The sequence below is a fragment of the Sutcliffiella horikoshii genome (assembly GCF_002157855.1).
Taxonomy (GTDB): Bacteria; Bacillota; Bacilli; order Bacillales; family Bacillaceae_I; genus Sutcliffiella_A; species Sutcliffiella_A horikoshii_C.
The window spans coordinates 802,618-1,725,363 of the sequence record NZ_CP020880.1; the positions used below are offsets into that span (position 1 = coordinate 802,618).

Here is a 922,746-nt window from a genome sequence, read left to right on the forward strand (position 1 = left end):
ATGGCAGATAGACCAGGATGGAAATGGCCAGGTTCACAATGGCAAGGACTGCACCGGAAATATGACCGCCAGTCGCAAGATATCCTCCGATTCCCGCTGGAGTAACCCATGGAATGCTTGCTGTAACGACCGGATGTACCAACCCCAGACTGATTGCACTATAAGCGACAATGGTCATAATGACAGGTGCCAGGATGAACGGAATCAACCAAATGGGATTCAATACAATTGGAAGCCCAAATAGAATAGGTTCATTGATTTGAAAAACTCCGGGCGGTGTCCCTAACGCAAGCAGTTGCTTATGGCGTCTTCTTGCTGTCAGGAACATTGCGATAATTAAGCCTAACGTCGCACCAGCTCCTCCTAAATACACGAAGGCGTCTAGGAATGGACCTGCCAGTACAGCATATTGATCTAATTCTGTTACCCCAGCTGCGTATAAATCGGTGTTTTTTGTTCCGGTGGAGGTGAACAGAGGGGTTGTAATTCCACCAAGAATATTCGTTCCATGTAAGCCGACCGCCCAGAAAACATGAACTAAAAAGACGATGAGTACCGCGAAAAATGGGGTGTCCACTGCATTAGTGAGGGGAGAAACCAGGACGGTGTTTAGCCAATCATTTAAAGGATCGCCATCCGAAAACATACGGAACAGTAGTCCGATGATGCCGAACGTTAAAATAGTAAATATTCCAGGAATCAGTTTTGCAAATGCACCGGATACAGCAGGCGGAACACCATCTGGCAACTTGATTCGGAAGGCTTTTACCCGGGTGAATCTAATGAAGACTTCTGTGGCGAGTAATGCAACGATGATTCCTGTAAATAGGGAAGTAGAATTAAAATAGCCGAAATGGATAAAGCCCCAGGCACCTTCTGTTTCAGGAACCTTTCCAATTTGAGGAACAAAAATAAAGAAACATGCTGCAGCGATAAGCATCGCTTCAAAACCGTCATCTCCGTATGACTTTGCTAGTTTGTGAGAAATTCCAAACACAGCAAAAATGGTCATGAATGCAAATGTTGCCCACCAAATGTCTCCTCCGAGAGTGGTCCAAGATGGTCCGAAAATGGCCTCCATCATTCTTCCGTACGGCTTAATAATGGAACCAAGATTATTTAGTAGGACAGCGAACGACCCTATCATAGTAATGGCAATCATTCCGATTAACGCGTCCCTCACCGCAAGAAGATGACGATTGTTCCCTAGTTTAACTGCAGAAGGCATGATATATTTTTCTAAGAAGTTTCTCACCTATTTATCCCCCTTTATAAGTGCAATCGCTTGATTCAATACTTCCTCCCCATTACATAATCCGTAATGCATTGGGTTGATCGCTTCAACAGGAATTCTTCCCTGCACATCTTTTTGGAGTTGCGCAATCAAATACCTGACTTGCGGGCCAACAAGAAGTACATCTGCCTGCTCTAAATGATTTTTGACCTCTGAACTGCCTACTGCCCAAATCTTGCAATCTATTCCTTTTTCAGCAACACTTTTTTCCATCTTTGTCACAAGTAGACTTGTTGACATTCCAGCAGAACAGCATAATAAGATATTCATTTTTCCCCCTCCTTATAGTTCGTTATTAATGGTGCAAGAAATTAAAGCGGTTTCATTTTTTCTGCTATCAGCTCCTTTCAGGGTATATTTGAGAATGGATTTGGTGCTAAAACTTTGTAGTAATAAATATATGTACTAGTAAGACAAATATTATTTGTCATGACAAATTATTTTGGAGGGTAATAATAATGACGGAAAAAGAAGAGAGCCCCTTACATATAAAAGTAAAGCAGATGATTTTAAAAAAGATTAAATCAGGGGTATATAAATCTGATACAAAACTACCGACCGAGGCAGAATTCTGTCATACATTTAAAGTAAGCAGGACTACGGTCAGAACGGCGCTTCAGCAACTGGCGGTAGAGGGTTATGTGTATAAACAACAAGGAAGTGGCACCTTTGTATCAGGAAAAAAGGTAAAACAAAAGCTTACTTCCACTGTGGAAAGTTTCTCTGAACAGATTACATTGCAAGGTAAAAACCCATCTATAAAAGTGTTAAGTTTAGAAGTTATCCCTGTGGATCATTTTTTGGGAGAAGTATTTGCCTTAAAGACCGGTGATCCTGTCAATAAGTTGGAGAGAATACGGAGTGTCAATGGAGAGCCCCTTCAATACGAGGTAGCTTTCCTACCTTGGAAAAAGACCCCAGGATTGAATATAAAAGCATGTGAAAAATCTCTATATAATGTGCTGCAAAAAGAGCATGGGCATTTTATCAAAAAAACGATAGAATATCTTGAAATCGTGACTGTTACTAAAGAAGTGCAAAAAATACTAGAGATACCATTAGGTTCTCCGTGCTTTTCCTTAGAAACCTACGCTTATCTTGAAGATGAAACGGTTATAGAATACTCTAAAACCATTTTTAGAGGGGATATGGCCAACTTCGTAATAGAAAGGAATTATTGAGACCTGTGTTAATTTCCTACAGGCATATTGCTACTTTACAAGGGGGTTACAACAACATTACACTTTCAATTCTCATCAAATTCTCATCCCACCAACACCAATATTTAGGTAGTATAAAAGAGAGACTCAAAATCAGGCATTTCGTCTAAAATAAATCTAGATCCCACACGTAAGGTGGAGGTGCAACCATGTGCAGAGTATTAATAATAGAAGACGAAAAGAATCTTGCTCGCTTTATTGAGCTAGAATTACAATATGAAGGTTTTAACGTTGCCACATCCTATGATGGGCGAGAGGGGCTTGATCTTGCCTTAAAAGAAGATTGGGATATTATCTTGCTAGATCTGATGCTACCTGGACTTAGCGGGATGGAGGTTTGCCGAAGAATACGTGCAGCCAAAGAAACTCCTATCATTATGTTGACTGCAAGGGACAGTGTAATGGATAAAGTATCAGGACTTGATAGCGGCGCAGATGATTATATGTCCAAACCCTTTGCCATTGAGGAACTTTTGGCAAGGATCCGTGCACTTTTTCGCCGCATGGAAGGGAAAAAGGAAGAGGCACACAATATCTTGTCTTTTAGGGAACTGAAAGTAGACTTAGATGCAAGAACTGTCACGAGGACGGAAGAACAGATTGAACTGACAAAGAGGGAATTTGACCTTCTTGTCGTGTTTATGACCAATATTAACAGAGTGCTGACAAGAGAGCTTTTACTAGATAAAGTATGGGAGCTTGGGTCCTATGCCGAAACCAATGTTGTGGATGTATATGTCCGTTATTTGCGCAATAAGATTGATAAACCAAGTGAAGAAAGCTACATCCAAACAGTGCGAGGGACAGGTTACGTGATGAGAAAATGAATCAGTTTCAGAGGTATATAAAACAACTGCCGATTAGGTGGAAAATAACTATATGGTCCTCCTTGGTACTATTCGTTCTTTTCGTAGCATACAACTCTGTTCAATATTATGTGATGAGAACATGGATGATTGAACAAGAAGAACGCAATATACAGGAAAAAATGAATGAAATTCAAGCATATTTCTCGGAGCAACCTTTTTTTGTAGGTAGGACGGAAATAGTAAATAGCAGCGGTTTTATCGAGAAAGTAAATGAAGCGAATGAACTTATCCGTGTCATTGATAAAGATGGAACTCTTCTGGTTGCAGTTGCAACAAATCTCCCTCGAGAATTACTTATTACTCCAGTAGAAAGCAAAAACCTGGAGCATGTGAAGGTAAATGGAAAACATTATCTCATTCATCGAAAACCTGTGATTACCAATGGGTTTATTGGGTACATAGAAATTATTAGAGACTTAAAGAATTATGAACGACTTCGAGGGTTGATTTTCCTTGTCACCTGGTCTGCCGGTGCCGGAGCGATTCTTTTGAGTGGAGTCGGTGGTATGCTTATTGCCAAACAGCTCCTCGCTCCAATTCAAGCGCTCACAGATACGATGAAGCGGATTAAGATGCGCGGCTTTAAAGAACGGGTGCGGCAAGATAAAAATCAAAAGGATGAAATAGCAGACCTTTCCAATGTTTTTAATGAAATGATGGATGATGTGGAGATTTCTTTCCAAAAACAAAAACAATTTGTGGAGGATGCCTCTCATGAACTGAGAACCCCAATCTCTATTTTAGAGGGACATCTTAAACTGCTCAACCGATGGGGGAAAAATGACCCTGAGGTGCTGGAAGAATCATTGAAGGCATCCCAACAGGAAGTAGAAAGGCTCAAAATGCTCGTCTATGAACTGTTGGAACTTACCCGTCTGGAATCCGACCGATTGGAATTAGCTGAGGACTTCATTGAGCCGGTCCATGTTGTGGAAGATGTTGTGAAGAAATTCACTTTGCTATATCCATCTCTGACATTCAAATATGAAAATTCCTTAAAAAGTGAAATGAAAGTAGCGATTGCAGAAAGGCACTTGGAACAGGTGCTTATCATCTTACTGGACAATGCGGTGAAATACTCTAACGGATCTACAACTGTGGAAATTGTTACAGAACAAATACAAGATCACTTTGCTTTATCCATAAAAGATTACGGCATCGGTATCCCAAAAGAGGATCTGGAAAAAGTCTTTGATCGTTTTTATAGAGTGGATAAAGCACGGAGCAGAGAAAAAGGTGGTCAAGGTCTTGGTCTGTCCATCGCAAAGAGGATGGTGAATAATTATAAAGGAACCATTTCAGCGGACAGTGAGGAAGGCGAATGGACAATTATTACGGTTAAGTTAAACGGTGTTATAGAAGAAATAACACAACAAGAGTAGCACAACGAAAATTTCTCATCATATTCTCATTTTTCTTTAAGATTACTTTCATTCTTATAGGGTTTAATAGAAGTAGATAAAAAATAATGAGGTGAACCAAGTATGGGTTATTATGACGATCATGTAACTCAAAAGAGAACAAGAAAAGAAAAGAGCTTCGGGAAAGTAGTGTTTGCAGCTGTGACTGGAGGAGTTGTTGGAGCGCTTGGAATAGTGGCGATGTTACCTGTCCTTTTAGATTGGGGATTTTATATGGATAACAATGAGGCGGGTACTTCGGAAACAGCTCCAATGAGTGTGGAAACCAACTCGGTTGTTCAAACAGACCAGGTGGAATACGAAAAAATACAAACAAATATAACAAATGCGGTAGAAAACGTTTCTGAAGCTGTTGTTGGGGTAGTTAATATACAAAGAGGCGGAAATTCCCTATTCGACCCACGCGGTGGACAGGGAGATCAAGAGGCAGGAACCGGCTCGGGTGTTGTTTACAAAAAGGAGAACGGCAAAGCCTATATTGTAACTAACGCACATGTTATTGACGGAGCGTCAAAAGTGGAAGTAAGTCTTGTGGATGGAACAAGAGTAGAAGCGGAAGTTGTAGGCAGTGATGCTCTAACGGATTTAGCCGTATTAACGGTGGATGATGCAAACATCAAACAAGTTGCAAAATTCGGTGACTCTGATGCAATCACGCTTGGAGAACCGGTCATTGCTATTGGAAATCCATTAGGACTTGAATTTTTTGGATCTGTGACTCAAGGGATCATAAGTGGAAAAGAGCGGATTATTCCCGTTGATATAGATCAAAATGGCCAACCAGACTGGGAGGCAGATGTTATTCAAACAGATGCAGCCATTAATCCAGGTAACAGTGGTGGAGCACTTGTAAATCTTCGTGGTGAAGTCATAGGTATCAACTCCATGAAAATAGCTCAATCAAGAGTTGAGGGTATAGGATTTGCCATTCCAATCCGTGCTGTTCAACCAATCATTGAGGATCTTGAAAAACATAAAGAAGTACAAAGACCGTTTATGGGAGTGGGCTTGGCTTCACTTTCAGATGTTCCTCTTGAAGCACAAAGGTCTACTTTGAAGCTTTCGGAAGATGTGAAAAGTGGAATTGTCGTGACAGGAGTAGAACCGACTTCCCCTGCGGATAAAGCAGGTCTTAAACAATACGATGTTATCGTAAAACTAGATGACCAAGAAATAAAGGACGCACTTGGTTTAAGAAAATTCCTTTATAGCCAAAAGAATATCGGCGATACAATGAAAGTTACCTATTATCGTGATGGTAAATTAGAAGAAACAGAAATGAAACTAGTGAAGCAAATGTTCTAGAAGGATATGAAGATTAAATATGTATGTGTGAAAGTCCAATAATCTAATGAATAGAGGGATGAAAACATGCAAAAGACTGTTGAAAAAGCAAAAAAAGGAATCGATGTTAGGAAAATTGTTGATAAGTACAAAGCTAAAGGAATTAAGGTAGAAGTTGTAAAACCAAGGTTAGATCTAATTAAAGGCTTAAGCCCACAATAACTATATATACTCCCCCCCTTAAATATATATAGGCGACCTGTTATCAAGTTTGGTAACTGGTCGCCTTTTGTGTTTGTATTATAGTATTTTTAGCCAAATTAAAAAACCGGACACTTGTCACGGTTTTAAAAGGGGGAATTCTTTTATTTTGTAATTAATTCTTGAACCATGTATTTTTGATAGATGTGAATGATTTCTTCATCATCCATTCCTAGAACATCTTCACGCAGGTGGCCTTTGTTAGTCAATGTTTGTTCTACACTTTCACGTTCCATGTCCGTTAAAAAGTATCTCTTTGAAACTATCATCTTCAAGCACCTCGTTTGTTTTTTAGTATTTAATAATAGTATTCCCAGTTTAGTAGAATAATATACATTAAATCTAAAAAAACCGAAAAAAATTCTGAAATTACTCAAACTCCGCTGTTGATTTCCGCAAATGGCTTCGCTTTCCTAGGGGCGCTGCTGGAGTCTCCTAGGAAAGCCTGTGGGGTCTCCACCTAGCACTATCTCCCTCAGGAGTCTTCGCCTTTTGCTCCAATCAACAGCTGTAAATCATTATAAACCGCAGAAGTCTCGCGTCTTTCACTCCAACCAGCAAGGTGGATTTGTTCATACTTAGTGTTACTGCTTTTCTATATATTCAAATAGAAAGGATTGGCCGTTTCGGTAGAATCTTGGGTCGTAGATGCCGAGTCTTTCTTGGTCATCGACAATGACGACGAAGGGAGACCATTCGTATAAGGTTTTTGCTTCTGGCACTTCGGCAAATAGTGTGTCCAAGTCGGCTTCTTCTGCTGACTTTAAGGTGTATTGCAATTTAGGGCTAGTGAATAGTGCGTCGTCAAAGATTTCCACTGTATGTTCATTTCTACCTATCACAGAAAAATGCCATGGGAGGAAGCTTGCAGACAGTGCCACTTGCTCGTATTTATCTTCATATTGCTTGTACAACAGATATCCCTGGCCTGTTTGGATGGCAACATGGGCAATAATCAATATCCATACTAATCGATAAAGTTGATGTCTTTCTTTATTCCATAGTTTTCTCGAGAAAAAGGCAATGGCAATAATTGTCCAGATGACAAAATCCACAATAGGGATTGTCCCAAAGGTTACTCTTATGGAGGAAAAGGGTTCTAGATAGCCGGTTCCCCATGCATTGAATAAGTCTGCTGTGTTATGTATGAATACAGCAATGAGTGGTACAAAGAGAAAGCGCCAATCTTTTCTTTTTAAAAACCAGATACTGAGTAAAAAGAAGAGCAATGCCCAAATCGGAACCATAAACAGGGAGTGAGTAATCCCTCTGTGCCACATTTGATACATGCCTTCTGTGTCCCAGAGGCTTGAGATAACATCACTGTCAGGAATTTGGCTTGCCCCAACAGCTGTGACAAACATTGCTATTTTAGTCTTTTTGTCATCCTGACGCTTATCCACTGCGCCGAATATGGTCATCCCAAAAAGTGTGTGGGTAATGGTATCCACGGTATGCCACCTCATTGTATGTCTATTTCTTTTTTTATTTTACCTTATTAAGGGGAAATAAAAAAAGAAACAACCTTCTTGAGGCTGCTTCATTTTGCGTTTATGGATTCATTTTCTTCTATCGGCTCTGGAGGCAGAGGATCGATTTCTATGGCGTCTTTTTTGTTAAGTCCTAGTGAGACATTGTAGAGAAAGATGCCCATCAGTAAGAATAATAATAAGACAAATCCTATGGTTGCTGCGTATAGAAAAAACATGCTTATCCCCCCTCTGTACACTTATATGCATAAGAGGGAAAGGCTAGTACTATGATTGTTTCGTTTTAACAAGTTGATTTCAGTTTCAGGCGCTTCGCTTATCCGAAGGGCGGTCCGGGACCCTCCTCGACTTCGTCTGCGGGGTCTCCCCTGTCCCTTCCTCCCGCGGGCGTCTGCACGCCTTCCACTACAATCAACTGGGTTATTGCATTATATTTTCAACAAAAAACACCTACCGAAGTAAGTGCTTTGTAAATCGTATTATTGTTTGCGCAGGTTGCCGAGTTCTTCTGCGATTGCTTGCATTTCGTTGGGACTGAATGATGGTTTTCTCATGACAAGTTCATAAATATCTTTTAGTTCTTCATACATTTCTTCATCAAAGTGTGAAGGCTTGATGGCTCCAAGGTTTAATACTTTTAGTTTTCCTTTAATGGCTTCGATCATATATTCTACATTTTCAGTTGATTTTTCTGTTAAGTTCATCTGAACCGTCCTTTCGTACAGAAGCTTTTCTTTATTTTATCATGAATGAGGAAAAAACAGTATCTTCTTCTGGAAACTAGGGTATTAAACCATTACAAGATTCGTGAAAGTTTCAAAATATGTTTATAATAAGAATAAGTATAATGGAAGAAGTAATTAAAAGAAAAAACGATATGGATAGGAGAGAGGACAATATGGGGAACAGAAATAAATTAGTGGATGGAATGTTGATAGGGGCGCTTATTGGAGGGGCCATTTCTTTATTAGATAAAAATACAAGAACCACTTTCATACATAATGGCAAGTGTGTTGGTGGAAAATTAAAGTATGCGATACAGCATCCACAGGAAATTGCTGATTCAGTTCGTCATCAAATTGAATCTGTTAAAACAACGGTGGAAGATGTAACTAATGATATTGATTATCTTCGTTCTAAAGTGAATGAGTTAAAAGAAACAACACCGCAGATGCTTGAAATAATTTCTGAAACAAAAGAGGTCATTACCAAGCATTTGGATTCAGCAGAGCGCAAAAATAAATACTTGTCGTAAGGTGGACTTGCTCACAATAGAATAGAGTAAATGAGTCGTGCTGGAGGAGAGTGAATGGGAATATTACGTTTTGGAAAACAGCTGTTTCATCGCCTGGATCGGAATGAAGCATTGGGAATGTCAGCAGAGTTAGCGTACTTTTTCTTATTATCTCTTTTTCCGTTTTTAATTTTTTTGCTTACGTTGATTGCCTATGTGCCGATTACACAGGAAGATGTGTTAGGAGTGATTCACCAATATGCTCCTGGAGATACGATGCTTCTAATTGAATCAAATGTATCGCGGATACTGAATGAACAACGTGGGGATCTATTGTCATTTGGTATTATTGCAACGATTTGGTTCGCTTCCAATGGAATTAATGCGATTGTTCGGGCATTTAATCGAGCTTTTGATGTAAATGAGAACAGACATTTTTTTATTGTAAGGGGCACGGCAATCTTGTTGACCCTTGCGATGGTTTTTGTCATTATTGTGGCGCTATTATTGCCTGTTTTCGGTAGGGAAATCGGGTTGTTCATTTTTTCTTCCTACGGTCTTTCTGAAGAATTCCTCACCATTTGGAATACCATCAGGTGGGGAGTGAGCTTTGTCATTTTGTTTTTTGTTTTTACCTGTTTGTATTTAGCTGCACCAAACATCAGGTTGCATTTGAAAGATGTTCTTGCAGGTTCTTTTTTTGCAACGATTGGCTGGATGTCCGTGTCGGTGTTGTTTTCCTATTATGTGAGCAACTTTGGGAACTATACAGCGATGTATGGGAGTCTTGGAGGGATCATTGTTTTGTTGGTGTGGTTTTACCTTTCCGGCCTAATGATAATCATTGGTGGAGAAATCAATGCAATCTTGCTGCAATGGAAGAAAAGCTTTGTACGATAAAAATTTCCAGAAAACTTTTTTAAGCAAAAGGGAAATCTATTGTTGAAAGACACTCTAACCAAATCGGAGGGAACTTTCATGACAAAGCATACGAAAAAAGACGGCGGTACAAAACAAAACTCCAAGCACAAACCGAAGAACAAAACTTCAGGTAGTGCAAACGGGCAAAATGGCTACCACTAGATAGCAAAAAGCAGCGAGGTTATGTACCCGCTGCTTTTTACATTGTAGTATTTATCTCAATAACCTTAACCCATTTAAGATTACGAGTATGGTGCTTCCTTCATGGCCGATGACTCCGAATGGGAGATCAATGAACTGAAGGAAATTGGAGCTGATCAGAAGCATGATAACGGTAATGGAAAAAATGACATTTTGTTTGATGATTTTATTCATCCGTTTTGAAAGTTTAATGGCCTCGGCAATTTTAACTAGGTCATTTTTCATCAGAACCACATCAGCGGTTTCTAATGCTACATCTGTTCCTTCTCCCATGGCTATGCCTACGTTTGCTGTTGCAAGTGCGGGAGCATCATTGATCCCGTCACCAACCATACCGACAATGTTATATTCCTCTTTTAAATTTTTCACCGTTTCTACTTTTGTCTCCGGCAAGCATTCTGCAACATACTTTCCAATAGCGGCCTGTTTTGCAATTGCCGCGGCTGTGCGTTCGCTATCACCCGTAATCATAATGGTTTGAACGTGAAGAGCTTGCAGTTGCTTAATGGCTTCCACGGTTTCTTTGCGGATAACATCTTTTAAAGAAAGGATGCCGACAATTCCAGCGTCATCACTTACGTAAACCACCGTTTTGCCTTCATTGGTAAAGGTTTCTGCAACTCCATTTCCAAATAATTTGGCAGCATCTGTACCAACAAAATCGGCCTTTCCAACAAGATATTCTTTTTCGTGAAGATTACCCTTTACTCCCCAGCCGGCCTTGTCGTCCAATTGATCAGGACGCTGTAGCGGTTTAGGGCTGTTCTTTTTGGCGTAAGCAGTGATAGCTTGTGCCAAGGGGTGGTTAGAATAACTTTCAATAGAGCCAACGATATAGATAAATTCTTCTTGTGTGATATCTTCACGTACGATCACATCTGTCACTTCTGGCTTTCCTTTAGTTAGCGTGCCTGTTTTATCAAATGCGATGGCTTGCAGGTGGCTTAAGTTTTCAAGGTGCACGCCTCCTTTAAACAAGATTCCTTTGCGTGCCCCGTTGGAGATGGCCGATAATGTTGCGGGCATAATGGAAGCAACAAGTGCACAAGGAGAAGCAACTACAAGTAAAATCATCGCTCTGTAAAATGTTTCGTTCCAACTCCATCCCAACAGGAAATGAGGAAGGACCATCATGACTGCGACAACGCCAAGGACTATTTTTACATAGGGCCCTTCAAAACGTTCTAAAAATTGTTGAGAAGGGGACTTTTCACTTTGTGCATTTTGGACAAGATTAATAATTTTTTGGAACAAGGTTTCTGTAGATAGTTTTGTGACCTCAACCACTATGGAGCCATTAACGTTCATGGTCCCCGCATAGACACCATCGCCTTGTTTTTTCTCAAGAGGGATGGATTCACCAGTGATGGCAGCTTCATCTATTGCGGATTCCCCTCGGACAATGTTCCCATCGGTGGGTATACGCTCACCAGGCTTTACAAGTACGTGATCACCGATGGCAAGTTCGGAAATATGTACCCTTTCTTCCTTGTCAGCGGTAATTCTTAAAGCTTCCTCAGGCTGAATATCCATGAGGGCTGAAATTTCTTTTTGACTTCGGTTCATCGTGTAAGTTTCCAAAGCGCCACTTAATGCAAAAATAAAAATAAGAATTGCACCTTCCATCCAGTACCCAATGATGGCCGCACCAATGGCCGCAATGATCATCAGCATTTCCACATTCAGCTCTTTTTCTTCTATAGTATCCTGAATGCCTTCTTTCGCTTTATAATATCCGCCGATCAAAAAAGCGAGAATAAAGATAGGAACCGCAGCTGTCTGAACATCAAACTTTAAAAGGAGCCATCCTGTAAAAATAAGAATTCCTGAGATAATAGCAAAAATAAGTTCAATATGAGTGGTGAACCTATTAAAAAGTGAATCTTTCTGTGGATTTTCTGTCATTTCTTTCATACAATAGACCTCCTAATTGAGAAAAATAATCAACATCATTAGCCTTATTAAATGACGAAAGCTGCCATCTATGGTGATAGCAGCAATACTTTATAAGGTGTATTACTTAATGAGAGTAGTTATCAATAAATTATATTAATTATTATCTAGTTATTATTATAGATTATTAACATGAAGATATCCAGTATTTTTTCTTTTCCAAGACTATACAGTATGTAACCTGTGATTCTTCTGTGTATAATGTAGCTTGGAGAGAAGGTGAATGGCCGTGAAGGCTGAAAAATTTTTCACAAGCAAGCTTGGGATCATTGCAGCGGCTATGTTTGCAACATTTTTATGGGGCAGTGCATTTCCTGCAATTAAACTAAGTTATACAGCTTTAAATATAGGAGCGAATGAATATGACAAGCAGCTTTTATTTGCTGGTTATCGATTCTTCCTCGCTGGTGTCATGATCTTTTTATTTTTTACCCTATTCAAGCAATCGCTAAAACTGAGAAGAGCGACAATCGTTCCATTGGCACAGTTAGGACTTGTTCAGACTTTCTTGCAATATTTATTGTTTTACTTTGGATTAAGTTATTCAACTGGCATGCAAGGAGCGGTTATTGCAGGTACAGCTTCGTTTTTTCAAATCCTGTTTGCTCATTTTTTATATGCCGACGATTCATTGTCTGTACGAAAATGGCTTGGAATTGCCCTCGGCTTCGGGGGAGTGTTGATTGTTAATTTGCCAAAAGCAGGAGCGGACTTTCAGTTTGGTATTGGAGAGTTATTGTTGTTGCTTGCTATGATGGCCTCAGCTTATGGAAACATCATGGCAAAGGAACGTGCGGCATCCATGGATGTATCCTATTTGACGGCTTATCAAATGTTGTTCGGGTCAATAGGATTAATTATCGTTGGTGGAGCGAGTGCAGGGTTTCTTCCATTTGACTTTAATAGTTATACGCTGTTACTTGTGGTGTATCTTGCATTTTTATCGGCAGCAGGCTTTATATTGTGGAACAATGTCATGAAATATAACAAGGTTGGGAAAGTATCGATGTACCTGTTCCTAGTACCGGTATTTGGTGTGTTACTATCTGGTTTGTTTTTAAATGAGGTTATGCACTATACGATTTTGATTGGGTTAATGCTTGTGGTTGTAGGCATTATTGTTGTGAATGGACAAAAGTCAGCCGATAAAGCACCAAAAGAAAAACTGCAATCTTCCGCTTGATATGGGAGGATTGCAGTTTTTTCATTTGTTTAAAGGCTCTGATGAATCATCATTTGCTCGTAAACATTATTGTATAAATGCTCGATGTCGGCGTCCGTCATAAAAGCTAACGACTCACGATCCGCCTTCTTCATCACTTCAATAAAATTAATCATGTTTTTACGTTCCTGTCTGCTCATGTTTCATTCTCCTCCTTTGTATTAGTACAGTGTATATTCGATTGATATTATTATATAACAGAATATTTAGAAATGGAACAACTTTTTGAGAATTTTTTTAAAAAAGGGTCAGACCCCTTTATGTCGCGGTAATGAGGTGGTGTGACAAAGGGAAAGGTTGGTGTAATGTATGTATTCCAGATGTTAGCGGTATGGTAGGATTAGATATTATATTGAGTTATTTTGAGTCAGGAGGATAATTTATGGTGAATGTTATAACAGAGATTATAATTAACTGTCCGAAAATGCAGGTAGCGGACTATGCAGCAAATCCAGATCATGCGCCGATTTGGTATGATAATATCGATTCGTCCGATTGGAGAACCCCCAAGCCTTTGCAGTTAGGTTCGCAAATTGCGTTTAAAGCAAAATTTCTTGGCAAGGAGCTCGCATACATATATGAAATTGTTGAATTCGTACCAGGTGAAAAATTAACGATGAAAACTGCCCAAGGCCCATTCCCAATGGAAACAACTTATACATGGACAGCTATTAATACCAACACAACTAAGATGACACTACAAAATAAGGGAGAACCAAAAGGTTTTTCCAAACTATTCTCACCTGTCATGGCAACCATGATGAAAAAGGCAAACGAGAAAGATTTGAAGAAAATAAAGGGTATATTGGAGAAGGAATAGATTCCGGAAGGATAAAGGAGACTAATAATGTTTTTCAAAAAGACATGTTATTTTTGTAAGAAAAAAATAAGAACCTATTTCATTTATAAGGAAAAGAATCAAAAGATTTATTGCTGTTCCCTTTGCAAAACTTATGCAGATATAAGAGCTTTTGTACCATATTGATCAGTGTAAAAAATAGTTCACTTACATGTTGGTTTCTCCATTACCAACCAAAGTTTCTAGCTTATGTTTTGGGATTAATGATCGGCTAAAAACATCGGTTATCCTAATTAATAGGAAAATCGATGTTTTTTATTGAGACCATTTATTGATACTATTTTTACAAAATAAGAAACTACCCTTACTCGAGCGTCGTCTATAATGGGAAGGGAGGAGGAATATGGAAATTATGGCGGAAAATAAAGTATTTTATTCAAAAGAAAGTTTACTTGAAGGACTAATAGATGATTATGGAACAGAATTGAAACGCATAGCATTTCTCTATGTAAAGGACGAGTCGCTTGCTGAGGATATTATTCAGGAAGTTTTTATCAGCTGTTATCATCATCTTGATTCTTTTAGAAAAGAGAGCTCTTATAAAACTTGGTTAATCAGAATTACAGTTAATAAGTCGAAGGATGCATTGAAATTGTGGAGCTTTCGAAATTTTGTTTCTAAAGCGGAGGTAGAGCCCCGGTTTTTTGAGGTAAATACACCTGAATCTGATACGCTATGCATGGAACGAATTCCAAAAGTGTACTGAATGAAAGTTAGTTTAATAAGAATAACAGGGTCAATACTTGGACGACCTACTTCCGAATAGACATCCTTCACCACATCATAAATAAAAGAAAAGTCAATGGTAGCTTCCCTCTTGCGGACTAAGTGATTTAGTGGAACAAGCTGGTCTAAGGCAACCATTTCTAACTGATCTCGTTGGATTGGGTTGTTTTTCGAAAGCATCGTCATCACCTCATGTATAATATGTATTTATTTTAAAACAGGATAAGCTTTCATTCTACGATAAAATGTAGAACCCCAGTTGATTGTAGTGGAAGGCGCGTAGACTCCTGCGGGAGGAAGGGACAGGGAAGACCCCGCAGGCATAGCCGAGGAGGCTTCCGGACCGCCCGCGGAAAGCGAAGCGCCTGGAACGGAAATCAACCGCTTTACGAAAACAAAAAAACTGTAGACAGACTCGATTTCCATCGAGTTTGTCTACAGTCTGAAACGTATTTCGTATAGATATGCTTTTTTCTTATCCTGGTCTACCCTTTCACTGCAACCAATCCGCGCTCTCCAAAAGAATAGGTTAACAAAAATATCACAAACAGCAAAAAGCTGATGATGTGGAAAAAGCTGATGTCTGAAAAGTATTGAATGAAAAGTCCTCCAAAGAATGGCCCGCCCAGACTTCCAATACTAAAGGCGATTCCGCACATTAGGTTTCCAGTCGGGAGCAGGTTTTTTGGCATCAGGTCTGTCATGTAGCTGATACCGAGCGAGAAGGTAGATCCCACAAGCATTCCTGCAATGAAGATGCATACAGCCAATGCAATAAATGTACCTTCTAGGAAACTTGCTGTTACAAAACTTAAGCAACCCAGGGAAAGAATGACTAATAAGATATTCCGACGACCAAATTTGTCACTCAATATCCCAAGTGGCAGCTGAAAAACGATTCCACCAATAGCAAAGGATGCCAGTAATACCGAAACACTTCCGACCTCAATACCGGTTCGCAAAGCATAGATGGGAAAACTACCGTTCAGTGAAGCTTCCAGAAACCCATAACCTAAAGGTGGAAGGAATGCAATCCAGCCGTACTTCCAAGCTTTACGAAAACGTTTGATGGTCTCGAAGAACGAATTCACTCCAAGTTCTTGTTCTGGATGTTCATTTTTCAGGAAAAATAAGAACAACCAACCTATCAAACAAAGAATGGAAGATACGATAAAAGGTAGGGCCTGATTAATTTCGACTAGTGGCGTCATTAATGGTCCAGTTGCAAAGCCTATTCCAAAAAACACGCCATATAGTGATATATTTCGTCCGCGCACATTTTCAGCAGAGAAGGATGTAATCCAAGTTTGTGTTGCAAAGTGCAAGGCGTGGTCCCCGATTCCGATCAGCAACCTCAGTACAAACCAGAACCAAAAGCTTTGCCATAATGGAAAAAGGGCAAGTGATACAACCACCAGAAAACCACCAACCAATATAACAGGACGGTAGCCGTATTTACGTAATGGCTGTTCCATAAAAGGTGATGCAAGTAAGATTCCTATATATAAGGCAGTAGCGTTCAATCCATTTAAAGTGGAGGAGACACCACTATTTTCAAAAATGACAGCAATTAATGGTAGCAGCATTCCTTGGCTGAAGCCGGAAACTGCGACAATGGATACAAGGATCCAAAAACGGAAACGATTCATAAGATGCAACCTCGAAAGTTAAGTATTTTTACCATCCCTAATTCTACATAACTTATGACCATTTTGGAATGGATAATACGTAGCAAACAAAAAACTGGCAGGATTATTTGCCGATTTGCTATTCTATAGAAAGAAGGAGATGACAGCCAAATGGAATTCAAGATGAAAGAAGTCGGATTTACAACGAATCTCGAATATGGAGAATTACATGTTGCAGGGGATGAGCAGTATGGTTTCCGTCCATATCAATTGATGGTATCGTCCATCGCAGTCTGCAGCGGAGGCGTGCTAAAGAGCATTCTAAAGAAAAAGCGTCTAGAAATTGAAGACATAGCCATAAAAGCGGATGTGACACGTAATGAAAAAGAAGCGAACCGAATCGAGAAGATACATATTCATTACACGATAAAAGGAAAAGACCTGGTAGAAAGCAAAATCGAGTCTGCCATCGAACTTGCCAGCAAGAACTGCCCGATGGTCCAATCAGTCAAAGGCAGCATTGAAATTGAAGAGACATTTGAATTGGTTTGATATATGATGAAGCACTGTCCACTGAGTTGGATAGTGCTTTTTAGTTTGTTCAATTGGGAATTGCCCTTACTAGAATTGGTTTTAGGTAATTGGTCTTTTTCATTAGGGATAGAGCACAGATCATGGAGCTAATTTTGGAGAAAATCAGCAAAAACACTTACTTTAATTCACTTCTAAAAGTGTTCGGTCATTTTGTGCGGTGGTTCGGACATTTTCCTCGCATATTAGGTGTGTTCGGACAATTGAGGGGGTGGGTTCGGTCAACTTTCCCCCACCTTTGGACTACCCCAAAATTTCGTTCGGTCATTTAACATCAATCTTCGGTCAACTTCGCCAAATCTTAGGTCAAATTCACGGAAACTTCGGCCAAAAATCCAAAATCTTCGGACATTTAGACTTCCGAAACAAATCGAGGGAACCCCAAATCCCCAAAACACTTTCCACAAGTATTTTCATAAACTAACTATCATCATAAAAAAGGAAAATTTTATACTATATAGAATACAAACAGATAAAGGGTGCAAAAACAATGATAATTCTAAAATCAGAAAGAGAAATAGAAGCAATGGCAAAGGCTGGAGAACTTTTGGCAGCCTGTCACAGGCGGTTGGCGAAAATGATCAAACCCGGCATCACCACGATGCAAATAGACAAATATGTGGATGCATTTTTAAAAAAGAATGGTGCTAAATCGGAGCAATACGGTTACAAAGGGTACCAGTATGCTACCTGCGCCTCCATTAATGATGAGATTTGCCACGGCTTCCCGAGAGAGACTCCCCTAAAAAGAGGGGATCTTGTCACGATTGACATGGTAGTGAATCTCAATGGTGCGCTCGCTGATTCGGCTTGGACCTATGCCGTTAGTGAGGTGAGTGATACAGCGAGAAAACTAATGAATGTGACAAAGAACTCTTTATATATTGGAATTGAACAGGCTGTTATCGGAAACAGGGTGGGTGATATCGGTCATGCCATTCAGACATATGTAGAGGGAGAAGGGTATTCGGTTGTCCGTGATTTTACCGGGCACGGCATTGGCAAAAACATTCATGAAGAGCCGCAAGTGTTACACTATGGTTCGCCTGGACGTGGTGTCCGTCTAAAAGAAGGAATGGTCATCACCATTGAACCGATGGTAAACGAAGGAACTTGGCACAGTAAAATGGATGATAATCGATGGACAGCGAGGACAGTGGATGGAAAGCTTTCTGCCCAATATGAACATACCATAGCGATCACAAAGAATGGGCCGGTGATATTGACAGAGCAATAGAAAGAGGAGATGTAATTGATAAATAGTTTGAATGATTTAACGGCCTATGAGTGGATAGAAGAAAGTACAGTAAGTGTTGATTTTGAAAATTGGAATGGTGGCAGGGTTTGCAATCTAATCCCTAATGGCTATACCCACTATTGCAAAATCATGAATTCGACCTTTTATCGAGACCGAGGCATCACAGATGAGACGCTTCTCTGGAGTCAGTTTCATCCACTTGAACATGACATAAAGATCGATTTAGGAGAAGGAATTACCTTAAAAGAACTTGCATTAAAATACAGCATCCCTTACGACAAAAAAGTTAGTAGTACGGCGATTGAAAGAAAGCTAGGCGGTTGCCCAAGATACTTGATTTATCCTGATGAGGGTCATATCAATCTTGAAATACTGAAGGAAATGACCAAGGTATTGGCACCCTTCACAAAAGATCAATCATGTTATTTTTATTATAATATCCTAAAACTAATTGACAGGCTCCCGATTGATACAATACAAAACCCTCACCTGTACACAGGCAAACTCAACGATATTTTCACTGTTTACAACAAGGGGGAAATGGACGGATTAGCCTCCCCTACCTATTGGTGGCCCGAAGACCACAGCTGGTGCATGTCCACTGACTATGACCTTGATTTCACGATTTTCGGAGGAAGCAAACAACTATTCGATGCATTAATGTCCAATGATAAACTAGAATGTATAGAAGTGGATTTAGAAACTAGGGTTGATGAATAAAAACATATAGACTTAATTCTACTTAATATGCGATAACCTTGTTGATCGTAGTGGATAGCGCGCAGACTCCTCGAAAATGCTAACGCATTTTCTTCGTGCGATGAATCGCTGCCGTAGCCTTCCTTGTCCTGCGGGAGGAAGGGACATGGGAGACCCCGCAGGGCATAAGCCCGAGGAGGCTCCCGGACCGCCCGCGGAAAGCGAAGCGCCTGGAACGAAGATCAACAGTTACATGTGAATTTCTACGTCAAAAAACCACTCACCCCGAGTGGTTTTTTAGAACCATTTTTGAAATTAAGTTTCAAAATAAAAAATAATTGTTGACACTAAATATCAGAAAATTTATACTTATCTTAATAAAAGTGTTAGGGGATAAACAATGATTATAGGCATTGATGGGGGAGGCACCAAGACTACCGGAATGGCTGTAGATGAGGATGGCAAGGTCCTGGCATTTAAAACAGTAGGTCCCTCTAACCCGAATAGTTCGACAGAAGAAACAGTTCGTTCAGAAATAAATGAGTTGATCTCTATTTTAACAAAAGGGAAAGCGCTTACAGAAGAAGATGTTGTTTTTGCCGGTATTTCTGGTGTTGAAAGTGGCGGGAAAAAAGAATGGTTCATCAAGTTGTTGAGAGAGTTCACGGGACCGCTTGCAAAAATTTTTGTTGATAATGATGCTGTAACAGCACTATATTCTGAAACACAAGGCCAGCCGGGGATCGTATGTATCAGCGGAACAGGTTCTATCGTTTTTGGAATTAATGACAAGCTAAAACGTGACCGTGTAGGTGGCTGGGGGTTCCTGATTGGCGATGGGTATAGTGGATTTGCAATAGGAAAAAAAGCGTTAGAGTGTATTTTTTCCGAATTCGATCGTGGCGAGTTACCTGGAGAAATGGCAACTCTGATTCTCAAAAAATTCGATGTAAATACAATTCCAGAACTGATACCCAATATGTATGAGTTGGGGAAAAGCCGGGACCGTGTTGCCTCCATTGCTAAAATCGTGCTAGAGCTTGCTGATAAAGGTGATGAAAGAGCCATCGAATTCCTGTATGAAGCAGCAGAGTGCATGTTGAAAGATATTACTCTACTCTTTCATAAATTATATGAGGTTGAAGGCGACCACAAGCAAATACCTATTGTGTTAACAGGTGGAATCAATCAGCATGCCAAAGTAATAATAAACTATCTACAAGAAAAAGGGTTGAAAGAGCGTTCGCCGTTTTCTTTCAAGCTGGCAGCCCAACAACCTGTGGCAGGTGCTATCTATGCTAGTCATAGGGAAACGGGAAAAAACATCACGCCTTCTTTTGTAAAAAGGTTGGAAGAAGAGTTAACAACATGGATGAAAACGGATGTTAAAGGATGATAGAAAATGAATGGTGGTCTATTACGCTTACGTGAAGCGTTATCAACAATTAATCCGGCGGAGAGGAATGCCGCTACTTTTATACTTGAAAACCCTGAGCAGGTTTGCACATTATCAGTAAAGGAATTAGCTGATAAAAGCAATTCCAGCCAAGCTGCTATCATAAGACTTTGTAAGAAAATCGGCCTGGACGGATACAAAGAATTAAAGCTGCGCATAGCGGGGGATGTTACAAGCATCTCGTCTAACAGCCAAGAAGCATATCATGAGTTTAAATATAACGCAGATATTCCGACATTTATGAAAACCATTACCGAAAACAATATTAAATCTTTACGAGACACATTGGAATTACTTGATAAAGAGGAAGTATCCAAAGCAGTCGAGTTGTTACATAAAGCACATAGAATAGACTTCTACGGAGTGGCGGCATCACAGCTCATCGCGCAGGATGCACAACAGAAATTCATGCGGATAAACAAACTTTGCACCGCATACAGCGATTCCCATCTACAACTGACTTCTGCTACAACGATGACTAAGGGTGATGTAGCTGTTGGGATATCGTATTCGGGAGAAACAACACAGACGATTGAAGCATTAAGGGAAGCGCAAAAGGCAGGAGCTGCAACAATCGCCATTACGAAGTACGGAAATAATACTCTGAAGGAACTATCCGATATTTCTTTATCCATTTCTTCCATGGAATCTTCCATTCGAAGTGCAGCAACTTCTTCTAGAATCTCGCAATTGAATGTAATAGATATATTATTCACAGCAGTTGCTGCGATTGACTTTGAGCAATCAGTCGAATATTTGAAAAAATCCAGAGAGACAATCAATAAGACATACAGATAATAAGAGTGTCATAAAAAAGGTGATGGTGATGATGGGATTAGAAAATTTACAAGACTTAGTGACAGAGCAGCAAAATTTAAAAACATTAAAAATCGATCGTAAATCTACTGAAGAGATTCTTGAAGTCATCAATGAGGAAGACCAAACAGTTCCAACACATATAAAAAGGGAAATCCCGAGCATTGCTGCGGTAGTGGATCAAGTGGTGAAATCCTTTGAAGTGGGAGGTCGGCTCTTCTATGTTGGTGCAGGAACGTCCGGTAGAATCGGAATCCTGGATGCATCGGAATGTCCTCCGACTTTTGGAACTCCATCAGAAATGGTGAAGGCGATTATTGCAGGCGGAGAGTCGGCCATTTTTAAAGCGGTGGAGGGTGCAGAAGACAGTGAAGAACTGGGAGCCTCTGACATACACAGCAATGGGGTAAGGCTTCATGATGTGGTTATAGGCATCACGGCGAGCGGAAGAGCACCTTATGTAATAGGTGCGCTAAAAGAAGCGAAGAAGCTTGGAGCAAGTACAGTCTCCTTCACCTGCACAAAGGATTCTGCCCTTAATAAAGTAGCAGATTATAAGATTAATATAGAGGTTGGTCCTGAAGTGATCACGGGATCCACAAGAATGAAAGCTGGTACCACACAAAAGCTGGTTCTTAATATGATTACAACCACTTCCATGGTGAAACTAGGAAAAGTTTATAACAACTTGATGGTGGATGTTCAACCGCTGAATAAAAAATTGGTGGACCGAGCAAAAAGGATTATCCAAAATGTGACTGGCTGCACATTTGATGAAGCTAGTGAGCTTTTTGATCAATCAGAAGGTAATCCGAAAATTGCCATTCTCATTTTCACCTGCCAAGTCGACAAAGACAAGGCGGCAGAATTATTGAAAAACGCAAAGGGATTCGTTTATAAGGCTATTAAGGCTTATAATAAATAAAAAATTTCAAGGGGGAATTGGTTTGAAAAGGGGTTTAAGTTTAATAATGGTCATGTTGCTTGTAGCTGCCGTGATTCTTGGTTGCTCCAACAATTCATCGACATCATCCGATGGAAAAGACGTTGTAACAGTTTGGACATATCCTGTTCATGGTGAATATGAAGCAGAACTAGAAGAGTTGATTGCTTCATTCGAAAAAGAAAACGAAGATATTAAAGTAGAATATGAAGTATTAAGTTGGGCTGAGGGTCCACAGAAGTTTGATATTGCTTTGAACTCTGGTAATCCACCGGATGTTTATTTTGGGAAACCACAAGGTAAATATGTGGATTCCGGTTTAATTGTAAATCTTAATGACAAATTAAATGTATCTCAAGATGATTATAATGAAGTTGCTTTAGACTATATGAAAATTGAGGACAATCTATACGGATTGCCAATCTACATGTTCTTACATGTATGGGGTGGAAACAAACAAATGCTAGAAGCCGCTGGCGTTGATTATGAAAAGATCCAACAAGAGGGCTGGACATGGGATGAGTTTGAAGAACTAGCATCTAAAGGTGTTGGCAAGAAAGACTCTGGTGAAGATACTTACGGATTTGTATTCCAAGGTAACAACGAAGAACTTCTTGTTCATTTAGCGATGAACAATGGTCTGCCAAACCGTTATAATGCGGATGGAACAACTTGGAATGACGATAAAATTTTAGACACAATGAAATATATCTCGAACTTAGTTGATTCTGGTATCATGCCAAAAGAAACTGCTGCAGTGGATCCTGCAAAACGTATGGAATTGTTCTATAACCACCAAGCAATGTTCTTTGGGCGCGCTATCCCTTATTTCGACCCGGTAGTAGCTGCTCACAATGAAGAAATCAAAGCAGGTAAAGTCGAAGGGGAAGAAGTAGATTTCGTTCTATTGCCAATCCCTCATAACGAAGGGGAAGAACAAGTATCATTCGGTGGATCTGAAGGATACATGTTATTCACTCAAAAGAATGCGAAAGAAGAACACTTGAATAACAGCGTTAAAGTATTAGAACACCTAACAAGTGCAGAGGCTGGTAAAGCTGCAGCTGCATTAGCATTGCCACAAGTTCATAAAGATGCTGAAGGCAAGTTTGAAATGCCATTGGCTCCTTATAATGAAACAGCAGCGGAAGTTCTGGCTTCTAAAGTGTTACCTCCAGCAAACACAAGTGCTGAAATGGCGGCAAAAGATGATCGCTTCCGTACAGAAGTTGTCATCCCGACATTCCAAGGTCTACTAAGCGGTGAATTGACACCTGAAGAAGCGTTAGAAACGTTTAAGACCAAGGGTGATGAAATCTTTAAGTAAGGTAACAGGAAAAGAGGAGGGGGTAACGCTCTTCCTCTTTTATTTTCAAGGAGGTGTAGACATGTCAGCGAAACCGGCAGCAGCCGCAACTACCAACAAATTTAATTTCTCCCAGTTTATAAAAGATTATGGATGGTGTTATGCCTTCATAGCCGTTCCTATCATTCTCTTTTTAATGTTTACACTTTTTCCAGTAGGTTACGCCTTTATTATGAGTTTTCAAAACTATCATGTATTAGGTTCCACTTGGGTAGGGTTGGAAAACTATCAAACGATGGTGAACGATGATATCTTTTGGAAAGCAATGTGGAATACATTCATTTTCACAGTGGGGACTGTGCCTGTGAATGTTGCCATTACTCTATTTTTGGCAGTCTTAATCTTTCCTCGTGCCAAAAAGGCTCAAACTTTTTTCAAAGCGTCCTTATACCTTCCAACGGTAGCTTCTGGGGTAACGATCGCATTAGTATGGTTCTGGATTTATGATCCTACCACTGCAGGACTTTTTAATATGTTCTTAGGTCTTTTTGGTATCGATAACATCATGTGGCTCGGGCAGAGTAGTACAGCATTATTTTCTATCATGCTAATGTCTTATCTGACAGGACATGGCGCCGGTATTATTCTTTACCTCGCAGCACTTGGTGGAATTCCGAAATCACTTTATGAAGCTGCAGATATCGATCACGCTTCTGAGTGGTCGAAGTTTAGAAATATCACATGGCCGCTATTGAAGCCTACTACTTTATATCTTTTAGTAACAGGTATCATCATGAGTTTCCAAGTGTTCATGAGTATCTATCTTATGACTCAAGGTGGTCCAAACTTTGCGACTACCACCATTGCCTATTTAATTTACACACATGCTTTCGAATATTATAAATTCGGTTTGGCAGCGGCAGAATCATTTGTTCTTGGAGCCGTAATTATTGTGGCTTCCATCATCCAATTTAAAGTCATGTCATCTGATGTTGAATTTTAGGAAAGGAGGAAACATCTATTGGAAACGACAACGGTAAGCAATCAAAATTATGCAGAAATTGCTTTGAAAAAAGAAAAAGCAAGAAATCGCAAAAAGAAGATTTATAGTGTGATCAGTTACAGCATCCTGATCTTATGGGTTATTATCACCATCATCCCTCTATATTGGATGTTAATTTCCTCCTTCCGGGATACCACTGTCAGTGTCTCCTTTAAACCTGAGTGGTTCCCATCCGAAGTGACACTTGCCACATATGTTCGATTTTTGACAGAAACCGATGCACTGCGTTGGTTATTCAATAGTATTTTCGTATCATCTGTTTTAACGTTATCAAATGTTGTTTTCTCTTCTCTAGCAGGATATGCATTTGCCAAACTGCGATTCCCGGGAAGAAATACTATTTTCTGGTTACTGCTTGGTACGATGATGATACCGGCACAGGTAACATTGATTCCGGTTTACATTATGATTGTAAATGTATTCGGGCTAGTAGATACATATTTAGCCATTATGCTCCCCATGTTTACTGTAGTGGGCAATATCTTTTTGATGAAGCAGTATATGTCTACACTTCCTACCACTCTTATTCAAGCTGCGCGTATCGACGGATGCAGTGAGATTGGTATTTTCAGAAAGATTATATTGCCAATATCTAAGCCTGGTGTGGCTGTATTAGCAATCTTCACGTTTGTGTCTACTTGGAATGAATTCTTTTGGCCGTTCCTTGTTACGCAATCCAGTTCCATGAGAACGATACAAGTTGGATTGGCTAGTTTTAAATTCCAAGATGCAACAGATTATGGGGCAATGATGGCAGGCTCCATGCTTGCTGCACTGCCAATGTTCATATTGTTCTTTGCATTACAGCGTTACTTCTTACAAGGAATTACAATAGGTGCAGTGAAAGGATAGGTGGAAGAAATGGCAAGTATCATTATGGAAAACATCACAAAAACCTTCGTGGACGAAAAGCGTGGCGGAACTTTCACTGCTGTAAATGATGCCAGCTTTGAGATAAAAGATAAAGAGTTCCTTGTTTTTGTAGGACCATCCGGATGTGGAAAAACGACTTCCCTCCGCATGATTGCAGGACTTGAAAGACAAACTTCAGGAAACATCTACATTGGAGATAAAGTAGTAAACAATATGCACCCAAAAGATAGAGATATCGCGATGGTGTTCCAGGACTATGCGCTTTATCCGCATATGACCATTGAACAGAACTTGGAATTTGGATTAAAGAATATGAAAACATCTAAAGAAGAAATAAAAAAGAAGGTTCAATATGCTTCCAGAATACTTGGGCTTGATGAGATGTTGGATAGAAAACCAAAAGAATTGAGCGGAGGGCAACGACAACGTGTGGCTGTAGGTAGAGCGATTGTCCGTGACCCGAAAGTGTTCCTTTTTGATGAACCTTTATCCAACTTGGATGCCAAATTGCGTGTGCAAATGCGAATTGAGTTGGCAGAGTTGCATCAGAGATTAGGGGCGACCATCGTTTACGTTACCCATGATCAGGTGGAAGCAATGACACTTGGGGAACGAATTGTTGTGATGAATAAAGGGGAAGTCCAACAGATCGCTTCACCGAGAGAACTGTACCGCAACCCAGCAAACATGTTTGTGGCAGGATTCATCGGCTCACCGCCAATGAACTTTTTCGATGCAGTACTTGAAACGGCATCTACCTTACGAATTGGCGACATTATCTTCACTATTCCAGAAGCACTCGTAAAACAATATTCAGATTATGTTGGCAAAAAGGTTATCTTAGGTTTACGACCGGAAGATATTTACGATGAAGAGTTTGCGTTCACGGTTCCAACCAACAATAAAGCGGCCATAAAAGTAAAGGCGATGGAACATCTAGGTGGGGAAAACCTTGTCTACTTCTCGATTGGTGATCGCTTGATTACCGCGAAAGTACATGGTGAGAGTTTTGTCCGTCCTGGGGAAGCGAAAAATTATGTATTCAACCTAGATAAAATGCATCTGTTTGATATTGAAACAGAGAAAAGAATATTTTAATAGACTTTAACAATAGCAATAAAGAACAGATATTAAAGGAGAGAGTGTAATGGATGGATTAACACAAATTATAAGAGTCACAGGGAGAGAATATTACAAACATATAGTTTCTATGGTCATGATCAGCCTTATAATGGTGACGGTACTTAGTCCATCCTTCTTTCTCATTAAACTGCCTTTTTCTCTTGTATACGTCATGATCGTAATGGGACCTTTACTTGTTGGGGCTGCCTGGGCGGTTCAACAATTACTGCTTGATAGAAGCACATCTGTCATTAAGAGTTTCTTTCAGGGAGTAAAGAAATACTTCCTTCCAAGTATCGGGTACAGCTTGTTTTTGTCCTTTTTCGTCCTTATCATTGCTGCTTCCTGGTGGCATTATCATCAAGTGGGTGGAACGTTTGCCTTTGCATTAGCGTGCTTTCAGACTTATTTTTGCGGCATGGTTTTCTTAAGTCAGATTTATACGGTTCCTTTATTGGTGAAATTTGAGTATTCATTGAAGGATAGTATCTTCACCAGTGTGAAACTTTTGGTGAAAAATCCTTTATATACCATTCTATCGTTCTTCCAAATCTTATCGGTTTTTGCTTTATTGATATTAACTGTTGTGGGCCTTTTCATTATTTTCCCTGCGCTTGCAACACTTTTCAATAATATCGTGACAAGTACCGTTATTGCTACAGAAGAAAACATCGATAGTTGGGAGACGGCAAATATTTAGGAGGAAAACATGGCCAAAGTCTTGTATGGAATTGATTGTTTTGTAGAAGTAGATTCAGGTGCGTGGAGCGGAAAAAGAATTGCGCTTGTAACAAATCAAACAGGAATTACTTCCGATTTCCGCTCTACCATCGATGTGTTGAAGGAGATGGAGGGAGTCTCCCTTCATAAACTTTTTGCATGTGAACATGGTGTAAGAGGAGATGTTCAGGCAGGTGTGCATGTAGAAGATTTTATTGATGAAAAGACAGGGTTACCTGTTTTTAGCTTATATGGTCTATCCAAAAAGGTATCTACAGAGTTGTTAGAAGATGTAGATGCCATTTTTTTTGATATTCAAGATGTTGGAGTAAGATTTTATACATATTTAGCCACAGTAAAGTACATCATGGAGGCTTGTCAGCAGACTGGGACGGCATTTGTAGTAATGGATCGTCCGAATCCCATTGCACCGCTTATGTCAGGGAATACCTCGGAGGCTGAATTTGTTTCTTTTGTCGGTCCTCATTCCTTGCCGGTTTGTCTTGGGTTGACGATAGGGGAATATGCAAGGCTGATACAAAAGGAATTATATCCGGAAGTGGATTTGCATGTGTATGAGGTAAAGAATTGGGGTCGTGACATGTGGGGCGATCAATGGCAGCAACAATGGATTCCGCCATCTCCTAACATTCCACACTTCACCACTACTTTATGTTATCCCATTACATGTTTTATAGAAGGAACGAACCTATCAGAGGGAAGAGGCACTACTAAACCGTTTGAGTGGATTGGTTCTCCTTGGTTTAAGCCAGAAGAGATGATTCAGCATTTCGCTGATAAAAACATAGAAGGTGTGGAGCTTATTCCTGCTTACTTTACACCAAACATGAGTAAGCATGCTGGTGAACTTTGTAAGGGAGTTCAACTTTTGGTTACAGGTCGCGACTCTTTAGAAGTTTCCAAAGCAGCTTATGAGCTATTGCATTCTATCTTTTCTGTGCATGAAGAGGCAGCGTGGCTAGAACCCTTTAAAGAAGGCATGCACCCTTTTATCGACCTACTGTGGGGAACGGAAAAAGTCCGGTGTGGAATCGACGCCCTTTTGCCGTATGAGGTGGTAGCAGAAAGCTGGGACAGAAAATTAGAAGATTGGAACAAACGAATAAATTCCATATTACTTTATAAATGATAGAGGAGGACTTGGAATGAAGACAATTCACGAAATGTCATTGCAAGAAAAAGTTGGTCAATTGTTTGTTGCGGGATTTCACGGTACTGCCCCTTCTGAAGAGATAGTGAAATTAATAAAAGACTATCATATAAGCGGAGTCATTTATTTTGCACGAAATGTGGAAAATCCCAAACAGGTTCATGCGCTTTCAAAAGAATTGCAAAAAGCTGCCAAGGATGCGGGAGCAGCTCCACTGTTCATTTCCATTGATCAGGAGGGAGGAATGGTTGCCCGTATAACAGAGGGGGTGACGTTAAGCCCCGGGAACATGCCACTTGGAGCAGGACGTGATGTAGAGACAGTTTACCAGCTAGGAAAAGTAGTGGGGACGGAACTTCGCTTGCTTGGGATAAACATGAATTACGCGCCATGCATTGATGTGAACAACAACCCTTTGAACCCTGTCATCGGTGTTCGTTCGTATGGCGAGAGCGCAGAGTTTGTTGCGAAGATGGGGGTACAAGCGGTGAAGGGATTTCAGGATGCCAATGTCTCTGCAGTTGTCAAACATTTTCCGGGTCATGGAGATACTAGCGTGGACTCACATTTAGACCTTCCTGTGGTTCATCATGATTTAAAGAGATTAAAAGAGTTGGAACTGATTCCTTTTTATGAAGCATTTAAGCATGGAGTGGATGCTGTCATGGTCGCCCATGTCGCCTTTCCTTCTATTGATCCAGAGAAAGTACCTTCCACTTTATCCCGTAAGGTTGTAACGGAATTACTACGTGGAGAAATGGGCTATGACGGTGTGGTTGTGACCGATTGCATGGAAATGAATGCAATTATTGATTATTTTGGAATAGAAGAAGCTGCGATCCTGGCCATCGAAGCAGGAATCGATCAAGTCCTGATCAGCCATACGTTTGAGCGACAGACAAGTGCGATTGAAGCGGTTATAAAAGCAGTGGAATTGGGCCGGATCTCATTAGAGCACATTGACGCAGCGGTGGAGAGGGTTCTTACATTGAAGAAAGCACGTAATCTTCAAGAAGGTCTTCATGAATGGCATGATTGTGAAAGTGAAATTGGCACTTCAAGCAATGTTGAACTTGCGCAAACAGCTAGTGAAGCGAGCATCACACTTGTAAGGGAAAGTGTTGGACTACTTCCACTTACATCTAAAGACAAAATTCTGCTGATATCTGTAGATCCTTATGTCACCTCAGGAGCAGATGAAACTTTATATTCACAGGTCACTATTGGTAGCTTCTTAGAGGGGAAATTACCAAATCTAACAGAAGTCATCATTTCTGTCACTCCAGAGGAAGAAGAGATAGAAAAGCTACTTCTTTTAGCTTCAGGTGTGGATAAAGTAATGGTTGCGACATATCAAGCCGTTCAGCACGATTCACAGGCGGATCTTGTTCGAAGACTTGTTATGAAATATGGTGATAAGGTAGGCGTTATCGCGTTAAGAAGTCCATATGATGTGGATAAGTTCCCAGAGGTATCCACCTATATCCTTACTTATGAAAGCAGGAAACTTGCCCTTCAGTCGGTCAGCAAATTCCTCTTAGGCGAAATGGAAGCAAAAGGGAAGCTACCTATTACACTTGGTACAGCTCAGGTAAATTAACCATGCTTCAGAAACTATTAAACGTTACAAGTAAACCGGAGCGGATCGGACTTGGCATTATGTCTGGAACGTCTGTAGATGGCGTGGATGTGGCAATTATTTCTGTGAAAGGCAGCGGGGAAGAGCTGAGTTATCAACAACTTGCCTTTGATACGGTGGATATTCCTCAAGCGTTGAGACGGGAGATTTTTAAACAGTTCAGCCCTGCCGAGAGCTCTGTGGATAAACTGTGCAGTCTTAATTTTAAACTCGGGGAGTTATTTTCCACAGCTGCTCGTTCGGTTGTGGAAAAAGCAGGTTTAAGTTTAAAGGATATTGACTTCATCGGGTCCCATGGACAAACGATTTATCATATCCCAGTGGATCAGAAAGAGGAAGGTTTAGTAAAATCGACCTTGCAGATCGGAGAAGCATCAGTTCTTGCAGAGAAGTTTCAATGCCCTGTCATCTCTGATTTCCGGGTCCGCGATATGGCGGCTGGTGGGGAAGGTGCACCATTAGTTCCTTATGTGGATTATTTACTTTTCCGTTCTGAAACGGAGAATATCGCCTTGCAGAACATTGGAGGCATTGGGAATGTTACCTATCTATCTAAAGGTGGCTCTGCTTCTGATGTGATCGCGTTTGATACGGGACCGGGGAATATGATTATGGATGAGGCGGTTCGTATTCTGACGCATGGTAAATTCTTGTTTGATAAAAATGGGGAGCTGGCTGCTAGAGGTAAGGTCAACGAGGAATTTTTAAATGAGTTAATGGCGCATCCTTACTTTACGTTGCCTGTACCTAAAAGTACGGGCAGGGAGATGTTCGGGGCTACTTTTACGAGAAAGCTAGTTGATAGAATGCTTGAGAAGGGGCTATCTTCTGCTGATATCTTGGCAACAGTAACAATGTTTACAGCTATGACTATTGTAAATCAATTAGATCGATTTCTTCCTAGTGGAGGTGGAGTTGACACGCTTGTTGTGAGTGGCGGAGGGGCTTATAATGCTACCCTTCTTGGTTACTTGAAGGTGTTAGGTAGTTTTGCGGTGAAAACACAGGAGGATTTGGGGTTTTCAAGCGATTCTAAAGAGGCGGTGGCTTTTGCATTATTGGCAAATGAGACGTTGTTCGGTGTGCCAAATAATGTACCAAGTGCAACTGGTGCGGCTAAGCAGGTGGTGCTTGGGAAGTTGACGATTTGAAAAGTTGAGGGAGGTCTCTTTTCTTTATGAAGACATCTCTTTCAAGAAAATCGGAAGGGAGGGGTCTTCATCGGGGCTATGAAGACATCTCTTTCAAGGAAATCGGAAGGGAGGGGTCTTCATCGGGGCTATGAAGACATCTCTTTCAAGGAAATCGGAAGGGAGGGGTCTTCATCGGGGCTATGAAGACATCTCTTTCAAGGAAATCGGAAGGGAGGGGGCTTCATCAGGGCTATGAAGACATCTCTAGCAAGAAAATCGAAGGGGAGAGGTCTTCATCCGTGATATCCACAGATCCCTAACCTATTTGCTGCCTTCTAATTGACCCTCCAACCCCTCTAACAAAAAGTCTGCAATATGAATGGCCCTCAGCACCCCGCTTAATCCTTCTCGCTCAATCCCAAGCTTCATTTGCAACAAGCATCCCGGGTTCGCAGTCACAATGGTCGTTGCCATACTTTCGGCAACTTTCTCCATTTTGTGATCCAGGATCTGCATGGACATTCCCGATTCGACGATGTTGTAAATTCCGGCAGAGCCGCAGCATCGGTCAGCATCTTTCATCTCATAGAAGTCTGCACCAGCCACTGCCTGCAATAAAACCCTTGGCTGAAGAAAGGTGCCCTGTACATTGCGGAGGTGGCAGGAGTCCTGGTAGGTAACTCGTTGTGGTTGCACCGACAAATCTTTCTCATGAAACTTCAATTCCACCAAAACGGCGGACATATCTTTGATTTTCTCTTTAAAAGCAACCGCCCTCATAAACCACTCGGGATCATCTTTCAGCAGATGGTCGTAGTCCACAAGAAAGGCTCCGCATCCACCTGCATTGGTGATGATATAGTCAACTTCCAAGTCTTCAAACGCAGCGATATTACGCTTTGCAAGCTCCTTCCCCATATTCTTCTCGCCACTATGGCCGTGAAGCGCTCCACAGCAATTTTGCTCCTTTGGTATGACAATTTCACAGCCTGCATGCTGTAAAAGCTTGATTGTGGCATCATTTGTCTTAAGGAACATCGTATCCATCAGACACCCGGAAAAGAAAGCTACCCGTTTTTTCTGTGCTTGAAGGGCTGGCAGATGTGTAGGCCGATTTTTCATTTCCTTCATGGTAGGCACTTTTGGCAGAACACGCTCCATACTTGTCATACTATCCGGTAACAATCTTAGTAATCCAGAGTGATGAACGGCGCTTTGAAGTCCAGAGCGTTGATAGATTCCCAGTAAGTTTGTCAAAACACGCATCCGATTTTGGTACGGAAACAGTCCTTCAAAAACAGTCTGCCTCAGCACCCTTACCGGAAGCGAGTGCTTTTTGTTTTGATTGATGATGTCGCGTGCTTCTTCAAGCAAGTGGCCATATTTTACACCTGAAGGACAAACAGGTTCACAAGCTCGGCAGCCTAAGCACAGATCAAGGGTGCGTTCGACATCTTCGTCTGGTTCGATGACGCCATCTACCACTGCTTTCATCAAGGCGATTCGGCCTCGTGGGGAATGGGATTCTTTGAAACCAGACTCTATATAGGTTGGACAAGAGGGAAGGCAGAAGCCACAGCGCATACAGTTCAGCAGTTCATCCTCATCCATGCGTTTTTTAAATTCGTCTTGAATGACTTGCTTTTCTTTTACAGAGGTCATCTTGACACCACCACCCGTTTTCTGGATTCCTTCGCAAAAACCTTGCCGGGATTCATGATGTTGTTCGGGTCGAATGCCAGTTTAATAGCCTTCATGGCTGCGATACCTTCTGCCCCTAGCTTCCACTCCAGGTAAGGTGCCTTCATCATTCCGACACCGTGCTCGCCGGTGATGGTTCCGCCAAGTTCAATTGCCTTTGCAAAAATGTCTTCAAATGCCGCTTCGACCCGTTCCATTTCTTCGTGGTCACGAGCGTCCGTCGCAACTGTAGGGTGAAGATTGCCGTCCCCTGCATGTCCGAATGTACAGATTTTCACCTGGTGCTTGATCGCAATCTCATTGATCGCTTTTACCATTGCGGCGACTTCCGAGCGTGGGACCGTTGCATCCTCGAGTATCGTCGTCGGCTTCAGTCTTGCGAGTGCGGATAAAGCAGAGCGTCGGGCGGTACGTAATGCTTCTGCTTCTAGTTCAGATTGAGCCACCTGAACGGAAACAGCCCTTTCTGCCAGACAAATCTCCTGTATTTTTTGCATATCCCTTGCCACCACTTCAAGCGGGCCGTCCTGCTCAATCAGAAGAACAGCCTGCACGTCTGTAGGGAGGCCGATTTTAGCAAAATCCTCCACAACCTCAAGGGTCGGCTGATCTAGAAACTCAAGTGTAGCAGGGATGATCTTATTGGAAATGATGGTGGAAACGGTTTTGGCTGCGGCCTCGATATCTTGATAGAGGGCAAGCATCGTCTGCTTCGTTTCCGGCATGGGCACAAGTTTCAACGTTGCTTCTGTGATGATGCAAAGCGTTCCTTCTGAACCGACAAATAGTCTTGTAAGGTCATAACCTGCAACATCCTTCGCCAGCTTGCCGCCCGTCCGGATGACATCCCCATTCGGCATAACGGCCTCCAATGCAAGCACATAGTCTCGCGTTACACCGTATTTTAATCCGCGCAATCCACCTGAATTTTCATTAATGTTTCCGCCAATCGTGGATATTTTCATGGAGCTTGGATCTGGTGGATAAAATAGCCCTTTCGCTTCAACCGCTTGAATCATATCAAGGGTGACAAGGCCAGGCTGAACGGTCGCTGTTAAGTTCTCTTCATCCAACTCAAGGAGCTTGTTCATGCGGGTGAAAAGGAGCACGATACCGCCTTCTGTTGGACAGGTTCCTGCGCAAAGGTTGGTGCCGGATCCTCTAGGGACGAGTGGAATCTTGTGTTCGTTGCATAGTCTTACGATTTGAGAGACTTCTTCTGTGTTGCGGGGAACGATGATAGCATCCGGCATTGCTTGATAATTTGGTGTGGCATCATAGGAATAGACAAGCTTTTCGGCCTTGCTGTCCAAATAATTTTCGGATCCTACAATATGGATGAATTGCTTTTTTAACCGTTCACTTATCATAAAAAAACCCTCCCAGTCTATAAAACATCTTATCTTTATTTTAAAAGAAGGAAGGGGGGAACTCTATGTATATTTATCTAAAGTAATAGCTGGTCAACTAGTGCTTTTTTGTAGAATCATCCAAAAGCATGCAGCTAGGTAAAGAGTAGTCAAATCATGCGGTTTTTTCAGTTCTAAACCAGTTAACATCTCCACTTTACGTAAGCGGTAATGCAAAGTATTAACATGGATATGCATGGCTTTGGCCGTCTCTTTCAAGGATAAGTGGAAGGTAAAATAGACCTGAATTGTTTCAAGTAAATCCTTCTCCGATATGATAGGTGATAGGAGACGTTGAGCAAATTCTTTCTTCACCTCAAAAGGGATTGCTTGCAATATCATTTCAAGGCGAAGGTCTTCTTCAAATATAATCGGCACATCCATCGAACAGGCGTTCAGAGCTCTTTCAGCCTCCAGATAGGAATCTTTTAACGAAGAATAGTTGCATGCTTTCCCAATTCCCATAAAAATAGGTGCAGCGATATAGCTTTGAAGTTGAGATTGGATATTTTTCAGCATCTTAAGGAGTGGTTCTCTGTTCAAAGTATTATGGCTTGCCAGAAGTAATATCAGTCTGTTCTGTCCCCATTGCACAAAAATGTCTTCCTTCTTCAGGTCCACATCCATTTCGGAAAAATGCCATCTCTTTGTTTTCATGAACGCTTCACTTGTCTGAAACTCTATTAAAATAACTTGTCGATTCACTTCCATGTTTATTCCTAGCACTTCCGCACGTTTTTTAATGGAAGTGGATGGCCCGTCTTCCAATAACCAATCAAACACAAATGTTTCCATTGATCTTGCTTCCCATTCAAATTGGTCCTGATAATGACTTTCTTGAATCAATAGCTCTGTCATTTTTTTGATCAATTCCCCGTATGGAAGCACTTTTTCTGGCGTTCCTGTAATACCGATTACGCCAACAACTTTTTGCTGATGGAAGAGGGGAAGGGTGATGCCGGCTTTTACACCGGATAGAGTTGTTTCATCCTGTTTTGATATCACACGCATTTGCTTTTCTGCTGCTGCAAGATATGCCCCTTCATGGAAATTACTAAGTCTATCAGGGTCTGTGCTTGCAACGATGATACCGGATGTATCGACGATAATTAAGTCTTCTTCTATAAAATTTTTCACTTCTCTTATGATCTTTTTGGCAAGGGATGTTCGTAGCAAAGGGAGACCTCCTATAAAAAAAGCGGCCTATGAAGAAGGGCCGCTTTCTAGTCGTTATAGTTAACTTACCATAAGTATAGGTAGGCTTCTACTGCTATTTCAACACTTCTGCTTCACTGCCTGCCTTCTCATGATACCGAATAACAGAAGGCGTCAGTTTTAGAAGCAAATACTCTGGGTCGTCTGGACTTTTAATCCATTCAGATAATTTCTCATCCCAGAATTTCTTTTTCAGATCTGCACTGTCTTCAAAGCTTGCTTGTGCCTCAATTTCAGCGTAAGGCTCCTTCCAACTTGTGCCCTCCATGCCTAGAAGGATATGTACATGTGGGTTCGCTTTTATGTCTTCAATTTTATGAGTGTGCTCGTTTGTTGCACAGTACAATACCAAATCTTCATTGAAGAAAAGCATGAAACGGGAGTATGGGCGGTCCCCTCTTATTGTTGCGAGCGTCCCGATCTTATGGTTACTGAACATCGACGTGATCTTGCTTTTTAAGTCGGTAGTCATTTTTATTCTCTACACCCTTCCTGTAAAAAGTTCTCTCCGTTAATGTGGCATGTTAGGCGAAATTTTAAACACGGATGTCGGCGGTTCTTTACGATAAAAAGAAGGGGGTGGGGATATCATAAAGGTAATAGGGTGAATGAGGGTTTTGGCACGAACTCGGGGTGTTTTGGCACGAACTCGGGATGTTTTGGCACGAACTTTTAAAATGTGACAAAAAAGACTCTGTGCGGTAGGCTGCACAGAGTCCCAAAGCATGTAGGGCTAACTCATCACTTCTAAGTACCAAGGGGTTAAAGCTTTGAACTAAGGAATAAAAAGCTTTATATGTGCACTGTGTAGGTGTAAATCACTCCTTCACTCTAAGGTGTTTATCCGCTTTTTCCCTCCTTCGTTTTTAGGTATTTATAGTATATAAACATAATCTTATAAATATTCTGATTTATTTAATCTTTTTTTTCTTTTTCATATTTTGATGATTCACGCTTACAATGGTAAAGTAGGACAAGTGACAGTAAAATGTAGAGGAGTTATCATATTGTTTATTAGGTCTTTATTTTATTTAATTGGACTTTTTGTCTTATCCTTCGGGATCAGTTTAACGATAAAATCAGATATGGGGGCAGGAGCGTGGGATGCACTTAATGTAGGACTTTCCACTACATTTGGACTGACCGTAGGGAGCTGGGTGTTTATTGTCGGGATTATCCTGATTGCTATCAATGCATGGCTGCATAAAAGTAAACCTGATTATCTGGCGGTCATTACGATTTTCCTTGTCGGGGTGTTTATCGACTTCTGGTTGATACAAGTGTTCGGCGCATGGATTCCAGTGGGGATGTTTTTCCGTTTTGTTGTCCTTTTAGCCGGAATGGTTATTATGGCGATAGGAATTTCCGCATACCTGCAAGCTAAATTCCCTGTCATTCCAATCGACAACTTGATGCTCGGGATTCAAAATCGTTTCAAGGTGAAGATGATGACGGCTAAAACCATCGGAGAAGTATTTGCGCTTATTTTCGCTCTAATTTTCAAAGGGCCGATTGGCGTAGGAACATTTATCATCACGTTTGGGATCGGTCCATTAATTCAGATTTTCTACCCGCGTTTAGAAAACTTATATAAGAAACTGCGACACGAGAGCTGAGATTAGCTTTCGTGTTTTTCTTTTGGTAAAAAGTTTCACCTTTCATGGATAATCTGAAATCGCTTCGAAAAAGATAACAGTACATAGATTTCAAGACGATTGAAAGGAGTAATACACATCATGCGCATACTTCAAATTTTGTTGGCAGTCTTTATTGCATTTGGTTTTACCATGAGTAGTGTCCAAGCTGAAGAAACAAAAGTAAAAGCTGATAATAAAAAACTGGAGGTACCGAATTCCGTTCTAGACATCTCCAAGGATAACACGTATCCAAACCCATCACAGGATGTGCCATACCTGCAGCCAAGTGAGCTGTCTCAAGAACTGATTGACTCTTCCAATGTAAAAATTGAAAACCCGAAACTGATCAAGATTTTAAATGAGTCTAACATTTCGCCTTCCCCTGTGGCAATTGGTTATCGGGCTACCATCTACCTTGGACAGTGGCCGCTTTCCTATGAATCCACGGAAACGAGCGTGAACTGGGAATACCAAAAAATTAACACCAATTACACAGATAACCGCGGTGGAAAAGTCCCGCAACAGCTTCACTATCGTCAAGAAGCTCAGAAAAGTGTCAAAGGCGGTTTGACTTCCAAAGTGGAGGCGGCTGATGATGTAAAAGAAATGATGATGTTAAAAGCGATGGATAAAACAAAGCTGCCTCTATCCTTCCAGACAATCGTTGGAGCGGGCACGAAAAAGGATCAGGTTTATAACATTCCTGTAAAAAAACTGGGTTACCTATATGCATACTCCCCGGCTGTTAGTGAGAAAGGGAAAATTACGTACGGTGAAGTCTACCTTGTGTTAAAAGGAAAAGAAATGAAAATAGTTGTGAAAAACGTGACATCACAAGGAATTGGGGCCTGGATTCCGGTTCAAGACCATGTGAGTTTCATTTTTGCAGCGTCCGATCGTCCAAGATAGTACTTATGTTTTGCACTAGCCTAACTCAAATGGCTGGTGTTTTTTTGTTGAAAGTTGTGATTATTTTACTAGTTTCAATTCTTTTCAAAGCTGGGTAAAAGAAGGTTACAGAACTCCACTACCTTGTCGAACGAAAAGCAGCCGCAGACCGAAACTTTTTCCGCCTTCAAGCGTCTTAAAAAGTGAGAATAAAAAGGAGGTCATCAACACGATGATGCACCTGGTATTATTGGTCTTAGGTTTATTTGTTTTATTAGTTATCGTTCGCACAATGGTCACAGTTGAATTGAGGCAAAAGCCATCTTATATAGAAAACGAAGATAAACACCATGCTATCTTACTGCTCTGGGGTGTAGGAATCATTTTTTTACTTTTGTTCATTCCATATCAAGCATGGCAATTGGAAGGAAGCTCGCGTGATTGGGACGGAGCATTGATCCTGGGTTCAAGCTTGATGGGAAGTGTGCTTATTTGTTTAGGATTCTATTGCGCACTGAAGGGAAAAAGACTTAAAGCGAGAGTGCCAACCACTTGAATTTCAACCTAAAAGAAAGCCTGGGAGTAGGTGTCCCAGGCTTTTGCTTATTTGGTCAATTTTGTTTCGCGCACGGTGAAATCCGTGGTTGGATAGTACGCATTTTTCACTAATATGTTAGGTCCAAGACAGGCAACCGCTGGACAGTGACAGTCTAATTCTTTTGCAATGGAGGTATCTTTCCATTTTTCATAGGCAGTTGGCAAGTCTGTTGTTTGAATGTTGCCAAGTGGAGGCGTGTCACCAAAGTCTGTAACAATGATGTCGCCGTTGAAAATATTCACATTCAAACGAGAGCGGCCGTCCGGGTCATTTCGAACCGTCACATTTTTTGCTTCATACACGCGTTTTAGTAATTCTCGATCTTCGGGATTATCACTGCAAGGGTAGAACGGCAGGGTCCCAAACAGCATCCATGTATTTTCATCACGCATATCAAGGAGACGATGGATTGCATCGCGCATCTCATCAAGCGTCAGAACTTCCATGCCGCTAGCAAAATCACTTGGGTACATAGGGTGCACTTCATGCCTTTGGCAGTTCATCTCGTCGACAATTTGCTTATGAATATGCTCAATATGAGGGAGGGTACGTTTATTTAACATCGTTTCAGCAGATACAATAACACCTGCGGCAGTCAGCGCCTTCGAATTCTCAATCATACGCTCGAAATACTTCGCTCGTTGTTCATACGTCGGTTTACGGTCCATCATCGCAAATCCGCCTTCCACAAAGTCATCCATCGTACCCCAGTTATGAGAAATATGCAATACATCCAGGTAAGGAATGATTTTCTCGTATCTGGCTAAATCTAACGTTAAGTTCGAATTAATCTGCGTACGCACACCGCGTTCATGCGCATATTTTAGTAACGGTACGACATATTCGTTCACTGACTTCATGCTCATCATCGGCTCACCACCAGTGATGCTGATGGAACGAAGACGTGGGATTTCTTCCAGGCGTTGAATAAGCAATTCTATTGGCAAGGCCTGCGGGTCTTTTGACTGCAAAGTGTAACCGACTGCACAGTGTTCACACCGCATGTTACAAAGCGTCGTAGTTGTAAACTCTACGTTTGTCAGTTCCATTTGGCCGTATTCTTTTACATCTAAATAAGCTTCCCATGGATCATAGGAAGGGGTAATTGATGGTAGTATGGTTGTCTTCATCGTAAACTCCTTTATCTAAAAACCTTACCCTTCATTGTATCATGATTCATGGGATTGCAGACCGGAAAATTTCATGTGAAGGTTGCCTGGAGTGCTGTAGTGCGGTAGTATAAAGAAAAACTTACAGGAATAACAGAAAGGTGCGATTATCATGGGCAAAGCAACAGAAAACAAAGATTCCCAAGTCGATTACTTGAAAAATAGATTGAATATGTTTTTGGAGGTTGTGGATTCCTTAGATCCAGAATCAACGGATGTTGAAGACATCGACCGCCTGATTCAGATGCTGGATGATTTAGAAGGGAAGTATAATCAGTTTAAGAAGGATTGGTAAGTAAAAAAGGGATCGAGCACTTCGCTCATCCCTTTTTCTTAACCATCCTATAAACCTCTAACAACTCCTCTACAGACACCCCATCAATCTTCATCCCGGAAATGTCGCAGTCGTTAATCTCCACGTCACCCAGCTTACAATTGTTAAACCGCGTCCCCATCAATTCACATCTCTCAAAACTTACCGGTGCACCTTCTATAGTTGTATCACTAAACGCTACACCGCTCATTTCAACATGCTTCACCCTGCTTCCGGAAAGATTCAAGTCAGCAATCAACGTATCTCGAAAATTGATGTTCTGAAATTTTGAGCTGCTTAAATTTATGTTACTGAAATGTGCTCCAGCTAATGTGCTATTGCTGAAAGCGCTGTTTGCTAAATTCGCCTGATAATAGGTCGCACCTTCCAAGTTACAGGATTCAAATTCATTTTCCGCAGTAGTTGTTTCAGTCTTAATCCGCTTGATGTAGCACACCTCATCCTCTGTTTCAAATGTGCGCTCAAAGCCCATCTTTTCATAAAAATAGAGATTGCCTTTTTGTCTAGGGGAAGTCTCCAAATCCCAAGTTGTCACAGAGGGATGTTCTCTCTCTACTAACCGAATCACTTCTGAACCGAACCCTTGCCCTTGATATGAAGGGTCTATGAAAATTCGGTCAATCCGGCCGAAACGGCTGCCTGTCAGCGTCAAAATAATTCCACCTACAAGTTGCCTGTCCGCCATTATTTTATAGTAAGTAAGTTCTTCTATCATATAGCGGGTTGTATGAATGGAATCGTAGCCTGGCGGTTGTATATTATAGTCCACAATATGTGAGTCCAACGAGCCAAGCCAATGAAGAGCTTCCACATCAAAAGTTCCTTTCATCATTGCAGTCAGTTGATCTGCATCTTCTAGTCTTGCTCGTAAAAGTGTAATCTGTGCCATATTAGTTTCTCCCATCTCTAGTCTCTATTTTCCACCTTACCACAAAAATCCAACTGGTATTAGGGTTTTGGTGGAATCGGTTACAAAGTGCTTTATCCTTCTAATTAGAACAAGTATAATGAAGGATGTATAAAAGAAACGTAGATAACTTTTCAACTGGGGATAGGAGAGGGAATTAAAGATGAATAAATTATATGAGAGCATGTATGACTTGATCGTAGAAACCTCTACAAAGCTGCCTAAAGATGTGCGTCGTGCGATTGCGAAAGCAAAGCTTGGCGAAAGTGCCGGTACACGTGCAGCGATGTCACTTGCGACAATCACGAATAACATTACTATGGCAGATGAAAATGTGTCTCCAATTTGCCAAGACACAGGACTGCCTACATTTAAAATAAAAACACCTGTTGGCGTAAACCAACTCGAAATAAAAAAGGTAATTAAAGAAGCGATTGTTCAGGCAACAAAGGATGGGAAACTGCGCCCGAATTCTGTGGACTCTTTAACTGGTGCAAACAGCGGGGACAACCTAGGCGATGGAGTTCCTGTCATCAAATTTGAACAATGGGAAAAAGATTATATTGATGCTCGTCTTATTTTAAAAGGCGGAGGCTGTGAGAACAAGAATATCCAGTACAGCTTGCCGTGTGAGCTTGAAGGACTTGGTCGTGCGGGCCGTGACCTTGATGGTATCCGTAAATGTGTGATGCACTCTGTGTACCAGGCACAAGGACAAGGCTGTAGCGCCGGCGTTATCGGGGTTGGAATTGGTGGCGACCGTACTTCCGGTTATGAACTTGCGAAAGAACAACTTTTCCGTAGCCTTGATGATGAAAACACAGTACCTGAATTAAAAGAACTAGAAGAGTATGTGATGGAAAACGCCAATAAACTCGGTATCGGAACAATGGGCTTTGGCGGCGAAACAACTTTGCTTGGCTGTAAAGTTGGAGTTGCGCACCGTATCCCAGCAAGTTTCTTCGTATCAGTTGCTTATAATTGCTGGGCGTATCGCCGCTTAGGAGTGAAAATCACTCCGGAAACTGGTGAGATTAACGAATGGTTGTATCAAGAAGGGGAAATGATTGACTTCTCCAAAGAGTTGGCAGAGCAAGAAGAAGTGGCAGCAACTTCTGAAGCTGGTGAAATCGTTCTGGAAGCGCCGATTACGGAAGAGAAAATTCGTTCTTTAAAAGTGGGAGACGTGGTACGAATCAATGGAAGAATGTACACCGGCCGTGACGCGATCCACAAACACTTGAGCGACAATGATGCACCAGTTGATCTAGACGGTCAAATCATTTACCACTGTGGTCCCGTCATGTTGAAAGATGACGAAGGAAAATGGCATGTAAAAGCAGCTGGCCCAACGACAAGTATTCGGGAGGAGCCTTACCAAGGAGATATCATGAAGCGCTTTGGTATCCGCGCTGTTATGGGTAAAGGCGGAATGGGTGCGAAAACGTTAAAGGCGTTAGAGGAGCACGGTGGTGTGTATTTAAATGCAATCGGCGGAGCGGCACAATATTATGCGGACTGTATCAAAGGTGTGGAGGGTGTTGACCTGATGCAGTTTGGTATTCCCGAAGCAATGTGGCATTTGAATGTAGAAGGCTTTACAGCGGTAGTAACGATGGATTCGCATGGAAACAGCTTGCATGCGGATGTCGAGAAATCTTCTTTACAGAAGCTTGCGCAGTTTAAGGATAGAGTGTTTAACTGATTTTTAAGAAAAGAGCAACCTGACGTGAATGTTGGGTTGTTCTTTTTTGTGAGAAGAATTTTTAATAACATATCTGATTTTGATGCCCTAAAGCGGTGGAAAAGAGGGTGCAGGGGTAATCAAAGAGGTCATCTGATGCCTTGAAGTGGTGGAAAAGAGGGTGCAGGGGTAATCAAAGAGGTCATCTGATGCCTTGAAGTGGTGGAAAAGAGGGTGCAGGGGTAACCAAAGAGGTCATCTGATGCCTTGAAGTGGTGGAAAAGAGGGTGCAGGGGTAACCAAAGAGGTCATCTGATACCTTGACTAAATGGAAAAAAGGTTCAGGGGTAACCAAAATAATCCTTTCATTCGTGCAGCCCCCAATTGGAAAACAATACACGGTATCAATCCCTTATTCCAAACGAAACATAATAGTAGCTAGAAATCATGGAAGGGAGGAACACCACATCATGCGAAAATTACTTACTATCCTAACCATTACTGTTGTTGCGCTTTTTGTTATTCCGCATTTATGCCAAGCGAACAACTATTCCACAACAACCCTGCACTGGGGGTTCAAAAAGAGCCAAAATCATGAGCCACCTGATGCAGGACATAAATACAATGAACTTTTAAGAAAACATAATGCCTTTTACCTTGGAGATACAACCAAAAAAGAAATATACCTTACCTTTGATAATGGCTATGAAAATGGATACACCGAAAAAGTATTGGATGTGCTTAAAGAGAAAAAAGTACCCGCAGCTTTTTTTGTAACAGGGTATTACTTAAAGGATCAGCCTGACTTGGTTAAACGAATGGTTAATGAAGGACATATTGTAGGCAATCACAGCTGGCATCATCCTGATATGACGCAAGTAAATGATGTACGCTTTAAAAAAGAACTCGACATGATCAAAGAAGAGTACAAAAACATAACCGGGCTCGATAATATGACATACCTAAGACCGCCTAGAGGTACATTCAGCGACCGAACCTTGGCACTTGCGAACCAAATGGGCTATCAGCATGTGTTTTGGTCCTTGGCATATGTTGATTGGTACACGGATCAGCAAAAAGGCTGGAGATATTCTTATGACAACATCATGGCGCAAATACATCCTGGAGCGATACTTTTATTGCATACGGTCTCTAAGGACAATGCCGAAGCAATGGAAAAGGTGATTGATGACCTTCAGGAACAGGGATATGAATTTAAAAGTTTGGATCATATTGCTGCACAACATACTATCCCCAATCCAATATTGCTTATTCAAGAAAACTGACTCCTTTGCACTTTTGCAATGGAGTTTTTTCGTGTACTCTACCTCGCATATCGAATTTTCCACTTCCCTTGTTTGGCAACACACCAGAAAGCCGTTATAATTGGGAAAGTAAATTAAAGGACGGTGGGGAAATTGGTTAAGATAAAGATAAATGGACCATATGATTTTGACAGAGTGTTGCAACGGCTTTCCATTGATCCGCTAATGGCCATCCATTCAACAGAGCGTTTTGTAAAAGTTCCGATGTACCAAGAAAAAACACCGATAGTTGTAAAGGTACAGGCGACTGGTACGAAACAGAACCCGAGCTTTGAATTATCCAGTAGTGCAACGCTGACCGAAAAGGAAATCCAGCACATCAAGGCTATTTTCCAATGGGATAAGCCGCTTCAAGACATCAGTAACCATTTTGCCAAAACAGATCTCGCCACTATATTCCAAGAGCACGAAGGAACGCCGCTCGTACTCGATTTTGACCTGTACCATTGTTTAATGAAATGTATCATTCATCAACAGGTCAATATGAAATTTGCACATACATTGACAGAACGTTTTGTTCATACATTCGGTTTTGAAAAAGAAGGAGTTTGGTTCTATCCAAAGCCCGAAGATGTTGCTAAGCTTGATTACGAGCAAATCACAGCACTAAAAATGAGCCGCAGAAAAGCGGAATATATTATAGACACCTCCAAACTGATTGCAACTGGCGACTTGCCACTATACAGCTTGGACAACATATCAGATGAAGAAATTCTTAAAATGCTTATAAAAGTAAGAGGAATTGGCCCTTGGACTGTTCAAAACCTGCTTCTATTTGGACTCGGCAGGCCGAATCTATTTCCTATCGCAGATATTGGCATCCAAAATGCCTTGAAAAAATTAAAAGGACTCGACCAAAAGCCTACTGTTTTGCAGATGCAGGAGTGGGCGAAGGACTGGGAACCATATTTAAGCTATGCATCCCTTTATCTTTGGAGAAGCATCGAACCGCAAGTTGAGGAGTTAGTGAAATGAAAACGAAGAAACCATATAATAAGCAACAACAATCCAATGTCGATATGAAAGTCGGACAGACTTTTCCGCTAACGATTAAGCGTCTTGGAATTAACGGAGAAGGTGTGGGTTATTTTAAAAAGCAAGTTGTGTTTGTCCCGGGTGCACTGCCTGAAGAAGTGGTCGTAGCGGAAGTGACAGATGTGAAAAACAAGTTTGCGGAAGCGAAAATCAAAAAGATCCGCAGTAAATCCCCACATCGAACTACACCGCCATGCCCGATTTATGAGCAATGCGGAGGCTGTCAACTGCAGCATCTAAAATACGATCAACAGCTGACCTTAAAGCGAGACATTGTCATTCAGTCTTTGGAACGTCATACAAAGCTGAATGTGAGTAAATTAGACATTAAACCGACCATCGGCATGGAAGATCCGTGGTATTACCGTAATAAGAGTCAATTCCAGGTTGGCAAGCAAAAGGAAAAAGTGATCGCAGGCCTTTATGGTGCCAATTCGCACAAGCTAATTGATATCGACAATTGTATCGTCCAGCACAGTGCTACAACAGAAGTGACCAACACGGTCAAAAAGATTCTGCATGACTTCAATATTCCTGTTCATAATGAGAAAAAGGGGCAACCTTCTGTTCGGACCATCATGACAAGAGTCGGTTTTTCCACAGGAGAAATTCAAGTGGTATTGATTACGACCGATGAAAAATTGCCTCGCAAACAATTAGTAGTAGAGGAAATTCAAAAACGTTTGCCAAAAGTGAAGAGCATCATGCAAAACATAAATGGCAGAAAAACCTCTCTTATTTTCGGAGAAGAAACGATTCATTTGAGCGGAGAAAAAGTCATCCAGGAAACACTTGGAGATGTATCGTTTGAGCTGAGCGCACGCGCATTCTTCCAACTCAACCCTGTCCAGACTATAAAATTGTATGATTTGGTGAAAGAAGCGGCACAATTGACAGGAAAAGAAAAAGTCGTTGATGCATATTGCGGAGTGGGAACCATCGGACTTTGGCTCGCAGAAGGCGCCGGAGAGGTTCGCGGTATGGACACCATTGCAGAATCTATTGATGATGCGAAGGAAAACGCCAAACGCCATGGTTATACCAACATGAAATATGTTGCAGGTAAAGCGGAGAAATGGCTGCCAAGATGGGTAAAAGAAGGCTGGAGACCAGATACAATAGTTGTGGATCCACCACGTACAGGCCTGGACGAAACATTCATGAAGACCGTTCTTGACGTAGAGCCGAAGAATTTCGTCTACGTATCCTGTAATCCATCCACACTTGCCAAAGATATTCAGTTCCTTAGCAAGAAGTATAAAGTGGACTGGATCCAACCTGTGGATATGTTCCCTCAAACCGCTCACGTAGAGAGTGTTGTGCGGTTTGTGTTGAAAAAACAGTAAAGTTATCCACAGATAGATAGTTGGTTATCAACAAACAATCAACATTTTATACACAGGTTGTTAACAGCCAGTAGTGAATTACAAAGGAGTTTAATATGACTAACAACGATATTCTAATCAGATTAAGATACGCACTAGATATTAAAGACAACGAAATGGTTGAGATATTTCAGCTTGGTGACATTGACGTGACAAAAGAAGAGGTTCAAATGATTCTCACCAAAGAGGTGGATAGCTATGACTATGACACTGAGGAAGAGTACGAGCAGGCTCTTGAAGAGGAAGAAATCCTTCCTATCAACAACAACAAGCTTGAGTCTTTCCTAAACGGTTTAATTATTTTCAAAAGAGGCAGACAGGAACCAAAGCCCGGCCAACCAGTCAAATCCCCATTTTCCAATGAGCCGGCAAACAATATTCTTCTGAAAAAAGTAAAGATTGCCCTTTCGTTAACAACCGAAGATATTATCGACATTATTGGAGAAGCCGGTGTGACAATAACAAAGGGCGAATTGGGTGCTTTTCTACGTAAGAAAGGGCACAAGAACTATAAAACATGCATGGATAAATACGCGAGAAACTTCTTAAAAGGTTTGGCGCTTAAATACCGCGATTAATACACCTAATAAAACAGCACTTTCCTGAAGAAAAGAGGAGAGTGCTGTTTTTTGTCGAAATGAGAGAGAAGGACCAATTACATAAAAGGGGATTTTAACATGAAGAAAATGAGAGTAGGTATTATTGGTACGGGATTCGGAGCAAAAGTTCATGCACCTGTGATGCAAAGTCATCCAGGGTTTGAGGTAGTGTCGATTGCAAGTGTATCCCGTGGCAGGCTGGATGAAATTAAAGAGGAAACAGGCATCGGAAAAGTTTATGGAAACTGGGAAGAAATGCTGGAGTCAGAAGAACTTGATTTGGTGTCGGTTGCTTCGGCCCCATTGTTACACCATGATATGGTGGTAAAAGCATTTGCGAGCGGTAAGCACGTTCTATGTGAGAAACCTATGGCTTTTGATTCAATTGAGGCAGAGAAGATGATACAGGCAAGAGATGCGGCTGGGAAATTGAGCTGGATCAATTTCGAGTATCGTTTCTTACCTGCAAGGCAAAAGGTTAAAGAACTCATTTCAAGTGGGAAAATTGGCAAGGTCTTGCATGTGAATTTCTCTCTGAACATTGCAGGGTATGAGAGGTATGCTACAAGTAAACGCGGCTGGCTTAGTCAAAAGGATCAAGCTGGCGGAATGCTCGGAGCAGTGGGCTCTCATTTGATTGATTCTCTATTGTGGTGGACAGATGGGAAAGTGGAGTCTGTTTCAGGTCAGCTGACCACACATGTACCGGAATTCGTAGATGAAAATGGTGAGAAGGAAATCCGAACTGCGGATGACGCTTTTCAGGCGATGGGAACATTCGTAGGCGGGGGCACTTTTAACATCGGTTCGAACATTGCTGTTCGCCATGCAGAAGGATGGGAGCTAGAAGTTTACGGAACAGAGGGCACGATTAAAATGTTGCAGGACAACAAGGTGCTTGTTGGAATTGGAAATGGTCCTTTAGAAGAAGTGGATATAGAGGTAGCTTTGTCGATACCAGAGGGGATGAATCCGGTTGCTGCTGGGTATTACAATGCTTTTTATCGCTCGTTGGATGAGGTGTACAATGCACTTTCAGGAGACGGGGGTAACCCTCATTTGCCTGTTTTAGAGGATGGGTATGGGGTGCAGGTCGTGATGGATGCAATTCGCCGTTCTGATGAGGAAGGAAGAACGGTTAAAGTTGAATATTAATATTGTTGTGTTGGTGCAGTTGCTGTTTGGTGGCTGCACTTTTACATTTTATGGGTTATATAAGACGTTTCGAGCTGAATTGGAATGCTTCGGTCGTATAGAAGCGTTCTATAAGACATTTCGAGCTGAATTGGGATTGCTTCGGTCATATAGACAAATTAAAACATGAAACCCCACCAAGGGATTCCATGTTTCTCTTAATCATTCCTAATCAAATTTCTCAGCACATCAACAAAGAAAATACCTTCATCCATCTCCGTTGCAATCCTCACGCAACCTGCACCTGTGCATTCTGGTACTCCCGGCCTGAAGTCTGCAATCGAAAGTCCCTCTGCATAACCTTCCTTATATTCGACCTTCACCTGTTTACTCGTGTAAGAGAATAATTCAGGAATCCCTAGGCTTGCCATCACTGCAGCCATATCGTGCTGTGGGGTCCCGGCAATCCCGGGTTCCAGCTCTTGATAGGCCTCATAGTAGAAATCAAGAATCGGTTTGATGATCTGCTGGAGCGGAGTAGTGGCAACACTGTCGATAAAGTCCACGACTCTCGGTGTAATGAGTGCTTTGCGGGTTACATTTAAAGGGATGATTGTCAGGTTAGGGGCATTTTGTCCAATGAAATTGGCTGCAATAGGGTCTCCGAAAAAGTTGGCTTCTGCTACCTCTGTAACGTTGCCCGGCTCTAAAAATGAGCCTCCCATGATATACGTTTCTTTTACCAATTCCATCACAGAAGGACTCAAGAACCAAGCCATAGCAAGCGATGTACAGCGGCCTACATTCACAATGGTTAGTTCATTTTGGTTTTCTTTAATGATACGGAACAACTGACTGAAATTTGTTCGATTCATAAAACGTTCTGCAGGGATGGGCGGAGTGATTGGCCCCAGTCCTTCTTCACCATGAATTTCCGGGAAGTACTCCGGTTGCTCCCCACTTAATGGCCTTGTACTTCCAGCGATAACGGGAATGCTTTCCTGACCCGCCAATTCCAATAGATACTCTGCATTTCTTGCGCTTCGATCACGGTCCGTATTTCCATAACCTGCAACAACGGCTTTCAACTCTACCTCGGGATTTTTCAAAGCGTAGATTACTGCAATGGCATCATCTATCCCCGTATCAGCAAACAAAATAATTTTTTTCAATCTATTATCACCTCCTACTATTATTAATGAAAGATTAATAGAAGGTGCTTGTATGAAAGTACTAGAGATGGTAGAGAAATTATCCACCTTTAAATATTCCCAATAATTAAAAAAGTACAGGCAATACCAAAAGAGTGCTAGTGATAGCGCTTACAACTTAATCGTCCCCCACCATATAATTAAGAAGTAATCAAATCCATGAAACAAGCCATTACAAAGGGGGAGCTACAAATGAAGAAGACTTGGAAAGCTATGTCATTATTACTGGTTTTAATGCTTTTTACAGCTATGCTTGCAGCGTGTAACAGCAGTACAGGGGGAAGCGGCAGTGTAAGTGTGGGAATTGTTTTGCCAACAAAGGATGAACCAAGATGGGTGCAGGACGAGCAACGATTCAAGGATGCATTGAAGGATTCTGACTATACAACTGAGATTCTCTTTAGCCAAGGATCTTCCGCTAAGGAAAAAGAGAATGTTGAAACATTGATCAACAAAGGAATTGAAGTGTTGATCATCACTCCTCAAGATGGAGATGCAGCAGCTGCAGCGGTAGAAGCAGCAAAAAAAGAAGGCATTACAGTTATCTCATATGACCGTTTAATTACAAATACAGATGCAGTAGATTACTACGTGACATTTGACAGTGTGGCAGTTGGTGCAGCACAAGGTCAATATCTGATTGATAACGTACAAGGTTCAGGCGTACCACTTTACCTATATGCAGGTGCAGCTTCTGACAACAATGCATTCTTGTTCTTTGAGGGAGCTTGGAAAACATTACAACCCAAAATTGCAGATGGAACATTCAAGATTGCAAACTCCAGTGAAGCGGAAGCGTTAAAAGATACAGCGGAACTTACTCGTGACCAAATGAGTAAAATCCTAGGTCAGGTTACGACAAACTGGGATCCAAACGAAGCGAAAAACAAAGCGCAAACGCATCTGACAGCTGTTGGTGCAGATATGAAAGGTGACGTGGCAGTACTTGCTCCAAATGACGGGACAGCCCGTTCTATCGCAGATGTATTCGGAACAGACGGTGAAGTTTCAAGCTTCTTGGTAACAGGTCAGGATGCGGAAAAAGCGTCCATCCAATACATCATTGATGGCAAACAATCGATGACGGTATTCAAAGACGTGCGTACATTAGTGACAGATGCTATGGGAATCGCGGTAGAAATCCTAGACGGCAAGACTCCAGAAACAACAGGTTCTTACGATAATGGAGAAGTAGAAGTAAAAGCGAAACAAACAGATGTCATCGTAGTGGACGAGGAGAATGTAAAACAAGAACTAATCGACTCTGAATACTACGAAGCAAGCGAATTCACAGGATTATAATTTTTTCTAAAGAAACTTTGCGAAATAGTGATGGCAACTTTATCACTATTTCGCCATTGTCATTGCTTTTGTTAAGGGGGGAAAAGGATGGGCAACTATATACTCGAGATGAATGATATCTCTAAAGAATTTACAGGAGTCAAAGCGCTGAGTAATGTGAATTTCAAAGTTGAAGAAGGAGAAATTCACTGCTTAATCGGGGAAAATGGAGCAGGAAAATCCACGCTGATGAAGGTGCTGAGCGGAGTGTATCCTTTTGGAACATACGATGGAGATATCGTATTTGAAGGGAATGTTCAGCAATTTAACAAAATCAGTGACAGTGTAAATGCCGGCATAGCCATCATCTATCAAGAACTTGCATTGTTTCCGGATCTTACGGTCTATGAAAATATTTTTGCTGGAAATGAAATGAAGCTTGGTGGAGTGATTGATTGGAACAGAACGATAGTGGAAGCAAAAAGATTACTTCGGAAAGTAAAACTAGACGTTAATCCTGACACACTTGTCAAAGATTTAAGTGTGGGGAAACGCCAACTAGTAGAAATAGCCAAAGCGTTAAGTAAAGAAGTTAAGCTTCTTATTTTGGATGAGCCTACTGCAGCACTAAATGAAGACGATAGTGAAAACTTGCTGAAACTACTAAAAGAACTAAAAATGCAAGGAATTACTTGTATCATGATTTCCCATAAGCTGAAAGAGGTAATTAGCATCGCAGACAAAGCAACAGTCATCCGTGATGGTAAGACGATCTGTACGCTTGATGCTTCCAAAGCTGAAATCACTGAAAGTGTCATCATCAAGAACATGGTAGGAAGAGAAATTGAAGACATCTATCCAAAAAGGGAAAAGAAAGTTGCCGGAGAGAATGTACTTGAACTTAACAACTGGTCAGCCTATGATCCGCAACTTGGAAGACAGGTAGTAAAGAACGTCAACCTTCATGTGAAAAAAGGAGAAATCGTCGGCATCGCAGGCCTGATGGGATCGGGAAGAACGGAGCTTGCCCTCAGTATATTTGGAAACGCCAAATCCTACAAAATTCAAGGCGATATGATGTGGAATAACACTCCTACTACACTTAAGCATACTAGTGAAGCAATTAAGGCAGGAATTGCCTATGTTACTGAGGACCGAAAAGATGATGGGCTTTTCCTTTTGCAGGATATTAAGAGCAATATTTCTGCAGCAAATTTAAAGGGAATAGCTTCACAAGGGGTCATAAATGACAATGAAGAAATCAAGGTCGCAGAACAATATAAACAATCACTTCATATTAAAGCTTCTTCTTTGGAACAACTTGTAGGAAATCTAAGTGGCGGTAACCAGCAGAAGGTGTCTATTGGGAAGTGGCTGTTTGTCGGTCCAAAACTGCTAATTTTAGACGAACCGACACGCGGCATCGACGTTGGGGCAAAATTTGAAATCTATACTGTAATGAACAAGCTTATAGATGAAGGTCTTAGTATCGTGATGATCTCATCTGAGCTTGGAGAGGTACTTGGCATGAGCGATAGAGTCTATGTCATGGCACAAGGCGAAATTAAAGGGGAATTGGAAATAGAAGAAGCGGATCAAGAAAAAATTATGGAGCTTGCGACGCAATAGGGGGTCTTACAATGAATGTTATTCAAGAAGCAAGAACGCTAATTCATGAAAACATCCGTGACTACGGAATGTATATCGCATTATTTGTTATTATATTAACTTTTACGTTCATGACTGACGGTTTATTTATGTCGTCAAGAAACATTAGTAATCTGCTGGACTCTGCAGGATATATAGCAGTACTGGCAGTTGGGATGACGCTCGTTATTGTAATCCGCCATATCGATCTTTCCGTTGGATATGCTGCTGGATTCCTTGGGGCAATTGCAGCTATCTTGCTTACACAAGCAGGAGTATCTGTATGGGTAACCATTCCAGTGATTTTACTATTAGGAGTTGCAGTTGGATTATTTAACGGGGTGCTTATTGCTTCGATTGGGATTCCATCCTTTGTAGCCACTCTTGCTGGAATGCTTATTTTCCGTGGGGCTTTGCTGCAGGTGACAGAGAAAACAGGTACCATCATCATTCAGGATGATACTTTTAATGCTATTGGTAACGGCTATATCCCTTCCCTCGTGGAAGTAAACGGTTTACATTTGCTTTCTCTGTTAGTCGGGTTAGTCGGTATTTTGCTTTACATTTACAGTGAAATCTCAACACGCAGAAATAAAATCAAATATGATTTTGAAGTCGTCTCCAAGCCGATTTTTGCCCTGAAACTATTCTTTGTCTCTGCAATAATAGGTTATATAACTTGGATTCTCGCAGGATATAACGGATTCTCCTGGACAGTCATCATCATTTTATTAGTAGTGGTAGTTTATCATTTTCTAACAACGAAAACAGTGCTTGGCCGCCATATTTATGCAGTCGGAAGTAACCCGGAAGCGGCACATTTAAGTGGGATCAATGTGAAGAAGATTACTTATATTGTCTTTGGATCCATGGGAATGCTTGCAGCTCTTTCTGGAATCTTATTTACTGCCCGCTTGCAATCTGCTACAACCACTGCAGGTACCCTTTTTGAACTAGATGCCATCGCTGCTGCTTATGTAGGCGGAGTATCTTCTGCTGGTGGTGTGGGAAAAGTAACAGGTGCCATAATCGGTGCGGTTGTAATGGCATCTCTATCCAACGGGATGAATTTGCTTGGCGTAGGCATTTCCTATCAATATATGATTCGTGGAGGAGTTCTTGCCGGAGCGGTAATCTTTGATGTGATGACTCGTAAAAAAAGATAATGAACAAATATAAAAACTTGCTATCCCTGTTGATTCCCTTACTCAACAGGGATTGTACTATTTCCATTAGGTGCTATGATGAAAATAGTACACCTCAGTTGGAGAAGGGGGATAACACTCTTGCGGAGAACAGGAATTCTAGCAATTTGCGTTATTATTATTCTACTATGTCACCTTACTTTTTTATCCGCACAAAAAGTCTTCCAATCCGATTGGCAATTGCCTCAGGCGCTAAGTTCGAATAGAGAAGAACATCGTTTAGTTCTTATTACACTGGATATGGAAACACCGTTTTGGGACAAGGTGAGTGAAGGTGCCAGAATACAAGCAAAACAAAGTGATGTTAGCCTTGAAGTATGGGGAAGTTACGGTAAGAATCAAGAGGACTTCCTGAAAAATATAGAAATTGCCATTCAGTCCAAAATGGATGGGATTATCATACAGGGGCTGGATACAGAGGAATTCAAGGAATTGACGAAGGTGAAAGCAGCCTTTCATGGTATTCCCATAATAACGGTGGCAAATGATGTGCCGATGGAGGAGAGTATTCGGCGTACGTATGTTGGTTCTGACCAGTATGAAGCGGGTAAAATGATTGCAAGACAAATATTGATGGATATGGGAAGAGTGGGGAATGTCGTACTCATGTATGATAAGAACCAGGAATATTATCAAAAGCGAAGGATGGAAGGAATTCAGGATATCTTGAAATTTTACAATAATATCCATATGATCCATGCCACTACAGATGACACAAGAGAGCAGGTCATAACAACCACTCAAGCTGTGATGAACCAAGAGCCAAACATTGATGCGTTCATAGCCATCAATGCCAATGTGGCAGGAGCAATGATTGGGGAGATAAGTAAGCGCTCCCAGGTCGAACCCTACCATATCTATTCTTTTGACGATGGACCTGAGACCTTGACCTTGTTAGGGCAAGGAAAACTAGATGGTGTCATTGAACAGTCTCCGGAAGAAATGGGGAGAAAAAGTGTCCAGCTCATGAAGGAATGGCTGAACGGAGAAAGCGTCCCACTTGATAAGGACGGCTATTTGACAGATATCAGAATTAGGAAAGCAGCGGATGTCCAATGACAAGTATCCAAAAAAAGATTCTTACCCTTACAACGGTAGTATTGGTGATTATGTCAGTAATTTGGATAGCGCTTACATACTACAATCATAAAACTCATAAGCAATATAATGATATCCTGCAACGTTACCTGAGCATGAATGAAGTGACTAAGGCGAGTCAACAGTTGGTTACAGATCTGAATAACTATACCATTGATCCGACTCCAGACAGCCTTGACCAACTGACGGCAAGCAAGGAAAAGGTCCAGCAGGCAAAATACGGTGTGCATCATTTAAGAAACACAGAAAACGATTTTACTTTAACCAATTATATGAATTTAATCGATAGTTTGGTAGAAGCTACCGACAGGTCCATTATGTTTCAATCAGAAAATGATACAGAAGCCTCCGCTCAGGAATTTGCAGAAGCCACACGGATTACCACCTATATTTCCGAAACGACCTTAACTCTAATAGATACAGAGTTAAATACATTTGACCGATTTTACAGGGGAATCATGGAACAATCCAGTGAAGTTATAAAGCTCGGAATATGGAGCTTGTTGTTAATAACTTGTTTGTTGCTACTTGTCACCTACTGGTTCTCCCTTACGATCACACGACCTGTTTTTCAGCTGACAAAAGCGGCCAATGAACTGTCCAAAGGGAATTTTGATCAGCAGGTAAAAATAGAAACCAAAGATGAAATTGCCTTTCTGGCAAGGACATTTGATCGAATGAGAATCAATATAAACAACTTGATATCTGAAATTAAACAGAAGGCAGCGCTTGAACGGGAGCTTCAAGAAAGTAAGCTTCTTTTGCAAGAAAGTCAGTTTAGAAGCCTGCAGAGTCAGATCAACCCGCATTTTCTATTCAACACCCTTAATACCCTTTCCAAAAAAGCCTATCTCGAAGGGTCTGAAGAGACGAGTGATCTCCTGGTGAGCGTTGCTGGAATTCTGCGTTACAACTTAAAGCAGCAAGACCGTTCTGTAACACTTCACGATGAAATACAAGTATTAAAGCAATATATGGACATACAGAAGGCGCGTTTTACCGACCGGCTACAATTACACTGGGATATTGATGAATCTTGTTTAGACTTGAAAATTCCAGCCTTGACCCTCCAACCAATCATTGAGAATGCCGTCATTCATGCCGTGGAACCGAAGGAGGATGGAGGAAACATCTGGTTTCGGGTCAAAGTGGAAGGCAGCCGGATAGTGATAGAAATTGAAGATGACGGCATGGGGATGCCTGAACAGAAAATCCAACAGATTCTAAACGAAGAATCCCCTCCACCTACAGAAGGCCACTCAACAGGTATCGGCTTTAGCAATGTCGTCAAACGTCTGCGGCTCTTCTACGGATATGACGATGTTATTGATATAAAAGGAATACAAGGCCAAGGAACAAAAGTTACATTGAAAATAAAGTGCTGAATACAGAATTTACCTGTAGATTGTAGTGCAAGGTGTGAGACTCCAGCGGGGGAGTAACGGTAGCTTGAGACCCCACAGGCGAAGCCGAGGAGGCTCAAGCACCGTCCCGCGGAAAGCGAACACCTGGAACGGAAATCTACAGGAGTTATATAGGTAACTATAATAATGAAAGGAGTCGAACTGGATGATTAAACTCCTCATTGTAGATGATGAACAAATCGAGCGCGAAGGCATGCAAACCATTCTAGAAAGAAACTTTCCAGACCTCTTAATCAAGCAGGCAAAGAATGGGAAAATGGCAGTAGAAATGGCAGATGACTACACGCCTGACCTTATTCTGATGGACATCAAGATGCCTGGATTAAATGGGTTAGAAGCTGTTGAACAAATCAGTGCAAAGCATCCTTATACAAAATTCATCATGGTCACCGCTTACGATACATTCGGATATGTTAAAGCGGCCATCAAACTTGGTGTCAAAGATTACATTCTAAAGCCTAGCAAAGTCAGCGAAATTAAAACAACAGTAGGAAAAGTACTTGAGCAAATAGAGCAGGAGAAGGCTCAGCAAGTTAAAAACAAACTCCAGGAAGCGGCACTTGAAAAAACACTGACTCTTGTTGAGACAGATGTTGTCACACAACTCCTCTTCGATCACGTGCATGAAGTTCATATAGACATGCTAATGGAGCTGCTTGATATCCCTTCCACGAATGAAATGTTTGCCATGATCGTACTTTTACCCCGAGGATCTGAATCCAATTATTCTATGATCAAGGATAAAGTAAGGCAGACCAAAAGCGGATGGGTAGGAGCATTGTATGGAAACCAACTGCCAATTATCGTGTTCCGGCAGCCAGATAAGACTTTTAGATCCCAAGCTAGTACACTTGCACGAGATATTCTGACAATCTCAAAAAAAGGACAAGCTACCGATTGGTTTATTGGAATAGGAGAGGTTTGCAGCTCTCTTGACCAAGTTCGCCAATCCTATCAGGATGCCCTCATGGCTACAATGGATACCAAAGCGTTAACCAACTATCGTTTTTACACAGACATCCACATAAGTGTAGATGCTCACAATAGTAGCTTGGATAAAAATCAGCAAAAAGAAATGGCAGATCTAATCCGACTTGGCCAGTGGGGTGATGTTTATATCTATGTGATGAACATTCTTCAATGCTATGAAAAAGAAGGAGCCGATTTACTGCGTACACAACAACGGATGCTGGAGATTCTTTGGATTACTTCTCGTGTATTGAATGAAATAGGAGTGGAAGCTACAACGCCGCTCTATTCTGTGCAAACGACAAATTATCGTCAGCTTCGTTCAGAAACAAAGCAGCTCCTTGAGGGGATGAAACAATCCTATGACTCGCACTGTAATCACTTGGAGGCAGACACCATTCAACAAATAAAACAATACATCATGGATCATTCACATCAAGATATATCGCTCGATACACTTGCCAGAAAAGTAGGCTTGAGCCCAATTTATATTAGTAAAATGTTCAAGGAAAAGCAGGGCATCAACTATATTGATTTCCTTACAGAATGCAGGATGGAAAAAGCGAAAAGACTGATGAATAATTCGGAAAAGAGTATAAAGGAAATTACCTTTGAAGTCGGGTATCATGACCCCAATTATTTCAGCAAGGTATTTAAAAAAATGACTAACGTTTCACCAAAAGAGTATCGTAAAACACTGCTTCGGAATAAAGCTAACTAGCCAGAAAGGGCGGAGGAAATGGAGCTTAGAATACGTAGATTATTAACCATGTTTGTTATGCTGGCTCTGTTTTTTGTAGCCTTGGGCTGTGAAAAGATGGATCGTTCCCTTCAGCCAGAAGGAAAACCGGTTCAGAATACTTCCTTCCTGCAGGATGAAGAAGCAACTTCTAAGGAGGAAAAAATAAAAATTGGTTTTTCTATGGATACCTTAGAAGAGGAAAGGTGGCTGAGAGACCGAGCTTTATTTAAGGCAGCAGTAGAAAGCCTTGGAGCGGAAGTGGAAATACTGGCAGCAAACGGAGATGACGCCTTGCAGGTTCTACAGGCGGAAACTCTAATTAGCCAAGGTGTCGATCTCCTCGTAGTAGTCCCTCATAATGCAGAAGCAGCAGCCACAATCGTGAAGAAAGCACACCTTGCGGGAATCAAGGTGCTTTCTTATGACAGACTAATTAAAAATGCAGAGATTGACCTTTATGTTTCTTTTGACAATGAACGGGTAGGAGAGCTGCAGGCAGAGGCAATAACAAAAATTGTCCCGAAAGGAAAATATGTTTATATTGGCGGCGCGGATACAGACAATAATGCCCACCTGTTTAAAAAAGGTGTCTTCCATGTCCTTCAGCCACTCATAGATAAAGGAGATATCACGGTAGTTTATGATCAGTGGACGAAAAACTGGCTCCCAAGCAATGCTTATGCAAACATGCAGGAGGCGCTAATTGCCAATGAAGGGAAAATAGACGCTGTTATAGCAGCAAACGATGCGACAGCAGGGATGGCAATTGAAGCTCTCATGGAAACGGGACTTGCTGGAAAAATCCCTGTAGCAGGACAGGATGCAGAGCTTGCAGCCGCACAGCGGATAGTTGAAGGTACTCAGACGATGACGGTGTACAAACCGATACCCACTCTTGCTGAAGAAGCGGCAAGACTAGCAGTAGCAATGGCCAGGGGAGAATTTATAGACACAGACCGAAAAGTGAATAATGGGAAAGTGGAAGTGCCTTCTGTCTTGCTGCCGCCGATTGCTGTGAACAGGTCCAATATGGATGAAACGGTCATTGCAGATGGATTTCATTCGAAGGTGGATGTGTATAAAGGGGAGACACGATAACGGGCGTTTGATGAAATCTCAGAGGTACTCTGTTTAGAGCAACTCTGAGATTTTCTTGTCATTCTACATAATAGACTCTCTTTTCTAAAGCCTCCAAACAATACAATCGTCCTCCGTAAGCACAACCGCCATCAATTCCGATGATATTGTTCTCACCGAAGTAAACCTCAGGCTTTTTATGAAGGTGTTTCGTTGGGGTATGTCCAAAAACTACGGTCTTTTCTCCTTGGTATCCATTATGAAATTCATCTCTAATCCACACTAAGAGGTGAGGTTCCGTAAGTTCCAATGGTGTCTCAGGGTGTACCCCTGCATGAACGAAAATATGGGTATCTGTTTCATAATAGTAAGGAAGGGTTTTTAGAAAGTTTAAATGTGGGCGAATTGCCTCATTTATGACAAGTGCTTCCGGCATCTCCTCTGTCGTATACCAATATTTCGCGTCGTCTTTTTCAATTTCATACCCATAATTCTGCAGGGTTTTAATTCCTCCGTTATAGTACCACCTTTTCAGCTGAAGGGGATCTTCAGGCTGATCAAATGCGTCAACCATCATTTTATCGTGATTTCCCATCAGAGCAATCGCGCCTTTATCGGTCAATTCGATTACCTTGTCCAAAACCTGACGTGACTGTGGGCCGCGATCCACATAATCACCAAGTAGCAAGAGTTGGTCCTGCTTGCAGTCAAAGTTAATTATTGCAAGAAGCCTTTCAAATTTCTCTAAATCGCCATGAATATCACTTATTGCAAAGATACGCCTCAATGTCATCCATTCCTTTACTTATAATTATTTAAATTTTATCACAATTTTCGAAAAGCGAAATATTCTGTGCGATTTTCCATTATAATGATGAAAACGATAAATCGGTGGGAGGATGTTTTCCGTGAAAGCAATTCTAATAGGTGTAATAGCTTCTATGTTTTTTGCTGTTACCTTTATACTAAACCGTTCCATGGAACTCTCAGGTGGTAGCTGGCTATGGAGTTCGTCCTTGCGCTTCTTTTTTATGGTACCTTTTTTGTTTTTAATCGTGTGGTTGAGGGGGAATCTTGGACCACTATTTCGTGAAATGCGAACGGCCCCATTCGCTTGGTTTCTTTGGAGTTTTACAGGTTTTGTCCTTTTCTACGGTCCCATTACATTTGCTGCCGCATATGGGCCGGGTTGGCTTGTTGCCGGAACGTGGCAACTGACCATTATCGCAGGTGTTCTTTTAGGGCCTTTCTTCTATAAAGTAGTGCAAGGAGTAAAAATACGTGAACGTATTCCAATGCGAGGGCTATTCATCTCCATCGTCATTTTTGCAGGGGTACTATTAATTCAGACACAACAAGGAAGCGGTCTAACTGGATCGATGATTGTCTTTGGAATTCTTCCCGTTGCAATCGCATCTTTTGCATATCCACTTGGAAACCGAAAGATGATGGAGGTGTGCGGAGGTAGGCTAGATACGTTCCAAAGGGTGCTTGGTATGACGTTGTCCACTATTCCAATCTGGCTGCTTGTTGCTGCAAAGGGATATATGACAGTGGGTGCTCCAGCGCAGGAACAGATTCTCCAAACCTTTATAGTGGCAATCAGTTCAGGCGTCATTGCAACCACCTTGTTCTTTATTGCAACAGACATGGTGAGAGGCAGTCAGGAAAAACTCGCTGCAGTGGAAGCGACTCAATCGACCCAAGTTTTGTTTGTATTGATTGGAGAGGTACTTCTTTTATCAACACCATTGCCGAATGGAATTGGAATGCTTGGGTTATTCATCATTATCATCGGAATGCTTTTGCATAGCTTCTTTACTCAAAAAAGAATAAAGCCAAAGCAACTGGCTGCATGAAGAGTGAAATTCCACCTGGAATCACTCTTTTTTACTGTTTTTGAAATAATAAAATAATCCAATTGTGGAATAGCTAAGTCTTCATTGTCGTGATGAAGACCTGAGTGACAAGGGAAAAGGAGAAGAGAAGTCCTCATAGCTGTTATGAAGACCTGAGTGAGGAGGAAAAAAGAGAAGAGAAGTCCTCATAGCTGTTATGAAGACCTGAGTGAGGAGGAAGAAGGAGAAGAGAAGTCCTCATAGCCGTTATGAAGACCTGAGTGAGGAGGAAGAAGGAGAAGAGAAGTCCTCATAGCCGTTATGAAGACCTGAGTGAGGAAGAAAAATGAGGAGAGAAGTCCTCATAGCCTTTATGAAGACCTGAGTGAGGAGCAAGAAGGAGAAGAGGAGTCCTCATAGCTGTTATGAAGACCTAAGTGACAAGGAAATAACAAAACAGGTGACTTCATCGCCGGTTTAAAGTGATTTTTTATTTTAAAGAATATTTTTTTTGCGATTTTCCAAAATAAAAACATCACGTCCCCCAACGGTTTTCAAGAGGTCTGACAATCCTTTACAAAAACTATATGACATTTGTCATACTCTACATATGACACCTGCTACTAACTTATTTTTTAAAATTGGTTATAATAAATTTTATCAAGTCAACAACGAAGGGATTTAATAAAATGTCAATTCAAAATGAAATGAAAAGCCTTAAAAAACAAGTTGCTCCTTTCGAAAAATCGCAAACTAAAAAGAGTATCTGGCAGTTGATCAATACGCTAACGCCATTTTTCCTGTTATGGTATCTCACTTATATAAGCCTGTCCGTATCCTACTGGTTGGCGTTGGTACCAGCAATCTTTGCAGCAGGATTTATGACACGTATTTTCATTATTTTCCATGATTGTACGCATCACTCCTTTTTCAAAAACCGAAAATGGAACCGTGCAGTAGGTACTCTGACGGGAGTTATAACAATGTTCCCGTTCGACCAATGGGGACATGACCACTCTGTTCACCATGCAACAAGCGGTAACTTAGACAAGCGCGGTGTTGGTGATATCTGGACACTGACTGTGGAAGAATACAAAGAAGCATCATTAAAGACGCGTCTTTCCTATCGCCTATATCGCAATCCATTGGTAATGTTCGGTTTAGGACCAATTTACACGTTCCTGATCAGAAACCGTTTCAACCGTAAAGAAGCAAGACAAAAAGAACGCAACAATTTATATCTGACAAACGTATTGATCGTTGCAGTAGCTGTCCTGTTAAGCTTAGCAATCGGCTGGCAGGCATTCCTCATTGTACACGGCACCATCTTTATGATCGCTGGAAGTGTTGGGATTTGGTTGTTCTATGTACAACACACGTTTGAAGATTCTTATTTTGAAATGGATAAAGATTGGGAATATGTATTAGCAGCAGTTGAAGGAAGTTCCTTTTACAAGTTACCAAAAGTACTTCAATTTCTGACTGGAAACATCGGTTACCATCATATCCATCATTTAAGCCCAAGGGTGCCGAACTATGAACTGGAAAAATGCCATCACAGCACTCCACCGCTTCAACACGTACCAACCATTACATTGGCGACAAGCTTAAAGTCATTGAAGTTCCGTCTATGGGACGAAAAGAGTAAAAACTTTGTGACGTTTAGAGAAGCAAAGAAAATGATACACAACACAGTTTCTTCTGCAGATATGAAGCCAGAAGTATAACAAATTCGAAACCAGCCCTGTTAAATTGAGGGGCTGGTTTTTTTGATGTTGCACTTAAAAAAATGATTTTTAAACCGATATAAAGGTTGAGGTAACTAGGAAAAAACAAAATATTACAAATAAATATAGATTTAACCATCTGTTACTTGTATAATTATGGTGATATATAGGAGAAAAGCACGAAAATACATAATGTAACTTCAAGAGAGAAATTCGCACAATTACACCGAGATTAGTAAAAAAATAATCTATAGGGGGATTTAACAATGAGAAAATTTGGTATGCTTGCTTTCTTTACAATTTTATTTTTAGGGGTTTCATTAGGGTTATCTTCTAATGCACAAGCTGCAAGTGATGCAGACATTGAAAAAGCATTAGAAATCATTGATGCAGCAAACATGGAAATGGATCTAATTATTGAAACGGGTGTACAAGATGCGGACGCATTATGGGCTGTGTACCTTGAAGAGTTAGATGTCATGAAAAATGAGTTGGAAACTTTGGATCAAGAGATTGCTAGAGTAGAAACAGACTTAGCAAACGCAACAGAAGCTTCTCAGCAAGAGGGGTTAAACGTAGCACTATCTGCGCTTCTACAAGAGAAAGCCTTGTTAGAAGAGCGTATGGAACAAAGAACTGCTCAATTTGATCAAGAAGTTGACGCAATCATCACGTACGTTTTTGATATTACTTTACTAATGACACAAGAGACAATTGACGAAGTAGCAGAATACGGCGTTGTAGCTGAGTGCTTCTGGAAATACGTAAGATTTGCTGATCGTTGGGCTTGGATTGATCCGGTGCGAGTGGTAGCAACTTGATAGATTCTTAATTACAGAGCGACTCAAAAGAAAAGGCGCTCAAAATGGTAGAGGTGAGTGATTAGGGTGGCTTTTACGATTGGAAAGAAAGGAACTAGCTTAGAACAAGTTACTTTAAATAATTTTGATATGAGTCTAATTGCTAAAGGGAACGGAACGGAAGTAATACTCCAAAACATCACAAAAGGTAATATATTTTATGTTTATCCGAGTGAAAACGAGGGAGTAATGGAGTTTTTTTATATTCTCAGTGGTGAAGTACTTTGTGAAGTAAATGGAGAAAAGATTTATTTAGGGCCACAAGATTATTTTACAGCTACCGATATAGAAGTTCCTGTTCACTTTTCAGCTATTACGAATGTAACATATATTTGGGTGATTACAGAGCCAACATTCCATCAGCTTAGTGATAGTATAAGATCACTAAGGGAAGTTGTTCAGAGAGTAGAAAAAAGAGATATATATACATTTAATCATAGTGAGAGAGTGGCGGAGTATTCTATTAAGATTGCTAAAAAGTTTTCACTCTCTACGGACAGGCTGGAAAATCTCTTTCTTGCTTCAATTCTACATGACATTGGTAAAATAAACATACCGTCTGAAGTACTTAACAAACCATCTAAGCTGACAGATGAAGAATTTGCCCTTATCAAAAAGCATCCCGAAGATGGTGCAAATATGGTTAAGGACTTATACTACGGAAATACAATAGCTGAAATCATAGAACAACATCATGAACGATTAAACGGTCGAGGTTATCCTGGAGGATTAAAAGGCGATGAGATCCTCCTAGAAGCCCGTATCATCGCAGTGAGTGACACTTTTGATGCTATGACAGAAGATCGCGCGTATCGAAATGCATTTACTCCTGAGTATGCTATTGATGAACTACAAAGGCTCTCTCCTTCTCAATATGATCCTGATGTTGTCGCCGCACTTATTGAAGTTCTTCATGAAGAAGGTAAATTAAAAGTAACAAGCTCTGAAGCGTAATTCCATGCTTTAGGGCTTTTTTATTTGTCCATTTTCTACTCACCAAAGTCTTCATTAAACTACATAACACATACAAACTTTTAAAAACGAACAAAATGGGTAATGTATTTAAAGGAAGGGGAGAAATCAATAAATATATTTATACATAATACAAAATTAACTAATTTGTATTATAGATAATTCACTACTACAATGAAAACCGTAAGAAATACAAACACATTTTTGGGAGGAAATAATAATGACTAAACATATATTAATGGTAGTAACTACTGCAGATAAAATGAAAGATGGCCACGAAACAGGACTTTGGCTTTCTGAATTTGGTGAGGCGTATGTTGAATTTGCTAATAAAGGTTATGAGGTAACAGTAGCAAGTCCACTAGGTGGAAAAGCTCCTGTTGATGCTAGAAGTTTAGAGGGTGGAGAAACTCCTCAAGAAATATTGGACACAGCTAGATACCTAGAAGACACCATTAAGTTAGATGAAATTACAGACCTGTCAAAATTTGACGCGATCTTCTTGCCAGGTGGTCATGGTACGATGTTTGACCTGCCTGATAACGGAAAATTACACCAAGTGATTCGCGAATTGTATGAAGCGGACAAGTTAGTTGCAGCGGTGTGCCATGGTCCAGCAGGTCTTGTAGGGGTGAAGCTATCCGATGGTACTCCACTTGTAGCTGGCAAAACATTGACAGCATTTACTGATGAGGAAGAAAGAGAAACAACATTAGATAAATATATGCCATTCCTTTTAGAAACTCGCTTACGCGAATTAGGAGCGGAAGTTATTGTAGCAGATAACTGGACAGACCATATGCAAGCAGATGGCAAATTAATCACAGGTCAAAACCCGCAATCTACCATCAGTGTGGCAAAAGAAGTAGTAAAACAACTAGGCTAAACACTTTCATCCTGTAAGCAAGAAAAATCTTGTTTGCAGGAATTTTTTTGAAAATTATCGGAGAAAAAGGGGGATATTGATGAAACCTATCACAATTAATGCGATCATGACTGCCAAACCCGGTATGGAAGATGACCTGTTTCAGGAAATGCAGAAAATGGTGGCACCGTCACGTGCGGAAAAAGGCTGTGAAGAATATACGCTTCATCAGTCCGTTGAGCAGGATGGTGTTTTTGTTTTCTATGAAACCTGGCAGGATGAACAGGCTTTTAAGGAACATATTGAAACGGAACATTATCAAAACTACCGACGGAAAATTGAAAGTTTAGTGGAAAAACGGGAAGTATATAGACTTACAAAGGTCTAATTTTATGTATGGAAATGCACCGTCCTTCTTAGTGAAGAGCGGAGGTTTCTTATAGAAAGGAATTTAATAAGAGACCGGAAATACAGCCGTCACATGTGATTCCTGATTTAAGAGCCGTGTTGGAAGCAATTGAGAACAACATGGGGATTAGTGCGCTGCCTACCTATCTTATAAGGGATTCAATTGAGGCTGGAAAAACAAAGATGTTGTTCCCACAACTTGCGGTAGAAAACACTATTTACCTGGCTTATAAAATGGAAAACCAAGATCATCCGCATGTTCTGGAGATTTTGAGGTGGTTGAATCGGTAGGGGTTGAGGAGGACGTAAAATAAGAATGGCGTCTCAAGGCATGAAGAGGGTGGGAGAGTGGAAGACGGTAACAGAGGAGGGCGTCTCAAGGCCTGAAGAGTGGTGGGAGAGTGGCAAACGGTAACAGAGAAGGCGTCTCAAGGCCTGAAGCGTGGTGGGAAAGTGGCAAACGGTAACAGAGAAGGCGCCTCAAGGCCTGAAGCGAGGTTGGAGAGTGGAAAACGGTAACAGAGAAGGCGTCTCAAGGCCCGAAGCGTGGTGGGGAAGTGACAAACGGTAACAGAGAAGATGTCTCAATGCGTAAAGCTCAGTGAAATCCAGGGAATTTGTCTAATAGAATCCATATTTCACTAAATGCATATCTCATCTCCCTCAGTTCAGTCCCGAAATCCATACAAAAAGTGGCCACATAGATACCGTCTATGTGACCACCAAAATTACAACTCATCAATACCTAACCCCAGTCCGAGTATGTGTCTTTTTAAAATCATCCGGGTTTGGATCAAAATAATCCTCATTATAAGCAGTAACAAACTTATCATCACGATCGATATATCCTGATCCCCATGTAGGGTCCATCTCGATCCACTCGCCGTCCAAATTCGCCTCGACCCATGCATGATTCCCCGGCCATGGAGAGCCAGCTCGCCCCTCCACATATCTAGCCTCGACCCCACTTGCACGCATTAGAGCAATTGCCAGGTAGGCATAATCTTGACAGACACCTGTCATAGAATCCAACGTCTTCAGTGCACTGTCGTCCCACTCAAACTCATTGTTTCTATATTTTTGCACATCATAGCTGACATTCTTAGCAACATATTCGTATATTGTTTTTGCCTTCTCGCGGTCAGAATCCATACGAGCAGTCAGCTCTTCAGCAAGTTTAATAATCTCAGGCGCATCAGACTGAACGCCTCGAGAAGGCAATAGATCCCGTCTATCTTCCGCTGAAGCGGTCACATCAAATTTAGCAAATCCATAATAGCGGAAAAAATCACTATTTTCTTCTTTGATTTCAGGAACGCTCAATGTTACCTCATACTCACCAGGTCCGAAACGCAGATAAAAGGAACCGTTAAACTCATAGTTTTCCACAGGGATTACATCAAGTGCCTCGTCGTCGCCTTTTTTCGTCGTTACATAAATGTGGGTAGTCTGTGGCCCAAACTCAGCTTCAGGGTCAATTCTACCTTTTACTGAATAGGTTCCTTCCGCCTCGTCCCCTCCGTATTGTGGGGATTCAAGTGTCACGCCACGCTCTTTATATGCAGAATAATATTCTAATGGCTGCATTACTCGTTCAGAGGCGTTGTCTATATATAGAGTCGATGCAAGTTGATAGTAGTCTTCCCGCTCACCATCCGGGACCAATACTTCCAGTTGGTGAAGTCCTTTTCCATAGAACAGTGGAATGTCTGTTGAAAATTGTCCATTTTCAACAGTGACCATATGCTTCCAAATATCGGAGTCCTTTTTTAACTGAAGCATGATGGTATCCCCGTCTAAGAGATTACTTGCTTTCCCTTCGAAAGAGAATAGCTCATTTTCCTTTAAAAATGACGATTCTACATCGAACTGAAGTCCGGCATCATGTCCAAAAGGAGTTAGTGAAACATCATATGTTGATTCCGGGTTTACATTATGGACGGTAAAACTAGCAGTATCGTAGTAATAGTTTTCACGATTGGTGTCCGGAAGTTGAACAGTGACCCGATATTCCCCTTCACCATTAAAGAAAGAGATGTTCTCTTTAAACTCGCCATCTTGTATTGGTGCATAATATTCCATCACATTACCTGTAGGCCCATCCTCATCGGAACGAACCTTAATCCAAACGTACTCCCCTTTTAAATCAGCATGCTTCTCAACGGTTCCTGCGATCTCTACTTGGCCGTTTGTACTGAATTCCTTGTACTCAGGTGTAAGGAACGTCGCATTAACTTCTTCTGCATAAGAGGTTAGCTCAAGTGCTTCGAGCTTCAATTCTGCATTCTTTTTATCCACAAGTTGTTCATATTTGTCTTTTACTACTTCTTGCTCAGCAGGCTGATTTTCCTCGACGCTCGTATTTTTATCTGAACAGGCAGAGAGAATTAAACTGCTGCTCAAAACTAACACTGTTATATACCGGTAATTTATTACCATTATATCCTCCTTGGGACGGGTCTTTTTCGTCCAATTAAGTTGTATCTTTTACATACGTATGTACGAACTAGAAAGTTTCTGATGCTATCTTACTATTAAATTGGAAAACTTTGAATAGAAAGGGTGAAACAATGTGGTGGTAGAATTAGGAATTTGGAGGTGTTATAGTTAGGCTATAGGTAAAATATTCCTTGGAGGTCAAACTATGCTAGAGAAGATAAAGGAAACGATTGAACAACTATCCGAAAAGGATGCTAAAACATGGCTGCGCTTAACCTTGCTCCGTTTAGATCAATTAACGAAAATAGACGTGCCAAAAGAAGAAATTATAGAAGAGATACAGCATATAGTTCAAATAATTGACCACCAGCCACCACCTCGAACAAATTATGACATGATACATATTGCAGGGAGCGAATCTACTGCCGGATCACTAAAGGTCGGTTTGGAGAGAAACCATAAGGTAATAGGTTTTTGGGAAATGTTCGATATCGGTCCCTTAGGTGATTCATCTACTAGGCAAGAGTGGCTCCAAGATCATATTAATATTTTTGAAGATTTCTTTGAAGAAGAGTTTACTAGCAAATTTAAAAAAGCGATCGAAGAATTAAACCATATTCCTCCACATTTCCCTGTAATTCTATGGACAGCTGATAATGCCCATGAACAAATTTTCCATAGATACATTCTTCACCACTTGCGTAACAGTGATAATGAAGTGGTTCTTATTAATGCAACCAAAGGTTATGGAAACCTTCCACTTTCCAAGCATTTTGTCCCTGCTCATTCGGGTGAAATCATGCCGGAAACGTTGAAAGTTATTTTTGAAAATGAATCGGAAAATATTCTGCCCATAAATGCTAGAAACCAATTATCAGACGAGTGGCTTCAACTAAAAGGAACGAAGGACCTGCTTCGTATTTGGAAGAACGAGGAGATACAAGGGGTCCCTGAAGAGTATATAGACCAAGAATTACTTCATTGTGCTCAAAAAGTCCAAAGGGATTTTGCCGAAAATGATTTTGTAAAGGCAACGCGTATTATCGGTGAAATGCATGGTCAGTTAGAAGGGGAATTCAATACTGCGTTTTTAGAATATCGCCTTCGAACTCTTGCTTTTGAAGGTTATTTCAAGATAAAGGGGATACCAAAATCCATGCGACACTATAGCGTTAGATTAAAAGATAGGGAGGGGGAACATGCGTGAAAAAAGTATTATCGTTTTTGTTTGTTCTCATTTTATTGGTGATTGGAGCGACAGTGGTTTTTGGTCAATTAAAAGAAACGTTTAGTTTTAATTTCAGTACGTCTCCGATTGAACAAGAAGAAACAGTGAGCGGCAGTGAAGCGGAAAACATAGAAATCCGCGCCACATCCGCGGATATCAAAGTGGTTTCTGTGGAAAGAGAGGACATCTATGCGAAATTATCAGGAGATGTTAGTGAGAAAAACAAGGGCAAGTATAAACTTATAGTTAAGGAAGTCGACGGAACAATACAAATTGAAGTCGAACAACCAAACATGGAATTCCAAATTGGTACCAACATAACAAGCTTGAAAGTCGAAATAGAAGTACCGGAAAAAACTTATACAGAGTTATCCACCATTTCCACATCAAGCGATATTCAAATGTCAGGGTTGCAAGTGAATTCCTTGAGAACAGAGGTGACTTCTGGGGATATTATGGTCGAAAATATTACCATAAAAGATAGTTATTTCATTGAACTGACAAGTGGTGATGTTCGCATTGAGAACACGGAAGCCAAGAACATAACTATAGAAGGAACAAGCGGCGATATCACCTTCAAGGAAGTTCTAGCGGATCTTCAAGTGGATACCACATCAGGAGATATCAATGTCTGGGGTGTTGAAGGGAATGTAGACGTTGAGACTACTTCTGGGGATATCGAGATAGATAATAAACGTGTAACAGGCAATCTGGAGGTGGAGGTAACAAGCGGAGATGTGAGTGTTAAGTTCGACGAAAATCCTTCCTCTCTAGCAGTTGACTTCAAAGGGCGATCAGGAAAGGGAACAGTAAACTTAGATGGAATGCAATATAAAGAGAAAAGTGAGAGGAATATAGAAGGACAAATTGGAGACGGGGAATTCTTGCTAAAAGTAAGAACGACTTCAGGGGATTTTAGACTAAATTAATTTAATGAAATTAACAATGTATATTCCTTCCACCATCCCTATGCTATATTTATAAAGTAATTCTACATAGATAAACATGGGGGCATTATGAAAAGATCGTTCAGTTTACAGGCACTATTATCAGCAAGTTTTGCAACATTGATTATTGTTTTGACGATTGTGTTGAGCGTTGCGATTGGACACCGTTCCAATGATGAGGTTCGAAGTGAGATAGGAAATTCGCTTAAAGAGACATCTTATATTATGGCAGGGAAATTAGATCATTATATGTGGTCGCGTTACGGAGAGGTCTCCATGCTGAGCACTCTATCAGAAATGAGACAGACAGAAGATTTGGTTGGACAACAGCAAATTCTTGATCGGCTGAAGGAGAAATTCCCTTCTTTTTCTTGGATAGGAATGACAGATAAGGACGGTGCTGTCCTGTCCTCAACCGATGGAATTTTACAAGGGGCAGACATATCAGAAAGGCCGGTATTCACAGAAGCACAAAATAAAACTTTTATCGGCGATGTCCATGAAGCGGTACTACTTGCAGAATTGCTACCGAACCCTACCGGTGAAGTAATGAAGTTCGTGGATATCAGTACGCCAGTATATAATGAAAAAAATCAATTTATTGGTGTATTGGCGGCTCATTTAAGCTGGGAATGGGCCAAGGAAATTGAGGATTCCATGTTAAAACCACTTCAGAAAAGAAACAGTTTGGATATGTTTATTGTAAGTGGAGTGGATGATAGTGTGTTGCTTGGACCAGAAGAAGAGCTCGGAAGTATGCTGCAACTGACAAGCGTGAAAGAAGCCCGAAAAGGGGGTAACGGCTGGGTTCTTGAAAAGTGGCCGAATGGGAAAGAGTATCTGACCGGATATGTCCTGGCAAGTGGCTACAAAGATTATCCTGGGCTCGACTGGGTGATTCTTGTTCGTCAACCAATAGATGCTGCTTATGCTCCAATTAAAGAAACACAGCAATACATCTACACGTTTGGATTTATTTTGGCTGGGCTGCTTGCAATCCTTGGTTGGATTGTTGCCGGTAAAATAACCTTACCGTTAAAAAATATAACAACTGCTGCGGATCAGTTGAGGCGTGGGGAACGGGTAACTATACCTGCCCACAAAGGCATTAAGGAAATAGAAGTTCTCTCGTATTCTTTAAAAAAACTGATCTCTAAGCTCACGAAAACAGAGACTGCGCTAGAGAAAATGGAAAACGTCGCCCATCGCGATCATTTAACTGGACTGTTAAACCGAATCCCGTTGTATGCTTTTATAGAGGAAACAATGAAAAAGGATCTTCCATTCGCTGTTCTCTATATGGACTTGGATGGTTTCAAAAAAGTTAATGACAATCTAGGTCATGAAGTAGGGGATATTCTTCTAAAAGATGTTAGTGAGAGGCTTAGTGAAGTGACACCTGCAGGGGGGATGGTTGCCAGAATGGGTGGAGATGAATTTGTCATGGTCCTGCCTGTTGCTGCTCACCCTGAAAAAGAAGGATTGAAAGTGGGGGAAAGCGTCATCGCCTCCATCAACAAGCCATTCAAAGTGAACGTACAAGAAGTTTCTGTCGGTTGTAGTATAGGGGGAGCTGTGTGGGACCCGGCTACTTTTGATACGAGTAAAGTGAACGAGATAATAAGGAGAGCTGATGAGGCCCTTTATAAGGTAAAACGAACGGGCAAAAATAGAATGGCATTTTAAAAAGATTAGTGGAGTTCCAAGAAATGAAAAGTCTTGGGACTCCCTTTTTTATTGTTTTGGATATTATTTATTCGATATCATGTATACTAAGCTGATAGATGCCATAACCGAAAGGGGGCTAACACCTGATGAAATTTTTTAAATCACAAATGAAACAGCTTATTAAAGACAATGATGAATTGCAGCAACGTTTAAGAGAATTGATGGACGAGCACGGCTTAGAAAAGAACTTCGCCTTAAAAGCTCTCTATCACTCTGAAGTGGCAGAAGGCGGAAAGTATCAAACAGATTATCAAGCGCTTGATGCATCGAAAAACTAATAGCATGAAAAATGAACAGAGCAGACCCTAAATCGGGTTTGCTCTATTGTTTATCAAGTGATAAGTTTAAAATAGAAGGAACTTATAAATTGGAAAGGTGTCTGGTACCAATGAACACGGAATCTTTTTTTCCTAAAAACATCAAAGCGGCCCTACAAAATAACCCTCCCGGCGATTGGATCCCATCCGTTCCAGCTAAAGCAATACGTTTGCATTCCGGCTACCCTGCACCTCATTTAGTACCTTCAAAGGATTTAAAAGAAGCAGTCGCTCAATTGCTCGAAGAAGAAAATGACCTTCCACTACACTACATAGGAAGTCCGAGAATTGATAAGTTGAAAGAATGGGTACGGCTGAGGCAGGAAGTAAGAGGGATGGTTGCAAAAGATGACGAGCTTTTAATCACAGCAGGCGCGTGCCAGGCTATTGATCTTATTGCTCGAATCTTTCTTGATAAGGATGCTGTTGTTATCGTCGAGTCACCAACCTACATGGAGGCACTTGAGATATTTCAAAATTACACAGAGCAGATTATTACCGTTCCGGTAGATAAGGATGGTCTTCAAACGGGACAGTTAGCGGAGTTGCTTGCGGAGAGAAAGCAAAAAGGGTTGACGATGCCAAGTTTTTTATATACCATCCCAACCTTCCACAATCCAACTGGTACGACGATGACAGAAGAGCGGAGGGGACAGGTTCTAAAACTGGCAGAGGAATACGATTTCTTGGTGCTAGAAGACGATGCATATGGCGAGCTTGGTTTTAAGGAAAATCCGAAGACACTTAAGTCCATGGATACGAAGGATAGAGTTCTCTATGTCGGTTCCTTGTCAAAAGTCGTTGCCCCAGGCATGCGAATTGGCTGGGTACATGCTACAGAAAGATTCATTCAAGCCTTATTCTGGTTCAAAAAAGATTTGGAGCATCCTTTCGCACAAGCGACCATGGCCACACTCTTGGAAAATACAGATTTTACATCGCGGTTGCAAACTTTAAGTGAGTCATATCAAAGAAAATGCCAAGTTATGCTGGCAGCCCTCGAAAAGTCCCTTCCTGAAAATGCGTCCTGGTTTGTACCAAAAGGCGGTTATTTTGTATGGGTGAAGATCACGGGTGTAGACACGGAGAAACTTCTTTCAAAGGCAACCGAGGGAGGAGTGTCATTCCTTCCTGGCAAATATTTTTTCCTCGATCAGGCAGAAGGAGCAGAATACCTCCGTTTGTCATTCAGCTATGAGAGTGAGGAGAATATTGAGGAAGGTATTCAAGTATTAGGAGATGTCGTTCAATCTTTTTTGAGATAAATCAAAGGGGCGGCTCGATTGCTTATAAAGCATCGGAGCTGTCCTTTACTAATTAATGCTCGATTTTTCGGCTCATGGGCTGAGCTTGAACACGATGAAGACAATCCCAGAGTGGAAATCGATGTAAAAATGTCTTCATAACAGGTATGAAGACATTTGGTCTTTAGACATTTTATTTTTAAATAATGGAACCTTATTTAGCTCACAAACGTAGAGAATAGTAGATATTTTTATATAAATTTAAGAAGGTGATCATTTGGAAAAAGTAAGGTGGTTTTTGTACACAGTTGCAGGATTGTTGATTGTGATTCCAACAATGTATGTTTTTATAGCAGATACTTATTTTAGCTCTGTGACTAGTAACATTCTAATATCTATAGCAATATTGTTGGTGATACTCGGTAAGTTAATAAGTGTATTTGAAAAGAAGAAAGAGAATGGTAGATACGCGGTTGATATTGGGGCAATCATTGGACTTGCGATTGTATTAATTATAGGTATCGTATAATAATTGGGAAACATTTCTATTAGAGAGGAGATGCGTACATGATACAGCTTTTCTTAATAATTGGTATTGTTGCTATCGTCGTTTCTGGTATGTTTCTAGGAGTCTGGACGAGCGGACAGCAACAAAGGTCGAATTATCATTCAGAGACTAAGGAACACCGAGCTTTTAGATTAAAAGTTGGTATTTTTTCTGGATTGATAGGCTTGGTTTCGTTAGGATTAGCAGGATTATTATTTTACATTTAACGACGTTCCTATTTATTGGGGAAGTTTTAACCTCCCCGAATCTCCCTCAATAACTGGAAAATCTGCCCCCGGTGATGTGCCTCATGTTCAACTAGATGATAAATCACCCACTCAGGTGTTACTTCATATTCATCAAGCACCCTAACTCTGCGCCAATCTTCCAAATTCATAGAACGAAAGTGGGAAAGCAAGGTCTCTCTCACTTTATTTAATCGATGAAGGTGGGTTTCGAGAGTATCCCCTTCAATATGTACCAATTTCCCGTCAGGCCATCCATCCAATGGGAAAAAATTTTCTATTTCTAAGTCCCACGTTTCTTTTTCCATTACTTCCCCATAAAGCCAACCAGCTTCTACATAAGCAATGTGGTACAACAGAGATCCAATGGATTGTCTGGACCCCATTTTTTTATCAAGTTCACGTTGGCTGAGTCCTTTTAACTTTTCTGTTAGGTTGTGGCGTACATCTTCTAAACACCATAGAGAACGGCCAATTTCCAGTTCATAGCCTGATAAGGATGTGATTTGCAAAATGGTTTTTGTAGTCATTTTTTCTCTCCTCCTCATTTATCCAGTCACAAAATAAGTAACACTCAACAATAATGAAAACAAACCAAAGCCAAATGCAATCCGATATAAGTGAAATCCTCTATTATTCCGGTGTTGGAGCATAAGGTTTCCCATGGATAGTGTGACAACCAAAGTAAGAAGAAGTGGAAAAATATCATTGTTGCCTGAGAGTCCTGCCCATATCAGGAAAATGGTTGCCAGCACCGTCATGGCTAATAAGAGTACCTGTACTTTATTTTTAACCTTCATCACCTTCTCAAAAGTTTTACCTTTGCCAAAACAGGATAATGATCTGACGGGTACCCTCCATCAAAACTGTCTCTAATAATGCAGGCAGTAAGAAACTCTACCCCGTTCAAGCCGAATATGTAATCGATGGGACTACCTTTTATTCCGCCTTCGTATGCATGAAAAGTAAGACGGTTATGCTTCTCTTCTGCAGTAAAACAAGAATAACAGCTTTCCATGGACGAAACTTCCGCTAATGCCTCACTTTCAGGCACATCATTAAAATCGCCGGTTAAAATAACTGGCAAGCTTTGCTCGTTATCTTTCCTACGAATCACATCACAAATTAGTTTCAATCCATTCTTCCTTGCAAGCTTCCCCATATGATCAAGGTGTGTATTAAAAAAGCGCAAAACTGGTTCGGTTTGTCTCTTTGGAATAAGCTCCACCCAGGAACAAATTCTTTCGCAGTGTGCATCCCAGCCCATAGTCCCGATTATTTCTGGAGTTTCTGATAGCATAAAGGATCCTTTTGAACCTATGATGAAACGGGACTTTTTAACAAATACAGCACTGAATTCTCCAACCTCCGTGGATTCGGTTCGATTGGCTGCGTATACTTCATAGGACTCTTTGAAAGTCTCTTTTAGCCATTCAAGCATTGGAATGGTTGCTTCCTGTGTGCCGATAACGTCAGGCGTATAAGTATTTATGGTGTCTGCAATCCAGTGTTTTCGATCATCCCAGCTAAATGGGTCAGACGCAACAATAACACGCAGATTAAAGGACATGACGGTATATGTATGTTCCAAGGCCACTCCTCCTTAAAAGTTTTCGGTAACAACTATTTCGATAAAACAATTAAGAGTTCCTGCAAATTGGGAGACAAAACAAAAAAGTGCCAAATTCTATTGGCACCTTTCAGGGTATCTATTAACGTGAAGCCTTTGGTGGCTGGCACACGTCACATTTGCGTTGGTTGTTATTCTTAAATTTTGTAAAAGTCTTTTCAAAGTTGCTTCCACAATCACATTTAAAAAGTAACTTCTGAGAAAAGCCGTGGTATTCAGTGGATAGCAATTTACTATCTGAATTCTTCTCCACAAACTCATATATTTTACTAATAGTCCATCGTTTATTCATTATCTAACACCTCCATCAGATTATAACACGGTTGTGGGTAGAAGGGACAGGCAATTCGACCCAATAGTGGTCAAGGTGCCTGTCCCTGAAATAAGCTAAAACTTCTGTGCATATAGTTAAGATGGAACAGATTGAACTGTAAAGGTGGGACAACGATGGCTAAAGAATCACAGACAATCAAGAAACCCAATTTTCTCATCCTGATGGTAGATCAGCAACGTTACCCGAGCGTATATGAAAACGAAGAACTTAGAAGATGGCAACGGGAAAACTTGCAAACTCAGGAGCTACTAAAGAAGAATGGCTTTGAATTTACACAACACTATGTTGGAAGCACCGCTTGCTCTCCAAGCAGAACCACTCTATATACTGGACAATATCCATCCCTTCATGGTGTGACACAAACGAGTGGTGCGGCAAAAACCTCTTTTGATCCGGACATGTTTTGGCTTGATCCTAATACCGTGCCAACTATGGGGGAATATTTTCGGACAGCAGGTTACAAAACTTTTTGGAAAGGCAAATGGCATGCGTCTGAAGAAGACATTCTAATACCAGGAACGAAAAACTCTTTGCCAAGCTATACCTCTACAGGAAGACCGGACAAGAGAAATGTAGAGAAATACCTTGCCTCCAACCGTTTGGGCAATTACGGATTTGAAGGTTGGGTCGGACCAGAGCCACATGGTTCCTCTCCTCGGAACTCGGCAAGCTCCGCTGCAATTGGGGTAAGCGGAAGAGATGTCATCTATGCTCAAGAAACTGTCGAGCTCCTTCAGTCATTGGAAAATGATTGTCATAGAAATTCCTCCCCGTGGCTTGTCATGTGCTCGCTCGTCAACCCTCATGACATTGCAATCTATGGCATTTACACAGAACTAAGCCCATTGTTTAACTTTGAAATTGATCCATCCGTGCCTTTCATCCCGCCACCGCCGACTGCCAATGAATCACTAAGTACCAAGCCTTCCGCCCAAGAGAGCTATCGTGAGATTTACCCAAAGGCACTCCAGCCGATAAGAGACAACGTTTCTTACAGACAGCTCTATTATTCTTTGCAAAAGAAGGCAGACCAAGAAATGTGGAAGGTTTTCCGAACCTTGCAGGATTCTACCTTTTATGAAAATACTATTGTCATCTTTCTTTCTGACCACGGAGAGTTGCTTGGTGCGCATGGCGGCCTTTATCAGAAATGGTATAACACTTACGAAGAATCGATTCATGTGCCATTGATTATCCATAGCCCAAAACTTTTCTCCGGAAAAGAAACCAACGACATGCTTACAAGTCATGTTGATGTTCTGCCAACCATGTTAGGACTCGCAGACATTGACGTAGATGAGATTCAAAAACAACTTAAGCGTGATCACACAGAAGTTCACCCATTAGTAGGTCGTGATTTAACACCACTACTCATGGCGAAAAATAAATTCTACCGTGCGAACGAACCGCTTTATTTTATGAGTGACGACGATGTTACCCAAGGCCCTAACCAAGTTTCGGCAACGGGGGAACCTTATCATGCTGTCATTCAACCAAACCACACGGAAGCCATTATCACTAAGCTCGCCACAGGAGAAAATGGCACAAAGGAAATCTGGAAACTTACACGTTATTACGATAACCCACAGTTTTGGAGTAATCCGGGAGTTGAGAACGTCACAACCACTCAAGTTTCAAAAACATCTACAGGTGAGCATATAGACTGTGCATTGTGCATCACGACCACTAAAACGAGACCAGTACCAGATCAGTATGAACTTTACAATTTGACTAAAGATCCGTTGGAAGAAAGCAACCTTGCCTACTCAGACAATCGAACACCAGAAACAATGGCTATTCAGAAACTCCTGATGGTGGGCCTTGAAGAACAGTGTAAGCAAAAAAGGTTGGAGCCATCAAGCGGTGAGGTTCCTGGAATGCCCTCCTGTAAAAACTAAAAAAAAGCCAAACGACCTGTTCCCAATAGGTTGTTTGGCTTTTGATTATTATACTCTTTTTACTGCGATCCCTTTTCCAACGCTAACTTCACCCCAAACCCAATCAACACAATACCAGTAATGGATTCAATAACAGTAGTGGTTCGAGGTTTTTTCATAAATGCACTAATTTGGTCCACTAGATAGATGTAAAGGACAAACCAAATGGCTGTTAGTACAGCGTAGGTAACTCCCATAAGTAGGAAAGGTCCGATTGTGCTAGTTCCCGGGTCAACGAATTGTGGCAGGAAGGTCAGAAAAAAGACCGCCACTTTTGGATTCAGCATATTTGTCAGGAAACCTTGCTTAAAGTGGGATTGATTTTTGTATCTATTAGCCACGTTGCTGTCCATTGGAATCTCTGCTTTCTTGTTTCGGAGTGCCCAAATCGTTTTAACCCCCAGATAAACAAGGTAAACGGCACCAACATATTTGAAGACAGAGAACAGAAATGCAGATTTAACAATAATGGCGGATAGGCCAACGACAGCTGCAATTGTATGGATAAGGATGGCACAAAAGGTACCTAAAACGGTTTTGAAACCGCCGATTCTCCCGGCAGATAAGGTGTTTTTGGTGGCTATAGCCGTGTCAGGTCCAGGTAAAATGATCAGTAAGACACTCATAACGACAAACAGAAAAAAGTTTTCCATGGTGAAAACCCCAATCTCAGTGAAATTTATTAAGATTCATTCTAACAGAAATCAGAATATTTTTAAAAATACTTTTTGGGTTTTGGGAACAGGCACCGCGAACCTTAGTGGATCGCCGTGCCTGTCCCTGTTCTGTTACCCACTAACTTGCTTCAATACTTCTCTACTGAAATCCTTCATTTTCGAATCTAGGAAGGGCTCTAGGTTTTCCACGGCTTTTTGTGCGGCAGTCACGGCTTCTTCTGTCCTACCAAGCTCCATCAGGATGAGAGCCTGATAGGATTCTTTTAGATAGAAGTTGGAAAGGTCAATCGGGTGGTGGATGTCGGGAATAACAACCTTTTCAATAGATTGAAGTGCCTCCTCAAACATGCCGAGATAATAGAGTGCTTTTGCTTTTTCGAGAATGAACCACGGGGTATAAAAATCCATCAGATCCCCGGAAGAGAGGCATACTTCAACTTTTTCAAGTGCTTTTGTATATTCTTGATTTTCCGAAATTAATTCAATTATTTCGAACAGTTCACAAAAGTAGATTGAGGAGATATGGTCCGCAAATTCCCCATACTGCTTTAGCTTCAATAGGTAGTAATCCTTTTCTTTCTTATTTCCCTCCATCAACGCATGTGCGGCTGCAAGTCGATAAAGGTCATCAATCAGATAAAAAATCCTTTTATCTTTGGAGTAGGCAAGCGCCTTTTCCATGGTTTCGATGGCAGCCTCTGAATTCCCTACTGCATATAACAAAATCGCTTCACTGTAATCAAGGTCCAGTCTGGCCATTGGTTCAATGTATGCATGTTTTGCTTCAATTTCATTCCGTTCGGCCATTAAGATTTTGAGCGCTTCTTGATAGTTGTGTTCGAAAAAAGCGATATTGGAACGAAATATTCCAATAGCAGTCCGATTAGAAGAGATATTCATTTGATCGAACATGTCAGCGGCTATATCTAGAAGGCTTTCCCAACCTGGCTTTTTCTCAATTTGAAGCGCGTAGCTGTATATCTCCATTAACCTTGCACTTTCATACCCATTTGAAAGTTTCCCGATGTGTGGCTCAATTAGTTCAATCAGTTGCCTATATTTATCTGGAAAGCCTTGCCTGAATGGAATGTTAAATATCTTTTCGGCGCGTTCCAAAGTTTCGCGCAATTCCTCGGAACTAACCTCTCCTAATAAATCTAACATTTCCACTCCAAGCTGACGGGCTATATAGGTTAGGCTTTCCATTGAAGGGTTGGCTTTATTGTTTTCTATAAGGCTGAGCATTCCTTTTGTCAGCTCTGTCCCAGCAACAGCTTCTAACGTCAATTTCTTTTGTTTTCTTAATTTTCTTATCCGGTCTCCGAGCATTTAGGTGTGCACTCCTTGAAAAGAACTATTTTGTTTAATTATATTAAACTTTTTATTGAATTGGAACACCTTATTATGGTACGATTTGTTTAATTAAATTAAACTTTTATATAAACGGGGTGCTTTTAATGGAGGAAAGTTTAAAATTGAAAAGAGCGACATACCATCTGTACACCTTTATGATTAGTAAATTAATCTCCACTTTCGGATCACAGGTATATGCATTTGCTATCAGCTTCTATATTTTGCAGCTTACTGGTTCTGCAACAAGCTTTGCGACAAACCTTCTATGTAATATTCTACCACGAACACTTGCTGGGCCATTTGTTGGAGCTATCACTGACCGATATTCTAGAAAAAAGATTGTTATAATCTCACAAGTAGCCACAACCCTTGCTATCACAGGACTTCTCATATACACCCTTACATCAGGACTCTCTCTCATAGCGATTTACACAACAACTTGTATCCTTTCGTTGACTTCCATGTTTTCAGGCATTGCATTTACTTCATCTATTACAGGTTTAATTGATCAAGCTCGAATTCAAAAAGCAATGGCGATGAATCAGATGGCGATTTCCTTTGCTGCAATAGGAAGCCCTGCCGTTGGTGGTCTTTTATATGGAACTGTTCCTATACCTGTTTTCCTTGTTATGTTTATTGTTGCCTCTGTCATTGCGGTAATTTTGGAATCAACGATGAACTTCCGCTTGTTTTCTGGTGAAAAGAGTAGTGTAGAGAAGGGGGAGCAGAAGGAATCTATGTGGCAAAGCATGAAAGCAGGCTTAAGCTATATACGATTCCAAAAAACCATTATGGTCATGCTCTGGATTAGTTTGCTCATTAATTTCCTTTTCGGAGCTTATGAAGTGGGCTATTCGTATATCTTGATTGAGAAATTGCAAATAGAGTCGCAGCATTTCGGTTTGACCCAAGGAGCATTTTCTCTTGGCATGTTGCTAATGTCGGTTTATTTTTCTGCTAGAAAAGAAGTGCGATTTCCGTTGCTACTTTCAAAACGAGGGATTATAGGTCTTGGGGCAGTTATGGGATCAATCTCTCTGCCGCTTTTATTATCAATGAATTATTGGATGATGTTCTCCTATTTTATGATACTCATGTTCAGTTTCGGATCGCTTATCATTATCGTCAATACGCCATTGCAAGTGATGCTTCAAAAGACCATTGCTGACGAATTCAAAGGGCGTGTATTTTCTATTATTGAAACGATGGCGATGGCACTTATTCCACTTGGGATGGTCATTTACGGTGTGTTGTATGATATCTTTCCTGGGGAGTGGATCTTGCTCTTATCAGCGGGGATGCTCATCGTTATTACACTCATCATGGCGAGGCCGTCGGTTATTCGAAAAGTGCACCCAGAGATTGGTGAGAAGCAGAGTGGCCGTGTTGTGGAGACGGGGAGTGTGGCACGTTAAGAGGGTATGAAGACCTATGTCGAAGAGTATTGAGGTCAGAGAGGTCTTGATAGGCAGTATGAGGACATCAGAAAGGGAAAATCGAGGTCAGAGAGGTCTTGATAGGCAGTATGAAGACATCAGAAAGGGAAAATCGAGGTCAGAGAGGTCTTGATAGGCAGTATGAAGACATCAGAAAGGGAAAATCGAGGTCAGAAAGGTCTTGATAAGTAGTATGAAGACATCAGAAGGGGAGAATCTTAGTCAGAGAGGTCTTAACGAAGACCTCTCTCCTTAAAACATCTACCCTCACTTCTTCAAACTACTATACACAACCAACCGATCGGAGTAATTCCTACTTTCCCGGTTAAACGTTCCTGTACAGGTAATCAGGTTTAAATTGCTCTGGAAAGAATAATCAAAGAGGGCTTCTACAGGAGACTCATCCTCGGGATAGGTTTCTATTCTGTCCACCACATAGGTCAGGGATTCGCCATCTGCATTAGAAACAATAATTTCGTCACCAGCTTCTAGATTTTTTAACTCGAAAAACACTGCAGGGCCGTTGCGGCTGTCGACATGTCCAGAGATGACGGAGTTTCCGCGCTCTCCTGGCATGGGGCCTTCATTATACCAGCCGACTGTCTCGAAAGATTCGGGGACGCCCATTTGACCGTTTTCGATAACCCCTACTTGTTCAACTAGTGCATCGACACCGATAGAGGCGATTTCGATTCGGTGGGGTTCAATACTGATCGATTCATCTTTTATGACTTTCCCGTTTTCATTTGTTGTTTGTGTACGGGTAGGGAGGGGAGTTTTTTGATTGGTAGGGGCCGCAGTTGCTTCGTTTGGAGATTCTTTTTCCGTAGTTTGATCACCAGCTGTCCCCGAACTGCATCCGACCAGTAAAAGAAGCATAAATGATAAAGCGGTTAGTAGTTTCATAGTTCTTCTCCTTCTAGAAAATGATAGTAGGAAAGAGAGGGAGCGCTCCCTCTCTTCTTATTTCAAACTATTATTCTTGTGTCGCTTTTCTTCTAAATGCAATGACTTGCGTTAAGACAATTGCGGAAATCAATCCTGCAACCGTCCAAGCGATAGCAGCGTTCATTCCATTATCAGCTGCACCACCCATACCTGCAGCAGGCATGTCAGTTGGCATGTCTTTTTCAAAGTTCTCTGGGAATTGGTCCACAATCGCACCAGACATCATTTCGCCGACACCGAACATGTGGGCATATGATTCACGGATTGTGTTGTAAGTAGTTTCATAGTTTGCTTCGTTATAACTGTTGAAAGCAAGAAGTAACTCATCAATGTGCATTTGCAATCCTTCTTCAAGGTCAGCTGCTTTTAGGCGGCCTTCTGTTGCTGTATCAAGGAATGCAGCCTGTTCTACTTTATACTCTTCCAATTCAGCAATTGCTACTTCACGGCCTTCTTCATTTTCTTCACCAGTTGCAACCACATAATCTACGAAATATCCGATATGGCTGCTCCATATCTCTTCGAATGCTGCTCCGCCTTCTTCACCATAAACAGATCCTACAGCTACAGATAGATCAGCAGTGTTTTCATTTAAAGCTCCTGCAGCATTTTCAAAGTCACCAGCTCCATCAATTCCTTTTTGCATAGCTAGAACTGCTAGCGCAGCGTGCTCAGCGAAAAGGTGGTTCAAGTCAGCGCGTAAGTCTGCTGCTGGTGTGTCAACACTAGTATTCTCGAATTTTTCCGGGAATTGGTCTGTGATCGCCCAAGATAATCCTTTCCCTGGCTCATACATATGCTCGATTGCATGACGGACATTGTCATATGCTTTGTCAAAGTCACCAGCGACATAGTTGTCAAATGCCCAAACTAGTTGCTCCACGTGCATTTTTAGTCCAGCTTCTAGTTCGCTTGCTTTTAGGCGACTTTCTGTTGCAGTGTCCAGAAACGCTGCTTGTTCTGCTGTATATTCATCCAACTCGGCTAATGCCTGTTGTCTGCCTTCTTCATTTTCTTCCGCAGTAGCTGTTACATAATCTACGAAATATCCAATATGGCTGCTCCAAATTTCTTTGAATGCTGCTCCGCCTTCTTCACCATAAACGGAAGCTACTGCTGCGGACAAATCATTTGTATTTGCATTTAATGCGCCAGCTGCTTGCTCGAAGTCTTCTGCTCCGTCAATTCCTTTTTGCATCGCTACGACTGCCAAGAAAGCATGCTCTGATAACAATGCATCTAAAGAAGCTCTCAAGTCAGATGCCGGTGTGGATACAGAGGCGTGTGGATGATGATGTTCTCCATCGTGTGCACTTGCTACTTGAAAAGTCGGTACTAATAATCCTACGCTAAGTGGTACGGCTACCATTGCTTTTTTCCAGTTCATGATCTAAGCACTCCTTTTTAGTTGGTTTCACTTACCTAACGGAGCAGATCAGAAACTGGATCACTTTTTTTGAAAAAAATAAAAAAGTCTTCCACTTTGTCTGTATAATGGAAATTAGAAGTGGTTGAAAAATACATATCGTGGGAGTAATACCATGAAGCTACCTATTTCAAAATTAGATATCCACAAACTTACCGATGAACAAATGACTGACCTATTATTTAAAAATATTAAAGATGACAATAGAAATGGCGACTGTATTTTCGTTCCTGGGAGTAGCAAGGCGGTCCAATATCGGTTGCCTCCAGCTATTCAGCTCTATAAGGAAGGAAGAGCAGGGAAAATATTATTTTCAGGTGGAGTAATTTGGGACGGTAACAAACTTAGCGAGGCACAGCTCTTGGCAGAGAAGGCGATGGAATTAGGGGTGCCTTCTGAGGATATCCTCATTGAAAACCAGTCCCTGCACACAAAGGAAAATGTCCTGGCATCTTTGCTCGTATTAGATAGAGCGCTCCATCTTCATAAAATAAACCGGTTGCTTGTGGTGACAAGTCATTATCATATGAGACGGATGAACTTGAAACTCCAAACTTATATGCCAAATTGGATTGATTATTCTCTTTGTCCTGTCAATGACAGAACTACACGAGAAGACAACTGGTTTCTTAATCCCTATGGTAGACAACGGGTGGAGGCAGAGTCTGCTAAGCTGATCAGTTATGTGAAACAGGGAATTATCATAGATCAGGAGTTGGAATTTACCAATCTCCCATAAGTACGAAAATTTTATTTAACACCAGGAGGTACACATTGAAAAAAAACATATCATTTCAATTTCCAATTGAAAAGCAAGATTACACCGAACTATTCCGATACATGCCATATTTTAAATCTATCTTCAAAATGGCGACTGTAGGGAACTTGGTTGCACTCTTTTTATTTTGTGGTTACAACATTATTGCCAACCTTCAGATCGCACAAGATGGCACGCAATTCCTTATTTTGAATATTGTTACCGTCGTTATTGGATTTGTCATGTACTATGTCATTCTGTTCTTGATCCGCTTGTTCTTCAGGAAGATTATTGAGAATAGAAGCAACAAACTCCATTCGCTATATTTTAAATCCAATAATACCTATCAAGTTGGGTTCGATCCCCGTTTTAATGCCTTTGTACTTGGGAAGGAAAAGATGAAAATTCCTGCTGACCAATCCTTCACCGTGATTGAAACAGAACGTAATTTATTGTTTTATGTGGGCAAAGGAAAAGGAAAGGAGGACAAGTTCTTCATCTCAAAATCGGGTTCGGCACCCGACCATGCGCTAAAGCTCGAGCGCTTCACCACTATGTTACAAGAGAAGGGAATTGCCGTACAAACGACAAAACCAATCTAATATTACCGGTTTTTGAAAATATCAGAAACCAATCTAGGCGTTTTTTCATACTATGGTGTTGAGGTGAAATTATGGCTAGAGTTAAGTTTACAGATTCAGATGTAGCGTTAGTGGCAAGGATGATGAGAGCGGAAGCAGAGGGTGAAGGCAAGCAAGGTATGCTTTATGTCGGCAATGTTATAACCAATCGTGCAGTAGCCGATTGTTTAGATTTCAAAGAAGTAAGAACCATTCGGCAAGTTATCTATCAAGTGCAAGGCGGAAATTATTCATTTGAAGCGGTTCAAAAGGGTAATTTATTTTATAACAGAGCAAGATCGGTTGAAAAAAACTTAGCTAGAAAGACGTTGACTTCTTGGAGAGAGCATCCAGCAAAATATGCCTTATGGTATTTCAATCCTTACGCACCATGTCCTCCAACATGGTATGATCAACCTTTTTCCGGTCAATTCAAACAGCATTGTTATTACGAACCGATTGCGGGTACTTGTGCAAGTGTTTATTCGTGAACCAACTATCATTACTTATTAGAGGACTCTTTGGCAGCTATGCGGAGTTCTCTTTTTTATAGGAAAAGATTAAATTCATTTCCTGTTATTGGGTTTTTAATGGGAGAATGGTAGAATTATAGGGATGGTTTTACTTGGAATGGGGTGTGTAATCTGACTATTAATTTCGGGTATGCGGAGAACATTATGGAGTTGCTTTGTATCTTACTTGCATGGGGATTGATTGCTGTGCTTGTTATTCGTATTTATCTTGGGCAAGATGCAGAAGAACGTCCAAAATTATGGAAGATAATTATTGCTGTTTTATTGGGGCTGTTTTCATTTACCTTCTCGTTCCCACTTTTTAATGAACCATTTTCCATTGCAATTCTTCCACTTGGAGTATGGATATTATATGGGCTATTGAATAGAAAAGGACGTTGGCAAGCTTACCGGAAATATGCTTGGACGGGATTTGGAGGCAACTTTATATTTTTGAGTACAGCAATTCTTGCGATCGGATTAGCTACTGTGTTCTATCCAAGCGATGAAGTGCGGACGTATCTTACAGATGTTTCAGAAGTGGAATTGTTGGTGACTCACCCATCTGGCGGCGAAGTGAAAATAAATGAGGAAAAGTTTAAGGACTCTCTATCTACTTTTAATTACGAGCGCTCGAACGTCATTCAATGGTTTGAAGAAATACGAGAGCAGATTTGGCCAGAAGAAGAGAGTGAAGAGCCAGTCGAAATTCAAGAGAAATTTCCATATCTGTTAACAGGCGTAAAAACGAAAACTGGTGACAAGATTCGTGTTTATGTGGAACAAGACGGTAAGGGACTGCTTGTTACCACGAAGGAAAAACAGCATTACTATCGATCAAAGACGGCTTCCTTTTTAGAAGAAAGGGGGAATGCTGAATGACGAAAAAAGCAATTTTTCTAATATTCTTTGTAGTAGCTTTAATCGCTGGCACTATTATAACGTACATAATGATGACACCAAAAGCGTTCTATTCAGAGGACGAAATCATCGAAAATATGGATTATTTAACTCAAGAAATTGAAGTGTTAGATAGTATGCAATTAGATGAAAAAACTTATTTTGTCCCACACTTATCAAATGATGGTAAATCCTATGGTTCTAGCATTTGGGTGTGGAGTGGTTGGAAATGGGAATGTGTTGGTGCAACGACCGCTTCTGATCCACAAATAGTAGTTAATGAGGGGAACTCTTATATTTTCTGGAATGTTCACCCTAAGGATGAGGTACGTGAATGGGAGTTTTATTTAACATCTGAGCGGAATTATTCTGTAACGTCGGTAGGGGATAATAATCAGTTGGAGGTTTATTATCCAAAGATACAGATGAAACATTCTGTAGAATTAGAAAAGGGAAGTTATGGGTATGTAAAAGTGCCAAGTAAATGGAAAGAAGTGATTGGTTCCTTTGATTCGTATCCAGCTGAAACGGGAATTATTCCTTCCAGCCATTCGTATATGTATCAATGGCAGGCTTTTAATGACGACGGAGAATCAATTCGTCTTGAGCATACGTTCCGACGCGGTGGAGGAGGTTCTTATGGTGGGAATTATTTCTACCATATGACACAGTTAAATCCTGAAAATTTGGAATAGACCTGAAAGAATTAGTAAAGAAGATTTGAGGTAATAGAAATGTTTCAACAATCAAGCAAGCAATATTATATTTTGGTGTTTCTTTTATTTATTTCTGTATTATATGGATTTCAGAAGCATGTGGAAGTGAATAAGCAACAAGATTTTTTGGAACCGCATCTTAAAGAAATGGTAGGGAACTTGCAATCGGAGACCAATACTATTTCAAGTATCATGCAAAGGCTGATGAGTGAAAAAGAGATTCCTTATGCCCAATGGGTTCAATTGAAGAATGGATTCAACTACATAGAGGATACTAGCTATGAAATTGAAAAGCTGGCCAAGGCGATTTATCCACGGCATTCTGATGGATTACAGTTTGCAACTAAAACTAGTGCTAGTTTAATTGCAGAGGAATTAAGATATATCGAGGAAACACTGTTGGAAGAGGATATGGATAGATTGGATACAGTCGCTTTTCCTACGGAAGTTGAAGCGACATTAGTCCGCATACATGACACTGCAGCTGGGTGGAGTGAAGCAACAAATCCTTTTATAGGCTTACCGAGCAATTTATTAAGCCGAACAGGTTGGGTAGATATGCTAAAAGAGATGGAAGATGATTCAATTGCGTATCAGGGTGATTATGGGAGCTAACTAAAATTAGGTGTGGCGGAGGTTCTGTTGATGTTGATGGGCCTCTCTTTTTATTACATGGATAGGTTCTATACGCCCGAAGCATGATGGAAAACAGTTGAACGGTTATATAAAACGGCTCTATACGCCTGAAGCAACATGAAAATAGTGTTAAAGGTCATATAGAACGGCTCTATACGCCTGAAGCAACATGAAAACAGTGTTAAAGGTCACATAGAACGGCTCTATACGCCCGAAGGAACATGAAAATAGTGTTAAAGGGCATATAGAACGGCTCTATATGCCCGAAGTATCCCTAACACAGGTTCAACTGTCTTCAACATATTAAAAAATGACAGAATATTAAATAAATGAAACTTTTCATAAAAGTAATCGTATAAATATATATAAGATCAAAAGGAGGAGTCTCACATGATCTGGTTATTTATCATCGTACCAATAGTGCTACTTGTCGGAATAACTATCTATATGGATAAAAGAAATAAAGGAATGGGCCAGGCTCCGGATGTAAACAGAGGCAATCAAAATATTGAATCCGAAACAACTAGAAATCAATTCAACCAGTGGAACAATCATGGTGGGGGAAGCGATGGCGGAGGATCAAACTAAGATGGATTACGCTATCCAAGCAAACCATCAAAACATGAAAATCTTGAAGGCTTCCATCGATTGTTTTGGAAGTCATCTTAAGCTTAAAATCACTTTACCTGATGGAAATATAGTAATCAGGTGGGGGCTTGCTGACGAGGATTACTTAAGAATTAGAAATATCATCAAAGAAAATTATTTTGATAGCCTAGAAGTAGGCTATCATTATGAGTTACTCCCCTATGTTGGTGTAAGTCTTGACAAACCAAATGGTAAACAAAAATTCCTTGCAAACCTCCGTTGTGTACAAGGACAAAAAGCTGCAAGAATTGAATTCGAATGCTCAGAAAGGTTTGCTGGGAATATGGAGTGGTTTAAAAATGATGTTAGGTGTATACAAGATTTGAAGCATCTGAAATGGGAGAAGTTTAACGTATGAAAAAACGAAGAGCCCAACTAATAGGACTATTAATTTTAGTAGGAATAGTTTTCCTATTCATGGGAAAAAAAGATGTTCAAGTGATAACAAATAGCCATACATTTGGTGTCTTCTATGTAGAGGAAAAAGACCATCATATAGAACCAGGAGAGTATATGGAGATGTGGGTTATTGGCTATAACGGGGCTGAGAAAGAAGAGAATAGGGAGTACTTCAAGGTGTACATTAGGGATGCTAATGTTTATAACCTTATTGAAGCAGAAGAAACCTATTTGTTTTCGTTTTCTTCAACGGGAGACGATCGATACTATTTAGATCAAGTTTTCCCCGAAAATGGTACTCAGTTGACTGGAGAGGGAAGATGAAAAGATAAGTAAAAGAAGGTACCATTCTTAGGCTTTAAATGGAATCAGTTATGTAGAAACAATATCCTCAAATAACCACTGAAAAATGCACGCTTATATGTGCATTTTTTTTCTTTATTTCATGAACCTCTAACAAAGACTCCTTCTAAATAAACACTTTTCTCGAATAAAAAAAAGAATAAGTAAAATAATACTTCGTAGTACAGTGAAAAGTATTTAATCAGCCAGAGACTTATACAAAAAATGAGGTAATTGTGTGTTTAATAAGAGACCTTCTCGTGGCAGCAAACAGCTTCAATCAGTAATGAAGCCAAACTATGAAGAATATTTGAAAAAGAAAATTCAAGTAGATGATACAACCATTCCTAATGATCAAACATCTTTTCAGGAAATTATTAAACATGTTTTTGAAGATGTAGGTGATTTTCAAGTTAGGTATATACCTAAAAACGATGAACTAGGCTTGTATGTCTATTACATCTCCGGAATAACTGATGTAACTAAATTAGAAGAGCAGCTACTACTTTCAGATGAATTGGAGATAGCGGCATTAAAAGAAAATATTAGAAACTATGACTACTATGAGGCTGATTCTTGGAAGTCTTGTATCCAAGGATGTTTGGAAGGTCATGTAATCATTCACTTACCAGGGGAAGTACCTTTCTTAGTGAACTATGTTAAGAAAGAACAACGAACAGTAACAGAACCTACGACACAGTATCAAGTGTATGGGCCGAAAATCGGCTTTATTGAAGATAGCAGAACAAATATTTCTCTTATTCGTAAGCTAATCAAGGACCCGAGACTGAAGTTGAAAGAGTTTACCGTCGGAACATTAAGTCACACCCATGTTGGTTTATTATATTTGGAGGAATATGTGGATACTGATCTATTGGAGTTGGTTACAAGTAGATTAGAAAGTCTGACAATGGAACAATTGAACGATGGTGGGGAGATTGCAAAAAAAATAGTGGATTATCCTATGTCCATTTTCCCGCAAGTGTATGAAACAGAAAGACCGGACTATACCTCTATTGCACTAGGGCAGGGGAAAATTGTGTTGGTAGTTGATAATTCCACCTTTTGTGTCGTTTTGCCTGCAACCTTGTTTAATCTTATCGAAATCAGTCCCGACAATTTTCGGATGGCATTGGATAATACCTTTATCCGTTTGTTGCGAATTGTATCCATACTGGTAGCAACTATTCTTCCTGCCCTATATGTTGCCTTGGTTGGGTATCATCCAGAACTGCTTCCGACAACACTTGCCTTAACGATAGCTGATTCCAGAAATAATATCCCATTCCCCATTTACTTGGAAGCGATTATGATGATTTTTGCTTTGGATGTATTAGTGGAAGCAAGTCTAAGGCTTCCAAGTTTTGTAGGGCAGACCATTGGTATTGTAGGAGGACTTGTTGTCGGTCAGGCTGCTGTTGAAGCAGGTTTAGTTAGTAATACAATGATTATTGTTAGTGCATCCACCGCTATTACATCCTTCACATTACCAACATGGCATTTAATTTCTTCATGGAGAATCGCGAGATATCTATTAATAATGATGTCTTCATTATTAGGGATATTTGGGTTAACAATTGGTATAGCGTATCTGACATTTTGCTTATGTAACCTTAGTTCTTTTGGGAAACCTTATTTATCACCTGCAACCCCTCTTAATCCGAAAGAATTATGGAATCTTTTTTTTAGATTAAAAAACAACCAATTTACTAAACCAAAGTAAAAGGAGGATGAAGTCTTGCGTAATACAATTCAACAATTCCGAGGCTTTGATTTGTTTGCCTTTACGTTTTCCTCCACTATTACTTTGGGAGTAGCTTTTTTACCGTACGTGGCAGATGGGGAAATCAGAAGTGCCTGGTTAAAGCTAATTCTTACTTCCATCCCCTACTTCTTTTTGATTTGGCTGATATCTAAATACTTCCGTTTATATGATAATAACGATTTTTTTAAGATATTGAGAAAAAATGCAGGTTATTTAGTGTATTTCATCATAATGGCTTATTTGATACTCAGTTCCATTTTTAGCACGATGAAAGTAACACAAGACCTAACTTTTCTAGTAAGAACATTTATGTTAAAAACCACTCCTACTTTTTTGATTATATTACCATTCATTCTGCTTATTTCACTTGCTGTTCATTATGGGCTACTCACAATTGTTAGGTTTGTTTCGTTTTTTGTTGTCGCAGAGATACTACTACTTGCGACATTTTTGTCTTGGGGGTTGTTTAGTGAATATTTTAATTGGATTTTCATTCCACCTGTTATGAATGTAGAATTACCTGTTTTTCTGAAGAGTTCTATGTCAGATGCTGCACGGTATGGAGGAATAGTTACTCTCCTTGGTTTTATTCAATATGTAAAACGGGACGAAAAGACTTTTCGTGCAATGAGTGCAGGATTACTATGTGTCATGCTAATTTATGTAACTTTGAGTTTGGTTGTATTAGGGATTTTCGGATATGAAGAGGCAATCCATCTCATATCACCAATTATTACGTTGGTTCAATCAATTACACCTAGTACTGGACTGTTAGAAAGGATGGATCTCTTGTTTTTGGGGTTTTGGGTCATCTCTTTTATAAAAGTTTCCTGTATCCTATTTTGGTTTTCGATTTATTTATTAGAGCAACTATTCCCCAAAATAAAAAGAAGTATATTAATCGCTTGCATTACTCCCTTATTTTTTATATATGCGAATTGGGTTCCTTTTCAATTTATTGAAGGTTGGCAGGTTTATAATATCAATGTATTAGTAGCTTCATTGCTACTCCCTTGTCTGTTGTTACTCTTTGTCATTGCAAAACACCGTCACTCTCGGGAGGTGGTTTCATGATGGGGCAAAAACCAATATATTTTGCATTACTGCTTATCTTGTTTTTAAGCGGTTGCAATGATATGCGTGAAATTGACCAAAGAGGAATGGTATTAGGAATCTCTATTGATCAAGGAGAGGAAAAAAAGTATAAAATAAGCATCCAGTTACCGATTCTGGGGAAAAGTCAAAACGGAGGAGGAGGTCCTGCTAAGTCCGGAGAGTTTGAGGTGTTGTGGAGTGAAGGGGATACAGTTTGGGAAGCAATTACTAACTTGGAATCAAAAACACCGAATGTATTATTTTTTGGTCACCTGAAGGTTATCGTAATTTCAGAGAAGATTGCGGCAACTAGTATTAATGGTTCGTTAGATTTGGTGGACAGAATTCCCGATATAGGGAACAAGGTCTTTCTCATAATAAGCAAGGATGAAGAAGCTAGTAAGTTTTTAAAAACAGAGTCCTCTCTGATAAAGTTACCGGCATTGTATGTTAACCGGTTCTTCCGGGCTGACAAAAAGCTTTCTCGTACACAGCCAATTAAAGTTTTCCAATATAGACGTGATAGAAATACCGTATCTTCAGCGGCAGTTATTCCCTTTGCAAAAACAATTGACAGTGAAATTATTATTGAAGATATGGGAGTATTAAAAGACGATTCATTAGTAGAAATATTGAAAGGGAACGAAGTGGCAGCAAGTCAGCTGATAAAAGGCGAGAAAGTGGAAGAAATGAATTATATCACGCATATAGAATCAAAAGGAAAAAAAGTATCTGTTTCATTATCTAGAATAATGCTAGAAAGTAAAGTGGATTTAAAAAAGATAACTCCGGTAACATTTGAGATTTATGTGAAGGGTGAAGGGAACCTTGTTGAACTTTCTGCAGGTGAAACATCCAAAGGTTTTATTGAAAAGCTCGAATCCCAATTAAATAAAGAGATTAAAACGGATATAGAACAAACGATAGAAAAAATGAAGAAAGCAAATGTGGAGCCATGGCTATTGGGACATAGAATATGGATAAAGGATCAAACTTATTTTGAATCCTTAAAGTGGAAGGAAGAAGGGTTTAAAGAAGCTTTATTTACTGTGAATGTTGATATTAGAATTGATACAACAGGTCAGAAAGGGTTGTTCAACAAATCGCCTATTTATCAGAAGTCAACTAGAGATGATGGGGAGTAAGAATGGAAACGTGTATAAATATTTTTCCACGCTCAACGGGTTAAACTAGAAAATAATTATAAAAATTAGTGTTTATAAAAAAATCTTATATACAAAGGACAAATCATGATTGGATTAATTTTAGCTATCCTCATATTTAATGGAATTGCATGGAAAGTAAATAAAAAACTATCTCGAAATCAAATGGTCCATATTTGGTTTTTTACGATTGCCTTCCAGCAAACACATGATTTCATTGTGGAATTTAAATTGGGGGGATACTGGTATTTTAATCCCGGGGTTGATTGGGCAGGGCTCTTGGCTCATACGATATTAATCGCTCCAGTAAATATATTGTTCCTGAATTTTTTCCCTTTTAGGAACAACTTCAATAAAAATTTTCTTTATTTAAGTGCATGGCTTGCCTTTATTATTATTTATGAGATCATTGCTGCTCTACCTGAACCATATGGTTATTTTCACTATGGTTGGTGGAAGTTGCAATATTCCATGGTAGAAGATGTAATACTGTTATTGATTCTATTAGGCTTTTATAAATACATTGTAAGTCTGGAGAAACCCATTGGAGGAATTCAATGAACATACTTGTCACAGGATTTAACGGAAAAGTCGGGAAGGAAGTAGCCAAAAATTTAAAAGCAAAAGGATTATCTATCAAATGCGCAGTGAGGAATGCAGATAGCTTAAAGAGAGAGCAGAATACATATGAATTTGTGTCACTTGATTTTACAAATCCATCCACATTTGATCATGCTTTAAACGAGATAGATAAAATATTTTTGATTTATCCTCCAGGAGCAGATATCAAATTTGAAGAATTCTTAAATGTTGCAAAGCAAAAAAAAGTAAAGCATATTATTTATTTATCTGTTAAAGATGTACAATTCTTGCCCTTTATCCATCATTATAAGAATGAAAAATTAATTAAAAAATCAGGTACTCCATTTACATTCATACGTGCCGGGTATTTTATGCAAAATCTAAATGACTTTCTAGGTGCAGAACTGAGAGAAAATCGGCGAATATTTGTACCTGCTGGGAAAGGTAAGACGAGCTTTGTAGATACTAGGGATCTTGCCGAAGTTGCTTCCATAGCATTTCAAAATACGGAAGAGCATCAAAATAAAAAGTATGTTATCACCGGTGATGAAGCATTGGACTTTTATGAAGTGGCTCAAATGATGACAGATGTGATGCATGTAGATATTCACTATACTAATCCTTCTGTGAAAGAATTTAGAAAATGTATGCTGAAAAAAGGTGCAAAGGAACAATTTATTAATGTGGTCGTCGGTATTCATTTCCCAACTAAACTTGGATTGGCGAAAGGGATTACCAATGAGTATGAAAAACTAACGAAAATAAAGCCCAGGAAAATGAAGAACTACATAATGGACTACCAAGAGGAATGGTTATAAGAAGCTGAGACTGTTTTCCATTTATGTGGATAGTACATGGAACCTATTAGAGCAAAGAGTAAGACACCGTTGTCTTACTCTTTGAATTATCTAAACCACCTAATATACCTTTCCATCACTTTAGGTAGGAAACCTTCAAATAGCTTCTTCCTCCAATAGGCATCTGCTGTACGTTGAACGGCTGCGCTATGATTTGGATATGGATGAATGACATTTGATATGCTACCGAGCTTCTTTTTAAACTGTTTGGAAAACACCGCCTCCTGCATCCAGTCCCCGGCATGTTTTCCAATGGCATGAGCTCCCAAGATATGACCTTTTTTATCCGTGATAATTTTTACAAAACCAGTTGTCTGGTGATCTGTTACGAATCGATCGACTTCGGAAAGGTCCACCTTATAGGCATCATAGTCTAATCCTTGTTCTTTTGCTTCTGCTTCTGTTAAACCCAAATGAAATATTTCCGGTGAAGTGTAGGTGACCCATGGAACGTTTGAATAATCTATTTTTCTTCTTAAACCAATCAGTGCGTTTTGGACGACTAGCTTGCCCTCCATCCCTGCTACATGCGTAAAAGGTAATGTTCCGTTTATATCACCTACAGCATAGATATGAGGGATGTTTGTTTGCAGACGCACATTCACTTTTATATGTCCTCGATCATCTGTTTGTACATTTGCTTTATTTAACTGGAGTTTGTCAGTATTAGGTGTTCTTCCTGTGGCAACCAGTATTTCATCCACTTCAATAGAAATTTCCTGTTCTGCTGTTTCCACTGTTAAATGAACAACTTTCCCGTTGGGTCCAGATTCAATAGATTTGACGTTAGCATTATAGAGAAGCATCATCTCTTTAGAAAGAACATCATTCATAAGTTGCTGTACATCCTCGTCCTCTTTTCCTAGTACACCATCAGATCTCTCAACAACTGTCACGTCACTTCCTAGTCTCGCCATCGCCTGGGCCATCTCGATTCCTATTGGCCCACCGCCTAACACTAATAGCCTTTTGGGCAATTTGGATATGGAAAAAATGGTTTCATTGGTGATAAATCCATTTTCTTTCAAGCCAGGAATTGATGGAACAAATGGCCTTGAACCTGTAGAAATCACAATTCTCTTCCCAACAATAATTTCTCCACTATTAATAATCACTTCATTCTTAGATTGAAAAGCCCCCATTCCAATATAAACATCAACCCCTAGTTTACGAAACCGATCCGCATCATCATGTACTTGAATATGGTCAATGGCTTCCTTCACTTTCTTCATGACAGCTTCCATTCTAATATTCTCAGAAACGTGAACACCAAATTCCTCAAGGGAACGTGCGCTTTTGATGCGGTTTGCAATCTCAATTAAAGCTTTGGATGGCACGCAACCAAAATGTAGACAATCGCCGCCAGGCTGTTCTTCCTTTTCTATTAACGCAACTTTTCCTCCTAAAGAAGCAGCGCCGGCGGCTACCGTTAATCCCCCGGCTCCTCCTCCAATGACAATGAGGTCATACTTTTTCATAAAAACCTTCACCTCTTTTCTTCGGTTTTCGCAAATCCTAATTTAGAACGGACTTTTTTACTTAAAATTAAAGGAAGGACACTTATCAAAATAAAAACAACAACTGCAAAAATAATGATCAATTTATTATCGCCGACAAAACTGGATCCTAGAAAATTGTAAGCAAAAGTACCAGGAATGATCCCAATTACTGTAGCCAAAACAAAATGCGACAGCTTCACCTTGGAAAGCCCCGCCAGGTAACTTATTAGGTCAAAATTGAACAATGGTATTAAGCGAAGAAGTAGCACATAGAAAAATCCATTGACCTCCATTTGTGATTGAACCTTTTTAACTCTCACGTTTGAAGCTTTATTCTTCGTTATATTTTTACCGAATTTCTTCGCAACTAGGAATGCTACAACAGCTCCTAATGTCGCTCCAATAATGGTATATACCGTTCCCCATAAAGCCCCAAAAGCAAGTCCTGCTGCTAAAGAGAGAATAGATGCGGGAAATAAGATAAGTGGGCGAATCGTATACAAAACAATATAGATAACTGGGGCCAATATGCCAAAGGATAGAATCCATTCTCGAATTCCTTCGGGTCTGATATTTAGATAGTTGTGATTGATGAATATCAAGGAACCTACTAAGATAGCCAGTAGTACACCTTTTATCCAATTCTTTTTCGTCATGAAACCCTTCCTTCCGGTATACCTTATCTTCTATTATTAACCCAACGGCACATCAATGAGCAACAAATAAGGTGCAAGAATGAGTTTTATCAGGATTTTAAAGGCTTCCTATTTCCAACCACAATCCCACCTAAAATAAGTGCAACCCCGGCCCATTGGTACATACTAATATGCTCCGATAATACAATTGCTGACATGATAACTGCGACAGGGAGCTCGGAGGCTGTAAGGATTGTTCCAAGACCAGGTCCCACATGCGGCATCCCGATAGAAAAGAGTAATGGGGGAAGCACCACACCAAATACACCTAGAATTAACCCATAAGGAGCTATTCCTACTATGGTTGGAAGATTGACTAAAAACAGAGGAGGAAACAAGATAAAAGTAATAAGCAAGCCCCCGGTGGAAAGAAGTACACTTTTTTGAATCGCAGGGATTTCTTTGCCGATAACCCCACTCAGAAATATAAAAATAGAAAAAGTAAAAGCAGAAAATATTCCCCAAGTCGCACCTTGCCATGAAATGGACTTTATACTTTCTCCCAAAAATCCGGCTGCCAAAACGGATCCCGAAAGTAAGGTCACAATTGATATAATCTTACTTGATGAAGGACGCTTCTTATAGAAAATCCATTCAATTAATGTGCCTATCCAGATAAATTGAAACAAACAAATGATAGCGAGGGATGCTTCGAGTGTTTGCAAGGATTGATAGTAAAGCAATCCTGTTAGTCCCATCGGTATCCCTGCTAACACAATCTTCAAAGTTTGAAGGACATGTAATTTTTTCTTTTCGATAAAAAAAGATACAATCCAAATAATGATAGTACCAACTAACACCTGACTACCTGTAACCTCACTCATGGAATAACCGGCAGCATATGCAAGCTTCACGAATGTAGATAAGATCCCAAGAGAGCAGCCGCCTAAAAATACCATCAACGCATAATGCCAAGTCTTCATTTAATTTACCTTCTTTCAATGATTTGTTTGAAGAAAAATACAAAAAAGCCACACAACTGTCTGAAGACAATCGTGTGGCGAAAATAGAGTTATCTCTAGAAAAATCCACAAGAAACATTTTATTATTAAATTTCTCCACCAAATTATACTGAAATGATCCCTCCTTTTCAATAAAAAATTTCACTTTCAGCACAACACATTAAAAGTTGTTTTTCCATTAATTAAGGAGCAAAGTTAGGAGTAACAGGAAAGGGGACGGAAAATGAATTTTAAAAACTCAATATCAGATACAAAGTTGAAAATGGTCCAATTGGAAAGAGAACTGACGAGGCTAGAAAATTTGAAAAGAGCGGAAGATGTAAATAGTTTACATGACAGACTAAAGTATATAAATAAAGATATCGATGCATTGATTCTTGAAGCGAATAAAAAAACAGGAAGAGTTAGTGATGGAATGATGGTTTGAAGTAGGTTTTCAGACGGCCTTCTAAATTGTGTAAACGTACATAAGTTTTAGTATGACGTGAACATAATGGAGGGACATATGAATACGGAAAATAAAATAAACGAGAAGCTTAAGGAAATGATAAGCACCCTTCTCAGCAAACAATCGGATAATGGTGCTTGGAATTTTTGCTTTGAAGGAAGCATCATGACAGATGCTTATATGATTATTCTAATAAGAACACTTGAAATAACTGATGAGGAAGTATTGGTAAAAGATTTGGTAGAGCGGATAAAATCTAGGCAATCCCCGAACGGAGCCTGGAAAGTGTACCCTGATGAGAACAAAGGAAATTTGAGTGCCACAATAGAGGGGTACTTTTCTTTATTATATTCAGGGTACGTTGGCGAAGAAGCGAGCTATATGCGTAAGGCGGAGCGCTTCATACGCGATAATGGAGGACTTGCAAAAAGTGATTGGTTGACCAAAATGATGCTTGCTTTAACAGGGCAAATTAAATGGCCAAGTATCATTAAAATCATTCCGATTGAAATCATGTTACTACCAAGGTGGTCCCCCATCACCATTTATCAGCTGGTAGGGTATGCACGAGCACACTGGATTCCGATTCTTATCTGCAGTAATCTGAACAAATCGTTCGTTGCACCTCAAACCCCTAACATATCCCATCTTCAAGAAAGATTAATGGATTCTGAAAATGACCGGATTTTGGAAGAAATGCAGAATCTACAACTTTATTTTAAACATGCTCTCAAGAAACTTTCAAAATCACCTGAAATCCTCAAGAAAGAAGCTTTTATCAAAGCGGAAAACTATATTATCGAGAGAATCGAAGAAAATGGAACCATGTATAGTTATTTCAGTGCAAGCTTCTTTATGGTTTTTGCGTTTCTTGCATTAGGCTATGATGCTAATCATCCTCTTATCCGTAACGCCTTTCAAGGGATGAAGTCCTATCTTTGCAGAAATGCTGAACAACCCTTTATTCAAAATTCTCCCTCTACCGTATGGGACACGGCGCTTCTCACTGCTGCTTTACAACAGGCTGGAGTCTCTTATCGACATTCTTCCATCATGAAAGCAAACAACTATCTTTTATCTAGACAGCATCAGAAATACGGTGATTGGGCCGTCAATAACCCTGACGTTATTCCAGGTGGATGGGGCTTTTCGGATATAAACACCTTTGTCCCTGACATTGATGACACGACTGCGGCATTAAGAGCCATCACACCGTTAACGCAAACGAATATTCTATATAAAGAAGCGTGGAACAAGGGGGTAGAGTGGATCCTGTCCATGCAAAATGGTGATGGTGGCTGGTCGGCCTTTGAAAAGAATATGGATAACTATTTATTATCCCTTATCCCTTTTAAATATGAAGACAGGGTACTTTTTGACCCTTCGACAGCTGATTTAACAGGGAGGACTTTATATTTTTTAGGGGAGTATACAACCATTCCTCTGGAGTCTGAAATTTTTCAAACAGCAAAAGAGTGGTTCGAACGCAATCAGGAGGCGAACGGGTCGTGGTATGGAAGATGGGGGAATTGTTATATTTATGGGACATGGGCTGCCATAACAGGCTTGAAGGCTATCGGAGTTTCCAATGATGATCCCATAATCAGTCGTGCAGTGAGATGGCTACTTTCCGTACAAAATGAGGATGGGGGCTGGGGAGAATCCTGTGCAAGTGATATCAAGAAACGCTATATTCCTCTGCCCCACAGCACTCCTTCTCAAACTGCATGGGCGTTAGACGCGCTCATTTCTGCATCTGATAATCCTACGTCCAGAATAGAAGTGGGGATTCACGCACTATTAAATATACTAGAAGCAAATGATGGCAGAAGTAACTATCCTACAGGTGCAGGAATACCAGGCGGGTACTATATACACTACCATAGCTACAAGTATATTTGGCCATTGCAAGCCTTTAGCCACTATAAGAATAAATATGATTTATGAGCAGAATGAGATAAATATGAAAGGTGATTCTAATAAACGGAATCACCTTTTTTCTTTGCTCACACTTTATTCACATTTTTGGAGTAAAATAAGGATTAATAGTTCTATTTAGGAGTGTTACGGATGAAGAATCCTTTTATAATAATCGCCTTAATAATGGCGGTGATGTTAACCGGATGTACAAGCTCTGATATTGTATTGCCAAAAATAGAGAACGATGATTCGGTCATGTATATAAGCCACTTGAAAGAAAATGCTATAACAGCCTTGGACCTTACCACAGGTAGGGAGGAAAAAGTAAGTCTGCCATTCCGATTTTCATCAATTGTTGAAATAAAATCAGGTGTTTATATGGCATCTGTCAAAGAGGAAGAAAGCCTTTATGAAGTTAATATAAAAGAGAATAAAATTTCTCCATACATGGAAATAGAGACTGGAATTCTTGAGCTAAAGTATGATCGCGAAAATGGTCTTCTTTACACGGCAAATGGAAAAACCAACAACATTCAAGTGATAGATATTGAGAAGAAAGAGGTTCTCAAAGAAGTTAGAGTGGGAGAGTATCCGTCCAAAATGGTACACCATGGAGAACGTTTGTATGTGCTTGCTTCTAAGAGCGGGGAAATAAATGTGATGGACACTTCTACCAACAACATTATGAACTCGTTTTCGGTGAATGAGAGACCGGAAGGGTTGCACTTTGATGGGAAGAATATATGGACAGGCGGGCATGGTGCTACCGGTGAATTGAATGAAAAAGTATTTGCTTATGACCCGGAAACCGGCGAAGAGGTAAAAATCGTGACAACCGGTCTAATGCCAATCCAGATTTCGCAAGTGAACGGAGATTCTTTTATTTATGTGCTAAGCCATGGGGACCACAGCCTAACGAAATTCAACGCAGACACTTATGAAGTGGAAAAGAAAATAAATGTCGGGGATAACCCGAGCTTTATGATTGCGGATGGGAAAAATTTATACGTGTCAAGCCTTGATGGCGACGAGGTCTTCGTACTAGATAAAGATAGCTTGGATGTTTTAGACAAGTATGCCATAGCGAACGGTCCTTACCTTTTATTTAAAGGAGGCGTTGGAGAATGAAAAATTCCTTTCAAATATTAGTGGTGGATGATGAAGCGGATATGCGAGAAATGCTCGGGATGTATCTTCATAACGAGAACTACCAAGTACTCCATGCGGAAAACGGAGAAGAAGCGATGGATATGCTTTATGACCATGAGGTGGACCTGATTATCCTTGATGTGATGATGCCAGAGATGGATGGCTTTACTGCCTGTAAAAAAATACGCGAAAGGTACATGATGCCAATCCTGATGTTGACAGCTAAAAGTGACGAGTTGGACAAAGTCAGAGGCTTGAAGCTTGGAGCAGATGATTATGTGATGAAGCCTTTTAGCCCTAAGGAGCTTTTAGCCAGGGTGGAGGCATTGCTCCGCCGTTCTAATCAAGCATTCTTTGATGTGGTCTCGCATAGGGAGATAACGGTTCAGAAAAGTGCTAGGCAAGTGCATGTCGGAGGGGAACGGGTGAACCTTGCTCGAAGGGAATATGATCTTTTACTTTTTTTGATGGAACATGAAGGGAAAGTATTTTCAAGAGAACAGCTTCATGATGTCATCTGGGGTTTGGATACGGAAAAGGGCTCATTTCGTACAGTGGATACACATGTGAAGACGTTGCGATTTAAGCTTAAGGATGCAGGAGCGAAAATAAAAACGGTATGGGGCATCGGTTATAAATTTGAGGCTGAGGAAACATGAAGTCATTATCCATACGCAACAAAATTTGGCTGACCATCATTTCCGTATCCGTCTTGACCATCATTCTCGTGGTGGTCGTTTCCTATTACTTGTATCAAACATTGTATATAGAAAAACAGACAGAAACTCTGTTAAAACAAGGGCAATTCCTGGAACAATCCTACTATGAGAATAACCCGGGTGATTTTTCAGAAAGGTTAGACTGGTTAGAAGGTAGCACGGAAACCTCGGTTATATTTACGGATGACCAGATGCAATTGGCAAGTGGTGCACCTTTCGACTCTTTCGCGGACGAAAATCTAATCACCTTTTCCGAAAGACAGGACTTATTAAAAGGGAAAACGCTGACCTTCACGAAATTCCACACCGGACTGAACCAAGAAATCAGTGCAGTTGTCATTCCATTAAGTATGGAGGATAGGTTGGAAGCCGTTATTTTTCTATATATTCCTTTAACCGCCATCACTGAGGCCTTTGAGCCAATCAGGAATTTCCTAATTGTGGGAGTGTTCCTGGTGATTATTCTTCTGATCTTAGTTGGAACGAAAATGACAAATAGGATTGTACAACCAATTAAGCAGATGGAAAAAGTGGCAAAAGATATTGCACAAGGGGATTTCTCTAAAAGGTTATCCTTAACAGGCGAGGATGAAATGGCAAGCCTTGGAAGATCCATTAATACCATGACATCCAATCTTGATGAAGTCGACAGAAACAGACGTGAATTCTTAGGTAATGTATCCCACGAATTAAGGACGCCAATTAGCTATCTTAAAGGGTACAGTGAGGCGTTGGATGAAGGAATTATTTCAATAGAAAAGTTTGCAAAAACTGTCAAGAAAGAAACGGATAGAATGGATCGCCTTGTTCATGATCTTTTGGATCTTGCTCAGTTAGAGGGAGACTCGTATCCAATGAACAAGGAACCGGTCATACTGGCTGAACTGGTAAAAGAAGTGCTGGACCGTTTTCGCTTAAAGCTGGATGACAAGAATCTTATTGCGGAGGTCCAACTTGATGAAGGGGTTGTCGTGAATGGCGATTACGGGAGACTCGATCAAGTAATTGATAACCTATTGAGCAATGCTATCAAATTTTCTGCTAATAATAGGACGATTAGAATTTCTGTCGTGGAAGTAAAAACGATGGGTATCCTTAAATTGGAGGATGAAGGAATAGGAATTCCAGAAGAGGATGTTCCCTATATTTTTGAAAGGTTTTACCGAGTCGAAAAAGCCCGGACTAGAAAAAGTGGCGGAACCGGCCTTGGCCTCTCCATTGTTCAGCAGATCATTAATAAGCATGAGGGCAGGATTCATATTGATTCAAAGCGTGAAAAAGGCACCGTAGTGACAGTGGAAATTCCGTTGTTCCATTTTTATTAATTCCTTCATTCTTTTTTCACAATTGCCCGTCAGAATATAAGCATACGAAGAAAAATTGAAGGAGTATGCTTATGGAAAATACAACGAATCAAGATAAGAGCAAAAATCAGACCAGGAATGGCCTCTACCAAACCATGTGGAGATGGCACTTTTATGCTGGGATCATTTTTGCTCCTTTTTTAATCATCTTGGCTTTCAGTGGTGCTGTTTACTTATTTAAGCCTCAGATTGAGTCCTATATGTATAAAGGTCTTTACTATGTAGAAGAGACAAAGGAAACACGGTTGTCCGTCAACACTCAAGCTGAAAAGATACGAGAGGAGTATCCTAATGCATCCATTAGCGGAGTGTCCGTTTTTGATGAGGAAGACCGTACAACTAAGTTTATTACCATGCAAGATGGTCAACCTGTGAGTGTTTTCGTTGATGGATACACTGGAAATGTCATGGGCGCTCTACCAGTTGAAAAGGAGTTTATGACCATTTTTAAGAAGTTGCATAGCGAACTGATTGTCGGTGGGACAGTTGCCAACCGTTTAGTCGAGCTTGCTGCTTGTTGGGCCATCATTCTTATTTTAACAGGACTGTATATTTGGTGGCCGCGAAACCGGGCTTCCATTTGGGGAACCGTCCTTCCGAGATTAAGAAGTAAAGGCCGCGTGTTTTGGCGTGATATGCATGCAGTCCCAGCATTCTGGCTGTCCATTGGCCTTTTGGTGTTAATTTTGACAGGGCTCCCATGGTCCGGAGTCATGGGAGAGCAAATCAACCGATTGGCAACAGCGACAAATACTGGTTATCCAGCATTCTCTTTCAGTTTTGGACCAAAACCTGAATCGGTTACAGTGACAAAGGATGTTGCTGAAGATGTCCCATGGGCTGCAGAAAATGTTCCAGTACCTTCATCGTCAACTAATCAATATGTGCCATTAACCTTAAATGACGCGGCAGGCATTGCGGAGATGAAAAATATCCAAAAACCATACACTATTTCCTTGCCACAAGGGGAAAGCGGTGTATTTACCATTGCTACATCTCATTCCAGACCGTTTGATAATGCTACTTTGCATGTTGATCAATATAGTGGTGCGGTGCTGACAGATGTCAGATATGAGGATTATGGATTAATGGGGAAAGCAATAACGCTTGGAATCGCCCTTCATGAAGGGAAACTATTCGGATTGGCTAATCAACTATTGGGGCTGCTCCTTTGTGTGGGTCTGATAGGAATGATGGTAAGCTCTCTTGTTATGTGGAGAAAAAGAAAACCCAAAAACGGGTTGGGAGCTCCAGGTCAAAATGTAGATATCAAAATAAAAAGAGCAGTAACCATTATCATGCTACTTTTGGGACTTGTCATGCCGTTGGTGGGAATCTCCATTATTGTGGTGCTTTTATTAGATAAGCTTGTATTTGTAAGAATTAAACGTTTAAAATCCTGGTTAGGGTAAGAAAGAAAGGTGTGTTAGAAATGAAGAAATTACTGCTAGTGGTTGTTCCGTTCTTATTATTGTTGGTAGGGTGTACTAGTGCATCTGAGGAGAAAACTTCGTTGGAAGTCGTGGAGGTTGAAATAAAACTTCCTGAAAACGTGAAGGAAGAAGAGGAAGTAGTGGTTAAGACCTTAGTAACGCAGGGCGAGGAAAAAGTGGAAGATGCTAAAGAAGTGCAGATTGAGATTTGGAATGTGGAGAATGGAAAAGAAAACAGTGTCCTTCTTGATGCAGAGCATGTTGGTGATGGAGTTTATGAAGTGAAACATTCTTTTGATGAGAGGGGAGTCTATCGAGTTCAGTCCCATGTGACCGCTCGTGACATGCATGTGATGCCTACTAAGCAATTGGTTGTGGGGGATCTAAGTCAGGAAGAGGTTGATGCTATCATTGAAAGTGAAGCGGAAGAAGAGAATCATGATAGCGGGGATCATGGGGAGCACGGGAGTCATCACTAAAAGGTAGAGAAAATTAGTTCAGTTGAGAGAAAGAGTGGATTGACTCTTTCTTCTTGACCGGGCTTTTTTTTGTTGACTGAGGTAGGATTGGCTGTTAAAAAGAGAAATGGATGGTACTGTCATTGGTCACGGCGGAAGAGGCGTCTGCTTATAACTGGACTAGGACGTTAAGTGAGGGTTCTAATGGTACGGATGTAAGAGAAGTGCAGATCCGGGTAGCAGGCTGGGCAGCTGATTCACCGCAACAAACAGTAGTCAGTGTGGATGGTCAGTTTGGACCGGGTACGAAAGCTGCGGTCATCCGATTTCAACGTGCTTACGGATTGACGGCAGATGGGGTAGTTGGACCGCAAACACAAGCAAAGTTAAATGAATTAGAATCACCAAACGGAACGAAACACTTCAGTTATAGCGAATTTTATTCTAAAGACGGAAGCGGGTTCAACGGCGGTAATGTTTCGGCAACAACCGTACGCGAAAATGTACGTCGTATGATGTACAAGCTTGAGGCGATCCGAGTGAAAATTGGAAACCGCCCAATGAATGTCAACTCCGGTTTTAGAAGCATCTCTCACAACCGCAATGTTGGCGGAGCTTCCAACAGCCAGCACACCTATGGGATTGCTGCAGACATCAGCGTATCCGGTGTGAGCACTACCACTGTACGCAATGCTGCGAAAAGTTCAGGATTTAGCGGCATCTACAGCGAAGGCAGCTTTACGCATATGGATAGCCGAGTGGAATATCCGTATGGTACACAGTCTTGGTGGTGGGAATAAATCTATAAAGATTCAAAAAGAGGACATATCCAGATATCGGATATGTCCTCATTTTATTCTACATCTACAAGTGGTATGTAAAGTTCTGATGAAATAAAATTCTCTTCTAATAGTATATATGGGTGTGTTTCGAATAAAATTGTTTGAAGTTGTATCGGCATTTGCTCTGCTTCATATGCACAGATTAATGGGAAGGATAGGCTTATCACTTTTTCATCTGCAGTTCGCTCAATATCTTCTATTAAATGTAGTGGATCCCCTACTGAAGCCCATTCTACGTGTGCCCATGTTCGAAATGAGAGGTTTTTGTCTAGATAAGGTTGAACCGTTTTATTAAAGTATTCTAATATTGCAGGGGGTTGATAACTGCCATTTGTAAAATAGAAATCGAAGTTGTTGACCCGGTGTAAAAATTTAAACTGCTCAAATGTTAACCTGCTACTCAACTCTCTATGAATCAATCGATAATTACGCTCATTTTCAATTAGAATCACATAATCTCCAGCCATTATGCCATTCAACACAAAATCTACAACTGTACTTATGTAATTCTTTAACCCAACATAAGGATACAGAACATGAACACTTCTCTGCTCCTCAAACAGTTGATACATCTTGCTATGCAATCGGACCACCCCTTAGATTGGCATCATTTAGTAATATATATTTTACTTGATATAAGGATCGAAAGCGAAATAATTATTTCTATTAAATATAAATATTAGAGAAGGATTTTGGAACCACTTTATGGAAATTTATAGAGTGAAATTCTGAGGAATAAAAGAGGGGAAAAACATTTATGCCATTTGCAATTATCGTATTGGTTTTATTCATAGGTGTAGGTATCATACTGAGCCGTAAATATGAAAATAGAGCATTAATCATTTGGGGACTTATAACCATGCTTTCCATTGCTCCATTTTTCAGCTGGATTGTTGCCATGCTTGTTGCGGTAAGTGTAGGAGATGGATTTGCGGGAGTAGCGGTTATGTGGTTGATGTTCCCGTTATTGTTTTTAATAGGAGTGGGGATGGTTGGTGCTGGGGTGTATAAGAAGGTGACGGGGGAGAATCTTTAAGGGGATTGAATGCAAGGGAGGACGATAAAATGAAAAATATTGATAAAAGAAACCGTTTGGATGAATCACCTTTCAGCTACCGCATCTCAAAGGACAATACCATCTTCCTGGATTATGAAAACCGACAAGTAAAAATCCTTAAAGGAAAAGAAGCGAATAAATTCCTTGAGCGGATGGAAGCTGCGGATGATGATAAAGCTAAGCAATTGATAATGGCAAAAATAACCAGAAATTTTAAAAGAGGCAATGAGAAAAGTGCAAACTCTGATAAACAAAATAATTTCATGGGGTCGTGAGGAGATAACTCGTAAACGCATAAATCCCGGCCTTTTTTTCTGAATAGTGTGATATAGTAATATTTGTAAAGGTATAAACAGCATCGGGAGCAGTTCCGGTGCTTTTCTTTTATGTGTAGAAAGAGAAAAGGGTGGTCATATGTCTACTTGGAAGTACCCCCTCTTATTGATTGCCGGAATCGGCATTTCTTATTTGGGGAGCTGGATTTACTTAATTGCACTAAATATCTCAATCTTGAACATGACAGGTTCAGCAGCCGCCGTTGCGGGGTTATACATAATCAGGCCAATAGCCATTTTACTAACCAATACGTGGGCCGGAAGTGTCATTGACAGGGTTAATAAAAGAAAGTTGATGATCTGGGTGGATATTGCCCGTGGGGGATTGGTATTTCTCATACCTTTCATTGATTCTCTTTGGACTATCTACTTTATATTGCTAGTTATCAATATGGTCGGGGCATTTTTTGGACCGAGTTCCTCTGTATACATAACGAAACTTATTCCGGTCAACGAACGTAAAAGATTCAACTCACTCATGAGCATGACAAGCTCTGGCGCGTTCCTTTTGGGCCCGGCCATAGCCGGGTTCCTCATCATGTATGTGAGTACCGACATATGTATTTTAATCAACGCAGTGACGTTCTTAGTTTGTGCATTCTTCATTTTCTTGCTGCCGGATGTGGATGAGAAGGTTAAAAACAAACGAGAACCCATTCGCCTACAAACTCTATTGGGGGATTGGAACATTGTCAAAGACTTTTCAATGAAAGCAAAATTTTTCATCACTGTTTATCTCCTGTTCCAATCAGCTATGTTACTTGGATTTGCTTTGGATTCGCAAGAGGTGACTTTTATCAAACAAGTCCTGGAATTGTCCGACCGTGATTATGGATTAATCGTAAGTTTAACGGGACTTGGGGCCTTGGGCGGTGCGTTTGTGTCGGCACTAGTCGCCAAAAAAGTAGCATTAAAAGTTTATTTAGGAGTTGGAATGCTTCTGACCTCTGCAGGATATGTGGCCTTTTATGCCTCTTACGACTTTTTTACTGCAACGGCTGCCTTTGTTTTCCTCGGCTTCTTTATGGCATTTGCCAATGCAGGGTACGCGACATTTTTCCAAAACACTGTTCCTGTTGACATCATGGGGAGATTCGCGAGTATAACAGAAATGTTCCAAGGTATGGTACAAATAGCACTTACCTTACTCCTTGGATTTGCAGCTGAGGTGTTCTCCTTGCAATTTGTTTGCCTGATATTTTCAGGTGTTTCCACCGCTTTTGCATTGATTTTGTTAATTTCCATTTTTAGACCGTCGAAAGCAAGCTATTTTAAGGAAGAAGTTTCTGTTTAAAGGGGGATTATATTGACTAATTTGTATTTCATTAGGCATGCACACTCAATTTACACTCCTGATGAATTGGAGCGGCCCTTATCTGAAAAAGGTAAAAAGGATGCTGTAAGAATACTAGCTATGATTCAACCGGACAATATTGATGTGGTAGTTTCCAGTCCTTATAAAAGAGCTGTCCAAACAGTAGAAGGTGTGGCTCAGCACTACAATCTGGAGATTGAGATTTTTGAAGACTTGAAAGAACGCACATTGACAGTTAAGCCTGCCGAAGACTTCAAAGCTGCCATCACGAAAGCTTGGGAGGAACCAAACTTCGCATGGGAGGGTGGGGAATCCAATATGGCGGCGCAGGCTAGAGGTGTGAGGGTCATCCAACACCTATTGAAAAAGTACGAAGATGAAAACGTGGCAATCGGAACGCACGGAAACATAATGGTGTTAATTATGAACTATTTTGACAAGCAGTATGATTTCTCGTTTTGGAATGGGTTGGATATGCCGGATATCTATAAGATAACTTTTGATGGAGATCTGTTGGTTGGGGTAAGGCGGTTGTGGGAACAGTAGATGGAGGAAGGTGTGGGGGATATATGTTATTACATACAGAGGTTTTTGGAGATGGAGAACCAATCGTTTTTTTACATACAGGCTTGCAGACAGGGATGACTGATTTTGAGGAGCAGCGGGAGTATTTCCAGTCGGAATTTAAAGTGATATTGCCGGACTTAAGAGGTCATGGGAAATCCACTTCACAAGAGCTATCTAACTATTATGAGGATAGTGCTGCTGATTTAAAGGACACGCTTGATCACTTAGGAGTGGAATCTGCTCATATAGTTGGCTGTTCCATTGGTGCTTTGGTTGGGCTATTCTTTGCGAAAAGATTTCCTGAAAAGGTGAAGACCTTGACACTTTCTGGGATGATGGCGGAGAAACCTGCTAATTGGTCTGAAATACATCTGAATATGGTGGAACAGCAAAATAGTCTTTTAGAGAATGAACAAGTAGGAGCCTACTTTGACCAGCTTCATGGTGATGGATGGAGAGAGTTTATCAATTTGGCTAGGCAAGAAGATTCCTGTCCATTTGAGGAAACAGCCGATTTGGGTGGGCTTGAGACGCCAACATTGTTAATGGTAGGAGAAGGGAACGCGAATGAAACGAAAGCTGCCGTCATTGTTCCAAAGTTAAATAAGCAAATCCACGTATCAGTCTTACCATTTGCCGGACATCTTGTACATTCCGAGCAGCCGGAGGTCTATAACCAGATTTTAAACGGGTTTTTGAAGAAATATAGTGTGGTTGGTGTAGAAAGTTAGTTGAAATGAGGCTATAAGTACAAACGGAATACCTCTTCCTGGTAAGGCAGCAGGGTGCTAGGATGATATATCAAGAAATCTGGGAATATATCAAGAATTCAACCAAGAGGGTGTGAAAGAGTGGTGAAATCTACCAGAACTGAGTGCTTGCCTATTCAATTAAGAGCCCTTCAAATTGAAGATTTCCCTGTGGTGGAAAAGTGGAGCAAAGATCATGCGTTCTGCCTCGCAAACGGCTGGGAAACCGGTAGAAGCAAGGATGAATTTTTTTCATGGTGGCATAATTGTGTGCATAACCACTCCCATAACTTTCTTAGATTAGGAATCGAATTTGAGTCAAAGTTGATTGGCTATGCAGATTTGGCAAACATCAATACTATTAGCGCAGAGATTGGCATAGCCATAGGAGAAAGCAAGGCGTGGGGACGCGGGTTCGGTACGGCAGCTTTGAAGCAATTAATGATTTATGCAACCGAGAAGTATGGTACTCAAGTTTTTGATGCAGAAACGCATAAAACCAACATACGCTCTAAAAATATGTTAGAGAAACTAGGATTCACTGAGATAAGTAGAATCGGGTCCGAGGAATACATGGGAAAAGATAATCAATTAATTCAATACCAATATAACAAGGAGGAATATACAATGGTACAAAAAGAAAGAGTGACACCAAAACACATCATTTCGGCAGCGACAGTTGTTTTGAATGACAAGAATGAAGTTCTTTTAATAAAAGGACCACGCCGTGGATGGGAGATGCCTGGCGGACAAGTGGAAGAGGGAGAATCCCTGAAGGATGCTGCCATCAGGGAAACGAAGGAGGAGTCGGGGATCGACGTGGAAATCGTGAAATTCTGTGGCGTTTTCCAAAATGTCAGTGGCTCCATTTGTAACACGCTTTTCCTAGCTAGAGCGATTGGTGGCACTCCGACTACTTCACCGGAGAGTCTGGAAGTTGGTTTTTACCCAGTAGAGCAGGCATTGGAAATGGTGACTTATAAGAATTTTAGAGAGCGAATTGAATATTGTTTAAAGGAAGAAATGAACCCTTTTTACATAGAGTTTAATTAACTGGAGTGATCACGATGAAACCAATTCAACATGAAGAAATACCGGCTGAAATAAAAGAGTATGTAAGCAACATTCATTCCATCACCTTCCCCCGTCAAGGATGTACATCTGATGTTGGCATCATTCAAAGTGACAACGGTGGATATGCACTAAAACGTACTAAGACACCACAATTCAATGCGTGGCTTAAGAAAGAGATAATGGTATTAAGATACTTAAATCAGGAAACCTCTTTGCCCGTTCCAAAGGTTGAAAAATTTGTAGAGATAGACGGCCAATCTTGGGCTTTATTAGAGTTTCTAGAAGGGGAAACAGTAAGGGCTGCTCTAACCAAAACCCATCATAAAGGGGAGAGAGAAGAGTTGTTAATTAACTTCGGCAAAGTCGTTTATGATGTCCATGCTACCCCGTGTCCGGAAGGTTTAAAGAACCAGAAAATTTGGTTGGATGATATGCTGGATCAAGCCGCATACAATCTTCTAAACTACGAGGTGGATGGTTCGGAAGACTTGTTGGAACAAATCAAAGAAAACCGACCTAATAATATGAAGCATTGCCTTATCCATGGCGACTTGACTGTTGATAATGTATTAGTACATAACGGAGTGGTTACAGGAATTATTGATTGGAGCGGTGGAGCATATGGTGATCCTAGGTACGATATTTCTTTAGCTATTAGACCGAAACCAGATGTGTTTGAATGGGAGAGGGACAAGAAAAGTTTTTTTGAAGGGTATGGAGGTAGCATCCTTACTGAAGGGGATTACGACTATTTTCTTAATCTATATGAGTACTTTTAAAAGTGAGGAGTGTACAATGAACCTAGGCGAGCCAATTGCATCTGGCAACACGGCCAACATCTATTTTTATGAAAATACAATCATCAAAATCTTTAAGGATCATCTACCAGATACCGAACCTGAATATGAAGCTCGTAAACAAAGGGTTGCCTATGGAAGTGGCCTCCGGGTTCCCAACATAATCGATGTCAAAAAAGTAAATGGAAAACAGGCAATTATCATGGAATATGTCGACGGAAAAACGCTAGGTGAACTCGTGACAGAGAACATGGCGCAAGTAGAGTCCTTCCTGCAAAAGTCCGTGGATATTCAAATTGATATTCATACGGTGCTTGCGGAGTCGTTAGAACCCATGCGTAACAAACTCCACCGGCAAATAGAAGCAGTTGAAGGATTGGATGAGCAAGTAAAAACGTCATTGCTAATGAAATTGGAATCTATGGACGTGGAAAACAGACTCTGCCACGGGGACTTTCACCTTTATAACTTAATAAAATCTGGTGAAGAGGTTTTCATCATTGATTGGGTCGATGCAAGTGCCGGGGATCCGCGGACAGATGTATGCCGTACATATATTCTTTATACCCAAGTTTCTGTTGAAATGGCCGAATTGTATTTGAAACTATATTGCGAGAAAAGTGGTCGGGGTAGAAAAGAAATACTGGAATGGGCACCGATTATCGCGGCAGCAAGGCTTTCTGAAAATGTCGCCACAGAAGATTCAAATAGGCTGATGAAATACATAAGTAATGGAGGAGAATAATCATGAATCAAGCATCTTTAGAGTACTGGAATAATTATTGGAAAGGTCAAGAAAAGCCGGAAAGAGTGACGGCTTGGCAGTTCGGTGGGAGTCCGGACTACCTCGCGCAATTAGTGATAGATGGGGTAAAGAAAGCAACCTGTTCTGGTCATGTTTTTTATGAAGTGGAGAATGAACCTCTACCAACAACAGAAGATTACAGTGTTGTTTTAAACAGTAAAGACGAACCTGTTGCCATTATTAAAACGGTGGACGTGCAGATTATGCCGATGAACGAAGTACCGGAAGAATTTGCAATTTCAGAGGGAGAAGGAGACCGTACATACAAGTATTGGTGGGACGCGCATGAGCGCTTTTTTACAAAAGAGCTGCGTGAAATAGGTAGGGAGTTTTCTGAGGATATGCTTTTAGTTTGTGAGCGTTTTGAAGTGGTGGATGTTAAAAGATAAAAAATGGGGTGGTCACGTGGATGTCAAATATTATTGTGATGGTGAGTTAATCTATGAAACTCACACATCTGACTTGAGCGGACTTATGATGGCGATTGAAAAATCAAACAGTATTCATTTCGAGAATGATGCCTATACTTTTGACGCTTTTTTCTTAAATCATTATGAACAAGATGGAATCTGGTTTGAGGAGCTGGTGGTTTATTTGGTGAAGTGAAAAAAACACACGAGATAGCAAACTCGTGTGTTTTTTGGTTAGTAACTTTTAGCACCAATATATTTGTCCTTCCAGTAGGAACTTCCGATTTCACTTATTTTAACGCCTTCTGTAGATGATGCGTGGATAAACTCGCCACTACCGATATAAAGTCCTGCATGACTCGGCCCGTTTCCTTCAATATCAAAGAAAACAATATCACCAACAGCTGGCGACTCGGCTTTCGTTCCTTCTGCATAGATGTCTTTTACCGTTCGTGGTAGGTCTTTATTTTCTGCTTCATCAAAGATATAATTTAAGTATCCACTGCAGTCAAAGCCTTCTTCAGGTGTTTCCCCACCCCACTGATAAGGTGTACCCTCATACTTCTTCGCAACTTCAACGATATTTGACTCGTTACTTTCAATGCCCAGGGCTTCAAATGTTTCCTCTCCGGCAATACCATTCACCGTGATTCCATTATCAGCTTGAAACTTTTTCACGGCATCTGTTGTATATTCACCATAATAGGTAGTGGTTTCTGAATAACCGAAATATCCTTTATCGTCCAGGACTTGTTGTAGTTCTTTTACATCTTCATGATACATTCCAGGTTTGAGCGTTTGATCTCCAAGCTCCGCATGACCTATCACCGGATTAAATGCCAATACACCTGCTAATGCTAACCCTGCTGTTAATCGCTTCAAACAATCATCCCCTCATCTATGTAATCTGACCTGTCCCATATTAACAGGCGGAGATGACAACGGGATTTTATAGGGGTTACACTGGGATAACAATTTGTGGGGTGGAATGTAATATTTACTACTATTACAAATGTAGGTTGGAATATTCCCAACAAATAATGATAGTAATAAACCTTTCCACAGTGTAAAATTATTTTACTAACCAAGTAAAAGTACGTATTAAATATTCAGAATATTAATAACACTATAAAAGAGGTTGATGTTAGTTGACGATGGATACAAGAGATTTAACTGTTAAGGAACAGACTATTTTCCCTCATGTTGGCAATAAAATAAAAACAGAAGATAGAGAGATTGCGATCATTGCCCGATTCGAAGAGCCGCTTGTCGTTGTGCTTGCAAATGTACTTAGCGATGAGGAATGTGATGCGCTGATTCAACTTTCTAAGGATAAGATGAAGCGTTCGAAAGTTTCTAATGGCCTTGAAGTGGATGCGATTAGGACAAGCAGCAGTACTTTTTTCCAAGAAGGCGAAAATGAGCTTGTTGCTAGGATTGAAAAAAGAGTTTCGCAGATTATGAATGTGCCTGTGGAACACGGAGAAGGCTTGCAAATATTGAACTATCAAGTTGGCCAGGAATATAAGGCGCATTTTGACTTTTTTAAGTCTTCAAACAAGCCGGTAAGCAATCCTCGAATCAGCACGCTTGTCATGTACCTGAATGATGTGGAAGAAGGCGGGGAAACGTATTTTCCTAAGCTGAAATTATCTGTATCTCCACAAAAGGGAATGGCTGTATATTTCGAGTATTTTTACGATGACCAGGAACTGAATGAATTGACCTTACATGGTGGCTCGCCGGTTGTGGTTGGGGATAAATGGGCGGCAACTCAGTGGATGAGAAGAAAGAAATACTAGATTTGGGGACGCTAATCTCTTGGGAGGTTGGCGTTATTTGCATTTATAAGTAAAAATGGGGCGTCCTTGAGATTTTATTTTCCGTTACACGAGTTTTATTTTCCGAAACTCACACTTTATTTTCCGTTACGAAAATATACGAGCCGCACCATGTGATTTATTTTCCGATTCAAAGATTTACGAGCAGTTCGACAAACTCTCTGAAATTCTGACACAACCTCCCCGAAACATATCCCCCAACCAATACGTCATATACATAAATAGAAAAGGACTGATTCCTAATGGATTACATAAAACACCTAAGATCAATGGTAGGAAACGAAAAAGTAATTATGGTGGTTGCTGGAGCATTTGTTTTTGACGCAGATGAAAGGCTGCTCCTTCAACAACGTACAGATAATGGACAGTGGGGGCTGCCAGGCGGCTTCATGGAGCTTGGTGAAAATATAAGTGATACTGCCAGAAGAGAAGTCTATGAAGAAACTGGTCTTCAACTAGAACAACTAGAGCTTTTCGGGATTTACTCAGGGCCTGAGCACGATAAGACATTTGAAAACGGAGACCAAGTCTCACTAGTGCTAATAATATTTACCTGTAAGCAATACAAAGGGGACTTCATCAAAGTAATGATGAGTCACTAAAAAATGAATTTTTCCATCTACATAGCTTACCAGAAAATATCTTCACTGAGCATCGTGTATTGATTGATGATCTTCTGACAAAACAGAACCGCCCTATCGTTAAATAAAGGAGAGGTGGACACTAAATGCCTATATCAGATTATTACCGTAAGTTACGTGAGAAGGTGGGGACCGACCTTCTACTTCTCCCCAGTGTTGCAGCAGTCATCAGAAATGAAAACTCGGAAATATTGTTTCAGTATCCTAGAAACAGTGATGTCTGGAGTTTGCCAGCAGGTGCCATCGAGCCTGGAGAGTCCCCAGCTGAAGCAGTAGTGAGAGAAGTATGGGAAGAGACAGGGCTAACCATTAAGCCACTCAGTATCATTGGTGTTTTTGGAGGGAAGGAATTCCGCCACACCTATGCAAATGGAGATCAGGTGGAATATCAAGTAACAGTATATGAGTGCAAAATAGTCAATGGTACTTTGGAAGCGGTGGATGGGGAGTCAGAGATATTAAAGTATTTTATAGAAGACAACATTCCAAAGCTTGTGTTGCCATACCCAGAATGGATCTTTAGAAAGAAGGAGTAAAAGGTATGCAAAAATTCTACATAGCATCAAGCTTCACAAATATAAACAAGGTACGAGAAGTAAGTAGCATACTCAAAAACAATGGCTTCATCCAAACCTATGATTGGACCCAAAACGAGCGCGCTGCCACCTTGGAAAATCTAAAGGACATCGGGTCCAAGGAACTTTCAGCGGTGTCAGAAGCAGACTTTCTCATCGTCTTACTACCTGCGGGAAAAGGGAGTCATATAGAATTTGGGATTGCCCTTGGTCAAGGAAAGAAAATATATTTGTTTTCAGAGAATGATGATATAGATAACTTTCAAATTACAAGCACTTTTTATCACCTAGACAGCGTGGAGAAGATTATGGGGACTATTGAAGACCTTGTGAAGAGAGTGAGTCAAGAAAAGGAGTGAACCAACATGCAAGATTTCATCATCATTCTCGTTATTCTCAGCATTATTACTAGCCCAATCCTATACTTTCAAATAGGGAAAAAGAAGGTTTCATTCTGGTCGTGCTAGCTATAAGTTACCATCTAAACGGATATTTAATAGCTCTTGATGTTTCACTATTTTTTGATATTATCCTTGTATACATAACTCCTATGTTTCTATTCACCATTTTACTGATCGGTGCTTTCCCATACGACCGAGGAGTGGGCAGGCAACAAACTTAACCTATCCCACTATAAATTTCCATAAATATTACACATCTTCCAGCAAGTCCAACACCTCTATTACGGTAAAATTAGGATATAAAGATAAATCCTAACATTTGAAAAGAGGAGATGTGGTTGGAGACTAAGCTGAATTCTAAAAAGTTCTTATTCTATTTTTTCGGTGGATATCTATTCTTGATTGTGGCGCTTATCTTTTTTTCTTCATCAGCAGATATTTCCGGTGGAGGTAGCACGGAAAATCTTAGGCAGTCGTTTGAAGAGGGTATAGCACATACGGAGAAAAAGAACGAGGAGAAAGCGAAAAAAGAGCCGTTATGGGATGTCCCGAACCACATTGCTGCACCAATCCTCATCATGGCATCCATACTCGATATTGTCATAATCCTTCTATGGGCGCGTAACGAGAACAGAAAGCGAGAGGCTCAAGAAGCTGGTACCATCCCGGTTAAGAAGAGGTGGACTGATAGCAAGTGGTTCTGGCATATTATAGCTTTAGGAATTGTGCAGCCGAAAAATGGTAGAATAGTAGTTAATTGGCGCAATCTAGTGGCAGCTTTTGTACTGCTAACTGTATTGAAGTTTGCTATTTTAGAACAACTGTAAAAACGAGGTATCTACTAAAGCAATACCCTGACTTAAAGTTCGGTGCTCAATCTATCAATGATTATAAAAGCAACTTTACAAGAATGAATGTGCTTGCTCTATATTTTCTGCAAACCTTTTGGGTACACTATTTATATAGAACTCCAAGGAGGTTAAATTACATGAAAAAAAGGAAGCTATTAGGAGCCCTGACCATGGCTGCGGCCATCATATTATCCGGTTGTGCAGCAGTTGAAAATGAAGTGGAAGCGCCAAATACTAATCAAGCAAATAATGCAGAAGAAGAATCCCACGATGGTGGACACGGAGATCACTCCGGCATGGATATGTCCGGTTCAGGTGAGGTTCCTGAAGGATTGAAAGAAAAAGAAAATCCAACTTTTGAAGTAGGAAGCACGGCTACGATTACTGACGCGCACATGCCAGGTATGGAAGGTGCGGAAGCGACGATTGTCGGAGCCTATGAAACAACTGTCTATTCTATTTCTTATGACCCGACCGATGGCGGAGACAGAGTGGAAGACCATAAGTGGATCATCCATGAAGAAGTGAAAGATGCCCATGAAGAGCCCTATCAAGTTGGCGACGAAGTAGAAGTGGATGCCGACCATATGGAAGGCATGCAAGGTGCTACGGCAACCATTGACTCTGCTGAAGAAACAACGGTTTATATGGTGGACTTTACCCTCACTGACAGTGGCAAAGAAGTGACCAACCATAAATGGGTGACAGAGAGTGAGTTGTCAAAAGAAGAATAGGAATTGAAAAAAGCTTGGAAGCAGAGAGAAGTGGTTGTCTCTATTTCCAAGCTTTTTTTTATTAGTGGCTAATCATTTCCCTGCAAGCCGCCGCACAACGTCTACATGCTTCCGCACATTTCTGGCAGTGATCATGAGTATGCTTCCTGCACTCCTCTGCACATGCCTCGCATATTTCTGCACACAGGCTGCAAATCTGTTCCATAAAAGGACTGTTGGATTGGATTGCTCTTGCTGCAAGTGCACAAATATCCGAGCATTCTCTATCCAGTCGAATGCAGGCTGCCATCATGTTCACATCTTCCTCATTCAAACATGCATCAAAGCAGGTGTTACACGCCTCCATACAAGCAAGGCACTCCTCTAAACATTTTTGGTGCTGTTCATTACTTAACATAATTAAAAGCTCCTTTCAAAAGTAGTGTCCGTATTTGTTTACCCGTCAAATCAGGATAATAACTTAATAGGGGAAACTCCTAAGAATCTGTATATTTTTGTAACAAAACTAGAAAATGGATTGTATTTACAGTTAATATTTGAAATAATCAGAAATATAAAGCGGAAAAGGAGTGGACTGTATTGAAGGTGAAAAGGATTAAAGAACCAGTGGTTAAAAATCTGGAGGAACTCAAATTAACAGGGTTCCGGGTATTATGCGCGGGTGAAGAATATGCACTGGAAATACCGAAAGCTTCCAAACTATTAGAATCACGGCTGTCTGAAATTAAAAACGTAAAGAATAAAGATATTCAGTTTGGTGCCTTCATTGTGGATACCAACTCAGAAGAGGAAGATGGATACTTGGTGGCGGTCGAAGTGGAGGAGTTTGAAAATACACCCGAAGGAATGTTCACGCTAACTGTTCCTGCACAAAGGTATGCGTCAGCAAATTATGAAGGTCCAAACATAGGCATTTTTAACGCATATGAAGAATTACATAGCTGGGCTGCAGAGCAAGGTCACAAAAGACTTAAAGACAAATGGCATGTCGAGAAATTCAAGTCTTGGGAGGATCCCAATAACTTAGTAGTGGAATTATTAGATACGATTGAATAAAGGGGGAAGTCAAATGACTGAGAAATTATGGAGAGTGGGAACGACGTATATTCCAGTTATAGATGTTAAAGCTTCTGCTGACTGGTATGTAAGCAAATTGGGAGCAGAATTGAATTACCACGATCAAGACAAAGCAATTATTAACCTTGCAGATCAAAGTCTGTTTCTTGTAAAAGCGAAAGAAGGTCAAACTTCGAATTTTATAGATGTAAAGGGACAGGTGCGCTTCTCTTTAACTTTTGAAGTAGATGGTCAAAGCGCTCTAGAGAGTATGCACCATGATTTTATTAACAAAGGAATCAAGGTAGGCGAAATAGAAAATAGAGGCCATGTCGGAAGAAATTTTGTATTTGAAGATCTAGATGGGAATAAATTTGATGTGTGGAGCGAGTTGAGTCCTACATTTCGAAAGAAACAAGTAAAATAAATGGTTTTAGTATTATGCTTTCTATTAAGCTAGAACAATTAAACAAACAAATTTTCTCTTGCAATGGTTAACGATATTGATTATCATTATCAACGACACAACTATTTTACTACATATCATTGGAGGAGAAAATTTTGAAGCGAAAAACATTACCTTTTATTTCTGCAATGTTTGCTATCATTCTGTTATTAACAGCGTGCGGAAATGAAAATAATAGTACAAATAATGGATCGGCGTCAAATGACGCAGATAAACAAGATAAACGAGTAGTTGAGCATCTTTATGGTGAAACTGAAATTCCAGAAAAGCTTGATCGTGTTCTATCCTTACGTCCTTCTTTTACTGACCACATTCTTGCATTAGAGGAAAAACCCTTTGCAGTAACAGGAGAAGAACAATATGGGGGAGGATATATCCCGTATCTTGCAGATCAATTAGATGGTGTTGAGATTGTTGGAAATCAAGCATCCATTGATTTAGAAAAAATATTATCTCTAAATCCTGATTTAATCTTAATTGACGACTATGTAGCTTCACAGGTGTATGAAGATTTAAATAAAATTGCTCCAACCATTGTCATTGGGACAGAGGATCCGGATGCGCAAAATGATCCGGACTATTGGCAAGAAGATTTCCTTAAAATTGCAGAAATCTATGGAAAAACAGAACTTGCTGAGAAAAAGATTAAGGAGTTAGATCAGAAGGTTGCAGCAGCTAAGGAAGAAATAAGTAAACTCGAAAGCAAAAATCTTGCATTTCTTCGTATTCGCAAAGATGCAATACAGCTTTATGCTGAATCAGGACATCCCATGAACTCTCTTCTTTATAAGGATTTAGGGTTTATGCCATCTGACCTTACAGATCCAGAAGAACGTAAAGACCTATCTTTAGAAGTTGTACCAGATATGAATGCAGATTATATTTTTCTTCAAGTGGATTCCTCAGGAGGGCCAGACAATTTGTCCACAATTAAAGAAAGTCCTCTATGGCAAGGTCTATCTGCCGTCAAAAATAATAATGTAGAGGAAACTGACTTTTGGATCTACAAAGGCTGGGGTGTCATCGGACGTACACAAATCATCGATGAAGTTCTTTCCTATATAAAGTAATCATTAAAAAGGTTGAATTCATAATTCAACCTTTTTATCGTTGATTGTCAGAGATCAGCGGACATGTTCCACAACATCTACTTTTGTCCCCCTCATGCAAAAGATAGGCCAAACAGCAATGGTTCCGAACATAAAACGATTCTTTCCCATCTTCTGAAGTGTATAAACGATACTGGTGCTGGTACGTGTCCCCATTTTTTAATTTTACTTCATATATTTCTAACAGGAAATGAAGTGTTTCTTCAATTAAGTGATTTTTCTCAGGTAAGACATCTTTAAGTGTGGCTGATTTTTGCACAAGATTGTGGCTGACCAAAGAGTGCATATGACTTTCCTTACTTTTGGTTTCTTTCGCAATAACAGCGAAGAGTGGCAAAAGGTGCTCGGTGAAAAATGTTCTCTTTAATTCTTCTTTTTGTTCACGATCTAGGTGATCTGAATGTAGAATTGCATTTGGGGATAGTGTATAACGCATGCCACCATTGTTGCGCAGCACGATACCTACATTAGAAGGACGGAGATCTAGTAAAATACCATATTGTATGTACATATCTAAAAAGGCCATGGCAAGCACTGAATATCTTTTACCAAAAATTGTTCCCGTAATAGTAGGTGCACATTGATTCATTTGGCTAGTTTGAACTTTAGTCATATGTCTTACTACATCAGTATCTTCAATGAGGTTATGGACCATGATCGATTCAGGTTCATGGCCTATGGAAATAAAGTACTTGTTTTTAATGTAATCATTTATTTCTGAAAGTTGCATGGGTACTCACTCCTAATTGCATTTCTAAGTCGAATAACTTAATGATAATGGTTTTCAATTTCATTGTAAATGAAAATCATTATTGACGTACTAAGCTTGTTATCCTATCATTAATAGATGATAATGATTCTCAATTTAGTAAAAAAGTATTAAAAGGCGGAATAGATAATGAGTTTACGAGAAAGAAACACAGAAGAAACAGCTACTTCTGTAAAAGTAAATAAGGATTCAGAGAAAATTAATTCTAGACCGATAGTTGCAACCGTAATTCTTTTTGCTGGACTATTATTATTAGTCCTATCACTAGGGACGTCTATTTCTTTCGGAGCTGCGGAAATTGATTTGAAAACGGTGTGGGAAGGCGTTTTTCAATATGATTCTTCTTTAACCACGCACCAAATTATTCAAGAGTTACGTATGCCGCGCGCGTTGGCAGCGGCAATTGTGGGGGCTTTCCTAGCTGTATCAGGAGCAATTATGCAGGGTATGACTAGGAATCCTCTTGCATCACCTTCCATTATGGGGATAAGTGCAGGATCTGCGTTTATGATAGCGATAGCCTTTGCCTTTTTTCCTGGCACTACCTATTTAGGATTAATGGGTATGTCCTTTATCGGAGCAGGACTAGCTGCAGCCATTGTTTTCGGAATAGGGGCCTTTTCAAAGGGGGGATTGACTCCAGTTAAGTTAGCCCTTGCAGGTACTGCAGTTGGAGCGCTTTTAAGTTCAATTTCTTCCGCTATTGCTATCCACTACAATGTTGCTCAAGATATGAGCTTTTGGTATGCAGGTGGAGTAGCAGGGACGAAATGGATTAGTATTCAACTTTTAATACCAATTGCATTAATTGGAATAGGGTTAGCGATGGTCTTGTCGCGATCGATTACTGTACTTAGTCTTGGAGACGATGTTGCCAAAGGGCTCGGGCAAAAAACAGGATTAGTTAAGGTCTTTGGGACGGTCGTCGTTCTTCTTTTAACTGGGGCGGCAGTTAGTGTGGCAGGTACAATTGGCTTTATTGGCCTTGTGATACCGCATATTACAAGATTTTTGGTTGGGATGGATTATCGTTGGATTATTCCATGTTCTGCTATCTTAGGGGCACTATTATTAGTACTTGCCGACTTAGGAGCTAGGATGGTCAATCCACCTTTTGAAACACCGGTCGGTGCAATAACAGCACTTATCGGTGTACCATTTTTCCTTTACCTTGCAAGAAATGAAGGGAGGGGACTTTGATGCAATCTAATAGAAAGATTACTTTGGCTATAGCCATCATTGTTGCCATGATATTTTTCACTTTTTTCGCAAGCTTGAATATGGGATATATTCGAATTGCTCCAATTGATGTAATTCAAACGCTATTTGGTTTTGGTACAGAGAAAGACGAACTTGTATTATTCGATTTTCGATTGCCTCGCATGGTTATTGCTTTGTTAATTGGAGCAGGACTTGCTGTATCAGGTGCCATTTTACAAGCCGTATCGCAGAACGGTTTAGCTGACCCAGGTATACTTGGAATTAATGCAGGGGCTGGTTTGGCTGTCGTACTTTTTATTTATTTCTATCAAGGCTCTTCCACTAGTCTTGGATTGGACTCTATCTTTTTAATGCCGTTAGCTGCCCTACTTGGAGGGATATTTGCAGCATTTCTTATCTATACCATTGCCTGGAAAAAAGGAGTTACTCCAATAAGGCTGATTTTAGTAGGAATTGGTGTTAACGCGGCATTTGGTGCAGCATTAATCATATTTCAGCTACGGATGGATCCAAGAGATTTTATGCAAGCAACCATATGGCTTTCTGGAAGTATTTGGGGAACGAACTGGAAATTTGTATTAGCTGTATTGCCCTGGATATTCATTTTAATTCCCTATACCATTTACAAGGCACGCTATTTAAACATTCTCAATCTAGGCGATCAGATTGCAACCGGATTGGGTGCGGCTGTTGAAAGAGAAAGAAGATTACTACTGGTTTTATCAGTAGCACTAGCAGGTAGTTGTGTAGCAGTTGGTGGTGGTATAGCGTTTCTTGGATTGGTTGCACCTCATCTAGCACGACGCATTGTAGGACCTAAACACCAAGCAATGTTACCGACCTCTGCATTGATGGGAGCTTTGCTTCTATTAATAGCAGACACCATTGGACGTAATCTCCTTGCACCGTCTGAAATCCCTGTAGGTATTGTTGTATCTGCTATTGGTGCACCTTATTTTATCTATCTATTAATGAAAACCAATTAGAAAGGATGGGTAATATGACGAGATTATCCACGCAAAAGCTTGGAATAGCATATGGGGACTTGGATATTGTAACAGGACTTGATTTAGAGATACCAGAAGGGAAAATCACAACAATTATCGGACCAAATGGTTGTGGAAAATCTACAATTTTAAAGACCATGTCACGTATATTGGAGGCTAAAACAGGGGCTGTGTATTTGGATGGAAAAGCGATTCATAAAACACCAACAAAAGAAATTGCGAAGAAAATGGCAATTCTCCCCCAAACTCCAGAGGCGCCTAATGGATTAGACGTCACAGAACTTGTTTCATATGGCCGCTTTCCTCATCAAAGAGGATTTGGACGTCTGGGCAAGGAAGATAAGGAAATTGTACATTGGGCTCTGGAGGTAACAGGGATGATGCCATATGCGAAGCGTCCTATAGAGGCTCTGTCTGGTGGACAACGACAAAGGGTGTGGATTGCAATGGCCCTGGCCCAAGAAACAGATTTATTGCTATTGGATGAGCCAACAACTTATCTGGACATGGCCCATCAACTTGAAGTGTTGCAGTTACTAAAACAATTAAACGAAGGAGAAAAGCGAACAATTGTCATGGTCATCCACGATTTGAATCACGCAGCACGTTTTGCTCATCATATGATTGCCTTGAACAATGGAATGATTATTAAAGAAGGTAAACCAGATGAAGTGATGACATCAAAGGTACTTCGAGAAGCCTTCAATATTGATGCGGAAATCGTGCATGATCCTCGTAGTGGAAAGCCTGTTTGTTTAACCTATGACCTGGTTGGCGAGAGAGAGTCTAGTAGAACTGTTGATTTAGTCGGGGCGTTATAAAATTTATTAATGTCTGGTAAAGCAGGTTCCTTTTTAATAAGAGGGAACCTTTTTACTATAAATAAATATGTCCTGTCTGTTTCACAAATAAAAAGCACCAATCGTACATGGAGGGAGAGTAATAATGACTCATTCATTCAATCCAATAAAGGATGCTTGCACATATATGGAAAAATATTTTTCAGATGAAATTACCCTTGATATGTTGGCTGAATCTGCTGGAATGACTCCTAGTTATTTTTCAAAAAAATTCAAAGAGCAACTTGGAGTTAGTCCCATTCAGTATTTACTTGAAATCAGGATGAAGGTAGCTCGTGATCTTTTGAAGGAGCAAGAACAAAACGTAAAGCGAATATCACAAAAAATAGGATTTCAAGATGAGTTTTATTTTAGTAGGAAATTTAAATCATATTATGGAGTTTCCCCTCGTTTATATAGAAAAAAGATGGTTAGAGAAACTAAGCCAATGAAAAACTCTATATTATCCATAAGCAGTGACAAAAGAATTGTTGTAACTCTCCAAAGACTAGCAGACCCACTTATTGCATTGGGTATTAATCCTACAGCAATTGGCTGCTTTGGAACAACCATTGAAAATACGTATCTACACTCTCATATTTCTCCCCTGACCAAGGACCTTGGTGAATATCCTCCACAAAGAGAAGCTATTGAAAGTACTACTGATGTTATAATTGCCGACCAATGGAGAACCGGAGAGGAGTACCGAGAATATGCAGAAATCTCACCTACTGTAATCATCAGTGGAAAAGATTGGAGGGATTATCTCCAAAGAATTGCACAACTTTTTGGTATGGAACATCAAGGTGCAGAATTATTGAGAGAGTATGAACAAAAAGTCCAATATGCTAAACAAAAACTGCGTCAGAGCATCAATGAAAAACAAGTTATCATGTTAAGGGTCTTAAAACACGAGCTTCAAATATATAATCCTTCTCCATATGGAGTTGGTGGAGTTCTCTATAATGATTTAGGGTTAAAACCTCCCGAACCAATAAATAGTGCAGGAACTATGAGGACAATTAGTTTATCAGAATTAGCTATCTTAAACCCTGATTATATTTTTGTAGAAATCGTTCCCTGGCTGAATGGCTCTTCTGAATACTTTCAAGAATTTATTAAGGACTCGACAGAATGGAGTAAAATAAACGCTGTACGAAATGAGAAAGTAGCCTTTGTAGAAAACAATCTTTGGGTTGAAGGGGACGGAATTATTGGTAGGACTATGATGGTGGAAGAAATCCTACGAATATTAAGTCCATTATGAAAGATAAAAAAATCCATCTTTTGTTGCGGATTATCTATTTTTATTTCACCTAATATTAAGTAAAATTATCAGTGGGAATGAAAATCATTATCACCTAGAAAGAGTGGGATAAAATGAAGACGAAAAATAGATACACCATTATTCATGTTTTTATTGCTGTAATGTTGTTACTAGTTGCTGGTTGCAGCCAAACGGAGAAAAACACTGTTGAGACTCAAGCAACTAATTCAACAGAAGGGAATTCCAGTAAAACAAGGGTAATAGAACACAGCTTGGGTGAAACAGAAATACCAGAAAATCCGGAACGTATTTTTGTAACATTACAACGAATTGCAGATCCAATGCTGGCTCTTGGAATAAAACCACATGCTATTAGTGCTTATGGAGATCTTAGCTATTTGGATGGACAATTAAATGAAGTCAAGGTTTTTGACGAATACCCTCTAAATGTAGAAGCAATCTTAGCAGAAGCACCTGATTTAATTGTGGCAGATCCTTGGACAGATCAAGAAAGATACGAGCAATTAAGCAAAATTGCACCAACAGTCGTTATTGATGGTAATGATTGGAGAGAATTTTTCCCTAATGTTGCTGAAGTGTTTGGGAAAGAGAAGGAATATAAGCAATGGATGGAAGCCTATAAGAAAAAGGCGGACGAAGCAAAGGCACAGTTGGAGAAAGAACTAAAAGATGAAACGGTAATGATCCTTCGTGTTCAGCAAGACTTTATCGGTGTCTGGAGTGGATCTGGTGGCGCAAGCGCCGTCCTGTTTGAAGACTTAGGATTAACTCCGCATGAAAAGGTAACAAACGATTGGAATGAGCTTTCTCTTGAAGCGCTTCCTGACTTTGATGCAGATCATATTTTTCTCGAAGTTAGAAGTACAGCTGAGGGCTCACAAAAATACTTTGATGATAATATGAAAGACAGTTCAATATGGAATAACATGAAAGCTGTGAAAAATGGAAACGTTTATCCCGTATCTTCAGATGTTTGGGTTGAAGGGGATGGACCTATAGGTCGCGACCAAATTATTGATCAAGTGCTGGAAGACTTAACAGGAAATTAATTGTATGCAAAAGGAGGAAAGTCGTTGATTCAACGGCTTTTCGTTTTAGAAATTCATAAAAAGGAGTGTGTAAAATGAGAACATATAGTGACACATTTTTAGAAGAAAATTTCTATCTTAGAAAGACTGATCATCCTAATATGCTTTTTACGGTTAATTTATATAAGTTAATTCATGAAAATAAAATGAAGGAATTCATTGATAATTTCGGGCCGAAGATTAAAGCATGCAATTCCGATGTTGTAGCTACATACTTTGCAAAATATTTAGGATGGGCATTGTCTGGGTATCATTATATACTATCACTTGGCGATACGTTTGAATTCTCATTAAAAAATACCGAACTACAAATATTCTATGATAAAAAATACGATTATTATGGGTTGTCCTTTAAAATTATTGATTTTACTTTAATGCCTACCCTAACGAAAAAGCCAATAATTGAAGATTTTTATTTAAATTTCGTTACTCCCCTTTTACAAACCTTCGTAACAAGTTCCAACGTGAAAATTAGAGATCTATGGGGGCAAGTAGCTATTGGTGTCTACCATGGCCATGATAACAATTTAGAATTAGCTCAAACAGATGAAGAAAAGGAATCCATATTAAATTTTTTTCAATTCATCACGAAAGAGTTAAAGCCAGGATTTTTTTCAGCAAAGAGAAATCCTCTTGATATCACCTTCAGAATGACAGAAAGTCCAACCAAACCAGGAGAACTGCAACGATTAAACCCCACCTGTTGCTTGTATTATCAAACCGAAGGAGCTACTACTATGTGCTTTGGCTGTCCAAGGATGAATGAAGAGGAACGGGATAAGAGAAGGGAAGAAATAAGAGCCAAAAATGCCGGGTAAAGTAATCAAAGTACCTTAACCAAGCAAGGTGTAGAATTTGCAAGGATTCCTTGTAGAAGTTCACTAATCGACTAAAGCTCTATTCTTTTACTTAATAGATTACTAATTCTATAAGATCAGGTATACTCTTTTTGTAATCGAAATTTTAAATTTAAAAATGGAAATATGTTAAAGTTAGTGTATCTATATGATTGAGAGGCTAGAATGAATAAAAAATAACGCTTTACTCGCATAGTTAGGAGGAAAAATATGACAAATAATACTGCTAGTGATAAGAGTCTATCACCAGAACAAACTGTAGAATTAATATCTGCTTTAAAGAAACGGTTTGAGAAAAACATGCAACGCCATGAAGAGATTGAATGGGATAAAGTTCAGGCGAAGTTGGAAAATAGTCCAGAAAAAATTTGGTCTCTCTCCGAAATGGAACGTACCGAAGGGGAGCCAGATGTAATTGGTTATGATAAGGAAAAGGATGAGTTTCTATTTTGCGATTGCTCTAAAGAGAGTCCTAAGGGCCGCAGAAGTGTGTGTTACGACCGCGCGGCACTAGAGGCAAGAAAAAAGTTTAAGCCGGAAAATAGTGCAATGGATATGGCCGCTGAAATGGGAATTGAACTGTTGACAGAAGAGCAATATCGAGAGTTACAAAAGATTGGAGAGTTCGATTTAAAAACATCCAGCTGGGTGCAAACACCTGAAGAAATTAGAAAGCTTGGCGGTGCATTATTCTGTGATCGTCGCTTTAATCACGTTTTCGTGTACCACAATGGAGCTGACTCTTACTATGGTGCACGGGGATTCCGTGGGATGCTAAGGATATAAATATATTTTATATAGACGTAGAAGGGATACATTCTTCTGCGTCTTTTATTTTTTATATAAAAATTGGAAACTTTTCTAGCTTTTAATCGTATTTAAACAAGAGCGAATAAACAATTATATGGTAAGGAGGCATTACATATTAATTGAAAACAGTAGTCAGCAAAATATTAATAGTAGTAATTATCCCAATACTTTTCGTCCTCTGGTTTCATAACCATAAAGTTATTAATGAGGACTATACTAAACTAACCATTAAAATGCCAAATGAGGGCGTGACAGTCATTGATGAGAAGAAACGGATTGAAGAAATCATTGATACTATTAATGAAAGTCCACGAAGTTTTGGAACAGAAAAACCTTGGTACAACTATGAACTTGCTAGCCTTATTTTCGAAAATGAAAGTGGAGATAGCAAGGCGCTTCATTATATGACGGAGAACCAAAATATCAAAATAAGATTTGGTGAGATTGATACGGATCTAGTGTTTGAGGAAGAGGACTTTCAAGAGAGTGAGAACGCATCAGCACCTGTGATGGGGGAAGTTCAGGAAGTGATACTAGAACATGGAACCGTGGAAACATATAGCATCAATGAGCAAACGTTCGAAATTATTCCTTATCATCAACCATATTTAGATTTCATGGAAGAGCTGGAAGCAACGCAAGGTGATCGGGAGGAACTGTTTTCAGCTCATGTCGTTAAGCCTTTCAGTAAAGAAATTTATGGCCATGAATATTCCTCCAGGGATGATCCCTTCTACGTTGCGCCAGTTAATACGGATAAAATGAAAGAAATGATTATACAACTGGATGATCAGTATGAGGAGATTAGTAGATTTATTAAAGAGGGGTTAGAAGACTCTACCGCTTTACTGACTGGAAGCGAAAAGGTCAGAATCTATCTTCAGCCTCATAGTCCGGATTTCAATTACTTAGAAATGGGTGGGGTTGTGGCATTTGCTGCAGATAAAGATGTGATGGTTCTGCAAATCGATCCGCGAAAGTACACGGAAAAGAGTATCAAACAAACTATCGCACACGAATTCCACCATGTAGTCACAATGGAAGTCTCAGACTGGGCCTATCGTAAACATCATCTTTTGGAGCGGGTAATCATGGAAGGGAAGGCAGACACATTTGGAAAATTGGTGTATGAAGACTATGATGTTGCATGGATTGAACCTCTGAATCCTGAAGCGACGGAAAGAGTTTGGAGTTTCATTGAAGAAAATAAGGGTTCGTATGAAATGGAAGATTTGACGATGCTACATATGGGACAGCCATCATCTGGTTTTCCTAAATGGTCTAACTACAGAATCGGGTATCGGATTATGGAAGATTTTTTGAAGCGGAATCCAGAACTCACTTTAGAGCAATGGACTGAGATGAGAGCGGATGAGATTTTGGAGTTAAGTGGATTTGGAGTGGGAGACTAAAGGAAACTTACTTTGTGGCAGTGAATCAAGACACGAATTGTTCCATTGAAAGGAAAAACGGTAAGAGAGAGAGCCTCTCTACGCCCGAAAAGTTGAAATGAAAGAGAAAACGGTAACAGAGAGGCCATCTCAAGACCCGAAGCATTGCTATGAAAGGGAAAACGGTAACAGAGAGGCCTTCTCAAGCCTCGAAGCATCGCTATGTAAGCAAGAACGGTAACAGAGAGGCCATCTCAAGACCCGAAAAGCTCAAATGTAAGTCAAAACGGTAACAGAAGGAGGGGATTCTGAATGGGCGATGCTATTTTTCAATTTGTTGTATTTGGACTTATTATACTTGGTAGTCTATCTTTCACTCTATTTATCCGAAGGCTGCTTATTAATGCATCTTACAAAAATCAAAGATTAAAGAACATCGAGCAAAAGTTAGACATTATAATAGAGAATATGGAGAAAGTAGATTCATCTAATTAAATTACATATTGATGTTGTTCAAAGGAGAGAACTCACAATGGAAATAAGAAAGCTAACCCCAACTGATGCAGAAAACTATAGAACCATTAGGTTGGAGGCATTGAAAAATAAACCGGAAGCATTCAGCTCTAGTTATGAAGATGAAATAGATTATTCAGTTGAAAAATATAGAGGAAGATTTAACAATGACCACACCTACACCTTTGGAGCTTTTAAAGGAGATAATCTGGTCGGTACGGTGACCTTAATATGTGAGACAAAGAAGAAAATCAAGCATAGAGCTACTATAGTAGCCATGTATGTGAAGCCTGATCAAAGAAAATTAGGCGTTGGAAAAGCTCTTATGAATGAAGCAATAAACAAGGCCAAAGATTTAAAGGAGATTGAACAAATCTATCTCGCAGTGACAGCGGGAAATGAATTTGCAAAGCGGTTATATACATCACTGGGTTTTGTTACATACGGAGTAGATAGAAATGGTTTGAAGATCGAAGACACCTATTTTGACGAAGAATTGATGGTTTTGGAGCTGTAACTCTTTTTTAGGGGAAATTTAAGGGGGGAGCTAATGAGAGTTTTTCTTTTACTATGTCTGATTGTTCTTTCAGGTTGTGAGATGGGTACAGAAGAAGTGACAGATATGAAGGAAGAAGAATTAATTCTGAAAAATGATGTGATTGATACTTTTTTAATCAATGGACAAGAATTTGAAATTTATCCGTGGTATGGATATTATGTTGAGTATTTGAAGGAGGACTATAGCTCAGCTGAAGCTAGGATTGACAATTTTCATAACGTCGTAGGAAACCCTTTGAGTAATGAAGTGCTGGGGTATGATTATGGTTATCAGAATAACATATACTTGAAGCCACCTTATAATAGAAACAAATTAAAAGATTATATTGTAAAATTAGATGAACGTCATAAAAAAATAGTAGAAGTAATTAAAGAAGCTTTGACTGATTCAACTATCCTTCTTTCAGGTGGAAATTATAAAATATATCTGGCTCCGTTTAATTCTGACGTGAATTCTGAAGAGTTCTTAGGAGTTACAGGATTTGCGCAACAAAACGCAATGGTTCTTATGCTAGATCCAGACAAAATATCAGACAAAAGCATTAGAGAAATTGTTGCCCATGAATACCATCACTTAGTGTATATGGAAATCTCTGATTATAACACACGGACGGCTCACCTTTTAGAAAAAGTTATTATGGAAGGAAAAGCAGAAACTTTCACCAAAATTCTTTATCCCGATTACGAAGTTCATTGGATTGAGCCATTAAGTAATGATGAAAAAGACAGAGTCTGGAGCTTCATGGATGAGAATAAATACTCCGTTAGTGAGGAAGATTACAGTGTGCTTAACAATGGCAGCATTTCAAAGGAGCTTCCTAGTTGGTCCAACTATAGAATGGGCTATCAAATTATGCAGGAGTATTTAGAGAAAAATCCTGGTTTACCAGTAGAAGAATGGACTGTTTTAAAAGCGGTAGAGATTATAGAAGAATTAGAATTTGAGAGTATAGAATAATTAAATTAATAGAACTTGTCTCACCAAGAGATAAGTTCTTTTTTTATTTTAATTCATAATACATTTATTGAATATCAATAAATAATCTGATATTATACTGTTAATTAATGTAAAAGTTTTGGAGAGAGGGATGAGGAATTGAAACAAACTTTATTGATATCATTTATCCTACTGTTATTTTTATCAGGATGTAATCGATACGTAGTGGCTGATATTCCAGCGGAAGGAACTTTTCATATGACCTTAATTAATAATACTGATATCGATGTGTACGGATATGAGGTCAGTTATTCCCAAGATGGGACACGTAGAGGCGGAAGTGGTGGAGGGCAGTATGCTGACAATTCAAAGATAAAAAAGGGGGACACGTTTACGCTGGATTTTAATCAGGTCAATTTCCTTCCTGACAAAGAGGTGACTTTCGTAATTACTGTATTTACAGGTAAGCATCAAACGGAAAAAGTAACGTTAAGTTCACCTGTTACCACTATGGTTTCAAATTTGGAAAGTACCTACTATGTGAAGATAGTTGGAGAAAATAAGGAAGAGTTAAGTATAAATTAGATGATGAAAGGAATTGTGAAATTGGAAAAAATTGTGGAACTAATTAAGTGTTCATTTCGTATAGGTAATGAATGTAATTTTCATAAAAGAAAGTAGAGGGAAAGATGAACACCAAGAAGAGATTCAGTTTCCGCAAAGCAATAAAATATATATCAGTATCATTGGTAAGTTTGGTAGTTCTGTGGATTGCGTTTCATCAAATAATGGTTTTTTTCGAAAAGAACAAGTATCAAGCTACTGGACAACTGGTAGAAGTGGATGGTAACAATATGCATGTTCATGTAGAAGGGGAGGGACCTAAAACTATCCTTCTACTTACTGGATTAGGGACGTCAGCGCGAGTGCTGGATTTTGAGCCGCTTAGAAGAAGTGGAGTCCATTGTCGGGATTGATCCAACACTTCCTGCTGCGGTTGATTATTTTGATGTACCTGTTCCTACCATGCCAGGCTTCCTTAGGGCTGTAGGTCCGAGTGGTATTGCAAGGATAGTGGTAGCGGGAAATGAGGAGGATTTTTTACCACTGTCAGCAAAAGGGACATACTCCACGGAAAATCTTGAGTTAACAAAAACTTTAACTGTCTGGAATGGCTACAATAAAAATATCATCATGGAAGCAAATGAGATTAGTAATAATATCGCTAAAACGATTAACATGTCTTTTCCGGCCGATATACCTGTAATGATTTTTACACCGAAGGAAGAAAAGACAAACCCTGCCGGGAAATCTACCATCACCTTTTATAAAGAACAATTAGAGAATGTAGAGAAAAATAAAATTGTTCCACTCGAAGGTCATCATTATTTACATTGGACAAATGCAGAAGAGATGAGTAAGCAAGTTGGGGAATTTATTAGCGAAAGTTAAAAAATGGGGGTATTAAAATGGCCAAACAGATAAAGTGGCTGGTAATTGGATTAATAGCAATTGTCTTAGTATTTTCCCTTTTTACTTTTACCTTGTTTAAAGAATCCCGAGGTTATGCACAGTATCATTCCGAGTCATTAATGAATGATACTTCCAGCCTGATAGGAAGCTTTCAAAGAAAACAAGAAGTCCTTCAGCAAATTATCCAAACAAGGACTTTGACACAAACTCAAGTAGATCTAATTCGAGAAGACACTTATATTCTAATAAACTATTATGAAGACTATAATCGTTTGGCGATGAATTTGGATCGATACGAAAATAAAGGATACTCCATCGTAGATGCGGCCTTTGTAACGGAAGCAGTCTTTAACCGTAAGATAGCCGAAATTCAAGGAACAGATCAAGTGAAGGTCAAACTGGACAATGAGTTTCTTGAAAAAATAGAGTTTCTAGTCGCATTCAATGAACGTTGTCTAAATACCTTAGGAAAACATGTGCGGGGATTCGTGATTACAGATACTTCTATGGAGACGACGGAGGAAAGGGTAGTATTAAGCGTAAATGGGATAAATGAAGATTTTTGGGTTGGAAATCTTGAAGCGTTTGGATAGAGAGGCATTTGAAAAGCAAAGTGATACAGAGAGTTTAATAAATTCGTGAAGGTAAATCGATTGATTCCAATGTGAGAGCAATTGCTGATGGATCAATTAATACTGTTGATACAAGCTTTTGGGATACGTTAACTTTCCAGACCACAAGACAAGGTGAGGAAAGCGATGAATAAACAAAGGAAAAGCTCGGGGCGGTATCCGAGCTTTTTTTTTTTTGATTTTGACCAATGAAGACTTGAGTTTCAAAACTTTTGGGTGACAGGAGTCTTCATAATGGTAATGAAGACCGGAGTTCCAAAATTTTAGGGTGACACGCGTCTTCATAATGGTAATGAAGACCGGAGTTCCAAAATTTTAGGGTGACAGGCGTCTTCATAATGGTGATGAAGACCGGAGTTCCAAAATTTTAGGGTGACAGGCGTCTTCATAATGGTGATGAAGACCGGAGTTCCAAAATTTTAGGGTGACAGGCGTCTTCATAATGGTAATGAAGACCTGAGCACCAATGTTTTTGAGTAACAGAAGTCTTCATAGGGCTTATGAAGACCGGAGTTCCAAAATTTTTAGGCTGTAGAGGTCTTCATCAAGGTCATGAAGACGTTAGTGCTAAGATTACCTGGTGACAGAAGTCTTCACCAATCACAACCCCGCAGATAAATGAATCTCCCCTTCAGGCAATTCATTCCCACTCTGAGGTTCCAACGTTATCGCAATGGTATCCCAATCTTCCAAAGCAGTCTGTTCGATGTTATGGAACACATATCCTTTACCTTGATTATCAATAGTAAAGTCGCCAGCCGGTATTGGTGAACCATCCTTCAACAGCCAAACCTGATACACTTCGTTTCCACTAAGCTCAGGTAAGTCCTGCGTTTGGATCATGACAGATAGTGCCTGCTCTTGTTGGAAAAGTGCTGCAAACCCGCTGCCGGCAGCATCTGATGGCTGCAATGTTACTACGTTATCAGGTTGTTTCAGTTCCTCAGCAGCTGACTCAGCTCCTTCCTCGTTTTGCAACATTAAGTAGCCGTTTCCAATCAATGAAAGCAATAGCGATGCGGCAAGTAATGTGGTTAGCCAAGGTTTCCTAGAAGCTGTAGTTTTATTAAAGGGTTCATCAACGACTTCCTTTTTAGATGCTATAGGTGTAACTAAAACATTCTCTGAATTAACATCTTCAGCAAATACATTATTCAAAATTCGCTTCTTCATTTCTGGTGGGGGTGAGGCCTGCTCTGACACAAGGGCAACATCTCCTAACAGATCTTGAAGTTCCATTAATTCTTCCTGACATTCGGGACAGGTGGCTAAGTGCTGTTCGAATTCTTCTCTCTCTGTTTGTGTTAGGTGACCATTGAAATAGTCCAACACTAACTCACATTTCTGACTCATATACTCCCCCTCCTATCTGCAAGCAACGGTTTCAGTTTTTTCAGCGCCAGCCGTATCCTTCCCTTTACAGTCCCAAGCGGTATGCCTGTCAAATCCGCTATTTTCTGCTGGGTATAGCCTTTAAAATACATGTAATGAACCATCTTCTTTTGGTCATCAGATAAGGTGGAGACCGCCTCTCTGATGACATTTTGCTCTTCTTTCCACTCTGTCTCTTTTTCGGTGGAGTCGTTAGATTGCAGAAATGGTTCAACATCTTCTATCGGGGCACTTTGTGTTCGTTGCTGCTTACGAATAATATCCAAGGCTTTATTACGGGCGATGGTAAACAGCCATGATCGAAACTTCCCTTTTGACGCGTCATAGATTCCTGTTCCCTGCCAAATTTTAATAAAGACATCCTGCATCGCTTCTTCGGCAATGTCGTGGTCATTTGTTATTTTCAATAAAAAAGAATACAAGATCTTTTCGTACCTGTCGTACAGTTCTTCCAGAGCGGTTTTATCTTTTTTCCTAATCCGCTCATACAGAAGAGAGTCCTTATTCTGCATAGGTTTTCTCCTTTTTTATGTGATTATCTTTATTATATCTTTGTTTATCTGTTTAAAAGAAGAAATAAGGCTTTCCTACATTCCTAACGGTGGAAAATGGGATTTAGATCAGTATTTTAGCATTCTAAGGTTCCTAAATAAGAAGGAGGATCCATATTTTTTACAAATGCTCTTGATTATTGAGTATTACCTGTTATATAGTGTATATATAGATATAAACAGTATAATACTTAATAAGAGGGGGATTTATGATGAACGAGCGTAGTAATGCTTGGTGGTTGGCGAAGTTTGAGATGAAGGCACAGTTAAAGGGTATTTTCTGGATGCTGTTTTTGCTTGTATTCTTAACCATGTTTTTTGTTACAGCACTTCCGATGTATTTGGCAGAAGGGGTAGGTGCAACTTTTTTTGATTTAGCATTTATTGTTGTGTTTGGTATGGCTGTGGCTTGGATAAAGCCTAAAGAATTTCAATATCAAAAAGTTGGAGATGAAATATGGGCTTCCCCATTCTTTATCGCTTTGAACCAGTTGCCAATTACAAAAAATGAATTAGTGAATAGCAGATATATTATTTTCTTTAGTTATACCCTGCCATACTACATATCCACGTTGGCAATTATTTATATCTTTACTCCAGAATTAAGAGAGGCTGCTGCCATCCCTGAATATCTAGCTTTTTCAGCACTGTGGATTTCTATAGGATCTTCACTTGGGTTATCCTTTGCAGTCAGTGACTCCGGAGATAGAGTGACGAACAAGCAAATGTGGCTTTATGGAATAGGCTTAACTGTTGGTGCAGTCGTGTTCTTTACATTAGCGCACTTCTTATTAGAAACGGGAATTGTTGCTTGGACCTTAGCCTTGTCTGTGAAATGGCCACTAATTGTATTGTTATTTGCAATAATATCATTCCTTCTATCGATTAATCTGTGGAAGGTTTACATGATAAGACAGATAGATAAGATGGATTATTTGAAATAAAGGGGAGGTGTGGAGATGGAACTACCAATTCGCCTTTCAAAGGAATCGAGAGAGCCAATCTATCATCAAATTGAAGAGCAAATCAAAGCATTGATTGCAGGGGGACATTTGCAGAAGGGATCTCCTTTGCCATCCATTAGACTTTTATCTAAAGATTTAGAGATAAGTGTGATTACCACAAGGAGAGCTTATCAGAACTTGGAGCATCAAGGCTTCATTATAACGACTCAAGGCAAAGGGACTTTTGTAGCGGAAGTAGAAGAGACAATGAAGGAGTCCGTAAAAATCGCCTCTGTCTACCAAGCAATTGAAAAAGCAGTAGAAACTGCAAGAAGGCATGATTATTCCTTAACGGAAATAGAGGATATTTTTCAAAAAGTGATACGTTCATTTAGGGAAAAAGGAGAGTGAGAAAATGCAACATGCTTTAGTAGTTGAGAAAGTTGAAAAGCTTATTGGAGATTTTGAAATAGGGCCAATAACACTCAAATTAGAGCCTGGAACCATTACGGCTTTAGTGGGGGACAATGGTGCTGGGAAAAGCACTTTGTTAAAAATGATTATGAGGCTCGTAAAAAAGGATAGTGGGAGGATTTCTGTAACGGGGGTTGCTGATATTGACACGGAAGAGCAGTGGAAAAAGAACGTTTCTTATATGCCTCAAGCATTAACTGGAGTAGACCCTTTTACGTGCCAAAAAATCAAGGAACTTGTTTCTAGATGGTATCCTACATGGGATGAAAGCTTTTTTCAACATCTTGTTCAGGAGTTTGATATACCGTTAGGAAAAAAATACGGGAAACTTTCTCAAGGAGTACAACAGAAGTTGAGTGTGGCAATGGCTTTAGCGAAGGATACGGAAATCTTACTCTTGGATGAACCGACATCAAATATGGATATCCTCTCAAAAGGTAAGTTGATGAATGAACTGATGAAATGGATGGAAAGAGGAGAGAAAACTGTCATCGTGGCTAGCCATCAAGTGGATGACATCAAGAAACTGGCGGACTATATCGCGTTTATGAAAAAAGGGGACTATCTTGGTATATATGAAAAAGAAGAACTAATCGAAAACTATAAAAAGTACTGGTTCAAAGAGCCCCTCCCAACATTTCTCATCGAAGGGGAAATTGCAAGAAACGGTGATAAGGTATTGGTTTCGGAAAATGCGACCAAAACAGATCAACACCTTTTTGATGAAGGAATTCAATGGATAGATCAACAATCCTTGGATCTTGACGAAGTGATAACGTTCAAGCTAACTTAAGTATTTTTTCTTCAATGACTTATTTGGAAAATTTGCTCGCTTGACTCTGCCTCCTTCGTAGCGTACTTTAGTATATATTGCAGTTTTAGATACACCGGAGGAATGGCCATGCGTGTAAAGAAAGTCTTGAATAACAATGTATTGATTGCTGCCCATCCCGAGTACAATGAAGTGATCCTGACAGGAAAAGGAATTGGCTTTGGGAAACGTACGGGTGAGGATATTTCCGTCGAGAGTGCGGAAAAGTTCTTTGTGCTGCGTGACCAGAAAGAGCAGCAACAATATAAACAGTTACTTAGTTATGTCGATGAGTCATTCATCGGGTTGATGAATGAATGTATAGAGAGAATAGAAAAACGTTTTGAGGTTCGGTTGAATGAACATATCCATGTCGGCTTGACGGACCATCTTTATTTTGCCGTAAAAAGAATTCAACAGGGGCTGGATATAAAAAATCCCTTCCTGACTGAAACGGAACTCGCCTACCCAAAAGAATATACGGTGGCACTTGAAATTGTCCAGTGGTTAAATGAGAAGCTTGGGGTCTCGGTTCCAGTGGGAGAAGTAGGGTTCATTACATTACACATCCATAGCGCGTTAACCAACCGTGAATTGTCTGAGGTTAACAAACATACACAGTTGATCAGCAGAATGGTGGATGTCATAGAGGAATCCCTGAAAATCTCTGTAGACCGGGCAGATGTAAACTACTTGAGACTCATTCGTCATTTTCACGCGTCGATTGAAAGGGTGCAAAAAGACGAGAACCGTCCTGAAAATCAGGAAGCGCTCGCAAAAGTGTTGCAAGCCGAATACCCTGTGTGCTACAATCTAGCATGGAAATTAATTAAAATTATGCAGCAGAACTTACACAAGCCAGTTCCAGATGCTGAGGCAGTTTACCTGACCCTACATTTGCAAAGGCTTGCAAAACAATAAAATATCCAAAACACTTTTTTCACGTGTTACTGGTCATGCAGGCATGAGCGGAAGAAAGCGTAAACGAAGAAACATGGTAGAAGTCTATCTACCTTTCCTTCGTGTACCTTTTCTTTTCACTCATGCCTTTTTGTATTGCACAGGTTCTACAATTGCATATAAAAATACTTAGGAGGAACACATATGTTTAAGAAATCATTCGGTTTACTGCAACGTATCGGTAAAGCCCTTATGCTTCCTGTCGCATTGCTTCCGGCAGCAGGGATACTGCTTGCATTCGGTAATGCCATGCAAAACCCGAACTTAACAAGTCGCCTCGGCTTTTTAGAGGCAGATTCAATCGTGCTTCTGGCACAAATCATGGAACAGGCAGGAAACATCGTATTTGCAAACCTGCCATTGCTATTTGCCGTCGGTGTAGCTATAGGGCTTGCTGGAGGAGACGGGGTTGCCGGTCTTGCAGCAATGATCGGTTACTTAATTATGAACGTTACCATGAGTGTTATCAGTGGAGTTACCGCTGATCAGGTCGGAAGTGACCCTGCGCTTGCGAATGTTTTAGGAATTCCGACCCTTCAAACCGGTGTGTTCGGCGGTATCATAGCCGGGGTTCTCGGTGCTTATATGTACAATAAATTTTACAATATTGAAATGCCATCTTATTTAGGATTCTTTGCCGGGAAGCGTTTCGTTCCGATTGTAACAGCAGCTTCCGCACTTGTTCTTGGAATTGTCATGAACTTCATTTGGCCATTCGCGCAAGAGGGATTAAATACATTCTCTTATTTTATGACAGAATCAAACCGTACATTGGCAGCATTTATTTTCGGTGTCATTGAACGTGGACTGATTCCATTTGGCTTGCATCATATTTTCTATTCTCCATTCTGGTTTGAATTTGGTTCTTACACAAACGCGGCGGGAGAATTGGTTCGCGGTGACCAACGTATTTTCATGGAGCAGGTGAAAGACGGTGCCGAACTTACGGCAGGAACGTTCATGACTGGTAAATTCCCATTCATGATGTTCGGTCTTCCAGCTGCAGCGCTAGCAATCTATCACTGCGCACGTCCAGAAAACAAGAAGTTTGTAGCAGGTATCATGGGTTCTGCTGCATTAACATCTTTCTTAACAGGTATCACAGAACCACTTGAGTTCAGTTTCTTATTCGTAGCACCGGTATTATTCGGAATTCACGCAGTGTTTGCAGGACTTTCCTTCATGGTCATGCATATTTTAGATGTAAAAATCGGAATGACATTCTCCGGTGGTGTCATTGACTACATTCTATTTGGTATCCTTCCAAATGCAACAGCATGGTGGTTGGTAATCCCTGTTGGTCTAGTATTCTCGGTTATTTACTACTTCGGGTTCCGCTTTGCAATCAAGAAGTTTAACTTGATGACTCCAGGTCGTGAGGAAAAAACAGAGGAAGCGGAAGCTGGTACTGGTTCCGTTGATGAACTGCCATTCGGAGTACTAGAAGCACTTGGCGGAAGAGAAAACCTTACAAACCTTGACGCTTGTATCACTCGTCTTCGAGTAAGTGTTAAAGACGTTGAACAGGTAGATAAAGAGCGCTTGAAAAAATTAGGTGCAGCAGGCGTTATGCAAATTGACCGCAACATCCAAGCAATTTTCGGACCACGTTCTGAAACGATCAAAGGACAGATTCAAGATATCTTGAGTGGAAAAACGCCAGTGAAGCAAGAAGTGGCGGCAACATCTGAAACTATGTCGGCGGATGCTGGTGCAGTTACTACTTCATCTTCATCAGAGTTTGACGTAGTTATGCCGATGACTGGTAAACTACTACCTATTTCTGAAGTTCCAGATAAGATTTTCTCACAAAAAATGATGGGTGACGGTTTTGCCATTGAACCAACGGATGGAAAAGTGGTTTCACCTGTTGCAGGTAAGATCGTGAACCTGTTCCCGACAAAACATGCAATCGGTATTGAAACGGCTGACGGCCGCGAAGTTCTTGTCCATGTGGGAATCGATACAGTTAACTTAAAAGGAAAAGGTTTTGAAAGTTTAGTAGAACAAGGAGACACAGTGGAGCAAGGACAAGCGTTACTGAACGTAGACCTGCGCATTGTGTCAGAAGAAGCGACATCCATTATCACACCAATCATCTTTACAAACTTGGCTGCTGGAGAAGCAGTTGAGATCAAGGATGGGAGTGTAAGAGTTGGGGAAAAGGGTCGCATAACAATTTCTTAAAGTGGCAAAAACAAGTAGAACCGTTGCATATTATGCTGCAACGGTTCTTTTTTGTGGAAAAAGATTATCCCTGTTTCATCAAAAGGGAGTGAGCTTTTACTACTTTTTTTTCTAAATAATCTATTGAATAGTTACCAGTGGGATCTGTTACATCAACCACAGCTCTTGATAAGTTATCTATAACTAGGTGCAGCAATTCCAGATCTTTTTCCTCAAGCTTATGTTTGTTGACTTCATCCATAATTTCTTGTGCAAGTCCCTGTATCTTCCTGAGTCGATAATCGTTCACGTTTTTCAAGTAAACCCTCCTCTTTTAAATGACATTCACAAAAAGAGTATATGTACTAAAATGAGATTCTTTCTCAAAAATTATATAAAACAATTGACACTGATAATCATTATCAACTATGATTAAAGTGTGTTAATTGAAAACAATTATCAACTAGAGGTGATCTAGAATGCGGATATTTATTGGATATGTAAGTATGTCGGGAAACACAGAAGACATTGCAAATATTTTGCAGGATGAGTTGCTTGCAAAAGGCTGCGAGGTTGTCTTGGAGTGTCTAGATACAGTAGATGTAGAGGAAATCACAACCTATAACGGTATTTTTATTGGTTCCTACACTTGGGGAGATGGCGATCTTCCATATGAGGCGGAGGACTTTTATGAAGAGTTGAATGGATTAAAGTTAAACAGTATTCCTGCAGCATGCTTTGGTTCAGGAGACCACGCATATCCTAAATTTTGTGCGGCAGTGGATACATTTTCTCAGAAACTTAAAAGCTGTGGAGCCAACGTATATAATAAAACATTAAAGGTGGAGTCATCTCCTGAAACAGAGGAACAAGAAATGGAATGTAGACAATTTGCACATACATTCTATTCGTGGATTAAGAAAATGGAAGGAAACATTCATTATGTTTAACAGAGGATCCACTGCTGTTTTATCTACACCTGATATTCCATTCCTTGTTGCAGTAAAAAAATCTGGCATCTATTCATTCGAGGATGGGAAATGGTTGTTGCAGTATGGCCTTACCCAAAACATCTATAAGCTTGTAAAATTGGGTAGATTTATTTTTGGCATTGGAGATTATGGGACCATCCTACGATATGATCCATATCAGAAAAAGTGGACCCATACCACATTTTCTGTACCTCAGCGATTATGGGATATAACTGGAAACGAACAAGGACTAATCGTAACACATGGTGGGAGTAAATTATATGTTTCCAGAAATTATGGTTCAAGCTGGACTGTCGTTAAGCCATTTGCATCTCTCAATGCACCCCCATTGATTAGGTCGCTCTTTTTTTCTGATGATTATATATACATTGGTACACAAGTAAATAAGAAGCAAGGGGGCGTATGGAAGTACTCTCTCTTAACAAGGGAATTGAAACTTGTAAAAAGAGAAGATAATTCCATGGTTTCATCGATTTATATTTCAGACAGGGACTCTATGCTCATTACAAAAGCAAACGTAAAGACTGGAGAAGGTTCTGTGGAAATGAGAAAAGCAGATAATTCGTGGATTTGTTTTAAACAGCCTCTTTCAGAGAAAGCGTTTTTGGATATATTCATGGCTAATAATAGATTGCATGCGACTACCAGCCGAGATGAATTCGGGTATTCGAGAATTTATGAGATACATAGAGAGAGTATGACATTGATTCCAATCGAGACTGTGGAAGGGCATGGATTTAGAGGAGCTGGCTTTGAAGACCAACTGTTTATTTCATCCCCAGTGGAAAGTAAATGGATCAACAACAGATATGAAGTTCCAAGCCTACTACATTGATAGGAGTGACAATATGAGAATAGGAATTTTTTATGCAAGCATGTCCGGTAACACGGAGGCAATTGCGGACAGTATCACAGAAAAACTAAAGAGTCATCAGCACGAGGTTGTATTAGAGGACGTTCATAATGTCGATAATGCAATGGAGCTGTTACACTATGATGTTACCATTTTAGGAATGTATACATGGGGGGATGGTGATTACCCAGATGAATGCTTGGACCTCGTGGAAGAATTGGAAGAAATGAATCTTGAGGGTCATTCCTTTGCAATTTTTGGCTCTGGTGATACATCGTATCCTGAATTCTGTGGTGCTCTTGACCATCTTAAAGAATTGCTTGAAAGCCGTGGGGGAAGTGTATTGGTTGATCCGCTGAAAATAGAGTTCAATCCCGAACCGGAGGATGAAGAAGAGATTATTAAATTTGTCTTAGAAGTGGTTGGGAAACTAAAGAAGTCCGCGTAACAAGTACTTATCTATAGAAAGGACACGGATAATGAGAAAGAAACTGATGCAACAACTAATAGAGCAAAACAAACAAGATATTCTAAAAGATAAAGTGAAAATGGAAAAAATACTGGATAAGATAGATCAGGCAAGAATGATAAAAGCTAATAATGAATAAATGGTGTAGCTAACATTTGTAAGGATGTTGGATTCCAATGTAATCCGGAGCTTATGGGCTGTGAAAGATGGGGAATAGAAAATCAAAAATTATTCTAATACCCCACCCCATTACTCTTATTTTTTATTCCTTTAATCCAAGTAATAATTAGGATCAGTAAAGGAAGGATAAATTGAAATGGTACATGAAGGTAAAGAGGTACCAATTCGAGCCCTATAAAGAGATGTTCTGGGAGATCTCTGGATATGACGTAGTTGCCGATAAACATCAAAGCCCCCAGAATAATGATAATGAATTTCTCTTGAAGGATGGGAAATATGTATGATACTCCTTTTGATCCTGCGATAAAAAATATAGATACTTTTACGAATCCTACGATGATAAAGGCGAAAGCAGTCAATAACTCAAGGTGTTGGATGATTCCCAGAAACTCTATCATTTCAATTGCTTTGACCAACGGATATGTATAAAGTGAAGCTACCTTTGCTCCAAGGATGGCAATGATGATTTCTGTGATGGAAATTAGAATGAATCCGCTGAAAAGGACAGCCATCCATCCTTGCTTCATTAGTTTTTGATGGTCGTTTAGAAATGGAAATAGAACAAGAAATACAACCATCTCGCCATAAGGGAAAGTTATGTATTGGATCCACTTGCTCAAATCAAGGATTTCCAAGTCAATGATGGGTCTTATATTTTCTCCAAACATTACCCCTGACAAAAAGGAAAAAAAGACAATCAGTGCGATTAGAAGAAAGGTAAAAATAAACAAAAGCTCGGAAGTCCTTGCCACTGCCTCCAGTCCTAAAGTCGCAGCATAGCAGATTAGGCAGACGGAGACAAAAGCAATAATCCAATGATCGATATTGTAATAAAAAGTTTGAGTGATAAAGTACACGAAGTCCTTCAGTACCCTTGTACCAATATAAAGAAAATAGAGGCTGTAAAGCATTAAAATGGCTTTTCCTAAAAACTTCCCGAATGCCTGCTCCAAGAGTTTATGAAACTCCGGCCATCCATTTCTTTTTAATAGGTAGGCATAAAAGAAGAAAAGAAGAACCCCTGTTATAGCAGCTCCTGAGTTGATGAGCCAGGCGTTCTCCTCCGCTTCTAAATTGAGTCCAAGCACAATAGAAGAACCAAGAAGGAATAGGGTTAACAATGTAATTAGCTGATAGATGGAAATCTTGGTAACGTTCATACGATACTTCATCCTAACTTAGTCTAATGAAATGGCATCTCCTGACCGTCGAATAGATACATTCGTATTAAGTTCAAATGGAATAGTAGGAAAGATGCTTGCCCATTCTCCTTCAATATCGCGCCATTTACTTGGTTTTGAAAGATAGAGTTCCTTGGCAAATCCAATATAATCCAGGTTCTCTGCTTGGCTTTTGCGAATTAGGCTAGTAATGGAACCTTCTAGTTGGTTTCTAATCTGTTTTCTGAAAAGATCCATATTTGGATGCTCGAAACTTGTTTTACAGGTAGATTCGGTAATTCTTCCATTGGTCTTCACCTTTATGGAAATTTTGGGAGAATCTCCAGTCCAATCCACCTTGTAGCTGGTTTTAGACTTTTTGTACTGGTAGGAAAAGTATCCAGGCCCTTCTGGACAGCTGGCTTCCAATGCTCCTTCTCTCACATTATCCATCAGAAATAAGAGATCCTTGCTTTCCTCTAAACTAAGGTAATTAATCAATTTATCTTTTTTGAAATAGGACATCCCGCTTATCTCCATTTTGGATTTGGGTTGATAAGCTTCAATATTCTCCTTTTTTAAACCTACCTCCACATCACCCGCAATACTGATATAGGGAATCACATTATTCACAACCGGATAGTTTAGAAGAAAGTTTTTTACTCTATTAGGATAGACCGGGAAGGCAAAGGAAGAGTACTCCTTGATGTTCTCTATTGTGTCCACAATCCTCTTTGATGATACTTTCTGGAATGGGGTGAACATAGCGAGAATGTCATGAGCACTCGTCTCCTTACTGACAAAAAGCATGGTATTAGAAGAAATGGTCTGCTCTAGAAACAAGTAATTCACAACATCTGCAATTCCGCGCTTCTTAGCAATCTCTTCACTTATTAAAATGACTTCGAGATCATCCATGAAAAGAAATCGCGAGAAGGATTTCTGGATATTTTGCAGCGCCTCAGTAATAGTTCTTCCACTTTCCTGGTACAAAATAAATCCTAATTTCTCTGATGCGCTGTCCTTTACTGAGGGAGCGTTAATGGCTTGTACTGTTATGAGAAAATCCTCATCTTTCATATCTACCGCAATAGCTGAGATAATGATTAAATCTCTGATAAGAGAATCTTCTGCATTTTTTCCAATAATTAGACTTGCTACAAATAAAAATAAAGAAGTAATGATTGGTAGTAAATTTTTTCTCCACATAGTATCCATCAGCCTTTACTTTTTTCTCATAGGGTCTTCTTTGAATAGGGTTTTATCATTATTGATGATATGCTGAATCGGTAAGCGGAATATGGCATCCTTCTGGTCCTGTGGCTGGAATGGAGCCAAAGGTGATAAATATGGTACTCCGAACGAGCGTAAGGAACTGAGGTGCAATAAAAGTACAATGAGGCCAATCAAAATTCCATACAAGCCGAGCAGGGCGGCTAGAAATATGAAGCGAAAAGTCAGTCGTTTATATGCAAGTGATAGGCTGTAAATAGGTACTACACTTGACATTACATACGATGCTGCCAGTACAACAAGTGTTGCTGGTTGAACAAGTTGTGCCTCTACTGCTAGTTGACCTAAAATGATGGAAGAGAAAATGGCCACGGTCAATACTACTCCAGAGGGAAGACGCTGTGAACCTTCTGTAATAATGATGATGAGCCATAGGAAAACAAACACTTCAACAATTGTAGGGAAAGGCACGATTTCCCTTTGAGCGACGAGTCCAATCAACAAACTGGTCGGAATAAGGCCTGGATGATAGAGGGTGAAGGAAATATATAAAGCAGGCAAAAGTATGGATAGCAAAAAGAAGAAAAGTCTGCCAACCCTCCTGGTATGGATGCTTCTGTTCAAGGTATAGTAATCATCAGGTGACTGAAAAAATTGAATAAATACGGATGGCACGGTTAATACAAACTGTGTTCCATCTATGACAATGGCAATTTTGCCACTCAGTACTTCGGCGCACACCACATCCGGGCGATCAGATGAAATAGTTAAGGGAAAAAGAGATGTCGTATTATCAATCAAGGTTTCTTCTAAATAATTTACATCTAGGACAACTGGTATATTTATGGTATCAATCTTTTTTCTTACTTCGGATAAAATTTCTTTATCCACTTCTCCTTCAATAAAAACTAATGAAATGGAGGTCTGGATGTTTGGATTTTGTATCTTTTCTACTCGAAGCAAGGGGTTCTTGATTGTTTTCCTAATGAGAGATAAATTGTACGTTCCATTTTCATTGAAGGCGATGTTTGGCCCTGTAGAAGTACGCTGAGCTTTTGGTTCAGGGGCACTTCTTTCTGGCCATTTTGCCGTATCAGCTAGTAGACAAGTCGTTTCTCCCTCTACAAAAATGGCTGTTTTTCCGTCCAAAAGCATTTGCACGACTGTATTTATATCAGTGGCAGTCTTGATTATAGTGCTCTGAATGACTTGAAGGCGTAAGAACTCTAATATGGAATCAATAGCCTGTTGATCACTGATGGATAGAGCTGCTAGTGGGGATAAGATGAAATCTTCAATTTTCGTAGAGTCGTTAATTCCATCTACGTAAATCAAATGGACTTTCGTATCTAGGGATGGCAGTACTAGCTCCCTTTCTTGTAAGTCAGAACTGTTTCCTAATTGATTTTTTACAGAATCAATATTCTCTGATATAGATTCCATTATTAATGCTTTCATTGAAGTCACCATCTAAACAACCTCTTTACCTCATGTATTTCCTCTTTATACCTTTCCAAAAGTCAGGATAAAATATGCGGGATATTATCTAAAACAAAAGGCCTGTCTCCACAAAAGGAGTCAGGCCTTGATTGTTTCTCGTCCTAGAACAACTATTTCATCATGATCAATGCTCTTCACATCATCCTGAAAGATCAGTCGTGTATTCAAACGATAGCTTATATGTTCAGTAGATGGTTCTAAAGGAGCGGGAAGCTGATAGCAAAATGGATATTCTGCCTTATCATTTGCGTCCATGCTTTTGGACATGAGTATGGTCGTTACAGCATCCACCGTTTCAACCAAATCTCCTTGAAATTCCTTTACAAGGTCACATTCCAATCTTTTGATGTGTTGTTTTGCCCAGCCGCCTTCCACATGAAAGGCTCCTGTCACTTTTTCACCGGGATTTAGTTTATTTTTATCAAGAACTAAATCAACATGGGGAGAACCTATATTTAAGTAGCTCATTACTTTTTTTAACATGTAGCTTGAACCTCCGAAAGGAATAATATCTTAAAGTGTTTTTGAGTTTTCGTATAGTAAAGATACGAACTAATAGAAAAAAAGTTTCACCTATATTTTTCTTATGTAAAATATACATACCCAATCTACACATCTAGACAATCAAAAGCCCTCATCTATAAATAGATGAAGGCTTTACATTGATTAAAACAGCCATAACCCTACTAACGTTGCCACAATCAACCCAATGATGACTGGTACAAAACTCCGCCGCACAAGCTCCATGACAGGAACCTTAGCAAATCCTGCAACTGCCACTAGGGAAGACCAGGCGATCAAGGTTCCGCCGCCAACCCAGACAGATCCCATCTGTCCAATCGCAGCAAGAGTGGCAGCCTCCACACCAACACTCTCCCCAAGTGCACCAGCAAGTGCCCCCACAAGAGGAAGGCCTGAGAATCCAGAACCATCTAAGCCTGTTATCATTCCAATAAGCAGAATTCCAAATCCTGCAACAAAAGAACTTTCAGGAATATAGGATTGACCGGCAAGTATGAGGTCAAACAGGAAGGAGGGAGTCTCCTCAGCAGGTGTGCCCAAGATTCTAGAAGCCAGTTCTCCGCTACCAATAAAGAAGAATCCTGCAATCGGAATAACCGGACCCATCGCCTTAAAGGCAAATAAGAAACCTTTGACGATATTGTCACTGACCGTTTGAAGGGAGGTGCGGGCGTTTAGGAAGAATGATGCTCCAATTAATAGTATCAGCGAAGCCCCACCGATTAGAGCGGCGCCGGCTCCACCTTCTAGAGAAGGAAGAACATCGGAAAACTTCGCCAGTACCATATAAATGATGATGGCAAGAAACGTGCCTGGAACCAAGATTGCAAACAGCGAGCTGTATTTGCTTTTTGTCACAGGGCCGCCTCTTGTCATGCCATCCGTGTCACTATTCTGGTCATCTGCATTATTCCATTTTATTAGAAGCTCATTTGACGGTCGTACAATAAGCTTTCGTATGGAAATATAAGCAAGAGTGATGGCAACTACACCTGTAACAAGTGACAAGATGAACCCGCGATCAGCAACCGTTCCAATATCAACTGCAGCAGCAGTAGCGGTTAAGGATGGGGCTATTTGAATAATGTAGTCCGATGATAAGGCCATTCCTTGACCGGCTAGTGAAATGGCAATTGCTGCCCCAATCGGTGGAAGTCCCGCTCTAATGGCAACTGGAATTAAAAGTGCTCCAACAAGTGGAACGGCTGGGGTCGGCCAGAAGAAAAGGGAAATTGCATAGGTGACAAACACTATGACCCAAAACGAGATATGCCCATTTTTCATCACCCGTTGAAAAGGTGTAATCATTTGTTCATCAGTACCCAAGGATTTAAGTGAATGTAATAGTGCCGTCATGATAGCAATAATCAGGAAGATATTGAACAGTTCTCCCGCTGCAACCAAGCTGGCGTTAAATATGGTTTGAAGCCCAAAAATGAACGAACCGCTGAAGATCCACCCAACTAAAAACGTTACTAGGATGGCAGGAACCACCACATTCTGCCTGAACAGCATTGTAAAGATAATAACGAGTGTCCCAATCAAATACATCCAATGTGCTGCAGTCAACTCCATCTATACCAAGCTCCTCTCTAAGGCGAACAAGCCCAAGATCTAAAAAATATATCTGTGTCATATAGCCTATGTTGGAGAGTGGGCTTTGGTGTTGATAGGGAGGACTTCATCTGGCAAATGGAATAATGTTTGATTTTGAGACAGAGGTTTATTCACCTTCATTGAGGAATAGAGTATAAAGAGGTGATAAACGTTGAAGAGGGAAGAATACAAAAAATATGACGGACTTGGACTGGCAGAATTGGTCAAAAAGAAGGAAGTCAAACCCATTGAACTGTTAGAAATGGCGGTCAGTGAAATTGAGACGCAAAATCCCCAACTGAATGCGGTTATCCATAGGATGTACGAGCAGGCAAGAGCTGCTGCAGAAATTGTTCCAATAGGGCAATTTGCAGGAGTTCCAATTCTATTAAAAGATATAGGTCAGGAAATAAAAAGTGAACCGAAAACGCTGGGATCTAGAGCTCTAAGCAAATATAGATCAAAAATAGACTCTGAATATGTTAGTCGGTTAAGGAAAAGTGGCTTTCAATTTTTAGGGCAAACAAATGTACCGGAGTTTGGTTTAATGGCCATAACAGAACCTGTTGCATACGGAGCTGCAAGAAATCCCTGGAAACTTACTCACACCCCTGGTGGTTCAAGTGGCGGATCGGCTGCGGCGGTAGCGTCAGGGATGGTTCCAATTGCCGGGGCAAACGATGGAGGAGGCTCCATTCGTATTCCAGCAGCTTACTGTGGGCTGTTTGGGTTAAAGCCTACGAGAGGAAGGACCCCTGTAGGGCCGCAACTTGGCCGTTTTTGGCAGGGGGCAGCAGTTGAACATGTGCTTACACGCACCGTAAGAGATAGCGCGGCTATCTTGGATGAGTTAAAGGGAGAAGAAAAAGGAGCGGCATTTTCCATCCCCGATTATGATGGCAGCTACTTGGATATCCTGCAACAACCAGTAGAGAAAAAGCTCCGAATTGCTTACTCTACTAAATCACCAATTGTTACAGAAGTAGATCCTGACTGTGTAGAAGCGGTCAAGAAAACGTTGGAGTATTTAGAATCAGAAGGTCATAGTATAGAAGAAATCGATGCACCAGTAGATGGGAAAAAAGTTGCCACAAGCTATCTCTCCCTCTACTTTGGAGAAGTCAGCGCCATGATTGCTGCTCTTGAGGAGATACTAGGGAGAAAAGCGACGGTGAATGATGTGGAGCCTGCGACTTGGCTGCTTGGTCTAATCGGAAAGTCCATGTCTGCCCAAGAATTCGTCCTCAATATGAGGGAGTGGGATGTGGCTGCATATGCTATGGAAGAATTCCATGATACCTATGATTTTTATATAACTCCTGCGACAGCCTTCCCACCTGCGAAAATTGGTGATCATAAGCTAAAGCCGCTTGAAAGCATTGCCCTTCAAGTGACGGGGAAATTGGGATCTGCCACGCTCCTAAAGAAAATGGGCATCGTGGAACAACTCGTGCAAGAAAGTTTAAAGAGAGTCCCTTTTACGCAGCTTGCGAATTTGACAGGGCAGCCAGCAATGTCGTTGCCGGTGCATGTAACAGAGGAAGGTCTCCCTATAGGTGTCCAGTTCATGGCAGGGCGCGGGAAAGAAGACCTGCTCTTGCAGATGGCAGGGCAGATAGAAAAAGCTGAGCTTTGGGTAGGTATGGAAGAGTTACTTTTCATTGCTGCAAAATAGTAGAAAAGAAGAGGGGAACCCGAGTAGATGTAGAAGGTGGGCTTCCCTTTTTACTTTTTCTTACATAATATCAATCTTCTATTACTTGTATCCTTTTCTCAGATATGATCTCACAGACATTTTCATACATCATCTCCACGCCTTCGTTGGTAGCTTCAAAGTTAAATGCTTGATCCTCGTGTATCCCCAAGTTCTCTGCTTCCTTTGCAACATCAATGTTCGCTCCCATGAAGATGAACTGCCAACTGTACTTTTCTTCTTGGTGACGAATTAACTCCTTTACTCTCGGATAGGTGAACTCTACGCTTGAATTCTCCATACCGTCAGTAGTAATGACGAAGATTACATTTCCTGGTCTTAAAGCTTTTTCAGTACGTGATAAACGGTTTCCTACGTCCAATATTGTTCTTCCGATTGCGTCCAAAAGGGAGGTGGTGCCTCTAACGTAATAGTCTTCTCTTGTTAACGTAACATTCCTCGCATCCACACCGTTCCACAGAGTTTCCACTTCATCGTCGAAAAGAACGGCGGTGACAAGTGTCTCTCCTTCATGTCTGCATTGCCTCTCTAGAAATGAGTTGAATCCTCCAATCGTGTCCTTTTCCAGGCCGCTCATTGACCCGCTTCTGTCCATTAGAAAAATAATCTCAGTTAAGTTTTTATTCATTTTCATCATCCTCCTTCATGCTATAATAATAACGAATAATATCCATAAAATGGTCGCCTTCAAAGCGACATTTGGAGGTAGTGGTATGGTAGATAAAAAGTTTTTGGAGGAATTAGAAGAATTTATATTGCAACATCAAATAGATGATGAGCTGGAGGCAAAAGAGTACATTTGCTACAACGAATCACCTGTTTTACATGAAAAAAGTGATATCTTTGAAATTGAAGAGTTCATTAAAAACAATAAAAAGCCGACTCTGCAACAGGTCCTGTTTCAGTATATGGACCGCAATGGCGGAACAGATGCGGAAATATATAAAAAGGCCGGTTTGGACCGCAAACACTTTTCAAAAATACGAACAAACCCAGAATATCGCCCAAGAAAAACAACGATGGTGGCATTGGCTTTTGCCTTGGGACTTGATGAGGAAGAAACAGAAGACCTGCTTGGTGCCGCTGGGTATTCCTTATCCGGAAATGATATCCCAGACCTTGTAGCCAAATTCTTTCTGATGAAGGGGATCTATGACCTTGCAAGAATGAACGAAGCGGTTGATGATATGAAATCAAAAAGTATAAGAACTATATAGAAAAGCGGAGACACAGCTTGCCAGACTAGGGGGCTGTGCTTCTTATTGTGTGTTACAATCTACTTTAGAAAGTCGAAATCCACCCCGAAAGGAGAACACCACATGAACATAAAAGTAGATAAAAAACTCATCCAAGAAAGATGTGGTTCTGTTTCCTTAAAAAGCGGGGAGGCATTTCGCAGAGCGGATAAAGTGAAAATAGAAGAATGGACGAACGATAGGTGTATTGCTGTCGTTTCAACGTCTGAGGATTTCCATGTTGTCGTGACGGCGGAAGGTACGGGAGACATTCATACAAGCTGTACTTGCCCAAAGCTTGCTTCTGTAAAATTAGAATGTCAGCATATTGCAGCTGTGCTTTTGACGATCTATGAAAACCATTATTCACAACATGACCTGTCAGAAGAAGTGTTCCGACTATTCCAAGCAGATAAGAAACCATCAAGCGGCAGTCAGCTCCATTTTGAAAAAAGAGAAGTGGTAGACGTAGCATTTGCCATGAAACCGGTAGTAAAAGATAAGGAGAATTTCCTTGGTATAGGGCTATCGTTGAAACAGAGCGTTGTACAAGATCCACGTAAACTACTACAGGCCATAAAGAATGGAAAACGTAGTGACTTGTTTGATCCAGAGGTTCATTGCTTTAAAAAAGAAGTGGATGCTGTAATTCAGCATTTGATAGACATGCTTGATGATGAAAAAACATTTTTGGAGGAAATAGAGCTACTACCGCAAGAACTAATTCTCCCACCATCCTCCTTTAGAAAAGTTGCATCGCTTTTACAGCAGGTAGATGTGGAAATGCATGTTAATAAACAGGCATACGATGGCTTTGCGTTAGTAAAAGAGCCCCTTTCCCTTCATTTTTCTTTTACAGAAGAAAATGCAAATGGGGTTGTGCTGAAGATTGATGGGCTAAACGATTTATTCGTTTTTAGAGCCTATAATACTGTTTTCAAGAACGGTTTCTTTATTTCCTTGGACACAGATGACTGTCGTAGACTTGCTGAATTGAAACGAATGTTGGATGCTTCTAAGACAAATTCCATCCCTATTGCTCTCAATCAAGTGCAGACGTTTGTCGAAAAGGTAGTCCCAGGCTTACGGAAACTTGGAAAAGTGGAACTTGATGAAACGGTTGCCAAACGTTTTGCCAAAACTCCGTTAGTAGCGAAGCTGTATCTGGACAGAGTAAAAAACCGGCTTTTAGCAAGTATTGAGTTTCAATATGAACAGGTGATGATCAATCCGTTAGATCCAAAAGAGCATCGCATGAACACCATGATTATCCGCGATTATGATAAGGAGCAAATAATTCTTGATTTCATGGAGGACAGTAAATTCGGAAGTACAGAAGAAGGATACTTTCTGCACAACGAAGAGTTGGAATATCAATTTCTCTATCATGTGCTACCTAAGTTGCAACGCTTTGTACAAGTGTATGCAACGACGGCTATTAGAAATAGAATTTTCAGGGAGCCGACTAAACCCCAAATTCGTATCAGGGTAAAAAAAGAGCGGACCAATTGGCTTGAATTTAAATTTGAAATGGATGGTATACCGGAATCCCAAATCAGGGAACTTTTAAGTGCACTGGAGGAAAAAAGAAAATATTATCGCTTGAACAATGGCTCCTTGCTTTCCTTGGAAACTAGGGAATTTGAAGAGATTCAACGCTTCTTGCAAGCCAATCCAGTACAAGATGAGGATCTAGAACAAGGTTTGAATGTGCCTATTATTAAAGGATTCAAAATGATGGACTCTGTAACAGATGATGCCGTGTTCACCTTAGAAGAAAGTTTCCGGCAATTCCTGGAGGAAATCCGTAATCCGGCTAGTGAAAATATTCCAGTTCCAAATCAAGTGGATAAGATATTAAGGGATTATCAAATACATGGATACAGATGGATGAAAACGTTGGCTCACTATGGTTTTGGCGGGATTTTGGCAGATGATATGGGACTCGGGAAAACCTTGCAGAGTATCACATTCATCCTCTCGGAGCTACCTGATATTCGCCATAAAAAATGTCCGATTTTAATTGTAACACCATCTTCTCTTACTTATAACTGGCTTGGGGAACTAAGAAAATTTGCACCAGAGATCAACGCCTTTATTATGGATGGAACTCGTAAGGACCGAGAGCAGGCCTTTTCGCAAATAAAGGAAGTGGATGTCGTTATCACCTCGTATCCTTTGCTGCGACGCGATGTTAATCTTTATACGACTAACCATTTCCATACGGTGTTTTTTGACGAAGCACAGGCCTTTAAAAATCCAGTAACACAGACGTTTCGAGCAGTGAAAAGAGTGAAATCCGATTATAAATTTGCTCTAACAGGAACACCTGTAGAAAATTCGTTGGAAGAGCTGTGGTCTATTTTTCATGTTGTCTTTCCTGAGTTGTTTATGGGATTGAAGGAGTACAGCAATTTGACGAGAAAAACCATTGCACGTAGGATCCGGCCATTTATGCTTCGACGGGTGAAGGAGGATGTATTGGCAGAGTTGCCGGAGAAAATCGAAAGCTTGGAATCGGTAGAGCTTTTACCTGAGCAAAAGAAGCTTTATGCGGCCTATCTTGCAAAACTTCGACATGATACATTAAAGCATTTGAACAAAGACACATTGAGGAAAAATAAAATTCGTATACTAGCGGGGTTAACAAGGCTCCGTCAGATTTGCTGCCATCCCTCACTTTTTGTACACGGGTATAGGGGTAGCTCTGCCAAGTTCGAAATGCTCATACAATTGATCGAAGAGTCTCAGCGTTCAGGCAGAAGGGTGCTTATATTCTCCCAATTCACAAAGATGCTGGAGCTGATAGGGAGGGAGCTTGCCTATCAGGGACTGCCCTATTTTTATCTTGACGGACAAACTCCTTCAGAAGAAAGGGTGGAGCGTTGTGAACGGTTCAACTCTGGGGAAAGAGACTTTTTCTTAATTTCACTTAAGGCAGGTGGGACTGGTCTTAACCTGACTGGTGCCGATACTGTTATCTTATATGACCTTTGGTGGAATCCGGCAGTGGAAGAGCAGGCTGCGGATCGTGCACATCGAATGGGGCAAACCCAAACGGTCCAAGTGATTAAGCTTGTGGCACGGGGAACAATTGAAGAAAAGATGAACGAACTGCAAGATAAAAAGAGACATTTAATAGAAGAAATCATAGACCCTGACGAGAGAGTATCAAACTCATTGACGGACGACGACATCCGAGAGATTCTTTCCATATAAGGGAGGTTGGTGTGTGAGCTATGACAGAGAAGAAAAAATTATATGAAGTGGACTTGTATAAGCCTATTCAAAAGTATTTTGTGAAAGAAGGCTATGAGGTTTACGGGGAAGTGAACGACTGCGATATTGCAATGGTAAAAGGAGATGCAGTAGTGGTTGTGGAGTTGAAACTGACTTTAAATGTACAGCTTCTCATCCAAGCAACAAAAAGGCAAAAGTTAACGGATCTTGTGTATATAGCAATCCCAAAACCGTCATTTAGCAGACGTTCAAAGCGTTGGACAGATTTGTGTCATTTAATTAAGCGGCTTGATCTGGGCTTGATTGTCGTATCATTCAGCGGGCGGGGTAAGCGTGTGGAGGTCATGTTCGATCCGGTTCCATTTGATCGGGCAAAAAGCATGCGCCAAAATAAACGCAAGCGTGATGCGTTGTTGAAGGAAATGGACGGACGTTCTTCGGATGTGAACCTTGGGGGAAGCAATCGTGTGAAGATAAGAACTGCTTATAAAGAGAATTGCGTTAAGATTGCCTGTTATTTGGAGAAATTCGGTCCTTTGTCTCCAAAGGCACTGCGCGATTTAGGTACTGGTGAGAAAACCTCTTCTATTTTGACAAAGAACTATTACCGTTGGTTTGAACGGGTGAAACGCGGGACCTATGTGATAAGTGAAAAAGGGAAAACGGACCTTCGCGAACATATAGAGCTTGTGGAACATTTTTTGAAGGAAAAAGAGTGAGTCCGGGACCCTGTTGCGCTACTAAGTGGCGGGAGGGTCCTTTATATAGGGATGGATAGTTAGGTTTATTCCCCCTATAGGAGGACGCTGAAGTCGACGTTGATATACCTACAGCGGGTATTGCGAACGTAAATCGGCCGATAATTCAAGGTTATCGGGCGGAAATTTTGGGGAATCGGGCGAAAATTTAAATTTACGGTCGATTATTGCGATTATCGGGCGATTTACAGGTGCAATCGGGCGATTCGTAATTTCTACTCCTGAAAAAGATGAAAATAAACCGCAATTTACCGAACATACCCCCACCCTAAGTCCCCAGTCCCCAACATTCAGGACTTTTGCCTCTGAACAGAACAAATGTTTTCATGTAAAATAGCTGAAATATGGTGCGACTTAACCCGTGGTTTCCCAAACCCGAAACATCACTACACTACTACTGAAGGTCAGACAGAGGTGAAACAACACATGAATGGTACCGCACATGCAGCCATTGGGGCAGCAACAGGTTTTGCTGTGGCTAACACGCTGCAGACAACACCAACTACAACTCTTATTTTAGTCAGCTTAGGAACTATATCAGGCCTTGTGCCAGATCTTGATATTGACGGAAAACTTCGCGGACGTATAACGTTATCCCACACGGTGACAAGAACTATTGCACAAATAATAGGAACCATGATGATTTTATATAGTTTATATGAAGGAACATTGGAGGAAAAGTTCAGGGGGATCGGCATCGGAGCTCTTATGATTGTCATTTCCTCTCTCATCAAACAAAGACATATGCTGACCATCACTGGTGCAGGCGTTTTACTTGGCGGGATGAGCTTACAGGAAATGTGGATGATCCTTTTTGGTGTCTACATTATAATTGCCTCCATAGTATCCCACAGAAGCTACACGCATTCCATTATTGGTACTGCTTTCTTCACTTACATAGCTTTAAAACTAGAACACTCTCTTTCTATCGACGGAGTATTTTTAACATGCACCATTTCCTATATAAGCCATTTAGTCGCTGATATGAAAGTACTACCTTTCAATAAAAGAGGGATTAAATTGTTCCTGCCGGTTTCATCAAAGGAAATATGAAGAGAGGGCTAAGTCCAGAAATGGGCATGGCCCTTTTTCTATAAATAAATATCCCAAAATCCAAGCATCCATACTCGACCACTGTTTCCTCTTACTGGTATAATAAATCTAGATAGTTATGCACGTTTTCAGCATCAAAAACCAATGAAAGTGGGAGTTGCGGTGAGCTTTAAGAAAAAACAATTTGTCGGTCTGGGAATTACGGTAATTTCGCTTGTTGTGCTATTGTCTGTAATTTTAATTATGACCAATTCGATGAAGACAAATATGCTGGAAATAGTAGAGGACAGGTATTACAAAGTTAACAAAGCAACTGATATTAGGCAGCTGTTCTACGAAACAGATAGACAGTTGTTGTTTGTAATAAATAGGGATGATTCGGAGGACATTACTGACAATCTAGCCAATATTGCAGAAAACAGGGAAACTGTCAGAAACAATATAGTTGAATTGGAAGCTGTACTGAATAAAAACCAGACGAAAGTTTTATTGAGGAATATTGAAGAGCGTTATAACTCTTTTTGGAGTATGGAGCAAGAAATCGTCTCTCAAATTAGTAATGGTGCTTCCAATGAAGACCTGCAAGCAATTTATGTCTCTCAACTAGATACAAGATCAGCGCTTCTGCAAGACATATCAGATTTCAAAGATTTACAGGAATCGTATATGGAAGATACTTTGGCAAGCGCCAATGAAACCTATCAAACTCTTATAATCACCATGATTGCGGCTGTGATTCTTTCATTGCTAATAATAATCATGACCACACTCTGGGTGATACGAAGCACTAACAGAAGACTAGATGAAGTGAAGAATGGAATTAAGGACATTAACTATGATGACCTATCCACTTTGCCAAGACTTACTACAAACATAAAGGATGAAATTGGAGAGATATCGGAAGCTTTTAACACGATGGCGTCTTCCATTGAATCCTATCATGTGAAAGAAAAACAGTTTACAGAAGAGATTGGCAGACAAAACTGGGTGCAAACGAACTCTGCCGATATTATCAACCTTTACCATCGCAATGTATCCACCGATTCGCTTGCCGAAAAGTTCATCGCCACCTTGACACCTTTGATGGATGCAAAACTTGGCGCGTTCTACCTGTTGGACGGAGAAGGAAAAGAAGGTACCTATAAGAAGGTTGCCACTTATGCTGACGGTGCGGAAGATGTTGGTGGAGAAGCATATAAGCTTCGTGAAGGATTAGTAGGGCAGTGTGCTTGGGACAAGAAGGTGATTATTCTTGAAGATGTACCTGAGGGGTATTCCGTCGTAACGACAGGAATTGGCCATATTAAACCGAAGAGCATTATCATTGCTCCTGTCATTATAAAAGATGAAGTCATTGCCGTCATTGAAATGGCAACGCTGACAGAATTCACAAAGACACATCGCCAGCTTTTAAATAAAGTGCTTGAAACGCTAGGGATTGCTATTACGAATATTTTAGGAAGAATGGAAGTCGAGCGTTTGTTACTTGAATCACAAGCGCAGACAGAAGAGCTCCAATCTCAATCGGAAGAGTTACAGGCTCAGTCAGAAGAGTTACAAACTCAATCAGAAGAACTGCGCATGATCAACGAGCAACTTGAAGAGCGTTCACGTGATGCGGAACAGAAATCCGCTGATCTTCAAAAAGCGAAAACGGAGCTTGAAGAAAAAGCGAAACAACTTCAACTTAGTTCCAAATATAAATCAGAGTTCTTGGCAAATATGTCCCATGAGCTGAGAACACCGCTTAATAGTATTCTACTTCTATCCGAAATGCTGGCAGAAGATCCGGAAGGCCAATTGACAGATGAACAAAGAGAGTTCTCCCGTGTTATCAATTCTTCTGGTCAGGATCTGCTGAATCTGATTAATGATATTTTGGATCTTTCCAAGGTGGAAGTGAAAAAGCTGGAAGTAATGTTTGGGGAAGTGAATGTGGAAGAGTTCATAAACCGTCTTGAGCTTCAGTTCACCCATATTGCCAAGCATAAAAAGCTGGATTACGAGATTGTTCGCGGCAATCAGTTACCGGACGTATTTTTCACGGATGAACAGCGTCTTCAACAGATTGTGAAAAATCTTTTATCCAATGCCTTTAAGTTCACAGAACAAGGAAAAGTGTCCGTAACAATTGAAAAAGCTCCAAAAAGGGTTCTTCTAAGAGCAAATGTAAATGTAGAGGCGGATACTTGGTTGAAAATCTCTGTGGAAGATACCGGTATTGGTATTTCTAAAGACAAGCAATCCCTCATCTTTGAAGCGTTCCATCAAGGCGATGGAGCGACTATGAGAAAGTACGGTGGAACTGGACTTGGCCTTTCCATCTCCAAGGAATTCTCCAACCTATTGGGAGGCAGTGTGTTTGTGGAAAGCGAAGAAGGCGAAGGGAGTATCTTCACTCTATTGATTCCTAGTCTGCCAAAAGGAATGCCTCAACTGCAAGAAGTAGAGGCAGCATGGCAAGAAGTAGCCTCCACTTCCGAGACAGAGTTGTTGGAAGAGGAAAACATGGTTCTAGATATGGCGAGGAAAGAGGAAGTCATCAGAGCGCCGCAAACAGTAGAAGAGGAAGATTTTTCTAATATCCTGAAAGGAAAGACGGTTGTAGTCGTAGATGATGACCATCGAAACGTCTATGCCCTGAACAATGCCTTGAATAAAGAGGATATGAATATCTTAACAGCCGAGAACGGGTTGCAATGTCTGGATATTCTGCATGAAAATGAGCATGTAGATATCATTTTAATGGATATCATGATGCCGGTCATGGATGGATATAAGGCAATTAAAACGATACGTAATCTAGAAAAACATAAAGACGTTCCAATCATTGCCCTAACGGCTAAAGCGATGAAAGGTGATCGAGAAAAATGTTTGGAAGTGGGTGCTTCGGATTATATTAGTAAACCACTTAAACTAGATCAGCTATTGTCTGCCATGCGAGTTTGGGTCGCGAAAAATTAGGATATTGACAAAAGGGACGGTTACGATTCGTTGGACGCGAGTAGCCGTTCCTTTTTGTAAGATTTGAGATTTTGGAGGCAAGATTAAAAGTGGACAAGCAAGACTTGGAGTTAGATTTATTTTTAACCGCAGTTTATCGGCTTTCGGGATTTGATTTTCGAAAATATATGAAGTCTTCCATTATGAGAAGAGTGGAAAATAGATTAAGGCTGGAAGGATTGAAAAACCTCTCTCAGCTGACAGAAAAAGTGATACACCACGATGTGTTTTTGCAAAAAGTATTAGATGACTTTTCAATCAATGTTACAGAGATGTTCCGAGATCCTACCTTTTTCTTGTCATTCAGAGAAAAGGTAATCCCTCTTTTAAGAGAATTGCCGGAAATCCGGGTATGGCATGCAGGGTGTTCTTCTGGAGAGGAAGCCTATTCCATGGCTATTCTTTTGGAAGAAGAGGGAGTTGGGCATAAGTCAAAAATCTATGCAACCGACATGAATGAGAAGATCCTGGAGAAAGCACAAAAAGGCATCATTCCTCTTTCTAAAATGAAAACTTATACGAAAAACTATATGCAAGCTGGCGGGAAAACAGCCTTTTCGGAATATTATCATTCTGATCATCAGTTCGCGTATATTAATGAAGACTTGTTGAATAGAATTGTATTTGCACAGCATAATCTTGTGACAGACCGTTCGTTCAACGAGTTTCATATAATCGTTTGCCGGAATGTGTTGATTTATTTTAACTTGGAGCTGCAGCATAATGTCATTCAATTGTTCCAGGAGAGTCTGGGAGCAGAGGGGTTCCTTGGGCTTGGAAGCAAAGAGGCGTTGCGCCTTGATGCTCACCCTGGTTTTGAAGAGTTTGATTTGTATGATAAGATATATCGCAAAAAAAACGGAGAGCATGGATATTAATCCTGCTCTCCGTTTTTATATTTAGGTTATCTAAATACATTGATTTCCGTTCCAAGCGCTTCGCTTGCCTGCGAACGGTCCGTGAGCCTTCCCACTCCGTTGCGGGGTCTCATCTGTCCCTTCCTCCCGCGGGCGTCTGCGCGCTTTCCACTTCAATCATTGGGATTATATTAACTGTATAATTCTACTCTAAGTTTATTATTTTGCCTGTATCATTACGACGCACATATCGTCTGAGGCTTCTGTTTGCATGTCATCAGGTAAGACTAGATTAATAGGTTCTGGGATGTTTGGAAGGTCCCAGAGTTTAGAGGCAGATTTAATGAACTGAGGGTATTGATTCATGCCCACTTTTTCCATTGTTTCCACCACACCATCTGTATAAAGCATGATTTGAACGGAATCTTTGTATGTGATTTTTGTCTTTTTAACATCCACGGTCTCAAAAAATCCAAGGGCGCATGTTCGATTAGATAGCTCCACTACTTCATCTTCATCAACGAGTGCAAAACCTGCGGGGTGACCAGCATTCACATATTCCATTGATTTGTCATTTGTATCGATGACAAGGTAAATAGCTGTAAAATAATATGGAATTTGCTGATTGCGTAAATTCAGTGCATGCATCCATCTATTCAATTCACTGATAACAAATTCGGGGTCAGCGCATCCTCTGATGGAGTCTCGCAGTACAGAAGAGATGAACATGCATACTAAAGAAGCGGAGATACCATGTCCCATCATGTCGAGAAGGATGACTGCGTATCTTGACTTGTCAATCTTATACCAGTAGTACATGTCGCCAGCCAACTTATAAGCAGGAATATAAGAAGCTTTTACAACAAATCTGTCTTCAATGATTGGTTCACTCAACAGACTGTTTTGCACTTGCTGTGAGAGATCCAATTGGCTTTTGATCTTTTCGGCCTGTTTTTTATTTTTGTCCTTTTCCTGCTTAAGGCGAAGGACCACCCGGATACGTGCTAATAGTTCTGTCTTATTGATTGGCTTCATTACATAGTCCAGCCCACCTGCATCCAATGCTTCTGCTACTTTATTAGAATCTTCTAACGCCGTTACAAAAATGACAGGGATGTCTTTCAGGTGTGGAATGGTCTGGAGTGTTCTACATGCTTCAATACCATCGATTTCAGGCATCATGATATCCATTAAGATAATATCAACGGGCATTTTAGGCGAAGCAGAATGGTCATTATGTAAATATGCAAACATCTCATTTGCGGATGTGAAGGATAAGTAATCTTTATATCCCGCTCTTTTTAAGATATTTTCTATAACGAATAAATTTACTTGGTTATCATCGACAATCAGTATGCCCATATCCTTTTTTCTCCTCTATCTTTCTTAAATTGTAAACACCCCACATCTAAATACCCTTTTCTAAAATGAATTAAACCTTTTCGCAAAATATATTTTTTGTATTTATGGTGGGGGGTGTCCATGTTTTGGCTATCAGGTTTAAGGGTAGTTTGCTTGTTAGGAAGGTTCTTTAACTACTAACTTTAGAGGTGATGTAATGGAAACCGCAGTTCGTTCCACAAAAGGTAAGTTGCTGACAAAGGAACAAATGACAAATGAGAAGATTGTACCCAAATGGGTGGTGCAAGAATATAAAAATTTCCGGGAAGTTGTAACAAATAAAACATTTCCTTGTTATTTTGGAATGAGTGCAGAGAAGAAAGGGGAACTTCGGTATTCCTATATTAGTCATGATAATTGGAGTCATCTACCGGATACGTTAAAAGAATTTAACGCCCTGTTTGATCCAGAGAAGCCACTCGTTCGACATGGACTGTTTCTTTTTGTGGAGCCAGAGAAAGAAGAAAAAACTATACCATACTATAGGGAATATTTCTGGGATATATTACAGTTTTTACATATAAAAGATGATCAACCATGGCCTAAAGATTATCCAACAGATCCAGATCATCACCTGTGGGCCTTTTCCTTTGCAGAAGAGCCGTATTTCGTCTTCGGAAATGCTCCGGCCTACAAGCAGAGAAAGACAAGAGATTTAGGGAACAGCCTCATCCTAGGTTTCCAGCCAAGAAGGATATTTGAAGGATTGGAAGGGACATCAAAGGGTGGTATTATGTCCCGTGAGAAGGTAAGGGAGCGTGTAGAGAAATGGGATCAGCTTCCAACACACCCTAATATCAGTCACTACGGAGACCCAGATCATCGTGAATGGAAACAATATTTTATTGGAGACGATGTAAAACCTATGGAAGGTAAATGTCCTTTTTCTATGATGAAGAAATAGGAAGTGTCCTGCTATCGATATTTATGTTCAGAATATTTTATCTTCTATTTAAATTTTCTGGTATGATAGATATAGATTGTCCGAAAATAACGTAGAAGGTGGCTGGCAAGTATGGACGCTGCTCAGAAACTCATTTTGTTTTTAGAAGAAAATCATGATCAATTTATCCGGAATTGGCGAAATAAAAGTGTCATTTCCGAAGATGATATATACAAGGAAGAAGTAGTTCGAAACGGCTGGCAGATGTATCAGCTAATTAAAAAAGCCATTAAAAATCCACTGACTGAAGACGAAATCATTAAGCTCGCAAATAAGACGGCACATGAACGAGTGCAAGCTAATGTCAATATCAGCGAGTTTGTTTTCAATGTGAATACAGGTAGAAGTGAAGTGGTAAAGTGGGTATGGGATTCCGGCATTCCTAGTGAGGAACTGCAACCTTTCATTGATCAAATAAATGCTCTTTTTGACAAGTTTTCTTATCTTGCAGTTAGAAAGTACACGCAAATTAAAGAAAAACAGTTGGAAGAAAAAGAACTATATATTAACCAAACCCATAAAGAGCGACTTACTATTCTTGGACAGATGAGCTCAAGTTTTGTCCATGAATTCAGAAATCCGTTAACTTCTGTTATCGGATTCACGAGGCTCTTGCAGAACGAACTTCCTGATCATCCATATTTAGAAATAATGCGTCATGAATTGGATCAACTTAATTATCGTATCTCTCAATTTTTACATGTTTCGAGAAAAGAGTTGATTGAGAGTAAGCGGGAAGAAGTGAATATGTCCTTCCTGTTGCAGGAGTTGGTAGAATTCTTGTATCCGAGCTTACTAGATGGAGACGTAGTCATACAATTGGACATTGATCCTTCCATAAACATGGTTGCCAATAAAGATGAATTAAGGCAGGTTTTTCTGAATCTGATTATTAATTCAATCGATGCGCTGCAACAGATGACGGACGGATCTCGCACGATTCAAGTGGTATGTGTGGAAAACGGGGCATTTACCGAGCTGTCCATTACTAATAATGGACCGAAAATTGAAGAGGAAGCGATCCACGCAATTTTTGAACCGTTCTTTACAACTAAAGACTTAGGTACAGGGATAGGTTTGTATATTTGCAAAAAATTAATTGAAAAGCATGATGGTGAAATATATTGTCGATCAAATGATGACAAGACCAGTTTTGTTATTCGTTTACCTAACACTTTAAAAAGTGAAAAATCCTCCTAAGCATCATTCAGGAGGATTTTTTTTGTTGACAAGCGTTAAAATATGTATTATCTTAATAACAATACTTTAACACCTAAAAGCGTTTAAGCGTTTAAGTGTGTTAGCGAAATTTAGCCGAGTAGAGCTTAGTAAATAAATAGAATGGTAGTCATGTATAAAAGTAGTTCTCCTTATTGCAGCAGATAGAGACTGGATGGTTGGTGGAAATCCAGGCGTAGTGGAAAATGAAGTACAGTACATATTTTTAAACGGCTATCCATGCAGATGAGTGGGCAATCATTATTTTTGCCAATTAGGGTGGTACCGCGGAGCTTCTTCGTCCCTTGCTTTAGGGATGAAGAAGCTTTTTTGGTGCAAATTAACAGGTAGGCAATTTTATTTTTGGAGGGAACATCATGGAGCAGCAAATACAAAAAGAAAAGATACACATTAGCGGCCTTGCAGCTCTTTTCTTGATTTTTAGCATTATCGCAATTATTTCTATATCATTGTTTATTTTTAAAGCAGAGCCTCATATACCTATTTTTGCGAGTATCATGGTCTTGATAGCATTTTCCTTAGTTAAAGGGCATTCATGGGACTATATTGAAACGGGCTTGAAAAATGGTTTAAAGGAAGGTCTAACCCCCATTTTATTATTTATTCTAATTGGAATATTAATCGGGGTATGGATGCTGTCTGGTACCATACCGACGTTCATCTACTATGGAGGACAGCTCATTTCCGCTCCATTCTTTCTTCCTAGCGTATTTATTATCACCGCTATTATCGGAATCAGCATCGGCAGTTCCTTCACTACAGCCGCAACGGTTGGGGTGGCCTTTATCGCACTTGGGACTGGCATGGGATTTAATCCTGCGATTGTGGCAGGAGCGATTATTTCGGGGGCTCTTTTAGGAGATAAAATGTCACCTCTATCAGATACTACGAATATCGCCTCTGCGGTATGCAAGGTAGATTTGTTTGAGCATATCCGTCACATGTTATGGACAACCATTCCGGCAACCGTCATTTGTTTAGTGGCATTCGGATTTTTCTCTTTTGGTAATGGCGGTGGACAGGTAGGAGATTTTGCAGAATTGCCTAAGGTATTAAAAGAAGAGGGCATGGTCAGTGTTTGGGCATTATTACCAGCTGTTGTCATGTTTGGAGTGGCACTAAAGCGCGTGCCTGCAATTTTTGTCATGATGGTCGGTATTATCGTTGGTTCTGTGATGGCATTCGTCCTTCAACCGGGAGTTCAAATGGCCCAACTTATGGATGTGATGCAAAATGGATATACCGGGTCAACTGGAGACGAAGTGATAGACAGTATCTTGACCAAGGGTGGCATCCAAAGCATGATGTGGTCAGTATCCCTTGTGTTGCTTACCTTAAGTATGGGTGGATTAATTCAGCAGTTACGTGTAATGGAACGTTTACTAATTATGATCCAATCATTTGTAACGTCCACAGGAAAGCTGATTTTCGCTACCGTTGCAACAGCAATCGGAGTAAATGTAACAGTTGGTGAGCAGTATATGTCCATTATATTAACCGGTCAGGCCTTTGAAAAGGAATATGAAAAACAAGGAATTGCACCAAAAAATTTAGCACGAGTACTAGAAGATGCCGGCACAGTCATCAACCCATTAATTCCGTATGGAGTAAGTGGTGTGTTCATGGCAGGGGTGCTTGAAGTACCTGTGTTGGATTACTTGCCGTATGCCCTCTTTTGCTTGGTTAGTCCTTTATTAAGCCTGTTTTATGGTTTTACGGGGATCAGTATTAGGAAAAGAGAACAAGTAAAAGGGTAAGGTTGATTGAAATCATAAAAGAGCTAACAGTCATCAATATGGCTGCTAGCTCTTTTTTTAGAGGATAATAAAATATAATAATAAAGTTGATTTCCGTTCCAGGCGCTTCGCTTGCCTGCGGGCGGTCCGTGAGCCTCCTCGGCTTGCGCCTGTGGGGTCTCACCTGTCCCTTCCTCCCGCGGGGTCTGCGCGCCTTCCACTCCAATCAACAAGGAAGTTCCATTCAATGTAGGATTAATAAAAAGCTCTCACACTAAGTTAACTGTAAAACATAAACATTAAGTATTTGTAATTTCCAGCTGTGGATTGGAGCAAATGGCGAAGACTCCTACGGGGAAGTAGCGGCAATGTTGAGACCCCCCAAGCGTTGCGAGGAGGCTCAAGGTCGCCCCGTGGAAAGCGAAGCCATTTGCGGAAAGTAACAGCGGCGAGTAACCAATCATCTAAAGTTTTAGATTTAAAAGGACCAGACATATTTTGCACGATTATTCTTTATGATGGTCAGTATTGCAAACGATCTATTTCTGCAAATAATGGTTTATTTTTATTATATAGCTCACGGTAAAGGTGGTAATATTCCTCGTACATGACCACATTTCGGACTGTAGGCAATACCTCATGCTTTATCGGGATATATGCTTTAATGGCTTCAAGGGACTCAACTTCTCCAAGTGCAAACATCCCAAGCCAGGCAGCGCCCCACGCCGTAGCATGTGTACTATCCGTTAAAATGACAGTCTTGCGAAAAATATCTGCTGTCATCTGTACCCATAGTGGCGAGAGAGCATAGCTACCGCTGACTATCAACTTTTTAGTAGGGTTTTCTTTTTCGTGAAGGGTTTCGTGAATCTCATACATATTGAAAATAACACTTTCCATTACGCTGCGAATCATGTCAGCACTCGTATGAGATAGAGTGAGCCCCATCCAACCACCCTTTGCTTTAGCATTCCATTTTGGAGCACGTTCTCCATTCATATGTGGCAGAAAAAATAGCCCGTTAGCCCCTGCGCTTGATGTTGCAGCAAGTGCTTCAAGATCTGCCACTTCCATCGTTTCTTTTTTGGTTAAGGAAGAAAATTGTCTTGCCAGCCATTGCATTAAAATTGTACCATTGTTAGTTGCACCCCCAACGATGCGACTTTCTTTCGTAAACGCATATTGAAAGGTACGTTGTTCCGCGTCGATTGTTTTTTGGGTGGTGAATCTTCTGATAGCCCCACTGCTACCAATCGATAAGGCAGTTTCTCCTTCCTCTGTGGCGCCTACACCGATATTGGCAAGCACACCGCCACTAGCCCCGATGATAATGGGGGTGGAAGTATGTAAAAGCAATTCTTTTGCAACGCGAGTGGTAAGGGGGCCAACTTGTGTGGTACAGGGAACCACTTTGGATAGCTGAGACTCATTTATACCTGCTATGGCAAGTGCCTCCACATCCCAATGTAGTGTATAGATATTGAAAAGCCCTGTTGCAGAGGCAATAGAATAATCCACTTCCCACGTCCCGCACCATTTGTATAAGATATATTCTTTTATAGAAACAAACCGTGTTGCTTCATAGTATGGCGGATATTGATTCTCTTTCATCCATATAAGTTTTACAAAAGGGGACATGGGATGAATGGGTGTTCCTGTTTGCTCATATAAGTCCTGTCCGTAAGACTCCTTCATAATGGCAGCCTGTGGATAGCTTCTACCGTCAGCCCAAGTAATCAGTGGCGAAATCGGTTCGTTTTGATCATTTATACAAATTAAACTGTGCATAGGAGCAGAAATAGTTAGACCAATAATATCATTTGGTGTGATTTTTAATTTACTGATGGAAGTAGAGATGGCAAGACGTGCAGCACTCTCGATCTCCAATGGATTTTGTTCAGAGTAATTAGGCTTCGGACGGTAGGTAGAATAGGCATGCTCTGATTCAGAGATCACTACTCCATTTCTATTGAAAATGACAGATCTGGTTGTGGAGGTGCCAATATCCAATCCGATGACATAGTTGCTCATTATGTACCACACCTCGCTTTATCGTAGTATCTTTATTTTAATCGTTGTGAGCAGTTAATATCAATCTGTTTGAAAAAGATAAGAATTATTTCAGTATAGGTATTGGGTAACGTGAAAATTAATGTTTCATGGTGCTAAAGTCATGTTTATTTGCAGTTGTGCACAGCCAGTTTTCTTGATAGACGGGATATACACACGTTTATCCACATTATCAACAACATTCTGAAAATTTATCCACAAAATACTATTCGGAATTGAATGATTTGTTTATATTTATAAATAAGAATGTACTGTGGTTTGTAATGGCTGTTAACAAAATAAATATTGCGAACAATTTGTGAACTCCATTGTAAATGATGGGAAATGGATGTATAGTAAAGATAGAAAGTAAGTGAAGAACTTCACAAACTTTCTAAAGCAAAAGTAAGAGAGCTAGCCGGCTAAATTTTTTTTACGGGTCATTGTGAAAAACTTCACAAACTAAAAATCTAGGAGGAGTAAATCATGAAATGGTTACGTGGACCGAAAATGGCAATCCTTTGGACAGTTTTAAGAGTTTGGTTAGGGGTACAATGGCTAAAGGCCGGTTTGCCGAAAATAGGAACATTTAATGCAGAAGGATTTCTACATGGCGCCATCGCAAAAGCGGAAGGAGCACACCCGGCGGTACAAGGCTGGTACGCAGGATTTCTTGAGAATGTAGCGTTGCCTAACGTTGGTTTGATCAACATATTAATCCCTTGGGGCGAGGTACTTGTGGGGATTGCACTTATACTTGGCTTAGCAACGATGCCCGCACTGTTGGCGGGGGCCTTTATGAACCTGAACTTCTTACTTGCCGGAACAGTCAGCACGAACCCGGTATTATATACAGCAGCGATACTACTGATTGCAGCAGGTACGGCAGCTACCTTCTACGGGCTAGATCGCTTTGCGGTTAGATATATTAAAGAGAAAATGGATGAACGCAAGATGAAACGTACCGGTGGGAACGGTCGGAAGACTATGGATGGAGGGCATGCAGCAGCTCATTAAATTAAAGAGGGTTGAATGGAAAGAGCGACGTAAGATGTTTTACGTTGCTTTTTTTGTTGCGGAAAAATAAAAGGGGATTATTGGATAAGTGTAGAATAGAGTAGTAATTAAGGGGGCGAGATTGATGATTTTTTGGATAGTAGTCTCTATTGTAGTTGTGGCTTTTTTAGTATTCGGATATTTGTTAGATAGAAAAACTGATCGTTATAAATCCATGTCTGACAAGAAAGTGAAGGAAGGCATTGAAACGATTAAGGATGAAGCACAAAGGCAGGGGCCGGCTGATATTTCAAAGCATTTGGGACCATGATCTAATAGTGCAAATTGCAGTTACCTGAGGGTAAGTGCTTTTTTAAGTTCATAAAAAATGCCGGGCATGATTTTGTTCACTCAAGCCCGACTTAAATGTGGAACTATCTAAAGGTATCTTTCTTGCTGTTCCGTTTAATTCCAGCTGCTGATGCGCGAGCTTGTGCTTCAAGGATTTCATTATCTGCATGCTGCTCGTTCGCGAATTCTGCATCTTGTGCAGCTTTTTTCATGTTCTTAGGTACTTGTGGAAGTGATGATTTGTTCTTGCCACCAGATTGATGTCCGCGTGAACGTCCCATTCGAAACCCTCCTAAGAATATGCGATAGACATTAGGTACATACGTTTGTTGACCCTTTATGTCTTCTTGAATAGGTTAACCGGAGAAGAGGAGGGTGATGTGAGGGAGATGTTGGAGAGGAAGCGTTGGTCAGAATATTGGTAGCTGTCCAGGATGTTGTTTTTTTTGCAAATCGCCCGTTTATTTCTATTATCGCCCGTAATTTTAAATTTTCGCCCGATTCCTTCAAAAAGTCGCCCGTAAATCTCAATTATCGCCCGTAAAATCGAAAAATCGCCCGATTATGCTCAGATATCGCCCGATTCGAAAATCCGAGCGAGTCAAGTCCTTAGAGCGAGCCCCGGCAAATGAAAAACCCTTCCCGTTAGAGCTTAACAGCCTTTAGGGAAGGGTCAACCAAGTCAACCAAGTAACCAAGCTAAAAAAACTATCTGCGTCTTTCCGTAAAACCTCCAACTCGGTCTGCCATTTTAAACTCACGAGAGTAGGTAACTTCCTGCGTTTTGCTCAATGTAGTTTTTGTTTTTTCACGACGCTTTTTATCATTCATCAAGAATCCCTCCTTACTATCTGCATACTAATAGTTTTAGCTAAAAGGTGGGAAAATATACTAAAAAACGCCTGCCCCACAACATAGGGCAGACGCGATATTATTAAGCTTCTTTTAACTGATGCTCTTCATGCAGCACTTCGTGACCTGTGCGCAGTTTGTATAGTGTATATTGGTCGCGTGAGATTTCGTAAAGATTGTAGATATCTTCTCCGCAGTTTATTTCATCTAACAGGCTTTTACGGGTTTCATTTGCAAGAACCACATAAGGTAGCTTTTCCGCCGCTTTAGTGGAACGAACATTTACCTTGCGGATGCGCATGAAAATGGATTGAATATCGAGTTCGTAAAAGAGTTCCTCGAAGAATTGATCCTTGGCAGGCTGGTTGTAGCCTTTGCCATGGTATGGTTTGCCTAGCCAAGTGCCTAGGAAGCCAGCTCCGTCTTGCACGTCGAAAAGATTGATTGTTCCAATTGGAGTGCCCCACTCATCAAGAATGGTACGTGAAATCAATTCTCCGCGTTCTTCTGCTTCGATGGTTTGTTTTGTTAGGAAAAGAAACTCATCGTAGGAATACGCTTTATGACGCACAAAAGGGAAGACTTCAGGGTGCACCATTAACTCATAAAGAGTTTGAGATTCTTGGAAATCACGTTTTTTGAGCATGTCTAACCCTCCAATTGAGGGCAGAACTGTCACGTTCACGTGAAGACTGGCCCACCCTCGAAATTTTTTAAATTACAAAAAATTTCGGGGTGGGAATCGAACCCACTAGAACCAGTTAAACTGGTGGCGCACCATTTGCCTTCCCTAACATTTTAAACACAAATTGTTAGTTGATTTAATTTTGTTTACCTACGTATCATACTCGATTTTATTTAAAAAAGAAACTACTTTTTTGTTAATTTTTTTGGTAAATTATTTCACCTTCAACCATTGTCATGACAGGCTTTGCGAGGAATTGAAAAGGGTGATGAGACCATAGTACCAAGTCGGCATCTTTCCCTGTTTCGATACTCCCGACCCGGTCGGAAACATTCAGGTTTTTAGCAGCTGTAATGGTTATTCCCTCTAGTGCTTTTTGTTCATCTAAACCTTCCCTAACTGCCAATGCGGCACACACGTTTAAATACTGTACTGGGGTATATGGATGGTCCGTTGTAATGGAAACTTCGACACCAGCTTCTGCTAATGCTTGATAGGTTCTCCAGTTTTTGTTTTTTAGTTCAATCTTAGATCTCCTTGTCATCGTCGGACCGACGCAGACTTTCATGTTTCGTCCTCGCAATTCGTTTGCGATCAAATGCCCTTCTGTGCAATGTTCAATCGTAAAACGTAGATTGAATTCATCTGCAAAACGGACGGCAGACATAATATCATCAGCCCTGTGAGCATGGATGCGAACAGGAATCTTCTGTTCAAGTGCCATCACAATTGGCTTTACACGCAGGTTTTCAGGGTTGTCGTAATATTTTGCCTGATAAAAGGCTTCACGAAGCATACCCATTATTCCCATGCGGGTAATGGAATCCTTATTGCCCTGACTGTGAATGCGCTTTGGATTTTCTCCAAAAGCGACCTTGAGGCCAGCAGTTTCCTGAATGATCATTTTAGAAATGTTCACGCCATGAGTTTTGATAACCGAGGTGGTTCCACCAATCACATTCGCACTTCCCGGCATAATGTGAACGGTTATGATTCCATACTGGATGGCATCATGAAAACCAGGGTCAAAAGGATGTACTCCATCTAGTGCTCGGATATGTGGAGTCAAGGGCTCGACTGTCTCATTGGCGTCATTTCCTGCCCATCCGGTACCTTCATCATATAGGCCAAGATGTGTGTGTACATCAATAAAACCAGGCATTAAATATTTTTCATTACATTCTATCACTTTCCCGTTTTCCGGGACGGTTAATCCTTTGCCAATCATCTTTATTTTACCGTTTTCGGTAATCACATCTCCGTTATAAATTGGAGGTGAAGTGACGGGGTAGACGGTCGCGTTTCGAAACATAACGATTCCCATAGAAGACTCCTAATTTTCTGTCATTACTTTGATTGTAATATGTCGGACAGAGCGTCATCAAGATGGGAAAATAAAAAAATATATCCTTTATCATCTAATTTTGCCGGTAGCACCTTTTGACCCTCAAGTACAAGCACACTCATTTCTCCAAAGGCAACCTTCAAAGCGAAACCAGGCGTTGGAAACCAGTGTGGGCGGCCCATCACTTTTCCAAGCGTTTTACCAAAGTCTTTCATTTGTTTTGGCTCTGGGGCCACTACATTCACAGGCCCTTCTAACTCTTTATTTTCCAAACAAAAAGCAATCGCTCCAACTACATCTTTAATATGCACCCAGGACATCCATTGTTCACCAGAACCGATTTTCCCGCCAACAAACATTTTGTAAGGAAGCATCATCCTTGGCAGTGCACCTTCGTCTTTGTCCAAAATAATGCCAAAACGGGTAAAAACAGTGCGGACTCCATCAGCTTTCGCATGTTCCGCCTCTTTTTCCCAGGCGTACACGGTCGAAGCAAGAAAATCGGATCCTGGAGTGATGTCTTCTTCTGTAAAAGTTTGCGTTTCAGAAGTGCCGTAATAGCCAATGGCACTTGCATTCACCAAAACTTCCGGTTTATTTTGCAGCGAGCCGATAATTTTATTGATTTCTTTTGTGGATGAAATGCGGCTCTCAATTATTTTCTTTTTCTGTTCTTCCGTCCAGCGACCACTGTTGATGGATTCACCCGCTAGGTTAACAAAAGCATCCATTCCATCCAAACTTGTTTCCGGGGAGGAAGATTCTTTAAGCCACTCTACATAGGTGACATTTGCTTTTTCCTTTTTATTCGAGCTGTTTCGCGTTAAAATAAAGATAGAATGTCCTTTATCAATTAAATGGTCTGTCAGAGCTTGACCAACAAGCCCCGTACCGCCTGCAATGGCAATCTTCATCTATATCACCCTCCATAGAGAATATCTTACATACTATATTAGTTCTTTTCCCTAATTATCCTTTATTTAATACGGGCCAATGTGCTATGAAACGGAGTGAAAGCTTATATGGGTAAAATAACAAAAATATCAGTACAGCAAAAAAATAAAGAACGCTTCAATATTTTCTTGGACGAGGAATATGCGTTTGCTGTGTACGAAGGGACGCTATTGAAGTTTCAGTTAATAAAAGGCAAGGAACTAGACGAGCTGGATATAGAAGAAATCCTCTTTAGTGACCAAATAAATAAGGCATATCATACGGCTGTCCACTATCTCTCTTTTCGGATGAGAACAGAGAAAGAGATCCTAGATTATTTAAAAGAAAAAGAATATGAACCGTTTGTCGGTAAAGAAATTGTCGTAAGACTGAAGGAGCAGGGCTATTTGAATGACAGGGAATTCACAAACGCGTATGTAAGGACTCAGGTGAACACGACGTTGAAAGGACGAGGGGTCATTGTACAAGAATTACTCGAAAAAGGCGTAAACAAAGAAATTATCGAAGAAGTGCTTGAAACGGAATATAGTAAGGAAGCAGAGATTGAGCACGCGGTAAAGCTTGTCTTAAAGTATGCACCAAAATATAAAAAAGACTCTTTTAAGATCATGATTCAAAAAGTGGAGCAAGCATTAATGAGAAAAGGATATGCTTTTTCTGTTATTAAAATTGCGGTGGAAGAGGCGGAACTTGAAGAAGATACATCTGAAGAGTGGGAAGCAATTGCAAAACAGGCAGAAAAATACGACCGAAAATACGCAAAGCTTGAGGGGTACGAATATAAGATGAAAATGAAGGGTGCCTTGTATAGAAAGGGATTTGGGATGGACTTAATTGATCGGTGGCTGGAGGAGAATGAGGGGAATTAGAGAAAAACAGCCGTTTGGAACAGACCTCGTTCCAAACGGCTGCATATAAACTATATCTGTATCTCCAACTTATCATCCTGAGCAATTATCATCTCCGCCACTTCTCTGGGAGATTTTAACCTGGACTTGTCTTTAATATGATCGGTTTCATCCCAAAATGGGGTGTCCATTCCGCCCATATAAGTTGCGATAACATGGACTTTTCCTTCTAATTCTTTTTGGAGGCTTTCGGTAAAACCGCGGACTGCAAACTTGCTTGCAACATAGACACTTTCATTGACCTTTCCTTTTTGGCCGGCAGTGGAGATGATGTTCATAATTTTGGCATCTTCTCTTTTCAACAAATGAGGAAGTAGTTCCTTTGTCAAAAAAATCGTCCCTAGTACGTTCGTTTGAATTGCTGTTTCGATCTCATCGGAATCTAATTCTGTTAACGGACCAAAGCAGCCTACACCCGCATTGTTCAGTAAATAGTCAACCTCATGTTCTGAAGTGATTCTACCTACAATCTTCTTTACATCTTCTGCATTGCTTATATCCATTTGGTAGGCGAATGCTTTTGCCCCAACAGATTGAACTTCTTCTTTTACAGCCTCTAAAGGTTCTAACCTTCTGCCTGTCACTATAATTGAGTAACCTTTTTTCGCGTATGATAGTGCCAATTCTTTGCCGAGGCCTGTGCCTGCACCTGTAATCAGAATGGTATGCATGTACATCACTCTTTTCTTAATAGCTTTTTGTAATGTTAGAATCGTGCTATTCTTATTTTATATAGATTTTTTAGGGGGAAAGCAAGTGGAACAGGATAAGCGCTACAGTCAAATGACACCACATGAACTGCATCAGGAAATCGCGACACTAAAAGAAAAGGCGCGAAAGGCGGAACAGCTCGGTATAGTAAATGAATTTGCGGTATTGGAACGAAAGATTACCATGGCAAAAGCTTATATGTTAGATCCAGATGACTTTAAACCAGGAGACGTGTATGAAATAGAAGGCGATCCAGGCGTCCATTTTAAGATTACATACATGAACGGGGTTTTTGCATGGGGGCATAGAATGCAGGGCGGTACCACCAGCAAGGAAGAAGAAGGTCTGCCAATCTCCATGCTTATGAACGAAAAAAGCAAAGAAGCGTAAGGCCTCTTTGCTTTTTTGTGAGCTTTAAGATCTTTTTCTTGTTTGTACTTCTAAGATCTGGATATTCTGAGCTTGTTGCGTCTCACCGTTTACTTGACGGAACGAGTGCTTGGAATGTGCATTAGGCTGCGGAAACGGATGGTCATTTAACGTAAAAGGATTACTGCGTGATGGCTTGTGATTTTGTTTTGCCATGATAACAACCTCCTATTAGTTGGGTAGATCCGAAATTCATAGCGGCAGATAAGCTATAAACACGAAAAAACCTTATCCACAAAGTTTAGAATGTATCTTCTTCTCTGGCACCAGAAGCACGCATGCGCTCCTGTGGATGCGTATTAATCGTTCCATTAGCACGCTTTGAAGCATATTCAGACTTTGCACGACCTTCCCCTTCAAACTTGTTGTCATTGGGGTTTGGAAAGTTTCTCGCTTTGTTCCTCATGCGACTCGCCTCCTCGGTAAGTGGATGAGGGTACCTTCAGGGAAAACTCAACCGTAAGATAACCCAACATCTATCTTTAATATTGGATTTTAGATGTGATTATATGTAATGATAAGCATAGTGAAATTAAACCAAACGAAAGCGGAGTGTTACGATGGAGCAATATTTTGAACGATTGGCAGATCATCTGATGGAAAAGAACTCTGCATTAACATATGATAAGGCGAGAACCTGGGTGGAACTTTTATGGGAAGATTTTGAGAGCTCCTATGCAAAGGCAGGATATGAATATAAGGGAAAAGAAATGACAGAGAGAATGGTCATGCAAATCATTGACCGTCATGGAGACAGCCTTCACGAATTCTTTTCGAATAATCCCAAATATAAGCATCTCTTGAATGCAGATGATCATCTGACACATTAAAAAACCGCTCGCCCATCGATTGGGCGGGCGGTTTAGTCTATATTAGGGATAATTTCTAATTTTGTTCGCAACTTTTCCTCGCTGAAAATCCATCCAGTATAGGAACTAATAATATTCAAATCGTGGTCAAGCTGTACGATGGCCACAAAAGGATAATAATCCTTGCTCCGGTACCTGAGATCGATGAACCGAACCTCATAATGGTCGTCGTATTCTTCCATCTCCCATCGGTACACAGGTGAGAAGGAAAGAAATGCGGAAACATTGTCGTCGAATTTTGCCGCCTCGATGATGGCGTTTTCGGGTAGAGGTACTTTTTCAAAAGTATCATGAATGAAAATCTGATACTTGACCGCTCTTGCTACATAAAAATTATCTTTCGTAGTTATTGCCAAATGCCATTGGTTCCAATAAAGTGTCGGTGAAATCAAGGTCTGCTTTACACTTGGGATGATTTCCCTCACTTGTTGCAACACTTTTTGCTGCATCCGATATCGCAACACATAATAGGCAATTAATATGCCGTAAATCGCCAAGAATGTGTAGCCAGGGTGAAATCCAGCTCCCCAAAGGACTAGCCCGGCGATATGAAATCCAAATATGACAGGATCAAAGGTATTAATAATCCCCAGTGCCACCCATCTTTTTGTAAAAGGTCGGAGCGCCTGTGTCCCATAAGCGTTGAAAATGTCGACAAAAACATGAAGGATTACTGCTATAAATGTCCAAATCCATAAGTAAAGAAAATTAGCTTGTGGAATGAACAAATAAATGGCCGGTGCTATTAATAGCGGCCAGAGGCATACTGCCGGAATGGAATGTGTGATTCCACGGTGATTTCTTATATATGTCGCATTATTCCTGAATTTTAAGATGGTATCCGTGTCAGGCGCCTGTGAACCAATTATTGTTCCAATCATGATAGCTGTTGCTGTTTCAGGGCTGCTTGCCACAAATGGATCTATGGTAGCCATGGAACCGATAGCAATACCCATTACAACATGTGTTCCAGTATCCAATGGTCGGCCTCCTTCCGGTTTTTTCGGTAAAACGGATGCTTTTCTCTTTTCTATTTAGTCTGATGCAAAAGGAGTGTTTTCAAACATGATAACAAAACAGTTGCATATTTTCATTCAATATCCTATAAAGGAAACAGTGACTCTTCAATACGAAGAAACGATGCAGCGGGTTCTGCACGCTATGAATCAAATGGGAGCAAATGATTATCGCTGGACAAAAGCCGGTTCTGAAAAAGGAGCTGCTTATTATCGTGAATCTTTTTTACTTCCAACCGAATCACATTATTTTGCCATGAAAGCATTGCGAGGTTCACAACAGAGCAACGTTTTTCATGAATTGTCCCAATTTATTGATACAGAAGCAGGTGCGGTTGAATATATAGGCTTGAAAATTTCTAGCTAACGACATGGAGGTTTATTTTGAAAAAAGAAAGTACCCATCACGAACGACTAGATGACTTTGATATATATGGTTTTCAACATGATTTAATTACTTGGTTTGAAAGGGAGCAACGAGATCTTCCATGGCGTAAAGATCAGGACCCTTATAAAGTATGGGTTTCAGAAATCATGCTCCAGCAGACGAAAGTGGACACAGTTATCCCTTATTTTAATTCCTTTATTGAACAATTCCCAAACATCCAAAGCTTAGCGGAAGCGGAGGAAGACAGGGTATTGAAGGCTTGGGAAGGACTTGGCTACTATTCTCGTGCCCGAAATCTGCAAAGTGCAGTTAGGGAGGTGCATGAAAGCTATGCAGGGATTGTCCCGAATACACCAAAGGAAATCTCTACGTTAAAGGGAGTAGGCCCATACACGACTGGAGCCATTCTTAGTATCGCATATGGTGTCCCAGAACCTGCCGTGGATGGAAATGTCATGCGGGTGTTATCACGGATCCTTTTGATTAGAGATGATATTGCCAAGCCTAAAACACGGAAAGTTTTTGAAGAGGTCATTCGGGATCTTATTTCAAAAGAGAACCCATCCTTTTTTAATCAAGGATTGATGGAACTCGGTGCAATGGTCTGTACACCAACCTCACCATCCTGTTTGTTATGTCCTGTTCGCGAGCATTGCCGTGCTTTTGCAGAAGGAGTTCAGCGAGAACTTCCTGTTAAAACAAAAAAGAAGTCAACAAAGCAGGTTGCGCTAGTTGCAGGGATCTTTAAAGATAAAGATGGTCGCTTTCTGATTCACCGGAGACCAAGTGAAGGCTTATTGGCAAATCTGTGGGAGTTCCCGAATTTTGTAAAAGTAGATGAGCTTGGAACGGCGAAGCAGCAGTTACTGCAATTGATGAAAACGGAATATGGTTTGAACGTGGCACTAGGCGAATATGTATGTGATATTAAGCATGTTTTTTCTCACTTAGTATGGGATGTGAATGTGTATGTTGGAAGCTGGGACGGTGAACTTCTAGAGGGAAGTGATCTTGTCCCGGTTACGGAAGAGGAAATGAAGGAGTTTGCTTTTCCTGTTTCGCATCAGAATATGTGGAAGGAATACCTTAAAACAGTAGAGTGAAAAAATGAGGATCAACCTTTGTCGGTTGATCCTCCTACATGTTTAGTCGTAACTAATTCTGGTACCGTGTGTCCAATCGGCTTCATGACGTTGAAATCCGCCACGCGCTTCGATTTCCTTCACAATCTCCCTGTGAATACTTTGACCTTCTGCATTTAAATAAGGGACCATTTGTTGCAAGGAATGGTGAAAGTAAGCCAGTTCGCTGTCTTTCCATTCTTTTTTGGAATGCATGGATAGTTCGGTCATGTCACGTCCAACGTACATAGCTTTCTGCCTCCTTTATGGCAATGTTTATGCTGTTATTGTTTGATGATTCAATAAGCCTTATACTGAAAGATATTATTTAAAGTTTCCATACATAAAGGAGTAGAGAAAATGACAAACAAAGTGGCATTAGTAACGGGAAGCAGCCGTGGAATCGGTAAAAAAATTGCGTTGGAGTTGGCTAAGGATGGTTATAACATTGTCATCAACTATAATCGCAGTAAATCTGCGGCGCAAGAAACAGCTGCTGAAATTGAAGCGCTGGGTGTGAAGGCATTAACCGTGAAGGCGAATGTAGGCCAGCCGGAAAAGATTAAAGAAATGTTTGTGAAAATTGACGAAGAGTTCGGTCGACTTGATCTATTGGTGAGTAATGCAGCTTCAGGTGTGTTGCGCCACGTAATGGAACTAGAGGAGTCTCATTGGGATTGGACAATGAATATCAACTCCAAGGCGTTACTGTTTTTAGCGCAGGAGGCTGCAAAAAGAATGGAGAAGGTTGGCGGCGGTAAGATTGTCAGCATCAGTTCGCTAGGCTCCATCCGCTATTTGAAAAATTACACCACTGTCGGAGTTTCCAAAGCTGCAATCGAAGCATTGACTCGTTATCTGGCAGTCGAGCTTGCAGATAAGAATATTGTTGTGAATGCAGTTTCCGGTGGAGCGGTAGATACAGACGCATTGAAGCACTTTCCAAATAGAGATGAGTTGCTTGAGGATGCAAAGAATAATACCCCTGCTGGACGTATGGTAGAACCTGATGACCTTGTCAATGCGGTTCTATTCTTATTATCAGACCAAGCTAGCATGATTCGAGGACAGACGATTATCGTGGATGGCGGCCGTTCTTTATTGGTCTAAAATATACAGAAAATATTTTTTTGTTTTTTTGTCATAGTTTCCTTCCGAAATGGTTATCTTAAATTTCGTGGAGGTGATAAACAATGGCAAACAACAACCAACAAAACCAAGCAGGTAAAACAGCTTCTGGTACAAGCGTACAACACGTGAAACAACAAAATGCTCAACAAAACCAACAACAACAATACGGTGCTGAGTATGCGAGCGAAACTAGCGCGCAACACGTGAAACAACAAAACGCTCAATCTGCAGCGAAAAAGAACCAACAAAACCAACAACAACAATAATCAAGCAATAACACGAAGCACTCCTTATCAAACCGATAGGGAGTGCTTCTTCGTTGTGGAGGACGAAATTCCTGCTGGGGTCTGACCCCTTTTGCAAATTTTTTTTACTCGACAAAACTTCCCTCTGCTCAACATATGTAGTCAAAGGGTTTGGGGGGAGGGGGAGAATGTTATGGGTAGAGGGTATGGTATTTGGTAAGGAGGAGGATGTTGTGGTGGATAGGTTTGATGTTGCGGTGGTAGAGCAGTTGAAGACGATGGATAGACTTTTGTTACTTCAAGGGGAGATTGAACGGAACGAAAAGGTGATAGAGCAGTTGGAACAGTTGAAGGAAGAAGCAGAAAAGCTGAGAAAACTAAAAGAAGATATTGCAAAAATGAAAGAAGAACTAGCGGAAATTCAATCAATTTTTGAAACTCAAACAGAAGAGGCAATTAAATCTTTTCACTTGCAGGAGTCAATCTAAACGGATATTTTCTTATTTAATCAGAGTTTAATTAGGACGGTGGAGCTATCTTCTTTTCATAAAGATGGCTCTTTTGTTTTAAAATCTCACGGGAACCGTTATAATAGTAGAAAATGGTTTGCTTTTAGCTGAGAAGTGCGGGCATAAAATAGAAAGAAGGGGAAGAGGAATGGGTTGTCCCAAAGAAGGTGAAACAATACAAATACATAGCTATAAGCACAACGGTCACATTCATAGAGTGTGGGATGAAACGACTGTGCTTAAGGGGACGCAAAACCTTGTTATTGGTGGAAACGACAAAACCATTGTGACAGAGTCGGACGGTAGAACCTGGGTCACAAGAGAACCAGCAATTTGTTATTTTCATGGAAAGCATTGGTTCAATATCATCGGCATGATCAGAGAAGATGGAGTGTACTATTATTGCAACATCAGTTCACCATTTATAGCGGATGATGAAGCGTTGAAATACATAGATTATGACTTGGATATAAAAGTGTTCCCGGACATGACGTTTATTTTGCTAGATGAAGATGAGTACGAGAAACATCGTAAAGAGATGAACTATCCAGAAGTAATTGATAAAATCTTAAAGAGTAATGTTCAAACGTTAATCTCCTGGATCAGGCAGCGAAAAGGTCCGTTTGCTCCCGATTTCATAGATTTATGGTACGAGCGCTACCTCACATACCGAGGGTAGTTTTATGCAAAAGGCAACTGGTAACTTGATATGCCAGGCCTTTTTTGTTTTATGGCGAGTTAAAGCACCATATAATTAATTTGTGTTCTCTAGCTGTTGATTGGAGCACAGGGCGATGACTCCTCGAAAATGCTATGCATTTTCTTCGTGCGATGTATCGCTGTCGAAGCCTTCCTTGTCCTGAGGGAGATAGCGGTAGGTTGAGACAATGCAACGAAGTGAGGAGGCTCTAGCACCGCCCCTAGGAAAGCGAAGCCCAGTGTGGAAATCAACAACGGCGTTTATAAGAAATAATACATACATGTTTCAAATTGAAAAGCGGAAGCTAAATAGAAAGTTAGCAGTCATCATTTGGGAGGAAGTCAATTGGATAGTATAAAACGGTACATGCAATTTGTAAAACCATATCGGTGGCAAATTGTCGGTACCATCCTTATTGGAATGCTGAAATTCGGTTTGCCATTATTAATTCCATTATTACTGAAATACGTGGTCGATGATATACTGCTGGTTGACGGTCGGTCAGCAGAGGAGAAAACGAACGAGCTGCTCATGATCATGGGGGCAATCTTCGTGACCTTTTTGGTGTTAAGACCGCCGATAGAGTACTACAGACAATATTTTGCACAATGGACAGGAAGTAAGGTCCTATATGATTTAAGGGACAAGTTGTTCGATCATATTCAAAGGCTAAGCTTGCGTTTTTATGCCAACAACCGGGCAGGTGAAGTGATTTCAAGGGTCATCCATGATGTGGAACAGACTAAGAATTTTGTCATCACCGGTTTGATGAACTTTTGGCTCGACCTTGCGACCATTTTAATTGTCATCATTATCATGTTCCAAGTCGATATCACGTTGACACTTGTGTCTATCATGCTGTTCCCGTTTTATGGATTTTCGATTAAATATTTTTACAGTCGTCTCCGTCACCTAACAAGGGTGCGTTCACAGGCGCTGGCAGAGGTACAAGGTCATTTGCATGAGCGAGTCCAAGGAATGCCTGTCATCCAAAGTATGGCGATTGAAGACTATGAACAGGAGCAGTTTAAAAAACAGAACACCAATTTTCTGCAAAAAGCATTGGACCATACAAGCTGGAATGCAAAAACTTTTGCAGTAGTGAATACGATTACGGATATTGCGCCGCTTCTAGTAATCGGCTACGCAAGTTATCAGGTTATCAATCAGGGGCTGACGGTCGGGGAAATGGTCATGTTTGTCGCCTATATTGACCGCCTTTACAATCCTTTGCGCCGGTTGATCAACTCTTCGACAACCTTGACGCAATCCATTGCATCCATGGACCGGGTGTTTGAATTTGTGGATGAGAAATATGATATCACGGATAAGCCGAATGCCGTGGAATGTAAGACCGCACGCGGTGAAGTGAGCTTTGAAAATGTTTCTTTTAAATATGAAAAAAATGAAGAATATGTTTTGAAGAATTTGTCGTTGCAAGTAAGAGAGGGAGAAACCATTGCCCTTGTCGGGATGAGTGGTGGCGGAAAATCGACCTTGGTAAGCTTGCTGCCACGATTCTATGATGTTACAGAAGGTAAAATTAAGCTTGATGGAGTCGACATTCGCGATGTTACCGTTCAGTCGTTACGAAAACAAATCGGAATCGTACTCCAGGACAGCATTTTGTTCAGTGATACCGTTCGTGAAAATATTGCCCTTGGAAAACCGGATGCAACGATGGATGAGATTATCGAAGCGGCCAAAGCGGCCAATGCTCATGAGTTTATATCAAACTTGCCGGAAGGCTACGAAACGAAGGTAGGAGAGCGCGGTGTGAAGCTTTCAGGTGGCCAGAAACAGCGTGTGGCCATCGCACGCGTGTTCTTGAAAAATCCGCCAATTCTTGTAATGGATGAAGCAACATCTGCACTTGATCTTGAAAGTGAACATCTGATTCAAGAGTCACTGGAACGTTTGGCGGCCAACCGGACAACCTTTGTCGTTGCGCACCGTCTATCAACCATCACTCATGCGAGCCGCATTGTGCTGATAGAGCACGGTGAGATTGCGGAAGTCGGCTCTCACGAAGAGTTGATGAGGAAAAAAGGTCACTATTATAATTTGTTTACGATACAAGAAATAAGTTAATTTTTATGAGCCAACCTTTAGCGGAGAGAAGTTTTCGTTTCTTCTGCTAAGGGTTGTTTTTTTATGATACGAGGAAGTTTTGGGATACTTGCGGGATTTCCAGCGGGTGTGTCTGCGTCAGTTAGGGGTTCTACCATTTTGAGGCGACCTTCTAACACTTTGGTAGTAATGTTCGACCGTTTATAGCTGACCTTCTACATTTCCCGGATTACCTTCTACATTTCCCAAGCCACCTTCGACAATTAAGCAATTTCCCCCCCAAAAAAAACACCTTCCCGCTTTAAAAAAGCAGGAAAGTGTCTTATTCTTCTTCATTCGCTCCAATTTCAAATTCATTATCATCCACATGATACTTCTGGAAGCTGTCAATCAACTTATCTAAATGCTCTAATTGGTCGCTATAATCAATGATTTTGGATACGAGCGGGAACAGGTGGTACCAGACTTCAACGTCGCCTTCGTATTCACACCAGTTGTCTTTATGGATCATAAACTCATCAATAAATTGCTGTTTGTTAAAGCGTTCTTCTTCATACATTTCTGAAGTATTATGCTGCTTTATTTTTCCCACGAATTTTAACAAGATCTGTTCGTGCAGGTTAACCAAGTGGTCCAATTCAGCTTTAATGTAATGCTGATACTCTACTGGCATATGATGCAATTCGTTTTCTAACCGGTGTAGCATTTTTAAAGTAAACAATGCCCGGTTACTTGTAACGATCAACTGTCTGAAAATAACAAGCTTACGTGCTTTCGAACTTGAATTTTTTAATGTAGGAAAATAAGTTCTCTCTTCTTTATATAGCATGAAAAGTTGTTCCAGTTTCAGCACTCGTTGATGCAGCATCTCGATGTCCGTTTTCAAAAGGTGATGTTCTGTGCCGTGACGCATGTTGATGCGAATCCACTTTAAAATGTCTTCTGTTGTTAATTTCACCTTGTAGTAAAGTCTTGTTTCATATTTTGGTGGCAAGAAAATCAGGTTGACTAGAAATGCACAAAGGATACCGATCATGACGGTGGAGAAACGTACCAGCGCAAACTCTAAAAAATTCTCCCCGGGACTTTCCATAATCGCGATTACGGTAACTAGTGCTAGTGGGATTGTATTTTCAATTTTAAGTTTTAAGTTTATTCCAATGACAAAGATGGCGGTCAACCCGATGATAAAGGGGTCATGTCCGAATAGTAAGGAAAAAATGATGGCTAAAATTGCCCCAATCAAGTTTGCCTGTACGTGCTCGATAATGGATTGATATGATTTATAGATGGATGGTTGGATAGCAAAGATCGCTGCGATTCCTGCAAAGAAGGGCGTGGGGACGCTGAGCCACTGTGCCACAAACAAAGCAAGGGTAATCGCGATACCGGTCTTGACTATACGGGCACCAAGTTTCATTTTAAAATAAGTCCTTTCTTGTCTTTCCGAATTTTATAGCCTATTCTTTCAAATGTTAAACACTTAATAGTATATGTCGGAAGTGTGGTATTCATGTTATTCGATATTGTACTATACACGGTTTCCTTATGTAGCGCAAGCGGAAATTTGACAGTAAAAAGCCCGCAAATTGAAGTTTGCGGGACTATCTAATTTTATAATTCGCTCTTACTTTGTTGCTTTCCGTTCCAGGCGCTTCGCTTGCCTGCGGGCGGTCCGTGAGCCTCCTCGGCTTCGCCTGTGGGGTCTCACCTGTCCCTTCCTCCCGCGGGCGTCTACGCGCCTTCCACTGCAATCAACAAGGTTACTACAACTCACTAAGCTTTTTTCTAGAAAAAAGCCCGCAAATTGAAGTTTGCGGGCTGGGTTAGCTCAAAATATCATTCTGTGGATACTGCTGGGTCTGCCTGTTCTTTGACAGGGTTGACTTGCAGGAAGAAGTTTGCCGGGTTGTCGAGCATTTGCTTGATTTCAGCGGCTTCTTCTAGTTGGTGCTGGTCTAGCAGAGATTGATGATAGATGGATAGTAACTCCACTACATCTTTCAGGCCAGCTGCATTAAGTGGTTCGATGTTCACTTTTGCACCTTTTGCGATACGGCGTTGAAGTGCTTCTTTTGTTAAGCCCATTTCCGGCTGATGACGAAGGTAGACGGCTCCACCTGTCATCCCTGCGCAGATCCAAGGGCCAGGATCACCAAGAACAAGGCCGCGGCCATTTGTCATATACTCAAACGCAAAGCCTTTAATATTGGCGTTTACTCCAAGGTTTCCATGTTCAATAGCTGGAATTGGAGTGGTGATTTTTCCACCTATGATCATGTCAGCTCCGGAAAGGCGGATACCTGCACGTGCATCAGCGTTTCCTTGAACAACAAGCGCTCCTTTTTGTGCACCGTAGCCAAAGCCTTTTCCAACAGAACCGTTATAGAACTTGCCGTCTTTACCTTTATATTTAAAGACGAAGATGCTTCCGCCGAATGCTGTTTTACCTATGCCGTCCTGTGCGCCACCCTCAACCTTGATGTTGATACCGGTTGAGTTGTATGCACCAAGTCCGTTACCAGGTATAGAGCCTTTGTTGTAGCGAAGTTCCACTTCAGGTAACTCCAGGTAAGAGCCGTCCAAGCGTCCGCGTACACGGTGGCAGGATACACGGCTGCCAAGGACACGCTGTTCTGCTGTTACCGCATCATATTGACGGGATTCATGCAGGTCGCTTTCTTGGTAATCCAGATATTCTGCACCAGCTGCAACTAGAAGCTTTTCCTTTTCCATGCTTGCCGCCACTTCTTTTTGTGCAAGCTGTGGTACGTCTAACGTGTGAAGCAAGTTGGAAAGATCCAGCGATTCCAAGCCGCGCGTTTGCTCGAGAAGATCAGAGCGTCCGACGATCTCCTGCAGGTTATCAAAGCCAAGAGACGCTGTTAATGATTTCAGCTCATCACCAAAAGCAGTGAACAGGTTCATCAAGCCTTGTACGGCAAGATCTGATTGTCTAGGTACAAAGCGACGAAGACCGTGATCCTTTGCTTGTGCTTCGGATTCAATTTGCGTTGCAATTCCAACGTGACATGTATCCAAGTGACAGCCGCGGCATGTTGTACAACCGATGGCGATCATAGAAAGAGTTCCGAATCCAATACGGTTCGCACCTAATAGCATAACTTTCATGCAGTCAAGCGCGCTCTTGATTCCGCCGTCCGCCCAGATTTCCACTTTGTTGCGGAGACCGGATTCAATCAACGCGTTATGCGCAGCTTTTACACCAATTTCAACTGGTAAACCTACATATTGAAGGGCATGAATTCTTGCTGCCCCTGTTCCGCCGTCAAAACCACTGATCGTAATGATGTCCGCACCGGCTTTTGCGATTCCGACTGCAATTGTTCCGATATTAGGTACAACCGGTACTTTAACCGCAACCTTCGCCTGATCGTTGGCTGTTTTCAGCTCGGCAATCATTTGCGCCAAGTCTTCAATAGAGTAGATGTCATGGTTATTGGATGGAGAGATTAAATCCGATCCAATCGTTGCATTACGTGCTTCGGCGATCTTAGCTGTAACTTTCGATCCAGGTAAATGTCCGCCTTCACCAGGCTTTGCTCCTTGCCCAATCTTGATTTCCAATAGGTTGGAAGAGTTAAGCAGCTCGGCATTTACTCCAAAACGTCCGGATGCCACTTGTTGACCGCGCGTTTTTGGGTATTTTCCAAGCATATCTTTGATTTCTCCGCCCTCACCGTTCAAGCTGACCATGTTCAGTTTATCTGCTGCTTCCGCATATGCTCTGAACGCAATCTCGTTTTGAGAACCAAAGGACATGGATGCAATGACGAATGGCAAGTCATGAGCTCCTACCCCGATATTCACTTTTTCTTTTGAAGGTTGTTTGCCTGAAACCTTTAAGTCAGTTAAATGACGAATGGTAATAGGATTTTTCGTTTCTTGTTCATCCAGTTTTTCACGATAGTCATCGTATGTTCCGTTCTTTGCCACGTCTCCAATTGCTTTCCAGATACGAGGGAAGAGGTGGAACGACTTGCCTGGACGAGCCTTTTCATCTTCAAAGTCCACTGCGCGTTCTGCAGCATCCTCTTTTAATTTTGTAAAATTAAAGCCGAGTTTATCAGAGCCAAGGAAATTGACGATTCCAAGTGCTTCCTCGACTTCTTTATGAAGGCCAATTGCCGAGAACAAGCGACCGTATCCTCGTAACTCATGAATTCCAATCGTAGAAATGACTTTTTCCATTCCTTTAGTCAGTGCTCCGAAAAGGTTCACAACAGGCTTAGTTGTCTCATCACTAACAGTTCCAAATAGTAGGTATGGACTGATGGCATTTGCCCCAAGTCCGATTGCGACCATCACATCATGAAGGGAACGGATGGCACCGGAACGAAGCAATAGTGCACATTTACGACGATATTGATGTTGAACCAACTCTTCATTAATGGCTGCCGTCACAAGATGAGGGTCTAACCAAAGCTGGCCATCTTTGTGTGCTTGGGCATCATCAATGATCAATAAGGTTTTGCCGTCTTTTACGGCGTCCACCGCTTCTGCTTTTAGACGGTCTAAAGCTGAAGGAATATCTTCATCTGAACCACAGGTAGCATTAACGTAATAGGTCAGTCCTTGTGATTGGAACTGGTTTACTAGCTGATCGTAGGAAGGTTGCCCCAGTTCTGCGGCGCAATCCATGCCAACCTGGCCTTCTACTAATAATGGAGAAAGGAGTTCCATTGTGTAGCCGTTTGGTACTAGGTCTTCTTTTTGGAGGGCTGGACGGGCACCAAGAACCGTTCTTGTGGAAAAGTGTTCTGTCTCACGGTCACGGTCGATTGCTGGATTCGTTACAACCGCTACGCTTTCTTTTATAAAATCAGCGATATTGTTGCGGCCAGGATTCATGGCAGCAAGCGGTACGTCATGACCAAGGGAACGGATCGGTTCTGCACCTTTTTCCGCCATCTGTTCGATTAACTGGATATGCTCCCGGTCCCAACCGAAAGCTGCGTAATGTCCGTTATGCACTTTTGCAAGTGGAGCGGTAGACACATAGGTATCAAGTTTTGGTGCATTCAGACGTTCAGCGAATCCTTCCACAGCAAACTTCTCGTTCATACGCTGATAGACTTCTTCTTGATACGCATGATAGTCATACACTTTAATCGTATCGCCATCCCATTTCATCCCAACTTTTTCACCAGGAGAGAAAGGCTTCGGCTCTGCCGTGTATTCCGTTGTCGGAATGATACCCGGTTCTGACGAAAAATAATACGAAGTCTCTGTCTGAAGCATCCAAACTGGACGAAGCCCGAGCGCATCTAGACTGAATACTGCTTCGTCTTTGTTACGGGAAATGATGCCTGCAGGACCTTGTGCAAAGTGGCCCCAAGTTTCACGTACATATGTGTAAAGGTCCTGTAAATGAGCAGGATAGCTTTTAATTTCATTGACAATCGGCGGGAAGACGATATCTAGTGCTTCAAAAAGCGTAAAACCGTCGCGAGAAATCAACGTATCAATCGTTCTATTTAAGTCCTGAGAATCACTTCCGCCATTAGTTAGTGGCACACCAATCATTGTTGCTTCATCACGTAGCTTAGCAATCGTATTGATCTCACCGTTATGACCTAGGACGCTAAATGGTTGCACACGAAAAAAGTTAGATAGTGTATTGGTAGAATAGCGGTTATGCCCAAGCGTCATAGCAGATGCAACAAGCGGGTTTGCCAAGTCATGATAGAATTTTGGCAAAATATCGCCGGCACCCATTACTTTGTAAACCGCATGGTAGTTCGATAGGGATGCAACATGTACGTCATCATTTTTTTCGATCTCAATGGCAGCATGGAACAGGTGCGCTTGTGTGCACTCTTGTTTTTCTGAAACTAAAGCAATCTGCCAGAACACCGGATCTTGGATGATAGCAATCGGTCCTAATGCTTCAGAAGATGTCACGGTATCAGAAGCAAAAACTAGTTTAAGAGATGCTTTTTCTAAAATGCTTGTAATCTCGCTTTTCACTTGGTCCACATCAACATGGTGATTGATGAAGAAGTGACCGACTACAAAATCTTCGCGATCTACAAGGGAAGCGTCCTCGCCGACTTTCTCGAGTTTTTCTTTCCAAAGTGCACGGGGGATATCTATGTGAATGCCGACACCGTCGCCTTCACCGTTAATGAAACCGGCACGATGGTTCATTTTGACTAACGCATCTATACAGTCGTCGATATTTTTCTTTGTTGGGATTTTTTTCTTTTCAATAGCGGATACAATACCACATGCATCGTGTTCTGCGTTGTGAAAATCTTTAAATGTACTTGGACTCCAATTTTTCATATGGATTGGCTGTTAACTAGGGATATAAGTGGGGACCCTAACTAGCCATTCACCTCCTGTGGTTTGATAGTTTGATAAGAAAAACCTGTGCAGATAAATAGTAGTAGCTATACCTTCTGCGTGAGGTAAGCTCGGCGGTTTTCTTATAAATAGGTAAAAAGTGAGGAAAAATAAATAAGGGAATTTTCAGACTTTAAATTATATACTAACATTTCAAACAATAAAAATCAATTTTTTATGCAAAAAAGTGAAGAGGTCATACAAGTGGAGAGGAAGAAAAAGTGTTTAGTTGAAAGCGTTTTCAAGGATTGGTTCAAAAAAAGACAGCGCATATGTGTACACGCTGTCTTGTATATTTATGCATTCGCTAATTCTTTGAATGCGTGCTCAACTGCATCTAGTGTCACTCTTACATTTTCTTCGGTATGTTCCGTTGTCACAAACCATGCTTCGTATTTAGAAGGTGCAAGGTTGATTCCTTGGTTTAGCATCAGTTTGAAGAATTTAGCAAACTGTTCGCCATCTGTATTTTCCGCCTGTTCATAGTTGACTACCGTTTCATCTGTAAAGTAGATGGTAAGTGCACCTTTGAGACGGTTGATGGTAATGGTGATTCCATACTTTTCTGCTCTTTCCAGAATGCCTTCTTCTAGTAAGCGGCCGATATGGTCAAGGTGTTCGTAAACTCCTTCTTGTTGTAGTACTTCCAAGCAGGCGATTCCTGATAAAATGGATGCCGGGTTACCAGCCATGGTACCTGCTTGATATGCTGGGCCGAGTGGCGCTACCTTTTCCATGATCTCTGCGCGGCCGCCGTATGCACCAATCGGAAGTCCGCCGCCGATGATTTTTCCTAGCGCCGTCAGGTCAGGTGTGATTCCAAGCATGTCCTGCGCACCGCCATACATAAAGCGAAATGCCGTTATCACTTCATCATAGATAACAAGCGCCCCAGCTTCATGGCTGATGTCGTTTATTGCTTGAAGGAAGCCAGGTTTTGGTTCTACGATTCCAAAGTTACCGACGATTGGCTCCACAAGGACGCCCGCAATCTGGTCGCCCCATTTTCCCATCGCTTCACGGAACGGTTCGATATCATTAAAAGGAACCGTGATGACTTCGTTGGCAATACTCTTTGGTACTCCAGCGGAATCTGGTGTTCCAAGTGTTGCAGGGCCAGATCCTGCTGCAACAAGAACCAGGTCCGAATGTCCATGATAGCAACCGGCAAACTTGATGATTTTGTCTCGACCTGTGTAGGCACGCGCCACGCGGATGGTTGTCATTACTGCCTCGGTACCGGAGTTAACGAAACGTACTTTGTCCATTCCAGGCATCGCTTCTTTAAGCATTTTGGCAAACTTCACTTCATGGGGAGTAGGTGTTCCGTACAAGACCCCAGTTTGTGCTGCTTTCGTAATGGCTTCTGTTATATGCGGGTGGGCATGCCCGGTGATGATTGGTCCGTATGCTGCCAGGTAGTCGATGTATTTATTGCCGTCGACATCCCAGAAGTAAGCTCCTTCCGCGCGTTCCATTACGACCGGTGCACCGCCGCCGACTGCTTTATAGGAACGGGAAGGGCTGTTCACGCCACCGACGATATGGTGCAAGGCTTCTTCGTGTATTTGTTGTGATTTTGAAAAGTTCATATCTAATTGAATCCTCCTGGTTCATTTGTTTGATAAAAGAAATGATACGTTATTTTATCATGAATGTGGTGGTGTTGTAATGGAATACGGAATTCCCAAAGCTTCCCGTTTGAGTGTTTCCCCTCACTTGTAATACACTAGTCTCTATGAGCTTTTTTCAAAAGACTATCATCAAATGTTCATATAATAGAAAGGAAGTAACCTAGATGCATAACGTCATAGAAGTAGATTCGCTTCGCAAAGAGTTTAAAGCATATTCTAGTCGTTCTGGTTTAAAGGGAGCATTCCGCGATCTTTTTACAAGAAACTATAAAATAGTGCCAGCCGTCAACGATGTTTCTTTTACCATTAAACAAGGGGAAATGGTCGGATACATCGGGGAGAATGGTGCAGGAAAGTCGACCACCATCAAAATGCTGACAGGAATTCTCACCCCGACATCTGGAACAGTACGAGTTAATGGGATGAATCCGCATAAAGAAAGGGAAGAGTTTGTCCGTTCCATTGGCGTTGTGTTCGGCCAGCGTTCCCAGCTTTGGTGGGATATTGCGGTTCAAGAATCTTTCCGCCTCCTGAAAAAAGTATATAAGGTCTCAGACGAGGATTATAACGAGCATATGGACCATGTGATTGAAACGCTTGATATCGGCCATCTTCTCGATAAGCCGGTAAGAAAGCTGTCGCTTGGACAGCGGATGCGTTGTGAACTGGCTGCGGCGCTCATTCACAATCCCCCGTTGCTTTTCCTCGACGAACCAACAATCGGCTTGGATGTATTGGTAAAACTTAAAATCCGACAGTTCCTAAAAGAAATAAACGAAAAATATAAAACAACGATTCTATTGACCACGCATGATATGGCAGATATTGAAGCACTTTGTGAGCGAGTGGTCATGTTAGATGAAGGAAAGGTCATTTATGATGGTTCACTCCAAAAGCTCCGTAACAACTGGGGAGAAGGGAAGCAAATTCGATTCCAGTTTGCTCAAAACGTAACAGAAGAACAACTTACCCCGTTGACTCCAGATCTTGAAGTGCTATGGAAAAATGAAGGGAAAGAGACGATCTGGAGCGCGGTGGTTTCGAAAGAGGAAGAGGAAATTTCTGAACTTATCGGTAGGGTAGTAGGGCAGTTTTCCATCACAGACCTTACCATTCAAGAGATTTCTACAGAGGAAATAATCCGCAATATCTATGATAAGGGGATGGTTGCCGGCACAGAGCCAACCTCCCAAAAGCAGCCGGTGTTGACTCATGGATAAGTATATTGAAATGATCCGCATCCGTTTTTTGATGATGCTGGCATATCGCACGAACTATTACTCTGGAATCTTGATTTATAGCATTAACATAGGAGCCTACTATTTTCTTTGGCAAGCGATCTATAGCGGAAAAGAAGATATCCAAGGCATCTCCACCATCCAAATGACAACATATGTCGCTGTCGCTTGGATGGCTCGTGCTTTTTATTTTAATAATATTGACCGAGAAATTGCCCAAGAGATAAAAGAAGGAAAGGTTGCCGTTGAATTGATCAGGCCGTATAACTACCTTGGCATGAAGACCATGCAAGGGCTAGGTGAGGGAATCTTTCGCCTGGCATTTTTCTCGGTTCCAGGGATGGTCATTGTGGCACTCGTCTTTCCGTTAGAGTTCTCGGCAAACTTTGCCACATGGGGGCTTTTCGGAATCTCGATTATCTTCAGCTTTATTGTCAATACACAGATCAACCTGCTGACAGGAATTATGACGTTTTTTCTATTTAATAATGACGGACTTATCCGTGCCAAGCGTGTCGTGATTGATCTGTTTTCCGGGCTGTTGTTGCCAATCAGCTTTTACCCATTATGGGCACAAGATATTATGAGTTTCCTGCCGTTTCAGGCCATCAGCTATATCCCTAGTATGATTTTTACAGAGGGTATTACAGGAAATGCGGTATTTCAGGCATTATTCATGCAAATGATCTGGGTATTTATCCTGATTATCCCAATACAATTGCTATGGAATTTGGCAAAAAAACAACTAGTCGTGCAAGGAGGGTGAGGAATGTTTTATGTTTCAATGTTCTTTCAATACATTGGCCAGTATATAAAAACTCGGTTCCAATACAGAGCTGACCTGGTTGTAGAAATCCTCTCCGACTTGTTGTTTCAGGCGGTCAACCTGGTCTTTATCTTGGTTGTCTTTGGGCACACACAGTTCTTGAGCGGATGGAGCAGGGAGGAAATCATCTTTATTTATGGTTTCTTTTTGATACCTTATGCGCTGTTTTCCTCGTTTTTTAACATTTGGGATTTTAATGAACGATATATTGTAAAAGGGGAGATGGATCGCATCCTGACGCGTCCAATCCATAGTCTGTTTCAAGTAGTTCTGGAGCGGATGGAACTGGAATCATTATTTGGGGTGTTTACTGGTGTGGCAATCATGATCTATGCTGGCAACCTGCTCAATCTGACTTTTGCCTGGTACGATTATCTTCTATTAATCATTTTTGTACTTGGCGGAGCACTTGTCTATGCGGGAATATTCGTCCTGCTTGCAAGCATCGGTTTCTGGTCAGATGCAAGAACATCCATTATGCCGATGATGTACAATATCGGAAACTATGGAAGGTATCCGGTTGATATTTATAACAGTGTTATCAGATTTGTCCTGACATGGATCCTCCCATTTGCCTTTGTCGGTGTATACCCGTCTGCATACTTCCTTGGGAGGTCCGAATGGTATGGTTACGCGTTTATGACTCCATTTATCGGAATAGCATTTTTTGTTCTAGCCGTATTTGTCTGGAATGTCGGAGTAACGAAATATAGAGGTGCAGGGAATTAACCTCGAAATAGTGGATTGAAGCGGAAGGCACTCGACTCCGAGGGGAGCTAGCGGTAGGTTGAGACCCCGCAACGAAGAAGGAGGCTCAAGCAGCGCCCCGCGGAAAGCGAGTGCCTGCAGCGAAAAGGAACGATCAAACTTTATACCAACAAAAAAGCATACCTGTTCTTCCTTAGCGTATATTGTACTAATGGCATGTCCCGCATTGGAGGAATAGGATGCTTTATTTATTTATCGTCATCTTCATATTCATCGCTATTTTTATAAGTTTTTCCCATGTTTTTTCATCAGAAAGCAGAAGTATACCCTATGTCTCAAAAGAAACACTCCTTCTGTTACTGCTGATATACTCGACACTGTTGCTTTCGTTTGGTCTTTTATATACTGTTCTCCATATTGAAGGGCACCCTGTTCTATTGGAAAGAGGCGAACTGATCAGCGGAAGTTACTTTTCCATTTTCTTTCGCTCCGTCTATTTCAGTGCGATCACCATATTGACGGTTGGATACGGAGATATCACTCCAATAGGTATCGGCAGGGCCATTGCGATGACAGAAGCATTGATTGGCTTTGTCATGCCGGCAGCATTTGTGGTCCGGGTGGTTCTGCATATGGACGGGCGTGAGAGATAAACGTTACTAATTCCCCTCATTTAGAAATCGGTTGGATAACTCAGATATCGGTTCCGGACAGTTGGCGTCAACATTCAAGGGAGTCTCCATGGACTTCTGGTTGACGCTGATTTTTTTATGGTTTTCTGTTACGGCACCTTCATGAAGTGCCTCTTCTTTTTTCATTTCAATTCCTCCATTCTTTTTGAATTTTTAATTAGTGTAGGTCATTTTAGAAAGTATATGTATGCTATCTCATTTCTTGATAATTCTCCATGCTTTCGGTAGGCTTAAAGAAACAGTATTAGTTAAGGAGGAGTTTTAAGATGACAATAGAAGTTGGCAAAAAGGCACCTGATTTTTCATTGCTATCTAATACAGGCGAGACAGTAACCCTTTCAAGTTTACAAGGCGAAAATGTCGTTTTATATTTCTACCCAAAAGATATGACCCCTGGATGCACTACACAGGCGTGTGATTTCCGGGATATGCATGAAGACTTCTCAAACCTTGATACAGTAATACTTGGGGTAAGTCCAGATCCTCAATCAAGGCATGAAAAGTTTATTGAAAAGCACGGTTTGCCATTTATGCTTTTAGTGGACGAGGATCATGAAGTGGCTGAACTTTATGATGTATGGAAGCTAAAGAAAAATTTCGGCAAAGAGTATATGGGAATTGAACGTTCTACCTTCATCATTAATAAAGAAGGCGAATTAGTAAAAGAGTTTAGAAAAGTAAAAGTTAAGGGCCATGTAGAAGAGGCTTTGAGTTTTATAAAAGAGAATTTATAAGAGGAAAAGCCTTTTTTTCAATAATTAAGGCAAACGTCTAACTACAAAAGGGTCCTAAATGAGTATTTTATAGTGTAGGGCATACCTCCTCAAAAGTTGACGTGATTAGAGTGCGAGCATAGAGCTTGCACTCCTTTTTATTGATATGAATTTATATATTATGGGTAAAGTAAAGAAAGGTCCAAAATAGGACCAGTACGTTAATTTAGTAAAGGATACATAGTATTAATATTATTTCAAAAATTGGTTATTTTGCGCGTATTCGCTGAACCCTTCCATCCGTCAAGTTTTTTTATTATACTGATAAAGGATTTTTTCCTGTTATTTTTTGAAAATTTAATAGATTGAGAAAGGGGATTTTATCATGGAAGCAACACAAAAGAAACGCGGCTTTGTTATGCGTGCTCTTGACAGTATTGAGCGCGTTGGTAATAAGCTGCCTCACCCGGTAACGTTATTCGCGATTTTCGCGTTATTGGTAATTGTCGCTTCTGGAATTTTTTCCAGCATGGGTGTACAAGTAGACGATCCTTTAAATGAGGGAGAAGTTCTTACTGTCAAAAACCTAATGAGTTCAGAAGGAATTGCTTACATCTTTGAAAGCGCCGTTACAAACTTCACGGGCTTTGCTCCGCTTGGAACAGTGCTTGTAACGATGATTGGTATCGGTATTGCGGAGAGATCTGGCCTTATCAGTGCAGGTCTTCGAGGCTTGGTAACATCCGTTCCTAAACAATTGATGACAGCTGCTCTAGTATTCGGAGGAATTATGTCATCTATGGCTGCAGATGCTGGTTATGTTGTATTGACACCGCTTGGTGCAGTACTTTTCGCAGGACTGGGAAGGCACCCCCTGGCTGGACTTGCAGCAGCGTTCGCCGGGGTATCTGCAGGATTCAGTGCAAACTTACTGTTAACATCTCTTGATCCGTTATTAGGGTCTTTAACACAAGAAGCAGCAGCAACAGTTGACCCGGAATATGCTGCAGGCATGAACTACATGATGAACTTCTACTTCATGTTTGCTTCAGTATTCGTTCTTACTATTGTTGGTACGTTCGTTACGGATAAAATTGTTGAACCGCGTCTTGGTGAGTACAAAGGTGCTTACAAAGGAGACGTTGACTTCTTAAAACCTGAAGAGAAAAAAGGTTTATGGGCTGCACTGTTTGCATTCATTGCAACTATTGCAGTAATGGCTTTACTGGTTGTTCCTTCTTGGGGACCACTACGTGGAGACGGCTCATTCTTAGAAGCGCCATTCTTCCATACACTTGTACCAGTAATTCTAATTATGTTCTTCATTCCGGGACTTGTTTATGGAATGATCACGAAATCCATTAAAAATGATAAAGATGTAGCAAATCAAATGTCCGATACAATGGCAACAATGGGTGCCTACATTGTACTGGCATTTGTGGCTGGTCAGTTTGTCGCTTACTTTAATGAAACAAACCTTGGTCTTGTTCTGGCAGTAAATGGCGCAGAACTCATCCAAGGAATCGGCTTTGACAGCGAAAATCGTTTCATGAGCATTTTGTTAATTCTTGTGTTTATGATTGTTGCAGGTTTTATCAACCTGTTTATCGGAAGTGCATCTGCTAAGTGGGCAATCATGGCGCCGGTATTTGTTCCAATGATGATGGGTCTAGGGTATTCCCCAGAGCTTACTCAATTGGCATATCGTTTAGCTGATTCGACTACAAACGTCATTTCACCATTAATGCCATACTTCGCAATCGTTATCGCGTTTGCGCAAAAGTATGATAAAAAGGTTGGGATTGGTACACTAATCTCTACAATGATTCCATACTCTGTGTTCTTCTCCATCGTATGGGTTATCATGCTTATCGTTTGGATCCTTACAGGCTTGCCAATCGGACCGAACGCACCGATCGATTATGTAGGCTAATGAAATGAAAACACCTGCTTGTCCATAATGGACTTGCGGGTGTTTTTTTGCTATAAGGAAAGTAGAAGCTTAAAAAATGAAGAGTAGGGGATGGGGAGTTAATGAAAATCTACACAAAAACAGGCGATAAAGGACAAACTTCTTTAGTCTATGGACAAAGAGTGGATAAAAATCATGTGCGCGTAGAAGCATATGGAACATGTGATGAAGCAAACTCGATGATTGGTCTTGCAATGGCTTATCTAAACGATGAAGATTTCAATCGAAAGGAAACGCTGCTCAAATCCTTCTATAACATCCAGACGATTCTTTTTCACGTGGGAGCAGAACTCGCCACACCGGCAGGGAAAGAAGTGAAATGGAAGCTGACAGAAAAGCATGTAATAAGCCTGGAGGACGAAATGGACGAACTCGACGCAACACTTCCTCCTTTGAAAAATTTCGTATTACCTGGAGGGTCAAAAGCTGGAGCGGCTTTGCACAGCGCAAGAACTATCGTAAGAAGGGCAGAAAGATCTGCTGTTGGATTAAGCGATGAACTTTCTCCTAATGTACTTGCCTATTTGAACCGTCTTTCCGACTACCTGTTTGTCGTAGCACGCTATGTAAACAGCCAATTAAACAAGGAAGAACCAGTTTTAAAACCAGAGGTTTAAAATCGCTTTAACTTCATATAGATATAAGTAATAACATTGACAAAAATATCAATATCACGGTACACTAATTATAAATATTATAAAGTAATAATCTTTATGAAAAGTGAGGTGCATGACTGTGGCAAACGAACAATTAAAAGAGGCGCTAGAAACGCTAAAACAAACTGGAGTTCGCATAACTCCACAGCGTCATGCGATTTTAGAGTATCTTATTCAATCTATGTCCCATCCGACAGCTGACGATATATACAAAGCACTTGAAGGAAAGTTTCCCAATATGAGTGTCGCGACTGTTTACAACAACCTGAGAGTTTTCCGTGAAGTTGGTCTTGTAAAAGAATTGACCTACGGAGACAACTCCAGTCGTTTTGACTACGTGACAACCGACCATTATCACTTGATCTGTGACGAATGTGGCAAAATTGTCGACTTTCATTATCCAGGTCTTGATGAAGTGGAAGCGTTGGCTGCTCATGTTACTGGATTCAAAATTGCTCGCCATCGCATGGAAATTTACGGTGTCTGCCCAGAGTGCGATAAAGGGGCACATTGACCTTTTGTCTCTGGAAAAACAACCAATAAAAAAGCTGATAGGACTTAGATCCTATCAGCTTTCTTTTTTGAATTATAATCCTCATTGAACTCTTTTCCTTCAAGAGAAGGATCCATCGTTAACGGTTCATTACAATACATGCACATGTCTACACGGCCAAGAACTTTAGTATGCTTCCCGCAGTTGGGGCAAACTACCTGTACGGCCTTTGTGGACAGCATGCCGATCCAAAAATAAACAACAGTGGACCCAACGATGCATAAAAGTCCCAATAACATAAACAAAGTCATGACCAACATGTTTCCTTGAAAGAATATTCCTATATACATAACGAAGAAACCGATAAAGACAAGACTGAGTGCAAAGGTTCTTATTTTATTAATTTTACTAGAATATTTACGAGCCATGAACACTACCTCCTAAAACAATATAATAGCACATTTTATCCCAAAATGGAGTTTCAGTCACAGACATGTTGAATTTAGAAGTTGACCGAATGTTCTGGATTAAAAATGATAAAAAGGACTTTAAAAGAAAGTGTCGAATAATAGGGAGAACCCTTTAAATATGGAGGTCTTAAGATGGAAGATTTACTTCGTCCGATCTATCAAGAACGCGCAAGTCAATCCAACACGCAAGGAATATTAATGATAGAAAAGAAAAACCCCGTTAGTCCAAACACAGATAAATTTGACGTGATTCTCTTTATGGTAGTAAAAGAGCTTGATGAATCCTTGTACGTCAAACACTATGAATTGCTTCAAAAGAAAGCCGCACTTTACATCGCGAGCGAACAACAATTGGAAGAATGGATAACACTTGGAACCAACCGAAGAGTCATCGACTGGATTATCAACGGGAAAGTGCTCTTTGACAGAAATGAGTTTATCTATGCGCTAAGAGGTAAACTGCTCGATTTCCCACTCGAAGACCGTAAACTAAAAATAGGTTTAGAATTTGCGAAACTAATAAGAAGATATCTTGAAGGTAAAGATTTCTTTGATTCTAAACATTATATCGATGCCTATAACCATATCGTCCACTCTCTTCACCATTTGGCAAGGCTGGCAGTGATCGATCACGGTTTCCATCCAGAAATAACTGTTTGGAATCAAGTGAAGAAAATCGAACCGGAAATCTACAAACTATATGAAGAGCTAATTCAAGGCGATGAACCTATTGATAAAAGACTGGAACTACTCTTCCTTGCAAATGAGTTCATGATCTATTCGAGAACAAGAACCGGAGCCAAACATTTAATAGAAGTATTAATGGAAAAAGAAGAAGCGTGGTCGTACAATGAAATGCTGCACCACCCTAAACTTCAAAAGTATTCTGTAGACCTAAGTGTACTGGTAGAATACTTAGTGGAAAAAGGTTTCCTGGAAGTGGAGAAGAAACAAACCAAAGGTAATGGTGTCTTTCACCGACTTTATCAGGTTGTGCCAGAGAAATAATAACGAAAGAAGTTACGCTTAAGGCTCCTAAGGACAGATGGTTTCCTTAGGAGCTTAAGCTTTTCTTAACCCTTTAAAAATTATTTCAAAAAAGTTTAAAAGATGTATTGACGATGTTTGTCGTTACATGGTATATTATTATTCGTCGCCGCAAGAGAAAAGCTTAAACGCGACAACGAGAAAAAAAGAAATTAAAAAAGATGTTGACTTAAAACATCAAAACATGTTATATTAATAAAGTCGCTTCTGAGCGATAAACTGATTGAAATGATCTTTGAAAACTAAACAAAACAACAGCGTCATAACGTCGGTTCTACGGAACACGACAAAATGATTTTAAGTAACACAAGCTAGCAAATTTTGAGCAAAAGCTCAGACTCTTTATTGGAGAGTTTGATCCTGGCTCAGGACGAACGCTGGCGGCGTGCCTAATACATGCAAGTCGAGCGGACCTTTCAAAAGCTTGCTTTTGAAAGGTCAGCGGCGGACGGGTGAGTAACACGTGGGCAACCTGCCTGTAAGACTGGGATAACTTCGGGAAACCGGAGCTAATACCGGATAATATAAAGAACCTCCTGGTTCTTTATTGAAAGATGGTTTCGGCTATCACTTACAGATGGGCCCGCGGCGCATTAGCTAGTTGGTGAGGTAACGGCTCACCAAGGCGACGATGCGTAGCCGACCTGAGAGGGTGATCGGCCACACTGGGACTGAGACACGGCCCAGACTCCTACGGGAGGCAGCAGTAGGGAATCTTCCACAATGGACGAAAGTCTGATGGAGCAACGCCGCGTGAGCGATGAAGGCCTTCGGGTCGTAAAGCTCTGTTGTTAGGGAAGAACAAGTGCGAGAGTAACTGCTCGCACCTTGACGGTACCTAACCAGAAAGCCACGGCTAACTACGTGCCAGCAGCCGCGGTAATACGTAGGTGGCAAGCGTTGTCCGGAATTATTGGGCGTAAAGCGCGCGCAGGTGGTCCTTTAAGTCTGATGTGAAAGCCCACGGCTCAACCGTGGAGGGTCATTGGAAACTGGGGGACTTGAGTGCAGAAGAGGAAAGTGGAATTCCAAGTGTAGCGGTGAAATGCGTAGAGATTTGGAGGAACACCAGTGGCGAAGGCGACTTTCTGGTCTGTAACTGACACTGAGGCGCGAAAGCGTGGGGAGCAAACAGGATTAGATACCCTGGTAGTCCACGCCGTAAACGATGAGTGCTAAGTGTTAGAGGGTTTCCGCCCTTTAGTGCTGCAGCTAACGCATTAAGCACTCCGCCTGGGGAGTACGGTCGCAAGACTGAAACTCAAAGGAATTGACGGGGGCCCGCACAAGCGGTGGAGCATGTGGTTTAATTCGAAGCAACGCGAAGAACCTTACCAGGTCTTGACATCCTCTGACACTCCTAGAGATAGGACGTTCCCCTTCGGGGGACAGAGTGACAGGTGGTGCATGGTTGTCGTCAGCTCGTGTCGTGAGATGTTGGGTTAAGTCCCGCAACGAGCGCAACCCTTGATCTTAGTTGCCAGCATTCAGTTGGGCACTCTAAGGTGACTGCCGGTGACAAACCGGAGGAAGGTGGGGATGACGTCAAATCATCATGCCCCTTATGACCTGGGCTACACACGTGCTACAATGGACGGTACAAAGGGCAGCAAAACCGCGAGGTTGAGCCAATCCCATAAAACCGTTCTCAGTTCGGATTGCAGGCTGCAACTCGCCTGCATGAAGCCGGAATCGCTAGTAATCGCGGATCAGCATGCCGCGGTGAATACGTTCCCGGGCCTTGTACACACCGCCCGTCACACCACGAGAGTTTGTAACACCCGAAGTCGGTGGGGTAACCTTTTGGAGCCAGCCGCCTAAGGTGGGACAGATGATTGGGGTGAAGTCGTAACAAGGTAGCCGTATCGGAAGGTGCGGCTGGATCACCTCCTTTCTAAGGAATGCACGCTTGTTGTTTTGTTTAGTTTTGAGAGAGCATTCTCTCAATAACGACAGTTCTTATGAATTGTTGAAATAGATAAATCATCCGATTTATCTCTAGACAATTTTTGCGAATTGTCATAGTTGTTCCTTGAAAACTAGATAATGTAACTAATATCAAGATATTCACAGAATATCGTTCATCTTAGTAATTTTCTTTATAGATATCATCGCTGATATCGACACATGACCATATTGGTCAACGGTTAAGTTATTAAGGGCGCACGGTGGATGCCTTGGCACTAGGAGCCGATGAAGGACGGGACTAACACCGATATGCTTCGGGGAGCTGTAAGTAAGCTTTGATCCGGAGATTTCCGAATGGGGAAACCCACTGCTCGTAATGGAGCAGTATCCTTATCTGAATACATAGGGTATGGAAGGCAGACCCGGGGAACTGAAACATCTTAGTACCCGGAGGAAGAGAAAGCAAACGCGATTTCCTGAGTAGCGGCGAGCGAAACGGAATTAGCCCAAACCAAGAGGCTTGCCTCTTGGGGTTGTAGGACACTCAACATGGAGTTACAAAGGAACGGGGTAAATGAAGCGATCTGGAAAGGTCCGTCATAGAAGGTAAAAACCCTGTAGTTGAAACTTCGTTCCCTCCTGAGTGGATCCTGAGTACGGCGGGACACGAGAAATCCCGTCGGAAGCAGGGAGGACCATCTCCCAAGGCTAAATACTCCCTAGTGACCGATAGTGAACCAGTACCGTGAGGGAAAGGTGAAAAGCACCCCGGAAGGGGAGTGAAATAGATCCTGAAACCGTGTGCCTACAAGTAGTTAGAGCCCGTTAATGGGTGATAGCGTGCCTTTTGTAGAATGAACCGGCGAGTTACGATTACGTGCAAGGTTAAGTCGATGAGACGGAGCCGTAGCGAAAGCGAGTCTGAATAGGGCGCATGAGTACGTGGTCGTAGACCCGAAACCAGGTGATCTACCCATGTCCAGGGTGAAGTTCAGGTAACACTGAATGGAGGCCCGAACCGACTCACGTTGAAAAGTGAGCGGATGAGGTGTGGGTAGGGGTGAAATGCCAATCGAACCTGGAGATAGCTGGTTCTCTCCGAAATAGCTTTAGGGCTAGCCTCATGTGTTAGAGTCTTGGAGGTAGAGCACTGATTGGACTAGGGGTCCTCATCGGATTACCGAATTCAGTCAAACTCCGAATGCCAAAGACTTATCCATGGGAGTCAGACTGCGAGTGATAAGATCCGTAGTCAAGAGGGAAACAGCCCAGACCGCCAGCTAAGGTCCCCAAGTATACGTTAAGTGGAAAAGGATGTGGAGTTGCTTAGACAACCAGGATGTTGGCTTAGAAGCAGCCACCATTTAAAGAGTGCGTAATAGCTCACTGGTCGAGTGACTCTGCGCCGAAAATGTACCGGGGCTAAACGTATCACCGAAGCTGCGGACTGTTCTTACGAACAGTGGTAGGAGAGCGTTCTAAGGGCGTTGAAGCTAGACCGTAAGGACTGGTGGAGCGCTTAGAAGTGAGAATGCCGGTATGAGTAGCGAAAGAAGGGTGAGAATCCCTTCCACCGAATGCCTAAGGTTTCCTGAGGAAGGCTCGTCCGCTCAGGGTTAGTCGGGACCTAAGCCGAGGCCGAAAGGCGTAGGCGATGGATAACAGGTTGATATTCCTGTACCACCTCCACTCCGTTTGAGCAATGGGGGGACGCAGAAGGATAGGGTAAGCGCGCTGTTGGATATGCGCGTCTAAGCAGCAAGGCTGAGAAGTAGGCAAATCCGCTTCTCATGAAGGCTGAGCTGTGATAGCGAGGGAAATATAGTACCGAAGTTCCTGATTTCACACTGCCAAGAAAAGCCTCTAGCGAGGAGTATGGTGCCCGTACCGCAAACCGACACAGGTAGGCGAGGAGAGAATCCTAAGGTGAGCGAGAGAACTCTGGTTAAGGAACTCGGCAAAATGACCCCGTAACTTCGGGAGAAGGGGTGCTCTGTTAGGGTGTTAAAGCCCGAGAGAGCCGCAGTGAATAGGCCCAGGCGACTGTTTAGCAAAAACACAGGTCTCTGCGAAGCCGTAAGGCGAAGTATAGGGGCTGACGCCTGCCCGGTGCTGGAAGGTTAAGGGGAGAGGTTAGCGCAAGCGAAGCTTTGAACTGAAGCCCCAGTAAACGGCGGCCGTAACTATAACGGTCCTAAGGTAGCGAAATTCCTTGTCGGGTAAGTTCCGACCCGCACGAAAGGCGTAACGATCTGGGCACTGTCTCAACCAGAGACTCGGTGAAATTATAGTACCTGTGAAGATGCAGGTTACCCGCGACAGGACGGAAAGACCCCGTGGAGCTTTACTGTAGCCTGATATTGAATTTTGGTACAGCTTGTACAGGATAGGTAGGAGCCTGAGAAGCCGGAGCGCTAGCTTCGGTGGAGGCGTCGGTGGGATACTACCCTGGCTGTATTGAAATTCTAACCCGCAGCCCTTATCGGGCTGGGAGACAGTGTCAGGTGGGCAGTTTGACTGGGGCGGTCGCCTCCTAAAGAGTAACGGAGGCGCCCAAAGGTTCCCTCAGAATGGTTGGAAATCATTCGCAGAGTGTAAAGGCACAAGGGAGCTTGACTGCGAGACCTACAAGTCGAGCAGGGACGAAAGTCGGGCTTAGTGATCCGGTGGTTCCGCATGGAAGGGCCATCGCTCAACGGATAAAAGCTACCCCGGGGATAACAGGCTTATCTCCCCCAAGAGTCCACATCGACGGGGAGGTTTGGCACCTCGATGTCGGCTCATCGCATCCTGGGGCTGTAGTCGGTCCCAAGGGTTGGGCTGTTCGCCCATTAAAGCGGTACGCGAGCTGGGTTCAGAACGTCGTGAGACAGTTCGGTCCCTATCCGTCGTGGGCGCAGGAAATTTGAGAGGAGCTGTCCTTAGTACGAGAGGACCGGGATGGACGCACCGCTGGTGTACCAGTTGTCTTGCCAAAGGCATAGCTGGGTAGCTACGTGCGGACGGGATAAGTGCTGAAAGCATCTAAGCATGAAGCCCCCCTCAAGATGAGATTTCCTTTTGCTTCGGCAAGTAAGATCCCTGAAAGATGATCAGGTAGATAGGTTCGAGGTGGAAGCGTGGCGACACGTGCAGCTGACGAATACTAATCGATCGAGGACTTAACCCAATAAGTATCGAAATAAGTGAACGATATGAATATCTTGATATGAACACATTATCTAGTTTTGAAGGAATAAAAAAGATGAAAAAACATCTTGATTTTCTTCAAAGATATATTATAATAATATTTGTCTGGTAATGATGGCGAAGAGGTCACACCCGTTCCCATACCGAACACGGAAGTTAAGCTCTTCAGCGCCGATGGTAGTTGGGGGATCTCCCCCTGTGAGAGTAGGACGTTGCCAGGCTGGTATTAATCCACCATAGCTCAGCGGTAGAGCATTCGGCTGTTAACCGAAGGGTCGTAGGTTCGAATCCTACTGGTGGAGCCATAATATGGAGAGCTGTCCGAGTGGCCGAAGGAGCACGATTGGAAATCGTGTAGACGGTCAACGCCGTCTCAAGGGTTCAAATCCCTTGCTCTCCGCCATTATCTTTGGCCCGTTGGTCAAGCGGTTAAGACACCGCCCTTTCACGGCGGTAACACGGGTTCGAATCCCGTACGGGTCACCAAAGTTTCTTTCGAGACATTTACAATGAATGTCCATACATAGGAGGATTAGCTCAGCTGGGAGAGCATCTGCCTTACAAGCAGAGGGTCGGCGGTTCGATCCCGTCATCCTCCACCATTATTTTAACAATAACATTATCGCGGGGTGGAGCAGTTCGGTAGCTCGTCGGGCTCATAACCCGAAGGTCGCAGGTTCAAATCCTGTCCCCGCAACCAAATGGTCCCGTGGTGTAGCGGTTAACATGCCTGCCTGTCACGCAGGAGATCGCCGGTTCGATCCCGGTCGGGACCGCCATTTTCTTTGAAAATAGAATTAGGCTCGGTAGCTCAGTTGGTAGAGCAATGGACTGAAAATCCATGTGTCGGCGGTTCGATTCCGTCCCGAGCCACCATGATTTTTTCACCAATGTGAAAGAATCACCATATAATGCCGGTGTAGCTCAGTTGGTAGAGCAACTGACTTGTAATCAGTAGGTCGTGGGTTCGACTCCTATCGCCGGCACCAGGAATATGGAGGGGTAGCGAAGTGGCTAAACGCGGCGGACTGTAAATCCGCTCCTTCGGGTTCGGCAGTTCGAATCTGCCCCCCTCCACCATTTCTTTTGAAATAAACAGTAACAAAATGTATCATAGGGGCATAGTTTAACGGTAGAACAGAGGTCTCCAAAACCTCCGGTGTGGGTTCGATTCCTACTGCCCCTGCCAATTTTATAAAAATTATGGCGGCTGTGGCGAAGTGGTTAACGCACCTGATTGTGGTTCAGGCATTCGTGGGTTCGATTCCCATCAGTCGCCCCATATTTTATTTCATCGACTTATTTAAAAGATTGAGTCGTTTTTATTTCCGGTTTTAATGGGCTATAGCCAAGCGGTAAGGCATCGCACTTTGACTGCGACATGCGTTGGTTCGAATCCAGCTAGCCCAGCCATTTTTGCGGAAGTAGTTCAGTGGTAGAACACCACCTTGCCAAGGTGGGGGTCGCGGGTTCGAATCCCGTCTTCCGCTCCAAATATTTCAGGTGGCATAGCCAAGTGGTAAGGCCAAGGTCTGCAAAACCTTTATCACCGGTTCAAATCCGGTTGCCACCTCCAATTTTATTATAATAGTTATTCTTATATACGAGACAAGCCGGGGTGGCGGAACTGGCAGACGCACAGGACTTAAAATCCTGCGGTAGGTGACTACCGTACCGGTTCGATTCCGGTCCTCGGCACCATTTGAATAATTATGATTGAGTATGCCGGTGTGGCGGAATTGGCAGACGCGCACGACTCAAAATCGTGTTCCTCTGGAGTGCCGGTTCGACCCCGGCCACCGGTACCAATCGCGGGTGTAGTTTAGTGGTAAAACCTCAGCCTTCCAAGCTGATGATGAGAGTTCGATTCTCTTCACCCGCTCCATACATAACTTATCAAGACTCTAACCTTTGGTTGGGGTCTTTTTTGTGCTGTTGAAAGTATTTTGATTTTGCATCCATTAATAAAAGCCACAGAGCTCGGATATGCTCTGTGGCTTTAAACGTGTTGTTGATCTTATTCTGTTAGCATGTTAATTCCGTTTTCCAGTTCTTTTAACACTTCAGGATCTTTTTCTGTTGCCTTATAATTTTGCAGGGATACTAAAGCTTGCTTATCTCCTATTCTTCCTACTGCCCAGGCTGCTGTTCCTCTAATTACTGGGCGAGGATCATTTTCTAACAGGCTTAGGAGATCAGGAATGGCGGAAGTATCTTTATAATGAGCCAAAGCGATAATGGCATTTCGTTGTATCGGCTTTTTCCCACGCCAGGAGCCGGAGATCTTACCAAAGTTCTCTTTGAATTCTCTGTTGGAGATGGTCAGGAGAGGTTTTAGCTTCGGTTTTACGATTTCTGGATCAGGCTCCATTTCAGGATGTAGATGAAAGTCTTTACCTTTATTTTCAGGACACACTGTCTGGCAGGTATCACAACCATAGAGCCTGTTTCCTAATTTTGTTCGGTATTCTTCTGCAAGGAAACCTTTTGTTTGTGTTAGGAAGGCAATGCATTTATTGGAATCGAGTTGTCCACCTTGAACGAGTGCCCCTGTCGGACAGACTTCCACACATTTATTACAGGTCCCACAGTTATCTTCTAGAGGCGTATCTGGTTCAAAGGGTAATGTAGTAATCATTTCACCCAAATACACATAGGAACCAAATTCAGGCGTTATAATGGCACAGTTCTTTCCGCTCCAACCGATACCAGCACGTTCAGCAACTGCTCTGTCACTTAGTTCCCCGGTATCTACCATGGATTTCATTAGAGCGTCTGGACGTTTTTCTTTTATGAACGCTTCTAACAATCTGAGTTTCTCTCGTAAAATATCATGATAGTCCACTCCCCATGAAGCGCGGCAAAATATCCCTCGTCGCTCTTCACGAGTGCTTCTTGGGGCGTCTTTCATTTTGGAGGGATATGCAAGAGCAATGGCAATAATGCTTTTCGCTTTTGGCACTATGAGCTCAGGGTTAGTACGTTTTTTAATATCAGGTTCCTCAAACCCTGATTGATAGTTAAGCTCCTGTTGAGTGATTAGCCTTTCTTTAAGACCAGTAAACACTCCAGCGCTTGCAAATCCAATCTTATCAATTCCTATTTGTTTACTATAGGCGATTAATTCTTCTTTTAGTTTGATGTTTTCCTCATTCAATGTGAACACCTCCTTTATTGTTTTTCAGCCAACCTATATTTTAACATATTTTTAGGAAGTATTATTTTGTTTGATATATCTAATTATATCCAAAATGCAAGCTGGAGCTAAAAGGTATATGATACAATTACCATATTAATGAAATGAAAGGGTGTTTGTTGTGAAAGTGACAGTTAGGGATGACGTTAAAAGTAAGCTACCGTCTTCAAAATACGGCATTATTCATTATAAAGATATTATAGTGGGAGCATCACCTCAAATGTTAAAAGGAAGAATACGTCTTTTCCAAGAATCGCTTCACTTAGATTTAGAAGATAAGGATATGAAAGATATTCCTGGGGTCGCTGAGTGGCGTTCTGTATTCAAGGAAACAGGGACAGATCCATCTAGATATCGCCCAGCCATTGAGGCGTTGTACCGTAGGGTGAAAAAAGGACAATTCCTAGAACCATTTAATTCCGCAGTGGATTTGAATAACTTCTTTTCGATGAAATATGAAATACCATTTGGAATTTATGATGCTGACAAGATTAGTGGCGATGTAACGATTGCAGTGGGAGATGAGACGGCAAGCTATGAGGGTTTGAATGGACGGGAAATTAAGCTATCTCAGATGCTTCACACTCGTGATGGTGAAGGTTCATTTGGAAGTCCATTTGTTGATAGTCGTAGGACAGCAATTTCAGAGGAAAGCATTTCTGCGTTGCATGTTGTCTATTTTAAGCCTTCTATGCGTAAGGAGGAATGTGAAGAAATGCTTGCGGCGATTAGCGAAATGTTTCTACAGGTTCATGGTGGAACGAGCGAGTATTGGGTTTTGGATTAAAAGTAGGTAATTAGGTTTGCCTGCTTTTAAATATTTTTGTGATGGGAGTGTTGTGGATGAGTTTTATGTTGAAGGAGCGTATGGAGTCAGAGGAGCTTATGTTATTAAGGTTGCTGAAGGCCCGCGGCGGATTAGTGGATGATAGTCGATTTTGGAATCTGGAAAAAGGTTACCAAGGAGAGATGCTGTTCGATAAATGGTTTTCTGGTGTAGATGGGGAGTGGATTGTTGTAAATGATTTGCTGTTGGAACACGGAGGAAGTTTGTTTCAAATTGACTCCCTTGTAATAGGCGGAGATCGGGTGTACTTGTTTGAAGTGAAGAATTTTGAAGGGGATTTCTTACTTGAAAAAGACAGGTGGTATTCCGGCAGTAAAGAAATTAAAGATCCCTTATCACAAATGCAACGATGCGAAACCGCGTTAAGACAACTCCTCAGCAGCCTCGGATATCAACTCCCCATAGAATCTAGCCTCATATTTATTAACCCCGAGTTTACCCTTTTTAATTGCTCACCTAAATTACCAATTATATTTTGGTCCCAGTTAAATCGATTTTGCCATAAATTATTGAAGCAATCTGCCAGTTCAGGAAAGTTACATGCACGTCACTCTCGCTTGGCTGAGAAGTTATGCGAATTGCATATGGAGAAGTCGCCCTATGAACGGCTGCCCGAGTATAGGTATGAGGAGTTGCGGAAGGGGATTGTTTGTGTTGGGTGTGGGGGGATGGGGGTTCGCCATCATTATAGAATGATTGAGTGTGAAAGTTGTGGAAGTAAGGAAGCTTTGGATACGGCTTTGTTAAGGTCTATAAATGAGTGTCGTAGTTTGTTTCCACAAATAAAAATCTCTACAAAGATCATTCATGATTGGATTGGGGAAACTGTTTCTAAGAAAGTAATTCAAAGGGTTTTGCAAATTAACTTTTCATTAATTGGATATGGAAAATCGGCTAATTATGTAAAGGAGACGCAAAGATTAATAAGAACTGATATAAAAGCTTGATAATTTAAAATTTGGTGACTCCAGGGGTTAGCCAAAAGGTGGAAACATTGTCTTCGTATGAGCCGAATGACTCCCTCTGTAAGAGGAAAGTATAGAACATTGTCCTCGTATGAAATGAATGACTCCCTCAGCCAGTGAAAAGTGGGAAACATTGTCCTCGTACGAGCTGAATAACTCCCTCAGCCAGTGAAAATTGGGAAGCATTGTCCTCGTACGAGCTGAATGACTCCCTCACCCATTGAAAGTAGGGAAACATTGTCCTCGTACGAGACAAATGCTTCGGAGCCAACCCCTAGTTACCCAAAAACCTTCTAACAAAGATCCAACCCCAACCCCTAGTTACCCAAAAACCTTCTAACAAAGATCCAACCCCAACCCCTAGTTACCCAAAACCTTCTAACAAAGATCCAACCCCAACCCCTAGTTACCCAAAACCTTCTAACAAGATCCAACCCCAACCCCCAGTTACCCAAAACCTTCTAACAAAAACCCAACCCAAAATCCCAAAACCACTTCCCAAAAAACAAAACAAAAATCCCTCACACAATTCCCAAGCCCCCCACATAAACATATCTACAAGGAACATTACCCAGAGGAAGGGGCAAGCCTATGAGAGATAAGCTGAAAGAACATATTCAGAATCGCCTTGATACTTATGTTTACAAAAGCAAGCAAACGAGTAGAACAATTATGAACGATGTCACCATAAAACGAAAACAAGATGCACATATACGCAGGGGAGCGGAGATAGTTAAGTGCAGTGCGACGGCGAGGATTCATTCAATTCATGAGGATGAACAGCAGCGGGAGGCCACTGTTTTTTACGAGATTCACGTTCGGTATCTAATAAAGCAAAGAGAGAAGTTGTATCTAGAGGAAGAAGCAGATCAGCGTTACTCTGAATGGATGGATGGTGAACTTATACAAGACTTCTCCATTCAGGATGAGGGGGATCGGACTTCACCTCGGTTTATTCCGCCACAAGAGGAGGATGAAGAACAGGAGCCATTGCGTTTTAAATATAGTCGGGTGGAAGCAGTTAGGTATGCGGAGCAATATTGGAACAGCCATAATCCTCAGTTTAAAAAGTTTGAGGTAAATTGTACAAATTATATTTCGCAGTGTTTGTATGCTGGTGGGGCGCCGATGGTTGGGTATCCGAAGAAATCTGGTGGTTGGTGGATGCGTAATAATGATTGGAGTTATACGTGGGCAGTGGCGCATGCCCTCAGGTGGTATTTGCCAAGCGCAAAGCAAGGTCTGAAAGCGAAAGAAGTAAGCAATGTGTCGCAGCTGATGCCTGGTGATGTAATCTGTTATGATTTTGAGGGGGATGGTCGTTTTGATCATAATACGATTGTGGTTGCAAAGGATGAGAATGGGGAGCCATTAGTGAATGCCAACACGTATAACTCGCGGATGAGGTATTGGAAATATGAAGATTCCACTGCGTATACCCCGAATATTAAATATAAATTTTTCCACGTCTTAGACCGTTAGTAGATACTTGATTCCAATGCGATAAAAAGGTATTGTTGTATAGGATGAAAGTGAAAGAAATATGAGGTGACGATTGTGGGATTACATGTGGTATTATATCAGCCAGAGATTCCAGCTAATACAGGAAATATTGCTAGAACTTGTGCAGCTACGAACACAACATTGCATTTGATCAGACCGCTTGGCTTTTCGACGGACGATAAGATGTTGAAGCGTGCGGGACTTGATTATTGGGAATTTGTGAATGTGGTTTATTATGATTCTTTGGATGAGTTGTTTGAAAAAAATAAAGAAGCGGAATTCTTCTATATTACGAAGTTTGGGATGAAGCCGCATACTTCATTTGATTACAGCAACTTGGATAAGGACTACTTCTTTGTGTTTGGAAGAGAGACGACAGGTTTACCAAAAGATTTGATTCAGAGTAACTTGGATCAGTGTTTGCGTTTGCCGATGACGAAGAATGTAAGGTCGTTGAATTTGTCCAATACGGCAGCGATATTAATATATGAAGCATTGCGCCAACAGGATTATCCGAATCTTTCTATAGAGTTTCCGGAAGAATAAAGAGAAGCCCTCTACCTTTCAAGCAAAAGTTGAAAGATGGAGGGCTTCTTTATTTATGCGATTTACTTTTTGCGTGTGCCTGGGCGCTCGTTATAGCCAGCAGTGAAGATAGCTGTAAGGAATGCAATACATACGCCTAAGATTAAGAATCCAGATGTACCCATGTTTGGTTCCTCCTTATGTAGGTTTAGTTCATGTAAGCATACTATCTATATTATAGCCCAATGGACGAGTTATGTGAATGAAATCTGTGGATAATTTTTGACAGTGTTATTTTTTAACTCCCTGTTGCCTTCCGTTCCGGGTGTTCGCTTTTCGAGGGGTGGTGTTTTACCTTCCCCGGCTACGCCTGTGGGGTCTCAACCTACCGCTACATCCCTCCAGAGTCTCACATCTTGCACTTCAGGTAACAGGGGGAAATCTTACATTCATTTATATACGTACAAACTTTTAAAAAAAGCATGTTTCACTCCCACAGCGCATAGAGTATATTAATCACGCAATCACGACTCTTGAAGCTGTAATAAAAGGGGAGGTCCTTATGGATATTTTACGTAAAATTGAAAAGTATCGGGAAGAAGAACAGAGGCTGAAGTGGGAAGGAACCTTCGGGCAGTACTTGGAGATTTTGAAAGAAGAACCATGGGTAGCTCAATCCGCACATTCACGGGTTTACAATATGATTAAAGATGCTGGGGTAGAAGAGGTCAATGGGCAGCGGAAGTATAATTTCTTTAGCAATGCCCTTTTTGGTTTAGAAGAAGCGTTGGAGCGGTTGGTGGAGGAGTATTTCCATCCGGCTGCGAAAAGATTGGATGTTAGAAAGAGGATCTTATTATTAATGGGGCCTGTAAGTGGAGGGAAATCCACGCTCGTCACCATCCTTAAACGCGGACTTGAGCAGTACACACATACGGATAGAGGAGCGGTCTATGCCATTAAGGGCTGCCCGATGCATGAGGATCCGCTGCATTTAATTCCGCACCATTTACGAGAGGATTTTCACAATGAGTATGGTGTTAGGATTGAAGGGAATCTGTCGCCTTTAAATATGATGAGGCTTGAAAAGGAATATGGGGGCAGAATTGAAGATGTGCTGGTGGAGCGCATTTTTCTATCAGAAAATCAGCGTGTCGGGATTGGTACATTCAGTCCGTCTGATCCGAAATCACAGGATATTGCTGACTTGACTGGAAGCATCGACTTCTCGACGATTGCAGAGTTCGGTTCTGAGTCTGATCCACGTGCATATCGTTTTGACGGGGAGCTGAACAAGGCGAACCGCGGGATGATGGAGTTCCAGGAGATGTTGAAATGTGATGAGAAGTTCTTGTGGCATCTATTATCCTTGACGCAAGAAGGAAATTTCAAAGCAGGACGATTCGCTTTAATTAGTGCGGATGAGCTCATTGTCGCGCATACGAATGAAACGGAGTATCGCTCTTTCATCTCCAATAAAAAGAATGAAGCCTTGCATTCGCGTATTATCGTGATGCCGGTTCCATATAACTTAAGGCTTTCTGAGGAAGAGAGAATTTATGAAAAGATGATCAATGAGAGTGATGTGGCAAATGTCCATATTGCGCCGCATACGCTTAGGGTTGCTGCGATGTTTACGATTCTGACCAGATTGAAAGAAGCCAAACGTGGCGATATTGACCTTGTGAAGAAAATGCGCCTGTATGATGGGGAATCTGTGGAAGGCTTCAACTCTGTGGATGTTCAAGAGCTCAAGAAAGAGTATGCTGATGAAGGGATGAGCGGAATTGATCCACGTTATGTGATCAACCGGATTTCGTCCACCATCATTCGCAAAGAAATTCCGTCCATTAATGCGCTTGATGTTCTGCGTTCTTTAAAAGAAGGGCTGGATCAGCATGCTTCTATATCTAATGAAGATAGAGAGAGATTCTTAAACTTCATTTCAGTAGCGAGAAAAGAATATGATAATATTGCGAAGAAAGAAGTTCAGAAAGCATTTGTGTATTCGTATGAAGAGTCTGCGAAGACATTGATGGATAACTATCTGGATAATGTCGAGGCATATTGTAATAAAGCGAAACTCAGAGATCCTCTTACTGGGGAAGAGATGAGTGCGGATGAGAAATTGATGCGTTCTATTGAGGAGCAGATTGGTATTTCTGAAAACGCGAAGAAGGCATTCCGCGAAGAGATCCTTATTAGAATTTCTGCTTATGCGCGAAAAGGGAAGCGATTTGACTACAACTCCCATGAGCGCTTAAGGGAAGCAATCCAGAAGAAGCTGTTTGCAGATCTGAAGGATGTAGTGAAGATCACGACTTCTTCCAAGACTCCGGATGAAACTCAGCTGAAGAAAATAAATGAAGTGGTAGCGCGCTTGATTGATGAACATGGCTATAACTCCACTTCAGCCAATGATCTACTAAGGTATGTAGGTAGTTTATTAAACAGGTAACAGGTTGGCAGCGGTAATGATTCCCGCTGCTTTTTTCCATGTATAGGTTTGTAAATTCAAAATAAGGGGAAATTATTAGTAAGAGGTGATTACAATGAGTAAAGAAAAAACCTATGAAAATACAATGGCACCAAATGAAAAAGAAATGGAAAAGCTGGCAAAGGAAATGGAGCAGCTGAAGGAAAATAAAACCGACAGAGAGCGTAGTCCTAAGCAGCATAATAACAACTCGGAAAATGAAAAAGAATAATCATACCTTCCAGTAATTTTGGGAGGTTTTTTTGTTGTATATAAAGATATTCATCGTATAGTACGACCATCTATCAGCATAAGATTATTATTACTAACAATCGATTACACGCTTGTCTCATTTATAGAAATGCGAGCCTAATTATCCAAATAATCTGTCAATTATTTGAGATATGTGCATAGGATAGAGTAACCAACCCTAATTGTCGCAAAGGTTGGATTCATTAAATTTCACCAAGATATTTTATGAAAATAGTGATGAAAAGGTTCCTAGAAACGTAAAATGAATTAAATAGGGAGGGATATCGATGACAATGTCAGATGATACGAATTTTGTAGTGTCCAAAGAGGATTGGTCCCTCCATCGAAAAGGCCACGACGACCAAAAACGCCATCAGGAAAAGGTCCAGGAGGCTATCAAAAATAACTTACCAGATCTTATTACTGAAGAAAACATTGTAATGTCCAATGGCAGAGAGGTCGTTAAGATCCCAATCAGGTCTCTAGATGAGTACAGAATTCGTTATAATTATGACAAAAACAAACATGTTGGCCAAGGAGATGGAGACAGTCAGGTAGGGGATGTTGTTGCCAGGGACGGGTCGGGTCAGCAGAAGGGTCCAGGTAAGGGGCAAGGAGCGGGTGATCAGGCTGGAGAGGACTATTATGAGGCTGAAGTGTCCTTAATGGATCTTGAAGCGGCACTTTTCAACCAGCTTGAGCTGCCGAACTTGCAGCAAAAAGAGCGAGATGAGAATATCATTGAGCACTATGAATTTAATGATATCAGACGCACAGGTCTTATGGGGAATATAGATAAAAAACGTACGATGATGTCCGCCTATAAGCGGAACGCGATGACAGGTACGGCAAGCTTCCATCCAATCTATCAGGAAGATCTTAAATTTAAAACCTGGAATGAAGTGGTGAAGCCGGATTCCAAAGCAGTAGTACTGATGATGATGGATACGAGCGGATCAATGGGGATGTGGGAGAAATATATGGCGCGTAGCTTTTTCTTTTGGATGACGCGATTCCTTAGAACAAAGTACGAGACAGTGGATATTGAATTTATTGCTCACCATACCGAGGCGAAAGTTGTAAGTGAAGAGGATTTCTTTTCAAAGGGAGAAAGTGGAGGGACGATTTGTTCATCCGCCTACCGGAAAGCTCTGGAGCTAATCGATTCAAAGTACAATCCTACTCGGTTCAATATTTATCCTTTCCACTTTTCGGACGGTGATAATCTGACTTCTGACAATCAGCGTTGTGTAAAATTGGTAGCGGAACTGATGAAAGTTTCCAATATGTTCGGGTACGGGGAAGTCAATCAGTATAACAGGCATTCCACACTAATGTCGGCTTATAAGAATGTTAGTGACGAGAAGTTCAGGCATTACATTTTGAAGCAAAAACCAGATGTCTTCCATGCGATGAGGGAGTTTTTCAAAAAGGAGCAAAATAAAAAGTTTGCTTAACTAAAACCAGCCGAGGGGCTGGTTTTTCTTATGGTATAGCTAGAATGTTGGAGAGAGCTTTAGCTCGATTTAGTTATAATAGTCTTTTTCGCTTTTCCACCCGAAAGATTGATAGAAAGCGGAACAGCATGAAACAAGCACATAGGAATGTGGAAGTGATAAAACTTACCCAGATTGCACCTAAATGTCCTGTGCTTGAAGAAGACAAAATGCTTAAAAAGATTGCAATGGCTGAGGTTGATGGAACAAAACTTGAAAGGCGATCACGGCTAAATATCATCCACAATATTGGTGATATCAAGGCTGCATAGATACTACCAAAAAAGAATAATAACTCAATAAAAGTAGGAGATATAATAATCACAACTAAATAGAGAAACAAACACTGCATCCCTGTTATCCAAAAAGATAAATGCCATTTATGTTGGTCACTTAAGGGAATCAATTCACTTATTGCGTTTTTCACCGTAAATACTGTCGTTGCATGAAGTTCTGCATTTAGAGTGGAAGAAATGGCACTAAAACAAAATAATAGAAATATTGCAATTAGAAAAGAAGAGTTTATGTTATAAACAAGTTGAAAAAGTAAAATTTTTACATCTTGGAAACTTCCACTGTAGACAACCACTAACAACAAAGAAGATAAAGACAAAGGAATGGTTGCCCATATCAAGCCAGTTAAGGTGAAAATGGTACGAATTCTGGACTGTTTTAACATATAGACTCTTTGCCAGGTTGCTCTATCGATTAAGACCTGTCCAAAACCAATAAAGATCCCAGTAATTACAAAGAAAAATGTATCTATATTTTTCCAAAAAAGTAAGTAGGGATGGTAGAGTTGAACACCCTCATATACTGGGTACACGCCATTTTGTATATAAAAATAAACAGGTATTAAGATGATGGCTGCAAATATGAAGGTAATGCTTATACCGGCAAATTGATGGATTCGTTGCACGCCTCCAAGTCCTGCGATAATAAAACAGAATGAGAAGAAAAAGAATAAGCTTATATATATGGGAACAGGGAATATTAGAGAGAAAAGAATAGCTGCGCCTGTTGCTTGTACGAACATGGAATCCATCCCTGTTATAAGCAAAAGCAGTATGGTATACCAGTATCCAAACGGATTTGTCTTTTCCTTTAGCAGATCACCTATGGTTTGATGCTTGGGGTAGCGCTTTCTTATATAAGTAGCGATAAATCCAAAAAGGATAAATGCGAAGGCGCCCATTAAAGAGTAACCGAGTCCACCTAAAATTCCATATTTAATAAGAGCTTCGGGGGATGATAGGATGGTGTTGCCAGTAACCCATCTAGAAAGCAAAGTAACAATACCAAATCCGATGCCAAGTTGTATTGTTCCCAGTATGTAAACAGAATAGTTCTTTTTGATCATTAATTAGTAACCTCAACTTTATATTCGCGTGGTGTCTTTCCATAATATTTTTTAAACTGTTGACTGAAGTAGTGCTGGCTGTTAAATCCACATTCTTCCGCGATCGTGGAGATGTGAAAATTCGGGTTTTTAGCCATTAAACCTGCAGCAGTTTCTATTCTGTATTTGTTCAGGTATTCAGAGAACCCAATCCCTACCTCCTCCATGAACTTACGACTGAAATAGATAGGGCTCATATGTATCTTTGAAGAAAGATATGGCAGTGTGACCTTATCTTTAAATTCCTGATGAATGATGGATAAAGCCTGTTGTATTGATGGGCTGTAATTTCCCCGATGCTTGAATTTATTTAACACTTCAACCAATTCTTCTTCTATTACAGGCTTTGTCAAGTAATCTGCCACACCAAGTTTAATAGAGGTTTGTGCATATTCGAAGGTTTGAAAAGCTGTTACAATGATGAATTCCATATGTGTATGCTTAGTTTTTAATAGTTTGCCTAGTTCAAGACCATCTTTTCCCGGAAGGTGAATGTCTAGGAAGGATAGATCAATGTGCTGCTTTTCACAAATGTTTAATGCCTGTGCAGCATCAAACGCATGGTAGACATTCCATTTAGGATAATGTTTCTGGATAAGAAATGTTAGTTGTTCAATTTCTAGAGGTTCATCATCTACTAATATAATGTTCATTCTGCTTGGCCTCCTTTTTTAGATTGGTGAGATATGATACAGGCCATAAAACAACAGCGCGAGTCCCGTCGTGTTCATGGATCAGCTGAAAAGAAGCTTCTTCTTCTGGATACATATGGTGTAATCTACTTTTGATGTTAGTAAGGCCGTGTCCAGGGGCATCTTGATGATTGTTTAGATGTACACCTTCCGAACTGTTCCAAACCGTCAATAGTACATGGGAATTAGAGAGGGTTAATGTGATATTTAATTGTGCTTCACCTGGATATTTCTCAAAAGAATGCTTAAAAGCATTTTCTACAAGGGTTTGTATAAGAAAAGGTAGAATGGCCACTTGCTTTACTTGTTCTTCCATTTCAATTGTGTAGGTGAGACGTGATTGGAATCGTATTTTTTGAATCTCAAGATAATAACAGGAATATTCCAATTCTTCAGCCACAGTACAAATAGATTGATTGGACTTATACTTAACTTTTAAAAACTTGGAAAACACTTCGATTGCCCTTATCAATTCTCCCATTCTATTAAGCCTAGCAAGGCTTAGAATTGAATTGAGTGTATTAAAAAAGAAATGAGGTTGGATTTGTTGGTTTAATTGAAAATATTTAGCTTGCTGGAGTTCCTTTTCCAAAACTAATCTGTTTGCTTGATTTTCTAATAGGTCAATTCTTTTTTCAAAAATAAATAAAAACAATAAAGTAAAAGCTCCCACTAAAGGAGCAAGTACACACAACATTACATAAAGAGAAAAATCCTCTATCTGGAGCATGTAAGAGACCCCCTCGCGAAACAGAAAAGGGAGGTGAGAAAAAACCTCCGCTATTTCATTCTTTCTATTATTGTAATTCAAATCAACCAATTGTAAATGGTTATTATTTTACAAGATGACAGCTTACAAAATGTTGGTTGTTCCATTCTTTTAATGGAGGTTCTACCTTTTTACATATATCATTAGCCAAAGGGCATCGGGAATGAAATCTGCAACCCGTTGGTGGATCGATTGGGGAAGGAACATCTCCTTTAAGTACAATTTTTTCTTTTGTTGCATCTAAATCGGTTGTAGGAATAGCTGACAGCAGTGCTTGTGTATAGGGGTGCTGTGGCCTTTCAAAAATACTTTTCTTATCGGCTATCTCCACAATTTTTCCCAGGTACATGACCATGACCCTATCAGAAATATGCCGAACGACACTAAGGTCATGTGAAATGAACAAGTAAGTCAAGCCAAAGTCTTTTTGTAAATCCTTTAGTAGGTTCAGGATTTGCGCTTGAATGGAAACATCAAGTGCAGAAACGGCTTCATCACAAATGATCAATTTCGGATTTACTGCTAAAGCACGGGCAATACCAATACGCTGCCGCTGTCCACCACTGAATTCATGTGGATATCGATTCAATGCCTCTGCTGGCAAGCCTACACACTCGAGTAACTCAAGCATCCGCTCCATTCTCTTCTGCTTTGGAACCACATCCTGGATGGCCATGGCTTCATTCAATGTTTGTTTGATGGTTCTTCTTGGATTAAGTGAAGCAAATGGATCTTGGAAGATTACTTGTAAATCTGCTCGCACCTTTCTCATTTCTGTATTGGATATTCGAACAAGGTCTTTATCATTAAATACGATCTCTCCATCAGTCGGCTGTTCAAGGCGAAGGATAGACCGTCCCGTTGTCGATTTTCCACAACCTGATTCACCAACGATGCTTAATGTTTCCCCTTCCATCAGTTCAAAGGAAATATCGTCCACCGCTTTGACAAATGACTTTGGTTTGAAAAGCGATTCTTTTTTTATGGGAAAATATTGCTTGAGGTTTTTAACAGATAAAAGAACACGTTTTGTTTCTTTTTTTGTGACTAGCTCCATCATGCTGTCCCCTTTCTTATATAATGAATTTTTTCCACTCTTCTGTATAAATCCAACAGCGAACCTGTCCCTCTCCTGCTTCCGGAGCGCTCAATTCTGGTGCTTTTGTGTTGCATAGTGAAGTTGCGTGTGGACAGCGATTGGCAAACCGACATCCTTGTAGATGTGAAAAGGGACTTGGAACGTTACCGCTAATTGTTGGCAAATATTCTAGATCTTCATTTATCCTTGGCAAAGAGGATAATAGCCCTTGAGTATAGGGATGTTTAGGATTTCTAAAAATCTCTTCTTTAGAAGCATATTCTACAACGTTCCCAGCATACATAACGACTACAGTATCACAGGTTTCTGCCACCACTCCAAGGTCATGAGTAATCATCATGACCCCCATTCCAAGTTTTACTTGCAGTTCCTTAATTAGTTTGAGAATTTGTGCTTGAATGGTTACGTCCAATGCAGTGGTTGGTTCATCGGCGATGAGGACTTCAGGAGAGCAGGCAAGTGCCATGGCAATCATCACTCGCTGCCTCATACCGCCACTCAATTGAAATGGCTCTTGCTTTGCTCGTTTCTCAGGAGAAGGAATACCTACAAGACGAAGCATCTCCACCGCTTTTTTCCAGGCATCTTTTTTACTTAGTTTTTCATGGAGCCTAATGCCTTCTGCTATTTGTTCACCAACACTGATAACTGGATTAAGAGATGTCATCGGTTCCTGAAAAATCATGGAGATATCATTGCCGCGTATTTTCCTCAGTTGATTTTCAGTCATCTTCACTAGGTCCTGACCTTTATATAATATAGAGCCCTCCACTATTTTTCCGGGAGGGGAGGGGATCAGCCTCAAAATAGAAAGGGAAGTAATACTTTTCCCACAACCTGATTCCCCAACAATTCCTAAGGTCTCCCCTTTGTGTAAAACGAGATCCACCCCATCTACCGCTTTACTAGTTCCTTTATTTGAGAAAAAATGAGTTTTTAGTCCTTTTACTTCTAGTAGTTTTTCATTCATCTCATTTCACTCCTTTTAGTTTAATTCAATTCTTTTATTGAAAATGCGATAAAGTAAATCTACCAATAGATTAACAAGGACGAAAATAATAGAAGCAACAAGTACGCCACCTTGTACCATCGGCAAATCTCGCATTCTGATAGATTCTACAATCAATCTTCCCAGTCCGTTGATGGCAAATATCGATTCTGTTAGAACCGTACCCCCAAGCAATGCTCCAAATTGGAGTCCTACTACGGTGATGACAGGAATTAAAGCATTTCTCAAAGCATGTTTAGAAATGATAATTTGTTCACGAAGTCCTTTTGCACGCGCAGTTCTAATGTAATCCTGCCGTATGACTTCGAGCATACTTGATCTGGTCATCCTCGCAACTATTGCAGCACCTCCAGCACCAAGTGTAATGGCGGGAAGGATGATGTGTTGCCAACTATCCCAGCCTGCTACCGGAAGGATTTGAAGTTTGACGGAGAATATATACATAAGCATAAGGCCAAACCAAAAACTTGGTATGGAGATCCCGATGAGGGCAATCAACATGACTGACAAATCAGAGACGGAATAAGGTCTGATCGCGGAAATGATTCCTGCTGCCATTCCTAATACGATAGTTATGAGGATACTGAAAAGAGCCAATTCCATCGTAATAGGGAGTCTTACCAAGATTTCATCTAATACTGGTTTATTATTTTTAATGGATACTCCAAGATCTCCCTTGAAAATGTTCGTTAAGTAATCAAAGTACTGGATATATAGCGGTTGATTTAACCCCAATTGAGTCCTTATCTCTTCTATTGTTTCTTTTGAAGCTCCTTCACCTGCCAAGAGAACAGCTGGATCTCCAGGGACCATCTGCATAATTAAAAAGACAACCAAAGTTACGCCTATTAGTACGGGAATCATTTGAACTAATCGTTTTATTAAAAAAGAAATCATCCTTTTACCTCCTCTTTTATTTCATTCTTGGGTCTAAAGCATCGCGAAGGCCATCTCCGAAAATGTTAAAGCCTAAAACTAGTATAGAAATTGCAAGTCCCGGAAATAGGGCCATATATGGTGCGCTAAATAAGAAATCCCTTCCACTGCTAAGCATGGTTCCCCATTCAGGCGAAGGTGGCTGAGCTCCAAGACCTAAAAAGGACAACCCTGCTGCTGATAAAATGGCAGTGGCCAATCTTAACGACCCCTGTACGATGATTGGGGAGAGAATATTAGGGAGTATATGAATAAAAATAATAGTTATATCCCTTGCTCCCAACGAACGGATCGCATCAATATATTCTAGCTTCTTGACTTCCAATGTAGAGCCCCTAACTATGCGGGCAAATAATGGAACAGAGAATACTCCCACGGCAATGGTCACGTTTATTAAACTGGGACCTAATGCGCTGATAATAGCCAAAGCCAATAGAATACCTGGAAAAGCAAGCATCACATCAATTATTCTCATAACAATGGAGTCAACCCACCTGCCGTAGTAACCTGCAACCAATCCAAGCACAATTCCAAATACCGCCCCGAATAGTACAGAAGCAAAACCGACACCCATTGATAAGCGGGAACCATAAATAATTCTGCTGAGTATATCCCTTCCTTTATCGTCCGTTCCCATCCAATGGTCTATGGAGGGGGACTGCATGCGATTATCTAAATTAATTTCATATGGATCATAAGGTGCCAACCAAGGTGCGAATGCAGCGACTGCCAAATAAAATAAAATGATGATTCCACCTGCCACTGCTGCTTTGTTCCTTGATAGTTTATAGATGATGTCCTTCCATTTTTCTAACCGAGGATTACTCGTTTCCTCTGCAAGAATTGTTTCTCCCGTCTTTACTTGAACTTCCATTTAATGTCCTCCCTTACAAGTGTTGTGTTTAAAATTATCAAAATTTCAAACAAAGTAAATAATTTTAAAGTAAGATGTCAAAATATTTTAAAAACAAGTAAATATTCTGAAAATAAATTACAAATCTTTTTTTTATAATGCAACTATGCACGAAATTCAAGAGTTTCAATGGAGGGGAAGATTGAAATGGGAAAGAACAGAATGTTAAGAAGTTTAATCATGTTTTTTGTATTTGCCTTTATGGTTTCAGTTATGGGTGCTTGTTCAACGTCTTCGAACAGTTCCAATGGTTCTGAGAACGGTGCCCGGTCGGAAGAAAAGGGTGGAAGCTTAATTATCGCGCGTCTTTCGGATGCCACCAGGTTAGACCCACACTTTATAACAGACATACCTTCTGCCAATATCATCTATCAAAAAGTATATGAAACGCTGGTAGTGCCGAATCAGGATATGGAGATAGAACCATTGCTTGCTACAGAATGGAAACAACTTGATGAGATAACATGGGAGTTTTCATTAAAAGAAGGAGTGAAATTTCATGATGGGACTCCTTTTAATGCAGAAGCGGTGAAAGTAACATTCGAGCGTGTTTTAGATCCAGAAACAGGTTCACCTCAGCGTGAAAAATTATCGATGATTAAGGAGATTGAAGTATTGGACGAGTATACCGTGCGTATGCACCTTGATTACCCATATGCACCGTTGCTATCCATCCTTGCAAGTAATGAGGGCAGCATCATCTCCCCTAAAGCGATTAAAGAGAATGAGGAATCATTATCCCAACATCCAGTAGGAACAGGGCCATTTATTTTTGAATCTTGGAATACCGGTCAGGATATAACGTTAATTAAGAATCCGTCATATTGGGGGCAAGAGCCAAATCTAGAGGAAGTGATTTTTAAAGTGGTACCTGAAGATGCAACGAGGCTTGCATTGATTGAAACAGGAGAAGCTCATGTTTCTGATCAGGTTCCAGTAACAGAACTAGATCGTATTGAGAATTCGAATTCTATGAGCTTATATCGTACAGAGGGACTTGGAGTTGAATATATAGGCTTCAATGTAGAGAGTAAGGTAGTGAATGATGTGCGTGTCCGAAAAGCGATCAGTCACGCTATTGAAAGAGAAGCTATTCTAAAAGGTGTTTATAACAAAGTTGGCACGTTAGCAAATTCAGCTATGAGTCCAAAAGTATTTGGTTACAGCGAAAATATCAAGGCATATGAATACGACATAAATAAAGCAAAAAAATTCCTGAAAGAAGCAGGCTATAAGGATGGTTTATCACTGAACTTGCTTACTAGCGATAGGAAAGAACGCATTAATATGGCAGAAGTGATACAGTCCCAATTAAAAGGGATAGGAGTGGATGTTTCTATTCAAGTATTGGAATATGGGGCATATTTAGAAATGATTGATAAAGGTGACCATGACTTGTTTATTGGTGGATGGGGTAATGCAACAGGTGATGGAGATTATAACCAATACAATCTTTTCCATACAGCATCACAAGGACCACCAGGCAACCATTTTTATTACAGCAATGAAGAAGTAGATAATATTATTGAAAAAGCCAGGGAAGAAATGGATCAGGAAAAACGTAAAGTACTATATGAGAAAGCGATGCAGATTCAAATGGATGATGCCGTGTATGTGCCGATAAGAAACTATGAACATTTGGCTGTCTATACAAAAGGGGTAGAAGGAATTTGGTTAAATGCTTCTAATTACATTATGCTAAACGACGTCACCATTAAGTAGAGGGGGAAAGATATGAGATCGACCATCATATTAATGTTAGCATTGCTTTTAATTATCAGTGGGTGTTCCACTTCTAGCAGTCAAATGGAGACTTCCGAAAAGGATAAACTGACGGTCGTCCGTTTATCAGATGCCACCAAGCTTGACCCACACTTCATTACAGATATTTCAAGTGCTAATATCCTTTATCAAAAAGTTTATGAAACGCTTGTTGTGCCAGACTTGGACATGAAGCCCCAGCCAGGTTTGGCCAAAGAATGGGAACAAATTGATGATGTCACTTGGGAATTTACTTTAAGGGAAGGCGTTTATTTCCATGATGGGACGGTATTCAATGCCGACGCTGTAAAGGCAACATTTGATAGATTGCTTGATCCTAAAACAGCATCCCCGCAAGCTGAAAAACTAGGGATGATTGATGACATAGAGATTGTCGATGAATATACAGTTCGTTTTCATCTATCAGCAGCATATGCCCCACTGCTGTCCATACTAAGTGCGAATGAGGGAAGTATCATCAGTCCAAAAGCGCTCTCAGAGAATCCAAAGAAACTTTGGGAACACCCAGTAGGCACAGGGCCATTCGCCTTTGATTATTGGAAGCCAGGACAGGAAATATCCATAAAGAAAAATGAGAAATACTGGGGAGATAAGCCAAAGATTAATCAGGTTGTGTTTAAAGTGGTTCCGGAAGATACCACTAGGCTCGCCATGATAGAAACAGGAGAAGCGCATGTTAATGATCAGGTTCCCATTACAGAGATTGAAAGAATAGCAGCTTCGGAAACACTGAATCTGTACCGGGCAGATGGATTAGGAATAGAATTTCTTGGCTTTAACGTTCAAAAAGCACCATTTGATCAATTGGAGGTTCGAAAAGCGATAACGCAGGCTATTGACAGAAAGGCAGTTCTAAAAGGTGTCTTCCAGAACTCTGGAATGCTTGCCAATTCTCCAATGAGTCCGAAGGTATTTGGATACAGTGATGACGTTAAACCTTATGACTATGATTTAGAGAATGCCAAAGCTTTATTGCAAGAGGCTGGATTAGAAGGACTGAAGGTCACCATTACCACCAATGATCGCAAAGAGCGAATAAATGTAGCAGAAGTCGTACAATCTCAACTGAAGAAAATAGGGATCAATGCGGAAGTGGAAGTATTAGAATGGGGAGCGTATATAGAAGCATTAAATAATGGCGAACACGAAATGTTCGTTGGTGGATGGGGAAATGCTACGGGAGACGGAGATTACAATCAATTTAATGTATTCCACTCCTCTTCGCATGGGGGGGCAGGTAACCATACCTATTACAATAACCCTGAAGTTGATAGAATCATAGAGGATGCTAGAAAGGAAATAGATGATGAATCACGAAAAAACCTATATGAACAAGCTATGAAACTGGAGATGGAAGATGCAGCTATGATTCCGCTCAGATATTACGAGCATCTTGCTGTCTATCATAAAGATGTAGAGGGACTTGTAATCAGCCCTGTTAACTACATCCTTCTCAATGAAATCACTATAAAATAATGACATGGTTAGGGCCTAGTAACTAGGCCCTCCAACTAGGAGGAAAAGAGATGAATAGAAACAGTTATTGGCTGAAGAATGTGCGAATAGAAGTGGGGTTTGAACAAGAGGATAATCGCTTGAAAACATTGACTGAAATGGTTCACTTAAAAGTAGTAGAAGGGAAAATTGCTGCAATATCCAAGGAGCAGCCCAAAGATAACCTCCCTGAAAAGGACGCGAAAGGATTACTTCTGCTTCCTTCTTTAAAAGAAATGCATATTCATATCGATAAAACATACTATGGAGGTCCATGGAAAGCTTGCACACCAATAACTAACGGTATTTTTACAAGAATTGAAGAAGAAAAAAAACTACTTCCACAGCAATTGGCGACAGCACAGGAAAGAGCTGAGAAAGTAATTGAATTATACCTAAAGCACGGCCATTCCCATATACGAACACATTGTAATATTGATCCTTCCATCGGATTGAAGAACTTAGAGGCCACATTGAATGCTGTAAATAAATACAAAGATGAGATGACATTTGAAATTGTCGCCTTTCCTCAGCACGGATTATTGCGAAGTGAAGTGGCACCTTTAGTAAAGGAAGCAATGGAAATGGGGGCTACACATGTCGGTGGGGTGGACCCGGCGACGATAGACAGGAATATCGAAAAATCACTCGATACCATCTTTGATATTGCAGTCCAGTCCGGTTCATCAGTAGATGTTCATATTCATGATCCGAACAGCCTTGGCGCTTTCACTTTTGAGCGGATGGCTCATTATACAAAACAAGCCGGCCTTCAGGGCAGAACGACCATCAGTCATGCCATCGCTTTAGGGGACTTGGAGACCATCCAGCTTGAGGAAACTGTAAAGATGTTAGTAGATAACAAAATTGATGTGACCACCACTGTTCCCATTAACCGCCCGACCATTCCAATCCCCTTATTAACCCAAATGGGGCTGATCGTTTCTCTAGGGCATGACAGTATTACAGACCATTGGTCACCTTTTGGTACTGCCAACACCATTGAAAAAATGTGCGTACTCGCAGAACGGTTCAGACTTGTTGATGAAAAATCTCTATCCTCTTTAGTTCAATATGGAACAGGGGGAATCAACTCACTAAGTGCTGCAGGTGAGAGACTATGGCCAAAGATTGGAGACGATGCTTCCATGATATTAGTTGATGCAAGTTGTTCAGCAGAAGCGGTTGCAAGGCGTACAGATGTCAAGGCCCTTTTCTATAAAGGCAAAGAAGTGAACCGGTTGGGAATGGAAAAACAATCTATAGCAAAATAAAAGTGGAGGGATAGTAAATGAAAGAGACATTTTGGCTAGTCAATATAAAATTAGAAACAGGCTTCAGTATCTTAGAAAATGGAGCACATAAAACGGAGACATCCTTATTTTCCATAAAAATCGAAGAAGGTATCTTCAAGGAAATCCAAGAACAGCCTTTTGATATACCATCTGGAGAGGTCAAAAAAGATGCAACGGGTCTACTAGCCCTTCCTTCTTTCAAGGAGATGCACAATCATCTGGATAAGACATATCTTTCATTTGATTGGAAGGCACCCATCCCTGTAAAGAACCTGAAAGAAAGACTTCATTATGAAGCCCTTGAATTAGGGGAACTTGCCCCAACCACAAAGCAGCGTGCAAGTAAAATGATAGAGATGATTCTTAGCAAAGGATCGACACATATACGCACACATGTAAATATCGATCCTTACATCGGGCTTAAAAACCTGGAAGGGGTAAAAGAAGCCCTAGAAGAATATAAGGATTACCTCAGTTATGAGATTGTTGCCTTTCCCCAACATGGGATGTTGGAGCAAAAAGAGGTCATTCCACTAATGAAGGAGGCAATGCGAACGGGAGCAACGATTGTAGGTGGATTAGACCCTGCGGGAATTGATAAGAATATTGAAAAATCACTATATGAAACAATGAACTTGGCTGAGGAGTTTAATGCAGAAATCGATATTCACTTGCATGACCATGGACACGTCGGGTTTTATACAATTGATAAATTAGTAGAGATGGTAGAAGAGGCAAAATGGAAAAATCGCGCAGCAGTCAGCCATGCTTTCAGTCTAGGTGATGTCCCTGAAACACAAGCACGTGAAATGGCAGAGTATCTTGGGGAAAATGGTGTGGCCATCATGTCAACCATTCCTATTAATCGTGTCATTCCACCAATAGATTTACTTGATCAGTTTAACGTTCCTGTTTTTTTAGGATGTGATGGCTTCTTCGATTCATGGGGCCCATTTGGGAACGGGGATGTTTTAGAAAAGGTAAAACGTTACTGTGAAAGAACAAAGCGAATAGATGAGAAAGCGCTAGCTTATTCCCTAAAGTGGGCTACCGGCGGCCGGACCACTCTTTCGGCAAGTGGGGAAATGCAATGGCCAAAAGTGGGAGATGAGGCGTCCCTAGTTCTGATGGATGCATCGTGTTCGGCTGAAGCGATAGCCAGGCTTCCAAAAAGAAAGTCCGTTTATTTTAAAGGCAAGGAAGTTTACCATAATGCGTTCCATTTACAATATAGGTAATTTGTCAATTCCCACAGAAATGTGGGAATTTTTCTTAGGGGGCATGGAAGATGGCAAAAGCATATAGTTTATTATTGTTTTGTGTTCTGGTCTGGGGAAGTAACTTTGTAATCGGCAAGCTATTATTAGAAAGTTTTTCCCCTGGATTTACTACATTTGCTCGGTTCTTAGCCATTGTTCTTGCTTTGTATATATACGGGAAATGGAAAGGTATCTCTTTTTATTTTCCTAAATTAACCAAGAAGGATTTGCTTGTCTTTGTTTTGTTAAGTACTGTGGGGGTTTTTATTAATCAATGGAGCTTCTTTATAGGATTACAACATGCGGACTCCACATCTGCAGCAGTGATATTAGCCATGACACCCTTGATAACTTGTATTCTTGCTGCCATTTTCCTTCATGAAGTGTTTACAAAAAATATGGCTATCGGTTTGATAGTTGCTGCAATAGGAGGATTTATCGTGGTCGGAAGCGGGTATGATGGAACCTTTTTAAAGGTTGAAAAAGGATTATGGTGGATTGCAATAACTATGGTGACATTCTCTTTGTTGATTATACTAACAAGATTATTGTCTAAAAGAATGGAGACATTCCCCCTTACTTTTCACTCTAATGTACTGGCTTTCATCATTTCCATTCCATTTGCTGTATTAGAGCAGGAAAAGACGATAACTGCAGCTCCTGGAGCATGGGTTCTTTTAATAGTTACGGCAATTATTGTACATGGTTTCTGTAACCTTATCTGGAACAAGCAAATAAAGTATATAAATGCATCGAAAGCGTCAACCTTGACAAACTTAGAACCATTTGTAGCGATGATATTAGGTTTCTTTCTTCTTAGTAAACCCATACTGATCACTCAAGTAATAGGAGCCATCTTCATTGTTTGTGGTGTTATATTGTCTAACAAGAAGAGGAGCAGAAGATATGCAATTACTTAAAGGAAGGATCTTTTTCAAGCCAATCTACCAGCCGAGGGGCTGGTTTTTCTTATGAGACAAAAGGAGGAATAGATGGGGTAAAAAGCGAAGTATTAACTATGAGAAAATAGTGATTTCTTGTTGGTAGGGGCGTTGGTATGTTTGAAAATGTTGGGCATGTTTTATATCATGTTTTAATTATTTTGTTTCCAATTTTATTTTATTATCAGTTTTTAAATAAAGGCGCATTGGTCTTAACAAAAAAAATTAATTATAGATTTTTGTTTATTATGTTGGTCATGGTCATTTGTACGATGTCTTTTCCAATCGAAGTAACAGAGGGTTCTAATTATGATCAAAAGCTGATACCTGTCATTTTGTCATTTTTGTATGGTGGATTAGTAACAGGGGCTATCGTCGTGGTGTCCATGCTTTATTATTTATACATAATCGGTGACAGCAATATAATGGTTATGGTGATAAATTACTTTATTCTATCAGCAATCCTGTTGATATTCCGGAATAGATACTCAAGTTTAAGCTTAAACAAGAAAGTTTCTATCGTTTCCTTCTTATTTTTGTTGATAACTTCAACCAGGGCTATCCGATTATTTTACCTGAATGAGGAGAAGGAGATTTTCTTAAATGTGCTTGTTTCCATCATAACCTGGATTTCTTTAGTAACGGCTATTATGATTATTGAAAATTTGAATATGCAGATGCAATTGCAGCATGAATTGCAACGTTCAGAGAAGCTTAAAGTGGTAAGTGAGCTTGCAGCATCGGTGGCACATGAAGTCAGGAATCCAATGACATCTACACGTGGCTTTCTTCAGTTGATGAGTCAAGATGATAATTTAAATGGTTCCCAAAAAAGATATATTGATATCTCGATTGAGGAGTTAGACCGGGCACAATCCATTATTCAGGACTATCTTTCACTGGCCAAGCCCAATAAATTGGGGATGGACAGAATCAATGTATCCAAGGAGTTGGAGCAGGTCGTCCAGCTCATGTCCACCTATACGACTCTTAATAACACGAGCATTCGTCATGAGATAGAAGATGAATTGTATATTAAGGCAAATAAAGATGAAATGAAGCAGGTACTGATTAACTTGATCAAAAACGGTATTGAAGCTATTGATAAGGATGGAACGGTGACGGTTAAGGCTTCTAGCAGGAGAGGTATGGTTTTAATAGAGGTCATGGATGATGGTGTGGGGATGACGCCGCAACAGGTGGAAAGATTGGGAACACCTTTTTATTCTACTAAGGATAAGGGGACCGGCATTGGTTTGACGATCTCTTTTCAAATTATTGAATTGTTGCAAGGGAAAATTGAAGTCACAAGTGAGGTAGGAAAAGGAAGCATTTTTACTATTAAGTTACCAATGGAAACTAGTGAAAACAGCTAGTTTCTTTTTTTATGCTGAGCATAAACCGCTGTTGATTTCCGCAAATGGCTTCGCTTTCCTAGGGGCTGACGAGAGCCTCCTTCGGCTACGCCTGCGGGGTCTCCACCTAGCGCTATCTCCCTCAGGAGTCTTCGCCTTTTGCTCCAATCAACAGCTATAAAACTTACAAATTTCAAGATACCACTTTAACATGAAAAAACCCCCGACTATCGCTAGTCGGGGGTCATTTTAATTAGTTAAGCTTCACACCGTGGAAGTAAGGAGTACCACTGAAGTCTACGAATAGACCATTAGCACCGTTTGTTCCATAGATGAAGTCAGGATGTTGCAAGTAAACCATTGGAGCTTCGTCTACAAGGATCTCAGAGATCTCTTTGTAAGCTTCGTCACGCTTCGCTTGATCAGTCTCAGAACGAGCTAGGTCAAGTAACTCATCCACGCGGTCGTTTGCGTAGAATGAACGGTTACCAGGAGCACCGAAAGCAGAAGAGTGGAATAAAGCGTATAAACCGTAGTCAGCGTCAGCTGTTACAGTAGTCCAACCTAAGATGAATAGTTCGTGCTCACCAGCGCCAGTTTTCTCTAGGAAAGCACCCCATTCGATTGTTTCGATGTTAACTTTGATTCCAATTTGGCTTAACTGATCTTGAGCAAGTAATGCGATGTCCGCACGCTCTTTAGATCCTTCGTTTACGAATAAAGTTGTTTCAAAACCATCTTCAAATCCAGCTTCAGCAAGTAGTGCTTTAGCAGCTTCTACATCATAACCAAGTGGCTCAAGATCTTGGTAGTTACCAACAACTGTAGGAGCAAGAGGTCCTACGGCAGGTACACCTTGACCGTCAAGGATACCGTCAACGATATCGTTTTTGTTGATAGCCATGGAGATAGCTTGACGTACTTCTTTAATATTGAAAGGTTCTTTTTCCATGTTGAATCCTAAGTAGTCCATACGAGTACCGCGAACACGTGTTAACTCGATTCCAGCACTTTCCATACCTTCTACACGAGCAACATCAGAAGCACCAACTTGGATAACGTGAGCTTCACCAGCTTCAAGTTGTGCTACACGAGTAGACTGCTCAGCATTTACTACGAATTTAACGGAATCAAGAGCAGGAGCTCCGTTCCAGTAGTTTTCGTTTTTGTTTAAAACGATTTCAGCACCGCGGTTCCAAGATCCAAATACGAATGGACCAGTACCTACTGGGTTTTCGTCTACTTTTTTACCACCGTTGTTTTCTTCTTCAATAGCAGAAGGAGCAATGATAGAACCAGCGTTATGTGCTAAGTGAGCTGGTAGTGGAGCGAAAGGCTTTTCTGTTTTGAATTGAACAGTGTAGTCGTCTACTACAACTACTTCTGTGATCATGTTAAGTACTACTGCACGTGGAGATGCAAATTCAGGATCGATGATACGCTCGATCGTCATTTTTACAGCATCTGCAGTGAAATCAGTTCCGTCATGGAATTTAACGTCGTCGCGAAGTTTGAATTCCCAAGTAGTCTCATCTACAGCTTCCCAAGATTCAGCTAAAGAAGGAATGACAGTTCCGTCTGCTTCATATGCAGTTAAACGGTCGAATAATTGAGTTGTTACGTTAGTTGTTGCAGTATCGTTCATTCCGTGTGGATCAAGTGTAGGAGCATCAGATGGAACAACGTATACTAATTCTCCGCCTTCTTGTCCTGCAACATCTTCACCATCGCCGGATCCGGCATTAGTGTTTCCGTTTGTTGGTGTGCTGCTGTTACCGCCACTACATGCTGAAAGAACTAGCATAAGTGAAAGCAGAAGCAAGAAAAACACATTCTTTTTTGCTTTCATGTAAAATTACCCCCCTGAAGATTTGTTTTTTGTTACAAGATTGTAATCAATGGATAAGCCACGATTGTTTATTATCATAATTCAAAAACTGAAAATTCACAAGAGTTGTTTTACAAGAAATTTTAACAAATTTATTATTTTTGTAATAATTCCCGTAAAAAAATGAATTAATATTACGTTTTTGTTAATTTTTTCATGCATATAATGAAAGGTAATTCTAGCTAAAAAATCTATTAATCAAAAAATTAAGTATGCTAAGACTCTTTAAAACTATTGTAATATTACGAATTAATAGCTATTATAGAATCTAGTTATGTTGAATATTTAGAAATATTAAGTTTGTTACAAAGAGATGAAGGGATGAGAAGAGCGTATGGATCAACCACAACCACAAACGACAGCAGGAGTTCCAGTTAGTATAGAAAATACGAAGTCGGTTCGTTGGAAAACATTCTATAAGAAACTGGCAAAAAATAAAGCTGCCATGGCAGGCGCCTTTATTATTATATTTGTTATTTTGATGGGTATATTTGCCCCATTACTTGCAACCCATGATCCGAATACAACCAATGTTATGAATAAGTTGGAAGGACCTTCTGCCGAAAATTACTTAGGAACAGATGATGTAGGGCGTGACATTTTCAGTCGTCTACTATACGGGGCAAGAGTTTCATTGGGAATCGGGTTTGTTTCTACTCTGTTAGGTGCGATTGTCGGGGTAACCCTTGGAATTGTATCTGGTTACTACGGTAGATGGATCGATTCTCTGATTATGAGAATTTGTGATGTATTATTGGCTTTCCCGGGAATCCTTCTTGCTTTGGCTATCGTAAGTGTTCTTGGCGCAAGCACACAGAACGTTATTATTGCTGTTGCTTTTTATGCAGTCCCGTCTTTTGCAAGGATTGTCCGCGGTTCAACTCTAGGTGTTCGGAAATTGGAATACATTGATGCAATTAAGGCAATGGGAGCAAAAGATTTCAGAATTATTTTCAAACACATTTTACCGAATATTATGTCACCAATTATTGTACAAGCAACGCTATATATTGCTTCTGCCATTATTACAGCGAGTGCCCTGTCCTTCTTAGGCATGGGAACAAGACCACCTACAGCAGAATGGGGTGCGATGTTGAGTCAAGGGCGTTCATATATTGCGCAGGCTCCTCATATTACACTATTCCCTGGACTTGTTATCTTGTTGGTGGTTATCGGATTCAACTTGATGGGTGACGGACTTCGAGATGCGTTAGATCCGAAAGCGAAAAAATAATGGAGAAGAAGGTGAACTAACATGTTTATATATATCATTCGAAGACTTTTCCAAACGATACCGGTTATGTTTGGTGTAACGTTGGCAGTATTTATGATGATGCACTTGATTCCTGGGGATGCAGCTCAGATTATGGCCGGTGAACAGGCTAACCCGGAACAGATTGAAGCAATGCGTGAGAAATTGGGATTAAATGATCCGTTGTATGTTCAGTATTTCAGTTATATAGGAAACGCAATTCAAGGGGATTTAGGTACTTCCATCCGTACGAATCGTGATGTTACTTCAGAGATTTTCACAAGCAGGTTCTGGATTACAGTGGAACTAGCAATTTGGGGAACCATTCTTTCCGTTATTCTTGGATTGATTGCTGGTATAGTGTCAGCAACTAGAAAGTATACGTTTGCAGATACTTCCTTGATGATTGTTGCGTTGTTTGGTATTTCCATGCCTAACTTCTGGCTTGGAATCATGCTCATTTACTTCTTCTCTGTTAACTTAGGGGTCCTTCCTGTTGCAGGTTGGGGTAACGATTGGAAACAGGTGATTTTGCCGGTAATTACACTTGGAACTGGTGGAGCTGCAATTATTGCTCGTATGACTCGTTCAAGTATGTTGGATGTTATAGATCAGGATTATATCCGTACGGCTTATGCTAAAGGTGTCAGTGATAGATTGGTAATTTACAAGCATGCACTTCGCAATGCGTTAATACCGGTTGTAACGGTTGTAGGTTTGCAATTCGGTGGATTGCTTGGTGGAGCGGTTATTACAGAGACAGTTTTTGCGATAAATGGACTTGGACGTTTGATTATCAGTTCCATTACAATGCGTGACTTCCCGATGGTTCAAGGAACAATTCTTGTTTGTACGATTTTGTTCGTATTTGTAAACTTCCTGGTGGATATCACATACCGTTTAATTAACAAACGTATAGACCTTAACTAAAAGGACGGTGAAGAAAATGAAAACTTCAAAGAACGATAAAATATTAGAAGTAAAAGGGTTACGCACTTCCTTCTTTACAGATGAAGGAGAAGTAAAAGCCGTTGACGGGGTTGACTTTTCCATTGAAAAAGGGAAGACCCTTGGTATTGTAGGGGAGTCAGGATCCGGTAAAAGTATCACATCTCTATCTATTTTACGTCTGCTTCAGGAACCTGTTGGTAGAGTGGTAGGGGGAGAAGTTATTTTCAAAGGGGAAAACCTTTTAGATAAAACGAAAAAACAGATGATGCAAATTCGTGGAAACAACGTATCTATGATATTCCAAGAACCGATGACATCATTGAATCCTACATTGACCTGTGGAGAGCAGATTGCAGAATCTGTTCGTATTCACCAAAAGCTTGGTCGCAAAGCTGCTTGGGTGAAAGCGGTGGATATGCTTCGTTTAGTTGGTATACCATCTCCTGAAAAGCGTGCGAAACAATATCCATTCGAACTTTCAGGCGGTATGCGTCAACGTGTGATGATCGCGATTGCGCTTGCCTGTAACCCGGAATTGTTGATTGCCGATGAGCCGACAACAGCATTGGATGTAACCATTCAAGCGCAGATTCTGGATCTAATGAAAAAATTACAAGAGGAACTTGGGACGTCGTTAATGCTGATTACCCATGACCTTGGTGTAGTCGCGGAGATGTGTGACAAGGTTGCCGTAATGTACTGCGGAAAAGTGGTAGAATATGCAGATGTTCAAACCATTTTCTCCAGCCCGAAACATCCGTACACTGTTGGTCTATTAAACTCTGTACCAAAGCATGATCAGGATGTGGAAGGGGACCTGTCTGTTATTGATGGGTCTGTGCCAAGTCCTTTCAACCTGCCACAGGGCTGCCGTTTTGCACCTCGTTGTCCACATGCAAAGGACATTTGCCGCAGTAGTTTGCCAGACTTGAAGGAAACAGAAGACGGCGATCAAGTTCGCTGCTGGATCTATACAGATAAGTGGGAAGATGAGGAGGTTGCTGCTAGCCATGAGTAATCAAACATTATTAGAAGTAAAAAACCTTAAACAATACTTTCCTATTAAAGGCGGAATCTTTGGAAGGACGGTTAACCATGTCAAAGCAGTAGACGACATCAGTTTTTCCGTTAAAGAAGGGGAAACAGTCAGTATCGTTGGAGAATCCGGGTGCGGAAAATCCACGACCGGCCGTGCGATCCTTCGTCTGGACAATCCTTATTCCGGAGAAGTGAGTTTCCAAGGAGAAGATTTACTTGCTCTAAGTAAATCCCAGATGAGAAAGAAGCGTAAGGATCTACAAATCATTTTCCAAGATCCATATGCATCCTTGAACCCTCGTCAAACAGTCAGTGATATTCTAGAGGAAGCACTAGAAATCCAAAACGTTGTGCCACGTAAAGACCGCCGTAAAAAAATTGTGGAATTGCTTGAAACGGTTGGAATCGGTGCCCATCAGGTTGATCGCCATCCGCATGAGTTCAGTGGAGGCCAACGTCAACGTATTGGTATTGCCCGCGCGTTATCTGTTGATCCAAAGCTGATTGTATGTGATGAAGCGGTATCTGCATTGGACGTTTCGATACAAGCACAGGTATTGAATTTGCTTAAAAGATTACAGCGTGAATTTAATCTGACGTATCTATTTATCTCTCATGACCTTGGGGTTGTACGTCATATATCTGATAGAATCATTGTTATGTATTTAGGTAAAATTGTGGAGATTGCTGATAAAGACGCGCTTTTTGCAAATCCACAGCATCCATACACAAAAGCATTATTATCTGCGATTCCAAGTACGGACCTTGGCAAGAAGAAAGAACGTATCATTTTAAAAGGTGATGTTCCTTCTCCAATTGACCCGCCTGCAGGATGTCGCTTTCATACGCGTTGTCCTTATGCATTCGATCGTTGCCGCACGGAAGAACCAAAGCTACATGGTATTCCAGGCGTTAACCAACAGTCTGCTTGCCACTTGGTGGAAGACGGGGCTGTTGATTTCTCTCAGTTGAAGACGAATTATTAATCTAGTTTTTTGGAAAGGCCACTCTCAGCGGTTGTTGGGGGTGGCTTTTTTGTGTTGTATTTTATTGTATGACGCCTGGTGATGGTGAAAACGTAGGGTAGGGGTCGTCATAGGGAGTGTATGACGCCCGGTGATGGTGAAAAAGTAGGGGAGGGGTCGTCATAGGGAGTGTATGACGACCGGTGATGGCGAAAAAACAGGGTAGGGGTCGTCATAGGGAGTGTATGACGCCTGGTGATGGTGAAAAATCGGGTGAGGGGTCGTCATAGGGAGTGTATGACGACCGGTTATGGCGAAAAAACAGGGTAGGGGTCGTCATAGGGAGTGTATGGCGCCTGGTGATGGTGAAAAAGTAGGGTAGGGGTCGTCATAGAAGCTATTTATTCCCTTTTATGTTTTCCATATCTCCATTTCAGTTTCAAAATCACCATTAACCACCAAAAACAACCTAAAATCATAACAACAACCCAAAAAACACCCAATAAAAGCAACCATAAAAAATTCCCTCATTCCAAAACTCTCCAACCTTACACCTTTAAGTATAAATATTTAGAATATTTCATTTTTGGCACGCTTCTTGCATCTACCTCTATTGAGAGTAAAAACAAAATTCAAAAAGGGGAGAATCAACCGTATGCAAAGGCAATTACGAAAAAAGAGTAAAGCAAAATGGATGATGCAGTTTTTATTAATTATCTGTCTGCTATTTCTTGCAGCGTGTAGTTCGAACACAACTAGTAATAACAGCACAAATACTCAACCAGACCAAAACACAAATGAAAATAATACAGAAGAAGCAGCAGAAACCAGTGGCGAGTTAACAGTCGGGATAGAAGCGGAACCTACGTCATTGGATCCATTTAACTCCACAGACGGTAACTCCGCAACCGTTCAAAGCACCATGTTTGAAGGGTTCTTGCGATTCGACGAAAAGATGAATCTTGTACCCGTCCTAGCGACCGAATACAACTTTAATGAAGATGCAACGGAAATTACTTTCACCCTGCAGCAGGGTGTAAAATTCCATGATGGAACAGATTTCAATGCCGAAGTGGCAAAAGAAAATCTAGACTTTGTGCGTGATGCTGAAAACGGCTTGGCACGTGCATCTTTCTTCTCTTTTATCAGTGAAGTGACAGTAAATGATGAGTACAGCATCACTATTAAATCGGAAGAGCCTAACTCTGCCATGGCATCCTATATGGCGCATTCTTCCGCATCTTTCAAATCACCGGAAGAGCTGAAAAAGAAGAAAGAAGATCCGGATCACAACCTAGACCGTAATCCTGTCGGAACTGGACCATTTAAGTTTCAAGAGTGGAAAGATAGCGAACAAATTGTTGTGACAAAGAATGAAAACTACTGGAATGACCAAGAACAACCGAAAGTCGACAGCATCACCTTCTTGCCAATTGTTGAAGCAAGTACTCGTGTAAATAAGTTGAAAACTGGTGAAGTAGATGTGATTTTCCCGATTCCTACGCTTAATGCAAAAGAACTTGAGCAGGAAGAGAATGTTGATTTATATGTGGGCTCATCGACAAACGTTTTCTATATCGGAATGAATTTTAAAGAAGAGAAATACAACGATCTAAAGGTTCGACAAGCAATGAACCATGCCGTCGATAAAGATGGGCTTATTGCGCAAATTGCGGATGGATATGCACAAGTGGCCGATTCCGCGATTGCACCTGCCGTTTATGGATATGCAGGGCAAAGTGTATATGAGCATGACAAGGAACTCGCAAAAGAATTACTAAAAGAAGCAGGAATGGAAGAAGGATTCAAAGCAACTTTGTGGACAAGAAACACAACGGAATTCGTTTCTGTTGCAGAGTATGTCGCGATTCAATTGAAAGAGGTTGGCATTGACGTGGAAGTACAGGCATTTGAAAGCGGTACGTTGTTTGAAATGTTGGATGCTGGAGAGGAAACGGATCTTTGGATCGGACGCTGGTCACCAGGAACAGGTGAGGCAGATTATGGACTACGACCAAACTTTGCTTCTGATCGAGTGCCTCCTAACTTCAATAACTCCGGCTTTTATATCAATGAGGAGTTAGACGGTCTGTTTGACGATGCGCTTCGTACTCCAGATCAGGATCAAGCTTTATCTATCTACGCTGATATCCAAATGAAAATCTATGAGGATGCTCCTTGGGTGTTCTTGCATATTCCAGATACCATCATTGCAAAAGGAAAAGATGTCAATGGAATCTATGTTCTGCCTTCAGGGGGAGTACATCTTAATTTAGTAGAAAAACAATAATAGAAAATGGACTCATAGGAAGCGAGAAACCTATGAGTCTACTTTTTATATGAGAGGTGAACCGTATGATTCAGTTTGCAGTCAGAAGAATTATTGGCATGATTCCAATTCTACTTATCATTACAATTATTGCTTTCCTATTTGTTCACTTAACTCCTGGGGACCCGATACGCATCATGTACGGAGCGGAATTGGATCAGGAAACATATCAAACTTTGAGAGCGAAGGAAGGGTTTGATCAACCGCTTATAGTCCAGTATGGAACTTATATGTACAACATGTTGATACAAGGGGACTTCGGTTCCTCTTACAGGACAAAAACGGAAGTGTCATCTGAAATCATGAGGCGTTTTGGCTTTACATTTACTTTGACGATGCTTGCGATGTTCTGGGCAATCCTTATTGGAATTTTTGTGGGGATTATTTCTGCTACAAAAAGAAATACGGTGTGGGACCGAGTTGGGATGGTTTCTGCGATTACAGCGCTAAGTGTTCCTGAATTTTGGTTCGGTCTGATGGTCATGCAAATATTCGCCGTACAACTGGGATGGTTTCCGACAAGTGGAAGCGGGACATTTGCTCACATTTTCCTCCCATCCATCACGCTAGGATTTGGAGTTGCAGCTACTATTGTAAGGTTTACAAGGTCAAGTGTACTTGAGGTAATGCGGGAGGATTATGTCAGGACTGCCAGAGCAAAAGGTCAGAAAGAGTCGGTTGTCGTGTGGAGTCATGTGTTAAGAAACGCACTCATCCCGGTTGTGACCATGACTGGTCTTCAGTTTGGATTCCTCATTGGGGGAGCGGTAGTAGTGGAACAAGTATTTGCTTGGCCTGGACTGGGATCATACCTTGTTGACTCCATTCTAGCGAGGGATTATCCGGTCATTCAAGCACTGATTTTACTGTTCTCTTTTCAGTTTCTGGTAGTCAATCTATTAGTAGATATTAGTTACGGATTTTTGAACCCCCAGATTAGATACGATTAATAGTAAAGGAGACACAAATCTATGAGCAAAAAAATGCACACTTCGTATTCTCCTTTCAAGGTGTTTCTTCATAAATTCATTAAACAGCGATTTGCTTTTGTCGCATTTATCATTGTAGCTTTCATCGTGCTTGTTGGCGTTTTCGGTTCTTGGATTGCCCCTTTTGATCCGTATCGCCCCGTTACGTTGCAATACGAAGAAAAAGGCATTGATTCCGAAAATCTAACAAGCAAACGTATCCAATTAACCGGAATGCTGAGTGATGGAAGCACAATTACCGGCGCAGAATTAATGAATGTGAAGGTGGAAAGTGAAGATAGAAGAATTGCTTCCATCAGAAGAATGAAAGACGGCGTGACAATTACAGCAAATACTTCTGGGGCTACCAAGGCATTTATTGAGAGTGAGGGAGTCCGGTCGCTCGTTGGGGTGAATGTATCAAACGATACAGAAGCAAAAGAGCCGAGCATTGTTCGAATAGAAGCAGATCAGCCAAATGATATCATGCAAAGTGGTGATAGGTATACTGTTGAACTTAAGGCGATTATGACCGACGGGACCTCTTTCAATGGTCTAGATGAATTAGATGCCTTCCTGCTCGATGGACAAGAAGATAAGGAAGGAGAAAATAAAGGCACCGGTTTTGTGTCAGCAGGGAGTTCCGAGGAAAGTGATGGGGGAGTGGAATTTCTTTCACTGGATGAGGAGCTGGCAACAGTTTCCCAAGAAGGACTTGTCACGTTAAAAGGGCAAGGGGACGCGCTGATTCAAGTTGTAGCGGGTTCAGTTTCTACAGTTGTCCATCTACCGGTAGCTGTCCAAGAGATTACACCGAAGCTAGTTTCTATCGTACCTGAAACAACAGAAGTGAGTTTGGTAGACATTTATAAGCATCAACCGCCTTCTTTCACTCATTTCTTTGGGACAGATCACCAGAACAGGGATATCTTCAGCAGAGTGGTCATGGGGACAAGAGAAACGCTGATCATCGGTTTCGTTTCGGTTGCTATTGGGGCTGTCATTGGAACAGCGTTTGGATTGATAGCTGGTTATTATGGTGGAAGAATTGATAGTTTGATCACGCGTTTTACTGATATTTTGCTAGCATTCCCCGGGATATTACTTGCAATAGCGGTTATCGCTTTCCTTGGTGCAGGACTGACAAATATCATTTTTGCGGTGGCGGTGTTTACCATTCCTATCTTTATCCGAATTGTTCGTGGAAGTACGCTTGCGTTAAAAGAGATGACCTATGTAGAAGCGGCGCAATCAATCGGGGTTAAGGATAGCGTGATTATTATGAGACACATTTTCCCTGGAACATTGTCAGTGGTTATCGTTTATTTGACGATGCGGATCGGGGTGGCAATCTTGATTGGAGCAGCCCTAAGTTTCCTTGGATTAGGCGGGGACATAACCGCTCCTGAGTGGGGATCTATGTTAAGTGCAGCGAAGGACAACAGTGGTAATGTATTTCATCCGACGTTCTTCCCTGGACTGGCGATTGTTATTACCGTTTTGAGTTTTAATATTTTAGGAGATGGATTGCGAGATGCGCTTGATCCGAAGTTAAAGGAATAGGAGGTGGCAACATAGATGGAAAAAGTGCTTGAAATTAAAGATCTAGAGGTTAGCTTCAAGAGTGATGGAAAGCAGTTGAAGGTGGTAAACGGGATATCTTTTGACGTACACAAGGGAGAAACGCTTGGTATAGTAGGGGAGTCTGGCTGTGGGAAAAGTGTCACGTCCCTATCTATCATGAGGCTCTTGCCATCACCTCCAGGTAAAATAACAGGTGGTTCCATCCATTATCAAGGAGAAAACCTGTTGGAAAAGAAGGAAAGGGATATGCGGAAAATTAGAGGAAATGAGATTTCCATGATCTTTCAAGAGCCGATGACCTCCCTTAACCCTGTTTTTACAATTGGAAAGCAATTGGACGAAGTGTTGCTTTTACATAATGAAATAACAAAAAAAGCGGCACGAGAACGTTCGATAGACATGTTGAAACTTGTTGGGATTCCACGTGCAGAGCAAATTTACGAAGCGTATCCTTTTGAGCTCTCAGGTGGGATGCGTCAGCGTGTGATGATCGCCATGGGTCTTGCTTGTCAACCTAAGCTATTAATTGCAGACGAGCCGACAACGGCGTTGGACGTAACTATTCAGGCGCAAATTTTACATCTAATGAAGGATTTGAAAAAGAAAACCGACACGGCGATCATGCTGATCACCCATGACCTTGGAGTGATTGCAGAAATGTGTGACAGAGTCATAGTCATGTATGCAGGAGAAATTGTGGAGGAGACGGATGTAGATACATTGTTCAATAACCCTAAGCATCCTTATACGATTGGGCTGTTAGAGTCGATTCCAAAGCTTGGGGAAAAACGGGACCGACTGCGTTCCATCCCGGGACAGGTTCCGTTGGCTGGTACAATTACACAAGGTTGCCGTTTTGCTGATCGCTGCAGTAAGGCAATTCCGTTGTGCAGGGAAGAGGACCCGGAATTACTTGAAGTAAAAAAAGGTCATTCCTGCAGGTGCTGGCTTCATGCAGATAGGAGTGTGACTGTATGAGTAAACCGCTGTTAGAAGTGAAAGACCTTAAGATATATTTTCCAATTAAAAAAGGCATAAGACAAAAAGTTGCTTCTCATGTCAAAGCAGTAGACGGTGTTTCTTTTACAATTAATGAAGGAGAGACACTTGGGTTGGTGGGAGAGTCCGGTTGTGGGAAATCGACGACAGGCAGAGGAGTTGCCCAGCTGTTAAAGACCACCGAGGGCAAGGTTCTGTTTCAAGGCGAGAGCTTACAGGAGCTGTCGGTTAAAGAGATGCGCAGCAGGCGAAAAGATATGCAACTGGTCTTCCAGGATCCATATGCATCGCTCAATCCTCGACTGACAGTAGAACAGATTTTGGCTGAGCCTCTAAAGGCCCACGGAGTAGAAAGAAACAAACGGCGAAAATTAATGGAAGATATCATGGAGGTATGTGGTTTAAATAAAAACTACCTGCATCGATATGCGCATGAATTTTCAGGAGGGCAAAGGCAACGTATAGGAATTGCCCGGGCCCTTATTTTAAAACCAAAATTAATAATCGCCGATGAACCTGTGGCAGCTCTTGATGTATCCATCCAAGCGCAAATTTTAAATCTATTAAAAGATTTGCAGGAGGGATTTGGGCTGACCTATCTATTTATCTCTCACGATTTAAGTGTTGTTCAACATTTATGCAACCGTGTGGCAGTGATGTATTTAGGAAGGATTGTAGAGATTGGAGAAGCGGACAAAATTTTCGAAAAAAGGCTTCATCCTTATACAGAATCATTGATTGATGCCATTCCGATTTCGAACCCGAGGAAGCGGAAGGAAAGAATCATTCTTCAAGGCGACGTGCCTTCTCCGGTAGATCCGCCCAAAGGCTGTGCTTTTGTAGGAAGATGTCCGAAAGTGATGGCCCATTGTCATACCGAACGCCCGGAGTTAATGGAACACTCGGATGGTCACCATGTCGCCTGTCACTTATATTCTTTGGAAAATAAAAGTGTGGAGGTATCCTCATGTTCAGAAAGCAGTGGAAACGTTTAACGAAAATGCTTGCTGTTTTGCTGTGTGTTGCTTTAATATTTCCTGCAAAAAGCGGATATGCAAAACCTTCCCATGTCCATCATACAGACTTAAAGGAATTGCTCGTCCTTAATGGGCAGCTCGAAGGTGAGTTCAGTGCAGAGGTAAAAGATTATATTGTGAAAACAGACGAAGACAAACTGATGTTGTTGATTACTCCTTTAGCTGTTAATGCCAAGGTGGCAGTAAACGGTGAAAAAGTGAACCATCGCAAAGTAGTGGAGGTTGAGTTGCCGTCAAGTAAGGTGAGGATACAAATCGATGTTTCCACTCCAAAGGGCTTAAAGGATACGTACACTCTATTTATTGAAAAAGGTCCAGATTATGATTTGAAAGATGTTACGCTGTTTCAAAACGGGGATGGATCCGTCATTGAAGATTATCAACTGGGGTTTCAAAAGGCGGAAGCGATGGATGGTGTAAAGGCGTATTTGATGTTCTATTCCAAAAAGGATTTTTATGAAGTTTGGGACTATATGAACGGATTGACAGTGGAACAAATTGATCAACATCTGACCTCTCAGGAAGAGGGAGAGAATAAGGACAAACTTTATAAAATTTCCAATCTGAGCTACGCGGATGGAGTGGGAAATACCTTTAGATCTGGGCAGGTAGATGTGATCACTGGTAAGCCCTTGAATGTAGGCGATTATCATGCATATGCAGCAACACTTGGAGAGGATGGAGTCTTGGGAATGACAGAGGCAGACAGAACCATCAGCATTAATCCTTATCCTACTAATCTAGAGCTGTTAGGTAGCGGGAAAAATATTGAGAATTACTCAGTGAGTTTTGAACAAGCAGATGACGAAAAAGTCACTCACTATTTCTTATCCTACTCTTCAAAAGGACTGACGAAACTCGTTGAGCCTCTTATAAGTGGAGGGGATTTAGAATTCCTTGAAGAATTGCAACTCGAAAATAGAGGAAAGTTACTATCAATAAATGAAATTGGGAATAAACCGGTGTCCTTTGCACCTGATCAAAAAACGATTGAGGGCGATACACTAGGTAATGAGCTATATTATGCCTATGTGACAGCAGTGAGTGAAGAAAAAGTTCTTGGATCTAGTAAATCTATTAAAATGATTAATACGAACACGATGCCAGTACCTTTGGAAACTATCGGGGACGGTGATGGAACCTTGCTTCCTGCTGGAGGTGCGACAAGGGATACGGATGCATATTTCAATGCAATTCGAGAAGCGGCAGGTGTCGAGCGCCCGAGAATCGCTATTTTTAATAGTTCCAGAGATTCGGTAGACGTTGCATATGACCATTTTCATCTTGATGATGGACCATATTTAGCCCTTGAAACGGAATTTAGGAACAGAGGCTTTGAACCGGTGTATATACCGCTTGCAATAGACACTTTCGACTTTGTCGCCTATGACGAGTATTTCGTTAATCTTGTGAAAAGCAGTCATGCAGTCATGCTTCAAGGAGGAGACCAGATGAAGCATGCAAGGTCGTTGCTTGAAGATGATGGAACACCGACTCCTCTCCTGGAAGCGATCCAATACGTCCACGATAATGGTGGGGTGGTAGCCGGGACAAGTGCAGGTGCACATGTGATGAGTAACCCGATGTTTGGTGTTGGGAGAAGTTTTGAAGCCTTAGTCATCAATGATACTGAAGTGAAAACCGTCGCTGATGTACCGCTGACAGGCTTTCTTGATCCAACCCTTAAAGACAACAATTTTCAGATACCAGGGCTTGGCCTTGTTGAAAACATCCTGACCGATACGCACTTTGATATGCGTGGTAGACTTGGCCGGTTACTTGTCGCTATGCGAGATACAGGCCATGAAATTGGAGTAGGCTTGGATGAAGGGACAGCTCTTAAATTAAATGGAGATATAGGGGAAGTTGTTGGGGAGAACGGTGTATGGATCCTTGATGCAAGTGGTGCAACCTTCAATGGAAAAGCTGCAACACTAGGATTTGAAGTAGATGATGTCACCGTGCATTACTTGACTGAAGGAGATACTTTCAACATGGTCACGAAAGAAGTCGTCCCTGCTGAAACTAAACAAAAAGTGAATCGAAGTGAAATTCCACTATACCAAAGCCCTAATCTATTCGGCGGAGAGTATGAATCTACCAAATCCCTGCTATTTTTTGCTAAGAGCTCGGAAACAGAACAGGTGACCAAAATAAAAGGTGATGCATCTGACCCAGTATTTGCGTTACAATGGGCAAAGGATGATATTTCAAAATACTACCAAAGTGATGAAGATTATACTCCTGATTCCTTAGCAACTTATAAAAAAGGAACGGTCACCAATATTCGATTATCTCTTTGGGTGGACTAGGATGAAAAACTGAAGGAGACTTCTTACATGATTAAGTTATTAAAAAACGGGACCGTTTACAGTCCTGATTATCTAGGAAAAAAAGATATACTAATTGTCGATAAAAGGATTGCGGCAATAGAGGATAACATTCAATTTGAAGAATCAGCACATATTGAAGTGCTTGATGTAACAGGTCAACTTATCGTACCGGGCTTCATTGATAATCATGTCCACATCATGGGCGGCGGAGGAGAAGGCAGCTACCGGACCCGCACCCCTGAACTTGTATTGTCGGATGCGATTAAAGGCGGGATCACAACCCTTGTTGGAGTCATTGGCACAGATGGTACCACCCGGACAATGACAAGCCTTATAGCAAAAGCTAAAGCGTTAAAAGAGGAAGGTATCAGTTGTTATGTTCACACAGGTTCCTATCAGGTTCCTGTTAAAACGCTAACTGGAATGATTGAAGATGACTTAATATTAATAGAAGAGATAATCGGAGTCGGGGAGATAGCGATTGCCGATCACCGCTCCTCTCAGCCGGGATATGAGGATATCGCCAAAATTGCTGCGGCAGCCCGTGTTGGTGGGATGCTTTCTGGTAAAGCGGGAATTGTAAATATGCATCTAGGAGATAGCGAGAGTAAGCTCTCGATTCTCGAAGAAGTCATCGAAAAAACAGATATTCCTATCCGCCAGTTCTTGCCTACACATATCAATCGCAATCGGGAGTTGTTTGAAGCGGGAATAGAACATGCAAAAAGAGGCGGCTATGTGGACTTTACCACTTCAAGTATTGCCAAGTTTCTTGAACAGGGTGAAACGAAATGCAGTGTGGGCTTGAAAGTAATGCTCGATAAAGGTGTGCCAATCGGACAGATTACATTCTCTTCAGACGGCCAGGCAAGTTTGCCGGAATTCGATGAGAACGGGGAATTCATCGGTTTGCAATTGGGTAGGGTCACTTCCTTATTTAAAGAAGTGAAAGATGCCATCTTGGAAGAAGGGGTACAGCCCGCTGATGCATTGAAGGTTATTACAGAGAACCCTGCTAAAGTATTGCGCTTAGCTTCCAAAGGGACGCTTGAAGTAGGGAAGGACGCCGATCTGGTTATTTTGAATGAAGCGTCCTATGAAATGGAAGCTGTCATAGCACTTGGTCAAAAAATGATGTGGAATAAAAAACTGCTTGTAAAAGGAACCTTCGAGTAAGCTATAATAGTAGAAAAACACTGTTGCCCAAAAGGACAGTGTTTTTCTATAGATGGAGGTATGTGGGTTTGGGGATGAAAACAAAGGAACTGACGCTATTGGCCGGGTCTGAGGAAACGAGAAGAACATTGGATAACCAGTTGAACGAAATCATTGGCGATTTTATCCGGATTCGCAGTTATTCCGTTGATGCCCACAAAGTAACAAAGGTACACAATCAACTGATTATTTTATCCTCCCATCTAATTGAGGAGGAAGCCAAAGATTACATCGGTGACAATTGTACCGTATTAGTAGCGAGGCGCATCGTTAACTTTCTTAATATTGACAAAATATACAGTGTGGCAAGAGGCGAGAAAGTCCTTTATGTGAATGATTTTCCGGAAACGGTTCAGGAAGCGATCTCATCCTTTGAGATTCTGGGAATCAATCATCTTCAATTAATTCCATATTTTCCTGGCAAAAAGCAAAAAGAACAAATTAAGATAGCTATTACGCCAGGCGAACTCGATCTTGTCCCCCCTTATGTAGAAGAAGTTATCAATATAGGTCCAAGGCTCATCGATATCACTACCATCATTACGATACTAAATAGATTAGGTCTTCTAGAGGAAAAGCAAGATCAGGTATCTAGTAAATACATAAGTACGATTACAAGATTAAGCAAAAGACTAGGTGACGCTAACCAGGAAGCAAATAAAATCAGTGATCACCTGAAAAAAGTGGTAAACGGGGTGAATGACGGGATTCTGGCCATTAATCAGTTGGGCAGAATTACAGTCTTTAATGAAATATTGGAGCGGTTCCTGCGAATTCCAATGAAAAAAGCGATCGACCGACATGTCCGCGATGTGATATCTGACCGCACTCTTTATGATTTCATCATGAACAAAAGAGAGGAAGAAGCGGACGGTTATTTTACCATCAATTCTATGAACTTTATGGTTCATCGTTTCATGATAGATCCTCAAGGGACCGTCGTCGTCACTTTTAAAGATGCAAGTGAAACAATTGAAATGGAAAAACAATTGAAAAGAGAATTAGTGAAAAAAGGGTTTTACGGAAAGTATCATTTTGAAGATATAGTAGGCAACCATCCAGAATTATTGAGTACTAAGGAAATAGCCCGCAAGCTTGCTAAAACAGAATTAACCATCCTCATACAAGGGGAGAGTGGAACAGGGAAAGAGTTGTTTGCCAGCTCCATTCACTATGCCTCTCCTCGTAGCAATGGACCATTTCTAGCTGTCAATTTCAGTGCTCTTCCAGAAGATCTTGTGGAAAGTGAACTTTTCGGATATGAAGAAGGTGCATTCTCTGGAGCGAAAAAAGGCGGAAGAAAGGGTCTTTTTGAACAGGCGAATGGCGGTACCATTTTTTTAGATGAAATTGGAGATATCAGCTTGAAGGTCCAAGCAAGATTGCTTCGGGTCCTCCAGGAAAAAGAACTGCTCCGCATTGGTGGCAATAAAATAATTCCTGTAGATGTTCGCGTGGTAGCGGCCACAAACAAGGACTTGCTTTCGTTAATGGAAGAAGGGAAATTCAGGGAGGACTTGTACCATCGGTTAAAAGTCTTATTCTTGCAACTTCCTGCTCTTCGCAAACGAAAGGAAGACATTGCACACCTCATTCATCACTTCATTCAACAAAGCGATCAACCATCAATTAAGCTGGAAGTTGAAGTGTTAGAGAGACTCAAACATTACAACTGGTACGGAAATATCCGTGAACTAAAAAACACCCTCGATTATATGCTCGCAGTATGCGAAGAAAATACGATCAAGGTAGAAGATATTCCGAATGAAGGGTTTTTCCAGCAGGCAAGAAAGAGCATGAAAGAAGTGGCCGTTACGCTAGAGTCCGCCGAACTTCCGTACATTCAACAAGATTTGAATGAAGAATTGAGCAACCTAGTAGAAATCATCTATCAGTTACAGCGGACGGGAGAAACGGTCAGCCGAGTGAAAATTTCAGAAGTAACAAGAAGTGGTGGGAGGTTCTTAACTGAGCAGCAAGTACGGTCAAGGCTTGAAACGTTAGAAAAGATGGGGTTGGTTGAGAAAAAGCGGGGGAGGCAAGGGACGAAGTTGACTGTTTTCGGTGAAAAAACCTTCCATATGAAAAAGAGGCAGTAAGTGGAATCATTCATCCACTTACTGCCTTTCCTGTTGATTTCCGTTTCAGGCGCTTCGCTTGCCTGCGGGCGGTCCGTGAGCCTCCTCACAACGCTTCAGGGGTCTCACCTGTCCCTTCCTCCCGCGGGCGTCTGCGCGCCTTCGACTTCAATCAACTTAAGATATGCTTTTCCTATAAACTACGTTAAACGCCCATCTTTCTTCTGGTGTTGCTTGGTTTTTTTGTTTGCTGGCTTTTCATTTTTTGTGTTCCTTGTGCTCCGTTGAAGTTTCCTTTGCCGCCTGCTGCCTGCTTCTTTTTGTTTTCTAATTGCTTTTTCATCGCTTCTTGCAGACTGATTTTCTTTGGTTCATTGCTTTCTGACATATAGCTTCCTCCTAATGGTCCATATTAGTAAATTTAGTATAAACCATTTCTGCAAAGAAAGGTAATAAGAATTTACTGGGTATCTATAGAAAGATTAATTTTTTGAAAATAGAGAAAGTATGTAATTCAATAATTATTGTTGAAACTATCTTAGTATAGTGATAAAGTTATAAAAGTATTATATAACACTTGTGGATTTTACAAACTGGTCTGTAATAATAACAGATTTAGTGATAAAAGTATTTAATAGGAAAACTTTAAAGCTTTTCTATTAAATATTTTTATAGGAAACAAATATTGGAAGCGTTACCAAAAATACAAATGTGTAAGAATCTTAAAGAAAAGGTGTGAACAGCATGATAGACACAATTATTGAATGGAGTAATGAAATTCTTTGGTCATATGTTCTTATTGCACTATTGGTTGGCCTTGGAATTTATTTTTCTTTGAAATCAAAATTTGTTCAATTTACACAGTTGGGCGAGATGTTTCGGTTATTAAAAGAAAGCCCAACATCAAATGAAGCTAAAAAGAGAGTGTCCTCTTTTGGTGCATTCTGTATCAGTGCGGCAACTAGAATTGGTACAGGTAACCTTGCCGGTGTGGCGATCGCCATCTCGCTTGGAGGACCTGGTGCCGTATTTTGGATGTGGGTGGTTGCTCTATTTGGCGCTTCCTTAAGTTTTATTGAAAGTACACTTGCACAGGTGTATAAAGTAAGGGATAAGAGTGGCTTTAAAGGTGGTCCTGCTTACTATATGCAAAAGGCAATGGGAGCCCGTTGGATGGGTATTCTATTCGCTGTCTTGATCACTTTTTGCTTTGGATTGGCATTTACATCTGTCCAAGCAAACACCATTACCGTTGCATTTAATGAAGCATTTGGAGTGAATCGTTTAGTGCTCGGGTTAGTTCTCACAGCAATCGTAGCAATGGTTATCTTTGGAGGAGTAAAAAGAATTGCCAAGGTATCGCAAGTTGTTGTACCAGTTATGGCTGTTTCTTATTTATTGCTTGCGCTATATGTTATTGCAATTAACATTGGAGAAGTACCAGGATTGATCGGCGTCATCGTTTCAAGTGCCTTCGGTCTGAACGAAGCCGTAGCCGGCGGTATTGGTGCTGCCATTATGAATGGTGTGAAACGCGGCCTGTTCTCCAATGAAGCTGGTATGGGTAGTGCTCCGGTTGCAGCGGCAACTGCGGATGTAAGTCACCCAGCCAAACAAGGGTTCATTCAGACGCTTGGAGTATTTGTGGATACTATCTTAATTTGTAGTGCAACAGCCTTCATCATCTTGCTTGCAGGTATTCCTGGCGGAGAAGAGATGGAAGGTATTCAATTGACTCAAGTGGCGCTGGCGGAACATGTTGGGCCTTGGGCAAGTATCTTTATCGCTATCGCAATTTTGTTATTCTGCTTTAGTTCGATCATTGGAAATTATTATTATGGAGAATCCAATATTGAGTTTATTAAAGAAAGCAAAACAGCCATCATGATTTTCCGCTTAGCGGTACTTGGAATGACCGTTTTTGGTTCTGTTGCCAGCCTGAGCATGGTGTGGAATATTGCGGATTTATTCATGGCATTGATGGCGATCACCAACCTTGTAGCATTGGCCTTTATCGGAAAAATTGCTCTTGCTGTTTTGAAAGATTACATGAAGCAGCGTAAGGAAGGAAAAGAACCAGTATTCTATGCAAGTAACATTAAGGGATTAGAGAATACGGAATGCTGGGAAGATGAGCCGAAAAGTGTGGAGGAAAAAGGGGCTTAAAATTTGATAAAAGATAGAGCTACGGGATCCTGGTGGTCCTGTAGCTTTTTTGTTATATAGTAAAATAAACATTAACAAGTAATAATTAATGTGGTAAAATATCTTTAATTCAAGATATTGAATTTCAAAGTAAAATCAAACGCAAGGAGGTACTTATATATGAAACACTTCCATCAAAGTCCTACCACATATGTGAAGGATGTCATGATAAATGTAGAAAATCTTCAACGTTCCATTGAGTTTTATACAACAATAATTGGTTTTAAACTATTAGAACAAACAGAATCGCAAGCGGTATTCTCCGCAAATGGGCATACGCCGTTGTTGACTATCGTACAACCTAATGATATAAAACCAAAACAGCAACGTACCACCGGCCTATATCATTTTGCGCTTCTTTTGCCAACACGGTCAGATCTTGGTAGCATTATACACCATTTCATTGCCAAAGGAGTCCGCCTCCAAGGGGCTTCAGATCACCTTGTAAGTGAGGCATTGTATTTGGCGGATCCAGATGGAAACGGGATTGAAATTTATAGGGACCGTCCAGCAGAGGAATGGAATTGGAACGGATCAGAAGTGGAGATGGCATCGATAGCACTTGATGTGGAAGACTTGTTAAAAGAGGGGCAAGATACCTTATGGGATGGTCTTCCTAAAGAAACAGTCATGGGACATATACACCTTCATGTTTCGGAATTAAAAGATACCGAGCAATTTTACACAAAAGGGCTCGGATTTGAAGTCGTCACTCGTTATGGGGCCCAGGCTTTGTTTATTTCAACGGAACGTTATCATCATCATATCGGTCTGAATACTTGGAATGGAGTCGGAGCACCTGCACCTGCCGCCAATTCAGTAGGTCTTGTATGGTTCTCATTGGTGTTTTCAAGTGAAGAAAAGAAGCTCGCTGCTGTTGAAAGGCTAACATCTTTAGGTTATAAAGTAGAGGTATTAGATGGCCAATATTTTGCAAAGGATCCATCAGGAAATAGAATTAAATTGAATTAATTAACACAACAGACTTCTATTCTAAAAAGGGGTCTGTTTTTTTACGTCGTATAAATATTGGAAGCACAACACATCTTAAAGACAACTACGCGTACAATGGGAGCTTTCTATGAAGAAACATAACATACAACTGACAACGCCGGAGATTGCGGCATTATGGACAACATACATACAGAACAGCGCAACGATTTGCTTTTATAAGCATTTTCTTCAGCAGGTGGAAGACACGGAGATTGAGCGAATTGTAAAGGAGTCATTGTTCTTAGAAGAAAGATATAATGAGGAAATTCAGAAAATCTTTATTAAAGAAGACTTTCCAGTGCCAGATGGATTTTCCGATAAAGATGTCAATCTTGCGGCTCCTCCCTTATATACAGATCTCTTTGCACTGAGTTTTGCCTATAGGGTGGGGCAGATGACAGTACCCTATTATGCCTCGGTTTTGACGAAGGTAGCAAGAGGCGATGTGGTTGCTTTTTTTAGTGAATGTTTAAAAACTTCAACCAAACATTACAGAAATGCACTTGACTTGATGCTTGCGAAGGGGATTTATGACAGACCACCCAAAGTCCCTTATCCGAAAAATGTACAATACATTAAAGAGCAGCAAACAATCCTTGGTGCTTGGTTTGGTGACAAAAGGCCCCTGAATGTGATGGAACTCGGGGAAATATTTTATGTGATTGAACGTAACTATATTGGGATGGTCATGCTATTGGGATTAATTCAAGTCATGAGGGACCAGGAGATAAAGGAATATTTAAAAAAAGGGAAGATACTTGCGCAAAAACAGGTGGAAGTCTTTAATAATGTCTTAAAAGATGAGGACCACTTAGGAAATGTTCCTGTCAGTCTTGAGGTAACAGATTCAATCGTTTCCCCCTTTTCTGACAAGCTAATCTTATTTTTGATTACAACCACAAGTTCTGCCGGATTATACTTGCTTGCATATGCCATGTCCACTGCGATGCGGAAAGACCTTGCGATGCACTATTCCACGATTATGTTGGATATAGCCAAATATGGGGAGGATGGATTGGAGATGCTGATTAGAAGAGGATGGATGGAACAGCCTCCGCAATCAGTGGACCGAGAGAAGCTGCAAGAATAAAGTGGCTGAAGGTCATACTGGAACCTTCAGCTCCTTCTGGAAAAAATAAAGCTCATCAGAAAGCTTGAAACCTGCCTTTTGGTAAAGACGTATTGCATGATTATTGGTTGAATTCACACACAGTTGAAGTTCATCAATTTCTTTAAATGAAAAAATCCAAGAAACCGCACCTTTCAAAAGTTCCGTACCGATGCTTTGTCCGCGAAAACGATCATCCACTGCAAAAAACTCTATGCTTGCTTCCGAAAACTCAGGTTCTACTTCCACGTAAATGTACCCTGCTAATTTGTCTTCTCTCAGATAATAAAATACTTTCCGGTGTTCATTAATCCGTTTAATGATTTCTTCTCCAGTATAATATGTATCTGGAAAGGCCAGGTTGTGCAGGCGGATCATCTCTCCGTTGCGTTGCTCTGTAAGAAAGGGTAGCTTAGAAACTTGAGAGGCAGAATAGTCGTTTCTTCTCATAATTAAAATAGCCTGTTCACTTTGTTTTGAGAAGTTGAAATTTGTTGCGGTTATGACTGCTGTTTCATTTACCTTGTTTGGAAACATGCTAAGTCTTTCAACCTCTGATGGCAGAAGTGGCAACATTTCCTTGAATAGGTATATTGCTTGATCTTGGTGATTAGCCTCTACAAACGGCCCCCATACTTCTGCAGACTTTTGCTCGAAGTCAGCATCAAACCCAACTACTCCTATCAATGTTTCATTCTTATAGGCTAGAACGAAGGCTTTTTCAAACGGTACATCTGTCAGTTCATTTTGCAAGTAACTAGAGATCTCCTGTTGTTTTTTGCCACAATATCCGATATGACTGCGGGACTGACCATTGAGTCTTGCAATAAAAGATGCAACTTCTTCAAGTAAATCACTTGAAGAAAAAAAGATTACAGGTTCTTTCATTTCACCACTCCCCATTAAAAAATCCCAGAGTGTGCACGCCTCTGGGATTTATTAGATTATTAAAAATTATAACACAAAAAATTAACGATTTATGAGGTTTCGTACCCCTCTATAGATTAAGGCAAGTGAGAATACTAGAACAGTCACGACGCCAAGAATACTAGTGATCGGCTCAAGAGCAGCAAACGTTCCAGTCATTGGTACTCTAAGAAGCGCAAAACCTGCTAGCATGGCAGCGAAAAACAGAATAATTCTTTCCATATAACACCCTCCTTTCCCTTTGATAACACTATATGTGTATAGGCTTAGACTTGTCAGCGCTTTCAGCAATTTTTCTATTCTTTGAACATTGTTCAGTTATGTAATAGGAATAATAGGGTAAAAAGATAAAAAGAGATATAGATGAGTGGGAGTGAGGAAATGGAGGATATTAAAGATTCAGTCAAAGAATCTTTTCTGGCAATTTTACCAGTATCAGCGGTAATCATTTTACTTCAGATTTTTTTAATAGGACTTCCTCTTGAGAAGTTCCTTTTATTCTTAATAGGACTATTAATGGTGACATTTGGATTGATGTTCTTCCTTATGGGTGTCAACATAGGACTTTTACCTGTTGGGGACATGATTGGAAGGGCGCTCCCAAAACCAAAAAAGAAGTGGTTAATCATTATTGTCGGGCTGTTGTTGGGTATCGCGGTCACTGTGGCAGAACCAGATGTAAGGGTGTTGGCAACGCAAGTGGATGAAGTATCGGATGGGAAAATCACGTCGACTGTATTGATCCTTTCCGTTGCGCTTGGAGTTGGGATATTTGTGGCGCTGGCGATGGTAAGAACCATTTATAAGATTAAATTGCCTTACCTTATAATGCCTGCATATTTACTTGTTTTTCTCCTAGGATTTTTTACTCCTGAGACATTCGTTCCAATTTCATTTGATGCTGGAGGTGTGACCACAGGTCCGCTGACCGTCCCGTTTATTCTGGCTTTGGGAGTCGGTGTCGCGTCTGTATTGAGAAAGGATGAATCATCGAGTGAAGGATTTGGATTGGTTGCACTGGCTTCCATTGGACCTATACTTGCAGTTCTGCTATTGGGGGTGATTTATCAATGATTCACGACATCTTTAAGGGATTTGGAGGACTGCTTCTTGAGGTAACCTTCGCGTTAGTGCCGTTATTAGTTTTTTTCCTCGTTTTTCAATTTATATTTTTGAAGCTAGATTGGGATAAACTAAAGAAAATATTGCTTGGTTTCGGGTTTTCCTACATAGGACTGGTGTTATTCCTCCAAGGGGTGCATATCGGATTTATGCCAGTAGGAGAAAAAATGGGAGAGAGTCTTGGCGAGATTACACATTCGTGGATACTGATTCCTATTGGCTTTGTTCTTGGTTTTGTCGCTACGATAGCAGAGCCTGCTGTAAGAGTACTGAATAAAGAGGTATCCGATGTGACGGAAGGATATATCTCCAAGAAAGCAATGCTTTTGACGCTGTCTGTAGGAGTAGGAGTAGCTATCGCTTTGTCCATGCTTCGTATTCAGTTCAATTTTTCCATCTGGTATTACCTCATTCCAGGCTACCTTATCGCATTTATCCTTCTGTTTTTTACCAAAAAAATCTTCGTCAGTATTGCCTTTGATTCTGGCGGAGTTGCAACTGGACCCATGACGGTTACTTTTATTCTTTCCATGGCGGTAGGAGTTGCATCTGTTACAGAGGGAAGTGATCCCCTGACGGATGGCTTTGGAATGATTGCCCTTGTAGCACTTGCCCCCATTATTTCCGTTCTTGTGTTAGGAATTATTTACAAAAAAGAAGTGGAAGAGAAGGGATAGAAATTGCGTGGCATAAATAAAACGGAGCTGAAATCAACTAGTCGATTTCAGCTCCGTTTTTTACTTAGTTTATTTCGAGAGGTCGTAAACTTGCTTCGATTTCTGCTCTTTTTGGCTCTAAAAACGGAGGAAGAGCAAGTTTTTCTCCCATCGTTTCTAACGGCTCGTCTGCACTGAATCCAGGAGTGTCTGTGGATAGTTCAAAAAGAATACCATTAGGCTCTCGGAAGTAAAGTGCCTTAAAATAATATCTTTCTACTTCTCCTGAGTTCGGGAGGCGGGTTTCCCTCACGCGTTGTACCCACTTTTGAAACTCTTCTTGAATTGGAACCCGGAACGCTACATGATGTACGCCGCCGCGACCTATTTTTTCAGCTGGAAGATCAGGCCTTGTTTCAATATGCACTTCAGCACCTGTTCCTCCTTCCCCAGTTGTGTATATTTCGATGTCAGGGAAATCCCCTTTAAGGGAAGGATATGACCCTTTAAATTGAAACCCAAGCACATTGGTTAAGATGCTCGTGGTCGGCAGGGAAGATTTAACCGTCAACGTTACAGGCCCAAGTCCAATAATGCTATGCTCTTTTGGGATATCACTCTTTTCCCAGGGAACCCCGGCTGAAACACCTTTTTCTCCGTTATCAGCCACTAATAACAGCTTGGTGCCTTCGTAATCTTCAAATGCCAAAGTGTCTCTGTCTGCGCGCTTTTTTATTTCTTCCTGTTTTATGTTAAATGTCTGGAATCGCTGTTGCCAAAAACGTAATGATTCGGTGGTTGCCACACGTAAAGAAGTAGATGAAATGCTTGAAACTCCTTCATGGGTTCTGCCTAAGCCAGGAATATCGAAAAAGGTGATCTCGGTTCCTGGATTTCCCTCTGCGTCACCATAAAATAGATGATAGGAGGAGGTGTTATCTTGATTTACGGTCTTTTTTACAAGTCGCATGCCAAGAACCTCTGTGAAAAATTGAAAATTTCTTTCTGCTTTAGCTGTTAATAAAGAAACGTGGTGTAAACCCAATAATTCCATAGGTATCACTCCTACTAATTATTTAACTCAAATTAAGATATCTCGAATTCAAGATAATTATAACATGACTTTTTCACTTCCACAATAGCAAAGAATTATTTGAAAAGTACAAAATTTTTCTGTGTTTTTCTGCTTTTTTATTGCTAAATTCTCCATTTCAAAATATATTTATAATATATATATGTAGGAGAGTGATGAGAACTTGGATAGTATACCCTATGACTCGATAATTTTATTAGGGGCATTGTTAATATTATCAGGATATTTTTCGGCATCTGAAACGGCTATTACGAGCGTGAACAAAGTTCGGCTTCGTAATCAGGCAGACAACAATGCAAGAGCAAAACGCTCATTAAACATGGCAGAAAACTTTGATCAAAGTGTTTCTACAATCCTAATAGGTAATAATATTGTCAACATAGCAATGGCAGCGATAGCAACTAATATTGCTACGCAACTATACGGCCCTGATGGCAGTACGCTAGCAATCACGACAGCGATTATTACGATAGTAGTCCTTGTTTTTGGGGAGATTTTGCCGAAATCTTTAGCTAAACAATATGCAGAAAAATATTTACTTTTAATATCTGCTTCTTTAATGACAGTCATGAAACTCTTTTATCCGATTACATGGTTGTTCGTCCAACTGAAAGTAGGAATCAAAAAACTCCTTGGAGCAGATAAGGAGGAACCTACTGTTACAGAAGAAGATGTAATTGCGATGGTCGAAATCGGAGAGGAAGAAGGGACTTTTCTCACACAAGAACGAGAACTGCTGCATAATGCCATAGCGTTTGATGATATCGTCGTGAAAGATATCCTTACTCCAAGGCCTGACGTAGTAGCAATCTCAGAGGATACGTCTATTGAAGAAATTAAAGACATTTTTATAAAAGAACAATATTCCCGCTTACCTTTATATGAAGGATCCATCGACAACATTACTGGAGTTATTTCACATAGAGATTTCTTTGCGCAATATGTTCAGAATCCTAACTTTTCATTAAAAGAAATTGAACGCAGTCCATTTTTTGTCATCGGATCTGCCAAAATATCTAATCTCCTTAAAGAGCTGCAGACTTCACAAAACCATTTGGCCATTGTGCTTGATGAGTATGGAGGAACGGCAGGTATTATCTCGATTGAAGATATTATTGAAGAGATTGTCGGGGAAATCTGGGATGAGCATGATGAAAACGAAAACTTGGTGGAAGTACTAGATGAATTGAAGTTTCGTATGGATGGGCGTCTCCCTGTAGAAGAATTTACGGAGCTGCTACAACTTGAAGTATCTGAATCCACCGCTAACACGTTAGGTGGTTGGATTTCAGATATGCTCGGCTATCTTCCTAAAAAGGGAGAAAGAGTGGAGTGTGAAAGTTTCGTCATTCACATAGAAGAAGTGAAAAAGCATCGAATCCAAAAAGTAGTTGTGGAAAAAAACGTTGATTTCGTCTTTTCTGCTTAAACCTTTTCAGAGTCTTGGCATATTGCCAGGGCTTTTTTGTTACTTGGGAACGAGTTTAATCATGTTCGAGAGTTTTGGGTTCACCGGTAGTTATAGGGTCTCAATGAGGACAATGTTCGAGAGTTTTTGGGTTCACCGGTAGTTGTAAGGTGGCAATGGGGGCAATGTTCAGAGAATACAGGGGTAGCTTTCTTTAAATGGTTTTTATATAATTCAAAGCAGAACGTTTAGGAAGTGATACATAATGTTAAACAAGAAAATTGGTTTTATTGGTAGCGGAAAGATGGCTGAGGCCATAATTGGTGGACTTATAAAGTCAGAACTAGTACCTGCAAACCAGATATTCGCCAGTGCAAAAACAAGAGAAACGGTAGAGAAAATTGCAGATAAGTACGCGATTCAAACAACAATTCAAAACAGGGAAGTAGCAGCAAAAGCAGACATGCTTATCTTAGCTGTAAAACCTGATCTTCACAAAGCAGTAATAGAAGAAATTAAGGATATAGTCAAGAGTGAGGCTGTCATTATTACCATTGCTGCGGGCATAACGCTTGATTTCCTTGAAACAACTTTCGGACATAGTATAAAAGCAGTCCGTGTAATGCCCAATACTCCATCCCTGGTAGGGGAAGGCATGAGTGCAATTTGTTCTAACGATGAAACAAATGCACAGGAACTGCAAGAGGTCATCCGTCTTTTTGAAAGCTTCGGTAAAGCGGAGGTACTGCCTGAAAAGTTGATGGATGCTGTGCCTGCCGTTAGCGGTTCTTCTCCGGCATATGTGTATATGTTCATTGAAGCGTTGGCTGATGGGGCAGTGCAGCAGGGAATAGCCCGTAATCAGGCATATACTATGGCAGCCCAGGCTGTTCTGGGAGCAGCGAAGATGGTGTTGGAGACGGGGAAGCACCCGGGTGAATTGAAGGATAATGTGTGTACGCCAGGTGGGGCTACCATTGAAGCTGTTACGACTCTGGAAAAGCACGGCTTCCGGTCTGCTGTGGTCTCTGCAATGGAAGCATGTACGGAAAAGTCTAAAAGACTGAAAAATAGCAAATGAGAAAAACTGTTTATAACAAAAACAATAGTTAGTTGTTAAACGCCGCTGTTCCTTTCCGCAAATGGCTTCGCTTTCCTAGGGTGCTTGAGCCTCCTCGCTACGCTGCGGGGTCTCAAGCTACCGCTATCTCCCTCAGGAGTCTTCGCCTTTTGCTCCAATCCACAGCTAGAAATTAGGTGAACGAAGTGTTAGTGCATTTACAGTTAACTCAGTTAAATACCTTTTCGCAAACCCTAATGTGAACAAAGTAACCTTGTTGATTGGAGTGGAAGGCGCGCAGACGCCCGCAGGCAAGCGAAGCGCCTGGAAAGGGAAATCAACAGGATTCTATACTTTTTCTCTTAAAACTAACCCACTCACCTAAAGGTAGAGTGGGCTTATTGCTTATTCAAACAACTCCAGAAATTCTCCATATCCCTCTGCTTCGAGTTGTTCTTTTGGGACAAATCGGAGGGCGGCGGAGTTCATGCAATATCTTAGGCCGGTTGGATTAGGGCCGTCATCGAAAACATGCCCCAAGTGTGCGTTGCCTAATTTGCTGCGGATTTCAGTTCGTACAGAGAAAAAACTTCGGTCTTCCAGCTCCACTATATTTTCTGGAACCAACGGCTTTGTGAAGCTCGGCCATCCAGTACCAGAATCATATTTATCGGTAGAGCTGAACAATGCTTCTCCAGAAATTAAATCCACATAAATGCCTTCTCCTTCAAAGTCCCAATACTCATTATTAAACGGTTCCTCTGTGCCATCTTCCTGCGTGACATAATATTGTTCAGCAGTTAAAACGGAACGCAATTCATCTTTGGATAAATGGAGAAGGGTTGTGCCATCATCTTCTACTTGTGGAGTTATATTGCGATCATCACCCCAAGCCTCATCGAGAAAATCGTCACGTCCTGAGTTATCTCGGTAAAAATCATAGCGAACCGGATTTTTAATGTAATAGTCCTGATGATAGTCTTCTGCAATATAGAAGGTTTCTGCTGGCGTAATCTCCGTCACAATTGGTTGATCAAAACGCCCAGAAGCATCAAGATCTTCTTTTGATTGTTCGGCGAGTTGCTTCTGTTCTTCACTATGATAGAAAATTCCAGATTGATAAGGCGTGCCTCTATCAACAAATTGTCCCTCGTCATCAGTAGGATCGACTTGTCTCCAGAATACATCTAATAACGTTTCATAATTTATGACATCCGGATTATAAGAAACGATGACGGCTTCCACATGACCTGTCTCTCCAGTTGTGACTTCGTTGTAGGCTGGGTTTTCCACATTTCCACCGGTATAGCCTGAAACAACCTCGTATACACCTGGCAGCTTTTCAAATGGCGGTTCCATGCACCAGAAGCAGCCGCCTGCGAAAGTGGCATAGGCAATATTTTCACTTTCCTCAAGCTCATAAGGCATACTGCCGACTGATTTCTGTGTTACAGTTGCATACATTTTGGGTATAAAGAAGTAGGCGGCAAGGCAAGCGATTACAAGAAGTAAACCCCAGAATTTTTTACTCATCACAGACTCCTTTAGTATGTCGTTATTCCAATTATAACGTAAGCCATTTACAGACCTCTACAAATGATATGCTTCTTCAAATTTTTCCATGTTTTGATTTCGTGTACAATATATATTACTATTGTAATAGATATGATTGAAAAATCATCTTCAACAATGGAGGACTTCAATGAATATATTCTTAACTGGTGCTACTGGATTTTTAGGGGGAAGGCTGATTCGCAACCTCTTGGAAGGAGAGCACACAGTCTATATATTAGCTAGAAACATCAAAAAAGCGAATGCATTAAAAGAAGACTTGCCACTTTCCCTGCAAGATAGGGTTACCATTCTAAATGGGGATATTGTTAAACCGAAATTCGGTTTTTCTACTGAGCAATTAGCTGCGCTTACTAATAAAATTGATATTTTCTATCATCTTGCAGCTTTAGTAAAATTTGATCATCACTTAAGGGATACACTCATGGAAATGAATTACCAAGGAACGAAACACGCCTTAGAAGTCGCTGCCTCAATTGGAGCGGGAAAATTTATCCATGTGAGCACCGCTTATACGGTGGGAATATCCAATTCAGGTAAGGAAGAACTTTATAATCTTGAACAGGACTTCAACAATCCATATGAGGAAAGCAAGGCCCTTGCAGAACATGAAGTAATGAAATATAAGGATGAAATGGACGTTTCCATTTTTAGACCTGCCATCATTGTTGGAGATTCTAAGACAGGTGAAGCGGACTCCAACTTTACGCTTTATGGATTTATGAGGGGCCTCGAGCTTTTTAAACGTAAACTGGAACGCAAGAGTTATGAAGAAAAAGTTCACCTGGTCGGTTCCAAAGACGGTACATCCAATCTGGTACCTGTTGATTATGTAGCCGATATTTTAACGATTGCAGCTCAACAAGCGGAAAAGAACACAATCTACAATGTTACAAATCCTGCACCGCCAACCAACAGGGAAATACTTGAGACGATAAAAGCGCATTTGGACTTCCGTTCACTTGGCATTTATGAGAAAGGTACAAGCTTTTCCTTAACACCAGTGGAGCTGCAGTTAAATAGTTTAATAGATGTCTTTGGTCCATATCTTGATCGGAGTATCTCATTTGCGGATCGCAATACACAAAAACTTTTAAAAGATAGTCCTATCTCTCATTTGAATATGACGAAGGAGATATTGGAAATTATAATCCGCGCCTATTTTGAACCAGAAAAGGAAAAGGTGGAAATATAATTAAGTTGCAAAGAAGGAGTGGTGGCCGTTATATAGGCTTTCACTCTTTTTTTGTTTATAATAAATGCAACAACTCAATCAAGCAGGTGACAGTATAGTGGTGAAAAATATTTTAGCGGTTTTTATTGGTGGAGCAATCGGTACGTTGCTGAGGTATGCAATTACTGTAAGTACTGTTGAAATTGCTTTTCCGGTAGGAACACTTTTTGTTAATCTTGTGGGAAGCTTTGTCTTGGGGACTTTTACAGGATGGATGATGCGTAGAGAAGGTAAGGAATATATAAAGGTTGGATTTGGGACTGGCTTGTGTGGTGGTTTTACGACGATGTCTACGTTGGCTGCTGATGCATTTATGTTAGAGGCACAATCTACCATTTTTATTACTACTATCTATTTATTCTCGTCCGTTGTTGGTGGACTTTTATTCGCTTTCCTCGGGCTTTTATTAGGACATTCATTTTCTAAAAAACATTTAGCTTCTGGCTTAAAAAGATAGGGAGGTTAGTATGAGTCAAGCTGCCTTGATCTTAATACTCACAGTTGGGGGCGGGAGCGGAGCCTTGTGCAGATATTTACTTGGATTGGCTGTTATGAAAAAGTTTCCAACCCCGCGCATCCCAATAGCAATGATTATAGTTAATATCATAGGTTCATTTGGGTTAGGAATACTATATGGAAACGTTTATACAGAAACTCTTTATAACGACGCACTTTTTGTTTTTCTGGGATTAGGTTTCTTCGGTGCATTTACGACGTTTTCCACTTTTAGTGTGGAAGCTGTACAGTTAATAATGGATAACAAATATCAACACGCCTTAATCTATCTAAGTTTAAGCATTTTTGGTTCCATTATAGGATTTCTCCTAGGTTATTTTATAAGTTAAAAAGGAAAACTCGTTCAGGTATCACGAGTTTTCCTTTTTTAGTTTGTACGGATAACATTTCTGGTGACGAGGTTATTTTTTTTTACTTGTGCAGGTAATGTGAGAACAAGAGACTTTTTAAACCACTGATTTTTATAATGAAGATCCCCACCATGAGCCAATAAAATCGTATAAGCAGAATAAAGAGGGGTATGTTCCTCGTTTTTACGTATTTCTTGCAGGTGAAGTAATGTTTTTATAGGATCTTTCTCTGCTTTCCCATCTTTCATCACTAGCTCGAATATTACTTCTGTTCGCTGCAGGTAATGATTAAGCTGGAGACTTTTCATTGATCCGTCATTTGATTGGATACAAAATTTAATTATCGTTGAGATAGCTTCTGCAAGAAGATTCAAGTTTCCATTTATCCTTAAGTTACGCTCGCTGTTAATCTGAAAATCCAGGTGATGGTTGTTCGCATACATTTGGATATCTGCTGTGACCAAGTCAAGTAATTCCTTCGAGGATAGTGTCTTTGAAGAAAATGCTTCTGTCTTAGCGAGTTTAATATAGGAATCAATGATCTTTTCAGCGCGGTTTAGCTCCTTCAAAATGATGGGAACATATTCCTTATTTGCCCTGTTGTGTTCTGCTCCGAGCAATTGTGTAAATCCTTTTACCATAGTTAACGGTTGTTGAAACTCTCTTGCAACTTCATCAGCAATGGTATTGATATGGTAGAGTTTTTTCATTTTTTTGTATTGATTTTGTAATTCTTCTAATCCACAAAAATACTCAACTAAGCAGAATAAAAGCAGAGTAGTGCCGACAAACACGATACTTGTGCTAATTGTACTCGCTATCTCCAAGCCTAAAATTACAAAAGTAATGGAATGTAATACTGCTCCAATTGCAGCAATTGTTGATATCAATAAGTATTTAATAGTGTTTGGATACACCCTCCACTTCGTCTGCACCAATAAAGGCAAGACAGAAAGAAAAGGGATAAGAAAATAAGCATGCAAATAGTTAATGGAAGACGGGGAAATCAAGGGATAGATAAATAAAGCAATGACCGTCAAACCTCCAGCCAAATATCCACCATACAATATGGACATGATAACCGGGATGCCACTTAAGTTAAAAGGGGTGTCATCAGCTATTAGTATAGGAAATGTCGAACACATAAGTGCTGAAATGGTACAATAAAAAAAGGCTGCAAGTTGACGGACAAACTCCGAAGGCTTACTAGTTCGTTTATGTACCAAAGTGTAGTATAGAAGAAGAGGGACGACCAAAAAGAACAGTTGTAATAAGATATCTTTCAATAAGTTCATTACGAGACCCCTTACCTAGATGCATTATGTACTATTATTCATTTACAAAGTACCATAAATTGAAAGAAAATTCTATAAAATTCAAGAAAAATGTAGAAACAAGGAGGAAAGGCAATGCAAGAAGAAAGCAGATTAGTAGAGCTGTATAAGCTTCTGTGGAACAACCGCTCAATGGAGTTTATAGATGGTGGTGATCAAAAGGAAGTATTAGAACAGGCAATAAGAAGAGAATTAAAGGACGAACTGACACACCCAAGGACGAGAAAGCAACCGATGGATAAATATTATTTAGCTGTTAAACGAATAGTAGAGTCTAAATTAAACGCAACGGAGCAAATATTACTCATAAAGGAGTTTACTCTTGTTTTGGAAGAAATAAAAAAAGAAAGCTGACCATCCAAGTATCATGGCAGCTTCATCTATAATCCAAATATGGAACGAAAAACATTGCGGCGCTTTTGTTGTGGAGGTTGGTCAAAGATAAGTGGGGGCTCTATTTTTTTAATTGGGGTTTGCATTTGATCTAACATCTTTTCTAGTCTGTCTACTTTCTTTGTAAGCTCTTCTATTTCTTTTCTTTGTTGCAGTAATTGGTAGGATACCACCTCATCCGCTTTTTGTTGGACCATTCGTTCTGTTCTGCTCACTCTCTCAGTCAAGATCTGCAGCCGATGCTCCAATGCTTTACCATCTTCATTCCGTGCACTCATGTTTTCAACTTGTACTTCTTTGATGTCTGTGCCAAAGGCAACGTCCATGGCTCCTGCTACCTCCCCGCTTGCTTTAAGTGTTTCTAGACGGGCCAGGGCCTCTTCATCGTAAACATAATGGCCATAATCATTTTTGCGACAAGGGATTTCGTATTTTTGGACCCACTTACGTACGGTTCTAGGTGCCATACCTAGTTCTTTTGCCACTTCATGTGTTTTTAACTCCATTCAAACTCACTCCCTTTATTAATGTATTTCCACATCGATAAGCATCTTCCTCCAAGGTAGACAAAAGTAGTGGTTGTTCGGCAAAAATAGTTAAAATATCGCACCAACTTATCTTTTGTCTGCAAATAAAGGAAAAATTTCCTATTGAAATATGCCTAGATAACTATAAAAAGAGGTTACGAAAACCATAATTTCCTTTTATAATAGGAAGATAGGGTTCAGACGCTTTGAGCAAGTCATTTATTTATAGTAATCTGAATATTTAAAATAGAAAACAAAGCGAAGGAATGATCCATATGATAAATCTCGAACAACCAATTGTTAAGACAACAAAAATGGATATCGGAAGTAAGATTAAATTTTTTCGCATACAAAAAGGATTAAAACAGGATGATCTTGCAAGAGGAATTATTTCAGTATCCTACCTCTCAAAAATTGAAAATAACCTAACTTCGCCAAGTGAGGAAGTCTTAAGGCTTTTATGTGAGCGTCTTGAAGTCAGCCTGATTGAACAGCAGGATGATACGATTTTTCAAGAACTTATGTCTTGGTACAAGTTAATGACTACAAGTGAAAGTCAAGAAATTAAGCGCAGATATGAGAGCCTCTCTAAAAAAATTCAATCCACTAATACGAAGACTTATATGTATTTTGTACTGTTTGAATTACGTTACCACCTTTACCTTAAAAACATAGATCAATCAAGAGACCTCCTTGAAAAGTTACAACAATTCATGGATATTTTTGATATACACATGCATTATTATTTTCAAAAATTCTATTCTATTTACGAGTATAGACGAAACAACTTTGTTCAGGCACTTGAACACTTGAAGGTAGCAGAACAGCTATTGCAAAGGAATTCCAATCTTGAAAAATCGGAAGAGGCCGACCTCTACTATCTCTTTGGTCTTACATATAGTCAGACAATGAAGGAACCACTGAGCATCACATATACCACCAAAGCACTCCAAGAATTCCAAGCCATCTATGATTTCAAAAGAAGCGCAGAGTGCCAAGTATTATTAGGCATCTGTTATCGTAGAATTGGAGAATATGACCGCTCGGAAAAAAGTTATTTACTCGCCCAGAAACTTTCAGAGTCTCTTAATAATATGTATCTTCAGTCCCTGATCTATCATAATCTTGGGAAACTTTATTCTATCAAGGGCCATCATGAAGAAGCCATTAAGGAATATGAAAAAAGTTACTTTCTAAAACAACAAGATAGACCATTAAGCAAGCTAACTTCTATATATTGTATATTGCTAGAGTATGATAAACTCCAAGATTTCACTGAATGCAGAAAATGGCTGAAACTTGGTCAGGAACTATTAACCAACCCAGAGGATGTCATGGAATACCATTATTATTTTTCGATTCACGAAAGCATTCTTGAAGGTAATTATGAGAAATTCGACCAGATATTTCAGGAGCAAGCGTTACCATATTTTCAGGAGAAGGATTTAAAAGAACCGCTTATAATTTATGCTGAACGCCTGGCTCAATATTTTGAAGCCAGTTATAAATATAAAAAAGCAAGTTATTACTATTCTCTTGGATACAAGGAACTAAAGAAACAAACTTTTCTTTAAGGAGGAGATGGGCCATATGAAAAAACAATTGGTTCTATTGGTGATGGCGGTTTTCTTAGTATGTTGTGGCGCTGTGGAGTTTCAGGAGGCAGGGGTGGATTCAAAGCAGGAAATTTTATTAGCTTCAAAGGATCAACATCCGGACCCTATTCCGGAAGGATGATTTTACTTGATGGACCTTACTCAATAGAGTGGGGTCTTTTTTATAGAAACATATTGAAAAGTTTTAATTCGAGATATATGGGTACAAGATAAGTTAGAAGGTAATAGTATCATCGAACTGCAAACATGAAGAAACCTTTAAAACTTGTAAAAGGAGTGTTTGACAATGGCTACAAATGTAAAATTGGCGATTATCTATTACAGTTCAACAGGTACAAACTATAAGTTGGCAAAAACAGCAGAAGAGGAAGCAAAGGCAAGTGGAGCTGAAGTGAAGTTGGTAAAGGTTCCAGAGCTTGCCCCACAAGAAGCAATTAATTCTAATCCAGCTTGGAAGCAACATCTAGAGGAAACAAAAGACGTCCCAGAAGCAAGTTTAGATGACCTGACATGGGCGGATGCTTATATATTCAGTGTTCCGACAAGATATGGAACTGCTCCTGCACAGATGAAGCAATTCCTCGATACAACAGGTGGACTCTGGGCAGAAGGGAAACTTGCAAACAAGGTTGCAAGTGCCATGACATCTGCAAGCAATCCTCACGGAGGCCAAGAACAAACTATCTTGAATCTTTACACTACCTTATACCATTGGGGAGTGATTATCGCGGCACCTGGCTATACGGACAACTCCGTTTTTGAAGCAGGCGGAAATCCTTATGGAACAAGTGTGACAGCTGATCAAGACGGTAATTGGAAAGAGGACGTAGCTGCAGCGGTCAAACATCAGACAAAACGAACCCTTCAAATCGCGAGTGCCATCAAAAACGGCATGCAATAGAACAAAACAACAAATACCCGTCACTTTTGTGGTGGGTATTTTCTTTAAGAATAAGAAAGTATATAATTCGGTTGATTTCCGCTCCAGGCGCTTCGCTTGCCTGCTGGCGGTCCGTGAGCCTCCTAGGCTTACAGTCTTTGGGGTCTCACCTGTCCCTTCCTCCGGCGGACGTCTGCGCGCCTTCCACTCCAATCAACAAGGTGACAGCATCCAGCGAAAGGTTGGGAAAAGGTATCTAACTGTGTTAACTGAATAAGCATCAACGTATTGTTTATCTATTTTTAAGCTGTGGATTGGAGCAAATGGCGTAGACTCCGGCGGGGGCGTAGCGGCAATGTTGAGACCCCGCAGCTGCGAGGAGGCTCAATGCCGCCCCGCGGAAAGCGAAGCCATTTGCGGAAAGGAACAGCGACAGTTAACCCAAAAAACAAAGTTTTTAAACGCTAATCCTTTTGAATGGTCGGTTTATTTCTTTTATATTTTCTGATGAAATAGGCCCGTTGAACGAACAAGTAAGCAAGAAATACGGTGGAACAAAAGATCGCTACCATCATATTAAAAAGCATTCCCCCGATATAAAGGAGTCCATCGACCTTAATGGTAAAAAAGTACCAAATTGTCGTAGTGACAAACCATATGAGGATGATAAAAGAAAGACTGATTGCGGTATGGAAAAAAAATGCCCCTTTACGCATCACCATTTGAGAGACATATACATAACTCACAAGTGTCGTGGAAACAATGGCCAATAAATTCAAGAGCATAATATAGTCATACATCTCCATCACCAAACTCCTTTTTACTATATATATAACGGGACAGATTCATCGGTGAGTACCTAGGCAAAATATTTGCATAATCAAGGTAATGGGACATAATAAAAGTATGCTTAAAAAATAGGAAGGTGGAAAAAAATGAAAAGTTTAGCGTCTACAACAACCCTACATAATGGCTTAGAAATGCCTTGGTTTGGTCTTGGTGTATTTAAAGTGGAAGAAGGACAGGAAGTAGAATCCTCTGTAAAGATGGCCATCCATGCAGGTTATAAAAGCATTGATACAGCAGCCATTTACAAAAATGAAGAAGGTGTAGGAAAAGGGATTAGAGAGTCAGATGTACCTCGTGAAGAGCTTTTCATCACAACTAAAGTTTGGAATGCAGATCAAGGATATGAATCTACATTAAAAGCTTTTGATGAGAGCATGGAAAAGCTAGGTTTAGAATATCTGGACTTATATCTTGTACACTGGCCTGTTAAAGGAAAATATGTAGATACGTGGAAAGCATTAGAAAAGTTGTATAAGGACGGAAGAGTCCGTGCCATTGGGGTGAGCAACTTCCAAATTCATCATCTTCAGGATATTCTGGATGTGGCGGAGGTAAAACCAATGGTTAATCAAGTAGAGTACCATCCAAAGCTTTCCCAGGTGGAGCTATTGAATTTCTGTAAAGAAAATGGCATCCAAATGGAAGCGTGGTCTCCATTGATGCAAGGACAGCTGTTGGATAATGATGTCTTAAAGGAGATTGCAGATGCTCATAATAAGTCTGTTGCACAGGTCATTCTTCGATGGGATCTTCAGAATGGTGTCGTGACCATTCCCAAATCAGTGAAAGAGCACCGTATTAAAGAAAATGCGGATATTTTCGACTTTGAGTTGTCAGCAGAGGAAATGCAGAAGATTCATGCATTGAATGAAGACAAACGTGTAGGTCCGGATCCGGACAATTTTGATTTTTAAATTCTACCGATAAAACAATACAAAGGTGCAGGGCATAGTCGCCCTGCACCTTTTTTAAGAGAAAGTTTAAGGTTCAGTTGATTTCCGTTCCAGGCGCTTCGCTTGCCTGCGGGCGGTCCGTGAGTCTCCTCACTTCGTTGCGGGGTCTCACCTGTCCCTTCCTCCCGCGGGCGTCTGCGCGCCTTCCACTCCAATCAACAAGGTGACTACATTCACGTTAGTCAATAAAGCTATCTAACCGAGTTACTGATGTATCAATAACATTATTTTAACGTAATTTCTAGCTGTGTATTGGAGCAAATGGCGGAGACTCCTACGGGGGAGTAGCGGCAATGTTGAGACCCCGCAGGCTTGCCGAGGAGGCTCAAGGTCGCCCCGTGGAAAGCGCAGCCATTTGCGGAAAGGAACAGCGGCGACTAACCACTAACTCAGGTTTTATATTATTCAACTTCTATTTCTTCTTGCTGGTGTTCGTGTAATTCATCTTTTTCTACGTGTATTTGAACATAATACAGACCAGTTTCTTTCATGGTCGTTTTTGCTTCATAGACTCCATCACTGACTTCTTTTGCATCTACGAATTCGTGTTTCTCTGAATCTTCATGCCAAATTTCAAAACGAACAGTCGCATCTGTTAAAGCAGCATCTTCTTGCTTGATTTCTGTGGATAACGTAGTTTCTAGATTCGCTTTTACAGCGTCTGTCGGTTTTAATGTTATATTCAAGCTGCTCTCATGGCTGTGGTGGTCATCATGATCTGTTTTTTCATGTGTCTCATGATCGTGATTGTGACCTTCTTCTTCATGATCGTGCTCTTCTTCTTTCTCTGAAGGTTCTGGGTTTCCAACAGTTAATTCAACACGTGGCATTACGTGCATATCTCTGGCAGTAGTGTGAGCGACTACATAGTAAAAGCCTTCTTCTTCAAAGGTTTTTGTGATGGAATAGATTCCGGAACCGTCATTCATTGCTTCGAGCATTTCATGATCTGCTTCCTGACCTTGCTTCCATACTTCAAATTTTACTTCTTGGGCATCATCCACATTCTCTTCACCTTGAGTGACAAGTGCTTCTATTTTTACCTCTTCATTCGGTTCTACTTTTTCAGGGACCTTGATTTCTACTTCCACCATGCTAGGGACTTCATCATTGTTTCCGTTTGTATTTTCATTGTTATTGGTTGATCCGCAAGCTGCCAACATCATAATTGAAAGCAAGCTGATAAATAAGGTTAATTTTTTCAAAAAGAACACTCCTCTCGTTCAATGATTTAATTATAACTAATATCCTAACGGAAAATATCATCAAAAAGATCAATCTTGTGAACATGAATAGTATTCTACAGTTCTTCTAATTTTAAAAAGGAAGGGCCAAAATTTCTTGGTACAGGAGCATGGACTGTTACGATTTCTCCATTAAACGGGTGTGGAACAGTTAATTTCCATGCATGTAGGCTGTGGCGATGATGTTTGTTTTTCGAACCATAAAGCTTATCGCCATAAATGGGATGACCAATGCTGCTCATATGTACTCTGATCTGATGCGTTCTTCCTGTATCTAAAGTTAACTCTACAAGTGTTAGTTGTTCTTTTGGATAAGTCTTAACAACTTTATAGTGTGTTATTGCCTTTTGTCCATTAGGGGAGACTCGTCTTCTTGAAGCGTGGTGGCGGTCTTTTCCAATTGGTTTATCTATTGTTCCTTCGGGTGTTTTCACTATGCCTTCAACAAGTGCCAAATAAGTCCGTTTAACTTTTCTTTCCTCCAGCATCCTGTCCAAGATTGCACCGCTAATAGCATGTTTTGCAAACAGGATGGCTCCGCTGGTGTCTTGATCTAAACGATGTATATGACGGACTTTAGATGAGATTCCGTTATTATTGAAATAATGCGCCACTCCGTTGGAAAGAGAGCGGAAGTCTTGATCTGAAGAGGGATGTGTGTCCATTCCTGCTTCTTTATTGATTACCAAAAGATGTTCAGTCTCATAAATGATTTTAATATCCATTTCGGTAGCAATAGGAGTTATATCTTCTGGTAGAATAGGGACAGAAACTCGATCGCCTTCCTTAAGTAGGTGTGTCCAGTTGGGGTTCTCCCCATTCACCATCACTTTTTTAGACATTCTCAGTTCATGAAGATGACCTTTAGGAATACCAATTACATCTTTTAAATAACTTTGTAGTGGGAGGGACCTGTTGTTTGTTACGCAAAATGTTAGCGTTTGGTTATTCATTATAAGCTCCTTTTATTAATCTTTCTCTCTTGTCGATGTTTTTGTGATGATCAAATTATATTGTCGTAATGAGTCTATGGATTCCATTAACTACCTACCCAAATAAAGATGCATTTATGTTACTCTTTTGTTATAGAGAAGTTACAAGGGTGGTTTTAATTCGTGAAAGTAGTATACGCTTCAACTCCAGAGCAAGAGAACCATATCGGGGAATTGGTTCAACACCTCTTAACGAACATTCTTCCTTATTATTTCACAGATAAAGAGATAGAAAACCTTGCAAAGCAATTATCCCTTCACACTGGAGAAGTCCATGATACTTTTTCCGATTATAATGGAACATTGAAAGAAGCATTTCATATCATATCATGCCTTCAAGCAATTATTGCAGTTATTGAAACAATCCAAGAAGAGGACGTACTTACTAAGCATCGTGAAATATTTAAAAGGAATGTCAATATGTTAGGAGAGTTCGGGTTTTCCTTCCCGTTTTCGATTGATCAGTTTGTGCAAAAACCTAGCAAGTCAAATGTTTTCAGTAAGTTCATTCGACCTTCCAATCATTTTTTAATTTGAAGTAACGAAAAGAAAACTCCTGGCGATTATTCGCTAGGAGTTTCTTTTACTTTTTCAAACCATTCGGTGTAGACGCTGCTGTCTTGGTGATAGTTCTCTAAACGTTCTACTTCTTGTCCATCTACAAAATGGATGAAGGTAGGAGTGGAATTGATTCGGTAATCATCCCAGCCTTGTTCGAATTCCTGTAGATTGTAAAGCTCCATATCTATTCCCATCTCTTCGGCCATTGGAACAACAACAGGGCTTGTTTGCTTACATGCAGGGCAAGTGGAGCTGTAGAAGTAAATGGTTTTCGTTTCCCCGGAATCCAGATCTTCTTTCAATTGATCAGGTGTAATGATGTTTTGATACAGCGGATCATCTAATTGCTTTTGTGTTTCTGTATGAAGTTTGTCCTTACCGAAAGGATTGCCCTCCACGTTTTGTTTTTGCTGAATATTAGTTACAACTACTAGTGCAATAAAGATGGCCATAATAACTGCCATTATAATGATAAGTTTTTTCAAGGTTAGTTACCTGCTTTCTTTGAAAGTTTTTTTACATAAAACAATATAACAGTAATAGATGTAAAACCGATGAGTGCTAAAAATGGAATGGTGATAAAGCCTAACCAATTAATATATTGACCAGTACACGGTACAACTCCACAAGAAACAGAGTTCTCGCTGAAAAATGCTACTTTTTGAACCAAGTAGTGATAGATAGATATGCTTCCTCCGATAATAGATAGAGGAAGAACGTAGGTTACAATACCAGCATCTTTTTTAACGGCTGCAATCCCGAGCAAAATAACTAAAGGGTACATTAATATCCGCTGATACCAGCATAGCTCACAAGGTACATACAACAATACTTCTGAAAAATATAAGCTACCTAATGAAGCTACAAGGGCAATGATTGCAGAGGCAAGCAATAGGTTCTCTATTTTTTTGGAATGGTCCACGGTAACGCTCCTCTTTTGAATTCAAGATACTTTTCCTAAAATTATAGTCGTTACTTTTCATTATTGCAAAACTAATCCCACCCTATGAATGTGAACTTTTTTTGACTTTAAGAAAGAAAGCGGTTTCCAATAGTGGGTTCTATCTTGTACAATGATTATGGAATCGATTTCATTAACAAGAACAGGGAATATATGATAAATAAACAAGAGATAGGGAGAGGAACAGTTATGACAACAAAAAAATGGTGGAAAGAAGCAGTAGTTTATCAGATTTACCCTCGAAGCTTCAATGATTCAAATGGCGATGGGGTAGGCGATATTCAAGGAATCATTGAAAAACTTGATTACTTAAAAGAGCTAGGTGTGGATGTTGTCTGGCTTTCCCCTGTCTATAAATCTCCAAATGATGATAATGGCTATGACATAAGTGACTATCGCAACATCATGGATGAGTTCGGTACAATGGCAGATTGGGAAGAAATGCTTGCGGAGATGCATAAGAGGGGCATCAAATTGATTATGGACCTTGTGGTAAACCATAGTTCAGATGAACATGAGTGGTTTCAGGAGTCCCGAAAATCAAAGGATAACCCATATCGTGATTATTACATCTGGAGACCAGGGAAGAATGGGACTGAGCCAAACAACTGGGAGGCTACTTTTGGCGGATCTGTTTGGGAGTATGATGAGCAGACGGATGAGTACTTCCTGCATCTTTTTTCTAAAAAGCAACCAGACTTGAATTGGGAAAACCCTAAGTTGCGTCAAGAAGTATACGATATGATGAAGTTCTGGTTGGATAAGGGTATTGACGGATTCAGAATGGATGTCATTAACTTCATATCCAAAGTGGAAGGGTTGCCAGATGGAGAAAAGGTGGAAGGCAAGAAGTATGTTTCCGGTCATCAGTATTTCATGAATGGGCCTCGTATTCATGAATTCCTTCAAGAAATGCATAAAGAAGTGTTGGAAGATTATAATGTCATGACTGTTGGAGAGATGCCAGGCGTATCACCGGAAGAAGGAAAACTTTATACAGGAGAAGAGCGTAAGGAATTAAACATGGTCTTCCAATTTGAACATATGGACCTTGATACGCAGCCTGGAAAGAATAAGTGGCACTTAAAACCTTTAGACTTGCGTGATTTAAAGAAATCTCTTGGCAAATGGCAGTCAGAGCTTGAGGATGGCGGATGGAATAGCTTATATTGGAACAACCATGATCAGCCTCGTATCGTGTCCAGATGGGGAGATGACAAGGAATACCGTGTCACTTCTGCTAAAATGTTGGCAACATGTCTGCATATGATGAAAGGAACGCCATATATTTACCAAGGGGAAGAGCTTGGGATGACTAATATCAAGTTCGACTCGATCGAGGATTACAAGGATATTGAAACGTTGAATATGTACAATGAACGGGTAGTTGGAAATGGAGAAGGTCCACAAGAAATCATGCAATCCATTTATACAAAAGGCCGTGACAATGCTAGAACTCCAGTTCAATGGGATGACTCTGAACATGCAGGCTTTACAACAGGGAACCCTTGGATCAAGGTGAATGAAAATTATCAGGAGATCAATGCAGAAAAAGCGCTTGATGATAAGGACTCTATTTTTCATTACTACCGTAAATTAATACAACTTCGTAAGCAACATGAGGTAATTGTGTATGGTTCATTTGAAATGATGTATGAGGAACATGCAGAAATTTTTGCATATACTCGTACTCTAGGGGAAGAAACTCTCCTTGTTGTGACAAATTTCTCGGGAAATACTCACAAGTTCGACAGTTCTATTGACCTAAAATATGCAGAACTACTTATTAGTAACTATGAAGTAGCCGAAAAGGAAGCAAACTCTTTTGAGTTGCGTCCTTGGGAAGCAAGAGTTTATAAAATTTGATAGTGTAGGGGCAGGTGCCTTGACCTACTTTTGGTGGGCAGGGTGGCTGTCCTTTATTGTTTTGTGTTTTGTTATGATAAAATTGGGGAATAAGTAATATTGGGCAATTCTCCGTTTTCGTTTTACATTAGAAAGGGCCCGTTTTTAGTTGTTTGTACATAAGGATAGGAGATGATGGCATTGTCAAAAATCGATTTATCTAAATTTGAGAAAAAAATGATTATCAGAAACATAGAAATGAAAGACATAGATGATATTATTGCACTTCAGCACTTGTGCTTTCCAGGCATGCAGCCATGGAAGCCGGAACATCTTGAAAGTCATTTAAATATGTTCCCAGAAGGACAGCTTTGCGCAGAATATGATGGGGAAATAATCGGTTCGTGCTCAAGTTTATTGATTAACTTTGATGAATATGATGATCGTCATACTTGGGACGATATAACAGATGAAGGGTACATTACCAACCACAATCCAGATGGTTATAATTTATATGGCATTGAAGTAATGGTGCATCCAGGTTTCCGACGTATGAAGGTTGGGCACAGGATGTACGAAGCTCGGAAAGATCTTGCACGCAGGCTTAATTTGAAAAGTATCATCATTGGTGGCCGTATCCCAAACTACCATAAATATGCAGAAGAGATGACTCCACGGGAGTACGTTAGACAAGTAATGCGTCATAAAATTTATGATCCTGTGCTTTCCTTCCAATTGTTGAATGAGTTTACTTTAATGCGTATTAACCCGGGTTATCTTCCAGATGATGTAGCTTCCAACAAATATGCTACTCTGATGGAATGGAACAATGTGGAGTACATCCCGCAGACTAAGCGTCATTTCAAAACTTCTTTCCCTGTAAGGATCTGTGTGGTTCAATATATGATGAAATCGATAAGTTCCTTTGAAGAATTTGCCACTCAGGTGGAGTACTACACCGATGTCGCTTCAGATGCCGGTGCTGATTTTGCTGTGTTCCCGGAAATTTTTACAACTCAATTGATGAGCTTCCTTCATGAAAAGGTACCTAGCAAAGCGGTTCAGCGTCTAACTGAGTATACAGAACAGTATATCCAACTGTTTACAGATCTTGCGGTAAAATATAACGTGAATATCATCGGAGGTTCTCACTTCGTTGAGGAGGATGAGAAGGTATTTAACATTGCTTACCTCTTCCGACGCGATGGAACGATTGAAAAGCAGTACAAATTGCATATTACACCGAATGAGCGAAAATGGTGGGGAATAAGCCGAGGAGACAGTGTTCGTGTCTTTGATACAGATTGCGGAAAAATTGCGATACAAATCTGCTATGATATCGAATTCCCTGAGCTTGCCCGCATTGCAACAGAAAAGGGAGCAAATATCATTTTCTGTCCATTCAATACGGAAGACCGCCAAGGCTACTTGCGTGTCCGCTATTGTGCGCAGGCACGTGCGGTGGAAAACCAAATTTACACGGTTATTGCAGGAACATGCGGAAATCTTCCTCAGGTGGAGAACATGGATATCCAGTACTCCCAGTCAGCTATCTTTGCTCCTTCCGACTTTGAGTTTGCAAGGGACGGAATTGTAGGGGAGTGTAACCCGAATATTGAAATGGTAATCATCGGAGATGTAGATTTAGAGATTCTCCGACGCCAGCGCCAATCAGGAACGGTGCGTCAGTTGAAAGACCGACGCAGAGATGTTTATGAGATTAAGTATAAAAAATGATGTTAGTGTGAAAGCGATCCTTTTTGGGATCGCTTTTTTGAGTGTGCATTACAAGTTTTGAAGGTGAGTAGCGGGCTGTTAGTTTATGAAAGGGATGAATGACGGGGGAGAGGTCGTCGTACGAGGTGAATGGGGACAATGTTTGAGGGTTTTCAGGGTAAGAGGGCGTCATACGAGGTGAACGAGGACAACGTTTGAGGGTTTTCAGGGTAAGAGGGCGTCATACGAGGTGAACGAGGACAATGTTTGAGCGTTTTCAGGGTAGGAGGTCGTCATACGAGGTAAATGAGGACAATCTTTAAGGGTTTTCGAAGTAGGAGGTCTTCATACGTTCTAGAATTAATTTCCGACAAAAAAATGAACCCCTATAAGGAGTTCACCTCAATAATATTCATATATTTTACTAGCTTGCCCGACGATATCTATACTGCTGCCACTGAAACCTGATAAAACATCCTACGCAAAAGCCCATCAAAGCCACTCCTGACGCAACACCTACCATAATGGCGAACACATAACCAATAACAACAAATCCTGAATAAAAGCCAAAAAGCGCCAGTGCCAAGCAGGCTACGGCAATACTTTGGTTGAATTGCAGCTGGGCAACGTCTTCTTGAAGATAAGATCCTACAGGTTTAGATAGAAATTTCTTTGCAACAATAAGAACTGGATTCCATTTAAACAACAATCCCATCAGCCCTGCAAGCAATGGAAATGCCATTAGAAAGTATAAACCTGTAGCAAGAGAAAGAAGGACAGTCGTCAATATGAACCATTGATTAAAAGTGACCAAAGGTTTAGGTAATGTACTATTTTTCATATGCAATTAATCCCACCTGTATTATCGGGTATTTGTTATTAACATCATACTCTATACCAGGAAAGAAGTGCAATGAATAAAAACTGGATATTGTTGTTATTAGAAAATTATTAAAAAATATCAAAAAACACTTGCAAATTTGTATACGTTTTCTTATTATGTAGTTAAAGGTAATAACCTTTTACAAAAGGTAACAATATTATTATCATTTTAGAAACATCCAGACATTTTAGGAGGGAATTAGAATGAAATATTTTTTAGATAGTGCAAAAATTGAAGAGATTCGTTATGCGTATAAGAACTGGGGAATTGATGGAGTTACAACAAACCCAAGACATATCATGAACAGTGGCAAGCCTTTCTTGACAGTATTGAAAGAATTAGGGGAAGAATTTAAAAACGTGGAGAATTTCCCTATCTCTGTTGAAATCAATCCACACTTAGAAGATCCTGAAGAAATGGTACGTGAAGGAAAAGAGATTGCTAGTTTATCAAGCAACTTCATCATCAAGATCCCTTGCACGGAGCCAGGCCTTATTGCTGCGAAGAGACTTGAAGAAGAAGGAATCCGTACCAACGTTACATTGGTATTCTCTCCTTCTCAAGCGTTACAACCTGCTAGAATCGGAGCGAAATTTGTTTCTCCTTTCGTTGGTTGGAAAGAAAACAGTGGAGAAGATACAGCTCCTTACATTCAAGACATTGTAGATATCTACAAAATGTACAATGCGAAAACGGAAATTATTGTTGCAGCTCTTCGCAACGGAAAACAAATTGCAGATGCAGCCAAAGCTGGTGCAGATATTGTGACATGCGGATTTGATGTATATAAAGCAAGCTTTGCACATCCATTTACAGATTACGGACTAGGTGTTTTCCGTGATGCATGGGATAACACTGCCAAGGAATTGGAAGAAGTGAAGTAATACTATTAGCCGGGCTCTCCATCAACGGAGAGCCTGCCTAATATAACACTGCTACTATATAGGAGAGTTGTAAATGTCTAAGCTTGAATTGTTAAGATCACTTAATACAAATCTATCCATTTTCGATATAGATGATGAAGAATTCTTACCTTTTGGTAGAATAGTAGAAGAATACGATTTCACAAGTTATCTTAACTATATGAATGAAACGGATATTCCAATGGAAGGCAATGTCTATATGGCATCGATTCCGGAAATGGAACAAAGAGAGCCTTCCGAATTAATCAAAGATAACTTCTATGGCGGAATGGACATTCAAGTTGGTTATTGTAATGGTGGAAACTCCACTTTAAATGGATTGGAGTATCATAAATCCAGTGAAATCAACATGGCATGTACCGATATGGTTCTCTTGCTCGGACAGGTCCAAGATATCGTAGAGAATACTTTTAAAAGTAATAATGTAACCGGTTTCTTCGTACCGAAGGGAAAAGCGGTTGAACTTTATGCGACAACCCTTCATTTTGCTCCTTGCAAAGTGCAGGATAAAGGTTTTAAAACGATTGTTATTCTACCAAAAGGTACGAATGAACCATTAAAAGAAGGACTTGAAAGAAAGTCAAAAGAAGACCAACTGTTATTTATGAAAAACAAGTGGCTTCTAGCACACCCGGACAGAGAGGTGCTCATGGAAAAGGGAGCACATCCAGGGATTAGTGGAGAAAATATCGAACTTTTCTATAAATTGTAAACGCTTAAATAGTTTCTGGAATTGAAGGGGTGACAGATATGGGGATGTCTAATGTCCTTTTTACATTATTATCATGTATGTTTTTTATGGGTCTAGTAGCTTGGTTTTCTTATCTGAAAACAAGAGGAGGGGTGAACGATTCAACTGGTTACTTCTTGGCAGGTCGTGGATTAACGGGGATGTTTATCGCAGGTTCCCTGTTGCTGACAAATCTCTCTGCTGAACAATTGGTTGGTCTTAATGGGGCATCTTACGGGAAGAATATGACCAATATGGCGTGGGAAGTGACAGCCGCGTTTGCTATCACAATCATGGCTTTGTACTTGCTTCCTAAATATTTGGGAGGGGCTTTTACAACGTTACCAGAGTTTTTAAGCACCCGTTATGATGAAGGGGTACGTCGTTACACCGTAATATTATTCATGTTAGGATATATCCTTGTAACTATACCTTCTACGCTATATTCTGGGGCTTTGGCAATATTAAAGCTTTTTGATGTGCCGGAACTTTTAGGAATTTCATACGGTCAATCTGTTTGGTTGATTATCTGGGTAGTTGGGATTATTGGAGCGATCTATGCGATTTTTGGAGGATTAAGAGCTGTCGCTGTATCGGATACGATCAATGGAGTAGGATTGCTTTTCATTGGTATGTTGATACCCATTCTTGGCTTTGTCGCTTTAGGAAACGGCAGTATGGTAGAAGGAATGAAGACCATCGCGCTTACACATCCTGAAAAATTAAATGCCATTGGCGGAAGTGATGATTCTGTACCGTTTGGAACCATCTTTACAGGTATGATTTTTGCGAACCTCTTTTATTGGGGAACGAACCAATACGTCATTCAGCGGACGTTAGGAGCAAAAAGTTTATCAGAAGGACAAAAAGGGGTTCTATACTCTGGATTTTTCAAATTAGCCATTCCGTTATTCATGATGATACCGGGAGTCATTGCGTTTCATTTATATGGAGGAAATTTTGAATCAGTAGATTTGGCATACCCGGCACTTGTTGCTGACTTGTTGCCAACTTATATGTCCGGCTTTTTCTTAGCGGTTTTACTTGGTGCGGTTTTCAGTTCTTTTAATTCTTTATTAAACTCAGCTGCGACGATGTTTGCACTTGATATTTATAAACCGACGATGAATCCAAATGCAACAGATGCGCAACTTATTAAGATTAGTAAAATCTTTGGTGTATTAATTGCCCTTGTATCGTTCTGTGTATCGCCGCTATTAATGGAAGCGTCTACAGGACTATGGGATTTGATTCGTCGATTTACAGGATTCTTTAACATTCCGATTATTACCATCGTAATGGTAGGGCTGCTTTCCAAACGAGTTCCAGCACTAGCTGCTAAAGTGGTAGTAATCTTCCACGTAATTACGTATTACATGCTTGTATGGGGAACTAATCAAATGTTTGGATTCACGATCGATCTGAACTTTATTCATATTTATGCGATTCTATTCTTTGTGGAAGTTGGAATCATGTTATTAATTGGTAACGTTAAACCTCTGAAAACACCTTATGTTTACAAAAAGAATGCACAAGTGGAGCTTGCTCCTTGGAAGTACTCTTTATTAACTACAGTTATTTTATTAACACTAGTGGTTATGACATATGTTGTCTTTTCACCTATCGGTTTAGCATATGAGACAGCGATTGTTTCACCGTATTTCTGGCCTATAATGGGTAGTGTGCTCTTGGTGTCGATCATAATGAGTTATTTATCCATGAAAGTTTGGAATAAGAAGTATGAAAACTATCTAGATAAGAAACAAGAAGAACTTATCAATAATAAAAAATCAGCGTAAGGGGGATATCCCATGGCAGTTTTCACAGAAAATGAAATGATGCAAGTAGTGACCGAGAATAATAGTTTTACTGTGACGTGGAAAGGGGAGGAGATTCTTCATCACTCTCCTGACGCTCCCTTCCTCTTTGTAGGTAAAGGACAAGAGAACGTTAAGATGTTTCGTGGCAATTTTGACATTAAAGACTATGTGACGGAGCGTCTAGCTCTTCCATTTATCCAAGTAAGGAACGAAAGCGATTCTATTAAAATAGATTTTGCAAGTTACCCGAATGGACCTTCTGTTGTAACCGTTCAGTTGGTGCAAAAAGAAAATGAAGTAAAACTCGTTTTTGTCAAAGCAACGGAGAATATCAATCGCTTCTGGCTCCGTCTGAAGGCAAATAAAGAGGAGAATGTGTACGGCTGTGGAGAACAGCTGACTCACTTTAATATGAGAGGAAAGAACTTCCCTCTTTGGACTTCAGAACCAGGTGTTGGCAGAAATAAAAGTACCTATGTAACGTGGCAATCAGATGTTACCGGGATGGCCGGCGGAGATTATTATCATACAAATTATCCTCAACCTACTTTTGTATCAAGCAGAAAATATTATTGCCATGTGGAAACGACAGCATATGCTGATTTTGATTTCAGAAATGATTCTTTTCATGAGCTTCAAATTTGGGAAATGCCAAAAGAGGTCGTGCTTGAAGGCGCAAATGACTTTTTGGGGTTGCTCGAAAAAATCACCGATCGATTCGGTCGTCAGCCAGAATTACCAGAGTGGACTTATAACGGAATCTGGTTGGGGATACAGGGTGGTACGGAGGTAGTCGAAGAAAAACTTGAGAAGGCTCTTGCAAAAGGCGTTAAAGTTGGCGGAGTTTGGTGTCAGGATTGGCAAGGTATCCGTATGACTTCCTTTGGAAAGCGTCTTATGTGGAATTGGCAATGGAATCCCGAAGTGTATCCAAATCTGGACACTAAGATTCACGAATGGAAAGAAAAAGGAATACGTTTCTTAGGATACATCAATCCTTATGTGGCAGTGGAAGGGAATTTATTTGCAACAGCCAAAGAAAGAGGATATTTGGCACTGAATGAGGAGAATGAAGTTTATCTAGTAGACTTTGGCGAGTTCTATTGCGGAGTGGTTGACTTTACTAATCCTGAAGCAACGGAATGGTATAAAACGGTCATTCAAGATAATCTGATTGGCTTTGGCTTAGACGGATGGATGGCTGACTTTGGCGAGTATCTTCCTACAGATGTGAAGCTGCACAGTGGAGAAGATCCAATGGAAATGCATAATGCATGGCCGACCATGTGGGCAAAAGTCAATTATGAAGCAGTTGAAGAATCAGGAAAATTAGGGGAAGTTGTCTACTTCATGAGAGCAGGCTATACAGGTATACAAAAATACAATACATTACTATGGGGCGGTGACCAGAGTGTGGACTTCACTCTGGATGATGGTTTAGCATCCGTCATTCCTGCAGCACTTTCCGCAGGGATGCTTGGAAACGGATTGCATCATAGTGATATCGGCGGATACACCAGCTTGTTTGGCAACAAGCGAAACGAAGAGCTGTTGTTGCGTTGGACTGAACTTGGCGCTTTCACACCTGTTATGCGTTCCCATGAAGGAAATAGACCTTACGACTGCTTCCAGTTTGACGACACAGAACGTTCTCTAGACCAGTTAGCAAAGATGACGACCGTTTATACAACATTGGCATCGTATACAAAGAGTTTGGTGAAACAAAATGCAGAAAAAGGTACACCTGTACAACGACCGCTTTTCATGCATTATGAAAATGATGAAGCAACTTATGACATACAATATCAATATTTATATGGGAAAGACCTCCTTGTAGCCCCTGTCTATGATGAAGGAGTTACAACTTGGGACGTATACCTACCTGAAGATGAATGGATACATGTTTGGAGTGGAAAAGAATATGCAGGCGGGAATATTACTGTGGAAGCACCAATCGGTGAACCACCTGTTTTCTACCGCAAAGACTCTGAGTGGGCAGATCTATTTGGAAAATTAAAAGAAATAAAGTAATAGAATTAGGGACTGATTTTACAAGAGACAGTCCCTTTCTATTAAAAACAAAGGTTATGATATTTACAAAAAGGTAGTAACCTATGTTATACTCAATGTAAGCCTATTCATAAAGGGGAACTAATGATGCTAACTAACAATATTTTATATGTACCTATCGGAAGAAAAACATTTGATTTAGAAGCAGGGGAAGCATATCGTCTTCAAAGTTCTGAATGGTTGAATGCTACCTGTGCAAAGGTAATCGAGCCCAATGGTATTTTAACCTCTGTAGAAGAATTGGAAGCTTTCTTGCAAGAAGCTAAACATGAAAAAATTGATACCATTCTATATCAAAGTGTCACATTTGCTGATGGAGAGTTCATGGTTGAGATCTTAAAGCATAGAAAAGAGCCTGTTATTGTATGGTCTGTTAGAGAACCAAGTGTAGGTGGACGCTTACGTCTAAATTCCTTAACAGGCGGAAACAGCACAAGTAATGTATTACGAAATCATAACCACACCTTTGCGTTTGTATTTGGAAATCCAGATGAACAAAAGCTTCAAGATAAATTAACTAAACAATTGAAAGTAAGTAGAGTCCTTGCGCAATTAAATGAATTAACAATCGGTGTAGTGGGAGAACATCCCCCGGGATTTTTCTTCTCAGACACAAACGAACAAGAACTTAAAGAAGCACTTGGCGTGAACTTATATAAAATGGATTTACAAACTGCATTTAAAGAATGTGTAGAGCTACCAAAAGAGGAATGGTTACCTGCCATTGAAAGAGCAGAGCAGCAAGTAATCGGCTTAAATCGATCAGATGAAACGGTGACGAAATTCGCCCAATTCTCTACTTATGTCAAAAAGCATATCGAAGCACATGACATACAGGCAATTGCGGTTAGATGCTGGCCAGACTTTTTCAACGATTTAGGAGCTGCGGCTTGTTCCACTCTATCTCAATTTACAGAAGACGGCGTCGTTTCATCCTGTGAGTCAGACATTCATGGCTCTGTATCCATGTTTGTTTTACAACAATTGAGCGGTGGAAAAGCACCGTATCTTGGGGACCTTGTCCATGTAAATGAAGAAAACAATTCTGTTGTATTCTGGCATTGTGGTGCAGGGGCGTATTCCTTAGCAAGAGAAGAGACGGGTGCAACAGCAGGTGTTCATCCAAACAGAAAACTTGGATTCACCATGGACTTTGGATTAAAAGCAGGTGGAGTCACCATCTTCCGAGTGAGTCATACACCAGAAGGGTATCGTTTACTGATTATGAAAGGAGAAGCGCTTGACTCTCCGCAGCACTTCCAAGGTACTTCTGTAGAAGTTGCCCTGCAAAAAGATGTGACAGAGACATTATACGAGGTTATGAATGAAGGATTTGAGCCGCATTTTGCCTTAGTATACGATGACGTGGTGGAAGAACTAGTTGAACTTGGTAGAATGCTAGGAATTAAAACAGAAATCTATGGCTCTTAAAAAGAGTTTGCTTGTCTAAGGGGACAACAAAGGGGTTTTTTATATGCACCATCAAAGCAACAAACAAATAGCGCTCTATCTTCAAATAAAGGAAACTCTTATACAACGAATCCAAGAGAAGACATGGCTGCCAAACAAATTAATACCAACAGAACAAGAGTTGATGAAAGAGTTCGAGGTTAGTAGAACGACCATCAGACAGGCAATAAGCATGATGGTGCAAGATGGATTATTGGAACGGCAGCAAGGACGGGGTACCATTGTTAAATCCCAACAGCTTGTCGGAAGTTTGGGGAGATTAAAAGGATTTGCTGAAGAAGTGTTAGAGCGGGGATTAACACCATATTCTCAGCTAATAAGAGCAGAATTCTCCACCGACTTATATCACGAAAAAGCAATGCTTCAAACGCATGATAACTCCATTTTGGTCATTGAGCGAATTCGATTTGCAGATAATTTGCCCATTGCCTTTGAAAGAAGTTGCTGGCCTAAATCAATTGGCGAGAAGCTCATGAAAGAAGAACTCAATCAAGCAAACTTTTACCAAATCCTTGAGCAAAACGGTATTGCCTTAAGAAAAGCCAATGAAAAAATATCTGCGATGAATGCTACGATGCATGAAGCGGATTTGCTCGGAATTAGGGCCGGGGAAGCGTTAATTGAGATGACAAGATTAAGTTATGGGATTGACGATAAACCAATCGAGTATACCAGAACGAAATTCCGAAGTGATCAATACCACTACAATGTGGAATTAACAAGATGATAAAGGGGCTGTAATGATGACAACAACAACTATCACAACACACGGACTATATATCAATGGACAAACAGTAGAAACGAAAGAAACCATGGCAGTAACAAACAAATACACACAAGAAGCGGCATACCATGTTGCTGTTGCGGAACAAGCTCATGTGAAAGAAGCAGTACAAGTAGCAAAAAATTCTTTAAAAGAAGATTTTACTCCTTATCAACGCTATCAAGTTTTACTAAAAGCTGCACAGTTATTAGTAGCCAAAAAAGAAGAATTTGCTAAAGTATTGGCAACAGAGGTAGGAAAGCCAATCAGAGAGTCCAGAGGAGAAGTGGAACGTGCCGCACAGACACTAGAGATTTCTGCAGAAGAAGCTAAAAGAATTCATGGGGAAGGTGTCCCGGTAGAAGCTGCACCAGGTTCTGAAAATCGCATGGCATTCACATTGAAAGTGCCAGTTGGAGTTATTGCGGCCATCACACCTTTCAACGTACCTCTAAATCTTGTTTGCCATAAAATCGGTCCGGCATTAGCGGCAGGAAACAGTGTCGTACTAAAGCCTGCTGAAGTAACACCTGTATGCGCGTATATGCTAGCTGAAGTACTTACAGAGGCTGGTTTGCCAAAAGGGCGTTTACACGTAGTTACTGGAGACGGCCCAAGCATTGGCGACTGGTTGTTAGAAAATGGAGATGTTAATATGTTTACCTTTACAGGAAGTCCACGTGTTGGGGAACTAATCCGTCAAAAAGCAGGGCTTAGAAAGGTAGCATTGGAGCTTGGAAACAATTCCGCTACAGTGGTTCATTCAGATGCTGACTTAGAACTTGCCTCCTCCATGGTGGCTCAGAAGAGTTTCAATAATGCAGGTCAAGTATGTATTTCGGTACAACGTGTGTATGTGCAGGAGGATGTTTATGAGACATTTGTCCAAAAACTTAAAGAGAAAACAGAGAAGTTTGTAGTTGGTAATCCTTTAGAAGAAACAACCGATATCGGCCCGATGATCCGCTTAAGCGAAGCAGAGCGTGTGGAGGCTTGGGTTAATGAAGCAGTGGAACAAGGCGCAACGGTTGTAACTGGCGCTAAACGGGATGGCGCGTTCTATTATCCTACGATTCTTACAGATGTGCATGATGATATGAAGGTTTGCCGTCAGGAGTTGTTTGGACCAGTCGTTTCAGTTGCACCTTATACGGAAAAAGAGGAAGTCATTGCGAAAGTGAATGATTCTGATTATGGACTGCAGGCTGGGTTGTTTACAAAGGATTTAGGGTTTGCGATGAAGGCTGCCAAGGAAATTGAAGTGGGTGGCTTGATTGTGAATGATGCGTCTGCTTATAGAGTGGATAGTATGCCTTATGGTGGCGTGAAGAGAAGCGGTACTGGAAAAGAAGGCCCTAGATATGCGATTGAGGAAATGACAGAAGAAAGAATCGTTGTATTTAACTTATAAACCGGTTAACTCCGCTGTTGATTTCCGCACTGATCTTCAATCAACAGCTTATGTTTTCCAATCAACACTAGTATGGTAAAGTAATAGGATGGCCTGGCTCGGGTTGGTGGAGCCGGGGCTTTTCCATTTTTTTAGAGGATTGAGGCGAAAAGGTTTGGCTTTTTTACAAGTGCTGCTACCTGTATTTATGATATTTGCCATAGGGTTCATCGGTCAGAAGACTTTGGGGTTTGATACCAAAACATTATCAAAGATGGCCTTGTACTTGCTTTCTCCCGTACTGGTATTTCGAACTTTTTATACAAATGCATTTAGTAGTAATCATTTATATATCATTTTATATACGTTTCTACTTTGTTTTGCACTTATCGCTTTTGTGTATGTACTATCTTGGATTAAAAAATTCACGAGGGCGGAAACTTGCGGGATGATTCTCGCGGCAAGTTTCATGAACAATGGTAATTACGGTACTCCGGTTGCATTATTGCTCTTTGGAGCGGCAGGATTTGAGTATGCTGTTGTATTGATGGTCGTTCAATCATTGTTGATGGGCACAGTTGGGGTGTATTATGCTGCGAAAGGCAGTCCGGAAAATGCTGGCGTAAAAACGGCTTTAAGAGCAGTTATAAAAATGCCAATTCTTTACGGAGCTATCTTCGGTTTATCCTTTCAATTTCTATCTATCCCTGTTTCGTCTTCTATAATGGAAGCTGTCGACCTTGTAGCTAATGCGACTGTTCCTGTGATTATGGTCATTTTAGGGATGCAGTTAGCTAAGATATCTATTAGAAATGCACCAAAGGAAAAATTGGCTTATGCTATTGGCATTAAATTATTTCTTTCTCCTTTAATTGCTTTTGGTTTAACAATGATACTTCCTGTTGATCCAATGGTGAAGCAGTTGATGATTATTATGGCTGCGATGCCTACTGCTGCGAATACGACGATGTATGCGTTGGAGTTTAATACGGAGCCGGATTTTGTTTCAAGTAGTACGTTGATTAGTACGTTGTTGACTATTGTTAGTTTACCGATTATGTTTTGGATTGTTTTATAGAGTCAGTTCCTTTTTCGGGAGCTGGCTTTTTTTGTTTTTTAAACGCCGCTGTTGATTTTCGTTCCAGGCGCTTCGCTTGCCTGCGGGCGGTCCGTGAGCCTCCTCGGCTTGCGCCTCCGGGGTCTCACCTGTCCCTTCCTCCCGCGGGCGTCTGCGCGCCTTTCACTCCATTCAACAGCTAGGCACTCAATGAATCAATAAGTCTCTTAAAATATGAAAAATAAATTATGGCAATTTTGAAAAATATTTATTGAATTTACTGAAAAAAGAAAGTATTATTTTAATTAGGAGTTGTGAAAACGCTGCCATTTGACTTTTTCTTGTGTTAGAGGGGTTACTTTATTTTTAAAGGTAGTAACGTAAGTAGGTTAAGGTAGTAACGTTATAATAAAAGGGGGAAATGTAGTGAAAAAGTTTAAATTGCTTTCGATCATTTTGGCATTAATGGCGTCACTTGCTTTAGCAGGATGTTCTTCTGAAGGATCATCTGGTGATAAGGATGGAAAAACTACCATCAGTTTTATTCACTGGCGTGGGGAAGATGTTGAAGTATTTAATGAACTGATAGCTAAGTTTGAAGAGGAAAATCCAGAAATTAAAGTCGATATGACGGCATACCCGTCGGAACAATACCAATCTACTGCACAAACTTTACTTCGAGATGGTACTACTGGTGATGTTTTTGTTTCCATGCCTGGTTCACAATTTGAAATCATTCAAAAAGCTGGGTTCTTTGAGGACCTGTCTGGCGAAGAGTTCGTCTCTAATTTTAATGAAAGTCTCTTAGAAGTCGGGCAAAGTGAAGGAAAACAATATGCATTACCATATCAACTTGTGTTTAACCAACCTATCTATAATGCAGGAATTTTTGAAGAGTTAGGATTAGAACCACCAACAGATTGGGAAGGGTTCTTGGCTCTATGTGAAACGCTTAAAGAAAATGGATACACACCTATTGCTTTCCCGGGTGCTGATATCGGTCCTGGTCAGTTTATGAACGCTATGATGATGAACAATGCGACAGATGAAGAAGTATTTACAAAACTCGTTAACGGAGAAGTTAAATTGACGGACGAGTGGTGGGTAAAAACGTTATCTCAATTTAAGGAATTAAACGATAAAGAATATTTCCAAGACAATGCTTTAGGAACAAAGCATGATGGAGCGATTGCTTTAGTGGGCCAAGAGAAAGCTGCTATGCTTGCTACAGGTTCGTATGCGATGGCAAATATTAAGAGCCATAAAGAAGACGTTAAATTGAATTTGTTGGCACCAATTACAGTTTCAGAGTCTGAAGCAAAATATGAAGGTATTCACACTACCACTTTCATGTTGGCAGTTAACAGTAAGTCCGAAAAACAGGAGCAAGCGAAAGCATTTATTGAGTTCTTGAGTAAACCGGAGAATGCCTCTGTGTATGCGAATAAGACTGGACAGCATTTGACAGTTAACGATGTAAACTATGAATCTGAAGTTCTAAAAGATACGGTACATTGGATGGATAAAAATACAAGATTCCAACCACGTTATTTAATTCCAAACGCTGATGTGGAAAAAGCCGTTGTTGGTTCGATCCAAGATGTACTAAGCGGTACCGATCCGGCAGAAGCGGCGAAAAAGGCACAACAAATTGTCGATCAAAATTTAAATTAATAGGATTAAAGGAGAGGAGGATGATGTTCTCCTCTTCCTTTCATATGAAAGGGGGATACGATGAAACAGAGTAAGTGGCTTTATTTATTTTTTGTACCCGGTCTTATCTTCTATAGTATTTTCTTTATCCTCCCAACGATTAGTGCCGTATTTTACTCGTTCACAGATTGGGATGGACTTACTACTAATTTTAATTTTGTAGGATTCGAGAATTATACGAATTTAGTTACCAATGATTCTATTTTTATTAAATCAATGACAAACAACTTGAAATTCATGTTGTTTGTAGTCGTTTTTCAAACTTTGTTTTCATTGGTGTTTGCGGTTTTACTTGTTAAAAATACTAAAACAAATATTTTCCTTAGAGCTTTGTATTTCTTTCCGACCATTCTTTCCTCCATTTCAGTAGCTTTTATCTGGTCCTATATGTATGATCCTAACTTAGGAATCATCAATAACCTCTTTACTAGTGTAGGACTTGAAATGCTTGCGAACAATTGGCTCGGTGATCAAAACATTGCCATATACTCCATCGCTTTTGTACAAGTGTGGTTCCATACAGGGCAGATGTTAATTATTTTTGTTGCTGGTTTGCAAGCAATACCTGAGGATCTATACGAAGTGGCCAAAATTGAAGGAGCCAGCCGCTGGCAAACTTTCAGCAAGGTAACATGGCCGCTGATTGCTCCGGCTGCGACTATTGTGGTTGCTTATACAACCATCCAGTCTTTTAAAGCATTTGATCTGATATATGCCATGACAAGGGGTGGTCCGAACTATGCCACGGAGATTCTCGCAACCCATATATACACAACAGCATTCAGAAGCTTTAAATTTGGATATGCATCAGCGGAGTCCGTTATCTTTATGCTGGTCATAGCCCTTATTACATTCCTGCAATTCCGTGTACTACGGGCAAACAGAGTAGAAAATTAGAAGGGGGGAAAGACGATGAAATGGACAAAAAAACTACTACTGTTCATCTATGCAACTCTTATTCTAGTGCCAGTGATATCTATCATACTAGCAACTTTTAAAACAACATCTGAAATTTATGAAAATATATTAAGTCTGCCATCTAGCTTCAACTTTAGTAACTACTTTGGAATCTTCCAAGAGCAGGCGATGGGCACCTATTTTTTAAACAGTGTACTGGTGACATTGGTATCGGTAGTTTTTACTTTGTTTTTTGCAAGTCTTGTGGCTTTTGGCATTACAAGGCTCGGAGGCTGGATCGGTGGCGGTATATTCGTGTTCTTTACCATTGGAATGATGGTGCCGGCTCAAGTTAACATGATACCTTTGTATCAATTAGTCTACAGTTTAGGTTTGACCAATTCATTAGTAGGTTTAATGATAGTCAATCTTTCCGTTACCCTGCCTGTAGCAGTTTTCATTCTTTCCGGATTCATGAGGTCCCTGCCTAAATCCTTGTTTGAAGCATGTACAATTGACGGAGGGAACAACTGGCAGATGTACTATCGAATTGCATTGCCGCTATCCCTGCCATCCTTGTCGGCTACCGCTATTTTTCTATTTGTGATGCATTGGAATGACCTTCTCTATCCACTTTTATTTATCACAAAAGCGGAATACAAAACCCTTCCTCTAGCACTATTAGAATTCCAGGGTGAATATATGACGAACTATCCCATGTTATTTACAGGAGTTATTATCGCTTCTGCTCCAATGATTCTCGCGTATCTTTTCCTTCAACGTTACTTTGTTGCCGGAATGACTGCGGGTTCGGTTAAGGGATAAGATGTTTTGCAATAAATGGTAGTGATGATACTATCTTTTACAGGTGAAACATATTAGAATAGAGGTAGATAGGTAAAAGGAGTGTCGGCAACAGTGAAAATAAATCATAGCAGTCCTGTGCCACTATATCACCAAATCAAAGATATATTGGTAAAAAGGATTGTGGATAAAGTGTGGGGACCTGGAGACTTGATTCCCACAGAACAGGAACTGATGAAAGAATTCGATGTGAGTAGAACAACTATTAGACAGGCGATTACATCGATGGTCCATGATGGACTTTTGGAGAAAAAGCAAGGAAAAGGAACGACAGTCAAGTATCAGAAGTTAGTTGGATCCCTTGGTCGTCTCACAGGCTTTGCTGAAGAAGTGATGGAAAAAGGCTTGATGCCTCATTCCAAGTTATTAAGAACCGAATTCAGGGATGACCTTTTTATTGAAAAAGCTAAACTCAACTTAAATGATGAGGATAAAATATTGGTAATTGACCGAATTCGCTTTGTGAACGATTTACCGATTGCGCTTGAACGTACGTGTTGGCCGGAGGAAATCGGTGAAATTTTATTAAAACATGATCTCAATAACGCTAAGTTTTATCAGATCCTAGAAGAAAACGGCGTTATGTTGAAAAAAGCAAACGAAAAAATATCAGCAGTCAATGCAACGCTTCATGACGCGGATCTTCTCGGTATAAGCGGTGGCCAAGCTTTACTGGAAATGACTCGTTTGAGCTATGGCATAAACGACAAGCCAATCGAATATGCCAAAACGAAATACCGCTCCGACCAATATCAATACCAAGTAGAACTAACAAGATAACCAAAAAACTGCCACAGCGCCCAAACCTAGCCTGTGGCAGTTTTTTAATATGTAAAGTGTATAAGGACAGTTGATTTCCGTTCCAGGCGCTTCGCTTGCCTGCGGGCGGTCCGGAAGCCTCCTCGGGCATTCGCCCTGTGGGGTCTTCCCTGTCCCTTCCTCCCGCGGGCGTCTGCGCGCCTTCCACTCCAATCAACAAGAAATCCCATTCAATCAAAGATTTATAAAAAACGCTTGCATGGAGTCAACTGTAAAACATAATTCTAGCTGGTGATTGGAGCACGGGGCGAAGACTCCTGAGGGAGATAGCGGTAGGTTGAGACCCCGCAACGAAGTGAGGAGGCTCAAGCACCGCCCCTAGGAAAGCGAAGCCCAGTGCGGAAATCACCAGCGGTGTTCATACAACTTTCTATCATTTTCATACAAAAAGGTTGTAACCTTAATACAAAACGTATTAAAATGTAGGTAAGAAAAATGTAAGCGTTACAACTAAACTCGATTACCAGATGAATTGAGGTAAACTATATGACATTCCAAAACCAAACCATACTACCAGCAGTGAAAAACGGAAAAACACTCGAAAGGTTTTTACAAAGCAACTACGAATATGGTGTGATATTAGACAGTCAACTTTCACAAATACCCAATTATATAAAAGCAGCAAATAAAGAGAAGAAAAAACTGTTCGTCCACGTGGACCTTATTCAAGGTATAAAAAATGACGAGCACGCAGCAGAATTCTTATGTCAAACCATAAAGCCGGCTGGGCTCGTCTCTACGAGGGCTGCAGTGATCGCAAAAGCCAAACAAAGAGGTATTTACGCTATACAGCGCCTCTTTTTACTTGATTCCAATGCAGTGGAGAAAAGTTATCAGGTAATTGAAAAGGTTCAGCCCGACTTTATTGAAGTATTACCCGGGGTTGTCCCACATATGATTAGGGAAGTAAAAGAAAAAACAGGCATTCCTGTATTTGCAGGAGGCTTGATCCGGTCCGTGGAAGATGTCGATCGTGCGATTGAAGCAGGAGCGACAGCTGTTACCACATCTAAACAGGATCTTTGGGAACATTATTCGAAATAAGTGATAAGGAGAGTGCTAGAATTGGAGAAATATATTTTATCATTAGATCAGGGAACAACAAGTTCACGAGCAATTTTATTTAATAAAAATGGAGAACCGGTGTACACCGCACAAAAAGAATTTCAACAATATTTTCCTAAATCAGGATGGGTGGAACATAATGCAAATGAAATTTGGAGCTCCATCCTGTCAGTTATTGCGTCTTGCTTATCAGAGTCAGGGGTTAAACCTAACCAGATTGCTGGTATTGGTATCACCAATCAACGTGAAACGACTGTTGTGTGGGATAAAGAGACGGGGCAACCAATACATAATGCAATTGTCTGGCAGTCAAGACAGACTTCCGCTATTTGTGACAAACTTAAAGAAGATGGCCACGAACAGACCTTCCGGGACAAAACGGGGCTATTAATTGATGCTTATTTCTCTGGGACAAAAGTGAAGTGGCTGCTAGATCATGTTGATGGGGCCCGAGAGCGTGCGGAAGGTGGCGAGTTGCTTTTTGGTACCATTGATACGTGGTTGATCTGGAAGCTTTCAGGTGGGAAGGCACATGTGACAGACTATTCAAATGCCTCAAGAACGCTTCTATACAATATCCATGAATTGAAATGGGATCAAGAATTACTTGATATACTGGATGTTCCGGCAAGTATGCTTCCAGAAGTGAAGCCGTCATCAGAAGTTTACGCACATACAGTGGACTATCATTTCTTTGGACAGGAAATTCCGATTGCAGGTGCGGCAGGAGATCAGCAAGCAGCGCTATTCGGACAGGCTTGCTATGAAGAAGGGATGGCAAAGAACACTTATGGGACAGGTTGCTTTATGCTGATGAATACAGGCGAAAAGCCGATCAAATCAGAGAGCGGACTTCTCACTACCATAGCGTGGGGAATCGATGGGAAAGTAACTTACGCATTGGAAGGCAGTATTTTTGTAGCAGGTTCAGCTATTCAGTGGCTTCGTGATGGACTCCGCATGTTCAAGGATGCAAGTCAAAGTGAAGAGTATGCTACAAAAGTAGACTCTACTGAAGGAGTGTATGTCGTGCCAGCTTTTGTTGGTTTAGGTACTCCATATTGGGACAGTGATGTTAGGGGTGCGGCATTTGGCATGACGCGTGGCACATCTAAAGAACATTTCATTCGTGCCACGTTAGAATCATTGGCCTATCAAACGAAAGATGTGTTAACGGCGATGGAGCATGATTCAGGTATTTCTTTAAAAACATTGCGTGTAGATGGTGGAGCAGTAAAGAATAATTTCTTAATGCAATTCCAAAGTGACATGCTCCGGGTCGGGGTGGAGCGACCATCTGTCAATGAAACGACGGCACTTGGCGCAGCCTATTTAGCTGGCCTGACTGTTGGTTATTGGAAAAATAAAGAGGAGATCGCCTCACAGTGGCAGGTTGAGTCAACCTTTGAAGTGGAGATGGACAATCAAAGGCAGGAAGAATTATATAGTGGCTGGAAAAAAGCAGTAAATGCAACTATGGCTTTCAAGTAAGCGTTGCATATGATATACTAAAAACAAGTTAATATTTCGGTTGGAGATTAGGAGAGACCACAGAACATGTTCAGAGCAAATGCTTTGTCTATGTTTTCTGTGGTCTCTTTTTGTATATATACCTACTAAGAGGATGGAGGCAATTAAGATGAATAAATTAAACTTTGCGAGCTTTAACAGAAGCCTTATTTTAGAAAAAATGACAGAAGAGACTTATGACGTATTAGTAATCGGTGGTGGTATTACAGGTAGTGGTATAGCCTTGGATGCTGCAACACGTGGATTAAAAACGGCTGTCGTTGAAATGCAGGACTTTGCTGCCGGTACATCCAGCCGCTCCACTAAGCTTGTACACGGAGGACTACGATACTTAAAACAACTAGAAGTAAAGATGGTGGCAGAAGTAGGGAAGGAACGTGCGGTCGTTTATGAAAATGGTCCACATGTTACGACACCTGAATGGATGTTGTTGCCGATTCAACAAGGAGGAACATTTGGGAAATTCTCGACGTCCTTAGGTTTAAGGGTGTATGACTTCCTGGCAAATGTAAAAAGATCGGAACGCCGCAAAATGTTGAACGCACAAGAAACGCTAGCACGTGAGCCACTATTAAACAGCAAAGGGTTAAAAGGTGGAGGCGTTTATGTAGAATATCGTACAGATGACGCGCGCCTTACCATCGAAGTCATGAAGGAAGCGGTCAAGCGCGGGGCAGAAGCAGTCAACTATGCAAAAGTAGAAGAACTCTTGTATGAAGATGGAAAAGTAGTAGGAGCAAAAGTGGTCGATCAATTAACCAAAAAGACATATACGATCCGTGCTAAAAAAATCGTAAATGCTGCTGGTCCTTGGGTAGATACTCTACGTGAAATGGACGGCTCCAAAAAAGGAAAGCATTTGCAACATACAAAAGGAATTCACTTAGTTTTCGATCAGAAGAAATTCCCGTTGAAACAGGCGATCTATTTTGATACACAAGACAAAAGAATGATTTTTGCCATACCGCGAGATGGCAAAACATATGTTGGGACAACGGATACCGTATATAAGGAAGACATGGTCCATCCACGTATGACTAAAGAGGATAAGACCTATGTACTTGAAGCGATTTCTTACATGTTTCCTTCCTTAAAGCTTAAGGAGTCTGATATTGAATCCAGTTGGACGGGGCTACGTCCGTTAATCCATGAAGAAGGAAAATCAGCCTCTGAGATTTCCAGAAAAGACGAGGTGTGGATCTCAGACTCTGGGTTGATTACCATCGCAGGAGGAAAACTGACAGGTTATCGTAAAATGGCAGAAATGGTTGTTGATTTAATTAATAAGCAGTTTGAAAAAGAAACCGGTAAAAATTATGGGAGATCCAAAACAAAGCATATGCCGATTTCAGGTGGAGATGTTGGAGGTTCTACTAACTTTCCTTCCTATATGAAAGAGAAAGTAAACGAAGGAATGAAACTAGGGTTTACAGAAGAAGAAGCTACTAAGCTTTCCGCAATGTACGGGTCAAATGTGGATAAACTGTATGCCATTGCCAAAACAGATGCAGCTCAAGCCAAAAAAGCTGGGTTACCATTAGATGTGTATGTTAGGGTGTTGTATGCAATTAGAGAAGAAATGACGACAACTCCTTCAGATTTCTTCATCCGCAGAACGGGAGCATTATTTTTCGACATCGCCTGGGTAGAGAACTGGAAAACAAAAGTTTTGGAACTAATGGGCAAGGAATTAGTTTGGAGCAGAGAGCAAAAAGAGCAACATCGAATCTTTTTAGAGCGTCATTTGCATGATGCAGTAAGAGCGGTGGACGAAGAGCAGGGTTTTGATCAAAAGGTTTCCAATAAAATTAGTTAAGTTTTTTTAAACAAGGAATTGCATAAGGCAATTCCTTTTCTTTTTTAGTATAATAATGAGTGAAAACGTTCACGAACGCGTAATTTGTCATAATTCGACGTATTATTTTTGCAGGAAGCATTAGTATGGAAGTAGAAGTCTTACTATATCCTGATAAACGCAAGGAGGAAAAGACAGATGAAATGGATGGAGAAATTTGATCTTTGGGAGTCACACACCAAACTTGATGAAGAAATGGTGAAGCTGATACAAGAAATGAAGCACGATGACAAGGTGAAAGAAGAAAGCTTCTATAAGGAATTGGAATTTGGTACAGGTGGAATGCGCGGGGAAATCGGCGCAGGTACAAACCGAATGAATATATATACTGTTCGAAAAGCGTCTGAAGGATTGGCACGATACATAGAATCCTTTGGTGAAGAAGCGAAAAAAGGAGGAGTGGCCATCGCATATGATTGCCGTCATAAATCTCCGGAGTTCGCAATGGAAGCAGCAAAAACGTTGGCAAGCCATGGCATCCAGACGTATGTATTTGAAAGCCTGCGTCCGACACCGGTACTATCTTTTGCTGTTCGTTACTTAGGAGCATTCTCCGGTATCGTTGTAACGGCTAGCCATAACCCACCGGAATATAACGGCTATAAAGTGTATGGTCCAGATGGAGGACAATTGCCGTTGTTTGAAGCGGATCAGGTTATCTCAAAAGTGAATGAAGTCGAAAATGAGCTTGAGATACAGGTTGCTTCAGAAGAAGAGCTGAAGAATAAAGGCCTGATTAAAATCATTGGCGAAGAATTGGACAGGGAGTACTTAAAGCAGCTTACTACTATTAGTGTACACCCTGAGTTAGGGGAAGAAATGGGTGAAGATGTGAAGGTTGTTTTCACTCCGTTACACGGAACAGCTAACCTGCCAGTTCGTGAGGGGCTTGCTGCACTTGGATATAAAAATGTGAAAGTGGTGGCAGAGCAAGAACAGCCAGATCCAAACTTCTCTACTGTATCCTCTCCAAACCCGGAGGAGCATGCAGCATTTGAATTGGCAATTCGTGATGGCAAGCAAATCGATGCCGATATTTTAATCGCAACAGATCCGGATGCAGACCGTCTTGGAGTAGCAGTGAAAAATGCTGACGGTGAGTATGTCGTATTGACTGGTAATCAGACGGGTGCTCTTTTCCTACACTATATATTGTCTGAAAAGAAGGCAACAGGTACGCTTCCTTCCAACGGTGTGATGTTAAAAACGATTGTAACATCAGAGTTTGGCCGTGTGATTGCCGACAGCTACGGTGTTGCAACAGTAGATACGTTAACTGGTTTCAAATTTATCGGAGAGAAAATCAAGCAGTATGAAGAGAGTGGAGAATATACTTTCTTATTCGGTTACGAAGAGAGCTATGGTTCCTTGATTGCTGATTTTGCTCGTGATAAAGATGCGGTTCAAGCATGCATCATGGCAGTGGAAATCTGCGCATTCTACAAGAGACTTGGCAAGACGATGTATGAAGGGTTAATGGAGTTGTATGAGGAATACGGCTACTACCTGGAAGGCATGAAGTCTTTGACGTTAAAAGGAAAAGAAGGAGCAGAACAAATTGCAAACCTTCTGACAGCGTTCCGCAACACGCCGCCAGCGGAAGTGGCAGGATACGCGGTTACAGCAATCGAGGATTACTCCACGCAAGAAAGATTGGTTGTGGAAACAAAGGCTGTAGAAAAAATGGAACTTCCAAAATCAAATGTGCTGAAGTATTTCCTTGAAGACGGCACATGGGTATGTGTAAGACCTTCCGGAACAGAGCCGAAGATTAAGTTCTACTTCGGAACGCAGTCTGAGAAAATGGAAGACAGTAAAGAGAAATTGGAAACTATCTCGACTTCGTTGATGGAGAAAGTGGATCAGTTTTTAAATAGCATGAATTCTGTAGGAAAAGCTTAATTAGACAAACAAGATTGCCGTTTCAAGCAGAGTATTTGTGCTTGAGGCGGTTTTTTGTTGTTCTGCTACGACCAAAGTCGTACAAAAACCCGGACTTTTTCCGAAGGCCAAAAGGGATTCCCGCTGTTACAATAGAAAGATATAGATGACATGTAAGCTAGATGAATCAAGGGGGACATGCATAGTGGTCCAGGAAAATCAAAGAATTCAAGAACTGCGTGCGCTGAAAATTATTGCGGAATCGCTTAATCAAGCGAATGACTTACCGACAATGCTTGAGAGTGTGTTAAAAGAACTACTTCAAGTGACTAGCCTCCAAACAGGCTGGATTTACCTTATAGATGAAAAAGGAAACTATACATTGGCAGCGGAACATGAGCTTCCGGGTGCACTCAAAAACAACAATAAAAAACCGATGTGTGAAGGCGGGTGTTGGTGCCTTGATCGCTATCAGGACGGCAGGCTCAAGCGTGCATCTAACATCATAGCCTGTAAAAGGTTAGAGGATGCAGTCAAATTTGAATGGGGCGAAACAAACAATATTACCCACCATGCAACAGTCCCATTACGTGCAGGAGAAGAAAAGTTTGGTCTTCTGAATGTAGCGGCACCTTCTAAAACACATTTTTCAGATACGGAACTGGCGCTTTTAGAGTCTGTTGCCTATCAAATTGGAACTGCAATTAAGCGTATCAGGCTTTCTGAAAATGAGCAACATCTCTCCATTTTGGCGGAAAGAAACCGCTTGGCAAGGGATTTGCATGATTCGGTCAATCAACTTCTTTTTTCACTCATGCTTACGGCAAGAGGAACAAAAGAACTTACAAAAGACCAGCAAATCCTCGAAATGCTGACTTATATGCAGGAACTTTCACAAGAGGCATTAAGTGAAATGAGAGCGCTTATCTGGCAACTGAGACCTGAAGGGTTGGAAAATGGGGTCGTCAGTGCGTTGTTAAACTACGGAAAAGTTCTTGGACTCACCATCCATTCCGAAGTGAAAGGCGTGATTGACCTCCCAAACCACATGGAAGAATGCTTATGGCGCATCGGTCAGGAAGCATTGAATAATTGCAAAAAGCATGCAGGTGAAAAAAAGGCTTGTCTGCTAATAGAAGTGAAAAATCAAAAAGTCTCTATGGAGATCAAAGATTCAGGATTAGGGTTTTCTTTTACACAAAGTAAAGAGATTCCTTCACTAGGTTTAAGAAGTATGAAGGAGAGAACGGAAGCTCAGGGTGGTACGTTCACGTTGTTAAGTGAACTTGGAAAAGGTACGCTTGTGCGTGTGGAGATGCCAGTGACAAAGGGGGAGAAAAAATGATTAGAATTGTAATTGCAGATGACCACCATGTGGTAAGAAGAGGCCTGCTTTTTTTCTTAAAAACGCAGAAAGATATAGAAATTGTAGGGGAAGCGAAAAACGGGAAGGAAGCAGTGGAGCTTGCCGAAGCATTGAAACCAGATGTTATTCTAATGGATTTGGTTATGCCTGAGATGGATGGAATTGAAGCAACGAAACAGATCGTGGAAAGGAATATCCCGTCCAAGGTATTGATTTTGACCAGTTTCGCTGACCAGGATCATGTCATCCCTGCCATACGTGCCGGTGCAACTGGCTATCAACTGAAGGATGTGGAACCTGACCAATTGATTGAATCAATACGTGCCGTTCACCGGGGAGAAAGTCAACTTCATCCTAAAGTAACGTCACATGTGATGTCCCATTTTACGAAAGGATTCGGAAGCACAAACTTGCATGAAGAGTTGACTAAACGCGAGCTTGAAGTTTTAGCTGAGATAGCAAAAGGAAAGAGCAATAAAGAAATTGCCTCTTCTTTGTTTATCACCGAAAAGACTGTTAAAACCCATGTTTCGAATATTTTGGCTAAGCTTGAAGTAGCAGATCGGACTCAGGCAGCATTATATGCAGTAAAACATGGCATTGCTTGATCTACGACTTTAGTTGTAGAAAAAATGAATCATTTTTCGTAGAGAAAGTTAGCTATTTCTTCCGATTTGCCAAAGAAGAATGTCGAATATACTAAAAGTATAAAGACAACTGAAGGGAGTAAATAGTGATGAATATTTTAGCGATAAGCGGTAGTCCGAGAAAAAATGGCCGCACAGGAATTGCAGCAAGGTTTTTTCAAAATAAATATGGTGTAGAGGTTATTGATTTAAGTGATGGCGACATTCCGCTATACAATGGAGAAGCTTATCAGGCGGAGCTTGAAAACGTGGAGTCCTTGAGAGCAAAAGTTAAAGGTGCCGATGCGGTTCTGCTTATGTCTCCTGAATACCATAGCGGCATGAGTGGTGCATTGAAAAATGCGTTGGATTTCTTGGGCAGCGAGCAGTTCCATAGCAAGCCTGTTGGGTTGCTGGCAGTTGCAGGTGGTGGTAAAGGCGGAATCAATGCATTGAACAATATGCGTGTGGTGGGCCGTGGCGTTTACGCAAATGTGATACCAAGGCAATTGGTGTTAGATCCGCATTGTTTTGAATATGAAAATGATTCATTGAATGATGAAAGTGCTGAATTGGTGGATGCACTTTATAAAGAGTTAGTGATGTATGTGAAAATGCGTGAATATGTGATGCAAAGTGAAGAGGCCTGATAGAGGGCCTTTTTTTATTGTTCTAGCATTTGTTAATAGGTCTTCATGGTCAGTATGGGTCAGTATGAAGACCTGTGTGGCAAGAAAATCGGGCGAGAGAAGTCTTCATGAGCGGTATGAAGACATGAGTGGCAAGAATATCGAGCGAGAGAAGTCTTCATGGTCGGTATGAAGACTTGAGTGGCAAGAATATCGAGCGAGAGAAGTCTTCATGGGCGGTATGAAGACCTGAGTGGCAAGAAAATCGGGCGAGAGAAGTCTTCATGGTCGTCTCTTATCTTCTAGGGATACTTTCTTTCGTTACTTCGTCAGAAATCCGAACGTGCAAAGTCTAATTTGCCAAAATCAATAATAAAAACAGCAACCCAAGGCTCGTAACACCCGGGATTACTGTTTGTTTAAGAAATGATTTACACCATATATCCGTGACTGATTTCATCCAATTGATCTTCTGTGCTCCTTGTTACAGCGTGATCAATATATCGAAGCAATTGATAGAGGTTCTTCTCAATTTCCTTATAATCCTTAGAAAAGTTGTAGGAATGAAGGAAATGCTCGATATTTTTGGAGAGGAAATCATCTTTAGTCCGCACCATCAAAATAAGCAGGTTATCCCATTCAGAACGGTGCGTATAATATAAGGCGCGGTCATAATCAACTGTGTTCATCTGGAATCCTCGCCTCCTCTTGTTAAGGAGTGCTATTATTTTGTGTCAAAAAGTGATGTTTCCTCCGTTGAAAATGTTGGTCGTATCTCCATTCGAATACTTACACAAAATAAATGAAATGCGATTTTGAGGTGTATAAATGAAGCGATGGAAAGCGATTGTTTTACTGTTTATATTTGTGCAAATTAACCCACTCATTTCAGAAGCAGAGCAAATAGTGAATGCTCAGGAATGGTATACGTATGACAGGATGAGGGAAGATTTAAGGCTTTTGAAAAGAAAGTATAAGGAAGACATGCAAATTAAGCTAATTGGAAAATCAGAGTTTGGTCAAAATATCTGGGCTGCGAAAATAGGTGAAGGTAAAGAAAATATCATTATACTTGGTGGTCACCATGGAAGGGAATGGCTTACGACAAGTCTTGTTATGACTAAGCTGGAATATTACTTAGAGGCGTATACGAGCGGTCAAGATATATTTGGTTACAATTCGCAAATATTGGATGATGTTTCAATATGGTTTGTCCCGATGGTCAATCCGGATGGGATACGGATTCAACAAGAAGGTATAGGTTTTTTGCCTAAACATCATCAAACACGATTAATCCACATGAATGAGAATAGTATGGATTTTGATCGATGGAAAGCTAATGGAATGGGAATAGATTTGAACAGGCAATACCCAGCAGGGTGGGGAAATATTAAAGAAAAAACGGCAGCTCCATCCTTTCAATATTATAAGGGGAAGTACCCGCTGCAGGCGAAAGAGGTCCAGGCAGTTGTACATTTTACAAAAGAATTAGAGCCGTTAATGGCGGTCACTTATCACTCCTCGGGGAGAGTTCTATATTGGTACTTCAAAAATAATCAAGCGGTGGTAAAACGAGATAAAAAATTAGCAGATCACTTATCAAGGTTAACAGGTTATGAACTTGACCAACCGGAGGAGCATGCGGTTGGTGGAGGGTTTTCCGACTGGTTTGTTTCAGAATTCAATAGGCCATCTTTCACACCGGAGATTTCTTATTTTGTCGAAGATACAAATCCTCCAATATCGGTTTTCCAGGAAGAATGGAAGCGGAATAAAAAGGTGGGAATCTACCTTGTGGCTAAAGCGAAATATCTGTTTCTTGACAGTAATGAATCTAAAATGAATGAGGCAGAATAACAGTATAGGTTTTTCACCAAGAAAAAAGGGGTATTAAATTTGTTAAGTGTTTTATTTAAGAGTAGCTAAAAAAGGTTGACACCGTCCGTTTTTCCCTTGTAAAGTAGAAATTATGAAAAATGAAATCAACTCAGGTGAGGCTTAATGCACCTTCATTCCTCCAAAAATGACAGGTGCTTTTTTAATGAATAAAAACAGATTCCCCTTGTTGACTGAAGTGCGAGGTGTGAGACTCCTGAGGGAGATAGCGGTAGCTTGAGACCCCGCAGCCGAAGCCGAGGAGGCTCAAACACCACCCAGGAAAGCGAACACCTGGAACGAAAGAGAAACAGGGAGTCACACAGAATCTAGACATAAATTAAGGTGGTGGTAACGAACATGGATAGTAGTCCAAGTCCAAGTCCGAGGACGAATTTTATAAGAAGTACAGGAACATACATATCATTATTAGTTACCACACAACCGGTAAAATAAAGATGTGATTCCTTGTACTCCTTAGCAGGCAGAGGAGGCAAAGCTCATGGTGAAAAACATGACAGAGGATCAAATCATTCTAAACATCATAACCTTTTTAAAAGACGGGAAGCGAAAAGCTTTCCAAGATATTATAGAAGAACTTCAACCTTATGATACAGGAGTCATCTACCAACAGCTTCCAGAAAAACATAAAGTAAGATTTCTCACCTACCTTACAATTGAGCAGTTAACTGCACTAATACAAGAGCTAAACCAAGAATTGCAATTAGAAGTATTACAAAAAATCGGCGTAGAAAAATCAGCTAAAGTTATGGACCGTATGGATAATGACGATTTAGCATCTTTATTCGACGAAATGGATCCAGAGGTTAAAAGCCGATTCCTAGCAAAAATGAACAAAGAAGAATCCACCGCCGTTCAGGACTTAATGAAATATGAAGCGGAAACTGCCGGTCGATTGATGACTAACCGGTACGTGTGGATCCCTCAGGAATACACAGTCCGAGAAGTGGTCGATAAACTCAAATCATTCGCGGAACTAGCTGAGACCATCAACTACTTATATGTGATTGACGAAGAGAAAAGGCTTGTAGGCGTTGTCTCTTATCGTGATCTTATTTTGGCGGATGCGCACGAAAAAATTCAGGAAATAATGTTTTCCAGGGTCATTTCGGTTCATGTAGATACAGACCAAGAAGAAGTGGCAAATATCATCGAGCGTTATGACTTCTTAGCGGTCCCTGTTGTGGACGATGAAAAAACACTGATTGGAATCATTACAGTCGATGATGTCATCGACGTCGTCATTCAAGAAGCAAATGAAGATATTGAAAAACTTTCAGCATCTGGTAAAGATATTGACTTTGATACACCTGCTCTAGTGGCTTCTGCAAGACGTTTGCCGTGGTTGATCTTATTATTATTTATTGGACTCATTTCAGGCAGTATTATAAGCGGGTTTGAAGATACATTAGGTACAGTTGTAGCGCTTGCATTCTTTATGCCGATGATTGCAGGGATGACAGGTAATACAGGTACACAGTCACTTGCAGTAATTGTTCGTGGACTAATATCACGGGATTTGGATAAAAAGCTGGTTACAAAAGTTGTTTTACGTGAACTTGGAGTGGGAATAACCATTGGAATTACATGTGCTGTTTTAATTGCCATCATTGCATTTGTTTGGCGAGGAGATTTGATTTTAGGAATGGTTGTAGGAGTTTCTTTATTTTTCACTCTGATCATCGGTACACTGGCGGGTACCATAATCCCATTAATTCTTTATAAGTTAAACATTGACCCGGCCATTGCATCCGGTCCACTTATTACAACAGTAAATGATATCCTTTCATTATTAATTTATTTTGGAATTGCGACAGCATTTCTATCATATTTAGCACCATAAAAAATATAAAAAAGTCCATCCTTACCAACAGATTTCTGTTAGAAAGGATGGACTTTTTTCTAATGCGACGGCTGTGCTTTCTTCTTTAAAAGCCTCATCAGTAAGAAGATATTAATAAATATGGTGTAACATCCTATAGCAACCAAGCCAACTGTAGAAAGTTCTATCATCTCTAAGATGAGGCTAAGCATGGTAACGATATAAAGGAAACCCAAAAGCTTTTGAATACTTCTGCTTTTAAAGAAAGAGGTCGCTTTTGCACCCAATTGAGAACCAAAGATGGCTCCGGCAATTAAGAATAATCCTACTTTGAAATTAATTGGATTATTGACTGCATAAGTAATGAATCCTGCACTGACAATCAAAATAACTCCTGCAAGGCTTGTTGCTACTGCCTGTTTAGATGAGAAGCCGTAGTAAGCAATCAATAACGGTACAATGATAAATCCGCCACCGACACCGAGTGTAGTAGATAGGAACCCTGCAATGAAACCGATGAAAATGAACTTCCAGAAGCTTTGTTTGTTGGAAGTGGCATCATAATCAACTCGATTATCCCCTTTATCTTTCTTCAACATTTTATAGGCAAAATAAGTGAGTAAGGCAAGGTATAGAATTGGTACAACAGTGGTGTCGTATCCATTAGACTCAAGCCAGCTTACAACGGGGTAGGCAATTTGTGTGGCAACAACACCACTCGCTCCAATAATGACAGCTGCTTTCCATTGGATATTTTTCATTTTAAAATGTGCATACACACCAGCCATGGATGTTCCGATGGTATAAAGAAGACTAGTGGAAATCGCCTCAATTGGTGTGTAACCAATAAGAAGCAATACAGGAGTCAGTACAAGGCCGCCTCCTATTCCAAAAAAACCGGAAAGCATACTGATTGAAAATCCTAATAGTATAAATAATAAAAATTCCATAAATGTATTCTCCTCCAAAAACGCTTATCTACAGTATAACATTGTGCCAAAGTCAGGGGTTTGTATATAGAAAAAAGTCGCAATAGAACAATCCCCTCTCATGTTATTGTCACCTTGTTCATACATTGTGATAAGAGGAAAAGGGAGGTAGTTTTGATGAGAGCAAATGATGAAAAGGCCTTATTCCATGCCATTGATGAAATTACCGAGATTGCCAAAGGGTTTGGACTGGACTTTTATCCAATGCGTTATGAAATTTGTCCTGCTGATATCATCTATACGTTTGGAGCATACGGAATGCCGACACGCTTTTCCCATTGGAGCTTCGGGAAGCAATTTCACAAGATGAAACTTCATTATGATCTGGGACTCAGTAAGATATATGAATTGGTAATCAACTCTAATCCATGTTATGCCTTTTTGTTAGACACTAACTCACTTATCCAGAATAAGCTGATTGTGGCGCATGTACTGGCCCATTGTGACTTTTTTAAAAATAACTGCCGGTTCCAAAACACGAACAGGGATATGGTGGAAAGTATGGCGGCTACAGCGGAGAGAATTAAACAATATGAACAAGATTATGGGAAAGGGGAAGTAGAGGACTTCCTTAATGCCGTACTTGCGATACAGGAGCATATCGATCCTTCCTTAGTCCGTTCCAAGCTTGCTTGGAGCATGGAGGATATGGAAGAAGAGGAAGAGGCACCGAAAAGGGCGAGCCAATATGATGATCTTTGGAACTTGGATGTAAGAAATAAACCTAGAGCAGTCCCAAAAAAGAGGAAAAAGAAGTTTCCTCCACAGCCGGAAAAAGATATTCTGCTATTCATTGAACAATACAGCAGCGAGCTTGAAGACTGGCAACGTGATATCCTGACCATGATGCGCGAGGAAATGCTCTACTTCTGGCCGCAAATGGAAACAAAAATCATGAACGAAGGCTGGGCTTCCTACTGGCATCAACGTATCCTGCGTGAATTGGATCTGACAAGCGATGAGGCATTGGAGTATGCAAAATTGAACGCTGGAGTTGTGCAACCTTCCAAGACTAGCATCAATCCATATTACTTGGGTATCAAAATTTTTGAAGATATCGAGGAACGCTACGACAATCCATCCGAGGCAATGAAACGGGATGGTGTGAAGCCTGGCTCAGGTAGGGAAAAAATGTTCGAAGTAAGGGAAGTGGAATCTGATATTTCCTTCCTGCGCAACTATTTGAATAAGGACCTCGTCATGCGGGAGGATATGTATCTGTTCCAGAAGCAAGGCAAAGACTATAAGATAGTCGATAAAGCCTGGGAAGGGGTCCGCGATCAGCTGGTGAATATGAGGGTAAACGGTGGTTTCCCATATATTACGGTAAATGATGGAGACTATCTAAGAGCAGGCGAGCTATACTTGAAACATTGGTATGAGGGAATTGAACTGGACCTTAAATACCTGGAGAAAGTGATGCCGTATATTTTTCAAATTTGGGGGCGTCCTGTCCACATGGAATCGATGATCGAGACGAAAAATGTGCTGTTTACCTATGACGGAAAGAGCGTTCATCGGAAGTATATATAAAAAACCTTGAGGGGTTCGGTTCCCTCAAGGTTTTTTATATAATTCCGAGGTGTAAAAATCATCATCGGTCATTACATATTTATGAACTTGTTCCAATGCCGAATGCAGGACAGGTGACAAAGAATTGCAGGAGTATGCGCAAACTGAAAGCATGCCTTCTCTAACAACAAAGTCATCTGAAGTAATTTCGTATTCCCTAAGCTGCTCAGCATCCGGCTCGTCTGATGCCCACTCTACATGAGCCCAGGTACGGATGGAGCGATTGTCTTTTTTCAATATAGTAACATCTTTTTCGAAATGCCCCAATATTGTCTTGGTATTAAAATCTCCACCTGAAAAATAATAATCAAAATTATTGACGATTCTTATGGCGGATTGCTGATCTTCGCTGTATCGCTGCTTTATTGTATCTTTTATTTTTGGGAGGTTTTTCATACTTTCAATAATAAGTATATTTTCTTTATTGTTAATGCCTGAGTCTATAAATGATAGTAAATGGTCTAGATAGACGTCTATCTCTTTAAAACGATAGTAGACATGCCCTTCCGTGATACTCTCTAGGTTTTGGGGGGTAAAAGCAGGAATTGGTCTCACCTCTAAATACGTATTTTGATCTCAACCAAAACAAACAGAATACTTATTGCTTATTCTAGAAGATATCCAGTTCATTATAACATGAACAACAATTATAAGTATTTTAATTGACTGCTACACCAATACCCACAGCAAAAGCGATATCGGGGTTAATCAGGATGGAGATATTGTTGATTGATTTTGACTGATAGTGATTATTTTTGATTGATAATGATTGATTTTTGTAAGAGCTTACATTACAATGAAAATACATATTAACGAACCAGGAGAAGGTGATTTGCATGTTAACACCAGAAAGACAGCAGAAAATACTTGAATTAGTTCAAAAACAAGATGTAGTGAAGCTTCAGGACTTTGTGGATGCAACAGGCGCATCGGAATCAACCATACGTAGAGATCTAAGTCAGCTTGAAGAAGCGAACAAATTGAAAAGGGTGCATGGGGGAGCTGCAAAAGTTTATCAAAAGACGGAGGAGCGAAGCATACTTGAAAAGGCTTCCATAAACCTTCATGAAAAAAAACAGATAGCCAAAAAGGCTGCAGAGCTTGTGAAAGATGGAGATTGCATTTTCCTTGACGCCGGAACAACTACTTTTCAAATGATTCCATACCTTGAAAACAAGCAGGTTACCGTTGTCACCAATGGTTTTGCACATATTCAATCATTGATGGAAAGAGGAGTCACCACTTATATCGTGGGTGGATTCATGAAGAATAAGACGGGGGCCATCATCGGGAGTAAAGCTAACCAGTCTTTACTTGACTATAATTTCGATAAAGCATTTATTGGAGCTAACGGTGTCCATTTAAAAAGTGGTTATACGACTCCAGACCCAGAGGAAGCAAGTGTGAAAAGTCTGGCAATCAAGCTTGCCAACGAAGCTTTTATACTTGCCGACTCCTCCAAAATCAAAGAAGTGACTTTTGCAAAAATTGCACCGCTTCATTCGGCTGCACTTTTAATAGATCATTTGGATGAGTCGATTGCAGCTGCATATAGAGAAAGTACAATCGTGATAGAGGTGATGTCATGATTTATACAATTACATTGAATCCTTCCATAGATTATGTGATGGAAGTGGAGTCGTTTCAAGAAGGGACCGTAAACCGGGCAAGCGAAACAAGATATTACCCTGGAGGTAAAGGGATCAATGTTTCGAGGGTATTGAAAAGACTTGGGGCAGATACAATAGCACTCGGCTATGCGGCAGGCTTTACCGGGAATTTTATTAAAGAAAAGCTGATAGAGGAACAAGTGGCGGTCAGGCTTCTGGAAGTTGATGGGCATTCCCGTATAAATGTGAAGCTAAAGGCGGTTAAGGAAACGGAGATCAACGGGACCGGCCCGTTGGTAGATGATGATGCGGTAAAGAGATTGCTTCAGCAGCTAAACCATCTTACCAGTGAGGATATTGTTGTGCTGGCAGGAAGCGTGCCTGGCACAGTGCCCTCCAACATTTATGAAACTCTAATTCTGAAGTGTCAGGAGCACGATGCTAAAGTGGTGCTTGATACTGGAGGATCAACGTTAAAAGCGTTACTGTCTTATAAACCTTTTTTCATTAAACCGAACCACCATGAACTTGGTGATTTGTTTAGTATCAATATCCAATCGATAGATGATGTCATCCATTACGCAGGAAAAATTCATGAACAAGGAGTACAGAATGTTGTCGTATCCATGGCAGGAGAAGGGGCCATTCTGTACACAGAATCTGGAGTTTATTTTGCAAAAGCACCTAAAGGAGAAGTAAGGAACTCTGTTGGTGCAGGGGATTCCTTGGTCGCAGGTTTCCTGGCGGGATTTGTAAATTCAAACAATATTGAAGAGGCTTTGCGATATGGAATCGCATCGGGCAGTGCAACAGCATTTTCTTATGACCTTTGTCAAAAGGTTGATGTAAATCACTTATTGGAGCAAGTACACTTAGAAAAACTTTGAAGGGGAGAGAGTTATGAAGATTACAGATCTCTTGACGAAAGACACGGTTACGTTGCAATTGAGATCAGGCACAAAACCTGAGGTTATTAGGGAATTGATTGAATCACTTGATCGTGCCGGCAAGCTAGCAGACAAAAAGAAGTATGAAGAAGCCATCCTTGCAAGGGAAGCCCAGAGTACGACTGGAATTGGAGAGGGGATAGCAATTCCGCATGCGAAAACGAATGCGGTGAAGACACCTGCCATTGCCTTCGGTGTTGCAAAGGATGGAGTGGATTACGAGTCATTGGACGGTCAGCCGAGTCAGCTGTTTTTCATGATCGCGGCTAGTGAAGGAGCCAACAATGAACACTTAGAAACCTTATCTCGTTTGTCTTCGATGCTGATGGACATGGAATTCCGTACTGCCTTGTTAAATGCATCTACAAAAGAAGAGATTATCAGTCTCATAGATAAGAAGGAAAAGGAATTATATGAAGAGGAAAATAAGGAAGTACCTTCTTCCGATCATGCAGGCTTGATTCTCGCTGTCACTGCCTGCCCTACTGGAATCGCACACACCTATATGGCTGCAGATGCGCTCAAGCAAAAAGCAAAAGATTTAGGTTTCACTTTAAAAGTGGAAACGAATGGTTCGAGTGGTGTGAAAAATGAACTCACTCAAGAAGACATAGAAAAAGCATCCGGGATCATCGTCGCTGCCGATAAGCAAGTGGAGATGGAACGTTTTCATGGCAAAAAGATCATTCAGGTTCCTGTTGCTCAAGCGATCCGTAAACCAGAAGAACTTTTGACTAAAGCAAGCCGAGGAGAAGGTGAAACCTTTACAGGAACTGGCGCTTCAAACTCGGAAGGAAAAAAAGGTCGTTCCGGGTTCTATAAACATCTGATGAGCGGTGTTTCCAATATGCTACCGTTTGTTGTAGGTGGTGGTATCCTGATTGCGATTTCCTTCATGTTTGGAATCAATGCATCAGACCCAAATGATCCTAGCTATCATTGGTTTGCGGAAGCTCTTATGACTATTGGAGGCGGAAATGCCTTTTACTTAATGATTCCTGTGCTTGCTGGATTCATTGCCATGAGTATTGCGGACCGTCCTGGATTTGCTGCAGGAATGGTTGGTGGATTGATTGCATATACGGGTGAAGCTGGTTTCTTGGGTGGTCTCATTGCCGGTTTCCTTGCAGGATATCTCGTTCTAGGTTTAAAGAAAGTTTTCAGTGGGTTGCCAGCATCTCTTGAAGGGATTAAACCTGTCCTGCTGTATCCGCTATTTGGTATCTTTTTAACAGGAATGATCATGATCCAATTGGTAATTCCCCTAAAAGCGTTTAATCAAGGATTGACGTCTTGGCTGGGTGGCTTTGGCGCAGGGAATTTGGTTATATTAGGAGTCATATTAGGTGCTATGATGGCCATAGATATGGGTGGTCCTATCAACAAAGCAGCATTCACATTCGGTATTGCGATGATTGATGCAGGAAACTATGCACCGCATGCAGCGATCATGGCAGCAGGTATGGTGCCTCCACTTGGATTGGCACTTGCTACAACCATCTTTAAGAGTAAATTCAACAAGCAAGAGCGGGAAGCAGGAAAAACATGTTATATCATGGGAGCTTCCTTTATCACAGAGGGTGCCATCCCGTTTGCGGCAGCGGATCCGTTACGCGTCATCCCTTCTGCAGTCGTAGGTTCAGCAGTTGCCGGTGCGCTTGCCATGTTATTTGGAATAGGGCTCCCTGCGCCTCATGGTGGAATCTTTGTTATTCCGATTGTGACCGGAGGTATCTTCATGTATGTGTTGGCAATCATGATCGGAGCTGCTGTGACAGCGGTAATGGTCGGATTGCTGAAAAAAAGAGTTGCGATGTAAAATGGATGAAAAAGTGATGGGGTATCTCATCACTTTTTCTAATTAAAGTTTCAAACACATCCAACGTTAGAGACTTTGTACCCATTGTATATAATAGGAACTACCATGTAAGAAAGAAGGGAACAGCATGCTTAAAGACGCAATCGTTATCGGAACTGGTTTTGGTGGAATTACTGCGGCAGCCCTCCTTGCAAAAGCAGGTTACGATGTTTTGACACTTGAAGCTGCAAGTGAGCTTGGTGGGTGTGCGGGCAAATTTGACCGTGAAGGATACCGGTTCAGTGCAGGCGCGACAGTTGGCATGGGTTTTGAAGAGGGTGGAATGTTAAAAAGACTCTTTGGAGAGCTAGAAATACCGATTCCGCTAATGAGAAAGCTTGATGAAATAATGAATGTGTATCTTCCTGACCGTACGGTTACTTATTTCTCGGAAAAAGAGAAATGGTTTAAAGAAGTCAGGGATAAATTTGAGTGCGATCAAGACCGTATTCATGCATTTTTTGAAGAAGTATTTAAGGTAGCCGACATATTGCGGAAATTTGTAGAGAAACGAGCTATCTTTCCACCAGTTACTATTTCAGAATCCTTTGCGTTATTAAGAAGTTTGGATTTAAAACTTCTAGGATTGGCTCCATATTTAACTCAATCCGTACAAGACCGGCTATCTAAACATGGTTTGACGAAAAATAAACCGTTTATGACGTTTATCAATGGTCAGCTCATGGATAGTGTTCAGACGACGGCAGCATTTAGTCCTTCTTTGTTAGGTTATATGGCATTAAGTATTTTTCATAAGGGCGCTTTTTACGTAGAGGGTGGACTCGCATCCATCATTCATGCATTGGCGGAAAACTATAGAGCCTCAGGAGGGGAACTACGCCTGCGTCATAAAGTTGTCAGTATAGCCAAACAGGGGGAAGTCTGGACAGTTATGACGAAACGTGGGCAAGTATTCAGAACTAGACAGGTTATTTTGAATGCTCCAATTCATAATATATTTTCTTTGCTGGAGCCTGAGTTGCATAAAAGCCTTCCTATTAAAGAACACAAAGAAAGTAGGAGGGAAGCTTGGGGTGCCTTTACTCTCTATATTGGAGCAGAGCCTTCGTTTATGATGCCAGAAACGAGTTCCATCCCATTTCACCAGTTCATCTCCTCCTATGAATCCCCTTTAGCAGAAGGTAATCAATTCTTATTTTCCATGTCACAAGAGGGGGATACGAAGTTCGCACCAAAGGGAAAAACGTCCATTACTATTTCCACTCACATCAATGTCAACAAGTGGTGGGAGAAGGAATCGTATGAAAGTAGAAAAGAAGAATACATGGAGAGAATCATTGATTCTATTGATAAGAGATTTTCGAATTTTTCTTCCAATATTGATGTGAAAATGGCGGGAACTCCAGTGACTTTTAAGCGTTATACCCAACGCGCTCACGGAAAGGTAGGCGGTTATATTCCTTCGGATAAATATAGTTTATTTAGTAATTACTCTCCGAACTCACGCGTGGATGGGCTATGGTTTTGTGGAGATACCGTTTTTCCAGGAGCAGGTTCATTAGGGAGCAGCTTGAGTGGATGGATGGTGGCAGATGCGATAAAAGGGAAATACTCAAGGAGGGGCATATGAGTCTATCAATCGTTAACTGGCAAAGCCGCTACTGGTAATAAAACAACCGACTTCTCGTGTGAGAGGTCGGTTGTTTAGGCTTGGCTTGTATAATGGTGGTGTATGACTCCCTGCGGCTTCAATATTGATCAAACATTGTCCTCATAGGCGAGCAATGACGCCCGGAGGAGGAGAAAATAAGGAAACATTGTCCTCATACGAGAGCAATGACTCCCACTAGAAGTGAAAACCACCAAACATTGTCCTCATAGACAAGAATTTCCCTATTAGTTATAGAAACAATCCCATCAAAGTCCCACCAATGGCACCTGTTAATACAATCACCCAGGGTGGAAGCTTCCAATAGACAAGCATACTGAACAAAATAGCTGCAAAAGCAAAATCAATTGGTGCTAAGATCGAACTTGTCCAAATTGGGAAGTAGAAAGCGGAAATCAAAATTCCAACAACAGCAGCATTAACTCCCATTAATGCTGCTTTCACTTTGGAATTACGTCTCAAAGAATCCCAAAATGGTAGTGTACCAAGAATTAATAGAAACGCTGGAAGGAAGATAGCGAATGTTGCTAACAGTCCGCCCTTCCAGCCGTCAATGACAGCACCGATATAAGCGGCGAATGTAAATAATGGACCTGGGACTGCTTGGGCAGCACCATAACCCGCTAGAAATGCTTCTTCACTAATCCAGCCCGTTGGTACAAATTCGCGCTCTAGTAAAGGAAGTACTACATGCCCTCCACCGAAAACTAAGGATCCTGAACGGTAGAAGCTGTCAAATAGTGCCACCCAGTTCAACGAAGTCGCTTCTCTTAAAATAGGCAACAAAATAATCAGCCCGAAAAATAATGTCAAACAGATTACCGCAAGGCGCTTGGAAATTGGAAACTCCATACGAGAGTCATCTGCTGTGATGGTTTGTTTAAACAAGATAAAGCCAATGATCGCCGCTACGAGAATTACTCCAACTTGGGAGAATGCGGTTTGCCACAATAATGTAATGACTAGTGCAAATAATGCGATTGCTTTTCTTTTTAAATCGGGGGTCAGATTGTTCGCCATCCCTAATATGGCATGAGCGACAACAGCTACCGCGACAATCTTCAATCCATGAATCCATCCGGCATTACCTACGTCAAACCCCTGTAAGATGATAGCAAAAATAATTAATGCTAAAACTGATGGTAACGTGAATCCTAAAAAGGAAACAATGCCCCCAAGAACTCCTGCTCGCATCACGCCTATACCTATTCCGACCTGGCTGCTCGCAGGTCCAGGCAAAAACTGGCATAAGGCTACAAGGTCGGCGTAACTTTTTTCATCCATCCATTTTCTACGTCGTACATATTCGGTATGAAAGTACCCGAGATGGGCTACTGGTCCACCGAAAGAAGTCAGCCCTAGTCTTGTTGATACAATTAAAATTTCAATTAATGACTTTAGTTTGTTAGTTGTCTTCATGTTGATCACCTTCTTTAATTTCTTTAAAGAGCTCATAAGCTTTGTTTCTTGCTTCCTTTAAAATGAGGTTTCCTTTTTCTGTGAGGGTGTAATTCTTACGTATTTTCCCTTCAACTTTAATATCTTCTCTATGCAATAGACCATCCTTTTCCATCGAATGCAAGATAGGATACAACGTTCCAGCGCTTATAGAGTATCCATGTTCCCGTAATTCTTCTAGCATCCAGGCGCCATACACCGGATGTTCTTTTGCATGATGGAGAATATGAATCTGAATAAAGCCGAGGAACAATTTTCTTAGTACTCTTTCTTCCAAATGACGTCCTCCTTAATTAAGATATGTAAGTTGTTTCATTTTAACGAAACTCGATATCGATTTTCGACATTACTATATCACACTTTTTATGATGCCCCAATTAGTAATGAAAAACTTTTCATAACATTTACAAACTCTTTGTCAAGTTGACGTTTTAAGCCTAATGGGCTAGAATGAAAGTAATAAAATTACGTTTATCCCAAAGGGGAGTAGCTTATTCAGCAAAGTCGTCATTACGGGACACGATGTCCTCGGCTTTGTTGGCAACAATACGTTGTTAGCGAGACCTTTGTCAGCTTCATTAGTCTGGCAAAGGTCTGTAGAATATTCAGAGACCTTTCGCCATTATGGTGAAAGGTCTTTTTCTTTTGGATAAAAAAATAAGGAGGTCGTATCGATGATTAAGAAATTTATTAAAGCATTAGTGTTGAAAAAGGGAGTGACCCTAGCAAAGAAAAAGGTCTTGCCGGTTGTAATGAAAGAAGTAAAAAAACGAATGAAGAAATAGGAGGAATTTATATGCGTAAAGTTATCATTACATTTACTTTGTTATCATCTATTCTATTAAGCGGTTGTTCTGTTTTGGAAGAAGTCAATAGTTCATTAGAATATGTCAATGAAGCAACGGAGCATATTAATACTTGGAAGGATTTTGGGGAGGAAGCACCTCAAATGATCCAAGAAGCAGCTGCAGATGCCAATGCTAAAGAAGAATTGGAAACAAAATTAAATGAAATGCTTGTGGAAATAGAAGAGTTTAATAACACGGACGCACCAGCTATAGCAGAAAGCGTTCATCAGCAGATTGTAGATAAAAATCAAGCAATAAAAGATGTTATTGAAAATGCTATGGTGGACGGGGAAGTGGTGCTAGAAAAGCTGCAAGATTCGCAGCTATACACATTAATAAATGAAGTGACGACTATGATGAACCTATTGGAGGAATTAGGTTCTTAATGTTTTAAGGAGAGTAGGGGATGCCAGATGAGGGGAACTGCAGAAACAGACACAACATATCAGCAGCTTGCAGAATCTGTTGTTTTTAAGAGAACTAATAAAAACGTTGTAGTAGAATCTTTCAATGACAAGCAATTAACTATAGCTGGATCTGGACGAAGTGCGTATGTTTTTAAGCTTCATAATACAAAAAGAGTGCTGAAAGTGTTCTATCCTCCCTTTGAACATCTAGCCAAGAGAGAAGCGAAGATATATAAAAAGTTAGAGGGCATTAACTATTTCCCTGTGATGCATGCCTCAGGACAAAACTATATTGTTATTGATTATATTGAAGGGTTCACCCTTTTTGAATGTTTAGTGATGGGAAAACGTATTGATGAAAAAGTGTTGAATGAAGTAGATCATGCGATTTTATTAGCAAAGAGCAGAGGGCTTAATCCTTCAGATATCCATCTTCATAATATACTGATTACCTTGGATGGAAATGTGAAACTCATTGATGTTGTGCGTTTCGAACAGGTTAAACAGTGTAATCAATGGGATGATTTGAAACGGGGTTATTATAAATTTTACAAAAAGAAGATATTCCCAAGAAAAATGCCTTCAAAACTCTTATTGTTAATTGCTTACTTTTATAAAAGAAACCTACTAAATAGATTTGTCACATAAGTAAGGGCCGTTCCTATAAAAAGGAAGGGCTCTATTTTTATTTAAACTGCGATAAAATGAAAAAGGATTCGTCTATACATATAGAGACTGCAAAAAACGGGGGAAAAGGATGTCCAATAAACAAGTCATTTCGGAGTGGTTTTATTTATATAGTGATGATATTTATCATTTTCTATTTTACCGATTAAATTCCAAGCATCATGATGTAGAGGATTTAGTACAGGAAGTGTTTATCCGTGCATTGAAAAGCCTGGATCGCTATAAAGGGGAAGCTTCACCCAAAACATGGCTTTATAGCATTGCAAGGAATATTGCTATTGATGCCCACAGAAAAAAGAAACGCGATAAATGGAAATGGCTGTTGCAGGTTGAAAGTGGAAGAGTTCCTGAGAGCACGGGAAAAGATACACCGGAGCAATTATTCTTTGTCTCAGAAGAACAAAAGAAATTATTAAACGCGATCCGGAGTTTAAAGGAATCTTATCAGGAAGTGCTCATCATGAGAAGTATTAAAGAGTTATCTGTACAAGAAACCGCAGCGGCCTTGGGCTGGAATGAAAATAAGGTTCGTTCCACGCTCCATCGCGCAAAATCAGCCCTGCAAAAAAAGTTGGGAGGGAATGTAGTTGAGTAAAGAATTGGATAAAAAGCTTCAAACATTGCCCAAGCCAAAACTAAGAGAAGAAACGAAGGATGTTTTACATCAAGTCATCATGGAATATAACGAAGGGGCGGTGCGGGTAGGATGGTGGCCAAAAGTAAGATCGGCCACTCTGTTGACGGTCAGTGTTCTTGCTATAGCATTATTCTCCTTTATCCTATTCACAGGTAACGAAGGGGAAGCTCCAAGATCCTCTGCGCCGGAGGAGAATTATTATGAGAATTATGTTTCTTACTTAGAATCTATCGAGGTGTATGACCAAATAGATGCTGACAAGGCATTTATTGGCAACAATAGTGCACTCGGCAAATATCACGGTCAAGTTTTGCCTGGTAAACACTATGCGAATGGAATGGAACTTCAAACAGACGAAGAACAGCCAATGGGAATCCACATGCACTATAAAGTGACAGAAGAGACGTCCGCTAAAGGTTTTGAGAAAGAAGTATTTCATGTTTCCAACCTTCCATGGACCATCACGTTTAATGCTACCGCATATTTTACATTTTTCACAAATGGAGACTATGTTACATTCGATATTGATTATTATGGAGAAAATAGAAAATATACAATAACTAGATCCCAAATGGAAGATTTATATGGACGCGACGTAAATGAGTTTGCAAAAGATCAAACTTTATGGAAACGAGAAGTTATGGAAAAGACACTCCAAGATGAAGAAAAGGTCCAAGATTTTATGGAGAAAATAAGGGTTTCCAATGCACTATCTGCTGATCCTGACAAAGAGGTGACATCATCCAAGGAATATGTAGAAGTGGATGGTAAAAAATATCTTGTCCCATCTGATATGCACACACCCCCTGTTAAGGGAGAAGAGAAAGAAGATATTTATTCTTTTAGCGATATGTTGTATGAGTTTTACGATAAAGGGTGGATGGAACAGGTACAGGTGGCAAGAAACTTTGATATGTGGGAAACCATTAAAGTCAGTGGTGAACTTCAGAGTATAGAATATGACATTACATCCAATCAATCGACCCTTAGCTTTGCTCCACAGCAATCGCATTTTATGGTTTTTGACGGTGATCTCACAACTGAATATCATCCAGGTGATACATTGTTATTTGAATTTCAATTTGTTCCACTAATTGATGAGAGCTATGAGTTTGTTCATTTGGATTATGATGCGGCACTTCTTTCTGGGGAAGAATTGGACATTAACGAATATTTAATAGGTGAATAATGTAAATATAGAAGGACAACTGTAAGGGCAGTTGTTCTTTTTAAAACGTTCCAGAAAAAGATTAGAAATAATGGGTCATTTTTCTTTTTATCCCAAAAACATCTATAAAAACCTAGAATAAAATAGTACAATAGTTGTGTAAACTAACCATACTATTGTAGGGGGTGTTGTAAATGGAAGGAAAGCCAAATCATTATGATGGCAGTGTTCAAGTTGATATAAAAGAAAAAGTAACCGGAGATTTGAATGAGTCATTTGTACTAACTGACGATATGAGAAAGAATATCGGTGGTAATCCCTATATCCTACATAATGAAGAATAAAAGCTTTTCCAAAAGATTTGACAGGGATTAATGTCAGGTCTTTTTTTTTCGTGTGAGCAATTTACTTGCAAAATAGCTTAAGATTCAATATTATTATCTCGAATTGATAATAATTTAATTCAAGATAGTTGGTAAGTTATGCCTTTTGGTAGCACACTAAAAAAAACTAATTCAAACAAGAGAGGAAAGATACAACATGGCTAAAGTTTTATACATCACTGCACATCCACATGATGACACACTATCCTACAGCATGGCAGTAGGAAAGGCTTTTATTGACACATACAAAGAGGCGAACCCATCAGATGAAATAGTTCATGTCGATCTTTACAAAGAACATATTCCGCATATTGATGCAGATGTTTTCAGCGGTTGGGGTAAATTGCAAACAGGCAAAGGATTTGAAGAGCTTTCTGAAGAAGAGAAGGGAAAAGTTAGCCGTCTGTCCGAGTTAACAGAACAGTTTATCGGAGCTGATAAGTATGTGTTTGTAACACCACTTTGGAACTTCTCTTTCCCACCTGTAATGAAAGCATATTTAGATTCAGTAGCTGTTGCAGGTAAAACGTTCAAGTACACAGCTGAAGGTCCAGTTGGATTATTGACTGACAAGAAAGCAATCCATATCCAGGCTCGCGGAGGCATTTATTCAGAAGGTCCAGCGGCCGGCATGGAAATGGGACATCGCTACTTAACTGTGCTTATGCAATTCTTCGGGGTGCCATCTTTTGAAGGGTTGTTTGTAGAAGGTCATGCAGCAATGCCTGATAAAGCAGATGAAATTAAAGCGGACGCGATTGCGCGTGCGAAAGATAAAGCACATACATTTTAATAATATTGTTTAAGCAACTGATTAACCGGGTGGCTGGTAAGCTACCCGGTGTTATTTCAAATTTTCCCATCCACAAAAGTTCTCCAAACCTAAACCAACGTTCCTTTCCTTCAATCAATGCAAATGCTATAATGTATCGAAAAGAATCTATACATAACATGGAGGCAATATGCTAACTTTTGAACAAAAGCTTGAAATTATAGAATCATTCCCGCAACTCACAAGAAAAGACGTATCTCTTAAACGGGTAAACTTCCAATATGAAGAAAGTCAAAGCGATAAGAAAAATGTAGTCTATCACTTGCATCCAAATGGCAATGGGTTTGTTTATGCCAAAGGGGTCAAAGGCTATAAGACTGACGATAAAGGCATGGTAAATATTCGTGAGTTTGGTGAAGAAGAACTGCGTGAACTGATCAATAAGTCCATTGAGTTACTAGGACGAGATTATGAAGTGGAGACAGACCTTGAAACAGAAGCATTTGAGGAAGAACGTTGGGCAAATGATGAAGGACACTCTTTACATGTGGTTCAAGAAGACGATATGTGGAATGTGTATGCTGGCAAAAATTTAGATGGAACATTTCCTTCCTATAATGAAGCAAAGCAGTACTTGATGGAAGAAGGATTCCGTAAGCGATATTATTAAACAATTAAGGCTCCCCATTACAAAGGGGAGCCTTAACATTTATCCTGTAAGCAGGTCCTCGTTTGGATATCGTACCTTTGACAGTTTTGGTTTTGCTAAGGAATAGGCCAATGTCAAAGGTCCCAGTTTTCCAAGCAACATGATGAAAACAATAACGCATTTTCCGATGTCTGTTAAATTTCCGGTAATCCCCATGGATAATCCAACCGTACCAAATGCGGAAATCACTTCAAATAATAATAAAAGAAAGTCTGCTTGTTCGGTTATCGTCAAGATGAACAAAGAGAAGAAAATAAATAAAATACTAATGGTTGAAATCGCAAGAGCTTTTACTACATAGTTTTGGTGTATAGAACGATTGAAAATGACTATTTCACGTTTGCCCTTTATGAAAGTGTTCACAGCTAATATGATGATAATAAATGTTGTTAATTTAATTCCCCCACCTGTTGAAGTACTTCCTGCTCCTATAAACATAAGCAGAAGCGTCCACATAATGGAGGAGGTTTCCATGGCCCCGATATCAATCGTGTTAAAGCCGGCGGTTCGAGTGGTAACCGCTTGGAAATAGGCGGCCCATATTTTTTCGATGAAAGTAAAGTTTCCTAGAGTGCTAGGGTTAAAGTATTCCAAAACAAAAAATACAAACATGGCAAGTATATTGATCCCCAATGTTCCGAATAGCATAATCTTTGTATGAAGGGTAAGTCTGCGAAATTCTTTTGTGTACCACAGATCTGTCAACACTGTAAACCCTATCCCCCCGATGATGAAAAGAAAAGAAATCACAATGTTTACAACAGGATCACCTACATATTGCATCAAGCTATCTGACCAAATGGAAAAACCGGCATTGTTGAAGGCGGAAATGGCGTGAAAGACACTAAAGTAAAAACCGTCCCACCATCCATATTCAGGAATCCATCGATAGGACAGCAGTAATACGGCAATTCCTTCAATTAGGAAAGAGAATATAATAATTCTTCTGACCAGTAAGATGATTCCCCCGACGGATGTTTGGTTGAGTGCCTGTTGTAATATCAACCTTTCCTGAAAGCCAATTTTTTTGCCTAACATAATAAAAATCAATACTGCGAATGTCATGATACCAATTCCGCCTACTTGTATAAGAAACAAGATGACAATTTGGCCAAACAAAGTATATGCTGTTCCAGTATCCACTACAGCAAGCCCTGTCACTGTCATTGCAGAGGTAGCAGTAAATAGGGCATCAACCAGTGTGATGGATTCAGTAGTGGAAACCGGCAATTTCAATAATAACGTCCCTAATAATCCGAAAAAAATGAATACAACAATTAAAAGCTGCGGCGGACTTAGTTTAATAAAAGGACGGCGCCACATGGTTAGATACCCACATCTTCAAATCGATGAATGTCTTCGTTACGACCGAGAATTATCAGTAAATCCCCCTCACGAATAACTTCATCTGCTGCAGGGGAGATAATAATATCACCGTCTCTTTGTATCCCAATAAGTGTACAACCGAATTTTGCGCGTAGATCCAAATCGGTCAAGCTTTTATTACTTACTTTTTTTGATGCAAAAAGCTCGGCAATACTATGGTTGTTGGATAATTCGATATAGTCGAAGATTTTATCTGAAACGACATGGTGGGCAACTCTTTTGGCCATATCTCGCTCTGGCTGGATGATTCTGTCCACGCCGATTTTCTCCAATACTTTTTGGTGGTATTTATTAGTAGCTTTTACCCACACTTGTTTTATTCCCATTTCCTTTAGAAGCAGGCTTGTAAGAATACTTGATTCAATGTCATCCCCCATAGATACAATTGCATGATCGAAATTGCGGATTCCCAAGGAGTTAAGTGTAGCTTCGTCTGTTGCGTTGGCCTGAACAGCATGTGTGGCATATTCACTTATTTTGTTAATGTTGTCTTCGTCTTTGTCGATGGCGAGTACTTCTACACCCAGTGTGGAGAACTCTTCTACGATGCTGCCTCCGAAACGGCCCAATCCAATGACAACAAATTGCTTCTTCATGTTTATTCCTTCTCTCTTGAAAAATAGGTGAGGGTTTTGAAAAAAATCAGAAAGAGACCATCTTTGCAACTCAAAGAATGGTCTCTTTTATAACGATCAGACCCTTCTCTCAATACGCTTACGAGGTTAGCTGTCGGGTTAGAGGATGAGAGTCCTCTTCGTATAAGTACGATTCACCCCAAGATATGCCGAAATTATCAGGATATCAATATGGTTCCCCCGCTCTGTAAAGATTAAGCAATAGGTTAAAATGTATAGAATGATGATACTTAATTTACTCCCCTTTTTTCACTTCGTCAATAGATAATTTGTAAAAAACATGTAAAGCGTTTTCAACTTAATCTATGGAAGAAAAATATCCTTATCAAAAAATAATTAACACGGAGAGTGTAAGATAGTACTTTATTAAGATAAAATTGCTATAATTAGTTAAGAGACTTTAGGATCTGGCAGGGGGGGAGCATTCATACACACTCAAAAAATTTGGAGGATATTAACCTTCATACTGGTAGTATGTTCATTAGTTTGGGTTGTTCAAACAGAGTGGTTTTCCATTTTTAAAAGTGGCGATATTGAACAAATTCAAATGATGTTAGAAGAGGAAATATATTTCTTGTTATTACTGACCTTCTCCTTAATGCTAATCCAAAACTTGTTCACACTCATACCGATTGTAGGGATAATAGTTATTAATATTGCCTTGTTTGGACTGGTATGCGGATATATATGGAGTCTAGCTACAAGCTTGATTGGCGCACTTGTCGCTTTCGTCGTATTTCGGTATTGGTTCCAATCGCTCCTTATCAACAAGGTGAAAAAATCATATCTAGAAAAGTTGGAACAGAATGGTGTTTTTTTCGTTTTATTATTGCGATTGATCCCATTTGTTCCATCTAGCTTAATAAATATAACGGGTGGGGTGAGTTCCATCAGGTTAATGCCCTTTCTGACAGCTACCTTTATCGGAAATGCACTTTATTTATTATTACTAAGTTTTGTAGCTAACGGGTTATTATCAGCAGACATTGAGGGCTATATGCTCGTTGCATTATTGATTGCAATATTGCCGAGTATTTATCTGTACCGATATCTTAAACAGAAAAGCGGTTTAGCAGAAAATGAGAAAAGAAAAGTAAGAGGCGGCTAAAAAAAGACCGGGCAATTTCGCCCGGTCTTTTTGTCTAAGGATAAGAAAGTATAAAATACTGTTGATTTCCGTTCCAGGCGCTTCGCTTGCCTGCGGGCGGTCCGTGAGCCTCCTCACTCCGTTGCGGGGTCTCACCTGTCCCTTCCTCCCGCGGGCGTCTGCGCGCCTTCCACTCCAATCAACAAGGTGACTTCATTCACTAAAGGGTTTGTGTAATGGCATCTACCCGGTTTAACTGATAAAGAATTAACGTTAGTTTTCGTGATTTTCAGCTGTGGATTGGAGCAAATGACGGAGACTCCTGTGGGGGAGTAGCGGCAATGTTGAGACCCCGCAGCGAAGGAGGCCACTGAAAAACCTAGTAACCTATCTTTTGGATAATTTATAGCTGTTGATTGAAGCAATAGGCGAAGACTCCTACGGGGGAGTAGCGACAATGTTGAGACCCCGCAGGGCGTAGCCCGAGGAGGCTCAAGATCGCCCCGTGGAAAGCGAAGCCGTTTGCGGAAATCAACAGCGGTGTCTTAAAAAAATCTAACATCAAAGACTTTTTCAGTGGCCACCAGCGAAGCGAGGAGGCTCAAGGTCGCCCCACGCAAAGCGCAGCCATTTGCGGAAAGGAACGGCGGCGATAAACCAATAACAGAGGTTTTTACTTTTAAAGAACCTGGCGAAAATTCCGCCAGGTTCTTGTTTTGTTTTATCGGTTATTCGTTCCGCCTAACTTTGCGCTGGTAGAAAATAAAGATAGGTAGTGGGATGATAATCCATCCAAAACTCTTAATCAATGTATTCCAGGCCATTTCTCTGTTCCGCTCTTTCTCTTGAGAGACGACTGTGTTATATTCGTTAAGCAATTCGTCGTCATCAATTTCAGGCTGAGAAATCGGTTTGCCTGATTCATCATATTTTGTTTTGTTGGCGATTTTCATCTCCTTATATTCGCTATAAGTTTGATAATAGCTGGAAGGGGAAACAATATCTGCAATTGCCATGAATGCTGCGACACTTCCTCCAATGGTCATCATTAAGGTCATAAACAATATTACATAATAATAGACTACTCGTATCATACTAATGCTCCTTTCTAATCAATAATGGAAGACCTTCCTAAGAACCTCACGAAATCATGATTTAGGGCTACTAATAAGATATTTCGAAAATGAAACTTATAGAATTGAAAAAACGTAAGAATAGAAAAGAATGAAGAGGGGAAGGAGGTATTATAAATGTTGTTATTATTTTTTATACAACTCACGGTGGTGCTGATCTTTTTATTGATTGGATGGGCTATCGTAAAAAAGGAGGCCTATGGGCTGATATCTAGTTTTCGGTCTCGTCCTAAAGAAGAGCAAGAAGAATTGATTCAAAATGGCTATCCGCAAAAAACAGGAAAGCTCCTCATTGGGACAGCCATCGTCTTATTAATCATGCTTCCTTTATTATTTACTTCTTTCCCCTATGCTATGGAAGTTCAAATAGGGGTAATGGTAGTCCTGTTGTTGGGGGGATTCATATATCTTTCCAAATATGAGGTGCCAAAAAAACGTAAAAAAAGCTACATCATTAGTACTTCTATTGCTGTTGTCACATTTGGTTTTTTATTTGTCGTTTCTTACTTAGGTTTTCAAGAGGCTGAATTAACTTTGAGGGAAAATTCATTTGAGATAAGTGGAGTTTATGGTGATGAATGGAGGTTTGAAGACATCACACAAGTCGACCTAGTGGAAGAAATGCCGGAAGTGTATTTACGTACAAATGGATATGGAATGCAATCCATCTCTAAAGGGCACTTTAAGGTCAAGGATTATGGAAGCAGTCTGCTGTTTATTTATAAGGGAAATTCGCCTTATTTATTAATAAAAACAAATGATGATACTATCTTCATTAACTCAAAAGATGCAGAAAAAACAAAAGATTGGTATTATCAATTGGTAGAGCAGTCAGGTGAAGCAGAATAGCATTAAATCTTTAATTTTCCAAGAAGGGAACATTAAATTATGACCTATTTATTATTGGTTGTTGGATTCGCATTGTTGATTAAAGGGGCGGATTGGTTTGTGGATGGTGCTTCTAGCATCGCCAAGATCCTTCGTATTTCCCCATTGTTAATTGGTTTGACCATAGTAGCATTTGGAACAAGTTCGCCGGAAGCGACAGTAAGTATTTTGGCTGCGTTAGATGGGAACGCAGAAGTTTCACTGGGAAATGTTATTGGTAGTAATATCTTTAATATTACCCTAGTAGTTGGACTAACGGCTCTATTGAATCCATTAAAGGTGGAGAGCGAAACAATCAGAAAGGAAATACCTTTCACCTTATTAGGAAGTGCAGTGCTACTTGTGTTAATTAGCGATATTGCGCTACAAGGTTTTTCTGAAAATTTGCTTACTAGAAGTGATGGGTTAATCTTTCTATTGATTTTCGCTGTGTTTATGTATTATATTTTTGAAGTCGCAAGAAATAATCGGGATAAGATTCCTGTAGAAGAAACTTCAGAGAAAGCAACTTGGGGAAAGAACATTTTTTGGACGGTCATCGGGCTAGCTGCCATCATATTCGGTGGAGAATTAGTAGTAAGAAATAGTACAGAGATTGCTGTATCATTGGGTATGAGTGAAACACTTGTCGGATTGACGATTGTAGCAATAGGAACCTCCCTGCCAGAACTTGTTACATCTATTATGGCAGCCGTCAAGAAACAAAGTGAAATTGCCCTGGGTAATATCGTAGGTAGTAATATTTTCAATATTTTATTTGTATTGGGAACGGCCTCACTAATAACTCCACTACCTGTAAATAGCAAAATATTTGTGGATATTGGTTTGTTAGTAGTGTTAACGGTGATTCTCTTAGTGTTTTCAAGAACAAATTTCCGAATTGGGAAAATAGAAGGAACCTTTTTGGCTATAGCTTACGTCTTATATTTAGTATTTATCATTTTAAGAAACTGAGGTTTAATTGGTATGGAAGAAATTTTGATTTTATTGAAGTACATATTCCTTGGAATTTTCCAGGGGATTACTGAACCAATTCCTGTCTCTTCAAGTGGTCATGTAATGATCTTGCAAAGACTCATGGGAATGGATCTCGAAGGGTTAACATTCGAGATAGTTGTAAATGCAGCATCCTTAATTGCCATCCTTATTATTTATCGTGAATCAATAGCGAGACTTTTCTTCGGGGCATTAAGATTTGTGGCGAAAAAAGATAAGGAAGACAAAGCAGATTTCATGTTTGTAATTTATCTTATTATCGGAACGATCCCTGCAGGAGTTATTGGGGTTGTTTATGGTGATGTAATATCAGAGGCGCTTGATAATATTAAAGTTATCGGTGTTACTTTGATTGTTACAGGTATTGCACTCTGGTTGATTCGTAACTTAAGAGGTAGAAAGAATGATGCAGAACTTTCCTTCAAGGACGCAATTATTGTAGGGTTGGCACAGGCTGTGGCCTTGATTCCTGGGATAAGCCGTTCTGGTGCAACAATTGTTGCTGCAATGGCGCGAGGAATGAAACAGGAGACAGCACTGAGATTCTCTTTCCTACTTTTTATTCCTGTAAGTGTTGGGAGCATCCTGTTGGCAATTAAAGATCTTATCGGCATGGATAATGTGAATGAAATCCTTTTACCATATTCCTTGGCATTTATCGCTTCTCTTATTGCTTCTTATTTTTCTTTAAAATGGTTTATGGGAATAATGGCAAGAGGTAATTTGATTTATTTCTCCATATATTGCTTCATTGTCGGAACGCTAGTAGTACTCTTTTTATAATACTTTTTACAAAACACCACTTTTCCAGTGGTGTTTTTTTAAAGGAATAAGAAAGCATAGAATCCGGTTGATTTCCGTTACAGGCGCTTCGCTTGCCTGCGGGCGGTCCGTGAGCCTCCTCAGGCAAGCCTTCCGGGGTCTCACCTGTCCCTTCCTCCCGATGGCGTCTGCGCGCCTTCCACTGCAATCTACAAGAGGCTTCATTCAACGAAGGATTTATGAAAGCCGATTTAACCGAGTTAACTGTTAAAGCACAACCCTATCGTTCAAGTGATTTTTAGCTGTGGATTGGAGCAAATGGCAGAGACTCCAGCGGGGGAGTAACGGTAGGTTGAGACCCCGCAACGAAGTGAGGAGGCTCAAGCACCGTCCCGCGGAAAGCGAAGCCATTTGCGGAAAGGAACAGCGCTGATAAACCAATAACCAATGTATTACCCTAAAGAAGGACCGGAATATTTGCGCGGTTTTACTTATAAGCATATTATTAAAATGTTACATATATATATGTTATAATGGAGTTAAGTAACATTAGGGGGGATCTTATGGAATATGTGGAAGCCTTAAAAGATCGCAAATTCATCTATGAAATTAAAGCATATCTAAAAAATTACTCCTTAAGAGATTACTTGTTTTTTGTAATGGGAATCAACATGGGTCTAAGAATAAGTGAACTTCTGCATGTTAGAGTAGAAAATGTGACACAGGATGGAAAAGTTAATGACTATTATCTATTGGAAAATGGGCATTTTATATATTTGAATAAACATGTCAAACAAGCGATAGCGGACTATCTTGACAAAAGAATCCTTGAGCCAGAGGATTACCTTTTCAAATCCCAAAAGTGCAGTTCACCGATTACAAGGCAACAAGCATACCGCATCATTAATAAAGCAGCGAAAGAAGTAGGTGTGCCTGGTAAAGTGGGTACTCATACTTTGCGCAAAACCTTCGGCTACCATGCCTATAGAAGCGGTGTTGCTGTTGCTCTTCTCCAAAAACATTTTAACCACACTTCACCTTCGGAAACACTCCGTTATCTTGGAATAGACAAGCATGAAAAATTATCTGTAAGAATCGATGTCAATTTATAAGGGGGGATAAGATGATACAAGGTGCATTCAATGTTGATTATTTTATTTTACTTACCGCATTTCTTCTGATTGTTGGAGTCATAACAACAAAATTCTCATCAAAACTAGGTGTTCCAGCCCTTGTATTGTTCATAATTGTTGGTATGATGGCAGGCAGTGATGGACTTGGTTTCATCTACTTTGATAATGTAAAGTATGCTCAATTAATCGGTATTTTTGCTCTCGTGATTATCTTATTTGAAGGCGGTTTGCAAACAAAATGGGGAACAGTTCGCAAGGTTGTCAAACCTTCTTTATCATTGGCTACTCTTGGGGTAATTCTGACTTCTGCACTGGTTGCAGTATCTGCCAAACTTATTCTCGATGTGTCTTGGTTAGAAGCATTCCTGTTTGGAGCCATCGTTGGATCAACAGATGCAGCAGCAGTTTTTGCCGTATTAAAAGGACAGAACATTAAAGCACGGATGGGGGCAACCCTTGAGGCAGAATCTGGTACGAATGATCCGATGGCAGTGTTCTTGACATTATCTTTTATTGAATTGCTTACTGCCTCTAATCCTAGTTACATAGGGTTTATCGGAAGTTTCTTCTGGCAGATGGGAATTGGTTTGCTGTTGGGATTAGGTCTTGGTAAGCTGGCTTCCTATTCCATAAATAAGATAAACCTTGATTCCTCAGGTCTATATCCTGTTTTTGCCATGGCATTCGCGCTTTTAACTTATAGTATCGCAGCACTGATGGGTGCTAGTGGACTATTAGCTGTGTATGTGGCAGCTTTAATTGTTGGTAACAACGAACTTACGTATCGCCAGTCGATTTTTCGATTTAATGAAGGGTTTGCGTGGATGATGCAGATTCTTATGTTCATCATTTTGGGGTTATTGGTTTTCCCAGGACAGTTGTTCCAGTGGGATATTATGCTTAAGGGATTGTTATTATCAGTCATCTTGATAGTTGTAGCTAGACCTATAGCTGTATTTCTTTCCACATTAGGTATGGATTTCAGTATAAAAGAAAAAGTGTTTCTTTCATGGGCTGGTCTACGTGGAGCAGTACCAATTGTTCTCGCGACATTCCCTATGATTGCCGGCATTCCTAATGCACAACTGTTCTTTAACGTTGTATTCTTCGTAGTCTTGACATCGACTCTTGTTCAAGGATCTACCATTACGATGCTTGCAAAAAAATTAGATCTCACTGGGCCAAAGAAGATAGCACCTATACATTCTTTAGAGTTAGTTTCCATTGGGAAAGCAAATGCAGAAATAATTGAGTTCCAAGTAGAAGAGGATCTGGATATGGTCGGAAAAACACTTGCTGAGTTGGAATTTCCTGATAAGACACTTATTAATGCCATCATTAGAGCAGGAATTCTTGTGACACCATCTGGTGATACTGTCATTAAGGATAAGGATTTCTTGTATATACTAACATCAAGAGAAAGTAAACTTGCTTTAGAAGAGTTCCTCAAAAAGAAAAAAGAGGCTGAGCCTATTATGGATGGGGAAGAAACTGAAGTAGAAGAAGATACCAATAATAAAGAAGAGATAAAAGAAACCGTTTAAAAAACTAGGATAACCTTATGGTTATCCTAGTTTTTTGGTAGGATAGAACGACAAATTTTTTCGGTAATACATCTCAGAATGTAAGCAATCATTATATATAAAGGCACAGAGTAAAATTTACTCCAGTGAAATGGGATATAAAGACCGAGTTTTTGAGCAACCGGTTCTGCAATCAATGAGGCGCCAACAGCCAAAACAATATTTGCGTAAAGAAATCCCTTACCTTTTTGAAAATATTGATAGAGAAGCATATAAGTAATGGGGATGAGGCAATAGTCAAATACATATGATTTAGGTAAAAAGGGACTGAGGTTGTACGTGTACCCCCAAAGTCCAAGTTCATACCCCAAGCCGTCCAGGTTGGATGCGACAATAATCCAAAGCAGTCCGTATATGGTGATTCTAGGGAGGTGTTTTGATTTTTTTAGCTTCCAAAATACTGTCCAGCATATTATGAATGTAGCTACCATGATCCACCACTGCCAGGAGAAAACGACATGTTCCACCCAAAAATTCACATGGGATTGAACCGAAGATTGATTTTTATTAAAAACTTCTATGTATTGTTCCTTAATGGACATAAAGAGCCTGCTCTCATTGTATTGGATATAAGTAGTTTTTCTATTTTATTAAAAATGATACCTCGTTTTGTTTCGAGTTCCCCTTTCTATTTCTTTTTTGAAATATATATAAAAGGCTGTTTTCTGATACTTGTTACTAAACCCGTATAACCAACAAGTATGAAGAAAAGAGCCTTATTTAAGCCTTCCCGACTACTAATGAAGTGGGAGGTTTTTTCTACTTACTATTTATTGGCCACTAATTTGTGTGCCTTGCCATCCACCGAAACCAGGACCGCCACCGAAACCAGGACCGCCACCGAAACCAGGACCGCCACCGAAGCCAGGACCGCCACCGAAGCCAGGACCGCCACCGAAGCCAGGACCGCCACCGAAGCCAGGACCGCCACCGAAGCCAGGACCGCCACCGAAGCCAGGACCGCCGCCGAAGCCAGGACCGCCACCGAAGCCAGGACCACCACCGAAACCAAAGCCTGGATAACCGCCAAATCCTCCACCATAGCCGAAATTATTAAAAAGAGCACTGCCAAGTAAACCTCCTGCAATCCCTCCTAATAAGGGGAATCCAAAGCCAAAACCTCCAAATCCAGGTCCAGGTCTACCACCATATCCTGGTCCAATAGAGCGTTGTCCACGATGTCCATGCCATTGTTGTTGTAAAAGCATTTCTTTTCCTCCTATCTATGCCTACTTTGTATTGTATGTTCATTCGTCCAGAACTCGTGGGCGAATGTCTTAAGAGACGGAAAATTAGTAAATCATTAGCGGTTGTTAAGAGCAAATAGAAAAAGAACCAAGAAGTATCTCCTGGTTCCTCAATGTTTAAATATTAAATATATTATTTAGAGTATCAAGTTTAAGAAGCTACTTGCCTCTTAACAGCAACTTTGTGATCAGTCTCTGTAACCGTACTTGAAGCACGTTGGTATGCACAATAAACTAAAAATACTGCAATTAACACATACCCAATCGCAAAATCAGGAGCTGCGTTCACTGCAAGCTTAGGAGCATGCATGAAACCAACGAAAGATAAGAAGGCACCAATTAGAGCAAAATAAGAAGCACGACGATAATCCTGGTCGATAATATAAACAGTAATTGCACCGAGTACAATTGCAGTAAACATAGCTCCTTGGCCAAGAGGGACAATACCTTCTGATATGCCGGCTACGACTTCACCTGCACTGTTATTAAAGCGTGTCATTACATAGTTAGCGAAATAAGGTAGCATGGCAATTGCAACGGCCGGGAAGTATTTTTTATCATTAGATCCAAAGGCTGTTGCCACCATGGAGATTCCCACAAACACTAATATGGGTGCAACTGCAGCAAGCGGAATGATGGCTGCAAGGGCTGCAATAACTCCTGTCATGGCTGCAAGACCGAATACAATTGCATTTAAAATACTATATCCTCTACCGGCACCCATCCATTTTGAGCCTACTGTTGCAATGTATACAGTTGTAGGGAAGAGGCCACCAAAAACCGCCCCAAGCATTGTTCCAACCCCATCCACTGCCTGACATTCACGAACATCATATGAGTCGCCTTCCGCAGACATGGCATCTACATTATTCATCGTTTCAATGGCATTGTACAACGTGATAGGAAGGATGATTGCAAGTAAACCAATTAGTGTTCCAAACAGGTACGTCATCCCTTCAAAAGCGGCAAAAGTTGGCAAAATTGGATAAAATCCAATGTTTTTCAAACCATCTGTTATTTGAGAGGGAGATTGATAACCTAAAGTGAAAGCTAAAACTGTACCGATAATAACCGCAAACAGGGAAGCTGGAATTTTGAAAGGCATGGCCATTTTTCCTACCACCCCAGCAATAATAATCACTAAAGCGACTAACCCCACTACCGGAATGGAGAAAGTATTGAAAAGCATTTCACCTGCAATAAAGGTGAGAGCAACACCAGCTAATGCTCCAAGCATTGCAGCGCGAGGCAGATGATTTCTTACCCAGTTTCCTGTAAAGCTTACAAGAGTTTCAATCAACCCGCTCAAAAACGCAGCAGCTACAGCAATTTTCCAGGCAAGTTCCGGGTTACCTGTTAATGCATTAGCTGGAGCCAATACACCAAACAGGAAGACAAACATAACTGGGGTGCTTATTCCGTATGAGAGGGCAGTGACATCCGTTCTTCCCTCTTTTTGTGCAAGTCGGTTTGCCATAAATGCATAGTATAGATTCCCAACCATAACAGCAACGGCGGCACCAGGTATTACTTTACCGAATACGATGCTTGCAGGAAATCCCATACCTAGCATCGTTACGGCGATGATGACGAAGTTTGCCAAGTTGTTTTGAAAAAGAGCGAAGAATGCATCTGTATCTTCTTTTTTATACCATGGATAATGTACAGTAGTAGCTTTCATAAGATGACCTCCATAAGGTTAATTGGTGACGCTGATCTGTTCTTGTAGAAAGGTTATTTGGCCGTCTTGTAGCGACTGGACTCTGGCTAGTGATTCTACACGATATCCTTTGTCCTCTAGAATCTGTCGACCAGGTTGGAAGGTTTTTTCAATGACAATACCAATACCTGCAACAGAGGCACCAGCTTGTTTCACTACATCTATCAATCCTTGCGCAGCCTGTCCGTTAGCCAAAAAATCATCAATGATCAACACTCTATCGTTTTCAGCTAAGAATTCCTTTGCCACCGTGATTTCACTTGTTTCTTGTTTAGTAAAAGAGAAAACCTGGCTAGTATAAACGTTATCTTTCAAAGTCAGGGATTTCTTTTTTCTTGCAAATATAAGGGGAACATCAAGTGTATGAGCGGCGAAAAAACTTGGTGCAATTCCTGACGACTCAATGGTTATTACTTTATTAATGTTGGAATCAGTAAACCGTTCTGCAAATTCTTTTCCTATCTCAATCATCAGCCCAGTATCAATTTGATGGTTTAAGAAAGTATTAACTTTTAGAACCCCGTTTGGTAATACCGTCCCTTTTTCAAGAATGGTTTGTTGTAGTAATTTCATGTTTGTTCCTCCTCCTGAAAATAAAAAATCCCGAAAGTTGTAAGCGGCACAAGATCTACAAGTGACCACTTTAAACTTTCGGGAATGCAAATAATCGACCCAGGTGGTTGAACCTAAGTACGGGAAAATTAAAGTATCACTCGTAGTCAAGCCATTTACGGTAGCTTGGTAGAGACTTGTAGGCCATATTCCCACTATTATACGAGTTATTTATTATATTGTTTGGATTATGAAGTGATTATAAAGGAAAAAGCACTTTTTGAAAAGGGTTTTTGGAGAAAAACACGAATAAAAAAATAAAAAAGTTAATATGGATTCGGAAAATGTATGAATATGAAGATGTCACTGAATTAAAATTACTTCCTTCTTATGAAAATGGTCAACTAAAATAGCGAATGATTGTACGGAAATCCAAACAACTTTCCCAATAGCCCTCTTAAACTATTTGCCTTAAAATGGAATTAGGGCTATAGAACTATATTTTCTTTATTTTTATGTTTTGCAGTTATGGAACAGGAGGTAAGGATGTTGAAACGAATACTTATGCTCATTTCATTGTCAGGTCTAGTATTTCTCGTTGGTTACTCTACCTATGAATATACCAGTTTTACGATAGTGAATTCAGAAAGCGGGATTACAGGCTTTATTCAAGAACACCTAGCGGATTTGGAGACGAGGCCGTTGTTATTGGAAACGTATCCAATCGAGTATACCAATAAGGTGCTTGCTACATTTGAGCATAATGAAAAGGAATTGGGAGCAGTTATTTTTCAAAAAGGTTTATACGGGAAATTGAAACCTGAAAAAGTACTGCTTGATCGGTCCTTTTATTCTGAAATTATTGATACGAAAAAGGGGACTTTCATCCTATTCATTGGAGAGAATAAACAAACCTCCATACAGACCATCGAAACAGATATCGTTAGCAGGGGGGAGAGAGTAAAGTTAGCCGTCCCACCTCAAAAATATTTTTCAAAGATCAGGAAAATTGATCATGTCTCAAAACTTGAGTCAGAACCTAACTATATATATAGAACATTGAAAGGAGCCATATCTGGGGCCGCTGATAATATGGATGGGATGGAGTTGATGTTCGTGGACGAAGACCATCAATCCTTTCTAATCTATTCTAAAGAGGACTCCATATTAAAAACAGTCCTGGGCGTTTATCAATATAATGATCATGGCTTTGAAGTAACCGGAATGGAGAAACCTAACTTCTATTCGATGAAGGAAGAAAAAGATTTCTGCTTCGAAGAAAAAAATGTGAAAGCAGACGATACGGAGCATACATATATTCATGGATTAGTACCGAAAAAAGAAGAAATTCAAAAAGTGGTTCTAGAAGTGCAAAGGAAAGAGGAAGTAATTTACCAAATTTCAAGTAATGTGGTCGAAAACCAATTCCTTTTACATGTATCTTTACCGGAGCTCCCAGATGGGGATGGAAAGCTTATTAAAAAATTTCATTTGTATGATAAAGAAGGCAAATATGTACGTACAGAGTTGGAAGCTAGCTGATTTGCTGGCTTTTGGCTTTCACAGGAATCGGCCTAACTTTTTATTGGTTCATCCGTTGTGGAAATATGTTTATAAACGGAGATGTTTTGAAGTATACTCACAACCATAAGTATGAACATCATCCAAAAGTACCCGATGTCTTGAATTACAAATGCAATTACGGATGCCACAAGCATAAGAAAGCTTGCCATAATACTGATCACAAAAACAATTTTACTCAGACTCAAAGTTACATCTCCTCCTTAACTATAGAAGTATAACATAGTAAATAGTATTGGGTACCTTTATACCCATGTTTAGGGTAAGGTATGTTTGTAATTATACAATAAAATTGGTAATTTCATCATTACAGTTATGTAAAATATTCGCAAAACGAAATATTCTACATCTTGGACGATAATTTAATGGGAAAAGTTGCCCAATTAATTTAAAAATGAAAGATAAAATTATTATCTTTCATTAATTTTTACTAACTTATGAACGTCTTTTAATACTTCGTCTTCCACTTCATGCCTTATCCATCCTACATTTGGTGCAAAAGCTGAATTGCCTTTGCGTATAGTATTTCCTTCCTTGTCTTTCTCTTCAAAATCTATAATAATACAATCTTTAAAAGTCTTGGCCGGAGTTTTTATCTCAGCATCAACTTCCCTTATGTGATAACTGATCTCAAGATCAAAATCCTCGATTCGTTCTGTCCATGTATTGCTGGCCTCCAATGGATAGGCTATTATTTTTGTCTTTGGGAATTTCTTAATATCTTCAGCAGTCCATTCAGAAGGGAATTCCTCAGACAATACGATATATCCATATATACCATTTTTCGTTTCTTCATAAAAATTACTTGTTTCTGATATATCAGAAGAAGATTGGGCAGCCTCCAAGTCTACGATGGTCCTCACTTCCACAATATCACTATCGTCAACTTGACGATACAATACTCTATAGTCTGTATGCCCTTTTTCTTCTATATAGCGTCGGAAGGAGTAATCTCCTGAAGTTGGTAATAGTGGAACTGGGGCTTCTGCATTTCCTTGGCTTCCTTCGCTTTCTGTTCCACACCCAGTTGAAATTAGGGTGCAAAATGCAATAAAAAGAATAACAAGTACATTTCTCAATCCAACCCCTCCTTGAAAGGTTAAAGTTGAAGATAGTGTACCCATTATTCCATTTTTATAATTAATCTATTCCGAGCATTTCCAGAAATGGTGCGAAATCTTCACTGAAGTAATAAAACATAGGTTGATCTTTCTCGTTGAAGATTAGTATATAAGGCTTTTCTGCATCTGGAAAAATAAAAATGACTTGCTTGACAGGCTGCTTAAATACTTTTGTTTCAACATCTTCAGCTGGATCAAAAATCACCTTAATCATAAACCCTGTTTTTGGAGTAGGGTTAAGTTTTGGAAAGAGGGAGTCTGTACTTTTTACAAGTTTTAGGGCTTCTGCCTTGTTTTTCTCATCCAAAGGAATGGATTTTATTACCTTACCTTGTGTAACATCAAAGACTTCTATTGGAAGCGGCTGTGCAGAAAAGGTTATGGGAAAAGCTACACAGAAGAGCAATAGAAGCAAAATTACCTTCCTCATTTTTATCACCTCTCTTCTAGTATGAAGCAAAAGAAGTGAATTCATGAGGTAGTTTAGTCTTCGTGACCGAGAAAACGATACCCAATGTATAGAATTAGTATACAGCCTAAGGTAATCAAGATTAAATCATAACCGACGCAAGAAGATTGTAGACATAGTTCCCCCATATAAATCCTCCCAATTACAATTTTTTTACTATATGAAAAAGAAGGTAAGTTTATGCTTTATCTATTGAAGTAAGCGGTTACATAAAAGGGTGTTGAAAAGTCGAACGGAGGCTGTTGCTCTTGTTCGACTTTCTTGTTCATTCCACTTTTTCTTTTTCGTCTTGAATCTTTTCTTTCAATAACGTTACAGCCTCTTCCTTGTCATAGGTGAACAGAATCATATCGTTGGTAAGGTATCCTGTATATTCAAACACTATATAAACGGGAGTATTTTCAATATTGTAATCTGGATACTTTTCCGCTGCCTCATCTAATCCGATGACTACGTCACTGTCCTTTAAGATCATTTCGATATCTTCAATTTCTGACAGTGATTCATCTTCTTTTTGTTCGACCACTTCAATATAAGAAAAACGATCCGGAATGTGTGCAGGCATACCGCAGGCTGTTAGAAAAAGGAGGAATAAGGATAGAATAAAGATTTTCTTCATTTATCAGCACCTCCATTCCTTTTATTATTCGACATAATTAGTGAAAACCCTTTTCTGAATTTAGTGCTTTTCGTGGACGTGCTCTCATACATTGTTAGGGACAACTCTCTTACAAATGAGGTGAGGATATGGAGCAATTTTTTTTATCTGTTTTTGAATTTTTCACCACATTGGGGGTTTGGGGGATCGCTCTCGGTTTAATGGTGGAGGTCATTCCTAGCGAAATCGTCCTTGGATATGGTGGTTATTTAATTTCTATTGGTGAGATAGGATTTATGGGAGCAATGCTTGCAGGGGTGGTTGGAGGTACACTCGCTCAGCTTTTTTTATACTGGGCAGGTAGTATTGGCGGTAGGCCGTTTCTTGATAAATATGGAAAGTACATATTGATACAGCCCAAACATTTGGACATCTCGGAAAAGTGGTTTCAAAATTACGGGCCGATTGTCATTTTTACAGCACGTTTTATCCCGGTGGTAAGGCATGCTATTTCCATTCCGGCAGGTATAGCCAAAATGAAGTTTTTTCCTTTTTTGCTATATACAGTGGCGGCGGTCATTCCGTGGACCTTTTTATTTTTATATATAGGGCTTCAACTGGGGGAGAATTGGCGGGAAATCAAACATGCTGCGCAACCGCTAATTATTCCATTAATGATTTTAATTATACTTGGAGCCATCACATATTTTGTATTTGATAGAAAAAGAACGGAATAGGAAGGGGGAGAGGCTATGTCCAAAATTGAAGCCTTCATACTGGGGATTATTCAAGGACTAACGGAATTCCTGCCAATTTCAAGCACAGGTCACCTATATTTAGGCAGGAACCTATTTGGTTTGCAAGAAGCTGGGTTATTGCTTGATACGATGCTTCACTTCGGAACGTTGATAGCAGTCCTTTACTTTTACCGGGAAGAATTTTATAAGATCATCCGTAATCCTTTTCATAAATTATCATTTTTGTTGGTTATCGGTACTATTCCAGCAGTTGTTATTGGACTTGCTTTTAAAGATTATTTTGAGGAAATTTCCAAAACAGGTGTGACGATTGGCTGGGAGTTTCTGATTACAGGTGCCTTTCTTTGGTTTGCGGACTCCATTAAAAAGGGTTCAAAAAAGATGGAGGATATTACGTGGAAGGACGCATTGTTTATTGGTTCTTTCCAAGCTGCTGCTATATTCCCTGCCATTTCGAGATCGGGATTAACGATTGTAGCAGGCTTGTTTCGGAAGTTAGATAGGGAAACAGCGGCATATTTTTCTTTCTTGCTCTCAACACCCGCCATTGCGGGGGCTGTGTTTTTGCAAACGGTTGAGGTTGCACAGGTAGGCAGGGAGGATATTTCTTTATTTTCATTAATTATTGGAATTTTAGCATCTTGTTTCTTTGGATATATTGCGGTGAAATGGATGATTAATTATTTGAAAAGGCATTCTCTTCGGATATTTGCGATTTATGTATGGATTTTGGGAGTTGTGATATTGGCGCTTCAATATTTGGGGTTGTTTTAACTTTACGAATAAGGATAGGCCGTGTATACAAAATATACACGGCCTATCTTTATAAAATAAGAAAGTATATGATACGGTTGATTTCCGTTCCAGGCGCTTCGCTTGCCTGCGGGCGGTCCGTGAGCCTCCTCGGCTTTCAGCCTGTGGGGTCTCACCTGTCCCTTCCTCCCGCGGGCGTCTGCGCGCCTTCCACTCCAATCAACTAGGGTATTTCATACACCACTAGTTTTTCGTATTATTTATAATTCATCAAAGCCGTTATCTACTACGTTTACTTTTGTGTATTGTCTGGACTTTTGTTCGAAGAAGTCGGATTTACCCAGGTCTACGTCTTCGTATGCTTTAATCCATTTAAGTGGGTTTGTGCGGTATCCTTCAAAAGGGCGCTTGAAACCGAGTTGATGGGCACGGACGTTAGCGTAAAATTTGATATATGCTTCCACATCCTCCAATTCGATTCCTGCAAAATGATCTCCAATAATATGTCTTGCCCATTCAATCTCCAGTTGTGCCGCTTGTTGAAAAGTCTCCTCGACGAACTGTTCTAGACTAGCAGTGTTACATTCTGGGTATTCCAGAAGAACCTCTTTAAAGATTTTCACAAACAAATCCACGTGAATTTGTTCGTCCCTGTTAATATAATTAATCATCGTGCTGGAAGAGACCATTTTTTGATTTCTCGCCAAATGATAGAAAAATGCAAAGCCTGAATAGAAGAAGAGACCTTCCAAAATAACATCATATACAATGGATTTTAGGAGATTATCTACAGATGGTGTTTCAGCAAATACTTTGTACCCATCTGTTATAAAGTCATTTCTTTTTCTAAGGATGGGTTCTGTTCTCCAGTATTCAAACACTTCTTCTTGTTTCTTCCTCGGCACAAGACTTGATAAGACATAGGAGTAGGAATGGTTATGGATTACCTCTTGCTGGGCTAGCATAATCATTAGCGCATTAAGGCTGGAATCGGTCAAATAATCTGCCACTTTTCCTGCATAGTCAGTCTGAATGCTGTCTAGGAGTGCAAGAAGGCCAATGATCTTCAAAAATGCATCTTGTTCCTGTTGTGACAGGTGAGGAAATTGCTTGATATCCTGTGACATATTGATTTCAAATGGAGACCAAAAATTGGAGAGCATTTTTTTATATTTTGGATAAGCCCATGAAAATGCCACGTCGTCCCAATTTAGGACATTTGAGCTTTTTCCATTTATGATTTTGGTCGATCTATTCGGTGCGTCCACATCCATTATGATACGTGATTTTAGGTGAGTATTCATCTGTTTTTCTCCTTTTTATTGGTATGCTTCTGAGGGCATTAATGATAGCTTTCTAACTTGAACACGATTCACATTCTTCTAATTCTGAAGATGTAGACCGAACATAGTAGGTTGTTTTCAACTTTTGCTTCCATGCATCTAGATGAAGTTCAAGTAACGCTTTGGCCTTCACGGTGTTCGTAACATACAGGTTAAAGGAAATGGCCTGATCGATATGTTTTTGTCTTGCAGCATTCTGGGCGATGCTCCAATGCTGATTGATATGGTAGGCAGATTTATAAAACCACGTTGTTTCTGCGTTAAGATCAGGTGCCGTTACGGGAATCTTGTAATCTTTTTTCTCTTCTGAATACACCTTTAGGAAAATGGGATCGATGCTAGCAGTGCTTCCAGCAATAATGGATGTAGTAGCATTCGGAGCAACTGCCATTAGATACCCATTTCGGACGCCGTAATTCGCTACTTGTTTTTGAAGCGTAATCCAATCCAGTTTGGAGGATGCCCCATAATTCCGTTTGTAAAAATAGTCACCAGTTTGCCAATCTGACCCTTCGAAAGCTGGGTATGAGCCTTTCTCTTTAGCGAGAAGGCAGCTAGCTTGAATCGTGTGAAACGCAATTATTTCATAAAGTTCGTCTGCATAAAGTACCGCTTCACTTGACTCCCATTTAATTCCTTCTATGGCAAGCAGATGATGCCAACCAAATGTCCCCAACCCAATGGCACGATATTTCTCATTAGTCATCTTTGCCTGCAGTACCGGTATTTCATTTAATTCAATCACATTATCTAGCATCCGAACCTGAATGGGAATAAGGCGTTCCAGTTGACCGGCCATTATAGTGCGAGCAAGGTTAATGGAGGACAAGTTACACACTACAAAATCTCCGGGTGTTTTAACAGTTATGATAGTACCATCCTCTACGTATTGCTTTTTTGTTATGGTAGCACTTTGATTTTGGGTGATTTCTGTGCACAAATTTGTGCAATAAATCATTCCTTTATGAGCGTTAGGATTCATTCTGTTCACTTCATCACGATAAAACATGAACGGACTGCCGGTTTCTAGTTGACCTTTCATGATTGCTTTCATAATCTCTATTGCTGGTACTTTTTCTTTCGGGAGCTCAGGATGATTGATGCATTCTTCATATTTTTGGCGGAAGCTGCCAGCACCGACACTCTCATCATAAAAATCTTCAAGGGAAAAGCCCATTAGTTTTCTAACTTCATGAGGATCAAATAAATACCAGTCTCCTCTGTTTTCCACCTGTTCCATGAACATATCCGGAATGCACACTCCATTGAAAAGGTCATGTGTACGCATGCGTTCATCACCATTGTTGAGCTTGCTGTCAAGAAAAGAAAAAATGTCTTTATGCCAAACATCTAAATAGACAGAAATGGCTCCTTTCCGTTGTCCTAGCTGGTCGACACTTACGGCCGTATTGTTTAGTTGTTTCATCCACGGTATCACTCCGCTCGATACGCTTTTGAATCCACGTATATCACTGCCGCGACTGCGTATTTTGCCGAGATAGACGCCAAGGCCGCCTCCTGATTTGGAGAGGTTTGCAATGTCGGTGTTGCTGTCATATATTCCTTGCAAGCTGTCATCAACTGTATCAATGAAGCAGCTTGAGAGCTGTCCATATGTTTTTCCGGCATTGGCAAATGTCGGTGTGGCAACCGTCATATACAAATTACTTAGTGCCCAATAAGCTTCTTTCACGTAATGAATCCGATTATTTTCTTCCTTTTGCATGAGAGTCATGGCAATGATCATGAATCGTTCTTGAGGCAACTCTAGTAAACGCTTATGATGATCACGTGTTAAATAGCGGTCAGATAACGTTTTGAGGCCAATATAGGTAAATAGATAATCTTTTTGAGGATCAATGATTGCCTCTAATTCATTTACTTCTTTATGTGTGTATGCTTTTAGGATTTGAGGTTGATAGATTCCTTGATCTGTTAAGCCTTTGATTAATGAATAAAAGTCCGTATAGGGTTTGGAGATGTTTCTGTTTCTGCAAACTTCCTGTTGCAGCTTTTGTGATAATAATCTTGATGCAACATAAGTCCAGTCTGGTTCTAGTTCGTCCACGTGATTAAGGGCTTCTAGTATTAGTTGGTTTGTAATTTCATGTTGATTGGTGTGCTGGTGCAATTTATCGATAATCTTGGTAGCTTTTTGTAAAAAACTTTTTGTTTCAAAAGTTGGAAACTCGGACAAAACAGTCTCTAAATGGCTCTGGTATTCTTGAAAGGTAGTTAGACTCTTTTTCTTTTTATGTACAGTTTCGGTATGAACGGTCATTTTTTCACTCTCCACTTCATCAAAAATAAAAAAATCCACTCAATAGTTGAGTGGATCAAACGATCATAGAAAAAGGGAGAAAATGCAGGGGAGGATTCTTAGATAATATACTGAGGTGCATCAGAAATAATCAAAAGAACCTTGTCCTGCTTTTACCGTGTTCTATGTATCGTTTCATCTTCTCAACTCCCGAAGAAAGAGAAACTAAATCGGTAAAGGCAGGTCTCCTGACTCGTGCTTCTTCCTATTTTGACCCTTCCCATACAAGAGCCGTTAAGCCTTCATGTACAGTGGTTTCTCAAAATCGTCAGCACTTACAGTTGCGGGTACAGTTCCGGATTTTCACCGGATTCCCTATTAAGTCTAAAAAAGACACCTTTATCGTAAAAAGTTATAATCACTATATGTAGTTATATGTTTGTTTTATACTATCTATATATAGTGTTTGTGTGGATGATAGTACTATCATAATGGAAACACAAGCAAATGGCAAGACATTTTATGGAGGCTTCGACGTGAAGGTGAAAAATCCTGCCGGGGTCTGACCCCGGCAGGGTTTTTTTATTGTTCTTGTAATATTTGCTCAATAGAGCTGCTGATTTGAATGTCTTTCAAGATGAGTCCGGAGTTGATGAATTGTAAGCTTAGTTCCGGGCGGAGGCCTGTTATGATTGGTGTGATGCCGATTAGCTTGAGTGACCGGATGAGTAGGTCCATGGTGTGCAGAACTGTTTCGTCTAAACGGTAAACACCAGAAAAATCAATGATTAAGTGGGAAATGGAAAGGTTCTTACTTTTCTCCAACGTTTCTTCTATCAGTATTCCTGCGCGAATCTCATCAATTTCTCCGACAAGAGGCAGCACTCCCATTCCTTTTTGTAAAGGAACAATTGGAATAGACAGTCGAATATAAGAAGCTTTTGTTTCTATCATTTTCTGTTCAGTAGCGATGGAAAAGGCGTGACTGAATCCATACACAATAATATTGAAGATTTCATCTATCAGAATGAAAATATCTGTAATCTGATTCATGTGAAGTCCATCTTCCACACCTTCACGTTGAATAAACTTCCACAAGCATTTTTTATATAACGTCATATTAGAGAGGGTCTCTTCAAGTGACCCGCCGGCCTTTACAGACATGAATCCGACAGATTCCCCCCATTCTTTTGCGCGGTCTAAGACATTGTTTTCAGGATCGCGGACATAGTCACCCAAGAATACCACTAACGTTTTAAAGATTTCCTTGATCTGAACCTCTACTTCTTCTTCTCGATATTGCGGTACATTAGGATAAGCATTCTGTATTTCCAAAAGCATGCTAGCAGCTACTTCATTCTGTGAATCTATTAACTTTTGTCCTATTAGGGAGTGTGGCGTCTTCGTCATGTTAGAGTCCTTTCTTTTAGCCAGTTGTATTTTAATTGATATATTAATTTCTATTTTAATTTAAAGTCTAAAACATGTATATCATTTACTAGATAAGAATAGGAAATAAGCAGTATTTTTGGCTAATTGTATTTAAAAGAGGTATAATTTCTTATTATTGAAGAGATAGGAGTGTTAGTATGGAAAGAATTCAGTTAGCAGAAGATGTTTCCCTCTCTAGAATTGTACATGGAATGTGGCGTTTGAGTGATTGGGGTTACAGCCAGGAAGAGGTTGTGGAATTTATAGAAAAGTGTTTGGATTTTGGCGTTACAAGCTTTGATCATGCAGACATTTATGGTAATTACACAGTAGAAGAGCAATTTGGACAAGCATTAGAACTAAAGCCATCACTAAGGGACAAGATAGAAATAGTTACGAAATGTGGAATCAAGCTGATTTCTTCTAATAGACCAGAACATAAAATTAAATATTATGATACAAGCAAAGAACATATCATTCGATCTGTAGAAAAATCATTAAAGAACTTTCGAACGGATTATATTGACATTCTATTGATACATAGACCAGATCCAATGATGGATCCAAGTGAAGTGGCAGAAGCATTCACACAGTTAAAAGAACAAGGAAAAGTAAAGCGGTTTGGCGTTTCCAACTTTGCTCCTTCTCAGTATAAGTTACTCAACTCTTATCTAGATGAACCGTTGGTAACAAATCAGATTGAAATTTCCGCTACCCATTTAGAACACTTCGATAAAGGAACAATCGAGCAATGTCAAATGGATAGAATCTCTCCGATGGCATGGTCACCTCTAGGCGGAGGGAGTATTTTCACTAGTACAGAGGAAAAAGTTAACCGGGTAAGAAATACATTAGAAAAGATACAAGGACAAATTGGGGCAGAATCTATGGATCAAGTTTTATATGCTTGGTTATTAACGCATCCTTCAAAAATCCTTCCGATAGTAGGTTCAGGGAAGATTGAAAGAGTAAAGTCAGCGGTTTCTTCATTGGATATCAAACTGGATTCACAGCAGTGGTTTGAAATTTTAGAAGCATCAAAAGGAAAAGAAGTGGATTAATTTTATTATATTTTCATAATAAAAAACCAGGACCATTGGCCTGGTTTTTTATTTGTGCTTTTTGTATTCCACCTAAAAATTGGAAGAATTACCACTAGAACTTTAATTGGTTGTTTCGTTTATTCATGTGCTTTTTATAAATATCCGAGAAAAACATCAATCCAATTAAACCAAAAATGACATACGATAAGTTAAAGTACAATGCAGGATCGATCCTAATGTGATCTCCACCAGCAGCAACTTTAATTATTTGATAGGAATCCAAAGCGACTTTTGCAGCAATAAGGACAAATATTGCAACGAATACCCTCCAAAGTAATTTCATTTAAAACCCCTCCATCGATTGCATGAAAAATTTTCTATTTGTAAATGCTATAAAAGTTAAAATAATGGGTAAATAAAAGTAGAAATCAGTGCTTAAATATATCAAATTTTCGAAAGGAAAACAACCCGACTTTTGATCTTTTTATTGTGTATTATAACAGGTGTTGAGAAATTGGTCTATCATAAATCACTTTACAGAAATAAAAATACCACGTAGAATGAAAAAAGTCGCCTTTTGTCGAATGAAAGAAAGAAACACCGAAATTCGAAAAGAGAAATTATACTAGTATTACAAAAGGGAGGATTTCAATGTGAAAATGACATTGACGAAAAAAATAATTATCGGTCTTATATTAGGTATTTTAGTTGGCCTTGCCTTGAATGTTTATGCACCGTCCTTATTCGATCCATTAGATACATATTTATTTCAACCACTAGGGAAAATCTTTCTAAACCTCATTACAATGCTTGTTGTTCCAATCGTACTCATCTCCATTACACTGGGAGTAGTCGGACTAGGGGATACAAAAAAGCTTGGAAGTATTGGTCTTAAAACTATTTTGTTTTTCATGATTACTACATGTATTGCCATAACAATAGGTCTAACACTTGCCTCGGTTATTCAACCTGGACTTGCTGGTGATTTTGAGAGTATGTTGGTTGACGAACTAGCTGAAGAAGATACACCGGAAAAAGCTCCTCCGGTTATGGAAACACTATTAAACATTATTCCTACAAACCCGATCAAAGCAATGGCAGAAGGTGAAATGCTGCAAATTATTTCATTCTCCGTATTGCTTGGCTTTGCGATAAATGCATTGGGGGAAAAGGCAGGAAAGGTCAAAACCCTACTTGAACAAGCAAATGATATTGTCATGCTGCTTGTAAATATCGTAATAAAAACAGCTCCATATGGGGCATTTGGTTTAATTGCTTCAGCCGTTGGCGGACTTGGACTAGATGCTATTAAGGCTATGGGGGCATACTTTTTAGTCGTTATTTTAGCTTTATTTTTACATTTCTTTATCACATACGGTAGTGCTTTATTCTTCTTGGGGAGAATCAATCCAATTACGTTCTTCAAGCGTTTTATTCCTGCAATGAGTGTTGCTTTCAGTACATCAAGCAGTAATGCAACCTTACCGATGTCCATGGATGTCGCACAAGAAAATCTTGGAGTTCCAAAGAGGATCAGTAGTTTCGTACAACCGCTAGGCGCCACTATAAATATGGATGGAACAGCAATCATGCAAGGTGTTGCCACGGTATTTATTGCTCAAGTATACGGAATTGACTTAAGTTTGACGCAACTTCTGACTGTCGTAGGTTTGGCTGTTGTTGCTAGTATCGGAACAGCAGGTGTTCCGGGAGTAGGATTCATCCTGCTTGCCATGGTGCTAGGGCAGGTTGGCCTTCCGGTTGAAGGAATTGCCTTAATACTAGGAATTGACCGACTACTTGATATGACTAGAACAGCAGTTAATATCACAGGTGATGCAGCATGTGCTTATATAGTTGCAAAATCTGAAGATGGGGAAGTTAAACTACCAGAGGAACAAAGAATATAAATCGAAAGCCATTCCGGATTGTATATCTGGAATGGCTTTTTCTTATTGAAGATGAGTAAGTATAAAATTTTGTTGATTTCCGTTCCAGGCGCTTCGCTTGCCTGCGGGCGGTCCGTGAGCCTCCTTCAGGCTTCGCCTTCCGGGGGTCTCACCTGTCCCTTCCTCCCGCGGGCGTCTGCGCGCCTTCCTCTCCAATCAACAAGGTAGCTTCATTTATTGAAAGGTTTTTGCAATGCAATCCAACTGTGTGACTGAATAAGCATTAACTTAACATTTACGCAATTTTCAGCTGTGGATTGGAGCAAATGGCGTAGACTCCAGCGGGGGAGTAACGGTAGGTTGAGACCCCTGAAGCGTTGGGAGGCTCAAGCACCGTCCCGCGGAAAGCGAAGCCATTTGCGGAAAGAAACAGCGGCGATTAACTACTAACTAATATATTATGCTGTAAAGGACTGGGCAGCTTTTTTTATTGTGAAATTTTCAGGCCGATTACACCGATTATTATCAGTGATAGCAAAAAGATTCGGATTCTGTCTTTTGATTCTTGAAAGAAAATCATCCCAAGGGCTACACTCCCCGCAGAACCGATGCCTGTCCAGACAGCATAAGCAGTGCCCATAGGTATTTCTTTCAAGGCAAGGGACAGAAAGTAGAAACTAGACAATCCAATTACTACAAAACATATGGAAGGGACAAGCTTTTTGAAGCCTTCTGCTAATTTAAGAGATGCCACTGCTCCGATTTCACAAATTCCAGCTATGAAAAGGAAGATCCAAGCCATTTTATTTCCCCTCCTCTAGGACTTCTGTTTCCTTTGTATCATCAGAAGTTGTCATTTTTAATCCAATGATTCCAATCAGCATAAGACTCAGAAAAAACAGTTTGGAAGGACTTGCTGATTCTTGAAAATATAATATCCCTACAATTGCAGTTCCTGCTGCACCAAGACCTGTGAAAATGGCATATGCCGTTCCTATTGGCAAGAACTTTAAAGACTTAGAAAACAAATAAAAACTGATTGCCAATGTAATTAGAGTTATTATACTAGGCACTAGAACCGTAAAGCCTTCCGAATACCTTAATCCAATAACCCAGATAATTTCTAATAGACCTGCGATAAAAATATACATCCATTGCATTTCTATTTTCCTCCTATCTCCGTTGCTTTCCAGTAATGTTCAAATGCATGTTCTGCTTTCTTGTCAAAGTCAGAACTTGAATAAAAGAACCGTTGTACAAACAATCCATCAATCAAGCAGTAATATGCGTCAATAAGAGGTTCTAACGGTTGTGGTGGGATTTCACCTTTGTCTAGTCCTTTGCTGAAAATTTTAGACAAAATATCAGTCGTATAAGTCTCTGTTTGTAGAAAATGTTCATGTATTGATGACCGAAATTTTTCTTCAGGGAAAAGTAGGGTGCGTTTATACAATAAACCCAGTGTTTCGTCCTTCCAGAAATCTATCATGTTAATTAATAGACGCTTCAACAATGGTTTTGTAGAACTTGATTGAATCTCTAGTGAATCAATAGCGACTCTGTCCATAAACGTCTCCATCAGTTCTTGAAGGATGGTCATATATAAATCATCTTTATTTTTAAAATGAGCATACAAAGAGGGTTTCTTAATACCAACTAATGATGCCACATCATTTAAAGATGTCCCATAATACCCTTTCTGAGCAAAAAGTTGGAGTGCATGCTGCTTGATAAGCTCCGAAGTTGAAAATGACATGTTATACCTCCTGAAAAATAAAACTACCTACCGTTCGTTAGGTTGGCGATAAATCATATTATATGATAAGTATCCTACTAAATCAATTAGTTTTATTTTTGAATGGAGAGGGTATTTAAAAGCTAAGAGATGAGGGAGGAATTGATGTGAATAAGAGGTTGAAAGACAAGTTGGAGAAGAGGCAGGCTCTTTTTAAATCACAAACCGAGCACAGAGCCAAAGGTAAAACCATTCGTTTAGCAGCCTCACGACAAGGAGCTCAGATCAATACACATCAACTCACAACTAGAGATTACAGTAAGGAGGTATTATCTTGAGTACAAAAAGAATTAATAGCCATATGGAGCGCGAGAAAAATAGAAAAGCGCAAAAAGCTGCTCAGCCTGCTTATGAGGTGTCAGTCAACGATAATTCTTTCAAGGTTACAGGTGTGAAATCTGAAAAAGAAGCCATTGATAAGTTATCAAAGTGGAGTGCTTTTCACAACATGGTAAACAAAATGAAGGAAAATGACGAAGAAGTGAACATTGAAGCAAAGAAAATACAAGGGTAATGAAACACACCACAGTTGGTCTGTGGTGTGTTTCCATTTGCTTACTTTTATGTCTGGACTCGCTCTTTAAAATCTTCTACACGCATTGGAAAGAACGAATTCGATTAGAGTCTATTCCGAAGTACATCCAAGTAAAGAAGAACCAACGATAACCAGCGACAGATCTTCTTCCGATAAATGTAGGATAGAACCAGAATTGCTCCCCATTATTTAACCTTACCCATGTAAAACGATATAAACATCCATAAAATGCACCCGGATCCACTGCTAAAGCAGTAGGTCCACCAGGGGCACCGAAGCTGGCAGTTGGAGGTGGTGGAGTAGATGGCGGCGGTCCGGATGGTGGTCCGCTTCCGGGTCCTCCCCCAGGCCCTCCAGGTGGTCCAAAACCAGGTGGTCCTCCAGAAGGTGGTCCAAAACCAGGTGGTCCTCCAGAAGGTGGTCCAAAACCAGGCCCTTGCCCACCACCGGGAGGCGGTCCGAATGGTGGAAAACTAAGTTGACGATAAGGATACATAGGATTGCTCCCTTCTATTCAATTCTCTATACGGTATGCAGGCGCCCAGAGGATGGTGAAACAAAAGATGGTTTTTGGATGAATAATGGCCAAAAAAAATATCAGGCTTCCAATAAGGAAACCTGAGTAGTTTTGTTTTTATTTTGCTATTAACACGGGGCAGTTAGCGGTGTTTGTAACCTTATCGCTTACACTTCCCAGAATTAATTTCTTTAATCCTCCAAGACCCCTGCTACCTATAATGATGAGGTCGTTTCCTTGTGAGTCGGCAAAATTGCAGATTGTTTTGGCTGGGTCTCCTTGCATGACCTCTACTGGAGCTTCAATTCGTTCTTGAGATAAAAGTGCATGAACTTCATTTAATGACTGAGTTATTTCATCATTTTCAGCTGTAGCAACTCGCTGTTTACTCGGCACCGTATCTTTTACATTACTTGTATAAATGTTCAAACCGTCTACATTGCCCATTCCACCAGCAGGAAGAGTGTCAGGTCTTGTAGCCGGTATCGGGACATTTACAGATGTTTCCTCAAGGACATGTATAATGGTAATGCGTGAGTGAAGCCTTTTCTTCATTTCTATCCCCATCTGTACTGCTTTCAAACTGCTCTTGGAACCGTCATAAGCAATTAAAATATTATTGAAAGTTTCCATTTTTATCTGCTCCTTTTTCATCGTTTTAAGTAAGTTTATTGTTATAAATTAAATACCCTAAGCAATAACTTTTAAAACTACAGAGAAGATGTGGAAAACCTCTACTTTGCTTGAATGGTAATATGCTCGAACTTTGTTACATCAAAAAGTCCAGTATCCGTCAACTTCAGTTCTGGGATAACAGGAAGGCTTAAAAAGGATAACGCCACAAAAGGATTAAAGTTATCCTGGCTGCCAATAAGATGAAGAGCATCATGAAGGTCCTTCAAATACGAAAGAGTTTGTTTTGTCGTCCTATTGGCCATCAAGCCCGAAATCTCAAGTGGCAATGAGGCTACTACTTTTTCCTCACAAACAACCACCAGGCCACCCTTCATCTGTTCGATTGCTTGGACAGCAACTAATAGATCTTCATCGTTAGTTCCGACTGTAACAATATTGTGAGAATCATGTGCTACAGTGGATGCTATTGCTCCATTTTTTATTTGAAACCCTTTAACAATTCCAAGTCCAATATGCCCACGACGCTTATGTCTTTCAATCACTGCGAGTTTTAATTGATCTTCATCATGGTTGGGTACAAAGTGCCCATTATAGGTCGTCACGGTTTCTTTTATGTGCTTGGTAACAAGACTGTTAGGGATGATTTCTATAATGTTGCATGGTTTGTCTGCTTCCACACATATTTTCAAATCACTTTTATGGATAGGTTTCATGTTTAGAGAACCCTTTAAAAGTTCCGGAACGACGATGCGAGAGTGTTGATGATCCTGGTTCTTTATTCTTTTTCCATTCTTATAGACATCTTTGATAGTGAACTTTTCAAGGTCTTCTATGAATAGTAAATCTGCGCGGTACCCTGGTGCAACCGCTCCTCTATCCATTAAAGAAAAACACTCTGCGGCATTTAATGTCGCAATTTGTATAGCTAGCAGATGGTCAAGTCCTTCTTGAATGGAGATTCGAATATTATGGTCGATACTACCCTCATTTACCAAATCATCAAGGTGTTTATCGTCTGTACAGAATAGAAAGCGTCTTGCATTTTTTTCATTTACAAGAGGAATTAAGGCTCTAATATCTTTTGCGACAGTTCCTTCCCTCATCATGACGTACATTCCCCGCTTTAGTCTTTCTTTTGCTTCTTGTGCGGTGACGCATTCGTGATCGGTTTTTATGTTGGCAGAGGCATAGATGTTCAAGTCTTCAGGAGCAAGGCCTGCGCCGTGTCCATCAATTTTCTTATTTTGCTGAGATGCTTGTGTCAATTTTGCAATCATTGCTTCGTTGCCATCACGGACAGCGGGGAAATCCATCACTTCTGCCAGTCCGATAACCCTCTCATGTTCGTAAAATGGAGCAAGGTCATGTGCCTGGATAGTGGCTCCATTGTACTCGAAAGATGTAGCAGGTACACAAGATGGTAGCATGAAAAAGACATCAACCGGACATTCTTCTGTAGCATCCAACATGAACTGAATTCCGGCAGTCCCGCTTACATTTGCAATTTCATGAGGATCGGTAATGATGGTAGTGACTCCATGTGCTAGAATTGTCCGGGTAAAATAGTGGGGATGAATCATGGAGGATTCCATATGAACATGCCCATCAATTAGTCCTGGACAAATAAATGCTCCTTTAGCATCTATTACTTCATGCCCATCATAATTACCTATACCGATAACCATGCCGTCTTTTATCGCAAGATCTTCCTCTAGAATCTCTAAATTAAATACATCTATTATTCTTCCATTTTTTATAACGAGGTCGGCTTTTGTCCTTTTTGCTGCTGCTTTTATCATAGGTTTCAAGTTAAGTGTCATGTTTTTCCCTCCAAAATAGATAAAACTCCAAGCAATAACTTGGAGTTCGACCATGGAGAATACCCCTCAATCTTTTTGCACTATTGATGCAGTTAAAATAAGAAGGTGGGGATTCTCGTAGTCAAACTCTTTACGGTAGTTTGGTAGAAACTTATGGACCATATCTCCAAGATTATACGAGTAGTTCAATATGAGTATTTTTCCCATTATAGTGGGGTGGAGGAATTTACGTCAAGCTTCTATTTATAGCCGGAAAATTTCGAATTTGGGAAAAGGGTTGGCTTTTGTTGAAAAAGGGTATGTAATAGTGTTTAAGTTTGAGGAATGGTATTATCAACAAAGAAGAATGGCTTTTACATATTTTAATATGGCCAATCTTTGATTATGCATGTCACCCTAAAAAAGAGGGGACTGCATTCGAATAACTATTATTAGTTTTGTTGCATATAGGGGGTTCATATGGCTGAAAGAGCAAGTAAGTATAAACGAAAAGTCAGTTTTAGAGCGGTACTACTCATTGCAGGTTTGTTAGCTCTAATTATATTGCTGGGAATGCAATTATATATTAATACAAGAGACGTCAGTGCACTGACAGATCCTTTACCGCAATCATCGGTACTTTATGATAGGGATGGGGAAGTCGCTAGCAGGATAACCTCCAATCAGATAGAAGGTGTACCATCTGACGAAATTCCTGAAGTGATGAAGCAGGCGGTTGTAGCAGTAGAAGATCAGCGATTTTATGAGCATGATGGGTTTGACTTTGTAGGAACTCTGCGTGCCTTTACAACAAATGTTAAAGCTGGGGGCTACGTGCAGGGTGGAAGTACAATTACCCAACAATTGGCCAAAAACGTCTTTTTATCACATGATAAAACATTAAAACGTAAAACAGACGAATTCTTTTTAGCAAAAAAGGTCGAAAAATCTTATTCGAAGGACCAAATCATCAGTTTATATCTAAATCAGATTTACTTTGGCGAAGGAGCTTGGGGAATTAAACGCGCAGCTGCGGTTTATTTTGCAAAAGATCCAAAAGACCTTACACTTGCAGAATCTGCAACTTTGGCCGGATTAATCAAAGCTCCATCTGCGCTTTCTCCATTAAATAATGAGGAGCGCTCCATTCAACGCAGAAACTTGGTGCTCTCACTAATGCACCAACAAGGATTCATTACAGCAGAAGAAGTGGAAGCGGCAAAACAAGAAGAATTAAAACTGGAAACCAGACAGGTGGATCCTCATAAAGGGAAATACCCAAGCTTTACGGATTATATTATTGATGAGGCAGAAAAAATGTATGGCATCAGTGAGAGTGAACTCCTTGCTGGTGGCTACCGCATTTATACGACGCTTGAACCTAAGGTGCAGGAAGCTCTTGAAAAAGTGTATGCAGATCCGGAAAATTTTCCTACGGGTAAGTCCGGCGAGGTGGCACAAAGCAGTGGCGTACTGCTTGATCCGAAAACAGGTGGCATTCTAGGGATGATAGGTGGCCGGGACTATCAGTTCCGTGACTTTAACCGTGCATCTAAGCTTAAGAAGCCGCCTGGATCCACAGCAAAACCGTTGCTTGTTTATACTCCTGCCCTTGAAGAGGGCTATGATGTGTATGATATGTTAAATGATTCCCCAACGGAATTTGGTGATTACAAGCCACAAAATCACACTTTGGACTTCCGTGGGGAAGTTTCCATGTATGATGCAGTATTGAATTCTTATAACATTCCTGCGGTTTCCCTGCTATATGATATGGGGATCCAAAAAGGCATGGACGCAGCCAAAAAGCTATACTTGCCGGTTGATGAAAAAGAAGACCGTACGCTCGGAAATATAGCATTGGGCGGATTTCATGGCGTTTCCCCGAAACATATGGCCGAAGCGTACTCCGTCTATGCAAACAACGGGGAAATTATTGAATCGCATGGAATTGTTAAGATAGAAACAGTTACAGGAAAAGAAGTGGCTACTTTTGAGGAAGAAAAAGAACGTGTTTTTTCCGAAGAAGCCGTTCAAAAAATGAACTTTATGCTCAAAGGCGTTGTCGAAGAAGGAAGTGGAAAGAACGCTATTATTGAAGGACGGGAAGTTGCCGGAAAAACAGGTTCCACTCAAACAGCTGATAATAACCATGGCGCCACTTCCAATCAATGGTTTGTTGGTTTCACTCCACAAATTGTCGGGGCATTCTGGATTGGTTTTGATAAAGAATCTGCTGATAACGTCCTTCCCATCATCTCTGGAGCGGGAAGCCCTTCAGCCAAGGTATTTCAGCAGGTCGTAAGTGAAGCTTTAGAAGGAGAGCCAGTAGAATCCTTCAATCTTCCAGCAAATCTGCAGAAGAAGACAGTCTCTGCGAATAAGGAAGAGGAAAAGCAGGAGCAAGAACAGCCAAGAAAGAAAGATGAAAAGAAAAGAGATGAGAAGGAGAAAAAAGAAGAGAAGAAAAGAGAAAAAAAAGAAAAAGAGCGTGGCAAAAAAGACCGAGATGACGATGACTGACAGTAACCACCTTCCCTGGTAAATGGGGAAGGTGGTTTTTATATGTTTAGACCATACAATTTCGTGATAAAGACTATTAAACCAAAAGTTTAATGGAGGGATTTTGTGACCTATCAAAAGACGATGGAGAAACTTTCAAACATGAAATTTATTAAGCCGGACAAAGTACTAAGCTTATATTTGCACACAGACCGTAGTCATCGGGACCAGCAAGGTGGCGAATGGAAGATAGCGTTAAAGAACGGGTTTAATCGACTTGAAGAATATATAGGGGCTAGCAGTAAGGAAGAATTAGAAAGATTGCGTTCCATTCGTGAAGATGTTGAAAAATATGTTGAAAGTAAAGAACGCAAAATGCCGAGAGGGCTGATCATCTTTGCATCTGCAGATAGCGGTCTATGGGAGACGTTTGAATTACAAGTTTCCGTTCCGACGAATTTTTATTGGGAAGAATACCCTGTACTAGATGAGCTTCAAAAAATGTATCAGGCATACCCTTTAACAGGTTTTGTTCTTATGCAAAAGAATGAAATTAAAATTCTTACATCCATCTTCGGCCTGATTGAAGAAAGTCAGTCGATGGCATTTGATTTAGAAATAGATGATTGGAGAATGCATCAAGGTCCATCACATCACAGTTCTAGTATGGGAAGCGGAGCCATTAAAACGGCGAGCCAGGTGGACCATTACGAAGATCGCATCAATGCGAATCAGAAGAGGTGGGTAAAGAGCCTTGGCAGCAAGCTTGATAGAAAAGCAGCGAATAAGCAATGGGAGAAGATAATATTAGTTGGAGACAAGGGAGAAGCCGAATTATTAGAACAATATATGAATAAAAAGGTAGATGCCATTATTCAAAAGAACCTCTTGAACGAAAATGAGAGCACTGTTTTAGAGAAGTTATTAGCTTGATTTTTAGTAAAGCCCCCTACATCAAGGGGGCTTTTATTATGATTCTTAGCGCTAAATAATAGGGTATTCCGCTTCATAAATCGGGTCTGAGTAGTAAGGAGGGTGTGGTCCGATTTTTGGCATCGGCCACTTATTTTGCTGGTAAACCATTAGGATTTTTGCATCAGATTGATTAATCAACAATAGTTTGACTTCAGGGTTAAATTCATAACGCAAAATAATCAACTCCTTAGCTATTGTTCACTTTTTTGAAGGGATCTCTTTGGTCAAGAAGCCGTAAACTCTCCACCATTTACATGTAGCACTTGCCCTGTAACAAATCGGGAGTCATCAGATGCTAGATAAACATACGTTGGGGCTAACTCAAAAGGTTGAGCCGCGCGATTCATTGGGTTATATGCACCGAACACTCCTACTTGATCTGATGAAAAACTTGCAGGGATGAGAGGTGTCCAGGTTCTTCCAGGGGCGACGGCATTAACGCGGATACCTTGGTCAACGATACTATTGGCAAGCGCGCGTGTAAACCCGACGTTCGCTGCTTTTGTAGCGGTATAATCAATCAATTGTTTTTCCCCTGCATAAGCGACTACGGAGGCGGTATTGATGATGGAACTGCCTGACTTTAGGTAGGGCAAAGCAGCCCTAGTTGTATAGAAATGGGAATAAATATTCACCTTGAAGGTGTCGTCAAACTGTTCATCCGTTATATCAAGCAAACTTAGTTGTTGGAATTGTATTCCCACATGATTCACCAGAATATCCAACTTTCCAAAAGCTTGGATTGTTTGCTCTACAATTGCTACACATTGTTTCTTCACTCTTAAATCCCCGGGCATTAGGATACACTGTTGCCCAAGCTCTTCAATTCTTGCTTTTGTTCTGTTGGCATCTTCATGTTCATCAAGATAGGAAATGGCTAGATTTGCACCTTCTTTTGCATAAGAAATCGCTGTCGCTGCACCTATACCGCTATCACCCGCAGTAATGAGTGCAATCTTTCCTTTCAGCTTCCCGCTGCCTTTATAATGCGGATTTTCAATAATAGGCTTTGGTACCATATATTTTTCCAATCCAGGCTGTTGTAACTGCCGCTGTTCCGGGAAGTTGATGGGTATTTCTTGGTATTTTGTTATTTTTCCATAATTAGGATATAAGGGATAAGGGTCTTTTTGTTTATTCGAATCAAACCAATTTTGAAACTCCTTTAGCTCCTCGATGTTCCGCTGCTTGTCATATGGGTCCATCTAAAACCTCCTTTGACCATCCTATACACAACTATATGTTTATTAATAATATAACTTGGTTTATGCATTTTTTATATTTTCCTATTTCATCTCCATCTCTAGACCGAGTGAAAAAGAACCGGCAGTCTGTTATCAGCCATTATTAAAGACGATACACTGATGATAGATAATAAATAGTGGAGGGCAAATAATGAAAAATATGATTACTATTTTCAAGAAACCAAATTACAGTTTGCTGTTTTGGTCATCTTTTACTTCTACAATGGGAAGTATCGTTGGTATCGCCGCGTTGATGCTGTATTTGTTGGACAGATATACAGATCAGCCATTCTATGCAGCATTGACGGAATTAATGTATTCTTTGCCGACACTTGCTGTCTTCTTTTTGGTGGGGGTACTTGCAGATAGAATGGATCGACAGAAGATTGCGGTATACAGCGATGTGATTTGTGCCATTTTGTCTCTGGCGCTGATGGGGGCCATCTATATTGATTGGATGCCGCTTGTGTTTGCAATACTATTCTTAAGAAGTGCGGTATCGAAATTTTTCCATCCTGCCCAGGCTGCGATCATCCAAGGAATCCTTACAAAGGATGAATACACAGTGGCAGCAGGACTAAATCAGATGACAAGCAGTTTGTTCATGTTGTTTGGCAATGCTCTTGGAATTTTTATCTACTGGACGGTTGGCCTTCAGGGTGCTATATTTGTATGCTTTGTCACTTATATGGTCAGTGCGATACTAATCCGTGCGTGTAAGTTAGAGGAGAATGTCGTCTTGCCGAATGGTCGACACAAATGGACGCAACTCAATGTCAGGTTTGTAGCGAATGATTTTAAAGATGGAATGCTTTATATTATAAAAAATCCTTTGTTGGTCTACCTTATCATTGGTTTCTTTGTTTTTGGAATTGTAAACGGAGGGCTTTCCGTCATGCCGGCCTATATACTTAAATATAAACTTGCTCCAAAAGACTATGAGGAGTTCATGATAGTAATGGGAGTAGTATTTGGCATCTCGGTTTTAATTGGAAGCATTGTTGCCTCGATGATGGCGAAGAAGCTGAAACTGTATCAAATGGTCATCATTGGTTTAGGTGTCTCTGGTGCTTTTGTCGTGGCTAGTGGATATAGTCCGGATATGTATTACTATTTAGCATTCACCGCTTTAATTGGTCTTGGCCTGCCTTTTGTCAACATTGGAATTGGGGGATGGCTACCAAGGATTGTAGATCCTAAAATGATGGGCAGGGTACAGGGATGGATTACGCCATTGATGATGTTATCTCAATCTATTACTCTTGGAGTGATTGCGTTAACTTTTCAAAAAATCCTTTCGGTGGAAGGGCTTCATCTTCTTGTAGGGGGCTGCTTATTGTTTGTTGGATTATTTTATATGTTCACCTTGCCTAAACACGCTACTGAAGAGGAAGAGGGAGCCGATGGATTGGAAAACTCCGCTTCTGTGTAAAATTAATCTTTGACAAAATAGAAAAAGCAAATTAACATAGGTATCAGAAATTGCTTTCCGAAAACTTTATACGAATCTACCACTAGGGGTGCCTTTATAAGGCTGAGATTGAAGTGTGACTTCAAGACTCTTAGAACCTGATCTGGTTAACACCAGCGTAGGGAAGTGGGGTCGAAACACTATACTTATAATGTTAGCTGTACTAGTGAATTTACCACCTTCTTTGCGCAAGCGAGGAAGGTGGTTTTTTGCATTTTACTTACAATTTTAGGAGGAATGGAGAATGAAATTTTCACAGTTGGTAAGAAAGAAAGCGGATCATATTTGGGAGGCGAGCTTCCATCATCCATTTGTAAAAGGGATAGCAGATGGAACTTTATCATTGGAGTCGTTTAAATATTATGTACTGCAGGATGCCTATTATTTAAGCCATTTTGCAAAAGTTCAAGCATATGCCGGAGCGAAGGCTTTTGATTTACAAACGACAGCAAGACTAGCAGCACATGCACAAGGTACATATGAAGCGGAATTATCCTTACACGAAAACTTTTCGAAACGTCTTGGGGTGACAGAAGCAGAAAAGGCGTCATTCCAGGCAGCTCCGACCGCACACGCTTATACTTCCCACATGTATCGTGCGGTGTTGACAGGCGGATTGGGAGAAGTGATTGCAGCCCTGTTGCCTTGCTACTGGTTATATTATGAAATTGGTGAGAGATTAAAAGACTGCACGCCAGCAGAACCAATCTATCAGGAGTGGATTGCAGCATATGGTGGGGAATGGTTCAAGGAGCTTGTGGAAGAGCAGATCAATAGATTGGATGAATTGGCGGAAAAAGCAACAGAAGAAGAGAAAACGAGAATGCTTGAGTATTTCACCATCAGCAGTCAGTACGAATATTCCTTCTGGGAAATGGCCTACACTTTGGAGCAGTGGCCGGTATCTGAAGCAGTAGTGAAGGCTTAGGGGGGAATTATTATGAGCAAAGGATTAAAGCTTACGGATATATTGGTGACGGTTATTATTGCATTGGTATTCGGGATTGTTTATAAGATTTGGGCCCCGGTGTATAACGTCCTGGCTCCATTCGGTCTGCAGCTTCAAGAGCTGACGTATGGCATGTGGTTCATTGCCGCTACAGTTGCTTATCTCCTGATCAGAAAAGCCGGTGTCGCTTTCCTGGCAGAGGTGGCAGCCGCCTCAGGTGAGTTCCTGGTCGGGTCGGAATATGGATTGATGGTGTTGATATATGGGGTGATACAAGGTCTTTTTGCTGAAATGGTATTTATGGCTTTCCGCTATAAGAGGTTTGATGTGCTTGTAGCATCTCTTGCAGGGGCCGCAGCAGGTGTCGGCTCGCTTCTTTTGGATCTATTTAGAGGCTACCTGTTTGATTATGTATGGTGGAATGTGGCATTGCTGGTCTCTTTCCGCTTGATCGGCGCGATACTTTTAGCTGGAGTACTTGCTTATGTTTTAGTAAAAGCACTAGAAGCAACGGGAGTCACAAGCCTACTGAGACCGGTGAGCAAGGATGATTATGATTCCTTAAGGCAATAGGGAGGCAGAAATGAAACCCATCATAAAATTAAACAATTTAAGGCTCAAATACCCTGGTGGCAATAAGATTTTTAATGATTTGTCCCTTGAGGTCAAAAAAGGGGAAAAAGTATTGATTCTTGGACCCTCTGGAAGTGGGAAATCCACGCTCCTTCAAGTGTTCCCAGGAATTATTCCAAATGTGGTGGAAGTGCCGATGATTGTGGAAGACCAGCTTTTGCCCAATTCATGGGGGTATGTCTTCCAAGACCCTGATGCCCAGTTTTGTATGCCCTATGTAGATGAAGAACTTGCTTTTGTACTGGAAAACCTTTCAGTTCCAAGAGAGCAGATGAAAAGTAGAATTGCGGATGCCCTGGAAATGGTGGGATTGGAGTTGGCGAATCCCCGCTCAAAAATCCAGCAACTCTCAGGGGGGATGAAGCAGCGGCTTGCCATTGCCTCTGTCCTCCTGATGGAGCCAGACGTGCTCTTTTTGGATGAGCCGACAGCTTTACTAGATCCTGAAGGTACTAAGGATGTATGGGACACCATTAAGAAAGTGGCAGATGATAAAACTGTGATCATCGTGGAACATAAAGTGGAGCAGTTGCTCGACTTCGTGGAGAGGGTCATCGTGTTGGATGACGCTGGAAATATAATTGCTGATGGTAAGACGCAAGATGTCTTTAAAACCTCGCTTTCTCATTTAAACCAATATGGAATATGGTACCCGGGTGCTTGGGAGAATTATTTGAAAAACAGAAAACCCTTCTCCATGCTTAACATGGAGGCTGAAACGGTGTTAAAAGTGAACGGTCTTTCAGGCTATCGTGGTAAAGAGAAAAAGATTTATGTGGAGGAAGCGGAAATTCGTAAGGGGGAATGGATTTCCGTGATAGGGGAAAATGGGGCAGGGAAAAGCACATTGCTTGAATCGGTAATGAAGCTGATAAAGACAGAAGGTACCCTAGAAATCAATGGGGAAAAGGTCAAAAGAATCCCCACTGACCTAATCACCTTCGTTTTCCAGAACCCTGAATTCCAATTTGTGACCAAGTCCGTGGAAGCTGAATTAGCTTATTCACTGCGCTTGAGGAAAGTGGAACAAGAAACGGTAATGGAAAAAGTAGAAGAAATGCTGAAGCTTTTTCAGCTGGACTATGTGCGTCATCACCACCCTTACCAACTATCTGTTGGCCAAAAACGAAGGCTTAGCGTAGCGGCTGCAGTCATTCATCAGCCAAGTATTCTTCTATTAGACGAACCGACATTCGGCCAGGACAGCAGAAACACATTTGCCATGCTGGAATGGTTAGAAGCATTAAAGAATGCAGGTGTCTCAATCTTGATGGTCACACATGATGAGCACATCGTATCTGAGTTTTCGGATACCATTTGGACGATAAAAGATGGACAGCTTATCGATATGAGGAGTAAGGAGAGATTAAGAGGCAGGGGAGAAAAGGATGCAGTTGGAGCTTTATAAAAATAAATCATGGATGCATGATATTAATCCGAGCTTTAAACTATCAGGGATGGTCCTCCTCTTTATAGGTGTTCTGTTCATTCATAATATCAATGTGATGCTGAATTTAACAGGAGTTCTATTGTTGGTCTATCTTCTAATGACAGGCCAATCCTATAAACTGAAACTTTTATTACTGGTTCCATTTTTCTTTTTATTTTTCACTTCGGCGATCTCTATGGTCTTGTTTGGTAGAGGAGATACCATCTGGTTTGAATTTGGATTGATAAATGTCTCTGAGGAAAGTTTTTATCGTGGAGTTCACCTGGGTTTACGGTCACTGGCATTTGCTTTTTGCGGGTTGATTTTTGCCCTTACGACCCAGCCGGTATATTTATTTTATTCCTTGATGCAGCAATGGAAGCTGCCGCCGAAATTTGCTTATAGCTTTATGGCTGGTATCCGTCTATTGCCGTTAATTCTAGAAGAATTTCTCACCTTAAGAAAGGCGCTGATTGTTAGGGGAGTGGAACAGAAAGGCAGTTTGTTGAAAAAGGTGTACTTTTACAGCATTCCATTACTATCCCAGAGTATCAGGAGAGCGCACAGAATAGCAGTGGCCATGGAAGCGAAGCGTTTCAGTAATCATGATAATCGGACCTATTATTACCAGATGGGCTACTCCCGGAAGGATCCGTGGTTCGTGCTTTTAATCCTGTTGATGATTGCTTTGTCCCTTTATCTTGGCATAAGGCTACCCTATGTACCGGTAACAGATGTCAGATACAGCGGATAGTATGCATTTCTTTTGAAAATTAGGAATTGTGTGCTATACTGAAGCCATCAATTGAATAACTTGTAACACTAGGGGAGTCAATAGTGACTGAGATGGAAAGAGTAATTTCCAGACCCTTTGAACCTGATCTAGTTTGTACTAGCGTAGGGAAGTGGAAATGTTCTATCACTGTTGGCTTTACATACCACATATAGATGAAAACCCACTCTTTACGTTAAAGAGTGGGTTTTTTGTATTTTATAATGTTGCATTAGAATCCCCTGGTGATTTTAGTGCAAGGTGTGAGACTCCTGAGGGAGATAGCGGTAGGTTGAGACCCAACAGGCAAAGCGAGGCCACTGAAAAACCTAGTAACCTATCTTTTGGATAATTTATAGCTGTTGATTGGAGCAATAGGTTAAGACTCCTACGGGGGAGTAGCGACAATGTTGAGACCCCACAGGGCGTAGCCCGAGGAGGCTCAAGGTCGCCCCGTGGAAAGCGAAGCCGTTTGCGGAAATTAACAGCGGTGTCTTATAAAATCTAACTTCAAAGACTTTTTCAATGGCCACGGCAAAGCCGAGGAGGCTCAAGCACCGCCCCTAGGAAAGCGAACACCTGGAACGGAAATCAACAGGAGTTTGACGGATTTTTAAGATTTTTTAAAAAAGGGTGAGGATCTTTGCAATTACATCTTATTACAGATGGTAAAAAAACAAAGGAAGAGCTTGTTGCCATCTTGAGTGAAGTTCATGAGTCAGTGGATTTCATCCATGTAAGAGAAAAACATCGAAGTGCACAGGAAGTCTTTGAACTGGTAGATGAACTGATAAGATCTGGGGTCCAGCCAGGGAAAGTCATTATAAACGACCGTGTCGATGTTGCCCATGTGCTTCATGTCGGAGGCGTACAAGTGGCCTATCACAGTCTTGGAGTTTCAGAGATTCGCAGAAATTTTCCCGAATTAAGGATCGGTAAGTCGGTACATAGTTACGAAGAGGCCATACAGGCAGAAATAGATGGGGCTGATTTTATTCTATTTGGCCATATTTATTCGACCTCTTCCAAGGAGGGGTTGGTACCTAAAGGTCTGATGGAATTAAAAAAGTTAACTAAATCCTTGAAGGTACCCGTCATTGCCATAGGCGGAATAAGTCCTGACAAACTTCAGGAGTTAAGAGCTTCTGGAGCGGCAGGGATCGCGGTCATGTCCGGAATCATGGATGCAAAAGATAATGTTCGTGCAGCGAAAGCCTTTCAAGCAGCATTGCTTGCCGAAAAGGAGGAGATTGGATGAATAAAATCTATGACGTAATTATTATCGGTGGTGGTGTCAACGGCTGTTCCATTGCGTACTATCTTGCCGGTGAAGGAAGAAGTGTATTGCTTTTGGAAAGGGAAAAGTTGGCGGGTAAGGCATCGAGTGCAGCTGCCGGCATGCTTGGAGCACAAGTGGAAGTGACGGAAGAAGGAGCACTTTTTGATATCGCCAAGGAAAGTAGGGCGATGTTTCCCTCTCTTCAATACGAATTGAAAGAGCACTCGGGAATCGACATAGAACTTGTGCAGAAAGGAATGCTGAAGCTTGCCATGAATGAGGAAGAGGCACGGCATCTAAAAAGCACGATAGACTTTCAACAGAAGTTAGGGGAACGGGCAGAGTGGCTTGCCCCAGAACAAGTAAAGAAAAGGGAGGGGCAATTATCGGATGCACTGGTAGGGGCTATGGATATTCCAATGGATGGGCATGTGAACCCAGAACGCCTTACTCATGCATTTGCAAAATCGGCAGTCAATCTTGGAGCGGAAGTGAAAGAGTATGTAGAGGTGTACTCGCTACTGATGGATGGGAGTAACGTTAAAGGTGTCGAAACTAGCAACGGAACGTTTCATGGAGAAAATGTAGTCGTTGCTGCAGGAGCCTGGAGTAAAAGGGTGCTTGGGGAGTGCGGCGTGACAGTTCCCGCATATCCGGTAAAAGGGGAGTGCTTCTCTGTCATCACAGACCGCCCATTGCTCGCAAGTACTATTTTTACAGAAAGCTGTTATCTTGTTCCGAAAAGTGGAAACAGGCTGGTTATCGGAGCCACGATGATCCCTGATACTTTTTCCGAGAATGTTACGGTAGGTGGGCTTTTTCAGTTAATGGGGGAAGCTGCCAGAGTGCTTCCGGCTTTGAAGAGTGCTACATTTGAGAGGTCTTGGTCAGGTATACGCCCGCAAACGGGGGATAGTCTTCCTTATCTGGGGCAGCATCCGAAATATAAGAATCTTGTCATCGCTACTGGACATTATCGAAATGGAATCCTACTATCCCCTATCACAGGAAAACATGTAACAAAAATGATTCATGGTGAGCCCATGCCTGTTTATATAGAAGCATTCAAGTTAGATAGATTAAAAGAATATGCAAGGGGTGAGTAGTTTGAAACTAATCATTAATGGTGACCCTATTGAAATTCCAGATTCAGTGAAGACCGTATCTGAACTGTTAGAGCATTTTCAACTGGATCAGAAGGTAGTCATAGTGGAAAAGAACAAAGAGATTCTGCAAAAGGAACATCATGTGGCAGAGAACGTGCAAGATGGAGATCAATTCGAATTAGTACATTTCGTAGGAGGCGGTTAATATGTTAAAAGTTGGTTCATATTCATTTAATTCCAGGTTGTTGTTAGGAACAGGGAAGTACCCAGACTTTGATATTCAAAAGCAGGCGGTGGATGTTTCAGAATCGGAAATCCTGACATTCGCTGTTAGAAGAATGAACATCTTTGAAGCAAGTCAGCCAAACTTTCTGGAAAAATTAGATTTGGAGAAATACACATTGTTACCGAACACAGCAGGTGCTAAAACGGCCGAAGAAGCTGTAAGAATTGCTAAGCTTGCGAAGGCTTCAGGGCTTTGCGATATGATTAAGGTGGAAGTAATTGGTTGTTGGAAAACACTATTGCCAGATCCGGTCGAAACGTTGAAGGCAACGGAAGAACTTTTAAAAGAAGGATTTACGGTGCTCCCTTATACTTCAGATGATGTAGTGCTTGCTAGAAAACTAGAAGAGCTTGGAGCCCACGCCATCATGCCAGGTGCCTCCCCAATCGGTTCCGGACAAGGAATCATTAACGAATTAAATTTAGGCTTTATTATTGAACAGTCCAATGTACCGGTTATCGTGGATGCAGGAATCGGTTCACCAGCAGATGCTGCGAAGGCGATGGAATTGGGAGCAGATGGAGTGCTATTGAATACGGCTGTTTCAGCAGCAAAAGATCCCGTGAAAATGGCAGAGGCTATGAAACTTGCAATTGAAGCTGGGCGTCTCGGTTATGAGGCTGGAAGAATGGAAAAGAAACGTTATGCGACAGCCAGCAGCCCAAGTGAAGGAATGAGTGTGGGATAATGGATCGATATTCACGTCAAACTCTTTTCGCACCGATTGGAGTGGACGGTCAAAAAACCATCGGTGAGAAACACGTGTTGCTCATCGGTGCTGGGGCATTGGGCACGGGAAATGCAGAGGCGCTGGTAAGAGCTGGAGTAGGAAAGATCACGATCATAGACAGGGATTATGTGGAGTGGAGCAACCTTCAACGTCAACAGCTTTATTGCGAAAAGGATGCACGTGAAAAGCTGCCAAAAGCGGTGGCAGCTAAGGATCGGCTACACCTGATCAATTCGGAAGTGGAAATAAATGCACATATTGCCGATGTAACGGCAGATATGTTGGATGCGCTAGTGAAAAAAGAGAAGTTCGACCTATTGCTTGATGCAACCGATAACTTTGATATCCGCATGATTATGAATGATATAAGTCAAAAGCATAGTGTTCCTTGGATATATGGAGCATGTGTGGGGAGCTATGGTATTTCCTTTACGGTTTTTCCAGGCGAAAGCCCCTGCTTGCAGTGTTTGTTAAAAACCGTACCACTGGGAGGAGCAACCTGCGATACGGTCGGAATCATTGCCCCAGCTGTGGGGATGGTGGTCGCCCATCAAGTTACAGATGCGTTGAAAATCCTTTCTGGGAACGGAAGGGAGTGCAATCGCAAGCTCGTTTCCTTTGACATGTGGAAGGGGCAGTATGTCTCCTTAAATGTAGCGGGATTGAAGAACCCCGAGTGTTTAAGTTGTGGAGAAAATAAGACGTATCCATATCTGTCTTTTGAAAACCAGACGAAAACGGCAGTCTTATGCGGAAGGGATTCTGTGCAGATAAGGCCGGTGGAAACAATGTCAGGAGGAAGAGATTTGGGGGTTCTTAAGGAGCTTTTAATAACTCAGGGAATAAACGTGGAATCTAACCCTTACTTGATGTCCTTTCAAGTTGAAGGAAATCGTTTGGTAGCTTTCCAAGACGGTAGAGTGCTAGTTCATGGAACAAAAGATATTGCTAGAGCGAAAACTTTGTATCACCAATATTTAGGATAAGGGACTGAGAAACCTATGGTAGCAAAAGTATTAACAATTGCAGGTTCCGATAGTGGCGGAGGGGCCGGCATCCAGGCAGATATTAAAACGTTCCAGGAGCTGGATGTGTATGGGATGTCTGCCATCACAGCCTTAACCGCCCAAAACACATTAGGGGTTCAAAGCGTCTATCCGATCCCCGTTGACATGGTATTGGAACAATTGCATTCCATTGCAATAGATTTAAGCCCTGATGCGTTAAAGACTGGAATGCTTTTCAGCGGGGTCATCATAGAATCGGTAGCTGACAAGATCAAAGAATATGGCTGGGGAAATGTAGTGGTGGATCCTGTAATGATAGCAAAAGGCGGGGCAAGACTTTTGCAGAAGGATGCCATCAAAGCTATCCGCGAAAAACTCTTACCACTTGCGACTGTAACTACGCCGAATATTCCTGAAGCAGAGGTGCTGACGGAAATGAACTTGGATACAATGAACAGGAGGAAGGAAGCGGCCCGAATGCTTCATAAACTTGGAGCCTCTCATGTAGTCATCAAAGGCGGACATGGGGAAGGGGACGAGTTAGTTGACCTTGTTTATGATGGCAGTAGCTTTTTGGAGTTGAAAAGCAAGCGCGTTGACACAACACATACCCATGGAACAGGCTGTACGTTCGCTGCGGCTATTGCGGCTGGACTTGCTAAGGGGTGTACAGCAGAGGATGCCATCGTGACGGCTAAACGATTTATTCATCTTGCCATTGAGGTAGAGCTTGGTATTGGAAGTGGTCATGGCCCTACCAATCATTGGGCATACCGAAAAGCAGGTGTTGGGGTATGAAGAGGGAGTGGCTGAACCTATATTTTGTGATGGGGAGTACTGATTGTGATGGTCGCGATCCTAGGGTTGTGCTGCAGGAAGCAATCAATGGAGGTGTAAGTTTTTTTCAGTTTCGTGAAAAAGGGCGTGGTGCCAAGGTAGGGATGGAAAAAAAGAAGCTTGCACGGGAGCTTAAGGAAATCTGTAAGAGGCATGATATCCCATTTATTGTGAATGATGACATTGAATTAGCTTTGGAGGTTGAAGCAGATGGTGTGCATATTGGGCAGGAAGATACACCTTTTTCAATGGTAGCGGAACGTCTAACACCTGAGATGATTATCGGTGTATCATGTCACACGGTGGAAGAGGCTGCAGCGGCTGTGGATGATGGGGCAGATTACATTGGAGTAGGTCCCATGTACTTTACTACGACCAAAAAAGACATCAGGGAAGTAAAGGGGCCGGAGGTAATCAGGGAGATTAGGCATGCTGGATTGACGGTTCCGATTGTAGGAATTGGCGGCATCGATGCGGGAAACGCTTTGGATGTGTTAGAGGCTGGAGCAGATGGAGTTGCGGTGATTTCTGCCATCTCAAAAGCGGTATCGGCTTTTGAAGCAGCGGAAGAGTTTTGTCGTATTCACAACATTGTCACAAAATAATCACTAATTCTTCCAATTAATGATATAATAAAATCACCATTTACTTTATAACATGTTTGCATTTATTCCCCTGCTCTTAAATTAGAGTGGGGGTTTTTTTTTGATCAAAATGCAACGCCATCAAAAAAGAGCCTGCCGCACAAAAGCAGCAAGCTCCAAAATTTATTATTTTACAACCGCTGCTTCTTCCTTCTTCATATCAATAGAGGGTCCGAAAAACTCGTATCTGATATTTTCCTCACCGACTCCAAGTTTTCCAAGCATCGAGATAACGTACTTCATGAATGGAACAGGTCCACACACATAATACAGAGCGTCTTTATCGATGTTTAATGCCTTTAACATGTTTTCTGTGATGAAACCTTGTTCATGAAAAGCTCCTAATCTTACATCCTCATCTGATGGATTTTCATAAACAAATAATTTTTTCCCATTCTCCATTATTTCAATGGTTTCTCTGACTTCATCTTTAAATGCATGTACAGAGCCATTTCTCGCAGCATGAATAAAAGTGGTTGGTCTTGCCGGTTGTTCTTTGGCAATGGTCTTTAACATACTTAGCATTGGTGTGATTCCAACTCCACCGCTTATTAGGTAAACAGATGTGCCTAGATTTGTTTCAAGAATGAAGTCCCCAGCTGGTGCCGTCACCTCCACTGTATTTCCTGTTTCCACATTGTCATGAAGATAATTCGAAACAGCCCCGTTAGGATTCCCAATTTCTTTTTTGACAGAAATTCTAAAATATTCCCCATTTGATGCATCTGACAAACTATACTGACGGTTAAATAAATTCGTTTCTCCTGGAATAGAAAGTCTAATAGTAATGTATTGTCCCGGAGTGAAAGAAGGTACAGCAGCACCGTCGGAAGGCTTCAAATAGAAGGAAGTAATAAGATCGCTTTCCTCGACTTTTTCCACCACTTCAAAGTTTTTGAAATCTTCCCAGCCGCCCGTTTGTTGAGCTGATGCCTCGTACATTTCTTTCTCAACAGTAATGAAGACATCTGCAATTACACCGTATGCTTCTCCCCATGCTTCAATAATTTCATCTGTTGCTGCATCTCCGAGAACAGCCTTAATTGCTTCAAGTAAATGTTCCCCGACTATCGGATAATGCTCCGGTTTAACGGCTAAACTTCTATGTTTGTGGGCGATCTGTTTTACAGCAGGCAAAAGGACTTCCAACTGATCGATGTAAGTAGCTGCTGCATATATCGTGTTTGCTAAGGCAGTTTGCTGACGACCTTTCTTTTGATTGGCATGATTAAAAATATTTAATAACTCTGGATGATTGGTAAATAAAGTTTTATAGAAATGAGTAGTAAATTCCTCACCTTTTACGGCTAAGACTGGAGCAGTTGATTTAACAATTTGTATAGTATTTGAGCTAAGCATCGAAATGCTTCCCTATTAAAAAAAGATATATTTTAAATACATCTTTATTATAAAGGAAGGATTAGATTAAAGTAATATATAAAATACATCTTTAACAAATTAGTCACAAGTTAGGCTTAGCTCAGGATTTGACTTCATATCATTTCCTCAATAATAGAATAAAAACCAAAACAAAAAGGCTCCCATTGCTGGGAGCCCTTATATGCTGTGCTATAAATTATGCTTTGTTAACGTTAGCAGCTTGGTCGCCACGGTTACCTTGAACGATTTCAAATGTAACAGATTGACCTTCTTCTAAAGATTTGAAACCTTCGCCTTGGATCGCTGAGAAGTGAACGAATACGTCGTCTCCGTCTTGGCGCTCGATGAATCCGAAACCTTTTTCTGCGTTAAACCATTTTACTGTACCTTGTAACATGTTGTTACCTCCTAGTGTGCTTGCCACACAATGTATTACTATTCTTGCTCTTAAAAATATCAAGGCGAAAGTTAAATCTTAACTTTGAATCCTTACATACCGAACAAAAATAATTCTACTTAAGAATAACAGTTTCACCCAAAAATAGCAAGGGGAGAACACAAATACACTAAACTGTGTGGAGCTTCGTTGTAGAAGGGGAAATTCCTTTGCGGGTCTGTCCCCTCTCTTTTAATTTAATAAATGTAACATGAATGAAATATTTCAATTATTGTAATTTTGGTGATTGACAAGTGCTTGTCCGCGGTGGTAAGTTTAAAAAGTGGAAATTATATGAAACTAATTCAAATTATGAAGGAAAGGGAGGGTTCGATGATGATTAAATTAATGACAACTGAAACTGTAGTTCGTAAATCCATCAATTTAATAAATATCGTGACCTGTCCTGAAAGAAATTCGGTTATTGTTTACTAATCGAATTATCTATTCCTTTCAACGTATAGACGTATAAGGATTTCTTTGTGGGAAACACAGGTCACCATCAGGGCGTGACGTGTGCTTTTTTTATGGAGAAAAAAGGTGGCATACCGAGGATCGTTCGGTATGCCACCTTTTTGTTTTGAAAAGTTTCTATAATTTTCCAAAAACCGAAACAATGGAAGTCTCAACGCTTCCATATAAACAGGAGGAATACAATATGGGAAATGTTTATGTTCGTTTAATGATGTACAAAGTGGCTTCAGATGGAGGGTAGCAAGAAACTTGAATTCAGCATAGAAGGGAGAGTTTTTCATTATGTTTTCAGTACTAGGAAAATTGGGTTGGTTTTTTAAAGAACATTGGAAGAGATATACAGTAGCAATTGCACTACTTATTTTTGCAGGAATCTTAGAGGTTATTCCGCCGAAGATGATCGGAATGGCCATTGATGATATACAAATAGGTGCCTTCACGCCTGAAAAGTTAATGCAATACGTAATTTTTCTAACCATATTGGCGATAGTCATTTATGGGATTACCTACACATGGATGTATCAGCTTTTTGGAAGCTCCTTCTTAGTGGAAAGATCACTAAGGTCAAAATTGATGGGCCATTTGTTAAAGATGACACCTACATTTTATGAGAAAAACCGCACGGGGGATTTAATGGCAAGGGCAACGAATGACTTGAAAGCCATTTCCACCACAGCAGGTTTCGGGGTTTTAACACTCATTGATTCTAGTGTGTTCATGTTGATCATCTTGGGGACGATGGGCTTTATGATCAGTTGGAAGCTGACATTAGCAGCTATCATTCCACTACCATTGATGGCAATTGCTATGAATATATATGGGAAGAAAATTCATCAGCGTTTTACAGAAGCGCAGGATGCTTTTGGAGATATGAACGACAAAGTCCTCGAATCCATTGCAGGGGTCAGAGTTATTCGCGCCTATGTACAGGAAAGAGCGGATCAGGGCAGATTTCATGAGATGACGGATGATGTGTATAAGAAAAATGTAAAAGTTGCCATCATTGATTCTCTCTTTGAGCCGACCATTAAACTGCTTGTCGGGGCAAGTTACCTAATTGGTCTCGGATATGGGGCTTACTTGGTTTTCCATAAATCAATTACTTTAGGCGAGCTCGTGGCGTTCAATGTATATTTGGGAATGTTAATTTGGCCGATGTTTGCAATTGGTGAGCTAATCAACGTCATGCAGAGGGGAAATGCATCGCTCGATCGTGTTAACGAGACCCTAGCTTACAAAGAGGATGTCCGCGATCACCATGAAACGATAGATGTGTCTACTCCTTCCATGATTGAGTTCAATCAAGTTACATTCAAATACCCTTCCTCTAATGCGGAAAATTTAAAGAATGTTTCTTTCCATCTAAAAGCAGGGCAAACACTTGGGATTGTCGGGAAAACAGGAAGCGGGAAAACAACATTGATTAAGCAACTTTTAAGAGAGTACCCACTTGGTACAGGTACCATTAATATAAATGGGGTGGATTTGGAAAAAATCCCGTTGGATACGGTTCAAGGCTGGATTGGCTATGTGCCACAGGATCATATCCTATTCTCGCGGTCTGTTAAAGAAAACATCTTATTTGGAAAAGAAGATGCAACGGATGAAGAAATTGCGCAAGCGATCAGATCATCTGCTTTTGAAAAAGATCTAGAATTGCTTCCGGAAGGGCTGCAGACGTTGGTTGGAGAAAAAGGAGTATCGTTATCAGGAGGACAGAAACAGCGTATTTCCATTGCACGTGCCCTTATTGCAGATCCTCAAATATTGATACTTGATGATTCATTATCAGCAGTCGATGCGAAAACAGAAGCAACAATCATTGAAAATATTAGAAATGAACGCGCTGGAAAAACAACAATAATTACCACACACCGCCTATCTGGGGTACAGCATGCTGATTGGATTATTGTGTTGGAAGACGGAAAAATTGTAGAATCCGGCATGCATGACCAGTTGATGGCCATCGGAGGCTGGTACAAAGAACAGTTTGTTAGGCAGCAAGTTCAATCGCCAAAAGGAGGCGAGGTTTTAACATGAAAGACATCAAAGAAATAAAATCAGGCAAACGCCTATTTCAATATGCACTAACTCAAAAGAGAATCATCATTATTGCATTGTTCATGCTGTCCATTGCGGTTGCAGCAGAATTGACTGGTCCTTTTATCGCTAAAAGAATGATTGACGAGCATATTCTTGGCATTGAAAAAGCTTGGATCGAAACAGAGCAAGATGGTGAAAATCGAGTATATTTTGAAGGAAACTATTATGGCAGGGAAGACAGGGAAGAAGAAAGTGCAACCTCTGAAAACACAGCAAGGATACTTCAGGTCGGCAGAGAGTATTATTTCTTGCCTTCAGATATCCGCTTTGATGGGGAAAGGTCTGCTTCTAATAGTGAGGTCACCATTAGAAGAGGAGAAGAGGAGCAAAGCTATCCTGCGCAAAAATTGACTAACAGTGAATTGATCAACTTTTATCAGCCAGAAGTAAAATATATTATCTATCTTGTAGGGTTATATTTTGCCTTGCTTGTAGTGGCTTCATTTTTTCAATACGGCCAAAGTTATTATCTTCAGACATCTGCCAACCGCATCATTCAGAAAATGAGGGAGGATGTGTTTGGGCAGATACAGAAATTACCGATACAATACTTTGATCATCTCCCTGCAGGGAAAGTAGTATCAAGGATTACCAATGACACGGAAACGATCAAGGAGTTATATGTAACAGTCCTTGCAACATTCTTTTCGGGACTGATTTATATAACTGGAATTTATATCGCATTATTTTTACTTGATGTAAGGTTGGCCTTAATTTGCTTGACCTTAATACCGATTCTAATTGTATGGTTTATTTTTTACCGTAAATATGCCTCTGTTTATAATCATAAAATCAGAGCGCTTCTAAGTGATATAAACGGGAATATTAATGAGTCTATTCAAGGGATGACCATCATCCAAGCCTTTAGACGTCAAAAGAAGGCAACAGAAGAGTTTGAAGGGTGGAATGAGCAGCATTTCACTTACCAAAATAAACTGTTAAGTCTAAATGCGTTAACATCCCATAACCTTGTGGGGGTACTTAGGAATATTTCATTTGTCGTCGTGATTTGGTATTTTGGAGGTGCTTCTTTAGGGATTGGAACCATTGTTTCACTAGGGGTTTTATATGCATTTGTTGACTACTTAGGTAGAATGTTCGGTCCGATTACCGGGATGGTCAATCAATTGGCAAACCTAGAACAGGCACGTGTGTCTGCGGTCCGCGTGTTTGAGTTGATGGATGAAGCGGGAGTTCAGGTTTCTGATATAAAACATCCCCGCTATGAAGGAAATGTTTCCTTTCAGTCTGTTTGGTTTGGTTACAAGGAAAATGAATATGTGTTAAAGGATATTTCCTTTACTGCTTCAAAAGGGGAGACAGTAGCACTGGTCGGGCATACTGGATCAGGAAAGAGCTCGATCATGAATCTTTTATTCCGTTTTTATGATATTGAAAAAGGGAAAATCGTCATTGATGGGCAAAACATTCAGGAATTGCCCAAACAGGCAATCAGACAGCATATGGGAATCGTACTTCAGGATCCGTTCTTGTTTACTGGGACGATTGCATCTAATGTAAGTCTAGATGATTCCTCCATTTCCATGGATCGCGTGAAAAAGGCACTAGAGGATGTAGGGGCAATGGATTTTATCAACGCCTTGCCAAAAGGACTGGAGGAGCCAGTGATTGAAAAAGGAAGTACGTTATCTTCCGGACAACGTCAACTGATCTCCTTCGCACGTGCTCTTGCGTTCGACCCGGCTATCTTGATTCTTGACGAGGCGACAGCAAGTATTGATACAGAAACGGAAGCCGTTATCCAGCAGGCATTAGAAGTATTGAAAAAAGGAAGAACCACTTTCATCATTGCCCACCGACTTTCTACTATTAAAAACGCAGATCAAATACTTGTACTTGACCGCGGAGAAATAGTGGAGCGAGGCAACCATTCCGAACTAATGGAGAGAAAAGGCAAGTATTATCAGATGTACGAATTGCAGCAAGGTAGCAAGGATCTTGCTGTCTAAAATCTTGAGGCTACAGGGAGGAAGATTCCCCGTAGCCTTTTTGTTATTTTTATGGATATTGGGAGAAAATAAATATGTAAAACAAAGTCTTTGACAAGCTTAAAGACTTCTTATACTATACAATATGTTGCGTGAAAATAATTCATATAAGAATACTGGGGGTTTAACAGAATGAAGAAAATTTTATCTATATTCACATTACTTTTACTATCTGCAGTAGTGTTAACTGCATGTGGTACAACGAATAATAACGGTGCTGGAGGAGATGCTCCTAAAGAATCGGATAATCTTCTTAGCAAGGTGGAAGAAGAAGGGGAACTTCTAGTAGGAACAGAAGGTACATACCCTCCATTTACATTCCATGATGAGTCTGGAAAGTTGACAGGTTTTGATGTAGAAATAGCAGAAGCGATTGCTGAAAAAATGGGTGTAGAAGTAAAATTCATGGAAACACAATGGGATGCTATGTTTGCAGGTCTTGATTCTAAGCGCTTTGATATGATTGCAAACCAAGTGGGAATCCGTGAAGACCGTTTAGAAAAATACGATTTCTCAGACCACTATATTACTTCAGCTGCAGTACTAGTAGCAAAAGAAGATAATGATGAAATAAATAGTTTTGAAGATATTGAAGGCAAGAAGTCTGCTCAATCTCTAACAAGTAATTATGCAGATATTGCGCGTGAGTATAAAGCTGAAATTGAAGGCGTTGAAGGATTCAACCAAGCGGTAGAACTAATTAACTCCAATCGTGTTGATGTAACGATCAATGATAAATTATCTGTTCTTGATTTCCAAAAAAACCGTCCAAATGCACAAATTAAAATTGTTGATGAAGCGGGAGATGCAGCGCAGAGTGGCATGATGTTCCGCAAAGGCAGTGATGAGTTAGTAGAAGCGGTAAATAAAGCACTTGCTGAAATTATCGAAGACGGAACGTATGAAGAAATTTCAGAGAAATGGTTTGGTGAAAATGTACTTAACTAATATCCTGACAGATCCTGAACGTTTAGATAGATGGATGACAATCGCACAAAGTTCCCTTCTCCCTTTGGTGAAGGGAGCTTTGTCTTATACAATCCCATTGACGCTGCTTTCCTTCAGTTTTGGGTTGATGATTGCCATTTTAACGGCATTGGCACGAATATCGCCTGTAAAACCATTACAGATAGTAGCTAGAATTTATGTTTCGATTATTCGTGGAACTCCTCTTTTAGTGCAATTATTTATAATTTTTTATGGATTGCCTTCCATTGGGATTACCATCGATTCTTTTCCAGCCGCAGTGATTGCATTTTCCTTAAATGTAGGAGCATATGCATCGGAAATAATCCGTGCGGCGATCCTTTCCACACCAAAAGGACAATGGGAAGCGGCATATTCCATGGGGATGAGTTATCCTCAAGCGCTTAGACGAATCATATTGCCACAGGCAGCAAGAGTTTCGATTCCACCATTGTCTAATTCATTTATTAGCTTGGTAAAGGATACATCGCTTGCTTCCTTAATTCTCGTAACAGAGATGTTCAGGGTGGCGCAACAGATTGCTGCAACCAACTATGAATTCCTGTTACTTTATGCGCAAGCAGGCGCCATCTATTGGGTAATATGCTTCTGCTTGTCACTTGTTCAAGGTAGAGTGGAACGCCGTTTGGACAGATATGTTGCAAAATGATTTTTTTAGAAAACAGCCATTTATAAAGGAGCTCAAGATATGATATCAGTACAGAGCTTATACAAGCAGTTCGGAGAGTTAGAAGTATTAAAAGGCATCGATTTAAACGTGGAGCAAGGAAAGGTGGTAGTGGTAATAGGTCCATCTGGATCTGGTAAAACCACCCTTCTGCGTTGCTTGAATATATTAGAAACTCCTACTTCCGGTAAAGTGGAAATCGATCAGCAAGCCCTTGATTTTTCCGGAAAAGTATCTTCCAACAAGATTGCCAGCTTTAGAAGACTAACTGGTATGGTGTTTCAAAGTTATAATCTATTCCCTCATAAAACGGCCCTTCAGAATGTGATGGAAGGTCCAATCACAGTGAAAAAAGAGGCAAAGGCAAAGGTGGAAGAGAGAGCTAAAAGGTTGCTTGAAAAGGTTGGCCTTGGAGATAAACTGGACTTTTATCCTTTTCAGCTTTCAGGCGGCCAACAGCAACGTGTCGGAATTGCCCGCGCACTTGCAATGGAGCCGAAAGTGATGCTGTTTGATGAACCTACTTCTGCACTAGATCCCGAACTTGTCGGAGAGGTGCTAAGAGTAATGAAGGAATTGGCACAGGAAGGGATGACCATGGTGGTCGTTACCCATGAAATGAAATTTGCCAAGGAAGTGGCAGATGAAGTGATTTTCATGGATGACGGAAAGATTGTCGAGAAGGGGAAACCTGCAGAGATATTTGAAAATCCAAAGACAGATCGAACGAAGCAATTCCTTCGTATGATTGAAAGTGGAGTTTGATTATATAGAAAATCCCCGTTACTGTTAAAAGTGACGGGGATTTCATTTAGCTTTAACTTGGTTGTTTTTTTGAGGTAGCAATGAAAAAAAAGCTGTAGTTTCAAAGGAAAATGCGTCAGTTTTTACTGTGTTTTTTTGGTTCGGACACTTTGCTTCTATCTTTGGACAAAAAAGGGTCTTATTTGTAAAGGTTTCAGACTAATTTCCACAGACTACGGTCAACTTTCACAAAACTTCGGTCAAAAATCAAAAATCTTCGGACATTTGAACAGACCAAGCTAATAAATCAGCATCAAATGTATTTCTGCATATAGTCTGTATCAATCTTATTCTTCAGCTTCCATGCTAGCTTGCTGTGAATTGTAAAGCGTCCGTATTGCAGTAAGGCTTCTTTATTACCTGTGGATAGTAATGATAAAAACTGACGTTGGGGAGTGAATGTAGAACACACTTCACCATTTAAGTAGCTGGTGATGTTTTTCCAAAGCAACTCCGCTTGTCTCACAGCATATACGCCGTTTTTAGGAAGGTCAGGAAACGATTCAAGAGTTATACAATCACCTGCTCCAAAAATGAACGGTAGCCCTTTAGCTTGAAGTGTTTTTTCAGTCAAAAGAAAGCCATTCTGATCACAAGGAAGCGTACTTCTCTTAAAGATGTCAGGTGAGCTTGGGCCAGTCAACCACAGAACTTGAGAATGAGGTAGGCTTCTTCCGTTTTGTGTTATAACATGACTCTCATTCATTTCTTCTACACTATCATCCTCAATTACTGTAAGTCCTTTCCATACAGCTATTTCTTTTATCACTTTGGAGGTTTTGCTGGAGGAAGAGGGCAACAGCTTCGAGGAAGTAATCAGTTTGACATTAGTGGGATAGCCGTTTTTCTTTCTCCAAGCCGTAATTGCTAAGGCAATTTCTACCCCTGAAGCCCCGCCCCCGACAACCACTGGGAAATCAACATCGCGGTATACCTTCAGCATATCTGCAAAAAGGTAATTTGGTTTAATTTGAACCATGTATTCTTCAAAAGAGGAAGGCCCCTCTATGTATGAGCCTGTATCAAATGAGACTACACTGAAAGGAATACTGGCCCCAGCCTTTGTCATAAGGGTTTTATCACAAACAGAAACCTCGGTAACTATATCCTCAGTAAACGTTACCCCTGCTTTTTCAGCCATGTCTTTTAAATCGATTCTTATTTCATCTTCTGAGTACAAGCCTTCGGTATACCCCGAAAACATACCTGAGTAGTATTGATACTGATTTGGTGAGATTAACAAAATGTTTTGATCTGGAAAAGGGAATTTATTTTTCCTTATATCCAACAAACACTTCAAATGGGCGTGGCCTCCACCAACTAATACAATGTTCAATCACTTCGCCGCCTTTATGGTTTTGGCTAAAGTGTAATATATTATAGGGGTAAATACTAATTTAATGAGTCAGGGCTTCTCCTTTAGGAGAGGGATCATATTTTCTGGGGTTGGGTCCGTATTTGTTATCGTGCTCACTTTCAATGCATGCGAATACTAAAAGAATTATCCCTCCTACAATCGGTATTAATATGATTAAATACCACCATCCGCTTTTACCAATATCATGAAGTCTTCTTACATTTATGGAAATAACGGGTATGATTGTCCCGAGGATAAAAATTAGATAAAAGAGACCAAAGATACCAACGATTATTTCGGAATCTTGATAAAAGTAAGCTACAAACATAGGTATTACCCAAAAATGACGGAATGTACAAGCGTGAAAATCCAATACTCCTTCCTCCTAGCCCTCCCACTAAAATTAAAATAGTTTCTAAACCCCTCTAAATACCAGTGCATCTTTTTTCCTCCTATTCACAACCTAATTTAAAAGCTTCAAGTTTCAATACCCAAACCACAAAATCTTTATACCATTTTTTGAAAATATGTTAATATATACAAATTAAATTCTAGTAATAACAAAGCAAGGCACCCCAAAAATGAGGTGCCTCAAGCCATACATATAAAATTATGTTGCTACATAAAAACTAAAACTTATCTTCCGCCTAGGGATTGCTCAGCCATTTGAACTAGACGCTTAGTGATTTCTCCACCAACAGATCCGTTAGCGCGAGCAGTTGTGTCTGCACCAAGATTTACACCAAATTCAGTTGCGATTTCGTACTTCATTTGGTCGATAGCTGCTTGAGCTCCAGGTGCTACTAATTGATTTGACGAATTGTTTCTGCTTGCCATGATGTGATTCATCTCCTCGTACTATAGTTTTGGCTGGACCAACTGGGGTTGCACCAGTAAGTGCAGAGGTCTCTGCTGCCGTCTAGGCTTGGTCCATTGGGTGATAAGTTGTTACTTGTATTATAGGAATTTCCTAAAATCTTTATCCATTTATTTTTAGGTAATTTATGGATATTGTCTATTTTAGTAATACGCATATTTGTAGATAAGATGTAAAAATTAATGAAAAGCAGAAGTAGTAAGGAACTGGAGGGGCTTTTATGGAGATATGTCCGCTATGTAATGGGTTGGAAGAATATCATGGCACATGCGAATCTTGTGGCAGCATGCTTAATGATACTGGGAAGGTGACGGACTATTTGGATGACTACAGTGCATATATGGAGATAAACCTGTTGAAGATGGTGGATGGAGATGTAAACAGTGTGGAAAATCATATTTGCCTACATTTGTTCAATTGTGCAGTTTGCCAAAAAGAGCAGATCATTCCTATTCAAGAATAAAAAAACAGGCCGGTAAGGGCCTGTTTTGTAAAAGTATATTATTTAGAACGAATACGAGATTCTGTTTCAAGGTCGAAGAAGTGGCATTTGTTCATATCCAATGCAAGTTGAAGCTTTTGTTGAGGCTTCACGTCTGTACGGGAATCAACACGTGCTACGAAATCTTGGCCGTTGATTTGAGAGTAAAGCATAGATTCTGCACCTAGAAGTTCAGATACTTCAATTACAGCTGTAATAGTAGTACCAACAGATGATTCAATGAAAACAGGCTCATCGTGGATATCTTCTGGACGAATTCCAAGGATGATTTCTTTTCCTACATATCCTTGTTCGCGAAGTACCTTCATTTTTCCTTCTGGAACAGCAATTTTCTGTTCGCCGATTAGGAATGCTCCATCTTCAAGTTTACCGTTGAAAAAGTTCATAGCAGGAGATCCAATGAATCCGCCTACGAATACGTTTTCTGGGTTTTCGTAAACTTCTTTTGGTGAACCAACTTGCTGGATGATACCGTCTTTCATAACAACAAGGCGTGTTGCCATTGTCATTGCTTCAGTTTGGTCATGCGTTACATAGATAGTTGTCGTTTGCAGGCGTTGGTGAAGCTTAGAAATCTCAGCACGCATCGCTACACGAAGCTTTGCATCAAGGTTGGATAAAGGCTCATCCATTAGGAAGACTTTTGCATCACGAACGATTGCACGACCTAGTGCTACACGTTGACGCTGACCACCGGATAATGCTTTTGGTTTACGATCAAGGTATTGCTCCAAGCCAAGGATTGCTGCAGCTTCTTTTACGCGGCGGTCAATCTCTTCTTTAGGGAACTTACGTAATTTTAATCCGAATGCCATGTTGTCATAGACATTCATGTGCGGATATAGTGCATAGTTTTGGAATACCATTGCGATGTCGCGGTCTTTTGGTGCAACGTCGTTCATTCTTTTGCCGTCAATTACGAAGTCACCTTTTGAGATTTCTTCAAGACCAGCAATCATACGTAGAGTTGTGGATTTACCGCAACCTGATGGACCTACGAATACGATAAATTCTTTGTCTTTGATGTGTAAGTTGAAGTCTTTAACTGCTGTTACGTCGCCTTCGTAGACTTTGTAGATATGATTGAGTTGTAATTCTGCCATGTTTGTTTCCCCCTATGAAATCGTTTTCTTATTCTTTTATTAGTTTACCGAAAACGCATACATTTCGTAAATGTACAAGTTGCACAAAAAAAAGCAACGTCTTTGTGCAACGTTACTTTTCGATGATTATTATTGCTAGGTAGGCGGCCATTGCGCCTTGGAAGTTTTTTATGTCTAGGCCTGTCCGTTCAATGAATTTATCAATTCGGTATTGAAGGCTGTTACGGTGCATGAAGAGTTTTTTGGCTGTTAGGGATACATTCATATTATTTTCTATATACACTTTTACGCTTTGCAGAAGTTCTTTTTCATCTTCCGGCATCGTGCCAAACATTTTCTTAATATATGAGATGTGTTCGGCATCTATGTTTTCGATCAGCATGTAAGGGAGGGCATGTTGGAAGGTATGGATATTTGTCTGCTTCCTTGCTTGTAACGATCGTTCAAAGCATGTTTGCTCCCAGTGAAATAAGTCTGTTAAGTTTTCCTCTAAATGGGTGTATGTTCCGATATACAATTTTACATTTGTATAAAAGTCGGAGGCGGTGATGTCGATGATGTCATGAAGAGGGACAGTTTCTTCCGTTTTCACTTCGGGCAAAAAGTCGACAATCACGCCGGAAGTGAAGTTTTTCCATACAATCTCCAAATTGTTATCAAAAAACGCAATTAGAGCTTCTTTCCATTCCTCTTTGTTCAACAATGGTTCCGAAAATTCAAAGTGGATAAAGCGGAAAGGCCTTGGTTGGGTGTATGGATTCTTTTGAGAAGCTTGGCCAAATAATAATTCATGCCACCACTGTTCCTTTTCACTCATGGATAGTTGATGTTCTTCAACCTTTTGTAAAAAAGTTTCTAATAGCAATATATCTTTTGTAGTCAACGCTTCTTTTTCTATTCCATAATAATCATTGTCTGAAGAAGTGAACCAAAGATAACGTGAAAAACTATGTGGGGCAGATGTCTGGATGAGAGCATCCTTAAATATTTTTTTTAATTGGTTGTACATGCTTAATCCCTTTCCTTTTGAGCTATTCTTTCTATTATATCGAAGAGAACGCAGTATACAAAGGAATTAAAAAACTCCTCCTTAAAGGGAAGAGTTTTATTGGTTTTCTGTTGGAGGTTCTTCTTTGACCAAATCTCGTGCTTCTTCTATGTTCGTGTAGCGCTCTCTTTCAAAGACAGTTCCACCTGCAAGTCCTTCATTGATATATCTGTCTATATCCATGAAATACTCATCTCGACCTTCATTTTGTGGGCCTTTATCCTTCTTTTTCTCGTCAGACATAAAAATTCCCTCCTTTTTAGTTAGTTTATCTAAAGGAGGGAAAATGATTCTTCAATCGTAAACGTGAAATAGCATGAGTTCTTGTATCTGCGCTTCCACCGCTTGTTTTTCTTCTTCGGAAAAGGTCTGTGATTCTGGCCATTCTATGGAACCGTTTTTGTGATAGACAGCTTTAATGGCGTGCCCTTTGTAAAAAAAGGAAAGATGCCAGCCAGGTAGTTGGTTGTTTTGATAGAAAGGTTTTAATTGAAAGTGTGAAATCATGCCTTTTCCTCCTCATGATGTAATGTCGACTTGTAACATTATTCGACATTACGTGGAGGATTCCTGCATAAGAAATCCAGAACGGTCATAGAAAACCTTGGTAATACTCTCAGTGGCCCGTTGTTTGATTATGGACTCATCAAAATCCATCGGCTTGGCATTTAATTCAAAAATGTAATGTTTACCTTCAGGAGTAATTCCAATGTCTGCCGAAAATTCCCCAATATCATCGTAGAAGGAAGTGAGCTGTTTTCCACATTGGTTAATTAGCTCTTCTATTGTTTCATGGTCGGTTGTAACCGGAAGTTCTTCTGTCGCTACTATTACGCCGCCAGAAGGGATATGGGTGGTTACCTGCTGTTTCTTAGCCATTCGAACGCCAACCCCAGTAATAGCAAAGCGGTTGCCACTTGAGTGAGCCAATACTCTATAATCGAATTTCTTGCCTTTCATCGGCAAAGTGGTTATGGCTTCTTGGATGATGTAAGAATTTAAGGATCCCTCTTTTTCAAAATAACTGGCTAGTTTACTTATCGAGGGAAATAGGACGGTGGTAGTGGTTGTTGATTTCATTAAATAAGTGTTTCCGTTTCGTACGATCAGGAAAACGCCTTTTCCTTTCTTGCTTTTTCTTTTCTTTACGTACACTTGAGGGTATGTTGTTAGGTACTCGGCTAAGGCTTCTTCAGATAGAAGGTCCGTTTTTGGTAGATGGTGTTTCAATAACTCATTATCTCTCAGCTGTAAATATAACTCCCATTTATCAAAAAAATGAGGATTGAAAACGGGAATGTGATAAAGAGAGGTCAGTTTTTCTGTTTGCTCTAAGAAAAGTTTTTCGTCCTCATATCGCGACAAGCGGTTATACAAAAGATCTGGAAGTGGAGTTTGTATTCTCACCCAATGGTCGTGCGTTGGCAGATAACAAAACCCATCCATTCCATCCTCTGTAAGTTGCTGTGGAGTAACTATTATTGATAAACCACCAGATTGTTGGAGGTTTCGTTGTATTCTTTTAAAAAGGCCGATATTCCCTACAAATCCGTCCTTTTTTGGACTGGCTAGGATACCGATGAGCGGACCTGCTTTCATGTCCTTTTGCAGAAAAGAAAAGCTAAGAAATTTGCTGGTATGCTCATTTTTATATGGGACAGAAAAGTACTTTCCCATTGTCACTTTCTTCTCATCATCAAAGCGCTGGTACCAAGACTGGGAGGCAATCTCATAAAAAAGTTCAATCATGAAAAAACACCTTCCGGATTTTTTATTGTATGTTCGGTCAAATACACCGCATATTCAATAGACAGCTTGCGTGTTAAAATATCTTCGTTTCTCAATTTTGGATGATAGAAGATGGAGCGGCCAGGTTTGGAATTTGCTTCAAACATCCAAAGCTTGTGCTCTTTATCAAGTCCAAAATCAAATCCAATTTCACCGATAAACCCCGGCATATGTGTATCAATGGCATTGCTTATTAAAAGGGAAGCTAGAGACAATTTATGGATGACTGCCTCTTGTTCGGTTTTATCTGAAAAGATTTCAGAAACCGTCTTGATTACTCCGCCGCTGTTGGCGTGGGTGGTAATGCTTCCTTTGCCACTAAGTTTCGCGGCCATCGCACTTACAACCCAATTTCCTTGCTCGTCTTTATTTGTATGAACGCGAAAATCAACGAGGGAATCATCCACTTTGAGTAATGGAATGCCTTGTTGAATGAGATAACAGGACAAGTCCTTATTTTTCAAAACATGAGTCAATAAGGCTTCAAGGGAAGAGGAGCGCTGCAGTTTATTGACAAAGTCCTCATTTTTATAGCGTGCGTAATATGTTTCTTCTTCACGGTTATAAATGATTTTGTAAACGCCAAGGCCAAGACTGCCATTTGTAGGTTTCAAATAAATGAAAGGATACTTACATAATAGTTTTTCCATTTTCGCAATGGACACGTCATTATGCGTTTCTGGGAGGTAAGGGACGATATTTTCTTCAATCATCAGCTTTTGATGGATATCCCATTTGTTAAAAAAGCCAGGGTTGAACCATGGAATTGCATAATCTGTTTGCATCTTTTCTCTCGTTTGGGCAAGTAGCCTGTGTTTTTCTGTCCGCCTGTTGGGAAGGCGATCGTAAACGACATGTGGAAAAGGGAGAATCTTTTTTTTCCAGCCATGTTCTGTAAACATGAAGCCTTCCATTGTACCCTCTTTCCAATCAATGTGATTGGCACCGAAAAGAAACATATAGGCACCGACTTTTCTTTCGGTTGAAAGCAGTTTGGAGAAAAACAAAGAACGTTCTCCTATAGGCCGAATCATGGAACTGGTAAAGCCAGCTGTGAAAATTCCAATCAGTGGGCCAAGGTGAAGAGTGCCTTCATGGACGAATACATGGATGTTCCCTTCATAAGGAAGGAGCAACTTTTTAAATAATGATTCGGAAAGATAAAGAGAATGCCCGCCATGTAAAATTCCATGGCAGGGATACTGGTGTGTTCCAAAAGCTATCGATTCTATGTGGACGTCGCTGATCTGTTCTGGAACAAGAATTTGGTGTTCTTTTAAGTCATCTCTGCATTTAACAGGTATGAGTGCTTTCATCATCATCAACTCCCGTTTGTTCACCTTTTGATAGACGACAAGTACATGCAGTACTTGCTCGGGGCTTCATAGATTTCTGCCTGTACAGAAGGAGAAGCCATTGTTACTATCTTATGACCGGGCTTTGAATTAATATCTAAAATCCATAAATTATAGTCAGGATCTATCCCAATGTCTATTCCTAATTCAAAAAGAGGGGAGATCGACTGGTCAATCGCAGAAGGAAGATGTTCCACGATGACCTGCAACTTTTTTTCTAATTCCTCTCTTTTTGCACGTTGCAAGCCCTGAGTAATGACAGAGAAAGGAAGCATTTCCCCGCCACCTGCAAGATTGGATGTAATATGGCTCTTTGGGCCTGTCCGGATACACCTTACTCTTTCTGTCCAGTTTCCATCTTCATTTTTTTGTAAAAATATCCTTAAATCAAATGGAACATGCTTTTTATTTTGCAAAGGTAAAAATGGTTGGAAAATATATTCTGAAATCTTCATACGGCTATGTAGCCACTTTTTTAGGTGATGGTCTGTCTTAAATATATAGAGTGATTCTCCTGGCTGAACCACTTCTTTTACGATATATTGACCTTCGATTCGTTCGACCTTTATTAATCCCCTCCCTTGGGAGCCGTTGATGGGCTTGATAAGCCAACTGTCTTTTAGACGGAAGTGAGATAAGAAAAATGTGACGCTGGTTAGTTTCTTTGTTAGTGGAAAGAAAGGTTGAATTTCCTGTATGGATGATAGCTTGTTATAGACATCCCATTTGTTTGGAAGTCCGTATCCAAGGAACTGTACATTTTCCTGCAACTTCAATGAATCTGCTCCTGTCTTAAAGAGTTGCGCTTTCTTCGTTCCGTAATAACAGCGGTCATAAATAAAGGAAGGAATGGGAAAGGTGGCATCCTTCCATTCCTTTTTGTCTGAAGTGTACATAAGGCCTGATACGTGAGATTTACTTTCTGTTAATTGAGTTGGTGAAATGATGCACATCATGACACCATTTTTCGCAGCATGTTCGGCTATTTTTGTAAGATAAGAAGTCGGTTGTGAAAATGAGAGGACACCTAGGGTGATCATATTATCTCTCCTTTAAGTGTTCGTGTATAAGATATAGACAGTAAATGATGACAGCTTTGGCAGAAGGGCGGATGATTCTTGGGTTTGCTGGTTGATCTAAATTCTTAGAAGGTTTGGTATTTACCTCAATGATCCAAGGATGACCATCGGTATCAATAGCAAGGTCAATGCCCAATTCACCGAAAACCCCTTCTGAGGCACCCGCGATTTCGTTTGCCACTTCAAGTGCCAATTCTTTTAAAAGTTTACGGATTTGGGGTAGTTCCTTTGTGTCAAATTTCGTTCGAAGGACATGTGTGACAGAAAGCATTTCTCCCCCTTGGGCAAGATTTGAGACGAATGAACCGCTCTTGGATGCTCTGGCGGTAGAGGAGGTAACCTGCCAGCGATTGTTTTCAGCCCGATGACACAAATAGCGGAAATCAACCGGCCTCCCATCTAGGTGAAGAAGGTCTAACCCTTGCTGAAGAATATATTGTCTTTTTTTAATTTCAGGAGAAAGTCGCTTGTACAAATCGGTAATACTGCTGTATGGTTGTGATACTTGTTGTTGAAAGGAAGAGTAATCTAGTGTGAATCCTTCTTCCGTTTTAGAGACTTTAAATATTTGTTTTCCTTGACTGCCATTGATTGGTTTCAAAAAAAGCGTCGAGTGAGTTTCTAGCCATGACTCCAGACGTTTGGCTGAAAATAGTGCAGTCTCTGGCAAATAAGGGGCCAAGTGGTCAGCGGCGGCAAGTTGCTCATGCACTGTCCATTTATTGAGAAAATGATCATTAAAGTAAGGAATCTCCCATTCTTGCAGTTGTTCGGTTAATTCATGAAACATTTCACTCTTCTCATTCGTACGTTTATGGAGACGGTTATGCACCACTTGAGGATAAGGAAGCAACGCTTTGTTCCAGTTACTGTTCTCTAAGTAGTATCCTTCTATATGTTTTTCTTTCCAATGATTGTGAAGCGAGAAAACATAGAAGATAATGCCGATATCCTCAGAATAGTTTGCTAACTCCATGCAATACTCTTCAATAGACTTAAGGTCGATACAATCTTCATCCTTCATTCCGATTTCAGTGAGGAGTGCGACTACAGGACCAATATGGAGTGTGTTGGATTCCCTGTTATACGTGATGAGGTATGTTCGTTCTTCTTCAAAAAGAAACAAGGACTTTTGGATACTGCGGTCCATCTTCAACACGTTTTCTACTATATTGATAGTTACGATATTACACGTCATTGTATTCCGGCTGCATTGAATGGTAAGTAAAGATATATGTTCTGGAAGCTTTAATTTTTTTGCTAAAGCTTCACTTATTTGTATAATTGGTACAGGTGTATTATTTTCAAAAGGTATTACCCTTGCTGCTAGAAAATTCATGTTTTTCCCTCATTTTTGTCTAAGGTTAGGCTGTTTAGGAGAAACAGGGGAATTTGCCCCACAATCTATAGTATTGAAATGCAGATAAATCGGTGATTAGAAAGAGGTTGACGATAGATGGATATCTTGTTTGTTATTGTGATGATGATGGCGATCGGCGCCTTGATTGGAGGGGTTACCAATTCCCTTGCCATTCGAATGCTTTTCAGACCATATAATCCTGTTTATATCTTTGGAAAACGAGTGCCTTTTACGCCTGGATTGATACCAAAAAGAAGAGCGGAACTTGCAGACCAACTCGGAAAATTGGTGATGGAGCACCTTTTGACCGCAGAAAGTATGAAAAGAAGACTAATGAACAGTTCTTTTAAGGAAAAGTCAGAGCAATGGATTAAAGAAGAGGTGGACCGATACCTTGAAAAAGGAGTCAGTGTCCAAGAAGTACTGATGAAGTTTGGAATAGAGGACGCAGAAACACTTTTTCAAGAAAACTTACATCAAATCGTGGAGAGTAAATATGAAGAGGTTATGACACAATTGCGTTCGAAACCTATTCAACAGGTAGTTCCGGCGAATTTGCTGCATTCTGTTGATAGCAATATTCCTGCAGTATCTGAGTTCATCCTGAATAAAGCAATCCACCATTTTGAAAGTGTGGAAGGGAAAAGGCAGTTGTCTAAAATGATCAACGACTTTATCGCAACCAGAGGCAAACTGGGAAGTGTGGTCCAAATGTTTATGGGCAACTATCCGTTGGTCGATAAAGTGCAGCCGGAAATCATTAAATTCCTCAAACATGATGGTACAAAAGATGTGCTAATAAATGTTCTGTATCGCGAGTGGAATAAATTGAAGGAGATGGAGGTTCAAGATCTCGAGAATAAAATCTCTAGAGAAGCAATACTTACCTCTCTTCATACAGTTATAGATCGTACAGTGAACGTTCCAAAATGGATGAATAAAACGGTGAAGGAAGCAATAGAACCTATCTATCCATGGATGATGGACAAATTAATCCCTTCCGCATTCTCCACAGGCAGCGAGCTCTTGCTGGAGAAATTAGAAGAACTGCTTGTAAGATTAAAGCTCGAGGAAGTGGTGCGAGATCAGGTCGAATCCTTTTCCCTGCGAGAAGTGGAAGAAATGGTCCTCTCCGTCTCCCGTCGCGAACTAAAACTAATCACCTACCTAGGAGCCCTACTAGGCGGCCTTATCGGACTGCTACAAGGACTGCTGGTGCTGATTTTATAATAATATCCCTTGTAGATTGGAGTGCAAGGTGAGAGACTCCGGCGGGAAGTAGCGGTAGCTTGAGACCCCACAGGCGAAGCCGAGGAGGCTCAAGCACCGTCCCGCGGAAAGCGAATACCTGAAACGGAAATCTACAGGAGTTAGAAAAACTCCTCCCCCTTATGGTTTGAATGACTCTGGCATGTTTGTTATACTGGTCACTAGCATGCCTGAAAGATGGGCAAAAAAGGAAGGAATGACGTACAAATGGCAAACAACGTATACGATGTAGCGTACAACCTAGAAACAGCAGTAAAAGAAAGTGACGAGTTCAAAAACTTACAAACTTTATATAAAGAGGTATTCGCTGACGAAACAACAAAAAACATGTTCGAAAACTTCCGCAACATTCAACTTGAACTTCAACAAAAACAAATGAGCGGTCAAGAAATCACACAAGAAGAAGTAGAACAAGCTCAAAAAACGGTTGCAGTCGTTCAACAAAACGAAGCAATCGCAAAACTTATGGAAGCTGAGCAACGCATGAGCATGATGGTAAGCGAACTAAACAAAATCATTATGAAGCCTCTTGAAGAACTATACAGCGACGTAGATTCCGCTAACTAATAGTTGGGTGGATAGAAGCTTGTCAGGGAAAAACGCATCTATAAAGGTGCGTTTTTTTCTTTCTCATTTTTTCTCTACCTGATGCTACCTATGTTCTATTTCCCCAAATTTCCTCATACTCATATCAATAAGTACAAACATCTTAGATAAGGAGGTCTCTCCATGATATACCGCCTGCTCGCCATCAATATAGATGGAACGCTATTGAAATCAAATGGAAGATTGGCAAAGGAAACGAAAGAAGCGATAGAGTATGTGAAAAACAAGGGAGTCTATGTGACATTAGTGACCGGCCGAAACTTCGCTTTTGCTAAGAAAGTGGCTAAATCTCTGAAACTGGATACGTTTTTAGTGACACATGGAGGTTCATTTATTGCCTCTAAACTGGAGCAACCTCTTCATGTGAAACGGCTGTCAGAGGATAAGACATTCAATCTTGTGCAAGTGCTTGAAAATTATGATTGTACCGTAAGGATCTTGCACGAAAGATATTCCATTGGAAACAGACTTCGAGGTGCCAACAACTTGATGGCTAGGGCAGTACTAGGTTCTAGTGATCCATTAATTTACCCAATGCAATTTGTGGAGTCTTTAGGGGATACGTTAATTGACAATCCTATTGCACCACCGAAAATAGAGGTTTATTTTACAGAGCCAGAAGAGAGAGAAAGAGTATTGAAAACCTTGAAATCCGCGTTTGAGGGGATTGAAATTCTTGTTCATGCTGACGGAAAAGTGGATATCTTACCTGACGGTGGAACAAAGATGGATGGTTTGTTGACTCTTGGTGAAGTGTTGAAAATTCCACCGCAGGAAATGGTGGTTATTGGTGATACGATGGAAGACCTGCCTATCATTGAAGTGGCCGGACTCGGCGTAGCAATGGGGAATGCCCCTAAAGAAGTGAAGCTTGCTGCGGACTGGATTACTCGAACCAATGATGAAAACGGAGTAGCCTATATGATTAAGGAACATTTCCGTAAACAACAACGCATTGCCTTTTTAAATAAAATGAAAATATAGTATAGTAGGGAAGAGACAGACTCTGTAAGTGGAGTTTGTCTTTTTTATTTGTCATGGATACTTCTTTTCTAACGGTATTATCTTGATATGCATCGGCTACATCCGTTACACTAGTGGAAGTGAAAAATCTTGCTGAAAAACAAGGCAAGTGTGAAAGGTGATTAAATTGAAGATTGCTATAAAAGGTTTGCATGATGATAGATATCAGCGTCCGTTATCATTGATTGCGGATTTATTTTTTGAAGAAACAGAAGTGGTGCTGGGAGAAGACCCATCCTCTGAATTAAAGGTAACGTTTGAGGCGGAAGAGAAAGGTACTACGTTTATAGTAAAAGGACAACTCGGCGAACTTACTTGTTCCCATGAGAAAGAATTGGGCGATTCAGACGAAAAAGAAAGCTTTCGCCGTAAAAAACAAGCCGTGTCCTATGTTTATTTGACTCTTCTGCAAGAGCATACAGGAATTATTCAAAAGTGGGGAATCTTAACAGGAATCCGTCCAACCAAACTTCTTCACTCCAAGCTTCAAAAGGGAGAACCGAAAGAAAAAGTCCATCAACATCTGCGTGAAGATTACTTGATTACAGATGAGAAGATAGACTTAATGCAGCAAATTGTAGATCGCCAGCTTGATGTTGTGCCAGATTTACATGACTTGGGTGATGAAGTCAGCATTTATATCGGGATCCCATTCTGCCCGACTAAATGTGCGTATTGTACATTTCCTGCCTATGCGATTAATGGAAAACAAGGGAAAGTGGACTCCTTCCTTGGCGGACTACACCATGAAATCGATGCTATCGGTGCCTGGTTGAAGGAAAAAGGAATTAAGATTACCACGGTTTATTATGGTGGGGGCACCCCTACAAGTATCACGGCAGAAGAGATGGACATGCTTTATGAGCAGATGTATGCTTCGTTCCCTGACATGGAAAAAGTTCGCGAAGTAACAGTGGAAGCCGGACGTCCCGATACGATAACACCGGAGAAGCTTGAAGTATTGAAAAAGTGGAATATTGACCGCATCAGTATCAACCCACAGTCTTATACACAGGAAACATTGAAAGCGATCGGTCGCCATCATACCGTGGAGGAAACTATTGATAAGTTCCACCTTGCGCGTGAGATGGGGATGAATAATATCAATATGGACCTGATCATCGGTCTGCCTGGTGAAGGGGTGGGAGAGTTCGCCCATACACTAGAAGAAACGGAAAAGCTGATGCCGGAATCATTGACGGTCCATACGCTATCATTTAAACGAGCTTCTGAAATGACGCAAAATAAGAATCGCTACAAGGTGGCAGATCGTTATGAGATCGGGAAGATGATGGATATGGCGACTGAGTGGACCACTATCCACAATTATGTACCGTATTATTTATATCGTCAGAAAAATATACTTGGTAATTTGGAGAATGTAGGATATGCATTGCCAGGCCAGGACAGTATTTATAACATCATGATTATGGAAGAGAAACAGACGGTCATTGGACTTGGATGTGGGGCATCAAGTAAGTTTGTACACCCAGAAACAGGGAAGATTACGCGGTTTGCCAATCCGAAAGATCCTAAGTCCTATAATGATGGTTTTGAACATTATACGGATGAAAAAATTCGCATTTTGGAAGAACTCTTTTCATCTAGAAACTAACAGGAAAGTGGGGACTTAGGTCCTCGCTTTTTTTATTTGATAGGAGAATCGGTTGATTTCCGTTCCAGGTGCTTCGCTTGCCTGCGGGCGGGTCCGTTAGCCTCCTCAGGCTTCGCCTTCTGGGGTCTCACCTGTCCCTTCCTCCTGCTGGCGTCTGCGCGCCTTCCACTTCAATCAACAAGATGGCTTCATTTGCTTAAGGTTTTTTCGTAGAGCGAGACCACAGTCGCTAGAAAAATATGTTAAAGTATTTGGTAAGACAGATAATAACAACTATTCAACAAAAAAAGCAGGATTGTTTAACAACATATAAAATTTAGATAAAGGAGTTGAGCAAGTGATTGGTTATTTTATAGTCTTATGGTTGATTATTGGCTTTATATTCATTTTTGCTTCTGCCAACAAAAAATCATCTACTAAAAGAACACTGTTCGGCAATTATTTATTTTTTACTTCATTAGTGGGATTTCTAATTTCATTTATACTTAATATCTTAATATATTTTGAATTTATTAAAGAGGGACTTTTCACAGGTAATAATACCGCTAATAGTTGTACAGCTTTTATTGTAGTTGCTTTGATTGCCAAATATCTTATAGTACGGGAAAATAATAATCCACAAGAAATATATTAATAATAAGTCAGCGGCAATTAAGCACTATGATATTGAGTTAATTAGGTGCTAGTACCAAAAGTAAAATATACATTATAAGGTGATTTATAATTATGGAAGTCTTTTTTGTCATACAAATCAACACTAAACACTAATTGAGCCAATTTTATGATATGACAACTGAAAAAACTATTAATGTTTCTTGATAAAACAAAATTTCATTTAAATTAGATGGGGCTTCTTTTATTCGGCAATCTAGGAGTGATAGTTGCAGAGTGTGATTTCCTTTCTTTATAGAAGGAGGATTGTTGATGGATTTTTGTAAAGGTGGGGGTTGAATATGAAGAATAAGCAGGCTATTATCTGGTCTGTAATTGTAATCGTACTTATCTTAATTTGACTGTTTACAAGGTAACAAATATCTTCATCAATCTAGGAGCGATTGTTGAATGATATAAAGTGATTTAAAGAAGGAGGAATTATATTGGTTGCCACCTTAATTGTAATCGGAATAATAATATTGGTCTTAGGGATTCTAACACCTATTGGTTCGGGAACAACAATTTTCATTTCTGTAATTTTATTTGTTATGGCAATTGTATTATCGTTTAGGAAAAGAAAAGTTTCAAATACTTAATTGCTAAGCTATATAGGGCGATTTTTGAATGGAAGTCCTCTCGTTAAGGTTACAGACATTTACAAACTATAAGGGATTTAACTCAAGAGCTTTACATACTAAATTATAAGGAGTGGTTATAGGTGGGAGCATTTAATCCGCAAGGCTTGGTAACGTTTATACTAATAATTTCAATTGTGCTGTTTTTGTTTTGGATGATTTTCAAAAAGATTAAGAAATAATATACATGTTTTAAAAATGGGTCCCTATACAGTTAAATAGGATAGGAGCTTTGATGAAACATTGAAATATTAAAAATAGGGTTACAACCTTCTCAAGTAAACCGGTCATAGTTACCAGGTTTTTCTCATCCCTTTTATATTTTTTACTAAATGAGTGAATAATCATTCATTTTTAAGCGCTTTCATATTATACTAGATATATATATCTTAGAGGGGGGAATGGGATGAAGCTTGAAACAGGTGAAGTACTGACTTATTCGAGAACATTCACTGTGGAAGAAATCCTTCAATTTGGTGAGGTTTCAGGAGATCAAGGCATGCATCATTTGGAAAAAGATGAGCAAGGCAGACTAATGGTTCATGGTCTGTTGACTGCAAGTATTGGCACCAAAATCGGGGGAGACATGAATTATATCGCAAGAGAAATGAACATGGAATTCCTCCGGCCCGTCTTTACAGGCGACACCATCACCTGTGAAGCTACCCTCACCAATGTCCAACAACAAGAAGGCTACAAACAAGTCCAAGTCACATCCATCTACACCAACCAAAAAGGCAAACAAGTCCTCCTAGGCAGCAGTAATGGTATTATTCGAGATTAAAAGAGAAATTCCTGCGGGGGTCTGACCCCCGCACAGAACTTTAATATTTCAGAAAATTCAACTAATAAAAGGTAAGAAAGGGTGTGTTGGGATGAGTACGGTTAATGTGTTAATTCAAGGTTCGGTTGTGGTTTTGGAGCTTAATAGACCTGAGGCGTTAAATGCGATGAATGTGGAAATGTTAGAGGAATTAGATCGTGTTCTGGATGAAATTTCGCAAAATGAGGATGTCAAAGTGGTTATTGTTAGAGGAAGTGGGAATGCGTTCAGTGCTGGTGGAGATATTAAAATGATGCTGCAAGAAAATGTGGGCGGAGACTTTGACCAGGTGATGGATACGATTGGTTCCATCGTTACTAAATTTTACACCATGCCAAAAGTGACAATCAGTGCCCTTCACGGTGCTGCTGCAGGGCTAGGCTTAAGTTTTGCACTTGCCAGCGATTTTGTTGTTGCTCACACTTCTACAAAACTAGCGATGAATTTTATCAAGATCGGTTTAATTCCTGATGGTGGCGGTCACTTCTTCATGGAAAAACGTCTTGGAGAAGCGAAAGCTAAACAGATGATTTGGGAAGGTAAAACGATTTCTGCTGAAGAAGCCCATGGATTGGGGCTTGTTGATAGTTTGGTTGGAGATCAAATGGAAGAGGAAATTTCTCATAGGGTTGGAGCACTTCTGCAAGCTCCATTGCAGGCGATGTTGGAAACAAAATTAATATACACAAAGCAATCCTTGCCACGCCTAGAACAAATTCTAGAGTTGGAAAAGAATGCACAGCGTAGAATGAGGGTGTCTCAAGATCATAGAGAAGGTATTCGTGCCTTTGTTGAAAAGAGAAGGCCGCAATTTAGCGGGAAATGAAATAAAGAGGAAAAAGCTGCTCCTTGAATGGGGCAGCTTTTGTATTTAACAGCTTTTTTCTAAGCCTACAGTCTTATATTCACTTAATCCTCCGGTACATTACCAGGAAGAAGAACTTCACTTATACTTAATATCATCAGAGAAAAACGGAGTGGGTTGTGTGCATATAATGGAAACTGGCAAAAAGCCGATAACGGGGATAGGACTCATAATACTTGTTTTGCTGGTTTATTATATAAGCAAATTTATGGTAATGGCAGAATATAAGGGACTGGAGAATTTACTATTAGAATATGGTTCTATGGCTAAATTTCTCTTTTTCATGCTGTGTTTGGCTCAACCGATTATTTTACCTCTTCCGGAGGCGGTGACCATTCCTGCGGGGAGCGTGGCTTTGGGGGCATCTACTTCGTTCTATCTTGGTTTTTCCGGTACATTGACAGGCATTATCATTATGTTCTTTATTGCAAGATATGGCGGTATGAAAGTGGCTTCTAAACTGGTGAAAGAAAAGCATTTAACACGATATCAAGAATATGTCAGGAAAAAGGAGACGGTCATTCTTGCACTCTTATTTATCATTCCTGTTCTGCCTGATGAAATTATTTGTGTTGGGGCTGGAATCGGAGCTGTTTCGTTTAAAAGGTTTATTGTGATAGCGTCCTTATCAAAACTTATGACTTCTTTTGTCCTCGCCTATTCGGTTTCCCTGGCAAAGTTTCTAGACTTAACGCCTACACAACTGCTATTATCTTGCTCTGTGATCATGGGAATGGTTGTCTTCACCTCTTTTGCTTTCCATAGATATTGGAACAAAAAACGCATGGAGACGTAACCCTTTATCTCCATGCGCTCATTAGTTATCTGTGAAATAAAACTAGCTTTCCGCTTGCGTTTGTGCAACGGTGTGTAGTGTCGAGATAGTTCAATTCTTCTAATTTCTTTTCTCCTAATGCTTTCGCTTCTTTTTCGGTTGCGGCTTCAAAACTTTCATCCAGTAATGTTTCACCGCTTTTACTGAAAACGGTTAACGTATATTTCCCCATGAGTGTCCCCTCCGTGTCTGTAAAATGAATATTCATTCATTACATTTATTTTACTAAAAGTTTCTTGAAATGTAAAAGTACTATGAAACTATTTAGATTTTCAATCGTATAGGTAGTGTAAAACATAGGAGGGATAACGTCATGGCATTACAGATAGATGGTGTAACCAAAAGGTTTGGCAAGCATGTGGCAGTTAATAATTTGACCTTGGAAATACCGGAAAGTGAAATGTTTGGGTTCTTAGGTGCAAATGGAGCAGGGAAAACAACTACTTTCAGAATGGTACTTGGATTATTGGAGCCTACAGAAGGCAAAGTTTCTTGGGCTGGAAAACCAATTACATATAAAGAAAGTCACCTGGTAGGATACTTGCCGGAAGAAAGAGGTCTTTATCCGAAATTGACGGTAAAGGACCAGATGATCTATTTGGGCAGATTGCGAGGAATGGAGAAGGCGGAGATTTTAAAGCAGCTGGACTATTGGTTAAAGCGCTTCAAAGTACCACAGTATCTTAACAAAAAAGTAGAAGAGCTTTCAAAAGGAAATCAACAAAAAATCCAGTTTATTGCGTCCACCATTCATAACCCGAAATTGCTCATATTAGATGAACCTTTCAGCGGCCTGGATCCGTTAAATGTAGAACTTTTGAAAGAGGCGGTAGTGGATCTGAAAAAGCAAGGGACTTCCATCGTCTTTTCCAGTCACCGGATGGAACATGTAGAAGAGCTTTGTGAGCATTTATGCATTATGCATCATGGTCAACCTGTCGTGCACGGTTCTCTTAGGGACATTAAGCGTTCATTTGGGAAAAAGAATGTCATCATTCATGCTGATTTTGATTTAGGGTATTTATCCAATGTAGCGGGAGTGACCAAAACAAAGCAGACAGCGGAAGGCATGATTCTTCAAGTGGAAGATGAGGATGTATCTCAGACCTTGCTGCAACAAATTACAGGTAAAGGCTATATCCGCAAGTTTATCTTGGAAGAGCCGTCCTTGAATGATATTTTCATAGAAAAGGTGGGTGCTTCTTACCATGAATAAATTTTTGATTATCTTAATGCACACCTACATGAGTAAACTGAAATCTAAATCATTCATTATTTCTACTTTGATAACAACGCTACTTATCGTTGGTGTGACAAACATTCAGTCTATCATTGATGTTTTTGATAAACAGGAAGACAAGATAGTAGCAGTAATAGATGAAGAGGGCACTATAGCACCATTGTTAGAGCAGCAACTAGCAACAAACCCCAATAGCAATTTGAATCTTGAAGTAGTATCAGAAGAGTCAGAAGCTGAAAGTAAAGTAACTGAGGGAGAATATGACGGGCTTCTTGTGCTTTCAACAGACCAGAATGGTTTACCATCTGGTGTGTATAAAGCCGCTTCCATCACTGATTCAGAAACGATGACACAAGTGGAAGTGATGCTTCAACAAGTGAAAAATGAGTTGGCAACAAGTCAACTGGGGTTGTCGCAAGAAGAAATCGCTCAACTTTATACGCCTATTAATTTTGATGTCGTAGCATTAGAAGAATCTGCAAAGTCTGCAGAAGAGTTGAACCAGGCACGTGGATTGGTTTATGTATTACTGTTTGTTATCTATTTTTCTGTCATTCTTTATGCAAGTATGATTGCAACGGAAGTCGCAGTAGAGAAATCTTCTCGCGTCATGGAAATACTGATTTCGTCTGCATCTCCCATTATGCATATGTTTGGAAAAATCCTTGGAATTGCCTTATTAAGTTTAACGCAACTGGCATTCTGGATCCTTGTCGGCTATTCATCATTAAGCAGAAATTTAGATGGTATGACGGAAGCCGGCGGAGTATTTGAATTTTTCGGTGTCGGCGATCTACCTGTAGCGACGTTTGTGTACGCCATCGTCTTCTTCTTGCTAGGATATTTCCTATATGCAACGTTTGCCGCTTTCTTGGGCTCGCTTGTTAGCAGGATTGAAGAAATCCAGCAGATGATTATGCCAATGACTTTATTAATAGTGGCAGGATTTATGATTTCCATGTTCGGGCTTGGTAACCCAGATAACTCTTTCATTCAAGTAACGTCATTCATTCCGTTTTTTGCACCAATGATTATGTTCTTGCGGGTAGGAATGTTGAATGTTCCGATTTGGGAAATCAGCCTCTCCATTGGCATATTGGTTGCAACCATTATGTTGTTGGCCATATTTGGAGCAAAAGTGTACCGTGGGGGAGTTTTGATGTACGGTAAATCATCTTCACTGAAAGATATTAAGAAAGCATTACAACTGACAAAAAACAAGTAAACTATCATGTGGGACTTTTTTCAAAAGTTCCGCATGTTTTTTTTTGAGAAAGTATAAAATCCTGTTGATTTCCGTTCCAGGCGCTTCGCTTGCCTGCGGGCGGTCCGTAAGCCTCCTCGGCTTGCGCCTGCGGGGTCTTACCTGTCCCTTCCTCCCGCGGGCGTCTTCGCGCCTTCCACTCCAATCAACAAGATGGCTTCATTTATTTGAGGGGTTTATGAAACAGCACTTAACCGAGTTAACTGAATAAGCATTTACGTATCGTTTACGTAATATCTAGCTGTCGATTGGAGCAAATGGCAAAGACTCCAGCGGGGGAGTAACGGTTGGTTGAGACCCCTGAAGCGTTGTGAGGAGGCTCAAGCACCGTCCCGCGGAAAGCGAAGCCATTTGCGGAAAGGAACAGCGGTGATTATCCACTAACCAATGTTTTCTGCTAAGGGCGGGGTGTTTTTTGCCTACTTTATACCAATACCGAACGTGCATTCGCATTTCATTCGTGATAAAATAAGGTAAACACGATGAGAGAAGAGGTTGAATCCAGATTGAAAAAAATTCGCTTCATACATGCTGCAGATCTACATTTAGACAGCCCATTTAAAGGGCTTAGCCATCTTCCCCAAAAGATATTTAATCAGATTAGAAAAAGTACATTCCAATCTCTAACATCATTGATAAACGCTGCTATCGATTATCAAGTAGATTTTATTTTATTGGCAGGAGATCTCTTCGATCTAGAGCAAAGAAGCTTAATTGCCCAAGCGACACTAAGAAAAGAATTCATGCGACTGAATGAAGCCGGAATTCAAGTGTATATCATCCATGGAAATCATGATTACCTTACAGATAACCACATACTTTTTAAATACCCGGACAATGTACATATTTTTACGGAAGATGTGGAATGCAAGCCATTTTTAAAAGGCCAAGAAGAGTTAGCCTGCATATACGGATTCAGCTACAAGCAAAGGCATATGACCAAAAACATGACCGGATATTATCAGATAGTAAACAAGAAGGTGCCTTTTCACATTGGGATGCTTCACGGCAATCTCTCAGGAAGGGAAGAGCATGATCCTTACGCACCTTTTTCCATATCTGATCTTCTTGACAAAGAGTTTCATTACTGGGCGCTTGGCCATATACATAAACGTGAAATTCTCCGTCATCAACCTCCTATCGTCTATCCGGGGAATATCCAAGGGCGCCATAAAAAGGAACAAGGCGACAAAGGCTGCTATTTGGTGGAACTCTTTGAAGATGGTACCCCTAAGCTGCAATATATAGAAACATCCGCCATACATTGGGAAGAGCTCAAGATTCCCATTAACGGGATACAAACGGTGGACCAACTTATGGACGAAACAAAACAAGCAGTGGAGGCCATAAGGTTGGATGGGAAGGGGAAATTACTTCGACTTACCTATACTGGAAACGGAGACCTGCATGGTTTTCTCCAAGATGAAAGTCATCAAGAAGAACTTCAACTCCTTTTAAATGAGGGGGAAGAGAATAAGTTTTCCTTTGTATATCTATATTCGTTGCGTGTCCAAACAGCGTTAACTTATTCAAAAGAAGACTTGCAGGATAAAACATTTTATAAGGATTTTTATACCATGGTAGATCAAATCGACGTGAGGGAAGCATTGGCTCCTTTATTACGTCATTCTGAAGCAAACCGCTATATGGACTCCTGGGATGAGGAAGAACAGAAAGAGATAGTGGAAGAAGCAGAACGATGGCTTGTCAGTAAATTCTTGGAAAGTGAGAAGAGGTGAATAGGTTGAAAATTACGAGCTTACATATCTATGGATTTGGAAAACTAGAGAACGTGGTAATGGAAAATCTATCACCAAACATCCAAGTCATCTACGGAGAGAATGAAGCAGGGAAATCTACGGTGATGGCCTTCATTCAAGCTATTCTTTTTGGATTCCCTGCGAAAAATCAACAAGATCTGCGCTACGTTCCCAAAAAAGGCTTTAAATACGGCGGTAAGTTGGTTGTCGAAACGGATGATCAAAGAAAAATCACCGTTGAACGAGTCGCAGGTAGATCCTCTGGTGATGTCACTGTTCAAGATGAGCAAGGCAATCCTTGCGATTTGAACGAGGTGCTAGGCGGTCTTGATAAAACGATGTATAAAGGGATCTTCTCCTTTAATATAATGGACATCCAAAATCTGCAGCTCATAGATTCTGAGCAACTAGGCAGTTACTTGTTCTCTTCAGGACTGATGGGGAGTGAGCAGCTCCATAAATTATCACGTGAGTTAACTAAAGAACAGGAAGAACGCTTTAAGCCAAATGGCAGGAAGCCAGTCATTAATAGATTGTTAACTTCCTTAAAAGAAGAAGAACAAAATGTCCTGAAATGGAAAGAAAAGATGGGTCAATATGACCGCCTGCAGAAGGATTTAGATCAATATGATAATGAATGGAAGGAATCACTCATTGCTAAAGAAGATACAGAGAAAAAAATAAAACAAACAGAAGCAATGCTTACCATTCAGCCATTAGTGAATAGATTAGAGATCCTTCAATTACAAATAGCAGAATTTGGTAACTTTGAATCATTTCCGCAAGATGGTCTTTCAAGGTTGGAGAAATGGCAGACAGAGGCAGTATTCTATCAATCAAAACTAGAAAAAACGGCAAAAGATTTACATGAAAAAGAGCGGGAATTCGTACAAATAAAGGTTAATGAAAAGATTCTTGGAAATGAGGAATCCATAAATGCTCTAGTAAACATACTGCCGACCTATCAACAGGCAAAGGAACAATTGTCCCTGCTAGCTACTGAAATAGTGCAGTTGCAAAAGCGAATAGAAGGGTGGAAGCAAGATCTTGCATGGCATGATAAAACAGATCAGGAGTTAGAAGCCATACATACCAGTTTGGCATCAAAAGGATCTTTGCGAGAACTTTTAAAAGCCCATCATGAACTCCACATTCAGAAACAGCGCTTAGATGAACAGTTTCAACAGGCAAAAGAGGAACTTGAAGCCCAGGAAGAACGGGTGAAAGACTTAGAGCAAGAACAGCTACCAAACCATGAAGTGATAAAAATGAAGGAACTAGTAGAAGTAGATAGTATGGACACGTTGCATAAAGAAATCCATCTTAATGAGCAACTACTAAATCAGTTGAAAAAGCAGCTTGATGTTCAGAAAAAGAATAACCAAAATGAGATTAAAAAAAGTAAGCAAATCGCAGTTGCCAGTCTTTTAATGGGAATTGCCGGTGCCGCTTATTTCTATATGCAAGGCCAGCTTATACCTTCTCTGCTATGCTTAATCTTGTTTTTCATTCTATCTTTTATGATTAATAGGAAAACTAAACAAACTAATAGTCGCAATGAGCTATTGATTGAAAAAGAAGAGATGGAAAATAAGCTGGAATTATTAAGAGGGAAGCTTTATTCCAATGAAAATTACGGGAAAATGGAAGAGTATCAAAAAGCGCTGGCGAAGAACGAACAAGTAATGCAGCTTCTGCAGAAAGAACAACTCCTCCTTTCCCAATGCGATCGGACATACAATAGAATTATTAAGCAATTTGAAGAGTGGGAAGGAAAGAATTTTTCCTTTCAAGATCAATGGCATAAATGGACCTCATCACTTTCACTCGAGCAAATCTCACCTCCCTTTATGGAGGAAGCCTACGACAAAGTGGTACAACTGAAAGTTGCTATAGCAGACAAAAAAGAGCTAGTCGAAAGACAAAAACACTTTCAAACAGTAGTGGACACGTTTAAGAATAAGTTAGAAACTCTTATAGAAGGACACATTGAAAACGATACGCGAATATCTATTGAAGAAGTATTTACACAATTACGTGTTAGTGTGGAAGAAAACGTGGAAAAGAAGAAAAGGAAACAACGTATTCAAGAACAAATAGGCGAATTAAAAGAAGAAATGGACGGCTTGTCCCATCATGTACTTGAAGCACAAAAGCAGATTCAAAATCTGTATGAGCAAGCAGAAGTAAACAATGAGGAATCCTTTCGTCAAAAGAATCAACAGAACATTGAAAAAACAGAGCTTGAGAAGGAGATAATCCTCCTAAAAAATCAGTTGGCCCAAATGGAGAATTCCTATCAGCTGAGACTTACGGAAAGAAAGTCGATGGATATGTGGAATTCGAGGAAGATTGAGCTGGAAGAAACGCTTAAGTCCATTAAAGAAAAACTGAGTCAGCTTGTTGAAAATAGAACAGCAACAAAAGAGACCATTCGTCTCTTGGAGGAAGCGGGAACATACTCTGAAGCTGTGCAACAATTCGAACTATCTAAAAGCAAGTTGCAGGAGCATGCAAGAAAGTGGGCAATCCATGCCACAGCATCTCATCTTCTAGGCAAAACAATGGATTACTACCGGACAGTGAAGCTTCCAAAAGTACTTCATTATGCTTCTGATAACTTTCAATTCCTCACAAAAGGAAATTATATCAGATTACTTGATGAGCAAAATGAAAGAACGCTTATGGTACAGCATGCAGACGGGACGAAATTTGAACCTAAGGAATTAAGTCAGGCAACGGTTGAGCAGTTGTATATATCCATTCGTGTTGCCGTTGCCCAAGTATGGAGTGATGAACAAAAACTGCCATTCTTGATGGATGACAGTTTTGTCAATTTCGATCATCATAGAACAAATCTTGCTATTAAGTTGATAAACAGACTTGCACTCCAAGGTTATCAATTCCTTTTCTTTACTTGTCATCACCATATTAAAGAAAAATTGGCAAGTGAACCAAACAACCGAATTTGCTCTATTGACACAATGAAGGTAGGAGAAGCAACCATCAAGCGATGAATTTGGTTCATCCATTGCCGAAAGGAATAGACAAGTGCTATGCTTAGAGAGGTAAAGAGAAGCATGTTGAAAGGATAACGAAAATGAGTGAACGTGTGATAAAAAATAATAGAGCACCATTAATACTATTGAGCTTTAATCTATTTATCGTCATGGTAGGAATTGGGTTGGTTATTCCAATTCTCCCGTTTTATATCGATAAGTTTGGTGCCGACGCAAGGACATTAGGCTTGCTTGTTGCCGTGTTTGCGTTTATGCAATTCCTTCTTGCCCCTGTTTGGGGTAGGCTCTCCGATAAAATTGGAAGAAAGCCTCTGATCACAATCGGGCTTTTCGGTTTTGCTATTGCCGAGTTTATTTTTGCATACGCAAGCGGCCTATGGATGCTTTTTCTATCTCGTATACTAGCGGGTACCTTTGGCTCAGCACTTATGCCTACTGCAATGGCTTATGTTTCTGATGTCACTTCTTCTGAAAAAAGAGGTCAAGGCATGGGGATAATGGGAGCTGCGATGGGCCTTGGTATCGTTGTTGGTCCTGGACTTGGCGGCTGGCTTGCCGAATATGACCTGTCTCTGCCATTTTTAGTGGCAGGTGTGGCTGCGACCATAGCGGGAATACTTTCCGTAATTATTTTGCCAGAATCATATCCTAAGCATAGCAGAGAAACGGATGCTCAAGATTCAGCAGGAGAAAAAAGGGACAATCAGTTTGTAACGATGTATAAGGCTCTCAAAAGCCCTGTAGGTTTTTTGCTGATTCTTGTATTCATCATGAGTTTCGGTTTAGCTAATTTCCAATCCATTTTTGGGTACTACACAATGGAACGATACAACTATAACCCAAGTGAAGTCGGGTTAATCATCTTAATTGTCGGCTTGGTTGGAACGGTTGTCCAAGGCGTTCTAGTTGGCAGGATGACTAAACGGTTCGGAGAGGAAAGAGTGGTTACAAGTGCTCTCTTAATCAGTTCATTCGGTTTTGTGTTAATGACACTCGCAACAAATTTTACAACCGTACTATTAACCACCTGCATATTCTTCTTAGGGAATTCTTTGTTAAGACCATCTTTAAATTCCTTCATATCTAAACTTGCAGGGAACAGACAGGGCCTTGTGATGGGGCTCAATAATTCATTCTTAAGCTTAGGAAATGTAGCAGGTCCAATATTGGCAGGCATCTTCTTTGAGATAAACATACATATTCCATATCTATTCGGAGCATGCATTATGCTATTTGGACTAATCGTCACCAAACTATGGATCTCCAAAAGAGCCCATAAAATAGAAGTATCTTCATAAGAAAAAAATATTCAGAGTTATTGTGGTTCATAGCAGTTGATTGGAGCAAAAGGCGAAGACTCCTGAGGGAGATAGCGCTAGGTGGAGACCCCTCAGGCGTAGCCGAGGAGGCTCTCGTCAGCCCCTAGGAAAGCAAAGCCATTTGCAGAAATCAACTGCGTCGTCAAGAATCAAAACGACAGGGGGAAGGAACAGATGAAAAAAGGTATCCTCCACTTTGAAGTGGGAGAACAAGTAGATGTTCACTTATTAATTAAAACAGCAACAAAAGGAATAGCAAGCAACGGAAAACCTTTTCTAACGTTAATATTTCAAGACAAAAGCGGTGAGATAGAAGCAAAACTGTGGGATGCTTCATCAGATGATGAAGAGCTCTACACACCACAAAGCATTGTAAGAGTGCTTGGTGACATCCACCATTATCGTGGCCGTAATCAATTGAAGATCCGCAAAATCAAGCCAAAAGAAGACCATGAGAACGTCAATGTCTCTGATCTGATTGAAACTGCGCCATTAAGCCAAGAACAGATGATGGATAAAATAACACAGGCTATCTTTGAAATGAAGAATCCCAATATACAAAGAATCACAAGGCACCTGCTGAAAAAGCATCAAAATGAATTTCTGCAATATCCAGCAGCAACAAAGAATCACCACGAATTTGTATCCGGTTTGGCCTATCATGTCGTCTCCATGCTAGACCTTGCTAAAGCCATAGCCAGCTTATATCCTTCACTAGATAAGGACCTTCTCTATGCAGGCGTCATTCTTCATGACTTAGGTAAGGTTACGGAACTGTCCGGACCTGTATCCACAAGTTACACGATTGAAGGGAACTTAATCGGCCATATTTCGATTATGGTTAATGAAATCGGAAAAGCGGCAGAGGAGCTTGGAATTGAAGGAGAAGAAATCATGGTTCTTCAACACTTGGTTCTAAGTCATCATGGTAAACTGGAGTGGGGCAGCCCGAAGCTGCCGCTTATAAAAGAAGCGGAAATCCTCCATTATATCGACAATATTGATGCGAAAATGAATATGCTAGATCGTGCACTAGAACGCGTTAAACCTGGAGAGTACACGGAAAGAATTTTTGCAATGGACAACAGAAACTTCTATAAACCTACTTTTCATAATTAAGTAATAGCCCCCCATACTCTATCATATGTATAAATTAGTAGCACATATGAAAGAGAAGGGGGGGCTTTTTTATGCCATGGTGGATGCTGTTGATCGTTATCGGAATTGTATTCAGTGCATATATGACGTTAAGGTCTGCAAAAGAAGAAAAAGAGGTAGAAGAAGCGATCATTGAAAAAGAAGGACAAGTATATATGGATAGGATTCAAGAGGAAAGAGAGAAAAAACAAGTTGTAAACGTATAGAAAAAGGAAGCGGGGATCCGCTTCCTTTTTAGCTTTCTTCTTCTGTTTCCTGCTCTTTTTCAAATGTATTTTTGAGGTTGGAATCTTTCACTTTTATATTGGCATTGTCCAGTTCTTTTTGAACGGCAGTGTCAACGGAAGCTTCTTCGTTCACCTTCGATAAGAGAACTTCTTCTTTCAATTCCGCTTTCATGTCTTCAAAAGGTTCTTTATCCTTCTTATCTGTTACTTTAATAATATGGAAGCCGTACATGCTTTCTACAGGCTCGCTGATCTCATTTACTTCGAGGCTATAAGCTGCCTCTTCGAATTCTGGAAGCATGGCACCAGCTCCGAACCAGTCAAGATCTCCGCCATTTTGGGCTGAACCTGTGTCTGTTGAATATTCTGTTGCAAGTTCCGCAAAATCAGCACCCTCATCTAGCTTTTTCTTCACTTCATTCGCTGTTTCTTCGTCTGCTACAAGAATATGGCTTGCACGTATTTCAGGCTTCATCTCATCATAATATTTCTGAATTTCCTCGTCTGTAACTTCCACACTTTCCATTGCTGCTTTTTCCTGCAGCATGGATATACGCAAAGTTTGGCTTAGCTGCTCTTCATTTTTGAAACCGCTCTGAGCCATTGCAGAATCAAATTGAGGTCCAAGTTGTTGTTTCAACTCATCTAATCGTTCTTGTACTTCTTCATCTGTAACCTCGTATTTTTCACTTAAGACTTTATCATATACCAATTCCCGAAGAACCTCTTCGCCAAAACGGTCCTTCATGGCTTCATATAGCTCGTCCTGTGTAATATTACCTGCAGAGGTTTCAGCTATCACCTCAGAATTATCGGCTTTGTCATTGTTACAGGCAGTCAGTGCAAGAATTGAAGCGGTTGCACCTAAGGCAATCATCCATTTTTTCATTTAAGTCACTCCCATATGTAGTAAAACGTTCCAATCAATACTATAGCATATTCTACAAATTTAATGAAATTATTTGACAATACTTTAAAGCCGGCATATTTACGCGGAAAGCTTTATACAGTTGATTTCCGTTCCAGGCGCTTCGCTTGCCTGCGGGCGGTCCGTAAGCCTCCTCACTTCGTTGCGGGGTCTTACCTGTCCCTTCCTCCCGCGGGCGTCTGCGCGCCTTCCACTTCAATCAACTAGGTGACTTCACTCACACAATGTTTTATAAAGCAAAGCAATTTTACTTTATTAAATGGATAAGCATTAACGTATCTTTTATGTGTTTTTCAGCTGTGGATTGGAGCAAATGGCGGAGACTCCAGCGGGTGAGTAACGGTAGGTTGAGACCCCACAGCGCAGCGAGGAGGCTCAAGCACCGTCCCGCGGAAAGCGAAGCCATTTGCGGAAAGGAACAGCGGTGCTTAACCAAGCAACTAAAAATGACGAGCTTGGTTTATCTTATGGGAGCTTTTTTAAAAAAATAGGTAATCGTCCATTCCAATTTTAAACCTTTTACATATGATAAATGGAATCATGAAAACATTAACACACTTTGTTGTCCCAGGATTTGATGTAAAAAACCTTAGAGGCAGGATAAACGCCTATGCCTCCTAAGAAATTGTTGCATAAGATATCGTAACAACTCATAAAGGAGGTGTTACTAAGATGAGTAATGCGTATGCAGGTGGCTTCGCGTTAATCGTAGTATTGTTTATCTTGTTGGTAATCGTAGGTGCAGCTTGGTTGTACTAAATACATTTTTAATAAAAAAGGAGGAACTAAAATGTCAGGTGGACATTCCGGCGGATTTGCGTTAATCGTAGTATTATTTATCCTGTTAGTAATCGTAGGTGCAGCTTGGTTATACTAAGCTAGACCTTGGGGTTAGGCAATGCCCTTACTCCACAAAAACACCTTCCATGTTTACATGGAAGGTGTTTTTTGTGCTGATTTATTATTTGGAGCTTAGCAAGATATCTACATAAGAAGAAATTAATAGAATGGTAATAAGTACATTTATGGTTCGGAAAACTTTCGGCTGACGATCCTCCGGTATTTCCTTCTGAACGCATAAAGCATTCGTTAATTTGTTTATGTAGAAGAGTATAAATACAGCCACCCAAACAAATAGAAATGCGATAGCCATAAGATCCCTCCTTTGTGGCTTGCTTTAAACTAACTGCGGAATATATACTTATGCCTTCTACCTTACCAAAGTTTATGAGAAAAAGATACTGTGATAGTCCGAATCTTTTACAAAAAAATGAAAAAGCATCCTGAAATTATGAAAAAATTTCTAGGACGCTATTTCTTTCTCATTGACTATTAAGATATCATAACCGTTTTCCAATTCTTCAATTTGGCATTTGCTTGGAGCATGTTGGATAAGCTTAATATATAGGAAATCTGGAATGCATAGACCAAGATTTACCGCCGCAAGCATAGAAAAGTAATGATAGTAGCTTGGGAAAATATGTGCAAGTAAGATGCATGCTGAAGTAATGATGGCAAAAGGAGCCAATAAAACAGCATAAGATTGAATTTTTGTAAAAGGCTTTTTTGTTTTTATTTTCATATAAGGCATATAGCACTTGAATTTCCATTTAAGTTTTACTTGGTTTTTTGTCGCGATTAGCGGAAGAACATGACATAGTTTGTGCATGGTGAACATTCCCAGAAGGCCAAGGATGAACCATCCAAAATTGTCAGATGAGACAGCTGTGTCATGGAACATTAGGCTAAAAGACAGAAAGAATACAATAAACGAAAGTAAAGTGATGATAAACGAAATAAGTGTTATGCGATGGAGTCCATATTGTCTCGAAATATCAATGGATTTCCAACAGTTCATAGTTGCGTCACCTACCGTAATTGCTAGTCGTAATGAAAATTACTAAATTAATGTAAGCTTTTTTAATGAAAAAATCAATAGGTGAATGTAATTTATTTTTTTATGTATCCATCTAAATATTGGTAAGTGTAAGGAATTGTTGTAAAATAAGTAGAAAAGTGAGGAAAAACTTTGAGACTTGCGATAAGAATTTGCAACAGTGAGGACTGAGTATAGTGGAAGAAAGACTTGCAACCTTGGAGTTCTACATGGAACTTTTATTAAAACAAATGGACCGTTCAACATTTCCTTGGGATTATTTGATCATAAAAGGTAAATTGAGCAGGAGAGAAGTGCAGGCTCTATATCAATTATGTGAAGACTTGAGCAAAGAGATGGAAAAACAAAAGCGGAAGGATTTGTTACATTCTCTCCGCTTCTTATACAATTCAGACAAGCACTACCTCCACAACTGCCTTTGGAGGAGACCATTGCCGCCTTACGGACACAAGGCCATTATGTCCAGTTGATGGAGGCATTCCAAAAGCTTATCAAGAAGAAGTAACGCTTTCATTTTTTTCTTCAAGCACTTCCTCTTTTTTGGAAAGCTTCCCGTCTACTTCTACAAAATCTTCTTCAATATTATTAAAGGAACGCTCAAATATTTGCATAAAATCTTCCCCGTAAACATTACGGATCACGCACATGATGTCCAACAGCTCGGGGAATTTTCCATATAAGTCATGCATCGGCAAAGCCCCGCTGAATACTGAGTTTTTACTAGGATCATAGGTTTCCATCAATTCTAAAAGAATCTGTTCGCCTTTTTCCGTTAGTTCAATATACGTGTTTCGCTTATCGTTTTCCTTTTTAGAAAAACGAAGCAGTTCTCTCTCTTCCAGTTTCTTAGAAAAGTTGAACGCAGTCGATACATGCATTACTCCAAACTTGGCAATCTCGGAAATACTGGCACCTTTTAAATGATAAGCAATCCATAGAATATGGTGCTCGTTAATATTTAAGTCATATGGTTTTATCCATTGTTGCCAATCTTTCTCGATGGTCTTCCAAAGTGCTTTACTCAGCTGGGCAACACGTTGGCTGAAGAGCATAGCTTCTTTTAATGAATACTGTCCATTCTGTGTATTCACAAACTCACCTACTTTTTTCTAATATATTACTATCTATTATGACAATAAAATAAAAATTAATAAAGGTCTAAATTTACAAAAAATTAAAATTTTTTATTCGGCAGTGTTTTTTGCTAGCTTTTTTTCTAGATTTTCTAATTCTTCCTGCAGGTTTGCGATGTCTTGTTGAATGGATTCTTGATGAGGTTTAATCGAATTTTGCCAAAGATCTACTGAAACCTTGATCTCTTCTGCAATATTTCCGACTGTTGCTTTTCCCTCTTCCATGGCTTGTGTTACTTGGTCCTTAATATGAATTGCCTCTTGTTTCAAATCTTCAATCGTCAGCTGAATAGATTGAGCAGTTGACTTTATTTTCGCTCTTCTGGAAGCTCCAGATTCTGCAGTTGTAAGCAGAGCGGAGACACCGGCAATTGTTCCACCTATTAAAACTCCGTAAATGAATGATTTCCCATTCATAGTAATCACTCCTCTATAAAGTTATGTAAATATAGTTCAATACCCTAAGATTATTATATAATTCAACATTTATTAAAAAAATCCTTTTTTTACTGAATCTTTTCTGGACGAGTTCTAAATAAGATACTGTCTTATGCTTTATTGTTTCCAAATAACAAGTTTATATTTAATCGAAACTTTAACTAGGTATACTTGTTTCATAAGAAAAGAGGGAACGGCATATTTATGGTAAAAAGGGGGCGGGCTTTGTGCCAGGTATAACATCTGTGTTATTTATCATAAGTATCGTGATGTTGTTTGGTGGTGGAAATTACTTTTTGGCCGCGCAACGGGCAGGGGTATATCCGCCGAGGAGAGTGTTGCAGCAGAGGGCAATAACTGTTGGAGGTGCTGGTGGGGTCATATTTTTATTAGCGATATTAGTGACATGGGTTGTATAAATTTATTTTAAAAGTAAGAAGAGGGCAAATTCCTGACTTGGAATTTGCCCTCTGGCTTATGTTGCAGGTATTAGATTTGAGCGTTTAGCAATGCTCGTTACAATTGGATAGATAATGATCATGACTGTTGCATTCAATGCGACAGCTGGCAATACGGCTGTAACGAAGAAGAATGCAAAAGATTCTCCGCCTGGCAATCCTACTAGTGTCAGGGCGCTAAAAAGGAAGATCGCTCCTGAAATGAGGGTACCGATAACGGTTAAAATTCCTGCTTTAACTAGTGGTTTGTCCAGTTTCTTCAATGCAAGAAGCAAGAAGAAGAACAAAAATGCTGTAATCGGCTTATCAATGATATTTGGGATCTGACCGGCTGGAAAAGTGGTGGTCATGGCGGAAATTAATCCTGTCACGACACCTAATAACAATACATTTTTCTTTTCTGGAAACAGCATGATACCTAAAAACATCATCGTTAACGCTAAGTCTGGCTTCATACCGAGAATGACCCCCGGTACAACTGTGTGCAGAACGGCACCGATTCCTACTAATAAAGCTAGTGATACTAAAGTCTTTGTATTCATTTCTCATCTCTCCTCAACTAATCTGGTCTTTTTTAACTCCATTAGTACACTCGTTGTCTAATGCGAATTAATAGATACTAGTATATAAAAGTTTCCCCCTTTTGAAAAGAGGAAAGCATGATTTTACCTATTTTTGGCTTGGAAGCTTTTCATGAAATCCGCTAATGCCTGACAGGATTCCAATGGTACGGCATTATAAATAGAAGCTCTGCAGCCTCCGACCATTCTGTGACCTCCAAGGCCTACAAAACCTTCCTCTTTCGCCTGTATTAGAAAATTAGATGTAAGCTCTTCAGAAGGGAGGTTGAACGTAACATTCATGTGCGATCTTGCATCTTTTTCGGCATGACCGATATAAAAACCTTCACTCTGGTCAATAGTTTCATATAGCAGTTCTGCTTTCTCCTTATTAATCCTCTCCATTGCTTCAATGCCACCTTGTTCTGCCACCCAATCCAATACAAGGGAAAGCATATAGATGGAAAAGGTTGGAGGTGTATTGTATAGAGATTTATTTTTCGCGTGTGTTTGGTAGTTCAGCATTGTTGGGATATTGCTAGGACATTGCTCTAACAGTTCTTTTTTTATTATCACAACAGTAACACCAGACGGCCCAAGGTTTTTCTGGGCTCCTGCATAGATAAGGGAGAAATCTTCTACATTTATTGTTCTGCTTAAGATATCACTCGACATATCAGCAATTAATGGTATGTACGAAGGAGTGGATGGGAACTCCCACCATTGTGTTCCGAAAATGGTGTTGTTGCTCGTAATATGCAAATAAGCTGCGTCTGTCGAGAGTGTCAATTGAGAAGGTATAGTAGAATACCCTGTTTCCTTTGCGGTGGAAGAAGTATGGGTTGAGCCTATTTTTTGTGCTTCTTTTAACGCTTTTTCAGACCATGAACCGGACAGGCTATAATTAGCTGTCTTATCCGATGGAAGAAAGTTTAAAGGAATGGCTGAGAATTGCAGACTTGCACCACCTTGCATGAAGAGAATTTCATAGTCGTTGGGAATCTGCAAAAGCTCCTGTAGAAGTGTAGCTGCTTTCTGGTGCACCTTTTCGTATTCTTTGCTCCGGTGACTTAACTCCATAACAGACATACCAGTATCTTGGAAATCCAATAATTCCTCTTGGGCGCGGTGCAGCACTTGTTTTGGAAGTGCTGCCGGCCCTGCATTAAAATTATAAACACGCTTCATCCTATTACCCTCCTAAAGTAATCTGAAAATATTAATATATATCCTATCATGGATTGTGTTAGAATACATGAAAGATTTCGAAAAAAGTTAGGAGTAATGAATATGTACGAAGAACATAAGCCTTTTGATGTTAGTCCATATGATCATCCGGATATTTATCCTGGTCCAAGACTTGGGTCTTCTTTTTTATTTTGGAAAGGAAGGGCTCATCGTATGGATGCGGAGAAAGGGGTGCCGGTTGAGCAACAGGCTATTCACTTTACCAATGTCGATCATGTGCTTGGAAGCTTGGCATTTCAAAGTACGCATGTAAAAAAAGTGGAGGAGTTTTTTAAGGAGGGGCGGTTTGATTCAAAGGTACCCGTCGTCGCTTATGGCTCGAATGTTTGTTTAGCACAGTTGCAATACAAATTCCGTTTGCGCCCAGAAGAAGATGATTTTATGCTTTGCTTAAAAGGTACGGTGACAGATTCTGATATTGTTTATGCACCATTTTTGGCACCGTATGGTTCTCTCCCTGCAGTCATATCTCCTGTAAAGGGGGCAGTTTCTGAAGTGTGGTTGACGTTTATGGATAAAAAACAGCTGGAATTGATCAATTCCACTGAAAAAGGATATGAGCTTAGAGTTCATGAGGGAAAAAAGGTACGTTTGGACACTGGAGAAGTCTTTGGGAATGTCTATGCCTATTATGAGCCGCGCGCCCTATTGTGGAACGGTGAGATGCGCAGATTCAAGGATATTTCCGGTAACAGTCCGCTACAGGCTGTATGGCAAAGTGAAATGCTAAACGAGTTAAAGCTGGCAGTTGACCATAAAGGAACCCGTGAAGAATTTATTCACTTATTAAGATGGGACAGGAGCTATCGTGATTTTATAGAAGATTTTTTACAGGCCGAATGCACTTATACATTTGATCATCCTGACTGGAAAGCAGCGGAAACCATCCTTTCCATTGGAGAGATGAAAAGGTCGTTTTGAATAGAAAAAGACGTGCACCTTTAGGAGGGCACGTCTTTTGATTGTTATTTAATACCTTGATTAATTTTAGTTGCGATTTCTTGCAGATCTTGCGAAGTGTAATCGCTCTGATTTGACTTCCACACTGCTCCAAAACCGTCTCCTTTGCCGTAGCGAGGGAGAATATGAAGATGATAATGGAAGACCGATTGACCGGCAGCTTCTCCATTATTATTTAAAAGGTTCAGCCCAATCGGTTCAAATTGCTCTTTAATCGAATTGGCGATCTTTGGAACCACTTTAAAAAGGTTCTCGGCTATCTCAGGTGTTAGTTCGTAAATGTTCTCTTTATGTACTTTCGGAATGACTAATGTATGTCCTTTTGTTACCTGGCTGATATCAAGAAAAGCCAGAACATGTTCGTCTTCGTAAACCTTGGCAGCAGGGATGTCGCCATCAATAATCTTGCAGAAAATGCAATCACTCATCTGTTTCACCTCTGGACTTTAGTTTTATCTATTTTACCATGTTTTGGACAAGTATCCTAATATGTTGTGCAGGCAAAATAAACAAGCAAGAGCAAAAGCTCCTGCTTGTGAAGAAAGGGACGAGAGGCAACAAGCTTCTCTATCTGAATAAGGAGAAGCTTACAAACATCATTTTAGCGTTCAAATAACTGTGTTTGATAAACACCTCATCTGATTTATAAAATGTGTCTAATTGTCAGCTTTCCTGTTCAAAACAATCATCCCCTTGTTACTGAGTTTTACAACTTTAGTAACGCGGCTATCGACTTAAAGTCTCTTTAACGAACACCTCATTTTCAGAATGAATCAATCACAGGTTACGACTTCAGAGTAAAGTGTCGCCCGTAAGCACCTCATTTCTTTATCAATCGGAGTTACGTTACAGATGATCGTGTGGTTGCAGTCGGTTAAGTCCCACAACGACGAGAGAAAAAGTTTAACCTTATCTAGAACAAAGCAACACTGTCTTTGACAGTCACCTCATCTACAAAGAAGTAAACCAAAGGCTTGTCTAAGTGCCCCTCTGTCCCCTTCCCTACATATGATGCGCACTTTCGTTTAAATTATGTTATGGTAAAATTTAAATATGAATTTTTTTATTTCGCTAATGTTACAGGAGGATTAAATTTTGAAAAGGGGTCAGACCCTTAAAGGATTTTCGCCCTCCATGTAGTAGCTATATTCAATACATAATATGGTTGGCAGAAAGGGTAGGTTGATGTGAGTTTATTGGAGATTAGTGGGTTGACTGGTGGTTATACGAATCAGGCTGTGTTGAGGGATGTTTCGTTTGGTGTGAAGGCTGGCGAGTTGGTGGGGTTGATTGGCCTTAATGGTGCAGGGAAGAGTACGACGATCAAGCACGTAATCGGAACGATGGAGCCGAAGAAAGGGTCTATCAAGATTAATGGAATTTCCATTCAAGAGGATACGACAAAGTATCGCTCTACTTTTACATTCATTCCTGAAACACCGATTCTATATGATGAATTGACACTGTATGAACACCTAGAACTAACTGCGATGGCGTATGGGTTATCAAAAGAAACATTTGAAGAACGATTGCACCCGTTATTAAAAGAGTTCCGTATGGAAAAGCGTCTCAAGTGGTTTCCTGCACATTTTTCAAAAGGGATGAAGCAGAAGGTCATGATTTTAGCTGCTTTTCTGATTGAACCGAAGCTCTATATCGTCGACGAACCTTTTGTCGGTTTAGATCCGCTTGCCATCCATTCCTTGTTAGAAATGATGGATAAAGTGAAAAAGAGTGGAGCAGGCATCCTTATGTCCACGCATATCCTCGCGACAGCAGAAAGATACTGCGATTCATTCGTTATCTTACATGAAGGGGAAGTGCGGGCAAAAGGAACGTTGGAAGAGCTTAGGGTACAGTTCAAGATGCCGATGGCTTCGCTTGATGACCTCTATATTCAACTGACAAAGGAAGAGAGCAATGTTTAATGTCGATCAGCTCTGGCAAGCCAGATTCAGTCAATATATAAAGGATACGAGAAGATATTTACGCTATATGTTCAATGACCATCTTGTGATCGTGATGATTTTTTTGCTAAGCGGCCTTGCCCTTGCTTATCAAAACTGGTTAGAGGTGGTCCCGCCTGATTTTCCGTATGCGTTACTCATGGGAACAGTTTTGGCCCTTCTTATGACTAGGGGGAGCATTCATACATTTCTAAAGGATCCGGACCTTGTGTTTTTGCTTCCATTGGAAGAAAAATTAAAGCCTTACATCAAAAAGTCGTTTTTATATTCCATCCTATTAGAAAGTTATTTTCTATTACTTGTATTTGGTGTTTCTGTTCCGCTTTTCTTTACACTGACAGATGCAACGCTTCAAACGTTGATATCCGTGCTTCTTTTGTTATTGGGAATGAAATCCTGGAACCTGTGGATGACATGGCTCATCAACTTCTATACAGATAAAAAGGTGAGGCTAGTGGATTGGTGGGTCAGGCTTGCTTTAAACTTCGGCCTGCTTTATCTCGTATTTTCTGAAGCGAGTCTGCTGTTTATCGGTATAGTAGTGGTAATGATGCTGCTTTTGCTGATTTATTTTCAAAACGCGACCAAGAAAATGAATTGGAAATGGGACCTTTTGATAGAAAACGAAACCAAACGGATGCAGCTTTTTTATCGAGTAGCCAATCTTTTCGTTGATGTACCAGGGCTAAAGGAAAAAGTGAAAAGAAGAAAATGGTTGGATGTCGTTCTGTCGTGGACTCCTTATGCGAAAGACAAAGCATTTGATTATCTATACTTACGGACATTTTTGCGTTCGGGCGATTATTTTGGACTATATCTGAGGTTATTGATTATCGGAGCTGTTTTGCTTCTGACACTTCCTGTTGGGTACGCGACATATCTAGTGCCTGTACTTGTGCTATATTTGACGGGCTTTCAGCTAATTCCGATGTGGCGCCATCACTACAATAAACTCTGGTTGTCGATCTATCCTGTTCAAGAAAAGCATCGCATCCTTGCTTTTACTAAAATGATTACGGTTATCCTCATTTCACAAACCATTATCCTTGCTGCTTTATTAGTTTTTGTAGCTACATGGGTGGAAGTAGTGGTTGTGTTGGTTGGCGGGATCATTTTTGCCTTCTTATATGTACAAGGTGTGGTAAAACGCAAGATTGCTTCGTTATAACCTGTAGAAAACACTCAAGGCTGCTTGGGTGTTTTTTTTGATAAGAAATTGTATAATCCGTTGATTTCCGTTTCAGGCGCTTCGCTTGCCTGCGGGCGGTCCGGGAGCCTCCTCGTCTTCGCCTGCGGGGTCTCCCCTGTCCCTTCCTCCCGCGGGTGTCTACGCGCCTTCCACTACAATCAACGAGGTTACTCCATTGACCAAGGTTTTTAAAAAAACTCTAAATGAGTTAACGGAACACCATAAATTTTTTCTTCTAGTTATTTCTAGCTGTGGATTGGAGCAAATGGCAAAGACTCCAGCGGGGGAGTAACGGTAGATTGAGACCCCTGAAGCGTTGCGAGGAGGCTCAAGCACCGTCTCGCGGAAAGGAACAGCGGTGGTAACACAAATAATTAAATTCGTTTTGTTGAAACATATTTAACCTAAAACTCGTATATGAAGTAAGATAGTTAAAGGTGAGGAGTGTTTTCTTTGTATGAAGAAAAGGTAATGGATGAAACTAGAAGGTGGAAAATGCAGGTGGCAAAGAAGTCCACGATGTTTCAGCGCTTTTCGAAGGGTGCGCAAAATAAGGTGAATGCCATCATACCAGAAAAAGTCCACACTATCATGACAGAGAGCATTAAAAAGATGGTACAAGGGACACTAGTTGGGAGCAATATGACAACCAAGATGAACGATGGACATGTTGTTATGTCATTAGAAGAAAAGGAAAAGTGGATACAAGAGAAATTAAATGTGTATAAAAAAACAGCGGCAGTGGAGGGGGCAGGCACAGGTGCGGGGGGAATACTCCTTGGTCTGGCTGATTTTCCTTTACTCTTGTCGATTAAAATGAAATTTCTATTTGAAGTGGCTGCCATCTACGGTTTCAATACGAAAAATTATGAAGAGAGAGTATTCATCCTATACATTTTTCAGTTGGCCTTCTCTAGCGATTCCAGGCGAAAAGAAGTGTTAAGGTATATAGAAAATTGGGAAGAACACAAGGAGGAAGCAAAGGAGCTTGATTGGAAGGCATTTCAACAAGAATACAGAGACCACATTGATTTAATCAAAATGCTACAGATGATTCCAGGAGTTGGGGCGGTAGTTGGAGCGTATGCAAACTACAACTTTCTGGATCAATTGGGGACGACGGCGATAAACTGTTATCGGTTAAGAATGTTTAAAGAAAAAGGCATCAATATATAAAAACCGTCAGGCTCAAGTATAGAGCCTGACGGTTTTTAAGGTTTCTTCCCCATTTATTGATGAGTAGGGATGAGTTTCCCTTTTTCATATTGATGATACAGGACAGTTGCAGCTCCGAGTGTTTTAGCGGCAATCAGTAGTGACTTTTCATTAATATCAAACTTAGGATGGTGGTGAGGATAAGCCACTTCCACACCTTCTGGCTTTGCGCCGGTAAAGAAGAAAGTCCCCTTCACATGTCTTAAATAGTATGAATAATCTTCCCCGCCCATATGTGGAGGTGTTTCTTCCAAAGTTTCCACATCTTTTACGTCAGCGGCGACGCTAACAAGATAGTCTGTCTCGTCTTTATGGTTGACGACAGCAGGGTAACCTCTGTGGAAGTTGTATTCGTAGGTAGAGCCGTTAAGTGCGCATGTAGAAGATGCGACAACGTCTATTTCTTCTTCAATCATATCGCGGACATCATCATTGAATGTTCGCACTGTTCCTTCTAAATAAGCGGAATCTGCAATGATATTAAAGGCGTTTTCAGCGACAAACGTACCAACCGAAATTACTGCCGGATCAACAGGATTCACACGTCTGCTTACAATCTGTTGAAGGTTTAGGACCAATTGAGAGGCCGTGACAACAGCATCTTTTGTTTTGTGTGGTTGTGCACCGTGGCCACCGGAACCTTGGACTTTAATGGAGAAGCGATCGGCAGCAGCCATCACAGGTCCTACTCGGTATTGAATTTTACCAACTTCCGTACCGGCCCATAAATGGGTGCCGAAAATGACATCGACTCCTTCTAAGCAACCATCATTGATCATTGCCACTGCTCCACCTGGTGCATATTCTTCTGCATGTTGATGAATCAAAACGACATTTCCTTCAAGGTCCTCTTTGAGTTCGTTTAAACATTTAGCGAGTACAAGTAATGTTGCGGTATGACCGTCATGTCCACAAGCATGCATGACTCCTGGAACTTTTGATTTGTATGCCACTTCTTTTTCATCCTGAATTGGAAGTGCATCGAAATCGGCACGCAGGGCTACTGTTTTCCCTGGTTTCGCTCCGGCAATCTTGGCAACTATACCGTTTCCGCCAACGTTTGTTTGGTGAGCGATTCCTAGATTTTCATAAAACTCTGCTATGTAAGCGGCCGTATGGAATTCTTTAAAAGATAATTCAGGGAATTGGTGCAAATAACGTCTAATCTCAACCATTTCATCGTAACGACTTTCTAGAAGTTCATTCAGCTTATCTAACAAGTGCCTCTCCCCATTTCTAAAATAAATTATCAATCCTTTTATTTAATATAGTATTCTATATGACTATTCGAAAAAATAATAGTCATAACTTTCACAAATTTAGTAAAATAGTAATTGGAAATTGTAAGAAGAGGAGACGTGAAACATGGAAGCAGAATTAGGCAAGAGGCTGGTCAAAGAAAAACAAACTAGTAAATGGAGAAGATTGATCCTATTTATTTTATGTGGTGGCTTTTTTATATGGTCCTTCCAACAAATTATGAATGAACATACAATCGGTTTTGATGAATCCATTCGCAGCATGGTAAATGGATGGGAAGCAGATGTGCTAATTAGTTTTTTTCACTTATTTACGATGCTTGGGGATAAAACCGGAGTCATTATCATTATGTTACTATCCATCATGCTGATTTGGTGGAAACAAAGGGATTACGCAGCGATGGGAATAATCGTTGGAGGCGTCATAATCGTCAATGAACTTAACAAATGGTTGAAAGACTTCACAGGGCGCGAAAGACCGATGACAGGCCCAGGAGCGGAAAGTCTCAGTTTTCCAAGTGGTCATGCGATGGTCGGGTTATTTTTCTATGGCTTATTATTATACTTTGCATTGGCCTATACAAAACAAAATGGAATGCGTATGATGATTGCGATATTTGGGGTAATCTTTATCGCGCTTCTTGGTACAAGCAGAGTGTTTTTAAATTACCATTATCCTTCCGATGTTTTTGCAGGCTATGCAGCAGGATATATATGCTTGATCCTAGGAGTATTGTTGTATGAATGGATTCAATCGTTACGTCCAAAGAAGAAAGCAATGTAGCTCCGGCTCATTGCTTTTTTATCTTCAATTCAGTCTCAAGGCGGAGATAGAAACTGGCTGTAGATAGGGGCCTTTTAGAAAGATAAAACGTAAAATAGAATTATATAAAAAGGTTTTAATCTCATCCGTGTCAAATATACAGGAAGGGGGGCTTTAGGATATCAGATGAAAACATTTAATCAAAAAATCATGGCAATTATCTTTGTTTTTATAGGAATCATGTTGTTGCTTGTCAACATTGGTGTCATTTCCTTGGAAATAAAAGCGTATTTTGTCACCTATTATCCGGTGCTAATTGTACTTTTCGGGCTTAAATTATTAATAGATACATTATTTTTTCATAAACGAGCGCTTTTTTTAAGTTTATTTCTCCTAGCTTTTGGTGGCTTGTTGTTAATTGATCGTGTTGGCTATATCGAATTTCAGTTTCATATGTTCTGGAAACTGTGGCCGCTTTTAATCGTTTATTTTGGGATGAAATTGTTCGTGAATAAGCGTCCAGTAAAAATTCGGTTTACAAAGGAAAGTGAGCAGTTCAATGATGTATTCGATACCTATGACGAGTCCGATGAAGATGTTAATTGGAAAGGAAATAGTACAAAACGTGTTATAACAATCGGCGATATGAAAATGAATAAGCAAAATTGGGCAGTAGAGCCATTGTCTGTTTGGAATGTAGTGGGGGACTATTATTTTGACTTTAGTAAGGCCTATATACCAGACAAAGAAACATGTATTCAAATCAAGGGAGTTGTCGCGGATTTAAAAATGCTTGTACCGGAAGATCTTCCAATTAAAGTGTCGGCTAAAGTTAAAATCGGGCATTTGAATATTTTGGGGAACACTTCAGAAGGGAAAGGAAACAAACTTTACTATGAATCCGAAAATTACAATGAGGCTTCTAGAAAGCTCAATATTATACTGGATATGAAAATAGGGGATGTTCGAATTGATCGGGTCTAATAAGGGGAGGAAAATTGAGAGTTTACGATTTTGGTATATCCGTTCTTTTATGGTTGTATCGGTTGTATCTGCGTTTCTTTTTTTCCTGTTTCTCCAGGTTGTTCTGCTTTTCTATCCGGATGGGTTAGTCATCAATGTTCAATGGAGTATGTTGTTGACGGTTGTGGCCTTTATGATTCTATCCATTACAAGTTTATATTTCGGCTATAAGCAAAGCGGTTATATGAAAAAAAGAGTGGAGGATATTTCCACCTATATTGCAACATTGGGTAGAGGGAAATTTTCTGAAAGAATAGCAGTTTGGCAAAAAGATGAATTGGGTAGATTAGCAGAAGATATCAATCAGCTTGCGATAAAAATTCTGAATCAAGTAAGGTCGTTGCAAAAACTGGCTGAAGAAAAGAATGAATTGGCAATGAAAGCCCATAATGCTGCAACTATTGAAGAGAGGCAACGTCTGGCAAGGGAGCTCCACGACTCAGTAAGTCAGCAGCTGTTCGCATTAAGCATCATGTCTTCGGCTTCCATTCGAATGTTTGACTCCTATCCGCAAGAGGCCAAAAAGCAACTGACAGATATCGCAACTATCGCTGCCCAAGCTCAAGGAGAAATGAGAGCCTTGCTTCTTCATTTAAGACCGGTCTCTTTGACAAATGATACGCTGTGCGTTGGGATTAACAAGTTATTGGAAGAGTTAGAGGACCGAACTCCCATTAAGTTTCAAAAAGATATTCAAGAAATTACGGCTCTTTCAAGTGCAACAGAAGATCACCTTTTCCGAATTATCCAAGAGGCGATATCCAATATTTTAAGACATGCTGATGCCACAATCGTTAAGTTGGACATGCATCAAAAGGGAAATCAGTATGTATACATATTTATTAGTGACAACGGTAAAGGCTTTGAAATAAATCATCAAAAACAAGCTTCCTTTGGTCTTCATACGATGAGAGAACGTTGTGAAGAAATAGGGGGACAGTTCCATATCCGATCTAAAGAAGGGGAAGGAACACATATTGAAATCCATATTCCGATACGAGAGGGGGAAAACTAGATGGATAGAATTAGAGTGGTAGTAGTTGATGATCATGATATGGTTCGAAAGGGATTATTGGCCTACTTAATAACGGAACCCGGGATAGAAATCGTCGGGGAGGGTTCTAGCGGACAGGCAGCAATCGAACTTGCTAGAAAAGAAAAACCTGATGTTATCTTGATGGACTTACTGATGGAAAATGGTACGGGGATTGAAGCTACCAGGGAAATTATAAAATTTCACCCAACTTGTAAAATCATCATTATCACCAGCTATTTTGATGATGAACAGGTCTTTCCAGCCATTGAAGCTGGGGCGTATAGCTACCTGTTGAAGACGGCAAGGGCGGAAGACATTATTAAAGCGATTGAAAAAGCTATACAAAATGAGCCTGTTATTGAACCAAAAGTTGCAAGCAAGATGATGAATAGATTCCGGTCGCCATCCAAATTGCCGCATGATGACTTAACTGACCGGGAATTAGAAGTTCTTATGTGCCTTGGGGACGGTTTGACGAATCAGGAAATCAGTGAGGAACTATTTATTGGAATCAAGACGGTCAAAACCCATGTCAGCAATATATTAAGTAAGCTGCAGGTTGCCGACAGAACGCAAGCAGCGATATATGCTAATAGGCATGGAGTGCTCCGTGAGAAAAAGTAAAGCAAACGAAAACCCGCTCTTTTTGAAGGGCGGGTTTTGCTGTGCAATCGTTTTAGTCTTGTTCAGTTTTCTCTGCATAGTAAGTTGTTACATAAGAAGGACGGGGGAAAATCTGTTGTTTCTGATCGACACCTTCTGAAGTTCCACGTTTTTCATGAGCTTTATCGTAAGCTTTGGATTCTTGCCATTGCTTGAAGTATTTTACATCTTCCCAAAGTGTTAAAATAACATAAGTATCAGAACCTACTGGACGAAGTACGCGGATTGCTGCGAATCCAGGTTCATTCTCAATTAATCCTGCTCTTTGGCTGAAACGATATTCAAAGACAGGACGTCCCTCATCTGTTACTGGAATATTATTCAATACGGCAAACTTCCCTTTTGTCAGTTCACCATTGGAATCAAGCACTTCAAAATTCTTTCCTGATTTGAAGCTGGACTGATCAACCGTTTCATGCATAAGAACCGCATTGTCCTCTCCAAACATCAGCAGGCTTTCTCCACTTTCCAAACTATTTTTCACATCGTTTAAATAATCAGTGGTACCGAATGTCATATAAAAATTCATCTTCTATCTCTCCTTCATGTTTAATATCGACATTATAATTACAAAATAAGGGAAACCCGAGAAAAAATATGTAGAATAAGGTAGAATATAGGGTGGACAACCTTTCAATTTAACCTTACTAGATGATTATTCCCGGTACATAGGAGGAGGTAAACCACTTTGGAAAGATTTAAGAGAAATAAATTATCCCAAATGAAGCTACCAAACATCAAAGCAATCTTGTCAAAAAAGTACTTCCTTTTTCCATTTATTTTAACATGTATTGCTTCTATAGGCCTAATAGGTTATATCTTTATTATTTTTATAGGAGACTATGTCATAGATGAAAAGAAATTGATTATGGATTCTACAACAACCATGGTGGATGAAAACGGAAATGAAATAGCCTCGCTTTTTTTTGAAAATAGGGAAATTGTAGAGATAAACCAGATTCCTACACACGTCAGAGAGGCGTTTGTGGCAGTAGAAGATAACCGCTTTTACGAACATAGAGGGATTGATGTTCGAGCGATTGGAAGAGCCGTTTACCGTGATATTCTGGCAAGAAGCAAGGTGGAGGGGGGAAGCACTCTCACTCAGCAGCTGGCTAAAAACATTTTCTTAACCAATGAAAAATCATGGCTCCGAAAAACAAAAGAAGCTGTTATAGCTATAAATCTTGAACGTAGGTACACGAAGAATGAAATCTTGGAAATGTATTTAAATCAAATATATTTTGGGCATGGTGCATATGGCGTCCAAGCGGCATCACAGCTTTATTTTAATAAGAATGTAGAAGACTTGACGATAGAGCAAGGGGCTTTGTTGGCAGCACTTCCTAAGGCTCCTAACGGATACTCTCCCATTAATCATCCGGAGGAAGCGAAAGAAAGACGAGATCTCATCTTGCACCTTATGGAAGACCAAGGCTATTTAGAGGCGGAAGAAGCTGTCGGATTAATGGGTAAAACATTGGGCCTAGATGTTGTGGAATCACCAGAAAAACAGGCTTATTTAACGTATATCGATATGGTGATGGAAGAAGCTGAAGACAAATATGGCTTAACTCCGGAGGAATTGCATAGAGGCGGCTATAAAATATTGGTCCCGATGAATGTCGCCGCTCAGGATGCTGCATTTCAACGTTTTCAAGACAATCAATATTTCCCCGGCACCAATGATCAGGTCGAGGGTGCGTTTGTTATGATGGATCAGCATAATGGTGGCGTAATGGCTGTTATCGGTGGCAGAAATTATGTGACCAAGGGGATCAACAGGGTCAATATAAAAAGACAACCTGGTTCTACCTTTAAACCTTTGGCTGTCTATGCTCCAGCTTTGGAAGAAGGGAAATATGAGCCTTACAGCCTTCTGAAAGATGAATTGCTTTCTTATAAAGATGGGCAGGAAGTTTACAAGCCAAGAAACTATCATCATCAATATAAAAATGAAGTTACCATGTATGAAGCTATTAAAGATTCTTTGAATGCCCCAGCTGTATGGGCATTAAATGAGTTGGGAATCAAAAAAAGCAAAAGCTATCTTGAAAAATTAGACCTGGATATCCCTGATAACGGTCTCGCTATTGCCCTTGGAGGGTTGCAAGAAGGGGTGACTCCTTTAGAGCTAACAAAAGCTTATCGATCCTTTGGCAATAATGGGAAGGTGGTCGAACCTTATTTTATTAAAGAAATCAGAACCAGAAAAGGCGAAGTGATCGCAAAGGCCAAGAAAGCCGAAAAGAAAGTATTCAGTCCGCAAACAGCGTGGAATATGACACGAATGCTTGAAGGAGTTGTGCAGGATGGTTCCGCACAAGCAGGAGATCTTCAAGGGGAGCTTGCCGGAAAGACTGGTACTACAAACTATCCCGGAGTAGATAATGCCATCAAAGATACTTGGTTTGTAGGATATACGCAAGATGTGATCGGAACAGTGTGGATGGGGTATGATACAACCACTCCAGAGCAGCATTTAACAGCAGGTGGGGCTTATCCTACAAGATTGTTGAAGGATATATTACGAGATGCAGGTCTTGATAATGGAGAATTTTCCGTTCCTGTTGGAGTAACGGACTTGGAGAATCCAATCTCTATGCCAGAAAGTATTCAATTAAAGGGATCGATGACATTTCATCCTTTGAGCTTGTTTACGGTGGACTTGGAGTGGAGTGAAGCGGAGGATGAGCGGATAGTCTATAGGATCTATTCCGTTTCCGGCGACAAAGAGAAGTTAATTGGAAAAGTAACCGGGGAACATCAATACTCCGTTAAGAATATCAACATATTTAATGTGCCGGAATATTACGTTGTTCCATTCAACACCCAAACCAAAAAAGAAGGCGAACCAACAAAGGCATTAAAGCCGACGTTTAGATAAGGTGAAACAACCTGATTAGAAAGATAAAGAGAAAATATGAAATGCACTGTTTGAGGAGAAGCGGGAGATGAATGTACAATTGGGATCATTTTTAGCACGTTTTGCAACGGATATAAAGGAAGCCTGGACAAATGAGAGGAGATTGAACCAAGAGCAGGGACACATCATTCATCAGAAAAATAAGCTGATGTTGGTGGTATTTGTTACCCTGTTAATCTTGGACATTTTAACAAACCTTTTTATTTTTCCGGAGATTATTCCTGCCATTTTACTCACTGCAGGATTTGGGTGTGCTTTAGTTGCCTTCTTTGTTTTGCGTCCTAAGCTTGCAAAGGTCGGGATGTATGTCACTGTATGTACATCCTTTATTCCTTTTTGGGTAGTTGCCTATTTGGATAAAGACATCATTAATTTTTATTTTTTATCCATGCCATTAATAATGTCCTCTTTATATAATCGTATTTTGCCAATATTGATTGCTAGTTTCTTGACCTGCATTACTTTATCTTTCTTTTATATTGACTATAGCAACATTGTATTTTCCAATCATCTAAAAGTGGATGTCATTTATTTTATTCTGTTTTCCATATTTGTTACGATCTTTCTCCTCTTTTCGAGCAGGCTGACAGGAAGCTTGTTAGAGAAGGCAGAGAAAAAAGAAAAACAAACTTCCTTAGAGCTGGTGTCTACAAAAGAATATTTAGAAGCATATTTCAATAATACGACGGACTCCATTGGGGTATATGATTTAAATGGTATTATTTTAAAAGTAAATGCCTCATTTGAAAAAATGTTCCATGTGAACGGAAAAGATATACTTGGTACAGAAACGAGTTTTCTTTCTTTCACATCTGCCAATTCATTACGGGTTTTTCTCAGTAAGTTAAAGAAGCAGAAGCAACTCTCATTTGAACTGCTTACGGCAACAAAGGAAGAAAATCATATAGACCTAAACATCACGCTTACTCCAGTAAAGGATAGCGAAGGAGAAATTATAGCGTTCGTATTTCTGATGAAGGACATTACAGACAAAAAGAGAACGGAAGAAGCGCTCATGCAGTCGGAAAAGCTTTCTGTTATCGGTGAACTTGCCGCAGGAGTGGCCCATGAAATTAGAAACCCTGTTACTGTCTTAAAAGGCTTCGTTCATCTCCTGTCTAAAGAAAGCAGAGAAAAAGAATTCTTCACCATCATGGATAAGGAATTAGAGCGGATCAACCAAATTACCAATGAATTTATGGCGCTTGCAAAACCACAGGCTATCAAAATTAAAAGGCAAAATTTAAAAGAGCTCATACAAGAGGTTTGTACCTTTCTAGAGAGTGAAGCTTTTATCCATCAAGTTATCATGGAAGTTGTTCACTTTGAAGAATACATATGGTTGGAATGTGAACCAAATCAAATCAAGCAAGTACTTATTAACTTAATAAAAAATGGCATGGAAGCAATGCCAGACGGTGGAAAGATAACCATTCATACGCAAGTGGTGGACGGTTATGTGAACCTTGTGATTAAGGACGAAGGAAATGGTATTCCAGAAGAGGTAATCAATAAGGTGGGACAACCATTCTTTACAACAAAAGAACAAGGCACAGGCCTCGGTCTCATGGTTTCCATGAAGATTATTGAAAACCACGGTGGTCAGTTGACGATACAGAGCGAGGAGAAGGTAGGTTCGACAGTGGAGATATTACTACCACATATGAAGGTGGGGGAATAATCGTCTATTTTATGAACAATATGCCCTCATTCTATACTTTCCTTACATTTATAGGTATAGTGTAACATGACAGAAGTGTAACGAAATAAAAGTAGAAAAAAGTCATTCGGAAGGGGTCATCATTTTGAATCAAACAACATTTAACGATACATTTTTACGAGCATGTAGAGGAGAGAAGACAGAACATGTCCCATTATGGTATATGAGACAGGCTGGACGTTCTCAACCGGAATACAGAAAAATAAAAGAAAAGTATTCTCTATTTGAAATTACCCATCAACCTGAGCTCTGTGCATATGTGACAAAGCTTCCTGTTGATCAGTATAACGTGGATGCAGCCATTCTTTATAAGGACATCATGAGTCCCCTTCCTGCAATTGGTGTAGATGTGGAGATAAAATCCGGAATTGGACCTGTCATTGATAACCCAATCCGTTCTATGCAAGATGTTGAAAAGCTTGGGGAAATCCATCCTGAACAGGACGTCCCATATGTATTAGATACAATCAAACTATTAACAACAGAGCAATTGAATGTTCCGTTAATTGGTTTTGCAGGGGCACCTTTCACACTTGCTTCCTACATGATTGAAGGCGGCCCATCCAAAAATTATAATAAAACAAAAGCATTCATGTATGCAGAACCGAAAGCTTGGTTTGCATTAATGGATAAACTTGCTGATATGACTATCACGTATGTACGTTCTCAAATCCATGCTGGTGCAAAAGCGATTCAAATTTTTGATAGCTGGGTTGGAGCATTGAATGTAGAAGACTACCGTTATTTCATTAAACCAGTAATGACTCGCATCTTCTCTTCTTTAAAAGAAGAAAATGTACCATTAATTATGTTCGGTGTTGGTGCAAGCCACTTAGCCAACGAATGGCACGACCTTCCGCTTGATGTTGTAGGTCTTGACTGGCGCTTACCGATCTCAGAAGCAAGAGAGCGTGGAATCACAAAACCTGTTCAAGGTAACTTGGATCCTGCAATCCTTTTAGCACCATGGGAAGTAATCGAAGAGAAAGCAAAAGCAATACTTGACCAAGGAATGCAACAACCTGGCTATATCTTCAACCTTGGCCACGGTGTATTCCCGCAAGTAAACCCAGACACACTAAAACGTTTAGCAACATTCGTACATGACTATTCTTCTAATAAATAAGTTCTGATTCACCTGTAGATTGTAGTGCAGGGTGGTCGACTCCGGCGGGAGGTAGCGGTAGACTTGAGACCCCACAGCGCAGCGAGGAGGCTCAAGCACCGCCCTCTGGATAAGCGACCATCCGGAACGAAAATCTACAGGAGTACATGAAATATTCTAATAGACCAGAAAAGAAAAGAGGTAAACTATATGTCCAAAAAAACAATGGGCTTGTTGGTAATGGCATACGGTACACCATATAAAGAAGAAGACCTAGAAAGATACTACACACACATCCGTCGTGGCAGAAAACCATCAGACGAAATGTTGCAAGACCTGCGCGACAGATATGATGCCATTGGTGGAATCTCTCCACTTGCACGCATCACAGAACAACAAGCAAACGCTCTAGGCGAACACCTTAACAACATCCAAGACGACATCGAATTTAAAGTGTACCTTGGCTTAAAACATATCGAACCATTCGTAGAAGATGCCGTTCAGCAAATGAAAGCAGATGGAATCAAAGAAGCGGTAAGTATCGTACTTGCCCCTCACTTCTCCACTTTCAGCGTTAAATCTTACAACGGACGAGCACTAGAAGAAGCAGAAAAAATCGGTGGCCCATCCATCGTTTCTGTTGAAAGCTGGTATGATGAACCGAAATTTATCCAGTACTGGGTAGATAGAGTGAAAGAAACGTTTGGGTCAATGGATGACAAGGAACGTGAAAAAGCAGTACTGATTGTTTCAGCACACAGCCTTCCTGAAAAAATCATCCAAATGGGAGACCCATATCCAAATCAGCTGCAAGAAACGGCAGACCTTATCGCAAAAGGTGCAGGAATCAAGAACTACGAGATTGCATGGCAAAGTGAAGGAAACACACCAGATCCATGGTTAGGGCCGGATGTTCAAGACATCACCCGTGACCTTCATAAAGACAAAGGATATACGTCCTTTGTATACACACCGGTAGGGTTTGTGTCAGACCACTTGGAAGTCTTATATGACAATGATTACGAGTGTAAAATTGTCACAGATGAAATCGAAGCAAAATACTACCGTCCGGAAATGCCAAATACACAACCTGAATTTATCGATGCAATGGCTACAGTTGTATTGGAACAATTAAAGAAAGTATCTCAGTAAATCTAGAAAAGAAGGCGATGAAACCATGAACGAGGAGAAAAGAAGGGTTGTCATCATCGGTGGAGGCATTACCGGCCTAGCTGCTGCCTATTATCTTCAAAAGGAAAAAAAAGAGAAAAACCTTGATATAGAGATTACCCTGATAGAAGCAAGCAACCGACTTGGAGGAAAGATCCAAACTGTACGACGTGATGGCTATACTATTGAACGCGGACCAGATAGCTTCCTTGCTAGAAAGCTAAGTGCAGGAAGGTTGGTTAAAGAAGTGGGCCTTGAAGACCAATTAGTCCACAATTCAACTGGTCAAGCCTACATCCTGCTAAAAGGACAACTACATCCGATGCCAGAAGGGGCTGTAATGGGTATCCCTACAAAACTGTTGCCATTTGTCACGACGGGATTATTTTCCCCGATTGGAAAAATGCGTGCAGCAGCAGACCTTATCCTGCCTGCTTCAAACAATGGCGGGGAAGACCAGTCACTTGGTTCCTTTTTCCGAAGAAGACTTGGGGATGAAGTAGTGGAAAACTTGATTGAACCGTTACTATCTGGTATTTATGCCGGTGACATCGATAAATTGAGCCTTCAAGCTACCTTCCCACAATTCCAACAGGTGGAAGAAAAGTACCGAAGCTTAATCCTGGGGATGAAACAGACAACGCCAAAACAAAAGCCTGCACCTGCCCAAAAGAAAAAAGGCATGTTCCAGACATTGCGCGGCGGTCTTCAAACATTAGTGGATGCTCTTGAAGAAAAGCTAGATCAAGTGACGATTTTAAAAGCAGTGAAAGTTGATTCCATAAAGAAAACAGAGGACCAATATTCTCTATCTTTAAGTAATGGTAAAACCGTCCAATGTGATAATGTGATCGTCTCAACTCCTCACCATGCTACAGCTGGCCTGATTCCTGGAGCGGATTATCTTGCTCCACTGCAACAGATGTCCTCTACCTCTGTTGCGACCATTGCGATGGCATTTGATGAATCAGCACTAAAACAAGACATTGACGGTACTGGATTTGTCGTGTCGAGAAACAATGATTATACGATTACAGCGTGTACCTGGACCCATAAAAAGTGGCCGCATACCACACCAAAAGGGAAAGTAATCCTTCGCTGTTATGTTGGTAGAGTGGGAGAGGAAGCAATCGTTGATCAAAGTGATGAGGAAATAAAGAAAGTCGTACTTGATGACCTGAACAAAATCATGGAGGTCGGTGCGGAGCCTGAATTTACAATTGTCACCCGTTGGAGAGAAGCAATGCCACAATATGCTGTCGGACATAAAAAGATGCTGCAGAAGATGAATGACCGTCTATCAGAAGAGATGCCGGGAGTATATCTTGCTGGAAGTTCTTTTGAAGGGGTCGGGCTGCCTGACTGCATCGATTCCGGTGAAGCAGCTGTAAAAGCGGTGTTAAATAGTATAAAAAACAAACCTGTTGCTCAGGTATAAATAAACGGTTCAGTTGCAGCATAAAAGCTACTGAACCGTTTTTTTTTGTAAGTATATAATACAGTTGATTTCCGTTCCAGGCGCTTCGCTTGCCTGCGGGCGGTCCGTGAGCCTCCTCAGGCTTCACCTTCCGGGGTCTCACCTGTCCATTTTCCCGCGGGCGTCTGCGCGCCTTCCACTCCAATCAACAAGATGACTTCATTCATTTAAGGGTTAATCGGGAGAGTAACGGTAGGTTGAGACCCCTGAAGCGTTGTGAGGAGGCTCAAGCACCGTCCCGCGGAAATCGAAGCCATTTGCTGAAAGGAACAGCGGCGATAATTCAAATATTAAACCTAGATATTGCTTTTTTGTAAAAAAGCCTCTATAATAAAACTCGTTGACCAATACCGACATTTAGTCATTTTGTTGAAAGGAGCCATCAAATGGATCGTAAACAAAGCATCCTTGAGGCAGCTTTAAAATCATTCTCTTTATTTGGATATAAAGCTACCACCATGGATCAAGTCGCCAAGCTTGCAAACGTTGGAAAAGGGACGATTTATACCTTTTATTCTAATAAAGAAGAGCTCTTCAGTGAAATTGTTGCAGGAATTCTAAGAGAAATGCAGGAAGTTGCTGACCAATCCATCAATACAGAGCAATCTTTTTTTGAAAATGCTCACAGGGCCCTTATCAGCTTGCTTGATTTTAGAAATGAACATCAATTGACTGTCAAACTGATTCAAGAAGAAAAGGAGCTCGGTACTAAAATAGTTAATCATGAACTTAATCGCCTAGAGCATATGATTATTACTTTTATTAAAGAAAGAATTGAAAAGGCAATAGAAAAAGGGGAACTAAGAAAGTGTGATCCAGAAGTAACAGCCTTTTTGATGCTTAAGCTATATGTTGCGTTAGTTGTGGATTGGGAAGAGCATCACACCCCATTATCCAAAGAAGAAATTGCCAATCTATTTGAATTATATTTTATCAAAGGATTATCAACTTGATGATCCTTAAAATTTTGAGAAAAAATGACTAAATGACAAAAACGGTCATAATGTAATGTGGAGGTAATAAAAAATGAAAAGTGTAATAGTTGAGTGGAAGGAATTACTTACAAATAAGAAAGTCCTCATTCCTGTTATTGCAGTACTATTAATTCCGTTATTATATAGCGGAATGTTCCTATGGGCTTTTTGGGATCCGTACGAGAAGCTAGATGAACTCCCGGTGGCAGTGGTCAATTTAGATGAAGGTGCTGAGTATGAAGGAGAGTCATTAACGATAGGAAAAGACCTTCAAGAAAATTTGAAGAAAAATGATGGTTTTAAATGGGAGTTTGTATCAAAGGAAATGGCATACGAAGGGCTGGACAAACAGCAATACTATATGGTAATTGAAATTCCTGATGACTTTTCCAATAGTGCTACTACACTCTTAGATGAAAACCCTTCTTCATTGGAAATGAAATTTGTTCCAAATGAGAGTTACAATTTTCTTTCGGCACAGATTGGATCGACAGCAGTAGAGAAAATAAAAGAAGAAGTGTCCAAAGAGTTGACAAGTACTTATGCTGAAGCGATGTTTGCTAATTTGGAAAAGATGGCCGACGGATATAAAGATGCTGCAGATGGGACTAGTAAACTGAACAATGGCGTTCATGTGTTACAAGATGGTTCTGTTGCTCTGAAAAAAGGATTGGAACAGGCTGCAGAAAAGTCGATTGTATTCCAAAATGGAGTTGGAAAGGTTTATGGTGGTGTAAAAGATGTCCATAAAGGAAATCAGGAGCTTTCAAATGGTTTGGGACAATTGCTTGAAGGTCATGGCAAATTGTTCTCAGCATCTGAGCAACTTCAAGCTGGAGCAGGAAGCCTTAACGATGGTGTAGCAAAGAGCAATGAAGGGTTGTCACAGTTGCAAGTTGCTCAAAAAGAACTCACGAATGGAGCAGGAAGCTTGGCAGAAGGTGCGGAGGAAATAAATGCTGGGACCTCAAAGCTTGAAGAGGGGGCCTTGCAAGCACAAGAAAAAGCGAAGCAATTGAATCAAGGAATGATTCAATTGAAAAAAGCACTTGAACCAATGATAGAGCAGGCAAGTGAAGAACAGCAAGCAGAAATCAATGCTTATTTTGAACAATTGATTAATGGAAGTGGCGAATTTTCTCAAGGGCTGATGGCTCTTGAACAGGGAGCTTTGGAATTGAATGCAGGCACTTCTTCCTTAGCAGAGAATAGCAGAAAGCTTGCAGATGGCCATTTAAACTTTCAAACTGGTTTGACAGAATTGGCAAAAGGATCTAAGCAACTCTCAGAAGGTTCCACAGAACTTCTTAATGGCCAAACTGAATTCAACCAAGGGCTAACAGAGTTTGGTGAGAAATTGGGTGACGCAAATGAAGGCAGTAAAAAACTTGCAGAAGGGTCTAATCAGCTCTTAACTGGTATGGAACAGCTTGACGGGGGATCCAAACAATTTCAACAAGGTACAAAAGAGCTTGCAGAAGGTTCAAGTAAAATCTCCTCCGGTTTGTATGAAGTTGGTGAAGGAACAGATGAACTAGAGGGGAAATTGAAAGATGCTTCTGAGAAGTCCGGGGACGTTAAGGGGACTGACAAAACCTTTAATATGATGTCTGAGCCGGTTAAAGTTAAATCAGAAGTGGAGAACGGGGTTCCTAACTATGGAACAGGCTTTGCGCCTTATTTCTTATCTTTAGGTTTGTTTGTTGGAGCTTTATTGCTATCCATCGTTTATCCAATGCGCAATCCGGCTGGTGAGCCTCGCTCAGGGACTGCATGGTTCGCAGGTAAAGTGGCAGTTCTCGCAGTTGTAGGGATATTGCAAGCACTACTAGCTGATGCTGTGTTGATCTATGGATTAGGTGTAGAAGTGAAGAGCATGTGGTTATTTATTTTGTTTAGCATAGTTACCTCTTTTACTTTTATTGCACTTGTACAGTTTTTAGTAACGACACTAGGAGACCCAGGTAGATTTGTTGCCATTCTTATTTTAATTTTGCAATTAACAACAAGTGCGGGAACATTCCCGTTAGAGCTAATTCCAAACGCCCTTCAACCGTTCAATTTACTGTTGCCGATGACTTATTCAGTGTCCGGCTTCAAAGCAGTCATATCGAGTGGTGATCTTGGGTACATGTGGGAAAATGTATGGATATTAGCTGGATTCATGTTTAGTATGCTTGCAGGTACATGGGGATACTTTGTTTATAAATTTAAAAAGCAATACCATTCCCCAGTTGAAAAATCATAGTTGAGTTAATAGATTATTAAGCTTAGGAGGCCGCATTAATTTGCGGTCTTTCTTGTTCTTTAGGAGATTATAAAAAAATTGAATTGATGATAGTCTTCAGAGTAATTCTTGACGCCGGAATGAACATTTCGGTGGTAACAAGAAATTGGGAAAAGAGAGGTCCTCATCGCCCGTATGAAGACATGATTGACGAGAAATCAGGAGGAGAGAAGTCCTCATCGGCGTTATGAAGACATCAGTGACGGGAAATCAGGAGGAGAGAAGTCCTCATCGGCGTTATGAAGACATCAGTGACGGGAAATCAGGAGGAGAGAAGTCCTCATCGGCGTTATGAAGACATCAGTGACGGGAAATCAGGAGGAGAGAAGTCCTCATCGGCGTTATGAAGACATCAGTGACGGGAAATCAGGAGGAGAGAAGTTCTCATCGGCGTTATGAAGACATCAGTGACGGGAAATCAGGAGGAGAGAAGTTCTCATCGGCGTTATGAAGACATCAGTGACGGGAAATCAGGAGGAGAGAAGTCCTCATCGCCAATATGAAGCTCTTGGTGACAAGGGGTTTTATTGAAATAGTCAAATATGGACGCAAAAGGAAGATCCGGCCAAGGTCAATATTTCAAAACTATGCGAAAACCGAGAAAACGTCCCAAGAGATTATGATTTTGGGACCGATTTTTTGCTCGCGCTAGTGATTTTGTTCTTTAATTTAACTAATTGTAAAATTTTTATTGAAAACACTTACATTTCCTTTTATACTAGTAGTTATGAAAACGATTTCAACCATTCTACTAACCTATTATTTCAGCTAAGGTGGCGAGACTCGTGGCAACAATAGAAGATGTAGCAAAACTGGCAGGGTTATCAAGGACCACTGTTTCCCGTGTCATAAATAACCACCCGTATGTATCGGAAAAGAAGCGTGTACTTGTATCAAATGCAATGAGTGAACTTGGTTATGTTCCAAATTCATCCGCAAGAAGTTTGAGGAGCCAGAAGACAGAGATGGTTGCATTGCTCATACCTCGTGTGATGAATCCGTTTTTCAGTGAACTGATCGAACGGATGGAAATGGCTGCGGCCGAAAACGGCTACCAGCTCATCATCTGTCAGACAAAGTATTCAAAGAAAAAGGAACTTGATTATTTGAACTTGTTAAAAACGAAGCAAGTGGACGGGATTATCCTTTCCTCCATACAAAATGACTGGAATGTAATAGAACCGTTTTTAGAATATGGACCGATCGTTTTGTGCAATGAGTTTGAAGAAGATGCGGATGTACCGTCTGTGAGGCTTGATCAGACATATGGCGGCTACATATCGACTAAGCATTTATTGGAACTTGGTCATCGCAAAATTGCCTATTGTACTGGCGGCTATAAAAGCAATGTTGCCAAAAGCAGGGAGGCAGGCTTTAAAAAAGCACTTGCGGAATTCAATGTGGAATTTTATGAAGAGTTCTCTTTTCGTGATGCCTTTACCATCGAGGATGGGAGAAGGGTATTTCAAGAAATTCTAGAGTTGAAGGAAAAACCAAGTGCCATTTTCACAGGTGGGGATGAAGTGGCAGCCGGTATCATTTCAGAGGCAAAGCGTTCAGGCTGGAAGATTCCTGAGGATCTTGCAGTAGTGGGCTTTGACAATCAGGCTATTACGGAGCTAGTGGAACCGACCATCACAACCGTGTATCAGCCGATTGATGAAATGGCACGTAAAGCCTTCCAGGTCATGATGGAAAAGGTGAGTTCCAAACGCTATCGTCACAAAGAAATATATGAATACGATCTCGAGCTTATCGTTCGGGAATCAACGGTCAAACAAGGGGTTTACGTATAGAATACAGAAAAGAGCACTTATGGGGATGAGTGCTCTTTTTGTTGTTTTATACTACATTGAATTATGTTTTTCGTATCAAATTTGTATTTTGCTTACCATATATTCGCTAAATAGAGGTTAGGGGTCATCAGATTTGTGATTTGGTACCCCCTATACTTAAGTAATAGAGGTTAGGGGTCATCAGATTTGTGGTTTGGTACCCCCTATACTTAAGTAATAGAGGTTAGGGGTCAACAGAGATGCGCTTTGCTTACCCTAATACGAGCCAAATAGAGATTAGGGGTCAACAGAGATGCGCTTTGGTAACCCCAACACGAGCCAAATAGAGTTTAGGGGTCAACAGAGATGCGCTTTGGTAACCCCAACACGAGCCAAATGGAGGTTAGGGGTCAACAGAGAAGTCAAGTCCATATTAATGTGTAAAAATAGTTACAATGAGATCTAATGCTAAATGTGTTATGGGGTTATGTTTTCAGGTCTTGTTCTTCTTAAAGGTTTAGGGTGTATTCTTTACCCCCTAGGGGGTAAAATTTTCCCTTTTTATGGCCCAGTCACTGTAAGCGCTTTTTTATTAACAAACATTAATGTGACAGTTCACATAATTCCGTTTAGGGAATTAAAAAACTATTTTACTTAGATATGGTGTATATACTTTGACTTACTCCATTCTTCCTCCATTTTCATCAGTACAGATCCAATTATACGTATTGCAGATTGATCGTTCGGGAAAATTTGAATTACCCTTTCTCTTCTCCTTATTTCCCTATTTACTCTTTCTAGCATATTGGTTGTACGTAAGTGTTTGTGAAGCTCAGCTTTTTGAGAATGAAACTGCATTGCATCTTCAAAGCCAGCATCCAACGTTTCAATTACCTTAGTAAACCCTTTTACTTCGTAATACTTCTCAATAAAGTCGCGCTTCAGTTCTCGGCTCAATTTAATGTTGGATGTTCTAAAGATTTCCTTGAGTTCTGTTTTTGCTTCTGAAGAGTTTTTCTTAGGAAAGGAGTCCATTATATTCCTAAGAAAATGAACACAACACCTTTGCCAAGAGGTTCCTAAAAAGGATTCTTTTATAGCAGCCACTAACCCTGCATGTGCATCAGAAATCACCATCTTAGGTGATTGTATCCCTCTTGATTTTAGGTGATCAAAGAAATTAGACCAACTTTCTTCTGATTCCCCATGGGTAACCCTTAACCCAATAATCTCTCTATGTCCTTCTTCGTTTACACCGCAAGCTATAAGTACTCCTTTTGAAACAACCCTATCGTTCTCACGAACTTTAATATACATGGCATCAACATATATGTATGGATAATAAAGGGTGTTTAGTGGGCGGTTTCTCCACTCATTAACTATTGGATCCAATGATTTAGTGAGGTTAGATACTAGTGATTTAGATACACCTTTTCCACACAGTTCTTCTACAATCTTGGTAACTTTACGAGTTGAGACTCCATTTACAACCATCTCAATCATAGAAAGAATTAGAGCTTGTTCGCATCGCTCATACTTTTGGAATACAGAAGTTGAAAATTCACCATCACGAGTTCGGGGAACCTTTAATGTGAGTGAGCCAGTGCCGGTAATTAATTCTCGTTCATAGTAGCCATTCCGATATCCTCTGCGGTCATCCGTTCTCTCGTGAGAGAGAGCATTAATATATTCGTCCCTTTCTTTCTCCATAAGCGAATTCAATACAAGGGCTAAAGATGCTTTTACCGGGGATCCTAAAGAGCTTTTTTCTACCTCGGCTTTAAGTTGTTCCAAATTTATAGTAATATTAATGTTGGTCATTATCATTGCCTCCGTGTGTGATTGTTTTTCGTCGAACACATTGTAACACGGACATTGATAATGGCCTTTCTTTTTACACAATTATATAGACTTAATCAACAGAGATGCGCTTTGGTAACCCCAATACGAGCCAAATAGAGGTTAGGGGTCAACAGAGATGCGCTTTGATAACCCCAACACGAGCCTAATGGAGATTAGGGTAATCAGGAAAGTGCTTTGGTTACCCAAACAGACGATTAATGGAGGTTAGGGCAAGCCAGAAGTCCACATTGTTTACTTGGTCAACAAAAAAACCAGGGAACCCGCTATGAATCTAGCAAATTCCCTGGCTTGTATTCTATATTATTTTAATTGACTGGACATACACTCATCACAATGGTTGCCGTAGCACTCGTGTTGCTCATCCATTGTTTTTTTGCACTCAACGCATTTTTTAGGTGGTAAGGTTTTGAAAAATTCTGTACTTTTAATCAACATGTTATCACCCTCCGTTTTCTTATTTGTTGTTATTGTATTATAACAGAACTTGTCCTGTCAACAACTGTTTTAAAACAACTCCTTGAAATAGGAAAATGGGCAGGGATATGGTAGACTTGATTTTGGATACCAATAGAAGGGTGATGTCTAGCCATGAAGCTTACTGTGGTAGGGTTTTGGGGAGGATATCCAGCTGTTAATAGTGCAACATCTGGGTATTTGGTCGAGCATGAAAATTTTAAATTATTGATTGATTGTGGAAGCGGTGTATTAGCACAGCTTCAGAATTACATAGAGGTAACAGAGCTTGATGCAGTGATTCTGTCACATTATCATCACGATCATGTTGCGGACATAGGTCCGTTGCAATTTGCGAGACTTATTTCATTTTATATGGGAAAATCCGTAACGCAGCTTCCTATCTACGGACACCAGGAGGACATGCAAGGCTTTTCCACACTTGATCATAAAGAATACACAAAGGGGATTGCATATGATCCTTCTAAAACATTAGAGGTTGGGCCATTCAAAATAGAATTTCTGAAAACGATTCATCCTGTTCCATGTTATGCCATGAAGGTCTCCACAGATGAAGGTTCGTTTGTGTACACGGCAGATACAAGCTATCAGGAATCATTCATCCCTTTTACAAAAGGGACAGACTTACTTATTTGTGAGTGTAACCTTTATGCTCATCAAGACGGCAAGGCTGCAGGGCATATGAACAGCCATGATGCGGCTAAAGTTGCTCAAGGTGCAGAAGTGCCTCAACTATTGCTCACACATTTACCACACTTTGGAGAGGTAGAGCAGTTGGTAGAAGAGGCTGCAACAATCTACCAAGGAAAAATCGATTTAGCACATAAAGGATTTAGTTGGGAGAGTGGAAAGAAATGATGCTTTTTATTGATAATAAAGGAATCACCGATCCAAGAATCAACTTGGCGATAGAAGAATATGCCCTTAAAAATCTCGATATTGAAGATACCTATTTGCTTTTTTACATCAATGAACCTTCCATCATCATCGGAAAGAATCAGAACAGTGTAGAAGAAATCAATACAAAATATGTCGAGGACAATGGCATACATGTGGTGCGTAGATTATCTGGTGGTGGAGCGGTCTATCATGATCATGGAAACCTGAACTTCAGTTTTATCACAAAAGATGACGGAGAAAGCTTTCATAACTTCAAAAAGTTTACGGCACCTGTTGTGGGAGCATTGAAAAGTCTTGGAGTAGAGGCGGAAATGAGCGGGCGCAATGATATCCTTGCCGAAGGACGCAAAATTTCCGGGAACGCGCAGTTCTCTACAAGAGGCCGTATGTTCAGTCACGGTACTTTGTTGTTTGATTCTGAGATTGAGCATGTCGTTTCCGCGTTGAATGTGAAGAAGGATAAAATAGAATCCAAAGGAATTAAATCAATTCGCAGCCGTGTGGCAAATATTAAAGAATTTCTAAAAGAAGATATTAAGATTGAACAGTTCCGTCAGCTTTTATTGGAGGCAATCTTTAAGTCCAAAGATATTCCTAAGTACGAGCTAACAGAAGAAGATTGGAAAAACATTCACGAGCTTTCCAAAGAACGTTACCAAAACTGGGATTGGAATTACGGAAAGTCACCGAAGTTCAACCTTCAGCACTCGCATCGTTTTCCAGTAGGTCAGATTGATGTGCGTTTGGATGTGACAAAAGGAAAAATAGAAAACTGCAAAATTTATGGAGATTTCTTTGGTGTTGGAGATGTGTCCGAAGTGGAAAACCTTTTGTCAGGTGTGAAGTATGAGAAAGCAAAAATTTCACAGGCCCTAGAGGGAATAGATGTAAAACATTATTTTGGAAATATTACCAGAGATGAATTGATTGATCTAATATATTAATTTCAAGAGTATGGGGCAGGGATTCCTTGCTCTTTTTTTATATTAAAATATTTTATCTGAAAATTTTAATTTTATCGACATAATTTAATGACAGATATCTAGCAATCTACTATAATGGATAATGGGAGATTTATGAATGGTCATTCATTCAATTTACTCGAAGGGGAGATGAAACACTTGAATATTTCATCACAATTGGCACTAACAGCAAAAACAAATCCAATGAAAGAAGCGTATATTTTTGAAGGGGATTCAAAAACATACGCAGAATTGAACGCTGCAATTAACGCATTTGCTACAGGGCTTGAAAACATGGGAATCTCACAGGGAGATCATGTTGGGCTTGTTGTAGGAAACTCGCCATACTTTGTCCTTGGACTTTATGGTGCGGCACGTATCGGGGCCACTGTTATTCCTATCAACCCAATCTATACTCCAGACGAACTTTCTTACATCCTTAGAGATGGCGATGTGAAAGCCATCATCACCTTAGACCTTCTTGTTCCACTTTTCGAAAAGCTTCATGGTCACCTGCCTTTAACGGAGCATTACATTATTTGTGAAACACCTGACGGAAAAGAAAAAGCGAAAGATTTTCCAGTTGAACAACTTTCTGTTTATCCTAAATTGAAATCGTTTACATCCGTAATGGCTTCTGGAAGCTTTACATATGAAGGTCCGGAACTGAAGGATGACGATGTGGCTGTAATCCTTTATACATCTGGGACTACAGGCAAGCCGAAAGGGGCAATGCTGACACATAAGAACTTGTATCGCAATGCCAAGGATTCTGCGGACTTTTTGAAGATGAACGAAACGGACAAGGTTGTGGCAACTCTGCCTATGTTCCATGTATTCTGTTTAACAGTAGCATTGAATGCACCATTGATGAACGGTGCGACAGTCATCATTGTTCCAAGGTTCAGTCCGCAGGTGATTTTTGATGTGGTAAAAGAATATGAGGCAACTGTGTTTGCAGGTGTTCCGACCATGTACAATTTCCTTTTGCAATCACCGGGGGATGTAGAAGATTTGAAATCGTTAAGACTTTGCATTTCTGGTGGAGCTTCGATGCCTGTGGCTCTATTGAAGAATTTCGAAAAGAAATACAATGTCATTATCTCCGAAGGCTACGGGTTATCAGAGGCATCTCCAGTTACATGTTTCAATCCGTTAGATAAGCCTAGAAAAGCTGGTTCTATCGGGACGACGATTGTAAATGTGGAAAATAAAGTCGTGAATGAACTTGGAGAAGAAGTGGCACCAGGAGAAGTTGGGGAGCTTATTGTCAGAGGACCGAATGTCATGTCAGGGTATTATAAAATGCCAGAAGAAACCGCCTCTGCAATACGTGATGGATGGCTATATACAGGGGACCTAGCAAAAATGGACGAAGATGGTTACTTCTATATCGTTGACCGCAAAAAAGACATGATCATTGTTGGAGGCTACAATGTTTATCCTCGTGAAGTAGAAGAGGTTCTTTACAGTCATGAAAATGTAGTGGAAGTGGCAGTTGTCGGGGTGCCTGACCCTCAGTTCGGTGAAGCGATAAAATGTTTTGTCGTAACGAATACTCAGATGAATGAATCAGATCTGCTTGGTTATTGTGCAGAACGTCTAGCAAAATATAAGGTTCCAACATCTATTGAATTTTTAGAAGAGCTTCCTAAGAATACTACAGGGAAAATTCTAAGAAGAGCATTAAAAGAAAAACTAGGTGTATAAAGGATTTTTGCTCTCTGTAGAGAATGTATAAAATAGCGAAATTTGTAACCGCTAACAATCTTGGAGGGAGACGGACAGATTTGAATTATATTGCAGTAGAGGTAAAAGACCATGTAGCAACGGTAACGCTCAATCGCCCAGATGCGATGAACGCGTTTAATTATGATATGTTAGTAGAATTGGGAAATGTAGCGGAGGAGCTTCGCACGAATGCGGACGTCCGTGTGGTAGTGATTACAGCTTCAGGGGAGAAGGCATTCAGTGTTGGAGCGGACCTCAAGGAAAGAAGGGGTCTTACCGAGCAGCAAGTAAGACGTAATGTTTACAAGATCGGGGATGTGTTTAACCGCATTGCCGACCTGCCGCAGCCGACCATCGCAGCTATAAATGGATATGCATTTGGTGGCGGGATGGAGCTTCTTCTTGCTTGTGATTTCCGTGTGACAGGCAAAGATGTGAAAATGGGACTGACAGAAACAAGCTTGGCAATCATTCCAGGAGCCGGTGGAACACAGCGCCTACCGCGAATTATCGGGGAAGCAAAAGCGATGGAGCTTATCTTGACTGCTCGCCGTTTTTCTGGCGAAGAGGCTTATGGTTTTGGCTTGATTACAAGATTAGTAGATGAACCCTCCCATGCCCTTGATGGAGCGATGGAGCTTGCGCAGGAAATGTTAAAGAATGGCCCGGTTGCTGTGCAGCAGGCGAAGTTTGCCATTCGCCAAGGAATGGGAGTGGATATGCAAACAGGCTTGCAAATCGAACGTAAAGCATATGAAGTAATCATACCGACAGAGGATCGCGTGGAAGCCTTAGTTGCGTTTGGCGAAAAGCGTGCGCCAGAGTTTAAGGGCAAATAGATTTTTAAAAGTCTCTCTCTTCTTTAGGAAGGGGGAGTTTTTTTGCGATTAAGATAGAATATAATACTGTTGATTTCCGTTCCATGCGCTTCGCTTGCCTGCGGGCGGTCCGTGAGCCTCCTCAGGCTTCGCCTTCCGGGGTCTCACCTGTCCCTTCCTCCCGCGGGCGTCTGCGCGCCTTCCACTTCAATCAACAAGGTGACTTCTTTGAACCTAAGTTTCAAAAACCTTCTAATTGAGTTACCCGAAAAGGCATTAACATACCTTTACGAAATTTCTAGCTGTGGATTGGAGCAAATGGCGGAGACTCCAGCACCGTCCCGCGGAGAGCGAAGCCATTTGCGGAAAGGAACAGCGGAGCATAACCAAGCAACGAAATAGAACCGGACGGGTTTCACCGATTTTTCAATTAAGAAAATTATCTCGTGTTGCGAAATACTCTTTACATATCCAGTAAACTACTAGTATATTTATAAATAATTCAATTTACTAGTATAGGAGAAATGCACAGTGGCTACTACCATCGCAGCTAGAAAACCTTCTTCTTTTCGAAATGGATTGCAAGCTGGAGTCAGCATCGCAATCGGATACATACCAATTGCCATTACATTCGGCCTTTTGGCAAAATCAGCGGGCTTGACGGTCTCTGAAACCGTGCTAATGAGCTTGCTCGTTTTTGCCGGAGCGGCTCAATATATGTCTCTTAACATGATTGTGCTTGGATCGGGAGTATTTGAAATTGTCATGACCACATTTATTTTAAACATCCGTCACTTTCTGATGAGCGCTTCCCTTAATGAGAAGGTGGAAGAGAAAAGCCTCTGGAAAAAATCGCTTTTCTCATTTGGTATTACAGATGAAACCTTTTCTGTCTCCGCTACAAAAGAGGGCACCATACAGACAGGGTATATGTTCGGAGTAATCTTAATCGCCTATTCCAGCTGGGTGGTAAGCTCAGGGGTCGGTCATGTCATCGGGAGCAGTTTACCTTCATCCCTTCAAGAAAGCATGGCAGTTGCCCTTTATGCCATGTTTGTTGGCTTATTGATGCCTTCTTTAAAAAAACACCGTAAAGTGGTGTTGCTTGCAGGCGCTGCGGCTATTCTTAACTCTGTATTTTCTTTGGTAATTGGTATAGCGGCTGGATGGTCCATCGTCCTTGCGACCATTACGAGTGCTGTTGGGATAGAAATTTTATACTCAAAATGGTCAAAGGAGGAGAATGCAGATGAATAGTACCATCCTCATTATGATTGTCGGCATGGCTGTAGTCACCTATCTTCCAAGACTAATACCGTTTGTCATGTTTCAAGGAAAGGAACTGCCGCCATTTGTACAGGCAGTATTGAAGAATGTTCCCTATGCAACCCTAGGGGCCCTGATTGTTCCTGGAATTTTTCTGATCAATGAAGATATCATGTATGGCGTTATTGGCGCAACAGTGGCATTTATTGTCGCTTATTTCGGTGCAAACGTCATTCTGGTTGTAATCAGCTCCATTGTAGCTTTGAGTGTGTATTCTTGGCTGGTTGGTTAATAAGGAATAAAGTAAGTAGGCTTTTCTTTCTGATAGCCTGCTTATTTTTTATATGGTGGCATAGAATATAATAGGGGTTGTTTAGGACGAGGAGGTGCGAAAATGTGAAAAAGACGGTTTCTTTATTGTTGGTTGGCTATATTCTCTATGCTTTAGCAGTGACGTTTTACATATGGGTGGGAGCAGATACATCTCTTCCAGCTGACCTTGCAGGGACGAAAGCGGACCCGGCAACTTTTTTAAGTAACAAGGAACTGATGATTACAGAAGAGTATTCTAAAATACGAAATACCATATACTTTTTGACTCTTCCAGTGGAATGGATTTTTTATTTCCTTCTTCTTGTTTTAGGTGGGGCAAGGGCCATTCAAGGATGGGCGGAGAAAGTCTCAAAATATAAAACACTTCAGACAGGAATTTATCTTTTTTGGCTAACCTTATTTAGCACGGTTATTCATTATCCACTAAGTTATTTGCGCTATTCTCTTTCAAAAGATTATGGCATTACAGTTCAGCCTTTCTCCGGCTGGATGCGCGATCAGGTTGTTGGATTTTGGGAAGGAATCCTCATCATGTGGATAGTGGTCCTTCTTCTGTATGTGCTTATCCGTAAATTTCCCAAATGGTGGTGGGCAGTTGCTTGGGGTTGTTTCATTCCACTTGTATTTTTTATGATGTATATCCAGCCGGTTGTTATAGATCCTTTATATAATGATTTTATTGACCTACAAGATAAGCAGTTAGAAGCAAAAATCTTGGAATTGGCTGACGAAGCGGATATTCCTGCCGATAGGGTATATGAAGTAAATATGGCGAAAAAAACGAATAGCATCAATGCGTATGTTACGGGAGTTGGTGGTAACTCACGTATTGTGTTATGGGATACATTATTGACTCGACTTCAGGAAGAGGAGATTCTGTTTATCATGGCACATGAGATGGGTCACTATGATATGAATCATATCGTTATGGGTATCACAGGATACATTGTGTTTTCTTTCTTTGCTTTTTACTTGATTTATCTGACTGCAGGCAAGTTGATAGACAGGTTCGGCCAGAGGTGGAAAATCAATAGCTTGAACCAACTTTCCTCCTTACCACTATTGTTGTTGCTGGTGTCTTTGCTGCTATTTCTTGCAAGTCCGGTAACAAATGCTGTATCCCGATATCAAGAACACAAGGCTGACGTGTATGCCATCGAACTGACGGGTGAGACAGAACCAGCTATAGAAGCCTTTCAGGAGATTACAAGATCTAGTTTAAGTGAAGTGAACCCTCCAGCCTTAGTGAAATTTTTTCGATATACCCACCCTCCAATGGTGGACAGAATCGCCCATTTGGAGCGGTATGTTAAAGAAGAGTGAGCAACGTGCAAGTGTGCGTTGCTTCTTTTTTTGAAAGGTAGGAAGCAGATGTTACCGTTGATTTCCGTTCCAGGCGCTTCGCTTGCCTGCGGGCGGTCCGTCCGTGTGCCTCCTCAGGCTTGCGCCTCCGGGGTCTCACCTGTCCCTTCCTCCCGCGAGCGTCTGCGCGCCTTCCACTTCAATCAACAAGGTGACTTCATTCATTAAAGGGTTTATGAAATGCAATCCAACTGTCTTGTGTTACTGAATAAGCAATTACATATCGTTTATGTATTTTTTAGCTGTGGATTGGAGCAAATGGCGTAGACTCCAGCGGGGGAGTAACGGTAGATTGAGACCCCGCAACGAAGTGAGGAGGCTCAAGCACCGTCCCGCGGAAAGCGAAGCCATTTGCGGAAAGGAACAGCGACGTTCATAGACTTCATTTAGACTGGACAGTTTATGCCCGGTTTTCTGCGTTTTTTTACCGTGTCGAAAAATATTTGTGCATAAATTTTCAAAAAAGTCTTTTTATAATGAACACTCTGTTATATAATACAATACAAATATACTAACTGTTTCATAACAAGAGAGGAGCAAGTTTATCGTGAATACTGGTACAACAGGAATCAGCGTTACAGGTGTAATGAGAAATGGCTATAAAACTGTACTAACACAGGAAGCATTAAGTTTCATCGAGAAGCTCCATCATACTTTTAATGAGCGAAGAAGAGAATTGTTAACTGCAAGAAAAGAAAGACAGGCAAGAATTGATCAAGGAGAACCATTAAACTTCCTAGAAAGCACAAAAACTATTCGTACAAGTGACTGGAAAGTGAACACCATTCCACAAGATCTCCAAGACAGACGAGTGGAAATAACAGGTCCGGTTGACCGTAAGATGATTATTCATGCACTTAACTCCGGTGCAAAAGTGTTCATGGCGGACTTTGAGGATGCCTCCTCGCCGACTTGGAGCAACATGATAGAAGGGCAAATCAATCTACGTGATGCAAACTTGCGTAAAATTGATTTCACGGCTTCAAACGGAAAAGAGTACAAACTGAAAAAAGAAATTGCCACCCTTCTTGTAAGGCCAAGAGGCTGGCATCTGGAAGAAAAACATATTCAAATCAACAACGAAACAGTTTCTGGCAGCCTTTTCGATTTTGGATTGTATTTCTTTCATAACGTCAAGGTTTTGCAGGAAAATGGAAGCGCTCCATATTTTTATCTTCCAAAGCTTGAAAGTCATCAAGAGGCAAGGTTATGGAATGATGTGTTTGTATTTGCTCAGAAAGAATTGGGAATCGCACAAGGGACCATTAAAGCGACTGTATTGATTGAAACCATAACAGCAGCCTTTGAGATGGATGAAATACTATACGAGCTGAAAGAGCATGCGGCTGGACTGAATTGTGGAAGATGGGATTACATCTTCAGCTTCATAAAGAAATTTAGAAATGATCCGACTTTCCTTTTACCGGACAGAAGCCAAGTAACAATGGCAGTGCCATTCATGAGAGCCTACACCCAATTGGTCATCCAAACTTGTCATAAGCGCGGAGCATTTGCAATAGGCGGGATGGCAGCTCAGATACCGGTGAAAAATGATGAGGAAGCAAACACGCAAGCAATTGCAAAAGTAAGGGAAGATAAACTTCGTGAAGTAAAAGATGGACATGATGGAACGTGGGTAGCGCATCCAGCATTGGTTCCGGTGGCATTAGAAGTTTTCAATGAGCATATGGAAGGGCAGAATCAATTGCACATAAAAAGGGAAGATGTTATGGCGGACGCGGGTGCACTTGTCCAAGTTCCAGAAGGTACGATCACGGCAGATGGACTACGTAAAAACATTCATGTCGGGATGGAGTACATTGCTGCATGGTTGGATGGAAACGGTGCTGTACCGATCTACCATTTGATGGAAGATGCGGCCACCGCGGAAATCTCAAGGTCCCAAGTATGGCAATGGGTTAGACATCCTAAAGCGGAATTAGATGATGGGACTCAAATTACATTAGAGTTAGTCAAACAGCTGATTCAGGAAGAAAAGCAAGCCATCATAGCCAAAGTAGGTCCTAACCGCTTTTCAGATGGAAAGCTAGATCAGGCTGCTACACTTTTTGAAAACCTAATCAAAGATGATAATTTCGCAGAGTTTTTAACACTTCCAGCTTACAATTTATTGGAAGATTAATAGATACCTAAACTAAGGGAGGAATTAATAATGAGAAGAGAAGAAAGAATTGCACAGTTAGAAGAAAGCTGGGAGTTAGAACAAAGATGGAATGGAGTGGAAAGACCGTATTCTGCAGAAGAAGTGATGCGTCTTAGAGGATCCATTGATATTGAACATACATTAGCAAAAAGAGGTTCACAAAAACTTTGGGATCTTCTTCATACAGAGGACTATGTGCATGCACTTGGAGCTTTAACAGGGAATCAGGCGATCCAGCAAGTGAAAGCGGGATTAAAAGCTATATATTTAAGCGGCTGGCAAGTAGCGGCAGATGCCAATCTATCCGGTCATATGTATCCTGATCAAAGTCTCTATCCTGCAAACAGTGTGCCACATGTGGTTAAACGAATCAATCAGGCATTGCAGCGTGCAGATCAGATTCAATACTTAGAAGGAAGCGAAGAGGTGGATTATTTTGCACCAATCGTTGCGGACGCAGAAGCAGGCTTCGGTGGTCAACTGAATGTATTTGAGTTAATGAAAGGCATGATCGAGTCTGGTGCTTCCGGTGTTCACTTCGAGGACCAATTGTCTTCTGAGAAAAAGTGTGGGCATCTTGGTGGGAAAGTATTATTGCCAACTCAAACGGCTGTGAAAAACCTAATCTCAGCACGTCTCGCAGCTGATGTAATGGGTGTGCCGACAGTCTTGATTGCAAGAACTGATGCGGATGCGGCAGATCTTATTACAAGTGATATTGATGAGAACGATCATGCTTTCTTGACTGGTGAGAGAACTGCGGAAGGGTTCTACCGAACAAAGGCTGGCATTGATCAAGCGATAGCTCGTGGCCTTGCTTATGCACCTTATGCGGATTTGATCTGGTGTGAAACGTCCGAACCGAATCTAGAACAAGCAAGAGCTTTTGCGGAAGCCATTCACGAAAAGTTCCCTGGCAAACTGTTGGCTTATAACTGTTCACCTTCTTTCAACTGGAAAGCAAAATTGGATGATGAAACGATTGAAACATTCCAGCAGCAGATTGCCCAGTTCGGCTATAAATTCCAGTTTGTAACTTTAGCAGGATTCCATGCCTTGAATCATGGCATGTTCGAGCTTGCAAGAGGATATCGTGACCGTGGGATGGGAGCATATTCCGAGTTGCAACAAGCCGAGTTCGAAAGTGAGCAATATGGCTATACAGCAACCCGTCATCAGCGCGAAGTTGGTACAGGATACTTCGATGAAGTAGCAAAGCTTGTTTCCGGTGGCACATCTTCCACAACCGCACTGAGCGGCTCAACAGAAGAAGCGCAATTTTATCAAGGGAAAAAGTAACTTCAACATAAACAAGTAAAAGAGAAGAGCCAACCGAGCTCTTCTCTTTATTTAGGCGTTTTAACTCTCTAAGCTGATACGCCCCAATCGTTCAGGAATTTTTTATATCTGGCGGAAAGTAAGTGGAACAGGGAAGGGTCATTGGCATCCAAGGCACTGTCAATTTTCTCTTGCAGAAGGTTTTTGTGGTAGTGGAATAAAGACTCATCAATGATCATCTGAACATACACATTCATCATATAGGCTTCAACGGACACTTTTTTGTTCATCTTTTTCGCTTTCATCAATTCCGTATAAGACTTCTCATTCTTCATGAGTTCCTCACCTCGAGCCTTTTTAATAGTATATTGAGGAACGCAATAAAAATCAACAAATTTTTAAAATATTTAAAATATTTTAAAAACCTTTACACCGTTTGGGTTTTCTGGGAAAATATACATAAATAGTCAAAATAGTGGTTCGATTGTCACGAGATGACAAAGAACACATATGGAAAGGGTGAAGATAATGAAGAACAATGTCGAATTGTCAAGTGATTATGAGATTAATGGCTTTACTATGGCAATCATTCCTGTTGAAATGGAGGGAAATCTTTATTCAAAAGTGCTTGAAGAAGAAGGAGAAATCTATGTTTCATTGCCGCCATTAAAAATCATTGAAGACAGCTGTAACTTTTACGGATCCAGTTTTGAAGGAAGAAAACAAGGTACAAAGGGCATCTCCGGCTATACTCACAAACCCCCAATCGTCATTGATCCGATGAATGACATTTTCTTTTTCCCCACTGCATCACCTACAAATGATAGCTGCATCTGGATTTCACTACATTATGCGTATGAATATAATAAGACCCCTACCGCTAACACAAAAGTGATGTTCCCGAACAACACCATCGTGGAATTTCCCATCTCGAAATCTTCTTATGAGGCACAAATCCACCGTACGTCTCTTTTTCGGGCTAAGCTTCAGCAACGAGTCAATAGGAAAAGAAGCAATTCCAACCGCAGCCTTGTTGCTACACCTGGGATCATGTACAGATTGAGAAATAGTAAGGATTTGCAGAGTTGAGACAGGGTTTAACAGAATAAATAATAACTTCACTAACAGTCTTTCGTAAAAGAAAGGCTTCTTTTTTTTGGAGTGAAAATGTATAACCTTCTCTTTTTGAATAAGGCTAAGAAAAAGGATGGAGGGACGATTCACTTTATGGAACTTTTAATGGATTTATTGAAGGTAATTTTTCGCATTATTACCATTTTGCCATTGATGCTCGTCGTAACCTTATTCATGGGAAAACGTTCTGTTGGGGAACTTCCAGTTTTTGATTTTCTTGTCATCTTAACACTGGGATCAGTGGTTGGTGCAGACATTGCTGAGCCTAATATCCATCACCTTCCTACTGTAGGAGCTATTATTGCGATAGCACTTTTACAAAAGTTGATTGCTTGGTTGAAAATAAAGAACCATAAAGTGGGAAGGCTTCTATCTTTTGAGCCGACTCTTGTCATATATGAAGGGCAATTCCATATAAAAAATATGCGTAAAATCAGTTACTCTATTGATAATGTCCTACAAATGTTAAGGGAAAAGAATGTTTTCCAAATAAAAGATGTTCATTTTGCTTTAATTGAAGCGAACGGAGAGCTATCAGTGAAATTAAAACCGGAAAAAGAACCTGTGAAAATGAAAGATGTGCAGGTTGCCCTGGCAAAACCCTCCGTTGAATACACCGTTATCATGGATGGTAGAGTACAGCCAAAAGCATTAGAATATCTGGAATTAGATGAAGCATGGTTACAGAATGAGCTTCTGAAAAAAAATATTGTAAATATTAAAGACGTATTTTATGCGGCACTAAATGAAGATAGAAGCCTGCATGTTACATTAAAAACCCCCGGTTACACACAAAGTGTACCCATTTTTCATTAAACACTGCTAGGAGGGCGATAAAAGTGGAACTATTTATAGACTTATTAAAGGTCTTGGGGAGAATTATCACGATTCTTCCGCTTATGTTAATTGTAACTCTATTTATGGGAAAGCGGTCCATTGGAGAGCTTCCTGTATTTGATTTCATTGTTATTATCACACTTGGGGCAGTAGTTGGAGCAGATATTGCAGACCCCAGCATCCATCATTTTCCTACTGTAGGTGCAATTATCGCGATAGGTCTTTTACAGAAGGTAATAGCGTGGGGAAAGATAAAAAATCATAAGCTTGGCAGACTTTTAACGTTTGAACCGACCTTAGTCCTCTATGACGGACAATTTCATATTAAGAATATGAAAAAAATAAGTTATTCCATTGACAATATCCTACAGATGCTACGAGAAAAAGATGTATTTAAACTGGAAGATGTTCACTTTGCCCTCATTGAAGCCAATGGAAATATATCCGTGAAGATGAAGTCCAATAAAGAGGTCGCAAAAGTAGAAGATGTTCGCTCGGAAGGATACGTAAACTCTGTGGAATTTCCAGTCATAATGGATGGACGAATCTATATAGAAGCATTAAGATACAAGGGATTAAACGAAGCCTGGCTTCGAGAAGAACTGTTAAAACGGAAAATAACTGGTGTGGAAGATGTATTTTATGCCTCTGTTGATGAACGAAATGACTTACATGTCTCTTTGCGCAAACCTCTAAAAGAACCATCTATTCCTATTTTTCACTAATCGAAGACTCTTCCATCCTCAATATATATTGCATCAAAAGTTCATTCACCTTATTTCTGATTCTCGGGTTGAAATAGTTATGGTGTTCTTCATATCCATTAAACAAAAAAGCATACATGGTGAAGGATTCATCTTGTTTTAATTTGTGGAGCTTCATTTGTTGCTGTTTCATATCGGCTTTTATTTGCTTAAGTTGTAGCTGGATTTTGCGCATTACCTGATCAATGAGAGTAAGATAGGGTTCTTTTAATTTTATTCCGCTGTCTTTAATAATGCTTGTATCTCTTTCTAAAACAATCAGTAACAAAGGAAGATATATCGCCTGTTCAAACAGGTATATTTGTTCTTTTGATAATCTTGTCATTTCATCTTCCTCCTAAAATATTAGAACGTTTGTTCTTATTTATTTTATACCAAAGTCTTAAAAATATGCAAGCAACTTTTTAAACTGTAAATAAAGTTTTTCAAATTTATTAAAGGGGAATTATTTCATTTGTCGAAATAAGTAGAATAGAGAATTTTACATAAGGGAGAGATTTCAATGACAAAAAGAAAAATAGAGTCAACAGATCTGTTTCGTCTAACATCTATTACCGATCCGCAATGGGATAAACATTCCCGTAAGTTTGCGTTTGTGCAGACTACAGTACATGAGGAAGAAAATGAATATCGCTCTACCATTTACGTGGGGGATTTAGAGGGGAACGCCGTACCATTCACATCTGGAAAAGGGAGAGCAACAAGCCCAAGATGGTCTCCTGATGGGAGCAAGCTTGCTTTTGTCTCCAACCGTAATGAGAAAAGCCAACTATATGTTATGCCTGTAAACGGGGGAGAAGCAGAGCAGGTTACTTTCTGTAAAAATGGGGCAAGAGGGCCGGTGTGGTCACCATGTGGAACGAAACTATTGTTTAGTACTTCTGTAGAGAGTGCGGAGGATTTGCATTCTACGAGCTCTAAAAGCGAGGAAAAGAAAAAGCCTGAACCTCTTGTAGTGGAGAAAATGCGCTACAAGTCCGATGCTAAGGGGTTTTTAGATAACAAAAACGATCATCTTGCGCTATTGGATTTGAAAACAAAGGAAGTAAGTCTCCTCACAGAAGGAGACAGGGATTATGGAAGCGCTGCATGGTCGCCTGATGGAACAAAAATTGCTTTTGTAGCAAATCTTGAAGAAAATCCAGATGTTTCGTTGGTTTCTGATGTTTATGTGATGGATGTTCAGTCAAAAGAAAAGAAAAAAATTACACACAGCAACGGTTTCTTTTCCACGATCTCCTTTTCCCCAGACGGTCAGTACCTGGGCTTTTTAGGTCATGAGAAAGAGTTTCAAAGTGCGACGTTGACCCGTGTATGGGTAACTCAGGTTGCAACAGGGGAAACTCATTGCCTAACAGAAAACCTTGATGTGGAGGTTGGAGACGTTGCAATTGGCGATTTCCATTCCGGTAATGTGAACCCTGGACTTATGTGGACAGACGAGAGTGAAGGTTTTTATTTCTTAATGAGTGACCAAGGTGCTACAGGAATCTACTTTGGTTCTTTGGATGGTTCTATGTACCCGATTCATCTCCCGGATGAGCACGTATATGCAGTAAGCATGCTGACGGATACGCATGAAGCAATTGTAGGCGTAAGCAACTCTACAGATCCAGGCGAACTTTACCACCTTGATTTCCGTTCCCAAACACGGACCCAACTGACCAAAGTCAATGAAGCTTGGAAAAATGAAGTAGAATTAAGTGTGGCAGAACCTATCCGTTATAAAGCACCAGATGGTTGGGATTTGCATGGTTGGATTATGAAACCTGCAGGATTTGAAGAAGGAAAGAAATATCCGACCATCTTAGAGGTACATGGTGGACCTCATGCCATGTATGCCAATACTTACTTCCATGAGTTTCAAACTTTGACCGCACAAGGATTTGTCGTGTTATTCACTAACCCGCGTGGAAGCCATGGATATGGCCAGGAATTTGTCGATGCTGTGCGTGGAGATTATGGTGGCAAGGATTATCTCGATGTCATGGCTGCGATGGATTATGCCCTCGAAACATTTGACTTTATCGATGAAAAGAATTTAGGCATTACCGGAGGAAGCTATGGCGGGTTTATGACAAACTGGGTGGTCAGTCACACTGATCGTTTTAAAGCAGCTGTCACACAACGATCCATTTCAAACTGGCTGAGCTTTTATGGTGTCAGTGACATTGGTTACTACTTCTCCGAATGGGAAGTAAAAGGAGATATGGGAGAAAAAGTCGATAAACTTTGGGATCATTCTCCTATCAAATATGTGAGCGATGTCAATACGCCACTTTTAATCTTGCATGGGGAAAAAGATTATCGATGTCCGGTGGAGCAAGCAGAGCAGCTATTCATAGCCTTGAAACAACAAGGGAAGACCACTAAGCTTGTTCGTTTCCCAGGTGCAAATCATGAGCTTTCGAGAAGTGGAGATCCAGCACTTCGTATTCACAGACTAGATCACATTAAGAGCTGGTTTGTAGAGTACTTGGAAGGCGCTAAGTAAAAGGTAGTAAATAGACGGAGCTCTTCCTTTTGGGAGAGCTTCGTTTTACTGAAGTGATAGGAGAAAATGGTTTTGGCACCAACTCGGGTGCTTTTGGCACCAACTTAGGGGATTTTGGCACCAACTGGACTTCTGTCAAGAAAATGGACACTTATATGCCTTGAATTGGCGTACTTTTTTCCTTCCGCGCTCCGTGTTCCACTACGCTTGCACGCCTCTACATAAACAAACAATAAAGTTCACATTGTTTCTTTATGCAGAGGTTTTACGACCCAAATTGGCATCCTTTTGTTGTGCCATTTCATACGCCATTTCGTACTCATTTGGTGTGGCGTATTCTAGGGTTGAATGGATTCTTTTTCTGTTGTAAAACTCCACATAAAATTGCACAGCTGCCATAGCCTCTGCTTTTGTGGTGAAACGAAATTTATTCAAGTATTCTTTTTTCATGGAGGCAAAGAATGATTCCGCACAAGCATTGTCGTATGGAGTGGCTTTCCTACTCATACTGATCTTTGCTTTGGCATCTTCTAGGACGTCGATGTAATCTTTGGAACAGTACTGCGACCCTCTATCTGAATGGTGGATCCAACCTTTTTTCGGTTCCCTTAATTTTATTGCCTCCTTTAACGCTCGAAGAGGTAAACTACGATCCATTCGGTCGCACATTGAATAACTAATAACTTTTCGTCCAAATAAGTCTAGAATTGGATTGAAATAGATGAAACCTTCCATGGTAGAAATATACGTGATATCAGTGACCCAAACCATATTTGGGGCCTCTGGGTTAAACGCTTGTTTCAAGTTGTTTTTAAACGTTCGGTTAGAGTGATCAGAATCTGTAGTGGCAATGAAACTCTTAGGCGGAGTGGCATACAGTCCTAGTACCTTCATTCGCTTGGCTACTGTACTAGCTGATACATTAAAATCGTCATAGTCTACTAACTTTTGATGTATTCTCACACTTCCATACGTCTCTAGATTGTCATAAAAATGAAAACGGATACGGTCATCAAGTTGCCTTCTCCACTGTTCTCGTTCCGTTTCTTCTCGTTCTAACCGTTTCACATACAAATAGTATCCAGATGTAGTCACACCAAGGGCTCTGCACATCATCACTACAGTGTGTTCATCCCGATGGGAATGAATAAACGCAAACCTTACTTCTTTTCTTGCGTGAAGATGTGCATGGCCTTTTTTAAGATCGTTAACTCTTCTTCTAATTCAAGTTTACTTTTTCTTTCTGCTTCAAACATTTCTCTGTATTCTGTAGCTGTTAGTAGTTGATTTTGAGCATTTTTTTCTTCTGCTTTCTTCTGATCCCGGTACTTCTTTAACCATTTTTGTAGGGTATCATAAGGAATATCTAGGTTTTGGCTCACATCGACTATTTTATGTCCGTCTAATTCAATTTGTTTCACTACAAATTCCTTGAATTCTGGGGAGTAGGATTTGTATTTTGCCATGATTAACACGTCCTTTTTATTGTTGATTATGATTAAATCATGACGCCAATAGGTGTGTCCACTTTTTATACTACATCCACAACTTAGGGAATTTTGGCACGAACTCGAGTGCTTTTGGCACGAACTTAAGGAATTTTGGCACCAACTCGCATCCGTTTTGCACCAACTCTCTAGAAAACTATCTAAATCAATACAAGGGGGAACAATCTATATGATAAAAGGTCTTGATCACATCGTTTTATTCTGTAAAGACACGGAAAAATCCAAGGAATGGTACACAAATGCAGGATTTCAATACTCACATGGTTATGAAGGAATGCATTGGTTCCACTTAGGAAGCGGTCTGGTAATGCTTCATCCAGCAGGCGAAACAAGCCCAGGTATTACAGAGGTGCATGCAGCTGTTGAAAATGTTAATAAGTTATTCCAATTTGTCACAGAAAATGGGCTTACTCCTATAGACCATCAGAATGGCAATAAAACACTAACTGAGCCGGTCACTCGGCCATGGGGAGACATCCAGTTTGAACTGGAGGATCTAGATGGTCATCGCTGGGCATTTACACAGCGTGGAGAATAGAGCATGGTCATTCTCCCTCCAAATTATGTTCAGACAATAAGGAACATCCACCAAGAAAAAGGGAAAGTGTGGTTGCAGAACATTCCCTCCTTAATTAACTTCTGTGAGGAAAAGTGGAGTCTGAAGGTTCTCGCTCCATTTGACCTTTCGTATAATTTTGTTGCCCCTGCCAAGAAAATGGATGGAGCCCAAGTTGTTCTGAAACTTTCCCTTCCGAACAAGGAATTCCGTTCAGAAGTGGAAGCGTTAAGCTTCTTTGCCGGAGAGGGCATGGTCCAAGTCATAGACACTGATGTTGAAAAAGGAATATTGATGTTAGAACGTCTATCTCCAGGTCATACCCTGGCAACGCTAGAGAATGAAGTGGAAGCAACCGAGATTGCTGCCGGTATCATGAAATCGTTATGGGTACCAGATACATCAGGTTCCAGTCTCCCTCAGATTGAAGAAAGAGAGCAAAGCCTCATGAATTTTTTCAAAGCACATCCGATAGGTAAAGCTCCTATTACACAAAATCTTCTTAAGAAAGCCATTCATACATTCCGAAGCTTGTTGGATGACAAAAAGGAAAGGTATATTTTACATGGAGACCTTCATCATTACAATATCTTAAAATCGCATTCATCTTGGGTGGCAATCGACCCTAAAGGATTGGTGGGAGAACGGGAGTACGATACCATTCAATTTCTTCTAAACAATCTTCCGGATGATAAGTTAGAACAAACCATATCGAAAAGAATTGCTGTTTTGGTGGATAATTTGAAACTGGATGAACGACGAATCCTTGCGTGGGGGTTCGCACACTCTGTACTCTCTGTTTGCTGGTCGTTGGAAGACGGGGAAGAATATAGTGAACCATTTTATAAAAGCATATTTGTATTTGAGAAATTACATAATGAAAAGTTTGGCTGTTTAACATAGTAAAATTATTAAATGAGGTTATTTAATGGGACAATAAAGGAATAATTAGTACAATAGAGAAAGATGACTAGCAGAGAAGTGGAGATAGTGGAATGGAATTTATAGAATATATAAAAGAATTACTGACAATGGAAAATCTTCTGGAGGTATTGGAAGAGTATCAATCATTTGGACCACTACCAGGTTTCTTGTTAGTGGTGCTGGAAGCTTTTCTTCCTTTTCTTCCTTTGATTGTAATCGTGATGGCAAATGCCGCTGCTTTTGGTCTTTGGTTGGGTTTTTTAATTTCATGGTCAGGGGCCGTGGTCGGAGCAGTGATTGTTTACTATTTTGTACATAAACTGCAAAGATACCCAAGGATCCAGGCTTTGCTAAGAAAAGAGAAAATAAGGAAAATGATGTCTTGGATTGAGAGGCATGGCTTCGGGCCCATATTCTTTTTACTGTGTTTTCCGTTTACTCCGTCATTTTTGATCAATGTGGTTGCCGGGTTGTCCAAAATAAAGTTTTATCAATTTTTTCTGGCGTTGGTAGCCGGGAAAATGGTTATGATTTTTACCATCAGCTATATTGGCTATGACATCATTTCGTTTATTCGTGCGCCGATTAAAACAGCCATCGCCATTACCATTATGCTGGTATTATGGTTTATCGGTAAAAAAGTAGAACTGCGTCTACAACTCTCAGGCGAAAAATAAACAATTGTTTGTAAAAATTCAGTATATTATGATAATATTAAAGTACAAAAGACCTAGATAAATATTCGGGGGTTATGAATTGAAAGAAAAGATCACAAAACGTAAATCAGCAATGAAATGGTTGATTGTCACATTCCTTTTGGTGCTTATGATTCGTGCGCTTTTCTTTTCTAATTATATTGTAGAAGGGCATTCCATGAATCCAACATTGGAGCAAGGGAATTTCCTAATGGTTAATAAAATGGTTTACTCCTTTACGAAGCCGGAACGATTTGATGTGGTCGTTTTTCAACAAGAAGATGAGGATATCCATTACGTAAAAAGAGTAATAGGGTTGCCAGGTGACCAAATTGAATACAAACAAGATATGCTTTATGTAAATGGAGAACAAGTAACAGAGCCGTTTATCTCTCCTGAGCGCTTGAAAATTTTTGGCGGCAACTTTACAGGTGATTTTTCTTTAGAAGAGTTGACGGGTGAAGATGCAGTACCGAAAGGTCATGTATTTGTTATAGGAGATAATAGGCTAAATAGCTTAGACAGCAGGCACTTTGGGTTTGTGAAAATAGAAGACATAGTCGGAAAAGTCCATGTCCGCTACTGGCCATTCGATGAATTTAATACGACCTTCAAGTAAAGAACAGCTTTTGATATGATTAGCTGTTCTTTTTAGTGTTTTTAGAAGCCTGTAATATTATAATAACAGTAATAGACTTAAAATTCAGAAAAAAAGGGGGGCGGGTAGATGCCATCTCAAGAGACGGTATTGCAGACTAAAATTACGATACCTACAATCAAAGAACATGTTTTAAGAAGGGTTAAAATTGCAAGAAAAATGAAAGCGGTTACTAACTTCGGCGTTACCATTATTCATTCAGGTCCAGGTTATGGAAAGAGCACAATTGTGGCCTCCTTCGCACCTACATTTGATGCCATCTCCTTTTGGTATACCGCAACAGCTTTTGATGATGAATTAATCCCCTTTCTACGATATGTAGTCCACTCAATCAGAAATAAGAAAAAGCAGTTTGGAGAAGGTTTATTAAGTTATGTAAATAAAATGGATCGATATATCCGTGAGGAGGAGATTCAAGATTTATGCTCACTCTTCATCAATGAAATAGCCCAAATCGATGACACGCTCGTTTTAATTATAGATGATTTTCATTTTGTACAGAAAAATCCTGAAATTGTCACATGGTTTCATTGGCTGCTGCAGCATATTCCAAGTAATCTTCATTTGATTTTAATAACAAGGGAAAAGCCAAATTGGGAAGTTATTACCGCAATGAAGGTGAAGAATGAACTATTGGAAATAACGGAGGAGGATCTCAAGTTCTCTAGGGAAGAAGTAGAGGTGCTTCTGGAAGATATTTATATGCTGGAAGTAGAGATTGATGATATTGAACAGATTTATACCTTGTCAGAAGGGTGGGTCATGGCGTTAGGATTATTAAGTCAAAGGTTGGTAGAAGAAACCTCCACCGCTGGATTGATCACTGCGCAGGGGAAATTGGAAGATTTATTTAAGTACTTAGCAACGGAAGTGTTTTTAAAGCAGACACCGATGATTCAACAGTTCTTGGAGCAGACTTCCATTATGGATGTGCTTAACGGGGAGATGTGTGATGAGGTCCTGGGGATTAACGGGTCCAACTACATTCTTCAGTCCTTAACCGAACGTCATATGTTTATAACCTCAACAGGAATGAACCAATATCGTTATCATGCACTTTTTAAAGAATTTCTGGAAAGAAGATTACTCGAGCAGGACGAGCAATTCATGCTTTTACATAAACGCTGTGCAAGGTGGTATATGAAACAGCGAGATTTTCTGCCTGCAATTTCGCATTTTGAAAAGATTGGCGATTATTCCTCTATCGGAGTTCTAATCCATGAAAACGGGATTCAGTTGATGGAACAAGGACAGCTATCCTATGTCTTGGAAAAATTGCTTAAAATAAATGACGAAATAAAAGATAGATATTATATGCTTTGGTATATACAAGGGGAGATTCTCCGTTACCGATGTCATTATGAGGAGTCTGAAAAGGCTTATAGAAATGGGCTGGACGCTGCTAGGAAGTCTGGAGATGTACTTGTAATCATAAGATCCTTAAAAGGAATTGCAAAAATATATCTGGACACTATCCAACCGATAAAAGCTGAAAGAGTCTTATCAGAAGCAATTATGTTAATGGAATTATGTCCTATTGAAAAGAAAGAGGAAAATCAATTATATGCCATTATGGCAGAGAATTTCTTGAATGCAGGGCATGCTCCAAAAGCGCTGGAATGGTTCGAGAAGCTTGATTCGGACTATAAACAAGAGGAGGCAGGAAATCTTGAAGCAAGAATCCTGTTGCGTTCAGGAAACCTGCATCGAGCCAAAAAACTACTCCTATGCAAGAAAAAAGATCACACAGAAGGGGCACTGCCGCAGTCACACCGCGAGACAGATCTATTATTATCACTGGTCGAAGCTTTCATTGGAAATGCAGACCAAGCAAAAAAACTGGCTGATGCGGGAATTAAACAAGGAATTAAACTTCAAGCTCCTTTTGTGGAGGCTTGTGGATGGATTCGTTTAGGACATGCTGTTCAGTTAATGGACATATATGATAGTGCGCTTGCCAAAGAATGCTATCAAACTGCGCTGGAAATTATGGAAGAATTGAATGTTTCAAGAGGAAAAGCAGAAGCGAACATGGGGCTATGTATTTTGTATACTAATCAAGGTGCCTATGAGAAAGCCATTCTATGTGGGGAAGAGGCACTGAAAGAAACGGAAGAAGTAAAAGATAATTGGCTATCCGGTCTCATCTATCTGGCGATGAAAATAGCTTCTATTCACCATGGGATGTGGGATATGGCAGAATATTATGGTCTCCGTGCGAGCAAGCTTTTGCGTAATTGCGGCGATCAGTATGCAGAGATGTTGCTGTCTTTTTGGAAATCCATTTACTACTTTGAACGGCAGGAGTGGAAAGGATTTACACAATCCATGAATGATTTTTTAAACTTCTTACAAACTGGAAACTATGAATTTATACTATCTAACAGAACGACCTTTGGGCCAAACGATCTTCAAAAATTCACTCCGCTTCTGATGGAAGCGCAGAATAGGGAGATTCAGGGGGCATACGTTACGTCTTTACTGAATGAACTTGGATTTTCCCATATCCAGAACCATCCAGGTTACACTTTGAAAATTCAAACACTAGGAAACTTCAAAGTTTGGCTTGGTCAGAAAGAAGTAGGGGCAAAAGATTGGCAGCGTGCAAAAGCGAAAGAATTGCTGGAGTTGTTTGTCACCAAAAGAAACAAACAATTAGTAAAGGATGAAATATTTGCTGCGCTTTGGCCAACTGGATCTGAACAAACAGTGGCGAGAGACTTTAAAGTAGCACTTAACGCACTTAACAATGCATTGGAGCCGGTGAGAAAAGCAAGAACCGAGCCTTTCTTCATACAAAGGGAAGGGAATACCTATGGATTGAATCCCAATTGCGGCTATGTTCTGGATTGTAGTGAGTTTGAATCGTATGCTTCAGCCGGACTGGAAGAACAAGATCCTGCAAGAGCCATAACTTATTTAGAAAAAGCATTGGTTTTATATAAGGGAGATTTCCTTCCAGATCAGAAATATGCAGATTGGTGTCTGAATGAAAGGGAGAGACTACTGGTCTACTATCTTCGATGCAGTGAAAAGTTTGCACAACTTTTGGTGTCACGGAAGGAATTTGATTCCGCTATACAGTTATGCGAGAAAGTTATTGAAAAGGACCCCACTTGGGAAGAAGCCTATCGTTTGCTGATGTTTTGTTATTATCATAAAAACAATCGATCACAAGCGATGAGATGGTTTGCGAAATGCAAACACTATTTGGAAAGTGAGCTTGGCGTAGAGCCAATGTTTTCCACGAAGAAAATGTACGATATGGTGCTTGGAAAAGCCAACTGACCCCGCCTCAATGGTGGGGTTTTTTAATGTAATGTGATTGATTTCCTTTAAGCCTTTTTCTCTTTGTAACCCATTTGTAACCACCTCGTCTTAAACTGAAATTACAACTTAAACAATTTAAAGAGTTAAGGGGGAAGGTAAATGAAAAGGTGGAAGTCAGGATTTCTTCTTATTTGTGTCTTCATGTTGGTGCTGGCGGGCTGTAGCGACAGCAATGCTGGAACCGAAACAGATTCAAGTGGTGATGGAGATAAGAAGGTAATTAAAGTGGGGGTGCTCGCTTCTTTAACAGGTGCGCTTGAAACGTATGGAAAGCAGACGGTACAGGGCTTTGAACTTGGTCTTGAGTATGCTACAGAAGGAACAATGGAAGTGAACGGTCACAAGATAGAGTTTGTAGTGGAAGACACCGAAACCAAACCGGAAGTAGCGATTCAAAAAGCTACAAAACTATTAGAAGAAGATGAGGTGGATTTCCTTGTTGGATCTTCAAGTTCTGGTGACACATTGGCGGTACTGCCTCTTGCAGAAGAATATGAAAAGGTAATGCTCGTCGAACCAGCAGTGGCAGATAGTATTACTGGGGCAGATTGGAACAAATATATTTTCCGTACGGCACGAAACTCCTCTCAAGATGCGGTGGCTGGAGCAGCAGCAATTGCAGGTGATGGAGTGAAGATTGCTACATTGGCACCTGATTATTCATTTGGTCATGATGGAGTAGCAGCTTTCAAAGAAGCAGCATTAGAGCTGGGAGCAGAAATTGTTTTGGAAGAATACGCGGATCCGGCTGCAACTGATTTTACATCTAATATCCAAAAGATTCTGGATGCCGACCCTGACTATCTGTTTGTTGTATGGGCAGGTGCAAATTCTCCTTGGAACCAGATTTCTGATATGAAAGTGCAGGAACGAGGGATCAAGATTTCTACAGGTGCTCCCGATATAGCCGCTCTGCACACGATGGAACAGTTGATCGGTATGGAAGGGTTCTCTGTCTACTACCATACACTGCCTGATAATCCAATTAATGATTGGTTGGTGGAAAAACATAAGGAAAAGTTCAACGGTGAAGTACCAGATCTGTTTACACCTGGAGGGATGACGGCTGCCATCGCTATTGTGGAAGCATTGAAGAAAACTGAAGGAGATACAGATTCTGATTTAATTATAGAAACGATGGAAGGCATGAGCTTTGATACACCAAAGGGTCAAATGACGTTCCGACCTGAGGATCATCAAGCGATGCAAACTTTATATGCTGTGCGTCTTGAGAAAGTGGATGGATTCGATTACCCAGTTCCTGTATTAATGAGGGAGCTGTCCCCAGATGAAACAGCTCCTCCAATTCGTAACAATCAATAAGTAGGTGTGGAACTTTGGAGCGATGCTCTAAAGTTCCTTCGTGTTATTGGAAATCTATAAAAAGGGGGTTACGCACTTTGAATCCAATTTTGCAGACTAAGGATGTAACGATTGCTTTTGGTGGCCATGTGGCAGTGAACTCAGTGAATTTTTCTGTAGAGCCTTACCACTTTAAATCCATCATTGGTCCAAATGGAGCAGGAAAGACTACATTTTTCAATCTATTAAGCGGACAGTTAAAGCCTACAAATGGTGAAGTGATTTGGAAAGGGGAGGACATAACAAAGTTTTCTCCCATGAAAAGGACCCGCAAAGGTATCGGAAGGTCGTTTCAAATTACAAACGTTTTTCCAAATCTGACGGTATTGGAAAATGTTCGGCTGGCAGTGCAGTCCCAACGAGGGGTCAGGTATAACATGCTTTCCCATTTCATGCATTTTAAGGAGTTTGAAGAACGGTCATTAGAACTTTTAGAGACAGTCCTTCTGGATGATAAAGCACAAGCCCTTGCAAAAAACTTGGCACATGGTGAAAAGAGGAAACTTGAAATTGCCATGCTTCTGGCATTGGAAACCGAAATGCTTCTTTTAGATGAGCCAACGGCAGGCATGTCGATTGAGGAAGTTCCGGCAATACTGGAGGTCATTAAACTAATAAAAGCCAAGGGAGACAGGACAATCATACTAATTGAACATAAAATGGACATGATATTAGACTTATCGGATTCTGTAACCGTACTTTTCAATGGGAAGTTGTTAGCAGACGGCACACCTGATGAAATCATGAAAAATGAAACAGTACAGTCGGCGTATTTGGGAGGGTTGTATGATGACGACGCTTCTTAAAGTAGAGGAAATTCAGACGTATATTGAACAATTTCATATTTTGCAAGGTGTTAATTTTGAAGCGAAACAAGGAGAAGTGACCGTAATACTAGGAAGAAACGGGGCAGGAAAAACCACAACTCTTAGAAGTGTGATGGGACTGAATCCTCCACAAGAGGGATCAATTGTATTTGATGGTCAGGATATTACCGGAATGGCGACGTATGATATTGCAAATATAGGCATTGGCTATGTCCCAGAAGATCAAGGAGTATTCGGAGAATTGACAGTGGAAGAGAATATGAAAGTTGCCATGAAAAAAACAGATGAAGAAACTCTCGCAAAATTGGATTGGGTATTAGACTTGTTCCCCGATTTAAAAACATATTGGAAAAAGCGAGGAGGGAACTTAAGTGGCGGACAAAAGCAGATGCTTGCAATTTCTCGTGCTTATGTTAATAACAGCAAGCTTCTGTTAATAGATGAACCAAGTAAGGGGCTAGCTCCGATCATGGTAGAAAAGGTAATGGACTCCATCCAACAGATGAAAAAAGAAACGACCATTATTCTGGTAGAGCAGAATTTTTATATGGCAAGTACTATCGGGGATTGTTTCTATATATTGGATGACGGGAGGACCGTGCACCATGGCCGCATGCATGAGCTGAAGGAAAATGAGGAGCTCAGAAAGCAATATCTAGGTATCGCATAAAGGAGGGGCAGATAGTGGATGTTTTGGTGAATTTGACGGTAAACGGATTAGCTACGGGAATGTTGATTTTTTTGTTGGCTGCTGGTCTGACATTAATATTCGGATTAATGGATGTCCTTAATTTTGCTCACGGGGGGTTGTTTGCCTGGGGTGCCTTTTCAGGAGTGTGGGTATATTCGGCAACAGGCAGCTTTATGGTAGGAATTATTGCTGCAATCGGTACTGGACTCATACTAGGGTTGGCACTTGAGCGATTCATCATCCAGCCGGTATACGGAAATCATGTTCAACAGATTCTTATTACGTTAGGCGTCATGCTTGTATTAAGTGAAATGATTAAAGTGGTGTTCGGCCCAAATCAGATTAGCGCAAGAACTCCGTCATACTTGAGTGGCAGCTGGGAGTTTGGAGATATCATCATTATTAAATATCGGTTATTTATCATCATTATAGGTACTCTTGTCTTCGGGGCTATCTTCTATACATTAAGAAATACGAAAATTGGCCTCATAGTTCGAGCAGGTGTAATCAACAAGGAAATGGTGCAGGCATTAGGCATCAATATTAAAAGGGTGTTTATGCTCGTATTTATGGCAGGTGCGGCAATGGCGGCACTTGGTGGCATGCTGCTTGGACCATATTCAGGCGTCATTTATGCGGAAATGGGGCTGGAATTTGGGATCTTGGCATTCATTGTGGTGGTAATCGGTGGTATGGGAAGTATAACAGGTTCTGTCCTTGCAGCCATCTTGGTCGGATTGAGTGGATCATTTATGGCCTATTTCGTTCCTGATTTGGCATTGGCAGTGAATATGTTGCTTATGACCATCGTTTTGATATTCCGCCCACAAGGATTATTCGGGGTAAAGGGGTGAGAAGATGAACAGATTTATGACAGTACCAAATACCGTATATATCATCATTTTTTTAATGCTTCTTGCTCTTCCGTTTGTCACAGATTCTCGTACTCTATTAATCATGTTTACTCAAATCTTTCTTTTTGCCATATTCGCCATGAGTTATGATATCTTGCTCGGTTATACGGGAATCGTTTCGTTTGGCCATGCCATGTTTTTTGGGATTGGAGCCTATTCTACCGGGATTATTTTGAAGCAATATGACAGTACCATTCCTATGCTACTAATGGCAGTGCTCGTAGGGGCTGTTATAGCGGGTATTGTAAGCTATGTTGTTGGGATGCTTTCCCTTAGGTTAAAAAGCCACTTCTATGCTATGTTAACCCTTGCCTTCTCTGGACTGTTTCTAGTATTGGCGGAAAAGTGGCGAACACTCACATATGGAAATGATGGATTTACATTCAGTATCCCTGATCCTTTGCGTGACAGATTAAATTTATACTTGTTGTCTTTAATCTTAATGGTCATAATTTTTCTTTTACTAAAGAGGTTTACACATTCTCCTCTCGGAAGGGTTCTCCAGGCAATTAGAGAGAATGAAGATCGTACAGAATCGCTTGGCTACAATGTGCTGCATTATAAAGTCATAGCGAGTGTGGTAGCAGGTGTTTTTGCTAGCTTTGCCGGTAGTCTCTATGTATTGACTCTAAGGTTCGTTAATACGTCTGTCTTTGCGGTAGATGTCACTTTGGATGCCTTATTAATGACCATCATAGGTGGTGTTGGGACTTTAATAGGGGCAATCATTGGAGCAGGATTGATAGAGTTTGCGCACCATTGGTTATCAGACCTTGCAAAAGTACACTGGATTTTTGAGCGCTGGATTATTTTCTTTGGAATTCTTTATATTGTCGTGGTGATGTTTTTCCCGCAAGGTATTGTTGGAACCATCAGATTATGGTGGTCGAGAAGAAAAGGAACACAAATTAGAGTGAGGAAAGAAAAGAATATATCAAGTTAATGGGAGTGATTGGATGAGCAGTCAGCCACAAGTTGCATCTTTTGTAGTCAGATGTGCCGGATTTTTGGATGCAGGACAGCCGTCGCCAACTTGGAGAATAACAGTCAGCCATGTGCAAGGGGAAGAAGAAATAACGGTTACTTCCTTTGAAGAAGTCAGTGAATATATGAAAGAAAAACTAAGTGGGTGAATGTATGGCACAGATTGGGATTGTAAGTGTCGGAACATTTATTCCAGAAAATTTCATGACTAGCAAGGAAATTGCCGAAAAATCTGGAATACCTATAGAGGTGGTGGAAGATAAACTGGGGATAAAATCTAAGCCTGTAGCTGCAATTGAGGATCATACGTGTGAAATGGGTATAAAAGCTGCACGTATTGCCTTGGAAAAGGGGGATATTGCTCCAGAAGAAATAGACCTAATCATCTACATTGGGGAAGAACATAAAGAATATCCGCTATGGACAGCAGCCTTATACATGCAGCAACAGCTTGGGGCGGTAAATGCGTTCGGCTTTGATATGGGATTGAGATGTGGAACCACCATCATGGGATTGAAAGTTGCTAAAGACATGATGATAGCGGATGACTCTATTCAGACAGTTTTACTTGCAGGTGGATATCGTAACGAAGATTTCATTGATTACACCAACCCACGCACCAGATTCATGTATAACCTTGCAGCAGGTGGAGGAGCCATTTTATTAAGAAAAGATCATGGTGAAAACTCTTTATTGGCTACCCATCTCATAACGGATGGATCTTTTTCAGAGGACGTGGTAGTCGTTGCGGGAGGAACAAAACATCCCATATCTAAAGAAGCAATGGAAAAAGGTTTAAATAAGCTCGATGTACTTGATCCGGTAGGAATGAAAGCCAGATTAGAAGAGAAATCCATGAAGAATTTCTTGAAAGTGATTCGATTGTCGTTATCGAAAAGCGGTCTTACAGAAAAGGAGCTAGATTACCTCGGAATTCTTCACATGAAAAAATCAGCCCACCATTATGTACTAAAGGAACTAAGGTTGTCTGAGCAACAATCTATCTATCTCGAAGATTACGGCCACATTGGTCAAATCGATCAAATTCTTTCATTGGAGCTTGCTTTACAACAAGGCCGAATCAAATATGGAGACAATGTGGTGCTGGTGAGTGCAGGGATTGGCTATGCTTGGGGTGCAACCACTATTCAATGGGGGAAACCACAAAAGGAGGTTGAAAAATGATTGTTCAAAAACAAGTGAAACTGCCAAATGGGGAGACATTTGGTTATAGAGAACGAGTTGGCTCTGGTGCCACCATTTTGCTCATTCATGGTAATATGACTTCCTCTAAGCATTGGGATTTGCTTATGGAGAACATAGATCCTTCTTTACATCTTGTAGCTGTGGATATGCGGGGGTTTGGTGAATCATCCTATCACGAAAAAATTTACTCCATCAAAGACCTGGCAGATGACATAAAGCTATTTGTGGATGAATTGAAGCTATCCGACTTTACGATAATTGGGTGGTCAACAGGCGGAGCGGTAGCTATGCAATTTGTAGCTGAGTATCCTAACTTTGCTAAAAAGCTCATCTTACTGGCTTCAGCATCTACAAGAGGATATCCGTTGTTTGAAACCGATGAAAACGGGCAACCTGATCTTTCCAAAAGACTATCAAGTTATGAACAGGTATTGCAGGACAAGACCAGGACCATTACCATATCCCATGCATATGCAAGCCGAAATAAAGAGGTATTGAGAATGATATGGAATTATGCCATCTACCATGACAATCAACCGGAAGCAAGTCGGTATGAAGAGTACCTTGAAGATATGCTGACACAGCGTAATTATCCAGAAATTCTCCATGCCCTTAACATGTTCAATATAAGTAATCACCATAATGGGCTGAAAGAAGGGACAGGGGAAGTGGAGAATATCAACATTCCGGTTCTCGTATTGGCTGGTCAAAAGGATCTTGTCATTTCCGAACAAATGTCAAAAGAAGTGGTGGAGGATCTAGGAGAGGTCGCGACGTTTCTTTCACTTAAAGGGTGCGGCCACTCTGCACAAGTGGATGATTTACCACAATTATTGCAAGCGATTACAACTTTTGTAGCCAAACAGGAGGAACAATACAAATGAGATTAGAAGGAAAAGTTGCCATCATAACCGGTGCAGCCAATGGGTTGGGTTTAGAGGCTGCACGTGTATTTTTAAAAGAGGGTGCAAAGGTTGCATTGGTAGATTATGATGCAACATTAGGAGAACAAAGAACTGGAGAGCTCCAAGCAGAAGGGGAAGCGGCATTTTACCAAGTGGACGTTTCAAATCAGGCCATGGTAGTAGAGATGGTATCCATGGTTAAAGAGAGATTCGGAAAGATTGATATTCTCATTAACAATGCAGGTATTACAAAAGATAATATGCTTCTGAAGATGAGTGGAGAAGACTTCCAAAAAGTAATGGATGTTAATGTAAATGGTGTCTTTAACTGTACGCAAGCAGTAGTGCCTTATATGCTGGAAAACGGCAAAGGAAAAATCATCAATACATCATCTGTAAGCGGGGTTTATGGGAATGTCGGACAGACCAATTATGCTGCTTCTAAAGCGGCAGTGGTGGGGATGACAAAATCATGGGCAAAGGAATTCGGCAGGAAAAACATTAATGTGAATGCTGTGGCACCTGGATTTGTGGACACTAATATGGTGGCAACCGTCCCAGAGAAAGTGATCCAAAGCTTGTTGCAAGTCATCCCCCTCCAGCGACTCGGCAAGCCAAGTGATATAGCGAATGCGTACCTGTATCTTGCTTCAGATGAATCAGATTATGTGAATGGTACAGTTCTCCATGTAGATGGCGGGATTATGATGTAAAAGTAAATATACACTAATAAACTAGGTGCTAAAAAGGCACCTAGTTTTTTCGTATACAAATTTGAAGTTTTGACGAAAAAAGTAACAATTCACTCTAAAGCATATTCGTTCTTGCCAAGACTCACACCGACACCGTATGATGAACTCAGGATAAATAGTCAAATTTGAATAATTGAGTATGGGAGGACATCCAGGTGTTTAATGCACTTATTAAAAAGCCAAAAGTAACATTGATATTTTTACTATTATTGGTGGTCATCGGTTCCTTGACCTATTTTCAAATACCAAAGCGTGAGATTCCAGAAATCTCACTCAACGTAGGAACCATCACCACTGTGTATCCAGGTGCTGCGCCAAACGTAGTCGAACGTGATATTACCACCCCGCTTGAAAAAGAATTATTGGATATTGACGGGATGGATAGTGTCACTTCTGTTTCCGGATTGGGTGCATCTAATATCGTGATGGAATTGACCGACGATGCGGACAGGGATAAAGTATTCTCCCAAGTTCAACAAAAGGTTTCTGATGTAAGCCGTGAGTTTCCTGAAGATGCTTTTGAACCGACAATTAACACGGACATTCAAATGGGAGCAATCGCTTCATATAACATTTTACATGAAGACCGTGGACTGTTATTAGATCAAAAGGACATTATTGAAGGATGGATTCCTCAATTGGAGGATATTGATGGTGTTCGAAAAGTAACAGTTAAAGGGCTGGAAGAGTCGAGCTACACACTTAATCTTGATTCAGAAAGCATGCAAGAGGAAAGAGTTCTGTTGCCGGATGTTATTTCAGCCATCCAGAACGAGTTGCAAATCACCCCGCTTGGCAGTCAGCAGGAAGGAAATCAAATTTCCCAACTGACATTTGAACATATCGAAAATATTGAAGAAGTAGAAAATGTTTTTCTGAAAAAGGATGAAGAAGGAAATTCGCTTTTTGTCGGCGATGTTGCAAGTTTAACGCAAATACCGACAGAACAAGAAGATTTAATTACGTATAATGGTTCTCCTGCCATTTCTTTGACCATTATGCAAGAAAAGGGAGTAGACATTCCGACGCTGCATGCCACAGTGGATAAAGAAATGGAACGTCTTGCTAAAGACCTGCCTGAAGAAGTGGAAATGGACCTTTACTATACTCAAAATGATATTGTGTTTAAAATTTTTAAAGACTTAGGAATTTCCTTTCTGATTTCTATTTTAGCAGTGGTATTAATTACGTTCTTTGGATTAAATACCGTGTCTGCAATCTTGGTGGCAATCTCCATTCCTATCTCTATTGCACTAGGATTAATCCCCTTGCCGTATGCAAATGTGGATTTAAATCAAATTTCCATTATAGGAATCATCATTGCATTAGGAATTCTGGTGGATGATGCCATTGTAGTCAATGATAACATCCAGAGGCGTTACCAACTTGGGGATGGCCCGTTAGCAGGTGCGATAACAGGAACGAAAGAAGTTAGGGTATCGATCATTACCTCAACCTTGGCCATTGTCTTTACTTTCTTGCCACTGACATTCCTTGGTGGTCCTAACGGTGCTTTTATTTCCGCACTGCCGACCGTTCTGATTGCCACCATCATCGGTTCCACCATTGTCGCTTTGACCATAGTGCCGATTTTCATGGCATGGCGCCAGAAGAAAAAGAAACGCAGTAAAGCAAAAGATGGACTGCTGGGGTCTCAATTTGACAAAGTAAGTAACTGGTATAGTTCGAAGATTTTAACAAAGGTTGTAAAAAAACCTCTGCTTACAGGGCTTGCGGTTCTTATATTCTGTACTGCGAGTTACGCTCTGGTTCCATTTATTCCAGTCGTATTCTTCCCAAGCGCAGATCGTGAGGAAGTTACTGTGTCCGTTACCTACCCTGCAGGGACACCACTAGAGGAAACAGAATCAAGGCTTCAAGAGATGGAAGAGATTATTAAAACAGATGAAGCGGTTTACGAAACGACCATCTTTGCAGGAAGCGGAGAGCCTGGAATATTTGGCAGCACCTTATCCAATTCAGGAGAAAACACGGGGCAGATTGTCTTAAGGGTCGACCGTGAACAACAATCTGCTGCAGATACGATTGCCGAATGGCAACCAAAGCTGCGCGATGAGAATCCAGATGCAGTGGTGATGCTTTCCACTATTGAAGCTGGACCACCTGTTGGAGCACCTATCGCTCTGACAGTTGTAGGGGAAGACATTGAAGAACTAATGCAATCTGTCAATGGAATGAAAGAAGAGATTGAAGGCTTGGAAGGAAGCGGAGCAGTCATCGATGATGTAGGTTCTCCACAGCCTACCATCAATTATGTTCCCAATAGGGATGCTATGGAGGAACATGGCATCACCTCCCAGGAAATAAGTAATCAAATCAGGCTTGTTACAGAAGGAATCCCAGTCGGAACTTATGAAGCAGGACTGGAGAGAGAGACTCTGACCATCGTCCAAGACCTTGTAGAAGATGGTGAAACAATAGACCTTGAAGCATTAGAGCTCCCAAGTAAAACAGAAACGACCGAATTTGGAGCACCGGTACTTGTCTCCCTATCAGAATTGGTTTCTGTTGAAGAAACAGAAGTATTGCCATTGATTCCTCATAAGGATGGAGACAGGACTATTACGGTTCGTGTGTATCCTGGGGAAGATGATAAGCAAAAATTGGAAGCAGAAGTGAAAGATATCGCAGCATCCTATGAAACAGATAGTATTTCCGTTTCAGTGGGAGGAGAATCATCTGCAAGAAGTGATTTCTTTATTGAAGTAGGAAAACTATTCTTGATTGTTATTTTCCTTATTTATATCTTAATGGTAGTCCAGTTCAATTCATTAAGGCTGCCATTATTGATCATGAGTTCCGTGTACTTGGCCATCTCAGGTGCAATGATTGGCTTGTTCATTACCCAAACTGGCCTAGGCTTCATGGCAATGATGGGTATCGTTTCACTTGCGGGGATAGTGGTCCGTAATGCTACTGTGTTCATTGAATTTATGGAATCCCGTTTGCAAGAAGGTGCAACACTGAGCGAAGCAGTTTTAGATTCAGGTAAAGCAAGGTTGCGACCGGTTGTACTAACGGCTTTCACATCTATTGCCGCTTTACTTCCGATAGCGTTCAGCGGGGATGTATTATTTACCCCCCTTGCCATTTCGATTATTTCAGGAATTTTCTTCTCGACATTCTTTACATTACTATTCGTACCAGCATTTTATATTGTGATTAAAAAGAAGAAAGTGAAAGAAGTTTAAAGTTTTCAACGGGCATCCATCTTTATGTGGTGCCCGTTTTTTTTGTAACCCTTCTGTAACTTCCTTCTCCTATAGTATGTATATCTTGTAATGTGTAGGGGAGAGATGGAAGTGGAAATGAATGGTTCTTGGTTACAGAAGCGTTCACAACATTCTCCATATAAAATCGCAGTGATAGACGGCGACACGGGAGAAAGATGGAATTATAAACAATTATACGACCGATCTAATGAGTTGGCAGGCAGACTTTTATCTGCAGGTATTGGACCAGGAGATCGAGTGGCTTTATTGTCACCCAATCATATAGTGTACTTTGATTTGCTTTTTGCATGTGGTGTAATAGGAGCAATTTTTGTGCCGCTTAATTGGAGATTGGCTCAAAAAGAATGGAATTATATTGTAAGAGATTGCAAGGCTAAATGCGTGATTGTGCATGATGAATTTTTGGAGGAATCTGAACAACTGGAATGTCAGGTTTTTTCCCTTAAAGAACTGAAGGAGAAACAAAGGAGATCAGATCGTTCACATGTCACACAATTCAAAGACGCGGCGGCCATCATCTATACAGGTGGTACAACAGGACACCCCAAAGGCGTTATCCTTACTTACGAAAACATCGCATCTAATGCAATCAATACTATCGTAAGCTGGGGGCTACATGGAGAGGATATTACCCTCACTTGTCTGCCAATGTTTCATACTGGTGGCCTTAATGCCTTGTCGACTCCATTACTCATGGCTGGCGGAACAGTTGTTTTAATGAGAAATTTTGAAGCGGGAAAAGCCATCCATTTATTAAATTTGTATAAATGCACCATTGCTTTAATGGTACCTACCATGTATAGCATGCTGATAGAGCATCCACGTTTCCATGGTACAGATTTTCCCACCATGAAAACATTCCTTTCAGGCGGTGCCCCTTGTCCACTGGAAATTTACGAAGCCTTCTACAAGAAAGGGAAACTGTTTAAGGAAGGATACGGGTTAACAGAAGCAGGACCAAACAACTTTTACATTGATCCTCAGGAAGCATATGAAAAAAAGGGATCAGTCGGAAAAGCAATGTTATTCAATGAAGTGAAATTAATGATTAATGACAACAAAGAAGCGGGGGAAGAAGAGGTAGGGGAAATCTATATCAGAGGCTCCCATGTTTTCAAGGAATATTGGGGAAAAGAAGCGGAAACCAAGAAAGCCAAAAACGATGGTTGGCTTAGAACAGGGGATCTGGGTCGAAAAGATGAAGAAGGTTATTATTATATTGTCGGCAGAACGAAAGATATGATAATTTCAGGCGGAGAGAATATTTACCCATTGGAAGTAGAACATATTCTTTGTCAACATAATGCCGTAAAGGAGGCATGTGTAATAGGGGTACCGCATCCTGTTTGGGGAGAGGCAGTCATTGCCGTCGTTTCTAAAAAGATGGAGACTTCTGAAAAGGAACTGCTTACCTACTGCAAGGCGAGAATCGGAGTTTATAAAATACCTAAGAAAATAGTTTTTGTATCTGAATTACCAAAGACTGCAGTAGGGAAATTGGATAAAAAAGATTTACAGGAGACATACAGAGGCCTTTTCAACCACCCCGAAACTAAAGAAGAACACGTTTAAGAGAATAATTAACAAAAAGATACACCTAGCAATTATTGCAGACTAGGTGTATCTTTTAATTGTAGGGATATACTTTAAATGAAACATTATTATTCTTTAGTTCGTACAAATAGTATCTACTATAATCAGTTAAAAAGGTGATTGCATATCTTATGGAATTCTATCTTGATATTCTACTATACGCACCATATGTAACAGCCGCCGTCCTTTGTCTGTTGACGTTCTGCTTTTATCTAGATTCCAAATATGTGGTCTACCAGCACAATGGGTATACAACATCTTTGGACCTTGAAACGAATAAATTGCAGTCTGTTATCGGTAAGCGGAGAAGGCTTATTACATTCATATATAGAAAACGGCCAACAAAAGAATCAACCTTAGATGAAGAAGATTCCTCTCACTACTTTGCATACATGAGTCGATAACCTTGTAAAAAGTAGGAGGAATTCATTTGAAGAAATTTTGGACAGTAAGTTTAGTCATTTTTTTATTGGCATTATTAACTGGTTGCAACATGAGTGAGCCCATCACGGCAGATAGCTCAGGGGTATGGAACCATTATTTTGTCTATCCGTTGTCCCTTGCTTTGACGACGGTCGCAGATTGGACTGGTGGAAGCTACGGTATATCTATCATCATCGTGACAATCGCTATTCGTACACTTATTTTGCCACTTGCATTAAAACAGCAAAAAAACATGCTTGCCATGCAAAAGCTAAAACCGGAAATGGAAGCATTGCAAAAAAAGTATAAAGACAAGAAAAAACCAGATGACCAAAAAGACATGCAAAAAGAATTAATGGCATTATACCAGACGCACAAAGTGAATCCAGCTGCTGGGTGTTTTCCAATGTTGATTCAGATGCCAGTGATTATGGCTTTCTATTATGCAATCGGCAGAACGACGGAAATAGCTGAGCACTCTTTCTTTTGGGTGAGTCTTGGCCAACCGGATCCATTCTTTATCCTCCCGGTTGTGGCAGCAATTACTACATTCATCCAAACAAGAGTCACGCTTACAGATGACGTACAGCCGCAGATGAAGATGGTCATGAACATCATCCCGGTGTTCATTTTAATCGCCGGATTGACATTGCCTTCTGCGCTGGCGTTATATTGGGTGATAGGAAATTTATTTGGAATTGGACAAGGGCTATATTTGAAAAAACGAATGAAGACGTTGAAGCAGATGGAAGAAGCAACAGCCGTTCCAAGCACATAACCTGATGATGAAACCTCTAACCTCCTTTAAATAGGGAAGTTGGAGGTTTCTTATATTTCAACCACGTTTTAAAAGAGGAAACAGGGGGAGAGTATGGTTTAAGAAGTGGATGAAGACCTCAGAGAAGCGGGAAAGGATTAGGAGTAGTCTTCATAGAGTGTATGAGGACATCTGTGGAGCGGGAAAGGAGCAGGAGAAGTCTTCATTAAGGTGTAGCCGCCTTATGAAGGGTCTGCTTTTTAGCAAGAATGTATATAATCCGGTTGATTTCCGTTCCAGGCGCTTCGCTTGCCTGCGGGCGGTCCGTGAGCCTCCTCAGGCTTCGCCTTCCGGGGTCTCACCTGTCCCTTCCTCCCGCGGGCGTCTGCGCGCCTTCCACTCCAATCAACAAGGGTACTTCATTAACTAATGGGTTTTTGAAAAAAACATCTAACTGAGTTAACTGTAAAAGCACTAACATTTCGTTTCGAAAGTTTTAGCTGTGGATTGGAGCAAATGGAGTAGACTCCAGCGGGAGAGTAACGGTAGCTTGAGACCCCGCGTTGCGAGGAGGCTCAAGCACCGTCCCGCGGAAAGCGAAGCCATTTGCGAAAAGGAACAGCGTCGATAAACCAACCAACAAAATTTTTAAGAATTTCTTACGTATCCCTTCTAATCCCCAATATGAAAACAACATTCAATAAAAACCATATGCCTAAAAAAGCCAATACACTCAGAAACGAGAAGTTATGGCTTATAATAGGACTGACCGCGGTGCCAATCAGTAAAGTAAAAGAATACAAAGAGATGGCGCTTCCGCGGTGCTTGCTGCCTAATATCCCAATATAGGTGATGATTGCCGGTAGAAAAAAGGAAATGGCAGATACATAAATCACAGATAAAGCACCTATTACAAATAGGTTTTCATAAAAAAACATCATAAAAAAGAACGAAAAGGAAATGCTCAACGAACAAATGAGCAGCAAACGCTTGGATCCTACGGTCCGCATCATTATGTCAGAAAAGAGACAAGAAACGGTACCAACTAGCCCTACAGAACGGACCAATAAAAAAGATTGATCAGGAAACGCTTCGGATAAGAATTGGAACAGGCTATCGTAAAAAGTCACAAAAGAGAGCAACAAGGAAAAAACAACAAGGTAAAGAATCCTTAAATCACGATCAGACAAGAGCGTGAAAAAATGTTTCCAAGGTTTGTCCTTTGTGCTGATCAATGAATGAGCTGGACTTAAAATGAAAAGTGCCAATAAAAACAATAGGAAGTAAACAATGGAAAAGAATAAAAATACACCTTCCCATTGAAAAGAAGTGACTATAGTTTCGCTAATCATTGGCCCGAAAATACCGGACAATAAAAAGCCTGCATTGATAAGAGAAATAGTAAAGTTTCGAAGAGATTGAGAAAAGTGGTCAAAGCAATAGGCAAAAGCAACTGGCGCAAAGCAACCGAGGGTGAACCCTTGAATAGAGCGGCCAACGTACAAGTGAGAAATATTCGCAGAGTGCGCAATGAGTATGGTAGCTAATGCTGAAAACAGAAACCCGTAGCTGATGATCTTCTTCCGGCCGAAACGATCGGACAACGGTCCGAACATAAGAAGTCCTATTGCATAGAAGATGCTAAAGAAACTGCTGGCTAATATTATTTTTTGTTTGGAAATATTCCACTCCAAACTAATGGGATCATATAGCGGGATTAGTGTGTAGAGGCTGCAGACCACTAAAAAACCCATAACGATTAATAATGTTGCTGAAAAATAATGGTTTTTTCTTCGTTCCATACCGGTTCACCTGCCCATTTTACCTTATGCACTAAGTGTTTAACCGGTTCCATCTTCGAGAGTAACCCGTTGGCAATAATAGAAGTTTTTCAGTACAATAGAATAAGAAGAACATAAGTGCGTATTATTTTTTGAATGGAGAAAATGGGGGATATCTAGTGTCTATACGATTTTTAATAGGAAGAACAGGCAGCGGGAAAACAACCTGGTGCAATGAGCAAATTCTTCACATGCTTAGAGAAGACCCGCAAGGTACGCCGGTTGTCTACCTTGTGCCGGAACAGATGACTTTTCAATCAGAATACCGAATCGTTCAGTCGCCTGATGTGAAGGGCATGATACGGGCACAAGTATTCAGTTTTACTCGTCTGGCATGGAGAATTTTGCAGGAAGTCGGCGGTATCAGCCGTTTTCATATCGATCAGACAGGAATTCATATGCTGCTTCGGAAGGTAATTGAAGAACATAAAAGTAAGTTCCATGTGTTTGGGAAGTCTGCCGAGCAGTTCGGATTTATTGAACAAATGGAAAGCATGATAACAGAGTTTAAACGTTATTGCGTCACACCAGAACTTTTACAAGATGAAATTGTACGGATTGGAGAGGATGCCTCCATTTCTGAGCACGAAAAAATGCTGGCAAAAAAGCTAACTGACATACTTGTTGTCTATCGCCAGTTAGAAGCAACGCTGGAAGGGAAATATTTGGACGGGGAAGATTACCTACAGCTATTGGCGGAAAAAATACCAAATTCAAGCTATATCCAAAAAGCAGATATTTTCATTGATGGTTTTCATAGCTTCACCCCTCAGGAATTAGAAGTTTTGAAGGAATTAATGAAACATGCAAACTCGGTAACGGTTGCCTTGACTGCGGATAAGCCATATGACGAAGAAGCGCCATATGATCTTCATCTGTTCAGGGAAACCGGAACGACTTATCAAAGACTTAAGGATATCGCACTCGAAGAAGGATGCGAACTAGAAGAGCCGGTGCTTTTAAAAGATACGCCTCGTTTTCAACATGCTCACTCCTTGCGTCATATGGAACAATATTTTGATGTTCGTCCAACAGTTGTCTTTCCGGAAAAGTCTGATGTGTCTATTTTGCAAGCAGTCAATCGCAGAGCGGAAATGGAAGGAATTGCGAGGGAAATCGTCTCGCTTGTCAGGGATAAGGATAATCGCTATAAAGATATAGCTGTCATCGTCAGAAATGCAGAATCTTATATTGATTTGGTTAATACCGTTTTCAAAGATTACGATATCCCATTTTTCGTCGATCAAAAGCGGACAATGCTACATCATCCTTTGGTCGAGTTGCTCCGTTCAAGCCTGGAAGTAATTTCAAGGAACTGGCGCTATGAATCTGTATTTCGTTGTGTAAAGACAGATTTCTTTTACTCGCTGGATCAAGATATAAATGAGATGCGCGAAAAAACGGACAAGCTGGAAAACTATTGCCTGTCCTATGGTATACAAGGTCAAAGATGGACTTCGACTGAGCCGTGGAAGTATCGTCGCTTTTTTAGTGTGGATACAGAAGGTCCATACTTACAAACAGATGAAGAGATTGCCTATGAAAAGGAAATCAATGAGTTAAGAACGATGATTGTAGAGCCGCTTCATACGCTTGAAAAACGCTGGAAAAAGGCAAAGTCAATCGATGGCTATTGCAAAGCGCTTTATGAGTATATGGAAGATTTGAAGATTCCGCAAAAACTGGAAGCAAGAATGAAAAAGGCGGAGGAAGAGGGGAATCTGTCCTCTGCAAAAGAAAACGAGCAAGTGTGGAAGGCGATTATTCAAATGCTCGATCAGATGGTCGAACTGATAGGGGAGCATCCAATTTCGTTATCCATGTTTATGAAAATGGTGGAAAGTGGATTGGAAAGCCTTAGATTCAGCTTAGTGCCACCTGCCATTGACCAGGTTATTGTTGCGAACTTTGATCTTTCGCGCTTGACAGATATTAAGCACAGTTTTGTGATTGGTGTAAATGACGGGGTGATACCTGCCAAGATCAAGGACGAGGGGTTTATATCTGAAGAAGAAAGAGAGCTTCTGTCAAACTACGGAATGGAGCTTGCACCGACAAGTTTAGAACGGCTGCTTGATGAACATTTTCTTGTTTATACGTCTTTTCTAAGCCCTTCCCATCACTTGTATATAAGCTATGCACTGGCAGATGAAGAGGGGAAAACTCTGTTGCCTTCCTCCTATATCAAGCGAATAAAGGAAATGTTTCCGTCGCTTGAGGAGAAGTTGTTGCTCAATGAACCTGCAGAGCTGACTAGCGAAGAACAGCTAAGGTATATTCACACCCCATCGACCACATTATCCAACTTGGCAGTGCAGCTTCAAGCTTGGATGAAGAAATATCCGGTCGAGCCGATCTGGTGGGATGTTTACAATACACTGTTAGAAAGTGAAGAGTGGCAGGATAAAACCGAACAGGTCTTACGAAGTTTATTTTATAAAAATGAAGCAAAAAAATTGAAACAAAAGGTCAGTCGTGAATTATACGGTAATTTCATGGAAGCAAGTGTGTCGAGAATGGAGAAATTCAGTGCATGTGCTTTTTCCCATTTTGCCTCACATGGATTAAAGCTGAAGGAAAGAAAAATATACCGATTGGAAGCACCGGATATCGGTCAGCTCTTCCACGCGGCACTTAAGCATATCTCAGATAAGTTAAGACAAAGCGGCAACGATTGGAAGAACCTCACGAAACAAGAGTGTGAAGTGCTAGCAAAAGAAGCGGTGCATATTCTCGCACCGAAGCTGCAAGGGGAAATCCTGTTAAGCTCTAATCGCTTCCATTATATTAAACGGAAGTTGGAAACGATTATCACAAGAGCTTCGCAAATCTTAAGCGATCATTCTAAAGCGAGCAAATTCACTCCAGTTGGTTTGGAACTTGGCTTTGGAAAACAAGAAGAGTTACCACCCATTCAAATCAACTTGCCAAATGGGGTGACAATGGAACTTATAGGCAGGATAGACAGGGTGGATAAAGCAGAAGGAAGCAGTGGGTTATTACTACGTATCATTGATTATAAATCAAGCAACAAAGCGCTTGATCTGACAGAAGTTTATTATGGCTTGGCATTACAGATGCTGACCTATTTGGATATCGTCATCTCCCACTCCAAAGGGTGGCTGGGAAGTGAAGCTACTCCTGCCGGTGTCTTGTATTTCCATGTTCATAATCCCATGATTAAAACAAACGGAATGAAACCTGAAGACATCATTGAAGAGGAAATATTTAAGAGCTTCAAAATGAAGGGCCTGCTATTAGGTGATGAAGAATCTGTGAAACTGATGGATCAAACGCTAGAGAGTGGACATTCCAAAATAGTATCTGCTGCACTGAAGAAGAATGGCGGATTTCAAGCAAACTCTTCGATTGCAAGTGAAGAAGAATTCACTCAGCTTAGAACGTATGTAAGAAAAACATTTGAAGAGATTGGCATGAAGATATCCGAAGGGGAAACAAGCATTGCCCCGTACAAGTTGAAAAATCAAACGCCATGTACATTTTGTTCGTATAAATCGTTTTGTCAGTTCGATACATCTCTTGATGAAAATGAATATAGAGTGCTGCCAACCATACCTAAAAATGAGGTCATTTCCTCGATGAAAACGAAGATAGAAGGGGGAGGGGAATCATGAGCATGGAGCTTCTTCCAAAACCAACTGATGCCCAGTGGACAGATGATCAGTGGAAAGCGATTGTCGCCTCTGGGAAAGATATACTTGTTGCAGCAGCAGCTGGTTCAGGTAAAACCGCCGTTCTAGTTGAGCGGATGATTCATAAGATAGTCGAGGAGCATGTAGATGTGGACAGGCTTCTTGTCGTAACTTTTACTAATGCATCTGCTGCAGAAATGCGCCACAGAATCGGTGAAGCATTGGAAAAACAGTTAGAGAAAAAGCCGGCATCGCTCCATTTGCGCCGACAGCTAAGCTTGTTGAACAGAGCATCCATCTCTACGATTCACTCTTTTTGCCTTGAAGTGGTACGAAAATACTATTATTTAATTGATATTGACCCAAGTTTTCGTATTGCTGATACAACGGAAATCCAGTTAATGCAGGAGGAAGTTCTTGAGGGCGTATTTGAAGAAGAGTACGGGAAAGAGGACAATGATTTATTTTTCGAATTAGTGGATCGGTATACAAATGACCGTTCTGATGGCGCTTTGCAAAACCTTGTACTTGATCTTCATGAGTTTTCAAGGGCCAATCCAAATCCTGACAGGTGGCTGGATGAGATTGTAACGTTTTATCAGTCCACTAGCAAATTTTCTATAGATCAATTGCCTTTCATTTCGACATTGAAGCGAGAAATGAAACTGCAATTCCTAGGGGCGGAAAGCTTGTTGGAAAAGGCAATGAAGCTTACGCTGGAGCCAGGGGGGCCAGCTCCTCGGGCTGAAAATATCGAGCAAGATTTGGCACAACTTCACAGATTGCAAGCTTCCTTAGATACATCTTGGGGAGACTTGTATGAAGTAATGCAGGAACTCGATTTCTCCAGAGCCAAAACATGCCGCGGAGATGAATACGATAAAGAACTGATAGAAAGATGGACCAAGGTCCGTAATGACGCAAAAGCAGTGGTACAAGGAATCAAAGATGAATTGTTTTCCAGACGTCCGGAGTCCTTCTTAAAAGATCTCGAAGAATTAGCGCCTGTAATGGGCACACTTGTCAACTTAGTTAAAGAATATGGCAAGGAATTCAGCTTGATGAAACAAGACAAAGGGCTTGTGGACTTTTCCGACTTAGAGCATCTTTGTTTAAATGTGCTCACCACCTTTAATGAAGGAAAAGTAAAGCGATCCGAAGCGGCCCTTCGTTATCAATCCACTTTTAAAGAAGTCATGGTGGATGAGTATCAGGATACGAATATGGTTCAAGAAGCGATCCTTAAGCTAGTTACGAAGGAAAGCGAAGAATCTGGAAATATGTTTATGGTAGGAGACGTCAAGCAATCCATCTACAGATTCCGATTAGCGGAACCTTTTCTGTTCTTAAGCAAATACAAGCGGTTTGATACGGATGCCAAAGAGTCTGGCCTTCGTATTGATTTGAATAAAAACTTCCGCTCGCGTCCGGAAGTCCTTGATGCCACCAACTTTATCTTTAAACAGATCATGGGAGAAACAGTTGGGGAAATCGATTATGATGACGACGCGGAGTTAAAGTTCGGAGCAGCCTATTATCCGGAAGCAGCAGATCGTGAATCGGAGCTGTTGTTGATAAATCGAAGCACTTCAGTCGCAGGGGATGACGAAGAACTTTCGGAGTCTGAAGATAATACAACCGGCTTTGATAAAGTGGAACTAGAAACGGCTCAAGTCGAAGCGAAGATGATCGCTCAGAAAATAAAGCAGCTTATTCAGTCTGGCTATGAAATATATGATAAGGACAGAAAAGTGATGCGCCCTGTCACTTATAGGGATTTTGTTATCCTGATGCGTTCGATGCCATGGGCTCCTCAATTCATGGAGGAATTCAAGCAAGAAGGCCTTCCGTTATATGCAAATTTAAGCACGGGATATTTCGAGGCAACAGAAGTCGCAATTCTTCTATCGTTATTGAAAATCATCGATAATCCATATCAAGATGTTCCACTCGCTTCTGTGTTAAGGTCACCGATTGTCGGACTTGATTCCAATGATTTGGCGACGATCCGCATTCAGCAAAGAAGGGGCTCTTATTATGAAGCCTTGATGGCATTTATGGAAAAGGCACCAGATTCTTTGGAAGAACAAGAATTAGCGAAAAGAGTTCGGTTATTCTATCAGATGCTTCAATCATGGCGTACAGCTGCACGTGAAGGGGCATTATCTGAGTTAATCTGGCAGATCTATCAGGACACCCATTTCTTTGATTTTGTCGGGGGAATGCCGGGCGGTAAGCAACGCCAGGCAAATTTGCGGGCATTGTATGACCGAGCAAGACAATATGAATCTACCTCATTCCGCGGCTTGTTCCGTTTCTTGCGTTTCATTGAAAGGATGCAAGAGCGGGGAGAAGACCTTGGTGCTGCAAGAGCGCTTGGGGAACAAGAGGATGTTGTCAGACTGATGACCATTCACTCCAGTAAAGGCCTTGAGTTTCCAATCGTCTTTGTTGCAGGACTTTCCAGACAGTTTAATATGATGGACCTTAACAATAGTTATCTGCTGGATAAAGAGCTTGGATTTGGGTCTAAATATGTAAATGCAAAACTGCGAATCACCTATCCTACGATCTTACAGCTGGCATTGAAACGTAAAGCCAAGGCACAGCTGGTAGCAGAGGAAATGCGTGTGTTGTACGTAGCCCTCACGAGAGCAAAAGAGAAATTATATCTGGTCGGAACACTAAAAGACATTGAGAACTCTCAATTGCTGTGGAGTGAACACGTCTCACATGAAAACTGGTTGTTACCGGACTATGTGAGAGCAGGCGCGAAATCGTATATGGACTGGGTTGGTCCAGCCCTTGTGCGGCATAAGGATGCTGAAGTGTTGAGAGGAGATAGTCTGGCTGGGACTAACCAAGAGGACATCGCCAATCATCCGACTTCATGGAAGATATCCGTCACCAATGTGGAACAACTGCTGCAAGGAATAGAAGTTGAAAAAGAAGCAGAAAACCTTCTCCTTGAAAAAGTGAAGCGAGGCGAGCAGGTCGATATTGAAAGTCCTTATAAAGTGAGAGTAGTAGAACAGCTTACTTGGAGCTATCCATTTAAAGAAGCGAGCATTCATCGCTCTAAGCAATCTGTTTCAGAGATAAAAAGAATGAGAGAACAGCAGGATCCATATGCAGATAACACGCTTGTTCAAACAGAAAGAAGGTATTTCCTTGATCGCCCTGCCTTCTTGCAGAAGAAGAAACTGTCTCCATCAGAAATAGGGACAGCGATGCACGCGGTGATGCAGAATTTAGATCTTTCCGCCATTACTATTGATAGAGATTATGTACAATCGCAAGTCATGGAGATGGTTCAAAAAGAACTGATTACTGCTGAACAGGCAAATGTCATCGACTTTGACGCAATTGTATCATTCTTTACTACTCCTGTCGGGAAGAGGATGCAACAGGCAGAACATGTTCACAGAGAGGTTCCGTTCAGCTTTGCATTGCAGGAAAATGAATTTTTCGAGCAAATGGATTTAAAAGAAGAGACCATTTTGGTGCAAGGTGTCATTGATTGCCTTTTAGAAGACGAGGAAGGGCTTGTCTTAATTGACTACAAAACAGATACCATCACAGGTCGATTCTCGAACGGATTTGAAGAGGCGGAACCAGTTCTCCGTAATCGCTATAAGGACCAAGTGGCTCTATATGCAAGGGCTGTTGAAGGGATTTGGAAGAAAGAATTAAAGGAGAAATATTTATATTTCTTTGATGGAAATCATTTAGTGAAAATGTATTAATTCAAAGAGCGGCTCAGGTGACAAATGTCAGATGTTGAAGATTTGTTACTTGAGCCACTTTCATGGAAGGGAAGAAAAAAAGATGCGCATACTTCATACTGCCGACTGGCACTTGGGAAAAACGTTGGAAGGAAGAAGTCGTTTACCGGAGCAGGCACAATTTTTAGAAGAACTTCTGCACATTGTAGAAGAGGAAAAAGTAGATGTGGTACTGATGGCGGGAGATGTCTACGATACCGTCAACCCCCCTGCCCAGGCGGAAGTGCTTTTTTATGAATCGCTTCAACAGCTATCAAACAATGGAAAAAGGCCGGTTGCCGTAATAGCAGGGAACCATGATAATCCAGACCGTCTTTCTGCTTCAAGACCTCTTGCAAGCTCACAAAATATCTCCTTGCTAGGATACCCCACCATGGACGTTCAGAGCATATATGTCCCCACAACGGAAGAAACGTTGAAGCTGGCTTCTTTGCCATATCCTTCAGAGTCCAGGTTAAACGAAGTGCTTTCCGAAGAATTTGAAGAAAAAGTAATCAGAGACCATTATGATGCAAGAATTCGCCAGTTTTTTGATAAGATGTGTGAGCAGTTTACCGAGGCTTCTGTGAATATCGCCATGAGCCATTTATTTGTTGCAGGTGGAAATTCCACCGATTCGGAACGCCCAATTGAAGTAGGAGGAGCATTTACGGTGGCAGCGGAGAGTTTGCCGCATCAAGCGCAGTATGTTGCCCTAGGCCATTTACACCGCCCTCAAACCATCAAACGTGCCAAAACGGCAGCCAGATACTCTGGCTCACCGCTTGCTTATAGCTTTTCAGAGGCTGGATACACGAAAAGTGTAACCATTATTGATGCTAAGCCTGGTAAAGAAGTAGAAACGAAAGAAATATTCCTTTCTAGTGGAAAGCCACTTGTAAGATGGAAGGCTACAGAAGGAGTCCAACAAGTCTATGGTTGGCTAGAAGAAAAGAAAGACAATAATGCCTGGGTCGATCTTGAAATACATGTCACCAATGCACTTTCCATGGAAGAAATTCATCGCATCCGAAAACATCACGATGGCATCCTCCATATTCGTCCTATTTTTCCGGAAATGGTCGAGGAGAGAAAAGCAGTGAAGATGGACAGTGTTCCAATTGAAGAACTGTTTGTAAGGTTTTATGAAAAACAATCAGGTGGCGCCAAACCTGAGGATGAATTAGTCCGGTTATTTCTATCCTTATTGCAGGATGAAACGGTGAAGGAGGAACAAGTATGAAACCAATCACACTGACGATCGCAGGGCTCCACAGCTTCCGAGAAAAACAAATAGTTGATTTTGAATCGCTTTGTGAGGGTGGCGTATTTGGGATTTTTGGGCCAACCGGAAGTGGAAAATCTTCCATTTTAGACGGGATGACGCTTGCATTGTACGGGAAGGTAGAGCGGGCTTCCAATAATACACAAGGAATTATGAATCATGCGGAAAATCAGTTGGAGGTTTCCTTTTTATTTGAACTGGAAAATGCTAAAGGGAAGCAACGATTTAAAGTGGAACGGACCTTTAAACGTACAGATGATATCCGTGTGAAATCGGGAATTTCAAGATTGACGGAAGTAAAGGAAAACGAGCATATCGTGATTGCGGATAAGGCAAGTGAAGTGAATCAGGCCATTCAAGAGATACTTGGCCTGACCATTGATGATTTCACCCGTGCCGTTGTGTTGCCACAAGGAAAGTTTGCGGAATTTCTCTCTCTTAAAGGTGCAGACAGAAGGCAAATGTTGCAGCGCCTTTTTCAGCTAGAAAAATACGGTGATCAGCTTTCCAGAAAAATAAAGGAAGAGCTGCAAGAAAAAATAAGACTCTTGGGAAAAATACATGCCGAGCAGTTAGGATTAGGCGAGGCTTCAGATGAAGCGGTAAAAGAAGCGGAGAAAGCGTTCAAAGAAGTAGAAACGCTCGTTAAAAGGTCAGAAAAAGCACTTCAAGAGATGGAACTTGCATTTGAGCAAAAAAAGAAGCAATGGGAAAATCAGCAGGAAAAGGCTCAGGTAGAAAAGAAGCTACAAACTTACTTATTGCAAGAGGCTTCTATAAAGGAACTCGAAACTTCCTATACATTGGCGCAACAGGCAGAGAGCTTAAAGCCTTTATTGGAAGATCTGAAAGAAGTAGAAAAAGCTTTACTAGAGTGGAAGCAAAGAAATAATGTAAACCATACCGCTAATGAAACTGCAAAAGAAGCGTTGGACAAAGCTTTGAAAATGTATGAAGCAACAAGGGTTAAGAAAGAAGCAGAATTACCTGTGCTGCTTACAAAGAAAGAAAAGTTAGAACGTGCGAGAAACCTTGAAGAAGGATTAAATGCCCATCAGCCAAAAATGGAAGAACTAAAACGTTCTTTGCTTTTAAATAAAGAAGAATTATCTAAGTTAGAAGCACGAGAAGAAAACGCTAAGGACCTGTATACCAAGGCAGTTAACAAGCAAAAGACCATAAAAGAGGAACTTGCAAGCCTTGCTTATGCACCTGCACGCGTAGAAATACTTGAGAGAGCATTTGATCAGAAACAAGAGATACTGCTCATTGAGAAAAAAATGAAGGAAATTGGAGCAGAAGTACAAACGCTGCAAAACAAAATTTCTTCGTTTCAGGTGGAGAACCAAAAAGCGGAAGAAAACCTGATTAAGGGGAAAGAAACCCTTTTAGAAATTTTCCAACGTACAGAAAATCACTATGATCTTGCATCAGAAATGGCACAACAGCTTGATTGGCTCGAAAGGCAGATTGAAGGCTTTTTAGAAGCAGAACAAAAGCTTGCAGATGATGCAAAAATTCATCAACTTGCAATGGAGTTGGCCAAATCCCTTGAAGACGGAGAAGCATGTCCAGTTTGTGGTTCCACAGAGCATCCCGGTCTTGCTTCTCATCAAGCACATAGGGAAATAGCAAGCAGCAAAGAGGAAACTGGTGTTGGAAAGCTGCCTTCTGCCATTACGCAGCAAAAACAGGAAAACCTGAAAATCAAGTTTAAATTAGAGCAAATAGCTACCGAGCTTCATCGAGATCTTGAAGGGGAAAAAGACTTGCCTGCCCCGAAGGAATCATCGGAAAAATGGGATCTGTGGGACAAGGAATTGAACGAGTCTAAGGACTCAGCGGTGCTGCTTGCTGAAAAACACCATAGAATTGCAACAGAGCAAAAGGCATTGATTCAAGATCTCATTCAGTTGCAGGAAAAGAAAGAAAAGGTGGACAACTACCTTAAAACATGGTCAGGCACCTTTAAAGAAACAGCAAAGCTTGCTTCTAGCTTTATCGAACAGCGTGAAGAATGGATGAAGCGTCTTGAAGATACGAAACAGGAGTTGGAAGATAAGAAATACACTTGGAACAAAGATTTCGAACAAGAAAAATTTGAAGAAATCGAAACCAACTTCCAAGCTGTCAAAGAAGCGGAAAAAAAACGTTTGGACCTGCAGGAAAGAATAAATACTAGTGTGGATTTTATTGAATCAAAAGAGAAAGAATTAAAAGAAGCCCTAGAAAAGAAGAGAGAAATCGAAAAAACTATTTACCAAGAGGAATTGCAACTCGAACAGATTCAGAATCGTATTAAAGATACGCTAGAAGAAATAAAGTCCATTGTTGGTGAGAATAATATCAAAGATGAGCTGAAGCGTGTTGAGCAAGAGGTGGAAAACTTAAATAGGCTGGAAAGGGAGAACTACCAAAAATGGATGGAATCCCAGCAGCATGCTCAAGAAAGAGAAAAAGCTGCTTCACACAGTGAACAGATGGTAAAAGAAACGGAGTCACGCCTTGCTCTCCTCCAGGAAAAATGGAAACATGAGCTAGAAAAATCCGTGTTCACAACGACCGATGCTGTAGAGTCAGCAATTGTTCATATACATTCAAAAGAAAAGTGGAAAGAACAAATAGAACATTACTGGGAGGAAAGAAAGTCCATTGAAAAGGACCTCTCTCGTTTGAATGCCTTAATTGGCACAGAAATGTTGGAAGAAGAAGAATGGGAAAAAACTCAAGAACAGTTATTGTTCGCCCGCAAGGAACTGCGTGATGAAATAGAAAGAAAAAGTGCGCTTCAACAAAATCTTCTTTCTCTAAAAGATCGTAATGAACGGTTTAGGATTCTCGAGGAAAAGAAGACCAAGCTTTCGGAGGAAACTCAAGCATATCAAAAGCTACAAAGCGTCTTTAAAGGGAACAGTTTTGTTGAATACTTGGCGGAAGAGCAGTTGCATCAAATAAGCAGGGATGCGTCAGAAAGATTGGGGCAGCTTACCCGCCAGCGATATGCGTTGGAAATGGATTCAAATGGCGGCTTCATTATCCGTGACGATGCGAATGGTGGCGTAAGAAGACCTGTTTCCACTTTATCCGGGGGTGAGACTTTCCTTACTTCGCTGGCACTGGCATTGTCACTTTCCGCTCAGATTCAGTTAAGAGGGGAATATCCACTGCAGTTCTTCTTCCTTGATGAGGGCTTTGGGACGCTTGATTCAGAGCTGCTTGATGCTGTGGTTACGGCATTGGAGAAACTTCAATCCGACCATTTGGCAGTAGGGGTCATTTCCCACGTACAAGAGCTAAGGGCACGTTTGCCGAGACGATTGGTGGTTACACCTGCCAAATCTTCTGGCAACGGATCTGTTGTGACGCTGGAGAATTTGTGATTTTTGCTTGGAAGTAGTGGTTATGGTGTAGGAAGGTTATGGGTGTCTATGGATGCTGAAATGAAATGGTGGAGGTGTATTTGAATGGGAAAGAAGAAGAAGCGGGACATCGGGACCTGTGAACTTTGTGAAAGGGAAGAGGTAGAAATAACGGTCCATCACCTGACTCCAAAGGAAATGGGAGGGACTTTCCTGCCGACGGCCAATCTTTGTATTCCATGTCATAAACAAATACACGCCATATACACGAACGAAGAGCTGGCCATCCGTCTGAACACAGTTCTTCTTCTGAAGGATGATCCAAAAATAGCCTCCTTCATCAAATGGATTCAAAAACAACCATCTTCCAAAATACCACTAACACGCAAGTCAAACGAACGAAAACAAAAAAGATAATACCAAAACCCGTGCCACTTGTGTTGGCACGGGTTTTGTGGTATTTCGGGGTCGGAGTGGAAAGTCCTAGAGGGGTCTGACCCCTTTTTTTTCTTTTCTTTCTTTTTTTCTCTTTTAGTTATTCGCCACTATATCCTGGTCATTGATGTCAGGGTCGATGGTGTTGGTGGCGGATAGACCGTTGTTGGTGATGACGAAGTTGCCGGTGTTTAGTGCACCGGATCCTGCTGAGGTTTTGGAGGCTGATTTAGGGGAGATGTAGAAGGAATCCCCGAAATTGATGACGCCTCCGCCTACGCTGTTGATGGCAACCGGACCTACGATAGCTGGCATGTAGAACATCCTTTTGTTTTAGGGTGAGGGCACTATCACGGTTCTTACGACTGAAATAATGCAGACACCCATGTTTTTGATACTTATACTATATGACCTCGGCCCTAAAAGGTGAAAATGCGGTTTACTTGTTTTCACTAACACTCTGATCAGTCGCATCAGGGTCAATTACATTGGTAGCATTCAATCCACTATTCGTATTTACAACATTTCCCGTATTGGAACCGCCGGACCCTTCCGTTGTCTTACCTGTTCGTTTCGGACTAATATAAAAAGTGTCCCCAAAATTAATAATTCCACCGCCTACATTTGTCACTTTCACAGGTCCTATAATGGAAGGCATCGCTAATCATCCTCGCTCTTTTTCGTAGTATCTGGTATTTCCATTGCTTTGTGGACCTCTGGACCCAGCAGTTGTCTTGTATGTTTAACCCTCGCTTCCGCGCAGATTGTCTGGGATGATCCGATTTGCAGGACAGAGGAAGAAGAGACCCCTTTAATTTTGATATGATTCACACAAATGTTTGGGTTTACATTATTTACAGACATGTTTACCCGTTCTGTTAAAACAGGAGTCGGGGACTGCATCGTAAATATTGGGTACTCAGAGAAGTTCCCCTCGTTACCATAAAATTTCGGAAACTCTCTTTTTACAGCGAGTGCCCTTGATTTAGCATTAATATAATAGGAATCCCCAATATGAAAATAAGAGCTAAAAGACAAAGAGTGCAAATTAATCTCGTTTACTCTAGAAATTCTCATAGGCTATTCCGTAGTTAATGGAACAAATGGTCCAATTACCAATGATTCAGGGGGAGTGTCGAAATAAGATGTCAGGCAAATGTTCTGGGTATCCCCGACAAGAAATATAGACGAGGAAGAAACCCCAAGGATATCTACATTATTCACTTGCAAATTATGGTTTGTCACTTGAAAGTTCATAGGTTAACACCACACATTTATTTTTTTTGAGGAAGTGTTTGAATAAAGGCAGCAAAAGCTTTATCCATATCCCCTTGAAGCTGTTGAATGGCGACTTCTTTAATTTTTTCATCATTATAACCCTTTTGGACAGCTTCGGCCGTAATCGTATTTAACGTGTGATTCACACGTGAAGCCAGTTGATTGTTTACATCCTGGATCATGAAGTCATGATAGTGTTTTTCGAGAGTTCTACCTTGCTGTTTCGCTATCTGGTCAATCTTTGTTTTTCCGTTTTTGTTGAGATATTCCCTCAAGTCTGCTTCAATACCTTGGGCTAAATTTTGGTTTCGCTTAGGAACGGGCACTTCTAGATTGTTTTGGGTTACAACGAAATCTTCAATCTCACCCGGGGACCCAGGTGTCAACCCGATATTCAATGTGCCTTCCAACGTTTCCACCTTAAGTTGATCAAATTTATACTCAATTCGTTCGATATTCATACTTGGTTTTTCTTTTAATTGGGTGATTTCCTGTTGCATAAGTTTCACCAGTTCCTCGAGGGTGGAAATCTGTTTCGTCTGGTTTTCTACCACTTGTTGAAGTTGCTGGATCTGTTGCTGCGATTGATAAAAATACTGATAGTTATTGTACATCCGACCACCCCTTTCATTGGTTGCTGTTTAAGCGTCAAGAATCATCTCTAATACTTTATGCAAACATTGAAAATGGGTGAATGCCCATAATGTAAATTCATCCTGAACCTGTTAAAGGGACAAATATTTCAGATGAACTCGGAGGTGTTTCACTTTGTTGTTCTTGTGCTATCTCGGCACTGCTTACAGGTGCGGGGCCTTCAAAGTTACCAGTATTGTATAAATTTGATAAGGACTTTATAACCCCGGCACTACCTATCTGAAAAACGGAGGAGTTCGATATACCTCCTATTTTCAGATGATGGATGACGATACTTTGATTGATGAAAAAGTTGGATGCCATACGTGCCTCCTCCTAATAAATGTTGGTTTACATATTCAATGCAACCGGCTGGTCATTAACATCTTGGTCATAGGTGTTTGTTTGACTGTTCGTGTTGCTAACAGAGATATTGTCTCCGGTATTAAAGCTACCGGCTCCTGCGAATGTTTTGGCTGAACTGACTGGAGACATTTGAAATACATCCCCGATATGAAATATCCCGGAGTTACCGATGCTGTTAACATTTACAGCTCCGACGATTGCTGGCATAAACGTTAACTCCTTTACTGTGCGCTATTGTTATATCCTATGACATTAGCCCGGTATGGTGAGTGTAAACTAAAAAAGGGATAGGAGGATTTGATGATAGGAATATAAAGGAAAAAGAGCTATAATATTCACTATGAAAGGACAAGGGAGGAATCTGGATGCAAGCAGCACCTATACAAGAAAAAGAGAGAATTGTAGCTTTAGATATTATCAGGGGAATTGCGATATTAGGCATTTTTCTCGTAAACATGCCCTCATTTTTTGCTCCGATGCTTTATGTGAACGTAAAAACTTATTGGACTGATACACGGGATATTTTAGTGATGAATGGAATTGATATCATTGCCCAAGCAAGTTTTTATACCCTATTCTCATTTTTGTTCGGATATGGCTTTATTATTTTCACAACCCGAGTAGCAGAGAAAAATCTATCTGTACCAAAATATTTTTCCAGAAGATTAGTTGTGTTATTGGTGATAGGAATCATACATGCATTTTTGATTTGGCATGGCGACATTCTCATTACATATGCTTTATGTGGGTTTCTTTTATTATTTATGAGAAAAATGTCCTCGAAAGCGATGGTATGGACGGGGCTACTTCTTATCATCATTCCCACAGCCTTGTTGTCATTGTTAATGCTTGTCGTGACGTTGACGATGGGAGATACAGACCTCTATTCCACGTTTGAGGCTAATGCTACACAATCGTTACAGGTATATGCCAATGGAACATTTATGGAGATAACAAAACAACGGATTGCCGACTGGTCTTTCGTTAACATCGCGAACTTCTTCTTTATTGTATTGTCGGTTCTGCCGATGTTCCTGTTTGGAGCGGCTGCAGCAAAATCCAAGTGGTTGGAAAACGTGGAGGAAAACCTCGCATGGATGAAAAAGCTTTGGATTGCAACTTTTGTGTTAGCATTGATATTTAAGTTGCTTCCATATTACACGGTTCAAAATTACACAACAGAATACTTACAAGATGGGATAGGTGGTCCTGCGAGTGCAGTGTTCTACTTTTTATCTATCGTGTTGGCTACTAGAACAGGAGCTGGCTTGAAGTTATTGTCCCCGTTTCAGTATGTTGGAAAAATGAGTTTATCCAATTACTTGTTTCAATCCGTTGTTTGTTCGCTCATTTTTTACAGTTACGGATTAGGGTTATACGGATCCTTTACCCCGTTTTATGGTCTATGGCTCGTTCTTGGTATATATATTTTCCAAATCATTATTAGCAGAGTCTGGGTGGCTAATTTCTATTATGGACCGATGGAGTGGTTATGGAGAGCAGGTACTTACGGTAATAAGCCTAAATTTAAAAAGATGTGAAGCATATGCTTCACATCTTTGTCACTGTGCATAAAAATATTTATTTTGGCTTTCCAATAAGCGGAGTTGTTGCTGAAACTGCTTGTTTAATAGAACATCAAGTTCTTGGCTGCATTTCACAGTTTGAGATGCAGTAAATCCGTATTCTTTAGCGCAATGAATCATTTGCTGTCGTTTTAATTCAATTTTTAAGGCTAACATTTGCTTCTACTCCATTATTATAAGATTAAGTAACGCAAGCGGTTGTCCTTATTATGGCACGGCTTTTATAAGAAAAAAAGCACTTCGATAAAACAAGTCATAATATAACAAATTACTACATAATCACCATATGTCTAGATGGAAGGATGAATGAGTGAATGCATTTATTATCAATGGAACTCAATGGAGAAGTTCGTATTGGACTAACCGACGAAGCACAACTATATATCATCGATCTTAAAAAAGTGCATGAAGCTAAGGGAGAAGAAAGTATTTGGCCCTCCACTCTTTTGGAAGGCATAGAAATTGGTGAGGACTTTGTCCATACTGTTGCTAACCTGCGGGACTGGGTGTTCACACAACGAAACTCTAAGGATTATTTTATCCCAATGAAAGAGGTAAGGCTTCTCGCGCCAATTCAAAGACCTCGGAAGAACATTTTTTGTGTCGGGAAAAACTACAGGGAACATGTACTGGAGATGGGGACTGAAGAGGATATCCCCGAGCATATAATGATATTTACGAAAGCTCCCACTTGTGTTATCGGCCCCGATGAAAACATTCCTTTACACGAAGAGGTTACATGTCAATTGGATTATGAAGGGGAATTAGCAATTGTAATTGGAAAAGCGGGAAAAGGTATAGCCAAAGAAGATGTTATGGATTATATATTTGGCTACACGATTGTGAATGATGTAACGGCTAGAGATTTGCAAAAGCGTCATAAACAATTCTTTCTTGGTAAAAGCTTGGATGGAACGTGTCCAATGGGACCGGTCATTGTGCATAAATCTGCAATAGATGATCCACAAAGCCTTGAGGTGAAAACACTGGTGAACGGAGAAGTCCGGCAAATTGCATCAACGGAACAGATGATTTTTACTATACCAGAAATAATAGCAACTATTTCTAAAGGCATGACTCTGGAGCCGGGAGACATTATCGCCACAGGAACTCCTGCTGGGGTTGGGAAAGGATTTAATCCACCGCGTTTTTTAACCGGGGGGGATGTAGTGGAAGTGTGCTTAGAGAAAATTGGTACGCTGAAGAATAGGGTCAAGTAACATATTGTTAGTCAAGCAAAAAAGCTGCCTGCTAGATTTAATAAATTCTAGCAGACAGCTTTTTTATTATGATAGTACTTGTTTTACTTTTTCAATCGCCCAATCTAAGTCTTCTTTGGAGATGACGAGTGGCGGTGCAAAACGGATGACCGTTTCATGTGTTTCTTTGCATAACAAGCCTTTTTCTTTAAGCTTTTCGCAATAAGGGCGTGCTGCTTCCGTCAACTCTACTCCAATAAAGAGTCCGCGACCCCGAACTTCTTTGATGATTGGGTTTTGGATGGTACGTAACTCTTCCATCATATAGTTCCCTAAGTCGTAAGAACGTTCTACTAATTTTTCTTCTTCTAATACTTCTAATGATGCCATGGATACCGCGCATGCTAACGGGTTTCCTCCAAAAGTGGAGCCGTGTGATCCTGGGTTGAACACTCCAAGGATATCTTTGTTTGCTGCCACGCAGGAAATAGGGAATACTCCTCCGCCAAGGGCTTTACCTAATATGTACATATCAGGCTCGACATTTTCCCAATCACAAGCAAATAGTTTTCCAGAGCGCCCTAGGCCTGCTTGGATTTCATCTGCCACATATAGTACATTGTTTGCTTTACAAATCTCATAAGCTTCTGAAAGGAATCCTTCTGCAGGTATATTGATGCCTGCTTCCCCTTGAATTGGTTCAAAGATGAACGCCGCAGTGTTCGGTGTGATGGCACCTTTAAGTGCTTCGAGGCTGCCATAAGGAATCACCTTGATACCAGGGAGCATAGGACCGAAGCCTTGTTGATATTCTTCACTAGAGGACATGGATACAGCAGTCATGGTACGTCCGTGGAAGTTATCTTCACATACGATGATTTCTGCCTGGTTAACTGGAACATCTTTCACATCATAAGCCCAGCGGCGAACGGCTTTCACAGCAGTTTCTACAGCTTCTGCCCCTGTATTCATTGGTAAGACCATATTTTTCTTCGTTAATGCAGCCATCTTTTCATACCAAGGACCGAGTTGGTCATTGTGGAAAGCGCGCGATGTCAAGGTTATTTTATCTGCTTGATCTTTTAGCGCTTGAATGATTTTTGGATGACGATGCCCTTGGTTGACGGCGGAATAGGCACTTAACATATCCATGTATTTATTGCCTTCCGGGTCTTCTACCCATACACCTTGTGCCCTAGAAATCACAATTGGAAGCGGGTGATAATTATTGGCGCCGAATTTTTCTGTCATACTGATGATATCGTGTGTTTTAGTAGTCATAAATAAAGTACCTCCATTATTGAATGTAATGGTTTACAAAGGTATTATATCATTGTTAATATTCAAAATCTTATATTAAGGTAATTTACTTAGTTTTTTTCCGTCTCTATGGTATGATACTAGTAGTTTTGAGTGAATTGAAGGAGGTTAGTAGAAATGACACACGCGCATATTTCAACATGGGCAATCGCACTTATTCTGTTTGTCGTGGTACTATTTTTAACAAAAGCAGGTAAAGAAAAAGGTGCTAAGATAACAGCGATGATCCTTAGAGTGTTTTACATCTTAATCGTTGTGACAGGCTTGCAGCTTGGCTGGACATTGATAACAAACGGGCAATACGCATTGAAGATGGTATTAGGTATTGTCGTTATCGGCTTGATGGAAATGATTGCAGTCCGCACTAGAAAAGGAAAATCCACTGTGGTGGTTTGGGTTCTTTTCGTTGTGGTATTTGCATATATTCTCCACTTAGGTTTCAGTCTTCCGATGGGTATGTAATCTATATAAAACCAAAAGCTTGAATCTCTATTTAATAAGAGATTCAAGCTTTTTTATGTTTTTGTAAATGTTTTGATGATAGTCATGTATTCTCTCGTTATATATGATAAAGTAAAATTAGTGAATAAATTGTAAAAATTACACTTGTTTTGTAAAAAGATGAAGAATATATAGGAGTATATACTTATGAAAACAGAAGGAAACATACCATATTACCCCGATAAAACAAGTGCTAGAGATATAGTTAAGCTAAACCGGATGATGAAAACTTCGGACCAACAATATAAATCACTATTTGAACACAATGGTGACATCGCTTTTTCAGTGGATTTGCTTGGCAGAATTATAAGTGTAAACCCAAAATTCAAAGAGATATTTGGATTTGCAGAAAAGAAGATGCTTCGTAAAAGTGCACTTAATTTCATAAAAGCAAAGGACATTGAAAGAGTAACTGATCATTTTTTCAAAGCCTTAAATGGGATGGAACAGACATATGAAATTGAATTGATCGGGAGGGATGGGGTAGAAAGTACATACCTCATTAAACATATTCCCATTGTCATTGACGGGGTTCGGACAGGTGTTTTTGGAATAGGAAGAGATATTACGGCACAGAAAAAGGCTGAGGAAAAAGTGGCTTATCTCGCTTACTATGACCCTGCCACTGCTCTGCCAAATAGACAAAACTTTCATGAAAGTTTAAAAGTGAAGCTGGAAGAATCGAAGAAAAGTAAGGAAAAGTTAGCAGTGCTTTTTATTGATTTTGACCGTTTTAAATTGATTAATGACAGCCTGGGTCATCTTGTTGGCGATGAATTGCTAAAGTGGGAAATTGAACGGATTTCAGCCTTATTACCTGCGAATTGTTACCTTGCCAGATTTGGTGGGGATAAGTTTTCATTATCTTATACGGGTTTTGAGAGCATAGATGAAGTGATCACAATGGCTAAAGCTATTTTGACCACTATTAAACAACCTATTAGGTATTTAGAGAAAGAATTCTATGTGACAGCAAGTATTGGAGTCAGTTTGTACCCTAATGACGGGATAACGGCAGAGAGTTTATTGAAGAATGCTGATGCAGCAATGAATCAAGCAAAAAAGCTTGGGGGAAACAGAATAAAGTTTTATTCCGATGAAATGAATAGTCAGGCATTATACCGGATTGAACTGGAAAGCTATCTACGTAAAGCGCTTGAGAAAAATGAGTTCTTCCTATGTTACCAACCGTTTATCGATATAGATTCAGACACTGTCATTGGAGCAGAGGCATTAATACGCTGGAATCATCCGAAGCTGGGACTTGTCCCTCCCGCAGATTTCATTCCTCTGGCTGAAGAAACTGGATTAATTATAGAGATTGGGGGTTGGGTGCTGGAAACTGCTTGCGTACATACAAAAAATTGGCAACAGGTTGAGGGTTATCAAGAGCTGAATATTTCAGTAAACGTTTCTGCCCAACAGTTCCAGCAACCAAGCTTTGTATCAGAGGTGAAACATGCATTAACAACTTCCGGACTTTCTGCTTGTCACCTGCATCTGGAATTGACGGAAAGTGCTATGTTAAAGAATGCCTCCTATAGTATTGAGGTGATGAAAGAGTTACAGGGATTGGGTGTTAAAATTTCCGTGGATGATTTCGGGACAGGTTATTCTTCTTTAAGTTATTTACGGGACCTTCCTATCAATAATTTAAAAATTGACCGCTCGTTTATTAAAAATTTGCGTGCCGAGTCAAAAGACCTTGCGATTGTTCATGCTATTATCACCATGGGCAAAGGACTTAACTTGAATGTCATTGCAGAGGGAATTGAGACGGAGGAGCAGCTAAGTATTCTTAGGCAGTTAACGTGCAATGTTGCACAAGGGTATTATCTTTCTAAGCCGAAGGAACAAACTGAATTCGAGAAATTTATGAATGATAGTCAACCCAGCTTGGTGTGACACAAGGAAAACCGCGATTCATATAAATGAGCCGCGGTTTTTTTATAGAGTTGAGAATATATATAACCGTTGATTTCCGTTCTAGGCGCTTCGCTTGCCTGCGGGCGGTCCGTGAGCCTCCTCAGGCTTCGCCTTCCGGGGTCTCCCCTGTCCCTTCCTCCCGCGGGCGTCTACGCGCCTTCCACTACAATCAACATGGTGACTTCATTCAACTTAGGTTTTATAAAACGCTTAATCGAATTATCTTAAAAAGTATTAACATATCTAACGTAATTTCTAGCTGTGAATTGGAGCAAATGGCGGAGACTCCAGCGGGGGAGTAACGGTAGCTTGAGACCCCACAGCGCAGCGAGGAGGCTCAAGCACCGTCCCGCGGAAAGCGAAGCCATTTGCGGAAAAGGAACAGCGGCGGTTAACCAATCAATTATAGTTTTTAATCGTTCATTCAGCTTTTCTGCGCTCCATGTTGGTGAACATGTATCTTTTGCCGGTTTGAAGGGTGTATTCGAAACGGTCGGTTACCGTTTTGCCTCTTGAGAAGTGGTGTTGCACCGAACAGATAAATGTTTCATTATCATAAACGAGGAAATTCACCCCTGATGGTTCTTTTATATGATCCATGAACTGCATGGTGTTATAGCAATAAATACAATCATAGATGGATATATTGGAGTTGTTCAACAGGGTGGTGAACTTTGTGAAAGCTTCTTCCGACAATTCTTCAAGCCACTCCATATATGGCTGAGGAAGTCTTTTACGTACACGCACGGCATCTCCATTGTTTAATTCATATAAATGCTTGGTATGTAACACAACTTGACCTGTTTCTAATAACACTCCAGGTACCCATTCGTTTGAAAAAAGAATTTCAATACCTTCTTCTGAAATCTCCTCCAAAAGAAATGCTTCATCGTCCTCGGCTTCAAAGAAAATCCATTGTTCGTTTATATTTTCAATTGTCCCGCATGTATAGGAGCGTTTCTGTTCGTAAATAATGTTTTTCCTTTTTTGAAGATTCACAGTCGTTTCCTCCAGTAGTCAACAAGTTTTGTAGGTGTAAACCTTTGTGTCTGCCATTCTTCCCTAGTTGAGATGCCTTTAAACTTGATGCTTTTTTATTACTTTACCCACTTTTCAGATGAATATTGGGAGGAAGACTAACAAGGAAAAAAAGTGAAAGTGTTTCTGGAATTCATGGTATAAGCACTCCCGGCATAGTATAGAACACCCGTAGTTTGCTTGAAGCAAAAGGAGTGGATGGACAATATGTGCGGTATTGCTGGATGGATAGATTGGAAGAAGGATATTAAGGATCAGAAGGATATAGTAAAAAAGATGGCGGAAACCTTATCTTTACGTGGACCGGATGATACAAACATTTGGATGGACCTTCATGTGGGGTTTGGCCATAAACGGCTGGCTGTTGTTGACCTTGAAGGCGGGAAACAGCCAATGACAAGAAATAAAGCAGAGAATGACTATACAATCTGCTATAACGGTGAGCTTTATAATACAGAAGATATTAGAAAAGAATTGATGAAGAGAGGCTATGGTTTTAAAGGTCACTCTGACACAGAAGTCTTACTGACAGCCTATATGGAATGGAAAGAAGAGTGTGTACATCATTTAAATGGCATTTTTGCTTTTGCTATTTGGGATGAAGAAGAAGAAAAGTTATTCATTGCTAGAGATAGACTTGGGGTGAAACCTTTATTTTATCATCAAGGGGAGGGGACGTTACTTTTTGGATCCGAACTAAAGGCACTGCTAGCCCATCCGGAAGTTTCGAGTGCAGTTGGGTATGATGGATTGGCAGAAATTTTTGGGCTTGGACCTTCTCGCTCTCCCGGTCATGGTCTATTTCATGATATCAAGGAGCTTCGTCCGGCACATTTAATGATAATGAGTAAAAAGGATGGACTGAAAATCAAGCGATACTGGAATGTGGAGAGCAGGCCGCATACCGATAGCTTCGAGGAAACGGTGGAGAAAGTGCGCTATTTGTTCACGGATGCTGTTACAAGACAACTAGTTTCAGATGTGCCGGTATGTACGTTTCTTTCCGGCGGCTTGGATTCAAGTGCTATTACGGCAATCGCTGCAAATGCTTTTAAAAATGAAGGAAAGCCTCCACTAAATACCTATTCCATTGATTATGAGGAAAATGATAAGTACTTCAAAGCAAATGAATTTCAGCCAAATTCCGATGAGAAGTGGATAAGAAAAATGACGGAAACATTTGGTACCGTTCATCATCAATCCATTATTTCACAAACCAATCTTGCCGCCTATTTAAAAGAAGCGGTGCTTGTAAGGGACCAACCAGGCATGGCGGATATTGACTCCTCTTTATTATGGTTTTGCAGAGAAATCAAACAGAATTATGTAGTAAGTCTTTCTGGGGAATGTGCGGATGAAATTTTTGGAGGTTACCCTTGGTTTCACCGACCAGAAGACCTTGCATCAAGTAACTTTCCTTGGATGCGTTCCACCCAAGCCAGAATGGAGTTGCTTCGACCAGAATGGAGTAGGAAACTGAAACTAGATGAATATATAACTTCCAAATTTGAAGAAACAGTAGCGGAGACGCCTAGACTTGAAGGAGAGAGTCTGATTGAAGCGCGCAGACGCGAATTGTTCTATTTAAATATGATTTGGTTCATGACAACACTATTAGATCGTAAGGACAGAATGAGTATGGGTGCAAGCTTGGAAGTTCGCGTTCCTTTTGCGGATCACCGTCTGGTAGAGTATGTCTGGAATATCCCTTGGGAAATGAAAATGCACGGCAACAGGGAAAAGGGAATTTTGAGAAAAGCTTTAGAAGGAATACTTCCAGATGAAGTACTTTACAGGAAAAAGAGTCCCTATCCAAAGACCCATCATCCAGTTTATACGAAATTGGTTAGAAACTGGCTAGAAGAAATACTTGAAGATTCACATAGTCCATTACTTGAATTTATGGATAAGAAGAAGCTGCAAGAGATCGTTTCTTCAGAAGGAAAAGCCTTTCAAGTCCCATGGTTTGGTCAACTGATGACAGGCCCTCAACTGTTAGCCCATCTCGCACAAATTCATGTATGGTTTACTCACTATGGTGTAACAATAAAGGAATAAATTGCTAAGAATGATTAAATGTGTTTTGATTAAAGTGCAGAAGGTCTTTAACGTATTAAAGAAATAAAAACTCCTGAATAGGAGTTTTTATTTCTACCATAGTTGGTACAAGCCTCTTACTTCTGTGGCAGTCTACGAAGAAAATCATCATCCCAAAACCGTCTCACCCGTTTTTACATAGAAAGAGTGTTATTGATTGTAAGAGTTAATGCTATTATGTATAATGTTTGTATAATCTTTGTTTAATCAATGAGCGGTTTTTTGGAATGAGGAGGCGTACTAAAAATGAGCAAAAAAATTGTAGTGGTTGGTGCAGGACCAGGTGGTTTGGCAGCTGCCATGATGCTCTCGGCAAATGGCTATGAAGTGACCGTAATGGAAAAACAACCTTATGTTGGAGGGAGAAACTCTGCTATAAAATTGGGAGATTTCACTTTCGATATGGGGCCGACCTTTTTAAGTATGCCTCAGATTGCAGAAGAGATTTTTGAGGAATCCAGAAGAAACATGCATGACTACATGGAAATGAAAGAATTAAGAGACATGTATGAACTTGTTTTCCCTGATAAGTCTTTTATGGTAACTCGCAATAAGGAGAAAATGAAAGAAACCATTGAGCGGTATTTTCCGGGAGATGGTGAGGGGTATGATCGATTTATGTCCGAGACGGAGAAACGCATGGACGCCCTTACTCCGATTCTTCAGGGGAAAATGGATCGTTTCTATCATTATTTTCAATGGAAAGTTATTAAAGCGTTGCCGCAGCTCAGCCTTGGCAGCAGTTTGTATGATCAATTAAGTAAATATTTCCGTGAAGAACAACTCAAGCTTGCCTTCACTTTTCAATCCAAATATTTAGGAATGTCGCCTTGGGAATGCCCTGGTGCGTTCTCCATTCTTTCTTGGATGGAGCATGCATATGGAATCTATCATCCTATTGGAGGGGTTAATCAGCTTTCCGAGAGCATGGCTAAAGTGGTGATAGAATATTGTGGGACGATTAACCTTGGTACAGGTGTTAAAAAGCTTTGGCTAGAAGGTCGCAAGGTGAAAGGTGTCATACTGGAGAATGGATCAAAAGTGGAAGCGGATGAAGTGGTGGTTAACGGTGATTTTGCCCATGTGATGACAAATTTAGTCGATGAAGATGTATTACAAAAGTACAGCAAACGCAAGCTTGAAAAGAAAAAGTACTCCTGTTCCACTTTCATGATCTACCTTGGACTGGACACTGTTTATGATCTTCCACACCATAGCATTATTTTTGCAGAAGACTATAAAAAGAATGTAGAAGAAATCACTAAAACAAAAAAACTTTCAAGTGACCCATCCATCTATGTACAGAATGCATCTGTTACAGACCCTACATTGGCTCCAACAGGAAAATCTGCTCTTTATATTCTTGCGCCAGTTCCTAACAACTTCAGTGAGATAGATTGGCAGGAGAATAAAGATAAATTCAGAGAATTAGTATTCGAAACACTCGAAAAGAAGAGCGGATTTAGAGGGCTGAGAGATCACATTGAAGTTGAAAAAATTATCACACCAGCTGATTGGGAAAAAGAAGTGCTTGTATATAAAGGGGCAACTTTCAATCTTGGTCATCAACTGACACAAATGATGGTCTTGCGCCCGCATAATAAATTCGAAGAACTTGATAACTGTTGGCTTGTTGGTGGCGGCACACATCCAGGAAGTGGGTTGCCGACCATTCTCGAATCAGCAAGAATCACCACCCGGTTATTGCGGGAAAAGCACGAAACACATGCTCAAAAAAACTTTCAAGTGCAAAGATTGGAGAAAGCTCAATGAGTAAACATATTGCAATAGCAGGCGCAGGTATCGGTGGTATGATAACAGCCCTTCTTCTAAAGAAGCAAGGGTTTCAAGTTAGCTTATATGAGAAAGAAAAACAAGCAGGAGGTAGGCTTGCTTTTGTCGAAAGGGAAGGGTACCGGATTGATCAAGGTCCAACTATCGTGCTGCTACCGGATATGCTTAAAGAAATTTTGGCAGAAGCCGGTGTTTCTAAAGATGCTTGGGAACTACTTGGCCTTGATACCCTCTATACTATTCATTTTAAGGATGGAAAGAAATATACGAAGTATAAAGATAAAAATACGCAATTACATGAGTTATCAAAACAATTTCCTGGTGAAGAAGAAGGTTTTAAGCAATATATGACGGACATGAAGAAGAGTTTTGAAGTAGGGAAAGCCTCCTTCTTGGAGAAATCATTTACGAGAAAACGAGATTTCTGGACGGGGAAAAATCTTAAGACCTTGCTTAGATTAAAAGCTTATCATTCCACCAAAAAATTCGCAGGATCCTATTTCAAGGACGAACGTCTCCGAGAAGCGTATTCTCTCCAAACATTATATATTGGAGGAAATCCACAAACGGCACCTGCCATGTATAGTTTAATTCCATACAGTGAGCATGAACATGGCATCCATTATGTAAAAGGTGGCTATGCCTCTCTCGTTGATGTACTGATGGATACCCTGAAAGCCAACGGAATTCCACTGCATTTATCCAGTAAGGTGGAAAAAATCCACAAGAAAGATGGACGCGTTACATCCATTAAGGTTAGTGATGAGACTATTAAAGTGGATGGACTCGTGTGGAATGGTGATTTTCCTGCCTCAGCTGAACACTTCGACATGAAGAAAAACTATGAACCATCTTCAGGATGTGTTTTATTATATTTTGGATTGGATGGAACCTACCAGGATTCGGATGTTCACCAATTTTTTATGGGTGGAAATTTCGAACAGCATATGAAAGAAGTGTTTCAAGAGAAGAAGGTCCCATCAGATCCTTCGTTCTACACGTTTAATCCAAGCGTAATCGATTCCACATTGGCACCAGTTGGAAAAAGCGTCCTTTATGTCCTTATTCCGGTACCTTCTGGCAGTCACATAGATTGGAGCAACGAAAAGTCATTTATAGACAGGATGATTAAAAGTATTGAAAGTAGAGCTTTTCCGGAATTGACTAAAAGAATGGAATGGATGGAAGTAAGAACACCAAATGATGCAGAGCTTGACGGACTGTTTCAAGGTGGCAGCTTCGGCATCGCTCCGAATCTGTTTCAGTCTGGTGTATTCCGTCCCCAGGCAAAACCGTCTCCTGCTCTGGCTAATGTTTATGCCACGGGTGCTTCCATACACCCTGGAGGTGGAATTCCAATTGTTATGCAAAGCGCAAAGCTTGCAGCAAACCAGATTATCCATGATTTTGCCCATCATTCATCTGCAAAGGATGTGAATCTCAATGAACGACTTAATGAAAGCATATCATCATTGTGAATCCATAATTAAAGAACATTCCAAAACATTTTATAAAGCCTTTATGCTCCTGCCAAAAGAGAAGAAGCAGGCTGTCTGGGCTGTATACGCGTTTTGCCGACAGGTGGACGATATAGTGGATGACGGAATGAATCCAAAAGAAGAACTTTTTGCATTTAAGGCGATGTTCGCTGATTTTCTAGAGGGGAAATTGCCCTCTGAAGATCCAATGTGGTTAGCTCTTCAGGATGTGTTCAATCGATATGAGATGGATGTTCAATCTTTTCATGACATGATAGTTGGGCAAGAAATGGACTTATATAAAAAGTTGTATAATTCGGAGGAGGAAGTACTGCATTATTCCTACCATGTAGCAAGTACCGTTGGATTGATGCTCCTTCCGATTCTTGCTCCAACAAATAAAGATATATTGCGAGAGGATGCGATTGCGCTAGGACAGGCGATGCAGATAACTAATATTCTTCGGGATATTGGAGAGGATCTTGAGCGTGATAGAATCTACATTCCTATTGAAATGTTGGAAAAAGCCGGCTACTCATTGGATGACTTGAATAAACATATCGTGAATAACAAGTTCATATCGGTGTGGGAAGAGATGGCGAACAAAGCGGAAAGTCTTTATGAACAGGCGTTGAGTACGATTCATCTGTATCCGATGCATTCGAGAACTCCTGTTAAGGGAGCGGCCTATTTATATCGGGCGATACTAGGTTCGATCCGCAAAAAGGGGTATTCCGTGTTCAAGACGAAGCACTATGTTACAAGTGAAGAAAAGCACCAGATCATTTCACAAATGTAAAAACCACAGTCAAAGGGCTGTGGTTTTATTTTGAGGATTAGAAAGTATATAGTTCGGTTGATTTCCGTTCCAGGCGCTTCGCTTGCCTGCGGGCGGTCCGTGAGCCTCCTCAGGCAAGCCTTCTGGGGTCTCACCTGTCCCTTCCTCCCGCGGGCGTCTACTACAATCAACAAAATGACTTCATTCATTAACAGGCTTTATTTGTTTGCTTTACTTATGGCGTTGGCAACGTTTAGGCCGGATAGGGTAACCATTGGTGAGCCGCCGCCGGGGTGGGTGGAACCTCCGACAAAGTACAGATTGGCAATATCAGCGGATTTGTTCCTTGGACGGAAAAACGCATCTGTCTTACGATTGGATGCCATCCCATATAAAGCTCCTCTAAAAGCGCCAAAAGAAGTCTTAATATCTTTTGGAGTAATAACCTTCTCAGCGAGAACATTCTCTTTCAACGATAACCCTCTTTTTGCCAGTGTTTCATATATAAGTTCCTTATAATCGATAGCATTTTCGTTATGAGGAGATGTTGCAGGTGCATTCACCAAAATGAACAGGTTGTCCCCATTTGGACTTTTCTCCTTTTCTGTAAAAGAAGAATTACTCAAGTAGATCGTGGGATCATTTGCATACGCTTTGTCCTGAAATAAACTGTTGAACTCTTGCTTGTAATCGCTAGAAAAATAGACAGTATGATGTAATAGTTCAGTATGTCTCTTATTCATTTCTGCAAGGACAACATAAGCAGAGATGGATGGTTCGAATTTTGCCGCCTTTTTATCTGAAAAATGCGGCCTGTCTACTTCTTTAATCAGTTCTGGATATGCGACAAGTAGATCTGCATTCATGACAACCGTATCTGCAGGATACTTTTCTCCGTCTTCTGTTGATACAGAGACAGCCTGTTTGTTTTTCACTTCAATGCTGGTAACTTTGCAATTAGTATGGATTTTGACCCCAAGCTTTCTTGCAAGCTTCTCGAATCCTTCTGCAATCTTTGTGTTACCGCCTTTTGTATAATAGACTCCTTCGACAAGCTCCAAATAAGCGATGAGGCCAAATGTCGCAGGAGAGACATAGGGAGAGGAGCCGATATAGGTGGCATATCGGTCGAGTGCTTGGATAACAAAAGGGTTAGTGAAATACTTCCGGTGAAATCGATGCAAGGACTGTAACGGTCGCACTTTGCTGAAGGAATATCCTAAACCCGGGGAGAGATAATCCCCAGTTGAGGTAAAGGTCCTTCGGAAAAACTGACTTTCTCCCATCTTATACAAGCGTGTGACTTCCTCTAAATATGCAGGATAATTCTTGGCACCCACAGGATCAATCGTTGCGAGCTGCTCTACCATTTTCTCTTGATCAGAACTGAAGTCAAAAACGGCCCCATCTGGTGAAAAATTACGAGTATGTGAATTAAGTTTAATAAATTCAACATACGAATCGGGATTTTCGCCTGTTTGAGAAATTACTTCCTTGAATACATCTGGCATTGTAATCGTATTTGGACCAAAATCAAAAGATGCCTCTCCTAATTGAACAGGCATCAGCTTTCCACCTAGGTGGTTGTTCTTTTCCAATAATGTAACATGGTAGCCTTTAGTAGCCAGGCTGATTGCTGCAGACAAACCACCAAGGCCTCCACCTATGACAACGACATTTTTCATTTATAGGCACGACCCTTCCAAATATAATGTTGTTTTCTCCAAGATTTCCACATGGAAGCGTGCAGAATGACCAAGAATGCCAAGGCGCTTATGGGCATAAAAAGAAATAAGTATGCTAGCTGTCCCGTCCGAAGATCAATATATAGCTTTTGCATCCATACTAGAAGCAGAGGCACCAAAAACCAAACTCCATAAAAAGGAGAGAGAAGTGCCAAGAAAAGAGGAGCAATATAAAACAAGCTGTAAAATAAAGTTAATCCCATTGCCATTAGAGGAGACTTTCCGATTCCAATATAAATATTTTTCAAAAAGCCATTCCAAACTTCTTGATTCGTTTCATACATATGACAGGTAACAAAAGGAGTGGCATTGATTAATTTCACTTGAAATCCGTGTTCTTTCATCACCCTTGCAAGATGAACATCTTCCACGATACTAGATTTAACCGAAAAATGACCTTCTATAAAATCATAGGCGCTTCTTTCAAAAAACATGAATGCTCCGTGAGCGGCACTAGCAGGCTTATAGGAGCTGTAATTGGCCAGTGCAAGGGGAAGATGAAGCCAGATAACAAAATGTTGCATTGGTACCACTAGCTTACTTAACCAACTTGTAACTGGGAACCGCGGAAAACCCGTTACCAATCCAACTTTCTCATTCTGGAAAAAAGGAAGCATGCTTTCAATGGTATTCTTTTTCAATCTTGCATCGGCATCTAAAAATAACAAATAATCGCCGTTCGCTGCATGGGAAAGTTGATAGCAGGCATGCACTTTTCCTGCCCAGCCCTTTTTTAAGGGAGCGCCTTGCAGGATAGAGAAACGGCTATCTTTTTTAGTGGAATCTACCGCCAAGGAATATGTGGAGTCTGAAGAATGATCATCCAATAAGATAAATTCTAAATTTGAGTATGTGAGTTTCTTGAAATTTTCTATTAACTGGAGGACGTTCCGTTCTTCATCCCGCATTGGTACAAGAATGGATACAAGCGGTGGTATTGCGGATTTCATTGGTTTTGGATAGGCCGGATAAAACAAACCATTGATAATAATCCAGAGGAAAGACAAGAATAACCCGCCAGATAGGATGATAGTTAATGACTCCATTACTGTTTTCCTCCTTCAAAGTCCAAACTTATAGTAAAGATTGATAATGGCTTGTTGTTTGTTGTATTACATCCTGCTTCACTTTATCTAGCAGAATGGTATAGCGATCTTCTAATGATTGGTTTTTCTCTTTTGAAGAATTGCCTGTCAGTTGAGAAAAATAGACCGGATCTTCTACTTTAATATAAACTTCAGGTTTGCGTTCACCAGTGAAAGTATAGTAAAGACAGACAGGTACAATCGGAATAGCGGTATTCTTAGTGATGTGCACGGCTCCTGGAAGGAAACCAAGCGGACGAATCTCGAGGTGTCGCTCATCTCCTTGTGGGAACAGCCACAAAGTTTTGCCGTCTTTTAATCTTTCTTTTGCATAATTCATAGAACGGACAATGTCCTTAGGGTTGTCTCTGTTCACCGAAAATGCCCCGATTTTTCTAAAGAAGGGGAACTCTCGAATTCCTTTTTCGTGCATCATCACATAGCTCTCCTGTTTGGTGACAACTTGATTCAAATGGAAAACAACCAATGCGTCCCACCATGTGCTGTGATTGACAATATACAGGGCAGGGGACGGGGGAAGGCTTGCGTGCTCACCCTTGGCATAATAGATTCCTTTAAAATGAAATCGAAGGAAGCGTTTATTAAATTGGTGAAAAAAATAATCAAACCGTTTGCTTTTTTTTGCTGGAATCATGTAGGAACTCCTTTGATCTCAGTGTAGCCAAATATAATAATAGGGTTGGAATAATGGTCACCGTCAAAGCCAGATAAAGTTCGGCAGTTATGGCAATCATACAGAACATACCGATCATCAAACCGTACAATACATACATATTCTTCTCCCAGTACTGATTTTCCTTTGGAGAAATATTTTTCGAAAGTAATAAAATGACCATATGAAACAGGAAAGAAAGACCGAACCAACTGTAAAAATTAAACATAGGAATGTCGTAATAAAAGCTTGTTCCTTCCCAAATCCAATACTCTTTTGCAATAAAAGCAACAGGATCGATGATAAGATCGAGCACAACAGTGGCAAGAGCGGCAAGGGTTGCTTTTATGAGGATAGGTGCATTTGGAATCACCCTGTTTGCCAGGACATGGGACGTGGAAATGACCAATACCCATGCAAAGCCTATTGTGATAGGTACATCAAATAACTTTGGTCCGAAATAGGAATTATAATAATAGTCGCCAAAAAGAAAGCCGTATTTTACTCCAAAATGCTCAGCAGCCATTGCTGCAAAAAAGACGAGAAAAGTAAAGAAAAATCCAATAGAACGGTAATTTTTAATGAAATATATGGCTCCGAGGGTTCCGGCGGTAACGAGAAAAACGACATTCGCCCATTCCAGCCAAGGAGGCAAGAGATCAAAAGTCAATAACACAACCCCGCATATGTACCATATGATAAAAAAACGGACAATCAATTTTTCCCACATGTTAATCTTCAACAATATCACCTCTAGGAGGAATTATAGCATTATAGTTTAATGATTGTATAGGTTTTGTATACACGAAAAAGCGATTCAGTGGGCTTAGCCATGAATCGCTTTTTGCTTTCTATTTATCATGATAGGCGAAGAAGGGACGGTTTAAACTTCCTTGGCTTTACGTTTTTGTGTAGATCCGCCTAAATTGTTCAAGCGATGAACTAAACCGGTACCGAATTCTGGTGCAGAGCTATTATCAGAAAAAACGGACTCTCTGAGTTCATATGCAGAAGAACCGTGTTCTGCAAAATCAAGCCCTGAAATCTCTTCTTCCTTCGTAACACGAATGCTAGTAAAGCGTGTAACAATGAAAAGGAATAAGCCAACAGAACCGATTGTCCATGCACTAACAGCAAGTATGCCGATTGCTTGAATGCCTAATTGGGAAACTCCGCCGCCGTAGAATAATCCGCTTGAAGTGGAGAATAAACCAACAGCAAGTGTTCCCCAAATGCCGCATACTCCATGAACCGCGATGGCGCCAACTGGATCATCAATCTTTGCTTTACGATCGATGAAGGTAACTGCTTCTACTAGAAGAACCCCTGCAACCAATCCAATAATGATGGCACCAATTGGAGATACATCTCCAGTTCCTGCTGTAATACCAACTAACCCAGCCAGCGCACCGTTCAGCGTTAAGGAAGCATCAATACGCTGATAACGGAATTGGGTATAAAATGCAGAAGCCAGCACTCCAGCAGATGCAGATAGTAAGGTGGTCGTGATGACATGTGGAATCAACGAAGGATCTGCAGCCAACGTGCTACCGCCATTAAAACCAAACCAACCGAACCAAAGGATGAAAACACCAAGTGCTCCAAGTGGGATGTTGTGCCCAGCTATAACATTTACTTTGCCGTTTGTATATTTTCCAAGACGTGCCCCTAAGAATTTCACCGCAACAATAGCGCCAAGTGCACCAGTTAGATGGACGACTGTAGAGCCTGCAAAATCAGTAAATCCTAGCTCTGATAACCATCCGCCACCCCATACCCAATGACCGACAATTGGATAGATAAGTGCTGTCATTGCTACTGTTAATAGGATGTAACTAGATAGCTTCATGCGTTCTGCAACAGCACCGGAAATAATAGTCGCGCATGTTGCTGCGAACATTGCTTGGAATACGAAGAATCCAATTTGATCCTCATGACCAGTCAGGAAAAATCCGTCGAGTCCGGTGAATCCGCCGATAGAACTGCCGAACATAAGGGCATAGCCAATAGCCAGATAAAGAACAGATGCAATGGAGATGGTGAGGAAGTTTTTCATTAAGATATTCAGTGCATTTTTAGAACGGGTAAATCCTGATTCCACCATCGCAAATCCTGCGTGCATAAAAAATACCAAAAGAGCGGCTACCATAATCCAAACCATATCAAGAGAGACGCTTAAACCTTCGACGGTTGGTGCTTGTGCGTGAGCTGTAGATCCGATCATTAATCCACCTGTAACTAGTAATCCAATTTTTTTCTTCATATTATTCATCCTTTCTTATTGAAATTAAATGATGGCGAGCTTACCGTTTTCTCCTGTGCGGATTCGAATGGCATCTTCTACTGGATAGATAAATATTTTTCCATCCCCGACAGTATTGGTAGAGCATACTTCTTGAATGATTTGGACAATTTCATCTACATATTCAGATTCCACAACCATTTCTACCTTTACCTTAGGAAGAAGTTTAATTTCGAATGTGTTTCCTCTGAAAAGACCTTGTTGTCCCTTTTGTTGTCCACAACCTGCTACTTCTGAGACGGTTAACCCGTTGATTCCGACTTCTTCTAGCTTTTCGCGAAGCGCACGGAAGGTTTCGGGTCTGACGATGGCTTCCACTTTTTTCATCATGATCTCTCCTTTAATTTAATGTTATGTTTTCTAACATCTGTAGTTATGTTTTATATCATATTCTATAATTATGCAGTGTGCAAGAGGAATTATCAAAAAATTCAGTCGAAAGCGCTTACTAGTTTGTAAGGAAATCTTACATAGGAAAAAGGCATAACAAAAAAGCCCTTCAAGTGAAGGACTTTTTAAAGACCAGAAAGCATATAACTCGGTTGATTTCCGTTCCAGGCGCTTCGCTTGCCTGCGGGCGGTCCGTGAGCCTCCTCGGCTGCGCCTCCGGGGTCTCACCTGTCCCTTCCTCCCGCGGGCGTCTGCGCGCCTTCCACTCCAATCAACAATGTGACCTCATTCATTGAAGGGATTTGGAAAAGAAATCTGACTGAGTTAACTGAAAAAGCATGAACATATGGTTTATGTAATTTTCAGCTGTGGATTGGAGCAAATGGCGAAGACTCCTGCGGGGGAGTAACGGTAGCTTGAGACCCCTGAAGCGTTGTGAGGAGGCTTAAGCACCGTCCCGCGGAAAGCGAAGCCATTTGCGGAAAGGAACAGCAGCGCTAACCAATTACTTAATTTTTGATAAAGAAAACTTATGATGCCTTATCGTGGACGAAGGATTTGGTTACCCATATGCGGGATTTCCAGCGATATAGCATGATAATGCCGCGCAACCACTCATCTAAAATCATCGCAATCCACACCCCGACTAAACCAAATCCAAAATGAATGCCAAGCACATAGGAAACAGTAACACTAACACCCCACATAGATAAAATCCCGATATAAACAGGGAACCTGACATCCCCAGCAGCACGCAAAGCATTGATTACGACCAGGTTGAATGAACGCCCCGGTTCCAATATCACGGTAAATAAAATCAGCGTACCTCCGAGTGCGATGATATCAGGGTTATCTGTAAAGAATCCCAAAAGAGTATCAGAGAAAAACGCGATCGGAATAGCGGTCAAAATAGAAATCAAGATGGCGAGGCGTAAACTTTTAATACAGCGTTTATATGCTTCTTCTACTTTTCCAGCACCAATCTGATGACCTATCATTATTTGCGTACCCTGACTGATAGCAACACTGAATAAGAAGATAAACATCATCAAACTTTGAGCATACACCTTAGTTGTCAATGCTTCTGTACCTATCATGACAATGAAATAGGTAATAACAATTTGGGAAGTATTATAGGATAAATGCTCTCCAGCTGATGGAATGCCTATTTTTAATAAATTTTTCAAATGGCTAACAGGCAGGCGGAACATCTTCTTAAATGGCAACGGTTCTTCAATTCTTTTAAATAGAAGAATAGTAATGACGATTAACCCTAAAGCCCGGCTTGTTACGGTGGATATCGCTACACCTTCCACGCCTAGGACAGGGATGCCGAACGGACCAAATATAAATAAATAGTTTCCGATAACATTAATGATATTCATTCCAATGGTTACATACATGGCATCTCTTGTGAACCCATAGCTTCTGATGGTGGCGCCCATCGTAATGACGAGAGCCTGAACAAAAGAGAAAATACCGACTATTTTCAGATAAGAATCTGCCTCTGTTAAGAGTTCAGGAGGGAGGTCCATCAATAATAAAAGCTTGGAACTGAAAAGGAAAACCAACATACTGATGGCGACGCTGAAAATGAGGTTTGCTCCGATAGAGACAACCGTAACTTCTGCCGCAATTTCTCTGTTCTTTGATCCAAGATACTGTGCAACAAGAATAGTCGTACCTGTTGCGATGAAACCAAACATGACAATCAGCATAAACAAGATTTGATTAGCAACACCGACGGCTGCGACGGAGTCATCAGAATATTGACTCAGCATTAATATATCTGCATTCCCCATTAGCATGTGAAGAAGTACTTCAATAAATATTGGCCATGTTAAGGCAAAGAGGGTGAGTTTCTTTGTATTTGTTTCTTTCATTTAATTACTCCTTTTGATGATTCCGACATAAAACCATTCCTAGTTTAAACGCATTTGATTATAATAGAAAGAGATGATTTCGATACTTATTGGATTTTTACGACTTGAGGTGTAAGGAATGTCAATGATAGCTATGTCCATTCCGCCGTTTCCCACTTTTATAAGAGGCGGAGAATATACATTTCATAAAGGAGAACGGCATTTTTCCAGAGTGTTTACCGTTTTTGATCTTTTATATGTTAAAAAAGGTACCTTGTATATGCAAGAGGGCGAGAAGAAGTTTGTGGTGAAAGAAGGTCAATATGTCATATTGGTTCCAGGTGAAAGACACGAGGGCTATGATGATTGCAAAGAACAAACCGACTATTTCTGGTTGCATTTTGTCATCCCAGGAAATGAATTTCAGATAGTAGAGGATAAGGATCTTGATTGGTCCTTTGTATATAAAAAAGAACCAACATTTACAGAAGTAGGTTACTATCAGTTTCATATTCCGCAATGGGGTGAGGTGAAAAGACGGGAAATCGTTGAACAGCAATTGGAAACGCTACTTACTACAAGAGATGGGGATGCACATGTCCCAGATGATTACTTGAAGCAACAAATTCAATTCTCTGAGTTCATCGTGCAGTTGCAAAAAGAGGCATTCTCGATTCCCAGTGCGACCGAGAAGGTGTGCGAGAGTGCCATGAAGTATATTCAAGAGAACTATAAAAAGCTTGTTAATATGAGTGTGTTAAAAGAGGAATTGAATTTTCACCCCGATTATTTGACACGTTGTATGCAAAAAACAATAGGAATAAGTCCCATGCAGTATTTAACCCATTACCGTTTGCATCATGCGAAAAAGCTTTTGGCGGAAACGGAGTACAAGGTATCAGCAATTTCCCGAGAGGTGGGAATCGATGATGTTACCTATTTCTCTAAGTTGTTTAAGAAGGTGGAGGGCACAACACCGATGGAGTATAGAAGATTGGTGCATAGGAAGTGAGTTCGTTAAATAAGAAATGCCCGCTACTTTCCATAGCGGGCATTTCCATTTTACTATATAAATCAATACGCCAAAATCTGAAAGCCGTACGCCGGAAGCTTCACTTGCAATGCAGTGGCGTCAGCAGCAAAAGCAAACTCTTCGCCGTTCCACAGGTCGCGCATTACCGTGCCTTTTACACCATCAGGCAAGGTAACGACCAAGTCTTTGTCGCTATTATTAACAACAAATAAAATTCTTTCCCCAGTGGAATTAGAAACCTTCTCGTACATTACGTGATTGGTTTCATCATTTGCTTCAATAAAATGAATGTCGCCGTGGTTTCCGAATACAGGAAGCTCTTTACGAAGTCCAATAAGCTTTTTCACAAATGCAAACATATTAAGATCTTGTTTTTCTTCTTCCCACACCATGCACTTGCGGCAACCAGGATCTTGATCACCTGTCATGCTGAACTCATCACCATAATAGATGCATGGAGCGCCTACAAAGGATAATTGGAACAAGAATAGTAACTTCAGCTTGTCTTTGTTTTCTTCACAAATAGTCAAGATTCTAGGTGTATCATGACTGCCCAGTAAATTAAATGCAACTTCATTTACGTTTATAGGGTAGGAGTGCATCACTTTGGAAATGGAATTTGCAAATTCAGTTGCCTTGGTTTTGTTTTTAGCAAGAAAATCAAGAGTAGCGGTGGTGAATGGATAGTTCATGACAGCATCAAACTGATCACCTTGCAACCATGGCATAGAATCATGCCAGATTTCACCAAGAATGTAGACATCCTCTTTTTCAGCCTTCACAGCGTTACGGAAGTCTCTCCAGAACTGATGATCGACTTCGTTTGCAACATCCAATCTCCACCCGTCGATGTTAAATTCCCTTACCCAATAACGGCCCACTTCCAATAAATAATCCTTTACTTCTGGATGTTCCGTATTAAGCTTAGGCATGTCTGAAACAAAGGCAAATGCATCATAATTCGGTTTAGGCTTAGTCACAACAGGAAAGTCCCAAATGTGGAACCAATCTTTATACTTGGATTTTTCTCCATTCTTTAAGACATCCTGAAACGGTTCCCAGAAATACCCGCTATGGTTGAACACAGCATCAAGCATTATTTTAATTCCGTTTTCATGACAAACTTCCACAAGTTTCTTGAAAGTCTCTTTCGTTCCGAATTGCGGATCGATCTCCATATAATCGATGGTGTCATATTTATGATTGGATTTCGCTTTAAATATCGGAGTGAAGTAAATGCCTGTGATGCCTAATTCTACTAGATGGTCGATATGTTCTATAACCCCCTCGAAGTCACCTCCGAAAAAGTTAGTAGTAGAAGGGTCTGTGCTTCCCCATGGAAGAGCGCCTTTTGGATCGTTTTCTTTGTTGCCGTTTCCGAAGCGTTCGGGGAATATTTGATACCAAACAGTATCCTTTACCCATGTTGGAGCTTGGAATACATCTATTTTGTTTAGAAAAGGAAAGCAGAAGTAAAGTCCGCAGTCTTTAGGTTCTTCTTCGTAAAAACCTTTTTCATTATAAATAATGGTTTCTTCCTCGGATTTAAGGGCAAAACCGTATCGTAGACGTCTGTACTCTGGGGAAACCTCTGCAAGCCAATAATCATAAAGGTCATCTGAACCTGTTTTGTTCATTGGTTTTTTAAGTGAAATCCATTCGCCATCTTCCCAAATATACGGGTCGCCATAAATTAATTCTACTGCTTCCACATCCTCTTTCTTTGTTTGCAGACGAATGTGTAAAGTTGTTTCATTATAGGCGTATGCAAAATTGTTTTTTGGACGATGGAATATTGCTTCCTTAAGCATATAGCATTCAACCTCTCCCTCATGCAATCGCTTGCATTTTTTGCGAAAAAAAATGGTTGAAATGGTTTCATTGCCATTTTATTCAACATAAGGGTATGTCAAAAAAGAAACAATGTCAATGAAAAGAGAAAGGATCATGGAGAAAAGAAGGTGATGAAAAAAACTTCGTAATGCAAAAGTCCTGAAGTAAGATTGATAAACTCATATATACCAAGGATTTTGGAAGGTAGGTATTATCATGAAGACGTTGAAACTATCAGTAAATTAAAGTTTTTTTAAAAAACAGGTTGTCAATTGGGCGAATACATGTATAATAAAAAGTGAAAGTTGTGCAATCGTTTTCATGAAAAATGTAAGCGTTATATGTTTTCGCTTACATTTATGCAATCGTTTGTGCAATTTAGTAGAAAGATTATTCAAATGACGGAGGGGTCAAAATGAAAAAGTTTTTAGCAATGCTTATGGTTGCTGTCCTTACATTAGGCGTACTTGCAGCTTGTGGTCCACAACGTGACACAGGTAACAACGCAGGCGGAAACGGTGGATCAGCAGAAGGCGAAGGCACTACAACTGAAGGTGCTGATAAGCCTGAAAAGTTAACAGTTTGGGTAAACGATGACGAGAAACAAAGAGCGGCATTAGATGAAATCTTTGCAGCTTATACAGAAGAAACTGGTATTGAAGTAGAAGCTACTGGTATTTCTATGTTGGATCAAGTTGAAGCGCTTGCTCTTGACGGTCCAGCTGGTAACGGCCCAGACGTATTCTTCGGTCCACATGACCGTCTTGGTGATATTGTTCTTCGTGGTCTAGCTGACCCAATCGACTTAGGGGAAGATGCTTCTCTTTACAGTGAAACTGCTATGAATGCAGTAACAGTTGATGGTGAAGCTTATGGAGTACCTCAAGTTATTGAAACTTACGGTATGTTCTACAATAAAGATCTTGTATCTGCAGAAGAAATCGCAACAATGGAAGGCCTTATGAAAGTTGCTGAAGAGCAAACTGACGCTGGTTCAGACAAATACGGATTCTTAATGGAAGCAACTAACTTCTATTTCATCTATCCTTTCTTCGCTGGTAACGGCGGATATGTATTCAACAATGATGGTTCTGGTTTCGATGCTTCTGATATCGGTCTTGCTAACGAAGGCGCTGTACAAGGTGGAGAACTTGTTCAATCTTGGTTCGACAACGGTTACATCCCTAAAGAAATCAATGGCGATATCATGAGTGGTCTTTTCACAGAAGGTAAGGTTGCAACTGTACTTACAGGTCCTTGGAACATCGCTACTTACAGAGATGCTTTAGGTGACAAATTAGGTACAGCTACATTACCGAAGCTTGAGAATGGAGACGTTCCTAAGTCTTTCGTTGGTGTAAAAGCTTGGATGTTAAGTTCTTTCTCTGAAAACAAAGAGTGGTCTATTGACTTAATGAAATTCATCACTAACTATGACAACGCAATGAAGTATTATGAAGTTGCTGGTGAAATGCCTGCATTACAAGAAGCTTTAGATAGTGATGAAATCGCTAATGACGAGCTTATCGGTGCATTCGCTGAGCAAACTCAATATGGTGAGCCAATGCCAAACATTCCACAAATGCAACAAGTTTGGGACCCAATGGGTAGCGCTCTTCAGTTCATCGCTAACGGAGACGATGTTGGTGAAGTATTAGAAGAAGCGGTTAAAACAATCGAAGATAATATTGCGGCTAGTGGAGCTGAATAATTACTAACGATTAAACCTGGTGGGTAGACTAAGCTGCAACGCTAGTCTACCCACTATATTTCTTTAAGAGGAGGATCTGCTATGTCCGGCACAGCAACTGAAAAAATGCGCTCACACAATCCAACCTTAGCGATGGTCCTTTCCATTATTTTTGCTGGGTTAGGTCAACTCTATAACCGCAGATATGCGAAAGGTATTACATTCATTATCATTGAAGCTGCATTTTTGATTACGTTTTTCGAGTTTCTTAACATTGGTTATTGGGGCCTATTCACACTTGGAGAAATTCCTCGAGTAGACCACTCCATCTTTTTATTAATACAAGGACTAATTTCTGTTATTATCACTGTTTTTGCAGTGGCCATATACTACCTGAACGTAGTGGATGCAAGAAACAATGCAATCGACTTGAAGTTGGGAAAAGAAAAGCCGACTGTAAAAGAAGCGCTTAAAAACTTCTATGACAATGGATTTCCATACTTCATGGTTATTCCTGGCTTAATCCTGCTTTTATTCATTGTAGTACTACCTTTAATGTTCATGGTTTCCTTGGCATTTACCGACTACAACTTGTATAACACACCACCAAGAGCATTATTAAGTTGGGTAGGTTTTGAGAACTTTACAAGTCTGGTATCGATTCCACTTTGGAAATCAACTTTTGTAAGTGTATTCGCCTGGACGATTGTTTGGACAGTTTGTGCAACCACTGGCCAGATCGCATTAGGACTATTCTTAGCATTGTTAGTAAATGACCCCCGCATTAAATATAAACGCTTTATCCGTACGATTTTGATTTTACCTTGGGCAGTACCTGCTTTCGTAACGATTTTGATTTTTGCTGCAATGTTTAATGACCGTTTTGGTGCCATTAACCGGGACATCTTAAGTACTATTGGTGTTGCGCTTCCTTGGTTGACCGATCCGTTCTATACAAAAATCGCGATTATCATGATTCAAACATGGTTAGGATTCCCGTTCGTTTTCGCATTGTTCACTGGGGTACTTCAAAGTATTTCCAAGGACTGGTACGAAGCGGCAGATGTAGATGGCGGAACACGATTCCAGAAATTCCGTTTTATCACGATGCCACATCTATTATTTGCAACTGCACCACTATTGATTATGCAATACGCAGGAAACTTCAATAACTTTAACATCATCTATCTATTTAACCAGGGTGGCCCTGCTGTGCGTGGACAAAATGCCGGCGGATCGGACATCTTGATTTCATGGGTATATAAACTGACATTCGACACGAGTAACTACAACATGGCAGCAGCTATATCAATTATACTCGGACTAATTGTAGCCGGATTTGCCTTCTTCCAATTCCGTCGTACTCGTTCGTTTAAAGAGGAGGGTAATATTTAATGAACCTTAAAACGAAATCCAAGATCGAAGTATCATTGATCTACTTATTCCTAGGCTTCATGTTCATCATTATTGCCTACCCACTTTTATGGACAATCGGCTTATCACTGAATCCTGGAACAAGTCTTTATTCCGCTTCCATGATTCCGGAAAACTGGTCACTTGAACATTATGTTTGGTTATTTACAGATCCTCAGAGTGACTACTTGATATGGTATAAAAACAGTATCATTGTGGCTATTGCCAACTCGTTCTTTTCAGTAATGATTACGGCGTTTGTTGCTTACGCATTCTCTCGTTACCGTTTCAAAGGTAGAACGTATGGACTATACGCATTCTTATTATTGCAAATGTTCCCAGCGTTAATGGCAATGGTAGCCATTTATATCTTATTGAACATGGTAGGTTTATTAGATTCCCTTGTAGGTTTAACAATCGTGTATATCGGTGGACAGATTCCATTTAATGCATGGCTTGTAAAAGGGTATTTCGATACGATTCCAAAAGAGTTGGATGAAGCGGCTAGAATGGACGGAGCAGGACATTTTGGAGTATTCTTTAAAATCATGCTTCCACTAGCGAAGCCAATCTTAGCGGTTGTAGCGCTATTTAACTTCATGGCGCCATTTACAGACTTTATCTTGCCACGAATTGTATTGAGAAGCCCAGAGAATTTCACGTTGGCACTTGGACTGTTCAACTTTATCAATGACCAATTTGCTAACAACTTCACTCGTTTTGCGGCAGGTTCCATCCTAATTGCCATTCCAATAGCATTGTTATTCCTGTTCTTACAACGCTATTTGATTGCTGGACTAACTGCAGGTGGAACAAAAGGATAAGAATAGTATATAATCGTTTATGGAAAGCAAGGGTTCAGGTAACCGTAAGCTGAAATACTAAAACGATTTAAGGGAGGGAAGCGGAATTGATGAAAAGAGTGATGGGGCTCATTCTCGTTCCGTTTCTTCTTTTTTCTGCATGGTTCGTTCCATCCGTTCAACCTGTAAACGCTGAAAAAGAAGAACACGCATGGCAAGATGAGATAATTTATTTTATCATGATTGACCGATTTAATAATGGCGACACCTCAAATGACTTTGAGGTAAACCGAGATGATCCAAAATCATATCACGGCGGAGATTTCCGTGGAATTACAGAAAAGCTAGATTACTTAAAGGATATGGGATTCACTGCCCTTTGGCTGACCCCAATCGTTCAAAATGAAGAAAAAGGGTACCATGGCTATTGGACGGAAGACTTCTATAATACAGAAGAACATTTCGGTAGCATTGAAGAATTTAAGGAACTAGTGAAAGAAGCACACAAAAGAGACATGAAAATTATCGTGGACCTTGTTGTCAACCACACTGGTTACCAGCACGCATGGCTAAATGAAACTGACAAACAGAACTGGTTTCACCCTAATGAACCTATCCGTAACTGGGATGACCAAGAACAAGTGGAAAACGGCTGGATTTACGGTCTTCCAGATTTAAATCAAGACAATCCAGAGACCAGAAAATACCTCATTGACATGGCTAAATGGTGGATTGAAGAGACAGACATTGACGGCTACAGATTAGACACTGTAAAACATGTTCCGAAAGATTTCTGGAAAGAGTTTTCAGAAGAAATGAAATCGGTTAAAGAAGACTTTTTCCTAATCGGGGAAGTATGGCATGATGACCCGAACTATGTGGCAGGTTATCAAGAAACAGGGATAGATTCGTTCGTTGATTTTCCGACATACAATGAAATTACGCGTGTATTTTCCGGACCGGATGAATCATTGACTCGCTTGGATTCATTGTTCCAAAGTAAGCAAAAACTCTATGAAAATCCGTATGTCCTTGGAACGTTTTTGGACAATCATGATGTAGAGCGCTTTACAAGAGCAGCCATTAAAAAGAAACAGCATCCTCCAACACGGTTGAAGCTAGCATTGGCCTATATGTACACCACACCAGGTATACCGATCATGTATTATGGGACGGAAATAGCGCTTGATGGGGGAGAAGACCCAGATAACCGAAGAGATATGAACTTTAGAGCGGACAAGGAACTAATCGATTATATTACAAAGCTCGCAGAACTTCGTAAAACCATGCCAAGCCTTACACACGGGTCGTATGAGATGGTGTATGACGATAATGCCATGACCGTTATTAAACGGGAGTACGAAGAAGAAACCACCTTTGTCGCAATCAATAATTCCAGTGAAACGCAAGTTGCTCCTATCGACGCTGAACTTGTAGGTGAAGATCTTGAACTGCGTGGCACTTTGGGAGATGAATTGGTTCGTAATTCTGACGGCAAGTACACAATCGGACTGGATAGAGAAACGGCAGAGATCTATACCGTGAAAGAGGATTCCGGTATTAATGTAGGGTTTGTCAGTGCGATGGCATTGATTTACGGTGGCTTTATTGCATTTATCGCAGCTGCTGTAATGAGAAGAAAGAAAAAGAATAAACAATAAATGTGCCTAGCTCCTCCTTTATGGGGGAAGGTACAGTTCATTTTGTATACGTTTCCAATTAATGAAGGGGGAGGGAAAGGTGCATGGCAGTTACTATAAAAGATGTCGCAAAGATTGCCAATGTGGCACCTTCCACAGTTTCTCGGGTAATCGCGAACAATCCACGCATAAGTGAAAAAACAAAAAAGCGCGTGAGAGAAGCAATGGAAGAGCTTGGATACCATCCAAACTTTATTGCCAGAAGCCTGGCTAATCAATCCACACAAGTAATCGGACTTGTGATGCCGGCATCAGCAGATAAAACGTTTCAAAACCCATTTTTCCCAGAGGTGCTAAGGGGAATTAGCACAGCTGCACACGAAAAACAATATGCCCTTCAAATGTCAACCGGAGTAACCGGCAACGAGATCTTAGAAGGTGTCATGCAGATGGTTCAAGGACGCCGTGTTGATGGCATCATCCTTCTGTATTCGGCTGTCGAAGATAAAATCATCAAGTATTTGCAAAAAGAGTGCTTCCCATTTGTCGTCATTGGTAAACCGTTTGAACAGGTAGAAGAGATTACTCATGTGGATAATGACAATTACCGTGCCGCAAAAGAAGCGACACAGCATCTTATCGGACTTGGACATAAGCGAGTGGCATTTGTCGGAGGAAGCATTCAATTGGTGGTAACCATTGACCGATTGCTGGGCTATGAAAAAGCGATCAGGGACGCAGGAATTCCTTACAAAGATGAATACATCATTCATGAGGAATTTTTGAAAGAAGGGGGACAAGAAGCGATTTCTGAACTTCTTTCTCTTGATGAGCCCCCTACAGCTCTGGTTGTATCTGATGACCTGATGTCACTCGGTATCCTCAATACCTTGCATGACATGGGAATTTCCGTACCGGACCAGATGTCCATTGTAAGCTTTAATAATGTGTTGCTTGCAGAAGTGGCAAGGCCGCCATTGACTTCTGTTGACATCAACATCTTTCAACTAGGCTTTCAGGCTGCCAAGACATTAATCCAAAAGGTAAAAGATCCGTCTGAGCCGACAAAGCGGATCATCATCCCACATACGATGGTGAAGCGCCAGACATGTAAGGATATGACGAAGTGAAGACTATGTTTTAAATAATCTTATAGTGAATGTGTGACGGAAGCCGGCCTCTGAAAGATGGGGTTGGCTTTTTTCTAAAATAAGAAAGTATATAATCCGGTTGATTTCCGTTCCAGGCGCTTCGCTTGCCTGCGGGCGGTCCGTGAGCCTCCTCAGGCTTCGCGGCCTTCCGGGGTCTCACCTGTCCCTTCCTCCCGCGGGCCTCTGCGCGCCTTCCACTTCAATCATCAAGATGACTTCATTCAATACTAACCTATTAAAACTCGCTAGATTTTTGGTGATTTCTTGCGATTTTAGTGGGGTGAAAAAGGGTTCGGTCAATTATCCCAAAACTTCGGTCAACTTTTCAAAATCTTCGGTCAAAAATCCGGAAACTTCGGCCAACTTTTGAAAACCTTCGGACATTTACACAAGATGACCCCCTTCCCGAAGAAGAACACCCAAAAAAGCGCTCTTCTATTATGTAAAGAGCGCCATGTATCATCTATTTTCCCTATTAACCGTTCACAATCTTCCCACCGTTCACATGCAGCATCTGTCCGGTCATGTAAGAGGCGTCATCACTTGCTAAAAACACGTAGCTTGGTGCGACCTCTTCAGGCTGCCCAGGCCGCTTCATAGGCGTATTTGCTCCAAAGCTAGCAACCTTGCCGCTTGAAAACGTTGACGGTATTAATGGCGTCCAGATCGGTCCTGGAGCCACTCCGTTAACGCGTATCCCTTTTCCAACCAATTGAAGAGCCAAAGAACGCGTAAATGCCACGATGGCACCTTTGGTAGCCGAATAATCCACCAGCAATTCATTACCAGCATAAGCTGTCACAGATGCGGTATTGATAATGCAACTCCCGCTTGCCAAATAAGGTAGCGCAGCCTTCGTTAAATAGAAAAAGGAAAAAATGTTCGTCCGGAATGTTTTCTCCAGCTGTGCAGCAGTTATATCTTCAATACTTTCCTGTGGATGTTGTTCCGCTGCATTATTGACAAGGATGTCTATTTTACTAAAGTTGGCCATTGTTTCATCCACGACTTGCTTGCAGAATGTCTCTTCACCAATATCGCCTGAAATAAGGTGGCACTTCCGACCTTCCGCCTCTACCTGTCTTTGTGTTTCCTTTGCATCCTCGTGTTCATTTAAATAGACGATTGCAATGTCTGCCCCTTCTTTTGCATAATAAATAGCGACAGCTCTACCGATCCCGCTGTCTCCGCCAGTAAGGATGGCCACTTTGTCCTTTAACTTTCCACTGCCTTTATATGTTGAGTCCTCAGACTTAGGTTTAGGTGTCATCTCGGACTCTATGCCAGGCTGCTGGTTTTGATGCTGTGGGGGAAGCGTTTGTTTCTGCTGTTTTGTCATAATTAGCACCTCCAATTATCTTTCCTATTATGAGAAAAGCGCCTATAATTTATCCAATGGGAGAAAAAAGGGGAGAGATACGATGATAATAAGAGAAGCAAGAATAGAAGATGCTGAAGCACTTTTAAAGCATGCCAAAAAAGTATACGGAGAAGGTCGCAACCTTTTAACCTCACCGGAAGAATTCAACGTCACCGTAGAACAGGAAGTACAATGGCTGAAAGATAATATGGAAAAAGGACACCTTACCCTTGTGGCAGAACAAGCCTCCAATATTGTTGGTATGCTTAATGCCACAAAAGGCTCTAGAAAAAGAGTAAAGCATATCTGCATGTTTGGCATCAGTATACAAGAAGAGTTCTGTAACAATGGATTAGGAAGCAAGATGATACATAGACTGCTTGATTGGGCAAAAGAGGATAAAGATATAGAAAAAGTGTGCTTGGAAGTGTTTGCCCACAATGAACGTGCCATTCATGTATATGAAAAGCTTGGATTTAAAGTGGAAGGAAGAAAAGAACGGCATGTGAGATTTGAGGACGGAACATATTCGGACGAACTATTGATGGGACAATTTATTTAAAATAAAATACCCCCGTCATGTTTTGGACGGGGGTATATATGTATGGGTGCAGCTTAACGGTAGTTTACAAATTGCAGGTCGATATCCAAGTCAGCTTCACGAAGAGCAGCAATCACCTGTTGAAGATCATCACGGTTCTTTCCTGTTACACGTACCTGGTCATCCTGAATTTGCGTTTTCACTTTTAATCCGGAGTTTTTGATGATGGTGTTAATTTTTTTCGTATTGTCTTTATCAATGCCTTGAACAAGCTTTCCGCGTTGACGAACGGCTCCTTTAGAAGCATCTTCAATTTTACCGTATTGAATATTTTTCGTTGGAACATTTCGCTTAATCATTTTACTAACCATTACATCTTTCAATTGATCCAATTTAAATTCACTGTCGGAAAGAAGGACAATTTCTTCTTTTTCTAACTTAATGTCACTAACAGAACCTTTAAAGTCAAATCGATTCTGAATTTCTTTTAACGCAATATTAATAGCGTTTGTCACTTCAGATAAATCTACTTTTGAAACAATATCAAAAGAACTCTCTTTTGCCATGGAAATCCCTCCATCATAGGTTTAAAAATTTTACCAAATGGTAATTGTAAGAAAAATATCGCTTTCTGTTCCTAATTATAGTAGAATAAAGCGATTTGGACAACTTAATCAAAGTCATGTACACTTTACATAACAAACTCCCGTATTCATAAGGTAAGTGAATGTGGATGATAATATTCGGCAAAAAGGAAGGTATAACGAAATGATGCAAACAGGTACGGTATTAGAATTAACGGTTGATCGCGAGACGCCGCTTGGATATATGCTAACAGATGGAGAAGAGACTATCCTTCTTCATAAAAATGAAGCAACAAGAGATTTAGGGGAAGATGAAACGGTGGAAGTATTCTTATACGCTGACCAAAAGAGCCGTATCACAGCTACCATGACCATCCCCAAAGGTCTAAATGGGCATGAATGGATGGAAGTAGTGGAAGTGCTGCCAGGACTTGGCACTTTTATTAACATCGGTATTGCCAAGGATGCACTTATTCCTGCAGACGACCTTCCAGTGTTTGAAGAGATTTGGCCTCAAGTTGGCGACCATTTGCTGTGCCGTATAAAAACGGACCGCCGTGGAAAATTGATTGGAAAACTTGCTACACAAGATGTAATGTTAGACAGATCCATTAATGCACCATCCAATATTCTTAATCAAAATATTCAAGGGACTATCTACCGCCTTTTAAAAGTAGGAAGCTACATGATTTCAAATGAAGGCTATGTAGGCTTCATTCATAACTCAGAACGTAAGGATGAGCCAAGATTGGGCCAGGTAGTGGAAGGAAGAGTCATTGATGTAAAGGATGACGGAACCATTAATGTCTCTCTATTGCCACGCAAACAAGAAGCAATGGATGAAGATGCCCAAGTTATCATGGACTATCTTGAGCTAAGAGGGGGAGCGATGCCTTATAGTGATAAAAGTGCCCCTGAGGATATCAAGGAGCAGTTCAATATCAGCAAAGCCGCATTTAAGCGTGCAATGGGCAAACTCTTGAAACAAGGATTGATTCGTCAGTCCGAGGGTTGGACGTATAAAAAGGAAGAAGAAAAATAAAAATGTGTTCGGCTACGCCGGTTTTGCAGCTCATTAGGTGACTAGTGGGCTGTTTTTGTTTTCTCAAGGCCTGAAGCTGTAGGTGGAGTGGGAAAACTGTAAGAGAGGGGGCGTGTCAAAGCCCGAAAGGAGAGTTGAAGTAGGAAAACGGTAAGAGAGGGGGCGTGTCAAAGCCCGAAAGGAGAGTTGAAGTAGGAAAACTGTAAGAGAGGGGGCGTGTCAAAGCCCGAAAGGAGAGTTGAAGTAGGAAAACGGTAAGAGAGAGGGCGTCTCAAAGCTCGAAACGAGAGTTGAAGTAGGAAAATGGTCACTTAGACTTGATCTATACGCCCGAACTAACGACTAACGCAATCGAAATGTCTAATAGAACATTCCCTACACAAAAAAGTCGCCCCCAATAAAAGAAGCGACTCTCCAATATATCCTACAAATGATCCGTCGTCTTAGAATACTGACGTTCACCTTTTTGTGCATTCTTCTCACGCTGCATATTCTTTTCATGGCGTTTCGCGTTGTTGTCTTTTGCTTTTTTGTCGTTATCGCTTGTGTGTGGCATAGAAAAACCTACCCCTTTCTGAAAAAGATAGGAATAGGTTGTCCTGCTTGCATGAAGTTATGTGTTACGCTTTTTTCCCGTTGAGGAAGAATAAGGCGATGGTTCCTGGACCAGAATGAGCACCTACTGCTGAACCGATAGATGTAATCGTGAAGTCATCACAATCACATGACTCTTTTATCATTTCTTTTAACGCTTCTGCAGTAGCAAGGTCGTCTCCATGGCTGATTCCGATTCGTTGTTCCGAAGTGTCAAAACCATTGCGCTCCCGCATCACTTCCACCATCCGGCGCAACACTTTCTTGCGACCACGAATTTTCTCAAGTGGGACCAATTTGCCATCTTCCATATGAAGTAAAGGCTTGATATTCAAAAGCCCTCCGACAAATGCGGATGCTTTACTTACGCGCCCGCCACGAGCTAAATAATCCAAATTATCCACTGTGAAAACATGTTCCATATGACTAATATCATGATTCACGGAAGACAACAATTCTTCTTTGGATGCTCCTCCACTCGCCATTTCAACTGCACGCTTCACGACTAGTCCATATCCAAGTGAGGCGCATTTTGAATCGATGATTGTCAGGTCAAGATCAGGATATTCCTCCAATACTTCTTTTTGCATAAGTACTGCGGTTTGATATGTACCAGATAATTCTGAAGAGAATGCTACATAAATAGCGGTTTCACCTTTTTTAGCTACCTCAGTAAATAAATCTTTCATAAAAACAGGGGAAGCTTGTGAGGTTTTAACTACTTCACCACTGCGCATGGCATCATAAACCTGTGAAGAATCAATAGTGACCATGTCCTCATATTCTGTTTCACCAAACAGTACTTTTAAAGGAATAAGGTCTACCATATCACGTGCAAAAAAATCTTTTGGTAAGTCGCTGGCACTATCTGCGATAATTCTTATTGTCATAAGGTCACCTTCTTTACTATACTTACAAGCATGGGTTAAGCTATATGAAAAAATTAACGTTCCTTCCATTAGAGGAATATTGCTCCTTTTTTCAAGTTTACCTATTAATGAACCACTCTTCAAGAAAAGAAAATCCAGATTTTCGTTTCAGGAGGGTAAAAAGAGGAAAAATACATAAAATAAGGCAGCAGGCTGTTAGGAGGTTTTTGGCCATATGGATGTGCAACAACATGTAAAAAAGGTGCTAATTGTACTAGTGGGAGCATTTTTAAACGCGATTGCGATGAATTTCTTCCTCATACCGGCGGATGTTTATGCTAGTGGGTTTACAGGTGTATCCCAGCTGATCTTCCGTATTTCTGAAGATTTTCTTCCTTTTACGGTATCTACAGGTATAACGTTATTGCTTCTTAATATACCGGTTACCATATTGGCGTGGAAGAAGGTAGGACGCTCTTTTACTATTTATAGTTTTTTAAGTGTTTTCTTAATGTCGTTTTTTCTAGAAGTGGTTCCGATTTACAGCTTTAACGACGACATTCTACTTAATGCTGTTTTTGGTGGTGTCATTGCTGCGGTGGGTGTCGGGTTGACACTTAAGTGGGGGGCATCCACTGGTGGGTTGGATATCATCGCGATGATTTTATCCCGGATGAAGGACAAGCCTGTTGGGACGTATTTCTTTGCGCTAAATGCGGTAATTATCGTCACAGCGGGTCTTGTGTTTGGTTGGGAAAAAGCTTTATACACACTTGTGACCCTTTATGCTTCTACTCGTGTTATTGATGCGATCCATACTAGACATGAGAAATTGACTGCGATGATTGTGACGAAGAAAGGTCAGGCGGTAAAAGAAGCGATACATGCAAAAATGGTTCGCGGTATTACGTCGGTTCCGGCACGCGGGGCTTTTACTGGGGAAGATAAGGAAATGTTGATGATTGTTATAACTCGTTATGAGATGTATGATTTGGAGCGGATTTTAAAGGAAGCAGATCCGAATGCTTTTACTAATATCGTACAGACTACTGGTATCTTCGGGTTCTTTAGAAAAGATTAAAAAAACAGCGCACAAGCTCTAGATATGGCTTGTGCGCTGTTTTGTTTGTTACTTGTCTTGTTGACTGTTGAAAAGTTCTTCCTGCAATTCGCGAAGCTGTGCTTTTTCAGCGTCGTTTGAATTTGCATAAGCGGAGGATAATGCGTTTTTGGCAACACTCATCGAATTCGAATCGATTTCAGATGAATAATCATGTTTATGGTTATGTTCAGGTGCAGACTCATGTTTGCCTTTTACCACATTCATCACTGCTTCCCGAGCGGATTGGAATAATTGGTTTCCCATAATTATATTCCTCCAAGAGAGTTGCGTTCGGCTTGATGAGCTTTGCGCTCTTCTGCTTGTTCCATCGTCAGGTGATAAGGGATTTGTTGGTCATGAAGCTGTACAGAATTTTTACCCTGCTGAACAAAACGTTTTGATTTGCTGCTTCTACCCATTATGAAAGCCCCCCTTTTCATATCGGACAATCACTTGCCCACTATGTAGTCTAAGTAAAAATAGTGCTTTCTATTAGGCCAAATATTGGTCAGAGTTGCAGTTTTTTTTCTAAAAATACAGCAATCCCATCTTCTTCGTTACTTAATGTAATTTCGTTGGCTTTTTCTTTCAGTCCGTCAATGGCATTGCCCATTGCAACACCAGTTCCTGCATACTCAATCATTTCGTAATCATTGTCTTCGTCGCCAAATGCAATGATGTTTTCTTGTGGAATATTGTAATGTGCGGCCACTCTTTGTAATCCCACCGCTTTGTTCATGCCGGTTCGTACAAGCTCAATAACATGCCATGGTGCTGCCCATCGCCTGTGGTCAATCACTTCTGCGTGTACTTCCGATAAGTATTCCCTTATTTTAGGTACTTCGTCTTCACTTGCATGAATGAGGATACATGTAGGGTCCTTCTTCAAGACCTTTCTCAAGTCACCTGTCTCAATCTTTGGATTGCCAAACCCGAAGATATCCAACAATTTTTCATCATGGAAGTGAAAATAAACATCATCCATTACTTCTGCCAAAATATTATGTATGTTATATTTTTCGCTTACTTCCACTATTTCTTTTACCGTATCAATGGAAAGTGGCTCATGATAAATGCCCCATTCATCGTTGCCAGGGTAATGAACAAATGCACCGTTAAAGTTGACGATAGGTGAAGTAAGATTCATTTCTTCATAATACATGATGCTTGCTCTGTATGGTCTTCCGGTTGCAATGACGACTTCATGCCCCTGCTCCATCGCTTTTTGAAGGGCGATTTTATTTCGTTTGGAAATTTTTTTGTCGTCTGTCAATAATGTTCCGTCCAGGTCAACTGCAATTAAATGTTTTTCCACCATATCATACTCCTTTTTTGTACATAAAAAATATTTCTGATTCAAGTGTAACCTTTTTCAAATTTGATTGTCTACATGTTAAACTAGACAAGAGTATATTAAATAGGAAAAATGCGGTAAAAATGGACTGGGGGATGTAAGATGATTAATGTCGTCAAGCAGAAGACAGGTGCTGTTTCCTTTCTACATGTATGTGAAGCAGAATCCTTTTCAAATATGAAGCCTACTGTTATCTTTGTACATGGGTTTCAAAGTGTTAAGGAAAATAACCTGCATTATGCCTACCTTTTAGCTGAAAAAGGTTTCCGCGTAATACTTCCTGATTGCATCCATCATGGAGACAGGGACAGCGGTTTGAAGAGTCAACAAATGATGCAGGCATTCTGGGAAATAGTAATCCAAACGATTCATGAAATAGATATTTTAAAGAAACACCTCACCGAATTAGGGTTCGCTAATGAAACGGAAATTGGGGTTGCAGGAACATCCATGGGTGGCATCGTAACATTTGGGGCATTAAGAAAGTATCCTTGGATTAATGCAGCAGTCAGTTTAATGGGTTGTCCAAGCTATCAAGATTTTGCTCGCTACAAAGTGGACAAGTTCCTTGAGGCAGGCTTTGCATTGCCATTTACTGAAGAACAATTGGAATCATACTACGCGAAATTGGAACCATATGACCTGGCAAGCGCTCCATCATCCCTTAACGCGCGGCCGTTGTTATGCTGGCATGGAAAGCGGGACACAGAGGTACCGATTGATCCACTATTGACGTTTGTAAAAGCTAATAAAGGTTATTATAAAAATAAGCCAAACAATATAAAGGTCATCGTGGATGAATATGCAGATCATAAAGTAAGCAGAGAAGGTGTGTTGGCAACAGTGGATTGGTTTGCCGAGCACTTAACACAAAACATAAAGGAGCGATATCATGCAGGAAGCATTAAAAGATAAAGTAATGGAGATTTTGGAGGAAGTAGAAGACCCAGAACTAGGTGTTGACATTGTTAACCTTGGACTAGTGTATGACGTAGAGATCGATGGATCCAATAATGTGGATATTACCATGACATTAACATCCATCGGCTGCCCGCTTGCAGGGGAGATCGTGGAAGATGTCAAAAAGAAGCTAGCACCGGTGGAGGAAATTAATGAAGTAGACGTAAACATTACATTTAACCCGCCTTGGAGCAAGGACCGAATGTCTCGTTTAGCAAAAATAGCATTAAACGTCACAGACTAAAAAAATATTTTAGAGTGGAAGAGGAGAAATGGTCATGAAAAACAAAGTGATACTTGTCAGTTCCAATCAATTAGGTAAAGGTGATGAAGCGTTAGGAGAAGGAGTCCTTGAGACCTTTTTTACGATCCTAAAGCAACGCGAAGATAAACCAGAGGCAATTTTCCTAATGAATACAGGGGTTTACACATTAACAGAGAATTCTCTGGTTTCTGTTCACTTAAAAGAAATTCATGAATCTGGTGTGCCAGTATATGCTTGTAAAACTTGTGTCGACCATTATGAAGTGGAACAGAAGCTCATTAGTGGCGAAATCAGTGGCATGGGACATTTTATTGACCTTGCCTCTAAGCATGAAGTTCTGACGATTGCTTAATAATGGATGACTTGACCTTCTATGGATTGAGACATGAAACAAGACAACTTGGGAACGATAAAAGGGAGATAGTTTCATCTCATTTTAGGTTTCAAGTACAGTCTTAGAATTTTCATGATCTGACTATAGGAGGTAATCGTATGGGACAGAATCAACAATTCAGACCGGGTCAAAAAGCGCCCAATAACGGCATTTATCTTGAAATCGGGGAGACCGGAAGCGGAGTGAAAAATCCTCAGAAAGTAAACCTAAAAGCTGGGGACACTTTTCCCGAAACTTCCAACCACAATCGCCTCTGGGCGAAAAAGCGCCGTCCGTAATTATTAAGTCATCCTCTTTTTATGAGAGGGTGGCTTTTTTGGATAGTAATTAGGGAAACTTTTTCCTGACAACTTCGTAAAAAGTATATGTGGATATTTATTTTGAGTGAAGTTCAGATTTGGGGTAATCTGATGCCCTAAAACAAAAGAAATGAGTGGTTAGAGGTCACCAAAGAGCTATTCTGATGCCCTCAAATAAAAGAAATGGGTAGTTAGGGGGAACCAAAGAGGAGTTTTGATGCCCCCAAACAAAAGAAATGAGTGGTTAGAGGTCACCAAAGAGCTATTCTGATGCCCTCAAACAAAAGAAATGAGTAGATAGGGGTAATCAAAGAGGAGTTTTGATGCCCCCAAACAAAAGAAATGAGTGGTTAGGGGTAACCAAAGAGCCAAAACAACTCACACTTATCTAAATCAAAGGAGTAATCTCAAATATGAACATCAACCAAATGACCACCAAGCTACAAGAAGCCATTGTGATGGCCAAGAGTATGGCGGAAAAGATGAATCATCAGCAAATTGAACATGAACACCTACTTCTTGCGTTGCTTCAACAGTATGAAGGGCTGACAGAAAGAGTCCTCCAAAAGCTGAAAATAGATACTCAAGCGTTCCAACTCGACCTTAAGACCCTACTTAAATCAAAAACTGAAGTATCCGGTGCAACTAGCGACGCCTATATAAGCTATCAACTGAACCAAACGTTCAAAAAAGCCGATGAGTGGAAATCTGAATGGGAAGATGATTATCTCTCCATCGAACATATACTTCTTGCTCTATTCCACCAGAAAAGCACAACTTATCAGTTGAAAAAGTTAAGCGATACCTACTCTCTCAATGAAGCACGCTTAAAACAAGCCATCCAAGAAATAAGGGGGAATCAACGAGTGACTTCCAAAGAACCAGAGTCTACATATGAAGCGTTAAGAAAATATGGAAGAGATTTAATTGAAGAAGTAAAAAGCGGGAAACTGGATCCTGTAATTGGACGTGATCAAGAAATACGCAGGGTCATCAGAATTCTTTCCAGAAAAACAAAAAATAACCCGGTCCTTATCGGAGAACCGGGTGTGGGGAAAACAGCAATAGTGGAAGGCCTCGCGCAGCGTATCGTGAGAAAAGACGTTCCAGATGGCTTGAAGGATAAAACCATATTCTCCTTGGACCTTAGCTCACTTGTTGCGGGCGCTAAATACAGAGGGGAGTTTGAAGAACGCCTCAAAGCGGTACTCCATGAAATCAAAAAGAGCGACGGGCAGATTCTGCTTTTTATCGATGAACTGCACACGATAGTTGGTGCCGGTAAAACGGAAGGTTCCATGGATGCCGGCAATATGCTAAAACCGATGCTAGCCCGGGGTGAATTACATTGTATAGGTGCCACCACCTTAAATGAGCATCGCCAATATATTGAAAAGGACCCAGCGTTAGAGCGCCGTTTTCAACAGGTTCTTGTCCAAGAACCTACAGTGGAGGACACCATCTCCATTTTACGTGGACTTAAAGAACGTTTTGAAATACATCATGGGGTCAATATCCACGACAGGGCCATCGTTTCCGCGGCAGTATTATCAAATCGTTATATATCTGAACGCTTTTTACCAGACAAGGCAATTGACCTGGTGGATGAAGCTTGTGCCATGATTCGGACTGAAATAGACTCCATGCCATCTGAACTTGATGAAGTGACGAGAAGGGTCATGCAACTTGAAATTGAGGAAGCGGCCCTAAAGCAAGAAAAGGACCAGGCGAGCATGGAGAGGCTCACCCAACTTCAGCAGGAATTAGCAAACTTAAAAGAGAGTGCTTCGGCAATGAAAGCACAATGGCAGCTGGAGAAGGATGATATCCAGTTAGTCAGAGTCAAACGAGAAGAACTGGAGAAATCCAAACGCGACTTGGAGACCGCTGAAAATAATTATGATCTGAACAAAGCTGCAGAACTGAGACATGGAAAAATACCTAGTCTGGAAAAAGAACTGCTGCAACTAGAGGAAAAAGCCAAACAGAAGAAGGAATCAAACCAACTTCTTAGAGAAGAAGTGACTGAAGAAGAGATAGCCGGTATTGTGGCTAAGTGGACAGGCATTCCTGTTACCAGGCTTGTGGAAGGGGAAAGAGAAAAATTATTAAAATTGGAGGAAATCCTTCATGAACGGGTAGTCGGTCAAGAAGAAGCTGTCCAGCTTGTATCGGAAGCTGTCATTCGGGCAAGAGCTGGAATTAAGGATCCAAACCGTCCCATTGGCTCTTTCATATTCCTTGGTCCTACTGGGGTAGGGAAGACGGAGCTTGCCAGAGCACTTGCACAATCGCTATTTGATAGTGAAGAGCAAATTATCCGCATTGATATGTCAGAGTATATGGAAAAACATGCGGTTTCAAGATTAATCGGCGCACCTCCAGGCTATGTGGGCTATGAAGAAGGTGGCCAATTGACAGAAGCAGTCAGAAGGAAGCCTTATTCTGTCGTCCTTCTAGACGAAGTAGAAAAAGCTCACCCTGAAGTTTTCAATATTCTGCTGCAAATGTTGGATGACGGACGGATTACAGATTCACAAGGAAAAACAGTTGATTTCAAAAACACAGTCATCATCATGACCTCAAATATCGGTTCTCATATTTTGTTGGAACATGCAGGGGAAGTGCTGACAGAGGATACCAAGGAAAAAGTTATTCAGCAACTCCGGAGCCACTTCAGACCTGAATTGTTAAACCGAATCGATGACACGGTCATCTTTTCTCCTTTATCCAAAAATGAAATTGGATTAATTGTAGAAAAGTTGATAAAAGATCTGCAAAAGCGACTGGAGGATAAGCATTTAACATTAGCCCTGTCAGAAGAAGCAAAGCGCTTCATTGCCGACAGTGCCTATGATCCGGTTTTCGGAGCAAGACCATTAAAAAGGTTTATCCAAAAACATATCGAGACTTTAATTGCGAAAGAAATAATAAAAGGGAGCATCCAAGATTTTCAAGAAATATTTATTGAAGTAGAAGAAGGAAAACTCGTTATCAATGACAAATAATATTAAGGACAAAAAAAGAACTTGTCTCTGGGAGCAAGTTCTTTTTTTACAGCTATTAGTGCTTTTCTACCGGTTCGTTTGGTAACGCTTCCCCGATTAGCATCACTAATACAGCGAAAACGACCGCAATGATTGAAGCTAATACGTAGTTATATGTATCACCCTGCATGTTAGCTACAACATAAGAAACCATGTTTATAAGAAGAAGTGACCAGAAAATAGTCCAAAATGCGCGCATTGTGACTCCCCCTCCATTTCATTATTTCAAAGCTCATTCAGAGGATATTTTACCACAAACGCGGCATATAATAAATGTAAATATGTTTAACTTAGTCGAAAAAGGGGTTGTTAAATGGTGAATAGTAATGAAAAACTTCTTGAACTGAAATTGTTGTTAGATCAAGAGGGGAGTAATTTAACGGAGTTGGGTCAACGTACTTTGGAGAATTTAAGAGAAGAGCTTCAATATGATGAAGTGGGAAGGGATTAGGTTTTAGCACCTTCCTTTTTCTTTTTTTTAGGTTGCGTTTTATCATTTTTATCTTTGAAAAGTGGCCTTTTGACTCTGTCATAACAGAACTTTTCTACATAGCATACGATATATAAGTTTGGGATGAGTGGGGGGTAGATGAGTCGGATGAGCTTAAATCAACGTTTCTTTCAAATGGGCGGTCAATGGAATGCAGTACATGTGCCAGAAAAACCGAACGGTTTCGGCTGTCTAATCATTGGAGATACCAACCATTTTGTTGATGAACATAATAGCCTGTGGTTGCAGCATATCGGGCGTAATAAAATTGTGGAAGAAATACTGAAATGTGGATACACCTTGTTTTATTCCAACCTTTATGGGGCTCATTGGGGTAGCGGTCAATCTGTGCTTCAAGCTAAACAGCTATATCATATCATCATGAAACAGGAAATCCTAAATGATAAGATTCATATCATAGCAGAAGGGATGGGTGCGTTAACAGCTTTGCAACTAATGGAAGAGTTAAAGGAACAAATCCGATCTGTTGCACTCATTAATCCATGCATGGACTTAAAAGCACAACTCGCACAGGAAAAAGACAGAAAGTTTTTCTATAAAAAGGTGAAAAACGAAATCGCTAAGGCCTATAACGTACCGGTTAATGAACTTGATGCATATCAAGATCTTCCTGAACTAGCCCAGTTTCAACAATGTTCCATACCGGTGAAAATCTGGCAAACCACCACCAATTTTACGTTCGATCCCAATCTTCACTGCAAGAAATATGAGGAGTTGCGCTCAGATCATTCACCAATCACAGTTGCCTATCATCTTGTTGAAAAACGATATTCATACGGTCCATCCATATGCCAGTTCTTCAAGAAATATGAACAAGAATTATAAAAAGTCCCATTCCGCACATATGGAATCGGGACTATAATTTTGTTTTTTTGCATATGGATACAGTATCAATAAAGATGGGTGGAATAATAAAATGATGAAAAATGCAGTGGTCCTTGGAGCCACCACACAAGTTGGTTTCGCTCTTTGTCAATATCTGATTGATAAAGAAGTAGACGTTACAGGAGTGGTATGGTCGGAGAAAATGGATGGAAAATCAGAAGAGATGTTAATGGAGATTGGACGCAACGCTTTTTTTAGTTCTCAATCGGAACGTTTTTTCAACCAAAGCATAGATGCCGTATTTTATTGTCTGGACGAGATAGATAACTTGGATGAGACAGAACAAAAACAATATGTCGATCTAGCAGAACATGCAAAGAAACTTGTATTTATCTCTTCTTACCGCAAATTTGGATGGAACAGAGAATTTAGACAACAGGTAATGAGTAAATTATCAGGTAGCCAAGACCAAGCCTATTGTGCCATATATTTGCCGATGGTTTATGGTCCATGGCAGCATGAAGAGGAATCGGTCCACAAAAGGTTACTAGAAGAATTAGAGCAAAAAGAATCTGTTCCGATGGCAATCAAAGAACATGATGTTTTGTTTGTGGAAGATGTTTCAGAAGCTATCTATAACTTTTTAATCCGTAATGAAGACGTGAAGGAAGTTCTTTTTGAGAATGATAATTCAAAGGCATTGGAAGAATTAATAAAAGAGTTAAACTTAACCTGTCTAACTATTGTTGAACCGGAGGAAGTAAAGAAGCTCACAAAATACAAAGTGCCACAACACCATACAATAAAAGAAGGTATTCAAGCACAAAGGGATCAGTTGAATCAGAGGTTGAAAATCGATTAATAGAGAACAGCCCCTCCATTCCATGCATTTTAACAGAATATTAACTTTTCCTTTATCATTAAAGCATGTACAATATAGGAGGAAGATCTTGAAACAGAAATAGAGGGGCAATCCTTTTAGGCACTAGGGGGTGGTACTTACATGAAAAAATCATTAATGGTAGTCATACTATTTATTCTTTTATTAACTGCATGTGGACAAACTACTCCTGAAAGCGGAGATCAAAAGGTCGGCTTGTTGGTCCCTGATACGATAAGTGATCAAGTATGGGGAACAAAAGGCTATAAAGGGCTGTTGCGGATTCAAACGGAATATGACCTGGATGTATATTATAAAGAAGGCATACATACTGCTACATCGATTAAAGATGCGGTGAAAGAGTTTGATAAAGACGAAGTTACCTTGGTATTTGGGCATGGCAGCGAATATGCTCAGACATTCAATGAGATATCATCTGATTATCCTGACATCCATTTTGTATGTTTTAATTCCCAAGTACAAGGGGACAATGTAACAAGTTTGAATTTTGAAGCACATGCCATGGGCTTTTTCGGTGGAATGGTAGCTGGCCATATGACGGAGACTAATACTATTGGAATTTTAGCCGCATTTGAATGGCAGCCTGAAGTGGACGGATTCTTCGAAGGGGCATTATATGAAAATCCCGATGCTGAAATTATAATAGAGTACACTCAAGACTGGAATGATCCTGATAAGGCATTGGAAGTGCTTGACAGTATGATCGATCAAGAGGTGGATGTTGTGTATCCTGCTGGTGACGGATATAATGTACCTGTCATCAATAGTCTAAAGGAACAAGGGCTCTATGCGGTAGGATTCGTCTCTGATCAGTCCGACTTAGGAGAGAATACTGTACTTACCAGTACCATACAGCATGTCCCTGCCTTGTATGAATTGGTAGCCAGTCGTTTCTTTGCAGGGGAATTAGAATCTGGTAACCTTTCCTTCGATTTTAAAGATGATGTCATATCACTCGGGACATTCAGTCCGCTAGTAAGCGAGGAATACCAGGCTAGCATTAATCAACAAATCGAGGATTATAAGTCTACCGGTTTATTACCAAACGAAAAATAGAAAGTAGGTTCGAATATGGAACAAGATAGAACGATGCAATATATGGCCATAGCCATGAAATATTTACCAGAAGCAAAACAAATGCTTGATGAAACAGGATTAGAGTTAGAGCCTCAACATATTCAACCACTTGTCTCGTTACTGACAAAAGTGATGGATGAAGCATATGAGCTCGGAAAACAAAATGCGTTAGATTTAGAATAAAATAAGGACTATCCAGGGGAGATTTGCTGGATAGTCCTTTTTATGTTCATCTTGAATGGATTACTTCTTGAAATAATCCAATATTGGAGAAAATTCCTTAATCATCGGTTTCAGTTTATTGACTGATTCCATAATGGAGTCTACCTGCTCCATAAGTGCGTAATATTCATCTCCAACCTTTTTTTCAGAAGCACTTTCTGTTTTATCTTCGGCTGGTTGTCTTCTAGGTTGAACTCCAAACATCATTCTAGTGAATGGATCTACTTCCACTTCGTTGTCCACCTTCTTTTGTTCTTCACTCATGATTTTCACCTCACCTAATCAGCATTTATCCCCTCTGAAAATATAGTATGCCGTCTAATTTAAATGGGATAGGCATTGGTCCAAATGCTTCCCTTCCATGCAAAATAGGCATTTATGTATTGTCAATCCGGATAGAATACGTTAAAATTAGTACCAAGTCATAATAATTGATAATAAAAGTCCAATAAGAGAGTTAGGTGTTTTATCGGTGAATGCAGGGATACTAGGAATCGGTAGATATGTACCTGAAAAAATATTAACCAATGCAGATTTAGAAAAAATGGTCGATACGACAGATGAATGGATAAAAACAAGAACAGGTATAGAAGAACGAAGAATTGCAACAGACGATGTAGATACATCTCACATGGCATATTATGCAGCAGAAAAAGCACTGAAAGATGCAGGAATTACAGCAGAAGAACTTGACATGATCATCGTCGCTACTGTAACACCTGATAATCCTTTCCCAAGCGTTGCTTGCATGATTCAGGAACGACTAGGTGCCAAAAAGGCATGCGCCTTTGATATGAGTGCAGCATGTGCAGGATTTATGTACGGAATCATCACAGCAAAACAATTTGTAGAAGCAGGAACATATAAGCATGTTCTAGTAGTAGGTGTAGAAAAACTGTCCAAGATTGTGGACTGGGAAGACCGTAACACGGCAGTCTTATTTGGTGACGGGGCAGGAGCGACTGTAATTGGACCGGTTTCAGAAGGTAGAGGAATTTTATCTTTCGAACTTGGCGCAGACGGTACGGGATCGAAACATTTATATCAAGATGAAACCATTGTAATGAATGGCCGCGAAGTATTTAAATTTGCGGTTCGTCAAATGGGTGAATCAGCTGTAAATGTATTAGAAAAAGCCGGTTTATCAAAAGAAGATGTGGATTTTCTTATTCCTCATCAAGCAAACATTCGAATCATGGAAGCAGCAAGGGAAAGACTGGGCCTTCCACTGGAAAAGATGTCAATGACCGTGCAGAAATACGGAAACACATCGGCTGCCTCTATACCGATCTCCATAGTGGAAGAAATAGAAAAAGGAAATATACATGACGATGATTTAGTGGTTATGGTAGGATTTGGTGGAGGATTAACTTGGGGAGCAATCGCCATTAGATGGGGAAGATAATAAATAATAATAGGATACAACGGTGGAAGGAGCAGGACAATTATGCAAATGCCTAAAAAACGAGTAGTAGTAACTGGCCTTGGAGCAGTGACTCCAATTGGATTAAATGTAAATGAGGCGTGGGAAAATGCCATTAAGGGAGTTTCTGGTGTAGGACCGCTTACAAGAGTGGATAGTGAAAAATTCCCGGCAAAAGTGGCTGCAGAAATCACAAACTTTAATCCAGAAGATTATATGGATAAAAAAGAAGCGAGAAGAATGGATCGCTTTACTCAATACGCTATCGCAGCTTCTTTTATGGCTGTTAAGGATGCAAATTTGGACATTACAGATGAAATGGCTCCTAGAGTTGGTGTTTGGGTAGGTTCCGGAATTGGTGGAATGGAGACCTTTGAACAACAATATAAAACGTTTTTGGAAAAAGGCGCACGTCGTGTAAGCCCGTTTTTCGTTCCAATGATGATTCCAGATATGGCTACAGGTCAAATCAGTATCGCACTTGGGGCAAAAGGTGTGAACTCTTGTACGGTAACAGCCTGTGCGACAGGTACAAACTCCATTGGAGATGCATTCAAAGTCATCCAACGCGGTGATGCAGACGTTATGATTTCAGGAGGAACCGAAGCGCCACTGACTGAAATGTCCTTTGCAGGATTCAGTTCAGCAAAAGCATTATCCATGAATCCAGATCCAAAAACGGCGAGCAGACCATTTGATGCAAACCGCGACGGCTTTGTCATGGGTGAAGGAGCAGGGATTGTCGTATTGGAAGAGCTTGAACATGCTTTGGCACGCGGCGCTCGCATTTATGCTGAAATTGTTGGATACGGCGCAACAGGTGATGCCCACCACATCACAGCACCTGCCCCAGGCGGTGAAGGCGGTGTTCGTGCGATGAGAATGGCGATTGAAGATGCCGGCCTTCAACCAGGTGATATTGATTATATTAATGCGCATGGAACAAGCACAGAATATAATGACAAGTTTGAAACACTTGCTATTAAAGAAGTGCTTGGCGCACATGCGAGCGATGTAGCTATTAGCTCGACAAAATCCATGACAGGTCACTTGCTTGGAGCGGCAGGTGGGGTGGAAGCGATTTTCACAATTAAAGCCATTGAAAACGCCGTTATACCGCCAACCATCAATCTAGATACACCAGATCCAGAATGTGATCTTGATTATGTACCGAACGAAGCAAGGCACAAAGAAGTCAAAGCTGCAATGAGCAACTCACTTGGCTTTGGCGGACACAACGCAACGATCGTGTTTAAGAAATACGAATAATTCATATGAGCCGTAAGAAGTGTATTATGCTTCTTGCGGCTTTTTGCGTTTTTAAAGATACTTTGATTTGAGGATTTTTTGAAAATATAGGAATAAGAAAGTCTGTAATTCGGTTGATTTCCGTTCCAAGCGCTTCGCTTGCCTGCGGGCAGTACGGGAGCCTCCTCGGCTCGCCTGCGGGGTCTCCCCTGTCCCTTCCTCCCGCGGGCGTCTGCGCGCCTTCCACTTCAATCAACAAGATTACTTCATTCTAGTAAGGGGTTATGAAAATCATTAAGTTTAGAATTTAGTAGCTGCTTTGTATATTGGGGTATAAAGACATGCTGGAGTGAAGAAGCTGTTCAGCGAGGTCTTTACATGGTGTATTAAGACATGCTGGAGTGAAAAAGCCGTCCAGCAAGGTCTTAAAACATTCTAGGTCAGGCATCTAAATTCTAAATTCAACTCAATCCTACTTCCCATCCGACCCACCTCACCAATCCCTCCTCCTCATCATACAATGACATCAAAAAGCAAAGAAAAGGGCTGTAGAACATGAGTATTATTCATACGGATAGATGGTTGGAAGAGGACTATCACCAGCCATTGAACATTTCCAAGAAATTGCTGAAGTACTTTGAGGACGTAACTGCAGCGGAACTTTATGACTATCTGATTATGCATGGGATGTATCGACCGGTTAGGGATGGAAAGGGTACGGTTGAAAAACTGAAGACATTGGATTGCTGGAATATTGTCTTGGCGGAATGGAAACGGCTAAAGAAACTTTGGAATGGACCAGACATCCCAATTTTCATCTTTCCTTCTGACAAATACAATAACCAAATAAAAAGGGATTTCAAAGGAAAAGCAGGGGTAGCATTCAAAGATAAATTGTTTTTATTTCTACCTGAGGATATTGAAGTAAATGAAATGAAAGCGTTGCTGACTCATGAATATAACCATATTTGTGTACTCTCCAAAAACAACAGAAAAGATGATCAGTATACGCTTTTAGATTCTGTACTAATTGAAGGGCTTGCCGAAAGTGCGGTAAAAAGCGTAGTAGGAAAGGAATATACCTCTAGCTGGACTTCTTACTACACAGATAAAGAACTTGAAACCTTCCTAAACAATTTTATAATCCCGAATAAAGAGGTGAAAAAGAGCGAAAAGGATCATATGAAACTGCTATATGGAAAAGGATTTTACCCCAAAATGCTTGGTTATTGTGTGGGATATTACCTTATTCAGAAAATATTAAAAGAGAAGAAAATTACCTATCGAGCATTAATGTCAAAGAGCCTTTCTGAGATAGCAAAGCTATCATTTGAATAATTCTTTGAGGAATAGGAGAAAATTAACAAAAAACAAAAAATCTAGCAAAAAAAGCTAGTTTTTTTGTTTTTTTTTGTATATAATCAGTTTTTGTAGAAGATTGCTACAAGTTTTAATTAAAAAAATTTTTAGTTTATTTTCAAAATAAGCTTGAACTTGTAACGGAATTGTAATAATATACAAACAGACGATAATTATTTTCCGATAATTTAGTTTTTACAGTTAATTTTGAGTAAAAAGACTGAAGATTTTGTAATAAACAGCATGGAAAATCTATAATGGCAATCTTTGAATAGATTAATAGCTAGTAGTTTTGTAAATTTGTAATATAAAGATTAAGAATTAGTTAAATTTTTCTAGGTTCTCTATATTACATATTTAGACATCATACAGACCATGCATCGAAAGAAAAAAGGATGGTGAAGGCTAAATGTCAGCTTTATTAGAAGTGAGAAACCTAAAAACTCACTTTTTCAGAAAAAAGCAAGCTATTCCAGCTGTAGATGGTGTAGATATCTCCATTAAAAAAGGAGAGACTGTAGCACTCGTTGGAGAATCAGGATCTGGTAAATCTATTACTTCCCTATCTATTATGGGACTTGTTCCTAGCCCAGGAGGGAAAATCGTTGATGGAGAAATTCTATTCGACGGACAGGATCTTGTGAAACTGACAGAAAACCAATTATGTAAAGTTCGCGGAAATGATATTTCCATGATCTTTCAGGAACCAATGACATCATTGAATCCGGTTTTAACAATCGGTGAGCAAATTACAGAAGTATTAATACTTCATCAAAAAATGTCAAAAACAGCAGCAATGAAAAAAGCGATTGAAATGCTAGAAGTTGTAGGATTTTCAAGAGCGGCTGAAATTGTCAATGATTATCCGCACCGTCTTTCAGGTGGTATGAGACAAAGGGTAATGATCGCAATGGCGATGAGTTGTAATCCAAAGTTATTAATTGCGGATGAGCCAACAACAGCGCTAGATGTTACCATCCAAGCTCAAATACTAGATTTAATGAAAGACCTTAGCCATAAATTTGACACTTCCATCTTGTTAATAACGCATGACTTAGGGGTTGTATCAGAAGTAGCTGATAGAGTAGTAGTTATGTATTGTGGTCAAGTGGTAGAAGAAGCGTCAGTTGACGATTTGTTCGAAGAGCCGCTACACCCATACACAAATGGTTTGATGGGGTCCATACCTGATATTGAAGAAGACATTTCTCGACTTCAATCTATCGATGGTAACGTTCCACCGCCAACCAATCTACCACAGGGCTGTCGTTTTGCCCCGCGCTGTCCAAAAGCATTCGATCGTTGTCACAGCGAAATTCCTGAACTTCTTCAGCGAAGTGGAAATCGCTCCGTTCGATGCTTCTTATACGAAGGCGAGGAGGCGAAATAATGACTGCAACCGAGATTAAATCAGAAAAAATTTTAACGGAAACAAGTTCTGATAATATCCTTGAAGTAAGAGGGTTAAAGAAATATTTCCCAATTAAAGCAGGGTTATTACAAAGACATGTAGGGGATGTAAAAGCTGTTGATGACCTAAACTTTTACATTAAAAAAGGTGAAACATTAGGCCTTGTTGGTGAATCTGGATGTGGAAAATCCACAACAGGAAGAACCATCATCAGACTATACGAACCTACAGAAGGAAACATCATATTCAAGGGAAGAGATATTGCGACAATGAGTGAAAGCGAACTAAGAAGGACTGTTCGTAAAGATATTCAAATGGTCTTCCAAGACCCGTTCGCTACTCTAAACCCAAGAAAAACTTTAAGATCAATCCTAAAAGAACCATATAACACGCACAACTTGTTCACTAAAAAAGAGCGAGAAGAAAAAGTGCAGGAACTACTGGCGAAAGTTGGATTAGATCCAAGTTTTATCAACCGTTACCCACATGAGTTTTCCGGCGGACAACGTCAACGTATCGGGATTGCCAGAGCACTTGCACTAAACCCGGAATTGATTATTGCGGATGAAGCAGTATCTGCACTGGATGTATCTATACAAGCCCAAATCATTAACCTTATGCAAGACCTTCAGAAAGAAATGGGACTCTCTTACATCTTCATTTCGCATGATTTAAGTGTAGTTCGTCATATTAGTGACAGGGTCGGCGTAATGTATTTAGGGCGGATGATGGAACTAGCTACCAAGCAAGATTTATATAGTGAACCTCTACATCCTTATACGCAAGCATTACTATCTGCTGTACCTTCCACTCGTCGCAAAGGGCAAGTGAAGAGAGAGCGAATCGTTCTGAAGGGTGAATTACCAAGTCCGGCTAACCCGCCGACTGGTTGTGTATTCCATACGCGCTGCCCGGCAGCAATGGATGTTTGTAAGCAAATTGTTCCTCAATTCAAAGAGGTTAAACCAGATCATTTTGTTGCTTGTCACCTATACGAATAGGTGGCAAGTACATAAAATATATACCCTTTGAAAGGGGGAGATAATCCAACAGTTAACTTTCTTTACCTTTCATTTTCAGAACATTAAAAAATTTTAGGGGGAGTAAACGTGAAACAAAAATCATTACTACTTATCGTTTTGACGTTAGTTCTGTCCTTGTTCCTTGCTGCTTGTAGCGGATCGAACAATGCAGGTACAAACACTAACAACACAAACAATGCACCAGCTGGGGAAAACAATGAAGAGCCGGCTGAAGAAGATGAGGAAGCTACAACTGAACCTGTTCAAGGTGGAGATCTTGTAATTGGTTCTACTGGTAGCCCTACAATGTTCAACCCGCTTTACTCTGCAGATACTGCAAGTTCTGCAATTGAAGGTTTCATTTTTGACGGATTATTAACTAGTGATACTGCTTTTGAAACTCAATTAAACATGGCTGAAAGCTGGGATATCTCTGAAGATGACCTAGTTCACACGCTAAAAATCAAAGACGGCATCAAGTTCCACGATGGTGAAACTTTAAATGCTGATGACGTTGTCTTCACTCTAAGCATTCCTTTAAGCGAAGACTATGATGGGCCTCGTGCAGGTTACTTCGAAAAAATCGAGTCTGTTGAGAAAGTTGACGACTTAACTGTAAAAGTAACTCTTAACGCTGTAGATCCAACGATCCACATCGCTTTAGGTTACCCAATCCTTCCTGAGCACGTTTTAGGAGAAGTTCCAGTTGCTGAACTTGGTGAGTACACTGAATTCAACACGAAAAACCCTATCGGAGCTGGTCCATTCAAGTTCGAATCTTGGGAAGATGGACAATTTGTTAAAGTTGTAGCAAATGATGACTACTGGAATGGTCGTCCATACTTAGACTCTTTAACTTACCGTATTATTCCTGATGCAGATGCATTAATGACTGCATTAGCTGCTGGTGATATTCATTACTACACAGTTCCTGCAACAGATATTGCAACTGTTAAAGAGTGGGAAGCTAACGGTCAATTAAAAGTAGAATCTGGTTTAGCACTATCTTACACTTACCTAGGATATAACCTACGTAACCCATTATTTGAAGACAAAAAAGTACGTCAAGCGTTAACTCACGCTCTTGACCGTGAACTAATCGTTGAGTCTGTAATGAACGGTGACGGTGAAGTTGCTGATGTTCCTGAGTCTCCACTTAGCTGGGCTTATGACGAAGATGTACCTCGCTTTGAGTACGATGTAGAAAAAGCAAAAGCAATGCTTGAAGAAGCTGGATGGACTCCAGGTGCTGACGGAACTCTTGAAAAAGACGGTCAGAAATTTGAGTTCACTTTAAAAACAAACCAAGGTAACAAAGTTCGTGAAGATATCGCTGTAGTAGTTCAAGAACAGTTCGCTGAACTTGGAATCAAAGTTACTCCAGATATCATGGAATGGTCTGCATTCTTGGCTGACATCGATCCTCCAAAATGGAACTTCGATGCTATCATCCTAGGATGGGCTCTATCTACAGATCCAGATCCAAGTGGAATCTTCCACTCTAAAGAAATCGAAGAAGGTTTGAACTTTGTTGGATGGTCTAACCCAGATGCTGATAAGCTAATGGACGAAGCTAACCTAACAATGGATCGTGACGAGCGTGCAGCTAAGATCCAAGAAATCAACAGAATCATTGCTGAAGAGCAACCATACACTTTCTTATACTATCCAAATGCACACCATGCAATGCCTACTAACCTAGAAGGCACAGAATTCCATGCAAGAGATGAATTCTACAAAATCAATGAGTGGTGGTTAAACCCGAACACTGAGAACTAATTTAACCTCCGTAAAAGGTAGAAGAGAGGGAGGGGAGTTTCCCTTCCTTCTTTTTTACTGAAATGAATTACTTTGATACTATTTCCACGGAACGGAAGTATACAGTTTGAACCTATCAAACTTGTATTTCTTTAAACTTGAACACTTTACTGTACAACGTCGCAAAATGTACAGTATTAAAATAAAAAAACACGTTTACTTCACCTTCCTAAAGTAAAGACAGAAAAGGAGAATCAGCTATGATCTCATATATCATCCGCCGTTCTTTAATGGCGATTCCCCTATTATTCGGTATTACAGTATTATCCTTTGCCATTATCCAAATGGCACCAGGTGGTCCTACCTCTCTAATGATGGATCCGAATATTAGCAGTGAAGATATGAAAAAGTATGAAGAGCGATATGGTTTAAATGATCCAATACACGAGCAATATTTTACATGGGTATCAAACATGGCGACAGGGGATTTTGGTGAGTCATTAATTCGTCGTGGAGTGCCTGTAAGTGAAATGATTATGAACCGCCTGCCTAATACATTATTATTAATGATTGTTTCAACTGTATTGGCAGTAATTGTAGCAATTCCGTTTGGAGTTATTTCCGCTAGAAAACAGTACAGTCTTACTGATTATACTGTTACAGTTACATCCTTCCTTGGTCTGGCAACACCTAACTTCTGGATAGGTTTAGTTCTTATCATGGTATTTGCTGTCCAACTCCAATGGCTGCCAACCGGTGGGGTGGCAACCTTGAATGCTGAATTCAGTATTCTTGATCGAATACATCACTTAATATTGCCTGCATTCGTATTAGCAACTGCCGATATGGCAGGTCTAACGAGATATACACGTTCTAGTATGCTAGAGGTGTTAAAGCAAGATTATATGCGTACAGCAAGAGCAAAAGGATTAAAAGAAAACAAAGTAACATACAAACACGGTTTACGTAATGGATTAATTCCAGTAATTACGATATTTGGTTTAATGCTACCCGGTTTCATTGGGGGATCGGTTATTGTTGAAAAGATTTTTGCTTGGCCTGGTATTGGATTGTTATTCTTTGATTCCGCATTCCAGCGTGACTATCCAGTAATCATGGCACTAACAGTTATCTCAGCGGTCTTTGTAGTTATCGGAAACTTAGTTGCCGATATCCTATATGCAATTTTTGACCCGAGAATTGAGTATTAGAAGGGGGAACATCGATGCAAACTCAACCATCAACTCAACCAACTAATCAATCGTTAAACCCCAATATTAAGAAAAAACCTGATACATTAACGAAAATAACGATTAGTAAATTCATGAAGAATAAACTTGCTGTTATCGGGGCAGTACTTCTCTTCATAGTTATAACATTAGCACTATTTGCACCGCTTATTGCTCAGTTTGAACCGCAAAAGCAGAGCTTATTGAACAAATTACAAACTCCAGGAGGAGAACATTGGCTTGGAACGGACAGATACGGTCGTGATGTATTTGCACGTATCCTGTTTGGAGCAAGGGTATCACTACTAGTTGGATTTGCGTCTGTAGCAGGTTCCATTACAATTGGAACAGTTATTGGTGCGGTTGCCGGTTATTTTGGAGGGAAAATTGATGCTGTTCTAATGCGTATCGTAGACGTTATCATTTCCATTCCAACTATTTTCTTGCTAATAACATTGGTTACAATCTTCCAACCAGGTGTGGACAAGCTAATCTTGATTTTCGCTTTAACTGGATGGACGTTTACAGCACGTCTTGTGCGTGGAGAGTTCTTATCACTTCGTACACGTGAATTCGTTCTTGCTTCCAAGACAATTGGAACAAGAAGTCATACAATCATCTTCTCTCATATCCTACCAAATGCGATGGGACCCATCATCGTATCTGCAACATTAGGTGTAGGAGGAGTTATCTTGGCAGAATCCGCTTTAAGTTACTTAGGTTTAGGGATTCAACCGCCAACACCAAGTTGGGGGAACATGCTGCAGGATGCGCAAAACTTTACTATCATGTTAAAACACTGGTGGTATCCGTTATTTCCTGGGTTAATGATTTTAATAACAGTGTTAAGTTTCAACTTTGTTGGAGATGGATTACGTGATGCACTTGATCCAAAAACACTTGACTAGAAAAGCTGAGAGCCGATCTCGGCTTTTCTTTTTGCCTATTTTTTGTTGAACTTGTCATTATTTTATGGTCATGTCATAAAATGATAATAATAGTTTGGACAAGGAGACATTATTATGCTCATAAATAGAAAATATTTTGTGAGAGAAGGCTGATGGTCAAGGGGATTCTTTTTGTCACCGGGTTTGGAATCTCAGTTGTTGGCGGAATTAGTATAGTGGCATACATGAATTTATTTGCAACAGGATTAAGTTTGATGGAGTTCTTATTTTTTCTGCTTTCCAGGCCAGAATGCTATCTTTTACCTATCGGTATGATTCTGGTTGCATTCAGCATCTATTTATCTGGCAACCCAAATCCCTCCTTTCGGGACAAAGAGTAGACTTATGGAAAATTAATTGGGTATTTTGGAATAATTATGCACTTCACTGTTCATACTGTTGGATAAATAAAAGAGTAGATGTGAAGTGAGGGGTATGATATGTTGTATCTTCATGACGTATGGGTAAATTGGTTTGAAGGAGAAGAAAACGGTTATAATGTTTGTCATTTTCATGAGTGGAGGAAGGACGATAGTGTAGAATTATTGGATCAAGTTCCTCTATTGAAAGTAGATTCTGTTTTGTTTCATTATATTGAAAACGACCTCCAAGAGCTGCCTTCATCTTTGCTAGAAGATATTTTTCAAAAAAGCTACATTCGCAAAAACCATGAGAGAATTCAACTGGACTACTGCTTTGTTGTTACAGATGGACAAGGAATATTGGCTGTAGATACGATCGGTTATAATATTCCAATTCGCAAAAGCAGACTGATTCCAAGGCAAGAACAATTAGTATATGATATGGTAGAAAACCATGATTATGAAAAGTATTCATTCTCGCCAACTAGCAAATCGCAAAAAGATTATCACATTTTATCCCCATCACCAGAAATAATGAACGGTTTGACTAGAAAAGAAAGACAGTTGAAGCAACTCCTTTTTATGGCATTGGATCAATTAAGGTCTACTTGCAATGTTGCTGAAATTAGATATTGGTATACAGAATGGAATCCTATTCATTATCGAGAAATTCAGTCAATGAGTTTTGAGGAAGTGTGGTCACAATTACTTGAGGAGACAAGGGATGGTTGGTCTGAAAAACATCAGACATTTTGTGAACATTTGGTAAAAGGTCAGCCGTTTTTTGAGAAGTTGTGGGAGTTGGAGCAACACCCGAAAGTTAATTAACTGTCGAATATTTCCGAGGAAAGAAAAAAGCTGTCAGAGATTTGCACTGACAGCTTTTTTTATTTGTGATTATCGGCGTTTACGGCCTAGGCCCATCGCGTTTTCAATTTTCTTAAGTGTTTTCATGGCAACTCGGTTTGCACGTTCGGCACCTTCATCAAGAATGGCATCAAGTTTGTCTGATTCAATAAGATCATTGTACTTTGTTTGAATAGGTTCAAGAGCGTCGACTACCACTTTTGCAAGGTCACCTTTAAAGTCCCCATATCCTTTTCCTTCATATTGAACTTCCAATTCCTCAATCGTTTTGTTGGCCAAGATGGAATAGATAGAAAGTAGATTGGAAACTCCAGGTTTGTTTTCTTTATCATAACGAACAATTCCTTCAGAGTCGGTTACTGCACTTTTAATTTTCTTCTCAAGTTGCTTCGGTGTATCCAATAAGGAAATAAAGGACTTTAAATTTGGATCAGATTTGCTCATTTTCTTTGTTGGCTCTGTTAGTGACATGATTCTGGCACCAACCTTGGCAATTTTGACTTCTGGAACAGTCAAAATCTCACGGTATTTCTTATTAAAGCGTTCTGCAAGGTCTCTTGTCAATTCAAGATGTTGTTTTTGATCTTCTCCGACGGGAACAACATCTGTGTTGTAAAGTAGGATATCAGCCGCCATTAATGGTGGATAAGTAAGTAATCCCGCAGTTACCGCTTCCTTACCAGTTGATTTATCTTTAAATTGTGTCATTCTTTCTAATTCCCCGATATAGGCAACGCATTGCATCATCCATCCAAGTTGAGCGTGCGCAGGTACTTCGGATTGAATAAAAAGTGTTGCTTTTTCTGGATCAAGGCCGATCGCGAGGTATAAAGCAGCTAGCTTTCTGATGTTTTTGCGAAGCTCCTGTGGTTCTTGTTGAACTGTAATTGCATGTTGGTCCACGATACAGAAGTAACTGTTATAGTCGTTTTGCAGTTCGACAAACTGCTTCATTGCTCCGATGTAGTTACCAAGCGTTACATTCCCACTTGGCTGAATTCCTGAGAAAATTGTTTTCATAATCATGCTCCTCTTTTTTAAAGTAGTGATTTGGAAATCTTGTATAAATTTATTAGTTGATTGTAGTGGAAGGCGCGCAGACTCCCTCGGGAAGAAGGGACAGGGGAGAACCCACAGGCGAAGCCGAGGCGGCTCCCGGACCGCCCGCGGAAAGCGAAGCGCCTGGAACGGAAATCAACGGTTAAACTTTAAAGGAAATACAAAAAGGCCCATTCATCCCTAAAAAAGGGACGAATGGACCGTGGTACCACCCTTATTATTTCACACAAAATTGCAGAAATCACTTAACCTTGTAACGTAAGGATACGTCACAGCCTACTAATAGGTTCAGCCATGAAGCTCAGAAGTCCATTCCTAAACGTTAGCTGTTTGTTCCCACCAACCACAAACTCTCTAAAAAACTAAGCTGTTTAGTACTATTCTCCATCATTGCTTTTAATAAATAAATATTCTTTTATTATAACCATTTCAATGGAAAATATCAACTATTGTAATACATAAATAACGAAATCAACATACAAAGGAACAACAACATGGACGCTGTAAAAATATGCTGTGTGGATAGTGGTTGTAATAGTTCCGATGGCGGTCTCATTTCATTTCTAATATCTTGCTCTAACTCCTTGTCAGGTTGCGTGGATGCAAAGATTCTCCTGAAACTATAAGTTATACCGTCAAAAAAACCTTTTTGGACCACTAGTGTGAATAAAGAAATAAAAATAAAGATACTGGAAATGGTAAAGGATGTATTAATGAAGTTCAGCAAGTTAATTCCCCCATAATATATCCAACTTGTGCCGAATGTTGCTAAAAGTAAAATTAAGAAAAAGACGAGTGAAGATTTAATGGAAATATTCATGCTTCCTCCTACGTACGAAGTGTAAAGTTTAGTCATCTAAATTGTATTGTAATAAAATGAATAGAATAAGACAAATATAAAGAAACTATAAAAGGAATTACTTGTAAAAGTACAAAGGAAAAATAGTTGTAACAATTGTAATATATTTGCAATATTGAGTGAGTTGATAATGAAATATTCATAGGACTTTAGAACCATTTTTGTAATGAATATGCTTGAAAAATCAGTATTCTGTAAAATTAACGTTAAATTTATGAATGCACAATGTTTAGAAAACTTGTATAATAAAAATCGTTACCTCGAAACACAACAATTTTCGACATAATTTTTTAGGGGGTTAAGTAAATGAAAAAGTCAAAATATTTACTTCTTTTAGCGCTTACACTTGTACTTAGTGCTTTCTTAGCTGCATGTGGCGGCGGAAATTCAGCGCAAAACAATGGAGGACAAGGGGATACTCCACCAGCAGGTGAAGGAGAACCAACAGGTCCACAAGTACTTAACGTAGTTGATACTGCAGAGATTCCAACAATGGATTCCGTACAAGGTACTGATGCAGTAGCATTCAACGTTATGAACAACGTTTTTGAAGGGCTTTACAGACTTGGAGAAAATGATGAAGTAGTAGAGGGTGTTGCGAAAAGTCATGAAGTATCCGAAGACGGTCTTACTTATACTTTCACGTTACGTGAAGATTCCGTATGGTCCAATGGTGAGCCTGTAACAGCAAATGACTTCGTTTTTGCTTGGCAGCGTGCTGTAGACCCGAACTCTGGTTCTGAGTATGGTCCATATATGATGAACGGAAAAATCAAAAATGCTACACAAGTTTCTGCTGGTGAATTACCACTGGAAGAGCTTGGAGTTAAAGCAATTGATGAATATACTCTTGAGGTAACACTTGAGCAACCAGTTGCTTACTTCGAATCTTTAATGACATTCCCTACGTTCTTCCCACAAAATCAAAAGTTCTTGGAAGAACAAGGTGACCAATATGCATTAGAAGCTGACACTCTAATCTACAACGGTCCATTCACTTTAGACAGCTGGGAGCATGAAGTTGGCTGGACAATGAAGAAAAATGCTGACTATTGGGATGCAGAAACAGTAAAACTTGATGAAATCAACGTTAAAGTTGTTAAAGAAGTTTCTACTGGTGTTAACTTATACACTGCACAACAAATTGATATCTCTCCTGGTTTAACATCTGACTTTGTAACTCAGTACAAAGAAGATCCAGACTTGATTTCTTACCTAGAGCCTACTATTTTCTGGTTTAAATTTAACCAAACGAAAAACGAAGCTTTAGCGAATGTTAACATCCGTAAAGCAATTTCTATGGGCTTCAATAAGCAAGACATGGCTGATTATGTATTGAACAACGGTTCTATTCCGGCAAACTACTCTGTACCTGTTGAATTTGTTCAACACCCTGAAACAGGAGAAGACTTCCGTGAAAAGAATGGCGATATAAATGCATTTGATGCAGAAAAAGCTAAAGAGCATTGGCAAAAAGGTTTAGAAGAATTAGGTATGGACGCTGTTACAATTGAAATCCTTGGTGGAGACACTGAAACAGCGAAAACTATGCAAGAATATCTTCAAAACCAATTGCAAGAAAATCTTCCAGGTTTAACAATCAAGTTGAAAGAAGTACCATTTGCTCAACGTCTAGATTTAGATGCAGCAATGGACTATGACATGCAGCTTGCTGGATGGGGTCCAGACTATCTTGATGCGATTTCTTTCTCTAATCTTTGGATTACAGATGGTGGAAACAACAAGATGGGTTACTCCAACGAAGAGTACGATAAGCTGTTGAACGACGTAATGACAACGTATGCGAACGATCCTGTAAAACGTTTTGAGGCGATGCAAGAAGCAGAAAGAATTCTTCTTGAAGAAGATGCTGCAATTGCTCCGATTTACCAACGCGGTACAACAAGACTTTGGAAGCCTTACGTTCAAAACGTATACCGTCACAACTTCGGTCCTGACTTCAGCTACAAATGGGCTTACATCAGCGGTAAATAATATTATACTGATATAAAAATAATTCTTTTAAAATAGAGAAAAAGAGAGTATATTTGAAACATATACTCTCTTTTTCCCTGTAAGTAAATTGTCGAATTTTAGGGAAAATTATAAACAATTAGAATTCGGCGCATTATTTTTTAGGAGGTGCAGAGATGACAAAGTACTTGTTGCAACGTATCTTATATATGTTTATCACCTTATTTTTAATTGCCTCATTTACATTCTTCTTGATGAAGATGATGCCAGGTTCCCCATTTACGATGCAAGACAAACTGTCAGAAGCACAAAAAGCAATTCTAAATGCCAAATATGGTCTTGATGACCCAATGCCTGTACAATATTTGAAATATCTCGGAAGCCTAGTTCAAGGAGATCTTGGTATTTCATTTCAATATGATAACAGAAGCGTTACGAGTTTGATTATGCAGCGTATTGGTCCATCAGCTCAACTTGGGTTCCAAGCAATGTTCTTTGGTACAATAATCGGAATATTCTTGGGTGTTATCGCTGCATTAAGACAAAACACATGGGTTGACTACGGTTCAACAATTATGGCCGTTCTTGGTAAATCGATTCCTTCCTTCGTTTTCGCAGGCTTACTACAATACTGGATCGGCGTAAAGCTCGGCTGGTTTCCAGTTGCGTTCTGGTCAGGATGGGAATTCACGGTATTGCCAACGATTGCACTATCCATGTTCCCAATTGCAATTTCCGCACGTTTCATGCGTACAGAAATGATTGAGGTATTAGGCTCAGATTACATTACTCTGGCACGTGCTAAAGGTGCTACAAATTTTGATATTGCTGTAAAGCATGCATTAAGAAATGCTTTAATTCCAGTAGTAACGGTTCTTGGACCGTTGGCTGTAAGTTTGATGACAGGAACACTTGTTATTGAGAAAATCTTCTCAATCCCAGGTCTTGGAGAACAGTTTGTCCGTTCCATTACTACAAACGATTATCCAGTCATCATGGGAACGACATTGTTCTTTGCTGCACTTTTCATTGTCATCGTTCTTGTAGTTGATATTCTTTATGGAATTATCGACCCGCGTATTCGCCTGGCAGGAGGTAAGAAATAATGAATAACAACAATTTTGATAAACTGCCTAAGGAATTATTCCAACCGGCGGTACAAGACCCTAGTAAAAGTGAAAAAATAGCTAAACCTAGTTTGACCTATTGGCAAACTGCCTGGTTGCGCATTAAGAAAAATAAAGCCGCTATTGCTGGAGCTGTTATTCTAATCGTCATTGCATTTCTCGCAATCTTTGGCCCATTTATGAATAATCACGGTTTTAATACTCAGGATGTAACACAGGGTAATCTCCCTCCTAAAGTTCCTGGTATCGAGAACCTTGGTATCTTGGATGGAACAAGAGATGGAGTCGACGTTTACGAGCAACGTGGTATAACAGATTATTATTGGTTCGGTACCGACAGTCTTGGACGTGACTTATGGACACGTGTTTGGACAGGTACGCGTATTTCCCTATATATTGCTCTTTTAGCAGCATTCATTGATATGGTAATCGGTGTTGCTTATGGTGGAGTTTCAGGTTTTTACGGTGGACGTACAGATAACATCATGCAACGTATCATCGAGGTTTTAGTTGGTATTCCAAACTTAGTAATTGTTATCTTAATGATTCTCGTACTTGAACCGGGGATTATAGCGATTACCATTGCATTAACCATAACCGGTTGGGTCGGAATGGCCAGGGTCGTCCGGGGGCAGGTTCTTAAGCTCAAGAGCCAAGAATATGTCCTCGCATCCAAAACGCTCGGTTCAACCAATAACCGAATCATATCGAAACACTTACTGCCGAACGTGGTGGGAGTAGTCATCATTAATACGATGTTCACAATTCCAAGTGCTATCTTCTTCGAGGCATTTCTAAGCTTCATCGGACTAGGCTTGAAGCCACCTATGGCATCACTTGGTACGTTAATAGACGATGGATTTAAATCCTTGCAAATCTTCCCGCACATCATGGTTTTCCCGGCAATTATCATCAGTTTATTGATGATTGCTTTCAACCTTGTTGCGGATGGATTCCGTGATGCATTAGATCCTAAAATGAAAGACTAGTTATAAAGGCAGGTGAATGACAGTGGAAAAAATACTTGAAGTGAAAAACTTACATGTTTCTTTTGATACTTTCGGGGGAGAAGTTAAGGCTATCCGTGGTGTGGATTTTGATTTGAAAAAAGGTGAAACGTTGGCGATTGTGGGTGAATCCGGGTCAGGAAAATCCGTAACCACAAAAACTGTTATGCGTTTATTACCTAAGCATAATTCCAATATTAAACACGGTGAAATCTTATTTGACGGTAAAGACTTAGCAAAGCTTTCGGACAAGGAGATGCAGAACATCCGCGGAAAAGATATCTCAATGATTTTCCAGGATCCAATGACTTCCCTAAATCCGACAATGACTGTTGGTAAACAGATTATGGAAGGAATTATTAAGCATCAGAAACTTAGCAAAAGCGCCGCTGCAGAAAAAGCAATCGATTTGCTTCGTCTTGTAGGGATTCCAATGCCAGAAGAACGTTTTAAGCAGTATCCCCACCAATTTTCTGGCGGGATGAGACAAAGGGTTGTTATTGCGATCTCACTTGCATGTAACCCAAAAGTATTGATTGCAGATGAACCTACTACTGCACTGGATGTTACCATCCAAGCACAGATTCTGGATTTAATGAAAGACCTTCAGAAAAAAATAGATACATCCATCATTTTTATTACACATGACCTTGGCGTTGTAGCAAACGTTGCAGATCGTGTAGCTGTTATGTATGGTGGCCAAATCATCGAAACGGGAACAGTGGATGAGATCTTCTATGATCCACGCCACCCTTACACTTGGGGATTATTAAGCTCCATGCCTGATTTGGATCTAGGTGATGAAGATGAGCTTTATGCGATTCCAGGTTCACCACCTGATTTGTCTGATCCACCAAAAGGAGATGCATTTGCTCCTCGAAACGAATTCGCAATGCAAATTGATTTGGAAATGGAGCCGCCAATGTTCCAAATTTCTAAAACGCACTTTGCGAAAACGTGGTTATTACATGAAGATGCACCGGCAGTAGAACCACCACTTGCTGTTCAAAAGCGTCAACGTCTCATGCCACAAAACTTCGAAAAGCCTGTTTTGGTAAAGGACGGTGGAAACAATGGCAACTAATGAAAAGTTAGTGGAAATTCGCAACCTAAAGCAATATTTTAATGAAGGAAAGCCGAACATGGTAAAAGCAGTAGACGGCTTGAATTTCGATATCTATCGCGGTGAAACGCTTGGACTTGTTGGAGAGTCGGGATGTGGGAAGTCCACAACAGGCCGTACCATCATACGCCTTTATGATGCAACAGACGGAGAAGTACTCTTTGAGGGCGAAAACGTTCACGGCAAAAAGTCTAAGAAAGACTTGTTGAAATTCAACCGCAAGATGCAAATGATCTTCCAAGATCCTTCTGCATCCTTGAACCCTCGTATGACGGTTGCCGACTGCATTGCAGAAGGAATCGACATTCACGGATTGGCGAAGTCGAAAAAGGAACGTCTTGCTCGTGTGCATGAACTACTAGAAACGGTTGGTTTAAATAAAGAGCACGCCAACCGTTATCCACATGAGTTCAGTGGCGGGCAGCGCCAACGTATCGGTATCGCTCGTGCATTAGCGGTGGAACCGGATTTCATCATTGCCGATGAGCCGATTTCTGCATTGGACGTTTCCATTCAGGCACAGGTTGTCAACTTGATGAAAAAGCTTCAAAAGGAAAAAGGGCTAACGTACTTGTTTATCGCCCATGACCTTTCCATGGTGAAATACATCTCCGACCGTATCGGAGTAATGTATTTTGGTAAGATTGTTGAGCTTGCTGATAGTAACGAGCTTTATAATAATCCAATTCATCCGTACACAAAATCTTTATTGTCCGCGATTCCTCAACCAGATCCGGATTCTGAGCGCAGCCGTAAGCGTTTTGCTTACGATCCAGCATCCCATGGCTATGCCAAGGATGAGGAGTTAGAGTTGCGTGAAGTACGACCAGGACACTTTGTCTTGTGTTCCGAAGCGGAGTTTAAAAAGTATCAAGCTGAGTATGCAGGTAAATAAGTTTTCTAGAAACCGATTCCTCGATTGTGGGGGTCGGTTTTTTTGTGGATGAGTCTAAACTCCCAAAGCTTTTACGAAAGAGGCAGAAGTGTCTAATAGAACGGTTCTATATGACCGAAGCTCGGTGGGTAGAGGGGGAAAAGTCTAATGGAAGGTTCTATACGACCGAAGCTCGGTGGGAAGAGGGGGAAAAGTCTAATAGAGCGGTTCTATACGACCGAAGCTCGGTGGGAAGAGGGGGAAAAGTCTAATAGAGCGGTTCTATACGACCGAAGCTCGGAGAAAAGAGGCAGAAAAGTCTAATAGAATGGCTCTCTATTACCGAAACTCCTCCACCAAAGCCAAATCGGTAACAGAGAAGCTGTCTCTCCGCCCGAAACTTCTCGGCCAAAGCTAAAACGGTAACAGAGAAGCCGTCTCTCCGCCTGAAACTCCCCCACATAAGCTAAAACGGTAAAAGAGAAGCCCTCTCAACACCCGAATCCCCTCAACAAGAAACAAAACGGTAACAGAGAACCCTTCCTGCAAACTCTCATCACTCTCATCACCCACTACCACTCTAGTACTCTCGAATTATTTTGAAGGAAATTGTTGAAAAAGGTAAAAAAACAACGATTTTCCAGTATAATAGAGATAGCATATAAGAGAAGGGATTTTGAAATGAAATGATGAAAAAAATGATTGGTGGTCTGGTGGCTGCAGTCGGAATTTTCGTATTAGGTGGAACGCTAGTACAAGCAGAAGGGGAAGAAGTACTTCAAGCGGCACAACATGCAACAAAAAAGGTGGAAATGCAAACACGCGAGCTGCCAATATCGATTGCGAGATTTGCGTTTGACTCAGGATATACTTTTACATATCCAGATGCAGTTAGAGGGATCTATGTAACAGGTCATTCAGCAGGTGGGGAAAGATTTCCACGCTTACTAGATCTATTGAACAAAACAGACCTTAACGCAATGGTTATTGATATTAAGGATGATCATGGGTATCTGACTTACATACCGGAGGAGGAAGACTCCCCATTCATGGACATTGCACAGCCTTATATTAAGGACCCTAAAGAAATGATGAAAACCTTGGAAGAAAATGAAGTTTACCCGATCGGTAGAATTGTAGTTTTCAAGGATACTGTGCTAGCGAAGAAGCGCCCGGATTTATCTTTTCAAGAAAACGGTAAAGTATGGGTGAACGGTCGTGAAGAGGCATTTGTCAGTCCTTTCTTAAAGGAAGTTTGGGATTACAATGTAGACATTGCGATTGAAGCAGCGAAAATGGGCTTTCAGGAAATACAGTTCGACTATGTGCGTTTCCCGGAAGGTTTTGAAAATAGAGACACAAGTCTTGAATACACCTATGGGGAGTACAAGGACCTCGATATGGACAATGTTCAAAAGCGAGTGGAAGCGGTAACGGATTTCGTGGAGTATGCACGTGAGCGATTAGAGCCCTACAATGTGCAAGTGTCCGTGGATATCTTTGGTTATACAGCAACTTTGCCAGAAGCACCTGGAATCGGTCAGAACTTCAGCCGCATCTCAGAACACGTGGATGTTATTTCATCCATGATCTATCCAAGCCATTGGACAGCTTATTTCGGAATTGAAAAACCGGATACGGAGCCATATAAGCTGATTGCCGAATATTCTAAGCTAGAAAACGCCAAGCTGGATGAGCTGGAAAATAGACCGGTATCAAGACCGTGGATTCAGGACTTCACAGCAAGTTGGCTTGGAGCAGGGAATTATATTCCATATGGACCAAAAGAAGTGGAAGATCAAATCCGTGCACTAAACGAAAATGGAATAGATGAATACCTGATTTGGAATGCAGGTAACAGCTATACAGAAGGACTAGACTTTACCCCACTTAATGACTGAGTAAAAAGATAGAAAAAAAGCTGCCAATCATCTGGCAGCTTTTTTCTGTTATTTCTTTTTCCCTCCGACACTCTTCCAACCAGCCTGCATGCTTGCGGACTTATCAAAGCTTTCCGTGCCTTTTTTTCCTCCAAAAAGCTTTTCTCCGATACCGTTTGTCAGTACGCCCATAACGGCGGTAATTCCGATGACTAATATAGCCACGATGGTAAAATCAATAAAATATTCGATCAAAACCACACATCCCCTTTGTCTTATGTAATCGTATACAAAAAACAATCATACTCTTATTGTATGGTATGTTTAATAGAAAAGAAAGAGGGTATATTAACACTGAGGTCTGTTCAAATTTGTTATACTTAAAGTGTACATAGAGATAAAACGAAAGGGGAGTTTATTACGGAATGAATTGGTATGAGAAGTTAAATCAGTATTTTCCAGTAGAAGAGATGAAATCCAGGGAGCATATGGAGCTTCTTTTAAAAGAAAGAGGGGACATTTATCATAAGGATGAAGGGGAGCATCATGTATTAATGTATGTGGAGCTTGATAACTTTATTTTCATCGACTACTTGTTTGTTTCAAAAGATGCTAGAGGTTTGGGGCTTGGACATAAGTTGCTAGACAAAATGAAGGAAAAAGGCAAGCCGATTATTTTAGAAGTGGAACCTGTTGATTATGAAGACACAGACACGGAAAAACGACTCCGTTTTTATAAAAGAGAAGGGTTTGAACATGCCACATCAATCGGTTATAGACGTCGTTCTCTTGCAACAAATGAAGTGAATGCAATGGAGATCCTTTATTGGTCACCGACGGATGCAGGGGAAGAAGCGATCTACGAGGGAATGAAAGCTACATACGAGCAAATTCATACATATAAAGATAAAGAACTGTACGGTGAATCATATGATAAAGTAGACAAAGTACTTACTTATGATGAAGATGATGATAATGAGGATATATTGTCTAAATTGTAAAATATCGTTTAAATTATTAAAGCTAGATAGAACCATTACCCAAAGGTAGTGGTTTTTTTAACGAGAAATACTTGCATAAACAAGTATTTTTAGATAGAATAAAATCGCTGAGAGGAGTTGAAAAGGTGAAACCTGAAAGTAACTATAAGTTAGATGATTCGATAGGTTATAAACTTTTCCATGCATCAAGACTAATGAATAATCGCATAAACAAATATTTTAAAGAGAATAATTTTCCTGTCACGTATGAACAATGGCAAATACTGAGTAGGTTGTATGAGAGGGACGGACTTACGCAAAATCAAATTGCAGAACTAAATGAGAAAGATCAACCAAGTGTTTCTCGTTTAATCGTGAACATGGTAAATAGGGGATTGGTAACACGGTCACCACATCCTTCAGATGCAAGGATTAATATTATTAAACTTACAGAACAGGCAAAAGAGTCGGAGCAGGAGCTTAAGATCCTTGCGAACCAAACGATTCAGGACGCAACGAAAGGGATAAATCCTGAAGATGTGGAGAAATGCCTTAGAATGCTTGATCAGATAAGAGCAAATCTTCAATAAAAATGTTTGTTTAAACAAGTAATAGGCTGTTGGTTATTAGTTGTTTAAACAAGTATTTTTATACATTAAGAACTTATAAAGAGATAAATACTTTTAGGCTTATTTTTTTTTAATCGCCATTGAGAATGATTATCTATTTCAAATACAGTGTAGGGAAGGAAAGCATAATGAAGAAAAGGTATCTGTTTATTTTGCTAATAACATTATCATTTATCTCTTTATTTGTTGGGGTAACTGAAATTCAACCTTGGAAATTGTGGCAGGGAATAAGTGAACAGCAACTCCAGATTCTCTTGCTTAGTAGAATTCCGAGACTGCTAAGCATTATTATCGCCGGAATTGGAATGAGTGTTTGTGGCCTGATTATGCAGCAGCTGACTAGGAACAAGTTTGTCTCACCAACCACTGCTGGAACAATGGACTCTGCAAGACTTGGAGTGTTAGTTTCCCTCCTGCTTTTTTCTTCTGCTGGAATGTTACTAAAGGCCTCCATTGCTTTTATCTTTGCACTGGCAGGGACGTTTATTTTTATGAAAATTTTAGACAGGATAAAGTTCAAGGATGTTATTTTCATCCCGCTAGTGGGGCTAATGTTCGGAAGTATTGTAGGCTCCATCACTACATTTTTTGCTTATAAATATGACCTTATTCAAAATATGTCGTCTTGGTTGCAGGGGAATTTCTCCCTAATTATTAAAGGAAGATACGAGCTGCTTTACATAAGTATTCCATTGCTTATCATTACATATTTTTATGCAAACAGGTTTACCGTTGCAGGTATGGGAGAAGATTTCTCTATTAATCTAGGATTGCCGTATAAAAAGGTAGTAAACATTGGACTTGTCATTGTGGCAGCTGTGACATCTATCGTCATCCTGACAGTAGGAATGATACCATTCCTTGGGCTGATTGTGCCAAATATTGTGAGTATCTTTCGGGGAGATCATCTAAAAGAGAATCTGCCATACACTGCAATGATTGGAGCAATCTTTGTCCTTTCATGCGATATTCTCGGTAGAATTATCATTTATCCTTACGAAATACCAATCGGTCTTACTGTCGGAGTAATAGGTAGTGCGTTATTTCTTTATCTTTTGTTTAGGAGAAGTACATATGAAGCTAAAGCATAAGATTTATCTATTGATTGGTTTACTAGTATTCTCAGTTTCTCTTTTTTTATTTTATGATCTTGGTTCAAGTTGGGAATATGCACTTCCAAGGAGAGCTACGAAAGTACTGGGGATAATACTTACTGGGGGATCCATTGCTTTTTCCACCGTTATTTTTCAAACAATTACTGGTAATAGAATATTAACGCCAAGCATTATCGGACTTGATTCTCTTTATCTGCTTGTCCAGACATTTATTATTTTCGCATTCGGTTCTGCAAGCTTTATAACAGTTAACAAGGAAGTGAATTTCCTCCTTTCGGTGTCATGCATGGTATTGTTTGCCATACTCCTTTATAAGTTCCTTTTTAAAGGCGAGGGACGAAATATCTATTTCCTGCTTCTGGTGGGGATAGTTTTTGGAACGCTGTTTGGCAGTCTATCTACATTTATGCAGGTACTGATTGATCCGAATGAATTCATGCTTGTTCAGGATAGGATGTTTGCAAGCTTCAATAACGTCAACACGGAACTTTTGATTGGTTCAATTATTCTTCTAATTGGCATCGGGCTTTATGTATCTCGTTATTTGAAATATTTAGATGTACTGGCGCTTGGAAGGGACCAGGCCATCAATCTTGGAGTACCGTATAATTTTATTGTGCAAAGGTTTTTAATTATCATTGCCATACTTGTTTCCATAGCCACTGCTTTGGTTGGGCCAATAACATTTCTAGGATTACTTGTAGCAAATATAGCGTATCAATTTATGAAAACTTACCGTCATACATACTTATTGACTGCCTCCATTCTTATAAGCATCGTAGCGCTAGTGGGGGGACAACTGATTGTGGAACGAGTATTCACGTTCTCCACCACCTTAAGTGTCATCATCAATTTTACAGGCGGTGTCTATTTTATTTATCTGTTATTAAAGGAGAGTAAATCATGGTCGAAGTAAAAAACCTAACGAAAAGCTATGGAAACAAAAAAGTGGTGGATCAGGTAAGCACTACAGTGAAGAAGGGGAGCATCACTTCCTTTATAGGCCCTAACGGTGCAGGTAAAAGCACCTTGTTGTCCATGATGAGCAGGCTGATAGAAATGGATTCCGGTGAAGTTTACGTAGATGGAGAGAATATAATCAAACAAAAAAGCAATATCTTAGCAAAAAAGTTATCCATTCTAAAACAGTCTAACCATATGCCAATTCGTTTGACAATAAGGGAGCTTGTCAGTTTTGGAAGATTTCCTCATTCGCAAGGTAATTTGACTGCAGAAGATTGGAGAGAGGTAGATGCAGCAATTGCGTACATGCAACTGGAAGAAATGCAGCATAAATTTTTGGACCAGTTAAGCGGAGGGCAAAAGCAACGTGCATTCATTGCCATGGTAATTGCGCAGAACACAGAATATATCCTTTTGGATGAGCCGTTGAATAATCTGGATATGAAGCATTCTGTTCAGATAATGAAAGTATTGAGAAGGCTCGTTGATGAAACGGGGAAGACCGTCATTATCGTAATTCATGATATTAACTTCGCATCTGTTTACTCTGACTATATCGTAGCATTGAAGGATGGAAAATTAGTAAAGCAAGGTAAAACAGAAGACATCATTAGAGAAGACATTTTAAAGGAAATCTATGATATTGAAATTAAAGTAAAAGAAATAGACGGAAAAAATATTTCTATTTATTTTTCATAAGGAGGAGAAGATATGCAAGCTTACAGGAATGCTATCCCTTGATGGACTTCTCTGGAACTGGCGCCACCTTTTTGTAAGAAGACTATAACAGATGCAAAAAGGAGTTCATTAGAGAATATAATCATCATTTGTAGCTTTATCCAAATATTTCATGAGGTGAAGGAAATGAAGAAGAACCTATCCATATTATTTTTAGCTTTCTTATTATCTTTAGTTGCCGCTGCGTGCGGTACAAATAATAATGCAACAAGTGGAACCGAAACTGCTTCAGCAGAAGAGAAAACTACCGGGAATACAGAAACGATGACTATTGAACATCAATTAGGAAAAACAGATATCACGAAATCGCCTAAAAATGTTATTGTGTTCGACTTTGGAATATTGGATTCCCTGGACAAATTGGGAGTGAATGTTTTAGGAGTTCCTCAAGCGAACATACCTCATTACTTATCAAAATATGAAGACGTAAAATATGAGAATGTGGGAAGTTTGAAGGAGCCGGATTTTGAGAAAATACATTCGCTTGAGCCAGAGTTAATCATCATTTCCGGCAGACAAGCGGAAGCATATGAGGAACTCTCCAAAATTGCTCCAACAATTTTTATGGGAGTAGATACAACTGATTACCTTCCTTCTTACAAAGAAAATATGACATTACTTGGAGAGATTTTCAGTAAAGAGTCCGAAGTTGCTGAGGAATTGTCTCAAGTGGAAGAATCTATTAAGGCATTAAAAACAAAAGCAAACGCTTCCGGAAAGAACGCATTAATTATTCTTGCAAATGAGGGTAATATTAGTGCTTATGGTCCTGGCTCCCGTTTTGGTATCATTCATGATGAGTTTGGACTAACACCTGTGGATAATGGGATAGAAGTATCGACGCATGGACAAAACGTTTCTTTTGAGTATATTCTTGAAAAGAACCCGGATTACTTGTTTGTCATTGACAGAGGGGCTGCAGTAGAAGGAGAATCAAGTGCCCAATCGTTATTAGATAACGATATCATCAAACAGATAAATGCGAGTAAAGATGGGAACATTGTGTATCTTGATCCTAACTACTGGTACTTGTCAGGTGGAGGCCTTATTTCTGTTTCGGAAATGGTCAAGGAAATCGAAACAAGCTTAGAATAAGTGGTGCAAAATATTGTACTAAGATGCTAATATAAGTGAAAAACGAACTCCACCCTAAACTAGAGGCAAGAAGCTACTAGTTTAGGGTGGAGTTTCATTTATTCTTGGCGGATTTCGTATGCTTTTCTAATCAGCTGGGTAATTTCTGTATATCCTCTATCATTCGGATGTATGTCGTCCTTCGCGATATGCGTCCACTCCAATGCTTTCCCCTCAAACGCTTCATAGGGGTCAATAACCAGTGTGTTGGATTCATCTCCGTACTCCTCAATAAAGCCATTAAACAAAGGAGCATATTTAGCGCCAAGGTCGGTCAATTCATGACCTTCAGGATAAGGATTATAGAGTCCTAAAAGAATGATAGTGGCATCAGGATTCAGTTTACGTAACAACTTATAGGTCTCCTGATAAGTCCTCTTCAAAATCTCCATTCGAACATTTAGTGCTGACTCTTCCTCACTCTCAGGTACAGAACGGATGGTTTGTAAGAAGTCATTCCCACCGATGGAAACCGAGATCACTCCAGCTGTTTTCAAACGGTTTTGCAAGGCCTCATCCGCATTCAACAATGCCAATAAGCCTGTAGAAGAAAGACCGGGAATCCCATAATTCTCTACGTCCACATTGTTTTTCTCACGTAAATATTTCGTGAATTGAGGAACAAAGCCGTGAATGCGTAAATAGTTTTCTTCTGATGATCCAAGACCTGCAGTTAATGAATCTCCAATGGCGATATAAGTAATTTCACCAGGAGATTCAGCAGTTGCGGGAGGATAGATAAGAAAACTTGATACAATCAGCATGGCAACCAAAATCCATTTATTCAGCATGTTAATCATCCTCCCGCAAATTTTTAGGCATCTAGCTTTTCTAACTTCTTAAGCTTTCTTTTTTCCTTAAATTCATCAAACAGATAGTAAACAACCGGTATTAAAACTAACGTAATAATGGTTGCAAAACTTAAACCGAATACGATAACAATCGCCATCGGCTGCTGAATTTCCATCCCTTCTCCAAAGCCCAAGGTTAACGGAATCAAACCGAGAATGGTAGTAAGAGCAGTCATAAAGATTGGGCGTAAACGAGTTGGTCCTGCTATAAGAATAGCTTCCCAAGTTGTTTTACCATCACGTTTCATCATATTTACATAGTCGACAAACACGATGGCGTTATTGACGACGATCCCGGTCAAAATAAGCATTCCGACGAGGGAACCAACACCAAGCGGTTGTCCGGTGACGAGAAGGCCGGTAATGATTCCAATAACCGTCAGCGGTACGCTGAACATAATGATAAATGGATAGAAGTAAGATTCAAACTGTCCTGCCATGACCATATAGACAAGAACAACGGCAAGGGCGAGGGCACCTCCGAGTTTGAAAAAGGCGTCATTCATTTGTTCATCCTGTCCGCCAATCGTTATTTTATATTGATTGTTTGGAATGTAGATGTTTTCCTTCAATGTTTGTTCCACATCATCAATGACGCTTCCAAGATCCCGGTTCACAATATCAGCATTAACCGTAATCTCACGGTTTCTGTTTGTGCGATTAATCTGACTTGGACCTTGGCCTCGTTCAACAGTTGCCACTGCTTGAAGAGGGATGTTTTCACCAGTAGGTGTATTGATCAGCAATTTTTCCAAATCTTGAATGGAAGCTGTATACGTATCTTCAATCGTTAATCGGATATCAAGTTCAGCCCCGTCACGAGCCATTCTTGATGCAACAAGTCCTTTTGTGGCATTTGAAACGGCAGAAGCGATCTGTGCACTACCAATTCCAAACTGACTTGCTTTGACTCTGTCAATATCTACGACAATCTCGGGATTACCTTCTGTATAGTTAGAAGAAGGTTCCCTGATCCCATCAATTTCAGTAAGAAGCTCGACTGTCTCATCCGCCATACCTTTCAGCGTGGTCAAGTCAGGTCCTGTAATACTTAGGGATACAGGATTTTGAGAAAAACCAGAGTCCCCGGAAGAAAGGGAGATGTCAGCACCAGGGATATTCTCAAGCTTCTTCCTGATTTCGTCTCCTACAAGTTTGTCAGAGCGGCTCCGTTCTGTTACAGGTGTCAAAAGAATGCTGTAGTTCGCCCGGTTTGTCTGAGTACCTGCTGAAACCGAGAAGTTGTCTGTTCCACCGACAGTCACAAATGCCAAGTCAATATCCTTAATATCCGACAACCTCGAATCAATTTCTTCCATCACATCATATGTAGCATCAAGCGAGCTCCCGTCAGGTAAGCGTACGGTCATGGAAATGAAACTTTGATCCTGCTGAGGCAAAAACTCTTTTCCGATAAAAGGGATACCAATTAATGAAATCAGAAACAAAATGACGATAGTGGTTACGGTCTTCTTTGGATTCCTTAGTACCTTTTCCAAAATAGAACGGTACCAATTGGTGAATCCGGTAAATCTCTCTTCAAAACGAGAAGTGTTTGTATTTACTTTTAATAGTAGAGATGAGAATAACGGAACAATGATTAATGCTGTGAACAAAGAGGCGAGCAACGAGAACGAAACCACAAGTGCTAATGGTTTAAATAATTGTGCAGCCAAACCGTCCACAAATACGATTGGTAAGAAAACGATGACGGTGGTCAAAGTGGAAGCGATGATTGCAGGGCCAACTTCACTAGTTCCTTCAATTGCCGCATCTTTCATGGAATAACCTTTTTGTCGTAAACGATATATATTTTCCAATATGACAATGGCGTTATCCACCATCATCCCAATTCCAAGCGCGAGTCCCCCTAGAGTCAGAAGATTTAACGTTTGACCGCTAAAGTACATGAAGATAAAGGTTGCGACGATGGAAACAGGTATAGAAAATAAAATGATAAGCGTACTGCGTATGTTTCGTAAAAAGAAAAACAGAACTAGTGCAGCCAATAAACTACCAGCAATCATGTTGGTGGTCACGGCGCGAATGGATTGTTCGATAAATTGACTTTGATCAAATATCGGCTTTATTTCGACGCCTTCAGGTAAATTTTTTCTGATTTCTTCTAACTTTTCTTCAATATTGTTTGCAACAGTAACCGTATTGCTTCCTGACTGCTTCAATATCGACATTCCTACTGCAGGTTCTCCATTCAAGTAGCTTAGCTGCGTTGTCGGTTGCAGGGTTTCTTTTACTTCACCGAGCTGATCGAGTTGGATGACCCCTTTAGGAGTAGGAATCGGAAGCGTTTGGATGTCATAAATGGAGGCATATTCTCCGGTAATCCTTATTGGAAGATTTTGATTTTGATCTGTTAGTGAACCACCAGGGAGGTTTAAGTTTTCGGCAGCGATAATTTGTTGTAATTGATCAATAGATACATCAAAGGAAGAAAGAGCATTCGGATCCAACGTTATCCTCACTTCATTTTCTGCTCCGCCTTCCACTGAAATGGACGCAATTCCATCCACACTGCTTAATTGGGGCTCAATATCTTGTTCCGCCAACTGCTTCGCTTTGGTCATTTCTCCAGATGGATCTGTGATGGCAAGTTGCACAATTGGCAGGTCACTTGGATTGAAGCGGAGAACCCTAGGCAGATTAGCACCTGAAGGAAGGAAGTCGCGAACAGAATCAATCCGCTCCCTCATATCCAAGGAGGCGAAATCCATATTCGTTCCCCAGGTAAAAGACACGAGAACAAGTGAGCCTCCTGTACGCGAAATGGAGGTAACAGATTCCACATTCGGCAAAGTGCTCATTGCATCCTCAAGTGGAGAAGATATCAAGTTCTCGATCTCTTCAGGACCAGCCCCCTCATAGGTGGTGGTTACCGCTACAATAGGAAAAGTTAATTCAGGAAACAAGTCCACCGGCATACCGCGCATGCTGACGGCACCAAGGATTAACATAAGTATGATCACCATTGACATTGCAATGGGACGTAATACAGAAAGCTTCGCAATTTTCATCTAATAGGTTCACTCACTTTGTTCGGTTATTTCTGCACCGTCTTTTAATCTTTCTTTTCCGTTTACGGCTACTTTCTGGCCTTTAGAAACTCCTTCAAGGATCTGCATAAATTCATTGTCACGGAAACCAGTTTGAACATCTTGTCTTACCGCTTTATTTTCTTCAATGACATATACATAAGGATTTTCCTCTTCATATAAAATAGCGTCCATAGGCACAACAGTTTGCGCTTCAAGGTTATCAACGGCTACAAATGCAGTGGCCCTCATTCCGCCTTTAATCTCTAATTCTGTATTGCTGACAGGAATGGTGACTGAAAACATGTTTGTCTGCTGGTTAACTGTGGGAGAGACTGTCTCTATTTTGGATTCAAACGAATCTGCCAATCCCTCAAAGGAAATAGTCGCATCTTGCCCTGCTTTCAATTTACTTACTTGATAACTATTCACTTGGAAAGTTGCAGCTATATTGTCTAACTGTATAATCGTTCCAATTGGAACATTAGGAGAAGCAATTCCATCGTTGACTACATTTAATTCAGAAACAATTCCATCAATTGGGCTTGTAATCGAAGTAGCATCTGCCATTTGCTGCGCTTGCTTAAGCCCTTGTCTAGCCTGATTCAGCTGAGCTTCGATTTCCATGGTGTTGAAGGTAGGCATTTGTTGGACTTGGCTCGCAGCTGTCGCTAGTTGCGCCTGTTTGACCATCACATCGACCGTGCTTTGAACCAAATCAAGCGATGTAACAGCCCCTGTGTCAACGCCATCCAAAAGAGCCTGAGATTTTTCTAAACTTTGGTTTAATTCGTCCTGCAACTTGGGTATATCAGAAAGAGAGGCCTGATTTTCAGCTGCCTCTTGCATTTCTTTCATTTTTGAAAGGGCATTTTCCAGTTCTGTTACTGCGCTTTGAGCCTGTGTTACTTGTTCGTTCGCAGCTTCAGAATCCAATGAAACGATTACATCGCCCTTTTTTACTATATCTCCAATTTTTACATGAACAGATTCAACGGTAAGGGGGGAGGTAGTTAGGAGTGGTACTTGTGTTTCCGGTACAGCCAGTCCGACCAATTCGATCGTGTTGCTGATGTTTTTTTCCGTAACTTCAGCAATCGTAACAGGAATCTTATTGGACTCTGTATTCTGGCTTGTAATCTCTTTTTGACTGCAAGCGGTTGAAAATAAGAGTACGAACATGGCAGGAAGCAGCCAATATTTTTTCAACATATATCACCTCATACTTATCTTGTCTAATTATAAAACTAACATGTATTACAAACCCTTACAAATCCTAACTATCTAAGGGCAATCGAATCAACATAATTGTTACTACTTTGTGAACATACAAAAAAATATCAAAACTAATTTCATATAAATGAAACCTTCTAGGACAACCAAACGTCTGAATAGATGTAAGCCAAGTAATTACTAAAATTATTTAAACTTATTATAAGATTTCCCCCTGTAGATTGAAGTGTAAGGTGTGAGACTCCAGCGGGGAGGTAACGGTAGATTGAGACCCCACAGGCGAAGCCGAGGAGGCTCAAACACCGTCCCGCGGAAAGCGAACACCTGAAACGGAAATCTACAGGGCGTTAAAGCAGTGAAAATTTGAACATGCTGTGACAACTTGTCCGACTTTTAAAATACTATACCTTTTCAGTCGGAAATCGTGTATAATAAACAATAGAGATTACTTCTTTAGAGTAATTTCAAATTGAGAGCGATTCACAATTAGAAACGTTCAGCATGTTCTTTCGAATAATACTAGATAAAAAGGAGAGGAAAGTTCATGGTAACCCTATATACATCTCCAAGTTGTACTTCTTGTCGTAAAGCAAAAAATTGGTTAGAAGAACATAACATTCCATATACAGAAAGAAATATTTTCTCTGAATCCTTATCGATTGATGAGATTAAAGAGATCTTACGAATGACGGAAGACGGGACAGATGAGATCATCTCAACTAGATCTAAAATCTTCCAAAAACTGAATATAAATGTGGAAGCAATGCCACTTCAAGAATTATATTCCGTTATAAAAGAACACCCTGGTCTTTTAAGAAGACCTATCATCATAGACGAAAAACGACTACAAGTAGGGTACAACGAAGATGAGATTCGTCGATTCTTACCAAGAAAAGTAAGAACCTTCCAATTAAGAGAAGCACAACGATTAGTGAACAGCTAATATAAACAAAAAACTTCTACATGCATCATCGCATGTAGAAGTTTTTTTATTCCTACAAGTTCTATAGTCTACATTTTCTATAATCTACTTATTGATTGGAGTGCAAGGTGTGAGACTCCAGCGGGGGAGAAACGGTAGCTTGAGACCCCGCAGGCGAAGACGAGGAGGCTCAAGCACCGTCCTCTGGATAAGCGAACACCTGGAACGGAAATCAATAAGGGTTAAAGCAGCAACTTACTTATCGTATTTTTAAAAACTGTCTTTTATATAATCCAGTAAAAACCAACATGCCCAATATCAACACATACGGAAAAAACATTTGCCAATCACCCTCAGGAAGCATAACAGCAACCCTAGGTTCAAAAATAATCATCTTTCCGGCCGTATAACACAAAATGCTTGCTCCAAAATAGATAATTATAGGATATTTCTCCATTGCCACTAATATAATTTTACTCCCCCATATAATTATTGGTATGGAAAAGACCAGGCCAATGATTACCAAATAAAAATTACCATGTGCAGCACCTGCAACAGCCATAACATTGTCTATTCCCATCACAATATCGGCAATCACAATTGTTTTAATAGCAGCACCAAGGGAGTTCCTGCCCTCAACAATCGTTTCGTTTCCTTGATCGAGGATTAATTGTGCTGCTATATAAACCAATAATACCCCTCCGATAAACTGAAGGAACGGAATAGCCAAGAGGTAGACGGCACAGATGGTGAGTAAGATTCTGCATACAATCGCGAGAAGTGTCCCGATTATGATTGCTTTGTTACGGTGTCGCTCTGGAAGATTACGACATGCCAGTGCTATCACAATGGCATTATCTCCTCCGAGCACAATATCAATGCCAATGATGATTAGTATGGAAGTTATCAGTTCCAGCTCCACTTTATCGCCCCTTCTTGTCCCAGTCCTCTATAAATATAGTGGTTAAGAAGAGAGATTATGACTGAAAAAATGGATTCAGGAGTTAGCCGGGTTAGTATCATTTTATTGGATAGGCATTTTAACGATTTTTTAAAATGTGAGCATTTTTGTTTCCATTCTTCCTTTTTTTATCATAAAATAAAAGTACAAGTATCACTCTTGATAGTAAAATGTTCTTTTAATATGCTGCGGTCATGGTCTAGCTTTAAAGGCTAGGTACTTGAGGTCATTACTCATCTCTGAACAGGGATGTATAACAATCTATGTTTTGCTTAAATGGACCGGAACCAGCCGCATTTGCTCATCTTTGCATAGATCTTAGGTTTACTCGCTATGCTAAATGGATAAATTGTAACAATAAGGTATAAGAAATTTGTGGAGGGTCCCTTCCAAGGAAAGACGGAGGAAAATGAGAAGCGGACAATAAGAGACTGGCATTTCTCACATGAGATTTGTTTACAAGAGAGCACGCTTATCATTTACCGAATCAGAAGGGAGTTGTTAAGAATGGAAATAGAACGTATTAATGATCATACGGTAAAGTTTTATATTTCATATGGTGATATAGAGGAACGTGGATTTGACCGCGAAGAGATCTGGTATAACCGTGAGCGCAGTGAAGAACTATTCTGGGAAATGATGGATGAAGCCCATGATGAAGAAGACTTCATGGTGGAAGGCCCGCTTTGGATACAAGTTCAGGCCCTTGATAAGGGATTGGAGGTCATTGTCACACGTGCGCAGTTGTCTAAGGATGGAAAGAACTTCGAGGTACCTGTGTCAGAGGACAAGCGAATTGACATACCTGTTGATGAGAGAATAGAAGCGCTTCTTGATCAGCACTTTAATTCTCCAGCTAAAACAGATGAAGCAAAGGACGATAAGCTAGATGAGGAAAAAGACCTTCTGCAATTTATGGTCCGGTTTAGAGATCTCGAGTATATTATTTCGGCGAGTCACCGACTGCAACACTTAGAAAATTTAAGTAACAATCTTTACTTTTACGAGAAAAGCTACTATTTATATGTTGATTTCTCAAGTGAACATTATACAGATGAAGAAATTGACAATGTACTAAGTGTGTTACTCGAATATGGGGAAGAATCAGCCATCTCCATTCACCGTCTACAAGAATATGGTTCGGAAGTTGCCAAGGACGATGCGATGAAGGAAATGACGAAGCATTTTCCCCTTAAATAATCGAAAGCCGATTTCACAATGTTGAAATCGGTTTTTTCCGATTAAAATATCATGATTACTACATATAGGAAGATTTGGCGTCTGCGTTTAGGATAGAGGAGAAGTGAGTCTGTTGAAAAATACCATTCGGGTTATTGTATTTATACTAGTGATTGGTGCCATGTTGTTTGCAACCCAAGGCCTATGGGAAGGCTGGTTGCTAGGATCCATTTCTATATTTTTCACTATATCTGTCGTCTTTATAGCATTTTTAATATCTCTTGAAAATAGACACCCGACTAGAACACTCACCTGGTTGGTCGTCTTAGGAAGTTTTCCGGTACTTGGGTTTTTCTTTTATTTAATATTTGGACGAAATGTCAGGAAGCGTAGGCTATTTCAAAGGAAAGCGCTTCTTGACAAGGAAGTACTGGAAGAAGTGGAAGGAACGAGAGAGTACACAGAGCAAGATATGCGACTCTTGGACGAAAGTAAGAAAGGGATTTTTCAACTTTCTCAGAATATCGGAAGAAGTCCTATCTCCTTTGATACAGAAACGGTAGTGTTGACTAACGGAAATCAGACATTCACCAGGATACTTGAAGAAATCAGCAAAGCAAAACACCATATCCATTTTGAATATTATATTGTAAGAGATGACGAGATTGGTTCACAAATCAAAGATTTATTAATTGAAAAAGCTAAAAGCGGTGTACAGGTGCGTTTTCTGTTTGATGCAGTGGGAAGTTTTCAATTAGGCAGTAAATACATAAAGGAACTCCGAGCTGCAGGAGTGGAAATCGTTTCTTTCTCCCCTGTAAGGGTCCCTGTATTTAACAACAAGATTAACTTCCGTAATCACCGAAAAATCATTGTCGTGGATGGAGACGTAGGTTTTGTTGGTGGGTTGAATATCGGGGATGAGTACCTTGGGCGCGATGAGTATTTTGGGTTCTGGAGGGATACCCATCTTTACGTAAGAGGGGAAGCCGTCAGGACGCTTCAATTAATATTTCTCCAAGACTGGTATTATGCAACAGACGAATCTCTGCTTACCCCGAGCTATTTGACTCCGGCCTTACCAAATGAAAACGGGAAAAAATATGGCGGAGTCCAAATGATTGCAGGAGGCCCTGATCAGGAATGGGAGGTCATAAAAAGTTTATACTTTTCGATGATTACTTCTGCCCGTAAATCTATTTGGATTGCCTCCCCTTACTTTGTTCCTGATGACGATATTTTCACGGCACTGAAGGTGGCAGCGCTAAGTGGCCTGGATGTCCGGTTATTGGTGCCGAAGCGACCTGATAAACGGATCGTATACTATGCTTCTAGATCTTATTTTCCAGAAATGATGGAAGCAGGGGTGAAGATTTTTCAATACGAAAAAGGATTCCTTCACAGTAAAGTGGTGGTAGTCGATGAACAGGTTGCTTCCATTGGCACCGCAAACATGGACATGAGAAGTTTCCATTTGAATTTTGAAGTCAATGCATTTCTTTACAATACCGAAAGTGTGCAAACTCTTGTAGATGATTACGAGCAAGATCTGCATGATGCGAAACCAATTGCTAAAGAGGTATTTGCCAACCGACCTTTCTACCAGAAGGTGTTTGAATCATTAGCAAGGTTAGCCTCCCCACTACTGTAAAAACCGGAAATTTTTCTCCGGTTTTTTTTGTGGGCTTTTGAAGGAATTTGTCTAAGTATGACGAATGGTATAAAGGTGTAAAATTATCTACCGAAGGGTGTGTTGGAATGTTTGTTGCTAAAAGAAAAGATGGATCTTTTATTTCGTTACTGGATTGGAAGACCCGAGAAGATGTTGAGCACCTAACAAAAGGGGAGCAGTTTTTCTGTCCAGCGTGTCACAGAACACTCCAATTAAAACATGGTCAGGTAAGAAAAGTACATTTTGCCCACATGAACGACTCCTGCAATGCTTCCTCAGAATCAGAGACCAACTACCACCTTGAAGGCAAGGCCAAGTTATATGAAAGCCTTCTCCACTCTAATGATAAAACCACCCTGGAACATTATATCCCAAGCACCAATCAAAGAGCGGACGTATACACGGAAAGCGGGAATCAAAAGTATGCGTTTGAATTTCAATGTTCCACCATACCAAAATCAGAGTTTAGTAAGAGGACGCAACTTTATGAAAGCTCTCGCATCAAGCCGATATGGATCCTTGGAAAAGAAAAACTGGGAAACATACAACCACAAATGAAGTTTTCACCATTTCAGTGGCAATTTTTACAAAGACATACTCCACGAAGTCCGCCATACATCCTCACTTTTTGTCCCAAAACTTCTATATTTCATTATATCTACCCAACATTTTCCTTTAATACCTCTACCACATATATCTCAACGGCGACAAGCAAGGTTTGGATCGAGAACCCGAACAATATGACCACACCAACACCTTCATGGAAAGAGCACTTTCTCCACTATAAAAAAAAGTGGAGGTATGTTTATTCCCTCTATAAGCCGCAACACCTTTTGAGAAAATTCTGTTATGCTAAAATGAACATTCCTCTTTCATTGTTTCCCGCTGAAATTGGCCTTCCTGTTCCTTCTTTTTATCGAATTCATACCCCTGTCATTGAATGGCAGGCCTGGCTCTATTTTGATTCTATCTTCCATACACCATTGCATTCTATTATTCATGTGCCGACCGTTATACAAAACTTTAAACGTCGGATTAAAAATTCACAAATAACCATAAGAGAGCTGCCACTTATTAAAGCCGGTTCCTATGAGGATGCTATTGTGGAATATCTTAACGCTCTCGTTTCGATTGGTGCATTAAAGCGTGAAACGCCTATAGTTTATCGGAAAATAAAAAAGGAACTGCCTTTTTCGTCCTTGGAGGAAGGGTGTAAACAAGATCGCATTGTATTGGAATACTTGATGCATATCATCCAATCTTAAGATTAATAAAACAAAAAAGGGAATAATAAAGACGTGTCGAATAGTTTAAAGGATGTACTTTCTATTTTTAAAGGGGGTTTTAAGATGGCGGAACAAACTGCTGTTAAGAAATTACAAGAGCGTAAAGACATCTCTGTGGAGGATACATGGAGATTAGAGGATATTTTCTCAAGCGATGAAGCATGGGAAAAAGAGTTTCAAGACGTAAAAGGAATGATCGGAAAGATAAAGGATTATGAGGGGAAACTGTCCGAGTCTGCTGATGCGTTGTTTGAAGCATTACAGTACCAGGATTCCATCTCCAGTCGATTAGGAAAGCTTTATACATATGCGCATATGCGTTATGATCAAGATACTACGAACTCCTTCTACCAAGGACTGAACGATCGTGCAACCAATCTTTATACACAAGTGGCAAGCGCGCTATCTTTTGTGGTACCTGAAATTTTAACGATGAAGGAAGAAGACATCGCCAAGTTTCTGCAAGAAAATAAGGAACTAGCTTTATACGAGCACTCCTTAGACGAAATTAATCGCCAACGACCGCATGTGTTATCCGCGAAAGAAGAAGCATTATTAGCAGAAGCTTCTGAAGTGTTATCCGCATCTTCCAACACGTTTGGAATGCTGAACAATGCTGACATTACCTTCCCATCTGTAAAAGATGAAAACGGGGAAGAAATCGAAATCACGCATGGCCGTTACATCCGCTTCTTAGAAAGTGAAGATCAAGAAGTGAGAAAAAATGCATTTAAAGCGGTTTATGAAACGTACGGAAAATATCGCAACACATTTTCCAGTACATTAGGCGGAGCGGTGAAAAAGGACAACTTCCAAGCTAAGGTCCGTAACTATGATTCAGCCCGACAGTCTGCCCTAAGCAACAATAATATTCCGGAAACTGTCTACGATAACTTGGTAAACACGATCAATAAAAACTTACACCTTTTACACCGTTATGTGGATCTTCGCAAAAAAGTACTTGGTGTTGAAGAGTTGCATATGTATGACTTGTACACCCCTCTTATCAAAGAAGCGAACATGAAGGTTTCGTACGAGGAAGCAAAAGATTACTTGCTTAAAGGTCTTGCACCATTAGGTCAGGAGTATCTTGACATTGTAAAAGAAGGATTCGATAACAGATGGGTAGACGTTCAAGAGAACAAAGGGAAGCGATCTGGTGCTTATTCTTCTGGAACATATGGAACCAACCCATATATCTTAATGAACTGGCAGGATAATGTGAATAACCTGTTCACGCTTGCACATGAGTTCGGCCATTCCGTACACAGCTACTACACAAGAAAAACACAGCCGTATCCGTATGGAAACTACTCCATCTTCGTGGCAGAAGTAGCATCTACATGCAACGAAGCACTATTAAATGATTACTTGTTAAAAACAGTGGATGACGATAAAAAACGTCTATACTTGCTGAACCACTATTTAGAAGGCTTCCGTGGCACAGTATTCCGTCAAACAATGTTTGCTGAATTTGAGCACAAGATCCATGAGCTTGCGCAAAATGGTGAAGCGTTGACTGCTGACCTTCTAACAGAAACATACTATGAGTTAAACAAGAAATACTTTGGTGAGAACATCACAATTGATGAGGAAATCGGTTTAGAGTGGGCAAGAATCCCTCACTTCTACTACAACTACTATGTATACCAATACGCGACAGGCTACAGTGCAGCTACAGCACTAAGCAAGCAGATCCTAGAAGAAGGGCAGCCTGCTGTGGACCGTTATCTTGAGTTCTTGAAAGCCGGCAGCTCCGATTATCCAATTGAAGTGTTGAAAAAGGCTGGAGTGGACATGACTCAGTCCAACCCGATTGAAGAAGCTTGTAAAGTATTTGAAGAGAAGTTAAAAGAAATGGAAGAATTGCTTTCCTAATAATGCAAATGGGGACCACCTTGTAATGAGGTGGTTTTTATTTTGGGGAAAGTGTTTATTTGAATCCTTTAAACCGCCTCTGATTGTTTAATAGAGCGATAAGCAGGAATATAGAAAAGAATAGTACGGGAGACGTTAAATAAATCGGGTACAGCTTCATAAGTCCAAGGACATTAATGAAGAGGCTGAACAGAATAAACGCGATGCAGAATATGAATGGTATTTTTGACATGATGCGGCTCCTTTCCATAAGACTTGTACCTCTACTAGTTATATGTACGTAAAAGGGGCAGATTCCATTACAAAAAAATACCTTTGTGACAAAGTTGTGAAATAGAGGTCTAACCTCTTGTCAAAAGCGGCTGGCATCTGATATATTTATAACTGTGAAACGATTCACAAACAAACATATACCCCTTTGTTTGACCGTGAAAAATTTCTCCCATCCCCTTTGTTGTCTTTAATGACAATAGATTAGCCCTGGTCCCGTTGACCGGGGCTTTTCCTATTTGTAAAACAACATAGTTTCAAACGGCGCGGCAGTATTGAGCATTAAGTAGCCTATAAAAGTGAATCGGGCGATAATTAGACCATTATGGGCGACTTTTTGAAAATACGGGCGAAAATCTGCCTCTTTCGGGCGATAATTTGATTTTACGGGCGATTTTTAATAGCTTTCGGGCGAAAATAAAAAAAACGGGCGATTCGATAAAATCCAAAAATAAAAAACAACTTCGTGGGCCTTAAAAAAACCAGAAGCAAAACCTAAAAACCGGAGAGGCAAACATCATGAGTTTGCCTCTCCGGTTTATTTATTCTTACTAAGTTAATTCGCAATATATCTCCAAAACGTCCCGTGCTTCACTGGAACTTTTTCGACACGTTGGGCCAGCTGAAGCTTTTTTAACTCATGTTCGACTTCTACAATCGGCAGGTTATAGACTACCGATATTTCCTTTGTTGCTACAAAAGAAAACTGTGATAAGAAGTCCTCTAAAGGAGGCAGCATCTTAGGAAATGGCTGTTCTCCGAGCATATCTTGTAAGATGTGCACATACACCTCATAAGAATGATAGCCAGACACTTTAATGCCTTCTTCTTCAATATTTTCGTTAAAGAATACAAGCGTGGGGATCTCAGATACGTCCATTTCACTTGTGATTTTGAAATCACAATTTAATGCCTTGGAAGCACAATCTCCGCTCATATCATTCTTGAATTCTTCCATATCGAGTCCGACTGACTCCGCACATTCCATTAACACAGGGAGTTCGGAGATATTCTGTTTCTCGAGGAACAGTACCTCTTGTAACTTCCGCAAGTACTTGATTCCTGCCTTACGTCCTTGAAGCTCGGCAGCCTTAATTGCAATGGATGCAACATATGGTGATTCAATCGGATTCTCAAGCCACAAGGACCCATCACAGGACATGCCAGAACGGGTTGCCGTGCGTTCCCAAACTTGGGCCATCGAAGCAGCATAATGTTTTTTGGCCAGATTAAGGGATGTTAATTGGCCTGTGACAATATGCTTGATGGTAAAATACTGACCGTACTGCACGTATAACTTCTTTAGCATCGGCTCCAATGCCCAGCACTCTGGACAGAGAGGATCGATGAAGAAGTAAATCTCTATTGGTTTATTGGTAGTATGCTGAATGTTTTTTAAATAAAATAATTTCTTATCATTACAGGTCACATGAATCTTCCTTTTCTTCAGGTTTGTCTGGGGTATTGATCATATGTTGAGCCGTTAGTACTAAACGCTGAAAAAATTCATTTCGATATGAACCCTCAAGTCCCACTTCATCCATTGCCTCTTCCATACACGCAAGCCATGCTTTTGCACGCTTAGGTGTAATTTCAAATGGCATATGGCGCGCACGTAGCATCGGGTGCCCGTGCTCACTTGTATAAAGTGGTGGTCCTCCTAAATATTGGGTAAGAAATTGCTTTTGCTTCCTTGCTGTTTCCGTCAGATCATTCGGGAAAATAGGAGCTAAACTGGGATGGCGACCTACACGATCGTAAAATGCGTCTACAAGTTCATCAATAACTTGCTCTCCGCCAACAGTTTCAAAAGGTGATTGTATGTTATCCATCATTTTTAACTCCTTATATCTAAAGTAACGATTGTATGTATATTTTAGCAATGTGGTTATTATATCTCAAACAATTCGATTCCACCCTTGCAAAAAATAGGGAAAAAAGGAAGAGGAGTGGAAGGGGTATTGTTTCAAACTGTTGATTTCCGTTCCAGGCGCTTCGCTTGCCTGCGGGCGGTCCGTGAGCCTCCTCGCTACGCTGCGGGGTCTCACTTGTCCCTTCCTCCCGCGGGCGTCTGCGCGCCTTTCACTTCAATCAACGGGTTATCATATTTCTAAAAAAACCCTCGCATGAATTTTTAATTTCAAGCGAGGGGTTATATTAAAATTATTTATTAAGCCTGATAATTCCCTGTAACTTTACGGACGTAGTTCATGGTTTCTTTGAAGGGAGGGACTCCGCTGTATTTGTCTACGTTTCCTGGACCTGCATTGTAGGCGGCAAGTGCGAGGGTTAGGTTGCCATCGTACTTATCGAGCATCTGACGAATGTATTTAGTGCCGCCCATAATATTCTGACGAGGGTCCATGGCATTCGTGACGCCGAGTCCTTTTGCTGTTAAAGGCATCAGTTGCATCAATCCGGTTGCCCCTGCATGACTTACGGCGGTTGGATTAAAGCTTGATTCTTGTTGAATGATTGCTTTGATTAGTTTTGGATCGACTCCATATTTTACCGAAGCTTCCTCAATGATCTCTTCAAAATCTGATCGTTTAGCAACACTCATCTTTTCTCCAACTGAGTTAGAGGTACTTACTTGTGCTTCCAACAAGCTCGCATTCATCGAAAGCATTGCAGAATTTAATGGATGAGAAAAAGAATTCTGCCCAGTGAGCGAGGAATTCCCAGTGTCAGTAGTCATCATTCCCGCCAATACAGTAGAGAATGGGAGATTGGAACCAGAGTTGTTGGGTTGCTTGTTTTCTTGTAGTCCCTGCAAAGCTTGAAGCTGCATCATGGACCGGAGCTGTTCTACGTTCATTGTTGGTCCCCTTCTCCTGTAAGTGCACAAGCTTTTGCCTCGTAAAATCTTACAATTTTATTTTTCGTTTCACGGAGAGGAATTCCATAAGCAGCAAGTAGTTCTTGAAACAATTTTTCACCTTCTTCATAATTGCTTACTTCGTATTCCAGCTCAAAGTCGCTAGTATCCATATAATTGCTCTCATCCAATACTAATAATCCATCTTTGTATGAAAGCTCAGCGCGGTTTGTTTTCAATGATCCAAAGTAGATTACTTCCGATGGGGAGATACTAAGCTCGTCCTTTAATATAGTGGAGATAATTCCGCTGATCAATCCGTTCTTTGCGCCTTTCATGGCAACAAATTCATCTTCTGTCACAACTTGATGTGTTTCAAGAAGTCCTTCGGCAGCAGGTTGTTTTAAGGTAAGTGTGAATGTGTCGCCTTTTTTTCGAACGCGAAGAGCACATCCTATTTCTTTCAGGGCAAACCCAGGAGTATCAAAATAATGGTTTTCCTGAGTGAAAAAATCACCTGATTTCACTTTGAATGCCGAACAGAGAGATGTGAATTCATCAAAGGTCAATAAGTTTTTAAATTCGATTTCGATTTCTTGGTTAGTCATAGTTTTACCTCACCTAATTGATATACTTCTATTATTACTTGCTTTTCTGGGGAAGGCAATGTTTAAGTGCATTCTTCTAGGAATCACGAAACACAATTTTTTGGTAAAAAGTTAGGTTTCCATTTCGTTGCAGGAAGGGAATTATGATAATATATGAGTAGGATTTGGGTTGGAAGGAGATTATTATGCAAAAAAGAATTGAAATCAAGAAAACATCATGGAATGAACAACAACTTTTGCTAGAGGCGGATTCTGTATCTTTTCCGCTTGATCAGGTGTCTGCGAGCAATCAAATGCTGGTGGATTCAGACAATCTCGCATTTATTTATAAACTGGAGACAGCGACTGAATTTATCTATGTGAGCATCAAGGATGATTTTTGGAATGATATGAGACAGGCATTAGAAGATAAAAAGGCAATTGTACTTGTAGTGGACAAGACGGCATTGCTGCTGACAAATATAGAAGAAGAATTAGGCTACTTAATAGAAAATATTAGGGACAATGCTAATTATGGAGAAGAGATGGAGAGAAGAGTAAACGAGATTTTTTAAGGGGTTTGACCAATTATGATACAACACTGGGACTTGTTTTTAGCGCCTTATAAACAGGCTATAGATGAAATGAAAGTGAAATTAAAGGGGATGCGCGGGCAATTTAAGATGCAATCGGAGCATTCTCCCATCGAATTTGTTACGGGAAGAGTTAAGCCGATCGCAAGTATCTTGGATAAAGCGACACGTAAGGGCATATCGCTTGAAAAGCTGGAAGACGAAATGCAGGACATTGCCGGTGTCCGCATGATGTGCCAGTTTGTGGATGATATACATAGAGTGGTGGAAATTCTCCGGATTCGCAATGATTTTGAAATTGTGGAAGAACGAGATTATATTTCCTCCCGAAAAAACAGCGGGTATCGTTCTTATCATGTGGTCGTCCGTTATCCTGTGCAAACGATTGAAGGGGAAAAGAAAATCCTCGTTGAAATTCAGATCAGGACACTTGCGATGAACTTTTGGGCAACGATCGAGCATTCGCTGAACTACAAATATAGCGGCCAATTTCCTCAGGATATAAAAGAAAGACTGGTTCGTGCAGCGGAAGCGGCATATCTCCTAGATGCAGAAATGTCGCAGATACGAGGAGAAATCCAAGAAGCGCAAGCCATCTTTTCACGAAAAAAAGAGCTAGATTCGAACTAACATAAGGGGTGGGAGTATGAAATTTGCCATAACCTCCAAAGGGGACTCAGTTTCAAATACATTAATGCACAAGATGAGGACCTACTTGCAGGATTTTGATTTGACTTATGATGAAGATCAACCTGACTTAGTTGTGTCTGTCGGTGGAGACGGGACCCTTCTATACGCGTTTCACCGCTACCGCAGCCGCCTGGACAAGACTGCTTTCATCGGTGTCCATACCGGTCACCTTGGATTCTATGCCGATTGGGTACCCGAAGAAATAGAAAAATTGGTCATTGCCATTGCCAAGACTCCCTATCAAATTGTGGAATATCCTTTATTGGAAGTCATTATCCGCTACAATGATGGGGGGAGGGAAGCCCGTTACTTGGCACTAAATGAATGTACAGTTAAAAGTGTAGAAGGTACCTTGGTAATGGATGTGGAGATTAAGGGGCAACTGTTCGAAACATTCCGTGGTGATGGTCTGTGCATTTCCACTCCTTCTGGAAGCACTGCCTATAATAAAGCGTTAGGCGGAGCAATCTTGCATCCATCCCTACCTGCAATTCAGCTGGCAGAGATGGCTTCCATTAATAACAGGGTGTTCCGTACCATCGGATCGCCACTTGTATTGCCACAGCACCACACCTGTTTGTTAAAGCCTGTAAATGATGTCGACTATCAAATAACCATTGACCATTTGACCTTGCTACATAAAGATGTAAAATCTATTCAAAGCCGAGTGGCAAAAGAGAAAATTCGCTTTGCACGCTTCCGACCATTCCCTTTCTGGAAACGAGTTAGCGATTCATTTATTACGGACAAATAAGAGGACTGGTTGTTATGGAAAGGTTTTTTCTAGTCTTTAAGGCTGGAGCTCGTGACGAAGGAAAAATGCTTCGCGAATTCCTAAAAGAAAGGCAAATCTCCAAAGCTGCCTTAATCGATATAAAATTCAACGGTGGGGCGCTGCAAGTAAATGGCAGCGCCGTTACTGTGCGATACCTTCTGCACAAAGGCGATACGGTTGAAGTGTTTTTTCCAAAAGAAGAGCCGAGTGAAGACCTTGTGGCTGAAGAAATCCCACTTGATATCGTGTTTGAGGATGAGTATGTCCTTGTGGTGAACAAGCCGGCTGGGATGGCATCAATTCCGTCACGGGAGCACCGACATGGAACACTGGCAAATGCAGTGCTTGGTTATTATCACTTGAAGGGAATCTGCGCAACGATTCATATTGTGACTCGATTGGATCGTGATACATCAGGTTTGATGCTCATTGCCAAACACCGCCATGCGCATCATCTTTTTTCCCTGCAACAGAAGGAGTTTGGCGTGAAGCGGCGATATGAGGCGTTGGTGCACGGCGAGATGACAGGTGAGGCCGGCTCTGCTTGCGGTAAGGTGGATGCGCCAATCGGTCGGAAGGATTCGAGTATCATTGAGCGCGAGGTACGAATTGATGGACAACGGGCTGTCACCCAATATGAGGTGCTTCGTGTTGGAGCTGGTTGGAGTCAACTTTCTTTGAAGTTGGAAACGGGGCGCACTCATCAGATCCGTGTGCATATGGCGCATATAGGGTATCCTCTGCTTGGTGATACTCTTTATGGAGGTTCTTTGTTTGGCGGCATGTCACGCCAAGCGCTGCACAGCTGTGAGTTGCGTTTCTTTCATCCGGTAGAAGAGCGGGATATGACGTTTCGGTGCGAGCTGCCGGAGGATATGAAAAGAGTATTGGAGGAGAGCTGACGTTCCAGGGGAATGTCGGCTTTCTTTTTCGGGGGCTGGCTCGATCGGTGACGGCGCGAGTGGGTTCGATGTGGTAGAAAATGGGAAACGCCCGTAATTTCTGATTTTCGCCCGTAAATCTCAATTATCGCCCGTTTTTCCCAAAAGTCGCCCGATTACTCGTGAAAATCGCCCGTAAATTCTAATTATCGCCCGATTCAGGAAAACACTGCTTTTGAGAGTGAACCCGCTTGCGGTTTCTAGTTCCCGTCATTGCTGACACATTTCCTCCGCCAATCCATCCGCAGTCCTCGGTCCCCGACGTCCCTCTCAGTCCCACAACTCTCGAAACTTCTCCTTCACAAACGGCATCCCGGATTCCACAGAAACCGTCTCCATTTCAGGGTAGCGCAGTGCGGAAAGCTTACCGCCAAACACCGCACCTGTATCAATATTAGCAGTGTTATGGACGATTCTCACTTCGCGAACTGGCGTGTGACCATAGACAACCCAGGCTTCTCCGTCATACTCTTGTGCCCAATCGCGGCGAACAGGCATGCCGTTCTCATGGAACTCACCGGTAATATCGCCGTAAAGGACAAAAGTTTTCACCTTTTTACCCTCTTTACCTATGTAATCTTTCTTAATGCCGGCATGCGCTACAACTAGTTTGCCATTATCCAATACCTGATAAAGGGGTGAATCCTCGTATAGCTTAATAAACATCTGGCGAAAACGCCCCTGTTCTGCACCAGAAAGCGTCTCGAATTCCGCCACTGTCGTTTCCAATCCATGAGTATGCTGAACTTTGTTTCCTAAAAGAAAGCGGTACAGCTTGTTGCAGTGGTTGCCTGGTACATAATAGCCGAGTCCCGCTTCGACCAACGCATACACAATCTTCACCACGCCAACCGAGTCAGGTCCTCGGTCAGTAAGATCGCCAACAAAAGCAAGTTTTCGTCCCTCAGGATGTTTATAAAGACCATTGACCTCCGAATAGCCTAGGTCATTTAGAAGGGATTTAAATTCCTCAATACACCCATGAATATCACCGATGACATCTATTTTCATAAAGCTAAAACACTCCTTTTATATACATATCTATCCCATTTTCCCCATACAAATGAGTGAGAAAAAAGGAAAAAGTTCATACTATTGTTAATATCTTCATTCTACCACCATTGTAAATTTTACATGAAGAATTTATTAGATTGCTGTATTAGCGCAGTGAAAACGTGATATAATTCTTGCTTATTACATACAAAAAAGAAATGATCGGGGAAGATAGCATGTTTGAATTACCAATAAAGGAACCGGTATTAGTATTTACAATTGCCATGATTATCTTTTTCATTTTTCCCTATTTCATGAAATTGTTACGTATACCGGGTTTGATTGGACCGATTTTGGCAGGAGTCATCATTGGACCTAACGGATTGGCAGTATTGGAGAGAAGCTCGACGATTGAACTTTTGGGAACAGTCGGTTTGCTTTTCATCATGTTCATTGCCGGACTTGAAATGGATTTAGACGGATTCAAAAAATATCGAAACCGAAGCATTGTCTTTGGTTTGATGTCATTCTGGATTCCGCTCGCGGTCGGGACGGCCATCAGTTTGCTTCTGGGTTACAGTGTGGCAGCGGCTATTCTAATCGGATCAATTCTTGGGTCGCATACTTTATTAGGTTATCCGATTGCCAGCCGTCTCGGAATTGGGAAAAGTAAAGCCATTACCACAGCGGTTGGTGGCAGTATTCTAACAGATACATTTGCCTTATTGGTGCTTGCAGTCATCACGGGGGCAGCAGCAGGAGAATTGGATATTTACTTTGGTGTAAAATTGACCTTCTCCTTGATTGTGTTTGTTGCGATTATATTCTTGGGGACGCCGTTTCTCTCTAGATGGTTTTTCCGGAACGTGGCAACAGAAGGAACAGGAGAGTTCATCTATGTTATGGTCATGCTGTTTACAGCGGGATCATTGGCACTTATTGCAGGTCTGCAGCCGATTATCGGGGCGTTTTTAGTTGGGCTTGCCTTGAACCGTTTCATCTTTGACCAAGGGCCACTGATGAACAGAATTCGCTTTACAGCAAACAGCATCTTCATTCCGTTTTTCTTGTTATCAGTTGGAATGCTGATGGATTTAAGTGTACTTGTTGGCAATGCAAAAGCTTGGGTACTAACCATTGCCATCGTGCTAGGGTTACTATTAAGTAAATATATTGCCGCAGCGCTAACAAGTAAATTTTACCAATACACCAAAGACGAAAAAATGGTGATATTTGGCCTTACGACTCCACAGGCTGCCGCAACGCTTGCAGCGACGCTTGTCGGGTTTAATGTCGGACTGTTGGATCAGGCAACGGTCAATGGAGTTATCATCATGATTTTGATTACGTGTATTGTCGGTCCATATCTGGTTGAAAAATATGGCCGCAAACTCGCACTGGAAGAAGAAATGATGCCAGTTCAAAAAGGCGATGCCCCAGAGCGTATATTGATTCCGATTGCCAACCCGAATACAATGGAGTCCTTGATGGATCTTGCTTTTGTGATCCGACAATCTAATTCTGTCGAGCATCCGTTATATGCACTGAGTGTGGTGCAACGGGACATGTGGGGGGCAGATGGGGATGTGGCAAAAGCGGAGAAAATGCTAGGGCAGGCGGTTTCCTATTCAAGCGGGGCAGATGTTCCAATCCGCGTGACGACAAGGGTAGATAGAAACATTGCGATTGGGATTAACCGTGCCATTGCTGAAGAACGCATCACGACACTTGTAGCAGGCTGGAACGGAGAACGTACCGCTCCTCAGAAGATTTTTGGCGGTGTCATCGACCAAGTGCTGGATCAGACGAATGTGTCCGTGCTTATTTCTAAGCTTGGTCACCCGTTGAATACGACGAAACGCATTGTGTTGATTCTACCAAAAGGAATCGACCATAAACCAGGTTATTGGGACGCGCTGGCAACCATAAAATTAATCGCCAGCAATCTTGGCGCGACGATTCAATGCTATGTCATCAAAGGCTTTCCTGATGTTTATAAAGCGCATATGCGCGAAATTAAGCCTAATCCTCCGACTGTTGTGGAATGGGTGGAAGGTTGGACGGCACTCTATGAAAACAAGCTGCCGACCTTGCAACCGGATGATCTGGTGGTTGTGATTAGTGCAAGAAGAGGGACGACAGGCTGGCATCCACAGCTGGAGAAGATCCCAGGTAAACTTGCAAAAATCAACCCGGAAAGTTTTATCATCTTCTATCCTCGCGAGGAAAAAGAAGATCTGCGTGGTACGCGCGGAACGGAGATTCCGAAAGAAGTACTGCTTGGCAGGGATTATGATTGATTTAAGTTGATTTAGTAGGAAGCAGTGCAGGGTGGAAGATACCTGTGCTGCTTTTTTTCTCAAAAGATTTAATTCGCATTTGGACAACTATATGCTATAATTATGACTAGGTACTAATAACTTATATAAATAGGAGGATATAAAACAATGAACTTATCCTTAGATGGTCGTACATATGTAGTAATGGGAGTAGCAAATAAAAGAAGTATCGCATGGGGTATCGCACGCTCCTTGCATGACGCAGGAGCGCGTTTGGTATTCACGTACGCAGGTGAACGCTTAGAAAAAAGCGTAAGAGAGCTTGCAGATTCACTTGAGAGAAACGATTCCATCGTTCTTCCATGTGATGTAACGAAAGACGAGGAAGTTCACACTTGTTTCCAGCAAATTAAAGAAGAAGTTGGAACGATACACGGTGTAGCGCACTGTATCGCATTCGCCAACAAAGAAGAGTTGCAAGGCGATTACATGAACACAACTAGAGATGGATTCCTGCTTGCGCACAATATCAGCTCTTACTCTTTAACAGCTGTGGCTAAAGAAGCAAAAGAAATCATGACAGAAGGTGGAAGCATCGTAACACTTACTTACCTTGGCGGTGAAAAAGTGGTTCCAAACTACAACGTCATGGGTGTGGCAAAAGCGAGCCTTGATGCAAGCGTGAAATACCTTGCCAATGACCTTGGAAAAGTGGGTATCCGCGTAAACTCCATTTCCGCAGGCCCAATTCGTACGCTTTCTGCTAAAGGTGTAAGTGACTTCAACTCTATCTTAAAAGAAATTGAAGAAACAGCTCCACTTCGCAGGGTGACTACACAAGAAGAAGTTGGGGACACGGCGTTGTTCTTGTTTAGTAACTTGTCTCGTGGAATTACTGGGGAAAATATTCACGTTGACTCTGGATACCATATCTTTTAATAAGGCTCATTCCGCAACTTATAAAATTATTTAAAAAAATCCGTTCTTGATCTTTAAATCAAGCTCGGATTTTTCTGTTCTAAGAGCTAGGAGCTAACTGGGAGCATTGGCATCGCCATTTGGAAAAGGTGATTGTTCAATGCTTGAAACAGATTTACAACAAATGTGATGAACTCCGTTTTCAAAAGACTCCACAATAAAGATACCCGACTTCAAATTTATTTTTGTCAGAATCCCACGAATGATACCACCGCCGCTAGGACCACCAACAACACGGACCGCTACCTCTTCATCTAAAAACCTGAGAAGATACTTTCCACAGAAACAGGAATCCTCATCTTTTGAAAAACACGAGCTTCCTAAAGAAGTATGAAATTGTATTCCCATAAATTTATCCCCCCTTCCAATGTTGTATTAGAGAAACTACTTTCTCTATCACATACTATTCATTTACTAAAATTTTGGAAGTGCGCTTGCCTCTTTTTAATAAAAAGAATAGATTTGCATTTGCTATTTTCTATTAAAATATATTTATCAACTCCTCATTAACGCTAATCATCCTCCTGAATCTAGCATGTTATATAGCAAAAGGAGGGAATCACCATATGAAATTAAGTTACTCACTCAGAATAGATGGCCCTTAGCTAACGACATAGGCTTCACTTGAACTCTCCATATCCAGTTAACCATCATTTTAGATATAAGGTAGCAAGAGTTAGCATTGCCTGTTAGCCTCCTTAGGTTGACCAACCGATTTAGCCCCTGGCCATGGAAAGCAGGGACTAAGTCTTACACCCTTGGTTCTGATTACTGACGAAATCAAGAATTCAAGAATTATATATTATTTAAAGTGTAATAAACTAATGTGTACGAAAGATGGTTTGAGAGGGACGTGGTTATCCATCTCCTCTAATCACTATAAAAATTGATTGCAGCGTTATTTTATCAATTGATTTAATGCACCAGACTTGATTCGCTCGTATTCAAATGCCTCAGCCAGTTCAGTTTCCAACAAAGGTGATTTTCTTACATATCTTTCTCGGATAACATCGTAAAGCTCATAAGGAAATAACATATCGATAAACATGATTTCCTTTTGCTTCTCAGTTAAAGGGGAGACAGTTTCATATGCGTTAATCATGACATTAAATTGATCGTCATTCCAAACTCCTGTTGTATCCAATAGTGGAATGATCATTTTACGCAAATCACGGATAGGTAAATCGAATGATACGGTATCAAGATCAATTACCCAGATTTGGCCGTCATCCTCAAAAGAGAGTTCCCCGTTCCATAATCTTAGTGACAGAGGTTTGGCATTCGTTCTACCGATTCCACCCAATCCAGGTATTCCGAATCTAATAATCCTTTTAGGGTATCCCATCCTTCCTTTATAAAGAAATCAGCATCCGCTAAGTAGAGTTTGGAAAACTGATCATCCGGCAGCGATTTCGCTAATAACTTCCAGGTTTCCACCTGCTGACAACGTTTAATGTAGTGATTCGGCCATCGACCAAGCTTTGTGAAAATAGGGACGCCTTCTGGAGAGCTATACCCAATAGATGCAGTATGAAATCATTAGTATGGATTTTTCATACTATTGCCATTTGACCTCCTTGGATCACTTCTACTGAATTTACGGTTATCTCCCAGTTTTTGATGATAGTTTCTGCAAGTGTGATAAGCTTTTGTTCCTCTTCGGGAGTCAGTACATATTCAGCTGAATTTTCTTCTTGATTTAACGGTGAGCGGTTTGATATCGGGATATATGAAGAGTATTTAAATTTAGTAAATACTATCGAGCAAGCTAGGAAAAGGAAGAAGTAAAGATGTCAGAACAAATATTTCTGACATTTTGTTCTGAAATAAATTAGGACTGGCTGTAGCCCCGCGGTGTTGATTTCATACCTAAGTTGATAGATTTGCCTCTGGTTCAATTATTCTATTAAAAAAAGACAGCGAACTCCTCATTCACCCATACCACCCTCCGAACTCTAGCATATTCTATAGCAAAAGGAGGGAATCACCAGATGAAATTGATAGTGTTAGACCCTGGTCATGGCGGACAGGACCCCGGGGCTGTATTTCAGAGGCTCCAAGAAAAAGTAGTGAATTTAGATATTGCCAAGCGTGTGAGAGCATATTTGGAAAAAGAATATGAAGTGAAAGTGATGATGACAAGAGAGGGGGATTCCACTGTCAGCTTGGAAGCGAGAACTAATCTTGCAAATTCTGTTAAAGCGGATTATTTCTGTTCTATTCATCATAATGCTGGCGGCGGAACAGGCTTTGAAAGCTATCGTTTTAATGGTAGCAACGCGTTTTCTAGTAAATCAAAGACTTTTCAGGAAATTGTTCATAGAGAAGTCATTAACGTGGTCACAAGTAAATACAATAGAAGAGATAGAGGAATCAAAGCGGCAAACTTCCATGTGTTAAGAGAAACGTCGATGCCATCTGTTCTGTTGGAGATCCTGTTTCTAGATAGCACCGAGGATCGGGCGCTCATCCAGCATGAAATGTTTAAAGAGGATGTGTCGGCTGCGATCGGGGAAGGTATTGCCAAAGCTTTGGCCCTGCCAAGGAAGGTGACAACCAATTTGTATAAAGTAATTGCCGGATCTTTTAAGGATAGAAAAAATGCCGAAGCCAGAATGAAATTCCTTCAGGAAAAGGGCATCACGGCATTCATTGCGACAACGACCTTAAACGGTGCGCCATACTTTCGTGTGCAAGCGGGTGCATTTAAAGATAGGGAGAATGCCGAAAACCTGGTGGACCAAATTAAGAAGTTAGGAGTGGAAGCATTCATCCTAGTCGAAACCACTATGTCACCAACGCCAACGCCTCCAGTAGATCCAACACCACCAACACCGCCTGCTCCACCTAATGCTCCAAAACCAACAGGACTATCCATTGAAGGTCAATCTGTATTAAAAGCCGAAGAACTAGATACCTTTGTCAAAACAATTAATCCGAATGGCCCTTTGCTTGGAGAGTATTATATCGAACTTGGAGATGCTTATAACATCAGAGGGGATGTTGCCTTTGCACAGGCCATCCACGAAACAAACTATTTCCGGTTTACAGGAACCGTGAAACCAGAGCAAAATAACTATGCAGGGATTGGAGCGACAGGTGAAGAGGTACGAGGTGCCACTTTTGCAACACCGGAAGAAGGGGTTCTTGCTCATATTCAGCACCTTTACGCGTATGCAAATCGCGAGCCGCTGCCAACAACCTATCCTAAAGTTGATCCACGTTTTGACCTTGTTACAAGAGGAATTGCCCCTGGATGGATTGATTTGAATGGTCGCTGGGCGGTACCTGGAACACAATACGGACAGTTGATCTTAAAGATTTATGAAAAAATGCTGGAAGATACCATTACGGTAAAACAGGAAGAGTTGGAGAAGATGAGGGATGTGCTGGTCGAACTAAGAAACTCCAATTAATAAACGTCCTTCACTCCTTGACTCATGAACATGGCTTTGCAAGCATATGATGACTATACATGGCTATTTCTTTAAGGGAGTGAGCAGGATATGTCCATTGAAGTGCAACATGCCAACTTAAAGGTTGTCTTTAAAAGAGGATTCACGCTGTCACCGGAGCTTAGTGCGGAAGAGGCATTGAAGGCCGTGTTGCAAGCAGTTAAGAATGGTGAGGCCAAAGAGGTTAATATAGCAGTGGAATACAGCGAAGAAGACGCCGATGCCCTTGCAGATTTAGAAGAAGAGGAAGAGTAGAAAGCTAATTGAATAAGAGGGTATGAAAAGAGGTCCTTTACAGCAAGTTCTGTAAAAGACCTCTTTTTAATTTTCTTCCCATTTTTTTTCGGGAGTTTTAAGTTGCACTTCTTGGAAGAAAGTCTCTAAACGCTGTTTCCAAGTGTGTTTTTCTGCACACTTCTTTTGTCCTGCCAACCCAATTGCTTCTGCATCATCAGGGTGTTGAAGAAAGTATCTGATTTTTTTAATCAAATCTGCCTCATCTGAGTATGCGATTATTTCTTTTCCGTACTCAAAAAAATGTTCCATCTCCTCAAAGTACTCCGTAAAAATAAGTCTTCCTGTCGCGGCGGCTTCGAATATACCTACTTTAACATTGGTGTATCCAGCCCCTGTCAAAGGAAAGTTGACTACCATTTTAGTAGAATACATGGCTTTGAACCATTCATCATCATAAACTGGTCCCATGGAAGGGAGGGGCCATCCTCTTCCAAATATTTTACAACGGAAGTTTTCCTGGAGGGCTTTTGCTGCTTCCAACCGGTTTGGACGGAAATGTCCAATAATAGATACATCAGATTTATATTTATAGATTGGCTTATGTGGGGTGAAAAACCTTGAATCAATTGCAAAGGGCATATAATGGGTGTTGTTGATTCCAGCTTTCTTGTACATCTCCATAGCAAGGGGGGAGTTGGTTGTATGATGATCAAATTCTCCCACAAAGGATTGAACAGACGGAAAAACATCTGGGTCACTTAATGTAAATCCGATGATTGTACAATATTTTTTTAATTCCTCCATGACAGTCTTCTCAAAAGTCAATCCGCCGGCGCAGAATAAAATAACATCTGGTTTAAAAACGGTAATTTCCTCTTTTATAAACTCCCATTTCACATAGACAGGACCGTGGCCGCCAAAGTTTTTATGAGGATTATAGATTAAAGAAGTTCGTTGAGAAAGGTTTATTTCTAATAATTCATGTCCATTTTCCTCAAGGCCCATAAAAATACTTTTTACTATCCCTGTTTTCCCCTCTGTATATCGTCCTATAAAGGCAATCTTTAGTGAAGATCTAGTCATACTTGCTCAACTCAATTGCTTTTGTAAGTACGTCTTTATTGATTTTTTCCCGTTCTTGTAGAATGGCGAGTTTATCCTGCACGACTCTTTTATGATGACCAGTATTGTTTAGGATGTCCTGAATAATCTGTTTGAAGGAGGATAAATCATAGTTTGATAAGGAATGACAGTAGGTAGGTAATTGTATTTCCTGGAAAAATTGTTCTACCTTTCCGTCGTAGGATATTCCTACACTTGGAACTCCTTCATAAATAGAAAAGATATTAGCATGAAGTCGCATCGCAATCATCAAATCCAATTGTTGACAAAGGTATTTATATTTTTTAGGCGAAGAGCTATACGGCAGTACTTCCGCGTTTCCAAGTTCTTTGGCGATTTGTTCTGCTTTCACCATTTCTGAAGGCAATTTATTAAAAGGCATCACATAATAGGTAATGGGAAAAGCCTTGGCTAATAAGTGTAGATAATGAATAAACTGCTGCTGAAATAGTTTTGCGTCCTGTTCTGCGTATGTCCAGTTTCTCAGATTGATGCCGACATTCAACTTTTTGTTACTATTCATCGAATGGGCTTCATTGGTAAAAGTAGAACCAAGCCGGGTCACTGGATCTGCGGTCAATACTTGCTTAGTGACGCCAACTTCTTTTAATAACTGATAAGATTCCATATCCCTGACGGTTATATCATCTGCCAATTCACCGATCCATTTCATCGCGGTTCTGGAGATCGGTTGTTGAAGCGGTCCAACACCAATCCCATAAAACATGACGCGTATAGCCATCATTTTCGCAAGAATGATAGGATACGTGTAGTAGTTGATAGCCCCTCTTTGGTTCGTAAATAGGTTGCCAGGGTCAAAGGAGTTATAATCCTGAAACAGACCTCCTCCACCCACGATAAGAAGAGAACATGTTTCCAGTTCTTTGCTTACAGCCGGTATGTCCGTACCAAGCACATATTGAATAGATTCTTTGCCATAATAGGCTGGGATGTTTTTGGAGCGGATACTTACGACAATCTCGATCTTGCCATTTATTTCTTTAATCGTTTCTATGATAGCCTCAAGGATGGCGTCGTCTCCTGCATTCCCTGCTCCGTAAAAGCCATGGATGAAGATTTTCATGTAGATCCTCCTGTCATGATATCCAAAATTTTAGCGCTGATACCTGCCGATCCATACGGGTGTTTCCATTTAGTTGGCGAGTTTAATGTGGTCTCAACTATTTGTATTATTTTTTTAGTGTCATATCCTGCAAGTGTATTGGCACCACAATCCACTGTTTCAGGTCTTTCCGTATTTTCTCTTAGGGTGATACATGGGGTTCCTAGAATACAAGATTCTTCTTGCAACCCACCGCTGTCTGTTAGCACGATTTTGGCATGTTGTTGCAGGTGGATGGTTTCCTGAAAATTTGGAGGTGGATCTAGTACTAGAACGTTTTGATGATTACTAAGCCGTGCTAGAAAGTTATTTATTATGAGTATCTTCTTTGTTCTTGGGTGTAGCGCGAAGACCACTTTATAGGGCGTGTGAGTCGCTAGATGTAGGAGGGCCTCCATAATCCCATTTAAACGTAAGTTGCAATCTGTATTCTCCTGCCGGTGGCATGTGACAAACAGGTAAGAATCGGAATGTAATGAGTGCTTCTCTAGTATGACTGGCGTGATGCCTTGTGAAATGTAGGTAACGGCGTCCACGATTGACTGGCCAACAAGGTGGATGCCTGTGTTAATGCCTTCCTTTGATAGATTTTCCACTGCGCCTTCAGTTGGACAGAAAAGGTAGTTGGAAAGATGGTCCACAAGCACTCTATTGGTTTCTTCCGGCATAGACCTGTCATAGCTTCTTAAACCGGCTTCTACATGGGCAATTTTCGCAGCCGTTTTACAGGCAGCAAGACTTGTAGCAAGTGTGGTATTTGTATCCCCATGCACGACAACAAGATCTATTTTCTCCTTTAAAATAAGTTCTTCAATCTTCACCATAATTTTTGCGGTTGTTTCACTATGTGAGCCAGATCCGACGCTTAAATGATGGTCTGGCTTTGGCAGTTCAAATAATTCCATCACCATGCCATCCATAAAATAATCGTAATGTTGGCCAGAATGAATAAAGAGATGATTAAGATCTCGTTTTTTTAGTTCCTTGATCAACACGGCCATTTTAATCAACTCTGGCCTTGTTCCCACTATGACGGCTATTTTCATCTCATTTAGTCGTCCTCTCTAATGGTTTTAATTTGAATACTCTCTATTAAGGAAAGAATGCTATTGCATCGGTGTTCCCAGGTGTTGGATAACGCAATATGTCGGCGAGGGGTGGCATCACCCGGAGCTTCTAAAAGACTCTTTACTTTTGCAATAAAATCCAAGTGACTTGTACCGATGGCGATCACTTCTTCATATTTTCTACACTCTGGTAGGTTGGTGGACACGACGGGTTTACCCGTGGCAAGGTATTCATACATTTTCACCGGGTTGGTTGCAAGCGTTATAGAATTCACCTTAAAAGGAATGAGACATACGGAAAAAGTTTGAAGGTGCTCTGCTAATTCGTCGTGTGGCAGATGCCCTAAATAGGTAATATTCGGGACATCATGCAACCGGAACTTTTTATCAAATTCAATTCCTATAATTACAATAGTGTTGGTTGGAACTGCATATGCAAGCTTACGTATCAACGCTTCATCAACCCATGGTGCCCATGCTCCTATATACCCAATAATTTTGTCAGGCTTAGGGGCAATTGACTTTTGTAAATGCAGTCTCATGTTATCGTCATAGGCATTGGGAATAAGTTTAATGGTTTTATCGGGATACATTTTTCGTAACCTGTCATGTATCCGACCGGCTGTGCATGTAATGGCATCGGCTTTGGCTACCAACGCTTTTTCATATTGTATAGTTAATGCAAATTCATCGACACAGTCGTAGATAATCCAATCGGCCTGATATACATCCAATGTTTCCGCGAGTTTAGGCCATGAACACCAAACTCCAACGCGACCTTTCCGTTTCTGTCTAAAAATAGGGAGAGTCACGCTTACTAACTGATGGTGATCATGAATAAGATATAGGTTAGGATAAACCTGTTCCATGTCTGTATCTTTTTGGGTTTTATTACAATAAAATACGCAAAATCCTTTAGAAGCGAATTTGGCCATTAATTGTTGAGGGCGCTGTTTCATAAAGGTCCAATCAATGGTAGGAGGAAAAATGATAATGTCCAATGTCATCCCTCTTCTCTAACGTCTACAAGTTCAAAAGTGTACATAATCTATATATAGTGTATGTGCAGGGGAGAAGGGGGTGTAGACATATGCGGAAGGAATATGGATATTTCAGGGAGGGAAATACTGATCCGAAATTCAGTGTTGTAATTTGCACGTATAATGATGCTGAGTATTTATCTAATGCAACAGAGAGTGTGATTAACCAAAGTAAGTGTAATTGGGAGTTAATTATAGTTAATGATGGATCATCGGATGATACCTTAAAAATACTTGAACCTTTAAAAATCTTCCCCAATATTCATGTCATTTCTTTGCCACAAAATAAGGGAAAAGCATTTTGTTTAAATATTGGGTTGCAAGCAGCAAAAGGTACATGGCTAGTAGAACTTGATGCTGATGATTGGCTCCCAAAAAAAGCATTAGAAATGTTAGATAATATTGTTTGTGAGGGGGTGGAGGCATACTATGGGAACTATGTTGAATGGAGGGAGAATTACAGTAACAAACAGCTTTCTTTTTCTAGAGTGATTAAAGGCATGCCAGATTTCAACGCGACGATGTACTTAGAGAGTGCTTTTCCACTTGCTCCAAGGATATATCGAATGGATACATTGCGGAAAATTGGAGGGTGGTACACAAAGGATATTTTCGAAAGTAGAATGTATGAGGATGTGTATATTCTGTGTGCTATCAGTAAAAAGGGGAGGCTAGAACACTTGGATGAACTGCTATATCATAGAAGGTTAAGAAGCAGGAGTGTGTCTGCGAAAGGACGAAAGGATTTGTTTGAGAAGTGGAAAGAGTGGGTTAAAGAGGAATTATCTATTTAAAAGGAGACGATTATAAAGGTATCGTCTCCTTGTTGTAGGTTATAAGTTTAATTCATCGATGACGCGGACGCCTTGTACATTGTCTAAAAAAATTGTTACCAACTCAGTAGGTGTGACATAGGACCCGTTTTGCACTTCAACCACAAACGATTCACTACTAACCGAACGTAAACGGCCAAATGGTGTTTGATTCGGAAGATATACTTCAACTGCTCTGTCTATATACTGAGCAAGGATTTGAGAAAAATTCACATTGGTTCCTCCATTCTTTTTAGATGGTTTCAACACTTCTATATGGAATAATGAGGATGTCTCCCTCCGGTGTAAGAATTTCAGCTGCATCCGTCCCTGCAGTAATAACAGTGCCAGTAACAGTACCAAATGTTGTAGCTACTGTTACAGTATCACCTTCATTTTCTATGAAAAATTCCCTCACTTCTGGTGAAACGGCATCTCCGTTTTCCAATTGAGTAATTAACCTTCTATTTTCAGCAATTAGTTGTGCATTACGTGCTACTAACCCTTCTAGAATTGCAACTCTTTCTTCAAGAGAACGGGTGGTTGAATTGGGCTTGCATTTGCTCTCGGAAGAATTTCCTCTTGTGGAACATTTAAAACATCCACATCCCTCTCGTGAGCTTTCTACATATAATACTCCCATTTAAAAGCCTCCTTTATTTACAAAATTGTATTTAGAGTCATTTACTAATTTATTCATATTTGTAAGAAGTGTCCATGTGCATGTGCCTCTTTTTCAGAGAAAAGATAACAAGTACAAACGTTTTATTATCTCTTTGAATAATTTGTAATACAGAAGAAGAAAGGAGTGAGAAGGAAGATGAAAGCTGTGCGTGTTATGGGTGAGAATAAGCTCGTTGCAGAAAGTTTGATAGAGAAAAGAAAAGAGAAAAAGAAAGAGAAAAAGAAGACCTGGAAGTGTTATTTTTAAACTATACGAGTAGAAATAGTATCTTTTGAATTTCATAGAGATACTATTTTTTATAGTGGAGATGTTCCCTCAGTAGTTTAAATAAAATAAAAAGTAGCTTGTAGACGCCCACTTAATATAGGAATCGCCTACAAGCTATATTACATCATTTACAAAATACAGTTATTGCTGATTACCCCGCTGCTCCAGCTAATGGTTCAGCTGGTACTGGAGCGATAAATGCAATGTCCTTACAGCAAACGTAAACTAGTTGACCTTCAACAAACGGTTCGCCAGCACCTGGAGTCACGACTACAAAAGTGATTAATCCTGATTTTTCATCAATACATGCAATTCTAAAAGTTGTGGTAAATGCTCCAGCAACTGATCCGATTACTACTTCTTGACCAAGCAAATATTTTGGGAATTTTCCACAAAAACAGTCTTGTTCATGTTTGTGATCTTCTTTATGGTCATCTTCTTTTTTATAACAATTAAACTTATACTCATAGTATAAACTCATTAAATTTCCTCCTTATGAAAATTTTTAAAAAGGTAAAATTAACCTTCTGGTGTTACAGGTGTTAATGGTACAGGAGCGATAAACGCGATATCTTTACAGCAGACATAGAAAAGTGAACCAGCCAGTAAGCCGGTACCTCCTGGTGCTACAACAATCAATGTGATGATTCCAGATTTCTCATCCACACAAGCAATTCTAAATGTAACTCCTTCTAATGTTCCTGCAATTGTACCCACTATAACTAATTGCCCTAATAAATACTTTGGAAATTTTCCGCAAAAACAATCTTGTTTATGACTGTGATCGTGTTTGTGGTCGTCTTTTTTACCGCAACAACTCATAATTTTTGCCTCCCTCTGAATTTTGGTAGGAATATTTACTTCCTACATTAATGTATTCTAGTTGGTCTATTATGAGAGGGCGTTTACCTTAGTACAAGCGCCTTTTTTCTATGATTCTAGTAACATAGCCTATGGGATTTGAAAATTAATTTTATTGAGGGAAGAACTCGGAGATTGAGTAGCATCAAAATAGATGAATGCTTCTATTGTGCCTTTTATAGGTCGTTTATAATTATCTACTGTTATTTCTAACCCTTTTAAAGTCAGTGTGCTGAAACTTTTTGGGTTTATGGGTTTTATCCAGTACTCACCACTTTCCATAATCTTTTTCCGCCAATCCTCTATAGCATAAACCCATTTAATATCTTCTCTTGCCGTACCAGGGCCTTGGAGCAACTTAGGATCAGAAATCTGCCCAGATAATATTACTGCTCCAACAGGCATAACTTTCATACAGACCACCATATCATTTAGTGGTTCCTCCCCAGTATTGACAATTGTGAAATGACTATAAATACATACGCTCTCTCCACCTTCAGCAGGGAAAACTACTGAATAATTAAAATAACTATAAAAATCAAGTGTATTTTGTTTAATACTCGGTTCTCCTTTTATTTTTTGAAAAGTGCTTTCCTCTTCTATCTCCACTTCCAACTCCAATATTTTTTGCTGAAGTTCTTTAATTTCTTGTAGATAACTATCTATTTTTTCATTATTTAATACTCTAAGTTTCTGTTGTAGATAATTATTTCGGACTTTCTCTTTCTCCACTACTCTCTCTAATTCAAGAATTCTATTTCTATATTTAACTACTTCAGCACGGTAGTAGATTACTTGTTGCTTTGCTCGAAACAACTCACTGTTTGGATCCACCATTCAACACTCCTCACAAGTATGTTTACATCATCTTATGTATCGGACAATCTTCGTTATGAACACAATAGAAACAGCCAAAGAGCATCGGAGGGTGTTCCGATCCTTTTGGCTGTTCTAGAAAGTGTTTTATTTGTATGTGGAAGTTATCTTGGGCGTCTATGTGCTGGGAAGATTTCTGGGCACTGTTCCGGAAATTGTTTTGGAGGGCAGATTAGGCCTTCGATAATTTCCTCACGTGGGCGGCAGATTTTTGCTTCTACTTCTAGTTTAACGTCTGCTTCCATTTGAATGTCTAAGCAAAGTGCAAGTGTTACGTCTAGTTGAGAGAATTCGTCTGTTGCGATTAGGTTAGAGTCGCACTCGAAATATGTTACGTGGCAGTCTAACTCTGTGCCGTCTGGAGCACATAACAGGAATGTTTGAACTGTCGCAAAAGGTAGTGCTTTGGAGCAGCATCTTACGCGGCCTTGAGCGTCTACTAGTTGAACCGTCACAAACCCTTTGATTAGAACTTTAACGCGTTGTAATTCAATTTCTGTACCGTCTGGTAGTTCTACATCTACAGACTGACGTCCACCTGGTTGCTCGATTTCCTTGCAGATAAAGCCTTTGTGATGGCGGTGGTGGTGTGCTGCCATTACATCAATTTTACGACCGTGATCGTCGGACAGGTAACATTCCACTGCTAAAGGACCAATTTTTGGATCTATTTCACATAAAAGGTCTGCAATGTTTGCATCTTCTTCGTGTTCCCAATCGCATGCAAAGATTCCTTCTAAATCAGAGTTACATATACTTTTAGGGGAAACCTGCACTTGACGAGTTACCCAGTCGTAAACTTTACGAGCCTTAATGCAGACTCTTTCAGTTTCTTTATGACTCACTAAAAACTCCTCCTATTCATTTAATACCCATTTGGGTTACGGGACTACTGTATAGTATGAATTTGGTGGGTAAGTGTGCCGAGACAATAACCCAAATTTTATTTTTGCATCAGTTAGTCATATTTCCCAAGTTAATGGAATTACATTTAAAAGGGAGAGTTTTTGGGAGGGATAAGCATGAAAAGCTTTAAAAATGATGACAAAATTATTTTACAGCAGAAAATTATTCATTTAGGTGCAGAAGTAAAGCGCCTTACTGCAGATGTAGAGAAGCTTAATAGTAAGTCTCTCTTGAAAAATATAGAAAAACAAAAAGATGAATACGAAGAAAAAATCCAACAACTGACAGATCAACTTGTCAAATTGGAGGAAGAAGAAAACGAAAAAGTCTCTAATCTTCAAAAAGAAGTTGCACAATACAAAGGAGAGCTTGCTAAGCAAAAAGAAGATCATCAGGGAAAACTGATGACTATTAGCAATGAAGTGTTTCAGCTTAAGCAACAATGTGAAGCAGAACGAACGGCACACCTAAAAGCAATTGAGACGAATGAGGCGCTTGCGGAAGAGCTTGAGGATTTGAAGATGGAGCTTGATAAACAAAGTACCATAAATTCAGACCTTGAAAAAGAATACGAAATGGTAAAAGAAACGGTGAAAGGGTTGCTTGTGAAAATTGAAAGCTCCAATCAGGCGCATGAAGGGTACCAAAGGATAGCGGAAATCAATGATCAGCTGGAGGCCGAAAATCAGTCTTACCGCAAGATGGTTGCTGAGTTGGAAGAGGAAGTTAAAACGCTACATGATGAGAACTCTCTTTTATCAGATGATTTGAAGAAGGTTAATGAGTGCGTAAGGGAGTTGGAAAAGAAAGGGGACCAGGTAATTCACGAATCCACGAAGGTTTCCAGTCTAGAAAAGAAGAAATCAGCTCCACAAACTCCAACACATGATCCGAGAATGCAATCTTGGTTCTATAATAATGTGAAAAAAAACACATAAGCCTATACGAGTGATGATAGATGCGGAAAACTTTTTTGTCGAAAACGCATAAGATAAAGTATCTTATACTACGAACAAATTGGAGGTTGCATATGAACTACTATCATTATTCAGGCCAACCAAAACCTACAGCTGGTCAGGTGAAAGTTTTTTCTTCAAGTAATAAATCCTCTTCTTCGAACAAGAAAAAGAAATCCTCCGGTTGTGGCTGTGGCAAAAAAGCAAAAGTTATTCAGGAAGATTAATTTCATCAATACTAATTCCCCTTTTCATACATATCATCAATATGAAAGGGGGAATTTTTTTGCTTGAAAGCTGGTTTTGGTTTCTCCTGCTTGGACTTGCCAGTTTCCGTTTAACCAGGCTGATTGTGTTGGATAAAATTGCAGGGTTTATTCGAAAGCCATTTGTGGAAGAAATCGAAGAGAAGAATGAGAAGGGTGAAATAGAGGAATATATCATCATTAAAGGAAAAGGACTAAGACGCTGGATTGGAGAACTGCTCAGCTGCTATTGGTGTACCGGAGTTTGGGTGACAACGGGCTTGTTTCTATTAATGACGTTTTATCCATTTATAGGAGAGCCTGTGCTGATAATTTTTGGTGCTGCAGGTGTTGCGGGGATTCTAGAAAGCATCGTGGCAAGAATTATTGATTAAATGTGGCTCTCCTTAGGGAGGGCCTTTTAAAGTGGAGTTTTCTATACATAATTTCGAAGGGAGATATAAATATTAAGAGATAGAGTAATAATGCGAAATGAGGTGATGTAATGAAAGTGGCGGCGTTTGTAGTGATGTTGGTGTTGTCTGTGAGTGTGTTAGGTGCGTGCGGGCAAGGTGAGGTGAAAGAGAGAGTCGAGGACACTATCATGAGGACCTCTAATGAGCAAAAAGAGAAGTCTGATAAGGAACAACTTGCAGAGAAGATTGCTAAAGATTTCATAGAGGTAAAAGGTGCTATTGCATATGATACCGAAGACGAATTGGTGGTTGCCTTTCATGTGACACAGTATCAGAAGTTTTTTACAGAGAAGATTGAAAAAAAGGTAAAAAAAGCATTGGAAAAGGAGTTTCCAGATGAAAATGTGGTCGTATCCCATGATCTAAAAATTCGTCTTGAAATTGAAAGGCTTAGAAGAGATGTGGAGCAGCAGGACATTTCTGAAAAAGAGTTGGAGAAGCGGATTGAGAAAATGAAGACACTACGAGAAGAAAAAGCATAGGAGGTGCCATCGAGTGAGCAAGAAGGATAAGCAACTAACACCTGAACAGAAAGCCTATCAGAAGTTGGAACAGAAGATCGAGTTGAAGCGACCGGTTTGGAAAAATTGCATCATTGCCTTTTTGGTGGGTGGCCTCTTTTGTATTGTGGGACAGGCCATACAACTGATGTACATATATCTCTTTAATTTTACCGAAGTGACGGCTGGGAATCCAACTGTAGCGACCATGATATTTATTGCCATGTTGCTGACAGGATTCGGTGTGTATGATAGGATTGCACAGTTTGCCGGAGCGGGAAGTGCGGTGCCTGTAACAGGGTTCGGAAACGCCGTTATTTCGGCATGTATTGAACATAAGACAGAGGGTTACGTGCTTGGAGTAGGATCTAATATGTTTAAGCTTGCGGGATCGGTTATTTTGTTCGGCGTATTCTCAGCCTTTGTGGTTGCACTGGTGAAGACCATCGTGGTCTCGATAGGAGGGTTCTGATGCTACAGGGAAAACAATCATGGGTATTTGCCAATAAGCCTGTTATCACCTCAAGTGCTACCATAGGTGGTCCATTTGAGGCGAATGGCTTGCTTGCGAATGATTTTGATATGCTGCATAAGGATTTGTGGCTGGAACAGGATAGTTATGAGAAAGCGCATCGTGTGTTGCTGGAGCAAGCGTGTGAGACTGCGCTGAATAAAGCGGGGTTGTCATTGCCTGATGTGCAGTTTCTACTGGCAGGCGATTTAATCAATCAGATGACGCCATCCAATTTTGCGGCTGAGGCTTTGGAAGTCCCGTATCTTGGCGTGTTCGGGGCGTGCTCGACTTCTATGGAAGGATTGGCGCTAGCTAGTTTTCTTGTGAACTATGGTGGTGCAAAATACTGTTTAACAGGTGCCTCAAGCCATAATGCGGCTGTAGAGAAGCAGTTCCGTTATCCAACGGAATATGGCGGTCAAAAGCCTCCGACGGCTCAGTGGACCGTTACGGGTGCTGGTGTGGGGCTTGTAAGTAGTGGTGGAGTAGGGCCTCAAGTTACCTCTGCTACCATTGGAAAAGTGATAAATATGGGGCTGTCGGATCCATTTAATATGGGAGGTGCAATGGCACCTGCTGCGGTGGATACGATTGAAGCGCATTTTAATGATACTGGCAGGGATCCATCTTATTATGATCTGATTGCAACAGGGGATCTTGGTGAGATTGGTCGTGAGGTATCACTTGAGCTGTTGAGGGAGAAAGGATTGCAGATTACTGACGAGCAGTATCAGGATTGCGGTTTGATGATTTATGATAAGAGCCAGCCGGTACTTGCCGGGGGAAGTGGAGCCGGATGTTCGGCTGTGGTTTTATATGGACATTTATTGAATGAGATGAAAAAAGGGACATATAAACGGATTTTGCTTGTTGCTACTGGCGCATTGTTATCTCCGGTTTCCTTTCAACAGAAGGAATCTATCCCATGTATTGCTCATGCAGTGTCCATTGAGATGGGGATGGGAGGTGTCAGCTGATGTTATTATCGTTCTTTTGGGCGTTTGTTGTTGGAGGGCTTATTTGTGTGATCGGGCAAATTATGTTCGACGTGTTCAAGCTAACTCCCGCACATACGTTGAGTACGTTGGTGGTTGCAGGAGCAGTATTGGATGGATTGGGATTGTATGAGCCGTTGATTGCCTTTGCGGGAGCAGGTGCAACGGTTCCCATTACAAGCTTTGGGAATTCTTTGGTGCATGGTGCTTTGGAAGAGGCTGAAAAACACGGGCTTGTTGGTGTGTTGACAGGAATGTTTGAAGTGACGAGTTCCGGTATTTCTGCAGCAATCGTGTTCGGTTTCATCGGAGCACTACTATTTAAACCGAAAGGATAAGGGGGCCGCCTTTTAGATGGATGAAAAAATGATGCTAACTTATAACCGGGCAAGTCTGAAGATGATTCGAAACAATCTTCATGTGTATGCAATGGAAGCATGTGATCCGGCGGCCCAAAACACCTACCACGAATCGATGATGAAAATTGACGACCTGCTTGCGAATATAGATTTGAAACTCAAGGAGATATAATTAGTATACGTTTTGGAAGGTAGGTTTTTGTGGTGCCACAGTGGATAGAGGTTGCCGTTAGGTCATTTGCAATTATTATTGGGTTGTTTTTGATTACCAAACTCCTAGGAAAAAAGCAGCTTTCAAAGCTGTCTTTTTTTGAGTATATCGTTGGCATCACGGTGGGGGACATTGCAGGGACATTGTCGATGGACCGGGAACTGGATTTGAAGAACGGTGTGACAAGCATTTTGATTTGGTCCCTGTTCCCGCTGGTGACCTCTCAGATTTCTCTTCATAATAAAAAGTTCCGAGATTTTGTGGAAGGTAACTCAACCGTGTTTGTACGAGAGGGGAAAATTCTGGAAGATAACTTGAAGAAAGAAAAGTACACAATAGATGAATTCCTTGAGCAATTGCGTAAGAAAGATATATTTTCAGTAGAAGATATTGAGTTCGCTACGCTTGAATCAAATGGTGAGTTGAGTGCGCTTTTGAAAAAGAACAAGCAGCCTGCCACTTACGGAGATCTCTATCCGGACACGCCAGATCAAAAAGAACCTCAAACAGTAATTATGGATGGGGAAATCTTAGATGAGCCGCTTGCTCAGATAGGATTAAACCGGGCCTGGCTGGAAGCGGAACTCGAAAAACGAAATGTCCTTTTGGGAAATGTGTTTCTCGCTCAAGTAAATGTCTGGGGAGAAATAAGTGTGGATTTATATAATGATCATATTAAAGCTGCGCCGTTGAAAGAAAAGATGCTGACTTTCGTGACACTTGAAAAATGTTCTTCAGACTTTTCGTTCCTTAGTGTAACCGCGAGTTCTGGTGGAAACCGCGCCTTTTATCAGAGTGCTATGTCTAGTTTGGAAGAGCTAAGCGGGAAGCTGCGCCCATTATTAAAGGGTTAAGCTACCGGCTTTTTTTTCGTTCATATAATAACTTGAGGTGAAGCATTATGAGCGAATTTGATTTTGGAGATGAGCATTTAAAGTTTCTTTTTGAGCGGTGGAAGGTGGATGAGGGAATTGCCGAGACTGGAAAACAGGCGAAAATAAATATTCAATCCGCAGATGAGGGTTTCATGCACGTGCAGCATCTAGAAGCTCGGATGAAAAAATACATTGGGAACCTGGAACGGTGGATGGAGGGGAAAGCAAGTACGGTTCGTCCGGATTTTGAGGATGACGATGAGTGAATTTTATTTTTGCGAAGTGGGAGAGTTAGAGGTCCCCTTCGTTTTTTGCTTTTTGGGGAAAATTGTAGAAGGTTTTCTTTTAGTGGTAGAAGGTGGCGTGTTTGTGGTAGAAGCTACAAGTTAATATGGTAGAAGGTGTGCCGGGAAATGTAGAAGGTCCCTTGGGAAATGTCCAACAGGGCAAAAGTGCATTAATCTCGATTTCGACTTGACTTCCAGATTCCCCCCTTCTCTAAAAAAATTCCGCAAAACCGCACATTGCCCGTAAAAGCGCCCATACCGTTTTGGTAAAAGTACATATAGTAATAGGGAATCTTCATTAAGGAGGTGCGAGATTATGGGTTACTATGGAGGCTATCCTTATGGTGTAGGTGGCGCTAACTACGGTTACGGTTGTGGCAACCAAGGCGGCACATTCGTGTTAATCGTTGTTCTATTCATTCTTTTGATCATCGTTGGTGCATCTAAATTCTATTAATAGTTAATTAGTAGGAATAAGGAAAGTGCGGGATTTGTCCCCGTGCTTTTCTGTTTCGTCCACCGCCACAGTAGTGAGTGATGAATTATTAGAGGCACACCGATAGGCTCTCTCACATATGATGTGATATATCCGAGAGGAGGATGTTTGGTGGATAATAATATTTTTAAGGGCATTGAGAAGAAAACGGGCGTGAGCATGAAGGACGTATTTGAGCTTGCTAATTCTATGCAGAATGCGAATTTCAAAGACGAGCAGACTGTGCGTAATTTGGTGTCTCGTGTAGCGACGTTGGCGAATAAGAAGGTACCTAAGGAATTGGAAGATAAGATTGTTAATACATTGATTAATGGGAATAAGCCGGTTGATATGGGGACTATTTCTAAGATGTTGAATGAGAAGAAGAAGTAAGAAAACATCTGCCTTCCACGTTTGAAGTGGGTCGGGCAGATGTTTTTTTAGTGTTATCCGGATAACTCCCTGATAGCTTCCGTTCCGGGTGTTCGCTTTCCGTGGGCGGTCCGGAAGCCTCCTCGGCTGCGCCTGTGGGGTCTTCCTTGTCCCGTCCTCCCACAGGAGTCTCACCCCCTGCACTTCAGCTATCAGGGGGTGTACTTTCACACCTGCTAAGTACTAAAATTACTCAATCGTCTCCAAGTCCCCCAACACAACATTGCGGTCGGCGTCTTTGTTGATTTGTGCGGAGGCTTCTTTTGCCAGGTTCAAATATTTTTCTTTTGCTGCTGCATCTCCGCTTATGCTGTATGCGCGGGCTAGGGCTTCGTATGCGAATGCGAGGTCAAAGTCCTTGATATCATGTTCTAGAACGATTTCTAGGTTTCTTTTAGCATGCACGAGGCAAGGTTCAGCTCGACGTAAAACGGCGTAAACTCTTGAAATTTGCCATTCGCCTCGGGAGAAGTTGACCGGTTCGCCGATTTTGCCCCAGTGGAAACGGGAGGCATGGGCTTTATGTATCATTTGAAAATCTTCTTCTGAAGTACGGTCCGTCTTTTCCATTAGATCCCATACTTCATTGAATAAGTTAATAGCGGTTTTTCTATGAAAAGTATATTGAAGATCTTGCTCTTCCTGTGTGACGTTGGCCATTGTACAACTCCTCTTTATTAATAATTATCTATATACTCTAAATAGTATCATTTTTATATTAAAAATTGGAGCATTATTAGTACAAGCATCCTTCTTTTCGTTTAAGTAATTCAGTCTCCAGTAGTTGAATGAAATCACCGTCCAGGTTTTCTGCCTTTGCGTTTTCATATGCAAACATGAGAGATTCATCGGACAGTTTTGTGATGGAACAGTTATAGTGAGAATCCAATGTTTTCAAAAGAATATTCCCCTTTCAACTCATCTATTAAGGGTACATACCCAGATAGGAGCAGATAAAACGTAATTTTTAACTATTCAAAAAATAATGCTTTTTCTGCTGGTTTTTGTTGACAAAACGAAAAAGCGCAATCCTGAAAATGAAGAAGGATTTGCGCTCTTTATTAGAGAATATCTTTAATAAATCTAGTCATGTATGCCTTCTTTCCACGACGATTCATCGGTACAGATAGTTGCAAGGTTTCCTTTGCTCTAGTCATTGCCACATACAATAGTCGTCGTTCTTCTTCAAGAGCTCCGAGTTCACCGTTACGGTAGGATTCTAAGGCGAAATCATGAGGAAGGCTACCATCGACAGCACTAAGGACATAAACGTTCGTATACTCGAGTCCCTTAGAACGATGGATGGTGGAGAGGTGGATGGCATTGGAGTATTGCTTGCTGAGCCTCTTCATCTCATCCGTTTTGGCAATCATATCTTCCACATGGTCAAGAAAGTCAGCGATGGATTGGAACTTACGGGCAACCACCTTCAAATCGCGAATATCATCCGAGCCTTTTTCAAGAGCGTTCCCCTCGTTGCCGCGCTTTTTAATGTAATCATCAAAGCCCATGTCTTTTTCAATCATCTCAAGTGCAACTGAAGGGGAGACGTTGGCAAGAGTTTTAAATAAAGGGATGATCCGTTTGATTTTTTTTACTTGAAAAGGCTGCACGTTGGTCAACTTACTCAATGATTTTACTAAACTGCAATCTTCCAAAATACTGATGGCTTTCGCATCTTGGAGGTTTGATTGCTTTAGGAACAGGGCTGGCAGGATATCTGCTAACGCCTGAACATCATTGGCGTCACGACTCAAACGCAGGAAACCGAGGATGCCTTTCACAATCCTTCTCTTATAAAAGCTTTCGTAATCTTGATCAAGCTTGAATGGAAGACCAGATTGGGAGAGCCTCTCAAAGATTGCGCGTGCGGCACTATGTGTCCGGTATAGGACAGCAAAATCATTCGGAGTGGCGCCTTGTTCAATTTGTTCTTTCATATCTTGCATTATAATGGTGGCTTCTTCTTCCTCGTCGTAAGGGTAAAATAATACAGGAAAGTGCTTATTGTCACGTTGAGCAATCATTTTTTTCACTCTGCGGTTCTTGTTTTTATCAATTACCTGATTGGCAGAGGCGACGATGGTGTGCGTTGATCGGTAGTTCTCTGAAAGCGTGACGACTTTTGTAGAAGGAAAATCCTTATGAAAGTTCAATATATAATCGGGACTGCTGCCACGGAACGCATAGATGGATTGATCATCATCCCCAACTGCACAGATATTTCCGCTTTTGGCCAGTAGTTTCATTGTTTCATATTGCACCTTATTAATATCCTGAAACTCATCAATTAGAAAAAATTGAAATCTTTCCTGATATTTCCCGAGCAGAGCTGGATTTTCCATCAACAGCTCATAACATCCAAGCAACATATCATCAAAATCAAATACATTCTTCTCGCGCTTCCAGTCCTCATAGTCCTGATACAAACTCTGAAACTGCTCTTCTAGCTTACTGGTCGGTTTTATCCTCTTAGGTGTCTGCATATTATTTTTCCAATAGCCGATTTGCTGTATGGCCTGATCAAATGGGAAGTCCTTTTCATCCAAACCAAGCTTGCGGCCGGCCTGTTTTAAAAATTGCTCTTTTTGCCAATCCCATTTCAATAAATTATCGCCGTTCCATCTTTCAGGGTGATGGTGTTGAAGAATTCGATAGAAAATGCTGTGAAACGTTCCAGATAGAAGGTTAGCGAACATTCTTGAACCCGGTGACTCGTATAATCGCAGCCGTTCTTTCATTTCATTGGCTGCCTTGGCTGTAAAGGTAATCAGCATGATGGATTTTGGGTCGATCTTTTCCTCCTGGACCATATAGGCGACACGCGTGATCAATACCCGGGTTTTTCCGCTGCCTGCACCTGCTAGTACTAGCAACGGCCCGCTCACTGTTGAAACAGCTTCTTGCTGGGCGGAATCTAAAAAGATATTTTTTTCTTGTAATCCAAGGAAAAACCCACTTATATTGGAATGGCTTTTCGTATGTTCTTTAATAAAGATAGGAAGATGTGTAAGCGGTTTTGGCGCTCTCCATGTTTCTGTTGGCTTTTCTTTTTCCGCAATAACCGTTCTGGTTTTAGGATAGCGAAATCCATCGCGCTCCACATATTCTTGTTTTGGTGTAACCGCTGTTTCTGACTTAGGCATTTCTTCTTCATGAGTGATAGAAGCATCTATGTGATAAAAATGAGGTTCTTTTCTAAGGCCTAAATAGAGCTTGACACTCTCACCACAGATTTTGCATGAGAGATCGCCCTTTACACCGGCGTCGTACACCTCTTGATACATTTCTCTAGCCATTGTTTTTATATGTATGTTTCGTTCTTTCCAAACAGCAGATTTCATACGTGTAGACTCCTTTATAACCGTCAATCTTATCCATAGTACCACATATTATATAGAGAGAACACGAGTCAAAGGAAGTTTGTGTTATGCAAAAACAGGGAAAATTATAAGTAGAATAGGGAAGGGGAGAAATGTGATGGGATATGTTTTACCAGTGCAAATGGATGCCTACACACAATATGCGAACCGAACTGTTTCAGAAAAACAACAAATAAAGCTTGATCCAGTGATAAGACCGAACTTTTATAGGGTGGATCCTCAATATTCATGGGAAGAAATCCACAAAAATGCTCCACAACACAACCCCTATCATCAAAGAAAAGAAAAGCAGGCTACCCGCATTTCTGATAAATTATTGGCCGACATAACAGGAAAAGGCCGCTTCTTTCACGAAAAAATATAAAAGTCCAAAATTTTTAGGGGGTGTATGTTACGTGGAGTTTCATCCCATAACAGATAACGTTTATTATTTTCAAGGGTCCGTTAACATCGGGTATGTCCGATTTTCTTCTGGAGAAGGAATGCTCATTGATGCGGGGCTTGAAGAACAGGCCATGAAAAAAGTGTTGAAGACACTAAAAAGTAAGGAACTGCCAATAACGCATTTATTCATTACGCATGCGCATGCCGATCATTATGGAGGAGCGGCCTATTTGCAAAAGCAACAAAAGGTTTATACCATTGCCCCAAAATTAGAAGCCGCCATTCTTCAAGAACCGATGCTAGAGCCGTTGTACTTGTTTCATGGTGTCAACCCTATCCAAGAATGGAGGAGCAAGTTTTTGGAAGGGAAGCCGATTAAAGTGGATGCAATCATCGAAGAAGCAGGTGAGGTGACGGTGGGGGAGTCAACCTTTCAAACAGTGGACTTGCCAGGACACAGTTACCATCAATTCGGGGTAATCGTCGAGGATGTACTTTTTGCTGCTGACGCCTATTTTGGTGTGGAAATTTTACATAAACATGGTATTCCTTATATTGTTGACGCAAAACAAACCATGGAAAGTCTTGAAAAAATAAAAAAACTCCCGTGTGCAGGAGCAGTTCCTGGTCACGGGAGTTATGAAAAAGATTTTATTGCTACTATTGATGAAAATTTACAGGTTCACCACGATATCGAAAACTTACTATACACGCTTGTTAATCAAGAGGAAGACGGCATATCCATTGAACAGTTAGTGACAAAAGCTTGCACGGAAAAAGGACTTACTATCCGCAATGTGCCGTCGTTTATGTTGTTCCGAACAGCCGTCACTGCATACCTAACCAAATTGATTCAAGAAGGACGTGTGGAGTTAATTGTTTGCAACAATCAATTGGTCGTAGCATCTTCTTCTGAATAAGGCATGACATAAATTGGCTTTCCTTCTTCCCACTCGGCAAACACGATGTCTTTTGGGTTGTGGTAGCCGATTTTTTTAATTTCGTTTAAAAGCCATTGCTCAGACAGGTTGAATTCATCTAAATTGTCCTTTAAAATTTCTCCATCAGAAATTACCGGAATAGGAAGTGTGACCGCTTTAAAAGGTATGTTCAAATCTTCGTTCAGAGGCTGAGCATAAGGGTGCTTCTTTAAAACGCTAACTGTACCATCTGTTTCAAGGATGGCATACTCTACTTCTTGAATGGAGAAAGCACCTTTTGAACGTAGAAGGTGTCGCAGTTGGTCAATATCTAATTTGGACTTCTTCAATTCTTTTTTATTTATGATGCCTTTATGTATGACTATAGACGGCCTGCCTTCTAACAATCCTCTTGTTTTTCGTACCTTCTGTGTGATTGTTTCAAGTAAAAAGATCAATATTCCCCACAATCCCAACGTAAAAAGGATTTTTACAACACCAATATCATTATCATATAATGCGTTTCCTACAAGTTCTCCTAATACAAGTGCTGAAATGAAGTCAAAGGGTGTTATTTGCGTGATTTGTGTTTTTCCGAGCAACTGGGTGATTGAAAATAGTGCAAAGAAACCGATTACCAATTCTACTGCAATACGACCGTAGTCCATCATCATGATTATGTCATCCTTTATGTTGGGTCCTTGACAGTAGTATTAGTAAGGAGCGGGGAAAGTATGAAAACAAAAAAGATATCTCTCGAAAGGTTTCCCTTAGAGAGATATCTTTTTAGATGTTTTTCGTCATGGTCACATGGGGGATTCCTGCATCCATAAAAATGTCGGAAACCGTCTCGTATCCAAGCTTCGCATAAAAGGGTTCTGCATGTGTTTGCGCATTAAGCTTTAGGACATGCATCTCTTTTGTTTTTGCATATTCTTCAATGGTATTCATGATAAGCCGTCCTGCACCTTTGGAAGTTCGATGAGAAGGAAGGACGCAAATTCGCTCCACTTTACCGATGCCTTCAACAATTCGAAAGCGACCAGCACCTACTGCTTGGTCCTCATCATACAGTACAAAATGCGCGGAATCTTCTTCGTATTGATCTATTTCTTCTTCTAGAGGCACATTTTGTTCCTCCACAAAAACCGTTTTTCTGACAGAATAGGCATCCTGCAGTTCTTTATCTGAGTCTACAACTTGTACATACAAGGTTCAGCAATCCTTTCCAAAGCGGAATGTTTCATAAACCGTCCACATGCCATCTTCTAATTGATAGAGAAGGTGGAAGCGGTCGACCACCTCTTCATGCTCAATATTGGTCATTTTTAATTGACCCAGAACATCAGAGTGCTCATCATCAGATAAATTTTGGCCGATTGTTATATGAGGCACATAGGAAAATTCACGGTTATCTTGGAAATATCCTTTTCCGGAATGAAGCTTTTCGTGTAAGGATAACAGTTCGTCTGTTGGATCTACTTTAAGGTAAATGACATTGTTTACTGGAGCAAAAGAGCTCACTTTATAAATGTTCAAAGGGATTGGTGTAGTGTCTTTTGCGATTGCTGCAAGCTCATCGGTTACTGATTTCATATCATTTTCATCAATTTCGAATGCAGTTTTTAATGTCACGTGTGGCGGAATCAATGCGTAGTGAGCATCATAACGCTTTCTAAATGAATTTGCGAGATCTTGTAATTTTTTGGTCGGAAAAATAGCTATTCCATATTTCATCCAATATCCCTCCTATTAGCGTTTGCAATATAGTAACTTATCTTCTTATTTTATCTTAATTTTTTTCAAAAGAATAGAAAAGTTTCCCTTTCATTCTTAAATAACTATTGTTATTGGATAACTCCTGTAGTTTTCCGTTCCGGATATTCGCTTATCCAGAGGGCGGTGCTTGAGCCTCCTCCCTGCGCTGTGGGGTCTCAAGTCTACAGCTACCTCCCGCCGGAGTCTCATATCCTGCACTTCAAACTACAGGGAAATCTTCCTTAAATTATGAAAGCATTTTGGGTAGGGCTTGTTTTAGGTCGGGTTGCCAGTAGGTCCAGGTGTGTGTGCCTTCGAATTCTTCGTAATAGACGGAGAATCCTTTTTCTTTCATTAAGGTATGGAGTGCACGATTTGGTTCGATAAAGTTTTTCTTCTCTCCACCAGTAGTTGGAACTTCTGTTTCTTTTGTGCCGATTACATGGTAAAGGGATAGGAAGGAAGGTTGACTGAATTCCTCCACTTTTTTAATGACCTTTTCATCCACATATGGGGATTGCATAATGACTTTGCCGAATGTATGCGGGTATGACAGAGCCGTCATCAAAGACACAGTTGCTGCCAGGGAATCGCCAATTAAAGCTCGTCCCATTCCCATTTGATAGGATGGATATTTTTCATCAATATATGGTGTCAATTCATGTGCAAGAAAGCGAATGTAGGCACTGTTTTTGCTTCCGTCTGGATGGTACTTTTCCCAACGATCTTTAACGTCTTTGTATGGGATACCGACGATAATGGTATTTTGCATTTCGTTTGCTGCAAGCAGTTTGTCGGTGGTACTGCCTATGCGGCCCAGTGTGAAATAATCTTTTCCATCCTGTGCGATAAGGATGTTGTATTTATAGAGTGGTGAATAGTTAGCTGGTGTATAGACCATCAGTGTCATATCTTCATTAAGTTCGTTACTGTGTAGTGTGAACTCCTCAATACGCCCAACGTGTTTACCCATTGTTCATTACCTCCTGTGATGCCTTTATCTATTGTGGTAAGCGCTTTACCGTATACTATAGCATATTTGTACCCATTTTGTTGAATGGTAAGCTTGGATGTCGACGAATTACACTTCAGTCAACCGGATGAAAATTATTTTAATTATTTTCTGTCAATATATTGACCTTTTTCACATACGTTATATAATATATTTTATCCAATTAATCCGATTAAACTAATATGGATTATATGAAAAGTGTAAAGTAGGTGCAAATGTTGTTTTTACAGATCTCTGATATTACAAAAGTTTATACACAACAAAACGTTGAAAATAAAGTACTTTCATCTATAAATGTTGACATCCAAGAAGGAGAGTTCGTTTCCATTCTGGGGCCATCTGGCTGTGGGAAGTCTACTTTACTTTCTATGGTGGCAGGATTACTAAAACCTACAGAAGGAGAAATCCGACTGAAGGGATCGGTTATTACAAAACCAGGGAAAGATAGGGGGATGGTGTTTCAGCAGGCTGCCTTGTTCCCGTGGATGACTGTGGAAGAAAATGTCCTTTTTGCCATCCGTGATATGAAAGACACGGAAGAAAGAGAGAAGAGAGCCCTTCATTACTTAAAAATGGTACAGCTTGGCAGTAACCTCAAACAATATCCGCATGAATTATCAGGTGGAATGCAGCAGAGAGTGTCTATTGCACGAGCCCTTGCCATGGATCCAACTGTTCTATTAATGGATGAACCGTTTGGAGCATTAGATGAACAAACACGGTTGCGCCTGCAGCAGGAACTTGAAACGATTTGGTTGCAGACGAAGAAGACCGTTTTGTTTGTCACACATAGTATTCATGAATCAATTAAACTCTCAGATCGGATCCTTGTGATGGGAACAAGACCCGGAACTATTATTGCAGACATTAAAGTAGACGCAGCTCGCCCGCGTTTACGGACAAATGAAGAGGTTGCACGCTTGGAATCGCAAATCAGTGCCATGTTGGAAAAAGAGATTGATAAGGTTGTAGAGGAGGAGTTGAGACGATGAAAGCTGGAGTAAAACGCCTCATATTCTTTGCCTCCTTATTTATCATTTGGGAAGTGGTGGTGCTATTAATCGGTTGGTCACCGGCCGTGATGCCGAAACCATCCAATGTTGCGGTGGCACTATACCAAGGGTTCATGGATAAAACACTGCTTTATGATTTAGGGGCGAGTTTTAAGCGCTTAGGAGTTGGACTGTTTTTGGCGCTCATCATCGGAACCTTGCTTGGGATTTGGCTTGCCAAGTCAAAAACGGCAGATGAAACAGTAGGGACGCTTGTTCTTGCCCTTCAAAGTGTTCCTAGTATTGTATGGTTGCCGCTTGCGATTATCTGGTTTGGGTTTAATGAAACAGCTATCATTTTTATCGTTACTTTAGGTGGAACACTCGTCATGACAATAAATATGAGGATGGGCATCAAAAGTGTTCCCCCTTTATATATAAAAGCGGCTTCCACAATGGGAGCAAGCGGTGTGGAAATGTTTTGGAAGATTATTTTACCTGCATCTGTACCATATGCGGTGACAGGAGCGAGGCTTGCTTGGGCGTTTGCTTGGAGAGCGCTGATGGCTGCTGAATTACTGAGTATGGGACCAGGTTTAGGTTACACGCTGAAATATGCAGCTGATTTTGGACAGATGAGTTTGGTATTCGGTGTGATCATTATCATCTGTGTGATTGGTTCTGTGGTTGATTTAGTTATCTTCCAACGTTTTGAGAAAAATGTCATCAGACGCTGGGGCTTGGATTCATAAATAGAAACTATGGGAGGAAAAGAGATGAAAAAAGGTTGGTTGGTTGTTAGTGCAATGTTTCTACTATTAATGGGGGTTCTCGCTGGATGTGGATCAAGCACCAGTGGATCCAATGGCAAAGAGAGAGTCGTTATCGGGTATTTTCCTAACATCGATCACGTGCCGGCAATGGTTGCCCGTGAAAAGGCTATGTATGAAGAAGCTTTGGGTGATAAGTATGAAGTGGAATACAAGACATTCCCTGATGGTGGCGCATTTATGACGGCATTGAAAACAGGAGACATCCAAGGTGGCTTAGTTGGTCCAGGACCTGCAATGAACAACTATGTAAGCGGTGCGGACGTGAAAGTGGTAGCCGGTGCTTCTTCTGGCGGAACGGTCATCATTGCAAGTAAAGAAAGTGGTATTACATCTGTGGAAGAGCTTGATGGTGCTACATTTATCACGCCTGGAGTTGGTTGTACGCATGACGTTCAGATGGAAACATTTTTACAAGACTATGGTCTTTCCTCAGCTCGTATTGGTGGGAGCATGAAGCATGTTACAGGAAATCCTGCACAATACGCTGGGATGTTTGAATCAGAAAGTGTAGATGCAGCAGCAGTTCCAGAACCATGGGCTTCCTTATTATCCATTGAGCACGGAGCTAACATTCTTGTAGACAGTAATGAGATTGCGTTCGGTACTACCTTGCCTAACACTATTCTTGTAACAAGCGGAAAGCTGATTGATGAAAATAAAGAACTCGTACAAAAATTAGTGGATGCTCATCAAGAGTCAGTGGATTTCATTTCTGAAAATCCAGAAGAGTCAAAAGAGATTGCGATCAATTCGATTAAGGAACTGACAAACCAAGAACTTTCAAAAGAAGTGATTGATTCTGCTTGGGAAAGAATTCGCTTTACTCATGAAGTGGATGCAGAAGTAGTGCAGGAATTTGCAAACTCGTCCTTTGAACTTAAATTCTTGAAAGAAAAACCGGATTTCACAGAATTCATTGATTCACAATTTGTTAACTAGCATTCCTAAGAGTGTCGGGCTATAATGGTCTCGACACTTTTTTATGAGTTTGGAGGAATAAACTTGAAAAGACTTTTGTTCTTATTGTCATTTGTCATCTTGCTTGCTCTTGCAGGTTGCGGAGGCAGTGAAGTTAATTTAGATGAGGAATTTTCAATGAAACTTGAGGTTGGGAAGCTAGATGGGGTAAATCAAAATGAAGAGACTTTTACTAGCTCTAAACATGAAGGGGAGTTTTGGTTAGCTAATTTCATCTTTACTAATTGTGATACAGTTTGTCCTCCGATGACAGCCAATATGGCAAGGGTGCAGCGAGAGATGAAAGAGGCAGGTATTGAAGTGCCAATTGTATCGTTTAGCATCGATCCTGAAAAGGATACACCTGAAGCTTTAAAAGAGTATGGGGATCTATATGAAGCAGATTATCAGGCATGGGATTTTGTCACTGGATATGACCAGGAAACGATAGAGCGATTTGCGAATGTATCATTTATGGTGCCGGCTTCCAAAGAAGAAGGTTCCGATCAGTATATGCATAGTACGAGTATTTTCTTAGTGGATAAAGAAGGATTTGTACGAGAGTCGTACAGTGGCTTGGATGTCCCTTTAGAAGAAATTATGGAAGATCTTGAAAAAGTAACAGATTGACCTTTGCGTTCACACTCATATGATGGATATATGGGTGTTTTTCACTTTTGCCAAGTAAGGGTTTTCAAAAATTCCCAAATAAAGAGGTGGCAGCATCGGCTACCTCTTGTGCGTTACATCGATTGTTCATGTGAAGGTGATGAAAGTTGTTGTTTTGGAAGGTAATGTTCGACGAGTTGATCAAGGTAGTTTATTTTTTCTAGCGCAGTGGATTTATCAATTTGTCTATAGTGGTGGTTTCCGCCTTTTTCCTCGTCCATTTCGTCCGCAAGCTTCACTACTTTTTGTAGAGGACTTCTTTTAACGTCGATTTCAGGTAAGTAGGAATCTGTATGCAAAAGAATAGCAACAGAGATTTTTTTCGCGTTTTGCGGGTTTTCTCCTAAGCGGATCAATAACTTGTGGGCACGCTCTGCCCCTTTAATTGCATGAATATCATTTTCTCTATATAATTCATAGTCCCATTTTCCTTGACGATACCATTCATAATGCCCGATATCGTGCAGAAGGGCAGCTTTCGTAGCCAAATCTACGCTTACATTATATTTAAACGCCAAATGAAAGGCATGGTTGGCCACTTCTAGGGCATGTGCGACCCCTGAACGTTTCAAATACTTCTGTGTAATAGGGTGTGTAAAAATATCTGTAAGTGTTACTTCTCTCATTAATATCTCCCTCCTGTAAAAATGTGTTTCTTTATAGAATATCATATATGAGTAATTGTGTGCAAGAGAAACGTTCAGATAACCTCATTCTTGTACGTTTTTATTAAAGGACGATAAGATAATATACTATCTAACAGAAACGTTCTTTTTTGATTGCGCAAGTAACAGAATGCTGTCACATTATTTTTATTAATATCCAACACGAGTAAGGATCTTTGCGTGATGGATCCATCTTTGGACATATAGATTATTTCAATAGGTGTTCTTGAATTCCTATACCACTCGAGCGTTCGGCTCATTATCATCATCTCCTTACAACTATTATATACGAACATACGTTTTATATTCAATTAAAATACGAACGTATATTCTGGTTGTTTTTTGGGGAGTAAGGAATATACTTGAAATATAAGAAAGGAAGGTGATTTTGTGAAACCATCTACTACATTAAAGTGGGTTACAGGCGGAATGGAAGCGTTTTTGGCTATTCCTGTTCTTGGAGGTCTTACTGTGATGGGGTTTGGGTATTCTCCATTGGGCCTTATGTTGATCTTACATATCATTACGTTGGTGTTTAGTGCAAAAGAAGGGCAGAAGTTTCACGGTAGCATTTGGGGAATTGTTGCGTCTTGTTTAGGATGGGTCCCTTTTGTGGGTTGGGCTTTACACACTATAACAGCTATTATCCTGATGATTGATGCTTTTGCTTCAGGTAGAAAAGAAAAAGGTATGCAAGTGTAGCCGTTCCGAGTTTGGGGTGGTTTTTAGTTGGTCTAAACGCCGCTGTTGATTTCCGCAAATGGCTTCGCTTTCCGCGGGGCGACCTTGAGCCTCCTCACAACGCTTCAGGGGTCTCAACAATGTCGCTACTCCCCCGCAGGAGTCTACGCCTTTTGCTCCAATCAACAGCTATAAATTCCTCTGATTTTTGAGTCATAAAAATATCTTTACAAATAAGTATGTACTATCTATAATTGTATTTACAGTCGCATATGAGATCTGATAGTTCAGTGGGAGAACACTACCTTGACAGGGTAGGGGTCGGGGGTTCGAATCCCTCTCAGATCATCCAAGATAAAGCTCCAATCTCTTTTGTTTCAAGAGATTGGAGCTTTTTTTATGCAAATCTACTAAAATGGACAAATCTCTTAATTCCTTAGTCTATACAAGAAAGAATGCTAGACATACTATGTAGAAACTAATGTTAAAGGAGATGTTTAAATGGCAGATATATGTCAAAATTGTAACTGTTCCCCGTATGAGAATCTTTGTGTTTGTGCGACTCAAAACGGGATAACTATTATCCAACCAGCATGTCAAACGCTTCCAGATGGTAGCATTGCTAGTAACCCTTGCTTCAGACCATCGCCGGAAAACCGTTCTTATTGGTCTTATAAATTTTCGACTGATAATGCAATGGCTACTAGGGGAATAAGTAGTTTTGTTATTCCAATATGTCAAAACATACCGGCAAATACTGTAGTAGTAAGTGAAAAGATTGATGGGTGTGGTACTTTTACTTCCATTCCGTTCACGCTCAGTCCTACCGATCCTAATTATGGTCCTGCTCCAACAGGCTTCAGTTGGCTGAAGGTGGAATCCGACAACCGCTTTGATAAGGGTGTTACAGTCGAATATCGTTTAGAGATTGTTGGAAACTATCCGAATGGTACACAAGGCATTCAAGTAAGAGCGGCTAATGTAAATTATACATTTGCTTGTGAGGGTTGCTATATCGTTCCGCAATGTCCAGAGCCTGGGCAGTTGATTGTCAATCTGACTTGTGAAGAAATCTTTGATGGTAATAATGTGAGACTTGCTTATGAAGTAACTGTATCAAACCCAGGAGGTTCCCCTCTGCAAAACGTTCAATTTACAGATACCATATTATACCCGCAGAATGTAACACTTGGGCCTATTACAATTAGTGACCCGACATTAAATGTGGATCGATCTGTACCTGGTCGAATCCTGATTACAGGAAATCTTGGAACACTTGAACCTGGTGAAGAAAGAATTATCACTTATTTTTTACCTGTCACCGGAGTGTCTGGTCCAGGAGAGTTCTTGATCGATAATAGAGCAACCGCTGTTTCCGGTACAGCCCAAGCATCAGATTTCTGTACGTTGAATCTTGATGTAGTCCAACTTTCTGCTGCTAAATGTTGTACAATTACTGGAAATCAAGTGACGTATCGCATAACGGTAACAAATACTCCAAACTCCCCGGGTACAAATGCACGAATAGTTGATACTATAACCATTCCTGAAGGATTAACTGTTAGATTTTCTTCTTTTGGTGGTTGCCAAGCCAGATTCCGTAATGGTGAAGAAGTGCCATTAAATCAGGATATCACAGGTTTAAGAATAATTGATATCGTCTGCGACAATTTACAAATCCCTCCAAGTGGATCAGCTCACCGTGATATTCAACTAACTATTGTTTCTGCCTCTACTCAATCTGGAACAATTAATAATACTTTGAACGCCGTCGACCCACTTGGTGGCCAAAACCAATTATTCTTGCCTACTCTAAATGTTCCTGTAAGTGTAGATACCGCTTATGTAGCATCCATTACATGCTCCAATCCTTGCCCAAATAACATCAATCCAGACAATGGGCAATTCTTTACTGCATCTAGTACAATGAATGCTGCTGGTCAGTCTGATTGTGGATGCGGTGGAGGACTATCTAGTTCTAACCCTACAAGAAAATTTAATTGGAGATCGGAACTGTAATAGTAAACGAAATATTAAAGCACATTCTCCTTCAGAATGTGCTTTTCTACATAAAACATGTTTGTTGACATCATACCTGAGGGGGTATAATATAAAAGAACAAATGAACCGTATTGGAGGAGATGGTTGTTGGTCATTTCTGTTGCTTTGATATTCTTGATAATTTCCGTTTACTTTTATAATAGATATGTTCCGGTATTGGGTGTTCCTTGTGTGAAAAATTTAGAACTTATCAGTCCTGTGAAAATTGTTGATGTCAGGGATTATAATTATGTAGATGAACCTGTTCCTGTTGCGGTTAATATTCCTGTTGCCTATCTGCAACGTAACTACCAACAATTTAAAAATGAAAAAGTAATCGTCCTTGCATCTAGCCATCTTGAAAAAAACATTAGTGTGCGTTATTTAAAGAAAAAAGGCATTGAAGTAATTGGGTACAGAGTGATAGGGAATAACTGTAAGTGTCCAAAATTAAAAATGGTATAAGACGATGATACAACCCGGAATATTATTTCCGGGTTTTTTTACGTTGAAAAGGCAGGCAGGCTCGTGAATTGCTTGTCTATTTTTTGTTATGTGAGGAATTGACACAATCATTTTCTACTAAAATGAATATACTTTTAATAGATTAATAGAGGAGGTGAGAGTCGTGGGAGTATTGTATGTAGAATGCAAGGTGTGCTGCGAAGTAAAGTGTAAATGCTATCTTCGTCCTAGTAGACCTGCTATGGACAATGCGGTTTCACCGATGGAAGATGCGGCGCGTGACAAGAAAAAATGTGGCTGTAGTGCTGGCGCATCTCGCTATTACAAGTACAATGACTAAATGCTAGTGAGAGAATAGACGGGCGGTAACTGCGCTTGTCTATTTTTTCTTTTTGGTAGATAAGTACAAGAATAATCTAGCGTTTTACATATTATATAGTAGCTTGAAAAATAGGAGGTGATATTGTGGGAATAGTTTATGTGGAATGTTGCGAGAAAAAGTGTTGTTGCTGTTGCGATGATAAGAGAGATAAGTGTCCGAAACCGGTTAGAAGAAATGAGCCGATAGTTTGTGATGGATTAAGGTCAATGCTTGCTATGCTAGGTGCTATAAATGTACCTTCAGCAAATTTAACTTATTTTTTTACTAATGCTGCTGTCAAATATGATTCCAGCTACTGCCCATTATTAACGGGCTACAGAACGCCGACTGTGGCTGAGTTGCAATCAATTGCAACTAGTTTAACATCAACAGGGTCAATCGGGGGAACGCCTCTATGTCCAATGGTTGTATGGGCGTTGAATGGAATCGAACCAGTTCTTGTGGAGGTAGTACCGGCACTTGGAACGGTCGAAGTACTGAGAACTCCGTCTTTACGTTGTAAAGCATACCGTATTTGTGTAACAACAACTACGCCAGCAAATGGTTAAAAAGGGTTAAAGACTTTTCAGAAGGATATTAATATCCTTCTCTTTTACATAATTATCCTCCAATTGACCAAACTAATTTTAACTAACAATCTGAAAGGTGGGTTTCTCCAATTATGGAAAATTCCCATAACCATATACGACTTACTTCAGCAGAGATCGGGCATTTATGGAGCAGTTATTTGTTTGAAACGTCCGTTCATCATATGTTTCGATACTTCTTGGTACATGTGGATGATCCGGATGTTGCGAGGTTTTTAGAGCAATGTCTGCATACATCCAAACGACATGTACATAGATATATGGATATTTTCAAAAAAGAAAGTTTTCCTGTTCCGAGAGGCATTACTTCTGAAGATATCAATACAAAAGCTCCCCGGCTTTTTTCGGATGTTTTTTATCTTCATTACATTGATGGAATGGCGAAGTTTGCACTGAATGGTTTTGCTCTTGCTGTAGCGGAAGTTTCGCGTAAGGATGTCAGAGAAGTGTTTCACTTGCATATTGATGCTCTTCAAGAAATAACGGAGATGGGGAAGAGGTTGCTGTTGGAAAAGGGACTTTACTCTAGACCTCCGTATATTACAACGCCTGAACAAGTCGATTTTGTGGAAAATGGTCATTTTTTTGCTGGGTTTACTTTGGATAAGCGTCCGTTGACTGTATTTGAGATGAATCAGCTTTTTCAAAATGTACGTTCCAACTCGTTGGGGAAAGCGCTACTAAAAGGATTTATGCAAGTTACGGATGATAAAAAGCTTTGTGCTTATTTTGAAAAAGGGAAAAGCTTGGCCAATAAGTATGTAACGATGTTTTCTACCATACTTTTGAAAGAGGATTGCAATGTCCCTTCCACCTATGCAAGTGAGGTGCTGGACTCTTCTGTATCTCCTTTTTCCAACCGTTTTATGCTCAATCATGTGACACATCTGATTTCATATGGAACTGCAAATTACGGGTTGTCGATGGCGTTAAGTCCTCGCAAAGACTTAGCTTTAATATACTTAAAGGTGATAGGTGAAGTGATGACATTTGCTGGAGACGGTGCAAAACTTTTAATAAAGCATGGCTGGATGGAGCAGCCTCCTACTAAATCTGATGCGAAAAATTGTAAAGATTAAAAAAGAGCCTTTCTATATGGAAAGTCTCTATTTTTCAAAATATAGATGATAGTGAAGCTGGCAACCGGGGTTGAAGGCGGCATTACATGTTGGGCAAATCGATTGGCTGTTTAAATACTCGTTTATGGTCAGCTCTGTTTTACAGTTTCCGCAAAAAATTGCTTTCCTATCATATTCATGTTTAGGCCATACGCTTGCTGGATGGTTTTTATGTTCTTCATGACATTGGTAGCAAGGATAATACTCTTTGCAACAATGAAACTTAATGGCAATAATATCTTTTTCTGAATGATAATGAGTGCATCGTGTGAAGCGATCAACAGTGGAGCCGAGTACTTTAACAGTCAATCCATCCATCCCCTTAATTTCATGAAATTAGTTAGGTTGCCAAACGATTTCGCCGGACTTTGATTCTTTATCTATTTCCACTTCAAAATCATGTTTTTCATAGAAATGAACCAGACGTTCTACATGTTCCCAATCGCGCTTTGCGATGTCACCAGTAATACAATGGATATTTTGATCTTTGGCAACTTCTTTAAGGTAATTCATGCAAATAGAACCATATCCTTTGTTTTCTGGTCCCTTGATATCACCGATAAGAATGGTGTCGTCATCTTTGTATGTGGCCTGAATGGAGAAATCCCACTGGCCGCGATAGGCGGATACGCAATCGTTAAGCATGATCTTGCAGGAATTATTGTCGTAATTTGTGTAAACAACTACCCAGTTATCGTCTTTCGTTTGATCGATTCCAATTACTTGCCACTTTTTGGCGATTTCTTTCATATTTTCTTTCATACGGAACATTTGAAATTCCAAATCATCTAGTTCCTGTTTGATTTCTTCTTTATCTCTTGTCTCTTCTTCGGCCATGAATAAGCTTGTGAAAGACATCCAATTCCCCCCCTTAAAATCTATAAATAATATTACACATATAGTTATTTTCCGAGTCTAAATGACAATCAGCATTTTATTATACAGGTTTTTTACAAATGTTTCAAATTACAGCACACAAAAATAAAAGCAAGTCATCACGAGGGACGACTTGCTTTCATTTTTTTATTCGAATAAAGGCGCTAATTATATGATGTATAGCGCAATTAGTAACTTGCTTCATCACAAGCATTATAAGGTGTCCTGCTACATGGACATAATTTATAAATGACATAAAAGTATTATATTCGTTTGCCGCGGTATAATTCCATGGTAGTTTCCCTTACTTAAACAACGTAAGCCCTACCTCTCATACGTCCTTACGGCTCCTAGGCCGTGCCAGATCGATTAAGCCTCTGTGAAAAAACTATATGGAACGCCAGTGCATCCTTGTGATACGTTGGTATTGCTTAAGAATGTCATAACGTTCTTCCTTTCTATATCAAGTTACTAATATTGTTGGGCTTGTACCCAAACTCTTATTATACATCATCTGACTATAAAGTCAAGCTTGTAAAATAAAACTCGATTTTTGTAGGAAAAATTTTTACAGAATTCTTTTGAAATTTGGTAAAATAGAAAAAAGATAAAGAGAAGCAGTTGAACAATTAATAGGGAGACTAGATATGTTAAGTCAAAACTTACAAGATTTGAAGCAACCATCAAGTGGTGCAGAAGAATTCCTTAGAAATAATGAATTGGCTGATCTCATCCAGAAACAAATTTTTGCAACGATTATTAAAAAGAAGTTGGATTTGTCTGAGAGCGAGATGAAAATTTGGATTGCAGGGTGCTCCACTGGACAAGAAGTCTACTGTTTAGCAATATTGTTAAAAGAGACGATTGAATCGATGGATGAAAATTTGGAGATGGAGTTTAAGATTTACGCCACCGACCTGGACTATGATTCTGTAAAGATTGCAGGCGCAGGTGTCTACCCTAATACGGCTTTTGAAAATGTTCCATCTGATATTCTGAACAAGTATTTTGATAAGATGCAGGATTATTATGTGGTGAAAAAATCAATAAGGGAGCATATCATCTTTGCCCCTCACAACATTGCAAAAGACCCTGGCTTTCATCATCTGGACTTTATCAGTTGCAGAAATGTATTGCATTATTTTCAGCCAACACAAAAACAGCGGATTATTTCGTCGTTCCACCATTCTCTAAATGAAGATGGGTATTTGTTTCTTGGGCAATCAGGCTCAATAGGTGATAGTAAAGAGCTTTTTCGTGCGATCAATAAAAAATGGAAGATATATATAAAGCAAGAAGTGGAGGACCGTAAACGAAGTGAAGATATTGGTCTCCATGCCATACAGGAAAAAAGTCAAGAAGAGAAAGAGTTGCAGTTGTTAAATAAAGAACTGATTCAGGCAAAAGAGCGCATTGCTACTTTACAAGTGAAACTTGAGGACATCCATAATGAGTATGAAGATAAGTACGAGACGCTTAAAATCGATTCGTATCATCCAATCCTCTTCGTTAAGGGATTGCTCCAAATTATTAAAAAGCAGGAGTTTTATAAAGAAGAATACGCAGCTGCTATGCTTAAAGAGATGACTAAGCTTGAAATGGCAATCGAAAATTTCCTAATGGATGAACAATAAGCACAAGAAACCCCCGTCAAATCATTTGACGGGGGTTAAACTATTTTATCAAGAACGAAGAAGACCTTTAATATCTTCCAACTCAGACTGAATTAATTTAATATATTCCAACTTCCCAACCTCTGATAGATCATCTTGTATAATTCCAAGTAGATCATTGATTGTGGAGATCTTTCTTTCTGCTTGCTTTTTCTGGAATTCAATGGAATTATCAGGTTCTGCGTTTGTCTCAACAATTTCATTCCAATCATTATTTTCAAGCTGCTTACGCCATTGTTGAAATTCCAACTGTACATGCTGAAAAGCAGACGTTTCATTCATACAAACCAAATGGATAATCTTTTCTTTTTGCTGGTAATGAAAGTATACAGTGAACAAGGTTGTGGGTGAGTCTGTTGTTTTTAAGTTAAGTTCCATAACTCCTGGTGAAGGATTGGTCTTTATTTGTTTTAACTTTGTCTTACTATCCCAATCTACCAAGTCTAGAAATGATGTTACTGGATAGAAGATGTGGGTGACTGACTGAGAAACATTAATAATTTCAAAGTCCTCAGTCATCTTAATATATGGGACGGGAATCCGGTACATTAAAGAAGCACTCCTTTATTGATGATTCCGGCTTCTTTTCTATAATCTTCCAACCATTGAAAAAGGAAGGATGTATCCTTAGCAATGAGAGTTTCCGCAGTACAGCATGACCGAAAGGCAGATTCCGCATGCAAGCGGCTTCCAACTATAAAAGTGGTGCCAGGGCTTATATTTTGCAGTCTTTCCATTGTTTCCTTAAGTTTTGGAAGGTGATGTCTAATGGACACAGATATACATACCACCTCTGGCTGCCATTTTTTCAGGCTATATTCTGCATAGTCCAATGGTAAGTTCGAACCTAGGTCATACACATCCCAACCATATTCTTCAAATAGGGAGGAGGCCATTTTCAATCCCAAATCATGTTCTTCTCCTTCTACACAAAAAAACATGGCACGTGGGGAAGGGGAATTCTCTTTTATATATCTATCATTCAATTTTTCCAAATGATATTTTGTCAAAATCAACTCACAGGTACCTGTCGCCAAATGCTCATGCGCAACAGATATTTTATTTTCCTCCCACATTTCACCAATGCGGTACATGGCGTCACGAAGGATAAAGTCATATATAAACGCACTATTGTAGCCTTGATCTATAGTATCTTTTACACAAGACCAACCGGAGGCCACATTTTTTTCGAGAAGGAATTGTGATAGTTTCTTGGAGATTTCATTCATTTGACCCCTCCTATTCCAAACATAGTAATTACCAACAGTATACTATATTTTCCGTAAAATCAAATGCTTCTTCCTTGAAATGTCTTTTTCTACCTGTCAGTGGCCCAATTATAGGATTAAAATTACCTTGACACCAGGCTATACAAGACAAGGATTTTCTCTTATGCTTAATAGAGGTAAATATTAGTAGCAAAGGAAGTGTCACAATGACTTATCAAACAAATGTACAAGAAACATTCTCGTTAATCAAAGAACTAGTTTCTATTCCAAGCCCTTCCGGCAATACGGAAAAAGTAATTGGTTTTGTTGAACAGTACTTAAGTGAATGCGGGGTAGAAACAGTACGCAATCGAAAGGGCGGCTTGATTGCTTCCATTAAAGGAACCAATGAGAAAGAGCATCGCATGTTAACAGCCCATGTAGACACATTAGGAGCTATGGTAAAAGAAGTGAAACCCAATGGAAGATTGAGGCTAACTACAATAGGCGGTTTTCGCTGGAATTCTGTTGAAGGGGAATATTGCCAAATAGAAACTTCTTCTGGTAAAGCGTATTCCGGAACCATTCTTATGCATCAGACATCGGTGCATGTTTATAAAAATGCAGGAGATGCTCCTAGAAACGATGAGAATATCGAAGTTCGGATTGATGAAAAAGTCACCAATGCAGACCAAGTAAGAGCGCTTGGAATAGAAGTAGGAGATTTTGTATCATTCGATCCGAGGGTTCAAATCACAGAAAGCGGCTACATAAAATCCAGACATCTGGATGACAAAGCAAGCGTGGCGATCCTACTAAAACTTATCAAATTCATTCAGTCTGAAAAGATTACACTTCCATACACGACACACTTTTTAATATCTAATAATGAAGAAATCGGCTATGGAGGGAACTCCAACATCACCCCAGAAACTGTGGAATACCTTGCCGTGGACATGGGAGCCCTTGGAGACGGGCAATCATCAGATGAATACACAGTATCTATCTGTGTAAAAGATTCCAGCGGTCCATATCATTATGGACTAAGAAAACATCTTGTTGAACTTGCAAAGAAAAACGAAGTGGATTACAAAGTGGATATTTATCCATACTACGGATCAGACGCGTCTGCTGCCATCCGTTCCGGTCATGATATCATCCACGGACTGATTGGGCCAGGGATAGAATCATCGCATGCTTTCGAGCGGACACACGCAAGCTCGATAGAAAATACAGAGAAGTTGATTTACCATTACTTGTTGTCGGGTATGGTGGAGTACTAATTCACAACAAAATAAAACCACCTAAAGTCCTTTATAGGAGCTATAGGTGGTTTTTATTTTTGTTTTTGTCATTTTTTATACTTATAAAAAAATTTTTTTTATTTTTAGGGATGACGATGCTTGTGCCTTTATAAAGATTATAACGTTCAATCGAGCCGCATGGCATTTCTATTACATGAGAGCTATTTTTAACAATTGGAGATACTCTCCAAGGCTTTAATTCTTTTATACTTAAAAGAATTCGCCCATCTCCGTTAACGAAAATGATATCAATAGGAAACCGCATAAAGAACATGTGAACACTGTTACAAGGGGAGAGCATTATGCCTTTATTATGTATGGAACGTTTAAACATTAACCCAATGAAACGCTTTGTAAATGTATCAGCTATATTTATATGAAGCATTTGTGCATCTTTCATATTATCCTCCTAAAGAAACAGTGTCTTTTTGTTCATTATATAGAATTTTATATTCTTTTTAAAAACCGAATTACTTAGGGAAATGGAGTATACAAGCTAAATAGGTAGATTTTCTCAAGAAAATGGTCAAAAATGGCTTTTTTTGAACGTTTTCTTTATTTTCAGTTCGTTATAATATTAACTTAAGTTCTAAATAAAGAACAAACGACTGGAGGAAATGATATATGAAAAACTTGATGATCCGTGTATTTAAAGAAGAAGAAGGACAGGGGTTAACAGAGTACGGTTTGTTGGTTGGGTTGATTGCGTTGGGGGTTGTAGCTGCGGTTGGGTTATTAGGGGATAAAATTGGAGAAGTTTTTACAAATATTACAAAGGAGCTAACAAATACGAAAACACCTTAAACGGCCCTAATTCTTAATACCAGTTACAAAGCTCTGCTTCATCAAAGCAGAGCTATTTTTAAATAACCACTAGGAGGACGCCATATGTTCATCAACGTCGTTCTGTTTATCGTACTAGGAATTTCCGTTGTAACGGACCTTAGAAAAAGAAAGATATTCAACATAATTACGATACCTGCCATCCTATTCGGTTTAATCTACAACACGTATCAAGCAGGTCTTGAGGGGCTGTACTTCAGTTCTATCGGACTTTTGATAGGTTTTTTTCTTTTGTTTATCCCATTTGTGCTTGGAGGAATGGGAGCTGGGGATGTAAAGCTGTTGGCAGCTATTGGGGCAATGATCGGCGGTGAGCTTGTGTTTCAGTCATTCCTTTATACCGCCTTGATTGGGGGAATCTTCGCATTGGCTATTCTTTTCAAAAAAAATAGACTTGTGTTCTTTATTAAGAATATTTGGTTCTCTGTTTTTTATAAACTCCCTATTCTTACCGAACCAGAAAAGAAAGGAAAATATACTATTCCCTACGGAGTTCCGATTGCGCTTGGAGTAGTGAGTCTCTATTGCTTTGGGGGGCTTCTATGAGATCACAAAAAGGTCAATCTTTAGTTGAATTTGCACTTATTGTACCGTTAATATTACTTCTGTTATTTGGGATGTTTGATATTGGGAGAGTTCTATTTTCAGCAGTAGCCTTAGAGCATGCGGCAAGGGAAGGTGCCAGGGTGGCAAGTGTCGGAAAAACGAATACAGATGTGATTGCTTCCATAAACAACGCGACAACAGGTCTTGATTCGAGCAGGGTTTCTGTATCCATTTCAACAGAAGCGAGAACTTCAGGTGAAAACATAGAAATTCACCTCAGTTATCCGGTAAGCATGATAAATCCTTTGTTGAGATCTTTCCAAGGCTCTTTTACAATCTCTTCAAAATCTGTCATGAGGGTGGAGTGAAATGTTAAGAAGTGATAAAGGCAACGCAATGGTAATGATGGCATTTATCCTCTCTTTGCTCGTTGCGCTATCAGGGTTCGTTGTGGACGGGGGAAGGCTGTACCTGCAAAAGGGAGAACTCCAAAAAGCAATTGATGCCGCTGCGTTAGCTGGAGTGCAACAAGTAAAGAACAGTCAGATAAACGCTGTAAATGCAGCGATTGAACTGGCCTCATTAAATGGAATTAGTATAAATTCCAGCAATATCATAGTAGGTTCAGACTCAGTAGAGATACATAATACAGTACCTGTAGAAACGACTTTTGCCAAGGTGTTAGGTTTCAATTCAATAGACGTTGCTGCAACATCGAAGGCAGTTTTAGATACTTCCAGAGGAATAAAAAAGCATTCCAACGTCATACCGGTCGGAATTCCAAAGGATAAATTGGTAAAAGGGCAATCACATACTCTGCATTTTACACCAGCTGGTGGTAATAACGGACCTCAACAAGGGAATTTCGGTTTTCTGGCAATTGGCGGAAGAGGTGCTGCAAATCTTGAGGACAACATAGTTAATGGCATTGAAGTGGAAATTACCCCAGGTAGTTATGTCCTAACTGAGCCTGGTTTGAAATGGGGAAAGGTTCGTAGTGGCTTTCAAGAAAGAATAAGTATGGACGCAACAAAACCTCTTTGTAACCAACTAAATACTTCTAAAAGTGGTTGTGCAAGGGTTGCTATACTACCAATTGTCAATGACCTCGGTTCTGTAAATGGTAGAGGGAAGGTGGAGATTATTGGATTTGCTGCCTTTTGGATTGAAAAAGTGGAACAGATAGGCGGAAATAAATCAGTAACCGGCTACTTCATCGATATTGTCACTTCCGGTGAATTTAGCGAAGAGGTGGAAAACTTCGGTATAAGCACAATCAAACTAGTGAATTAAATGGGAGGAAGAAGCATGACATTAAAAAAAGTTTGGCTGTTGTCTATTATGTTCGGGATAGTCAGTACAATCTGTTTCTATCTTTTTTATATTCCAGGAGGGACCAACCAGAAATCAATGCAGGCTGACACCGTTGTTTTAGCAGCAGAAGAGGAAGCGGAAGAGGAGATAGTGCCTGAATTTGAGATCGAAAAAGGGAAAAGAGCCATGTCTATTGCTGTAAATGATGTGCAAGGGGTATCAGGACATGTAGAGCCGGGATCGATGGTGGATATCTTTGTTAATATTGAAACCACAAAAGAAGACAATAAAGAAGTGGTCCCATCCCAAGTGGGAACATTTGTGTTGCAAAATGTGAAAGTACTGGCTGTGGGCCATTTCATGGATGAACCGGAAACAGGGGCAAGATATCAGATGATTACGGTTGAAGCCACGCCAGAACAGGGTGCAAGTCTAGGCTTTGCTTCCCAGCATTCCATCTATCTCATGTTAAGGCCAGAGGGTGATGACTCAACCCTAAACGCAAATATATTAATGGATGAAAAGCAGCTTATTATGAAAGGAGGACAATGATAGATGATAAAATGGTACGGTTTTTTAAATGAGAATGAAGAGAAAATCAGTGAAATGATTCAATGGTTAAGTACCCATGAAAATTACAAGGGGCTAACAACTATTGATGAGCTATTAAATGAATTGGACGCTCCTGAAAAGCGAATTATTTTTATCGATAAATCTATTTCTCCCAATTTCTATTCCTTGACCATGCAATTAAAGATGCTGGACCCGAATAACTTTGTCATACTAATCGGGAAGGATTTAAAAGAGGCTGACATCCGTCTTGCGATGAGGGCAGGGATGATGGATTGCATTAATTTGCAGGATGAAATTGAACTGATTAAAAATGGACTGCTTGAGTCAAAGAGGCATATTGATTTTCTAAAAAAGCAGGAAACACAAGCCCCAAGTTTCGCACAGAAAGAAGGAAGAGTCATTACAGCTACAAGTACAAAGGGTGGGGTGGGTAAAACTACATTTGCGGTAAATTTGGCATATTCCTTACAAAGAAAGGAACAATCTATCGTTTTAGTAGATCTGCACCTCCAGTTTGGAGATGTTGCGATGTTCTGTGATGTCAAGCCGAAGAAAACGATCTACGAATGGGTAAAAGAAGATTTTGACCGGAAAAACCGGAATGTCCAAGGTTATTTGACAAAGACATATCTTGAGAATGTTTCTATTCTTGCAGCGCCACTCCGACCTGAATTTTCCGAAATTATAAAGCCTGAGCATATTAGGGAATTATTTTTCGAATTAAAGAAATGGTATGACGTTATCATTGTAGATACCCACTCTCATGTGGATGAGCTGTTACTTGAAACATTGGAACTATCTGACGAAATATACGTCCTGACAAATGGAAACCTTCCAGCTGTAAGAAATACAAAGCTATTCATGGATACCCTTCAATCATTGCAACTTAAGGCGATGCCTCAGCTGGTGGTGAATGCGGTGAAGAAAGATGACCCATTGAAGGTGGAAAATATGAAGAAAATTCTTGGAGTAAATGTGTTAACGGTTCTTCCTTCTGAAGAAAAGCTGGTCAAAAAATCTGTAGCTACAGGTATTCCATTTGTGGCAGATTCTCCAAAGAAAGGTTTATCAAAGAGATTCACCAAATTGGCAGACGCTTGTCTGGAGAGGCACGCATCTTTAATCGGTGAAGCTTTAGTTGGAGTTGGAGGTAGAAAATAATGTCTTTATTGCGAAGGCTTGGTGTCGAGACTGATGTTGTAGAGGGTTCTAAGGGGGGGAGAGAATCCATCAAAACGTCCATCTCTCCGAAAACGGTCTATCTCCCACAGTTCAAAGAGATTGAAATGCACCTTCATAACTATCTTGTGGATAAACTGAAACAGCAGACTCTAGACGATAGGGAAATGGAAGGAAAAGTAGCAGAATTAAGTGATGATTTTTTTGTCAATCGGGATGACATTCTAAATTATGAGGAAAAGCAAGCGGCCATTCAAAATGTCATTTATGAATTAACAGGGTATGGGCCCATCACCCCCCTCTTGAAAGATCCTGCAGTAACGGAGGTAATGGTAAATGGTCCAACGAAGATTTACGTGGAGAAACAGGGGAAAATAATTAAGACTCCTTTCACATTCAGGGATAATTCCCATGTCTTAAAAGTGATGGAACGAATCGTAGCACCAATTGGAAGACGAATAGATGAGAGTGTCCCGATGGTGGATGCACGTTTACCGGATGGTTCGCGTGTTCATGCTATTATACCGCCGCTGGCTATGAATGGGCCGACACTCACCATTCGTAAATTCCCTGATAATCCTTTGAAAATTCATGATCTTCTCCGAAATGAAGGACTTTCTTATGAGATGGCTGATTTTCTGAAATCTTGCGTAGAAGCAAAGTTGAACATGATGATAAGCGGCGGGACCGGCTCTGGTAAGACAACTTGTCTAAATGTATTATCCTCTTTTATAGCAGAAGATGAGCGAATTGTGACAATTGAAGATTCCGCTGAACTCAGGCTTTCACAAGAGCACGTTGTCACTCTTGAAGCAAGACTTGCAAATGTGGAAGGGAAGGGAGAGGTGACCATCCGGGACCTGGTGAAAAACGCCTTGCGTATGAGACCAGATAGAATCATAGTAGGAGAGGTAAGAAGTGCTGAGGCCCTGGATATGCTGCAGGCAATGAATACAGGGCATGATGGGAGTCTTGGCACTGGTCATGCAAACTCCCCCCGAGACCTTATTTTACGCCTTGAAGTCATGGTTATGATGGCTGGTTTCGATCTTCCTGTACGAGCAATTAGAGAACAAATTGCCGGAGCGCTGGATTTGATTGTCCACCAGGTCCGTTTGAAGGATGGTAGCCGAAAAATAACACACATCACCGAGGTCTTAGGGGTAATGAATGAGACTATTGTGTTACAAGATCTTTTCAAATTTGAAGAACTCGGTAAAAGTGATGACGGGAAAGTAAAAGGACGTTTCTCATCAACTGGAATTCGTCCTAGCTTCTTTGACAAATTTGAGTCACAAGGCATAAAAATTCAGCCATCCTGGTTCAGTGAGGAGTGATAGAGCTTGAATATCCTGATGACATTAATTGGTTCCATACTGTTCTTTATGCTTTTCTTTCTCCTAGTGATGAGTATTTCTGCTAGACAGACAAAGGAAATGAAAAGGCTAAATAACTATTTGATTCTTTCCAATTCTTTAACATTAACTGAAGGGAAGGGAAAGAAGCCAAAATCCCCAAAACAAAGTAAAGCCATCCAAGGCATGGGGAAAGTACTTGAAGTAAATTTTCAATTTAAGAACCTGAGGCAGCAATTAATCTTTGCCGGGTATGAAATCGGACCAGGTGAGTATCTAGTAAGAACTTTTCTATTAGCTGCTATTTTAAGTGGAATAGTATATTTGATTACGTCCTCTCTATTGTTAAGTATTTTTTCATTAATCACAGGGCTTGTTATCGGGTCCTTTCTATTGAAACGGGCAATTAAAGTACGAAACCAATTAGCAACCCAGCAGCTTATTCAGGCACTTGGGATCATGGCGAATAGTTTACGTGCAGGCTATAGTTTTTTACAAGTAATCAAGCTGATTTCAGAGGAATCCCCAGAGCCATTAGGCAAGGAGTTTGGAAAGGTTATTCAGAATGTTAATCTCGGCCTGTCCTTAGAAGAATCATTTGAACAGCTAAAGTCCAGTTTTAGTAATCCCGATCTGGATATGGTACTAACCTCCATTCTTATTCAAAGGGAAAGCGGAGGTGACCTTGCACGCCTTTTAGAAAGCATTCAGGAGACGATGATAGGAAGGTTAAGAGTAAAAGACGAGGTAAGAACCCTTACCGCACAAGGAAGGTTATCTATGTGGGTAATCATGTGTGTACCCGTGGGGATCGCTTTCTACCTTCAAGTGGTGAATCCGGACTATTTTCATTTAATGTTTCAGCACATTCTTGGGTGGATAATGATCCTTATGGCAATATCAGGAGTGTTGCTCGGGTGGTTTATTATTAACAAAATTGTAAGCATTGAGGTGTAGAAGGTGGGACATATACTTTTTGTGACATTATCCTTTACAACCATGACGTTGATTTGTTTAGCTATCTCCATGACAGTTTTTCGCTCATCTCTTGCACTAGAACGTCGAATTGAAACTTTTTTTCCAAGTTCTACATCATTGGAGGGTGGCAAGGTAAAGAAGGAAGCAGATATAAGTGAGCAAACTAAAGAAAAAGCAAGGATAATGATTAAAAAGTTGATGAAGGAGTCTTCAAAAATCAATCTTGAGAAAAGACTTGAAGAAGCTGGAAGGCCAAATGGGTGGACCTCTGTTGATTTTAGATTATTCCAGTTAACACTGACTTTTATTTTATTTTTCGGTGCACTAGTCCTTTTTTCTCCTGGTGCGGATTCTATAATGTCTCTTTTTTTCTTGGTTGGTGTCATTAGCTTATTCGGTCTTTACATTCCGAATTTTATGCTCAGTGTAAAGATTAAAAAGCGTTTAAAGCAAATGGAAAAAATGATGCCAGACTTTTTTGATTTGCTCAATCTTTCGATGGAAGCAGGTATGGGCTTAGATGCCTCCTTTCAAAAAGTGGCCAAAACCCTGAAAGGACCCCTGTCTGATGAATTTATGAAGATGCTTGATGATATGAAATTAGGGAAATCCCGGAAGGAAGCTTATATGCTATTAAGGGAAAGGGTAAAAATTGTTTCCTTTCAACAAGCAATAACCTCCCTCATTCAGGCAGATCAACTAGGGATGGGACTCTCCAAAACAGTAAGTTTGCTTACGACAAGGATCCGTGAACAAAGGGTTTTCACAGCGAGGGAACATGCGATGAAAGCGCCGGTCAAAATGGTATTTCCGCTAATGTTTCTGGTGTTTCCAGCCATTTTTATTGTATTACTCGGGCCGATGGTCATTTACATTATACAAAGTGGATTATAAAAAGAGCACCCCTTGAAAAGGTGCTCTTTCTTCACGTGAAATACTCAATCCTAGCCTGTGGAAAGTAAGAATGTATGTACTCAGACAAAGTTTCTTTTATCTCGGTCGCTTCATCCTTCGTATATACATACTTCCCAATTCCATAACGCCCCCATTTATACTGGCGCTTAGCTTCGTCTAGCTCAAGCTTTGTCATCGGATAGTTTTGTTGGATGACCCTTTTGGCTGGTTTAGTGAATCGGTGTTGTATTAATTCAAAGGTAAGATCCTCGGTCGCATGTGCAGGAAGCTTATCATAAAGCTTTTGGAATAATGTTTTATATCCCTCTTCCCAGCCTTCATGCAAATAGATTGGTGCAACGATAAAGCCGAGTGGATAGTTTGCCCCTGCGACTTTGGCGGCAGCTTCTATTCTCAAATCCAAAGAAGATGTTCCGGGCTCAAAGTTCTTTATTACATAATCTGCATTCACACTGAAACGAAACCTTGTTTTCCCGCGATGATCTGCATCAAGCAAATGATCAACATGATGGAACTTCGTCACGAATCGAAGCATTCCATGTTCAGATTTACCAAAGTATTCAATAGCTTTTTTCAAAGAGTGAGTCAAATGATCAATGCCTACTATATCGGAAGTACATGACGCTTCAAACCTAGTGATTTCAGGTGCTCGTTCTTGCATATATTTATCAGCAGCATCAAAGATTTCATCCAAGTTCACATAAGTCCTTATATAAGGTTTGCTTCCCATCGTTGTCTGCAAATAGCAGTAATGACAATGGCCCATACAGCCTGTTGCAAAAGGTATAGCATATTCAGCGGAAGGTTTGGAAGAGTCAAACTTCAATGTTTTTCTTACTCCGACAACTAATGTGGATTTAGCTGTCCTGTATTTTTGAAAATCATTATCTCCAGGTAGGTTTCTTATTTGGTTGTGGGAAGTCGTCTCTCGAATTTCAAGACCCATCGATTCAAATTTGTTTTTTAACTCCACTCCTAGCGGATAATCAAGCGCTCTAGGTTCAATATATACAAGTTGTGGAACAAACGGCTTCATGTATTCCCCCCCTTTTTATTCGAATGTTGGACCAAAATAATCATTATATAATGCTTCTGCTTCTTCTAATGAAGTGAAAAAGACAAACTCGTCTGATAAGGGATAATACGTATCATAGAGAAAGATAGATAGCTGCCCCTCCTCGAATGGGTTTTCCATAATGCTTGCCTGCTGGATCGAGGCTACGTTCTGTGTGTGCGGATTACGGTAAAAAAGGTATACGACATCACCTTCTTGTAAAGAAGAAGAATGAACTTGTTGGTACGGGTCCATGTTAATCACCTGCTTGTAGTTGTTTCGTTATTTGTAGATTATAGTCCATATAACTCTAACTTTAGTGTTGAATGAATCAGGGAAAATATCCTTGAGAAATAATGTAAAACAATTTGTTTGAATATTGAAACTTTATGAAGGTTTTATTCGTCTAATCTATTAGGGATAATGGAGGTGGTGTTGCAATGAACCATGTGGATTTACGACCAAAAAAAAGATCGAAACTTCGCATTTGGCTGGGAACTCAATTTTACATAGCAAAGAGATGGATAGAGTGGAAAACAGGAAATAAAAGCTATGCATTAGAAACGACAGAGGAAGAATTGCCCTATCAAGTTTTTTTACATAGAACGCCTACCCTTAGAAAGTTAAAGAACGTGGACATGTGGTATCAGCATAATAAAGTTATTAATTTAAAGATTGCTGTTCAGAAACTGAATGGGATTGTGATTCGACCAGGTGAAACTTTTTCCTATTGGAAGCTGATTGGAAAACCGACGAAGAGCAAAGGATATGTAGATGGAATGGTTCTTTTCTATGGTACGTTTAAGCCAGGTTTAGGAGGAGGGTTGTGTCAATTGTCAAACCTTATATATTGGATGACATTACACACACCGCTGACTGTGACAGAGCGATACCGCCACAGTTTTGATGTCTTTCCCGATTCTAGGAGAACGCAACCTTTTGGTAGTGGTGCAACCTGCTCCTATAATTATCTGGACTTACAGGTGAGAAATGATACAGATCAAGCTTTTCAATTAAAAGTGAGAGTGGAAGGAGACCTCTTAGTTGGTGAATGGAAGTCGGCCAATCTTCCAATTGTTAAATACAAGGTATATGAAAAAGACCATAACATCACTTCCGCTTATTGGGGAGGATATTTGCGCCATAACATCATACACCGCAAAGTAATGAATCTTCAGGGAAAAGAGATCGATGACCAATATGTAACAGAAAATCATGCTATTATGATGTATGAGCCTCTTTTGGAGACAACAGAACAAAGCGGCTAATTACGTACATAAGGGTGTGGTGAAATTGATCTCTATTCCAAAAGAAATGAAAGATCAAATGATAGGCAGGATCCAGGCATATTTCGAAGAAGAACGAGACGAAGAAATTGGCGAACTTGGAGCGGACCTGCTGTTGGACATATTTATGAAAGAACTTGGACCGTACTACTATAATCAGGGTATTGCCGATGCAAAGGCTTTGGTAGAAGAACGATGGGGATCCGTTGAAGAGGATATTGAAGCCTTAAAACGTTCTACTGGGGGCGGAAGGTACAGGTAGAGGTAGAGGTTTGGCGAGTTTTCACAAAATTAGATGGTGTGGTTTTACTGAAACAACTTCTTTGGCTGATGGGCCGGAGAGGTTGTTTTTATTTTTGGATTTCTAAGAATGGAGGCGAATATGATTTATCGACATTTTACAATTAAAGGGAATCGCCCGTTTTTTTCTATTTTCGCCCGTAAATCTGAAAAATCGCCCGTAAACTCAAATTTTCGCCCGAAAGTGGTCCGAAATCGCCCGTAAATCTCAAAAGTCGCCCGTAATTTCTCAAAATCGCCCGATACCGTATTTGCTGCATTTTCATTTCTAGCCGTCACCAAGCTTCCCCTCAACCGGTTAGCGTGACTTCGACATTGGTTTCAAAAATCCTTCAGGGGTCTGACCCCCTGAAGGACTTTTTTTCTCCATCCTTCAGAGAGTTCTCAAGTTTTGCTTTGGTGGTTTAGTGGAATGAAATGAGTATAGGTGGTGATGGTGTTGAAGGCGAATGTGTTGGTGATTGGGGGCGGTGTTGGCGGTTTGACGGTTGCGCTGAAGCTTGCGAAGTGTGGTGTTGGTGTAACAGTGGTGGAACAGGTGAAAGGAAGCCCGCACATGTACAAGGGAGAATTAGTGCAGCCGAAGACGCTACAAATTTTCGAGAAAAATGGCATTCTTCCAAAGGTGCTGCAACACGGACATAAAATTAACCATATTGAGTTGATTGAAAAGAAAAAGCTCGATAAAAAAAACAAACAACCAATCCAATCGATGAGTTATAACATACTTCCAAATCCTTATAACTTTGCATTGATGATCCCCCATGAAATCTTAAAAACGATACTACTCGAGGAAGCACAGAAATATCCTTCCTTTAAATATTTACAGCCTGGCCGTTTTATGGGCTTTGAAGGTAACAAGGCTAAGGTGAGAATGGAAAAGGAAGAGGTATTACTAGAAGCAGATTATTACGTTAGTGCAGAAGGGCGAAAATCGAAGGTACGTGAAATGATGGAGGTGCCGAAAAAGGAAAAGAATTATGACCATCATTTTTTGACTGTAACGTTTCCAAGGCCTGAAAGCATGACAGAAGGAAAGATCATCTCTACAGATGATACATTTTTAGGACTTTTCCCTTTGCCGGATAATCTGGTGCGCAGCGTCTATTTAATTCCAAAGGGATCTTATAAACAGATGATAGAAGAAGGGCTAGAATCTTTTTACCAAAAATACTTAGAACTATGCCCGGAACTGGATGGTTTTGTGCAAAGAATAGACTCTTGGAAAAAAATTCAGCTTATGATTCCGGTGCATTATCATGTTTCAAACTATGTGAAAGGCAACATTGCTTTGCTAGGGGATGCTGCACATAGCGTACATCCGATGGCAGGTGAGGGAATGAATTTGGCGATTCAGGACGGAGACGTGCTTGGAGAGCTGCTCTGTTGGATGTACGACAAAGATAAACATTCTCCGGATTATCTATCCTATTATGAAGCTGTAAGAAAACCAAGGGTCCGTCATGTATTGAAATTGAGTCACTTATCCGCTTTGGCTTATTCCCGTCCGCTCAAATCTTTTGTGACATGGAGAAGCAAAGTGATGGATCAGCTGACCAACGATCCCGTTCTTCATATTAAACATATGCTGAACATTTCTGGTTTGGGTATATGGAAGGAATCCATAGTGGACAGGGTCATTCAGTCTGGAGTAGTTCCTAAGAGGAAAGACCACGATGAGCGCAAGATTGACCGCCGCCATCTTTTTACGGAAGAAGAAGATTACCCATGGAAAAATAAGGAGGAAGCATAGGTATGATAAGTGAATATGTGAGACTTTTTAAAGCGAGAGGGTATATGAAGCGAAACTTGCCCTTCCTATATAGTTGGCATGCCTATGTTGGGTATGAATTAGATTTATATGAAGCATTCAAAAAGCCGAAGACCATTATGGAGGTGGCGGAAGAACATGAACTAAAGGAAGACCTATTGAAAAGGTGGGTCGAAGTAGGCGGCGTGATCGGATATTTAAAAAAGAAGTCGAAGGAGCGGTACCAAACGGTGAGAAAATTCATGGTTCCTTCGAGTAAACATAACCCTCGTTCTACCGGGGTGCTTTTAAAAGAGATGATGGAACTTCATATTCCAACCTTGATCAAGTACCCAAAAATGATGAAGACAGAAAAGAAAGAGCAATTTAATCAAAAAGAACATGGAATGGTCGTCGCGCAAACTTCATCCCTTTTAGAACAACTAGCTATTCCAAGGGTGATGAAGGTAATGAAAAAAGCGAAGCCGAATACCGTGGTAGATGTAGGGTGTGGCAGCGGGGGGTATTTGTTAAAGCTTTCACAGAAGTTTCCAAAAGCGCAGATGCTTGGAATTGAGTTGAATGAAGATGTAGCAGAGGAAGCAAGTAAGAACTGTCAAAAGCAAAAACAGGTTGAAATTGTTTGTGAGGATGTTCATAAATGGTCTCCAAAAGATAAGGTGGATTTTGTCATGTTAAACAATATCCTTCATTATATATCTCCTGCTGACCGCACAGAGTTGTTTAAGAAAATCAGTGAGTGGTTGCCGCCTAAAGGGACATTATCCGTGGTTTCACCAATACACAACTCGAAACATGGAGGTCAGTTTTCAAGTGTGTTCAACAGTTTCTTTACCGCGTTTGATAATTTGTACCCGCTCCCGTCCGAAGATGATCTCAAAGACCTGGCAAATGCAACAGAACTGAAATTGGAAAAAATGCAGCCGGTCATTAGAGAAGGCGGCTGGTATCAAATTACTTTTACGAAATTGAAGTGAACCTTGTTAAAGGGCTCAACGTTGGAGGAAATCCAAGTTGAGTCCTATTTTTGTGGTGCAATAATCCTCTATTAGAATAGTTTTCCTTATCCTTCTAATATAAGGAAAAGTCGTAATAATCCCTTAATATACCCGTTATTTACGTAACCTAAATGTTATTCTACTGTTCTTTGAAACTACTAAAACCATGTTATGATTAAAACACTGAGTCAAATACATAGGAGGTATTTAGTATGAAAAAGAGCATGGTTTCTTTGGTAACGGCAGCGGCCCTTGCAGGTACGTTTAGTTTAGGTGCAAATGCCTCTGCTGCAGAAGTTACGGTAAAGAAAGGCGACACGCTTTGGGATATTGCTAAAGCAAACAATATATCAGTAGAAGAAATTAAAGAGTGGAACAGTCTATCAAGTGACATAATTCATCCACAAGAACAATTGAAAGTGGCATTGTCTGAGCGATACAAAATTGAAAAAGGTGACACGTTGTGGGGAATTTCTCAAAACTATGAAGGTGTCTCTTATCAAAAATTAGCAGAATGGAATTCCATTTCAAACCCTGATTTAATTTATGCAGGGGACGAGCTAGTAATTTATGTTGATGGAAATCCAGTTCCTGTAGAAGCTCCTGTTAAGAAAGAAGCACCGGCTGAAGAACCTGTAACAGAGGATCCAGCAGAGGAAGCACCGGCTGAGGAACCTGTAACAGAAGAACCAGCGGAAGAAGCACCGGCTGAGGAACCTGTAACAGAAGAACCAGCAGAGGAAGCACCGGCTGAAGAACCTGTAACAGAAGAACCAGCAGAGGAAGCACCAGATGAAGAACCTGTAACAGAAGAACCAGCAGAAGAAGCACCAGCTGAGGAGCCTGCTGAAGAAGAAACAGCGGCTGATCCAGAAGTAGCGCAAGAATTAACGATGACAGCTACTGCTTACACTGCAAGTTGTGAAGGATGTTCTGGTATCACTGCAACAGGAATCAACCTGTTGGAAAACCCAGATATGAAAGTTATTTCTGTTGACCCAGATGTTATTCCTTTAGGATCTAAAGTTTGGGTTGAAGGTTATGGTGAGGCAATTGCTGGAGATACTGGTGGAGCAATCAAAGGAAACAAGATAGATATCTTCATTCCAGAAAAGCAAGATGCTATTAACTATGGTGTACAAGAAGTTCAAGTGAAAGTTTATAAGTAATAGATTGATAGGGGCTGCTCGATGTCATCGGGTGGCCTCTTTTTCTATGGTTTACTTAGAACGGTTGAATTTCCATTCCAGGCGCTTCGCTTGCCTGCGGGCGGTCCGAGAGCCTCCTCACTCCGTTGCGGGGTCTCACCTGTCCCTTCCTCCCGCGGGCGTCTCGCGCCTTCCACCCCAATCAACTAGTATTGTATTCAAATTTATCTTCCCTCTTAATAGATTTTTAGGTAAAATATGAGAATATTTCCAAATCTCAAACAGGGAGAGGTATTGATTATGATTAGGAGATTGGCAGAGGCGGATCATGAAAGATGTTTTGATTTTTTAAGTGAACAACCTGCAGAAAATCTGTTTATTATTGGAGACATCGAGGCTTATGGGTATGAAAAAGACTTTCAGAGGCTTTGGGGAGAATTTAATGAAGAAGGGGAACTTATAGCGGTTCTTCTTAATTATGAAGAAAATTTTATTCCTTATGCTAAAGATGCCTTTGATGCTGAAGGTTTTGCGAATATCATGTTGAATGATCCGAAATTTACTATGATGTCAGGTTTAAAGGACGTGACAGCAAGGATTGAACCCTTTGTAATGCACCGGTTAAAGAGGAAAAGACAGACCTATTATGCGAAGTGTATCGCCTTATCACATGAGCTAGTAGCTACTGTTGATACTTCAAAGGTCCTTCAGGCGATTCCAGAGGATGCTGACAGACTTGTCCAATTATTAAAATCAGTTCCGGAGTTCAGTGATTCCATCATTACCGTGGAAAGAAAGAAACGTGTGTTAGCGGAAGGGGTTTCTCGCTCCTTCTTCGTGGAGGAAGAAGGGATGATGGTTTCCACTGCCTCGACTACGGCAGAAAATACGGTATCAGCGATGGTAGTGGGTGTGGCAACTCTTGAGAATTTTAAAAAGAAAGGATACGCTACTCAATGCATGGTCAAATTGTGCGATCAACTTCTTCAAGAAGGAAAAGAGCTGTGTTTGTTTTATGACAATCCGAGTGCGGGAGTAATCTATAAGCGGATAGGTTTTCAGGATATAGGATTTTGGATGATGTATTCTTTTCATAAACAAGAGCAAGAGTAGGAACTCCCAACTTTTATTTAACGTTTTACCCAGTCGCTTTAGTGGAATAAGGTAATAGGAAACTTATCACGTAAACGAGGCGATTGAATGAATTTAAAAGAGGAAGCGCGCTATTGGAAGGAACAGATTGATTTTAGTAAGGTATGGGCGCCTGGCCTGCTTATCCTTGCGGGGATAGTTCTCATGATTTCCGCCACGGCTTTGTTCCTTGAACTGGCAGAGGATGTATGGGAACAGGAGAAGTTTACATTCGACCATGTCATCATGGATTATTTTCAATCTCTAGAAAGCGGAACATTAACTAACGTTCTAAGGTTGTTAACGGAAACTGGTTCCGTCTGGTGGATAACCGCTGCGAGCATAATTACGGTGTTATTCCTTTGGTTGAAAAAAAGAGATGTACTCGGCGTGGTGTTTTTCATTCTTTCCATCGGCGGTGGGGGATTATTTATCTTTGGCTTGAAGTACTTTTTTCAGCGCGAACGGCCTACAATGGCTCCGGAATACGACGGGAATGGATATAGTTTCCCGAGCGGGCATGCGTTGGGGAGTTTTATCTTATACGGTTTCATCATATATCTGATTGCCCGAGAAAAACGCTTCTTTAAAATGAGAATGCTTGCAATTGGACTGTTGGCCACCCTTGTCATCTTAGTAGGTGTTAGCAGGGTCTATCTTCAAGTGCATTATCCAAGTGACATATTGGCAGGTTATGCAGTCGGGTTGATCTGGCTGATATGCTGCATATTTTCAATGGAAATGATGAAGGTTTATCGGGACAAAGATAAGCGGGCTCATCTCTCCAATCTTATTTATCGTAGAAAATGAAAATAGAACGGTCCCAATTGGGCCGTTCTATTTCATTTGCGCCTCTACTTCTTTATTAAACTTATTTTTAACCTCTTCCAAATCAGACGTTTCATATTTCTCTATCAACACATGTTGGAGTTTTTCCATCACCATAGTTTGCTCGTATAAGTCTCTATCATAATCATGGTTTAATTCTACAAGGGTCATATCTAATGCTTCTGCATAAGCTTTATGCTGGGGAACATCACTCTGATCTGGTCCTTCTGCTATCCAATTATCAAGTTCTTCTTCTGTAACGGTCACATTGTATTTATTTTCTGCTACAGACATAAATGTTTCGTAATACTTTAAATTGTACTCTGCCTTCTCCAAGGCCTCCTCTTTGGTGAGGTCTCTTTTATTCATTAGCCTCTCATCACCTATTGCGCGGATGACCCATTTTTCCAACTTTTTGTCTTCTATTTCCATTTTCTTTGTGCGATCTACGATAAATTCCATAATGAATTTATATTCTTCATATGAAAGCTCACTTCCTGCAAACAATCCGTCTAATGGGCCTGCCTCAATTGCATCATTTGTCTCTTTTTGTTCCTGACATGCTGTTAACAAAGTTAGAGTGCAGACGATAATAAAGATAATACGTTTTTTATTCATCATTTCTCACCTATGGCTTTTTCTTTTATCCTACCAATAAACGGAGAAGAGGGCAAAGCAAAGGGTTAGATAGAGCAAGACAGATCGGGAGTGAGTACTTTGTTAAAATTCATCTCTACTTTTATGCTGGTAGCCATTATTGGTGTTATTGGTTATCATTTTTATGATTATGTCGATGGGGGTTCCTTATTTTCTTCCACGACACTTGCAAGTGTGCAGGAAATAGAGCATCAAGAATTTGAAGATGCGGTTCTATATCAGGGAAACAGAGAAGTCAGCACTTTAGAAGTCTTAGCAGAACAACATAAATATTTAAATGACGTAACTGGTTGGGGAGGGGCGGACACTGTCGATCTCCGAAACTTGAAAACATCTGACGATTGGAAAGAACTGAAAGCTGCTGTCAATTGGATGAAAACAGAAGGCTTTGCCCCATCTAAGGTATGGAATGACATGGAAAATGCCAATGGGCTTATTATGCTTGTGGAAAGAAATGATGACAGAATGGCGTTGAAATACTTACACCGGATTTTTCATGATTTGGATGTTTCCCTCAATGAAGTAACAGAAGAAGAAGGCGAAACAAATATCTGGGGTGTAACCCATGCACTCGGCAACAACAGAGAAATCAGAAGAATAAATAATTACCTGAAAAAGAACTTTTAAGCGGATATCAATTCCGCTTATTTTTTTGCAGAAAATTTAAATAATTTGCTGAAACTTAAAGGGAATTTGTCCGTATCTGTAGAAATAGTAAGTGTTGTGAAAGGAGAGAAGGAGGAATCCGTGGTGAAAATCACAGAATTTATGGGCAATAAAGTATGCACACTGATGATGGAGTCAGAAGGACATAAAGTGAAGATTGAATTTATGTATTCCGAAATGCATCCAGAAATTCTTGACTACAGTTTCCGAATTAATGGTAATCCTTCCTTGCAAACTAGAAATGTTGTTAATGATCTTGCGGAGAAGAAAATGCAGGATTTATTTTATCAATTAACTCAAAATGTTCTTTAGGTGACTCTAATAGTAGAGTCTCTTTTTTTTGGAACGCCGCTGTTGATTTCCGCAAACGGCTTCGCTTTCCGCGGGACGGTGCTTGAGCCTCCTCACTTCGTTGCGGGGTCTCAACCTACCGTTACTCCCCCGCTGGAGTCTTCGCCTTTTGCTCCAATCAACAGCTATATATCACTCTTTATTTTGAACTAAAAGTAATAATAAATCATTGTCCCACTTAACTGAATAATGAGATAATGTAATGGAGATGCAAAGGGGGATTTGTGATGACGATTACAGTGGATATGATTAATAGATGGGATGAAGAGGATGGTTTAAAAAAGTATCGGGATGAGTTTTACATAAAAGAAGGTTCCATCTACATGGATGGAAATTCGCTAGGGCTTTTATCTAAAAGGGCAGAGTCATCCCTTCTAAGCTTATTGGATTCCTGGAAAAACCATGGCATAGATGGTTGGACGAGCGGGGAGGAGCCATGGTTTTATTTTGCGGAAAAACTTGGAGAATTGAGCGCTCCGCTTGTTGGTGCGAAAAAGGAAGAAGTGATGGTCACGGGTTCTACAACGGGGAACCTTCATCAATTGCTTGCAACTTTTTACGATCCAAAAGAAAAACGAACCAAAATTGTAGCGGATGAGTTGAACTTTCCCTCTGATATTTATGCGGTTCAAAGTATTTTGAAACTAAAAGGTTTTAATCCGGATGAGCAGCTTATTAGAGTGAAGAGCAGGGATGGCCATACTATTTGTGAAGAGGATATCATCAACGAGCTAAATGAAGAGGTGGCCATTCTAATCTTGCCAACCGTCCTATATCGCAGCGGTCAGTTGTTTGATATCGAAAAGATTACAAAGGCAGCTCATGAAAAGGGAGTCATCGTTGGGTGGGATGGATGCCACTCTGTTGGTGCCATTCCGCACAGATTCCACCAATGGGAAGTGGACTTTGCCTATTGGTGCAATTATAAGTACTTAAATGCCGGTCCAGGTGGAGTGGGAGCATTATTTGTCCATGAAAAACACTTTGATAAAACACCTGGGTTAACAGGGTGGTTTGGATCTGACAAGCAAAAGCAATTTGATATGGAACATACGTTTACACCTGCTACTACAAGCGGAGCCTATCAGATTGGGACACCCCATATTTTCAGCATGGCCCCGCTGCTTGGTTCATTAAAGATGTTTGAAGAAATTGGGATGAAGAAAATCAGGGACAAATCACTCCATCAAACTAGAGTGATGATGGAACTAATCGAGCAAGAGTTATCTGGATACGGATTTAAAATGACCAATCCATTGGAGGATGTTTGCCGTGGAGGTCATGTGAGTTTAGAACATCCAGAAGCTGCACGAATTTGTAAATCATTGAAGGAGCTTGGAGTGGTTCCGGATTTCCGTAAGCCGAATATCATCAGGCTAGCTCCTGTTGCTCTGTATTCTACTTATAAAGATTTGTATGAGACCGTACAAATTCTGCGAAATATTATGAATGAAAAACATTATGAAAAATACTCCAATGAACGGGAAGTAGTTGCTTAAGGAGGCAAGGCGATGAGAATGTATGATATTTCAAGGCCACTTAGTGAGGATACACCAACTTGGCCGGGGGATACTCCGTTTCACTATCAGGTTAACTGGTCCAAGCAGCATACAGGATCGGTTAATGTCGGCAGCATAAAAATGAGTGTGCATACAGCCACTCATGTAGATGCACCATATCATTTTGATGACAAGGGAAAGCGGTTGGATGAATTGGACCTTTCTGTTTTCAAGGGGCCTGCAGTCGTTGTGGATGTGAGGGGGCATCATAAAATTGAAAGGAAGCATGTAGAAGAGGTTATAGGTCAACATCATGCAAAACGAATTCTCTTTAGAACGGATGCATGGGAAAAAGAAGGCGAGTTTCCTGAACAAATTCCAACATTATCCTTAGGAGTAGTGGAATTGTTGAGAGATATGGAGGTGCCTCTAATTGGTGTGGACCTTCCCAGTGTAGATGTTTTGGATAGTAAAGAGTTAAACATCCATCATAGTTTACACCAAGCTAATATTTGTATTTTAGAAGGAATTGATTTACGGGATATACAAGAGGGAGAGTACGAGCTGATTGCCCTGCCTTTGAAGATCAAGGGTGCAGACGGATGTCCAGTGAGAGCAGTACTTATAGAAAATGTTTGATAGAAATTTGCTTTCCATTCTTGGTTTTCATACAATAGACATTAATCTATTATGGTGAGGTACAAAGATGAAAAAATGGCAAAAAACCAGTTTAGTTACCTTAGGGATAGTTGTTGGTGTAGCGGCTGCAGCCTGTCTCTTCTTAATTGCAACACCTTATAAATTAATGAATGAAGAAAGTATGGAATCAACAGATGAAGTAATGGTAAAAGAAAATAGTGGTTGGATATCCTTCTTTCCAACTGAAGAGAATGAGGAAGCCGGTATCATCTTTTATCCTGGTGGAAGAGTGGAAGCTGCCGCATATGCTCCATTAGGCAAGATGTTGGCAGAAGAAGGGGTTCCATTTATAATCGCGAAGATGCCTTTGCATCTTGCTGTGTTAAATCCAGATAAAGCGGACAAGATCATTGAGAAGTATGATGATCGGGAATGGGTGATCGCTGGTCACTCTCTCGGCGGGGCAATGGCAGCCAACTATGTGAAAAATAACCCTGATAAGGTCACAGGTCTGATACTGATGGCAGCATATCCTGCAGAAGATGATGATCTAACATCATTCAAAGGTGATGTCATTACTTTTGAAGCCCAGCTTGATGGTGTTATTGATGAGGAAAAATTAACAAAAGCTGATTCCCGTCTGCCATCACAGATGTACACCTTCATCATTCAAGGGGGAAATCATTCGCAGTTCGGCAACTACGGTCTCCAAAAAGGAGATAATGAAGCAAGCATCTCCAAAGAAGAACAGTGGGAACGGATCGTACAAGGAGTAGTGAGGAGCTTTTAAAGCCCCTCACTATTTTTCTATATTAAAGAAGAATATAGTACTGTTGATTTCCGTTCCACGCGCTTCGCTTGCCTGCGGGCTCAAGCATGGTCCCGCGGAAAGCGAAGCCATTTGCGGAAAGGAACAGCGGCAATTTCCCACTACTTAATGTTTTATGCACTACGCAACTAGTTGATAATCCCTGTGCCTGTAATCTCCACAGTCACATTGGGAACAATTTCAATTGTTGGATACACTTCCCGCCATTTAATATCCTTCCATGTTTTATTGTGATGTGCCTTAATATGCTGTCCTATTTTCAATACATCACTATTGGCATCTTGAATGATTTGTATCACTTCTTCAGACTGATTGGTTAAATATTGCGCTGCTTTTTCTTCGAGTTCCTTTACCTTTTGTTTGTCTACTACATGATTCTTCGGATACTCTGCAATAGTACCAGTTACTTTTAAATCTATCGCTACTTGTATATCGGTTGGAGAGTTTACAGTTGTATTTATTTTGCTTTTTGCTTTAGAGATACTTAAAGTCATATAACGATTCTGTGGATTTTCCTCTTCTGGATGTACCATCATATTTACTTGCGCAACTTTCGCTTTTCTATTTCCGAGTATAAGTAAGGTAGTAGATTGTTTGGCATCCAGGGTAACCCCGGTATAAGTTCTGTCGCTGATCAATCCCATTCCGACCACGTCAATATCATTCGTTTCAATCTTTTTAATAACAGGCAGGGAGAAGTCTGCACTTGGATCAAACATGGTAGGGCAAACAGTTTGGACGGTTTCATTTAAAATGATGGTATTATCCTCTGCTGTCACCAATAGATCTGAAATAGCTTCTGTTAATAACGTTTCTTTGATTGTTTTCATGTGAATGATGTCTTCTGCTTTTCCTTCCACGATGGCAAGCTTTGCACCAAGGGGAGCTTTGGGATCCCGATATAAAATATCAAGAATGGAATAGATATCTCTTTGGGCAAGTTCTTCCCCCATTAAATACACCCTCATTTTACTTGGTGAAAACTCTCCAGGAGTCCGTCTATTTAAACTTAGTCGCGTGTCCCTTAATGTGATTCCCTTGCCTTCTAATACTGCCACAGTTGCTTGCCCTGGTTGTCCCCCCACACTTAACTTTTCAGATTCCCGGATGGCAATATGAGAAATGATTTCATCTCCTTCCCCTGCGTCAAACGCGACTGTAAACACTAATTTCAAGTCTTTTAATAGTCGCTGATCCCAGCAACCTGTCAAAAGTACCAGCGTTAATAATACACAAACTATATTCCAAAGGTTACGACGACTCATGATTTTTCCCCCTCTGCCATTGTTTCTTACCCAAGGCAACCATTAAGAACAAAACTGGAAGCAAGAAGACGAAAATAAACACAATATATTGAAATATATTATTTATATCTTCTATTAAAAATTTATTTTGTAAGAAAAAACCTGAAATGAAAATTGGCAGCACAATTACCGGTACAAATGGAGCGTGGGATTGTCTATGAAACAGTTCCTTTAAACCCTTGCTTGCTTGATACAAGTAAATGATGAAAGAGTTCGTCATTGGAATTACCCAGATGGACAAGAAAATAAGATCAAGCCTTTCAATCACCTCAAATGAAATAGCCTTTAACATATAGAGCACAGGTTCCGGGACAAGTGTCATCTCTTCAGGGCTGAAAATGATTAAACTCGTAAAAACAAGAAAACTATATATGAACACCGTTGTTATATTAGCAAAGGTAAGTGTTTTGGCTGTTTTTTGTTTGGTTTTAATCATAGGGTAAATTAATAAAATTAGTTCAAAGCCTGTCAGAGCGATTAATACATCCTTAATGGCGAAAAATATATTCTTTAATCCACTCTGACCTATAGGTAAAATGTACGCTATATTTGCATCCCGATAGACGGTTGCTACAAGCAGGATGAAGAACACAACAACTCCGGTAGATAATCCAAAAAATCGAGCGATGATTAAAATATTGTCTGTTGCCAAATAAACAGCAACAATAATGATTAATAAATAGATGATCCAAAAAGGGGTCAAGGGAAGAATCCACTTGTTAATCAATCCTGTTTGTAGAACAGCAACAAGGCCAGCAATCGCTGTGAAATATACGGTGTAAGAGAAAATAAGGAGACTACCTACATACTTCCCGAACAGATGTCGTAATAATTGAAAAAAGTTCTTCTCAGGAAAGCACCTGGATAGTGCTAAAGAAATCATCATCCAGAGTTGAATGACAAAACCTGCCAACAGCGTTGAAATCCAACCATCCCCTTTTGCTGTGCTATGGACAGCAAAAGGTAAGGAAAGTATGCCAACCCCGATTTGGGCCTGGATGATAAGAAAAAACAATTGACCTTGACTGATGCTGACTGCACTGCCCTTTTGCATAGAAAAACTCCTTATTATACCTTCTTTTTGTTCTTTACTGGCATGGTATCAATTGGTCTCTGCTTTAAAAATGGTAGTGGAACCCTTATTAATGTGTCTTTCATTTCTGACCATCTTAATGTAGAGAATGGTGCAAAATAAGGCGTGCCAAAGGACTCAAGCTTACAAAGGTGAATAAGCAGGAACATAAAAAAGAAACTCATTCCAATTAATCCAAACATGGCAGCCATAATCATAAAAGGAAAACCCAATAAACGAATGGAAGAGCCCATTTCCGTTATTGGCACGATAAAGGAGGAAATGGCTGTAATGGCAACAACAATAATCATCGTGTTGGATACAAGATTTGCCTCTACTACCGCCGTCCCGATAACCAAGCCTCCAACAACCCCGATTGTTTGGGCAATCCTGCTGGGCAGCCTGATCGATGCTTCCCTTAAAATCTCTAAGGTAATTTGCATGCCTAGTGCCTCGATAAGCGGAGGGTACGGAACGTTCTCCAAGGAAGATTTGATAGAGAATACGATTTCCGTCGGCAAAATTTCAAAATGAAAGGATACTATGGCTATGTATAATGCAGGGAGAGCAATTGATATCAAAAATCCCAAAATCCTGAGAAAACGAATAAAGGAACCAAAATACCACCTGCTATTGTAATCATCAGGTGATTGATAAAAGGTAAAAAAAGTGGTTGGAGCAATTAATGCACCAGGGCTGCTCTCCGTCATGATGGCTACCCTTCCATCCATTAAATTGGCAACAGTACGGTCGGCTCTTTCGGTGCTGAGCATGGTGGGGAAAATGGAAGAGTTTTCGCTTACAAATTCCTCAATATAGCCTGGTGACAAAATATAATCGATATTAATTTCTAAAAGTTTTTGTTCTAATAGTGCCACTGTTTTTTTATTGGCGATATGATCAAGGTAGATTAAGGCAACCTTTGTATGAGAATCATTGCCGATGGAAAAGTATTTTACCTTCAAGTTAGAATTGTGGATGCGTTTTCTAATTAAAGAAATATTAGTAGACAGAGATTCAACAAATCCATCATGTGCTCCACGAATAATGCCTTCCGTCTCAGGTTCTTTCACTTTCCTATCATTTGAAAAGGGTACGTTAAATACATATGCAAGGTCTGAATCCTTGCTAAGAACAATACAACTTCCTTCAAGCAGGCTTTGTGTAATTTCTTTCATACTATTTGTTTCTTTTACTAGTGGAAGAGGTTGTTTTTCATCCTTGTAGCTGATTCTACTTTCTTTAAGGGGTTCTAAAATTCTTTCTTGAACGAGCTTCTTATCTATGATTGTTTCAATATAAACGATATAAGCTTCCTCATCTTGGAGATGGAGATACTCCATGATAAAATCCTCAGAATGGACGAACCTCTCTCTTAAATGAAGAAGGTTTTCTTCGAGCTTTGTGGTTAATGTCAGCGGATCGTTTTTCGTCATGGAATTCTTCACCACCTTAAAAAAATCTTTCCATTTACTATATTTTCCTATGACGGTGTAGTAATTATGCATAGTTGAAGAAGTTCTTTTGTTATACTTAAGGGAAAATGAGATTTCAGGGGTTATATGATGAAGAAATTGTTGGTATCAGTTAGAAAACTTGTAGAATTTGTCATGATGGGCGGAAGCATTGACTCGCGATTTACAGGCTCCAATGTTATGCAAGAGGGCACAAGGACCCATCAACGATTGCAAGCCAGCAGAGGCGATAATTATGAAAAGGAAGTATATCTTTCCATTCAAATACAAATAGATGACTTTGAGCTGCATATAGAAGGAAGATGTGATGGAGTCTATCGAAATGAAAAGCAAGTCATCATAGAGGAAATAAAAACAACAGCAAGGGACTTGAACTCCGTCACGGAAGAAGATTATAAAACATACTGGGCACAGTTGAAAATGTATGCCTATATTTATTGCCTGAAAAATGGACTGGATCATATAACGGTTCACATGGTATATGCAAAAAGGGAGAACGAGGACGAAAAGACTTTTGAAAAGCATTATGAGTTAAGGGAACTGACTATGTTTGTCGAGGAGATCGCAAAAGAATATCTTAGTTTCCAAAAGCAATTATGGAAGTTGAAGCAAGCAAGGACGGAGAGCATTTCCAAACTTAAATTTCCGTATGATACCTATCGAACCGGTCAAAGAGACCTGGCAAAGGCCGTCTATAAAACGATACGCGAAGAAAAGAGAGTATTTGCAAAAGCCGCAACAGGAATCGGTAAAACCATTGCAACTATTTTTCCATCGGTCATCTCCTTGCAGGAGGGAAAACAAGAGAAAATAATGTATCTGACAGCTAAAACAGTCACAAAAATGGTGGCAGAAGATTCATTTAGGCTACTTATTGAAAATGGGTTAGAGATTAAAGTTGTTACAGTCACTGCAAAGGAAAAAATCTGTTTTCAAGAAGAGACCATTTGTCAGAAAGAATTCTGTCCTTTTGCAGATGGTTATTATGACCGGCTGAAAGAAGGTATTAAAGATATTCTTGATAACGAGCGGTTGATGGATAGAAAGATCATTGAGTTATATGCAAAGAAACATCAGCTCTGTCCATTTGAGTTTTCGCTTGACCTTGCGATGTTTGCCGATGTAGTGATTTGTGACTATAACTATTTTTTCGATCCAAAAGTGCGGCTTCAACGGTGGGGAGATTTTCATAAGGAGGCGATCCTATTAATTGATGAAGCCCATAATCTAGTCGACCGATCTCGGGAGATGTTATCTGCTTCCTTGTCAAAATCAGTTTTCTTACAGGTTTCTAGAGAAATAAAGGGACTGGATCGAGAGTTGTACTTGAAGCTCAAAGCGGTCAATGACACAATGTTGAAATGGAAGAAGGAGTTGCTGAAGACAAACGAGTTTGTGTTTGATGACAAGCCTCCACTACTAATTGAAGTGCTCGAGGAAGCTGTGGAAGCGTGTGAACAGTGGTTATTAAGGAATCCTTCAGGCATGGCACATCAAGAAATATTGGAAGCGTATTTTGCAGGACAAGATTTCTTAAGAATAGCTAAAGTCTATAACAATCGTTACAAAACCATCGTGACAATCTATAAGAGTGAAGTGACGGTTAAGCTTGCTTGTATGGACTCTTCTGCGGCAATTATGGACTCAACAAGCAAGGCGGTTGCCACAGTGTTCTTCTCAGCAACTCTTCATCCGCTAGGCTACTTCCAAACTGTTTTGGGCGGGGAGGAGCATGATTATTATATATCGATTAATACACCATTTCACCAAGACCAGATTAAGGTTTATGCCAAAAACATCTCTACAAAGTATCAAGATAGGCAGAACTCCATTCAACCAATTGCAGAGGCAATCAGGGAGGTGTTTCATTCCGAAAAGGGGAATTTTCTCGTGTTTTTTCCTTCTTATGAGTATTTATCTTTGGTTTTTGAAGCGTATGAGAAGTTCGCTGTGGAGGACTCCATTGAAACACTTGTACAGCAGCCTGTCATGACAGAAACAGAACGCGAACTGTTTCTAGATAGATTCAATCCGGACAGGAAAGGGACCTTTATAGCATTTGCGGTGCTTGGAGGAATTTTCTCTGAAGGAATCGACTTGAAAGGGGACCGTTTAAACGGTGTTGGAATTATTGGGGTAGGCTTGCCCAGACTGTCTCTTGAAAGAAATGTAATGAAGGAGCATTTTCAAAAGCAAGGGCAGAACGGATTTGATTTTGCCTATGTTTATCCAGGTATGAATAAGGTGCAGCAAGCAGGAGGACGGTTAATTCGAAGTGAACAAGATACTGGTTTCCTTCTCCTAGTAGATGATCGTTATTTCTACCCTAAATATCGAGAGCTTCTTCCACCTGAGTGGCAAAATTTCAAAAGGAAATAATCTTAAAGAATAATTTACATTAGCTTTATCCTGTATCAATATTTTTTGGGTATATTCTAAGTAATTAGGATAATAAACCAAAACCTTACCTTTTAAACTGTAGCCTATGAAAGGGAAGTGAATAATAATGAGCAGGAAACTTCATCAAGCGTTAGAGAAGCAGCGTGAGTATTATATAAACAAACTTCTTCTAATTGGTGTGTATGATTCACTGGTGTTAGATGGGATGACAACAACTGAGTTGAAGACAGAGTACAATTATTTCTTTTATGATGTACCAAGTAAAAAAGTCAGCACAATAAAGAAGGCATAACCCTAAACGTATGGGTTATGCCTTTTCGCCTCTTAGGCTGTATTGTTTTGTTTGTTCTTTTTCTTCTTGAGATTCGATATGGAGCGTTCTTGTCGGGAAGGCTACGATTACGTCTTCTTCCTCCAAGATTTCCATGATTTTAAAATTGATGTTCTCTTTTACTTCTAAATATTCGCCCCACATGACGGATTTGGTAAAGAAATAAAGGAAAATATCCAGGCTGCTGGCTCCAAAACTATCAAATCGGACTAGAATGGTTTCTTGGTCAACCGCATCATGGTTGCGCAACATATTTTCAATTCTTCGAACCACTCTTTCTAAACTGGTGCGGCTTGTATCGTATTGGACGCCAAGTTTAAAGGTGACTTGACGTTTCCCCATTTTGGACCAGTTTGTGATAGGTTCATTTGATAGAGTGGCATTAGGGACGGTAACTACAGCTTGAGCAAAAGTTCTCACTTGTGTGCTGCGGAATGAAATATCCTCTACGACTCCTTCTACACTTGGTGTCTTGATCCAATCTCCCATTGTAAAAGGCTTTTCCGTTACAATGATGAATCCACCTAATAAGTTTTTAATAGACTCTTGTGCGGCTAATGCAAAGGCAAGTCCGCCAAGACCCAGACCAGCTACAATCGCGCCAACATCATATTCCCATACTTCTAGCACAATACTGAATACTAATGCGAGAAGGATAAATCGCAATACCTTCGTTACAAACGGCATAACGATTTTGTCTACTTCAAATTCTAATCTAGTGGAAAGGTTTGTAAATAGATTAGAAGAATACGGGATGAAATTGAATATCCCCCAACCAAATAAGGCAATAATGGAAGAGCGCATGAGTTTAGTTAATGTTGCTGCTTCCATTATTGTAAATGGGGCTGTTTTCAAGGCAAAGAATATACCGAGTATCACAAAGAACATTCTTACAGGTTTATCAAAGGCTAGTACAATATAAGTGAAAAGATCTGTAGGTGTTTTTTTGGAAACGGCTAATATTCCTTTAAAAAAATACTTAGTAAACAGTTTTCTCCATAAAAGGAACAACAGGAGGATAAGTAGAGAAACTCCCATATCTATCCAGAAATTCATGTCCGTCCAATAGTCGGCAGTCCAGACATTGGTGAACCAATCAATTGTTTTATTCACAGCACAAACCTCCTTAGGGTGGGTGCTTCCATTATTTAAAGGACCCTATCATAAATCACTATATTACTACGAAGTATGGCAGATTTCAACGACTAGCCTAAGTGCGGGAATGATCAGAATAATTAATATTCTTATAGAATTACAAGTTGAATAGTGGTAGTATTTTACTATATTGAAAGTGTTTCGGATTTCGTTGGATTACTGGAGGAGGAAAACATGGGGGTAGTTTGGAACATAACAAAGTCATTTCTGTTCTTTTTATTTATTGCAGTTTTACTAATCTTGGCAGTCTTATTCCCTAGGCAGCCTGATATTGATGTGCAAGGAAGGGCTCAAACATTGGAATACGGATATGAATTTTCCTGGGCGGCATATCACCATAATATATCTTTATTCCTTAAAGATGTAAAAGATAATAATACATTAGGTATGACCAGGTATAATAAACCAGCTGAAGAGGAACTATGGCCACATTTAGGTAGAAGTCTGAAAGTAATAGTAGCCGCATGTGCTATTACCATTATTTTTGGAATACTAAAAGGGATTTTCGACTTTTATGATCGTAATAACGGGTGGAATGTTTTTGGTAAAGGGTTAACGTGGCTCATCCAATCTATACCCGATTTCTTTTTAATCCTCTGCTTGCAGTGGGTCATTATATTCCATTTACCTTTTATTAAATTATTTGGCCACTCCCATTGGTTTAGTTTTTTGATAGCAGGGGTGTTGGTTGCATTGTATCCTATGCTTTATGTTGCAAGAATCACATCAGCTACGCTTGGTAACGAAAAAGGGAAACCATATATTCAAGTAGCCCGATCAAAAGGTTTATCCAAAGAAAAAGTGTTATGGAAGCACATGCTTAAAAATAGTCTCTATCCCATCATGTCAAACCTTCCCGCGGTTATGCTTTACTTATTGTCCAATCTTTTAATCGTGGAATGGTTTTTGGATTACAGGGGCGCGGCCTATAGAATGTTTCAAGCACTCGATGTCAAAAGCTCTTTATCGGGGAGTATGCGTTATGTGAATGAATCTGGGCTTATTATCGGCTTCGGTTTAAGCTTTATGGTTATTGTATTTGCCGCGCAAGTCCTTTCCATTCTATTTATGAAGAAACTTGAACCAAGGTAGGTGAAGTGAAACAATGAAACGTAATTGGACGTTGATTTTAGGAAGCAGCTTTTTCATTATTTTGGTCTTAATAACATTAATAGGACCTTACCTTCCTTTTATTGATAATGTGCTAGAATCAAAGCGCATTATTTTCACGGACTCTGGAGTGTTAACAGCGCCATATGAGCCTTCACGAGATTTTCTTTTAGGTTCGGATAAAGAGGGAAGGGATCTATTAAGCATCATAGTGGTCGGAGCGAGGGAAACTCTTGGGTTAATTTTGGCCGTTGCAGCATTACGCTACGCAATCGCCATCCTATTGGCGGTCTTGTCGGTAAATAAAAAAGGCCCTTTCCATTGGATCCTTCAAGGATGGAACCAAATATTTTCTGCGTTGCCGGTCATATTTTCTGCCATTATCCTTTTGAGCTTACCTATCATCTTTTTCCATGAACACCGATTCTTCTGGGCTATCGCCATTTTGGCAGCGATTGAAGTGGGAAGGGTCGGAACAATCTTACAAAGTCATTTCCATATGATCAAAAAGACACCTTATGTAGAAGCGGGTATTACTGTCGGCGTCTCTCCGCTCACACTTTTCATCACGTATTATTTGCCTAATGCTTTGCCTGACTTAGTGGTTCAGTTTTTCCTTGATATGGGCAGGATTGCACTGCTGATTGGACAGCTTGGTATTTTTAGTATTTTTATTACGCAGCAGTTTGTGCAATTGAATTACGGCTCAGGAATTATTGAGAATACAAGTTTGAACTGGGCGACGATGCTTGGTCAGGCGAGAGGGGATTTGTTGCGTGCGTTCTGGATTCCATTTTTTCCTGCCCTGGCGCTTGCCTTCACTGTTCTCACGTTCAATGTATTGGGAGAAGGCCTCCGCAAGCACTTCCACCGATTAGAAGCATAATAATAAGATTTCTATCTGTTGATTGGAGCAAAATACGAAGACTCCTCGAAAATGGTACGCATTTTCTTCGTGCGATGTATTGCTGCCGAAGCCTTCCTTGTCCTGTGGGGGAGTAGCGACAATGTTGAGACCCCGCAGTGAAACGAGGAGGCTCAAGGTCGCCCCGCGGAAAGCGAAGCAGTTTTGCGGAAATCAACAGCGGTGTCTTTTAAATTACTTAGCTTGTCGAAAGTTCTCGACAGGCTTTTTTTTATTCTTTAAAATAGGGAAAGTGTGCATTTACCATTGTTAGGAGTTAAATTATGAATAAAACAGACATCTATAAATTCATTCCGGGAATATTACTTATCCTGATTATTTCAATAGCAGCCAAACTACTCGGCGGATTATTCCCATCAATCGGTGCAGTACTATTCGCCTTATTAATCGGAATCATTATCCGGAACAGTTTCGAACTTAATGAAAAATATAATATAGGAATAGTGATGGTCGTGAAAAAATGGCTTAAGGTAGCGATTATCCTTTTAGGGGCAACCTTAAGTTTTGGCAGTATCCTTGATATTGGCGCTCAATCCATCCTCGTAATCCTTTTAGTAGTAACCGGAGGGATAGCAGTCACATTATTAGTAGGTAAACTGATGAAAATAGATAAAATGTTAGCATTATTGATTGGTGTAGGGACCAGCATTTGCGGGGCAACAGCTATTTCGGTGGTTAAAGGTGTGGTGAAAGCTAAAGAATCAATCGTTGCGTATGCCATTTCTACTATTTTCTTCTTTAATATTTTGGCAACGTTCCTTTATCCTGTTCTTGGGCAGTGGCTTCAACTATCTGTTTCGCAAATGGGAATATGGGCAGGTACATCGATTCATGATACCTCTTCTGTTGTAGCGGTAGGGTACTTGCTTGGAGATGAGGTAGGGGAAGTTGCGACAACAGTGAAGCTAGTTCGTACCCTGTTTATCCTTCCTCTAGTACTCGCCATTTCCTTTATTATGGTTCGCAGAAATGACAGTGCGCAAAGTTTGAAAGGGGCCTTTCCGGTTTTTATCCTTGGCTTTTTATTCATGAGTGGAATGTATTCAACTGGTATGATCTCGGAAGCAATGAGCGGATATTTGGGGTCTATTGCGAAATTCCTTATTGTCATGGTCATGGCCGGCGTTGGTCTTCAGGTTAGGTGGAAGAGTATTCACAGTTTAGGAATGAAACCATTTCTCGCCGGTTTTATTGCTTCTGTATTTGTTGGAGTCACCAGTTTACTGTTCATCCTGTATATTTTGTAAACCCTATTATGAAATTGCATCCCGTTTATCAAGATAATCTGCGGTCTGTTCCATCAGTTTAGTTCTTAATGAAGCCAAGTAGAATGGAGAAAGCATGGATGTAATATCCTGCCAGGACTCAAGTGTTGGACGGAAAACAATCAGTTTAGAAACATGCAATGTTTGTTTGCCTAAAAACAATCGGTATCTGCGGCTGTCTTCAGGTTCGGTTTCATCTAGAAACTCAATAATGATGCTGTCTTCTAATTCAATGATGGGATGGACAACGGCAAAGGCTTGCACGACAATCACCTTTTCCTTTTTTAGTGTCCATCCTTGCCATTATTTCCTGCTGTTATACATCTTGTTTACTTTGTCAGTGTTCATGAGCTTTGTGCAACCCTTTTAAAGAAGAGAGCACGTTTTCAAATGGTTGGGTTGTTTTACTTGTTGTGTATTCAGAAAAAGGATCACCAAGCCTTTTTAACCTCTCCTGTACAGAGAAAAGTGTAAATTCTTCTGGCCATAAATCTTCTTTCACTTCCTTCCAAAATAAAGGTGTGGCGACTGTTGGCACATCATTTCCTCTTAATGAATAAGGAGCGATAATTGTTTTGCCTTCGGCGTGCTGCACATAATCCACATACACTCTATTTCCTCTATGTTTTTTTAAACGTTCCACTGTAAAGAGAGCAGGTTCTTTTGAAACTAAATAATGCGCAATGAACCCAGTGAACTCCCTTGTTTCTCGATAGGTGAATTGTCCTTCCGGTAGGGGGATATACACTTGAAGCCCTTTTCTTCCCGACGTTTTAATAAAAGAGTGAAGGCCAAGCTGATCAAAAATTTCCTTCATCATCAATGCACCTGTTATAGCGATGGAAAAGTGCTCTTTTGATGGAGGGTCCAGATCAAAGACAATTTCACTTGGGTCAGTTGAATAAATAGTTTGAAAAGGTATATGAAATTCTAATGCAAGCTGATTACCGAGCCAAATTAAGGTTTCCATATTGTTGCATAAAATAGAGTTAATATCTTGATCAACATGTTTCTCCACAAAGGAAGGGGCATAATCAGGACAATTCTTCTGATAAAAACTTTCTCCAGCCATACCATGGGGAAAACGAATGACGGTGATGGCTCGGTCTTTTAAAAACGGAAGCATGTAAGGAGAGCAATGAGACAGAAAATCGATAAAAGCCTGTTTTGTCACCAATGGTTCTTCCCAAAGCGGTTTGTCTGGGTTGGTGATGGCAACAGAAGCAGGGAGAGGTGGCTTTGTTAAGTTCCGCGCGGTACACTCTTTTACATCTATATCAAAGCGGAATCGCTTAAACTCAGGATGTCTAAGCTGACTCTGATATACTTCAAGATAAAATATCTCTACGCAGATCCCTGGGTTTACAAAAACAAATTTTTCGTCCTCATTGTCACTGTTTTGCTTGATGACTGCAATCAATGCAGCTCTCTCTTCAGATGTAAGACCATGTGAAAATAGTCCAATGTCCACCACTGATTCCCCTTTGAATACACCAATATGGAAATAACCATTATCCTTTTGGTAAGCAGTGATGAAACATGTTACCGTTTTATAGTTTTTTACTTTAATCCAGTCTGTTGAGCGCTTGCCTTTGCTATATGTACTTTTGATCTTTTTAGCAATTAACCCTTCGCCATTTTGCAGTTTGATTTGTTTCCATAGTTCATCAGAGTCGGTGGAAAAAGGAACATACTGAAGTCTTGAACTGCTTTTTTCAACAGGAGAAAGTGGTAAACCAATATGTTCAAAAAGCTGTAAGAGTCTCTTTTTTCGATCGGAAAATTTTGCTGATATTAATGCTTCTCCTCTTACTTCCAGCAAATCAAAGGCTAAAAGTGTAGCAGGGTGCTCTTTAGAAAGCGCGTTGATTTTTTCCTTCGTTTTCGTTCTTCCCCGTTTTTGTATTAATTGAAAATTTCCTTTTAGCGGGGAAGATAAAACAACAAGTTCACAGTCTAATGTTATCGGAAGCATTTGTTTCCAAGCATCGTTAAGGGTTAATTCACTTAAGAAACGGACAGTTTCAGGGAATGTGGAGGAAAGTTCCGTTCCGCCTCTGCTTTGGAGAGTAATGTGGTTGATGTCCAAGGATGCAATGCATCGAAATCCATCATATTTGACTTCATATACCCAATCATTCCCCTGCGGTGGATTTCGGTGGAGGGTGGGAAGCATCGGTTTAATCATCCATATTAACTCCTTTCCTAATAAGTCTTAGTCAAGTCTTAGTCAAAAGAAAACATCTAACCAATCAGCTAGATGCTTTCTTTTTTCTTGTTGTCCGCTTTTTTGGCTTGGTACTGGATGTATTCTTTTCAGTAGCGTCTGCCTTTGTCTCTGTATTTTTCTTAACGGTTTTCCCACCCTGATCTTTTGTTCGCTCAATACTTGCTTGTAATGCGCTCATTAAATCCACAACATTCGATTTATCTGAATCAGTTGGAGTGGTGGTTCCTTCCTCTTTATTAATTTTTTCTTGGACCAGTCTTAGAACGGCTTCCCTGTAATCATCATGGTATTTTTCAGGATCAAATTCTGTAGTCAATTGATCAATTAAGGTAATGGCTGTATCCAGCTCTTTTTTATCCACTTTTTTTCTTTCTGGTACGCTTGGTACATCGCCAACATTCCGGACTTCGTCGGGATAATGCACCGTTTCCATCACAAGGCAATCCTTATAAACACGGACGATGGCAAGTTGCTGTTTGGAACGAATTGTGATTTCAGCCACACCGATCTTTTTGGAATCCTCTAATGCCTCGCGTAACAAAGAATAGGCCTTACTCCCATTCTCCCCAGGTCCTAAAAAGTAGGAGCGGTTAAAGTAGATGGGGTCGATATCTTCGAGCTTTACAAAATCAATGATTTTTACACTTTTGTCTTCATGTTCTTCTTTCAACTGTTTCAGTTCTTCATCAGATAAAATGACATATTTACCTTTCACATACTCATAGCCTTTTACTAAGTCTTCTTGTTCCACTTCTTTTTCACAGTTTGGACAGACTTTCTCGTATTTAATGGGGCTGTGGCATTCCTTATGCAATGTTCTTAGCTTAATGTCTTTGTCTTCTGTTGCAGAATACATTTTTATCGGGATATTGACCAACCCGAAGCTGATGGAACCTTTCCACATTGTGTGCATGCTATATCACCTAAGTTATCTTAATATTTTGACAAAAGCACTTTTCAGGTGCTCAGATGTAGTTTATCCTTATTGTAAAGGATAAGTATGATAAATATTGGAAGGGGTGTTTAACTATGAATGGATATTTCTTTACTGGATTTCCAGGGTTCATTTGCCAAGAGCTTGTGCGTGAATTGTTGTTAACAAAAAACGTAAAAAATGTATTTTTATTAGTACTTCCAACTCAAAAAAGTGTTTCCGCGCCCATCATCCAAACTTATCAACAACAATTCCCACAAACATCGTTTCATCTTATTGAAGGGGATATCACTCAACCCAATTTAAACATGAGTAGGGAAGACCAAGAGCGTGTAGAAAAAGAAACGAACTATGTCTATCATCTTGCAGCGATTTATGATTTAGCAGTAAAAAAGGAAATTGCCTATCAAGTAAATGTCAACGGAACAAAGCAAGTGGTGGAGTGGTTAAAGATGCTGCCGAATCTCAAGCGGTTTATCTATTTCAGTACCGCGTATGTGGCTGGAAAGAGGGAAGGAAAGCTACTGGAAACGGAATTGATACATGAGGCTTCCTTTAAAAATCATTATGAGGAAACTAAATATTTGGCGGAAATAATAGTGGATAAGGAAAAAGAACTTTTACCAATCACCATTATTCGTCCTGGAATTGTAAAGGGTCATAGTCAAACAGGGGAAACAACCAAATTTGATGGTCCTTATCTAATGTTGAACTTTCTCCATTCTCTTCGTTTTTTGCCACTAATCCCACATTTGGGTAAAGGTGAAGCAGAATTTAATGTTGTTCCGATCGATTATATTGTAAAAAGCACATGCTATCTGACCCATTCAGATCGAGCGCTAGGAAAGACACTGCACTTAACCAACCCTGAGCCTATTAAGGTAAGGGAAGCATATACAGTTCTAATGGAAAAGTTCCTTAAAAAGGCACCAACTGGATCTATTCCTCTTTCATTGGCAAAAACATTTCTTCGTGTACCAACAGCTAGAAAGTGGCTGAAAGTAGAGCGTGAGGCATTGGATTATTTCACATGGAAAGGCAGTTTTGATTGCAGTGAAGCAAGAAGAATCCTTGATGACGCGGATATAAACTGCCCCTCATTTCATACAACAGCCGATATGATGGTAAAGTACTATAACGATCATAAATACGATCAGATGAAGCACATCCATATATCGTAAACCACCGTAATTGAAAGAGAGTATAAAATGCAGTTGATTTCCGTTCCAGGCGCTTTGCTTGCCTGCGGGCGGTCCGTGAGCCTCCTCACAACGCTACAGGGGTCTCGCCTGTCCCTTCCACCCGCGGGCGTCTGCGCGCCTTCCACTCCAATCAACAAGGTGGCTTCATTCACAGAGGATTTATAAAAAAGGGATCTAACCGAGTTAACTGAGTAAGTATTAACGTATCTTCTACCTAACTTCCAGCTGTGGATTGGAGCAAAAGGCGGAGACTCCAGCGGGGGAGTAACGGTAGCTTGAGACCCCGCAGGCTTGCGTGGCCACTGAAAAACCTAGTAACCAATCTTTTGAATAATTTATAGCTGTTGATTGGAGCAATAGGCGAAGACTCCTACGGGGGAGTAGCGACAATGTTGAGACCCCGCAGGGCGTAGCCTGAGGAGGCTCAAGGTCGCCCCGTGGAAAGCGAAGCCGTTTGCGGAAATTAACAGCGGTGTCTTAAAATAATCTAACATCAAAGACTTTTTCAGTGGCCAAAGGCTTGCCGAGGATGCTCAAGCACCGTCCCGCGGAAAGCGAAGCCATTTGCGGAAAGGAACAGCGACGTTTAACCAAATTCAAAAAGGACCAAGCGGTTTTGCCTGGTTCTTTTTATATGTAATCATACCGAAACGAAAGAACTAATCGAGAATAAATTGTAGGTATTTCGAAGTATTCTAAAATTATTTTTTGTCTCTCCCCCGAAAAGATTGAAACATTCACGTAACATTTAAGTGACTAGTCGATGATTATTGGCCAAGGCAATAAAGGAGGATATGAAATAAAGCTATAAAAACGACAAAATAGCCATTTAACACAGCTTTTTTTTGAAAGAAAAAACCTCTGAATTTTCGAGCAATGGAATAATGTTACTTATATTAACTTATTATTACAATCAGAACAGTCTTAACAGGTTTTTACATTGACATTTTATAGATAAAAGTACACCTTTATATATAGACAGGTGACTTTTTCTATAGATGAAAAAGCCTCCTTCTTAATACATGCTTATGAACTCATTTATTTATATAATTTGATAAAAGATAAGCAGGAGGAGAGGTGAAGCCGGTGCTGAGCCTACTTTTTAAATTTGGCAAACGACGCACAAAGACTCTTGAAGATGAAGTGCTGGAAATCCAAGCTGGCAATATTCAACTACAAAACAATCTGATTAATAAATATAAACCTTTTATCGCGAAAGCAGTGTCATCCGTGTGTAAAAGGTATATAAGTGAAACGGATGACGAATTCAGTATCGGGTTGATTGCCTTTAATGAAGCGATAGAAAAATATTCCAAAGACAAAGGCAGCTCCTTGATTTCCTTTGCAGACCTAATTATTAAGCGCAGGGTTATTGACTATATAAGAAAAGAGAGCAAAAACTCTACAGTTACGATGTCTGAACAAGAAGTGGACCAAGACGATTATGCTTCTAACAAAATAGAAGCAACATTATCTGTGGAAGAATTCAATAAACAGATCGATCAAGAGCACCGAAGAGAAGAGATCAAGTACTATCAAACGGTATTAAATGAGTTTGGCCTTAGCTTTGCAGATCTTTTGGAATGCTCACCTAAGCATTCGGATGCAAGACAGAACGCTATAGAGGTTGCACATACTCTCGTACAAAACCAAGACCTGAAGAGACATCTCTTTGAAAAGAAAATGCTGCCAATGAAGCAGTTAGAAGGCTTGGTGGAAGTGAGTAGAAAAACAATAGAACGCAACCGGAAATACATTATTGCCGTTTCCATTATATTATCGGGGGATTATATATATTTGAAAGATTATTTAAAAGGGGCGATTACGAGTGAAAAAAGGGATTGTGCTCGAAGTTCATGATGAACATGTCACCATTCTGACCCCTGAGGGTGAGTTTTTGAAATCGAGAAAACAAAAGGGGCAAGTAGCTTTAGGGGAGGAAATCGTTTTTTTTCCTTTGCATAGGGCAGAGACCGCAAAAAAAGGGAAATGGGCTTCGGCTTTTCGCGGAAAGTGGGCCATAATCAGTGTAATGACTGCAATAATTTTGGCTTTGACTCTGTATCCTAGATATTCAAGTAACCAAGTGTATGCGTACGTCTCCGTTGACGTTAATCCAAGTATTGAACTGGGCATAAACAAAGATATGAAGGTTATCTCCTTGGATGCTTACAATAAAGAAGGCGAGGATATCCTCAAGCAATTAAAAAATTGGGAGAATGAGGATATCACAAGCGTGTCGTCCAAAATATTTGATATTTTCCGTCAAAAGGGGTTTCTTAACGAAAACAGTGAAGTGCTGATAGCTTCGGTATTAGCTAACGAAACAAATTCTGGATGGAAAACGTTGATGCAGAATAAAATTACAACCATCTCAGAAAAAGTCCAACAGGATAAGGTCAGTATCACCACATTGGAAACAACCATTGAAGAGCGTTCGGATGCTTTAAAAGAAGGAATTTCCCCTGGGAAATACATTCAGAAAGAACAAGAAACGGAATTGGTTGAAAGTGAAGATACCTCCAAGTCAGAACCGGCACCCACTATGCCTTTGAACCAAAAACCACTTGAAATAAAGCACACCAATGCAAAAGAAGAGAAAAGTGGTCCGCCAAGCTTTGTAGAAATAAAGAAGAGCGAGAAAGAAGCTGAAAAAAATGAGCGTAAGGATTGGCAGGAACAGCAAAAAATAGATAAAAAAGAACGCCAAGAGCATTGGAAGCCAGAAAAGAAAGAATGGAAAAAAGAGAGAGAAGAAAAGCGGGAAGATAAGAAACAGCAAAAAGAAGAAAATCGGAAAGATAAGAAACAGCAAAGAGAAGAAAACCGGGCGGATTGGAAACAAGACAACAGGGGAAACAAGGGGAAAAACAACGGATATAATAAAGCTGACAATGAAAAGAAGGGACCTCCTTCTCATGCCAAACCAAAAGGTAAACATGATCACCATGATTCTACAAAAGGGAAAAATAATCATGATGATAAAAAAGGGAACAACAGATAACTTTTATTGCCATAAATAACATACATCTAGATCCTACATAAGAGGAACCCAGAGTATCTTACTCTGGGTTCTATCCATTCCTATTAAATTATTTACCATTCATCTGAGATTGTGCTTGTGCTACTAGGCGTTTAGTGATTTCTCCACCAACAGAACCATTGGAGCGTGCAGCAGTGTCAGAACCAAGGGACACACCAAATTCTTGTGCAATTTCGTATTTGATTTGGTCAAGAGCCTGCTCAATTCCAGGTACGAGTAATTTATTGCTACGTGCCATTCTTATCACTCCTTTTTGTGTTCAGCCTTCTAATTGAAAGCTGTAAAGTTAGTATGAGATATTCTTTCTAATCAATACTGGTAAGTCTTAGACAAATACTGTAATATAAGTGATATTCCTTTGAAAAGTGAAAGAGTGAAAGGGCAATTATGATAAAGTTTAAAAATTCTATTACCAAGAAAATACATAGTCTATCTCCAGCACAACTTATCGTCAGCTTTTATTTTATTGCTGTACTTATTGCAGTAAGCCTACTTAGTCTTCCTGTAGCAAGATATGAGGGAGTTGATTGGAGCTTCATCAATGCTCTATTTACGGCAGTCAGCGCCGTAAGTGTTACTGGTTTGACTGTACTAAATACTGTGGAGACTTTTACGGTGCCTGGGATCTTTATCTTGGCATTTGTCCTGCAATTTGGCGGGGTAGGTGTCATGGCGGTAGGAACATTTATTTGGCTGCTTTTAGGGCGTAAAATAGGGCTCAAAGAGAGAAGGTTGATGATGATTGATCAAAATCAGTCCAACCTATCGGGTATCGTAAAGCTGATAAAGCAGATTCTAGTTTTAATTCTCTCTATCGAGTTGCTTGGTTCAATCATTTTAGGAACTTATTTCTTGTCCTATTATGATACTTGGCAGGAAGCTTATTTTCATGGATTCTTTGCTTCTGTCAGTGCCACTACCAATGGTGGTTTTGACATTACAGGACAATCACTGATTCCTTTTGCAAATGATTATTTTGTGCAGTTCATTGTAATGATATTAATTACTGCGGGTGCTATCGGGTTTCCTGTTTTAGTGGAAGTGAAAGAATTTATCGTCAATAAAAATGGAAGATTTCGCTTTTCTTTATTTACTAAAATTACAAGCATCACGTTTGCGTGTTTGATCACGTTTGGTGCACTGGCAATCATTATATTGGAATCTAACGCTTACTTTAAGGGGATGAATTGGCACGAATCTTTGTTTTACGCGTTATTCCAGTCCGTTACGACAAGAAGTGGCGGGCTCGCTACAATGGATGTAAGTGAATTTGGCATCTCTACACTTCTAGTAATGTGTGGTCTCATGTTCATCGGTGCTTCCCCAAGTTCTGTTGGCGGTGGTATTAGAACGACGACATTCGCCTTGAATATTTTGTTCTTATTTCATTTTGCACGAGGGCATAAAAACATTAAAATTTTTGGAAGAGAAATACACGAGGAAGATATTATTAAGTCGCTGGTTGTTCTACTTCTTGCTATACTCATTTGTTCTTCTGCAGTTATTGTCTTGAGTGTCACAGAAGAATTTGCATTGATTCAAATCCTTTTTGAAGTCTGTTCTGCTTTCGGGACAACAGGACTCTCTACAGGAATTACACCTGATTTATCTTCAATAGGGAAGTTCATTATTATTTGTTTGATGTTTATAGGGCGAGTGGGACTGTTAACATTCTTATTCATCCTTGAAAGTAAACAAAAACCACCGAACTACCGTTATCCGGTGGAACGAGTCATTATTGGTTGATGGATATGTTAATTGTTGAAGAGGCCACAAAGTGGTCTTTTTTTTATTACTAAAAATTATGGATATCGAAAAAATTTTTTAAAAACTATTGCAATCGCTTTCAGAAACATGTTATTGTTCTAGTAACAAATTATCCGAAACGTTTTGGGAGGAAAACCATGACGACTATAAAAGATATAGCAAGAGTGGCTGGTGTTTCTGTCACAACGGTTTCAAGAGCTTTAAATGGTTATAGTGATGTGAATAAAAAGACACGACAAAGAATTGAGGAAGTGGCCAAGGAATTAAACTACAGTCCGAATACGGTAGCCAGAAGTCTTGTAATGAAGAAGTCAAAAACAATTGGGCTCCTTGTTTCTGATATGAACAGAGAAGGGGTCAAGGATAATTTTACATTTGAGGTTCTTTGTGGAATTAACGAAGCTTCTGCAAACTCTGATTATGACCTTGTGCTTTTTAGTACTACATCATCAAAACAAAGCCAGAAGACATATACGCAGCTTTGTAGGGAGCGAAGAGTAGATGGCGTGATATTACAGGGGATTAAAACAGATGACCCTTATTTGCAAGAGGTGGTCGAAAGTGACATACCTTGTGTACTGGTGGATATCCCACAGGAATCAGAAACTGTAGGCTATGTTACGACTGACAATGTAGAAGGTGCAAAAAAAGCGGTGGCCCATTTGATTGAGCGTGGCCATAAGAATATCGCGATGATAAACGGACATGAAAAGGCGGATGTAAGTATTCGACGATTGCAAGGGTATATGGAAGTGCTGAATAATGAAAAAGTGCCATATAGATCAGAATGGATCAAAAATGGTGATTTTAAAGAGAAAGTGGCAGAAGAAGTTGCAATGGAACTTTTGACAGAACACCCTGAGATTACAGCAGTTTTTTGCGCCAGTGATTTGATGGGGCTAGGTGTACTGAAGGCAGTAAACAAAATCGGTAAGAAAGTGCCGGACGATATAGCGGTAATCGGCTATGACGATATTATGCTGGCTTCTTATGCCAACCCAAGCTTATCAACTATACGTCAAGATAAGTTTAAATTAGGATTTGAGGCGGCAGTTCTACTTATAGATATGCTGGAGGGAAGAGAACAGTCTCATGCAAGGATCATTGATACCGAACTCATTATTAGAGAATCTACAAAATAAGGCACGGAGAGTGCTTTTTTACAAGCAGAAAATCCGAAACGTTTTGGAAAAGTATGAACGTTTTATTTTTATCCAATATCCAAAACGTTTCGGATATACATGAGCACCTAGGAGGTAAGACAATGGATTATAGAGTGATTAAAGAAAATGACTTATTTATACTTACAGACACCAACGGAAATATTCCCGAACAGCATCCATACGGATTGGGATTGTACACAAAGGATACCCGTTTTTTGAGCAAACTTGACGTGAAAATAAATGGCGAAGAACCAATTCTGCTACATTCAGATGCTGCAGAAAACTATATGGCGACGATTCTTATGACAAATCCTCATATGGAGAGGAACGGCGAACTTATTTTATGGAGAGAGTCTGTCGAGATTAAGCGCACACGTTTTATCTATAACGATGTATTCTATGAGTCGCTGACAGTGAAAAACTATTACCCTAAGAGTGTAAACTTTGATTTGAGCGTTCATATGGACGTGGATTTTGCTGATATGTTTATCGTTCGTGGCTTTCAGAATGGTGAAATAGGAAAAAGAACTGGACAAACAGTGGATGGGGAGTCGTTTACCTTCCACTATGAAGGTGCAGACAATCTTGCAAGACGGACATATGTTGAATGGGACAAGGATGCGTATTACATTGATGGAGAAAAAGGAGAAGTTTTCTTTCAGTTCAATTTAGATCATGAAGAAGAACAGACTATTACTTTCAAGATACAACCGCAACATGGAAATGAAAAATCAGTTAATATTCTTTCAGCTTCGGATGCTTTAGAGAAATTGAAAGAGTCCTATAATAGCTGGAATAACAGTATCACAAAGGTTAAAACGGATTGGCTTCCATTACAGCGCCTTATAGATCGTGGACTCGGAGATTTGAGAGTATTATTGACAGACCTTGGATATGGCAAGTTTCCTGTAGCTGGCCTACCGTGGTTTGGGGTTCCTTTTGGAAGGGACAGTCTAATCGCTGCTCTCCAGATGCTAGCGTTCCAACCGGAAGTTGCAAAAGGTACACTCTACACGATGGCAAGTAAACAAGGTACAAAAGTAGATCCGTGGCGGGATGAACAACCAGGAAAAATCATGCATGAGATCCGCTATGGAGAGCTTGCAACTACTGAGCAGATTCCATTTACTCCTTATTACGGGACCATTGACGCAACACCATTATTCCTAATACTTCTGACAGAGTATGTTAAATGGACTGGGGACCTTAAAGTTGTTGAGGACCTAAAAGTAAACATCGAAGCTGCGTTGACATGGATTGACCAGTATGGTGACCGCGACGGTGATATGTTTGTCGAATATCATCAGGAGGCAAGCAAAGGAATTGCCAACCAAGGGTGGAAGGATTCAGGAGATTCCATCGTCCACCGAAACGGTGATTACGCTACAACACCTATTGCACTTTCAGAAGTACAAGGATATGTCTATCAAGCGAAAATGGGTGTAGCTTCCATTTATGACAAACTTGGAGATCCCGAAAGGGCAGCAGTATTAAGAGAGGAAAGCACGAAGCTGAAAATCAAATTTGATGAAGAATTTTGGATGGATGATGTCAATTTCTATGCAATTGCTTTAGATAAGAATAAACAACAAGTAGGAACAATTACTTCAAACCCTGGCCATATTTTATTCTCTGAAATGCTTGAAGAGGATAAGGCTAATGCTGTCATTGAGACGCTCGTTTCTCCCAAAATGTTCTCAGGTTTCGGGATTCGCACTATGGGAACCGGGGAAGCGGGGTATAACCCGATGAGTTACCATGACGGCAGTATATGGCCACATGATAATAGCATGGTGTTACTGGGAATGTCGAAAATTCAGAAGCAGGGAGCTGCCAACGTTGTGATGGAAGGACTTATCGAGGCCGCAGCCCATTTCGAATATGATCGCCTTCCGGAATTGTTCTGTGGATATGATAAATCTGTTGGAAAAGCAGTCAAATATCCAGTTGCTTGTTCTCCACAGGCTTGGGCTGCGGGAACACCACTTGTTTTTATACAAACAATTCTAGGTCTTTTTCCTGATGCTTTGGAAAAGAAAATTGTATTATCTCCATTACTTCCAAACGGAATGAATGAACTGGATGTAGAGAAGGTTAAAATTGGTGAAGGTTTTCTATCCCTATCAGTTCAAAAAAATGCTGAAGGAATTTTGGAACTCACAATTATTGAAAATACTACAGGTTTTGATATCGTTCAGAATTAGGTTTTAAAGAGGGAAAATTCCTCTTAAAAAAATGGCTGGATCTCTGCAGTTGCTGTGAACCTGAGCTATATAACCAATCAAAAACAGGAAGAGGGGTATGAAGATGAAAGCAAAAAAATGGTTGGCTTCAGGTGTTACCACAATGCTTATAGGTGGAATTTTATCTGGTTGTAGTGGAGGAAGCAGTGGTTCTTCAGAAGGTTCGGGTGACAATGTAGAAATTACATTGGCCGGATGGGGTGGGAACCCTTCCGAAACACGTTTGCTGAAAGAAGCTTTGGATTCTTTTGAAGAAAAGCATCCGAATATTAAAGTGAAACATGAAGTGATTTCCGATCAGTATATGGATGTAATGAAAACACGCTTAATTGGCGGAGAAGCACCCGATGTATTCTATTTAGATGCTTTCGAAGCTCCTGCTTTAATTGAAACTGGAGTACTAGAACCTCTTGATGATTATGTGACAGATGAGTTTAATGTTGACGATTTTGAACAACCGCTTCTAGAAGCTTTCCAAAAGGATGGAGTAACTTATGGATTCCCTAAAGATTATTCCACGCTTGCTTTATTTTACAATAAGAAAATGTTTGAAGAAGCTGGGGTAGAAGTGCCAACAACATGGGATGAGCTTCGTGAAGTATCCAAGCAGCTGACAAAGGATGGGGTTGTCGGACTTGGTGTAGCTCCGGAACTTGCAAGAATGTATTACATCGCTGAGTCTCTTGGAGGAGAAGTGGTGAAGGACAATAAAGCAAACTTTGGGGATGAGAAGGTCATTGAAGCGTTACAGCCAATCATCGACCAACGAAATACAGATAAAACTGCTGCACAAGCTTCAGATGTAGGAGCAAACTGGGGCGGAGAAATGTTTGGACAAGAAAAAGCGGCAATGGTAATAGAGGGTAACTGGGCGATTCCTTTCCTTGAGGATACATTCCCTAATGTTGAATATGGTACAGCGGAGATTCCTACTGTAAATGGTGAAAAATCGACCATGGCATATACGGTTTCCTATGTAATGAATGCAGCATCCGAGAAAAAGGAAGCCTCCTGGAAGCTGATTGAATATTTAACAGGTCCTGAAGGCATGGAGATCTGGACTTCTAAAGGGTATGCATTGCCAACTAGAAAGTCAGTTGCGGAGAAACTTGGCTTTGATCAGGATGAGAAGCGAGCAGCATTGGTTGCTGGTGCGTCATATGCTACTGTTTGGGCAAATGGTGTAAACCTGCCTACTATCATGAACAATTTTAATAACCAATTCGTTTCAGCTTTCCTTGGACAGCGTCCGCTTGATGAAGCATTAAAAGAAGCAGAAGAACAAGCAAACAGGGAAATTGGCGAATAATTGTTTTTAAATTATTGTATGTTTGACTTCATAGGTGTCGGTGCTGGTTTAGCGACTGTGGTGATGACCGGCACCCTGAAGTCACTACTGGCTTCTTTCTGAAGAAGAATGACAAGATGTTTCTTCTTCAGAAAGAGTTCATGTAGAAAAAGAGGGACTCTTTGAAGGGAAAAGGAGTGAATTTAATGAAGAAAAGACGTACCTATTCAAAACGCTCGTTAAGAGAAGCATCACAAGGCTATTCTCTTATGGCTCCAACAATTTTTGTGTTGGCTTTATTCATTATTGGTCCTATTTTATATGCATTTTTCTTATCTTTTCATAAAGTTCAGCTGTTAGGTACGGCAACGTATGAGTTTGTTGGGTTGAGCAACTTTACGAACATCTCCGATGACAGTCGGGCTTTACGTGCACTCTGGAATACTTTTAAGTATGTTATTATCGTGGTTCCGATTCAAACGTTGCTAGCACTTATTTTAGCCGCTACGTTAAATGCAGGATTGAAGGGACAAAGTATATTTAGAATTGTTTATTTCTTACCGACCTTAACATCCTCTGCTGTATTGACATTAATATTCATGTGGATGTACAACCAAAATGGATTGGTAAATGAAATTTTATCGATATTAGGCCTTCCAACTTATAACTGGATGGGAGATCCAAGTGTAGCGTTAATCGCAATAATGATAATGAACATTTGGGCAACAGCACCGTTTTTTATGGTCATCTATCTAGCAGCCCTGCAGGATATTCCGGACTCGTTATACGAAGCTGCAGAGCTTGATGGCGCCAATGCCTTCAAAAAATTCATCTATATCACTGTGCCGAATTTGCGTCCAGTTACTTCTTTTGTAGTCATTATGGGTTTGATCGGTACCTTCCAACTGTTTGATCAGTCCTTCATATTTTCAGGAGGTTCGGGTGGACCGGATAATTCTACATTGACTGTCGTTTTATTGATTTACCAATATGCGTTCAAGAGTCTTGGTACAATGGGATATGCTGCAGCCATTGCCGTCATGCTTTCCATCGTAATTTTAGTGGCAACATTATTGCAACGTAAATTTTCAAAAGAAGAATCTCTATATTAAGGAGGCTGCGATATGAAAAAGAAACTTAGCGTTGGAAAAGCATTGTTGTATGGGATTCTCATTTTATATGCAGTCATCACACTTGTCCCCTTTATTTGGGCAGTCTCTTCTTCCTTTAAGACTTTAGAAGAGATCGTAAGCGGGACCATCAACTTCATACCGAAGAATTTTACATTTGATAACTATAAGCAGATTTTCTTGGAACAGGAGCTATTTCCTCGTTGGCTCTTGAACAGCTTGATTATTGGGGTTGCAGGAACTTCACTAAACCTATTATTTAATTCAATGGCTGGATATGCTTTGGCACGTTTAAGTTTTCCGGGGCGTAAAACATTGTTTATTATTATACTTGCAGTTTTAATGATTCCCGCTCAAGTAACCATGATTCCTAACTACTTAATACTTCGTGAGTTAGGTTGGTTGAACTCTTATCAAGGCATGATTGTCCCAGCGATGATTAATGCCACCTTCATCTTTATGATGAGACAGTTCTTCATCAATTTTCCGAAAGAGCTGGAGGAAGCAGCAGAAATGGATGGACTGAGCCGATTCGGAACATTTTTCAAAATAGTCATTCCTTTGGCGAAACCTGCACTAGCCGCACAAGCCATTTTCGTATTTATGGGATTCTGGAACGACTTTATGAGGCCGTTGATTATCTTGTCAGATCCTTCCATGTTCACGTTGCCACTTGGTCTGAATACTTTCAAGGGACAATATATCAGTTACTGGAACTATATCATGGCAGCTTCCATGGTATTTACGCTGCCAGTACTACTCCTATACGGCTTCTTTAACCGCTACTTTATCAAAGGAATCTCCTTTACAGGCGGAAAATAAAATCAGCTGCGTAAAAACACAATACCAAAAGCAGAACGGAAATTAAGCAAATTTCCATTCTGCTTTTTTGTGTGCCTTCGACAAAAGTGCCTAAATTCCTTTGGGGGTCTGACCCCTTTTGGTAACTTTTTTTTGAGCTTTAATCCCTATCATAACTAACATCTTTATCAGGGTGTGTAAAGGGGAAGCCTTGGGGCTTTTTGATTTTTCTATAAGTTCTCGGTTTTCTGAAGAGTTCCATCCGATATCATTTGTTGGGTGGACCCATTGGTCACCAGCCATGATGGCGGGATCGATGTCGTCACTCCAGTTATTTAATGGGGATTCTTCTGAATTATATTTACTGTCCCCAATAACTACACCATGTTCATTAACAAATGGCGGTTGCATTTTCATATTGGAGTCTTTAAAGGAAGGGGAGCTGATCTGATGCGGCATCGTTTCTTCCATGTAGGGGATCTCCAAGGATTTATCTTTTTCTGACATTCATATCACCTCCGTGGGATGTATAGTTTTAGCATTTCAATAAAATAAATAAGTATGTACTAAAGAAAATAGGAGGATGTAAAAATGACTAAGAAGTTTGAAATTGCCAATCTTTCACAGGATAAACTTGATCGCATTTCAGAGTATGAACAAAAATTGCAAGAAGAAATGGGAGAGGAAATAGTTTTGATTGCTTATGAAGAATGTGAAAAATAACAAAGGGGCAATCTAAGTACACGGGGGTGATGGCATTGGCAAAGAGAAAAGTTGCTCATGATGCAGCAAAAAACAATAATAAAACTCCAAAGGAAAGCTTACCTGATACGGAATTCTCTGCTGAATATCAAAAAGAAGATATGATACGTGGAGCAAACCGTAATTCTAAACATGGCAGACAAGGTAAATAAGGAGGCATTTTAGATGGATGCAAAAAAGAAAAAGCAAAAGCAGGCACATAGTTCCGAGCATGCCATTTCTCAAGACAGTTTAAACGAGGAATTTGGTCCTGAATTTGGGGATCCAAATGCAGCCAAAGCCTTTGAAAATGCTATAGAATCTAATAAAAATAAGAATAATAAGAAAAACTGCTAGCTGAATTCAGCTAGCAGTTTTTTTCGCTTTAGAATTTATAGGGTAAATTTCTGCTTTGTTTAAGTTTTGGTTGAAATAGACTAATACATAGCTTTCCTCTTCCATGATTTCACCATTATTAAGGTAATGTGCGAGATCGAATTGAAGGCTTTCAATGATCGTATGTTTATATAGTTCTTTTTCGTTTAAGTTATGCGCAGAAAATTGGTCACCCAATACCGCAGGGTTTTCAATTACTTGCTTGTAAATATAGGTTCTATCTTCTTTTTCAATACGATCCTGCCACCAAGGTTTACGAGGCTTAAATTTCTGATGACGCAGGTAATCGTATTTCATCATGCTTTCCATTACAGACATTGCTTGCGGTTTTTCTTCATGTAAAAAGGAATACAGGCGCTTGTAAAGGTCTTCAAGTTGATGCCCGATTCTTGCCCAACCTTGTTTATCCCAATATGCGCCGAAATCTTGGAAGAAGTCGAAAGGTGTTTCAAACACATGGGTAACCAGGTGCTCAACCGTGGCGTCCATTCGATGATCGTTCCAGAACTTTTCAAGAACGTCTTCCACTTGCTTGATTCGGATGATGTCATCAAAGCTTAAAATATTATTTCCGAGAATTTCATATGGAGCATGATCCATATAAATGTAAGCATGATCGTTCGAGCGAATCCTTAATCCTGTCCCGCGTAACATTTTCAAGAAGCCAAGTTGCAGCTCTTCAGGACGAAGGGCAAATACATCATTAAAGGTTTTCTTGAATGAGTGATAATCTTCTTCCGGCAATCCGGCAATCAAATCTAAATGTTGATCAATCTTTCCGCCTTCTTTTACCATTGTGACAGTGCGCGATAATTTGGCGAAGTTCTGTTTACGCATCACAAGTTCATTTGTGGAGTCGTTGGTCGACTGCACGCCGATTTCAAAACGGAACAGTCCTGCAGGAGCTTCCTGGTTCAAAAATTCGATAACTTCAGGCCTCATGATGTCCGCGGTAATTTCAAATTGGAAAACGGTGCCCGGAAGATGCTCATCAATTAAGAAGCGGAACATTTCCATAGCATAGCTTCGACTGATATTAAAGGTGCGGTCCACGAATTTAATGGTCTTAGCTCCATTGTTCATCAGGAAGCGAATATCTTCTTTTACTTTTTCACGATCAAAATAACGAACTCCTACTTCAATGGATGATAGGCAGAACTGACAGCTGAAAGGACAGCCCCTGCTTGTCTCGAAGTATGTCACCCTTTTGCCAAGTTGAGTGAGGTCTTCGTCAAATCGATATGGTGAAGGAAGTTCCTTTAAATCCACTTTGTTTCGTTGAGGGGAGATTTTTTTGTTCTCTCCATCCCTGTATGCAAGTCCGCTGATGGACTCGAAGTTTTGTTTACCTTGTAGCTCTTGAAGCAATTGCTTGAAAGTGATTTCTCCTTCGCCGAGTACGATGAAATCAACGTCCGTTAAACGGTCAAGCCATTCACTCACATCATAGGTCACCTCAGGACCACCAAGGACGAGGATAAGTTCCGGGTTGATTTTCTTCAACATGCTCATGACCTTGATCGTTTCTTCTATGTTCCAAATATAGCAACTGAATCCTATAACATCCGGTTTCTTTTGGATGAGGTCAGATACTATATTCATGACAGGGTCTTTAATCGTATATTCAACTAAGTCGATTTTAAATTCCGGCTCTGCATAAGCTTTCAAATAGCGAATAGCAAGATTGGTATGAATATATTTCGCGTTTAATGTTGTAGCAATTATTTTCATTATAAATCCATCAAACTCCTAGTGAAAAATTCTATAACTAATATAGTTTATCACAATTAAATATAGTGAGTAACGATTTCATGCCTTTTTTCTAGGGCTAGTAAATCTTTCCTCTTTACCATTATCAACAGGAAATCTGGAATTATTACAAAATGATTTCTGAAATGACTTTTTTATTGTTTTAAATGTAGAACAAAGGAATTCAGGTGGGGGATGTAGAAGATTACAGAGTGGTTGATAAAAAATTTATTACTGGTTACTTGGCCGTTGTCGATAAACAATAATCTTTGAGAAAAGAATCTAAATATATGATAAGTGGGGGAAGGTCATGATCCAACACATGGTGAAGGAAGAAACCAGGAAGTTGGAGGCAGAAATAGAAACGCTAACTGCCAAGCTTCAAAAGCTGGAAAAAGAAAACAGGTTTCTGCAACTTACATTTGAACATGCCAATGATGCCATAATCTTATTCAATGAAAATGTCGAATTTTTTCAAGTGAACCAGAAGGCGTGTGAACTTTTCGAATTACCAAAAGAGGAATTGCTACAACGCAAGTTACATGATTTCCTAGAGTTAATGCCAAAAGAGGAAGTAGAGTATCAGGAAGCACAGTTAAATGAATTAGGAGAGCTGAAAAATGAGTTAATTGTCCGTTTAGATAACGGGTCAATTAAATTCGTGGAATATTCTGCTGTCCGCAACCCGGATGAAAGTGGATTAGATATATGCATCATTCGTGACATTACCACTAAAAAACAATTAGAAAGAGAATCTAGCAAAAGCAAACAAATGTATCATGATGTTATAAATAGAGCAGTGGATGGAATTGTGGTGTTTGACAGAGATGGCTTGTTTATCGATGTAAACCCTGCGTTCTGTTCCAATTTCGCCATGCCCAAAATAGACCTATTACAATCAAAGCTAGATGATTTTGTGGAAGACGGATTTCAATATAAGATGACAAAAATATGGCATCTTTTAGATAACCATGGTCGGGTTAGGGGAGAATTGCCGGTAGTTCTCCATACAGGTGAGCGTAAGACCTTTGAGGTCACCATTACTGCGAATATTTATGATGATTACTATTTAGCAATAATGAGAGATGTAACGGAAAAAAGGAATATGGAGCTGCAGCTGAAAAAAAGCGAAGAGCGATTCAGGGAAATGTTTCAACACGCATTAGACGCGATTGTATTGGTAGATAATAACGGCCAAATAAAACGGGCAAATCCTGCGGCAAGTAGAGCTTTCGAATTACCTCTTGATGATTTGGTACGCGCGAAGCTTCATGAATTTGTTCCTAAAAATGATAAAAAGGTCTTTTCCATTGTAAAACAGTTTGGGGCAAGAGGTGAAATAAGAGAAGAACTTGAGTTTCATATGCCGAACGGACAGAAGAAGCTATTAGAGTTCACCGCGAATAAAGGAATAATCGATGGTTTTAACATGATAATATTTAGAAACGTCAGTGAACGAAGAAAAATGGAGAAAGACTTGAGGGAAAGCGAACAGAAATTTAGAAAAATTTTCAATAATGCCATGGACGGCATACTTTTATGGGATAACAAATGTAATATTATAGATGCAAACCCCAATGCCAGCAAAATTTTGGGTCTATCAAAAGAAGAATTAATGAACAATTCCCTTCATTGGTATATTCAACATGATCAGTTGAAAGTAATTCAGTCACAGTGGAAAGAGTGTCCTGAAAGCGAAGAGTTAAGTGGAGAGGTTTGCTTGGAAGGGGAACGTGGGGCTCAAATCATTGAATACTCTGCCAAGAAAAACGTCATTGAAGGATTGCATATGACAATTTTCCGTAATATAACGGAAAAAAGGGAAATGGAAAATCAACTTAGGAAGTCAGATACCCTGACCGTCGTTGGAGAGTTGGCCGCAGGAATTGCCCATGAAATAAGGAACCCGATGACAGCGTTAAAAGGATTTATACAACTCTTACAAAATAGCATGGGAGAAGACCAATATGCCATGTATTTTGATGTCATCACCTCTGAACTAAAGAGAATTGAATCCATTATTACCGAATTCCTCGTATTGGCAAAGCCACAGGCTATTTCATATCAGAGAAAAAATGCGACAGTCATCATGAAGGAAACATTGGATCTGTTAAGTGCCCAAGCATCGTTAGAGAACGTTCAATTTATTACATCCATTGAAGAAGGGTTACCCGACATTTATTGTGAACCAAATCAACTAAAACAAGTATTTATTAATATACTGAAAAATGCCATTGAAGTTATGCCTAAGGGAGGAACTGTATCAGTTGCCCTTGAAAAAATAGAAGGAGAGCAGGTACTGATTTCCATTAGGGATGAAGGAACTGGAATTCCAGAAGATAAGCTGAAAAAGCTTGGAGAACCTTTCTATACGACAAAGGAACGTGGAACAGGGCTTGGGCTTATGGTAAGCTATAAAATTGTAGAAGAACACAATGGGACCATAGAAGTCAGCAGTAAGCTTGGCAAAGGTACTACCTTCCATATAAAATTGCCGATCGGGTCACCTACCGTCCATTAAAATCGGACAGAAGAAAGAGGGTATCTAGATATGTATCAATACAGCAGCACCCCAACTCCAATAGGTACTATATATGTTATTTGTCATGAAGATTATTTAGTTAAAATTGAATTTGATAATGAATTCCTTCAAAAGGATCAGGAAGGTAATTTATACAATTACACACCTAACGATCGATTATGTGAATCGGCTATATCCCAACTTCAAGAATATTTTGCAGGTAAGCGCTCTGAATTTGAATTACCAATTCAAATGGAAGGAACAACTTTTCAAAAGGAAGTTTGGAAGGCATTGAGCAACATCCAATATGGAGAAGTAAAATGTTACCAAGACATTGCCAAAGAAATTAACCGACCGTTGGCAGTCAGGGCGATCGGACAAGCGAACCGAAGAAATCCGCTGCCTATTGTGATACCTTGCCATCGGGTCATTGGGAAGAATAAAGAACTAGTAGGTTATGCTGGAGATAAAATTGGGATGAAAGAAGAATTGTTAAAATTTGAAGGCGTTTTAGTATAGAGCAGAAAAGAATAGAATGTTGAAGCTTTGTGCGATAGTGGTTATGCTGTCGTACTTTTTTTTGTTGAAAAAAAGTTGTAAGCATGTATCACTTTTTCATTTTCTTCATATAATTTACTAAAACTAAAAAAGTTGCTCAAAGGCAAAACTGGAGATGACCAAAATGGGGAAAAATAATAAAATCATCTTTTATACAGAAGTATTAACCAAACTAAACGTTATCAGTGCGGAAGAAAAAGGATCCATCTTAAATAAAGATAAGAAAAAAGGTTGATTTCACCATCTAATTAGATTACTATCTAATTAGATGATTATCTAATTTAAGGTGAAGGAGTGGATTATCCTGCAACTGGATAAACTCGTCAACTATTATAAAGTCATGGGCGATACAACCAGAATCAAATTGCTGGTCTTGTTATCAACCGAAGAACCGCTAAGTGGACAAGAATTAGCAGAAAGATTAGGGGTAAAACCACCGACGATTTCCCATCATATTGCTAAGCTAAAAGAAATAAGTGCCGTGTATGAAAGAAGGGAAAAAAACACTGTCTTCTATTACTTAAATCAAAAGGCATTGAGACAACATAGTGAAGGTCTTTTTATCGTGTTAGAAAGAAGCGGAAAAGGGGAGAGGACGATGGAAGAGCAAAAAGAGAGAGAACAGATCTTGCAGAATTTCCTTGCAAAGGATGGGAAATTAAAAACCATCCCGGCGCAAAGGAAGAAAAAATTGATTATATTTGAACATATCCTCAAAGACTTGGAGATGGGGAAGAAGTACAGTGAAAAGGAAATCAATGAACATATCAAACAATTCCATGAAGACTATGCGACGATACGCAGGGAATTCATTATCAACCATTACATGTACAGAGAAGCAGGAATATACGAACTAAACCCAACAGAAATGTGGGCGAAATAAGAACAAGGGGAAAATTCACCGGGTCATTTAAACTATTAAACTTTAGTTGTTTGGTTAATCCCCGCTGTTACTTTCCGCAAATGAAATGGCTGCGCTTTCCGCGGAACGACCTTGAGCCTCCTCGGCAAGCCTGCGGGGTCTCAACATTGTCGCTACTTCCCCGCAGGGGTCTACGCCATTTGCTTCAATCCACAGCTAGAAATATTATAGAAATCTATTCTGATTTTGGGAGAACTTAATAGAGGTTAAAAGGGGAAAATTATAAATTGAACAAAGAATGAACTAGATTTAAAGTTAAAGAAGGTAAATCAGACCGAGTAGATGAATGGATAAAGTTTTTGAATGATAATATGAAAGATGTTCTTGTTACGTTAGAGGGAGAAAATATGTATGTTGAAACCATTTTTAGAGAAGTTCTAAATGGGGACGAGTTTTTATATTGGTACTCAGTCCAAGGGGCAGGAGGACAAGAAGTAGACCAATCAGAACATTGGATAGATAAAAAACATTTAGAGTACTGGCATGAATGTATAGACGAAAGCTTTAATCCAATCGACTTAAAGACAGAAGTGGTTATGAAACCTCAACATGTAAGGAACAGTATGAAATAATACTAAGCTGTAAATAAGACCACCCTGTTGATTGCTGTGGAAGGCGCGCAGACTCCTATGGGAGGAAGGGACGGGGAAGACCCCGCAGGGCAAATAGCCCGAGGAGGGCTTCCCGACCGCCCATGGAAAGCGAAGCGCTTGGAACGGAAATTAACAGAAAGTGTAATTCTAATATAATAAATAATTATCTATTAATCTTTAAAAAGGGTAGGAATGGCTTTTGTGTAGTCGCCTTTGATGATGCCTTTTTCGGTAATGATGGCGGTAATCAATTCGTTTGGTGTCACATCAAATGCCGGATTGAACACGGATATTCCATCAGGAGCTATTTGCTTCCCTCCAAGGTGGGTGATTTCCTCTGGGCTTCTTTCCTCAATTTCGATTTCTTCTCCCGTTTCCTTTGATAGATCAAAAGTCGATAAAGGGGCGGCTACATAAAATGGAATGTCAAAAGCTTTAGCTAAGATGGCAAGTCCATAGGTGCCAATTTTATTTGCAGTGTCCCCGTTTGCGGTGATTCTGTCAGCTCCGACGATGACAGCCGAAATCTCCTTGGTCTTAATGGTGTGGGCTGCCATGTTATCCGTAATTAACGTTACATCTACACCGGATTGCTGGAGCTCCCAGGCAGTTAGTCGGGAGCCTTGCAGAACGGGTCTTGTTTCACAGGCAAAAACACTTAAAGGGAAATTCTTTTCTTTTGCCAAATGAAATGGAGCTAATGCTGTGCCATAACGAGCCGTTGCAATAGAACCTGCATTACAGATGGTCAGCAGTTTATCATTTTTTTGGAACAAGGAAAGTGCATGCTCTCCGATAAGTCTGCATGTTGCTTCATCCTCTAGCTGGATTTGAATTGCTTCATGGACCAGATTTGTTTTTGCTTCGTTTATGGAAGAAGCTTGCAAAGACACTTGGATAAGACGGTCGATTGCCCAAAAAAGGTTGACGGCTGTAGGGCGAGAAGTTGCCAAGTAGTCCCGGTCCTTTCTCAACAGACTTTGAAACTCAGCTAAACTAGCAGTATTATAGGAATTAGCAGCGAGTACAAGCCCGTATGCTGAAGTGATGCCAATTGCAGGCGCACCTCTTACTTTAAGGGTGACAATGGCATCAAAGACATCATGAATGGTATGCAAATCGATGAATACCGTTTCTTGAGGCAATTTCTGTTGATCTAATAATTGAATATAAGAATCTTTCCATTCTACAGAGAGCGGTAGATTAGTAGTAATTGACATAAATTATTCATTCCCTTTTATTTCATTCTTAAGAAGTGATTCTACATCTTGAATGTTACGGATGTTTGCTGCATTTTTAATGAGTGTTTGCCCTAATAACAAAGCTTGTTGTTTTACGGAAATTTTTCGCTTATAAGGTTGGATCGTATCAAGGTCAGCTACATGCGCTAAACCAATGGTTCGGCGAATGACCTCACATCCGGCAAAGCCAATTGCATCTGTAAAGACTTTTTTCAGGAAAAAATCTAAATATCCCGGTGTTTGAGTGAAGTGTTCTACGCTTTCCGTCTTCCATAAATCAGAGAAAGTAAAAGTGAAACCTTCCCAGACTTGATACAAGTGGGAAATGATGCTAGCCCGTTGACTGTCGTCTCTTGTGATTGCTTGTAAGAGGATATTGGCAAAGAACTGTCCAACATCAAAGCCAATTGGTCCGAAAAATGCAAATTCAGGGTCTATTACTTTCGTATCTATTTCACTAGCAAAGATGCTTCCTGTGTGCAGGTCTCCATGAAGAAGTGCTTCTCCGTTTGTCAAAAATGTGTATTTCAACTTTGCTACTTCAAGCTTTAATTCTGCATCATTCCAAATTTCCTCAACCGAACCAAGCAGCTCAGGCTCGTAATCATTCGTCTCACTTTCATAAAAAGGATCTGTAAATACTAGATCTTCTGTTATCTTACAAAGCTCTGGATTTGTAAAAGCCTGTTGGAGTTTTTTCTTGTCCTGTTGATTCAATCCAAAATCAGAAGTGTAAAAAAGTGTTTTCGCTAAATATTCCCCGATATGCTTAGAAAGAAGCGGAAAGTTCTTGCCCTCTAGAAAGCCATTTCGGACGATTTCCAAATGGGAGAGGTCTTCCATGATCGTAATCGCTAATGCCTCGTTTGTATAATAAACTTTCGGAATAAGATTAGGTACCAAAGTGGCTGCGTTTTTCAAATAATTCCCTTCTATTGTTGCCCTGTGCAAGGTCAACGGCCAGCTTTCACCGACAACTTTTGCATAAGGCAATGCCTGTTTAATAATAATACCTGTGTTATTTTCGTCCCTAATGTGAAAGACAAGGTTTAAATTTCCATCACCGATTTCACGGCAATGCAAGAGTGCACCTTCTTTAAAGAATTTAAGATCTTGTGCTAGTGTAATTGCGGTCGATTCTGTTAACGGCTCATATTCTGTAGTTGCTGTAATTGTCATATTTATTACCCCCGTGTCAAAAATATTTATGATGAGCGGGGCGATTATTCAAAAATAAAAGCCCCTTTCCATAAGAAAGAGGCTTGAAGAGTAGACTTCTCCCCTCTTATCTGCCAGAAATAATTTCTGCTGGAATTAGCACCGTGCCTTATGAACAAATATGTTCGGCGTCCACAAAAGTGTCACGCCCTGTCTCACAACAGTATTACGGTCGGTTGCTGGGTTTCATCGGGCCAAATCCCTCCACCTGCTCTTGATAAGAGATCACAATCATTAAATTGTGAATGTATGAAATTGTGTGAAAATTATTGCTTGATGAAAATAATAACAAGACGCTGGGAAAATTGTCAATAAGTTTTTTTGAAAAGCTTTATTACAACCAATTTCAGATTTTTTAAATAATTTAACGAAATTGTATGAATTGTTTGGTTAAAACCTTGAAAAATTACTAGTCACCTGTTATTATTAAACTATTATTTTTGTTCGGGAAATATGGAAAGTCAGAAACATGTTTTCGTCTTGAAATGTTTGAAAGAGCAAGAATAGTAATATTTACGTGGGTTATCCACAAGGAGGAACAAACATGTTACAAGGTAAAGTAAAATGGTTCAATGCAGAAAAAGGTTTTGGATTCATCGAAGTTGAAGGTCAAGACGACGTATTCGTACACTTCTCCGCAATCCAAGGCGAAGGTTTCAAAACTTTAGAAGAAGGTCAAGAAGTTTCTTTCGAAATCGTTGAAGGCGCTCGTGGACCTCAAGCTGCTAACGTTACAAAATAATGCTAGCCAAATAGAAAAGGACTCCATTGCGGAGTCCTTTTTGTTTTAGGAGAATATACAATACAGTCGATTTCCGTTCCAGGCGCTTCGCTTGCCTGCGGGCGGTCCGTGAGCCTCCTCGGCTGCGCCTGTGGGGTCTCACCTGTCCCTTCCTCCCGCGGGCGTCTGCGCGCCTTCCACTCCAATCAACAAGAAGACTTCATTTATTTATGGGTTTAGGAAAAGGAATCTAACCGAGGTAGCTGAATAAGCATTAACGCAACATTTAAGCAATTTTCAGCTGTGAATTGAAGCAAATGGCGAAGACTCCAGCGGGGGAATAACGGTAGGTTGAGACCCCTGAAGCGTTGTGAGGAGGCTCAAGCACCGTCCCGCGGAAAGCGAAGCCATTTGCGGAAAGGAACAGCGGCGATTCACCAATCAACAAAAGAGATTAATAGTATTGTGGTCTTCGGTCTTCGAAGATTGGGATTCTTTTTCTTACTTCTTCCACCTTCGCCAAATCTATTTCAGCTGTAATGATTTCTTCTGTTTCGCCAGCTTCGGCCACAATTTCTCCCCAAGGATCGATAATCATTGAGTGTCCTGCAAAAGCATTCTTCGGATCAGCACCAGAACGGTTACATGCAATGACATAGCACTGGTTCTCAATGGCCCTCGCAATGAGAAGTGTACGCCAATGATCAACCCTTGCCAAAGGCCACTCTGCCACAACAAATATCGCTTTTGCATCTTTTGTAGTATGCGCGCGTATCCATTCAGGAAAACGGATATCATAGCAAATAAAGCCAGCACAAGTTTCTCCGTCAAGTTCAAACATCCCATCTGTCTTTCCGGGCTGAAGGAAATGATGCTCGTCCATTAAGCGGAAAAGATGCAATTTGCTGTATTCCCCAGCAACTTCTCCGTCTTTATTGACCGTTATCATCGTATTATAAATTCCTTTGTTCGTTTTTTTTGCGACAGAACCGCCCACAATGTGAGTTTTAAGTTCTTTTGCAGCAGATTTAAGGAATTTGGTAGTGACAAAACCGCCGGAATCTGCAATTTTATCAAGGCGTTCGAGGTCATAACCTGTGGACCAAAGTTCAGGAAGGACAATGATATCTGGTCGATCCTTACCTGACAATGTCAGTAGTTCACATGCTTTTTCTATATTTGCTTTGGGATCTCCAAAGGCTACATCAAATTGAATACAAGCTATTTTCCATTTCATAATTTTATCCCCCCGTTGAAAAAATACTTTACAAGTTGAATCTAACAATATATGATTTGTGACTAGGATTTCAAGAATTTTTTAAGTAGGTGAAAAAGGTGAAACACTTTCAACAATCTGAATTATTAAATACACTGCCTAAACAGTTCTTTGCTTCATTGGTTGAAAAAGTGGGAAAGGTTGTTGCACAAGGTCATGATGTTATTAATCTTGGACAAGGAAACCCTGACCAACCGACTCCTGAACATATTGTAAAGTCGTTACAGGAAGCAACCGAAAAACCGAATCATCATAAATATTCCCCTTTTCAGGGTCATCATTTTTTTAAAGAAGCGATCGCAACTTTTTATAAACGAGAATATGAAGTGGACATAAATCCAGAAACTGAGGTGGCCATACTCTTTGGTGGCAAAGCTGGGCTGGTAGAAATCCCCCAATGTTTATTGAATGAAGGGGATACCGTGCTTGTCCCAGACCCGGGTTATCCTGATTATTGGTCTGGTGTGGCATTGGCCAGAGCGAAAATGGAATACATGCCTTTAAAAGAAGTATATCATTTTTTACCAAACTATGAAGATATCAATCCGGAAGTCTTAAAAGCGGCTAAGCTTATGTTCCTCAATTACCCCAATAATCCGACAGGGGCTGTAGCGAATTCTGTATTTTTTAAAGAAACGGTAGACCTTGCAAATGAGCACGATATTTGCGTGGTTCATGATTTTGCATATGGTGCAATCGGATTTGATGGAAAAAAACCACTTAGCTTCTTACAAACTCCTGGTGCGAAAGATGTCGGGATTGAAATCTATACATTGTCGAAAACTTTTAATATGGCCGGATGGCGAGTGGGGTTTGCAGTGGGGAATGAAAGTGTGATCAAAGCGATCAATCTATTGCAAGACCATATGTATGTCAGTATTTTTGGCGCGATCCAAGAGGCGGCTGCCACTGCCTTGTTAGATAAACAAACCTGTGTTCAAGAATTGGTAGATTTGTATGAGGAGAGACGAAACATCCTTATTCATGGATTACAGGAAATTGGTTGGGAAGTAAAGGCGCCAAAAGGTTCTTTTTTTGCATGGTTAAAAGTTCCGGAAAGATACACATCTGAGGAGTTTGCAGACAAACTGCTTGAAGAAGCCCATGTGGTGGTGGCACCTGGTATTGGCTTTGGATCCTTTGGGGAAGGTTATGTGCGCGTCGGTTTATTAACCAGTACAGAAAGATTACAAGAAGTAGTTCAACGAATCAGAGGGTTAAAGATTTTCTGAATAGTCTGTTGACATAAACTCAAAATGATGGCATAATCTCAACTAGAATTTAGTATTTAGATAATTTGAATTTTATATATAATCCAATCTTATCAAGAGCAGGTGGAGGGACTAGCCCGATGAAACCCGGCAACCGACTTATTCAGTTAAGCACGGTGCTAAATCTTGCAGCATGAAGCTGATAGATAAGAGGACGTTAGATAGACTAACCTCTTCTTATGGAAGGGGTTTTTTGTTTTTTTATCATCGTTAGAAAGGGTGTACATAATGTCAGAAATTCTAGCAACCTATTTGGTTCATGATCATAACGGGAATCTCGAAAAAAAAGCGGAAGGGATCGCACTTGGTCTTACCATCGGGTCCTGGACTGAACTTCCGCAGCTTGAACAGGAGCAATTGAGAAAGCATAAAGGCAGAGTCGTAAGCGTGAAAGAGCTCTCGTCAAATGACAGGGTGAATTCTTATTTAGGGAATACGGTGACACGTGGCATTATCCAAATTGCTTATCCTAGTTTCAATTATAGCAATGACTTGCCGGCGATTTTAACCACGGTATTTGGCAAGTTGTCATTAGATGGGGAAATTAAGTTGATTGATCTTGAGTTCAGCAATGACTTGAAGCTAGCATATCCTGGACCGAAATTCGGAATAGAAGGGCTTCGCTCCATTACCGACGTACATCATAGACCATTTGTGATGAGCATTTTCAAAGGGGTGATCGGCAGGGACCTTGATTATTTAACGGATCAGTTGAAGGAACAGGCTCTAGGGGGAGTTGATTTCATCAAGGATGATGAAATATTGTTTGAAAACGACCTTACCCCTTTTGAAAAAAGGATTACCGAAGGCAAAAGGATTCTAGAGGAAGTGAAGGAAGAGACTGGCCATCGTGCAAGATATGCGGTTAACCTGACAGGCCGTACGTTAGAGCTTAAAGATAAAGCAAAAAGAGCGGTAGAATTAGGTGCTGATTTTCTGCTATTCAATGTTTTTGCTTATGGGCTTGATACACTTCAAAGTTTGGCTGAAGACAAGGAAGTATCCATTCCGATCATGGCGCATCCGGCGGTTAGCGGGGCGGTTACCCCATCAGAATTTTATGGGATTTCCAATGAATTGCTATTAGGAAAACTTTTACGCTATGCGGGTGCTGACTTTTCTTTATTCCCATCTCCTTACGGAAGTGTGGCATTGCCGAAGGAACAGGCGCTCGGTATCCGGGACGCTCTGACAGTAGCAGACAATCAGTTTAAATCGACACTGCCTGTCCCTTCAGCTGGAATCCACCCTGGACTCGTACCCCTCCTTTATCAGGATTTTGGTAACGATGCGGTCATCAACGCAGGAGGTGGGGTGCACGGACATAAGCTTGGTGGGGCTGCCGGAGCAAAAGCTTTTCGCCAGGCAGTAGATGCGGTAAAGGCTGGGGAATCATTGACAGCATACGCACAAAAGCATCCGGAGTTAGAGGTGGCCCTCAAGCAGTGGGGAAGTGTGGAGGTTACAACATGAATGCCAATAAACAAATGATTTTTTGTGACTTTGATGGAACCATCACCAATAGTGACAATATCATTGCCATTATGAAAAAGTTTGCTCCAAAAGAATGGGACGAAATAAAAAATCAGGTATTATCTCAAGAAATCTCCATCAAAGAAGGGGTAGGGAAAATGTTTTCCTTGCTTCCTTCTAAGAAAAAGGAAGCAATTACTGAATATATACTAGATCACGCTGAGATACGGGAAGGCTTTAATGAGTTTGTGGCTTTTACAAAAGAAGAAGGAATACCCCTTTATATTGTTTCTGGCGGTATTGACTTCTTTGTGGAACCACTTTTGGAAGGAATGATAGAAGAGGAGAACATCTATTGCAATGGCTCTGATTTTGATGGGGAAACCATAAACATCCTTTGGCCTAATGAGTGTGATGTGGACTGTGACAACGATTGTGGTTGCTGCAAGCCATCGATTATCAGAAAACTTGTCAAATCTGATACTTATAAAATTGTGATTGGCGATTCCATCACAGATTTAGAAGCGGCAAAGCTTGCGGATCAAGTGATAGCGAGGGACTTTCTGATTAAAAAGTGTGAGGAGCACTCCATTGCCTTTTCTCCGTTCGAAACGTTTTATGATGTGATGGATATCTTGAAAAAACGGAAGGTGACAGCATGAGTCATTTTTTAAAGAAATGGACAGAGCTTTCTGAGGTAAAGGAGGAGTTGGCTTCTCGGGATTGGTTCTTTGGCACCAGTGGAAACCTTTCTATTAAAGTATCAAATACCCCGTTGCAATTCTTGGTTTCCTCAAGCGGTAAGGATAAAAGAAAGATAACCTCAGAAGATTTTCTGCTTGTGGATGAACTTGGGAACGCGGTCGAAAGCACTGGCTTGAAGCCTTCTGCAGAAACATTGCTACACCTCGAAGTTTACCGGAAGACGAACGCAGGTTGTTCCTTGCATGTTCATACCGTTGATAACAATGTCATCTCTGAGTTATATGGTGATTACGGTGAGATTAGATTTAGAGGACAGGAAATCATCAAAGCTTTTGGTATATGGGAAGAAGATGCAGAAGTAAGCATCCCAATCATAAGAAACCATGCAGACATTCCAGCTTTGGCAGATGAATTTTCCCAATATATAGATGGAGATGCTGGCGCTGTCCTGATTAGAAATCATGGAATTACCGTTTGGGGAAGGAACGCCTTTGAGGCGAAAAAACACCTAGAGGCCTGGGAATTTCTATTCTCCTATCAATTGAAATTATTAAGTGTAAAAAACTTGGTTCAACCAAAAATATCTATTTAAATCTTATATAGAAAAGTTATTCAATAGTTTCCCTAGCTGTTGATTGGAGGAACGGGCGAAGACTCCGGCGGGAGGTAGCGGTAGCTTGAGACCCCACAGCGGAGCGAGGAGGCTCAAGCACACGCCCCGCGTAAAGCGAAGCCCGGTACGGAAATCAACAGCGGTGTTAATAGTGATATAAAATATGGAGGAATATAACATGGCAGAAATCAGATTACACGAAACAGATGAAAGAATCAGTGGGAAAGAACAGGTAGAAAGCTTCCTGAATGATAATGAAGTAATCTACGAAAATTGGGATATTGCAAAACTCCCTCAACATCTACAGGAAAACTTTTCTTTGACTGCTGAGAACAAGGAAGAAATTCTTACAGTTTTTAAAGATGAAATTGCAGCAATTTCCTTAAAAAGAGGGTACAAGGCACAAGACGTTATCTCGTTATCTGATACAACACCGAACTTGGAGCAACTTCTACAAAATTTCAATAAAGAGCACCATCATACAGATGATGAAGTGCGTTTCATTGTCAGTGGCCATGGAATCTTCGTTATTCAAGGAAAAGATGGTTCTTTCTTTGATGTAGAGTTAGAGCCGGGCGATTTAATCTCTGTCCCTCCCAATGTGCGCCACTATTTCACCTTGATGGAGGATCGTAAAGTAGTCGCGGTTCGAATCTTCGTTACTACAGAAGGTTGGGTACCGATTTATGAAAAAGAGGAAGTAAATAACTAATAAAAAACAAATGACTTTGCCTTGGCAGGGTCATTTTTTTATAAGAATAAGAAATCTTAAAATCCGGTTGATTTCCGTTCCAGGTGCTTCGCTTGCCTGCGGGCGGTCCATGAGCTTCGCTACGCTGCGGGGTCTCACCTGTCCCTTCCTCCCGCGGGCGTCTCCGCACCTTCCACTTCAATCAACAAGGTTATACCAATAACAGAAAGGTTAACAAGAAATATCAAAGCGAGTTAACTGAAAAACTATTACGTTGCTTTTAAGCGGTTTCTAGCTGTGGATTGGAGCAAATGGCGAAGACTCCTGCGGGGGAGTAGCGGCAATGTTGAGACCCCGCAGGCTTGCCGAGGAGGCTCAAGGCCGCCCCGCCGAAAGCGCAGCCATTTGCGGAAAGGAACAGCGGTGAATACCCAACCAACTAAAGTTATTTTATACTACATGACTACTTTATCTGTGTGGAGGGAATATAATGGTAAGAACAGTGATGGTTTTAGGAGGTAGGTTAAATGGAACATTTGGTGATAATTGGAGGCATTGCAGGGGGAATGAGTGCGGCCTCTAAGCTAAGAAGACTAAATGAAACGATAAAAATCAGCGTATTTGAAAAAGATGAACATGTATCTTACGGAGCGTGCGGATTGCCATATTACATATCTGGTGTGACAGAATCTCATGAGGATCTGCTAGCAAGAACGGTAGAAGAGTTTGAAGAACGAAACATCGCCGTCCATATTCATCATGAGGTAACAAAAGTAGATCACTCAAACAAAAGGGTAAAGGTGAAAAACCTTAAATCAGGGGAAGAAACATTTGTTCAATATGATAAACTTTTGATTGCAACAGGAGCCAAACCAATCGTGCCGCCTTTTATCCCGAAAGAGGCAAGCAATGTTCATACATTGAAGACACTGAATGATGGAATAGAAATGCGTAAGTACTACCAAGATGAAAAAATCAAAAAGGTAGGCATCATAGGTGGGGGATATATCGGGATGGAGCTTGTCGAAACCATGGTAGAGCTTGGCAAAGAGGTATTCGTCATAGAGCTGCAAAATCAGATTCTGCCAAATTATGATGAGGATATGGCTAATATTATTGCGGATTCCCTGCAAGATAGAGTGGAAATTCGAACAGGTGAAGAAGTAAAAGAATTGAAAATGTCACAAGGAAAAGTGATAAGCATTGTGACAGACAAAAATGCGTATGAAGTAGATGCGGTTATTGTAAATATAGGAATTAAACCGAACACACAATTTGTAAAAGAGTTAGGCCTAGATATGCTGGAAAACGGCGCAATCATTGTTAATTCCCATCAAGAAACAAGTATTCCATCTATTTATGCAGCGGGAGATTGTGCAACAAGCAATCACCTTCTCTTAAATAAACCTGTAAACATAGCTCTCGGAACAACAGCCAATAAACATGGGAGGGTCGCTGCTGACAATCTTGCCGGTATTCCAACTAAATTTGATGGCATTCTCGGAACAAATGTGGTGAAAATTCTAGAATGGACGGCAGCAATGACTGGAATCACAGAAAAACAAGCACAAGAGGAAAACTTGGATGTTGAAACAGTGGTGATTGAAACAAATAACCATGCCTCCTATTATCCTGAAGCAGAAAAGATTCATATAAAGCTTGTATATGAAAAAGAATCACAAAAGCTCCTGGGCGCTCAGCTGATTGGAAAAGATAAATCCATTGCGAAAAGGCTTGATGTTTATGCGACAGCTATTACGTGCGGATTGTCGACAAGCAAAATTGCTATGTTGGATTTGAGTTATGCCCCTCCGTTTGCTACAGTATGGGATGCAGTCCAAGTGGCCGCTAATGCTGCAAAATAGTTTAAACTTTTATAAATAAGTTGTGTTAATATTATGAATTTTCTTTACCTTAGAAAAGGAATATGCTACTGTTATAGTAGTTTTATAACTTACATATTCTAGAGAGAAACTGCCTAAGGAGTGAGAGAGATGAAGGTGCGTTATAATTTTGTGCCAAAGCATGATGTGGAGTTTTGCGAACCAACTTACACGGTTAAACAAGCTTATGAGAAAATAAAGGATACCGGCTACAGGTGCATCCCCATTCTTAGTAATGACGGGAATACATTCTTAGGTTTGGTATATAAAGTGCATTTATTAGATTATCTTTATGAACAAAAAGGTAGTCCCGACGATTCAATAGAAGTGCTGGTAAAAAACCAAGATGCTTATATATATGAGGAGGATTCATTCTTCAAAGCATTCTTCACGATTAAACGACTGCCGTTTATCGCTGTATTGAATGAGGAAAATGAATTTCTCGGGATACTGACACATGCAAATGTCATGGATGTCCTGGCTGACTCATTTGGAATGAAAACTGGTGGGTATACCCTTACTATCGCTACCATCGAGCACAAAGGAGCGATTAAGGATCTTGTTTCTATGTTAAAGGACGTTAACATAGACGGAATGCTTACACTTGATAACGGAGAAAAATATTTACGCAGAATTATTGTCAATCTGCCGGCTGAATTGCCAGAAGAAAAACTTAACAAGTTAGTAAAAAAGCTCGGAGAAAAAGAATTCCGAGTCACACATGTGGATCAAATTGATGTGCAAAAATAAGACAGAGAGCAGCTTCCAAATTGGAGGCTGCTCTTTCCTCATGAGAATCATTAGTGGAGCAAGATTTCTTTATCAATTAGAATGTTAGACAATGTGACTATCTCCGCTTTTTCTTGCAATTTAGGGATATATTGCTTTAGCACCCCTGCAGTCTTTTCTCCAACAACACCCACATGACCAATAGCAATGATAGAATCATCCACTTCTGTCTTTTTGATGAGGTGATTGGTTTGCTTTACGATATGATTTGTTGAGTAGACTTCGTCAAAGAATAATTCATTTTCTAGAAAAGGAACACCCAATTCGGTAGCTAATTCTGCAACAACACTCTTCTTGGTTGTTTTGCTGTCTAAATAATATAGATTTCTCTCTTTGCAGATTCCTAATATAATTCTCATGATTCGCTTGTCGGCAGTAATTTTTGATCCCATATGGTTATTTATTCCTACTGCATATGGAACAGAATCGATAGCATCATTCACTCTTTTATAGATTTCTTTATCAGTTAGATTAGAAGTAATCGCACCTGGTCCTAGCCAGCTACTTTTTCCCTTTAATGGTTCCATTGGAAGATGAAGAATAACTTCATGACCTAAGCGATGAGCCATTTCAGCGTCTTGTTCAGTGGTCGATAGAAAAGGCATGACAGCAACAGTCAACGGAACGGGTAAATGAAGAATTTCCTCGGTGCCTTTCATGTTATTGCCAAAATCATCAATGACAATAGCCACCTTATTGCTAGAATGAACTTCAGCAGAAGACTTTACAGAAGGGAGATAAAGAATAAACACGCTACTCAACAGTACAACTAGTATTACTTTCATTACTGCACCCACTTGTCTAATGATATATTCTGTGATTCGACAAAATTTGCACCGGTTAATTTTTATAGAAGAGAATCTAACGCTACTCTCCCTAGATACTTTGTCCTATTTTTTGCATATTCTTAAAAAATAATTCCTTGAAAAATATGTCTAACTTTGCGATTCTATTTACATTTATAGAAATTATTGTAATAATTTCTATTGTGGAAATTGATGGAGAAGGGGCGAGTCACATTGTCTTATGAAGGGTATGTGGATCAACTGTTATTACTTATCAAAGAGAAAAGGGATACGATGATGGCAGTAGCCAATAAAACTGGTTATATAAGTGAACAAACGGTTAAATGCAGCCAGGATTTAGATAAGTTGATTTATCAATACCAAGAAATAATATACGAGAAAAAATAATACATAAAAAAAACCGTCCAAAGGGAACGGTTAGAAAATCTGTGTTAAAAAGATCATAAATAGTAGACCGACAATGAAGGAGTAGGTGGAGGTCGTTTCATTGCCATCACCATGACTTTCAGGAATCAGTTCTTTATAGATGATATAAAGCATTGCTCCTGCTGCAAAGGCAAGCCCATATGGGACAAGAGATGAGACCACCGAAGTGAGATAGAATCCTAATAAAGCCATTGGTATTTCAACTGCCCCGGTTAAGGTGGCTACAATAAATGCCTTCCATTTAGTAATCCTTTGGTTCATTAAAAATAAAGCTACCAAAAACCCCTCTGGTGCATTTTGTAATCCTATTGCAAAAGCAATTAAGTTCCCTGTGTCTGCTGCATCTGATGCATAACTTACTCCGACAGATAGTCCTTCGGGTATATTATGAAGGGTAATCGCAGAAACAATAAGCATCGCTTTTTGGTCAAAAGCAATACCTTTACGATTATGCTCCAAATCAATATGGGGAATGGACCTTTCTAAAAGGGTCAAAGTAATTACCCCCAAAAGCAATCCAATTCCTAAAGGAACAAATCCTCCATATGAAAGTGCCTCGGGTATTAAACTCATGGTAGCTGCTGCCATCATGATACCAGCAGTAAATGCAAGGAGTGTATCTCTCCATCTGTGAGTCAATGTATTTTTTAAAAATAATATTGGTAATGCACCTACACCCGTTGACATAGCTGCCAACACACTGCCTATTAATACTTGTGACATCGCATATATCCTTTCTCATCCTTATAAGGAAGATCTCTAATAGAGGTCTTTCATTTTTTATGTAACTAAGGATATTGTACCAATATTATTCTTAGAAACAAGTAAGTCGATTAGAAGAGTTGTTAAATGACATTCATGACAGGACGTCTCTCATCTATCGTCAGACATCTAAAGCGGATTTGGAGAAAAAATATTAATTTATTGTAAATTTTAATATGAAATTAGCGGTTTAAAAGCAAAAAAATGCAATGAAAAGTAAATATTTTTAACATTTTGTAAAAAAACAGAAAAAATTGTAGCCGTACCCAACTTCAATTCGTTATACTTTTAATTGTGAGAGAAACACCATCATAATATCTTAGGGGGAAAAAGAAACATGAAAAAGTTTTTAACAATCTTTTTGGTTGCAATCCTTGCAATCAGCCTTGCTGCATGTGGCAGTAACAATTCTAGCGGAGAGAACACAAACAACAATTCAGGTTCAGACTCTGCTACTGGCGGAGAGCAAATCACTCCAGAAAAAATTGTAATGGGATTTGTACCATCTCAAGAATCCGATACAATTGCTGACACTGTAGAGCCATTGGCTGATCGTTTAGGAGAAGAGCTTGGAGTGGAAGTGGAAGGTCGTGTAATGACTGACTATACTGCTTTAATTGAAGCTATGGGTTCAAATGAAGTTCATGTTGGTTTCATTCCTGCATTTGGTTATGTTTTAGCTAATGAGCAATATGGTGCAGAAGTAATCTTGAAGTCTATCAGATATGGCAGTGGTACATACAAGGCTCAGTACATCGTAAGAGCAGATTCTGGAATTGAATCACTTGCTGACCTTGAGGGTAAAATTTGGGCATACCCTGATGCTGCTTCTACATCTGGATTCCTATTCCCAGCATCTCAATTAATGGACGAGTTTGACATTGCAAGTGCACAAGATTTACAAACTACCTTTTTCTCTGACACGCTTCAATCCGGTGGACATGATACAGCTGCAATCGCAGTATACGAAGGAGATGCTGATGTAGCAACGACTTTCGATGATGTTCGTACTGGATTAGAAGAAGAATATCCTGACATTATGGAAAAAACAAAGGTCCTTGGTTACACGGATGAAATCCCTAACGATACAATCTCTGTAACAAAAGAATTAGATGATGAATTAGTTCAAAAAATTAAAGATACGTTCCTATCTTTTAACGAAGATGAGGACATGATCAAAATCATGAACGAAGTTTACAGCTGGGATGAAATCAGTGAAGCTACTGATGAAGAATACAAAGTTGTAAAAGAAACTTATGAGAAATTCAAAGATTCCATTTCTTTCTAATAATTTTATATGATTTGCAATCTAGGGGGAGGTTGCTTCCCCTATTTTGTTTTGTATGTTAAGAATTGAGGGGGTTTGCAACATGATACAGTTCAAAGATGTTTCCTTGGTTTATCCAAATGGAACACAAGGGTTGAAGAATATTAATGTAACCATTAATGAGGGCGAATTTGTGGTAATTGTCGGCTTGTCCGGTGCAGGTAAATCAACATTTATTAGAAGTATTAATAGATTGGTTACTCCCACTGATGGAGAGCTAAATGTAGACAATGAAAATATACTAACCTACCGTAACAATGACTTACGAAAATTACGAACTAAAGTGGGAATGATTTTTCAGAACTATAATCTTGTAAAAAGATCGAATGTTTTGAAAAATGTACTTGCTGGTCGTTTAGGATATACAGGAACACTACGTTCAACCTTGAATTTATTTAAGAAAGAAGATCTCGCCCTTGCTTATGAAAGCTTGAAGCGTGTAAATATAGAAGAAAAACTATATAACCGTGCGGATGAATTGAGTGGAGGACAACAGCAACGTGTAAGTATTGCCCGTGTTCTGACGCAAAAGCCTAAATACATTCTAGCAGATGAGCCGGTTGCCTCACTTGACCCACCCACCTCTCATCAGGTAATGACGTACCTGAAAAAGATCAATAAAGAAGATAAAATTACAACCATTGTAAATCTTCATTTTATTGATATGGCAATGGAGTATGCAGACCGAATTATTGGCATGAGAGCAGGCGAGGTAGTATTCGACGGTCCGGTATCAGAAGTGTCCGAGAAAACTTTCGAACAAATTTATGGGCGTGCAATTCGTGAAGACGATTTGCGCGGAGGTGTAGAACAGTGAAGCTAGAGGAACAAAAATCCGCACCTTCACTCCTGCCTGCCAAAACGAAAGCCAGAATATCCGTCATATTTGCTGCAGTAATAGGTTTTTATATTCTTAGTACTGTCAAGACCGGAGCTACTATTGGAGATCTGCTGGATGGGATCCCAAATATGGGAAGAGTAATCGTAAAGTTCTTTCCGCCGAATTTCAACGTTTTTGTTCATATAATTGAACCCTTGGCTGTTACCATTCAAATGGCTATTATTGCAACCACTGTTGCAGCCTTTCTTTGTATCCCTTTAAGTTTATTGGCTGCACAAAACGTAACATCTAATAAATTTGTATATACATTTGTTCGTTCTCTATTGAATATTTTGCGTACTATCCCGGACTTAGTGCTTGCAGTTATTTTCGTTGGTTTATTTGGAATTGGGGTTCTCCCTGGTATTCTAGCACTCATTATCTTTTCATTAGGAATTTTAGCAAAGTTAATCAGTGAAACGATTGAGTCCGTTGATATGAATCCAATGGAAGCGATGAGCGCATCGGGAGCAAATACATTGCAAAAGATATCATTTGCTCTGATACCGCAAGTGTTGCCTCAATTTGTTTCATTTGTACTTTATGTATTTGAGATCAATATTCGTGCCTCTGTTGTCTTAGGTTTAGTAGGAGCGGGGGGAATTGGTATTGTATTGAGTCAACAGCTTAAGTTTTACAATTACCCGAACGCGATGTTAATTATACTTGTAATATTTGTTCTGGTCGTAGTTATTGAATACATCTCAACTAAAATCAGGGAGGCGATCGTATAATGGAACTAGTATTACCTCCCAAAAAGAAGAGATCTGGATTAAAAACGCTGAGAAATTGGGGGATTTTCCTTTTTCTTATCGTGATGTATATTTGGACTTTTACAGGAATCGATATTGACTGGGGACGCGCTTTTGAAAGAATGATCAATAACTTCCAACGAGTTATTCCGAAATTGTTCAATCCTGAATGGGCATCTATTGGGAAAGTATGGACTGCAATGGTAGAAACATTATATATTGCGTTTGCAGGTTCCTTAATGGCAGCAATCATTGCTATTCCTTTAGGGTTTATGGCTGCTCAAAATATGACAAAGAGTAAGGTTCTTACTACATTTGGCAAATGGGTCCTTAGTGGAATTCGTGCATTTCCAGATTTGATTCTGGCTATTCTGTTTGTTGTAGCAGTAGGTCCGAATCCTTTTGCTGGTGTACTTGCCATTGCCATCGGATCTACAGGAATGCTTGGGAAATTATATTCGGAAGTATTGGAATCCATTGATATGAACATAGTGGAAGCAATGGAAGCGAGCGGAGCTAATAAAGTTCAGATCCTGTTTCATGGTGTGATACCGCAAATCATCCCTGAATTCTTATCCTATGCTATATATCGTTTTGAGATTGACGTACGTGCTTCAACTATCCTTGGTATCGTAGGTGCTGGGGGTATCGGTACACTTATTCAATTTGCGCAAATGAACCGCAATTGGGAAGAGATGGGACTGATCCTTTTGGTCATCGTAGTGGTCGTTACGATCATTGACTTCCTTTCTGCATCAATCCGTAAAAGAATTGTATAGTCTCAATTACTGTAGGGTTGATCATTATGATCGACCCTATCTTTCGTTCTAAAAAAATTATGAGGTAAAGGAGGCATCCGTTTTGAAGCTTAATTTGACTATATTAGAAACAAGCGATGTCCATGGCTCCATCATGCCTATAAACTATGGGAATAATGAATATACACCACTAGGTCTTGCAAAGGTGTCCACCATCTTAAAAGAAGAGAGAGCAAATGGTGGGCATGTATTAGTTATAGACAATGGAGACCTTATCCAAGGAACGCCATTAACCTATCACTATGTAAAAAAACAAGATAATGAAGAAAATCCTATGATACGTGTGTTAAACCATCTTAAGTATGACGCGGCCGTAGTAGGGAACCATGAGTTTAATTATGGCATGGATGTGTTAAAACAAGCTGTCGAGTCTTGTGATTTTCCGTGGTTGTGTGCCAATATTTTAAATGAACAAAATGGAAAACCTTTTTTAGGAAAGCCATATATCATTAAACAATATGATTCTGTTAAAGTTGCCGTCTTGGGAGTGACAACCCATTATATTCCTAATTGGGAGGACCCATCTCATATAAAAGGCTTAACGTTTGAAGAAGCGTTAAAATCCACGGAAAAATGGGTCAATTTAATTCAGGAAAAAGAAAATCCAGATCTACTTATAGTCAGCTACCATGGTGGGTTCGAAAAAGATCCTGTTACTGGAGAAGTAACGGAAAACCTGACCGGAGAGAATCAAGGCTATGAGATCTGTGAAAAAATAGCAGGTATTGATATCCTCCTCACAGGTCACCAGCACCGTACAATTGCCACAACGATAAATAATGTTCTTGTCCTCCAACCCAGCGTTAATGGTCAAATGGTTGGAAAAGCAACCATTTCCTTTGAAAAGACAGATGGTAAGTGGGAGATTGCGGATAAGAAAGCGGAGTTAATACCAGTAGCACACGTGGAACCAGATAAAAAAGTAATAGAATTAATTCAAGATGATGAAACAGCCACACAAAAATGGCTTGATACACCGATGGGAAAAATAAAAGGCAATATGTTGGTCGAAGATGCACATCAAATTCGCTTAGGCGATAACCCACTAATCGAATTCATCAATAAGGTTCAAATGAAGGTGTCCGGTGCAGATATTTCTAATACTGCTCTATTTCATAATAACTCTCCAGGATTTCCACCCAATGTCACAATGAGAGATATTGTTTCTAATTATATTTATCCAAATACGTTGAAGGTGATTTTGATTACAGGTCAAGATATAAAAGATGCCCTAGAACGATCTGCCTCCTATTTTATGATTGGAACAAACGGTGAGTTAGAGGTGAACCCTACCTTTACCACCCCAAAACCCCAACATTATAATTACGACATGTGGGAAGGAATTGAGTATATATTGGACATTAGGAAGCCAATTGGAGAGAGGGTTGTGAAATTAGCAAGAGATGGGCGTGATATCGACAGGAATCAAGAGTTCGAAGTGGTTATGAACAACTACCGTGCAGGCGGTGGCGGTGACTATACTATGTATCGTGACAAGAGGGTAGTAAAGGATATCCCTATGGACATGTCCGAATTAATTGCTAACTATATTCTTGGAGAAAAGATAATTGAAGCGACAGTAGATCGGAATTGGAAGGTAATATGGAAAGATGAAAACATTTAATAGAACTAGGATTTTACATTTTCTTGAATTTTAATTGACGAATCAAGCCAAGTACTATACCATTAGTCTTAATTCAAGATATTTTAAAAAAAGGAATGACTATTATGGCAGAAAGACACGAGCTCGACACTTCACTAAAGTTATTTATTGTTCTTTCCAGAGCGTTTCGTGCATTGAATGACAAAGCAAACCAATCTATCCAAAGCTTTAAATTGAATCCAACTGAATTTGCAGTGCTAGAACTTCTCTATCACAAAGGCGAGCAACCATTACAGCAAATCGGCGGGAAAATATTATTGGCAAGCGGAAGCATCACATATGTGGTCGATAAGTTGGAAAACAAAGGACTCCTAGTCCGAAAAGCTTGTCCAAAAGACAGAAGGGTAACCTACGCCCAAATAACGGACGAAGGAAAGCAACTACTGAATGAAATATTCCCAAAACACGAACAGCACATCCACACCCTAGTGGACGGCCTTACCCAACAAGAAAAAGAACAAGCCATCCAACTCATCAAAAAACTCGGCCTAAACGCCCAACAAAAGACTGACCATTAATGGTTGGTTTTTTTTGTGGTTTTTTGTTGTGAAAAAAATTCCTTGTGGGGTCAGACCCCACAAGGAATTTCTTCTTTCATGTCGAATACATATAAGGTGAAGTCTGTTTGTAAAGGGGATAATACATATGAGATTTGAAGAGTTTGGTTATACTCGTCCTAATATGGATGAGGTGGAGAAGAGGTTTATGGCTGCTGTAGAGAGGTTTGAGGCGGCAGATTCTGTTGGATTGCAGGAGGAAGCGATTAGGGAGATAAATGATGTGCGGAATCAATTAAGTACAGATTTTAACTTAGTCTATATTCGTCACTCCATTGATACGAACGATGAATTTTATAAAGAAGAGCAAGATTTCCTCGATGAAATCGAACCTCTTACGAAATCTTTAGAAACAAAGTTTTATAAAGCGCTGGTCAAGTCACCGTTCAGAAACGAGCTTGAAAAAAAATGGGGGACACAGCTTTTTGCTTTGGCAGAATGTGAACTAAAGACATTCGATGATGCGATTATCGAAGACCTTCAACTTGAAAATAAACTTTCAACCAAATACTCAAAGCTGGTTGCTTCTGCAAAGATTAATTTTAATGGAGAAGAGCTGACACTGGCTCAATTAGATCCATACACGGAGTCCGAGGATCGTGCCATCCGCAAGCAAGCAAGTGAAGCGAAATTTGGTTTCTTTCAAGAGAACCAAGAAGAGTTCGACGAAATCTTTAACCAACTTGTTAAAGTCCGTACGAAAATGGCCAAGAAGCTTGGCTACGAAAGTTTTGTGGAGCTTGGATATGCCCGTATGACCCGTACGGATTATAATGCGGAAATGGTTGCTAAATTCCGAGATCAAGTAAAAGATTCCATCGTTCCTTTAGTAGAAAAGCTTGCTGAAAGGCAGCAGGAACGTATCGGTATAGATTCCATGAAGTATTATGATGAAGGCTTTAAATTCCAAACAGGTAATGCTAAGCCAAAAGGAACACCTGAATGGATCATAGAAAATGGTAAACAAATGTATGAAGAACTGTCTGAAGAGACAAAAGAGTTTTTCCAATTTATGATTGATAAAAACTTGATGGATCTTGTTGCGAAAAAAGGGAAGGAAGCAGGCGGGTACTGCACCTATATCCCAACCTATAAGGCACCGTATATCTTCTCGAATTTTAACGGAACGAGTGGAGACATTGATGTTCTCACACATGAAGCGGGACATGCATTCCAAGTCTATATGAGCCGTGATTTTGATGTGCCTGAGTATAACTGGCCAACTTATGAGGCATGTGAAATTCACTCTATGAGCATGGAATTCTTCACTTGGCCTTGGATGAACCTATTTTTCAAAGAGGATACAGACAAATATAAGTTCTCTCATCTAAGTGGAGCGATTTCCTTCTTGCCATATGGTGTCGCAGTTGATGAATTCCAACATTATGTATATCAAAACCCAGAAGGAACTCCTGCAGAAAGAAATCAAGCATGGAGAGAGATTGAAAAGAAATACCTGCCGGGCCGTGACTATGATGGAAATTCCTATCTAGAAGCAGGTGGTTTCTGGCAGCGTCAAGGCCATATATATCGTACACCTTTCTATTACATTGATTACACATTAGCCCAAATATGCGCCCTGCAATATTGGAAGCTTTCACAAGAAAATCCTGAATCTGCATGGACCTCCTATTTGGAACTTTGCAAACAAGGTGGTAGCAAATCATTTGTGGACTTAGTTAAATTTGCAGGTCTCCGATCTCCGTTTGAGGATGGTTGTGTAGAGTCGGTTGTCGGCGAGATTGAAAATTATTTAAATGAAGTGAATGATAAAGCATTATAATAGATGAAGCTGTCGTACTCTCCGGCAGCTTTTTCTTTCACTTTTATCGCAAATTTTGTAGAATAAAGGGTATACTTTAACCAAAATAGAATTAAATACTCTTAAAATTATTAGTAAAAATCGGTAAGCTACATAAAGATTTTTATGAAGATACTACTATTAACATTTTTAGTATCAGAAAAGGAAGTGACTGTTATGAAAACGAATGTATTATTTTCCAATGTTTCCACATTAAAAGTATACGGTGATTTCCCATTATCCGTTTCTAATATTTTTTCTGATTCTAGACAAGTAACGACAGATTCAGTATTTGTTTGTATAAAAGGCTACACAGTGGATGGTCACCGCTACATATCTTCAGCAATAGAAAAAGGTGCGAGTGTCATTGTAGTTCAGGATATGCCGGAACAATTGGTGGAAGGAATCTGTTATGTGCATGTTCGAGACACAGAGCGTGCATTAGGTCAGTTGGCAAATGCATTTTTTGATTTTCCATCCACAAAACTTCGCATTGTCGGGGTTACAGGGACAAATGGAAAAACGACGGTTTCAAGTGTCATCAATAATGTAATGAGAAAAGAAGGATATAAAACTGGGCTAAGCGGTACTATTGAGATTGATATTGATGGTGAAAAATTTGAAAGTAAAAATACAACAAGTGACGTTTTAACGATGCAGCGAATGCTTAAAGATATGGTAGAAGCCGGAGTGACCGATGTGGTAATGGAAGTATCATCGCATGGTCTTGTACTTGGACGTCTTGCAGGAGTGGAATTCCAAAACGGGGTATTCACTAACCTAACACAAGATCACCTCGACTTTCATGGAACGATGGAAAATTATAAAAATGCCAAAGGACTGCTTTTTGCACAATTAGGTCAAGACATGCGCAAAGACAAAGCAGCCATATTAAATGTGGACGACGCTGCAACCAAGGACTATGTTCAAATGACAGGTGCTAGAATCATCACCTACGGAATTAAAAATGAAGCCGATTTTAAAGCGAGAGAGATACAATTTTTTGAAAATAAGACAAGCTTCGTACTTGAAACAAATTTTGGTGAATTCGAGTTGGAGATCCCATTTGTTGGAGAGTTTAATGTGTATAACATTTTGTCTGTCATTTGCGTTCTATGGGACAAGGGCATGCCGTTTGAGCGAATCTTGAACCATTTAAGAGAGACTACACCACCAAGCGGAAGAATGCAGACACTTGAGACTGGTGACAAGCGAAATGTCATCATCGATTATGCCCATACGGAGGATGCAATTGGCAAAGCGTTGGACAGTATCCGCATGTTTTCTAAACACAAAATTATTTCCATTATCGGCACAGGTGGTGGAAGAGACAAAGATAAACGTCCTAAGATGGGCAGAATAGCAACTGAAAAGTCGGAATATGTAATCTTTACTACAGATAATCCGCTGGATGAACCTGGCGAAGAAATAGTCCAGGGAATGGCTGAAGGGGCCGTACATGAGAACTTTGAATGTATTCCTGATCGCGAACAAGCAATCATCCGAGCAGTTGAGATTGCAGGTGAAGGGGACGTCATCCTTATTGCCGGTAAAGGTCATGAAAATTATCAGCTGATTGGAAACGAATCCGTTCCATTTGATGAAAAAGAAATTACGCTTAAAGCAGTAAAAGCCTTTCCACTAACAGAAACCATTCCTACAACATAGAAAAAGGATATAGGCTGACTAGAAGATAGGCTCACTTAATTACAAAGTGAGTCTCTCGTCTGGTCATCTTTTTTTGGGAGATTATCGTTATTTCTTTGGAAGTATAAAGTCGAAATATACAGGGGATGGAAGATAAATGGGGAAAAAGTTAGTGGTTTTCATGTCTCTTCTTTTGGTTACAATGGGGTGTGCATCAAACGTAAATACAAGTGTAACTGAACAGAATAATCATAAGAGCAACGTGGTTCAAGAAGAACCACAAGAAGAAGTTTCAGCAGAAGAAATAAATGAAAATACAGATAGTGAAAGACTAGAAGTAGACAAACAAAAACAGGAGCTAGAGAATCTCACATTAGAAGTAAATGGAAAAATGTATGGTGAATCGTCGCAATTTTCCGAGTATGTTACAGGAGTTAAAACAAGGCTTAATACAGAGGAAAAAGTCATAGCCCTCACTTTGGATGCATGCGGCGGTGAAAATGGAAGCGGATATGATGAAGAATTAATAACCTTCCTAATCGAAAACGACATTAAAGCAGATCTTTTTGTCAATGCTAGGTGGATTGATGAACAGTATGAGGCCTTTGTGGAGCTTGCAGCAAACCCCCTTTTCACCATCCAAAATCATGGTACAGAACATAAGCCGCTTTCTGTCACTCCTCGGAGTGCATGGGGAATCTCGAGTACTTCTTCTCAAGAAGAGATAGTAGATGAAATAATGGAGAATCAAATGAAAATATTTGAGATAACAGGAGAAATCCCGCAATATTTTCGCTCGGGAACGGCATTTTATGATGACACAGCCGTCCAAATTGCAGAAGACTTAGGGGTTCAAGTGGTAAACTTTAATGTCATTGGGGATGGTGGCGCAACTTTTACAAATGAGGAAGTATCGCAGGAAATGTTAAAAGCACAACCAGGTTCCATCGTCATTTTACATATGAACCAACCACAAAGTGAGACTGCAGAAGGAGTTAAAGATGCAGTGCTGGTATTATTGGAACAGGGTTTTAGTTTTGTTCATTTAAATGAATTTGATTTAGAGTAGATTACAGTTTTGTAACAAATGGTTGGAAATCACATATTGAGAAGACAGAGGGTCACGATAAGGGTGGGAGGTTAGTATCGTGGCTTGTATGTTTCATGTGGTATTTTCCATTGTGTTGCTTTTTAATGTTTCGGCGTGTCAATCGAAAACCAAGGTGGAGAACGCCAATTCCATCATGAATGAAAAAATTATCCAAAAGGAAATAGTGGATGGCATTATAGATCCGGATAATGAATGGAGGGAAACGTTTAGTTTGTTGACCCTTCAAGGTTATACGAGGTACAACTTGATTTTTATCGGAAATTCAGCGCATTCCAAGATGAAGTTTTATATACCTGAATTCAAAAGCAGAGGCTTTCGCTTTTACAGAAGAGGACTAGGACTCGACCTGAACAAAGAACTAGACATTTAGGTGAATAACGATTGTCCTTTTATAGCATAAAACAATAGTTAGTGGTTAATCGTCGCTGTTCCTTTCCGCAAATGGCTTCGCTTTCCGCGGGACGGTGCTTGAGCCTCCTCACATCGCTTTTGGCCACTGAAAAAGTCTTTGATGTTAGATTTTTTTAAGACACCGCTGTTAATTTCCGCAAACGGCTTCGCTTTCCACGGGGCGACCTTGAGCCTCCTCGGCTACGCCCTGCGGGGTCTCAACATTGTCGCTACTCCCCCGTAGGAGTCTTCGCCTATTGCTCCAATCAACAGCTATAAATTATCCAAAAGATTGGTTACTAGGTTTTTCAGTGGCCTCCAACGCTTCAGGGGTCTCAACCTACCGTTACTCCCCCGCTGGAGTCTAAGCCATTTGCTCCAACTAAGCGATGCCTACATGCTTATTCAGTTAACTAGGGTTCGTATTGTTTTCGAACCATTAGATAAATGAAGCCACCTTGTTGATTGTAGTGGAAGGCGCGTAGACGCCCGCAGGCAAGCGAAGCGCCTGGAACGGAAATCAACTGGATCTTATAGTTTTATATCATTCAAAAAAGACTGCCCGATATGGACAGTCTTTTTTTAGGTTATTTACCGTTTACGCCGATTTGGTTATCTGTAACATCTACATGGATGGTCGCAAGAGCCTCGCCATCCAATAGCAGGTCTGTAATGGGATCTTCGATATGCTCTTGAATAATTCTGCGTAATGGTCTTGCACCAAATGCCGGGTTATAACCAAGCTCAATCAGTTTTTCTTTTGCCGCTTCTGAAATTGTAAGTTCACAATCACGTTCTTGGCTCAGCATTACGGATAACTCCCCAATCATAATATCCACAATCGCCAATAAGTGATCTTTTTGTAACTGGGAGAACTCGATGATACTATCAAAACGGTTTAAAAATTCAGGTTTGAAGTAATTGGATAAGCTTTCGATAACGGATCCCGTTTGAGGCAAGTTCTGTTTTTCAAAGCCTACGGAGATTTTCTTATCCATCACACCTGCATTACTTGTCATGATGATAACCGTATCTTTGAAACTTACGGTTCTTCCTTGACTGTCCGTAAGTCTTCCATCTTCCATCACTTGCAAGAACAGATGGAGAACGTCCGGATGAGCTTTTTCCATCTCATCCAGCAAAATAATGCTGTAAGGGTTTCTTCTCACTTTTTCTGTTAGTTGTCCCGCTTCTTCGTGCCCGACATAGCCAGGAGGGGAACCGATTAGCTTGGAAACTGCGTGCTTCTCCATATACTCACTCATATCAAAGCGGATATAAGCATCTTTCGTTCCAAAGAGCTCTTCAGCCAGTGATTTGGTCAATTCGGTTTTACCTACCCCTGTAGGACCAACAAATAAGAATGCACCGATTGGACGCTCTTTTCTTTTCAAGCCAGCACGGCTTCTGCGGATCGCTTTTGCAATTTTGTTAACAGCTTCTTCTTGACCAATGACTTTTTGGTTCAGGTTTGTTGCAAGGTTTTTAAGCTTTGCCTGTTCATCCGCCTGCAGTTTACCAACTGGTATTCCTGACATCTCTTCCATGATGAGTTGAATGTCTTCCAATGTCACCTGACCACGCACAGCATCCGTTTGATCGTTGGAATTTCTTTTTTCTTCAAGCTCTTCCTCTTCGTCTCTTAATTTGGCAGCAGTTTCGTAATCCTCCTTCGATAATGCGGCCTTTTTTTCTTCCTCAATTTGAGTCAGACGAGCATCAATCTGCTCCAAGTCAATCGTATTTAGCGTTAGATTTTTTCTAGAACCTGCTTCATCTAAAAGATCGATTGCTTTGTCTGGTAGGAAACGATCTTGAATGTAGCGGTGTGATAATTCTACGCATGCCTTAATGGCATCTTCAGAATAAGAAACTTGGTGATATTCCTCATATTTTGATTGAATACCTTTGATGATTTTTAATGCCTCATCCGTAGAAGGCTCTTTCACAGTTACCGGCTGAAAACGGCGTTCAAGTGCGGCATCTTTTTCAATTTGACGGTATTCTTTTAAAGTCGTTGCCCCGACCAATTGGAGTTCGCCACGTGCCAATGCAGGTTTTAAAATGTTACCAGCATCCATAGAACCTTCTGCAGAGCCGGCACCAACTATAAGGTGAAGTTCATCTACAAATAATATGACGTTCTTTCTTTTTTGTAGCTCTGCAATTACTTGTTTAAGACGTTCTTCAAATTGACCGCGAATACCTGTGTTTGCGACAAGGGAGGCTACATCAAGCAAATAAATTTCCTTGTTTTTTAATTTGGAAGGGACATCGCTTTCAACAATTTTCAAAGCTAGTCCTTCCACGATGGCAGTTTTACCTACACCTGGTTCCCCGATCAAAACAGGGTTGTTTTTATTTCTTCTATTTAGAATTTCAATTACACGTTTAATTTCTTTATCACGGCCAATGACAGGATCAATAAGCCCTGTTTTGGCAATGTTGGTTATATTTTTACCTAGCTCATCAAGAATGCTTTCACCTTTTTTGCTTCCTATTGGTGGGTTTTGCGCTTTCCCGTTTATGTGGCCTTCCTCATTAGGGGAGCCATTTCCAAAAGGGAAGTCAGAGAAAAAACCGTTTGGAGTCGGTGATGTCATTTGTGCTCTTACTTCCTCAAAGCAGGAAGAGCATAAGACAAGTTGTGTCTGCTCGTTATTAGAGCGAAATTTAAATTGAATGGTTGCGTTATTTACTTCACATTTTTGACATTTCATCATTCTGCTACCTCCTCATATTGGTGTGAGATGCTCCATTGTTTTGAAAGGGAAACATGTCACCTTTGATAAAAGTTTGACTTATTTTGACCTTTGTAGGTTGTATGGATATTATACTTTGACCTTTTTTGACTTTCAAGTAGTTTGCTTTCAGGAATTTAGTGGAAGCAGAAAGTTATGTTGAAAAGTTCAGAATATTGTATTGACTTTAGTGCTTTCCAGTTGCTATAATTGCAAAAAGTTTTAGTAATAATTATTTCTCTTTAGAAATATCGTAGATTATATAACTATTATGTTTTAACGTATTAACCAACTAAATAACTCTTATCCAGAGTGACTGAGGGATCAGGCCCGATGAAGTCCGGCAACCTTCAAGAATTTAATTTCTTGAGTTGGTGCTAATTCCTGCAGGCGAAGTAGCCTGAGAGATAAGAGGAGGATTTTTAAACCTCTTCTTAGGAAGGGGTTTTTATTTTGTTGAAAATAGAAAATTGGAGGAATGTAGGATGACAAAACCAAATTATGATGTGGAAACAGTATTATTGCACGGAGGACAAACGCCAGACCCGACAACAGGTTCAAGGGCAGTCCCTATTTATCAAACAACCTCCTATGTTTTTGACAACACGGATCACGCTCAAAATCTTTTCGCGTTAAATGAATTTGGCAATATATATACTAGAATCATGAATCCGACTGTAGATGTGTTAGAAAAAAGACTGGCTCTTTTAGAAGGAGGGGCAGCTGCTGTTGCGACAAGCTCTGGAATGTCAGCAATAGCGTTTGCCATTTTAAATATTGCGCATGCTGGAGATGAAATTGTTGCAGCGGAAAATTTATATGGGGGCACCTATAATCTTTTTGCTGTAACACTGCCTAAGTATGGAATTAAGGTGAAATTCGTAGATGCAACAGACCCTGAGAATTTCCGCAATGCCATTACACCGAAAACGAAAGCGATATTCGGTGAGATTATTGGAAACCCGAGCTTACGCGTACTGGATGTAGAGGCAGTAGCAAAGGTCGCTCATGATAACTATATTCCGTTGATCATTGACAACACCTTTGCTTCCCCTTACCTTTGCAATCCTATCAAGTGGGGAGCAGACATCGTTGTTCACTCTGCCACTAAATGGATTGGCGGACATGGAACAACCATTGGCGGTGTAGTGGTGGATGGGGGGAACTTTAACTGGGACCATCCAAACTTCCCTGGATTCACAGAGCCGGATGAGAGCTACAACGGAATCAAGTATGCACAGACTTTTGGGAATCTTGCATTCGCTGTTAAGCTAAGAGTCCAACTATTAAGAGACTTTGGAGCGTGCTTAAGTCCTCAGAATGCATTCTTACTTTTACAGGGACTTGAAACCTTGCATTTACGAGTGGAAAAGCATAACGAGAATGCCTTGGAATTAGCAAAGTACCTAGAAGACCACCCTGCAGTAGAGTGGGTATCATATCCTGGACTACCAAATCACCCGGCACATACACTTGCCAGAAAATATTTGGGTAAAGGTAATGGATCCATTGTAAACTTCGGAATTAAAGGTGGGAGAGATGCAGGGAGAAAGGCGATTGACAGCATTAAACTTTGGTCCCATGTGGCAAATGTAGGGGATGCAAAATCTTTGATTATTCACCCGGCTTCCACCACACATCAGCAGCTATCGGGTGACGACTTAATCAAGTCCGGTGTAACGGAAGATCTGATTCGCTTATCTGTCGGAATTGAATCACTAAAGGATCTGAAACATGATTTAGATCAAGCACTTTTCGTTGCTACCGGAAAATCCAAACAAGCTGCAGTCAGTCAAAACATATAGAAATGAGTGGGCATTTGTGAGCTGTCAAACGGAACATACCAATAAGGTATCGATCGGAACGCTGCTTTTAGAAAACGGAAAAAAACTCCCTGATGTGGAGATAGCATATGAAAGAAAAGGAAATCCAACGGGTGAAGTGATTGTCATATGCCATGCTCTATCAGGAAATCAGGTTTCTGTCGGTTCAAAAGAAAACCCTGGTTGGTGGAATGAATTTATCGGACCTGATTTATATATCGACACGAACAGGTACCAAGTTATTACGTTGAATGTTCTTGGCGGTTGTAGTGGCAGTACAGGGCCGATAAGCATAAACCCTGAGACAAATAGAAAGTACGGCGCAGCCTTTCCTACCGTGACAATCAGAGATATGGTGCATTCTCAGTTTAAAGCCTTGCGAAAGTTAGGAATTGATCGTGTTAAGGCTATTATCGGGGGATCGCTCGGTGGAATGCAGGTGCTTGAATGGGGACATTTGTATCCTAACTTCACAGAAATCCTCATCCCAATGGCGGTGACCCCTTATTTTACAGACTATGCCTTGGCATACAATTCAATTGGCCGGCATGCGATAAAATCAGATCCTCTGTGGGATAACGGAAACTATCCTGATGGGACTCTTATTAAAGGGATGGAGATAGCGAGAATGGTAGGGTTGGTCACATACCGCTCGGAAGGCTTATTTAATGACCGGTTTAACAGGGAAAGGAAAGAAGGAGTTGATATAGAATATCAGGTTGACTCCTATTTAAAATACCAAGGCCAGAAATTTTCTAAACGTTTTGATGCAAACAGCTATCTTATTCTTCTTCAGGCAATGGATCAATTTGATCTAGGGTTTGAAAGAGGAGGATGGGAAAAAGCGCTTGAGAAAGTGAAAGCAAAAGTTTGTATGCTCAGTTTTTCCGGGGATCTTCTTTACCCACCAACTTTAGCAGAGGCATTTTTTAAAGAACTAAAAAAACGCAATAAAAATGCGGCCTATGTACAAGTTGAAACTAGGTTCGGGCATGACGGGTTTCTTGTGGAATTTGAAAAATGGGGACATCATGTCAAAAACATATTAGAGAAAAAGGAAGTGACAGAATGTCTCATTTAAATATTGCCATCCTAGGGTTTGGTACAGTAGGCAAAGGCGTTCATTATTCCATTAAATCTCACCAAGCAAGGTTAGAACAGGTATTGGGGAAAAGTGTGAATGTGGTGGCAATCCTTGTGAAGAATCTAGAGAAACATGAACAATCTCGTGAGGATGGAGTTTTACTTACGACAAACTTCGAAGAAATTTTGAATATTGGGGAACTGGATGTAATAGTAGATGCTATTGTGGGCTGTGAGCCGGGACACACCTATTTAACACAGGCATTGGAAAAAGGAATTCATGTGGTGACTGCGAACAAGGAAATGTTTGCTCATCATGGAGAGGAACTTCTTGCCCTAGCCAAAAAGAATGATGTTACGGTAGGGTTTGAGGCAACAGTAGCTGGTGGTGTACCTGTAATACAAACCTTGAGGCAACTTTTGCAGGTGAATCGTGTTCGAAAAGTTGAAGGTATCTTAAATGGAACGTCCAACTTTATCTTATCAAGCATGAGAAAAGATGGTCATACTTTTGAAAAAACCTTACGAGCTGCACAAGAAAACGGTTATGCAGAAGCAGATCCATCTAATGACATTGAGGGGTATGATGCCTATTACAAGGGTGTTGTATTGAGTCAGCTTATCTTTGGGGAAAAACCAGAGGAGCAGTCAACCATACGCAAGGGTATTACAGACATTACTGCAGACTATGTGGAAAGTGCGGATGAACTTGGATTACGCTTCAGGCATATTGTTACGTTATTTAAAGGACAAAAAGGAGTTCAGTGTAAGGTGGAGCCGGTGTTGATTTCTACTGAACACCCATTTTATCAGGTCGATGGAGTGCAAAATGCGGTTTCCATAGAGACTGATCTTGTTGGTAATGTTCAACTGCAAGGACCTGGAGCGGGTATGTACCCAACAGCTAGTGCTATTTTAGAAGACATTATCCAGATTAGTCGCCCTGTTAACTCAGAGCCAGCTTACGTAGTGTATCAGGAGGAAGCTGCAAACTCTTCTAAGTGGGTACTTTTTAATAAGAATAAAAAATTAGAAGTTCCTTATGATATCAAAGTTTTAGCTCGTCTATCTGATAGAGCGGCTGTCGTTGAAACAGAAGAAGTGGAAAGGATTCTTTTAGAAAACCCATTGCTGGCCTACTTTGAACTTAAAGGTAATTATCAACATAGGGTTGAAAAAGTTAACGTATAATCTAATAGCTCGTACAATTCTCTCTTCTTTCTTTCCAGCTTGTCTCATATATATGTGACAAGCTGGTTTTATTTTGGTGGAATGCTTAAGGGAGAAGAGGGTGTGGCAATCGTGAAACGCAGCTGGCTTAGTGCTTGTCAAATAGGGGCGGTGTATGTAGGCACCATTGTAGGTGCGGGTTTTGCTACAGGGAAAGAAATTGTTCAGTTTTTTACGCAATACGGGTGGATCGGATTAATTACGATACTTATGAGTGGGTTTTTATTTATTTGGCTTGGGACAAAGATGATGCTGATTTCCAAGAGGATCAAGGCAAATTCCTATAAAGAGTTTAATGAATATTTATTTGGTATGTCTGCGGGAACGGTTGTCAATCTCTTTATGTTGGTCATTTTGATTTGTGTGGGAGCAGTCATGCTTTCGGGGGCTGGTGCAGTTTTTGAGGAACAACTCGGATGGTCATTTCAGCTCGGTTTGCTCCTAACGGTTGTACTTTCTGTCTGTGTGGTTCTTTTTGGTGTAAAAGGATTGGTTGGGGTTAATGTTATTGTGGTTCCGGTTATGATTATTTTCAGTTTTATCATTGCTGGAAACTCCATTGCAGAAAATGGGTTATCTTTTTTGAGCCTGGACCCTGTAAAGGACAGTTTAAAGGGTTGGTTGGCACCGTTTATGTATGTGTCATTCAATCTAGCAATGGCACAGCCGGTTCTTGTTCCGCTGGCAACGGAAGCAAAGGATGATTGGGTCATTAAACGTGGCGGGTTCATTGGGGGACTTGTCTTGTGTTTTATTTTATTGACGTGTCATATATCAATTGCTTCGCTTCCAGAGTTTCATACGTTTGAGATCCCGATGGCGGAAGTGGTGAAGTTGAGTATGCTTTCGTTTTTTGGCATTTATGTTTTTGTGATTTATGGGGAGATATTTACATCGGTTGTTAGTGATATTTTTGGGTTGCAGCGGCAGTTGGAGAGTATGTTGAATGTGTCGCGGTATTTGGTGACGGTTGTGTTGGTGAGTATTATTTATATGATTAGTCAGATTGGGTATGGCAGTTTGATTGAGCATTTGTATCCGTTTTTTGGGTATGTGAGTATGGCGTTTTTGGTGTTGTTGGTGGTGAGGAAGTGAGGGGGATATGGATAAACTCCCTGTTGATTTCCGCAAATGGCTTCGCTTTCCGCGGGGCGACCTTGAGCCTCCTCACTTCGTTGCGGGGTCTCAACAATGTCGCTTCTTCCCCCGCAGGAGTCTACGCCATTTGCTCCAATCAACAGGGTGGTTAGGTATCTTCAACGGATATTTTACTAACCGGCTCACTTCCTCAAAAAACTCTTATCGTACGAATGTAGCGACGATGGCAACGATTGGGATGGCGGTCATTAGGACGTTGCCGATTAGGAAGAATGTCATAAGTTTTTCTTGCAGTGCGGGTGCACCGCTGACAAGTTCATTCTTTTTTATTAAGTTTAGAATAAAGTTCACTAGTACACTCACTGCCACAATTGTAATTGGGATGAATAAGTTAACAGTGGAATCCATCAATGTCATAAAGCCGAAGACAATAAGGATAATTGGAAGTGCTTCAATGACAGCTACATAAATGAAGAATCTAGATTGGATTTGTCCAAAGGTTTCTGGCTCTAACACAAGTTTCTCCATACTGGAGCGTAAAACAATCGAGATCCCAAAGCTTGCAATTACAGCGGCTATAACAAATAAATACAAAGCATCCATGATATTTCCCCTCCTGAAATACATAATAAGTATTTATTTTACCTTATAATTTCCAAAAGGGATATCAAAAGTTTAATGGGAAAATAACAAGTAACCATAAATTAAATACAAGGTGGGAAATGATGACAAGAGTAAGGGAGTTCTTCCATACATATAAGGCACCCCAAACAACACCTGCCGTTGCTGCTGCGGCGACCAACATGGGATTGCCTGTCCACGTGTGAGCCAATGCGTACAAACATGCCCCTGCTATAACCCCTACTAACATGCCGTATCTATTTACTAGTTTAGATTGAAGATATCTTCTCCAGAAAATTTCCTCTCCTGGAATAATAATTAGAACCAACATTAAGTAATGCCACCAACTACGTGGGCCTACAATCAAATATAATTCTTCCACAAACGTAATGAGCGGAAAGGGAAGTACTTTCAGTATTAAGTAAGCAACTAAAAATACCCCATATAAGATCGTCCCTGTTAAGATTCCATACGAAATATCTTGTAAAGAAAAAAGTCTGTTATTAAGACGAGTAAATCTCTTATCTTTCATACTTACTAAAATAAGGATGAATAGCGAGACAGGAAACAGCATCCAAAAATAATCTGTTAGCAAAAAGCTAATAGCAAGTAAGAAGTTTGCTAAAACTAAAAACGAAAGAGTCTTTTTCATATTATTTACTCCTAATTATGTGCTTGACCTTATTTTAACAGGAAAGCTTCTTATGATAAACGAACATACTATCAAAGAAACACTTAAATTATGTAAGGAGATGGAAGCATGACACAATCAAAAAGCCAACAAGAAAGACAAAGAAAAGTGAGAAAGCAATCGCAAAATGAACACGGTAAAGTGAAGAGTTTTGAACAACTAGCAGATGAAGCGGGGAAAAATAAATAATTTATTGTTGCCGGTCATTCCTTCCTATAGGGATGACCTCTATTGTTATATGAGCTAGGGGTATATTGTAGGGGTTATAAAAGCATACTATTGGAAGATATTACAGAAATGAGGCTTAGAGTATGGGGATTCAGCATGAAAAAAAGAGATATGTTGCCATCTTAAGTCCTTATACTACAAGTATTTTGCATTATCGCAAGCCCTTTGTCGTGGCTTGGTGGGGTGCGGTATTTCCAGGGTTTGGACACTTTATGTTATCGAAATATTTAACAGCATTTATTTTAATTACATGGGAAGTCGTAATTAATTCATTGGCTCATTTAAATGAAGCTATATACCTCTCTATGACAGGGAGGTTTGAAGAAGGAATTGCTGTGTTAGACCAACATTGGATCATTTTATATGTGTGCATGTATGTATTTTCTATTTGGGACAGTTACCGCCTTACCATAGAAATGAATAAACATTATACGTTAGCTTATCATGAAGGTTTTCCGTTACTCATCAAGAATACATCTTCTATTGAGATTAACGTCCTTGATAAAAAGAACCCATTGCTTGCGATTATTTGGTCTTTATTGACTCCTGGGTTAGGAAATCTATATGTAACAAGAGTCTTGTCTGTTATTTTTGTTTTAACATGGTGGTTGATTATTACATATCAAGCAAACGTATTTCCAGCCATTCACATGACACTGGTCGGAAATTTCCAAGGAGCTACCGATATTTTAGTACCGCAATGGTTTTTATTCGTCCCGTCAATTTATTGTTTTGCCGGTTATGATTCCTATGTGAGTGCAGTGGAGCTCAATAAATTTATTGATAAATATATATCAAGAGAATTAAAAGAAAAATACCAGGATATTCAGTTTAAAATGCCGATATAGAAAAGAGCTGGAAAGTAATGTACATTTTCGCGACATTTAAATACAACATGGAAATGGAACTTACATTACGTGAATTAGAAGAGCTGGGACTAACGAAAGAGCATATCTTAGTTGTTCCGCTCGATAAGATTAAATATCAAACGAAAGCGATTGACTCCATGCATCGTTCAGATGGGAGGAGTTTAATCGATCTAGCTGCTATCTTTGGAATCATCTTTATGCTTTTAGGGGTTATTTATGGGTATATATTTTATCTCGGTCCCATTCTCTGGGGACTTTTCGGACTAGTATTCGGTGGTGTGTTCGGTTTTTTAGTTGATTATTATTTTACTAAAAAAAGTGAAAAAGCACTTAGGAAGCGTGGATCAGATGCGGACATTATCGTTATGATTCAATGTCCAAAAGATCGTCAGGAAAGAATTGAGGATATATTGTGGAATAACATGGTGCTGGGTGTCGGAATTTTAGAAAGGTAAAACATTATATAGTTAAAAAGCCAATCCCAGGAGAGAGGGATTGGTTTTTCGCTTTTATTCCTTTAGAAACTTTATATCCAAACACGTTCAAACTCTTTTCCATGTCCGAGGGAAAAACAGAGTTCTTTCAAACATCTATTCAAGCGTTCTTTTTCCAGTTCAAAATATATTTCGTCTTTAATTGATTCTATTGTATGTTTTGTATATTTCCAAATGGACTCTTTTCGAAATTCAGGTGAATGATCTGAGATAATCTTTAGTACGTGAATAATAGAAGTAATAACATCTATATCTGTTTTCCCATAACGAATGATAGGGGAGAACGCAATATCAAGATAATCAAAAAATTCCGGTGTTTTGACAATCACTCGCAAGTTTCTATACTTATCGTTGAAATAGGGTTGTGGCCCTTGCATAGATGCCAGTTTTGAAAGTAGAGTTCCAAGTTGCTCGATACAGTGAACTGCTGTGCTTGGATCGTTAATGCCAGACGAAAGCGCCCTTACTCCGATTTCATTTACTTTTCGAATACCAAATTCCACATCTTCTAAAGGTGCTCGAGCTATGGAGACAGTTATTAAAGCTCGGAAGGAATCTTTATCAATCTTTTTTCCTGACCCCCAGACGGAAAGAAGCGGTGTATGCTCATTGATATAATCCCCTTGTTGCCGTTCGACACGGACAATGCAATCTGAATCATAAGCTTCTTTAACCAAGGCATCGACATCAATGTACTGAACATAACCAGGCTCTTTGCTCATGATAGTGACTGGTTCCTTTGTAGAAATATCCTGACTTTCCCAGTCATCCCATGGCGCGTCGTGAATGGAGGCATCACTTTCTTCAAACAATTCTTCCATGCATTCCATCGTTTCTACGGTGATGTTATGGAGTAAATTACTCACTTGGATCCACGTGGTGACATGCTGGATGAAGAAGACGAATACAATTAAGCAAAGAATAGCAATTGCAACTGCAAATGTAGGAACAAGGAATAGCTGATCTTCTGTCGTTTCTTTTAAAAAAAGGAGTAAAATAATGCAATAAATAAATCCTGCTGTAAATATTCCGAGTACCCTCTGGGTGGAGTGGTCCGTTATGAAGTTTTGCAATGCCCGTGGAGAAAATTCAGAAAGGTAGGTGGTCAGCACCACTAAGATGGTAGAGAATGTAATGGTGGTCATCGTTAATAATGACGATGCAATGGAGCTGAGAATGATTTGAGACAAATTGATGTCTGAAAGAAAAATGGCTGGTATTTGATTCTCTGCATCTATAGATGAAAGTAAGTAATTATCAAGAAATAATGTCCCGATTGCCAGGAAGAATGCAAATGTCCCATAAAAAGAGGGTAAATACCAAAAGCTTGTTCTCATACGTAAAAGACTAGCTGAACGTGCCATGCTTAACACTCCTTAAAAAATAAGTACTCTAGAAGAAAAAGTAGAAACTTGAAAGAAAATATGTTATAGTAACAAAGTTAAATTGAATAAAGTCTTACGCCGATAATGGTGTCAGGAGAGGTTCTAGCAAATACCCTCTATAAAAAACTAAGGACAGATACCAAACTATATTCCTTAGGATATAGTTTTTTTATTTTCTCTGATGTTATGCGCTAGCCTCCATTATTTTTGGTTAGCGTTTTTTGTATGACTATAGATATAGATGATTAAAGGAGTGAAGACACGATGAAGCAAAAGGAAAAAGCGATGGTCGTGTTCAGTGGCGGGCAGGACAGCACTACTTGCCTGATTTGGGCAATGAAGGAATTTGATGAAGTGGAAGCTGTCACATTCCATTACGGACAGCGACATGAACTAGAGATTGATTGTGCAACAAGTATTGCAAAAGAACTTGGAGTAAAACACCGCATTCTTGATATGTCCCTTTTAGGACAATTAACACCAAATGCCCTTACTAGAGATGATATTGAAATAGAAGAAAAAGAAGGTGAATTGCCAAGCACGTTTGTAGACGGAAGAAATTTGCTATTCCTTTCCTTTGCAGCTGTAGCAGCAAAGCAGATTGGTGCGAGACATATTGTGACAGGAGTTTGCGAAACAGACTTCAGCGGGTACCCGGATTGTCGAGATGTTTTTATTAAATCCATGAATGTGACGTTAAACCTTTCTATGGATTACCCATTTGTCATTCATACTCCTTTGATGTGGTTGAACAAGGAAGAAACATGGGAATTGGCAGATGATCTTGACGCATTAGACTTTGTAAGGACAAAAACATTGACTTGCTATAATGGGGTTATCGCAGACGGATGTGGTGAGTGCCCTGCGTGTAAACTGAGAAAACGTGGATTGGATGACTACCTTGATAAAAAAAATAAAGGGGTTGTGTCCTCATGATGCAACAAATTTACCCACAAGTACAACATGATTTCTGCTATGAGTTAAACAAGGATATGCAAATAGCAGCAGCACACTTTGTTCCAACAGATGCAGCAGGGAAATGCAGACAGCTACATGGACATACTTACTTTGTCAATGTGACAGTGGCAGGAGACGATTTGGACGAGGCAGGCTTTCTTGTTAATTTTCAAGTATTAAAAAAACTTTTGCACGATAAATTTGATCACACAGTCTTAAATGATCATAAAGACGTCTTCAATGACCAGGATCCGAATTTTTTCCCCACAACAGAAGTGGTCGCAAGAACGATGTGGGAAACGATAGAAATGCATTTGGAGACTCTTCCTTCCAAACCTACCTGTCTTCAAGTGTATGTAAGGGAAACGCCGACAAGTTATTGTATTTACCGTCCTAAGAAGGGGAAAAAGTAATGAGCAGTCTAATTCCAGTTCTTGAAATATTCGGCCCTACCATCCAAGGAGAAGGGATGGTCATTGGCCAGAAAACGATGTTCGTCCGAACGGCTGGTTGTGATTACCGCTGTTCATGGTGCGATTCCGCTTTCACATGGGATGGCAGCGCAAAGGATGACATAGTGATGATGTCACCTGAAGAGATTTATGAGCAGTTGGTTGAAATAGGTGGGAAAGCCTTTAATCACGTAACTATCTCTGGAGGAAACCCAGCCCTTTTAAAGAATATCGGGGAACTTGTACAACTCCTTCATGAGAACGATATTAAGGTGGCGCTTGAAACACAAGGAAGCAAATGGCAGGATTGGCTAACGGAAATAGATGATCTAACCATTTCTCCAAAACCGCCAAGCTCCGAGATGGATACCAACTTTTCTATACTTGGTGATTTGTTAGAAAGAGTTAAAAACAGTAGTGTTTCTCTAAAAGTAGTGGTATTTGATGAGGACGATTTGACTTATGCGAAAAAGATCCATAAGTTATATCCGGATGTAGCTTTTTATGTACAAGTAGGAAATGATGATACAACCACAGAAGATGATCAAATGTTAATCAGCAAATTGTTGGCTAAGTATGAGTGGTTGATTGATCAGGTAATGAATGATGATGAAATGAATAATGTCCGCGTGTTGCCGCAATTGCACACACTAGTATGGGGCAATAAGCGCGGAGTTTAATAAAGGAGAGAGTGAATATGTCAGGAAGAAAAGATTCAGAATTGGAAGGTGTAACATTGCTAGGGAATCAAGGGACAAGTTATTTGTTCAACTATTCCCCGGATGTGTTGGAAACCTTTGAAAATAAACATCCAAACAGAGATTATTTTGTAAAATTCAATTGTCCAGAGTTTACAAGTTTATGTCCCAAAACGAATCAGCCGGATTTTGCCACTATTTACATCAGCTATATCCCGGGAGAACTAATGGTGGAGAGCAAATCATTGAAGCTGTACCTATTCAGCTTCCGTAACCATGGAGATTTCCACGAGGATTGCATGAATATCATCATGAACGATTTAATTGAACTAATGGACCCGCGTTATATCGAAGTATGGGGTAAATTCACTCCACGCGGCGGAATTTCCATCGACCCTTACACCAACTATGGAAAACCTGGCACGAAATACGAAGAAATGGCCGAGTACCGCCTTATGAACCACGACCTATACCCAGAAAAAATCGATAACAGATAATCCATCCAAGAAGACACAGCTCCCGTTGTGTTTTCTTTTTTTAGTGGTAAGTTTATAGTCCCGTTGATTTCCGTTCCAGGCGCTTCGCTTGCCTGCGGGCGGTCCGTGAGCCTCCTCACTCCGTTGCGGGGTCTCACCTGTCCCTTCCTCCCGCGGGCGTCTGCGCGCCTTCCACTCCAATTAACAAGATATTATCATTCACCGTGGGGTTAATGAAAAAAAATCCATTCGAGTTCACCGTAATTGCATTAACTTTAAGTTAGTTTTATTTACAGCTGCGGATTGGAGCATATGTCGAAGACTCCTGAGGGAGATAGCGCTAGGTGGAGACCCCGCAGGCGTGCCGAGGAGGCTCCAGCAGCGCCCCTAGGAAAGCGAAGCCATTTGCGGAAAGGAACAGCGGTGATCAACGGAACAACTAAATTTTTTAGATAAAAAAGGACCAGAAACTTATACTAAAATCCCTCCCAATTGAAAATAATAGCAATAAACAGGAGGGGACAAAAATGACAAACCATACAACAGAATGGTCCTGCGCAGAAACCAGCACACTTTGGACACTTTACCTAAACAACTCCATGTCAGCATGTGTCTTAAGATACTTCCTCGAAACTGTAGAGGATAAGCAAATTCGAGCAATCATTGCAAAAGTTTATGATGTAGCATCTTCCAATGAGAATGAACTGAAGGCAATTTTTTGGAAGGAGAAATACCCACTTCCGTTAGCTTTTTCTGAAAACGACATAAATCTTAAAGCTCCTAGACTCTTTTCAGATACGTTCCAACTAGCTTACGTTTTACAAATGGCCAAAATCGGAATGGTTACATATGGGGCAAGTCTTAGTGCCATATCAAGGAAAGATATCAGAACGCTTTATACGACATTCATGCAGCGAACAATCGAGATATTTGATACTACAACGGATCTGCTATTAGAAAGAGGTTTATATATTAAGAAACCTAGTACGGTTATTCCTGATAGAGCTTATTTAGTGGATGACAAAAAATATTTTAGCGGTTTAAATCCTTTAGTGAACAAGCGTACATTAAATACAATCGAAGTGACGCACCTAAGTATGAATATTGAAACTAATCAAATTGGAATGCTTCTTTGTACGGCATTTTCCCAGACAGCTGTCAACAAGGAAGTACGTGAGTTTATGGTAAAAGCTAAACAAATGGCCCATACACACATAAAAACTTTTGTTGATATATTGTTAAAGGATGATATTCAAGCACCGATGGCAGCAGATTATTCTGTAACCGCTTCACACATCCCTCCTTTTTCTGATAAGTTGATGATGTTTCATAATAGCTTAATGGTGGCAGCTGGCATTGGGAATTATGCGACCGCATCGTCTGCGAGTCAGCGGACGGATATTGCGCTGAAATATGAAAAGCTATCTTCAGAGTCGGTATTACTTGCAAAATCTGGTGCAGACATCATGGTTACTAATCGTTGGATGGAAAAACCTCCTTCCTCTGCTGATAGGGAAGAACTGTCTAAAGAGCGTGAATAGTTGTAGGAAAGCGGTAATTCTGTTATAAAGTAAGTAACAAAGGCAGAGGAGAACCATTCATGAACTCAAAAAGAAGCGCCCTTTTAATTGGAGCAACAGGTTTGGTAGGAGCGTACGTAAAGGAAGAGATTTTGCAAAATTCTGATTACGCACATCTTACGACATTTGTAAGGAACGATACCAATAAGATGCACCCTAAACTAACGGAAGTAAAGATCGACTTCGAGAATATGTCTGTCTATAAGGAACATTTCAAAGTGGATGATCTATTTATTTGCTTAGGGACAACTAAGAAAAAAGCAGGTACAAAAGAGAGATTTCGTAAAGTGGACTACGACTATGTAGTGGAAGCAGCACGTCTCGCAAAAGAAAACGGTGTAACCAAAATTGCCGTAGTTTCAGCAATTGGGGCAGATGAAAATTCTAGATTTTTTTACAACCAGGTAAAAGGGGAGATGGAACAGGCAGTATCAGCTGTCGGGATTACGGCTACGTATTTCTTTAGGCCTTCCTTACTTCTCGGAGATCGGAATGAATTTAGATTAGGAGAAAGGGTTGGAGAAGTGTTAGGTACTGCCATTCAACCCTTATTGCGCGGAAAGTTACAAAAATATCGTTCTGTTCATGGACAAACAGTTGCAAAAGCAATGGTGAGGTTCTTAAAGGACGGCAGAGATGGTGTTCATATTGTGGAATCAAACCTAATTGCTAAAATCGGTGACCTTTGACCCTTATTCTATCTTTATAGGAAAAGTTCGTTTTCATTTCAGCGTAGCAGGGAATAAGAAATAAAAAATAGGAGTGTCCACTATGAGCCAAACGAAAGAGCTAAGAAGAATTCGTAAATCTGGCCATTTAACCATTCCCAAGTCAATTAGAGAACAACTTGAAATTTCCGATGGCGATGTACTGATGATAATGGAACAACCTTTAGGATTAGTAATGAAACCGATAAATGAAGAACACATTTATAATGAATCCATTGTTTCCAATAACGGAAAGGTAAACATTCCTATTGAAATTAGGCGTAATCTGAATATTAATGAAGAGACACATTTTTCTGTTCGACTTGATAAAGAAAGAACTGCCGTTATACTGGAAATTTTAGAAGAGGAAACGGGCTAGTATGAAAAAGACTTCCCAGGTGTGAATTGGAGAAGTCTTTTTTAGGTTTAGTTCTATAATGACTTTACAATTTTATAGTTTTTATGATTTACCACGGTTCGTTGTTCCAATTCTAAATCACGATAATTGTTCATATAAGTAAGGTCCACTATGACAGAGTTTTCATTTACTTTCTCTACCACACCTTGAAGACCTTCACGAAATTCTATGATGTTTCCCACTTCTGCTTTTTTCAACGATATCTCCCCCTAAATAGAGTTCACTGACAGGTAATCTCTCTGTCTGGCTTTTTTATTTTTGTGAAATAGTGGATTTAAAAAGTGTTACATACAGTTTGCATTATTTTTGCAGAAACGTAAATAGTTTCATGCTATTTTTTCTAAATTTTCTTTTAATTTATTTTATTTTTACTTTGTGACCGTTACCCGGTAGGGTGCATATATAATAATAGGGCTACCTAATTGCCCCATTCATTTTATTCCTTATCCCCCATGGAATCCCTTCATTAGAAGGGGTTTTTTTATTCTTTAGGAAATTATAAAATAATTGAATTGTGGAAAATCTGCAAAGTAATTCTTGATCGTCGGGATGAAGACCTCGGTGGTGACAAAAAATTGGAAAGGGAGAGGTCCTCATCGCCGTATGAAGACCTGGGTGACGAGAAAACAGGAGGAGAGAAGTCCTCATCGCCCGTATGAAGACCCCAGTGACGAAGAATCAGGAGGAGAGAAGTCCTCATCGCCCGTATGAAGACCTAAGTGACGAAAAATCAGGAGGAGAGAAGTCCTCATTGCTCGTCTGAAGACCTCAGTGACGAGAAATCGGGAAGAGAGAGGTCCTCATCGCCAATATAAAGCCCTTGGTGACAAGGGATTTTATTGAAATAGTCAAAGGTGAACGCAAAGGAAAGATCCGGCCAAGGTCAATATTTCAAAGCTGTGCGAAAACCGAGAAAACGTTCCAAGAGATTATGATCTTGGGACGTGGTTTTAGCTCGCGTTAGCGATTTTTTTCTGTTTATTTTCACATTAGGCTGTTAGTGATAAAATAAGAGTAGTATTTCGAAAGATGGAGTGATAATTGTGAATGAAAATTTAGCAGCAGAAATATTAGACAAGCTTAAAAATGGAGAGCTTCATGAATATAGAATTACAAAAGAGGATTTTATGATTTTTCGTAAAGTGCTGGTTGCCCGTGAAGACTTCAAACACTACAGAGGCATTGCCAAACACAAAGGTGAAGTAGTATACCAATACATGCAAGAAGCAAGAAGCTAGGTGGATACAAAAACCAAATTGATCGCAGTGGAAGGCACGAAGACTCCTTGAAAATGCTAGCGCATTTTCTTCGTGCGATGAATCGCTGCCGGAGCCTTCCTTGTCCTATGGGAGGAAGGGACAGGGGAGACCCCTGAAGCGTTGTGAGGAGGCTCCCGGACCGCCCATGGAAAGCGAAGTGCCTGAAACGAAGATCAACTGTTAAGTGTTACCTTATTAATTTCCCTCCTAAGTTTCTTAAGCGCCTCTGCCCGCCAAGACTTAACAGCACTTACCGTAACCTCCTCCTGCCTAGCGACTTCATCCAACTTCTTTCCTTTAATAATGCACTCTTCCACCCATTTCCGCTGCTTATCCGTTAAATGGCGAGTATACTCCTCCAATCCCACATCTACAGAGTCCCCAGTAAAATCAATCCCCTCTTCCGGCATCGCCTCCATAAACATGTGTGTATCTTCCCATCTCACCTCTTTTTTTAAGTGATTAAGCAATTTTCCGCGTATTGATGAATATGCATAAGAAGTAAATGAACCTTTTCTGCAGTTCTGTGAACAGAAGGCTTCCCATAAAGCAATGGTTGCCTCATGAACGTAACGATCTTTCTCTTTGTATATATTCAAAGTCTTAATGATATGGTGTATCATGGGAGTGTACTGATTTAATACCTCTTCAAAAGTTGGTTTCATTAGGAGTTCCTAACGAAAAGCTAGCTTTTCTCTATTACCGGTATCTTTACTATAGTGGCCGTTTATTTAGTTGACATGTCAAGATATGAGGAATAAACTGTGAAGTAGCAGTGGCATATGGCTTGTATAGTTATATGTTATGAAGAGTATGGAGGTTACCTGTAAGAGAGTATCAACGATAATGTTAAAAAAGGGGTAATTGCCATGGAACATAAAAAAGAGGATAAACTAGCGAATCAATCAATGTATCTTTGGAAAAATGACGCCGACCGGACAGTACAAGGATTTTTACTATACCCGGAAAACATTCCGGATATTCAATATATAAAAAAGTTATTACGTCATATGTATATGGCAAAGGAAATCTTCAAGATGTCGATCTGGTTTGAAGGAGACGTCATCCAAGTTACTGGTCGTATACAATCTTTCCGCTATAAAGCGAATAAACTTACCATTAAAGATGTGGATAAGAACATCTATCATATTCGTATATTCGATGTGGTTGAGATTATTAGAAAACCACAAAAATAGCAGTACTCAAGAGTCCAAATAGGGCTCTTTTTTTATGCCCTTCATTATTGCCTCCATTTAACTACTGGTATATTACATAACTTTATAGGAAAAATAAAAGGAGAATTGTGACGTCCATTGTTTCCATAGAAAGGGGGGAGTTCAATGAAAAACCTACTGAAAAAACTGTTTACACCTAAAAGCAGCCAAACATCGAACAAGGTAGAGGATATGTCTGTTACACAATTATTATTACAAATGGAGAAATCTGTTGATTTTTTGAGGTTTACAAATCAGACCAATGATGGAAGCAGGAAGGTTTGGATTAACTATTACTATACATTAGTGGATACTGATTTCCTGCATCGTGACATATTACATAGGATTTCTACTAGCCCATGGAGCAATTTACAAGAATTAAAAAATATTTTACCAATAGAAGTAGTGACCATTAGCTCCGATCCGAAGGAAATAAGAGAAAAGTTATTAACAGGCTTTATTTTTGTACAGATTGGTGAGAAGGACAAAAAAGGCTTGTTAGTCCGATCGGAATTTGTCCAAACCCGTGCAGTTTCTTTGCCAGAGGTTGAGTTCAGCGTTATAGGACCTAAAGAATCGTTTGTTGAAAATATAGATTCTAACATAAACCTTATTAGAAGGCGTTTAAGCAGTCCGATGTTAACGGTTGAACAGAAAATGTTAGGCACCATTTCCAGGACGAGAGTGGGTGTCATGTATTTAGATGGAATTGTAGATAATGAAAATGTGCAAACAGTCATCCAAAGACTTGATGAGGTGGAATTCGATCATATAAATGACAGTTCCTATATAACACAATTAATATCTGATAACGGTAACACAATATTTCCGCTGCTTCTGGATACAGAGAGGCCTGACCGGATTGTGTCGGCTTTGACGGAGGGGAAAGTAGTGATCATGGTGGATGGATCTCCTCATGGACTCATTGGACCTACAACGCTTGTGGAATTTTTCTCTTCATTCGAAGATTATTATTTAAGTTATTGGCTTTCTTCCTTTTTTCGGCTTATCAGGCTGTTCGGTGTTGCCTTTTCCATCTTGGTAACCCCAGTCTATGTTGCAGTTTTGACCTATCATTATGAATTGATTCCCAAAGATCTACTGAGCACGTTGATTTCTTCTAGACGTGAGGTTCCATTGCCACCTATATTAGAAGCGATTTTTCTCGAACTAACTATTGAATTACTTAGGGAAGCTGGAGCAAGACTTCCTACAAAAGTTGGCCAGACAATCGGTATCGTGGGTGGGATAGTTATTGGGACCGCATCTGTTGAAGCTGGTTTGACGAGTAACGTCCTGTTAATTATCGTAGCACTTGCTGCACTAGCATCCTTTACTACCCCTGTTTATAAAATGGGTAATACAATCCGACTGTTGAGGTTCCCCTTCCTATTGTTTGCAGAATTATGGGGATTGCTAGGGATTGTGTTTTGCTTCTGTATTTTGGCAGCGCATTTGTTAAGGCTGACATCTCTCGGAAGGCCTTACTTGGAACCGATTTACCCTCCTAGAGTGAAAGATATGAAGGATGCTTTGTTACGGCTACCATTTTCGATGCAAACAGAAAGGCCTGGCCAATTAAGAACCAATAAACCTCAAAGAATGGCGAAAATACGAAAAAAACCCAAAAAGGATATTGATGAATATTGAAATAAGAAGGGAGGCATGACATTGCAAAAAATTCCAAAGCAGTTCCAAGTTTCATCCTTTTTAGTGTTTTACTTAATTCATAGCACACAGTTTGGAGTAGGAGCACTTGGCTATCAACGGGTTATTGCAATGTCTGCCGGCTACGATGCTTGGATGGGTATTATCCTCTTTGGTGGTTTTACACACATCATTGTTTACATGATTTACAAAATTTGTGAAAAAAGTAACGGAGATTTGGCGAGTGCTCATCGAATGGCTTTTGGTAAATGGATAGGTAACCTATTTAACCTCTTTTTTGTTTTCTACTATATCATGACGGCTGTAACCGTGCTACGAACATATATTGAGGTGGTACAAGTTTGGCTATTTCCAGATTTAAGCACGTGGTTTTTTTCATTATTATTTCTTCTCCTAGTGTTTTACATAATAACAGGCGGATTTCGAGTCATCACGGGGATAGCCTTTTTGGGTGTTATGCTACCCGCTTATCTGTTAATAACTATTGTCCTCCCGCTTGAATATGCAGATTTTCGAAATTTGCTACCAATATTCGATCATTCACTTAAAGACATCTTTCTGTCAGGCAGGGATATGACTTTAAGTATGCTTGGATTTGAGACACTATTGATGTTCTATCCATTTATAAGCAAACCGCAACAATCCAAAAAGTGGGCTCATTTAGGAGTTTTTGTCACTTCATCCATCTATCTAATATTTGCACTAATCACGTTTGCCTATTTCAGTGAAGGGAAGCTGCAAAAAAATATATGGGCAACGCTCTCTATTTGGAAAATCATTGAGCTTCCTTTTGTAGAACGTGTAGAATATATCGGAATTGCCAATTGGTGTCTTATTATCCTTCCAAATGTGTGTCTGTTTTTATGGTGTGCTAGCAGGCTTGCCAAAAGAATGACCAAACTGAAACATAGGACCAGCTTAATTATAATAACAACTATCGTTTTTATAATCATGAATCAATTTGAAGATAGGAAATTGATTAATGATTTAAACTCCTATATGGGACAAGTCGGATTTTATATGGGCTATGTGTATATTCCGTTGTTATTTCTAGTTATTACTTTTGTGCATTGGAGAAGGGGGAAAAAAGAAGATGAGAAAACATAATATTAACTGGGTTATTTCAATCTCAATGTGTCTCTTTCTTACAGGATGCCTGGAAAAAGAAATCGTAGATGACATTAATATTGAATCAGTAGAAGGCTTTGATTTGATTGGAGAGAAAGAAGTGTTGGGTACTTTCGTAGTACCAGTATATCAAGCTGATAAAAAGATCGAAACTGAAACATTTACTGCGGTTTCCCAATTAAATAAGGATATATTAAGGAGTGCACAGAAAGAATCGTCTGCACCGATTGTCAACGGTAGCTTAGAACTAGTTTTGTTCAACAAAGCGATGGCAGAAAAGGGGATCATCCAACTTGTCGATGGCTTACAAAGAGATGCAAGTATCGGAACAGGTTTATACTTGGCAATTGTGGATGGCGAGACAAAGGAATTATTAGAGCAAAACCTTGGTACAAGGGGAACAGGTGATCATCTGTTTAATCTTGTTAAACACAATATTGACAGAAGAGACGTTCCGAAAACGAACATGCACATTTTCCTGTCAGATTATTTTCAAAAAGGGAAAGACCCTAACTTACCTATTTTAAAGAAAACAGAAGATAGTGCAAAAATTGTTGGAGTGGCAGTAATGAAAGAAGATAAATATGAAATGACCATTCCAAATGAAAGATTATTTTATTTTAAAACACTTGTGGACAAACATTCCGATGGTACCGTTTCCTTGGGAGTGGACGGAAAAGAAGAATTCGTTTCTATACGAAGTATTAAGACAGATAGAAAAATTAAAGTGAAATGGGAAGGTGACACTCCTTCTATTAAAATAATAGTAAGAATGGATGGAGCGGTTAGAGAATATACCGGTAATAAAGTCACTCCTAAGGAACTAAAGGAGTTCCAAAAGTTGTTGGAAGATAAAATCATCAAAGAAACAGAATCCATGATAAAAGAGTTTCAGGAAAAAGGTGTAGACCCGATTGGCTTAGGATATGAAGCGAAATCTCGAAAAAGGGGATTTGACTATAAAAAATGGAAAGAAGAGACCTATCCAACTTTAACGGTACAAGTGGATGCAGATGTGAGACTTATCAGCACAGGTACTACCGAATAGGTCAGATATCCAAGTGTGTTGAATATACTATGGTAACATCTAATAAGGGGGGCTATATATGCCTCAGAAGATTCTTTTGTATTGTGACCCTGGTATTGATGATTCATTGGCAATTATTTATGCATTGTTGAACCCTGAACTTGAATTGGTTGGTATTGTAACTAGCTATGGCAATGTCGATCAAGAACAAGCAACTCAAAATGTCGCCTATCTCCTGGAACTTGGAGGCAAGAAGGATATTGTATTGATTGGCGGGGCGAAAACACCACTATCTGGTGAGTTTACTCCCTATTATCCAGAGATACATGGGGAAGAGGGATTAGGGCCAATTAATCCTCCTGATACGATAAAAGGAGAATTATTAAATTTTGATGCAATCTTTAAATTAATTGAGGAATATGGAGAGGAATTGATAATTGTAGATGTCGGGAGGTCCACTTCGCTTGCCATTTCTTTTAATCTAGCTGGTGCAGAAACAATGAATGCAATTAAGGGCTTTTATTTAATGGGAGGTGCCTTTCTCACTCCAGGAAATGTAACCGCAGGAGCGGAAGCAAATTTCTATGGTGATCCGATTGCTGCAGGAATTGTGATGGAAAAAGTGAAAAATGGTGTACTCTACCCATTGAATGTTACAAAGGAAGCAATAATCACACCTGAGATGATAGATGATATTATTTCAGAAGAAAACAACCCTTATCAAAGCCTTATCAAAGAGATATTTGATTATTATTTTGAAGCTTACCAAAAGCTTATACCAGGAATAGAAGGAAGTCCTTTGCATGATGTCATGACATTATTTGCCGTGACAACGCCACAAGCATTCAAGTATGTGGAGAAGGAAGTTAATGTGGGGTTAGATGAAGGGAATTTAAGGGGAGTAAGCATTGCTGACTTTCGACCAAGACCAGATGAAAAGGGAAATAAAGTGACTATTGCACTAGAGGTGAATGCAGAGGAATTCGCTAAAAACTTCGTCAAGGTCATGTCCTCCCCTATTGCAAATGAAGAATGAGTATTGTAATATTTGGTATTTTCCAGTTCTATAGACTCATCACAATACGTAATATAGTAGTGTATGAAGTTATAGAACTGGAGGGGTGATTATGGGAGTTAGGTTGATAAAAATTTCCGTTATCTATTTTTTGATAGGGGTCGGCATCGGTTATTATATGTCGACGGCACATGCATACAATTTGACGCCTGTACATGCTCATGTTAATTTGCTTGGATGGACCGCTTTGACTCTTGCTGGTATCATTTATATTTTATTTCCTGCAGCCGGAAAAACGAAACTTGCTACATGGCATTTTTGGTTACACAATATAGGCTTGCCTTTGATGATGGTTGGCTTGGCATTTGTAGTATACGGTAATGAGTCCTTATTGATATTGACCATTATCGGGGCGAATTTAACCACTCTAGCTATTGTATTGTTTGTGATAAATGTCTTAAAGAACGTTAAGCAGCCTGAAAGCGAATAACCTCTAAGGTGTCCAGTACCCTAAATGGTGTGCTGGATCTTTTTTGTTTTTCAACTATTCCTTTAGCATTGCTTTTGATATGATGAAATGAAAGAGGAATTACTTTAAAGGGGTCGAGAACATGTCATTTCACCAATGTCCAAACTGTCAAGAAGAAGTAAAATATAAAACCAAATTAACCTCTGTCTTTTTTGGGTATCGTCCTATTAAATGTGAGGGTTGCGAAACCGTTTATGAAGTAGATGAAAAATTCCGTTTTATCTTATCTCTTTATACCGTGCTAATACCGATTCTTATTGCTTATATGCTAAGTGCGATGATGGGGGTTTTACATACAAGATGGAGCCAAGTGCTTATAGTGTTAATTTTTGGTTCAGCCGGTGTGTTTTATGCAGCAACCAAAGTGCGTTACAAGAAATCAAAACTACAGCCGGTAGAGGAAAAGAAAAAACAAAAAGCAAAATAAAAAAGCTCTTTTCTCGAAAATTGTTGCTATTCACCGGTAAAAAGTCGGCAATTGGACTTTTTTCTGATTACATACTCTAGAAATCACAAGTAGTATGCTTCGTAAAACAGAGAAAAGAGCACGACAGTAAGTAATATATCGGCTAATTTGAGTTTGCGAAACAGCAACAAAATTTATGAAAACAGACCAATAAAAAAAACGAGAAGGATTTCGATTCCTTCTCGTTTTTTTATGTTTTTACACCTGATCTAGTACCCAGATCAGGAAGGCAGCCACTATGACTAGTGAAATAGCATGAAGTACAAAAGACCCGATAAAATCTTTTAAGACAATTAAATAATGGAATTGACTTTTTTTATTATTACGTACAATTCTTCTCGCTCTCGTATCCATCACTTCACTCCTACACACATGAAGAAATTTGTAAGTATATTATACAAAATATTCTCACAAATAATAAGTAATAAAGTAGAAATTTGTAAAAAAAACTAAATATATGTACACCAGTGTCATTTTACCACATAAAAGAATAAGGGGTATTAATTTTATCGGAATAATGAAAAGGATGTTTAGGATGAAAACGGAAATCCACCCATTGTAAAATAATTGAAAAAAGGATTGACGTTCTAATTTGTCTTAGTGTACTATCTAACTAGAACACTAAAACAGAAAGGGGAGTTTTAATGAAAACACATGCTTTTAAAGGGTTGATGAGAAAAGAATGGCTGCTATCTAAAAATACTTTTATACTTCTTATTTGTTTCAAGCTCTTTATTTGGGCTGTTGTATTGAGTGGGAGTGTGCTCACCAATAACCATGAACTATTATATATTGCGACATCCATGATTATCGGTATCCATGTTATTTATATCACGATGATTGTTGGGGCAGGACTGAGCTTGGAAGAAAAGTCGCAAATGTGGCTGCATAGCCCTCGTTCTATGTCCATGATCTTAGGCAGTAAACTTTTGACAGGGATTTTACTCCAAATCACTAGTTTATGTATGGCGTTTCTGTTGTTAGGGATAACAGTAATTTTCTTTTATCCGGGCGGAACTACGGTAAATCTCTTAACGGCAGGATCTATTTTTCAAATGAGTGTCCTAATAACAGTTAGTGGATTAGAACTCGCTATGTTCTATACGTTTTATTGGGCAATCTACCATTCGATGGGGAGGTTCAATTATTTAGCAAAGTTTAAAGTAGTCCTTTTCACGTTATTTATCATTGTTAGCTTCCTTTTGATTCTATTTATAGAAAAACAGTTGTTGGGAGGATTGCAATCGGTTTTACCTGTTCCAATTGAAATGACAAAATTCATGAATGTCCATATAGGAGAAGATGGTCTTTGGATCAGTTCTGGCGGAGAAAAGATTTCATGGGTAGGTTTGCTTTTCTCTACATTGAAAATAACTGGACTCTTTTTCCTATCAAGTTGGCTTTTAAATAAGGCGGTGGAAGTAAAATGACAGCAAAATACGATGCTGATAAACCAATTTATCTGCAGATCATTGATCGTATAAGTAAAGAAATCGTTCGAGGTGTGTTAAAGCCTGGAGATAAACTTCCTTCCGTTAGGGAAATGGCCATTCAGTCAGGTGTAAATCCAAATACCATTCAACGAACATACAGTGAAATGGAGAGGATGGAAATCGTGGAAACCAAAAGAGGGCAAGGGACATTTGTTACGGAAAATGAGGGAATGCTTTTGCATTTGAAAAAAGCCATGGAAACTAAAGTTGTTGAAAGCTTTGTCCAGAGTATGAGGGAAATCGGTGCATCAGAAAGGGAAATTGTTGAAAGTGTGGAAAGATTTTTGGAGGAGGGGGAGAATCAGAAATGATCAAATTCGAACAGGTTAGTAAAAAATATGGCAAAGATATTGCGGTGAAGGATGGGAATCTGTCTTTTGAAAAAGGAAAAATCATTGGTTTGCTTGGTCCAAACGGCAGCGGAAAGTCTACCAGTCTGAAGATGATTGCCGGTTTGGTAAGACCTGATAAAGGTAAGGTGACGGTGGATGGGGAAATAGCCAGCCGCAAGATTGCAAGAAAGGTAGCCTATATGACGGAACTTGACGTATTTTATGATGCTTTCTCAGTAGAAAACATGGTCAAATTCTACGCCTCCCAATTCGGGGATTTCGACAAAGAGAAGGCGGAAGAGCTTTTGGTGTTCATGAAACTTGAGCCATCCAAAAAAATAAAAGAGTTGTCCAAAGGTAACAGAGGCAGATTGAAGCTTGTTCTGGCATTGGCCAGGCAAGCGGATTACATTCTGTTGGATGAGCCATTTTCAGGATTGGATCCCATGGTGAGAGATTCGATTGTAAAAGGGCTCCTAACCTTCCTCGATTTCGGTAATCAGACGATTATTATTGCCACCCATGAAATTGATGAAATTGAATCACTGCTCGATGAAGTGGTGTTAATAAAAAATGGAAACTTTATGGCCCATCAAAACGTAGAACATATTAGGGAATCGGATGGACTGTCGGTTAAAGACTGGATGATTGCAAATTTACAGGAGTAAGGGGGGAGAAAGAATGGGTTATTACACGGGGCTGTTATTAAAAGATTGGAAGCTTTCGATGAAGGCGCAACTGCAGAATTATCTTTTTATTCTAGCGCTATGGATGTTAGGTGTAGGGTTATCGTTAAGTATGGATGAGCCGGAAGTTTCTATAGCTATTGGGCTGACTTTAATAAGCATCCATATTTTCTACATGGGAACCGATATGGTTATGAATCTTGTAAAAGAGCAAAAATTAAAGATGTGGTTATATAATCCAAATCCCGCTCGATCTCTACTTTCTAGTAAATTGCTAATCTCAATGTTCAACTGTTTGCTGTCCATTACTTTTGCCATCCTTCTGTATGCCATTTCCTGTTTCATCAGTGGCCAGCCCTTTCTTCAAGGCAAGGAAATTATTGAGGGCTTTGCATTAATAGGTACGATTATAGGTGTAGGTATGTATCTTGCGATTTGGGCCATTTTTTTCTGGTCTCAAATTGCTGTTGCAAAAGGGAAGCGCTTTGAATATGTGCGCATTGCTTTTAGCGGGATAATTGCGTATTTTATTTTTGTGATACATGAGGGGTTCATGCTTAGTACCTTATATGATCGACTCAAGGATGTTGGCAGTTTTCCGTCCGTATCATTAGGTACTCTAGTCACAAATGAAACGGAGAATGGGTATCAGGAAATTTCGTTGGGGGTAAGTTTGTCAGAGTTTTCCTTTGGACTGTTTACGGTTTTTCTAGCGGTAAGTGTTTTGGTTTTTTTCCTCTCAGTAAAAAATGTGAAGAAAATAGAAGTATAAAAGGAGCTATGTAACATGAGTGATGTGGCAGTAAAGCTTACAAATGTTTGTAAAGACATAGGTACCAAGGAAATCATTAAAGATGTATCTTTTGAAGTGTATAAAGGAGAAGTGTTTGGCTTTCTTGGACCAAATGGAGCCGGAAAAACGACAACCATTCGAATGATGGTTGGATTGATGAGTATCACTTCAGGTGATATACACATCGACGGAGCAAGCATCAAGACCGATTATGAAAAGGCGGTCCGCCAAGTGGGGGCAATCGTTGAGAATCCAGAAATGTATAAATTTCTAACGGGATATCAGAATTTGAAACAATATGCCAGAATGATGCCCGGGATCACAGCAGAACGACTGGATGAAGTAATAGAATTGGTTGGATTGACTGGCCGGATCAAGGAAAAAGTGAAGACATATTCTTTGGGGATGAGGCAGCGTTTGGGAATAGCACAGGCCTTACTACATAAACCAAAAGTATTAATACTTGACGAACCAACAAACGGACTGGATCCTGCAGGTATCCGGGAAATAAGAGACTATTTACGAAGTCTTGCCAGAGAAGAAGGAATGGCGATTGTTGTTTCAAGCCATCTATTATCCGAAATGGAATTGATGTGTGATAGAGTCGGTATCATCCAAAAGGGTGAGTTAATCGATATTCAAAGTATCAGGGACTTCATTAACGATGGCGGAAAAACCTTGTATCAGCTGGAATGTGAACCGGTGGAAGAGGCGATGGCATTGATGCGTGAGATGGATATGACTCATAATCTTGCAGAGGGTAAATTGCAGGCGGAGATAGATCGTGCAGCTGTTCCATTGTTTATCAAAAGTTTAGTAGAAAAAGAGATTGCTGTATTTGAAGTGAAGGAAGTAACGAAAACCCTTGAAGACAAATTCTTAGAAAAAACGTCACAGGAGCGAGGTGTCTAATGATGAAAAATTTAATTCAAAATGAACTAATTAAATGGTTTAGAAGGCCAAGCTTTTATGTGATGAGTGCGATATTGGTATTATTGTCAGCCGTTGGAGTCATTTTTACCATCATGATGGGCTCGATGCTTGACGATGCAAGAAGTGAAAGTGGTGCCAATGGCCAAGAGCTTAGCTGGGAGGAATCCTTAGAGCAGGAAAATGAATACCTGGAAATGACGATTGAAGAGTCAGAGGAAGGGGATAGAAGCAACCTAGAGCGACAGTTGGCAATAAATGAGCATCGCTTGGAAAATGATATGGAACCTACAACTGGCAACTCTGTGTGGACATATATGGATGAAAATTTTGGATTGACAAGCCTGGTTACACTATTCGTTGTCATCATAGCTGCAGGTATGATAGCAAGTGAATTTACTTGGGGGACTATCAAACTCTTAATGATCAGACCGATAAGCAGAAGTAAGATCTTGCTGGCTAAATACATCAGTGTCCTTGTGTTCATAGTCATTTTTTATACAATTCTATTTGTAAGTACTTTTGTAACCGGTGCTATTGCTTTTGGTTTTGATAGTACGCCTTACCTTTTGTATGCTGGTGGTGAAGTGCAAGAGGTTCATCCATTTTTATACTTGATCTTGAAAATGGCATTGAGCAGTTTAGGAGTAATTATGTTCGCTACCATTGCTTTCATGATATCGAGTGTGTTCCGGAATAATTCGCTTGCAATTGGGATTTCACTATTTCTTTTATTTACAGGAACGCAGATTACAACGCTTGTTGCCATGAAGTTTGAATGGGCCAAGTATTCTCCGTTTGCCAACATTCATTTTGAATCATTGCTTGAAGGAATGCAAATTGTCCCAGGAGTTAGTTTTGGCTTCTCTACTGTCATGTTTTTAATCTACTTTGTGTTGCTGCATGTAGTAAGTTTCTGGACATTTGTGAAACGAGATATTGCTGCTTAACTTTTTTAGCGGAATGAACTGTTAGATATAGTGTAAGGTAGAGTTTTAATGGTGTATTCAAGATGTGTATGTGGTATTACAATGATAAGCCCGTTTGCCTTGCCTGTAATTTCGACTAATATTTAACCAAGTAGGTGATGTTGATGGAACTGGTGAATATTTCGTATATGAAAAAAGGGCAGATACAAGGGTTTTTTGATAAGTTTCCGCATTCCAAGGTACTCTTTTCCCCCATCCGTAAGTATTATTTTGTTTCTTATGTGTATTGGGATGAACGGGACCCGATAGTGCTGCAGGAAGATTTGGAGAAAATGGAGCTTCTTTTTAACAGCTATATGGGGAGAGAAGCGTTTTATCGGAGAAGGAAAAGAGCGGATACTGGAGTGGGAGGTGCCTGAGGTTTAGGGCGCCTCTTTTTTTGAATGTATAAAGTACGGTTGATTTCCGTTCCAGGCGCTTCGCTTGCCTGCGGGCGGTCCATGAGCCTCCTAGTCTGCGCCTGTGGGGTCTCACCTGTCCCTTCCTCCCGCGGGCGTCTGCGCGCCTTCCACTACAATCAACAAGGTGACCTCATTCATCAAAGGGGTTATGAAACAGCACATAACCGAGTTAACTGAATCAAGCATTAACGTTACATTTACGCAATTTCCAGCTGTGGATTGGAGCAAATGGCGTAGACTCCAGCGGGGGAGTATAGGTAGATTGAGACCCCTGAAGCGTTGTGAGGAGGCTCAAGCACCGTCCCGCGGAAAGCGAAGTCATTTGCGGAAAGGAACAGCGGCTAGTTGAAAAATGCTGTATTATCATAATATTGTCTCTTTTTTGGCAAAAAAAAAGGTTCGGACATTTTTCTCATTTCTTCGGTCAAATAAACGATGGAATTGGGGAGGGTTTGGACATAATATTTGAGGGTTGGTCAACTTTTAGGGGGTGTTGGGACAATTGAATTTTAGGTTCGGTCAATTTCAGCAAAACTTCGGTCAACTATTGAAATTCTTCGGTCAACTTTTCGAAATCTTCGGTCAAAACCTAAAAATCTTCGGACATTTGGAACTGAACAGGCATCACCGACCATTTTTCAACTATAAATGCCACCCAAAACCTGTATCAATACCAACCTGCAGTTCAATTCGCTTAATCAATATAGGCCAACACCTCCGCCTAATAAAGCCAAATAACGATATCTTTCAGCTGCAAAGGAGATGACCTATAGATTAAGATGGTTTGATGATCATCAAGATAAAAATGAGAAACCCTAGAATGCAGACTAACCAGTAGAGATTACTGATCTTGTGGAGAGTGGCGTCCTGCTGGGCCGGAAGTTGAGTAGAGGCTCTGTTTTCAGGGTGCAGCAGCCAACGCTGAAGTTCACTAAGGGCAGGAGAGATAAATCCGATTACAATGACTTGAATGGAAAGATAAATAACAAGGGAACCAAAAAGCCAAACTTGGAGAATAGAACCATAGTTGCCAAAGAGAACTAGCAGTATGCCAGTGATTACGGCAAGTGTTCCACCAATTTTAGGGAAGTAGTCAAGTTTGTGTTGTAATAGGATATTGTGTCGAAGGTCTGAAATGGTCTGATGCTTTCTTAGAAGTATATTTCCGAAAAATGTGGGACCAATTCCGATGACGGCAACCAAGACATGAATCAGTACAAGCCATTTCATAGGCATCCCCCCAATGCTATTGATACTTCAATATATGAGGGGAATGCCGGATTCATGTTCTTAATACCGATATCTGTTACATTTCTTGAGGTGCCTGAATTCCTAATAAACGCAGGGACTCTTTAATGACGATAGCAGTAGCAGATACCAATGCAAGTCTGGCACCTTTTTCAGCGTCCTCTTGAAGGAATTTTACATTGCCATACCAACTGTTGAAAGCTTGGCACACATCAACAATATGCTTTGCGACCAACGAGGGGTCGTAGGCCTTGTTTGAATTTGCAATTACTTCTGGATATTCTTGCAGAAGTTTTGTCAGTTCCCATGAATAGTTATCACCTAATCCTTTGTCAATGACCTCACCAGTCCACTTGCCTTTTTTCAAGATGGAGTTAGCACGAGCATAAGTGTATTGAACATAAGGTCCAGTTTCTCCTTCAAACTTCAACATATCTTCGAGGGAAAATTCAACAGAATTCACACGGTAGTTTTTTAAGTCATGAAAAATGACGGCACCGACACCAACCTGACGGGCCACTTCCTCTTTATCAGGAAGATCAGGGTTTTTGGATTCAATATTTCTTTCGGCAAGTTGAATTGCTTCTTTCAAGACTTCTTCTAATAACACGACCTTACCTTTTCGAGTGGACATTTTCTTGCCGTCCTTTAATAAAAGACCAAATGGGATATGGTGCATTTCTGCTGCCCAATCAAAATTGGCTTTTTTTAACACTTCTTTCACTTGCTGAAAATGAATGGATTGCTCCTGTCCCACGACATATAGAGCCTTTGAAAATTGATACACCTTCTTTCTATATAGTGCTGCAGCGAGATCACGAGTTGCATAAAGGGTAGCACCATCCGATTTTTTTATAAGGCATGGTGGAAGCGAAGGGTCATCAAGTTCCACTACTTGCGCACCATCTGACTCTTTTAACAAGTCTTGTTCTTCTAACATTTGAACCACTTGGTCCATTTTATCGTTATAAAACGCTTCTCCTTGATAAGAATCAAATGTGACCCCAAGAAGTGCGTAAATTTTATTAAATTCTTTTAAGGATTCTTCCCTGAACCATTTCCATAAAGATACTGCTTCCTCATTTCCTTCTTCCAGCTGCTTAAACCATCTACGCCCTTCCTCATTTAAGTCTGTATTTACTGCTGCTTCTTCGTGAAATTTGACATAAAGCTTTAACAGTTCAGGTATCGGATTCCGGCGGATTTTTTCTTCTTTTCCCCATTTTAGATAAGCAGCAATCAGCTTCCCGAATTGTGTGCCCCAGTCTCCTAAGTAGTTAATCCGTACGGTTTCAAATCCGGACTTTTCCAGGATGTTAGCGATGGCATTCCCGATCACTGTCGAGCGTAGATGCCCCATGGAAAAAGGTTTAGCGATATTGGGCGAGGACAAATCTAAGACGATGGTTTCTTTGTTTTTGAGATGAATCGTGCCATAGTTTTCTTTTTCTTTCAGAATTATGTAAACAACCTTTTGTTGGATCATGTCCTTTCTGAAAAAAATATTAACATAAGGACCTACTGCCTCTGTTTTTTCAATCATGGCGTTTCTTAGTTGTGTTGCAATGTCTGCAGCTAGGAGGGGCGGGGCGGTTCTTTTCATTTTCGCTAATTCGAAACACGGGAAGGACAGGTCACCGTGTTGGGCATGTTTCGGTTTTTCTAAAAGTTGTGTAATTTTATCTAGTTGTAGTTCAGGGATCACACTATGCAGTGTTTCTGCTGCAAGAGCTGTCAGTTTCATTTAGATCATCTCCTAGTAAAATAAATATAAAAAGCCCGCCTCTTCAAGTTGTTGAAGAGACGAGCTTGTTGTCATGTGCCCGCGGTACCACTCTAATTGCTTTTCACATATTTATCAGAAAAGCCGCTTATCATCGTTAAAGGGGATGTGCCCATTTCATTTCAAAAGTGCGCTTCATTCTATAGACTTGCATCAGGCTTTCACCGACCCTGATTCGCTTTATTTGCCATCTATAGACTACTCTCTTTTTCATCAATGAATAATTTATAAAAGTTTGATGTAATTATACACAATTTTTAAAATGATGTAACTATTTTTTATCTAGTTTTGGTTGATTATGTTGGTGTTCTTCATGGTGTGGAGGAATAAAGACATTTAACATTTCATCAAGCTCTTGACTTAGCCTAACGGTTTCTACAGATGTCAGTCCAGTTTTAAACGCTGTTTGCATCATTTGGCTTCGTTTTTTCTCAACGGCAAGTTCTACGAGTCTCATCCTTATCACTCCTTCTTCACAATTTCTTATATTATAGTCGAAAAATCTTTGTAAGAAAATAGGTTATGTGTAAAAAGTAGGTATTATCCTGAAAAACTTCGGAAATCGAAAAGTTGTATTTTCTTTACTACTTTTATTTCACGGTTTTAGTTTTTTTTCCCACAGATATTTGGCTTTATAAGAGAGGATTAGGTCGAACTTTTTGTGAGTGTGACTTGTTTTGTCGAAGAGAAGGAATTTCGCAATTATCACAGAATAATATAGTCAAAGGTTGGATTAGGAGTTAACGCATGCTTTATCGCTTTCTCACATAATTATTAACAAAATGATTCTATAGGAGGAGTGCGTCATGAATACGAAAGTGGAAGCAGTGGAAAAGATGAATGTCTATGCAAATGAATTGGTGAAAATGATTGTCAAAGACGGAAAATCCCTCCAAGACGAAAAGCTTCGTATTGCTTTTGAAAATGTTGTGCGGGCGATGGTAGATATGACAAATATCCAATTAGACAAAGAAAAAGATGCAAGTGATACGCTGAAAACCACGTTAAGCCGCATGAAAATTGCTCACAATTGCATGCAGCCAAACTCCCCTGTTTCTACTAAAAATAAAAACACACCATTTACAATCAAATAATTCTAGTCTAGGGAGTTGATTGACTCCCTTTTGTTTGTTTTTGTTTTTGAATAAATTGTTTTGTAATCGCATTAAGGACCGTTGAATGTTTGGTTGGGATTTGGTGTTTAGCTCCACTTACATAGATAACCCTAGTATTGTGATGGCGGGTGATGAATTTATACTGATAATGATGAACATAATAATCCTTTTGTCCATATACGAGAAGGATGGGGCAAGCAATAGACTGCAGCTTCTTGGTGCAATTGTAATTTAGACCTTCTACATACATTTGATAAAGTGTGTCTGCATCTGTTTTTAACATATAATCCGCCATGTCCTTTTTAAACTCCTTGGAATAAGAGTGTGCATATGCGATTACATTTGCTATTGGCTTCATCATATTCATTTTGGATGCCATTATGCCCAGTAGAAACTCGCTTCCTAATAATACCGAGTTGACTTCTGAAAATGCCCCAATTAATAATAGCCCTTCCACTAAGTTCGGGTATCTTAATGCAGTTTCCATAGCAATGGAGGCTCCATTGGAATAGCCGCATATGAATACTTTGTCTATATCTAACTGGTTACATACATCGTGTAGATCCCTAGCCATAATGGGAAAGTTGATAGGGGCACTCCCTTTCTCACTGTTTCCGTTAGCTCGTAAGTCTATATATAGGAGTCGGAAATCTTTGGACAAGGGTAGTTGCTGTTTAAACGTGATATGGCCCATGCCAGGTGGATGGATAAATAAAATGGTAGTAGGTCCTTTTCCAATTAATCGGTAGAAAATCCTTACATTATCCCTTGTGCGAACATACCCCATATTCTCACCCTCCTTGAACTTGTTTATTGGTGAAAAACAATAATATTCTCCGCACCAGAAAACCAACAATTAGACCAGGTATAACAAATAACATAGGCGTCCAAACAGGTCCTACAATTACACCCAATAGCTTTATTTTTCCCGATAGCATCAGGCCAACTGTAACAAAATAAGCACAGCTAACGAAGGGAAGAAAGGAATAAGGTGATCTTCCACCACCCGCATCTTTAAAAGCATCCCACATCGCAAAAAAATACAAGCAAGGATAAAACATGAGCCACAAGTAATTTGCTTCTGTTATTGCCCTATCCATTTCTCCATTAAAACTGTACAGGATAATGGAATTGAAATTAGCTTGAACATTAATTAAAAACTCCAAGAAGATAAAGGTGAGTCCTTTAATATATCTTTTGTTGAGTAATTGGCCAAATCCAGGAAGCGCAATGCTCCATAGTAAACGCTCAAGGGGATTGTTCATATATGAAAGGCCTTGTATTAGTATGTATGTCCATATGTTGATCGCATTTTTCTTGCATAGATAGATTCCTCCAGCCATTACTCTCTCCTTAGCTTGACCTATCACTTCTGAATTATGTTTATTACACGTATATTCCTCATGAAAAAAACGCAGGGATATTGGCTCCTGCGTTTTAGCTCTATAGGGTTAATATATATAAGCCGCTCCGATGATGATAAGAAGAATAAATAAGATAATGAAAAGTGTGAAGCCTGCTCCACAACCTGCGTCTTTGCCCATTTATACATCTCTCCTTTTGACGTTGATAACATACCTTATGTTGCAAACACCCATAGTGTATAGGCGAATGTCCTGTATCTATGATAAATGCCTCTTGTTTGGTTATAGGACAATTCCCAGAAATCATACAAGTAAATAGAGCCTTTTTGATTGGATAGAGGAGGGTGAGAGAAGATGTTCTGTCGTACAAATCGATTGCTGATCCCGTTGCCTAAACCGAAAAATCCAGATCCCAATGGTGCAGCGGCTGTTCAAGAACTGCTTGGCGGGAAATTTGGTGAAATGTCTACACTCAATAACTATATGTTTCAATCCATTAATTTTCGCAATAAAAAGAAGTTAAAACCATTCTTCGATTTGGTGGCAAGTATTACAGCAGAGGAGCTTGGTCATGTTGAGCTGGTAACCACAACAATTAACCTGATGCTTGAGGGTGTTACATATCCTGCTCCACCGGATGCAACGCCGCTAAGAGACACCAAAGATTTCCGCAACACCTATCAATATATCGCCAATGCTCAAACGGCTCTCCCTGGAGATTCAATGGGCAGGGCATGGACCGGTGATAATGTCTTCAACAGTGGCAACTTGGTGTTGGATCTATTGCATAACTTTTTTCTGGAATGCGGAGCAAGAACCCATAAGATGAGGGTATATCAGATGACAGACAATCCAGTGGCCAGAGAAATGATCGGCTACCTCCTCGTTCGGGGTGGGGTGCATGTGGTAGCATATGCGAAAGCCTTGGAGATAGCAACAGGAGTAGACATTACAAAGCTTGTTCCGATACCGAGCTTGGAAAATAAGGCGTTTGAAACGACTAGAAAATTTGAAGCAGAAGGAGCACATAGAAAGCTATACACCTTCAGTCCGACTGATTATAAGGATGTAGCTATGATCTGGAAGGGAAGTCATCCTGAAGATGGAGGAAAGCTTGAAGTCATACAAGGCTCTCCACCTGGTGCACCAATGCCGGACCTCCAAAGTGTCCCTGAAGAATTTGCACCAGGAATATCCCAAGAAGACTTCATGGAAATCGCCAAAAGACTCCAACGCTCTGCTGGGATTTAGTTAAAAATTGTATTATTGAAAATAAGCGGATTTTTAGCTGTTGATTGGAGCAAAAGGCGTAGACTCCTGCGGGGGAGTAGCGGCATTGTTGAGACCCCGCAACGAAGTGAGGAGGCTCAAGGTCGCCCCGCGGAAAGCGAAGCCATTTGCGGAAATCAACAGCGGTGTTTTATATGACCATGCTTGTAGAGACTTTCGTTCTACAAGCTTTTTGTCGTTTTTAAGATAAATGTGAAGAAAATTCTATATTATTGTTGAAAAATTCGTGCTACTATACAACTATACATAGAAAAAGTGACCAAAGAGGAGAATCGAACAAAAATGAAAAAGAAAGTAATGGCAGGTGCTCTTGTAACTTCCATCATGTTTTCTGGACAAGCTTATGCTTCTGATTATGTTGTGAAATCTGGTGATTCCTTATGGAAGATAGCTAACAATAATCAAGTTTCTGTTAGTAATATCAAATCTTGGAACAACCTTAATAGCGATCTTATTTATCCAGGTCAAAAGTTACTATTACAAGCAGGCGGTGCCACATCTCAACCAGCACCAGCACCAGCTCCGAGCCAACCTACTTCTATTACGTACACGATTAAAGCCGGAGATTCTTTGTCCATCATTGCAAGGAAACATCAAACAACTATAGCCAATCTTTTGAAACTAAATCCTTCCATTAAGGACGTTAACAGAATCTATATAGGCCAGAAAATAAACGTGGCAGCACCAAGTAGCACGGCACCGAGTCAACCTGTCGCACCTGCTCCTAGTCCAAGCAAACCTGCGCCTAAAGCTAGTACTTACATTATCAAGAGTGGGGAAAACCTTTCATCTGTTGCGAACAGACATGGTGTAACACTTAATGCCTTGTTGTCTGCCAACCCTTCCATACAAAATGCAAACCGTATTTACGTTGGACAAGTTATTAATATCCCAGGAGATGTAACTGCTACTCCTGGTAATGATGCTTCATGGGAGGCAAAAGCGGATGCAATTATTGAAACAGGGAAAAAATATTTAGGAGCAAAATACTTGTATGGCGCTTCCACAAACCGCACCGATGCATTTGATTGTTCTTCTTATACGGTAAAAGTATTTGCTCAAAACGGAATCAACCTACCAAGAACTTCTGCGCAACAAGCGAATGTAGGAAACGAAATACCATTGAGTGATATCCGTAAAGGGGACTTGGTATTTTTTGATACAGATGGAGATGGGATCATCAACCACGTTTCCATCGTGACGGATTCAAACACGCTTCTTCATGCTGCTACTAGTACAGGGGTTGCTTTCTCTTCTTATAATACTTATTGGAAACCGAGAGCGGTGAAAGCGGTTCGTGTTCTTTAAGTTTTACAAAATGTTAATATAACCATCAAACCAGTTTAACAAAGTATGAATATAATGAATCTTGTAAGGTTGTTTCACACTTTTAGCAGAAAGCTGTTGCTTTGTCTAACATGTCATGAATTACTCCCCTTTTTCATAATGAATAGATGCAACGGAACAACCTTTACCCTTTATCATTAAAATAGGCTACTTTCCCAAACTTGATGCCAGGAAAAAAGAGATGAATCGGATGCATCTCTTTTTTTCGTGGCTTTTTTTTAGAGATAAGAAAGTATATGATTCGGTTGATTTCCGTTCCTGGCGCTTCGCTTGCCTGCGGGCGGTCCGTGAGCCTCTAGGAAAGCGAAGCCATTTGCGGAAACCCACAGCGGAGCACAACCAAGCAACCAAAAAGGACCGGGCAGTTTTGCCTGGTTTTTCTTATCTCCTCCTCAAGACTTAGTATCGTTCGGTATAAAGCTGGAAATGACTGTAGGTAAAAGAATGAAAGAAAACCATTCTGCAGTATGTTATCGAAAACAGCGTCAAAATCTATACTAAGAGTGAGAACAAAACAAAGGAATGATGGAGGATGAAAACAATGTTAACATTACTATTCGGAAGAAAAAATGAGGATTTGGCGAAAAGACAGGAAGCGTCGATGGATGAAAAAAGATTAGAGATATACCTAAAAAGTGATATTGTTCGAAGATTCTAGTGAAGCTGCTGAAAATTGGTGGCTTCTTTTTTTATGAACATTAATCAAATAATACATTCATTTTTCTGAAAATAAACCATGTAAATGGTATAATTGTCGATATAAGACAAAAGATTCATAAAAAGGGTGAAAAAGGATTTGAATGAAGAAAGTCAAGAAATAAAAGAGATATTGTCTGGCAACAAAGATAAATACTCTCATATAATTGATCGCAGTAAGGACAAGCTTTTTGCAGTAGCATATCATATGTCTGCAACGGAATCAGAAGCAGAAAAACTAATAGAACAAGGTTTTCTTGAGGTTTATCAAAACCTAGAAAAATACGAAGAATCAATCTTTTTTTCTGATTGGCTTTACGAACGATTCATTCCCCTATTAGGTAAGAAGAGAGTAAAGGATAATACTAAACAGGCCAAAATGCCATTTCATAATCCACATTATATCGAGATGGAAGAAGCGCTTCATTCCTTGGCACCTGAAGCTAAGTTTCAATTGCTTCTAATTAAGCTGATGGATTTTACACCTGCTAAACTTTCGGGATTTATCGGAAAAAGCAAGGAGGAAATAGAAAAGAACTATTCAGCCTCCTTAAAACAAATCCGCCGTTGCACTTTATCAAGTGAAATCCATGAAGAAGGCGAAGACTGCCATAGTGAGGAAGAGCTTTCTTTGTATTTTGATGGAAAGCTAAGCGATGAAGCGGAACAGAAGATGAATGATCATTTAGAGTTCTGTCCGGATTGCAGAGAAGTATTACATTTGCTTAAACAAGAAGAAGCTACGTTAGAGAAGGTGTTGGACTACCCAAAACTTAATGAATCATTTAACGATCAAGTATTGAGTAAGCTTGACCCTTATGTACCGGCAAAACCAAAGCATCGAACGTGGAAATATCAACTTAGTGTTGTAGGAATATTAGGCGCAATCTTCTTATTCAGTGTCGTTATTTTACCAACCCTTAAGCCGCTTGCATCCATGGTTTCCACTTATATGGAGCATGGAACCATTTATAATGTCTGGACGGAAGGTACATATGCAGTTACTGATGAAGGTATAACTTTAGAGATTACAGATGTGGAAATCGATTCTCTGTATATGGCTGTCTACTATGAGATTAGTAGAGTAGGTGATGAGCCACCTAAAAAATTTCCAGTTGAAGATGTGGATTTTTATAGCTCGAAGCCATTAAGAATTGTAGATGAAGCTGGTAGCCATTACCCCGTTGATGCAACGATACCAGATCATCTTCGGCATGCAAGGAGTCTTGCTGAAGAGGAAGGGGAGGAAAAAGAAAGGCCCTACTATCTTTTGAAAATGCCTGATAAGCTACCTGACGAGTTTAACCTTGAAATAAATTTCGCTAGGCTCCAGGGACAATATGGAAAATGGAACATAGAAATTCCGATAAGATATGACAAGGTAGAAGACACAGCTGTGACGGTTAAATTGGATAAAACGATAAACATTGACGATAAAGCAGTCGTTGATATAATGGATGCTACCTATAGTAAAAACGGCAGCAGAATAAGGTATAAAGTCAACCATACAAAAGAAGAGGAAGCTAGATTAAGGAAGCTCTTGAAGGAACATGATCAGGAATATAGGATGGAAGAAATACTTCAGGGTCGTCATGTTGGACTTCATGTTACAACGGAAGAAGAGCATCTTGTCTTGCCTAATTACTTTCACTTTATGGTTTATGAACCCAATGAACCGGTAGAATTATATTTTTCGAATTATTACATTGGTAATGAGCAACAACAACAAATGGGCAACCATCAAATACAGGGGAAAATAGAAAATCCTGAGGAAGAACTTTATATAAAAATGTTTGGGGCCTCTTTTCAAGAGCCAACATTTTTCTCTCTGGAAGTACCACTTAAAGAGACAGAAACGACTCCTTTAGAGAGCGAATTCAGTAATTATAAGTTATTGGATTACAGTCTAACCCCTGAAAAGGATGGGGAAGGAAATATCACTAAGTATGCGCTCATCATTAATGGGGAGAATCAACAGGAGGGAGCACGTGGAGATATTGGCTGGAGCGTGTCGGATCAATCTGGTAATTACATTCCAACAGAAGGCTGGTATCATTACGAAGACATGCAAAAGGAAGGTAAGAAAAAGTTGCTGCATGTTGATATCGTCCCACATAACAATGTTTTTCCTGAAACTTTGGTGATAAAAGCGGACTATATTTATACCCATTACGATGAAAAAGAGTGGGAAAAGTTCCCTCTGTTTACTCAAGAGGAAAAAAATGATAGTGAGTCAGAGTAATGGAAGAAAGAATATATGTGGGAAAAGTACTAGCAGGTGACTTGGCAGCTTTTGAACCAATCATTGAAAAATATAAAGACAGTGTTTACAGAATGGGATATTGGTTATCAGGTAGTCAGAAAGTAGCTGAAAGAGTTACCAATGAGTGCTTTATAAAAGCGTTTAAAAACCTATCAACCTATCAGGAAAAGGAACTGTTCTCGTTTTGGTTGTATCAGGAGGTATTACCTCTACTGAAAAAGTTGCCGATGCTGGAAAATGGAGATGGCTTTGGGAACTGGCTATATGACAATCCTCATTATATGCAATTGCAGGAAGAGATACTTTCTTTACCAAAGGAAACGAGAGTTCCCCTGTTATTTTCCTATTTTCTCTTAGAGTTAACGGATGAACGGAAAGCGGATTTTTCGGAAAATAGTGTGAGAGACTTCACTGGGTATCTATTGGAAGCAAAAAAAATAATTCGGCAAAAGTTAGTTTCCCAAATTGATAATTCTACAGAAGCATGTTTGCGAGTGGAGGAACTAATTGCCTATCAGGATGAATTACTGGGGAGTCCGGAAGAGATCCGTATGGACGACCACTTGGAATTTTGTCCGGGATGCAGAGAGTTGCTTCAACTAATAGAGCGGGAAGAGAGCATGTTACAGCAGGTGCTTCAATCTCCGTCACTGGAAGTAGATTTTAATGAAAAGGTATTACAACAGTTAACCCCATATTCGGTCATAAAACCAAAACAACGAACGATGGTTTATCAGTTAGGTGTAATTGGTGTAATGATTGCCTTGATTGTCGGTGGGTTTGTTGTTCTGCCGACTGTTACCCCTTGGACCAAAATGGCAAGTAATTATCTAATGTACGGCAGTTTCTATAATGTATGGGCAAAGGGTACTTATACAGCAGAAGACAATGATATTACGGTAGAAATAACAAACGTGCATGTTGATCCTTTACATATGGTGGTTCACTATGAAGTATCCAGTGAAGAAAAGGGAGCAGGCGGTGGTGGAGTTGACAGGTTTACCGTTTATGCCAAGGATGAAGATGGTAAAACGTATGCGATGGAGGCTGCATCCGCAAAGGATAGTCTTATGGTAGAAAACGGAGCTAGCCAGGAAAGTTTAGTTGACGCGAATTTTTATGTGAGAGCACTGAACGAAGCAGCACTGCCGGAAAACTTCACTCTAATCATTGAATATCATATGTTGAATAGCAGGGGCGGAGATTGGAAGATTGAGCTTCCGATAGAATATGATAAAGCAATGGAAGATATTGAATTGCTGGAATTAAATGAAATACTAGTTGTTGATGAAAAAATTGAAGTGGAAATCCTTACTTTAGAGAAGGGCAAGTATGGTACCAGACTGAAATATGATGTAAGGCTGAAGGAAGAGGAAATCGAAAGAATAGAGACAAACCTGAAACTCACAAATCAGAAATATGATGAACATTTTTTAATGAGTTATCATGATGTGTTTGCCTCTGTGGTATTGGTCAACAATACAAATGAGTACCTGGTTCCAATCGGTTATCCTTCTTTAAATAATGTGAGCTCCATAAATCAAATTGATTTTTCAAATATTTACACTGATCAGGACTTAATGGAAATCAAACGTGTAGCTAAAGCGGATGAAAAGCTTTTTGCAGAAATTAAGACCATCTTTTATTTTGAACCGGGGGTTTATTCACTTACCGTTCCACTGGAGGAAACAACGAAGCAACCATTGAATATTGATTTAGATGGATACACAATGGACGAGCTGTCTGTAAACAGGCAAGAAGGGGAACTAACGAATGTGCTTATTACAGGGAAGCGAACTCAAAATTATAAAAAACGTAACTTTCAATGGGAGTTTTTTGATGATAACGGGCAAAGGATGAATGTGTATAATATCCCTGATTATGATTGGTATGATCGACAATCAGTAAACGAAAAAGTGGAATTGATTAATGTGGAAGTGGATCCTGAAGAATCACAATTAATGATACAAGCTAGTCAAATATCGAATGATTATTTTTTTGGAAAAAAGGAATATAGAATTCCACTAAATTAGTGGATTGGCGTTTGCATGTCCCAATTGCAGTACTTTCTTGGTATAATGGAAATCAGATGAAGTGGACGATGAAGGAGTATTTTATATGAATGAAAAAGCGATTCAAACATTTCGCGATTGTATCCCATTATTCCAAGTACTGGCGGATGAAGCAAGACAGGATATTATTCTGCTATTGGCTGAAAAAGAAGCATTAACTGTAACTGAGATCGCAGAAACGTCCAGGCTTTCCAGGCCGGCCATTTCCCACCACTTGAAAATTTTACGTGATAATAAACTTGTGGAAATCGAGCAAAAAGGAACTCAACGTATTTATTCTCTGAGTTTGGAGCCATCTGTTGCCATGCTTAAAGATTTAATTGGAATTGTGGAGAGTGAGTGTTTATAGTTTGTAGTGGAGGCAGCCATGAGAGTGTGGCTGTTTTTTCTTAGGTTTCGTTCGTTACAAGTCAAATTGTAAACGTTATAATAAAAGTAGTAGAAAAGAAAGGGCGTGTTGTTGGTGGAAATGAATCTTAAAGGAAAAACGGCTTTAATTTTGGCTTCTAGCCAAGGTCTTGGAAAGGCAATTGCCTCTTCTCTCATTGATGAAGGAGTCAATGTGGTTCTGGCGAGCAGAAACGAGGAAAAATTAGCTAATGTGCAGCGTGAACTAATGGATAATGAAGGTGGGAGGGCTTCTTATATCCAAACAGACATTACTGACCCTACTCAAATTAAAAGTGCCGTAAATCATGCGGTGGATACATATGGTCGACTTGATATTTTGGTAAATAACGCCGGGGGTCCTCCTGCCGGTTCATTTGAACAGATAACCGATGAGCAGTGGCAGCAGGCTTTTGAATTAAATCTATTAAGCTATATTAGAACCATCAGGGAAGCACTTCCCCACCTTAAGAAAAACGGAGGGAAAATCATCAATATCGCTTCATCCTCCATCAAGGAACCAATTCCTGGCTTACTTCTATCCAATACGTTCCGCACAGGCATCGTTGGATTGACTAAGACATTAGCAGGTGAGCTTGCTGGAGATAATATCTTGATCAATACGGTAGCACCTGGAAGAATTGCTACAGACAGAGTGGCGTTTTTGGATGAAGTCAATGCCAAGAAACAGGGTATCACCAAAACGGAGATGGAAGAGAAAGTCAAGGCAGGGATACCGCTTGGTCGTTACGGAGAGCCGGAGGAATTTGCCAAAGTGGTAACGTTTTTAGTATCAGATGCCAACAGCTATATGACTGGCAGCTCGTTCTTAGTTGATGGAGGCATGGTCAAATCTATTTAAATTTATGGTTATTGTTAGAGAGAAGGGAAGCTAGGAAGTTATGAAGAATTTATTGTTGTTAATACTTGGAGGCTTTGCAATAGGCATTATCTTGGGCGTTCTAAATGTTCAATTCAACTTCTGGATATTTGTTGGTCTCCTTGTTTTAGCATTTATTGCCTTATCATACAGGGACGTTAAATATATGTTTTTATCCCGGGATGTGGAGAAAATAGAGAAGTATTTAGAAAAAAAGCGTCATGAGCCGTACTATGGGTTTATTTTAGAATTGGCCCATGGAAACTTGACTGGTGCCAAGAAAGAGTTGGAGGAGCTTGAACGAAAGTGGAAGGGGAAAAAGACTGCAGTTTTTTGGGCTCAGTATTATTTAAGAGTCGGCAATTACACAAAGGCAAAAGAGCAAGTTGTAAGAGTCGATCAGCAGGAAATTAAGACGTATATCACAGCTGGGATTGCAGTGGCAGAAAAAGATTATAAGAAGGCGGAAGAGCTAAAAGGTGAAATGAGAAAAGATTGGATGAAGTTTGCCATCGAAACGGAACTTGCTCTAAGCCGTATAAACTATGTACTTGCAAAAGAAAAGAAGGAACAGGCTTTAGCGTCCACAAAAGGTTTGCAATATTACATGATGTCCAAGGAGTTTCAAGAAATATAAAAGGAGAAACTCCTTGACAGGAAGGCACGGACAAATTTACACTTGAGGTAGACATTAGTTATTAGAAAATTTTCAGTATTGAGGTAATGCATATGGTACTAGCGATAGATCGACGAATTGGCAAATATGCAATACTTCTCGCGATGAACGGCGACCAAGAGGAATTTCCGGTGGTAACACCGTCACAATGGAAAAGCTGTATGGGGAAAGTTGGTTCCATGGATTCGCAAAAAGTGGTAGCAGCCATTGAAACTGCTGCCAAGCGGGAAGGTATCATCAAATCCGATGGATACAGGGAAACACATGCTCTCTATCATGCCATCATGGATGCGCTTAGTGGAGTGACACGCGGTCAAGTGCAGCTTGGTTCTGTCATGAGGACCGTAGGATTGCGTTTTTCCGTTGTAAGGGGAAATCCTTATGAGGAGTTAGAAGAAGGTGACTGGATTGCAGTTGCACTTTATGGGACGATTGGGGCTCCTGTCAGGGGATCGGAGCATGAAACAATTGGTCTTGGAATAAATCACATTTAAATATTTTGCCCATAGTTGCTGATAAATAGGGGGCTGTACTTTGATCATATTACATGGTCGAAGTATGGCCTCTTTTTGTGTGGGAAAAGGGGGAAATCGTCTATGGAGAAACAGCGGGAAAAGGGGAGAGTCGCAATGATTACATTAAACGGCGAATCGTTGACGCTTGAAAAATTGAATGGAATTTTATTTGAAGATGATCAGGTGGAAGCGTGCAAGGACGCAATGGTGAAGGTGGTCGCTAGTCGGGCAGCGGTGGAGAATATTGTGCATAAAGGGGAAGTAGTTTACGGAATTACAACGGGGTTTGGGAAGTTCAGCGATGTTTTGATTCCATTTGAAGAGACGGCAGACTTGCAACGGAATCTCATTCACTCTCATGCATGTGGAGTGGGTGAAGCATTTGATGAGGTGATAGGGCGTGCGATGTTGATATTACGTGCAAATGCTCTTTTGAAAGGTTTTTCTGGTGTCCGTCCTATCGTCATTGAACGGCTTTTACAATATGTAAATGAGAGAATACATCCTGTTGTTCCGCAGCAAGGTTCGCTAGGAGCAAGCGGAGATCTTGCGCCGTTGTCACATTTGGTCCTGACCTTGCTTGGTGAGGGTGAAGTTTTTTATGAGGGAAAAAGGCGAGATACGGCAAGTGTGCTAGCTGAAAAAGGAATTACCCCGATCGAATTGAAAGCGAAAGAAGGTCTTGCCTTAATAAATGGCACACAGGCAATGACGGCTGTAGGGGTAGTCGCATACCTAGAGGCGGAAAAGATGGCTTTCCAAGCGGAGTCGATTGCAGCGATGACCTTTGAAGGACTAGAGGGAATTGTGGATGCGTTGGACCATGATGTTCACAGGGTTCGAGGGTACAAGGAGCAAGTGGAAGTTGCGGAGCGGTTTCGGAAGTTGTTGGATGGAAGCAAGCTTGTGACAAGGCAGGGAGAAAAGCGTGTGCAGGATGCCTATTCACTAAGGTGCATTCCGCAAGTGCATGGAGCATCATGGCAGGTATTAGGTTATGTAAAAGAAAAGCTGGAAATAGAAATCAATGCGGCGACAGATAATCCATTGATTTTTGATGATGGAGGCAAAGTGATTTCTGGAGGTAACTTCCATGGCCAGCCTATTGCCTTTGCGATGGATTTTCTGAAGCTTGGGGTGGCGGAGCTTGCTAATATTTCTGAACGCAGGATTGAACGGTTGGTTAATCCACAGTTGAATGACCTGCCTCCTTTCTTAAGTCCGAAGCCAGGACTGCAGTCAGGTGCCATGATCATGCAGTATTGTGCCGCATCGCTAGTTTCAGAGAATAAGACGTTGGCACATCCGGCAAGTGTGGACTCCATACCTTCCTCAGCCAACCAAGAGGATCATGTGAGCATGGGTACAATTGGCGCAAGGCATGCTTATCAGATTGTCGCCAATGTGCGCAGGGTGCTTGCCATCGAATGGATGTGTGCGATGCAAGCCCTTGAATTCCGTGGAGTCTTCCTATCCGCACCACTCATGCAAAAATGGTACCAAGAAGGACGCACCATCGTCCCAAGCATCACCGAAGACCGCATCTTCTCCAAAGACATCGAAGCACTGGCCGCATGGATGAAAGATGAGGGTAGCGTTCTATGTAGAGCGTGAAATTCCTAGGGGGGTCTGACCCCCCTCAGAAATTTAATACTCCCGCAACAATCCTGTAACATTATCAAAAACCAAAATATATGAATCTATCAAAGGGGATGAATGGATATGGAAAAGGAAATGGTGAAGGTTATTCGTGCTCCTAGGGGCAGTGAGTTGAATACGAAGGGATGGGTGCAGGAGGCTGCATTGCGCATGTTGATGAACAATTTAGACCCGGAAGTGGCAGAAATTCCGGAAGAGCTTGTAGTGTATGGTGGAATCGGTAAAGCTGCGAGAAACTGGGAGAGCTTTGATGCCATTGTGGAATCGCTTAAAAACTTGGAAGATGATGAAACATTACTTGTTCAATCAGGCAAGCCGGTTGCTGTGTTCCGCAGTCATGCTGATGCGCCGCGTGTCTTGCTAGCAAACTCCAATCTTGTGCCAAAGTGGGCAAATTGGGACCATTTCCATGAACTAGATCAAAAAGGACTCATGATGTATGGCCAAATGACAGCAGGTTCTTGGATATATATCGGTACTCAAGGAATCCTACAGGGAACATATGAAACATTTGCGGAAGCGGCCAAGCAATCATTTAACAATACGCTAAAGGGCACGATTACTGTAACCGCTGGACTAGGAGGCATGGGAGGTGCACAGCCGCTTGCTGTTACCATGAACGGTGGGGTGTGTATCGCCATTGAAGTGGATGAACACCGTATTGACCGCCGCATTGAAACGAGATATTGCGATGTGAAGGTCAAAAAAGTGGAGGAAGCCATTCAAAAAGCGGAAGAGTATAAGAAACTAGAAAAACCTTTATCTATCGGACTTTTAGGAAATGCAGCAGAGATTCTTCCGCAACTAGTAGAAAGAGGATTTACACCAGATCTTTTAACAGATCAAACCTCTGCTCATGATCCATTAAATGGTTATATTCCAATTGGAATGACTTTAGAAGAAGCTGCAAAACGAAGAAAAGAAGAACCGGCACAATATGTAAAACTTGCAAAAGAAAGCATGGCTGAGCATGTGAAAGCAATGCTTGATCTGCAACAAAAAGGCGCGATCACATTTGATTACGGCAATAATATCCGCCAAGTTGCACTGGACGAGGGAGTGGAAAAAGCTTTTGACTTCCCAGGCTTTGTACCGGCATTCATCCGTCCACAATTTTGTGAAGGGAAAGGACCTTTCCGATGGGTGGCACTTTCTGGTGATCCAGAAGATATTTATAAAACAGACGAAGTAATTTTAAGAGAGTTTTCGGATAACAAGCATCTTTGCAATTGGATCAAGATGGCAAGAGAAAAAGTAGCGTTCCAAGGGTTGCCTTCAAGAATCTGCTGGCTCGGTTATGGCGAGCGTGCCCGATTCGGCAAAATCATCAATGAAATGGTTGCAAATGGCGAGCTGTCTGCACCAATCGTCATTGGGCGCGATCACTTGGATTGCGGATCTGTGGCATCCCCTAATCGTGAGACAGAAGCAATGCTCGATGGCAGTGATGCGGTAGCAGATTGGCCGATATTGAATGCCCTCATTAATGGAGTAAATGGTGCGAGCTGGGTGTCTGTTCACCACGGTGGCGGTGTGGGCATGGGATACTCCCTTCATGCAGGTATGGTTATCGTGGCCGATGGAACAGAAGCAGCAGGAAAGCGATTGGAGCGAGTGCTGACTTCAGACCCTGGGATGGGTGTTGTGAGGCACGCGGATGCAGGCTATGATCTTGCGAAAAAAGTGGCCAAAGAAAAAGGCGTGCACATTCCTTTGCTAAAGGAGCGTGAGTAAACCATGCAATTGGATACTTTACTGATCAACTGCGGTCAACTGCTCACAATGGATCATGAATCAGATTTGGTGAAAGGTGAGCAGATGAAAGTTCTTCCGCTTATAGAAGATGGAGCAATTGGCTGGAAGGATGGAGTAATTACGTTCTTAGGTACCACTGATGAGACGAAAGAATTACAATGTAATAATTTAATTGATTGCAAAGGAAAGCTTGTGACTCCTGGACTTGTTGACCCTCATACTCACCTTGTTTTTGGTGGGTCCAGGGAACATGAGATTGCACTTAAACAACAAGGGATTCCTTATTTAGAAATTTTAAAGAAAGGTGGAGGCATCCATTCGACTGTTAAAGCGACACAAGAGGCGGGTTTTGAGGAACTTTTAGAAAAAGCTGAGTTTCATTTAAAACGAATTCTCAGTTATGGAGTAACTGCAGTCGAGGCAAAAAGTGGCTACGGATTGAACCGAGAAACAGAACTTAAACAATTAAAGGTAGTTAAGGAACTTCAGAAAAAATATTCCATGATCATGGCATCGACTTTTCTGGGTGCCCATGCCATTCCAAAGGATTTTGAGGCAGATGGGGATCGTTTCTTAGAAGAAATGGCAGATTTATTTTCCATGCTTAAAGAAGAAAATCTTGCAGAGTTTGTCGACATTTTCTGTGAAGAAGGTGTTTTTACAATAGAACAATCGAAGAGATATTTAACACAAGCAAAAGAAGCGGGATTTGCTGTGAAAATCCATGCTGATGAAATCGTTTCTTTAGGTGGAACAGAACTTGCGATAGAACTTGGGGCTGCATCTGCTGACCACCTCATTGCAGCGTCCGATGAAGCGGTCAACATGTTCGGTTCAACTGATACCATAGCGGTTCTTTTACCTGGAACGACCTTTTACCTAAACAAAGATACCTATGCAAATGCCCGCGGAATGATTGACGGTGGCGGAGCGGTGGCGCTTGCAACAGATTTTAATCCGGGAAGTTCGCCTACTGAAAACATCCAATTTATTATGAACCTGGCAATGTTGAAGTTGAAAATGACTTGTGAAGAGATTTGGAATGCTGTCACGGTCAACTCTGCTAAAGCGATTCATAAGGAAGATGTTGCTGGGAGACTTCAAATCGGCCGTCAAGCAGATGTAGTCATCTGGGATGCGCCAAACTATCAGTACGTCCCGTATCATTACGGTGTCAATCATGTTCACAGTGTGTTTTTAAATGGGAAGGAAGTGGCAAAAGGGGGAGCTTTTCTTGAGTAAACCGACATTTTTGCAAACCTCAGGGGCTCCTCCCTTTGTAGACAGACATTTTCCAAAGGCAACAGATCTGCTGCAACTTTGGGATGGAGAGAAGAAACTCAATGGAATGACCATGATCGGCGTCCCTCTTTCCAAACCTTCCATCAGTCATTCCGGAGCAAGTTTTACTCCGGGTGTTGTCAGGAAGCTGATGCAATCTTATTCCACTTATGCGGTGGAAGGAGAGGTGGACTTAAGAGATTCGGCCGTGCTTATGGATGCTGGAGATATTCATATGCATGCAACAGATATAAAGGAATCATATCGCAGGATTGAAGAGACCGTAACTACTATTTTAAGAGAAAATAAAGAGTGTATCCCGCTTTTCGTCGGTGGGGATCATTCTATCTCCTATTCTACTTTGAAGGCAATGAATGAAGTCAAATCTGGTAAAATCGGAGTCATTCAATTTGATGCCCATCATGACTTAAGGAACACAGAAGACGGCGGTCCAACAAATGGAACCCCATTCCGGAGGCTCCTTGAAGCTGATGTGTTAAAAGGAGAACATCTCGTTCAAGTGGGAATCAGAAACTACTCGAACAGTGCCTATTATCATCAATATGCCATGGAAAACGGTATAAAAATTTATACGATGGCTGACGTTAAGAAAAATGGTGTGGGGGAAGTGATCCGGGAGACTGTCGAATATTTAAAAGATAAGGTGGAGCATATTTACCTTTCTATCGACATCGATGTTCTTGATCAGGCATATGCCCCTGGTTGCCCTGCTATCGGACCTGGTGGAATGACAAGTGAACAGCTTCTTGAAGCGATCTTCTTGTTAGGGAAAGAGGAAACAGTTTGTGGGTTGGACATTGTAGAAATAGATCCAACGATTGATTTTCGTGACATGACGAGTAGGGTGGCCGTTCATGGTCTGTTGGAATTTATAAGAGGTAGAAGTGTGCTTGACAGGTGATGCGAAAAAAAGGCGACTGCAGCTTTTGAATGCGGTCGCCTTTTTGATTTAGTTTGTTGATTTCTTTTGGAAAAGTTTATAAAGTGCCTGTGTACCGCTATTTTCTTCTCCACTTGCAGAAAGCTTCACATACATTTCACGAGCCAAGGAAAGACCTGGAACATCAAGTCCCATTTTGTCTGCTTCATCAAGGGCGATTTCCATGTCTTTGATAAAGTGTTTGACGAAAAAGCCAGGCTCATAGTTTCCTGCGATAATGCGAGGAGCAAGATTTGATAAAGACCAGCTTCCGGCTGCCCCGCTTGAAATGCTTTTTAGGACATCTTCAGGATCCAGTCCTGCGGTCTCGGCGTAAGCCAAAGCTTCACAAACACCGATCATGTTCGTGGCAATAGCAATCTGGTTGCACATTTTCGTGTGCTGTCCTGCTCCAGCCTCACCTTGGTGGATGATATTTGTACCTAACGCTTGGAAGATAGGCTGGCATGCTGCAAAAGCTTCTTTGTCCCCGCCTACCATGATTGTCAGGCGAGCTTCCCTGGCTCCAATATCTCCACCGGAAACAGGGGCATCCAAACTATGTAAGCCGCGTTCCTTTGCTAGCAGATATATTTGTTTGGCTAATGTCGGAGTGGAGGTAGTCATATCAATCAGGTATGCACCTTTTTCGGCATTAGGTAAGATACCGTTGTCTCCTAAATAAATCTCTTCTACATCTTTTGGATAACCGACCATGGTGATCACAACATCCGCACCGCGAGCTGCCTCACCAGCACTTGGCTTCCACACCGCACCGTGCGAAACCAAACCCTCAGCCTTCTCCCGCGTCCGCGTAAACACACTAACCTCAAACCCACGATCCAACAAATGCCTCGCCATACTACTACCCATCACACCCGTACCAACAAAAGCAACCTTATGTAATTCTCTGTTCATGTGTAAATACCTCCTGGGGTCTGACCCCTTTTTGTCTTTTTTTTTCTAGTTTTTTATTCCCCTATTATACAGGTTTTTTTGGGGTGTTGGTAGATTTGTAGGTGGTGGGGTGGGGATCTATAATTTTGGGAGGAATGAAGTGGGGTAATTAGTTATAATATTTAGAAAAATAAAGAATTTTGTAGTATAATAGGAGAAATTGATAGTTTAGGACGATGTGTCTTTTTAAAAGGATTGAACGATAATAAGATCACGATAGATTACGAAGGGAGGAACGTGTAATGAGTACCCCTGACTCTTTATTAAAAAAGGAGAATACAAAATCTGTGGAATCCATTTCTAAGGTCCAGCTTATTATTGTCGTTTCCGATGTAGGGGATATACAATATGTCTCTTCTACATGTGAAGCATTATTAGGATATGCTAGGGCAGATCTGATAAATACGAGGTTAGAGAACTGGATTAATTCGGAAGACCTATATTTAATAGAGAGCTTAATCTACCAACCCTCCCATCAAACTCACTGTTATTTTCGTATGAAAAGGAAGGATGGGACTCTTGTTTGGATGGAAGCGGTACTGTCTGAAGTCAAATCATCTACAGGGGAAGAAAAAGAAATCGTTTTAATGCTTTCCCGTACATCGGATTATCAGAATTCCACTATCCAAGATAGAGGTACGAGCATCGCTATGCCCACTAGCCAAAGGAGAAAAAATGAGGACCTCCAAATAGATGAAGATTATTCTGCATATGACCTTATTGAGTACCTGCCGAACGGAGTATTCATTTTTGTTGATGGGATAATCAAGTATGTGAATGAAGCAGGTACGTCCATGCTTGGGGCATGCCATAAAGAACAAATTCTTGAAACCTCTGTTTATGAATACATAGAAGAAAATTATCATGAAATTGTGGAGAAAAGAATCAAGTCGGTCCAACAAGGATACCGAGTGGGGCAAATGGAACAACGATGGAAGAGGTTTGACGGGCGGGCAATAGATGTGGAGATTACTTCTAATCATACTACTTTCAAGGGAAAACCTGCTTCTTTTGTCATGCTGGTGGATATTTCGCACCGGAAGAGCTTTCATAAAATTTTGCAAAACAGTCGAGAACGTTTTCGAAAGCTTGTGCAGAATTCTATTGATACCATCGGCGTGATTTGTGAAGAAAAATGGACGTTTATTAATGAATCTGGATTAAAAATGCTTGAAGTCGATAATTATGGGGAGATATTTGGAAAAAGCATTTATGATAATCTCCCTAAAGAAGACTTTGAAAAGATATGGCAAGAAGTGCATGAACAACATAATGGAATGAAGTTGCCGACATTTGAACAAGAATGGAAGACGATGAAAGGAAATGCCATTCATACCGAGCTCGTTGGAATACCCACGACTTATTTGGGAAAAGACGCCATGCAAGTTATTATCCGTGACATAACAGAGCGGAAACAAGCCGAAGCATTGATGCTGCAATCGGAAAAGCTTACTGTCGCAGGTCAATTGGCAGCCGGAATAGCGCATGAAATCCGTAATCCTCTTACAGCTATCAAGGGATTCTTTAAACTTTTAGAAAGGGAGATGGAAGAAAAGAAAGAATACTTCCACATAATTGAGTCTGAGCTGAGCAGAATCGAACTTATCCTAAGTGAGTTACTTTTGCTCGCAAAACCGCATCAAGTATATGTGCATCCGGTTTCCGTTCATTCCCTGCTTAAGGATGTAACAACGCTTTTAGAAACGCAGGCGATCATGAACAATGTATGGTTTGATTTAAAATTGAAGGCAAAGACTCCAACCATAAAATGCGATGAAAATCAGATGAAACAGGTGTTTATCAATTTAATTAAAAATGGGATAGAAGCAATGCCAAGTGGAGGAACAATCTATATTGATACAGAGGATGCTGGTGATGAAGTAGTGGTTACGTTTCGTGATGAGGGGACTGGCATCTCAGAAGATATTATCAAGAGGCTCGGGGAACCATTTTTCACAACCAAAACAACGGGAACTGGCTTGGGGTTGATGATTACGTTTAATATCATTAAAAATCACCATGGAACGGTAAACGTAACAAGTGAAGTGAATGAAGGAACCCAAATAGAAGTTCGATTTCAAAAGGCGTGAAATTTTACAATAAATTAAAGTAAAGGAATATCCTGTGCTGAAAGTGAGAATCCTTTCAATGTATAAGGAAAGACAATGTTGTACTTTACAGAAAATTCCCTATACATTTTTTAAAAAGGATAGTATTATAGGAGACTAATCTTGAAATAGGAGTTTTAGTATATGAAACAGCATGAGCAATGGACGTCTAAGATTGGCTTTATTTTAGCAGCAGCAGGGTCCGCGATCGGCCTCGGTGCGATATGGAAGTTTCCGTATATGGCGGGGACAAATGGTGGAGGAATATTCTTTTTGTTGTTTATTCTTTTCACGGTCATTATCGCTACACCCATGTTACTGGCTGAGTTTATAATAGGCAGGAGTACACAAAAGGATGCGATTACAGCGTATAAGACCTTGGCTAAAGGGTCTAAATGGCATTATATCGGAATTCTTGGAGTAGTTGCCTCCTTTATTTTATTATCCTTTTACAGTGTTGTAGGAGGATGGATTGTTACATACTTAGGTAAAAGTTTAACAGGGGGACTTTCTCAATTTTCACTTGAGGAATATGGAGGACTTTTTGAACAGACAATAGCCAATCCAACTCAAGTGTTGATTGCCCAGTTTATTTTTCTTGCCATTACCATTTGGGTGGTACAGGCTGGAGTGCAAAGTGGAATCGAAAAAGCCAGTAAAGTTTTAATGCCATTATTATTTATTATTTTTATGGTGTTGTTGGTTAGATCGCTGACATTAGAAGGTGCATCAGAAGGGATACTTTACTTTTTACAACCGGATATTTCTTTAATCACTCCCAACACATTTTTGATGGCACTTGGACAGGCCTTGTTTTCATTGAGTGTTGGTATATCCATCATGGTGACCTATAGTTCTTATCTGGAAAAGGGAGAAAATCTTGTTCGATCTGCCGGATCTGTAGTTTGGTTGAATATCATTATCTCTCTTTTATCTGGTTTAGTTATTTTTCCGGCTGTGTTTGCTTTAGGGCTGCAACCTGATGAAGGACCTGGTCTCGTATTTGTCGTATTACCGGCAGTTTTTGATCAGTTGCCACTTGGCGGAATCTTCTTGACTATGTTCTTAGTCTTGTTATTATTTGCGACTTTGACCTCTGCCTTCTCTATTTTAGAGATAATAGTTGCAGTTATCGTAAAAGACAACCAAGAGAAAAGAAGGAAGATTGCCATAATCGGAGGAATGATCATTTTCGTTTTAGGGATACCTTCCGCATTGTCATTTGGTATTCTATCTGGAATAACCATTGGAGAACGTATCATATTTGATGTAGCTGATTTTCTCGTGAGTAATATTGCCTTGCCTGTAGGTGCATTCTTCATTTCCATTTTTGTTGGATATCGAATACCGAAGAATATCTTGGAAGATGAATTTTTCCAAGGATCTACCGTTAAGAAAGGTTTATTCCAAGTTTGGTACTATCTGATCAGATATGTGATCCCGGTAGGAATACTTCTTGTCTTTTTACAGTCATTTGGACTTTTCGGTTAGTTAAATTAAATTATCTTTTAAAACACACTCGACTTTCTTGGTCGGTGTGTTTTTTTTCATTCCACCTACAATTTACAGGGGAAACAAGGAAGTTATGACAGATATTCCTATTGGGAAAACAACCCTCGTTTTTCTACTTTAAGAGCGACTTCTGCCTAGTGTTTTCCCAATATGAAAACTAGCTGTCAGGTGATAAACTGTCCTTAATAGTTCTCAATAGTGAGAATTATTAAAAAACTTTATTAGAGGAGTGAATTTATTGAAAAAGTGGACGAAAGGTTTATCGGTCATACTTATCGCAATACTTGCTTTCTCTTTAGCTTTTGGATCTGCACAAGCAGCAGCTTCTGGTCCGAGTGCTAATGCAAAGAAAGAGTACTTAGTGGGATTTGCTAAAGGAAACAAAGCAAATGCTCAGTCTTCCAAAAATTTAATTACAGCTGCTGGTGGCGATATTCAACATACATTCCAGTACATGAATGTAGTGGAAGTGAGCTTGCCTGAAAAAGCGGCTGAAGCATTAGCGAAAAATCCTAACATTGCATTTGTAGAGGAAAACGCAGAAGTTCAAGCTACTGCACAAACAGTTCCTTGGGGAATTCCTCACATTAAAGCAGACAAAGCGCACGCTTCAGGTGTAACAGGAAGTGGAGTGAAAGTTGCGGTCCTTGATACAGGAATTGATGCAAACCATGCGGATTTGAATGTTAAAGGTGGAGCAAGCTTTGTTTCTGGTGAACCAAATGCCCTTCAAGATGGAAACGGGCACGGAACACACGTAGCAGGAACGGTTGCTGCATTGAATAATTCGACAGGAGTGCTTGGTGTAGCTTATAATGCGGATCTTTATGCAGTTAAAGTTCTTAGCGCTTCCGGAAGCGGTACATTAAGTGGAATTGCACAAGGAATTGAGTGGTCCATTGCTAATGATATGGACGTTATCAATATGAGCCTTGGTGGTAGTACCGGTTCCACAGCACTTCAGCAAGCTTGTGACAATGCTTATGCTAGTGGAATTGTAGTGGTTGCGGCTGCTGGAAACTCCGGTTCTAGAGGTAAGAGAAACACAATGGGTTACCCTGCTAGATACAGTTCTGTAATTGCAGTTGGTGCGGTCGACAGCAGTAACAACCGTGCATCTTTCTCAAGTGTTGGAAGTGAGCTTGAAGTAATGGCTCCAGGTGTAAGTATCCTCAGCACGACTCCTGGAAACAACTACTCTTCCTTCAATGGTACGTCTATGGCTTCTCCACATGTTGCAGGAGCAGCTGCACTAATCAAAGCAAAATACCCTAGCATGACGAATGTACAAATTCGTGAAAAACTAAAAAATACTGCCACTAACCTTGGCGATTCGTTCTATTATGGACATGGTGTAATAAACGTGGAAAGTGCTTTGCAATAACTAAGTTGTTCCCCCTTTGAATAGAAGCACCAGGATCAACTCTTAAATAGAGAAGGCACTGGTGCTTTATAAATTTTTTATAGGAGAGTGAGTTTTATGAATAGGTCTTTAAGAAAATTAGTTACCTTATTTTTAGCCGTAGTTATGGTTCTATCCTTCTCATTTACGCCATCAGATGCAGGTGCACAAGGCAAGCCCTTAATGAAGGAATATCTGATTGGTATAAAAAGTGGTCCGTCTGTAGCCAAAGCGGACAAGCTAGTATCCACTCTCGGCGGTTCGGTGGAGCATCAGTTTAAACATATGAATGTGTTACATATCACGTTGCCGGAAGTGGCTGCCGCAGCACTTGAAAAAAATCCGTTAGTAGAATATGTGGAAGAAAATGTGGAAATGCACACAACAGCACAAACGGTTCCTTATGGGGTACCTCATATTAAAGCGGATGTGGCACATGCACAAGGTGTTACAGGGTCTGGCGTAAAAGTGGCAGTTCTTGATACAGGAATTGATGCAAGCCATGAGGACTTGAATGTAGTAGGCGGGGCAAGTTTTGTTTCCGAAGAACCGGATGCTCTGACAGACGGCAATGGTCATGGTACTCACGTGGCAGGAACCATTGCAGCTGTAAATAATAATACGGGAGTACTTGGTGTCGCTTTTGATGTAGATCTTTATGCGGTAAAAGTATTAAGTGCTGGCGGAAGCGGTACACTTGCAGGCATCGCTCAAGGAATCGAATGGGCAATTAATAATGATATGGATGTTATCAATATGAGTTTAGGTGGCAGCACTGGTTCGAGTACGTTGAAGCAGGCAAGCGACAATGCCTATAACAGTGGTATCGTTGTCGTGGCTGCAGCTGGTAACAGCGGTTCTTTCTTTGGCTTAATAAACACAATCGGATATCCTGCAAGATATGATTCTGTTATTGCGGTTGGTGCCGTAGATTCTAATAATAACCGCGCTTCCTTCTCAAGTGTGGGAAGTCAACTTGAAGTGATGGCTCCTGGAGTTTCCATCAACAGTACATTGCCAGGCAATCAATATGGGGAATTGAATGGAACATCCATGGCATCTCCTCATGTGGCAGGTGCTGCGGCATTATTACTGGCGCAAAATCCAGATCTGACAAATGTAGAAGTTCGTGAAAGGTTACGCAGTACGGCAACCAACTTGGGATCGTCCTTCAATTACGGCTATGGTGTCATTAACCTTGAAGCGGCATTGCAATAAACTAACAAACCATTAAACTAAGACCCTCCCTTGTGAGATAAAGGGAGGGTCTTTTTTTTAGAATTTTCCATAAACCTTTGATTTCCGTTCCAGGCGCTTCGCTTGCCTGCGGGCGGTCCGTAAGCCTCCTCACTCCGTTGCGGGGTCTTACCTGTCCCTTCCTCCCGCGGGCGTCTACGCGCCTTCCACTACAATCAACCAAGTGACTTCATTCACTTAAATTATAAAAACCCACTAGACTCCCCAGCTTTATGCTACTTTAATATATATCTACCAAAAAACAATTTTTTTAAAAAAGTTGAAACTATTTCATATTAACCTGCATCTTAAGTATAGACCTCAAAAAGAAAGGAGGGTGAGCGAGCTTTGCACCTAGTGGAACAATTAAAAAATAAAGAAGAGTCCGCGCTAAAAGAATTGATGACTATTTATGGAGACTATCTTTTACGAACAGCATATTTACTGGTAAAGGACAGTCATCTAGCTGAAGAAGTGGTACAGGATACTTTCATCACAGCCTTTAAAAAGATTCATCAACTAGATGAAGAAGAAAAACTAAAAAGCTGGCTCACCTCCATTACAGTCAACCGTTGTAAAATGCAAATGCGTAAGTGGAGCTTTAAGAGCATCCTCTTAAACTTTGAATTTGCCGAACGAGTTACAGAGGACGAACAGATAGAAGGTCCTGAGGCGCAATTATTACTTGATTTCCAGAATCAATCTTTAAGTGAATCGATACAAAAGTTGGATTATAAATACAGAGAAGTAATCATTCTTTATTATTTTAACGAGATGAAAATAAGCGAAATTGCTGTGCTGTTAGCTATTGCAGAAAGTACAGTGAAAACAAGGTTAAAACGAGGACGCTCTAATTTAAAGAACATTTTCGAGAAAGGGGAGGATGAAAGTGCAACACAAAGAAAAACTAGCGGTTAAAGAAAGACTTGATCATGAGTTAAAGGACTTCCATTTTACCGGGTCTGAAAAAGTTATACAGAAATCGCATCCGAAAAGTTTTGCGGATAAAATTTCATCCTTCTGGAATAAGGAAATTGAGTTGCCTGTCCTTCCAATCGTAGTGGCCGCTACCTTAATCTTCTCGACTATCTCCCTAAAGGATGACCTAAATAGTGAGGTCACCACAACGCAGGCCGAACGTGAAATAATCCAGATAGCTGGATACACCTATTGGAAGGATGACTATGAAAGAGCGGTGAAGGAACATGAAAATAAAAGTGAAAATTAAGCACATAGTGTTATCTGGAGTAGCGTTGATTTTATTCCTTCCAATTTTCTTCTATTTAATACAACCACAGTTCACGATATACATGGCTAAGCAACAGATGGTAAATGGGGAGCAAATGGGAAAAGAGGGAATACAGGAGGTGCTAGACAATGAGAAAATTTTTACTGAGCAGAGATACGCACTTATCCGGGAGTTTATGATGGGGGACTCTTATACGATGGAATATGATGTGTATGTCGGCACGACCTCAACTCATTGGTCTGATCCCCAGGAGTCTAAATTGAAATTCTCTATTCAAGAGCGCCTACCTTACTTGTTGGAGTATGTGGAAGAAGGACCGACTGATGGATATATGGAATCAGCGGCTGGTGAAGTAGCGGATTATTACAACCAGAAAGGCGAATGGCAAAAAGGGAATAGAGTGCTGCAAACAGCTTTAGACAGGGGAAATAAAACATATTTCAGATCGGAATTGGCATTCAAACAAATTGATTTGGCCGCTCAAAATGAGAAATATGATCTTGCCTTAAAATATATAGAAGATTACACTGCAAATGTGTCAGCAGATGACTATACAAAAGAAAAAGTAGATAGGATTAAAAATGGGTTAAACTCAGACTCAGTTAATATTGTTCGAGGAAAAGTACTTCTCAAATCCGATGGTGAGACACCTATGGACGGTGTAGGGGTATTTCTCCGTGATAAGAACAATTTGCATTACAGCATTGGTGCGTATGAACAATACCAATCAGTAACCAACAAAAACGGTGAATACGTATTTAAAAATGTTCCAACAGGCAGTTATCAGCTGGGATTTGGGTTTACCTTTGATCAGATAGATGGTTATACACTTGCCATGCCTGCAGATCCTTGGGTTGAAGTGAAAGGTGAGGATGTTGTTGCACAAGATTCCGTCATTAATCCTTTGATTGACATCCATCAGCCGGTTAATTCGGAGGAAATTACAGATAATCAGCTTCATTTTTCATGGGAACCTGTGGAAGAAGCGGCATACTACAGTATTAGTGTAGGCAGAGAAGTGGAGGGGGGATCCGTATCGCACGGTTTGAAGAGTGGTATTAAAAGCACTGAACTCACTGTTCCCGTGGAAGATCTTTACTTTTCGCAAGGAGTCATTCAGTTTACAGAAGAAAGTGACGGGAAGGGGATTGATTATTCTTCTGTACTAGGTTTCGCAGATCCTAATGGCCGCTTTTTCTGGAATGTGGAGGCATATGATGAAAAAGGTAATTTAATTACGCAAAGCCAAGGTTACAGATTAGGAGCCGACACATTTGGAAACCTGCCGACTTTTTATTTAAAGAACAGAGAATTGACAAAAGCAGATAGAGTTTTGTTAAAGAATAAGCCAGATGAAGCATTGGATATGTATAAGCAAAATTATGCTAAGAATCCAAATGACCTGCATAGTTTGCTAATGATTAGCAAGATTATCGGTGTCGAGGAGTCGGTGTTTAACAAATCAACAAAAGATTTGGCAATACCTTACTTAGAGGTTTTGGCTGAAAAAGCCCCTAACGAAATCTTGTTCCTTGATATTCTCCAATACTATTATGAAAAAGAAGATTGGCAAACCTATAAAAAATGGTATGAAAGGTTTGAAGGTATAAAGGGAGATATTTTAAATGAATATATTGAGGGAACTCACGCAATGGCCCTCTTAAATCAAGAAAAGTATGAAGAGGCAAAATCACAGTTTCGACTGGTAATGGAGCAAGGATATAGCCATGAACATATCGGCGATTGGCTAGCACTAGAACTGTTTTTAGGTGATCCTTTTGATTATGTATTAGAATTGGCGCAAGAACATCCAGAGCAAGGGATTTATGATGTGAGGGTTGATTGGGAGCTTTTAATTAAAAATCTCCAAAGTGAAGAGGGACAGTTTGATGGATATAGGGAAGAACTTGAAGAGGTAATTGGATGGCACTTTAAGGAGGAAAATGAAAGACTAGAAGATTGGTTGAAAACGACAACTAAGATAGAATTGAAGCGGTTTATTGAACATTTGAGAAAATAAAAGGGAAAAGGAACGACTACTTGTGCATAGAGTCGTTCCTTTTTTCTTTTTTGCTTATAAGTTTTTCAAAAAACGTTCCATACGGTCCATTGCTTTTTCAAGTGTTTGCATGTCATAGGCATAGGAAAGTCTTACATACCCTTCTCCTAGCTCAGAGAATGCACTACCTGGTACAACCGCGACGCCTGCTTCCTCTACAAGTTTTAACGCAAAATCAAATGATTTCATCTTATACTTCTCAATTGAAGGGAACAGGTAAAACGCGCCACTTGGCTTTACTACCTCAAGCCCCATTTCCCCAAGGCGTCCATACACATAGTTCATTCTCTCTTGATACTGTACTTTCATATCCTCTGCATCATTAATTCCTGTTGTTAAAGCCTGTAATGCGGCGTATTGAGAGACGGAACTCGCGCAGGAAACGTTGTACTGATGTACCTTTAACATCTGTTTCATCACATATTCAGGACCAAATACAAGCCCTATTCTCCAACCTGTCATGGAATGGGATTTGGATACACCATTGATGACGATGGTTTTCTCTCGCATGCCGGGGAGGGTGGCAATAGATTGATGCTTGCCCTCAAAAACAAGTTCACTATATATTTCATCTGACAAAATAAAAATATCCTTGTCTTGCAACAGGTCTGCAATTTTTCTTAATTCCGTTTCTGGTAATGCTGCACCAGTCGGGTTAGATGGATAAGGTAGAATGATACAACGTGTTTTTTCCGTAATATTTTTTTCTATTAGATCTGCTGTTAATTGAAAACCAGTCTCTCTCGTATCGATATGAACAGGTATCGCCCCGCAAAGTTTTATAATAGGTTCGTAACCTGGATAGACTGGCCCAGGTAAAATCACTTCCGTTTCCGGTTCTAAAATGGTACGAAATGCAATATCAATCCCTTGACTGGCACCAATGGAAACAATCAATTCAGTCTCAGGGTCATAATCCATCTTGTATTTCTTTGTAACAAACTCAGTGGCAGCCTTCCTAAGTTCAGGGATGCCAGCATTAGGTGTATACACGGTTTTATTCATTTCAATGGCAGCTTTGCCGGCTTCTTTTACATGTGTTGGAGTAGGAAAATCGGGTTGCCCGATGGTAAGTGAAAGTACATCATCATATTTTGCTACAAGGTTGAAAAACTTTCGAATCCCTGAAATTTCTATATCTTTTACATTCGAGTTGATTAGATGTTCCATACAAATTGCCCCTTTATGTATTCAAGCTTTTTAAGTTAGTGTAACTGACTTTTTTCCCCTTGTCCAAGAGATTATTCTAGTAAAATGTATAGGTAGGAAGAGGGGTTCCTTGATACCTAGAAAGAGAGGGGAAACGTTTGTTTGGTCTTTGGCGTACTAGGGAAGACCTATAAAAATAAGAAGCTAGTAGGATAGGAAAAAACTTACATAACCTTTATAATAATTATAAACACAGAATATTCACATAATTTTAGTTGCCGTCTCCATTGCTTTGGATGCACTCCTTTCACCTTTGTATTACTGGGATTTGGTGTCTGTTGGATTCCGTCTGAAAGGGGATTGTGTAATGGATATTGTGCTACAAATCTGGGTTACGTTGTTGGAAAGGTACGCAGAGGAGTTGTTTTTTCAGGATTCATCATCAGGGGTCTTTTCGTTTATGATTATTGGGGTGCTCGCTTACTTGTACAAGCAGGAAAAAGAGACAAAGAAACAATGTTCTTGCTGCCAAACAGAGGCGAAAACAATAGAGAAAAAGCTCCCTGAAAAGCAAGAAGAAGCGGAATGAAGTTTCCGCTTCTTTTTTTGCTTTTTACTGTAAGTGAGAGAACTGATCTAATAGGGCATTATATTCGTTTGATAGTGTTTTGAATTTTTGACGGTTGCCTTCACCTAATGCTAGATCTATTTCGTTCATCAGCCTGTTTTTATGGAATTGAAAGACAGAAGAGTCGACAATGATTTGAGCGACTTTCTCCTCTCTGGTCATATCAAAGCTTTTGAAGTTGGAAACAGATTGTTCAGGTTGAAAAGAAAAATGCTTATTCATAATTTCTACCCCCTGTGCGGAATTTTGGAATGCGTATTAATGGGTGAATCATGAAAAGGATGGAATATATGCTTGCTCATCCTTTTTCCTATTATCTGATATTTTGTCCTGTTTGTGAAGTATCATTTTTAGAAAATTTAGATATATCAGAAAAAATAGTGGAAACTTTGTTAAAGTGTGACATTTGCTTAAAAGATATTGTTTGGTTACTTATTTTTGAATATACCCAAAATAGCAATAGGGAAAACAATTAGAGTGTATTAACCTTAAAAAAGTTGAAGAAAGAATAGTCATCTGTTGAAATCAATGGTGATTCGGAAAAATAATAAAGTCGTGGACGAGAATTTTAAATTTACTCTTGAAATATCAATAGAAAACGAATATTATTAGTAAGGTTTCAATAATACATTCGTTTTTGGAGGAATTTTAAGTTGGAAAACTATTTTGATTTTAAAAAGTTTAATACGTCAATTAAACAAGAGGTATTAGCGGGGATTACGACTTTCCTTACGATGGTTTATATAATTTTTGTGAATCCGGCTATTCTTTCAGCAGCAGGTATTCCATTTGAACAAGTGTTTATGGCAACAATCATTGCCGCTGTGATCGGGACGGTAACCATGGGACTATTTGCAAAGTATCCAATAGCGGTTGCTCCCGGGATGGGCCTTAATGCATATTTCACAAGTGTTGTAGCTACTCAGGGACTTACCTATCAAGCAGTGTTGGGAACGGTGTTTTTAGCTGGACTAGTTATCATTATTTTAAGTTTGACCAATTTAAGAAAAGCGCTTATTGAAGCGATACCTGCGCCATTAAAGTATGGGATTACAGCGGGTATTGGCTTATTCATAGCGTTTCTTGGATTAAAGATGGCAGGTATTGTAGTTCCGAGTGATGCAACGATGATTACACTTGGAGATCTCACAAGTCCTGTTACGGCGCTTGCTATCGGAGGACTGTTCGTCACCCTCATTCTTATGGCAAAACGGGTATCCGGTGCCCTGTTTTATGGTATGGTTTTGACGGCAATCGCAGGCTATTTCTTTAATATGCTTTCATTTAACGGCATTGTGGATATGCCTCCTGCACCTCAGTTCATCCATATTGGAGATGCACTTAGTGGGGTAGTGACAAACGGTTTATATACTGTGGTATTTGCATTCATTTTAGTTACTATTTTTGATTCTACTGGAACGCTTGTAGGAGTGTCAGAACAAGCTGGATTTATGAAGGATGGCAAATTGGCAAGAACGAAGCCTGCGACACTTTCCGATGCGATAGCAACGACAGCTGGTGCAGCCCTTGGGACAAGTCCTTCTTGTGCTTATATTGAATCTTCTGCCGGGGTTGCTGCGGGTGGCAGAACAGGATTGACTTCTATTGTGGTAGCTGGATTGTTTCTTTTATCGATGTTCTTTTCCCCGGCAATTTCCGCTATATCCAGTTTACCGGCAATCACTGCACCAATATTAATTATTGTGGGATGTTTTATGATGGAAGGTCTTGCAAAGATACAATGGAGAAATTTTGATGAAGCATTCCCTGCTTTCGCCATTATTTTGACAATGCCGTTAACTTCAAGCATCGCAACAGGGATAGCGGTTGGTTTTATTACGTATCCCATCATGAAAGCTGTAAATGGAAAGTGGAAAGATGTTCATCCGCTCATTTACGTATTTGCAGTTATATTCTTAATACAAATGATTTATTTTCCGGCACACTAACGGATAAAAAACGACGCACCCAACTTTTTCGGGTGCGTCGTTTCTTATTTAAATGTAGGAAAGTATAAATTCCACTTGATTTCCGTTCCACGCGCTTCGCTTGCCTGCGGGCGGTCCGTGAGCCTGCCTGCGGGGTCCACCTGTCCCTTCCTCCCCCGGGCGTCTGCGCGCCTTCCACTACAATCAACAAGGTTACTTCATTCAACTTAAGGTTAAAAAAGATATTTAACGAGAAACTGACAAACCAATAACAATTCTTTTAACCAATTTCTAGCTGTGGATTGGAGCAAATGGCGTAGACTCCAGCGGGGGAGTAACGGTAGGTTGAGACCCCGCAACGAAGTGAGGAGGCTCAAGCACCGTCCCGCGGAAAGCGAAGCCAATTGCGGAAAGGAACAGCGGACTAATCAAATAACTTATAAATAAAAGGGGAGAGAGGACCCGCACTTTCTTAGCCTTCTTGATTAAATAACCCTTCTTCTGCATCTTCCTGAAGTCTTTGTAGCCATTTTAATTCTACTTGGCAGAGTTCATGGGCGTTTTCCATGATGGCTTGCGACCCTTTTGGGGCATGGATACCATATTGATTATATACTCTTTCCAGCATTTCAAGTTGCATTTTTGTATGGGAGATTCTCGCAGATAAGGCCTCTCTAATCAGGTTTTCATTCCCAAGATGTATAAATGCAAGGGCTGTGTACATTGGATGAAAGTGCGTGCTTTCTGCTTGTATCTGCTTTTTTAGTAACTGTTGAAAAGCTTCTTTTCCATCAGGAGTGATGCTATATATGGTCTTATCAGGACGAGTCTGGTCTGTTACGACTTGCTTGACCTTAATAAGTTTTTTGTTAAGAAGCTGCTCTACGGCATAGTAGAGGGAGCCTTTTGCCATTTTAATATATTGCTCCATGTTACGGTCATGCATCACTTGTTGGATTTCGTATGGATGCTTGTCTCCTTCCATGAGGAGACCAAGTATTACAAGTTTTATTGCCAAATTCGATCACACCTTTGTATGTAAAGAGTGGTTTGTCTTTTATTATAAAGGAAAGATGAGATGTCGGATACTAATAATGGGTTTAGCGGTATATTCAAACGCAAATTGAAATCCGACTATTGAGGTAAGTTATTGGAAATTGTCATGTATTTCTAGACGAACTCATACAAGAAGCCTATAATGGATGGGGTGCTAAATTATAAAATTTAACACTTTACCCATTAAATTGAGTCCGGTGGGTAATATAAGTAATGTTGTTATTAATTGGAGGATTTGTTTTGAATGATTTATCTAATTAAACCGCTAATTGTTAATATAACCATCATCTTTTCATTGATGTTCAATGCGAATTTATTCTTTCCCTTCAGCAAAAGAAAACCCCTGAATTTTAAACAGTCAACCATACTTGGATTGTTTAGTGCATTTTCTGCAACGTTGTGTATGCTTTACCCCATTGAAACACTGGAAGATACTAATTTTGACTTTAGGATGATACCAATCATAATTGTTACGTTGTATGGAGGCTGGTATCCTGGCCTGCTTTGTACAGTTATAGTCGTAATGCTGCGATACTTGATTGGTGGAGAGTATGTTTACGTTGGTATTGCGGTTTCCATTCTTGCTTTAGGAATAGGTGTCTTGTTCCGTTCTGGCTTTCTTAAGAGCGCCAATAAAGTGTTATATGGAGTTATTGTCATATCCTTCTATTATTTGGTATATATTTTCATTTTGTTTAGTACAGTATCTTTTTTAGATATTAATTTTTATATTGTTTATTTTCTTGCATTCAGCTTAACTTTTACGGCTTTGATATTTACGGTAGAAAAATTAATCATTGCTAATCAACAGTTTGATGAAACTTTGTATCTGGATAAACTTTCAACAGTCAGTCAAATGGCAGCAGCATTTGCTCACGAAATCAGAAACCCCATTACAACTGTCAGAGGCTTTATTCAATTTATTAACTCCGACACCAAAGACGAAAATTTAAAGCAATTTGCTCCACTCATTCTTGATGAATTGGATCGGACCAATAAGATTATCACGAATTATCTGACTGTGGCACGGCCGACAAACTTCACTTTATCATATATAGATGTTAATAAAGCCCTGCAAGACTCTGTAGAGTTGCTCAGACCATTCGGGTCATACCGCAATGTTTCCATAGACCTTAACTTAGAGGGGGAGCATTATATCTACAGTGATGAACAACATTTAAAGCAGGTATTAATGAACATCATTAAAAATGGAATTGAGGCAGTGGATGAAGAGCAAGGTGGATATGTGAAAATCGTGAAAAAGCCTGCAGATGAAAGAGGGCAGGTTGAAATCATCTTTGTGGATAATGGAATAGGAATGAGCGAGGAGCAATTAGAGAAACTCGGGTTACCTTATTATACGACAAAAACAAAAGGTACAGGATTAGGAAGCATGATAACAAACAGGTTGATCCATGAAATGAAAGGTAAAATCCATTATGAAAGCAAGGTTCATAACGGCACATCTGTCACAGTTAAATTACCTATTGTTATCAAAAACTAAGTAAACAAAAGAGGCTGATGTTGAAAATCAACGCCAGCCTCTTTTCTATTTTTTCCATAAAGAAACTTCACCAGTATTTCGATTTACCTTGTACCATCCGCGTGATAATTTTTCCGGTTGATTATTAAAATGTACAAGATCAGATACATGAAATAAGTAAAATTCCCCATCAATGCCCTCGTAAGCAACATCTGTACTATCATGCCTGGTAAGCTCCAAATACTTCATTAGACTTGATCTCGCTTCTTGTCTAGAGATTTTCCCTTGATCATTATCGCCATTTGTGTTGTCTACGTTTATCAATGCTTCATTCCGTGAATCTCTTATCAGTTCATCATTGGACATCAATCCAGGTTGTTTTCTTTCTTCTGTTATCGTTGGTCCCTTTGCACTTTCTTCATCCCTTTGATTGGCACACCCACAGGAAAGAACAAATACTAATGGAATAATTAACAGTTTTTGATGCATGCATGACACCCTCCTTCATATCTTTCACATGTCGATTATTGATAGTATGAAGTAGGAAGAAAGATTTCATGCAAGTTAGCGTTTTTAGCAGAAATGAACAGCATATAATGGGAAAAGATAGACAGCGTGTAAATATTACGTAAAAAATCATGTAGAAAGGAGGAGTGGGGGGGTTATTAGAGAATAGTCTTCTTATCACATTAATTGATGGAGGAAGTTTTAATGGCAAATTTGGAACCGAAAGTACAAAACGGAAGCAATCAAGAAAAACCAAAATCTCCATGGGCCTTATATTTTTCCCTGCCTATTATTTCTTGGGCTCTTTATGATTTTGCCAATACTATTTTTTCATCCAATATCATTACGATATTTTTCCCTTTTTATTTACAGGAAGTGATAGGGACAAATGAAAGAATGGATCAAATTGCAAGTACATTTCTATCATATGCAAACGCAACGGCCAGTTTTTTTCTGGTTTTGTTTTCTCCTTTATTCGGGGTAATGATTGACCGGACAGGAAAAAGGAAAAAATTCATCATTCCTTTTACCTTAATAGCCGTTTTTTCCACTATCTTCATGGGTGTTTTTGCATCTCTTCAAACTTCCCAAACAATGTTTGGATTACCGGTTAGTTTCATATTAGTGCTCCTATTGTTTGTGGTAGCAAAGTTCTTCTTTCATTCCTCCCTCATCTTTTATGACACGATGCTTCCAGACCTGGGGACTAAAAAGGAATTGCCGTTAATATCAGGGTTTGGTATCGCAGTAGGGTATATGGGGACATTGCTCGGGCTCACGGTATACCTATATGTGGGGGATAGTGATTTTCATCGGGCTTTTATCCCGACCGGAGTACTATTTCTTTTATTTTCTTTGCCTTTGTTCTTCATTTTTAAGGAAAAGCCTAAGGAAGTTCAAGAGAAAAAATCATTTTTCAGTGGCTATAAAGAGATCTATCAGACGTTTAAAGAGATGCGTTTGTATCGACCTGTTTTTCTCTTTATGATTGCGTATTTCTTTATCAATGACGCTATTGCTACGGCGATTGCGATGATGGCTATCTATGCAAGGGCAATCGGAGGCTTTTCAGCAACTGAATTTATATTGCTTTATTTAGTTTCTACTGTTTCGAGTATTATCGGGTCATTTATCTATGGTTATATCTCAAGAAGTATCGGATCAAAACTTGCGGTAGCATCCGTAGCTGGGCTCTTGATAGTGGCATTATGTTTTGCTGTCTTTGCCATCGATCCTTGGATGCTTTGGCTTGCAGGAAGTTTATTTGGAGTCGCTCTTGGTGCAACATGGGTAACGTCCAGAACGTTTATCATAGAGCTGACACCAGAAGGGAAAAGAGGGCAGTTCTTCGGACTCTTTGCCTTTTCCGGTAAAGTTTCCTCCATTGTCGGACCGCTGTTATACGGAACCATCACCTTAGTACTTGCAGGCTACGGAAACCTCGCAAGCCGGACAGCACTTGGCTCCCTAATCATTCTGGCCTTCATCGGCCTAATCATCACCCTGAGAGTACCATACAAAAAAGAAGCGTAAGTAAGCTTCTTTTTTTTATAAATAAGAGAGTATAAAATCCGGTTGATTTCCGTTCCAGGCGCTTCGCTTGCCTGCGGGCGGTCCGTGAGCCTCCTCACTTCGTTGCGGGGTCTCACCTGTCCCTTCCTCCCGCGGGCGTCTTCGCGCCTTCCACTGCAATCAACAAGATAACTTCATTAACTTTTAGGATTTCCTAAGAGGTATGGTATTTCCCTGAGTTAACTGTATAAGTAATAACGTTTCGTTCTAGTGATCTAGAGCTGTTGATTGGAGCAAAAGGCGAAGACTCCTGAGGGAGATAGTGCTAGGTGGAGACCCCGCAGGCGGAGCCGAGGAGGCTCCAGCAGCGCCCCTAGGAAAGCGAAGCCATTTGCGGAAATCAACAACGGAGCTTAACCAATTATTTTAAAAGGTCCGGGCAGTTTTGCTTGGTTCTTTTAGTATTCTATTTTAATTATCTATTTATAATAAATATAATCTGGTTGACAGCAAATAATGATATGAATATAATATAAAATGTATTAAATAATAATTATTATAAAAAGATAACTCATATAATAAAAAAGGGAGAGAGTAGAATGAAATTAAGAGAACAAATGCCTGAACTAACAGGCGCAACAGAATGGATCAATGAAGAAATTACAATGGACGAGCTAAAGGGGAAAGCGACCCTTATCCACTTCTGGTCAGTAAGCTGCCACCTTTGTAAGGAAGCAATGCCTGAAATCAATGAACTGCGTGACGAATATGACGACGACTTGAATGTAATCGCAGTACACATGCCACGTTCAGAAGATGACCTTGATATCGGCGTAATTCGTTCCATGGCAATGGGCCACGACATCACACAACCAATTTTTGTAGATAGTGAACATAAACTAACAGAAGCATTCGAAAACAAATACGTACCAGCTTACTATGTATTTGACGAAGAAGGAAAACTCCGCCATTTCCAAGCAGGCGGAAGCGGAATGAAAATGCTAAAAAAACGCATCAACCGCGTTTTAGGCATAGAAGAAAAATAAAAGATCAACAGTCCAAGAGAAACCATAAATACGGTTTCTCTTTTTTTGTCTGAATAAAAGCATGAACTTCCCACATATACATAGCTATAGAGTTTTATCGAGAAATTAACTGGGGAGGAGGCTGATGAAAAAAAAGCATACAAACCCATGGGAAACAATGAACGATAAAATTGACGAAGTATTGGGAGATAAGTTTTGGAAAGATATGCTTCCTGTCATGCCAAAACGTATCCCTCTTATCGACATCATGGAAACCGAAGACAAAGGACTAATAATAATGGAACTTCCCGGATTGAAATCTGCTGAAGACATCCAAATCTCCGTCAGAAACAATCAATTATTCATTAAAGGCAGCATTCCATACCCCTACCCCATTCCAAGAGAAAACTTACTACAGGGAGAAAGATTTTTCGGTGACTTTCAGCGTGTTGTTCAAATCCCTTTTTCGTTTGTACCAGAGAAATTGACCGCACAATACAAACAAGGTTTACTAACGCTCATATTTCAAAAAAATGCACAAGATGTATCAGTTGAGATAGATTTTATAGAATAATTATATTTTGTAAGGAGGGGGCAGCTTGAAGTTTGAGGTGAAGGATTTTAAAGTGGACATTCTGATGAACTCATCCTCTTTAAATAAAGGGAAAAATGTAAGTTGGAATACGAAGTCAACACAAAAGGAAAATCAAGGTTTTGGAATACTTTCAGGTGAAAGGAACTCTATCCGACAATCAAGTAATACAGTAAAAAGCCAAAGTGGCGGCAACGAACAAACTTCATCCTAAATGGTTGTGATTATTTATGTCTAACAATGATGAAATGGAAAGAAGGATTCAAGATTTAGAAGCAAAAATTGAGCAACTTACCACACAATTTAATAAGATGAATGATACAAAACAGCAGGTTGTCCACTATCATATCAAAACATTAGAAATACAAAATGCTCAAATTGATAAACTAAATTATCATCTCGATAGTATCGGTATCGAACAACTTAGCGGTACGTTAAATATAGGGAACAATTTTGACGCTAAACAGCAAACTCCCATAAAGGAACCTCAAAAAAATAAAGAAACTAACGAAAAAAATAGCCGATCCTATCGTCCTTTAAAAAAACAAAAAAATAAAAGCGAGGAAAGCCAGCACATAAGTGTGACAAATAGAAAAAACGGATTATCCGTAAAAATCAATGGGAAGGAGGAGAGTGGATGAGCGATTATTCGCCTAATTTCTTCATAGGAAGCATCCGGATCGGAGTAGTGGAAAGTGCTTCTTGTATCAACATGGGGAACAATTACCCTTCCCAGTTTCAAAGTCATAAAAAGCATAACCAAGGGGTGGGAAACATAAGTGGCGATGAAAATGATATTCATGGAACGAAAAGCCAGGTTAGTGACTCTTCCTTTATTGATATGTTTGAGCAAACAGAAGATCAAGAATTGCCACAATGGCTGCAAAATGTAATAAAAGAAAAGGAGGGCATGCATGCCGAAGAGAAAACCGATTAATTGCTAGATTTATTCTGTACCGGCATATCCACCACATCAGGATCGTGGACGATATTTAGATTGGAATCAGAATCATTAAATTCTCCCGCTACCACACCAAACCCCATATTTGTTTTTTGGTAGGTGCTCCAATTGGCCTGCATGTTTTCTCCTGTAAATATCCCGGAACAATTCATAATGGACATGACTTCAATTTTATCAAGCAGTATGTGAATTTGCGACGAATGATTTCTTGTCAAAATAACGCCCCCTTAAAATTGTGCCGTCGGTTGCGGGTTGTTGATTTCTGGATTCGCAATGGAAGTATCAACACCGTCTGCATCAAATACTACGTTACAAACATTCGTAACTGCTACTGCTCCTATTTCAATTCCATTCCCCATGTTGATTTTCCCCTGAGTGCTCCAATCCGGTTGGTTGTTCTGACCTGTGGAAACGGCAGAACTCTGGCTGATGCTGTTGACATTTATTTGATTAAAGATGATGGAAACTGGCAATTTGAACCCTCCAATCGTGGCATTTCGGACTTCTTTAATGTAAGGTATTCCTTTAAAACGCATAACGTGAAGAAAGTGATAAATTAACAGAAAATAAAAAATGTTTGTTGAAAATAAAAAACAGTATGATACTATGTAATTACGGCATAATTAAGGAATATTTCCTTTATTGGATAATACAACTTGAAAGGACGTGTTACATAGATGGATTTAACGATACCAGCAATGGATGAACTCTTGTTTAAACAGCTAATTGAGTTCAGAAGAGATGTACATCAGTTTCCTGAAATCAGCGGCGAAGAATATGAAACCTCTAAAAAAATACAAGCGCAACTTAGTAAACATGACATCCCTTTTCAAACAGGTTTTGCCAAGACAGGTGTTCTTGGAATAATTAAAGGTGCAAAACCGGGTCCTACAGTTGCATTAAGGGCGGATATTGATGCTTTGCCTATTACGGAGAAAACGGACCTGCCATTTGCTTCTCTTAAACCAGGAAGCATGCATGCCTGTGGACATGATGCCCACACGACGATGCTTTTAGGCGCAGGGATTTTATTAAATCAATATAAACATGACCTGGCTGGAACGGTGCTTTTGGTCTTTCAACCTGCAGAAGAAGCTTCACCAAATGGTGGTGCGAAACCGATGATGGATGACGGAGTGTTTGATGAATATGTCCCGGATGTTATTTTTGGACAACATGTTTGGCCCGATCTACCTGTAGGCCAGATTGGTATTCGGTCTAAAGAAATGATGGGGGCAACAGATCGATTTAAAGTGGTGATAAATGGTTCCGGTGGTCATGCCAGCATGCCGCATCAAACAAATGACGCCATAATTGCAGCTAACCATATGGTGACCATACTACAAACCATCGTGAGCAGGAATGTGAACCCTATTGATGCAGCCGTTGTAACGGTCGGAAGAATAGAAGGCGGATACAGGTATAATGTGATAGCTGATACCGTAACGCTGGAAGGTTCCATTCGCACCTACAAAGAAGAAACAAAAGCCAGAGTAAAAGAAAGATTCTTTGAAGTAGTGGAACTTACTGCAAAAGCAATGGGTGCAACTGCAGATATTGAATATATTGATGGATATGAAGCAACCATTAATATGCCTGAATGGGCAGAGGTCGTAAAAGAAACGGCCAACAAATTACTGGGATCTGAAGATGCAACCCCAACTGTCGATCCGTCACTTGGAGGAGAAGACTTTTCCAGATTTCTTAACAGGTATCCAGGAGCCTTCTTCTGGCTGGGTTCAGCCGTTGAAGGTAGAGAAGTTCAAAAACCTCTCCATGACCCTAAATTTGAATTCAATGAAAAAGCCCTGCCAATAGGTGTGAACATGCTCGTTGAGGTCACATTAAACGCACTGGAAAAACTCCAACATAAAAACTAGGAGGCGGATATTAATATGGCGATAGACGTTTCAGATTTTGTTTCTTCCATATCGGATTCTTTGATCTCTTGGCGCAGACATTTACACAAGTTTCCCGAACTGGGTTGGACCGAATATGAGACAACCTACCTCATTGCGAAGGAGCTTGATAAGCTTGGCTATCCTCTATCCTTAGGTAAGGATGCCTTAGTGTCCGAAGAGAGAATGGGCGTTCCGAATCATGATGTTCTTCGTAACGCTGAAAATAAAGCTCTCCAAAACGGTGTACCTGCAGAATGGATGTCAAAAATGAAGGGTGGTCATACTGGTGTAGTTGCCAGACTTGATACTGGGAGGCCTGGGAAGCATATAGCACTTCGTTTTGATATTGATGCACTTCCGATATTGGAGAATAAATGGTCATCTAAAGATCATTTCCCGACTATACATGGATTTTCATCACAATGGCCAAATGTGATGCACGCATGCGGTCATGATGGACATGCGGCAATAGGACTCGGTTTAGCCACTTTTCTTTCAACCTATCAAGAAAAGTTATCAGGAACCTTTACTCTCCTCTTTCAACCTGCAGAAGAGGGAAGCAGAGGGGCAAAATCAATGGTCTCAAAAGGTTGGTTGGATGATGTGGATGTATTCTTAAGTGGGCACATCGGGATCGCTCCGATGCAGATTGGTGAGGTAGTTGCTTCTGCACATGGATTTCTAGCTACATCTAAACTTGATGTTTTATTCAACGGGAAGTCTGCACACGCAGGTGTGGAACCCCAAGAAGGTAGAAATGCCTTGCTTGCTGCAGCCTCAGCATCCATACACCTTCATGCTATCCCAAGGCACTCAGGAGGAGAAACGAGAATAAACGTCGGCACACTTCAAGCAGGTAGCGGTAGAAATGTCATTCCGGATCATGCGGCAATGTCATTGGAAACGCGCGGGGAAACAAGCATCCTCAATCAATATATGGAGGACGAAGCTACTAAGATCATTCAACATTCCGCTGCAATCTATGGTGTAGATTGTGACATCCAGTTAGTAGGTAAAGGAATAGAAGCTTCCTCAGAGCAAGGATGGAAAGAGTTCTTGGATGATGCAACAAAGAGCAGCAAGCGGGTGAAGAAGGTAACAGAAACGTTACCACTTAAGGCATCAGAGGATGCAGCGTATATGCTCAATCATGTAAGAGACCGGGGAGGGAAAGCCACTTATTTTATCTTCGGTACACCACTTGCGGCTGGCCATCATCATCCACTATTTGATTATGATGAAAAGGTTCTTGACGTGGCACTTGACGTATACATCTCCTCTATTCTATCTTTATCCTAGAATAGAAAAGTGTGGTATATCTGCTTTATTATGAGGTGAAGAAGTGAAAGTTAAAATAGGTATAATCGGTCCAAGTGATTCCACCGAGAGAATCATGTTAGTCGGAAAAGAATTTAAGAATGTTGAATTGTTTTCTTTTCCATATACAGCACTAGAAGAAATCGATTTAATCATCAATAATAACAAGGGATCAGTCGATCAATGGATGTTTTCTGGTCAAGTTCCCTTCACATATGCAATGTCTCGGGATTTGTTGAAAAAGAATGAGGGTGGATTCGCTGAACTTTATGGCTCTAGTTTTCTTGGGACCCTTTTAGAAGCTCAAGTGAAGGAAGGAAAGATCCTCAAAACAGTTAGCCTTGATACAATCAGGCAAGACAGAATTGAGATGAACAAAAACTTTTTCTCTCTTCAAGCAATAAACTTCCATTCCTATTCCTATGAAGGAATTGTAGCGGTAGAAGACTTAGTTTCTTTTCATCAAGAATTATATGAAAAGAAAGAAATCGAAGTTGCCTTTACTTGTATACAGGCCGTCTATAGAAAACTGAGGAAACTAAACATCCCTTGCTTTCGGGTAATACCGTCCGACCTTGCCATATTGTCTAGCCTGGAAATATTGATTGAACGGGCACATTCATTGCGATATAGAAAATCCCAGATTGCCATTCTAGGAATTGAAGTCATTCATACAAAAGCTTCGCTTGAAGAAATGCACTACTCTCATAAAATGAAAATTAAGGAGCTTGAGTTAAAAAGATTAATGCTCCGATTTGCAGAAGAGGTAAATGGTTCTTTTGTACAATTTGGTGACGGACTTTTCTTTCTCTTCACAACAAGAGGGGAGCTTGAGTGGCATATTGAAGGAGAGTCACTACTTCAATTGGTAGAGGATATCAAAGTGCAAAGTGGACTGAAAGTAAGGTTAGGACTGGGATTTGGTGAGACGGTACTAGCAGCAGAAGAAAATGTAAGGCAGGCGTTTCACCATGCACGAGAACAGGATTCCTCTACACTAGTTTGTGTTAACGAAGACCGAGAAGTCACTGAATTCTTTGGTTCGTCCGACAGGCTTTCTTTTCAATCACGCTCACTTGGGGAAGAGTGGGAAGAAAAGCTCAAAGATCTTACTATTAGTCCGACGATTGTTTCTAGAATAAAGTCATTGGCACATTACTATCAAAAAGATGTCGTCACATCACAAGACCTGGCAAGTTGGCTGAAAAGTACGGAAAGAAATGCAAGGAGAATACTTACTGAAATGGAACGGTCGGGCCTTATAAAAGTCTCTGGGGAAGAACAATCTGGACATCGTGGCAGACCGAGAAAAATATACAAACTATCTTTTTTGTGAGTGAAGGGGAAATCGCAGTTAGATTTCCCATTTCTCAAAAACGGATGAAATAACTGAAAATTTATTATATTATAAATGGAACGAATGTTGCGATTGGAATTTATCAGTTATTTTCGGAACAAAAAAGGAACTATACCTAAAAGGAGTGAGGAAAATGAGTCAATTACAAACACAGCAAGAAAAATCTACCTCCATGCTTGATAGATTCTTAGGAGGCGTAGAACGGTTAGGGAATAAGCTTCCAGATCCTTTTATGCTATTTGTCTATTTATCTCTTTTTATTATTGGAATTTCCTTTGCAGTTAATCAGTTTGGAGTAACGGTTGAACATCCCGGAACGGGGGAAGAACTGGCTATTAAGAGCTTATTGTCAGGAGAAGGAATTGAATTCATTCTTACCTCGATGCTTACCAACTTCACTGGTTTTGCACCTTTAGGTCTAGTGCTGGCAATGATGCTTGGAATAGGGCTTGCTGATAAAGTGGGATTGATTGAAGCAGGGATCAAGAAGACTATATTAAATGCACCAAAAGCTTTGATCACCTATGCGGTCGTTGGTACCGGAATTCTAGGAAACCTTGCATCGGATGCAGCGTTTGTTATAGTACCGCCCCTTGCTGCCATGATTTTTTATACAGTTGGCAGGCACCCTCTTGCTGGGCTTGCAGCAGGTTTCGCGGGTGTTGGTGCCGGGTTTACAGCAAATGTCATAGTTGCTGGAACAGATGCATTATTGTCTGGTATTGCGACAGAAGCCATAAAACCTTTTGACGAGTCGTTAATCGTCACACCTGTAGACAATTATTATTTTATGGTGGTCTCTGTATTCATTCTTGCGGTGGTGGGGGCCTTAATTACGGAAAAAATTATCGAACCGCGACTTGGAACATATAAAGGAAAAGTAGATAAGGAACTAGAAGAGCCAAATCCTCTTGAAAGCAAAGGATTAAGAAATGCTGTACTGGCTGGACTTGCTTATTTGATCTTGTTGGCAGTTGGAGTATTTTGGCCGGATTCCATTTTGAGAAATGAAGACGGTGGACTTGTTCCTTCCCTATTCCTTACTGCCATCGTACCCATCACCCTATTCTTTTTCATCGTAGTAGGTGTTGCTTATGGGGTGACAGTAGGGAAAATTAAAAACACGGCAGATGTGCCAAAATTGATGACAGAATCCATGAAAGATATGGCAGGATATATTGTCCTTATTTTTGCAGCAGCACAGTTCATCGCATACTTTAATTGGTCGAATCTTGGAATATGGATTGCTGTTAATGGAGCGGGGTTCTTAGAAAGCATGAACCTGACAGGAATTCCAGGAATTATTGGTTTTGTTCTACTTGCAGCCGTATTGAACTTGATCATTTTCAGTGGATCTGCACAATGGGCTCTGATGGCACCAATATTTATCCCTATGTTTTGGATGCTGGATTATCACCCTGCGTTCATTCAGGCGGCATTTCGTATCGCGGATTCCTCCACAAATATTATTACACCATTGAATCCTTATATTATCGTCGTCTTGGCGTTTATGAAAGATTATGATAAAAAAGCAGGACTGGGGACTTTAATTGCTTTAATGTTGCCATACAGTCTTATTTTCTTAGGTGTCTGGATCATATTATTGGTTATTTTTGCACTAGGTGGCATCCCAATTGGGCCAGGTGTAGAAATGATGATTAAATAAGTTTAGGAGTAGGCAAAAGTACTATTTTACGAAAATTATTCATGAAGTCATTTACCCTCACATACCATATATAAATTTGGTTATGTGGGGGATTTTTATATGGTATCGAAGCAAATAACGGTCGCACTCGAATACGGACTTCATTCCAAGCCAGCTCACTACTTTGTTGAAAAAGCAAGTAGTTTTGTTTCAGACATACATGTAGTAAGGCACAATAAGATAATTGATGCAAAGAGTTACCTTGGTTTATTGTCGCTTGGAATTTCTAATGGCAGTGTCGTGACAGTGAAAGCAGAAGGTTCTGATGAAAAGGAAGCAGTAGAATGGTTGACCAGGTTTTTAAAAGGGGAAGAAGTGTTGTACTGAAGATAGCAGGTGGATGCATGAGTCCATCTGTTTTTTTCATTTTGAAAGGAAATTTTTACATTCCTCCAACGGACAAGTTCATGTTATACTCTTCGAATGAATATATGTCCATGTTTATGTATGGCATAAATGTGGGTAAATACCTTCGTATAACTGGAAATGGAGGAGAACACCATGAAAGCTCGCGATTCCTTCTTTGATAATGCGAAGTTTATCTTAATTTTTCTTGTTGTATTTGGGCATATCATTTCTCCATATCGTGCAAATGATGAATGGCTTGTGTCCATCTACCATTTTATCTTTATTTTTCATATGCCAGCATTTATTCTTTTAGCAGGGCATTTCAGTACCAACTTTCATAAAAAAGGCTATTATGTAAAAATTATTACGAGATTATTAGTGCCATATTTAATTTTACAGACAATCTATACGCTGTTTTACAGTCAGCTTTATGCAGATCCATCTATGACCTTGGAATACTTCACCCCAAGATGGGCGATGTGGTTCTTATTGAGTATGATTGCCTGGAAACTGATGTTGCCATTGTTTGGAAAATTACAGGCAAGATACAGTATTCTGTTGGCAATACTTTTAGGTGTCGTAATTGGATATGTGGATATCCCAGAAAGATTCTTAAGCTTGGATCGAACGTTTTATTTCTTCCCATTCTTTTTGATAGGGTATTATTTAACCAAAACAGACCTATTTGAGAAGTTGAAAAACGGTGCGTATCGAGTACATGCTTCTGCATTTCTTGTCATGCTGTTTGCTGGAATTTACTTTTTGTTAGGTGGAATTGATGGAGCAAGTATCCTTTATGGGACGTACACCTTCTCTTCTGTGATCGATATGTTGATGCGAATTGGCATATATGCAGGCAGCATGCTTGTAACCATAGCGTTTTTCGCACTTGTGCCAAAAGATAAGTATATCTTTACTGGTATTGGAAGAAGATCGTTTTATGTGTATATCCTACACGGCTTTATCATTAAGTGGTTCTTTGAAACGAGCTTTGGCCAAGCTGTCAACTCGCCAGCAGGATATATGTTGCTTCTTTTATTGAGTATTCTGGTAACGGTGGTAACAGGAAATAAATACGTGGTAAAAGCTATTCAGACACCTTTTGGGTATTTGAAGGAAAGCTTGTCGTTGAAGAATGGTTGATAAGTGAGCCGCCCCGGTAACCTTTATGGTTGTCGGGGCGGTTTTTGGTTTTCTGGGGAAAATTGTAAAATAAGCGAATTGTAGAATAGTCTCATGCTTGTTGTTCATGGTTGTGATGAAGACCTGAGTGACGAGGAAAAAGGAGTAGGGAGGTCCTCATAGTGTGATGAAGGCATGAGTGACGAGGAAAAAGGAAGAGAGAGGTCCTCATCGCCGGTATGAAGAAAGAACTTAATGAATACAGCCACTTTTTAAGTGTAGTAAAATGGTTCGGTCAAAATTCTCCTTGCTTCGGACATTTGAACCTTGAAAAACTGGAAGTTCGGTCAATTCACTGTGATGTTTGGTCAACTTTCACCGGGCGTTCGGTCATTTCAATTTTTGGTTCGGTCAATTATTGGAAAACTTCGGTCAACTTTTCGAAAACTTTGGTCAACTCTGCGAAAACTTCGGTCAACTTTCAAAAATCTTCGGACATTTGCTATGGACAGCTCAAAAAATAACAAGCAAAATAACCTCAGTATCCTGAGCTGCCCAGTAGCAATAAATCCTTATTACTGAAAAGTCTTTTCCCACTCGCTCAAATGTAAGACACCTAATTCAGGTTTGGCTTCCTGGTCAAGTAGAGCAAGATACTCCAAGCTATTGCCGTCCGGATCTGCAAAATAATAGCAGGCTGCGGGCATCCATGCGTGGACAACGGGTTCGCTTGCGTTCAATCCAAAGCTTGAGGAAAGCTCAATACCTTTTGTAGCTAAAAATGTTGGGACGCTCCGCAACTGTTCGAGCGAAACCTTAAATGCAAAATGGGAGCGAACAAACTCATGCTCATTTACTTCCCAAATTCCTAGCATCTGTTGTTTCTTTCCTGAATCACCTAAAAAGAAAAATGCCACTCGCCGCTCTTCTAAAAAGTAAGCAAGCTCCAATCCCAGGCTTCTATAGAAAGCTACCGCCGACTCCAAACTTATCGTTTTCACATGAGTCTCATATAATTCAGCATTTTTCATGGAAAGTTACCTCCTAATGTTTTTTAACTACTTTTATTATAATAGGAGTTCCTAAACCTGACCTCAGGAATAAGTGCGAAGATTCCATACTACTTTAGACCGAAAAAAAACACACAACCAAATACGGTTATGCGTCTTTATCACATTATATTATGGAGTTTGTTTATTTAAATCTTTTGGAGCCATTTTGACACCACGATAGTTGTTCACAACCCAGATCCCTAACAGTGAGAGAACGGTGGACATCGTAATGATAGCGGGCAATAGGTCAGTGATTCTTGCAATTAGACTATAAAGGATTCCAAAACTGACCATTGTAAGAATCACACTGACAAAATGAACTTTTTTGTTCAGATAGGCCATTAAACCTCCACCTGAAAAAACAAGCATACCTAACAAGAATAGCGCAATCATTGGAAAAAGATATTCCATGTCTTGCATAACCTCCGTTATGATGGTTTTTGTTTCTTTATGTATAGTATATCATAAAAATGAGAAAAGATTCAGATAACGGAGAGGAGGACGCTTATGAAGATAAGACAAGCGGTAGGAGCGATTGTAACAATAGGCAATGAATACATACTAATACTAAAAACAAAAATAAATACGACAGAAGGCAAAAAAGAAATCCAGGGTGAATGGGATTTTATCAAGGGCGGGGTAGAGAAAACGGATTCCTCTCTTTGTGAGGCTGTCCTAAGAGAACTAAAGGAAGAAACAGGAAAGGGAACTTTTTCTGTTATAAAAGAATTTGAAGAAAAAATAAGCTTTGAATTTTCTCAAGAAGTAGCGGACAGGATAGGATATCATTTCCAAGAAATAACCATGTTTCTTGTTGAGTATACAGGTGAGAACAAAGGCTTTCTGCCACAAGATGACGAGATTAGTGAGATTGGTTTTTTCAAAAAAGAAGAGGTGCTAAAAAAGCTAGCTCACTACCAAACCAGGGAATTTTTCAAAAACCATTGTTTGAATTAGGATTGACAATAAATAAAAGGGAAAATATACTAATAGTGTAAGACTATACGAGAAAAGGAAGGTACAAGGTGCGATGTGGAATTAATCTATTTCTTAGGAGTGAACTCATGTGATTATTAAAATGAGAAACTTGGAGAATTGGATTAGTCTGCCCATTTTTACCTGCCATAAGTATCGATGTATAGTTTCTTCGCTATCCATAATGGATTAGTGTTATTTTGTGATACTTACTTGTAGAATAGGCGTTGTTTGCATATGCAATCGACTTTTCTTTTAAACCTCTCCAGGATTCTGGGGAGGTTTTTTGAGATGATTGATACAATGGCTGCTCATTTATAAAAAAAAACAATAATGAGGTGCATATGTATGACAGTGATACTACAAGTGAAACAATTGAATAAAAGTTTTGGGGAAAGGGATATTTTGAAGGATATCTCTTTTGAGATAAGAAATGGTGAAAAGATAGGTTTGGTTGGTTGGAATGGTGCGGGGAAGACCACGTTGATGAAGTTATTGATGGGTTCGATCCAACCGGATTCTGGAAGTATTACTAAATTTCAAGATTCATTAAAGATTGGATACTTGCCGCAAAGCACCGATTATACCATCCATACAGATCAAGAAATGATAGAGGAGGCAAAAGATCTCTTACGTACAACAAGTGAGTTGGGTTTGGTTAAATCCATTACAAAAGAGGGAGCATCCTCGGACACGTTGAGCGGTGGGGAGAAACTTAAACTAGCTTTGGCAAAAATATGGACGCAAACACCGCAGCTTCTTTGTCTGGATGAGCCGACAAACCATATGGATATGAAAGGTGTAAACTGGTTAGTATCAGAACTAAATAAGTTTGCTGGTGCAGCAATCATCATCTCTCATGACAGATACTTCTTAGATATGACAGTTTCTAAAATTTACGAAATAGAAGACTGTAGGCTATTGGAGTATGAAGGGAATTACACAGCCTATCGCCAAGAGAAAAAGCGTCGTCTCGACCAGCAAACTCGTGACTATGGGAAGCAACAACGAAAAATAAAAATGATTGAAGATCAAGTTGCCAATTTGAAACAGTGGTCGGAAAAGGCACATAGAGAAGCGGGGAAAAGGGATAACCCTGGAGAACGGAAGCAGATGGGGTTAAAAGAATTTGAACGTGTAAAAGCGAAGAAAAAAGATAATCAAATTAAATCAAAGACAAAAAGGCTGGAGATTGAACTGTTCAAACATAAAGTGGAAAAGCCGAAGGAAGAAGTACAGGTCAAATTTGAATTTGAAACGGATGGTAAAAGAGGCAAAAGAATTCTGGAGGCGAAAGGGCTAACCAAGCAATTTGATGCTCGACTCCTATTTGAAAAAAGTCATTTTTATGTGAAGCATGGAGAGAGAATTGGGTTAGTTGGTGAAAATGGGGCAGGGAAAACCACTTTTATCAAAATGCTGTTGGATCAGGAAGCTATTACAAGAGGTTCCTTATGGAAAAGTTCTTCATTGAAAATTGCCTATTTGAGTCAGGAAGTCAGTGATTTGCCATCCAATAAAACTGCATTGGAATATTTAGACCTGGTTGGGTGGGAACGAATTTCCAAGGCACGCACCATATTTGCAAATATGGGAATGCAGGAAGAAAAGCTTACCAAGCCACTTAATACCTTGAGCCTTGGTGAAAAGACCAGGGTCAAGTTGGTTCATATGATTATGCAGGAATATGATGTCTTAATCCTGGACGAACCGACCAATCATCTGGACTTACCAAGCAGAGAACAGATGGAGGCTACTTTGTGTACGTTCAATGGCACGCTCATTATAATCTCTCATGACCGCTATTTTATTGAGAAGCTATGTGACAAACTGCTAGTGATTGAAAATAATAGAATCAAACGGGTGGAAACAGGTATAAAAGAGTATGAAGAGAGTAAAGGGGTGCAGGTGTCATCTTCTGAAAAAGAAACCAGAGAAAAGCTTGCGATTTTGGAGGCCAGGATTACCGAATTATTGGGTAAAATCAGCATGTTAAAAAGGGATAGCCAAGAATATTCTGATATTGATAATGAGTTACTCAAGTTAATGCAATTAAAAAAAGAATTGGCATAATAAGTGAAGAGGCTGACACTAGGTACAATAATAGCCTAATGTCAGCCTTTTTCATTTATCATCATGTAGCTGGAGGCGCAGCGCTGTTTTGTGAACTTCTTCTTTTCTGAATGGCGTTCATTCCCATTACAACTGCTACTAATTCTTCTGTCTCTAAGGCCGTTGTGTAGTCGGATAATTCAAATGCCGCTGCTTCAAAGAAGCTATCTGTTCTTTTGAATTCTGCAGCCAACTCATCGTTTTCATCAAAAAGTGTATATTCCCTTGAAAATGCAGGGCACTCCAAGCGATAAATTCCACGACCGTGGGCTTTGTATTCATAAATGGATTTGAAGAATGCGAAACGTTCGCGAAGTTCTCCTAACTCTTTTTCTTCATGATCCTTTATATACCACTTGTTCGAGAAAAAACCGAAACTTCCGCTTAAAATAATTTTCCCGTCAGGAGCTTTGATATCTACAGCAGCAGAAAAAGCACTCCTTAAATCTAACTTTCCAATAATTTTTTGATCTTCATTAAATATCTCCGTTTCTCCAGAAGAGAAGAAGTTATCTGAAAAATAGACTGTCTTTTCCATTCGCTGTTCCTCCTTTATTTTATATCTATTTATACGAATAAGAATTCCGAAAGTTTCAGTTTAGTCTCAATTTCTGTCCAGAATAAATGGTGTTGGAGGAAAGCTCATTGAGTTCCTTTAAGGCAGCAACGGTTGTTCCGTATTTTTTAGATAACGAATACAAGGTGTCCCCTTTTTTGACTGTGATGGTGAAGCTTTCAGGAGAAGGGGAAAGGTAGAGTTGTTGGCCGATCTTTATGGTGTCAGAAGTTAGGTTGTTCCAGGCCTTCAATTGTTCTACCGAATTGTTGGACTTTTTGGCTAAAGAGTAAAGAGTATCCCCTTTTTTAACTTCCGTGATGACAGGAGCTTTCACTAAAAGTTTTTGGCCGGTATAAATATTATTATTGTTTAACAGGTTCCACTCTTTTAACTTCTTTACGGTAGTTGCATGAGTTTTTGCAAGGGAGTAGAGGGTGTCCCCCTTTTTCACCACAATATCTGTTGCTTCTTTTATAATGAGTTTCTCTCCAGCAATAATCTTGGAACTTGTGAGCTCATTCATCTTTTTGAGTTCATCGATTGTGACATCGTATTTCTTTGATAGACTGTACAGTGTATCCCCTTTTTGAATGGTGATTACTTCATCAGTACTTGAAGCAAAAGCAGGTTCATAAGATGAGAACCCAAGTGCACCCGATAGACCAAGGGTAATGGCTAATGCAAGAATGGCTTTTTGATGTTTTTTCATGTTGAACACTCCAATTTAAAATTTTTGATTACACTTACTTTGACGTAGTTGGTTGAATTTTGTCGCTTGTACATGAAAAATAGTTAAGCCCATTTTTAAGAGATGGGTAAAAAACATGAAGAAGCCTGCGATGACAACATCGCAGGCTTAATAATGCATGGGTTAAGTTCTTGTTTTCCAAGCATTCAACACATTTTGTTCTTTTTCTTTATGAATTCCAGCTTTTCGTTCTTCGTCTTTTTTTGATGTCATCCAATCTCGGACATCTTTTACTGTTTCTTCTACGGAACGTACTTCCAATCTGTGTTGCAATGCTTTTTCAATACTTATGGAGCTTGCGCCACACCACGGTTCACTGCCTTCTACTAGGGGATGCTCTTCTGGTATCCAAAGTGGCATTTCTGTCCACGGTGCAACTTGTTGTTCCAATAAGAAGCTTTCATCTGCCCAGACAAATTCAGCATCAGATCCACTTACGTTTTTGCATACGGTAAGGAAATCCTCCATGCTCACAGGTGTTGTCGGTCCAGTTACGTTAAAAGTACCGGTTATTTTTTCATCTGCCATTTTAAGGATCCACAGTGCCATGTCTCTAGCATCAATATATTGGATTTCTCTTTCCTTTCTGCCTGGTGCCAACACTTCGCCACCTTCAGCTACGCGGTTAACCCAATAGGAGAAACGATCAGAATAGTCATGTGGACCAACCAGCAGTCCAGAACGGACATGCAAAACCTTATTGGGCATATTCTCCTCTGCGGCGCGTTCACTCTCTGCTTTCAAAGCACCATAATGGGCATTGATTTCCTCTTGTGTTCCGTAACCGATCTCTTCTATTTGTTTTTCTGTCAGGGATTGAACGGGATAGTCCTCTTTAATGTTAGATGGTATCCAATCTTTGTAAACCGAAATGCTCGAAACGAAGGTATAATGGTCGACTTTATCCGCAAGCACCCTTGTGGAATCATTTAAAGCTTTTGGGGTAAAACCGCAAGTGTCAATCGCAACATCCCATTTCCCAGTTTCAAGTAGAGAAAGGTCTTTGTTGCGATCTCCTACAATACATTCAACCTGCGGAAACAAATCTACATGATTACCGCGATTGAACATCGTCACTTCATGACCTTGTTTTAACGCTTCTTCTACGATAAATCTACCTAAAAACCGCGTACCGCCAATCACTAAAATTTTCATATGTAGGCCTCCCAAAATAGGTTATAGTTAGCTAATTCTCTATAACAGACAAAAAATCCTTTTTTCTGCACTTTTACGCAATCTTTTCTTTAGGAATTCTCCTGAAATACCACTTAAGAAGAGGCGGGACAACAATAATAATGAATAGGAGCCTTATTAATTGCAAAGAGCTGACCACAGCAGGATCTCCTCCTACAGAGGTTGCCGTCAACACCATTTCAATCAGTCCGCCGGGTGCGACACTCAAAATGGCAGTTGGCAAATCCAAGCTGGTTATCGTTGCGAGAAGCGTTCCAAGTGCAAAAGAGACCATGATCAACGTTACCGTTAAACCAAAATAAACAACGCAATATTTGCCGCCAAGCTTCAAATCTGCAAAGGCAATTCCTTTTCCCATCCCTATTCCTACAGTTATCTGAGCGAGTATCAATAATAAAGGTGGAAGAGTGGCCATTTCAATCAGGGTTGTGTTAAATAGAGCAGTCAAGGCAAGTGGAATAATGACAATGCCTGCTGGAATTTTATTTTTTAAAAGTACCCCGCCAATTATTGCTGGAAGGAACCAAAGATAGTGCCATCCCCCAAATTCATACGTACGCCCCATTACTGCCGAAACATCTTGCCCAATCCCGTTAGATGAAAAAGCATGGACGACAATAAAAGGAACCATGAACAATACTGTCAGCAACCGTACTGTCTGGAAAATGACGACCAAGGAACTTTTCGCATTCAATGATTCACTTGCAACCACCATTTCGGAAAGCCCTCCAGGAATCGCACCGAATACACTCGTAATTTTATCTACAGATATCCATCTTGTAACTAGAATGCTGTTCATTATACTCACAGCAACCAAAGCAATGGTGGATAGCACATAAGGAAGTATGTAAGGTGCGACTGTCATTAAGGTGTCTTTTGTAAAATAAAGGCCGAAAAATAATCCGAGAACCAGAAATCCACTCTGTTTTAAAGGATCCGGACAGTACACCTTCCGCTTAGAAAAACCTTGATAAAGCATAATGGAAGATAGTGCTCCGAGAACCCAAGGCAGAGGCAGGTTAGCAAGGTAAAATAGATATCCCCCAAGTCCGCCTATTATGTATGCTTCTATTAATCTTAATATAGGTATATTTCGCATAGCTAAAGACCCCTTTATTTGAATAAAGCAATTGTAACATATTTTAGGTGTCTGATGATGAAGTGGAAATCCTTCAATCGCCCGATCCATAATTTTTGGTGAATCCGGGAAAACTTCTTCCATTGACACCGGCCTTCAAAAGTCATAAAATACTAAGGTTGATTTATTAAGAGGCACGAAATAAATAAAAGAAAGAAGTGACAAAATGGCACCTGAACAACGTAAGAAAATGATTATTTTAATGATAAATATGTTTATTGCAGTAGGGAGTTTCGGGATAATCATCCCTATTCTTCCAGCATACTTGGCTTCGATTGGGGAAGGCGGATTGGCTGCTGGGTTAATGATTGCCATTTTTGCTGGTGCGCAGTTTGTCATGTCGCCATTGGCTGGAAAATGGGCCGATCAATACGGACGCAGAATTATGATTATTTTAGGTTTGGCAGGGTTGACCTTATCCATGTTTGTTTTTTATGGATTTGATTCTGTATGGATGCTTTATTTTTCACGTGTTATTGGTGGAATAGGAGCAGCGCTGTTAATACCTGCCCTTTTTGCTTATGTAGCGGATATCACTACAATGGATCAGCGTGCAAAAGGGAACAGTTACATTTCCGCTGCTATGTCGCTTGGTATCGTTATAGGACCTGGAATTGGCGGGTTCTTAGCTGACTTCGGATTAAAAACTCCATTGTTGGTATCTGCTTTGATTTCACTAGTGGCAACTGTTTTCTCCATTCTTGTGTTAGAAGAAAGCAGAGAGAAAGAGACGGTTATGGCACAGGAGGAAAATCCAGAGCCAATGATCAAAAAGCTGGCACTTTCTGTTAACAAACCGTATTTTATACCGCTAATTATAACGCTTGTGATGAGTTTTGGATTGATGGCATATGAGTCTGTTCTTGGGTTATTCATAGATAATCAGTTTGGCGCAACACCGCAGGAAATTGCGGTAATGATTACAGCTACGGGTATAATCAGTGTAATAGTGCAACTCTTTGTAGTAGATCGAATTGTACGTGCGATAGGAGAAGGCAATGTATTAAATATCTTCTTATGCGTAGCAGCAATCGGTTTCTTGGTATCGTTATTTGCTTCAAGCTACGGTGTATTCTTTGGGATAACCTTGATTATTTTCTTGGCAACTTCTATTTTGAGACCTGTCATCAATACCTTGATTTCGAAATTGGCGGGAAATGAGCAGGGATTTGCGATGGGGATGAATAACGCGTACATGAGTATTGGAAATGTATTAGGGCCCACACTTGCAGGGTTATTATATGATGTAAATATCATTTACCCATTTGTACTCGGACTATTAGTTTTAAGTGTAACAATACTTGTATCTTTTACATGGCAATCAAAACAAAAGAAAAGATTAGCTCAAGTGGAAGCAAATTAATTTCAATTAAGAAAATTCAGACTGCCTATTTACTTTTAGATAAAAATACCATATTATAAATATTGTAATAAAAACGAATGGAAGCGAGGGATGTTTTATGAAAAAGTTAATTGTTTTAAATGTTATTCAATTAAATAAAGAAGCACAGCCCTTGCATAGAAATCGTTAAACTAATCTGTTCTTTTTCTGATGAGATAGTAGATTTCCATGGGGCTGTGACGAAACGTCCCATGGTTAATAAATGTTTTTGCAAAAGACCGTGCGAGCGGTCTTTTTGTTTTGCCAAAAAAATTATCTACTTTCCATTAGGAGGAAAACACATTGAAAAGAAATCAATTAGGTTGGAATGAATTTTTAAATAGTGCTTTTACTGAATATGAAGTGCAAGGATACACAGTGGGCAGAGTGATGCTCGAGCATAAAAGATTGTACAGAGTGGAAACGGACCACGGTGAGTGCCTGGCGGAAGTGGCGGGAAAATACCGGTTTGAAGCGGTAACTCGAGAGGATTACCCTGCTGTTGGAGATTGGGTTGTATTAAGTGAACGTCAAGAGGAAGGCAAAGCAACGATCCATGCTTTGTTACCAAGGTTTAGTAAATTCTCAAGAAAAGCAGCTGGATTAACGACGGAAGAACAGATTGTAGCAGCTAATGTGGATACTGTTTTTCTAGTGCAATCCTTAAACTATGATTTTAATCCAAGACGATTGGAAAGATATCTAGTGATGGCATGGGAAAGTGGCTCCAATCCTGTGGTGGTCTTAACAAAGTCAGATTTGTGTGAAGATATTCCCGAGAAAATTGCCGAGATGGAAGCTGTTGCCTTTGGTGTTCCGATTCATGCGGTAAGTGTGAAGGACGAAACGGGATTAGAGGAACTGGCATCATATTTTACTGTGGGGAAAACAGTTGCCTTACTTGGTTCATCAGGAGCAGGGAAGTCCACATTGACGAATTATCTTCTTGGGGAAGAGAAGCAACTTATTCAAAAAGTTCGTAGTGATGATGATAAAGGAAAACATACGACAACATATCGAGAGTTATATATGTTGCCCACGGGTGGCCTTGTTCTGGATACTCCTGGTATGAGGGAGCTTCAATTATGGGAAGCAGATGGCGCGATCAGTCATAGTTTCCAAGATATCGAAGAACTGGCAGAGCAGTGCTATTTCAGGGATTGTAAGCATGGTAATGAGCCAAAGTGTGCGGTTCAAGGTGCTATTAACGAAGGTACTTTGGATGCTGGTAGATACCAGAGCTATGTAAAGTTGCAGCGTGAACTTGCATTCTTGGAAAGAAAAAATGATAAACGTGCTCAACTTGCAGAAAAAGAGAAGTGGAAGAAAATTACCTCTGGAGTACGCGGTGGGAAAAAGAAATAGGGAGGAAGCCACAAGGTGCGAGATTGGTGCCTTGTGGTTTTTTTACATACAAAAAAACCAGAGAGTAGTCACCCTCCAGCTTTTTAAGCAGTAATTCTAATCTTATCGACACGTTTCATAAAAGAAACGGCAAGATCATTAAATTTATCACTTTCCTCAATGTTACATACATGGCCACATTTCTCAATGACTTCTAATGTGGAGTTTTCTTCCTGTTTGACATATTCCTTCGTATTGCTTAAAAACATATGATCTTCAGAACCGGAAATATATAGCTTCGGAATTTTGTTCTTTATTGATTTCAACCGATCGTAAGTGGTATAACCGTTCAGACCAGAGAGGACCCATCCTAAATAGGTTTCTTTGGAAAGTTTATAGGCCTCTTTAATGAAAGCTTTTCTTGAATCTGAGTGATTCTTCTTAGGTAGCAGTACCCGTGCAAAGATACGATAAGGTACCATGTGGGGTAGTATTTTTCTCAGAGGGTAGAATACGGACAGTCGGCAAAGAAACTCACCCCATTTTTTCAGTTTTGGAGTTGCGCCGCCAAGTACCATCGATTTAATGATAGAAGGCTTACGGAGCGCAATTTCCTGCATGATAATGGTTCCAAGTGAAATACCAACAAAGTGAGCGGATTCAATTTTTAATTTGTGCATAATCCCGATTGTCTGTTCAGAGGAATACTCAAAAAGATCTACGCCACTTGGATATGGAGACTTTCCGTGACCAGGCAGATCTAATAAAAGAATATTATATTCAGTGCGGAAAGCTTTCAGCTGCTTATAAAAAATGGAAGAATTACCCCCAAACCCATGAAACAGCACAATCCACTCTTTCGATGAAGAATGAGTAAGCGTTTTATAATACATAATAGTCCTCACTTATTTTGCATATTTCAAATCAACAATCAATACCCAAAAAACCAAATAAAAAAACTTGTAATACCAAGTATACACATACCACACCAAGATTCTCAACCTGCAAATTCTTACTATTTTGTGAAGAATGAAAAAAGGGGTCTGACCCCTTTTATTCATTTTTTGCATAAATATTCTTATTCTAGTAAAGTTTTTGTTTTTGTGTTGGTTTTCTGGAAAGTTATAGAAGTTTTGTGGGTTTGTTTGGTAGAATAGTAGGTAAATTGGTTTTTGATGGAGGTTGGGATAATGATAGTACCAGCAAAACTAAAAATTGGAGATGAAATTAGGGTTATTGCACCGTCCACTTCTCATTCTATTCTTTCAAAGGAAAATATCGAGTTGTCGACACATAGACTAGAACAATTGGGACTAAAAGTGACGTTCGGTAAGCATATCAATGAATGTAACAGTTTGATGACATCATCCATTGAATCTCGAATTGAGGATCTTCACGACGCGTTTAAAGATAATAATGTAAAAGCCATATTAACTTCAATCGGAGGGTACCAGGCAAATCAACTATTATCCTATATTGATTTTGACTTGATTAGAGATAATCCAAAAATCTTTTGTGGGTACTCTGATATTACCGCGTTGGGCAATGCCATTTATGCTAAAGCAGGACTAGTCACATACTCCGGAGTTCACTTTTCTTCATTTGGCATGATGAACGGCTTTGAATATTCTCTTGAACACTTTAAGAAGATGTTACTTGAAGATGCTGGTTCTTCTTTTGAAGTAGAAAAGTCTTCTGAATGGAGTAATGATGCGTGGTATATGGACCAGGAGAATAGAAAGTTCTACCCTAATGAAGGATATCTTGTTATTAATGAAGGAGAATGCGAAGGCACAATAATTGGCGGAAATCTATGTACGTTGAATCTTCTTCAAGGAACCGAATTTATGCCAAACCTTAAAGGTTCTGTACTCTTTCTTGAGGATGATAAATTAACGTGCCCGAAAACGTTTGACCGTGACTTGCAATCCCTCATCCACCAAACAGGCTTTACTGATGTAAAAGGAATTGTGATAGGTCGTTTTGAGAAAGTGTCCAATGTTACAAATGAATTGATTAAAACAATCGTTCAAACAAAAAAGGAGCTTTCACATATTCCAGTTGTTGCAAATGCAGATTTCGGCCACACCAGTCCGATGTTCACTTTTCCGATAGGAGGGAATGTAAAACTACAAGTGAAGAAAAACGACGTGAAAATTACATTGCATACGATATAAATGAAACACTTTACTAGGAACATACGTAAACAAAACATCTACATAAAAAGGAGATGATATTTTTGGACTTATGGTTAGCGGTTACCATTATTGCCTGTGCATATTTTTTATTTGAGGCAATCAAAGGATTTTCACCACAATCCAACAGCAGAAATCCGATAGATAAAATATTTGATGAGGAAGAAAATCTTTTAGTGAAAGAGCAGGATTTGCATTCACATATTGGTTTAACGAAAGAAGAAACAAGGGCGCTCCTTTACCAATACCCAGAAATCCCTAAACTTGATATTAGCGGAAGATACTATTATTCTCCTGAACAAGTAAAGGGCTGGATCAAGAAGCAAATTTCATAAGCGTAGACTATAAAGGAGGGCCTGTGCAGATGTTTAGTACTTATACCGATCCGGAAGCTTATATGGATGGATCACTCCTTTTTTCAGCTTCCCACATAATCAGTTTATGCGTAACTTTAGCACTCCTTTTTTATCTGTTTTTATTTAGAAATAAACCATGGATGAAGCGGGTAGGCAGGTGGTTGATCATCTTGGGCCTGGCTGGCTCTGAGATATGGCTGAACTATTGGTATTTTTCCACTAACATGTGGGATATCCGATACACATTACCCTTCCAGTTATGTTCTATATGTTTATACCTTTGTGTATGGATGCTTCTGATGAGGCAGAAATGGGTATTTGAAGTGGTATATTTTCTCGGTGTCGGCGGGGCGCTACAGGCTTTGCTTACTCCAGAGTTGTTTTATGACTTTCCTCATTTTCGATTCTTACATTTTTTTATAGCACATATATCTATCATTCTAGCTGTATTTTATATGCTATGGGTTGAAAAATTCCAAGTGAAGTTCAAGTCCGTTTGGAAAGCTTTTGCTGCTTTGAATGTTATTGCGTTAGTGGTGTTTTTGGTAAACCTTTTGACGGGTGGCAACTACATGTTCCTGGCTGAAAAGCCTACAAATGCAAGCCTCATAGACTTTTTGGGTCCGTATCCTTGGTATATTCTCTGGCTTGAATTAGTCGTATTAGCTATCTTTTTATTGTTATATGCTCCGTTCTTTATTAAAGAAAAATTGAAAGCATATAAGCATGAAAAATCTGGTGTTTTGTAATAGATATATTGTTGAACATATGCAGGACTACTTTTATTAGACAATTAACGTGCATGTTGAGGTAGTTCGGTCGAATAGAACGTTACAAATAGACATTTTCACTTGATAGGAAAGTATTAATGGTTAATGGTATCCTTCATTTTCCAAAATTCAGCTATTTAATCCTTATTGTTTCACACACCAAACAAAAACCGCCCCTAATCAATCTAGGGAGCGGTTCTTTTAATATTTCCTAATCGTTTTCATCACATATTTATATACACCAAAAAAGATAAGAGAAAATGCAACAACAATTATTATATCAATTAAAATTCCCACCTAAGCAATACCCTCCAACAAAAGCACTTTTACCACAATTCTATCCACAACTCCTTCAAGTTGCAAACTATAATGTTACAGGATGGTTAATTGTAATTTATTATTTGTAATAGTCCTGTCATATTCCCGTATTTCGTCATAGTATGTAGAAAAACGAAGGGAAGATACAGATGGGAAGTATAAAGAGATTTTTATTAATGTACGCCGTAATCTTGGGTTTATTTTATGGAATGTTTTCAGCTTTAACCTATAACAGCATACAATTTAAAATAGAGAAACTTGAAGTGTTGGAAGAGCAATATCTTGAAAAAGATGCAAAAGGGGAGATTCCGTATGCATTTAAGCAACAGTATGCAAAGGAATATAATGAATATGATCGCCTGCAAAATAGACTTCAATCCTTTTGGATGAAGTGGGTATTTGACTTTCCTGAATTTAAAAAACCTTAAAAGTTAAAAATGGTACATTATTCCTATCTTTCCTCTGTGAGGCCTGCTATGAAAGAGTTTAGGGGTAAGCTTGTAAGCATCTAGGAAAAAATTAGTAACGAATGTATGTTACACTGTAGCTAAGTCGAATATTTGGAGGTGTCATCTTGAAGATTAATGTATTTCTAGATGATAGTCGCACATGTCCTAATGGGTATATACTCGTAGAAGACATTGACCAGTGCCTCACCTTGTTAGAGAGCCATGCAATTGGGCATCTCTCTTTGGACCATGACTTGTTGAACAGACATCGAAATGGTCTGCTTCTCGTTCATAAAATGGTGGAGAACGAGCTGTATGCGGATAGAATTACTATTCATTCTGCAAACTCGGTTGGCAGTAAAGCAATGTATCGATATCTCAAGCAAGCGCAAGAAGATATGAAAATGCCGCCAAACATAAAAGTATTATTAAGACCTCTTCCGCTTTTTTAGGCGTCGCCCCTACACCTACGGTACACTCATTCTCATCAAACCGCAAAAGGGTTCGTACTTCTTCACATAAATCGGATCTCTCAACTAGAGTAATAAAACGGATAATCAAAAGCAAACAGTAACATTATCTGCTTTTTAATAGATTAAGGAATAGACTAGGCGGAAAGCTTCCGTTTGGTCTTTTTCGTTATTGTTGATAGAATAAAAAGAAAAAAGAGGTGAGGAGTATGGAGGCGATATATGACCATATCGACCATGATTTACATATTCTTTTTGTCGGCTATAATCCAAGTATCCGCTCTGGTGAAACTGGCCACCATTATGCAAACCCAACCAACAGGTTTTGGAGCATTCTTTTTGAATCAGGCATCACTCCCAGAAAATATGCACCAACAGAGGATTTTAAGTTAGTGGAACTTCAATATGGTTTGACCAACATTGTATCAAGGCCTACCATTGGAGCGGCAGATATAACCAAAGAGGAATACCAAAAAGGTAGAGAAGAGTTGAAAGAGAAAATAGAATTCTTTCAACCAAAAATCGTATGTTTTGTTGGTAAAGGAGTGTATCAGGAATATAGCGGAATCCGTCAAGTTGAGTGGGGAAAACAGGATAAGAACCTAGTAGAAGGGACCGTAGATTTTGTAGCTCCATCGTCTAGTGGACTTGTCAGAATGAAAAAAGAGGAGATCGTAAACATATACCGGAACCTAAATTTATTAAAGAATAGTATTGTAGCCCAAAAAGCAAATTAAAAAACACTTCCTCCATCACCGAGCGAAGTGTTTTTTGTATTCGGAAGAATTACTTTGGAATAACAGACGTCTTTTGTTCTTGTTCTATTGACCTTAACGCATTCCTTATTTCTAACATATTTTCAATTTGGAGAGTGAGTGTGTGTTTAATTAATGTATTTTTCTCTTGCTGCCCATCCTTCAAATTGGTAACATCTTTTTTTAAAACAGAACTATTATGCTTTAGCACTTCTTGTTCTTGCAAAAGGGCTAATTGAGCTGCTTTTATTTCTTTTAATTCAACCAGTATTTCATTTAGTACCTTCTCCATCTTTTTCACTCCTTTTATAAGAAGGAATATCTTCTTATTTTTTCATATACCCTACATACTTAGATATATATAGTTTAAATACTCTTTCTGGAAAGACTTTAAACACAATAAGGAAAACTTGAACGATTAAAAAAATGAGGGGAAAGAAAAAACCCGACAAATTAACGTCGGGTATCTGATGAATGAGGTAAAGTCAGTGCGCCTGCCAATGTTGGCTTTATAGAGATATTATTAAAGGATATTCCTAGTTGAACGGTTGTTTGTGCGATTTCAGGTCTGATTCCTGATAATGTTGTTTTTACTCCAATAAGGTTCAACGCCTTTATTAGATTGAAAATTTGGTCGGCAACAAGGGTATCAATGATCACCACGCCTGAGAGGTCAATATATAAATGATTGATTCCCTTTTTCCCACATTGTTCCAAGGTGTTTTCAAGTATAAATTTTGCCCTGCTTGTATCAATTTCTCCAACCAATGGCAAGAGGGCCCGATTATTATCAAGGGCAATGACTGGTGAACTTAATTCTTTGATCATGTCCTGCTGGGCTTGCAGTCGTTCTTCTGAATACTTTTGGTTTTCTTCGACGAATTTTAGCACCACATTATCAAAAGCTTTCGTTATCATATGATTCCACAATAACTGATGCTCTTTTTCTTCTTGGTGCAGAGTGACAAATTCGTCAATGAATTTTAAATACTGGCCACGCACTCTGAAGAATTCTTGCAAAATATGATGGATTGGGGTTTGTAGATGTTGCTCATCCTGTGCAATAGACAAGATCCAACTTTCAAAGTCTTTGAAAAATTTATCTTCTTCTTCAATAAAAATTTTGCATAATTGAAGGTGGAATTCGAAATTCTGCTTTTTTAAAGTAGCGACCACCTCAGGATTTGTCGAAGCGTACACTCCTTTGGAATTTGTTTTATCCAAGGATTCGTACCATTCTTCTGTTAAAACTTTAGCTTTTTCTAATAAGAATGTATGTAGTTCACTATTTCGATGCATGTTTAGTTCCCCCTAACTCTCTCCCTGTTTACCCTTTATACTAGCTGGTTAAACTATTTTTAATAGCCTTTTTTGTAATCAACCAAATTTTTTAAAGGCTTCTCATTCTTTAGATATTGTTTCAGGTTTGGAATAAAAATATCCTCCATAACACGTTTCGTATAATGCTCTGTTGAACCTGATGTGTGAGGAGTGATAATGACATGGTCCATATCCCATAAAGGGCTCTTTTCTTCTAAGGGCTCTTTGGTAAAAACATCAAGACCAGCACCGGCAATGACGCTCTCTTGTAGGGCTTGTACTAGTTCATGCTCCACGATTACTTCCCCGCGCCCTATATTAATGAGGAAAGCGGTCTTTTTCATACGTTTGAATTCTTCTAAGCCGAACATTCCATCCGTTTGATCTGTCAAAGGAAGTGTAATCACCACATAATCGCATTTTGGTAAAACTTCATGTAATCTGTCAGGCGTGAACATTTCATCAACATTGTCAGCAGCTTTGCCTGAATGACGAACTCCGATAACATTCATTCGAAAAGCTTTAGCAATCCTAGCGGTTTCTTTTCCAATCTCACCTACTCCAACAATACCAATAGTCTTTTCGTGAATTTCAAGGTTCATTTGTGCATGATGCCAATCTTTCTTCTGTTGTTGCTTCACATAGGTATGTATCTTTCTGGTCAAACTAAGTATGAGGGCGAAAATTGTCTCAGAAATTGGATAGGCATGAACACCATTGGCACTTGTTAAAAGAATTCCCTTCTCAGCAAGTGTTGGTAGCGGCATACTGTTGACACCTGCACTCCACGATTGTATCCAACGAAGATTAGAACCTTCGACTAAAGATAGCTTCTCCAGATCCTTTTTCCATCCAACTACTACTTCGGCCTCTTTTGCATAAGGCTCCCATATTTCTTTGTCTTTTCCCACTATAACTTCAAATCGCGGGGCAAGTTCTTTGATTTGATTCGTATAATCTTGTCCGATATTTTGTGTGATAAGCATAAGTCGATTAGACATTTGTATGAACTCCTTAAATTTTGGTCTTTATATTATTTTAACAGATAATAGATAATTATTAGAAATTTAAAGGGTTGTTTCGATGGTTTGGGGGTGAAGTGTTGAATAATAGTAGTAGAATGCTGAAAAAGTATATAATGAATGAAGGAAAAATTCTAGAACGGTTTGGGCACAAATGATTGGCAATACACCTGTTACGAATACGGCAGGTGCTTTTTTTAATTTGTTAAAACTTTTCGCAGAATCAATGTGTCTAATAAGTATAAAACAGCAAAAGAGCTTTTAGGAGCGTGAGATTTTGGAGAAGAAATGGTTGGTGCAGAAAGCGAAAAAGGGAGATGAAGAGGCGTTCTTTGCCCTCATTTCGTCACATAAGGAACAACTCTATAGAATTGCCTATTCCTACTTGAAAAATGAAGCAGATTCGCTTGAGGCCATTCAAGAGGTGACGTATAGAGCGTTTAAGGGGATAAAAAAACTGAAGCAGGCTGACTATTTTTCGACCTGGCTTGTAAGAATCATGATTAATTACTGCAGGGATGAATGGAAAAAGAAAAAACGGGAGCCTATTATGCAAGTGAAGATGAAAGAGCCGTATACAGAAGATAATAATCTTCAGCTGGAAGTACAAGAGGCTATCTCTTTATTAGGAGATCCATACCAGACAGTCATTCAACTCCGTTACATGGAGGATTTCATGATTAAAGATATCGCAAAGGTAATGGATTCATCAGAGAATACCGTGAAAACATGGTTGAGAAAAGGCTTGGAAAAATTACGTCAGTACTGGGATGAGAAGGGAGGAAGCGAGCATGTTTGAAAAAGAAGAAAAGAAGCTGTATGAGTTAAAAAAGGAATACGGTAATGTGGAAATCCCTAGTGAAATTGATGATTTCATTAGGAGCGGAATCAGAAAAGTTAAAAATACTACACGACCTTCTTTCTGGAAAATTGGCATGGTTGCTGCAAGCATCCTCCTAATCATTTTCCTTACCTCCATTAGGGTATCCCCTGCATTTGCAAACTACGTCAGTACTATTCCTGGGATGGAGAGGATAGTGGAGCTGATTCATCATAATAAAGGAATTATGTCAGCGGTGGAAAACGACTATCTTCAGGAAGTGGGAATCACAAAAGAGGAAGATGGCGTGTCATTGACGATAGATGCCATCATAGTGGATGAAGCGCAGATGTTAATTTTTTATACCATTGAAAGTGATCTTAACTATCCCACTATTAATCTTAGTAATATTAAATTGAAGTCACAGTCAGGTGAAGAGCTTGATGTGGATGGATTATCTTATGGAAGCCATGGGGAAGTAATGAAAGGCGAAAAGGTTTCAGGCCAAATAAAAGTCATTTATTCAGACAAAGAGGTCATTCCTGAAAAAATCAATTTTGAAACTGGCGTTAATATTAATGAAGTAGAAGTAATAAAGGGGTTGAATTTTCCTATCGAAGTGGATACACAGAAATTCTCAGCAATTACACACGAGATAGCAATTGATAAGTCCGTAGAAGCTGGTGAACAGTCTATCTACTTTGAAAAGATGGAAATCCATCCGACTCGAATTGCGTTATTCTTAGAGTATGACGAGTCTAATACACACGAAATATTCCGTTTTGATGATATAGCGCTTGAAGACGAGAAAGGGAATAGATGGATTTCAGACGGTAGCTCTTCAATGGAGGATAATAAAATAGTAATGTACTTTGAGAGCAATTACTTTTCTGAACCTCAGCAACTTAATCTGGTCTTCTCTTCATTTACGGCTCTCCCTAAAGATGAACTAGAAGTAGTTGTTGATCTAGAAAAAGAAAGTATTATCAAAGCGCCAAGTGATAAGCGGTTAAAAAAGGTTTGGTTGGATGATGGAGAAAAAGATAGGAAAGGGATATATTTTCAGATTGAGGTCGATCCAAAGGACCATAATTATTTCTTTAGTCTTTTCGATAACAACATTATCGACGCTGATGGAACTGTTCATGAATATACTACGAGAACCTATTCGTATATTGATGGAACAAATTTATTTGAACAAGGGATGATAGTGGATACTGATAAGATGGTAAGCCCGATTACATTTAAAATTGCAGAATACCCTTCAAGAATAACAGAAGAAGTCAAAGTGAAAATAAAATAACCGGAGTAAAAGGACACAGCTTAGAAAGTGATGTGTCCTTTTACTTTTATAGTAATTTTCCAGTTATCATACAGTTTGTGTGGATTCCGTACACTTTTAATTAAAAACACTATCACCTTTACTGGCATGCTTTTTGCATTAAACAATAGTAATACTTAAAAGGAGGTAGTCCACTTTGAATATTCAAAACTGTGTAGCCCTAGTAACAGGTGGAGCGTCTGGACTTGGTGAGGCAACCGTTAGAAATATAGTTTCTAAAGGGGGGAAGGCAATAGTTGCAGATCTTTCAGAAGAAAGAGGTAAAATCCTGAAAGAAGAGCTAGGGGATTCCATTCTATTTGTAAAATCAAATGTTACAAAGGAAGAAGATGTTTGTAACGCTTTAGATATTGGCATACAAACATTTGGGTACATAAATACAGTGGTGAATTGTGCTGGAATTGGAGTGGCACAAAAAGTATTAAACCGAAAAGGGCCACATTCGCTTGACGACTTTTCCAAAGTTATCTCTATTAACCTTATAGGTTCATTTAATGTGATCCGTTTGGCTGCTGAGCGTATGAAGGGAAATGAACCAAACGAAGAGGGGGGACGCGGTGTTGTCGTAAACACGGCATCTGTTGCAGCCTTTGATGGCCAAATTGGCCAGGCAGCCTATTCTGCTTCAAAAGGCGGGATAGTCGGCATGACCTTGCCTATTGCCAGGGAATTCGCATCATTCGGAGTCCGAGTTATGACCATTGCACCCGGGCTCTTTCATACTCCAATGTTTGATTCCTTACCAGCTGAAGCAAGGGATTCTCTTGGAAAGATGGTACCATTTCCCTCCCGGCTTGGGTACCCGGAAGAGTATGCCCAACTTGTCCAAAGCATCATAGAAAATCCAATGTTAAATGGGGATACCATAAGGCTGGATGGAGCAATTAGGATGCAGCCGAAATAAAGATGTTAATAGTTAGAGAGTAAAACGGATTTCATTTCATTGATGAGATCCGTATTTTTTTTTTGCATGTAAATGCACTTTAAGAACTTTAAGAAGTCTCAAGTCCTTAATTTGTTAAAGAATAAGTTAAATGGTAAAAGAGAAGCCGTGTCAAGGCCCGAAGAAGAGGAAGGAAAGGTCAAATGGTAACAGAGAGGCCGTCTCAAGGCCCGAAGAAGAGGAAGGGAAGGTTAAACGGTAACAGAGAAGCCGTCTCAAGACCCGAAGAAGTGGAAAAGAAGGTTAAACAGTAACAGAGATCCCATCTCAAAGCCCGAACCAAGAAGATTAATTTTACAACTAAATAAAATTTTGTATTTGGTTTTATATGTACAATGGTTAGTTGTAAAAAGATAGTAAAAATGATTCAAAAGACCCGACTATTTGTTTTTTTTATTAAATTCTATATATTTCAATGTGAAAACGTACATTAATAAACAATTAATCCTTCTAAGGAACTATTAAATATTTAAAAGAAAAATTCCTAGTTAGGGCCTAACTAACAGACAGGATTCGACAATCGTTTCAATCAAATTGACTACTTTGAAATCACATGGTAATTATTATATAGCTATAAAAAAGCTTCATTAACATTTTGTAGATTTATAAATTAATTTCTATAATTTTTTCATTTAAAAGGGATTATTTGTATAACGTATAGGGAATAAGTCTTTTAGAAAATACATATTATGCCACGTTGATAGCGTTGCCTAGGGGGAAGGGCTATGAAGAAATCAATGCTTCTAGGATTAATAAGTTCGGTACTTTTGATAGGAGGTTGCGGAATGAAACTGGATACAAATGGGAGTCAAGGTGTAGAAGGTGAGCCAAACTCAATTGCATTCAATGATGAGTTTACTAAAGATTTTCTGGAATCATCTGATGAAGTTGTGAAAGGACACTATCTCTTTAAATCTCAGACAGAAGGGTATACAGTGTACTTCCCTAAAAATGCTTCTATGGACAAAGCAGCTTATGAAAGAGCTGGAGATGAGTTTGAAGCGGTAGGATTTGTAGAAAATGATGAAAATGAAAACCTATCTTTCTATTACAATATCAACTATGATGATCAACCGAGAGCAAACGATATAGAGTTTAAATTAGATATGTTTGATACTTATTTAGATTATACTGGGGATTTTGAAGAATATACAAAAGACAGTGTTACATATTACTATTCAGAGAATGTATTTGATTTTGAAGGGAAAAAAAGTTTTCAGTATTTTGCTTATATCAAACCTGAAATAGAAAATAAAGGAATTAATTTCATCGGTAGTGTTACATGTATAGATTATGAACAACCTTGTAAACAAGATAGTAATGAAGTAAAAGATAAAGTTCTAAATATAATGCATTCAATAGATTTTAAATCTAGGTGATTTAAATGGCAAATTCCGAAATACTTCATTCAAAACTAATAAAAGCAAGAGTAGCTGAATTAGAATATAAGCAACTAACCGTCGAAAATATTAGAAGAATATATATTGAAGAAACAGGAAAAGAACCACCTGGTAGCATTACAATATATCACTCAGATGAACTTCCTAAACATGTAAAGGATTATGATTCTGGATTTGATGGTACTGTAATCCATTTTATGGATTTAGAAGCAGGCATTAACCAATCTTATACAATCACTAGAGGAAGTGAGATGGGAGAAAATAATGGAAACGGTCCACCAAGCGATTGGTTATATAATACATTTGGCATATTTGGTGGAAAAGCACAAAATCAATTACAAGACGCTAGACACTTTGAAAAACATGTAAGTAATGAAATAAATAGTGCAGCAGATAAAGAAGTTAACAATATTATTAGACAAGGAAAACACATTGATCCTGAAACTTTGACTAAATATGGGATTGGGCACTCTTTAGGTGGGAATCTTATTCAAACTATACAAATATTAGATCAGCCGTTTGAAAATGTTTTAGCAATTAACGATGCTCCCCCTAGCATATATCAACTAGCAGGGCTAGACTTGAAATTTCGACATGCTATATTCAGTAAATTTAATATACGAAATAGAAGATTAGATGACATCTACGAAATAAATCCTAATAAACTAAAAGGATTCGCAGAAGAATACTACCATGCCCAAGGGCAGAGTATCCATCACTTAACAATAAAAGAAGAAATTTTATACTCTGTCATAGGGTTTAGGGGATTTTTAGATCTTGGTTCTCGTGAAGTTCTAACTACCTACCCCCAAACAGACGGTATAGCAAAATACATGAATAGAGTTTCAGACGAAAACCTTTACATCATCCAACAATTCGTCGCAAAACACGCCCCAGCCTACGAAAAATCAGGATTCGACGGGCTAAACAGAAGCATGTTTGGAATTGATCAAAAATTCTTCACTCTAATTGATGATATCAAACAGGATTGGAAAAAAATCTTCGAACCTCCGAAGTGGAAGCGTGGAGCGGTTCCTATGACGATTGGTGTTATTGGATTTGGAAGCTTTACAGTGGATATGCCGTTTGCGTATCCAGTTAAAGAATTTCCAAGTGATTTTTTTTCTAATCAACAAGAGTTTATTTCAAGAGCGTTGGAGATTAAAGCTAAGTTGCAAGATTTGACAGAAGTTCTGCCTTCCTTACTTGCCTTGGTTGGAGAGATCAGTGAGGATCTGTTGAAGATAATCCAGGTTCATGTAGAGGAAATGCTCGGTAGCATACAGCGTATGATTGAGGCGATTGGTAGTGCTGCTTTAGATGTTGGGAAGAACCTGGTTAAAGGGTCCTTTACTAATAACTTGTCCCAACATGAGAATATCTTGACGGTAATAGATCTTGCAGTAACGATCGAACAGGAAGGCAGTAATATCCAAAACAGTTACCAAGCAATTATAGACGACACGAATGATTTTGTTGGCGAGTTTGGGGATGCCGCTCATGCACATGGAATGGAGCATGTAGTTAACTCATTAAATCAGGTAGAAGGAAGACGTTACGAAGGATCTGATTTAATTCGTTATAAAAATGCCACAGATGGCAGGACCATTGAGGTCAATCTATCTTCTGCAGTGAGGATTTATCAACTTGGTCTAGATAAATGCATGGAAAAGGAAGAAGCACTCACTTCCTGGAGGAGACTGTATTACACAGAATACGTTGATGATCTGGAATTCAGGAAACAGCGGGTGATGAATGCCATTCACCAAATGGAAGCAAATCCGAGGAATTACAGCCATCTTCTTCCAGTTTCAAGTAGTGATGTGAAAGTAACCAAGATTAATGTTCACGAGTTTATCAGACCGTTAGATCCCATGTTTCAGGATTCTTTTGAGGGAATGTATCATTACCTTCGGGAGGAAATTGAAAAAGCTAAAGCCATGATCAGTCGAGTTAGAAAGTCTATTGAAGAATTGTATGAAGAAGATCAAAGTATTTCGAAATTGTTTGAATTACGGTAAAGGGGGTGGTAGGAATAGGACAGTATAAAACTTCGTATGCCTTTGCACCATATGAAGATTTACGGTTTAAGTATCTTATTTTCAATGCGGAGCTTGGGAGAGTCCGTGAGATCAGTGATGAGTTGGCAAGTATCATCAACGCGGAACTCGAACTGAGTAAAGGTAAAGTTATTGAACAATCATTACTGGAATTTAATAAGAATCATCGACTGTTTACGATTATCACCAACGATCAGTCAAGACTGATGACAACCCTTTCCAACAAATACCACGAACATGTTGATGAAATGAATAGGCAAGAGTTGACAATCTTCTATGAAGAGGTCAATGAAACAATTAGTTGATTTAGTCGAAATACCTAGAAATATATCAATCTGTGAAAAAAATACTATATTTTGAGGTTTCAAAAATTGGGAATGTGGGTATTTGTGGGTATATATTACTCATTTTCCTTAAATTCCTACTTTAGAATTGACCTCTTAGTTGTGTATTTTTTACAATAAAAGTAACTTATTAAAGAAATGGAGAGATGTGAAATGTCAGGAATTATTCGCGTTACCCCTGCAGAGTTAGTTGGAATGTCCACTCGTTACAGAAGTGAAAGCAGCCAGGTTGGAGATCAAATCAACCGTTTAGACAACATGATTCGTGAGCTTGAAAGTGTTTGGGAAGGTGAATCAAGCCGTGCATTCAGTGATCAATACCAATCTTTGAAGCCTTCTATCATTCAAATGCAACAATTGCTAGAGGATATCTCCGTTCAGCTTAGCAACACTGCTAGAGCACTTGAAGATGCCGATACTCAAATTGCAAGCCAGATTCGCGGGTAATTTGTTCTTACAGAAATAGCTCCCTTCTATAGGGCAGCCAAAAAGAAAGAAGGAGCGCCATTCTTTAACAGTTGAATGCGTTCCTTCTTTTATGAGGTGAAAAACAGTGTACATAGAAATAACAATCGATCTAAAGAACTACCAAAGGGAATCTTTTGACCTTCGACTATCTAACTATCATACAGTAAAAAAAGTCGTTGATATCGTTTGGCAGGCCGCCTCCCCCGCAACACCTCCAAGGGACGGGGAATGGGTAAAGGTTGTGAACAAACACTTGATACTATCAGGTTCAGACAAGCTTGTAGACCATGGCATTACGTCTGGTGACCGTCTGGAAATTTTATAAAGGAGCAATCTATCATGGCAGATCAAAGTCGAACATATCTGGAAGAAGAAATAGGGGCAACACTTTCCAAAGAAGGTGAAACGATTAAGCTTGTCTTTCAAAAAGAAAAAATCAAATTGGAAGATGCTGCTGAAATTCGGATGCTTCAAGAAATTAACCCAGCCATACATAAAAAAATTAAAGAAACAGAAGACGAGTTAACACTCATCTATCATCCCCCTCCTGCATTTTCATCTTTCGCTAAAATGAAAAGAAAAGATGAGAAAAGCAGATGGATCTTTGCCTCTCAATTAATAAAGAGTGTCAAGAATCACTCTCTTTCAAGACTACATCTTCTTATATGTCCCGAAAATATGGTGGTAGATGAAAGTTTGACCCCCTATTTTCTTCATTATGGCGTGATGGAAAGTCTACCACCCTATGAAAAAGAATCAGAAAAGCTATGGCGGGAAACAAAAGCAGTCATTGCAGCTGCCATTGACGGGAAATACACCTTCAAAGAGTATCTCAAACTTTATCAAACTTTAGACCTATCACCAGCTGCCAAAACCATAATGAATGCCAAGGATGAAGAGGAACTATTAACGTTCATTCGTAACGGGATAAAGGGGCTTGAAGAAAAAGAAAAACACTTTATCCGACTTCCAGAAAAACGATGGAAAATCACCAAATATGTCACCATAGGTCTCACCGTTCTTTTGTTACCAGCACTCGTATTAGCGATTTATTCCTTTCTTTTCGTTCAACCAAAACAGGCAGCATATGTACAAAGTTCCGAACACTTTCTTAAAAGTGAATACAGTCAGGTGGTTACTACATTAAATGGATATGAAGCAAAAGAGATGCCAAGAGTGGTGCAATATAAATTGGCAACTTCCTATATCATCAATGAATCTTTGAATGAAGACCAAAAAGATGCCTTGCAGAACCGCATAACCTTGCAATCCGATCCACAGTACTATCAATATTGGATACACATTGGCCGCGGAGAAGCACAAGAGGCGCTTGATATTGCTAGATCATTGGAGGATTCAGAGATAATTCTGTACGCCTTATTGAAATACAAGGAACAAATTAGAGCACAGGACGACCTCTCTGGTGAAGAGAAACAAAACCAACTAGAAGAAGTTCAAGATGAAATTGACGAATATGCAGAAGCAATTGAAGCGTTAGATGAAGAGCAAGATGATGCAAACTAACTGCAAGGTTGAAATGAGGTGAGTGTATGAATAATTTCTGGTTGTTCTATCAAAACAACTACCAAAAGATATCTATAGAAAAAGGTACTGTTACTGTAAGTTCTGAAGTAGAGGATCAGCTTACTGTCCGTAATTTTCCATTTACGGATGGGTCTTTGCTTGTCGATATCCAAAATGACCAATTCACAGTTAAACAACAGTCCGGTGTAATAGGAAGCGGTACATACAGCCAACCCTTTGAGTGGAAAGACGATAAGAAAGAGTTAAAAATGGTGCTTACGCCAAGTCCCTCGCAATCCCAGACCTATTATATAGGTAGCAGAGAGCAAGTAGTTTTTTCTAAAAAAGCTGGCGATCAAGGGAAAACGATTACGTTCATCAGAAACTTTTCAAGAAAATGGGTTGTAAATATTTCTGATGAAAATGGTTATTTGAATGGGCACAAAATAGATGATGGTACCGTCCTAGAAGTTGGAGATTTGCTACTTTGGTCCTTTATGGAGATCCGGTTGATTGAAGAGGATGTCTTCGAGGTTGCAAGCCATACAGAATATGAGACAGACCTTTCTGACATACAGCGACCTCAGTCAGAAATGAAGAAGAAATATCCAAGCTATCGTAGGACACCAAGGATGGTTTATGATCTTCCTGACGAAAAGGTGTCTCTACAATTTCCTACGCAGGAATCAGATGACAATAATAAAGGTCTGTGGCTCATTATCATGCCTCCACTTATTATGTTGATAGTCATGGGAGTGGTAGCGCTCGTTGCACCGAGGGGAATATTCATCATTATTTCAATGGTTATGTTTATGACCACACTTATTACGTCAACCGTTCAATTCTTTAAAGAAAAAGCAAACCGAAAAAGAAGCGAAGAACGGAGAAGAAGAGTTTATTCGCTTTATCTTGAAAATAAGCGAAAAGAGCTGCAAGAATTAGCAGAAAAGCAGAGTAATGTACTCACGTTTCACTTCCCTTCTTTTGAGCGGATGAAATATCTGACAGGAGAGATTTCCGATCGAATATGGGAAAGGTCATTGGAGAGTCATGATTTCTTGCAATTCCGTTTAGGACGAGGAAAAGTCCCTTCCAGTTATGAAATATCCATTAACTCTGGGGATATGGCCAATAGGGAGATTGATGATCTTCTTGAAAAGTCGCAGCATTTGGAAAAAGTATATAGAGAAATCGATAATGTTCCGGTTGTAGCGGATTTATCTAAAGGCGCCATCGGTTTAATCGGGAAAGAATCAGTTATGAAAAATGAAATTCATCAGATAATAGGTCAGCTATCCTTTTTCCACAGCTATCACGATCTTCGATTTGTGTTTATTTTTAATGAGAAAGAATATGAACAATGGGAATGGGTGAAGTGGCTACCACATTTCCAGATACCGCAATCATTTGCTAAGGGTCTCATCTATAATGACCAAACAAGAGATCAATTGCTTTCTTCCATTTATGAAATGCTCAGAGAAAGAGACTTAATGGAAGATAAAGAGAAGGTTTCGTTCTCACCTCATATCGTCTTTATTATTACAGAGCAGCAGTTGATAGCAGATCATGTCATTCTTGAATATCTCGAGGGAGACCATAAAGACCTTGGCATTTCGGTCATTTTCGCTGCGGATTCTAAAGAGAGTTTGTCCGATAACATTGAAACTCTTGTGAGGTATATCAATACCCAAGAGGGAGACATTCTAATCCAAGACAAAAAAGCAGTTTCCATTCCCTTTACATTGGATTCCCATAAAAGAGATGGAAACGAAGTCTTCTCGAGAATGCTTAGAACCCTCGATCATCAGGTGGGTATGACAAACTCCATCCCTAATAGCATATCTTTTTTAGAAATGATGAAAGTAAAAGAAGTTGGGATGCTACCGATACAAGAAAACTGGCTTACAAGAGAGTCTTCTAAATCCTTGGCAGTACCTATCGGGTTAAAAGGTAAAGAAGACATATCTGTACTGAACTTACACGAAAAAGCCCATGGTCCACATGGTCTATTGGCAGGTACAACGGGATCTGGGAAAAGTGAATTCTTGCAGACTTATATTCTATCCCTTGCTATTCACTATCATCCGCATGAAGTAGCTTTCCTGCTCATTGACTACAAAGGTGGAGGAATGGCTCAACCGTTTGAAAAAATGCCCCATTTATTAGGAGTCATTACTAACATTGAAGGAAGTAAGAACTTCAGTGCAAGGGCACTTGCTTCGATTAAAAGTGAGCTGAAAAGGCGTCAGCGATTGTTTGATCAGTACAAGGTCAATCATATTAATGCTTATACAGATCTTTATAAGCAAAATAAAGCGGAAGAACCTTTGCCGCACTTATTCCTTATTTCCGATGAGTTTGCAGAATTGAAAGCGGAAGAACCAGAGTTTATCCGGGAGTTGGTTAGTGCTGCGCGGATAGGAAGAAGTTTAGGTGTTCATCTAATTCTAGCGACCCAGAAACCAGGCGGAGTCATTGATGAACAGATCTGGAGTAACGCTCGTTTTAAAGTGGCGTTAAAAGTGCAAGATGCAGATGACAGCAGAGAGATTCTGAAAAATGGAGATGCTGCTTCCATTACCGTTACAGGCCGGGGGTATCTTCAGGTAGGCAACAATGAAGTATATGAACTATTTCAATCTGCTTGGAGTGGAGCACCTTATCTTGAGGATACAACTGAGACAGAAGATGAGGTAGCATTTGTCACGGACCTTGGACTTGTCCCATTGTCCGATGTATCGACATCTAAAAAGAAAAAGAAAAGTGCTCAAACAGAGATAGGAGCAGTGGTGGAGGAAATCCATTCTGTTCAGCAATATATGGGCATCAGACAACTTAACAGCCCATGGCTCCCTCCTTTAGAGGCAAGACTTTCCCGCAAGAAGTATATTTCCGAGGAGCAAGGTTTCATTCCACTTGCATTAAAGGATGAGCCTGAAAAACAATCGCAAACGGTTTATGAATATGAACTAGTGGAAGATGGGAATATCGGGATATTCGGTTCATCAGGTTATGGTAAGTCACATACCATTCTGATGCTGTTGTTAAGTATGGCAGAGAAATATACACCAGAAGAGTTGCACTATTATATCTTTGATTTCGGTAATGGAACTTTGCTGCCATTGCGTCAGCTTCCACATACAGCAGATTTCTTCTTGATGGATGAAGAACGGAAAATCGAGAAGTTCATGCGTATCTTAAAGGATGAAATGGCTAGACGTAAAAATCTGTTCCAACAGCAAGAGGTAAGTTCCATTAAAATGTTCAATTCTCTGAGTAAAGAAAAATTACCTATCATTTTCATGACGATCGATAATTTTGATCTTATCAAAGAGGAAATGCAAGATCTAGAAATGCAAATTAACCAGTTTGTCCGAGATGGCCAGTCATTGGGAATCTATATGATATTTACAGCCACAAGGGTCAACTCAATCAGACAATCATTGATGAACAACCTGAAAACAAAAATAGTTCACTATCTGATGGATAATAGTGAAGCTTTCACTATATTAGGGAGGGTCCCTTATAATCCTGAACCAATTCCAGGAAGAGCCATCATAAAGAAGGATGAAGCATTCTTCTCGCAAGTCTTCTTGCCTGGTGAAGGGAAAGATGATTTTGAAATACTAGATTCCATTCGAAGTGATATTGCATCTATTAAAGAAAAGTATCGTGAGTACAAGGAACCGCAAGTTGTTCCGATGCTCCCTACTGACCTAAATGTCATCAATTTTGCAAAATATACAGAAGGCAAGCTGAAAAAAGGGCTTGTTCCGATTGGACTGGACGAAGAATTTGTCCAACCTGTATTTATCAACTATGAAAAATATAAACATTGTATGGTGGTAGGACAAGCTCAAAAAGGCAAAACAAATGTCATGAAAGTGATATTAAATACGACGATAGATCAAGGTGCTGAATCTATTGGACTCTTTGATTCATTTGACAGAAGCCTTTCCAATTATACAGAAGAAGACAATGTCACCTACTTAGAAACTAAAGAGCAAATAGCAAAATGGGTGGAAGAAGTGGAGCAGAAGTTGCTTGCTAGAGAAAGTGACTACCTTAAGAAAGTTCAATTTGGAGACACTTCCATGGATTACCCACCATTGTTCCTTGTTATAGATGGGTATGCGAGATTTATTCAGACGGTCGACCCGATGCTGCAAGACAAGTTTGCGAGACTAATGAAAAATTATAGTCACCTAGGATTTAATATGGTTGCCTCAGGCAGTAACAATGATCTGTCAAAAGGCTACGATACACTTACAATGGAAGTAAAGCAGATACGACAAGCACTCGTTCTTATGAAAAAGTCAGAGCAGAATATTTTCACTCTGCCATATGAGAGAAACGAAGAAGAAATTCATCCTGGATACGGTTATTACGTTATCAACGGCAAAGAAATGAAAATTCAGATTCCGCTATGCACTACGGAAAGGAAGGTATTTACATGACGGGAAAAACCACCTATATAATAAAGATGGTGTTGGTTATTCTCCTAATCCTAGTGACACCTGCAGTTTTCTTTGGATCTGTCGGGGAAAACCCGATGGAAGTGAAAAGAACCGCTTCGAGAGTAATTGCAGTAGTAAATGAAGACACTGGAATGGAAAAGGATGATAAAGCCCTTGAGTTTGGAAAGGAAATCTCCTCTATATTTGAGGAGGATTCTAGATATGAATGGACAGTAATCGGTAGGAGTGCGGCAGTAAACGGCCTGGAAGATTCCAAATATGATGCAGTTGTTTATATCCCTTCCAATTTTTCTACCAACATCATGACCTATGAGAGTAATCAGCCGCTTAAAGCTAACTTTGAATACAATGTTCAAGATCAATTAAATACCATTGATCGAGAAAAAGTTTTACGTGAAATTGAAAAAGCAACAAGTAAGGTAAACAGTAGAATTTCTACTCTTTACTGGACATATGTTTCCCAGGACTTAGAAAACGTCCGAGCTCATTTTGATACCATTTTGCAAAAGGAAATAGATTTCCAAAATGCCATGTTAGCATTCTATAAACCTACTTCCTTAAATCTTGCATCCGAAATTGAAAGACAGCGTTCAATGCTTGAAAGCCTTCAATCAACTGTTACAACTGTAAGCCAAGACGCTCCTGGGAGAGAAAGCACGGTACAACAGTTCGAAGACAACCTAACATCCTTTGTACAATTTGTAGACCAATTTAAAGAATATCAAGACAGCCAACAATTGGTCTTACAAGAACTTCAGGATGAAAGCATGGGAAGCATTCAGCTCTTAGCAACGGCTCAACCATCCCGTTTTGCGCAAGTGCAAGAATATTTTTCTCAAGGAGGAACAGAGATAAATAACAGGTTGGAGTCTGTTAATAGCAGCATGGAGAGTAACAATACGGCCCTTAATGAGCTTTCCGAATTAAGAAAATCCGAAGTAGACAGGCAAACGGGAGATATGGAAGCATTCTTTGAACAACAAGAACAGATTGCCATGTCACAAAAAAATGCCGATCTAAGTGAATTAGAAACAACGCTAGAGAACTTGAAAGACGAACTTGAAAAAGAAGGCGAAAAAGAGCCAGGAAAACCCGAAGATCCTAAGCCTGTAACGACATCGTCTGTAAGTGAAGTCAAGGATGACGATTCGGAGGAGGTTGAGGTTCCAGAAAACAGAAGTTTTGAGAATGAAATAAAGGAATTAAATGCGATTGCTAAAGATATCAATGATATCCAAACAACCATTAATGGTTTGGGAGAACTGGTTCCCGAAGAAATACTCACTGTCCTAAATCCTCTAGGTGAATTATCTTCTAGGATTTCACAGGTAGAAGAAAGCCTTAAAGGCGTAGAAGAAGAAAACCCATTACTTAAAATAATTGAGCAGCTGGAAGCCGAAAAGCAAGCTCTAGAAGAAGAAATAGTAGGATATTTGGAACAGATTTCTGAACTAGAAGAAGTTATTGAATCATTAGAAGGGGACAAAGAATCCTTATCCAATAACCTTCAGACAGTTATAAATGAGATCGAGAAAACAGAAAAAGACATACTTGATCAAATTCAAGATGAGGATAGGTTAAGACTATTAGAACCAGTTTTTGATAAAGAAATAAATAATAATAACACCAAAGATCTATTAAATTATCATGCTTCTCTTGTTCAATACGAACAAACATTAAATCGGAATGTTAATGAAGATGTGGAAGCGCTCCTTGAAGATATCCAAAACATATTGAACGTGTCCGACCCTGAACAAGAAGGATGGAACAGTATAACAGCATCTCTCCCATCTACCATGGAACAGATGCAGGCACTGCAAGACAACTTCTCAGTGTTCATGGAAGAATACAGAGCAAACATTGAAGAGCAGCAGATGGCTATCATGAATGACATCTCTTCCCTTGAGGAAAGTGCAAACAATGTAATGGAACAGGTTCAATTATTTGAAAATAACGAACCAATTCCAACTAACGGCAATGATGGAAATACCGTAGTAACAAGACAGCAGACCATTAGTCAAGAATTATTGACATTGAATGAACTAGTCACTTCCGTAGGGGAAAGTCAGTCCAGCATTGTCTCTTATACGACAAAATTGCAAACAAATGTGGAAAATGTACAAAATGATGCCGACACACTCAATGCCAAATGGGCAGAAAATGTAGATGCAACTAGAATGTACCGAGATGATATCTTTAATGTCCTAGGAAATGCTTATGTGGACGGACAGAAGAACGGTCCAGTTTATGAGCACCTTTCCAATCCTTTGCAAATAAGCGGCGATGCAGCAAGCGGCACAGAGGACAATAGAATTCCTCCAGTTGTAGTACTAGCGATTATCTTGATTAGCAGTCTTTTAATCGGATATTTCAGCCACTATTTCAACAATGCGCCAATGCTTGTGCAAGGTTCCATGTTTATTTTATTAAATATCATAGTTGGCTTGATTATCAGTTTGTATGGGTTAAACATCTATCCATTAGCGGAAGATCGTGCAATTCAGTGGTCCATATTCACTGTTCTTTTGCTTACAGCTGCGTCAGCGGTTGTACTTTCAGGATTTAGCATGGGCAAATTAGTCGGCTGGATTGCAAGTGTTGGACTGGTTATTTTCTTTATCAGCCCATTCCTTACTCTGACGGCACCAAATATCAATTACGAAGACCCGATGTCTCGCGTGTACATGTCCATTCAGTATGGCTCTAGCTCCCTCTTTATGACAGCGGTAATCACGTTGATTGTCATTCTATTGTTGCTTCTTGTTTTGCCACAATTGGTCAAACTATTTAAGAGTAGTAACGATAAAAAGAATGAAGATGAAGCGTATGAAGGCTAAAATTGCTTTGCTTTTAATAGCAGTAAGTGCACTGATGTCTTTACTGCCGTTGAACGGGACAGTAACTATGGCAGATTCTGATATTGAATCCCTCGAGCCAAACAGTTATGAAAAAAAGGATTTTAAAGAGAATACAAATTTCCTGCGTGAAAATAATCTTAATGAGCGCAGGGAATCTGTTCCCGAAGAACAAAAGCTCCTTACTTTCAAGGAACGAGAAAAGAAAGCGGAAGAGAACTTTGTCGGAACATTATTTATGACCGGTGAAAAAAAATCCACCACCATCCAAGTTACCTCTCAAGAGTTGAAACTGTTCACCGAACAAGACAACTCAAGGTACCAAGCGGTGGTTGCCACCGATAGCTCATCCAAAACAAGCAGCATCACTATTCTTCTATATGGATTTCTTGCCATAGCATTGATTCTATTACTAGCAATCATCCTACCGAGAATGGCAAAAGGAAAAGCATAACTTCAACCCCCTCTCGTTTAGGAGAGGGGGTTATTTTACTTTAAATAGATAAAATATTCTAAAAAATAGAAAACTAAGCTACAATAGAGATACATATTGTGACAAGAAGGTGGAAAGTCCGTGATCACATTAAAAGAAATGATAACGCCAATTCCATATCAAATAAAAGAAGACACAACTCTTAAAGAAGCATTAAATATTATGAAAGAAGAAAAATATGGTCTCTTGCCTGTAGTGAATGAAGCTCGAAAATTAGTGGGTGTATTTACCCGAAGCAGACTATTTCAAATGGTTAAACTGGAAAAGTCACTCACCACTCCCATTAAGGATTTTGTCAAAAGAGATGTCAATTCTTTAAAGGAGGATACCCCATTTAAAGAATTACAGGAAATTGTTCGAAACAGTTCAGTGGGGACTGGGGTCGTTGTGGATGCGGAAAACAGAGTAGTTGGTTTGTTTACTAAAGCGGATATGGTGATGGGTCTACTCAATGTAACCAGAACATTAAATTTGAAGCAATCCCTACAGACCGCAATGGATCATGCTTATGATGGAATATTGTTGGCTGATGAAACACAAACGATTCAAATGGTTAGCCCCTCACTTTTGGAATTGTTCAATATGGATTATCAGGATGTTTTACATAAAAAAACAAATCAGGTATTTCCGCATTTTCAAATATCAAAGATTTATGAATCTGAAGAGGCGGATATTAGTGATTTCCATGAGATAAATGGAATCAAGTATATCATTCACCGAATACCCGTCAAACAAGAAGGTCGCGTGGTTGGAGCAATTGTGAAAATAATGTATAGGCAGTTGAATGAAGTCAATGAACTTTTCAAACGACTTCAAAAGGCAGAAAACAAAGCAAGTTTTTATCACACAGAACTGAAAAAATCCGAAAATGCCAAGTTTACTTGGGATCATATCATAAGCGAACACACAGTTATGGAAAAAATAAAAAAGAGTGCGGCAAAAGCGGCGAAAGGTCGTTCAACCATATTAATTAGAGGAGAGAGCGGGACAGGCAAGGAACTATTCGCCCATGCGGCTCATAACAGCTCGGCTAGGAAAGATGGGAAGTTCGTTGTCGTGAATTGTGCGGCAATACCAGAGGACTTATTAGAATCAGAGTTTTTCGGATATGAGGATGGTGCTTTTACAGGGGCCAGGTCACGAGGGAAAATCGGTAAGTTTGACTTAGCAAATGGAGGATCTCTATTTTTAGATGAAATAGGGGACATGTCTTTGAACCTTCAAGCCAAGCTTTTAAGGGTGTTGCAAGAGAGAGAATTTTATCGGGTAGGAGGCACGAAAAGAATTCAAGTGGATGTAAGGATAATCGCAGCTACCAATCGCAACTTGGAGGAAATGGTGAAAGAAGGAACATTCCGTGAAGATTTATACTACCGGTTGAATGTCATTTCGTTATTCATACCACCTCTCCGCGAAAGAATGATGGACATACAAGTTCTTTCCGAAAAAATAATGAGCGAGCTTAATCGCGTTATTGGTACAAGCATTACCGGCTTCGAGCCGCGGGCAAAACAAATACTTATGTCCTATCATTGGCCAGGAAATGTCCGCGAACTACGAAATGTGATGGAGCGTGCCATGACATTTGCAGAACACGGAAAAATTAAAGTAGAGGATCTGCCGGACTATATGCTTGGAAGTAATCACGTGTTAGTGGATGAAACAGCGGTCACGCAAGAAGAGTCGATGGTTGAAAGTGCAGAGCGTGTAGCGATTGAAACAGCTCTTACGAAAACGAAAGGAAATAAAGCAAAAGCAGCGAAGATGTTGGGAATCAGCAGGTCGAGCCTTTATGATAAATTGAGAAAGTATCAATTGAATGAGAAGTAAATGGAAAAAAGGCGGTTTCTTTGAGGAATTCGCCTTTTTTTCATTATGAAAAATCCATGAACTTAGTTTGTACAGTTCTTTTGAGCATATACAGTGTAGCTTTAGAAGTGTACAGATTTTGGACGCTTTTTTTATAGTCAGATGAGAGATAACTTAGGACCCCTTTACAAGCTGATTACCAGTCTTGGCACAATTCTTGCATAAATATGGATGAATCAAATTAAAGGGAGGAAAGTGTATGAACATTGGAATGTATCTGTCCCAAAATGCCAGAAAAGTGCCGAATAAGCTTGCGATCGACTGTGAAGGGAGACAATTTAATTACGATCAGTTCAATAAGGAAGTAAATAAACTTGCTCACGGTTTGTTAGGTCTAGGTGTCACCAAAGGCGACAAAGTGGCTTTCATGATGAAAAACTCGGACACTTTTGTTTTCTCTTATTTTGCAGGTGCAAAGATTGGTGCTGTCATCGTACCAATGAATTTCCGTTTAACCTCCTCTGAAATTCAATATATTTTAGAGCAGTCAGAAGCGAAAGTCGTCATCTGTGATGAGGAATTTGAAGGAACCATTGCAACGGCGAAGGCAAGCAGTACTGTTGAAAAGGTTATTGTGGTAGGGACACCGACCATGCCTGAAAACAGATCATACGCGGAGGTCCTATCAACAAACGTAGAAGATCCAAAAGTAGAAGTCTTTGAAACCGACGATTTAGAGATTTTATACACGTCCGGAACGACCGGTCGTCCAAAAGGTGCTTTGTTCGATCACAGACGAATTTTCAATGTTGGCCTTTCCATGATGATCAGTATGGGGATCAATCAGCAAGAGCGCTTTCTACATATTGCACCATTGTTCCATTCTGCGCAGCTGAATTTATTCCTTGTATCGGGTACGGTGCTTGGAGCGACGCATTTCATTCACCGTGATTTTCATCCAGTTCATACACTTCAAGCGATTCAGGAACATAAGATTACGCATTTCTTTGGAGTGCCGGCCATGTTCAATTTCCTGTTACAGGTACCAAATGCGAACAGCTATGACCTTTCTTCCATCAAGCGTTGCGGTTATGGAGCGGCTCCAATGGCACCAGAGCTTGTGAAAAAGAGCATGAACTTATTCAAAAACGATCAATTCTTCAATCTCTGCGGTTTAACGGAGGCAGGACCAAACGGGATTTTATTAGATCCGATCGGTCACAAAAAACATCTCGGAAAAAATGGGAAACCTTCGTTTTTGACAGAAGCAAGAGTGGTTGATGAAACGGGCCGTGATATTGAAGTCGGCGCAGTGGGGGAATTCATCCTTAAAGGTGAATCCATCATGAAAGAATATTACAAAAAACCGGAAGAAACGAAGGCTGCTTTAAAAGATGGATGGTTATATACAGGAGATTTAGCTACCGTTGACGAAGAAGGTAATATCACCTTAGTAGACCGCAAAAAAGACATGATTATTTCGGGAGGAGAAAACGTTTATTCCATTGAGGTGGAAGAAGTGTTGTACGAACATCCTCAAGTTCTCGAGGCAGCTATTATCGGACTGCCAGATGAGGTATGGGGAGAAGCGGTATGTGCAGTGGTCGTTCCTCATAAAGATCAAGTGGTCAATGAAGAGGAACTAAAACAGTTCTGCCGTCAGAAGCTTGCTGGCTATAAGGTTCCGCGGAGAATTTTTTTGGAAGAGACGCTACCAAGAAATGCATCAGGAAAAATACTGAAGTATCAGCTTAGACAACAATTAAATCAAGTAAACGCATAGGGGTGAAGTAATTTGAAATCGCTTTCAACAAAAAGAGAACCAAGAAAACATCCATACTTAACAAAAGACCATCAACAATTCAGAAAGTCTCTGCGCAAGTTTTTAGAAAGAGAAGCAGTTCCTTTTTATGATGAGTGGGAAAGTGATCGCATCATTCCTCGTTCGTTCTGGACAAAGATGGGGGAACAGGGCTATCTTTGCCCTGATATTGATGAAAAATACGGTGGAAGTGAGACGGACTGGGGTTATTCAGTTGTAATTAACGAAGAGCTCGAGCGTGTGGGGACTGGATTAATTGGTGTAGCGCTACACAATGATATTGTAGTCCCTTATATCACAAGCTTCGGAACAGAGGAGCAGAAGCAGAGATGGCTGCCTTCATGTGTGTCTGGTCGAACGATTACCGCCATTGCCATGACAGAGCCTGGGACAGGATCGGATCTTGCGAATATCAAAACAACGGCAAGACTTGAAGGAGACCATTATATCGTTAATGGAGCAAAAACATTCATTACGAATGGAATCCATGCAGATCTAGTGATCGTGGCAGTAAAGACAGATACAGAAATTCACCCGCAGCACAGAGGAGTCAGCCTGCTTGTGATTGAACGAGGCCATCAAGGTTTTTCTAGAGGGCGGAAGCTGGACAAAGTGGGATTACATTCGCAAGATACAGCCGAATTATTTTTTGAGGATTGTAAGGTCCCTAAGGAGAATTTACTCGGAGAAGAAGGTCGCGGGTTCTTATACTTAATGGATAAATTGCAGCAAGAAAGGCTGTTGGTGGGCATTGGAGCGCAAATTGCTTCAGAGGAAATGCTGCAGTCCACGATTGACTATGTGAAGAGCAGGGAAGCATTCGGCAGACCTGTCAGTCAATTTCAGAATACTCAGTTTAAAATAGCCGAAATGGCGACAGAAGTGGAAATGGGAAGAGCTTTTCTTGACCAGCTCATCGCCGATCATATTGCCGGAGAAGATGTCGTGACAAAGGTATCGATGGCAAAATGGAAGCTCACCGAAATAGCAAGAAATATTGCGACTCAGTGCATGCAGCTTCATGGAGGATACGGTTATATGGAAGAATACAAGATTGCAAGAAGATACCGGGATATACCTGTTGCCAGTATTTATGCAGGAACCAATGACATTATGAAAACGATCATTGCCAAAAACTTAGGATTGTAGGAAGGGAGATTATTCATCATGAGAGAAGTCGTCATTGTAGAAGGAGTACGAACACCAGTCGGGAGAAGAAAAGGATTATTAAAGGATTACCGACCAGATGATTTGGCTGGGCAAGTATTGAAGGAGCTTGTAAAGCGTGCGGGCATTGACGCAGGACTAGTGGAAGACGTTATCCTTGGATGTGTGACACAGTCTGGAGAACAGGCTGGGGATATTGCAAGGGTTGCTGCTTTGATTGCAGGTTTTCCGATAGAAGTGCCAGGTACTACGCTTGATCGTCAATGTGGCTCCAGTCAACAGGCTGTACACTTTGCAGCACAGGCCATTCTTTCAGGTGACATGGATGTGGTCATTGCCGGGGGAGTAGAGAACATGACAAGAGTGCCGATGGGATCCAACTATCAAAAGGCTCCGTTCAGTGACAGGCTACAGGAGAAATATGAAATCATTAACCAAGGACTTTCAGCGGAAAGAATTGCCGAAAAGTATGGATTCACACGTGAGGAGTTAGATACCTTTTCATATGAAAGCCATCAAAAAGCGTTAAAAGCGCAAGCAGAGGGTTATTTTACAACAGAAATCATGCCGATTGAAGTATCATTGGAAGACGGTACAACATTTATGATGAAGGAAGATTCTGGTCCTCGCAAGGAAACGTCAGTGGAGGCGCTTGGTGGTTTAAAAACCGTATTCAAGGAAGATGGCGTCATCCATGCAGGGAATGCAAGCCAAATCAGTGACGGCGCAGCAGCTGTTCTATTGATGACAAAGGAAAAGGCATTGGAGCTTGGATTAAAGCCGCGTTTCAAAGTTCATACAAGAGTGGTGGTCGGTTCTGATCCAACCTTGATGCTGACAGGTCCTATTCCGGCAACCGAGAAAGTGCTGCTAAAATCAGGCCTATCCATTGATGACATTGATGTGTTTGAAGTCAATGAAGCTTTTGCTCCGGTTCCGATGGCTTGGTTGAAGGAAACAGGAGCTGATCCGGCTAAACTTAATCCAAATGGCGGTGCAATTGCGTTAGGTCATCCTCTAGGGGCAAGCGGAGCGAGATTAATGATAAGTATGATGCATGAACTTGAACGTACTGGTGGCAGGTACGGCCTCCAGACAATGTGTGAGGGGCATGGAATGGCGAACGCGACCATCATTGAAAGGCTTGACTGATACTTAATGAAAAGTAGGAGGATGAAAGATGTCGATAACGATTGGGAAAATCTTTGATCTTACAGTACAAAAGTTTCCGGATAAAGAAGCGCTTTATGATGTGAAGAAAAATGTACGATATACCTACAAAGAATGGAATGTGGAAGTAAACCGGTTAGCCAATGCCCTTTTGGAAGAAGGAGTAAAAAAAGGGGACAGGGTCTCCACGCTGCTTTTTAACACAGAGGAACTGGCAAACACGATGCTTGCTTGTGCAAAAATCGGAGCCGTCTTCAATCCAATCAATTTCCGCTTGCAGCCGGAGGAAGTGGCGTTCATTCTAAACGACGCAAGGCCGAAAGTCGTAATGTATGAAAAAGCGTTGGAACCTGTTGTCGCTTCCATTGCGGGGCGCTTTGAAAAAACAGGATTCTGGATTATTGATGGGGAAGAAACCAGTTATTCCTCCTCTTATCATGAAAAATTGGTATCTGCCTCCAATGATGAAGTATCAATCAATGTCTTGGAAAACGACACATATGCGATCATGTACACGAGCGGAACGACAGGAAGGCCAAAAGGCGTCGTTCATCGACATAGGGATATGGCGGAGCAGAGTTTAATTGTCATTTCCGCCACGAAGCTTGAAGCGGAGGATATAGGCCTTGTGACCGCACCAATGTTCCATTGCGCGGAACTGCACTGTGCTGTTATCCCAAGAATTCATGTAGGCGGGAAGAATGTCATCCTCCATCATTTTGAGCCGAAGAAGGTTCTTCAACTGATTCAAGAGGAAAAGGTGACGAAGTTTTTTGCCGCCCCAACTATGTGGAATATGCTATTGCAGGAGAACTTTAATGACTATGATTTGAGCAGCCTGAATCTTGGCTTATACGGTGCTGCTCCAATGGCACCCGCACTTGTCAGGGCGTGTCACGACTTATTGGGCATTTCCCTCGTCCAAGCATATGGCATGACAGAAATGGGACCAGCAATCACCTTCCTATCTGAAAAAGATCAGCTCAGGAAAGCAGGTTCCGCAGGCCAGGCCTGCCTGAATCATGAGATTCGGATTGTCCGTCCGAACGAAGATGGACCAAGTGATCCCGATGATATGTTGCCTGCAGGTGAAGCGGGAGAAATACTCGTCAAAGGTCCATGCATCATGAGCGCTTATTTTAACAGAGAGGAAGCGACGGCTGCTGCCATGTATAAAGGCTGGTACCATTCTGGGGACATTGGTTATCTGGATGAAGAAGGCTTTTTATATGTAAAAGATCGGGTGGATGACATGATCATCAGCGGTGGGGAGAACATCTATCCACGTGAGGTAGAAGATGTTCTTTATGAACACCCTGCTGTGTTGGATGTAGCCATTGTCGGTTTGCCTGATGACCGTTGGGGAGAAACGGTAACTGCGTTTGTGGTGAAAAAGAACGAAAAAGTGACAGAAGAAGAACTTGATGCTTTCTGTTTGAATAGTTCTGAGCTTGCACGTTATAAACGCCCACGAAAGTACATGTTTGTGGATGCCCTGCCTCGAAATGCAAGCGGGAAAATTCAGAAGTTTGTCTTGAGAAAGCAGATGGAAGAGCTTGTGACAGGGGAAACTCCATCCTTATGATAGAAAAATTGCTAGAAGGGATTAGAATACTAGATTTCACTAACTATCTTCCAGGTCCATATGCAACGCAACGTCTTACGGACCTTGGAGCAGAGGTCATCAAAGTGGAGCCTTCAGCAGGAGATCCAGCCCGTCATACAGGGGTAAAACTTGATGGGACTGGTGTGGTATATCTTGCAAATAATCATGGGAAAATGAGTGTTTCCGTCGATTTGAAAGATGAGGCTGACAGGGATAAAGTTATGAGTTTGGTTGAGGGTTGCGATGTTATTATAGAAAGTTTCAGGCCAGGTGTCATGTCAAAGTTCGGCCTTGACTATGAAACTGTAAAAGTCCAAAAGCCCGACATTATCTATTGTTCCATTACTGGCTACGGGAACCATGGTAGATGGAGCAAGCTTGGAAGCCATGATATCAACTATATGGCACTAAGCGGGATGCTGGCACAATTAAAAGATTCATCTGGCCGCCCCATTCACCCATCCATCACCATAGCCGACTATTTTGGTAGTATGGCAGCTTGTGAGATGGTGCTTGCACTTCTATTAAAAAAAGAGCGGTCAGGTCTAGGTGGCTACCACTCTATCAGTCTGACGGATGTGGCGGCTTCCTTCATGGGCACACACCTCATGATTCAACAAGAGGTGGGGGAAGAGCAGGGCATCACATTACTAAATGGGGAACTTATCAGCTATGGAATCTATGAAACAAAGGACGGGCGGTTTATGGCCCTTGGCGCATTGGAATATAAGTTCTGGCAGAATTTATGTGAAGCGGTGGATCGGGAAGAATGGCTTGGCGCGCATTTTTCGGTCAGAAGAGACAGTAATCCTGTTTCGGGCGGGATGGAAGAGTTGTTTGCTAGTCGCACTTTTGAAGAGTGGACAACCTTTAGCCAAGAGGTCGATTGCTGCTTAACCCCTGTGTTGGAAGTAGGGGAACTTTCAAGTTATCCATATTTTAAAGAGAATAATAGTATTTTTCATGATGATAAAGGAAATGTAAATGTTGCCATGCATAGTGGAAGTTACAAGGGGGTTAATCCTGCACCATCTGTTGGGGAACATACTGTGAGATTGCTGGACAAGCTTTAATGTAAGCTAAATTCATTTAATTGAGAGGGGTAATGTTAGATGATGAATGTACCTATGACCGTCAGTTCCATGCTGGAAAGAGCGGAAAGATTTTTCCCGAATAAAGAGGTTGTGTCAAGAACGCTATCAGGTGTGCAGCGTTTGTCCTATCGGAAAATTGGGGAGCGGACACGCCGATTATCCAGTGCGCTAGAAAAGCTAGGGGTGCAAAAAGGCGATAGAGTTGGAACCTTTGCTTGGAATCATCACCGCCATTTAGAAACCTACTTTGGAATTCCAGGAATGGGAGCAGTGCTTCATACGATTAATATCAGACTGGCTCCCGAGCATGTGTCTTATATTGTCAATCATGCAGAAGACGTAGTGCTTTTTGTGGATGAAGATTTGCTGCCGTTAGTGGAGCGGGTAAAGGACCAATTGGGAACAGTGAAAGCATTCATCATCATGACAGATAAAGAAGAGCTCCCATCGACTTCCTTACATCCTGTTTTCTCTTATGAAGATTTACTAGAAGAAGGGGACCCGAACTTCTCCTTTGTAAAAGATATCGATGAAAACGACGCGGCCGGAATTTGTTACACTTCCGCCACCACCGGTAATCCGAAAGGTGTCGTCTACTCTCATCGCTCATTGGTGCTTCACAGCTATGCTCTCGGATTGGCGGATACTGCAGGCCTGTCGGAATATGATACATGCATGCCGGTAGTACCAATGTTCCATGCAAATGCTTGGGGATTGCCGTTTGCAGCCACTTGGTTCGGTACCACGCAAGTGTTGCCAGGCCCTCAGTTCACACCGCAACTTTTGGCAGAATTGATAGAGAGCGAAAACATTACATTGACTGCCGGTGTTCCGACGATCTGGCTTGGTTTATTGAATGAGTTGGAAAAAGGATCGTATGACACATCAAGCCTGCGGGCAATATTGTGTGGTGGATCGGCTGCACCTCGCGGGATGATCAAGGCTTTTGAAACCAAATACGGCATACCATTTTTACATGCTTATGGCATGACAGAAACGACGCCACTTGCTACAGTTTCCAGGCTGAAAAGTCATCAAACAGATTTAGATGAAGAAAAAATGCTGGATATCCGCTCGATGCAAGGTTTGTTGGTTCCTGGACTTGAGATGAAAATTGTCGGTGCAGAAGGGGAAGTAGAATGGAACGGTGCGGAAATGGGTGAACTTTGCCTCCGCGGTCCATGGATTGCAGACGAGTACTATAAAGACGAGCGTTCTGCTGATGCCTTCATCGATGGCTGGCTGCACACAGGTGATGTTGTTACAGTGGATGAAGAAGGAGTCGTCAAAATCGTTGACCGTACAAAAGATTTAATAAAAAGCGGAGGCGAATGGATCTCCTCTGTTGATTTGGAAAATGCCATCATGGCGCATGAAGCAGTTTTTGAAGCAAGCGTCGTCGCCATTCCACATGACGAATGGCAGGAAAGACCAGTCGCATGCGTCGTACTGAAAGAAGCCTATGCCGGCAAAGTTGCTAAGCAAGAAATCATTGACTTCATCTCTCCTCAGTTCGCCAAATGGTGGCTGCCAGATGAAGTAATCTTCATGGAAGAAATACCGAAGACTTCGGTAGGGAAATTCCTGAAACGTACTTTAAGGGATATTGTGGAGAAAGAGATGAAGAGTACGGTGGAATAGGAGTTTTTTAAGGAGAGAATGGGCCTTTCTATTATGGAGAGGCCTGTTTTTTGTTCTTTAGGAAATTATTATTGTGGACAGTCTTCAGTGTAATTCTTAATCGTCGGGAAGATGAAGACCTCGGTGACGAGAAATCAGGAGGAGAGAAGTCGTCATCGGCGTTATGAAGACATCGGTGACGAGAAATTGGTAAGAGAGAAGTCCTCATCGCCCGTATGAAGACATCAGTGACGAGAAATCAGGAGGAGAGAAGTCCTCATCGGCCGTATGAAGACATCAGTGACGAGAAATCAGGAGGAGAGGAGTCCTCATCGGCGTTATGAAGACTTCAGTGACGGGAAATCAGGAGGAGAGAAGTCCTCATCGGCGTTATGAAGACATCAGTGACAAGAAATCAGGAGGAGAGAAGTCGTCATCGCCAATATGAAGCCCTTGGTGAAAGGGATTTTATTGATATATTCAAAGGTGAGCGCAAAGGAAAGATTCGGCCAAGATCAATATTTCAAAATTTGCGAAAAGCGAGAAAACGTCCCAAGAAATTATAATCTTGAGACGTGGTTTTAACTCGCGTTAGCAATTTTGTTCTTGGAGAGAGGAAGGCAACAGTTTTCCACAAACGGGCCAGATTACGGAGGAACTATTTTATTACGTAGTAGACTCTTACTGTGCAGCAAATAACTTGAAAGAGTCAACTAAAAGTAAAGAAGGATCTTTTTATTTATTAGATGATTGGTTTCAACAAATGAGCAAGGTTGTCGAATAACTCTACTTGGAGGAGGACCCTTTCCCCCATCCAATATATTCAACCGCTTGACATTGATTTTATTTATATAAATGATTATGTTAATAATAGTGAGGGTGATTGGATGAACGATTCATTAAGAATATTGATAATTGAAGATGATGAAGATATTAATCGCTTATTATGTAATATTGTTAGTAAGAGTGGTTATACCCCCAAGTCAGCTTATTCAGGGACGGAAGCAATGATTTACCTAGATAGCGAGAGATGGGATATGGTCCTCATCGATCTAATGCTTCCTGGTTTGTCTGGTGAAGATATTTTAAAAATAGTAACCAAAGAGAGCGATGTTCCTATCATTATTATTTCGGCTAAACTCGAAACACAATCAAAAATTGCTGCCTTAAGGGCTGGTGCCGATGACTACATTACAAAACCTTTCGATATTGAAGAGGTTTCTGCCAGAATTGATTCTTGCCTTAGAAGGTATCGTGATATACCGAGTGTGTCGATAACCAATCTGATGAGCAATAAAGATATTGTTTTGGATCCGGATGCAAAAATAGTGACTGTGAATGGAAATGTACTCAAATTAACAGCGCGAGAATATGAGATTTTACTTCTATTAATGTCTTCCCCAAATAAGGTCTTTACCAAAGCTAATTTATTCGAGAGCGTTTGGAATGAACCGTTTTATGGGGACGACAATACGATTAATGTCCATTTGAGTAATATTAGAAATAAGCTCTCTAAAGCAAATCCTAATGAAGTGTACATTGAAACGGTTTGGGGAATGGGGTACAAGCTCAAAACTTAAGGTTTTCTTAAGAATTGACTTAAGACTTTCTTATGTTTTCCTTCTTATAGTATAAGAGTGTTCAAACAGGTATCATTTTGGACAAGTTAGATAATGAAATAAGGAGGAAAACCTTGATGAATGACTATGTTTTAAAAACGAATCAATTGTCTAAAAAATATCAAAATAAAATGGCGCTTAATAAGGTAAATGTAACAATAAAAAAGGGCTCTATTTATGGTTTTATTGGACAAAATGGTGCTGGGAAATCCACGTTAATTCGATTAATCACAGGTCTTTCTTATCCAACAACAGGTACATTCGAATTGTTTGGAGAAAATAGAAAACGAGAGTTAATTGAAGCCAGGAAACGAATTGGAACAATAATTGAAGGCCCTGCTTTATACCCACAAATGACAGCCGCTGAAAATTTAGAAGCACATCGGCTTCTAAAAGGAATTCCGGGGAAAGAATGTATTGACAAAACTCTTAAGACAGTAGGATTACAAAGTGCAGGAAAAAAGAAAGCAAAGAATTTTTCTTTAGGAATGAAACAGCGTCTAGGGCTTGCTATAGCTTTATTAGGAGATCCAGAGTTTTTGATTCTTGATGAACCTATTAATGGTTTAGACCCAATGGGAGTAGTTGAAATCAGAGAATTATTAAATAAGCTTAACCAAGAGTATGATATTACGATTTTAATCTCAAGTCATATTTTAAGTGAACTGCATTTATTAGCTACACATTATGGAATTATTCATAATGGAGAATTGCTTGAGCAGTTATCCGCAAAAGAACTGAATGAAAAGTGCCAGCAATATTTGCATATAAAAGTAGATAATCCAAACAAAGCTGCAACAGTTATTGAAAGTCTCCTTGCAACGCAAGAGTTTGAAGTAATGCCAGATGGAACCATGAAGTTGTATGCCTATGTAGATGTGCCAGGTAAAGTCTCCAAAATCCTAACCAATGAAGGATTGGTCATCGAAGAATTTATGCCAATGGGAGAAGATTTGGAAACGTACTTTAGTAATCGTATTGGAGGGGTGCAGCATGGGTAATTTACTGAAAACTGAATGGTATAAATTGAAGAGGGACCGCTCATTTCGGTTTCTAACATGGATGTTACTCGCTGCTGCTGTTTTGTTTCCTTTAATTGAATTTGATAACGGTTCTCCTGGTCTGCCTGCAGTAAAGGACTATTATTTGGAAAATGTCCTAGGTACCCATGGGAATATCGTCAAGCTTATTCCTAGTATTTTTGCTGGATTCTTTATTACAAACGAATACTCGATGGGCACAATGAAAAGCATTGTTTCTTCTGGGAATAGCAGGGTACGAATCTACTTCGCTAAGCTTATCGTATTCTCCGTTGGAACTACTATCATCTCATTAATACTGCCGATTTTTATGACAGGTGCTAGTGCGATTTATTTTGGCTTTCAAGAGATGCCTGAATGGACATATTACTTCCAAACAGTAGGACTTATCATATTATATGGGGCAGCCTTTGCGTCGATTATGGCGGTCTTTTCTATCCTTTTCACCGACAGTGGGAAAACGATTGGATTTCTGCTTATGTTTTTTATATTTGTCGACTGGCCACTGCAAGTTTTAGCTGCAAAAGTGCCATTTTTTGAACCTATTCTATATCATTCTGTTTTTAAGTTAATTTACGATATTATCATTGTTAACTCCTTGGAAAGTGCTGAAGTGTTAACCCTTGTTGTTGTTCCGATTGTCACATTTTTTGCATTTGGGGCTTTAGGAAGCTTTATTTTTCAAAGAAAAGAAATTAAGTAAACAGAAAGTAGGTGAGGTCATATGCTCTATTTGCTCCTAACTGTTATGATCGCTTTCGTATATGTCCTCACTCGTTTGTATCAACTCAAAAAGGAAATTAAGAGTACAACTCGGCAACTCATTCAATTAAACCAACATAAAACAGCTAAGAAGATTGATGTTGGTTTTCTTAATCGTGATTTTGAGGAATTAGCACAGGAAATAAATCGCCAAATTGACCAAACGAAAAAGGCGGAGGCAGAAAAACGAACGACCGAAAACGAGTTAAAGCAGGCAATATCTCATATTGCACATGACATTCGTACACCTATGACTTCAATAGTTGGGTATATTCAATTTCTAGAATCAGATGAAATAAGTAGCGAGATGAAAAAGGAATACATAGAAACAATAAAAAGTAGTGCAGGAAGATTAAAGGTTTTACTTGAGGATTTTTTCGAGCTATCGATCATCGAACAAGCAGATTATCCATTGAAAATGGAGAGGGTTAAGTTTAATGATCTAGTTTTAGAAGTGCTTTTTGGCTTTTATGAGGAGTTTAATAAGAGAAACATAGAGCCTGCAATACGCATTCCAGAAGATGATATGATCATGTTGCTTGACCCATCCGCTGTCAAAAGAGTAATTGAAAACTTATTAGTAAATGCAATTAGATACTCTAGTGGAGAGGTTACTATTCTCCTTCAAAATTGTATATCTTCCATTCAACTTAAGGTTAGCAACTCTGTTGATTCTCTAAATGAACAAGATGTAAAGCAAATGTTTGACCGTTTTTATAAGGCTGACCAGACAAGGACGGGAAAAGGTACTGGTCTGGGTTTACCAATCGCTAAAAGCTTGATGGAAAAAATGAACGGGAATATTTATGCTGAGTTAAGGGATAATCAATTAACTATGATTTGTGAATGGGAATTTAAATTTGCTTAAATCAATAAATACCTGCTTGAACAAATGAGGGTTTTTTTGAAGAAGAACAAATAGCAAAATAAAGTCATCTACTGCATAGTTCAACGATACTATTCATTTGAAAAAGGGGATATTCAACAATCGGGCGCAATCCTTGAAAAAAGGATTAGCGCTTATTTTTATTTGCTCCAATTAACAGTGCTTACTAAAGAGGGTTACGATTTTATTTGTGGAAGTTATTTACTTATCGTAAAAATTTTTCTATCAAATCTCCCATTAATGAATTAAGACGATACAACATCGTCTGATGAAAAAGCGGCACTTTATTTTAATTAACTGTAACTTTTTACATAACTCAAACGAATTATAAATGAATTGAAAACAAGGGGGGAAAAGATTGATTAATGTAAAGGATATTGAATCCAGTATTGTTGTCATTTACAATAAACACCATTTAGATGTCTATCGATTTCTTATTTGCTTTTCTGGAAATCAAAATGATGCAGAGGACTTAACGCAGGAAGTATTTATTCGGGTATTAAAAAATCTACCCAATTTTAATTGTACTAATAACCTCAAGACGTGGATTTTTTCCATCGCGAAACACGTTGCAATTGATCATTATAGAAAAAGGAAGTTTGCCACAATATTTAGGGAGGGGTTTTTTAAACAATTAGAATCAAATAACAAAAAACCTGATGAAGAATATGAAATTAATGAAATGAAAGAATTAGTGCATGATGCAATTTCAAAATTAAAGCCCAGTTATAGGGCTGTAGTAATTCTCCGTGGAATAAATGAATTTTCCATAAAAGAAACTTCAGACATTCTTAAATGTAGTGAATCAAAAGTGAAAGTGGATTATCATAGAGCCTTAAAAATACTGAAAAACAAATTGCATTTTGCTACTGAGGAGGTTTTGACAAATGTTAAATGAGAAAAATTTAATGAATACTATCAGAAGAACTTATCAGCAGCAGCCAAGAGAAGAGTTCGTTGTCTCTACTGAAAAAATATTAAGACAAAAGGCTAGAAGTATGGATAAAAGAATACAAGTAAAAAGATTATCTGCAGTCTGGAGTGGCGTCTTTCTTTTTGCAGTTGCTTTTTCTTGGATATTTTTGTTCAGTGGAAAGGATGTATTGATTAATGCTTTAAACAACTTAGATGAAGGGGCATCTTCATTTGTAATCAATAGTACTAAAAAAGAACCATTAGTATTTATTTACCACACACATAACCAAGAGTCCTTCACTCCAGAACTAAATGGAAATAGTAGTGAAAATGCATTTAGTGATTCTAAAAATATTACATTAGTTGGTAAGAAATTAAGTGAAGCTCTAAACGAGAAGAATATAAACGCTATTTATGATGATACCGACATAGCTAGTGTTTTAAACGAAAGGGATTTAATGTTTGCAGATTCCTATCTAATTTCAAGAGAGATTTTACAAAATACATTAAATGAGCACGAGAGTATCAAAATGGTTATTGATCTACACAGAGATTCACAAAAAAGAGAAGCCACAACAGTTAAAATTAATGGAAAAGACTATGCAAGGATTCTTTTTGCTGTATCTTCTATCAGTGAACATTATGATATTAACAACGAATTTGCTATAGAACTGAATTCAAAACTAGAAGAACTATATCCAGGTATCACTAGAGGAATATATTTACCTGGTGAAAGTGCACGTAACAATTATAACCAAGACCTTCATCCTAATTCTGTATTAGTAGAAATAGGTGGTATAGAAAATTCCTTGGAAGAGACATATAGAACAGCAGAAATCTTTGCAGAAGTAGTTAAACAAGTAATGGATGATTTAGAATAAATTTGTCTTACTAACTAAGGGGCCAATTGCTAGTGATATACACAATAATGTCACTTTAACTTGATAGAAGAACGACCTCTAAAATTGATGTAATTTATGGCTGGATAAACTTAATGTTATTTCGTTATAGAAGGCAATAATTGAGATTCTATACAAGTTATCTCGAATTAAAGTCTTCGGCAATCGGGCGCATTCCTATAAAAAAGGATTAGCGCTCATTCTTTTCATCACTTATAATGGTGAAAAATAATAGAAGTATTCTTCATTAAAAACAGTACTCCTTGATCAACCTAACAAAATTTTCTTGAAACGAGGTGTTTTTTTGGCAGCTATTTTAGTAGCAGACGATGACCTTTTCATAAGGGAACTGATTGCGATCTATTTAAAAAAAGAGGGATATACAGTTTTTGAAGCAAATGATGGTGTAGAAGCTACGAATATTTTATCTCAACGTACCGTTCATTTATGCATCATTGATGTTATGATGCCAAATAAAAACGGCTGGGAACTTTGTAAGGAAATAAGAGAGTTATATGACTTGCCTATACTAATGGTTACGGCTAAAGGAGAGAGCGAAGATAAAGTAAAAGGCTTTCAGCAAGGGACAGACGATTATATTGTTAAGCCATTTGATACACATGAATTAATCATGCGAGTTAAAGCGCTCTTAAGGAGATACAAAATCAATACAGCAAATAAAGTGACAATTGGAAATGTTGTAATTGACGCGAATAGTATGGAAGTTACCATTAATCATGAGCCTATCATATTTCCTTTAAAAGAGTTCCAACTTCTGTTTAAACTTGCTAGTCATCCTGGACAAGTGTTTTCAAGAGACCAGTTGATAGAAGAAATTTGGGGAAGTGATTTTGAAGGTTTCGATAGAACCGTTGACTCACATATTAAGAAAATAAGGAAAAAGTTAAACCAACAAATGGCTTTTGATATCCTGACCATTAGGGGGTTGGGCTATCGATTAGAGGTAATAAAGGATGTTTAATACGTTATATGTTCGCGTCGTAGTTACATTTATTTTAGTTGTAGTAATAAGTTTAACAGCCGCTTTCTATATCACATTTAGCTTTTATCAGGAGCGTGTGTTAAGTGAGTTGGAGGGAGAAATGATTCAAGCTGGAAAGGGTATCATTCAGTTACAAAAAACGATGGGACAAGAGAACCTTGAAGGCTATTTGGCGGGAATATCAACCATTACCTTTAATATCGCTCTTTATTCTGAAGATGGTGAAGTGAAGGTGTTTGGAAGAAATACGGATGAACCAATGGCTGCCCCTTCAGATGTTCAGAAAGTGTTAAATGGAGGCGTTTATCGAGTAGAATCCACGGAAAAAAGATTGTTAAAGAACGTAACAATCGGTTTGCCGTTTCAAGTGGAGGAAGAGAGATATGCGCTATTTCTTAAGCCAAGGATTATGGATCGCATTGATATTATTAAAGAAGCACTTATTACTGTTTTAACGTATGTGTTGATTATTGGTAGCTTACTTTATTTAGTAGCTGCATTTCTATTAGTAAATCCTATAAAAAAATTAACAGCTTTGACAACCAACATCGCAAAAGGCGACTTCCAGCAAATTAAATCAATTAAGCGAAAAGATGAAATCGGCGAATTAGGAAGAAGTTTTAATAGAATGACTAGCGAACTTATGAAGCTTGAAACGATGAGAAAAGAATTTATATCAAATGTTTCACATGATTTACAATCCCCCTTAACATCGATTAGAGGATTTGCTGTTGCATTAAAGGAAAATGAATTTTCTAAAGAACAGCAGGATCATTATTTAACCATTATTCAAAAAGAAAGTGAACGACTTGCAAAGCTTAGTGAGAACTTACTAAAACTTTCTGTGCTAGAAAATAAAGAATCATTGTTAGAGAAGGAAAATTTCCGCCTTGATCAACAAATTAGGCAAGTCTTTTTAAGCCATCAGCCACAATGGCTTGAAAAAAAACTCGAGTTAAATTTAGAAGATGTTAATAAAGTAGAGATAACAGCTGACCAGTTGCAATTAGAGCAAGTATGGCATAATCTACTTACAAACAGTATTAAATATTCCAATACCGGTGGCAAAATTAAAGTAGAAGTAAAGGAGATTCAAAAAAAAGTACAAGTGATTTTCTCTGACACTGGGATAGGGATTCCTGAAAAGGACCTTCCGTATATCTTTGATCGGTTTTTCAAGGTCGATAAAGCAAGGGTTCGCTCAGGTCAGGGGAGTGGTTTGGGGCTAGCGATTGTCAAAAAAATTATCGACCTTCATAAAGGTGAAATTTCCATTAAAAGTGAACATGGAGTAGGCACTTCTATTCAAATAGTACTTCCGAAATAACGTCAAACTCTTTTTAGAGTTTGGCTTTTTTAATTTTTAAGTTCTTAGTTGGTCATATTTAGGTCACATTTCTCTTATATAGTGAACTCATACACAAAAGGAGACATGCTGATATGAAAAAAATGATTGATTTTAGCTTAAAAAACAGTGTTGCAATGATTATGTTAACGATACTAGTTCTTATAACAGGTTATATATCAACAAATACAATTAAGTTGGAAAACTATCCAAATGTGGAGATTCCAACACTAATGATTCAGGTAGCATACCCAAACCATTCCTCAGAAGAAGCGGAGAAAGACATCACGCTACCAATAGAGGAAGCCATTGAAAACATAGCACCATATGAAGAATTAACGAGTACTACTCAAGATAATAGCACCATGATACAAGTAAGCTATGACTTCAATGAAGATATGGAAGAAAGAGAAAGGGAGATACAATCAGCGATTAGTAAGCTTAAGCTACCGGAAGATGCCACGCTGACTTACAAACGCTTATCGGCTAGTGCAAAGCCTATCTATCAAATTGCTTTCGCAGATGAAGAATTAACAGCATTACAAGAAAATATATCGGATACCCTTACACCACAGCTTCAAAATATTGCAGGTGTGAGTGATGTAACAGTCTCGGGAACAACCACTTCCAAACTAGTAATAGAAGTGGATGAAGAAAAAGCAGCGGAGAATGGTTTAACAATCGCAAGTATCATCCAAGTTTTAAACGAGAAAAACTATGTGTTACCTCTTGGAAGTCTAGAAGAAGAGGGGAAGATCCCGGTTAGTATGGAGGGGAACCTTTCTAGCATAGAAGATATAAAGGGGGTTCAAATCCCTGTTGCACCTTCGCAGCAAGGTATTCCGCCAAATGAGAAAGCAACAAATCCCTCCCAGCCCCAGAAACCAACGTTCATTTTGTTAAGTGAAATAGCGCAAATAAAAGAAGTGGAGGAAGAGAACGGTATCACTCGTTATAACGGTGAACCAGCACTTATTGTAAATGTAACAAAAACACAAGATGCGAATACAGCGGAGGTTGTGGAACATGTAAAAGAAGAGGTGAAAGACTTCCATGCTTCTTCCGATTCTGAATTATATACCATCATCGATCAAGGGAAAGAAGTAGAGAAATCCGTAAAATCCTTATTAAAAGAAGGCGGGTTCGGGGCCCTATTTACAATCATTATCATCTTGTTGTTTTTAAGAAATATCCGATCAACAGTAATTGCCATTTTATCGTTACCTATTTCGATCTTAGGTACCATTGCAGTTCTTGACTATTTTGGATACTCATTAAACATCATGACTCTTGGTGGAATCGCAGTTTCCGTGGGCCGGATTGTAGACGATAGTATTGTCGTTATTGAAAACATTTTCCAATGGATGCAGAAGGAAAAAAAATTATCAAAACGAGATCTAATTTCCAACGCTACTAAAGAAGTGATTGGAGCGGTCACGTCATCTACTGTGGCCACCATTGTTGTATTTCTGCCATTGGCTTTTGTAGGAGGGATTGTAGGGGAGTTTTTTAAGCCATTTTCTATTGCCGTGGTTACATCCATTACGCTTTCCTTACTTGTGGCCTTCATGCTCATCCCTGTTTTAGCTTTAACGCTTCTTAAAGAAGGAAGTCAGGAGGAGAAACAAGGTTGGATCCAAAAAGCATACGATCGGTTATTAAAAGGATCACTGAATTATAAATTGATGGTCATAATTAGTGCCTTTGTTTTATTGGCCGGGGCTCTCTTTTTGGTACCTGCAATCGGTAAGTCCTTTTTACCAAGTGGTCCAGCAAGTGCATTAGAGGTGGAGGTGGAACTCCCAGCGTCCACCACACTAGAAAAAACAAATAGTATGGCAAAAGAGATAGAAGAGTTGCTTATGGAAGATACGGCCATTGAATATGTTCAAGGCTCTGTAGGATTAGTCAATAACTCGAACCCATTAAAGCAAAAAGCTTCGTCTGATTATAAAGCTACTTTCTTTATTCAACTAAAAGATGGATACACCGTTACAATGGAACGAAAAGGTTTGGAAGATGAAATCGCTGCACAAGTATCAAAAACATACGAAGAAACTACCGTGCGAATTAATGAGGTACAGCAGGAAGGACCTCCATCAAGTAAAACCATTGACATTACACTCTATGGTGAGAATTTAGAGGCACTTCTGGACGCAGCGAATCAAGTGGAAGGCGTCTTACAGGAGAACGACCAACTAAGAGATGTGTCTAGTAGTGCACAGCAGCTTCAAACGAAGTACAAATTGGAGTTAAAGGACGAAGCGGTTGAATTAGGAGTAAATCAATTTACCATTTATCAGCAAGTCAATGAAAAAATGAATGAGCTTTCCGCTGGAGTGATGGACTTAGACAAGAAAGAGCTAGAGGTACTTGTAACCTACAACGAGTTAGTTCGTGATAAAAATGAATTAGAAAATATCGAGATCCTTACGCAGCAAGGACCAAAGCCATTGATGGAACTCGCAACGATAGAAGAACTGTCCATTCCAGCTACGATTCAGCATAAGGATGGGAAGCTTGCTTACACCTTGTCAGCAGAAAGTGTAAGTGAGGAGGTTGGAGCCGTAACAGAACAAGTAGAAGGGGATTTGGCATCACTAGCAATCTCAGATGAAGTAGAATGGGAAGTTGGTGGTGGGCAAGAGATGATGGCAGAAGGATTCCAAGACCTTGGTATCGCCATGATGATTGCGGTAGGATTGGTGTTCTTAACGTTAACCATCACATACGGAGGAGTCATTACACCATTTGTTATTCTTTCCTCTTTGATTTTTGTACCAATCGGTTCTCTCGGGGCCCTACTGATTACGGGTGAAACGTTATCCATGAGTGGAATGATCGGGATGCTGATGCTAATCGGGATTGTCGTAACAAATGCGGTTGTGATGCTAGACCGCGTAGAAGCAAACCGGATTAGTGGAATGGCCTTAGAGCATGCAGTGATTGAAGCGTGTAATACACGTTTCCGTCCCATTATTATGACCGCCCTCGCTACCATTTTAGCACTCGTACCACTAGCTTTATCAACATCATCGTCAGGTGTTATTTCTAAAGGGTTAGCCATAACTGTAATCGGGGGGCTTACTACTAGTACATTGCTCACGCTTGTCTTCATACCAGTTCTTTACAGTATCATTGGGAAGTGGAGAAGGTTTTCATAAATCCGATTTATTACAGTATAAAGTGCTTGCATGTTTCATTTAAAGTGGAGAATGTTAACTTGGTTTAATACAGATGCGAGCTCTCCGATAATAATTGATTTAAGTAACAGGTAGGATGAGAAATCCTACCTGTTATAATACGGGAGGGATAGTTTTGAAGAAGTGGATCGTTAGTGTTGTCGTTATGGTTGTTTTATTAAGTAGCATGTATTTGACAAAGCCTACAGAGGATATGTACGCAGACTGGCTATTAGGGGTTGTTATTGAAAAAGCTGGGGCAAACCAACCTTTACAGGAAACGACTTTGAAGATTTTTGGTAAAAAGATGATTGAAAACAATTCTGAATATAATGATTTCGTTTTCTTTACGATACATAAAACCCAATTCAAGGGAAAGGAAATGAAGTTTATTGGTGTATATAATTCTTTTGTGCCTATTATGAAGGAAAAGTAACTTAAGAAACTAAGTAATTTAATGGAGAAGTTGAGTTTTATTTGAAGTAGGAAGAAAAACTATTGTTGCAGAGTATAATGATACTATGCAACTATGTAACAGTAATCTTCCGTAATCGGGCGCTATCCTAAAACACGAATCTGCTCTCGTTTATCATTTTTGTTCGAGTAAGTTTCTCAAATAACTTATTGTGGAAATAATGGGTATTTGAGATAATTATTTTATAGCTGCCGGAGCTATTTAGGATTATTCACTATCTATAAAATAAAAATTGAAAAAGAATTACCTATCCTAATAGATTGGTAATTCTTTTTCACTATTTATTGATTTTTTCTGTCACGGTCCTGCATTTTTCTGATATTATCTGAATGGTAAGGTGAGCCATCAACTTCATTTACCACACTGAATGGATTGCCATCTAGGTCATAGAAATCAAAAAACTTCATTCCGCCAAAATCATCAATTTCGGATGTAACAATACCATTGCTTTTAAAATGTTGATGGGTTGCTTCAATATCATCAACAACAAAATTAAAATAACCATTTTTCTGATCATCATTGGTTCTGAACTCAGTGGGCTGCGGGGATTCAACCTTCACCAAGGCTATTTGTGTTGATCCTGATGGTAAATAAAAGCCAACTCCCTCTCCCCAACTATCAATCATCTTTGCACCAAGAAATTTTTCATACCATTCTGTTGATTTCTCTATGTCTGTAACTGGAATAAAAATACTACCTACTTTAAACATAATCTTCCTCCTCCAAATAAATTCTTACTATTAACGTTAATTATAATGTAAAAGTTACATGAAAAATAAAAATAAACGAAAAGGTGCTAAAACATGTTTCTAGAAGATATAGAGTATGAGATTAATAAACTTTATAAGTATTGCTTAAAACTGTCAGGTTCACCTTGGACAGCTGAGGATTTAGTACAAGAAACGTTTCTAAAGGTGTATAAAATTAAAAAGACCGAACCTAGTAGGGAGTTTACATTTGCTTTTTTATGTACGGTGGCTAAAAATAAGTTTATCGACGAGAAAAGAAAGTATAGAGAAAACATTCATTTTAATGAAGAATTAATGGGAAAAGAGTTCGATTTTATCGATTATTACGGTCTAATTGAAATTTTATTTACAAGTTTGCCTTTAAAGCAATCTATGCTTATTACCTTAAAGGATGTATTCGGATACACTTCAAAAGAAATTGCGTCCATGTTAAGAGTAAGTGATGAGTCAATAAAAACAGCACTTCATCGTTCTAGAAAGAAACTAAAATTAACAAATGCAACTGATATGGAAAAGGGAATGCTAATCTCGAATCAACAAATTTTTATGGCGCTTTCAAAATCAATACGAGAATCTAAACCTAAAGAGATATTCTATTATTATCGACTGTTAGAATCACAAAACTTTCAAGTGAAAAGAAGTTCACTTCATTCAGTATTCCATGTTATAGATCCCGATGGAAATATTTTAGAGATTGTATCTTAATCATTTAACCTAGTTTTATTGATTACGAAAGTGAGGTACGCTGATGTTCAAGTCTGTTGTTGCAAAATCACTACGCCTCTTACCTAATAAAGCATTAAAAACACCAATGATTCCTCTGCAAAATGTAAAAATGAAAAAAGATATGTTAATTGAAACATCTGTAAAACGCACTCCTATTTCTTTATACTACCCCATGAAAACTAACCAGAAGAAGCACCCTGTCTACATAAACTTCCATGGTGGCGCGTTTATCATGAATGAGAAGGAGATGGATGACCCCTATTGTCGCTTTTTATCCAATCAGGCAGAATGTGTGGTCGTTAATGTTGATTATGTGAAAGCACCAGAACATCGTTTTCCTAAACCTATTGAACAGGGCTATGAGTTAATTCAATGGCTGAAAAGTAGGGCAAATGAATTGAATATTGATGTGGAGAGAATAATGCTTGGCGGACAGAGTTCAGGTGCAAATATCGCAGCCGCCCTATGCCTATACCTGGAAGAGAAAGGGGAAAATCAGCCACTTCTCCAAGTGTTGTCTTGCCCTATGCTGGATTTTGTCACTCCTCATGCAGATAAACCAGAACCAGATAAGTGGCGTTCTCGATATCCTCAAGTAGCAAATTTTATTAACATGTGTTATTTAGCTGAAAAAGAACACGCTGGCCATCCACTTGCATCCCCTGTTCTAGCTAAGGTTAGTGACCGCTTAGCTCCTGCGCTTATTCTTAATGCAGAGTATGACGCATTTAAACCTGAGGCTAAATGTTATGCTGAGAAATTAAAAGCAGCAGGGGTAGACGTTCACTATGAACTATTTAAAGACTGTTTCCATGCGTTTACCCATCTAGGCCCAAAAGAAAGAGCGGAAGAGGCTTGGACGTTGATCGCAAGGAAAATCAAAGAAGTAGTAGAATCTTAACAAGTAGATTACATCAGGAAATAGTGCTCTTTATATTTATAACCGTTATAATATACTAAAATAAAAAAAGTTAAGGGGCTTTATATGGAAAAGAACATGGCATTACATGATTTTATTGTAAATAATACGGATTCCTTGACTAACGCTTGGTTCCAGGCTAAAAAAGCGAAGGAAAGTAGTATTTATTCGAGTACTGTTCCTACTATTGGTGAGAAATTACGTGTGCAAAATAAGAAGTTCATTACAACAATTGCTCATATTTTTATCAACCCTGATACGGAATCAAACTACGATGCTATTAAAAAATGGGCTTCTGAAGTTGCGAAAGATAGAGTTTCCACCCAAACAGAATTAAATGAAATCATTCCTCAGTTTAAAGTGTTTCGTCAGATTTACTGGAATAAAATTAATGAATTTGCATCAGAACCTACCAACTCTATCACGGCTGAGAAACTGTTAACCTGGTCTAATCTTTTCCATTATGCGTTTGACAACGTTATCGAGGAATTTGTGGCAACCTATACTGCTTATCACCGATCGACACTCTTGGCACAACAAGAAATGATATCAGAGTTAAGCTCACCAATTATAAAATTGACGAGTGAAATCAGTGTACTACCCTTGATAGGAAGCATTGATACACAAAGAGCGAAAATTATTACAGAGACAAGCCTTAAACAGTGTCAGGAAAAGAATGTAGAGTGTCTTGTCATCGATTTATCTGGTGTACCTATTGTGGACACTATGGTAGCCAATCAGTTATTTATCGCAGTCACCACTTTAGAGCTCATTGGAGTGAAAAGCATTATTACAGGTGTTCGTCCTGAAGTAGCACAGACAGCCATCCATCTTGGACTTGATTTCTCCCATATAACTATTTACTCTACTCTTCAAAAAGCACTGGAGAAATGGGGAGTTACGTAAAAATAGAATTTGAAATACATCCTATCTCTAACAAGAAATTTATGGCTGAGATGAGAGAGAAAATTAATAGAAAGATTGGGTTGCCATCCCCAAGATGGATGCTCGAGGTCGGCGCTGTCGTTATTAGGACGGAAACAGAGTTAATCCTGAAAAGCAGGTGGGTCATTCCCGAAAGGTTGGAAAAAGAAGGCTATCAATTCAAGTATCCTAAGATAGATGAAGCCCTAGCAGACATTTTATCCTAGAATATTGATTTGTTTTATTCCGTGCCTCTGAGGGTATACCTTCACTAGATGAAGGGAGTAGATAGAAATGACATTAACAAAAGAAAAGCAGAAAACACTTCAAACCAAACTGGAAAAGATGAAAGAAAGTATAGAGAAAAAGCAAGAAAGCAGTATATTGGACGAATCCTTGCGCGAGTCTACAGGAGAAATCACGACTGGAATTGGGAACCACTTGGCGGAAGGCAACGCGGAGAGAGTGGAGCGAGAACAGGAACAAACCTTTGAGCAGATTGATGAGAAATTGCTAGGTGAAATTGAAGAAGCATTAGCTAGAATAGAAGAAGGAACATATGGTACTTGTGTCGATACAGGGGAAGAGATTCCATACGAGCGTCTTGAGGCATTGCCATATGCAAAACGGACAGCGCAAGCACAGGAGAAATTTGATAAAGGGGAAAGATAATGAATAAAGAGCCACCGGGATAAAACCGGTGGCTTTATTTTTCATAATGCAAGATAATACATTCTTAAACATTGGAAACCGGAAACCCTTGGTGAATCTTATTCAATTACTGGGACTAGTTCTATTTATACTGCTCATGAGGACCTCTCTAGCGTGAAAACGAAGGGGGAGATGTCTTCATCGAACTTATGAGGACGTTACGAGTGTGAAAACGAAGGGGGAGATGTCTTCATTGAGCTTATGAGGACGTTACTAGTGTGAAAGCGGAGGGAGAGATGTCTTCATCGTGATATGAGGACCTCTCTAGCGTGAAAACAATAACGGAAAGGTCTTCATTAGGTGTCAAAAGAATCCACGGTGGGAGAGATAGAAAAAGACAGTCAAATCGACTGTCTCCCTTTACTTCTTCTATACTGATAAAACACCACTGAAGTTAGTAACAATAGCCCTGTAACCCCGAGGAAAATATTGCGATAAATCTCCTCCACTGGTAAGTCTCCTTGCCACACAATCAACAACCCAGTCAATGCCACTCCAAAAGCACCACCGAAGAATTGGACTAGCTGGGCAATCCCCATGCCGGCACCAAGCTCCGATTTATCCAAAATCCTTGATATCTCATTTGAAATGCTTGAGGTTAGTGCTGAAAATCCTGTACTCATAAACATATAGGTAACCAAAATCACAAAAGGAGAAAGATTCCCAAGCATTCCAAATGATAGGGTAGAAATAATTAAAAACACCTGACCGAACAAAATCAGGGGCATATTGCCAAAGCGGTCGATAAACCTGCCGATGAATTGAGCGGCAATGGCGGAAAGGATTGCTCCCGGAAAGATAAGCAAGCCGATGGTTGCCGGTTCCTTGTTGAAAATCACTGCCAACATGATCGGCATTAAAAACAATGCTGAGAAATGTGAGACAAATGCACCGAATCCAATACCCAACAGTTTCACTAACTGCCTGTTTTTTAACAATGCAGGTTGAATGAAAGGTGTCGAAACCTTGTGTATATGACGCCATAACCATAAGAGTGCAGCAATACTGACCAGTAAAATTGGAAGCTTAAAAGTGGAAAGGTAAAGTAATAGTCCAGTTACACCAGTTCCAATTAACAGACCACCAAGGTAGTCAAATTTAATTTTTTGTGTTTCTTCATGAGGCAATAATTTTCGAAATAGTGGCAGTAGCAATAAAACGAATCCTGTTACAACGAAAAGGTAATGCCAGCCCAAGTATTGGGTGATCAGTCCCCCGATTACTGGACCAAGTCCAAATCCAAGAGAGGCGGCAGAAGAGATGAAAGCCATCGCTTTTCCTCTTCTAGATATTGGGATGTATCGTCCCGCCAATACCATGGCGAGCCCTGGGACAGCACCGGCACCTGCAGCTTGCAATAGTCTTGCGGCTAATAACCAAACGAAATCTTGAGAAAAGAATCCGATAATCGAGGAAATGGCTAACAAGGCAAGTCCAATGCTTAGCAACTTCCTAATCGGTAAAAAATCCGACAACCTGCTATAGGTCAAAGTTGAAATCGCGAAAACGATTGAATAGCCAGATACAATCCAGGAAGCGGTGGAGGAGGATAGGCTCAGCTCGCTCAATACACTTGGCAAGGCAACATTGAACATGGTTGTATTCATGACAACAAGCCAAACGGTGGCACTCCAGATAAGGATGATTTTATTTTCTTCTATTACGGGTTGTTCTAGGTCTTTATAATCGGCGGTGTGTGATGCCATTTGTCTCACCAGTTTCTATCTTAGTTTTGTAAAAATTCTTGTAATGCCTTGTAGTTGTTTTTCGCATCTTCATACCCTAGTTCATAAAGGGCTTGAAGGCGTTCCTTTTTCCGTTCCATTCTGCCTACAGGTAACGGCTGGCTTGGCTGGAATACAAAAGTGGATCCGGATTCCTTCTCTGCAGCGACATAGTCCAATGTTTCATTATATAGCTTGTAACGTGTCTGAAGACGTTCTGAAATAATCGGAAATTGCTTGTATTTGAACAGGGAAGAGAACCGGCTTGCTTTCTTTTTGTAGCCAACAGGCTTTGTCAAAATCACAACATTTTTTTCAAAGCCATCTTTTTGGGCTTTTTTTAATGGGATCGGATCAATGATTCCACCATCCAATAGCATTTTGTCTTGATAGGCAACACTTGGCGCAACAAAAGGCAGAGAGCTTGATGCCCGAATCAGCTGAAGCATATCTTCTCCATGCTGGTCCATGTTGTAGTAGACAGGTTCGCCAGTCAGACAATCCGTTGTTACGACTACAAACTGTTCTGTTCTGTTTAAGAATGAATCATAGTCATAAGGAACAAGTTTATTCGGTATTTCATCAAATAAAAAATCCATGTCAAACATCTGGCGTTTTTTCCAAAAGTTACGATAGGAAAGGTATCTGGGATCTCCAACAAAGTCGATATTGACCTTTTTGTTTCTACCCGGCTGTCTCGAAAGATAAGAAGCTGCCATGCAAGCTCCGGCAGAAACACCAATCACATATGGAAAGTATAAGTTTTTTTCCATAAAATATTCTAAAATTCCGGCAGTATATACTCCGCGCATACCCCCGCCTTCAAGTACTAATCCACTGTTTAACAACTTCTATCCCTCTTTTCATATCTTTGAAAGTTCCAATCTTTTCATAAAGCATATTGTAACAAACCTCCCCAACCTTTGTCCGAAACGGTGCCTGAAAAAATGTGGGTGATAAAAAGTCCATGCAAAATGTTCAAAAAGTGCATAGCTTTCCTAGTCTATGCGACCTATAATAATAATGAAAATCATTATCAATTACATAGACTGAATGACAGTCAGAAGAAAGGGAGATAGAAATGAGAAAGAACAAAGGGTTTATTCAATTACTGCTTACATTCAGTATATTGGCATTAATTTTAGCTGGATGCGGAGCAAACAATACTGCAAGCAACAATGGAACAGGTGAAAACAGTTCCAAAGATAATGACGCAGTGAAAACGGAAGAGTCTACCGAATACACGGTTCAACATGCTATGGGGGAAACAACGATTGAAGATACGCCCAAAAAAGTTGTGGTGCTGACAAACGAAGGAACTGAAGCTGTACTGGAACTTGGCGTAACGCCAGTTGGTGCTGCTAGTCCTGGTGTAGGGACTGAATGGTATGCTCATATCAAAGAACAAATGGAAGGGGTAACGGAGCTTGGGGAAGAAACAGCACCAAACCTTGAGACCATTGCAAGCCTTCAACCTGACTTGATTATTGGTAACAAGATCCGTCATGAAGAAATCTTTGAACAATTAGAAGCGATTGCACCAACTGTATTCTCTGAAGATTTAGCAGGAGACTGGAAGCAAAACTTTGAATTATATGCAAAAGCGTTGAACAAAGAGGCAGAAGGTAAAGAAGCAATGGCAAACTATGACAAACATGTGGAAGAAGTAAAAGGGAAGTTAAGCGATAAATTGGATATGGAAGTTTCGGTTGTCCGTTTCTTGCCAACAACGGTTCGTATATATCAAAAAGATACATTTGCAGGGACAATCCTTTCTGACTTAGGGTTTGCACGCCCAGAAGCACAAGATAAAGAAAATTTCATGGAAGTCATTACAGAAGAACAAATGAGCAGCATGGATGGAGACGTTATGTTCTACTTCAATGCCGACTATGATGAGGAAAAAGGCGGAACCAAAATGCAAGAAGCTTGGATGCAGCATCCTCTTTATGAAAAGCTAAATGTTGCACAAACGGATTCTGCGTACAAAGTAGATGAAATCATTTGGAACCTGTCTGGTGGAATTAAAGCGGCAAATCTTCTATTAGAAGATATTGTGAAGTACATGGAAGAAATGTAAGGAAGAATAGGGAAGGTTGACATATGCTGTCAGCCTTCTTTTTATAGAAGGAGGGAGAAGATGGAACTTCAAGAACAGGCGTGGACGTGGGAACAGATGGAGAATTTCTTTTACGTGTCGAAAGAAGAGAAAACGGATGTTGTCTGGGAATGTCGGATAAGTGAGTTGGGGGATCCTGAAACTCTACAAACACTTCTAGAACTTTATGGAGAAGGAATTAAGGCAACGACAAAAGATGTCACGGTGATGTATCTTTCAGGCTGGTTTGGATATTTATGTGGGGCTATGCATTTTTTGTCTTCTGTGGACTGGATGATTACTTCAGAAAATATTAAATTGCAACTATATAAACATCAACGTGGGATGATGCTTATCTCATTTGTCGTTCATTCTGAAGCCTTAGTTAAAGAAAGAGAGAAAGTGTGGGTAGAGGAATTTTATGAGCAAAACATGAAGCCCGCTTTTATACAGATGCAAACTATGTCAACGAACAACCACCTTTTACATATGTGGTATCAGGCGACACATAGCCTCTATTGGATTACAGATCGCATGAAACATTCAAATCTGCCTAAGCACTATGTTATGCAATTCGAAGAAAACGTAGAGATGTTTAAAAAAGTAACTCCAGCCTCTTGCATGGGAGTGGGGAGCGCAAAACATCCATATGCAAAAGAATTAATATTTATTGATAACCCTTGGGATTTGAATGACCCGATGCCGTTAAAGCCTTCATGTTGTCTGGCTTATCAAACAGAGGGCGGTCACTTATGTTTTACCTGTCCGAAAATGAAAAAGTCGGAACGGCAAGAGAAATTTAATAAAGTGTTAGCAGAGCAATCGACAACAAGTTAAAGATGTCGAATGCTTTTTTTAGTGTTCCCGCGAAAATTTCATCGTGACTTTTTAAAACAAGGTGTTGTACAATAATTCACAATATTCGTTTTTTTGCGAAAAGAAAGGAGCGGTAACATTGGCAAGAGCATTACAAACAAGAGTGACTACAAAAGAAGTAGAGCATGCCTATGAGGTGCTGAAGGATGTGGTTGTCAGAACCCCGCTTCAGTTGGATACCATTCTATCAGAACGATATAACTGTAAAGTGTACTTGAAACGGGAAGATCAACAGGTGGTAAGATCCTTTAAGATTAGGGGAGCCTACTATTCGGTCCATAGTTTAACAGAGCAGCAACGAGCAAAAGGGGTAGTCTGTGCGAGTGCAGGTAACCATGCCCAAGGAGTTGCCTTTGCGTGCAAAAAGCTCGGTATAAAAGGGAAGATTTTTATGCCAACTACTACACCAAGACAAAAAGTGTCACGCGTAGAGTTTTTTGGTGGAGAGTTTACCGAAGTGGTTCTTACAGGTGACACGTACGATGATTCTTATCAGAAGGCGATGGAAGTTTGTGAAATGGAAGGGATGAAGTTTATCCACCCTTTTGACGATCGGTTAACGATTACCGGTCAAGCCACTGTAGGTTTGGAGATTTCTGAACAGTTGCAAGAGGAATGTTCCCATGTGTTTATGAGTATTGGTGGTGGGGGACTGATCTCAGGTGTGGGATCCTATCTGAAAGACAAGCGCCCTAATACAAAATTGATTGGTGTGGAACCATTCGGTGCTCCAGGTATGAAGCAATCATTGGCTCAAAATGAAGTGGTGCGATTGAATGAGATTGATAGCTTTGTAGATGGAGCGGCTGTAAAGCAGGTGGGAAAACTGCCTTTTGAGCTGACAAAAGACCTTGCTGATGATGTGGTATTGGTACCAGAAGGGAAAGTGTGTACCACCATCCTGAATCTTTACAACGAAAACGCCATAATTGCCGAGCCTGCGGGGGCATTGTCTATTGCAGCTCTTGATTTTTACAAGGATGAGATTGCCGGGAAGACAGTAGTCTGTATTGTGAGCGGGGGCAACAATGATTTGGACCGCATGCAGGAAATGAAAGAAAGGTCTCTAATCTATGAAGGGCTTAAACATTATTTCATTGTGAATTTCCCACAACGTGCAGGGGCATTGCGAGAATTTATGGAAGATGTCTTGGGAGAGACAGACGATATTACACGTTTTGAATACACCAAGAAAAATAACAGAGATAAGGGGCCGGTGTTGGTTGGCGTCGAATTACGAAAGCCTGACGATTATTTTGCCATTATTGAACGAATGGAAAAGAAAGGCTTCACCTATATCGAGATTAACAAAGATAAGCAGCTGTTTAATTTATTAATATAATTATAGTTTGTCTAGAAAAAGAGCGGGATAACCCGTTCTTTTTTTATGTTTTGAGAGAAAAAAAGAAGGGTATGTAAAAAAATTTAACAAACATTTGTAAGCGTTTTCTTTGTTTACAGGGCGAAAATGAAAGCGTTTTAATATTATCAGTAAAATTAGAATTATCTGAAATTAGGTGTTGACTGCCTGTATAGACGGTATTAAAATAACATCAACTCAAAGAAACATTGATAAATGAAATAACATTTCACATATCAGAAGGGTGTCTAGGGTTCCGGTGATTTCAGGAAAGTAAAGTGGTAGTGCAAGAAAGAAATAACTTGCATTCTCATCCCAATTTTCCAATCATGTCTGGTCCGAGCGATACCAGCACGATCTTGACAGATGGTGTACACCGCGAGGAAAAAAGCCTCTACGGATAGGTTCTGATGAACGCTTGACGTTTATTCAACCTGACCAAGGGGCAACTTTTAAACTGTTATATGTCAGAATATTCAAACAATAAAAAGTGAAAAGAGGAGATTAGCTATGTGTAGATACATCTATATGAATGGTCAGCTAGTAGAAAAAGAAAAGGCAGTTGTATCTGTATATGATCATGGATTCCTATATGGCGATGGCGTATTTGAAGGAATCCGAATGTATAACGGAAATGTATTCCGTCTTCGCGAACATCTTGAAAGATTGTACGATTCTGCAAGGTCTGTATTATTGGACGTCCCCTATACTATGTCTGAACTGGAAGATATTATCGTTGAGACTCTCAGAAAGAACAAATTGCATGATACGGCCTATATTCGACTAGTCCTATCAAGAGGAGTCGGCGATCTCGGTTTAGATCCCACAAAATGCAAAACTCCAAATCTAATTGTCATTGCTGAGCAACTGGCATTATTCCCAAAAGAACTGTACGACGTAGGAATTACAATGGTAACCGTTCCTACCCGTAGAAACCGTCCGGATATCTTAAGTCCGAAAGTTAAATCACTAAACTATTTAAACAACATCATGGTAAAAGCAGAAGCAAATATGGCGGGTGCCAATGAAGCACTAACACTTAACACAGAAGGTTATGTAGCAGAAGGATCGGGGCAGAACATCTTTATTCTAAAGGGCAACAAACTATTAACGCCGCCAAGCTATGTTGGGGCACTCGAAGGCATCACGCGAAATGCCATCATCGATCTCGCTAATGAAATGGGCTATGACGTTCGAGAAGAACCGTTTACTAGGCACGATGTATATGTAGCGGACGAAGTGTTCTTAACAGGAACCGCGGCTGAAGTAATCCCGGTCATCAGTTTGGACGGCAGAAAAATCGCAGACGGAAAACCAGGAAAAGAAACCCACAAAATCCTAAACCGCTTCCGCCAACTTGTCGTAGAAGACGGCCACAAAGTCTATCCAGAAGAAACCCAAGTAGGCTGGGAAATCAACGGCGGAGTGTTGTTGGGTGAAGCGTTGAATCATTAAAAAGATAAAGAGGGGTCTGACCCTCACTGCATTAAAGCAATAAAGAGGGGTCTGACCCCTCTCAAAGGAGTGAAGCAGCTGATGAGAAGTAATACGATCAAGAGAGGTATCGATAGAGCACCACATAGAAGTTTGTTGCATGCAGCGGGCGTTAAGGCGGAGGATATGGATAAGCCGTTCATTGGTGTCTGTAACTCTTATGTGGATATCATCCCTGGGCATATGCATTTAAATAAGTTCGCTGAAGTGGTAAAGGAAGCAATCAGGGAAGCTGGGGGAGTTCCTTTCGAATTTAATACAATCGGAGTGGATGATGGAATTGCGATGGGGCATATTGGAATGCGCTATTCCTTACCAAGTAGAGAGCTGATTGCAGACTCAGCAGAAACAGTAATCAACGCCCACTGGTTTGATGGCGTCTTTTACATCCCCAATTGTGACAAAATCACACCAGGCATGCTGATGGCAGCGGCTAGAACCAACGTACCTGCTGTTTTTGTATCAGGCGGACCGATGGAAGCAGGTAGAACGAAGGATGGAAAACCATTATCACTTGTATCCGTCTTCGAAGGAGTAGGAAGCGTCCTATCCGGAAAAATGTCCCGTGAAGAGCTGCTAGAAATTGAATCTAGTGCGTGTCCAACATGCGGTTCCTGCTCAGGGATGTTTACGGCAAACTCTATGAATACACTGATGGAAATGCTCGGAGTAGCCCTACCTGGTAACGGTACCATGGTGGCAACATCAGACGGAAGACATCAACTGATCAAAGATGCAGCCAAGCATCTCATGCGACAAATTGAAGAAGATGTAAGACCGAGGGATATCATCACAAAAGAAGCAATCGACGACGCTTTTGCACTGGATATGGCAATGGGCGGATCGACCAATACCGTCCTACATACACTTGCCATCGCACACGAAGCTGGAATTGAATATAAACTTGAAGACATCAATAAGATTGCCGAAAGAGTACCTTATCTTTGCAAAGTTAGCCCTGCATCAGACTATTCCATGGAAGATGTACATGAGGCTGGAGGAGTAAGTGCTATCATCAAGGAGCTTTGTCAAATGGAAGGAGCTATCCATCCAGAAAGAATCACCATTTCCGGTCAAACCATCAAGGAAGTGGTAGATCATGCACAAATCGTAAACGACCAAGTAATCCGAAAGAAAGATAACCCATACAGTCCTGTTGGAGGACTAAGCATCCTGTTTGGTAATCTCGCGCCAAACGGAGGAGTCATTAAGGTAGGAGCGGTAGATCCGTCTATTAAGACCTTTACAGGAGACGCGATAGTTTTCGAATCACAAGAAGAAGCCCAAGAAGGAATAAATAGTGGGCAAGTTCGTGAAGGGCATGTTGTGGTAATCAGGTATGAAGGGCCAAAAGGGGGACCGGGAATGCCGGAGATGCTTGCACCGACATCCTCGATTGCAGGTCGAGGATTATCTACAAAAGTGGCACTTATCACAGATGGAAGATTTTCTGGTGCATCAAGAGGTATCTCCATTGGACATATCTCCCCGGAAGCGGCAGAAGGCGGACCAATTGCATTCGTGGAAAACGGAGACATCATCCAAATTGATTTGGAAAAACGCTCCATTCATCTATTAGTAGAGAGTGAAGAGTTAGAAGCAAGAAAGCAAGACTGGAAACAACCAGAATGTAAAGTGAAAAGCGGGTACCTTGCAAGATATGCAGCACTTGTGACTTCAGCCAATACTGGTGGAATCTTAAAAGTATAAGTTTTAAAAATAAGGAGGTGGAGAACGAATGAGTACAGTGGAAGAGAGCGGAACAAAGGTGGCGCAGAAGTTGCTGACAGGTTCACGGATGATTGTCGAAGCCTTAAAAGAAGAGAAAGTGGAAGTGATTTTCGGCTATCCAGGTGGCGCTGTACTAAACATTTACGACGCACTATATGACGGTGGTATTCCACATCTTTTAACAAGGCATGAACAAGGTGCCATCCATGCAGCGGAAGGGTACGCAAGGGTTACAGGGAGACCTGGGGTGGTCATTGCCACTTCTGGTCCTGGTGCCACCAATATCGTCACAGGACTTGCAGATGCTATGATAGATTCCCTCCCTCTTGTAGTCATCACAGGGCAAGTCAATTCACAAGTACTTGGATCAGATGCTTTTCAAGAGGCACCAATCTTAGGAATTTCGATGCCTATCACCAAACATAATTTTCAGGTCCAGGATGTCAAAGAGCTTCCAAGAATTTTTAAAGAAGCGTTCCATATTGCATCTACAGGTAGGCCGGGACCGGTATTGATTGACATACCAAAAGACATCACGGCTACTTCAGGGATTTACGACTATTCAAAAGCAGTGCACCTGCCTGGGTACAAGTTACAGACTGAACCTGATCCACAGGCAGTAAAAAAAGTAGCACAGGCCTTAAAGAAAGCGGAAAAGCCCGTCATTTTAGCTGGCGCAGGCGTTCTCCACAGTAAAGCAACTAATGAATTGAAGGAACTGGTTGCAAAAACGACAATTCCAGTAGCCAGTACATTACTTGGACTTGGCAGCTTTCCAGCAGACCACCCTCTATTTCTTGGAATGGCTGGGATGCACGGAACATATACGGCCAATATGGCCCTGTATGAAGCAGATTTAATCATTAATATCGGAGCAAGGTTTGATGACAGGTTGACAGGAAACCTGCAAGAATTCGCTAAGTTTGCAAAAGTGGTACATTTTGATATTGATCCATCCGAAATCGGCAAAAATGTTCCGACGGATTATCCAGTAGCCGGGGATGCAGCAAAGTCCCTTCAATTACTATTAAAAGAGTTACCAGAAACGGCGGATACAAGTAGTTGGCTCGAACAACTCCTTCAATCTAAAGAAGATTATCCGCTATGGTATGTAGAAGATGGAGAAACCTTCAAACCTCAAAAGCTTGTAGAACTTGTTCATGAACTAACAAAAGGAGAAGCGATTGTCACGACAGACGTTGGGCAGCATCAAATGTGGGCAGCGCAATTTCATGGATTTCAAAAACCGGATCGCTGGGTTACCTCCGGAGGACTCGGAACGATGGGTTTCGGTTTACCAGCAGCAATCGGCGCGCAGGTGGCAGAACGACCTTCTACAGTTGTAGCAGTACTTGGGGATGCTGGTTTCCAAATGACACTGCAGGAACTGGCTGTCCTGAAAGAATATAAACTTCCGGTAAAAGTTGTACTCGTAAACAATCAATCTATGGGAATGGTCCGACAATGGCAACAGCTCTTTTATAAAGAAAGATACTCAGAATCCTTACTGCCAAACCAACCGGATTACGTTAAACTGTCCGATGCTTTTGGAATCAAGGCTGCGGTTGTTCATAGTGAAGTAGAGTTCCGCACGGCATTTGCCGAAGCACTTGCTACAGATGAGCCATATTTATTAGATTGCCGGGTGACTCCAACGGAAAATGTGTATCCGATGATAGCTCCCGGAAAAGGAATTCAACAAATGGAAGGTGTGAAGCCATGAAGCGAACATTGTCGCTCCTAGTAAACAACCAGCTTGGAGTTTTGAACCGATTGACCAATCTGTTTTTGCGAAAGGGATTAAACATTGAAAGCCTGGCAGTAGCGCCTGTCAACGAATCTTCCATTTCCCTCATGACCATCGTCGTTAACGTGGTCGAGGAACAAGAAGTGGAAAAAATAAAGCTCCAACTAGACAAACAAATCGACGTCATCCAAATCACCGACATCTCCGAGCAAATCGCTCTAACAAATTAACGGAATATTCTTAATAATAAAGTGGTTTTACCCGTTGACTGGAGTGCAAGGTGTGAGACTCCTGCGGGGGATAACGGTAGGTTGAGACCCCTGAAGCGTTGTGAGGAGGCTCAAGCACCGGCCCGCGGAAAGCGAACACCTGAAACGAAGGTCATCGGGAGTTCATTCAAATACTGATATTTTCAAGGAGGAATTTCAAATGGCAGCACACATGTATTATAACGACGACATCTCCCAAGCAGCACTAAACGGCAAAAAGGTAGCAGTAGTAGGATATGGATCACAAGGCCATGCCCACGCACAAAATCTACGTGACAGCGGAGTAGAAGTAGTAGTAGGTGTTCGACCCGGCGGATCCTGGGAAAAAGCAAAAGAAGACGGATTCCAAGTATACTCCGTGGGAGAAGCAGTTGCCCAGGCAGACGTTGTAATGGTATTGCTACCTGACGAAAGGCAGCCCGAAGTATACAAACAAGAAATCGAACCACATCTAACAGAAGGGAAAGCATTGGCATTTGCCCACGGGTTCAATGTCCATTTCCATCAGGTAGTCCCTCCAAAAGACGTGGATGTATTCTTAGTCGCACCAAAAGGGCCTGGCCACTTAGTGAGACGTGTATATGAAGAAGGTGGCGGGGTACCTGCACTCTTTGCCGTCCATCAAAATGCATCAGGGGAAGCAAAAGAAGTTGCATTGGCCTATAGTAAAGCGGTAGGTGCAGGAAGAGCAGCAGTGATGGAAACCACATTTAAAGAAGAAACAGAAACAGATTTATTCGGAGAACAAGCAGTACTGTGCGGTGGAACAACTGCTCTAGTAAAAGCAGGATTTGAAACGTTGGTGGAAGCAGGTTACCAACCGGAAGTTGCTTACTTCGAGTGTTTACATGAACTTAAACTTATCGTAGATCTTTTATATGAAAATGGATTAGAGGGAATGCGCTACTCTATCTCAGACACTGCTCAGTGGGGTGATTTTACCGCAGGACCACGAGTGGTAAACGACGGAACAAAGGATGAAATGAGAAAAATCCTTTCGGAAATCCAATCCGGTCAATTCGCAAAAGGATGGGTGCTTGAAAACCAGGCAAACCGCCCAATGTTCCACTCCATCAATGAACAAGAAAAACATCACCCACTCGAAGTGGTAGGAAGGGAGCTCCGCGCGAAAATGCCATTCATCCAATCGAAGAAGAAAGGAGTCGTTGGCAGTGCGAAAGGTTGACATATTTGATACAACCCTAAGAGACGGTGAACAGTCAGCCGGAGTGAATCTTCACCCCCACGAGAAATTAGAAATAGCCATCCAGTTAGAAAAATACGGTGTAGATGTCATGGAGGCAGGGTTTCCTGCTTCCTCCTACGGGGACTTCCAAGCAGTCCAGCAAATAGCCAGAACCATCAAAAAGTCAAGAGTGGTAGGTCTCGCCCGTTCCGTAAAATCAGATATTGATGCCGTCTATGAAGCGGTGAAGGATGCTAAAAAGAATGGCGTTCACGTATTCTTGGCAACCTCCCCCATTCATATGGAGTATAAGTTAAAGAAAAAGCCGAAAGAAGTAGTGGAGGCAGCTGTTCAGGCAGTCGAATATGCAAAACAATATTTCGACCATGTGCAATGGTCTGCTGAAGACGCAACAAGAAGCGAATGGCCGTTCTTAGCTCATATTATTGAAAAGGTCATTGATGCCGGAGCAAATGTCATCAACCTTCCTGATACGGTAGGATACACGACTCCCCTTGAATATGCTCAACTAATCACATATATTCGCGAACATGTGCCGAATATCCATAAAGTAAAACTCTCAGCCCATTGCCATGATGACCTTGGAATGGCCGTTTCCAACTCACTCGCAGCCATCCAAAGCGGGGTCGATCAGATTGAGGGAACCATCAATGGAATCGGCGAACGTGCAGGAAATGCTTCCTTGGAAGAAATTATCGTTGCCCTTCAAATAAGAAAAGACGTGTACGAGGTGGAAACGAATATTGATTTAAAACAAACGGTCAGAACAAGCAATCTTGTCAGCAAACTGACCGGCATGATTGTTCCACAAAATAAAGCGGTTGTTGGGGCCAACGCCTTTGCACATGAATCAGGAATCCACCAGGATGGGGTGCTGAAAAACAAGAGTACCTATGAAGTGATCAATCCAGAGATGGTCGGTTTACACTCCAATAAAATGGTCCTTGGCAAGCACTCCGGCAGTCATGCCTTCAAGCAACGATGCGAGGAACTTGGATTATTTTTAAGTGAAGAAGAAGGAAAAAAGCTGTTTAAAGCATTCAAAGATCTTACAGTGAAAAAGAAAGAAGTTACCGAGGACGATATTTTTGCCTTGATGATGGATTCTTCCGTGAAGGGACTTTTCCCGCATTACCGAATGGAAACCCTACAAATCTCATATGGTTCCAATATTATTCCGACAACAACCATTGCCATTAAAACGGAGGACGGAGAAGTACTACAAGAATCCGCTACAGGTAAAGGCAGCGTCGAATCTGTATACAATACCATTTCTAGAATCCTGCAAAAAGAAATATCGTTGCTTGACTATCGCATTCAATCTACGACAAATGGTAGTGATGCGCTTGCAGAGGTGTATGTGAAAATAAACTGCGAAGGTGAAGTTTCAAGCGGTAGAGGAATAGAGCATGATGTGTTAGAAGCTTCTGCAAAAGCTTATCTGGATGCAGTCAATCGCTTATCGATAAAAGAAAAATTTTCAAGATACTCAGCAAAAGGGGTGGAGGTAGGATGAGCCAGTTTACCATTAGTGTCCTGCCTGGTGACGGTATCGGCCCGGAAGTGGTAAGGGAAGCGCTCCTTATATTAGAGCAGGTGGCCAAGAATTTTCAACATACATTTACATTTAACTATGGCAAGGTAGGGGGAGTTGCTGTCGATGAGACAGGAACTCCTCTTCCACAAGAGACGGTGGAATTATGTAAAAACAGCCACGCGGTCCTTTTAGGAGCGGTTGGCGGACCAAAATGGGATCAAGAAACCCCTGAAAGAAGGCCGGAAGCTGGATTGCTCGGGATTCGCAAGGCCTTGAAGCTTTACGCGAACCTTCGTCCTGTCACCTTGTTTGAATCACTTATCCATGCATCTCCACTAAAAAGAGAAGTAGTTCTAGATACTGATATTTTAATAGTCAGGGAACTGACAGGCGGCATTTATTTTGGCTCTCCACGTGAAAGAAGACAAGGAAGGGATGGGCTAGAGGTAATAGACACGCTTCACTATACAGAAAAAGAAATGGAACGTATCATCCGAAAAGGTTTTGATGTCGCGCAAGGAAGGAAGAAAAAACTTACCTCTGTTGACAAGGCTAATGTATTAGAAAGCAGCAGGCTTTGGAGGGAAACGGCCAACCGGGTCGCGAAAGAATACCCAGATGTCCAATTAGATCACATGCTAGTGGACAATGCGGCCATGCAATTAGTCAGAAACCCAAGACAATTTGACGTAATCGTGACTGAAAATATGTTTGGAGACATTTTAAGTGATGAAGCTTCTATGCTGACAGGCTCACTCGGGATGTTGCCGTCAGCAAGTCTCGGGGTAGGCGGTCCAGGCCTATACGAACCTATCCACGGTTCTGCTCCTGATATTGCCGGCAAGAATGTAGCCAATCCATTAGCTACCATCCTGTCAGCCGCTATGCTTCTAAGGCACTCCCTAGGCTTAGAAGAAGAAGCGGCCTCTGTCGAACGAGCTGTAGACCTCGCACTAGAAGAAGGCTACCGCACCCAAGACATCGGCTCAGAATGGGAACGCCTCCTCGGCACCGCCCAAATGGGAGAAGTCGTAAGAAGCTACCTGAGATCACCAATTAAGAGCTGATAACTAATTAACCTAGCTGTCGATTGGAGCAATGGGCGAAGACTCCGGCGGGAGGTAGCGGTAGCTTGAGACCCCGCAACGAAGTGAGGAGGCTCAAGCACACGCCCCGCGGAAAGCGAAGCCCAGTGCGGAAATCGACAGCGGTGTTAAGTAGGAAAATTAAAATTTCGGAAGGTGAGTGACATGCAGCCAAGAACACTATTCGAGAAAATCTGGGATCGTCATACAGTAGTAAAAGAGGAAAGCAAACCAAGCCTGTTGTACATTGACCTCCACTTGGTGCACGAAGTCACCTCTCCTCAAGCATTCGAGGGACTACGTCTATCAGGAAGAAAAGTAAGACAACCAGACCTAACATTCGCAACCATGGACCACAATGTCCCAACCATCAACCCATACCATGTGACAGACGAAATTGCCTCCAAACAAATGACCACACTAGAAGCAAACTGCAAAGAGTTTGGAATTAGACTCGCAGACCTTCACAGTGCAGAACAAGGTATTGTCCATGTAATCGGACCTGAACTAGGCTTAACATTACCAGGAAAAACAATCGTTTGCGGTGACAGCCATACCTCCACCCATGGAGCTTTTGGTGCTTTGGCATTTGGAATTGGTACAAGCGAAGTTGAGCATGTCCTTGCCACACAATGCTTGTGGCAATCAAAACCGAAAACATTAAAGATTGATTTTACCGGTCTCAGACCACTGGGAGTCTCTGCAAAAGATCTCATCTTAGCAGTGATTGCAAAGTACGGTACAGATTTTGGTACCGGTTATGTGCTTGAATTTACCGGAAAAGTGATTGAAGAGATGTCCATGGAAGAACGCATGACCATCTGTAATATGGCCATTGAAGCTGGTGCCCGCGCTGGACTTGTGGCACCGGATGAAACGACATTCTCCTATTTAAAAGGGAGGAAATATGCTCCTGTCGGAGAGGAACGCGACAAGGCGGAAGTGGATTGGTACTCGCTTCGTTCAGATGAAGGTGCGGTTTATGATAAAGAAATCCAATTTGACATTACTAATCTCGAACCGCAAGTCACATGGGGAACAAATCCATCCATGGGTACAAGTATCAGCGGGAAGGTTCCGGACCCAGCAACCATTGAAAATGAAGGGGAAAGAAAATCTGTCGCTCAAGCAATCGACTATATGGGTCTGACCCCTGGTATGAAGATTTCCGAAATCGCCATTGATTATGTATTTATCGGATCCTGTACCAATTCACGTATTGAGGATTTACGAAAAGCAGCTGAAGTGGTAAAAGGAAGGTCCGTTTCACCGCAAGTAACCGCGCTTGTCGTGCCAGGTTCCAAACAAGTGAAAAAACAGGCGGAAGAAGAAGGCCTTCATGAAGTGTTTTTAGAGGCAGGATTTGAATGGAGAGAGGCCGGTTGCAGCATGTGTCTCAGCATGAACCCGGATGTTGTCCCAGCAGGGAAAAGATGTGCTTCCACCTCCAACAGAAACTTTGAAGGCCGACAAGGAAGAGGGGCCAGAACGCATCTTGTCAGTCCTGCAATGGCCGCCGCTGCTGCGATTAGCGGTAGATTCGTCAATGTAAATGAATGGCGATATGAAAAAGAGGAGGTCGTCTAATGGAAGCACTCATCAATCATATCGGAAAAGTAATCCCTTTAGATAAGGCCAACGTCGATACTGATCAAATAATTCCGAAACAATTTCTGAAGCGAATCGAACGAACAGGGTTCGGTCAATTTCTCTTTTATGATTGGCGTTTTGAAGCAAATGGGGAAAAGAATGACACCTTTGTCATGAACGATCCGAAATTTGAAGGTGCTTCCATTCTCCTGGCTCGAAAGAATTTTGGTTGTGGTTCCTCTCGTGAACACGCACCATGGGCACTGAAGGATTATGGAATCAAAGTGGTCATTGCACCATCTTTTGCAGATATCTTTTATAACAACTGCTTTAAAAATGGAATTCTGCCGGTTGTATTAAAAGAAGCAGAGGTGGAGGAGCTTTTTGAAAAAGCATCTAAAAACGTTCTTGAACTAGAGGTAGATCTTGAGTTACAAGAGGTTTGTGTTAAAAATGAAATGAAGTATCATTTTGAGGCAGATGAGTATCGAAAGCAGATGCTGTTAAAAGGACTGGACGATATCGGCCTGACGGAAATGTATACAGATGAGATTTATGAATATGAGCAAACAAGAAGAGTTTACTAGATTAGTGAAGACCATCGCCTTTTGAGTAAAGGCGGTGGTTTTTTGTTGAAAGATATGAAAGTATATAATTCGGTTGATTTCCGTTCCAGGCGCTTCGCTTGCCTGCGGGCGGTCCGTGAGCCTCCTCAGGCTTCGCCTTCCGGGGTCTCACCTGTCCCTTCCTCCCGCGGGCGTCTTCGCGCCTTCCACTCAAATCAACAAGGCGACTTCATTCAGCTAAAGGTTAATCTAAAAGAGTTAACTTAAAATAAAGTAACCTATCGTACAAGTAACTTCTAGCTGTGGATTGAAGCTAATGGCGAAGACTCCTACGGGGGAGTAGCGGCAATGTTGAGACCCCGCAGGCTTGCCGAGGAGGCTCAAGGTCGCCCCGTGGAAAGCGAAGCCATTAGCAGAAAGGAACAGCGATGATTAACCAAGGTTTATAAGACTGGGCGTTTCATGCCCGTTTTTTTTATGAATTTATTATATTAGGTAGAACCTAAACACCCGAAGCTTCGTCTGAAAAGGAAAAAATGTCTAATAGAAGCTTTCTAAACGCCCGAAGCTCTGTCTGAAGAGGAGGTAATGTCTAATAGAAGTAGTCCAACTAGGCATATTTTACTAATTATCCCTATTATTGAAACCAACTAGCAACCCCCCTCGTATTTAGAAGTGAGAAACAAAGAGTTTACTAGAAAATATTTACTTATGAACTTTTTGTTAATACTGTTATTTTTATCCTTTATAAGGGTAAAAGAAAATAGTCTATAAAACAACAGTGAACAGGAGAGGATTATGTGAAATCTTTGAAAATGATGCTTGTAAGTATTTTGGCTGTTATGTTACTTACAGCTTGCGGCAACACTTCCAATGGGGTCAACGGAAATGTTGAAGGGAATGCTGAAGCGGAAGAGACGACTAACGAAGAAACAACTAACTCTACCACAGATGTAGAGGAAGTTGATGCATCAGAGGAAACTGAAGAACAAGAAGCACTAACTGCAGAAGAAGTTCTGCAAAAGTCCACAGAAGCGATGGCTGATCTTTCTAGTTATTCCATGGAAATGATTTCTGATCAGGAAATTACCATGGCAGGGGAAGATACGATTAAGATGGTAACCACCACCACAACTGATATGTCATTAAACCCAATGGCAATGTATCAGGTAACTTCTATTGAAGATGCTGATGGAATGATGGAGGGCATGGAAAATGAATCGTATTTCTCAGAAGACGGTTTCTTTCTATACGATTCCATGGCTGGACAGTGGTTTAAAATGCCGGAAGAATTTACTGCACAGTTAAACGCAATGTCAGAAATGCAAACAAATCCGGCACAACAGTTAGAGATGTTAAAAGACTACACAGATGAAATCACCATGACGGAAGAAGAAGACCACTATGTGTTGAACTTTGAAGGATCTGGTGAACAATTTAATGAAATGGCAGGGATGATCGGCGGAATGATGGGAGATGACATGGGAGAAATGATGCAAGAAATGCTTTCCATGATGACTGTCAATCAATTAAGCTATTTAGTTCATATTGATAAAGAAAGCTTCTATCAAACGAAAGTATTATTAAATATGGATATGGAAATGGATGTGGATGGAGAAACAATCTCAAGCATTCAAGTGATGGATTCGACATTAAGCAACTTTGATGAAGTGGGGGAAATTACTGTCCCACAAGAAGTCATAGACAGTGCACAGGAAATTACCCAAGAAGATATGGAACAAATGGAACAACAAGGCAGCTACTAAAAAAATGGGAGGACCCAATAAAGGTTCCTCCCTTCTTTTACGTTATTCTTAGCTTTACAGGTTCATAGTCATACAGCTTTCCCTCATATACCCACTCCAACCGTTCGCTTTGCCTAAAATCATCAGGGGTAACAAGAGAGGGGAGTTTATCCCATAACTTGATACCTGAGCGGTGAAGAACATCTGAAACGAACTGGGAACAGAAATAACTGGAATCAATTTCTACCGGTTCATTGATGGAAACGCCGATTACACCAAGCAGATTATAGAACCATTTTGTTTCTTTCTTTCGAAAGACCCCAATGATTCTCCTCATTTTTTCTACTTCCCGTTGCGTAACGGTCATTTTGTATATAACACAAGTGGTGCCGGGATATTTTCTATAGGTTCCATTCTCTACATCTTCCCTGACAAAGCCTCCGTTAAAAGGGTTGCTTGGCCGCTTTCTACCAAAGCTGTACAACTCCTTTAAATCACCGTCAAAGGAAAGGGAGACATGATTATAAGGTGCTTTCGTATATTTTTTTATGGATTTGGTAAATAAGGTACCTGTATCAGTAAGTAATATGTAAACATATGTATCTTCCATCATCCCCAACACCTTTTTTAAAAATAATTTCTACCATTATATTATATAATTTCTCTTGACCAAAATTAACCATTAATTTCATAATAATAGGTAGATAGGGGGATTCTTATGTTTATTTTCGAGAAAGAGGCAGTCATCACGTTATTAGTTATTGCATTTGGATTAAGTGTGTTTAATATTATCTTTTACATAGTAAAAAGAAATACCACGTCTAAAGATTTTTCGGATTTATCGGTGAGGGTGAAAACGTGGTGGGGGATGCTTGCAGTATTTAGTATTGCGACGCTGTTTCATCCAATGGTATCTTTATTTGCCCTTATGTTTTTATGTTTTTTTTCATTAAAAGAGTATTTCTCGATATTGCGAACACGCAAGGTCGACAGGCAATTATTTTTGTGGGCGTATCTCTCTATTCCCATTCAGTTTTATTGGATCTATATCGGGTGGTATGGCATGTTCATTGTTTTTATACCAGTCTACGTATTTTTATTCTTGCCTTTACCGAGGATCCTTGGGAAAGGAACGGTCGGTTTTCTTCGCTCAGTATCATCTACTCAATGGGGGTTGATGCTGATGGTATTCGGACTGAGTCATTTAGCATTCTATCAAGTTGCAAGCCCAGAATATGGTGCAAACCTAGTGTTATATTTGGTTGTTTTGACACAATTGCATGATGTGATTCAATATTTAATTTCACTCTATATTGGAAAAAAGAAGGTTATCCCGTCATCCAATCCAAACATCACGTGGGAGGGTTTTCTGATTTCCACCTTTGTGACAACAGGAGTTTCCTATAATCTATTTGCCTATTTAACCCCACTAAATGAATTGTTTGGCATATTATCTGGTCTGATTATAAGTGTGGCTTGTTTTGGAGGAAGTTTGGCGGTATCGGTTTTAAAACGTGACCTTTTAGTGGGGGATGACGAAAAAGCGTCTGTTTTAAAGAAAAGCTATTTGACAAGGGTGGATAGCCTAGCATATTCTGCCCCAATTTTCTTTCACGTGATCCGGTACTATTTTGATTTTATGTAGGTTTTAGGGCTTGTTTATAAAGGGGGAAAAGAAATACATCTTTTGAATCACATAATTTTACATCTTGCCTAATATTTTACAATAACAGGATATTAGGAGGAATGATGTATGAAGCTGCTTATTTTTTGTGATCCGGGAATAGATGATGCACTTGCTTTGATCTATGCGCTGCTTCATCCTGAGATAGAAGTTCTTGGTCTTGTGTGCAGTTACGGAAATGTGGATAAGATTACTGCTGCTAATAATGCGGCCCATATTTTGCAATTGGCCGGCAGGATGGATATCCCGATATTTAATGGTGCAGAGATGCCGGTTTCCGGAGAACTTGCCAACTACTATCCAGAGATACATGGAGAAGATGGTATCGGCCCTATTAAAGTGAAAAAGGGGACCTACCAGTTTAGAATTCATAACCTTGGTGAGGTATTCGATATTATTAACCGAAATAAAGATGTAGTCATTGCCGACCTTGGCAGATCAACCACTTTGGCTGCTTGTTTTTTATTAAACAGGGAAGTGATGGGTAAGGTAAAAGAACTGCATCTTATGGGAGGAGCTTTCATGGTTCCGGGGAATGTTACCCCTGTAGCGGAAGCGAATTTCTTTGGAGACCCTACCTCAACCAATTTATTATTATCTCACGGTAAAAAAGTCTTCCTAACGCCTCTAAATGTCACTCAAAAGGCAATCATTACAAATGAGTATGGAGAAGCCCTTGAGTACTATAGTAAAAATAGATTTAAAGATATATACATTCCGATTATAAAATTTTATGCGAAGGCCTATTCAAAACTCGTACCTGGAATGGATGGTGCCCCTTTTCATGATTTGTTAACAATCTATTCTGTTGCCCATCCACAAAGAATGCAGTACTTGGCTAAAAAAGTGCATGTTGTGGTAGAAGGGAAGACAAGGGGCAAATCGTTTGCAGACTTCCGTCATATGGACTCGGATGATGAGAGTAAACATCACATTGCTTTAGGCTTCGACTACGAGCACTTTTTGCAAGAAATTTTTCAAAACTTAACAAGGCCTATATAATTAGAGAAGCTTCGTCAATGGAGGAGGTAAAAAAGTGACTACAGAGAAAGAAAAAATGCTTGCTGGAGAGTTATACAAACCATGGGATCCACAATTAATGGAGGAAAGAGTCAACGCAAGAAGGCTAAACCGCCTAATCAATGAAACTACAGAAACAGAAGGGGACCGAAGAGTCGAACTGCTAAAGGAGCTTTTCGGATCAACAGGAGAAAATGTCTTTCTTGAACCGAACTTCCGATGTGACTATGGATACAATATCCATGTAGGGGAAAACTTCTTCGCAAACTTTGATTGCTGCATTCTTGACGTGTGCAAAGTAGAGTTTGGGGATAACTGTATGCTTGCACCTGGCGTACATATTTACACCGCAACACACCCTATTGATCCTGTGGAAAGAAACAAAGGTTCTGAATACGGCATTCCTGTAAAAATTGGTCATAATGTTTGGATCGGCGGCAGTGCCGTAATTAATCCAGGAGTAACAATCGGTGATAACGTGGTTGTTGCATCTGGTGCCATTGTGACGAAAGACGTTCCTCCGAATGTAGTGGTTGGAGGAAATCCAGCACGCATTATAAAAGAAATCGAAGTAATATAAAGAATCTATCATTTTTTCTAGTAATCGTTGCATATAATGTAACGATTCTTCTTTTGTTTATCTATATTTTCAGTGGTTCTAGTTTAGCTGTGGAACTGTACATACTAGTGTATTTGGTGGGAGGGACGGTTTTGGAAAAAGAAGAGCATTCCTTATTTGATCAACCAATTATAGCCTTTGGCTTGCCGATACTTATTATGTTGTTTGGCGTGTTTTTGCTTGTAGAAGCACATAATTCTGGGAAATTGAAATATATCCCGGTGGTTTTCATTTTGCTTGGGTTATCTGAAATTATCCGTGCTGTAATGAGGCGCCATTATCGTCCCACGAAAAGAAAGCGTGCTGAAATCAATCAGAAAAGTGGACATGTAGCATACATTCTCATGGCTACAAGTGTGGTATGTTCCGTGTTGCTATTAATAATGAATCGAATTTCCGTGGAGATGGTTTTATACGTTCAGTTGTCGATGGCGATTGTAGTATATCCGTTGTTAAAATTAATATTACTTGTACGGCATTACTAAAGTGACGGGGGACCGTCACTTTTTAAGTTGTTTGATGGAGTAGAAGGTACCTCTCCAAATGATGCCGCCTCTGTAGAGAGTGAGGATGGTTGCTCGCGCAATACTGTAAATGAAAAGTAAGACAGTAACAGGGAATACAGTTAGATAGATATTTGCCCCTTTTGCCATCTTGTTAGCGGTTTGGTTGTAGGCAAGGAATAGCATCAAGATACTTAATAAGAAAATTAGTTGAGTGGTCCCAGTCGTCACAAACAAGGCTATAAAAGGGAAGAGTTGTGAGAGAAACAAACCACTTATAGCAAACAACACCATGAAGTAACTATAAAAAAGTCCTGCAAAGGTGTTCTTCTCTAATCCAACAAGTGCGGAACGCAGGTCAGGATACCATTCCACTTGCAGGTGGGTGAGCGCGAGAGCCAAGTGTTGCTTTTTTCCGGCCTCTTTGATCTGCCTCCCAAGCATCAAGTCATCATCTGGCCGCATTTTAATATTTCTATGCGTACCAATTTCCTCATAGGCATTTCTAGTTAAAAGGTTGAAAGCCCCGATTCCAATGGCAGATTTACTTTTTGGGTCATTGGATTTCCATGGTCTTTTAAAATAGCCAAAACCGAACAGAAAGAAAGAAACAAACGCATTAGTCCAGAAACTGCTTCCTTTTAGATTGGGGGCAAGGGTTAAATGGTCGAGTTTTTGGTTTTGAAAATATGTTATTGCTTTTGAGACGGTATCCTTCTCGAATATGATGTCTGCGTCGGTAAAAAGAATGTACTCGCCTTTGCTTTGAAGGAAGCCTTCGTACAATGCGTGGTTTTTCCCTAGCCACCCTTCACTTAGATGTTCAATATGGATGCATCTCATTCTCGGTTCGGTTTTTGCCATTCGATCAATTATGGAGCCAGTCTGGTCCGTAGAGCGGTCGTTTACGACAATCCATTCGATATTGGAATACGTTTGTTGAAATTGAGATAGCAGGCTAGCTTCTATATGCTTTTCTTCATCTTTCGCAGCGACGATGACGGAAAGAAGGGGACCTCTACTATGTAAACTAGTGTTTTCTTGAACATCTTCTATTTTCGTTGTTTTACTCATACCAATCTTTGCATCCAGCCATACAGCAAACCAGAACAGAAAGGTAAATATAGCTAGATAGAGCATCATGGACCCTCCAGTAGTTGATTCTTGTATTTTATCAGAAGGAAGATGCAAATAGCACATGGTAAGGTGTGATGGGAATTCAGAAATTCACATTAAATCACCTCGTTTTCTTTTTTCGTATGGTAGAATATAGTAAAAAAGCTTAAAAGGTGTGTTAGGGATGATCTGGATATTTTTTATCAGCTTTACCGTACTTGTCGCTGTTTTCTTCTATTTTCTAAATCTATCATTAAAAAAACATCATGAAATCTACGGCAGCAAGTTTGTGCGCCCATCCATGTGCGTATCATGTGGCAGGGAATACTTTAATAGTGCATCTAATTTTTGCGATGGTTGCAAGAGTAGGGGATAAGCGAGGGGGATGAGCCGGTTAGTGGGTTCATCTTTTTTATTTTTCACCTTCTAATTTCTATCAAGGAAGCATACAAATTAGATAGAAAGGAGGAGGGTAAAATAGAGTCTACAAAACGAACAGGTTTTTTTCTATTCATTAATAACACCGTAATATTCTTGGTGTTGTTATTTATCGTCATATCCACCATTACTAGCGTCTTATCTACTAAACTCTCCTCTGAATATGTAGGAAATATATTAAGGAAGGTACAGTCAACCGAACTGTATTTGAACATCATTCAATCACAGAATCACTATTTAACTGGCAAGGATGTCGAGGTTCCAAAGCTCCCAATCATGGAGTTATCATTTGAACTGGCAACCAACCTGAAACCTTATGATATTAGAAGTTTTTTGGGAAATGAAATTCCTGGCTTCTTTGCATATGATACACAGTTCTATGTTGCCGGAAAAGGAACCGACTATACTGATATCCCATTTGAATCCTCGGCCCCTATGGAAGTGCTCCTAAAAGAGCGTGAGATTGCAGAGGAAATGCTTTTGGTCGATGAGGATGAGGATGAACCGACCCCCTCACCAGAGAAGACTATAGATGAGACGATTGTGCATATCTATCAATCTCATAGTTGGGAATCTTACCTGCCACTTTTAAGGGGAGTAAGTGAACCGGATGATGCAACGAGCAATAACCCCGAGGCAAATGTAATAGCAGTTGGAAAAATGCTTAAAAATGAACTTGCAGATAAAGGAATAAAAGCGAATCATGATACAAGAAATGTCCCGAAGGATCTTGCTGCAAGAGGTTGGAATTACAACCACTCCTACCAATATTCTAGGGAAACCGTGGAAGCAGCCATGACGTTTAATAGTGATGTGGAATATTTAATTGATATTCATCGTGACGCTTTACGAAAAGAAAAGACAACCGAAGTGATAGATGGAAAAAGCTACGCTAGACTTTTGTTTGTAGTGGGGACAGCTCATAAGAACTACGAAAAAAATCTGGAATTTGCCGAAAGTATTCATCATGCTATTGAAAAAAAGTACCCTGGCCTGAGCAGGGGAGTCATTCCTAAAGGAAAGTCAACTGGAAACGGGTTATATAATCAAGACCTCTCAAACCGAGCCATTCTTTTAGAAGTTGGAGGGGTGGACAACAACTTGGAAGAAGCGCGTAACGCCATTAAGGCATTTGCAGATATTTATAGTGAAATTGTATGGGAAGAAAGGGAAGCGGGAGAGTTTTGATAAAGGAGTGAGCAAGATTAAATATACATTTTTTTGGCTAGTAGTTATGTTTGTAGCTATAGTCATTTCTTTTAATTACTTTCATTGGATTGCTACTTTGGCTTCCTTTTTTGCAGGGGTGATTGTAGTTTCTATTTCTTTGTTCGAGGATTTTTATATGGCGAAATGAAGGGGCAGGATATTCTTCTGCTCTTTTTTTGATTTTTAGTGAGTTTGAGGTTTGGATTTACTAGAAGTGGGTTTGGGTAACTAGATTTGTCTTTTCTGGTGGCAGCATCGATTATGCTTCTACACCTTAACCTTTAACTTCTACCTATAATTTTTGACGTTCTACATTTCCCAGACTAGTTTCTACATTTCCCACTCGACCTTCTGCCATTTATATCAAATGTTCTACAATTAGGCTAATTTCACCTTTACTAAGTTAAGAGTGAAATTGTTATTCCCACTCTTTTAAAGGTTTTTACATATTTTTGTAGAAATAAAAATACAACAACCAATAGGGAGATGATTTATTATGTGTGGGATTTTTAACTAAACATGAACAAAGAGATGCTTGCTTGCCTATAGAAAGACAGAAATTGAGAGAGGCTATATATAAAGACTTAGTTCATGATACTGACATTCTAGCTTTCTTCTATGGAGGTTCGCTTGCTAAAGGCAATGAAGACTTGTACTCCGATTTAGATCTCCGTATTGTTGTGGAGGACTCTGCCTATGAAACTTATCGTTTGAATAAAAAAGAACGCGCAACAAAGTGGGGTGATGTATTATATTATGAAGATTTTCCGAGGGCACCATATTCCATCGCTCATTTTAGTTCTTTTATAAAAGTGGACACATTTTATTACCGGCAATCTGATTTGCAACCTTCTCCTTATTTAAAGCATCTTTTGATTGAACATGATCCTAACGGAATTATCTCTCAGATAAGAGACAAGTCCCAATCAATAGACTATCTATTTTCTGAAAAAGAATTTGAAGTGTGGCGTGGCAAATTCTTTGCTTATCTGCATGAAGTTTATCGCCGGGTTCAACGCGGGGAGTATAATTATGCTTTTCAAATGGTCAATTCTCTGAGCTATTCCATTGTAATAGGTTGGTATGTGGAAATGGGGGAAGTGCCTAATTCATTTGGGGACTGGTCGAAGGTTGAAGGGCGGAGGAGTCCTTTGAGTGAGAAGCAGATGAATCAATTAGTTTCCTGGGATGTTGGGATGCGTGATGAGCAAAAGTTGGTTCATGTTTTTAGAAGTCAGGTAGAAGAGTTTACCCGGGTCCACCGTGTTCTTGCTGAAAGGCTAAGGGTGCCTGTAAATCAAGCTTGGTTAAATGAAATTATAGGGATGGTTCTATAAACAAAAAAGCAGCATGTGCTCAAACATGTTGCTTTTTCTACTATTAAGGGAATAGTATCCGTGAGCAGTTCATTTGCTATCATTTCATGCATTTGTCATAATGCACACAAAAGAAAAGGGAGAGTGTTATCGATGAAAGTAACAGTAGTTGGAGCAAACGGACAGATTGGAAAACAACTTGTGCATTTCTTAAAAGAAGAAGAAGGATACACCCCTATAGCAATGGTTCGGAAAGAAGAGCAGGCAGAAAGTTTTGCAAAGGATGGAATTGAATCGGTATTGGCGGATTTAGAAGGTTCGGTGGAAGATCTAGCGAATGCTTTTAAAGGCAGTGATGCAGTCGTATTCACAGCAGGATCTGGAGGAAGCACGGGATCCGAGATGACCTTATTGATTGATTTAGATGGAGCAGCGAAAACAGTGGAAGCGGCGGAAAAAGCAGGCATTTCCCGTTATGTAATGGTAAGCGCGTTCCAAGCGGACAATCGCGAAAATTGGAACGACGACCTTCGTCCATACTATGTTGCCAAACATTATGCGGATAAGGTGTTAATGGCAAGTGGTTTGGACTACACCATTGTGCGACCTGGTGGATTGGTGAATGAATCAGGTACCGGCAAGGTGGAAATCGGAGACAACATTGAACCTGGATCTATCGCTAGAGAAGATGTAGCGAAGGTATTGCTAGCAGTAATAGGGGCTAAAAATACGTATGGTGCTGCGTTTGACGTCGTTGCTGGAGAAGATAACGTAGAGGAAGCTGTGAGTAAAATATAAAAGGGAACGTCGAGACTGTCTCTTTGGAGGAGGCAGTCTTTTACGTCTTATTTTCAGCTTATTTTCCAAACTGCAGATTTTATTTTCAGTTAGTGGAATTTACGAGCCGAAAAGGCAATTATATTTTCCAAACTCCATCATTTATTTTCCGTTACAGAAATATACGAGCCGTTCCACACTAGCCCCTTAATATTGGGACAACTTTCTACTCGACGCAATCTCTTCGTTCAAGCTTCTACAGTTTAGTCCTCACCTTCTACCATAAAAAGTGGATCTTCTACATTTCCCGGACTACCTTCTACATTTCCCAAGCCCACTTCGACCACTAAAACCATATATTCTACAATTTGACCACCAAAATCAACAAACTTGAAACTAAACCCACCCCCATTTCGTTATACTAATAGACAAACTAAACCAGATAAGGAAAAACAAACATGATAACTAAAAAGCGAGTAAAAACGTTAATGAAAATCACAATGGTTATGCTGTTAATTTACATAATCATCGTCCACTCTCTCATCTATCAGACTGCTAAACAAGAACCTCCCAAAGGTATGGATTACCTGATCGTCCTTGGAGCACGAGTGAAGGGGGAAGTGATGACGAAGGCACTCCTATTTAGAGTAGAAGCAGCGCTAGAGTACCTGAAGGAGAATCCAAATACCAAAGTCATCGCATCAGGAGGTCAGGGACCAGGAGAGGATATTACAGAAGCTGAGGCAATGAGAAGGTACTTTGTAAAACATGGCATTGAAGAGGAGAGAATCATCCTCGAAGACCGATCGACTACCACGTTTGAAAACCTGTCCTATTCAAAAGCTCTAATGGAGGACGGTGCCTCTGTTGCGATTGTGAGCAATGATTTTCACATGTATCGTGCATCCCTAATAGGAAAAAGACTCGACTTTGCAGAGGTTCATACACTTGCCGGAAAAACTCCAAAAATAGCAATCTTAAAGCTATGGTCACGGGAATATTTCGCTGTTGCGAAGACTTGGATAATGGATAAATAGAGCGGAAGCATACACAACGAGCAACCCAAAAGCCTCCTCCCCAAAAGGAGGTTTTTTCTATCCCCACTTTCCTATATAATAAGCAGTACTAGAAATAAGAGGTGACAGCATGCTATATCTACTTTCACAGTTGGGATTCAGCTTTATTGCGGCTGCTGGTTTTGGGGTCCTATTTAATGCACCGAGAAGGGCTTTGATTCATTGCGGCACGGTTGGGATGATTGGTTGGATTTTTTACATAATATTGGCCGATGCGGGTGTGGACCCCGTGGTGGCTTCATTTGTCGGGTCTTTTATGGTGGCGCTTGTGGGTCATATAATGGCAAAGCGTTTCAGGATGCCGATGATTATTTTCAGTGTGGCAGGAATCATCCCGCTTGTACCGGGGGGATTGGCCTATAATACGATGCGGCAAATTGCGGAAAATGATTATCTAGCAGCCATTCCTTTGGCGGCAAAGGCATTTATGATATCAGGTGCCATCGCGATGGGGTTGGTGTTTGCTGAGGTAATTATGCAAGTAGTCATGAATATCATAAAGCGGGCTTCTAATAATGTTAAACGTGAGGTGAGTTAGGTGACAAAGGAAATGACAGAACGGGAAACGGAGAAAATTCTGGAAGTCTGCCTGCTTGCCGGAAGGATTATGATGGAAGGGGGAGCGGAGACGTACCGGGTGGAGGATACGATGACAAGAATTGCTGCATCATACGGTATAAAAGAAACGCACAGTTTCGTTACTCCTACCGGAATCATCGTTTCACTTCAAGGAGATAACCCTACACGGTTAGTCAGAATCAATTCTAGAACCACCGATTTAGAAAAGGTGGCACAAGTCAACCAAATCTCTCGAAAAATTGCAGCGGGTGAGCTATCTGTGCAAGAGGCCCATCAATCACTGATTCAATTAGAGGAGTCGCATCTTCTCTTTCCGATAAGCTACCAGATTCTCGCTGCGGCATTAGTCAGCGGCTCTTTTTTAATCATGTTCAAGGGTGTGTGGACGGATTTTCTACCCGCAATGATTGCCGGTGGTTTGGGGTATTCCGGATTATTACTGATACAACATTACACACGTGTTAAGTTTTTTGCAGAGTTTTTCGCATCATTGATCATTGGTCTTGTCGCTCTGGCGATGGTTACCATTGGATTTGGGATGGAGTTGGATAAAATTATCATTGGTTCTGTTATGCCATTGGTCCCTGGTCTCCTTATCACAAATGCTGTCCGAGACCTGATGGTGGGGCATTTCGTTTCAGGGTTATCGAAAGGAGCAGAGGCGCTTTTTACAGCTTTTGCTATCGGAGCAGGTGTGGCGGTTGTATTCCTCTGAACTGCCACCGACCACCCCAACCAGCCCCCGCAGAAATGTTGGAATATATTTCTCATTACAGTCATGACAGGCAATTAACAGTATATTTCGTTATTTTACAATAATTACTTGTTTTCATAATGAGAAATTCATATTAGATTAATAGTATGAAAATTTTACAGAAAGTCCTCATAACTTTGTCGGTTGTCGCACTAGTCTTAGGTGGAAATTCAGCTGCATTTGCAGCTACTACTCACACGGTTCAATCCGGTGATACAATGTGGAAGATCGCGGTGAAATATCAGGTTGGGGTATCCGAACTGATCGCAGCGAATTCTACACTCAAGAACCCTGACCTAATCTATCCAGGTCAAGAAATTACTATTCCAGAAAAAGGAGAGGGGCAAACACAAGAAGAGCAGGTTGCTAAGTTAGTAAACCAGGAACGTGCTAAGCATGGTTTAAAGCCTTTGAAACTAAACTGGGAGTTATCCAGAGTTGCAAGATATAAATCTCAAGATATGATTGATAAAAAATATTTCAGCCACACGTCACCAACATATGGATCTCCATTCGATATGATTCGTAACTTTGGTATTTCTTACCGATCAGCAGGTGAAAACATTGCTGCTGGGCAACAAACACCACAAGAGGTCATGAATGCTTGGATGAACAGTGAAGGGCATCGTAAAAATATCTTATCCAGTCAATATACAGAAATTGGAGTGGGCTATGCCAAAGGCGGCCAATATGGTCATTACTGGACGCAAATGTTCATCTCCAGATAAAACGAAGGCGGTACCTCATCCTTAAGGTACCGCCTTTTCTATGAAAATGTCTAATTTCGCTCCATCTTAATCTGAAATTTATAACGGTCTCCTCTATAAACGGACCTAACAAGTTCAAGGGGGGTTCCATCATGAAGAAAGGTGTTGCGTTGAATATATAACATCGGATGATTTTTCTCGATATTCAATAGTTTTTCATGATCGTCTGTAGCCCTAACTGATTCTATCATCTGTTCGGCATGGGTTATTCGCAGGCCCAGCTTCTCTTCTACATAGGAATAAATAGACGCTTTCACCTTTTCTTCTGTAAGGCCTTTTACCAAGTTCGCAGAAAGGTAGTTTGTTTCAAGGGCCATTGGTTCACCGTCGGCAAGGCGGATCCTCTTTATTTCATATACAGGGGCATATTCACTGATTTTCAATTCATTTGCGATAAAACTGTTTGCCGGAATGACTTCAAAGTGAATCAGTTTACTAGTTGGGGTCATGCCGCGTTTTTGCATATCTTCTGTAAAACTTGTCAAACCTTGAAGGGGCTGCTCGATCTTTTTTTCCGAAACAAAAGTGCCGCTTCCTTTTTTTCTATAAAGAAGTCCTTCATTAACAAGGGAATTGATAGCCTGTCTAACAGTCATACGGCTGATACCATAGTTTTCGGCATATTCCCTTTCTGAAGGGATGTTTTCACCTGGTAAAATGAATCCTGCTTCAATTTGGTTTTTTATATAAGATTCCAATTGATAATAAATTGGAATAGGGGATGTTTTATCAATCATTTAGGGTAGTTCGCTCCTTTCATGCAATAATGCTGGAAGTGTCAAGTGCAGATTGGTCTGCTAAGATTTTTACACAAGGGTGTTTCTTCAAAATAGAAGCAGGGAAGTCTTCTGAAATATCGCCGTACAACAGTTTCTCAAAGGCTTCTTTTTTGATCGCTCCGGATACAAGCAGAAGTATTTCTTTGGCATTCACAATCGAGTCGATTCCCATTGTGATGGCATGCGTCGGAACATCCTCTATACCTTTGAAGAAACGGGAATTAGCCTTGCGAGTGGAGTCAGTCAGCTCCACCACATGTGTCCTGCTGCAAAATGGAGTGCCAGGCTCGTTAAACCCGATATGTCCGTTAGCTCCTAAGCCCAAGATTTGAAGGTCAATTGGTCCATGCTTTCTTAATTTTTCCTCGTATAGGCCACATTCCTTTTGTGGATCACTCATCCCATCCGGTATAAAAGTAAATTCGTTTTGGATGTCTATATGCTGAAAAAGATGTTTCTCCATAAAAGCATAGTAGCTGTTATGGTTTTTCTTGCTCATCCCTACATACTCATCTAGATTAAATGTGGTTACATTTCGGTAGCTTGTTCCCAGGGTTATATGATTCTTAATCAATTGTTCATACATACCGGTAGGAGTGCTTCCAGTGGCGAGCCCGAGTACGATGTGAGGATTTTCTTGGACTTTTCTTGAAACATAAGATGCCGCTTCCTTACTTAAAGCTTCATAAGAAGGGGTAGTGATGATGTCCATACGTTTACTCTCCTTTATATGACAGAATCCCTTTACAGAAGGTCATTTTCACTTGCATTTCTTCATCTAAGATAACAATGTCTGCATCCTTGCCAATCGAAATGCTACCTTTTCGATCCCATACATGAAGTCGTTTGGCTGGATTGGCTGTTGCCATTTGGATTGCTTCTTGCATCGTACAATCGGTGAATTTCTTCATGTTTCTAATAGCGTCGTTCATTTTTAGTACACTTCCAGCAAGGGTTCCATCTTCCAGAAGGGCGGTGTTATTCTCTACTATCACTTTCTGGCCACCAAGCTCGTACTCTCCATCGTCCAACCATTTAGCTCTCATGGAATCGGTTATCAATAGGATATGATCTACGCCTTTAGCAAGAAAAGTTGCTTTTACCATGGCAGGATGAACATGTATGCCGTCTGCAATCATTTCCAAATAGAGTTCAGGGTGGGCGAGGCCGGCACCAGCGACGCCTGGTTCACGGTGATGACTTCCGCGCATTCCATTAAAGAAATGAGTAATATGCTCTGCACCAGCTTCTATTGCTTTCACTACTTCTGCATATAAAGCATCGGAATGCCCGATGGAGGCGATTACTCCCGTATCGGAAAGGTGTTTGACCAACTCCAAACCATTTTTTTCTTCAGGAGCGAGAGTAACCAATTTAATATGATTGCCAGACTCGGACTGGAAATGACGAAATGTTTCTACAGATGGTTCTAAAATAAAGGCAGGTGGCTGAGCACCAGCGCGTTTTTCATTGATAAAAGGTCCTTCAAGATGCACTCCTAATACTTCGCTTCCAACATCACTCTGATTTTGAAAAGGAATAAAGGAATTTACATTTTGTAATGCTTTTACTAGTTCCGATTTTTCTTGCGTTATGGTAGTAGCTAAAAAACTAGTGGTTCCCTCTTTTGGTAGAGTATTCGCCATATTTTTGATACAATCCGTACTTGCATCCATAACATCGGCCCCATTTAATCCGTGGATGTGTAGGTCAATAAAGCCTGGGGCGGCATAAAGCTCTTCCGATAAGTGTATTTGGGGCAGATTATTATTATTGGTGTATTCGTTTAGAGGGCCAAAATCAGCGATCTTTCCCTCTTTTATAATCATATATCCATTTTCGATTAGTTCCTCTTCTGTCACGATCTTCATAGAGAGGAGGGCGTAGCTATTTGGTTGCAAAGCCATGTCAAAGTCCTCTTTTCCTACTTATTATATGTATAGCTTAGCAAAAATATGTCTAGTTGTATATACCAATTTACTTATTGGTATATACAACTATAGTGACGCAAATTCCAAAATTATTCTATCCAATTTTCTTATGAAATAATATACTATTAACAGAATAAAAGCATAGAATACTAGAAAGGTGAATCATCATGAATAACTTATCCATTCAATTAAGAAATGCTGTTATAGAAGACCTTCCCGAGATAGTTTCCATTTATAATTCCACCATTGAAAGCAGGATGGTGACGGCGGATACTTCTCCTGTCACAGTGGAGAGTAGAAAAGAATGGTTTCACAAACATAATAATGATAGACCATTAAAGGTAGTGGAACTTGATAATCAAATTTGTGCATGGATTAGTTTCCAGAACTTTTACGGTCGCCCGGCCTATCAGGCAACGGCGGAGGTAAGTATTTATCTTAGCGAAGAAACGAGAGGGAAGGGACTAGGAGCCTTATTATTAGAAAAAGCGATAAAAGAATGTCCAGCCCTTCAGATCGAGAATTTATTGGCATTTATTTTTGCACATAATGTACCAAGTATACGTTTGTTTGAAAAATATGGATTTGAAAAATGGGGATATCTTCCGGGTGTCGCAGAACTTGATTCTGTAAAAAGGGATTTGGTGATTATGGGGAGAAAAATAGTAGAGTAGGAGGAAGTAGAATGAAATGGAAATGGGGGCTCATCATTTTCACAGGCATACTACTAGTCACAGGAACACTACTTGCATTCAATGAAGAGGTAAGGGGTGCGGCAAAGTTAGCTTTGACCGGTTCACCTGTTGTAACACTTTCCTCTGCAGAAGATTCGACAACAGTTATGGCAAAAATGGACGAAGGTACAGGATTACAGGATGTACTTTCCCATGTGGAAGAGAACGGTTGGGTATTTGAAAAACAATTAGGTTCTACCTTTCTATTTTCAAAAGGGGATGAAAGCCTCGTTATCATGTTAAAAATGTGGACAAACCAATATATCGTAGCAGAGATGACAGAAGGGTAGGGAGATCATGTTAAAGCCAGTACCAATGCTCAGAACCGAGCGACTTCAGTTAAGAAGTCTTACGTTAAGAGATTCAGATGTTATTTTTTCTTATTTTTCCCAACCGGAGATGACGAGATTTTATGGGATGGAGCCCTTCCAGACAAAAATAGAGGCAAATAAATTCATTAAAGATTTCATTGATGACTATACATCTCTTTATAGATGGGGAATCGTTGAAAAGGAAACGAATAGTCTTATAGGAACATGCGGTTTTCATGCAATATCGGAAAAACATCAACGTGCAGAAATAGGGTATGAAATAGATATTCCTTATTGGGGAAAAGGTTATGCAACAGAGGCTATTGGGGCATTGGTCCACTTTGGGTTCGAGGCGATGAATTTCCATCGAATTGGAGCCAATGTCTATCCTGAAAATGTCGGGTCGAGAAAGGTTTTGGAAAAATTAGGGTTTACTCATGAAGGCCTTTTGAGGGGATATTTATATCAAGGTGGAACATTTCATGATGCAAATGTCTTTTCCATACTTAGAGAAGACTTAGGTAAATAAAGGTTTAGAAATACAGGTCGGAATCCATAATTTCCAACCTGTATTTTTTTTGAAAAGGTTTAATCCAGTTGATTTCCGTTCCAGGCGCTTCGCTTGCCTGCGGGCGGTCCGTGAGCCTCCTCAGGCTTCGCCTTCCGGGGTCTCACCTGTCCCTTCCTCCCGCGGGCGTCTTCGCGCCTTCCACTCCAATCAACTAGGATACTTCATTTAACTTATGGCTAAAAAAAGATACCTAACGAGTTACTGATAACCAATAACAATACTTTCACTAAATCTCTAGCTGTGGAATGGAGCAAATGGTGAAGACTCCAGCGGGGGAGTAACGGTAGGTTGAGACCCCTGAAACGTTGTGAGGAGACTCCAGCACCGTCCCGCGGAAAGCGAAGCCATTTGCGGAAAGGAATAGCGACGATTAACCAATCATCAGAATTTCTTTCAGAAAAAATCTATTTGTTAGAATATACTGTAAGTTTTTCTGTTATTATTATAAGATAGTAATTAGGTTGTCTTCATTTATAAGTAGAAGGGGTAAGGGGGCATTTACATGTATCAAATTAAACGTTTGAGTGAGTGTACATTAGATCAAGCACTTGAAGCATGGAACAAGGGTTTTGAGGGGTATTTTTTTGATGCTACTATGGATGTGGACCGATTTGCTGCTAGATTGGGACAGGAAAATATATCTGCTTCTTTATCTATCATTGCATTTGATGGTGAGACTCCTATAGGACTCTTATTAAGTGGAAGCAAAAAGATAGGGAATAATCACATTGCCTGGAATGGCGGCACTGGGGTAGCTGCCACTCATCGCAAAAAAGGAATTGGGAAGCTATTGGTAGAAAAAGCTTGTGAGATTTATAGAGCAAAAGGGATCCATACATCAACATTGGAAGCGATCTCTAAAAATGACCAAGCAATTGCCTTATACGATTCTAAAGGATACAAGATTGTGGATCATGTGGTACACCTTTCCCTAGAAACTTCAGTGGAGTTTAACGATTCCTTGGAATATTATCCAGTAATCACATCGGCACATGATGCCCAGTTTTTACCCATCTATCGTCATGATACGCCATGGCAAAGTCAATGGTGGTGTATGAAAGATGGTTTAACGTTACAGCTGATGGGTCCTGACGGGGAGACTGCCGCTTACGCCATGTTCAAAAGGCAATATAGTCCTGACGGAACCTTGAAGGCGATCGTCGTCACTCACTGCTTTATAAATGATGAACAAAAAGACCCGGAAAAAGTATTGGAAGCTTTATTTTTTCATCTTTTCCCACCGACAGTAGCATCTTACCAGTGTACGTTAGCATTTTTTCAAACGTCCAATAAAAATGTGTATGACTATCTTATTGACAAAGGATTTTCGACGAAAGTGGACCAAGTTTGGATGAAGAAGCCAATAGCAGCAGGTGTGGATATCGGGTAATTTAAATAGAAAGCTATAGTCAAAGTACATATATTATTTGTTAATTTTGGAGGGATCGTCATGATGGTTGAAAAGTTTTTAGAAGAACAAAATGAACAGTTTCAGAAACTATTAAAAAAATCCACTCATGCTGGATGGATGGCACAAACAACTGGAGAAAAGAAATGGGCGGAAGAAGCCGGTAAAGCTTCTAGTGAATTCAGCCTTTTTTATGCCAATGAGGATCGTTACAACCAGGTAAAGTCCTACTTGCAAGATCCTGAACTTACGATGGAACAGAAAAGACAGTTAGAAATTCTCGAATATGGAATGAAAGAAAATCAATTGGATAAGGAAACAATTGAAGAAATGTCTACTATGTCCTCAGAGCTGAACTACCTTTTTAATACGTACTTGCCTGAAGTAAATGGGAAAAAATTATCAGCCAATGATATCAGAAATATTTTGTTGAATAGTACCGACAGCAAAGAGCGGGAAGAGGCTTGGAAGGCAAGCAAAGAAGTGGGGCAAGTAGTGTCGCAAAAGCTATTGACGTTAGTAAAAAAACGAAACGAAGCAGCACGGAAGTTAGGCTATGGAAACTATTATGAAATGTCGTTTGCGAATCAGGAACTCGATTTGGAAGAAGTATTTTCTATGTTTGAAAATCTTGTAGACCAGTCGGACACCACCTATCGCAGGTTAAAAGGCGAATTAGATAACGAACTAACCAAAAAGTTCGGAGTGAGTGTGGAAGAATTACGACCTTGGCATTACGTCGATCCTTTCTTCCAGGAAGCTCCTGCAAACGAACAAACAAATCTTGATCCATATTTTAAAGGGCAAGATCTAGAAAAATTGACTGCAGATACATTCGATTCTATGGATATGCCAATTGAGGGTTTGTATGCATCATCCGATTTGAATCCGCGTGAAGGAAAGAATCCTACGGCGTTTTGCATGGATATGAACCGAGAGGGAGATATTCGTGTACTTTGCAATAACGTCGATAATACATATTGGATGGGAACCATGCTACATGAGTTTGGCCATGCAGCATACAACAAATATGTAAACCGTGATCTTCCCTATCTATTAAGAAGCTTCGCGCACATTTTAACAACAGAGTCCATTGCGATGTTATTTGGGAAAATGACGGAAAACAGAGAATGGCTTTCTAAATTCTTGAAGTTAGACGATGCGAAACTTGATACCTTAATGCCATCCCTTGAAAAGCATGAACAATTGAAAATGCTCATATCTGCAAGATGGATTATTACGTTTGTTTTCTTTGAAAGAAAGCTGTATGAAAATCCTGATCAGGACCTTAACGCTCTTTGGTGGGAAACAGTGGAAAAAGTTCAATTGCTTCATCCTCCAGAAGACCGAAACAATCCGGATTGGGCGGCAAAAATTCATTTTACTCTTGCTCCGGTTTATTATCAGAACTACTTGTTGGGTGAACTGACAGCTGCACAACTCTATCAACATATTAAAAACAACGTTTCTGAGGAGTTTTTCTCCCTTAAGGTCGGGGCGTTTATTCGCGATGAATTTTTGGCACCGGGAGCAACCTATCACTGGAATAAAAAAATTGAGAAAGTGACAGGAGAGCCTCTAAACCCAGAACACTTTATAAAGGCCTATTGCGACTACCAAAAAGTGAATAACTGAAAAATAGTACCGGGTAAGTAGAGATTTCCTCTATTTACCCTTTTTTTTGTTAAGTTTTTATGACTTTTCTAACAAAACCTTATTTTTGCATGAAAATACAAGAAATATAATATAAAATAGTAGATAGTGAGATTTTTCGAGTTTTTATGACAGAACACTACACTGACAATAGATATAGTAGAAAGGTATGTCTTCTTTTATGATAAAAAAACTACAACTTTGTGTGATTATCCCATTACTTGTTATGGTTTTTGGGAATTCAATAACAGTACATGCAGAAGGTCCTGGGGACTTATTTAGTGAGTCCGTTATATTAATTGATTCTAAATCAGGTAATACTTTATATGAAAAAGATAGTAAGCGTGAGATGTATCCTGCAAGTATCACTAAAATTGTAACAGCAATCATTGCGATTGAAGAGGGGAACCTACAAGATATCGTAACCGTTAGTGAAAATGCGAGAGATCAGGACGGTACTAGGGTCTATTTACTTGAAGGTGAAAAGGTTACACTTAAGAAGTTGGTCCAAGGCTTGTTGATAAACTCTGGAAATGATGCAGGCACTGCTATTGCAGAACATCTTGATGGTAGCGAAAAAGCTTTTGCCAAGAGAATGAATACGTTTGTGAAAGAAAAGGTTGGTGTGAAAAATACTAATTTTACCAACCCACATGGTTTATATCATCCTGATCATGTAACAACTGCACAGGATATGGCAAAAATCGCCCAGTATGCAATGAAGAATGAAACATTTAGGGAGATTGTGGGAACAAAGGAAATGGAATGGATAGGTGAAGGGTGGGAGACCACGTTGTTTAACCATCACCGATTGTTATGGGACTATGAAGGGACAACTGGTGTGAAGAACGGGTATGTTCCGGAGTCAGGTCATACACTGGTCACTTCTGCGAAAAGGGATGGTATGGATCTTATTGTGGTTACCATGAAGGCTGCGTCTAAGTATTACATCTATAAAGATACGATGACCCTTTTGGATTATGGATTTGCCAATTTTATTACAGATGAAATCAAAAAAGGTGAAATGGTTACAGACGCTTCAGGTAGAGAGTACATGCTTGCGAAAAACGTGCATGTAGCGAAGCGGGATGAGGAAACGATTAACTTACGTGTAAACAAGGACAAGGATTTAGTTGTGAAAATTGGCAACCGGGAACACCTCGAAGAAAACGTGTTAGTCGAGCAAGAACGGAATGATTTGACACCTGCTCCCACTGCAACTTCATCAGATCCGGCTAATTCATCAGCAGTAAATGGAGATGCGGGAACCAAGAGCAGCTTGATACCAACCATTTTTATTTTCATCTCCCTATTAATCTTCTTTTTTATTATGAATGTGCTCCAAAGAAGAAGAAGGAAAAAGAAAATGCAACAACGTTACTCAGATTCTATCGTTTATTCTAGAAGAAGCAGTTATTATAGGTAGGTTTAACAACGGAGCATTCTGTGAGAACAGCAGGATGCTCCGTTGTTTTGTATTAAAATAGTGGGGTAGGTTATGAATAAGGGTTTGGCGAGTTGTCCAAAGATTGTATATAATGGAGATATGTAGATAATAGGAGGTAGGAATATGCCGAGAAAAGAGAGCGAGCTTAACGAGCAATTGATTGATTTATTGCAAGGGGAAAAAATCGTATCGTTAATCACAACTGACAAAGATACGAAAAAACCGAATTTAAGCATTGTATCATGGCTGGTTGCACATGAAGATGGTAAAACCATTAAATTTGCTTTAGGTCATAAAGCGGAGAGTGCGTTTAATATTCAAGAAAATCCTAATCTGATTTTAGGAGTTGTAGGTGCCGGAAGCTGTTATTCCATTAATGGTAAAGGTTCCGTATCCGAAGTTATTGATAAAACAATGAAGTATCGTGTGGTAACTGTTGAGGTTGAGTCTGTGGAAGATGTTATCTTCTATGGCGGAAAAATAACGCAGGAACCTGACTATGTGAAGACATATGACGAAGAACTTGCCAAAAAATTAGATGAAGAAGTCTATGCACTATTGAAAAGCTAATATACTACTGAACAGGGCTGTCCAAATAATGAGGGCAGCTCTTTTTGTTTGTCTTGAATATTCTCTCTCCAATTTAATAGAATCATGGAAAAGTCATACATTTCCATATATAATAATAGAATAGTAAATTTTTCTAAATGAAAGGGGTTTCTATGAAAAGTTGGTTTAAATCGAACAAGGGCAAACTCCTTCCCTTTGTGGCTGTTTTTCTTTTGGCAGGTGCACTGATTACTTATTATTTGTACACGTCACCATTTCAGGGAACAGGACTTACAGGGAGTCAAGGGAATCAAGCTTCTTCTAGTACAATATCCACTTCAAGAAATATTTCAGTCGAACAAGATAATCCTTTTGATCATAAAAAGAATTTGAATGAGGTTCATGTTGTTAATTACATTCATTGGATGTCCCATCAAAAAGTTAAAGCGGAAAGCAAGTGGACACACTATAAGATGACGCCGGAAAGAATTGATTGGCTATTAGAGAAAGTAAAAGAAGCCGATTATAAACATGAAGAAGTGTATGTGGAAATTCTGACAAAATGGCAGAAAGGGGACTTTTCCACAGCTGACATAGATCATAATCGAGTGTGGTCGTTGCTTAATGGGACTGTTGGGAAAGCAACTGGCGTAATGACAGAAGAAGAAGAAAAAGATTACTTGAAAAATCCAAATATCAAGTTTAAATAATGGATACAACATCACCTTGTGGTAAAATGATGGGTAATTCGCACAGTACAAAGGTGGTATATGTCAGATGAATGAAATCAGAAGTTTTGCAAGAACAGAAGAGCAAGAACATATTTACTCTTTAGCATCTTCTTTGGCTTCGGATTTTTCTACCCGTGCTGGTCATTATGATCAGAATGCTGTCTTTCCTTTTGAAAATTTCCAAGCGCTTAAGGGTGCAGGAGTCCTCGATTTAACCATACCAAAGAAATATGGTGGGAAAGGAGCAGGGCTTTATGACTTTGTTTTACTGCAGGAAACCATTGCTCAAGGTGATGGTCCCACTGCGCTGAGTCTTGGTTGGCATTTAGGAATCATGATGAATGAAGGAATTAATCGTTCATGGCCGCAGAATATTTATGAAATGGTATGCCAGGATATTGTTCAGCACAAAAAATTGATTAACAGTGCACATAGCGAAATAAAGACAGGCAGTCCTGCAAGAGGGGGAAAACCTGAAACGGTTGCAAAGAAGCATTCCAACGGAGGTTGGGTAATTAACGGGAGAAAAAACTTCACTTCCCTTGCCCCAGTCTTGGATTACTTCATCATATCTGCAAGCGTGGAAGGAACAGAAGATGTAGGAGAGTTTTTGCTTCCGCGCGAACTGAAAGGAATCTCAATAGAAGAAACGTGGAACTCTATGAGCATGAGAGCCACTAGAAGTGACGATTTGGTGTTATCAGAAGTCATGGCAAGTAAAGAAGCACTTTTGTATATAAAAAAGAAAAAATCACCAAAACCACAAGGGTGGCTACTACATATACCCGCTTGTTACTTAGGCATAGCAATAGCGGCAAGAAACGAGGCAGTTTCATTTGCTGATTCGTATCATCCGAACAGCCTTCCTCATCCTATTAGGGAAGTACCGAAAGTAAGAGAACGGGTTGCAAAGATGGATGTGGAATTGACTGCAGCCAGGCATTTATTGTACAGCGTGGCGAGACTATGGGATGAAGAGCCTGACAAACGCGATAAACTTATTGGTGAGCTTGCCACAGCTAAACTTGTTGCAATAAATAGTGCCATTTCCATTGTTGATGAAGCGATGCGGATAGTCGGCGCCCAAAGCCTGCATGCGGAACATCCTCTTCAACGCCATTATCGCGACGTCCGAGCAGGCCTTCACAATCCCCCTGCAGATGAAATTACGATGGAATTGCTTGCAAAGCAGGCTTTTTTAAAAGAAAGTTAAGAAAGCGTGTTTCCGTTGATTTCCGTTCCAGACGCTTCGCTTGCCTGCGGGCGGTCCGTGAGCCTCCTCAGGCTTTGCCTTCCGGGGTCTCACCTGTCCCTTCCTCCCGCGGGCGTCTGCGCGTCTTCCACTCCAATCAACAAGGTGACTTCTTTTACTTTAGGGCTTGTGAGAATCATCTAACGGAGTTAACTGAAAAAATAGTATTATTTCGTTCTAGTAGTTTCTAGCTGTGGATTGGAGCAAATGGCGTAGACTCCAGCGGGGGAGAAACGGTAGGTTGAGACCCCTGAAGCGTTGGGAGGAGGCTCAAGCACCGTCCCGCGGAAAGCGAAGGCATTTGCGGAGAGGAACAGTGCATCCATCCAGTAACTAGAGTTTTTTTATAAATAAATGTTTTTTTAGAGATACATAATGAATTAAAAAGAGAGTGATTTTATGCACGAAAACAAGAAGAGAAAAGGAGATTGGCGCTACCCCATTGCACATAGAGAAGCATGGATTGGGATTGCGATTGTTCTTTTTCATTTTGCTTGGTGGTACGGTTTTGCTTACGGTTTTGGATCAAAGCCAGTCGAATCATATACATATATATTAGGTTTTCCCGCTTGGTTTTTTTATAGTTGTATTCTGGGCTTTTTCTTCATCATTATACTCGTCATTCTAGTTGTTCGATTCTTTTTTCAGGATCTTCCTTTAGAGTCAGATGAAGAAGGAGATCGCCCATGAACTTGCAAGTGATCATTCCTTTGTTGATATTTCTCATTATTATTTTTCTTATTGGAGTTTTTGCATCTAGGAAATTAGCAAATTCCTCTTCATTTGTCCAAGATTATTTCCTTGGGGGGAGAGAGCTTGGCGGACTGTTGCTGGCAATGACAATGGTTGCAACGTATGGAAGTGCCTCCAGTTTCATTGGAGGACCGGGAATTGCCTACCAGACAGGACTCGGTTGGGTACTGTTGGCAATGATACAAGTGGTGACAGGGTATTTTGTTTTAACGATTTTAGGTAAGAAATTCGCCATTATCGCAAGAAAAATGAAAGCCATCACCTTGATTGATTTTTTAAAGGAAAGATATCAGAGTAAGTGGGTCGTATTATTATCTGCAAGCAGCATCATTCTTTTCCTTTTTTCCGCGATGGCAGCACAATGGATAGGCGGGGCAAGATTGATTGAGTCAATAACTGGTCTTTCTTATATTTCTGCATTATTTGTCTTTGCTGCTTCCGTATTGGTATATGTGATCATCGGTGGATTCCGTGCGGTCGCCATTACAGATGGGATGCAGGGAATTATCATGGTGGTCGGTACCGTTGTCATATTGGCAGGAACCATCATTGCAGGTGGCGGCATTCCTACAATCATGAGTGATTTAATGGCGGAAAATCCTAATCTTATTACCCCTTTTGGAGCAGATGGGTCTCTGACGCCATTATATGTTTCTTCTTTTTGGATCCTGGTGGGGGTTGGCGTAGTGGGCCTTCCACAAGTGGCTATCAGGGCGATGTCATATAAAAACTCAAAAGCGATGCATGCAGCGTTGATTATTGGTACCATCGTCGTAGGATTTATTATGCTAGGCATGCACTTGGCAGGTGTATTTGGAAGAGCAGTTTTACCTGGATTAGATACTCCAGATACTGTCATGCCACTATTAGCCCTGCATGTTTTGCCGGGTTGGTTAGCAGGAATTGTCTTGGCAGCACCGATGGCTGCGATCATGTCAACGGTTGACTCCCTTTTGCTAATTGTGAGTTCTTCCATTGTGAAGGATGTATATTTAAATTATATTCGTCCTGACGCTCCGGAAAAAAATATCAAGAGGATAAGCATAGGCGTAACAGCTGTCGTAGGAGTACTTGTGTTCTTTATGGCCATTGATCCGCCGGCATTCCTTATTACCTTAAATCTATTTGCCTTTGGTGGATTGGAAGCGGCCTTTATTTGGCCGGTGGTTTTGGGTCTTTATTGGAAAGCTGGCAACGCAGTTGGAGCTTTAGCTTCCATTTTTACAGGGGTATTTACCTATATAGGAATTACAATATATTACCCTGATGCATTTGGAATGCATAGTGTCGTAATACCAGTGATGCTTTCTCTTTTGGCATATATAATGTGTAGCATTGTAGGAAGAAATCGAAAGAGGCAGGAACACCAAGAAATTATAAACAAATATTTGCTTTAATTAAATGAGTAGGAGTTAAAAATGGACAAGCTCAAACAGCTTTATAATAACAGTATAGAAAAAGCTAGTGGCTTTATGCGGGAAAGCAGTAGGTATCTTGTAATAAGTCTTATCCTTTATATATCCATTTTTGTAATCGTATTAAGTTATTTCTTTTTTACCGGTGCTGGAAAATGGTTTGATATCCTATTAATTGTAGGTACGGGTTTATTGGCATTAGTGTTAGGCCTAGGAATAACTTTAGTCCTCTTGAACATTTTAGGAGGATTACCAAGAATTCTGGTGGCTGTCATGGTTGCTTGTATCGTTGTGATATATAGTGTTGGCGCATTTATGGGTCCGTTTTTCCGGTTAATGGGTTTTACCATTCTAGTGCTGTCTGTATTCTTAGGAGTAACTGCTTTTTTATTTCGGAATAAGAAAAAAGCATTTTTTGTCTTTTTTGGTTTTATTACGTTAGGCTTGCACGTAGCTGCTGCCTATCTAGTAGTTACAGATGGGAAGGAAGGTCCTTGGTCACTTGAAATAGAGAATAATGCAACAGCTTTACCAAATCCGGCTGATAGTGGAGATGCCAAAGTACAGTATTTTACATATGGAAGTGGCAAGGATGAACGCAGGGAAGAATATAGAAATGTGAAATTTGAGTCTCATTCTGTCAATATGTCGTCATTTGTTGCCCAGCCTAAAGGCTTGAATAAATGGTATCGTGAATGGTTTTGGGGCTTTGATTTATACAATGCCCCATTGAATGGTCGAGTGTGGATGCCTGAAAATGAAGAAGAAGAACCATATCCTCTCGTGTTAATCGTTCATGGTAATCATAATATGGCCGATTTTTCCGATGATGGATACGCCTATCTTGGAGAAATGCTTGCAAGTAAAGGGTATATTGTTGCCTCAGTGGACCAGAATTTCATCAACTCCGGAAAAACAGGTCATATCGGCTGGGATAATGCAGGCAGGGCATGGCTGTTATTGAAACATTTAGAACTGTGGCAGTCATGGAACGAAAACAAAACACATGCGCTATTCAATAAAGTGGACATGGATAATATTGCTCTCATCGGCCATTCGAGGGGAGGGGAAGCTGTTAGTACCGCTCAGCTTTTCAATGAGCTTGATCGGTTTCCGAATAACGCAAAAGTAAGTTTGAACTTTGATTTTTCCATAAAGTCATTGATTGGATTATCGCCTGGTGATGGCCGGTTCAAACCTGGAGATCAGCCAGTTAGCCTGCAAGACGTCAATTACCTTACCCTTCAAGGTGGGAATGATACCGACCATACGAATTACCTTGGTATGAGACAATTTCAGCGGATATCTTTCACAGATGACTTTGACGGGTTCAAAAGCAGCATTTATATCAATGGAGCCAATCACGGCCAATTCAATTCTGACTGGGAAGTGGATCAGCCAAGCCCGTATTGGTGGTTTATGAATCGGAAAGAAATAATGGCTCCGGATATGCAAAGAGAAATCACCAAAGTGTATGTTTCTTCCTTTCTTGACGCCACTTTAAAAGGGAAACGTGAATACCGTGAAGTTTTTTCTAATAAGGAGATTGCTTCATCGTGGATTCCAACCGATCCGCTTAGAATGCGTTTTGAGGATCGGGACTTTCAATCTATCGCTACATTTGAGGAGGATGCAGATGTAACCAAAACTACCCAAGACGGCGGTAGGTTACATGGAAATAACCTTCGTGTGTGGAAGGAGATAAATTTACTTCAAAGAAACAAAGAACAGCAAAATAATCAGGTAGTAAAGCTAGGTTGGACAAATAAAAATAGTAGATATACCATCACATTGCCTGAAGGGGCTGCCGATAACTTCTCAGAAGAAACGGTATTGAGGTTTGACGCAGTACAGGCCCATCCAACTCGTTATGATTTTTATTCTATCGATCTACCGGAAGGATATGAAGATAAAGCCGTTCCTATATCAGTAAGTGTCAAAGCAAAGGGAATGGCGGACTTTGATGGTAGAGTAAGAAAAACTATTTACATCGAACCTACCTATACTACTACCTTGTACCGTTTTGATTGGTGGAACGAACGTTATGGTAATCAATATGAACAAATGCTTCAAACATACGGTATTCCTTTGGATTATTTAAAAGAGAACTTTCCTGATATAGATTACTCACAGATAGAAGAGGTTACCTTTGAATTCAACCAGACCGAAAGTGGTTTGATTTTCTTAGATAACATCGGCTTTAACAACTAATCAATGAATAAAAATACCCGCTCTCCCTCATAGTAAATATAGACAGATTACAAAGGGGGAGAGTAGGTTGAACTTGAAAAAAATTATCATACTGCTGCTTCTCTCCATTCTTCTTCAGCCTCTAAATGCTTCTGAGTCAAGTACTTTGACACCACTTTCCATTAATCAAAAAGATGCATCCTCATTTCTTTATGAAATAGAAAGACCGAAAGACAGCAATATTGTTTCCCTCCCTTTGCTTGTTCACTTTATTGATGTGGGGCAAGGAGACGCAATCCTCTTGCAAACCCCCAATGGTTCCAACATACTTGTAGATACAGGACCAAAAGAATCGTCGAAAAAGCTGCTTGCTTATTTAAAAAAGGTAAGCGTGACGTCCATTGATTTGTTAGTCATCACTCATCCTGACTTTGATCATATTGGAGGCATTCCATCCTTACTCGAAAAGCTACCTGTTAAGAAAATATTAGACAGCGGCAAGGCCCATACAACTTTAACATTTATTCAATACAAACAATACGTATGGAACAACATCGTCCCTGTTCAATATGCAAAAGAAAAAATGAAGTTGGACATTGATCCGGATTTGAAAATTAAGGTGTTAAACAGCGGTTCCGAAGAAAAAGAAACAAACAATGCATCTATTGTCCTTCATATTACATATGGAGAGATGAAGTTTCTTTTGATGGGAGATACTGAGGAACAAGAAGAAAAGAGAATGAGCAGGAAATATAACCTTGAATCGACCATCTTAAAGGTTGCGCATCATGGTTCTAACAGTTCCTCTACCGCCTCGTTCTTGAAGGATGTCCAGCCTAAAATCGCCGTAATATCCGCCGGGAAAAATAATGACTTCCATCATCCGCATTTGCCGGTTTTAAACAGATTGATTGAGAGCGGTGCAGATATTTACAATACTGCTGAGTCTGGAAGTATTGTTTTTTCAACAGATGGAAAGCTTTTATTTGTCAACAATCGTCCATGGCTATATGCTAATCAACAAAAGCAAGAAACGAAGAAATCGATTGTCATCACAGGCTTGGACGTAAAAGAAGAAATGGTTACATTAGAAAATAAAAGCGCTGAAACGGTTGATATGTCCTATTGGAAGCTTGTCAGTAAGAAAGGATATCAAACATTTGATTTCCCTGAAAATTATAAGCTACAACCGGGCGAAACCATTTATATTGCTTCAGGTGCACATAAGCAACATTTTAAAAAATATATCCATTGGCTCAGTGATCATTTATGGAATAATAATGGAGATAAAGCCCAGCTTTATGATGATCAAGGAGATTTGGTGGATGAATATGAAGCAGGTGCGAAGGACGAATAGGTTTTAAATCTCTCGAATGGTGTTATGTAAGTAGATAAGAGCCAATATCTAAAAGCCAAAACGAGGAGCCTTGAAAAATTGAGAAAATTAAAAAAACCAGTTCGTCTGACACTAGCACTAATAATTAGTCTTTTCTTATTTATGCTGTACATCCATACCACCAAGGAAGAAGTTATTGCATCAGCAGTAAAAGAATCAAATCAAAACGGCGTGTCATTAAGCCTGCAGAATCCATACGTCATGCCAATTAAAGTATCCAGCGCTTCCATGGTTGACGGCCAAGAAAAAGAGCTACCCATCACTGCATACAGCATTAAACTGAAAGGAGTATATAGTGGGGGTAATTCCAGCCTAGATCAGTCATTTATGACGACGCAAACAGAGGAGTTTGAGGAATTAGAGGAGGTCACGATTCCAAGTGACACTTCCAAAAAAGAAGAAATTTATAGCATCTACATTACAGACCAAAAAAGGGAAGGAAGTGTAGAAGCTGCAGAAAAAGTCAAAATAACATTCAAAATATTCTCCTTCCTCCCAATAACGACGACCATATCACTCTAAACACTGCATAACCTGCAGTGTTTTTTTGTATTACAAGACGGTTGATTTCCGTTCCAGGCGCTTCGCTTGCCCGCGGGCGTCTGCGCGCCTTCCGCTCCAATCAACAAGGTGACTTCTATTACTTAAAGGTTTATGAAAAGGCATTTACTGAGTTAACTTAATAAGTAATAACATTTCTTTTTCGTAATTTTCAGCTGTTGATTGGAGCAAAAGACGAAGTCTCCTGAGGGAAATAGCGCTAGGTGGAGACCCCACAGACGTAGCCGAGGAGGCTCCAGCAGCGCCCCTAGGAAAGCGAAGCCATTTGCGGAAATCAACAGCGGCTATTAAGGGGCATTTTGGCCAGTTTTTTCTTTATTGTATTATCAGAAAAAAGAGTAATTTAAGTGCAGTAGGGGAAAATAAAACAACTTGTGACCGTTAATAAAGGTGTTTAAGGTGATAAAGAGAGGGAATGTACATAATGGAGATTGTCAATTTTAACTACCTATACAATTGGATAGTTCTAAGCTCAATTGCCGATCCCCGCTGGTGGTTGCTATTCGCCTCCATATTTTGGCCATGGTTGTTATGGTTGAGGGTAGTGGAAAAATCTAGAATGTTCGAGGTTCTGGCCTTTGGTCTCTTTTGGGCTGCAATGGCGACGTGGCTGGATATACTCGGGACAGAATATGGGAAGTGGAGCTACCCCTTTAAATTAAACAATGACATTCAAACACTGCTCCCAGCAGATACAGCAGTTATTCCTGTCATGTATATGCTCCTTTACCAGTATACGTCTACATGGAAATCATTTGTCATTGGCAGTGTAATATCTGCAGCAGTACTATCTTTTATTTTTGAACCACTCTTTCTAATGCTTGGCATGCTGGATTTGAAAGAATGGTCCCACACGAAATCATTTTTCGCCTTTATTTTTTTGGCAATTGCCACTAGAAGCCTTTTCTTTTTTATAAAAAAGAAGCAGACTACTTTTTAGTTGACTAACATGTATATACAAGTTAGACTAATTTACATCGACATGTATATACAAGTTGTTGTAAAAATGTAAGCGTTTTTCGAGTGAATTAGATTATCTTATAAAGAAAAAATATATCTACTATTTTGGAGGGATTATCATGTTCAAAAAACTATTCGGAATGAAAGAAACCACCGAAACTCCTGCAGAGGAAACCTTCCTTGCACCATTGAGTGGAAGAGTGACAGAGTTGAGTGAGGTTCCAGATCCAACGTTTTCACAGAAAATGATGGGAGATGGGTTGGCAATTGTTCCATCTGAAGGAGAAGTGGTTTCACCAGTTGATGGAGAAATCGTGCAGTTCTTCCATACAAAACATGCAATTGGTATTCGTTCCCTCTCTGGTGCGGAAATACTTATCCATGTTGGGCTTGAGACGGTGTCCATGAATGGAGAAGGTTTTGAAGGGCATGTAAAAGAGGGCGATAAAGTAAAAGCTGGGGACAAATTGATTACTTTTAATATCGATCTTATCAAAGAAAAGGCAGCTGATATTATCACTCCTATCGTCATAACAAATGGTGAAAATGTCGAGAGCCTTAATAAGAAATCCATGGCTGAAGCTGTAAAAGGCCAAACGGAATTATTTCATCTTACAATGAAAAATTAAGTATCACCTAATATTAGATTTTTAAACGAATAGAGAAGGCATACAGGAGGAAACAAAAATGGACATAAGAAAACAGACGGAAGAGATTGTCCAAGCCTTAGGGGGAAAAGAAAACGTTAGCGCAGCCACACATTGTGTGACTCGACTCCGTTTGGCTTTGCATGATGAAAGTAAGGTAGACCAAAAAGCGTTAGAAAGCATTGATGTGGTGAAGGGTTCTTTCTCCACTAATGGTCAATTCCAAGTTGTAATCGGACAAGGAACGGTCAATAAGGTTTACAAAGAGTTTGTAGACATTACCGGTGTTGGAGAGGCCTCAAAGGATGAGGTGAAGAAGGCTGCCGAATCCAACTTGAATCCCTTGCAGCGTGCCATAAAAACTTTGGCGGATATTTTTATTCCAATACTGCCTGCCATTGTTACAGCAGGTCTACTAATGGGGATAAACAATTTATTAACAGGTCCTGGTATCTTTTATGATGAACAATCTGTTATTGATGTTCATACAGAATGGTCGGATATTGCAAGTATCATTAACCTGATAGCCAATACCGCCTTTGTCTTTTTGCCGGGGCTGATTGGTTGGTCCGCCGCAAAACGTTTTGGTGGCAGTGAACTGTTAGGGATTGTGCTTGGACTTATGCTTGTGCACCCTGATCTTCTTAATGCATGGGGATATGCGGAAGCACAAGAAGATGGAGCAGTTGAAACATGGAAATTCTTCGGATTAGAGATTGAAAAAGTCGGATACCAAGGACAAGTATTGCCTGTGCTTGTTGCAGCATTTGTATTGGCTAAAGTAGAACAATTTTTATCCAAACGTGTAAGTGATGCGTTTCATATGCTTATCGTACCGCCAATCACTTTATTATTAACAGGCTTCGTGACATTTGTAGCCATCGGTCCTGTTACATTTGCAATCGGTAATTTCCTGACGAACGGCTTTGTCGGAATTTTTGATGCAGTACCGGCACTAGGTGGACTTATTTATGGTGGTTTATATGCACCGTTAGTTATTACAGGGATGCATCATACTTTCCTTGCAGTAGATTTTCAGCTTATTGCTACTATTGGTGGAACGTTCTTATGGCCGATGGTTGCCCTGTCTAACATCGCACAAGGTTCAGCTGCCTTTGCCATGATGCTTGCGACGAAAGATGAGAAGCTGAAGGGATTGGCGTTAACATCTTCCATTTCTGCTTGGTTGGGGATTACAGAACCAGCAATGTTTGGTGTTAACTTACGTTTCCGCTATCCATTCTTCGCAGCAATGATTGGATCTGCCATTGCAGGAATCATCATCACCATTGCAGGAGTAAAAGCTCCGTCCATTGGGGTTGGTGGAATACCTGCATTCTTCTCCATTATGGCGGAATACTGGCCAATTTTCTTCCTTGGAATGGGAATTGTGCTTGTTGTACCATTTGTCATTACTTTTTTAATAGCAAAAGTGAAAATGAGAAAAGAAGCGTAGAGATTGTAAAAAGGGGTTGGACCCCTTTTTACAATTTTTTCAATTATGAAGGGAGAGATTGATAGATGAAGCATTCTTGGTGGAAGGAAAGTGTCGTATATCAAATTTATCCTCGTAGTTTTATGGATTCCAACGGCGATGGAATTGGTGATATCCAAGGTATTATTATGAAGCTGGATTATCTGAAGGAGCTTGGTATCGATACCATATGGCTCTCACCTGTGTATGAATCGCCAAATGATGATAATGGATACGACATTAGTAACTACATGAAAATAATGGACGAGTTCGGATCAATGGAAGATTGGGAAGAGCTGTTACAGCAGGTACATATGAGAGAAATGAGTTTGATTATGGACCTAGTGGTCAATCATACATCTGATGAGCACAAGTGGTTTATGCAGGCGAAAACATCTAGAGATAATCCGTATCGTGACTATTATATTTGGAGGGACCCAAAAGGAGACGGCAAGGAGCCGAACAACTGGGCATCCAATTTTGGAGGTTCTGCTTGGGAATACAATGAAGAAACAAAAGATTACTACTTGCACTTATTCTCCAAAAAACAGCCAGACCTAAACTGGGAAAACGAACAGCTTCGTGAAGAAGTGTATCGCATGATGAAATGGTGGTTGGATAAAGGTGTTGACGGTTTTAGGATGGATGTCATCAACTTTATTTCTAAAGTAGATAACTTCCCTGACGGAGAGATTAAAAACGGGAAAAAATATGCTTCAGGAAGTAAGTACTACCGTAACGGCCCAAAGATTCATGATTATTTGAAAGAAATGAATGAGAAAGTATTATCCCAATATGATGTCATGACCGTCGGAGAAATGCCCGGGGTTACTCCAGATCAAGCAAAAGACTACACAGGTGAAGAAAGAAATGAACTGAACATGGTGTTCCAATTTGAACATATGGGATTGGATAATGGACCAAATGGGAAATGGGACTTGCAGGAACTAGATTTAATTGAGCTCAAACAGAGTTTATCAAGGTGGCAGTATGCTCTAGCAGAAGGCGGCTGGAACAGTCTCTATTATAATAACCATGATCAACCAAGGTCTGTTTCAAGATTTGGAAATGACGGGGATTACCGCATAGAATCGGCTAAAATGCTGGCTACGCTTCTTCATATGATGAAAGGTACTCCATATGTCTACCAAGGTGAAGAAATCGGCATGACAAATGTACGATTTGATTCAATCGAATCTTACAAAGATATTGAAACTCTTCAAGCTTATTCTGACTTAAAAGAGCAGGGATGGAGTGAAGAGGAAGTGATGGAGAGTATTTTCAAAAAAAGCAGGGACAATGCCAGAACTCCAATGCAATGGAATGATGAGGATCACGCTGGCTTTTCTAGCGGGGAACCATGGATGGCCGTCAACCCTAATTACAAATCTATCAACGTAGAAGCGGAAAGAAATAATGAACATTCTATCTTTAACTATTACAAACGTCTGATTCAATTGCGGAAGCAAAATGAACTGATCGTTTACGGGGATTACCAATTGATACTTGAGGATGATCCGGAGATTTTCTCCTATGTTAGAAGTTATCAAGACAAAAAGCTGCTAGTGATTTGCAACTTCTATGATAAAGAGCCAACATTCAAGCTACCAAGAGATATTAATTTCATGACCAAACAACTATTAGTAAGCAACTATACGGTAGAAGAACAAAGTAATATTGCTGAATTCACTTTGCAGCCTTATGAAGCACGAGTGTATTTATTGAATTAACATCTATTAATTAAAATATAGAAAAAGAGGTGCTTGAAGATGAGCAAAATAATAGAACAAGAACCGTGGTGGAAAAGGTCTGTTGTTTATCAGATCTATCCAAAAAGCTTCAATGATACTACAGGAAACGGAGTAGGTGATATCCAAGGTATTATTGAGAAGCTTGATTACTTAAAAGAACTTGGAGTGGATGTTATTTGGTTGACTCCTATTAATAAATCACCGCAAAAAGATAATGGTTATGATATCAGCGATTATTTTTCCATTCACGAAGAATACGGAACGATGGAAGATTTTGATCAGCTTTTATCCCAAGCGCATGATAGAGGAATAAAAGTTATCATGGACATTGTCGTGAACCATACATCCACCGAGCATGAATGGTTTCAGAAATCAATAGAACAGAAAGATAATAACCCGTATCGCGATTTTTATATTTGGAAAGACAGCAAGCAAGATGGCAGCGAACCAACAAATTGGGAATCCAAGTTTGGCGGCAATGCTTGGCAATATGATGAAAAAACAGGTCAATGGTATTTGCATCTATTTGATGTGACGCAAGCAGACTTGAATTGGGAGAATGAAGAAGTTCGCAAACAAGTCTATGATATGATGAAGTTTTGGTTTGAAAAGGGAGTGGATGGGTTTAGGTTAGATGTAATTAATCTCATTTCCAAAGACCAGAGTTTTCCGGATGATGACGGATCGGTGCCTCCAGGCGATGGTCGTAAATTTTACACAGACGGGCCACGCGTTCACGAATATATGAATGAAATGTACGAAAAAGTGTTTTCAAAATATGACAGCATGACAGTAGGGGAAATGTCTTCTACCACAATTGATCATTGTATCAAATACACTCGACCAGATCGAAACGAGCTCAGCATGACATTTAACTTCCATCATTTAAAAGTGGATTATCCGAATGGAGAAAAATGGTCTGTTGCAGATTTTGACTTCCAACAATTAAAGGATATTTTATCTACATGGCAAATTGAGATGGAAAAAGGCGGCGGTTGGAATGCCTTGTTCTGGTGCAACCATGATCAACCTCGTGTCGTATCCCGCTATGGTGATGATGGCAAATATCACAATAAATCAGCAAAAATGCTAGCAACAAGCATGCATATGATGAGAGGTACTCCTTACATTTATCAAGGAGAAGAGTTTGGAATGACCAACCCAGGGTTTGTGAAAATTAGTGACTACCGGGACGTGGAGTCCTTAAATATTTTCAACTTAAAGAAGGAAGCAGGTATGAGTGAGGAGGAGATATTGGAGATTCTTCGCCATAAGTCCCGCGATAATTCCAGAACGCCAGTTCAGTGGAATAGAGAAGAAAATGCAGGGTTTACAAATGGCACACCCTGGATTGGAGTAGCAAGTAATTATAAAGAAATTAACGCAGAAACGGCTTTGAATGACGAAGATTCCGTTTTCTATCATTATAAAAAGTTAATTGAACTACGCAAGAACTATGATGTTATCACACATGGAGATTTTCAATTGATTTCAGGAGATGATCCGCAAATCTTTGCCTATATCCGTAATTGTGAGAATGAAAAACTTCTTGTGGTAAGCAATTATTATGGCAAAGAAAGTTCTTTTGTGCTGCCAGTGGATATTGATGTGGATGGCTACAAGTCAGAAGTGTTAGTAAGCAACTATGAAGATTCTAACAGTCAGTTTAATGAAATAACCCTTCGTCCATACGAATCCATCGTTTATCACCTGAAAAAGTAGTGCTACAATAGCTGTAGGTGGTAGAAAATGAAAAATAACAAATATCAGGCAATTTATCAGCAGTTGGTAATGAAAATAGAAAAACAGGATTTCGTAGCGGGGAGTAAGCTTCCGTCCGAGCATGATCTGATGGAACTTTTCGATACTTCAAGAGAAACGGTAAGAAAGGCTCTAAATCAACTTGCTCAGAATGGTTATATTCAAAAAGTTCGTGGAAAAGGCTCTATTGTGCTTGCACGTGATAAATTTGATTTTCCTATTTCAGGTTTGGTCAGCTTCAAGGAATTAGCCGAGAAAATGGGTAGGCCTTGGCAAACAGTTGTGCACGAACTAGAAAGTGTTGTTGACTCTTCTGATTTAGAATCTAAATTAGGGGAAAGCGAACTATGGAAGGTGGTCCGTTCGCGCAGAGTGGATGATGAAAGTATCATTTTGGATAAAGATTACTTCATCAAAAGCCAAGTTCCTTATCTTGACCAGGATATTTGCAAAAACTCCATTTACAATTATCTTGAGTCTGAGCAAGGTCTGCAGATAGCTTTTGCCGATAAAGAAGTTACAGTAGAGGAAGCAACAGATGAGGACAGGCAGTTACTGGACTTAAATGGACTTACTCATGTGGTAGTGGTGAAAAGTATCGTTCATTTGGATGATGCAAGTCCCTTTCAATATACAGAATCGCGCCACCGACTGGACAAATTCCGATTTGTTGATTTTGCAAGAAGAATGAAGTGATTGTAGGGAAAGACACTCTCGGTGGATGGGAGTGTCTTTTTCATTCGAGCAGAACGAGGACAGTGTTTCAGGAATAAGGCAAAAATTGTCCTCGTACGAGTTGAACTAGGACAATGTTTTAGGATTAAGGTAAAAGATTGTCCTCGTACGAGTTGAACGAGGACAATGTTTCAGGAATAAGGCAAAGATTGTCCTCGTACGAGTTGAACGAGGACAATGTTTTAGGATTAAGGTAAAAGATTGTCCTCGTACGAGTTGAACGAGGACAATGTTTTAGGATTAAGGTAAAAGATTGTCCTCATACGAGTTGAACGAGGACAATGTTTTAGGATTAAGGTAAAAGATTGTCCTCATACGAGTTGAACGAGGACAATGCTTCAGGAATAAGGCAAAGATTGTCCTCGTATTAATATCGTAATTTTCAAAAATATCATTTAAATTATTTCCTCCTTCTTATATAATGGTTATATAAAATATTCGATTATCGAAATAAATGGAGGGGAAGTAGATGGCACAGGTATTAAATAAAGCATTGAAAAGAGAGGAAGTCCCTGTAGAGCAAACTTGGAACCTCGAAGATTTGTTTGGTTCCACAAGAGAATGGGAGCAGGAGTTACAAGGGGTCCAACAAGATCTTTCCACTGTCACCCGATATAAAGGAAAAGTTGTGAAAGATGCGAAAACATTACTTATGTGTTTAAAGGACAAAGATTCATTGACAGAAAGAGTTATGAGGGTAATGACTTACGCATCCCTGAAACAATCCGAAGATGGAACAAATCCTGATAATCAGGCTAATTCAACTCGTGTAGGCGGCATGCTTTCCAACTTCAGCGCAAGTATATCGTTTTTCGAATCTGAGATCCTCCAACTAAGCGAAGAAACATTGAATGCATACATATTAGAAGAACCAGAGTTGGAAGAGTATAAAAAGACCTTGATGGATGTTTTGGAAACAAAGCCACATAAACTTTCGCCTGAGGCAGAAGAAGTACTTTCTGCTTTCGGAGAAGTGCATAATGCACCATATACCATCTATCAAAGAAGTTTAATATCGGATATGAGATTTCCTTCATTCTTTACTGATGATGGAAAGGAGCATCCGTTATCTTTTAATTCTTTTCCTAATTATGAAGGGTCTTCCAATACAGAATTACGTAGAAAAGCGTATCAAACGTTTATTGAGACTCTAAAACAATACAAGCATACGTACGCAGCTACTTATGCAACTGAAGTGAAAAAGCAGGTAGTAGAAGCGCGTCTGCGAAACTATGATTCTGTAACGGATATGCTTCTTCACGACCAACAGGTGACTAAAGAAATGTATCATAATCAGTTGGATACCATCCAAAATGAGTTGGCACCACATATGCGCAGATATGCAAAATTGAAAAAGCGCGTGCTGGGTTTGGAGACGATGCATTTCTGTGACTTAAAAGCTCCACTAGATCCAGATTTCAACCCTGAGATTACCTATGAGGAAGCATCTAAATTAATTTTAGAGTCCTTGGAAGTGATGGGACCTGAATACATAGAAATTATGGAAGAAGGGCTAAACAATCGTTGGGTTGATCTGGCTGATAACGTAGGGAAGGGTTCTGGTGCTTTTTGTTCCAGTCCGTATGGTGTTCATCCATACATTCTCATGACATGGAGTGACTCGATGAGGAATGCCTATACACTGGCACATGAATTGGGTCATGCAGGGCATTTCCGCTTAGCAGGCAGATACCAGAAGCTTTCTAACACCCGTCCATCAAGGTATTTTGTCGAAGCGCCTTCCACTATGAATGAAATGCTCTTAAGTCAGCACATCTTATCTCAGCCAAATGATGAAAGAATGCGCAGATGGGTAATCTTACAATCATTAGGGACGTATTATCATAATTTTGTGACACATATTCTTGAAGGGGAGCTTCAGCGTAGGGTTTACAACCTAGCAGATAAAGGGACTCCTATTACTGCCAATGTCCTCTGTGAACAAAAGACCTCCCTGCTTTCTGAATTCTGGGGAGATGAAGTGCAAATGGATGAAGGGGCTGGATTGACCTGGATGCGACAGCCACATTATTATATGGGGCTTTATCCATATACTTATTCTGCTGGACTGACTGCTTCTACGGCAGCAGCCAAACAGATCCAGGAAGATGGCCAGCCGGCTGTGGATCGTTGGTTATCCGCTTTAAAAGCAGGAGGAACATTGAAACCGTTAGAATTGATGCAATTGGGTGGAGTTGATATGACAACACCTGAACCAATTAAGACAGCTGTCGCTTATGTTGGATCATTGATTGACGAACTAGAAAAGAGCTTTTCCTAAACCAAGCCAACACCTTATCTAAACACAGATAAGGTGTTTCTTTTTAGGCTTTTCTGAAATGAACCAGCTTAATCTATCAACATTTCCGTACTAAACCCGATAGAAAAAGAAGAGAACTAATTAGTAAAGAACGGAAGGGCGTATCAAATATGGAAAAGACAAGTGGAATCTTATTAGACTCCGGAACAAACGAAGTGGAATTTCTTGAGTTTCTAATAGGTAGTACCAGCTTTGGGATAAATGTATTAAAAGTAAGAGAAATCATCAAACCTGTAGCCGTGACCAAAATCCCACATTCTCACAGAAATGTGGAAGGAATCATGGAACTAAGGGGAGAAGTGCTGCCAATCATTAACCTGAGAACGGCATTAAATATAGAAGAGAAAAGTGAGTTTTTGGAAGAAAAGTTTATCGTTACAGAATTCAATGGCATGAAAGTCATTTTGAGGGTCGATCACGTAACTCAGATTCACCGTTTATCATGGGCTGAAATGGAAAAACCTGCTTCCTTACAGCATGGATTTGAAGATCATATCACCGGAATTATCAAACAACCATCACAGATGATACTTCTGTTGGATGTGGAGAAGATTATGTTTGATATATATCCAAACCTTGATAAAGAAGCGTCCCGTCTTCATGAAAATCTTAACCCTGCTCGAAGTGAAAAACGGATTATGATTGCTGAAGATTCTCCGATGTTAAGAAAACTTTTAGAAGAGACGTTGCTCGGTGCAGGATTTGAACATATTCAATTTTTTGAAAATGGAAAAAGTGCATGGGATTTCATGGAGACCGTAGTGAAAAATGGAGAGCAAAATGTAGACTTGTTAATTACGGATATTGAGATGCCCCAAATGGATGGTCATCACCTCACGAAGAAAATCAAGGAAGATGGCTTTCTTTCCAAGATACCGGTTATCATCTTCTCTTCCCTGATAACCGATCATCTAAGACATAAAGGGGAACAAGTAGGAGCGAATGCCCAAATCAGCAAACCTCAATTGACAAAGTTAGTGGAATTACTAGATGAGCAACTGCTAATTAACTGACCTTATAAAGGAATGGAACAGCCCAATCTATTAAAAGATTGGGCTGTTGTCAATTCATCTTATAAGTAGCTCTCACCAAGTTTTTTAAATACAGGCTTTTGGTACTGTCTTTTTGGATGATTTTTTTGTCCATCTGTCGGTTGGAAATTGGTGTACCGTTGAAGTAAACTTTTTGCTACAGATAATGACATGTTAGCTTTGGGATTGCGATAATGATCATTTAACTCGCCAAGATGCGGCAATTCTGTGAAGTCTTCTTTTGAAGGCGGAAGATGAAAGTAATATTCCCCTGCCAATACAAGAACGTCAGATTGTTGGCGGCTGTTCTTGGGGTTTCTAGAAAAATGCAATCCTTTTTTTGTAGCTTTGCCTTCGGTGATAAGTTTCTCTAAGGCTTTTCTTTTTAATGTATAGAGAAACTTTGGATCCGGCGCGGTTTTTGCATGCCGATTGACAGTAAAGATGGCACGTGAGAGGTTTTCAATAGAAGATTCAATAGGGGAATCGGTTTTTCTTTGGTTTGAATAACTTTTATTATGCATAATAGGCTCCTTTCCTTTCCCTTATTATACTGTGCCTTCACTGAAAATGGAAGGGTAGCCCCAACTTCATCCATTAAAGGGCTGAAGATAGAGCATGTTCCGTGTTTTTATTCATAATGGAGATGAAAATATCAACAAACTCCGGATCCCATTGGGTGCCCCTTCCGCTTTGCAGAATAACCAGTGCCTTATCCTTTTTCATCCCTACCCGATATGGACGATCCGATGTCATGGCGTCATAGGCATCCGCGACAGCAATGATTCTGCCGAAAAGCGGAATCTCGTGACCAATTAATCTATCAGGGTAGCCATTTCCATCAAAGCGTTCATGATGGTTTCTGACACCTGGGATTAATGGTGACATTGCCTCTTTTGGCTGTACCTGGTCTAAAATTGTCGCGCCAAGCAAAGGATGTCGTTTTATTTCTTCGAATTCTAAATCTGTAAGCTTCCCATCCTTTAATAATACCTCGTCTTTCACTCCAATTTTGCCGATGTCATGAAGAAGGGCGGCGTTTTTTAGCAGCTCAAGCTGATGCGGGGGCAGTCCAGCTTTTTCGCCAATTAATACGGAGTACCTGCTTACTCTCAATGAATGTCCTGCTGTGTAGGGGTCGCGTGCGTCAAGGGTGGTGGAAAGGGTTTGATAGAAACTTTCCATCAACAGCCTATTCGTTTCATTTCTCTCTTCAAGTCCTTGCACCATGGAGTTAAAGCCTTGAATCACTTGGGAAAATTCATCAGAATACAATTCCTTTGCGGGTGATAGATTGTTATTTTCTACGTTTTGCATTCCTTTTAACAGTTGAGAGATGGGTTGGATGATGTCTTTAAATAACAAAAAAGCCCCAAAAGAAGAAAATCCTGCAGCAATGAGAAGAATCAATACTCCCCAATTCCAGAAATCCACTTCCAGGGTAAGAGTTTCAAAACGGACTTCGGTTGCCAAACTGAATAAAAGTACTGGAAAGATCCCGATAAATAATGCTCCTACAAGAAATTTAGTACGTAAAGATACGATGATATCACCGTTTATAGATAAAGGAAGTTGATACATTTTCTGAGTGGTTTCCTGTAAACAGTCCAAAACCGGTCTAATAGCTTTGACAGTAAGAAAATACTCTATAAACGCGTGCATTCCGGCAATTAACACGGCACCAAGAGAAGCAAGAAAGACATATCGAAAGGGCATGTCCAAGAGCCCTGAGTGTATGCAGATTATCGCAAGGGTGATGGCGGGAACGGAAAGCCCAAGCAGGTGGGGACCTATAATTCTTTTAACTGTTAAAATGGGAAAGCGTTGTATATGTAAAAAAGCTTTCTGAAAGTCGGTATATGTATTATTTGTATTAGTAAGTATCACTTTGATCGGTTGCAGTTGTTTATGGAATGCGTAAAATTCACACAGCACCATGATGAATGCAGAAGAAAATAAAATGCTAACCATGATATTAATCTCAGAAAGGGATAGGTTTAGCGTAGAGAAGATTAGGATGCCGCCTACCCCGAGAACTGCTATGGATGAACCAAGGATATAATTTATGACAAGCTGTTTTACAAAACGAGTATATGTTTGCTGATGCAAGAAATCCCTTCCTTTATCACTAAATATTTCTAGTACAATTATAATCAATCTTTTCGGTATGTTCTAGTAAATTTGTTGGATATGGAAGGTAAATGTTATGAAGGGCGAATTAGAACACTGGTCCCATTAGGTACCATGGATGCAAGTTGAAGTACATCTTGGTTATACATGCGGACACATCCGCGTGAGACAGCCTTTCCAATAGAGCTGGGATCGTTCGTACCATGAATACCATAGGATAATTTGGAGAGGGAGAGCCACATTGCGCCGAATGGCCCACCAGGGTTAGGTTGTCGGTTTACGATAACATAATTGCCAATAGGTGTTTCAAAGAGCATCCTGCCAACTGCAATGGGATATGTTTTAATAATGATCCCATTTTCCTTTAGAACCAGTTTCCTACTAGCAATGGATATTTCAATAGAATAGGGGATGGTATTTGCATCAGGCAGACCGGGAATGATGATTTGCTGACCAGGATATATTACATTAGGGTTTGAAATGGAATTTACAGCCAAAATCTCAGCTAATGGCCGCCGATAATCCAACGAAATAGAACTTAGTGTTTCTCCTCGCCTCACTACATGTACAGCCACCACACTCACCTCTTTTATCATGATGTAAAAAAGCCGGTGCAGAGTGTGCAGCGGCTTTGGGTTTCGATCAATCCATTATCTATAATAAGGATAAGGTGGATATGGTCTCGGGTACGGTCCTGGGTATGGTCCATAATAAGGGTAAGGTGGATAGTATGGTCTAGGAGCTAAAAGAGAACCTACTGCCAATCCCCCTAAAAACGGAAAAAAAGGAAACCCGAAACCTAATCCTCCAATAAATCTGTTATTCGGGTAGTTTCGATACATGGACATATGCCTCCTTTATAGAGTCTCTATAAGGTATGGCAATGGTAAAGGGCTTGCGCTTGTACCAGATAGCCCATTTATTGACGTTCTAAAGTGAAAAATGTAATTTCCGGCGGCGCCAAAAAGCGGTAAGGCTCCCTAGTAGTGCCTAGCCCTTTATTCACATATAGAGTCAAATCATCAAAATAGTAAAAGCCTTCATAAAATTTGGATCCAAGAGGAGGAGTAATAAGCGGACCGAAAAAGGGAATCTGCACTTGTCCTCCATGGGAGTGTCCGGAAAGTTGAAGATTTACATGAAACTGCTCTGCTATAGAGTCAGCTGCATCTCCTTCATGGGCCAATAATATCGTATAAGCATCTTCAGGGATATTACGCAAAGTTTCATTAAAATCAGGTCTTCCCAGCATCAAATCATCCACACCTGCAATGTATATTTGACTTTTGTCTATTAACTCTATGGTAGTATTCTCATTTTTTAACACAGTGAAATCGGAAGACTCCATAATTTCCTCATAAGTCTCTGTTCCATATCCTCCATGGTCGTGGTTTCCATAAATCGCAAATTTGCCAAGTGGAGCTTTGATTTGTTTCAAGATATTTATAAGGTTATAGGAGCCATCGTACTCTAATGGATTGTCCATCAGATCTCCAGTGAAAAAGACAATATCAGGTTCCTCTTCATTTATAAGGCGTACTACTTTTTCTAATTCTGCTTGTCCGAAATGATGGCCAACATGCGTATCAGAAAATTGAGCAATCTTTATTCCGGAAAAACTTTTAGGAATAGTAGAGTGCTTAACTTTATGTTTTAATATGTTCATTTGTTTTGGTTCTATATATCTAGCATAAAAATAGCCTACACCAGTTGTCAGCAAAGCGGTGAAGACTATTGTAAAGATACGTTTAAAAAAGCCTCGCCTCGTCATTTTACTCATATATATATACCAACCTTACCTAATATGATATCAACCATTATAGCACCTTTTAGAGAGGAATTTCTCTTTCTATCTTTCTACTTTTATATGGAAACTTTTTGTATAAATTTTATAAAACATTTTAATTATTTTGAATATTAGGTTAGAATAGTATAGAGACATAGGATTGGGGGAGATTTTATGGGAGAAAAGAAAGTTGTCATCGTTACGGGTGGCTCTAGCGGTATGGGGAAATATATGGCGTTGAAGTTCGCTCAAGAAGGTTATAATGTGGTGATTACCGGTCGTGATCTTGATCGCCTTGCGCAAGCTAAAGAGGAGATTCAGGGACATGATGGTGAGGTATTGACAGTGCAGATGGATGTAAGAGAGCCTGAGCATGTGGAGAGAATGGTTAAGTTGACGGACGAAGCATTTGGTAGAATTGATGTGCTTGTCAACAATGCAGCCGGTAACTTTATCTGCCCGGCTGAAAAATTATCTGTTAACGGTTGGAAGTCTGTCATTGACATCGTCTTGAATGGAACGTTTTATTGCAGCTCTGCCGTAGGGAATTATTGGATGCAAAGAAATGTGAAGGGCAGCATGATTAACATGGTAGCAACTTACGCTTGGAATGCGGGAGCAGGTGTGGTGCATTCTGCTGCTGCGAAAGCAGGAGTACTATCTCTTACTAGAACCCTTGCAGTGGAATGGGGAACAAAATACGGAATCCGCGTAAATGCAATTGCTCCAGGACCTATCGAAAGAACTGGTGGGGCAGACAAATTGATGCAATCTGAGGAAGAAGCTAAAAAAGTTGCGGAAAGTGTCCCATTGAAGCGTTTTGGTACACCTGAAGAAATTGCAGAATTAGCATTTTTCCTAAGCTCCGAAAAAGCAGCCTACATAAATGGAGAATGCGTAACCATGGACGGCGGCCAATGGCTCCAACCATTCCCGTTTTAAGTTATAGTGATTTATAGCTGTTAATTGGAGCAAAAGGCGAAGACTCCTGCGGGGGAGTAACGGCAATGTTGAGACCCCGCAACGAAGTGAGGAGGCTCAAGGTCGCCCCGCGGAAAGCGAAGCCATTTGCGGAAATTAACAGCGGTTGTAAAGAAGGTAAAAGCTCGAGTAAAGCAATTTTATTGCTTTACCGGGCTTTTTTTCATACTTGTATACCCGTTTTGCTCATACTAAGCAAAAGCAACAAGGAGGAAACCCAATGAGCATTTATTACAAGTATGACTGGGACGAAGAAAATAAAGAATTGACAGTATATATTAACCCAACAGAAGCATTCTACGAGTTTTCCGTAGAATACGCCAGTAACCATGAAAAATTATCAAAAAGAAAAAACCTACTGGATTCAGCAAGGAAATTGGCCTCAGAAGTATTGCCCAAAGGGACGGTTGTCAACAGCTATCGAGTGAAATTTCAACAATTTCTCATAGCTGTACTAGATGAAAAGAATGGAGCCACAAGAGAACTGTTAGAAGGTCCAGCTTGCGGAAGTTACAAAGTGAAACAAAATGAAACGTTAAAAGACATATCGCAAATGTTTTCAGTTGATGAGAATAGCTTAAGAAAGGTAAATCAACTTGATGGTGAAACCATATTTGTTGGGATGAACATTAAGGTACCTTGTTATCTTCACACAGTGGTAACTTCAGACAGCTTACTAAAAATAGCTAAGAGATATGATATTTCACGGGATTCAATTAGACGATTAAACAATCTCGATACTGATTGCTTGAAAATTGGCCAAGAATTAAAAATCCCAAAAAGAATGCAATAAAATCCTGTCACCTTTTTATTTTCGCGTCATAAATTGGGCTAAATCATGATATAATCGTTCCAAACAAGACAAAGGGGAGAACGAGATGGATCCACTTGATATTATGACAAATATCGAAAAGGTCACCCCTTATTATCAAGCAATTTTCAGTGCTGCTTCCCAAGAAGTCATTGGGTATGAAGTACTTGGAAGATTCCAGATGGAGAACGGTGATGTGAAA

The 922,746-nt window shown here is 40.3% G+C and carries 908 protein-coding genes, 18 tRNA genes, 3 rRNA genes, 7 pseudogenes, 10 riboswitches and 1 other annotated feature (2 of these 947 cut by a window edge); of the genes and pseudogenes, 670 read left to right on the forward strand and 266 right to left on the reverse strand.

Features of this window, described 5'->3' with window-relative positions:
• Both B4U37_RS04265 and B4U37_RS04270 read right to left on the reverse strand, forming a co-directional pair.
• A protein-coding gene (locus B4U37_RS04265) for a PTS sugar transporter subunit IIC (RefSeq protein WP_088017230.1) crosses the window boundary here: on the reverse strand, positions 1 to 1,255 show its 5' portion. The gene continues 53 nt to the left of window position 1, outside the view; 1,255 of the gene's 1,308 nt are visible here — the first part of the coding sequence; the start codon lies at positions 1,253 to 1,255; its stop codon lies beyond the left edge, outside the window.
• Positions 1,256 to 1,564 carry a PTS sugar transporter subunit IIB gene (locus tag B4U37_RS04270; protein ID WP_088017231.1) on the reverse strand — a complete coding sequence of 103 codons (309 nt, stop codon included), beginning with the start codon at positions 1,562 to 1,564 and terminating at the stop codon, positions 1,256 to 1,258.
• 188 nt (positions 1,565 to 1,752) lie between these two features.
• On the opposite strand from B4U37_RS04270, the gene B4U37_RS04275 reads away from it, so the two are divergent.
• The 5 genes from B4U37_RS04275 to B4U37_RS22535 all read left to right on the forward strand — a co-directional run bounded on the left by B4U37_RS04275 (position 1,753) and on the right by B4U37_RS22535 (position 6,310).
• Positions 1,753 to 2,475 carry a GntR family transcriptional regulator gene (locus B4U37_RS04275; RefSeq protein ID WP_088017232.1) on the forward strand — a complete coding sequence of 241 codons (723 nt, stop codon included), beginning with the start codon at positions 1,753 to 1,755 and terminating at the stop codon, positions 2,473 to 2,475.
• A 188-nt stretch (positions 2,476 to 2,663) separates the two neighbouring features.
• A complete protein-coding gene (locus tag B4U37_RS04280; protein WP_088017233.1) occupies positions 2,664 to 3,341 on the forward strand; it encodes a response regulator transcription factor in 678 nt (225 codons plus the stop codon).
• Positions 3,342 to 3,403: 62 nt separating this feature from the next.
• Positions 3,404 to 4,765 carry a HAMP domain-containing sensor histidine kinase gene (locus B4U37_RS04285; RefSeq protein ID WP_198317082.1) on the forward strand — a complete coding sequence of 454 codons (1,362 nt, stop codon included), beginning with the start codon at positions 3,404 to 3,406 and terminating at the stop codon, positions 4,763 to 4,765.
• Positions 4,766 to 4,867: 102 nt separating this feature from the next.
• Entirely contained in the window at positions 4,868 to 6,109 is a 1,242-nt protein-coding gene (locus tag B4U37_RS04290) for a S1C family serine protease (RefSeq protein WP_088017235.1), read from the forward strand.
• Between the two features lie 66 nt (positions 6,110 to 6,175).
• On the forward strand, positions 6,176 to 6,310 hold the full coding sequence (locus B4U37_RS22535) for a hypothetical protein (protein WP_010191666.1): 135 nt from the start codon (positions 6,176 to 6,178) through the stop codon (positions 6,308 to 6,310).
• A gap of 143 nt (positions 6,311 to 6,453) precedes the next feature.
• Here the strand turns inward: B4U37_RS22535 and B4U37_RS21845 are convergent, their stop codons facing one another.
• The 4 genes from B4U37_RS21845 to B4U37_RS04300 form a co-directional block, all read right to left on the reverse strand.
• Complete coding sequence (locus B4U37_RS21845; protein ID WP_010191665.1) at positions 6,454 to 6,618, reverse strand: hypothetical protein; 165 nt, start codon at positions 6,616 to 6,618, stop codon at positions 6,454 to 6,456.
• Positions 6,619 to 6,933: 315 nt separating this feature from the next.
• On the reverse strand, positions 6,934 to 7,800 hold the full coding sequence (locus B4U37_RS04295) for a metal-dependent hydrolase (RefSeq protein ID WP_088017236.1): 867 nt from the start codon (positions 7,798 to 7,800) through the stop codon (positions 6,934 to 6,936).
• Between the two features lie 89 nt (positions 7,801 to 7,889).
• Entirely contained in the window at positions 7,890 to 8,057 is a 168-nt protein-coding gene (locus tag B4U37_RS21850) for a hypothetical protein (RefSeq protein WP_157663708.1), read from the reverse strand.
• Positions 8,058 to 8,318: 261 nt separating this feature from the next.
• Positions 8,319 to 8,543: a DUF1128 domain-containing protein gene (locus B4U37_RS04300; RefSeq protein WP_010191662.1), complete on the reverse strand. Its 225-nt coding sequence runs from the start codon at positions 8,541 to 8,543 to the stop codon at positions 8,319 to 8,321.
• 194 nt (positions 8,544 to 8,737) lie between these two features.
• Between B4U37_RS04300 and B4U37_RS04305 the strand changes: the two genes are divergently transcribed.
• Together B4U37_RS04305 and B4U37_RS04310 are read left to right on the forward strand one after the other, a co-directional pair.
• Positions 8,738 to 9,094: a YtxH domain-containing protein gene (locus B4U37_RS04305; protein WP_088017237.1), complete on the forward strand. Its 357-nt coding sequence runs from the start codon at positions 8,738 to 8,740 to the stop codon at positions 9,092 to 9,094.
• Between the two features lie 54 nt (positions 9,095 to 9,148).
• Positions 9,149 to 9,973 carry a YihY/virulence factor BrkB family protein gene (locus tag B4U37_RS04310; protein ID WP_088017238.1) on the forward strand — a complete coding sequence of 275 codons (825 nt, stop codon included), beginning with the start codon at positions 9,149 to 9,151 and terminating at the stop codon, positions 9,971 to 9,973.
• Between the two features lie 234 nt (positions 9,974 to 10,207).
• On the opposite strand, the gene B4U37_RS04315 is transcribed toward B4U37_RS04310, so the two are convergent.
• Complete coding sequence (locus B4U37_RS04315; protein ID WP_148966155.1) at positions 10,208 to 12,109, reverse strand: heavy metal translocating P-type ATPase; 1,902 nt, start codon at positions 12,107 to 12,109, stop codon at positions 10,208 to 10,210.
• Between the two features lie 262 nt (positions 12,110 to 12,371).
• Between B4U37_RS04315 and B4U37_RS04320 the strand changes: the two genes are divergently transcribed.
• Positions 12,372 to 13,331, forward strand: a complete 960-nt coding sequence (locus tag B4U37_RS04320; RefSeq protein WP_088017239.1) for a DMT family transporter — start codon at positions 12,372 to 12,374, stop codon at positions 13,329 to 13,331.
• Positions 13,332 to 13,360: 29 nt separating this feature from the next.
• On the opposite strand, the gene B4U37_RS04325 is transcribed toward B4U37_RS04320, so the two are convergent.
• The gene (locus tag B4U37_RS04325) at positions 13,361 to 13,510 is read right to left on the reverse strand and encodes a BH0509 family protein (protein ID WP_010191652.1); all 150 of its coding nucleotides are present in this window, start codon (positions 13,508 to 13,510) and stop codon (positions 13,361 to 13,363) included.
• A 242-nt stretch (positions 13,511 to 13,752) separates the two neighbouring features.
• Here B4U37_RS04325 and B4U37_RS04330 point away from each other — a divergent pair, with 242 nt between their 5' ends.
• The 3 genes from B4U37_RS04330 to B4U37_RS04340 all read left to right on the forward strand — a co-directional run bounded on the left by B4U37_RS04330 (position 13,753) and on the right by B4U37_RS04340 (position 14,935).
• Entirely contained in the window at positions 13,753 to 14,190 is a 438-nt protein-coding gene (locus B4U37_RS04330; RefSeq protein WP_088017240.1) for an SRPBCC family protein, read from the forward strand.
• 161 nt (positions 14,191 to 14,351) lie between these two features.
• Positions 14,352 to 14,444: an AgrD family cyclic lactone autoinducer peptide gene (locus B4U37_RS22680; protein WP_425444106.1), complete on the forward strand. Its 93-nt coding sequence runs from the start codon at positions 14,352 to 14,354 to the stop codon at positions 14,442 to 14,444.
• A 137-nt stretch (positions 14,445 to 14,581) separates the two neighbouring features.
• Complete coding sequence (locus B4U37_RS04340) at positions 14,582 to 14,935, forward strand: sigma-70 family RNA polymerase sigma factor (protein ID WP_245840084.1); 354 nt, start codon at positions 14,582 to 14,584, stop codon at positions 14,933 to 14,935.
• Here the strand turns inward: B4U37_RS04340 and B4U37_RS22330 are convergent.
• Both B4U37_RS22330 and B4U37_RS04350 read right to left on the reverse strand, forming a co-directional pair.
• Positions 14,908 to 15,135: pseudogene (locus B4U37_RS22330) on the reverse strand (transposase); the annotation flags it as partial. The gene B4U37_RS04340 and the pseudogene B4U37_RS22330 overlap by 28 nt on opposite strands.
• A 305-nt stretch (positions 15,136 to 15,440) precedes the next feature.
• Complete coding sequence (locus B4U37_RS04350; protein WP_088017242.1) at positions 15,441 to 16,604, reverse strand: MFS transporter; 1,164 nt, start codon at positions 16,602 to 16,604, stop codon at positions 15,441 to 15,443.
• A gap of 150 nt (positions 16,605 to 16,754) precedes the next feature.
• Between B4U37_RS04350 and B4U37_RS04355 the strand changes: the two genes are divergently transcribed.
• From B4U37_RS04355 to B4U37_RS04420, 14 genes are all read left to right on the forward strand, one after another.
• A complete protein-coding gene (locus tag B4U37_RS04355) occupies positions 16,755 to 17,135 on the forward strand; it encodes an OsmC family protein (protein ID WP_088017243.1) in 381 nt (126 codons plus the stop codon).
• Between the two features lie 529 nt (positions 17,136 to 17,664).
• Positions 17,665 to 18,411: a type I methionyl aminopeptidase gene (gene map / locus B4U37_RS04360; protein ID WP_088017244.1), complete on the forward strand. Its 747-nt coding sequence runs from the start codon at positions 17,665 to 17,667 to the stop codon at positions 18,409 to 18,411.
• 27 nt (positions 18,412 to 18,438) lie between these two features.
• Entirely contained in the window at positions 18,439 to 19,152 is a 714-nt protein-coding gene (locus B4U37_RS04365) for a hypothetical protein (protein WP_157663711.1), read from the forward strand.
• A gap of 379 nt (positions 19,153 to 19,531) precedes the next feature.
• Complete coding sequence (locus B4U37_RS04370) at positions 19,532 to 20,527, forward strand: N-acetylglucosamine kinase (protein ID WP_088017246.1); 996 nt, start codon at positions 19,532 to 19,534, stop codon at positions 20,525 to 20,527.
• A 6-nt stretch (positions 20,528 to 20,533) separates the two neighbouring features.
• Complete coding sequence (locus B4U37_RS04375) at positions 20,534 to 21,385, forward strand: MurR/RpiR family transcriptional regulator (protein ID WP_088017247.1); 852 nt, start codon at positions 20,534 to 20,536, stop codon at positions 21,383 to 21,385.
• A 31-nt stretch (positions 21,386 to 21,416) separates the two neighbouring features.
• Positions 21,417 to 22,328, forward strand: a complete 912-nt coding sequence (gene murQ, locus B4U37_RS04380; RefSeq protein WP_088017248.1) for an N-acetylmuramic acid 6-phosphate etherase — start codon at positions 21,417 to 21,419, stop codon at positions 22,326 to 22,328.
• A gap of 22 nt (positions 22,329 to 22,350) precedes the next feature.
• A complete protein-coding gene (locus tag B4U37_RS04385) occupies positions 22,351 to 23,673 on the forward strand; it encodes an ABC transporter substrate-binding protein (protein WP_245840056.1) in 1,323 nt (440 codons plus the stop codon).
• A 61-nt stretch (positions 23,674 to 23,734) separates the two neighbouring features.
• A complete protein-coding gene (locus B4U37_RS04390; RefSeq protein ID WP_088017249.1) occupies positions 23,735 to 24,655 on the forward strand; it encodes a carbohydrate ABC transporter permease in 921 nt (306 codons plus the stop codon).
• Between the two features lie 108 nt (positions 24,656 to 24,763).
• Positions 24,764 to 25,567 (forward strand): carbohydrate ABC transporter permease, encoded by an 804-nt coding sequence (locus B4U37_RS04395; protein ID WP_088020144.1) that lies wholly within the window; start codon positions 24,764 to 24,766, stop codon positions 25,565 to 25,567.
• 9 nt (positions 25,568 to 25,576) lie between these two features.
• On the forward strand, positions 25,577 to 26,686 hold the full coding sequence (locus B4U37_RS04400) for an ABC transporter ATP-binding protein (protein ID WP_088017250.1): 1,110 nt from the start codon (positions 25,577 to 25,579) through the stop codon (positions 26,684 to 26,686).
• A 49-nt stretch (positions 26,687 to 26,735) separates the two neighbouring features.
• A complete protein-coding gene (locus tag B4U37_RS04405) occupies positions 26,736 to 27,410 on the forward strand; it encodes a hypothetical protein (protein ID WP_088017251.1) in 675 nt (224 codons plus the stop codon).
• 9 nt (positions 27,411 to 27,419) lie between these two features.
• Positions 27,420 to 28,580 carry an exo-beta-N-acetylmuramidase NamZ family protein gene (locus B4U37_RS04410; RefSeq protein WP_088017252.1) on the forward strand — a complete coding sequence of 387 codons (1,161 nt, stop codon included), beginning with the start codon at positions 27,420 to 27,422 and terminating at the stop codon, positions 28,578 to 28,580.
• A 16-nt stretch (positions 28,581 to 28,596) separates the two neighbouring features.
• Complete coding sequence (locus B4U37_RS04415; RefSeq protein WP_245840057.1) at positions 28,597 to 30,201, forward strand: glycoside hydrolase family 3 protein; 1,605 nt, start codon at positions 28,597 to 28,599, stop codon at positions 30,199 to 30,201.
• 2 nt (positions 30,202 to 30,203) lie between these two features.
• A complete protein-coding gene (locus tag B4U37_RS04420; protein WP_088017253.1) occupies positions 30,204 to 31,391 on the forward strand; it encodes an anhydro-N-acetylmuramic acid kinase in 1,188 nt (395 codons plus the stop codon).
• A gap of 303 nt (positions 31,392 to 31,694) precedes the next feature.
• Here the strand turns inward: B4U37_RS04420 and B4U37_RS04425 are convergent, their stop codons facing one another.
• The 4 genes from B4U37_RS04425 to B4U37_RS04440 form a co-directional block, all read right to left on the reverse strand.
• Positions 31,695 to 33,035, reverse strand: a complete 1,341-nt coding sequence (locus B4U37_RS04425) for a (Fe-S)-binding protein (protein ID WP_088017254.1) — start codon at positions 33,033 to 33,035, stop codon at positions 31,695 to 31,697.
• Positions 33,032 to 34,444 (reverse strand): glycolate oxidase subunit GlcD, encoded by a 1,413-nt coding sequence (gene glcD / locus B4U37_RS04430; protein WP_088017255.1) that lies wholly within the window; start codon positions 34,442 to 34,444, stop codon positions 33,032 to 33,034. Before glcD ends, B4U37_RS04425 begins: the two co-directional genes overlap by 4 nt.
• 93 nt (positions 34,445 to 34,537) lie before the next feature.
• Complete coding sequence (locus B4U37_RS04435) at positions 34,538 to 35,659, reverse strand: CdaR family transcriptional regulator (protein WP_088017256.1); 1,122 nt, start codon at positions 35,657 to 35,659, stop codon at positions 34,538 to 34,540.
• A 94-nt stretch (positions 35,660 to 35,753) separates the two neighbouring features.
• On the reverse strand, positions 35,754 to 36,170 hold the full coding sequence (locus B4U37_RS04440) for a pyridoxamine 5'-phosphate oxidase family protein (protein WP_088017257.1): 417 nt from the start codon (positions 36,168 to 36,170) through the stop codon (positions 35,754 to 35,756).
• Between the two features lie 535 nt (positions 36,171 to 36,705).
• Here B4U37_RS04440 and B4U37_RS04445 point away from each other — a divergent pair.
• The 3 genes from B4U37_RS04445 to B4U37_RS04455 all read left to right on the forward strand — a co-directional run bounded on the left by B4U37_RS04445 (position 36,706) and on the right by B4U37_RS04455 (position 38,779).
• Positions 36,706 to 37,314, forward strand: a complete 609-nt coding sequence (locus B4U37_RS04445; RefSeq protein WP_088017258.1) for a YczE/YyaS/YitT family protein — start codon at positions 36,706 to 36,708, stop codon at positions 37,312 to 37,314.
• Between the two features lie 171 nt (positions 37,315 to 37,485).
• The gene (locus tag B4U37_RS04450) at positions 37,486 to 38,244 is read left to right on the forward strand and encodes a YfkD famly protein (RefSeq protein WP_234946526.1); all 759 of its coding nucleotides are present in this window, start codon (positions 37,486 to 37,488) and stop codon (positions 38,242 to 38,244) included.
• Positions 38,245 to 38,455: 211 nt separating this feature from the next.
• A complete protein-coding gene (locus B4U37_RS04455; RefSeq protein ID WP_088017260.1) occupies positions 38,456 to 38,779 on the forward strand; it encodes a hypothetical protein in 324 nt (107 codons plus the stop codon).
• A gap of 47 nt (positions 38,780 to 38,826) precedes the next feature.
• On the opposite strand, the gene yfkAB is transcribed toward B4U37_RS04455, so the two are convergent.
• Positions 38,827 to 39,951 carry a radical SAM/CxCxxxxC motif protein YfkAB gene (gene yfkAB, locus B4U37_RS04460; RefSeq protein WP_088017261.1) on the reverse strand — a complete coding sequence of 375 codons (1,125 nt, stop codon included), beginning with the start codon at positions 39,949 to 39,951 and terminating at the stop codon, positions 38,827 to 38,829.
• Positions 39,952 to 40,102: 151 nt separating this feature from the next.
• Here yfkAB and B4U37_RS04465 point away from each other — a divergent pair, with 151 nt between their 5' ends.
• The gene (locus B4U37_RS04465) at positions 40,103 to 40,285 is read left to right on the forward strand and encodes an SE1561 family protein (protein ID WP_063562007.1); all 183 of its coding nucleotides are present in this window, start codon (positions 40,103 to 40,105) and stop codon (positions 40,283 to 40,285) included.
• A 25-nt stretch (positions 40,286 to 40,310) separates the two neighbouring features.
• Here the strand turns inward: B4U37_RS04465 and B4U37_RS04470 are convergent, their stop codons facing one another.
• A complete protein-coding gene (locus tag B4U37_RS04470) occupies positions 40,311 to 41,213 on the reverse strand; it encodes a GNAT family N-acetyltransferase (protein ID WP_088017262.1) in 903 nt (300 codons plus the stop codon).
• Positions 41,214 to 41,394: 181 nt separating this feature from the next.
• Between B4U37_RS04470 and B4U37_RS04475 the strand changes: the two genes are divergently transcribed.
• From B4U37_RS04475 to B4U37_RS04500, 6 genes are all read left to right on the forward strand, one after another.
• Complete coding sequence (locus tag B4U37_RS04475; RefSeq protein ID WP_088017263.1) at positions 41,395 to 42,936, forward strand: fumarate hydratase; 1,542 nt, start codon at positions 41,395 to 41,397, stop codon at positions 42,934 to 42,936.
• A gap of 449 nt (positions 42,937 to 43,385) precedes the next feature.
• Positions 43,386 to 44,201 carry a delta-lactam-biosynthetic de-N-acetylase gene (pdaA, locus tag B4U37_RS04480; protein ID WP_088020148.1) on the forward strand — a complete coding sequence of 272 codons (816 nt, stop codon included), beginning with the start codon at positions 43,386 to 43,388 and terminating at the stop codon, positions 44,199 to 44,201.
• A gap of 132 nt (positions 44,202 to 44,333) precedes the next feature.
• Positions 44,334 to 45,215 carry a DNA-3-methyladenine glycosylase family protein gene (locus B4U37_RS04485; protein ID WP_088017264.1) on the forward strand — a complete coding sequence of 294 codons (882 nt, stop codon included), beginning with the start codon at positions 44,334 to 44,336 and terminating at the stop codon, positions 45,213 to 45,215.
• The gene (gene rlmD / locus B4U37_RS04490; protein ID WP_088017265.1) at positions 45,212 to 46,621 is read left to right on the forward strand and encodes a 23S rRNA (uracil(1939)-C(5))-methyltransferase RlmD; all 1,410 of its coding nucleotides are present in this window, start codon (positions 45,212 to 45,214) and stop codon (positions 46,619 to 46,621) included. Before B4U37_RS04485 ends, rlmD begins: the two co-directional genes overlap by 4 nt.
• A gap of 95 nt (positions 46,622 to 46,716) precedes the next feature.
• A complete protein-coding gene (locus tag B4U37_RS04495; RefSeq protein ID WP_088017266.1) occupies positions 46,717 to 47,238 on the forward strand; it encodes a YehS family protein in 522 nt (173 codons plus the stop codon).
• A gap of 99 nt (positions 47,239 to 47,337) precedes the next feature.
• Positions 47,338 to 48,414, forward strand: a complete 1,077-nt coding sequence (locus B4U37_RS04500) for a Gfo/Idh/MocA family protein (RefSeq protein WP_088017267.1) — start codon at positions 47,338 to 47,340, stop codon at positions 48,412 to 48,414.
• A gap of 197 nt (positions 48,415 to 48,611) precedes the next feature.
• Here B4U37_RS04500 and B4U37_RS04505 read toward each other — a convergent pair whose 3' ends face one another.
• Positions 48,612 to 49,565 carry a nucleoside hydrolase gene (locus tag B4U37_RS04505; RefSeq protein ID WP_088017268.1) on the reverse strand — a complete coding sequence of 318 codons (954 nt, stop codon included), beginning with the start codon at positions 49,563 to 49,565 and terminating at the stop codon, positions 48,612 to 48,614.
• Between the two features lie 231 nt (positions 49,566 to 49,796).
• Between B4U37_RS04505 and B4U37_RS04510 the strand changes: the two genes are divergently transcribed.
• The 7 genes from B4U37_RS04510 (at position 49,797) to xylF (ending at position 59,068) form a co-directional block, all read left to right on the forward strand.
• On the forward strand, positions 49,797 to 50,906 hold the full coding sequence (locus B4U37_RS04510) for a sugar ABC transporter substrate-binding protein (protein ID WP_029326270.1): 1,110 nt from the start codon (positions 49,797 to 49,799) through the stop codon (positions 50,904 to 50,906).
• Positions 50,907 to 50,993: 87 nt separating this feature from the next.
• Positions 50,994 to 52,514 (forward strand): sugar ABC transporter ATP-binding protein, encoded by a 1,521-nt coding sequence (locus B4U37_RS04515; protein ID WP_088017269.1) that lies wholly within the window; start codon positions 50,994 to 50,996, stop codon positions 52,512 to 52,514.
• 11 nt (positions 52,515 to 52,525) lie between these two features.
• On the forward strand, positions 52,526 to 53,698 hold the full coding sequence (locus tag B4U37_RS04520) for a sugar ABC transporter permease (protein WP_088017270.1): 1,173 nt from the start codon (positions 52,526 to 52,528) through the stop codon (positions 53,696 to 53,698).
• 120 nt (positions 53,699 to 53,818) lie between these two features.
• Positions 53,819 to 54,796: a sugar ABC transporter substrate-binding protein gene (locus B4U37_RS04525; protein ID WP_088017271.1), complete on the forward strand. Its 978-nt coding sequence runs from the start codon at positions 53,819 to 53,821 to the stop codon at positions 54,794 to 54,796.
• Complete coding sequence (locus tag B4U37_RS04530) at positions 54,793 to 56,220, forward strand: sensor histidine kinase (protein WP_088017272.1); 1,428 nt, start codon at positions 54,793 to 54,795, stop codon at positions 56,218 to 56,220. Before B4U37_RS04525 ends, B4U37_RS04530 begins: the two co-directional genes overlap by 4 nt.
• A 184-nt stretch (positions 56,221 to 56,404) precedes the next feature.
• Entirely contained in the window at positions 56,405 to 57,949 is a 1,545-nt protein-coding gene (locus B4U37_RS04535; RefSeq protein ID WP_088017273.1) for a response regulator, read from the forward strand.
• A gap of 18 nt (positions 57,950 to 57,967) precedes the next feature.
• The gene (gene xylF, locus B4U37_RS04540; protein ID WP_088017274.1) at positions 57,968 to 59,068 is read left to right on the forward strand and encodes a D-xylose ABC transporter substrate-binding protein; all 1,101 of its coding nucleotides are present in this window, start codon (positions 57,968 to 57,970) and stop codon (positions 59,066 to 59,068) included.
• Positions 59,069 to 59,126: 58 nt separating this feature from the next.
• Here the strand turns inward: xylF and B4U37_RS04545 are convergent, their stop codons facing one another.
• Positions 59,127 to 59,834, reverse strand: coding sequence for a metallophosphoesterase family protein (locus B4U37_RS04545; protein ID WP_088017275.1), 708 nt, complete (start codon positions 59,832 to 59,834; stop codon positions 59,127 to 59,129).
• A 121-nt stretch (positions 59,835 to 59,955) separates the two neighbouring features.
• Between B4U37_RS04545 and B4U37_RS04550 the strand changes: the two genes are divergently transcribed.
• From B4U37_RS04550 to B4U37_RS22540, 8 genes are all read left to right on the forward strand, one after another.
• Positions 59,956 to 60,906 carry a DMT family transporter gene (locus B4U37_RS04550; protein ID WP_088017276.1) on the forward strand — a complete coding sequence of 317 codons (951 nt, stop codon included), beginning with the start codon at positions 59,956 to 59,958 and terminating at the stop codon, positions 60,904 to 60,906.
• 668 nt (positions 60,907 to 61,574) lie between these two features.
• Complete coding sequence (desA, locus tag B4U37_RS04555; protein ID WP_148979563.1) at positions 61,575 to 62,612, forward strand: Delta(5) desaturase DesA; 1,038 nt, start codon at positions 61,575 to 61,577, stop codon at positions 62,610 to 62,612.
• A gap of 266 nt (positions 62,613 to 62,878) precedes the next feature.
• Entirely contained in the window at positions 62,879 to 63,433 is a 555-nt protein-coding gene (locus tag B4U37_RS04560; protein ID WP_088017277.1) for a hypothetical protein, read from the forward strand.
• Between the two features lie 66 nt (positions 63,434 to 63,499).
• A complete protein-coding gene (locus B4U37_RS04565) occupies positions 63,500 to 64,426 on the forward strand; it encodes an HD domain-containing phosphohydrolase (protein ID WP_088017278.1) in 927 nt (308 codons plus the stop codon).
• 238 nt (positions 64,427 to 64,664) lie between these two features.
• The gene (locus B4U37_RS04570) at positions 64,665 to 65,330 is read left to right on the forward strand and encodes a type 1 glutamine amidotransferase domain-containing protein (RefSeq protein WP_088017279.1); all 666 of its coding nucleotides are present in this window, start codon (positions 64,665 to 64,667) and stop codon (positions 65,328 to 65,330) included.
• 79 nt (positions 65,331 to 65,409) lie between these two features.
• Complete coding sequence (locus B4U37_RS04575; RefSeq protein ID WP_088017280.1) at positions 65,410 to 65,697, forward strand: putative quinol monooxygenase; 288 nt, start codon at positions 65,410 to 65,412, stop codon at positions 65,695 to 65,697.
• Between the two features lie 95 nt (positions 65,698 to 65,792).
• Complete coding sequence (locus B4U37_RS04580; protein WP_157663712.1) at positions 65,793 to 66,008, forward strand: LysR substrate-binding domain-containing protein; 216 nt, start codon at positions 65,793 to 65,795, stop codon at positions 66,006 to 66,008.
• A 102-nt stretch (positions 66,009 to 66,110) separates the two neighbouring features.
• Positions 66,111 to 66,236: a hypothetical protein gene (locus B4U37_RS22540; protein WP_281252778.1), complete on the forward strand. Its 126-nt coding sequence runs from the start codon at positions 66,111 to 66,113 to the stop codon at positions 66,234 to 66,236.
• Positions 66,237 to 66,455: 219 nt separating this feature from the next.
• Here B4U37_RS22540 and B4U37_RS04585 read toward each other — a convergent pair whose 3' ends face one another.
• The gene (locus B4U37_RS04585) at positions 66,456 to 68,156 is read right to left on the reverse strand and encodes a transglutaminase domain-containing protein (RefSeq protein WP_088017282.1); all 1,701 of its coding nucleotides are present in this window, start codon (positions 68,154 to 68,156) and stop codon (positions 66,456 to 66,458) included.
• 205 nt (positions 68,157 to 68,361) lie between these two features.
• Between B4U37_RS04585 and B4U37_RS04590 the strand changes: the two genes are divergently transcribed.
• The 7 genes from B4U37_RS04590 (at position 68,362) to B4U37_RS04620 (ending at position 74,394) form a co-directional block, all read left to right on the forward strand.
• Entirely contained in the window at positions 68,362 to 69,363 is a 1,002-nt protein-coding gene (locus tag B4U37_RS04590) for a DUF1835 domain-containing protein (protein WP_088017283.1), read from the forward strand.
• Positions 69,360 to 70,313 (forward strand): DUF4097 family beta strand repeat-containing protein, encoded by a 954-nt coding sequence (locus B4U37_RS04595; RefSeq protein ID WP_088017284.1) that lies wholly within the window; start codon positions 69,360 to 69,362, stop codon positions 70,311 to 70,313. Before B4U37_RS04590 ends, B4U37_RS04595 begins: the two co-directional genes overlap by 4 nt.
• 87 nt (positions 70,314 to 70,400) lie before the next feature.
• Positions 70,401 to 72,017, forward strand: coding sequence for a sensor domain-containing diguanylate cyclase (locus tag B4U37_RS04600; RefSeq protein ID WP_088017285.1), 1,617 nt, complete (start codon positions 70,401 to 70,403; stop codon positions 72,015 to 72,017).
• Between the two features lie 128 nt (positions 72,018 to 72,145).
• Entirely contained in the window at positions 72,146 to 72,337 is a 192-nt protein-coding gene (locus tag B4U37_RS04605) for a hypothetical protein (RefSeq protein WP_088017286.1), read from the forward strand.
• Between the two features lie 110 nt (positions 72,338 to 72,447).
• Positions 72,448 to 73,641 (forward strand): aminotransferase-like domain-containing protein, encoded by a 1,194-nt coding sequence (locus B4U37_RS04610; RefSeq protein WP_088017287.1) that lies wholly within the window; start codon positions 72,448 to 72,450, stop codon positions 73,639 to 73,641.
• Between the two features lie 352 nt (positions 73,642 to 73,993).
• Positions 73,994 to 74,149, forward strand: a complete 156-nt coding sequence (locus tag B4U37_RS22335; protein ID WP_245840058.1) for a hypothetical protein — start codon at positions 73,994 to 73,996, stop codon at positions 74,147 to 74,149.
• Between the two features lie 38 nt (positions 74,150 to 74,187).
• Positions 74,188 to 74,394, forward strand: a complete 207-nt coding sequence (locus B4U37_RS04620) for a DUF5316 family protein (RefSeq protein ID WP_088017289.1) — start codon at positions 74,188 to 74,190, stop codon at positions 74,392 to 74,394.
• Positions 74,395 to 74,420: 26 nt separating this feature from the next.
• Here B4U37_RS04620 and B4U37_RS04625 read toward each other — a convergent pair whose 3' ends face one another.
• From B4U37_RS04625 to B4U37_RS04640, 4 genes are all read right to left on the reverse strand, one after another.
• Positions 74,421 to 74,942, reverse strand: a complete 522-nt coding sequence (locus tag B4U37_RS04625; protein ID WP_088017290.1) for a DinB family protein — start codon at positions 74,940 to 74,942, stop codon at positions 74,421 to 74,423.
• An 18-nt stretch (positions 74,943 to 74,960) separates the two neighbouring features.
• On the reverse strand, positions 74,961 to 75,215 hold the full coding sequence (locus B4U37_RS04630; protein WP_198317083.1) for a hypothetical protein: 255 nt from the start codon (positions 75,213 to 75,215) through the stop codon (positions 74,961 to 74,963).
• The gene (locus tag B4U37_RS04635) at positions 75,212 to 76,003 is read right to left on the reverse strand and encodes an endonuclease/exonuclease/phosphatase family protein (RefSeq protein ID WP_088017292.1); all 792 of its coding nucleotides are present in this window, start codon (positions 76,001 to 76,003) and stop codon (positions 75,212 to 75,214) included. The genes B4U37_RS04630 and B4U37_RS04635 overlap by 4 nt, the downstream gene beginning before the upstream one ends.
• Positions 76,004 to 76,124: 121 nt before the next feature.
• On the reverse strand, positions 76,125 to 76,334 hold the full coding sequence (locus B4U37_RS04640) for a hypothetical protein (RefSeq protein WP_088017293.1): 210 nt from the start codon (positions 76,332 to 76,334) through the stop codon (positions 76,125 to 76,127).
• A 155-nt stretch (positions 76,335 to 76,489) separates the two neighbouring features.
• Here B4U37_RS04640 and B4U37_RS04645 point away from each other — a divergent pair, with 155 nt between their 5' ends.
• Complete coding sequence (locus tag B4U37_RS04645) at positions 76,490 to 78,274, forward strand: sulfatase-like hydrolase/transferase (RefSeq protein WP_088017294.1); 1,785 nt, start codon at positions 76,490 to 76,492, stop codon at positions 78,272 to 78,274.
• A 59-nt stretch (positions 78,275 to 78,333) separates the two neighbouring features.
• On the opposite strand, the gene B4U37_RS04650 is transcribed toward B4U37_RS04645, so the two are convergent.
• Complete coding sequence (locus tag B4U37_RS04650) at positions 78,334 to 78,966, reverse strand: LysE family translocator (RefSeq protein WP_088017295.1); 633 nt, start codon at positions 78,964 to 78,966, stop codon at positions 78,334 to 78,336.
• A 135-nt stretch (positions 78,967 to 79,101) separates the two neighbouring features.
• Complete coding sequence (locus B4U37_RS04655) at positions 79,102 to 80,319, reverse strand: helix-turn-helix domain-containing protein (RefSeq protein ID WP_088017296.1); 1,218 nt, start codon at positions 80,317 to 80,319, stop codon at positions 79,102 to 79,104.
• Between the two features lie 179 nt (positions 80,320 to 80,498).
• Between B4U37_RS04655 and B4U37_RS04660 the strand changes: the two genes are divergently transcribed.
• Positions 80,499 to 81,758 (forward strand): MFS transporter, encoded by a 1,260-nt coding sequence (locus B4U37_RS04660; protein ID WP_342746492.1) that lies wholly within the window; start codon positions 80,499 to 80,501, stop codon positions 81,756 to 81,758.
• Positions 81,759 to 82,046: 288 nt separating this feature from the next.
• Here the strand turns inward: B4U37_RS04660 and B4U37_RS04665 are convergent, their stop codons facing one another.
• Positions 82,047 to 82,685: a class F sortase gene (locus tag B4U37_RS04665; protein WP_088017298.1), complete on the reverse strand. Its 639-nt coding sequence runs from the start codon at positions 82,683 to 82,685 to the stop codon at positions 82,047 to 82,049.
• Positions 82,686 to 82,755: 70 nt separating this feature from the next.
• Positions 82,756 to 84,114, reverse strand: coding sequence for a copper amine oxidase (locus B4U37_RS04670; RefSeq protein ID WP_088017299.1), 1,359 nt, complete (start codon positions 84,112 to 84,114; stop codon positions 82,756 to 82,758).
• A gap of 154 nt (positions 84,115 to 84,268) precedes the next feature.
• Here B4U37_RS04670 and B4U37_RS04675 point away from each other — a divergent pair, with 154 nt between their 5' ends.
• The 14 genes from B4U37_RS04675 to B4U37_RS04740 all read left to right on the forward strand — a co-directional run bounded on the left by B4U37_RS04675 (position 84,269) and on the right by B4U37_RS04740 (position 95,106).
• Positions 84,269 to 84,892 (forward strand): YdcF family protein, encoded by a 624-nt coding sequence (locus tag B4U37_RS04675; protein ID WP_088017300.1) that lies wholly within the window; start codon positions 84,269 to 84,271, stop codon positions 84,890 to 84,892.
• 35 nt (positions 84,893 to 84,927) lie between these two features.
• Positions 84,928 to 85,512, forward strand: coding sequence for a hypothetical protein (locus tag B4U37_RS04680; protein WP_088017301.1), 585 nt, complete (start codon positions 84,928 to 84,930; stop codon positions 85,510 to 85,512).
• A gap of 71 nt (positions 85,513 to 85,583) precedes the next feature.
• Complete coding sequence (locus B4U37_RS04685; RefSeq protein WP_088017302.1) at positions 85,584 to 86,021, forward strand: cell wall hydrolase; 438 nt, start codon at positions 85,584 to 85,586, stop codon at positions 86,019 to 86,021.
• 186 nt (positions 86,022 to 86,207) lie between these two features.
• Positions 86,208 to 86,924, forward strand: coding sequence for a hypothetical protein (locus B4U37_RS04690; RefSeq protein ID WP_088017303.1), 717 nt, complete (start codon positions 86,208 to 86,210; stop codon positions 86,922 to 86,924).
• Positions 86,921 to 87,637, forward strand: coding sequence for a hypothetical protein (locus B4U37_RS04695; protein ID WP_088017304.1), 717 nt, complete (start codon positions 86,921 to 86,923; stop codon positions 87,635 to 87,637). Before B4U37_RS04690 ends, B4U37_RS04695 begins: the two co-directional genes overlap by 4 nt.
• A 39-nt stretch (positions 87,638 to 87,676) precedes the next feature.
• Positions 87,677 to 88,273 (forward strand): hypothetical protein, encoded by a 597-nt coding sequence (locus B4U37_RS04700; protein WP_088017305.1) that lies wholly within the window; start codon positions 87,677 to 87,679, stop codon positions 88,271 to 88,273.
• Positions 88,274 to 88,684: 411 nt separating this feature from the next.
• Entirely contained in the window at positions 88,685 to 88,882 is a 198-nt protein-coding gene (locus B4U37_RS04705) for a hypothetical protein (protein ID WP_010198732.1), read from the forward strand.
• 1 nt (position 88,883) lies between these two features.
• Complete coding sequence (locus tag B4U37_RS04710) at positions 88,884 to 89,300, forward strand: hypothetical protein (protein WP_088020152.1); 417 nt, start codon at positions 88,884 to 88,886, stop codon at positions 89,298 to 89,300.
• Positions 89,297 to 89,665 carry a hypothetical protein gene (locus B4U37_RS04715; protein WP_088017306.1) on the forward strand — a complete coding sequence of 123 codons (369 nt, stop codon included), beginning with the start codon at positions 89,297 to 89,299 and terminating at the stop codon, positions 89,663 to 89,665. The genes B4U37_RS04710 and B4U37_RS04715 overlap by 4 nt, the downstream gene beginning before the upstream one ends.
• A 256-nt stretch (positions 89,666 to 89,921) precedes the next feature.
• The gene (locus B4U37_RS04720) at positions 89,922 to 91,406 is read left to right on the forward strand and encodes a spore germination protein (protein WP_088017307.1); all 1,485 of its coding nucleotides are present in this window, start codon (positions 89,922 to 89,924) and stop codon (positions 91,404 to 91,406) included.
• Between the two features lie 15 nt (positions 91,407 to 91,421).
• A complete protein-coding gene (locus B4U37_RS04725; RefSeq protein WP_088017308.1) occupies positions 91,422 to 92,522 on the forward strand; it encodes an endospore germination permease in 1,101 nt (366 codons plus the stop codon).
• On the forward strand, positions 92,519 to 93,688 hold the full coding sequence (locus B4U37_RS04730) for a Ger(x)C family spore germination protein (protein ID WP_088017309.1): 1,170 nt from the start codon (positions 92,519 to 92,521) through the stop codon (positions 93,686 to 93,688). Before B4U37_RS04725 ends, B4U37_RS04730 begins: the two co-directional genes overlap by 4 nt.
• 105 nt (positions 93,689 to 93,793) lie before the next feature.
• The gene (locus tag B4U37_RS04735; protein ID WP_088017310.1) at positions 93,794 to 94,267 is read left to right on the forward strand and encodes a hypothetical protein; all 474 of its coding nucleotides are present in this window, start codon (positions 93,794 to 93,796) and stop codon (positions 94,265 to 94,267) included.
• A complete protein-coding gene (locus tag B4U37_RS04740; RefSeq protein ID WP_088017311.1) occupies positions 94,264 to 95,106 on the forward strand; it encodes an SDR family oxidoreductase in 843 nt (280 codons plus the stop codon). The genes B4U37_RS04735 and B4U37_RS04740 overlap by 4 nt, the downstream gene beginning before the upstream one ends.
• Positions 95,107 to 95,192: 86 nt before the next feature.
• On the opposite strand, the gene B4U37_RS04745 is transcribed toward B4U37_RS04740, so the two are convergent.
• The 3 genes from B4U37_RS04745 to B4U37_RS04755 form a co-directional block, all read right to left on the reverse strand.
• Positions 95,193 to 96,623 (reverse strand): dihydrolipoyl dehydrogenase family protein, encoded by a 1,431-nt coding sequence (locus tag B4U37_RS04745; RefSeq protein ID WP_088017312.1) that lies wholly within the window; start codon positions 96,621 to 96,623, stop codon positions 95,193 to 95,195.
• A gap of 8 nt (positions 96,624 to 96,631) precedes the next feature.
• Positions 96,632 to 97,300, reverse strand: a complete 669-nt coding sequence (locus B4U37_RS04750) for a TVP38/TMEM64 family protein (RefSeq protein ID WP_088017313.1) — start codon at positions 97,298 to 97,300, stop codon at positions 96,632 to 96,634.
• A gap of 89 nt (positions 97,301 to 97,389) precedes the next feature.
• Positions 97,390 to 98,262 carry an EamA family transporter gene (locus tag B4U37_RS04755; RefSeq protein ID WP_088017314.1) on the reverse strand — a complete coding sequence of 291 codons (873 nt, stop codon included), beginning with the start codon at positions 98,260 to 98,262 and terminating at the stop codon, positions 97,390 to 97,392.
• 262 nt (positions 98,263 to 98,524) lie between these two features.
• Between B4U37_RS04755 and B4U37_RS04760 the strand changes: the two genes are divergently transcribed.
• From B4U37_RS04760 to B4U37_RS04795, 8 genes are all read left to right on the forward strand, one after another.
• Entirely contained in the window at positions 98,525 to 98,728 is a 204-nt protein-coding gene (locus tag B4U37_RS04760; RefSeq protein ID WP_088017315.1) for a hypothetical protein, read from the forward strand.
• A 78-nt stretch (positions 98,729 to 98,806) separates the two neighbouring features.
• Complete coding sequence (gene shc / locus B4U37_RS04765) at positions 98,807 to 100,696, forward strand: squalene--hopene cyclase (protein WP_088017316.1); 1,890 nt, start codon at positions 98,807 to 98,809, stop codon at positions 100,694 to 100,696.
• Between the two features lie 123 nt (positions 100,697 to 100,819).
• The gene (locus B4U37_RS04770) at positions 100,820 to 101,797 is read left to right on the forward strand and encodes a YncE family protein (protein ID WP_088017317.1); all 978 of its coding nucleotides are present in this window, start codon (positions 100,820 to 100,822) and stop codon (positions 101,795 to 101,797) included.
• A complete protein-coding gene (locus B4U37_RS04775; protein WP_088017318.1) occupies positions 101,794 to 102,477 on the forward strand; it encodes a response regulator transcription factor in 684 nt (227 codons plus the stop codon). The genes B4U37_RS04770 and B4U37_RS04775 overlap by 4 nt, the downstream gene beginning before the upstream one ends.
• Entirely contained in the window at positions 102,474 to 103,862 is a 1,389-nt protein-coding gene (locus B4U37_RS04780) for a sensor histidine kinase (RefSeq protein ID WP_088017319.1), read from the forward strand. Before B4U37_RS04775 ends, B4U37_RS04780 begins: the two co-directional genes overlap by 4 nt.
• A gap of 71 nt (positions 103,863 to 103,933) precedes the next feature.
• Positions 103,934 to 105,313, forward strand: a complete 1,380-nt coding sequence (locus B4U37_RS04785) for a PepSY-associated TM helix domain-containing protein (protein ID WP_088017320.1) — start codon at positions 103,934 to 103,936, stop codon at positions 105,311 to 105,313.
• Between the two features lie 20 nt (positions 105,314 to 105,333).
• Positions 105,334 to 105,813, forward strand: coding sequence for a FixH family protein (locus B4U37_RS04790; RefSeq protein ID WP_088017321.1), 480 nt, complete (start codon positions 105,334 to 105,336; stop codon positions 105,811 to 105,813).
• A gap of 110 nt (positions 105,814 to 105,923) precedes the next feature.
• A complete protein-coding gene (locus B4U37_RS04795) occupies positions 105,924 to 106,592 on the forward strand; it encodes a D-Ala-D-Ala carboxypeptidase family metallohydrolase (protein WP_088017322.1) in 669 nt (222 codons plus the stop codon).
• 53 nt (positions 106,593 to 106,645) lie between these two features.
• Here the strand turns inward: B4U37_RS04795 and B4U37_RS04800 are convergent, their stop codons facing one another.
• Complete coding sequence (locus tag B4U37_RS04800) at positions 106,646 to 107,227, reverse strand: MEDS domain-containing protein (RefSeq protein ID WP_342746493.1); 582 nt, start codon at positions 107,225 to 107,227, stop codon at positions 106,646 to 106,648.
• A 164-nt stretch (positions 107,228 to 107,391) separates the two neighbouring features.
• On the opposite strand from B4U37_RS04800, the gene B4U37_RS04805 reads away from it, so the two are divergent.
• The 11 genes and pseudogenes from B4U37_RS04805 to B4U37_RS04855 all read left to right on the forward strand — a co-directional run bounded on the left by B4U37_RS04805 (position 107,392) and on the right by B4U37_RS04855 (position 113,939).
• A complete protein-coding gene (locus B4U37_RS04805) occupies positions 107,392 to 107,670 on the forward strand; it encodes a hypothetical protein (protein WP_088017324.1) in 279 nt (92 codons plus the stop codon).
• A gap of 29 nt (positions 107,671 to 107,699) precedes the next feature.
• A complete protein-coding gene (locus tag B4U37_RS04810; RefSeq protein ID WP_088017325.1) occupies positions 107,700 to 107,966 on the forward strand; it encodes a hypothetical protein in 267 nt (88 codons plus the stop codon).
• A 139-nt stretch (positions 107,967 to 108,105) separates the two neighbouring features.
• Positions 108,106 to 109,320, forward strand: a complete 1,215-nt coding sequence (locus B4U37_RS04815; protein WP_088017326.1) for an MFS transporter — start codon at positions 108,106 to 108,108, stop codon at positions 109,318 to 109,320.
• A 12-nt stretch (positions 109,321 to 109,332) separates the two neighbouring features.
• Positions 109,333 to 109,887 carry a histidine phosphatase family protein gene (locus tag B4U37_RS04820; protein ID WP_088017327.1) on the forward strand — a complete coding sequence of 185 codons (555 nt, stop codon included), beginning with the start codon at positions 109,333 to 109,335 and terminating at the stop codon, positions 109,885 to 109,887.
• Positions 109,888 to 109,910: 23 nt separating this feature from the next.
• Positions 109,911 to 110,639: an alpha/beta fold hydrolase gene (locus tag B4U37_RS04825; RefSeq protein WP_088017328.1), complete on the forward strand. Its 729-nt coding sequence runs from the start codon at positions 109,911 to 109,913 to the stop codon at positions 110,637 to 110,639.
• A 192-nt stretch (positions 110,640 to 110,831) separates the two neighbouring features.
• Positions 110,832 to 111,140: pseudogene (locus B4U37_RS22340) on the forward strand (GNAT family N-acetyltransferase); the annotation flags it as partial.
• A 144-nt stretch (positions 111,141 to 111,284) separates the two neighbouring features.
• Complete coding sequence (locus B4U37_RS04835) at positions 111,285 to 111,710, forward strand: NUDIX hydrolase (protein WP_088020154.1); 426 nt, start codon at positions 111,285 to 111,287, stop codon at positions 111,708 to 111,710.
• Positions 111,711 to 111,724: 14 nt separating this feature from the next.
• Positions 111,725 to 112,510 carry a phosphotransferase family protein gene (locus tag B4U37_RS04840; RefSeq protein ID WP_088017329.1) on the forward strand — a complete coding sequence of 262 codons (786 nt, stop codon included), beginning with the start codon at positions 111,725 to 111,727 and terminating at the stop codon, positions 112,508 to 112,510.
• Positions 112,446 to 113,273, forward strand: a complete 828-nt coding sequence (locus tag B4U37_RS04845) for a phosphotransferase family protein (protein ID WP_342746494.1) — start codon at positions 112,446 to 112,448, stop codon at positions 113,271 to 113,273. Before B4U37_RS04840 ends, B4U37_RS04845 begins: the two co-directional genes overlap by 65 nt.
• A 2-nt stretch (positions 113,274 to 113,275) precedes the next feature.
• Positions 113,276 to 113,722, forward strand: a complete 447-nt coding sequence (locus B4U37_RS04850) for an ASCH domain-containing protein (protein ID WP_088017331.1) — start codon at positions 113,276 to 113,278, stop codon at positions 113,720 to 113,722.
• A 16-nt stretch (positions 113,723 to 113,738) separates the two neighbouring features.
• Complete coding sequence (locus tag B4U37_RS04855; RefSeq protein ID WP_010198799.1) at positions 113,739 to 113,939, forward strand: hypothetical protein; 201 nt, start codon at positions 113,739 to 113,741, stop codon at positions 113,937 to 113,939.
• 38 nt (positions 113,940 to 113,977) lie between these two features.
• Here B4U37_RS04855 and B4U37_RS04860 read toward each other — a convergent pair whose 3' ends face one another.
• Positions 113,978 to 114,625, reverse strand: a complete 648-nt coding sequence (locus B4U37_RS04860; RefSeq protein WP_088017333.1) for a C40 family peptidase — start codon at positions 114,623 to 114,625, stop codon at positions 113,978 to 113,980.
• Positions 114,626 to 114,897: 272 nt separating this feature from the next.
• Between B4U37_RS04860 and B4U37_RS04865 the strand changes: the two genes are divergently transcribed.
• From B4U37_RS04865 to B4U37_RS04890, 7 genes are all read left to right on the forward strand, one after another.
• The gene (locus tag B4U37_RS04865) at positions 114,898 to 115,545 is read left to right on the forward strand and encodes a 2OG-Fe(II) oxygenase (RefSeq protein WP_088020156.1); all 648 of its coding nucleotides are present in this window, start codon (positions 114,898 to 114,900) and stop codon (positions 115,543 to 115,545) included.
• Between the two features lie 281 nt (positions 115,546 to 115,826).
• Complete coding sequence (locus tag B4U37_RS04870; protein ID WP_088017334.1) at positions 115,827 to 116,186, forward strand: NUDIX hydrolase; 360 nt, start codon at positions 115,827 to 115,829, stop codon at positions 116,184 to 116,186.
• A 125-nt stretch (positions 116,187 to 116,311) separates the two neighbouring features.
• A complete protein-coding gene (locus tag B4U37_RS04875; RefSeq protein ID WP_088017335.1) occupies positions 116,312 to 116,761 on the forward strand; it encodes an NUDIX domain-containing protein in 450 nt (149 codons plus the stop codon).
• A gap of 5 nt (positions 116,762 to 116,766) precedes the next feature.
• Positions 116,767 to 117,159, forward strand: coding sequence for a nucleoside 2-deoxyribosyltransferase (locus B4U37_RS04880; RefSeq protein ID WP_088017336.1), 393 nt, complete (start codon positions 116,767 to 116,769; stop codon positions 117,157 to 117,159).
• Positions 117,160 to 117,260: 101 nt separating this feature from the next.
• Positions 117,261 to 117,422 carry a hypothetical protein gene (locus B4U37_RS21855; RefSeq protein ID WP_157663714.1) on the forward strand — a complete coding sequence of 54 codons (162 nt, stop codon included), beginning with the start codon at positions 117,261 to 117,263 and terminating at the stop codon, positions 117,420 to 117,422.
• Between the two features lie 117 nt (positions 117,423 to 117,539).
• The gene (locus B4U37_RS04885; RefSeq protein ID WP_088017337.1) at positions 117,540 to 118,028 is read left to right on the forward strand and encodes a hypothetical protein; all 489 of its coding nucleotides are present in this window, start codon (positions 117,540 to 117,542) and stop codon (positions 118,026 to 118,028) included.
• A 161-nt stretch (positions 118,029 to 118,189) separates the two neighbouring features.
• The gene (locus B4U37_RS04890) at positions 118,190 to 118,786 is read left to right on the forward strand and encodes a YdhK family protein (RefSeq protein WP_088017338.1); all 597 of its coding nucleotides are present in this window, start codon (positions 118,190 to 118,192) and stop codon (positions 118,784 to 118,786) included.
• A 61-nt stretch (positions 118,787 to 118,847) separates the two neighbouring features.
• Here the strand turns inward: B4U37_RS04890 and B4U37_RS04895 are convergent, their stop codons facing one another.
• Positions 118,848 to 119,183: a four-helix bundle copper-binding protein gene (locus B4U37_RS04895; protein ID WP_088017339.1), complete on the reverse strand. Its 336-nt coding sequence runs from the start codon at positions 119,181 to 119,183 to the stop codon at positions 118,848 to 118,850.
• Positions 119,184 to 119,371: 188 nt separating this feature from the next.
• Here B4U37_RS04895 and B4U37_RS04900 point away from each other — a divergent pair, with 188 nt between their 5' ends.
• The 3 genes from B4U37_RS04900 (at position 119,372) to B4U37_RS04910 (ending at position 121,378) form a co-directional block, all read left to right on the forward strand.
• Complete coding sequence (locus B4U37_RS04900; RefSeq protein ID WP_245840059.1) at positions 119,372 to 119,842, forward strand: GyrI-like domain-containing protein; 471 nt, start codon at positions 119,372 to 119,374, stop codon at positions 119,840 to 119,842.
• A gap of 13 nt (positions 119,843 to 119,855) precedes the next feature.
• Positions 119,856 to 120,269 carry a VOC family protein gene (locus tag B4U37_RS04905; protein ID WP_088017341.1) on the forward strand — a complete coding sequence of 138 codons (414 nt, stop codon included), beginning with the start codon at positions 119,856 to 119,858 and terminating at the stop codon, positions 120,267 to 120,269.
• Between the two features lie 134 nt (positions 120,270 to 120,403).
• Positions 120,404 to 121,378 carry an ABC transporter substrate-binding protein gene (locus tag B4U37_RS04910; RefSeq protein ID WP_088017342.1) on the forward strand — a complete coding sequence of 325 codons (975 nt, stop codon included), beginning with the start codon at positions 120,404 to 120,406 and terminating at the stop codon, positions 121,376 to 121,378.
• Positions 121,379 to 121,412: 34 nt separating this feature from the next.
• On the opposite strand, the gene B4U37_RS04915 is transcribed toward B4U37_RS04910, so the two are convergent.
• Positions 121,413 to 122,147: a (2Fe-2S)-binding protein gene (locus B4U37_RS04915; RefSeq protein ID WP_088017343.1), complete on the reverse strand. Its 735-nt coding sequence runs from the start codon at positions 122,145 to 122,147 to the stop codon at positions 121,413 to 121,415.
• Positions 122,148 to 122,315: 168 nt separating this feature from the next.
• Here B4U37_RS04915 and B4U37_RS04920 point away from each other — a divergent pair, with 168 nt between their 5' ends.
• The 15 genes from B4U37_RS04920 (at position 122,316) to B4U37_RS04985 (ending at position 134,761) form a co-directional block, all read left to right on the forward strand.
• Positions 122,316 to 123,386 carry a FecCD family ABC transporter permease gene (locus tag B4U37_RS04920; protein ID WP_088017344.1) on the forward strand — a complete coding sequence of 357 codons (1,071 nt, stop codon included), beginning with the start codon at positions 122,316 to 122,318 and terminating at the stop codon, positions 123,384 to 123,386.
• Positions 123,386 to 124,393 (forward strand): FecCD family ABC transporter permease, encoded by a 1,008-nt coding sequence (locus B4U37_RS04925; protein WP_088017345.1) that lies wholly within the window; start codon positions 123,386 to 123,388, stop codon positions 124,391 to 124,393. The genes B4U37_RS04920 and B4U37_RS04925 overlap by 1 nt, the downstream gene beginning before the upstream one ends.
• Before the next feature lie 14 nt (positions 124,394 to 124,407).
• Positions 124,408 to 125,235 (forward strand): ABC transporter ATP-binding protein, encoded by an 828-nt coding sequence (locus B4U37_RS04930; RefSeq protein WP_088017346.1) that lies wholly within the window; start codon positions 124,408 to 124,410, stop codon positions 125,233 to 125,235.
• 124 nt (positions 125,236 to 125,359) lie between these two features.
• On the forward strand, positions 125,360 to 126,520 hold the full coding sequence (locus B4U37_RS04935; RefSeq protein ID WP_088017347.1) for a helix-turn-helix domain-containing protein: 1,161 nt from the start codon (positions 125,360 to 125,362) through the stop codon (positions 126,518 to 126,520).
• Between the two features lie 113 nt (positions 126,521 to 126,633).
• Positions 126,634 to 127,590: an ABC transporter substrate-binding protein gene (locus tag B4U37_RS04940; protein ID WP_088017348.1), complete on the forward strand. Its 957-nt coding sequence runs from the start codon at positions 126,634 to 126,636 to the stop codon at positions 127,588 to 127,590.
• Between the two features lie 74 nt (positions 127,591 to 127,664).
• Positions 127,665 to 128,447: a (2Fe-2S)-binding protein gene (locus B4U37_RS04945; RefSeq protein ID WP_088017349.1), complete on the forward strand. Its 783-nt coding sequence runs from the start codon at positions 127,665 to 127,667 to the stop codon at positions 128,445 to 128,447.
• A gap of 249 nt (positions 128,448 to 128,696) precedes the next feature.
• Positions 128,697 to 129,272, forward strand: a complete 576-nt coding sequence (locus B4U37_RS04950; protein WP_088017350.1) for a DUF4256 domain-containing protein — start codon at positions 128,697 to 128,699, stop codon at positions 129,270 to 129,272.
• A 143-nt stretch (positions 129,273 to 129,415) separates the two neighbouring features.
• Positions 129,416 to 130,708: a DUF2268 domain-containing putative Zn-dependent protease gene (locus B4U37_RS04955; RefSeq protein ID WP_088017351.1), complete on the forward strand. Its 1,293-nt coding sequence runs from the start codon at positions 129,416 to 129,418 to the stop codon at positions 130,706 to 130,708.
• A 291-nt stretch (positions 130,709 to 130,999) separates the two neighbouring features.
• Complete coding sequence (locus B4U37_RS04960; RefSeq protein ID WP_010198842.1) at positions 131,000 to 131,182, forward strand: DUF4083 domain-containing protein; 183 nt, start codon at positions 131,000 to 131,002, stop codon at positions 131,180 to 131,182.
• Positions 131,183 to 131,219: 37 nt separating this feature from the next.
• A complete protein-coding gene (locus B4U37_RS04965; protein WP_010198845.1) occupies positions 131,220 to 131,717 on the forward strand; it encodes a GNAT family N-acetyltransferase in 498 nt (165 codons plus the stop codon).
• A 33-nt stretch (positions 131,718 to 131,750) separates the two neighbouring features.
• Entirely contained in the window at positions 131,751 to 132,716 is a 966-nt protein-coding gene (locus B4U37_RS04970; RefSeq protein WP_088017352.1) for a DUF2268 domain-containing putative Zn-dependent protease, read from the forward strand.
• 138 nt (positions 132,717 to 132,854) lie between these two features.
• The gene (locus B4U37_RS04975) at positions 132,855 to 133,280 is read left to right on the forward strand and encodes a hypothetical protein (protein WP_198317084.1); all 426 of its coding nucleotides are present in this window, start codon (positions 132,855 to 132,857) and stop codon (positions 133,278 to 133,280) included.
• Positions 133,281 to 133,347: 67 nt separating this feature from the next.
• The gene (locus B4U37_RS22345) at positions 133,348 to 133,545 is read left to right on the forward strand and encodes a hypothetical protein (RefSeq protein ID WP_245840060.1); all 198 of its coding nucleotides are present in this window, start codon (positions 133,348 to 133,350) and stop codon (positions 133,543 to 133,545) included.
• Between the two features lie 86 nt (positions 133,546 to 133,631).
• Positions 133,632 to 134,147, forward strand: a complete 516-nt coding sequence (locus B4U37_RS04980) for a hypothetical protein (RefSeq protein ID WP_245840061.1) — start codon at positions 133,632 to 133,634, stop codon at positions 134,145 to 134,147.
• 17 nt (positions 134,148 to 134,164) lie between these two features.
• On the forward strand, positions 134,165 to 134,761 hold the full coding sequence (locus B4U37_RS04985; protein WP_088017354.1) for a hypothetical protein: 597 nt from the start codon (positions 134,165 to 134,167) through the stop codon (positions 134,759 to 134,761).
• 639 nt (positions 134,762 to 135,400) lie between these two features.
• On the opposite strand, the gene B4U37_RS04990 is transcribed toward B4U37_RS04985, so the two are convergent.
• Both B4U37_RS04990 and B4U37_RS04995 read right to left on the reverse strand, forming a co-directional pair.
• Positions 135,401 to 136,153, reverse strand: coding sequence for an anti-sigma factor (locus tag B4U37_RS04990; RefSeq protein ID WP_088017355.1), 753 nt, complete (start codon positions 136,151 to 136,153; stop codon positions 135,401 to 135,403).
• On the reverse strand, positions 136,150 to 136,704 hold the full coding sequence (locus tag B4U37_RS04995; RefSeq protein ID WP_088017356.1) for an RNA polymerase sigma factor: 555 nt from the start codon (positions 136,702 to 136,704) through the stop codon (positions 136,150 to 136,152). The genes B4U37_RS04990 and B4U37_RS04995 overlap by 4 nt, the downstream gene beginning before the upstream one ends.
• Before the next feature lie 248 nt (positions 136,705 to 136,952).
• Here B4U37_RS04995 and B4U37_RS05000 point away from each other — a divergent pair, with 248 nt between their 5' ends.
• The 5 genes from B4U37_RS05000 (at position 136,953) to ptsG (ending at position 142,119) form a co-directional block, all read left to right on the forward strand.
• Entirely contained in the window at positions 136,953 to 137,687 is a 735-nt protein-coding gene (locus tag B4U37_RS05000) for an ABC-2 transporter permease (protein WP_157663716.1), read from the forward strand.
• Positions 137,688 to 137,702: 15 nt separating this feature from the next.
• Positions 137,703 to 138,098, forward strand: coding sequence for a GntR family transcriptional regulator (locus B4U37_RS05005; protein WP_088017358.1), 396 nt, complete (start codon positions 137,703 to 137,705; stop codon positions 138,096 to 138,098).
• Positions 138,099 to 138,102: 4 nt separating this feature from the next.
• Positions 138,103 to 138,954: an ATP-binding cassette domain-containing protein gene (locus tag B4U37_RS05010; RefSeq protein ID WP_088017359.1), complete on the forward strand. Its 852-nt coding sequence runs from the start codon at positions 138,103 to 138,105 to the stop codon at positions 138,952 to 138,954.
• Positions 138,955 to 139,062: 108 nt separating this feature from the next.
• Positions 139,063 to 139,893 carry a glucose PTS transporter transcription antiterminator GlcT gene (gene glcT / locus B4U37_RS05015; RefSeq protein WP_088017360.1) on the forward strand — a complete coding sequence of 277 codons (831 nt, stop codon included), beginning with the start codon at positions 139,063 to 139,065 and terminating at the stop codon, positions 139,891 to 139,893.
• 183 nt (positions 139,894 to 140,076) lie between these two features.
• A complete protein-coding gene (ptsG, locus tag B4U37_RS05020; RefSeq protein WP_088017361.1) occupies positions 140,077 to 142,119 on the forward strand; it encodes a glucose-specific PTS transporter subunit IIBC in 2,043 nt (680 codons plus the stop codon).
• 64 nt (positions 142,120 to 142,183) lie between these two features.
• On the opposite strand, the gene B4U37_RS05025 is transcribed toward ptsG, so the two are convergent.
• Positions 142,184 to 142,360, reverse strand: a complete 177-nt coding sequence (locus B4U37_RS05025; RefSeq protein WP_088020158.1) for a group-specific protein — start codon at positions 142,358 to 142,360, stop codon at positions 142,184 to 142,186.
• A 217-nt stretch (positions 142,361 to 142,577) separates the two neighbouring features.
• Between B4U37_RS05025 and B4U37_RS05030 the strand changes: the two genes are divergently transcribed.
• From B4U37_RS05030 to B4U37_RS21860, 4 genes are read left to right on the forward strand one after another with little or no spacing between them, the layout of a single operon-like run.
• Positions 142,578 to 143,048, forward strand: coding sequence for a flavodoxin (locus B4U37_RS05030; RefSeq protein WP_088017362.1), 471 nt, complete (start codon positions 142,578 to 142,580; stop codon positions 143,046 to 143,048).
• Positions 143,041 to 143,925 (forward strand): WD40/YVTN/BNR-like repeat-containing protein, encoded by an 885-nt coding sequence (locus B4U37_RS22180; protein ID WP_198317085.1) that lies wholly within the window; start codon positions 143,041 to 143,043, stop codon positions 143,923 to 143,925. The genes B4U37_RS05030 and B4U37_RS22180 overlap by 8 nt, the downstream gene beginning before the upstream one ends.
• Positions 143,926 to 143,938: 13 nt before the next feature.
• Positions 143,939 to 144,391: a flavodoxin gene (locus B4U37_RS05040; RefSeq protein WP_088017363.1), complete on the forward strand. Its 453-nt coding sequence runs from the start codon at positions 143,939 to 143,941 to the stop codon at positions 144,389 to 144,391.
• 31 nt (positions 144,392 to 144,422) lie between these two features.
• Positions 144,423 to 144,551 (forward strand): FbpB family small basic protein, encoded by a 129-nt coding sequence (locus B4U37_RS21860; RefSeq protein ID WP_148966998.1) that lies wholly within the window; start codon positions 144,423 to 144,425, stop codon positions 144,549 to 144,551.
• Between the two features lie 94 nt (positions 144,552 to 144,645).
• Here the strand turns inward: B4U37_RS21860 and B4U37_RS05045 are convergent, their stop codons facing one another.
• The 5 genes from B4U37_RS05045 to B4U37_RS05065 form a co-directional block, all read right to left on the reverse strand.
• Positions 144,646 to 145,752 (reverse strand): GerAB/ArcD/ProY family transporter, encoded by a 1,107-nt coding sequence (locus tag B4U37_RS05045; RefSeq protein ID WP_157663718.1) that lies wholly within the window; start codon positions 145,750 to 145,752, stop codon positions 144,646 to 144,648.
• A gap of 18 nt (positions 145,753 to 145,770) precedes the next feature.
• Complete coding sequence (locus tag B4U37_RS05050; protein ID WP_157663719.1) at positions 145,771 to 146,961, reverse strand: Ger(x)C family spore germination protein; 1,191 nt, start codon at positions 146,959 to 146,961, stop codon at positions 145,771 to 145,773.
• A 15-nt stretch (positions 146,962 to 146,976) separates the two neighbouring features.
• The gene (locus tag B4U37_RS05055) at positions 146,977 to 148,455 is read right to left on the reverse strand and encodes a spore germination protein (RefSeq protein ID WP_088017366.1); all 1,479 of its coding nucleotides are present in this window, start codon (positions 148,453 to 148,455) and stop codon (positions 146,977 to 146,979) included.
• Positions 148,456 to 148,563: 108 nt separating this feature from the next.
• Entirely contained in the window at positions 148,564 to 148,968 is a 405-nt protein-coding gene (locus B4U37_RS05060) for a sporulation protein (protein WP_088017367.1), read from the reverse strand.
• Between the two features lie 183 nt (positions 148,969 to 149,151).
• The gene (locus B4U37_RS05065; protein WP_088017368.1) at positions 149,152 to 150,582 is read right to left on the reverse strand and encodes a hypothetical protein; all 1,431 of its coding nucleotides are present in this window, start codon (positions 150,580 to 150,582) and stop codon (positions 149,152 to 149,154) included.
• A gap of 193 nt (positions 150,583 to 150,775) precedes the next feature.
• Between B4U37_RS05065 and B4U37_RS05070 the strand changes: the two genes are divergently transcribed.
• On the forward strand, positions 150,776 to 152,278 hold the full coding sequence (locus B4U37_RS05070; RefSeq protein ID WP_088017369.1) for an amidase: 1,503 nt from the start codon (positions 150,776 to 150,778) through the stop codon (positions 152,276 to 152,278).
• Positions 152,279 to 152,348: 70 nt separating this feature from the next.
• On the opposite strand, the gene B4U37_RS05075 is transcribed toward B4U37_RS05070, so the two are convergent.
• Positions 152,349 to 152,945 (reverse strand): vWA domain-containing protein, encoded by a 597-nt coding sequence (locus B4U37_RS05075; protein ID WP_088017370.1) that lies wholly within the window; start codon positions 152,943 to 152,945, stop codon positions 152,349 to 152,351.
• An 85-nt stretch (positions 152,946 to 153,030) separates the two neighbouring features.
• On the opposite strand from B4U37_RS05075, the gene B4U37_RS05080 reads away from it, so the two are divergent.
• The 6 genes from B4U37_RS05080 to B4U37_RS05105 all read left to right on the forward strand — a co-directional run bounded on the left by B4U37_RS05080 (position 153,031) and on the right by B4U37_RS05105 (position 162,484).
• Positions 153,031 to 153,534, forward strand: coding sequence for a hypothetical protein (locus B4U37_RS05080; RefSeq protein WP_088017371.1), 504 nt, complete (start codon positions 153,031 to 153,033; stop codon positions 153,532 to 153,534).
• A 102-nt stretch (positions 153,535 to 153,636) separates the two neighbouring features.
• A complete protein-coding gene (locus tag B4U37_RS05085; RefSeq protein WP_088017372.1) occupies positions 153,637 to 156,771 on the forward strand; it encodes a DEAD/DEAH box helicase in 3,135 nt (1,044 codons plus the stop codon).
• A 20-nt stretch (positions 156,772 to 156,791) separates the two neighbouring features.
• Positions 156,792 to 157,511, forward strand: coding sequence for a DUF2161 domain-containing phosphodiesterase (locus B4U37_RS05090; RefSeq protein ID WP_088017373.1), 720 nt, complete (start codon positions 156,792 to 156,794; stop codon positions 157,509 to 157,511).
• A gap of 465 nt (positions 157,512 to 157,976) precedes the next feature.
• Positions 157,977 to 158,603, forward strand: a complete 627-nt coding sequence (locus B4U37_RS05095) for a metal-dependent hydrolase (RefSeq protein WP_088017374.1) — start codon at positions 157,977 to 157,979, stop codon at positions 158,601 to 158,603.
• Between the two features lie 162 nt (positions 158,604 to 158,765).
• Positions 158,766 to 161,567, forward strand: a complete 2,802-nt coding sequence (locus B4U37_RS05100; RefSeq protein WP_088017375.1) for a hybrid sensor histidine kinase/response regulator — start codon at positions 158,766 to 158,768, stop codon at positions 161,565 to 161,567.
• Positions 161,568 to 161,656: 89 nt separating this feature from the next.
• Complete coding sequence (locus tag B4U37_RS05105) at positions 161,657 to 162,484, forward strand: CheR family methyltransferase (RefSeq protein WP_088017376.1); 828 nt, start codon at positions 161,657 to 161,659, stop codon at positions 162,482 to 162,484.
• A 198-nt stretch (positions 162,485 to 162,682) separates the two neighbouring features.
• Here the strand turns inward: B4U37_RS05105 and B4U37_RS05110 are convergent, their stop codons facing one another.
• Positions 162,683 to 163,825, reverse strand: coding sequence for a SpoIIE family protein phosphatase (locus B4U37_RS05110; protein WP_088017377.1), 1,143 nt, complete (start codon positions 163,823 to 163,825; stop codon positions 162,683 to 162,685).
• A gap of 196 nt (positions 163,826 to 164,021) precedes the next feature.
• Here B4U37_RS05110 and B4U37_RS05115 point away from each other — a divergent pair, with 196 nt between their 5' ends.
• The 3 genes from B4U37_RS05115 (at position 164,022) to nhaC (ending at position 167,803) form a co-directional block, all read left to right on the forward strand.
• The gene (locus tag B4U37_RS05115) at positions 164,022 to 164,768 is read left to right on the forward strand and encodes a YqcI/YcgG family protein (RefSeq protein WP_088017378.1); all 747 of its coding nucleotides are present in this window, start codon (positions 164,022 to 164,024) and stop codon (positions 164,766 to 164,768) included.
• 111 nt (positions 164,769 to 164,879) lie between these two features.
• Entirely contained in the window at positions 164,880 to 166,007 is a 1,128-nt protein-coding gene (locus B4U37_RS05120) for a histidine kinase N-terminal domain-containing protein (protein WP_088017379.1), read from the forward strand.
• Between the two features lie 395 nt (positions 166,008 to 166,402).
• Positions 166,403 to 167,803 (forward strand): Na+/H+ antiporter NhaC, encoded by a 1,401-nt coding sequence (nhaC, locus tag B4U37_RS05125; RefSeq protein WP_088017380.1) that lies wholly within the window; start codon positions 166,403 to 166,405, stop codon positions 167,801 to 167,803.
• Between the two features lie 501 nt (positions 167,804 to 168,304).
• Here nhaC and B4U37_RS05135 read toward each other — a convergent pair.
• Positions 168,305 to 169,813 carry a gluconokinase gene (locus tag B4U37_RS05135; RefSeq protein ID WP_088017381.1) on the reverse strand — a complete coding sequence of 503 codons (1,509 nt, stop codon included), beginning with the start codon at positions 169,811 to 169,813 and terminating at the stop codon, positions 168,305 to 168,307.
• Positions 169,814 to 170,317: 504 nt separating this feature from the next.
• Between B4U37_RS05135 and B4U37_RS05140 the strand changes: the two genes are divergently transcribed.
• Entirely contained in the window at positions 170,318 to 170,848 is a 531-nt protein-coding gene (locus B4U37_RS05140) for a DoxX family protein (RefSeq protein WP_088017382.1), read from the forward strand.
• Between the two features lie 124 nt (positions 170,849 to 170,972).
• Positions 170,973 to 171,158 (forward strand): hypothetical protein, encoded by a 186-nt coding sequence (locus B4U37_RS05145; protein ID WP_088017383.1) that lies wholly within the window; start codon positions 170,973 to 170,975, stop codon positions 171,156 to 171,158.
• A 103-nt stretch (positions 171,159 to 171,261) separates the two neighbouring features.
• Here B4U37_RS05145 and B4U37_RS05150 read toward each other — a convergent pair whose 3' ends face one another.
• From B4U37_RS05150 to B4U37_RS05170, 5 genes are all read right to left on the reverse strand, one after another.
• Entirely contained in the window at positions 171,262 to 171,459 is a 198-nt protein-coding gene (locus tag B4U37_RS05150; RefSeq protein WP_088017384.1) for a YfhD family protein, read from the reverse strand.
• 427 nt (positions 171,460 to 171,886) lie between these two features.
• Positions 171,887 to 172,009, reverse strand: a complete 123-nt coding sequence (locus tag B4U37_RS05155; RefSeq protein ID WP_010198963.1) for a YfhE family protein — start codon at positions 172,007 to 172,009, stop codon at positions 171,887 to 171,889.
• 103 nt (positions 172,010 to 172,112) lie between these two features.
• Positions 172,113 to 172,676, reverse strand: a complete 564-nt coding sequence (locus B4U37_RS05160) for a GNAT family N-acetyltransferase (RefSeq protein WP_088017385.1) — start codon at positions 172,674 to 172,676, stop codon at positions 172,113 to 172,115.
• A gap of 235 nt (positions 172,677 to 172,911) precedes the next feature.
• Positions 172,912 to 174,039, reverse strand: a complete 1,128-nt coding sequence (locus B4U37_RS05165; RefSeq protein ID WP_088017386.1) for an amidohydrolase — start codon at positions 174,037 to 174,039, stop codon at positions 172,912 to 172,914.
• Between the two features lie 23 nt (positions 174,040 to 174,062).
• The gene (locus tag B4U37_RS05170) at positions 174,063 to 174,974 is read right to left on the reverse strand and encodes a TIGR01777 family oxidoreductase (protein WP_088017387.1); all 912 of its coding nucleotides are present in this window, start codon (positions 174,972 to 174,974) and stop codon (positions 174,063 to 174,065) included.
• A 108-nt stretch (positions 174,975 to 175,082) separates the two neighbouring features.
• On the opposite strand from B4U37_RS05170, the gene recX reads away from it, so the two are divergent.
• Positions 175,083 to 175,883 carry a recombination regulator RecX gene (recX, locus tag B4U37_RS05175; RefSeq protein WP_088017388.1) on the forward strand — a complete coding sequence of 267 codons (801 nt, stop codon included), beginning with the start codon at positions 175,083 to 175,085 and terminating at the stop codon, positions 175,881 to 175,883.
• Between the two features lie 50 nt (positions 175,884 to 175,933).
• Here the strand turns inward: recX and B4U37_RS05180 are convergent, their stop codons facing one another.
• Positions 175,934 to 176,593, reverse strand: coding sequence for an SDR family NAD(P)-dependent oxidoreductase (locus B4U37_RS05180; protein WP_088017389.1), 660 nt, complete (start codon positions 176,591 to 176,593; stop codon positions 175,934 to 175,936).
• A 112-nt stretch (positions 176,594 to 176,705) separates the two neighbouring features.
• Here B4U37_RS05180 and B4U37_RS05185 point away from each other — a divergent pair, with 112 nt between their 5' ends.
• On the forward strand, positions 176,706 to 177,023 hold the full coding sequence (locus B4U37_RS05185; RefSeq protein WP_088020160.1) for a YfhH family protein: 318 nt from the start codon (positions 176,706 to 176,708) through the stop codon (positions 177,021 to 177,023).
• A gap of 24 nt (positions 177,024 to 177,047) precedes the next feature.
• Here the strand turns inward: B4U37_RS05185 and B4U37_RS05190 are convergent, their stop codons facing one another.
• The gene (locus B4U37_RS05190; protein WP_010198993.1) at positions 177,048 to 177,218 is read right to left on the reverse strand and encodes a YpzG family protein; all 171 of its coding nucleotides are present in this window, start codon (positions 177,216 to 177,218) and stop codon (positions 177,048 to 177,050) included.
• 85 nt (positions 177,219 to 177,303) lie between these two features.
• Positions 177,304 to 177,468 (reverse strand): small, acid-soluble spore protein K, encoded by a 165-nt coding sequence (locus tag B4U37_RS05195; protein ID WP_010198995.1) that lies wholly within the window; start codon positions 177,466 to 177,468, stop codon positions 177,304 to 177,306.
• A 154-nt stretch (positions 177,469 to 177,622) separates the two neighbouring features.
• Here B4U37_RS05195 and B4U37_RS05200 point away from each other — a divergent pair, with 154 nt between their 5' ends.
• Positions 177,623 to 177,892 (forward strand): YfhJ family protein, encoded by a 270-nt coding sequence (locus B4U37_RS05200; RefSeq protein WP_088017390.1) that lies wholly within the window; start codon positions 177,623 to 177,625, stop codon positions 177,890 to 177,892.
• Between the two features lie 32 nt (positions 177,893 to 177,924).
• Here the strand turns inward: B4U37_RS05200 and B4U37_RS05205 are convergent, their stop codons facing one another.
• Positions 177,925 to 178,911 (reverse strand): metal-dependent hydrolase, encoded by a 987-nt coding sequence (locus B4U37_RS05205; RefSeq protein WP_088017391.1) that lies wholly within the window; start codon positions 178,909 to 178,911, stop codon positions 177,925 to 177,927.
• 85 nt (positions 178,912 to 178,996) lie between these two features.
• Between B4U37_RS05205 and B4U37_RS05210 the strand changes: the two genes are divergently transcribed.
• Both B4U37_RS05210 and mutY read left to right on the forward strand, forming a co-directional pair.
• A complete protein-coding gene (locus tag B4U37_RS05210) occupies positions 178,997 to 179,314 on the forward strand; it encodes a hypothetical protein (RefSeq protein ID WP_088017392.1) in 318 nt (105 codons plus the stop codon).
• Positions 179,315 to 179,331: 17 nt separating this feature from the next.
• A complete protein-coding gene (gene mutY / locus B4U37_RS05215; protein WP_088017393.1) occupies positions 179,332 to 180,438 on the forward strand; it encodes an A/G-specific adenine glycosylase in 1,107 nt (368 codons plus the stop codon).
• 42 nt (positions 180,439 to 180,480) lie between these two features.
• On the opposite strand, the gene B4U37_RS05220 is transcribed toward mutY, so the two are convergent.
• Positions 180,481 to 180,705: a hypothetical protein gene (locus B4U37_RS05220; RefSeq protein WP_088017394.1), complete on the reverse strand. Its 225-nt coding sequence runs from the start codon at positions 180,703 to 180,705 to the stop codon at positions 180,481 to 180,483.
• 111 nt (positions 180,706 to 180,816) lie between these two features.
• Between B4U37_RS05220 and fabL the strand changes: the two genes are divergently transcribed.
• The 5 genes from fabL (at position 180,817) to B4U37_RS05245 (ending at position 185,132) form a co-directional block, all read left to right on the forward strand.
• Positions 180,817 to 181,566, forward strand: coding sequence for an enoyl-[acyl-carrier-protein] reductase FabL (gene fabL / locus B4U37_RS05225; RefSeq protein ID WP_010199006.1), 750 nt, complete (start codon positions 180,817 to 180,819; stop codon positions 181,564 to 181,566).
• 83 nt (positions 181,567 to 181,649) lie between these two features.
• Entirely contained in the window at positions 181,650 to 181,853 is a 204-nt protein-coding gene (locus B4U37_RS05230; protein ID WP_010199007.1) for a gamma-type small acid-soluble spore protein, read from the forward strand.
• 167 nt (positions 181,854 to 182,020) lie between these two features.
• Complete coding sequence (locus tag B4U37_RS05235; RefSeq protein ID WP_244951595.1) at positions 182,021 to 182,320, forward strand: YgaB family protein; 300 nt, start codon at positions 182,021 to 182,023, stop codon at positions 182,318 to 182,320.
• Positions 182,321 to 182,489: 169 nt separating this feature from the next.
• A complete protein-coding gene (gene ntdP, locus B4U37_RS05240) occupies positions 182,490 to 183,020 on the forward strand; it encodes a nucleoside tri-diphosphate phosphatase (protein ID WP_010199009.1) in 531 nt (176 codons plus the stop codon).
• A 366-nt stretch (positions 183,021 to 183,386) separates the two neighbouring features.
• Positions 183,387 to 185,132, forward strand: a complete 1,746-nt coding sequence (locus B4U37_RS05245; RefSeq protein WP_088017395.1) for an ABC transporter ATP-binding protein — start codon at positions 183,387 to 183,389, stop codon at positions 185,130 to 185,132.
• Between the two features lie 301 nt (positions 185,133 to 185,433).
• Here B4U37_RS05245 and B4U37_RS05250 read toward each other — a convergent pair whose 3' ends face one another.
• The 3 genes from B4U37_RS05250 to B4U37_RS05265 form a co-directional block, all read right to left on the reverse strand.
• Positions 185,434 to 186,531, reverse strand: coding sequence for an FUSC family protein (locus B4U37_RS05250; protein ID WP_088017396.1), 1,098 nt, complete (start codon positions 186,529 to 186,531; stop codon positions 185,434 to 185,436).
• A 419-nt stretch (positions 186,532 to 186,950) separates the two neighbouring features.
• Positions 186,951 to 191,420: a glutamate synthase-related protein gene (locus B4U37_RS05255; RefSeq protein WP_088017397.1), complete on the reverse strand. Its 4,470-nt coding sequence runs from the start codon at positions 191,418 to 191,420 to the stop codon at positions 186,951 to 186,953.
• Positions 191,421 to 191,776: 356 nt separating this feature from the next.
• Positions 191,777 to 193,072 carry a glutamate-1-semialdehyde 2,1-aminomutase gene (locus tag B4U37_RS05265; RefSeq protein WP_088017398.1) on the reverse strand — a complete coding sequence of 432 codons (1,296 nt, stop codon included), beginning with the start codon at positions 193,070 to 193,072 and terminating at the stop codon, positions 191,777 to 191,779.
• Positions 193,073 to 193,278: 206 nt separating this feature from the next.
• Here B4U37_RS05265 and B4U37_RS05270 point away from each other — a divergent pair, with 206 nt between their 5' ends.
• From B4U37_RS05270 to B4U37_RS05285, 4 genes are all read left to right on the forward strand, one after another.
• Positions 193,279 to 194,334, forward strand: a complete 1,056-nt coding sequence (locus B4U37_RS05270) for an ABC transporter ATP-binding protein (RefSeq protein WP_088017399.1) — start codon at positions 193,279 to 193,281, stop codon at positions 194,332 to 194,334.
• Positions 194,327 to 195,118, forward strand: coding sequence for an ABC transporter permease (locus tag B4U37_RS05275; protein WP_088017400.1), 792 nt, complete (start codon positions 194,327 to 194,329; stop codon positions 195,116 to 195,118). The genes B4U37_RS05270 and B4U37_RS05275 overlap by 8 nt, the downstream gene beginning before the upstream one ends.
• Before the next feature lie 3 nt (positions 195,119 to 195,121).
• Positions 195,122 to 195,907, forward strand: coding sequence for an ABC transporter permease (locus tag B4U37_RS05280; RefSeq protein WP_088017401.1), 786 nt, complete (start codon positions 195,122 to 195,124; stop codon positions 195,905 to 195,907).
• Between the two features lie 218 nt (positions 195,908 to 196,125).
• Positions 196,126 to 196,539, forward strand: a complete 414-nt coding sequence (locus B4U37_RS05285) for a potassium channel family protein (RefSeq protein ID WP_010198147.1) — start codon at positions 196,126 to 196,128, stop codon at positions 196,537 to 196,539.
• Positions 196,540 to 196,545: 6 nt separating this feature from the next.
• Here the strand turns inward: B4U37_RS05285 and B4U37_RS21870 are convergent, their stop codons facing one another.
• Positions 196,546 to 196,704 carry a hypothetical protein gene (locus B4U37_RS21870; protein WP_157663720.1) on the reverse strand — a complete coding sequence of 53 codons (159 nt, stop codon included), beginning with the start codon at positions 196,702 to 196,704 and terminating at the stop codon, positions 196,546 to 196,548.
• A gap of 140 nt (positions 196,705 to 196,844) precedes the next feature.
• Between B4U37_RS21870 and bcp the strand changes: the two genes are divergently transcribed.
• The 4 genes from bcp (at position 196,845) to perR (ending at position 200,433) form a co-directional block, all read left to right on the forward strand.
• Positions 196,845 to 197,312, forward strand: coding sequence for a thioredoxin-dependent thiol peroxidase (gene bcp / locus B4U37_RS05290; RefSeq protein ID WP_088017402.1), 468 nt, complete (start codon positions 196,845 to 196,847; stop codon positions 197,310 to 197,312).
• A gap of 364 nt (positions 197,313 to 197,676) precedes the next feature.
• A complete protein-coding gene (locus tag B4U37_RS05295; protein WP_010198156.1) occupies positions 197,677 to 199,224 on the forward strand; it encodes an AbgT family transporter in 1,548 nt (515 codons plus the stop codon).
• A gap of 101 nt (positions 199,225 to 199,325) precedes the next feature.
• The gene (locus tag B4U37_RS05300; RefSeq protein ID WP_088017403.1) at positions 199,326 to 199,880 is read left to right on the forward strand and encodes a cob(I)yrinic acid a,c-diamide adenosyltransferase; all 555 of its coding nucleotides are present in this window, start codon (positions 199,326 to 199,328) and stop codon (positions 199,878 to 199,880) included.
• A 118-nt stretch (positions 199,881 to 199,998) separates the two neighbouring features.
• Complete coding sequence (gene perR / locus B4U37_RS05305; protein WP_010198161.1) at positions 199,999 to 200,433, forward strand: peroxide-responsive transcriptional repressor PerR; 435 nt, start codon at positions 199,999 to 200,001, stop codon at positions 200,431 to 200,433.
• Positions 200,434 to 200,477: 44 nt separating this feature from the next.
• Here perR and B4U37_RS05310 read toward each other — a convergent pair whose 3' ends face one another.
• A complete protein-coding gene (locus B4U37_RS05310; protein WP_010198164.1) occupies positions 200,478 to 200,840 on the reverse strand; it encodes a YgzB family protein in 363 nt (120 codons plus the stop codon).
• A gap of 174 nt (positions 200,841 to 201,014) precedes the next feature.
• Here B4U37_RS05310 and B4U37_RS05315 point away from each other — a divergent pair, with 174 nt between their 5' ends.
• The 21 genes from B4U37_RS05315 (at position 201,015) to B4U37_RS05415 (ending at position 208,911) form a co-directional block, all read left to right on the forward strand.
• Positions 201,015 to 201,890 carry a nucleotidyltransferase-like protein gene (locus B4U37_RS05315; RefSeq protein WP_088017404.1) on the forward strand — a complete coding sequence of 292 codons (876 nt, stop codon included), beginning with the start codon at positions 201,015 to 201,017 and terminating at the stop codon, positions 201,888 to 201,890.
• 381 nt (positions 201,891 to 202,271) lie between these two features.
• Positions 202,272 to 203,823, forward strand: a 16S ribosomal RNA gene (locus B4U37_RS05320).
• A 251-nt stretch (positions 203,824 to 204,074) separates the two neighbouring features.
• A 23S ribosomal RNA gene (locus tag B4U37_RS05325) occupies positions 204,075 to 207,006 on the forward strand.
• Positions 207,007 to 207,130: 124 nt separating this feature from the next.
• Positions 207,131 to 207,247: ribosomal RNA gene (gene rrf / locus B4U37_RS05330) — 5S ribosomal RNA — on the forward strand.
• The 16S, 23S and 5S rRNA genes sit together here with 17 tRNA genes alongside, the layout of an rRNA operon.
• Before the next feature lie 9 nt (positions 207,248 to 207,256).
• A tRNA-Asn gene (locus tag B4U37_RS05335) sits at positions 207,257 to 207,331 on the forward strand.
• A 6-nt stretch (positions 207,332 to 207,337) separates the two neighbouring features.
• Positions 207,338 to 207,429, forward strand: a tRNA-Ser gene (locus B4U37_RS05340).
• Positions 207,430 to 207,437: 8 nt separating this feature from the next.
• Positions 207,438 to 207,512, forward strand: a tRNA-Glu gene (locus tag B4U37_RS05345).
• A 40-nt stretch (positions 207,513 to 207,552) separates the two neighbouring features.
• Positions 207,553 to 207,628: transfer RNA gene (locus tag B4U37_RS05350), tRNA-Val, on the forward strand.
• 21 nt (positions 207,629 to 207,649) lie between these two features.
• Positions 207,650 to 207,726, forward strand: a tRNA-Met gene (locus B4U37_RS05355).
• Between the two features lie 3 nt (positions 207,727 to 207,729).
• Positions 207,730 to 207,805 (forward strand) — tRNA-Asp (locus B4U37_RS05360).
• A gap of 21 nt (positions 207,806 to 207,826) precedes the next feature.
• Positions 207,827 to 207,902 (forward strand) — tRNA-Phe (locus B4U37_RS05365).
• A 37-nt stretch (positions 207,903 to 207,939) separates the two neighbouring features.
• Positions 207,940 to 208,015: transfer RNA gene (locus tag B4U37_RS05370), tRNA-Thr, on the forward strand.
• A 7-nt stretch (positions 208,016 to 208,022) separates the two neighbouring features.
• Positions 208,023 to 208,106: transfer RNA gene (locus tag B4U37_RS05375), tRNA-Tyr, on the forward strand.
• 35 nt (positions 208,107 to 208,141) lie between these two features.
• A tRNA-Trp gene (locus tag B4U37_RS05380) sits at positions 208,142 to 208,215 on the forward strand.
• Positions 208,216 to 208,232: 17 nt separating this feature from the next.
• Positions 208,233 to 208,308 (forward strand) — tRNA-His (locus B4U37_RS05385).
• Between the two features lie 56 nt (positions 208,309 to 208,364).
• Positions 208,365 to 208,439: transfer RNA gene (locus tag B4U37_RS05390), tRNA-Gln, on the forward strand.
• Positions 208,440 to 208,444: 5 nt separating this feature from the next.
• Positions 208,445 to 208,519, forward strand: a tRNA-Gly gene (locus B4U37_RS05395).
• A 9-nt stretch (positions 208,520 to 208,528) separates the two neighbouring features.
• Positions 208,529 to 208,602 (forward strand) — tRNA-Cys (locus tag B4U37_RS05400).
• 36 nt (positions 208,603 to 208,638) lie between these two features.
• Positions 208,639 to 208,727, forward strand: a tRNA-Leu gene (locus B4U37_RS05405).
• Between the two features lie 23 nt (positions 208,728 to 208,750).
• A tRNA-Leu gene (locus B4U37_RS05410) sits at positions 208,751 to 208,834 on the forward strand.
• A 3-nt stretch (positions 208,835 to 208,837) separates the two neighbouring features.
• Positions 208,838 to 208,911, forward strand: a tRNA-Gly gene (locus B4U37_RS05415).
• A gap of 132 nt (positions 208,912 to 209,043) precedes the next feature.
• Here the strand turns inward: B4U37_RS05415 and queG are convergent.
• Positions 209,044 to 210,183 carry a tRNA epoxyqueuosine(34) reductase QueG gene (gene queG / locus B4U37_RS05420; protein ID WP_088017405.1) on the reverse strand — a complete coding sequence of 380 codons (1,140 nt, stop codon included), beginning with the start codon at positions 210,181 to 210,183 and terminating at the stop codon, positions 209,044 to 209,046.
• Positions 210,184 to 210,343: 160 nt separating this feature from the next.
• On the opposite strand from queG, the gene B4U37_RS05425 reads away from it, so the two are divergent.
• The 7 genes from B4U37_RS05425 to yhbH all read left to right on the forward strand — a co-directional run bounded on the left by B4U37_RS05425 (position 210,344) and on the right by yhbH (position 218,247).
• Positions 210,344 to 211,009, forward strand: a complete 666-nt coding sequence (locus B4U37_RS05425; protein WP_088017406.1) for a B3/B4 domain-containing protein — start codon at positions 210,344 to 210,346, stop codon at positions 211,007 to 211,009.
• A 56-nt stretch (positions 211,010 to 211,065) separates the two neighbouring features.
• Complete coding sequence (locus B4U37_RS05430; RefSeq protein WP_157663721.1) at positions 211,066 to 212,016, forward strand: nuclease-related domain-containing protein; 951 nt, start codon at positions 211,066 to 211,068, stop codon at positions 212,014 to 212,016.
• Positions 212,017 to 212,625: 609 nt separating this feature from the next.
• Positions 212,626 to 213,516: an amidase domain-containing protein gene (locus tag B4U37_RS05435; protein ID WP_088017408.1), complete on the forward strand. Its 891-nt coding sequence runs from the start codon at positions 212,626 to 212,628 to the stop codon at positions 213,514 to 213,516.
• Between the two features lie 66 nt (positions 213,517 to 213,582).
• Positions 213,583 to 214,083 (forward strand): tRNA (uridine(34)/cytosine(34)/5-carboxymethylaminomethyluridine(34)-2'-O)-methyltransferase TrmL, encoded by a 501-nt coding sequence (trmL, locus tag B4U37_RS05440; RefSeq protein ID WP_088017409.1) that lies wholly within the window; start codon positions 213,583 to 213,585, stop codon positions 214,081 to 214,083.
• A 541-nt stretch (positions 214,084 to 214,624) separates the two neighbouring features.
• Entirely contained in the window at positions 214,625 to 216,520 is a 1,896-nt protein-coding gene (locus B4U37_RS05445) for a PrkA family serine protein kinase (RefSeq protein WP_088017410.1), read from the forward strand.
• Between the two features lie 94 nt (positions 216,521 to 216,614).
• Entirely contained in the window at positions 216,615 to 216,770 is a 156-nt protein-coding gene (locus B4U37_RS21875; protein ID WP_010198366.1) for a hypothetical protein, read from the forward strand.
• A gap of 307 nt (positions 216,771 to 217,077) precedes the next feature.
• On the forward strand, positions 217,078 to 218,247 hold the full coding sequence (gene yhbH, locus B4U37_RS05450) for a sporulation protein YhbH (protein ID WP_088017411.1): 1,170 nt from the start codon (positions 217,078 to 217,080) through the stop codon (positions 218,245 to 218,247).
• A 73-nt stretch (positions 218,248 to 218,320) separates the two neighbouring features.
• On the opposite strand, the gene B4U37_RS05455 is transcribed toward yhbH, so the two are convergent.
• From B4U37_RS05455 to B4U37_RS05485, 7 genes are all read right to left on the reverse strand, one after another.
• Positions 218,321 to 219,646 (reverse strand): SLC5/6 family protein, encoded by a 1,326-nt coding sequence (locus tag B4U37_RS05455; protein WP_088017412.1) that lies wholly within the window; start codon positions 219,644 to 219,646, stop codon positions 218,321 to 218,323.
• A complete protein-coding gene (locus tag B4U37_RS05460; protein ID WP_088017413.1) occupies positions 219,646 to 220,338 on the reverse strand; it encodes a response regulator transcription factor in 693 nt (230 codons plus the stop codon). The genes B4U37_RS05455 and B4U37_RS05460 overlap by 1 nt, the downstream gene beginning before the upstream one ends.
• Positions 220,316 to 221,107 carry a sensor histidine kinase gene (locus B4U37_RS05465; protein WP_088017414.1) on the reverse strand — a complete coding sequence of 264 codons (792 nt, stop codon included), beginning with the start codon at positions 221,105 to 221,107 and terminating at the stop codon, positions 220,316 to 220,318. The genes B4U37_RS05460 and B4U37_RS05465 overlap by 23 nt, the downstream gene beginning before the upstream one ends.
• Positions 221,108 to 221,210: 103 nt before the next feature.
• Positions 221,211 to 222,206: an ABC transporter ATP-binding protein gene (locus tag B4U37_RS05470; protein ID WP_088017415.1), complete on the reverse strand. Its 996-nt coding sequence runs from the start codon at positions 222,204 to 222,206 to the stop codon at positions 221,211 to 221,213.
• A gap of 13 nt (positions 222,207 to 222,219) precedes the next feature.
• Entirely contained in the window at positions 222,220 to 223,215 is a 996-nt protein-coding gene (locus B4U37_RS05475; protein ID WP_088017416.1) for an ABC transporter ATP-binding protein, read from the reverse strand.
• Positions 223,216 to 223,230: 15 nt separating this feature from the next.
• Entirely contained in the window at positions 223,231 to 224,151 is a 921-nt protein-coding gene (gene nikB, locus B4U37_RS05480; RefSeq protein ID WP_088017417.1) for a nickel ABC transporter permease, read from the reverse strand.
• Positions 224,152 to 224,167: 16 nt separating this feature from the next.
• Positions 224,168 to 225,064: an ABC transporter permease gene (locus B4U37_RS05485; RefSeq protein WP_088017418.1), complete on the reverse strand. Its 897-nt coding sequence runs from the start codon at positions 225,062 to 225,064 to the stop codon at positions 224,168 to 224,170.
• Positions 225,065 to 225,250: 186 nt separating this feature from the next.
• On the opposite strand from B4U37_RS05485, the gene B4U37_RS05490 reads away from it, so the two are divergent.
• The 6 genes from B4U37_RS05490 to B4U37_RS05515 all read left to right on the forward strand — a co-directional run bounded on the left by B4U37_RS05490 (position 225,251) and on the right by B4U37_RS05515 (position 233,250).
• Entirely contained in the window at positions 225,251 to 226,825 is a 1,575-nt protein-coding gene (locus B4U37_RS05490) for a glutathione ABC transporter substrate-binding protein (RefSeq protein WP_157663722.1), read from the forward strand.
• A gap of 12 nt (positions 226,826 to 226,837) precedes the next feature.
• Entirely contained in the window at positions 226,838 to 228,361 is a 1,524-nt protein-coding gene (locus tag B4U37_RS05495) for a glutathione ABC transporter substrate-binding protein (RefSeq protein WP_088017419.1), read from the forward strand.
• A 50-nt stretch (positions 228,362 to 228,411) separates the two neighbouring features.
• The gene (locus tag B4U37_RS05500; RefSeq protein WP_088017420.1) at positions 228,412 to 229,653 is read left to right on the forward strand and encodes an amidohydrolase; all 1,242 of its coding nucleotides are present in this window, start codon (positions 228,412 to 228,414) and stop codon (positions 229,651 to 229,653) included.
• 17 nt (positions 229,654 to 229,670) lie between these two features.
• A complete protein-coding gene (locus tag B4U37_RS05505; RefSeq protein WP_088017421.1) occupies positions 229,671 to 230,912 on the forward strand; it encodes an amidohydrolase in 1,242 nt (413 codons plus the stop codon).
• Between the two features lie 50 nt (positions 230,913 to 230,962).
• Positions 230,963 to 231,853, forward strand: a complete 891-nt coding sequence (locus tag B4U37_RS05510; RefSeq protein ID WP_088017422.1) for a DMT family transporter — start codon at positions 230,963 to 230,965, stop codon at positions 231,851 to 231,853.
• A 137-nt stretch (positions 231,854 to 231,990) separates the two neighbouring features.
• A complete protein-coding gene (locus tag B4U37_RS05515; RefSeq protein ID WP_088017423.1) occupies positions 231,991 to 233,250 on the forward strand; it encodes an ATP-binding protein in 1,260 nt (419 codons plus the stop codon).
• Positions 233,251 to 233,482: 232 nt separating this feature from the next.
• Here the strand turns inward: B4U37_RS05515 and B4U37_RS05525 are convergent, their stop codons facing one another.
• Entirely contained in the window at positions 233,483 to 235,078 is a 1,596-nt protein-coding gene (locus B4U37_RS05525; RefSeq protein WP_088017425.1) for a glutathione ABC transporter substrate-binding protein, read from the reverse strand.
• 373 nt (positions 235,079 to 235,451) lie between these two features.
• On the opposite strand from B4U37_RS05525, the gene B4U37_RS05530 reads away from it, so the two are divergent.
• From B4U37_RS05530 to B4U37_RS05585, 12 genes are all read left to right on the forward strand, one after another.
• Entirely contained in the window at positions 235,452 to 236,351 is a 900-nt protein-coding gene (locus B4U37_RS05530) for an ABC transporter permease (protein WP_088017426.1), read from the forward strand.
• 21 nt (positions 236,352 to 236,372) lie between these two features.
• On the forward strand, positions 236,373 to 237,299 hold the full coding sequence (locus tag B4U37_RS05535) for an ABC transporter permease (protein ID WP_088017427.1): 927 nt from the start codon (positions 236,373 to 236,375) through the stop codon (positions 237,297 to 237,299).
• Positions 237,300 to 237,315: 16 nt separating this feature from the next.
• Positions 237,316 to 238,338, forward strand: a complete 1,023-nt coding sequence (locus B4U37_RS05540; protein WP_010198387.1) for an ABC transporter ATP-binding protein — start codon at positions 237,316 to 237,318, stop codon at positions 238,336 to 238,338.
• Positions 238,331 to 239,344, forward strand: a complete 1,014-nt coding sequence (locus B4U37_RS05545; protein ID WP_088017428.1) for an ABC transporter ATP-binding protein — start codon at positions 238,331 to 238,333, stop codon at positions 239,342 to 239,344. Before B4U37_RS05540 ends, B4U37_RS05545 begins: the two co-directional genes overlap by 8 nt.
• A 634-nt stretch (positions 239,345 to 239,978) precedes the next feature.
• A complete protein-coding gene (locus B4U37_RS05550; RefSeq protein ID WP_088017429.1) occupies positions 239,979 to 241,613 on the forward strand; it encodes a glutathione ABC transporter substrate-binding protein in 1,635 nt (544 codons plus the stop codon).
• Between the two features lie 65 nt (positions 241,614 to 241,678).
• Positions 241,679 to 242,602, forward strand: coding sequence for a nickel ABC transporter permease (gene nikB, locus B4U37_RS05555; RefSeq protein WP_088017430.1), 924 nt, complete (start codon positions 241,679 to 241,681; stop codon positions 242,600 to 242,602).
• 21 nt (positions 242,603 to 242,623) lie between these two features.
• Entirely contained in the window at positions 242,624 to 244,183 is a 1,560-nt protein-coding gene (locus tag B4U37_RS05560; protein WP_088017431.1) for an ABC transporter permease subunit, read from the forward strand.
• Positions 244,184 to 244,198: 15 nt separating this feature from the next.
• Complete coding sequence (locus tag B4U37_RS05565) at positions 244,199 to 245,182, forward strand: ABC transporter ATP-binding protein (protein WP_088017432.1); 984 nt, start codon at positions 244,199 to 244,201, stop codon at positions 245,180 to 245,182.
• Complete coding sequence (locus tag B4U37_RS05570) at positions 245,179 to 246,198, forward strand: ABC transporter ATP-binding protein (RefSeq protein ID WP_088017433.1); 1,020 nt, start codon at positions 245,179 to 245,181, stop codon at positions 246,196 to 246,198. Before B4U37_RS05565 ends, B4U37_RS05570 begins: the two co-directional genes overlap by 4 nt.
• Entirely contained in the window at positions 246,171 to 248,552 is a 2,382-nt protein-coding gene (locus B4U37_RS05575) for a cyanophycinase (protein ID WP_088017434.1), read from the forward strand. The genes B4U37_RS05570 and B4U37_RS05575 overlap by 28 nt, the downstream gene beginning before the upstream one ends.
• Positions 248,553 to 248,579: 27 nt before the next feature.
• Complete coding sequence (gene iadA / locus B4U37_RS05580) at positions 248,580 to 249,749, forward strand: beta-aspartyl-peptidase (protein WP_088017435.1); 1,170 nt, start codon at positions 248,580 to 248,582, stop codon at positions 249,747 to 249,749.
• A 74-nt stretch (positions 249,750 to 249,823) separates the two neighbouring features.
• Positions 249,824 to 251,887: a sigma-54 interaction domain-containing protein gene (locus B4U37_RS05585; protein ID WP_198317105.1), complete on the forward strand. Its 2,064-nt coding sequence runs from the start codon at positions 249,824 to 249,826 to the stop codon at positions 251,885 to 251,887.
• 184 nt (positions 251,888 to 252,071) lie between these two features.
• Here B4U37_RS05585 and B4U37_RS05590 read toward each other — a convergent pair whose 3' ends face one another.
• A complete protein-coding gene (locus tag B4U37_RS05590) occupies positions 252,072 to 252,254 on the reverse strand; it encodes a hypothetical protein (RefSeq protein ID WP_088017437.1) in 183 nt (60 codons plus the stop codon).
• A 356-nt stretch (positions 252,255 to 252,610) separates the two neighbouring features.
• On the opposite strand from B4U37_RS05590, the gene B4U37_RS05595 reads away from it, so the two are divergent.
• The 3 genes from B4U37_RS05595 to B4U37_RS05605 all read left to right on the forward strand — a co-directional run bounded on the left by B4U37_RS05595 (position 252,611) and on the right by B4U37_RS05605 (position 256,154).
• Positions 252,611 to 254,032, forward strand: coding sequence for an alanine/glycine:cation symporter family protein (locus tag B4U37_RS05595; protein WP_088017438.1), 1,422 nt, complete (start codon positions 252,611 to 252,613; stop codon positions 254,030 to 254,032).
• Positions 254,033 to 254,191: 159 nt separating this feature from the next.
• The gene (locus B4U37_RS05600) at positions 254,192 to 255,043 is read left to right on the forward strand and encodes a VOC family protein (RefSeq protein WP_088017439.1); all 852 of its coding nucleotides are present in this window, start codon (positions 254,192 to 254,194) and stop codon (positions 255,041 to 255,043) included.
• A gap of 109 nt (positions 255,044 to 255,152) precedes the next feature.
• A complete protein-coding gene (locus B4U37_RS05605) occupies positions 255,153 to 256,154 on the forward strand; it encodes a DUF3231 family protein (protein WP_088017440.1) in 1,002 nt (333 codons plus the stop codon).
• A 12-nt stretch (positions 256,155 to 256,166) separates the two neighbouring features.
• Here B4U37_RS05605 and B4U37_RS05610 read toward each other — a convergent pair whose 3' ends face one another.
• Both B4U37_RS05610 and B4U37_RS05615 read right to left on the reverse strand, forming a co-directional pair.
• Positions 256,167 to 257,060, reverse strand: coding sequence for a GNAT family N-acetyltransferase (locus tag B4U37_RS05610; RefSeq protein ID WP_157663723.1), 894 nt, complete (start codon positions 257,058 to 257,060; stop codon positions 256,167 to 256,169).
• An 81-nt stretch (positions 257,061 to 257,141) separates the two neighbouring features.
• Positions 257,142 to 257,321: a hypothetical protein gene (locus B4U37_RS05615; RefSeq protein WP_088017442.1), complete on the reverse strand. Its 180-nt coding sequence runs from the start codon at positions 257,319 to 257,321 to the stop codon at positions 257,142 to 257,144.
• A gap of 159 nt (positions 257,322 to 257,480) precedes the next feature.
• Between B4U37_RS05615 and B4U37_RS05620 the strand changes: the two genes are divergently transcribed.
• The gene (locus B4U37_RS05620) at positions 257,481 to 258,173 is read left to right on the forward strand and encodes a DUF1538 domain-containing protein (protein ID WP_088020168.1); all 693 of its coding nucleotides are present in this window, start codon (positions 257,481 to 257,483) and stop codon (positions 258,171 to 258,173) included.
• Positions 258,170 to 258,898: a DUF1538 domain-containing protein gene (locus tag B4U37_RS05625; RefSeq protein ID WP_088017443.1), complete on the forward strand. Its 729-nt coding sequence runs from the start codon at positions 258,170 to 258,172 to the stop codon at positions 258,896 to 258,898. The genes B4U37_RS05620 and B4U37_RS05625 overlap by 4 nt, the downstream gene beginning before the upstream one ends.
• Before the next feature lie 64 nt (positions 258,899 to 258,962).
• Here B4U37_RS05625 and B4U37_RS05630 read toward each other — a convergent pair whose 3' ends face one another.
• Positions 258,963 to 259,931: a ring-cleaving dioxygenase gene (locus B4U37_RS05630; RefSeq protein WP_088017444.1), complete on the reverse strand. Its 969-nt coding sequence runs from the start codon at positions 259,929 to 259,931 to the stop codon at positions 258,963 to 258,965.
• A gap of 202 nt (positions 259,932 to 260,133) precedes the next feature.
• On the opposite strand from B4U37_RS05630, the gene B4U37_RS05635 reads away from it, so the two are divergent.
• Positions 260,134 to 261,399: a hemolysin family protein gene (locus B4U37_RS05635; protein WP_088017445.1), complete on the forward strand. Its 1,266-nt coding sequence runs from the start codon at positions 260,134 to 260,136 to the stop codon at positions 261,397 to 261,399.
• A 244-nt stretch (positions 261,400 to 261,643) separates the two neighbouring features.
• Positions 261,644 to 262,459, forward strand: coding sequence for a pyrroline-5-carboxylate reductase (gene proC, locus B4U37_RS05640; protein ID WP_088017446.1), 816 nt, complete (start codon positions 261,644 to 261,646; stop codon positions 262,457 to 262,459).
• Positions 262,460 to 262,843: 384 nt separating this feature from the next.
• Here the strand turns inward: proC and msrA are convergent, their stop codons facing one another.
• Positions 262,844 to 263,971 carry a peptide-methionine (S)-S-oxide reductase MsrA gene (msrA, locus tag B4U37_RS05645; protein ID WP_088017447.1) on the reverse strand — a complete coding sequence of 376 codons (1,128 nt, stop codon included), beginning with the start codon at positions 263,969 to 263,971 and terminating at the stop codon, positions 262,844 to 262,846.
• A gap of 169 nt (positions 263,972 to 264,140) precedes the next feature.
• Here msrA and B4U37_RS05650 point away from each other — a divergent pair, with 169 nt between their 5' ends.
• The 3 genes from B4U37_RS05650 (at position 264,141) to crcB (ending at position 266,089) form a co-directional block, all read left to right on the forward strand.
• Positions 264,141 to 265,205: an SDR family oxidoreductase gene (locus B4U37_RS05650; protein WP_088017448.1), complete on the forward strand. Its 1,065-nt coding sequence runs from the start codon at positions 264,141 to 264,143 to the stop codon at positions 265,203 to 265,205.
• 97 nt (positions 265,206 to 265,302) lie between these two features.
• Positions 265,303 to 265,701, forward strand: a complete 399-nt coding sequence (locus B4U37_RS05655; protein WP_088017449.1) for a fluoride efflux transporter FluC — start codon at positions 265,303 to 265,305, stop codon at positions 265,699 to 265,701.
• Positions 265,702 to 265,711: 10 nt separating this feature from the next.
• Entirely contained in the window at positions 265,712 to 266,089 is a 378-nt protein-coding gene (crcB, locus tag B4U37_RS05660; RefSeq protein WP_088017450.1) for a fluoride efflux transporter CrcB, read from the forward strand.
• Between the two features lie 38 nt (positions 266,090 to 266,127).
• Here crcB and B4U37_RS05665 read toward each other — a convergent pair whose 3' ends face one another.
• A complete protein-coding gene (locus B4U37_RS05665) occupies positions 266,128 to 267,405 on the reverse strand; it encodes a histidine kinase dimerization/phospho-acceptor domain-containing protein (RefSeq protein WP_088017451.1) in 1,278 nt (425 codons plus the stop codon).
• A 114-nt stretch (positions 267,406 to 267,519) separates the two neighbouring features.
• Between B4U37_RS05665 and B4U37_RS05670 the strand changes: the two genes are divergently transcribed.
• Positions 267,520 to 267,798 (forward strand): hypothetical protein, encoded by a 279-nt coding sequence (locus tag B4U37_RS05670; protein ID WP_088017452.1) that lies wholly within the window; start codon positions 267,520 to 267,522, stop codon positions 267,796 to 267,798.
• Positions 267,799 to 267,824: 26 nt separating this feature from the next.
• Here B4U37_RS05670 and B4U37_RS05675 read toward each other — a convergent pair whose 3' ends face one another.
• Positions 267,825 to 268,343, reverse strand: a complete 519-nt coding sequence (locus tag B4U37_RS05675; RefSeq protein WP_088017453.1) for a MerR family transcriptional regulator — start codon at positions 268,341 to 268,343, stop codon at positions 267,825 to 267,827.
• A 296-nt stretch (positions 268,344 to 268,639) separates the two neighbouring features.
• On the opposite strand from B4U37_RS05675, the gene B4U37_RS05680 reads away from it, so the two are divergent.
• The 3 genes from B4U37_RS05680 to wrbA all read left to right on the forward strand — a co-directional run bounded on the left by B4U37_RS05680 (position 268,640) and on the right by wrbA (position 270,881).
• Positions 268,640 to 269,938, forward strand: coding sequence for a helix-turn-helix domain-containing protein (locus B4U37_RS05680; RefSeq protein WP_010198440.1), 1,299 nt, complete (start codon positions 268,640 to 268,642; stop codon positions 269,936 to 269,938).
• A gap of 16 nt (positions 269,939 to 269,954) precedes the next feature.
• Positions 269,955 to 270,101 (forward strand): putative periplasmic lipoprotein, encoded by a 147-nt coding sequence (locus tag B4U37_RS21880; protein ID WP_010198442.1) that lies wholly within the window; start codon positions 269,955 to 269,957, stop codon positions 270,099 to 270,101.
• Between the two features lie 165 nt (positions 270,102 to 270,266).
• A complete protein-coding gene (gene wrbA, locus B4U37_RS05685) occupies positions 270,267 to 270,881 on the forward strand; it encodes an NAD(P)H:quinone oxidoreductase (RefSeq protein ID WP_088017454.1) in 615 nt (204 codons plus the stop codon).
• A 443-nt stretch (positions 270,882 to 271,324) separates the two neighbouring features.
• Here wrbA and B4U37_RS05690 read toward each other — a convergent pair whose 3' ends face one another.
• Positions 271,325 to 271,666, reverse strand: coding sequence for a hypothetical protein (locus B4U37_RS05690; protein WP_088017455.1), 342 nt, complete (start codon positions 271,664 to 271,666; stop codon positions 271,325 to 271,327).
• A 129-nt stretch (positions 271,667 to 271,795) separates the two neighbouring features.
• On the opposite strand from B4U37_RS05690, the gene B4U37_RS05695 reads away from it, so the two are divergent.
• A complete protein-coding gene (locus B4U37_RS05695) occupies positions 271,796 to 272,623 on the forward strand; it encodes an aldo/keto reductase (RefSeq protein WP_088017456.1) in 828 nt (275 codons plus the stop codon).
• Positions 272,624 to 273,063: 440 nt separating this feature from the next.
• Here B4U37_RS05695 and B4U37_RS05705 read toward each other — a convergent pair whose 3' ends face one another.
• Together B4U37_RS05705 and B4U37_RS05710 are read right to left on the reverse strand one after the other, a co-directional pair.
• On the reverse strand, positions 273,064 to 273,867 hold the full coding sequence (locus tag B4U37_RS05705; protein WP_088017458.1) for a FixH family protein: 804 nt from the start codon (positions 273,865 to 273,867) through the stop codon (positions 273,064 to 273,066).
• A gap of 95 nt (positions 273,868 to 273,962) precedes the next feature.
• On the reverse strand, positions 273,963 to 274,859 hold the full coding sequence (locus tag B4U37_RS05710; protein WP_088017459.1) for an RluA family pseudouridine synthase: 897 nt from the start codon (positions 274,857 to 274,859) through the stop codon (positions 273,963 to 273,965).
• Positions 274,860 to 275,021: 162 nt separating this feature from the next.
• Here B4U37_RS05710 and B4U37_RS05715 point away from each other — a divergent pair, with 162 nt between their 5' ends.
• Complete coding sequence (locus B4U37_RS05715) at positions 275,022 to 275,435, forward strand: DUF5365 family protein (protein WP_088017460.1); 414 nt, start codon at positions 275,022 to 275,024, stop codon at positions 275,433 to 275,435.
• A 26-nt stretch (positions 275,436 to 275,461) separates the two neighbouring features.
• On the opposite strand, the gene B4U37_RS05720 is transcribed toward B4U37_RS05715, so the two are convergent.
• Positions 275,462 to 275,923 carry a thioredoxin family protein gene (locus B4U37_RS05720; protein WP_342746495.1) on the reverse strand — a complete coding sequence of 154 codons (462 nt, stop codon included), beginning with the start codon at positions 275,921 to 275,923 and terminating at the stop codon, positions 275,462 to 275,464.
• 23 nt (positions 275,924 to 275,946) lie between these two features.
• Complete coding sequence (locus tag B4U37_RS05725; RefSeq protein ID WP_010198239.1) at positions 275,947 to 276,381, reverse strand: disulfide oxidoreductase; 435 nt, start codon at positions 276,379 to 276,381, stop codon at positions 275,947 to 275,949.
• A gap of 228 nt (positions 276,382 to 276,609) precedes the next feature.
• Here B4U37_RS05725 and B4U37_RS05730 point away from each other — a divergent pair, with 228 nt between their 5' ends.
• On the forward strand, positions 276,610 to 278,286 hold the full coding sequence (locus B4U37_RS05730; protein WP_088020170.1) for a glycoside hydrolase family 13 protein: 1,677 nt from the start codon (positions 276,610 to 276,612) through the stop codon (positions 278,284 to 278,286).
• A 174-nt stretch (positions 278,287 to 278,460) separates the two neighbouring features.
• Positions 278,461 to 280,002: a bifunctional GNAT family N-acetyltransferase/carbon-nitrogen hydrolase family protein gene (locus B4U37_RS05735; RefSeq protein WP_034775079.1), complete on the forward strand. Its 1,542-nt coding sequence runs from the start codon at positions 278,461 to 278,463 to the stop codon at positions 280,000 to 280,002.
• A gap of 403 nt (positions 280,003 to 280,405) precedes the next feature.
• On the opposite strand, the gene B4U37_RS05740 is transcribed toward B4U37_RS05735, so the two are convergent.
• Complete coding sequence (locus B4U37_RS05740; protein WP_342746496.1) at positions 280,406 to 280,795, reverse strand: DUF4395 domain-containing protein; 390 nt, start codon at positions 280,793 to 280,795, stop codon at positions 280,406 to 280,408.
• 272 nt (positions 280,796 to 281,067) lie between these two features.
• On the opposite strand from B4U37_RS05740, the gene B4U37_RS05745 reads away from it, so the two are divergent.
• The 19 genes from B4U37_RS05745 to B4U37_RS05835 all read left to right on the forward strand — a co-directional run bounded on the left by B4U37_RS05745 (position 281,068) and on the right by B4U37_RS05835 (position 304,353).
• The gene (locus tag B4U37_RS05745; protein WP_010198246.1) at positions 281,068 to 281,748 is read left to right on the forward strand and encodes a transaldolase family protein; all 681 of its coding nucleotides are present in this window, start codon (positions 281,068 to 281,070) and stop codon (positions 281,746 to 281,748) included.
• Positions 281,749 to 281,821: 73 nt separating this feature from the next.
• On the forward strand, positions 281,822 to 282,499 hold the full coding sequence (locus B4U37_RS05750; protein WP_088017463.1) for a DUF4867 family protein: 678 nt from the start codon (positions 281,822 to 281,824) through the stop codon (positions 282,497 to 282,499).
• A 38-nt stretch (positions 282,500 to 282,537) separates the two neighbouring features.
• On the forward strand, positions 282,538 to 284,316 hold the full coding sequence (locus B4U37_RS05755) for a solute:sodium symporter family transporter (RefSeq protein WP_088017464.1): 1,779 nt from the start codon (positions 282,538 to 282,540) through the stop codon (positions 284,314 to 284,316).
• A gap of 12 nt (positions 284,317 to 284,328) precedes the next feature.
• Positions 284,329 to 286,368 carry an alpha-glucosidase gene (locus tag B4U37_RS05760; RefSeq protein ID WP_198317086.1) on the forward strand — a complete coding sequence of 680 codons (2,040 nt, stop codon included), beginning with the start codon at positions 284,329 to 284,331 and terminating at the stop codon, positions 286,366 to 286,368.
• Between the two features lie 126 nt (positions 286,369 to 286,494).
• Positions 286,495 to 287,838: a sulfoquinovose isomerase gene (gene sftI, locus B4U37_RS05765; protein ID WP_010198252.1), complete on the forward strand. Its 1,344-nt coding sequence runs from the start codon at positions 286,495 to 286,497 to the stop codon at positions 287,836 to 287,838.
• Between the two features lie 43 nt (positions 287,839 to 287,881).
• Complete coding sequence (locus tag B4U37_RS05770) at positions 287,882 to 288,604, forward strand: GntR family transcriptional regulator (RefSeq protein WP_010198254.1); 723 nt, start codon at positions 287,882 to 287,884, stop codon at positions 288,602 to 288,604.
• Between the two features lie 16 nt (positions 288,605 to 288,620).
• Positions 288,621 to 290,051 (forward strand): aldehyde dehydrogenase family protein, encoded by a 1,431-nt coding sequence (locus tag B4U37_RS05775; protein WP_010198255.1) that lies wholly within the window; start codon positions 288,621 to 288,623, stop codon positions 290,049 to 290,051.
• Positions 290,052 to 290,205: 154 nt separating this feature from the next.
• Positions 290,206 to 291,108, forward strand: a complete 903-nt coding sequence (locus tag B4U37_RS05780; RefSeq protein ID WP_029326572.1) for an AEC family transporter — start codon at positions 290,206 to 290,208, stop codon at positions 291,106 to 291,108.
• Positions 291,109 to 291,513: 405 nt separating this feature from the next.
• Positions 291,514 to 292,761, forward strand: coding sequence for an ABC transporter substrate-binding protein (locus B4U37_RS05785; protein WP_010198258.1), 1,248 nt, complete (start codon positions 291,514 to 291,516; stop codon positions 292,759 to 292,761).
• A gap of 60 nt (positions 292,762 to 292,821) precedes the next feature.
• Entirely contained in the window at positions 292,822 to 293,697 is an 876-nt protein-coding gene (locus B4U37_RS05790) for a carbohydrate ABC transporter permease (protein WP_088017465.1), read from the forward strand.
• Between the two features lie 15 nt (positions 293,698 to 293,712).
• On the forward strand, positions 293,713 to 294,522 hold the full coding sequence (locus tag B4U37_RS05795) for a carbohydrate ABC transporter permease (protein ID WP_010198261.1): 810 nt from the start codon (positions 293,713 to 293,715) through the stop codon (positions 294,520 to 294,522).
• A 93-nt stretch (positions 294,523 to 294,615) separates the two neighbouring features.
• Positions 294,616 to 295,341: a GntR family transcriptional regulator gene (locus tag B4U37_RS05800; protein WP_223492573.1), complete on the forward strand. Its 726-nt coding sequence runs from the start codon at positions 294,616 to 294,618 to the stop codon at positions 295,339 to 295,341.
• A gap of 525 nt (positions 295,342 to 295,866) precedes the next feature.
• The gene (locus tag B4U37_RS05805) at positions 295,867 to 296,424 is read left to right on the forward strand and encodes a glycerol-3-phosphate responsive antiterminator (protein ID WP_088017466.1); all 558 of its coding nucleotides are present in this window, start codon (positions 295,867 to 295,869) and stop codon (positions 296,422 to 296,424) included.
• 21 nt (positions 296,425 to 296,445) lie between these two features.
• On the forward strand, positions 296,446 to 297,936 hold the full coding sequence (gene glpK / locus B4U37_RS05810; protein WP_088017467.1) for a glycerol kinase GlpK: 1,491 nt from the start codon (positions 296,446 to 296,448) through the stop codon (positions 297,934 to 297,936).
• 148 nt (positions 297,937 to 298,084) lie between these two features.
• Positions 298,085 to 299,791, forward strand: coding sequence for a glycerol-3-phosphate dehydrogenase/oxidase (locus B4U37_RS05815; RefSeq protein ID WP_088017468.1), 1,707 nt, complete (start codon positions 298,085 to 298,087; stop codon positions 299,789 to 299,791).
• A gap of 177 nt (positions 299,792 to 299,968) precedes the next feature.
• Positions 299,969 to 301,732, forward strand: coding sequence for a phospho-sugar mutase (locus B4U37_RS05820; protein ID WP_088017469.1), 1,764 nt, complete (start codon positions 299,969 to 299,971; stop codon positions 301,730 to 301,732).
• Between the two features lie 145 nt (positions 301,733 to 301,877).
• Positions 301,878 to 303,056, forward strand: a complete 1,179-nt coding sequence (locus B4U37_RS05825; RefSeq protein ID WP_157663724.1) for a GAF domain-containing sensor histidine kinase — start codon at positions 301,878 to 301,880, stop codon at positions 303,054 to 303,056.
• On the forward strand, positions 303,053 to 303,685 hold the full coding sequence (locus B4U37_RS05830) for a response regulator (protein ID WP_010198270.1): 633 nt from the start codon (positions 303,053 to 303,055) through the stop codon (positions 303,683 to 303,685). The genes B4U37_RS05825 and B4U37_RS05830 overlap by 4 nt, the downstream gene beginning before the upstream one ends.
• A 128-nt stretch (positions 303,686 to 303,813) precedes the next feature.
• Positions 303,814 to 304,353, forward strand: coding sequence for an NADPH-dependent FMN reductase (locus B4U37_RS05835; RefSeq protein ID WP_088017471.1), 540 nt, complete (start codon positions 303,814 to 303,816; stop codon positions 304,351 to 304,353).
• A 410-nt stretch (positions 304,354 to 304,763) separates the two neighbouring features.
• On the opposite strand, the gene B4U37_RS05840 is transcribed toward B4U37_RS05835, so the two are convergent.
• The gene (locus B4U37_RS05840; RefSeq protein WP_029326573.1) at positions 304,764 to 305,021 is read right to left on the reverse strand and encodes a YhdB family protein; all 258 of its coding nucleotides are present in this window, start codon (positions 305,019 to 305,021) and stop codon (positions 304,764 to 304,766) included.
• A gap of 139 nt (positions 305,022 to 305,160) precedes the next feature.
• Here B4U37_RS05840 and B4U37_RS05845 point away from each other — a divergent pair, with 139 nt between their 5' ends.
• Positions 305,161 to 306,189: a M14 family zinc carboxypeptidase gene (locus B4U37_RS05845; RefSeq protein ID WP_088017472.1), complete on the forward strand. Its 1,029-nt coding sequence runs from the start codon at positions 305,161 to 305,163 to the stop codon at positions 306,187 to 306,189.
• A gap of 520 nt (positions 306,190 to 306,709) precedes the next feature.
• Positions 306,710 to 308,071: a magnesium transporter gene (gene mgtE, locus B4U37_RS05850; RefSeq protein WP_088017473.1), complete on the forward strand. Its 1,362-nt coding sequence runs from the start codon at positions 306,710 to 306,712 to the stop codon at positions 308,069 to 308,071.
• 59 nt (positions 308,072 to 308,130) lie between these two features.
• Here the strand turns inward: mgtE and B4U37_RS05855 are convergent, their stop codons facing one another.
• A complete protein-coding gene (locus B4U37_RS05855; protein WP_010198279.1) occupies positions 308,131 to 309,000 on the reverse strand; it encodes a sulfite exporter TauE/SafE family protein in 870 nt (289 codons plus the stop codon).
• A 156-nt stretch (positions 309,001 to 309,156) separates the two neighbouring features.
• On the opposite strand from B4U37_RS05855, the gene B4U37_RS05860 reads away from it, so the two are divergent.
• Entirely contained in the window at positions 309,157 to 310,572 is a 1,416-nt protein-coding gene (locus B4U37_RS05860; RefSeq protein ID WP_088017474.1) for a SpoVR family protein, read from the forward strand.
• A 24-nt stretch (positions 310,573 to 310,596) separates the two neighbouring features.
• Here the strand turns inward: B4U37_RS05860 and B4U37_RS05865 are convergent, their stop codons facing one another.
• A complete protein-coding gene (locus B4U37_RS05865; protein ID WP_088017475.1) occupies positions 310,597 to 311,166 on the reverse strand; it encodes an MEDS domain-containing protein in 570 nt (189 codons plus the stop codon).
• 281 nt (positions 311,167 to 311,447) lie between these two features.
• Here B4U37_RS05865 and B4U37_RS05870 point away from each other — a divergent pair, with 281 nt between their 5' ends.
• The 4 genes from B4U37_RS05870 (at position 311,448) to B4U37_RS05885 (ending at position 316,617) form a co-directional block, all read left to right on the forward strand.
• On the forward strand, positions 311,448 to 312,200 hold the full coding sequence (locus B4U37_RS05870; protein ID WP_088017476.1) for a DeoR/GlpR family DNA-binding transcription regulator: 753 nt from the start codon (positions 311,448 to 311,450) through the stop codon (positions 312,198 to 312,200).
• Entirely contained in the window at positions 312,197 to 313,108 is a 912-nt protein-coding gene (pfkB, locus tag B4U37_RS05875) for a 1-phosphofructokinase (protein ID WP_010198647.1), read from the forward strand. Before B4U37_RS05870 ends, pfkB begins: the two co-directional genes overlap by 4 nt.
• Before the next feature lie 13 nt (positions 313,109 to 313,121).
• Positions 313,122 to 314,987: a PTS fructose transporter subunit IIABC gene (locus B4U37_RS05880; RefSeq protein ID WP_010198644.1), complete on the forward strand. Its 1,866-nt coding sequence runs from the start codon at positions 313,122 to 313,124 to the stop codon at positions 314,985 to 314,987.
• 127 nt (positions 314,988 to 315,114) lie between these two features.
• A complete protein-coding gene (locus B4U37_RS05885; RefSeq protein WP_088017477.1) occupies positions 315,115 to 316,617 on the forward strand; it encodes a phytoene desaturase family protein in 1,503 nt (500 codons plus the stop codon).
• 270 nt (positions 316,618 to 316,887) lie between these two features.
• Here B4U37_RS05885 and B4U37_RS05890 read toward each other — a convergent pair whose 3' ends face one another.
• A complete protein-coding gene (locus tag B4U37_RS05890) occupies positions 316,888 to 318,075 on the reverse strand; it encodes a chromate transporter (RefSeq protein ID WP_088017478.1) in 1,188 nt (395 codons plus the stop codon).
• The gene (locus B4U37_RS05895) at positions 318,062 to 318,391 is read right to left on the reverse strand and encodes a PadR family transcriptional regulator (protein WP_088017479.1); all 330 of its coding nucleotides are present in this window, start codon (positions 318,389 to 318,391) and stop codon (positions 318,062 to 318,064) included. The genes B4U37_RS05890 and B4U37_RS05895 overlap by 14 nt, the downstream gene beginning before the upstream one ends.
• 519 nt (positions 318,392 to 318,910) lie before the next feature.
• On the opposite strand from B4U37_RS05895, the gene B4U37_RS05900 reads away from it, so the two are divergent.
• The 7 genes from B4U37_RS05900 to B4U37_RS05925 all read left to right on the forward strand — a co-directional run bounded on the left by B4U37_RS05900 (position 318,911) and on the right by B4U37_RS05925 (position 323,686).
• Positions 318,911 to 319,348, forward strand: coding sequence for a DUF6376 family protein (locus tag B4U37_RS05900; protein WP_088017480.1), 438 nt, complete (start codon positions 318,911 to 318,913; stop codon positions 319,346 to 319,348).
• A gap of 27 nt (positions 319,349 to 319,375) precedes the next feature.
• Positions 319,376 to 320,017, forward strand: coding sequence for a serine/threonine protein kinase (locus B4U37_RS05905; RefSeq protein WP_088017481.1), 642 nt, complete (start codon positions 319,376 to 319,378; stop codon positions 320,015 to 320,017).
• Between the two features lie 109 nt (positions 320,018 to 320,126).
• A complete protein-coding gene (locus B4U37_RS05910) occupies positions 320,127 to 320,651 on the forward strand; it encodes an RNA polymerase sigma factor (RefSeq protein WP_088017482.1) in 525 nt (174 codons plus the stop codon).
• A complete protein-coding gene (locus B4U37_RS05915; RefSeq protein ID WP_088017483.1) occupies positions 320,644 to 321,882 on the forward strand; it encodes a DUF4825 domain-containing protein in 1,239 nt (412 codons plus the stop codon). The genes B4U37_RS05910 and B4U37_RS05915 overlap by 8 nt, the downstream gene beginning before the upstream one ends.
• 173 nt (positions 321,883 to 322,055) lie before the next feature.
• On the forward strand, positions 322,056 to 322,205 hold the full coding sequence (locus B4U37_RS22185; RefSeq protein ID WP_198317087.1) for a hypothetical protein: 150 nt from the start codon (positions 322,056 to 322,058) through the stop codon (positions 322,203 to 322,205).
• Between the two features lie 196 nt (positions 322,206 to 322,401).
• Positions 322,402 to 323,037 carry an FMN-dependent NADH-azoreductase gene (locus B4U37_RS05920; protein WP_010198619.1) on the forward strand — a complete coding sequence of 212 codons (636 nt, stop codon included), beginning with the start codon at positions 322,402 to 322,404 and terminating at the stop codon, positions 323,035 to 323,037.
• 169 nt (positions 323,038 to 323,206) lie between these two features.
• Positions 323,207 to 323,686, forward strand: coding sequence for a hypothetical protein (locus B4U37_RS05925; protein WP_088017484.1), 480 nt, complete (start codon positions 323,207 to 323,209; stop codon positions 323,684 to 323,686).
• A 39-nt stretch (positions 323,687 to 323,725) separates the two neighbouring features.
• On the opposite strand, the gene B4U37_RS05930 is transcribed toward B4U37_RS05925, so the two are convergent.
• Together B4U37_RS05930 and B4U37_RS05935 are read right to left on the reverse strand one after the other, a co-directional pair.
• Complete coding sequence (locus B4U37_RS05930) at positions 323,726 to 325,048, reverse strand: TrkH family potassium uptake protein (RefSeq protein ID WP_010198617.1); 1,323 nt, start codon at positions 325,046 to 325,048, stop codon at positions 323,726 to 323,728.
• Between the two features lie 2 nt (positions 325,049 to 325,050).
• The gene (locus B4U37_RS05935) at positions 325,051 to 325,707 is read right to left on the reverse strand and encodes a potassium channel family protein (protein ID WP_010198616.1); all 657 of its coding nucleotides are present in this window, start codon (positions 325,705 to 325,707) and stop codon (positions 325,051 to 325,053) included.
• A 101-nt stretch (positions 325,708 to 325,808) separates the two neighbouring features.
• A riboswitch (cyclic di-AMP (ydaO/yuaA leader) is annotated at positions 325,809 to 325,957 on the reverse strand.
• Positions 325,958 to 326,293: 336 nt separating this feature from the next.
• Between B4U37_RS05935 and B4U37_RS05940 the strand changes: the two genes are divergently transcribed.
• Complete coding sequence (locus B4U37_RS05940) at positions 326,294 to 326,854, forward strand: TVP38/TMEM64 family protein (RefSeq protein ID WP_010198615.1); 561 nt, start codon at positions 326,294 to 326,296, stop codon at positions 326,852 to 326,854.
• A 707-nt stretch (positions 326,855 to 327,561) separates the two neighbouring features.
• Here the strand turns inward: B4U37_RS05940 and B4U37_RS05950 are convergent.
• Positions 327,562 to 327,927, reverse strand: a complete 366-nt coding sequence (locus B4U37_RS05950; protein ID WP_088017485.1) for a hypothetical protein — start codon at positions 327,925 to 327,927, stop codon at positions 327,562 to 327,564.
• A gap of 156 nt (positions 327,928 to 328,083) precedes the next feature.
• On the opposite strand from B4U37_RS05950, the gene B4U37_RS05955 reads away from it, so the two are divergent.
• The 5 genes from B4U37_RS05955 to B4U37_RS05980 all read left to right on the forward strand — a co-directional run bounded on the left by B4U37_RS05955 (position 328,084) and on the right by B4U37_RS05980 (position 333,289).
• Entirely contained in the window at positions 328,084 to 328,815 is a 732-nt protein-coding gene (locus tag B4U37_RS05955) for a DUF3784 domain-containing protein (protein ID WP_088017486.1), read from the forward strand.
• 39 nt (positions 328,816 to 328,854) lie between these two features.
• Positions 328,855 to 329,808 (forward strand): calcium/sodium antiporter, encoded by a 954-nt coding sequence (locus tag B4U37_RS05960; protein WP_088017487.1) that lies wholly within the window; start codon positions 328,855 to 328,857, stop codon positions 329,806 to 329,808.
• A 12-nt stretch (positions 329,809 to 329,820) separates the two neighbouring features.
• Positions 329,821 to 330,633: an undecaprenyl-diphosphate phosphatase gene (locus tag B4U37_RS05965; RefSeq protein ID WP_088017488.1), complete on the forward strand. Its 813-nt coding sequence runs from the start codon at positions 329,821 to 329,823 to the stop codon at positions 330,631 to 330,633.
• Positions 330,634 to 331,175: 542 nt separating this feature from the next.
• A complete protein-coding gene (locus B4U37_RS05975) occupies positions 331,176 to 331,724 on the forward strand; it encodes a tyrosine-type recombinase/integrase (RefSeq protein ID WP_088017490.1) in 549 nt (182 codons plus the stop codon).
• 11 nt (positions 331,725 to 331,735) lie between these two features.
• The gene (locus tag B4U37_RS05980; RefSeq protein ID WP_088017491.1) at positions 331,736 to 333,289 is read left to right on the forward strand and encodes a potassium/proton antiporter; all 1,554 of its coding nucleotides are present in this window, start codon (positions 331,736 to 331,738) and stop codon (positions 333,287 to 333,289) included.
• Positions 333,290 to 333,315: 26 nt separating this feature from the next.
• On the opposite strand, the gene B4U37_RS05985 is transcribed toward B4U37_RS05980, so the two are convergent.
• The 4 genes from B4U37_RS05985 to B4U37_RS06000 all read right to left on the reverse strand — a co-directional run bounded on the left by B4U37_RS05985 (position 333,316) and on the right by B4U37_RS06000 (position 336,868).
• Positions 333,316 to 333,870, reverse strand: a complete 555-nt coding sequence (locus B4U37_RS05985) for a CBO0543 family protein (protein WP_088017492.1) — start codon at positions 333,868 to 333,870, stop codon at positions 333,316 to 333,318.
• A gap of 228 nt (positions 333,871 to 334,098) precedes the next feature.
• Positions 334,099 to 334,416 carry a hypothetical protein gene (locus B4U37_RS21885; protein WP_198317106.1) on the reverse strand — a complete coding sequence of 106 codons (318 nt, stop codon included), beginning with the start codon at positions 334,414 to 334,416 and terminating at the stop codon, positions 334,099 to 334,101.
• 310 nt (positions 334,417 to 334,726) lie between these two features.
• Positions 334,727 to 336,256 (reverse strand): NCS2 family permease, encoded by a 1,530-nt coding sequence (locus B4U37_RS05995; protein ID WP_088017493.1) that lies wholly within the window; start codon positions 336,254 to 336,256, stop codon positions 334,727 to 334,729.
• Between the two features lie 18 nt (positions 336,257 to 336,274).
• On the reverse strand, positions 336,275 to 336,868 hold the full coding sequence (locus B4U37_RS06000) for a xanthine phosphoribosyltransferase (protein WP_088017494.1): 594 nt from the start codon (positions 336,866 to 336,868) through the stop codon (positions 336,275 to 336,277).
• Between the two features lie 123 nt (positions 336,869 to 336,991).
• Positions 336,992 to 337,093: riboswitch (purine riboswitch) on the reverse strand.
• A 300-nt stretch (positions 337,094 to 337,393) separates the two neighbouring features.
• Between B4U37_RS06000 and B4U37_RS06005 the strand changes: the two genes are divergently transcribed.
• Positions 337,394 to 338,389 (forward strand): hypothetical protein, encoded by a 996-nt coding sequence (locus B4U37_RS06005; protein WP_088017495.1) that lies wholly within the window; start codon positions 337,394 to 337,396, stop codon positions 338,387 to 338,389.
• 32 nt (positions 338,390 to 338,421) lie between these two features.
• Here B4U37_RS06005 and B4U37_RS06010 read toward each other — a convergent pair whose 3' ends face one another.
• From B4U37_RS06010 to B4U37_RS06025, 4 genes are all read right to left on the reverse strand, one after another.
• Complete coding sequence (locus tag B4U37_RS06010; RefSeq protein WP_010198581.1) at positions 338,422 to 338,616, reverse strand: hypothetical protein; 195 nt, start codon at positions 338,614 to 338,616, stop codon at positions 338,422 to 338,424.
• A gap of 222 nt (positions 338,617 to 338,838) precedes the next feature.
• Positions 338,839 to 339,507 carry a hypothetical protein gene (locus B4U37_RS06015; protein ID WP_088017496.1) on the reverse strand — a complete coding sequence of 223 codons (669 nt, stop codon included), beginning with the start codon at positions 339,505 to 339,507 and terminating at the stop codon, positions 338,839 to 338,841.
• 61 nt (positions 339,508 to 339,568) lie between these two features.
• Positions 339,569 to 339,979, reverse strand: coding sequence for a hypothetical protein (locus B4U37_RS06020; RefSeq protein WP_010198577.1), 411 nt, complete (start codon positions 339,977 to 339,979; stop codon positions 339,569 to 339,571).
• Between the two features lie 304 nt (positions 339,980 to 340,283).
• A complete protein-coding gene (locus B4U37_RS06025; RefSeq protein ID WP_088017497.1) occupies positions 340,284 to 340,637 on the reverse strand; it encodes a hypothetical protein in 354 nt (117 codons plus the stop codon).
• A gap of 128 nt (positions 340,638 to 340,765) precedes the next feature.
• Between B4U37_RS06025 and uptA the strand changes: the two genes are divergently transcribed.
• Both uptA and B4U37_RS06035 read left to right on the forward strand, forming a co-directional pair.
• Positions 340,766 to 341,353: an undecaprenyl phosphate transporter UptA gene (gene uptA, locus B4U37_RS06030; protein ID WP_088017498.1), complete on the forward strand. Its 588-nt coding sequence runs from the start codon at positions 340,766 to 340,768 to the stop codon at positions 341,351 to 341,353.
• 15 nt (positions 341,354 to 341,368) lie between these two features.
• Positions 341,369 to 342,148 carry an undecaprenyl-diphosphate phosphatase gene (locus B4U37_RS06035; protein ID WP_088017499.1) on the forward strand — a complete coding sequence of 260 codons (780 nt, stop codon included), beginning with the start codon at positions 341,369 to 341,371 and terminating at the stop codon, positions 342,146 to 342,148.
• A 239-nt stretch (positions 342,149 to 342,387) separates the two neighbouring features.
• On the opposite strand, the gene B4U37_RS06040 is transcribed toward B4U37_RS06035, so the two are convergent.
• From B4U37_RS06040 to B4U37_RS06050, 3 genes are all read right to left on the reverse strand, one after another.
• The gene (locus B4U37_RS06040; RefSeq protein ID WP_088017500.1) at positions 342,388 to 343,431 is read right to left on the reverse strand and encodes a ribonucleotide-diphosphate reductase subunit beta; all 1,044 of its coding nucleotides are present in this window, start codon (positions 343,429 to 343,431) and stop codon (positions 342,388 to 342,390) included.
• Positions 343,432 to 343,483: 52 nt separating this feature from the next.
• Positions 343,484 to 345,751 (reverse strand): ribonucleoside-diphosphate reductase subunit alpha, encoded by a 2,268-nt coding sequence (locus tag B4U37_RS06045; RefSeq protein WP_088017501.1) that lies wholly within the window; start codon positions 345,749 to 345,751, stop codon positions 343,484 to 343,486.
• Between the two features lie 200 nt (positions 345,752 to 345,951).
• Positions 345,952 to 346,146: riboswitch (cobalamin riboswitch) on the reverse strand.
• 166 nt (positions 346,147 to 346,312) lie between these two features.
• Positions 346,313 to 347,140, reverse strand: coding sequence for an STAS domain-containing protein (locus B4U37_RS06050; protein WP_088017502.1), 828 nt, complete (start codon positions 347,138 to 347,140; stop codon positions 346,313 to 346,315).
• A 179-nt stretch (positions 347,141 to 347,319) separates the two neighbouring features.
• Here B4U37_RS06050 and B4U37_RS06055 point away from each other — a divergent pair, with 179 nt between their 5' ends.
• A complete protein-coding gene (locus B4U37_RS06055; RefSeq protein WP_088017503.1) occupies positions 347,320 to 348,222 on the forward strand; it encodes an aldo/keto reductase in 903 nt (300 codons plus the stop codon).
• Positions 348,223 to 348,316: 94 nt separating this feature from the next.
• On the opposite strand, the gene B4U37_RS06060 is transcribed toward B4U37_RS06055, so the two are convergent.
• Positions 348,317 to 348,547, reverse strand: coding sequence for a hypothetical protein (locus tag B4U37_RS06060; RefSeq protein ID WP_010198565.1), 231 nt, complete (start codon positions 348,545 to 348,547; stop codon positions 348,317 to 348,319).
• Positions 348,548 to 348,863: 316 nt separating this feature from the next.
• Between B4U37_RS06060 and B4U37_RS06065 the strand changes: the two genes are divergently transcribed.
• Entirely contained in the window at positions 348,864 to 350,114 is a 1,251-nt protein-coding gene (locus B4U37_RS06065; RefSeq protein WP_088020175.1) for a dicarboxylate/amino acid:cation symporter, read from the forward strand.
• Between the two features lie 466 nt (positions 350,115 to 350,580).
• Here B4U37_RS06065 and B4U37_RS06070 read toward each other — a convergent pair whose 3' ends face one another.
• From B4U37_RS06070 to B4U37_RS06080, 3 genes are read right to left on the reverse strand one after another with little or no spacing between them, the layout of a single operon-like run.
• The gene (locus B4U37_RS06070) at positions 350,581 to 350,895 is read right to left on the reverse strand and encodes a DMT family transporter (RefSeq protein ID WP_088017504.1); all 315 of its coding nucleotides are present in this window, start codon (positions 350,893 to 350,895) and stop codon (positions 350,581 to 350,583) included.
• A gap of 1 nt (position 350,896) precedes the next feature.
• Positions 350,897 to 351,253 carry a DMT family transporter gene (locus B4U37_RS06075; protein WP_088017505.1) on the reverse strand — a complete coding sequence of 119 codons (357 nt, stop codon included), beginning with the start codon at positions 351,251 to 351,253 and terminating at the stop codon, positions 350,897 to 350,899.
• Between the two features lie 2 nt (positions 351,254 to 351,255).
• Positions 351,256 to 351,849 (reverse strand): TetR/AcrR family transcriptional regulator, encoded by a 594-nt coding sequence (locus B4U37_RS06080; protein ID WP_088017506.1) that lies wholly within the window; start codon positions 351,847 to 351,849, stop codon positions 351,256 to 351,258.
• 146 nt (positions 351,850 to 351,995) lie between these two features.
• Between B4U37_RS06080 and B4U37_RS21890 the strand changes: the two genes are divergently transcribed.
• Positions 351,996 to 352,166, forward strand: a complete 171-nt coding sequence (locus B4U37_RS21890; RefSeq protein WP_010198558.1) for a hypothetical protein — start codon at positions 351,996 to 351,998, stop codon at positions 352,164 to 352,166.
• Positions 352,163 to 352,402, forward strand: coding sequence for a hypothetical protein (locus tag B4U37_RS06085; protein WP_088017507.1), 240 nt, complete (start codon positions 352,163 to 352,165; stop codon positions 352,400 to 352,402). The genes B4U37_RS21890 and B4U37_RS06085 overlap by 4 nt, the downstream gene beginning before the upstream one ends.
• A gap of 76 nt (positions 352,403 to 352,478) precedes the next feature.
• Here the strand turns inward: B4U37_RS06085 and B4U37_RS22190 are convergent, their stop codons facing one another.
• From B4U37_RS22190 to ade, 3 genes are all read right to left on the reverse strand, one after another.
• On the reverse strand, positions 352,479 to 352,919 hold the full coding sequence (locus B4U37_RS22190) for a hypothetical protein (RefSeq protein ID WP_198317088.1): 441 nt from the start codon (positions 352,917 to 352,919) through the stop codon (positions 352,479 to 352,481).
• 138 nt (positions 352,920 to 353,057) lie between these two features.
• Entirely contained in the window at positions 353,058 to 353,573 is a 516-nt protein-coding gene (locus B4U37_RS06095) for a universal stress protein (RefSeq protein WP_187442367.1), read from the reverse strand.
• Between the two features lie 101 nt (positions 353,574 to 353,674).
• Entirely contained in the window at positions 353,675 to 355,396 is a 1,722-nt protein-coding gene (ade, locus tag B4U37_RS06100) for an adenine deaminase (RefSeq protein ID WP_088020177.1), read from the reverse strand.
• A 98-nt stretch (positions 355,397 to 355,494) separates the two neighbouring features.
• Positions 355,495 to 355,596, reverse strand: a riboswitch (purine riboswitch).
• Positions 355,597 to 355,855: 259 nt separating this feature from the next.
• On the opposite strand from ade, the gene B4U37_RS06110 reads away from it, so the two are divergent.
• Together B4U37_RS06110 and B4U37_RS06115 are read left to right on the forward strand one after the other, a co-directional pair.
• On the forward strand, positions 355,856 to 357,898 hold the full coding sequence (locus B4U37_RS06110; protein ID WP_088017509.1) for a transglycosylase domain-containing protein: 2,043 nt from the start codon (positions 355,856 to 355,858) through the stop codon (positions 357,896 to 357,898).
• Positions 357,899 to 358,003: 105 nt separating this feature from the next.
• Positions 358,004 to 358,810: a VLRF1 family aeRF1-type release factor gene (locus B4U37_RS06115; protein WP_088017510.1), complete on the forward strand. Its 807-nt coding sequence runs from the start codon at positions 358,004 to 358,006 to the stop codon at positions 358,808 to 358,810.
• Between the two features lie 51 nt (positions 358,811 to 358,861).
• Here the strand turns inward: B4U37_RS06115 and B4U37_RS22195 are convergent, their stop codons facing one another.
• Together B4U37_RS22195 and B4U37_RS06120 are read right to left on the reverse strand one after the other, a co-directional pair.
• On the reverse strand, positions 358,862 to 359,026 hold the full coding sequence (locus tag B4U37_RS22195; protein ID WP_010198550.1) for a hypothetical protein: 165 nt from the start codon (positions 359,024 to 359,026) through the stop codon (positions 358,862 to 358,864).
• 50 nt (positions 359,027 to 359,076) lie between these two features.
• Positions 359,077 to 360,057: an SDR family oxidoreductase gene (locus tag B4U37_RS06120; RefSeq protein ID WP_088017511.1), complete on the reverse strand. Its 981-nt coding sequence runs from the start codon at positions 360,055 to 360,057 to the stop codon at positions 359,077 to 359,079.
• 190 nt (positions 360,058 to 360,247) lie between these two features.
• Here B4U37_RS06120 and B4U37_RS06125 point away from each other — a divergent pair, with 190 nt between their 5' ends.
• The 12 genes from B4U37_RS06125 (at position 360,248) to thiE (ending at position 371,200) form a co-directional block, all read left to right on the forward strand.
• Positions 360,248 to 361,528: an MFS transporter gene (locus B4U37_RS06125; protein WP_010198543.1), complete on the forward strand. Its 1,281-nt coding sequence runs from the start codon at positions 360,248 to 360,250 to the stop codon at positions 361,526 to 361,528.
• 74 nt (positions 361,529 to 361,602) lie between these two features.
• Positions 361,603 to 361,709, forward strand: a riboswitch (TPP riboswitch).
• A gap of 102 nt (positions 361,710 to 361,811) precedes the next feature.
• Positions 361,812 to 362,495: a thiaminase II gene (gene tenA / locus B4U37_RS06130; protein ID WP_088017512.1), complete on the forward strand. Its 684-nt coding sequence runs from the start codon at positions 361,812 to 361,814 to the stop codon at positions 362,493 to 362,495.
• Positions 362,496 to 362,507: 12 nt separating this feature from the next.
• Positions 362,508 to 363,089 (forward strand): ECF transporter S component, encoded by a 582-nt coding sequence (locus B4U37_RS06135; protein WP_088017513.1) that lies wholly within the window; start codon positions 362,508 to 362,510, stop codon positions 363,087 to 363,089.
• Positions 363,090 to 363,099: 10 nt separating this feature from the next.
• Entirely contained in the window at positions 363,100 to 364,557 is a 1,458-nt protein-coding gene (locus tag B4U37_RS06140; RefSeq protein ID WP_088017514.1) for an ABC transporter ATP-binding protein, read from the forward strand.
• On the forward strand, positions 364,538 to 365,332 hold the full coding sequence (locus B4U37_RS06145; RefSeq protein WP_088017515.1) for an energy-coupling factor transporter transmembrane component T family protein: 795 nt from the start codon (positions 364,538 to 364,540) through the stop codon (positions 365,330 to 365,332). The genes B4U37_RS06140 and B4U37_RS06145 overlap by 20 nt, the downstream gene beginning before the upstream one ends.
• A gap of 60 nt (positions 365,333 to 365,392) precedes the next feature.
• A riboswitch (TPP riboswitch) is annotated at positions 365,393 to 365,499 on the forward strand.
• Between the two features lie 494 nt (positions 365,500 to 365,993).
• On the forward strand, positions 365,994 to 366,608 hold the full coding sequence (gene tenI / locus B4U37_RS06150) for a thiazole tautomerase TenI (RefSeq protein WP_088017516.1): 615 nt from the start codon (positions 365,994 to 365,996) through the stop codon (positions 366,606 to 366,608).
• Complete coding sequence (gene thiO / locus B4U37_RS06155) at positions 366,605 to 367,735, forward strand: glycine oxidase ThiO (protein WP_088017517.1); 1,131 nt, start codon at positions 366,605 to 366,607, stop codon at positions 367,733 to 367,735. The genes tenI and thiO overlap by 4 nt, the downstream gene beginning before the upstream one ends.
• A complete protein-coding gene (thiS, locus tag B4U37_RS06160; RefSeq protein WP_425444099.1) occupies positions 367,728 to 367,940 on the forward strand; it encodes a sulfur carrier protein ThiS in 213 nt (70 codons plus the stop codon). Before thiO ends, thiS begins: the two co-directional genes overlap by 8 nt.
• A 1-nt stretch (position 367,941) precedes the next feature.
• Positions 367,942 to 368,709: a thiazole synthase gene (locus B4U37_RS06165; RefSeq protein WP_088017519.1), complete on the forward strand. Its 768-nt coding sequence runs from the start codon at positions 367,942 to 367,944 to the stop codon at positions 368,707 to 368,709.
• On the forward strand, positions 368,706 to 369,737 hold the full coding sequence (locus tag B4U37_RS06170; RefSeq protein ID WP_088017520.1) for a thiazole biosynthesis adenylyltransferase ThiF: 1,032 nt from the start codon (positions 368,706 to 368,708) through the stop codon (positions 369,735 to 369,737). The genes B4U37_RS06165 and B4U37_RS06170 overlap by 4 nt, the downstream gene beginning before the upstream one ends.
• Before the next feature lie 15 nt (positions 369,738 to 369,752).
• On the forward strand, positions 369,753 to 370,556 hold the full coding sequence (gene thiD, locus B4U37_RS06175; protein WP_088017521.1) for a bifunctional hydroxymethylpyrimidine kinase/phosphomethylpyrimidine kinase: 804 nt from the start codon (positions 369,753 to 369,755) through the stop codon (positions 370,554 to 370,556).
• Complete coding sequence (gene thiE / locus B4U37_RS06180) at positions 370,553 to 371,200, forward strand: thiamine phosphate synthase (protein WP_088017522.1); 648 nt, start codon at positions 370,553 to 370,555, stop codon at positions 371,198 to 371,200. Before thiD ends, thiE begins: the two co-directional genes overlap by 4 nt.
• A gap of 165 nt (positions 371,201 to 371,365) precedes the next feature.
• On the opposite strand, the gene hmpA is transcribed toward thiE, so the two are convergent.
• On the reverse strand, positions 371,366 to 372,598 hold the full coding sequence (hmpA, locus tag B4U37_RS06185; protein WP_088017523.1) for an NO-inducible flavohemoprotein: 1,233 nt from the start codon (positions 372,596 to 372,598) through the stop codon (positions 371,366 to 371,368).
• A gap of 217 nt (positions 372,599 to 372,815) precedes the next feature.
• Positions 372,816 to 373,016, reverse strand: a complete 201-nt coding sequence (locus B4U37_RS06190; protein WP_010198513.1) for a cold-shock protein — start codon at positions 373,014 to 373,016, stop codon at positions 372,816 to 372,818.
• Positions 373,017 to 373,349: 333 nt separating this feature from the next.
• Between B4U37_RS06190 and B4U37_RS21895 the strand changes: the two genes are divergently transcribed.
• From B4U37_RS21895 to B4U37_RS06220, 6 genes are all read left to right on the forward strand, one after another.
• Complete coding sequence (locus B4U37_RS21895) at positions 373,350 to 373,490, forward strand: hypothetical protein (protein WP_157663726.1); 141 nt, start codon at positions 373,350 to 373,352, stop codon at positions 373,488 to 373,490.
• A gap of 321 nt (positions 373,491 to 373,811) precedes the next feature.
• Positions 373,812 to 375,569, forward strand: a complete 1,758-nt coding sequence (locus tag B4U37_RS06200; RefSeq protein WP_088017525.1) for an ABC transporter ATP-binding protein — start codon at positions 373,812 to 373,814, stop codon at positions 375,567 to 375,569.
• Positions 375,566 to 377,602, forward strand: a complete 2,037-nt coding sequence (locus B4U37_RS06205) for an ABC transporter ATP-binding protein (RefSeq protein ID WP_425444100.1) — start codon at positions 375,566 to 375,568, stop codon at positions 377,600 to 377,602. Before B4U37_RS06200 ends, B4U37_RS06205 begins: the two co-directional genes overlap by 4 nt.
• Before the next feature lie 171 nt (positions 377,603 to 377,773).
• Positions 377,774 to 378,589, forward strand: a complete 816-nt coding sequence (locus B4U37_RS06210; RefSeq protein ID WP_088017526.1) for an amino acid ABC transporter substrate-binding protein — start codon at positions 377,774 to 377,776, stop codon at positions 378,587 to 378,589.
• Positions 378,576 to 379,277, forward strand: a complete 702-nt coding sequence (locus B4U37_RS06215; protein WP_088020180.1) for an amino acid ABC transporter permease — start codon at positions 378,576 to 378,578, stop codon at positions 379,275 to 379,277. Before B4U37_RS06210 ends, B4U37_RS06215 begins: the two co-directional genes overlap by 14 nt.
• Before the next feature lie 39 nt (positions 379,278 to 379,316).
• Positions 379,317 to 380,060 carry an amino acid ABC transporter ATP-binding protein gene (locus tag B4U37_RS06220; RefSeq protein WP_088017527.1) on the forward strand — a complete coding sequence of 248 codons (744 nt, stop codon included), beginning with the start codon at positions 379,317 to 379,319 and terminating at the stop codon, positions 380,058 to 380,060.
• Positions 380,061 to 380,352: 292 nt separating this feature from the next.
• On the opposite strand, the gene B4U37_RS06225 is transcribed toward B4U37_RS06220, so the two are convergent.
• The 3 genes and pseudogenes from B4U37_RS06225 to B4U37_RS06235 all read right to left on the reverse strand — a co-directional run bounded on the left by B4U37_RS06225 (position 380,353) and on the right by B4U37_RS06235 (position 382,293).
• Complete coding sequence (locus tag B4U37_RS06225; RefSeq protein WP_088017528.1) at positions 380,353 to 381,435, reverse strand: FAD-dependent oxidoreductase; 1,083 nt, start codon at positions 381,433 to 381,435, stop codon at positions 380,353 to 380,355.
• Between the two features lie 61 nt (positions 381,436 to 381,496).
• Positions 381,497 to 381,897 (reverse strand): annotated as a pseudogene (locus B4U37_RS06230) (DUF805 domain-containing protein).
• 195 nt (positions 381,898 to 382,092) lie between these two features.
• Complete coding sequence (locus B4U37_RS06235) at positions 382,093 to 382,293, reverse strand: alpha/beta-type small acid-soluble spore protein (RefSeq protein ID WP_010198503.1); 201 nt, start codon at positions 382,291 to 382,293, stop codon at positions 382,093 to 382,095.
• 260 nt (positions 382,294 to 382,553) lie between these two features.
• Here B4U37_RS06235 and B4U37_RS06240 point away from each other — a divergent pair, with 260 nt between their 5' ends.
• Positions 382,554 to 382,796, forward strand: a complete 243-nt coding sequence (locus B4U37_RS06240; protein WP_088017529.1) for a hypothetical protein — start codon at positions 382,554 to 382,556, stop codon at positions 382,794 to 382,796.
• 38 nt (positions 382,797 to 382,834) lie between these two features.
• Here the strand turns inward: B4U37_RS06240 and B4U37_RS06245 are convergent, their stop codons facing one another.
• The 8 genes from B4U37_RS06245 to B4U37_RS06280 all read right to left on the reverse strand — a co-directional run bounded on the left by B4U37_RS06245 (position 382,835) and on the right by B4U37_RS06280 (position 390,547).
• Complete coding sequence (locus tag B4U37_RS06245) at positions 382,835 to 383,938, reverse strand: ABC transporter ATP-binding protein (protein ID WP_088017530.1); 1,104 nt, start codon at positions 383,936 to 383,938, stop codon at positions 382,835 to 382,837.
• A 112-nt stretch (positions 383,939 to 384,050) separates the two neighbouring features.
• The gene (locus B4U37_RS06250; RefSeq protein WP_088017531.1) at positions 384,051 to 384,947 is read right to left on the reverse strand and encodes a PucR family transcriptional regulator; all 897 of its coding nucleotides are present in this window, start codon (positions 384,945 to 384,947) and stop codon (positions 384,051 to 384,053) included.
• A gap of 96 nt (positions 384,948 to 385,043) precedes the next feature.
• Positions 385,044 to 385,229, reverse strand: a complete 186-nt coding sequence (locus B4U37_RS06255; protein WP_088017532.1) for a hypothetical protein — start codon at positions 385,227 to 385,229, stop codon at positions 385,044 to 385,046.
• 51 nt (positions 385,230 to 385,280) lie between these two features.
• Positions 385,281 to 385,493 carry a YheE family protein gene (locus tag B4U37_RS06260; protein ID WP_088017533.1) on the reverse strand — a complete coding sequence of 71 codons (213 nt, stop codon included), beginning with the start codon at positions 385,491 to 385,493 and terminating at the stop codon, positions 385,281 to 385,283.
• A gap of 48 nt (positions 385,494 to 385,541) precedes the next feature.
• Positions 385,542 to 386,735, reverse strand: coding sequence for a YheC/YheD family protein (locus B4U37_RS06265; protein WP_088017534.1), 1,194 nt, complete (start codon positions 386,733 to 386,735; stop codon positions 385,542 to 385,544).
• On the reverse strand, positions 386,732 to 388,096 hold the full coding sequence (locus tag B4U37_RS06270) for a YheC/YheD family endospore coat-associated protein (protein ID WP_245840062.1): 1,365 nt from the start codon (positions 388,094 to 388,096) through the stop codon (positions 386,732 to 386,734). The genes B4U37_RS06265 and B4U37_RS06270 overlap by 4 nt, the downstream gene beginning before the upstream one ends.
• Positions 388,097 to 388,110: 14 nt before the next feature.
• A complete protein-coding gene (locus tag B4U37_RS06275) occupies positions 388,111 to 389,169 on the reverse strand; it encodes a YheC/YheD family endospore coat-associated protein (RefSeq protein WP_088017536.1) in 1,059 nt (352 codons plus the stop codon).
• 1 nt (position 389,170) lies between these two features.
• Positions 389,171 to 390,547, reverse strand: coding sequence for a YheC/YheD family endospore coat-associated protein (locus B4U37_RS06280; RefSeq protein ID WP_088017537.1), 1,377 nt, complete (start codon positions 390,545 to 390,547; stop codon positions 389,171 to 389,173).
• Positions 390,548 to 390,664: 117 nt separating this feature from the next.
• Between B4U37_RS06280 and B4U37_RS06285 the strand changes: the two genes are divergently transcribed.
• From B4U37_RS06285 to B4U37_RS06320, 8 genes are all read left to right on the forward strand, one after another.
• Positions 390,665 to 391,798 carry a DUF445 domain-containing protein gene (locus tag B4U37_RS06285; protein ID WP_088017538.1) on the forward strand — a complete coding sequence of 378 codons (1,134 nt, stop codon included), beginning with the start codon at positions 390,665 to 390,667 and terminating at the stop codon, positions 391,796 to 391,798.
• A gap of 246 nt (positions 391,799 to 392,044) precedes the next feature.
• Positions 392,045 to 392,404 (forward strand): YlbF/YmcA family competence regulator, encoded by a 360-nt coding sequence (locus B4U37_RS06290; protein WP_088017539.1) that lies wholly within the window; start codon positions 392,045 to 392,047, stop codon positions 392,402 to 392,404.
• Between the two features lie 162 nt (positions 392,405 to 392,566).
• Complete coding sequence (locus B4U37_RS06295) at positions 392,567 to 393,427, forward strand: Cof-type HAD-IIB family hydrolase (protein ID WP_010198469.1); 861 nt, start codon at positions 392,567 to 392,569, stop codon at positions 393,425 to 393,427.
• A 166-nt stretch (positions 393,428 to 393,593) separates the two neighbouring features.
• Positions 393,594 to 395,081, forward strand: coding sequence for a coproporphyrinogen III oxidase (locus B4U37_RS06300; protein WP_088017540.1), 1,488 nt, complete (start codon positions 393,594 to 393,596; stop codon positions 395,079 to 395,081).
• A 337-nt stretch (positions 395,082 to 395,418) separates the two neighbouring features.
• The gene (locus B4U37_RS06305) at positions 395,419 to 395,715 is read left to right on the forward strand and encodes a hypothetical protein (RefSeq protein WP_088017541.1); all 297 of its coding nucleotides are present in this window, start codon (positions 395,419 to 395,421) and stop codon (positions 395,713 to 395,715) included.
• Positions 395,716 to 396,776: 1,061 nt separating this feature from the next.
• On the forward strand, positions 396,777 to 397,154 hold the full coding sequence (locus B4U37_RS06310) for a MaoC/PaaZ C-terminal domain-containing protein (protein WP_088017542.1): 378 nt from the start codon (positions 396,777 to 396,779) through the stop codon (positions 397,152 to 397,154).
• 91 nt (positions 397,155 to 397,245) lie between these two features.
• On the forward strand, positions 397,246 to 398,019 hold the full coding sequence (locus B4U37_RS06315; RefSeq protein ID WP_088017543.1) for an enoyl-CoA hydratase: 774 nt from the start codon (positions 397,246 to 397,248) through the stop codon (positions 398,017 to 398,019).
• Positions 398,020 to 398,188: 169 nt separating this feature from the next.
• A complete protein-coding gene (locus B4U37_RS06320; RefSeq protein WP_245840063.1) occupies positions 398,189 to 398,854 on the forward strand; it encodes a TVP38/TMEM64 family protein in 666 nt (221 codons plus the stop codon).
• Positions 398,855 to 398,879: 25 nt separating this feature from the next.
• On the opposite strand, the gene B4U37_RS06325 is transcribed toward B4U37_RS06320, so the two are convergent.
• The gene (locus B4U37_RS06325; RefSeq protein ID WP_010198317.1) at positions 398,880 to 399,065 is read right to left on the reverse strand and encodes a YhzD family protein; all 186 of its coding nucleotides are present in this window, start codon (positions 399,063 to 399,065) and stop codon (positions 398,880 to 398,882) included.
• A gap of 141 nt (positions 399,066 to 399,206) precedes the next feature.
• On the opposite strand from B4U37_RS06325, the gene B4U37_RS06330 reads away from it, so the two are divergent.
• From B4U37_RS06330 to B4U37_RS06365, 7 genes are all read left to right on the forward strand, one after another.
• Positions 399,207 to 400,109 (forward strand): ABC transporter ATP-binding protein, encoded by a 903-nt coding sequence (locus tag B4U37_RS06330; RefSeq protein WP_088017545.1) that lies wholly within the window; start codon positions 399,207 to 399,209, stop codon positions 400,107 to 400,109.
• A complete protein-coding gene (locus B4U37_RS06335) occupies positions 400,102 to 401,358 on the forward strand; it encodes an ABC transporter permease (protein ID WP_088017546.1) in 1,257 nt (418 codons plus the stop codon). The genes B4U37_RS06330 and B4U37_RS06335 overlap by 8 nt, the downstream gene beginning before the upstream one ends.
• 545 nt (positions 401,359 to 401,903) lie before the next feature.
• On the forward strand, positions 401,904 to 403,136 hold the full coding sequence (locus B4U37_RS06345) for a metallophosphoesterase family protein (RefSeq protein ID WP_157663727.1): 1,233 nt from the start codon (positions 401,904 to 401,906) through the stop codon (positions 403,134 to 403,136).
• 5 nt (positions 403,137 to 403,141) lie between these two features.
• A complete protein-coding gene (locus tag B4U37_RS06350) occupies positions 403,142 to 406,174 on the forward strand; it encodes an ATP-binding protein (protein WP_157663728.1) in 3,033 nt (1,010 codons plus the stop codon).
• A gap of 83 nt (positions 406,175 to 406,257) precedes the next feature.
• Positions 406,258 to 407,475 (forward strand): MFS transporter, encoded by a 1,218-nt coding sequence (locus B4U37_RS06355; protein ID WP_088017550.1) that lies wholly within the window; start codon positions 406,258 to 406,260, stop codon positions 407,473 to 407,475.
• A gap of 195 nt (positions 407,476 to 407,670) precedes the next feature.
• The gene (gene yhaM, locus B4U37_RS06360; RefSeq protein WP_088017551.1) at positions 407,671 to 408,615 is read left to right on the forward strand and encodes a 3'-5' exoribonuclease YhaM; all 945 of its coding nucleotides are present in this window, start codon (positions 407,671 to 407,673) and stop codon (positions 408,613 to 408,615) included.
• Positions 408,616 to 408,686: 71 nt separating this feature from the next.
• On the forward strand, positions 408,687 to 408,860 hold the full coding sequence (locus B4U37_RS06365; RefSeq protein ID WP_010198295.1) for a sporulation YhaL family protein: 174 nt from the start codon (positions 408,687 to 408,689) through the stop codon (positions 408,858 to 408,860).
• Between the two features lie 28 nt (positions 408,861 to 408,888).
• Here B4U37_RS06365 and B4U37_RS06370 read toward each other — a convergent pair whose 3' ends face one another.
• Complete coding sequence (locus tag B4U37_RS06370; RefSeq protein WP_088017552.1) at positions 408,889 to 409,770, reverse strand: peptidylprolyl isomerase; 882 nt, start codon at positions 409,768 to 409,770, stop codon at positions 408,889 to 408,891.
• A gap of 711 nt (positions 409,771 to 410,481) precedes the next feature.
• On the opposite strand from B4U37_RS06370, the gene B4U37_RS06380 reads away from it, so the two are divergent.
• Positions 410,482 to 410,568, forward strand: coding sequence for a YjcZ family sporulation protein (locus B4U37_RS06380; RefSeq protein ID WP_060665297.1), 87 nt, complete (start codon positions 410,482 to 410,484; stop codon positions 410,566 to 410,568).
• Between the two features lie 31 nt (positions 410,569 to 410,599).
• Positions 410,600 to 410,686, forward strand: a complete 87-nt coding sequence (locus tag B4U37_RS06385; protein ID WP_082153634.1) for a YjcZ family sporulation protein — start codon at positions 410,600 to 410,602, stop codon at positions 410,684 to 410,686.
• Between the two features lie 84 nt (positions 410,687 to 410,770).
• Here B4U37_RS06385 and B4U37_RS06390 read toward each other — a convergent pair whose 3' ends face one another.
• Together B4U37_RS06390 and B4U37_RS06395 are read right to left on the reverse strand one after the other, a co-directional pair.
• Entirely contained in the window at positions 410,771 to 410,962 is a 192-nt protein-coding gene (locus B4U37_RS06390) for a hypothetical protein (protein WP_010192281.1), read from the reverse strand.
• A 150-nt stretch (positions 410,963 to 411,112) separates the two neighbouring features.
• Positions 411,113 to 411,667 (reverse strand): DUF3267 domain-containing protein, encoded by a 555-nt coding sequence (locus tag B4U37_RS06395; RefSeq protein ID WP_088017554.1) that lies wholly within the window; start codon positions 411,665 to 411,667, stop codon positions 411,113 to 411,115.
• Between the two features lie 269 nt (positions 411,668 to 411,936).
• Between B4U37_RS06395 and B4U37_RS06400 the strand changes: the two are divergent.
• Positions 411,937 to 412,211 (forward strand): annotated as a pseudogene (locus tag B4U37_RS06400) (DUF1878 family protein).
• Here the strand turns inward: B4U37_RS06400 and B4U37_RS06405 are convergent.
• Entirely contained in the window at positions 412,198 to 412,758 is a 561-nt protein-coding gene (locus tag B4U37_RS06405) for an HTH-type transcriptional regulator Hpr (protein ID WP_050780633.1), read from the reverse strand. The pseudogene B4U37_RS06400 and the gene B4U37_RS06405 sit on opposite strands and share 14 nt — an antisense overlap.
• A 132-nt stretch (positions 412,759 to 412,890) precedes the next feature.
• A complete protein-coding gene (locus tag B4U37_RS06410; protein ID WP_088017555.1) occupies positions 412,891 to 413,256 on the reverse strand; it encodes a YtxH domain-containing protein in 366 nt (121 codons plus the stop codon).
• A 248-nt stretch (positions 413,257 to 413,504) separates the two neighbouring features.
• Between B4U37_RS06410 and yhzF the strand changes: the two genes are divergently transcribed.
• Entirely contained in the window at positions 413,505 to 413,696 is a 192-nt protein-coding gene (gene yhzF / locus B4U37_RS06415; protein WP_088017556.1) for a membrane protein YhzF, read from the forward strand.
• A 56-nt stretch (positions 413,697 to 413,752) separates the two neighbouring features.
• Here the strand turns inward: yhzF and B4U37_RS06420 are convergent, their stop codons facing one another.
• A complete protein-coding gene (locus B4U37_RS06420) occupies positions 413,753 to 414,277 on the reverse strand; it encodes a tryptophan transporter (protein WP_088017557.1) in 525 nt (174 codons plus the stop codon).
• 123 nt (positions 414,278 to 414,400) lie between these two features.
• Positions 414,401 to 415,483, reverse strand: coding sequence for a 3-phosphoserine/phosphohydroxythreonine transaminase (gene serC, locus B4U37_RS06425; protein WP_088017558.1), 1,083 nt, complete (start codon positions 415,481 to 415,483; stop codon positions 414,401 to 414,403).
• 102 nt (positions 415,484 to 415,585) lie between these two features.
• Here serC and B4U37_RS06430 point away from each other — a divergent pair, with 102 nt between their 5' ends.
• Complete coding sequence (locus B4U37_RS06430) at positions 415,586 to 416,464, forward strand: hypothetical protein (protein ID WP_088017559.1); 879 nt, start codon at positions 415,586 to 415,588, stop codon at positions 416,462 to 416,464.
• A 44-nt stretch (positions 416,465 to 416,508) separates the two neighbouring features.
• On the opposite strand, the gene B4U37_RS06435 is transcribed toward B4U37_RS06430, so the two are convergent.
• Positions 416,509 to 416,931: an HIT family protein gene (locus B4U37_RS06435; RefSeq protein ID WP_088017560.1), complete on the reverse strand. Its 423-nt coding sequence runs from the start codon at positions 416,929 to 416,931 to the stop codon at positions 416,509 to 416,511.
• Between the two features lie 759 nt (positions 416,932 to 417,690).
• On the opposite strand from B4U37_RS06435, the gene B4U37_RS06440 reads away from it, so the two are divergent.
• The 3 genes from B4U37_RS06440 (at position 417,691) to B4U37_RS06450 (ending at position 420,835) form a co-directional block, all read left to right on the forward strand.
• A complete protein-coding gene (locus B4U37_RS06440; RefSeq protein WP_088017561.1) occupies positions 417,691 to 418,431 on the forward strand; it encodes an ABC transporter ATP-binding protein in 741 nt (246 codons plus the stop codon).
• A complete protein-coding gene (locus tag B4U37_RS06445) occupies positions 418,424 to 419,638 on the forward strand; it encodes an ABC transporter permease (RefSeq protein WP_088017562.1) in 1,215 nt (404 codons plus the stop codon). Before B4U37_RS06440 ends, B4U37_RS06445 begins: the two co-directional genes overlap by 8 nt.
• A 474-nt stretch (positions 419,639 to 420,112) precedes the next feature.
• Positions 420,113 to 420,835 carry an EcsC family protein gene (locus tag B4U37_RS06450; RefSeq protein ID WP_280524587.1) on the forward strand — a complete coding sequence of 241 codons (723 nt, stop codon included), beginning with the start codon at positions 420,113 to 420,115 and terminating at the stop codon, positions 420,833 to 420,835.
• Positions 420,836 to 420,888: 53 nt separating this feature from the next.
• On the opposite strand, the gene B4U37_RS06455 is transcribed toward B4U37_RS06450, so the two are convergent.
• Positions 420,889 to 422,094, reverse strand: a complete 1,206-nt coding sequence (locus B4U37_RS06455; protein WP_088017563.1) for a M20 family metallopeptidase — start codon at positions 422,092 to 422,094, stop codon at positions 420,889 to 420,891.
• Between the two features lie 145 nt (positions 422,095 to 422,239).
• Between B4U37_RS06455 and B4U37_RS06460 the strand changes: the two genes are divergently transcribed.
• The 4 genes from B4U37_RS06460 (at position 422,240) to B4U37_RS06475 (ending at position 425,579) form a co-directional block, all read left to right on the forward strand.
• A complete protein-coding gene (locus B4U37_RS06460; RefSeq protein ID WP_088017564.1) occupies positions 422,240 to 422,917 on the forward strand; it encodes a phosphatase PAP2 family protein in 678 nt (225 codons plus the stop codon).
• A gap of 165 nt (positions 422,918 to 423,082) precedes the next feature.
• Positions 423,083 to 423,880 carry a cell wall-active antibiotics response protein LiaF gene (liaF, locus tag B4U37_RS06465; RefSeq protein ID WP_244951485.1) on the forward strand — a complete coding sequence of 266 codons (798 nt, stop codon included), beginning with the start codon at positions 423,083 to 423,085 and terminating at the stop codon, positions 423,878 to 423,880.
• A complete protein-coding gene (locus tag B4U37_RS06470) occupies positions 423,858 to 424,934 on the forward strand; it encodes a HAMP domain-containing sensor histidine kinase (protein WP_245840064.1) in 1,077 nt (358 codons plus the stop codon). Before liaF ends, B4U37_RS06470 begins: the two co-directional genes overlap by 23 nt.
• The gene (locus tag B4U37_RS06475; protein ID WP_088017566.1) at positions 424,935 to 425,579 is read left to right on the forward strand and encodes a response regulator; all 645 of its coding nucleotides are present in this window, start codon (positions 424,935 to 424,937) and stop codon (positions 425,577 to 425,579) included.
• A 52-nt stretch (positions 425,580 to 425,631) separates the two neighbouring features.
• On the opposite strand, the gene B4U37_RS06480 is transcribed toward B4U37_RS06475, so the two are convergent.
• On the reverse strand, positions 425,632 to 426,147 hold the full coding sequence (locus B4U37_RS06480) for an antibiotic biosynthesis monooxygenase family protein (protein WP_088017567.1): 516 nt from the start codon (positions 426,145 to 426,147) through the stop codon (positions 425,632 to 425,634).
• Between the two features lie 207 nt (positions 426,148 to 426,354).
• Between B4U37_RS06480 and B4U37_RS06485 the strand changes: the two genes are divergently transcribed.
• The 9 genes from B4U37_RS06485 to B4U37_RS06520 all read left to right on the forward strand — a co-directional run bounded on the left by B4U37_RS06485 (position 426,355) and on the right by B4U37_RS06520 (position 439,073).
• On the forward strand, positions 426,355 to 428,505 hold the full coding sequence (locus tag B4U37_RS06485) for a transglycosylase domain-containing protein (RefSeq protein WP_425329161.1): 2,151 nt from the start codon (positions 426,355 to 426,357) through the stop codon (positions 428,503 to 428,505).
• Positions 428,506 to 428,572: 67 nt separating this feature from the next.
• Positions 428,573 to 430,225, forward strand: coding sequence for an ATP-binding protein (locus B4U37_RS06490; protein WP_088017569.1), 1,653 nt, complete (start codon positions 428,573 to 428,575; stop codon positions 430,223 to 430,225).
• A 124-nt stretch (positions 430,226 to 430,349) separates the two neighbouring features.
• Complete coding sequence (hemE, locus tag B4U37_RS06495; protein WP_088017570.1) at positions 430,350 to 431,390, forward strand: uroporphyrinogen decarboxylase; 1,041 nt, start codon at positions 430,350 to 430,352, stop codon at positions 431,388 to 431,390.
• Positions 431,391 to 431,579: 189 nt separating this feature from the next.
• Positions 431,580 to 432,521 carry a ferrochelatase gene (gene hemH / locus B4U37_RS06500; protein ID WP_088017571.1) on the forward strand — a complete coding sequence of 314 codons (942 nt, stop codon included), beginning with the start codon at positions 431,580 to 431,582 and terminating at the stop codon, positions 432,519 to 432,521.
• Positions 432,522 to 432,546: 25 nt separating this feature from the next.
• Positions 432,547 to 433,977, forward strand: a complete 1,431-nt coding sequence (gene hemY / locus B4U37_RS06505; RefSeq protein ID WP_088017572.1) for a protoporphyrinogen oxidase — start codon at positions 432,547 to 432,549, stop codon at positions 433,975 to 433,977.
• A gap of 425 nt (positions 433,978 to 434,402) precedes the next feature.
• Positions 434,403 to 434,969 (forward strand): TetR/AcrR family transcriptional regulator, encoded by a 567-nt coding sequence (locus B4U37_RS06510; RefSeq protein WP_088017573.1) that lies wholly within the window; start codon positions 434,403 to 434,405, stop codon positions 434,967 to 434,969.
• Positions 434,970 to 435,042: 73 nt separating this feature from the next.
• Entirely contained in the window at positions 435,043 to 437,238 is a 2,196-nt protein-coding gene (locus B4U37_RS06515; RefSeq protein WP_088017574.1) for a YhgE/Pip domain-containing protein, read from the forward strand.
• 86 nt (positions 437,239 to 437,324) lie between these two features.
• Entirely contained in the window at positions 437,325 to 437,468 is a 144-nt protein-coding gene (locus B4U37_RS21900) for a hypothetical protein (protein ID WP_157663729.1), read from the forward strand.
• Between the two features lie 594 nt (positions 437,469 to 438,062).
• A complete protein-coding gene (locus B4U37_RS06520; RefSeq protein WP_088017575.1) occupies positions 438,063 to 439,073 on the forward strand; it encodes a LacI family DNA-binding transcriptional regulator in 1,011 nt (336 codons plus the stop codon).
• Positions 439,074 to 439,706: 633 nt separating this feature from the next.
• Here B4U37_RS06520 and B4U37_RS06525 read toward each other — a convergent pair.
• A complete protein-coding gene (locus B4U37_RS06525; RefSeq protein ID WP_088016864.1) occupies positions 439,707 to 440,873 on the reverse strand; it encodes an IS256 family transposase in 1,167 nt (388 codons plus the stop codon).
• Positions 440,874 to 441,215: 342 nt separating this feature from the next.
• Entirely contained in the window at positions 441,216 to 441,350 is a 135-nt protein-coding gene (yhfH, locus tag B4U37_RS06530; RefSeq protein ID WP_082380846.1) for a protein YhfH, read from the reverse strand.
• A gap of 153 nt (positions 441,351 to 441,503) precedes the next feature.
• Here yhfH and B4U37_RS06535 point away from each other — a divergent pair, with 153 nt between their 5' ends.
• The 9 genes from B4U37_RS06535 to aceA all read left to right on the forward strand — a co-directional run bounded on the left by B4U37_RS06535 (position 441,504) and on the right by aceA (position 452,224).
• Positions 441,504 to 442,247, forward strand: coding sequence for an MBL fold metallo-hydrolase (locus B4U37_RS06535; protein WP_088017576.1), 744 nt, complete (start codon positions 441,504 to 441,506; stop codon positions 442,245 to 442,247).
• The gene (lplA, locus tag B4U37_RS06540) at positions 442,247 to 443,233 is read left to right on the forward strand and encodes a lipoate--protein ligase (RefSeq protein ID WP_088020184.1); all 987 of its coding nucleotides are present in this window, start codon (positions 442,247 to 442,249) and stop codon (positions 443,231 to 443,233) included. The genes B4U37_RS06535 and lplA overlap by 1 nt, the downstream gene beginning before the upstream one ends.
• A 177-nt stretch (positions 443,234 to 443,410) precedes the next feature.
• Entirely contained in the window at positions 443,411 to 444,961 is a 1,551-nt protein-coding gene (locus B4U37_RS06545; protein ID WP_198317089.1) for a fatty acid--CoA ligase family protein, read from the forward strand.
• An 80-nt stretch (positions 444,962 to 445,041) separates the two neighbouring features.
• Positions 445,042 to 445,821, forward strand: a complete 780-nt coding sequence (locus B4U37_RS06550; protein ID WP_088017577.1) for an enoyl-CoA hydratase-related protein — start codon at positions 445,042 to 445,044, stop codon at positions 445,819 to 445,821.
• 510 nt (positions 445,822 to 446,331) lie between these two features.
• A complete protein-coding gene (locus tag B4U37_RS06555) occupies positions 446,332 to 447,057 on the forward strand; it encodes an AzlC family ABC transporter permease (RefSeq protein ID WP_088017578.1) in 726 nt (241 codons plus the stop codon).
• Positions 447,050 to 447,358, forward strand: a complete 309-nt coding sequence (locus B4U37_RS06560) for an AzlD domain-containing protein (RefSeq protein ID WP_088017579.1) — start codon at positions 447,050 to 447,052, stop codon at positions 447,356 to 447,358. The genes B4U37_RS06555 and B4U37_RS06560 overlap by 8 nt, the downstream gene beginning before the upstream one ends.
• A 104-nt stretch (positions 447,359 to 447,462) precedes the next feature.
• Positions 447,463 to 448,722, forward strand: a complete 1,260-nt coding sequence (locus B4U37_RS06565; RefSeq protein ID WP_088017580.1) for a M48 family metallopeptidase — start codon at positions 447,463 to 447,465, stop codon at positions 448,720 to 448,722.
• 586 nt (positions 448,723 to 449,308) lie between these two features.
• Positions 449,309 to 450,904 (forward strand): malate synthase A, encoded by a 1,596-nt coding sequence (gene aceB, locus B4U37_RS06570; protein ID WP_088017581.1) that lies wholly within the window; start codon positions 449,309 to 449,311, stop codon positions 450,902 to 450,904.
• Positions 450,905 to 450,934: 30 nt separating this feature from the next.
• Positions 450,935 to 452,224, forward strand: coding sequence for an isocitrate lyase (aceA, locus tag B4U37_RS06575; RefSeq protein ID WP_088017582.1), 1,290 nt, complete (start codon positions 450,935 to 450,937; stop codon positions 452,222 to 452,224).
• 68 nt (positions 452,225 to 452,292) lie between these two features.
• On the opposite strand, the gene B4U37_RS06580 is transcribed toward aceA, so the two are convergent.
• Positions 452,293 to 452,538: an IDEAL domain-containing protein gene (locus B4U37_RS06580; protein ID WP_088017583.1), complete on the reverse strand. Its 246-nt coding sequence runs from the start codon at positions 452,536 to 452,538 to the stop codon at positions 452,293 to 452,295.
• Between the two features lie 193 nt (positions 452,539 to 452,731).
• Here B4U37_RS06580 and B4U37_RS06585 point away from each other — a divergent pair, with 193 nt between their 5' ends.
• The 3 genes from B4U37_RS06585 to B4U37_RS06595 all read left to right on the forward strand — a co-directional run bounded on the left by B4U37_RS06585 (position 452,732) and on the right by B4U37_RS06595 (position 454,899).
• Positions 452,732 to 453,292: a competence protein ComK gene (locus B4U37_RS06585; RefSeq protein WP_157663730.1), complete on the forward strand. Its 561-nt coding sequence runs from the start codon at positions 452,732 to 452,734 to the stop codon at positions 453,290 to 453,292.
• Positions 453,293 to 453,430: 138 nt separating this feature from the next.
• Entirely contained in the window at positions 453,431 to 454,153 is a 723-nt protein-coding gene (locus tag B4U37_RS06590) for a DUF421 domain-containing protein (RefSeq protein WP_088020188.1), read from the forward strand.
• Between the two features lie 23 nt (positions 454,154 to 454,176).
• Positions 454,177 to 454,899: a DUF421 domain-containing protein gene (locus B4U37_RS06595; protein WP_148964716.1), complete on the forward strand. Its 723-nt coding sequence runs from the start codon at positions 454,177 to 454,179 to the stop codon at positions 454,897 to 454,899.
• Here B4U37_RS06595 and B4U37_RS06600 read toward each other — a convergent pair.
• Entirely contained in the window at positions 454,886 to 455,263 is a 378-nt protein-coding gene (locus tag B4U37_RS06600; protein ID WP_088017585.1) for a YhjD family protein, read from the reverse strand. The genes B4U37_RS06595 and B4U37_RS06600 overlap by 14 nt on opposite strands.
• A gap of 177 nt (positions 455,264 to 455,440) precedes the next feature.
• Here B4U37_RS06600 and B4U37_RS06605 point away from each other — a divergent pair, with 177 nt between their 5' ends.
• The gene (locus tag B4U37_RS06605) at positions 455,441 to 457,432 is read left to right on the forward strand and encodes a S9 family peptidase (protein ID WP_088017586.1); all 1,992 of its coding nucleotides are present in this window, start codon (positions 455,441 to 455,443) and stop codon (positions 457,430 to 457,432) included.
• A gap of 252 nt (positions 457,433 to 457,684) precedes the next feature.
• Here the strand turns inward: B4U37_RS06605 and B4U37_RS06610 are convergent, their stop codons facing one another.
• Both B4U37_RS06610 and B4U37_RS06615 read right to left on the reverse strand, forming a co-directional pair.
• Positions 457,685 to 458,656, reverse strand: coding sequence for an IS3 family transposase (locus B4U37_RS06610; RefSeq protein WP_157663874.1), 972 nt, complete (start codon positions 458,654 to 458,656; stop codon positions 457,685 to 457,687).
• The gene (locus B4U37_RS06615; protein ID WP_088016917.1) at positions 458,593 to 458,898 is read right to left on the reverse strand and encodes a transposase; all 306 of its coding nucleotides are present in this window, start codon (positions 458,896 to 458,898) and stop codon (positions 458,593 to 458,595) included. The genes B4U37_RS06610 and B4U37_RS06615 overlap by 64 nt, the downstream gene beginning before the upstream one ends.
• 211 nt (positions 458,899 to 459,109) lie before the next feature.
• On the opposite strand from B4U37_RS06615, the gene B4U37_RS06620 reads away from it, so the two are divergent.
• The 18 genes from B4U37_RS06620 (at position 459,110) to yidC (ending at position 478,792) form a co-directional block, all read left to right on the forward strand.
• Positions 459,110 to 459,478: a VOC family protein gene (locus B4U37_RS06620; RefSeq protein WP_088017587.1), complete on the forward strand. Its 369-nt coding sequence runs from the start codon at positions 459,110 to 459,112 to the stop codon at positions 459,476 to 459,478.
• A 3-nt stretch (positions 459,479 to 459,481) separates the two neighbouring features.
• The gene (locus tag B4U37_RS06625) at positions 459,482 to 460,399 is read left to right on the forward strand and encodes an aminoglycoside phosphotransferase family protein (RefSeq protein ID WP_088017588.1); all 918 of its coding nucleotides are present in this window, start codon (positions 459,482 to 459,484) and stop codon (positions 460,397 to 460,399) included.
• Between the two features lie 92 nt (positions 460,400 to 460,491).
• Positions 460,492 to 461,097 (forward strand): TVP38/TMEM64 family protein, encoded by a 606-nt coding sequence (locus B4U37_RS06630; protein ID WP_010192172.1) that lies wholly within the window; start codon positions 460,492 to 460,494, stop codon positions 461,095 to 461,097.
• A 112-nt stretch (positions 461,098 to 461,209) separates the two neighbouring features.
• Positions 461,210 to 461,734 (forward strand): signal peptidase I, encoded by a 525-nt coding sequence (lepB, locus tag B4U37_RS06635; protein WP_088020192.1) that lies wholly within the window; start codon positions 461,210 to 461,212, stop codon positions 461,732 to 461,734.
• Between the two features lie 108 nt (positions 461,735 to 461,842).
• Positions 461,843 to 465,061, forward strand: a complete 3,219-nt coding sequence (locus B4U37_RS06640; protein WP_088017589.1) for a BTAD domain-containing putative transcriptional regulator — start codon at positions 461,843 to 461,845, stop codon at positions 465,059 to 465,061.
• 183 nt (positions 465,062 to 465,244) lie between these two features.
• Complete coding sequence (locus tag B4U37_RS06645) at positions 465,245 to 466,426, forward strand: substrate-binding domain-containing protein (protein WP_425444107.1); 1,182 nt, start codon at positions 465,245 to 465,247, stop codon at positions 466,424 to 466,426.
• 77 nt (positions 466,427 to 466,503) lie between these two features.
• Complete coding sequence (locus B4U37_RS06650; RefSeq protein WP_088017591.1) at positions 466,504 to 467,271, forward strand: ABC transporter ATP-binding protein; 768 nt, start codon at positions 466,504 to 466,506, stop codon at positions 467,269 to 467,271.
• A complete protein-coding gene (locus B4U37_RS06655; RefSeq protein WP_088017592.1) occupies positions 467,255 to 467,962 on the forward strand; it encodes an ABC transporter ATP-binding protein in 708 nt (235 codons plus the stop codon). Before B4U37_RS06650 ends, B4U37_RS06655 begins: the two co-directional genes overlap by 17 nt.
• 14 nt (positions 467,963 to 467,976) lie before the next feature.
• Positions 467,977 to 468,837 (forward strand): branched-chain amino acid ABC transporter permease, encoded by an 861-nt coding sequence (locus B4U37_RS06660; RefSeq protein WP_088017593.1) that lies wholly within the window; start codon positions 467,977 to 467,979, stop codon positions 468,835 to 468,837.
• A gap of 16 nt (positions 468,838 to 468,853) precedes the next feature.
• Entirely contained in the window at positions 468,854 to 469,840 is a 987-nt protein-coding gene (locus B4U37_RS06665; protein WP_245840065.1) for a branched-chain amino acid ABC transporter permease, read from the forward strand.
• A 13-nt stretch (positions 469,841 to 469,853) separates the two neighbouring features.
• Complete coding sequence (locus B4U37_RS21905; protein ID WP_157663731.1) at positions 469,854 to 470,030, forward strand: hypothetical protein; 177 nt, start codon at positions 469,854 to 469,856, stop codon at positions 470,028 to 470,030.
• Between the two features lie 4 nt (positions 470,031 to 470,034).
• Positions 470,035 to 471,066, forward strand: a complete 1,032-nt coding sequence (locus tag B4U37_RS06670) for a 3-oxoacyl-ACP synthase (RefSeq protein ID WP_088017595.1) — start codon at positions 470,035 to 470,037, stop codon at positions 471,064 to 471,066.
• Positions 471,063 to 471,971, forward strand: coding sequence for an intracellular short-chain-length polyhydroxyalkanoate depolymerase (phaZ, locus tag B4U37_RS06675; protein WP_088017596.1), 909 nt, complete (start codon positions 471,063 to 471,065; stop codon positions 471,969 to 471,971). Before B4U37_RS06670 ends, phaZ begins: the two co-directional genes overlap by 4 nt.
• Positions 471,968 to 472,705, forward strand: coding sequence for a 3-oxoacyl-ACP reductase FabG (gene fabG / locus B4U37_RS06680; protein ID WP_088017597.1), 738 nt, complete (start codon positions 471,968 to 471,970; stop codon positions 472,703 to 472,705). Before phaZ ends, fabG begins: the two co-directional genes overlap by 4 nt.
• A gap of 194 nt (positions 472,706 to 472,899) precedes the next feature.
• Positions 472,900 to 475,956 (forward strand): efflux RND transporter permease subunit, encoded by a 3,057-nt coding sequence (locus B4U37_RS06685; RefSeq protein ID WP_088017598.1) that lies wholly within the window; start codon positions 472,900 to 472,902, stop codon positions 475,954 to 475,956.
• A gap of 117 nt (positions 475,957 to 476,073) precedes the next feature.
• Positions 476,074 to 477,570, forward strand: coding sequence for a class I adenylate-forming enzyme family protein (locus B4U37_RS06690; RefSeq protein ID WP_245840066.1), 1,497 nt, complete (start codon positions 476,074 to 476,076; stop codon positions 477,568 to 477,570).
• 152 nt (positions 477,571 to 477,722) lie between these two features.
• Positions 477,723 to 477,995: a hypothetical protein gene (locus B4U37_RS06695; RefSeq protein WP_088017600.1), complete on the forward strand. Its 273-nt coding sequence runs from the start codon at positions 477,723 to 477,725 to the stop codon at positions 477,993 to 477,995.
• A gap of 26 nt (positions 477,996 to 478,021) precedes the next feature.
• Positions 478,022 to 478,792 carry a membrane protein insertase YidC gene (gene yidC / locus B4U37_RS06700; RefSeq protein WP_088017601.1) on the forward strand — a complete coding sequence of 257 codons (771 nt, stop codon included), beginning with the start codon at positions 478,022 to 478,024 and terminating at the stop codon, positions 478,790 to 478,792.
• A 638-nt stretch (positions 478,793 to 479,430) separates the two neighbouring features.
• On the opposite strand, the gene B4U37_RS06705 is transcribed toward yidC, so the two are convergent.
• Positions 479,431 to 480,573, reverse strand: a complete 1,143-nt coding sequence (locus tag B4U37_RS06705; RefSeq protein ID WP_088017602.1) for an MFS transporter — start codon at positions 480,571 to 480,573, stop codon at positions 479,431 to 479,433.
• Between the two features lie 158 nt (positions 480,574 to 480,731).
• On the opposite strand from B4U37_RS06705, the gene addB reads away from it, so the two are divergent.
• The 5 genes from addB to B4U37_RS06730 all read left to right on the forward strand — a co-directional run bounded on the left by addB (position 480,732) and on the right by B4U37_RS06730 (position 493,090).
• On the forward strand, positions 480,732 to 484,247 hold the full coding sequence (gene addB, locus B4U37_RS06710) for a helicase-exonuclease AddAB subunit AddB (RefSeq protein WP_088017603.1): 3,516 nt from the start codon (positions 480,732 to 480,734) through the stop codon (positions 484,245 to 484,247).
• Complete coding sequence (addA, locus tag B4U37_RS06715; protein ID WP_088017604.1) at positions 484,244 to 488,011, forward strand: helicase-exonuclease AddAB subunit AddA; 3,768 nt, start codon at positions 484,244 to 484,246, stop codon at positions 488,009 to 488,011. Before addB ends, addA begins: the two co-directional genes overlap by 4 nt.
• 82 nt (positions 488,012 to 488,093) lie before the next feature.
• Positions 488,094 to 489,272, forward strand: a complete 1,179-nt coding sequence (locus tag B4U37_RS06720) for an exonuclease SbcCD subunit D C-terminal domain-containing protein (RefSeq protein ID WP_088020194.1) — start codon at positions 488,094 to 488,096, stop codon at positions 489,270 to 489,272.
• A complete protein-coding gene (locus tag B4U37_RS06725; protein ID WP_088017605.1) occupies positions 489,269 to 492,694 on the forward strand; it encodes an SbcC/MukB-like Walker B domain-containing protein in 3,426 nt (1,141 codons plus the stop codon). Before B4U37_RS06720 ends, B4U37_RS06725 begins: the two co-directional genes overlap by 4 nt.
• An 84-nt stretch (positions 492,695 to 492,778) precedes the next feature.
• Positions 492,779 to 493,090, forward strand: a complete 312-nt coding sequence (locus tag B4U37_RS06730; protein WP_088017606.1) for an HNH nuclease-like protein HlpB — start codon at positions 492,779 to 492,781, stop codon at positions 493,088 to 493,090.
• 114 nt (positions 493,091 to 493,204) lie between these two features.
• On the opposite strand, the gene B4U37_RS06735 is transcribed toward B4U37_RS06730, so the two are convergent.
• The 7 genes from B4U37_RS06735 to B4U37_RS06765 form a co-directional block, all read right to left on the reverse strand.
• Positions 493,205 to 493,423, reverse strand: coding sequence for a spore germination protein (locus B4U37_RS06735; RefSeq protein ID WP_010192140.1), 219 nt, complete (start codon positions 493,421 to 493,423; stop codon positions 493,205 to 493,207).
• A 124-nt stretch (positions 493,424 to 493,547) separates the two neighbouring features.
• Positions 493,548 to 493,766, reverse strand: a complete 219-nt coding sequence (locus B4U37_RS06740; protein ID WP_088017607.1) for a spore germination protein — start codon at positions 493,764 to 493,766, stop codon at positions 493,548 to 493,550.
• Between the two features lie 2 nt (positions 493,767 to 493,768).
• Positions 493,769 to 494,146, reverse strand: coding sequence for a spore germination protein GerPE (locus B4U37_RS06745; RefSeq protein WP_245840067.1), 378 nt, complete (start codon positions 494,144 to 494,146; stop codon positions 493,769 to 493,771).
• A 42-nt stretch (positions 494,147 to 494,188) separates the two neighbouring features.
• Positions 494,189 to 494,365, reverse strand: coding sequence for a hypothetical protein (locus tag B4U37_RS06750; RefSeq protein ID WP_010192131.1), 177 nt, complete (start codon positions 494,363 to 494,365; stop codon positions 494,189 to 494,191).
• 17 nt (positions 494,366 to 494,382) lie between these two features.
• Positions 494,383 to 495,000: a spore germination protein GerPC gene (gene gerPC / locus B4U37_RS06755; protein WP_088017609.1), complete on the reverse strand. Its 618-nt coding sequence runs from the start codon at positions 494,998 to 495,000 to the stop codon at positions 494,383 to 494,385.
• Between the two features lie 97 nt (positions 495,001 to 495,097).
• Positions 495,098 to 495,343, reverse strand: coding sequence for a spore germination protein GerPB (locus B4U37_RS06760; protein WP_088017610.1), 246 nt, complete (start codon positions 495,341 to 495,343; stop codon positions 495,098 to 495,100).
• 27 nt (positions 495,344 to 495,370) lie between these two features.
• On the reverse strand, positions 495,371 to 495,592 hold the full coding sequence (locus B4U37_RS06765) for a spore germination protein (RefSeq protein WP_010192122.1): 222 nt from the start codon (positions 495,590 to 495,592) through the stop codon (positions 495,371 to 495,373).
• 158 nt (positions 495,593 to 495,750) lie between these two features.
• On the opposite strand from B4U37_RS06765, the gene B4U37_RS06770 reads away from it, so the two are divergent.
• Positions 495,751 to 496,926, forward strand: coding sequence for a DUF418 domain-containing protein (locus B4U37_RS06770; RefSeq protein ID WP_088017611.1), 1,176 nt, complete (start codon positions 495,751 to 495,753; stop codon positions 496,924 to 496,926).
• Between the two features lie 21 nt (positions 496,927 to 496,947).
• Here the strand turns inward: B4U37_RS06770 and B4U37_RS06775 are convergent, their stop codons facing one another.
• Positions 496,948 to 497,127 carry an aspartyl-phosphate phosphatase Spo0E family protein gene (locus tag B4U37_RS06775; protein ID WP_088017612.1) on the reverse strand — a complete coding sequence of 60 codons (180 nt, stop codon included), beginning with the start codon at positions 497,125 to 497,127 and terminating at the stop codon, positions 496,948 to 496,950.
• Between the two features lie 158 nt (positions 497,128 to 497,285).
• On the opposite strand from B4U37_RS06775, the gene B4U37_RS06780 reads away from it, so the two are divergent.
• On the forward strand, positions 497,286 to 498,191 hold the full coding sequence (locus B4U37_RS06780; protein ID WP_088017613.1) for a fumarylacetoacetate hydrolase family protein: 906 nt from the start codon (positions 497,286 to 497,288) through the stop codon (positions 498,189 to 498,191).
• Between the two features lie 66 nt (positions 498,192 to 498,257).
• Here the strand turns inward: B4U37_RS06780 and B4U37_RS06785 are convergent, their stop codons facing one another.
• Positions 498,258 to 499,451, reverse strand: a complete 1,194-nt coding sequence (locus B4U37_RS06785) for an ornithine--oxo-acid transaminase (RefSeq protein ID WP_088017614.1) — start codon at positions 499,449 to 499,451, stop codon at positions 498,258 to 498,260.
• Positions 499,452 to 499,607: 156 nt separating this feature from the next.
• On the opposite strand from B4U37_RS06785, the gene B4U37_RS06790 reads away from it, so the two are divergent.
• Positions 499,608 to 499,952 carry a DUF1516 family protein gene (locus tag B4U37_RS06790; RefSeq protein ID WP_088017615.1) on the forward strand — a complete coding sequence of 115 codons (345 nt, stop codon included), beginning with the start codon at positions 499,608 to 499,610 and terminating at the stop codon, positions 499,950 to 499,952.
• Between the two features lie 186 nt (positions 499,953 to 500,138).
• A complete protein-coding gene (locus B4U37_RS06795) occupies positions 500,139 to 501,896 on the forward strand; it encodes a sensor domain-containing protein (RefSeq protein WP_088017616.1) in 1,758 nt (585 codons plus the stop codon).
• A 441-nt stretch (positions 501,897 to 502,337) separates the two neighbouring features.
• Here B4U37_RS06795 and B4U37_RS06800 read toward each other — a convergent pair whose 3' ends face one another.
• A complete protein-coding gene (locus tag B4U37_RS06800; RefSeq protein ID WP_157663732.1) occupies positions 502,338 to 502,916 on the reverse strand; it encodes a DUF2777 family protein in 579 nt (192 codons plus the stop codon).
• 246 nt (positions 502,917 to 503,162) lie between these two features.
• Between B4U37_RS06800 and asnB the strand changes: the two genes are divergently transcribed.
• The 4 genes from asnB (at position 503,163) to B4U37_RS06820 (ending at position 509,123) form a co-directional block, all read left to right on the forward strand.
• Positions 503,163 to 505,013 (forward strand): asparagine synthase (glutamine-hydrolyzing), encoded by a 1,851-nt coding sequence (gene asnB / locus B4U37_RS06805; RefSeq protein WP_088017618.1) that lies wholly within the window; start codon positions 503,163 to 503,165, stop codon positions 505,011 to 505,013.
• 285 nt (positions 505,014 to 505,298) lie between these two features.
• Positions 505,299 to 506,825, forward strand: a complete 1,527-nt coding sequence (locus B4U37_RS06810) for a phytoene desaturase family protein (RefSeq protein ID WP_088017619.1) — start codon at positions 505,299 to 505,301, stop codon at positions 506,823 to 506,825.
• Positions 506,822 to 508,324 carry a phytoene desaturase family protein gene (locus B4U37_RS06815; RefSeq protein WP_088017620.1) on the forward strand — a complete coding sequence of 501 codons (1,503 nt, stop codon included), beginning with the start codon at positions 506,822 to 506,824 and terminating at the stop codon, positions 508,322 to 508,324. Before B4U37_RS06810 ends, B4U37_RS06815 begins: the two co-directional genes overlap by 4 nt.
• Positions 508,290 to 509,123, forward strand: a complete 834-nt coding sequence (locus tag B4U37_RS06820; protein ID WP_088017621.1) for a phytoene/squalene synthase family protein — start codon at positions 508,290 to 508,292, stop codon at positions 509,121 to 509,123. The genes B4U37_RS06815 and B4U37_RS06820 overlap by 35 nt, the downstream gene beginning before the upstream one ends.
• 197 nt (positions 509,124 to 509,320) lie before the next feature.
• Here B4U37_RS06820 and B4U37_RS06825 read toward each other — a convergent pair whose 3' ends face one another.
• The 7 genes from B4U37_RS06825 to B4U37_RS06855 all read right to left on the reverse strand — a co-directional run bounded on the left by B4U37_RS06825 (position 509,321) and on the right by B4U37_RS06855 (position 517,180).
• Positions 509,321 to 510,787 carry a phytoene desaturase family protein gene (locus B4U37_RS06825; protein WP_088017622.1) on the reverse strand — a complete coding sequence of 489 codons (1,467 nt, stop codon included), beginning with the start codon at positions 510,785 to 510,787 and terminating at the stop codon, positions 509,321 to 509,323.
• Positions 510,784 to 511,893, reverse strand: coding sequence for a glycosyltransferase family 2 protein (locus B4U37_RS06830; RefSeq protein ID WP_088017623.1), 1,110 nt, complete (start codon positions 511,891 to 511,893; stop codon positions 510,784 to 510,786). The genes B4U37_RS06825 and B4U37_RS06830 overlap by 4 nt, the downstream gene beginning before the upstream one ends.
• A 28-nt stretch (positions 511,894 to 511,921) precedes the next feature.
• Entirely contained in the window at positions 511,922 to 512,587 is a 666-nt protein-coding gene (locus B4U37_RS06835) for a lysophospholipid acyltransferase family protein (RefSeq protein WP_088017624.1), read from the reverse strand.
• Positions 512,556 to 513,347 (reverse strand): carotenoid biosynthesis protein, encoded by a 792-nt coding sequence (locus B4U37_RS06840; RefSeq protein WP_088017625.1) that lies wholly within the window; start codon positions 513,345 to 513,347, stop codon positions 512,556 to 512,558. The genes B4U37_RS06835 and B4U37_RS06840 overlap by 32 nt, the downstream gene beginning before the upstream one ends.
• A 141-nt stretch (positions 513,348 to 513,488) precedes the next feature.
• Positions 513,489 to 514,868, reverse strand: a complete 1,380-nt coding sequence (locus B4U37_RS06845; protein ID WP_088017626.1) for an ammonium transporter — start codon at positions 514,866 to 514,868, stop codon at positions 513,489 to 513,491.
• A 24-nt stretch (positions 514,869 to 514,892) separates the two neighbouring features.
• Positions 514,893 to 515,234, reverse strand: coding sequence for a P-II family nitrogen regulator (locus tag B4U37_RS06850; protein WP_010192088.1), 342 nt, complete (start codon positions 515,232 to 515,234; stop codon positions 514,893 to 514,895).
• A gap of 593 nt (positions 515,235 to 515,827) precedes the next feature.
• Complete coding sequence (locus B4U37_RS06855) at positions 515,828 to 517,180, reverse strand: MATE family efflux transporter (RefSeq protein ID WP_088017627.1); 1,353 nt, start codon at positions 517,178 to 517,180, stop codon at positions 515,828 to 515,830.
• Positions 517,181 to 517,298: 118 nt separating this feature from the next.
• Here B4U37_RS06855 and B4U37_RS06860 point away from each other — a divergent pair, with 118 nt between their 5' ends.
• Positions 517,299 to 518,171 carry an AraC family transcriptional regulator gene (locus B4U37_RS06860; RefSeq protein ID WP_088017628.1) on the forward strand — a complete coding sequence of 291 codons (873 nt, stop codon included), beginning with the start codon at positions 517,299 to 517,301 and terminating at the stop codon, positions 518,169 to 518,171.
• Positions 518,172 to 518,233: 62 nt separating this feature from the next.
• Here the strand turns inward: B4U37_RS06860 and B4U37_RS06865 are convergent, their stop codons facing one another.
• Positions 518,234 to 520,003 carry an alpha-glycosidase gene (locus B4U37_RS06865; protein WP_088017629.1) on the reverse strand — a complete coding sequence of 590 codons (1,770 nt, stop codon included), beginning with the start codon at positions 520,001 to 520,003 and terminating at the stop codon, positions 518,234 to 518,236.
• 437 nt (positions 520,004 to 520,440) lie between these two features.
• Between B4U37_RS06865 and B4U37_RS06870 the strand changes: the two genes are divergently transcribed.
• From B4U37_RS06870 to B4U37_RS06890, 5 genes are all read left to right on the forward strand, one after another.
• Complete coding sequence (locus B4U37_RS06870) at positions 520,441 to 521,736, forward strand: sugar ABC transporter substrate-binding protein (protein ID WP_088017630.1); 1,296 nt, start codon at positions 520,441 to 520,443, stop codon at positions 521,734 to 521,736.
• 81 nt (positions 521,737 to 521,817) lie between these two features.
• Positions 521,818 to 523,110: a sugar ABC transporter permease gene (locus B4U37_RS06875; RefSeq protein ID WP_198317090.1), complete on the forward strand. Its 1,293-nt coding sequence runs from the start codon at positions 521,818 to 521,820 to the stop codon at positions 523,108 to 523,110.
• Entirely contained in the window at positions 523,110 to 523,952 is an 843-nt protein-coding gene (locus B4U37_RS06880; protein WP_088017631.1) for a sugar ABC transporter permease, read from the forward strand. Before B4U37_RS06875 ends, B4U37_RS06880 begins: the two co-directional genes overlap by 1 nt.
• An 89-nt stretch (positions 523,953 to 524,041) precedes the next feature.
• Complete coding sequence (locus B4U37_RS06885) at positions 524,042 to 525,592, forward strand: alpha-amylase family glycosyl hydrolase (RefSeq protein ID WP_088017632.1); 1,551 nt, start codon at positions 524,042 to 524,044, stop codon at positions 525,590 to 525,592.
• Positions 525,593 to 525,675: 83 nt separating this feature from the next.
• Positions 525,676 to 526,701: a LacI family DNA-binding transcriptional regulator gene (locus B4U37_RS06890; RefSeq protein ID WP_088017633.1), complete on the forward strand. Its 1,026-nt coding sequence runs from the start codon at positions 525,676 to 525,678 to the stop codon at positions 526,699 to 526,701.
• Positions 526,702 to 527,197: 496 nt separating this feature from the next.
• Here the strand turns inward: B4U37_RS06890 and B4U37_RS06900 are convergent, their stop codons facing one another.
• Positions 527,198 to 528,061: an SDR family oxidoreductase gene (locus B4U37_RS06900; protein ID WP_088017634.1), complete on the reverse strand. Its 864-nt coding sequence runs from the start codon at positions 528,059 to 528,061 to the stop codon at positions 527,198 to 527,200.
• Positions 528,062 to 528,143: 82 nt separating this feature from the next.
• Here B4U37_RS06900 and B4U37_RS06905 point away from each other — a divergent pair, with 82 nt between their 5' ends.
• On the forward strand, positions 528,144 to 528,644 hold the full coding sequence (locus B4U37_RS06905) for a GNAT family N-acetyltransferase (protein ID WP_088017635.1): 501 nt from the start codon (positions 528,144 to 528,146) through the stop codon (positions 528,642 to 528,644).
• A gap of 53 nt (positions 528,645 to 528,697) precedes the next feature.
• Here B4U37_RS06905 and B4U37_RS06910 read toward each other — a convergent pair whose 3' ends face one another.
• Positions 528,698 to 529,189, reverse strand: a complete 492-nt coding sequence (locus B4U37_RS06910; protein ID WP_010192059.1) for a YajQ family cyclic di-GMP-binding protein — start codon at positions 529,187 to 529,189, stop codon at positions 528,698 to 528,700.
• Between the two features lie 205 nt (positions 529,190 to 529,394).
• Between B4U37_RS06910 and B4U37_RS06915 the strand changes: the two genes are divergently transcribed.
• Complete coding sequence (locus B4U37_RS06915; RefSeq protein WP_198317107.1) at positions 529,395 to 530,249, forward strand: CvfB family protein; 855 nt, start codon at positions 529,395 to 529,397, stop codon at positions 530,247 to 530,249.
• A gap of 424 nt (positions 530,250 to 530,673) precedes the next feature.
• Here B4U37_RS06915 and B4U37_RS06920 read toward each other — a convergent pair whose 3' ends face one another.
• Together B4U37_RS06920 and B4U37_RS06925 are read right to left on the reverse strand one after the other, a co-directional pair.
• Complete coding sequence (locus tag B4U37_RS06920) at positions 530,674 to 530,805, reverse strand: DUF3941 domain-containing protein (RefSeq protein ID WP_010192055.1); 132 nt, start codon at positions 530,803 to 530,805, stop codon at positions 530,674 to 530,676.
• Between the two features lie 64 nt (positions 530,806 to 530,869).
• Positions 530,870 to 531,733, reverse strand: a complete 864-nt coding sequence (locus B4U37_RS06925) for a DegV family protein (protein WP_088020198.1) — start codon at positions 531,731 to 531,733, stop codon at positions 530,870 to 530,872.
• A 214-nt stretch (positions 531,734 to 531,947) separates the two neighbouring features.
• Here B4U37_RS06925 and B4U37_RS06930 point away from each other — a divergent pair, with 214 nt between their 5' ends.
• A complete protein-coding gene (locus B4U37_RS06930; protein ID WP_010192050.1) occupies positions 531,948 to 532,793 on the forward strand; it encodes a YitT family protein in 846 nt (281 codons plus the stop codon).
• Positions 532,794 to 532,841: 48 nt separating this feature from the next.
• On the opposite strand, the gene B4U37_RS06935 is transcribed toward B4U37_RS06930, so the two are convergent.
• The 3 genes from B4U37_RS06935 to B4U37_RS06940 all read right to left on the reverse strand — a co-directional run bounded on the left by B4U37_RS06935 (position 532,842) and on the right by B4U37_RS06940 (position 534,129).
• On the reverse strand, positions 532,842 to 533,078 hold the full coding sequence (locus tag B4U37_RS06935; RefSeq protein ID WP_088017637.1) for a DUF3813 domain-containing protein: 237 nt from the start codon (positions 533,076 to 533,078) through the stop codon (positions 532,842 to 532,844).
• Between the two features lie 2 nt (positions 533,079 to 533,080).
• Positions 533,081 to 533,233 (reverse strand): hypothetical protein, encoded by a 153-nt coding sequence (locus B4U37_RS22200; protein ID WP_010192046.1) that lies wholly within the window; start codon positions 533,231 to 533,233, stop codon positions 533,081 to 533,083.
• Positions 533,234 to 533,322: 89 nt separating this feature from the next.
• A complete protein-coding gene (locus tag B4U37_RS06940) occupies positions 533,323 to 534,129 on the reverse strand; it encodes a Cof-type HAD-IIB family hydrolase (RefSeq protein WP_010192045.1) in 807 nt (268 codons plus the stop codon).
• Between the two features lie 141 nt (positions 534,130 to 534,270).
• Here B4U37_RS06940 and B4U37_RS06945 point away from each other — a divergent pair, with 141 nt between their 5' ends.
• From B4U37_RS06945 to clpB, 5 genes are all read left to right on the forward strand, one after another.
• A complete protein-coding gene (locus B4U37_RS06945) occupies positions 534,271 to 535,083 on the forward strand; it encodes an alpha/beta fold hydrolase (RefSeq protein ID WP_088017638.1) in 813 nt (270 codons plus the stop codon).
• The gene (locus B4U37_RS06950) at positions 535,058 to 535,372 is read left to right on the forward strand and encodes a metal-sulfur cluster assembly factor (protein ID WP_187443787.1); all 315 of its coding nucleotides are present in this window, start codon (positions 535,058 to 535,060) and stop codon (positions 535,370 to 535,372) included. Before B4U37_RS06945 ends, B4U37_RS06950 begins: the two co-directional genes overlap by 26 nt.
• Before the next feature lie 34 nt (positions 535,373 to 535,406).
• Positions 535,407 to 535,745: a DsrE family protein gene (locus tag B4U37_RS06955; protein ID WP_088017640.1), complete on the forward strand. Its 339-nt coding sequence runs from the start codon at positions 535,407 to 535,409 to the stop codon at positions 535,743 to 535,745.
• Between the two features lie 140 nt (positions 535,746 to 535,885).
• A complete protein-coding gene (locus B4U37_RS06960) occupies positions 535,886 to 536,065 on the forward strand; it encodes a YjzC family protein (protein WP_010192036.1) in 180 nt (59 codons plus the stop codon).
• Between the two features lie 434 nt (positions 536,066 to 536,499).
• On the forward strand, positions 536,500 to 539,094 hold the full coding sequence (gene clpB, locus B4U37_RS06965) for an ATP-dependent chaperone ClpB (RefSeq protein ID WP_088017641.1): 2,595 nt from the start codon (positions 536,500 to 536,502) through the stop codon (positions 539,092 to 539,094).
• A 55-nt stretch (positions 539,095 to 539,149) separates the two neighbouring features.
• Here clpB and B4U37_RS06970 read toward each other — a convergent pair whose 3' ends face one another.
• Positions 539,150 to 539,332, reverse strand: coding sequence for a YjzD family protein (locus tag B4U37_RS06970; RefSeq protein WP_010192034.1), 183 nt, complete (start codon positions 539,330 to 539,332; stop codon positions 539,150 to 539,152).
• A 114-nt stretch (positions 539,333 to 539,446) separates the two neighbouring features.
• Between B4U37_RS06970 and B4U37_RS21910 the strand changes: the two genes are divergently transcribed.
• From B4U37_RS21910 to B4U37_RS06990, 5 genes are all read left to right on the forward strand, one after another.
• The gene (locus B4U37_RS21910; protein WP_157663733.1) at positions 539,447 to 539,584 is read left to right on the forward strand and encodes a hypothetical protein; all 138 of its coding nucleotides are present in this window, start codon (positions 539,447 to 539,449) and stop codon (positions 539,582 to 539,584) included.
• 147 nt (positions 539,585 to 539,731) lie between these two features.
• On the forward strand, positions 539,732 to 540,469 hold the full coding sequence (locus tag B4U37_RS06975; RefSeq protein WP_088017642.1) for an alpha/beta fold hydrolase: 738 nt from the start codon (positions 539,732 to 539,734) through the stop codon (positions 540,467 to 540,469).
• Positions 540,470 to 540,560: 91 nt separating this feature from the next.
• Entirely contained in the window at positions 540,561 to 541,331 is a 771-nt protein-coding gene (locus B4U37_RS06980) for an NAD-dependent epimerase/dehydratase family protein (protein WP_088017643.1), read from the forward strand.
• A gap of 141 nt (positions 541,332 to 541,472) precedes the next feature.
• On the forward strand, positions 541,473 to 542,426 hold the full coding sequence (locus B4U37_RS06985; RefSeq protein WP_088017644.1) for a BMP family ABC transporter substrate-binding protein: 954 nt from the start codon (positions 541,473 to 541,475) through the stop codon (positions 542,424 to 542,426).
• Between the two features lie 15 nt (positions 542,427 to 542,441).
• Positions 542,442 to 542,630 carry a ComZ family protein gene (locus tag B4U37_RS06990; RefSeq protein WP_088017645.1) on the forward strand — a complete coding sequence of 63 codons (189 nt, stop codon included), beginning with the start codon at positions 542,442 to 542,444 and terminating at the stop codon, positions 542,628 to 542,630.
• 60 nt (positions 542,631 to 542,690) lie between these two features.
• Here the strand turns inward: B4U37_RS06990 and B4U37_RS06995 are convergent, their stop codons facing one another.
• The gene (locus B4U37_RS06995; RefSeq protein ID WP_088017646.1) at positions 542,691 to 542,933 is read right to left on the reverse strand and encodes a hypothetical protein; all 243 of its coding nucleotides are present in this window, start codon (positions 542,931 to 542,933) and stop codon (positions 542,691 to 542,693) included.
• 208 nt (positions 542,934 to 543,141) lie between these two features.
• On the opposite strand from B4U37_RS06995, the gene B4U37_RS07000 reads away from it, so the two are divergent.
• The 10 genes from B4U37_RS07000 to B4U37_RS07050 all read left to right on the forward strand — a co-directional run bounded on the left by B4U37_RS07000 (position 543,142) and on the right by B4U37_RS07050 (position 554,256).
• Positions 543,142 to 544,074, forward strand: coding sequence for a beta-ketoacyl-ACP synthase III (locus B4U37_RS07000; protein WP_088017647.1), 933 nt, complete (start codon positions 543,142 to 543,144; stop codon positions 544,072 to 544,074).
• Positions 544,075 to 544,122: 48 nt separating this feature from the next.
• Entirely contained in the window at positions 544,123 to 545,361 is a 1,239-nt protein-coding gene (gene fabF, locus B4U37_RS07005) for a beta-ketoacyl-ACP synthase II (RefSeq protein WP_088020199.1), read from the forward strand.
• A gap of 534 nt (positions 545,362 to 545,895) precedes the next feature.
• The gene (locus B4U37_RS07015) at positions 545,896 to 546,678 is read left to right on the forward strand and encodes a DUF2268 domain-containing putative Zn-dependent protease (protein WP_088017649.1); all 783 of its coding nucleotides are present in this window, start codon (positions 545,896 to 545,898) and stop codon (positions 546,676 to 546,678) included.
• Positions 546,679 to 547,108: 430 nt separating this feature from the next.
• On the forward strand, positions 547,109 to 548,089 hold the full coding sequence (locus B4U37_RS07020) for an ABC transporter ATP-binding protein (RefSeq protein ID WP_088017650.1): 981 nt from the start codon (positions 547,109 to 547,111) through the stop codon (positions 548,087 to 548,089).
• On the forward strand, positions 548,089 to 549,111 hold the full coding sequence (locus tag B4U37_RS07025) for an ABC transporter ATP-binding protein (RefSeq protein WP_088017651.1): 1,023 nt from the start codon (positions 548,089 to 548,091) through the stop codon (positions 549,109 to 549,111). The genes B4U37_RS07020 and B4U37_RS07025 overlap by 1 nt, the downstream gene beginning before the upstream one ends.
• 108 nt (positions 549,112 to 549,219) lie before the next feature.
• On the forward strand, positions 549,220 to 550,911 hold the full coding sequence (locus tag B4U37_RS07030; RefSeq protein ID WP_088017652.1) for a peptide-binding protein: 1,692 nt from the start codon (positions 549,220 to 549,222) through the stop codon (positions 550,909 to 550,911).
• A 239-nt stretch (positions 550,912 to 551,150) separates the two neighbouring features.
• Entirely contained in the window at positions 551,151 to 552,101 is a 951-nt protein-coding gene (locus B4U37_RS07035) for an ABC transporter permease (RefSeq protein WP_088017653.1), read from the forward strand.
• A gap of 14 nt (positions 552,102 to 552,115) precedes the next feature.
• On the forward strand, positions 552,116 to 553,027 hold the full coding sequence (opp4C, locus tag B4U37_RS07040; protein WP_088017654.1) for an oligopeptide ABC transporter permease: 912 nt from the start codon (positions 552,116 to 552,118) through the stop codon (positions 553,025 to 553,027).
• Positions 553,028 to 553,179: 152 nt separating this feature from the next.
• Entirely contained in the window at positions 553,180 to 553,407 is a 228-nt protein-coding gene (locus B4U37_RS07045; protein ID WP_088017655.1) for a YuzI family membrane protein, read from the forward strand.
• A 99-nt stretch (positions 553,408 to 553,506) separates the two neighbouring features.
• Positions 553,507 to 554,256 carry a YjbA family protein gene (locus B4U37_RS07050; protein WP_010192001.1) on the forward strand — a complete coding sequence of 250 codons (750 nt, stop codon included), beginning with the start codon at positions 553,507 to 553,509 and terminating at the stop codon, positions 554,254 to 554,256.
• A gap of 69 nt (positions 554,257 to 554,325) precedes the next feature.
• On the opposite strand, the gene trpS is transcribed toward B4U37_RS07050, so the two are convergent.
• Positions 554,326 to 555,318 (reverse strand): tryptophan--tRNA ligase, encoded by a 993-nt coding sequence (gene trpS / locus B4U37_RS07055; protein ID WP_088020202.1) that lies wholly within the window; start codon positions 555,316 to 555,318, stop codon positions 554,326 to 554,328.
• A 220-nt stretch (positions 555,319 to 555,538) separates the two neighbouring features.
• Positions 555,539 to 555,754: a binding site (T-box leader), on the reverse strand.
• Between the two features lie 42 nt (positions 555,755 to 555,796).
• Positions 555,797 to 556,174 (reverse strand): DUF3899 domain-containing protein, encoded by a 378-nt coding sequence (locus B4U37_RS07060; RefSeq protein WP_157663735.1) that lies wholly within the window; start codon positions 556,172 to 556,174, stop codon positions 555,797 to 555,799.
• 345 nt (positions 556,175 to 556,519) lie between these two features.
• Here B4U37_RS07060 and B4U37_RS07065 point away from each other — a divergent pair, with 345 nt between their 5' ends.
• The 6 genes from B4U37_RS07065 to B4U37_RS07090 all read left to right on the forward strand — a co-directional run bounded on the left by B4U37_RS07065 (position 556,520) and on the right by B4U37_RS07090 (position 564,219).
• Entirely contained in the window at positions 556,520 to 558,208 is a 1,689-nt protein-coding gene (locus B4U37_RS07065) for a peptide ABC transporter substrate-binding protein (protein WP_088017657.1), read from the forward strand.
• 155 nt (positions 558,209 to 558,363) lie between these two features.
• On the forward strand, positions 558,364 to 559,293 hold the full coding sequence (opp3b, locus tag B4U37_RS07070) for an oligopeptide ABC transporter permease (protein ID WP_088017658.1): 930 nt from the start codon (positions 558,364 to 558,366) through the stop codon (positions 559,291 to 559,293).
• Entirely contained in the window at positions 559,293 to 560,303 is a 1,011-nt protein-coding gene (opp3C, locus tag B4U37_RS07075; protein WP_088017659.1) for an oligopeptide ABC transporter permease, read from the forward strand. Before opp3b ends, opp3C begins: the two co-directional genes overlap by 1 nt.
• 22 nt (positions 560,304 to 560,325) lie before the next feature.
• Positions 560,326 to 561,405: an ABC transporter ATP-binding protein gene (locus tag B4U37_RS07080; protein ID WP_088017660.1), complete on the forward strand. Its 1,080-nt coding sequence runs from the start codon at positions 560,326 to 560,328 to the stop codon at positions 561,403 to 561,405.
• Complete coding sequence (locus B4U37_RS07085; RefSeq protein ID WP_010191986.1) at positions 561,395 to 562,339, forward strand: ABC transporter ATP-binding protein; 945 nt, start codon at positions 561,395 to 561,397, stop codon at positions 562,337 to 562,339. Before B4U37_RS07080 ends, B4U37_RS07085 begins: the two co-directional genes overlap by 11 nt.
• Before the next feature lie 665 nt (positions 562,340 to 563,004).
• Positions 563,005 to 564,219 (forward strand): putative glycoside hydrolase, encoded by a 1,215-nt coding sequence (locus B4U37_RS07090; protein WP_088017661.1) that lies wholly within the window; start codon positions 563,005 to 563,007, stop codon positions 564,217 to 564,219.
• A 48-nt stretch (positions 564,220 to 564,267) separates the two neighbouring features.
• Here the strand turns inward: B4U37_RS07090 and B4U37_RS07095 are convergent, their stop codons facing one another.
• Positions 564,268 to 564,453, reverse strand: a complete 186-nt coding sequence (locus B4U37_RS07095; protein WP_088017662.1) for a hypothetical protein — start codon at positions 564,451 to 564,453, stop codon at positions 564,268 to 564,270.
• 170 nt (positions 564,454 to 564,623) lie between these two features.
• Between B4U37_RS07095 and B4U37_RS07100 the strand changes: the two genes are divergently transcribed.
• From B4U37_RS07100 to B4U37_RS07125, 6 genes are all read left to right on the forward strand, one after another.
• The gene (locus B4U37_RS07100) at positions 564,624 to 565,199 is read left to right on the forward strand and encodes a GNAT family N-acetyltransferase (RefSeq protein ID WP_088017663.1); all 576 of its coding nucleotides are present in this window, start codon (positions 564,624 to 564,626) and stop codon (positions 565,197 to 565,199) included.
• Between the two features lie 125 nt (positions 565,200 to 565,324).
• On the forward strand, positions 565,325 to 565,768 hold the full coding sequence (locus B4U37_RS07105) for a MarR family winged helix-turn-helix transcriptional regulator (RefSeq protein WP_244951487.1): 444 nt from the start codon (positions 565,325 to 565,327) through the stop codon (positions 565,766 to 565,768).
• A gap of 167 nt (positions 565,769 to 565,935) precedes the next feature.
• A complete protein-coding gene (locus B4U37_RS07110; RefSeq protein WP_088017664.1) occupies positions 565,936 to 566,898 on the forward strand; it encodes an ABC transporter permease in 963 nt (320 codons plus the stop codon).
• On the forward strand, positions 566,882 to 567,838 hold the full coding sequence (locus tag B4U37_RS07115; RefSeq protein ID WP_088017665.1) for an iron chelate uptake ABC transporter family permease subunit: 957 nt from the start codon (positions 566,882 to 566,884) through the stop codon (positions 567,836 to 567,838). Before B4U37_RS07110 ends, B4U37_RS07115 begins: the two co-directional genes overlap by 17 nt.
• Positions 567,826 to 568,584 (forward strand): iron ABC transporter ATP-binding protein, encoded by a 759-nt coding sequence (locus B4U37_RS07120; RefSeq protein WP_088017666.1) that lies wholly within the window; start codon positions 567,826 to 567,828, stop codon positions 568,582 to 568,584. The genes B4U37_RS07115 and B4U37_RS07120 overlap by 13 nt, the downstream gene beginning before the upstream one ends.
• A gap of 165 nt (positions 568,585 to 568,749) precedes the next feature.
• Complete coding sequence (locus B4U37_RS07125) at positions 568,750 to 569,718, forward strand: siderophore ABC transporter substrate-binding protein (RefSeq protein WP_088017667.1); 969 nt, start codon at positions 568,750 to 568,752, stop codon at positions 569,716 to 569,718.
• Positions 569,719 to 569,816: 98 nt separating this feature from the next.
• Here B4U37_RS07125 and B4U37_RS07130 read toward each other — a convergent pair whose 3' ends face one another.
• Genes B4U37_RS07130 through B4U37_RS07140 form a run of 3 tightly spaced genes read right to left on the reverse strand, consistent with a single transcriptional unit; the run spans position 569,817 to position 574,870 of the window.
• Positions 569,817 to 570,548 carry an SGNH/GDSL hydrolase family protein gene (locus B4U37_RS07130; RefSeq protein ID WP_157663736.1) on the reverse strand — a complete coding sequence of 244 codons (732 nt, stop codon included), beginning with the start codon at positions 570,546 to 570,548 and terminating at the stop codon, positions 569,817 to 569,819.
• Between the two features lie 23 nt (positions 570,549 to 570,571).
• On the reverse strand, positions 570,572 to 573,640 hold the full coding sequence (locus B4U37_RS07135) for an efflux RND transporter permease subunit (RefSeq protein WP_088017669.1): 3,069 nt from the start codon (positions 573,638 to 573,640) through the stop codon (positions 570,572 to 570,574).
• A gap of 9 nt (positions 573,641 to 573,649) precedes the next feature.
• Positions 573,650 to 574,870, reverse strand: coding sequence for an efflux RND transporter periplasmic adaptor subunit (locus tag B4U37_RS07140; protein WP_088017670.1), 1,221 nt, complete (start codon positions 574,868 to 574,870; stop codon positions 573,650 to 573,652).
• A 565-nt stretch (positions 574,871 to 575,435) separates the two neighbouring features.
• On the opposite strand from B4U37_RS07140, the gene spxA reads away from it, so the two are divergent.
• Positions 575,436 to 575,834, forward strand: coding sequence for a transcriptional regulator SpxA (gene spxA / locus B4U37_RS07145; RefSeq protein ID WP_010191975.1), 399 nt, complete (start codon positions 575,436 to 575,438; stop codon positions 575,832 to 575,834).
• Positions 575,835 to 576,072: 238 nt separating this feature from the next.
• On the opposite strand, the gene B4U37_RS07150 is transcribed toward spxA, so the two are convergent.
• Complete coding sequence (locus B4U37_RS07150; RefSeq protein ID WP_088017671.1) at positions 576,073 to 576,735, reverse strand: TerC family protein; 663 nt, start codon at positions 576,733 to 576,735, stop codon at positions 576,073 to 576,075.
• Between the two features lie 546 nt (positions 576,736 to 577,281).
• On the opposite strand from B4U37_RS07150, the gene mecA reads away from it, so the two are divergent.
• From mecA to pepF (B4U37_RS07170), 4 genes are all read left to right on the forward strand, one after another.
• Complete coding sequence (gene mecA, locus B4U37_RS07155) at positions 577,282 to 577,974, forward strand: adaptor protein MecA (RefSeq protein WP_088017672.1); 693 nt, start codon at positions 577,282 to 577,284, stop codon at positions 577,972 to 577,974.
• A 112-nt stretch (positions 577,975 to 578,086) separates the two neighbouring features.
• On the forward strand, positions 578,087 to 579,604 hold the full coding sequence (cls, locus tag B4U37_RS07160; protein ID WP_088017673.1) for a cardiolipin synthase: 1,518 nt from the start codon (positions 578,087 to 578,089) through the stop codon (positions 579,602 to 579,604).
• A 107-nt stretch (positions 579,605 to 579,711) separates the two neighbouring features.
• A complete protein-coding gene (locus B4U37_RS07165) occupies positions 579,712 to 580,890 on the forward strand; it encodes a competence protein CoiA (protein ID WP_088017674.1) in 1,179 nt (392 codons plus the stop codon).
• A gap of 84 nt (positions 580,891 to 580,974) precedes the next feature.
• Positions 580,975 to 582,789, forward strand: coding sequence for an oligoendopeptidase F (pepF, locus tag B4U37_RS07170; protein WP_088017675.1), 1,815 nt, complete (start codon positions 580,975 to 580,977; stop codon positions 582,787 to 582,789).
• Between the two features lie 826 nt (positions 582,790 to 583,615).
• Here pepF (B4U37_RS07170) and B4U37_RS07175 read toward each other — a convergent pair.
• The 4 genes from B4U37_RS07175 to B4U37_RS07195 form a co-directional block, all read right to left on the reverse strand.
• The gene (locus B4U37_RS07175) at positions 583,616 to 584,488 is read right to left on the reverse strand and encodes a ClpXP adapter SpxH family protein (protein ID WP_088017676.1); all 873 of its coding nucleotides are present in this window, start codon (positions 584,486 to 584,488) and stop codon (positions 583,616 to 583,618) included.
• On the reverse strand, positions 584,478 to 584,894 hold the full coding sequence (locus B4U37_RS07180; protein WP_088017677.1) for a globin domain-containing protein: 417 nt from the start codon (positions 584,892 to 584,894) through the stop codon (positions 584,478 to 584,480). The genes B4U37_RS07175 and B4U37_RS07180 overlap by 11 nt, the downstream gene beginning before the upstream one ends.
• 335 nt (positions 584,895 to 585,229) lie before the next feature.
• Positions 585,230 to 585,877 (reverse strand): lytic transglycosylase domain-containing protein, encoded by a 648-nt coding sequence (locus B4U37_RS07190; RefSeq protein ID WP_088017678.1) that lies wholly within the window; start codon positions 585,875 to 585,877, stop codon positions 585,230 to 585,232.
• Positions 585,874 to 586,485, reverse strand: a complete 612-nt coding sequence (locus B4U37_RS07195; RefSeq protein WP_088017679.1) for a CYTH domain-containing protein — start codon at positions 586,483 to 586,485, stop codon at positions 585,874 to 585,876. Before B4U37_RS07195 ends, B4U37_RS07190 begins: the two co-directional genes overlap by 4 nt.
• Before the next feature lie 185 nt (positions 586,486 to 586,670).
• Here B4U37_RS07195 and B4U37_RS07200 point away from each other — a divergent pair, with 185 nt between their 5' ends.
• From B4U37_RS07200 to B4U37_RS07215, 4 genes are read left to right on the forward strand one after another with little or no spacing between them, the layout of a single operon-like run.
• Positions 586,671 to 587,039 carry a UPF0738 family protein gene (locus tag B4U37_RS07200; RefSeq protein WP_010192857.1) on the forward strand — a complete coding sequence of 123 codons (369 nt, stop codon included), beginning with the start codon at positions 586,671 to 586,673 and terminating at the stop codon, positions 587,037 to 587,039.
• A gap of 15 nt (positions 587,040 to 587,054) precedes the next feature.
• The gene (yjbM, locus tag B4U37_RS07205) at positions 587,055 to 587,687 is read left to right on the forward strand and encodes a GTP diphosphokinase (protein WP_010192858.1); all 633 of its coding nucleotides are present in this window, start codon (positions 587,055 to 587,057) and stop codon (positions 587,685 to 587,687) included.
• Between the two features lie 16 nt (positions 587,688 to 587,703).
• Positions 587,704 to 588,501, forward strand: a complete 798-nt coding sequence (locus B4U37_RS07210; RefSeq protein ID WP_010192859.1) for an NAD kinase — start codon at positions 587,704 to 587,706, stop codon at positions 588,499 to 588,501.
• A gap of 14 nt (positions 588,502 to 588,515) precedes the next feature.
• Positions 588,516 to 589,424: an RluA family pseudouridine synthase gene (locus B4U37_RS07215; RefSeq protein ID WP_088017680.1), complete on the forward strand. Its 909-nt coding sequence runs from the start codon at positions 588,516 to 588,518 to the stop codon at positions 589,422 to 589,424.
• Between the two features lie 309 nt (positions 589,425 to 589,733).
• Here B4U37_RS07215 and prpE read toward each other — a convergent pair whose 3' ends face one another.
• Entirely contained in the window at positions 589,734 to 590,474 is a 741-nt protein-coding gene (prpE, locus tag B4U37_RS07220; RefSeq protein ID WP_088017681.1) for a bis(5'-nucleosyl)-tetraphosphatase PrpE, read from the reverse strand.
• 218 nt (positions 590,475 to 590,692) lie between these two features.
• Between prpE and B4U37_RS07225 the strand changes: the two genes are divergently transcribed.
• A complete protein-coding gene (locus B4U37_RS07225) occupies positions 590,693 to 592,756 on the forward strand; it encodes a cation:proton antiporter domain-containing protein (RefSeq protein ID WP_198317091.1) in 2,064 nt (687 codons plus the stop codon).
• A gap of 147 nt (positions 592,757 to 592,903) precedes the next feature.
• Positions 592,904 to 593,674 carry an enoyl-ACP reductase FabI gene (fabI, locus tag B4U37_RS07230; protein WP_088017683.1) on the forward strand — a complete coding sequence of 257 codons (771 nt, stop codon included), beginning with the start codon at positions 592,904 to 592,906 and terminating at the stop codon, positions 593,672 to 593,674.
• Between the two features lie 93 nt (positions 593,675 to 593,767).
• Here the strand turns inward: fabI and B4U37_RS07235 are convergent, their stop codons facing one another.
• Together B4U37_RS07235 and B4U37_RS07240 are read right to left on the reverse strand one after the other, a co-directional pair.
• Positions 593,768 to 594,061, reverse strand: a complete 294-nt coding sequence (locus tag B4U37_RS07235) for a hypothetical protein (protein ID WP_088017684.1) — start codon at positions 594,059 to 594,061, stop codon at positions 593,768 to 593,770.
• A gap of 550 nt (positions 594,062 to 594,611) precedes the next feature.
• Positions 594,612 to 595,440, reverse strand: a pseudogene (locus B4U37_RS07240) (CotS family spore coat protein).
• Between the two features lie 264 nt (positions 595,441 to 595,704).
• On the opposite strand from B4U37_RS07240, the gene B4U37_RS07245 reads away from it, so the two are divergent.
• Together B4U37_RS07245 and B4U37_RS07250 are read left to right on the forward strand one after the other, a co-directional pair.
• Entirely contained in the window at positions 595,705 to 597,129 is a 1,425-nt protein-coding gene (locus B4U37_RS07245) for an N-acetylmuramoyl-L-alanine amidase (RefSeq protein WP_088017685.1), read from the forward strand.
• 90 nt (positions 597,130 to 597,219) lie between these two features.
• The gene (locus B4U37_RS07250) at positions 597,220 to 597,423 is read left to right on the forward strand and encodes a hypothetical protein (protein ID WP_088017686.1); all 204 of its coding nucleotides are present in this window, start codon (positions 597,220 to 597,222) and stop codon (positions 597,421 to 597,423) included.
• A gap of 66 nt (positions 597,424 to 597,489) precedes the next feature.
• Here the strand turns inward: B4U37_RS07250 and B4U37_RS07255 are convergent, their stop codons facing one another.
• From B4U37_RS07255 to B4U37_RS07270, 4 genes are read right to left on the reverse strand one after another with little or no spacing between them, the layout of a single operon-like run.
• Positions 597,490 to 598,488: a CgeB family protein gene (locus B4U37_RS07255; RefSeq protein ID WP_088017687.1), complete on the reverse strand. Its 999-nt coding sequence runs from the start codon at positions 598,486 to 598,488 to the stop codon at positions 597,490 to 597,492.
• Complete coding sequence (locus tag B4U37_RS07260) at positions 598,481 to 599,611, reverse strand: polysaccharide pyruvyl transferase family protein (RefSeq protein WP_088017688.1); 1,131 nt, start codon at positions 599,609 to 599,611, stop codon at positions 598,481 to 598,483. The genes B4U37_RS07255 and B4U37_RS07260 overlap by 8 nt, the downstream gene beginning before the upstream one ends.
• A complete protein-coding gene (gene wecB, locus B4U37_RS07265) occupies positions 599,608 to 600,696 on the reverse strand; it encodes a non-hydrolyzing UDP-N-acetylglucosamine 2-epimerase (protein WP_088017689.1) in 1,089 nt (362 codons plus the stop codon). The genes B4U37_RS07260 and wecB overlap by 4 nt, the downstream gene beginning before the upstream one ends.
• A 5-nt stretch (positions 600,697 to 600,701) precedes the next feature.
• Positions 600,702 to 601,724, reverse strand: a complete 1,023-nt coding sequence (locus tag B4U37_RS07270) for a glycosyltransferase (protein WP_088017690.1) — start codon at positions 601,722 to 601,724, stop codon at positions 600,702 to 600,704.
• 83 nt (positions 601,725 to 601,807) lie between these two features.
• Here B4U37_RS07270 and B4U37_RS07275 point away from each other — a divergent pair, with 83 nt between their 5' ends.
• Positions 601,808 to 602,551 (forward strand): glycosyltransferase family 2 protein, encoded by a 744-nt coding sequence (locus B4U37_RS07275; RefSeq protein WP_157663737.1) that lies wholly within the window; start codon positions 601,808 to 601,810, stop codon positions 602,549 to 602,551.
• 39 nt (positions 602,552 to 602,590) lie between these two features.
• Here B4U37_RS07275 and B4U37_RS07280 read toward each other — a convergent pair whose 3' ends face one another.
• From B4U37_RS07280 to B4U37_RS07305, 6 genes are all read right to left on the reverse strand, one after another.
• Positions 602,591 to 602,803 carry a hypothetical protein gene (locus B4U37_RS07280; protein WP_088017692.1) on the reverse strand — a complete coding sequence of 71 codons (213 nt, stop codon included), beginning with the start codon at positions 602,801 to 602,803 and terminating at the stop codon, positions 602,591 to 602,593.
• A gap of 19 nt (positions 602,804 to 602,822) precedes the next feature.
• Positions 602,823 to 603,212 (reverse strand): hypothetical protein, encoded by a 390-nt coding sequence (locus B4U37_RS07285; RefSeq protein WP_088017693.1) that lies wholly within the window; start codon positions 603,210 to 603,212, stop codon positions 602,823 to 602,825.
• A 460-nt stretch (positions 603,213 to 603,672) separates the two neighbouring features.
• Entirely contained in the window at positions 603,673 to 604,002 is a 330-nt protein-coding gene (locus tag B4U37_RS07290; protein ID WP_088017694.1) for a hypothetical protein, read from the reverse strand.
• Positions 604,003 to 604,040: 38 nt separating this feature from the next.
• Positions 604,041 to 604,343, reverse strand: a complete 303-nt coding sequence (locus B4U37_RS07295) for a hypothetical protein (protein ID WP_088017695.1) — start codon at positions 604,341 to 604,343, stop codon at positions 604,041 to 604,043.
• A gap of 129 nt (positions 604,344 to 604,472) precedes the next feature.
• The gene (locus B4U37_RS07300) at positions 604,473 to 605,219 is read right to left on the reverse strand and encodes a hypothetical protein (RefSeq protein ID WP_088017696.1); all 747 of its coding nucleotides are present in this window, start codon (positions 605,217 to 605,219) and stop codon (positions 604,473 to 604,475) included.
• 143 nt (positions 605,220 to 605,362) lie between these two features.
• On the reverse strand, positions 605,363 to 606,103 hold the full coding sequence (locus tag B4U37_RS07305; RefSeq protein ID WP_088017697.1) for a BMQ_0737 family morphogenetic spore coat protein: 741 nt from the start codon (positions 606,101 to 606,103) through the stop codon (positions 605,363 to 605,365).
• Between the two features lie 177 nt (positions 606,104 to 606,280).
• Between B4U37_RS07305 and B4U37_RS07310 the strand changes: the two genes are divergently transcribed.
• The 13 genes from B4U37_RS07310 (at position 606,281) to spoVIF (ending at position 612,450) form a co-directional block, all read left to right on the forward strand.
• Positions 606,281 to 607,102, forward strand: a complete 822-nt coding sequence (locus B4U37_RS07310) for a coiled-coil domain-containing protein (protein ID WP_088017698.1) — start codon at positions 606,281 to 606,283, stop codon at positions 607,100 to 607,102.
• A gap of 92 nt (positions 607,103 to 607,194) precedes the next feature.
• The gene (locus tag B4U37_RS21915) at positions 607,195 to 607,347 is read left to right on the forward strand and encodes a hypothetical protein (RefSeq protein ID WP_157663738.1); all 153 of its coding nucleotides are present in this window, start codon (positions 607,195 to 607,197) and stop codon (positions 607,345 to 607,347) included.
• A gap of 59 nt (positions 607,348 to 607,406) precedes the next feature.
• Positions 607,407 to 607,760 (forward strand): DUF1360 domain-containing protein, encoded by a 354-nt coding sequence (locus tag B4U37_RS07315; RefSeq protein WP_088017699.1) that lies wholly within the window; start codon positions 607,407 to 607,409, stop codon positions 607,758 to 607,760.
• Between the two features lie 110 nt (positions 607,761 to 607,870).
• On the forward strand, positions 607,871 to 608,323 hold the full coding sequence (locus B4U37_RS07320) for a YhcN/YlaJ family sporulation lipoprotein (RefSeq protein ID WP_088017700.1): 453 nt from the start codon (positions 607,871 to 607,873) through the stop codon (positions 608,321 to 608,323).
• Between the two features lie 13 nt (positions 608,324 to 608,336).
• Positions 608,337 to 608,813 (forward strand): stage V sporulation protein AC, encoded by a 477-nt coding sequence (gene spoVAC, locus B4U37_RS07325; protein ID WP_088017701.1) that lies wholly within the window; start codon positions 608,337 to 608,339, stop codon positions 608,811 to 608,813.
• Entirely contained in the window at positions 608,813 to 609,832 is a 1,020-nt protein-coding gene (gene spoVAD / locus B4U37_RS07330) for a stage V sporulation protein AD (RefSeq protein ID WP_088017702.1), read from the forward strand. Before spoVAC ends, spoVAD begins: the two co-directional genes overlap by 1 nt.
• Positions 609,832 to 610,188 (forward strand): stage V sporulation protein AE, encoded by a 357-nt coding sequence (gene spoVAE, locus B4U37_RS07335; RefSeq protein WP_088017703.1) that lies wholly within the window; start codon positions 609,832 to 609,834, stop codon positions 610,186 to 610,188. Before spoVAD ends, spoVAE begins: the two co-directional genes overlap by 1 nt.
• Positions 610,189 to 610,204: 16 nt before the next feature.
• Entirely contained in the window at positions 610,205 to 610,381 is a 177-nt protein-coding gene (locus B4U37_RS21920; RefSeq protein ID WP_157663740.1) for a hypothetical protein, read from the forward strand.
• Positions 610,382 to 610,413: 32 nt separating this feature from the next.
• Positions 610,414 to 611,274, forward strand: coding sequence for a DUF421 domain-containing protein (locus B4U37_RS07340; protein WP_088020206.1), 861 nt, complete (start codon positions 610,414 to 610,416; stop codon positions 611,272 to 611,274).
• A 47-nt stretch (positions 611,275 to 611,321) separates the two neighbouring features.
• Positions 611,322 to 611,561 (forward strand): hypothetical protein, encoded by a 240-nt coding sequence (locus B4U37_RS07345; protein ID WP_088017704.1) that lies wholly within the window; start codon positions 611,322 to 611,324, stop codon positions 611,559 to 611,561.
• Positions 611,548 to 611,685, forward strand: a complete 138-nt coding sequence (locus B4U37_RS21925) for a hypothetical protein (RefSeq protein ID WP_157663741.1) — start codon at positions 611,548 to 611,550, stop codon at positions 611,683 to 611,685. Before B4U37_RS07345 ends, B4U37_RS21925 begins: the two co-directional genes overlap by 14 nt.
• A 213-nt stretch (positions 611,686 to 611,898) precedes the next feature.
• Positions 611,899 to 612,039 carry a YjcZ family sporulation protein gene (locus B4U37_RS07350; RefSeq protein ID WP_088017705.1) on the forward strand — a complete coding sequence of 47 codons (141 nt, stop codon included), beginning with the start codon at positions 611,899 to 611,901 and terminating at the stop codon, positions 612,037 to 612,039.
• Between the two features lie 150 nt (positions 612,040 to 612,189).
• On the forward strand, positions 612,190 to 612,450 hold the full coding sequence (gene spoVIF, locus B4U37_RS07355) for a sporulation-specific transcription regulator SpoVIF (RefSeq protein WP_010192912.1): 261 nt from the start codon (positions 612,190 to 612,192) through the stop codon (positions 612,448 to 612,450).
• A gap of 228 nt (positions 612,451 to 612,678) precedes the next feature.
• Here spoVIF and B4U37_RS07360 read toward each other — a convergent pair whose 3' ends face one another.
• The 3 genes from B4U37_RS07360 to B4U37_RS07370 all read right to left on the reverse strand — a co-directional run bounded on the left by B4U37_RS07360 (position 612,679) and on the right by B4U37_RS07370 (position 615,833).
• A complete protein-coding gene (locus B4U37_RS07360; RefSeq protein ID WP_088017706.1) occupies positions 612,679 to 613,149 on the reverse strand; it encodes a hypothetical protein in 471 nt (156 codons plus the stop codon).
• A gap of 76 nt (positions 613,150 to 613,225) precedes the next feature.
• Positions 613,226 to 613,387, reverse strand: a complete 162-nt coding sequence (gene sda, locus B4U37_RS07365) for a sporulation histidine kinase inhibitor Sda (protein WP_088017707.1) — start codon at positions 613,385 to 613,387, stop codon at positions 613,226 to 613,228.
• Between the two features lie 163 nt (positions 613,388 to 613,550).
• Positions 613,551 to 615,833: a UvrD-helicase domain-containing protein gene (locus B4U37_RS07370; protein ID WP_088017708.1), complete on the reverse strand. Its 2,283-nt coding sequence runs from the start codon at positions 615,831 to 615,833 to the stop codon at positions 613,551 to 613,553.
• Positions 615,834 to 615,993: 160 nt separating this feature from the next.
• Here B4U37_RS07370 and B4U37_RS07375 point away from each other — a divergent pair, with 160 nt between their 5' ends.
• Both B4U37_RS07375 and B4U37_RS07380 read left to right on the forward strand, forming a co-directional pair.
• Positions 615,994 to 616,236 (forward strand): hypothetical protein, encoded by a 243-nt coding sequence (locus B4U37_RS07375; RefSeq protein WP_157663742.1) that lies wholly within the window; start codon positions 615,994 to 615,996, stop codon positions 616,234 to 616,236.
• 31 nt (positions 616,237 to 616,267) lie between these two features.
• A complete protein-coding gene (locus tag B4U37_RS07380) occupies positions 616,268 to 617,176 on the forward strand; it encodes an MBL fold metallo-hydrolase (protein ID WP_088017710.1) in 909 nt (302 codons plus the stop codon).
• On the opposite strand, the gene B4U37_RS07385 is transcribed toward B4U37_RS07380, so the two are convergent.
• The 4 genes from B4U37_RS07385 to B4U37_RS07400 form a co-directional block, all read right to left on the reverse strand.
• Positions 617,146 to 617,847, reverse strand: a complete 702-nt coding sequence (locus B4U37_RS07385) for a DUF421 domain-containing protein (RefSeq protein ID WP_088020208.1) — start codon at positions 617,845 to 617,847, stop codon at positions 617,146 to 617,148. The two genes, B4U37_RS07380 and B4U37_RS07385, sit on opposite strands and share 31 nt — an antisense overlap.
• A 115-nt stretch (positions 617,848 to 617,962) precedes the next feature.
• Positions 617,963 to 618,388 carry a GNAT family N-acetyltransferase gene (locus B4U37_RS07390; protein WP_088017711.1) on the reverse strand — a complete coding sequence of 142 codons (426 nt, stop codon included), beginning with the start codon at positions 618,386 to 618,388 and terminating at the stop codon, positions 617,963 to 617,965.
• A 3-nt stretch (positions 618,389 to 618,391) separates the two neighbouring features.
• On the reverse strand, positions 618,392 to 618,913 hold the full coding sequence (locus B4U37_RS07395; RefSeq protein WP_088017712.1) for a YjcG family protein: 522 nt from the start codon (positions 618,911 to 618,913) through the stop codon (positions 618,392 to 618,394).
• Between the two features lie 268 nt (positions 618,914 to 619,181).
• Positions 619,182 to 619,907 (reverse strand): alpha/beta hydrolase, encoded by a 726-nt coding sequence (locus tag B4U37_RS07400; protein WP_088017713.1) that lies wholly within the window; start codon positions 619,905 to 619,907, stop codon positions 619,182 to 619,184.
• Between the two features lie 257 nt (positions 619,908 to 620,164).
• Here B4U37_RS07400 and B4U37_RS07405 point away from each other — a divergent pair, with 257 nt between their 5' ends.
• From B4U37_RS07405 to B4U37_RS07420, 4 genes are all read left to right on the forward strand, one after another.
• A complete protein-coding gene (locus B4U37_RS07405; protein ID WP_088020210.1) occupies positions 620,165 to 620,938 on the forward strand; it encodes an ABC transporter ATP-binding protein in 774 nt (257 codons plus the stop codon).
• The gene (locus B4U37_RS07410) at positions 620,935 to 621,690 is read left to right on the forward strand and encodes an ABC transporter permease (RefSeq protein ID WP_088017714.1); all 756 of its coding nucleotides are present in this window, start codon (positions 620,935 to 620,937) and stop codon (positions 621,688 to 621,690) included. Before B4U37_RS07405 ends, B4U37_RS07410 begins: the two co-directional genes overlap by 4 nt.
• Positions 621,691 to 621,714: 24 nt before the next feature.
• Complete coding sequence (locus B4U37_RS07415; protein WP_088017715.1) at positions 621,715 to 622,710, forward strand: aliphatic sulfonate ABC transporter substrate-binding protein; 996 nt, start codon at positions 621,715 to 621,717, stop codon at positions 622,708 to 622,710.
• Between the two features lie 63 nt (positions 622,711 to 622,773).
• Positions 622,774 to 623,358 (forward strand): SCO family protein, encoded by a 585-nt coding sequence (locus B4U37_RS07420; RefSeq protein ID WP_245840068.1) that lies wholly within the window; start codon positions 622,774 to 622,776, stop codon positions 623,356 to 623,358.
• A gap of 113 nt (positions 623,359 to 623,471) precedes the next feature.
• Here B4U37_RS07420 and B4U37_RS07425 read toward each other — a convergent pair whose 3' ends face one another.
• Complete coding sequence (locus tag B4U37_RS07425) at positions 623,472 to 624,023, reverse strand: HD domain-containing protein (protein ID WP_088017717.1); 552 nt, start codon at positions 624,021 to 624,023, stop codon at positions 623,472 to 623,474.
• 74 nt (positions 624,024 to 624,097) lie between these two features.
• Positions 624,098 to 624,322 carry a hypothetical protein gene (locus tag B4U37_RS07430; RefSeq protein ID WP_088017718.1) on the reverse strand — a complete coding sequence of 75 codons (225 nt, stop codon included), beginning with the start codon at positions 624,320 to 624,322 and terminating at the stop codon, positions 624,098 to 624,100.
• A 130-nt stretch (positions 624,323 to 624,452) separates the two neighbouring features.
• On the opposite strand from B4U37_RS07430, the gene B4U37_RS07435 reads away from it, so the two are divergent.
• The 6 genes from B4U37_RS07435 (at position 624,453) to B4U37_RS07460 (ending at position 629,296) form a co-directional block, all read left to right on the forward strand.
• Positions 624,453 to 624,764, forward strand: a complete 312-nt coding sequence (locus tag B4U37_RS07435; RefSeq protein ID WP_010192941.1) for a hypothetical protein — start codon at positions 624,453 to 624,455, stop codon at positions 624,762 to 624,764.
• A 255-nt stretch (positions 624,765 to 625,019) separates the two neighbouring features.
• Positions 625,020 to 625,091: transfer RNA gene (locus B4U37_RS07440), tRNA-Val, on the forward strand.
• Between the two features lie 153 nt (positions 625,092 to 625,244).
• Positions 625,245 to 626,762 carry a COG1470 family protein gene (locus tag B4U37_RS07445; protein WP_088017719.1) on the forward strand — a complete coding sequence of 506 codons (1,518 nt, stop codon included), beginning with the start codon at positions 625,245 to 625,247 and terminating at the stop codon, positions 626,760 to 626,762.
• A gap of 147 nt (positions 626,763 to 626,909) precedes the next feature.
• A complete protein-coding gene (locus B4U37_RS07450) occupies positions 626,910 to 627,248 on the forward strand; it encodes a rhodanese-like domain-containing protein (RefSeq protein ID WP_198317092.1) in 339 nt (112 codons plus the stop codon).
• A 465-nt stretch (positions 627,249 to 627,713) separates the two neighbouring features.
• Positions 627,714 to 628,178, forward strand: a complete 465-nt coding sequence (locus B4U37_RS07455) for a hypothetical protein (protein WP_157663743.1) — start codon at positions 627,714 to 627,716, stop codon at positions 628,176 to 628,178.
• Positions 628,179 to 628,291: 113 nt separating this feature from the next.
• Positions 628,292 to 629,296, forward strand: a complete 1,005-nt coding sequence (locus tag B4U37_RS07460; protein WP_088017721.1) for a DUF3231 family protein — start codon at positions 628,292 to 628,294, stop codon at positions 629,294 to 629,296.
• 27 nt (positions 629,297 to 629,323) lie between these two features.
• Here B4U37_RS07460 and B4U37_RS07465 read toward each other — a convergent pair whose 3' ends face one another.
• A complete protein-coding gene (locus B4U37_RS07465) occupies positions 629,324 to 629,653 on the reverse strand; it encodes a CHY zinc finger protein (RefSeq protein ID WP_088017722.1) in 330 nt (109 codons plus the stop codon).
• A gap of 18 nt (positions 629,654 to 629,671) precedes the next feature.
• The gene (locus tag B4U37_RS07470; protein WP_088017723.1) at positions 629,672 to 630,193 is read right to left on the reverse strand and encodes a GNAT family protein; all 522 of its coding nucleotides are present in this window, start codon (positions 630,191 to 630,193) and stop codon (positions 629,672 to 629,674) included.
• Between the two features lie 665 nt (positions 630,194 to 630,858).
• Between B4U37_RS07470 and B4U37_RS07475 the strand changes: the two genes are divergently transcribed.
• Positions 630,859 to 631,845, forward strand: coding sequence for a CheR family methyltransferase (locus B4U37_RS07475; protein WP_088017724.1), 987 nt, complete (start codon positions 630,859 to 630,861; stop codon positions 631,843 to 631,845).
• 48 nt (positions 631,846 to 631,893) lie between these two features.
• Here B4U37_RS07475 and B4U37_RS07480 read toward each other — a convergent pair whose 3' ends face one another.
• Together B4U37_RS07480 and B4U37_RS07485 are read right to left on the reverse strand one after the other, a co-directional pair.
• Positions 631,894 to 632,433, reverse strand: a complete 540-nt coding sequence (locus B4U37_RS07480; RefSeq protein WP_088017725.1) for a hypothetical protein — start codon at positions 632,431 to 632,433, stop codon at positions 631,894 to 631,896.
• Positions 632,433 to 633,113, reverse strand: coding sequence for a cobalamin B12-binding domain-containing protein (locus B4U37_RS07485; protein ID WP_010192955.1), 681 nt, complete (start codon positions 633,111 to 633,113; stop codon positions 632,433 to 632,435). The genes B4U37_RS07480 and B4U37_RS07485 overlap by 1 nt, the downstream gene beginning before the upstream one ends.
• Before the next feature lie 206 nt (positions 633,114 to 633,319).
• Here B4U37_RS07485 and B4U37_RS07490 point away from each other — a divergent pair, with 206 nt between their 5' ends.
• Entirely contained in the window at positions 633,320 to 634,375 is a 1,056-nt protein-coding gene (locus B4U37_RS07490) for a M42 family metallopeptidase (RefSeq protein ID WP_088017726.1), read from the forward strand.
• Positions 634,376 to 634,415: 40 nt separating this feature from the next.
• On the opposite strand, the gene B4U37_RS07495 is transcribed toward B4U37_RS07490, so the two are convergent.
• Positions 634,416 to 634,796 (reverse strand): DUF192 domain-containing protein, encoded by a 381-nt coding sequence (locus B4U37_RS07495; protein WP_088017727.1) that lies wholly within the window; start codon positions 634,794 to 634,796, stop codon positions 634,416 to 634,418.
• A gap of 224 nt (positions 634,797 to 635,020) precedes the next feature.
• On the opposite strand from B4U37_RS07495, the gene B4U37_RS07500 reads away from it, so the two are divergent.
• The 9 genes from B4U37_RS07500 (at position 635,021) to B4U37_RS07540 (ending at position 642,078) form a co-directional block, all read left to right on the forward strand.
• Entirely contained in the window at positions 635,021 to 635,200 is a 180-nt protein-coding gene (locus B4U37_RS07500) for a Flp family type IVb pilin (RefSeq protein ID WP_245840069.1), read from the forward strand.
• An 84-nt stretch (positions 635,201 to 635,284) separates the two neighbouring features.
• Positions 635,285 to 635,785 (forward strand): A24 family peptidase, encoded by a 501-nt coding sequence (locus tag B4U37_RS07505; RefSeq protein ID WP_088017728.1) that lies wholly within the window; start codon positions 635,285 to 635,287, stop codon positions 635,783 to 635,785.
• Positions 635,782 to 636,153 carry a TadE/TadG family type IV pilus assembly protein gene (locus B4U37_RS07510; RefSeq protein ID WP_088017729.1) on the forward strand — a complete coding sequence of 124 codons (372 nt, stop codon included), beginning with the start codon at positions 635,782 to 635,784 and terminating at the stop codon, positions 636,151 to 636,153. The genes B4U37_RS07505 and B4U37_RS07510 overlap by 4 nt, the downstream gene beginning before the upstream one ends.
• Position 636,154: 1 nt before the next feature.
• Positions 636,155 to 637,078 (forward strand): pilus assembly protein TadG-related protein, encoded by a 924-nt coding sequence (locus B4U37_RS07515; RefSeq protein ID WP_088017730.1) that lies wholly within the window; start codon positions 636,155 to 636,157, stop codon positions 637,076 to 637,078.
• 15 nt (positions 637,079 to 637,093) lie between these two features.
• Positions 637,094 to 637,651 (forward strand): Flp pilus assembly protein CpaB, encoded by a 558-nt coding sequence (gene cpaB, locus B4U37_RS07520; protein ID WP_157663744.1) that lies wholly within the window; start codon positions 637,094 to 637,096, stop codon positions 637,649 to 637,651.
• A gap of 3 nt (positions 637,652 to 637,654) precedes the next feature.
• Positions 637,655 to 638,833 (forward strand): CpaE/TadZ family protein, encoded by a 1,179-nt coding sequence (locus tag B4U37_RS07525; RefSeq protein ID WP_088017732.1) that lies wholly within the window; start codon positions 637,655 to 637,657, stop codon positions 638,831 to 638,833.
• Positions 638,833 to 640,188: a TadA family conjugal transfer-associated ATPase gene (locus B4U37_RS07530; protein ID WP_088017733.1), complete on the forward strand. Its 1,356-nt coding sequence runs from the start codon at positions 638,833 to 638,835 to the stop codon at positions 640,186 to 640,188. Before B4U37_RS07525 ends, B4U37_RS07530 begins: the two co-directional genes overlap by 1 nt.
• A gap of 6 nt (positions 640,189 to 640,194) precedes the next feature.
• Positions 640,195 to 641,163 (forward strand): type II secretion system F family protein, encoded by a 969-nt coding sequence (locus B4U37_RS07535; RefSeq protein WP_088017734.1) that lies wholly within the window; start codon positions 640,195 to 640,197, stop codon positions 641,161 to 641,163.
• A gap of 21 nt (positions 641,164 to 641,184) precedes the next feature.
• Positions 641,185 to 642,078, forward strand: coding sequence for a type II secretion system F family protein (locus B4U37_RS07540; RefSeq protein WP_198317093.1), 894 nt, complete (start codon positions 641,185 to 641,187; stop codon positions 642,076 to 642,078).
• Between the two features lie 31 nt (positions 642,079 to 642,109).
• Here B4U37_RS07540 and splB read toward each other — a convergent pair whose 3' ends face one another.
• Both splB and B4U37_RS07550 read right to left on the reverse strand, forming a co-directional pair.
• On the reverse strand, positions 642,110 to 643,135 hold the full coding sequence (gene splB / locus B4U37_RS07545; RefSeq protein ID WP_088017736.1) for a spore photoproduct lyase: 1,026 nt from the start codon (positions 643,133 to 643,135) through the stop codon (positions 642,110 to 642,112).
• A 15-nt stretch (positions 643,136 to 643,150) separates the two neighbouring features.
• A complete protein-coding gene (locus B4U37_RS07550) occupies positions 643,151 to 643,408 on the reverse strand; it encodes a transcriptional regulator SplA domain-containing protein (RefSeq protein WP_088017737.1) in 258 nt (85 codons plus the stop codon).
• Between the two features lie 185 nt (positions 643,409 to 643,593).
• On the opposite strand from B4U37_RS07550, the gene B4U37_RS07555 reads away from it, so the two are divergent.
• The 7 genes from B4U37_RS07555 (at position 643,594) to B4U37_RS07590 (ending at position 650,597) form a co-directional block, all read left to right on the forward strand.
• On the forward strand, positions 643,594 to 644,421 hold the full coding sequence (locus tag B4U37_RS07555) for a VanW family protein (protein ID WP_088017738.1): 828 nt from the start codon (positions 643,594 to 643,596) through the stop codon (positions 644,419 to 644,421).
• Positions 644,422 to 644,437: 16 nt separating this feature from the next.
• Complete coding sequence (locus B4U37_RS07560; protein ID WP_245840070.1) at positions 644,438 to 644,701, forward strand: DUF2164 domain-containing protein; 264 nt, start codon at positions 644,438 to 644,440, stop codon at positions 644,699 to 644,701.
• Positions 644,702 to 645,172: 471 nt separating this feature from the next.
• On the forward strand, positions 645,173 to 646,492 hold the full coding sequence (locus B4U37_RS07570) for an FAD-dependent oxidoreductase (protein WP_245840087.1): 1,320 nt from the start codon (positions 645,173 to 645,175) through the stop codon (positions 646,490 to 646,492).
• 2 nt (positions 646,493 to 646,494) lie between these two features.
• Positions 646,495 to 647,487, forward strand: a complete 993-nt coding sequence (locus B4U37_RS07575; RefSeq protein ID WP_088017741.1) for a class I SAM-dependent methyltransferase — start codon at positions 646,495 to 646,497, stop codon at positions 647,485 to 647,487.
• A gap of 233 nt (positions 647,488 to 647,720) precedes the next feature.
• On the forward strand, positions 647,721 to 648,677 hold the full coding sequence (locus B4U37_RS07580; RefSeq protein ID WP_088017742.1) for a 3D domain-containing protein: 957 nt from the start codon (positions 647,721 to 647,723) through the stop codon (positions 648,675 to 648,677).
• A 279-nt stretch (positions 648,678 to 648,956) separates the two neighbouring features.
• Entirely contained in the window at positions 648,957 to 649,769 is an 813-nt protein-coding gene (locus B4U37_RS07585; protein ID WP_088017743.1) for a GNAT family N-acetyltransferase, read from the forward strand.
• 87 nt (positions 649,770 to 649,856) lie between these two features.
• Positions 649,857 to 650,597: a phosphatase PAP2 family protein gene (locus B4U37_RS07590; RefSeq protein ID WP_088017744.1), complete on the forward strand. Its 741-nt coding sequence runs from the start codon at positions 649,857 to 649,859 to the stop codon at positions 650,595 to 650,597.
• A 27-nt stretch (positions 650,598 to 650,624) separates the two neighbouring features.
• Here the strand turns inward: B4U37_RS07590 and B4U37_RS07595 are convergent, their stop codons facing one another.
• On the reverse strand, positions 650,625 to 651,236 hold the full coding sequence (locus B4U37_RS07595; protein WP_157663745.1) for a hypothetical protein: 612 nt from the start codon (positions 651,234 to 651,236) through the stop codon (positions 650,625 to 650,627).
• A 96-nt stretch (positions 651,237 to 651,332) separates the two neighbouring features.
• On the opposite strand from B4U37_RS07595, the gene B4U37_RS07600 reads away from it, so the two are divergent.
• The 5 genes from B4U37_RS07600 (at position 651,333) to B4U37_RS07620 (ending at position 655,217) form a co-directional block, all read left to right on the forward strand.
• Positions 651,333 to 651,899, forward strand: a complete 567-nt coding sequence (locus B4U37_RS07600; protein WP_088017746.1) for a hypothetical protein — start codon at positions 651,333 to 651,335, stop codon at positions 651,897 to 651,899.
• A gap of 123 nt (positions 651,900 to 652,022) precedes the next feature.
• Entirely contained in the window at positions 652,023 to 652,250 is a 228-nt protein-coding gene (locus tag B4U37_RS07605; protein WP_010192293.1) for a hypothetical protein, read from the forward strand.
• 266 nt (positions 652,251 to 652,516) lie between these two features.
• Positions 652,517 to 653,788, forward strand: a complete 1,272-nt coding sequence (gene kynU / locus B4U37_RS07610) for a kynureninase (RefSeq protein ID WP_088017747.1) — start codon at positions 652,517 to 652,519, stop codon at positions 653,786 to 653,788.
• Positions 653,789 to 653,800: 12 nt separating this feature from the next.
• Positions 653,801 to 654,427, forward strand: coding sequence for an arylformamidase (gene kynB, locus B4U37_RS07615; protein WP_088017748.1), 627 nt, complete (start codon positions 653,801 to 653,803; stop codon positions 654,425 to 654,427).
• A gap of 67 nt (positions 654,428 to 654,494) precedes the next feature.
• Positions 654,495 to 655,217: an alpha/beta fold hydrolase gene (locus B4U37_RS07620; protein WP_088017749.1), complete on the forward strand. Its 723-nt coding sequence runs from the start codon at positions 654,495 to 654,497 to the stop codon at positions 655,215 to 655,217.
• Between the two features lie 167 nt (positions 655,218 to 655,384).
• Here the strand turns inward: B4U37_RS07620 and B4U37_RS07625 are convergent, their stop codons facing one another.
• Genes B4U37_RS07625 through B4U37_RS07635 form a run of 3 tightly spaced genes read right to left on the reverse strand, consistent with a single transcriptional unit; the run spans position 655,385 to position 659,068 of the window.
• The gene (locus B4U37_RS07625; RefSeq protein WP_088017750.1) at positions 655,385 to 656,521 is read right to left on the reverse strand and encodes a Ger(x)C family spore germination protein; all 1,137 of its coding nucleotides are present in this window, start codon (positions 656,519 to 656,521) and stop codon (positions 655,385 to 655,387) included.
• Entirely contained in the window at positions 656,508 to 657,614 is a 1,107-nt protein-coding gene (locus B4U37_RS07630) for a GerAB/ArcD/ProY family transporter (protein ID WP_088017751.1), read from the reverse strand. Before B4U37_RS07630 ends, B4U37_RS07625 begins: the two co-directional genes overlap by 14 nt.
• 14 nt (positions 657,615 to 657,628) lie before the next feature.
• Complete coding sequence (locus B4U37_RS07635) at positions 657,629 to 659,068, reverse strand: spore germination protein (RefSeq protein ID WP_157663746.1); 1,440 nt, start codon at positions 659,066 to 659,068, stop codon at positions 657,629 to 657,631.
• Positions 659,069 to 659,194: 126 nt separating this feature from the next.
• Between B4U37_RS07635 and B4U37_RS07640 the strand changes: the two genes are divergently transcribed.
• Together B4U37_RS07640 and B4U37_RS07645 are read left to right on the forward strand one after the other, a co-directional pair.
• Positions 659,195 to 661,486, forward strand: coding sequence for an ATP-dependent DNA helicase (locus B4U37_RS07640; RefSeq protein WP_088017753.1), 2,292 nt, complete (start codon positions 659,195 to 659,197; stop codon positions 661,484 to 661,486).
• A 127-nt stretch (positions 661,487 to 661,613) separates the two neighbouring features.
• On the forward strand, positions 661,614 to 661,799 hold the full coding sequence (locus B4U37_RS07645; RefSeq protein ID WP_010192302.1) for a hypothetical protein: 186 nt from the start codon (positions 661,614 to 661,616) through the stop codon (positions 661,797 to 661,799).
• 15 nt (positions 661,800 to 661,814) lie between these two features.
• On the opposite strand, the gene B4U37_RS07650 is transcribed toward B4U37_RS07645, so the two are convergent.
• Positions 661,815 to 662,951: a mechanosensitive ion channel family protein gene (locus B4U37_RS07650; protein WP_198317094.1), complete on the reverse strand. Its 1,137-nt coding sequence runs from the start codon at positions 662,949 to 662,951 to the stop codon at positions 661,815 to 661,817.
• 216 nt (positions 662,952 to 663,167) lie between these two features.
• Here B4U37_RS07650 and B4U37_RS07655 point away from each other — a divergent pair, with 216 nt between their 5' ends.
• The 3 genes from B4U37_RS07655 (at position 663,168) to B4U37_RS07665 (ending at position 666,275) form a co-directional block, all read left to right on the forward strand.
• On the forward strand, positions 663,168 to 664,085 hold the full coding sequence (locus B4U37_RS07655; RefSeq protein ID WP_088017754.1) for an ABC transporter permease subunit: 918 nt from the start codon (positions 663,168 to 663,170) through the stop codon (positions 664,083 to 664,085).
• 13 nt (positions 664,086 to 664,098) lie between these two features.
• Positions 664,099 to 664,989 (forward strand): ABC transporter permease, encoded by an 891-nt coding sequence (locus B4U37_RS07660; RefSeq protein ID WP_088017755.1) that lies wholly within the window; start codon positions 664,099 to 664,101, stop codon positions 664,987 to 664,989.
• Between the two features lie 302 nt (positions 664,990 to 665,291).
• The gene (locus B4U37_RS07665) at positions 665,292 to 666,275 is read left to right on the forward strand and encodes a YeiH family protein (protein WP_088017756.1); all 984 of its coding nucleotides are present in this window, start codon (positions 665,292 to 665,294) and stop codon (positions 666,273 to 666,275) included.
• A 6-nt stretch (positions 666,276 to 666,281) separates the two neighbouring features.
• On the opposite strand, the gene B4U37_RS07670 is transcribed toward B4U37_RS07665, so the two are convergent.
• The 3 genes from B4U37_RS07670 to ku all read right to left on the reverse strand — a co-directional run bounded on the left by B4U37_RS07670 (position 666,282) and on the right by ku (position 669,436).
• Positions 666,282 to 666,566 (reverse strand): hypothetical protein, encoded by a 285-nt coding sequence (locus B4U37_RS07670; protein ID WP_010192310.1) that lies wholly within the window; start codon positions 666,564 to 666,566, stop codon positions 666,282 to 666,284.
• A gap of 64 nt (positions 666,567 to 666,630) precedes the next feature.
• The gene (locus B4U37_RS07675) at positions 666,631 to 668,481 is read right to left on the reverse strand and encodes a DNA ligase D (RefSeq protein ID WP_088017757.1); all 1,851 of its coding nucleotides are present in this window, start codon (positions 668,479 to 668,481) and stop codon (positions 666,631 to 666,633) included.
• 64 nt (positions 668,482 to 668,545) lie between these two features.
• Positions 668,546 to 669,436 (reverse strand): non-homologous end joining protein Ku, encoded by an 891-nt coding sequence (gene ku, locus B4U37_RS07680; protein WP_088017758.1) that lies wholly within the window; start codon positions 669,434 to 669,436, stop codon positions 668,546 to 668,548.
• 116 nt (positions 669,437 to 669,552) lie between these two features.
• Between ku and B4U37_RS07685 the strand changes: the two genes are divergently transcribed.
• The 3 genes from B4U37_RS07685 to B4U37_RS07700 all read left to right on the forward strand — a co-directional run bounded on the left by B4U37_RS07685 (position 669,553) and on the right by B4U37_RS07700 (position 673,663).
• Complete coding sequence (locus B4U37_RS07685) at positions 669,553 to 670,638, forward strand: SDR family oxidoreductase (protein ID WP_088017759.1); 1,086 nt, start codon at positions 669,553 to 669,555, stop codon at positions 670,636 to 670,638.
• 1,098 nt (positions 670,639 to 671,736) lie between these two features.
• Positions 671,737 to 672,519, forward strand: a complete 783-nt coding sequence (gene sigI / locus B4U37_RS07695; RefSeq protein ID WP_088017760.1) for an RNA polymerase sigma factor SigI — start codon at positions 671,737 to 671,739, stop codon at positions 672,517 to 672,519.
• On the forward strand, positions 672,488 to 673,663 hold the full coding sequence (locus B4U37_RS07700; RefSeq protein ID WP_088017761.1) for an anti-sigma factor domain-containing protein: 1,176 nt from the start codon (positions 672,488 to 672,490) through the stop codon (positions 673,661 to 673,663). The genes sigI and B4U37_RS07700 overlap by 32 nt, the downstream gene beginning before the upstream one ends.
• A gap of 88 nt (positions 673,664 to 673,751) precedes the next feature.
• Here B4U37_RS07700 and B4U37_RS07705 read toward each other — a convergent pair whose 3' ends face one another.
• On the reverse strand, positions 673,752 to 673,940 hold the full coding sequence (locus B4U37_RS07705; RefSeq protein WP_088017762.1) for an alpha/beta-type small acid-soluble spore protein: 189 nt from the start codon (positions 673,938 to 673,940) through the stop codon (positions 673,752 to 673,754).
• Positions 673,941 to 674,089: 149 nt separating this feature from the next.
• Here B4U37_RS07705 and B4U37_RS07710 point away from each other — a divergent pair, with 149 nt between their 5' ends.
• The 6 genes from B4U37_RS07710 to B4U37_RS07735 all read left to right on the forward strand — a co-directional run bounded on the left by B4U37_RS07710 (position 674,090) and on the right by B4U37_RS07735 (position 682,115).
• Positions 674,090 to 675,448, forward strand: coding sequence for a TrkH family potassium uptake protein (locus B4U37_RS07710; RefSeq protein ID WP_088017763.1), 1,359 nt, complete (start codon positions 674,090 to 674,092; stop codon positions 675,446 to 675,448).
• 158 nt (positions 675,449 to 675,606) lie between these two features.
• On the forward strand, positions 675,607 to 676,611 hold the full coding sequence (locus B4U37_RS07715; protein ID WP_088017764.1) for a LacI family DNA-binding transcriptional regulator: 1,005 nt from the start codon (positions 675,607 to 675,609) through the stop codon (positions 676,609 to 676,611).
• A 122-nt stretch (positions 676,612 to 676,733) separates the two neighbouring features.
• Positions 676,734 to 678,836, forward strand: a complete 2,103-nt coding sequence (locus B4U37_RS07720) for an amylo-alpha-1,6-glucosidase (RefSeq protein ID WP_088017765.1) — start codon at positions 676,734 to 676,736, stop codon at positions 678,834 to 678,836.
• A 103-nt stretch (positions 678,837 to 678,939) separates the two neighbouring features.
• Positions 678,940 to 680,184 carry an ABC transporter substrate-binding protein gene (locus B4U37_RS07725; RefSeq protein WP_088017766.1) on the forward strand — a complete coding sequence of 415 codons (1,245 nt, stop codon included), beginning with the start codon at positions 678,940 to 678,942 and terminating at the stop codon, positions 680,182 to 680,184.
• 185 nt (positions 680,185 to 680,369) lie between these two features.
• Entirely contained in the window at positions 680,370 to 681,275 is a 906-nt protein-coding gene (locus B4U37_RS07730; protein WP_088017767.1) for a carbohydrate ABC transporter permease, read from the forward strand.
• A gap of 12 nt (positions 681,276 to 681,287) precedes the next feature.
• The gene (locus tag B4U37_RS07735) at positions 681,288 to 682,115 is read left to right on the forward strand and encodes a carbohydrate ABC transporter permease (RefSeq protein ID WP_088017768.1); all 828 of its coding nucleotides are present in this window, start codon (positions 681,288 to 681,290) and stop codon (positions 682,113 to 682,115) included.
• Between the two features lie 139 nt (positions 682,116 to 682,254).
• Here the strand turns inward: B4U37_RS07735 and B4U37_RS07740 are convergent.
• Positions 682,255 to 682,601 (reverse strand): annotated as a pseudogene (locus B4U37_RS07740) (DUF3905 domain-containing protein).
• Positions 682,602 to 682,685: 84 nt separating this feature from the next.
• On the opposite strand from B4U37_RS07740, the gene B4U37_RS22545 reads away from it, so the two are divergent.
• Genes B4U37_RS22545 through B4U37_RS21930 form a run of 3 tightly spaced genes read left to right on the forward strand, consistent with a single transcriptional unit; the run spans position 682,686 to position 683,192 of the window.
• The gene (locus B4U37_RS22545; protein WP_281252779.1) at positions 682,686 to 682,817 is read left to right on the forward strand and encodes a hypothetical protein; all 132 of its coding nucleotides are present in this window, start codon (positions 682,686 to 682,688) and stop codon (positions 682,815 to 682,817) included.
• A 35-nt stretch (positions 682,818 to 682,852) separates the two neighbouring features.
• Positions 682,853 to 683,008, forward strand: coding sequence for a hypothetical protein (locus B4U37_RS07745; RefSeq protein WP_010192332.1), 156 nt, complete (start codon positions 682,853 to 682,855; stop codon positions 683,006 to 683,008).
• A 13-nt stretch (positions 683,009 to 683,021) separates the two neighbouring features.
• On the forward strand, positions 683,022 to 683,192 hold the full coding sequence (locus B4U37_RS21930; RefSeq protein ID WP_010192338.1) for a hypothetical protein: 171 nt from the start codon (positions 683,022 to 683,024) through the stop codon (positions 683,190 to 683,192).
• Positions 683,193 to 683,198: 6 nt separating this feature from the next.
• Here the strand turns inward: B4U37_RS21930 and B4U37_RS07750 are convergent, their stop codons facing one another.
• The gene (locus B4U37_RS07750; protein ID WP_088017769.1) at positions 683,199 to 684,962 is read right to left on the reverse strand and encodes a B12-binding domain-containing radical SAM protein; all 1,764 of its coding nucleotides are present in this window, start codon (positions 684,960 to 684,962) and stop codon (positions 683,199 to 683,201) included.
• Positions 684,963 to 685,290: 328 nt separating this feature from the next.
• Between B4U37_RS07750 and B4U37_RS07755 the strand changes: the two genes are divergently transcribed.
• The 4 genes from B4U37_RS07755 (at position 685,291) to B4U37_RS07770 (ending at position 689,553) form a co-directional block, all read left to right on the forward strand.
• Positions 685,291 to 687,501: a PAS domain-containing sensor histidine kinase gene (locus B4U37_RS07755; protein ID WP_088017770.1), complete on the forward strand. Its 2,211-nt coding sequence runs from the start codon at positions 685,291 to 685,293 to the stop codon at positions 687,499 to 687,501.
• 30 nt (positions 687,502 to 687,531) lie between these two features.
• On the forward strand, positions 687,532 to 688,020 hold the full coding sequence (locus B4U37_RS07760; RefSeq protein WP_088017771.1) for a methylated-DNA--[protein]-cysteine S-methyltransferase: 489 nt from the start codon (positions 687,532 to 687,534) through the stop codon (positions 688,018 to 688,020).
• 343 nt (positions 688,021 to 688,363) lie between these two features.
• On the forward strand, positions 688,364 to 688,942 hold the full coding sequence (locus B4U37_RS07765; protein ID WP_029326307.1) for a DUF2087 domain-containing protein: 579 nt from the start codon (positions 688,364 to 688,366) through the stop codon (positions 688,940 to 688,942).
• Positions 688,943 to 689,271: 329 nt separating this feature from the next.
• Positions 689,272 to 689,553 carry a DUF6176 family protein gene (locus B4U37_RS07770; protein ID WP_245840088.1) on the forward strand — a complete coding sequence of 94 codons (282 nt, stop codon included), beginning with the start codon at positions 689,272 to 689,274 and terminating at the stop codon, positions 689,551 to 689,553.
• 191 nt (positions 689,554 to 689,744) lie between these two features.
• Here B4U37_RS07770 and mtnA read toward each other — a convergent pair whose 3' ends face one another.
• Together mtnA and mtnK are read right to left on the reverse strand one after the other, a co-directional pair.
• Positions 689,745 to 690,794 (reverse strand): S-methyl-5-thioribose-1-phosphate isomerase, encoded by a 1,050-nt coding sequence (gene mtnA, locus B4U37_RS07775; protein WP_088017772.1) that lies wholly within the window; start codon positions 690,792 to 690,794, stop codon positions 689,745 to 689,747.
• 3 nt (positions 690,795 to 690,797) lie between these two features.
• Positions 690,798 to 691,994: an S-methyl-5-thioribose kinase gene (gene mtnK / locus B4U37_RS07780; RefSeq protein ID WP_088017773.1), complete on the reverse strand. Its 1,197-nt coding sequence runs from the start codon at positions 691,992 to 691,994 to the stop codon at positions 690,798 to 690,800.
• A 103-nt stretch (positions 691,995 to 692,097) separates the two neighbouring features.
• Positions 692,098 to 692,257: riboswitch (SAM riboswitch) on the reverse strand.
• A 320-nt stretch (positions 692,258 to 692,577) separates the two neighbouring features.
• On the opposite strand from mtnK, the gene cspD reads away from it, so the two are divergent.
• Positions 692,578 to 692,775 (forward strand): cold-shock protein CspD, encoded by a 198-nt coding sequence (gene cspD, locus B4U37_RS07785; protein ID WP_010192350.1) that lies wholly within the window; start codon positions 692,578 to 692,580, stop codon positions 692,773 to 692,775.
• 433 nt (positions 692,776 to 693,208) lie between these two features.
• Here cspD and B4U37_RS07790 read toward each other — a convergent pair whose 3' ends face one another.
• Positions 693,209 to 693,991, reverse strand: a complete 783-nt coding sequence (locus tag B4U37_RS07790; RefSeq protein ID WP_088017774.1) for a carbon-nitrogen family hydrolase — start codon at positions 693,989 to 693,991, stop codon at positions 693,209 to 693,211.
• Between the two features lie 98 nt (positions 693,992 to 694,089).
• On the opposite strand from B4U37_RS07790, the gene B4U37_RS07795 reads away from it, so the two are divergent.
• The 7 genes from B4U37_RS07795 to cbpA all read left to right on the forward strand — a co-directional run bounded on the left by B4U37_RS07795 (position 694,090) and on the right by cbpA (position 701,416).
• A complete protein-coding gene (locus B4U37_RS07795; protein ID WP_010193160.1) occupies positions 694,090 to 695,262 on the forward strand; it encodes a pyridoxal phosphate-dependent aminotransferase in 1,173 nt (390 codons plus the stop codon).
• Positions 695,263 to 695,348: 86 nt separating this feature from the next.
• A riboswitch (SAM riboswitch) is annotated at positions 695,349 to 695,454 on the forward strand.
• Between the two features lie 75 nt (positions 695,455 to 695,529).
• The gene (mtnW, locus tag B4U37_RS07800) at positions 695,530 to 696,774 is read left to right on the forward strand and encodes a 2,3-diketo-5-methylthiopentyl-1-phosphate enolase (RefSeq protein WP_088017775.1); all 1,245 of its coding nucleotides are present in this window, start codon (positions 695,530 to 695,532) and stop codon (positions 696,772 to 696,774) included.
• Positions 696,771 to 697,436, forward strand: coding sequence for a 2-hydroxy-3-keto-5-methylthiopentenyl-1-phosphate phosphatase (locus B4U37_RS07805; protein WP_088017776.1), 666 nt, complete (start codon positions 696,771 to 696,773; stop codon positions 697,434 to 697,436). The genes mtnW and B4U37_RS07805 overlap by 4 nt, the downstream gene beginning before the upstream one ends.
• Positions 697,433 to 698,071 (forward strand): methylthioribulose 1-phosphate dehydratase, encoded by a 639-nt coding sequence (locus B4U37_RS07810; protein WP_088017777.1) that lies wholly within the window; start codon positions 697,433 to 697,435, stop codon positions 698,069 to 698,071. The genes B4U37_RS07805 and B4U37_RS07810 overlap by 4 nt, the downstream gene beginning before the upstream one ends.
• Before the next feature lie 199 nt (positions 698,072 to 698,270).
• The gene (locus tag B4U37_RS07815) at positions 698,271 to 698,804 is read left to right on the forward strand and encodes a 1,2-dihydroxy-3-keto-5-methylthiopentene dioxygenase (RefSeq protein ID WP_088017778.1); all 534 of its coding nucleotides are present in this window, start codon (positions 698,271 to 698,273) and stop codon (positions 698,802 to 698,804) included.
• A 506-nt stretch (positions 698,805 to 699,310) separates the two neighbouring features.
• The gene (locus tag B4U37_RS07825) at positions 699,311 to 700,648 is read left to right on the forward strand and encodes a CoA-disulfide reductase (RefSeq protein WP_088017780.1); all 1,338 of its coding nucleotides are present in this window, start codon (positions 699,311 to 699,313) and stop codon (positions 700,646 to 700,648) included.
• A gap of 129 nt (positions 700,649 to 700,777) precedes the next feature.
• Positions 700,778 to 701,416 carry a cyclic di-AMP binding protein CbpA gene (cbpA, locus tag B4U37_RS07830; RefSeq protein WP_010193173.1) on the forward strand — a complete coding sequence of 213 codons (639 nt, stop codon included), beginning with the start codon at positions 700,778 to 700,780 and terminating at the stop codon, positions 701,414 to 701,416.
• Positions 701,417 to 701,466: 50 nt separating this feature from the next.
• Here the strand turns inward: cbpA and B4U37_RS07835 are convergent, their stop codons facing one another.
• Positions 701,467 to 702,240: a divergent polysaccharide deacetylase family protein gene (locus tag B4U37_RS07835; RefSeq protein WP_010193175.1), complete on the reverse strand. Its 774-nt coding sequence runs from the start codon at positions 702,238 to 702,240 to the stop codon at positions 701,467 to 701,469.
• A 234-nt stretch (positions 702,241 to 702,474) separates the two neighbouring features.
• Here B4U37_RS07835 and B4U37_RS07840 point away from each other — a divergent pair, with 234 nt between their 5' ends.
• Positions 702,475 to 702,648 carry an aspartyl-phosphate phosphatase Spo0E family protein gene (locus B4U37_RS07840; protein ID WP_010193176.1) on the forward strand — a complete coding sequence of 58 codons (174 nt, stop codon included), beginning with the start codon at positions 702,475 to 702,477 and terminating at the stop codon, positions 702,646 to 702,648.
• Positions 702,649 to 702,678: 30 nt separating this feature from the next.
• Here B4U37_RS07840 and B4U37_RS07845 read toward each other — a convergent pair whose 3' ends face one another.
• Positions 702,679 to 703,410 carry a ZIP family metal transporter gene (locus B4U37_RS07845; RefSeq protein ID WP_010193177.1) on the reverse strand — a complete coding sequence of 244 codons (732 nt, stop codon included), beginning with the start codon at positions 703,408 to 703,410 and terminating at the stop codon, positions 702,679 to 702,681.
• 376 nt (positions 703,411 to 703,786) lie between these two features.
• On the opposite strand from B4U37_RS07845, the gene B4U37_RS07850 reads away from it, so the two are divergent.
• The 10 genes from B4U37_RS07850 (at position 703,787) to B4U37_RS07895 (ending at position 714,375) form a co-directional block, all read left to right on the forward strand.
• Positions 703,787 to 704,737 (forward strand): phosphate/phosphite/phosphonate ABC transporter substrate-binding protein, encoded by a 951-nt coding sequence (locus B4U37_RS07850; RefSeq protein WP_088017781.1) that lies wholly within the window; start codon positions 703,787 to 703,789, stop codon positions 704,735 to 704,737.
• Between the two features lie 82 nt (positions 704,738 to 704,819).
• Positions 704,820 to 705,593, forward strand: a complete 774-nt coding sequence (gene phnC / locus B4U37_RS07855) for a phosphonate ABC transporter ATP-binding protein (RefSeq protein WP_010193183.1) — start codon at positions 704,820 to 704,822, stop codon at positions 705,591 to 705,593.
• Positions 705,590 to 706,390, forward strand: coding sequence for a phosphonate ABC transporter, permease protein PhnE (gene phnE, locus B4U37_RS07860; RefSeq protein WP_088017782.1), 801 nt, complete (start codon positions 705,590 to 705,592; stop codon positions 706,388 to 706,390). Before phnC ends, phnE (B4U37_RS07860) begins: the two co-directional genes overlap by 4 nt.
• Positions 706,390 to 707,187: a phosphonate ABC transporter, permease protein PhnE gene (phnE, locus tag B4U37_RS07865; protein WP_010193189.1), complete on the forward strand. Its 798-nt coding sequence runs from the start codon at positions 706,390 to 706,392 to the stop codon at positions 707,185 to 707,187. The genes phnE (B4U37_RS07860) and phnE (B4U37_RS07865) overlap by 1 nt, the downstream gene beginning before the upstream one ends.
• Positions 707,188 to 707,320: 133 nt before the next feature.
• Entirely contained in the window at positions 707,321 to 708,850 is a 1,530-nt protein-coding gene (locus B4U37_RS07870; protein ID WP_245840089.1) for a bifunctional metallophosphatase/5'-nucleotidase, read from the forward strand.
• Between the two features lie 104 nt (positions 708,851 to 708,954).
• Positions 708,955 to 709,407 (forward strand): MarR family winged helix-turn-helix transcriptional regulator, encoded by a 453-nt coding sequence (locus B4U37_RS07875; protein WP_010193191.1) that lies wholly within the window; start codon positions 708,955 to 708,957, stop codon positions 709,405 to 709,407.
• Positions 709,408 to 709,534: 127 nt separating this feature from the next.
• Complete coding sequence (locus B4U37_RS07880) at positions 709,535 to 711,229, forward strand: M3 family oligoendopeptidase (RefSeq protein ID WP_088017784.1); 1,695 nt, start codon at positions 709,535 to 709,537, stop codon at positions 711,227 to 711,229.
• 144 nt (positions 711,230 to 711,373) lie between these two features.
• Positions 711,374 to 712,915, forward strand: coding sequence for a UDP-N-acetylmuramoyl-L-alanyl-D-glutamate--2,6-diaminopimelate ligase (locus B4U37_RS07885; RefSeq protein ID WP_087942035.1), 1,542 nt, complete (start codon positions 711,374 to 711,376; stop codon positions 712,913 to 712,915).
• A gap of 136 nt (positions 712,916 to 713,051) precedes the next feature.
• Positions 713,052 to 713,963 carry a polysaccharide deacetylase family protein gene (locus B4U37_RS07890; protein WP_088017785.1) on the forward strand — a complete coding sequence of 304 codons (912 nt, stop codon included), beginning with the start codon at positions 713,052 to 713,054 and terminating at the stop codon, positions 713,961 to 713,963.
• A 79-nt stretch (positions 713,964 to 714,042) separates the two neighbouring features.
• Positions 714,043 to 714,375, forward strand: a complete 333-nt coding sequence (locus B4U37_RS07895) for a hypothetical protein (RefSeq protein ID WP_088017786.1) — start codon at positions 714,043 to 714,045, stop codon at positions 714,373 to 714,375.
• Positions 714,376 to 714,982: 607 nt separating this feature from the next.
• Here B4U37_RS07895 and B4U37_RS07905 read toward each other — a convergent pair.
• Positions 714,983 to 717,115 (reverse strand): ATP-dependent Clp protease ATP-binding subunit, encoded by a 2,133-nt coding sequence (locus B4U37_RS07905; RefSeq protein WP_088020216.1) that lies wholly within the window; start codon positions 717,113 to 717,115, stop codon positions 714,983 to 714,985.
• A 321-nt stretch (positions 717,116 to 717,436) separates the two neighbouring features.
• Positions 717,437 to 717,550, forward strand: a riboswitch (SAM riboswitch).
• A gap of 71 nt (positions 717,551 to 717,621) precedes the next feature.
• Here B4U37_RS07905 and B4U37_RS07910 point away from each other — a divergent pair.
• The 4 genes from B4U37_RS07910 to B4U37_RS07925 all read left to right on the forward strand — a co-directional run bounded on the left by B4U37_RS07910 (position 717,622) and on the right by B4U37_RS07925 (position 722,367).
• Positions 717,622 to 718,941, forward strand: coding sequence for an O-acetylhomoserine aminocarboxypropyltransferase/cysteine synthase family protein (locus B4U37_RS07910; protein ID WP_088017787.1), 1,320 nt, complete (start codon positions 717,622 to 717,624; stop codon positions 718,939 to 718,941).
• Between the two features lie 16 nt (positions 718,942 to 718,957).
• Entirely contained in the window at positions 718,958 to 720,040 is a 1,083-nt protein-coding gene (gene metX, locus B4U37_RS07915; RefSeq protein WP_088017788.1) for a homoserine O-acetyltransferase MetX, read from the forward strand.
• Complete coding sequence (locus tag B4U37_RS07920) at positions 720,028 to 721,233, forward strand: homoserine dehydrogenase (protein WP_088017789.1); 1,206 nt, start codon at positions 720,028 to 720,030, stop codon at positions 721,231 to 721,233. Before metX ends, B4U37_RS07920 begins: the two co-directional genes overlap by 13 nt.
• Before the next feature lie 81 nt (positions 721,234 to 721,314).
• The gene (locus B4U37_RS07925; protein ID WP_088017790.1) at positions 721,315 to 722,367 is read left to right on the forward strand and encodes a YkvI family membrane protein; all 1,053 of its coding nucleotides are present in this window, start codon (positions 721,315 to 721,317) and stop codon (positions 722,365 to 722,367) included.
• A gap of 204 nt (positions 722,368 to 722,571) precedes the next feature.
• On the opposite strand, the gene B4U37_RS07930 is transcribed toward B4U37_RS07925, so the two are convergent.
• Positions 722,572 to 722,973 (reverse strand): hypothetical protein, encoded by a 402-nt coding sequence (locus B4U37_RS07930; protein WP_010193216.1) that lies wholly within the window; start codon positions 722,971 to 722,973, stop codon positions 722,572 to 722,574.
• A 64-nt stretch (positions 722,974 to 723,037) separates the two neighbouring features.
• Positions 723,038 to 723,643 carry a CPBP family intramembrane glutamic endopeptidase gene (locus B4U37_RS07935; protein ID WP_088017791.1) on the reverse strand — a complete coding sequence of 202 codons (606 nt, stop codon included), beginning with the start codon at positions 723,641 to 723,643 and terminating at the stop codon, positions 723,038 to 723,040.
• A gap of 108 nt (positions 723,644 to 723,751) precedes the next feature.
• Here B4U37_RS07935 and B4U37_RS22355 point away from each other — a divergent pair, with 108 nt between their 5' ends.
• The 3 genes from B4U37_RS22355 (at position 723,752) to B4U37_RS07945 (ending at position 725,234) form a co-directional block, all read left to right on the forward strand.
• Entirely contained in the window at positions 723,752 to 723,871 is a 120-nt protein-coding gene (locus tag B4U37_RS22355) for a DUF6254 family protein (protein ID WP_010193219.1), read from the forward strand.
• A 122-nt stretch (positions 723,872 to 723,993) separates the two neighbouring features.
• On the forward strand, positions 723,994 to 724,758 hold the full coding sequence (locus B4U37_RS07940; protein ID WP_088017792.1) for a hypothetical protein: 765 nt from the start codon (positions 723,994 to 723,996) through the stop codon (positions 724,756 to 724,758).
• Between the two features lie 17 nt (positions 724,759 to 724,775).
• Positions 724,776 to 725,234 carry a hypothetical protein gene (locus B4U37_RS07945; protein WP_034774361.1) on the forward strand — a complete coding sequence of 153 codons (459 nt, stop codon included), beginning with the start codon at positions 724,776 to 724,778 and terminating at the stop codon, positions 725,232 to 725,234.
• A 71-nt stretch (positions 725,235 to 725,305) separates the two neighbouring features.
• Here B4U37_RS07945 and B4U37_RS07950 read toward each other — a convergent pair whose 3' ends face one another.
• Entirely contained in the window at positions 725,306 to 726,637 is a 1,332-nt protein-coding gene (locus tag B4U37_RS07950; protein WP_088017793.1) for a DUF2254 domain-containing protein, read from the reverse strand.
• Between the two features lie 111 nt (positions 726,638 to 726,748).
• A riboswitch (PreQ1 riboswitch) is annotated at positions 726,749 to 726,794 on the forward strand.
• Positions 726,795 to 726,922: 128 nt separating this feature from the next.
• Between B4U37_RS07950 and queC the strand changes: the two genes are divergently transcribed.
• The 7 genes from queC to B4U37_RS07990 all read left to right on the forward strand — a co-directional run bounded on the left by queC (position 726,923) and on the right by B4U37_RS07990 (position 731,907).
• The gene (queC, locus tag B4U37_RS07955; protein ID WP_088017794.1) at positions 726,923 to 727,594 is read left to right on the forward strand and encodes a 7-cyano-7-deazaguanine synthase QueC; all 672 of its coding nucleotides are present in this window, start codon (positions 726,923 to 726,925) and stop codon (positions 727,592 to 727,594) included.
• Positions 727,591 to 728,028: a 6-carboxytetrahydropterin synthase QueD gene (gene queD, locus B4U37_RS07960; RefSeq protein WP_088017795.1), complete on the forward strand. Its 438-nt coding sequence runs from the start codon at positions 727,591 to 727,593 to the stop codon at positions 728,026 to 728,028. The genes queC and queD overlap by 4 nt, the downstream gene beginning before the upstream one ends.
• Positions 728,028 to 728,747 carry a 7-carboxy-7-deazaguanine synthase QueE gene (gene queE / locus B4U37_RS07965; protein ID WP_088017796.1) on the forward strand — a complete coding sequence of 240 codons (720 nt, stop codon included), beginning with the start codon at positions 728,028 to 728,030 and terminating at the stop codon, positions 728,745 to 728,747. Before queD ends, queE begins: the two co-directional genes overlap by 1 nt.
• Positions 728,748 to 728,764: 17 nt before the next feature.
• Positions 728,765 to 729,262: a preQ(1) synthase gene (gene queF, locus B4U37_RS07970; protein WP_010193224.1), complete on the forward strand. Its 498-nt coding sequence runs from the start codon at positions 728,765 to 728,767 to the stop codon at positions 729,260 to 729,262.
• Between the two features lie 506 nt (positions 729,263 to 729,768).
• Positions 729,769 to 730,782: a DUF3231 family protein gene (locus tag B4U37_RS07980; RefSeq protein ID WP_088017798.1), complete on the forward strand. Its 1,014-nt coding sequence runs from the start codon at positions 729,769 to 729,771 to the stop codon at positions 730,780 to 730,782.
• Positions 730,783 to 730,841: 59 nt separating this feature from the next.
• Positions 730,842 to 731,510 (forward strand): oxidoreductase, encoded by a 669-nt coding sequence (locus B4U37_RS07985; RefSeq protein ID WP_088017799.1) that lies wholly within the window; start codon positions 730,842 to 730,844, stop codon positions 731,508 to 731,510.
• Between the two features lie 82 nt (positions 731,511 to 731,592).
• Positions 731,593 to 731,907, forward strand: coding sequence for an AbrB/MazE/SpoVT family DNA-binding domain-containing protein (locus B4U37_RS07990; protein ID WP_088017800.1), 315 nt, complete (start codon positions 731,593 to 731,595; stop codon positions 731,905 to 731,907).
• Positions 731,908 to 731,960: 53 nt separating this feature from the next.
• On the opposite strand, the gene B4U37_RS07995 is transcribed toward B4U37_RS07990, so the two are convergent.
• A complete protein-coding gene (locus tag B4U37_RS07995; protein WP_088017801.1) occupies positions 731,961 to 732,143 on the reverse strand; it encodes a YkvS family protein in 183 nt (60 codons plus the stop codon).
• An 846-nt stretch (positions 732,144 to 732,989) separates the two neighbouring features.
• Between B4U37_RS07995 and B4U37_RS08000 the strand changes: the two genes are divergently transcribed.
• The gene (locus B4U37_RS08000; protein WP_010193229.1) at positions 732,990 to 733,184 is read left to right on the forward strand and encodes a hypothetical protein; all 195 of its coding nucleotides are present in this window, start codon (positions 732,990 to 732,992) and stop codon (positions 733,182 to 733,184) included.
• A gap of 194 nt (positions 733,185 to 733,378) precedes the next feature.
• On the opposite strand, the gene B4U37_RS08005 is transcribed toward B4U37_RS08000, so the two are convergent.
• Complete coding sequence (locus B4U37_RS08005) at positions 733,379 to 733,870, reverse strand: sigma-70 family RNA polymerase sigma factor (RefSeq protein ID WP_029326354.1); 492 nt, start codon at positions 733,868 to 733,870, stop codon at positions 733,379 to 733,381.
• 204 nt (positions 733,871 to 734,074) lie between these two features.
• Between B4U37_RS08005 and B4U37_RS08010 the strand changes: the two genes are divergently transcribed.
• The 7 genes from B4U37_RS08010 to B4U37_RS08040 all read left to right on the forward strand — a co-directional run bounded on the left by B4U37_RS08010 (position 734,075) and on the right by B4U37_RS08040 (position 740,213).
• On the forward strand, positions 734,075 to 734,401 hold the full coding sequence (locus B4U37_RS08010; RefSeq protein WP_010193231.1) for a hypothetical protein: 327 nt from the start codon (positions 734,075 to 734,077) through the stop codon (positions 734,399 to 734,401).
• 144 nt (positions 734,402 to 734,545) lie between these two features.
• Positions 734,546 to 736,069, forward strand: coding sequence for a spore germination protein (locus B4U37_RS08015; protein ID WP_010193232.1), 1,524 nt, complete (start codon positions 734,546 to 734,548; stop codon positions 736,067 to 736,069).
• 15 nt (positions 736,070 to 736,084) lie between these two features.
• Positions 736,085 to 737,194, forward strand: coding sequence for a GerAB/ArcD/ProY family transporter (locus B4U37_RS08020; protein ID WP_342746500.1), 1,110 nt, complete (start codon positions 736,085 to 736,087; stop codon positions 737,192 to 737,194).
• Positions 737,181 to 738,263, forward strand: coding sequence for a Ger(x)C family spore germination protein (locus B4U37_RS08025; RefSeq protein WP_010193236.1), 1,083 nt, complete (start codon positions 737,181 to 737,183; stop codon positions 738,261 to 738,263). Before B4U37_RS08020 ends, B4U37_RS08025 begins: the two co-directional genes overlap by 14 nt.
• A gap of 58 nt (positions 738,264 to 738,321) precedes the next feature.
• Positions 738,322 to 739,278, forward strand: coding sequence for a nucleoside hydrolase (locus B4U37_RS08030; protein WP_088017803.1), 957 nt, complete (start codon positions 738,322 to 738,324; stop codon positions 739,276 to 739,278).
• 91 nt (positions 739,279 to 739,369) lie between these two features.
• On the forward strand, positions 739,370 to 739,747 hold the full coding sequence (locus tag B4U37_RS08035; protein WP_088017804.1) for a cytochrome-c oxidase: 378 nt from the start codon (positions 739,370 to 739,372) through the stop codon (positions 739,745 to 739,747).
• A 121-nt stretch (positions 739,748 to 739,868) separates the two neighbouring features.
• Positions 739,869 to 740,213: a TIGR04104 family putative zinc finger protein gene (locus B4U37_RS08040; RefSeq protein WP_010193239.1), complete on the forward strand. Its 345-nt coding sequence runs from the start codon at positions 739,869 to 739,871 to the stop codon at positions 740,211 to 740,213.
• Positions 740,214 to 740,450: 237 nt separating this feature from the next.
• Here B4U37_RS08040 and B4U37_RS21935 read toward each other — a convergent pair whose 3' ends face one another.
• Entirely contained in the window at positions 740,451 to 740,606 is a 156-nt protein-coding gene (locus tag B4U37_RS21935) for a hypothetical protein (RefSeq protein ID WP_010193242.1), read from the reverse strand.
• A gap of 290 nt (positions 740,607 to 740,896) precedes the next feature.
• Here B4U37_RS21935 and B4U37_RS08045 point away from each other — a divergent pair, with 290 nt between their 5' ends.
• The 7 genes from B4U37_RS08045 (at position 740,897) to B4U37_RS08075 (ending at position 745,834) form a co-directional block, all read left to right on the forward strand.
• Positions 740,897 to 741,682 carry a hypothetical protein gene (locus B4U37_RS08045; RefSeq protein WP_088017805.1) on the forward strand — a complete coding sequence of 262 codons (786 nt, stop codon included), beginning with the start codon at positions 740,897 to 740,899 and terminating at the stop codon, positions 741,680 to 741,682.
• Complete coding sequence (locus B4U37_RS08050) at positions 741,679 to 742,056, forward strand: GntR family transcriptional regulator (RefSeq protein ID WP_088017806.1); 378 nt, start codon at positions 741,679 to 741,681, stop codon at positions 742,054 to 742,056. The genes B4U37_RS08045 and B4U37_RS08050 overlap by 4 nt, the downstream gene beginning before the upstream one ends.
• Complete coding sequence (locus B4U37_RS08055; RefSeq protein WP_088017807.1) at positions 742,053 to 742,745, forward strand: ABC transporter ATP-binding protein; 693 nt, start codon at positions 742,053 to 742,055, stop codon at positions 742,743 to 742,745. The genes B4U37_RS08050 and B4U37_RS08055 overlap by 4 nt, the downstream gene beginning before the upstream one ends.
• A gap of 13 nt (positions 742,746 to 742,758) precedes the next feature.
• Positions 742,759 to 743,535 carry a hypothetical protein gene (locus tag B4U37_RS08060; RefSeq protein ID WP_010193248.1) on the forward strand — a complete coding sequence of 259 codons (777 nt, stop codon included), beginning with the start codon at positions 742,759 to 742,761 and terminating at the stop codon, positions 743,533 to 743,535.
• Between the two features lie 15 nt (positions 743,536 to 743,550).
• The gene (locus B4U37_RS08065; protein WP_010193250.1) at positions 743,551 to 744,468 is read left to right on the forward strand and encodes an ABC transporter ATP-binding protein; all 918 of its coding nucleotides are present in this window, start codon (positions 743,551 to 743,553) and stop codon (positions 744,466 to 744,468) included.
• The gene (locus B4U37_RS08070; protein WP_088017808.1) at positions 744,468 to 745,436 is read left to right on the forward strand and encodes an ABC transporter permease; all 969 of its coding nucleotides are present in this window, start codon (positions 744,468 to 744,470) and stop codon (positions 745,434 to 745,436) included. Before B4U37_RS08065 ends, B4U37_RS08070 begins: the two co-directional genes overlap by 1 nt.
• A gap of 143 nt (positions 745,437 to 745,579) precedes the next feature.
• Positions 745,580 to 745,834: a hypothetical protein gene (locus B4U37_RS08075; protein ID WP_010193252.1), complete on the forward strand. Its 255-nt coding sequence runs from the start codon at positions 745,580 to 745,582 to the stop codon at positions 745,832 to 745,834.
• 816 nt (positions 745,835 to 746,650) lie between these two features.
• Here B4U37_RS08075 and B4U37_RS08090 read toward each other — a convergent pair.
• From B4U37_RS08090 to B4U37_RS08100, 3 genes are all read right to left on the reverse strand, one after another.
• On the reverse strand, positions 746,651 to 747,106 hold the full coding sequence (locus tag B4U37_RS08090) for a DUF2269 family protein (protein WP_010192355.1): 456 nt from the start codon (positions 747,104 to 747,106) through the stop codon (positions 746,651 to 746,653).
• Between the two features lie 76 nt (positions 747,107 to 747,182).
• Positions 747,183 to 748,868 carry an arginine--tRNA ligase gene (gene argS / locus B4U37_RS08095; RefSeq protein ID WP_088017811.1) on the reverse strand — a complete coding sequence of 562 codons (1,686 nt, stop codon included), beginning with the start codon at positions 748,866 to 748,868 and terminating at the stop codon, positions 747,183 to 747,185.
• A 310-nt stretch (positions 748,869 to 749,178) separates the two neighbouring features.
• Entirely contained in the window at positions 749,179 to 749,364 is a 186-nt protein-coding gene (locus tag B4U37_RS08100) for an aspartyl-phosphate phosphatase Spo0E family protein (RefSeq protein ID WP_010192359.1), read from the reverse strand.
• A gap of 349 nt (positions 749,365 to 749,713) precedes the next feature.
• On the opposite strand from B4U37_RS08100, the gene B4U37_RS08105 reads away from it, so the two are divergent.
• Positions 749,714 to 750,001 carry a hypothetical protein gene (locus tag B4U37_RS08105; protein WP_010192361.1) on the forward strand — a complete coding sequence of 96 codons (288 nt, stop codon included), beginning with the start codon at positions 749,714 to 749,716 and terminating at the stop codon, positions 749,999 to 750,001.
• A gap of 7 nt (positions 750,002 to 750,008) precedes the next feature.
• Here B4U37_RS08105 and B4U37_RS08110 read toward each other — a convergent pair whose 3' ends face one another.
• The 3 genes from B4U37_RS08110 to B4U37_RS08120 all read right to left on the reverse strand — a co-directional run bounded on the left by B4U37_RS08110 (position 750,009) and on the right by B4U37_RS08120 (position 751,566).
• Entirely contained in the window at positions 750,009 to 750,809 is an 801-nt protein-coding gene (locus tag B4U37_RS08110) for an alpha/beta fold hydrolase (RefSeq protein ID WP_010192363.1), read from the reverse strand.
• A gap of 4 nt (positions 750,810 to 750,813) precedes the next feature.
• Positions 750,814 to 751,287, reverse strand: coding sequence for a hypothetical protein (locus B4U37_RS08115; RefSeq protein WP_029326309.1), 474 nt, complete (start codon positions 751,285 to 751,287; stop codon positions 750,814 to 750,816).
• Between the two features lie 186 nt (positions 751,288 to 751,473).
• Positions 751,474 to 751,566, reverse strand: coding sequence for a YjcZ family sporulation protein (locus tag B4U37_RS08120; RefSeq protein ID WP_010192368.1), 93 nt, complete (start codon positions 751,564 to 751,566; stop codon positions 751,474 to 751,476).
• Between the two features lie 174 nt (positions 751,567 to 751,740).
• Between B4U37_RS08120 and B4U37_RS08125 the strand changes: the two genes are divergently transcribed.
• The 12 genes from B4U37_RS08125 (at position 751,741) to hutG (ending at position 767,129) form a co-directional block, all read left to right on the forward strand.
• Positions 751,741 to 752,637, forward strand: a complete 897-nt coding sequence (locus B4U37_RS08125) for a manganese catalase family protein (protein ID WP_010192370.1) — start codon at positions 751,741 to 751,743, stop codon at positions 752,635 to 752,637.
• A 321-nt stretch (positions 752,638 to 752,958) separates the two neighbouring features.
• Complete coding sequence (locus tag B4U37_RS08130; RefSeq protein WP_010192372.1) at positions 752,959 to 753,984, forward strand: C40 family peptidase; 1,026 nt, start codon at positions 752,959 to 752,961, stop codon at positions 753,982 to 753,984.
• Between the two features lie 835 nt (positions 753,985 to 754,819).
• A complete protein-coding gene (locus B4U37_RS08135) occupies positions 754,820 to 756,961 on the forward strand; it encodes a zf-HC2 domain-containing protein (RefSeq protein WP_010192376.1) in 2,142 nt (713 codons plus the stop codon).
• Positions 756,961 to 759,015, forward strand: coding sequence for a hypothetical protein (locus B4U37_RS08140; RefSeq protein WP_088017812.1), 2,055 nt, complete (start codon positions 756,961 to 756,963; stop codon positions 759,013 to 759,015). The genes B4U37_RS08135 and B4U37_RS08140 overlap by 1 nt, the downstream gene beginning before the upstream one ends.
• Positions 759,016 to 759,100: 85 nt before the next feature.
• Positions 759,101 to 759,403 (forward strand): ArsR/SmtB family transcription factor, encoded by a 303-nt coding sequence (locus tag B4U37_RS08145; protein ID WP_010192379.1) that lies wholly within the window; start codon positions 759,101 to 759,103, stop codon positions 759,401 to 759,403.
• Between the two features lie 114 nt (positions 759,404 to 759,517).
• On the forward strand, positions 759,518 to 760,303 hold the full coding sequence (locus B4U37_RS08150) for an SDR family oxidoreductase (protein ID WP_088020218.1): 786 nt from the start codon (positions 759,518 to 759,520) through the stop codon (positions 760,301 to 760,303).
• A gap of 40 nt (positions 760,304 to 760,343) precedes the next feature.
• The gene (locus tag B4U37_RS08155; RefSeq protein WP_088017813.1) at positions 760,344 to 760,958 is read left to right on the forward strand and encodes a hypothetical protein; all 615 of its coding nucleotides are present in this window, start codon (positions 760,344 to 760,346) and stop codon (positions 760,956 to 760,958) included.
• 92 nt (positions 760,959 to 761,050) lie between these two features.
• Positions 761,051 to 761,491: a histidine utilization transcription antiterminator HutP gene (hutP, locus tag B4U37_RS08160; protein ID WP_088017814.1), complete on the forward strand. Its 441-nt coding sequence runs from the start codon at positions 761,051 to 761,053 to the stop codon at positions 761,489 to 761,491.
• Positions 761,492 to 761,626: 135 nt separating this feature from the next.
• Entirely contained in the window at positions 761,627 to 763,126 is a 1,500-nt protein-coding gene (gene hutH / locus B4U37_RS08165; protein ID WP_088020219.1) for a histidine ammonia-lyase, read from the forward strand.
• A 120-nt stretch (positions 763,127 to 763,246) separates the two neighbouring features.
• Complete coding sequence (gene hutU / locus B4U37_RS08170) at positions 763,247 to 764,905, forward strand: urocanate hydratase (RefSeq protein WP_425444108.1); 1,659 nt, start codon at positions 763,247 to 763,249, stop codon at positions 764,903 to 764,905.
• Positions 764,906 to 764,908: 3 nt separating this feature from the next.
• Entirely contained in the window at positions 764,909 to 766,168 is a 1,260-nt protein-coding gene (gene hutI / locus B4U37_RS08175; protein ID WP_088017816.1) for an imidazolonepropionase, read from the forward strand.
• Positions 766,161 to 767,129 carry a formimidoylglutamase gene (hutG, locus tag B4U37_RS08180; RefSeq protein WP_088017817.1) on the forward strand — a complete coding sequence of 323 codons (969 nt, stop codon included), beginning with the start codon at positions 766,161 to 766,163 and terminating at the stop codon, positions 767,127 to 767,129. The genes hutI and hutG overlap by 8 nt, the downstream gene beginning before the upstream one ends.
• A gap of 48 nt (positions 767,130 to 767,177) precedes the next feature.
• Here hutG and B4U37_RS08185 read toward each other — a convergent pair whose 3' ends face one another.
• Complete coding sequence (locus tag B4U37_RS08185) at positions 767,178 to 768,065, reverse strand: NAD(P)-dependent oxidoreductase (protein ID WP_088017818.1); 888 nt, start codon at positions 768,063 to 768,065, stop codon at positions 767,178 to 767,180.
• A 281-nt stretch (positions 768,066 to 768,346) separates the two neighbouring features.
• On the opposite strand from B4U37_RS08185, the gene B4U37_RS08190 reads away from it, so the two are divergent.
• From B4U37_RS08190 to B4U37_RS08220, 7 genes are all read left to right on the forward strand, one after another.
• The gene (locus tag B4U37_RS08190) at positions 768,347 to 770,194 is read left to right on the forward strand and encodes a PAS domain S-box protein (protein WP_088017819.1); all 1,848 of its coding nucleotides are present in this window, start codon (positions 768,347 to 768,349) and stop codon (positions 770,192 to 770,194) included.
• Positions 770,195 to 770,356: 162 nt separating this feature from the next.
• A complete protein-coding gene (locus B4U37_RS08195; RefSeq protein WP_088017820.1) occupies positions 770,357 to 771,703 on the forward strand; it encodes a sodium-dependent transporter in 1,347 nt (448 codons plus the stop codon).
• A 259-nt stretch (positions 771,704 to 771,962) separates the two neighbouring features.
• A complete protein-coding gene (locus B4U37_RS08200) occupies positions 771,963 to 773,108 on the forward strand; it encodes a S8 family peptidase (protein ID WP_088017821.1) in 1,146 nt (381 codons plus the stop codon).
• A 96-nt stretch (positions 773,109 to 773,204) separates the two neighbouring features.
• Entirely contained in the window at positions 773,205 to 774,344 is a 1,140-nt protein-coding gene (locus B4U37_RS08205; RefSeq protein WP_088017822.1) for a S8 family peptidase, read from the forward strand.
• 366 nt (positions 774,345 to 774,710) lie between these two features.
• A complete protein-coding gene (locus tag B4U37_RS08210; protein WP_088017823.1) occupies positions 774,711 to 775,280 on the forward strand; it encodes an RNA polymerase sigma factor in 570 nt (189 codons plus the stop codon).
• On the forward strand, positions 775,252 to 775,590 hold the full coding sequence (locus B4U37_RS08215) for a hypothetical protein (protein WP_088017824.1): 339 nt from the start codon (positions 775,252 to 775,254) through the stop codon (positions 775,588 to 775,590). The genes B4U37_RS08210 and B4U37_RS08215 overlap by 29 nt, the downstream gene beginning before the upstream one ends.
• Positions 775,568 to 777,631: a peptidase associated/transthyretin-like domain-containing protein gene (locus B4U37_RS08220; RefSeq protein ID WP_088017825.1), complete on the forward strand. Its 2,064-nt coding sequence runs from the start codon at positions 775,568 to 775,570 to the stop codon at positions 777,629 to 777,631. The genes B4U37_RS08215 and B4U37_RS08220 overlap by 23 nt, the downstream gene beginning before the upstream one ends.
• Before the next feature lie 54 nt (positions 777,632 to 777,685).
• On the opposite strand, the gene B4U37_RS08225 is transcribed toward B4U37_RS08220, so the two are convergent.
• The gene (locus tag B4U37_RS08225) at positions 777,686 to 778,840 is read right to left on the reverse strand and encodes an aminotransferase A (protein ID WP_088017826.1); all 1,155 of its coding nucleotides are present in this window, start codon (positions 778,838 to 778,840) and stop codon (positions 777,686 to 777,688) included.
• A gap of 346 nt (positions 778,841 to 779,186) precedes the next feature.
• Between B4U37_RS08225 and B4U37_RS08230 the strand changes: the two genes are divergently transcribed.
• On the forward strand, positions 779,187 to 779,408 hold the full coding sequence (locus B4U37_RS08230; protein WP_088017827.1) for a hypothetical protein: 222 nt from the start codon (positions 779,187 to 779,189) through the stop codon (positions 779,406 to 779,408).
• 24 nt (positions 779,409 to 779,432) lie between these two features.
• Here B4U37_RS08230 and B4U37_RS08235 read toward each other — a convergent pair whose 3' ends face one another.
• Positions 779,433 to 779,669, reverse strand: coding sequence for an IDEAL domain-containing protein (locus tag B4U37_RS08235; protein WP_088017828.1), 237 nt, complete (start codon positions 779,667 to 779,669; stop codon positions 779,433 to 779,435).
• Between the two features lie 431 nt (positions 779,670 to 780,100).
• Between B4U37_RS08235 and B4U37_RS08245 the strand changes: the two genes are divergently transcribed.
• Positions 780,101 to 781,396 carry an NCS2 family permease gene (locus B4U37_RS08245; protein ID WP_088017830.1) on the forward strand — a complete coding sequence of 432 codons (1,296 nt, stop codon included), beginning with the start codon at positions 780,101 to 780,103 and terminating at the stop codon, positions 781,394 to 781,396.
• Positions 781,397 to 781,847: 451 nt separating this feature from the next.
• Here the strand turns inward: B4U37_RS08245 and B4U37_RS08250 are convergent, their stop codons facing one another.
• Positions 781,848 to 782,393, reverse strand: coding sequence for a PadR family transcriptional regulator (locus tag B4U37_RS08250; protein WP_088017831.1), 546 nt, complete (start codon positions 782,391 to 782,393; stop codon positions 781,848 to 781,850).
• A 282-nt stretch (positions 782,394 to 782,675) separates the two neighbouring features.
• Here B4U37_RS08250 and B4U37_RS08255 point away from each other — a divergent pair, with 282 nt between their 5' ends.
• Positions 782,676 to 783,935, forward strand: coding sequence for an ATP-binding protein (locus B4U37_RS08255; protein ID WP_088017832.1), 1,260 nt, complete (start codon positions 782,676 to 782,678; stop codon positions 783,933 to 783,935).
• A 45-nt stretch (positions 783,936 to 783,980) separates the two neighbouring features.
• On the opposite strand, the gene B4U37_RS08260 is transcribed toward B4U37_RS08255, so the two are convergent.
• Positions 783,981 to 784,403, reverse strand: coding sequence for a hypothetical protein (locus B4U37_RS08260; RefSeq protein ID WP_088017833.1), 423 nt, complete (start codon positions 784,401 to 784,403; stop codon positions 783,981 to 783,983).
• A 222-nt stretch (positions 784,404 to 784,625) separates the two neighbouring features.
• Between B4U37_RS08260 and B4U37_RS08265 the strand changes: the two genes are divergently transcribed.
• The 6 genes from B4U37_RS08265 to B4U37_RS08290 all read left to right on the forward strand — a co-directional run bounded on the left by B4U37_RS08265 (position 784,626) and on the right by B4U37_RS08290 (position 788,487).
• Complete coding sequence (locus B4U37_RS08265; RefSeq protein WP_088017834.1) at positions 784,626 to 785,954, forward strand: MFS transporter; 1,329 nt, start codon at positions 784,626 to 784,628, stop codon at positions 785,952 to 785,954.
• A gap of 578 nt (positions 785,955 to 786,532) precedes the next feature.
• Positions 786,533 to 786,979: a TlpA disulfide reductase family protein gene (locus B4U37_RS08270; protein ID WP_088017835.1), complete on the forward strand. Its 447-nt coding sequence runs from the start codon at positions 786,533 to 786,535 to the stop codon at positions 786,977 to 786,979.
• A 124-nt stretch (positions 786,980 to 787,103) separates the two neighbouring features.
• Positions 787,104 to 787,532: an Hsp20/alpha crystallin family protein gene (locus tag B4U37_RS08275; protein WP_088017836.1), complete on the forward strand. Its 429-nt coding sequence runs from the start codon at positions 787,104 to 787,106 to the stop codon at positions 787,530 to 787,532.
• A gap of 25 nt (positions 787,533 to 787,557) precedes the next feature.
• Positions 787,558 to 787,764, forward strand: a complete 207-nt coding sequence (locus B4U37_RS08280) for a hypothetical protein (RefSeq protein WP_088017837.1) — start codon at positions 787,558 to 787,560, stop codon at positions 787,762 to 787,764.
• Between the two features lie 16 nt (positions 787,765 to 787,780).
• A complete protein-coding gene (gene gerPC, locus B4U37_RS08285) occupies positions 787,781 to 788,191 on the forward strand; it encodes a spore germination protein GerPC (protein ID WP_088017838.1) in 411 nt (136 codons plus the stop codon).
• Complete coding sequence (locus tag B4U37_RS08290) at positions 788,188 to 788,487, forward strand: hypothetical protein (RefSeq protein ID WP_088017839.1); 300 nt, start codon at positions 788,188 to 788,190, stop codon at positions 788,485 to 788,487. The genes gerPC (B4U37_RS08285) and B4U37_RS08290 overlap by 4 nt, the downstream gene beginning before the upstream one ends.
• On the opposite strand, the gene B4U37_RS08295 is transcribed toward B4U37_RS08290, so the two are convergent.
• Together B4U37_RS08295 and B4U37_RS08300 are read right to left on the reverse strand one after the other, a co-directional pair.
• Positions 788,484 to 788,726, reverse strand: a complete 243-nt coding sequence (locus B4U37_RS08295; RefSeq protein ID WP_088017840.1) for a hypothetical protein — start codon at positions 788,724 to 788,726, stop codon at positions 788,484 to 788,486. The two genes, B4U37_RS08290 and B4U37_RS08295, sit on opposite strands and share 4 nt — an antisense overlap.
• Positions 788,727 to 788,738: 12 nt before the next feature.
• Positions 788,739 to 788,984 carry a hypothetical protein gene (locus B4U37_RS08300; RefSeq protein ID WP_088017841.1) on the reverse strand — a complete coding sequence of 82 codons (246 nt, stop codon included), beginning with the start codon at positions 788,982 to 788,984 and terminating at the stop codon, positions 788,739 to 788,741.
• Between the two features lie 204 nt (positions 788,985 to 789,188).
• On the opposite strand from B4U37_RS08300, the gene B4U37_RS08305 reads away from it, so the two are divergent.
• The 7 genes from B4U37_RS08305 (at position 789,189) to B4U37_RS21940 (ending at position 796,785) form a co-directional block, all read left to right on the forward strand.
• On the forward strand, positions 789,189 to 790,391 hold the full coding sequence (locus B4U37_RS08305; RefSeq protein ID WP_088017842.1) for a M20 metallopeptidase family protein: 1,203 nt from the start codon (positions 789,189 to 789,191) through the stop codon (positions 790,389 to 790,391).
• 15 nt (positions 790,392 to 790,406) lie between these two features.
• Positions 790,407 to 791,711 (forward strand): amidohydrolase, encoded by a 1,305-nt coding sequence (locus tag B4U37_RS08310; RefSeq protein WP_088017843.1) that lies wholly within the window; start codon positions 790,407 to 790,409, stop codon positions 791,709 to 791,711.
• 43 nt (positions 791,712 to 791,754) lie between these two features.
• The gene (locus B4U37_RS08315) at positions 791,755 to 793,065 is read left to right on the forward strand and encodes a helix-turn-helix domain-containing protein (protein ID WP_088017844.1); all 1,311 of its coding nucleotides are present in this window, start codon (positions 791,755 to 791,757) and stop codon (positions 793,063 to 793,065) included.
• Positions 793,066 to 793,219: 154 nt separating this feature from the next.
• Positions 793,220 to 794,752, forward strand: coding sequence for an AbgT family transporter (locus B4U37_RS08320; protein WP_088017845.1), 1,533 nt, complete (start codon positions 793,220 to 793,222; stop codon positions 794,750 to 794,752).
• A gap of 99 nt (positions 794,753 to 794,851) precedes the next feature.
• The gene (locus B4U37_RS08325) at positions 794,852 to 795,118 is read left to right on the forward strand and encodes an HPr family phosphocarrier protein (protein WP_088017846.1); all 267 of its coding nucleotides are present in this window, start codon (positions 794,852 to 794,854) and stop codon (positions 795,116 to 795,118) included.
• A 174-nt stretch (positions 795,119 to 795,292) separates the two neighbouring features.
• Positions 795,293 to 796,282 (forward strand): acyltransferase family protein, encoded by a 990-nt coding sequence (locus B4U37_RS08335; protein ID WP_088017848.1) that lies wholly within the window; start codon positions 795,293 to 795,295, stop codon positions 796,280 to 796,282.
• 218 nt (positions 796,283 to 796,500) lie between these two features.
• Positions 796,501 to 796,785 carry a hypothetical protein gene (locus tag B4U37_RS21940; RefSeq protein ID WP_157663749.1) on the forward strand — a complete coding sequence of 95 codons (285 nt, stop codon included), beginning with the start codon at positions 796,501 to 796,503 and terminating at the stop codon, positions 796,783 to 796,785.
• A gap of 51 nt (positions 796,786 to 796,836) precedes the next feature.
• Here the strand turns inward: B4U37_RS21940 and B4U37_RS08345 are convergent, their stop codons facing one another.
• Both B4U37_RS08345 and B4U37_RS08350 read right to left on the reverse strand, forming a co-directional pair.
• Positions 796,837 to 797,292: a VOC family protein gene (locus tag B4U37_RS08345; RefSeq protein ID WP_088017850.1), complete on the reverse strand. Its 456-nt coding sequence runs from the start codon at positions 797,290 to 797,292 to the stop codon at positions 796,837 to 796,839.
• A 150-nt stretch (positions 797,293 to 797,442) separates the two neighbouring features.
• Positions 797,443 to 797,724, reverse strand: coding sequence for a hypothetical protein (locus B4U37_RS08350; RefSeq protein WP_088017851.1), 282 nt, complete (start codon positions 797,722 to 797,724; stop codon positions 797,443 to 797,445).
• A gap of 96 nt (positions 797,725 to 797,820) precedes the next feature.
• Here B4U37_RS08350 and B4U37_RS08355 point away from each other — a divergent pair, with 96 nt between their 5' ends.
• The gene (locus tag B4U37_RS08355; RefSeq protein WP_088017852.1) at positions 797,821 to 798,270 is read left to right on the forward strand and encodes an NUDIX hydrolase; all 450 of its coding nucleotides are present in this window, start codon (positions 797,821 to 797,823) and stop codon (positions 798,268 to 798,270) included.
• Between the two features lie 366 nt (positions 798,271 to 798,636).
• Entirely contained in the window at positions 798,637 to 800,361 is a 1,725-nt protein-coding gene (gene abc-f / locus B4U37_RS08360) for a ribosomal protection-like ABC-F family protein (RefSeq protein ID WP_088017853.1), read from the forward strand.
• Between the two features lie 61 nt (positions 800,362 to 800,422).
• Here the strand turns inward: abc-f and B4U37_RS08365 are convergent, their stop codons facing one another.
• From B4U37_RS08365 to B4U37_RS08380, 4 genes are all read right to left on the reverse strand, one after another.
• Positions 800,423 to 800,938 carry an LURP-one-related family protein gene (locus tag B4U37_RS08365; RefSeq protein ID WP_088017854.1) on the reverse strand — a complete coding sequence of 172 codons (516 nt, stop codon included), beginning with the start codon at positions 800,936 to 800,938 and terminating at the stop codon, positions 800,423 to 800,425.
• 55 nt (positions 800,939 to 800,993) lie between these two features.
• Entirely contained in the window at positions 800,994 to 801,668 is a 675-nt protein-coding gene (locus B4U37_RS08370) for a LysM peptidoglycan-binding domain-containing protein (RefSeq protein WP_088017855.1), read from the reverse strand.
• A gap of 162 nt (positions 801,669 to 801,830) precedes the next feature.
• The gene (locus tag B4U37_RS08375) at positions 801,831 to 802,862 is read right to left on the reverse strand and encodes an SDR family oxidoreductase (protein WP_088017856.1); all 1,032 of its coding nucleotides are present in this window, start codon (positions 802,860 to 802,862) and stop codon (positions 801,831 to 801,833) included.
• Positions 802,863 to 802,935: 73 nt separating this feature from the next.
• Entirely contained in the window at positions 802,936 to 804,000 is a 1,065-nt protein-coding gene (locus tag B4U37_RS08380; protein ID WP_198317095.1) for an AbrB family transcriptional regulator, read from the reverse strand.
• Between the two features lie 205 nt (positions 804,001 to 804,205).
• Here B4U37_RS08380 and B4U37_RS08385 point away from each other — a divergent pair, with 205 nt between their 5' ends.
• A complete protein-coding gene (locus B4U37_RS08385; RefSeq protein WP_088017858.1) occupies positions 804,206 to 805,402 on the forward strand; it encodes an MFS transporter in 1,197 nt (398 codons plus the stop codon).
• Between the two features lie 321 nt (positions 805,403 to 805,723).
• Positions 805,724 to 806,785, forward strand: a complete 1,062-nt coding sequence (gene rsgA, locus B4U37_RS08390) for a ribosome small subunit-dependent GTPase A (protein WP_088017859.1) — start codon at positions 805,724 to 805,726, stop codon at positions 806,783 to 806,785.
• Positions 806,786 to 806,868: 83 nt separating this feature from the next.
• On the opposite strand, the gene B4U37_RS08395 is transcribed toward rsgA, so the two are convergent.
• Entirely contained in the window at positions 806,869 to 807,657 is a 789-nt protein-coding gene (locus B4U37_RS08395) for an alpha/beta fold hydrolase (RefSeq protein ID WP_088017860.1), read from the reverse strand.
• 300 nt (positions 807,658 to 807,957) lie between these two features.
• Between B4U37_RS08395 and B4U37_RS08400 the strand changes: the two genes are divergently transcribed.
• The 6 genes from B4U37_RS08400 (at position 807,958) to mug (ending at position 812,059) form a co-directional block, all read left to right on the forward strand.
• Positions 807,958 to 808,941 carry a S66 family peptidase gene (locus B4U37_RS08400; protein ID WP_245840090.1) on the forward strand — a complete coding sequence of 328 codons (984 nt, stop codon included), beginning with the start codon at positions 807,958 to 807,960 and terminating at the stop codon, positions 808,939 to 808,941.
• A 62-nt stretch (positions 808,942 to 809,003) separates the two neighbouring features.
• Positions 809,004 to 809,294 (forward strand): hypothetical protein, encoded by a 291-nt coding sequence (locus B4U37_RS08405; protein ID WP_010192487.1) that lies wholly within the window; start codon positions 809,004 to 809,006, stop codon positions 809,292 to 809,294.
• 29 nt (positions 809,295 to 809,323) lie between these two features.
• Positions 809,324 to 810,064, forward strand: coding sequence for a YwaF family protein (locus tag B4U37_RS08410; RefSeq protein WP_088017862.1), 741 nt, complete (start codon positions 809,324 to 809,326; stop codon positions 810,062 to 810,064).
• A gap of 515 nt (positions 810,065 to 810,579) precedes the next feature.
• Positions 810,580 to 810,831 (forward strand): hypothetical protein, encoded by a 252-nt coding sequence (locus B4U37_RS08415; protein WP_088017863.1) that lies wholly within the window; start codon positions 810,580 to 810,582, stop codon positions 810,829 to 810,831.
• 146 nt (positions 810,832 to 810,977) lie between these two features.
• The gene (locus B4U37_RS08420; protein WP_187443772.1) at positions 810,978 to 811,304 is read left to right on the forward strand and encodes a cyclic-phosphate processing receiver domain-containing protein; all 327 of its coding nucleotides are present in this window, start codon (positions 810,978 to 810,980) and stop codon (positions 811,302 to 811,304) included.
• A gap of 227 nt (positions 811,305 to 811,531) precedes the next feature.
• The gene (gene mug, locus B4U37_RS08425) at positions 811,532 to 812,059 is read left to right on the forward strand and encodes a G/U mismatch-specific DNA glycosylase (RefSeq protein WP_088017865.1); all 528 of its coding nucleotides are present in this window, start codon (positions 811,532 to 811,534) and stop codon (positions 812,057 to 812,059) included.
• Positions 812,060 to 812,108: 49 nt separating this feature from the next.
• Here the strand turns inward: mug and B4U37_RS08430 are convergent, their stop codons facing one another.
• The 3 genes from B4U37_RS08430 to B4U37_RS08440 all read right to left on the reverse strand — a co-directional run bounded on the left by B4U37_RS08430 (position 812,109) and on the right by B4U37_RS08440 (position 814,398).
• Positions 812,109 to 812,369, reverse strand: coding sequence for a hypothetical protein (locus tag B4U37_RS08430; protein ID WP_088017866.1), 261 nt, complete (start codon positions 812,367 to 812,369; stop codon positions 812,109 to 812,111).
• A 161-nt stretch (positions 812,370 to 812,530) separates the two neighbouring features.
• The gene (locus B4U37_RS08435) at positions 812,531 to 813,376 is read right to left on the reverse strand and encodes an STAS domain-containing protein (protein WP_088017867.1); all 846 of its coding nucleotides are present in this window, start codon (positions 813,374 to 813,376) and stop codon (positions 812,531 to 812,533) included.
• 59 nt (positions 813,377 to 813,435) lie between these two features.
• Positions 813,436 to 814,398 (reverse strand): D-2-hydroxyacid dehydrogenase, encoded by a 963-nt coding sequence (locus B4U37_RS08440; RefSeq protein WP_088017868.1) that lies wholly within the window; start codon positions 814,396 to 814,398, stop codon positions 813,436 to 813,438.
• Between the two features lie 298 nt (positions 814,399 to 814,696).
• On the opposite strand from B4U37_RS08440, the gene B4U37_RS08445 reads away from it, so the two are divergent.
• The 29 genes from B4U37_RS08445 to B4U37_RS08585 all read left to right on the forward strand — a co-directional run bounded on the left by B4U37_RS08445 (position 814,697) and on the right by B4U37_RS08585 (position 853,521).
• Positions 814,697 to 815,218: a sigma-70 family RNA polymerase sigma factor gene (locus tag B4U37_RS08445; protein ID WP_157663750.1), complete on the forward strand. Its 522-nt coding sequence runs from the start codon at positions 814,697 to 814,699 to the stop codon at positions 815,216 to 815,218.
• Complete coding sequence (locus tag B4U37_RS08450) at positions 815,211 to 816,542, forward strand: DUF4179 domain-containing protein (RefSeq protein WP_157663751.1); 1,332 nt, start codon at positions 815,211 to 815,213, stop codon at positions 816,540 to 816,542. Before B4U37_RS08445 ends, B4U37_RS08450 begins: the two co-directional genes overlap by 8 nt.
• 175 nt (positions 816,543 to 816,717) lie before the next feature.
• On the forward strand, positions 816,718 to 817,485 hold the full coding sequence (locus B4U37_RS08455) for a 3-hydroxyacyl-CoA dehydrogenase (RefSeq protein WP_088017871.1): 768 nt from the start codon (positions 816,718 to 816,720) through the stop codon (positions 817,483 to 817,485).
• A gap of 764 nt (positions 817,486 to 818,249) precedes the next feature.
• Entirely contained in the window at positions 818,250 to 818,903 is a 654-nt protein-coding gene (locus tag B4U37_RS08460) for a hypothetical protein (RefSeq protein WP_157663752.1), read from the forward strand.
• Positions 818,904 to 818,908: 5 nt separating this feature from the next.
• The gene (locus B4U37_RS08465) at positions 818,909 to 820,945 is read left to right on the forward strand and encodes a DUF6792 domain-containing protein (protein WP_088017873.1); all 2,037 of its coding nucleotides are present in this window, start codon (positions 818,909 to 818,911) and stop codon (positions 820,943 to 820,945) included.
• A gap of 5 nt (positions 820,946 to 820,950) precedes the next feature.
• The gene (locus B4U37_RS08470) at positions 820,951 to 821,289 is read left to right on the forward strand and encodes a hypothetical protein (protein ID WP_088017874.1); all 339 of its coding nucleotides are present in this window, start codon (positions 820,951 to 820,953) and stop codon (positions 821,287 to 821,289) included.
• Positions 821,290 to 821,481: 192 nt separating this feature from the next.
• Positions 821,482 to 821,775 carry a WXG100 family type VII secretion target gene (locus B4U37_RS08475; RefSeq protein ID WP_010192515.1) on the forward strand — a complete coding sequence of 98 codons (294 nt, stop codon included), beginning with the start codon at positions 821,482 to 821,484 and terminating at the stop codon, positions 821,773 to 821,775.
• Between the two features lie 106 nt (positions 821,776 to 821,881).
• Positions 821,882 to 822,121 carry an ESX secretion system protein YukD gene (yukD, locus tag B4U37_RS08480; RefSeq protein WP_010192519.1) on the forward strand — a complete coding sequence of 80 codons (240 nt, stop codon included), beginning with the start codon at positions 821,882 to 821,884 and terminating at the stop codon, positions 822,119 to 822,121.
• A gap of 14 nt (positions 822,122 to 822,135) precedes the next feature.
• A complete protein-coding gene (essB, locus tag B4U37_RS08485; RefSeq protein WP_088017875.1) occupies positions 822,136 to 823,320 on the forward strand; it encodes a type VII secretion protein EssB in 1,185 nt (394 codons plus the stop codon).
• A 26-nt stretch (positions 823,321 to 823,346) separates the two neighbouring features.
• Positions 823,347 to 827,777 carry a type VII secretion protein EssC gene (gene essC, locus B4U37_RS08490; protein ID WP_088017876.1) on the forward strand — a complete coding sequence of 1,477 codons (4,431 nt, stop codon included), beginning with the start codon at positions 823,347 to 823,349 and terminating at the stop codon, positions 827,775 to 827,777.
• Positions 827,774 to 830,635 (forward strand): type VII secretion protein EsaA, encoded by a 2,862-nt coding sequence (esaA, locus tag B4U37_RS08495; protein ID WP_088017877.1) that lies wholly within the window; start codon positions 827,774 to 827,776, stop codon positions 830,633 to 830,635. The genes essC and esaA overlap by 4 nt, the downstream gene beginning before the upstream one ends.
• The gene (essA, locus tag B4U37_RS08500) at positions 830,625 to 831,107 is read left to right on the forward strand and encodes a type VII secretion protein EssA (RefSeq protein ID WP_198317096.1); all 483 of its coding nucleotides are present in this window, start codon (positions 830,625 to 830,627) and stop codon (positions 831,105 to 831,107) included. The genes esaA and essA overlap by 11 nt, the downstream gene beginning before the upstream one ends.
• 120 nt (positions 831,108 to 831,227) lie before the next feature.
• On the forward strand, positions 831,228 to 832,976 hold the full coding sequence (locus B4U37_RS08505; protein WP_088017879.1) for a sigma-54-dependent Fis family transcriptional regulator: 1,749 nt from the start codon (positions 831,228 to 831,230) through the stop codon (positions 832,974 to 832,976).
• A gap of 238 nt (positions 832,977 to 833,214) precedes the next feature.
• The gene (locus B4U37_RS08510) at positions 833,215 to 834,738 is read left to right on the forward strand and encodes a long-chain-fatty-acid--CoA ligase (protein WP_088017880.1); all 1,524 of its coding nucleotides are present in this window, start codon (positions 833,215 to 833,217) and stop codon (positions 834,736 to 834,738) included.
• A gap of 12 nt (positions 834,739 to 834,750) precedes the next feature.
• Complete coding sequence (locus B4U37_RS08515) at positions 834,751 to 835,926, forward strand: acyl-CoA dehydrogenase family protein (RefSeq protein ID WP_088017881.1); 1,176 nt, start codon at positions 834,751 to 834,753, stop codon at positions 835,924 to 835,926.
• A gap of 18 nt (positions 835,927 to 835,944) precedes the next feature.
• The gene (locus B4U37_RS08520; RefSeq protein ID WP_088017882.1) at positions 835,945 to 837,096 is read left to right on the forward strand and encodes a thiolase family protein; all 1,152 of its coding nucleotides are present in this window, start codon (positions 835,945 to 835,947) and stop codon (positions 837,094 to 837,096) included.
• Positions 837,097 to 837,124: 28 nt separating this feature from the next.
• A complete protein-coding gene (locus B4U37_RS08525) occupies positions 837,125 to 838,699 on the forward strand; it encodes a fatty acid--CoA ligase (RefSeq protein ID WP_088017883.1) in 1,575 nt (524 codons plus the stop codon).
• On the forward strand, positions 838,696 to 839,793 hold the full coding sequence (locus B4U37_RS08530; RefSeq protein WP_088017884.1) for a CaiB/BaiF CoA transferase family protein: 1,098 nt from the start codon (positions 838,696 to 838,698) through the stop codon (positions 839,791 to 839,793). Before B4U37_RS08525 ends, B4U37_RS08530 begins: the two co-directional genes overlap by 4 nt.
• A 39-nt stretch (positions 839,794 to 839,832) precedes the next feature.
• Positions 839,833 to 841,455 (forward strand): long-chain fatty acid--CoA ligase, encoded by a 1,623-nt coding sequence (locus tag B4U37_RS08535; RefSeq protein WP_088017885.1) that lies wholly within the window; start codon positions 839,833 to 839,835, stop codon positions 841,453 to 841,455.
• Between the two features lie 866 nt (positions 841,456 to 842,321).
• On the forward strand, positions 842,322 to 843,014 hold the full coding sequence (locus tag B4U37_RS08540) for a response regulator transcription factor (RefSeq protein ID WP_010192535.1): 693 nt from the start codon (positions 842,322 to 842,324) through the stop codon (positions 843,012 to 843,014).
• A gap of 116 nt (positions 843,015 to 843,130) precedes the next feature.
• The gene (locus tag B4U37_RS08545) at positions 843,131 to 844,054 is read left to right on the forward strand and encodes an ABC transporter ATP-binding protein (RefSeq protein WP_088017886.1); all 924 of its coding nucleotides are present in this window, start codon (positions 843,131 to 843,133) and stop codon (positions 844,052 to 844,054) included.
• Positions 844,047 to 844,796, forward strand: coding sequence for an ABC transporter permease (locus B4U37_RS08550; RefSeq protein ID WP_010192537.1), 750 nt, complete (start codon positions 844,047 to 844,049; stop codon positions 844,794 to 844,796). Before B4U37_RS08545 ends, B4U37_RS08550 begins: the two co-directional genes overlap by 8 nt.
• A 45-nt stretch (positions 844,797 to 844,841) precedes the next feature.
• Positions 844,842 to 845,723 (forward strand): sensor histidine kinase, encoded by an 882-nt coding sequence (locus B4U37_RS08555; RefSeq protein ID WP_245840072.1) that lies wholly within the window; start codon positions 844,842 to 844,844, stop codon positions 845,721 to 845,723.
• Positions 845,724 to 846,099: 376 nt separating this feature from the next.
• Positions 846,100 to 846,639, forward strand: a complete 540-nt coding sequence (locus B4U37_RS08560; RefSeq protein WP_088017887.1) for an RNA polymerase sigma factor — start codon at positions 846,100 to 846,102, stop codon at positions 846,637 to 846,639.
• The gene (gene spoIIP, locus B4U37_RS08565; RefSeq protein WP_088017888.1) at positions 846,629 to 847,537 is read left to right on the forward strand and encodes a stage II sporulation protein P; all 909 of its coding nucleotides are present in this window, start codon (positions 846,629 to 846,631) and stop codon (positions 847,535 to 847,537) included. The genes B4U37_RS08560 and spoIIP (B4U37_RS08565) overlap by 11 nt, the downstream gene beginning before the upstream one ends.
• Positions 847,538 to 847,859: 322 nt before the next feature.
• A complete protein-coding gene (locus tag B4U37_RS08570) occupies positions 847,860 to 848,537 on the forward strand; it encodes a response regulator transcription factor (protein WP_088017889.1) in 678 nt (225 codons plus the stop codon).
• Positions 848,530 to 849,885: a sensor histidine kinase gene (locus B4U37_RS08575; RefSeq protein ID WP_010192546.1), complete on the forward strand. Its 1,356-nt coding sequence runs from the start codon at positions 848,530 to 848,532 to the stop codon at positions 849,883 to 849,885. Before B4U37_RS08570 ends, B4U37_RS08575 begins: the two co-directional genes overlap by 8 nt.
• A gap of 113 nt (positions 849,886 to 849,998) precedes the next feature.
• Entirely contained in the window at positions 849,999 to 853,067 is a 3,069-nt protein-coding gene (locus B4U37_RS08580) for an efflux RND transporter permease subunit (protein ID WP_088017890.1), read from the forward strand.
• A gap of 154 nt (positions 853,068 to 853,221) precedes the next feature.
• Positions 853,222 to 853,521 carry a hypothetical protein gene (locus B4U37_RS08585; RefSeq protein ID WP_010192552.1) on the forward strand — a complete coding sequence of 100 codons (300 nt, stop codon included), beginning with the start codon at positions 853,222 to 853,224 and terminating at the stop codon, positions 853,519 to 853,521.
• Positions 853,522 to 853,841: 320 nt separating this feature from the next.
• Here B4U37_RS08585 and B4U37_RS08590 read toward each other — a convergent pair whose 3' ends face one another.
• The gene (locus tag B4U37_RS08590) at positions 853,842 to 854,270 is read right to left on the reverse strand and encodes a VOC family protein (protein WP_088017891.1); all 429 of its coding nucleotides are present in this window, start codon (positions 854,268 to 854,270) and stop codon (positions 853,842 to 853,844) included.
• 93 nt (positions 854,271 to 854,363) lie between these two features.
• On the opposite strand from B4U37_RS08590, the gene B4U37_RS08595 reads away from it, so the two are divergent.
• From B4U37_RS08595 to B4U37_RS08615, 5 genes and pseudogenes are all read left to right on the forward strand, one after another.
• The gene (locus B4U37_RS08595) at positions 854,364 to 855,014 is read left to right on the forward strand and encodes an RNA polymerase sigma factor (RefSeq protein ID WP_088017892.1); all 651 of its coding nucleotides are present in this window, start codon (positions 854,364 to 854,366) and stop codon (positions 855,012 to 855,014) included.
• A gap of 43 nt (positions 855,015 to 855,057) precedes the next feature.
• Complete coding sequence (locus B4U37_RS08600) at positions 855,058 to 855,936, forward strand: alpha/beta hydrolase (RefSeq protein ID WP_010192564.1); 879 nt, start codon at positions 855,058 to 855,060, stop codon at positions 855,934 to 855,936.
• A gap of 84 nt (positions 855,937 to 856,020) precedes the next feature.
• Positions 856,021 to 856,860: an STAS domain-containing protein gene (locus B4U37_RS08605; protein WP_010192565.1), complete on the forward strand. Its 840-nt coding sequence runs from the start codon at positions 856,021 to 856,023 to the stop codon at positions 856,858 to 856,860.
• A 17-nt stretch (positions 856,861 to 856,877) separates the two neighbouring features.
• Positions 856,878 to 857,105 (forward strand): annotated as a pseudogene (locus B4U37_RS08610) (DUF1731 domain-containing protein); the annotation flags it as partial.
• A 67-nt stretch (positions 857,106 to 857,172) separates the two neighbouring features.
• Positions 857,173 to 857,550 carry a TraR/DksA family transcriptional regulator gene (locus B4U37_RS08615; RefSeq protein WP_010192570.1) on the forward strand — a complete coding sequence of 126 codons (378 nt, stop codon included), beginning with the start codon at positions 857,173 to 857,175 and terminating at the stop codon, positions 857,548 to 857,550.
• A 380-nt stretch (positions 857,551 to 857,930) separates the two neighbouring features.
• Here B4U37_RS08615 and B4U37_RS08620 read toward each other — a convergent pair whose 3' ends face one another.
• Together B4U37_RS08620 and B4U37_RS08625 are read right to left on the reverse strand one after the other, a co-directional pair.
• Positions 857,931 to 859,295: an MFS transporter gene (locus tag B4U37_RS08620; RefSeq protein WP_088017894.1), complete on the reverse strand. Its 1,365-nt coding sequence runs from the start codon at positions 859,293 to 859,295 to the stop codon at positions 857,931 to 857,933.
• Positions 859,296 to 859,315: 20 nt separating this feature from the next.
• Positions 859,316 to 860,161 (reverse strand): patatin-like phospholipase family protein, encoded by an 846-nt coding sequence (locus B4U37_RS08625; RefSeq protein WP_088017895.1) that lies wholly within the window; start codon positions 860,159 to 860,161, stop codon positions 859,316 to 859,318.
• A gap of 233 nt (positions 860,162 to 860,394) precedes the next feature.
• Here B4U37_RS08625 and B4U37_RS08630 point away from each other — a divergent pair, with 233 nt between their 5' ends.
• The 13 genes from B4U37_RS08630 to B4U37_RS08690 all read left to right on the forward strand — a co-directional run bounded on the left by B4U37_RS08630 (position 860,395) and on the right by B4U37_RS08690 (position 876,639).
• The gene (locus tag B4U37_RS08630; protein WP_088017896.1) at positions 860,395 to 861,393 is read left to right on the forward strand and encodes an ABC transporter substrate-binding protein; all 999 of its coding nucleotides are present in this window, start codon (positions 860,395 to 860,397) and stop codon (positions 861,391 to 861,393) included.
• A gap of 60 nt (positions 861,394 to 861,453) precedes the next feature.
• Positions 861,454 to 862,248 (forward strand): (2Fe-2S)-binding protein, encoded by a 795-nt coding sequence (locus B4U37_RS08635; protein ID WP_088017897.1) that lies wholly within the window; start codon positions 861,454 to 861,456, stop codon positions 862,246 to 862,248.
• Positions 862,249 to 862,366: 118 nt separating this feature from the next.
• Positions 862,367 to 863,629, forward strand: coding sequence for a threonine ammonia-lyase IlvA (gene ilvA, locus B4U37_RS08640; RefSeq protein ID WP_088017898.1), 1,263 nt, complete (start codon positions 862,367 to 862,369; stop codon positions 863,627 to 863,629).
• Between the two features lie 528 nt (positions 863,630 to 864,157).
• Positions 864,158 to 865,102 (forward strand): branched-chain-amino-acid transaminase, encoded by a 945-nt coding sequence (ilvE, locus tag B4U37_RS08645; protein WP_010192582.1) that lies wholly within the window; start codon positions 864,158 to 864,160, stop codon positions 865,100 to 865,102.
• An 81-nt stretch (positions 865,103 to 865,183) separates the two neighbouring features.
• Complete coding sequence (gene ilvD, locus B4U37_RS08650; RefSeq protein ID WP_088017899.1) at positions 865,184 to 866,851, forward strand: dihydroxy-acid dehydratase; 1,668 nt, start codon at positions 865,184 to 865,186, stop codon at positions 866,849 to 866,851.
• A gap of 28 nt (positions 866,852 to 866,879) precedes the next feature.
• Positions 866,880 to 868,595, forward strand: a complete 1,716-nt coding sequence (gene ilvB, locus B4U37_RS08655; protein ID WP_088017900.1) for a biosynthetic-type acetolactate synthase large subunit — start codon at positions 866,880 to 866,882, stop codon at positions 868,593 to 868,595.
• Entirely contained in the window at positions 868,592 to 868,849 is a 258-nt protein-coding gene (gene ilvN, locus B4U37_RS08660) for an acetolactate synthase small subunit (protein ID WP_010192589.1), read from the forward strand. Before ilvB ends, ilvN begins: the two co-directional genes overlap by 4 nt.
• 199 nt (positions 868,850 to 869,048) lie before the next feature.
• Positions 869,049 to 870,074 (forward strand): ketol-acid reductoisomerase, encoded by a 1,026-nt coding sequence (ilvC, locus tag B4U37_RS08665; protein WP_063561348.1) that lies wholly within the window; start codon positions 869,049 to 869,051, stop codon positions 870,072 to 870,074.
• Positions 870,061 to 871,611, forward strand: coding sequence for a 2-isopropylmalate synthase (locus B4U37_RS08670; protein WP_088017901.1), 1,551 nt, complete (start codon positions 870,061 to 870,063; stop codon positions 871,609 to 871,611). Before ilvC ends, B4U37_RS08670 begins: the two co-directional genes overlap by 14 nt.
• On the forward strand, positions 871,608 to 872,699 hold the full coding sequence (gene leuB, locus B4U37_RS08675) for a 3-isopropylmalate dehydrogenase (protein WP_088017902.1): 1,092 nt from the start codon (positions 871,608 to 871,610) through the stop codon (positions 872,697 to 872,699). The genes B4U37_RS08670 and leuB overlap by 4 nt, the downstream gene beginning before the upstream one ends.
• A 183-nt stretch (positions 872,700 to 872,882) precedes the next feature.
• Positions 872,883 to 874,304 (forward strand): 3-isopropylmalate dehydratase large subunit, encoded by a 1,422-nt coding sequence (gene leuC / locus B4U37_RS08680; RefSeq protein WP_010192595.1) that lies wholly within the window; start codon positions 872,883 to 872,885, stop codon positions 874,302 to 874,304.
• Positions 874,304 to 874,894, forward strand: a complete 591-nt coding sequence (gene leuD, locus B4U37_RS08685) for a 3-isopropylmalate dehydratase small subunit (RefSeq protein ID WP_088017903.1) — start codon at positions 874,304 to 874,306, stop codon at positions 874,892 to 874,894. Before leuC ends, leuD begins: the two co-directional genes overlap by 1 nt.
• Before the next feature lie 779 nt (positions 874,895 to 875,673).
• Positions 875,674 to 876,639, forward strand: coding sequence for a DUF6612 family protein (locus B4U37_RS08690; protein ID WP_088017904.1), 966 nt, complete (start codon positions 875,674 to 875,676; stop codon positions 876,637 to 876,639).
• A gap of 37 nt (positions 876,640 to 876,676) precedes the next feature.
• Here the strand turns inward: B4U37_RS08690 and B4U37_RS08695 are convergent, their stop codons facing one another.
• Positions 876,677 to 877,231, reverse strand: a complete 555-nt coding sequence (locus B4U37_RS08695; protein WP_029326319.1) for a C40 family peptidase — start codon at positions 877,229 to 877,231, stop codon at positions 876,677 to 876,679.
• A gap of 105 nt (positions 877,232 to 877,336) precedes the next feature.
• Between B4U37_RS08695 and B4U37_RS08700 the strand changes: the two genes are divergently transcribed.
• The 4 genes from B4U37_RS08700 (at position 877,337) to B4U37_RS08715 (ending at position 880,426) form a co-directional block, all read left to right on the forward strand.
• The gene (locus B4U37_RS08700) at positions 877,337 to 878,263 is read left to right on the forward strand and encodes a phosphatidate cytidylyltransferase (protein ID WP_010192603.1); all 927 of its coding nucleotides are present in this window, start codon (positions 877,337 to 877,339) and stop codon (positions 878,261 to 878,263) included.
• A 108-nt stretch (positions 878,264 to 878,371) separates the two neighbouring features.
• Positions 878,372 to 879,304 carry a nucleoside hydrolase gene (locus tag B4U37_RS08705; protein WP_088017905.1) on the forward strand — a complete coding sequence of 311 codons (933 nt, stop codon included), beginning with the start codon at positions 878,372 to 878,374 and terminating at the stop codon, positions 879,302 to 879,304.
• A 34-nt stretch (positions 879,305 to 879,338) separates the two neighbouring features.
• Positions 879,339 to 879,902, forward strand: coding sequence for a maltose acetyltransferase domain-containing protein (locus tag B4U37_RS08710; protein ID WP_010192608.1), 564 nt, complete (start codon positions 879,339 to 879,341; stop codon positions 879,900 to 879,902).
• A 131-nt stretch (positions 879,903 to 880,033) separates the two neighbouring features.
• Complete coding sequence (locus B4U37_RS08715) at positions 880,034 to 880,426, forward strand: hypothetical protein (protein ID WP_010192611.1); 393 nt, start codon at positions 880,034 to 880,036, stop codon at positions 880,424 to 880,426.
• A 15-nt stretch (positions 880,427 to 880,441) separates the two neighbouring features.
• Here B4U37_RS08715 and B4U37_RS08720 read toward each other — a convergent pair whose 3' ends face one another.
• The gene (locus tag B4U37_RS08720) at positions 880,442 to 881,587 is read right to left on the reverse strand and encodes a glycosyltransferase family 2 protein (RefSeq protein ID WP_088017906.1); all 1,146 of its coding nucleotides are present in this window, start codon (positions 881,585 to 881,587) and stop codon (positions 880,442 to 880,444) included.
• Between the two features lie 157 nt (positions 881,588 to 881,744).
• On the opposite strand from B4U37_RS08720, the gene B4U37_RS21945 reads away from it, so the two are divergent.
• The 9 genes from B4U37_RS21945 to B4U37_RS08755 all read left to right on the forward strand — a co-directional run bounded on the left by B4U37_RS21945 (position 881,745) and on the right by B4U37_RS08755 (position 888,437).
• Complete coding sequence (locus tag B4U37_RS21945; RefSeq protein ID WP_157663754.1) at positions 881,745 to 881,936, forward strand: hypothetical protein; 192 nt, start codon at positions 881,745 to 881,747, stop codon at positions 881,934 to 881,936.
• Positions 881,937 to 882,205: 269 nt separating this feature from the next.
• Complete coding sequence (gene spoIIP, locus B4U37_RS08725; protein WP_088017907.1) at positions 882,206 to 883,186, forward strand: stage II sporulation protein P; 981 nt, start codon at positions 882,206 to 882,208, stop codon at positions 883,184 to 883,186.
• Positions 883,187 to 883,193: 7 nt separating this feature from the next.
• Positions 883,194 to 883,355, forward strand: a complete 162-nt coding sequence (locus B4U37_RS21950) for a hypothetical protein (RefSeq protein WP_010192618.1) — start codon at positions 883,194 to 883,196, stop codon at positions 883,353 to 883,355.
• A 352-nt stretch (positions 883,356 to 883,707) separates the two neighbouring features.
• The gene (locus B4U37_RS08730) at positions 883,708 to 884,544 is read left to right on the forward strand and encodes a nucleotidyltransferase family protein (protein ID WP_088017908.1); all 837 of its coding nucleotides are present in this window, start codon (positions 883,708 to 883,710) and stop codon (positions 884,542 to 884,544) included.
• A gap of 132 nt (positions 884,545 to 884,676) precedes the next feature.
• Positions 884,677 to 885,321 carry an SDR family oxidoreductase gene (locus B4U37_RS08735; protein ID WP_088017909.1) on the forward strand — a complete coding sequence of 215 codons (645 nt, stop codon included), beginning with the start codon at positions 884,677 to 884,679 and terminating at the stop codon, positions 885,319 to 885,321.
• Positions 885,322 to 885,758: 437 nt separating this feature from the next.
• Entirely contained in the window at positions 885,759 to 886,337 is a 579-nt protein-coding gene (locus B4U37_RS08740; RefSeq protein WP_088017910.1) for a YdcF family protein, read from the forward strand.
• 109 nt (positions 886,338 to 886,446) lie between these two features.
• Entirely contained in the window at positions 886,447 to 886,914 is a 468-nt protein-coding gene (locus B4U37_RS08745; protein WP_088017911.1) for a threonine/serine exporter family protein, read from the forward strand.
• Complete coding sequence (locus B4U37_RS08750) at positions 886,915 to 887,670, forward strand: threonine/serine exporter family protein (protein ID WP_010192629.1); 756 nt, start codon at positions 886,915 to 886,917, stop codon at positions 887,668 to 887,670. It begins immediately after the preceding gene.
• Between the two features lie 257 nt (positions 887,671 to 887,927).
• A complete protein-coding gene (locus tag B4U37_RS08755) occupies positions 887,928 to 888,437 on the forward strand; it encodes a CAP domain-containing protein (protein WP_029326322.1) in 510 nt (169 codons plus the stop codon).
• Between the two features lie 50 nt (positions 888,438 to 888,487).
• On the opposite strand, the gene B4U37_RS08760 is transcribed toward B4U37_RS08755, so the two are convergent.
• From B4U37_RS08760 to nagA, 3 genes are read right to left on the reverse strand one after another with little or no spacing between them, the layout of a single operon-like run.
• On the reverse strand, positions 888,488 to 889,213 hold the full coding sequence (locus B4U37_RS08760; RefSeq protein WP_088017914.1) for a GntR family transcriptional regulator: 726 nt from the start codon (positions 889,211 to 889,213) through the stop codon (positions 888,488 to 888,490).
• A 19-nt stretch (positions 889,214 to 889,232) separates the two neighbouring features.
• Positions 889,233 to 889,967 (reverse strand): glucosamine-6-phosphate deaminase, encoded by a 735-nt coding sequence (gene nagB / locus B4U37_RS08765; protein ID WP_088017916.1) that lies wholly within the window; start codon positions 889,965 to 889,967, stop codon positions 889,233 to 889,235.
• A 4-nt stretch (positions 889,968 to 889,971) separates the two neighbouring features.
• The gene (nagA, locus tag B4U37_RS08770; protein ID WP_088017917.1) at positions 889,972 to 891,162 is read right to left on the reverse strand and encodes an N-acetylglucosamine-6-phosphate deacetylase; all 1,191 of its coding nucleotides are present in this window, start codon (positions 891,160 to 891,162) and stop codon (positions 889,972 to 889,974) included.
• Between the two features lie 191 nt (positions 891,163 to 891,353).
• Here nagA and B4U37_RS08775 point away from each other — a divergent pair, with 191 nt between their 5' ends.
• The 22 genes from B4U37_RS08775 (at position 891,354) to B4U37_RS08880 (ending at position 916,818) form a co-directional block, all read left to right on the forward strand.
• The gene (locus tag B4U37_RS08775) at positions 891,354 to 891,860 is read left to right on the forward strand and encodes a GNAT family N-acetyltransferase (protein WP_088017918.1); all 507 of its coding nucleotides are present in this window, start codon (positions 891,354 to 891,356) and stop codon (positions 891,858 to 891,860) included.
• A gap of 11 nt (positions 891,861 to 891,871) precedes the next feature.
• On the forward strand, positions 891,872 to 892,210 hold the full coding sequence (locus tag B4U37_RS08780; protein ID WP_088017919.1) for a hypothetical protein: 339 nt from the start codon (positions 891,872 to 891,874) through the stop codon (positions 892,208 to 892,210).
• A gap of 7 nt (positions 892,211 to 892,217) precedes the next feature.
• Positions 892,218 to 892,760: a GNAT family N-acetyltransferase gene (locus tag B4U37_RS08785; RefSeq protein ID WP_088017920.1), complete on the forward strand. Its 543-nt coding sequence runs from the start codon at positions 892,218 to 892,220 to the stop codon at positions 892,758 to 892,760.
• 544 nt (positions 892,761 to 893,304) lie between these two features.
• Complete coding sequence (locus B4U37_RS08790; protein WP_088017921.1) at positions 893,305 to 894,192, forward strand: GNAT family N-acetyltransferase; 888 nt, start codon at positions 893,305 to 893,307, stop codon at positions 894,190 to 894,192.
• A 60-nt stretch (positions 894,193 to 894,252) separates the two neighbouring features.
• Positions 894,253 to 895,845: a M2 family metallopeptidase gene (locus B4U37_RS08795; RefSeq protein ID WP_245840073.1), complete on the forward strand. Its 1,593-nt coding sequence runs from the start codon at positions 894,253 to 894,255 to the stop codon at positions 895,843 to 895,845.
• Between the two features lie 199 nt (positions 895,846 to 896,044).
• Complete coding sequence (locus B4U37_RS08800) at positions 896,045 to 897,289, forward strand: D-alanyl-D-alanine carboxypeptidase family protein (protein ID WP_010192654.1); 1,245 nt, start codon at positions 896,045 to 896,047, stop codon at positions 897,287 to 897,289.
• 144 nt (positions 897,290 to 897,433) lie between these two features.
• Complete coding sequence (locus B4U37_RS08805; RefSeq protein WP_088017922.1) at positions 897,434 to 897,880, forward strand: pyridoxamine 5'-phosphate oxidase family protein; 447 nt, start codon at positions 897,434 to 897,436, stop codon at positions 897,878 to 897,880.
• A gap of 152 nt (positions 897,881 to 898,032) precedes the next feature.
• Entirely contained in the window at positions 898,033 to 898,569 is a 537-nt protein-coding gene (locus B4U37_RS08810; RefSeq protein ID WP_010192657.1) for a DUF6241 domain-containing protein, read from the forward strand.
• Between the two features lie 67 nt (positions 898,570 to 898,636).
• Entirely contained in the window at positions 898,637 to 899,803 is a 1,167-nt protein-coding gene (locus B4U37_RS08815) for an acyl-CoA dehydrogenase family protein (RefSeq protein ID WP_088017923.1), read from the forward strand.
• Positions 899,804 to 900,241: 438 nt separating this feature from the next.
• Positions 900,242 to 900,532, forward strand: coding sequence for a YhdT family protein (locus B4U37_RS08820; protein ID WP_088017925.1), 291 nt, complete (start codon positions 900,242 to 900,244; stop codon positions 900,530 to 900,532).
• A complete protein-coding gene (panF, locus tag B4U37_RS08825) occupies positions 900,529 to 901,992 on the forward strand; it encodes a sodium/pantothenate symporter (protein ID WP_088017926.1) in 1,464 nt (487 codons plus the stop codon). Before B4U37_RS08820 ends, panF begins: the two co-directional genes overlap by 4 nt.
• A 21-nt stretch (positions 901,993 to 902,013) precedes the next feature.
• Entirely contained in the window at positions 902,014 to 904,221 is a 2,208-nt protein-coding gene (locus tag B4U37_RS08830) for an alpha/beta hydrolase (protein ID WP_088017927.1), read from the forward strand.
• Between the two features lie 67 nt (positions 904,222 to 904,288).
• The gene (locus B4U37_RS08835) at positions 904,289 to 905,557 is read left to right on the forward strand and encodes an MBL fold metallo-hydrolase (protein WP_088017928.1); all 1,269 of its coding nucleotides are present in this window, start codon (positions 904,289 to 904,291) and stop codon (positions 905,555 to 905,557) included.
• Between the two features lie 78 nt (positions 905,558 to 905,635).
• Positions 905,636 to 906,118, forward strand: a complete 483-nt coding sequence (locus tag B4U37_RS08840) for a hypothetical protein (protein WP_010192673.1) — start codon at positions 905,636 to 905,638, stop codon at positions 906,116 to 906,118.
• A gap of 598 nt (positions 906,119 to 906,716) precedes the next feature.
• Positions 906,717 to 907,097, forward strand: a complete 381-nt coding sequence (locus tag B4U37_RS08845) for a CBO0543 family protein (protein WP_157663755.1) — start codon at positions 906,717 to 906,719, stop codon at positions 907,095 to 907,097.
• Positions 907,098 to 907,236: 139 nt separating this feature from the next.
• A complete protein-coding gene (locus tag B4U37_RS08850) occupies positions 907,237 to 907,746 on the forward strand; it encodes a PTS sugar transporter subunit IIA (protein ID WP_088017930.1) in 510 nt (169 codons plus the stop codon).
• A 58-nt stretch (positions 907,747 to 907,804) separates the two neighbouring features.
• Complete coding sequence (gene treP / locus B4U37_RS08855; RefSeq protein WP_088017931.1) at positions 907,805 to 909,220, forward strand: PTS system trehalose-specific EIIBC component; 1,416 nt, start codon at positions 907,805 to 907,807, stop codon at positions 909,218 to 909,220.
• A gap of 65 nt (positions 909,221 to 909,285) precedes the next feature.
• Entirely contained in the window at positions 909,286 to 910,968 is a 1,683-nt protein-coding gene (locus tag B4U37_RS08860; protein ID WP_088017932.1) for a glycoside hydrolase family 13 protein, read from the forward strand.
• Positions 910,969 to 911,007: 39 nt separating this feature from the next.
• Positions 911,008 to 912,711: an alpha,alpha-phosphotrehalase gene (gene treC / locus B4U37_RS08865; RefSeq protein WP_088017934.1), complete on the forward strand. Its 1,704-nt coding sequence runs from the start codon at positions 911,008 to 911,010 to the stop codon at positions 912,709 to 912,711.
• 27 nt (positions 912,712 to 912,738) lie between these two features.
• The gene (gene treR / locus B4U37_RS08870) at positions 912,739 to 913,446 is read left to right on the forward strand and encodes a trehalose operon repressor (protein ID WP_088017935.1); all 708 of its coding nucleotides are present in this window, start codon (positions 912,739 to 912,741) and stop codon (positions 913,444 to 913,446) included.
• Positions 913,447 to 913,954: 508 nt separating this feature from the next.
• On the forward strand, positions 913,955 to 915,766 hold the full coding sequence (gene pepF, locus B4U37_RS08875) for an oligoendopeptidase F (RefSeq protein ID WP_088017936.1): 1,812 nt from the start codon (positions 913,955 to 913,957) through the stop codon (positions 915,764 to 915,766).
• 149 nt (positions 915,767 to 915,915) lie between these two features.
• Positions 915,916 to 916,818, forward strand: a complete 903-nt coding sequence (locus B4U37_RS08880) for a chemotaxis protein (RefSeq protein ID WP_088017938.1) — start codon at positions 915,916 to 915,918, stop codon at positions 916,816 to 916,818.
• 59 nt (positions 916,819 to 916,877) lie between these two features.
• Here the strand turns inward: B4U37_RS08880 and B4U37_RS08885 are convergent, their stop codons facing one another.
• The 4 genes from B4U37_RS08885 to B4U37_RS08905 form a co-directional block, all read right to left on the reverse strand.
• Positions 916,878 to 917,360: a YkyB family protein gene (locus B4U37_RS08885; protein WP_088017939.1), complete on the reverse strand. Its 483-nt coding sequence runs from the start codon at positions 917,358 to 917,360 to the stop codon at positions 916,878 to 916,880.
• Between the two features lie 73 nt (positions 917,361 to 917,433).
• The gene (locus B4U37_RS08890; protein ID WP_088017941.1) at positions 917,434 to 918,945 is read right to left on the reverse strand and encodes an HD domain-containing phosphohydrolase; all 1,512 of its coding nucleotides are present in this window, start codon (positions 918,943 to 918,945) and stop codon (positions 917,434 to 917,436) included.
• A gap of 95 nt (positions 918,946 to 919,040) precedes the next feature.
• A complete protein-coding gene (locus tag B4U37_RS08895; protein ID WP_088017942.1) occupies positions 919,041 to 919,541 on the reverse strand; it encodes a L,D-transpeptidase family protein in 501 nt (166 codons plus the stop codon).
• 344 nt (positions 919,542 to 919,885) lie between these two features.
• A complete protein-coding gene (locus B4U37_RS08905) occupies positions 919,886 to 920,746 on the reverse strand; it encodes a metallophosphoesterase (protein WP_010192697.1) in 861 nt (286 codons plus the stop codon).
• A gap of 180 nt (positions 920,747 to 920,926) precedes the next feature.
• Between B4U37_RS08905 and fadH the strand changes: the two genes are divergently transcribed.
• The 3 genes from fadH to B4U37_RS08925 all read left to right on the forward strand — a co-directional run.
• Positions 920,927 to 921,694 (forward strand): 2,4-dienoyl-CoA reductase, encoded by a 768-nt coding sequence (fadH, locus tag B4U37_RS08910; protein ID WP_010192699.1) that lies wholly within the window; start codon positions 920,927 to 920,929, stop codon positions 921,692 to 921,694.
• A 259-nt stretch (positions 921,695 to 921,953) separates the two neighbouring features.
• Positions 921,954 to 922,526 carry a LysM peptidoglycan-binding domain-containing protein gene (locus B4U37_RS08920; protein ID WP_088017944.1) on the forward strand — a complete coding sequence of 191 codons (573 nt, stop codon included), beginning with the start codon at positions 921,954 to 921,956 and terminating at the stop codon, positions 922,524 to 922,526.
• Positions 922,527 to 922,611: 85 nt separating this feature from the next.
• A protein-coding gene (locus B4U37_RS08925) for an EAL domain-containing protein (RefSeq protein ID WP_088017945.1) crosses the window boundary here: on the forward strand, positions 922,612 to 922,746 show its 5' portion. It continues 1,083 nt past the right edge of the window; only the first 135 of its 1,218 coding nucleotides appear in the window; the start codon lies at positions 922,612 to 922,614; its stop codon lies beyond the right edge, outside the window.

Coding starts and splice junctions, on each gene's coding strand:
- ade (WP_088020177.1), bottom strand. CDS start 355,396: ATGACACTTAACTTGAAACCTATGATAAAAGCAGCAGCAAAAAGGACA.
- B4U37_RS06020 (WP_010198577.1), bottom strand. CDS start 339,979: ATGAGGAAGGTAATTTTGCTTCTATTGCTCTTCTGTGTAGCTTTTCCC.
- B4U37_RS05770 (WP_010198254.1), top strand. CDS start 287,882: ATGCACCATCAAAGCAACAAACAAATAGCGCTCTATCTTCAAATAAAG.
- B4U37_RS05680 (WP_010198440.1), top strand. CDS start 268,640: ATGATAAATCTCGAACAACCAATTGTTAAGACAACAAAAATGGATATC.
- B4U37_RS07635 (WP_157663746.1), bottom strand. CDS start 659,068: ATGACGAAAAACGATCCGCTGACATTAACCACAAAGCTCGAAGAAAAC.
- B4U37_RS05975 (WP_088017490.1), top strand. CDS start 331,176: ATGGAATATGTGGAAGCCTTAAAAGATCGCAAATTCATCTATGAAATT.
- B4U37_RS06325 (WP_010198317.1), bottom strand. CDS start 399,065: ATGGGGAAATATACGTTAACCGTTTTCAGTAAAAGCGGTGAAACATTA.
- liaF (WP_244951485.1), top strand. CDS start 423,083: ATGAAAACATTTAATCAAAAAATCATGGCAATTATCTTTGTTTTTATA.
- B4U37_RS07920 (WP_088017789.1), top strand. CDS start 720,028: ATGTCTCATTTAAATATTGCCATCCTAGGGTTTGGTACAGTAGGCAAA.
- B4U37_RS07500 (WP_245840069.1), top strand. CDS start 635,021: ATGAAAAACTTGATGATCCGTGTATTTAAAGAAGAAGAAGGACAGGGG.
- B4U37_RS08260 (WP_088017833.1), bottom strand. CDS start 784,403: ATGCATCAAAAACTGTTAATTATTCCATTAGTATTTGTTCTTTCCTGT.
- B4U37_RS04325 (WP_010191652.1), bottom strand. CDS start 13,510: ATGAGCAGACAGGAACGTAAAAACATGATTAATTTTATTGAAGTGATG.
- B4U37_RS21905 (WP_157663731.1), top strand. CDS start 469,854: ATGAGCAGTCAGCCACAAGTTGCATCTTTTGTAGTCAGATGTGCCGGA.
- B4U37_RS04740 (WP_088017311.1), top strand. CDS start 94,264: ATGAACATACTTGTCACAGGATTTAACGGAAAAGTCGGGAAGGAAGTA.
- B4U37_RS08580 (WP_088017890.1), top strand. CDS start 849,999: ATGAAAAAAATGATTGATTTTAGCTTAAAAAACAGTGTTGCAATGATT.
- B4U37_RS07890 (WP_088017785.1), top strand. CDS start 713,052: ATGGGGAAAAAGTTAGTGGTTTTCATGTCTCTTCTTTTGGTTACAATG.
- B4U37_RS08040 (WP_010193239.1), top strand. CDS start 739,869: ATGTCATTTCACCAATGTCCAAACTGTCAAGAAGAAGTAAAATATAAA.
- B4U37_RS04465 (WP_063562007.1), top strand. CDS start 40,103: ATGGGCAAAGCAACAGAAAACAAAGATTCCCAAGTCGATTACTTGAAA.
- B4U37_RS04575 (WP_088017280.1), top strand. CDS start 65,410: ATGAAACCTATCACAATTAATGCGATCATGACTGCCAAACCCGGTATG.
- B4U37_RS08120 (WP_010192368.1), bottom strand. CDS start 751,566: ATGGGCAAAGACGCAGGTTGTGGAGCAGGCTTCACACTTTTCATTATC.
- B4U37_RS06860 (WP_088017628.1), top strand. CDS start 517,299: ATGTCAATGATAGCTATGTCCATTCCGCCGTTTCCCACTTTTATAAGA.
- B4U37_RS05925 (WP_088017484.1), top strand. CDS start 323,207: ATGCTAACTTTTGAACAAAAGCTTGAAATTATAGAATCATTCCCGCAA.
- B4U37_RS08090 (WP_010192355.1), bottom strand. CDS start 747,106: ATGAAATGGCTTGTACTGATTCATGTCTTGGTTGCCGTCATCGGAATT.
- B4U37_RS05540 (WP_010198387.1), top strand. CDS start 237,316: ATGAAAACTTCAAAGAACGATAAAATATTAGAAGTAAAAGGGTTACGC.
- B4U37_RS06980 (WP_088017643.1), top strand. CDS start 540,561: ATGATGAAAAATGCAGTGGTCCTTGGAGCCACCACACAAGTTGGTTTC.
- B4U37_RS21900 (WP_157663729.1), top strand. CDS start 437,325: ATGATAGTCTTCAGAGTAATTCTTGACGCCGGAATGAACATTTCGGTG.
- B4U37_RS06750 (WP_010192131.1), bottom strand. CDS start 494,365: ATGAACTTTCAAGTGACAAACCATAATTTGCAAGTGAATAATGTAGAT.
- B4U37_RS07575 (WP_088017741.1), top strand. CDS start 646,495: ATGATAAGTGAATATGTGAGACTTTTTAAAGCGAGAGGGTATATGAAG.
- B4U37_RS04570 (WP_088017279.1), top strand. CDS start 64,665: ATGACTAAACATATATTAATGGTAGTAACTACTGCAGATAAAATGAAA.
- B4U37_RS07905 (WP_088020216.1), bottom strand. CDS start 717,115: ATGAAATGTCAAAAATGTGAAGTAAATAACGCAACCATTCAATTTAAA.
- B4U37_RS08755 (WP_029326322.1), top strand. CDS start 887,928: ATGTGGAAGATCGCGGTGAAATATCAGGTTGGGGTATCCGAACTGATC.
- B4U37_RS07910 (WP_088017787.1), top strand. CDS start 717,622: ATGACAAAACCAAATTATGATGTGGAAACAGTATTATTGCACGGAGGA.
- mgtE (WP_088017473.1), top strand. CDS start 306,710: ATGGTGAAAAACATGACAGAGGATCAAATCATTCTAAACATCATAACC.
- lplA (WP_088020184.1), top strand. CDS start 442,247: ATGCTTTTTATTGATAATAAAGGAATCACCGATCCAAGAATCAACTTG.
- B4U37_RS06795 (WP_088017616.1), top strand. CDS start 500,139: ATGAAAACAGAAGGAAACATACCATATTACCCCGATAAAACAAGTGCT.
- B4U37_RS08460 (WP_157663752.1), top strand. CDS start 818,250: ATGAAGAAATCAATGCTTCTAGGATTAATAAGTTCGGTACTTTTGATA.
- B4U37_RS08415 (WP_088017863.1), top strand. CDS start 810,580: ATGTACGCCGTAATCTTGGGTTTATTTTATGGAATGTTTTCAGCTTTA.
- B4U37_RS08535 (WP_088017885.1), top strand. CDS start 839,833: ATGATGAATGTACCTATGACCGTCAGTTCCATGCTGGAAAGAGCGGAA.
- B4U37_RS06930 (WP_010192050.1), top strand. CDS start 531,948: ATGGATGTGCAACAACATGTAAAAAAGGTGCTAATTGTACTAGTGGGA.
- B4U37_RS07445 (WP_088017719.1), top strand. CDS start 625,245: ATGGCAGATATATGTCAAAATTGTAACTGTTCCCCGTATGAGAATCTT.
- B4U37_RS08100 (WP_010192359.1), bottom strand. CDS start 749,364: ATGAGACTCGTAGAACTTGCCGTTGAGAAAAAACGAAGCCAAATGATG.
- B4U37_RS22545 (WP_281252779.1), top strand. CDS start 682,686: ATGACTAAGAAGTTTGAAATTGCCAATCTTTCACAGGATAAACTTGAT.
- B4U37_RS08105 (WP_010192361.1), top strand. CDS start 749,714: ATGAATACGAAAGTGGAAGCAGTGGAAAAGATGAATGTCTATGCAAAT.
- B4U37_RS05830 (WP_010198270.1), top strand. CDS start 303,053: ATGATTAGAATTGTAATTGCAGATGACCACCATGTGGTAAGAAGAGGC.
- B4U37_RS05620 (WP_088020168.1), top strand. CDS start 257,481: ATGGAGGATATTAAAGATTCAGTCAAAGAATCTTTTCTGGCAATTTTA.
- B4U37_RS07200 (WP_010192857.1), top strand. CDS start 586,671: ATGCAAAAAAGAATTGAAATCAAGAAAACATCATGGAATGAACAACAA.
- B4U37_RS04450 (WP_234946526.1), top strand. CDS start 37,486: ATGAGTAGTGTCCAAGCTGAAGAAACAAAAGTAAAAGCTGATAATAAA.
- B4U37_RS07300 (WP_088017696.1), bottom strand. CDS start 605,219: ATGGTGGATCCAAACAGTGAGTTGTTTCGAGCAAAGCAACAAGTAATC.
- B4U37_RS06220 (WP_088017527.1), top strand. CDS start 379,317: ATGATATCAGTACAGAGCTTATACAAGCAGTTCGGAGAGTTAGAAGTA.
- B4U37_RS07285 (WP_088017693.1), bottom strand. CDS start 603,212: ATGGGAGTATTATATGTAGAAAGCTCACGAGAGGGATGTGGATGTTTT.
- B4U37_RS06880 (WP_088017631.1), top strand. CDS start 523,110: ATGAACCTTAAAACGAAATCCAAGATCGAAGTATCATTGATCTACTTA.
- B4U37_RS05870 (WP_088017476.1), top strand. CDS start 311,448: ATGTTAACACCAGAAAGACAGCAGAAAATACTTGAATTAGTTCAAAAA.
- B4U37_RS05670 (WP_088017452.1), top strand. CDS start 267,520: ATGCAAGAAGAAAGCAGATTAGTAGAGCTGTATAAGCTTCTGTGGAAC.
- nagB (WP_088017916.1), bottom strand. CDS start 889,967: ATGGACATCATCACTACCCCTTCTTATGAAGCTTTAAGTAAGGAAGCG.
- B4U37_RS22200 (WP_010192046.1), bottom strand. CDS start 533,233: ATGGGTAGAAGCAGCAAATCAAAACGTTTTGTTCAGCAGGGTAAAAAT.
- B4U37_RS07270 (WP_088017690.1), bottom strand. CDS start 601,724: ATGACATTGGACATTATCATTTTTCCTCCTACCATTGATTGGACCTTT.
- B4U37_RS05435 (WP_088017408.1), top strand. CDS start 212,626: ATGAGAGATAAGCTGAAAGAACATATTCAGAATCGCCTTGATACTTAT.
- B4U37_RS04645 (WP_088017294.1), top strand. CDS start 76,490: ATGGCTAAAGAATCACAGACAATCAAGAAACCCAATTTTCTCATCCTG.
- B4U37_RS05565 (WP_088017432.1), top strand. CDS start 244,199: ATGGAAAAAGTGCTTGAAATTAAAGATCTAGAGGTTAGCTTCAAGAGT.
- treR (WP_088017935.1), top strand. CDS start 912,739: ATGAAAAATAACAAATATCAGGCAATTTATCAGCAGTTGGTAATGAAA.
- B4U37_RS04770 (WP_088017317.1), top strand. CDS start 100,820: ATGAAGAATCCTTTTATAATAATCGCCTTAATAATGGCGGTGATGTTA.
- sftI (WP_010198252.1), top strand. CDS start 286,495: ATGCTAACTAACAATATTTTATATGTACCTATCGGAAGAAAAACATTT.
- yfkAB (WP_088017261.1), bottom strand. CDS start 39,951: ATGAAGACAACCATACTACCATCAATTACCCCTTCCTATGATCCATGG.
- B4U37_RS07750 (WP_088017769.1), bottom strand. CDS start 684,962: ATGAAAATAATTGCTACAACATTAAACGCGAAATATATTCATACCAAT.
- B4U37_RS05145 (WP_088017383.1), top strand. CDS start 170,973: ATGATTTTTTGGATAGTAGTCTCTATTGTAGTTGTGGCTTTTTTAGTA.
- B4U37_RS08225 (WP_088017826.1), bottom strand. CDS start 778,840: ATGGAACATCTAATCAACTCGAATGTAAAAGATATAGAAATTTCAGGG.
- B4U37_RS04350 (WP_088017242.1), bottom strand. CDS start 16,604: ATGAATCGTTTCCGTTTTTGGATCCTTGTATCCATTGTCGCAGTTTCC.
- B4U37_RS06585 (WP_157663730.1), top strand. CDS start 452,732: ATGAAGAACAATGTCGAATTGTCAAGTGATTATGAGATTAATGGCTTT.
- B4U37_RS08155 (WP_088017813.1), top strand. CDS start 760,344: ATGAAGAATTTATTGTTGTTAATACTTGGAGGCTTTGCAATAGGCATT.
- B4U37_RS06695 (WP_088017600.1), top strand. CDS start 477,723: ATGGAATTCTATCTTGATATTCTACTATACGCACCATATGTAACAGCC.
- B4U37_RS04905 (WP_088017341.1), top strand. CDS start 119,856: ATGACTGAGAAATTATGGAGAGTGGGAACGACGTATATTCCAGTTATA.
- B4U37_RS05485 (WP_088017418.1), bottom strand. CDS start 225,064: ATGGAAGTTCAAGTAAAGACGGGAGAAACAATTCTTGCAGAGGAAACG.
- B4U37_RS07045 (WP_088017655.1), top strand. CDS start 553,180: ATGGTCAAGGGGATTCTTTTTGTCACCGGGTTTGGAATCTCAGTTGTT.
- B4U37_RS07510 (WP_088017729.1), top strand. CDS start 635,782: ATGAGATCACAAAAAGGTCAATCTTTAGTTGAATTTGCACTTATTGTA.
- B4U37_RS07260 (WP_088017688.1), bottom strand. CDS start 599,611: ATGAAAATCTTCATCCATGGCTTTTACGGAGCAGGGAATGCAGGAGAC.
- B4U37_RS05510 (WP_088017422.1), top strand. CDS start 230,963: ATGGCAAAAGCATATAGTTTATTATTGTTTTGTGTTCTGGTCTGGGGA.
- B4U37_RS06615 (WP_088016917.1), bottom strand. CDS start 458,898: ATGGCAAAATACAAATCCTACTCCCCAGAATTCAAGGAATTTGTAGTG.
- B4U37_RS05315 (WP_088017404.1), top strand. CDS start 201,015: ATGGAAGATTTACTTCGTCCGATCTATCAAGAACGCGCAAGTCAATCC.
- B4U37_RS04375 (WP_088017247.1), top strand. CDS start 20,534: ATGAATGGTGGTCTATTACGCTTACGTGAAGCGTTATCAACAATTAAT.
- B4U37_RS07320 (WP_088017700.1), top strand. CDS start 607,871: ATGAAAGTGGCGGCGTTTGTAGTGATGTTGGTGTTGTCTGTGAGTGTG.
- opp4C (WP_088017654.1), top strand. CDS start 552,116: ATGCAAACTCAACCATCAACTCAACCAACTAATCAATCGTTAAACCCC.
- B4U37_RS21860 (WP_148966998.1), top strand. CDS start 144,423: ATGAGAAAGAAACTGATGCAACAACTAATAGAGCAAAACAAACAAGAT.
- B4U37_RS04850 (WP_088017331.1), top strand. CDS start 113,276: ATGAATCAAGCATCTTTAGAGTACTGGAATAATTATTGGAAAGGTCAA.
- B4U37_RS05060 (WP_088017367.1), bottom strand. CDS start 148,968: ATGTTAAAAAAAGTAATGAGCTACTTAAATATAGGTTCTCCCCATGTT.
- B4U37_RS07375 (WP_157663742.1), top strand. CDS start 615,994: ATGGATGCCTACACACAATATGCGAACCGAACTGTTTCAGAAAAACAA.
- B4U37_RS07350 (WP_088017705.1), top strand. CDS start 611,899: ATGGGTTACTATGGAGGCTATCCTTATGGTGTAGGTGGCGCTAACTAC.
- B4U37_RS05230 (WP_010199007.1), top strand. CDS start 181,650: ATGGCAAACAACAACCAACAAAACCAAGCAGGTAAAACAGCTTCTGGT.
- B4U37_RS07755 (WP_088017770.1), top strand. CDS start 685,291: ATGATCCAACACATGGTGAAGGAAGAAACCAGGAAGTTGGAGGCAGAA.
- B4U37_RS05690 (WP_088017455.1), bottom strand. CDS start 271,666: ATGGAGATGTATGACTATATTATGCTCTTGAATTTATTGGCCATTGTT.
- B4U37_RS06995 (WP_088017646.1), bottom strand. CDS start 542,933: ATGAGTGAAGAACAAAAGAAGGTGGACAACGAAGTGGAAGTAGATCCA.
- B4U37_RS08885 (WP_088017939.1), bottom strand. CDS start 917,360: ATGCATAATAAAAGTTATTCAAACCAAAGAAAAACCGATTCCCCTATT.
- B4U37_RS08745 (WP_088017911.1), top strand. CDS start 886,447: ATGCTATATCTACTTTCACAGTTGGGATTCAGCTTTATTGCGGCTGCT.
- B4U37_RS05095 (WP_088017374.1), top strand. CDS start 157,977: ATGAATGGTACCGCACATGCAGCCATTGGGGCAGCAACAGGTTTTGCT.
- bcp (WP_088017402.1), top strand. CDS start 196,845: ATGACAATAGAAGTTGGCAAAAAGGCACCTGATTTTTCATTGCTATCT.
- B4U37_RS08440 (WP_088017868.1), bottom strand. CDS start 814,398: ATGTCTAATCGACTTATGCTTATCACACAAAATATCGGACAAGATTAT.
- B4U37_RS05805 (WP_088017466.1), top strand. CDS start 295,867: ATGACATTCCAAAACCAAACCATACTACCAGCAGTGAAAAACGGAAAA.
- B4U37_RS07490 (WP_088017726.1), top strand. CDS start 633,320: ATGACTTATCAAACAAATGTACAAGAAACATTCTCGTTAATCAAAGAA.
- B4U37_RS06040 (WP_088017500.1), bottom strand. CDS start 343,431: ATGAATACTCACCTAAAATCACGTATCATAATGGATGTGGACGCACCG.
- gerPC (WP_088017609.1), bottom strand. CDS start 495,000: ATGTACAATAACTATCAGTATTTTTATCAATCGCAGCAACAGATCCAG.
- B4U37_RS05815 (WP_088017468.1), top strand. CDS start 298,085: ATGAATAAATTAAACTTTGCGAGCTTTAACAGAAGCCTTATTTTAGAA.
- B4U37_RS06005 (WP_088017495.1), top strand. CDS start 337,394: ATGTTGAAACGAATACTTATGCTCATTTCATTGTCAGGTCTAGTATTT.
- B4U37_RS06140 (WP_088017514.1), top strand. CDS start 363,100: ATGAAACCCATCATAAAATTAAACAATTTAAGGCTCAAATACCCTGGT.
- B4U37_RS07345 (WP_088017704.1), top strand. CDS start 611,322: ATGAGCGAATTTGATTTTGGAGATGAGCATTTAAAGTTTCTTTTTGAG.
- cpaB (WP_157663744.1), top strand. CDS start 637,094: ATGACATTAAAAAAAGTTTGGCTGTTGTCTATTATGTTCGGGATAGTC.
- B4U37_RS04825 (WP_088017328.1), top strand. CDS start 109,911: ATGTTATTACATACAGAGGTTTTTGGAGATGGAGAACCAATCGTTTTT.
- thiE (WP_088017522.1), top strand. CDS start 370,553: ATGAAGAGGGAGTGGCTGAACCTATATTTTGTGATGGGGAGTACTGAT.
- B4U37_RS07225 (WP_198317091.1), top strand. CDS start 590,693: ATGTTTGAATTACCAATAAAGGAACCGGTATTAGTATTTACAATTGCC.
- B4U37_RS06645 (WP_425444107.1), top strand. CDS start 465,245: ATGTTGGTGCTGGCGGGCTGTAGCGACAGCAATGCTGGAACCGAAACA.
- B4U37_RS05210 (WP_088017392.1), top strand. CDS start 178,997: ATGATAACAAAACAGTTGCATATTTTCATTCAATATCCTATAAAGGAA.
- B4U37_RS05045 (WP_157663718.1), bottom strand. CDS start 145,752: ATGAACGTTACCAAGATTTCCATCTATCAGCTAATTACATTGTTAACC.
- B4U37_RS07090 (WP_088017661.1), top strand. CDS start 563,005: ATGATGAAAAAAATGATTGGTGGTCTGGTGGCTGCAGTCGGAATTTTC.
- B4U37_RS05160 (WP_088017385.1), bottom strand. CDS start 172,676: ATGCTCAAAAAACGTGATTTCCAAGAATCTCAAACTCTTTATGAGTTA.
- B4U37_RS04930 (WP_088017346.1), top strand. CDS start 124,408: ATGACGAGATTATCCACGCAAAAGCTTGGAATAGCATATGGGGACTTG.
- B4U37_RS08735 (WP_088017909.1), top strand. CDS start 884,677: ATGAAAGTAACAGTAGTTGGAGCAAACGGACAGATTGGAAAACAACTT.
- B4U37_RS06960 (WP_010192036.1), top strand. CDS start 535,886: ATGGGACAGAATCAACAATTCAGACCGGGTCAAAAAGCGCCCAATAAC.
- B4U37_RS06890 (WP_088017633.1), top strand. CDS start 525,676: ATGGCAGTTACTATAAAAGATGTCGCAAAGATTGCCAATGTGGCACCT.
- B4U37_RS08880 (WP_088017938.1), top strand. CDS start 915,916: ATGGAAAAGACAAGTGGAATCTTATTAGACTCCGGAACAAACGAAGTG.
- B4U37_RS04920 (WP_088017344.1), top strand. CDS start 122,316: ATGAGTTTACGAGAAAGAAACACAGAAGAAACAGCTACTTCTGTAAAA.
- B4U37_RS06845 (WP_088017626.1), bottom strand. CDS start 514,868: ATGAAGAAAAAAATTGGATTACTAGTTACAGGTGGATTAATGATCGGA.
- B4U37_RS05050 (WP_157663719.1), bottom strand. CDS start 146,961: ATGTGGAGAAAAAATTTACTACCAATCATTACTTCTTTATTTTTATTT.
- B4U37_RS06410 (WP_088017555.1), bottom strand. CDS start 413,256: ATGAATGGGAAATCATTCATTTACGGAGTTTTAATAGGTGGAACAATT.
- B4U37_RS05825 (WP_157663724.1), top strand. CDS start 301,878: ATGACATGTAAGCTAGATGAATCAAGGGGGACATGCATAGTGGTCCAG.
- B4U37_RS07620 (WP_088017749.1), top strand. CDS start 654,495: ATGAAAAAATGGCAAAAAACCAGTTTAGTTACCTTAGGGATAGTTGTT.
- B4U37_RS04715 (WP_088017306.1), top strand. CDS start 89,297: ATGAAAAAACGAAGAGCCCAACTAATAGGACTATTAATTTTAGTAGGA.
- B4U37_RS08590 (WP_088017891.1), bottom strand. CDS start 854,270: ATGTTTAAAGTAGGTAGTATTTTTATTCCAGTTACAGACATAGAGAAA.
- B4U37_RS07100 (WP_088017663.1), top strand. CDS start 564,624: ATGAATTGGTATGAGAAGTTAAATCAGTATTTTCCAGTAGAAGAGATG.
- B4U37_RS05065 (WP_088017368.1), bottom strand. CDS start 150,582: ATGGAGTTGACTGCAGCACATTGGATGTATTTGATTGGGACACTCGTT.
- B4U37_RS06910 (WP_010192059.1), bottom strand. CDS start 529,189: ATGGCAAAAGAGAGTTCTTTTGATATTGTTTCAAAAGTAGATTTATCT.
- B4U37_RS06050 (WP_088017502.1), bottom strand. CDS start 347,140: ATGACGAAGACGCCACACTCCCTAATAGGACAAAAGTTAATAGATTCA.
- B4U37_RS08830 (WP_088017927.1), top strand. CDS start 902,014: ATGGACAAGCTCAAACAGCTTTATAATAACAGTATAGAAAAAGCTAGT.
- B4U37_RS04940 (WP_088017348.1), top strand. CDS start 126,634: ATGAAGACGAAAAATAGATACACCATTATTCATGTTTTTATTGCTGTA.
- spoVAE (WP_088017703.1), top strand. CDS start 609,832: ATGTTATTATCGTTCTTTTGGGCGTTTGTTGTTGGAGGGCTTATTTGT.
- B4U37_RS07190 (WP_088017678.1), bottom strand. CDS start 585,877: ATGAACGTAGAACAGCTCCGGTCCATGATGCAGCTTCAAGCTTTGCAG.
- B4U37_RS07625 (WP_088017750.1), bottom strand. CDS start 656,521: ATGAGTCGTCGTAACCTTTGGAATATAGTTTGTGTATTATTAACGCTG.
- B4U37_RS06255 (WP_088017532.1), bottom strand. CDS start 385,229: ATGTCTGACGAGAAAAAGAAGGATAAAGGCCCACAAAATGAAGGTCGA.
- B4U37_RS06640 (WP_088017589.1), top strand. CDS start 461,843: ATGCCATCTCAAGAGACGGTATTGCAGACTAAAATTACGATACCTACA.
- B4U37_RS06835 (WP_088017624.1), bottom strand. CDS start 512,587: ATGATTCCAGCAAAAAAAAGCAAACGGTTTGATTATTTTTTTCACCAA.
- B4U37_RS07990 (WP_088017800.1), top strand. CDS start 731,593: ATGAGCCAAACGAAAGAGCTAAGAAGAATTCGTAAATCTGGCCATTTA.
- B4U37_RS05695 (WP_088017456.1), top strand. CDS start 271,796: ATGAAAAGTTTAGCGTCTACAACAACCCTACATAATGGCTTAGAAATG.
- B4U37_RS06145 (WP_088017515.1), top strand. CDS start 364,538: ATGCAGTTGGAGCTTTATAAAAATAAATCATGGATGCATGATATTAAT.
- B4U37_RS08050 (WP_088017806.1), top strand. CDS start 741,679: ATGACAGCAAAATACGATGCTGATAAACCAATTTATCTGCAGATCATT.
- B4U37_RS07825 (WP_088017780.1), top strand. CDS start 699,311: ATGGAACATTTGGTGATAATTGGAGGCATTGCAGGGGGAATGAGTGCG.
- B4U37_RS06475 (WP_088017566.1), top strand. CDS start 424,935: ATGGATAGAATTAGAGTGGTAGTAGTTGATGATCATGATATGGTTCGA.
- leuD (WP_088017903.1), top strand. CDS start 874,304: ATGGAAGCACTCATCAATCATATCGGAAAAGTAATCCCTTTAGATAAG.
- B4U37_RS07850 (WP_088017781.1), top strand. CDS start 703,787: ATGAAAAAGTTTTTAACAATCTTTTTGGTTGCAATCCTTGCAATCAGC.
- ilvD (WP_088017899.1), top strand. CDS start 865,184: ATGAGAAGTAATACGATCAAGAGAGGTATCGATAGAGCACCACATAGA.
- B4U37_RS08045 (WP_088017805.1), top strand. CDS start 740,897: ATGAAAACACATGCTTTTAAAGGGTTGATGAGAAAAGAATGGCTGCTA.
- mtnA (WP_088017772.1), bottom strand. CDS start 690,794: ATGTCAATTACTACTAATCTACCGCTCTCTGTAGAATGGAAAGATTCT.
- B4U37_RS06055 (WP_088017503.1), top strand. CDS start 347,320: ATGGAAAGAATTCAGTTAGCAGAAGATGTTTCCCTCTCTAGAATTGTA.
- B4U37_RS06165 (WP_088017519.1), top strand. CDS start 367,942: ATGTTAAAAGTTGGTTCATATTCATTTAATTCCAGGTTGTTGTTAGGA.
- B4U37_RS04470 (WP_088017262.1), bottom strand. CDS start 41,213: ATGGCACAGATTACACTTTTACGAGCAAGACTAGAAGATGCAGATCAA.
- murQ (WP_088017248.1), top strand. CDS start 21,417: ATGGGATTAGAAAATTTACAAGACTTAGTGACAGAGCAGCAAAATTTA.
- B4U37_RS06135 (WP_088017513.1), top strand. CDS start 362,508: ATGAGCAAAGGATTAAAGCTTACGGATATATTGGTGACGGTTATTATT.
- B4U37_RS04815 (WP_088017326.1), top strand. CDS start 108,106: ATGTCTACTTGGAAGTACCCCCTCTTATTGATTGCCGGAATCGGCATT.
- pdaA (WP_088020148.1), top strand. CDS start 43,386: ATGCGAAAATTACTTACTATCCTAACCATTACTGTTGTTGCGCTTTTT.
- B4U37_RS04870 (WP_088017334.1), top strand. CDS start 115,827: ATGGATTACATAAAACACCTAAGATCAATGGTAGGAAACGAAAAAGTA.
- nagA (WP_088017917.1), bottom strand. CDS start 891,162: ATGGCTTTGCAACCAAATAGCTACGCCCTCCTCTCTATGAAGATCGTG.
- B4U37_RS05055 (WP_088017366.1), bottom strand. CDS start 148,455: ATGGTGACTTCAATGAAAGCATTAATAATGGAATCTATATCAGAGAAT.
- B4U37_RS04405 (WP_088017251.1), top strand. CDS start 26,736: ATGGATGGATTAACACAAATTATAAGAGTCACAGGGAGAGAATATTAC.
- B4U37_RS07165 (WP_088017674.1), top strand. CDS start 579,712: ATGTTTGTTGCTAAAAGAAAAGATGGATCTTTTATTTCGTTACTGGAT.
- B4U37_RS08905 (WP_010192697.1), bottom strand. CDS start 920,746: ATGAGTAAAATGACGAGGCGAGGCTTTTTTAAACGTATCTTTACAATA.
- B4U37_RS08265 (WP_088017834.1), top strand. CDS start 784,626: ATGGCAAATTTGGAACCGAAAGTACAAAACGGAAGCAATCAAGAAAAA.
- B4U37_RS04960 (WP_010198842.1), top strand. CDS start 131,000: ATGGGCGATGCTATTTTTCAATTTGTTGTATTTGGACTTATTATACTT.
- B4U37_RS07275 (WP_157663737.1), top strand. CDS start 601,808: ATGCGGAAGGAATATGGATATTTCAGGGAGGGAAATACTGATCCGAAA.
- B4U37_RS06620 (WP_088017587.1), top strand. CDS start 459,110: ATGATAAAAGGTCTTGATCACATCGTTTTATTCTGTAAAGACACGGAA.
- ku (WP_088017758.1), bottom strand. CDS start 669,436: ATGCACACAATGTGGAAAGGTTCCATCAGCTTCGGGTTGGTCAATATC.
- B4U37_RS05285 (WP_010198147.1), top strand. CDS start 196,126: ATGCTTTATTTATTTATCGTCATCTTCATATTCATCGCTATTTTTATA.
- B4U37_RS06310 (WP_088017542.1), top strand. CDS start 396,777: ATGAAGCTTGAAACAGGTGAAGTACTGACTTATTCGAGAACATTCACT.
- B4U37_RS06560 (WP_088017579.1), top strand. CDS start 447,050: ATGAATAGTACCATCCTCATTATGATTGTCGGCATGGCTGTAGTCACC.
- B4U37_RS04690 (WP_088017303.1), top strand. CDS start 86,208: ATGGAGTTGCTTTGTATCTTACTTGCATGGGGATTGATTGCTGTGCTT.
- B4U37_RS04810 (WP_088017325.1), top strand. CDS start 107,700: ATGAAAAATATTGATAAAAGAAACCGTTTGGATGAATCACCTTTCAGC.
- B4U37_RS06335 (WP_088017546.1), top strand. CDS start 400,102: ATGAATAAATTTTTGATTATCTTAATGCACACCTACATGAGTAAACTG.
- B4U37_RS05615 (WP_088017442.1), bottom strand. CDS start 257,321: ATGGAAAGAATTATTCTGTTTTTCGCTGCCATGCTAGCAGGTTTTGCG.
- B4U37_RS22535 (WP_010191666.1), top strand. CDS start 6,176: ATGCAAAAGACTGTTGAAAAAGCAAAAAAAGGAATCGATGTTAGGAAA.
- B4U37_RS08290 (WP_088017839.1), top strand. CDS start 788,188: ATGAGCGATTATTCGCCTAATTTCTTCATAGGAAGCATCCGGATCGGA.
- B4U37_RS05960 (WP_088017487.1), top strand. CDS start 328,855: ATGACCTATTTATTATTGGTTGTTGGATTCGCATTGTTGATTAAAGGG.
- B4U37_RS07310 (WP_088017698.1), top strand. CDS start 606,281: ATGAAAAGCTTTAAAAATGATGACAAAATTATTTTACAGCAGAAAATT.
- opp3C (WP_088017659.1), top strand. CDS start 559,293: ATGAATAACAACAATTTTGATAAACTGCCTAAGGAATTATTCCAACCG.
- leuB (WP_088017902.1), top strand. CDS start 871,608: ATGAGCCAGTTTACCATTAGTGTCCTGCCTGGTGACGGTATCGGCCCG.
- B4U37_RS08065 (WP_010193250.1), top strand. CDS start 743,551: ATGAGTGATGTGGCAGTAAAGCTTACAAATGTTTGTAAAGACATAGGT.
- B4U37_RS05890 (WP_088017478.1), bottom strand. CDS start 318,075: ATGAAGACAACTAACAAACTAAAGTCATTAATTGAAATTTTAATTGTA.
- B4U37_RS06875 (WP_198317090.1), top strand. CDS start 521,818: ATGTCCGGCACAGCAACTGAAAAAATGCGCTCACACAATCCAACCTTA.
- B4U37_RS04950 (WP_088017350.1), top strand. CDS start 128,697: ATGACAAATAATACTGCTAGTGATAAGAGTCTATCACCAGAACAAACT.
- B4U37_RS08220 (WP_088017825.1), top strand. CDS start 775,568: ATGAAAATAAAAGTGAAAATTAAGCACATAGTGTTATCTGGAGTAGCG.
- kynB (WP_088017748.1), top strand. CDS start 653,801: ATGAGAATGTATGATATTTCAAGGCCACTTAGTGAGGATACACCAACT.
- B4U37_RS05585 (WP_198317105.1), top strand. CDS start 249,824: ATGAAAACAAAGGAACTGACGCTATTGGCCGGGTCTGAGGAAACGAGA.
- B4U37_RS07645 (WP_010192302.1), top strand. CDS start 661,614: ATGAGCAGGAAACTTCATCAAGCGTTAGAGAAGCAGCGTGAGTATTAT.
- B4U37_RS05630 (WP_088017444.1), bottom strand. CDS start 259,931: ATGGAATTATTGGGTTTACACCACGTTTCTTTATTAACAGCTAAAGCA.
- B4U37_RS05505 (WP_088017421.1), top strand. CDS start 229,671: ATGAAAGAGACATTTTGGCTAGTCAATATAAAATTAGAAACAGGCTTC.
- B4U37_RS04620 (WP_088017289.1), top strand. CDS start 74,188: ATGATACAGCTTTTCTTAATAATTGGTATTGTTGCTATCGTCGTTTCT.
- msrA (WP_088017447.1), bottom strand. CDS start 263,971: ATGAGTAAAAAATTCTGGGGTTTACTTCTTGTAATCGCTTGCCTTGCC.
- B4U37_RS08550 (WP_010192537.1), top strand. CDS start 844,047: ATGGGTAATTTACTGAAAACTGAATGGTATAAATTGAAGAGGGACCGC.
- xylF (WP_088017274.1), top strand. CDS start 57,968: ATGGAGCTTAGAATACGTAGATTATTAACCATGTTTGTTATGCTGGCT.
- B4U37_RS06665 (WP_245840065.1), top strand. CDS start 468,854: ATGACAGTACCAAATACCGTATATATCATCATTTTTTTAATGCTTCTT.
- B4U37_RS06765 (WP_010192122.1), bottom strand. CDS start 495,592: ATGCCAGCAATCGTCGGAGCTGTAAATGTTAACAGCATCGGTAACTCC.
- B4U37_RS07250 (WP_088017686.1), top strand. CDS start 597,220: ATGTCCATTGAAGTGCAACATGCCAACTTAAAGGTTGTCTTTAAAAGA.
- B4U37_RS05650 (WP_088017448.1), top strand. CDS start 264,141: ATGAATATATTCTTAACTGGTGCTACTGGATTTTTAGGGGGAAGGCTG.
- B4U37_RS06445 (WP_088017562.1), top strand. CDS start 418,424: ATGTTTAATGTCGATCAGCTCTGGCAAGCCAGATTCAGTCAATATATA.
- B4U37_RS04700 (WP_088017305.1), top strand. CDS start 87,677: ATGTTTCAACAATCAAGCAAGCAATATTATATTTTGGTGTTTCTTTTA.
- B4U37_RS05470 (WP_088017415.1), bottom strand. CDS start 222,206: ATGATGGAGCTAGTCACAAAAAAAGAAACAAAACGTGTTCTTTTATCT.
- B4U37_RS07935 (WP_088017791.1), bottom strand. CDS start 723,643: ATGAAAAAGACTCTTTCGTTTTTAGTTTTAGCAAACTTCTTACTTGCT.
- panF (WP_088017926.1), top strand. CDS start 900,529: ATGAACTTGCAAGTGATCATTCCTTTGTTGATATTTCTCATTATTATT.
- B4U37_RS07665 (WP_088017756.1), top strand. CDS start 665,292: ATGAATAAAACAGACATCTATAAATTCATTCCGGGAATATTACTTATC.
- B4U37_RS04875 (WP_088017335.1), top strand. CDS start 116,312: ATGCCTATATCAGATTATTACCGTAAGTTACGTGAGAAGGTGGGGACC.
- B4U37_RS06900 (WP_088017634.1), bottom strand. CDS start 528,061: ATGACAAAACAGCAGAAACAAACGCTTCCCCCACAGCATCAAAACCAG.
- B4U37_RS05200 (WP_088017390.1), top strand. CDS start 177,623: ATGGAGCAATATTTTGAACGATTGGCAGATCATCTGATGGAAAAGAAC.
- B4U37_RS05550 (WP_088017429.1), top strand. CDS start 239,979: ATGCAAAGGCAATTACGAAAAAAGAGTAAAGCAAAATGGATGATGCAG.
- B4U37_RS04675 (WP_088017300.1), top strand. CDS start 84,269: ATGAAGCTACCTATTTCAAAATTAGATATCCACAAACTTACCGATGAA.
- proC (WP_088017446.1), top strand. CDS start 261,644: ATGTTAAACAAGAAAATTGGTTTTATTGGTAGCGGAAAGATGGCTGAG.
- B4U37_RS06435 (WP_088017560.1), bottom strand. CDS start 416,931: ATGAGTGATTGCATTTTCTGCAAGATTATTGATGGCGACATCCCTGCT.
- B4U37_RS07980 (WP_088017798.1), top strand. CDS start 729,769: ATGACAAACCATACAACAGAATGGTCCTGCGCAGAAACCAGCACACTT.
- B4U37_RS04275 (WP_088017232.1), top strand. CDS start 1,753: ATGACGGAAAAAGAAGAGAGCCCCTTACATATAAAAGTAAAGCAGATG.
- B4U37_RS05310 (WP_010198164.1), bottom strand. CDS start 200,840: ATGGCTCGTAAATATTCTAGTAAAATTAATAAAATAAGAACCTTTGCA.
- B4U37_RS07720 (WP_088017765.1), top strand. CDS start 676,734: ATGGATTATAGAGTGATTAAAGAAAATGACTTATTTATACTTACAGAC.
- B4U37_RS06420 (WP_088017557.1), bottom strand. CDS start 414,277: ATGAATACAAAGACTTTAGTATCACTAGCTTTATTAGTAGGAATCGGT.
- addA (WP_088017604.1), top strand. CDS start 484,244: ATGAGCATGGAGCTTCTTCCAAAACCAACTGATGCCCAGTGGACAGAT.
- ntdP (WP_010199009.1), top strand. CDS start 182,490: ATGGGTTGTCCCAAAGAAGGTGAAACAATACAAATACATAGCTATAAG.
- B4U37_RS06250 (WP_088017531.1), bottom strand. CDS start 384,947: ATGTACAACCAATTAAAAAAAATATTTAAGGATGCTCTCATCCAGACA.
- B4U37_RS05250 (WP_088017396.1), bottom strand. CDS start 186,531: ATGAAACTTGGTGCCCGTATAGTCAAGACCGGTATCGCGATTACCCTT.
- B4U37_RS05590 (WP_088017437.1), bottom strand. CDS start 252,254: ATGTCAGAAAGCAATGAACCAAAGAAAATCAGTCTGCAAGAAGCGATG.
- B4U37_RS04895 (WP_088017339.1), bottom strand. CDS start 119,183: ATGTTAAGTAATGAACAGCACCAAAAATGTTTAGAGGAGTGCCTTGCT.
- B4U37_RS06280 (WP_088017537.1), bottom strand. CDS start 390,547: ATGAATTTTCTAGCAGCAAGGGTAATACCTTTTGAAAATAATACACCT.
- B4U37_RS06125 (WP_010198543.1), top strand. CDS start 360,248: ATGAAAAATATGATTACTATTTTCAAGAAACCAAATTACAGTTTGCTG.
- B4U37_RS06655 (WP_088017592.1), top strand. CDS start 467,255: ATGACGACGCTTCTTAAAGTAGAGGAAATTCAGACGTATATTGAACAA.
- B4U37_RS05255 (WP_088017397.1), bottom strand. CDS start 191,420: ATGAAAAATTGGAGTCCAAGTACATTTAAAGATTTTCACAACGCAGAA.
- B4U37_RS04610 (WP_088017287.1), top strand. CDS start 72,448: ATGAACACGGAATCTTTTTTTCCTAAAAACATCAAAGCGGCCCTACAA.
- B4U37_RS07425 (WP_088017717.1), bottom strand. CDS start 624,023: ATGAGAGAAGTAACACTTACAGATATTTTTACACACCCTATTACACAG.
- B4U37_RS07085 (WP_010191986.1), top strand. CDS start 561,395: ATGGCAACTAATGAAAAGTTAGTGGAAATTCGCAACCTAAAGCAATAT.
- B4U37_RS07135 (WP_088017669.1), bottom strand. CDS start 573,640: ATGAAAATTGCGAAGCTTTCTGTATTACGTCCCATTGCAATGTCAATG.
- B4U37_RS05840 (WP_029326573.1), bottom strand. CDS start 305,021: ATGAACACAGTTGATTATGACCGCGCCTTATATTATACGCACCGTTCT.
- B4U37_RS07210 (WP_010192859.1), top strand. CDS start 587,704: ATGAAATTTGCCATAACCTCCAAAGGGGACTCAGTTTCAAATACATTA.
- pepF (WP_088017675.1), top strand. CDS start 580,975: ATGGCGGAACAAACTGCTGTTAAGAAATTACAAGAGCGTAAAGACATC.
- pfkB (WP_010198647.1), top strand. CDS start 312,197: ATGATTTATACAATTACATTGAATCCTTCCATAGATTATGTGATGGAA.
- B4U37_RS06590 (WP_088020188.1), top strand. CDS start 453,431: ATGGAACTTTTAATGGATTTATTGAAGGTAATTTTTCGCATTATTACC.
- B4U37_RS08230 (WP_088017827.1), top strand. CDS start 779,187: ATGGATATTGTGCTACAAATCTGGGTTACGTTGTTGGAAAGGTACGCA.
- B4U37_RS21940 (WP_157663749.1), top strand. CDS start 796,501: ATGAAGAAAGAACTTAATGAATACAGCCACTTTTTAAGTGTAGTAAAA.
- B4U37_RS07385 (WP_088020208.1), bottom strand. CDS start 617,847: ATGATGGACTACGGTCGTATTGCAGTAGAATTGGTAATCGGTTTCTTT.
- spoVAD (WP_088017702.1), top strand. CDS start 608,813: ATGCTACAGGGAAAACAATCATGGGTATTTGCCAATAAGCCTGTTATC.
- B4U37_RS21925 (WP_157663741.1), top strand. CDS start 611,548: ATGACGATGAGTGAATTTTATTTTTGCGAAGTGGGAGAGTTAGAGGTC.
- B4U37_RS04440 (WP_088017257.1), bottom strand. CDS start 36,170: ATGACTACCGACTTAAAAAGCAAGATCACGTCGATGTTCAGTAACCAT.
- B4U37_RS06205 (WP_425444100.1), top strand. CDS start 375,566: ATGAAAGACATCAAAGAAATAAAATCAGGCAAACGCCTATTTCAATAT.
- B4U37_RS08615 (WP_010192570.1), top strand. CDS start 857,173: ATGACATTAACAAAAGAAAAGCAGAAAACACTTCAAACCAAACTGGAA.
- B4U37_RS04785 (WP_088017320.1), top strand. CDS start 103,934: ATGGAAAATACAACGAATCAAGATAAGAGCAAAAATCAGACCAGGAAT.
- B4U37_RS08380 (WP_198317095.1), bottom strand. CDS start 804,000: ATGCGAAATATACCTATATTAAGATTAATAGAAGCATACATAATAGGC.
- B4U37_RS05600 (WP_088017439.1), top strand. CDS start 254,192: ATGAAACACTTCCATCAAAGTCCTACCACATATGTGAAGGATGTCATG.
- B4U37_RS08115 (WP_029326309.1), bottom strand. CDS start 751,287: ATGAACAATCCCCTTGAGCGTTTACTATGGAGCATTGCGCTTCCTGGA.
- B4U37_RS07195 (WP_088017679.1), bottom strand. CDS start 586,485: ATGACTAACCAAGAAATCGAAATCGAATTTAAAAACTTATTGACCTTT.
- B4U37_RS08740 (WP_088017910.1), top strand. CDS start 885,759: ATGATAACTAAAAAGCGAGTAAAAACGTTAATGAAAATCACAATGGTT.
- B4U37_RS08275 (WP_088017836.1), top strand. CDS start 787,104: ATGAAAAAAAAGCATACAAACCCATGGGAAACAATGAACGATAAAATT.
- B4U37_RS04410 (WP_088017252.1), top strand. CDS start 27,420: ATGGCCAAAGTCTTGTATGGAATTGATTGTTTTGTAGAAGTAGATTCA.
- B4U37_RS07035 (WP_088017653.1), top strand. CDS start 551,151: ATGATCTCATATATCATCCGCCGTTCTTTAATGGCGATTCCCCTATTA.
- ilvC (WP_063561348.1), top strand. CDS start 869,049: ATGGCAGCACACATGTATTATAACGACGACATCTCCCAAGCAGCACTA.
- B4U37_RS07495 (WP_088017727.1), bottom strand. CDS start 634,796: ATGAAAGATGCACAAATGCTTCATATAAATATAGCTGATACATTTACA.
- B4U37_RS05525 (WP_088017425.1), bottom strand. CDS start 235,078: ATGAAAGCAAAAAAGAATGTGTTTTTCTTGCTTCTGCTTTCACTTATG.
- B4U37_RS07640 (WP_088017753.1), top strand. CDS start 659,195: ATGATGAAGAAATTGTTGGTATCAGTTAGAAAACTTGTAGAATTTGTC.
- B4U37_RS07295 (WP_088017695.1), bottom strand. CDS start 604,343: ATGAGTTGTTGCGGTAAAAAAGACGACCACAAACACGATCACAGTCAT.
- B4U37_RS07760 (WP_088017771.1), top strand. CDS start 687,532: ATGTATCAATACAGCAGCACCCCAACTCCAATAGGTACTATATATGTT.
- B4U37_RS04985 (WP_088017354.1), top strand. CDS start 134,165: ATGGCCAAACAGATAAAGTGGCTGGTAATTGGATTAATAGCAATTGTC.
- B4U37_RS05940 (WP_010198615.1), top strand. CDS start 326,294: ATGATGTTAGAAGAGGAAATATATTTCTTGTTATTACTGACCTTCTCC.
- B4U37_RS22345 (WP_245840060.1), top strand. CDS start 133,348: ATGAATGTAATTTTCATAAAAGAAAGTAGAGGGAAAGATGAACACCAA.
- B4U37_RS05930 (WP_010198617.1), bottom strand. CDS start 325,048: ATGTGGCGCCGTCCTTTTATTAAACTAAGTCCGCCGCAGCTTTTAATT.
- fabG (WP_088017597.1), top strand. CDS start 471,968: ATGAGATTAGAAGGAAAAGTTGCCATCATAACCGGTGCAGCCAATGGG.
- B4U37_RS04925 (WP_088017345.1), top strand. CDS start 123,386: ATGCAATCTAATAGAAAGATTACTTTGGCTATAGCCATCATTGTTGCC.
- B4U37_RS04665 (WP_088017298.1), bottom strand. CDS start 82,685: ATGAAACTACTAACCGCTTTATCATTTATGCTTCTTTTACTGGTCGGA.
- B4U37_RS04890 (WP_088017338.1), top strand. CDS start 118,190: ATGAAAAAAAGGAAGCTATTAGGAGCCCTGACCATGGCTGCGGCCATC.
- pepF (WP_088017936.1), top strand. CDS start 913,955: ATGGCACAGGTATTAAATAAAGCATTGAAAAGAGAGGAAGTCCCTGTA.
- B4U37_RS08015 (WP_010193232.1), top strand. CDS start 734,546: ATGAAAAACCTACTGAAAAAACTGTTTACACCTAAAAGCAGCCAAACA.
- B4U37_RS08320 (WP_088017845.1), top strand. CDS start 793,220: ATGAGTCAATTACAAACACAGCAAGAAAAATCTACCTCCATGCTTGAT.
- B4U37_RS05935 (WP_010198616.1), bottom strand. CDS start 325,707: ATGAAGAAGCAATTTGTTGTCATTGGATTGGGCCGTTTCGGAGGCAGC.
- B4U37_RS06630 (WP_010192172.1), top strand. CDS start 460,492: ATGGAATTTATAGAATATATAAAAGAATTACTGACAATGGAAAATCTT.
- B4U37_RS06720 (WP_088020194.1), top strand. CDS start 488,094: ATGCGCATACTTCATACTGCCGACTGGCACTTGGGAAAAACGTTGGAA.
- spxA (WP_010191975.1), top strand. CDS start 575,436: ATGGTAACCCTATATACATCTCCAAGTTGTACTTCTTGTCGTAAAGCA.
- B4U37_RS07815 (WP_088017778.1), top strand. CDS start 698,271: ATGGCAGAAATCAGATTACACGAAACAGATGAAAGAATCAGTGGGAAA.
- treC (WP_088017934.1), top strand. CDS start 911,008: ATGAGCAAAATAATAGAACAAGAACCGTGGTGGAAAAGGTCTGTTGTT.
- B4U37_RS06670 (WP_088017595.1), top strand. CDS start 470,035: ATGGCACAGATTGGGATTGTAAGTGTCGGAACATTTATTCCAGAAAAT.
- spoIIP (WP_088017888.1), top strand. CDS start 846,629: ATGTTAAATGAGAAAAATTTAATGAATACTATCAGAAGAACTTATCAG.
- B4U37_RS08760 (WP_088017914.1), bottom strand. CDS start 889,213: ATGATTGATAAAACATCCCCTATTCCAATTTATTATCAATTGGAATCT.
- B4U37_RS06945 (WP_088017638.1), top strand. CDS start 534,271: ATGATTAATGTCGTCAAGCAGAAGACAGGTGCTGTTTCCTTTCTACAT.
- phnE (WP_010193189.1), top strand. CDS start 706,390: ATGGAACTAGTATTACCTCCCAAAAAGAAGAGATCTGGATTAAAAACG.
- B4U37_RS05980 (WP_088017491.1), top strand. CDS start 331,736: ATGATACAAGGTGCATTCAATGTTGATTATTTTATTTTACTTACCGCA.
- lepB (WP_088020192.1), top strand. CDS start 461,210: ATGAAATGGTTGATTGTCACATTCCTTTTGGTGCTTATGATTCGTGCG.
- mug (WP_088017865.1), top strand. CDS start 811,532: ATGGAGGCGATATATGACCATATCGACCATGATTTACATATTCTTTTT.
- rlmD (WP_088017265.1), top strand. CDS start 45,212: ATGAAAACGAAGAAACCATATAATAAGCAACAACAATCCAATGTCGAT.
- mtnW (WP_088017775.1), top strand. CDS start 695,530: ATGTCAGAAATTCTAGCAACCTATTTGGTTCATGATCATAACGGGAAT.
- B4U37_RS08815 (WP_088017923.1), top strand. CDS start 898,637: ATGAATGAAATCAGAAGTTTTGCAAGAACAGAAGAGCAAGAACATATT.
- B4U37_RS08035 (WP_088017804.1), top strand. CDS start 739,370: ATGGGAGTTAGGTTGATAAAAATTTCCGTTATCTATTTTTTGATAGGG.
- B4U37_RS06295 (WP_010198469.1), top strand. CDS start 392,567: ATGATATACCGCCTGCTCGCCATCAATATAGATGGAACGCTATTGAAA.
- prpE (WP_088017681.1), bottom strand. CDS start 590,474: ATGAAAATAGATGTCATCGGTGATATTCATGGGTGTATTGAGGAATTT.
- B4U37_RS08145 (WP_010192379.1), top strand. CDS start 759,101: ATGAATGAAAAAGCGATTCAAACATTTCGCGATTGTATCCCATTATTC.
- B4U37_RS05005 (WP_088017358.1), top strand. CDS start 137,703: ATGGAACTACCAATTCGCCTTTCAAAGGAATCGAGAGAGCCAATCTAT.
- B4U37_RS06850 (WP_010192088.1), bottom strand. CDS start 515,234: ATGAAAAAAGTGGAAGCCATCGTCAGACCCGAAACCTTCCGTGCGCTT.
- B4U37_RS05455 (WP_088017412.1), bottom strand. CDS start 219,646: ATGATCAAAAAGAACTATTCTGTTTACATACTGGGAACAATACAACTT.
- B4U37_RS07465 (WP_088017722.1), bottom strand. CDS start 629,653: ATGGATGGATTGACTGTTAAAGTACTCGGCTCCACTGTTGATCGCTTC.
- B4U37_RS07410 (WP_088017714.1), top strand. CDS start 620,935: ATGAAAGCTGGAGTAAAACGCCTCATATTCTTTGCCTCCTTATTTATC.
- B4U37_RS04915 (WP_088017343.1), bottom strand. CDS start 122,147: ATGCAACTTTCAGAAATAAATGATTACATTAAAAACAAGTACTTTATT.
- phnC (WP_010193183.1), top strand. CDS start 704,820: ATGATACAGTTCAAAGATGTTTCCTTGGTTTATCCAAATGGAACACAA.
- B4U37_RS04535 (WP_088017273.1), top strand. CDS start 56,405: ATGATTAAACTCCTCATTGTAGATGATGAACAAATCGAGCGCGAAGGC.
- B4U37_RS05860 (WP_088017474.1), top strand. CDS start 309,157: ATGAGAGCAAATGATGAAAAGGCCTTATTCCATGCCATTGATGAAATT.
- B4U37_RS05030 (WP_088017362.1), top strand. CDS start 142,578: ATGCGGATATTTATTGGATATGTAAGTATGTCGGGAAACACAGAAGAC.
- B4U37_RS06625 (WP_088017588.1), top strand. CDS start 459,482: ATGGTCATTCTCCCTCCAAATTATGTTCAGACAATAAGGAACATCCAC.
- B4U37_RS06705 (WP_088017602.1), bottom strand. CDS start 480,573: ATGGAACGAAGAAAAAACCATTATTTTTCAGCAACATTATTAATCGTT.
- B4U37_RS06025 (WP_088017497.1), bottom strand. CDS start 340,637: ATGAAGAAAATCTTTATTCTATCCTTATTCCTCCTTTTTCTAACAGCC.
- B4U37_RS04425 (WP_088017254.1), bottom strand. CDS start 33,035: ATGACCTCTGTAAAAGAAAAGCAAGTCATTCAAGACGAATTTAAAAAA.
- B4U37_RS07550 (WP_088017737.1), bottom strand. CDS start 643,408: ATGGACCCGTACCAACAAGTTCATTCTTCTTCTTTACAAGAAGGTGAT.
- B4U37_RS07400 (WP_088017713.1), bottom strand. CDS start 619,907: ATGGGTAAACACGTTGGGCGTATTGAGGAGTTCACACTACACAGTAAC.
- hmpA (WP_088017523.1), bottom strand. CDS start 372,598: ATGCTTAGCTCAAATACTATACAAATTGTTAAATCAACTGCTCCAGTC.
- B4U37_RS07595 (WP_157663745.1), bottom strand. CDS start 651,236: ATGATGAATAAAAAACGTATTATCTTTATTATCGTCTGCACTCTAACT.
- B4U37_RS08800 (WP_010192654.1), top strand. CDS start 896,045: ATGATAAAAAAACTACAACTTTGTGTGATTATCCCATTACTTGTTATG.
- B4U37_RS07805 (WP_088017776.1), top strand. CDS start 696,771: ATGAATGCCAATAAACAAATGATTTTTTGTGACTTTGATGGAACCATC.
- B4U37_RS05185 (WP_088020160.1), top strand. CDS start 176,706: ATGACACCACATGAACTGCATCAGGAAATCGCGACACTAAAAGAAAAG.
- B4U37_RS08435 (WP_088017867.1), bottom strand. CDS start 813,376: ATGCATCGAAATAGTGAACTACATACATTCTTATTAGAAAAAGCTAAA.
- B4U37_RS04970 (WP_088017352.1), top strand. CDS start 131,751: ATGAGAGTTTTTCTTTTACTATGTCTGATTGTTCTTTCAGGTTGTGAG.
- B4U37_RS08325 (WP_088017846.1), top strand. CDS start 794,852: ATGGTATCGAAGCAAATAACGGTCGCACTCGAATACGGACTTCATTCC.
- B4U37_RS06975 (WP_088017642.1), top strand. CDS start 539,732: ATGAGCTTAAATCAACGTTTCTTTCAAATGGGCGGTCAATGGAATGCA.
- B4U37_RS06190 (WP_010198513.1), bottom strand. CDS start 373,016: ATGTTACAAGGTACAGTAAAATGGTTTAACGCAGAAAAAGGTTTCGGA.
- B4U37_RS04510 (WP_029326270.1), top strand. CDS start 49,797: ATGAAGAAGACTTGGAAAGCTATGTCATTATTACTGGTTTTAATGCTT.
- B4U37_RS06690 (WP_245840066.1), top strand. CDS start 476,074: ATGAATGGTTCTTGGTTACAGAAGCGTTCACAACATTCTCCATATAAA.
- B4U37_RS06260 (WP_088017533.1), bottom strand. CDS start 385,493: ATGATTTCACACTTTCAATTAAAACCTTTCTATCAAAACAACCAACTA.
- B4U37_RS05910 (WP_088017482.1), top strand. CDS start 320,127: ATGTCCAATAAACAAGTCATTTCGGAGTGGTTTTATTTATATAGTGAT.
- desA (WP_148979563.1), top strand. CDS start 61,575: ATGTCAATTCAAAATGAAATGAAAAGCCTTAAAAAACAAGTTGCTCCT.
- B4U37_RS05710 (WP_088017459.1), bottom strand. CDS start 274,859: ATGAATAACCAAACGCTAACATTTTGCGTAACAAACAACAGGTCCCTC.
- B4U37_RS05010 (WP_088017359.1), top strand. CDS start 138,103: ATGCAACATGCTTTAGTAGTTGAGAAAGTTGAAAAGCTTATTGGAGAT.
- B4U37_RS08205 (WP_088017822.1), top strand. CDS start 773,205: ATGAATAGGTCTTTAAGAAAATTAGTTACCTTATTTTTAGCCGTAGTT.
- B4U37_RS06770 (WP_088017611.1), top strand. CDS start 495,751: ATGCAAGCAGCACCTATACAAGAAAAAGAGAGAATTGTAGCTTTAGAT.
- B4U37_RS07930 (WP_010193216.1), bottom strand. CDS start 722,973: ATGGATGCTTTGTATTTATTTGTTATAGCCGCTGTAATTGCAAGCTTT.
- B4U37_RS05885 (WP_088017477.1), top strand. CDS start 315,115: ATGCTTAAAGACGCAATCGTTATCGGAACTGGTTTTGGTGGAATTACT.
- queC (WP_088017794.1), top strand. CDS start 726,923: ATGAAGCAAAAGGAAAAAGCGATGGTCGTGTTCAGTGGCGGGCAGGAC.
- B4U37_RS08385 (WP_088017858.1), top strand. CDS start 804,206: ATGGCACCTGAACAACGTAAGAAAATGATTATTTTAATGATAAATATG.
- B4U37_RS07290 (WP_088017694.1), bottom strand. CDS start 604,002: ATGAGTTTATACTATGAGTATAAGTTTAATTGTTATAAAAAAGAAGAT.
- B4U37_RS08805 (WP_088017922.1), top strand. CDS start 897,434: ATGCCGAGAAAAGAGAGCGAGCTTAACGAGCAATTGATTGATTTATTG.
- essB (WP_088017875.1), top strand. CDS start 822,136: ATGGCAGATCAAAGTCGAACATATCTGGAAGAAGAAATAGGGGCAACA.
- B4U37_RS05920 (WP_010198619.1), top strand. CDS start 322,402: ATGGCTAAAGTTTTATACATCACTGCACATCCACATGATGACACACTA.
- B4U37_RS04655 (WP_088017296.1), bottom strand. CDS start 80,319: ATGCTCGGAGACCGGATAAGAAAATTAAGAAAACAAAAGAAATTGACG.
- mtnK (WP_088017773.1), bottom strand. CDS start 691,994: ATGACAATTACAGCAACTACAGAATATGAGCCGTTAACAGAATCGACC.
- B4U37_RS08705 (WP_088017905.1), top strand. CDS start 878,372: ATGAAGCTGCTTATTTTTTGTGATCCGGGAATAGATGATGCACTTGCT.
- B4U37_RS07065 (WP_088017657.1), top strand. CDS start 556,520: ATGAAAAAGTCAAAATATTTACTTCTTTTAGCGCTTACACTTGTACTT.
- cspD (WP_010192350.1), top strand. CDS start 692,578: ATGTTACAAGGTAAAGTAAAATGGTTCAATGCAGAAAAAGGTTTTGGA.
- B4U37_RS04415 (WP_245840057.1), top strand. CDS start 28,597: ATGAAGACAATTCACGAAATGTCATTGCAAGAAAAAGTTGGTCAATTG.
- B4U37_RS08195 (WP_088017820.1), top strand. CDS start 770,357: ATGAAACAGCATGAGCAATGGACGTCTAAGATTGGCTTTATTTTAGCA.
- B4U37_RS05950 (WP_088017485.1), bottom strand. CDS start 327,927: ATGATACGAGTAGTCTATTATTATGTAATATTGTTTATGACCTTAATG.
- B4U37_RS08475 (WP_010192515.1), top strand. CDS start 821,482: ATGTCAGGAATTATTCGCGTTACCCCTGCAGAGTTAGTTGGAATGTCC.
- B4U37_RS07430 (WP_088017718.1), bottom strand. CDS start 624,322: ATGAGCCGAACGCTCGAGTGGTATAGGAATTCAAGAACACCTATTGAA.
- B4U37_RS21945 (WP_157663754.1), top strand. CDS start 881,745: ATGATCTGGATATTTTTTATCAGCTTTACCGTACTTGTCGCTGTTTTC.
- B4U37_RS05545 (WP_088017428.1), top strand. CDS start 238,331: ATGAGTAATCAAACATTATTAGAAGTAAAAAACCTTAAACAATACTTT.
- B4U37_RS08520 (WP_088017882.1), top strand. CDS start 835,945: ATGAGAGAAGTCGTCATTGTAGAAGGAGTACGAACACCAGTCGGGAGA.
- yhbH (WP_088017411.1), top strand. CDS start 217,078: ATGACAATGTCAGATGATACGAATTTTGTAGTGTCCAAAGAGGATTGG.
- B4U37_RS08365 (WP_088017854.1), bottom strand. CDS start 800,938: ATGGAAAAGACAGTCTATTTTTCAGATAACTTCTTCTCTTCTGGAGAA.
- B4U37_RS04845 (WP_342746494.1), top strand. CDS start 112,446: ATGGAGGTAGCATCCTTACTGAAGGGGATTACGACTATTTTCTTAATC.
- B4U37_RS06990 (WP_088017645.1), top strand. CDS start 542,442: ATGGAACAAGATAGAACGATGCAATATATGGCCATAGCCATGAAATAT.
- B4U37_RS04625 (WP_088017290.1), bottom strand. CDS start 74,942: ATGACTACAAAAACCATTTTGCAAATCACATCCTTATCAGGCTATGAA.
- B4U37_RS05275 (WP_088017400.1), top strand. CDS start 194,327: ATGGATAAGTATATTGAAATGATCCGCATCCGTTTTTTGATGATGCTG.
- fabI (WP_088017683.1), top strand. CDS start 592,904: ATGAACTTATCCTTAGATGGTCGTACATATGTAGTAATGGGAGTAGCA.
- B4U37_RS06600 (WP_088017585.1), bottom strand. CDS start 455,263: ATGACAAGATTATCAAAAGAACAAATATACCTGTTTGAACAGGCGATA.
- B4U37_RS04330 (WP_088017240.1), top strand. CDS start 13,753: ATGGTGAATGTTATAACAGAGATTATAATTAACTGTCCGAAAATGCAG.
- B4U37_RS06810 (WP_088017619.1), top strand. CDS start 505,299: ATGAGCAAAAAAATTGTAGTGGTTGGTGCAGGACCAGGTGGTTTGGCA.
- B4U37_RS07590 (WP_088017744.1), top strand. CDS start 649,857: ATGAATTTAAAAGAGGAAGCGCGCTATTGGAAGGAACAGATTGATTTT.
- B4U37_RS05735 (WP_034775079.1), top strand. CDS start 278,461: ATGGCATTGTCAAAAATCGATTTATCTAAATTTGAGAAAAAAATGATT.
- B4U37_RS07215 (WP_088017680.1), top strand. CDS start 588,516: ATGGAAAGGTTTTTTCTAGTCTTTAAGGCTGGAGCTCGTGACGAAGGA.
- B4U37_RS08025 (WP_010193236.1), top strand. CDS start 737,181: ATGAGAAAACATAATATTAACTGGGTTATTTCAATCTCAATGTGTCTC.
- B4U37_RS07475 (WP_088017724.1), top strand. CDS start 630,859: ATGTTAAGTCAAAACTTACAAGATTTGAAGCAACCATCAAGTGGTGCA.
- B4U37_RS08450 (WP_157663751.1), top strand. CDS start 815,211: ATGTTTGAAAAAGAAGAAAAGAAGCTGTATGAGTTAAAAAAGGAATAC.
- B4U37_RS06380 (WP_060665297.1), top strand. CDS start 410,482: ATGAGTAATGCGTATGCAGGTGGCTTCGCGTTAATCGTAGTATTGTTT.
- hemH (WP_088017571.1), top strand. CDS start 431,580: ATGTCCAAAAAAACAATGGGCTTGTTGGTAATGGCATACGGTACACCA.
- B4U37_RS06925 (WP_088020198.1), bottom strand. CDS start 531,733: ATGACAATAAGAATTATCGCAGATAGTGCCAGCGACTTACCAAAAGAT.
- B4U37_RS04500 (WP_088017267.1), top strand. CDS start 47,338: ATGAAGAAAATGAGAGTAGGTATTATTGGTACGGGATTCGGAGCAAAA.
- thiD (WP_088017521.1), top strand. CDS start 369,753: ATGGTAGCAAAAGTATTAACAATTGCAGGTTCCGATAGTGGCGGAGGG.
- argS (WP_088017811.1), bottom strand. CDS start 748,868: ATGAAACTGACAGCTCTTGCAGCAGAAACACTGCATAGTGTGATCCCT.
- B4U37_RS04660 (WP_342746492.1), top strand. CDS start 80,499: ATGATTAGTAAATTAATCTCCACTTTCGGATCACAGGTATATGCATTT.
- B4U37_RS07235 (WP_088017684.1), bottom strand. CDS start 594,061: ATGGGAATACAATTTCATACTTCTTTAGGAAGCTCGTGTTTTTCAAAA.
- B4U37_RS07130 (WP_157663736.1), bottom strand. CDS start 570,548: ATGCTGAATAAATGGATTTTGGTTGCCATGCTGATTGTATCAAGTTTT.
- asnB (WP_088017618.1), top strand. CDS start 503,163: ATGTGCGGTATTGCTGGATGGATAGATTGGAAGAAGGATATTAAGGAT.
- B4U37_RS06035 (WP_088017499.1), top strand. CDS start 341,369: ATGTCCAAAATTGAAGCCTTCATACTGGGGATTATTCAAGGACTAACG.
- B4U37_RS04790 (WP_088017321.1), top strand. CDS start 105,334: ATGAAGAAATTACTGCTAGTGGTTGTTCCGTTCTTATTATTGTTGGTA.
- B4U37_RS06070 (WP_088017504.1), bottom strand. CDS start 350,895: ATGGCTTGGATCTTCCTTTTCATAGCTGGAATTTGTGAAATCGGAGCA.
- B4U37_RS21845 (WP_010191665.1), bottom strand. CDS start 6,618: ATGATAGTTTCAAAGAGATACTTTTTAACGGACATGGAACGTGAAAGT.
- B4U37_RS07940 (WP_088017792.1), top strand. CDS start 723,994: ATGGGGATTCAGCATGAAAAAAAGAGATATGTTGCCATCTTAAGTCCT.
- B4U37_RS04670 (WP_088017299.1), bottom strand. CDS start 84,114: ATGAACTGGAAAAAAGCAATGGTAGCCGTACCACTTAGCGTAGGATTA.
- B4U37_RS21935 (WP_010193242.1), bottom strand. CDS start 740,606: ATGGATACGAGAGCGAGAAGAATTGTACGTAATAATAAAAAAAGTCAA.
- B4U37_RS07885 (WP_087942035.1), top strand. CDS start 711,374: ATGAAGATACTACTATTAACATTTTTAGTATCAGAAAAGGAAGTGACT.
- B4U37_RS05665 (WP_088017451.1), bottom strand. CDS start 267,405: ATGAACTTATTGAAAGATATCTTATTACAACTGTTCTTTTTGGTCGTC.
- ilvB (WP_088017900.1), top strand. CDS start 866,880: ATGAGTACAGTGGAAGAGAGCGGAACAAAGGTGGCGCAGAAGTTGCTG.
- B4U37_RS05795 (WP_010198261.1), top strand. CDS start 293,713: ATGAAATGGACAAAAAAACTACTACTGTTCATCTATGCAACTCTTATT.
- B4U37_RS05150 (WP_088017384.1), bottom strand. CDS start 171,459: ATGGGACGTTCACGCGGACATCAATCTGGTGGCAAGAACAAATCATCA.
- B4U37_RS08525 (WP_088017883.1), top strand. CDS start 837,125: ATGTCGATAACGATTGGGAAAATCTTTGATCTTACAGTACAAAAGTTT.
- B4U37_RS06430 (WP_088017559.1), top strand. CDS start 415,586: ATGTACGAAGAACATAAGCCTTTTGATGTTAGTCCATATGATCATCCG.
- shc (WP_088017316.1), top strand. CDS start 98,807: ATGAATACGGAAAATAAAATAAACGAGAAGCTTAAGGAAATGATAAGC.
- B4U37_RS05675 (WP_088017453.1), bottom strand. CDS start 268,343: ATGGAGTTAAAAACACATGAAGTGGCAAAAGAACTAGGTATGGCACCT.
- B4U37_RS21880 (WP_010198442.1), top strand. CDS start 269,955: ATGAAAAAACAATTGGTTCTATTGGTGATGGCGGTTTTCTTAGTATGT.
- B4U37_RS05595 (WP_088017438.1), top strand. CDS start 252,611: ATGATAGACACAATTATTGAATGGAGTAATGAAATTCTTTGGTCATAT.
- B4U37_RS07725 (WP_088017766.1), top strand. CDS start 678,940: ATGAAAGCAAAAAAATGGTTGGCTTCAGGTGTTACCACAATGCTTATA.
- wecB (WP_088017689.1), bottom strand. CDS start 600,696: ATGAAAATAGCCGTCATAGTGGGAACAAGGCCAGAGTTGATTAAAATG.
- hutI (WP_088017816.1), top strand. CDS start 764,909: ATGCAATTGGATACTTTACTGATCAACTGCGGTCAACTGCTCACAATG.
- B4U37_RS08190 (WP_088017819.1), top strand. CDS start 768,347: ATGAGTACCCCTGACTCTTTATTAAAAAAGGAGAATACAAAATCTGTG.
- B4U37_RS07555 (WP_088017738.1), top strand. CDS start 643,594: ATGAACCATGTGGATTTACGACCAAAAAAAAGATCGAAACTTCGCATT.
- B4U37_RS07845 (WP_010193177.1), bottom strand. CDS start 703,410: ATGTCACAAGTATTAATAGGCAGTGTGTTGGCAGCTATGTCAACGGGT.
- B4U37_RS06535 (WP_088017576.1), top strand. CDS start 441,504: ATGAAGCTTACTGTGGTAGGGTTTTGGGGAGGATATCCAGCTGTTAAT.
- B4U37_RS05745 (WP_010198246.1), top strand. CDS start 281,068: ATGAAATATTTTTTAGATAGTGCAAAAATTGAAGAGATTCGTTATGCG.
- B4U37_RS06985 (WP_088017644.1), top strand. CDS start 541,473: ATGAAAAAATCATTAATGGTAGTCATACTATTTATTCTTTTATTAACT.
- B4U37_RS06905 (WP_088017635.1), top strand. CDS start 528,144: ATGATAATAAGAGAAGCAAGAATAGAAGATGCTGAAGCACTTTTAAAG.
- B4U37_RS05430 (WP_157663721.1), top strand. CDS start 211,066: ATGAGTTTTATGTTGAAGGAGCGTATGGAGTCAGAGGAGCTTATGTTA.
- B4U37_RS06920 (WP_010192055.1), bottom strand. CDS start 530,805: ATGCCACACACAAGCGATAACGACAAAAAAGCAAAAGACAACAACGCG.
- B4U37_RS06725 (WP_088017605.1), top strand. CDS start 489,269: ATGAAACCAATCACACTGACGATCGCAGGGCTCCACAGCTTCCGAGAA.
- B4U37_RS07020 (WP_088017650.1), top strand. CDS start 547,109: ATGTCAGCTTTATTAGAAGTGAGAAACCTAAAAACTCACTTTTTCAGA.
- B4U37_RS07925 (WP_088017790.1), top strand. CDS start 721,315: ATGCTTAAGGGAGAAGAGGGTGTGGCAATCGTGAAACGCAGCTGGCTT.
- B4U37_RS06265 (WP_088017534.1), bottom strand. CDS start 386,735: ATGATTGAACTTTTTTATGAGATTGCCTCCCAGTCTTGGTACCAGCGC.
- B4U37_RS05280 (WP_088017401.1), top strand. CDS start 195,122: ATGTTTTATGTTTCAATGTTCTTTCAATACATTGGCCAGTATATAAAA.
- B4U37_RS07660 (WP_088017755.1), top strand. CDS start 664,099: ATGAAACGTAATTGGACGTTGATTTTAGGAAGCAGCTTTTTCATTATT.
- B4U37_RS06095 (WP_187442367.1), bottom strand. CDS start 353,573: ATGGAAACTTTCAATAATATTTTAATTGCTTATGACGGTTCCAAGAGC.
- B4U37_RS05750 (WP_088017463.1), top strand. CDS start 281,822: ATGTCTAAGCTTGAATTGTTAAGATCACTTAATACAAATCTATCCATT.
- B4U37_RS05820 (WP_088017469.1), top strand. CDS start 299,969: ATGAAATGGATGGAGAAATTTGATCTTTGGGAGTCACACACCAAACTT.
- B4U37_RS22185 (WP_198317087.1), top strand. CDS start 322,056: ATGGAAGGAAAGCCAAATCATTATGATGGCAGTGTTCAAGTTGATATA.
- crcB (WP_088017450.1), top strand. CDS start 265,712: ATGAGTCAAGCTGCCTTGATCTTAATACTCACAGTTGGGGGCGGGAGC.
- B4U37_RS06320 (WP_245840063.1), top strand. CDS start 398,189: ATGGAAACTGGCAAAAAGCCGATAACGGGGATAGGACTCATAATACTT.
- B4U37_RS08350 (WP_088017851.1), bottom strand. CDS start 797,724: ATGGAATATCTTTTTCCAATGATTGCGCTATTCTTGTTAGGTATGCTT.
- B4U37_RS07050 (WP_010192001.1), top strand. CDS start 553,507: ATGTTGTATCTTCATGACGTATGGGTAAATTGGTTTGAAGGAGAAGAA.
- B4U37_RS07570 (WP_245840087.1), top strand. CDS start 645,173: ATGGTGTTGAAGGCGAATGTGTTGGTGATTGGGGGCGGTGTTGGCGGT.
- B4U37_RS04530 (WP_088017272.1), top strand. CDS start 54,793: ATGACAAGTATCCAAAAAAAGATTCTTACCCTTACAACGGTAGTATTG.
- B4U37_RS05190 (WP_010198993.1), bottom strand. CDS start 177,218: ATGGCAAAACAAAATCACAAGCCATCACGCAGTAATCCTTTTACGTTA.
- B4U37_RS04685 (WP_088017302.1), top strand. CDS start 85,584: ATGGCTAGAGTTAAGTTTACAGATTCAGATGTAGCGTTAGTGGCAAGG.
- B4U37_RS07685 (WP_088017759.1), top strand. CDS start 669,553: ATGAATGGATATTTCTTTACTGGATTTCCAGGGTTCATTTGCCAAGAG.
- B4U37_RS07735 (WP_088017768.1), top strand. CDS start 681,288: ATGAAAAAGAAACTTAGCGTTGGAAAAGCATTGTTGTATGGGATTCTC.
- B4U37_RS07370 (WP_088017708.1), bottom strand. CDS start 615,833: ATGAAATCTGCTGTTTGGAAAGAACGAAACATACATATAAAAACAATG.
- B4U37_RS06775 (WP_088017612.1), bottom strand. CDS start 497,127: ATGTTAGCCTTAAAAATTGAATTAAAACGACAGCAAATGATTCATTGC.
- B4U37_RS08060 (WP_010193248.1), top strand. CDS start 742,759: ATGGGTTATTACACGGGGCTGTTATTAAAAGATTGGAAGCTTTCGATG.
- B4U37_RS07120 (WP_088017666.1), top strand. CDS start 567,826: ATGGTCGAAGTAAAAAACCTAACGAAAAGCTATGGAAACAAAAAAGTG.
- B4U37_RS08430 (WP_088017866.1), bottom strand. CDS start 812,369: ATGGAGAAGGTACTAAATGAAATACTGGTTGAATTAAAAGAAATAAAA.
- B4U37_RS06215 (WP_088020180.1), top strand. CDS start 378,576: ATGTACTTAACTAATATCCTGACAGATCCTGAACGTTTAGATAGATGG.
- B4U37_RS08335 (WP_088017848.1), top strand. CDS start 795,293: ATGAAAGCTCGCGATTCCTTCTTTGATAATGCGAAGTTTATCTTAATT.
- B4U37_RS04735 (WP_088017310.1), top strand. CDS start 93,794: ATGATTGGATTAATTTTAGCTATCCTCATATTTAATGGAATTGCATGG.
- B4U37_RS08695 (WP_029326319.1), bottom strand. CDS start 877,231: ATGATGGAAGATACATATGTTTACATATTACTTACTGATACAGGTACC.
- B4U37_RS05835 (WP_088017471.1), top strand. CDS start 303,814: ATGAATATTTTAGCGATAAGCGGTAGTCCGAGAAAAAATGGCCGCACA.
- B4U37_RS05465 (WP_088017414.1), bottom strand. CDS start 221,107: ATGCTCCAGATAGAGGATTTTTCTCTTTATGTAATGTTGTGTGTACTT.
- B4U37_RS04755 (WP_088017314.1), bottom strand. CDS start 98,262: ATGAAGACTTGGCATTATGCGTTGATGGTATTTTTAGGCGGCTGCTCT.
- B4U37_RS06275 (WP_088017536.1), bottom strand. CDS start 389,169: ATGATCACCCTAGGTGTCCTCTCATTTTCACAACCGACTTCTTATCTT.
- B4U37_RS07580 (WP_088017742.1), top strand. CDS start 647,721: ATGAAAAAGAGCATGGTTTCTTTGGTAACGGCAGCGGCCCTTGCAGGT.
- B4U37_RS07730 (WP_088017767.1), top strand. CDS start 680,370: ATGAAGAAAAGACGTACCTATTCAAAACGCTCGTTAAGAGAAGCATCA.
- B4U37_RS06460 (WP_088017564.1), top strand. CDS start 422,240: ATGGAAGCAGAATTAGGCAAGAGGCTGGTCAAAGAAAAACAAACTAGT.
- abc-f (WP_088017853.1), top strand. CDS start 798,637: ATGACAGTGATACTACAAGTGAAACAATTGAATAAAAGTTTTGGGGAA.
- B4U37_RS04935 (WP_088017347.1), top strand. CDS start 125,360: ATGACTCATTCATTCAATCCAATAAAGGATGCTTGCACATATATGGAA.
- B4U37_RS21920 (WP_157663740.1), top strand. CDS start 610,205: ATGGATGAAAAAATGATGCTAACTTATAACCGGGCAAGTCTGAAGATG.
- B4U37_RS08355 (WP_088017852.1), top strand. CDS start 797,821: ATGAAGATAAGACAAGCGGTAGGAGCGATTGTAACAATAGGCAATGAA.
- B4U37_RS06955 (WP_088017640.1), top strand. CDS start 535,407: ATGAAAAACAAAGTGATACTTGTCAGTTCCAATCAATTAGGTAAAGGT.
- B4U37_RS07125 (WP_088017667.1), top strand. CDS start 568,750: ATGAAGAAGAACCTATCCATATTATTTTTAGCTTTCTTATTATCTTTA.
- B4U37_RS22190 (WP_198317088.1), bottom strand. CDS start 352,919: ATGTATCCTTATCGTCAACTTAGTTTTCCACCATTCGGACCGCCTCCC.
- B4U37_RS06000 (WP_088017494.1), bottom strand. CDS start 336,868: ATGAAATTACTACAACAAACCATTCTTGAAAAAGGGACGGTATTACCA.
- B4U37_RS08620 (WP_088017894.1), bottom strand. CDS start 859,295: ATGGCATCACACACCGCCGATTATAAAGACCTAGAACAACCCGTAATA.
- B4U37_RS06580 (WP_088017583.1), bottom strand. CDS start 452,538: ATGAAGAATGAGAAGTCTTATACGGAATTGATGAAAGCGAAAAAGATG.
- B4U37_RS06065 (WP_088020175.1), top strand. CDS start 348,864: ATGACATTGACGAAAAAAATAATTATCGGTCTTATATTAGGTATTTTA.
- B4U37_RS08075 (WP_010193252.1), top strand. CDS start 745,580: ATGGAACTGGTGAATATTTCGTATATGAAAAAAGGGCAGATACAAGGG.
- B4U37_RS08630 (WP_088017896.1), top strand. CDS start 860,395: ATGAGAAAGAACAAAGGGTTTATTCAATTACTGCTTACATTCAGTATA.
- B4U37_RS07460 (WP_088017721.1), top strand. CDS start 628,292: ATGGAAAATTCCCATAACCATATACGACTTACTTCAGCAGAGATCGGG.
- B4U37_RS08795 (WP_245840073.1), top strand. CDS start 894,253: ATGATGGTTGAAAAGTTTTTAGAAGAACAAAATGAACAGTTTCAGAAA.
- B4U37_RS08845 (WP_157663755.1), top strand. CDS start 906,717: ATGTTCGAGGTTCTGGCCTTTGGTCTCTTTTGGGCTGCAATGGCGACG.
- clpB (WP_088017641.1), top strand. CDS start 536,500: ATGAACATCAACCAAATGACCACCAAGCTACAAGAAGCCATTGTGATG.
- B4U37_RS05515 (WP_088017423.1), top strand. CDS start 231,991: ATGTTTGAAAATGTTGGGCATGTTTTATATCATGTTTTAATTATTTTG.
- B4U37_RS06395 (WP_088017554.1), bottom strand. CDS start 411,667: ATGAACTGTTGGAAATCCATTGATATTTCGAGACAATATGGACTCCAT.
- B4U37_RS06200 (WP_088017525.1), top strand. CDS start 373,812: ATGTTTTCAGTACTAGGAAAATTGGGTTGGTTTTTTAAAGAACATTGG.
- B4U37_RS08555 (WP_245840072.1), top strand. CDS start 844,842: ATGATCGCTTTCGTATATGTCCTCACTCGTTTGTATCAACTCAAAAAG.
- B4U37_RS05135 (WP_088017381.1), bottom strand. CDS start 169,813: ATGAGCAACTATGTCATCGGATTGGATATTGGCACCTCCACAACCAGA.
- B4U37_RS08820 (WP_088017925.1), top strand. CDS start 900,242: ATGCACGAAAACAAGAAGAGAAAAGGAGATTGGCGCTACCCCATTGCA.
- B4U37_RS06525 (WP_088016864.1), bottom strand. CDS start 440,873: ATGACCAACATTAATATTACTATAAATTTGGAACAACTTAAAGCCGAG.
- B4U37_RS08575 (WP_010192546.1), top strand. CDS start 848,530: ATGTTTAATACGTTATATGTTCGCGTCGTAGTTACATTTATTTTAGTT.
- iadA (WP_088017435.1), top strand. CDS start 248,580: ATGATTAAGTTATTAAAAAACGGGACCGTTTACAGTCCTGATTATCTA.
- serC (WP_088017558.1), bottom strand. CDS start 415,483: ATGAAGCGTGTTTATAATTTTAATGCAGGGCCGGCAGCACTTCCAAAA.
- queD (WP_088017795.1), top strand. CDS start 727,591: ATGATGCAACAAATTTACCCACAAGTACAACATGATTTCTGCTATGAG.
- B4U37_RS04590 (WP_088017283.1), top strand. CDS start 68,362: ATGCTAGAGAAGATAAAGGAAACGATTGAACAACTATCCGAAAAGGAT.
- fabF (WP_088020199.1), top strand. CDS start 544,123: ATGCCTAAAAAACGAGTAGTAGTAACTGGCCTTGGAGCAGTGACTCCA.
- B4U37_RS08030 (WP_088017803.1), top strand. CDS start 738,322: ATGCCTCAGAAGATTCTTTTGTATTGTGACCCTGGTATTGATGATTCA.
- B4U37_RS07140 (WP_088017670.1), bottom strand. CDS start 574,870: ATGTTGAAAAAATATTGGCTGCTTCCTGCCATGTTCGTACTCTTATTT.
- B4U37_RS06290 (WP_088017539.1), top strand. CDS start 392,045: ATGGCAAACAACGTATACGATGTAGCGTACAACCTAGAAACAGCAGTA.
- B4U37_RS05025 (WP_088020158.1), bottom strand. CDS start 142,360: ATGGATGAAGTCAACAAACATAAGCTTGAGGAAAAAGATCTGGAATTG.
- B4U37_RS04495 (WP_088017266.1), top strand. CDS start 46,717: ATGACTAACAACGATATTCTAATCAGATTAAGATACGCACTAGATATT.
- B4U37_RS08510 (WP_088017880.1), top strand. CDS start 833,215: ATGAACATTGGAATGTATCTGTCCCAAAATGCCAGAAAAGTGCCGAAT.
- B4U37_RS05790 (WP_088017465.1), top strand. CDS start 292,822: ATGAAACAGAGTAAGTGGCTTTATTTATTTTTTGTACCCGGTCTTATC.
- uptA (WP_088017498.1), top strand. CDS start 340,766: ATGGAGCAATTTTTTTTATCTGTTTTTGAATTTTTCACCACATTGGGG.
- B4U37_RS06515 (WP_088017574.1), top strand. CDS start 435,043: ATGAAAAGTGTAATAGTTGAGTGGAAGGAATTACTTACAAATAAGAAA.
- B4U37_RS07505 (WP_088017728.1), top strand. CDS start 635,285: ATGTTCATCAACGTCGTTCTGTTTATCGTACTAGGAATTTCCGTTGTA.
- B4U37_RS05475 (WP_088017416.1), bottom strand. CDS start 223,215: ATGAATGAAAAACTACTAGAAGTAAAAGGACTAAAAACTCATTTTTTC.
- B4U37_RS05500 (WP_088017420.1), top strand. CDS start 228,412: ATGAATAGAAACAGTTATTGGCTGAAGAATGTGCGAATAGAAGTGGGG.
- B4U37_RS05110 (WP_088017377.1), bottom strand. CDS start 163,825: ATGGGCATACTGATTGTCGATGATAACCAAGTAAATTTATTCGTTATA.
- B4U37_RS07245 (WP_088017685.1), top strand. CDS start 595,705: ATGAAATTGATAGTGTTAGACCCTGGTCATGGCGGACAGGACCCCGGG.
- B4U37_RS05235 (WP_244951595.1), top strand. CDS start 182,021: ATGTTATGGGTAGAGGGTATGGTATTTGGTAAGGAGGAGGATGTTGTG.
- B4U37_RS04780 (WP_088017319.1), top strand. CDS start 102,474: ATGAAGTCATTATCCATACGCAACAAAATTTGGCTGACCATCATTTCC.
- gerPC (WP_088017838.1), top strand. CDS start 787,781: ATGTCTAACAATGATGAAATGGAAAGAAGGATTCAAGATTTAGAAGCA.
- B4U37_RS04775 (WP_088017318.1), top strand. CDS start 101,794: ATGAAAAATTCCTTTCAAATATTAGTGGTGGATGATGAAGCGGATATG.
- B4U37_RS04750 (WP_088017313.1), bottom strand. CDS start 97,300: ATGACGAAAAAGAATTGGATAAAAGGTGTACTACTGGCTATCTTAGTA.
- B4U37_RS04640 (WP_088017293.1), bottom strand. CDS start 76,334: ATGAATAAACGATGGACTATTAGTAAAATATATGAGTTTGTGGAGAAG.
- B4U37_RS05195 (WP_010198995.1), bottom strand. CDS start 177,468: ATGAGGAACAAAGCGAGAAACTTTCCAAACCCCAATGACAACAAGTTT.
- B4U37_RS08055 (WP_088017807.1), top strand. CDS start 742,053: ATGATCAAATTCGAACAGGTTAGTAAAAAATATGGCAAAGATATTGCG.
- B4U37_RS21875 (WP_010198366.1), top strand. CDS start 216,615: ATGAGTAAAGAAAAAACCTATGAAAATACAATGGCACCAAATGAAAAA.
- B4U37_RS04695 (WP_088017304.1), top strand. CDS start 86,921: ATGACGAAAAAAGCAATTTTTCTAATATTCTTTGTAGTAGCTTTAATC.
- B4U37_RS08465 (WP_088017873.1), top strand. CDS start 818,909: ATGGCAAATTCCGAAATACTTCATTCAAAACTAATAAAAGCAAGAGTA.
- B4U37_RS05955 (WP_088017486.1), top strand. CDS start 328,084: ATGTTGTTATTATTTTTTATACAACTCACGGTGGTGCTGATCTTTTTA.
- B4U37_RS21910 (WP_157663733.1), top strand. CDS start 539,447: ATGGTGAATAGTAATGAAAAACTTCTTGAACTGAAATTGTTGTTAGAT.
- glcT (WP_088017360.1), top strand. CDS start 139,063: ATGCGTGTAAAGAAAGTCTTGAATAACAATGTATTGATTGCTGCCCAT.
- B4U37_RS07025 (WP_088017651.1), top strand. CDS start 548,089: ATGACTGCAACCGAGATTAAATCAGAAAAAATTTTAACGGAAACAAGT.
- B4U37_RS05090 (WP_088017373.1), top strand. CDS start 156,792: ATGACAGAGAAGAAAAAATTATATGAAGTGGACTTGTATAAGCCTATT.
- B4U37_RS21930 (WP_010192338.1), top strand. CDS start 683,022: ATGGATGCAAAAAAGAAAAAGCAAAAGCAGGCACATAGTTCCGAGCAT.
- B4U37_RS22180 (WP_198317085.1), top strand. CDS start 143,041: ATGTTTAACAGAGGATCCACTGCTGTTTTATCTACACCTGATATTCCA.
- B4U37_RS04840 (WP_088017329.1), top strand. CDS start 111,725: ATGAAACCAATTCAACATGAAGAAATACCGGCTGAAATAAAAGAGTAT.
- B4U37_RS07950 (WP_088017793.1), bottom strand. CDS start 726,637: ATGGCACGTTCAGCTAGTCTTTTACGTATGAGAACAAGCTTTTGGTAT.
- B4U37_RS08850 (WP_088017930.1), top strand. CDS start 907,237: ATGTTCAAAAAACTATTCGGAATGAAAGAAACCACCGAAACTCCTGCA.
- B4U37_RS07880 (WP_088017784.1), top strand. CDS start 709,535: ATGAGATTTGAAGAGTTTGGTTATACTCGTCCTAATATGGATGAGGTG.
- B4U37_RS08255 (WP_088017832.1), top strand. CDS start 782,676: ATGATTTATCTAATTAAACCGCTAATTGTTAATATAACCATCATCTTT.
- B4U37_RS05900 (WP_088017480.1), top strand. CDS start 318,911: ATGCGTAAAGTTATCATTACATTTACTTTGTTATCATCTATTCTATTA.
- fabL (WP_010199006.1), top strand. CDS start 180,817: ATGACAAACAAAGTGGCATTAGTAACGGGAAGCAGCCGTGGAATCGGT.
- B4U37_RS04560 (WP_088017277.1), top strand. CDS start 62,879: ATGAGAAAATTTGGTATGCTTGCTTTCTTTACAATTTTATTTTTAGGG.
- B4U37_RS07360 (WP_088017706.1), bottom strand. CDS start 613,149: ATGGCCAACGTCACACAGGAAGAGCAAGATCTTCAATATACTTTTCAT.
- B4U37_RS04650 (WP_088017295.1), bottom strand. CDS start 78,966: ATGGAAAACTTTTTTCTGTTTGTCGTTATGAGTGTCTTACTGATCATT.
- glcD (WP_088017255.1), bottom strand. CDS start 34,444: ATGATAAGTGAACGGTTAAAAAAGCAATTCATCCATATTGTAGGATCC.
- B4U37_RS04995 (WP_088017356.1), bottom strand. CDS start 136,704: ATGCAGAATAAGGACTCTCTTCTGTATGAGCGGATTAGGAAAAAAGAT.
- B4U37_RS21870 (WP_157663720.1), bottom strand. CDS start 196,704: ATGAAAAAAGAAGAGGCACTTCATGAAGGTGCCGTAACAGAAAACCAT.
- hutU (WP_425444108.1), top strand. CDS start 763,247: ATGGTGAAGGTTATTCGTGCTCCTAGGGGCAGTGAGTTGAATACGAAG.
- nikB (WP_088017430.1), top strand. CDS start 241,679: ATGATTCAGTTTGCAGTCAGAAGAATTATTGGCATGATTCCAATTCTA.
- B4U37_RS08810 (WP_010192657.1), top strand. CDS start 898,033: ATGAAAAGTTGGTTTAAATCGAACAAGGGCAAACTCCTTCCCTTTGTG.
- B4U37_RS08785 (WP_088017920.1), top strand. CDS start 892,218: ATGTTAAAGCCAGTACCAATGCTCAGAACCGAGCGACTTCAGTTAAGA.
- mecA (WP_088017672.1), top strand. CDS start 577,282: ATGGAAATAGAACGTATTAATGATCATACGGTAAAGTTTTATATTTCA.
- B4U37_RS06270 (WP_245840062.1), bottom strand. CDS start 388,096: ATGATGATGAAAGCACTCATACCTGTTAAATGCAGAGATGACTTAAAA.
- B4U37_RS08920 (WP_088017944.1), top strand. CDS start 921,954: ATGAGCATTTATTACAAGTATGACTGGGACGAAGAAAATAAAGAATTG.
- B4U37_RS07835 (WP_010193175.1), bottom strand. CDS start 702,240: ATGAAAGTAATACTAGTTGTACTGTTGAGTAGCGTGTTTATTCTTTAT.
- opp3b (WP_088017658.1), top strand. CDS start 558,364: ATGACAAAGTACTTGTTGCAACGTATCTTATATATGTTTATCACCTTA.
- B4U37_RS06470 (WP_245840064.1), top strand. CDS start 423,858: ATGTTCGAATTGATCGGGTCTAATAAGGGGAGGAAAATTGAGAGTTTA.
- B4U37_RS04355 (WP_088017243.1), top strand. CDS start 16,755: ATGGAATTCAAGATGAAAGAAGTCGGATTTACAACGAATCTCGAATAT.
- B4U37_RS08020 (WP_342746500.1), top strand. CDS start 736,085: ATGACATTGCAAAAAATTCCAAAGCAGTTCCAAGTTTCATCCTTTTTA.
- B4U37_RS08070 (WP_088017808.1), top strand. CDS start 744,468: ATGATGAAAAATTTAATTCAAAATGAACTAATTAAATGGTTTAGAAGG.
- B4U37_RS06825 (WP_088017622.1), bottom strand. CDS start 510,787: ATGAAAAATGTCGTTGTCATAGGTGGAGGCCTTGGTGGTTTGTCTGCA.
- esaA (WP_088017877.1), top strand. CDS start 827,774: ATGACGGGAAAAACCACCTATATAATAAAGATGGTGTTGGTTATTCTC.
- B4U37_RS04400 (WP_088017250.1), top strand. CDS start 25,577: ATGGCAAGTATCATTATGGAAAACATCACAAAAACCTTCGTGGACGAA.
- B4U37_RS05075 (WP_088017370.1), bottom strand. CDS start 152,945: ATGAATAAAAACTTAACTGAGATTATTTTTCTAATGGACAGAAGCGGG.
- B4U37_RS08530 (WP_088017884.1), top strand. CDS start 838,696: ATGATAGAAAAATTGCTAGAAGGGATTAGAATACTAGATTTCACTAAC.
- B4U37_RS04280 (WP_088017233.1), top strand. CDS start 2,664: ATGTGCAGAGTATTAATAATAGAAGACGAAAAGAATCTTGCTCGCTTT.
- fadH (WP_010192699.1), top strand. CDS start 920,927: ATGGGAGAAAAGAAAGTTGTCATCGTTACGGGTGGCTCTAGCGGTATG.
- B4U37_RS05300 (WP_088017403.1), top strand. CDS start 199,326: ATGAAAATCTACACAAAAACAGGCGATAAAGGACAAACTTCTTTAGTC.
- hemY (WP_088017572.1), top strand. CDS start 432,547: ATGAACGAGGAGAAAAGAAGGGTTGTCATCATCGGTGGAGGCATTACC.
- yhfH (WP_082380846.1), bottom strand. CDS start 441,350: ATGTTGATTAAAAGTACAGAATTTTTCAAAACCTTACCACCTAAAAAA.
- B4U37_RS04585 (WP_088017282.1), bottom strand. CDS start 68,156: ATGGTAATAAATTACCGGTATATAACAGTGTTAGTTTTGAGCAGCAGT.
- B4U37_RS06490 (WP_088017569.1), top strand. CDS start 428,573: ATGAATGTACAATTGGGATCATTTTTAGCACGTTTTGCAACGGATATA.
- B4U37_RS04945 (WP_088017349.1), top strand. CDS start 127,665: ATGAGAACATATAGTGACACATTTTTAGAAGAAAATTTCTATCTTAGA.
- B4U37_RS07395 (WP_088017712.1), bottom strand. CDS start 618,913: ATGAAATATGGAATAGCTATTTTTCCGACCAAAAAATTACAAGATCTC.
- B4U37_RS04710 (WP_088020152.1), top strand. CDS start 88,884: ATGGATTACGCTATCCAAGCAAACCATCAAAACATGAAAATCTTGAAG.
- B4U37_RS21850 (WP_157663708.1), bottom strand. CDS start 8,057: ATGTTTTTTCTATACGCAGCAACCATAGGATTTGTCTTATTATTATTC.
- B4U37_RS05560 (WP_088017431.1), top strand. CDS start 242,624: ATGAGCAAAAAAATGCACACTTCGTATTCTCCTTTCAAGGTGTTTCTT.
- B4U37_RS06785 (WP_088017614.1), bottom strand. CDS start 499,451: ATGACTACTAAAACACACGATATCATCAGTATGACAGAAAAATTCGGC.
- B4U37_RS05295 (WP_010198156.1), top strand. CDS start 197,677: ATGGAAGCAACACAAAAGAAACGCGGCTTTGTTATGCGTGCTCTTGAC.
- B4U37_RS06820 (WP_088017621.1), top strand. CDS start 508,290: ATGAACGACTTAATGAAAGCATATCATCATTGTGAATCCATAATTAAA.
- nikB (WP_088017417.1), bottom strand. CDS start 224,151: ATGATTTCTTTTTTAATAAAACGATTAGTTCAAATGATTCCCGTACTA.
- B4U37_RS06830 (WP_088017623.1), bottom strand. CDS start 511,893: ATGGAGTCATTAACTATCATCCTATCTGGCGGGTTATTCTTGTCTTTC.
- yhaM (WP_088017551.1), top strand. CDS start 407,671: ATGAAAAAAGGTATCCTCCACTTTGAAGTGGGAGAACAAGTAGATGTT.
- B4U37_RS08310 (WP_088017843.1), top strand. CDS start 790,407: ATGGCGATAGACGTTTCAGATTTTGTTTCTTCCATATCGGATTCTTTG.
- B4U37_RS08010 (WP_010193231.1), top strand. CDS start 734,075: ATGGAACATAAAAAAGAGGATAAACTAGCGAATCAATCAATGTATCTT.
- B4U37_RS07810 (WP_088017777.1), top strand. CDS start 697,433: ATGAGTCATTTTTTAAAGAAATGGACAGAGCTTTCTGAGGTAAAGGAG.
- B4U37_RS08395 (WP_088017860.1), bottom strand. CDS start 807,657: ATGTATTATAAAACGCTTACTCATTCTTCATCGAAAGAGTGGATTGTG.
- B4U37_RS05755 (WP_088017464.1), top strand. CDS start 282,538: ATGGGGATGTCTAATGTCCTTTTTACATTATTATCATGTATGTTTTTT.
- B4U37_RS08005 (WP_029326354.1), bottom strand. CDS start 733,870: ATGAAACCAACTTTTGAAGAGGTATTAAATCAGTACACTCCCATGATA.
- B4U37_RS04310 (WP_088017238.1), top strand. CDS start 9,149: ATGGGAATATTACGTTTTGGAAAACAGCTGTTTCATCGCCTGGATCGG.
- B4U37_RS04600 (WP_088017285.1), top strand. CDS start 70,401: ATGAAAAGATCGTTCAGTTTACAGGCACTATTATCAGCAAGTTTTGCA.
- queF (WP_010193224.1), top strand. CDS start 728,765: ATGTCAGGAAGAAAAGATTCAGAATTGGAAGGTGTAACATTGCTAGGG.
- B4U37_RS05170 (WP_088017387.1), bottom strand. CDS start 174,974: ATGAAGATTGCCATTGCAGGCGGTACGGGGCTTGTTGGTCAAGCTCTG.
- B4U37_RS21895 (WP_157663726.1), top strand. CDS start 373,350: ATGAAACTAATTCAAATTATGAAGGAAAGGGAGGGTTCGATGATGATT.
- yjbM (WP_010192858.1), top strand. CDS start 587,055: ATGATACAACACTGGGACTTGTTTTTAGCGCCTTATAAACAGGCTATA.
- B4U37_RS06210 (WP_088017526.1), top strand. CDS start 377,774: ATGAAGAAAATTTTATCTATATTCACATTACTTTTACTATCTGCAGTA.
- B4U37_RS04605 (WP_088017286.1), top strand. CDS start 72,146: ATGAAATTTTTTAAATCACAAATGAAACAGCTTATTAAAGACAATGAT.
- B4U37_RS08375 (WP_088017856.1), bottom strand. CDS start 802,862: ATGAAAATTTTAGTGATTGGCGGTACGCGGTTTTTAGGTAGATTTATC.
- B4U37_RS07515 (WP_088017730.1), top strand. CDS start 636,155: ATGTTAAGAAGTGATAAAGGCAACGCAATGGTAATGATGGCATTTATC.
- B4U37_RS04515 (WP_088017269.1), top strand. CDS start 50,994: ATGGGCAACTATATACTCGAGATGAATGATATCTCTAAAGAATTTACA.
- B4U37_RS04340 (WP_245840084.1), top strand. CDS start 14,582: ATGGCGGAAAATAAAGTATTTTATTCAAAAGAAAGTTTACTTGAAGGA.
- B4U37_RS05995 (WP_088017493.1), bottom strand. CDS start 336,256: ATGAAAGCTACTACTGTACATTATCCATGGTATAAAAAAGAAGATACA.
- B4U37_RS04390 (WP_088017249.1), top strand. CDS start 23,735: ATGTCAGCGAAACCGGCAGCAGCCGCAACTACCAACAAATTTAATTTC.
- B4U37_RS05880 (WP_010198644.1), top strand. CDS start 313,122: ATGAAGATTACAGATCTCTTGACGAAAGACACGGTTACGTTGCAATTG.
- B4U37_RS07705 (WP_088017762.1), bottom strand. CDS start 673,940: ATGGCACGTAGCAATAAATTACTCGTACCTGGAATTGAGCAGGCTCTT.
- B4U37_RS06735 (WP_010192140.1), bottom strand. CDS start 493,423: ATGCCAGCTATCGTAGGTCCGGTTGCCATCAACAGCGTAGGCGGAGGC.
- B4U37_RS05120 (WP_088017379.1), top strand. CDS start 164,880: ATGGACGCTGCTCAGAAACTCATTTTGTTTTTAGAAGAAAATCATGAT.
- B4U37_RS08130 (WP_010192372.1), top strand. CDS start 752,959: ATGAAAAAGAAAGTAATGGCAGGTGCTCTTGTAACTTCCATCATGTTT.
- map (WP_088017244.1), top strand. CDS start 17,665: ATGATAATTCTAAAATCAGAAAGAGAAATAGAAGCAATGGCAAAGGCT.
- B4U37_RS05570 (WP_088017433.1), top strand. CDS start 245,179: ATGAGTAAACCGCTGTTAGAAGTGAAAGACCTTAAGATATATTTTCCA.
- B4U37_RS05845 (WP_088017472.1), top strand. CDS start 305,161: ATGAAGCGATGGAAAGCGATTGTTTTACTGTTTATATTTGTGCAAATT.
- B4U37_RS07060 (WP_157663735.1), bottom strand. CDS start 556,174: ATGAATATTTCCATTAAATCTTCACTCGTCTTTTTCTTAATTTTACTT.
- recX (WP_088017388.1), top strand. CDS start 175,083: ATGGGTAAAATAACAAAAATATCAGTACAGCAAAAAAATAAAGAACGC.
- B4U37_RS04880 (WP_088017336.1), top strand. CDS start 116,767: ATGCAAAAATTCTACATAGCATCAAGCTTCACAAATATAAACAAGGTA.
- B4U37_RS07470 (WP_088017723.1), bottom strand. CDS start 630,193: ATGTCTTTCACAAGCTTATTCATGGCCGAAGAAGAGACAAGAGATAAA.
- B4U37_RS04520 (WP_088017270.1), top strand. CDS start 52,526: ATGAATGTTATTCAAGAAGCAAGAACGCTAATTCATGAAAACATCCGT.
- cbpA (WP_010193173.1), top strand. CDS start 700,778: ATGAAGGTGCGTTATAATTTTGTGCCAAAGCATGATGTGGAGTTTTGC.
- B4U37_RS05605 (WP_088017440.1), top strand. CDS start 255,153: ATGAAGAAACATAACATACAACTGACAACGCCGGAGATTGCGGCATTA.
- B4U37_RS04320 (WP_088017239.1), top strand. CDS start 12,372: ATGGCCGTGAAGGCTGAAAAATTTTTCACAAGCAAGCTTGGGATCATT.
- queE (WP_088017796.1), top strand. CDS start 728,028: ATGAGCAGTCTAATTCCAGTTCTTGAAATATTCGGCCCTACCATCCAA.
- B4U37_RS06235 (WP_010198503.1), bottom strand. CDS start 382,293: ATGGCAAGCAGAAACAATTCGTCAAATCAATTAGTAGCACCTGGAGCT.
- B4U37_RS04865 (WP_088020156.1), top strand. CDS start 114,898: ATGGATACAAGAGATTTAACTGTTAAGGAACAGACTATTTTCCCTCAT.
- B4U37_RS06935 (WP_088017637.1), bottom strand. CDS start 533,078: ATGGGAAACCAATTATTCCAATCCGCTCGGGAAGCAGTGATGAATGTG.
- B4U37_RS06855 (WP_088017627.1), bottom strand. CDS start 517,180: ATGAAAGAAACAAATACAAAGAAACTCACCCTCTTTGCCTTAACATGG.
- B4U37_RS06915 (WP_198317107.1), top strand. CDS start 529,395: ATGCAAACAGGTACGGTATTAGAATTAACGGTTGATCGCGAGACGCCG.
- B4U37_RS04305 (WP_088017237.1), top strand. CDS start 8,738: ATGGGGAACAGAAATAAATTAGTGGATGGAATGTTGATAGGGGCGCTT.
- B4U37_RS08140 (WP_088017812.1), top strand. CDS start 756,961: ATGGAAGAAAGAATATATGTGGGAAAAGTACTAGCAGGTGACTTGGCA.
- B4U37_RS04475 (WP_088017263.1), top strand. CDS start 41,395: ATGAATAAATTATATGAGAGCATGTATGACTTGATCGTAGAAACCTCT.
- B4U37_RS04835 (WP_088020154.1), top strand. CDS start 111,285: ATGGTACAAAAAGAAAGAGTGACACCAAAACACATCATTTCGGCAGCG.
- B4U37_RS05445 (WP_088017410.1), top strand. CDS start 214,625: ATGGATATTTTACGTAAAATTGAAAAGTATCGGGAAGAAGAACAGAGG.
- B4U37_RS05165 (WP_088017386.1), bottom strand. CDS start 174,039: ATGGGAATCGTTATGTTTCGAAACGCGACCGTCTACCCCGTCACTTCA.
- B4U37_RS04370 (WP_088017246.1), top strand. CDS start 19,532: ATGATTATAGGCATTGATGGGGGAGGCACCAAGACTACCGGAATGGCT.
- B4U37_RS05985 (WP_088017492.1), bottom strand. CDS start 333,870: ATGTCCATTAAGGAACAATACATAGAAGTTTTTAATAAAAATCAATCT.
- essC (WP_088017876.1), top strand. CDS start 823,347: ATGAATAATTTCTGGTTGTTCTATCAAAACAACTACCAAAAGATATCT.
- B4U37_RS06355 (WP_088017550.1), top strand. CDS start 406,258: ATGAGTGAACGTGTGATAAAAAATAATAGAGCACCATTAATACTATTG.
- B4U37_RS04300 (WP_010191662.1), bottom strand. CDS start 8,543: ATGAACTTAACAGAAAAATCAACTGAAAATGTAGAATATATGATCGAA.
- treP (WP_088017931.1), top strand. CDS start 907,805: ATGGACATAAGAAAACAGACGGAAGAGATTGTCCAAGCCTTAGGGGGA.
- B4U37_RS21915 (WP_157663738.1), top strand. CDS start 607,195: ATGAACTACTATCATTATTCAGGCCAACCAAAACCTACAGCTGGTCAG.
- B4U37_RS08270 (WP_088017835.1), top strand. CDS start 786,533: ATGAAATTAAGAGAACAAATGCCTGAACTAACAGGCGCAACAGAATGG.
- B4U37_RS06605 (WP_088017586.1), top strand. CDS start 455,441: ATGACAAAAAGAAAAATAGAGTCAACAGATCTGTTTCGTCTAACATCT.
- B4U37_RS04760 (WP_088017315.1), top strand. CDS start 98,525: ATGAATTTTAAAAACTCAATATCAGATACAAAGTTGAAAATGGTCCAA.
- nhaC (WP_088017380.1), top strand. CDS start 166,403: ATGGAGCAGCAAATACAAAAAGAAAAGATACACATTAGCGGCCTTGCA.
- B4U37_RS06390 (WP_010192281.1), bottom strand. CDS start 410,962: ATGGCTATCGCATTTCTATTTGTTTGGGTGGCTGTATTTATACTCTTC.
- B4U37_RS08720 (WP_088017906.1), bottom strand. CDS start 881,587: ATGATGCTCTATCTAGCTATATTTACCTTTCTGTTCTGGTTTGCTGTA.
- B4U37_RS05140 (WP_088017382.1), top strand. CDS start 170,318: ATGAAATGGTTACGTGGACCGAAAATGGCAATCCTTTGGACAGTTTTA.
- B4U37_RS08545 (WP_088017886.1), top strand. CDS start 843,131: ATGAATGACTATGTTTTAAAAACGAATCAATTGTCTAAAAAATATCAA.
- B4U37_RS08600 (WP_010192564.1), top strand. CDS start 855,058: ATGTTCAAGTCTGTTGTTGCAAAATCACTACGCCTCTTACCTAATAAA.
- B4U37_RS06760 (WP_088017610.1), bottom strand. CDS start 495,343: ATGGCATCCAACTTTTTCATCAATCAAAGTATCGTCATCCATCATCTG.
- B4U37_RS07015 (WP_088017649.1), top strand. CDS start 545,896: ATGAGTATTATTCATACGGATAGATGGTTGGAAGAGGACTATCACCAG.
- B4U37_RS06405 (WP_050780633.1), bottom strand. CDS start 412,758: ATGCTCTTCAGCCAACGTGTTGCCCAGCTGAGTAAAGCACTTTGGAAG.
- B4U37_RS05180 (WP_088017389.1), bottom strand. CDS start 176,593: ATGCATACCATTCTGATTACAGGTGCAGGCACAGGCCTCGGCAAAGAA.
- B4U37_RS06870 (WP_088017630.1), top strand. CDS start 520,441: ATGAAAAAGTTTTTAGCAATGCTTATGGTTGCTGTCCTTACATTAGGC.
- B4U37_RS08235 (WP_088017828.1), bottom strand. CDS start 779,669: ATGAATAAGCATTTTTCTTTTCAACCTGAACAATCTGTTTCCAACTTC.
- leuC (WP_010192595.1), top strand. CDS start 872,883: ATGCAGCCAAGAACACTATTCGAGAAAATCTGGGATCGTCATACAGTA.
- B4U37_RS04990 (WP_088017355.1), bottom strand. CDS start 136,153: ATGAGTCAGAAATGTGAGTTAGTGTTGGACTATTTCAATGGTCACCTA.
- B4U37_RS07945 (WP_034774361.1), top strand. CDS start 724,776: ATGTACATTTTCGCGACATTTAAATACAACATGGAAATGGAACTTACA.
- B4U37_RS07985 (WP_088017799.1), top strand. CDS start 730,842: ATGAACTCAAAAAGAAGCGCCCTTTTAATTGGAGCAACAGGTTTGGTA.
- B4U37_RS05265 (WP_088017398.1), bottom strand. CDS start 193,072: ATGAACTTTTCAAAATCACAACAAATACACGAAGAAGCCTTGCACCAT.
- phaZ (WP_088017596.1), top strand. CDS start 471,063: ATGATTGTTCAAAAACAAGTGAAACTGCCAAATGGGGAGACATTTGGT.
- B4U37_RS05270 (WP_088017399.1), top strand. CDS start 193,279: ATGCATAACGTCATAGAAGTAGATTCGCTTCGCAAAGAGTTTAAAGCA.
- B4U37_RS07630 (WP_088017751.1), bottom strand. CDS start 657,614: ATGCAAAAGGGCAGTGCAGTCAGCATCAGTCAAGGTCAATTGTTTTTT.
- B4U37_RS05855 (WP_010198279.1), bottom strand. CDS start 309,000: ATGGAATTTTTATTATTTATACTATTAGGATTTTCAATCAGTATGCTT.
- B4U37_RS04290 (WP_088017235.1), top strand. CDS start 4,868: ATGGGTTATTATGACGATCATGTAACTCAAAAGAGAACAAGAAAAGAA.
- B4U37_RS06480 (WP_088017567.1), bottom strand. CDS start 426,147: ATGAATTTTTATATGACATTCGGTACCACTGATTATTTAAACGATGTG.
- B4U37_RS06970 (WP_010192034.1), bottom strand. CDS start 539,332: ATGCGCGCATTTTGGACTATTTTCTGGTCACTTCTTCTTATAAACATG.
- B4U37_RS06080 (WP_088017506.1), bottom strand. CDS start 351,849: ATGTCATTTTCAACTTCGGAGCTTATCAAGCAGCATGCACTCCAACTT.
- B4U37_RS06110 (WP_088017509.1), top strand. CDS start 355,856: ATGGCTGAAAGAGCAAGTAAGTATAAACGAAAAGTCAGTTTTAGAGCG.
- B4U37_RS07875 (WP_010193191.1), top strand. CDS start 708,955: ATGGCAGAAAGACACGAGCTCGACACTTCACTAAAGTTATTTATTGTT.
- B4U37_RS04745 (WP_088017312.1), bottom strand. CDS start 96,623: ATGAAAAAGTATGACCTCATTGTCATTGGAGGAGGAGCCGGGGGATTA.
- B4U37_RS05760 (WP_198317086.1), top strand. CDS start 284,329: ATGGCAGTTTTCACAGAAAATGAAATGATGCAAGTAGTGACCGAGAAT.
- aceA (WP_088017582.1), top strand. CDS start 450,935: ATGAGAAGAGAAGAAAGAATTGCACAGTTAGAAGAAAGCTGGGAGTTA.
- thiO (WP_088017517.1), top strand. CDS start 366,605: ATGAATAAAATCTATGACGTAATTATTATCGGTGGTGGTGTCAACGGC.
- B4U37_RS08780 (WP_088017919.1), top strand. CDS start 891,872: ATGAAATGGAAATGGGGGCTCATCATTTTCACAGGCATACTACTAGTC.
- B4U37_RS07790 (WP_088017774.1), bottom strand. CDS start 693,991: ATGAAATGGAAAATAGCTTGTATTCAATTTGATGTAGCCTTTGGAGAT.
- essA (WP_198317096.1), top strand. CDS start 830,625: ATGAAGGCTAAAATTGCTTTGCTTTTAATAGCAGTAAGTGCACTGATG.
- B4U37_RS06330 (WP_088017545.1), top strand. CDS start 399,207: ATGGCATTACAGATAGATGGTGTAACCAAAAGGTTTGGCAAGCATGTG.
- B4U37_RS04795 (WP_088017322.1), top strand. CDS start 105,924: ATGGTACTGTCATTGGTCACGGCGGAAGAGGCGTCTGCTTATAACTGG.
- B4U37_RS08540 (WP_010192535.1), top strand. CDS start 842,322: ATGAACGATTCATTAAGAATATTGATAATTGAAGATGATGAAGATATT.
- B4U37_RS07585 (WP_088017743.1), top strand. CDS start 648,957: ATGATTAGGAGATTGGCAGAGGCGGATCATGAAAGATGTTTTGATTTT.
- B4U37_RS06120 (WP_088017511.1), bottom strand. CDS start 360,057: ATGGACCCATATGACAAGCAGCGGAACATCGAGGAGCTAAAGGAGTTT.
- B4U37_RS08790 (WP_088017921.1), top strand. CDS start 893,305: ATGTATCAAATTAAACGTTTGAGTGAGTGTACATTAGATCAAGCACTT.
- B4U37_RS06865 (WP_088017629.1), bottom strand. CDS start 520,003: ATGCTTAAGGAAGCAATATTCCATCGTCCAAAAAACAATTTTGCATAC.
- B4U37_RS07415 (WP_088017715.1), top strand. CDS start 621,715: ATGAAAAAAGGTTGGTTGGTTGTTAGTGCAATGTTTCTACTATTAATG.
- B4U37_RS05085 (WP_088017372.1), top strand. CDS start 153,637: ATGAACATAAAAGTAGATAAAAAACTCATCCAAGAAAGATGTGGTTCT.
- B4U37_RS04730 (WP_088017309.1), top strand. CDS start 92,519: ATGATGGGGCAAAAACCAATATATTTTGCATTACTGCTTATCTTGTTT.
- B4U37_RS07870 (WP_245840089.1), top strand. CDS start 707,321: ATGCCTATAAACTATGGGAATAATGAATATACACCACTAGGTCTTGCA.
- B4U37_RS05115 (WP_088017378.1), top strand. CDS start 164,022: ATGGAAACCGCAGTTCGTTCCACAAAAGGTAAGTTGCTGACAAAGGAA.
- B4U37_RS04315 (WP_148966155.1), bottom strand. CDS start 12,109: ATGAAAGAAATGACAGAAAATCCACAGAAAGATTCACTTTTTAATAGG.
- B4U37_RS08595 (WP_088017892.1), top strand. CDS start 854,364: ATGTTTCTAGAAGATATAGAGTATGAGATTAATAAACTTTATAAGTAT.
- B4U37_RS06370 (WP_088017552.1), bottom strand. CDS start 409,770: ATGAAAAAATGGATGATTGCCTTAGGTGCAACCGCTTCAATTCTTGCA.
- B4U37_RS07710 (WP_088017763.1), top strand. CDS start 674,090: ATGATAAAGTTTAAAAATTCTATTACCAAGAAAATACATAGTCTATCT.
- B4U37_RS08370 (WP_088017855.1), bottom strand. CDS start 801,668: ATGAAAAAACATCAAAAAGCCATTCTTGCATTAGCCATTACCCTTGGT.
- B4U37_RS05720 (WP_342746495.1), bottom strand. CDS start 275,923: ATGGCAGTTATTATGGCCATCTTTATTGCACTAGTAGTTGTAACTAAT.
- B4U37_RS07480 (WP_088017725.1), bottom strand. CDS start 632,433: ATGTACCGGATTCCCGTCCCATATATTAAGATGACTGAGGACTTTGAA.
- B4U37_RS06245 (WP_088017530.1), bottom strand. CDS start 383,938: ATGGCAGAATTACAACTCAATCATATCTACAAAGTCTACGAAGGCGAC.
- B4U37_RS04965 (WP_010198845.1), top strand. CDS start 131,220: ATGGAAATAAGAAAGCTAACCCCAACTGATGCAGAAAACTATAGAACC.
- B4U37_RS08305 (WP_088017842.1), top strand. CDS start 789,189: ATGGATTTAACGATACCAGCAATGGATGAACTCTTGTTTAAACAGCTA.
- B4U37_RS08860 (WP_088017932.1), top strand. CDS start 909,286: ATGAAGCATTCTTGGTGGAAGGAAAGTGTCGTATATCAAATTTATCCT.
- B4U37_RS06240 (WP_088017529.1), top strand. CDS start 382,554: ATGGAGATATGTCCGCTATGTAATGGGTTGGAAGAATATCATGGCACA.
- B4U37_RS08700 (WP_010192603.1), top strand. CDS start 877,337: ATGTTTATTTTCGAGAAAGAGGCAGTCATCACGTTATTAGTTATTGCA.
- B4U37_RS06060 (WP_010198565.1), bottom strand. CDS start 348,547: ATGAAATTACTTTGGAGGGTATTCGTTGCAATATTTGTCCTTATTGCT.
- B4U37_RS08775 (WP_088017918.1), top strand. CDS start 891,354: ATGAATAACTTATCCATTCAATTAAGAAATGCTGTTATAGAAGACCTT.
- B4U37_RS05530 (WP_088017426.1), top strand. CDS start 235,452: ATGGATCAACCACAACCACAAACGACAGCAGGAGTTCCAGTTAGTATA.
- ilvN (WP_010192589.1), top strand. CDS start 868,592: ATGAAGCGAACATTGTCGCTCCTAGTAAACAACCAGCTTGGAGTTTTG.
- ilvE (WP_010192582.1), top strand. CDS start 864,158: ATGTGTAGATACATCTATATGAATGGTCAGCTAGTAGAAAAAGAAAAG.
- B4U37_RS06740 (WP_088017607.1), bottom strand. CDS start 493,766: ATGCCTTCCATTATAGGACCTGTGAAAGTGACAAATGTAGGCGGTGGA.
- B4U37_RS06730 (WP_088017606.1), top strand. CDS start 492,779: ATGGGAAAGAAGAAGAAGCGGGACATCGGGACCTGTGAACTTTGTGAA.
- B4U37_RS06075 (WP_088017505.1), bottom strand. CDS start 351,253: ATGCAATGGATGTATATTTTTATCGCAGGTCTATTAGAAATTATCTGG.
- B4U37_RS08410 (WP_088017862.1), top strand. CDS start 809,324: ATGTTTAGTACTTATACCGATCCGGAAGCTTATATGGATGGATCACTC.
- B4U37_RS05495 (WP_088017419.1), top strand. CDS start 226,838: ATGAGATCGACCATCATATTAATGTTAGCATTGCTTTTAATTATCAGT.
- B4U37_RS05730 (WP_088020170.1), top strand. CDS start 276,610: ATGACAACAAAAAAATGGTGGAAAGAAGCAGTAGTTTATCAGATTTAC.
- tenA (WP_088017512.1), top strand. CDS start 361,812: ATGAAATTTTCACAGTTGGTAAGAAAGAAAGCGGATCATATTTGGGAG.
- B4U37_RS06510 (WP_088017573.1), top strand. CDS start 434,403: ATGGATCGTAAACAAAGCATCCTTGAGGCAGCTTTAAAATCATTCTCT.
- B4U37_RS06780 (WP_088017613.1), top strand. CDS start 497,286: ATGCATTTATTATCAATGGAACTCAATGGAGAAGTTCGTATTGGACTA.
- B4U37_RS05460 (WP_088017413.1), bottom strand. CDS start 220,338: ATGAACATTATATTAGTAGATGATGAACCTCTAGAAATTGAACAACTA.
- B4U37_RS07525 (WP_088017732.1), top strand. CDS start 637,655: ATGATAAAATGGTACGGTTTTTTAAATGAGAATGAAGAGAAAATCAGT.
- B4U37_RS04805 (WP_088017324.1), top strand. CDS start 107,392: ATGCCATTTGCAATTATCGTATTGGTTTTATTCATAGGTGTAGGTATC.
- B4U37_RS08185 (WP_088017818.1), bottom strand. CDS start 768,065: ATGAACAGAGAATTACATAAGGTTGCTTTTGTTGGTACGGGTGTGATG.
- B4U37_RS05625 (WP_088017443.1), top strand. CDS start 258,170: ATGATTCACGACATCTTTAAGGGATTTGGAGGACTGCTTCTTGAGGTA.
- wrbA (WP_088017454.1), top strand. CDS start 270,267: ATGGCTACAAATGTAAAATTGGCGATTATCTATTACAGTTCAACAGGT.
- B4U37_RS06385 (WP_082153634.1), top strand. CDS start 410,600: ATGTCAGGTGGACATTCCGGCGGATTTGCGTTAATCGTAGTATTATTT.
- B4U37_RS05080 (WP_088017371.1), top strand. CDS start 153,031: ATGGTAGATAAAAAGTTTTTGGAGGAATTAGAAGAATTTATATTGCAA.
- B4U37_RS07485 (WP_010192955.1), bottom strand. CDS start 633,113: ATGAATGAAATCTCCAAGAAACTATCACAATTCCTTCTCGAAAAAAAT.
- B4U37_RS05040 (WP_088017363.1), top strand. CDS start 143,939: ATGAGAATAGGAATTTTTTATGCAAGCATGTCCGGTAACACGGAGGCA.
- B4U37_RS05000 (WP_157663716.1), top strand. CDS start 136,953: ATGATGAACGAGCGTAGTAATGCTTGGTGGTTGGCGAAGTTTGAGATG.
- B4U37_RS05775 (WP_010198255.1), top strand. CDS start 288,621: ATGACAACAACAACTATCACAACACACGGACTATATATCAATGGACAA.
- B4U37_RS08345 (WP_088017850.1), bottom strand. CDS start 797,292: ATGAAAAATGCTGAATTATATGAGACTCATGTGAAAACGATAAGTTTG.
- B4U37_RS05535 (WP_088017427.1), top strand. CDS start 236,373: ATGTTTATATATATCATTCGAAGACTTTTCCAAACGATACCGGTTATG.
- B4U37_RS07180 (WP_088017677.1), bottom strand. CDS start 584,894: ATGATGGATAACATACAATCACCTTTTGAAACTGTTGGCGGAGAGCAA.
- B4U37_RS07675 (WP_088017757.1), bottom strand. CDS start 668,481: ATGATTAAACCGATGCTTCCCACCCTCCACCGAAATCCACCGCAGGGG.
- B4U37_RS06285 (WP_088017538.1), top strand. CDS start 390,665: ATGGATATCTTGTTTGTTATTGTGATGATGATGGCGATCGGCGCCTTG.
- B4U37_RS04420 (WP_088017253.1), top strand. CDS start 30,204: ATGCTTCAGAAACTATTAAACGTTACAAGTAAACCGGAGCGGATCGGA.
- B4U37_RS07715 (WP_088017764.1), top strand. CDS start 675,607: ATGACGACTATAAAAGATATAGCAAGAGTGGCTGGTGTTTCTGTCACA.
- B4U37_RS07115 (WP_088017665.1), top strand. CDS start 566,882: ATGAAGCTAAAGCATAAGATTTATCTATTGATTGGTTTACTAGTATTC.
- B4U37_RS04270 (WP_088017231.1), bottom strand. CDS start 1,564: ATGAATATCTTATTATGCTGTTCTGCTGGAATGTCAACAAGTCTACTT.
- B4U37_RS06885 (WP_088017632.1), top strand. CDS start 524,042: ATGAAAAGAGTGATGGGGCTCATTCTCGTTCCGTTTCTTCTTTTTTCT.
- B4U37_RS04455 (WP_088017260.1), top strand. CDS start 38,456: ATGATGCACCTGGTATTATTGGTCTTAGGTTTATTTGTTTTATTAGTT.
- B4U37_RS05610 (WP_157663723.1), bottom strand. CDS start 257,060: ATGAAAGAACCTGTAATCTTTTTTTCTTCAAGTGATTTACTTGAAGAA.
- B4U37_RS05905 (WP_088017481.1), top strand. CDS start 319,376: ATGAGGGGAACTGCAGAAACAGACACAACATATCAGCAGCTTGCAGAA.
- B4U37_RS04705 (WP_010198732.1), top strand. CDS start 88,685: ATGATCTGGTTATTTATCATCGTACCAATAGTGCTACTTGTCGGAATA.
- B4U37_RS08635 (WP_088017897.1), top strand. CDS start 861,454: ATGGAACTTCAAGAACAGGCGTGGACGTGGGAACAGATGGAGAATTTC.
- B4U37_RS05155 (WP_010198963.1), bottom strand. CDS start 172,009: ATGAATGATAAAAAGCGTCGTGAAAAAACAAAAACTACATTGAGCAAA.
- B4U37_RS08110 (WP_010192363.1), bottom strand. CDS start 750,809: ATGGGGTATGTTCGCACAAGGGATAATGTAAGGATTTTCTACCGATTA.
- B4U37_RS07110 (WP_088017664.1), top strand. CDS start 565,936: ATGAAGAAAAGGTATCTGTTTATTTTGCTAATAACATTATCATTTATC.
- B4U37_RS06815 (WP_088017620.1), top strand. CDS start 506,822: ATGAGTAAACATATTGCAATAGCAGGCGCAGGTATCGGTGGTATGATA.
- B4U37_RS08125 (WP_010192370.1), top strand. CDS start 751,741: ATGTTCTGTCGTACAAATCGATTGCTGATCCCGTTGCCTAAACCGAAA.
- B4U37_RS06045 (WP_088017501.1), bottom strand. CDS start 345,751: ATGACCGTTCATACCGAAACTGTACATAAAAAGAAAAAGAGTCTAACT.
- B4U37_RS06315 (WP_088017543.1), top strand. CDS start 397,246: ATGAGTACGGTTAATGTGTTAATTCAAGGTTCGGTTGTGGTTTTGGAG.
- hutP (WP_088017814.1), top strand. CDS start 761,051: ATGGTACTAGCGATAGATCGACGAATTGGCAAATATGCAATACTTCTC.
- B4U37_RS05965 (WP_088017488.1), top strand. CDS start 329,821: ATGGAAGAAATTTTGATTTTATTGAAGTACATATTCCTTGGAATTTTC.
- kynU (WP_088017747.1), top strand. CDS start 652,517: ATGACGATTACAGTGGATATGATTAATAGATGGGATGAAGAGGATGGT.
- B4U37_RS06365 (WP_010198295.1), top strand. CDS start 408,687: ATGCCATGGTGGATGCTGTTGATCGTTATCGGAATTGTATTCAGTGCA.
- splB (WP_088017736.1), bottom strand. CDS start 643,135: ATGAAGCCGTTTGTTCCACAACTTGTATATATTGAACCTAGAGCGCTT.
- B4U37_RS07530 (WP_088017733.1), top strand. CDS start 638,833: ATGTCTTTATTGCGAAGGCTTGGTGTCGAGACTGATGTTGTAGAGGGT.
- B4U37_RS07255 (WP_088017687.1), bottom strand. CDS start 598,488: ATGACTAGATCTTCACTAAAGATTGCCTTTATAGGACGATATACAGAG.
- B4U37_RS05220 (WP_088017394.1), bottom strand. CDS start 180,705: ATGTACGTTGGACGTGACATGACCGAACTATCCATGCATTCCAAAAAA.
- ptsG (WP_088017361.1), top strand. CDS start 140,077: ATGTTTAAGAAATCATTCGGTTTACTGCAACGTATCGGTAAAGCCCTT.
- B4U37_RS06790 (WP_088017615.1), top strand. CDS start 499,608: ATGACACACGCGCATATTTCAACATGGGCAATCGCACTTATTCTGTTT.
- hutH (WP_088020219.1), top strand. CDS start 761,627: ATGATTACATTAAACGGCGAATCGTTGACGCTTGAAAAATTGAATGGA.
- B4U37_RS05575 (WP_088017434.1), top strand. CDS start 246,171: ATGTTCAGAAAGCAGTGGAAACGTTTAACGAAAATGCTTGCTGTTTTG.
- B4U37_RS07655 (WP_088017754.1), top strand. CDS start 663,168: ATGGGGGTAGTTTGGAACATAACAAAGTCATTTCTGTTCTTTTTATTT.
- B4U37_RS22355 (WP_010193219.1), top strand. CDS start 723,752: ATGACACAATCAAAAAGCCAACAAGAAAGACAAAGAAAAGTGAGAAAG.
- B4U37_RS08605 (WP_010192565.1), top strand. CDS start 856,021: ATGGAAAAGAACATGGCATTACATGATTTTATTGTAAATAATACGGAT.
- B4U37_RS05490 (WP_157663722.1), top strand. CDS start 225,251: ATGGGAAAGAACAGAATGTTAAGAAGTTTAATCATGTTTTTTGTATTT.